817 protein-coding genes, 22 tRNA genes, 6 rRNA genes, 2 other RNA genes, 4 pseudogenes, 1 CRISPR repeat array and 1 riboswitch (2 of these 853 only partly in view) are annotated in these 922746 nt (G+C 29.7%); of the genes and pseudogenes, 364 read left to right on the top strand and 487 right to left on the bottom strand.

Features of this window, described 5'->3' with window-relative positions:
* The 4 genes in view from ACZ5SO_RS04425 to ACZ5SO_RS04410 are tightly spaced (at most 11 nt apart) and all read left to right on the top strand, a layout consistent with a single transcriptional unit that may run on beyond the window.
* Positions 1 to 166: the 3' portion of a peptidylprolyl isomerase gene (locus tag ACZ5SO_RS04425; protein WP_464627079.1), read on the top strand. The gene continues 113 nt to the left of window position 1, outside the view; 166 of the gene's 279 nt are visible here — the last part of the coding sequence; the start codon falls outside the window, past its left edge; its stop codon occupies positions 164 to 166.
* A gap of 11 nt (positions 167 to 177) precedes the next feature.
* Entirely contained in the window at positions 178 to 621 is a 444-nt protein-coding gene (gene rnhA / locus ACZ5SO_RS04420) for a ribonuclease HI (RefSeq protein WP_464627078.1), read from the top strand.
* Positions 622 to 625: 4 nt separating this feature from the next.
* Complete coding sequence (locus ACZ5SO_RS04415; protein WP_464627076.1) at positions 626 to 1189, top strand: chromate transporter; 564 nt, start codon at positions 626 to 628, stop codon at positions 1187 to 1189.
* Positions 1179 to 1730 carry a chromate transporter gene (locus tag ACZ5SO_RS04410; RefSeq protein WP_464627075.1) on the top strand — a complete coding sequence of 184 codons (552 nt, stop codon included), beginning with the start codon at positions 1179 to 1181 and terminating at the stop codon, positions 1728 to 1730. The genes ACZ5SO_RS04415 and ACZ5SO_RS04410 overlap by 11 nt, the downstream gene beginning before the upstream one ends.
* Here ACZ5SO_RS04410 and ACZ5SO_RS04405 read toward each other — a convergent pair.
* The gene (locus ACZ5SO_RS04405; RefSeq protein WP_464627073.1) at positions 1727 to 3001 is read right to left on the bottom strand and encodes a 2-hydroxyglutaryl-CoA dehydratase; all 1275 of its coding nucleotides are present in this window, start codon (positions 2999 to 3001) and stop codon (positions 1727 to 1729) included. The two genes, ACZ5SO_RS04410 and ACZ5SO_RS04405, sit on opposite strands and share 4 nt — an antisense overlap.
* Complete coding sequence (locus ACZ5SO_RS04400) at positions 2991 to 5915, bottom strand: acyl-CoA dehydratase activase (RefSeq protein WP_464627072.1); 2925 nt, start codon at positions 5913 to 5915, stop codon at positions 2991 to 2993. The genes ACZ5SO_RS04405 and ACZ5SO_RS04400 overlap by 11 nt, the downstream gene beginning before the upstream one ends.
* 156 nt (positions 5916 to 6071) lie before the next feature.
* Here ACZ5SO_RS04400 and ACZ5SO_RS04395 point away from each other — a divergent pair, with 156 nt between their 5' ends.
* The gene (locus tag ACZ5SO_RS04395) at positions 6072 to 8603 is read left to right on the top strand and encodes a hypothetical protein (protein WP_464627070.1); all 2532 of its coding nucleotides are present in this window, start codon (positions 6072 to 6074) and stop codon (positions 8601 to 8603) included.
* Here the strand turns inward: ACZ5SO_RS04395 and thiI are convergent.
* A complete protein-coding gene (gene thiI, locus ACZ5SO_RS04390) occupies positions 8600 to 9793 on the bottom strand; it encodes a tRNA uracil 4-sulfurtransferase ThiI (protein ID WP_464627069.1) in 1194 nt (397 codons plus the stop codon). The two genes, ACZ5SO_RS04395 and thiI, sit on opposite strands and share 4 nt — an antisense overlap.
* A gap of 6 nt (positions 9794 to 9799) precedes the next feature.
* A complete protein-coding gene (locus ACZ5SO_RS04385; RefSeq protein WP_464627067.1) occupies positions 9800 to 10921 on the bottom strand; it encodes a cysteine desulfurase family protein in 1122 nt (373 codons plus the stop codon).
* A gap of 94 nt (positions 10922 to 11015) precedes the next feature.
* Here ACZ5SO_RS04385 and ACZ5SO_RS04380 point away from each other — a divergent pair, with 94 nt between their 5' ends.
* The 8 genes from ACZ5SO_RS04380 to ACZ5SO_RS04345 all read left to right on the top strand — a co-directional run bounded on the left by ACZ5SO_RS04380 (position 11016) and on the right by ACZ5SO_RS04345 (position 20297).
* Positions 11016 to 12089: a 3-dehydroquinate synthase gene (locus ACZ5SO_RS04380; RefSeq protein WP_464627066.1), complete on the top strand. Its 1074-nt coding sequence runs from the start codon at positions 11016 to 11018 to the stop codon at positions 12087 to 12089.
* Complete coding sequence (locus ACZ5SO_RS04375; protein ID WP_464627064.1) at positions 12086 to 12547, top strand: low molecular weight protein-tyrosine-phosphatase; 462 nt, start codon at positions 12086 to 12088, stop codon at positions 12545 to 12547. Before ACZ5SO_RS04380 ends, ACZ5SO_RS04375 begins: the two co-directional genes overlap by 4 nt.
* A 306-nt stretch (positions 12548 to 12853) precedes the next feature.
* Positions 12854 to 13852: a LacI family DNA-binding transcriptional regulator gene (locus ACZ5SO_RS04370; protein ID WP_464627062.1), complete on the top strand. Its 999-nt coding sequence runs from the start codon at positions 12854 to 12856 to the stop codon at positions 13850 to 13852.
* A gap of 117 nt (positions 13853 to 13969) precedes the next feature.
* A complete protein-coding gene (locus tag ACZ5SO_RS04365; RefSeq protein ID WP_464627061.1) occupies positions 13970 to 15355 on the top strand; it encodes an ABC transporter substrate-binding protein in 1386 nt (461 codons plus the stop codon).
* Positions 15356 to 15413: 58 nt separating this feature from the next.
* On the top strand, positions 15414 to 16289 hold the full coding sequence (locus ACZ5SO_RS04360) for a carbohydrate ABC transporter permease (protein WP_464627059.1): 876 nt from the start codon (positions 15414 to 15416) through the stop codon (positions 16287 to 16289).
* Positions 16283 to 17251 carry a carbohydrate ABC transporter permease gene (locus tag ACZ5SO_RS04355; protein ID WP_464627057.1) on the top strand — a complete coding sequence of 323 codons (969 nt, stop codon included), beginning with the start codon at positions 16283 to 16285 and terminating at the stop codon, positions 17249 to 17251. Before ACZ5SO_RS04360 ends, ACZ5SO_RS04355 begins: the two co-directional genes overlap by 7 nt.
* 1 nt (position 17252) lies before the next feature.
* Positions 17253 to 18938 carry a sugar phosphorylase gene (locus ACZ5SO_RS04350; RefSeq protein ID WP_464627056.1) on the top strand — a complete coding sequence of 562 codons (1686 nt, stop codon included), beginning with the start codon at positions 17253 to 17255 and terminating at the stop codon, positions 18936 to 18938.
* Positions 18939 to 18947: 9 nt separating this feature from the next.
* Positions 18948 to 20297 carry a glycosyltransferase gene (locus tag ACZ5SO_RS04345; protein WP_464627055.1) on the top strand — a complete coding sequence of 450 codons (1350 nt, stop codon included), beginning with the start codon at positions 18948 to 18950 and terminating at the stop codon, positions 20295 to 20297.
* Between the two features lie 92 nt (positions 20298 to 20389).
* On the opposite strand, the gene ACZ5SO_RS04340 is transcribed toward ACZ5SO_RS04345, so the two are convergent.
* From ACZ5SO_RS04340 to ACZ5SO_RS04330, 3 genes are all read right to left on the bottom strand, one after another.
* Positions 20390 to 22909, bottom strand: a complete 2520-nt coding sequence (locus tag ACZ5SO_RS04340; RefSeq protein ID WP_464627054.1) for a helicase-related protein — start codon at positions 22907 to 22909, stop codon at positions 20390 to 20392.
* On the bottom strand, positions 22909 to 24231 hold the full coding sequence (gene hisS, locus ACZ5SO_RS04335; protein WP_464627053.1) for a histidine--tRNA ligase: 1323 nt from the start codon (positions 24229 to 24231) through the stop codon (positions 22909 to 22911). The genes ACZ5SO_RS04340 and hisS overlap by 1 nt, the downstream gene beginning before the upstream one ends.
* Positions 24232 to 24667: 436 nt before the next feature.
* A complete protein-coding gene (locus ACZ5SO_RS04330) occupies positions 24668 to 26041 on the bottom strand; it encodes an IS1380 family transposase (protein ID WP_464623994.1) in 1374 nt (457 codons plus the stop codon).
* 346 nt (positions 26042 to 26387) lie between these two features.
* Between ACZ5SO_RS04330 and pcnB the strand changes: the two genes are divergently transcribed.
* On the top strand, positions 26388 to 27578 hold the full coding sequence (gene pcnB / locus ACZ5SO_RS04325; RefSeq protein WP_464627051.1) for a polynucleotide adenylyltransferase PcnB: 1191 nt from the start codon (positions 26388 to 26390) through the stop codon (positions 27576 to 27578).
* Here pcnB and ACZ5SO_RS04320 read toward each other — a convergent pair.
* Positions 27575 to 28435, bottom strand: coding sequence for a hypothetical protein (locus tag ACZ5SO_RS04320; protein WP_464627049.1), 861 nt, complete (start codon positions 28433 to 28435; stop codon positions 27575 to 27577). The genes pcnB and ACZ5SO_RS04320 overlap by 4 nt on opposite strands.
* 356 nt (positions 28436 to 28791) lie before the next feature.
* On the opposite strand from ACZ5SO_RS04320, the gene rsxC reads away from it, so the two are divergent.
* The 15 genes and pseudogenes from rsxC to ACZ5SO_RS04245 all read left to right on the top strand — a co-directional run.
* Positions 28792 to 30108 carry an electron transport complex subunit RsxC gene (rsxC, locus tag ACZ5SO_RS04315; RefSeq protein WP_464627048.1) on the top strand — a complete coding sequence of 439 codons (1317 nt, stop codon included), beginning with the start codon at positions 28792 to 28794 and terminating at the stop codon, positions 30106 to 30108.
* Positions 30105 to 31190: an RnfABCDGE type electron transport complex subunit D gene (locus ACZ5SO_RS04310; RefSeq protein WP_464627046.1), complete on the top strand. Its 1086-nt coding sequence runs from the start codon at positions 30105 to 30107 to the stop codon at positions 31188 to 31190. Before rsxC ends, ACZ5SO_RS04310 begins: the two co-directional genes overlap by 4 nt.
* Entirely contained in the window at positions 31190 to 31738 is a 549-nt protein-coding gene (locus tag ACZ5SO_RS04305) for an FMN-binding protein (protein WP_464627045.1), read from the top strand. Before ACZ5SO_RS04310 ends, ACZ5SO_RS04305 begins: the two co-directional genes overlap by 1 nt.
* A complete protein-coding gene (gene rsxE, locus ACZ5SO_RS04300; protein WP_464627044.1) occupies positions 31738 to 32382 on the top strand; it encodes an electron transport complex subunit RsxE in 645 nt (214 codons plus the stop codon). Before ACZ5SO_RS04305 ends, rsxE begins: the two co-directional genes overlap by 1 nt.
* Positions 32379 to 32972 (top strand): electron transport complex subunit RsxA, encoded by a 594-nt coding sequence (rsxA, locus tag ACZ5SO_RS04295; RefSeq protein ID WP_464627043.1) that lies wholly within the window; start codon positions 32379 to 32381, stop codon positions 32970 to 32972. The genes rsxE and rsxA overlap by 4 nt, the downstream gene beginning before the upstream one ends.
* 11 nt (positions 32973 to 32983) lie before the next feature.
* On the top strand, positions 32984 to 33781 hold the full coding sequence (locus ACZ5SO_RS04290) for an RnfABCDGE type electron transport complex subunit B (protein WP_464627041.1): 798 nt from the start codon (positions 32984 to 32986) through the stop codon (positions 33779 to 33781).
* A gap of 17 nt (positions 33782 to 33798) precedes the next feature.
* Positions 33799 to 35652, top strand: coding sequence for an alpha-amylase/4-alpha-glucanotransferase domain-containing protein (locus tag ACZ5SO_RS04285; RefSeq protein WP_464627040.1), 1854 nt, complete (start codon positions 33799 to 33801; stop codon positions 35650 to 35652).
* A 16-nt stretch (positions 35653 to 35668) separates the two neighbouring features.
* A protein-coding gene (prfB, locus tag ACZ5SO_RS04280) for a peptide chain release factor 2 (RefSeq protein ID WP_464627039.1) occupies positions 35669 to 36767 on the top strand; the annotation gives its coding sequence in 2 pieces (ribosomal slippage) (positions 35669 to 35737 and positions 35739 to 36767; 1098 coding nt in all).
* A 3-nt stretch (positions 36768 to 36770) separates the two neighbouring features.
* A complete protein-coding gene (locus ACZ5SO_RS04275) occupies positions 36771 to 38174 on the top strand; it encodes a hypothetical protein (protein WP_464627037.1) in 1404 nt (467 codons plus the stop codon).
* A gap of 21 nt (positions 38175 to 38195) precedes the next feature.
* Positions 38196 to 39068, top strand: a complete 873-nt coding sequence (gene ftsY / locus ACZ5SO_RS04270) for a signal recognition particle-docking protein FtsY (protein ID WP_464627036.1) — start codon at positions 38196 to 38198, stop codon at positions 39066 to 39068.
* A gap of 13 nt (positions 39069 to 39081) precedes the next feature.
* Positions 39082 to 40101 carry a hypothetical protein gene (locus ACZ5SO_RS04265; protein WP_464627035.1) on the top strand — a complete coding sequence of 340 codons (1020 nt, stop codon included), beginning with the start codon at positions 39082 to 39084 and terminating at the stop codon, positions 40099 to 40101.
* Positions 40091 to 41248 (top strand): ABC transporter permease, encoded by a 1158-nt coding sequence (locus tag ACZ5SO_RS04260; protein ID WP_464627034.1) that lies wholly within the window; start codon positions 40091 to 40093, stop codon positions 41246 to 41248. Before ACZ5SO_RS04265 ends, ACZ5SO_RS04260 begins: the two co-directional genes overlap by 11 nt.
* Positions 41241 to 41936: an ABC transporter ATP-binding protein gene (locus ACZ5SO_RS04255; RefSeq protein WP_464627033.1), complete on the top strand. Its 696-nt coding sequence runs from the start codon at positions 41241 to 41243 to the stop codon at positions 41934 to 41936. The genes ACZ5SO_RS04260 and ACZ5SO_RS04255 overlap by 8 nt, the downstream gene beginning before the upstream one ends.
* On the top strand, positions 41926 to 43086 hold the full coding sequence (locus ACZ5SO_RS04250; protein WP_464627031.1) for an ABC transporter permease: 1161 nt from the start codon (positions 41926 to 41928) through the stop codon (positions 43084 to 43086). Before ACZ5SO_RS04255 ends, ACZ5SO_RS04250 begins: the two co-directional genes overlap by 11 nt.
* A gap of 41 nt (positions 43087 to 43127) precedes the next feature.
* Positions 43128 to 44036: pseudogene (locus ACZ5SO_RS04245) on the top strand (ribonuclease Z); the annotation flags it as partial.
* 135 nt (positions 44037 to 44171) lie between these two features.
* Here the strand turns inward: ACZ5SO_RS04245 and ACZ5SO_RS04240 are convergent.
* Positions 44172 to 45881, bottom strand: a complete 1710-nt coding sequence (locus tag ACZ5SO_RS04240) for a hypothetical protein (protein WP_464627030.1) — start codon at positions 45879 to 45881, stop codon at positions 44172 to 44174.
* A 74-nt stretch (positions 45882 to 45955) separates the two neighbouring features.
* Between ACZ5SO_RS04240 and ACZ5SO_RS04235 the strand changes: the two genes are divergently transcribed.
* Together ACZ5SO_RS04235 and ACZ5SO_RS04230 are read left to right on the top strand one after the other, a co-directional pair.
* Positions 45956 to 46408 (top strand): hypothetical protein, encoded by a 453-nt coding sequence (locus ACZ5SO_RS04235; protein WP_464627028.1) that lies wholly within the window; start codon positions 45956 to 45958, stop codon positions 46406 to 46408.
* Complete coding sequence (locus tag ACZ5SO_RS04230; protein ID WP_464627027.1) at positions 46401 to 46976, top strand: L-threonylcarbamoyladenylate synthase; 576 nt, start codon at positions 46401 to 46403, stop codon at positions 46974 to 46976. Before ACZ5SO_RS04235 ends, ACZ5SO_RS04230 begins: the two co-directional genes overlap by 8 nt.
* 59 nt (positions 46977 to 47035) lie before the next feature.
* Here the strand turns inward: ACZ5SO_RS04230 and ACZ5SO_RS04225 are convergent, their stop codons facing one another.
* Positions 47036 to 48346 (bottom strand): DUF1015 domain-containing protein, encoded by a 1311-nt coding sequence (locus ACZ5SO_RS04225; protein ID WP_464627025.1) that lies wholly within the window; start codon positions 48344 to 48346, stop codon positions 47036 to 47038.
* A 295-nt stretch (positions 48347 to 48641) separates the two neighbouring features.
* Between ACZ5SO_RS04225 and ACZ5SO_RS04220 the strand changes: the two genes are divergently transcribed.
* Genes ACZ5SO_RS04220 through aroH form a run of 3 tightly spaced genes read left to right on the top strand, consistent with a single transcriptional unit; the run spans position 48642 to position 49992 of the window.
* Positions 48642 to 49265: a thiamine diphosphokinase gene (locus tag ACZ5SO_RS04220; RefSeq protein WP_464627023.1), complete on the top strand. Its 624-nt coding sequence runs from the start codon at positions 48642 to 48644 to the stop codon at positions 49263 to 49265.
* The gene (locus ACZ5SO_RS04215; RefSeq protein WP_464627022.1) at positions 49266 to 49604 is read left to right on the top strand and encodes a hypothetical protein; all 339 of its coding nucleotides are present in this window, start codon (positions 49266 to 49268) and stop codon (positions 49602 to 49604) included.
* Between the two features lie 13 nt (positions 49605 to 49617).
* The gene (gene aroH / locus ACZ5SO_RS04210) at positions 49618 to 49992 is read left to right on the top strand and encodes a chorismate mutase (protein WP_464627020.1); all 375 of its coding nucleotides are present in this window, start codon (positions 49618 to 49620) and stop codon (positions 49990 to 49992) included.
* Between the two features lie 122 nt (positions 49993 to 50114).
* On the opposite strand, the gene ACZ5SO_RS04205 is transcribed toward aroH, so the two are convergent.
* Both ACZ5SO_RS04205 and ACZ5SO_RS04200 read right to left on the bottom strand, forming a co-directional pair.
* Positions 50115 to 50188 (bottom strand) — tRNA-Thr (locus ACZ5SO_RS04205).
* Positions 50189 to 50210: 22 nt separating this feature from the next.
* Positions 50211 to 50284, bottom strand: a tRNA-Thr gene (locus ACZ5SO_RS04200).
* A gap of 203 nt (positions 50285 to 50487) precedes the next feature.
* Here ACZ5SO_RS04200 and ACZ5SO_RS04195 point away from each other — a divergent pair.
* From ACZ5SO_RS04195 to rnpB, 8 genes are all read left to right on the top strand, one after another.
* Positions 50488 to 52590, top strand: coding sequence for an ATP-binding response regulator (locus tag ACZ5SO_RS04195; RefSeq protein ID WP_464627018.1), 2103 nt, complete (start codon positions 50488 to 50490; stop codon positions 52588 to 52590).
* Positions 52569 to 54398: an extracellular solute-binding protein gene (locus tag ACZ5SO_RS04190; protein ID WP_464627016.1), complete on the top strand. Its 1830-nt coding sequence runs from the start codon at positions 52569 to 52571 to the stop codon at positions 54396 to 54398. Before ACZ5SO_RS04195 ends, ACZ5SO_RS04190 begins: the two co-directional genes overlap by 22 nt.
* Before the next feature lie 214 nt (positions 54399 to 54612).
* Positions 54613 to 54694 (top strand) — tRNA-Tyr (locus ACZ5SO_RS04185).
* 55 nt (positions 54695 to 54749) lie between these two features.
* Positions 54750 to 55187, top strand: a complete 438-nt coding sequence (locus ACZ5SO_RS04180) for a YkgJ family cysteine cluster protein (RefSeq protein WP_464627014.1) — start codon at positions 54750 to 54752, stop codon at positions 55185 to 55187.
* A gap of 8 nt (positions 55188 to 55195) precedes the next feature.
* Entirely contained in the window at positions 55196 to 57004 is a 1809-nt protein-coding gene (dnaG, locus tag ACZ5SO_RS04175; RefSeq protein WP_464627013.1) for a DNA primase, read from the top strand.
* A gap of 14 nt (positions 57005 to 57018) precedes the next feature.
* Positions 57019 to 58998 carry an RNA polymerase sigma factor RpoD gene (gene rpoD, locus ACZ5SO_RS04170; protein ID WP_464627011.1) on the top strand — a complete coding sequence of 660 codons (1980 nt, stop codon included), beginning with the start codon at positions 57019 to 57021 and terminating at the stop codon, positions 58996 to 58998.
* Between the two features lie 166 nt (positions 58999 to 59164).
* Positions 59165 to 59971, top strand: coding sequence for a zinc ribbon domain-containing protein (locus ACZ5SO_RS04165; protein ID WP_464627009.1), 807 nt, complete (start codon positions 59165 to 59167; stop codon positions 59969 to 59971).
* A 17-nt stretch (positions 59972 to 59988) separates the two neighbouring features.
* Positions 59989 to 60332: RNase P RNA component class A (gene rnpB / locus ACZ5SO_RS04160), an RNA gene on the top strand.
* On the opposite strand, the gene mazG is transcribed toward rnpB, so the two are convergent.
* From mazG to rpe, 10 genes are all read right to left on the bottom strand, one after another.
* Entirely contained in the window at positions 60326 to 61150 is an 825-nt protein-coding gene (gene mazG, locus ACZ5SO_RS04155; RefSeq protein WP_464627007.1) for a nucleoside triphosphate pyrophosphohydrolase, read from the bottom strand. The genes rnpB and mazG overlap by 7 nt on opposite strands.
* Before the next feature lie 112 nt (positions 61151 to 61262).
* The gene (locus ACZ5SO_RS04150; protein ID WP_464627006.1) at positions 61263 to 62138 is read right to left on the bottom strand and encodes a hypothetical protein; all 876 of its coding nucleotides are present in this window, start codon (positions 62136 to 62138) and stop codon (positions 61263 to 61265) included.
* 2 nt (positions 62139 to 62140) lie between these two features.
* Positions 62141 to 62821 (bottom strand): tetratricopeptide repeat protein, encoded by a 681-nt coding sequence (locus tag ACZ5SO_RS04145; protein WP_464627005.1) that lies wholly within the window; start codon positions 62819 to 62821, stop codon positions 62141 to 62143.
* A gap of 65 nt (positions 62822 to 62886) precedes the next feature.
* Positions 62887 to 64590 carry a S1 RNA-binding domain-containing protein gene (locus ACZ5SO_RS04140; RefSeq protein ID WP_464627003.1) on the bottom strand — a complete coding sequence of 568 codons (1704 nt, stop codon included), beginning with the start codon at positions 64588 to 64590 and terminating at the stop codon, positions 62887 to 62889.
* Positions 64591 to 64620: 30 nt separating this feature from the next.
* Positions 64621 to 65265 (bottom strand): (d)CMP kinase, encoded by a 645-nt coding sequence (gene cmk / locus ACZ5SO_RS04135; protein ID WP_464627001.1) that lies wholly within the window; start codon positions 65263 to 65265, stop codon positions 64621 to 64623.
* A gap of 3 nt (positions 65266 to 65268) precedes the next feature.
* Entirely contained in the window at positions 65269 to 66030 is a 762-nt protein-coding gene (locus ACZ5SO_RS04130; protein WP_464626999.1) for a pseudouridine synthase, read from the bottom strand.
* Positions 66031 to 66033: 3 nt separating this feature from the next.
* Positions 66034 to 66639 (bottom strand): SMC-Scp complex subunit ScpB, encoded by a 606-nt coding sequence (scpB, locus tag ACZ5SO_RS04125; RefSeq protein WP_464626997.1) that lies wholly within the window; start codon positions 66637 to 66639, stop codon positions 66034 to 66036.
* A 2-nt stretch (positions 66640 to 66641) separates the two neighbouring features.
* Positions 66642 to 67631 carry a segregation and condensation protein A gene (locus tag ACZ5SO_RS04120; protein ID WP_464626995.1) on the bottom strand — a complete coding sequence of 330 codons (990 nt, stop codon included), beginning with the start codon at positions 67629 to 67631 and terminating at the stop codon, positions 66642 to 66644.
* Positions 67632 to 67926: 295 nt separating this feature from the next.
* A complete protein-coding gene (recA, locus tag ACZ5SO_RS04115; RefSeq protein ID WP_464626993.1) occupies positions 67927 to 68994 on the bottom strand; it encodes a recombinase RecA in 1068 nt (355 codons plus the stop codon).
* 64 nt (positions 68995 to 69058) lie between these two features.
* On the bottom strand, positions 69059 to 69721 hold the full coding sequence (rpe, locus tag ACZ5SO_RS04110) for a ribulose-phosphate 3-epimerase (RefSeq protein WP_464626992.1): 663 nt from the start codon (positions 69719 to 69721) through the stop codon (positions 69059 to 69061).
* Positions 69722 to 70184: 463 nt separating this feature from the next.
* On the opposite strand from rpe, the gene greA reads away from it, so the two are divergent.
* Entirely contained in the window at positions 70185 to 72908 is a 2724-nt protein-coding gene (gene greA / locus ACZ5SO_RS04105; RefSeq protein ID WP_464626990.1) for a transcription elongation factor GreA, read from the top strand.
* 67 nt (positions 72909 to 72975) lie between these two features.
* Here the strand turns inward: greA and ACZ5SO_RS04100 are convergent, their stop codons facing one another.
* The 17 genes from ACZ5SO_RS04100 to ACZ5SO_RS04020 all read right to left on the bottom strand — a co-directional run bounded on the left by ACZ5SO_RS04100 (position 72976) and on the right by ACZ5SO_RS04020 (position 98827).
* A complete protein-coding gene (locus ACZ5SO_RS04100) occupies positions 72976 to 73293 on the bottom strand; it encodes a cupin domain-containing protein (RefSeq protein WP_464626989.1) in 318 nt (105 codons plus the stop codon).
* A gap of 67 nt (positions 73294 to 73360) precedes the next feature.
* Positions 73361 to 74887: a murein biosynthesis integral membrane protein MurJ gene (gene murJ / locus ACZ5SO_RS04095; protein WP_464626987.1), complete on the bottom strand. Its 1527-nt coding sequence runs from the start codon at positions 74885 to 74887 to the stop codon at positions 73361 to 73363.
* Positions 74865 to 75986, bottom strand: coding sequence for a tRNA guanosine(34) transglycosylase Tgt (gene tgt / locus ACZ5SO_RS04090; protein WP_464626985.1), 1122 nt, complete (start codon positions 75984 to 75986; stop codon positions 74865 to 74867). The genes murJ and tgt overlap by 23 nt, the downstream gene beginning before the upstream one ends.
* A 60-nt stretch (positions 75987 to 76046) precedes the next feature.
* Positions 76047 to 77138 (bottom strand): LptF/LptG family permease, encoded by a 1092-nt coding sequence (locus tag ACZ5SO_RS04085; RefSeq protein WP_464626983.1) that lies wholly within the window; start codon positions 77136 to 77138, stop codon positions 76047 to 76049.
* Positions 77138 to 78397: an LptF/LptG family permease gene (locus ACZ5SO_RS04080; RefSeq protein WP_464626981.1), complete on the bottom strand. Its 1260-nt coding sequence runs from the start codon at positions 78395 to 78397 to the stop codon at positions 77138 to 77140. Before ACZ5SO_RS04080 ends, ACZ5SO_RS04085 begins: the two co-directional genes overlap by 1 nt.
* Before the next feature lie 3 nt (positions 78398 to 78400).
* Positions 78401 to 78841 carry a dUTP diphosphatase gene (dut, locus tag ACZ5SO_RS04075; RefSeq protein WP_464626980.1) on the bottom strand — a complete coding sequence of 147 codons (441 nt, stop codon included), beginning with the start codon at positions 78839 to 78841 and terminating at the stop codon, positions 78401 to 78403.
* A 6-nt stretch (positions 78842 to 78847) separates the two neighbouring features.
* Complete coding sequence (gene pnp, locus ACZ5SO_RS04070; RefSeq protein ID WP_464626979.1) at positions 78848 to 81040, bottom strand: polyribonucleotide nucleotidyltransferase; 2193 nt, start codon at positions 81038 to 81040, stop codon at positions 78848 to 78850.
* A gap of 200 nt (positions 81041 to 81240) precedes the next feature.
* A complete protein-coding gene (gene rpsO / locus ACZ5SO_RS04065) occupies positions 81241 to 81507 on the bottom strand; it encodes a 30S ribosomal protein S15 (RefSeq protein ID WP_464626978.1) in 267 nt (88 codons plus the stop codon).
* A complete protein-coding gene (locus tag ACZ5SO_RS04060) occupies positions 81504 to 82310 on the bottom strand; it encodes a hypothetical protein (RefSeq protein ID WP_464626977.1) in 807 nt (268 codons plus the stop codon). Before ACZ5SO_RS04060 ends, rpsO begins: the two co-directional genes overlap by 4 nt.
* 3 nt (positions 82311 to 82313) lie before the next feature.
* Positions 82314 to 83219 carry a tRNA pseudouridine(55) synthase TruB gene (gene truB, locus ACZ5SO_RS04055; protein WP_464626975.1) on the bottom strand — a complete coding sequence of 302 codons (906 nt, stop codon included), beginning with the start codon at positions 83217 to 83219 and terminating at the stop codon, positions 82314 to 82316.
* Positions 83209 to 83565, bottom strand: coding sequence for a 30S ribosome-binding factor RbfA (rbfA, locus tag ACZ5SO_RS04050; RefSeq protein ID WP_464626973.1), 357 nt, complete (start codon positions 83563 to 83565; stop codon positions 83209 to 83211). Before rbfA ends, truB begins: the two co-directional genes overlap by 11 nt.
* Positions 83552 to 86344 carry a translation initiation factor IF-2 gene (gene infB, locus ACZ5SO_RS04045; protein ID WP_464626971.1) on the bottom strand — a complete coding sequence of 931 codons (2793 nt, stop codon included), beginning with the start codon at positions 86342 to 86344 and terminating at the stop codon, positions 83552 to 83554. Before infB ends, rbfA begins: the two co-directional genes overlap by 14 nt.
* An 11-nt stretch (positions 86345 to 86355) precedes the next feature.
* Entirely contained in the window at positions 86356 to 87831 is a 1476-nt protein-coding gene (gene nusA / locus ACZ5SO_RS04040; RefSeq protein WP_464626970.1) for a transcription termination factor NusA, read from the bottom strand.
* Positions 87821 to 88321: an LSm family protein gene (locus ACZ5SO_RS04035; protein ID WP_464626968.1), complete on the bottom strand. Its 501-nt coding sequence runs from the start codon at positions 88319 to 88321 to the stop codon at positions 87821 to 87823. Before ACZ5SO_RS04035 ends, nusA begins: the two co-directional genes overlap by 11 nt.
* A gap of 99 nt (positions 88322 to 88420) precedes the next feature.
* Positions 88421 to 91099 carry a DNA mismatch repair protein MutS gene (gene mutS, locus ACZ5SO_RS04030; RefSeq protein ID WP_464626967.1) on the bottom strand — a complete coding sequence of 893 codons (2679 nt, stop codon included), beginning with the start codon at positions 91097 to 91099 and terminating at the stop codon, positions 88421 to 88423.
* An 87-nt stretch (positions 91100 to 91186) separates the two neighbouring features.
* Positions 91187 to 93733 (bottom strand): outer membrane protein assembly factor BamA, encoded by a 2547-nt coding sequence (gene bamA / locus ACZ5SO_RS04025; RefSeq protein WP_464626965.1) that lies wholly within the window; start codon positions 93731 to 93733, stop codon positions 91187 to 91189.
* A gap of 33 nt (positions 93734 to 93766) precedes the next feature.
* A complete protein-coding gene (locus ACZ5SO_RS04020) occupies positions 93767 to 98827 on the bottom strand; it encodes a translocation/assembly module TamB domain-containing protein (RefSeq protein ID WP_464626964.1) in 5061 nt (1686 codons plus the stop codon).
* A gap of 100 nt (positions 98828 to 98927) precedes the next feature.
* Between ACZ5SO_RS04020 and tmk the strand changes: the two genes are divergently transcribed.
* On the top strand, positions 98928 to 99545 hold the full coding sequence (gene tmk, locus ACZ5SO_RS04015) for a dTMP kinase (RefSeq protein ID WP_464626962.1): 618 nt from the start codon (positions 98928 to 98930) through the stop codon (positions 99543 to 99545).
* Positions 99546 to 99604: 59 nt separating this feature from the next.
* Here tmk and queA read toward each other — a convergent pair whose 3' ends face one another.
* The 8 genes from queA to lepB all read right to left on the bottom strand — a co-directional run bounded on the left by queA (position 99605) and on the right by lepB (position 106606).
* On the bottom strand, positions 99605 to 100651 hold the full coding sequence (gene queA / locus ACZ5SO_RS04010; protein WP_464626961.1) for a tRNA preQ1(34) S-adenosylmethionine ribosyltransferase-isomerase QueA: 1047 nt from the start codon (positions 100649 to 100651) through the stop codon (positions 99605 to 99607).
* Between the two features lie 18 nt (positions 100652 to 100669).
* The gene (ruvB, locus tag ACZ5SO_RS04005; protein WP_464626959.1) at positions 100670 to 101740 is read right to left on the bottom strand and encodes a Holliday junction branch migration DNA helicase RuvB; all 1071 of its coding nucleotides are present in this window, start codon (positions 101738 to 101740) and stop codon (positions 100670 to 100672) included.
* An 8-nt stretch (positions 101741 to 101748) separates the two neighbouring features.
* A complete protein-coding gene (gene ruvA, locus ACZ5SO_RS04000; RefSeq protein ID WP_464626958.1) occupies positions 101749 to 102369 on the bottom strand; it encodes a Holliday junction branch migration protein RuvA in 621 nt (206 codons plus the stop codon).
* The gene (gene ruvC, locus ACZ5SO_RS03995; protein ID WP_464626956.1) at positions 102366 to 102857 is read right to left on the bottom strand and encodes a crossover junction endodeoxyribonuclease RuvC; all 492 of its coding nucleotides are present in this window, start codon (positions 102855 to 102857) and stop codon (positions 102366 to 102368) included. Before ruvC ends, ruvA begins: the two co-directional genes overlap by 4 nt.
* A gap of 5 nt (positions 102858 to 102862) precedes the next feature.
* Positions 102863 to 103600 (bottom strand): YebC/PmpR family DNA-binding transcriptional regulator, encoded by a 738-nt coding sequence (locus ACZ5SO_RS03990; protein WP_464626955.1) that lies wholly within the window; start codon positions 103598 to 103600, stop codon positions 102863 to 102865.
* A gap of 267 nt (positions 103601 to 103867) precedes the next feature.
* Positions 103868 to 104113: a hypothetical protein gene (locus ACZ5SO_RS03985; protein WP_464626954.1), complete on the bottom strand. Its 246-nt coding sequence runs from the start codon at positions 104111 to 104113 to the stop codon at positions 103868 to 103870.
* Between the two features lie 220 nt (positions 104114 to 104333).
* Entirely contained in the window at positions 104334 to 105599 is a 1266-nt protein-coding gene (locus ACZ5SO_RS03980; protein ID WP_464626952.1) for a coproporphyrinogen-III oxidase family protein, read from the bottom strand.
* Positions 105596 to 106606, bottom strand: a complete 1011-nt coding sequence (gene lepB, locus ACZ5SO_RS03975) for a signal peptidase I (protein ID WP_464626951.1) — start codon at positions 106604 to 106606, stop codon at positions 105596 to 105598. The genes ACZ5SO_RS03980 and lepB overlap by 4 nt, the downstream gene beginning before the upstream one ends.
* A gap of 65 nt (positions 106607 to 106671) precedes the next feature.
* On the opposite strand from lepB, the gene ACZ5SO_RS03970 reads away from it, so the two are divergent.
* Both ACZ5SO_RS03970 and smpB read left to right on the top strand, forming a co-directional pair.
* Positions 106672 to 108120, top strand: coding sequence for a formylglycine-generating enzyme family protein (locus ACZ5SO_RS03970; RefSeq protein ID WP_464626949.1), 1449 nt, complete (start codon positions 106672 to 106674; stop codon positions 108118 to 108120).
* Positions 108121 to 108137: 17 nt separating this feature from the next.
* Entirely contained in the window at positions 108138 to 108608 is a 471-nt protein-coding gene (gene smpB / locus ACZ5SO_RS03965; protein ID WP_464626947.1) for an SsrA-binding protein SmpB, read from the top strand.
* 231 nt (positions 108609 to 108839) lie between these two features.
* On the opposite strand, the gene gpmA is transcribed toward smpB, so the two are convergent.
* Complete coding sequence (gene gpmA, locus ACZ5SO_RS03960; protein WP_464626945.1) at positions 108840 to 109592, bottom strand: 2,3-diphosphoglycerate-dependent phosphoglycerate mutase; 753 nt, start codon at positions 109590 to 109592, stop codon at positions 108840 to 108842.
* A gap of 516 nt (positions 109593 to 110108) precedes the next feature.
* Here gpmA and ACZ5SO_RS03955 point away from each other — a divergent pair.
* A complete protein-coding gene (locus ACZ5SO_RS03955) occupies positions 110109 to 111482 on the top strand; it encodes an IS1380 family transposase (RefSeq protein WP_464624711.1) in 1374 nt (457 codons plus the stop codon).
* Positions 111483 to 111939: 457 nt separating this feature from the next.
* Positions 111940 to 112722 (top strand): hypothetical protein, encoded by a 783-nt coding sequence (locus ACZ5SO_RS03950; protein ID WP_464626944.1) that lies wholly within the window; start codon positions 111940 to 111942, stop codon positions 112720 to 112722.
* Between the two features lie 97 nt (positions 112723 to 112819).
* Here the strand turns inward: ACZ5SO_RS03950 and ACZ5SO_RS03945 are convergent, their stop codons facing one another.
* Positions 112820 to 114211, bottom strand: coding sequence for a sodium-dependent transporter (locus ACZ5SO_RS03945; RefSeq protein WP_464626942.1), 1392 nt, complete (start codon positions 114209 to 114211; stop codon positions 112820 to 112822).
* Between the two features lie 294 nt (positions 114212 to 114505).
* On the opposite strand from ACZ5SO_RS03945, the gene amrB reads away from it, so the two are divergent.
* From amrB to amrS, 3 genes are read left to right on the top strand one after another with little or no spacing between them, the layout of a single operon-like run.
* Positions 114506 to 115321, top strand: a complete 816-nt coding sequence (gene amrB / locus ACZ5SO_RS03940; RefSeq protein WP_464626940.1) for an AmmeMemoRadiSam system protein B — start codon at positions 114506 to 114508, stop codon at positions 115319 to 115321.
* 2 nt (positions 115322 to 115323) lie between these two features.
* Positions 115324 to 115845: an AmmeMemoRadiSam system protein A gene (gene amrA / locus ACZ5SO_RS03935; RefSeq protein ID WP_464626939.1), complete on the top strand. Its 522-nt coding sequence runs from the start codon at positions 115324 to 115326 to the stop codon at positions 115843 to 115845.
* Positions 115846 to 116796 carry an AmmeMemoRadiSam system radical SAM enzyme gene (gene amrS / locus ACZ5SO_RS03930; protein WP_464626938.1) on the top strand — a complete coding sequence of 317 codons (951 nt, stop codon included), beginning with the start codon at positions 115846 to 115848 and terminating at the stop codon, positions 116794 to 116796.
* Positions 116797 to 116839: 43 nt separating this feature from the next.
* Here the strand turns inward: amrS and ACZ5SO_RS03925 are convergent, their stop codons facing one another.
* From ACZ5SO_RS03925 to ACZ5SO_RS03900, 6 genes are all read right to left on the bottom strand, one after another.
* Positions 116840 to 117709: a MerR family transcriptional regulator gene (locus ACZ5SO_RS03925; protein WP_464626936.1), complete on the bottom strand. Its 870-nt coding sequence runs from the start codon at positions 117707 to 117709 to the stop codon at positions 116840 to 116842.
* A 145-nt stretch (positions 117710 to 117854) separates the two neighbouring features.
* Positions 117855 to 118460, bottom strand: coding sequence for a plasmid pRiA4b ORF-3 family protein (locus tag ACZ5SO_RS03920; RefSeq protein ID WP_464626934.1), 606 nt, complete (start codon positions 118458 to 118460; stop codon positions 117855 to 117857).
* A 139-nt stretch (positions 118461 to 118599) separates the two neighbouring features.
* Positions 118600 to 119316 (bottom strand): hypothetical protein, encoded by a 717-nt coding sequence (locus ACZ5SO_RS03915; RefSeq protein ID WP_464626933.1) that lies wholly within the window; start codon positions 119314 to 119316, stop codon positions 118600 to 118602.
* Positions 119313 to 120005: a hypothetical protein gene (locus ACZ5SO_RS03910; RefSeq protein WP_464626931.1), complete on the bottom strand. Its 693-nt coding sequence runs from the start codon at positions 120003 to 120005 to the stop codon at positions 119313 to 119315. Before ACZ5SO_RS03910 ends, ACZ5SO_RS03915 begins: the two co-directional genes overlap by 4 nt.
* Entirely contained in the window at positions 120002 to 120850 is an 849-nt protein-coding gene (locus tag ACZ5SO_RS03905) for an ABC transporter ATP-binding protein (protein ID WP_464626929.1), read from the bottom strand. Before ACZ5SO_RS03905 ends, ACZ5SO_RS03910 begins: the two co-directional genes overlap by 4 nt.
* The gene (locus ACZ5SO_RS03900) at positions 120843 to 121451 is read right to left on the bottom strand and encodes a TetR/AcrR family transcriptional regulator (RefSeq protein ID WP_464626927.1); all 609 of its coding nucleotides are present in this window, start codon (positions 121449 to 121451) and stop codon (positions 120843 to 120845) included. The genes ACZ5SO_RS03905 and ACZ5SO_RS03900 overlap by 8 nt, the downstream gene beginning before the upstream one ends.
* A gap of 194 nt (positions 121452 to 121645) precedes the next feature.
* Between ACZ5SO_RS03900 and ACZ5SO_RS03895 the strand changes: the two genes are divergently transcribed.
* From ACZ5SO_RS03895 to metA, 6 genes are all read left to right on the top strand, one after another.
* On the top strand, positions 121646 to 122881 hold the full coding sequence (locus ACZ5SO_RS03895) for a metallophosphoesterase family protein (protein ID WP_464626925.1): 1236 nt from the start codon (positions 121646 to 121648) through the stop codon (positions 122879 to 122881).
* A 5-nt stretch (positions 122882 to 122886) separates the two neighbouring features.
* Complete coding sequence (locus ACZ5SO_RS03890) at positions 122887 to 126387, top strand: AAA family ATPase (protein WP_464626924.1); 3501 nt, start codon at positions 122887 to 122889, stop codon at positions 126385 to 126387.
* A gap of 542 nt (positions 126388 to 126929) precedes the next feature.
* Positions 126930 to 128123, top strand: coding sequence for a tyrosine-type recombinase/integrase (locus ACZ5SO_RS03885; protein ID WP_464626923.1), 1194 nt, complete (start codon positions 126930 to 126932; stop codon positions 128121 to 128123).
* Positions 128124 to 128320: 197 nt separating this feature from the next.
* The gene (locus tag ACZ5SO_RS03880) at positions 128321 to 129100 is read left to right on the top strand and encodes an ABC transporter ATP-binding protein (RefSeq protein ID WP_464626922.1); all 780 of its coding nucleotides are present in this window, start codon (positions 128321 to 128323) and stop codon (positions 129098 to 129100) included.
* A gap of 111 nt (positions 129101 to 129211) precedes the next feature.
* On the top strand, positions 129212 to 130495 hold the full coding sequence (locus tag ACZ5SO_RS03875) for an O-acetylhomoserine aminocarboxypropyltransferase/cysteine synthase family protein (RefSeq protein WP_464626920.1): 1284 nt from the start codon (positions 129212 to 129214) through the stop codon (positions 130493 to 130495).
* A complete protein-coding gene (gene metA / locus ACZ5SO_RS03870) occupies positions 130495 to 131421 on the top strand; it encodes a homoserine O-acetyltransferase MetA (RefSeq protein WP_464626919.1) in 927 nt (308 codons plus the stop codon). Before ACZ5SO_RS03875 ends, metA begins: the two co-directional genes overlap by 1 nt.
* Here the strand turns inward: metA and ACZ5SO_RS03865 are convergent.
* The 4 genes from ACZ5SO_RS03865 to ACZ5SO_RS03850 all read right to left on the bottom strand — a co-directional run bounded on the left by ACZ5SO_RS03865 (position 131418) and on the right by ACZ5SO_RS03850 (position 134117).
* Entirely contained in the window at positions 131418 to 132113 is a 696-nt protein-coding gene (locus ACZ5SO_RS03865) for an SDR family oxidoreductase (RefSeq protein WP_464626917.1), read from the bottom strand. The genes metA and ACZ5SO_RS03865 overlap by 4 nt on opposite strands.
* A gap of 11 nt (positions 132114 to 132124) precedes the next feature.
* A complete protein-coding gene (locus ACZ5SO_RS03860) occupies positions 132125 to 132589 on the bottom strand; it encodes a cupin domain-containing protein (RefSeq protein WP_464626915.1) in 465 nt (154 codons plus the stop codon).
* Positions 132583 to 133407: a purine-nucleoside phosphorylase gene (locus tag ACZ5SO_RS03855; protein WP_464626913.1), complete on the bottom strand. Its 825-nt coding sequence runs from the start codon at positions 133405 to 133407 to the stop codon at positions 132583 to 132585. The genes ACZ5SO_RS03860 and ACZ5SO_RS03855 overlap by 7 nt, the downstream gene beginning before the upstream one ends.
* A 98-nt stretch (positions 133408 to 133505) precedes the next feature.
* On the bottom strand, positions 133506 to 134117 hold the full coding sequence (locus tag ACZ5SO_RS03850; protein ID WP_464626911.1) for a TetR/AcrR family transcriptional regulator: 612 nt from the start codon (positions 134115 to 134117) through the stop codon (positions 133506 to 133508).
* 178 nt (positions 134118 to 134295) lie between these two features.
* Between ACZ5SO_RS03850 and ACZ5SO_RS03845 the strand changes: the two genes are divergently transcribed.
* Positions 134296 to 135648 carry an alpha/beta hydrolase gene (locus ACZ5SO_RS03845; RefSeq protein WP_464626909.1) on the top strand — a complete coding sequence of 451 codons (1353 nt, stop codon included), beginning with the start codon at positions 134296 to 134298 and terminating at the stop codon, positions 135646 to 135648.
* A 501-nt stretch (positions 135649 to 136149) separates the two neighbouring features.
* Here the strand turns inward: ACZ5SO_RS03845 and ACZ5SO_RS03840 are convergent.
* The 5 genes from ACZ5SO_RS03840 to ACZ5SO_RS03820 form a co-directional block, all read right to left on the bottom strand.
* Complete coding sequence (locus ACZ5SO_RS03840) at positions 136150 to 137484, bottom strand: phosphodiester glycosidase family protein (RefSeq protein ID WP_464626908.1); 1335 nt, start codon at positions 137482 to 137484, stop codon at positions 136150 to 136152.
* A gap of 3 nt (positions 137485 to 137487) precedes the next feature.
* The gene (locus ACZ5SO_RS03835) at positions 137488 to 138333 is read right to left on the bottom strand and encodes a carbohydrate ABC transporter permease (protein WP_464626907.1); all 846 of its coding nucleotides are present in this window, start codon (positions 138331 to 138333) and stop codon (positions 137488 to 137490) included.
* Positions 138334 to 138342: 9 nt separating this feature from the next.
* Positions 138343 to 139230, bottom strand: coding sequence for a carbohydrate ABC transporter permease (locus ACZ5SO_RS03830; protein ID WP_464626905.1), 888 nt, complete (start codon positions 139228 to 139230; stop codon positions 138343 to 138345).
* Positions 139231 to 139289: 59 nt separating this feature from the next.
* Positions 139290 to 140615, bottom strand: a complete 1326-nt coding sequence (locus ACZ5SO_RS03825; protein ID WP_464626904.1) for an ABC transporter substrate-binding protein — start codon at positions 140613 to 140615, stop codon at positions 139290 to 139292.
* Between the two features lie 246 nt (positions 140616 to 140861).
* Positions 140862 to 142244: a DUF6937 domain-containing protein gene (locus ACZ5SO_RS03820; protein ID WP_464626903.1), complete on the bottom strand. Its 1383-nt coding sequence runs from the start codon at positions 142242 to 142244 to the stop codon at positions 140862 to 140864.
* 96 nt (positions 142245 to 142340) lie between these two features.
* Here ACZ5SO_RS03820 and ACZ5SO_RS03815 point away from each other — a divergent pair, with 96 nt between their 5' ends.
* Complete coding sequence (locus ACZ5SO_RS03815) at positions 142341 to 143015, top strand: TetR/AcrR family transcriptional regulator (RefSeq protein WP_464626902.1); 675 nt, start codon at positions 142341 to 142343, stop codon at positions 143013 to 143015.
* A gap of 16 nt (positions 143016 to 143031) precedes the next feature.
* Here ACZ5SO_RS03815 and ACZ5SO_RS03810 read toward each other — a convergent pair whose 3' ends face one another.
* Positions 143032 to 144186 carry an IS110 family RNA-guided transposase gene (locus ACZ5SO_RS03810; protein WP_464624022.1) on the bottom strand — a complete coding sequence of 385 codons (1155 nt, stop codon included), beginning with the start codon at positions 144184 to 144186 and terminating at the stop codon, positions 143032 to 143034.
* A gap of 514 nt (positions 144187 to 144700) precedes the next feature.
* Between ACZ5SO_RS03810 and ACZ5SO_RS03805 the strand changes: the two genes are divergently transcribed.
* Positions 144701 to 145813 (top strand): IS110 family RNA-guided transposase, encoded by a 1113-nt coding sequence (locus tag ACZ5SO_RS03805; protein WP_464624632.1) that lies wholly within the window; start codon positions 144701 to 144703, stop codon positions 145811 to 145813.
* 75 nt (positions 145814 to 145888) lie between these two features.
* Positions 145889 to 147223, top strand: coding sequence for an MFS transporter (locus ACZ5SO_RS03800; protein ID WP_464626901.1), 1335 nt, complete (start codon positions 145889 to 145891; stop codon positions 147221 to 147223).
* A gap of 74 nt (positions 147224 to 147297) precedes the next feature.
* On the opposite strand, the gene ACZ5SO_RS03795 is transcribed toward ACZ5SO_RS03800, so the two are convergent.
* A complete protein-coding gene (locus ACZ5SO_RS03795; RefSeq protein ID WP_464626900.1) occupies positions 147298 to 148050 on the bottom strand; it encodes a PIG-L deacetylase family protein in 753 nt (250 codons plus the stop codon).
* Positions 148043 to 148513: an MFS transporter gene (locus ACZ5SO_RS03790; protein ID WP_464626898.1), complete on the bottom strand. Its 471-nt coding sequence runs from the start codon at positions 148511 to 148513 to the stop codon at positions 148043 to 148045. Before ACZ5SO_RS03790 ends, ACZ5SO_RS03795 begins: the two co-directional genes overlap by 8 nt.
* Positions 148514 to 148674: 161 nt before the next feature.
* Between ACZ5SO_RS03790 and ACZ5SO_RS03785 the strand changes: the two genes are divergently transcribed.
* The gene (locus ACZ5SO_RS03785) at positions 148675 to 149991 is read left to right on the top strand and encodes an ISL3 family transposase (RefSeq protein WP_464626896.1); all 1317 of its coding nucleotides are present in this window, start codon (positions 148675 to 148677) and stop codon (positions 149989 to 149991) included.
* 41 nt (positions 149992 to 150032) lie between these two features.
* Here the strand turns inward: ACZ5SO_RS03785 and ACZ5SO_RS03780 are convergent, their stop codons facing one another.
* The 12 genes from ACZ5SO_RS03780 to ACZ5SO_RS03725 form a co-directional block, all read right to left on the bottom strand.
* The gene (locus tag ACZ5SO_RS03780; RefSeq protein WP_464626894.1) at positions 150033 to 150959 is read right to left on the bottom strand and encodes a glycoside-pentoside-hexuronide (GPH):cation symporter; all 927 of its coding nucleotides are present in this window, start codon (positions 150957 to 150959) and stop codon (positions 150033 to 150035) included.
* 58 nt (positions 150960 to 151017) lie between these two features.
* On the bottom strand, positions 151018 to 151716 hold the full coding sequence (locus tag ACZ5SO_RS03775) for a flavodoxin family protein (protein ID WP_464626893.1): 699 nt from the start codon (positions 151714 to 151716) through the stop codon (positions 151018 to 151020).
* 13 nt (positions 151717 to 151729) lie between these two features.
* Positions 151730 to 152689: an AEC family transporter gene (locus ACZ5SO_RS03770; RefSeq protein WP_464626892.1), complete on the bottom strand. Its 960-nt coding sequence runs from the start codon at positions 152687 to 152689 to the stop codon at positions 151730 to 151732.
* A gap of 87 nt (positions 152690 to 152776) precedes the next feature.
* Positions 152777 to 153208 (bottom strand): helix-turn-helix domain-containing protein, encoded by a 432-nt coding sequence (locus tag ACZ5SO_RS03765; protein ID WP_464626890.1) that lies wholly within the window; start codon positions 153206 to 153208, stop codon positions 152777 to 152779.
* A 62-nt stretch (positions 153209 to 153270) separates the two neighbouring features.
* Positions 153271 to 154257 (bottom strand): hypothetical protein, encoded by a 987-nt coding sequence (locus ACZ5SO_RS03760; protein WP_464626889.1) that lies wholly within the window; start codon positions 154255 to 154257, stop codon positions 153271 to 153273.
* Entirely contained in the window at positions 154197 to 154730 is a 534-nt protein-coding gene (locus ACZ5SO_RS03755; RefSeq protein ID WP_464626887.1) for a hypothetical protein, read from the bottom strand. Before ACZ5SO_RS03755 ends, ACZ5SO_RS03760 begins: the two co-directional genes overlap by 61 nt.
* Positions 154731 to 154850: 120 nt before the next feature.
* Entirely contained in the window at positions 154851 to 155609 is a 759-nt protein-coding gene (gene istB, locus ACZ5SO_RS03750; RefSeq protein ID WP_464624634.1) for an IS21-like element helper ATPase IstB, read from the bottom strand.
* Complete coding sequence (istA, locus tag ACZ5SO_RS03745; RefSeq protein WP_464626886.1) at positions 155602 to 156891, bottom strand: IS21 family transposase; 1290 nt, start codon at positions 156889 to 156891, stop codon at positions 155602 to 155604. The genes istB (ACZ5SO_RS03750) and istA (ACZ5SO_RS03745) overlap by 8 nt, the downstream gene beginning before the upstream one ends.
* Positions 156892 to 157103: 212 nt before the next feature.
* Positions 157104 to 158777: a DUF4091 domain-containing protein gene (locus tag ACZ5SO_RS03740; RefSeq protein WP_464626885.1), complete on the bottom strand. Its 1674-nt coding sequence runs from the start codon at positions 158775 to 158777 to the stop codon at positions 157104 to 157106.
* 5 nt (positions 158778 to 158782) lie between these two features.
* On the bottom strand, positions 158783 to 159604 hold the full coding sequence (locus ACZ5SO_RS03735; RefSeq protein ID WP_464626883.1) for a carbohydrate ABC transporter permease: 822 nt from the start codon (positions 159602 to 159604) through the stop codon (positions 158783 to 158785).
* Positions 159604 to 160479 carry a carbohydrate ABC transporter permease gene (locus tag ACZ5SO_RS03730; RefSeq protein ID WP_464626881.1) on the bottom strand — a complete coding sequence of 292 codons (876 nt, stop codon included), beginning with the start codon at positions 160477 to 160479 and terminating at the stop codon, positions 159604 to 159606. Before ACZ5SO_RS03730 ends, ACZ5SO_RS03735 begins: the two co-directional genes overlap by 1 nt.
* Positions 160480 to 160546: 67 nt before the next feature.
* Entirely contained in the window at positions 160547 to 161809 is a 1263-nt protein-coding gene (locus ACZ5SO_RS03725; protein WP_464626880.1) for an ABC transporter substrate-binding protein, read from the bottom strand.
* Between the two features lie 558 nt (positions 161810 to 162367).
* Here ACZ5SO_RS03725 and ssrA point away from each other — a divergent pair.
* The 4 genes from ssrA to ACZ5SO_RS03705 all read left to right on the top strand — a co-directional run bounded on the left by ssrA (position 162368) and on the right by ACZ5SO_RS03705 (position 166556).
* Positions 162368 to 162739, top strand: a transfer-messenger RNA (tmRNA) gene (gene ssrA / locus ACZ5SO_RS03720).
* A gap of 155 nt (positions 162740 to 162894) precedes the next feature.
* Entirely contained in the window at positions 162895 to 163866 is a 972-nt protein-coding gene (locus ACZ5SO_RS03715) for a CorA family divalent cation transporter (protein ID WP_464626878.1), read from the top strand.
* 106 nt (positions 163867 to 163972) lie between these two features.
* Positions 163973 to 165817 (top strand): sensor histidine kinase, encoded by a 1845-nt coding sequence (locus ACZ5SO_RS03710; RefSeq protein WP_464626877.1) that lies wholly within the window; start codon positions 163973 to 163975, stop codon positions 165815 to 165817.
* The gene (locus ACZ5SO_RS03705; RefSeq protein WP_464626876.1) at positions 165798 to 166556 is read left to right on the top strand and encodes a response regulator transcription factor; all 759 of its coding nucleotides are present in this window, start codon (positions 165798 to 165800) and stop codon (positions 166554 to 166556) included. Before ACZ5SO_RS03710 ends, ACZ5SO_RS03705 begins: the two co-directional genes overlap by 20 nt.
* On the opposite strand, the gene ACZ5SO_RS03700 is transcribed toward ACZ5SO_RS03705, so the two are convergent.
* The 5 genes from ACZ5SO_RS03700 to ACZ5SO_RS03680 form a co-directional block, all read right to left on the bottom strand.
* On the bottom strand, positions 166542 to 167861 hold the full coding sequence (locus ACZ5SO_RS03700) for a GH1 family beta-glucosidase (RefSeq protein ID WP_464626875.1): 1320 nt from the start codon (positions 167859 to 167861) through the stop codon (positions 166542 to 166544). The genes ACZ5SO_RS03705 and ACZ5SO_RS03700 overlap by 15 nt on opposite strands.
* Before the next feature lie 8 nt (positions 167862 to 167869).
* Positions 167870 to 170119 carry an alpha-xylosidase gene (gene yicI / locus ACZ5SO_RS03695; RefSeq protein WP_464626874.1) on the bottom strand — a complete coding sequence of 750 codons (2250 nt, stop codon included), beginning with the start codon at positions 170117 to 170119 and terminating at the stop codon, positions 167870 to 167872.
* 3 nt (positions 170120 to 170122) lie between these two features.
* Complete coding sequence (locus ACZ5SO_RS03690; protein WP_464626873.1) at positions 170123 to 170956, bottom strand: carbohydrate ABC transporter permease; 834 nt, start codon at positions 170954 to 170956, stop codon at positions 170123 to 170125.
* The gene (locus tag ACZ5SO_RS03685) at positions 170953 to 171825 is read right to left on the bottom strand and encodes a carbohydrate ABC transporter permease (RefSeq protein WP_464626871.1); all 873 of its coding nucleotides are present in this window, start codon (positions 171823 to 171825) and stop codon (positions 170953 to 170955) included. The genes ACZ5SO_RS03690 and ACZ5SO_RS03685 overlap by 4 nt, the downstream gene beginning before the upstream one ends.
* A 61-nt stretch (positions 171826 to 171886) precedes the next feature.
* The gene (locus ACZ5SO_RS03680; RefSeq protein ID WP_464626869.1) at positions 171887 to 173179 is read right to left on the bottom strand and encodes an ABC transporter substrate-binding protein; all 1293 of its coding nucleotides are present in this window, start codon (positions 173177 to 173179) and stop codon (positions 171887 to 171889) included.
* 339 nt (positions 173180 to 173518) lie between these two features.
* On the opposite strand from ACZ5SO_RS03680, the gene ACZ5SO_RS03675 reads away from it, so the two are divergent.
* The gene (locus ACZ5SO_RS03675; RefSeq protein WP_464624711.1) at positions 173519 to 174892 is read left to right on the top strand and encodes an IS1380 family transposase; all 1374 of its coding nucleotides are present in this window, start codon (positions 173519 to 173521) and stop codon (positions 174890 to 174892) included.
* Positions 174893 to 175250: 358 nt separating this feature from the next.
* On the opposite strand, the gene ACZ5SO_RS03670 is transcribed toward ACZ5SO_RS03675, so the two are convergent.
* From ACZ5SO_RS03670 to ACZ5SO_RS03655, 4 genes are all read right to left on the bottom strand, one after another.
* Positions 175251 to 175724 (bottom strand): LysR substrate-binding domain-containing protein, encoded by a 474-nt coding sequence (locus ACZ5SO_RS03670; protein ID WP_464626867.1) that lies wholly within the window; start codon positions 175722 to 175724, stop codon positions 175251 to 175253.
* 133 nt (positions 175725 to 175857) lie between these two features.
* Positions 175858 to 176613 (bottom strand): IS21-like element helper ATPase IstB, encoded by a 756-nt coding sequence (istB, locus tag ACZ5SO_RS03665; RefSeq protein WP_464624126.1) that lies wholly within the window; start codon positions 176611 to 176613, stop codon positions 175858 to 175860.
* Between the two features lie 19 nt (positions 176614 to 176632).
* Positions 176633 to 178192 (bottom strand): IS21 family transposase, encoded by a 1560-nt coding sequence (istA, locus tag ACZ5SO_RS03660; RefSeq protein WP_464624125.1) that lies wholly within the window; start codon positions 178190 to 178192, stop codon positions 176633 to 176635.
* Positions 178193 to 178246: 54 nt separating this feature from the next.
* Complete coding sequence (locus tag ACZ5SO_RS03655; RefSeq protein WP_464626866.1) at positions 178247 to 178708, bottom strand: LysR family transcriptional regulator; 462 nt, start codon at positions 178706 to 178708, stop codon at positions 178247 to 178249.
* Between the two features lie 95 nt (positions 178709 to 178803).
* Between ACZ5SO_RS03655 and ACZ5SO_RS03650 the strand changes: the two genes are divergently transcribed.
* Positions 178804 to 179829 carry a YeiH family protein gene (locus ACZ5SO_RS03650; protein WP_464626864.1) on the top strand — a complete coding sequence of 342 codons (1026 nt, stop codon included), beginning with the start codon at positions 178804 to 178806 and terminating at the stop codon, positions 179827 to 179829.
* A gap of 49 nt (positions 179830 to 179878) precedes the next feature.
* Here the strand turns inward: ACZ5SO_RS03650 and ACZ5SO_RS03645 are convergent, their stop codons facing one another.
* Entirely contained in the window at positions 179879 to 180439 is a 561-nt protein-coding gene (locus ACZ5SO_RS03645; protein WP_464626862.1) for a chromate transporter, read from the bottom strand.
* The gene (locus ACZ5SO_RS03640; protein ID WP_464626861.1) at positions 180436 to 180999 is read right to left on the bottom strand and encodes a chromate transporter; all 564 of its coding nucleotides are present in this window, start codon (positions 180997 to 180999) and stop codon (positions 180436 to 180438) included. The genes ACZ5SO_RS03645 and ACZ5SO_RS03640 overlap by 4 nt, the downstream gene beginning before the upstream one ends.
* 95 nt (positions 181000 to 181094) lie before the next feature.
* Here ACZ5SO_RS03640 and ACZ5SO_RS03635 point away from each other — a divergent pair, with 95 nt between their 5' ends.
* A complete protein-coding gene (locus tag ACZ5SO_RS03635) occupies positions 181095 to 181979 on the top strand; it encodes a LysR family transcriptional regulator (protein ID WP_464626859.1) in 885 nt (294 codons plus the stop codon).
* On the opposite strand, the gene ACZ5SO_RS03630 is transcribed toward ACZ5SO_RS03635, so the two are convergent.
* From ACZ5SO_RS03630 to xdhA, 4 genes are all read right to left on the bottom strand, one after another.
* Complete coding sequence (locus tag ACZ5SO_RS03630) at positions 181957 to 183057, bottom strand: radical SAM protein (RefSeq protein ID WP_464626857.1); 1101 nt, start codon at positions 183055 to 183057, stop codon at positions 181957 to 181959. The two genes, ACZ5SO_RS03635 and ACZ5SO_RS03630, sit on opposite strands and share 23 nt — an antisense overlap.
* A gap of 87 nt (positions 183058 to 183144) precedes the next feature.
* Entirely contained in the window at positions 183145 to 183636 is a 492-nt protein-coding gene (xdhC, locus tag ACZ5SO_RS03625) for a xanthine dehydrogenase subunit XdhC (protein ID WP_464626856.1), read from the bottom strand.
* Positions 183636 to 184517 carry a xanthine dehydrogenase subunit XdhB gene (gene xdhB / locus ACZ5SO_RS03620; RefSeq protein WP_464626854.1) on the bottom strand — a complete coding sequence of 294 codons (882 nt, stop codon included), beginning with the start codon at positions 184515 to 184517 and terminating at the stop codon, positions 183636 to 183638. Before xdhB ends, xdhC begins: the two co-directional genes overlap by 1 nt.
* Before the next feature lie 12 nt (positions 184518 to 184529).
* Positions 184530 to 186815, bottom strand: coding sequence for a xanthine dehydrogenase subunit XdhA (gene xdhA / locus ACZ5SO_RS03615; RefSeq protein ID WP_464626853.1), 2286 nt, complete (start codon positions 186813 to 186815; stop codon positions 184530 to 184532).
* A 588-nt stretch (positions 186816 to 187403) separates the two neighbouring features.
* Here xdhA and ACZ5SO_RS03610 point away from each other — a divergent pair.
* Positions 187404 to 189164, top strand: coding sequence for a cache domain-containing sensor histidine kinase (locus tag ACZ5SO_RS03610; RefSeq protein ID WP_464626852.1), 1761 nt, complete (start codon positions 187404 to 187406; stop codon positions 189162 to 189164).
* Positions 189154 to 189888, top strand: coding sequence for a response regulator transcription factor (locus tag ACZ5SO_RS03605; RefSeq protein WP_464626850.1), 735 nt, complete (start codon positions 189154 to 189156; stop codon positions 189886 to 189888). The genes ACZ5SO_RS03610 and ACZ5SO_RS03605 overlap by 11 nt, the downstream gene beginning before the upstream one ends.
* A 74-nt stretch (positions 189889 to 189962) precedes the next feature.
* On the opposite strand, the gene ACZ5SO_RS03600 is transcribed toward ACZ5SO_RS03605, so the two are convergent.
* The 6 genes from ACZ5SO_RS03600 to folD form a co-directional block, all read right to left on the bottom strand.
* A complete protein-coding gene (locus ACZ5SO_RS03600; RefSeq protein WP_464626848.1) occupies positions 189963 to 190838 on the bottom strand; it encodes a carbohydrate ABC transporter permease in 876 nt (291 codons plus the stop codon).
* 15 nt (positions 190839 to 190853) lie between these two features.
* The gene (locus tag ACZ5SO_RS03595) at positions 190854 to 191780 is read right to left on the bottom strand and encodes a carbohydrate ABC transporter permease (protein WP_464626847.1); all 927 of its coding nucleotides are present in this window, start codon (positions 191778 to 191780) and stop codon (positions 190854 to 190856) included.
* 68 nt (positions 191781 to 191848) lie between these two features.
* The gene (locus ACZ5SO_RS03590) at positions 191849 to 193141 is read right to left on the bottom strand and encodes an extracellular solute-binding protein (protein ID WP_464626846.1); all 1293 of its coding nucleotides are present in this window, start codon (positions 193139 to 193141) and stop codon (positions 191849 to 191851) included.
* Positions 193142 to 193269: 128 nt separating this feature from the next.
* Positions 193270 to 194016 (bottom strand): NAD-dependent protein deacylase, encoded by a 747-nt coding sequence (locus tag ACZ5SO_RS03585; RefSeq protein WP_464626845.1) that lies wholly within the window; start codon positions 194014 to 194016, stop codon positions 193270 to 193272.
* Between the two features lie 43 nt (positions 194017 to 194059).
* The gene (gene miaB / locus ACZ5SO_RS03580; protein ID WP_464626843.1) at positions 194060 to 195382 is read right to left on the bottom strand and encodes a tRNA (N6-isopentenyl adenosine(37)-C2)-methylthiotransferase MiaB; all 1323 of its coding nucleotides are present in this window, start codon (positions 195380 to 195382) and stop codon (positions 194060 to 194062) included.
* Positions 195382 to 196263, bottom strand: coding sequence for a bifunctional methylenetetrahydrofolate dehydrogenase/methenyltetrahydrofolate cyclohydrolase FolD (folD, locus tag ACZ5SO_RS03575; protein WP_464626841.1), 882 nt, complete (start codon positions 196261 to 196263; stop codon positions 195382 to 195384). Before folD ends, miaB begins: the two co-directional genes overlap by 1 nt.
* A gap of 226 nt (positions 196264 to 196489) precedes the next feature.
* Between folD and ACZ5SO_RS03570 the strand changes: the two genes are divergently transcribed.
* Positions 196490 to 197098: a hypothetical protein gene (locus ACZ5SO_RS03570; RefSeq protein ID WP_464626839.1), complete on the top strand. Its 609-nt coding sequence runs from the start codon at positions 196490 to 196492 to the stop codon at positions 197096 to 197098.
* A gap of 2 nt (positions 197099 to 197100) precedes the next feature.
* Entirely contained in the window at positions 197101 to 198276 is a 1176-nt protein-coding gene (locus ACZ5SO_RS03565) for a hypothetical protein (protein WP_464626837.1), read from the top strand.
* 75 nt (positions 198277 to 198351) lie between these two features.
* Here the strand turns inward: ACZ5SO_RS03565 and ACZ5SO_RS03560 are convergent, their stop codons facing one another.
* From ACZ5SO_RS03560 to ACZ5SO_RS03480, 17 genes are all read right to left on the bottom strand, one after another.
* Positions 198352 to 198972 carry a phosphoribosyltransferase gene (locus ACZ5SO_RS03560; RefSeq protein WP_464626835.1) on the bottom strand — a complete coding sequence of 207 codons (621 nt, stop codon included), beginning with the start codon at positions 198970 to 198972 and terminating at the stop codon, positions 198352 to 198354.
* Positions 198973 to 198981: 9 nt separating this feature from the next.
* Positions 198982 to 199746 carry a type I methionyl aminopeptidase gene (map, locus tag ACZ5SO_RS03555; protein WP_464626833.1) on the bottom strand — a complete coding sequence of 255 codons (765 nt, stop codon included), beginning with the start codon at positions 199744 to 199746 and terminating at the stop codon, positions 198982 to 198984.
* Entirely contained in the window at positions 199743 to 200183 is a 441-nt protein-coding gene (gene nusB / locus ACZ5SO_RS03550; RefSeq protein WP_464626831.1) for a transcription antitermination factor NusB, read from the bottom strand. Before nusB ends, map begins: the two co-directional genes overlap by 4 nt.
* Before the next feature lie 143 nt (positions 200184 to 200326).
* Positions 200327 to 201388, bottom strand: coding sequence for a peptidylprolyl isomerase (locus ACZ5SO_RS03545; RefSeq protein WP_464626828.1), 1062 nt, complete (start codon positions 201386 to 201388; stop codon positions 200327 to 200329).
* 21 nt (positions 201389 to 201409) lie between these two features.
* A complete protein-coding gene (locus tag ACZ5SO_RS03540; RefSeq protein ID WP_464626826.1) occupies positions 201410 to 201826 on the bottom strand; it encodes a flavodoxin family protein in 417 nt (138 codons plus the stop codon).
* A gap of 76 nt (positions 201827 to 201902) precedes the next feature.
* Positions 201903 to 202220, bottom strand: coding sequence for a preprotein translocase subunit SecG (gene secG / locus ACZ5SO_RS03535; protein WP_464626825.1), 318 nt, complete (start codon positions 202218 to 202220; stop codon positions 201903 to 201905).
* A gap of 20 nt (positions 202221 to 202240) precedes the next feature.
* On the bottom strand, positions 202241 to 202993 hold the full coding sequence (gene tpiA / locus ACZ5SO_RS03530; protein ID WP_464626823.1) for a triose-phosphate isomerase: 753 nt from the start codon (positions 202991 to 202993) through the stop codon (positions 202241 to 202243).
* A gap of 3 nt (positions 202994 to 202996) precedes the next feature.
* Positions 202997 to 204181 carry a phosphoglycerate kinase gene (locus ACZ5SO_RS03525; protein WP_464626821.1) on the bottom strand — a complete coding sequence of 395 codons (1185 nt, stop codon included), beginning with the start codon at positions 204179 to 204181 and terminating at the stop codon, positions 202997 to 202999.
* A 74-nt stretch (positions 204182 to 204255) separates the two neighbouring features.
* Entirely contained in the window at positions 204256 to 205260 is a 1005-nt protein-coding gene (gene gap / locus ACZ5SO_RS03520; protein ID WP_464626820.1) for a type I glyceraldehyde-3-phosphate dehydrogenase, read from the bottom strand.
* 297 nt (positions 205261 to 205557) lie between these two features.
* Positions 205558 to 206319: a hemolysin family protein gene (locus ACZ5SO_RS03515; protein ID WP_464626819.1), complete on the bottom strand. Its 762-nt coding sequence runs from the start codon at positions 206317 to 206319 to the stop codon at positions 205558 to 205560.
* 1 nt (position 206320) lies between these two features.
* Positions 206321 to 206842 carry an rRNA maturation RNase YbeY gene (ybeY, locus tag ACZ5SO_RS03510; RefSeq protein ID WP_464626817.1) on the bottom strand — a complete coding sequence of 174 codons (522 nt, stop codon included), beginning with the start codon at positions 206840 to 206842 and terminating at the stop codon, positions 206321 to 206323.
* Positions 206843 to 206845: 3 nt separating this feature from the next.
* Complete coding sequence (locus ACZ5SO_RS03505) at positions 206846 to 209101, bottom strand: HDIG domain-containing metalloprotein (RefSeq protein ID WP_464626816.1); 2256 nt, start codon at positions 209099 to 209101, stop codon at positions 206846 to 206848.
* Entirely contained in the window at positions 209094 to 210065 is a 972-nt protein-coding gene (locus tag ACZ5SO_RS03500) for a PhoH family protein (protein ID WP_464626814.1), read from the bottom strand. Before ACZ5SO_RS03500 ends, ACZ5SO_RS03505 begins: the two co-directional genes overlap by 8 nt.
* A 12-nt stretch (positions 210066 to 210077) precedes the next feature.
* Positions 210078 to 213206, bottom strand: coding sequence for a hypothetical protein (locus tag ACZ5SO_RS03495; protein WP_464626813.1), 3129 nt, complete (start codon positions 213204 to 213206; stop codon positions 210078 to 210080).
* 3 nt (positions 213207 to 213209) lie between these two features.
* Positions 213210 to 216044, bottom strand: a complete 2835-nt coding sequence (gene uvrA / locus ACZ5SO_RS03490) for an excinuclease ABC subunit UvrA (protein ID WP_464626812.1) — start codon at positions 216042 to 216044, stop codon at positions 213210 to 213212.
* Positions 216034 to 217074, bottom strand: coding sequence for a (E)-4-hydroxy-3-methylbut-2-enyl-diphosphate synthase (ispG, locus tag ACZ5SO_RS03485; RefSeq protein WP_464626810.1), 1041 nt, complete (start codon positions 217072 to 217074; stop codon positions 216034 to 216036). Before ispG ends, uvrA begins: the two co-directional genes overlap by 11 nt.
* A gap of 19 nt (positions 217075 to 217093) precedes the next feature.
* The gene (locus ACZ5SO_RS03480) at positions 217094 to 218674 is read right to left on the bottom strand and encodes a hypothetical protein (RefSeq protein WP_464626809.1); all 1581 of its coding nucleotides are present in this window, start codon (positions 218672 to 218674) and stop codon (positions 217094 to 217096) included.
* A gap of 207 nt (positions 218675 to 218881) precedes the next feature.
* On the opposite strand from ACZ5SO_RS03480, the gene hcp reads away from it, so the two are divergent.
* Positions 218882 to 220525 carry a hydroxylamine reductase gene (gene hcp, locus ACZ5SO_RS03475; RefSeq protein WP_464626808.1) on the top strand — a complete coding sequence of 548 codons (1644 nt, stop codon included), beginning with the start codon at positions 218882 to 218884 and terminating at the stop codon, positions 220523 to 220525.
* Between the two features lie 82 nt (positions 220526 to 220607).
* Here the strand turns inward: hcp and ACZ5SO_RS03470 are convergent, their stop codons facing one another.
* The 8 genes from ACZ5SO_RS03470 to ACZ5SO_RS03435 all read right to left on the bottom strand — a co-directional run bounded on the left by ACZ5SO_RS03470 (position 220608) and on the right by ACZ5SO_RS03435 (position 228587).
* Entirely contained in the window at positions 220608 to 220850 is a 243-nt protein-coding gene (locus tag ACZ5SO_RS03470) for a hypothetical protein (protein WP_464626807.1), read from the bottom strand.
* Positions 220851 to 221433: 583 nt separating this feature from the next.
* Positions 221434 to 221871, bottom strand: a complete 438-nt coding sequence (locus tag ACZ5SO_RS03465) for a V-type ATP synthase subunit K (RefSeq protein ID WP_464626806.1) — start codon at positions 221869 to 221871, stop codon at positions 221434 to 221436.
* 30 nt (positions 221872 to 221901) lie between these two features.
* The gene (locus tag ACZ5SO_RS03460) at positions 221902 to 223743 is read right to left on the bottom strand and encodes a V-type ATP synthase subunit I (RefSeq protein WP_464626805.1); all 1842 of its coding nucleotides are present in this window, start codon (positions 223741 to 223743) and stop codon (positions 221902 to 221904) included.
* Positions 223744 to 224355, bottom strand: coding sequence for a V-type ATP synthase subunit D (locus ACZ5SO_RS03455; RefSeq protein ID WP_464626804.1), 612 nt, complete (start codon positions 224353 to 224355; stop codon positions 223744 to 223746).
* Between the two features lie 8 nt (positions 224356 to 224363).
* Positions 224364 to 225665, bottom strand: coding sequence for a V-type ATP synthase subunit B (locus tag ACZ5SO_RS03450; RefSeq protein WP_464626802.1), 1302 nt, complete (start codon positions 225663 to 225665; stop codon positions 224364 to 224366).
* A 12-nt stretch (positions 225666 to 225677) separates the two neighbouring features.
* Positions 225678 to 227435, bottom strand: coding sequence for a V-type ATP synthase subunit A (locus ACZ5SO_RS03445; protein WP_464626801.1), 1758 nt, complete (start codon positions 227433 to 227435; stop codon positions 225678 to 225680).
* Between the two features lie 11 nt (positions 227436 to 227446).
* On the bottom strand, positions 227447 to 227980 hold the full coding sequence (locus ACZ5SO_RS03440) for a DUF2764 family protein (protein WP_464626800.1): 534 nt from the start codon (positions 227978 to 227980) through the stop codon (positions 227447 to 227449).
* A 10-nt stretch (positions 227981 to 227990) separates the two neighbouring features.
* Entirely contained in the window at positions 227991 to 228587 is a 597-nt protein-coding gene (locus tag ACZ5SO_RS03435) for a V-type ATP synthase subunit E (RefSeq protein WP_464626798.1), read from the bottom strand.
* Positions 228588 to 228991: 404 nt separating this feature from the next.
* On the opposite strand from ACZ5SO_RS03435, the gene ACZ5SO_RS03430 reads away from it, so the two are divergent.
* From ACZ5SO_RS03430 to ACZ5SO_RS03420, 3 genes are all read left to right on the top strand, one after another.
* On the top strand, positions 228992 to 229492 hold the full coding sequence (locus ACZ5SO_RS03430; RefSeq protein WP_464626797.1) for a hypothetical protein: 501 nt from the start codon (positions 228992 to 228994) through the stop codon (positions 229490 to 229492).
* Positions 229493 to 229671: 179 nt separating this feature from the next.
* The gene (locus ACZ5SO_RS03425; RefSeq protein ID WP_464626796.1) at positions 229672 to 229989 is read left to right on the top strand and encodes a GIY-YIG nuclease family protein; all 318 of its coding nucleotides are present in this window, start codon (positions 229672 to 229674) and stop codon (positions 229987 to 229989) included.
* A 181-nt stretch (positions 229990 to 230170) separates the two neighbouring features.
* Positions 230171 to 230845, top strand: a complete 675-nt coding sequence (locus tag ACZ5SO_RS03420; protein ID WP_464626795.1) for a peroxiredoxin — start codon at positions 230171 to 230173, stop codon at positions 230843 to 230845.
* A gap of 85 nt (positions 230846 to 230930) precedes the next feature.
* Here the strand turns inward: ACZ5SO_RS03420 and udp are convergent, their stop codons facing one another.
* The 3 genes from udp to rsgA form a co-directional block, all read right to left on the bottom strand.
* Complete coding sequence (gene udp, locus ACZ5SO_RS03415) at positions 230931 to 231707, bottom strand: uridine phosphorylase (protein WP_464626794.1); 777 nt, start codon at positions 231705 to 231707, stop codon at positions 230931 to 230933.
* 105 nt (positions 231708 to 231812) lie between these two features.
* A complete protein-coding gene (locus ACZ5SO_RS03410; RefSeq protein ID WP_464626793.1) occupies positions 231813 to 234167 on the bottom strand; it encodes an endonuclease MutS2 in 2355 nt (784 codons plus the stop codon).
* Positions 234164 to 235123 carry a ribosome small subunit-dependent GTPase A gene (gene rsgA / locus ACZ5SO_RS03405; RefSeq protein WP_464626792.1) on the bottom strand — a complete coding sequence of 320 codons (960 nt, stop codon included), beginning with the start codon at positions 235121 to 235123 and terminating at the stop codon, positions 234164 to 234166. Before rsgA ends, ACZ5SO_RS03410 begins: the two co-directional genes overlap by 4 nt.
* Before the next feature lie 63 nt (positions 235124 to 235186).
* Between rsgA and ACZ5SO_RS03400 the strand changes: the two genes are divergently transcribed.
* Both ACZ5SO_RS03400 and ACZ5SO_RS03395 read left to right on the top strand, forming a co-directional pair.
* Entirely contained in the window at positions 235187 to 235765 is a 579-nt protein-coding gene (locus ACZ5SO_RS03400; protein WP_464626791.1) for a pentapeptide repeat-containing protein, read from the top strand.
* A complete protein-coding gene (locus ACZ5SO_RS03395; RefSeq protein WP_464626789.1) occupies positions 235762 to 236382 on the top strand; it encodes an MBL fold metallo-hydrolase in 621 nt (206 codons plus the stop codon). The genes ACZ5SO_RS03400 and ACZ5SO_RS03395 overlap by 4 nt, the downstream gene beginning before the upstream one ends.
* A 1-nt stretch (position 236383) precedes the next feature.
* On the opposite strand, the gene ACZ5SO_RS03390 is transcribed toward ACZ5SO_RS03395, so the two are convergent.
* From ACZ5SO_RS03390 to ACZ5SO_RS03350, 9 genes are all read right to left on the bottom strand, one after another.
* On the bottom strand, positions 236384 to 237400 hold the full coding sequence (locus tag ACZ5SO_RS03390; protein ID WP_464626788.1) for an RluA family pseudouridine synthase: 1017 nt from the start codon (positions 237398 to 237400) through the stop codon (positions 236384 to 236386).
* A 4-nt stretch (positions 237401 to 237404) separates the two neighbouring features.
* Positions 237405 to 237737 (bottom strand): hypothetical protein, encoded by a 333-nt coding sequence (locus ACZ5SO_RS03385; protein ID WP_464626786.1) that lies wholly within the window; start codon positions 237735 to 237737, stop codon positions 237405 to 237407.
* Complete coding sequence (locus tag ACZ5SO_RS03380) at positions 237738 to 238421, bottom strand: YggS family pyridoxal phosphate-dependent enzyme (protein WP_464626778.1); 684 nt, start codon at positions 238419 to 238421, stop codon at positions 237738 to 237740.
* A gap of 92 nt (positions 238422 to 238513) precedes the next feature.
* Positions 238514 to 239326: a putative ABC transporter permease gene (locus ACZ5SO_RS03375; RefSeq protein WP_464626776.1), complete on the bottom strand. Its 813-nt coding sequence runs from the start codon at positions 239324 to 239326 to the stop codon at positions 238514 to 238516.
* Positions 239327 to 239347: 21 nt separating this feature from the next.
* Positions 239348 to 240103, bottom strand: a complete 756-nt coding sequence (locus tag ACZ5SO_RS03370) for an ABC transporter ATP-binding protein (RefSeq protein WP_464626775.1) — start codon at positions 240101 to 240103, stop codon at positions 239348 to 239350.
* Positions 240100 to 241074, bottom strand: a complete 975-nt coding sequence (locus ACZ5SO_RS03365; RefSeq protein ID WP_464626773.1) for an ABC transporter ATP-binding protein — start codon at positions 241072 to 241074, stop codon at positions 240100 to 240102. The genes ACZ5SO_RS03370 and ACZ5SO_RS03365 overlap by 4 nt, the downstream gene beginning before the upstream one ends.
* Positions 241067 to 241888, bottom strand: coding sequence for an ABC transporter permease (locus tag ACZ5SO_RS03360; protein ID WP_464626772.1), 822 nt, complete (start codon positions 241886 to 241888; stop codon positions 241067 to 241069). The genes ACZ5SO_RS03365 and ACZ5SO_RS03360 overlap by 8 nt, the downstream gene beginning before the upstream one ends.
* An 8-nt stretch (positions 241889 to 241896) precedes the next feature.
* Positions 241897 to 242838: an ABC transporter permease gene (locus ACZ5SO_RS03355; protein WP_464626771.1), complete on the bottom strand. Its 942-nt coding sequence runs from the start codon at positions 242836 to 242838 to the stop codon at positions 241897 to 241899.
* Positions 242839 to 242910: 72 nt separating this feature from the next.
* Positions 242911 to 244404, bottom strand: a complete 1494-nt coding sequence (locus ACZ5SO_RS03350; protein ID WP_464626770.1) for an ABC transporter substrate-binding protein — start codon at positions 244402 to 244404, stop codon at positions 242911 to 242913.
* A 183-nt stretch (positions 244405 to 244587) separates the two neighbouring features.
* Between ACZ5SO_RS03350 and ACZ5SO_RS03345 the strand changes: the two genes are divergently transcribed.
* From ACZ5SO_RS03345 to ACZ5SO_RS03335, 3 genes are all read left to right on the top strand, one after another.
* A tRNA-Val gene (locus ACZ5SO_RS03345) sits at positions 244588 to 244659 on the top strand.
* A gap of 140 nt (positions 244660 to 244799) precedes the next feature.
* Positions 244800 to 244871 (top strand) — tRNA-Val (locus ACZ5SO_RS03340).
* An 85-nt stretch (positions 244872 to 244956) separates the two neighbouring features.
* Positions 244957 to 246174, top strand: coding sequence for an ornithine cyclodeaminase, nickel-pincer nucleotide-dependent (locus ACZ5SO_RS03335; RefSeq protein WP_464626768.1), 1218 nt, complete (start codon positions 244957 to 244959; stop codon positions 246172 to 246174).
* Between the two features lie 46 nt (positions 246175 to 246220).
* Here the strand turns inward: ACZ5SO_RS03335 and ACZ5SO_RS03330 are convergent, their stop codons facing one another.
* The 3 genes from ACZ5SO_RS03330 to ACZ5SO_RS03320 form a co-directional block, all read right to left on the bottom strand.
* The gene (locus tag ACZ5SO_RS03330) at positions 246221 to 247723 is read right to left on the bottom strand and encodes an IMP dehydrogenase (protein WP_464626767.1); all 1503 of its coding nucleotides are present in this window, start codon (positions 247721 to 247723) and stop codon (positions 246221 to 246223) included.
* 149 nt (positions 247724 to 247872) lie between these two features.
* Complete coding sequence (locus tag ACZ5SO_RS03325) at positions 247873 to 249147, bottom strand: alpha-amylase family glycosyl hydrolase (RefSeq protein ID WP_464626766.1); 1275 nt, start codon at positions 249145 to 249147, stop codon at positions 247873 to 247875.
* Positions 249134 to 249727, bottom strand: a complete 594-nt coding sequence (locus tag ACZ5SO_RS03320; RefSeq protein ID WP_464626765.1) for a hypothetical protein — start codon at positions 249725 to 249727, stop codon at positions 249134 to 249136. The genes ACZ5SO_RS03325 and ACZ5SO_RS03320 overlap by 14 nt, the downstream gene beginning before the upstream one ends.
* Positions 249728 to 250040: 313 nt before the next feature.
* Between ACZ5SO_RS03320 and ACZ5SO_RS03315 the strand changes: the two genes are divergently transcribed.
* From ACZ5SO_RS03315 to ACZ5SO_RS03305, 3 genes are all read left to right on the top strand, one after another.
* Positions 250041 to 251093, top strand: a complete 1053-nt coding sequence (locus ACZ5SO_RS03315) for a LacI family DNA-binding transcriptional regulator (protein ID WP_464626763.1) — start codon at positions 250041 to 250043, stop codon at positions 251091 to 251093.
* The gene (gene malQ, locus ACZ5SO_RS03310; protein ID WP_464626762.1) at positions 251093 to 252610 is read left to right on the top strand and encodes a 4-alpha-glucanotransferase; all 1518 of its coding nucleotides are present in this window, start codon (positions 251093 to 251095) and stop codon (positions 252608 to 252610) included. Before ACZ5SO_RS03315 ends, malQ begins: the two co-directional genes overlap by 1 nt.
* Positions 252611 to 252734: 124 nt before the next feature.
* Complete coding sequence (locus tag ACZ5SO_RS03305; RefSeq protein ID WP_464626761.1) at positions 252735 to 253643, top strand: GGDEF domain-containing protein; 909 nt, start codon at positions 252735 to 252737, stop codon at positions 253641 to 253643.
* 56 nt (positions 253644 to 253699) lie between these two features.
* Here the strand turns inward: ACZ5SO_RS03305 and ACZ5SO_RS03300 are convergent, their stop codons facing one another.
* Complete coding sequence (locus ACZ5SO_RS03300; protein WP_464626760.1) at positions 253700 to 254329, bottom strand: adenylate kinase; 630 nt, start codon at positions 254327 to 254329, stop codon at positions 253700 to 253702.
* Positions 254330 to 254707: 378 nt separating this feature from the next.
* Here ACZ5SO_RS03300 and ACZ5SO_RS03295 point away from each other — a divergent pair, with 378 nt between their 5' ends.
* Both ACZ5SO_RS03295 and ACZ5SO_RS03290 read left to right on the top strand, forming a co-directional pair.
* On the top strand, positions 254708 to 255769 hold the full coding sequence (locus ACZ5SO_RS03295; protein WP_464626759.1) for a uracil phosphoribosyltransferase: 1062 nt from the start codon (positions 254708 to 254710) through the stop codon (positions 255767 to 255769).
* Between the two features lie 5 nt (positions 255770 to 255774).
* Entirely contained in the window at positions 255775 to 256422 is a 648-nt protein-coding gene (locus tag ACZ5SO_RS03290; protein ID WP_464626758.1) for a hypothetical protein, read from the top strand.
* Here the strand turns inward: ACZ5SO_RS03290 and trpS are convergent.
* The 4 genes from trpS to ileS are packed head-to-tail and all read right to left on the bottom strand — an operon-like array spanning position 256419 to position 261699.
* Positions 256419 to 257477 (bottom strand): tryptophan--tRNA ligase, encoded by a 1059-nt coding sequence (gene trpS, locus ACZ5SO_RS03285; RefSeq protein ID WP_464626757.1) that lies wholly within the window; start codon positions 257475 to 257477, stop codon positions 256419 to 256421. The genes ACZ5SO_RS03290 and trpS overlap by 4 nt on opposite strands.
* A gap of 9 nt (positions 257478 to 257486) precedes the next feature.
* The gene (locus ACZ5SO_RS03280; RefSeq protein WP_464626756.1) at positions 257487 to 257681 is read right to left on the bottom strand and encodes an FmdB family zinc ribbon protein; all 195 of its coding nucleotides are present in this window, start codon (positions 257679 to 257681) and stop codon (positions 257487 to 257489) included.
* Positions 257682 to 257683: 2 nt separating this feature from the next.
* A complete protein-coding gene (locus tag ACZ5SO_RS03275; protein WP_464626755.1) occupies positions 257684 to 258535 on the bottom strand; it encodes a hypothetical protein in 852 nt (283 codons plus the stop codon).
* Between the two features lie 41 nt (positions 258536 to 258576).
* Positions 258577 to 261699, bottom strand: a complete 3123-nt coding sequence (gene ileS / locus ACZ5SO_RS03270) for an isoleucine--tRNA ligase (protein ID WP_464626754.1) — start codon at positions 261697 to 261699, stop codon at positions 258577 to 258579.
* A 124-nt stretch (positions 261700 to 261823) separates the two neighbouring features.
* Between ileS and ACZ5SO_RS03265 the strand changes: the two genes are divergently transcribed.
* Positions 261824 to 263197, top strand: a complete 1374-nt coding sequence (locus ACZ5SO_RS03265; protein WP_464626752.1) for a CCA tRNA nucleotidyltransferase — start codon at positions 261824 to 261826, stop codon at positions 263195 to 263197.
* Here the strand turns inward: ACZ5SO_RS03265 and rnc are convergent.
* Genes rnc through rpmF form a run of 3 tightly spaced genes read right to left on the bottom strand, consistent with a single transcriptional unit; the run spans position 263194 to position 264396 of the window.
* Positions 263194 to 263937 carry a ribonuclease III gene (rnc, locus tag ACZ5SO_RS03260; protein WP_464626750.1) on the bottom strand — a complete coding sequence of 248 codons (744 nt, stop codon included), beginning with the start codon at positions 263935 to 263937 and terminating at the stop codon, positions 263194 to 263196. The two genes, ACZ5SO_RS03265 and rnc, sit on opposite strands and share 4 nt — an antisense overlap.
* A 13-nt stretch (positions 263938 to 263950) precedes the next feature.
* Complete coding sequence (gene acpP, locus ACZ5SO_RS03255; RefSeq protein ID WP_464626748.1) at positions 263951 to 264190, bottom strand: acyl carrier protein; 240 nt, start codon at positions 264188 to 264190, stop codon at positions 263951 to 263953.
* A 20-nt stretch (positions 264191 to 264210) separates the two neighbouring features.
* The gene (gene rpmF, locus ACZ5SO_RS03250; RefSeq protein WP_464626747.1) at positions 264211 to 264396 is read right to left on the bottom strand and encodes a 50S ribosomal protein L32; all 186 of its coding nucleotides are present in this window, start codon (positions 264394 to 264396) and stop codon (positions 264211 to 264213) included.
* Between the two features lie 248 nt (positions 264397 to 264644).
* On the opposite strand from rpmF, the gene ACZ5SO_RS03245 reads away from it, so the two are divergent.
* Positions 264645 to 265283, top strand: a complete 639-nt coding sequence (locus ACZ5SO_RS03245; protein WP_464626746.1) for a hypothetical protein — start codon at positions 264645 to 264647, stop codon at positions 265281 to 265283.
* Positions 265243 to 265599 carry a beta-xylosidase family glycoside hydrolase gene (locus tag ACZ5SO_RS03240; RefSeq protein ID WP_464626745.1) on the top strand — a complete coding sequence of 119 codons (357 nt, stop codon included), beginning with the start codon at positions 265243 to 265245 and terminating at the stop codon, positions 265597 to 265599. The genes ACZ5SO_RS03245 and ACZ5SO_RS03240 overlap by 41 nt, the downstream gene beginning before the upstream one ends.
* 41 nt (positions 265600 to 265640) lie before the next feature.
* Here the strand turns inward: ACZ5SO_RS03240 and ACZ5SO_RS03235 are convergent, their stop codons facing one another.
* From ACZ5SO_RS03235 to ACZ5SO_RS03180, 12 genes are all read right to left on the bottom strand, one after another.
* On the bottom strand, positions 265641 to 266606 hold the full coding sequence (locus tag ACZ5SO_RS03235; RefSeq protein ID WP_464626744.1) for an SPFH domain-containing protein: 966 nt from the start codon (positions 266604 to 266606) through the stop codon (positions 265641 to 265643).
* Positions 266603 to 267022: an NfeD family protein gene (locus ACZ5SO_RS03230; protein ID WP_464626743.1), complete on the bottom strand. Its 420-nt coding sequence runs from the start codon at positions 267020 to 267022 to the stop codon at positions 266603 to 266605. The genes ACZ5SO_RS03235 and ACZ5SO_RS03230 overlap by 4 nt, the downstream gene beginning before the upstream one ends.
* Before the next feature lie 172 nt (positions 267023 to 267194).
* Positions 267195 to 268646, bottom strand: coding sequence for a diguanylate cyclase domain-containing protein (locus tag ACZ5SO_RS03225; protein ID WP_464626742.1), 1452 nt, complete (start codon positions 268644 to 268646; stop codon positions 267195 to 267197).
* A complete protein-coding gene (gene coaD / locus ACZ5SO_RS03220; protein ID WP_464626741.1) occupies positions 268639 to 269115 on the bottom strand; it encodes a pantetheine-phosphate adenylyltransferase in 477 nt (158 codons plus the stop codon). The genes ACZ5SO_RS03225 and coaD overlap by 8 nt, the downstream gene beginning before the upstream one ends.
* Entirely contained in the window at positions 269112 to 269576 is a 465-nt protein-coding gene (locus tag ACZ5SO_RS03215; protein WP_464626740.1) for a hypothetical protein, read from the bottom strand. Before ACZ5SO_RS03215 ends, coaD begins: the two co-directional genes overlap by 4 nt.
* Positions 269577 to 269702: 126 nt before the next feature.
* Entirely contained in the window at positions 269703 to 270059 is a 357-nt protein-coding gene (gene rplS / locus ACZ5SO_RS03210; RefSeq protein ID WP_464626739.1) for a 50S ribosomal protein L19, read from the bottom strand.
* 2 nt (positions 270060 to 270061) lie between these two features.
* Entirely contained in the window at positions 270062 to 270793 is a 732-nt protein-coding gene (trmD, locus tag ACZ5SO_RS03205) for a tRNA (guanosine(37)-N1)-methyltransferase TrmD (protein ID WP_464626738.1), read from the bottom strand.
* Positions 270790 to 271293, bottom strand: coding sequence for a ribosome maturation factor RimM (gene rimM / locus ACZ5SO_RS03200; protein ID WP_464626737.1), 504 nt, complete (start codon positions 271291 to 271293; stop codon positions 270790 to 270792). The genes trmD and rimM overlap by 4 nt, the downstream gene beginning before the upstream one ends.
* Positions 271294 to 271295: 2 nt before the next feature.
* Positions 271296 to 271529, bottom strand: coding sequence for a KH domain-containing protein (locus tag ACZ5SO_RS03195; RefSeq protein ID WP_464626735.1), 234 nt, complete (start codon positions 271527 to 271529; stop codon positions 271296 to 271298).
* A gap of 11 nt (positions 271530 to 271540) precedes the next feature.
* Complete coding sequence (gene rpsP, locus ACZ5SO_RS03190) at positions 271541 to 271795, bottom strand: 30S ribosomal protein S16 (RefSeq protein WP_464627829.1); 255 nt, start codon at positions 271793 to 271795, stop codon at positions 271541 to 271543.
* Positions 271796 to 272030: 235 nt separating this feature from the next.
* Entirely contained in the window at positions 272031 to 273365 is a 1335-nt protein-coding gene (gene ffh, locus ACZ5SO_RS03185) for a signal recognition particle protein (RefSeq protein ID WP_464626733.1), read from the bottom strand.
* 84 nt (positions 273366 to 273449) lie between these two features.
* A complete protein-coding gene (locus ACZ5SO_RS03180; RefSeq protein ID WP_464626732.1) occupies positions 273450 to 276263 on the bottom strand; it encodes a chromosome segregation SMC family protein in 2814 nt (937 codons plus the stop codon).
* A 409-nt stretch (positions 276264 to 276672) separates the two neighbouring features.
* Between ACZ5SO_RS03180 and ACZ5SO_RS03175 the strand changes: the two genes are divergently transcribed.
* On the top strand, positions 276673 to 277314 hold the full coding sequence (locus ACZ5SO_RS03175; protein WP_464626730.1) for a ribonuclease HII: 642 nt from the start codon (positions 276673 to 276675) through the stop codon (positions 277312 to 277314).
* On the opposite strand, the gene ACZ5SO_RS03170 is transcribed toward ACZ5SO_RS03175, so the two are convergent.
* A complete protein-coding gene (locus tag ACZ5SO_RS03170; protein ID WP_464626729.1) occupies positions 277311 to 277556 on the bottom strand; it encodes a DUF3276 family protein in 246 nt (81 codons plus the stop codon). The genes ACZ5SO_RS03175 and ACZ5SO_RS03170 overlap by 4 nt on opposite strands.
* 390 nt (positions 277557 to 277946) lie before the next feature.
* On the opposite strand from ACZ5SO_RS03170, the gene ACZ5SO_RS03165 reads away from it, so the two are divergent.
* Positions 277947 to 278017, top strand: a tRNA-Gly gene (locus ACZ5SO_RS03165).
* 133 nt (positions 278018 to 278150) lie between these two features.
* Here ACZ5SO_RS03165 and ACZ5SO_RS03160 read toward each other — a convergent pair.
* On the bottom strand, positions 278151 to 278618 hold the full coding sequence (locus tag ACZ5SO_RS03160) for a MarR family winged helix-turn-helix transcriptional regulator (protein WP_464626728.1): 468 nt from the start codon (positions 278616 to 278618) through the stop codon (positions 278151 to 278153).
* Between the two features lie 552 nt (positions 278619 to 279170).
* Here ACZ5SO_RS03160 and ACZ5SO_RS03155 point away from each other — a divergent pair.
* The 3 genes from ACZ5SO_RS03155 to ACZ5SO_RS03145 are packed head-to-tail and all read left to right on the top strand — an operon-like array spanning position 279171 to position 282202.
* Entirely contained in the window at positions 279171 to 280130 is a 960-nt protein-coding gene (locus ACZ5SO_RS03155; RefSeq protein WP_464626727.1) for an ABC transporter substrate-binding protein, read from the top strand.
* Between the two features lie 7 nt (positions 280131 to 280137).
* Entirely contained in the window at positions 280138 to 281349 is a 1212-nt protein-coding gene (locus ACZ5SO_RS03150) for a quaternary amine ABC transporter ATP-binding protein (RefSeq protein ID WP_464626725.1), read from the top strand.
* A gap of 1 nt (position 281350) precedes the next feature.
* The gene (locus ACZ5SO_RS03145) at positions 281351 to 282202 is read left to right on the top strand and encodes an ABC transporter permease (RefSeq protein WP_464626723.1); all 852 of its coding nucleotides are present in this window, start codon (positions 281351 to 281353) and stop codon (positions 282200 to 282202) included.
* 130 nt (positions 282203 to 282332) lie between these two features.
* On the opposite strand, the gene ACZ5SO_RS03140 is transcribed toward ACZ5SO_RS03145, so the two are convergent.
* From ACZ5SO_RS03140 to ACZ5SO_RS03120, 5 genes are all read right to left on the bottom strand, one after another.
* Positions 282333 to 283031, bottom strand: coding sequence for a FadR/GntR family transcriptional regulator (locus ACZ5SO_RS03140; RefSeq protein ID WP_464626721.1), 699 nt, complete (start codon positions 283029 to 283031; stop codon positions 282333 to 282335).
* Positions 283032 to 283300: 269 nt separating this feature from the next.
* Entirely contained in the window at positions 283301 to 284758 is a 1458-nt protein-coding gene (gene gnd / locus ACZ5SO_RS03135; protein ID WP_464626719.1) for a decarboxylating NADP(+)-dependent phosphogluconate dehydrogenase, read from the bottom strand.
* An 11-nt stretch (positions 284759 to 284769) separates the two neighbouring features.
* On the bottom strand, positions 284770 to 285846 hold the full coding sequence (locus ACZ5SO_RS03130) for a PfkB family carbohydrate kinase (RefSeq protein WP_464626717.1): 1077 nt from the start codon (positions 285844 to 285846) through the stop codon (positions 284770 to 284772).
* A gap of 23 nt (positions 285847 to 285869) precedes the next feature.
* Complete coding sequence (locus ACZ5SO_RS03125; protein WP_464626716.1) at positions 285870 to 286841, bottom strand: aldo/keto reductase; 972 nt, start codon at positions 286839 to 286841, stop codon at positions 285870 to 285872.
* 60 nt (positions 286842 to 286901) lie between these two features.
* Complete coding sequence (locus ACZ5SO_RS03120; RefSeq protein WP_464626715.1) at positions 286902 to 287333, bottom strand: RbsD/FucU family protein; 432 nt, start codon at positions 287331 to 287333, stop codon at positions 286902 to 286904.
* A gap of 188 nt (positions 287334 to 287521) precedes the next feature.
* On the opposite strand from ACZ5SO_RS03120, the gene ACZ5SO_RS03115 reads away from it, so the two are divergent.
* Positions 287522 to 288604, top strand: coding sequence for a GntR family transcriptional regulator (locus ACZ5SO_RS03115; protein ID WP_464626714.1), 1083 nt, complete (start codon positions 287522 to 287524; stop codon positions 288602 to 288604).
* Between the two features lie 192 nt (positions 288605 to 288796).
* Here ACZ5SO_RS03115 and ACZ5SO_RS03110 read toward each other — a convergent pair whose 3' ends face one another.
* Positions 288797 to 289669, bottom strand: coding sequence for an alpha/beta hydrolase family protein (locus ACZ5SO_RS03110; protein WP_464626713.1), 873 nt, complete (start codon positions 289667 to 289669; stop codon positions 288797 to 288799).
* Between the two features lie 346 nt (positions 289670 to 290015).
* Here ACZ5SO_RS03110 and ACZ5SO_RS03105 point away from each other — a divergent pair, with 346 nt between their 5' ends.
* Genes ACZ5SO_RS03105 through ACZ5SO_RS03095 form a run of 3 tightly spaced genes read left to right on the top strand, consistent with a single transcriptional unit; the run spans position 290016 to position 291448 of the window.
* Positions 290016 to 290240, top strand: coding sequence for a helix-turn-helix transcriptional regulator (locus ACZ5SO_RS03105; RefSeq protein WP_464626711.1), 225 nt, complete (start codon positions 290016 to 290018; stop codon positions 290238 to 290240).
* Positions 290227 to 290535 (top strand): HipA N-terminal domain-containing protein, encoded by a 309-nt coding sequence (locus ACZ5SO_RS03100; RefSeq protein ID WP_464626709.1) that lies wholly within the window; start codon positions 290227 to 290229, stop codon positions 290533 to 290535. The genes ACZ5SO_RS03105 and ACZ5SO_RS03100 overlap by 14 nt, the downstream gene beginning before the upstream one ends.
* On the top strand, positions 290525 to 291448 hold the full coding sequence (locus ACZ5SO_RS03095) for a HipA domain-containing protein (protein ID WP_464626708.1): 924 nt from the start codon (positions 290525 to 290527) through the stop codon (positions 291446 to 291448). The genes ACZ5SO_RS03100 and ACZ5SO_RS03095 overlap by 11 nt, the downstream gene beginning before the upstream one ends.
* A 597-nt stretch (positions 291449 to 292045) precedes the next feature.
* On the opposite strand, the gene ACZ5SO_RS03090 is transcribed toward ACZ5SO_RS03095, so the two are convergent.
* From ACZ5SO_RS03090 to ACZ5SO_RS03045, 10 genes and pseudogenes are all read right to left on the bottom strand, one after another.
* Positions 292046 to 292774 (bottom strand): FGGY-family carbohydrate kinase, encoded by a 729-nt coding sequence (locus ACZ5SO_RS03090; RefSeq protein WP_464627828.1) that lies wholly within the window; start codon positions 292772 to 292774, stop codon positions 292046 to 292048.
* Between the two features lie 84 nt (positions 292775 to 292858).
* Positions 292859 to 293526: pseudogene (locus ACZ5SO_RS03085) on the bottom strand (FGGY family carbohydrate kinase); the annotation flags it as partial.
* A 151-nt stretch (positions 293527 to 293677) separates the two neighbouring features.
* The gene (locus ACZ5SO_RS03080; protein WP_464626707.1) at positions 293678 to 295741 is read right to left on the bottom strand and encodes a beta-galactosidase; all 2064 of its coding nucleotides are present in this window, start codon (positions 295739 to 295741) and stop codon (positions 293678 to 293680) included.
* 8 nt (positions 295742 to 295749) lie between these two features.
* Entirely contained in the window at positions 295750 to 297384 is a 1635-nt protein-coding gene (locus ACZ5SO_RS03075; protein WP_464626706.1) for a response regulator, read from the bottom strand.
* Positions 297381 to 299138 (bottom strand): sensor histidine kinase, encoded by a 1758-nt coding sequence (locus tag ACZ5SO_RS03070; RefSeq protein WP_464626705.1) that lies wholly within the window; start codon positions 299136 to 299138, stop codon positions 297381 to 297383. The genes ACZ5SO_RS03075 and ACZ5SO_RS03070 overlap by 4 nt, the downstream gene beginning before the upstream one ends.
* Positions 299139 to 299146: 8 nt before the next feature.
* Positions 299147 to 299995: a carbohydrate ABC transporter permease gene (locus ACZ5SO_RS03065; protein ID WP_464626703.1), complete on the bottom strand. Its 849-nt coding sequence runs from the start codon at positions 299993 to 299995 to the stop codon at positions 299147 to 299149.
* A 13-nt stretch (positions 299996 to 300008) separates the two neighbouring features.
* A complete protein-coding gene (locus ACZ5SO_RS03060) occupies positions 300009 to 300896 on the bottom strand; it encodes a carbohydrate ABC transporter permease (protein WP_464626701.1) in 888 nt (295 codons plus the stop codon).
* A gap of 68 nt (positions 300897 to 300964) precedes the next feature.
* Positions 300965 to 302269, bottom strand: coding sequence for an extracellular solute-binding protein (locus ACZ5SO_RS03055; RefSeq protein ID WP_464626700.1), 1305 nt, complete (start codon positions 302267 to 302269; stop codon positions 300965 to 300967).
* A gap of 540 nt (positions 302270 to 302809) precedes the next feature.
* Positions 302810 to 303249: pseudogene (gene tnpA, locus ACZ5SO_RS03050) on the bottom strand (IS200/IS605 family transposase).
* 231 nt (positions 303250 to 303480) lie between these two features.
* Positions 303481 to 304638 (bottom strand): iron-containing alcohol dehydrogenase, encoded by a 1158-nt coding sequence (locus tag ACZ5SO_RS03045; RefSeq protein ID WP_464626699.1) that lies wholly within the window; start codon positions 304636 to 304638, stop codon positions 303481 to 303483.
* Positions 304639 to 304955: 317 nt separating this feature from the next.
* Between ACZ5SO_RS03045 and ACZ5SO_RS03040 the strand changes: the two genes are divergently transcribed.
* Positions 304956 to 306125: an aminopeptidase gene (locus ACZ5SO_RS03040; protein WP_464626698.1), complete on the top strand. Its 1170-nt coding sequence runs from the start codon at positions 304956 to 304958 to the stop codon at positions 306123 to 306125.
* 199 nt (positions 306126 to 306324) lie between these two features.
* Here the strand turns inward: ACZ5SO_RS03040 and ACZ5SO_RS03035 are convergent, their stop codons facing one another.
* The 7 genes from ACZ5SO_RS03035 to ACZ5SO_RS03005 all read right to left on the bottom strand — a co-directional run bounded on the left by ACZ5SO_RS03035 (position 306325) and on the right by ACZ5SO_RS03005 (position 310937).
* Positions 306325 to 307086, bottom strand: a complete 762-nt coding sequence (locus ACZ5SO_RS03035; protein WP_464626697.1) for a type III pantothenate kinase — start codon at positions 307084 to 307086, stop codon at positions 306325 to 306327.
* A 12-nt stretch (positions 307087 to 307098) separates the two neighbouring features.
* Positions 307099 to 308742, bottom strand: coding sequence for an ABC-F family ATP-binding cassette domain-containing protein (locus ACZ5SO_RS03030; RefSeq protein ID WP_464626696.1), 1644 nt, complete (start codon positions 308740 to 308742; stop codon positions 307099 to 307101).
* Between the two features lie 69 nt (positions 308743 to 308811).
* Positions 308812 to 308883, bottom strand: a tRNA-Glu gene (locus ACZ5SO_RS03025).
* A gap of 6 nt (positions 308884 to 308889) precedes the next feature.
* Positions 308890 to 308960, bottom strand: a tRNA-Gln gene (locus tag ACZ5SO_RS03020).
* Positions 308961 to 309071: 111 nt separating this feature from the next.
* Positions 309072 to 309602, bottom strand: coding sequence for an adenine phosphoribosyltransferase (locus tag ACZ5SO_RS03015; protein ID WP_464626695.1), 531 nt, complete (start codon positions 309600 to 309602; stop codon positions 309072 to 309074).
* 10 nt (positions 309603 to 309612) lie between these two features.
* On the bottom strand, positions 309613 to 310626 hold the full coding sequence (gene tsaD, locus ACZ5SO_RS03010) for a tRNA (adenosine(37)-N6)-threonylcarbamoyltransferase complex transferase subunit TsaD (RefSeq protein WP_464626693.1): 1014 nt from the start codon (positions 310624 to 310626) through the stop codon (positions 309613 to 309615).
* A gap of 11 nt (positions 310627 to 310637) precedes the next feature.
* The gene (locus tag ACZ5SO_RS03005; RefSeq protein WP_464626692.1) at positions 310638 to 310937 is read right to left on the bottom strand and encodes a hypothetical protein; all 300 of its coding nucleotides are present in this window, start codon (positions 310935 to 310937) and stop codon (positions 310638 to 310640) included.
* Between the two features lie 134 nt (positions 310938 to 311071).
* Here ACZ5SO_RS03005 and ACZ5SO_RS03000 point away from each other — a divergent pair.
* Positions 311072 to 311143 (top strand) — tRNA-Thr (locus ACZ5SO_RS03000).
* 159 nt (positions 311144 to 311302) lie between these two features.
* Here the strand turns inward: ACZ5SO_RS03000 and ppdK are convergent.
* The 3 genes from ppdK to ACZ5SO_RS02985 all read right to left on the bottom strand — a co-directional run bounded on the left by ppdK (position 311303) and on the right by ACZ5SO_RS02985 (position 315848).
* Entirely contained in the window at positions 311303 to 314005 is a 2703-nt protein-coding gene (gene ppdK, locus ACZ5SO_RS02995; protein WP_464626691.1) for a pyruvate, phosphate dikinase, read from the bottom strand.
* 301 nt (positions 314006 to 314306) lie between these two features.
* The gene (locus tag ACZ5SO_RS02990; RefSeq protein ID WP_464626690.1) at positions 314307 to 315179 is read right to left on the bottom strand and encodes a sigma-70 family RNA polymerase sigma factor; all 873 of its coding nucleotides are present in this window, start codon (positions 315177 to 315179) and stop codon (positions 314307 to 314309) included.
* 228 nt (positions 315180 to 315407) lie between these two features.
* Positions 315408 to 315848 (bottom strand): hypothetical protein, encoded by a 441-nt coding sequence (locus tag ACZ5SO_RS02985; RefSeq protein WP_464626689.1) that lies wholly within the window; start codon positions 315846 to 315848, stop codon positions 315408 to 315410.
* Positions 315849 to 316034: 186 nt separating this feature from the next.
* On the opposite strand from ACZ5SO_RS02985, the gene ACZ5SO_RS02980 reads away from it, so the two are divergent.
* Positions 316035 to 316301: a co-chaperone GroES gene (locus tag ACZ5SO_RS02980; protein ID WP_464626688.1), complete on the top strand. Its 267-nt coding sequence runs from the start codon at positions 316035 to 316037 to the stop codon at positions 316299 to 316301.
* 76 nt (positions 316302 to 316377) lie between these two features.
* Here the strand turns inward: ACZ5SO_RS02980 and ACZ5SO_RS02975 are convergent, their stop codons facing one another.
* From ACZ5SO_RS02975 to ACZ5SO_RS02945, 7 genes are all read right to left on the bottom strand, one after another.
* The gene (locus ACZ5SO_RS02975; protein WP_464626686.1) at positions 316378 to 318528 is read right to left on the bottom strand and encodes an ATP-dependent DNA helicase; all 2151 of its coding nucleotides are present in this window, start codon (positions 318526 to 318528) and stop codon (positions 316378 to 316380) included.
* A complete protein-coding gene (locus ACZ5SO_RS02970) occupies positions 318525 to 319883 on the bottom strand; it encodes a sigma-54-dependent transcriptional regulator (protein WP_464626684.1) in 1359 nt (452 codons plus the stop codon). Before ACZ5SO_RS02970 ends, ACZ5SO_RS02975 begins: the two co-directional genes overlap by 4 nt.
* On the bottom strand, positions 319876 to 321060 hold the full coding sequence (locus tag ACZ5SO_RS02965; protein WP_464626683.1) for a sensor histidine kinase: 1185 nt from the start codon (positions 321058 to 321060) through the stop codon (positions 319876 to 319878). Before ACZ5SO_RS02965 ends, ACZ5SO_RS02970 begins: the two co-directional genes overlap by 8 nt.
* Positions 321053 to 322243, bottom strand: coding sequence for a hypothetical protein (locus tag ACZ5SO_RS02960; protein WP_464626681.1), 1191 nt, complete (start codon positions 322241 to 322243; stop codon positions 321053 to 321055). Before ACZ5SO_RS02960 ends, ACZ5SO_RS02965 begins: the two co-directional genes overlap by 8 nt.
* Positions 322236 to 322745, bottom strand: coding sequence for a CvpA family protein (locus ACZ5SO_RS02955; protein WP_464626679.1), 510 nt, complete (start codon positions 322743 to 322745; stop codon positions 322236 to 322238). The genes ACZ5SO_RS02960 and ACZ5SO_RS02955 overlap by 8 nt, the downstream gene beginning before the upstream one ends.
* Positions 322746 to 322765: 20 nt before the next feature.
* Positions 322766 to 323890: a UDP-N-acetylglucosamine--N-acetylmuramyl-(pentapeptide) pyrophosphoryl-undecaprenol N-acetylglucosamine transferase gene (locus ACZ5SO_RS02950; RefSeq protein WP_464626678.1), complete on the bottom strand. Its 1125-nt coding sequence runs from the start codon at positions 323888 to 323890 to the stop codon at positions 322766 to 322768.
* Between the two features lie 152 nt (positions 323891 to 324042).
* Positions 324043 to 324597 (bottom strand): lipocalin family protein, encoded by a 555-nt coding sequence (locus ACZ5SO_RS02945; protein WP_464626676.1) that lies wholly within the window; start codon positions 324595 to 324597, stop codon positions 324043 to 324045.
* Between the two features lie 334 nt (positions 324598 to 324931).
* Between ACZ5SO_RS02945 and secA the strand changes: the two genes are divergently transcribed.
* Positions 324932 to 327709, top strand: coding sequence for a preprotein translocase subunit SecA (gene secA, locus ACZ5SO_RS02940; protein ID WP_464626675.1), 2778 nt, complete (start codon positions 324932 to 324934; stop codon positions 327707 to 327709).
* Between the two features lie 240 nt (positions 327710 to 327949).
* Here the strand turns inward: secA and ACZ5SO_RS02935 are convergent, their stop codons facing one another.
* Positions 327950 to 329068 (bottom strand): IS110 family RNA-guided transposase, encoded by a 1119-nt coding sequence (locus tag ACZ5SO_RS02935; RefSeq protein WP_464625070.1) that lies wholly within the window; start codon positions 329066 to 329068, stop codon positions 327950 to 327952.
* A gap of 314 nt (positions 329069 to 329382) precedes the next feature.
* On the bottom strand, positions 329383 to 330477 hold the full coding sequence (locus tag ACZ5SO_RS02930; protein ID WP_464626674.1) for a LysM peptidoglycan-binding domain-containing protein: 1095 nt from the start codon (positions 330475 to 330477) through the stop codon (positions 329383 to 329385).
* A gap of 39 nt (positions 330478 to 330516) precedes the next feature.
* On the opposite strand from ACZ5SO_RS02930, the gene ACZ5SO_RS02925 reads away from it, so the two are divergent.
* The gene (locus ACZ5SO_RS02925) at positions 330517 to 332136 is read left to right on the top strand and encodes a peptidoglycan D,D-transpeptidase FtsI family protein (protein WP_464626673.1); all 1620 of its coding nucleotides are present in this window, start codon (positions 330517 to 330519) and stop codon (positions 332134 to 332136) included.
* Here ACZ5SO_RS02925 and ACZ5SO_RS02920 read toward each other — a convergent pair.
* The 16 genes from ACZ5SO_RS02920 to ACZ5SO_RS02845 all read right to left on the bottom strand — a co-directional run bounded on the left by ACZ5SO_RS02920 (position 332131) and on the right by ACZ5SO_RS02845 (position 348199).
* Positions 332131 to 333156, bottom strand: a complete 1026-nt coding sequence (locus ACZ5SO_RS02920; protein WP_464626670.1) for a hypothetical protein — start codon at positions 333154 to 333156, stop codon at positions 332131 to 332133. The two genes, ACZ5SO_RS02925 and ACZ5SO_RS02920, sit on opposite strands and share 6 nt — an antisense overlap.
* A 12-nt stretch (positions 333157 to 333168) precedes the next feature.
* A complete protein-coding gene (gene hslU / locus ACZ5SO_RS02915) occupies positions 333169 to 334527 on the bottom strand; it encodes an ATP-dependent protease ATPase subunit HslU (RefSeq protein ID WP_464626668.1) in 1359 nt (452 codons plus the stop codon).
* A gap of 14 nt (positions 334528 to 334541) precedes the next feature.
* Positions 334542 to 335084, bottom strand: a complete 543-nt coding sequence (hslV, locus tag ACZ5SO_RS02910; protein ID WP_464626666.1) for an ATP-dependent protease subunit HslV — start codon at positions 335082 to 335084, stop codon at positions 334542 to 334544.
* Between the two features lies 1 nt (position 335085).
* Positions 335086 to 335994 (bottom strand): site-specific tyrosine recombinase/integron integrase, encoded by a 909-nt coding sequence (gene xerA / locus ACZ5SO_RS02905; protein ID WP_464626664.1) that lies wholly within the window; start codon positions 335992 to 335994, stop codon positions 335086 to 335088.
* Positions 335995 to 336116: 122 nt separating this feature from the next.
* Complete coding sequence (locus tag ACZ5SO_RS02900; RefSeq protein ID WP_464626662.1) at positions 336117 to 337019, bottom strand: tyrosine-type recombinase/integrase; 903 nt, start codon at positions 337017 to 337019, stop codon at positions 336117 to 336119.
* The gene (gene ftsZ / locus ACZ5SO_RS02895) at positions 337016 to 338245 is read right to left on the bottom strand and encodes a cell division protein FtsZ (RefSeq protein WP_464626660.1); all 1230 of its coding nucleotides are present in this window, start codon (positions 338243 to 338245) and stop codon (positions 337016 to 337018) included. Before ftsZ ends, ACZ5SO_RS02900 begins: the two co-directional genes overlap by 4 nt.
* Before the next feature lie 19 nt (positions 338246 to 338264).
* Positions 338265 to 339500, bottom strand: a complete 1236-nt coding sequence (ftsA, locus tag ACZ5SO_RS02890; protein ID WP_464626659.1) for a cell division protein FtsA — start codon at positions 339498 to 339500, stop codon at positions 338265 to 338267.
* A gap of 4 nt (positions 339501 to 339504) precedes the next feature.
* Complete coding sequence (locus tag ACZ5SO_RS02885) at positions 339505 to 340254, bottom strand: cell division protein FtsQ/DivIB (protein ID WP_464626658.1); 750 nt, start codon at positions 340252 to 340254, stop codon at positions 339505 to 339507.
* Entirely contained in the window at positions 340247 to 341437 is a 1191-nt protein-coding gene (locus ACZ5SO_RS02880; RefSeq protein WP_464626657.1) for an FtsW/RodA/SpoVE family cell cycle protein, read from the bottom strand. The genes ACZ5SO_RS02885 and ACZ5SO_RS02880 overlap by 8 nt, the downstream gene beginning before the upstream one ends.
* Before the next feature lie 38 nt (positions 341438 to 341475).
* The gene (locus ACZ5SO_RS02875; RefSeq protein WP_464626655.1) at positions 341476 to 342447 is read right to left on the bottom strand and encodes an MraY family glycosyltransferase; all 972 of its coding nucleotides are present in this window, start codon (positions 342445 to 342447) and stop codon (positions 341476 to 341478) included.
* A complete protein-coding gene (locus tag ACZ5SO_RS02870) occupies positions 342447 to 343817 on the bottom strand; it encodes a UDP-N-acetylmuramoyl-tripeptide--D-alanyl-D-alanine ligase (protein ID WP_464626654.1) in 1371 nt (456 codons plus the stop codon). Before ACZ5SO_RS02870 ends, ACZ5SO_RS02875 begins: the two co-directional genes overlap by 1 nt.
* Before the next feature lie 12 nt (positions 343818 to 343829).
* The gene (locus ACZ5SO_RS02865) at positions 343830 to 344111 is read right to left on the bottom strand and encodes a hypothetical protein (protein WP_464626653.1); all 282 of its coding nucleotides are present in this window, start codon (positions 344109 to 344111) and stop codon (positions 343830 to 343832) included.
* Positions 344112 to 344166: 55 nt separating this feature from the next.
* The gene (gene rsmH, locus ACZ5SO_RS02860; protein WP_464626652.1) at positions 344167 to 345096 is read right to left on the bottom strand and encodes a 16S rRNA (cytosine(1402)-N(4))-methyltransferase RsmH; all 930 of its coding nucleotides are present in this window, start codon (positions 345094 to 345096) and stop codon (positions 344167 to 344169) included.
* Positions 345096 to 345557, bottom strand: coding sequence for a division/cell wall cluster transcriptional repressor MraZ (locus ACZ5SO_RS02855; RefSeq protein ID WP_464626650.1), 462 nt, complete (start codon positions 345555 to 345557; stop codon positions 345096 to 345098). Before ACZ5SO_RS02855 ends, rsmH begins: the two co-directional genes overlap by 1 nt.
* Positions 345558 to 345861: 304 nt before the next feature.
* Positions 345862 to 347469, bottom strand: a complete 1608-nt coding sequence (locus ACZ5SO_RS02850; protein WP_464626649.1) for a glycoside hydrolase family 57 protein — start codon at positions 347467 to 347469, stop codon at positions 345862 to 345864.
* A complete protein-coding gene (locus ACZ5SO_RS02845; protein ID WP_464626647.1) occupies positions 347456 to 348199 on the bottom strand; it encodes a DUF4912 domain-containing protein in 744 nt (247 codons plus the stop codon). The genes ACZ5SO_RS02850 and ACZ5SO_RS02845 overlap by 14 nt, the downstream gene beginning before the upstream one ends.
* 137 nt (positions 348200 to 348336) lie before the next feature.
* On the opposite strand from ACZ5SO_RS02845, the gene ACZ5SO_RS02840 reads away from it, so the two are divergent.
* Positions 348337 to 350661 carry a DUF3536 domain-containing protein gene (locus ACZ5SO_RS02840; protein WP_464626644.1) on the top strand — a complete coding sequence of 775 codons (2325 nt, stop codon included), beginning with the start codon at positions 348337 to 348339 and terminating at the stop codon, positions 350659 to 350661.
* Positions 350662 to 350807: 146 nt separating this feature from the next.
* On the opposite strand, the gene recN is transcribed toward ACZ5SO_RS02840, so the two are convergent.
* From recN to ACZ5SO_RS02825, 3 genes are all read right to left on the bottom strand, one after another.
* Positions 350808 to 352469 carry a DNA repair protein RecN gene (recN, locus tag ACZ5SO_RS02835; protein ID WP_464626643.1) on the bottom strand — a complete coding sequence of 554 codons (1662 nt, stop codon included), beginning with the start codon at positions 352467 to 352469 and terminating at the stop codon, positions 350808 to 350810.
* Positions 352462 to 353328 (bottom strand): NAD(+)/NADH kinase, encoded by an 867-nt coding sequence (locus tag ACZ5SO_RS02830; protein WP_464626642.1) that lies wholly within the window; start codon positions 353326 to 353328, stop codon positions 352462 to 352464. Before ACZ5SO_RS02830 ends, recN begins: the two co-directional genes overlap by 8 nt.
* Positions 353329 to 353390: 62 nt before the next feature.
* On the bottom strand, positions 353391 to 354431 hold the full coding sequence (locus tag ACZ5SO_RS02825; RefSeq protein WP_464626641.1) for a DegT/DnrJ/EryC1/StrS family aminotransferase: 1041 nt from the start codon (positions 354429 to 354431) through the stop codon (positions 353391 to 353393).
* 170 nt (positions 354432 to 354601) lie between these two features.
* Here ACZ5SO_RS02825 and ACZ5SO_RS02820 point away from each other — a divergent pair, with 170 nt between their 5' ends.
* Together ACZ5SO_RS02820 and ACZ5SO_RS02815 are read left to right on the top strand one after the other, a co-directional pair.
* Positions 354602 to 355726, top strand: a complete 1125-nt coding sequence (locus tag ACZ5SO_RS02820; RefSeq protein WP_464626640.1) for a CdaR family transcriptional regulator — start codon at positions 354602 to 354604, stop codon at positions 355724 to 355726.
* Positions 355727 to 355826: 100 nt separating this feature from the next.
* Positions 355827 to 356954: a glycerate kinase gene (locus ACZ5SO_RS02815; RefSeq protein ID WP_464626639.1), complete on the top strand. Its 1128-nt coding sequence runs from the start codon at positions 355827 to 355829 to the stop codon at positions 356952 to 356954.
* Between the two features lie 109 nt (positions 356955 to 357063).
* On the opposite strand, the gene ACZ5SO_RS02810 is transcribed toward ACZ5SO_RS02815, so the two are convergent.
* From ACZ5SO_RS02810 to ACZ5SO_RS02780, 7 genes are all read right to left on the bottom strand, one after another.
* A complete protein-coding gene (locus tag ACZ5SO_RS02810; RefSeq protein WP_464626638.1) occupies positions 357064 to 358377 on the bottom strand; it encodes an InlB B-repeat-containing protein in 1314 nt (437 codons plus the stop codon).
* A gap of 420 nt (positions 358378 to 358797) precedes the next feature.
* A complete protein-coding gene (locus ACZ5SO_RS02805; protein WP_464626637.1) occupies positions 358798 to 359622 on the bottom strand; it encodes a Cof-type HAD-IIB family hydrolase in 825 nt (274 codons plus the stop codon).
* Between the two features lie 116 nt (positions 359623 to 359738).
* Positions 359739 to 359849: ribosomal RNA gene (gene rrf, locus ACZ5SO_RS02800) — 5S ribosomal RNA — on the bottom strand.
* A 76-nt stretch (positions 359850 to 359925) separates the two neighbouring features.
* Positions 359926 to 362867 (bottom strand): 23S ribosomal RNA (locus ACZ5SO_RS02795).
* Positions 362868 to 362917: 50 nt separating this feature from the next.
* Positions 362918 to 362991 (bottom strand) — tRNA-Ala (locus ACZ5SO_RS02790).
* Between the two features lie 148 nt (positions 362992 to 363139).
* Positions 363140 to 364681: ribosomal RNA gene (locus ACZ5SO_RS02785) — 16S ribosomal RNA — on the bottom strand.
* The 16S, 23S and 5S rRNA genes sit together here with 1 tRNA gene alongside, the layout of an rRNA operon.
* 476 nt (positions 364682 to 365157) lie before the next feature.
* Positions 365158 to 367146 (bottom strand): hypothetical protein, encoded by a 1989-nt coding sequence (locus tag ACZ5SO_RS02780; protein ID WP_464626635.1) that lies wholly within the window; start codon positions 367144 to 367146, stop codon positions 365158 to 365160.
* Positions 367147 to 367769: 623 nt separating this feature from the next.
* On the opposite strand from ACZ5SO_RS02780, the gene ACZ5SO_RS02775 reads away from it, so the two are divergent.
* The 11 genes from ACZ5SO_RS02775 (at position 367770) to ACZ5SO_RS02725 (ending at position 377897) form a co-directional block, all read left to right on the top strand.
* Positions 367770 to 367842 (top strand) — tRNA-Lys (locus ACZ5SO_RS02775).
* Positions 367843 to 367850: 8 nt separating this feature from the next.
* Positions 367851 to 367922: transfer RNA gene (locus tag ACZ5SO_RS02770), tRNA-Glu, on the top strand.
* A 77-nt stretch (positions 367923 to 367999) separates the two neighbouring features.
* Positions 368000 to 368503 carry an asparaginase domain-containing protein gene (locus ACZ5SO_RS02765; protein ID WP_464626634.1) on the top strand — a complete coding sequence of 168 codons (504 nt, stop codon included), beginning with the start codon at positions 368000 to 368002 and terminating at the stop codon, positions 368501 to 368503.
* A 235-nt stretch (positions 368504 to 368738) separates the two neighbouring features.
* Positions 368739 to 369320 (top strand): hypothetical protein, encoded by a 582-nt coding sequence (locus ACZ5SO_RS02760; RefSeq protein WP_464626633.1) that lies wholly within the window; start codon positions 368739 to 368741, stop codon positions 369318 to 369320.
* Between the two features lie 85 nt (positions 369321 to 369405).
* The gene (locus ACZ5SO_RS02755) at positions 369406 to 370773 is read left to right on the top strand and encodes an aldehyde dehydrogenase (RefSeq protein ID WP_464626632.1); all 1368 of its coding nucleotides are present in this window, start codon (positions 369406 to 369408) and stop codon (positions 370771 to 370773) included.
* 52 nt (positions 370774 to 370825) lie between these two features.
* Positions 370826 to 371719 (top strand): hypothetical protein, encoded by an 894-nt coding sequence (locus ACZ5SO_RS02750; protein WP_464626631.1) that lies wholly within the window; start codon positions 370826 to 370828, stop codon positions 371717 to 371719.
* Positions 371720 to 372025: 306 nt separating this feature from the next.
* Entirely contained in the window at positions 372026 to 374065 is a 2040-nt protein-coding gene (gene fusA / locus ACZ5SO_RS02745; protein WP_464626630.1) for an elongation factor G, read from the top strand.
* Between the two features lie 14 nt (positions 374066 to 374079).
* Positions 374080 to 374403: a helix-turn-helix domain-containing protein gene (locus ACZ5SO_RS02740; protein WP_464626629.1), complete on the top strand. Its 324-nt coding sequence runs from the start codon at positions 374080 to 374082 to the stop codon at positions 374401 to 374403.
* A 471-nt stretch (positions 374404 to 374874) separates the two neighbouring features.
* Entirely contained in the window at positions 374875 to 376947 is a 2073-nt protein-coding gene (gene fusA, locus ACZ5SO_RS02735) for an elongation factor G (protein ID WP_464626628.1), read from the top strand.
* A 267-nt stretch (positions 376948 to 377214) separates the two neighbouring features.
* A complete protein-coding gene (locus ACZ5SO_RS02730; protein WP_464626627.1) occupies positions 377215 to 377496 on the top strand; it encodes an RNA recognition motif domain-containing protein in 282 nt (93 codons plus the stop codon).
* A gap of 101 nt (positions 377497 to 377597) precedes the next feature.
* On the top strand, positions 377598 to 377897 hold the full coding sequence (locus ACZ5SO_RS02725) for a GNAT family N-acetyltransferase (RefSeq protein WP_464626626.1): 300 nt from the start codon (positions 377598 to 377600) through the stop codon (positions 377895 to 377897).
* 181 nt (positions 377898 to 378078) lie between these two features.
* Here the strand turns inward: ACZ5SO_RS02725 and trmB are convergent, their stop codons facing one another.
* Positions 378079 to 378819, bottom strand: a complete 741-nt coding sequence (gene trmB / locus ACZ5SO_RS02720; protein WP_464626625.1) for a tRNA (guanosine(46)-N7)-methyltransferase TrmB — start codon at positions 378817 to 378819, stop codon at positions 378079 to 378081.
* 9 nt (positions 378820 to 378828) lie between these two features.
* A complete protein-coding gene (gene mfd / locus ACZ5SO_RS02715) occupies positions 378829 to 382128 on the bottom strand; it encodes a transcription-repair coupling factor (protein WP_464626624.1) in 3300 nt (1099 codons plus the stop codon).
* Positions 382129 to 382184: 56 nt separating this feature from the next.
* Between mfd and ACZ5SO_RS02710 the strand changes: the two genes are divergently transcribed.
* Positions 382185 to 383003, top strand: a complete 819-nt coding sequence (locus ACZ5SO_RS02710; protein WP_464626623.1) for an inositol monophosphatase family protein — start codon at positions 382185 to 382187, stop codon at positions 383001 to 383003.
* Here ACZ5SO_RS02710 and ACZ5SO_RS02705 read toward each other — a convergent pair.
* Entirely contained in the window at positions 383000 to 383692 is a 693-nt protein-coding gene (locus ACZ5SO_RS02705; protein WP_464626622.1) for a queuosine precursor transporter, read from the bottom strand. The two genes, ACZ5SO_RS02710 and ACZ5SO_RS02705, sit on opposite strands and share 4 nt — an antisense overlap.
* A gap of 147 nt (positions 383693 to 383839) precedes the next feature.
* Positions 383840 to 384814, bottom strand: coding sequence for a 2-hydroxyacid dehydrogenase (locus tag ACZ5SO_RS02700; protein ID WP_464626621.1), 975 nt, complete (start codon positions 384812 to 384814; stop codon positions 383840 to 383842).
* 184 nt (positions 384815 to 384998) lie between these two features.
* Here ACZ5SO_RS02700 and ACZ5SO_RS02695 point away from each other — a divergent pair.
* The 3 genes from ACZ5SO_RS02695 to ACZ5SO_RS02685 all read left to right on the top strand — a co-directional run bounded on the left by ACZ5SO_RS02695 (position 384999) and on the right by ACZ5SO_RS02685 (position 386034).
* Positions 384999 to 385080, top strand: a tRNA-Tyr gene (locus tag ACZ5SO_RS02695).
* A gap of 130 nt (positions 385081 to 385210) precedes the next feature.
* Entirely contained in the window at positions 385211 to 385669 is a 459-nt protein-coding gene (bcp, locus tag ACZ5SO_RS02690; RefSeq protein ID WP_464626620.1) for a thioredoxin-dependent thiol peroxidase, read from the top strand.
* A gap of 182 nt (positions 385670 to 385851) precedes the next feature.
* A complete protein-coding gene (locus tag ACZ5SO_RS02685) occupies positions 385852 to 386034 on the top strand; it encodes a hypothetical protein (protein ID WP_464626619.1) in 183 nt (60 codons plus the stop codon).
* Between the two features lie 56 nt (positions 386035 to 386090).
* Here ACZ5SO_RS02685 and ACZ5SO_RS02680 read toward each other — a convergent pair whose 3' ends face one another.
* Positions 386091 to 386555 (bottom strand): nucleoside-triphosphatase, encoded by a 465-nt coding sequence (locus ACZ5SO_RS02680; protein ID WP_464626618.1) that lies wholly within the window; start codon positions 386553 to 386555, stop codon positions 386091 to 386093.
* Positions 386556 to 386559: 4 nt separating this feature from the next.
* Positions 386560 to 387213: a hypothetical protein gene (locus ACZ5SO_RS02675; RefSeq protein ID WP_464626616.1), complete on the bottom strand. Its 654-nt coding sequence runs from the start codon at positions 387211 to 387213 to the stop codon at positions 386560 to 386562.
* A gap of 175 nt (positions 387214 to 387388) precedes the next feature.
* On the opposite strand from ACZ5SO_RS02675, the gene ACZ5SO_RS02670 reads away from it, so the two are divergent.
* Positions 387389 to 388228 (top strand): deoxyribonuclease IV, encoded by an 840-nt coding sequence (locus ACZ5SO_RS02670; RefSeq protein ID WP_464626615.1) that lies wholly within the window; start codon positions 387389 to 387391, stop codon positions 388226 to 388228.
* 139 nt (positions 388229 to 388367) lie between these two features.
* Positions 388368 to 388835, top strand: coding sequence for a transcriptional regulator NrdR (gene nrdR / locus ACZ5SO_RS02665; RefSeq protein ID WP_464626614.1), 468 nt, complete (start codon positions 388368 to 388370; stop codon positions 388833 to 388835).
* Here the strand turns inward: nrdR and ACZ5SO_RS02660 are convergent, their stop codons facing one another.
* Positions 388836 to 390005 (bottom strand): deoxyguanosinetriphosphate triphosphohydrolase family protein, encoded by a 1170-nt coding sequence (locus tag ACZ5SO_RS02660; RefSeq protein WP_464626613.1) that lies wholly within the window; start codon positions 390003 to 390005, stop codon positions 388836 to 388838. It lies immediately after the preceding gene.
* Between the two features lie 65 nt (positions 390006 to 390070).
* Here ACZ5SO_RS02660 and ACZ5SO_RS02655 point away from each other — a divergent pair, with 65 nt between their 5' ends.
* From ACZ5SO_RS02655 to ACZ5SO_RS02630, 6 genes are read left to right on the top strand one after another with little or no spacing between them, the layout of a single operon-like run.
* Positions 390071 to 390580, top strand: coding sequence for a hypothetical protein (locus ACZ5SO_RS02655; protein WP_464626612.1), 510 nt, complete (start codon positions 390071 to 390073; stop codon positions 390578 to 390580).
* Positions 390577 to 391086, top strand: a complete 510-nt coding sequence (locus ACZ5SO_RS02650) for a shikimate kinase (RefSeq protein WP_464626611.1) — start codon at positions 390577 to 390579, stop codon at positions 391084 to 391086. The genes ACZ5SO_RS02655 and ACZ5SO_RS02650 overlap by 4 nt, the downstream gene beginning before the upstream one ends.
* On the top strand, positions 391086 to 392156 hold the full coding sequence (aroC, locus tag ACZ5SO_RS02645) for a chorismate synthase (protein WP_464626609.1): 1071 nt from the start codon (positions 391086 to 391088) through the stop codon (positions 392154 to 392156). The genes ACZ5SO_RS02650 and aroC overlap by 1 nt, the downstream gene beginning before the upstream one ends.
* Positions 392157 to 394064, top strand: a complete 1908-nt coding sequence (locus tag ACZ5SO_RS02640) for a DNA repair helicase XPB (RefSeq protein ID WP_464626607.1) — start codon at positions 392157 to 392159, stop codon at positions 394062 to 394064.
* Between the two features lie 37 nt (positions 394065 to 394101).
* Complete coding sequence (locus ACZ5SO_RS02635) at positions 394102 to 396135, top strand: hypothetical protein (RefSeq protein WP_464626606.1); 2034 nt, start codon at positions 394102 to 394104, stop codon at positions 396133 to 396135.
* Positions 396136 to 396149: 14 nt separating this feature from the next.
* Positions 396150 to 396908, top strand: a complete 759-nt coding sequence (locus tag ACZ5SO_RS02630; RefSeq protein WP_464626605.1) for a fumarylacetoacetate hydrolase family protein — start codon at positions 396150 to 396152, stop codon at positions 396906 to 396908.
* Between the two features lie 40 nt (positions 396909 to 396948).
* Here the strand turns inward: ACZ5SO_RS02630 and aroE are convergent, their stop codons facing one another.
* Entirely contained in the window at positions 396949 to 398436 is a 1488-nt protein-coding gene (aroE, locus tag ACZ5SO_RS02625; protein WP_464626604.1) for a shikimate dehydrogenase, read from the bottom strand.
* A gap of 97 nt (positions 398437 to 398533) precedes the next feature.
* Between aroE and ACZ5SO_RS02620 the strand changes: the two genes are divergently transcribed.
* The 10 genes from ACZ5SO_RS02620 to ACZ5SO_RS02575 all read left to right on the top strand — a co-directional run bounded on the left by ACZ5SO_RS02620 (position 398534) and on the right by ACZ5SO_RS02575 (position 409157).
* Positions 398534 to 400465: an ABC-F family ATP-binding cassette domain-containing protein gene (locus ACZ5SO_RS02620; RefSeq protein ID WP_464626602.1), complete on the top strand. Its 1932-nt coding sequence runs from the start codon at positions 398534 to 398536 to the stop codon at positions 400463 to 400465.
* 13 nt (positions 400466 to 400478) lie between these two features.
* Positions 400479 to 401042: a nucleoside triphosphate pyrophosphatase gene (locus ACZ5SO_RS02615; RefSeq protein WP_464626601.1), complete on the top strand. Its 564-nt coding sequence runs from the start codon at positions 400479 to 400481 to the stop codon at positions 401040 to 401042.
* 118 nt (positions 401043 to 401160) lie between these two features.
* Complete coding sequence (gene rpsB / locus ACZ5SO_RS02610) at positions 401161 to 402054, top strand: 30S ribosomal protein S2 (protein WP_464626600.1); 894 nt, start codon at positions 401161 to 401163, stop codon at positions 402052 to 402054.
* A gap of 10 nt (positions 402055 to 402064) precedes the next feature.
* Positions 402065 to 402901 (top strand): translation elongation factor Ts, encoded by an 837-nt coding sequence (gene tsf / locus ACZ5SO_RS02605; RefSeq protein ID WP_464626598.1) that lies wholly within the window; start codon positions 402065 to 402067, stop codon positions 402899 to 402901.
* A 64-nt stretch (positions 402902 to 402965) separates the two neighbouring features.
* Complete coding sequence (gene frr / locus ACZ5SO_RS02600) at positions 402966 to 403520, top strand: ribosome recycling factor (protein WP_464626597.1); 555 nt, start codon at positions 402966 to 402968, stop codon at positions 403518 to 403520.
* A complete protein-coding gene (gene uppS, locus ACZ5SO_RS02595; RefSeq protein WP_464626596.1) occupies positions 403520 to 404215 on the top strand; it encodes a polyprenyl diphosphate synthase in 696 nt (231 codons plus the stop codon). Before frr ends, uppS begins: the two co-directional genes overlap by 1 nt.
* Complete coding sequence (locus tag ACZ5SO_RS02590; protein ID WP_464626595.1) at positions 404215 to 405051, top strand: phosphatidate cytidylyltransferase; 837 nt, start codon at positions 404215 to 404217, stop codon at positions 405049 to 405051. The genes uppS and ACZ5SO_RS02590 overlap by 1 nt, the downstream gene beginning before the upstream one ends.
* A gap of 10 nt (positions 405052 to 405061) precedes the next feature.
* Positions 405062 to 406174 carry a 1-deoxy-D-xylulose-5-phosphate reductoisomerase gene (dxr, locus tag ACZ5SO_RS02585; protein ID WP_464626593.1) on the top strand — a complete coding sequence of 371 codons (1113 nt, stop codon included), beginning with the start codon at positions 405062 to 405064 and terminating at the stop codon, positions 406172 to 406174.
* Positions 406175 to 406210: 36 nt separating this feature from the next.
* The gene (gene rseP / locus ACZ5SO_RS02580; protein ID WP_464626591.1) at positions 406211 to 407626 is read left to right on the top strand and encodes an RIP metalloprotease RseP; all 1416 of its coding nucleotides are present in this window, start codon (positions 406211 to 406213) and stop codon (positions 407624 to 407626) included.
* A gap of 136 nt (positions 407627 to 407762) precedes the next feature.
* Positions 407763 to 409157: a radical SAM protein gene (locus ACZ5SO_RS02575; protein WP_464626590.1), complete on the top strand. Its 1395-nt coding sequence runs from the start codon at positions 407763 to 407765 to the stop codon at positions 409155 to 409157.
* A gap of 89 nt (positions 409158 to 409246) precedes the next feature.
* On the opposite strand, the gene dnaB is transcribed toward ACZ5SO_RS02575, so the two are convergent.
* From dnaB to rpsF, 6 genes are read right to left on the bottom strand one after another with little or no spacing between them, the layout of a single operon-like run.
* Positions 409247 to 410584: a replicative DNA helicase gene (gene dnaB, locus ACZ5SO_RS02570; RefSeq protein ID WP_464626589.1), complete on the bottom strand. Its 1338-nt coding sequence runs from the start codon at positions 410582 to 410584 to the stop codon at positions 409247 to 409249.
* A 12-nt stretch (positions 410585 to 410596) separates the two neighbouring features.
* Positions 410597 to 411211: a 50S ribosomal protein L9 gene (rplI, locus tag ACZ5SO_RS02565; protein ID WP_464626583.1), complete on the bottom strand. Its 615-nt coding sequence runs from the start codon at positions 411209 to 411211 to the stop codon at positions 410597 to 410599.
* A 19-nt stretch (positions 411212 to 411230) separates the two neighbouring features.
* Positions 411231 to 412184, bottom strand: a complete 954-nt coding sequence (locus tag ACZ5SO_RS02560; protein WP_464626582.1) for a DUF2232 domain-containing protein — start codon at positions 412182 to 412184, stop codon at positions 411231 to 411233.
* 10 nt (positions 412185 to 412194) lie between these two features.
* Positions 412195 to 412473, bottom strand: a complete 279-nt coding sequence (gene rpsR / locus ACZ5SO_RS02555; protein WP_464626581.1) for a 30S ribosomal protein S18 — start codon at positions 412471 to 412473, stop codon at positions 412195 to 412197.
* Positions 412474 to 412493: 20 nt separating this feature from the next.
* Complete coding sequence (gene ssb, locus ACZ5SO_RS02550; protein ID WP_464626580.1) at positions 412494 to 413090, bottom strand: single-stranded DNA-binding protein; 597 nt, start codon at positions 413088 to 413090, stop codon at positions 412494 to 412496.
* Between the two features lie 20 nt (positions 413091 to 413110).
* Positions 413111 to 413392 (bottom strand): 30S ribosomal protein S6, encoded by a 282-nt coding sequence (rpsF, locus tag ACZ5SO_RS02545; protein ID WP_464626579.1) that lies wholly within the window; start codon positions 413390 to 413392, stop codon positions 413111 to 413113.
* A gap of 597 nt (positions 413393 to 413989) precedes the next feature.
* On the opposite strand from rpsF, the gene ACZ5SO_RS02540 reads away from it, so the two are divergent.
* Entirely contained in the window at positions 413990 to 415297 is a 1308-nt protein-coding gene (locus ACZ5SO_RS02540) for a Mur ligase family protein (RefSeq protein WP_464626577.1), read from the top strand.
* Here ACZ5SO_RS02540 and ACZ5SO_RS02535 read toward each other — a convergent pair.
* Both ACZ5SO_RS02535 and ACZ5SO_RS02530 read right to left on the bottom strand, forming a co-directional pair.
* Positions 415281 to 416264, bottom strand: coding sequence for a lipid II:glycine glycyltransferase FemX (locus ACZ5SO_RS02535; RefSeq protein WP_464626575.1), 984 nt, complete (start codon positions 416262 to 416264; stop codon positions 415281 to 415283). The genes ACZ5SO_RS02540 and ACZ5SO_RS02535 overlap by 17 nt on opposite strands.
* Before the next feature lie 3 nt (positions 416265 to 416267).
* A complete protein-coding gene (locus tag ACZ5SO_RS02530; RefSeq protein ID WP_464626574.1) occupies positions 416268 to 416933 on the bottom strand; it encodes a hypothetical protein in 666 nt (221 codons plus the stop codon).
* A gap of 155 nt (positions 416934 to 417088) precedes the next feature.
* Here ACZ5SO_RS02530 and ACZ5SO_RS02525 point away from each other — a divergent pair, with 155 nt between their 5' ends.
* From ACZ5SO_RS02525 to ACZ5SO_RS02515, 3 genes are all read left to right on the top strand, one after another.
* Entirely contained in the window at positions 417089 to 418213 is a 1125-nt protein-coding gene (locus ACZ5SO_RS02525) for a hypothetical protein (RefSeq protein ID WP_464626573.1), read from the top strand.
* Between the two features lie 149 nt (positions 418214 to 418362).
* Positions 418363 to 418806, top strand: a complete 444-nt coding sequence (locus ACZ5SO_RS02520) for an HTH domain-containing protein (RefSeq protein ID WP_464626031.1) — start codon at positions 418363 to 418365, stop codon at positions 418804 to 418806.
* An 11-nt stretch (positions 418807 to 418817) separates the two neighbouring features.
* Entirely contained in the window at positions 418818 to 419726 is a 909-nt protein-coding gene (locus ACZ5SO_RS02515) for an IS3 family transposase (protein ID WP_464626030.1), read from the top strand.
* 123 nt (positions 419727 to 419849) lie between these two features.
* Here ACZ5SO_RS02515 and ACZ5SO_RS02510 read toward each other — a convergent pair whose 3' ends face one another.
* From ACZ5SO_RS02510 to metG, 5 genes are all read right to left on the bottom strand, one after another.
* Entirely contained in the window at positions 419850 to 420944 is a 1095-nt protein-coding gene (locus tag ACZ5SO_RS02510; RefSeq protein WP_464626572.1) for a threonine synthase, read from the bottom strand.
* Entirely contained in the window at positions 420944 to 421321 is a 378-nt protein-coding gene (locus ACZ5SO_RS02505) for a RidA family protein (protein WP_464626570.1), read from the bottom strand. The genes ACZ5SO_RS02510 and ACZ5SO_RS02505 overlap by 1 nt, the downstream gene beginning before the upstream one ends.
* A gap of 26 nt (positions 421322 to 421347) precedes the next feature.
* The gene (locus tag ACZ5SO_RS02500; RefSeq protein WP_464626569.1) at positions 421348 to 422166 is read right to left on the bottom strand and encodes a carbon-nitrogen hydrolase family protein; all 819 of its coding nucleotides are present in this window, start codon (positions 422164 to 422166) and stop codon (positions 421348 to 421350) included.
* A 90-nt stretch (positions 422167 to 422256) separates the two neighbouring features.
* Entirely contained in the window at positions 422257 to 423363 is a 1107-nt protein-coding gene (locus ACZ5SO_RS02495; protein WP_464626567.1) for an alanine racemase, read from the bottom strand.
* Between the two features lie 146 nt (positions 423364 to 423509).
* Entirely contained in the window at positions 423510 to 425732 is a 2223-nt protein-coding gene (gene metG, locus ACZ5SO_RS02490; RefSeq protein ID WP_464626566.1) for a methionine--tRNA ligase, read from the bottom strand.
* Positions 425733 to 426051: 319 nt separating this feature from the next.
* Between metG and hflK the strand changes: the two genes are divergently transcribed.
* The 6 genes from hflK to ACZ5SO_RS02460 all read left to right on the top strand — a co-directional run bounded on the left by hflK (position 426052) and on the right by ACZ5SO_RS02460 (position 432616).
* A complete protein-coding gene (hflK, locus tag ACZ5SO_RS02485; protein ID WP_464626565.1) occupies positions 426052 to 427077 on the top strand; it encodes an FtsH protease activity modulator HflK in 1026 nt (341 codons plus the stop codon).
* Positions 427077 to 428066 (top strand): protease modulator HflC, encoded by a 990-nt coding sequence (gene hflC / locus ACZ5SO_RS02480; RefSeq protein WP_464626564.1) that lies wholly within the window; start codon positions 427077 to 427079, stop codon positions 428064 to 428066. Before hflK ends, hflC begins: the two co-directional genes overlap by 1 nt.
* Positions 428067 to 428291: 225 nt before the next feature.
* Positions 428292 to 429335 (top strand): N-acetyl-gamma-glutamyl-phosphate reductase, encoded by a 1044-nt coding sequence (gene argC, locus ACZ5SO_RS02475; RefSeq protein WP_464626562.1) that lies wholly within the window; start codon positions 428292 to 428294, stop codon positions 429333 to 429335.
* Between the two features lie 9 nt (positions 429336 to 429344).
* A complete protein-coding gene (argJ, locus tag ACZ5SO_RS02470; RefSeq protein WP_464626560.1) occupies positions 429345 to 430565 on the top strand; it encodes a bifunctional ornithine acetyltransferase/N-acetylglutamate synthase in 1221 nt (406 codons plus the stop codon).
* A gap of 1 nt (position 430566) precedes the next feature.
* Positions 430567 to 431442 (top strand): acetylglutamate kinase, encoded by an 876-nt coding sequence (argB, locus tag ACZ5SO_RS02465; RefSeq protein WP_464626558.1) that lies wholly within the window; start codon positions 430567 to 430569, stop codon positions 431440 to 431442.
* Positions 431435 to 432616 (top strand): aspartate aminotransferase family protein, encoded by a 1182-nt coding sequence (locus ACZ5SO_RS02460; protein WP_464626557.1) that lies wholly within the window; start codon positions 431435 to 431437, stop codon positions 432614 to 432616. The genes argB and ACZ5SO_RS02460 overlap by 8 nt, the downstream gene beginning before the upstream one ends.
* 30 nt (positions 432617 to 432646) lie before the next feature.
* Here ACZ5SO_RS02460 and ACZ5SO_RS02455 read toward each other — a convergent pair whose 3' ends face one another.
* The 4 genes from ACZ5SO_RS02455 to ACZ5SO_RS02440 form a co-directional block, all read right to left on the bottom strand.
* A complete protein-coding gene (locus ACZ5SO_RS02455; protein WP_464626555.1) occupies positions 432647 to 434107 on the bottom strand; it encodes a pyridoxal phosphate-dependent decarboxylase family protein in 1461 nt (486 codons plus the stop codon).
* Entirely contained in the window at positions 434097 to 435434 is a 1338-nt protein-coding gene (locus ACZ5SO_RS02450; protein WP_464626554.1) for a diaminobutyrate--2-oxoglutarate transaminase family protein, read from the bottom strand. The genes ACZ5SO_RS02455 and ACZ5SO_RS02450 overlap by 11 nt, the downstream gene beginning before the upstream one ends.
* Before the next feature lie 369 nt (positions 435435 to 435803).
* Positions 435804 to 437438, bottom strand: coding sequence for a hypothetical protein (locus ACZ5SO_RS02445; RefSeq protein ID WP_464626552.1), 1635 nt, complete (start codon positions 437436 to 437438; stop codon positions 435804 to 435806).
* Positions 437435 to 438190, bottom strand: coding sequence for an ABC transporter ATP-binding protein (locus ACZ5SO_RS02440; RefSeq protein WP_464626551.1), 756 nt, complete (start codon positions 438188 to 438190; stop codon positions 437435 to 437437). The genes ACZ5SO_RS02445 and ACZ5SO_RS02440 overlap by 4 nt, the downstream gene beginning before the upstream one ends.
* A gap of 293 nt (positions 438191 to 438483) precedes the next feature.
* On the opposite strand from ACZ5SO_RS02440, the gene ACZ5SO_RS02435 reads away from it, so the two are divergent.
* From ACZ5SO_RS02435 to ACZ5SO_RS02420, 4 genes are all read left to right on the top strand, one after another.
* Positions 438484 to 439707: an argininosuccinate synthase gene (locus ACZ5SO_RS02435; protein WP_464626549.1), complete on the top strand. Its 1224-nt coding sequence runs from the start codon at positions 438484 to 438486 to the stop codon at positions 439705 to 439707.
* Positions 439708 to 439821: 114 nt separating this feature from the next.
* A complete protein-coding gene (locus ACZ5SO_RS02430; RefSeq protein ID WP_464626548.1) occupies positions 439822 to 440289 on the top strand; it encodes a nucleoside deaminase in 468 nt (155 codons plus the stop codon).
* A 156-nt stretch (positions 440290 to 440445) separates the two neighbouring features.
* On the top strand, positions 440446 to 441333 hold the full coding sequence (locus tag ACZ5SO_RS02425) for an NAD(P)-dependent oxidoreductase (protein WP_464626547.1): 888 nt from the start codon (positions 440446 to 440448) through the stop codon (positions 441331 to 441333).
* A 2-nt stretch (positions 441334 to 441335) separates the two neighbouring features.
* The gene (locus ACZ5SO_RS02420) at positions 441336 to 442631 is read left to right on the top strand and encodes a citrate synthase (RefSeq protein ID WP_464626545.1); all 1296 of its coding nucleotides are present in this window, start codon (positions 441336 to 441338) and stop codon (positions 442629 to 442631) included.
* Between the two features lie 93 nt (positions 442632 to 442724).
* On the opposite strand, the gene ACZ5SO_RS02415 is transcribed toward ACZ5SO_RS02420, so the two are convergent.
* Positions 442725 to 443786, bottom strand: coding sequence for an NAD(P)/FAD-dependent oxidoreductase (locus ACZ5SO_RS02415; protein WP_464626543.1), 1062 nt, complete (start codon positions 443784 to 443786; stop codon positions 442725 to 442727).
* 210 nt (positions 443787 to 443996) lie between these two features.
* Here ACZ5SO_RS02415 and tnpA (ACZ5SO_RS02410) point away from each other — a divergent pair, with 210 nt between their 5' ends.
* The gene (gene tnpA / locus ACZ5SO_RS02410) at positions 443997 to 444398 is read left to right on the top strand and encodes an IS200/IS605 family transposase (RefSeq protein WP_464626541.1); all 402 of its coding nucleotides are present in this window, start codon (positions 443997 to 443999) and stop codon (positions 444396 to 444398) included.
* Between the two features lie 49 nt (positions 444399 to 444447).
* Here the strand turns inward: tnpA (ACZ5SO_RS02410) and ACZ5SO_RS02405 are convergent, their stop codons facing one another.
* Together ACZ5SO_RS02405 and ACZ5SO_RS02400 are read right to left on the bottom strand one after the other, a co-directional pair.
* Positions 444448 to 446397: an aconitate hydratase gene (locus ACZ5SO_RS02405; RefSeq protein ID WP_464626539.1), complete on the bottom strand. Its 1950-nt coding sequence runs from the start codon at positions 446395 to 446397 to the stop codon at positions 444448 to 444450.
* 117 nt (positions 446398 to 446514) lie between these two features.
* The gene (locus ACZ5SO_RS02400) at positions 446515 to 447717 is read right to left on the bottom strand and encodes an MFS transporter (RefSeq protein ID WP_464626538.1); all 1203 of its coding nucleotides are present in this window, start codon (positions 447715 to 447717) and stop codon (positions 446515 to 446517) included.
* A 93-nt stretch (positions 447718 to 447810) separates the two neighbouring features.
* Here ACZ5SO_RS02400 and ACZ5SO_RS02395 point away from each other — a divergent pair, with 93 nt between their 5' ends.
* Together ACZ5SO_RS02395 and ACZ5SO_RS02390 are read left to right on the top strand one after the other, a co-directional pair.
* Positions 447811 to 448269: a divergent PAP2 family protein gene (locus ACZ5SO_RS02395; RefSeq protein WP_464626537.1), complete on the top strand. Its 459-nt coding sequence runs from the start codon at positions 447811 to 447813 to the stop codon at positions 448267 to 448269.
* 188 nt (positions 448270 to 448457) lie between these two features.
* Entirely contained in the window at positions 448458 to 449219 is a 762-nt protein-coding gene (locus tag ACZ5SO_RS02390; protein WP_464626535.1) for a transporter substrate-binding domain-containing protein, read from the top strand.
* Positions 449220 to 449249: 30 nt separating this feature from the next.
* Here ACZ5SO_RS02390 and ACZ5SO_RS02385 read toward each other — a convergent pair whose 3' ends face one another.
* The 3 genes from ACZ5SO_RS02385 to ACZ5SO_RS02375 form a co-directional block, all read right to left on the bottom strand.
* Positions 449250 to 451538 carry an ATP-binding protein gene (locus ACZ5SO_RS02385; RefSeq protein WP_464626534.1) on the bottom strand — a complete coding sequence of 763 codons (2289 nt, stop codon included), beginning with the start codon at positions 451536 to 451538 and terminating at the stop codon, positions 449250 to 449252.
* Between the two features lie 324 nt (positions 451539 to 451862).
* Positions 451863 to 453758 carry an IS1634 family transposase gene (locus tag ACZ5SO_RS02380; protein WP_464626533.1) on the bottom strand — a complete coding sequence of 632 codons (1896 nt, stop codon included), beginning with the start codon at positions 453756 to 453758 and terminating at the stop codon, positions 451863 to 451865.
* A gap of 136 nt (positions 453759 to 453894) precedes the next feature.
* Positions 453895 to 454041 (bottom strand): hypothetical protein, encoded by a 147-nt coding sequence (locus ACZ5SO_RS02375; RefSeq protein ID WP_464626532.1) that lies wholly within the window; start codon positions 454039 to 454041, stop codon positions 453895 to 453897.
* A 239-nt stretch (positions 454042 to 454280) separates the two neighbouring features.
* Here ACZ5SO_RS02375 and ACZ5SO_RS02370 point away from each other — a divergent pair, with 239 nt between their 5' ends.
* From ACZ5SO_RS02370 to trhA, 4 genes are all read left to right on the top strand, one after another.
* Entirely contained in the window at positions 454281 to 455165 is an 885-nt protein-coding gene (locus ACZ5SO_RS02370) for a DUF368 domain-containing protein (RefSeq protein WP_464626530.1), read from the top strand.
* Between the two features lie 101 nt (positions 455166 to 455266).
* The gene (locus ACZ5SO_RS02365; RefSeq protein WP_464626529.1) at positions 455267 to 456115 is read left to right on the top strand and encodes an amino acid ABC transporter permease; all 849 of its coding nucleotides are present in this window, start codon (positions 455267 to 455269) and stop codon (positions 456113 to 456115) included.
* Positions 456108 to 456851, top strand: a complete 744-nt coding sequence (locus ACZ5SO_RS02360) for an amino acid ABC transporter ATP-binding protein (protein WP_464626527.1) — start codon at positions 456108 to 456110, stop codon at positions 456849 to 456851. The genes ACZ5SO_RS02365 and ACZ5SO_RS02360 overlap by 8 nt, the downstream gene beginning before the upstream one ends.
* A 383-nt stretch (positions 456852 to 457234) precedes the next feature.
* Complete coding sequence (gene trhA, locus ACZ5SO_RS02355; protein ID WP_464626525.1) at positions 457235 to 457903, top strand: PAQR family membrane homeostasis protein TrhA; 669 nt, start codon at positions 457235 to 457237, stop codon at positions 457901 to 457903.
* 485 nt (positions 457904 to 458388) lie between these two features.
* Here the strand turns inward: trhA and ACZ5SO_RS02350 are convergent, their stop codons facing one another.
* Positions 458389 to 459180 carry a TlpA family protein disulfide reductase gene (locus ACZ5SO_RS02350; protein WP_464626523.1) on the bottom strand — a complete coding sequence of 264 codons (792 nt, stop codon included), beginning with the start codon at positions 459178 to 459180 and terminating at the stop codon, positions 458389 to 458391.
* 15 nt (positions 459181 to 459195) lie between these two features.
* Positions 459196 to 459873, bottom strand: a complete 678-nt coding sequence (locus ACZ5SO_RS02345) for a cytochrome c biogenesis CcdA family protein (RefSeq protein ID WP_464626521.1) — start codon at positions 459871 to 459873, stop codon at positions 459196 to 459198.
* A gap of 169 nt (positions 459874 to 460042) precedes the next feature.
* Between ACZ5SO_RS02345 and ACZ5SO_RS02340 the strand changes: the two genes are divergently transcribed.
* The 3 genes from ACZ5SO_RS02340 to ACZ5SO_RS02330 are packed head-to-tail and all read left to right on the top strand — an operon-like array spanning position 460043 to position 463887.
* Positions 460043 to 460831 (top strand): RsmB/NOP family class I SAM-dependent RNA methyltransferase, encoded by a 789-nt coding sequence (locus tag ACZ5SO_RS02340; protein ID WP_464626519.1) that lies wholly within the window; start codon positions 460043 to 460045, stop codon positions 460829 to 460831.
* Positions 460828 to 461883, top strand: coding sequence for a DUF362 domain-containing protein (locus tag ACZ5SO_RS02335; protein ID WP_464626517.1), 1056 nt, complete (start codon positions 460828 to 460830; stop codon positions 461881 to 461883). Before ACZ5SO_RS02340 ends, ACZ5SO_RS02335 begins: the two co-directional genes overlap by 4 nt.
* A 6-nt stretch (positions 461884 to 461889) precedes the next feature.
* Positions 461890 to 463887 (top strand): ATP-dependent helicase, encoded by a 1998-nt coding sequence (locus tag ACZ5SO_RS02330; protein WP_464626515.1) that lies wholly within the window; start codon positions 461890 to 461892, stop codon positions 463885 to 463887.
* A 22-nt stretch (positions 463888 to 463909) separates the two neighbouring features.
* On the opposite strand, the gene ACZ5SO_RS02325 is transcribed toward ACZ5SO_RS02330, so the two are convergent.
* The 4 genes from ACZ5SO_RS02325 to ACZ5SO_RS02310 form a co-directional block, all read right to left on the bottom strand.
* On the bottom strand, positions 463910 to 464959 hold the full coding sequence (locus ACZ5SO_RS02325; protein WP_464626513.1) for a PTS sugar transporter subunit IIC: 1050 nt from the start codon (positions 464957 to 464959) through the stop codon (positions 463910 to 463912).
* Between the two features lie 116 nt (positions 464960 to 465075).
* Entirely contained in the window at positions 465076 to 466671 is a 1596-nt protein-coding gene (locus tag ACZ5SO_RS02320) for an alpha-amylase family glycosyl hydrolase (protein ID WP_464626512.1), read from the bottom strand.
* A 356-nt stretch (positions 466672 to 467027) separates the two neighbouring features.
* A complete protein-coding gene (locus ACZ5SO_RS02315) occupies positions 467028 to 467276 on the bottom strand; it encodes a hypothetical protein (RefSeq protein ID WP_464626510.1) in 249 nt (82 codons plus the stop codon).
* A gap of 2 nt (positions 467277 to 467278) precedes the next feature.
* The gene (locus ACZ5SO_RS02310) at positions 467279 to 468040 is read right to left on the bottom strand and encodes a ParA family protein (protein WP_464626509.1); all 762 of its coding nucleotides are present in this window, start codon (positions 468038 to 468040) and stop codon (positions 467279 to 467281) included.
* A 541-nt stretch (positions 468041 to 468581) separates the two neighbouring features.
* On the opposite strand from ACZ5SO_RS02310, the gene asnA reads away from it, so the two are divergent.
* Positions 468582 to 469616: an aspartate--ammonia ligase gene (asnA, locus tag ACZ5SO_RS02305; RefSeq protein WP_464626507.1), complete on the top strand. Its 1035-nt coding sequence runs from the start codon at positions 468582 to 468584 to the stop codon at positions 469614 to 469616.
* Between the two features lie 84 nt (positions 469617 to 469700).
* Positions 469701 to 470462, top strand: a complete 762-nt coding sequence (locus tag ACZ5SO_RS02300) for an exodeoxyribonuclease III (RefSeq protein ID WP_464626505.1) — start codon at positions 469701 to 469703, stop codon at positions 470460 to 470462.
* Positions 470463 to 470497: 35 nt separating this feature from the next.
* On the opposite strand, the gene typA is transcribed toward ACZ5SO_RS02300, so the two are convergent.
* The 23 genes from typA to ACZ5SO_RS02185 form a co-directional block, all read right to left on the bottom strand.
* The gene (typA, locus tag ACZ5SO_RS02295; RefSeq protein ID WP_464626504.1) at positions 470498 to 472321 is read right to left on the bottom strand and encodes a translational GTPase TypA; all 1824 of its coding nucleotides are present in this window, start codon (positions 472319 to 472321) and stop codon (positions 470498 to 470500) included.
* A gap of 56 nt (positions 472322 to 472377) precedes the next feature.
* Positions 472378 to 472797 (bottom strand): hypothetical protein, encoded by a 420-nt coding sequence (locus ACZ5SO_RS02290; protein WP_464626502.1) that lies wholly within the window; start codon positions 472795 to 472797, stop codon positions 472378 to 472380.
* 44 nt (positions 472798 to 472841) lie between these two features.
* On the bottom strand, positions 472842 to 473963 hold the full coding sequence (locus ACZ5SO_RS02285; RefSeq protein ID WP_464626500.1) for a hypothetical protein: 1122 nt from the start codon (positions 473961 to 473963) through the stop codon (positions 472842 to 472844).
* Between the two features lie 119 nt (positions 473964 to 474082).
* A 5S ribosomal RNA gene (gene rrf, locus ACZ5SO_RS02280) occupies positions 474083 to 474193 on the bottom strand.
* A 76-nt stretch (positions 474194 to 474269) separates the two neighbouring features.
* Positions 474270 to 477211 (bottom strand): 23S ribosomal RNA (locus tag ACZ5SO_RS02275).
* Positions 477212 to 477261: 50 nt separating this feature from the next.
* Positions 477262 to 477335, bottom strand: a tRNA-Ala gene (locus ACZ5SO_RS02270).
* Between the two features lie 148 nt (positions 477336 to 477483).
* A 16S ribosomal RNA gene (locus tag ACZ5SO_RS02265) occupies positions 477484 to 479028 on the bottom strand.
* A gap of 495 nt (positions 479029 to 479523) precedes the next feature.
* Entirely contained in the window at positions 479524 to 481200 is a 1677-nt protein-coding gene (locus ACZ5SO_RS02260; protein ID WP_464626498.1) for an MBL fold metallo-hydrolase RNA specificity domain-containing protein, read from the bottom strand.
* A gap of 97 nt (positions 481201 to 481297) precedes the next feature.
* Positions 481298 to 482203 carry a DMT family transporter gene (locus ACZ5SO_RS02255; protein WP_464626496.1) on the bottom strand — a complete coding sequence of 302 codons (906 nt, stop codon included), beginning with the start codon at positions 482201 to 482203 and terminating at the stop codon, positions 481298 to 481300.
* A gap of 167 nt (positions 482204 to 482370) precedes the next feature.
* Entirely contained in the window at positions 482371 to 483528 is a 1158-nt protein-coding gene (locus ACZ5SO_RS02250; protein ID WP_464626494.1) for a leucine-rich repeat domain-containing protein, read from the bottom strand.
* Positions 483529 to 483582: 54 nt separating this feature from the next.
* The gene (locus tag ACZ5SO_RS02245; RefSeq protein ID WP_464626492.1) at positions 483583 to 484035 is read right to left on the bottom strand and encodes a PTS sugar transporter subunit IIA; all 453 of its coding nucleotides are present in this window, start codon (positions 484033 to 484035) and stop codon (positions 483583 to 483585) included.
* 162 nt (positions 484036 to 484197) lie between these two features.
* Positions 484198 to 484677 (bottom strand): universal stress protein, encoded by a 480-nt coding sequence (locus tag ACZ5SO_RS02240; protein WP_464626490.1) that lies wholly within the window; start codon positions 484675 to 484677, stop codon positions 484198 to 484200.
* A 10-nt stretch (positions 484678 to 484687) separates the two neighbouring features.
* Positions 484688 to 485383, bottom strand: coding sequence for a V-type ATP synthase subunit D (locus tag ACZ5SO_RS02235; protein WP_464626489.1), 696 nt, complete (start codon positions 485381 to 485383; stop codon positions 484688 to 484690).
* The gene (locus tag ACZ5SO_RS02230) at positions 485380 to 486801 is read right to left on the bottom strand and encodes a V-type ATP synthase subunit B (RefSeq protein ID WP_464626488.1); all 1422 of its coding nucleotides are present in this window, start codon (positions 486799 to 486801) and stop codon (positions 485380 to 485382) included. Before ACZ5SO_RS02230 ends, ACZ5SO_RS02235 begins: the two co-directional genes overlap by 4 nt.
* The gene (locus ACZ5SO_RS02225) at positions 486791 to 488569 is read right to left on the bottom strand and encodes a V-type ATP synthase subunit A (RefSeq protein ID WP_464626487.1); all 1779 of its coding nucleotides are present in this window, start codon (positions 488567 to 488569) and stop codon (positions 486791 to 486793) included. Before ACZ5SO_RS02225 ends, ACZ5SO_RS02230 begins: the two co-directional genes overlap by 11 nt.
* A complete protein-coding gene (locus tag ACZ5SO_RS02220) occupies positions 488554 to 489171 on the bottom strand; it encodes a V-type ATP synthase subunit E family protein (protein WP_464626486.1) in 618 nt (205 codons plus the stop codon). Before ACZ5SO_RS02220 ends, ACZ5SO_RS02225 begins: the two co-directional genes overlap by 16 nt.
* Before the next feature lie 17 nt (positions 489172 to 489188).
* The gene (locus ACZ5SO_RS02215) at positions 489189 to 489488 is read right to left on the bottom strand and encodes a V-type ATP synthase subunit F (protein ID WP_464626485.1); all 300 of its coding nucleotides are present in this window, start codon (positions 489486 to 489488) and stop codon (positions 489189 to 489191) included.
* 3 nt (positions 489489 to 489491) lie between these two features.
* Entirely contained in the window at positions 489492 to 489836 is a 345-nt protein-coding gene (locus ACZ5SO_RS02210; protein ID WP_464626484.1) for an ATP synthase subunit C, read from the bottom strand.
* A gap of 24 nt (positions 489837 to 489860) precedes the next feature.
* Positions 489861 to 491843, bottom strand: coding sequence for a V-type ATP synthase subunit I (locus ACZ5SO_RS02205; RefSeq protein WP_464626483.1), 1983 nt, complete (start codon positions 491841 to 491843; stop codon positions 489861 to 489863).
* The gene (locus tag ACZ5SO_RS02200; RefSeq protein WP_464626482.1) at positions 491840 to 492922 is read right to left on the bottom strand and encodes a V-type ATPase subunit; all 1083 of its coding nucleotides are present in this window, start codon (positions 492920 to 492922) and stop codon (positions 491840 to 491842) included. Before ACZ5SO_RS02200 ends, ACZ5SO_RS02205 begins: the two co-directional genes overlap by 4 nt.
* Positions 492919 to 493236, bottom strand: a complete 318-nt coding sequence (locus ACZ5SO_RS02195; RefSeq protein WP_464626480.1) for a hypothetical protein — start codon at positions 493234 to 493236, stop codon at positions 492919 to 492921. Before ACZ5SO_RS02195 ends, ACZ5SO_RS02200 begins: the two co-directional genes overlap by 4 nt.
* 459 nt (positions 493237 to 493695) lie before the next feature.
* Positions 493696 to 497331 carry a hypothetical protein gene (locus tag ACZ5SO_RS02190; RefSeq protein ID WP_464626479.1) on the bottom strand — a complete coding sequence of 1212 codons (3636 nt, stop codon included), beginning with the start codon at positions 497329 to 497331 and terminating at the stop codon, positions 493696 to 493698.
* Between the two features lie 19 nt (positions 497332 to 497350).
* Entirely contained in the window at positions 497351 to 498139 is a 789-nt protein-coding gene (locus ACZ5SO_RS02185; protein WP_464626478.1) for a fimbria/pilus periplasmic chaperone, read from the bottom strand.
* Positions 498140 to 498550: 411 nt separating this feature from the next.
* Between ACZ5SO_RS02185 and ACZ5SO_RS02180 the strand changes: the two genes are divergently transcribed.
* A tRNA-Pro gene (locus tag ACZ5SO_RS02180) sits at positions 498551 to 498624 on the top strand.
* Between the two features lie 116 nt (positions 498625 to 498740).
* Here ACZ5SO_RS02180 and ACZ5SO_RS02175 read toward each other — a convergent pair.
* Genes ACZ5SO_RS02175 through ACZ5SO_RS02150 form a run of 6 tightly spaced genes read right to left on the bottom strand, consistent with a single transcriptional unit; the run spans position 498741 to position 504514 of the window.
* Positions 498741 to 499676 (bottom strand): sugar phosphate isomerase/epimerase family protein, encoded by a 936-nt coding sequence (locus tag ACZ5SO_RS02175; RefSeq protein WP_464626477.1) that lies wholly within the window; start codon positions 499674 to 499676, stop codon positions 498741 to 498743.
* A 9-nt stretch (positions 499677 to 499685) separates the two neighbouring features.
* A complete protein-coding gene (locus ACZ5SO_RS02170) occupies positions 499686 to 500447 on the bottom strand; it encodes an MBL fold metallo-hydrolase (protein ID WP_464626475.1) in 762 nt (253 codons plus the stop codon).
* Complete coding sequence (locus ACZ5SO_RS02165; protein WP_464626473.1) at positions 500444 to 501964, bottom strand: tripartite tricarboxylate transporter permease; 1521 nt, start codon at positions 501962 to 501964, stop codon at positions 500444 to 500446. Before ACZ5SO_RS02165 ends, ACZ5SO_RS02170 begins: the two co-directional genes overlap by 4 nt.
* A 12-nt stretch (positions 501965 to 501976) precedes the next feature.
* On the bottom strand, positions 501977 to 502702 hold the full coding sequence (locus ACZ5SO_RS02160) for a tripartite tricarboxylate transporter TctB family protein (RefSeq protein ID WP_464626471.1): 726 nt from the start codon (positions 502700 to 502702) through the stop codon (positions 501977 to 501979).
* A gap of 18 nt (positions 502703 to 502720) precedes the next feature.
* The gene (locus ACZ5SO_RS02155; RefSeq protein ID WP_464626470.1) at positions 502721 to 503710 is read right to left on the bottom strand and encodes a tripartite tricarboxylate transporter substrate binding protein; all 990 of its coding nucleotides are present in this window, start codon (positions 503708 to 503710) and stop codon (positions 502721 to 502723) included.
* A 39-nt stretch (positions 503711 to 503749) separates the two neighbouring features.
* The gene (locus tag ACZ5SO_RS02150; protein WP_464626469.1) at positions 503750 to 504514 is read right to left on the bottom strand and encodes a DeoR/GlpR family DNA-binding transcription regulator; all 765 of its coding nucleotides are present in this window, start codon (positions 504512 to 504514) and stop codon (positions 503750 to 503752) included.
* Positions 504515 to 504847: 333 nt separating this feature from the next.
* Here ACZ5SO_RS02150 and ACZ5SO_RS02145 point away from each other — a divergent pair, with 333 nt between their 5' ends.
* The gene (locus ACZ5SO_RS02145; RefSeq protein WP_464626467.1) at positions 504848 to 505570 is read left to right on the top strand and encodes a GntR family transcriptional regulator; all 723 of its coding nucleotides are present in this window, start codon (positions 504848 to 504850) and stop codon (positions 505568 to 505570) included.
* Between the two features lie 7 nt (positions 505571 to 505577).
* Here the strand turns inward: ACZ5SO_RS02145 and ACZ5SO_RS02140 are convergent, their stop codons facing one another.
* From ACZ5SO_RS02140 to ACZ5SO_RS02110, 7 genes are all read right to left on the bottom strand, one after another.
* On the bottom strand, positions 505578 to 506402 hold the full coding sequence (locus tag ACZ5SO_RS02140; protein WP_464626465.1) for a sugar phosphate isomerase/epimerase family protein: 825 nt from the start codon (positions 506400 to 506402) through the stop codon (positions 505578 to 505580).
* A 3-nt stretch (positions 506403 to 506405) separates the two neighbouring features.
* On the bottom strand, positions 506406 to 507251 hold the full coding sequence (locus tag ACZ5SO_RS02135; RefSeq protein WP_464626464.1) for a carbohydrate ABC transporter permease: 846 nt from the start codon (positions 507249 to 507251) through the stop codon (positions 506406 to 506408).
* Between the two features lie 2 nt (positions 507252 to 507253).
* Positions 507254 to 508051, bottom strand: a complete 798-nt coding sequence (locus tag ACZ5SO_RS02130; protein ID WP_464626463.1) for a carbohydrate ABC transporter permease — start codon at positions 508049 to 508051, stop codon at positions 507254 to 507256.
* A 174-nt stretch (positions 508052 to 508225) separates the two neighbouring features.
* On the bottom strand, positions 508226 to 509497 hold the full coding sequence (locus ACZ5SO_RS02125; protein ID WP_464626462.1) for an ABC transporter substrate-binding protein: 1272 nt from the start codon (positions 509495 to 509497) through the stop codon (positions 508226 to 508228).
* A gap of 38 nt (positions 509498 to 509535) precedes the next feature.
* The gene (locus tag ACZ5SO_RS02120; RefSeq protein WP_464626461.1) at positions 509536 to 510393 is read right to left on the bottom strand and encodes a PfkB family carbohydrate kinase; all 858 of its coding nucleotides are present in this window, start codon (positions 510391 to 510393) and stop codon (positions 509536 to 509538) included.
* A 15-nt stretch (positions 510394 to 510408) separates the two neighbouring features.
* Positions 510409 to 511401, bottom strand: a complete 993-nt coding sequence (locus ACZ5SO_RS02115; RefSeq protein WP_464626460.1) for an SIS domain-containing protein — start codon at positions 511399 to 511401, stop codon at positions 510409 to 510411.
* An 825-nt stretch (positions 511402 to 512226) separates the two neighbouring features.
* Entirely contained in the window at positions 512227 to 512772 is a 546-nt protein-coding gene (locus ACZ5SO_RS02110) for a TetR/AcrR family transcriptional regulator C-terminal domain-containing protein (RefSeq protein WP_464626459.1), read from the bottom strand.
* 158 nt (positions 512773 to 512930) lie between these two features.
* On the opposite strand from ACZ5SO_RS02110, the gene ACZ5SO_RS02105 reads away from it, so the two are divergent.
* The 4 genes from ACZ5SO_RS02105 (at position 512931) to ACZ5SO_RS02090 (ending at position 520221) form a co-directional block, all read left to right on the top strand.
* Positions 512931 to 514883 carry an FAD-dependent oxidoreductase gene (locus ACZ5SO_RS02105; RefSeq protein ID WP_464626458.1) on the top strand — a complete coding sequence of 651 codons (1953 nt, stop codon included), beginning with the start codon at positions 512931 to 512933 and terminating at the stop codon, positions 514881 to 514883.
* Between the two features lie 237 nt (positions 514884 to 515120).
* The gene (locus ACZ5SO_RS02100; protein ID WP_464626457.1) at positions 515121 to 517901 is read left to right on the top strand and encodes an efflux RND transporter permease subunit; all 2781 of its coding nucleotides are present in this window, start codon (positions 515121 to 515123) and stop codon (positions 517899 to 517901) included.
* 24 nt (positions 517902 to 517925) lie between these two features.
* Positions 517926 to 518714: an outer membrane lipoprotein-sorting protein gene (locus ACZ5SO_RS02095; protein WP_464626455.1), complete on the top strand. Its 789-nt coding sequence runs from the start codon at positions 517926 to 517928 to the stop codon at positions 518712 to 518714.
* A 40-nt stretch (positions 518715 to 518754) separates the two neighbouring features.
* Positions 518755 to 520221 (top strand): hypothetical protein, encoded by a 1467-nt coding sequence (locus ACZ5SO_RS02090; RefSeq protein WP_464626454.1) that lies wholly within the window; start codon positions 518755 to 518757, stop codon positions 520219 to 520221.
* Between the two features lie 96 nt (positions 520222 to 520317).
* On the opposite strand, the gene ACZ5SO_RS02085 is transcribed toward ACZ5SO_RS02090, so the two are convergent.
* Entirely contained in the window at positions 520318 to 520959 is a 642-nt protein-coding gene (locus ACZ5SO_RS02085) for a TetR/AcrR family transcriptional regulator (RefSeq protein ID WP_464626453.1), read from the bottom strand.
* Positions 520960 to 521272: 313 nt separating this feature from the next.
* On the opposite strand from ACZ5SO_RS02085, the gene ACZ5SO_RS02080 reads away from it, so the two are divergent.
* Positions 521273 to 523147 carry an IS1634 family transposase gene (locus ACZ5SO_RS02080; protein WP_464624504.1) on the top strand — a complete coding sequence of 625 codons (1875 nt, stop codon included), beginning with the start codon at positions 521273 to 521275 and terminating at the stop codon, positions 523145 to 523147.
* Positions 523148 to 523227: 80 nt separating this feature from the next.
* Here the strand turns inward: ACZ5SO_RS02080 and ACZ5SO_RS02075 are convergent, their stop codons facing one another.
* The 5 genes from ACZ5SO_RS02075 to ACZ5SO_RS02055 form a co-directional block, all read right to left on the bottom strand.
* The gene (locus tag ACZ5SO_RS02075; RefSeq protein ID WP_464626452.1) at positions 523228 to 523398 is read right to left on the bottom strand and encodes a TetR/AcrR family transcriptional regulator; all 171 of its coding nucleotides are present in this window, start codon (positions 523396 to 523398) and stop codon (positions 523228 to 523230) included.
* A gap of 161 nt (positions 523399 to 523559) precedes the next feature.
* A complete protein-coding gene (locus ACZ5SO_RS02070) occupies positions 523560 to 524357 on the bottom strand; it encodes an ABC transporter ATP-binding protein (protein ID WP_464626450.1) in 798 nt (265 codons plus the stop codon).
* Between the two features lie 3 nt (positions 524358 to 524360).
* Positions 524361 to 525341 carry a FecCD family ABC transporter permease gene (locus ACZ5SO_RS02065; protein ID WP_464626448.1) on the bottom strand — a complete coding sequence of 327 codons (981 nt, stop codon included), beginning with the start codon at positions 525339 to 525341 and terminating at the stop codon, positions 524361 to 524363.
* 29 nt (positions 525342 to 525370) lie between these two features.
* Entirely contained in the window at positions 525371 to 526363 is a 993-nt protein-coding gene (locus tag ACZ5SO_RS02060) for a FecCD family ABC transporter permease (RefSeq protein ID WP_464626447.1), read from the bottom strand.
* Positions 526364 to 526366: 3 nt separating this feature from the next.
* Positions 526367 to 527401 (bottom strand): iron-siderophore ABC transporter substrate-binding protein, encoded by a 1035-nt coding sequence (locus tag ACZ5SO_RS02055; RefSeq protein WP_464626446.1) that lies wholly within the window; start codon positions 527399 to 527401, stop codon positions 526367 to 526369.
* Positions 527402 to 528038: 637 nt separating this feature from the next.
* Here ACZ5SO_RS02055 and ACZ5SO_RS02050 point away from each other — a divergent pair.
* From ACZ5SO_RS02050 to ACZ5SO_RS02020, 7 genes are all read left to right on the top strand, one after another.
* Entirely contained in the window at positions 528039 to 528254 is a 216-nt protein-coding gene (locus ACZ5SO_RS02050; protein ID WP_464626445.1) for a 4Fe-4S dicluster domain-containing protein, read from the top strand.
* A 2-nt stretch (positions 528255 to 528256) separates the two neighbouring features.
* A complete protein-coding gene (locus ACZ5SO_RS02045; RefSeq protein ID WP_464626444.1) occupies positions 528257 to 528892 on the top strand; it encodes a ferric reductase-like transmembrane domain-containing protein in 636 nt (211 codons plus the stop codon).
* Positions 528893 to 530683, top strand: a complete 1791-nt coding sequence (locus ACZ5SO_RS02040; RefSeq protein ID WP_464626443.1) for an FAD-dependent oxidoreductase — start codon at positions 528893 to 528895, stop codon at positions 530681 to 530683. It abuts the gene before it with no gap.
* 1 nt (position 530684) lies between these two features.
* Positions 530685 to 531443 carry a twin-arginine translocase subunit TatC gene (gene tatC / locus ACZ5SO_RS02035; protein ID WP_464626442.1) on the top strand — a complete coding sequence of 253 codons (759 nt, stop codon included), beginning with the start codon at positions 530685 to 530687 and terminating at the stop codon, positions 531441 to 531443.
* A 1-nt stretch (position 531444) separates the two neighbouring features.
* Positions 531445 to 531687, top strand: a complete 243-nt coding sequence (locus ACZ5SO_RS02030; protein ID WP_464626440.1) for a twin-arginine translocase TatA/TatE family subunit — start codon at positions 531445 to 531447, stop codon at positions 531685 to 531687.
* 10 nt (positions 531688 to 531697) lie between these two features.
* Positions 531698 to 531901 carry a twin-arginine translocase TatA/TatE family subunit gene (locus tag ACZ5SO_RS02025; protein ID WP_464626438.1) on the top strand — a complete coding sequence of 68 codons (204 nt, stop codon included), beginning with the start codon at positions 531698 to 531700 and terminating at the stop codon, positions 531899 to 531901.
* A gap of 345 nt (positions 531902 to 532246) precedes the next feature.
* On the top strand, positions 532247 to 533221 hold the full coding sequence (locus ACZ5SO_RS02020; RefSeq protein WP_464626436.1) for an AEC family transporter: 975 nt from the start codon (positions 532247 to 532249) through the stop codon (positions 533219 to 533221).
* Here the strand turns inward: ACZ5SO_RS02020 and ACZ5SO_RS02015 are convergent.
* Positions 533214 to 534620 carry a sensor histidine kinase gene (locus ACZ5SO_RS02015; protein ID WP_464626435.1) on the bottom strand — a complete coding sequence of 469 codons (1407 nt, stop codon included), beginning with the start codon at positions 534618 to 534620 and terminating at the stop codon, positions 533214 to 533216. The genes ACZ5SO_RS02020 and ACZ5SO_RS02015 overlap by 8 nt on opposite strands.
* A gap of 109 nt (positions 534621 to 534729) precedes the next feature.
* Complete coding sequence (locus ACZ5SO_RS02010) at positions 534730 to 535410, bottom strand: response regulator transcription factor (protein WP_464626434.1); 681 nt, start codon at positions 535408 to 535410, stop codon at positions 534730 to 534732.
* Between the two features lie 285 nt (positions 535411 to 535695).
* On the opposite strand from ACZ5SO_RS02010, the gene ACZ5SO_RS02005 reads away from it, so the two are divergent.
* Positions 535696 to 537189: an Lcl C-terminal domain-containing protein gene (locus ACZ5SO_RS02005; RefSeq protein ID WP_464626432.1), complete on the top strand. Its 1494-nt coding sequence runs from the start codon at positions 535696 to 535698 to the stop codon at positions 537187 to 537189.
* Between the two features lie 76 nt (positions 537190 to 537265).
* Here ACZ5SO_RS02005 and ACZ5SO_RS02000 read toward each other — a convergent pair whose 3' ends face one another.
* The 6 genes from ACZ5SO_RS02000 to ACZ5SO_RS01975 form a co-directional block, all read right to left on the bottom strand.
* On the bottom strand, positions 537266 to 538285 hold the full coding sequence (locus ACZ5SO_RS02000; protein WP_464626431.1) for an SDR family oxidoreductase: 1020 nt from the start codon (positions 538283 to 538285) through the stop codon (positions 537266 to 537268).
* A gap of 167 nt (positions 538286 to 538452) precedes the next feature.
* A complete protein-coding gene (locus tag ACZ5SO_RS01995) occupies positions 538453 to 539142 on the bottom strand; it encodes a hypothetical protein (protein WP_464626429.1) in 690 nt (229 codons plus the stop codon).
* Between the two features lie 82 nt (positions 539143 to 539224).
* A complete protein-coding gene (locus ACZ5SO_RS01990) occupies positions 539225 to 539416 on the bottom strand; it encodes a YwbE family protein (protein ID WP_464626427.1) in 192 nt (63 codons plus the stop codon).
* A 181-nt stretch (positions 539417 to 539597) separates the two neighbouring features.
* Entirely contained in the window at positions 539598 to 540341 is a 744-nt protein-coding gene (locus tag ACZ5SO_RS01985) for an amino acid ABC transporter ATP-binding protein (protein ID WP_464626425.1), read from the bottom strand.
* On the bottom strand, positions 540341 to 541141 hold the full coding sequence (locus ACZ5SO_RS01980; RefSeq protein WP_464626423.1) for an amino acid ABC transporter permease: 801 nt from the start codon (positions 541139 to 541141) through the stop codon (positions 540341 to 540343). The genes ACZ5SO_RS01985 and ACZ5SO_RS01980 overlap by 1 nt, the downstream gene beginning before the upstream one ends.
* A gap of 29 nt (positions 541142 to 541170) precedes the next feature.
* Positions 541171 to 542016, bottom strand: a complete 846-nt coding sequence (locus ACZ5SO_RS01975; RefSeq protein WP_464626422.1) for a transporter substrate-binding domain-containing protein — start codon at positions 542014 to 542016, stop codon at positions 541171 to 541173.
* 507 nt (positions 542017 to 542523) lie between these two features.
* On the opposite strand from ACZ5SO_RS01975, the gene ACZ5SO_RS01970 reads away from it, so the two are divergent.
* The gene (locus ACZ5SO_RS01970; protein WP_464626421.1) at positions 542524 to 543138 is read left to right on the top strand and encodes a GNAT family N-acetyltransferase; all 615 of its coding nucleotides are present in this window, start codon (positions 542524 to 542526) and stop codon (positions 543136 to 543138) included.
* Between the two features lie 42 nt (positions 543139 to 543180).
* Here the strand turns inward: ACZ5SO_RS01970 and ACZ5SO_RS01965 are convergent, their stop codons facing one another.
* Positions 543181 to 543747, bottom strand: coding sequence for a TetR/AcrR family transcriptional regulator C-terminal domain-containing protein (locus tag ACZ5SO_RS01965; RefSeq protein WP_464626420.1), 567 nt, complete (start codon positions 543745 to 543747; stop codon positions 543181 to 543183).
* Positions 543748 to 543784: 37 nt separating this feature from the next.
* Positions 543785 to 544528: a hypothetical protein gene (locus ACZ5SO_RS01960; protein WP_464626419.1), complete on the bottom strand. Its 744-nt coding sequence runs from the start codon at positions 544526 to 544528 to the stop codon at positions 543785 to 543787.
* 75 nt (positions 544529 to 544603) lie between these two features.
* On the opposite strand from ACZ5SO_RS01960, the gene ACZ5SO_RS01955 reads away from it, so the two are divergent.
* The 4 genes from ACZ5SO_RS01955 to ACZ5SO_RS01940 are packed head-to-tail and all read left to right on the top strand — an operon-like array spanning position 544604 to position 547060.
* On the top strand, positions 544604 to 545299 hold the full coding sequence (locus tag ACZ5SO_RS01955; protein ID WP_464626417.1) for an AzlC family ABC transporter permease: 696 nt from the start codon (positions 544604 to 544606) through the stop codon (positions 545297 to 545299).
* Positions 545292 to 545609, top strand: coding sequence for an AzlD domain-containing protein (locus tag ACZ5SO_RS01950; protein WP_464626416.1), 318 nt, complete (start codon positions 545292 to 545294; stop codon positions 545607 to 545609). The genes ACZ5SO_RS01955 and ACZ5SO_RS01950 overlap by 8 nt, the downstream gene beginning before the upstream one ends.
* A 4-nt stretch (positions 545610 to 545613) precedes the next feature.
* Positions 545614 to 546267 carry a TatD family hydrolase gene (locus ACZ5SO_RS01945; RefSeq protein ID WP_464626414.1) on the top strand — a complete coding sequence of 218 codons (654 nt, stop codon included), beginning with the start codon at positions 545614 to 545616 and terminating at the stop codon, positions 546265 to 546267.
* Positions 546236 to 547060 carry a tRNA threonylcarbamoyladenosine dehydratase gene (locus ACZ5SO_RS01940; protein WP_464626413.1) on the top strand — a complete coding sequence of 275 codons (825 nt, stop codon included), beginning with the start codon at positions 546236 to 546238 and terminating at the stop codon, positions 547058 to 547060. The genes ACZ5SO_RS01945 and ACZ5SO_RS01940 overlap by 32 nt, the downstream gene beginning before the upstream one ends.
* Here the strand turns inward: ACZ5SO_RS01940 and ACZ5SO_RS01935 are convergent.
* Positions 547046 to 547642, bottom strand: a complete 597-nt coding sequence (locus ACZ5SO_RS01935; protein ID WP_464626412.1) for a carbohydrate-binding family 9-like protein — start codon at positions 547640 to 547642, stop codon at positions 547046 to 547048. The two genes, ACZ5SO_RS01940 and ACZ5SO_RS01935, sit on opposite strands and share 15 nt — an antisense overlap.
* A 180-nt stretch (positions 547643 to 547822) precedes the next feature.
* Between ACZ5SO_RS01935 and ACZ5SO_RS01930 the strand changes: the two genes are divergently transcribed.
* The 5 genes from ACZ5SO_RS01930 to ACZ5SO_RS01910 all read left to right on the top strand — a co-directional run bounded on the left by ACZ5SO_RS01930 (position 547823) and on the right by ACZ5SO_RS01910 (position 552675).
* On the top strand, positions 547823 to 548848 hold the full coding sequence (locus tag ACZ5SO_RS01930) for a hypothetical protein (protein ID WP_464626411.1): 1026 nt from the start codon (positions 547823 to 547825) through the stop codon (positions 548846 to 548848).
* Between the two features lie 62 nt (positions 548849 to 548910).
* Positions 548911 to 549309, top strand: coding sequence for a LexA family protein (locus ACZ5SO_RS01925; protein ID WP_464626410.1), 399 nt, complete (start codon positions 548911 to 548913; stop codon positions 549307 to 549309).
* Positions 549306 to 550544 (top strand): Y-family DNA polymerase, encoded by a 1239-nt coding sequence (locus ACZ5SO_RS01920; RefSeq protein ID WP_464626409.1) that lies wholly within the window; start codon positions 549306 to 549308, stop codon positions 550542 to 550544. Before ACZ5SO_RS01925 ends, ACZ5SO_RS01920 begins: the two co-directional genes overlap by 4 nt.
* Before the next feature lie 108 nt (positions 550545 to 550652).
* On the top strand, positions 550653 to 550988 hold the full coding sequence (locus tag ACZ5SO_RS01915; RefSeq protein ID WP_464626408.1) for a hypothetical protein: 336 nt from the start codon (positions 550653 to 550655) through the stop codon (positions 550986 to 550988).
* Positions 550989 to 551070: 82 nt separating this feature from the next.
* Entirely contained in the window at positions 551071 to 552675 is a 1605-nt protein-coding gene (locus ACZ5SO_RS01910; protein ID WP_464624650.1) for an IS1634 family transposase, read from the top strand.
* Between the two features lie 219 nt (positions 552676 to 552894).
* Here the strand turns inward: ACZ5SO_RS01910 and ACZ5SO_RS01905 are convergent, their stop codons facing one another.
* The 6 genes from ACZ5SO_RS01905 to dapB all read right to left on the bottom strand — a co-directional run bounded on the left by ACZ5SO_RS01905 (position 552895) and on the right by dapB (position 559166).
* The gene (locus tag ACZ5SO_RS01905) at positions 552895 to 554418 is read right to left on the bottom strand and encodes an ISL3 family transposase (RefSeq protein ID WP_464625909.1); all 1524 of its coding nucleotides are present in this window, start codon (positions 554416 to 554418) and stop codon (positions 552895 to 552897) included.
* 186 nt (positions 554419 to 554604) lie between these two features.
* Positions 554605 to 554988 (bottom strand): YbgC/FadM family acyl-CoA thioesterase, encoded by a 384-nt coding sequence (locus ACZ5SO_RS01900; RefSeq protein WP_464626406.1) that lies wholly within the window; start codon positions 554986 to 554988, stop codon positions 554605 to 554607.
* Complete coding sequence (locus ACZ5SO_RS01895) at positions 554985 to 556244, bottom strand: diaminopimelate decarboxylase family protein (RefSeq protein ID WP_464626404.1); 1260 nt, start codon at positions 556242 to 556244, stop codon at positions 554985 to 554987. Before ACZ5SO_RS01895 ends, ACZ5SO_RS01900 begins: the two co-directional genes overlap by 4 nt.
* Positions 556234 to 557469, bottom strand: a complete 1236-nt coding sequence (locus tag ACZ5SO_RS01890; protein ID WP_464626403.1) for an LL-diaminopimelate aminotransferase — start codon at positions 557467 to 557469, stop codon at positions 556234 to 556236. The genes ACZ5SO_RS01895 and ACZ5SO_RS01890 overlap by 11 nt, the downstream gene beginning before the upstream one ends.
* Positions 557470 to 557477: 8 nt before the next feature.
* Positions 557478 to 558401 carry a 4-hydroxy-tetrahydrodipicolinate synthase gene (gene dapA, locus ACZ5SO_RS01885; protein WP_464626401.1) on the bottom strand — a complete coding sequence of 308 codons (924 nt, stop codon included), beginning with the start codon at positions 558399 to 558401 and terminating at the stop codon, positions 557478 to 557480.
* A 9-nt stretch (positions 558402 to 558410) separates the two neighbouring features.
* The gene (dapB, locus tag ACZ5SO_RS01880; protein ID WP_464626399.1) at positions 558411 to 559166 is read right to left on the bottom strand and encodes a 4-hydroxy-tetrahydrodipicolinate reductase; all 756 of its coding nucleotides are present in this window, start codon (positions 559164 to 559166) and stop codon (positions 558411 to 558413) included.
* A 195-nt stretch (positions 559167 to 559361) separates the two neighbouring features.
* On the opposite strand from dapB, the gene ACZ5SO_RS01875 reads away from it, so the two are divergent.
* Entirely contained in the window at positions 559362 to 560042 is a 681-nt protein-coding gene (locus ACZ5SO_RS01875) for a hypothetical protein (RefSeq protein WP_464626397.1), read from the top strand.
* A 1-nt stretch (position 560043) separates the two neighbouring features.
* Here ACZ5SO_RS01875 and ACZ5SO_RS01870 read toward each other — a convergent pair whose 3' ends face one another.
* On the bottom strand, positions 560044 to 562356 hold the full coding sequence (locus ACZ5SO_RS01870) for a DNA topoisomerase 3 (protein ID WP_464626396.1): 2313 nt from the start codon (positions 562354 to 562356) through the stop codon (positions 560044 to 560046).
* Positions 562357 to 562691: 335 nt separating this feature from the next.
* On the opposite strand from ACZ5SO_RS01870, the gene ACZ5SO_RS01865 reads away from it, so the two are divergent.
* From ACZ5SO_RS01865 to purU, 4 genes are all read left to right on the top strand, one after another.
* Positions 562692 to 562859 carry a DUF362 domain-containing protein gene (locus tag ACZ5SO_RS01865; RefSeq protein WP_464626395.1) on the top strand — a complete coding sequence of 56 codons (168 nt, stop codon included), beginning with the start codon at positions 562692 to 562694 and terminating at the stop codon, positions 562857 to 562859.
* 325 nt (positions 562860 to 563184) lie between these two features.
* A complete protein-coding gene (xseA, locus tag ACZ5SO_RS01860; protein ID WP_464626393.1) occupies positions 563185 to 564381 on the top strand; it encodes an exodeoxyribonuclease VII large subunit in 1197 nt (398 codons plus the stop codon).
* Positions 564381 to 564596 carry an exodeoxyribonuclease VII small subunit gene (xseB, locus tag ACZ5SO_RS01855; protein WP_464626391.1) on the top strand — a complete coding sequence of 72 codons (216 nt, stop codon included), beginning with the start codon at positions 564381 to 564383 and terminating at the stop codon, positions 564594 to 564596. The genes xseA and xseB overlap by 1 nt, the downstream gene beginning before the upstream one ends.
* On the top strand, positions 564596 to 565474 hold the full coding sequence (purU, locus tag ACZ5SO_RS01850) for a formyltetrahydrofolate deformylase (protein WP_464626389.1): 879 nt from the start codon (positions 564596 to 564598) through the stop codon (positions 565472 to 565474). The genes xseB and purU overlap by 1 nt, the downstream gene beginning before the upstream one ends.
* 40 nt (positions 565475 to 565514) lie before the next feature.
* Here purU and ACZ5SO_RS01845 read toward each other — a convergent pair whose 3' ends face one another.
* Positions 565515 to 565982 carry a 2-thiouracil desulfurase family protein gene (locus tag ACZ5SO_RS01845; RefSeq protein WP_464626388.1) on the bottom strand — a complete coding sequence of 156 codons (468 nt, stop codon included), beginning with the start codon at positions 565980 to 565982 and terminating at the stop codon, positions 565515 to 565517.
* The gene (locus tag ACZ5SO_RS01840) at positions 565979 to 566713 is read right to left on the bottom strand and encodes a pseudouridine synthase (RefSeq protein WP_464626386.1); all 735 of its coding nucleotides are present in this window, start codon (positions 566711 to 566713) and stop codon (positions 565979 to 565981) included. Before ACZ5SO_RS01840 ends, ACZ5SO_RS01845 begins: the two co-directional genes overlap by 4 nt.
* A 165-nt stretch (positions 566714 to 566878) precedes the next feature.
* Here ACZ5SO_RS01840 and ACZ5SO_RS01835 point away from each other — a divergent pair, with 165 nt between their 5' ends.
* The 3 genes from ACZ5SO_RS01835 to ACZ5SO_RS01825 are packed head-to-tail and all read left to right on the top strand — an operon-like array spanning position 566879 to position 568857.
* The gene (locus ACZ5SO_RS01835; RefSeq protein WP_464626385.1) at positions 566879 to 567826 is read left to right on the top strand and encodes a CBS domain-containing protein; all 948 of its coding nucleotides are present in this window, start codon (positions 566879 to 566881) and stop codon (positions 567824 to 567826) included.
* Positions 567813 to 568145, top strand: a complete 333-nt coding sequence (locus tag ACZ5SO_RS01830) for an iron-sulfur binding hydrogenase (RefSeq protein WP_464626383.1) — start codon at positions 567813 to 567815, stop codon at positions 568143 to 568145. The genes ACZ5SO_RS01835 and ACZ5SO_RS01830 overlap by 14 nt, the downstream gene beginning before the upstream one ends.
* Positions 568146 to 568149: 4 nt before the next feature.
* The gene (locus ACZ5SO_RS01825) at positions 568150 to 568857 is read left to right on the top strand and encodes a PHP domain-containing protein (protein WP_464626381.1); all 708 of its coding nucleotides are present in this window, start codon (positions 568150 to 568152) and stop codon (positions 568855 to 568857) included.
* An 88-nt stretch (positions 568858 to 568945) separates the two neighbouring features.
* On the opposite strand, the gene ACZ5SO_RS01820 is transcribed toward ACZ5SO_RS01825, so the two are convergent.
* On the bottom strand, positions 568946 to 569656 hold the full coding sequence (locus ACZ5SO_RS01820; RefSeq protein ID WP_464626380.1) for a Bax inhibitor-1/YccA family protein: 711 nt from the start codon (positions 569654 to 569656) through the stop codon (positions 568946 to 568948).
* 228 nt (positions 569657 to 569884) lie between these two features.
* Between ACZ5SO_RS01820 and ACZ5SO_RS01815 the strand changes: the two genes are divergently transcribed.
* The 3 genes from ACZ5SO_RS01815 to ACZ5SO_RS01805 all read left to right on the top strand — a co-directional run bounded on the left by ACZ5SO_RS01815 (position 569885) and on the right by ACZ5SO_RS01805 (position 573002).
* Complete coding sequence (locus ACZ5SO_RS01815; protein WP_464626378.1) at positions 569885 to 570577, top strand: hypothetical protein; 693 nt, start codon at positions 569885 to 569887, stop codon at positions 570575 to 570577.
* Positions 570578 to 570584: 7 nt separating this feature from the next.
* Entirely contained in the window at positions 570585 to 572843 is a 2259-nt protein-coding gene (locus ACZ5SO_RS01810; protein ID WP_464626376.1) for an AAA family ATPase, read from the top strand.
* Between the two features lie 87 nt (positions 572844 to 572930).
* Positions 572931 to 573002 (top strand) — tRNA-Gly (locus ACZ5SO_RS01805).
* A 160-nt stretch (positions 573003 to 573162) separates the two neighbouring features.
* Here the strand turns inward: ACZ5SO_RS01805 and ACZ5SO_RS01800 are convergent.
* The 4 genes from ACZ5SO_RS01800 to ACZ5SO_RS01785 form a co-directional block, all read right to left on the bottom strand.
* A complete protein-coding gene (locus tag ACZ5SO_RS01800; RefSeq protein ID WP_464626030.1) occupies positions 573163 to 574071 on the bottom strand; it encodes an IS3 family transposase in 909 nt (302 codons plus the stop codon).
* 11 nt (positions 574072 to 574082) lie between these two features.
* On the bottom strand, positions 574083 to 574526 hold the full coding sequence (locus ACZ5SO_RS01795) for an HTH domain-containing protein (RefSeq protein ID WP_464626031.1): 444 nt from the start codon (positions 574524 to 574526) through the stop codon (positions 574083 to 574085).
* 208 nt (positions 574527 to 574734) lie between these two features.
* On the bottom strand, positions 574735 to 575589 hold the full coding sequence (locus ACZ5SO_RS01790) for a mechanosensitive ion channel family protein (protein WP_464626375.1): 855 nt from the start codon (positions 575587 to 575589) through the stop codon (positions 574735 to 574737).
* Between the two features lie 133 nt (positions 575590 to 575722).
* Positions 575723 to 576943 carry an MFS transporter gene (locus tag ACZ5SO_RS01785; protein WP_464626373.1) on the bottom strand — a complete coding sequence of 407 codons (1221 nt, stop codon included), beginning with the start codon at positions 576941 to 576943 and terminating at the stop codon, positions 575723 to 575725.
* Positions 576944 to 577217: 274 nt separating this feature from the next.
* On the opposite strand from ACZ5SO_RS01785, the gene ACZ5SO_RS01780 reads away from it, so the two are divergent.
* From ACZ5SO_RS01780 to ACZ5SO_RS01740, 9 genes are all read left to right on the top strand, one after another.
* Positions 577218 to 579749 (top strand): ribonucleoside-diphosphate reductase subunit alpha, encoded by a 2532-nt coding sequence (locus ACZ5SO_RS01780; RefSeq protein WP_464626371.1) that lies wholly within the window; start codon positions 577218 to 577220, stop codon positions 579747 to 579749.
* 14 nt (positions 579750 to 579763) lie between these two features.
* A complete protein-coding gene (locus tag ACZ5SO_RS01775) occupies positions 579764 to 580813 on the top strand; it encodes a ribonucleotide-diphosphate reductase subunit beta (RefSeq protein ID WP_464626370.1) in 1050 nt (349 codons plus the stop codon).
* 242 nt (positions 580814 to 581055) lie between these two features.
* The gene (locus ACZ5SO_RS01770) at positions 581056 to 581769 is read left to right on the top strand and encodes an ABC transporter ATP-binding protein (RefSeq protein WP_464626368.1); all 714 of its coding nucleotides are present in this window, start codon (positions 581056 to 581058) and stop codon (positions 581767 to 581769) included.
* Positions 581770 to 581777: 8 nt separating this feature from the next.
* Positions 581778 to 583295, top strand: coding sequence for an ABC transporter permease (locus ACZ5SO_RS01765; protein ID WP_464626367.1), 1518 nt, complete (start codon positions 581778 to 581780; stop codon positions 583293 to 583295).
* An 8-nt stretch (positions 583296 to 583303) separates the two neighbouring features.
* A complete protein-coding gene (locus ACZ5SO_RS01760; protein ID WP_464626365.1) occupies positions 583304 to 584617 on the top strand; it encodes an ABC transporter permease in 1314 nt (437 codons plus the stop codon).
* Positions 584618 to 584627: 10 nt separating this feature from the next.
* Positions 584628 to 585380 carry an outer membrane lipoprotein-sorting protein gene (locus ACZ5SO_RS01755; RefSeq protein WP_464626363.1) on the top strand — a complete coding sequence of 251 codons (753 nt, stop codon included), beginning with the start codon at positions 584628 to 584630 and terminating at the stop codon, positions 585378 to 585380.
* A gap of 10 nt (positions 585381 to 585390) precedes the next feature.
* Entirely contained in the window at positions 585391 to 586635 is a 1245-nt protein-coding gene (locus ACZ5SO_RS01750; RefSeq protein ID WP_464626362.1) for a hypothetical protein, read from the top strand.
* A complete protein-coding gene (locus ACZ5SO_RS01745; RefSeq protein ID WP_464626361.1) occupies positions 586635 to 587354 on the top strand; it encodes a response regulator transcription factor in 720 nt (239 codons plus the stop codon). The genes ACZ5SO_RS01750 and ACZ5SO_RS01745 overlap by 1 nt, the downstream gene beginning before the upstream one ends.
* Positions 587326 to 588642: a HAMP domain-containing sensor histidine kinase gene (locus ACZ5SO_RS01740; protein ID WP_464626359.1), complete on the top strand. Its 1317-nt coding sequence runs from the start codon at positions 587326 to 587328 to the stop codon at positions 588640 to 588642. Before ACZ5SO_RS01745 ends, ACZ5SO_RS01740 begins: the two co-directional genes overlap by 29 nt.
* 11 nt (positions 588643 to 588653) lie before the next feature.
* Here the strand turns inward: ACZ5SO_RS01740 and ACZ5SO_RS01735 are convergent, their stop codons facing one another.
* The 13 genes from ACZ5SO_RS01735 to ACZ5SO_RS01675 all read right to left on the bottom strand — a co-directional run bounded on the left by ACZ5SO_RS01735 (position 588654) and on the right by ACZ5SO_RS01675 (position 603844).
* Positions 588654 to 590072 carry an MATE family efflux transporter gene (locus ACZ5SO_RS01735; protein ID WP_464626358.1) on the bottom strand — a complete coding sequence of 473 codons (1419 nt, stop codon included), beginning with the start codon at positions 590070 to 590072 and terminating at the stop codon, positions 588654 to 588656.
* A gap of 363 nt (positions 590073 to 590435) precedes the next feature.
* Positions 590436 to 591851, bottom strand: a complete 1416-nt coding sequence (locus ACZ5SO_RS01730) for a phospholipase D-like domain-containing protein (protein ID WP_464626356.1) — start codon at positions 591849 to 591851, stop codon at positions 590436 to 590438.
* Positions 591852 to 591909: 58 nt separating this feature from the next.
* A complete protein-coding gene (locus ACZ5SO_RS01725; RefSeq protein ID WP_464626354.1) occupies positions 591910 to 593739 on the bottom strand; it encodes an alpha-amylase family protein in 1830 nt (609 codons plus the stop codon).
* Positions 593740 to 593871: 132 nt separating this feature from the next.
* The gene (locus tag ACZ5SO_RS01720) at positions 593872 to 594264 is read right to left on the bottom strand and encodes a VOC family protein (protein ID WP_464626352.1); all 393 of its coding nucleotides are present in this window, start codon (positions 594262 to 594264) and stop codon (positions 593872 to 593874) included.
* Positions 594265 to 594285: 21 nt separating this feature from the next.
* Positions 594286 to 595668 carry a phosphomannomutase/phosphoglucomutase gene (locus tag ACZ5SO_RS01715; RefSeq protein ID WP_464626350.1) on the bottom strand — a complete coding sequence of 461 codons (1383 nt, stop codon included), beginning with the start codon at positions 595666 to 595668 and terminating at the stop codon, positions 594286 to 594288.
* Complete coding sequence (locus ACZ5SO_RS01710) at positions 595661 to 597391, bottom strand: sensor histidine kinase (protein WP_464626348.1); 1731 nt, start codon at positions 597389 to 597391, stop codon at positions 595661 to 595663. The genes ACZ5SO_RS01715 and ACZ5SO_RS01710 overlap by 8 nt, the downstream gene beginning before the upstream one ends.
* On the bottom strand, positions 597375 to 598061 hold the full coding sequence (locus tag ACZ5SO_RS01705) for a response regulator transcription factor (RefSeq protein ID WP_464626347.1): 687 nt from the start codon (positions 598059 to 598061) through the stop codon (positions 597375 to 597377). The genes ACZ5SO_RS01710 and ACZ5SO_RS01705 overlap by 17 nt, the downstream gene beginning before the upstream one ends.
* Positions 598062 to 598132: 71 nt before the next feature.
* Positions 598133 to 599245, bottom strand: a complete 1113-nt coding sequence (locus tag ACZ5SO_RS01700) for an ABC transporter ATP-binding protein (protein WP_464626346.1) — start codon at positions 599243 to 599245, stop codon at positions 598133 to 598135.
* 1 nt (position 599246) lies between these two features.
* Positions 599247 to 601040: an ABC transporter permease gene (locus tag ACZ5SO_RS01695; protein WP_464626345.1), complete on the bottom strand. Its 1794-nt coding sequence runs from the start codon at positions 601038 to 601040 to the stop codon at positions 599247 to 599249.
* A gap of 51 nt (positions 601041 to 601091) precedes the next feature.
* On the bottom strand, positions 601092 to 602234 hold the full coding sequence (locus ACZ5SO_RS01690; protein ID WP_464626344.1) for an ABC transporter substrate-binding protein: 1143 nt from the start codon (positions 602232 to 602234) through the stop codon (positions 601092 to 601094).
* Positions 602235 to 602446: 212 nt separating this feature from the next.
* On the bottom strand, positions 602447 to 602971 hold the full coding sequence (locus ACZ5SO_RS01685) for a DUF2812 domain-containing protein (RefSeq protein WP_464626342.1): 525 nt from the start codon (positions 602969 to 602971) through the stop codon (positions 602447 to 602449).
* Position 602972: 1 nt separating this feature from the next.
* Positions 602973 to 603284, bottom strand: coding sequence for a PadR family transcriptional regulator (locus ACZ5SO_RS01680; protein ID WP_464626341.1), 312 nt, complete (start codon positions 603282 to 603284; stop codon positions 602973 to 602975).
* Between the two features lie 134 nt (positions 603285 to 603418).
* Positions 603419 to 603844 carry a MarR family winged helix-turn-helix transcriptional regulator gene (locus ACZ5SO_RS01675; RefSeq protein ID WP_464626339.1) on the bottom strand — a complete coding sequence of 142 codons (426 nt, stop codon included), beginning with the start codon at positions 603842 to 603844 and terminating at the stop codon, positions 603419 to 603421.
* A 199-nt stretch (positions 603845 to 604043) separates the two neighbouring features.
* Between ACZ5SO_RS01675 and ACZ5SO_RS01670 the strand changes: the two genes are divergently transcribed.
* The gene (locus tag ACZ5SO_RS01670; RefSeq protein WP_464626337.1) at positions 604044 to 605546 is read left to right on the top strand and encodes an Lcl C-terminal domain-containing protein; all 1503 of its coding nucleotides are present in this window, start codon (positions 604044 to 604046) and stop codon (positions 605544 to 605546) included.
* Between the two features lie 52 nt (positions 605547 to 605598).
* On the opposite strand, the gene ACZ5SO_RS01665 is transcribed toward ACZ5SO_RS01670, so the two are convergent.
* The 5 genes from ACZ5SO_RS01665 to ACZ5SO_RS01645 are packed head-to-tail and all read right to left on the bottom strand — an operon-like array spanning position 605599 to position 610540.
* Positions 605599 to 607080 carry a M81 family metallopeptidase gene (locus ACZ5SO_RS01665; protein ID WP_464626335.1) on the bottom strand — a complete coding sequence of 494 codons (1482 nt, stop codon included), beginning with the start codon at positions 607078 to 607080 and terminating at the stop codon, positions 605599 to 605601.
* 11 nt (positions 607081 to 607091) lie between these two features.
* Positions 607092 to 608228, bottom strand: a complete 1137-nt coding sequence (locus ACZ5SO_RS01660) for an ROK family transcriptional regulator (RefSeq protein ID WP_464626334.1) — start codon at positions 608226 to 608228, stop codon at positions 607092 to 607094.
* A gap of 1 nt (position 608229) precedes the next feature.
* Positions 608230 to 608970: a copper homeostasis protein CutC gene (locus ACZ5SO_RS01655; RefSeq protein WP_464626332.1), complete on the bottom strand. Its 741-nt coding sequence runs from the start codon at positions 608968 to 608970 to the stop codon at positions 608230 to 608232.
* Positions 608967 to 609815 carry a carbohydrate ABC transporter permease gene (locus ACZ5SO_RS01650; protein ID WP_464626330.1) on the bottom strand — a complete coding sequence of 283 codons (849 nt, stop codon included), beginning with the start codon at positions 609813 to 609815 and terminating at the stop codon, positions 608967 to 608969. The genes ACZ5SO_RS01655 and ACZ5SO_RS01650 overlap by 4 nt, the downstream gene beginning before the upstream one ends.
* Positions 609816 to 609826: 11 nt before the next feature.
* On the bottom strand, positions 609827 to 610540 hold the full coding sequence (locus ACZ5SO_RS01645; RefSeq protein WP_464626328.1) for a carbohydrate ABC transporter permease: 714 nt from the start codon (positions 610538 to 610540) through the stop codon (positions 609827 to 609829).
* A gap of 414 nt (positions 610541 to 610954) precedes the next feature.
* On the opposite strand from ACZ5SO_RS01645, the gene ACZ5SO_RS01640 reads away from it, so the two are divergent.
* The gene (locus ACZ5SO_RS01640; protein ID WP_464626327.1) at positions 610955 to 612424 is read left to right on the top strand and encodes a hypothetical protein; all 1470 of its coding nucleotides are present in this window, start codon (positions 610955 to 610957) and stop codon (positions 612422 to 612424) included.
* A gap of 390 nt (positions 612425 to 612814) precedes the next feature.
* Here the strand turns inward: ACZ5SO_RS01640 and ACZ5SO_RS01635 are convergent, their stop codons facing one another.
* Positions 612815 to 614128 carry an ABC transporter substrate-binding protein gene (locus ACZ5SO_RS01635; protein WP_464626325.1) on the bottom strand — a complete coding sequence of 438 codons (1314 nt, stop codon included), beginning with the start codon at positions 614126 to 614128 and terminating at the stop codon, positions 612815 to 612817.
* A 398-nt stretch (positions 614129 to 614526) separates the two neighbouring features.
* On the opposite strand from ACZ5SO_RS01635, the gene ACZ5SO_RS01630 reads away from it, so the two are divergent.
* The 29 genes from ACZ5SO_RS01630 to ACZ5SO_RS01490 all read left to right on the top strand — a co-directional run bounded on the left by ACZ5SO_RS01630 (position 614527) and on the right by ACZ5SO_RS01490 (position 643246).
* A complete protein-coding gene (locus tag ACZ5SO_RS01630; protein ID WP_464626324.1) occupies positions 614527 to 614973 on the top strand; it encodes a PTS sugar transporter subunit IIA in 447 nt (148 codons plus the stop codon).
* A 14-nt stretch (positions 614974 to 614987) separates the two neighbouring features.
* On the top strand, positions 614988 to 616205 hold the full coding sequence (locus ACZ5SO_RS01625) for a cation:proton antiporter (RefSeq protein WP_464626323.1): 1218 nt from the start codon (positions 614988 to 614990) through the stop codon (positions 616203 to 616205).
* 14 nt (positions 616206 to 616219) lie between these two features.
* Positions 616220 to 616567, top strand: coding sequence for a hypothetical protein (locus tag ACZ5SO_RS01620; RefSeq protein ID WP_464626321.1), 348 nt, complete (start codon positions 616220 to 616222; stop codon positions 616565 to 616567).
* Positions 616568 to 616994: 427 nt separating this feature from the next.
* A tRNA-His gene (locus ACZ5SO_RS01615) sits at positions 616995 to 617066 on the top strand.
* 1388 nt (positions 617067 to 618454) lie between these two features.
* Positions 618455 to 618528: transfer RNA gene (locus ACZ5SO_RS01610), tRNA-Arg, on the top strand.
* 20 nt (positions 618529 to 618548) lie between these two features.
* A tRNA-Lys gene (locus ACZ5SO_RS01605) sits at positions 618549 to 618621 on the top strand.
* Positions 618622 to 618637: 16 nt separating this feature from the next.
* A tRNA-Leu gene (locus ACZ5SO_RS01600) sits at positions 618638 to 618719 on the top strand.
* A gap of 32 nt (positions 618720 to 618751) precedes the next feature.
* Positions 618752 to 618823: transfer RNA gene (locus ACZ5SO_RS01595), tRNA-Gly, on the top strand.
* Positions 618824 to 618908: 85 nt separating this feature from the next.
* The gene (locus ACZ5SO_RS01590) at positions 618909 to 619670 is read left to right on the top strand and encodes a methyltransferase domain-containing protein (protein ID WP_464626320.1); all 762 of its coding nucleotides are present in this window, start codon (positions 618909 to 618911) and stop codon (positions 619668 to 619670) included.
* An 85-nt stretch (positions 619671 to 619755) separates the two neighbouring features.
* Complete coding sequence (locus ACZ5SO_RS01585) at positions 619756 to 620655, top strand: DMT family transporter (RefSeq protein WP_464626319.1); 900 nt, start codon at positions 619756 to 619758, stop codon at positions 620653 to 620655.
* Between the two features lie 276 nt (positions 620656 to 620931).
* Positions 620932 to 622182, top strand: a complete 1251-nt coding sequence (locus ACZ5SO_RS01580; RefSeq protein WP_464626318.1) for a KamA family radical SAM protein — start codon at positions 620932 to 620934, stop codon at positions 622180 to 622182.
* Positions 622175 to 623164: a D-alanine--D-alanine ligase family protein gene (locus ACZ5SO_RS01575; protein ID WP_464626317.1), complete on the top strand. Its 990-nt coding sequence runs from the start codon at positions 622175 to 622177 to the stop codon at positions 623162 to 623164. Before ACZ5SO_RS01580 ends, ACZ5SO_RS01575 begins: the two co-directional genes overlap by 8 nt.
* Positions 623165 to 623172: 8 nt before the next feature.
* Positions 623173 to 624141: a D-alanine--D-alanine ligase family protein gene (locus ACZ5SO_RS01570; protein WP_464626315.1), complete on the top strand. Its 969-nt coding sequence runs from the start codon at positions 623173 to 623175 to the stop codon at positions 624139 to 624141.
* The gene (locus tag ACZ5SO_RS01565) at positions 624134 to 624616 is read left to right on the top strand and encodes a GNAT family N-acetyltransferase (RefSeq protein ID WP_464626313.1); all 483 of its coding nucleotides are present in this window, start codon (positions 624134 to 624136) and stop codon (positions 624614 to 624616) included. Before ACZ5SO_RS01570 ends, ACZ5SO_RS01565 begins: the two co-directional genes overlap by 8 nt.
* Before the next feature lie 222 nt (positions 624617 to 624838).
* Positions 624839 to 626167, top strand: a complete 1329-nt coding sequence (locus tag ACZ5SO_RS01560) for an ABC transporter substrate-binding protein (protein WP_464626312.1) — start codon at positions 624839 to 624841, stop codon at positions 626165 to 626167.
* A gap of 71 nt (positions 626168 to 626238) precedes the next feature.
* A complete protein-coding gene (locus tag ACZ5SO_RS01555; RefSeq protein ID WP_464626310.1) occupies positions 626239 to 627174 on the top strand; it encodes a carbohydrate ABC transporter permease in 936 nt (311 codons plus the stop codon).
* Positions 627164 to 628081, top strand: a complete 918-nt coding sequence (locus ACZ5SO_RS01550) for a carbohydrate ABC transporter permease (protein WP_464626309.1) — start codon at positions 627164 to 627166, stop codon at positions 628079 to 628081. The genes ACZ5SO_RS01555 and ACZ5SO_RS01550 overlap by 11 nt, the downstream gene beginning before the upstream one ends.
* 401 nt (positions 628082 to 628482) lie before the next feature.
* A complete protein-coding gene (locus ACZ5SO_RS01545; protein WP_464626307.1) occupies positions 628483 to 629436 on the top strand; it encodes a TAXI family TRAP transporter solute-binding subunit in 954 nt (317 codons plus the stop codon).
* A 14-nt stretch (positions 629437 to 629450) separates the two neighbouring features.
* Positions 629451 to 631340 (top strand): TRAP transporter permease, encoded by a 1890-nt coding sequence (locus ACZ5SO_RS01540; RefSeq protein ID WP_464626305.1) that lies wholly within the window; start codon positions 629451 to 629453, stop codon positions 631338 to 631340.
* Complete coding sequence (locus tag ACZ5SO_RS01535; protein WP_464626303.1) at positions 631340 to 632569, top strand: LeuA family protein; 1230 nt, start codon at positions 631340 to 631342, stop codon at positions 632567 to 632569. The genes ACZ5SO_RS01540 and ACZ5SO_RS01535 overlap by 1 nt, the downstream gene beginning before the upstream one ends.
* A gap of 1 nt (position 632570) precedes the next feature.
* The gene (locus tag ACZ5SO_RS01530; protein WP_464626302.1) at positions 632571 to 633338 is read left to right on the top strand and encodes a cyclase family protein; all 768 of its coding nucleotides are present in this window, start codon (positions 632571 to 632573) and stop codon (positions 633336 to 633338) included.
* Between the two features lie 15 nt (positions 633339 to 633353).
* The gene (locus tag ACZ5SO_RS01525; protein ID WP_464626301.1) at positions 633354 to 634838 is read left to right on the top strand and encodes an acyl-CoA carboxylase subunit beta; all 1485 of its coding nucleotides are present in this window, start codon (positions 633354 to 633356) and stop codon (positions 634836 to 634838) included.
* 155 nt (positions 634839 to 634993) lie between these two features.
* A complete protein-coding gene (locus ACZ5SO_RS01520) occupies positions 634994 to 635662 on the top strand; it encodes a GntR family transcriptional regulator (RefSeq protein ID WP_464626300.1) in 669 nt (222 codons plus the stop codon).
* Positions 635663 to 635826: 164 nt separating this feature from the next.
* A complete protein-coding gene (locus ACZ5SO_RS01515) occupies positions 635827 to 637164 on the top strand; it encodes a C1 family peptidase (protein WP_464626298.1) in 1338 nt (445 codons plus the stop codon).
* Positions 637165 to 637694: 530 nt separating this feature from the next.
* Complete coding sequence (gene tig, locus ACZ5SO_RS01510; RefSeq protein ID WP_464626297.1) at positions 637695 to 639038, top strand: trigger factor; 1344 nt, start codon at positions 637695 to 637697, stop codon at positions 639036 to 639038.
* A 76-nt stretch (positions 639039 to 639114) separates the two neighbouring features.
* Positions 639115 to 639711 carry an ATP-dependent Clp endopeptidase proteolytic subunit ClpP gene (clpP, locus tag ACZ5SO_RS01505; protein WP_464626295.1) on the top strand — a complete coding sequence of 199 codons (597 nt, stop codon included), beginning with the start codon at positions 639115 to 639117 and terminating at the stop codon, positions 639709 to 639711.
* A gap of 2 nt (positions 639712 to 639713) precedes the next feature.
* A complete protein-coding gene (gene clpX / locus ACZ5SO_RS01500; protein ID WP_464626294.1) occupies positions 639714 to 640985 on the top strand; it encodes an ATP-dependent Clp protease ATP-binding subunit ClpX in 1272 nt (423 codons plus the stop codon).
* The gene (locus ACZ5SO_RS01495) at positions 640985 to 641974 is read left to right on the top strand and encodes a DHH family phosphoesterase (RefSeq protein WP_464626293.1); all 990 of its coding nucleotides are present in this window, start codon (positions 640985 to 640987) and stop codon (positions 641972 to 641974) included. The genes clpX and ACZ5SO_RS01495 overlap by 1 nt, the downstream gene beginning before the upstream one ends.
* Positions 641975 to 642202: 228 nt before the next feature.
* Positions 642203 to 643246, top strand: a complete 1044-nt coding sequence (locus ACZ5SO_RS01490; protein WP_464626291.1) for a hypothetical protein — start codon at positions 642203 to 642205, stop codon at positions 643244 to 643246.
* Between the two features lie 68 nt (positions 643247 to 643314).
* On the opposite strand, the gene ACZ5SO_RS01485 is transcribed toward ACZ5SO_RS01490, so the two are convergent.
* From ACZ5SO_RS01485 to gcvT, 6 genes are read right to left on the bottom strand one after another with little or no spacing between them, the layout of a single operon-like run.
* Positions 643315 to 644628: a dihydrolipoyl dehydrogenase family protein gene (locus ACZ5SO_RS01485; protein ID WP_464626289.1), complete on the bottom strand. Its 1314-nt coding sequence runs from the start codon at positions 644626 to 644628 to the stop codon at positions 643315 to 643317.
* A complete protein-coding gene (locus ACZ5SO_RS01480) occupies positions 644616 to 645581 on the bottom strand; it encodes a lipoate--protein ligase (RefSeq protein WP_464626288.1) in 966 nt (321 codons plus the stop codon). Before ACZ5SO_RS01480 ends, ACZ5SO_RS01485 begins: the two co-directional genes overlap by 13 nt.
* Positions 645571 to 646998 (bottom strand): aminomethyl-transferring glycine dehydrogenase subunit GcvPB, encoded by a 1428-nt coding sequence (gcvPB, locus tag ACZ5SO_RS01475; protein ID WP_464626286.1) that lies wholly within the window; start codon positions 646996 to 646998, stop codon positions 645571 to 645573. The genes ACZ5SO_RS01480 and gcvPB overlap by 11 nt, the downstream gene beginning before the upstream one ends.
* The gene (gene gcvPA / locus ACZ5SO_RS01470) at positions 646995 to 648311 is read right to left on the bottom strand and encodes an aminomethyl-transferring glycine dehydrogenase subunit GcvPA (protein ID WP_464626285.1); all 1317 of its coding nucleotides are present in this window, start codon (positions 648309 to 648311) and stop codon (positions 646995 to 646997) included. Before gcvPA ends, gcvPB begins: the two co-directional genes overlap by 4 nt.
* A gap of 2 nt (positions 648312 to 648313) precedes the next feature.
* The gene (locus ACZ5SO_RS01465) at positions 648314 to 648676 is read right to left on the bottom strand and encodes a glycine cleavage system protein H (RefSeq protein ID WP_464626284.1); all 363 of its coding nucleotides are present in this window, start codon (positions 648674 to 648676) and stop codon (positions 648314 to 648316) included.
* Between the two features lies 1 nt (position 648677).
* Entirely contained in the window at positions 648678 to 649751 is a 1074-nt protein-coding gene (gene gcvT, locus ACZ5SO_RS01460; RefSeq protein WP_464626283.1) for a glycine cleavage system aminomethyltransferase GcvT, read from the bottom strand.
* Positions 649752 to 649976: 225 nt separating this feature from the next.
* Between gcvT and rdgB the strand changes: the two genes are divergently transcribed.
* A complete protein-coding gene (rdgB, locus tag ACZ5SO_RS01455; protein ID WP_464626281.1) occupies positions 649977 to 650558 on the top strand; it encodes an RdgB/HAM1 family non-canonical purine NTP pyrophosphatase in 582 nt (193 codons plus the stop codon).
* A gap of 13 nt (positions 650559 to 650571) precedes the next feature.
* Positions 650572 to 652344 carry an oligoendopeptidase F gene (pepF, locus tag ACZ5SO_RS01450; protein ID WP_464626280.1) on the top strand — a complete coding sequence of 591 codons (1773 nt, stop codon included), beginning with the start codon at positions 650572 to 650574 and terminating at the stop codon, positions 652342 to 652344.
* Here pepF and ACZ5SO_RS01445 read toward each other — a convergent pair.
* On the bottom strand, positions 652341 to 653504 hold the full coding sequence (locus tag ACZ5SO_RS01445; protein WP_464626279.1) for an ROK family protein: 1164 nt from the start codon (positions 653502 to 653504) through the stop codon (positions 652341 to 652343). The genes pepF and ACZ5SO_RS01445 overlap by 4 nt on opposite strands.
* A 311-nt stretch (positions 653505 to 653815) precedes the next feature.
* Between ACZ5SO_RS01445 and ACZ5SO_RS01440 the strand changes: the two genes are divergently transcribed.
* From ACZ5SO_RS01440 to ACZ5SO_RS01430, 3 genes are read left to right on the top strand one after another with little or no spacing between them, the layout of a single operon-like run.
* Positions 653816 to 655063: an ABC transporter substrate-binding protein gene (locus ACZ5SO_RS01440; protein WP_464626277.1), complete on the top strand. Its 1248-nt coding sequence runs from the start codon at positions 653816 to 653818 to the stop codon at positions 655061 to 655063.
* 50 nt (positions 655064 to 655113) lie between these two features.
* Positions 655114 to 656043, top strand: a complete 930-nt coding sequence (locus ACZ5SO_RS01435; protein ID WP_464626275.1) for a carbohydrate ABC transporter permease — start codon at positions 655114 to 655116, stop codon at positions 656041 to 656043.
* A 1-nt stretch (position 656044) separates the two neighbouring features.
* Positions 656045 to 656884 (top strand): carbohydrate ABC transporter permease, encoded by an 840-nt coding sequence (locus ACZ5SO_RS01430; protein WP_464626274.1) that lies wholly within the window; start codon positions 656045 to 656047, stop codon positions 656882 to 656884.
* 57 nt (positions 656885 to 656941) lie between these two features.
* On the opposite strand, the gene ACZ5SO_RS01425 is transcribed toward ACZ5SO_RS01430, so the two are convergent.
* Positions 656942 to 658033 carry a 6-phosphofructokinase gene (locus tag ACZ5SO_RS01425; protein WP_464626273.1) on the bottom strand — a complete coding sequence of 364 codons (1092 nt, stop codon included), beginning with the start codon at positions 658031 to 658033 and terminating at the stop codon, positions 656942 to 656944.
* A 68-nt stretch (positions 658034 to 658101) separates the two neighbouring features.
* Positions 658102 to 658875 carry a class I SAM-dependent methyltransferase gene (locus ACZ5SO_RS01420; RefSeq protein ID WP_464626272.1) on the bottom strand — a complete coding sequence of 258 codons (774 nt, stop codon included), beginning with the start codon at positions 658873 to 658875 and terminating at the stop codon, positions 658102 to 658104.
* Between the two features lie 159 nt (positions 658876 to 659034).
* On the opposite strand from ACZ5SO_RS01420, the gene ACZ5SO_RS01415 reads away from it, so the two are divergent.
* Positions 659035 to 659118, top strand: a tRNA-Leu gene (locus tag ACZ5SO_RS01415).
* 409 nt (positions 659119 to 659527) lie between these two features.
* Here ACZ5SO_RS01415 and ACZ5SO_RS01410 read toward each other — a convergent pair.
* The 9 genes from ACZ5SO_RS01410 to ACZ5SO_RS01370 are packed head-to-tail and all read right to left on the bottom strand — an operon-like array spanning position 659528 to position 666187.
* A complete protein-coding gene (locus ACZ5SO_RS01410) occupies positions 659528 to 659839 on the bottom strand; it encodes a hypothetical protein (RefSeq protein ID WP_464626270.1) in 312 nt (103 codons plus the stop codon).
* Between the two features lie 7 nt (positions 659840 to 659846).
* The gene (locus tag ACZ5SO_RS01405) at positions 659847 to 660572 is read right to left on the bottom strand and encodes a hypothetical protein (RefSeq protein ID WP_464626268.1); all 726 of its coding nucleotides are present in this window, start codon (positions 660570 to 660572) and stop codon (positions 659847 to 659849) included.
* Positions 660573 to 660587: 15 nt separating this feature from the next.
* Positions 660588 to 661202, bottom strand: a complete 615-nt coding sequence (locus ACZ5SO_RS01400; protein ID WP_464626266.1) for a DUF3164 family protein — start codon at positions 661200 to 661202, stop codon at positions 660588 to 660590.
* A gap of 1 nt (position 661203) precedes the next feature.
* Positions 661204 to 661689, bottom strand: a complete 486-nt coding sequence (locus ACZ5SO_RS01395; RefSeq protein ID WP_464626265.1) for a phage protein GemA/Gp16 family protein — start codon at positions 661687 to 661689, stop codon at positions 661204 to 661206.
* On the bottom strand, positions 661686 to 662150 hold the full coding sequence (locus ACZ5SO_RS01390) for a hypothetical protein (RefSeq protein ID WP_464626264.1): 465 nt from the start codon (positions 662148 to 662150) through the stop codon (positions 661686 to 661688). Before ACZ5SO_RS01390 ends, ACZ5SO_RS01395 begins: the two co-directional genes overlap by 4 nt.
* Positions 662134 to 663057, bottom strand: a complete 924-nt coding sequence (locus tag ACZ5SO_RS01385; protein WP_464626263.1) for an AAA family ATPase — start codon at positions 663055 to 663057, stop codon at positions 662134 to 662136. The genes ACZ5SO_RS01390 and ACZ5SO_RS01385 overlap by 17 nt, the downstream gene beginning before the upstream one ends.
* 1 nt (position 663058) lies before the next feature.
* The gene (locus ACZ5SO_RS01380; protein WP_464626261.1) at positions 663059 to 665161 is read right to left on the bottom strand and encodes a transposase domain-containing protein; all 2103 of its coding nucleotides are present in this window, start codon (positions 665159 to 665161) and stop codon (positions 663059 to 663061) included.
* A complete protein-coding gene (locus ACZ5SO_RS01375; protein ID WP_464626259.1) occupies positions 665162 to 665437 on the bottom strand; it encodes a helix-turn-helix domain-containing protein in 276 nt (91 codons plus the stop codon).
* Positions 665438 to 666187 carry a hypothetical protein gene (locus ACZ5SO_RS01370; RefSeq protein ID WP_464626258.1) on the bottom strand — a complete coding sequence of 250 codons (750 nt, stop codon included), beginning with the start codon at positions 666185 to 666187 and terminating at the stop codon, positions 665438 to 665440. It abuts the gene before it with no gap.
* Positions 666188 to 666311: 124 nt separating this feature from the next.
* Between ACZ5SO_RS01370 and ACZ5SO_RS01365 the strand changes: the two genes are divergently transcribed.
* The 18 genes from ACZ5SO_RS01365 (at position 666312) to ACZ5SO_RS01280 (ending at position 681719) form a co-directional block, all read left to right on the top strand.
* Complete coding sequence (locus ACZ5SO_RS01365; RefSeq protein WP_464626256.1) at positions 666312 to 667037, top strand: XRE family transcriptional regulator; 726 nt, start codon at positions 666312 to 666314, stop codon at positions 667035 to 667037.
* A gap of 302 nt (positions 667038 to 667339) precedes the next feature.
* Complete coding sequence (locus tag ACZ5SO_RS01360; RefSeq protein WP_464624023.1) at positions 667340 to 668452, top strand: IS110 family RNA-guided transposase; 1113 nt, start codon at positions 667340 to 667342, stop codon at positions 668450 to 668452.
* Between the two features lie 76 nt (positions 668453 to 668528).
* Positions 668529 to 670130: a ParB N-terminal domain-containing protein gene (locus ACZ5SO_RS01355; RefSeq protein WP_464626255.1), complete on the top strand. Its 1602-nt coding sequence runs from the start codon at positions 668529 to 668531 to the stop codon at positions 670128 to 670130.
* 53 nt (positions 670131 to 670183) lie between these two features.
* The gene (locus ACZ5SO_RS01350; RefSeq protein WP_464626254.1) at positions 670184 to 671053 is read left to right on the top strand and encodes a DNA adenine methylase; all 870 of its coding nucleotides are present in this window, start codon (positions 670184 to 670186) and stop codon (positions 671051 to 671053) included.
* A gap of 56 nt (positions 671054 to 671109) precedes the next feature.
* Positions 671110 to 671409, top strand: a complete 300-nt coding sequence (locus ACZ5SO_RS01345; protein ID WP_464626252.1) for a hypothetical protein — start codon at positions 671110 to 671112, stop codon at positions 671407 to 671409.
* A gap of 4 nt (positions 671410 to 671413) precedes the next feature.
* Positions 671414 to 671797 (top strand): hypothetical protein, encoded by a 384-nt coding sequence (locus ACZ5SO_RS01340; protein ID WP_464626250.1) that lies wholly within the window; start codon positions 671414 to 671416, stop codon positions 671795 to 671797.
* Between the two features lie 130 nt (positions 671798 to 671927).
* On the top strand, positions 671928 to 672230 hold the full coding sequence (locus tag ACZ5SO_RS01335; RefSeq protein ID WP_464626249.1) for a hypothetical protein: 303 nt from the start codon (positions 671928 to 671930) through the stop codon (positions 672228 to 672230).
* Positions 672231 to 672237: 7 nt separating this feature from the next.
* Positions 672238 to 672540: a hypothetical protein gene (locus ACZ5SO_RS01330; protein WP_464626247.1), complete on the top strand. Its 303-nt coding sequence runs from the start codon at positions 672238 to 672240 to the stop codon at positions 672538 to 672540.
* A 2-nt stretch (positions 672541 to 672542) separates the two neighbouring features.
* The gene (locus ACZ5SO_RS01325; RefSeq protein ID WP_464626246.1) at positions 672543 to 673070 is read left to right on the top strand and encodes a phage protein Gp27 family protein; all 528 of its coding nucleotides are present in this window, start codon (positions 672543 to 672545) and stop codon (positions 673068 to 673070) included.
* Positions 673071 to 673442, top strand: coding sequence for a M78 family metallopeptidase domain-containing protein (locus ACZ5SO_RS01320; RefSeq protein ID WP_464626244.1), 372 nt, complete (start codon positions 673071 to 673073; stop codon positions 673440 to 673442).
* Entirely contained in the window at positions 673405 to 674967 is a 1563-nt protein-coding gene (gene terL / locus ACZ5SO_RS01315; protein ID WP_464626242.1) for a phage terminase large subunit, read from the top strand. Before ACZ5SO_RS01320 ends, terL begins: the two co-directional genes overlap by 38 nt.
* Entirely contained in the window at positions 674964 to 676283 is a 1320-nt protein-coding gene (locus ACZ5SO_RS01310; protein WP_464626241.1) for a phage portal protein, read from the top strand. The genes terL and ACZ5SO_RS01310 overlap by 4 nt, the downstream gene beginning before the upstream one ends.
* Positions 676276 to 678132 carry a phage minor head protein gene (locus ACZ5SO_RS01305; RefSeq protein ID WP_464626240.1) on the top strand — a complete coding sequence of 619 codons (1857 nt, stop codon included), beginning with the start codon at positions 676276 to 676278 and terminating at the stop codon, positions 678130 to 678132. Before ACZ5SO_RS01310 ends, ACZ5SO_RS01305 begins: the two co-directional genes overlap by 8 nt.
* A 1-nt stretch (position 678133) precedes the next feature.
* On the top strand, positions 678134 to 678310 hold the full coding sequence (locus tag ACZ5SO_RS01300) for a hypothetical protein (protein WP_464626239.1): 177 nt from the start codon (positions 678134 to 678136) through the stop codon (positions 678308 to 678310).
* A gap of 76 nt (positions 678311 to 678386) precedes the next feature.
* Positions 678387 to 679058 (top strand): hypothetical protein, encoded by a 672-nt coding sequence (locus tag ACZ5SO_RS01295; RefSeq protein ID WP_464626238.1) that lies wholly within the window; start codon positions 678387 to 678389, stop codon positions 679056 to 679058.
* 234 nt (positions 679059 to 679292) lie between these two features.
* Positions 679293 to 679814: a Gp49 family protein gene (locus ACZ5SO_RS01290; protein ID WP_464626237.1), complete on the top strand. Its 522-nt coding sequence runs from the start codon at positions 679293 to 679295 to the stop codon at positions 679812 to 679814.
* Positions 679815 to 679857: 43 nt separating this feature from the next.
* Positions 679858 to 680415, top strand: coding sequence for a hypothetical protein (locus tag ACZ5SO_RS01285; protein WP_464626236.1), 558 nt, complete (start codon positions 679858 to 679860; stop codon positions 680413 to 680415).
* Positions 680415 to 681719: a hypothetical protein gene (locus tag ACZ5SO_RS01280; protein ID WP_464626235.1), complete on the top strand. Its 1305-nt coding sequence runs from the start codon at positions 680415 to 680417 to the stop codon at positions 681717 to 681719. The genes ACZ5SO_RS01285 and ACZ5SO_RS01280 overlap by 1 nt, the downstream gene beginning before the upstream one ends.
* A gap of 76 nt (positions 681720 to 681795) precedes the next feature.
* Here ACZ5SO_RS01280 and ACZ5SO_RS01275 read toward each other — a convergent pair whose 3' ends face one another.
* The gene (locus tag ACZ5SO_RS01275) at positions 681796 to 682206 is read right to left on the bottom strand and encodes a hypothetical protein (protein ID WP_464626234.1); all 411 of its coding nucleotides are present in this window, start codon (positions 682204 to 682206) and stop codon (positions 681796 to 681798) included.
* A gap of 144 nt (positions 682207 to 682350) precedes the next feature.
* Between ACZ5SO_RS01275 and ACZ5SO_RS01270 the strand changes: the two genes are divergently transcribed.
* From ACZ5SO_RS01270 to ACZ5SO_RS01190, 17 genes are all read left to right on the top strand, one after another.
* On the top strand, positions 682351 to 682692 hold the full coding sequence (locus ACZ5SO_RS01270; protein ID WP_464626232.1) for a head-tail connector protein: 342 nt from the start codon (positions 682351 to 682353) through the stop codon (positions 682690 to 682692).
* Positions 682689 to 683003 (top strand): phage head closure protein, encoded by a 315-nt coding sequence (locus ACZ5SO_RS01265; protein WP_464626231.1) that lies wholly within the window; start codon positions 682689 to 682691, stop codon positions 683001 to 683003. Before ACZ5SO_RS01270 ends, ACZ5SO_RS01265 begins: the two co-directional genes overlap by 4 nt.
* The gene (locus ACZ5SO_RS01260) at positions 683000 to 683425 is read left to right on the top strand and encodes an HK97-gp10 family putative phage morphogenesis protein (RefSeq protein ID WP_464626230.1); all 426 of its coding nucleotides are present in this window, start codon (positions 683000 to 683002) and stop codon (positions 683423 to 683425) included. Before ACZ5SO_RS01265 ends, ACZ5SO_RS01260 begins: the two co-directional genes overlap by 4 nt.
* 4 nt (positions 683426 to 683429) lie before the next feature.
* Positions 683430 to 683819 (top strand): hypothetical protein, encoded by a 390-nt coding sequence (locus ACZ5SO_RS01255; protein ID WP_464626228.1) that lies wholly within the window; start codon positions 683430 to 683432, stop codon positions 683817 to 683819.
* A gap of 23 nt (positions 683820 to 683842) precedes the next feature.
* Positions 683843 to 684643: a hypothetical protein gene (locus ACZ5SO_RS01250; RefSeq protein WP_464626226.1), complete on the top strand. Its 801-nt coding sequence runs from the start codon at positions 683843 to 683845 to the stop codon at positions 684641 to 684643.
* Between the two features lie 2 nt (positions 684644 to 684645).
* The gene (locus ACZ5SO_RS01245; RefSeq protein WP_464626224.1) at positions 684646 to 685044 is read left to right on the top strand and encodes a hypothetical protein; all 399 of its coding nucleotides are present in this window, start codon (positions 684646 to 684648) and stop codon (positions 685042 to 685044) included.
* A 71-nt stretch (positions 685045 to 685115) separates the two neighbouring features.
* Positions 685116 to 685247 carry a hypothetical protein gene (locus tag ACZ5SO_RS01240; protein ID WP_464626222.1) on the top strand — a complete coding sequence of 44 codons (132 nt, stop codon included), beginning with the start codon at positions 685116 to 685118 and terminating at the stop codon, positions 685245 to 685247.
* A 2-nt stretch (positions 685248 to 685249) separates the two neighbouring features.
* Positions 685250 to 688693, top strand: coding sequence for a phage tail tape measure protein (locus tag ACZ5SO_RS01235; RefSeq protein WP_464626221.1), 3444 nt, complete (start codon positions 685250 to 685252; stop codon positions 688691 to 688693).
* Positions 688686 to 689030: a hypothetical protein gene (locus ACZ5SO_RS01230; protein WP_464626220.1), complete on the top strand. Its 345-nt coding sequence runs from the start codon at positions 688686 to 688688 to the stop codon at positions 689028 to 689030. The genes ACZ5SO_RS01235 and ACZ5SO_RS01230 overlap by 8 nt, the downstream gene beginning before the upstream one ends.
* Positions 689030 to 689488, top strand: a complete 459-nt coding sequence (locus ACZ5SO_RS01225) for a hypothetical protein (RefSeq protein ID WP_464626219.1) — start codon at positions 689030 to 689032, stop codon at positions 689486 to 689488. The genes ACZ5SO_RS01230 and ACZ5SO_RS01225 overlap by 1 nt, the downstream gene beginning before the upstream one ends.
* Positions 689488 to 689841, top strand: a complete 354-nt coding sequence (locus ACZ5SO_RS01220) for an NlpC/P60 family protein (RefSeq protein WP_464626217.1) — start codon at positions 689488 to 689490, stop codon at positions 689839 to 689841. The genes ACZ5SO_RS01225 and ACZ5SO_RS01220 overlap by 1 nt, the downstream gene beginning before the upstream one ends.
* A gap of 38 nt (positions 689842 to 689879) precedes the next feature.
* On the top strand, positions 689880 to 697724 hold the full coding sequence (gene gpJ, locus ACZ5SO_RS01215) for a TipJ family phage tail tip protein (RefSeq protein WP_464626216.1): 7845 nt from the start codon (positions 689880 to 689882) through the stop codon (positions 697722 to 697724).
* Positions 697725 to 697735: 11 nt separating this feature from the next.
* The gene (locus ACZ5SO_RS01210) at positions 697736 to 698299 is read left to right on the top strand and encodes a hypothetical protein (protein WP_464626215.1); all 564 of its coding nucleotides are present in this window, start codon (positions 697736 to 697738) and stop codon (positions 698297 to 698299) included.
* Between the two features lie 14 nt (positions 698300 to 698313).
* A complete protein-coding gene (locus ACZ5SO_RS01205; protein ID WP_464626214.1) occupies positions 698314 to 698625 on the top strand; it encodes a hypothetical protein in 312 nt (103 codons plus the stop codon).
* A 7-nt stretch (positions 698626 to 698632) separates the two neighbouring features.
* Positions 698633 to 699163 (top strand): hypothetical protein, encoded by a 531-nt coding sequence (locus ACZ5SO_RS01200; protein WP_464626212.1) that lies wholly within the window; start codon positions 698633 to 698635, stop codon positions 699161 to 699163.
* Between the two features lie 66 nt (positions 699164 to 699229).
* Positions 699230 to 699466: a hypothetical protein gene (locus ACZ5SO_RS01195; protein ID WP_464626211.1), complete on the top strand. Its 237-nt coding sequence runs from the start codon at positions 699230 to 699232 to the stop codon at positions 699464 to 699466.
* Complete coding sequence (locus ACZ5SO_RS01190; protein WP_464626210.1) at positions 699447 to 699845, top strand: hypothetical protein; 399 nt, start codon at positions 699447 to 699449, stop codon at positions 699843 to 699845. Before ACZ5SO_RS01195 ends, ACZ5SO_RS01190 begins: the two co-directional genes overlap by 20 nt.
* Before the next feature lie 240 nt (positions 699846 to 700085).
* Here the strand turns inward: ACZ5SO_RS01190 and ACZ5SO_RS01185 are convergent, their stop codons facing one another.
* On the bottom strand, positions 700086 to 701459 hold the full coding sequence (locus ACZ5SO_RS01185; protein ID WP_464623994.1) for an IS1380 family transposase: 1374 nt from the start codon (positions 701457 to 701459) through the stop codon (positions 700086 to 700088).
* Positions 701460 to 701714: 255 nt separating this feature from the next.
* On the opposite strand from ACZ5SO_RS01185, the gene ACZ5SO_RS01180 reads away from it, so the two are divergent.
* Entirely contained in the window at positions 701715 to 702008 is a 294-nt protein-coding gene (locus tag ACZ5SO_RS01180) for a hypothetical protein (protein ID WP_464626209.1), read from the top strand.
* Positions 702009 to 702313: 305 nt separating this feature from the next.
* On the opposite strand, the gene ACZ5SO_RS01175 is transcribed toward ACZ5SO_RS01180, so the two are convergent.
* From ACZ5SO_RS01175 to ACZ5SO_RS01165, 3 genes are all read right to left on the bottom strand, one after another.
* A complete protein-coding gene (locus ACZ5SO_RS01175; RefSeq protein ID WP_464626208.1) occupies positions 702314 to 702475 on the bottom strand; it encodes a hypothetical protein in 162 nt (53 codons plus the stop codon).
* A 92-nt stretch (positions 702476 to 702567) separates the two neighbouring features.
* The gene (locus ACZ5SO_RS01170; protein WP_464626207.1) at positions 702568 to 702804 is read right to left on the bottom strand and encodes a hypothetical protein; all 237 of its coding nucleotides are present in this window, start codon (positions 702802 to 702804) and stop codon (positions 702568 to 702570) included.
* Between the two features lie 76 nt (positions 702805 to 702880).
* On the bottom strand, positions 702881 to 703021 hold the full coding sequence (locus ACZ5SO_RS01165) for a hypothetical protein (protein ID WP_464626206.1): 141 nt from the start codon (positions 703019 to 703021) through the stop codon (positions 702881 to 702883).
* An 836-nt stretch (positions 703022 to 703857) separates the two neighbouring features.
* Here ACZ5SO_RS01165 and ACZ5SO_RS01160 point away from each other — a divergent pair.
* From ACZ5SO_RS01160 to ACZ5SO_RS01130, 7 genes are all read left to right on the top strand, one after another.
* Complete coding sequence (locus tag ACZ5SO_RS01160) at positions 703858 to 704049, top strand: S24 family peptidase (protein ID WP_464627827.1); 192 nt, start codon at positions 703858 to 703860, stop codon at positions 704047 to 704049.
* A 23-nt stretch (positions 704050 to 704072) separates the two neighbouring features.
* Positions 704073 to 704849 carry a hypothetical protein gene (locus ACZ5SO_RS01155; protein WP_464626205.1) on the top strand — a complete coding sequence of 259 codons (777 nt, stop codon included), beginning with the start codon at positions 704073 to 704075 and terminating at the stop codon, positions 704847 to 704849.
* A gap of 66 nt (positions 704850 to 704915) precedes the next feature.
* On the top strand, positions 704916 to 705164 hold the full coding sequence (locus ACZ5SO_RS01150; protein WP_464626204.1) for a hypothetical protein: 249 nt from the start codon (positions 704916 to 704918) through the stop codon (positions 705162 to 705164).
* Positions 705165 to 705208: 44 nt separating this feature from the next.
* A complete protein-coding gene (locus ACZ5SO_RS01145; RefSeq protein WP_464627826.1) occupies positions 705209 to 705670 on the top strand; it encodes a DUF2806 domain-containing protein in 462 nt (153 codons plus the stop codon).
* A 41-nt stretch (positions 705671 to 705711) separates the two neighbouring features.
* Positions 705712 to 706707, top strand: coding sequence for a hypothetical protein (locus ACZ5SO_RS01140; RefSeq protein ID WP_464626203.1), 996 nt, complete (start codon positions 705712 to 705714; stop codon positions 706705 to 706707).
* A complete protein-coding gene (locus tag ACZ5SO_RS01135) occupies positions 706686 to 707789 on the top strand; it encodes a tetratricopeptide repeat protein (RefSeq protein WP_464626202.1) in 1104 nt (367 codons plus the stop codon). Before ACZ5SO_RS01140 ends, ACZ5SO_RS01135 begins: the two co-directional genes overlap by 22 nt.
* 58 nt (positions 707790 to 707847) lie before the next feature.
* Entirely contained in the window at positions 707848 to 708147 is a 300-nt protein-coding gene (locus ACZ5SO_RS01130; RefSeq protein WP_464626201.1) for a hypothetical protein, read from the top strand.
* A 597-nt stretch (positions 708148 to 708744) separates the two neighbouring features.
* Here ACZ5SO_RS01130 and ACZ5SO_RS01125 read toward each other — a convergent pair.
* Together ACZ5SO_RS01125 and ACZ5SO_RS01120 are read right to left on the bottom strand one after the other, a co-directional pair.
* Entirely contained in the window at positions 708745 to 709401 is a 657-nt protein-coding gene (locus tag ACZ5SO_RS01125; RefSeq protein WP_464626200.1) for an alpha/beta family hydrolase, read from the bottom strand.
* 121 nt (positions 709402 to 709522) lie between these two features.
* Positions 709523 to 709915, bottom strand: coding sequence for a hypothetical protein (locus ACZ5SO_RS01120; RefSeq protein WP_464626199.1), 393 nt, complete (start codon positions 709913 to 709915; stop codon positions 709523 to 709525).
* 279 nt (positions 709916 to 710194) lie between these two features.
* Between ACZ5SO_RS01120 and ACZ5SO_RS01115 the strand changes: the two genes are divergently transcribed.
* Positions 710195 to 710974 (top strand): ZIP family metal transporter, encoded by a 780-nt coding sequence (locus ACZ5SO_RS01115; RefSeq protein ID WP_464626198.1) that lies wholly within the window; start codon positions 710195 to 710197, stop codon positions 710972 to 710974.
* Positions 710975 to 711011: 37 nt separating this feature from the next.
* Here ACZ5SO_RS01115 and ACZ5SO_RS01110 read toward each other — a convergent pair whose 3' ends face one another.
* The 4 genes from ACZ5SO_RS01110 to ACZ5SO_RS01095 all read right to left on the bottom strand — a co-directional run bounded on the left by ACZ5SO_RS01110 (position 711012) and on the right by ACZ5SO_RS01095 (position 713374).
* Positions 711012 to 711335, bottom strand: a complete 324-nt coding sequence (locus tag ACZ5SO_RS01110; protein WP_464626197.1) for a YjdF family protein — start codon at positions 711333 to 711335, stop codon at positions 711012 to 711014.
* Positions 711336 to 711464: 129 nt separating this feature from the next.
* Positions 711465 to 712181, bottom strand: a complete 717-nt coding sequence (locus tag ACZ5SO_RS01105; RefSeq protein WP_464626196.1) for a DUF5131 family protein — start codon at positions 712179 to 712181, stop codon at positions 711465 to 711467.
* 115 nt (positions 712182 to 712296) lie between these two features.
* Positions 712297 to 712719: an SHOCT-like domain-containing protein gene (locus ACZ5SO_RS01100; protein ID WP_464626195.1), complete on the bottom strand. Its 423-nt coding sequence runs from the start codon at positions 712717 to 712719 to the stop codon at positions 712297 to 712299.
* A 280-nt stretch (positions 712720 to 712999) separates the two neighbouring features.
* A complete protein-coding gene (locus tag ACZ5SO_RS01095) occupies positions 713000 to 713374 on the bottom strand; it encodes a DUF2089 family protein (RefSeq protein WP_464626194.1) in 375 nt (124 codons plus the stop codon).
* A 241-nt stretch (positions 713375 to 713615) separates the two neighbouring features.
* On the opposite strand from ACZ5SO_RS01095, the gene ACZ5SO_RS01090 reads away from it, so the two are divergent.
* The 6 genes from ACZ5SO_RS01090 to ACZ5SO_RS01065 all read left to right on the top strand — a co-directional run bounded on the left by ACZ5SO_RS01090 (position 713616) and on the right by ACZ5SO_RS01065 (position 721451).
* On the top strand, positions 713616 to 715406 hold the full coding sequence (locus ACZ5SO_RS01090) for a glycoside hydrolase family 125 protein (RefSeq protein ID WP_464626193.1): 1791 nt from the start codon (positions 713616 to 713618) through the stop codon (positions 715404 to 715406).
* Positions 715407 to 715479: 73 nt separating this feature from the next.
* A complete protein-coding gene (locus ACZ5SO_RS01085) occupies positions 715480 to 716508 on the top strand; it encodes a LacI family DNA-binding transcriptional regulator (RefSeq protein ID WP_464626192.1) in 1029 nt (342 codons plus the stop codon).
* 136 nt (positions 716509 to 716644) lie between these two features.
* Positions 716645 to 717907 (top strand): ABC transporter substrate-binding protein, encoded by a 1263-nt coding sequence (locus ACZ5SO_RS01080; RefSeq protein WP_464626191.1) that lies wholly within the window; start codon positions 716645 to 716647, stop codon positions 717905 to 717907.
* Positions 717908 to 717959: 52 nt separating this feature from the next.
* Positions 717960 to 718886 carry a carbohydrate ABC transporter permease gene (locus ACZ5SO_RS01075; RefSeq protein ID WP_464626190.1) on the top strand — a complete coding sequence of 309 codons (927 nt, stop codon included), beginning with the start codon at positions 717960 to 717962 and terminating at the stop codon, positions 718884 to 718886.
* Positions 718879 to 719700, top strand: coding sequence for a carbohydrate ABC transporter permease (locus ACZ5SO_RS01070; RefSeq protein WP_464626189.1), 822 nt, complete (start codon positions 718879 to 718881; stop codon positions 719698 to 719700). The genes ACZ5SO_RS01075 and ACZ5SO_RS01070 overlap by 8 nt, the downstream gene beginning before the upstream one ends.
* On the top strand, positions 719697 to 721451 hold the full coding sequence (locus ACZ5SO_RS01065; protein WP_464626188.1) for a glycoside hydrolase family 31 protein: 1755 nt from the start codon (positions 719697 to 719699) through the stop codon (positions 721449 to 721451). The genes ACZ5SO_RS01070 and ACZ5SO_RS01065 overlap by 4 nt, the downstream gene beginning before the upstream one ends.
* Positions 721452 to 721522: 71 nt before the next feature.
* On the opposite strand, the gene ACZ5SO_RS01060 is transcribed toward ACZ5SO_RS01065, so the two are convergent.
* The 6 genes from ACZ5SO_RS01060 to ACZ5SO_RS01035 form a co-directional block, all read right to left on the bottom strand.
* Entirely contained in the window at positions 721523 to 722149 is a 627-nt protein-coding gene (locus ACZ5SO_RS01060; protein ID WP_464626187.1) for a 4Fe-4S binding protein, read from the bottom strand.
* Positions 722150 to 722535: 386 nt separating this feature from the next.
* Positions 722536 to 722772, bottom strand: a complete 237-nt coding sequence (locus tag ACZ5SO_RS01055) for a hypothetical protein (RefSeq protein WP_464626186.1) — start codon at positions 722770 to 722772, stop codon at positions 722536 to 722538.
* Between the two features lie 46 nt (positions 722773 to 722818).
* On the bottom strand, positions 722819 to 723865 hold the full coding sequence (locus ACZ5SO_RS01050) for a transposase (protein WP_464626185.1): 1047 nt from the start codon (positions 723863 to 723865) through the stop codon (positions 722819 to 722821).
* 127 nt (positions 723866 to 723992) lie between these two features.
* Complete coding sequence (locus ACZ5SO_RS01045) at positions 723993 to 724565, bottom strand: TetR/AcrR family transcriptional regulator (RefSeq protein ID WP_464626184.1); 573 nt, start codon at positions 724563 to 724565, stop codon at positions 723993 to 723995.
* 390 nt (positions 724566 to 724955) lie between these two features.
* On the bottom strand, positions 724956 to 725708 hold the full coding sequence (locus ACZ5SO_RS01040) for an ISL3 family transposase (RefSeq protein WP_464626183.1): 753 nt from the start codon (positions 725706 to 725708) through the stop codon (positions 724956 to 724958).
* Entirely contained in the window at positions 725654 to 726127 is a 474-nt protein-coding gene (locus ACZ5SO_RS01035) for a helix-turn-helix domain-containing protein (RefSeq protein WP_464627825.1), read from the bottom strand. The genes ACZ5SO_RS01040 and ACZ5SO_RS01035 overlap by 55 nt, the downstream gene beginning before the upstream one ends.
* Before the next feature lie 265 nt (positions 726128 to 726392).
* Here ACZ5SO_RS01035 and ACZ5SO_RS01030 point away from each other — a divergent pair, with 265 nt between their 5' ends.
* From ACZ5SO_RS01030 to ACZ5SO_RS01020, 3 genes are read left to right on the top strand one after another with little or no spacing between them, the layout of a single operon-like run.
* The gene (locus ACZ5SO_RS01030) at positions 726393 to 726545 is read left to right on the top strand and encodes a hypothetical protein (protein WP_464626182.1); all 153 of its coding nucleotides are present in this window, start codon (positions 726393 to 726395) and stop codon (positions 726543 to 726545) included.
* A gap of 28 nt (positions 726546 to 726573) precedes the next feature.
* Positions 726574 to 726750: a hypothetical protein gene (locus tag ACZ5SO_RS01025; RefSeq protein ID WP_464626180.1), complete on the top strand. Its 177-nt coding sequence runs from the start codon at positions 726574 to 726576 to the stop codon at positions 726748 to 726750.
* 4 nt (positions 726751 to 726754) lie between these two features.
* On the top strand, positions 726755 to 726955 hold the full coding sequence (locus ACZ5SO_RS01020) for a hypothetical protein (protein ID WP_464626178.1): 201 nt from the start codon (positions 726755 to 726757) through the stop codon (positions 726953 to 726955).
* A gap of 345 nt (positions 726956 to 727300) precedes the next feature.
* On the opposite strand, the gene ACZ5SO_RS01015 is transcribed toward ACZ5SO_RS01020, so the two are convergent.
* On the bottom strand, positions 727301 to 729133 hold the full coding sequence (locus ACZ5SO_RS01015) for an IS1634 family transposase (RefSeq protein WP_464626176.1): 1833 nt from the start codon (positions 729131 to 729133) through the stop codon (positions 727301 to 727303).
* A 623-nt stretch (positions 729134 to 729756) separates the two neighbouring features.
* Between ACZ5SO_RS01015 and ACZ5SO_RS01010 the strand changes: the two genes are divergently transcribed.
* The 3 genes from ACZ5SO_RS01010 to ACZ5SO_RS01000 all read left to right on the top strand — a co-directional run bounded on the left by ACZ5SO_RS01010 (position 729757) and on the right by ACZ5SO_RS01000 (position 733196).
* Positions 729757 to 730956 carry a YbfB/YjiJ family MFS transporter gene (locus ACZ5SO_RS01010; protein WP_464626174.1) on the top strand — a complete coding sequence of 400 codons (1200 nt, stop codon included), beginning with the start codon at positions 729757 to 729759 and terminating at the stop codon, positions 730954 to 730956.
* Positions 730957 to 731754 carry a MurR/RpiR family transcriptional regulator gene (locus ACZ5SO_RS01005; protein ID WP_464626172.1) on the top strand — a complete coding sequence of 266 codons (798 nt, stop codon included), beginning with the start codon at positions 730957 to 730959 and terminating at the stop codon, positions 731752 to 731754.
* A gap of 434 nt (positions 731755 to 732188) precedes the next feature.
* Positions 732189 to 733196, top strand: coding sequence for a LacI family DNA-binding transcriptional regulator (locus ACZ5SO_RS01000; RefSeq protein WP_464626170.1), 1008 nt, complete (start codon positions 732189 to 732191; stop codon positions 733194 to 733196).
* A 383-nt stretch (positions 733197 to 733579) separates the two neighbouring features.
* Here the strand turns inward: ACZ5SO_RS01000 and ACZ5SO_RS00995 are convergent, their stop codons facing one another.
* The 6 genes from ACZ5SO_RS00995 to ACZ5SO_RS00970 form a co-directional block, all read right to left on the bottom strand.
* Complete coding sequence (locus ACZ5SO_RS00995) at positions 733580 to 734401, bottom strand: MBL fold metallo-hydrolase (protein WP_464626168.1); 822 nt, start codon at positions 734399 to 734401, stop codon at positions 733580 to 733582.
* Between the two features lie 8 nt (positions 734402 to 734409).
* On the bottom strand, positions 734410 to 735249 hold the full coding sequence (locus ACZ5SO_RS00990) for a carbohydrate ABC transporter permease (RefSeq protein WP_464626166.1): 840 nt from the start codon (positions 735247 to 735249) through the stop codon (positions 734410 to 734412).
* Positions 735246 to 736139, bottom strand: a complete 894-nt coding sequence (locus ACZ5SO_RS00985; RefSeq protein ID WP_464626164.1) for a carbohydrate ABC transporter permease — start codon at positions 736137 to 736139, stop codon at positions 735246 to 735248. The genes ACZ5SO_RS00990 and ACZ5SO_RS00985 overlap by 4 nt, the downstream gene beginning before the upstream one ends.
* Before the next feature lie 77 nt (positions 736140 to 736216).
* Positions 736217 to 736675, bottom strand: a complete 459-nt coding sequence (locus ACZ5SO_RS00980) for a transposase (RefSeq protein ID WP_464626162.1) — start codon at positions 736673 to 736675, stop codon at positions 736217 to 736219.
* A 218-nt stretch (positions 736676 to 736893) separates the two neighbouring features.
* Complete coding sequence (locus ACZ5SO_RS00975; RefSeq protein WP_464626160.1) at positions 736894 to 737331, bottom strand: IS110 family transposase; 438 nt, start codon at positions 737329 to 737331, stop codon at positions 736894 to 736896.
* 383 nt (positions 737332 to 737714) lie between these two features.
* Positions 737715 to 738968: an ABC transporter substrate-binding protein gene (locus tag ACZ5SO_RS00970; protein WP_464626159.1), complete on the bottom strand. Its 1254-nt coding sequence runs from the start codon at positions 738966 to 738968 to the stop codon at positions 737715 to 737717.
* 419 nt (positions 738969 to 739387) lie between these two features.
* Here ACZ5SO_RS00970 and ACZ5SO_RS00965 point away from each other — a divergent pair, with 419 nt between their 5' ends.
* On the top strand, positions 739388 to 741727 hold the full coding sequence (locus ACZ5SO_RS00965; RefSeq protein ID WP_464626157.1) for a TIM-barrel domain-containing protein: 2340 nt from the start codon (positions 739388 to 739390) through the stop codon (positions 741725 to 741727).
* A 43-nt stretch (positions 741728 to 741770) separates the two neighbouring features.
* Here ACZ5SO_RS00965 and ACZ5SO_RS00960 read toward each other — a convergent pair whose 3' ends face one another.
* From ACZ5SO_RS00960 to ACZ5SO_RS00950, 3 genes are all read right to left on the bottom strand, one after another.
* Positions 741771 to 742136: a DUF7670 domain-containing protein gene (locus ACZ5SO_RS00960; protein WP_464626155.1), complete on the bottom strand. Its 366-nt coding sequence runs from the start codon at positions 742134 to 742136 to the stop codon at positions 741771 to 741773.
* Between the two features lie 191 nt (positions 742137 to 742327).
* Positions 742328 to 743155 carry a GGDEF domain-containing protein gene (locus tag ACZ5SO_RS00955; RefSeq protein WP_464626153.1) on the bottom strand — a complete coding sequence of 276 codons (828 nt, stop codon included), beginning with the start codon at positions 743153 to 743155 and terminating at the stop codon, positions 742328 to 742330.
* Positions 743156 to 743269: 114 nt separating this feature from the next.
* Positions 743270 to 744019, bottom strand: coding sequence for a Rossmann-like domain-containing protein (locus ACZ5SO_RS00950; RefSeq protein ID WP_464626151.1), 750 nt, complete (start codon positions 744017 to 744019; stop codon positions 743270 to 743272).
* Positions 744020 to 744303: 284 nt separating this feature from the next.
* On the opposite strand from ACZ5SO_RS00950, the gene ACZ5SO_RS00945 reads away from it, so the two are divergent.
* From ACZ5SO_RS00945 to ACZ5SO_RS00935, 3 genes are all read left to right on the top strand, one after another.
* Positions 744304 to 745098, top strand: coding sequence for a hypothetical protein (locus ACZ5SO_RS00945; protein WP_464626149.1), 795 nt, complete (start codon positions 744304 to 744306; stop codon positions 745096 to 745098).
* A gap of 40 nt (positions 745099 to 745138) precedes the next feature.
* Positions 745139 to 745210: riboswitch (Fluoride riboswitch) on the top strand.
* A gap of 40 nt (positions 745211 to 745250) precedes the next feature.
* Positions 745251 to 746429, top strand: a complete 1179-nt coding sequence (locus tag ACZ5SO_RS00940; RefSeq protein ID WP_464626147.1) for a cation:proton antiporter — start codon at positions 745251 to 745253, stop codon at positions 746427 to 746429.
* Between the two features lie 266 nt (positions 746430 to 746695).
* Positions 746696 to 748300: a hypothetical protein gene (locus tag ACZ5SO_RS00935; protein WP_464626145.1), complete on the top strand. Its 1605-nt coding sequence runs from the start codon at positions 746696 to 746698 to the stop codon at positions 748298 to 748300.
* 58 nt (positions 748301 to 748358) lie between these two features.
* Here the strand turns inward: ACZ5SO_RS00935 and ACZ5SO_RS00930 are convergent, their stop codons facing one another.
* Entirely contained in the window at positions 748359 to 748838 is a 480-nt protein-coding gene (locus ACZ5SO_RS00930) for a DNA-deoxyinosine glycosylase (RefSeq protein WP_464626143.1), read from the bottom strand.
* Positions 748835 to 750376 carry an NAD(P)/FAD-dependent oxidoreductase gene (locus ACZ5SO_RS00925; RefSeq protein ID WP_464626141.1) on the bottom strand — a complete coding sequence of 514 codons (1542 nt, stop codon included), beginning with the start codon at positions 750374 to 750376 and terminating at the stop codon, positions 748835 to 748837. Before ACZ5SO_RS00925 ends, ACZ5SO_RS00930 begins: the two co-directional genes overlap by 4 nt.
* An 85-nt stretch (positions 750377 to 750461) precedes the next feature.
* On the opposite strand from ACZ5SO_RS00925, the gene ACZ5SO_RS00920 reads away from it, so the two are divergent.
* Positions 750462 to 752327, top strand: coding sequence for an ABC-F family ATP-binding cassette domain-containing protein (locus ACZ5SO_RS00920; RefSeq protein WP_464626139.1), 1866 nt, complete (start codon positions 750462 to 750464; stop codon positions 752325 to 752327).
* On the opposite strand, the gene ACZ5SO_RS00915 is transcribed toward ACZ5SO_RS00920, so the two are convergent.
* The 10 genes from ACZ5SO_RS00915 to ACZ5SO_RS00870 form a co-directional block, all read right to left on the bottom strand.
* A complete protein-coding gene (locus ACZ5SO_RS00915; RefSeq protein WP_464626137.1) occupies positions 752324 to 753976 on the bottom strand; it encodes a two-component system response regulator in 1653 nt (550 codons plus the stop codon). The two genes, ACZ5SO_RS00920 and ACZ5SO_RS00915, sit on opposite strands and share 4 nt — an antisense overlap.
* 120 nt (positions 753977 to 754096) lie before the next feature.
* Positions 754097 to 755155, bottom strand: a complete 1059-nt coding sequence (locus tag ACZ5SO_RS00910; protein ID WP_464626135.1) for a caspase family protein — start codon at positions 755153 to 755155, stop codon at positions 754097 to 754099.
* 95 nt (positions 755156 to 755250) lie between these two features.
* A complete protein-coding gene (gene ygeW, locus ACZ5SO_RS00905; protein ID WP_464626133.1) occupies positions 755251 to 756453 on the bottom strand; it encodes a knotted carbamoyltransferase YgeW in 1203 nt (400 codons plus the stop codon).
* Positions 756454 to 756548: 95 nt separating this feature from the next.
* Positions 756549 to 759431 (bottom strand): molybdopterin-dependent oxidoreductase Mo/Fe-S-binding subunit, encoded by a 2883-nt coding sequence (locus ACZ5SO_RS00900; protein ID WP_464626131.1) that lies wholly within the window; start codon positions 759429 to 759431, stop codon positions 756549 to 756551.
* Positions 759431 to 760258, bottom strand: coding sequence for an FAD binding domain-containing protein (locus ACZ5SO_RS00895; protein ID WP_464626129.1), 828 nt, complete (start codon positions 760256 to 760258; stop codon positions 759431 to 759433). Before ACZ5SO_RS00895 ends, ACZ5SO_RS00900 begins: the two co-directional genes overlap by 1 nt.
* Positions 760258 to 761640, bottom strand: a complete 1383-nt coding sequence (locus tag ACZ5SO_RS00890; RefSeq protein ID WP_464626127.1) for an 8-oxoguanine deaminase — start codon at positions 761638 to 761640, stop codon at positions 760258 to 760260. Before ACZ5SO_RS00890 ends, ACZ5SO_RS00895 begins: the two co-directional genes overlap by 1 nt.
* Positions 761641 to 761794: 154 nt before the next feature.
* A complete protein-coding gene (locus tag ACZ5SO_RS00885; protein WP_464626125.1) occupies positions 761795 to 763009 on the bottom strand; it encodes a YgeY family selenium metabolism-linked hydrolase in 1215 nt (404 codons plus the stop codon).
* Between the two features lie 54 nt (positions 763010 to 763063).
* Positions 763064 to 764374 (bottom strand): putative aminohydrolase SsnA, encoded by a 1311-nt coding sequence (gene ssnA / locus ACZ5SO_RS00880; protein WP_464626123.1) that lies wholly within the window; start codon positions 764372 to 764374, stop codon positions 763064 to 763066.
* A 12-nt stretch (positions 764375 to 764386) separates the two neighbouring features.
* Complete coding sequence (gene ygfK / locus ACZ5SO_RS00875) at positions 764387 to 767584, bottom strand: putative selenate reductase subunit YgfK (protein ID WP_464626121.1); 3198 nt, start codon at positions 767582 to 767584, stop codon at positions 764387 to 764389.
* A 345-nt stretch (positions 767585 to 767929) separates the two neighbouring features.
* Positions 767930 to 769096 (bottom strand): MFS transporter, encoded by a 1167-nt coding sequence (locus tag ACZ5SO_RS00870; protein ID WP_464626120.1) that lies wholly within the window; start codon positions 769094 to 769096, stop codon positions 767930 to 767932.
* A 403-nt stretch (positions 769097 to 769499) separates the two neighbouring features.
* Between ACZ5SO_RS00870 and ACZ5SO_RS00865 the strand changes: the two genes are divergently transcribed.
* The 3 genes from ACZ5SO_RS00865 (at position 769500) to ACZ5SO_RS00855 (ending at position 772832) form a co-directional block, all read left to right on the top strand.
* On the top strand, positions 769500 to 770963 hold the full coding sequence (locus ACZ5SO_RS00865) for a pyridoxal-phosphate dependent enzyme (RefSeq protein WP_464626118.1): 1464 nt from the start codon (positions 769500 to 769502) through the stop codon (positions 770961 to 770963).
* Between the two features lie 81 nt (positions 770964 to 771044).
* On the top strand, positions 771045 to 772271 hold the full coding sequence (locus ACZ5SO_RS00860) for a threonine synthase (RefSeq protein ID WP_464626117.1): 1227 nt from the start codon (positions 771045 to 771047) through the stop codon (positions 772269 to 772271).
* Positions 772272 to 772367: 96 nt separating this feature from the next.
* On the top strand, positions 772368 to 772832 hold the full coding sequence (locus ACZ5SO_RS00855) for a hypothetical protein (RefSeq protein ID WP_464626116.1): 465 nt from the start codon (positions 772368 to 772370) through the stop codon (positions 772830 to 772832).
* A 58-nt stretch (positions 772833 to 772890) separates the two neighbouring features.
* On the opposite strand, the gene ACZ5SO_RS00850 is transcribed toward ACZ5SO_RS00855, so the two are convergent.
* The 6 genes from ACZ5SO_RS00850 to ACZ5SO_RS00825 all read right to left on the bottom strand — a co-directional run bounded on the left by ACZ5SO_RS00850 (position 772891) and on the right by ACZ5SO_RS00825 (position 779961).
* Positions 772891 to 773775: a sugar phosphate isomerase/epimerase family protein gene (locus ACZ5SO_RS00850; RefSeq protein ID WP_464626115.1), complete on the bottom strand. Its 885-nt coding sequence runs from the start codon at positions 773773 to 773775 to the stop codon at positions 772891 to 772893.
* The gene (locus ACZ5SO_RS00845) at positions 773768 to 774652 is read right to left on the bottom strand and encodes a PfkB family carbohydrate kinase (protein WP_464626113.1); all 885 of its coding nucleotides are present in this window, start codon (positions 774650 to 774652) and stop codon (positions 773768 to 773770) included. Before ACZ5SO_RS00845 ends, ACZ5SO_RS00850 begins: the two co-directional genes overlap by 8 nt.
* Positions 774645 to 775757 carry an ABC transporter ATP-binding protein gene (locus ACZ5SO_RS00840; protein ID WP_464626111.1) on the bottom strand — a complete coding sequence of 371 codons (1113 nt, stop codon included), beginning with the start codon at positions 775755 to 775757 and terminating at the stop codon, positions 774645 to 774647. The genes ACZ5SO_RS00845 and ACZ5SO_RS00840 overlap by 8 nt, the downstream gene beginning before the upstream one ends.
* 12 nt (positions 775758 to 775769) lie before the next feature.
* Positions 775770 to 777452, bottom strand: coding sequence for an ABC transporter permease (locus ACZ5SO_RS00835; RefSeq protein ID WP_464626110.1), 1683 nt, complete (start codon positions 777450 to 777452; stop codon positions 775770 to 775772).
* Positions 777453 to 777530: 78 nt separating this feature from the next.
* Entirely contained in the window at positions 777531 to 778553 is a 1023-nt protein-coding gene (locus ACZ5SO_RS00830) for an ABC transporter substrate-binding protein (RefSeq protein ID WP_464626108.1), read from the bottom strand.
* 415 nt (positions 778554 to 778968) lie between these two features.
* Positions 778969 to 779961 (bottom strand): LacI family DNA-binding transcriptional regulator, encoded by a 993-nt coding sequence (locus ACZ5SO_RS00825; protein ID WP_464626107.1) that lies wholly within the window; start codon positions 779959 to 779961, stop codon positions 778969 to 778971.
* Between the two features lie 432 nt (positions 779962 to 780393).
* Between ACZ5SO_RS00825 and ACZ5SO_RS00820 the strand changes: the two genes are divergently transcribed.
* Entirely contained in the window at positions 780394 to 781065 is a 672-nt protein-coding gene (locus tag ACZ5SO_RS00820; RefSeq protein ID WP_464626106.1) for a glycerophosphodiester phosphodiesterase, read from the top strand.
* A 14-nt stretch (positions 781066 to 781079) separates the two neighbouring features.
* Here the strand turns inward: ACZ5SO_RS00820 and ACZ5SO_RS00815 are convergent, their stop codons facing one another.
* Positions 781080 to 782072, bottom strand: coding sequence for a LacI family DNA-binding transcriptional regulator (locus tag ACZ5SO_RS00815; protein WP_464626104.1), 993 nt, complete (start codon positions 782070 to 782072; stop codon positions 781080 to 781082).
* A gap of 95 nt (positions 782073 to 782167) precedes the next feature.
* On the opposite strand from ACZ5SO_RS00815, the gene ACZ5SO_RS00810 reads away from it, so the two are divergent.
* Genes ACZ5SO_RS00810 through ACZ5SO_RS00795 form a run of 4 tightly spaced genes read left to right on the top strand, consistent with a single transcriptional unit; the run spans position 782168 to position 786517 of the window.
* Positions 782168 to 783553, top strand: a complete 1386-nt coding sequence (locus tag ACZ5SO_RS00810) for a sugar ABC transporter substrate-binding protein (RefSeq protein WP_464626103.1) — start codon at positions 782168 to 782170, stop codon at positions 783551 to 783553.
* A gap of 54 nt (positions 783554 to 783607) precedes the next feature.
* Entirely contained in the window at positions 783608 to 784522 is a 915-nt protein-coding gene (locus ACZ5SO_RS00805) for a carbohydrate ABC transporter permease (protein ID WP_464626101.1), read from the top strand.
* Positions 784523 to 784531: 9 nt separating this feature from the next.
* Positions 784532 to 785410: a carbohydrate ABC transporter permease gene (locus ACZ5SO_RS00800; protein ID WP_464626100.1), complete on the top strand. Its 879-nt coding sequence runs from the start codon at positions 784532 to 784534 to the stop codon at positions 785408 to 785410.
* Between the two features lie 24 nt (positions 785411 to 785434).
* On the top strand, positions 785435 to 786517 hold the full coding sequence (locus ACZ5SO_RS00795) for an ABC transporter ATP-binding protein (protein ID WP_464626098.1): 1083 nt from the start codon (positions 785435 to 785437) through the stop codon (positions 786515 to 786517).
* 134 nt (positions 786518 to 786651) lie between these two features.
* Here the strand turns inward: ACZ5SO_RS00795 and ACZ5SO_RS00790 are convergent, their stop codons facing one another.
* Entirely contained in the window at positions 786652 to 789108 is a 2457-nt protein-coding gene (locus tag ACZ5SO_RS00790) for a DsrE/DsrF/DrsH-like family protein (protein ID WP_464626097.1), read from the bottom strand.
* A complete protein-coding gene (locus ACZ5SO_RS00785; RefSeq protein WP_464626095.1) occupies positions 789098 to 789472 on the bottom strand; it encodes a transcriptional regulator, SarA/Rot family in 375 nt (124 codons plus the stop codon). Before ACZ5SO_RS00785 ends, ACZ5SO_RS00790 begins: the two co-directional genes overlap by 11 nt.
* Before the next feature lie 502 nt (positions 789473 to 789974).
* Between ACZ5SO_RS00785 and hydG the strand changes: the two genes are divergently transcribed.
* From hydG to ACZ5SO_RS00755, 6 genes are all read left to right on the top strand, one after another.
* Entirely contained in the window at positions 789975 to 791426 is a 1452-nt protein-coding gene (gene hydG / locus ACZ5SO_RS00780) for a [FeFe] hydrogenase H-cluster radical SAM maturase HydG (protein ID WP_464626093.1), read from the top strand.
* Positions 791413 to 792477, top strand: a complete 1065-nt coding sequence (gene hydE, locus ACZ5SO_RS00775) for a [FeFe] hydrogenase H-cluster radical SAM maturase HydE (protein WP_464626092.1) — start codon at positions 791413 to 791415, stop codon at positions 792475 to 792477. Before hydG ends, hydE begins: the two co-directional genes overlap by 14 nt.
* A gap of 76 nt (positions 792478 to 792553) precedes the next feature.
* Positions 792554 to 794803, top strand: a complete 2250-nt coding sequence (locus tag ACZ5SO_RS00770; protein WP_464626091.1) for a heavy metal translocating P-type ATPase — start codon at positions 792554 to 792556, stop codon at positions 794801 to 794803.
* An 11-nt stretch (positions 794804 to 794814) separates the two neighbouring features.
* Positions 794815 to 795114 (top strand): metal-sensing transcriptional repressor, encoded by a 300-nt coding sequence (locus tag ACZ5SO_RS00765; RefSeq protein WP_464626089.1) that lies wholly within the window; start codon positions 794815 to 794817, stop codon positions 795112 to 795114.
* Positions 795115 to 795117: 3 nt separating this feature from the next.
* The gene (locus tag ACZ5SO_RS00760; protein ID WP_464626087.1) at positions 795118 to 795306 is read left to right on the top strand and encodes a heavy-metal-associated domain-containing protein; all 189 of its coding nucleotides are present in this window, start codon (positions 795118 to 795120) and stop codon (positions 795304 to 795306) included.
* Between the two features lie 230 nt (positions 795307 to 795536).
* The gene (locus ACZ5SO_RS00755) at positions 795537 to 796046 is read left to right on the top strand and encodes a ferritin (protein WP_464626085.1); all 510 of its coding nucleotides are present in this window, start codon (positions 795537 to 795539) and stop codon (positions 796044 to 796046) included.
* 222 nt (positions 796047 to 796268) lie between these two features.
* On the opposite strand, the gene ACZ5SO_RS00750 is transcribed toward ACZ5SO_RS00755, so the two are convergent.
* Genes ACZ5SO_RS00750 through ACZ5SO_RS00740 form a run of 3 tightly spaced genes read right to left on the bottom strand, consistent with a single transcriptional unit; the run spans position 796269 to position 799312 of the window.
* Entirely contained in the window at positions 796269 to 797201 is a 933-nt protein-coding gene (locus tag ACZ5SO_RS00750) for an ABC transporter permease (RefSeq protein ID WP_464626084.1), read from the bottom strand.
* Complete coding sequence (locus tag ACZ5SO_RS00745) at positions 797194 to 798138, bottom strand: ABC transporter ATP-binding protein (RefSeq protein ID WP_464626083.1); 945 nt, start codon at positions 798136 to 798138, stop codon at positions 797194 to 797196. The genes ACZ5SO_RS00750 and ACZ5SO_RS00745 overlap by 8 nt, the downstream gene beginning before the upstream one ends.
* A gap of 10 nt (positions 798139 to 798148) precedes the next feature.
* Positions 798149 to 799312 carry a COG1470 family protein gene (locus ACZ5SO_RS00740; RefSeq protein WP_464626081.1) on the bottom strand — a complete coding sequence of 388 codons (1164 nt, stop codon included), beginning with the start codon at positions 799310 to 799312 and terminating at the stop codon, positions 798149 to 798151.
* Between the two features lie 566 nt (positions 799313 to 799878).
* Between ACZ5SO_RS00740 and ACZ5SO_RS00735 the strand changes: the two genes are divergently transcribed.
* Complete coding sequence (locus ACZ5SO_RS00735) at positions 799879 to 801195, top strand: ISL3 family transposase (protein ID WP_464624749.1); 1317 nt, start codon at positions 799879 to 799881, stop codon at positions 801193 to 801195.
* A gap of 375 nt (positions 801196 to 801570) precedes the next feature.
* On the opposite strand, the gene ACZ5SO_RS00730 is transcribed toward ACZ5SO_RS00735, so the two are convergent.
* Both ACZ5SO_RS00730 and ACZ5SO_RS00725 read right to left on the bottom strand, forming a co-directional pair.
* Positions 801571 to 801807, bottom strand: coding sequence for a hypothetical protein (locus ACZ5SO_RS00730; protein WP_464624742.1), 237 nt, complete (start codon positions 801805 to 801807; stop codon positions 801571 to 801573).
* 46 nt (positions 801808 to 801853) lie between these two features.
* Complete coding sequence (locus tag ACZ5SO_RS00725) at positions 801854 to 802900, bottom strand: transposase (RefSeq protein WP_464626080.1); 1047 nt, start codon at positions 802898 to 802900, stop codon at positions 801854 to 801856.
* Positions 802901 to 803120: 220 nt separating this feature from the next.
* Here ACZ5SO_RS00725 and ACZ5SO_RS00720 point away from each other — a divergent pair, with 220 nt between their 5' ends.
* The 3 genes from ACZ5SO_RS00720 to ACZ5SO_RS00710 are packed head-to-tail and all read left to right on the top strand — an operon-like array spanning position 803121 to position 806110.
* Positions 803121 to 803564, top strand: a complete 444-nt coding sequence (locus tag ACZ5SO_RS00720) for a nuclear transport factor 2 family protein (protein WP_464627824.1) — start codon at positions 803121 to 803123, stop codon at positions 803562 to 803564.
* A gap of 3 nt (positions 803565 to 803567) precedes the next feature.
* The gene (locus tag ACZ5SO_RS00715; protein WP_464626079.1) at positions 803568 to 804506 is read left to right on the top strand and encodes an SDR family NAD(P)-dependent oxidoreductase; all 939 of its coding nucleotides are present in this window, start codon (positions 803568 to 803570) and stop codon (positions 804504 to 804506) included.
* Positions 804506 to 806110, top strand: a complete 1605-nt coding sequence (locus tag ACZ5SO_RS00710) for a phytoene desaturase family protein (protein ID WP_464626078.1) — start codon at positions 804506 to 804508, stop codon at positions 806108 to 806110. The genes ACZ5SO_RS00715 and ACZ5SO_RS00710 overlap by 1 nt, the downstream gene beginning before the upstream one ends.
* Before the next feature lie 57 nt (positions 806111 to 806167).
* Positions 806168 to 806850: direct repeats of the CRISPR family, unit length 31 nt; unit sequence ATTTCAATTCACACTCTCATAAAAGAGCGAC.
* Positions 806851 to 806998: 148 nt separating this feature from the next.
* Here ACZ5SO_RS00710 and cas2 read toward each other — a convergent pair.
* The 7 genes from cas2 to cas3 are packed head-to-tail and all read right to left on the bottom strand — an operon-like array spanning position 806999 to position 814521.
* Positions 806999 to 807289: a CRISPR-associated endonuclease Cas2 gene (cas2, locus tag ACZ5SO_RS00705; RefSeq protein WP_464626076.1), complete on the bottom strand. Its 291-nt coding sequence runs from the start codon at positions 807287 to 807289 to the stop codon at positions 806999 to 807001.
* A 6-nt stretch (positions 807290 to 807295) separates the two neighbouring features.
* Positions 807296 to 808321 (bottom strand): type I-C CRISPR-associated endonuclease Cas1c, encoded by a 1026-nt coding sequence (gene cas1c / locus ACZ5SO_RS00700; RefSeq protein ID WP_464626074.1) that lies wholly within the window; start codon positions 808319 to 808321, stop codon positions 807296 to 807298.
* Positions 808318 to 808983 (bottom strand): CRISPR-associated protein Cas4, encoded by a 666-nt coding sequence (cas4, locus tag ACZ5SO_RS00695; RefSeq protein WP_464626073.1) that lies wholly within the window; start codon positions 808981 to 808983, stop codon positions 808318 to 808320. Before cas4 ends, cas1c begins: the two co-directional genes overlap by 4 nt.
* Positions 808983 to 809864, bottom strand: a complete 882-nt coding sequence (gene cas7c, locus ACZ5SO_RS00690) for a type I-C CRISPR-associated protein Cas7/Csd2 (protein ID WP_464626072.1) — start codon at positions 809862 to 809864, stop codon at positions 808983 to 808985. Before cas7c ends, cas4 begins: the two co-directional genes overlap by 1 nt.
* A gap of 1 nt (position 809865) precedes the next feature.
* A complete protein-coding gene (gene cas8c / locus ACZ5SO_RS00685) occupies positions 809866 to 811704 on the bottom strand; it encodes a type I-C CRISPR-associated protein Cas8c/Csd1 (RefSeq protein ID WP_464626070.1) in 1839 nt (612 codons plus the stop codon).
* Entirely contained in the window at positions 811701 to 812351 is a 651-nt protein-coding gene (gene cas5c / locus ACZ5SO_RS00680) for a type I-C CRISPR-associated protein Cas5c (RefSeq protein WP_464626068.1), read from the bottom strand. Before cas5c ends, cas8c begins: the two co-directional genes overlap by 4 nt.
* A 13-nt stretch (positions 812352 to 812364) precedes the next feature.
* Positions 812365 to 814521, bottom strand: a complete 2157-nt coding sequence (cas3, locus tag ACZ5SO_RS00675) for a CRISPR-associated helicase Cas3' (protein WP_464626067.1) — start codon at positions 814519 to 814521, stop codon at positions 812365 to 812367.
* Between the two features lie 499 nt (positions 814522 to 815020).
* Here cas3 and ACZ5SO_RS00670 point away from each other — a divergent pair, with 499 nt between their 5' ends.
* Positions 815021 to 815464 carry a hypothetical protein gene (locus ACZ5SO_RS00670; RefSeq protein ID WP_464626065.1) on the top strand — a complete coding sequence of 148 codons (444 nt, stop codon included), beginning with the start codon at positions 815021 to 815023 and terminating at the stop codon, positions 815462 to 815464.
* 236 nt (positions 815465 to 815700) lie between these two features.
* On the opposite strand, the gene ACZ5SO_RS00665 is transcribed toward ACZ5SO_RS00670, so the two are convergent.
* The gene (locus ACZ5SO_RS00665; protein ID WP_464626063.1) at positions 815701 to 817365 is read right to left on the bottom strand and encodes a transposase; all 1665 of its coding nucleotides are present in this window, start codon (positions 817363 to 817365) and stop codon (positions 815701 to 815703) included.
* A 257-nt stretch (positions 817366 to 817622) separates the two neighbouring features.
* Here ACZ5SO_RS00665 and ACZ5SO_RS00660 point away from each other — a divergent pair, with 257 nt between their 5' ends.
* The 3 genes from ACZ5SO_RS00660 to istB (ACZ5SO_RS00650) are packed head-to-tail and all read left to right on the top strand — an operon-like array spanning position 817623 to position 820851.
* Positions 817623 to 818462: a DUF1295 domain-containing protein gene (locus ACZ5SO_RS00660; protein WP_464626061.1), complete on the top strand. Its 840-nt coding sequence runs from the start codon at positions 817623 to 817625 to the stop codon at positions 818460 to 818462.
* A 54-nt stretch (positions 818463 to 818516) separates the two neighbouring features.
* The gene (gene istA, locus ACZ5SO_RS00655; protein WP_464624125.1) at positions 818517 to 820076 is read left to right on the top strand and encodes an IS21 family transposase; all 1560 of its coding nucleotides are present in this window, start codon (positions 818517 to 818519) and stop codon (positions 820074 to 820076) included.
* Between the two features lie 19 nt (positions 820077 to 820095).
* A complete protein-coding gene (istB, locus tag ACZ5SO_RS00650; RefSeq protein ID WP_464624126.1) occupies positions 820096 to 820851 on the top strand; it encodes an IS21-like element helper ATPase IstB in 756 nt (251 codons plus the stop codon).
* Between the two features lie 493 nt (positions 820852 to 821344).
* Here the strand turns inward: istB (ACZ5SO_RS00650) and ACZ5SO_RS00645 are convergent, their stop codons facing one another.
* Positions 821345 to 821944 carry a hypothetical protein gene (locus tag ACZ5SO_RS00645; protein WP_464626060.1) on the bottom strand — a complete coding sequence of 200 codons (600 nt, stop codon included), beginning with the start codon at positions 821942 to 821944 and terminating at the stop codon, positions 821345 to 821347.
* A gap of 562 nt (positions 821945 to 822506) precedes the next feature.
* Here ACZ5SO_RS00645 and ACZ5SO_RS00640 point away from each other — a divergent pair.
* Positions 822507 to 822662 (top strand): hypothetical protein, encoded by a 156-nt coding sequence (locus ACZ5SO_RS00640; protein WP_464626058.1) that lies wholly within the window; start codon positions 822507 to 822509, stop codon positions 822660 to 822662.
* A gap of 33 nt (positions 822663 to 822695) precedes the next feature.
* Positions 822696 to 823625 (top strand): IS110 family RNA-guided transposase, encoded by a 930-nt coding sequence (locus tag ACZ5SO_RS00635; RefSeq protein WP_464626056.1) that lies wholly within the window; start codon positions 822696 to 822698, stop codon positions 823623 to 823625.
* Positions 823626 to 823862: 237 nt separating this feature from the next.
* Here the strand turns inward: ACZ5SO_RS00635 and trpA are convergent, their stop codons facing one another.
* Genes trpA through ACZ5SO_RS00600 form a run of 7 tightly spaced genes read right to left on the bottom strand, consistent with a single transcriptional unit; the run spans position 823863 to position 830257 of the window.
* Positions 823863 to 824645, bottom strand: a complete 783-nt coding sequence (trpA, locus tag ACZ5SO_RS00630) for a tryptophan synthase subunit alpha (protein ID WP_464626054.1) — start codon at positions 824643 to 824645, stop codon at positions 823863 to 823865.
* Positions 824638 to 825822: a tryptophan synthase subunit beta gene (trpB, locus tag ACZ5SO_RS00625; RefSeq protein ID WP_464626053.1), complete on the bottom strand. Its 1185-nt coding sequence runs from the start codon at positions 825820 to 825822 to the stop codon at positions 824638 to 824640. The genes trpA and trpB overlap by 8 nt, the downstream gene beginning before the upstream one ends.
* On the bottom strand, positions 825815 to 826432 hold the full coding sequence (locus ACZ5SO_RS00620) for a phosphoribosylanthranilate isomerase (RefSeq protein WP_464626052.1): 618 nt from the start codon (positions 826430 to 826432) through the stop codon (positions 825815 to 825817). Before ACZ5SO_RS00620 ends, trpB begins: the two co-directional genes overlap by 8 nt.
* Positions 826429 to 827211 (bottom strand): indole-3-glycerol phosphate synthase TrpC, encoded by a 783-nt coding sequence (trpC, locus tag ACZ5SO_RS00615; RefSeq protein WP_464626051.1) that lies wholly within the window; start codon positions 827209 to 827211, stop codon positions 826429 to 826431. Before trpC ends, ACZ5SO_RS00620 begins: the two co-directional genes overlap by 4 nt.
* A 3-nt stretch (positions 827212 to 827214) precedes the next feature.
* Entirely contained in the window at positions 827215 to 828225 is a 1011-nt protein-coding gene (gene trpD / locus ACZ5SO_RS00610; protein WP_464626050.1) for an anthranilate phosphoribosyltransferase, read from the bottom strand.
* On the bottom strand, positions 828222 to 828797 hold the full coding sequence (locus tag ACZ5SO_RS00605; RefSeq protein WP_464626049.1) for an anthranilate synthase component II: 576 nt from the start codon (positions 828795 to 828797) through the stop codon (positions 828222 to 828224). The genes trpD and ACZ5SO_RS00605 overlap by 4 nt, the downstream gene beginning before the upstream one ends.
* Positions 828798 to 828799: 2 nt before the next feature.
* Positions 828800 to 830257 (bottom strand): anthranilate synthase component I family protein, encoded by a 1458-nt coding sequence (locus ACZ5SO_RS00600; RefSeq protein WP_464626048.1) that lies wholly within the window; start codon positions 830255 to 830257, stop codon positions 828800 to 828802.
* A gap of 160 nt (positions 830258 to 830417) precedes the next feature.
* On the opposite strand from ACZ5SO_RS00600, the gene ACZ5SO_RS00595 reads away from it, so the two are divergent.
* The 7 genes from ACZ5SO_RS00595 (at position 830418) to ACZ5SO_RS00565 (ending at position 836082) form a co-directional block, all read left to right on the top strand.
* On the top strand, positions 830418 to 830795 hold the full coding sequence (locus tag ACZ5SO_RS00595) for a YbaN family protein (protein WP_464626046.1): 378 nt from the start codon (positions 830418 to 830420) through the stop codon (positions 830793 to 830795).
* Positions 830796 to 830983: 188 nt separating this feature from the next.
* Entirely contained in the window at positions 830984 to 831586 is a 603-nt protein-coding gene (locus ACZ5SO_RS00590; RefSeq protein WP_464626045.1) for a hypothetical protein, read from the top strand.
* Positions 831583 to 832572: a caspase family protein gene (locus ACZ5SO_RS00585; RefSeq protein ID WP_464626044.1), complete on the top strand. Its 990-nt coding sequence runs from the start codon at positions 831583 to 831585 to the stop codon at positions 832570 to 832572. The genes ACZ5SO_RS00590 and ACZ5SO_RS00585 overlap by 4 nt, the downstream gene beginning before the upstream one ends.
* 189 nt (positions 832573 to 832761) lie before the next feature.
* Entirely contained in the window at positions 832762 to 833061 is a 300-nt protein-coding gene (locus ACZ5SO_RS00580) for a ferritin family protein (protein ID WP_464626043.1), read from the top strand.
* A 23-nt stretch (positions 833062 to 833084) separates the two neighbouring features.
* A complete protein-coding gene (locus ACZ5SO_RS00575; RefSeq protein WP_464626042.1) occupies positions 833085 to 833783 on the top strand; it encodes a peroxiredoxin in 699 nt (232 codons plus the stop codon).
* Between the two features lie 263 nt (positions 833784 to 834046).
* Positions 834047 to 834649, top strand: a complete 603-nt coding sequence (locus tag ACZ5SO_RS00570) for a TetR/AcrR family transcriptional regulator (RefSeq protein ID WP_464626040.1) — start codon at positions 834047 to 834049, stop codon at positions 834647 to 834649.
* Between the two features lie 104 nt (positions 834650 to 834753).
* A complete protein-coding gene (locus ACZ5SO_RS00565; protein ID WP_464626039.1) occupies positions 834754 to 836082 on the top strand; it encodes an alpha-amylase family glycosyl hydrolase in 1329 nt (442 codons plus the stop codon).
* Between the two features lie 78 nt (positions 836083 to 836160).
* Here the strand turns inward: ACZ5SO_RS00565 and ACZ5SO_RS00560 are convergent, their stop codons facing one another.
* The 3 genes from ACZ5SO_RS00560 to ACZ5SO_RS00550 form a co-directional block, all read right to left on the bottom strand.
* Entirely contained in the window at positions 836161 to 836844 is a 684-nt protein-coding gene (locus ACZ5SO_RS00560; RefSeq protein WP_464626038.1) for a S1 family peptidase, read from the bottom strand.
* Positions 836837 to 838426 carry a BCCT family transporter gene (locus ACZ5SO_RS00555; protein ID WP_464627856.1) on the bottom strand — a complete coding sequence of 530 codons (1590 nt, stop codon included), beginning with the start codon at positions 838424 to 838426 and terminating at the stop codon, positions 836837 to 836839. The genes ACZ5SO_RS00560 and ACZ5SO_RS00555 overlap by 8 nt, the downstream gene beginning before the upstream one ends.
* Positions 838427 to 838708: 282 nt before the next feature.
* Entirely contained in the window at positions 838709 to 839680 is a 972-nt protein-coding gene (locus ACZ5SO_RS00550) for a D-2-hydroxyacid dehydrogenase (protein ID WP_464626036.1), read from the bottom strand.
* A 208-nt stretch (positions 839681 to 839888) separates the two neighbouring features.
* On the opposite strand from ACZ5SO_RS00550, the gene ACZ5SO_RS00545 reads away from it, so the two are divergent.
* Entirely contained in the window at positions 839889 to 840161 is a 273-nt protein-coding gene (locus tag ACZ5SO_RS00545) for a hypothetical protein (RefSeq protein WP_464626034.1), read from the top strand.
* A gap of 73 nt (positions 840162 to 840234) precedes the next feature.
* On the opposite strand, the gene ACZ5SO_RS00540 is transcribed toward ACZ5SO_RS00545, so the two are convergent.
* Positions 840235 to 841599, bottom strand: a complete 1365-nt coding sequence (locus tag ACZ5SO_RS00540; RefSeq protein ID WP_464626033.1) for a DUF711 family protein — start codon at positions 841597 to 841599, stop codon at positions 840235 to 840237.
* 9 nt (positions 841600 to 841608) lie between these two features.
* Positions 841609 to 841881, bottom strand: a complete 273-nt coding sequence (locus ACZ5SO_RS00535) for an ACT domain-containing protein (RefSeq protein ID WP_464626032.1) — start codon at positions 841879 to 841881, stop codon at positions 841609 to 841611.
* 322 nt (positions 841882 to 842203) lie between these two features.
* On the opposite strand from ACZ5SO_RS00535, the gene ACZ5SO_RS00530 reads away from it, so the two are divergent.
* The 3 genes from ACZ5SO_RS00530 (at position 842204) to ACZ5SO_RS00520 (ending at position 843952) form a co-directional block, all read left to right on the top strand.
* Entirely contained in the window at positions 842204 to 842647 is a 444-nt protein-coding gene (locus ACZ5SO_RS00530) for an HTH domain-containing protein (protein ID WP_464626031.1), read from the top strand.
* A gap of 11 nt (positions 842648 to 842658) precedes the next feature.
* Positions 842659 to 843567, top strand: coding sequence for an IS3 family transposase (locus tag ACZ5SO_RS00525; protein ID WP_464626030.1), 909 nt, complete (start codon positions 842659 to 842661; stop codon positions 843565 to 843567).
* Between the two features lie 178 nt (positions 843568 to 843745).
* On the top strand, positions 843746 to 843952 hold the full coding sequence (locus tag ACZ5SO_RS00520) for a hypothetical protein (protein ID WP_464626028.1): 207 nt from the start codon (positions 843746 to 843748) through the stop codon (positions 843950 to 843952).
* 60 nt (positions 843953 to 844012) lie between these two features.
* Here the strand turns inward: ACZ5SO_RS00520 and ACZ5SO_RS00515 are convergent, their stop codons facing one another.
* The 3 genes from ACZ5SO_RS00515 to ACZ5SO_RS00505 all read right to left on the bottom strand — a co-directional run bounded on the left by ACZ5SO_RS00515 (position 844013) and on the right by ACZ5SO_RS00505 (position 847840).
* Positions 844013 to 845668: an ABC transporter permease gene (locus ACZ5SO_RS00515; RefSeq protein ID WP_464626027.1), complete on the bottom strand. Its 1656-nt coding sequence runs from the start codon at positions 845666 to 845668 to the stop codon at positions 844013 to 844015.
* Entirely contained in the window at positions 845658 to 846728 is a 1071-nt protein-coding gene (locus ACZ5SO_RS00510) for an ABC transporter ATP-binding protein (RefSeq protein WP_464626025.1), read from the bottom strand. Before ACZ5SO_RS00510 ends, ACZ5SO_RS00515 begins: the two co-directional genes overlap by 11 nt.
* Positions 846729 to 846811: 83 nt before the next feature.
* A complete protein-coding gene (locus ACZ5SO_RS00505; RefSeq protein WP_464626024.1) occupies positions 846812 to 847840 on the bottom strand; it encodes an extracellular solute-binding protein in 1029 nt (342 codons plus the stop codon).
* 263 nt (positions 847841 to 848103) lie between these two features.
* Between ACZ5SO_RS00505 and ACZ5SO_RS00500 the strand changes: the two genes are divergently transcribed.
* On the top strand, positions 848104 to 849957 hold the full coding sequence (locus ACZ5SO_RS00500) for an IS1634 family transposase (protein WP_464625568.1): 1854 nt from the start codon (positions 848104 to 848106) through the stop codon (positions 849955 to 849957).
* A gap of 362 nt (positions 849958 to 850319) precedes the next feature.
* Here ACZ5SO_RS00500 and ACZ5SO_RS00495 read toward each other — a convergent pair whose 3' ends face one another.
* The 4 genes from ACZ5SO_RS00495 to ACZ5SO_RS00480 form a co-directional block, all read right to left on the bottom strand.
* A complete protein-coding gene (locus tag ACZ5SO_RS00495) occupies positions 850320 to 851090 on the bottom strand; it encodes a response regulator transcription factor (RefSeq protein WP_464626022.1) in 771 nt (256 codons plus the stop codon).
* On the bottom strand, positions 851090 to 852724 hold the full coding sequence (locus tag ACZ5SO_RS00490; protein WP_464626021.1) for a sensor histidine kinase: 1635 nt from the start codon (positions 852722 to 852724) through the stop codon (positions 851090 to 851092). Before ACZ5SO_RS00490 ends, ACZ5SO_RS00495 begins: the two co-directional genes overlap by 1 nt.
* Positions 852725 to 852876: 152 nt before the next feature.
* Complete coding sequence (locus tag ACZ5SO_RS00485) at positions 852877 to 854235, bottom strand: FAD-dependent oxidoreductase (RefSeq protein ID WP_464626019.1); 1359 nt, start codon at positions 854233 to 854235, stop codon at positions 852877 to 852879.
* Between the two features lie 53 nt (positions 854236 to 854288).
* The gene (locus tag ACZ5SO_RS00480; RefSeq protein WP_464626017.1) at positions 854289 to 854621 is read right to left on the bottom strand and encodes an ArsR/SmtB family transcription factor; all 333 of its coding nucleotides are present in this window, start codon (positions 854619 to 854621) and stop codon (positions 854289 to 854291) included.
* Between the two features lie 241 nt (positions 854622 to 854862).
* On the opposite strand from ACZ5SO_RS00480, the gene ACZ5SO_RS00475 reads away from it, so the two are divergent.
* From ACZ5SO_RS00475 to ACZ5SO_RS00465, 3 genes are all read left to right on the top strand, one after another.
* Positions 854863 to 855156 (top strand): ArsR/SmtB family transcription factor, encoded by a 294-nt coding sequence (locus tag ACZ5SO_RS00475; RefSeq protein ID WP_464626015.1) that lies wholly within the window; start codon positions 854863 to 854865, stop codon positions 855154 to 855156.
* 158 nt (positions 855157 to 855314) lie between these two features.
* A complete protein-coding gene (locus ACZ5SO_RS00470) occupies positions 855315 to 855848 on the top strand; it encodes a thioredoxin family protein (RefSeq protein WP_464626014.1) in 534 nt (177 codons plus the stop codon).
* The gene (locus tag ACZ5SO_RS00465) at positions 855848 to 856537 is read left to right on the top strand and encodes a cytochrome c biogenesis CcdA family protein (RefSeq protein WP_464626012.1); all 690 of its coding nucleotides are present in this window, start codon (positions 855848 to 855850) and stop codon (positions 856535 to 856537) included. The genes ACZ5SO_RS00470 and ACZ5SO_RS00465 overlap by 1 nt, the downstream gene beginning before the upstream one ends.
* Positions 856538 to 856723: 186 nt before the next feature.
* Here ACZ5SO_RS00465 and ACZ5SO_RS00460 read toward each other — a convergent pair whose 3' ends face one another.
* Together ACZ5SO_RS00460 and ACZ5SO_RS00455 are read right to left on the bottom strand one after the other, a co-directional pair.
* On the bottom strand, positions 856724 to 859981 hold the full coding sequence (locus ACZ5SO_RS00460) for a leucine-rich repeat protein (protein WP_464626010.1): 3258 nt from the start codon (positions 859979 to 859981) through the stop codon (positions 856724 to 856726).
* On the bottom strand, positions 859971 to 860138 hold the full coding sequence (locus tag ACZ5SO_RS00455) for a hypothetical protein (protein WP_464626009.1): 168 nt from the start codon (positions 860136 to 860138) through the stop codon (positions 859971 to 859973). The genes ACZ5SO_RS00460 and ACZ5SO_RS00455 overlap by 11 nt, the downstream gene beginning before the upstream one ends.
* Before the next feature lie 903 nt (positions 860139 to 861041).
* Between ACZ5SO_RS00455 and ACZ5SO_RS00450 the strand changes: the two genes are divergently transcribed.
* Positions 861042 to 862700: a carbon starvation CstA family protein gene (locus ACZ5SO_RS00450; protein WP_464626007.1), complete on the top strand. Its 1659-nt coding sequence runs from the start codon at positions 861042 to 861044 to the stop codon at positions 862698 to 862700.
* A 102-nt stretch (positions 862701 to 862802) separates the two neighbouring features.
* Here the strand turns inward: ACZ5SO_RS00450 and ACZ5SO_RS00445 are convergent, their stop codons facing one another.
* Positions 862803 to 864026, bottom strand: a complete 1224-nt coding sequence (locus tag ACZ5SO_RS00445) for an FprA family A-type flavoprotein (RefSeq protein WP_464626006.1) — start codon at positions 864024 to 864026, stop codon at positions 862803 to 862805.
* Positions 864027 to 864433: 407 nt separating this feature from the next.
* Here ACZ5SO_RS00445 and ACZ5SO_RS00440 point away from each other — a divergent pair, with 407 nt between their 5' ends.
* Positions 864434 to 865111 carry a pentapeptide repeat-containing protein gene (locus tag ACZ5SO_RS00440; protein WP_464626004.1) on the top strand — a complete coding sequence of 226 codons (678 nt, stop codon included), beginning with the start codon at positions 864434 to 864436 and terminating at the stop codon, positions 865109 to 865111.
* Between the two features lie 10 nt (positions 865112 to 865121).
* On the opposite strand, the gene ACZ5SO_RS00435 is transcribed toward ACZ5SO_RS00440, so the two are convergent.
* Together ACZ5SO_RS00435 and ACZ5SO_RS00430 are read right to left on the bottom strand one after the other, a co-directional pair.
* Positions 865122 to 866237: a cation diffusion facilitator family transporter gene (locus ACZ5SO_RS00435; protein WP_464626003.1), complete on the bottom strand. Its 1116-nt coding sequence runs from the start codon at positions 866235 to 866237 to the stop codon at positions 865122 to 865124.
* A gap of 45 nt (positions 866238 to 866282) precedes the next feature.
* Positions 866283 to 867047, bottom strand: a complete 765-nt coding sequence (locus tag ACZ5SO_RS00430) for an EFR1 family ferrodoxin (RefSeq protein ID WP_464626002.1) — start codon at positions 867045 to 867047, stop codon at positions 866283 to 866285.
* A gap of 437 nt (positions 867048 to 867484) precedes the next feature.
* Here ACZ5SO_RS00430 and ACZ5SO_RS00425 point away from each other — a divergent pair, with 437 nt between their 5' ends.
* The 5 genes from ACZ5SO_RS00425 to ACZ5SO_RS00405 all read left to right on the top strand — a co-directional run bounded on the left by ACZ5SO_RS00425 (position 867485) and on the right by ACZ5SO_RS00405 (position 872444).
* Positions 867485 to 867925 carry an OsmC family protein gene (locus ACZ5SO_RS00425; RefSeq protein ID WP_464626001.1) on the top strand — a complete coding sequence of 147 codons (441 nt, stop codon included), beginning with the start codon at positions 867485 to 867487 and terminating at the stop codon, positions 867923 to 867925.
* 61 nt (positions 867926 to 867986) lie between these two features.
* Positions 867987 to 869663, top strand: a complete 1677-nt coding sequence (gene lpdA / locus ACZ5SO_RS00420) for a dihydrolipoyl dehydrogenase (RefSeq protein WP_464626000.1) — start codon at positions 867987 to 867989, stop codon at positions 869661 to 869663.
* Positions 869660 to 870598, top strand: a complete 939-nt coding sequence (locus ACZ5SO_RS00415; protein WP_464625999.1) for a lipoate--protein ligase — start codon at positions 869660 to 869662, stop codon at positions 870596 to 870598. Before lpdA ends, ACZ5SO_RS00415 begins: the two co-directional genes overlap by 4 nt.
* A 58-nt stretch (positions 870599 to 870656) precedes the next feature.
* A complete protein-coding gene (locus tag ACZ5SO_RS00410) occupies positions 870657 to 871085 on the top strand; it encodes a MarR family winged helix-turn-helix transcriptional regulator (protein WP_464625998.1) in 429 nt (142 codons plus the stop codon).
* 159 nt (positions 871086 to 871244) lie between these two features.
* Complete coding sequence (locus tag ACZ5SO_RS00405; protein WP_464625997.1) at positions 871245 to 872444, top strand: MFS transporter; 1200 nt, start codon at positions 871245 to 871247, stop codon at positions 872442 to 872444.
* A 91-nt stretch (positions 872445 to 872535) separates the two neighbouring features.
* Here ACZ5SO_RS00405 and ACZ5SO_RS00400 read toward each other — a convergent pair whose 3' ends face one another.
* The 4 genes from ACZ5SO_RS00400 to ACZ5SO_RS00385 form a co-directional block, all read right to left on the bottom strand.
* A complete protein-coding gene (locus ACZ5SO_RS00400) occupies positions 872536 to 873567 on the bottom strand; it encodes a permease (RefSeq protein WP_464625996.1) in 1032 nt (343 codons plus the stop codon).
* A 208-nt stretch (positions 873568 to 873775) separates the two neighbouring features.
* Positions 873776 to 874618 (bottom strand): SDR family oxidoreductase, encoded by an 843-nt coding sequence (locus tag ACZ5SO_RS00395; RefSeq protein WP_464625995.1) that lies wholly within the window; start codon positions 874616 to 874618, stop codon positions 873776 to 873778.
* A gap of 35 nt (positions 874619 to 874653) precedes the next feature.
* Positions 874654 to 876030, bottom strand: a complete 1377-nt coding sequence (locus tag ACZ5SO_RS00390; RefSeq protein WP_464625993.1) for an SLC13 family permease — start codon at positions 876028 to 876030, stop codon at positions 874654 to 874656.
* 31 nt (positions 876031 to 876061) lie between these two features.
* Positions 876062 to 876862 (bottom strand): sulfite exporter TauE/SafE family protein, encoded by an 801-nt coding sequence (locus ACZ5SO_RS00385; RefSeq protein WP_464625991.1) that lies wholly within the window; start codon positions 876860 to 876862, stop codon positions 876062 to 876064.
* A gap of 177 nt (positions 876863 to 877039) precedes the next feature.
* Between ACZ5SO_RS00385 and ACZ5SO_RS00380 the strand changes: the two genes are divergently transcribed.
* Together ACZ5SO_RS00380 and ACZ5SO_RS00375 are read left to right on the top strand one after the other, a co-directional pair.
* Positions 877040 to 878002: a LysR family transcriptional regulator gene (locus tag ACZ5SO_RS00380; protein ID WP_464625990.1), complete on the top strand. Its 963-nt coding sequence runs from the start codon at positions 877040 to 877042 to the stop codon at positions 878000 to 878002.
* A 219-nt stretch (positions 878003 to 878221) separates the two neighbouring features.
* Positions 878222 to 880936 (top strand): bifunctional diguanylate cyclase/phosphodiesterase, encoded by a 2715-nt coding sequence (locus tag ACZ5SO_RS00375; RefSeq protein ID WP_464625989.1) that lies wholly within the window; start codon positions 878222 to 878224, stop codon positions 880934 to 880936.
* A gap of 55 nt (positions 880937 to 880991) precedes the next feature.
* On the opposite strand, the gene ACZ5SO_RS00370 is transcribed toward ACZ5SO_RS00375, so the two are convergent.
* Positions 880992 to 881408: an ArsR/SmtB family transcription factor gene (locus ACZ5SO_RS00370; protein WP_464625988.1), complete on the bottom strand. Its 417-nt coding sequence runs from the start codon at positions 881406 to 881408 to the stop codon at positions 880992 to 880994.
* A gap of 267 nt (positions 881409 to 881675) precedes the next feature.
* Between ACZ5SO_RS00370 and ACZ5SO_RS00365 the strand changes: the two genes are divergently transcribed.
* From ACZ5SO_RS00365 to ACZ5SO_RS00355, 3 genes are all read left to right on the top strand, one after another.
* Positions 881676 to 882062, top strand: coding sequence for a YegP family protein (locus ACZ5SO_RS00365; protein ID WP_464625986.1), 387 nt, complete (start codon positions 881676 to 881678; stop codon positions 882060 to 882062).
* A gap of 483 nt (positions 882063 to 882545) precedes the next feature.
* Positions 882546 to 883550, top strand: a complete 1005-nt coding sequence (locus ACZ5SO_RS00360) for a YibE/F family protein (RefSeq protein ID WP_464625984.1) — start codon at positions 882546 to 882548, stop codon at positions 883548 to 883550.
* The gene (locus ACZ5SO_RS00355) at positions 883547 to 885415 is read left to right on the top strand and encodes a bifunctional metallophosphatase/5'-nucleotidase (RefSeq protein WP_464625983.1); all 1869 of its coding nucleotides are present in this window, start codon (positions 883547 to 883549) and stop codon (positions 885413 to 885415) included. Before ACZ5SO_RS00360 ends, ACZ5SO_RS00355 begins: the two co-directional genes overlap by 4 nt.
* A gap of 130 nt (positions 885416 to 885545) precedes the next feature.
* Here ACZ5SO_RS00355 and ACZ5SO_RS00350 read toward each other — a convergent pair whose 3' ends face one another.
* The 3 genes from ACZ5SO_RS00350 to ACZ5SO_RS00340 all read right to left on the bottom strand — a co-directional run bounded on the left by ACZ5SO_RS00350 (position 885546) and on the right by ACZ5SO_RS00340 (position 890224).
* Positions 885546 to 886406, bottom strand: coding sequence for a thiamine pyrophosphate-dependent enzyme (locus tag ACZ5SO_RS00350; RefSeq protein ID WP_464625982.1), 861 nt, complete (start codon positions 886404 to 886406; stop codon positions 885546 to 885548).
* Entirely contained in the window at positions 886403 to 888124 is a 1722-nt protein-coding gene (locus tag ACZ5SO_RS00345; protein WP_464625981.1) for a 2-oxoacid:acceptor oxidoreductase subunit alpha, read from the bottom strand. The genes ACZ5SO_RS00350 and ACZ5SO_RS00345 overlap by 4 nt, the downstream gene beginning before the upstream one ends.
* A 702-nt stretch (positions 888125 to 888826) precedes the next feature.
* Positions 888827 to 890224, bottom strand: a complete 1398-nt coding sequence (locus ACZ5SO_RS00340; protein WP_464625980.1) for an SLC13 family permease — start codon at positions 890222 to 890224, stop codon at positions 888827 to 888829.
* Between the two features lie 91 nt (positions 890225 to 890315).
* Between ACZ5SO_RS00340 and ACZ5SO_RS00335 the strand changes: the two genes are divergently transcribed.
* Positions 890316 to 891089 carry a 3-ketoacyl-ACP reductase gene (locus ACZ5SO_RS00335; RefSeq protein ID WP_464625979.1) on the top strand — a complete coding sequence of 258 codons (774 nt, stop codon included), beginning with the start codon at positions 890316 to 890318 and terminating at the stop codon, positions 891087 to 891089.
* Positions 891090 to 891117: 28 nt separating this feature from the next.
* Here the strand turns inward: ACZ5SO_RS00335 and ACZ5SO_RS00330 are convergent, their stop codons facing one another.
* The 6 genes from ACZ5SO_RS00330 to ACZ5SO_RS00305 form a co-directional block, all read right to left on the bottom strand.
* Positions 891118 to 893118, bottom strand: a complete 2001-nt coding sequence (locus ACZ5SO_RS00330) for an FAD-binding protein (protein WP_464625978.1) — start codon at positions 893116 to 893118, stop codon at positions 891118 to 891120.
* Positions 893119 to 894117 carry a LacI family DNA-binding transcriptional regulator gene (locus ACZ5SO_RS00325; RefSeq protein WP_464625976.1) on the bottom strand — a complete coding sequence of 333 codons (999 nt, stop codon included), beginning with the start codon at positions 894115 to 894117 and terminating at the stop codon, positions 893119 to 893121.
* Between the two features lie 12 nt (positions 894118 to 894129).
* Entirely contained in the window at positions 894130 to 895269 is a 1140-nt protein-coding gene (locus ACZ5SO_RS00320) for an NADH:flavin oxidoreductase (protein WP_464625975.1), read from the bottom strand.
* Between the two features lie 13 nt (positions 895270 to 895282).
* Entirely contained in the window at positions 895283 to 896782 is a 1500-nt protein-coding gene (locus ACZ5SO_RS00315; RefSeq protein WP_464625973.1) for a tripartite tricarboxylate transporter permease, read from the bottom strand.
* Positions 896783 to 896801: 19 nt separating this feature from the next.
* Positions 896802 to 897281, bottom strand: a complete 480-nt coding sequence (locus ACZ5SO_RS00310; protein WP_464625971.1) for a tripartite tricarboxylate transporter TctB family protein — start codon at positions 897279 to 897281, stop codon at positions 896802 to 896804.
* 97 nt (positions 897282 to 897378) lie between these two features.
* The gene (locus ACZ5SO_RS00305) at positions 897379 to 898356 is read right to left on the bottom strand and encodes a tripartite tricarboxylate transporter substrate binding protein (protein WP_464625969.1); all 978 of its coding nucleotides are present in this window, start codon (positions 898354 to 898356) and stop codon (positions 897379 to 897381) included.
* 609 nt (positions 898357 to 898965) lie between these two features.
* Between ACZ5SO_RS00305 and ACZ5SO_RS00300 the strand changes: the two genes are divergently transcribed.
* Positions 898966 to 899316: a hypothetical protein gene (locus tag ACZ5SO_RS00300; RefSeq protein WP_464625968.1), complete on the top strand. Its 351-nt coding sequence runs from the start codon at positions 898966 to 898968 to the stop codon at positions 899314 to 899316.
* Positions 899317 to 899500: 184 nt separating this feature from the next.
* Here the strand turns inward: ACZ5SO_RS00300 and ACZ5SO_RS00295 are convergent, their stop codons facing one another.
* Positions 899501 to 900184, bottom strand: a complete 684-nt coding sequence (locus tag ACZ5SO_RS00295; RefSeq protein ID WP_464625967.1) for an MgtC/SapB family protein — start codon at positions 900182 to 900184, stop codon at positions 899501 to 899503.
* 11 nt (positions 900185 to 900195) lie between these two features.
* Positions 900196 to 900921 carry an MgtC/SapB family protein gene (locus tag ACZ5SO_RS00290; protein ID WP_464625966.1) on the bottom strand — a complete coding sequence of 242 codons (726 nt, stop codon included), beginning with the start codon at positions 900919 to 900921 and terminating at the stop codon, positions 900196 to 900198.
* A 197-nt stretch (positions 900922 to 901118) separates the two neighbouring features.
* Between ACZ5SO_RS00290 and ACZ5SO_RS00285 the strand changes: the two genes are divergently transcribed.
* Complete coding sequence (locus ACZ5SO_RS00285; protein ID WP_464625965.1) at positions 901119 to 901415, top strand: hypothetical protein; 297 nt, start codon at positions 901119 to 901121, stop codon at positions 901413 to 901415.
* Here ACZ5SO_RS00285 and ACZ5SO_RS00280 read toward each other — a convergent pair.
* From ACZ5SO_RS00280 to ACZ5SO_RS00225, 12 genes and pseudogenes are all read right to left on the bottom strand, one after another.
* Entirely contained in the window at positions 901408 to 903129 is a 1722-nt protein-coding gene (locus ACZ5SO_RS00280; protein ID WP_464625964.1) for a complex I subunit 5 family protein, read from the bottom strand. The two genes, ACZ5SO_RS00285 and ACZ5SO_RS00280, sit on opposite strands and share 8 nt — an antisense overlap.
* On the bottom strand, positions 903116 to 903463 hold the full coding sequence (locus ACZ5SO_RS00275; protein WP_464625963.1) for a sodium:proton antiporter: 348 nt from the start codon (positions 903461 to 903463) through the stop codon (positions 903116 to 903118). Before ACZ5SO_RS00275 ends, ACZ5SO_RS00280 begins: the two co-directional genes overlap by 14 nt.
* Positions 903453 to 904184: an MnhB domain-containing protein gene (locus tag ACZ5SO_RS00270; RefSeq protein ID WP_464625960.1), complete on the bottom strand. Its 732-nt coding sequence runs from the start codon at positions 904182 to 904184 to the stop codon at positions 903453 to 903455. The genes ACZ5SO_RS00275 and ACZ5SO_RS00270 overlap by 11 nt, the downstream gene beginning before the upstream one ends.
* Complete coding sequence (locus ACZ5SO_RS00265; RefSeq protein ID WP_464625959.1) at positions 904184 to 904420, bottom strand: Na(+)/H(+) antiporter subunit B; 237 nt, start codon at positions 904418 to 904420, stop codon at positions 904184 to 904186. Before ACZ5SO_RS00265 ends, ACZ5SO_RS00270 begins: the two co-directional genes overlap by 1 nt.
* Positions 904417 to 904746, bottom strand: coding sequence for a cation:proton antiporter (locus ACZ5SO_RS00260; protein ID WP_464625958.1), 330 nt, complete (start codon positions 904744 to 904746; stop codon positions 904417 to 904419). Before ACZ5SO_RS00260 ends, ACZ5SO_RS00265 begins: the two co-directional genes overlap by 4 nt.
* Complete coding sequence (locus tag ACZ5SO_RS00255) at positions 904743 to 905012, bottom strand: MrpF/PhaF family protein (protein ID WP_464625957.1); 270 nt, start codon at positions 905010 to 905012, stop codon at positions 904743 to 904745. The genes ACZ5SO_RS00260 and ACZ5SO_RS00255 overlap by 4 nt, the downstream gene beginning before the upstream one ends.
* On the bottom strand, positions 905009 to 905521 hold the full coding sequence (locus ACZ5SO_RS00250; protein ID WP_464625955.1) for a Na+/H+ antiporter subunit E: 513 nt from the start codon (positions 905519 to 905521) through the stop codon (positions 905009 to 905011). Before ACZ5SO_RS00250 ends, ACZ5SO_RS00255 begins: the two co-directional genes overlap by 4 nt.
* Positions 905522 to 905977, bottom strand: coding sequence for a PTS sugar transporter subunit IIA (locus tag ACZ5SO_RS00245; protein ID WP_464625954.1), 456 nt, complete (start codon positions 905975 to 905977; stop codon positions 905522 to 905524).
* Positions 905978 to 905981: 4 nt separating this feature from the next.
* Positions 905982 to 906329 carry a P-II family nitrogen regulator gene (locus tag ACZ5SO_RS00240; RefSeq protein WP_464625953.1) on the bottom strand — a complete coding sequence of 116 codons (348 nt, stop codon included), beginning with the start codon at positions 906327 to 906329 and terminating at the stop codon, positions 905982 to 905984.
* 790 nt (positions 906330 to 907119) lie between these two features.
* Positions 907120 to 908847 carry a vWA domain-containing protein gene (locus tag ACZ5SO_RS00235; RefSeq protein WP_464625952.1) on the bottom strand — a complete coding sequence of 576 codons (1728 nt, stop codon included), beginning with the start codon at positions 908845 to 908847 and terminating at the stop codon, positions 907120 to 907122.
* A gap of 1194 nt (positions 908848 to 910041) precedes the next feature.
* Positions 910042 to 911016 carry a DUF362 domain-containing protein gene (locus ACZ5SO_RS00230; protein WP_464625951.1) on the bottom strand — a complete coding sequence of 325 codons (975 nt, stop codon included), beginning with the start codon at positions 911014 to 911016 and terminating at the stop codon, positions 910042 to 910044.
* 369 nt (positions 911017 to 911385) lie between these two features.
* Positions 911386 to 911784: pseudogene (locus ACZ5SO_RS00225) on the bottom strand (IS66 family transposase); the annotation flags it as partial.
* Here ACZ5SO_RS00225 and ACZ5SO_RS00220 point away from each other — a divergent pair.
* On the top strand, positions 911783 to 912430 hold the full coding sequence (locus ACZ5SO_RS00220) for an IS66 family transposase (RefSeq protein WP_464627855.1): 648 nt from the start codon (positions 911783 to 911785) through the stop codon (positions 912428 to 912430). The pseudogene ACZ5SO_RS00225 and the gene ACZ5SO_RS00220 sit on opposite strands and share 2 nt — an antisense overlap.
* Positions 912431 to 913169: 739 nt before the next feature.
* On the opposite strand, the gene ACZ5SO_RS00215 is transcribed toward ACZ5SO_RS00220, so the two are convergent.
* The 9 genes from ACZ5SO_RS00215 to ACZ5SO_RS00175 form a co-directional block, all read right to left on the bottom strand.
* The gene (locus ACZ5SO_RS00215; protein WP_464625949.1) at positions 913170 to 914702 is read right to left on the bottom strand and encodes a monomeric [FeFe] hydrogenase; all 1533 of its coding nucleotides are present in this window, start codon (positions 914700 to 914702) and stop codon (positions 913170 to 913172) included.
* Positions 914699 to 914986 carry an NAD(P)H-dependent oxidoreductase subunit E gene (locus tag ACZ5SO_RS00210; RefSeq protein WP_198890167.1) on the bottom strand — a complete coding sequence of 96 codons (288 nt, stop codon included), beginning with the start codon at positions 914984 to 914986 and terminating at the stop codon, positions 914699 to 914701. Before ACZ5SO_RS00210 ends, ACZ5SO_RS00215 begins: the two co-directional genes overlap by 4 nt.
* Positions 914987 to 915168: 182 nt before the next feature.
* Positions 915169 to 916608 (bottom strand): group II intron reverse transcriptase/maturase, encoded by a 1440-nt coding sequence (gene ltrA, locus ACZ5SO_RS00205; RefSeq protein WP_464625948.1) that lies wholly within the window; start codon positions 916606 to 916608, stop codon positions 915169 to 915171.
* 597 nt (positions 916609 to 917205) lie between these two features.
* A complete protein-coding gene (gene ltrA / locus ACZ5SO_RS00200; RefSeq protein ID WP_464624523.1) occupies positions 917206 to 918477 on the bottom strand; it encodes a group II intron reverse transcriptase/maturase in 1272 nt (423 codons plus the stop codon).
* A gap of 585 nt (positions 918478 to 919062) precedes the next feature.
* Positions 919063 to 919734, bottom strand: coding sequence for a hypothetical protein (locus ACZ5SO_RS00195; RefSeq protein WP_464625947.1), 672 nt, complete (start codon positions 919732 to 919734; stop codon positions 919063 to 919065).
* A 123-nt stretch (positions 919735 to 919857) separates the two neighbouring features.
* Positions 919858 to 920112: an SHOCT domain-containing protein gene (locus ACZ5SO_RS00190; RefSeq protein WP_464625945.1), complete on the bottom strand. Its 255-nt coding sequence runs from the start codon at positions 920110 to 920112 to the stop codon at positions 919858 to 919860.
* 15 nt (positions 920113 to 920127) lie between these two features.
* Positions 920128 to 920319 carry an SHOCT domain-containing protein gene (locus ACZ5SO_RS00185; RefSeq protein WP_198890165.1) on the bottom strand — a complete coding sequence of 64 codons (192 nt, stop codon included), beginning with the start codon at positions 920317 to 920319 and terminating at the stop codon, positions 920128 to 920130.
* 141 nt (positions 920320 to 920460) lie between these two features.
* The gene (locus ACZ5SO_RS00180) at positions 920461 to 922554 is read right to left on the bottom strand and encodes a copper-translocating P-type ATPase (protein ID WP_464625944.1); all 2094 of its coding nucleotides are present in this window, start codon (positions 922552 to 922554) and stop codon (positions 920461 to 920463) included.
* A 74-nt stretch (positions 922555 to 922628) separates the two neighbouring features.
* Positions 922629 to 922746, bottom strand: partial view of an LDCC motif putative metal-binding protein gene (locus ACZ5SO_RS00175; RefSeq protein ID WP_198892297.1) — the 3' portion only. 53 nt of this gene lie beyond the right edge of the window; the window shows 118 of its 171 coding nt (coding positions 54–171); its start codon lies off the right edge, out of view; its stop codon occupies positions 922629 to 922631.

Genomic DNA, 922746 nt, shown 5'->3' with positions numbered 1-922746 from the left:
CTGTCCTTCAAAAAGCAAAGGTGGTGATTTAGGTTGGTTTGGTCCAGGTCAAATGGTACCGGCTTTTGAAAATGCTGTTAAAAAATTACCACATAATAGAATTAGTGATCCTGTTAGAACACAATTTGGCTATCACATCATCAAAAAAACAGGCGTAAGAGATTAAAGGAAAATATAATGAATGAAATAGTTATATACACCGATGGTGGGTGTAAAGGAAATCCTGGCGTCGGTGCTTGGGCTTTTGTCATGTACAGTGGAGAAAAATTAATTACTGAACAGAGTGCAGGAGTCAAATTTACAACTAATAACAAAATGGAGTTAACAGCTGTAATAGTAGCCTTAAGAACATGTTTGACAGTAAAGGTTGATAATATAATAGTTAATACCGACAGTCAATATGTAAAAAACGGAATTACAAGTTGGGTCCATAATTGGAAAAAAAATGGTTGGAAAACAGCTAATAAAAAACCTGTTAAAAATAAAGAACTTTGGATAGAATTAGATAATTTAAATTCTAAGTTAAATGTTACTTATAAATGGGTAAAAGGTCATGCGGGTATAGATCTAAATGAAAGATGTGATACTCTAGTAAATATGGAAATGGATAAGTTAAAATAATTTTATGAAAGAAGAAAAGACAAAACTAATATCATTATTTATATCTTTTGCATCAATAGGTGCTATAACTTTTGGTGGCGGTTACGCTATGTTACCTTTTTTAGAAAGGGAAATTTGTGAAAAACGCAAATGGATTGATAGTGAAGAACTATTAGATTTTTATGCATTAGGACAATGCACTCCAGGCATTATTGCAATTAACATAGCAACTTATATTGGCTACGATAAAAGAAAACTTTCAGGAGCAATAGTTTCATCTTTGGCTATGATTTTTCCATCTCTTGTAATCATTACAATTATCAGTGCGCTATTTCTAAATTTTCAAGACAACGAATATGTTATTAGCGCAGTAGCTGGGATTAAAGTTGTTGTATGTGCTTTAATAGCTAACTCAATTTATAAATTGGTTAAAAAAAGTATAGTTGATAAAATAACTTTTAGTCTATTCATTATTGCTTTAGTTTTATTATTTGTTTTTAAGATTAATATCTTTTTATTAATTATTATTTCTATAATACTCGGCTTGATAATTAACAAAATAAAAAGGAGAATTTCCAATGCTAGTTAATTTGGTAAATCTCTTTATAGAATTTTTTAAAATAGGTTTATTTACAATAGGTGGTGGGCTTGCTACAATTCCTTTCTTAAATGAATTAACAATCACTCATCCAGATTGGATTACCCAAACCGATGTATCAAACATGATAGCAATCAGTCAATCAACACCAGGGCCTCTTGGTGTAAATATGGCAACATTTACTGGTTTTAAAGTAGCCGGACTTATAGGAGCAATTGTCTCTACCATAGCTCTTTCTATGCCTGCTGTCATAATTATTATCATCATATCTAAATATTTTCATGATTTTAATAAAAAATGGTATGTAAAAGATGCTATGTATGGCCTTAGAAGTATAGTTTTAGCTCTTATAATATTTGCTGTTTCTAAAATTTTTATTTTATCATTATTTAATACCGATTATTCTTTAAAATATATAGAAGCTATAATTTTTTTAATTGTTTTAATAATATATAGAAAAATAAAATTGCACCCACTTATTTTTATAATAGCAGGTGCACTTGTTGGTATTTTACTAAAATTACCATCCTAATTCTTTTTTTGTTTTTCTAAATTTTCTCTTGCAATTGAGAGCATTAATTTAATCCGATTTTCCTGATTAACTTTTGTAGCTGATGGGTCATAATCTATTGGTACAATATTTGTATCTTTTGCTCTTTCACTTATGCTTCTTATCATGCCTTTTCCAGCTATATGATTAGGTAAACATCCAAAAGGTTGAGCACATATGATATTTTTGTAACCCAATTCACTTAACTCAAGCATTTCGCTTGTTAATAGCCAACCTTCGCCCATTTTAACTCCATGATCAATAATGCCATCACATAAGTTTTTCATATGAGCAAAACCTTTAGGCAAAACAAATTTATCAGTTACTTTTTGAACATTTTTATAAGTCATTGATTCAAATTTTTCTACAATATTAAGACCAATTTTTCTAATAATTAAATTGTAAGTTCTTTTAATGCCACCATAATATTTCTTATCATATTTGGAATTTTCCATCCCATATAAAAAAAAGCCTAAAAGGGATGGTACCATAACTTCACAACCTTGTTCTTCTAAGAAGTCTTGGAGGTGATTATTGCCAAGAGGTGCAAATTTAATAAAAATTTCACCAACAATCCCAACCTTTATTTTAGTTTCTCCAGTTAACTCAATATTGGCAAAGTCTTTTGCGATTTTAATTAAGTTGTTTTTCATAGCAAAACCAATATAGCCACTATTATTAGAAAATTTATGTGAAAGAATTTTTATCCATTTCTCGACAATTTCATCTGTTTCACCTTTATTTACCTCATAAGGTCTTGTCTGATTACTTAAAAGTGATAATAAATCACCGTAAACAATTCCAGCAAAACCTTGTAATATGATCCTTGGGGTTAGTTTAAAACCTGGATTTTTTTCTAGACCAAAAGAGAGGGATATGACTGGAATATATTCCATTTTTGCTCTCTGCAAGGCTTTTCGTAACAAATATATATAGTTACTAGCTCTACATCCACCACCTGTTTGAGTTATAACTAGAGCTATTTTATGTTTATCATATTTACCACTGTTAATTGCATCTAGCATTTGGCCAATTACTAATTGAGCTGGATAACACATATCATTGTGAACATATTTCAAACCTTCTTGGATAACAGAAGGTCCTTCATTTGTTAAAAGTTCTGCTTTATATCCATTATTTGTAAAAACTTCTTTTATAATTTCAAAATGAATAGGTAACATTTGAGGGAGTAAAAGAGTATATTCTTTTTTCATTTTTTTAGTAAAAACGACTCTTTCAGTATTATCTTTCACCTTGATCCTCCTTCAACGCGGCTAATAAACTTCTAATTCTGATTCTAACTGAACCTAAATTTGCAATCTCATCAATCTTTAATTGAGTATAAATTTTATTTTTTCTCTTTAAAATCTCTTTAACCTCATCACTTGTAACCGCATCTAGACCACAGCCGAAAGATACTAATTGAATTAAATTCATGTCTTTTGTATCCCCAACAAAATGAGCTGCAAGATACATTCTATTGTGATATGTCCATTGATTTAAAACATTGAATGATTTCTTCTCAATAAAAGAAGCTATAGAATCTTCACTAATAATAGCACAACCAAGTTGCAAGATTAAGTCATCAATTCCATGATTAACCTCAGGATCTATATGATAAGGCCTACCACAGAGAACTATAATTGGCATATTTTTTTCTCGAGCTAATTCAACAATTTCTCTGCCTTTTTTTATTACGTTATTTTTATAATCTTCTTGAGCTTGATAAGCAAGATTTGTAGCTTTTGATATTTCAATATTACTGAATTTACCCAGTTTGCTTAAAATCTCCTTTAAACGTTTTTTAAAGATCCTTTTGTTAGCAACCGAAATATAATCATTTATATAATTTATATGGTTTTCTTCAAGTTGTGGAGTATTTTTTGAAATAACCTCTCCGTAATAGGCGACAATAGGACAGTTATAATTATTATCAGCTTTTTTCTCATCTATGTTAAATGATGAATTAGGAATAAATATATTTTCTATCCCCATTTCTATTAATTCAATGACATGACCGTGAACTAATTTAGCTGGATAACAAATAGTATCACTTGGAACTTGGCTTTGCCCTTTTAAATAAGTATCTCTTTTGGAGAAAGGAGTTAAATAAACTTCATAACCCAATTCTGTAAATAAAGTATAATAAAAAGGAGCCAATTCTATCAATGATAAGGCTAGGGGGAGTCCCATTCTTCCTCTATTACCTTTTTTAATTGGCTTTAGATTTTCAATATAATTTTTTTTATATTTAAAAATATTTAAAATTTCTGTATCTTCTATAAAATTATGTGGGTTAGTAAATCTCTCACATTTATTACCACTAATTAAGATTCTGTTCCCTTCAAATTTATTTACAGTTAATTGACAATGGTTTGTACATCCCTTACAAATTCGTGAAGTTGTTGTATGGGAGAAATTAGCTAATTGTTCAAGGTTTAAAAGAGTTGTTTCACTATGATCTTTTTTATCTTCTTGCTTAGCAAACAAAGCACACCCAAAAGCTCCCATAAGACCTGCTTGAGCACAACGGGTTACTTGTAAATTTAATTCCATTTCAAAAGATCTTAAAACAGCATCATTTAAGAAAGTACCACCTTGTACAACGATATGTTTTCCAAGACCTGTATTTGTTCTAATTACTTTATATAAAGCATTTTTGACTACAGAAATAGCTAATCCAGCAAAAATATCTTCGATTTTAGCCCCATCTTTTTGTGCTTGTTTTACACTAGAATTCATGAATACTGTACATCTAGAACCTAAGTCAACTGGATGTTTAGACTTTAAAGCAAGGGTAGAAGCTTCTTCTGTAGAGTACCCTAAGGCTTGGAAAAAAGTTTGTAAAAATGAGCCACAACCTGACGAGCAAGCTTCATTTAAGAAGATGTCATCAATAACACCATCAACTATTTTAAAACATTTAATATCTTGTCCACCAATATCTATTATAAAATCAGTGTCTTTATCAAAATATTTAGCTGCTTTATAATGTGCCATTGTTTCAACTAGAGAGTATTCCAAATTAAAGGCTTTTTTTATTAATAGTTCTCCATAACCTGTTGAACAACCTTTTTTTATTGTAATATTAGGATATTGAGTTATAAAACTATTTAGAAATTCTCTAACAGCTTCAACTGGATTACCTTTATTAGACTGATATCTAGTATGTAATAAATTATTATCTTCATCTATAATGCACATTTTTATAGTAGTAGACCCTGAATCTATTCCTAAGTAGGCATTACCTGTATAAGTCTCAGGATCTCTAGTTTTTAAACTTGCTTTATTATGACGTTTTCTAAATTCACTTAATTCTTCATCATTATTAAATAAAGCTGGAAGACTATTATAAGATCCGACAATATTAGAAGTTTTTAATAAGGTAATAATCTTATTTATATCAAACTCTTCATTTGCTCCTAAAGCAGTTCCTAAAGCAACATAATATAGAGAGTTTTCTGGACAAAGACCTTTTGTCTTAAGGGTTTTATCAAAACAATCCCTTAACACACTCATAAAAGTTAAAGGCCCCCCAAGATAAACAACATTTCCTCTAATTGGTCGTCCCTGTGCTAAACCTGAAATTGTTTGATTAACCACAGCTTGGAAAATGGACAGTACAATGTCGCTTTTATTTGCACCTTGATTTATTAAAGGCTGAATATCACCTTTAGCAAAAACACCACATCTTGAAGCGATAGGGTAAGTAACTTTTGCTCTTTTAGCTATCTCATTTAAGCTTTCAGTCTCTAAATCTAAAAGCGTAGCCATTTGATCAATAAAACTTCCAGTACCCCCTGCACAAGTACCATTCATTCTAACTTCAAGATTTCCATCTAGAAATAGAATTTTAGCATCTTCTCCACCTAATTCTATAACGACATCAGTTCCTTTATTGTATTCAAGTACACATGTTCTTGTCGCATATACTTCTTGAATAAAAGGGACATTTAAGCGAGAAGCCATGCCCATACCAGCAGATCCGGTCAACGATATTTTTATTTTATTAGTATCTATTAAGTTTTTTATTGTTTCCAATAATGTTAAAGCCGTTTCTTGAATTTTAGAAAAATGTCTTTTATATGTCTTAAAAATGATATTATTTTCTTCATCCGTTAGAACGCATTTTATGGTAGTTGAACCAATATCTAATCCTAATTTCATAAAATTTCCTTATAAGTCATAATTACAAATAGTTCTTTTTTATTAAATGCAATATATAATGACAAAATATACTAAAAATGTCAGATTAATTATAGCTTTTTACAAAAAAAAATACAAATTATCAACAATTTTCAAAAAATAATGATATATTCTAGTATGAAGAAAATTATTTTACAATTTTTTTTACTTCTTTTTATCACTGTTTCACTTTACAGTGGAGTTTTTGATAATAACAAACAGTTGAATATTTTAAAGAGCGAACATTTTGATATAATTTTTGACAATTCCTCAATTAGTGAAGGGTATCTTATATATGAAAATTGTGAATCGTTGCATCAAAATATTTCTAATTTTTTTGATATTGAGAGAAATCAAAGGATTAATGTTGTAATAACTAGTGATATTCAAAATTTTGGTGGGTATTTTTCAATTTACCCATCTCCTCATATTATAATAAATAATGCTTATCCAATAGATAACAATTTTAATTATTTTTCATCAGATTTTATTTTAAATGTTTTTGCCCATGAATTAACTCATGCTTTAACAATGATGGGAGAAAATAATTTCTTTAGAAATACTTTTTCTCAAAGCTTAGCTTATTCACTTTTGAACTTTACATCGTTTACAGCTGAAGGATTAGCCGTCTTAAGTGAAAGTAGAAATGGGGAAGGACGTCTTAACTCTCCTATATATAAAGCTAAAATTTTACAAGCTAAAATCGAAAACAAATTCCCCTCCTATTTTGATGTTCAGGGCAACAGAGATATATATCCATATAATTTAGACTATATTTATGGATCTTTTTTCAATAAATACTTATTAGAAACTTATGGAATTGAAGCATATAGATCATATATTAATGAATTAGAAAATTTCCAACTATTTTTTATTTCTCCAAACTACGCTTTTAAAAAAGTGTATAATAAATCAATTTTTACCGTTTATGAAGATTTTAAAAATTCATTTAAGTCAGTTGATGTTAAAAATATAAACTATGAAACATTAGATTATAATCCAACCAAAATAATTAAAGCAGAAGATAGTGTTTATGTTTTAGAAACTATTTCTGATAGAATAATCGATGTAAATACTAACACAACTATATCGAAGTTTAACAATAGCACATATTACATCTCTTATAATGATAATAAACTTGCTTTAAGTAAATATACATATAACCCAAACTTAAAAACTGAAACTGTTTTGATTGAAAAGAATAAAAAAACTTATTATCAACTTGATAATTTTAAAATTGCCATACCTTTTAATGTTTATATAGTAGGGCTCTTAAATGAAGGGATTAAACAATATATAGCTTATTATAAAAATGATAAAATTATAAAAAAAATTCCTCTAAACAAAGATGAATATGTTCAAAAAGTAGATGTATTAAATGATAAAATTATTTATTTATCTCATAACAACTCAAAAGACACTATTAATATTATCTTAAATGATAAGATTATAAAATCTTATATAATAGAAGAAGGTATGAATATTATAGATTTTTCTCTTTCAGACAATAAAATTATACTAAGCACCATTTCTGATAATCAATTACCTAGAATATCTTATATAGATTTAGAAAAAGAAGAACTTTTTATTAACACTTTTGATACGAATGGAGGTATTTATTCCCCAATTTTGTTAAATAATGAAGTATATTATATTGCACAATTATTTGATGAAAACGAACTGAGAAAATCAAATTTTAATTCATTTAATTTTAAGAGAGGTAAATTAGAAATAAAATATACCACTATAAAACCATATGAAGAAAAAGAATTCAATTTAGATCAACTAAAAAAATATAATAAATTTAAATATTTAACAAAGGGCTCTTTGTTTCCTTTCATTTTTCCAAATGGAGAAGGTTTTTCTACAGTTCTTTATTACTTAAGTGTCGACCCCGCAGAATATATATATCTTAATCTATATTTATCTTCTGAACTATATGACACTTTTGATACGGAGATTACCTTAAATCTATCTTCTACTACAGGTAGCATAAATCAGTCTCTAACAATTGATGGCTTTTCTTCTGTTAGTGAATTGAGTGATAATACAGATGTAGATATAAATTATAATTACTCTAGGTATTATTATTTAAACAACAATAATTTTACGAAAATTAAATTTGATACCAATTCAAATTTATCTACTTTAATTTCCCTAGATATTGAAGCTGGTATAGGATTTTACACAAGCGTTGGTCCAACTGAATTAAATGTATTTTCATATTATTTTTTCTTAAGAAATAAAAATAATTTGTATTTTGAAAATTTTGAACTAAGCAATTCAAATGTAATTGGAGCAAAAATAAACACACCTTATTTACTCCCATTTATTAATAGTGAAAACATTACAATTAACTTACCATTTTCTGCTAAAGTAGAATTTGATTTAGACAAATATCAAGTATATTACGATTTTTCATTATTATTATTTAATATTGATATTCAAAAAGCATTTAAGAAATATCCCATCTTTATACATAATATTCAATCATATATCAAATATATCAACAATTATAATAAAAAGGAAATATCAGCTTATTTGATATTTCCTTCATCCTTGGCCCAAACTATGATTTTAAATGGAAAACTTGTACCTGGTCTAAAATATGAATATAATTTAGAAGAGAATAATTCATCAATACACTTTGGGCTATTTGCACAATATTAATCTTTAACAGATTCTTTTCCTGTTGAATAGAAATCAAAGGTTTGAGTTTCTTCTACAGCTTTTACTAACAATTCATCAATTTTCATCTCTTCATAATGTTGAGTTTCAATTTCAACATCAGGTCGAGTTAATGGATGTTTAGGACTAAAAATAACACAACAATCTTCATATGGTAAAATAGAGGTCTCATATGTTTCGATATCTGTTGCTATCTTCATTATCTCTTCTTTATTCATACCAACTAAAGGTCTAATAATAAGCATATCTGTTGTACTGTCTGTGAAAGCCATTGAATCGAGAGTTTGACTTGCAACTTGGGATAAGGCTTCTCCAGTAACTAAACAAGTACCATTATTTTTTTTAGCAATCATAGTAGCAACTTTCATCATACAAGCTCTAAACATTAAAGTTGTTTCATCAACGTTACAATGAGATTTAATCCAAAGTTGTTGTTCAGTAAAGGGAACAACATGTAATCTTGTACCTTGAAGATATGGTGCAATTTTAGATGCTAACATTTTTACTTTTTCTAGAGCCATATCTGAAGTATAAGGATAAGCATGAAAATAAATACATTCCAATTTCAAACCTCGTGAAGCCATTTTATAACCCGCTACTGGACTATCAATTCCACCTGAGAGTAAAAGCATCCCTTTACCGGCAGTTGAAACAGGTAGACCATTAGGCCCTTTTTTCTCACTTGTATATATATAAACTTGATTTCTAACTTCTATATGTAATATATTATCAGCATTTTTCAAATTTACAGTTAACTGCGGATATTCTTCGTGAATTACCTCAGCTAATTGGCAAGATAAATCATAAGAGCTCAATTCGAAACTTTTATCACTTCTTTTAGCTTCAACTTTAAAAGTACCTGTTTCACTAAAGGGATATTCTCTAATCAATTCTCTAGTTGTATTTTTTATAACTTCAATATCTTTTTTACATTTTACACATTTAGCATAACCAACAACTCCAAAAGTAGTAGAGAAGGCTAATTCACACTGTTCATCACTGCATTTAGAATCAATTTCAAAATACAAACGACCTTTTTGTTTTGTAACCATATTATGATATGGTCTTAATTTTATTTTTATATTATTCTTTAATTTCTTTTCAAAAAAGGATCTATTTAACCCTTTTAATGAAATTTCACCTAATCTAACTAAATATAATTTTGTATCCACAACGTCCTACCTTATTAGCGTATCATATAGAGAGTTAATTTTTTTAACAAGCGAAATTGCATCGTTTAAACTAGTATTTTTATCAAAAGAAATTCTAATACTAGATTTTGCAACACTAGGTTTCACATTCATAGCAAGTAAAACATTTTCACCCTTATTTTTTACGTTATTACTACAAGCAGATCCTGATGAAACTATAAAGCCTTCATCATCAAGCATTCTAGTAAAAACTTCAGAAGGGAAAGGTTCTACACTAAAATTAATTATGAAAGGTGAGTAATTAGAAGATGGAGAAATAAGAGGTGGTCTTAAGTTCTTTCTAACATAATCGTTAATCTCAATTACAGAGTCACAACTTTTATTTAAACTTTCTTCTAAGGCTACAGTCATAGCTACAATTGCGGCTAAGTTTTCTGTTCCTGCTCTAAGACCTTTTTCCTGACCACCCCCTTTTGAAAGAGGCTGTATATTACTGTTTTTAGAATATAAAAAACCGATACCTCTTGGACCATGGAATTTATGTGCTGAAAAAGAGGCACTATCTACATTTAATGTAGTTAAGTCAAAATCAATCTTGGTAAGAGCTTGAACTGCATCGCTGTGAAAATATATTTTTCTACCAATTTCTCTCTCTTTTTCCCTTACAATTTTAACCAAGCTTTCAATATCATTTATAGAACCAACGACATTATTAACTGTTTGAATAACAACCATTCTAGTTCTACTAGAGAGATGCTTTTGTAAAGTTTTTGGGGAAACAAAACCATTAGGAGCGTTTATAGTAATTACTTTGAAACCTTTTTCTAGTAAAATTCTTTCAAAATTAATAACACTTGAGTGCTCAGTTTTGCTAATGATAATTTCACCTGGATTTTTATTCCATAAAAGAGAAGATAAAATTATACTATTTGATTCTGTCCCACCAGAGGTAAAATATATAGTATTAGGTGAAACATTTAAAAATGTAGCAATTTTATTTCTACATTCTTCTAATTTATTTTTAGCTATGGCCCCTAAGGAATGATTTGCTGAGGGGTTAGCAAAATAGGTTAAAGCTGTATCATTATAAGCTTCTAAAGCTTTATTAGATATTATTGTTGTTGCGGCGTTATCAAAATATTTGGACATGATTTATATATTTTACCAAAAACACAAAATTTTCAAGTGTTAAATTTATAAAAAATATAGTCATTCTATAAGATATTATGGTATATTTGAAAATATGAATGAAAGTATGAGTGTAAAATTGGCTTGTGGTAATAAAACTCAAGTAAGTTATGTAAATGATTTGAATGAACTATCTACAATGTTAAGTAGTTTTGGCAAACGTGCTCTATGGGTAGCTGACTCAAATACAGCTAATTTATTTAAAAGACTCCCTGAAACTAATATAATTATTAGTGCTGGTGAAAAATCAAAAAACTTAGCAACAATTGAAAAAATTCTTAGAGTTTGCGTCGAAGAAGGTTTATCTAGAGACGATTATATAATAGGTTTCGGTGGCGGAGTAGTTTGTGATTTAGCAGCCTTTGCTGCTTCTATTTATATGCGAGGTTGCCAAGTAATTTTAGTACCAACTTCACTCCTTTGTATGGTAGATGCTACTTTAGGCGGAAAAACGGGATGTGATTTTTTAGGTTCAAAAAATTTAATTGGTTCTTTTTACCCCGCTAATCAAGTTTTGATTTGCCCATTACTTTTAAAAAGTTTAAGTGAAAGAGAATATTTAAATGGTTTAGCTGAAGTGTTAAAACATGCTTTACTTTCAAAAGATGAAAGTCTACATAAATTCTTGATTTCAAGAAAAAGCCAAATACTTCTAAGAGAAGAAAATACTTTACTACAACTATTACAAATGAGTCTTGATGTAAAAAAATATTATGTTGAAAGAGATCCTGAAGAAAAACTTGGTATTAGACAAGCTTTAAATTTAGGACATACATTTGGACATGCTCTAGAGTCTAGTGGAAGATTTTCTAAATTTTCTCATGGTGAAGCGGTTGCTTGGGGCTGTGTTAGAGCTTTAGAAGCAAGTTTAAAACTAAAAATCGTTAATGAAACTTTTGCCCATCAAGCAATTAAACTATTTCGATTCTATAATTATGATATTGATTATAAAATTGGAAGAGGGGATTGGTTAGATTTTTACAATCACATAAAAAAAGATAAGAAAAAACGCGATGGAGAAGTAAAATTTGTATTAATGAATGATCAAGGTAAATATGAACTAAGAGGAATTAGTAAAGAATTACTTATGAATTTAGTAATTAGTAACCCAACAGGATATAATGCATGATTAAAGTAATGTTCATTTGTCATGGTAATATTTGTAGAAGTCCTATGGCTCAAAGTATTTTTTCATATTATGTTAGACAAAATAAAAAAGAAGAACACTTTTTAATAGATTCAAGTGCCACTAGCCGAGAAGAAATTTCAAATCCTCCTCATAGTGGTACTAAAAGAATACTTTCTAAAAATAATATCCCTCTAATAGATCATAGAGCAAAACAAATTACTAATGAAGATGCCAAAAATTTTGATTATTTGATTTGTATGGATAATCACAATGTATATAATCTTAAAAAACTAATTCATAAAGACTATCATTCTAAAATCTCTTTACTGCTAGATTATGCTAATATTCATAGAGATATAAGAGATCCATGGTACACAGGAAATTTCTTCGAAACATTTGAAGATATAAATATCGGTTGTAAAGCTTTATTTAAAACTTTATGCCAAAATCTTAATTAAAAGAATTTCAATAAATTAAAATTAAAAAAAATTAATTCCCTTATTTTAGGGAATTTTTTAAATATTTCAGTATTTTTCCTTTGAAATAATTGAAAATTTATTAAAATTTTATGAAACATTTCAATAAATATTTAAATATCAAATGAAATAATAAAATTATAAAAATTGAAAAATTTAATTTATTTACTTATATTATAAATAAATAGAGAAAACTTGTTGTTATATCACTGAAACATTTCATAATAATTTTATGAAACAAGCAGAAAAAAATTTGACATATCAAACAAATCCTTGCAAAATACAACTATGGCAAAGAAAATGACAGTTAGAAATTTATCAAAACAAATTGGAGTAAGTCCAAGCACACTTTCTAGAGTTATTAATCACCCTGAACTTGTTAATGTTAAGACAAGGGAGAGAGTATTGTCGAAACTTGAAGAAGTTGGTTTTTCTATAACTGAAAATAGACGTAAAAAGGCAAACATGATAATTGGTTTGACAATTTCAAACCCAAGATCAGTTTTTGCCTCAACCCTTATAGGATGTATCAGTGATCTTTTATCAGATACTAATTACCAATTGTTGGTATTTGATATAAAAAAGAGACAATATATCCAAAGTTATTTTGCCAAACATCCTGAATATTTGATGAAAATAGATGGACTTATTATTAGCACAGCCTTAGTTGATGAAAAAGCAAAAGAGTTTTTTGAAATGAATCAAATCCCTTTAGTTTTATTACAAACAAGATGTGAAGGTGAATTTAGTATTCACAATAATAATTTTTTAGGATGCAATGATGCTGCATTATATATGTTATCAAGAGGTTATAAAAAAATAGCTTTCGTAAGTTGGCTACCGTTTGATGAACATATTAGAGATAGATATATGGGCTTTAAAACAGCCCTTGAAAGAAAAGGCTATTCATTACCTGATCAATATCATAAATCAGTAGAACTTTCATCAGATGGAGGGTATAAGGCGACTCAAGAATTAATGAGTTTAGACAATCCTCCTGAAGCTATATTTTTTGGTTGTGATGATATGGCTGCTGGTGGTTATCGATATTTGATGGAAAATAATTATTCTATTCCTAATGATATTGGAATAATGGGCTTCGATAATATGCCAATAGCTACCTTATTAGCTTTGACAACATTAGACCAATCAATAGAACTTAAGTGTCAAATTGCGGTTAACAATCTTTTAAATAGACTAAACCCATCTAAACACGAGTTCATGTTTGATATGAAAGACGAAGTTAGTATAACGCCTAAAATAATTGTTCGGAAAACTTTGAAATAAATTTAACTTTGTTAGATTTTTAAAATTAATTGTACTTATATATTTTTGTTTAACTTTAATTACTTTTTGAAGTAGTTAAGCTATATATGTTTTTTTATAAAAATTAGGAGGAATTTTATGAAATTAGTAAAATTTGGAATTTGTTCTGCTCTATTGCTATTAAGTAGCACTTTTATTTTTGCAAGCGGATCAAAAGAATCTGTTCAGGTTGAAGAACCTGTAGAGAGTATGGAACCTGTAACCATAGAATATTGGACATCCCAAACACAAACTGATAGACAATCAACTATTCAGTTATTAATCGACACATTTGAAGTTATGAACCCAGATATTAAAGTTAAATTGATTGCAGTAGATGAAAATGATGTTACATCTCAAATGGCAACAGCTGCAAATTCAAATACTTTACCAACTTTAGTAGAAGGGGCAGCAACTACTATGGTTTCATTTGGGGCCGATGGATTAATCGATGTAGAAGCTAATGAAGATGTTATTAATTCAATTGGTAGAGACAAATTCTTCGAAGGTGCTCTAAAGATGAATGAATCTGAATCTGGCATGGCTTATGGAATTCCTTTCCATGGTTGGTTGCAAGGTTTATGGTATAGAACTGACTGGTTTGAAGAAGCTGGATTAGAACCACCAACAACTTGGGAAAACATTGAAAAGGCTGCTAAATACTTTAATGATCCTAGTAAAAATACTTATGGAATTTTAGTTGGAACTAAAGCCGAAAACTTCACTGAACAATGTTTCACACCAATTGCTCAGTCTAATGGTGCTTCTTTATTTGACAAAAATGGTAATTTAACCTTTAACACTCCTGAAATGAAAGAAGCAATCGAATTTTATGGCCGCTTAGCACAATACAATCCACCAGGACCACAAACTTGGAGAGCTAGAGACTATTACTTACAAGGCAAAATGGCTATGTTCTTCTATTCAACTTATATCATGGACGATTTAGCAATACAAGAAGCTGCTGCTTCATCACTAACTAGTGAAAACTTCAGTGATTTAGCTGGCTCTCAATTTGACCCAGAATTAGCTAGCCACACTGGTATGGTTCCAACTATAACAAACACTGATTCTGCTTCATATGGAACTATCGTTTCACTAAGTATTGTTGACCAAGGTGATGCTAAAAAAACAGAAGCTGCTAAAAAGTTCATTGAATACTTATATCAACCTAACTCATACGTTACATTCTTACACATGGCTCCAGGCGGTATGAATCCTGTAATCAAAGGCATCGCTGAAACTGATGAATTCTTAGATAATTCAGTTCTTTCAAGATATGGTAAAGAATCAATTTCTGAAATTGTTGAAGGTATGCAAGACATTAAGACATTCGGTATTGTTGATGGAGTAAAGATTGAAAAAGCTGACCAAGTAACAGCTCAACAAATTATTCCACAAATGATTTACAAATATACTCAAGAAGGTCTTGATATTGATAGTGCAATGGAATGGGCAACAAAAGAAATTAATAAATTAAATTAATAATTTTATTATTCAGGAGAAGGTTTTCTTCTCCTGAAATTTAATAGGGGAGAAACTCATGTCGGTAAGGAAACTTACACTTGAACAAAAAGATGCTAGATTAGGTATTAAATTAGTATTACCTTCAGTATTAATCATCGGATTATTAATTATTTATCCTATATTTTACAATGTTTTTCTAAGCTTCTTTGACGTAAAGATGAATGGTGATGCTTTTTTTATAGGATTAAGTAATTACGCTAACGTTCTAACTGATTCAACATTTTGGGCATCTGTAGGTATCACATTCTTTTTTGTAATAGCAACTACAGTATTAACTACAGTAATGGGCTTAATTGTTGCTCTTGTAATGAATAAAAATTTCCCACTCAGGGGCTTAGTAAGATCATTAGTTCTTTTACCATATGTAGCTCCAGTAATTTCAACCGTTTATTCATGGCAATTTTTCTTTGATCCAGTAAATGGTATTTTCATGCATGTATTAGTTGATGTACTACATTTATCTAGCAGTAGATTTAATTTGATAGCAGATCCTAAATATGCACTTTGGGTTGCAGTTGTTTTTAGTATGTGGAAAGCATTTCCTTTTACTTACTTAATGATTCTTTCAAGACTTCAAACAATTGATACTACACTATATGAAGCTGCTGAAATAGATGGGGCAGGAGCAATTAGAAAATTCATTTCAATTACATTACCTGAATTATTCTTTGTTTTAGGCTCTATTGTTTTATTAAGGTTTATATGGAACTTTAATAAATTCGAAGAAGTTTATTTGTTAACTGATAATGTCAAAGTCTTAAGCGTTTATACTTATTTTAAAGCGTTTACAGGAAGTATGGATTTAGGTCAAGGTTCAGCCTTAGTTGTAATACAATTTTCCTTGTTGGTTGGGTTAATATTAATTTATGTAAAGAAGGTATTAAAATGGTAAATAATAATCATAAAGTTATAAAAAGAATTGGGTTTACAATTTTAGTTTTATTAATAGTATTATTTAGTATATTCCCATTTATACAAATGTTATCAACATCTTTAAAATTCTCATGGGACTGGGGAAATCCTTCTTTAATTCCAACTGAAATAAACACTACAGCTTATTCTGAAATTTTAGGAATAGGGGAACAAGTTGAAGTTGAAATTCCAGCATCAGTTGCTAAACTTTTAGATGAAACTCCAAATTTAACTGATGAGCAACGAAATGCAATCTTAGCAAAATATACTGACACATCCGATGTTTTCCCATTTTTTGAATATTTTGCAAATTCTCTAAAGTTTTCATTAACGGCTTCCCTTCTATCATTAATAATAGCTATTTTTGGGGCTTACTCAATAGCTAGAATGAAATATAGAGGTCAAAAGCTAATCCAAAGAGGTGTATTATTTGTTTATATGGTTGGTGGTATTTTACTATTGATTCCATTATTTAAAATATCTACAACTTTAGGATTAACAGCTTCAGAAGGAGGAACAACACTTTCATTAGTAATAATTTATATAGTTCAAACTTTACCTGTTTGTTTGTATATGTTAGGAAATTCTTTCAGATCAATTCCTTTCTCAATTGAAGAAGCTGCATTCATTGAAGGTTATTCAAGATTCCAAACAATTGTTAGAATTATAATACCATTAAGTTTCAGCGCTATCGCAACTGTTTGGGTATACTCTTTTATGATTGCTTGGAATGAATATCTATTTGCTTCTGTTTTCTTAAAATCTTATACAGATATGTATACATTACCAATAGCACTTAAAGCTTTATTTGTTTCTAAAAATGCTATTTGGGATAGAGTTAGTGCTGCCTCATTATTAACAGCTGTTCCAGTTGTAATATTGTTCATGCTCATACAAAATTTCTTATCAGGAAATAAAACTGCTGGTGGAGTAAAAGAATAAAATGACACTCAATAATAATACTAAAAAAATCTTCGATATATTAAAATCTCTTTATGGAAAAGATGCCGCTAAATCATATAGTTTAAAAATAAATGATATAATAAAAGAGCTTAGCCAATATGGTTGTAGTGAAGAGGAGAAAACTTTATCCCAAAACGACTCTATAATCATAACTTATGGCGATAGTATATATGATGCTAAAAAAGATGAAAAAACTCTTGTTACTTTACATAAGTTTTTAACTAAATATCTCTCCTCTCATATCAACACTGTACATATTTTACCATTCTTCCCTTATTCTTCAGATGATGGTTTTTCTATAATTGATTATAAAAAAGTTAATGATAAATTAGGATCTTGGGATGATATTACTTCTTTAAAAAAAGATTTTAAATTAATGTTTGACCTAGTTGCAAATCATGTTTCTAGAAGTAGTAAATGGTTTAAAGAATTTATTGAAGGACATAGCCCATATACTGATTATTTTATTACTTGTGATGAAAATAAAGACTATTCTAAAGTATTTAGACCTAGAGCCTTACCGTTATTAACAAAAGTTGAGACAAAAGATGGGCCTAAAAGCGTTTGGACAACTTTTTCAAGTGATCAAATAGATTTAAATTATCATAATCCTGAGTTATTATTACAAATTCTGGATGTCTTTAAATTTTATGTAGAACAGGGAGCTTCATACATTAGACTTGATGCAATCGCCTTTATCTGGAAAGAATTAGGTACATCTTGCATACATAACATCCAAACACACAAAATTATTCAGCTTTTTAAACTTATTATTGAAAGTGCGAATTTAAATGTTAAATTGATAACAGAAACAAATGTTCCACATAAAGAAAATATTTCCTATTTTGGTAACGGATATAATGAAGCTTCAATGGTATACAACTTTCCTTTACCACCATTAACTCTTTATACCTTTTTAAAGAAAGATGCTTCTATAATTCGAAAATGGGTTTCTTCCTTAGAACTTCCATCTGATAAAGTAAATTTCTTTAATTTTTTAGCTAGTCATGATGGAATTGGACTCTTACCAGCTAAAGGCTTAGTTAGTGATGAAGAAGTTAAAATGATGGCTAATAAAGTCAAAGATTTAGGAGGTTTTGTATCCTACAAAACCGATAGCGATGGCAAGGAAAGCCCATATGAAATGAATGTTAACTTCTTTGATGCTCTTAAAATTAGCGGAAATGTTGAGAAAGATATAGAAATTAAGAGATTTTTAGCAAGTCAATCTATATTACTTTGCTTAAAAGGCGTTCCTGGAATATATATTCACAGTTTAATTGGTTCAAGAAATTGGGTTGAAGGAGTTAAATTAACTAAATCTAATAGGGCAATTAATAGAGAAAAAATTGAGTATAATGAGCTTGTTAGAAAAATAGAAGATACATCCTCATCTAGATCAAAAATATTAAATGGTTATAAAAAGTTACTAGCTGTTAGAAAAAGCAATAAATGTTTTTCCCCTAATGCTTCTCAAACTGTTTTAGATGATGTTGATAGTAGAGTTTTTGCTCTCAAGAGAGAAATAGATGGGAATTCTATTATTTGTTTAACAAATGTAAGTGATAGTTATGTAAAAACTAATTTTACTTCATATAAACAATTAGATGGTTCTATCTTTGATGGAACTCTCACTCCTTACCAAGTTGCTTGGTTATATAATTAGAGGCAAATAATGAATATTTTAATGATCCATTATAAAGTTGGAGGAACTGATGGGGTTTCTCTCGAAATGGATAAATGGAAAGTTGCCCTAGAGAAAATGGGGCACTCTGTTTTTTATTTAGGTGGGGAAATAAACGGAAAGTTGGTTCACCCCTCTTTATACCATATTTCCCAAGTAGCTATAGATCTATATGCTTATTCTTTCGAAGGTGAAAAAACTTTTTCTAATGAAGAAGAATACAAAAAAACAATAAATAATGAAGTAAGTAAAATTAAACCAATAATCAAATCTTTTATATTAGACAATAAAATTGATTTAGTAATAGTCCAAAACATTTGGTCTGTAGCAATGAATATAGCTGTTGCTATAGCTTTAGAAGAAGTTATAGAAGAAACACAGGTAAAAGTCATAGCCCAGCATCATGATTTTTTTTGGGAAAGAAAAAAAGGTGTACATTATGGTTGTCCCCTAGCTAAAGAAATTGCTGATAAATACCTTCCTCCAACTAATCCAAGATATAAACATGTAGTTATAAATCAACAAGGCCATGATACTTTACTAAAGAGAAAAAATATCGAAAGCACTATCGTTCCTAATGTTTTTGATTTCATTGCACCTTCATGGGAAAAAGATTCTTATAATGTAAATTTTAAAAAGAATCTTGGCTTTAATGATAATGATATTTTAATCTTACAAGCCACTAGAATTGTGGATAGAAAGGCAATTGAATTAGCAATTGATTTAGTGTGCAAATTAAATGAGACTAAACCAAAATTAATTGGAAAAACGCTTTATGATGGTAGAATTTTTACCTCTAATTCTAATTTTGTACTTGTTTTAGCAGGTTATGATAATGATGATGGAACAAAAACATATCTTAAACGTTTAAAAAATCACGCTAAAGAATTAAATGTAGATTTAAGATGTATTAGTAATAGAGTTGCTCATAGTAGAAAAACCTCAGACAATATAAAGTATTATAGTTTATGGGATACTTATGTTTTTGCTGATTTGATTACTTACCCATCATACTGGGAAGGTTGGGGAAATCAATTTTTAGAAGGCTTATTTGCAAAAATTCCTATGGTAGTTTTTGAATATCCTGTCTTTATCACAGATATAAAAAATAAAGATTTTGATTACGTCAGCCTTGGCTCAAAATATTCTATCAATAAAAAAGATAATTTAGTCTTAATTGATGATAATTTATTAGAAAAAGCTAAAGACCAATCAATTGAATTTCTGTTTGACAAAGAAAAAAGAGAAAAAAGCGTCTTAAAAAACTTTGAAATAGGGAAGAAATACTTTTCAATAGAAAGTTTATCTATAAAATTAAAAAAAATATTAAAAGATCTTTAAATATTAATAGGGGGAATAAATTCCCCCCTGATTGTATTTGATAGTATCTAATTCTTTTATATTTAAATTACAAAAAACTAAATTTATCTGTTTTACTCATCCAATAATTTAAGCATTTTATAATAATACCGTTGGACTGTTGCAAAAGATTCTCTTTCATTTAAATGCTTTAAATCTTCCATCAACTCAAGCAAAGCAAATAATGAATCATTTAAAGCTTTACTGTAATCTTTACATGGTTCAAAGAAATATACATTATTCTTTGCTGCATGTAATTTTATAAAATAATATTGGTTTTTACCTTGAGGTGTTAACTTCAACAATTTATTAAAGTTTGCTATTAATTCTCTAGCATCTTCTGCAGTATAATTAGCTCTTGGAGTAAAAGTAATAGCGGTTTTTGGGTTATCAAATTTGTTCTCAAGTGCTAATAGAGAATAAAACGAACCATTTTTTTGAATTATGCGGCCTTCATAAATTACTTCAGCTTTTATATTTTGGATAGGTTTTTTACTGCTAAAATGTTTTCTAACAAGATATGAAATATCTTCATATGGAATTCTTGCAACTCGCATTTGACGCTTACCACTATTTACAGTATATAATTTATAGTTTTTAGAATAAATGGTAACAGAACCACCTTTAGCTATATTTTCAACACCAATTTCTCTACCACGTTTGTTTCTTCTATTTCGCTTATTATTTTTTCCTGAATCAGAATTTTGTAATTTTTCATCAAGCTCATATTTCAAACCTTTTTGTATATCATCAAGCCAATCTTCTAAAATAGGAGAGACACTTCTTGCAAAAAGTCTTGAAGTTTGAACTAATTCACCTGCGACAATATATTTAGGTAAGTTTCTAAAATCTGCAGAACCTGGATGGATAAATATTTGATTTGCAAATAAAGTATTATACATATAGCCGTATTCTTTAACGCAAATGAATTGCTTTAATCCACTAGCAATACAACAAATATAATCATGCATAGATCCATTACCAGTTAATGGAATTCCATTTTCACTTATTATCTCACCTAGCTGTTCAACTATATGTACAATCTCTTGCATAGATTGATAATCCAAATAATTATTCTTACAAAATTCCATTTTATCAGTTTTAGACTCAATAGATTCATAAGTTTTATATAAGGTTAAATAACTTGCAAAATCCCCATATCTATCATTATTAAAAGCCTTATGTGCAGCTCTTGCTTCTTCAATCTTGTCAGGAGGAAGAATAAAAGGTGTTTTAGACGATAAAAAAGCTATAGCAATTAATACTTCATTTATTACAGAAGGATAATTATAAATTGCTTCTACAACAACTCTAGCATGACGAGGGAGTAATGGAAATTTTACCATAAACTCACCAATTTCAGTTAAATGTCTATCATCATCAATTGCATCGATGATTTTAAGTGTATTTTCTGCACTTTTTATAGCTTCTTTATTAGGTCTAGTAATAAAAGGGAAATGTTCATAATCATATAAACCTAAATCACTCATCCTAAGAACAACTTCACTTAAATCAGTTCTTAATATCTCTTCTAGAGTGTACATGTCTCTAGATTCATATGATTTTTTAGAATATAAACGGTAACACTTACCATTTTGAGTTCTTCCTGATCTTCCTCGTCTTTGCATAGCACTTGATTTGGAAATAGGAAGAGTAACAAGAGAACTTGTAAAGTTTTTTTGATTATAGAAATTTATTTTAGCCAAGCCAGAATCAATGACAATTGCAATATTATCTATAGTAATAGAAGTTTCTGCAATATTTGTTGATACAACAACTTTAGTTTTATTCTCTGGAGTTTTTGTAAATACAGCTTCCTGTTCTTCCTTACTAAGTCTACCATAAAGAGGATATATTATAAGATTTTCTTCCGGATCACTCTTAATTAAGGCTTTAATACAGTTCTTTATATCAAATTCACCAGGTAGGAATATTAAAATATCTCCATTTTTCTTTTTTGCATTCTCTTTAACAATGCTAACTATCCTATTGTTTAAAACATCTTCATTACTAAAATTATCATTAATATAAATTTCTTCAATTGGAAATAACTTTGATTTGATTGAAACAATAGGGCAGTTATCAAAAAAATGTGAGAATTTTTTAGTATTAATTGTAGCTGAAGAGATTATAACTTTAAAGTCAGGTCTTTGCTTCATTACCTGCTTTAACATTCCTAAAATAAAATCAATATTTAATGATCTCTCATGAGCTTCATCAACTAAGATTACTGAATAGTTTTTTAATAATGGATCTGTTTTTAATTCCATCAATAAGATCCCATCAGTCATAATCTTAATTTTTGTTGAAGTTGTAGTTGTATCACTAAATCTCATTTTATATGCTACAAAACTCTCAGTATCTTCAACTTGTTTTTTAATAAAATCACAAACTGATAAAGTTGCAATTCTCCTAGGTTGTGTAATTCCTACACATAAATTGTTGTCAAATCCTGCTTCATGAAGAATTATTGGTAGTTGAGTAGTCTTTCCAGAACCGGTTGGACTCTCAACTACAATTACTTGATTTGTATTTAAACAATCTATTATTTCTTGCCTGTGTTGATAAACAGGCAAATGACTCATGTCTTTCATTAATTTCCTTTTATTATTTCTATTGCTTTTTCAATATTAATATGATCAAATGTTTCTCTAGTTTCTAAATTCTTCAAAGTAAAAGTATTATTAGAAATTGTTTCATCATTTAACATTATACCATATGGAATAGAATTTTTCTCTGCATATTTGAATTGTTGTGGTAATTTTTTACTTTGAAGGTATGTATCTACTCTTAAATTAGCTTCACGAAGTTTAGAGCTAATCATAGTTCCAATTGGATACATATCTTTTCCTTTATTAAAAATAATTACATCACTAGAGCTAGATTGTTTTAATAGGGGACTATCTAACTCAACTAGAGCACTTAATAATCTATCTAGTCCAATAGAAGATCCAACGCCTGGTAGCTCATTCTTAGTATAAAGAGAAGCTAAATTATTATATCTTCCTCCACTACAAACTGAACCAAAATTAGGTAAGTCTTCTAAGAAAGTTTCATAAACAATTCCAGTGTAATAATCTAATCCTCTAGTAATTGATGGATCTAAAATAAAGTGTTCACTAATTCCAGCTTTTTCTAAGTAATTATAGATTTCAGTCATTCTTGTTGTATGCTCAACTTCACAACCACTTAAAGCAGAAAGGCGAGATAAAGTTTGCAAGAAAGTTTCATTTTCATCATATCTAATATATTCAAGAATTAACTCAGCTTTCTCTTTATCTTCACAAATATCTACTAAGATATCTTTTACATTATCTTCACCGATTTTTCTAAGCTTATCGACACTTCTTAAAATTTCAACACTTCTATCCAAAAGATTTAAATGTTGTAAAAATGCATTAAATAAACCACGATGAGCTACATGAAATTTAAAATTACTTATTCCAAGTTTACTAAAAGAATGATTCATCATTGATAAAATTTCAAAATCAGCTTCACTTGAATCTATACCCACAATATCAAAATCACATTGGTAGAATTCTCTAAATCTTCCTTTTTGAGGTTTTTCGCCTCTCCAAACCTTATTAATATGATATCTTTTAAAAGGGAAAGCTAATTCATTATAATTTGCTGCTAAAAATCTCGCAAAAGGAACAGTTAAATCAAAACGAAGGGCGACTTCTCTACCACCATTATCTTGGAAGTGGAAAATTTGTTTATCTGTCTCTCCTCCACCTTTTCCAAGTAATACTTGTGTATATTCTAGTGCTGGAGTATCTATAGGAACAAAACCATAAGATGAAAATAGTTGTTCAAGCTTGTTAATAATTCTTCTTTTTTGTATTTCAATTTTAGGTAAAGAATCTGAAAAACCTTTTAATACTTTTGGCTCAATAATCTTGTTTTTATGTGACATATATACTCCATGGAATTATTATTTAATAAAGAATACTTAATATCTAAGTTATAAGTCATTTATACTCGAATATTTTGATTTTATCAATGCGATTTGACAAGAGTATTTTTGATATAATCAATAAAAGTCATTATTTTTTTACTTTTTCAACTATAACATACTATTTTATTATTACCTAAATCCGTATAAATCTTAATAATTGATAATTATAGCTAATTTTTGGCTATTTTATAATTGAATTATTTTGTTGTACGGATTTTATCTTGTCTATTTGTTTTAGCAATTTCTATTTTTACATTTTATTCCATTATTTTGATAGAAGAAAGAATAATATTTTTAATTTTTTCCAAATACAACTTTTTTCAGTCATACTAAACTCTTCTAATTGATATTAGAAGTATTATTTCTGTTGTTTTGTATTTATATTATTTGAGTGTTAAACAGAAAGCGGAAAATATATGTTAATAAATTTATCAATTCTTAATAACAACCCTGTCCAAGGATTATTCTTATAGAGTCGAAGCACTTTATTTCTTCCTTTTCTCATATATCTGGCACTAGTATAAATAATATCTCTTAATATTGTCTTCATTCTAATTCTATCTTTATTACCCTTAGTTCCTTCAGGTAAATAGAATTGATTTAATAATGTAATATCTCCAATTATTCTCAAAATGTTATAAGCATTAGTAATAGCTGCTAATAACATTTCATTTACTCTATATTTACCAGATGCTAATCTTTCAAAGTTTAAATCAGTTTTTATTTCACTATGATATTGTTCACTTGTTGCATGATCATGATATAGATTAACTACTGTTATTGCATCTTCAATAAGGTTAGTCCAATAAAGCTCTACTTCTATTTCTGGAAATAATAATATATTACCTTTTTTATCTTCATAAATCTCTTTTATCTTAAATGCTATTTGAGCCTTATTTGTAACATTTTCTTTTCCTACTGGATACATTTGGGTAAAATAACCATAGTATACAGTTGTTTGTCTATAATCATATGATATCTTTTTATCATATAATGATTTAGCTCTTTCTAATAAATCTTGTGAATAGTCGTTTCTTCTACATTTTTTCTTGATAATAAAGTTAACATTATTTTTATCAAGTACATTAATAGTTTCTACACTATCATGACCACTATCAAATCTACACAACACTTTACTATAATCTTCTAAAGTAAGTATCTCTTTAGCATTATCCAATACCTTTTGAACAAACGGTATTGAATCTTTTTGAGAATGTTGTTTTCCAGGTCTAAGTTCAGCTCCAATACAATAAGAGCCTAAGTAACTCATAAGTGGTGCAAACCCATCTTCCCCTTTATATGTTCTAGAACATTCTTCTTTATTGCATTTAGGATTAATCATAGGTGTTACATCAAAATCTAATGGAATATATTTTTCACTTATCTTTTCACATGGGAAAGAAACTTTCTTTAGTAATTCAATATTAACTAAATTACAATGTTCAATAAAATTTGCACTACGTTCTTTCTCTAAATACAATCTTAGTGTTTCTTGAGCAGGAGTGAATTTAAGATTTAAACATTCTTTAAATACTTCATTATTTCTAAATTGCTCTACATCAGAAAAATTAGTAAATCCCATAGAGTTTAAACCAACTAAGGTTTTATATATAGTTTCATTTTCTAAAAGACTTTTAGATTTAAGGGTATCCAAATCATATTCAGCATTATCATTAACTTTCATCATTGCAAATGTTAAAATTTTAGAAATTAAGTTTAAACCTGCTTTACTCTCTAGTGTAATTGTTGTAGAATCAAAATCAATCATTTGGCCTCTCCTGTTACGTTTTTTGTGATAATTTAATTGTAACATAAGAGGCTTTTTTAGTCTATAATTTACTATACATATGTTGATATATTTTACTTATTTTGTATTCTATACGGATTCAGGTATTAATAATTAAGAATATCAATTATTTAGTTTTACAACTTAGAAAGCAACTTAATATTTTATGTTAATATATTCAACTAAATTGGAGTAAAACTCGTAACTTTGAACTAATAAATAACAATTACTTTACAAAATCATACTAAACATAGTATTCTCAATAAGTAATTCGATTAAATGAAACTGAACTACAATTTTAATAAAAAATAGTAATGAGAAAAAATTAATGCTTATTCGATATAAAAAAGATTCTAAAGGAAATAGTATTCCATTTGCAAAAATATATACTAAAGACGAACACAAAATAGATTTATCCTTAATTGATAAGGATGCTTTGCGTGCGGTTAAGAAGCTTCAAGCAACAGGAGCTGAAGCTTATATAGTTGGAGGAGCAGTTAGAGACTTATTATTGAATAAAATGCCTAAAGATTTTGACATTACTACTAGTGCTTCACCAAGACAGATTCATAAATTGTTTTGGAATTCTAGAATTATTGGCAAAAGGTTTAAACTAGTACATTTAGAATATGGTGAAAAAATATTAGAAGTTTCAACTTTTAGAAGTGATGAAGAAAATTTTGGCATAAATAATAATGTTTTCGGAACTGTAGAGCAGGATGCAAAAAGAAGAGACTTTTCGATAAACTCTTTATATTATGACCCTAGCACTGAACAAGTTTTAGACTTCAATAATGCTATGGAAGATTTTAAAAATAAAAAAATATCTTCAATAATAGACTTAAAAGAAAGCTTTAAAGAAGACCCAGTAAGAATGCTTAGAGCCGTAAAATATAGTATTACTACAGGATTTAAATTAAGATACAATGTACACAGAGCTATAATTAAATATCATACTGAGTTAGCTAAAGTTTCAACTAGCAGACTGACAGAAGAAGTTAATAAAATATTATCATCTGGTTACAGTCGTGATATCTTTTTAAAACTACAGAAATATAAATTACTTGTTTATTTACTACCATGTTTTAGTATTTATACAAAACTAAACAATGTTCAAAATAGCTTATTGGAATTAGATTATAAAGTTAGACAGTATAAAAATGGTGAAAGTGAAGAAGTCAAACGCTCTGTCATGCTTTTACACCTAGTAAAGGAATTAATAATATTTAGTGACGAGAGTTTGACAGCTCGGGAGAGATTTAAAGAAACTTTTAGACAGGTTAAAGTATTAATTTCTCCAATGACTCCAAGTAATTATGAAGTTGAATTGTGTTGTGCACATCTATTAGAAATGAAAGGTTATAAAGTACCTAGAGGCTGTGTAAGACATCCTAGAGTTAGTAATAAATATGTTGATAGAAAACGAAAATTTACTACTAAAAAACGTGCTCCAAAAAAACATGATTTAGCTAAAAGAAAGAAAAAAGTTCAACCACAACAAAAAGTAGCCACTGTTTAATTCCATTCTTCCATATCAATAAATACTTGAGCTATGAATATTGACCCATATTTTTCAAGAGACTCGGATATATATTCTTGAAGCTCACCAAGAGAGGTTCTCATCATATGTTTTGATGGGATCCTTAATTTTATAGATAAAGAATATCCATTTTCTTGAACTTTTGCTTTTAATTTTAAAACCTTTATAGCTGGATCAAATTCATCTAAACAATGTATAACCATCTGAGTGAGGGCTGCTTCACTAATTACTGTTTTATCAAATCGTGTGAATTGAGGTCTTACGACTGTTTTTTCAAACACCTTAGATTTTTTCCAAGGTCTAAATATTTTTCTATTAAATAATACTTTCATCGAATCTATTACAATCTTTGGAGATGTTCTTGTTATTTCAATTGAAGGAACTGGAATAACATGTTTTCCTTCAGTAAATCTAATTCTCATCGCAGTGTCAATTTCATCTTTAGTTGCAATATCATCAATTTTGAAAATTTTATCAGGCTGAGGGAGGGAGAGGCGAGTTGCAATCTTCCTTACCATCTTTTCACTTGTACCGATTATTAATATTTTTCTAAATCTTTCTTTCTTCAATGCTTCAAGAACACTTTTGTAATGTTCTGGATCATCGAATACAGCAGTCCTTACTGCTGCTAAAAAAGTTTCATCTTGCTTTGCACTTCTGCCGGCTATTAACTTATTACCTTTTATTAAAAGGCCATCGTCAATAATTAAATCGATATTATATTCCTCTGCGACCATTTTTGACCTAAAGCTTTTTCCCGTTCCACTTTTACCAACTAATGCGTAGACTTTTATTCCACCAATTTTCCAAAAAGCATATTTAAATATTCGGTTCATATGTATAGTATAACTATACTTTCGATTTTTTGGAACTAACTTTATTAAAATATAGCATCATAATAATAAGTATTTTTTATAATATAAATTTATCTATAATATATTTCTTATTACTAATTTGTAATACTAAAATATTAAGTGAAATAAAACGAATTTCTATTAATAAATTCGATAATATATTAACTCGATTTTGGGAAAATTATTCAAAACAATACTTGAAAATAGAAACTATAAGCTTTATTATTAGCGAGGTGTTTATTTTAATAATCTTTTTTTCACAAAAAAATTGATATATAACTTTATTAAACACTAATTTATCGATTAATAATCAAATTGGAAAAAATAAGGAGCCTAAAATGCCTAAAGACGTTTTAACGTTTAAGAGAGGTGGAGTGCATCCTAAAGATCAAAAGCAATTTTCTAATACTAAACCGTTGGAAAAATTGCCCATACCTTCTTTAGTTGTTGTAAGTTTATCTCAACATTTAGGAGCCCCAGCAAAACCTTTAAAGAAGGTTGGAGATTATGTTAAAAAGGGTGAAAAAATTGGTACAGCTTCCAGCTTTATCAGTGCAGAAGTTCACTCGCCAGTCTCAGGGGTAATCAAAAAAATTATTAAGCAGCCTTTAGCTAATAGTGTTGTAGCTGATGCCTTTTTAATTGAAACTGATAAAGATGCTGATGAAGTTGTCTTTGAAAAGATTGATTATAGTAATAAGAGTGAAGAAGAGCTTTTAAATACTATAAAAGATTTAGGCGTAGTTGGGCTTGGAGGAGCGACTTTCCCATCCCATGTCAAATTCATGATACCTAAAGGGAAATTTGTTGAATATTTGGTAATAAATGGTGTTGAGTGTGAACCATATTTAACTAGTGACCATAGGACAATGCTTGAAAGAAGTGAAGAAGTTCTTGAAGGTATTATGATAGCAAAAAAAGTTACAAAAGCTAAACATGTTATCATAGGTATTGAAGAGAATAAGATGGATGCTGTTGAACTATTATCTAAAGTAATAAGTGAAAAAAACTATCCAATAAAGGTACAACCTTTAAAACTAAAATACCCACAAGGGGATGAAAAACAATTATTAAAAGCTACAATAAACCGTGAAATACCAAGTGGCAAATTACCATTAGATATCGGTGCCGTTGTTGCTAATATTGGAACTTGTTTTGCAATCTATGAAGCATGTGCTTTAAATAAACCTCTAATTGAAAGAGTTGTCTGTGTTAGTGGTGAGTGCATTGCTAATCCTAAAAATTTAATCGTTCCAATTGGAACACCAATTTCACAATTAATTGATTACTGCGGAGGTTTTAAAACTGAACCAGATAAGATTGTAAGTGGTGGAGCTATGATGGGATTCTCTTTTGCTTCTTTAGATATACCTGTTGTCAAAGGTACTAGTGGAGTTATTAGTATTCTTGAAGAAAATAAAGCTCGACAAACACCTTGCATCTCATGTGGTAAATGTGTTGAAGCATGTCCAATTGGCTTAATGCCAACAATGTTATACAGAAATATAAATAGTGGTAATTATCAAGTTGCTCTTGATAAATATTCATTGATGGATTGTAAAGAGTGTGGCTGTTGTGCCTATGTATGTCCTGCACATATCCCACTAGTTCATTCCTTTAAAACTGGTAAAAAACTAGCGAGGAAGAAGAAATGAGAGTAAAAATAACATCCTCTCCACATTTTCATAGTAAAAATTCTACCAAATCTATAATGTGGAATGTAAGTTTAGCTTTAGCTCCTGCTGCTCTTTGGGGAGTTTATGTATTTGGTATTAGAGCTCTATTCGTATTGTTGGTTTCTATTTTATCTAGTTGCTTTTTTGAATATATCTTAGGATATATCGATGGTAAAAAGACTATAAAAGAAAGTACTTTATTTGATGGCTCAGCATTTTTAACAGGTTTATTATTAGGTATGAATTTAAGTCCTACTATCCCATTTGCTATTATTATCTTAGCAAACGCATTTGCAATTGTAGTTGTAAAATGGACTTTCGGTGGTCTTGGATCAAACTGGATGAACCCAGCTCTAGCTGGTAGAGTTTTTGTATTTTTTAGTTTTACCTCATTAATGGGTAATTTTACAACTCCCAAAACTTTAAAAGTGGTAGATGCAATAGGTAGTGCAACACCTCTCTCTTATGTTAAAACTAGCATTAGTGGTGGCCTATCAAACTTAAATCCTTCAGATATTTTAGCTCAAGCTTCTTATCCAACTACTAATTTTGCACTTAAACTATCTGAATCTACAGGTATTTCTCCTTATGCAATAGATGCCTTCTTTGGAAACATAGGTGGTTGTATTGGTGAAGTTAGTGCTTTCCTTTTAATTATCGGTGGTATTTATTTAATAGCTAAGAAAATTATTTCTTACCATATTCCTGTTTATTATATCTTAACTTTTTCTCTTTTAACTTGGATTTTTGCAGGAGTTAGAGATAATTTAGGTCTATTCCATGGTGAAGTCTTATCACAAATCTTTTCCGGTGGACTTATGCTAGGTGCCATCTTTATGGCAACAGATATGGTAACCTCGCCAATCACAAAAAAAGGTAGAATAATTTATGCTATCGGTTGTGGATTCTTTACCTTTTTAATTAGATATTTTGGATCTCTACCAGAAGCAGTATCCTTAGCAATTATATTGATGAATATTGTAACTCCAACTATTGATAGATATATTGTACCTAAGAAATTCGGCTATGTTAAAAAAGCTAAAGTAAAGGGGGCTAACTAATGAAAAATTATCTTAAAACTTCAATAGTCTTAGCTTTAATTTGTGCTGTTGCAGCAATAGTATTAGCTTTTTTAAATGGTGTTACTAAACCTGTAATTATTGAATATGAGAACCAAAAGACTTTAAATGCTTTAGAGGCTGTTAGCAATGGATTTACTATTAGTGAAGATAGTAATTCAGTTGAAGATAATTCTTTTGTAAACTATTACTACACACTAAGTAATAATGGTGAAACTGAAGGATATTTATTAAATTTAACAGCAGTTGGTTATGGTGGTAAAATATCTTTAGTAGCTTCATATAACAAAGCAGGTGAAGTGTTACAAGCAAAAGTTGTAAGTGATAGCGAAACACCTGGTTTAGGTAAAAAAAGTGAAGAAGATTGGTATATGACTAAATATATCAAAAAAGATCCAGTTCCAACTAAAAAGACTCAACTAAATAGTGAAGAAGCAGCCGCAATTAGTGGTGCTTCGATTACCTTTGCAGCCATTGGTAATGCACTTCAAGCTGGAAGTACTTTTGTAAAAGATATGGGGGCTAACTAATGAAGAATAATCATATGAAAGAGTTGACAAAAGGTATCTTCAAAGAAAACCCAACTTTTGTATTGTTATTAGGATTATGTCCTACCTTAGGTGTTACCACTATGGTTTCAAACGCTATTGGTATGGGATTTAGTGTATTATTTGTTTTAACTTGTAGTAATATTATGATTAGCTTACTTAGAAAGGTAATTCCAGACTCAGTTAGAATTCCTAGCTATATCGTAATAATTGCATCCTTTGTTACAATTATTGAAATGATATTACATGCTTTTATTCCTGACGTTTACACAGCACTTGGAGTATTCTTACCTCTTATAGTTGTAAACTGTATTATTTTAGGAAGAGCAGAAGCATTTGCAAGTAAGAACACTGTTTTAGATTCAATTTTAGATGGTATTGGAATGGGAATTGGATTTACTCTTGCTCTCATTTTAATAGCTACTATTAGGGAAGTATTTGGTTCAGGTACTATTACACTATTCCCACTAGGATCTTTTGATGGTGTTATTGAAATCCCATTTATCAATAAGTGGCCTATTAGAGTAATGACTTTAGCACCTGGTGCGCTATTATTAATGGGTTATTTAAAAGCCTATTTCGAATTCTACTCAAGAAGAAAGGCTAAGAAGGAGAAACTTGCATGACCTATATAGCAATTTTAATTACATATATATTTATTAGCAACTTTATTTTAGTACAATTTTTAGGAATGTGTCCTTTTATAGGTGTTTCTAAAAGTAGTGAAAGTGCACTAGGAATGGGAATGGCAGTAACTTTTGTTACCTCAATTGCATCTGTCGTATGTTGGAGCGTTTATCAGTTTTTATTATTACCTTTTGAGCTAGAATATTTAAGAACAGTAGCTTTCATTTTAGTTATTGCAAGTTTAGTTCAACTAGTAGAATTAGTTATTAGAAAAATAAGTCCTCCATTATATAAAGCTTTAGGAATCTTTTTACCTTTAATTACAACTAACTGTGCAGTATTAGGTATTGCAATTATCAACATCGATGAAAATTACTCTTGCTTAGAATCATTTTTTGGTGGATTAGCAGCTGGTTTAGGATTTACTCTTGCAATAGTTCTAATGAGTAATATTCGTGAAAAATTAGATTTAGCTCCTGTAAGAAGAAGTTTTAAAGGTGTACCTATTGCTTTTGTTTCAGCCGGTCTTATGGCTTTAGCATTTATGGCCTTTGATAAATCTTTATTGATGAACTTACATTTAGTATAAGAGAGTAGATAATGAATATATTTTTAGCATTTTTAATTATTACTGTAATGGGTTTGCTACTTGGAATTGGTTTAGCTTTCGCAGCTAAAAAATTAGCAGTAGCAAAAGACCAGAAACAAATAGATATAGAGGCTGTACTTCCTGGAGCAAACTGTGGTGGTTGTGGCTACCCAGGCTGTGCTGGATACGCTGAAGCTTGTGCAAAAGGAGAATGTGCCTTAAATTTATGTGCACCAGGTGGAAGTGAAGTAGCAAAGAAAGTCGGAGAAATTATGGGACAAAGCGTTGAAGTTAGTTCAACTAAAAAAGTTGCATATGTTTTCTGTGACGGAGATTGTGAAAAAACTCAAAAAGATTTCGATTATGAAGGAATTAGCGATTGTAATGCAGCAGCTCTATTATTTGGTGGCGATTTTGCTTGTAAAGAGGGTTGTTTACAATTAGGTTCTTGTATTAATGTTTGTCCAGTAGACGCTATATCAAAAAAAGAGAATGGCCACATAGAAGTTGACCCCTCTTTATGCATAGCTTGTGGTAAATGTGTTGATATTTGTCCACATAATGTTATAAAACTTATTGATGATAATAGCGATTACGTTGTAAAGTGTAATAACCACGATTCTGGAGCTAAGGTCAGAAAAGTTTGTGAAGTGGGTTGTATAGGATGTGGAATCTGTGTTAGAAAGTTCCCTGAGTCTGGGTGCTCAATGGACGGTTTCTTATCAGTATTCGATAATTCTAAACCTCATTCGCAAATTGAAGAAGCTGCTAAAGCGTGCCCAAAACAATGTATTGTAAAACGTAATTAAGGAGACAGACTTTAAAAATGTCATATATAGTTGGAGCATATTCTCAATTAGCAGGAGGAACACCTTCTGAGTCTTATCAGCATATTTTAAATAATGCTATAAAACCTTTGTTAACTGAGGTTTATAAAAGAGAGGATATATTTCTCCAACTATACTTAGGTGGAGCTTTACTTCAGTGGCTTGATAGTTCTCACTCTGAAGTAAACATGTTAATAAAAAATTTATCAAAATCAAATAAACTTGACATGATGACAGGAAGTTTTCATCAAGCAATACTTCCTATAGTTCCACCTTCCGATCGTATTCTACAAATTGAAACAACAACGAATTTCATTGCAAAGAAATACAAAAAACTACCTAAAACATTTTGGTGTTATGGTGAAATCTGGGACCCATCACTAATTAGCTGTTTAAGCTTAAGTAAAATAGAAAAAGTGATTATCTCTCTAGATAATAATAACACATACTCTGACGCACCACCTAAACCTTTTAGAATGCAAGAACTTGGTAGAAGTGTAGATATTATTCCAATTGATACTAGAATAAGTAAATTAATCCATGATTTCGGTCTTGGAAAAATTACTTATGAAACAATGTTTGAAAGAATAAAAAATTTAAATGATGATTCAGTCCAAGTTGCTATGATTAATTTAAATCAATTATGCCAAGGAAATATTACAAATTCACAAGTAACTGAATTATTTACATATTTTTTTGATAATTGTGAATTATCATTAGATGTATTATATAAGAAAAATGAAATATTACCCTTATCTTATTTAGAAAAGGGTTGGTATGGTTTTGACGCTTTGATCCCTAAGAATTCTATCCATGGAGTCTTATATCAAGATCAGAGTTTAAATTATTTATATAATCGTGTCATTTCGATGATAGAAGTATCTAAATTATATAAGAAAAATCGCGATACAAAGCGTAAAATTGCAAAATTAATCCCTAAAATATTAACCGGAGCACCGTATCTTTACGACTCAAATGCTTCCATTTTGAAAGGATCAATAAGATCACATTTATATAAATACTTAATAGATTTAGAAAAACTATTAATAACATTAGATGATTTTTCATATCCCTTTATTCAAGATGTAGATAAAGATAATCTCAATGAAGTTATTTCAGGTGGGAAAAATTTTAATGCAGTAATTGATTCAAAAGGTGGAAGTCTTCTCGAATTAAAATACTTTCCAGCTAGATATAATTTTGTAAATGGTTTATTACCCTACAATTATAATAATGATACAGATAAATTGGCTTTAGCTGGAGTAAAGCAAAAGCTATTTAAAGATGTATTTTTAGACAAGAACTTTGATTTATCGACTTATACAATGAAGAGCAATAAATTAACTGAATTGCCATATGAGATAAATATTGTAGACAATAAATTTACTGAATTTAAATTAGAATCTAAATCTAAAGTATCTTTAGGTATTACAATTAATAAACATTATAAGTTTTTCTCTAATGAAATCCAACTATCTGTAAAATTAACTAACACATCATTACACGATAAAGCCTTTAAATATGGTGTAGAAATACCATTAAGCTTTTATCCCTTTGAAAATAATGTTAATGTCTTAATTGATGATGAGAATATAATATCTAATAATAAAAAAGATTTTGATAAAATATCTTCAATTAAACTTAATGATAAAAAGCATAAAACCAAAATTGGATTTAGTTTTTATGAAAAGTGCAATCTTTTTTATCAGAATTCGTATTTATCAACTCGTACCGTTGTTGGAGAAGAAAATCTTTACCAGTTCTCTTTATTTTTACCTACATGGGATGTTAAAATCAAAAGCAAAGAAACTAGGGAGTTTAATCTTATTCTAAGAATTGGACGAAATATTTAATTTATTGGAGATCAACATGTTTATAGAGAAAAAAGCATTATTAACAGATATAAAAAATGAAGCCTTAAAAGTTTGGAGGCGTCTTTGACAACAATAAAGTCAAAGAAAAAATAGAAAAAATTGAACAATTAACTTCAAGTCCTACATTTTGGAGTGAAAATGAGAATCCTGAAAAGGTGTTTAAAGAATTAACCTTATTAAAGGAAAGTTATTATCCTTGGCAAAAATTAATTCAATCAATTGACGAAATTTTTGAGATTATAGAATTATATGAAGATGAAGATAATGAAGAAATTCAAAATGAGATTAATTCACAAATAGAAGAAGTAGAAAAAATATATAACCCTCTAAGGATTAAAACACTTTTAAATCAAAAATATGACCAAAATGATTGTTATTTAACAATTCATTCAGGCTCAGGAGGTACTGAGGCTAGTGATTGGGCACAAATGTTAATGCGACTTTATCTAAGGTGGTGTGAAAAAAAAGGCTTTCAAACATCTATAATTGATATCTTAGAAGATCAAGGTGGAATAAAAAGTGCAACAATTCTAGTTAAGGGAGATTTTGCTTTTGGATACTTAAAAAGCGAGGCTGGTGTCCATCGCTTAGTTAGAATCTCCCCATTTGACTCACAAAAAAGACGTCATACCTCCTTTGGTTCGGTTTATACAACACCAGTGATTGAAGATGATATCGAAATTGAGTTAAATAGCGATGATTATAGACTTGATACATACAGAGCAGGAGGGGCTGGAGGGCAGCATGTTAACAAGACTGACAGTGCTGTTCGTATAACACACTTTGAATCTGGAATAGTGGTACAGTGCCAAAATGAGAGATCTCAATTAATGAATAAAGAAGTAGCATTTAAAATGTTAAGATCAAAACTTTATGCTTACTACGAAGAAAAACGAAAGAAAGAACATGAAGAAAATGCGATAAAGAAAAAAGAGATTTCATGGGGTTCACAAATAAGAAGTTATGTTTTCCAACCTTATACCATGGTAAAAGATCATAGAACAAATGCTCAATCCACAAATGTAAATGCAGTTATGGATGGAGATATAGATGTATTTATAGAAGCCTATTTACAATGGATACAAGAGGATTAATGTATGAAAAAAGGCTTTGTTTTATTAATTTTAATTAATTTATCTTTTACTATTTATGCCTCAACCTTCGATATTGGGGTCGCTTTAGCTATTGATAGTAAAGATAATTTAAATCTACTTAATAATGACAAAGCTGCTACCTTAGTAGAAAATATTTATACATACAAAGCAGAGGATATTGATGTAAGCAATTTTGATTTTATTTATGAAATTTGCACAACATATCTTACATCAATGAATCTAACTACTTATTTCACAGATAAAAAAAAACAGATATTAGAAGATACAAGTGAAAAAGAATTATATGAAACACACTCAAAAGCAATAGAATCATATTCACAATCTCCTACTTCAGATAACTTAGAAAAAATTGAAGAGACAAAAAGCATATTATCTTCACCTCAAGAACTTGATGATTTAAAATTAGGTTTCAAAAAACTTAAAAAAGGAGCATTAATTTCACTATTAGTAGAAAACCACAATGAATATATAATAAAAAATATATTAAACAAAGAAGAAATCGATGGACTGATATTAATAAGTTTTCCAAAAATTAATAATATTAAAACTTTAAAAATAGAATATACAGATTCAAGTAAAAAAGAAATTATATTTGACAAAGTTTTATCAACACAGTTTTTAAATAATCTAAGTGCTGACATTTTATTAAGTTTTATAAACTATTTTAACCCATCTTATTCACTTTTAAACATTAACAAGAATGAAAATGTTCAAAGTATTCAAGAAATTACTAATACAACAAAAGATAAATTAAATCTAGAAGATGAAGAGAATTATAATTCCGTATATTTAAGAGAAAGTGATTTACAAAAGATAAATACTAACAATGAATATTTGATATCTGAAAAAGGAATTCACTATTTTTTAGTTTCGAATTCACTAAACTCTAAAATAGTGAAAATTAATTTAGAATCTGGTATAAATATTTTAGATGTAGCTTTAGAACAACCAATAGTTGATAATATTAACTTATTATCTAATGTTGGAAATGTTTTTTTCTATCTAAACGGAACCCCTTTGGAAAATGGTTCAGCTATATCTCTTAATAATCAAAGTCTTCCATTTTACATAGAAGCTAAAAAAGAGGGCTTTGATTCTATTACATTACAGAATTTTAGCGATTTAGAGAACATCAGTTTTACATTAAAACCTACATGGATGAAAGAAAGTAAGATAGTGGATAAAGAGCAAGAAGAATTTTATTCTTCACTCTTTTCATTTATAATGTTAACATTTGGATCATTAACTATAAATAATATAAATGATGCACTAAATAACGAAACAATAGAACCAGTTTTAGATATTTTATCGCCATCTGTTGTCTCTATTAGTTCAATAAATATTATATATAAGTTAATATCATATTTAAAATTAGCAACTACATAAATATAATTATATGGAGCAAATATGTTTAAAAAATTCGGGTCAAAACTAAAGGCCTTATTGAGCACTAAAAAGTTAGATGAAAGTTTCTTTGAAGATTTAGAAGATTTACTAGTTGAAGGTGATTTAGGAGCCTCATTAGCAATGGATCTTTCTGATAAATTAAGAGCTAAAGCTAAGGAAGAAAAATGTGACACTCAAGAAGGTTTACAAAATATATTAAAAGACCTATTAAAAGGAAAAGTTAAATCATATCAACTGCCTTTGAAAAAAGATGAATTAACGATTGTCTTAGTATTAGGAGTTAATGGAGTTGGAAAAACCACATCCATTGCAAAAATAGCAAACAAGTATAAAAATGAAGGACATTCCGTCCTTTTAGCTGCTGCCGATACATTTAGAGCTGCAGCAATAGATCAATTAGAATTACATGCGAATAGACTAGGAGTTAGGATAGTTAAACAAAAAAATGGAAGCGACCCAGGAGCTGTAATCTTTGATGCAATAACTAGTGCTCAAGCTAAAGGAGATAATTTAATTTTAGCCGACACCGCTGGAAGAATGCACAATAAAGATAATCTTTTAAGAGAATTAAAGAAAATTGATAAAGTAATTAAAGCAAAAGGAATTGATGATGCTCACTATAAAAAAATATTAGTAATAGATAGTACAACAGGTCAAAACGGTTTTTCACAAGCTCAATTATTCAACGATGCAGTTAAATTAGATGGGCTAATCTTATCAAAATACGATAGTGCAGCTAAAGGTGGATCACTAGTGCAAATCGGAGAAAAGTTAAACTTACCAGTAGCTTTTGTAGGAGTTGGAGAATCATATAAAGATATAAAACCCTTCGATGAAGATGAATTCTTAAACGCTTTAGTTGGGTTAGAATAAAAAAAGAGTTAATATGAAAAAAGCCTTTTTAATTGGTATAAATCTATTAATAGTTATTAATCTATTTGCCACAACTTATAAGTCCAATTCTATTGGACAAAAGTTGGGCAAATATAATAATGATAGTGAATACTATTTAATTGAAAAGGAAGATAATAATATAATTGAACAAGAATTATATAAAAATGATGAATTAATACAAAAGAAAACAATTACTGTAACCGGTACTACTAAAACTATAGTAATTGAAGAAAACTCTTCAATTATTAAAAGAACATATGATAATAATTATATTATCAGTGAAGACAATGGCTCTACTAGAACAAATTATTATTATGATAAAAATCTTTTGTACGAAAAAACAATTATATCGAATGACCAATTAGTTGAATATTATAAATATTACTATACATATGATAATAAATTACAAGCTATCTTAAAATTTGATAAAACAGATAATACATTCTTTTCCACTTATTCATACAATAATGACTACCTAAGTTTGAGCATTAGTAATAATAATTATTTTAAACAATCTAAAATATATGATGGAATAATAAATTCAACAGAATATCAGAAGGATGAATTGATAAACAACATTGAAGTAGAAACTTTGGATGATGAAAATATTATTGTTATAGACAAAACTAAAGATGCATTAACTAAAGAATATTTTAATAAAGGAATTTTGAATAAGAGAGAAATATATGAAAATGATATATTAATCAAAGTTCAAGAATTTAAGTATGATGAAGATTTCTTTAAAAGTGAAGAAGTAATAACTGAAAAATTATATAATGAAATAACTAAATCGTATGATAAAGAAAGAAAGGATATAATTTCTTATAAAAATAATGAAATACTTTCAATTACTACTTATGAAAACAATGAATTAACTAGTTCTAGTACTTTTCATGACGATGATATTAAGATTGAGAATTTATATAAAAATAATGAAATTTATTGTACGATTACATATAAAAATGATAAAATAATTGATATTCAATATAGAGAGGTAAGGGATGATTTATAAAATTGCGTTTAGATATGCTTTTTCTCCGAAAAATCGTCATAAACTTACTTCAATTAGAATCGCTATAGGTTTAATATTTGCATCTTTAGCTTTAAATGTAATCTTAGCCTTTATGATTGGTTTACAAGATAAACGATTTTCTTTAATCCGTGAATATTCAAGTTATGATGCAATAATTGAAATAAATGATAACTTAAATGTTGAAGAATTATTAGAAAAGTTAAACAATGATCCTGATATTAAATTTGCATTTGAATTTATAGAAGTTCCAACAATAATTAGTGATGATTCTTCACAATTATTTGGGAAAATTCGAGGATTTAAACAAAGTGATTTTAAAGAACTATCTTATTCTTTAATTAAAGGAGATTTTTCATCTTCTGGCGTAATTTTAGGTTTTTCAAAGACTTTAACTTCGTCATTTGATTATTTAAAACCAGTTGATGTAACAATTTTAAAAAAAGGTAAAGCTGTTACTGTAGTCCCACTTCAAATTGAACAAACTGTTGAAGGAATATATTACACTCCAATATCAGATTTTAATAATTATTATGCATTTATGGATTACAATATCTTAAAACAATTTGCCCCATACACTCAAAGTCAAATAGGAGTATTCGGTAACGTAGATAAAATAAGAGCTATAGCAACACCATATGGCACTGTATCCTCTTGGATTGATCAAAATGAAAGTTTATATGCAGCTATGAAACTTGAACAATATTTGATGTATTTTACGCTTTCTCTCATGAGTTTAATTGTTCTATTCCAACTATATAATAGCACTTTAAATCTGATAAAAACAAAATCAGGTGAAATTGCTATGCTAAGGGCTTTAGGTATTACAAAAAGACAAACACAACAGATATTTTCACTTTCATCATTAATAGTAAGTTTAACTGGAATAATTTTTGGTACTCTAATATCTTATTTTGCATTAAATTATTCAAATTCAATTATGAGTTTTCTAAATCAAATAACTAATTATAGAATACCAATACTAAATGTAAGTGTTAATCTTTCATTTTCACTAAAAAATGCGAGTTTGGTTGCAATACCATTGATTCTAATAACATATTTGATGAGTAAATTGGCAATCAAAAAATTATTAAAGACAAATAACATGGAGATTTTGTTAAATGAGTAATATAATTGAATTGAAAGATATAACTAAAACATATCCTTTACCAGAAGGAAAAGGTAAATTAACTATAATAGACAACCTCTCATTAAATATAGAAGAAGGAAATTCAATCTCAATCATAGGAAAAAGTGGTTGTGGGAAAAGTACACTTTTACAAATTGCCGCTTCACTTCTAAAACCCACAAAAGGATCTGTTGTCTTCAATAATCAACTAACATCAACTCTATCTGATAAAGAATTGTGCAAAGTTAGGAACGCACAAATGGGTTTTATTTTTCAAAATAGCCTACTATTAGAAGATTTCAGCGCATATGAAAATATATTAATGCCTTTATTAATTTATGGTAAAAGTAATAAAGAAGCATCAAAAAGAGCAAAATATTTACTAGAAAAAGTAGGTTTATTAGATAGATCTGATCATAAACCCTTCCAACTCTCAGGAGGAGAAAAACAAAGGATTGCTTTAGCTAGAGCATTAAGTATTAACCCTAAAGTTATTTTTGCTGATGAACCTACAGGATCTCTAGATGAAGATAATGCAGCTTTTGTTGAAGATTTACTGATTAACTTAGTTGAAGAAGAGCATTCTACTTTAATCCTTGTAACTCATAATAAAGTATTTGCTAATAAATGTTCTAGAACTGTGAAATTAACACACGGACAAATAACAGAGGATATAAGTGAAGAATAATTTAAATAAAATTTTAATCAATAAAATTCTTTTTTCAAAAAATTCTAAAAATAAAATTATTAGATCTTTTATTCTAATAGTTTTAATTGTTTCTCTATTAACAGTATCTTCTATTTTTATTCATTCAATGTCTGAAGGCATTTCAACAAAATTTGCATTATTAGTAAATGGGGATGTAGAAATATATAGTGATAAAGAACTAACCCAACAATATGATTTTATAAAGAAAGCAGATACAGTTGCTTCGATAACAGCCTTGCTCTATGGTAAGGAAGATACCCAAATATCATCCATAAAAGCTGTAAATGATGATTACTTTAATGAAGATAGATTAGATTCACTACACATAGAGCAAATTGAAAACACAACAAATTTACCCTCAATAATAATATCTGAGGAAATATCTGAAGCTTTAAATCTTAAAATAGGGGATAGAGCAGCATTAATTCTTGCAAAAAATGAAAAAACAATAAGGCCAAAACTAGTCTTTATTAGGGGAATTTACAATTCTGGATATAAAGAAATTGATGAAAATTTTAGTTATATGAAGTTAGAAGATCTTAAATTGATTTATCAAGAGAATTTAAGAACTCATCAAGAACTCTTACTTAAAGATAATATTTCAATAGAAGAGGCTGTTAATACTTTTGAAGAAGATGGCCTTATAGCCTATCCATGGTATAAAATCCAACAATCAGTATATCAAAACTTACTTACAAGTACTCAAAGTCTTTCTATAGTGTTTTTAGTTATTGCACTATTAACTGGATATTTTATATCTTCAATCTCTTCAGATTTAATCACTAAAGATCATAGAACAATAGCGACAAATAAATTATTAGGCTTAAAAAATAAAGTTCTTCAAAAAAACTATTTTTTGGCGATAGAATTATTTACAATAGTTTCAACCTTCGTAGGATCACTGCTTGGTTTAATAATAAGTAAAACATTTTTAAAATTGCTAAATAATATTAACGTTACACAAATACCTTCGTTAAGTTGGTATCTATTTGATTTTGAAATAATTGTTCCATATAAAAATATATTTTTTATATGTTTATCACTTATATTTGTTTCTGTGATAAGCGTTTATCTTAGTTTAAGGAGAATAAAAAAGATTGAAGTACTAGATCTCTTGAATCATGAGTAAATCTTGTTGCTTTCATCAGTTTAATTTTTTATAATAAATTTATGGATTTAGAAGTTTTTGTATTAGGAACTAGTGGAATGATGCCTTTGCCAGGTAGATTTCTAACAAGTTCGATGGTAAGAAGGAAAGGGGAATTATTCCTCTTTGATTGCGGTGAAGGTACCCAGGTATCTTTAAAAATGTTAAACCTAAAGTGGAAAAAAATTAATAAAATTTTTATTTCCCATATGCATGCAGATCACGTTACAGGACTTCCTGGTATTTTAATGTTATCTTCTCAAGTCGATAGAGTAGAACCTTTATATATTTACGGTCCTAAAAAGCTAAAAGAATACATTGATTCTTCAAGAAAAATATTAGATATGTATATCAATTATGAAATTATCTTTATTGAAGTTAAAGAAGGAACAATAATTGATAATGATGAATATTCAATTGAAGCAATTAAATTAAATCATACAAAACCTTGCTTCGGATATGTTATGAGAGAAAAAGATAGACCAGGAGAATTTTTCCCAGAAAAAGCTCAAGCATTGAAAATTTCAGTTGGTCCAGATTTTGGAAGACTTCAAAGAGGAGAATCTGTAATTAATAGTGACGGACAGACAATAACCTCCGACATGGTTATGGGAGAAAGTAGGAAAGGGAGATCTTTTGCATATGTAACTGATACTCTTTACTTAAAGTCTATCGCTAAAAAAATAAAAAACGTTGACTTACTACTTTGCGAAGGAATGTTTGAGGCTGGAATGGAAGAGATAGCTAAAGAGAAAAAACACATGTGTGTCACACAAGCAGCTCAGATAGCTAATGATGCAAATGTTCAGATGCTGGCTCTAATTCACTATAGTCCACGCTATAATGACTTTGAACTAAAGGCCTTGAAGTACCAAGCAAAAGAAATTTTTGAAAACACTATTTTAACTAAAGATCGCATGATATTCTCTATACCTAATGATGGGAACCCAATAGAAATAACAAAAGAAAAAAGGAATTATATAAATACAAATAGAGTAGAAGTACTCTTATAACAATTAAAAGAGAGTCCAATTAGGGCTCTCTTTTAATTGTTATTTATTACTAATTTAATTTAAATATGCTTCATTTATTAATAATTTAGCATCTACATCACGATTTTCTTGAGCAGCATAACCAACTTTAACCTCTTCATTATTTAATAAGTCAGCTTCTTCTCTCAAAATAGAATCGATATAATTTTTCGCCTTATCCTTACCTTCATAAGGGAAAATTATTGCTTTATTACTATTTAAAGTATCATAGATATAAGTATAAGGAGGTAATTTACTAAATAATATATCTTTTACATCATCACTTAATACATTTTCTTTATCGAATATAGCAATTGAAATATCAAAATTAAAACCTTGTTTTTTATTATCAGCTAATTCAGAATTTAAGAAATCTTCTAAATTATTAGATAAGTCTCCAAGTTGAGAATCAAATTGACTTGCCGTTTTAACGTACTCAACAGCATTTTTTGCTTCTTCTAAACTAAAGTGCCTAATCGCATCACTAATTTCTGAATCAAATGGCAAGGACTCTTCAATCTTTGGTTGGCCTTGATCAATATAATCAAGAGCAGAATTGATTTTTTCATCATCATAAGCATTTAACCTATCGATGGTATCATCATTTAAATTGGTTAAGAAATCATAGTCTAGGGCATCTAAACCTTGATTAATTTCTTCATCAGGATAACAACTTAATCTATCAAGAGTTTTTTCATTTAACTTGGTTAAGAAATCATATTCTAAAGTATCTAAGCCTTTATTAATTTCATCATCACTAAAATCTAATAGTCTATCAACAGTCTTAGGTTGTAAGTTAGGAAGAACAACTGAATTAGGAGTTTCGACATCAGGAGCTCCATCATCGATGTAATCCAAACCGACATTAACTTGAATACTATTATATTCTTCTAAGCGTAATAAGGTATCTTTATCTAAGTTTTCAAATACTTTTGCTCTTGGATCAGCTGGCTGTGGACAACCCATATAAACCCATTCAATTGCTTTAGTGACTAAATCATTTTCTAATTGGGAAAGAGCATGTAAATTAGCTTCATCTATGTTCTCTAAGTTTGCATAAAGTGTACTTCTATTTATAAAGTTTAGAGCCATAGTAGCTTCACGTTGTGATAATAGTTTTATCTTTTCTATAGTATCATTATCCAAATTATTTAATACAACTGCATTCTCGATAGGCAGAGGCGAACCATCTTCAATCCATTTAAGAGCCTTAATTGCTTCATTTTTAGATAAGGAAAAAATCTTATCAGTTAGTTCTTTATCAAAAGGTGATACAACTTTATTAATTGATTCACCTAATTCATAAGTATCTAACATTTTAATAATCTCAGCTTTATCATATTTTTTTAATCGAGTAACAATTTCGTTATCTAAATAATCAGTGTAGGAATAAGTATTAGTGGCTGTTGGATTGATTGGCGTGAGATTATTAGGATTAACCTTCTCAGATGGATCATCACTAATAGTATTAAAAAGTGGAGCGTCATAACTGTTTTTGGGAAGTAAATCTTCACCGTTGTCTTCATTCCTATCTTCTTTAGATGCAATTATTGAACCAAGTTCAATGAAAGCTAATCCAATTAAGACAGGCAACAAATATATTAAAAATTGATAAATTTCCTGTGATTTTAAATCATATATAGGAACTAAATATTTTATAGAAAAAAATCCTAATGCAAGAAAAATTACAATAGAAATTAAAATTGAAAAAAATATATTCCTAACATAGCCTGTTCGTTTTGACATTATTACCTCCACCTGAGTCTTTACAATAATATATGCAGCCATTATTATTTATATTATATAGGATGGCGTGAACCATGACAATAAAAATCTTCCAAATATTAACAATAAGTACACTAATTTCTTATTCTATTTTAATTATTGTAGCTTCTGACATAGGAATTATACATTATAAGAATTTTAAAAGCAACAACAGTGAAGAAAAAAAGATAAATTTAGAGATAGAGAATGAAATAGAAAACTTAAAAATTGAAAGAGAAGCACTAGAATCGCATGAAAACGTACTCGACTTAGCATTTGAATTAGGTTATGTCAATACTGGCGATAAAATTTTATATTTAGAAGAGAAAGAAGAAGAAAATATAATCAAAAACGATAATAAGCCTATTTTAAAAAATAAAAAAAAATCTAAAAATTATTTCGAAGGCTGGAAAAACTACCAATTTTTCTTATTATCAATACCTATTGGTATTGCATTTACACTTTGTTATTTAATAATATCTAGAAAAATGGAGAACAAAAATGAATGATGAAAATTCTGAAGTCCTATATATTGAACAAGAAAAAACATTTGATAGGACAATAGAGCAATTAAAAAACGACCAAGTTATAGTATTACCTTGTGATACAATTTATGGTTTATGTGCTAAAATGGGAAAAGCTGAAAAAACTTTAAGGAATATCAAAAATAGAGAAGAGACAAAACCCTTCTTAATTTTAGCCACTCTAGAGCAAGCTAAAGAATTGTGTTTTGTACCACAAGAAATTTTAGATTTGTGGCCTTGTCCTCTAACTGCTATTTTAAACAAAAAAGAGGGTGGAACTTTAGCCATTCGAGTACCCTCCGATCCGTTCTTACAAGCAGTATTAGTAAAGCTCGGCTCCCCAATTTATTCTACTAGTGTAAATGAAAGTGGTCATTCTTATCTGACCAATATAATGGATATAATTTTAAATTACAAAAACAGAGTTCCAACATTTATTGTAGATAGCCAAATGCAAGGAAACACACCTTCAACATTAATTGATGCTACAAACAAACCTTTTAAAATATTAAGACAGGGGAAATACAAAGTTCCAGAGAATCTTTTACATTAAAAAAAATCACCAAGCTACAAAAGTAGTAAGGTGATTTTTATTACTATAATATAAACAAATTAACTAAGAGCTCTAGCTTCCATGTAATAACGTTTTTCATTAGCCTCTCCCATAGAGAAAGTTTTTCTAGGTAAGGCTTTATCTTTAATTATAGCATCAAAGAAAGTATGTTTTGAAACATCAGGCATTAATAAAGCAATATTATTGTCTTTAGTTCCAAGATCAATTGTATCTTTAAAACCATGGATATAATCTAAAGAACATAATTTGTTTTCAATAATTTCATCAAGAATTAATTGAATAGTTCCTGCGGCAATAGCAGCATCAGGAGTATTTAATTTATATAACAATAAACCATCTTTTTTAGAAGCAAAGCCAAAAGTTTGACCTTCAACACTATTAATAGCTTTTTGTAATTCTTCATTTGAGTTATATTGTGTAACTTCATAGCTACTACAATGATTAGATAACAATTGCTCAAACTTATCCTTATCAAAATTAAATAATACTCTATGAATAGGCTCAAACTCTAATCCTTCATCATGAATATTTTCAATCTCAACTAAAGCAAATCTAGCTTTATGAGTAGCTTTTTCTTCTTCACTTAGATTTTTCTTAATATCTTCCCAACAACTCTTTGCAGTAGCTAAAGAATGGTTTCCATCTCCCATGGCAAATAAAAGAGGATTAGAAGAATCTAATTTATTATATAAGCCTTCTAGAGCAGTTGCTAATTGTTCAAAAGCTTCATCACCATTTATCAAATAACCTTCTAACCTTCCACCATTTTCCATTAATGGAGTATCATAGACCTTTGTCAAAGAATCTAAATTTTTAGTAAAAGGTTCAATTAAAGTTCTCTTAGCATCATTGATTAAAACCATGATATGAGGAAGTTCTAGTGGAGCATTTTTTCTAATTTTCTTTCTGGGAGGAATTCTTGAGAGAATAGTTCCTTCAGTTGCTCTAATTAAAGATTTTGAATCAGCACTAAAATCATATTTTTCTAAATCTAGAGCACCAACTAATCCCCATCTATGAGTATTGTTTACACTTCTTTTTACTAAGAAAAAACAGTTTTCATAAGTAGTGAAAATACCATTTTCAACATATTCTTTCATTTTAGAATTAATACTATCTATAACCTCATCTTCATTTCCATCTTCAAGATAAACTTCAGGGAAAATTAAATCTAAGGTACTTGGATTAGAGCCTACATTATCTTTAACTCTTTTCCAATAATCTCTATCTGAAGTATATTGATCACAAGCAACAACAGCCCATTTTTCTAATGATATTCCTCTTTTAGGAATCATAATATCTGCAGGATTAAGTGCTAAGGCACTTAAGCGTTCTTTAGCTGACGACATAAAATTATCCTCTCTTTATAATTTTTCTGCATTTATAGTACATTACATATATTAGTTTGACAACCATTATTTTTGTAATATATTATTTTTTTTGTATTATACTTAAATTATAGATAATAAAATTAATAAATATTTCAAAAAAAACGCAATAAAATATAAAATATATAAATAGTCACAACAAGTAATATATAAAAACAAAAATCATTTTTAAATTTTTAGTTTATTAGAGTTTATAATTAAGATAAAATCATTTATTATATAAATACAAGAGTTAAAAACATAAAAGGATAGAAAGATGAGAGCAATAATAGTCACAAATGGTAATGCCCCCTTATCACTTCCTCCTGATTTTGCAAAAGATAGTGATTTAATAATTGCTGCAGATGGAGGATTAGAAATCGTTGAGATTTTAGGGCTTGATTGTGATATGGCCATCGGTGATTTTGATTCATTAAAAAAAGTTGAGTTATTAGATAATATAAAATATCAAAGATACGAAAGAGATAAAGATTTTTCCGACACAGAACTAGCAATACTTTATGCTAGAGACCAAGGTTGTGACGAATATATTCTCCTTGGAGGAGGAGAGGGTAGAATGGATCACTTACTTGGAATTTGGGGAATATTTAAAAACTATGGGCCCCCTATCTGTTGGCTAACTAGAAAAGATGCACTTTATCTAGTAAAAAATAAAAAAACATTTAAAACAAGCATTGGAGAGACAGTTAGTGTAATAAACGCTATCATAGGCTCTAAAGCAATTGTAACTTGTGAAAAATTAAAATGGCCTTTAAAAAATTTTATTGTTACAAGCAATCATTTTTCACTCTCAAATGAAGCAATCAACGGAAATTTAGATGTTGAGTGCACATCAGGAAGTGTTTTTGTATCTTTTTTACAACCTAGGGATGAAATATAAATGTTAGAATCTAGAAGAGTTTTAGAATTAGGAAATCGTGTACATTGGTATATAATTTGGCTAAGCCTTGGTTTATTTATTTATTACACTCTAGGCTTATCATATGATGTAGATAACGAGTACATGATATTTGTTTCTAAAATGCTCTCAATTTTATTATTTTTTTCATTAGTCTTTGGAATATGGATATTAATATATGCCTTATCCTTATTTTTTAAGGATAAAATCTTCCCAACTAGGATTTTCTTATTTAATCTATTGAGAATTTTATTTATTATAGTGCTTGATATATCGTATTCATTCATAGTGAATATAGCCGGTAAAACAATAATTATATAAACAGAGGAACAAAATGGATAAAATCAGTGCACTTCGAGGAGCAACAACAGTTGAGAAAGATGATCCTATTGAAATTGAGAAAAGCGTAAAAGAATTATTTGAGAAGTTATTAGAATACAATAACTTAAGCGAAGAGGATTTAATCAATGTAAATTTTACAATTACATCTGATTTAAAGAGTAAAAACCCAGCAGCTGCGCTTAGAAAAGCAAATTACTGCAATGATGTTGCTTTATTTTGTTCTCAAGAGCCAGAAATAGAAAACATGCTAGAAAAGGTTATTAGGATTATGATTCTTTGCTATAAAGATAAAAGTCAATTAAAACATGTATATTTAAATCGAGCATCTCTTCTTAGAAAAGAATATGCAATAAACGAAAATAAATAATTAAATAAATAAAAACATTTGATTAAAATAAATTAAAAGGCACTTAAAAGATAAAAAAAATCTTTATTAAAGTGCCTTAATTTTTTATATGTGAGGCTATATCAGCATTTGGAGATAAAAAAAGCCACCTGTCAGATTCGAACTGACGACCCCGAGATTACAAATCACGTGCTCTGGCCAGCTGAGCTAAGGTGGCAAAAGAAATAAAAATAATATATAGCCACCTGTCAGATTCGAACTGACGACCCCGAGATTACAAATCACGTGCTCTGGCCAGCTGAGCTAAGGTGGCGAACAATTGGGAATATACAAAAGATGGGCTTTGGTGTCAATAGAAAACAAAAAAATAATTATTTTTTTTAAATTATTGGCTATTTATCAATTATTTTACCTAAAATACTGATAGTAAAGTAACCTATACAATTGTTTAAAATAAAAAAACAGTTGAGTTATCTCATTATTATATGATAGTATCAAACAATAAGAGAAAAATTAATGAATAGAAAAAGTGTAATTATTATTTTTACTATGTTATTAGTTGTTTTCATCGGATTTTATACATTTACAAAGTCATATCAAGAACTTGAAAATAGTATAGACGATGAAAGAGTTCAATACATTGGTGAAATAGAGAAACAATTAGTAAGTAGATCAAATGAAATTAGAAGCGATATTTCCTCTAAATTACTTTTTCTATCTATATTGCTCAAAACTAATAAACCAAGCACTTTCGAGGAAACTAAGGCAAATTATGCTACCTTAGATACTAATAACGATTCTCTACTAGTTTTAGTTGATGAAAATGGTCATTGCTACAATGTCGATGGTTCATTATTTGAATTACAAAATGACAATCTATTAACTTCATTAATTATAAATAACGAAGAAATCTCTAGTTTTGAAAGACTGGCAACAGGACAAAATTATCTAATTACAGGCCAACCCATAGATCATTTTTACGTAGATGGTTTAAAAATTGTAGCTTTAATGTTTGCAACAAGTGAGAGTTCTTATAGAGAGAGAATGACACTACCATTATTTGGAAACTACGGAATGTCCTTTGTTTGTGACTATATGGGACGTTTGTTAATAAGTCCTCAAAAAGATGATTATAATATCATGGGCTATAATCTTTTTGCATCGCTTAAAGAATTAAACGTTGATGAAGAGACAGTTGCAAGAATAGAAGAAGACTTTTTTTTAGGAAAAAGTAATTATCATTATTTCCAATTAGATGAAAGATGGTTAATTCAATATGAATCTTTTAATAATGGGAAAGAATATATAATAAGCTTAATACCAGTTTCAATTGTATCAAATAGATTAATAAATGATGTTACAAGAACTTTGAGATTTGCTTATTATGTAATATTCTCAATTGTTTTATTAATATTAATACTTGCCATAGTTATTTATAAAATAATTGCTCAAAGAAATAGAACAAAGTTTGAATCTGAAGTTAGGGAGAGGGCAGCTCAAACTAGAAGTGAATTCCTCTCTCAAATGAGTCATGATATGAGAACACCACTCTCTGCTATTGTTGGTATGACCCAAATTGCTAAAGAAAACATTAACGATGCAAAAATAATGGAAGATTCATTAGCTAAAGTAAACTCTTCTGCAAACTACATGCTAGAGATAATTAACGATATATTAGATTTAAGCAAACTTGAAAGTGGAAAGTTTAATTTAAATATTGAACCATTTTCATTAAAAGAATTAATTTCTCAAATAGAGATAATAAATCAACCTAAAGCAAGTGAAAAAGATTTAGACTTCAATTTCAAATATAACTTTAATCAAGAACTTTGGTACAAGGGAGACAAATTAAGAATGTCTCAAATATTAATGAATTTAATTTCCAATGCAATTAAATTTACTCCTAAAAAAGGTTCTGTCGATATAATAGTCCAAACTGAGGAATTTGATACAAATACAGACACAATAACTATAATTGTAAAAGACACTGGAATTGGAATGAGTAAAGAATTCATGAAAGATTTATTTACTCCATACATTCAAGAAGATTCAAGCACATCCTCAGTTTATGGAGGGTCTGGTCTAGGCTTAACAATTGTAGATAGCTTAGTCAAACTGATGAATGGTTCAATTAAAGTATTGAGCGAAAAAGGCCTAGGTTCTGAATTTATAGTTAAAATAAATTTAGAGAGAGTTTCAAATTCCTTTACCCTTCCATCATCAGTTTGTGAGAATATAGATTTTACATCATTAAGAGTTCTATTTATAGAAGATCATCCAATCAATCGCCTCATAGGAGAAAAACAACTACAGAGTTTAGGAATGAAAGTAGAATCGGCTGAAAATGGAAAAATAGGTTTAGATATGTTTTTTAAACATCCTACTAATTATTATTCTTTAATTTTAACAGATATCCGAATGCCTATTATTGATGGATATCAAGTAATTAAACAAATTAGGGCCACAGAAAGAGAAGATCATAAAATACCAATAATAATCATGAGTGCAAACGCAAAGGATGAAGGCGCAAAAATTGATTCAGATGTTCAAGCAATTTTATGCAAGCCAGTAGATATAAAAGAATTAAAGGATTCAATATGTCAAATCTTAGCAAAGTAAAAATTATTGGAATTACAATTTTATTATTAACTTTAGTTTTATCATTTTCAAAGTATACACTAAGTTCTTCAAATGAAAATAAAAGCCAAATTACGATATTTGTAGATTATGATATTAATGAAGGCACAAAAGAATGGTTATTTTCTCTAAAAAATCAATTTCCTGAATATAATTTTTCATTTATTACAAACATAGTAACAAATGAGAAATATTTTATAGATTCAATGATGCAAAACAATTTTGACTGCGATATAATAATCTCTAAATATATAGAAAAAGACAGCACTACTAATTTAGCAAATCTCGCAGGCAAATCATTTTTTCCTTCCTCATCTTTTAATTCATTAAAAAAAATGGACCAGAATGGGAAAATATATTTAATCCCTTTTACCGATACAAAAAAGTATATATTAATCAATAAAGTATTCTTTGAAAAAAACAATTTACCAATACCAACAAGTGGAAAGGATTTATTAAATATTATCCCTAAACTTAAAAACTTTCCAAGCTCCGTATATTTTGACTACAATAGCGACACTTCATTAGCCAATTCTCTTTTTGATTATGCTTTCTCACTTACAGATGGTTTAACAATAAAAGGCTTTAAATGGGCTCAAGACTTGGAAACTGGAATAGCAGATGTAACAAGCTTTGATTTAACACAAACCTTTGATTTTATGGACAACTTTAAAAACATATCATTAGAACAAATAGACGCTCAAAATGATAATTTTAGTGAGGCTTTAGAGCGTTTTAAAAATGGAGAGATCGGAATATTTGAACTAACTACAAATGATATAGATCAAATAAAACCATATTTTACTTCTGATATGGTTGCTCTTCCATATTATTCATCATTAGACAACAAAAACTACGTCATATCTGAAAATCAAGTTTATATAGGTGTAAACAATGATAGCATGAGAGATAAAAAAGAAATTTTAGATACAGTTTTATCTACAATACTTGGAAAAGTAGGTGATACTGAAATTATATATGAAGAAAATAGTATATATACACCTCTAGTGGGTCTCTCAACTTCTGTATACGATACTTATTATAAATCAGTTATTCCACATGAAAAAAATCAAATAGTTGAATTGCATAATTTTGAACGTGGAAAGGAATACTTAACAACTGCAGTAGAGCAATATTTAGCAGGTAAAATAGATAGAAATGAATTTAAAAATTATTGGCAACAAGACGTTTTAGTCAGTAGATTTGAATTGAATAAAGTTGCATTAGCTAATACCCAATCTGATTTGTCTCCAAAAGAATGTTCAATGATAATAGCTAAATCGATTTACGATGAAGTAGATTGTGATATATCAGTTGTCACAGTTAGCTCGCTTATGGAAGACTTAACTCAACTAGAATCGATGTACTCCTCTTCGCCGTATTACATACAACAAGGCGATATTTATTGGGAAGACATATACAACATAATTCCCCCAAACAAAAATGCTGATTTATTTGATTCAACCAATCAAAAAATACTTTATTCAATCTTTACAGGTGAACAATTAATAGATTTTTTAAATACTTATGCTACCTCAATAGTTTATTATGGTGTTAAAAAGATAAACGATGATTATTATATCATCAAAAAAGATGGATCTATAGAACAGATTCTTCTCGATGGTTATTACAATTTTATAACTAATTCAAACTTTTATATTGATGGATTTGATCTCCCTAATCCAATTTTATACGATAAAACTGTAATTGATTGTTTAAATAAATGGATAATTGAAAATAATAATATATCCACTCAATCGATATTCACTTATACAATCATAGCAAAATAAGCAATTTATAAAAGTTTTTTATAAATAGATATGTATAAATATTTTTTTTTATAAAAATTATGATATAATTAAAGGTAATTGAGAAAAAATAATTATATTTCATAATGCAGGAAATTTTAAAAATATACAGAAATTGAATATTTTTTGAGTTTTTTTAAAAATTGGTTGACTAAATTAGTAATATTATTTATATTCCTACTTGTCTGAATGACACGGGGAGGTTCCCGAGCGGTCAAAGGGGGCAGACTGTAAATCTGTTGGCTCCGCCTTCGAAGGTTCGAATCCTTCTCTCCCCAATATAGTAGGTCTTCTCTTATGAGAAGACCTATTTGCTTTAATCTGAGAGGTTATATGAGCACTTTTTATAAAAAAGGTCTTGAATTTGAATGTCAAGGTTGCAATTATTGTTGCAGTTGCGAACCAGGTTATGTATTTCTTAGTGAAGAAGATCTTCGAAACCTCTGTAATCATTTTTCAATGGATGAAGATACATTTATTAAAACATATTGTAGAAAAATATCCATTGGTTTTGGATATAGAATTAGTCTTTTAGAAAAAGAAAATTTTGATTGTATATTTTTAACAGATAAAGGATGCAGTTGTTATGAAAGTAGACCTTTACAATGTCGAACATACCCATTTTGGCCCAATATTATTGAATCACGTGAAGCCTGGGAAGAAGAGGCCAAAACTTGTCCCGGTATAAATAAGGGGAAAAAAATAAAAATCAAAGAAATTAAGCATAACTTAGATTTAATGAACAATTTTGTATCTAAGATAATTCAATAGGAGAAAAAGTGCCAAAGATATCACAGCAAACAATAGATAAAATAAAAAATAAAATATCTTTATCTCAATATATTTCTCGCTATGCTGATGTAAAACACAAAAGAGGTAGCGATTATGTTTGTTGTTGTCCTTTCCATGAAGAAAAAACACCTAGTTTTTATATCCATGATGATAAACAATATTTCCATTGTTTTGGTTGTGGAGTTAGTGGGGACATCTTTAAATTTGTTTCATTATATGATCATCTGAGTTGGTATGAATCAATTATAAAGATAGCTGATGAAATTGGAGAGCCCTTAGATTTTGATACAAAAAAATCAAATACAAATTATAAGCAAAAAACTGAATATTATTCTTTATATGATCGTTGTAGAATCTTTATGCATAACATTCTTTTTTCTGAAATAGGTAAAACAGGAATAAATTATCTACAACAGAGACATATTAATAACGAAATGATTGAGAAATTTTCTCTAGGATATTTACCAAGTTATCCTGGATTTTTACATAGCAGAATCAAAGCTAGCAGTGACTATAAAGATGATTTTTTAAATAATAGTGGAATTTTTTATAAAGGTTCAAAAGATTCCCTTTTTGATGGAAGGCTAATATTCCCTGTTAGAACTTGGGATGGAAAAACCGTTGCTTTTTCTGCTAGAGATTTATCTGGTATATCTAAAGCAAAATATAGAAATTCGCCAGAAACATTAATTTATTCAAAAAAGAATAATTTATTTGGAATTTATGAATCTCTAGAGGCTTTAAAAACTAAAAAGAAAGTGATAATTTGTGAAGGTAATTTCGATGTTATTGCCTTACATCAAGCAAATATAGATTATGCTGTTGCATCCTTAGGCACTGCATTTACACCAGAGCAAGCAAGATTACTCAGTAGATACGTAAATCAAGCAACAGTTTTATTCGATAATGATGAAGCTGGAATTAAAGCAACTGTTAAAACATTAAACATTTTACAGGCACAAGGGATATCAAATTACGTCATAAATTTGACAGAATTTAACGATCCTGCCGAAATGTTAGAAAAAAGAGGGGAAGAGGGATTAAAAAAAGCGCTATCTAATCCAACAGAAGGGTTTATGTATCTTGTCAATAATGCAATAAAATTATATGATATAAAGAATTCGAAAGGTAAAGATGAAATTTTTAAATATGTGAAACCCTACATAGATGCTACATCTTCTGAAATTGAAAAAGATTCTTTACTTCAGAGATTAGCAGAAATGCTTAAAGTACATCACAATAGTGTTATTAAACAATATAACAAAGAAAATGCTAATAAGATAGTACATGGGAGAAAAGATAATGTTAAAATTGACATTTTACCATTAACAAAAGATAGGTTTAATTTAGATTTGTTTTTAATGTTGGTTATAGTAAATAACAGAAAACATTTTAAACAATTTCGAAAAAATATAACAACAAACGATCTCAAGGATGAGGAGGCAATATCATTATTTAATATATTAGAGGATTATTTTAGATTAAATGATGAAGATTGTGGAAATGATTATTTCTTGCAGCTTATTCAAGACCCACAAATAAAGGCAGATGTTTCATCTTCCTATTACATGGAAGAATTTAAAGAAAAATACTGCATACCACAAATTAAAGAAGGGATAAATAGAATAAGACTGAGAAGTCTAGAAGCTGAAAAAAAGAGATATGAAGAGATATTAGAAATAGCTCAATCTTCGAATGATATCGAAAGCATAAAAATGTTATTAAAAGATCAAATCTTATTAGATCGAGATATCGCAGAATTAAGGGGCAAATTAGTCCCGAAAACCAAACTATAAGGAAAAACTAAAGAATGCTGGATAAAGACTTTCTTTTAAATTTTGGATTATTATACAAAAGTGCTAGTGATGACAATTCAACATCAAAAAGTACTTTTCAATCAAAAAAAGCTGATAAAAAAGCTAAAAAAGTTTCTGAAGATAATGAACTAGAAGTACCTTTGAAATCTGACCTTTCAATAGAAAACAGAGAAATCCTTGAAGAGATACTTACTGAAATCGAAGTTGAACCTGATGAATCTGCTTTTAATGAAGTAGAAGAAGATCCTGATGATGATGCTTTTGTTAAAGATGATGTAGACGATGAAGAAGATGAAGATGAGGAAAGTGAAAGTGATGATGAGGACGAGGATGAAGAAGATGCAATCTTAGACTCAACAGATATCTCAGCTTTTTCTTTCGACTCTGAAGATACAGTAGGTTCAAGTGAAAAAGTTTTCGATATAAATTCAATTGGAAGCAGTAGCTCAGCTACAGCAAAAGAAGAAAAAAAATCAACAGTATTAACTAATTCAAAAGGTGATGTTGATGATCCTATTCGATTATACTTAAGAGAAATTGGTAAAGAAAAGCTTTTAACTGCTGAAGATGAAGTTATTCTTTCAAAAAAAATGGAAGAAGGAAATGCTATTATTCTTGAAGTAATAAAAGATAATGGTATCTTAATTTCTTTCTTTATAGACATTATTAAAAAATTAGAAGCTAAGATTGATGAAACAGAGATGGAATTCTCTCAAAAAGAACTAAAAGAGCTATATGCTGAACAAAAAAGATACAATCAGTATTACAGAGAGCAATTAAATCCTTTTAAATCATTGATAAAAGAATATCAAAGTATGAAAGAAGACTTAATTTCTAAAGGTCAAGATTTCTTAAAAGATAGTAAATTACAAAAGAAAAGAGTAAAACTTTTTGCTGCTTTAAATAATGTGGATTTACAACCTGAAGAGTTAACAGCTTTTACAGAAAGATATGTTAATGCAGAATTATCAATTGTTGAATTGATGGATTTAATGCAAAGTTTACAAAACAAATTAAATATTACATCCACCAAAGAGTTAAGACAACTAGGAAGAGACTTAGCTACTAGATCAAAGAGTAAGTTGATTGAAGAAGAGTTAAATATGAGTGCTTATGAAATAAAAGAACTTATATCAACTTATCAACAAACTGAAAAAACGTTAAAAGAAATTGAACAAACCTTTGAAGCTCCTAGAAATGAGATATTAGAGCAAGCTGTTGTAATTAAACGTGGTAGAAAAATGATGAAAACAGCTAAGGATAGATTAATCAAAGCTAATTTACGTTTAGTTGTATCAATAGCAAAAAAATATACAAACAGAGGCTTACATTTCTTTGATTTAGTACAAGAAGGAAATATTGGCCTAATAAAAGCTGTTGAGAAGTTTGAATATCGTAAGGGCTACAAATTTAGCACATATGCTACTTGGTGGATTAGACAAGCTATTACAAGATCTATTAGCGACCAAGCACGTACTATTCGTGTACCTGTTCACATGATAGAACAGATCAACAAAGTTGTTCGTGAATCTCGTTTATTGATGCAATCTTTAGGAAGAGACCCTTCAGATGAAGAAATTGCTGATAGACTTGGATGGGATGAAAAGAAAGTTAAAACTGTTAAAAATGTTGCTAGAGAACCAATATCTTTAGAAACACCTGTTGGAGAAGAAGAAGATTCATTATTATCTGATTTTATTGAAGACAAAGATGTAGAAAATCCAGCAACTCAAACAGCTTACAGACTTTTACAAGAACAACTATTAGATGTATTACATACATTACCAGCTAGGGAACAAGAAGTATTAAAAATGAGATTTGGTATTGATGGAGGATATTCATTAACACTAGAGGAAGTTGGATTATACTTTGGTGTAACTAGAGAAAGAATCAGACAAATTGAAGCAAAAGCTCTAAGAAGATTAAGACATCCCAAAAGAGCTAAACAATTGAAAGATTTTATAAACACCTAGGTATTTGATAAGTTAAATTATATTTATTGTAATTAATAAGAATATTCTTGATAATAAATATTATTTATGATAACTTTTATACCTATGTGAATTAAGATATCGTAGGGTATATTCATATATTAAAACTCATTAATTATGAGATAAGATTAGATTTCAGGAGAAAGTGATGCAAAAAGAAGTATTCACAAAGCTAGCAAAACTTCAAGATAGCTTAAAAGCGAAATTTCGCGTAGAAGAAGAGATTAAACAACTTCCACATGATTTAAAAATAAAAAAAGCACAACTTGATAAAATAAGAAGTGATTTTGATGAATTAAATTTAAATGTTCAAACTATTGAAAAAGAATGTAAAACTCTTCGTTTTGAATATGATAATGCTGTAGTTGCTCATGAAAATAATCAAAAACAGATGGAAGTCATTTCAACTCAAAGAGAATTTGAAGCTTTAGAAAAGCAAATTAGTGATTCACATATCTTAGAACAAAACTTATTAAAACAGTTACATGCTAAAGAAAAGTCTTTAACTGAATTAAAAGAAGAACTAGAATCAAAACGTGCAGTTCTTGAAGAAATTGATGCAGAAGTTAAAGAAGAAGAAGCTAAGCATGACCAAATTTTAGTAGATAAATTAAATGAAAAAAATAGTTTAGAAGAAGAATGTAACAAAATTGTAGAAGATTATGAAATCTCTCCTGATCTATTTAAAAAATTCTCAAGCATCGTAAAAAACAAAGAAGGTTCTGGTATTGTACCAATTCACGATAACGTATGTGAAGGTTGCCACATGCTTTTACCAGTTCAATTTGTTAACGATGTAAGAAGTTTAGAAAAGATAGAATTCTGTCCTTATTGTTCTCGTGTTCTTTATTATGAAGAAACAGCACTAGCACCAGATACAGATACTATGGAAATCGAGGAAGGTTCATTAACAACATTTGCTGATGAAGATGAATTTGACTTAGATAATATTTAGTAAATTATATTATTTTATAGGTTTTCTAGATAATCGCGTGCAGTTTTTTCTGTATGAGGAAAGTCCGGGCTCCACAGGACATAATGCCGGGTAACACCCGGGAGCAGTAATGCTACAGATAGCGCAACAGAGAGCAAACCGCCCATATTTAATATGGGTAAGGGTGAAACGGCGAGGTAAGAGCTCACCGCATGAATGGTAACATTTCATGGCTAGGCAAGCCTCATTAGGAGCAAGCCCAAGCAGTGAGTAAAGTGGTCCGCTTAATTCTCACGGGTAGGGTGCTAGAGATTTATAGTAATATAAATCGTAGATAGATGATTATCGTTATACAGAACCCGGCTTATTGAAAACCTATTTTTCTTCTTTTTTGATTAAATCCCAAACTCTATTTAACTCATCAACGTTATCTGGAGATATTGGGATTTTTTTATCGTCACAAATTTCTTTAACTTTATTAAACCTATCTTTAAATTTATTTGTAGCTCTTCTTAGTGCTACCTCTGGTCTAACTTTTAAAAATCTAGATAAATTAATTACAGACAATAGTAAATCTCCAAGTTCATCCTCAAGAGCATCCTTATCTTTGATAGAATCAGCCTCAAGGACTTCATTTAGCTCTTCAATTACTTTTTCAGCAACTGCTTGTTTATTATCCCAATCAAAACCAACTTTACTTACTTTTTTCATGCATTCATACGAATATTCTAATTGAGGTAAAGAAGAGGGAACCTTAGTAAAGAAATCATGTAAATCATCATGACGATGTTCTACATTTTTTTTAATATTATCCCAGATATTGATAACTTGATCACTATGAAGTGTTTTATTATCGTACTTTGATTCAAATACATGAGGATGACGTCTAATCAATTTAGCACATTCTTCATTAATACATTCAATCAAGTCAATATCTTTATAACCTTGATGAATTGTAAACAACATAATAATATTGGTTAACATATCACCAAGTTCTTCAGATACATTATCTAGATCTTTATTATTAATAGCATCTATATATTCATAAGTTTCATCTATTAAATAAATAGCAAAATCCTTGTTAGTTTGTTTTTTATCCCAAGGACATCCGTTTTCACTTCTTAATAGCTCTGTAATCTTTTTTAATTGAGATAGGGCACTAGTCAAATCTGTTTCATTCTTTAAATTAAATTCAATCATGAATATAGATTAATTAGATTCAGATAAAAAATAAAGATAAATAGAAGAAAAAGATAATAAAAATAATTCTAGTTAACAGAATATATATTATTTACAAAAAAAATAAATAATATTACAAATCAAAGCTACCTAAATATTGTAAATCGCTCCAAAAAATATTAGTAAATTCACCTGTAACATTTAAAGCTGCAAACACAGCAATTTTATAATCACTATAATTATCATAATATGAAGAATCTTCATCGTCATTAAATACGTAATCGTAATCTGTATCAGTGTCAAGTTCAGAGATGTTGTCATTTGAAATAAAAGTATCACCATTATATCGCTTTAAAGTTAAATTAGTACCATAAATTGATGCTAATTCCTCTGAACTATTTAAATAGTAATATATATTTGATGTTTCTGTAAAATCAAAATAAATATTATTATCTGAATCTGTAACTTGCGTGATTGAAAATGTAGCTGTCACATCTTCATCATACTCCATACTACCATCTATCGTAGCTAAATAATAAGGCACATCTTGATCTAAATCATCATATGTAAACTTAAATAATTTTATCTCACCGTCTAGGTATGAAACACTTAATACTTCAGGATCATTTGCTAAATAACGACCAGGTAAATCTGAGTATGTAGATTTAAACGAAGGAGTAATTTTTGAAGCATAAGTATTATCAGTAATATCATCTAACATACTTGCTGAATAAATTGAATAAAAATAACAAATCGATGGTGAATCTTCTGTTTGATAAGCACTATCGATGTTAAAAGTAATTGTTGTAGTAATAACATCAGAATCAGAATCTGAATCATCTGGATTGTCAAATATATAATAAGATGCTGACTCATCTTCCATTTCTTCATCATACATATATAAATTAGTTGGAATACCACAAGAAACAATAAATAACAAAGACACACAAATAGTAACAACTCTACTAAATTTTATGTGTCTTTTCTTTAAAATATATCTATAAATCATGTTTAATAGTTCAATAAACTATTTTTTGCAAGTTTTCCGTATTCTGAATTTGGGAATTGGTCAGCTAGCTGTTGGAATTGTCCTTTAGCTAATTCTGTATTTCCTTGTTTTTCATATATACGGGCTAAAGTAAACATTGTTTTAGGTGTCTCAGCAGCATCATTACCATAAGTATCAATCAATTGTTGACAATATTCAACTGCTTTTGCATCATCACCTAATTGTTCAGCACATACAGCAGCATTGCTTAAAGCTAAAGATCCCATGTAAGTTCCTTCGGCTTCTTCAGATATCTCTACAAAACGATCAAGAGCTGATTGATAGTTTTCATCGCTAAAATCTTTTAGCGCTAGAAGATATGAAGCTTTGTACCCTACATAGCCTTTTTCATTTTCGAGAGCTTCTAAATCAGCGACAGCTTTATCTAAGTCTTGTTGATAAGTCTCAGATGATTCATCTGCACTAGTTGCGCTAGCAAATTCAGTTTGAGCTATCTCTAAAGCATCGAAATTTTTCATTTCTTTTTTATTTGAAGCAATATTTACGATACCTATTACAATTAGAACTGCAATAACAGCAATAAAAATATATAAAAGGAATTTTGAATTTTTACTCAAAAAGGTTGAAACACGACTCTCAATAATCTCTGTTTTATCGTTATCGAAATTATCTTTATTACTCATTAATAAACTCCCTTTTAGGAAATGTTAAACAGGCGGAATTACCGCCTGTCATTAACTTTGCCGATTTAGTTTTCGTCTTTTGAAGCCATTAAATCTGCAAATGTGAAAGTATCCTCTTCATCATCATCGCCATGTATATACTTAGCAATTTCAGATTGTTGTGAACGCTTAATCATTTCTTTAATAGAAAGTGAAAGTTTTTGAGTATTTGGATTACATTCAATAACCATAGCTGTAACAGGATCACCAACATTGTATTTTTTCAATACATCGTCTGTGAATTCTTCATCTGGTCCAACAAGATTATATTTACTTATTAATCCTTCAATATCACCAATAACTTTTACAAATACACCGAACTCAGTTACGTTAGAAACTGTACCTGAAATCTTACTGTATTTTGGATAATCCTTTCTAAGTACTTGCCAAGGATTTTCTTCAAGTTTTTTAACACTTAAACGAATTCTTCTGTTTTCTGGTTCTACTCTAGTTACAACAACATCAATAGAATCACCTTCTTTACAGAAAGAAGACATGTTTTTAATTCTCTTTGTCCAAGAAATATCATCAATATGTAAGAAACCGTCAATTCCTTCTTCTAGATTAATGAAAGCACCACTGTTAGTAATTTTAACAACAGGTTTATTCAATGTCATTCCTACTGGGTATCTTTCAGCAATTGTATCCCAAGGATTTTCTAATAATTGTTTTAATCCTAGAGAAACTCTTTTCTTATCTAAATCATAACCAAGAATCTTAGCATTAACAACATCACCAATTTTTAAAATTTCTTTAGGATTGTTTACTCTCTTAGTCCATGATAATTCTGAAATATGAGCTAAACCTTCTACACCAGGTTCAATTTCAATAAATACACCGAAACTTGTTAGTTTAGTTACTGGAGCAGTAATTACATCATCAACATGATATCTTTGTTCAAATGTTGACCATGGATCTTCACTCATGTGTTTTAAACTTAAATTAATTTTTTGAGAATCTGGATCAATGTTAATCAAACGTAGTTGAACAACTTGACCTTTTTTTACAAAATCTTTTGGTCTTGTAACATGACCCCAACTCATATCATTGATATGTAATAAACCGTCAAAACCACCTAAATCAATAAATGCACCAAATGAAGTAAATGATTTAACAACGCCTTCTACTACATCACCAATTTTAACTGTTGAGAAGAATTGATCTTTATTTTCTTTTATCTTCTTCTCTAGGTATTCTCTTCGTGATACAACGCTTTTTAATTTAGTTCCTGCATGGAACTTATCAATTACAAAATAGTCAGTGATTCCAATTAATGTTTCTGGCTCTTCAACGCGAACTACATCCGCTTTTGATAATGGGCAGAATCCTTTGTAGTCTCCACCTAAATCAACCTCAAACCCACCTTTGATTACTTTAATAAAAGTACCTTCGATAGGAGTCCTACCCTCAGCTGCTTTTCTTAATTCATCAGTGCGTTCTTTGACATCTGCTCGTTTTTTTGAAACGACGATTTGACCATGTTTTCCTTCTTTCGAAACAATAACAACACTCACATTATCACCAATTTCTGGTAATTCTTTGAATTCACTGCGAGAAATTTTACCCTCGCTCTTGTAACCGACGTCAACAAAAACATACTCGTTATTTACCTGAACCACAGTTCCGGTCACGAGCTGACCGTCTTCGATGCCATCAAGAGATTTAAGATACTCCTCCTGCATTAATTGCATACTGGTTTTCTTTTCTTCAATTTCACTCTCGTTAGCCACTTGCTTTCTCCTGATCCTAAATTCCTATATTTATCGCAAATCTTGCGCTTTTATAGCTTTTATCACTTTCTCACAAACTTGCGTAATGGTCAAGTACGAAGTGTCAATAATTATTGCATCATTTGCAATCTTTAAGCTTCCTACTGGTTTTTCTTTATCATTTTTATCCCTCTTTTTTATTTCGGATAAAATGGTTTCAAAATTTTGACCATCTGGGTGTTGATTGAACCTTCTTCTAGCTCTAATTTCTGCATTAGCATCAAAGTAGAATTTGAAATCTGCATTAGGGAAAACAACTGTTGTAATATCCCTTCCTTCAGCTATTATATCAAGCCCTTTTGCTATGTCTTTAATCGTAGAATTTACTATTTCTCTAATTCTAGGATCGACACTAACTTGGGATACATATTTATCTACCTTCGCTGTGTGTAATTTATCTTCAACATCAACACCATCAACACAAACTTTTGAGTTTTTTACACTAATTTTAATATCTTTTGCAGTCTTTAAAACTGCATCTTGATCTAAAATATCCTCATTCCTTTGTTGGTGGGCATAAGTTATTGCTCTGTAAAATGAACCAGAATTTAAATAATATAAATTCAATTTTTCAGCTAATAAAGCCGCTATTGTACTTTTTCCAACTCCTGCAGGTCCATCAATTGCAACAACCATATACTACTTCCCCTTACCTATTTTAATACTTTTTGAACTCTTAGCATTTTCACCTGCTAACAATCTTTCAATTTGTTTATAATTTAGTTGGCGATATTGTCCTGGCTCTAAATCTCCTAATTCAATATTACCTATTCTAATTCTACATAATTGCTTAACTTCATAATCAAAATAACTAAAAATCTTTCTTATTTCTCTATTTTTACCTTCAGTTAAAACAATACGTGTCCAAGTCTTTGTTAAAAGCTGAAAACTTTTAATTTTATAGGGTTGTTTTTGATCAATATAAATACCATCTATGGCTTTTAAAAGATCAGCTTTTTTTACTTCTCTATCTGTAGAAACTAAATATTCTTTCTCTATTTGATGTGATGGATGCATAATTTTATTTGCAACATCTCCATCATTTGTATATAAAATTAAACCAGTAGATTCTTTGTCCAAACGACCTATGTGATATAGTAAATGCCAGTCGTTAATATTAATCAATTCACGGGCATATAATTTTTCATTTGGATCAAAATTTGTACATACATAACCTTTTGGTTTATGTAGTGCAAAATAATATGATTTATCAATTGGTTCAACTGTTTCATCGTCTAATTGAACAACATCATCTCTATCAACTTTAGTGCCTAATTCTGTAACTCTTTTTGTATTAACCCTAACTCTTCCAGCTGTAATTAATGTTTCACAAAATCTTCTACTTCCACAACCACTTTTAGCTAGGTACGCTTGCAGTCTTATTGGATACTCTATTTTCAAACTTTACTCCTCAGTAATTTCTTCTTCATCCATGAACCTTGATTTATCTATATCTGATAACTTTGGTAGTTCACTTATACTTCTTAAATTGAATTCTAGCAAGAATTTCCTAGATGTTCCATACAAACAAGGGTGCCCTGGAACATCTTTCCTGCCTATTACTTTAATATATTCTCTATCTCTTAATAACCTAACTATAGTATCACTTGAAACACCTCTAATATTGTCTATTTCACGTCTAGTTATAGGTTGACTATATGCAACAATTGAAAGTGTTTCAAGAGCGGCTTTACTAAGCCTTTTATCAACTTTTTTACCATAACATCTTCTAAGTTCTTTGTGTAAATCTTTTGATGGTAAAAATTGATATCTATCATGTTTATTACTTAATGTAATTCCATGCATATAATATGTAAAATGTTCATTTAATTCATCTAATGCACTAAATAATTCATCTTCTGTTAAAGATGTCATTTTTAAAAGTCTTTCTTTACTGACACTATCATTTTCTAAAAATAAAATTGTTTCAACTAGTCTAGCATTTTTTGATAAAATTAATTCAGAATTATTATCTTTTGCGGATTTTTCACTTTTTTTTATATTTCCCATTCTCACTCATCATCCTCTAAATCAATTTCTTCAAATTCTCCAAGACCTATTAAATTATCTTTTAAACCTTCAACTTCTATTTCACTCTCATCTTCTTCTATCTTATCTGATTCATCCTCTTTTTCTACTTTTATAGAGTAATCATCTTTGTCTATTTCATCGTTTAAAGCATTTTCACTATATAAACCTTTTTCAATAGCTTCTTCGTACATTTCATCTATTAAATCAGCTTCTTCATCATTTATAGTTTCTATATTCCTTTTTCTTATAATTATTGTATCAAAAGGTACCTTTTGTTCAATAATTATCATTTTAAACTTACAAGCTTCTAATATAGCCATAAATGAACAAATAATGTGCAAAGGTTTATCTAAAAAAATAATTATATCTTCAATATGGATTTCTTCTTTAGATTCAAAGAGTTCATTCATTAAAGCTAATTTTTCATTAACTGTTACCTCTTCATATACATTAAAAACTTTTGTTGGAGAGATTTTACTTAAGATTGAAGTAAAAGTTTCTAACAAACTCTCTAAATTAATATTTTCAAATAGTTGTTGATCATCAAACGGTATCATAAATGATGACTTTTTTCTTTCAATAAAAAGTTCATCACTATTAGCTGTATTAGTTAACAACTCAGTATATTTTCTAAACTTCTGATATTCTAACAACTGTTGTACTAAATCTTGTCTTGGATCTTCATACTCCTCATCAAATTCAACTTCTACAGGAAGCAACATCCTACTTTTTATATACAATAAGTCAGCAGCCATTTTATAAAAATCTGAGAGTTGATTTAACTTAATACTTTCATTATTGTTTATATAATCTAAAAACTGTTCTGTTATTAATGCTATAGGAATATCATAAATATTGATTTGAGATTTCTGTATTAAATGTAGTAATAATTCTAAAGGACCTTCAAATGTAGGAATTTTAAAGAAATGTGAATCTTCATTAGGTTTGACTTCTATATTAGAATTTGCCATTAACTATCTCGCTTTCAATATTTTAAGTAATTATACAATTTTGTTAGTAAAATGTAAATTTAAAACCTTCATTAAAAATTATTTCTTTTTAACTTAAAAGTCAAATCTAAACCTTTTTATACTATAAAGTTAATAAAATCAAGCAATAAGATTAAAATCAAGCAATAAGATTAAAATAAATCAAATAAGGAAAAATTAAAAGAAAAAAAACTATTTTAAATCTTAAATAAAAACACCTCCCAATTTAAAAGTTAATAACAATTAACTTACTAGGAGGTATAGTTTTTTTTAATTTTTATTTAGTTTCTTTTTTATCCTCTTCCACTGGTTTAGGAAACATGATTTCTCTAAGCTTTTTATCTAGAAGTTCAACAATTTCTGGATTGTTAGTTAAAAATGCTGTTGCATTATCTTTACCTTGGCCAATCTTTTCATCGTTATAAGAATACCAAGAGCCACTCTTCTCTATTAAATCATATTTAATAGCAGCATCAAGAACACTTCCAATATAACTAAGGCCCTTACCAAACATTAAGTCCATCTCTACTTTCTTGAAAGGTGGAGCTACTTTGTTTTTTACAACTTTAACTCTAATTCTATTACCAATTATATTATCAGAACCTTTGCTTAAAGTTTCAATTTTTCTAACTTCTAATCTAACGGATGAATAGAACTTAAGAGCATTTCCGCCTGTAGTAGTCTCAGGATTTCCAAACATAACCCCTATTTTCATTCTAATCTGGTTGATAAAGATTATAGTTGTGTTGCTCTTTGACAATATTCCAGTCAACTTTCTTAAAGCTTGGCTCATTAGTCTTGCTTGAAGACCCATATGTGAGTCTCCCATATCACCATCAATTTCAGCTTGAGGAGTTAAAGCAGCAACTGAGTCAATAACAATTATATCAACAGCACCTGATCGAACTAGTTTTTCGCAGATATCTAAAGCTTGTTCTCCATTATCAGGTTGTGATATCCACAATTGATCAATTTGTACTCCTAAGGCACTAGCATAAGTTGGATCTAAAGCATGTTCAGCATCGATAAAAGCAGCAATTCCGCCTTTTTTTTGGGCTTCTGCAACTGCATGTAGAGCTAATGTAGTTTTACCACTAGATTCAGGACCATATATCTCAACAATTCTTCCTTGTGGGTATCCACCAATTCCTAAAGCTTCATCTAATAATAACGAACCACTAGAAATACTACCAATATCTAAAGAAGCACCTTTATCTCCGAGTTTCATCAGAGATCCTTTACCAAATTGTTTATCAATTGAAGCCCTTGTTGCTTCTAATGCCTCTCTTTTTTGTTTTTCATCTGTTGGATTGCCTAAAGTAGCTTCAACATTTTTTTTAGCCATTTATATTATCTCCTTTAGATATAATTCACTATTTATCTTATATTATAATATTTGTACAAATGCTTTAAAGATTTCCCTTCTCATACATTTCTTGTATGAAAGCATTTCTATCCTCCGCTCCAAAGAAAGCAGAACCTGTTACAACTACATCTATACCAACTTCACGTAATTTTTTTATATTATGTGTGCTAATTCCACCATCACAATTGATTTTATAATTATAGCCGTACTTTTCTTTTAATTGATGTAATTGCTTAATCTTATTTAAACTATAATCAATAAAAGTTTGACCACCAAAACCTGGATTTACACTCATTATTAATACTTGATCTACTTCACTTAAAATTGGTAATAATAAATCAACACTAGTTGCTGGATTAATTGATATACCAACATCTTTCTTATTTGCTTTAACCATCTGTAAAGCTCTGTGTACATGCTTAGTTGCTTCATAATGTATACAAATGCCATCACACCCAGCATCAGCAAATTGGTCTATATATTTTTCGGGATTTTCAATCATTAAGTGAGCATCAAAATATAAATCACTGTGCTTTCTTAAATCCTTTATAAATTTAGGTCCAAATGTAATATTTGGAACAAATACGCCATCCATAACATCTAAGTGAACCCATTTAGCTTTAGCACTTTTAATTGATTCAACTTCCGCTACTATATTTGAAAAATCAGCAGATAAAATACTTGGTGATACTATTAATTTATTCATGACATTAGGATATCATAAAGTAGAATTATATTGCAATTGTTTTATCATATTTATCTAAACTAATAATTCTATAAATTTTATAATTGTATTAAATAAAACAAAAACAAAAATAGCTTATTAATTAGAAAATAAATACAACTTTCAATTAGTAATCCTCATTGATTTTATATAAGATAATTTGATATACTTATTGCTATTATTTTTTTATTATATAAATAAATAGGAAAGACAAGAACAGGGTATAATAAATATTTTAAAGTTTTGATTCATACTTGCTAATTACTTATTTTTGTAATATAATGTAAATAAATTGAGAGAAAAAAATGCCCCCGAGCATCGCCATGCTGTTGCTCGGGTTTTGTTTACGTAAAACAAAATGGTCAATTTTAGCTTTTAGAATAACGAAACTTTACAAGTAGGCTCAAACTATAAATGAGCCAATTTTCTGCGGAGGAAAAATTATATGAATATGAAAAAATTACAGACTATGTTAGATGAAGAGAAATGGAGTATTTCTTTCATGCAAAGTTGCGATATTCAATATTTTAAAGATTTAGATAAACAAATAGGTGAAATTGCTGATGATGAAATTATTGAAGTTAAACAACTTTGTGATGACCATTTCGAAGAAAAAAATCAAAATAGTGTAATCGCAAGGTATATATCTGGCGCCATAACTTTTTTAACAAGGCCCCAGGAAGATAGCATAGCCTTCTTAGATTTAATTTCTTCCTTTGCTCAAGTAAATAGATTTGATTTAGTGGAATATTTATGTTCATTGGTTTTAGTTGTTAATGAAAGTAAACCCGCTTTACGTTTACTTGGCGAATGCTACGAAAGTCAAAACAAAGAAGACAAAATGTATGAAATTTGGGAAAGATTAATTAAAGTCGATTATTCAGAAACCAAACTTCTAAAAGATTTAGCTGATTACAAATTAAAGAGCGATAAGCAAAGCAGTAAAGAAGCTGGTATTCTTTATTATAAAAAATTAATTAATCGTTTGATTGCTAAAAATGACCCAATGAGCATCAAAGAAAGCTTTCCAGTTCTTATATCTTTAATCCCTGATGAATTTGGATATTTAATTGGGATTTGTGAACGCGTATCTTCTCATGTCGGCAAATCTTATGCAGTTGCTTTATTAAATGTTTTAGTAACTTATAATAATGATAATATTGACAACAAGATTACTGTTTATAAAAAAATCTTAGAGTACTCTAACGATGACATCGGTGCTAGAAATAATTTAGTTAAATGTTACAAAATTAAATATAAAGATCATGGTAGATTGAGCACTTGTTTACATCATAGCAAATTAAATGACAAATATTTTAAAGATGTAATGAGAGCTATCGAAGATTTTGAAACAAATATCGCTTTTGATAAGGGGACATTTGTTTACCAAAAATCTACAAACAAAATTGGTCGTATAAAAAATATTAATGAAAAACAAGTTGTTATAGACTTCCCTAATAAAAGTTCTAAGATGTCTACAGATATGGCTTTTAAGAGCTTAGTAGCTCTTCCAAAATCACATATTTGGGTATTAAAAAGTGTTGTTCCTCATGAAAAACTTGCAGCTAAAATTAAGACTGATATACCATGGGCATTAAGAATATTAATGTCTAGCAACAATGATAAGGCATCTATCAAAGAAATGAAAAATGAACTATCCCCTTCTCTATTAACTACTAGAGAAGTAAATGCTTGGGTAAATGCTGCTAAAAAGGAATTAATGAGTAATCCATTATTTGGTGTTAGTTCTCAAGAAAAAGATACTTTTACTCTTAGAAGCACACCTATTACTTTTGAAGAAAAACAATTAAATATCTTCAAGAGCAAAAAACAGTTCTACAGTAAAGTTAAGGTATTGAGAGAATTCATTCAAAATAATGGAGATGTAGAGAGTGATTCATTCTTAGAGATGATTGCTTATTTCTCAAATAACATAACAAACAGTGATGGGACAAGTATTACTCTACACAATGTAAGTGATACTATCATCAGCAGTTATTTATTATTACAAGACTTATTTGTTAATTATAGCATGAACTTTGTTAAATTACCTGAAGGTTTACCATTTACTGCATTGTATGAAAGAATTGAAAATGTTGTTGAATGCTTTAAAAACATCGACGATCCAGATCTTAAAAAATTGTTCATAGAGCATGTTGTTAAGGTTGATCCTTTCTGGGAAAAAACTTTAATGGATTTATTCCCACATTATTTAACTTCATTTATACCAGATACTTTCAGAAGCAATAAAAAAGCAAGCAGCTTTGCTAGAGTTTTCAAACAATGTGTAGAAAATTATAAAGATAAATCTCAAGTTTTCTTGTACCTTTATAAAAACTATACAGTTAAAGCTTGGGAAAAAAATGGTATTTCATCTGAACAATTATTATTTACAGCTCTTTCTCTTTTAGATTATTTACTAAAATTGATCGAAAACAAAAAGAATGTTACAGAAAATCGTAAGAACGTTAAAGTTCTTATGACGAAACTCTTCGACGAAAAAGCTGTATATAATTACATTGAAGAAGGTGATGAGATTAAAGGTAAAAAGGCTTATGCTTTAGTTGATAGATTACCTCTTGGAAAAGCAGATTTAGGTAAAAAGATTGAAGTTAAGCACCAACTTACTAAAAAATATCCAGATTTTGATTTTAATTCAAAAACAAATATAGTTTCTGATGAAGAGGTTATTCCAACTGGTTTATTCTGTCTAAGAGAAACTATGGAAGCTAAAAAACAAGATCTTTATAACTTGCAGCATGTTCAACTACCCGCAATTGCAAAAGAAATTGGGGAAGCTAGAGAACTAGGAGATTTAAAAGAAAATAGTGAATACAAATATGCTAAAGAAAAACAGCGTATGTTAAATTCACAACTTATAACTCTAAGTGATGAAATTGAAAGAGCTACTGTTATTGATCCTGAAACGGTTACCAATGAAAAAGTTGCATATGGTACTAGAGTTACTTTGTTGGATAATAATACTAACTCTGAAGTTACTTATACAATCATGGGTGCCTGGGAAGCAGATCCATCAAACAATATAATTAACAGATTAGCTCCTCTTGGTTCTAATTTATTAAATCGTAAGGTCGGTGATCATATAAAGTTTACTGTAAATGAAAAACCTTTCGACTTTACTGTTTTAAAGATTGAAGTAGCTGTTTAACACTCTTCTTAAAAAAAGCCCAAAGACTAAAAATCTTTGGGTTTTTTATTTAAATTTAATATCTAAATTAATAATTTCCAGGTGCTGGAGCCTTAACTACAAATAACTCTAAAATCTCAGTACCATGATTTTGTGCATCCATTTTTGTGTTATATGGTATTTTTAATACTGTATTTTTTTCATATTGTTTAAACTCATTGTCTTCTAAACTTAAAGATAATGTTCCTTTTACTACTGTCATATAAACATTTGCATTTGTATAGTGTGTTTTTAGTTTTTCACCTGTTAATAAAACCATATGCATAAAATTTAAATTTTCATCTTTGATTACTGCTTCAATTATAGGCTTATTACTATCACTTATTTTGTAAATTTCCTCTATCATTTTATTCTCCACTTTTACTCTTTTCACATAGTATAATAAAAATATTTTAAAACAAAAGACACTTATGTTACTTTTGTCGTTTAAAATATTGTAAAAATGGAATTTTAAATATTGAATATGAAAATAAACAAATCATTCCTAAACCAATAGTTATCAACATCGCTATTAATATATTTTTACCCGTTGAGCCATCGATATACCAAATAGGAGAAAACTTTTTATATATAATCAAAATTAATAACATTGGTAAATTAGCTAGAACAGTCCTAAAAATCATAAATATAGTCTTCTTTATATTAATATCATCAATGAGAATAAAAATATGAATAATTAGAGTTATTAAAAAAGAGATTGTATTTGCTATAGGTAGTGCAATGATTGATAGTTTTTTAATTAAAATAAAAGACAAAATCATATCTAAAACGGCTTGAAGTACAATTAGAATAAATGACAGTCTTGCCTTATCTTTTGCAATTAGAGCGCGATTTAATAAGGAATTAAGCCCAATTATGGTTAACCCCATTACCAAATAAAAAATAACAGATGCTGTTAGTAATGTATCACTATATGTAAACTTACCATTTTGTAACAATACTGCTACATATTCTTTACTCAAAAACATTATTAAAATTGTTGCTGGAATAAATAGATTAATCATTCCATCTATTCCATAAGCTAAATTAGATTTAAATTCTGTTTGATTTTTTTCCACATAGCTTTTTGAAAGTAAAGGATAAACTACTGTAACAAAACCAGCATTAACTATTCCATATGGAGTCGAGAAAAAAATCATGGAATTTGAGAAAGCAGTAGCGTTACCTTCCGTAAGCGTTGTCGCAAGGTAGGAGGAAAACTGCTGTGAACAAATAGTTGTTATTGCTGAGCCTACTACTATCAACCACGTTTTTAATATTTTTTTAAATTCTTTATCATTAAATCCAAAATCTAAACGCGATCTATACCCATATTTATAAACGGATATATAGGTGAATACAAACTGAACTAAACTAGCTAAGATAACACCATAAGCCATAGACATGGCCCCTAGTTTTGTGTGGAAAATAGAAACAAATAATATTAGTGAAATTGAAAAAAATAATGGCGCTATTCCGTATGATATAAATTTTTTATCTGTTTGAAGTGCCGCAGCAAATACGTTTGCTATAGAAATAAAAGCCAAAAATCCCATAAAATAAGGTAACAACTTAGCTCCTAAGTCTATTTGACTACCTTCAAAATCACTTATAAATGAAAAAATTTGTCTACTAAAAAATAAAAAAACTATTATCACTAGTGAAAACAAAATTAACTGAAAAGTTAACATCAAACTTAATAATTTATTTCTATAACTCTTGCTATCACTTTTTGAAAAACTCGGAATAAAGGCAGCTGAAATTGCTCCTTCAGCAAAAATTTTTCTTAGATTATTAGGAAAGAAAAAGGCTACATTAATTACATCAGCTGTTGATGTTGCCCCAAAAGCTGTTGTAATTACCCTAGCTTTTACAATCCCTAATAGTCTAGATACCAAAGTTAAGACCATTAGGATTGTTGAATCTTTTGATTTCTGTTTATTTTGAGTAAAATCTTTCAAGATAATCCTTTTTAAACTGCTTAAACCTATCTTCCTTAATTGCTTGTCTAACTCTAGCTAATAGATTATATAAATATGTTAAATTATGTTCAGTAGCTAGCATCCCTCCAAGCATTTCATTTGTTTTAACCATATGATGCATATAGGCTCTTGAGTATTTTTGGCAAGCTGTACAAGTACAATTTTCATCAATTGGATTATGGTCAAATTTATGTATAGCTTTTTTAAGTGTAACAACACCATCATCACTAAATACAGCCCCATTTCTACCCATTCTAGTTGCTAATACACAATCGAATAAGTCGATACCATTTTCTACAGCATTAAGTATATAATCAGGTGATCCAATTCCCATTACATACCTTGGCTTTGTTTCATCAACAAACTCACTTGTGTAACTTAAATATTCATAAAAAGCTTCCTTTTCTTCTCCTACTGATAAACCACCAATAGCAATTCCCGGAAAATCTAGGGAAGAAATATATTCAGCACTTTCTTTTCTCAAATCTTTGTAAAAATTACCTTGAACAATACCAAACATATTGCCCTTAAAGCCTTCTAGATTGTCGCCATAATCTTTTGCTCTTTTTGCCCAACTATGAGTTGTGTACATAGCTTCTTTTGCTGCCCTATATGGAATATCTGGAGGTGTACATACATCAAGAAGCATGCAAATATCGCTACCAATACTCTTTTGTATATCAATTACCTTCTCTGGAGTAAAAACATGTTTAGATCCATCTATATGTGATCTAAAATGGACTCCACTATCTTTTATTTTTCTAAGTTTAGATAAAGAAAAAACTTGAAAGCCTCCACTGTCTGTTAAAATATTACCTTGCCAGTTTGAAAAATTGTGTAACCCACCAAAACTGTCTAAAACTTCGGTTCCAGGTCTCAAGTATAGATGATAAGTATTTCCTAAAATAAGATTATATCCAATTTCTTTAACCTTATCATGGTATATACCTTTAACAGTTCCATTAGTACCAACTGGCATAAATGCAGGAGTCTCTACTACTCCATGATCTAATTTTACATAACCAATTCGAGCATTTGTATCTTTATCTTGATGTATTTTTGTATATAATTTTTTCACTATTTTATCCTTTACAAGCTCTATTAACTTACTTGAAGATTAAAAATAATTCAACTAGATTTAAGTAGCAGAAAAACTTTTTAACTTATTTAAAATTAATGGTATAAATAGAATTATAACATAAGGTAATGTAATTGATATATATGGACTTAATATTGCCTGTTTAGCTGTAAGTTGAAATAGCATTTTTGAAACATAGAATATTACAGCTATAACTATTGAGTTAAATATAGAAAATAAAAATACATTTTTTTTATTTCTATAATCGATACTGCAAGCTATAATAACCATAAAGAATGCTGAAAAAGGTGCAGTTAAGCGTTCTAAGAATTCACTCATGTTTTGATACCATAATCTTATATTAACTTTTTTTTGAATATTCAAATATTTTATAGCACTAGTGAAAAACATAGTCTGTAAATCGTAAGTTATACTTCTAAATAAATTTGGCTCTAAATTAATATTAGGATCTTCTACCTCATCTAACATCGTTATTTCAATATTATCTTCTTTTATATCGCTTATAATTACATCTTGTAATATCCAATCTTTATTTTCACTATTCCAAATAGCTTTTTTACTATCTATACGTTTGATAATTTCATTATCTTCATTTTTTTGTACAACAATAACTCCAAAAAGTGTTTTATCTTTTTCTATATATGTATTTGCATAAATAATATTATTATTTACTGAATCTAATAACCCAATATTTGAGTTATTTAAATTGTAATTTATATTAAATATTTGATTTTTAAATTGAGTTCGCCTAGTAATTGACTCTAAAACATAATTTTCATTAAACAAAAAAGCTATAAATGTGATACAAGCCATTAATAATAAAATCTTTTTATAAATATTTCTTAGAGATAAACCACTTGATAATAAAGCTATAACTTCATTATTGGCATATAGCTGAGATAAAAAGAATGTAACACAAAATAAAGAAGTTGGGGCCAAAACTATCATTATTGCTTGTGGTATATAATCTATAGTAATATTAAAGATAATGTCCCATGATACATTATTTTGGACATATGAATTTAAATTTGAAAACAAATCAACACTTAATAGAATTAAGGTTGTTAATATCATTGTTACAAATAAAAGTTTAATTAAATTAGATAATATAAATTTATTTATTATTTTCATTAATTCCTCCATACCTTAATCAGAATTGAGGAAATTAATAAAATTAAAATATTAGGGAACCACATCAAAAAAATAGGATTTAATGGATATTGGAAAGTTTTTAACTGTGCTATAAACAATAAATACCAATAGATCACAGCTACAAACATGGATAAAGAAAAACCCACTAATCTTCCGTGTTTAAACTTCAAATAAGATAGAGGGATAGTAATTAAAATTAAGAAAAAACATGCCGCACTTAAAGCCATTTTTTTATATAACTCTGCTCTATAATATTGTAAATAAAAATCTATATGATTTATTTCGATTGTTGGAAAATTGTTATAGCCTTCCACAAACTCATTAGCAACCAAATTATCCATTGCATTATTAATTTCAAAATTCTTTGCTAGATTTAGAATTACAGAACTTCTATCTTCAAATTTATTTTCTTTGTTCGATAACAAAATTGGTTTAGATCTTTTAATTTTAGAAATTAAATCAACACTTGAAAGATTTGATGGAATAGAAGCACTTACTCGAGCTAGATTATTTGAAAAATCAATGAAAAATTTTGCTTCCTTAGCTTTAGCCATGTCCCATATATTAGGTTCTTTAGTATTAGTAAAAATTATTGTAGGACTTTCGACATCCAAGGAATAAATTAAATTATTAACATCTAATAAATTTAAAGTACCCATTTTTGATTGTATTAAATATGAATTATCATCATATGAATTAATAATAGTAACATCTTCTATTTTATTATCTTTAACTTCACCATTTGTTATTAACAAATTATCGAAAACATTCGTTGAATAGCTTTTTAATTCTACTCCTGGTGTTTTTGTTAGTAACTGGACATATAACTTTTGATATTGTAATGCACTATATGGTAATAATATATCAGCTACTAAAAAACAAAATACTGAAATTAAAATAGATATTATTATAATCGGTTTAAAAATATCATATAAGCTAAAACCTGAGCTTCTAAGGGCTAATATCTCATTAGAAGAATTTAAATCTCCTATAACCATCGCAGCTCCACTTAGGGATGCAAAAGGAAATACATATAATAAAAATTGGGGAATTGCTAAAACTACTAAATGTAACATTGTAAAAAAATCAACATTACCTAAGAGTATTCTTTTAGCCAAAATAAGAATTTGATTTATAAAAAAAATAAAAAAGAAAAAAACGAATGCAACTAAGAAGGCAAGAATATATTCTCGCCCTATAAATGTAAACAATCGTTTTTTACCAATTTTCAAAGTCAAAACTTATACTCCAGTAGATCCGAATCCACCTTCTCCCCGATTGGTTTTGTCTAACTCATCAACTTCTACAAAATTAGCAGTTACAACAGGAGCTATTACAAATTGGGCAATTCTATCTTTATCATTTATAACAAAATCTTCTTTGCCATGATTTATTAAGATAACTTTAACTTCACCACGATAATCAGCATCTATAGTTCCAGGAGAGTTTAAAACAGTTACTCCATATTTAGCCGCAAGTCCACTTCTAGGTCTAACCTGAGCTTCATAACCTGGTGGTAAGGCTATCTTTAAACCTGTAGGTATTAAAGCATAGTCTCCAGGCTTTAAAGTAAACGGCTTTGAGAGCCTAGCTGAAATATCAGAACCCGCACTCAAAGCTGTTGTTTGTTTTGGAAGTATAGAACCTTTATCTAATTTTGTCTTAACAACAATATCAGCCATTAGTTCTTAAACCCTCTTTTTATTAAAAGGTTTTTTCTCACCCTTATCATGATTTTTGTGTTCCCCTTTGTTAAAAGGCTTTTTTTCATTTCCTTCATTTGGATACAAAGCATCTACATAAGAGAGATTTAATCTTCCTTGTCTATCGATTTCCATTAGTTTAACTGGAATTTCTTGTCCTATTGTTAATACTTCATCAACACTCTTAACACGTTTTTTATCTAATTTAGAAATATGACAAAGACCTTCTTTACCAGGTAAGATTTCAATAAATGCACCAAAATCCATTATTCTCTTAACAGTTCCTTGGTAGATTCTACCGGGTTCTGGTTCTTCAATTATTGATTTAACTAGATCTTTAGCCTTTTGAGCAGAAGCACTGTTTTTACCATAAATAGTTACAGTTCCATCATCACTGATATTAACTTCAGCACCTGTTTGAGTTGCAATTCCCTTTATGGTTTTACCACCTGTACCAATGATAGCACCAATTTTTTCTTCATCTACTTTCATTGTTAAGATTTTTGGAGCATTTTCATTAATGTCTTCTCTTGGTGTTGAAATAGCGTCTTTCATAATATTTAAGATATGAAGTCTACCATCTTTAGCTTGTTTTAAAGCTTTACTCATAATTTCAGGTGTAACACCAGCTATCTTAATATCCATTTGGAATGCTGTAATACCATCTTCAGTACCTGTTACTTTAAAGTCCATATCACCTAAATGGTCCTCTTCACCTAAAATGTCAGATAAAACAACATATTTTGAATAATCTGCACCTTCAGTTATTAAGCCCATTGCAATACCTGCAACTGGTTTTTTAATTGGAACACCAGCATCCATTAATGATAAACAACCACCACAAACTGAGGCCATTGAAGAAGAACCATTAGATTCCATAATCTCTGATACTACTCTAATTGTATATGGGAATTCATCTTTATCTGGAATTATAGCTGATAGAGCTCTTTGAGCTAAATGGCCATGTCCAATTTCTCTTCTACCTGTAGTCAATCTACCACACTCACCTACTGAATATGGAGGGAAATTATAGTGAAGCATAAATGAAGAATATGATTTATCTCCATCAATTGTATCAAACATTTGTTCATCACTAGCAGTTCCTAATGTAGTTGTAGCTAATGATTGAGTTTCACCTCTTGTAAATAGGGCTGAACCATGTGTTTTAGGCAATAACCCAACTTCACAAGTAATTGGACGAATTTCTGTAACTTTACGTCCATCAGTTCTAACTCCATCTTCTAAAATTGATTTTCTTAGAATTTCATATTCTAAATCTTCATATAAATGAGCTAATTGATCTTTCTTTTTGTCATCGTCTTCTAATAAAGAAGCGAATTTTTCTTCAATTTTATCATGAGCTTCTTTCAAAGCTGCATATCTTTCCATTTTTCCTTTAACAAAAGATGCTTCTTTGATTAGAGGATAAGCAAATTCTTTTACAGGTTCTAACCAAGATAAATCTTCTTCAGCTACAAATACTGGTAATTTTTCTTTTCCAGCAATTTTTTTCAATTCTAATTGAGCTTGACATAAATCTTTAATGTGGGGATGAGCTAAAGCAATTGCTTCAAGCATATCTTCTTCGCTAACTTCTTTTGCTCCACCTTCTACCATTGTTATTCCATCAAGTGTTCCAGCAACAACAATTTCTAATTCACATTTTTCAATCTGTTGGAATGTTGGGTTAACAATATATTTTCCATCGATTTTACCCATTCTAACTGCAGCAATAGGGCCATTAAATGGAATATCACTAATTGTAACAGCAGCAGAAGCAGCATTTATTGCTATAATATCTGGTGTATTAATTTGATCTGTAGATACAACAGTAGGTACAATTTGAATTTCACGTCCAAATGCCTTGTCAAATAAAGGTCTCATTGGTCTATCAATTAATCTGCTTACTAATATTTCTTTATCTTTAGGGCGGGCTTCCCTTTTTAAATATCCACCTGGTATTTTACCAGCTGCATAATATTTTTCATTGTACTCAACTTGTAATGGTACATAATCTAATGGTTCTGTTGGAGCTTTACCGCAACATACTGTAGCAATTACTGCACTACCAGCATAACTTGCATAAACTGCACCGCTTGTCTGCTTTGCAATTTTCCCGGTTTCAAAAACTAGGGTGCCATCCCCAATCTGAACACTTGTTTTTTTCGTTTCAAACATTTCTTATTCCTTATTCTTTTCGTTCTTTTTAATAGTTCTTTTTTTTTGCTTCTTCATTAGAAACTAGCCCTATTTATAAAAATTCTTATATATACTATTATTACTTATTTTTACAAATGTTTCAATGATAACATAAGCAAAAAAAATATTGGAGAACTGTATTGCTACCATCCCCCAATATTTAAATAAAAATAACTTGATTACTTTCTGATTCCTAATTCAGCAATCAAAGCTCTGTATTCGTCAATGTTAGTATTCTTTAAATAACGTAGAAGTCTTCTTCTTTGACCTACCATTTGTAATAAGCCACGTCTTGAAGCGTGATCTTTTGGATTTGCTTTAAAATGGCTTTGTAAGTCATTAATACGTGCTGTTAATAAAGCAATTTGTACGTGTGTACTACCAGTGTTAGTTTCAGAATTACCGAATTTAGCTACGATTTGAGCTTTTTGTTCTTTAGTGATCATTTAGATACCCTTTGTCTAGCTATAGCTAGAGTCATTTTTTTGTCAGACGATTTAGGATGAGGATTAATTTCTATAACATCTTTCACTATTTTTATTTCAGCAAAAGAATTAGACTCAACCCATAATCCAGTAAATGAACCACTACAAGGTAGAAGCTGATTTACATCATCTGATTTAATTAACATAGAGCTACCAGAAAATTGGGCAGGCGTTAACCCCAAATCCAGCAAATACTCTCTGCCGAGTAAATTATGGACAACGTCCATCTTACCCTTTTTTATTAATTGTCTTATTCTTGAAGAACTAATTACTTTATTGTCTTTGTCGACAATTGCATTTGTAATAACTACCTCAGTTTCTTCTGAATAATGGCGAAGATGCCCTTGCAACTCAAAAGCATGTAAACAAGCTTTTGGATTACCTAATTGAAAATCTTCCCCAACAATTAATTTTTTTATAGTTAAGTTTTTACAAAGCATCTGTAAAAACTCATCTGCTGTAAGTTTACTGATTTTTTCAGAAAAGTCAATAATTACTTGTAAATCAAAACCCATTTTTTCAAACAATTGAGTTTTTAAATTCTCACTCAATAATGGTTTAACATGTTCTCGTCTACCTGTCTTCATCTTAGGATTAGAGTTAAATGTTATTACTACAGAATACAATGAATTATTGACAACTTTATTTAATATTTCTTGATGGCCTAAATGTATTCCATCAAAGACACCTATACACAAGGCTATCTCTAAATTTTTATATTCATTATCATCTTTAGTAAAATCTTGAAAAAATATCGTTTTCACTATTTAATTCCTATCAAAACATGGATTTATCTGACACAATATCTTAGATATTGAACCTTCTTCTAGTTTTAAAACACATCTGAGAATATCATCTTTCGAATATATTGCAGCATAACTAGCTTCTTTATTTTCCCTGATGGGCTTTAAGATATTAAAAGTAGGTTTTCGACCATTCGCTAAATCAAATAAATACTTGTCTTTAATTTGATAAATAGACATACAATCTAATTGTTTTAAGTATTCATCTGTCTTATTTAAGCCACTATCTATCTCTTCTTTTGTATCTGTGTTTATTGCTTGGTCTAATGTAAAAGGACCTATTGAAGTTCTAATTAAATCTACTAAATAACCTCTAGAATTACAAGCTAAAGCTAAATCTCTAGCTATTGACCTAATATATGTTCCTTTTGAAACTCTAATCTCACAAATCAAATCAAGATCATTATAACTTAATATATCAAAACTATAAATATTGATTTCTCTTTCAGGCATCTCAACTTCTTCTCCACTTCTAGCTAATTTATATGCTCTCTTACCATCTATGTGTATAGCTGAATAAGCTGGAGGAGTTTGAAGTACTTTACCCATAAAGTTATTTTTTATAGCTGTTTTTATTGTCTCTAAATCAGGGATTTGAGATGTTTCAACAACTTCACCTTCTGGATCTAAAGTAGTCGTCTGAGCTCCAAACCTTATGGTTGCAATATATGTTTTATCTAATGTTGAAAATAATTGATTTAATTTTGTAGCTGATCCAGTTAATACAATCATTAGACCATGAGCAAACTTATCTAAAGTCCCCGCATGGCCTACTTTCTTATCAACATTTCTTTTAATAGAACCTAAAGATTTAAACGAAGTTACATCTTTAGGTTTATTAGTTAATATTATATGTGAATTAGTCCCCATAATACTCCAAAGAATCTATTAAATTATTTATCTTTTGAGCTTCTTTATAGGAATCATCTGCCTTAAATGTTAATTTAGGAGTATTTCTAGTTCCTAGAAATTTTCCTAACCTACCCTGAATAAAGGCAGCAGCTTTTTGCAAACCTGCTACACTTTTTTTTAGGGAATCATCATCTAGTACGCTTGTAATATAAATTGTTGCATAAGCATTATCATGAGATAAGCTTACTCTTGAAACAGAGCATAAAGTACTAACGTTTGAGTTTTTAATTTCACCTTTAACTATTAATGTACTTATTGCTTCTTCAATCTTAGCTTCAATTCTTTTTTGACTATACTGACTCATCTTTCTTGTTTCCATCTTCTAAGGATCTTTGTACTTCTTCTTGTTCGATTATTTCAAGAATATCTCCAACTTTTAAGTCTTGGAAATTTTCTAAACCAATACCACATTCAAAGCCTGATGCGACTTCTTTTGCATCATCTTTAAATCGTTTTAAAGAAGAAAGTTTTATAAGATTCTTACTTACTTGTATATTATCTCTAATTACCTTAACTAAACTGTTTCTCTTAACTTTACCACTAAGAACATAACAACCAGCAATTAAGCCAATTTTTGGTACTTTGAAAGTATCTCTAACTTCAACTTTACCAATTTCAACTTCTTTAACAATAGGAGATAATTTTCCTTCCATAGCTTCTCTAACATCATCTACTACATCGTAAATAATGTTATACTTTCTAATCTCTACTTTCTCTTGCTCTGCTAAAGCTAAAGCCCTAGGTGTTGGTCTTACATTAAAACCAATTACTAATGCAGAAGATGCTGAAGCTAAGGTAATGTCACTTTCAATAATAGCACCTGCACTAGCTCTAATTACATTTAATCTAATTTCACTATTAGATAATTTTTCTAAAGAACTTTGTAGGGCTTCAACTGAACCTTGTACATCACCTTTAATTATTACATTAAAGCTTTCAATTGTACCTTCTTGAACTTTGTCAAAGAGTGTATCAAGAGTAAACTTATTACCAGTTCTATTTGCTCCTAATCTCTCTAATTCTTGACGTTTAGCTCCAACTTGTCTTGCTTGTTTTTCATCTTCAGTAACTTGGAAAGGATCCCCAGCTGATGGTATGTTAGATAATCCTATAATTTCAACAGGCGTTGATGGACCTGCCTCTTGAATTTTTTTACCACTATCATCAAACATGGCTCTAACTCTACCTGGATAAATACCAGCTACATAATGATCACCTTGTTTTAGAGTTCCTCTTTCAATCAAGACTGAAGCTACTGTACCACGACCTTGATCTATTCTAGATTCAATAATCTTACCTTCTGCCCTGCAGTTAGGATTGGCCTTAAGTTCTAGAATTTCACTTTCTAATAAAATGGTATCTAATAATTCCTCAATACCTTGTTTTTTGAGAGCTGAAATCTTACAATATAATGTTTGACCACCCCATTCTTCTGGCATTAATCCTAAATCAGATAATTGTTGCATTACTCTTTCAGGATTTGATTCTGGTAAATCACATTTGTTAATTGCAACTATAATTGGTACTTTTGCAGCTTTAGCATGATCTATTGCTTCTCTTGTTTGAGGCATAACTCCATCATTAGCAGCAACTACTAGTACAACGATATCTGTAATTTGTGCACCACGAGATCTCATCATTGTAAATGCTGCGTGACCTGGTGTATCTAAGAATACTATTTCGCCTCTCTCTCCTAATGAAACTTTGTAAGCTCCAATATGTTGAGTAATACCACCAAATTCTCCACCAGCTACGTTAGTTGATCTTATCGCATCTAACAACTTAGTTTTACCATGGTCAACGTGTCCCATGATTGTAACAATTGGTGCTCTTTCAACTAGATCCTCTTCAGTATCTTTGTCAGACTCAATTAAAGTTTCGTCATATAAAGAGACAAGTTTAACTTTACAGTTATATTCAGATGCAATAATTTCTGCTGTTTCATGGTCAATTTGTTGGTTGATGGTAACCATCATACCCATAGAGAATAATTTAGCAATGATATCATTTGCTTTTAAGTTCATTTTTTTGGCTAAATCTGCAACTGTAATAGATTCCATAATATCAATTGATTTAGGAACTGATGCAAGTTTAGCAGCAGCTTGTTCCCTCTTTCTTTGAATTTGGAATTCTTTTTCCATTGTCGCATCACGTTTTTGATAAGAATTATTTTTCTTTTTAAACGTCTTCTTTTGAGTTTTTCCATTTCCAAATGTATTTGGGGCTGCTGAACCATTTTGGTTATTGTTGTTTCTGTTAAATCCACCACCATTTTGATTTGGTCTATTATATCCACCAGTATTCCTGTTTGGACCATTTTGGTTTGGTCTGTTAAATCCACCAGCTTGATTATTTCTATTATAGCCACCTTGAGGTCTGTTGTATCCCCCAGTATTATTATTTTGGCCATTTCTGTTATAACCACCTTGAGGTCTATTATATCCACCAGTATTATTCTGGCCATTTCTGTTATAACCACCATTTTGATTATTTCTGTTATAGCCACCTTGGTTATTATTTGGGGTATAACCACCTGTTTGACCATTTCTATTATAATTGTTCTGACGAGGATTATTTCGAGGATTTCGACTTCTAGAACCAGCTACCGGTTTACCACCTACAGTACCAGCTACACGTGGAGCTGCTGGATTAGGATTTGGCTGTACTATTTTGCCGGCATTTTTGCTTTGCCACTCGGCATGATCTTTAGCAGTTTTACCTTGGTTTGGAACTGGAGGAAGATTAGTACTTTTTATAATAACAGGACCAGTATGTAAGGGAGAAACGCCCTTACCGATTGTTGTTTTCTTGATAATTCGTCTTTTTGGTTCGTTATCTTTGCTAGGTTTCGTTGTAGCAGTAGAACTATTAGTTTTTTTAGAACCAAGACTAGTTATAGTAGAACCAACCTCTTTAGATTTCTGTTGAGGTTTAACTCTTACAACCTTTTTCTTGACAATAATTTTTTTCTTTTCAATCTTTGGTTGACTTGTTGTTGATGCAGCTTCTACTGGTTTGGCAGGTTCTGCATCTAAATTTGAACTTTTTACGTGTTTTATTAAAGTTGCTTTTTTTTCACTCATATTTTTCTATTCTATTCCTCTTCTTCAACAGTTTCAAATGCTAAGCCGGTACCACATTCTGGGCATTCAGTCATTTCAACTGTTATCGTGTGGCCACAATTTGGACACTTATACTCATATTCATCTTCGTCTGTTTCTTCAACAATATCAACATACTTTAATATTATTGTATTAATAGCTTCTAATTCTTCTTTCGAGAAATCACCAAAAGCTTCAAGTTCAGCATCACTTAAATTAACAAATTCTTCAATAGTATAGATATCATGGAATTGAAGTTTTGCAACAATATTTTTGTCTAATTCAATATCGGCAAATTGTATTTCATCTTCAGCTATACCAGTTTCTTGTGCAACTTCAGGTTGTTCTTCTTCATAATAGTCATTATCTTCACCATTAATAAAGAAGGATTCAGCTCTTTCTTTAGCAACATTAACAAATTCCATATCTTGGAACTCAGCAGGAGTTTTAACATCAATATTCCAATCGCATAACTTTTTAGCTAATTTAACATTTAAGCCACCCTTACCTATTGCTAAAGACAATTGTGATTCATCAACTATTGCAATTGCTCTGTAAGTTAACCTATCTGTTATAACTACATCTATAACTTGAGCAGGAGTTAAAGCATTCATTATATAATTTACAGGATTTGAATCATAATTTATTACATCAATCTTCTCACCTTCAATTTCTTTAATTACAGTTTGGATTCTATTTCCTTTTAATCCAACACAAGCACCAACAGGGTCTATATCTTGATTGTTTGTTTTTACTGAGACTTTAGATCTATAACCTGCTTCTCTTGCAACATTTACTATTTCAATCTGTCCTTGATTGATTTCAGGGACTTCTAATTCAAATAATTGTCTAACTAATTCGGGAGAAGTTCTTGATAAAATAACTCTAACGCCTTTATCATTTTTCTCAACTCTTTCTACATAACATTTAATTTTATCATCTTGAGAATAACTTTCTCTTGGAGATTGATATCTAGAAGGGAGGATTCCTTCAGTCGAACCAATGTTAACAAAAATATCATTTCTAATCTGTCTGTTAAAATAACCGTTGATTAAACAGCCTTCTTTGTTTTTAAATTCACTATATATTGAGTCCTTTTGAATATCTCTAAAACTTTGATGAGCTTTTTGTTTAGCACTTTGAACACTAATTCTATCAAAGGTTTTATTAATATCAATAGGGATTAAAATAACATCTCCGATTTCAGCATCTTCGTTGTATTCTTTGGCTTCCTCAATAGAAATTTCTGTTAATGTGTTATAATAATGATCCTCATCTACAATTATTTTTCTAGATGATAATTCTACAGAACTTAAATCATCATTAAAAGTAACTACAGCATTTGCATCACTTCCAAATTTACGTTTATATGCAGCTTTTAAGAAATCTTCAACGGTGGAAATCACTAAATCTTCTGATATACCACTTTCAACTATTCTTTTTATAGCGTCTCCTAAATCACTTGGCATGTTTTCTATCCTCCCAAATATATTCCAACTTAGCTTTGGAGATATTTTCAAATTCTATTTCTACGTCTTCATCAAGTGGTTTATCATCTTGATCAAGGCAGTTCATTAATACAACGCTTGAGTCTTTTACTTCTTTTATTATACCAGATAACCAATAGGAATGTAATATATCATACACTCTTATTCTTTTACCTGAAAATAATTTAAATTCATAAGCATCTCTGATTTTTCTTTGAAGTCCTGGAGTTGAAACCTCTAAATCAAAATCTTGCTCTTCAGCTAATTGTAATTCCATTCTAGTTTTAATTAAATTATGAACTTTTGCACATTCATCTACACCAACTTCACCATCTTTTAATTTAATAACTGCCGATAGGCGTGCATTAAATGGGCTTTCCTTAAAATCAATGTCAACGAGTACAATATTCATAGCTTCCAATAATGGAGCATACTCTTCAAACAAAGGGTCTTTAGTTATGTTGTTTTTCATAATTTTCCTTACTTTTTCAAAACCAATAAAAAGGAGACCTGCGATTTGCGGTCTCCCAAAAATCAATTATCAAAATGTAGTTACATAGTACTCATGCAATCATCTTTTGTCAAGAGTTTCGCTCTCTTGTTTTTCTTCTATTTCTTCTTGTATTTTTTGTAAGAAAATCATTGCTTGTATAGGTGTTGAACTAGTTAAATCAAACTCTTTAATCTCTTCAATTATAGGTAAGTAATCTATTTTATCAATATTATGATAATCTTTATTCTCTAGCTCTTCTAACTGGGCCATTGAAAACAAATCCATTTCCGTATTGTTGATTGTGTATTCTCCAAAATGCCTTCTTTGGAATTTATCAGCTTCACGTAAAATAGGACTTGGAACCCCAGCTAACTTAGCTACATGTAACCCATAGGATGAATTTGCTACACCATCAACAACTTTTCTAACAAAGACAATATCTTTGCCTCTCTCTTCTACTGCTAAAGTTAACAATTTCACATTTGATACATCTAAAAGAGTTAATTCATGATAATGAGTAGCAAATAAAGTTTTTGAATTTAATTTTACTAAGTGTTTCATAAAAGCATGGGCTAAACTCATACCATCCTGTGTACTTGTTCCCCTACCTATTTCATCCATAATTACAAAAGAATCTTTTGTTGCCGTTCTTAAAATATGAGCAGCTTCTTGCATCTCAACCATGAAGGTTGATTCGCCTTTTGCTATATTATCTGATGCACCAACTCTACAAAATAGTTTATCAACTAATGATAACTTTGCCTTTTCTGCAGGAACAAAACTTCCAATTTGAGACAAAAGTATAATTAAAGCACACTGTCTTAAATATGTAGATTTACCTGCCATATTTGGACCTGTAATTAAACAAAACCTTTTACCATCACTCTTAAGATTTAAATCATTTGCAACAAAAGATCCAAGCCCTAATTGTTTCTCAACAACTGGATGGCGGCCTTTAACTATTTCTATCGAATTTTCCTTTACAAAAGTAGGTCTATTATAATCATATATATCAGCTACATAAGCTAAGCTTTGTAATACATCAATTTTACTTAGAGCGTTGGCTAATAATAAAAGTGAAGAAGATACATTAGAAGCTCTATCTACTATTGATTCATATACTTGCCTTTCTCTTTTTTCAGCTTCAATACTACTTTTTAATATCTTAGTCTCTATTTCACTCAATTCATCACTTGTAAATCTTTCAGCATTTACTAAAGTTTGTTTTCTATAAAATGTTGAAGGAACTTTATCTACATGAGTCTTTCTAACTTCAATATAATTTCCAAGAATCTTATTATGTCCTAGTTTTATATTTGGGATATTTGTTTCTTCTTTTAATTTGTCAATATATTGTTTTAAATAAGAAGACCCTTGGTTTTTGATTTCTCTAAGTTTATCTAACTCTTCATCAAACCCTTTTTTAATAACTTTTCCTTCTTCAAAAGGTCCTTGTATATTTTCATATATTGCATTTTGAATTAATTCAACTAATGAAAAGATTTCATCCATCGTATTTAATTCAACTTTACTAAAGCTATTAACGATTTCAACTCTTTTATCACTATTATCATTAATTAGACATGAATAATGTTCAAAATCATCTTTTATAATATTAAAAAAAGCTTTTGCAGTCCGACAAATCCCAAGTAAATCACTTGGCATATTTCGCTTCATTGAGATTCTTGTTGTAAGGCGTACCATATCTAATACACCTTTAAGCTCTTCTCTTACCCTTTTTCTCTCTTCTCTATTATATTTAAAATATTCTACCCAATCTTGACGATTTTTTATTATTGTCTCATCGATTAAAGGATAACTTAACCATTTTTTTAAAAGTCTAGTTCCACCACTTGTTATTGTTTTATCAACTACATTATATAAAGTGTTTTGACTTGTTCCATCTTGAGTATTAACTAATATTTCTAAACTCTTTCTAGTAGAGGAATCTATTGTTAAAAAAGAGGTATCTTCTTCTACTGTATAACTTGTAATTTGGTCTAATGAAGACATAGAAGTATCATAAATATATTTTAAAAGGGCTCCTGCAGGTTTAATTGCAGGGTTATCTTTTTCTATATTAAAAACTTTTAAAGAATTTATTGAGAGATGACTTGTCAATTTTTCATAAGCTTTCTTCTTATTAAATTGAGAAGAAGGAAGATATGTTATCATAATATTCTTCTCTTTTAAGATAGAAGCAAAATCTCTGTGGACAAAATAATCATCCTCATTTACTAAGATTTCTTTAGGCCTTAACTGTGTTAAGAGAGCATTTAGCTGTTGAAAACTACTATCTTTATATAAACTCTTTAGTATAAATTCACCACTTGTTATATCACTAAAAGCGACGCTAGTTACTTTCACACTATATGAAATACAAAGTATATAATTACTAGATCTAGAATCTAAATAATCATCTTCTACAACAGTGGCAGGTGTTATTACTTGAACTACTTCTCTTTTAACTAGTTTTGTATCTTTAGTTGGTGTCTCCACTTGCTCACAAATTGCAATCTTTTTACCTTCTTCTAATAAGCGTTTGATATATGCTTTCGATGCATGGTAGGGAATGCCACACATTGGAGAAGAGCCTCTATGAGTCAAAGTTAAGTTTAACAATCTTGAAACTTCAATTGCATCATCATCAAACATCTCATAAAAGTCACCAAGTCTAAAAAATAATACTTTATCCTTATTTTGATCTTTTATCTCATAATATTGGACCATCATAGGGGTTAATTTTTCTTTTTTCATAAGATGAGTATATCAAGGAGTAAAAAAAAATTAAAGCATTATTATAGTTAAAAAAAATATCTCCCGGAGGAGATATTTAAAAAAGATTTAAAATAAATTTGTCGTAAAGGATAAGACTAAATTCATTCCATTTAATATTGAATTTTCATCTTCATCAAAGTTAAATAAAGAACCTTCTACAAATTCAAAACTTTCATTATCGCTATTTAATAATGTAGCATCTTTGACTAAATATAATCCAATTGGGAAACCAGAAATCTTAATCTTAATACCTGTTCCAGCTGCAAAATACCAATCCCAGTTATTTAATTCAGATAAGCCACTTAAAGTTGAGGATGCTGCTGTTGCACTTATGAAAGTATCCCAAGCTAGTACATTTTTAACAAGCGAATATTCAAGTGACAATTTATTGTCAAATAAGAAGGCTAAGTCATCTACTACATCATGTCCTATAGCTATTGTTGCTCCATCGATGTAAAGCATTTCACTTGAAGTTGCTCCTTCTTTTGCATCATAGAAGCCCCAAACTCCATCATTACTATAATATTGAGGTAGCATAAAGCTTAAAGTATTTGAATAAGATCCTACAATATTTTTAACTTCATCTTCACTCTCCCAAGTTAAAACTGGTGTATAAGCTGCAAAACTAGTTGATGATTTAATGTAATTTGATAAACCACCTAAGAATCCTCCAGCATATGTGAAGTTTTGTGATACATACCAACCTCTCGTTGTATTATTTATTAAGTCTCTACCATCCCAAGCAATACCTAATGTTAGTTTATTCGAGAATTGCCATTTTAGACTATATTGATAAATTAAATATTCATATGGTAGATACTCACTGTTTAGTATAGCTTTATTAATTCCAATGCTAAGACCTGTGCTTACAATTAAAGAACCTGAATCATATCTGAATGTGTAACCAGTATCATAGCCTGCAGCTATCCTATACAAATCATAATCCATTAAATATTGAGAGCTAGGGGTTGCTTCATCAGCAGCTAAATAATCTTGATAACTATTATATCCAAGTGGATAAGCATTGCTATCTAAATCATCGTAAATATGTCCATCGTAAAAATTTTCACTTCCTAGAATTAATACATCGTCAACTAAATAATGTTCAAAACTTAGAGAAAAACCATTTGACCAAGGAACATCTCTAAACCATTCGTCTACAAAATCAAGTGATAACTTTTGAGTAGATGGGGATATGGTGATACTTGTTGATAAATCATTACCTGTTCCTAAGAAGTTTCTATCTGTCAGTGTTGCAAAACCAGAAATTGGAAAATCTGTTGTAGTGCCACCAAAAGTAGCTCCAAATTGTATATCTTTTTGACCACCTTCAGTAATTTCAATTATAATATTACAATTTTCTTCATCTATAGGATCAATTGAATAACCTATCTCTGTTACCAATTGTGTATTTTGTATGTTTCTTAAACTTTGCTCTACTTCGGATTTATTAAAGTACTCTCCTTTCTTGAAAGTTAACTCCCTAGTATAAACAACTTCTTGTGTATTTCCTATTCCTTTAATAATTATATCATTGATTTTAGCTCTTGAGCCTTCAGTAATAACAATATTAAAAGAGATTAAACCATTTTCAGCATCTATAGAATTTTGAGGTGTTATATTTAAATTAATATACCCTTTATCATAATAAAGCTGAGAAATTTTAGTTAGATCTGTTGACCAAAGACCATAATTAAATATATCTCCGGATTTTAATGAAATATAATCACTTAAGAATTCACTTGAGAAGACTGTGTTTCCTGAAAAAGTGAAAGTATCTATTTTCCAAACTTTACCTTCTTCTATGTTGAATATAAGCTTTATATTTTTTTGTGTATCTGTTTCAACTACTACTTCTTGAGTTGGTTCATCTACTTTTGCCTCAACATAACCACGATCTAAATAGAAATTTAATATGCTACTTTTGTCAGATTCCACTGTAGAATCTAAGTAGAATCCACTTCTAAATAAAGATTTTGTTTTTGATCCAATTTGAGCTAATAATATTTTATCATCAAAATTCTCATTACCATTAAATTCAATAGAACTTATAATTACTTGTTTACCCTCTTCTATCTCAAAAGTAAGAGATACTGAGTTATTTTCTACATCTTCGCTAAATTTTGGTGTGACAACAACATCAGCATATCCTTTTTTATAGTAGGCATCTTTAATTTTTTGAGTTGCCTGAGACATCTCATACCCCTCATAAAATGAATTAAGATCTAAGGAACTTTCTTCAAGAAGCATTGAGGTTGTTATCTTATTATTACCATTAAAAGTAACTTTACTTAAGATTTGCTTCTCAAAAAATGTTAAAGTAATTTTGAGTTGAGCAGAGTCTGGATTTACTCTTGTAAATTCAGGGTAAAGATAAGAGAAGAATCCAGTTGCATATAAATCACTTTCCAAATTTTGATAAAGTTCATCAGAATAAACTTTATTCCTATATTTAAACAAAATATCATCAACCTGATTTTTATCAGCATTGACAAGACCTTCTGTTTCAAACTCAGATATTTTAACTCCATCATACCAAGGTTCATCTGCAGCAAAAACACTAGACAAACTGACGATTGAAATTAACATTATTAAACAAACTTTTTTTAGCATGTTATCTCCTAACAGTAATACATTTCAAATATACTAACGAAAATGAATTGTTTTAGTTACACTAAAACCCATAGTATCTAATAAATCTAGAATTGACAACTGTGTAGGATTTGTGAAGAAAGAAAACTTTGCCAAATCTGTATCAATTTCATATGACATTTCTAGCTCTAATGATAAATCATCAGAGAGGAAACTAGAAACATCACTATCACTTGTAGCAAGTAAATTAATCATAATCTGAAACTTAGAATCCTGAGTCAAATATTTACCCATAAAAATTGTCGTGTTATTTAAATATCTAGCTAATGGAGAATATGATGAATATCTAGGGTCTTCTATAAATGTTTCTAAAATTAAATTTTCTACTATATTACTCTTTAAACTGAAAAAGTCCAAATTTAGAGCAGTAGCAATAGTTTTATTTAAAGTCGAAACACCTCCTGTATCTATGTAGCCTAAAGAAGAGAATACAGAAGTGGCAGCTGTAGCTATAGATGCAACTGACCCACTATCAGTTGAAGTACTACTTGAGAAAGATTGACCTAATAAGCTCATTATTTCTTGTTGACTCTTTGAGGGGATACTAGAGAATATTGGATTTAAATTATCTAAAGTATTGTTATTTAAGCTAATTATTATATCAACCGGAGAGCCATCACTGTCTCTTTCTCTTAATTTAGCTTCTAAAGATATGATAGGTTCTAATTTATTTGTCTCAGAGTTTACTCTTAAATAAAGAGATCCATTATCTATGTAGAAATTCTTTTGGAAGTAAAAAATCTCACCTTGTAAAATATCTATTTGTCCATCTGCTGCATAAGCTTTAGTTAAACTATCAAATTTAAATTCAAAATTTTGGTCGGGACTCATAGTAAGGCTTAATATAGGATTGTCTAATTTGGGATAATAGAAACTATTATTTCCAGCTGTCGTTATTTTAAAATCACCATTTACTTCTTGGCGAGGATTAATCCAAGCTGGTAAATCAACACCACTTCTAACAACAGCATCTTTTACTACTAAATCTCCACTTAAATATGAAGTATCGCCATCTGTACTATAGGAAAAGAAATTCTTTGCTTTTGCATCAATTGTTAAGTTCATTCCAATTAAAGGTATATATGCTGGTAAATAATTAGGACATTCTATATCCACACTAAAGGTTTTAAATTGGAAATTAGGCATTAGAATTTCTGTAGTAGCATAAAAATTAGTATATTCATTATTTTCTACATCAAAATATCTCGCTTTAACTCGGTTTGTATATATTTTGTCTTCATTAAAAATAACAGATAAATTTGGTATCTCTATTTCATTATCTTTAGTATATAAAGATTTTATTTTTAAACTATTAACATCTACAAGACCATAGAATTTAGGATCATTAAATAAATCAGTTATCATCAATTTACCTGTTATATTATCACCATATAATTTAATTAATTTGATGTATACTGTTTTCTCTATTAAGGATAAGGGAACATCTAAATTAGTAAAAGCAACATCAACTTGATTATTGCTATAATCAAGTGAAAGATTCCCACCAATTCCATAATCTTTATCTATATTTAAATTTCCTGTTTTTGTACTTAAATCAACTATTCCTGTTATATATTGTGAATCAATTGTCAATTTACTATCATTTATCTTAAAAGATGAGTTTAAATCTTTTATCTCTAAGTTTTCACTTAATTTATCTTCCCATAATTTTTCAAATTCAATTGTATCTTTAAATAATGATACATTTGTTATATCTAAATTACCAATTATATTATTTAATAGAGAATAATCAAAAGTTTTATAATCTTTTAACTTATTATATATTGAATTTGCGGTATTTATATCAATTGTTTTGACGGAAAATTGATCTTTGATAGAATTGATAACTGATTTAAAATTTATATATAAACCTAAATCAAATGAACTTAATTGATTAGTAACAACTGAAGGTTTTAACAATTCTATAGTAGATTTTAAAGCAAGAGTGAAATCTTCTACGTTTAAATTAAAATATCCATTTTCGATGCTATAATTGTCTAATGAAAGATTTAAATTTTTCAGTGAATAATTGCTTTTGTCAATTTGTAAATTTGTTGAAAAATTTAATTTACTACTACTTACCACATCCTCTACTGTAGTTTGAGTTGATGTATTTTGTTCTGGTAAATTAATAAAAGGAATAAAGGAGAATACTCTAGTTAAAAGGGAATTAGATGACAATTGATTAGAAATCAAAGGGGTTGAAATAATGTTTTTGACAGTAGATTCATTCAAACTTCCTGTCTCATAAATTGCAATGTCTCCATCTATTTGATTTTTAGAGGTAAAATCTGTACTTCCAATTATTCTTGTATCAAGGAGGGTTTCATTTCTATTTTTAAATAATCTAGATATATTAAAATTCTTAATCTCTAAGAAAATATTAGATATGTCTGAGTTGTTAAATAAAGAAGCTTCAATCCGTTGATCTATATTATCTCCAAAGGTAAAATTCAAAGTATATTTATCACTTAATTTATTCTCAAAAAGTTGTTTATATTTTGGTCCTGTGTAATAAAGAGTTCCACTGAACTTTGTATTATAATTATTATTGTAATAATCAAGTTTATCCAAATTTATAAGATTTTGAGTAATTTCGCCATTTAAGACAATATCATAAAGCTTATTGTTATATCCAAAATCAAAATCATCTATGTTGAAAGCCCAAAAATCATTATTTTTATATGTAAGTTTGAAATCACCATCAAAACTTGAGTTATCTAAATCTATTAATTTAAAATTATCCAAGTTAAAATATGCATTTATCGTATCTTTGATATCTATATTTAAATTCAATCCTTTTGAACTTATGACGTTGAATAAGAGATTTTTAACATCAACGTCTATATCAAAATCTATTACATCTGATTTGAGATATAATAGACTATTAACCTTAAATTTAGATTCTTCTAAATTAATAAATGAACCTTGTAAACTAAAATTAGGGAAAAATTTAGTAGTCAAATTAAAATCGGTCGTATTTAAAGAGGCAGATGAAAGTTTAATATTAACTAAATTTTCTCCTTTTTTGATGTCTTCTAAATTTAATGAACCTGAAATCGATTTTGTATCTGTTATATATTTGCCAGTAAAATATGCCCTATAATCAAATAGAGAAAGTGATAAATTTTTAATATCTAGAAAACTATCACTAATTGCAGAACTAAAGTTAAAACCTAAATTATAATTTGAATCTAAAAAAGAAGCATTTTTAATTAATAAAGTTGAACTAACATTACCCTTTAAATAATTACTCGCTTTATCAACAATAGTTCCATCAAGTGAAACAGAGCCTGTTAAAGAAGTCTCTTGAGTCAAATAATTCCCTAAGGAGGGAACTACTTGCAAAAGATAAGGGGTAGCTTCATCTAGATTATAATTATTAAATAATATCGAAGCTTTAATTTCATTATTTGCTAAAGTTTCATTAAATTTACCTACAGCTTTTACAGATAGATTATCGCCATATGATAAAACCGTCTCAACAGATTCAACATTATCTTTAGAGAGAGTAAGTGGCCCTTGTAAATTGATATCAAAATTAATAGCTTCTTTAAAATCATCAAAATATAAACTATCACCTATTAAAGAACCACTCAAGTTTTCAAAATTATCTTGAAGTTCTACAGTACTAATTAGATTTGTTTCAATTTGGTGTTCTCTATTAGATAAAACTAAATCAGTTTTAAGATTAATTGTTAAAAGCGAATATGTACTTTTTAAAGATTCTAAGTTTATTTTTGAAAAATCAAATTTACCATCATTAAAAAGTGTTGTTAAGTCATTTTCCCCATTTATTTCTGTAGTTAAATTTCTTAAATTCACCTTTAAAGAATCTTTATTATAATTTAATGATTTAAACATAAAATTAACATGGTTGGGAGTGTTATTTTCAGAGGATAATGTAAACTCACTATTATATATATTAAAATCATTGTTATTTATAGAAAAATAAAATAATCCATCATTTTCTACTAATAAAGATAAGTTTCCATCTACTAGCGAAAATCCTAAATCGGCTTTTTTAAAGCTTACTCGATTATTGTTTATATCTAATACAGCGTCCTCTGGACTCAAATAAAAAGATATATCATCAAAATTTGTATAAATGTTAGAACTTAAAGTAGAGGCTCTAAAAGATGAATCTTTATTTCTATAGTCTAAAGTTTCAAAAATAGCAGAGACTTTACCTATTTCTTGTAAATTATATTCAGCTTTAACATTTTTGACTTGGATTAAATTATCATTATAATCTAAAATCGAATTCAAAAAGCTAAAAGAAAGTTGTCCTTCTTCATAAGATATAATTGAATAATCCCCATTATAAAAAAGAGCTCCACCATCAAAATTAATATTACTTAGTCTAAAATCAAAGTCTTTTAGAATACCATCTCTCTCTAGATAAAAATTTAAATTGTTTATTTCAGAGGAGAAAGAAATATCATCGTTTACATAATTAATTTTACCTTCATTTATCTTTAGTATATAAGAATTCTTGACAATATTCCCTTTTAGTATGGGAGAAAGATCTATATATTGTTGTGTAATAATTTCATTTATTAACGCTTTTATATCCAATGATTGTTTAGAGTCTATATCATCACTTTTTTCTAATTTAGATTGTATTGCAATAGTATTTTCTTTAACTTTAATGTTTGATAAAGCATAAGTTAAGTCAGATAGATCCTCATTCAAATCTATTGTAATATTTTTAGCATTAATTTTAAAATTTAAGGGTTTATCAAAAAATATATATCCAATATAACTGAAAAGACTTTGATTAATTGTTAAAGAAGAGAGACTGATTATTGGTTTATCATCTTTAGTTAAACTTATTTTCTCAATATTTTGACGTGCTAAAAATGATTCATTAATATTTTCAACTTTTATATTATAACCACTAGGCATTTCAAGATTAGAGATTAAGGCAGAACTTAATGCTTGCACTGGAGTCTTAGCTTGAAATTTAAAAATACCCACAGATGAAAGTATAAGTAAAATTGAAATTATCACAGTGATTGTTAAAATTGATTTTTTAGTACTATGGTATTTCAAGACCTTCCTCCAAAACTTTATTTGCATTATAATACGAAAAAATAAATTATTCATTATAAAATTAAATTCTTATAAAAGATATAAAGGGAAAATTTAAAAAATGACAAACATTTTAGAAAACTTTGTTGTAATAGAAGGCCTTGATGGAGCTGGAACAACAACTCAATTAAAACAAACCGTATCACAGTTAATTAAAAAAGGGTATAGAGTTCACTCGACCTTCGAACCAACAGATAGACCTATTGGAAAACTTGTTAGAGATGTTTTAGCAAAACGCTTTATAACTACCCCTTTAACATTAGCAAAATTATATGCAACTGATAGAGAAGACCATTTATATAATAATGAAGATGGAGTTATTCATCACCTAAATAAAGGTGAGATTGTTATAAGTGATAGATATTTTTACTCTTCCTTAGCTTACCAAAGTGTAGAATGTGATTATGAAGATGTTAAAAGTTTAAATAATTATCCTCATCCACAAGTTTTAATCTTTATCGATACTCCTGTTAATGTTTGTCTTGATAGAATTAACTCAAGAGGAAATAAAAAAGATATTTTTGAACATGATGAATTTTTAATTAATGTTTCTAATAACTATTCAAAAATTTTAGAAGAGTTGCCTAAAGAAGTGAATCTTATAAAAATAGATGGGACTTTAAGTGTTGATGAAATTAGTAAGATTATTGTTGATAGCTTATCTAATTTATTAAAATAAAAAAAAATAATTGAATAAATGACACCCAAATAAAAAATGATTTTATTTGGGTGTTTTAATTATTTGATAAACATTGCATCACCATAGCTAAAAAATCTATATTTTAAATCTATAGCATGTTGATACGCCTTAAATATATTTTCTTTAGATGCAAAGGCTGAAACTAAAACCAAAAGTGTACTCTCTGGAGTATGAAAATTAGTTAATAATTGATCTACTATTTTAAATTTATATCCTGGCTTTATAAAAAGATTTGTCCTCCCTAAACCACTTTTTAATAGACCATTTTCATCGACAGCACTTTCTAAGGTTCTAACACTAGTTGTTCCAGTTGCTACTATCTTTTGATTATTTTTTTTAGCATCATTAATAATTTTGGCAACTTCAGCAGTTATACTATACCTTTCATAATGCATATCGTGATCATCTAAATTTTCACTTCTAACAGGCATAAAAGTCCCCATTCCCACATGCAAGGTAATTTCAACTACTTTAACACCTTTATCCTTAATTTTTTGTAAAATTTCAGGAGTAAAATGCAACCCAGCAGTAGGGGCCGCTACACTACCTTCATTTTTTGCATAAACTGTCTGATACCTCGTCTCATCACTAAAGCTATCTTCTCTTTTTATATATGGAGGTAAAGGGACATGTCCAAATTCATGAAACCATTCTTCTGTAATTTCTTTATTAAATTTAACAATTTTAGTGCTATCTTCTAGACTATCTACAATGGTTGCCTCAACTCCACCTTCAAAAGTATATTTCTTACCAACTTTTTGTTTTTTACTTTTAGTTACCATACAATTCCAGCTGTAGTCTTCTTTTTCTTCTAAAAATAAGAATTCTACTCTGCCACCTGTTTCACTTGTAGCAAAAACTCTAGCTTTCCTAACTTTTGAATTATTTACAACCAAAATTGAATCTTTATCTAATTCATCAACAAAATTTTCTATAGTTTTGTCGAAAAACTTTCCAGTATCTTTCTCTAATACTAATAGCTTATCTATTCCTCTTTTTTCACTTGGAACCTGCGCAATTAATTCTTGTGGTAAATCAAAACTAAAGTCTGATGTTTTTAAACCACTATGTATTTTATCAATCATTTATTTCCTCAATACTTATTATAAAATAGATGTATCTAAATCTTTAATTTTAGATGGCGGGGTTAAATTTAATAACTCATATGCTTTAGTGGTTACACATCTACCCCTTGGGGTCCTAATTAAAAAACCTTTTTGAATTAAATATGGCTCATAAAAATCTTCTAAAGATTCTATTGCTTCCCCTACACTTATTGACAAAGTGCTAGCACCTACCGGTCCACCACCATAAAACTCTATTATTGTTTTTAAAATATTTCTATCTTGATCTTCTAATCCAATTGGATCTATACCTAAACGCTGTAAACCTTGATCAACAACTTCATTAGTAATCACGCCATTTCCTAAAACAGCTGCAAAATCTCTAAGTCTCTTTAACAACCTATTTGCAATTCTTGGAGTACCTCTACTACATCTTGCAAGTCTAAGAAGAGCCTCATCTTCTATTTTACAATCAATTAAAGAACTACTTCTTTTTATTATTTTACTCAGTTCAACTTCATCATAAAAATTTAAATGACAAGTTATTCCGAATCTTGAATGAAGTGGAGAAGAAACTTGCCCAGCTTTAGTTGTTGCTCCAATTAAAGTAAATTTTGGTAAAGGAATACGCATTGTTCTAGCAGCTGGCCCTTGGCCTATAACCCAATCTATTTCAAAATCTTCCATTGCAATATATAGCATTTCTTCTAAAGCAGGTTTTAATCTATGTATTTCATCTATAAAAAAAATAGAGCCTTCACTAACATTTGTTAAAATTCCGGCAAGATCTTTAGGTTTTTCAAGGGCTGGTGCACTTGTCATCCTAATCTCTTTACCCATCTCATTTGAAATTATACTAGCTAAAGTAGTTTTACCAAGACCTGGAGGCCCTATTAAAAAAGTATGGTCTAAGGCTTCATTTCTTTCTTTAGCAGCTTGAATGAAAATTGAAAGATTTTCTTTTAATTGTTTTTGACCTTGGAAATCTTTTAACTTTTTGGGTCGTAGAATATTCTCTTGTATCTCATCTTCATTTTGGAAGGTTGTTGAAACAAGGGAATTTTCTCTTAGCAAATCTATATTTTCTACATTTTCTACAAAATCGCTCATAATTTCCTCTAGCTTAAATTAGGTATAGCCAACCTAAATAAATATGATTCAACTTCATGAAATGATAAATCTTTTAATTTATCTTTGTGTAAATCATATAATCTATAAATTTCTTTCTCAGCCTTGTTTCTATCATATCCCATATCAACTAATGCAACAATAAGTTCTTTAAATTGGTTTTTATCATCTGTTTGCTTCAATTCAACTGAATCAAGGTTATCAACAACTAATTGTCCTCTGAGAGCTAATACTAATTTCGAAGCTGTTTTTTTTCCAATTCCAGGTAGTTTAGAAAGAGATGATACATCACTGTTATCTAACATGATAACAAAATCTTTAAAACTTACCCCGCTCATGATCTTTAGAGCACCTTTAGCTCCTATTCCAGAAACGTTTTGTAGTTGTAAGAAAAACTCTCTCTCAAGTTCATCAGTAAAACCAAACAAAGTCATTGAATCTTCTCGATGCTGTAAGTAAGTGACAAGACGAACATCTTTTTTGTCTATTAATGAACTAAGTTTTGAAGCAGTTGAACTTGAAACTAATAAATCAAATTCTATATTCCCACTTTTAATTATAACATTTGTAGAAGTTATGCTTGTAATTTCACCATGAATTGCATTAATCATTTTAAAATCCTATTAATCGAACTCTCATAAGTGGCTAAACAAAGTGCTGCAGCGAGAGCATCTGCTGCATGATCTGGTTTTGGTCTGTCAACTAATCCTAAATGTAGTCTAACCATTTCCTGAACTTGTTTTTTATCTGCATTTCCATAACCTGTAATTATAGATTTTATCTGTAAAGGTGAATATATTTTAACATCAAGATTTAATTGTGACAATTTGTGTATTGCAGATCCTATAACTTTAGCAACTGAAATTGCAGAAGCAGAGTTCTTAGTAAAAAATATATCTTCTATTGAACATATATCTACATTATACTTAAGAGCAACTTTTCCAAGCTGTTCGGCAATTTCAAAAATTCTTTTCTCATTAGATAAGTCTTTTGAGGTTTTAATCGTACCAAAAGAAACAGGCCGGGATTTGTGTCCTATTGAATCAATAATACCCCAGCCTGTGTTAGCTAATCCCGGATCAATACCAAGAATACGCATATAGTTTAGTCTTCAAAGTCATCTGGAAGTTCAAGGTTTGTTGAAACTTGTTGAACATCTTCCAAATCTTCTAATTTTTCAACGATTTTTAAAACTTTTTTAGCTTTTTCAGCTTCTAAAGTAATCATTTGATCTGCAACTTTTTCAACTCCAGCAGATTCTTGTTCAAAACCAGCTGATTGGAGAGCTTCTAAAACATTTGCAAAATCAGAAGGAGAAGTGGTAACTTCAATTAAACCTTCACTATTTTCAACATCATCTGCCCCATTTTCTAAAGCAATTTCAAAAATTTCATCTTCACTATACTTTTCTGCGTTATACGTAATAACACCTTTAGTTTGGAACATATAAGAAACACAACCTGTTGTACCAAGAGAACCACCTAGTTTTGTTAATGTAGATCTTACATCAGCAGCAGTTCTGTTTTTATTATCAGTTAATGTGTCAACGATAATAGCGATTCCACCTGGTGCATAACCTTCATAAGTTAATTCGTAATAGGTTGAAGTATCTGTATCTCCACTACCTTTTTTTATAGCTCTTTCGATATTATCTTTAGGCATGTTTTCTGCCTTAGCTTTAAGTATAGCAGTTCTGAGTGTTGCATTAGTATCGGGATCAGGGCCACCCATTTTAGCTGCGACTGTTATTTCTTTTATTAATTTTGTGAATTTTTGACCACGTTTAGCGTCCGCTAAACCTTTTTTGTGCTTAATTGTAGCCCATTTACTATGCCCTGACATATTTACCTCTTTAAATATTTAAAATTTTTCTTGAAATGGATTTAGTCAAATCCCCATAAAAATTATCACAAAGGATAATAAATTTCAAGCATACATTTATATTTACTATTTTGTTTATTATAACACCTAAATTAATGGGAAATATATAATTTAAACTGTGTTTTTTTACATTTATTTAATAAATTTATGAAAGTAATATGGTAATGACCGTTCTTATAAAAAAATTCAAAAGTCCACGGTATTTTTATAATCTGTAACATAAGGCAATTATGAAGCAGATGACGAGTCTTTTTCATGTCTAGATATAAAAGTTTCATATGCTAAAATCGTCCCATCGACTTCAGCTTGTTTTGCTTCACTTCTATCAATCCCAAGACCATCATATTTATATAAACTTTCTAATTCACATTTAAGTTCGCTAAATTTAAACCCAGGTTTTTCATATCTCACCTGGATTGTTTTTAACATTGCTTTATAAGTATCATCTAATATTTTTTCGTATATATCTATCATAGATCATACTATAAAATCATCTACTTAGAAGGTCAATAAAAGTTAGAATTCTTTTCTATTTATATTTGACTACATTTTTTTAAAACTATTGATTCTTTACACTTATTTTAAAAAAAATATTTATAAGTTATATGTGTAATATAATTTTGAAATATTTGATAATAAAATGTTAGAATTTTAGTAAAAGGTAAAAAAGATTATTCCTCTAATAAATAATAGATTAATTATTAATTATTTTATCAAGTGCCAATGATACATCTAATATTATTGTATCTAAGAGCAAAAAACCATTTTCACTTAAACATAAACTATCCTCATTTACAATATAGAAATCTTTGTTTATCTTTGAAAAAACTGAAATCAATAAATCTTTATTAATATTAAACTGTTTATCCATAAAAGCAAAATTAAGACCTCTTTTGTTTCTTAATGATACAATAAGATATTCTTCTAAAAATTCACTTTTGCTTAGATTTTCAACTTCTAAATCTGAATAAGGTGGAGTTGAAATATATTTATCCTTATTAGAGCTATTTGTTATTCTAATTAATGAATTATCATCATAAATTGTAGAGGCTGCACTACAACCTAAAGAGAAATAAGGAGATAGAGTCCAATATCTTAAATTATGCAAACATCGGTTATTATCCTTGGTAAAATTTGATACTTCATAATGAGTAAATCCTAATCTTAATAAATAATCCCAAATATTCTCTAATAGGTCTTTTTCAAATAAGTCACTATTATGTTTTATCTTCTTATCTTTTACCAATGAATAGAGATAAGTTCCCTCTTCTACTGTTAAACAATAAAGAGAAAGATGTTTTAAATTACAATTATTTACTAATATGTCTATATCTTCTATACAAGATGAAAGAGCTTGAGTTGGAAGAGCTACCATAAGATCAAAGGAATATTTGATTTGTACATCTAACTTATTAAATTCAGCTTTACTAATAATTTGATTTTTCACAAAATAATTTGTTGAAGAGTCAATTTTTAAACTATCAAGTTTTTTACAAAACTCTACAGCTTTTAAATTATCTTTAAATCGAGCTTTCCTTCCTAATATTTTTAATATATTATCATTAAAAGATTGAATTCCAACTGATAATCTTGTAGCTAAGCCATCTTCAAACAAGGATAAATGCTCTTGTGTTAATGATTCAGGATTTATTTCAAAGGTAGTTTCTTTTGAAGGCCCTATATTTATTAGCAGATTTCTAAGTTGTTCAACAGTTAAAATACCTGGATTTCCACCTCCAATAAATACTGTTTCAAAAGGTTTAGTATATTTAGCTTTTAATAGATCCAATTCTTGATTTAGTTTGTCTAAATACAAAGAAACATCTTCTCTATTCCAACACGCTTTAGCTTCACTGTAGAAGGCACAGTAATAACATTTTGTTAAACAAAAAGGTATGTGGATATATAGAGAAAGGGATTTTTGATTTTTTAACAGTTCTAAGTATTTAAAATTGGTCATTTATTCCCTAAATATTGTATTCTATACAAAGGCCAGAACCTAAAGAAAACTCGACCAATAATTTTATCTTGAGAAACTGGACCAAAATATCTTCCATCATGAGAATTATCTCTATTATCTCCTAAAGGTAAAACATTATTGGTTGGAACTGTTATCCCATTTGCATAACTATAATAATTACTTCGAGCTGTAAAATCACTAGGATCAATCTTTCTCTCAACATTATATGAAGTCTTCATAAACTCATACATGTCCTTTGGATAATTATTATCTGTTAATTTTTGATAATTTGTTATGTAATAGGATGGAATATATGCAGAATCATTTAAACCTTTATTGCGATAGGCAATTAAGGCAGCCCAAGATTTTAATGAGGGATAATAAGAACTATCTAACAATCTATTTGGTCCATCACTTAAATTGTTATCTTCTCTAAACTCCATTTCATCTACAAATTCATTAGTACCTGAAACTCTTATTTTCACATCACCATTTTCAAACTTTACAGTATCATTTGGCATAGCAGCTGCTCTTTTTACATATAGTCTCTCTGCTGGTGTACCATCTTCATTTTTATCGATATTTACTAAGGAAAAAGTCGCAGAAAACAACATTTGAGCGGCTATATCAAAAAGTGGGCCTTTTGATACATATTCAGGATTATAGAAGGTAATGATGTTATCTCGTGTTACAACTCTATTCTTAGATCCTAATTTAGGGCCACCTGGCCAAACTTCTAGCCCATAAACATTTTTATTTACAAAAACCCTATCTTTAACCAACATGGTTTTCTCCATAGAAGGAGTTGGAATGACAAATAATTGGAAGATATATTGGTTAATTATTAAAATTACTACTACGGCGAATACTAGCGCATCTATCCAGCCTTTTACTTCGCCCCAAAAAGTTCTTTTTACAGGATGTTGTGCATTATATAATTTAATAGCTTTACGCTTTGTTAAATACTTTATAGTAAATTTTTCAACTTTTTCAATTAATAAACTCATGATATCAACAATACAATAAACTAAAAGAGTTGACAAGGATTAAAGGTATAAGTAATTTGTTAGATATGAAAGAAATTAAAGATTTGCCAAAGATTGATGATGTTGTTTTACCTAAATTCGGTTCAGTTAGACCTGGTGTATATATTTTAACCCTAATGATTCTAGTAGTTTTATTAGTTGTTTTTTTAATAGGTTTTTTACCTGGAATTTTAAACGGTGGTAAATTCGTCAATTTTACAAGTGATATTGATAATGTTGGCGTGTATGTAGATGAGCAATATGTAAGTGGGACACCTGCTCAAAGCTTTATTAAAAGTGGGGAGCATGAAGTAATTTATAAAAAAGCCTCACAAATAATTGCTAAAGATACTATTAAAGTGTCCCATCCTGTATTCTTAACTTATATCTTTCATCGTTACCAAGATGTTAAATTAGATTTAAATGAAATAAATGATGAAAAGATTGATAAAATTATAAACTTCGATATTCAATTAATCATTGATCAAAGCCCTATAGTTGAATTTAATTCTGTAACAAATTATATTCCATATTTTTCTCAATATGCTAAAGATGCCTTAGTCTTTAATCTCAGTGAAAATGATATTAAAGAGGATTTAAATTTAGCAAGTAGTTTTATAAGCAGTAAAGAAATGCTTGATGATGCTATTAGTGCTTATGATTATTTAGATATTGAATATGGCCCTTCTTTATTAAAAGCTAAAGAAGTTTTTGAAGAAGAATCTCAAACAATTGGTCTCTCTTTCAAAGATGTTAAAGTTACAACAACACCTGCATCACTACAAGTTAATGATGAGGCTGTTATCAATACTTTAAAGGTTGACCCTGTAGAATTTGTAATGGGAGATACAACTTATAGTTCATATCCAAGTATTAATGAAGCTGGAATTTTAGTAAATTTAGACTCTAGTGTATATATCTCTAAAACACCTATCACAAATTATCTATATTCCCTATTTGTTATAGAAAATCCAACTTGGGCTAAAAGTAATAAAGCTTTGTTAATAGAAAAAGGGTTAGTTGATGATAATTATTTAGAAGGTATTACCTTATCTTCTTCTTACCCTTCCCTTGAGCCAATTAGAAATATAAGTTATTATGCAGCTCAGGCTTTTTGTTCTTGGTTAAGCGAAAAAACTAATGAAAATATATACATTCCAAGTGAAGAAGAATGGACTCTAGCAGCTTTATCTTCTACTAACTATTTAGAAAATTCATACAGTTCTTCTCTAATCTCAACAAGAAGCTATGACAATCAATTTGACTTGATGCTTGGAGGAGTTTGGGAATTCACATCAACTCCTTACTTTTCCTTAAGTAGAGTCGTTGAAGAGAGAGACTTTCTTTTAGATGAAATCAAAACTAACTTTGATAGCGATATAGTTGTAAAGGGTGGCTCTTTGTTAAATACTTCTGCTACAATAAATAGCGTTGGTGCAATTGATAAGGCTGCATGTTTTGAATACATGGGCTTTAGAATTGCGTATAAAAAATAATAAAATGGGATTAACTTATGAAAGACAAATCTAGTAATTATAAATTATTGAATAAAAATAAAAAAGCTTTTTTTAATTATGAAATGATAGAAACACTTGAGTGTGGTATGAGCTTAGAAGGCACTGAAGTAAAAAGTATGAGAGAAGGTCGGTTTTCTTTTACTGATAGTTATGTAACTATAGAAAATGGTCAGTTACTACTACTTCAATTTACAATTCAACCTTATAAACAAGGCTCTATTTATAACCATGACCCAGGTAGAAAAAGGACTCTTTTAGCCCATAAAAATGAAATAAAAAGGCTAAAACGAAAAGTAGATGAAAAAGGTTTCACTTTAGTGCCTACAAAAGTATATCTCAAAAATAATATTATTAAAATGGAAGTTGGCTTAGCACGTGGTAAAGCTCTTCACGATAAGAAAAATACTATTAAAGAAAGAGATCTTAAAAAAGACGCTCAAAGAGAATTGAAAAGATTGAAATATTAATTTAAATAAAATCCCATTATTTTCTAATTTAATATTAGTTAAAGTGGGATTTTTTTTATATTTTAAAAACTATGAAAATTGGTCTACTATTAATTATTTAGGAGACAATAAAAATTATAGCGTTGAAGAGAAAATTACTTAAAATAATATCTCCTCAACTCAAAAAAACATCAAGTTGGTAATATAAAGAAATTACCAAGTATTTTATATAAATTTCTTTCATCAAAAAAACTAATTTGAAGCTTTTCCTTGATTTTTAGTACTATTAATTTTCTCCTTAATTAATTTTTCATCTCCAAGATATTTTTTATCTTTAACAGAAAAATCATCATTTAGAGAATAAACTAAAGGAACACCTGTTGGAATATTTTCATTAACAATTTCTTCTTTGCTCATATTTTCTAAGTACATCACCAGAGCTCTGAGGGAATTGCCGTGAGCAGTAATTAATATATCTTTTCCTTCAATCAATTTTGGTTTAATCTCAGTTTCAAAATAAGGAATAACACGTTTAATTGTATCTTCAAGACTTTCACCTAAAGGCAATTCATTTTTATCAACGTCTCTATACATCTCACTAAATACAGGGTTTCTATCATCTTTTTCAGTTAATAAAGGAGGTTTAACATCATATGATCTTCTCCAAATTAAAACTTGATCCTCGCCAACTTCTTTAGCAGTTTCCACCTTATTTCTACCTTGTAGTGCTCCATAATGTCTTTCATTTAATTTCCAAGATTTAAATACTGGCAACCACAATCTATCCATCTCTTGTAAAGCAAAATGGAGTGTGTTTATAGCTCTTTTTAAATATGAAGTATAACAAATATCAAAATTAAAATTATTTTCTTTTAGTAAATATCCAGCTTGTTTAGCCTCTTCAATTCCTTTTTCTGATAAATCTATATCAGTCCATCCTGTAAAAAGGTTTTCTTGATTCCATAAGCTTTGTCCATGTCTTAATAAAACTAATTTATTTCTCATAATTTTCATCTCCTATAATACCTAGTAATTAATACCAGTGTATTTTAAATCATCCATAGCTACTAAAATTAGCCTTTAATATAATAAAGAAAAACTAATGCAACATATTAATCAGAATTTTGTATCAATCCACTTTAATCTGTATCTTTATACTTATTAGTCTACTCTAACTTTAAAAAAAAATAAACTAAATAATATAAAAGCAAGAAATATTTTTTAAAAGATTAATGTAGAAAAATGTACTAATGTGTAATTCTAATAAAGTTATATATATAAAAATGTAGTTTTTATTTCTAAGATTGCCGAAAATACAATTTTCTTCATAAAATATACACAAAAAATATTGATTAAATTTTTCAAGTATTATAGGTTAGTACATTTTTTTTAATATAACCTGAATCCGTATAGAATACAAAATAAGTAAAATATATCAACATATGTATAGTAAATTATAGACTAAAAAAGCCTCTTATGTTACAATTAAATTATCACAAAAAACGTAACAGGAGAGGCCAAATGATTGATTTTGATTCTACAACAATTACACTAGAGAGTAAAGCAGGTTTAAACTTAATTTCTAAAATTTTAACATTTGCAATGATGAAAGTTAATGATAATGCTGAATATGATTTGGATACCCTTAAATCTAAAAGTCTTTTAGAAAATGAAACTATATATAAAACCTTAGTTGGTTTAAACTCTATGGGATTTACTAATTTTTCTGATGTAGAGCAATTTAGAAATAATGAAGTATTTAAAGAATGTTTAAATCTTAAATTCACTCCTGCTCAAGAAACACTAAGATTGTATTTAGAGAAAGAACGTAGTGCAAATTTTATTGAACATTGTAATTTAGTTAATATTGAATTACTAAAGAAAGTTTCTTTCCCATGTGAAAAGATAAGTGAAAAATATATTCCATTAGATTTTGATGTAACACCTATGATTAATCCTAAATGCAATAAAGAAGAATGTTCTAGAACATATAAAGGGGAAGATGGGTTTGCACCACTTATGAGTTACTTAGGCTCTTATTGTATTGGAGCTGAACTTAGACCTGGAAAACAACATTCTCAAAAAGATTCAATACCGTTTGTTCAAAAGGTATTGGATAATGCTAAAGAGATACTTACTTTAGAAGATTATAGTAAAGTGTTGTGTAGATTTGATAGTGGTCATGATAGTGTAGAAACTATTAATGTACTTGATAAAAATAATGTTAACTTTATTATCAAGAAAAAATGTAGAAGAAACGACTATTCACAAGATTTATTAGAAAGAGCTAAATCATTATATGATAAAAAGATATCATATGATTATAGACAAACAACTGTATACTATGGTTATTTTACCCAAATGTATCCAGTAGGAAAAGAAAATGTTACAAATAAGGCTCAAATAGCATTTAAGATAAAAGAGATTTATGAAGATAAAAAAGGTAATATATTATTATTTCCAGAAATAGAAGTAGAGCTTTATTGGACTAATTTAATTGAAGATGCAATAACAGTAGTTAATCTATATCATGACCATGCAACAAGCGAACAATATCATAGTGAAATAAAAACTGATTTAAACTTTGAAAGATTAGCATCTGGTAAATATAGAGTTAATGAAATGTTATTAGCGGCTATTACTAATGCTTATAATATTTTAAGAATAATTGGGGATATTACATTATTAAATCAATTCTATTTACCTGAAGGAACTAAGGGTAATAAAGATAGAATTAGAATGAAAACAATATTAAGAGATATTATTTATACTAGTGCTAGATATATGAGAAAAGGAAGAAGTAAAGTGCTTCGGCTCTATAAGAAAAATCCTTGGACAGAGTTATTATTACGAATTGATAAATTTATTAACATATATTTTCCACTTTTCATTTAATACTCAATAAAACTAAAGATAAAACAACAGAAACAATACTTCTAATATCAATTAGAAGATTTTAGTATGACTGAAAAAAGTGATATTTGAAAAAAAATTAAAAATATTATTCTTCCTTCTATTAAAATAATGGAATAAAATATAAAAATAGAAATAAGTAAAACAAATAGATAAGATAAAATCCGTACAACAAAATAATTCACCTAAAAAATAGCCAAAAATTAGCTAGATTTATCAATTATCAAGATTTATACGGATTTAGGTATAAAGTATAGATAAGGATAAATGAACAAGTATGAATGATAGTTATTACAATACAAAGTCAAAAATATCAAGATTTTATAAAATTGAATTAAACACTCTTATAAAATCACATAAATTTTTTCTCCCACTAATCATACTTACATTACTTTCCTTATTAAGTATCAATAATTTATTGGGTAATGAGAAAGAAATAATGAGTACTAACGAATTATTTTTTCTTGATATTTTTACAGCACCAGTTGTTTTTGCAACCCCACTATCTTTTATCCTTTCATTTATAATTCCTCTTTTCTCTTTATTAATTGGATTCGATAGTTATGCAGATTTAAAAATCAATAAAAATGGACTTCAAATTAGAAATGAAAATCTATTTGTAGCCAATATATTAGCAACTATTACATTTTTTTCTATTATTTTTTTCTTAGTTTTTGCTTTTATAGCTATTACTGCTTCAATTGTTTTTACCTCTATTATTATGAAACATCAATTTATTAGATTTTTCCTATTTTACCTATTAACTATTTGCTATGCAACAGCATGGTACATAGCCGCTTTGTATCTTTCTTTAAAAGCGAAGAATAAGATAATATCCGCCCTTATTTATATTTTAGTTTTTTTATTTTTATTACTTTTATGGAATCCTTTAATGTATTTAATAAGTGCTATGATAACTAATACGAAATTAGGGGAAGAAAACCTTTTCTTCTTTTTATCTACTCTTTCAATTTTTACAATATATAATGCTACTTCATTCGGACTTTTAATAATAGATTCAAATATTATACGTCATCCCCTAAATTTTAAATTACTACCTCTAACTAATTTTAAACCTCAAAATCCATTAGAACCTACTATGCCACTGCTTTTAGGAAATATTCTCCTTTTATTTTGTATGATTATATTCTTAACAACTTTGGGGTATATTTTAATACAACGGAAAACTGATAATAGTGATTTTCAACTATTTACAACTTGATTTATAAAGATCTAAAAACTTATTTAGAAATAAAAATCTCTAAGCTATTCACTGAGAATACTTAGAGATTTTAATATAAAATTATAATTTATAATAATTAAAGTTTTATAATACCAAATACATTTGCCAATGAACTTAATAATATAATTATCAAACAGATAGCATCTAAATATTTGATAAAGAAGTTATACATTTTCTTACGTTTAAATTTAGATGAAATCTCAACTTCTTTTGCAATTTTATCTAAACCTACAAATCTTAATATAAGATACAAAGTTGCAAGAGCTGCAATTGGCATCATAATTGAATTAGTAAGGAAATCAAAAAAGTCTAAGAAAGACATTCCAAAAATAGTAATAAAGTCTAAGACATTAAAACCTAGGGCGGAAAGAGATCCTAGTATAATTATTATAATTGTTATAACTATAGTGCTTTTTTTCCTACTCCAACCAAATTGATCTTCACAAGTTGATGCACTAGTTTCTGCAAGTGAAATTGAACTTGTGATTGCAGCTACAAACACCAATAAAAAGAAAACAAACCCAACAAAGCCACCTAAGCCCATGCTAGCAAATACTTTTGGTATTGTAATAAACATTAATGATGGGCCAGCATTCAAAGTCGTAGGTTCACCTGAAGAAAAGGCAAATACGGCTGGAATTATCATAAGACCTGCTAAAATAGCAACACCTGTGTCGAATATTTCAATCTGTGCAGTTGATGCTTCAATATCAACATCTTTTTCAAGATATGATCCATAAGTTATCAAAATACCCATAGCAATGGAAAGAGAATAAAATAACTGCCCCATTGCAGCAATTACAGTCATCAACGATAACTTACTAAAATCAGGAATTAAAAAATATTTTACACCTTCTAATGCCCCTTCTCTAGTAACAGAATATATTGTTACAATTAAAGCCAACACTAGTAATAAAGGCATTGTTATCTTTGATACTCTCTCAACACCTTTTTTAACTCCAAACATTACTATTAGAGTAGTAATTAATGCGAATATTATAAAATAAAATTCAACAGAACTTCCTGTTGTAACAAAGTTTGTGAAATAATTTTCATGGGCCACACCAAAAGTGTTACCTTTAATATACTCGACTAAATATTTCAAAACCCAACCACCAATTACACAATAATAAGGTGCAATAATAATTGGGATAATTGCATTTATCCAACCGCCGATTTTTAGAGACTTATTATTACCAAAACTTTGATAAGCTCCAACAGGGCTTTTTCTCGTCATTCTACCTAAGGTTGTTTCTGAAATTATTAAAGCATAACCGAAGGTAACCATTAAAACTAAATATACTAAAAGAAAAGTTCCTCCACCATATTTAGCTGCTAAATATGGGAATCTCCATATATTACCAAGTCCAACTGCAGACCCCGCTACAGATAAAACATAACCCATCTTTCCGGAGAAAGTGCTTCTAGAGGAAGAAGTTTTTAATTCATTTTTTTTCAAATTGCTCATTCTTATCCTTTTTTCTCTAACATTAAAATAAAATCTTGACTAGACTATCACTTCAGGGAAATTACAATCAAGTATTTTTGTTATAAAAAGTAGAAAATAAGGCAAATTTGTATGTATTATAAAATAATGATGGCTACATCGAGATAAAAAAACAAAAGACACTAATTAAATATATAAAATATTTACTACTATTTTTTAATAATTGATTATAACTACTAAAATATATAAATGAAGAAGTTAATAATATATAATAAAATATCCCAAGTTTACTCGTTTAGTGGTATAATATTACTTATGAAGAGAAGATTAAGATTTGATGGTTTATGGTATCCTAGTGATAAAAATGAATTAGATAAACTTGTTCTATTTAATCCAATAAAAGATAATAATAGTGTATATGGTGTTGTACCTCATGCAGGCCTATCTTATGCTGGAAGTTTGATAAAACTTTTTTTCTCAACACTTTCTATAGAAATTGATAAAATAATTTTACTTACCCCATCTCACTACTATTCTTTAGAAAATGATGTAGTTGGAAGTGGGAATTTTTCATCTTTTGAAACTAGCTATAATGAAATTGAGGGTTTTACTCTCCCTATATTTAAAAAAGGCTATGAACAAGTTACAAGTGATGAACATGCTGTTGAAATGATTTTACCCTACATAGCACAAAGGAGAAATATTAAACTTTGTTGTGCACATATAAACAGATTTACTGATGTAAATATTGCAACAGATTATGCTAAACAAATTCTTTCTATTACAGATGAAAAGACAACAGTATTAGCTAGTAGTGATTTTACTCACTATGGTCCTAATTTCAGATATACCCCGTATGGAAATATTATCAACGATGAGATAGTAAATAAAGTTACAAATTATGATAAAGATATTGCAAATCAAATGTTAAATGGTGAGGGGCATGCAGCATATATAAAAGCAATAAAAGATCATGCCACAATTTGTGGAATAGCTCCTATGTTAATCGTAAGTGAAATGGCTCGATTAAAAAATATGAAAGGTAAAATCCTAGGTCAATCAAACTCACTCAACATTCCAGCTCTTGAGAAAAACTTCGTTTCATACATTTCTATGTGTTGGAGGAGATAAAAATGACAGACAAAGACAAAAATCTTCTTTTACTCTTATCAAAAAATACAATAGCAAAAAGCTTAGGCTTAGATTATAAAAACATTGATGCTTCTCATTTAAATGAAGAGAGAGGAGCCTTTGTTACCTTAAAGTTGAAAGGGAATCTTAGAGGATGTATTGGGTATATATTTGGAATTAAACCTTTATATCAAGAGATAATAGACTTATCATTAGATGCTGCTTATAAAGATTATAGATTTCCTCCATTAACAAAAGAAGAATTTCCTTTTATAGATATAGAAATCTCAGTATTAACACAGCCTAAACCAATTAACACACTAGATGAATTTAAATTATCTAGAGATGGTATAATCTTAATAGTAAATTATCATAAAGCAGTTTTTCTACCCCAAGTTGCAGATGAAACAGGATGGACAAAAGATGAAATGCTTAAAGCTCTTTCTAGAAAAGCTGGATTAGATGAAAATGCTTATAAAAGAGACGATGCTAAGTTTATGACATTTACTGCGGAGGTATTTTAAATGTACTGCAATTTTTGTTATCGCCACTGTAACATAAAAGAAGGGGAATTCGGATTTTGTGGCACACGTCAAGTAAAAAATAATAAATTAGTTAGTCCAAATTATGGATTATTAGAAGCTATAGCAATAGATCCTATTGAAAAAAAACCTCTATATCACTTTTTACCAGGAAGTAAAACATTATCAGTTGCTGAAGTTGGTTGTAACTTTAAATGTAGCTTTTGTCAAAATTGGCAACTATCTCAAAAAAAAGAAAGCTCAAATACCCAATTTATTTCACCACAAAAGTTAGTTGATTTAGCACTCGAATATAAAGTGCCATCTATAAGTTTTACATATAGTGAACCCATAGTTTGGCAAGATTATGTAATAGATACAGCTAAGATAGCTAAAAAACATAATTTAAAAACAATTATGGTCACAAATGGGAGCTTTTCAAAAGAAGCAAGAGAAACACTCTCCCCTATTATAGACGCGTTTAATATAGATTTAAAAGGTGATAGTAATTATTACAATAAAGTATGTGTTGGAAAAATAGAACCAGTTCTTGATGGAATTAAATATTTAATAGATTCAAAAAACCATGTAGAAGTTACAACCCTACTCATCGAAGGCATACATACAAGAAAGATAATAAATACCTTAGCTAAAACTCTAAAAACTTATGGAGTTAAAGTTTGGCATTTAAGTAGATTTTTCCCAAATTACAAAATGAATGATTACAAAGCAACTAGTGAAAACTTTCTTTTAGATATGATAAATATCGCAAAAAATAATAGAATTGATTTTGTATATGGTGGAAATTCAACTAATGCTAGCCCAACCATTTGTCCAAATTGTAAAGAAATATTAATTCCAAATCATCTTAACTCAAATTATATTGAAAATAATTTAAAGATAGAAAATGGTAAGTGTAAATTTTGTGGCACTAAAATTTATGGATTATTTTAGTTAACCACAAACAATTAAAAAAAGGAAAAACTTTGTAAAAAAGCTAAGTTCTTTTTTTAAGTCTTTCAATCAATTCAGGATTGTCATCAAAAAACTGTTTTTGTTTAATTATGATATTTTCATAACTCTTACTAATTTTAGGTAAATACTTCTCAAAAATGTTTACTACAGCCTTTCCTTCATTAGCTAAAAAAAGCGTTAAAGCCTCATTCACATTAACAGGATCCACATTAGAATCAAAACTTAAATAAGATTCAATCAAATCAATTTTATTTTTACTAAAAGTATCATAATCTTGACTATATTGTGCTTTTAGGTTTTTAAAATTACGAGCTATTTCTTTCTTTTTACTACTGTTTATGTCCTTAGCCCATTTTGAAAGTTCTTTTGGAATAATAATAGAATCAAGATCATCAAGTTCATTTACAAGGGCATTATAAGCTTTTTTTTGATTAATATTTACAATGGGTTCATCTAAAAATTGTCCATAAATAACTGAAATAACTTCTCCAAAATCTCCTGGAAAGATATTTTGTAAATTTATATTATTTATATTTGTTCCTTGATTACATTGATATTTACTTATATTACTTATTAAATCATTATTATTTATAAAATTTTTTAAAACATCTATTGTTAAATTTAATTGCAATAAATCATCTTGTAACTGATTTACTTTTTTTGAAAAAGTTGAATACACGTTATTTTCATCCGATAGACACAGTTTTATTTCCTCAATTGAAAACGATAAGCCTCTTAACGTTTTAATAAGCATTAATTGTTCAACATTTTCTTGAGAATACTTTCTGTACCCATTTGCAGCTACTTTTGATTTAAACAAACCCACATTTTCATAATACCTAATAGCTTTTTTAGTTAATTTTGTTACTTGTGCAACTTCTGAAATAGTCATAATCATAACTCCTATAATTGTTATTTAATTAAAGGATACAGATTCCCCTAAGGGAACAGTCAAATGATTTGGTGAAATATTTTAAATAAACATCAAAATAGGAATAATTTATTTCAAAATAAAAAAATAATTGTAATTTATTCCCTTAGTTATCTTCATCATAATCTTCACTCCAATCTAAATATCTATCTCTAGACCAAACATAATATTTAATTAATAGCCAGTTTATAATTTTTTCATCATAGTATTCACTATCATAAGAGTTATCTGACCACTCCATATATTTTTCATAATCTACATGAGAAGGATTATTAATTACCTCTAAAAAATGTTCATATCCATCGACACCACCCACATCTTCAGGAGGACAAGCTCTCTCTCCGCCAACACAAAAAACTTCTAAATCAATATCCCTTTTATAATTAGTAGATTCAACAATTATTTCATGATCCCATAGGTTGCCAAAATCATAAATATAGTTAAAAGTTCTACCTTTTCTTTTTACAAGTTCATTCAATCTAAATTGAGAACTAAAAAGAATTAAATTCTCATCATTAGGATCTAAGAATTCAGAATATCTTGATTTACTAATTCTAAATTCATGAATATGTCTATCACTCCATCCCATAATAATTTGAATTACATCATGTAATCTATCTAAAGTAATATCACAAGGAACTACAAATTCTCTCCAAATTGAGGGAGTTATACCTAATAAGGAGACTTTTAATAAATAATATTTTCTTTTCAAAACAAGTAACCTCACATCTTAAATTGATTATTAAATATTAATAGTGAGAATGAAAAATAAGAATTAAAGACTCTAGAAATATTTAAATACTCTTTAACTATAAAAGAAAATTAAGTAAAAAGCTATTTAATCTTTTTTTTTATATCATAATTTTTTGTTCAAATTTTTTATATAAAACAAAAAACCAACATACAGAAGTAACAATAGCTAATATACAAAATATGAATTTAGTTTCCATCATATATTTTGTTAACCAAAAAGATGGGAATATCGCTGCAAAATACTGAAAATTACTTTTAACAAGAAAAGCAATTGGAAGACCAATGAACATTAAGATGGAAAGCTTAGCTACTGCTAACGCTTCAACCTTATTTGATGCAACAGATACAATCAATAAAGCTGCAATAATTGAAGAGAGAGATCCTAGGGAAGAAAGAATATAAATATTAATAAAAGTTAATGATGTTAAAGAGAAAAATGTTAAGATGATAATACTATATATTATTGCAAGGAAGGGTATAATTGCTAATCGTGAAATCAAGTACCAAATTTTTCCAAGTGGGGTAACAACTAAATATCGAGAAATACCATGGTCTGATTCATCTATTAATACCATAGCTCCTGTAAATGCAAACATGGTTGGTATGACTAATATCAAAAGCAAATCAAAGAGGGGATAATATGGTAACAAAACTTCAATTTTACTAAAATAACCACATAAAAACTTTTCTATGACTGGAATAACAAATTTAAATAACAGGCCCATCAATATTGGCACAAATAAACAAACATATAAAATGAAATCTGCTTTTACTGCCCGAAAATAAAGATTTGTTGATTGAATTAATTTATTCAAACCTCACCTCCTATTCTCTTAAAAGAACACTTTGCAATCTTTAAACATATAAAGAAGATTAAAATCAACCAAAAAAACAGGATTATAAAACTAATACTGATAGGTAATTGAATATTTACATTTGCAATCAACATCAAAGAGAGAACTCCAGGATGCAATAACCAAATAGAGGATTTAAGTACATTAAAAAAGAATAAAAAAGAAGGAATAAAAATCACGATTTCAAAAGGAATTGCAATTATCATAAATTGATTTACAGTATCAGATTTTAATGCTGCAATTAAACCACATAAAGAAAAAATACAACAAGTTAAGAATATAGTAACTATCAAAATAAAATAATGGTCTAAACCTGCAACAATTGATAAAACAAAAGCGACAGAAAGAGCTATAAAAGATAAAGAAATAATCTTTGCAATTATATAAGAGCTTAAATTTAAAGGAGATACATACAAGGAGTGATGAATATTTTGACTTTTTTCTAATAAAAATAGAGCTCCCATGAAAAAAAGGCCCATAGCCGCTGGATCTGTAAAAATAAGAAAAGAGGCAACAGCTTTTTTTAAATTAGAACCAAGTAAAACTATAATTATTGAATAAACTAAGCTAAAAATAAAATATAAAAAATAAAAACCATATTTAAATTGAAATTTTATATCCCATTTTGTCAAATTAATTATTTTATTCATACAAGTTCCCTTCCAGTTATTTTTTTAAAAATATCTCCTAGATTAGGTTCACTTGAATGGATAGTTAAAAGTCTATTTTCTTTAATTATCTTAATTAAGGAAAGATCATTTTTAATATTAAGTAAATTAGTAGTCGAGGTAAGCTCTTTACCCTTTTCTAAATAAGAGTATTTTATAGTTGAAGCACCTTGTTCCATAATCAAATTATGGGGAGAATCAAGAGCTTTAATCTTTCCTTTTACAATAAAGGCAACCCTATCACATAATCGAGTGGCATCTTCCATATTATGAGTAGTAATTATAATAGTTTTTCCTTTTTGTTTTTCTTTTAAAATCAATTCTACTAGAATCTGACTAGTATTAGGATCTAGACCATTTGTTGGTTCATCTAAAAAAATATATTTAGGATTATGCATTATTGCTTTTATAAAGTTTAGCCTACTTTTCATACCTTTTGAATAGGCACTAACTTTTTTATCTCCATCATTTAATAATTCTACAGACTCTAACAATCCATTAATTGATCTTTTCTTCCCCTTATAAAGGGATGCAAAAAATTTTAAGTTTTCTTGAGCAGTCATTTTTTCATATAATGTAGAGAATTCAAAATCAATACCAATATTTTCATAAAATTCATTTTTATGATTTTTGACCTCACAGTCATCAATTTTAATTGAACCTTTATAATTTGTAATCAACCCAATCATTAATTTTTGTAAAGTGCTTTTACCAGCACCAGAAGGCCCTAAAAATCCAAAAATTTCACCATTTTTTACTTCAAAAGACATATTCTCAATAAAGGAATGCTTAGAATAGCTAAAAGATAAATTATCTATTTTAATCATAAGCTTCCTCACCGTTATCTAAAAACTGTAATACTACACCACGAATTATTAGGCGTAGAGCTTCTTCAAATTTTCCACCTAAAATTTCTTTATTTAAAATTATAATTATCATACTTTGAAAAGCTGTTGAAAAAACTTCTTTGTCTTTTCCCTTAGCCTCTGGAATTATTTTAATTAATTCTTCAGCCATATCTTTATCTCTTTCATTATGGTCAGCTACTAATTGAGTAGGTAATTTACGCATTAATAACTCTAATTCATTATTTTTCATAATTTTCATAAAACCAGAATTCATTGCCTTTAAACTAATCTCATAAAAAGCATCAGTTAATATTTCACAAGTCATATTACTAGCATTAGCCTTTATAATTGATAAAAATTCATCTTGAATTTGATTGTGAAAATCCATGAAAACTTCATAGAGAAGAATTTCTTTAGATTTATAGAATAGATAAAAAGTCCCTTTAGCTATATTTGCACGTTTTACTATCTCATCTACAGTCGTTTTCTTAAATCCATATTCTCTTATACAGCCCAATGCTGCATTTTGTAGTTTTTCTCTAATATATTCCTTTTCACTATTACTAAAAGATTTAGGCATCTTATACTCCTATAAAACTATTTGACTAAAAATATCTTTTTAGTCATACTAAAACAAAAAGAACAATTTAGCAAGGAAAATAATAAGATATATGCATTTTTTCTAGTTTTAACTAATATTTAAAAGAAATATCAAAAAAATTTTAATTTATAATAATATAAGGTATAATAATTTATAATTGAGGTTTAATTGACATGAAAGTATTACATACTAGTGACTTACACATAGGAAAAAATTTACATAAACACAGAATTAATTTTGCTCATGAGCATTTTTTTGATTATCTAATAGACAAAATAGTAACAGATAAAATAGATTTACTTTTAATAAGTGGAGATATTTTTGATACATCTTATGTAAGTGTAGCAACACAAAAAGTCTTTTATAATTTTCTAGAAAGATTAGCTAAAATAGAAACATTGAAAGATACTGTAATAATCAGTGGAAACCACGATCTAGCTTCCATGCTTGATTTAGCATCTCCATTTTTAGAAAAGCATAATATTCATATAATAACCTCAATAAACATTGAAGATCAGATACTTACTTTAAAAGATAATAACATCCCCTATTGCAATATAGTTGCTATTCCCTTTTTGAGAGAAAAAGACATAAAACCTAACTTAGAGTCAGATAACATCATAGATATACAAAAAGAATTAGAAAAAGCTTTAATTAATCATTATAAAAAAGTAGATGAATATATAGAAGCAAACCTAGACTTATCTCTTCCAACCATTTCACTAATGCATCTATTTGCTTCAGGAAGTAGCACAACTACAGAAATAGAAGGCGAAAAGCACAGAGATATTTATGTTGGAAAACTAAAAAGTATCAATGCAAATAATTTTCCCAAAAATATAGATTATTATGCTCTAGGTCATATTCACAAACCTCAAATTGTAAACAAAGATGAAAGAATAGTTTATTCAGGCTCCCCTATTAGTTTAAACTTTGGAGAAAAAACTCCTAAACAATTAATTGAATTAACATTCACTGATAAAAAGTTTACAAAGAAAAAAATAATTTTACCTAAATTTTTAAATTTAGAGCAAATTACAGCTTCCAGTATTGAAGATATCCAAAACCAATTAAAACAAATAGATATTGAAAAGAAACCAGATTTCAAAGAAGACCCTATCTTTCTTGAGATTATTTATAACAGCAATACTATCGAAAGTTCTATAAATGAAAAAATTGAGGACTTTGTTAACCAGCTAAACAACAATTTTAAAATCTTGATAATAAGATTAGAAAGTAAAATAACAATAAGTGAAACTAATAATAAAAAAGTGTCACTAGAAATGTTAACTCCAAGACAAATTTTTAATATGACATTTATTGATAATGATACTAATAAAATTGAAGATGAAGAGGTAATTGAATTATTTGATAAAGTAGTTAATGAAGTAGAGAGCGAGGCAGAGTAAATATTATGAAGATACACAATTTAAAATTTGAAAATATAAATTCATTAAAGGGAAAATGGGAAATAGATTTCGATAACCCAGAATTAACAAGAGAAAACATCTTTTTAATAACAGGAAAAACAGGCAGTGGTAAATCTTCTATCTTTGATGCTATAACCTTAGCACTATATGGCCAAACTTCAAGACAAGGCAAAATAACAGGATCTACAAATGAATTAATGAATAAACATAGTGGAGAGTGTTCTGCTGAAGTTACTTTTTCTACAAAAGGGACTAAATACATCGCAACATTTAAACAAAAAAGAGCTAGAAATAACCCAAGTGGGAACTTACAAGGGAAAAGCCAATCCTTGATTAATTGTAAGACTCAAAAAAATTTAGTTTCAAAAACTCAAAAATTAGAAGATGTTGTAGAAAAATTAATAGGATTAAATTTTAATCAATTTAGCAAAACTGTAATGCTAGCACAAGGAAGTTTCGATAAATTCTTAAAAGCTGATGATAAAGAAAAAGCCTCAATCTTAGAACAAATAACAGGAACTCAAATCTATACTGAAATAAGTAAAAGAGTTCATGAACACAATAAAGAAGAAAATCAAAAACTTGAGACTTTAAAACAAGTTATTGGAGGCATAGATCTCTTAGATCAAGATGAAATTAAAGAAAAATCTAATGAAATTGAGGAAATAGAAAACAAAATCAAAGAAACAGATAAGCAAATTAAAGACATTGAAAACATACTCTCCTACTACTCTAAACTTGAAGATATTAAAAGAAAAGAAGAAAATTTATTTAAAATACAAAATGAAATTGATTCAAAAAGAGAAGAATATAATTCAAATAAAACTAAAATTGAACTATATAATAAAGCCTTACCTATAATTAATTTACACAATGAAACTGAAACAATTAAAAAGACAAAAAAAACTTGTGAATGTGATTTGACTCAATTAGAGAACTACAAAAAAGAAAATATTATAAAACAAAAACAACTAACTAATGAAAAAGAAAAGCTTGAAAATGAAAAAGCTATAGAAAACAAGAAGCTTAAGGAACTTACAACTTTAATTAAACAAGTTAGAGAATTAGATTCTGATATTGAAAAGGAAAAATCTAATTTATCAATTGCTTCGTTAAAATTAGACAACAAAAATAAAGAGATAATAGCTACAGAAAAAAAGATTGAAAAAGATATAAAAACTTTAGATGAAAAAAAATTAGCTCTATCAAAAACTCAAGAATATTTAGAGAGTAATACACAATTATCAAAATATATAAACAATCAAGAAGAAATTTTAACTAGCTTAGATAAATATATTGATATAAATAAGGAAAAAAGTCGCCTAGAAGACCTATTAAAAACAGAAGAGACTAACACTAAGGTCTACAGTGATAACTACAAGGCAAAGGAAGAACTTGTTAATAAATTATCTAAAGAAATTCAAGACTATAGAGAGGAAATAAATAAATTAGGCTTTGATGAAGAATCTCTTAATAAACTTCTTTCTGAAATAAATGATAATAAAACTATACTAAGAAAAAGTATAGAAAACTATAAAACCTATTATCTAAGGGAAGAAGAACTGCTAAATTATGAAAAATCTCTTTCTACAAAGCTATTATTAGACAAAGAAAATACGACTAAGCTAAAATATACTGAAGAATTAATTGAAAAACAAAAAGAAATTATTGGTTTAAAGAGTTACACTCATTTATTAAAAGATGGATCTCCTTGTCCTCTTTGTGGATCTAAAGAACATCCAAATATTTTACAAGCAGATAATGTTAAATTAACACAATTAAAAGAAAACTTTGCAAGTCTACAAACAAACAAGGAATCTTATCAAAAAGAGATTTCTAAAATAGAATCAAATATAACAAAACTTAAAATTCAACAAGATGAAATAAAAAAGTCGTTAACTAATGAAATTATAATATCCATATACTCAAAAGATAGTTTTGAAGAGTTGATTAATAAAGAAATTGAAAATTTAACAAAAGAAGAGGCAAAGCTAAATGATATAAAAAGTAAGTTAAGTAAATTACAATCCAATCTTACTAATAAAGAAGCTTTATTTATTGAAGAAAGAGCTAATTTAACTATTGCTAAATCAAAAAAAGATAGTAATGAAATAAATATTAGAGAATATAAAGAAAAAATAAAAAGGAATATAAAACAATTAGAAGGAATTTCATCAAACTTAGATAGTTTTATTATTTCTAAAACATATAGAGAATTATCTACCCTTTTAACTCAATATACTAGTAATAAAACATTAAACATTAGTTTAACAAGTGAAATTGAAACTTTAAAAAATGAAATTAAACAAAACAAAGAAACTCTCGAATCATTAAAAAAAGACAAAGCTGAATTCAAAAAAGAAAAAGATGAAATCAATAAAAAATTAACTCAGCTAATAGATACAAGATTTTCGATATTTGAAGATAAAAATTGTGAAAGTGAAAATGAAAAGCAAAATAAAATAATTGAAAACATAATTATTCAAATCGAAAAAAACCGAAAAACTATCTCTCCTATAGAAGAAGAACTTATTAAAGTAGAAGAAAATATAAAAACAAAAGTCGAAACGCTTAACGACCTAAAATCTAATTTGGTTGATTTGGAATTAGAAATCAACGATAAATTGTCCTCAATTGGTTTTAAATCTCTAGAGGAAGCTTTAAGTTATAATTTACAACAAGAAGAAATAACTCTATTAAATGAAGAAATCAACTCCTTTGAAAAAGATGAAATTCAATATAAAACTCTCCTAAAAGAAATATCTTCTTCTAAAAAAGAGCTAGAGACACAAAAAGTAGATTTAGACAAAGATACTGCTACAGAGAAACAAATAGAGCTAAAAATAGTTCGGGATAACTATATATCTGAAAAATCAAGACTTAAAACAATATTAGAAACTAATGATAAAAATAGAGAAAAATTTAAAGCCCAGGAAAAAGAACTAAATAAACAGAAGCATATAACTGAAAAGTGGGGAATTTTAAATAAAGCTATTGGTAGTCATGATGGAAAAGCGTTCAAAACAATAGCACAAAAAATCACATTAGATTATTTAATTTATAACACAAATCAAAAGCTTTTAGAATTATTTCCTCGATATGAATTATATAGAATGGAAGATAAAGATTCTTTAAGTCTAGGTGTAATAGATAAATACAGTGCTGCTATAAAAAGACCAGTTAGCAATCTATCTGGAGGTGAAACCTTTATAATATCTTTCTCTCTAGCCCTAGGTCTAAGTGATTTATTAAATAAAAAGGTCAGTATCGAAACTTTATTTTTGGATGAAGGATTTGGTACACTTGATGAAGAAACACTCACTAGTGCTCTAGAAGCAATTGATAACCTAACTAAAGATGGTAAGATAATTGGCTTAATATCTCATGTAGGTTTACTTCACGATAGAATAAGATCACAAATCAAAGTTGAAGAAAATGGAGATTCTACCTCTTCTCTATCAGGTCCAGGTGTAAGAAAGCTATAAAATGTTTTTAATCAAATATCGATAAAAATTTGTTATAACAAGTTAATTTATCGATATTTTTTTTATCTATTCAAATATCAAAATAATTGGATATAACATTTGTATAAAAAATAGTATATTAATAAAAAGTGCATATTAATACTTATCATTTTTTTGATATAAATTATTATATTATATTACTTTAAAAATACTAATTTTAATCTAAATTCTTAATATACATAAAGTTATTAAATTTTCCTTAAATATAACAGATATTAATTTTTATATTTTTAATAAAAATATTTATATAAAAACAATTGCATATAAATTAAATATAAATTGAATATACATATTTTATGCAATCAAAAATATTATAGTCCATTTTTTTTGTACTTACTTTATATAAGTAAGAACATTTTAAATTAAAAAAATTGTGATTTTGCTTATAAATCCCCTATTTACGCGATTTACAAGGAGTTATTTTAATAAAAATTATCTAGACAAAAATAGAAATTGAGCATATAATTGAGCAAACCAGATAAAAAAGAATAAGGAAACCTACCATGAACAACTCGCCATTTACGCTATGTAGACTAAAGAACAAGGAACAAATGAGCTTTTATGTCATGTATAGAGATCCAATAACAGGCAAACGTGGAACAAAGAAGAGTATAGATAAATTAAAAAAAAGATTAAATTTAGGATTTGAACACGTATCTAGGCTTGATGAAGCAATGAAAATAGCACAAAAAGCTTTAGATGAGGGACTTATTTTTAACTCTATAAAAGAATTAACTTTAAAAAAATATTTATTAAACTTTTTTGATTTTAATAAAAGCCCATATTTTACTAGAAAAATATTATTAGATAAGGATTCAATCTCACCTGATTATGTTTCTACACGTAGAAATGCAATAATAAAACATCTTTTACCTTTGATAGATGATAATTTTTTAATAAGCAATGTGACTTTACAATTTCTTGAAGACATCCAAACAAAACTCATTTATAAAAACAAATTAAGTTCTACATCAATAAATCAATTGATGAATTCACTTTCACAAGCATTGGAGTATGCAAAAAAAGAGAATTTGCTTTCTATATCACAAGCTACAAGAGTTGAGGCAATAAGGAAAAATATAAAAGTTAGAGGGATCTTAAGTAATGAAGAAACAAAAAATTTAATGAATTATTTAAAACAAAGTGATGATAAAAAAACTTACTTAGCTGTCTCCTTAGCCCTTATTACTGGAATGCGTAGTGGAGAGCTTAGGGCACTAACTACAGATCAAATAAAAGATGGACTAATAGTAATTGATAGAGCCTATGCTAATATAGCTAAAACAAAAATACCTAAAGGGAAAAAAAGCAGAATAGTACCTTGCCCCAATCATCTTTGTGAACAATTAATTCAATTAGCTTCTCAAAATCCAAATTTAGATAGCAACATCGTTTTTTGGAGCAAAAAGAAAGGTAAAGTCATTTCTTCTCATTATTTTAACACTAAATTTACAAAAGCAATCATTGACTCCAAAACTCTAAGTGAAGAAGAAATTAAAAATAGAAATATATCCTTTCATTCACTTAGGCATATGGCAAACACCCTTCTGAGAGGTAGCGTTGATGAATATATCTTAAGACTTACAATAGGTCACTCAAGTGAACAACTTTCTAATATATATTCACATATTGAAGACTCTGCTTTAGAAAGTATTAGAAAAGCTCAAGAGAAAAATATATTACCATTTATTTCATAATATGAAATATTTATTTAATCTGTATGACAGACCAATCTTTAGCTAAAGTATCAAAAGCAACTTTTGCATATATTCTTCAATTTAAACTTAGGGTATATTTTTCTCAAATATAACTAATAATAGCTTTTATGCTAATTAAAGTTATTTTTTCAAAATGTTTACTTAATTATTTTATTTTAATATGGTATTTTAATTTTATGGAAAATTTAATTACAATTAATCATGCAAGTGTTAGACGAAATAATAAATACATATTAGATGATATATCTTTTAATATAAACAAAGGTGAACATACTGCAATCTTAGGACCCAATGGAGCTGGAAAATCTACTCTTTTGAATGTATGCTCAATGGAAATACATCCTCTTTGGCGTGAAGATTTAGTAGTAAAAAGATTTAATTCTTCAACAATTTCTAAAGAAAATCTTAGAAAACATATTGGAGTCGTATCTCAATTAATATTTAACATGTGTAATACAACTTATTTAGTAAAAGAAGTTGTCGCTAGTGGTATTTTTTCTTCAGTTGGATTTGATTTTCACCACCATGTTACAGATGAACATTGGAAATTAACAGATGAAATATTGAAAGATAATTATTGCTTGCATTTAGCTGATAAAAACATGAAAGCTTTATCGACTGGAGAAGCACAAAGAGTATTATTAGCTCGTGCTTTAGTTCATAAACCAGAATTACTACTCTTAGATGAAGCAGCTACTGGATTAGACTTTCCATCTAGAAGTCACTATCGAAATGCATTGAAAAATGCAATAAATAAAGGTAACACTATAGTAATGATTACTCACGAATTATCTCAAATTCTACCCGAAATAAATAGAATTGTTTTAATGAAAGATGGAAAAATCTATAGAGAGGGACTAAAAGAAGACCTATTAAACGAAGAAGTTTTATCTGATCTTTATGGACAAAAAGTATATGTAGCACAAAAAAATGGAATTTATTCAGCCTGGTGTTAATATACTTTTTATAAATAATTATTCATTAATTATTCAATTTTTACTATAATATATTGTTTAAATGTAAGAATCTATGTTATTTTAAACTAATCTTTTCTATTCGGAGGAAATATGGAAAAATATAAAATAAACACAAAATGTATCCAAAGTGGTTATGATCCAAAAAATGGAGAACCTCGCCAACTTCCAATTTATCAAAGTACAACATACAAATATGACAGTTCAGCTGAAATGGCCCAACTTTTTGATTTAACAAAAGAAGGTCATATGTATACTAGAATATCTAATCCAACAGTAGATGCTGTTGAAAAAAAGATAGCAGATCTTGAAGGTGGTATTGGAGCAATGTGTACTTCCTCCGGACAAGCAGCATCTTTAATTTCTGTATTAAATATTGCTGAAGCAGGAGATAACATAGTTTCTTTAGCTACAATTTATGGTGGAACTACTAATTTATTTAGTGTAACATTAAAGAAAATGGGAATTGAAACACGATTTATTACATTAGATATGAGCGATGAAGAAATTTCAAATCTCATTGATGAAAAAACCAAACTATTTTTCGCTGAGACCATTGCAAATCCAGCTTTATATGTCTTAGATATTGAAAGATATGCTAAAGTGGCACATTCACATCATATTCCCCTAATTGTTGATAACACCTTTGCAACACCTATTCTTTGTAGACCCTTTGAATTTGGAGCAGATATCGTTATTCATTCAACAACAAAATACATGGATGGACATGCTGTTGTAGTTGGTGGTGTTATTGTTGATTCTGGTAAATTTGACTGGAGTGTAGATAATAAATATCCTCAATTAACTGAACCAGACCCATCTTACCATGGTGTTATTTATACAGAAAACTTTAAAAATGCAGCATATATTGTAAAAGCAAGAACCCAACTAATGAGAGATTTAGGCTCCACTCCTCAACCAATGACAGCATTTTTATTAAATCTTGGTCTTGAAACACTGGCTCTAAGGATAGAAAGACATAGTCAAAACGCCTTAGCAGTTGCACAATTTTTAGAAAAAAATGATAAAATCGAATATGTAAATTATCCAGGTTTAAAAAACGATCCTTCTTACGAAAGAGCTCAAAAATACTTATATAAAGGTTATTCAAGTGGTGTAGTATCCTTTGGTATAAAAGGAGGTAGAGAGAATGCTCAACTCTTTATGGATAGCTTAAAGTTAGCAAAAATTGTTGTGCATGTTGCTGATGCTAGAACATGCGTCTTACATCCAGCCTCAACAACACATAGACAATTAACAGATACTCAATTAGTAAATTGTGGAATAAAAGCTAACTTTATTAGACTTAGTGTAGGAATTGAAGATATCGATGATATTATTTTTGATATTAAACAAGCTTTAGAAAAGGTGAACTAATGCCAATACGTATTCCCAATAATTTACCAGCAAAAGCAATTTTAGAAAATGAAAACATTTTTATAATGGATGAGAATAGAGCTTATTCTCAAGACATTCGTCCACTTAAAATTGCTCTAATAAATCTAATGCCGACTAAAATTAGTACGGAGACTCAATTATCTAGATTATTAGGGAATACACCATTACAAGTTGAATTAGACTTAATCCATATGTCTACCCATAATTCTAAAAACACTAGCAGTGAACACCTTCTCTCTTTTTATCAAACCTTCCCTGATATCAAAGATAACTATTACGATGGGATGATAATTACTGGAGCACCTGTTGAAAATCTTGAATTCTCAGAAGTTAATTATTGGGATGAACTTTGTGAAATAATGGAATGGTCAAAAAAACATGTTCACTCTACACTACATATATGTTGGGGAGCTCAAGCTGGTCTATATTACCATTACAATATCAATAAGATTCCTCTTAAGAAGAAACTTTTTGGAATTTATAAACATAGAGTAGTTTATAACCATCCAATTCTCTTAAGGGGATTCGATGAAGTATTCTGTGCCCCTCATAGTAGACACACAACTATTAGTACATTAGAAGTACAAAAATGTCATGAATTAAAAATCTTAGCTTCCTCAAAAGAAGCTGGAATTTATGCTATATCAAGTGATAAAGGAAAACATATTTTCATAACAGGGCATAGTGAATATGATAGAGATACGCTAAAAGAAGAATATCTCCGTGATAAAAATAAAGGTTTAGATATTCAAATACCTGTAAATTATTTTCCAGATGATGATCCAACTAAAACACCGATTGTAAGTTGGAGAAGTCATGCTAATTTATTATTTAGCAACTGGTTAAACTATTTTGTATATCAAACAACACCTTTCAATCTAGAAGAGATAGAAAAAGATTTTTAACCAATCAAGTACCCACAATCGACAATAATACATTGTCCATCAATTGCATCATTTTGAGATAAAAATAAAACAGTACTTGAGACATTTTCAACTTTTACTGTCTTTTTCAAAACAGATCTTTCAAGAAACATACTAAGAACAGGATTATTAGGATCATGTAGATAATCAGCTTCTATTAAACCAGGTGCTATTGAATTTACCCTAATTTTTTTAGGTGCTAATTCAGCTGCTAAACTTTTAGTATATGAAGTTATAAACCCTTTTGATCCATCATAATGGGCAGTTTCACCAAAACCTGGATGGAAGGCATTTGTGGAAGAAATTGTTATAATCGAACTATTTTGATTCATTGAATTAACAGCATGCTTAACAGTTAAAAATGTCCCTTTTATATTAATATCGATTAAGTTATTAAAATCACTTAAATTTAAATTTTCCTGTTTTGATAAAGTAAAAATACCAGAAACAATAACTAATAAATCAAGATTCTTAATCTTTTCAAATAAGGCTTCAACTTGATTTTCATATCTTATATCTACTTTGTGAGCAACACTATTAAATTTATTTGATAATTCTAAAGCTTTTTTATCATTGCTTGTATAAGTAAAATTAACCTCATATTTATTAGATGTTAAAGTCTTAACAATATCTTGACCAACATTACTAGTCCCACCAATAACTAAAGCTTTCATTATTTAATCCTTTATCCATAGATATAATTTTGAATATTACAGTGAATTTTAAGTTTACTTAATATCTCTTTATCATAACTTACAAAATCATTAGGTTCAAAACCAGGAATAACACAAGTAGCAACTAGAGCCCATGAACCATTATCTTGTAACTTAGTAGCTTGCCAAACATTTTTCTTGACTAAAGAAACAGGCTCAAACCCTTCACTTACCTTCCCCAATTTTTTTTCAATAAAGGTCCCCTTTTCATCATATGTTATTTGTAAAAGAGGATCCCCTTCTAGAAAATACCAAATTTCATCTTTTAATACTTTATGTAGAGAAGAAAAAGAGTCTTTAGTTACTAAGTAATATATACTACTGCCAATTTGTTTATTTGATTTATCAGTTAATGTAATAATTTTAGAAAAATAACCACCTTCAACCGATAAAGGCTGAAGGTTCAATTTAGCAATGATTTCTTTGTAATCTACCACTGTTTAACAATTTCCTTAACTAAGGTTGTGAATTTATTTTTAACCATTTTACCAGTTTCTAATACTTCTTCATGATTTAAAGGCTGATCTAAAATTCCAGCAGCCATATTTGTTAAACAACTAATACCTAAAGTTTTCATTTTCATGTGAGCTGCAGCAATTGCTTCTGGAACAGTTGACATGCCAACAGCGTCAGCTCCTAATAAGCGAGCCAATTTAACCTCGGTAGGGGTTTCAAACGAAGGCCCTGTAAATAGTTGATAAACGCCTTCTTTTAAGTCTAAATTTTGCTCAGCAGCTACTTTTTTAGCCAAATCTCTCAAATCTTTATCATATGCATTAGACATATCAAAGAATCTTGGTCCAAGTTCTTCATAATTAATACCCCTTAAAGGATTATCAGCTACTAATTTAATATGATCTTTTATTAACATCAAATCACCAGGCTTCCAATTTTCATTAACACAACCAGCTGCATTAGTTAATAATAAATTTTCAATACCTAAGCGTTTCATAACTTGTATAGGGAATACAACTATGTCCATGTTATAGCCTTCATAAAAATGAAATCTACCTTGCATACATAAAACACGTTTATTTTGTAACCCACCAATGACAAGTCTACCAGCATGGCCTGGAACTGTAGATTCAGGGAAGGAAGGAATATCTTTATAAGGGATTACAACGGGATCAACTATTTCTGTTGCTAAATCTCCCAATCCACTTCCTAATACCATAGCTATATCAATTTTATCATCACCAACTTTATTTTTTATAAAGTCAGCCGCTAAATCTAATTTAGTTAATAAATTATCCATAAGTTAAACTCCAACACATTTATTTGTCATTTAATAATAACAGAAAATGCAAATTAAATAAACAAATAAAATCAACCTTTTAGGACAACTAAAACTATCTAATCTAAAATTTGGATATTTAGGAGTTTAACCCACCCTTCGTAGAAAAAATCAACTAACTGTTTAGAATATTCTATAGCTTCATCTCTATCGAAGTCTAGCTTGATAATTTGAACTAAATCTTCAACTAGATTTAAAATAAGGGATTTCACTAAATTTGTATTAGGTCTAAAAAAATGTATACCATTTTCCTCTAATATATCTAAGAAAGAATTAATAGCAACTACTTCTTTCTCGACAATAGAGTGTAAATGAGCATGATAATTAGTCCCTTCCCCTTTTACAACTAGCTTCCAAGCAATGAAATCTGCATAAACATAATCAAGAAATAACTCAACTCCATCATAATGGGTCTGTTTAAGTTTTTTTACCAACGATAAACAATCAATATTTTTAATCTTTGTTACTGCTTTAATATATTTATGATAATATTCTTTTGGTAACGGCCCAATAGCTGCCTCATATAATTTTTCTTTGTTAATGAAATAGCCATAAATAGCTCCAGTTGAAACATTTGCGGAATTTGCAATATCACGGATATTTGCTTTTTTATACCCTTTTTCTAAAAATATCTTTCTAGCAACATCGATAATTAAATTTTTAGTACTCAAAATTTACCCCTTAAATCATATTCCATCATTGTTATAATATTTTATTATTATGTCAAGAATATAAGTTTAATTACATTTATTTTTATATACATTCTTTATAATATATGTATATATAATTAAATAGCCTTTATTAAAATTATCTTATCTTATAATATTATACAAATAATGGGGTATATTTATGAAAAAATTATTTCTTTTAGCTTTTATTTTACTAATTAATTATACATTGTTTGCTGAAGGAACAAAAGAGGAAAAAACTATTAAATATAATACACCTATAAATCCAAATGGTATTTACATAGGAACTTTATTTGTAACAGATACTGTAAAGTTACCTATAATTTTTGAATTTAATGATGATAAGATTTTTTTCTCATCTCCCACCCAAGGAGCTAATGATTTAGAAATTTCATACACTATTGATAAGGATTCAAATATTAGTATTAATGCCCCACAATTTGGGTTTTCTCTTATAGGAAAATTTGAAACAAATAAAATTGTTGGAACTTTTTACCAAAATGGACTCGAAATTAAAATAACTCTCTATAAAGAAAAAAATAAATCTTCATTACTCCCGAAAAGATTACAAAATATAACTAGATTTAAGTACAAGCGTGAAGATGTTAAAATTACAAATCCTACAAATGACAGAATCTACTATGGTACTTACACAATACCAAACAACCCTAAATCCAATACAGCTATATTATTTATTACCGGTAGTGGTATACAAGATAGAAATGAAGAGATTTCCTTTCATAAACCATTTTTAGTTATTAGTGATTATCTAACTAATAACGGCTATTACACTCTGCGTTGTGACGATTGGGGCTTTAATGGTGAAGATGCTTCAAAAGATACAACTCTCACAATTGTAAACGATATTAAAGCTCAGATAAAATACTTAAAAGATGTGAAAAAAGTAGATAAAATAATACTCTTAGGACATAGTGAAGGTGCTTTAATCGCTCAAATTTTAGCAAATTCTGTCGATTCGATTATTCTTTTAGCATCTCCAGCAGTTGATGGGAAACAAATTTATGCTTACCAATTAAAGCATGCATTAAGTAAAAATCATATAGATAAAGATAATTTAGATAATAAGATTAATGAAGTACTCTCAGCTATTTTAGATGATAATTTAACAGATAAAGAAAAAAGAGAGATAGCAATACCATTCTTCAAATCATTAGGAAATGATGACAAGTCAGCCGAGCTTACTTTTAAAACCTTAAATCTTCCTTGGTACAAAACTTTCTTCAAACTTGATCCAAAGGAATATATAAAAAAGATAAAAGTTCCAACCTTAGTCTTACAAGGATCTTTAGATAAACAAGTCGATGAAAAACTTAATATACCAGTATTTAAAGAGCTTTTACAAAGTGAGAATAAAATAATAATTTATCCTCAATATAACCATCTATTTCAAAAATGCAAAACAGGAGAAAGTCAAGAATATTATGAAATTGAAACAACGATAGAAGAAAATGTATTAGAAGACATTCTTTATTTCATAAATTCCACAAAGTAAAAAGTATGAAAAAAATAAAATACTCACACCTAATATTAATTTCATTTGTTTCTCTAATAATTATTTATATCTTAATCTCCGATTATGTGAATAAATATTTTAGTTTCCGTCTTGCTGAAACTTATCTATTTCTTTCTATATCAAAATTTATTGAAATTTCACAGAATTTTAATCAAAATGAAATACACTCATATCTGTTTATGGCTATAAGCATAGATATCATTTGGCCAATTACTTATAGCCTTTTCTTTATTATTGTAAATTACAAGCTCATTAAATCTAAGAAAGTAAGAAAATTTGTTAACATATATATCATTTTTATTTTTATTGTAGATATGGTAGAAAACATTTTAACAGGAAAATTCCTCATCACCAACAAAATAATTTATGCAAACCTCAGCGTATTAGCAACAAATATAAAATGGATTTCTATATTTTTCATTATTATTATTAGTTTAATTAACTTAATTAAATACATTAAACACCATGGAATTAAAGCTCTTATTGAAGAATAAGAGCTATAGGGACTGGCCTTTCTGCTTCAGTTATAGCATCATTTTCTCTATCAGCTATCTTTAAAAGACGTTTACCTTTATAAATGATTTGAGCAGAACCACCGCCATCAAGATTTATTAAATTTTTAATTCCCATTGATTTACAAAATGAAGAAAATTCTAAAAGAGAGGCCCCACAGCTTTCTTTTCCTTTTATATATCCTAATTTACCAGCTCCTTCAGCCCAAATTAAAATTGGCTTACCATCTTTTTCACCAAGACCTATCCTAGCAGCTCTACCATTATTAAAATCTAAAGGATAGACAGTAGAAGGAAACGGTGTTCCCACTCCGTTATAAAATGGACACTCTAACTTAGTTACTTGCCTATAATCTATCATCATTGCAGGTCCAACTTGTAGCCCAAATTTGTAATTTTCTACCTCTCCTAAATACGATACATCTAAAAATTTTAAAGAAACAGTAAAGTTAACTTGGATTACAAAACCCGCCATCGGTACAACAACTTGACCACCTTCTTTAATTGCAACAACCTTATCTCTTATTATTACAATAGCACTACCACTACATCTAGGAGTAACTCTTGTTTTTGGCCTATAATAAAAAGAAGCATTTTCTTTATTTTTAAAGATATAATTATCGATTTTAATATCTAAATTGTTAACTTCAACTTTTTTTATCACAACATTATTATTATAATCCACTAATAAACACTCTCTATGATTTAAAGGAGGTAATGAAATTTTAGAATCATGAAGTGCCAATCCATGGGGAGTTCCAAGTTCATCATATGGAGAGTCTATATCTGTCATATCCATTAGAAAAAAATGGCTATTTACTGTTAAACTTCTAGAGTTTATATCACTTAAGTATCCCATATTTTTTGAAACTGGAAAAAAGGTTACCGTATCTAAATTACCTTGTGCAAAAGCTATTAAATTCTTTGCTAACAAAGCATTATAAATATCATGTAACTTAGTATCTTCAAATATTAATCTAAACTGCTCTATTATAACTTTTTTTTCATTATAAGCCTTATTAAAATAGTAATTTAATAAAACTTGATCATCATAAATATAGCCAATATCAGTATTTCTATTTAAATTAAGCTGTAATCCATTAATATTGTAAAATATCAAAAGACCGTAAGAATTTGGGTCCTTTGGAATAATATTAACCCTATACAATCTAGACATAGAAGCTATAATATTTACATTAAAAGTGGGAGACTTAAAAATTAAATCATCCCACTTAAAACCAGTTACTAATTGATATTTTTGAATATCATCTTTTAATTTCACTGTCACAATATCACTATTCATTAATTATCCTTTAATACCAGAAGAAATTGAACCTTCAATTATATATTTTTGAGCAAATATAAATACTATAATCAATGGTAGAATTGATAAGACTCCACCAGTTAATAAAAGATTCCACTTAGCAGAATATTGACTTTGGAATTGGGTTAACCCAAGGGTTACAGTATATAAACTCTCTTTTGTTAAGTACAACATAGGTCTTAATAAATCATTCCAGTTATTCATAAAAGCGATAATAAATAAAGTTGCAGCGGGGGCTGAACATTGAGGCAAGAATATATGAAGATACATTTTCCAAGCATTTGCTCCATCTATAATTCCAGCATCTAAAAGAGCATCTGGTATTTGTTCAAAGTATTCTTTTAACATAAAAGTACCAAACGCACCAGCTAAAAAGGATGGTACTATTAGAGGTAAAAAAGTATCCAACCAATTTAATTTCATCATTATGTAATACTCAGGAATTATAGTAACTTGAACAGGAACCATAAGAGTAAACAAAAGCAAGAAAAATATAAATTTACTTCCTCTAAAAGTCATTCGTGCAAATACGAAACCACCTAAGGTACAAATAATTACTTGTCCAATAGAGGCTAAAGCACTAACAAAAATGGAATTCAAAGTATATCTTCCAAAATTATATTTACCGAAAACAGTTTGATAATTTTCAAACATGTTAGGTTTAAACAAAAGATCTGGTAATTTAAAAATACTATCACTGAAAATATTTTGTTCAGTATTAAAAGAGTTTTGTACCATCCATAAGAAAGGGAAGATTGCAATTAATGAGGCGATGATTATAAAAACTAGTCTAAGAGGATTTATTTTGTTATTTTTTTTACTATCCATATATTCCCCCTATTCTAATGGCTGAGCCCAGTGTCGCTTTACATAGAAATTAAATAAAGTCAAAACACCAACGAAAACTAATAATACAAATGCTACAGCAGATGCATAACCGACTCTGTAATATACAAAAGCATTTAAATAAACATCATATACCAATGTATTAGTGGAATTTTGGGGTCCACCTTTTGTCATGGCATAGATTAATTCGAAGTTTTTAAATGAATCGATAATTGAAACTGTTAAAACAAAGAAAACAGTTGGAGCTAACATAGGAAGGGTTATTCTAAAAAATCGTTGAGTTTTTGTTGCTCCATCTACTATAGCAGCTTCAAGAGTTTGGCTTGAAATTCCTTGTAAGCCAGCTAAAAATAAAATCATACTATAACCAGCCATCTTCCAAACTTGGACGCTAGCAACCGTACTTAAGGCTAATTTAGGATCACCTAACCAATAAGGTGTAGGTAGATGTAAAATTTCTAAAATTGAATTTAAAAGGCCAACGTTAGGACCTAAAATCCAGTTCCACACAATACCTACAGCAACAGCGGAAGTTACAACAGGCAAGTAAATAACAGCTCTAAAAAATGCAATTGATTTTGCTTTTATATTAATTAAAACAGCTAATAGAAGTCCAAAAAATATGGAACCAACAACATATATAAGAGAAAATTCTAAAGTATTAGTAAATGTTTGTAAAAAACTCTCTGTGGAAAAAGCCTCTTTAAAATTTGAGAATCCAATAAAGACAGGTGAACCTAATAAAGACCATTGAGTAAAACTTAGTACAAAAGCCCAAACTATAGGAATTAATCTAAAAACTAATAAACCTATAATTGTTGGCAATAGAAATAACCAAGGGGTAAATCTACCATGCCACAATAATTTTCTATTTTTCATCGCATATCCTTAATTATATTATATGGCTACAAATTTGTAGCCATATAGTGTCGATCAACTTATTTATAATATCTAGATAATACGGTATCTATCGATTTAGTGCCCTTTTCAAGAGCTTCATCTAAACTCATTTCACCGTTAATTACACCATCAATTAAACCGTTAAAACCAAGAGCTTCAGCAGCACCATAACCTCTCCATTCACTCCAACCTTTTGTAAATGAAGTTGTCATTGGACTATCCGCTTGTTCTTTTAAAATATACATTTCAGCAGGTTTTTGATTTGGATCTACAAATTCATCTGATTCAGTTAAAGCAATATATGAAGGTATCTTACCAGCTAAGTACATGTCCAAAGAAAGACCTTCACCCGCTACATACTTCATAAATTCCCAAGCTTCATCTGGATGTTCAGTATTTGGAGAAATTGCGTATGAATCTGCCCAACCATATGTGATTGGATTATCTGTGCTAGGTCCGGCTGGAACTCTTGCAATACCCCAATTCATATTAGGATCAGCAACAAGTCTATTATTATCAATCATCCAAGAACCATCTACCCACATTGCAGCCATGCCTTGAGGGAATACATCTTGTTGTCTAACTGAGCTCATATCTTTTTGAGAAGGAGCACTCTTATCAACTAAAACTAAATCAGTCAACATTTTAAGAGCTTCTAATGCAGCATCATCTGGTTCAAATCTCATTGTATCGTGATTTAATAAGTGACCACCATTTGCATAGATCCAAGGCTCTACATGAGCATAACGACCATAGAACCAGAAACCATATTGATCAATTTTGCCATCATTATCTTTATCAACAGTTAAAGCTTTAGCCGCATTTCTAAACTCTTCCCATGTCCAATCATCATCAGGATAAGCTAAACCAGCTTCATCAAAAGCATCTTTATTATAGAATAAGGTTGTAGTTACTAATGCAAAAGGTAAAGCATAATAATGATCTGTTGCACTTACTTCCTTTACAGCCTCTAATAATTTTGGATAAAACTTCTCTTTAGTATCACCTGAATTAATATAAGAATCTAATTCTAATACTAAATTATTACTTGCCCATTCTTCTAAAGTACTAGAACTCATAGTAAATACATCTGGTAATTTATTTTGATTTGCTAAAATTCTAATCTTTGTCCAATACTCATCTGTACTAACAATTGTATTATTGATAGTTACATTAGGATGTGTTTTAACATATTCAGCAATAATTTCTTGGTTTTTATCTTTCATATCAGCATCCCAAGTCCACCATTCTAATACAACTTTTTCATCAGCATCTTTTTGAGTGACCTCATCTTGGCCTCCCGCAAAAACAATTGATAGACTAAAAGATGTTAAAACCATCAAAGCTATTAACAATTTTTTCATAATTTTCTCTCCTTATTGATAATAAAATCATAAACTAATTAGCAACATTTTGCAACGAAATAACAATACATCAAATAAATGTTACTCTTATTCGTATTTTATAAAAAAATTTAATAACAAGATAGTATTATTTTTTTTATTTTTCAATGAGTTTTATAAAATATAATGGCTTTTTTATGGCAAATTATGGTATTTTAGTTGTCTTTATTAATAATTATTAGATGAAACTTATAAAAAGAATTAAGATTACATATCAAAAGCGCTTTCAATTACCTTATATGCACCATTATAAATGCCAATTTTATGAGCATCTAAAATTGAATTATTCATAATAACTCTACTATTAGAAGATTCAATGAGTAATTTTAACATATTAATAGTTTGCTCTTCATTTTCTAATTCATAAGTTCCATCCCCTATCTCACTAGAATGAATAGCCCCCCACATTTCATGACCACCTACTCGCTTTAACATAAGCTTAGGTATAGGATAGAAAGAAAGCTCACTAGGTTTAGTAACTAATAAATCTGAAATTCTCATTAATATATTGGTAGTATAAACAGCATTAAAAATATTTTTATCATAGAATATATGTATTCCATCTTCTGCTGAAAAGCTTTTTACCTCTGAATAACTTAAATGAACTTTAGCAGATCTATATTTTTTCTTCATATTTGAAAAGACGTCTAAGTGATCACCAACATTAATTAAAACAATAGCTTTATCTTTTAAATAATCAATAATTTTTTCATATAATGTAGCTTGAGCTCCAGCTCCACCAATAGTTAAAAGAATTATAGGTTTCTTACCCTTTTTTGCATTATTAATTCGTCTTTTACTATCAATTTCAATATTTGATACAAACTCGTGATCAACATAATGACCTACCATTTTAATATCAGATTCATCAAGATTTTTAATAGTTTTTTCACTCATATTTCTAAGTGTTTTATATCCCCAATATGCAGAATTAGTTTGAACAGTATGCAAAGCTCCAGGAGCAAAATGCAATGCCATAGGCCAATTGTCTGGGATAGCATTTACAACTTTTTCCATCTTTGCTTCTATTGCAGCTTGAGCTGTCCAGGAATGTGTACCGACAAAAGGAATATCTTTATTTAAATCATTAAATAAAGGTTTCATTAATTTAGCATTTTGTAAATCAATAGCATTATAGCTTAGCTTTGCGAAACCAACACTATTTAAAGGCTCCCAATACAATTTATTAAATAAAGAATACTTTTGAGACCATCTAGATCCCATAGAATATAATTTATTTTGATGTTGAATTAATTTAGAAGCACTAGAGCCTTCAAAAGAGGCTAAATCCATCCACAGTGGAGTTTTATTTAAATGCTTTGCAGCACTACACATAGCCATAGCTATCCTATAATGCCCAAAACCCATCCGAATATTTCCTATTATTACAGGATTCTTTACATCTAAGTTTAACTTTTTAGAAGAAAGCACCAAATTATATGTAGATAATGAAGCTAAAACCTCATTAGTTTGTAGTCCTAGATGGTAATCTTTTTTTGAATCATCTCCAAATTTTTTAAGATTTTTCTTATATGATTTTAAAGCCTTCTTCTCAGCTTTCTTTGATATTGGATTAGAAAAGATTTCCATAATTACTCCTAAATTTATTTTGACAAATATAAACATCAATGATAGTATTACTATCATCATGATAGTTATACTATCACCTAAAAATAGGAGTTGTCAATGGAAAATTTTTCCACAGTTGTAGAAAATTATAAATACAAAAACATTGAGAAAATATTAAATATAAGTTTAAAATTATTTAGTGAAAAGGGCTTTCAAAAGGTATCCTTTAATCAAATAGCCATAGAGAGCAATATAGGTGTAGCCTCATTATATCGATATTTTAAAAATAAAAAAACTTTAATAAACGAATGTGCCATATATCATCTATCAAAAATAGTTGAAGAGCTTAAACCTAAAGTAAATTCAATACAATTTATAAATAAAACAGCAATTGATGAACTAAAAGAACTTCTTTGTTATTACATAGAGTTTTATAAAGATAATAAAACTTTTCTTAAGTTTTTATCTGAATTTGATAACTATGTAATATATAATAAAATGGATAAACAAAGAGAATTTGATTATAATCAATTATATAAATCTTTTTATTTCCTAGCTAAAAAGATTTACAAAAAAGGTTTAGTTGATAATACGATTAGAGATGATTTTGATTTTGATAAATTTTATTATTCCACCTCTTCATCATTATTTCAAACTTGTATTAAAGGAACAGTAAGCCCTTCAATAATTCCCTTAGATCATTTAATAACTGTAGAAGATAAATTAAAAACACAAATCGATATTGCAATATATTATTGTAAAAAGGAGTCAACTATAAACAATTATGATTAAGGAAAAAGATTTTAAATTATTGAATACTAGCTTTTTCGCCTCTAATCAAAAGGGCGTAAATAGCCCTAATAAGTTTATTTGTTGTAGCAATCATAGCTTTTCTATGAGGGAAACCTTGTTCTCTTTTTCTAGAATAATATTCAGCCAAAACTGGATTGCTTCTAAGGCTATTAGTTGCCATCAGATAGCAATATTTTCTCAGGACTCGATTCCCTCGTTTGGAAATTTTACCATGCCTATCTTCCTTTCCAGATTGATAGATTGTTGGATCAGTTCCTATGAAAGCTATCAATTTTTGGTAGCGACTAAATCGGTGAATATCTTGAATCTCTGCCATAAAATGTGCAGCAGTTGTATCACTAATACCAGGGAAAGAAGTAATAATCTCTATCTCTTGTGGATGAATTTCTTTTTCCATATTTATGAGAGCTTTTGTAAGTTCTTTGTCTTCCTTTTTAAGATAAAGAACAGTTTTAGCTTGATGCTTGGTAATAGCTGCATGAAGATCTACACCCACAGAATCTTTAGCCAATTCTTTGGCTTTTTTAGCAAGCTTTTTATCTCTCTCAGTACTTTTTACTCTAGTTCCTCTAATAGCTTTAGCAAGTTGTACAGTAGAGGCAGAAGCTACTTGTTTAGCAGAACCATACACAGACAACAAATTGAGCCAAGAATCAGTAAAAACGTTAATATTATGCAATTCAGGGAAGGATACAGCTATATCTCCCTTCAATCTAGTCTTAGCTTTTGCAAGTTGCTCGCTATTAGCAATCCTATCTCTAGAGAGAAGTTTACTTTCAGATTCCAACTCAGTTTTTCTCCCTTCAAATTGAATACTAGGGTTATTTGCATACCCTGCAATAAGGAGAGCATCGGACTTATCAGTCTTAGTTTTCCTTAAGGTAATTGTATCCTTGTATTGCTTAATAAGCAACGGATTTACAACATAAGCTATCATGTTGTGATTTAGTAGATAATGATAGCAAGTTAAGTGATATTTCCCAGTGGATTCCATGACAAATGTAGTATCTTTGTTAATTCCGGGAGTAGATAATAATTTGTTAAAACCAGTTTTATTTAGTGGAAAATTGTCTTGTGCGATAACACCTGTATTGCCAAGAATACAAAATGTAGCCGAAGTACTTGAAATGTCGATACCAACGATACTCATACTAACCTCCAAGGTTAAAAATAGGTTCCATTTTCCAATCTCCCGCATGAATGAAACTCAAAGATTTAATCAACCGATAGGGAAAACTGGGACCGAGGACAGACTCCTTTTAAAACTTTAAAGTTTATTGAAAATGAGGCCCTCTGCCCACAATTATATCACTTATAAAAACATATCATCTATTTATTTATAGATGGTAATAAACAATAGAAATTATACTGGTATTATAGACCAGTTATTATTAGGAGGAGTGATAAAAAGGTAAATAGCAGGTAGTTGCACCAATATTCCTATAGTGTGTTAAAATATATGGCACACAACTGAGGAATGGCCAAGACTTTAACTCGACATGTTTTACTAGTCCAAGAATATGAGACTGTTTAGGAGAATGAGGAGTTTTAGTCGTATCAATCACTGGTCCACTTACTGAGGCCGAATAGGAGAATGGAACAACTACCGAACAGAGAGCCATTTTTGATTTTGTGTATAAAAAAATAAATGCAAGGAGATAAGAATGGTTAACTGGGAAAACAAAACTGTTAGCGTAGGAATTGATTTGCATAAGACTCAATTTACAGTTTGTGCAATAACATCAACGAAAGAGATTCTATTTGAGAAAGTGTATCAAACTAACGATGAAGGTTATAAGGCTTTTATTAGTGAATGTCACACTCTAGAAGACAAGTATGGTGCACATGTATCAATGGCAATAGAAGCTACTTCTAATGCTAGATACTTTAGAAACTTAATGCAGAAAGAAGGTTTTTTTACACTTGTTATTAACACTTTAAAATTCAAGGTTGTAACATTAAGTGCTAAAAAGACAGATAAAAGAGATGCTTTTACAATAGCTGAGTTTTTACTAAAAGATATGTTACCTGAAAGCTATCTATGTGATCAAGAAACAGAGGAGCTTAGAAAACTTATCTGTGAAAGAGCCGATTTAGTTTCATTGATAGTAAGAACTAAGAATAGAATACATAATATGATGTTAGGGTATGGGATAGTAACAACTGCCACTCAATTTCAAAGCAAGAAAAAGAGACTGCTTCTTCTAAAAGGTCTCGAAGACCACGCTTTGATTACGAAGAGGACAGTCTCTACCTTAAATAGTTTCATTCAAACTTTAGAAATTTTGGATGAACAAGTCAAGGCTTTAGAGGCATTAATTGAAGATTTTGTACAAGAAGATGAAGATGTTCAATTACTAAAAACTATTCCAGGTGTAGGGAAAATAACAGCTACAACCATTAGAGCATATGTTGGTGATATAAATAGATTTGCAACTTACAAACAGTTCGCAGCATATTGTGGACTCACTCCTTTTGTAAAGTTTTCAAATGAGAAAGGATTTACCGGACATATAACGAAGAATGGACCTGTAGAGTTAAGAACTGCGATGGTACAAGCTGTAATGGGTATGCTTCGTCTACAAAGATCATTAAGATATTTGTCGCTAATTAATGATTATAAAAGAATGAAGAAAAACAAAGGTAGTGGGAAAAGTATAATTGCCTTTGCACGAAAACTCAGTAGAGTAATTTATGCAATTCTAAAGAAGAAAAAGCCTTTTGATATGAATAAATTAATAGGTGATTTTAATAAGCGACAAGCAGAAGCTGTATAGCTTCTAATAAAGAAAAATGAAGAAATTAGGTTATGGTTTTCTGTGAAAAACTATTGACCTTTTATAGGAGACAAAATGAACTCAACTATATGGATATTTGCCTTAGGGCAAATGGGATGGGCTATGCTTGCTGGAATTATTTCTAACTGGCTTGTATATTTTTACCAACCCTCTGAAGAATCTATTTTAGCTGGCCAAACTTTATTTGTTCAACAAGGAAATGTTATTTTTAAAGTCGTCACTATAATAGGACTAATTACTTTCATTGGAAGGATATTTGATGCCTTTACAGATCCTTTGATTGCAAATCTAAGTGATAGATCAAAAAACCCAAAAGGAAGAAGGATTCCTTTTATGAAGAGAGTTGCTATTCCTTTTTCCATAGTTACCACCCTAGTTTTTTGCGCACCTAAAAATACTATTTCTTCAATTAATACATTTTGGCTTTTTATTACTCTTATGGGTTTTTATCTCTGTATGACAATTTACTGCACGCCATATAATGCTCTAATTCCTGTAATCGGTCATGATCAAAAAAGTCGAATTGCTGTTAGTACTGCAATATCTTTAACTTTCATTATAGGAACATCACTAGCATATTTAGCCCCTATAATTTGGAATATGCTCGGTTCAAGTTTTGATAGAATTACCGCTATGAGAATTACTTTTGGAGCCCTTTCTTTTATTGCTTGTATTCTAATGCTAATTCCTACCTTCTTTATAGATGAAAAAAAGCTAAAACAAGTTCAACCTAGTAATGAAAATGCCTTTGAATCTTTAAAACTTACATTTAAAAACAAAGATTTTAGAAACTTTGTTTATAGTGATGTATTATATTTCACAGCCTTAACCATTTTCCAAACTGGATTACCCTTTTTTGTAGTTTCTTTGATGAATTTAAAAGAAAGTCACAGTGCTACTTTATTTATATTAATGACTGCTTTATCCTTACTTTGGTATCCTCTAGTTAATAAAGCTGCTCCAAAATTTGGCAAGAAAAAAATTGTAATGTTTGCTTTTCTTGTATTCGCTTTAGATTACATTCTAACTGCCCTTTCAGGAATCATAGGCTTTGGTGGTTTATCTTGGGGGATTTTAGTAGTCGCTATTGCCTCTATTTCAATGGCAATTCTCGGAATCTTGCCACAAGCTATGGTTGCTGATGTAGCACAAGAAGATGAAATTAATACTAATAAAAACAGAAATGGAATGTTTTTTGCTGCTAGAACTTTCGCATTTAAATTAGGACAATCTATAGCTATGCTTATTTTTACTGGTTTCGCTGCAAAAGGTATTATCGGTTACAGACTCGCTTCATTTACAGCAGCAATTTTATGTGTCTTAGCCTGTTTAGCTCTAACTCGTTACGATGAAAAAAGAATTCTAGCTACTTGTTTAAAAGAAGGCTAATCTTCTATTTCATAAAACAAACTTCTAAAGAGATTTTGTTTAATTAAAATATCTCTTTCAGAAGTTTTTATAAATTAAATATTTCCAACTTCAGTGATACAGTGTAAATGGATGGGTCTCAAAAGCCTAAATCCTTGTGAATATTCAACTCCATCTTCCGATGCATAATTGCTATATTGATTTGTTAAATACGCTTTAAACATTTGTAATGTTTCTCCAGATAATTGACTTTTATGTTTAGACATAGCTTCAAATTGATATTCAAGTTCACTACTTATATCTACAAAGGTATTTGGTAAAGAGGTGAAATAATAACCTATTGCATTAACACTAAAAGGCTTTGTTAAAGTATTTTCTGGATAGAAGGCAAGAGAACTGCTTAGTACAGCTTGAGATGTTGCTTGCCCTACTATAATATGATCTAAATGTGCTTCATATTTATTATAGGGATCACAAACAAAAACAAAGTCACTTTTTATAGTCCTAATCAATTCTGCAATTTTATAACTTAACTCTCTTGTATCTTTTAATGATCCATCTTTATATTCAAAAAAATGAAAATGGTTAACGCCTAATACTTTTCCAGCATTAATAGCTTCTTCCTTTCTTTGTAATGCCAATTTTTCTAAGTCTTGTGTAATATCTTCTGTCCCCAATCTCCCATCAGTAACAGTTAGATAGTGTATTTCACAACCACTATCACTCAACTTTTTGATTGTTGCCCCCATTGCTATCTCGTTATCATCACTATGAGGTTGAACACATAAGATACATTTTGCTTCACTTATTTGTGGCACTTTAAAAAAATCCATTAAAAAATTATTCATTTTCAATTCTCCTTCTCAATAATTCTGTTTTTATTCTCGATAGTTCCCTTCCATCAAGTTTATAAAAATAAATCGGAATAATAGCTAACAAAAAAGCTATTGCAGGAATTATATAAACCATGAAACTAAAACCTGTTTGGAGTTTAGATGTTCTTGGAGCATTTTCTACATATTTTAAAACTACCAAACTAATACCTAAAATTAATTTTGAAATTGTTGCTCCTAACTTTGTTAAAAAAGTATTCATTGAAAAAACAATACCTTCTGATCTAAAATTATTTTTATATTCAGCATAATCTATTGTATCCATCAACATACTTGTTGTGATAATCATAGCGATTCCACTAAATAAAAATGAGAATCCAATTAAAATTAATCCAAGAATTACATTTGAATAATCTATAAAATATGGAAGAGCACAAACTACACTACCTATTATACATGTTATTATATGAGGCTTCATCAGTAAGTGTGGGTAAATTTTATAATTGAGAATTGAAAAAGAAAGGAAAAAAGAAAGAAATAAAGAATACAGATATTAGTTTTTTTAAGGAATTTATTGAAAAAGTCACCAGTTATCGTCTATTGTAGTTTTACTACAAACCAACAAAAGAGGTATAACCAGTGACTAGAACGAGCTTATTAAAAGAATTAATCGGTGTCAATAATGTAAAAGTTAAAAGTTGGGAATTAATTACAAATTCCAGTAATATTAAAGAACTTTTTATTCATGTAGAACCATATAAAAAAGAGCAGAATAAATGCCCAATCTGTGGTAGAAGATTACCAGGATATGACAAAAAGAGAACTCCTCGAAAATGGAGATCACTTAATGTTGGAAATATTCCTGTATATGTCCTAGCTAATACTAATAGAGTAACTTGTTCAGAACATGGTGTTATAACTGCAGCAGTTCCTTGGGCTAGGCATAACTCTAGATTTACTAAAGATTTTGAAAATCAAGTAGCCTGGTTAGCTTTTAATTTAAGCAAGAAAACATTATCAGAGTTTATGGGTGTTTCTTGGAATACTGTTGGTGATATTATTAATAGAGTATTAATAGATGTAGCTCCTAAATATGAAGATAGGTTTGATAATTTGGTAAATATAGGAGTTGATGAGACTAGCTATAAAAAAGGACATAATTATATTACAACAGTTGTAAATAACGATGATAGTACAGTTATATGGGCAGAGGAAGGACATAATCAAAATACTTTATCTAAATTCTTTGAATATTTAAGTCCAGAACAGAGAGCATCTATTAAGACTGTCAGTGGTGATGGAGCTAGATGGATAAAGGCTTGTCTTGATAAATATATCCCTAATGCAGAGCGTTGTATTGATCCTTTTCATACTATCTCTTGGGCACAAGTTGCACTTGATGATGTAAGAAAAGCTGCTTCTCAAAGAGCAAGAGCAATACTTGAACAGAAGGAAGGAAAACCAAAGAAGCGAGGTAGAGGACAACCTAAGAAAGGAGATGAGAAACCAATAGATGAATCAAAGATTATAAAAAATTCTAAATTTGCCTTACGCAAGAACCCTGAAAACTTAACAAAAAATCAGAGAGAAAAATTGGAAATGATAAAGCTTAATGATAATCAATTATATAGAGCATATAGGCTAAAAGAAGAGCTTAGATTTATATTCAAGCTTGATGATATGGATGAAGTTAAAGAACATTTAGATTCATGGTTATCTTGGGCTAGAAGATGTAGAATACAAAGTTTTGTAGCTTTAGGAAGGAAAATAAAACGACACTATGATGCGATTATGGCAACTAGAACATACAAAATTAGTAATGCAAAAACTGAGGCTTTAAATAACAAAATAAAACTCTGTATTAGAAGAGCTTACGGGTTTAGAAACATAAATAATTTACTCAATTCTGTACTTTTGGTTTGTAGCAACATAAAAATCCCTTTAGCTAACAGATAAAATCAGTTAACAAAGGGACTTAACAAGAAAATTAATAGGATCTAACCCACATATAGGTTAGAAGACCCTATTATATATATATTTCTTTTCTTAAATTTACTAAGCAAATAAGGAGATAAAATCATACCAAAGAGCATGCCAATAACTAAAGCTAAACCGATTAATGTCATATAGTTAGCATCACCCCAGGTATAAATTGCAAAATAGATTTGTACACTTTGGCGTATACTATTTATAAAATTTATGATAAATAAAGAAATCATTAACAATAATAATGGTTTATTATAAATAACTGTTTTGATATTTTCTTTGAAAGATATCTTTTGCTTAGGAGGTTTTATTCTCTCTTTTGAAAAAAGCCCTGTAATAAACATTAAAACACAACCAACTCCAGCAAATATTAAGGCTAAATAGAAATACGAAGATGCTAATCTTTCTCCACCAAAAAGATTTAGAATAGGCACAGATAAAACTGAAGAAATTACAACACCAACTGTTGCTCCAACTTTGCCAAAAGTTATTTGTTGATCTTTTTGTTTAGAATTGTTTGAAATTACTGATGAAAGTGCCCATATGGGTATATCACAAGAGGTATAAATCATTCCCCACAGTATGTAGGTTACTGCAGCAAAGATAATTTTGCCTTGAAGTGTTGAAGCTATATTAGAAAAACACAATACTGTGATTATACCTATAGAAAAAGAACCAAATATTAAATATGGCCTAAATTTTCCCCATCTAGTCCTTGTATTGTCTGCAATCATACCCATTATTGGATCATTTATTGCATCCCATAGACTTGCTATTATTATTATAACACTCGCAATAGATGCAGGTATTAAAAGTATATCTGTAAAATAAAACAGAATGTACATTGCCATCATGTTGTATATCAAATTTTGGCCCAATATTCCGGTACTATAAGTAATTTTTTCTGAAAATTTTACCTGGGTTTGATTTTTTTCCATAATAATTCCTTTTTTTAATTGTAACATAAATTATATGTTATTAAAGAAATTATTTTAGTTATTTCCAAGGTCTACCTTTGTTATACCAATCATATTTATTCCAATGCTGTTTATCAGCTTCACTTGCAGGAGTCTTTTTTTGAACCATTCTATATATAGAGAAGTTAAATCTAATCTTTAGACTTACTCTTTTTTTATTTATATTTTTTTTAACTTTTTTTATAGTTTTATCACATTTAGAATTTATTTCTTTTAATTTTTTTTCTGAAATACTTTTATATGAGTTAGCTGAAACAGCAAAACCAAGTTTGTATATTTTACTAATTCCAAATTGAGTAAAACTAGCTGATATTTCTTTTAATGTTTGTTTATATACAGGGCCTGCTGCTGTTGCAACAATAATCAATTGCTTATTAAACATAGCTTTTTGAGGACGATGCATTAAAAATAAAGTTGGGAAATGATCGATAAAAGTCTTTAATTGTCCACTCATATGTAAAATATAAACCGGGGTTGAAATAATTATTAGATCTGATTCTAACATTTTATCCAACATATCTAAAGTTTGATTTTTATGAGGACAATACTCGACACCTTTCTTTACACAATTTAAACATCCTGCACAATAAGGTAAATTCTCTTTTTGCAAATTTATTTCTAATATTTTATCTGCATTCATCTTTGATGCAATATCTTTAGATATACTTGAAGAGCACCCATTAGCTCTTGGAGAACCATGTATTAGAAGAATTGTCATACTAGATACCTCACTAAACTAATAGTATTATATATATTGGTAAGAAAAATAAAAACACTATATTACTTAATGCAATTGTTTTAGTCGCAAATTTGCCATCTGCCTTATATTCAACTGCAAAAATTGATGTCATAGTTAATACACAACAAGCTACTTGAATTACTAACACATCTATGGTGTAATCACTAATATATAAACCGAAAACAACAAATAATTTATAAAACGCATATGCTATAACTGGTGATAAAACAAACCTTATCAATAAAACCATTAGAGTATCTTTGTCTGGAATAAATTCTTTCATTTTCATTGTTCTAATAAACATACCTATAAAAATAAGCGACAAAGGGGTTGTCATATTTGAAACATAACCTAAAGCAGTATTTAAACTTGGAAAATATTTAATATTAAGCAAATTGAAAGCAAGTCCCACGAAAAGAGCAACCATTATTGGATTTAAAAATATATTTTTAATCTGAGTTAACCCATTTAAATGTGCATTATCAGCACCTAAATGTGTTCCATCCTTTATAATCCCTGAAATTCCAATGGTTAATGAAACTATACTACCTGCTATAAACCCCAACATAACAAGAGGAACACATTCCATTCCAAAAATCATTGTGCAAACAGGAAGTCCTAAAAAGATTGAATTTGAAATACTTCCCATCATTGCAAAAGTCCAAACTCTTCCTTTTTTTACTCTAGTTATTTTTGCGATTAAAAATGATAAATAATATAAAATTACAAATAATAAAACAGTAAGGGGCAATAATGCTCCAAACGATAATAATTCATCATGAGTTACTGAATTGACCATACTATAGAGAAGCATACAAGGTAGACTTATATTTACTAATAATTTGCTAATAAATTTAACAGCTGCATCCCCAGCCCAAGATTTATCATAAATAAAATATCCAAGTCCAAGTAAAATTACCATTGTAAGTACTACTTCTATTGCTATTTCCATTATATTCCTCAACACGTATAAAATAAAATTTCGTGTATAGTATCACAATTACTTAACTTAGTAATATAAAAATGGATTTTTTTTATTTTATTTTAGTTTTTTTCGAAGTTTTCCTGGAGTCAAATCCTCACTCTTTTTAAAAACTCTAATAAAAGATATATCACTAGTAAAACCTGCAGAAAGGGCTACTTCTTTGACACTTTTATCTGTATTTATTAATAATTGCTTAGCATATTCTACTCGTTTTTGATTAATTTTTTGCACAATCCCTATCCCACAATTTTCTTTATAGATAGTAGATAAGTAAGTATTACTTACATTCAATTCTTCACTAATTAAATAAAGGCCTAAATTTGGATTTTTAAAAGAAACATCAATAATAGCATTAACTTTTTCAATCAAATTACGGTGAGATTCACTAACTTCTCTACTTGCTTTTACTAAATTAAAGAAATTTTCTTTACTTACTTTTTTATTACTTAAGACATTAAATTTAAAGTCGTTTGCATATTGTTTCAATTCCTTTACAAATGTATTAAGTAAGTAAGAAGGTAAAAATGTATTATTTGCAAAAAATCTATCTAAACTTTTTCATATAATTTAACATCATTATTTTCAAAGGCTATTTTTAAATCCTTAATTATATATTTAGTATTATCAACATAGGCTTCAACACCTTTTGTCTTATTAAGTAAATACATACATTGTTTAAACCCAAAATAGATATCATTTATCGATATACACAAATCGCTTAATTTAAAATTAACTTTTCTACAATCAAAAGAGTTTCCTTCTAATAAATCAGTTATTTCATCTATTATTTTATTTTGGTTCATTTTGTCATCTTCTAAGTTTATAAAACCAATTAACTTTGATTCATCTTCACCTAATAAGAATTGGCAAGGTATGTCTAAAAATAATTCATCCTTTGTTTTATTAATTAATAATTTAATTTCTTCATCATCACAAATAAAAACATAGAAAGAAGAATAAGAAAAAACCACATCTAATTTGTTTAACATGTAAGTGCAATATTTATCACTATGTTTATTACTAATGACATTTAACAAAAACATTAATTGTAAAGACTCATAGTTTGTCTTTAGTCTCTCATCTTTATATGAGTCTTCTTCTAAAAGAGAATCTATTTTCTCATTTATTATTTGAAGTGAATCTTTTTGATGCTTGGTTGGTGCTAATTTATTTGCTAAATCTCTAAATGGTTTGAATAACTTTTCACTCTCTTTTAAAGAAAAAATGATTGAAAAAATAAAACTAATCAACAAAGTTAAAATAGCTGCAGCTATCAAAAAAAACATACTACTTTTATATGAAGAAACATCTATTCTAGCGACCAAATACATATTTGTAAAATCTAAAGGATAAACATATATAAAACTATCACCATCTCTCACGATTTTGCTTAGATTATTTATTGTAGTACCGTCTTTAAAATAAGTTGAGAGAACATTTGCTGTTGATTTTTTTATTAGAACCAAATGATTATCTACAAAAAAACCAAGTTCATCAACAACCGAATTATTATCGTCAATGTTGATATCATCCATGTTAAAATTGAATATAATAATTTGCTGATAATTAGATTATTCTCTATATCACTAGAAGAAGATAAGCGAGTATAATTGATCACATTTTCAACATTTAAATCATAACTAAATCCACTTTTATTATTTAAAAGGGATGTTTTCCACTTTTCAAAATTATCTTTATATTCATATCCATACTTTAGCAAATAATATTGCCTTAAATTAAAAACTCCAAAATTACAAACTACTAAGTCTATCTCTGGATAATATATAAAAACACTTTCTAAGATAGAATTTGTAGTCGTATAAGAGTTTAATATTATAGAAAAATTATAACTATCATTATCATCAAAGTTATTATTAATTATCTTTTGATTTAAAGGATCTAAAATAATGGAAGTAGAATAATTTAAAGTATTTTGAAACTGGTTTTGTAAAATAGAAACCATATATTCATTTGATTCTTGAAAATTATTTTTTAATTCTTTAGACAATTTATTAAAAAAAAAGATACTTAATGTAGCGCAAATAAGAAAAACAATAACAGAAACACTCATCATAGTATAAACGTCAAGTTATGAATGAACAAATTTGACGAGATAAGAATGTACAATTTAATCGTCTTCCTTTTTCATATGATCTTTTAATCTATATGAATTCCCTGTTATTGATATAACTTTAGCATGATGTAAAATTCTACCCAATATTGCATTTGCAATAATAGGATCTCCAAATATTTCATCCCATTGAGAAAAAGGAATATTTGTTGTGATAATAGTACTACGTTTTTCATATCGTCTATCTATTAATTGGAAAAAAAGCTTTGCGTCTAATGAATCAATTGGTAAATAACCAATCTCATCGATTATTAAACATTTGTATTTCGTAAAATGTCTTAATCTAGAATCTAATCTATTTTCAAGTTGTGCTTTTTTTAATTGCATAATCAAATCATGACATTTTATAAAATATGTTGAATATCTTTTTTTTGCTGCGCAAATACCTATTGAAGTTGCTAAATGTGATTTTCCAACTCCACTTGATCCTAGAAAAACTATGTTTTCTCCTTTTTCAATAAATCTTAAGGTTGCTAATTCTAGTATTTCATTTTTATTGATTGATGGTTGAAAATCAAAGTCAAAATCTTTTAATTCTTTTAAATGTGGAAATGCTGCAACTTTCACCATAGATCTAATCATATTCTGTTCTTTGAAATCTATTTCATAAGATGTTAATTTTATTAAAGCATCTGTTAATGAAAGATTGTTTTTAACAGAAAAATTAATTACATCATCTAAATGAATTTGCATTTGCTTTAATTTCAAATACTCTAAATTTTGTACTAATTGCTTATAACTACTACTATTATTCATTATAAATATCTCCTATTTTATTTAAATTATCTTTTGCAAGTTTATTTATATCTATATATTTGCTATTAAAGGTTAACCTAGATAATGATATGTAATCTTTTAAAGTATAATTTAGTTTTTGTGTTGATATATCATGCAAAGCAATTAGATTTGTGCTATTATATACATGAATTTTATTATCATACACTTGTAGTTTTAAAGTTGAACCTATGTATTCAGGTGGTACTGAATAGAAGTTTGATTTAAAACAAATTAAACTTTGTGGATTAACTTTAACAGTGGTGGTTTTAATTCTATAAAGGCTTCTTATTTGCTTCTGTGGTAAGGGTAATAAGAAGTCTTGTTCTTTCTTTAAATGTAGTATCGGAATTTTGCCAGTTGTTGTATGACACTTCGCATTTATTCTCTCATTTAATTCTTTTACCTTTAATACTAGCTCTTCATAAGTTATGTGACCGCTATAAGCATAAAGCTCATCTAACAATCTCATTGGCGATTCGACTTTAGCTTTTGTATTGGGTTTTCCTGCAATACAAGGTCTAACCTTAAATCCATAATCTTGGGCAAATTGACTAAATTTATTATTAATTTTGCCTTTAGAATATTCTGTTCTTGGGGTATCCATAATTGTCTTCATGTTGTCACACAAAATTTCACGTGGAACTCCTCCAAAAGTATTAAACGCATCATCAAGAAAATTAAATAATATCTCTTGGGTTTTGTCTAAAGAAATTCGATAAACTCTAAATCGTGAATAAGATAAAATTAAAACAAATATATTAATAATAACAACTTCACCACTTGAAAGAATAATTTTCATAGTTTCTTTCCAATCTAGCTGTGCTTGCTCGCCAATACTTGTTTCAAACCTTAATACACTATTATTAGAAACAGCTGATTTACGTTTGTTTTTAAAATATTTATTAAATTCAGGATGTCTAGAAATATATCCTCTAAAGGTTGATTGTTTTACATTTAATCCATGATTATCTACTAAATATTGCCATAAAACTCTTTTGTAGTAAAAGATTCTTGTTTCACTATTTAATAGTTCTTGAATTAGTGAATAGTAATCATCAATAGGTGATTTTCTATTTCTCTTTGTAACTTTCTCATAACCTTTAATATATTTTTTTACAGTTCTGCGATCACAGCCTAATTCTCTAGCTATTTCTGAAAGATTAACTTTTAAATTTGATTCTTCAATAAGTGCTTTCAATTTAACTAAATCCTCTAATTTATTAATCTCAATATTAGAATTAATTTGTTGCTCAATAATCATAAATATCCTCATCATTTTTTGATGAAAATATTATATTTGATTATTAAAATTTGTACATTCTTATCTCATCGTTTTTGTTCACACTTATCTTATCATTTATAATCATAGCTTTAAATGTCTTATATCTTGATAAACTCAATCCAAAATGTTTCTTAATCACTCTCATGCTCTACAATATAAAGTATCCTTGTAGACTTAATCAATAACTAGCTTCACTTTAGCTCCATTAACAGTCTTTCTTTTAATTTTAATAAGTAATCACTGTTTCTAGGATAATCAGAAAAAGTAAACTGAGAGGTTTCTCCCTTTTTTATTAATTCAATTGTCTTTTCTCTTCCAATTTTACTTTCAACAAGCTTTAACAATCTAAGATCAGAAAATGCTTCCATCTGTATTTCATTACGAATTGAAGAGAGAGGACCTGGATAAACTAAAAAAGGATCTCCTGCTGGAAAAGCACAATTGCCATCTGTTGTAATAAATGGGTTTATACTTTCTCTAGAGTTTTCACTTTCCCAAAAATTAAAACCCCAATGTAAAAAGCCCTCAATATCATATAGATAGAGTAAAACACCCATAATTCTATTTCTATAAGAAGGTAAAGCAATAAATCTATTTGGAACAAGATTTCCTTGAGCTATACAATAATAAGTCCAAAGATGCTTAACATTACCTTTAAATTGTTCAATGTGATCATTAGAAGGAATTGGTATTTCCACTAAGCCTTTTTCATAAAATGAATAGTCACTTAAAGCATCAATAATATTACATTCTTTTAACAAGGGTTTTACAATTTCTTTAGCCTTTTTATAATGCTCTATATCTCTAATTTTTGGTTCATCAGAAATATGGAAGAAAAGTTTATCTTTACCATAACCAAAAGATACAAATTTTTCAATTAACTGAGGAATAAACACCTCTAAAAACTCTTTGTAGGAGGGAGAAGTTGCTTCTATATGCCATCCAAATTTGTTTACCTTAGTTATAGACTTATCATCATTTTCACACATAACAACTATTTTAGGGGTATATTTTGCTCCCCATTGAGTAAATAAATGCGAAACCTCAATATATTCAATATTATTTTTCTTACAAATTTCACACCATCTTTCTAATTTTTCGAAATCAAATTGATATGATCCATTTTTAAAAACTATATCAACAAGCTGAACAGTTGTCCTCTCTTTATTATAATCAGTATCTAATGGCGGGGTGAATACTGGAGTTAATAACATATTTACATTAGATTTCTTAGTTGCAAATTCAATATATTTTTCAATCAAAGACCAATGTTTTTCGCTAAAAACATCAACTTTATGATAGTTTGCAATACTATCACAGTGAAACCATTCGGCGTGAATAATAGGCAACTTTGGCAATTTATTATTTATTGAATTAACAGTTATTGTCTCTTCAAAAAAGATTTTCTTTGTATTATTTCTTATACCTGTATTGCTTTCAAAAAGCACTTCTTCAATTTGTATAGTAACTTTTGAACTATTTGTTAAAGCACTACCATATAATGAAATCCATAATGATTTAAATTGATTAGCTAATGGGAATATATATCCATCATTATCTGTTAATAAGTCAGGATAAAGGCCTGCCATAGTATCAATATAAAATCTATCGCGATTTTCAGTAGATAGATACTCACATTTAACTAAGTTCACATCGTACAATTCATATTTTAAATTTGTAATTATATTTATTTTAAAATGACGATTTCTTATTTGTGAATCTGCCTCATTTAAAGTATAAACTAATTGAAGATTTAATTTATCATTTTGTAAAACATCAAAAACTTTTCTATTTTCTTCTTTAACTCTTTTATTTGCAAATACTTTTTCTAAAGAAGAAGCTAAATAAAATTCATAATTTGCCATATTTACTATCCTTTTGTTCCACTTAGAGCAATACCTTCTACAAATTGTTTTTGCAAGAAGATGTATAAAATAAATGGAGGTAAAAATGAGAATGTAGCTCCTGCCATTACCAAACCATAGTTTGTTGAATAAGAGCCTTTTAATGCTGCTATAGCTAATGTTAGTGTTTTCATAGCTGGTTTCGATGCAATAATTAAAGGCCATAAAAAGTCATTCCAACTAGTTATAAAGGTGAAAATAGTTAATGAAACTAAAACAGGTTTTACCAAAGGTATAACAATTGATACAAATATCCTATTTTCACCACAACCATCTATTCTAGCTGCATCGAGTAGGTCATCTGGTACTCCTACCATAAATTGTTTAATTAAAAATACACCAAATGCATTAATTATAGGTAAGATTAAGGCAGGATAAGAATTCATTAATCCCAAATTTTTCATGATAACAAATACAGGTATCATTGTAACTTGGCCTGGAATCATCAAAGTTGCTAAATATAAGGCAAAAATTTTATCTCTTAGAGGAAATTGTTTTTTTGCAAATGCATAAGCAGCCATTGAACAAAAAATTGCATTTAAGAGACATGATGAAACTGTAACTATAATCGAATTTCTTAAATTAACAAGTAAATTAAAACTATTAATTACTTTAACATAGTTTACTAAGCTGAATGTAACATTACTAAAATCTAAATCAAGCATGTCTTTTTGAGTTAATGACATTAAAGCCATATAGCAAAAAGGAAAAATTGCAGCTATAGCATTTAAGATTAACAAACACAAGAGTATATAATATATTACTTTACCATCTTTTTGTTTTATCATTATTTTTTATCTCCTTTTTCCCCTAAAAGCTTTCTTTGTAAAGCTTGTACTATAATTACTAAAACAAACATTACAATAGCGATAGATGCTGCATAACCCATGCTAAAGCTTTTAAATGCTGCATTATAAATTGTTAAGACTAGAGTAACAGTGCTCATACCAGGGCCACCATTAGTCATAGTAAATACCATATCAAATACTTGGAAAGACCAAATTGTTCCAAGCGTTACAATTAAATAAGTAACTGAAGATAAAGAGGGTATAGTAATATAGAAAAATTGTTGGAATTTTGTAGCACCATCAACTTGAGAAGCTTCATATAATTCTTTAGGTATATCCATAATACCGGCATAGTAAATTACTAAAAAATAACCTACATTTTTCCAAATTGTTGCCATGCATACTGATAGAAGAGAAGAATTTTTTCCCCCTAACCAGTTTACTGAAGGAAGATGAAAGAAATTCAATATTGTATTAACTAAACCTGAAGGTTCTAGAAAGATAGACCAAAGAGTTCCAACTAATACTGCTGATGCTATAACAGGTACAAACATTGCACTCTTAATACCTTCACCAGTTTTATTTTTAAATTTATCAGCAATTATTGCAGCAGCAATTAAAGACAAAATAGTTTGCATTGGTACAGTAATTAGTGTAAAGAGAAAAGTATTTCTGAGAGACGCAGAGATATACTGGTCTTTTAACATCCTCAAATAATTAGCTAGTCCAATCCATTGAGGACTCTGAATTACATTAAACTGTGTAAAACTATAATAGACATTCATAAAAATTGGTATTACTGAAAATACACAAATTAAAATAAAAGTTGGTAATATATAAAGATATCCCATGATAACGTCATTCTTATTTTTCATTTCCTACCCCAAAAAATATATATAAAGGGAAGGAACCCCCTTCCCTAAAATTTATTGAATAAAAATACTAGAGAACATTCTTTGAATATTCAACAGTGCGGTCTATAGCTTCTTCTGGTGTAATTTCTCCCATCATCATGAGTTGTAAATTTTTACAAAGATTGTCAAAAATAGTAGATGAAGCTTTTGCTACAGGTAAAGTATGGAAATACTGTGTATCGTTTTCATACATATCTTTAAATGCAGGATAATCATTATATTCTTCTGACTTTGTTATAGGAGTAAAAGGAGATATTTGAGTATGGAATTTAGTCATAACATCAGCTGATGTAATAAATTTCATAAGAGAAGCAGCTAATTCTTTATTCTCACTAGCACTGTTCATAATTAGTGAATCAGAAGCTACCCAAATTCCTTTTGTTTCTTGTTTCAAAGAAGGAATAAATGTCCAGTTTACATTAGCATCGGTGAAACTTTTAGCTTTATTAGCCCCTAAACATACAAAGGCTACATTACCTTGTTTAAAGTCATCTGTAACATTTGTCATTCCTAATTGAGATTCATCAATGATATCATATTTAAATCTCAAATCATAAAGGAAATTAGCTGCTTCATAAGCTGCATCATTATCTGTTAAAGCTAATTGAGTACCTTCATCATTATATATTTGGCCACCAGCTTGCCAGAAATATGGGAAGAAGTTATCGTCTAGTAAACCAATTGAAGGATCAGCCCATGATTGAGCAAAAGGCATAACACCTGGAACTTTTTCTTTGATTTGTAAACATGCTTCAATAAACTCATCCCAAGTTTCAGGTAATTCAGTTATACCTGCTTGATCTAAAATATCTTGGTTAGCATAAATTACACGAGCATTACCAACGATGAAAGGCAGGGCATATTGACCACCCATCATATTACCTTGACTATAATAATAATATTCTTCTTTCTCTTCTTGAGTAAAATATTTATCGATATCTTCTAATGAACCCATCTGGATATAATCATAGAACATTTGCATATACATATATCCAACATCAGGGCCTTCTCCAGAAGCAAAACCAGTTAAATATTTTTCTTCATAACCACCCCAAGGTGTAATTTCTATAGATAAATCAACATTATTATCATCAGCCCAAGTTTGCAAAGTTTCACTCCAAAATTGTTCATCTAAGATATCACTATCTGTAGCAGCAAAGGGAGGTAACCAAAGTAACATTTCAGTTTTTTTAGCTTCTTTACTAGTTGTTTGTTCACTATTACCACTAGCGAAAACAACACTTGAAGAAAAGAGAGCAACCAACAAAATTATTGTTGTTAATTTTTTCATAAACGTATCTCCTAAATTTTAGGTATATAGAATCAATCTATAAACCAATTTTGTTTATATTTTAGGCTTTTAAGCCTTATATTTTTTTAAGCTAAAATAGCTCAATTATCTACATTTCTTTATTTTGTTTCTTTATATGAATGCTAAAAAGATAAAAACCTTAATAATAAGTAGCTTTTGAAAAAAATAGTTCTTATCAAATTTATTGATTAATTCTATCTATATATTTCTTAATTAATCAATTTCCAATTTTTTAGCTTAACTAATGAAAATTAACATTTTTTTAACTTTAATTTAAAATCTATATGATAATTACTTATTGGACAAGTAAATATTTTTTTTGAAAAAATTAAATTTATATTAAAAAAGTTTTTTTCTTTATTTAATTTTATGCATTTTTTTTGTATATTTATTTAAAAAAATATATTTTATCAATATTATTGTTTATTTCTGAGTGAAAAAATTATTAATTTTGAATAAGATATATTTCTTATATTAATGCTTGATTTTTTGACAAAAATTTAGTATTTTACTTATGTACCCTCTTAGGAAAAATGAGGGGGTGTACCGGTTTCGACTGGCGTAGATCAGGCCAGTGGCTGCAAGCGGAGCGCCAACTCCAAAAACTAGCAAACAAAATTAACTGCTAAAAAAGACGAAGAATACTTCGAAACTGCAGAATACGCTTTCGCTGCTTAATAGTAGCTTGCGTACAGGCTTTTAGAGTGCCGCTCTTAACTCTAAGATGCTTGTAACAATAAGGGCTTACTTTTATACTTGCTAGCGATATAAAAGGACAAATTAGTTAGCTTGGATGAAGTAAAGTTTGTTAATGTGCTAGACTTCATCGACAATTATTCATTAACTAAGCTTGTAGACGTCAGTGGGTGGCACGTTAGGACGGGGGTTCGAATCCCCCCACCTCCATTATCAAGATACGCGTTTATTAAGAATTATTTCTTAATAAACGTTTTTTTTATGTAAAATTTTAAATATTTTTTATTGATTTATCTTAAAGTGTAAGCCATATTATAATTAAATGAATATTTTAAATTAGCAAATTATTCATTTTAGGAGTCCAATCTATGAATAATGAAGAAAATAATAATGTAATTTTAATTAAGAAAAATTCTACAAACAAAGAAATTAATTTAAATGAAATAAAGAAACTTACATTAGAAGATGGACTAATATGGATAAATCTCAACTTTAACTCAAAGCAAAGTAACTTTTGGCTAAAAAATGAAAGTAATGTTGATGAAGTTGTACTTGATGCTCTCTTAGCAGAAGACACTCGACCAAGGTATTTTATTCATGATGATGGAGCCTTATTAATACTTAGAGCAATAAATTTAAATCCGGGTTTTGCTGCTGATGATATGGTGTCATTACGGCTTTGGATTGATAAGTCTAAAATAATTACAATTTACAAAAGGAATGTTATAGCAATAAGTGATTTAAAAGAGGAAATTTTAAAAAACAAAGGTCCAAAAACTCAAGGTGAATTTATATCAAGATTAACAAAATTTATTTCTTTAAGAATGTCAGAATCTATAAATAGTATATCCACTCAAGTAGATGAAATTGAAGAATCAGTATTCGACAATAAAGATAAACCTGAAGGTTCTATTATAAGTGAATTGCGTCGTCAAATTATAAGAATAAGGAGATATCTAGCACCTCAAGCTGAGATATTGTGTGAAATACAAAAAGAAGATATAACTTTTTTTTCAAATAATGATTTAGCTTTATTGAGAGAAACAGCAGATAGACTTACTAGATACGTAGAAGATTTAGATGCTGCGAAAGAAAGAATCACAGTAGTAAAAGATGAGGCTCAAAGTCAACTTGCAACACGAATGAACAATACTATGTATCTATTATCTATTATAACAGCAATATTTTTACCTTTAGGTTTAATTACTAGCTTATTAGGTATAAATGTCGCTGGTATTCCCTTTAGTAATAATCCCTTTGCTTTTACCTTTGTAACTCTTCTTTTAATAATAATAGCCATCATTCAAATTATAATATTTAAACATAAAAATATAATGTAAATAGTTTTCCGTAAAACTTATCTATCGCCTCCTTAGTAACTTATTTTTGTGTATGTATTCTAGTAAATATGATACAATTAGATAACTTTGCTAAAGGAGTAATTCATTGTTTAATAATAAATTAATTAGTAACAAGGTATATTTATTTACTATATTTGGAATCTTTGCAACCTTTTTAGTTTTAACATTTTGTCTTTACACTTTTTATTATAATAAAACCAATTTAATCAAATCAATAAACAATGAATTAAATATTATAAACAACTCTGCAGCAACATCTATAGAAGAGAATTTAGATCAGCTATCTACAATTTCAATGAATGTAGTATATTCAAACGGTATCAAATCAAACTTCAGTGAATTCACTAAACTATATCCTAATATTGATTTTCCTAACGATGAGATCTTTTATTCAACTAGGGAAAAAGCTTTAGCTATTTCTGAATATATTTTTGCTATGATTGGACCAGTTCAATCTACTAGCAGAGTTAATATATACTCTTTTGATAATGCCATGATTAAATTAGGTTTTAGCACAACTTTTACTGATGTTGATTTAATAAATTTTGATTGGTATCAACCAACAGTAGCCTTAAATGGGAAAAAATATATTACAACACCTCACCGAATATCAGATATCCCTAACTATTCAATTTCCGATGTTGAAAATAAATACATATCCTTACTTCGAGTATTTTTTAATAAATACCAACAAAAAGAAGGAATTTTAGAAATTGTTCAAAATTGCAACAAAATATTTGAAAATCCTCTAGAATTAATGAAATCTCGAGATGAATTTAAAATTTTTGTTTTTAATGAAAGAGATGAATTAATTTTCCCATTTTCTGATTATCTTTATGAAGACTTTGGGTATGAAAAATCAATTGTTAATATTAGTTATAAAAATTTGATTAACAATGATAATTTTCTAATTAGCAAAACTGCCATTGATGACTACGAGTGGAATGTTGTAGTGGTTTTATCAAAAACAATAGTAAATGAACAAATGCACAAGATACAACAAAATTTCATCATTCTTCTATTTATAACTCTATGTATAACTTTAATTATTTGTTTTATAATTTCTAGTTCCTTAACTTCTCCAATTAATAAACTAAAACAAATTACGAATGAAACAGATTTAAAGAAAATAATAACTACAGATTATAAAAAAGTTGACGTGCCAAAGATAAAAATAAAAGAAATAGCTCAATTGTGGGAAGCATATGAAATGATGATCAAAGAATTAAAACAAACTTCTTCTGAAGTTTTACTTTTACAAACTGAAGAGATGAAAACAAAACTATTAATGTCTCAATCTTTTGTTAAACCACATTTTATATATAACTGTTTAGGGAATATCAGTGTAATGGCTGAGGAAAATTTAAATGCTGAAATTTCTCAAATGTGTACATCTTTAGCCACCTATCTTAGATATTTATCTGCTACATCACAAACCATGGATGAAACTATTGAGAAAGAAGCTTTAAACGCTAAGCATTATTTAAATATTATGCAACTCAGATACCAAGAAGATTTTAACTATGAAATTATTTATGATAAGTCAATAAAAGATATAAAAATTCCTAAGCTAATTTTACAATCTCTCATTGAAAATGCATTTAAACATGGTTTTGTTAATGATCCTCCTTGGGTTTTAAAAATTCAATTTAAAGTTGAGAATAATAAATGGAAGGCTATCATTTTTGACAATGGTGGGAATTTCTCAAATGAAAAAAAAGAATCAATTTTAAATAAATTTAAAAATCTAAATATCAATGAAGAACTGAATAATTTTCACATAGGAAATTTTGGACTAAAAAATACTTTTATCCGATTAAAAATGAGATATAAAGAAGATGCAATTTTTGAAATTGATAACTCTAAAGAAAATGAAACTATAATTATAATTGGAGGAGTAATAACTAATTATGGAAAAGAAAAAAATTAAAATCTTAATAGTTGAAGATGAAACTTTACTAAGAAAATATTTAATAAAACTTATAAAAACCATCGACGACATTCCATTAGAGATAGTATGTGAAGCAAAAAATGGTATAGAAGCTTATAAAATAGTTGAAGAACAAATCCCAGATTTAATAATAAGTGATATTAAAATGCCTGGAGGTAACGGACTCGACTTAGCAAAACGAGTCCATGAAAATTACCCCGCTATTAAATTTATTATCTTAAGTGGCTATGATGAATTCTCCTATGCTCAAAAAGCTTTGAGAAGTGGTGTAAAAGATTATTTATTAAAGCCCATTGATAAAAAATTACTTTTCAAAACAATAATTAGAATCTCAAATCAAATATTCAGTGAAAATGGCACATTCATTATTAATAAATCAAATCAGGATAAAAAACAGATGTGCGATTTTGTAATAAATTATTTAAATAATAATTATACAAAAGAAATAAGTATTGCTAATTTAAGTGAAAAATGTGGTTTTAGCCAAGAATATTTAGGAAAAATATTTAAAAAATATACCAACCAAACAATCTCCCAATATATTATTAATCTCAGAATAACTAAAGCAGAACACCTTTTAATTAAATATCCTGATATGGAAATATATCGAATAGCTGAATTGGTTGGATATGAAGATAAAAGTTTTTATTTTAGTAGGATGTTTAAAAGTAAAACTGGAATGCAACCTTCCGAATATAGAAAATCACACAAGATATAACATCACATCCCTTAAAAAATATCCACTATCTTTTATTATTCTTTTACAATCATTCTCATAATCAACAAAAGTTATACCAAATCTTTTTGAATATCCATATGCCCATTCAAAATTATCCAATAGAGACCAAGCAAAATAACCTTTCAATGGAATATTCTCATCAATTGCTTGTAAACAACACTTTAAATGCGCATTGAAATAATCTATTCTATCCAAATCGTGGACTCTATTATCACTAGTAACTGTATCATTGGTTGCAATACCATTTTCAGTTATGTAAATATCTATATTATTCGTATCTTTATTCAAAGTTTTTAAAAACCTTAAAAGCCCTTCTGGAACAATATCCCAGCCCATCTGAGTTTTTTTCTGCCACGAATTCACTTTTTTAGCATTAAATGTGGAGTTTTCATCAAATTTTATTTTATCCTCACTGTAATAATTCAGACCTATAAAATCAATATTCTGATTAATATTTTTTAAATCATTAATCTCAATGGGAAATTTAAATTTTAATTTTTCTTGGATAACAGGCGGATAAAAACCTTTAAATATTGGAAAAACAAAAATATCTGTATATAAAGCTTTTATAAATCTAGCTATTTCTATATCTTTTCTATCTCTGCTAGCAGGCTGAGGATATATAGCATTTATAGTAATTCCAATCTGCCCCTGACAAGATGATTTTCTAAACTCTTGGACAGCTAAACCATGAGCTAAATTTAAATGATGAGCAACTATTAATGTTTCTTTTAAACTTTTATGCCCAGGTGCATGTCTACCTTCAAAATGACTGACAAAACTTGAACAAAAAGGTTCATTTAAAGTAATCCAATTTTTAACTTCTGATGAAAACTCTTTAAAACAAAAAGCTGCATAATCTCTAAAAGCATAAGCACAATCCCTATTTGTCCAATCACCTAATGCAGATGGTAAATCCCAATGATATAACGTTACAAATGGAGTTATATTATTATCTAACAATTCTTTTAATACTCTATGATAATATTTTACACCTGCCTCGTTAACAGGCCCAATTCCTAAAGGAAATATTCTTGACCACGCAAAAGAAAATCTATATGCAGAAAATCCTAATTCTTTTAAAATCGCTATATCTTCTTTATATTTATGATAAGAATCACAAGCAATATCACCATTTTCATTATTATATACTTTTCCTTTAGTGTGAGCAAAATCATCCCAGATAGTTTTTCCCCTACCACCTAGGTTTACACCACCTTCTATTTGATATGCTGCGGTAGCACATCCGAATATAAAATCTTTATTAAACTTTAGATTTCCCATAAAGTACCTCATTTTTTTAATATAATATTTTGATTGCACAAACTTATAAAAGAAGGATTTATCAAAGAACCTTTTAATTCAATATAAATATCACGACCTACACAGTTTGCACAAATTAAACAAACTAAGTTGCCTGTTTTATCATAAACATTTCTTATTGCTGTTTTTCCGTCATTAAAATGGGAAAAATAAACTCTAAGATCTTTTTCATAATCATAATCACATCTAGTTTCATCATGTCCTTCAAGTAGAATTGAATTTTCTCTAACTAAAAGAGGCATTGAAAAATAATCATATTTTTCTGTAATCCAAGTGTTTCCCAAGTATTCTTTCTCAGTTAATATATTATACCAAACTCCTTTTGGTAAATAATAACTAACCTCTCCTGATTTTTTAAAAATAGGGGCAACTAATAAACTATCCCCAATCATATATTGTTTATCAAGATAATCTACAGCCCTATCTCCATCAAACTCTAAAAACATAGCTCTCATAACAGGTATGCCTGTTTTAGTTGCTTCTACTGCATGACTAAAAAACATAGGCATCAATTTACATTTTAAGTTTGTAAATTTCTTTAAAACCCTTGAAGCCTCTTCATCAAACAACCAAGGCACGCGATATGAAGAAGATCCATGTAATCTACTATGGGAACATAGAAGTCCAAACTGACACCATCTTTTATATAAATCAGCAGATGCTGTACTTTCAAAACCACCTATATCATTACTCCAGAATGAAAAACCCGAACAAGATAGAGATAAGCCACTTCTTAATGTTTCAGCCATTGATGGATAAGATGCACTACAATCTCCACCCCAGTGAACTGGAAATTTTTGTGACCCTACTGTTGCACTTCTTGCAAATAAAACAGCTTGATTTTCACCTTTTACTTCCTTCAATAGAGAAAAAACGGCTTGATTGTACAAATAAGTATAATAATTATGCATACTCAAAGGATCACTATTATCATAATATTGAATATCTCTGACAGGAATTCTCTCTCCAAAATCGGTTTTAAAACAATCGACTCCCATATCTAATAAATCTTTCAACTTATTTTTGTACCACTTAGTAGCAGCAGGGTTAGTAAAATCAACTAAGGCCATACCTGCTTGCCACATATCAGTTTGCCAAATGTCGCCATTCTCTTTTTTAATAAAATATCCTAGCTTATTACCTTCATCAAACAGATAAGATTTCTGAGCAATATAAGGATTTATCCAAACACATATTTTTAAATCTTTTTTATGATATCTAGCTAACATCTCTTTTGGATTTGGAAAAGTATCAGGATCCCAAGTAAAATTACACCATTCTACACCTTTCATCCAATAACAATCAAAATGAAAAACACTTAGAGGGATGTTCCTCTCTCGCATACCATCGATAAAATAAGAAGTAGTTTTTTCATCATAATTTGTAGTAAAAGATGTTGTAAGCCATAGACCAAACGACCAAGCAGGGGGTAAAGATGGAAAACCTGTTAATTTACAATAATTAGAAAGTACTTCTTTATTAGAATTAGCCCCAATTATATAATATTCTAACTTTTCATCACTTAGTGAAAACTGAACTTGTTCAACCTTTTCACTACCAATTTCATAAGATACATCTTTAGGTGAATTTACAAAAACCCCATAACCCTTATTTGAAATATAGAAGGGAACATTTTTATAGGCTTTTTCACTAGATGTCCCACCATCTGCATTCCAAATATCAACACTTTGTCCATTTTTTACAAATGGAGTAAATCTCTCACCAAGACCATATAATGTTTCATCTATGTCAATCGACAAAGAGTCAGAGATATAATTACAATTTGTTTTATAATTTTTATAATACGCCATACCTTTAAGTGAAGATTCTGTTAATTGTCTATTGCCCATATAATAAGTTACTTTCCACTTATTAGGAGTTTTATCTATTTCAACTTTTATACTTCCACTTTTAAAAATCAAACAATTATCTTTTTCTTCAAAACCAACTGAGGTATCTGAATTACTAATTTCAAACTTAGGGAAAATATCTCTCTGACCTGAAAAGTGAACTAGCTCCGTTTTTATAACGTTTTCAATTGGTGAAGAAAAGATGATTTTAAATACTGCTGAGTTTAAAGAAGATCCTCTATTTTTAAAATGCTTACTTGCAGCATATACGGTTAATGATTTTCCATCAAACGAATGAGAAAAATATTCTACACAAAACAAAGGCTCTATATAATCTCTCATAAGCCAATATCCATTAGTAAATTTCATAATTTATCCTTTCACAGCTCCAGCTGAGACTCCTCCTACAATATATTTCTGACCAAATATAAAGACTAATAAAATAGGTAAAACAGTTAAAACGATATCTGCACAAACTAAATTCCAAGAATTTTCAAATGCTCCAAAAAAATTGTAAACAGCTAAAGTCATAGGCCATTTTTTAGAATTATTTAAATAATATAATGGCATAGTAAAATCATTCCATACAGCCATTAAATTTAAAACTGCTAAAGTCGAAGCTATAGGTTTTAATAAAGGCAAAATAATTTTTATAAATAACTGAAATGTAGTACATCCTTCTATAAAAGCAGCTTCATCTAGTTCTTTTGGGATAGTAGCGACGAATCCATATGCTATAAACAAACTTAAAGGAATATTAACAGCTGAATAAATTAATATAATCCCTAACCTTGTATTCATTAAATTTAAAACTTGCAAAACTTTAAATAATGCAACATTATTTATAGGCATAGCTAATCCTGTAATAATAAAATAATAGAAAAATTTATTTATTCCCTTCGCATTACGAGAAATAACAAACGCCGCGGCTAAAACTAAAGTTATTATTATAACAACACTTAAGAATGAATAAATTACACTATTAAAAAATGAAGTAAATAATTTACCTTGTTCAATAACTGTATAGTAGTTTTCAAAATGAAAAGAAGTTGGGAAATTAATTGACATCCTATTTGCTTCAGTACTAGTTTTAAAAGAATTAATCAAAACCACATAAAAAGGGATTAAAACAATAAGAGAAAAAACAAACGAAATCAAATTTAAAATCAAATTTCGACTTTTTTTTATAATAAGATTATTTTTCACATTTTTACCTCTTTATTTTCCATAGATTTAATTATGAAGTAAATTAAAGATATCAATATGACAAAAAGCACAGTTGAAAGAGTTGTGCCCATAGCCAAGTCACCTTTAGAAAACTCTTTATATACAGCAGTATTAATAACTCCTGTAGCATTTCCTGGACCACCATTGGTCAAAGCATAAATCATATCAAAAACCCTTAGTCCATAAGTTACATTTAATATTGTTATATTTACTATTACAGGTAACAATAAAGGTAATGTTATCTTAGTAAATTTCTGAAAAAAGTTTGCCCCATCTATCTCCGCTGCTTCATAAAAAGTTGGTGAGATTGAAATTAATCCTGCTATAATAACAACCATGATATAACCTACACCTTTCCATACATCAACAAGAATAACGGTAGGAAAAACAATTTTTAAATCAGTTAACCAGTTTCTAGTAAGAAATTCTAATCCAATAGAATTTAAAAAATTATTAAGAAATCCTCTAGTTGGATGAAGCATGCTCCTAAAAACTAAACCAACTACCAAGTACGAGAGTACTTGTGGTGAAAAAAAAACCATTCTTTGAAAATTTTTGAATTTTATAAAATTCTGAGTCAATATTAATGCTATCAAACATCCCACAATCGTCTTTAAAATTGTTGTTATTAAAGTAAAATAAATTGTATTACCGATAAATTGCGTATATTCAGTTGAAAAGACTTTTTTATAATTATCTAACCCGACAAAATTTAGATCAGAAAAATAAATATTCCAATCAGTAAATGATAAGCATATGCCTAAAATACCCGGCAAAAAAAAGAAAATAAAATATAGTATTACAGCACCAAAAGCAAAATACCAAGGATATACTTTATTGTTATTCATTTATACTCCTTTTAATCAGAAAAAGTGTCTGATAACAAACACTTTTTCTTAATTTCTAAATTTATTTAACCCACCCCGGATCACGTTGCAATTTTGCTTGGTTATTACGACGATTCATTATTGTCTGTAATACCTCTTCAGGAGTGCTTGCTCCAATAAACATAGATTCTAAATCTTTACCAATATCCATCCATTGATTGTCTATGTAATTTACAGAAGTCTGTACAACATTTGCTTTTTCTAAACTATCAATATATTCATTTTCTTCTGGTTTAAATCTTGTAGGTATTTCTGGCCAACATAAAGCATTTAAGTCAGGTTGACCTTCAAATCTCTTTTCAAGATTTTCTTTTCGAGCTAAAAAAGCAAAGAATAATTTAGCTTCTTCTACATATTTACTATCTTTATTGATAAAATAAGCATTACTTGCGGGATTTACACCAATGATTTGATTATCCCCCCATGGGATTACAAATTGACCTAAATCATTAGAATCAAATTCAGGGTATTCTGCACTTACTTGATTTTTCCATCCTAACTCAGCCATAGTCATAGCGCAAGATCCACTTGCAATTGCTTCAGGTGCATTTTCCCAAGCATTACTCAAATAATCTGTACCATAATATCCTAATTGGGCAAATTCGTTTACTTGTTTTATTATTGTAAGTAATTCTGGAATATCATCTAAATCTTTTTCATTAGCATTTAATTTCTCATAAAGTAATGGATCTGATTGTAAATATAATCCTCCTGTTTCAAATAACGGTAGAACTTGATGCCATCCATTAGTAGTGCATTCGTAAATTGGTGTTATTCCATTATCTAAAATTGTTTGACAAACTTCTTTAAACTCTTCATAAGTAGTTGGAATTGAAAGTCCTAAGTCTTCAAAAATGGTTTTATTGTAAACATAAAACCACATTTTAGGCCCAGGGAATGTTATGCCATATGATTTATTATCATCAGAAACAGCGGAAATCGCAGCATCTGTCATTCTATTCATCCAGGGTTCATCTGTTAATTCAACACAATATTTTGAAATTTGAGTACTTGAGGCTAAATTAATTGGAGTATCAACACAAATTATATCAGGTGCTTCGCCCGAATCTAACTTTACTTTAATTAAGTCTCTCCACTGTGCGTCGGGTGAAATTTGAAAATCAATTTTTATTCCAGTTTCATTTTCAAATTCTTTAGCTAAATCTTGTACAATACCTGTATTAGGAAGACCACTTTGATGACTCCCAAAAGTTATTGTGATAGGTTTAGCAACTTCTTTTTCATTAGTTCCACTTGCAAATACACTTGATAAAGCAAGTATAGAACATACAAATATAGCTCCTAATTTTTTCATAACTGACTCCTTCCTTTTAAAATTGAAAAAAATTATCGATAATTTTTATTTTGTTCAATCATAAATTACCATGGTTATTACTAGACCACCATGGATTAATTTGAAATAAATACTGCATTTTTTTGAACTAATGATTAGCAAAATATTATTAAGATATAGAATAAAAACTTAAAGTAGACCACTTTTCAAGAACGAAAATAAAAAAACTTAGTAGTACCTGAATCCGTATAGAATACAAAATAAGTAAAATATATCAACATATGTATAGTAAATTATAGACTAAAAAAGCCTCTTATGTTACAATTAAATTATCACAAAAAACGTAACAGGAGAGGCCAAATGATTGATTTTGATTCTACAACAATTACACTAGAGAGTAAAGCAGGTTTAAACTTAATTTCTAAAATTTTAACATTTGCAATGATGAAAGTTAATGATAATGCTGAATATGATTTGGATACCCTTAAATCTAAAAGTCTTTTAGAAAATGAAACTATATATAAAACCTTAGTTGGTTTAAACTCTATGGGATTTACTAATTTTTCTGATGTAGAGCAATTTAGAAATAATGAAGTATTTAAAGAATGTTTAAATCTTAAATTCACTCCTGCTCAAGAAACACTAAGATTGTATTTAGAGAAAGAACGTAGTGCAAATTTTATTGAACATTGTAATTTAGTTAATATTGAATTACTAAAGAAAGTTTCTTTCCCATGTGAAAAGATAAGTGAAAAATATATTCCATTAGATTTTGATGTAACACCTATGATTAATCCTAAATGCAATAAAGAAGAATGTTCTAGAACATATAAAGGGGAAGATGGGTTTGCACCACTTATGAGTTACTTAGGCTCTTATTGTATTGGAGCTGAACTTAGACCTGGAAAACAACATTCTCAAAAAGATTCAATACCGTTTGTTCAAAAGGTATTGGATAATGCTAAAGAGATACTTACTTTAGAAGATTATAGTAAAGTGTTGTGTAGATTTGATAGTGGTCATGATAGTGTAGAAACTATTAATGTACTTGATAAAAATAATGTTAACTTTATTATCAAGAAAAAATGTAGAAGAAACGACTATTCACAAGATTTATTAGAAAGAGCTAAATCATTATATGATAAAAAGATATCATATGATTATAGACAAACAACTGTATACTATGGTTATTTTACCCAAATGTATCCAGTAGGAAAAGAAAATGTTACAAATAAGGCTCAAATAGCATTTAAGATAAAAGAGATTTATGAAGATAAAAAAGGTAATATATTATTATTTCCAGAAATAGAAGTAGAGCTTTATTGGACTAATTTAATTGAAGATGCAATAACAGTAGTTAATCTATATCATGACCATGCAACAAGCGAACAATATCATAGTGAAATAAAAACTGATTTAAACTTTGAAAGATTAGCATCTGGTAAATATAGAGTTAATGAAATGTTATTAGCGGCTATTACTAATGCTTATAATATTTTAAGAATAATTGGGGATATTACATTATTAAATCAATTCTATTTACCTGAAGGAACTAAGGGTAATAAAGATAGAATTAGAATGAAAACAATATTAAGAGATATTATTTATACTAGTGCTAGATATATGAGAAAAGGAAGAAGTAAAGTGCTTCGGCTCTATAAGAAAAATCCTTGGACAGAGTTATTATTACGAATTGATAAATTTATTAACATATATTTTCCACTTTTCATTTAATACTCAATAAAACTAAAGATAAAACAACAGAAACAATACTTCTAATATCAATTAGAAGATTTTAGTATGACTGAAAAAAGTGATATTTGAAAAAAAATTAAAAATATTATTCTTCCTTCTATTAAAATAATGGAATAAAATATAAAAATAGAAATAAGTAAAACAAATAGATAAGATAAAATCCGTACAACAAAATAATTCACCTAAAAAATAGCCAAAAATTAGCTAGATTTATCAATTATCAAGATTTATACGGATTTAGGTGATAATAAAAGTGATAAATTACAAAAATTATCACTTAGAAAAAAGAAAAAATTAAGTAAAAACCTACACAATGAAGAATTTGATTAATATTACTTTAAACTGTGTTTAAAATTTCAACCATCTCATCAATTTTAGTTTGTTTTAGACACACATAATTAAATTCTCTTAAAATATTATTATTATTAATAGTAAAGGTAGTTAAGTCTTTATCATCATTAATTATGGATTTATAAGCAAAAGTTATTCCCAAATGATTTTTAACAATTTTTTTAATTAATTCAAAACTACTAACACAATGTACTTTTTTAAAACTTTTTATTGAGTAATTATTTAATAATAATTCTTGTTCAAAAATAAATCTTGTGCCTGAGCCCTCTTCTCTGATTATAAGGTCTTGATTAAAAATTTCTTCTAAAGGAATTTCTCTATTAGCAAAGGGGTGATTAATACTACAAATACCAACAAAAGGTTCTTTTCTAAAAAGTCTTGAATCATATTTATTCTTATCAAAGACACCTTCAATTAATACTATATCTAACTCATTATTATTTAATTTGCTTAATTGCATAATCCACTACACTTGGACACCGTTATTCCATCATTTGGACAACGTTATGTTCATTCGGACAAATTAAATTTCTATCTTTAATCTTAACAAATTGTTAACATTCCGTCTTTCCTTTTTCAATCATATTTTACATTTATTTATAATTTTTTAGTTGTTTTTCTCCTAATTGTTCTCTCATTGATGAGCCTTTCAAATTTATCCTAATAGAATTAAAAGCTACTCTATCTAATGAAGCATCTGCAACTGTTGGATCAGGGAATAAAGTTTGCCAGTTTTTTACTGGTATTTGAGCAACAAAAAGTATTGATTTATGATATGTATATCTATCATCTATTACTTCTAATAAATCATGCGCTGCTGTTTGTGTTAAAGGTTCTAGCCCAAAATCATCTAACACTAGTAAATCACTTTTCTTTAATTCTAATAATATTCGTTCATATTTGGCATTGGCATAAGCCAAATTTAATTCTTTTATTAATCTTGTTGTTCTATAATATTTTACTTTAAAACCTTGAACACATGCTTCATGAGATAAAGCAGAAGCCACAAAGCTTTTACCCGTTCCTGTGGCACCTGTTACTATCATATTTAAATGGTTAGAAATCCATGAACAAGAAGCATATTGCACTAATTTATTTTTTAAACCTTCTCTATGCTCTGATTCAATAAAATCACTTAATACAGCTGAAGTATCCCTTATTCCAGAGTTTTTAATTAATCTTTGTAATCTATTGTTTTGTTTTCTTTCCCATTGCTTATCTACAATCATTGTCATTCTTTCATCAAAAGATAACTCTAAGGTTGAGCCAAAAGTTTCTTGTCTTTCAATTTCTTCTTTCATAGCAGAGAGTCTCATTTCTTTTAATCTTGTTAATGTTTGTTGATTCATTTGTTTTATTTCTCCTTTTTTATTTGTATTCACCACGAAGATTTTCATGGATTATTGGCTCATTATTTATTACAGGGATATTATCATTAGGTATTAAATAACATTTGGTTTTAATGATATTTGTTATTTCTTTAGCTAATAATGTATTTGTAACTATTGCTCTTTTACATGCAGCTTCAACAATATCTACATTATGTCTTTCAATTAAATTGATTATTGAAAAGCACATTTTATATCCTTGTTGAGGTTTATCGTATTTGTTTAACCAATATTCAATTACTTCTAATGTACTAGGACCAATTTGAAGAGCTTTATCTCTATAATCTTTAGATTCCATTCTACTTTGAAGTTTGAATTTTAAATCTTTTTTAGGCATATGGGTATCACAAGAAATTCTAGTAATCCCTTTTAGAGCCTTTTGATGAGTTGCTACTCTTTTATGATTAATGTATATTTCAATTAGATTATGACGAGCATGTAGCTCGTATGGTTTAGATGCATATTGGTAAGGAACTGTATATTCACAACCTTTATATGTTGCTGCATATGTGTTGCTGATAGTTCCAGTTTTTAAATCATAAATTTCATAATCATTTGCTGGCAAAGGAAGTAAGTGGGGTTTGTCATATTTAAGAAATATTTCTTCTCTGCTTACTTTTATTTTTTTATCAGAATCTACTTTTCTAGCTAATTCTTTTGTTTCTTTAAAAATGAAATTATTTAATTCATTGAAACTGTTAAACACACCTTTGTCTTTGATTTTTTCAAGAATCCAGGTTTCAGCTTCTCCAACAAATTGTTCAACAGAACCTTTATCCTTTGGAGCTCTTACTCTAGCAGGAATAATTGCAACATCATAAAATCTAGCCATTTCTTGATACAAAGGGTTTAATTGAATGTCATAACATTTTCTACTTATTACTGCCGTTTTCGTATTGTCAGGGACCCAGCACTCACTAATTCCACCATACCATTTTAAAGCTTTAACATGAGCTTCGTTCCAATAAGATTGACTCATATGTTCACAGGCTATACAAAATGGATAAGAACTTAATCCAAGTGTTGTTACAAAAAAATAAGCAGTTTTAAGTTTTCCAGTTTTAGAATCTCTTACACAATCAATTGTAGGTCCAACCCAATCTATGTACAGGTTTTGTCCTGGTTTTCTCTCTATCGGTGAATAAACATAAGCTTTAGAATCTTTCTTCCATTTACGATATTTTTCATAAAAGTAAGATCTACTTGAATTGGTTTCATTATTAGAAACACATTTAGCATACATGAATTTAATATTTTTCCTACTTCCTCTAGCATTGATTTCTTCATCAATATCTTTCCAATTAGGAAGAATTTTTTCTGATGAATCTAATTCCTTAGGAAAAAATAGTTGTTGTAATTCATAATCATTGTATTTTGCAATTGAATCATAATTTAATTCATGAATTCTACAAATTCTTAAAATATTAGCAACAGAACTTTTACTACATCCGACACTTCTTGCTATTGCACGAGTTGATAGATTAAATTCAAATTTCAATCGAATAATTTCTTTAATCATACTAATTTGAGTACTCCTCATATTGGGATCTCCTTTAAATGTTTTTATTTAAAGTTAATCCTTAATTTGAGAAATTTAAATACTGTCCAAATGTAGCATAATGCTGTCCACATCAGAGTGGAATACTGTCCAAGTTAGAGCATAGAATGCACTTAATAAAGATTGGGTATTATCTATAATAAATTCAATAATATAATTATTTTCTATTAATTTAATAATCTTATCCCCAATTACATAATTTCCTATCGTCTTTGTAGCACCTACCCTAATTGTCTTAAATTTAGTTTGAAGTAATTGTTGTTCTAAGTATCTCTCATTATTTACAATGCTTGCTAAATGATGCTCTAAAAGAGCTGCTGCCGGTGTTTTATATAATTTTTTCTTATCATAGATGAATAACTTAGTATCATAATATTGCTCTAATAAATGAATATGTTGGGTAACCGAAGGCTGACTCATATTTAAAAGTTGTGCTGTAACTCTATAGTTCATAGTTTTGCAAAGAGTCAAAAATGTATTTACTTTATAATCTAACATAGACACCTCATAAAAATTTTTAATCAATAAATCAAAAACTATTATTTTATTTTATTATCGATTTTTGCTATATTCAACTCTCAGAGGAGAAATAAATGAATTTTATTAAAGAAAACTATAAAGGATTGCTACTTGCTATATTAATTGCAATTCCTTCTTATCTTATGGGACTTCAATTTCCTTTAATTGGTGGCCCTATTATAGCTATTTTATTAGGTATGGTTTTAAATCCACTAATAAAAGATAAAAAGCACTTTGAAAAGGGAATTAGATTTACTTCAAAAAAAATATTACAATATGCAGTAATACTTTTAGGATTTGGATTAAATTTAAACGTAGTTTTACAAACAGGTAAGCAATCTTTACCTATAATTCTATCAACTATCTCAACTTCTTTAATAATTGCATTTTTACTAAGTAAAGCTTTAAAAATTGATGGTAAAATAGCAACTTTAGTAGGTGTTGGATCATCAATATGTGGAGGTAGTGCTATTGCAGCAACAACAACTGTTATTAATGCTGATGATGATGAAGTTGCAACTGCCCTATCTGTAATTTTCTTTTTCAATGTATTAGCTGCTATAATTTTCCCTCAGTTAGGGGTTATATTAAATTTTGATACAACTAGTGGCAATGCTTTTGGAATATTTGCAGGAACCGCAATTAATGATACTTCTTCTGTTACCGCAGCTGCATCAACTTGGGATAGTATGTTTAATCTCTCTGCACAGACACTAGATAAGGCTGTAACGGTAAAGTTAACTAGAACTTTAGCGATTATCCCAATAACTTTAGTTCTTGCTTTTATACAAGCTAAAAAAGAAAAAAGTACTGAAGCTTACAACTGGAAAAAAATATTTCCAATTTTTATAATATATTTTATCATAGCATCTTTAATAACTACAATTTTGACAAGTTTAGGTTTCAATCAAAGTATTTTCACACCTTTAAAATCATTAAGCAAATTTTTTATAATAATGGCTATGGGTGCTATAGGATTTAATACAAATCTAGTGAAGCTATTAAAAAAGGGCGGTAAACCAATATTTCTTGGCTTTGTCTGTTGGATTGGAATAACATTAGTTAGTTTAGCTATGCAACATTTATTAAATATCTGGTAACAAAAAGGTGCCAAAACTGGCACCTTTTTATTTTAGACAAACTTTTAAATTAAAGAGGATATCCAATTAAAATATAAAACGCCCCTCCTAAAACTCCACTTATAAGTAATACTAAGATTGGATTAACTTTTTTCTTAGCCATGAAAAATAAAGCTATAGAGAAAATAATTACTGCGTATATATTAAAACTATTTAATTCAGTACCCAAAATAGCTATTAAAAATATCGATATTCCTGCACTTAAAATCATAGCAACAACAGCTGGTCTTAAACCTGATAAAACGCCTTCAAGTAAATAATGTTTTTTATATTTATTATATAAATAACCTAAAATAGCTACAAAAATAATAGAAGGTAGAATACATCCTAAAGTTGCAACTATAGCACCTTTAATACCAAATAAGTGAATACCAACAAAAGTTGCACTGTTTACAGCAATTGGACCTGGTGTCATCTCTGCAATTGCAATTAAGTCAGTAAACTCGGCCATCGTCATCCAATGGTTGATTGTAACAATTTGTTGTTGGATTAAAGGTAAAGCAGCAAGTCCACCACCAAAACTAAAAGCACCTATTTGTAAAAAACAAAGAAACAATGCAAATAATGTCATTTGTTAACCACCTTTTTTTGCTTATAGAGTGCATAGAAACCACCTAAAACAGCACAAGCTAAGATTATCAAAATAATATTAAGTTTCATAAAATAAGTTACTAAAAAGGCTAATACCATAATTACAATAAAATATACTTCTTTTTGTTTAATTATATTTAAACCTAGTTGGATAACAACAGAGATTATAATGGCAGCAATAGCAGGTTGCATCCCTTTTAAAAAAGCTCCTACATATATATTTTCTTTGAATTGATTATACCCAACAGAGATAGCTGATAAAATTATAAATGGTGGTAATATTGTCCCTAATATTGAAACAATTGCACCAACTATTCCCCCCACTTTATAACCTACTAAAATAGAGCCATTAACTGCCACAGCACCAGGAGAAGATTGAGCAATAGCTACTAGATTTAACATTTCTTCTTCATCAATCCATTTGAGCCTATCAACAAATTCATTTTTCATTAATGATACAATTACATACCCACCACCAAATGTGAAGGCACTTAATGTAAACATAATTCTAAATAACTTAAAATATTCTTTTTTTTTCATATATTTCCTTTAAAATTCACTATACCGTATTTTATTATATATGTAAAATATAATATATTAATAATATATATAAACTTTTTATTATAGGAGCCATAATGACATTAAGACATCTCAAAATATTTATAGCGGTTTGTGAAAACAAAAGCACTGTGGCTACTGCTAATAAATTACATATTGCCCAACCTTCTATAAGTTTTGCTATAAAAGAAATTGAAACACATTATGGAATCAAATTATTTGATAGAATCTCTAGAAAATTAATACTTACTGAAGAAGGAAAAATCTTTTTATACCAAGCTAGAGAAATTATAAGAAAAGTTAATCAATTAGAAAGTAGTTTAAAAGATTGTGATCTCACTAAAAAAATAACTTTAGGTTGTAGCAATACAATTGCAATTTTTCTTTTACCAAATATTTTAAAAAAATTTGAAAAAATTAATAATAAAGTTAAAATTGATTTAATCATTAGAGATTCAAAAACTTTATCTTCTTTAATTTTAGAAAATGAGATTGATTTAGCCCTTATTGAAACACCAATTTATGACAAGGATATAAAAAGCATCCCATTTTATAACGATTCATTGTTACTCTACTTATCAAAAGAAAACCTACTTGCAAAAAAAGATATAATATATTTATCAGATTTGAAAGATCAGAACTTAATATTAAGAGAAAAACATAGTGCTGTTAGAAAATTAATTGACTCAATTTTAATTTCCAATAATATTACTATCTCAAATCCTTGGGATAGCACTAGTACACAGGCTATCATATCTTTAGTAGAGAAAAATTTTGGTATTTCAATTTTACCTTCTCTTTGGGATACGTCTTTAAAAGACAATACTAATATTATTACTAGAGAAGTAAAAGATTTATCAATTAAAAGAGAATATTTAATAATTAACCATAAAAATAAATACCTATCCCCAGCTATTCAAAATTTGATTAAAATTTGTACTACTGAGAATTTTGTGAAATAAGGTATGCTATTTCTTTAAATACATCTAATCTTTGTTCGAATAAATATTTATAACTTGAACAAAATCTAAATTTATTGTCCTTATCTTTGTACCTAGGACAACCACCCCTACACAAATATAAATAAGGACAAGTTTTACATTCATCATGTAAATTGGGTGGATTTTTAATAAATTGTATTTCTTCTCGTCTTTTATCTAAAGAATCGAAAGATACTTCATTAATATTACCTAACAAATAATCATCTAAACAATAAAAATCACAAGGAAATACATCTCCATTTGATTCAAAAACATATTGTATAGAACAAACACCATTCATATCACATGCTTCTGGAGCATTTCCTAATAATATAGAAAGAAAATTATTAAATAATCTAATAGATATGTTTCTATTAACTTTTAAATCATTAACCCACAAATCAAATAACTTTACTAAGAACTTCCCATAACTTTGTGGACTTAAAAATTTATTCTCTCTACCTTCAATAGGATCTAGACATGCTATATATTGGTGATAAATATATCCATCATCAACAAGATTTTTATATATTTTATCAATATTATTGGCAACCTCATTTGTTACAACACATAAAATATTATGATCTACATTATTTTGCTTTAGCTCAGTCAAGCCTTTTTTAACCTCTTTAGAACTTTTTGACTGATTAACAAATTTTCTATGATAATCATGAATTCTTGAAAATCCATCAAAAGAAACGCCAACTAAAAAATTATATTTTTTTAAAAACTTTGCAAAAGAGTCATCAATTAAAGTTCCATTAGTTTGAAAACTAAAATTTAATTCATCACCATCACTCTTATATTTTTCAACAAGAGTCATAAAATTTTCAAACCAAGTAAGTGTTGCCAAAGCAGGTTCTCCACCTTGGAAAATATAATGAATTTTATTTGATGTTTGATGTGCTTTTTTAACTATATTTTCAATAGTCTCTAAATCCATAATCTTTCGTTTTTTATCTATTCTATTTTTCTCTTCATCTAAATAAAAACAATAATCACAACGTAAATTACACATACTAGAAGCTGGCTTAATCATTAAGGTTATAGGTTTTTTCATTTTTAATCCTCAAAATTGATATTATTATTTTTACTAAAATAAGAAAAGGGGGCCTCCATTACAGCCCCCTGACAATATTAAATTATATTAGTTTTTAGCTTTTTCAGCTTTTCTTTTATTATGTGTTTTTTCTATAGCTGTTACTATAGCATCATAACCTGTACATCTACAGAAATTACCTGAAATTTGTTTTCTAATTTCATCTCTAGTAAAATCTTCATCACTTTCAATAATTGGAAGAGAACTCATTATAAAACCAGGAGTACAGAATCCACATTGAATAGCTCCTTCATCAATGAAAGCTTGTTGGATATCAGAAATATTACCTTTAATATCTGAAAGACCTTCAAGGGTTTTTATCTCTTTTCCTTCTGCCCAAATTGCCAAATAAATACAAGAGTTAAACGGCTCTCCATTTACTAAAACTGTACAAGCACCACACTCACCTACATCACAACCGTGTTTAATACTATGAAGATGTTCTTCGCCTCTCAATAAATCTGAAAGGGATGCACGTGGGTCAACATAATTTTCACATATTTTACCATTTATGGTACAAGTAATTAATTGTTTTTTCATTAGAATTTCCCCCCTGCTTGTTCGATTGAAGACTTAAAAGCTCTTCTAGCAAGTTCTTTAATTAATTGGATTCTAAATTCCTTTGAAGCTCTCCATGATGTTCTAGGATTAACATCATCTACAACAGATTGAGCTACCTCATCGATTAATTTAAGACTTACTTTTTTTCCTTGAGCCATTTGTTCGGTTGCAGTTGCTCTACTTGGAACAGGCCCTGCAACTCCATAACCAATTCTTAATCTTTCAACAGTTTTTTTATCTTTGGATAATCTAACATTAACTGAACAACCAAGAGTTGCAATATCCATAGCTCGTCTCATAGAATATTTAATATATTTACCAAAAGTATTTTCATAAGAATCTTTTTTAATTCTAATTCCAGTTAATATTTCACCTTCTCTTAAATCAACTTTACCAGGTCCTAAACTAAACTCTGAATAAGGGAGAACTCTTATACCATCGACACTAGCAATTTCCAAAATTGCATCATAAGCTTTTAAAGTTGAAGCTGAATCAGCACTAGTTACACCATTACAAATATTTCCACCAATTGTTCCAATGTTTCTTATTTGTGGACCACCAATTTGATCAACAGCATCGCCTAAAACTGGAATATGTTCTTTGATTAAAGGATGTTTTGTAATGTGAGAAAAACTTGTCAAAGGTCTAATTAAAATTGTACCATCTTCTTCTAAACAAATTCCTCTCAACTCATCTAAGTTATATATACTAATTACATCTCTACCTGCTAATCTACCTTCACGACATTGAATTAAAATATCACTACCACCAGCTAGAGTTAAGGCATTTGGATGAGCTTTTTTCATCTCCAAAGCTTCTTTTACTGTTTTTGGTTGATATATATTATTAAAATCATACATAATTTGTCTCCTCTATTTTATTAAGCCGGCTTTACTAAATTCTTCAAACAATCTTTGTGGATGTAATGGAATAGCATTTACAGCAACACCTGTTGCATTATAAACAGCATTTCTCAAAGCTGGAGCTACTGGTATTACAGGAGGCTCACCTAAAGCTTTATTTCCATAAGGACCACTTGGATCTTCAGGTTCAACAAAGTCACAACCTAAGTCTGGTGTATCTGAAACTGTCATTAATTTATAATCTAATAAATTATTATTATGTGTTTTACCAGTTTTAGGATCGAATATTAATCTTTCATACAAGCCATATCCAATACCCATACTCATACCACCTTGAACTTGACCTTTTGCTGTTTGAGGATTAATGATTTTACCTGAATCATGAACATTAATAATTTTTAAAATCTTTACATGACACATTGGAATATCAACTTCAACTTCAGCAAAACAACAACCTAATGCATAAGTATTATCAGAACAGTGGTGAGTTTCCTCTGCACTAATATGTTGTGAATTTTCAAGTGAATAACAAGCTTCCATAGCAACTTCTTCAGTCGTTAAGTATTTTTGTTTGGTTCCTTTATGAATAATTGTATTATTTTCAATATCTAAATCAGAACCATCTTTATTAATCATATAACCTGCATAATCACAAATTTTCTTTTTCAAGGATTCTGCTGTTTTTTTAACCGCCATTCCTGAAACATAAGTTTGTCTAGATGCATAAGCTCCAGTATCATATGGGGTAACATCAGTATCTTGAGTAGATATTAAATTAATTTTATCAAGAGTAAAACCTAAAGTCTCAGCTGCCATTTGAGAGAATACGGTATCAGCACCTTGACCAATTTCAGTTGCTCCCATTTGTACTTGAATAGATCCATCTTGGTTTAATACCATCCTGACAGCACTTGTTTCTAAAGAGATAGGATAAACCCCAGTCTTGTAACAGAAAACACTCATACCAACACCACGGCGAATATCACCAGTTTGATTTTTGTACTCTTTTATTTTCTCATCCCAATTAACATATTCTTTACCTTTCTCAATACATTCTTCTAATCCAGAAGAGTGACAAGTAATAGTTGTAAATGGATCAACGAAACCAACTTTCATCATGTTTTTTCGTCTAAATTCGATTTTATCAAATCCTACTTTATTACAAATATCATCAACATGAGATTCGAGAGCAAAACCAATTTGAGGAATTCCGTAAGCTCGCATTGCACCAGCTGTTGGTAAGTTAGTATATACAGTATAAGCATCACCTTTAATCGCACCTACAGGATACATCATTCTAAACGCATTTACTGCGTTAGCAACTAAAGCATGAGCATGAGATGCATAACCTCCCTGTGTTGAATAAGCTTTAATTTTTCTTGCTGCAAAAGTTCCATTTTTTCTAACATAACTTTCGATATAGAATTTCATAGCATGCCTTGTTCTAGTACAAACAAAAGTTTCTTCTCTAGTATAGAACAATTTAACACATCTACCACCAACTAAAGTTGTTAAAAAAGCATTTAATGGTTCAGTTAAAGCATCTTGTTTATTTCCGAAACCACCACCAATATATGGTTTAATAACTCTTATTTTCCCCATTCCACAACCTAGGGCTTGAGAAATAACTCTTCGAATAATATGAGGAATTTGAGTAGATGAAACAATAATAATTCTATCAGATTCCATGTAGGCATAAGAGCCAGCATTTTCTATGTGACAGTGACTAACTGCAGGAGTTTCATAAACTCCTTCTACTTTAATTAAGCCCTCTTCTTTAATAGCTTCTTCAAAGTTACCCATTTCATAATCACTGTGAACAACAACATTATTAGGTTTTTCTTCATGAATTGGCATTGCACCTTCAGCCATAGCCTCTTCATAAGTTAATAATGGTTTATACTCTTCATAATTAACTTTAATTAAATTAAGAGCTTTATTAGCTGCTATTTCATCTTCTGCAATAACCGCTGCAATATCATCACCATAAAATCTTACACGGGTATTTAAAAGTTTTCTGTCTGAAATATCTTGGTGATTTTTATGAGTTGACCATGGGTGACCAGGTGTAGGGAATTGAATGTCTGGAACATCAAAGCAAGTAACTATTTTAACTACGCCAGGGACTTTGTAAGCTTCTTCTAAATCAAAAGATAATACCTTACCATTTGCAATAGTAGAGTGTAAAACTTTAGCTACTAAAGCATTTTTATCTACAAGGTCTGCCACATATTTTGCTGTACCTGTGGCCTTAGCCTTGGCATCTACCCTGTTTACAGCTTTACCGACTATCATGAAATACCTCCATGTAAACTGGATTTAGAGTATATTTATCACTATATCCAATAATATTCTAAATTTGTTAATTAAACTATAAACGGTATGATTTAATATGTCAAACATGTGAAATTTTTGCAAAAATAAAAACCATTAATTAAAGCGTTTAAATTGATTATGTAAATTAAAATATAATGGAGAATTTAAAAAAATTTGCTTTTATACTGTTTATATACGCTAATAATTCTTTTAACATTTTTGTTAAAATAGTAACAAAAATCAATATTTTTAATTAAATATTTAAAAAGTTTCTGACAAATGCCAAAATCAATACTCCGTTTTTATAGTCATTTTTTATTTATATTATTTACAAATTTATACTAATTTAACAATTTAAAAAAATTTTTAAATTTTTCTGATATAAAGAACTTTAATAGAGGAAAATTAATATTTTACTATACAAATATATAGTTAAAATTTTATTTTTTTAATTTTTGAGATTAATTTAAGATAAGCGCACTAAAATAAATGAGAAAACAGCTTAACTTAACTACTAAGAATTTATATTTTATTGCATATTAATTTTTTTCCATATAAAATAATTTCATGAAAAAAATTAAAACTACCCTTTTTACAAGGCTTTTTATATACTTTTTTATTTTGATTTCTATTCCTTTAATAAGTTTTTCTATAGTGAATACTACCATTACAAAAAAAACTGTAATAGATCGCTTAAAATTAGATGTCAATAACATAGGAGAAATACAAAGACAAAAATTAGAACAAATAATTGAAGAATATAGGCATAAAACTTACGAATTATCCAAAAATGAAAATATTGTTAAATTACTTGAAAATCCTGAATTAAAAAATAATTCTACTTTTATGAGCAATATATATAGCACTATGTATGAAACTATGAAAGGTGATACATACGATGCAGCAGCTATAATTACTAGTATAGATGGAAACACAAAACTATCTACTCATCCCTTTCCAGAGGATTATGATTTAAGAAATCATTCTACAATCTTAGATATGGCATCTCCGCTAATGGATAGCAAACCTTACACATATACAAAAATTATTTCAAATAATAATCTAAATTCTGAAGAACCTATTGCTATTTCTATGATTAGATATATTTTTAATCAAAATAATGACGTTGTTGGATTTGCTTTAGTAGATATAAACAAATCTAAAATAAAGGAAATTGTAGAAACTAATACTTTATCTAAATCTTTATTAATAGATACAACATCTTATATCGCATCTGAATTAGACAATGCTAGTGAATTTTATCCTTTTACTTATTTCCCCGGTCTTTCTAGCAGAGAAAAAGGTGAATTTATTGAAGAAACTTATTACTCAAACAATTATATTTTATCATTTAAGAGAGTTGGATCTACCCAATTTTACATAGCAAACTATATTAAAGATCAAACTTTTAACGAAAACTTAAAACAAATTGTAATTATAGATATTATTGCAATTTTAATCGGCTTATTTACTTCTTTAATATTGGCATATTTTTTAACTAAACAACTTACTAAACCTATTCATAGATTAATCAAAGGCATGAAAAGGATTGAAGAAGGTGATTTAACAATTTCTATTGAAGAAAATAATATTTATGAAATGCAACAGTTAAACGAAAGTTTTAATAATATGGTAATCCAAATTGTTAACTTATTACAAACTACTAAAGAATCTCAAAAACAAATTTTTGATGCAGAAAAAAAGGCTCTTCAATCTCAAATAAACCCTCATTTCTTATTTAATACTTTAAATACTATTAAGTCACTCGCAAGTATTAATAATCAAGAAGAAATTTATACTATTTCAATAAAATTAGGCCAATTGTTAAGATCTTCAATATATAATAATTCTGCTGTTTGCACTCTAGAAAAAAGTATTGAACTTGTTAAAAGCTATTTAACTATCCAACAAATTAGATTTAAAGACAAACTCCATATTGATTATGATATTGATCAATCTCTCTTATCTCAATCCACTCCAAAATTGCTTCTACAACCTTTAGTCGAAAATGCGATTATTCATGGTCTTGAACCTAAAATTGGCCATTGGTATCTTTCTATTTCTTTACAAAAAATAGGTGATAATATTGTTATAGAAATCACTGATAATGGTGTAGGATTTAAAAACAAAGAAATCATGAAAAACCTTTCTTTATTAGAAAAATCTCACCATATAGGGCTTTATAATGTTTACAAAAGATTAAACCTTTTTTATAAAAATAATGCTTCGCTTTCCTTTGAAGATGTAAAATCAGGAGGGACTAAGGCAAAAATCATTATTCCATTTGATAATGAAAATACAAATTTAGGAGTAAACTATGGGGTATAAAATAGTTATTGTCGAAGATGAAGCTATCGAAATGCAAGAGCTATCTATGATTTTAAATAACGCTCAACTAGACTTAGAATTAATAGGAAGTGCATCAAACGGTATTGAGGGACAAAATATTATTGATGAGCTTTGCCCAGATATCGTTATCTCCGATATTAGACTTCCCGGACAAACAGGTCTTGATATGTTGAGTAAAGTAATCCCCGATGTGAAAGCTATTATTTTATCTGGATACTCAGATTTTAAATATATGCAGAATGCTATACGGCTTGGAGTTGACGATTATCTCTTAAAACCAATTGATAATGACGATTTAATCAAAGCTTTAAAAAAAACAATTTCAGAATTAAATAAAAAAGAAATAAATAATAATATAGTTAAATTCGATTTGCCTGATTCGGTTCAAAATCATTTAATTAATGCTTCTATAAAATTTATCAAAGAAAATTATAAACAACAGGTTGGTTTACAAGAAGCTGCTCAACACTTAAATGTTAGCGAAACTCATCTTTCAAGATTATTTAAAGAAATTGTGAAAATTAATTTTTTAACTTACTTAAATACTTATCGTATTAATAAGAGTATCGATTTGTTAATCAATACAAACGAAAATATCAATGAAATAGCAAATAAGTGTGGTTTTGTTACACCAGGATATTTTGCAAAGCTTTTTAAAAGATTGTTAAATACCACACCTACAAAATTTAGAGACAATATTTAAAGAAAAATAAAATGCTATTACAAACTTCGCGATTTGTAATAGCAAGAGTGATTTATCTATAAAAGAGGAAGGGGTTATCCTTTTCTAGATTCAAAAACTGCAGCTCCACCTAAAAAATATTTAGATAAAAAGCCAAATAATAAAAACATTGGAATCGAAGCTAAAAGTGCAACTGCCATCATAGCTCCTTCATCTGTTTGTTTTTCTTCACTGAATTTAGTGATATATAAAGGAATAGTTTTCATTGTTTCTTTCTGAGCAATTAACAATGGCCATAACAAGTTGTCCCATTGGTTTCTAAAACTTAAAATTCCTAAGGTTGCAATTACAGGGGTACAGTTTGGAAGAACTATCCTTGCATATATATTAAACTCTCCTAACCCATCAACACGTGAAGCATCTAAATATTCACTTGGAAAAGTTAACAAATACTGTCTCATTTGGAAAACACCAAAAGCACTAACTAAAAAGGGAATTATTAATCCTCTGTAACTATTCATCATGTTTAGACTACTTGTTACCATATATAAAGGAATCATAATTGCTTCAAATGGAATCATCATTGTAGCCATAATAGACATAAATATAAAATGATTTCCTTTGAATTTAAATTTAGCTAATCCATATCCACAAAGTGATGCCATAAAGATCGTTGTTAAGGAAACTGTTATAGCAACGATTAATGAATTAATTAAAGTTCTAAAAAAGATTGCATTATTATTATTCCCTAATATTGCTTTAACAAAGTTAGTTAGATAAGTCCTAGAACTCGTTGTAAAATACTCTTTTGAAGGTATCCAAGAAAATGGCATCGCTAAAATTTGCTTTGAGTCCATAAAAGAAGCAACAAACATAAAGGCTATTGGTAATATTGTAAAGAGCAAGACTAAAGATAAAAATATCCAAACAATGACTTCTGTTACACTTATCTTTCCCACAAATTTATTCATCTTATTTTCTCCTTCCTAATATTCGACATCATCACTATTAGACACTTTAAATTGGAGTAAAGTTAATAATAGCATGATAATAAATAAGATAATTGACATAGCACTTGCTCTTGCAATTCTTCCGTTTCTAATTCCAGTGAAATAAATATTCATTGTAATTACGTCAATTGGTTGTCTCGAAGCACCACCTTGTGTAAACATATACTGTGTAGAGAAAGTTTTTAAACATTGTAACATGGCCATTACTGAAACTAATAGTACTGTTGGTTTTAATAATGGTAATGTTATTTTCCAAAAAGTTTTCCACTTATTAGCTCCATCAACTATAGCAGCTTCATATAATGTAGGAGGAATCGAGGCTAAACCTGTGATAAATAATATAACAAAGTAACCTATATATTTCCAAAAATACACTATCATTGTTGAGGCTTGTAACATATTAGAATTTACTAACCATCCATAATCTTTACCTGTAGTTCTTAAAAGCAAATTACTGAATTGGTTAAATAAACCTCTAGGGTCAAAAAGAATCATCCAAATTGCTGCAGCAACAACACTAGATAAGACAGCTGGCATATAATATGAAATTTGGAAAAAACCTCTATGGGAAGGTTTTCTAAGTTGCATTAATAAAACAGCTATAATTAATGAGATTACAACCATAGGTATAAATGTACCTATTGTAAAAGTAATCGTTGCTCTCATTGAATTTAAAAGTGAATAACCACCATTTTCTTTGGTAAAAAGATATATATAATTATCTAAGCCAACAAAATCACGAGTTTTTGATAAAACTTTAGCATTTGTTAAACTTGTCATAAATGCATTAATTATTGGATAAAAACTAAACACTGCAAAAAAGACTACACATGGTAGCGTAAAAATAAGCCCCCATTTGGCTTGTTTTTGTTCAATGCTATATTTTTTTATTTTATTGGACATGAATCCTCCTAAAAAAATAACAAATATTTATATGGGAGTGGCTATCCACTCCCGATATAAATGATTAATTATTCTTCATCAATAAGTTCTTGAACAGAGTTCTTTAATTGTCTGTAAGCTTGAGCTGGATCAACATTTTGTTGCATTACACTCTCAACAGCATTTCTTAATAAATTTTGAATTTCAGTAGAGCTAGCACCGAAATAAACAATGTGTCCTCTTTCAAAATCTTTAGTAAATACATCACTGTAAGGCATATTATGATAAGTTTCACTATTCATCAAAGCTTTAGTTGGTTGGATAATATTAACATTTGATAAATATTCTTCACCATGAGAGAGCATGTAACCAATTAATTCCCAAGCAGCTTTTTGAGTTGCAGCATCTTCTTCATTATTAACCATGTAGTAATGTCCATAATAACATGCAGCTACATCTTTAACAGCATTTTCAAATGTTGGGAAAGGTACTACCATCCATTCACCACTGTCATAGAAATCAGGGTTATCAGCTTTAATTCTAGCTTCTTGATATAAGCCAGTCATTGCCATTGCAATGTCGTTGTTATCAGCATTGAAAAGTTTTCTTGCATTTTTATAAGTAGGAGAACCTAAGTTTTCACCATTTGGACCCCAATTTTGCATATATGTTAACCATTTTACCCATGCATCTTCACCGATTATTGCTTCTTTGCCATCTTCGCTGAATAGAGAACCACCTAATTGTTCAACCATAGGAACCATTGATTCCAAATAATATGGATATCTAAAGTCAAAACCTCTTCTTGTTAAGATATCGCCATTTTTAATAACTAATTTTTTAGAAACTTCAACCATTTCTTCCCAAGTTTTTGGGTAGTCTTTTTCAGGATCTAATCCTGCATCTTTAAATACATTTTTATTAATAAATAAAGACCAGTTTGTCAATTCTAATGGTAAACCATATACATCACCATCAATGGTTACAGGATCTAACATACCATCTACATAAGCATCAATTAATTCTTCTTTGCTATTATAACCTGCTGCTTCCCAATCGACAGGAGCTACTAAGTCTGCAGCCATAAAAGGATATTCATCATTAATTGATAAATTAAAAATAGTTGGTCCTTGCCCTGCAGCAAATGCTGTTTGAACTAATTCAATCATTTTTGTTGATGATTGTCGAGTTACATTAACTGTTACATTTGGATGTGTTTCCATAAATTCAGCAATGTATCTGTCTTCCAATTTTTGTCTGTTAGAATCTTCATGTGTCCAAAATTCGATAGTGATATTTTCACTTTCTTTTTCACCTTGTGCAAAAACAAAAGATGGGACTATCATAAAAATAGCTAAAATTGTTAATAGAATTTTTTTCATATAACCTCCAAGGTATCTAATCTATTTACATTGTAGGTTATAAAATTTTAGCTGAAAAGAAAACATATTTAATATTTCTTAAACAAAATATGCATGGAAGGTCTTTCTAGTCTTTTAAAATATTAATGTTAAAAGCTTTCATTTATTTTTTCAAAAACTGTTTGTAAATCATCAAATTTAAGTGTTACATATTTATCAAAAGGGGTTGGATCTTTATTAACAATTACTGTTTTTCCACCATGGTTAATTGTGTACATTATAAATGAAGCTGCAGGTTGCACTATCAGAGATGAGCCTAAAACCATTGATAGAGAACTATCTGAAAATGATTTACTTGCTCTCTCTAAAATAGAATAATCTAAATTCTCTCCATAAAAGACTATGTTTGGTTTAATTAGTCCACCACATGAATCACATTTTGGTATATCTCCTCTCTTAACTATTGGAGCTATGTCATCATAATGGAAAATCTTCTTACATTTTGTACAATAATGGTCTCTAATACTGCCATGAACTTCATAAACATTTTTGCTCTTTGCTTTTGAATGTAACATATCAATATTTTGAGTAAAGATGTCTTTAACCAAATTTAAATTTTGTAACTTTGTTAAAGTCTTATGGACAATATTTGGTTGATATTCTTCCATATCATACCAATTATCTTTAGCCCAGGAATAAAATATTTCCGGGTGAGAGAAAAAGAAATTGTAGTTTAAAATCTCTTCTACATTTAAATGTTTGAATTTCTTTGAATACATTCCATTAGAAGATCGAAAATCCTTAATGCCACTTAATGTTGAGATCCCAGCTCCGGTTAATACGGTTGTCTGGGAACTCGTTTTTATTAATTCAATTAATTTATCAATATCATTCATAAATTATATTATAATACTTTTTTTCTCTTTTGTTAAAAGAAAATTACACTTGTTTTCCAACTATTGTGTTTCCATTTACACTTAAGTATTCAACTTTTGCTAAATCACCGGGCTTTAATTCACAAAGTGGATTAAAAGCAACCATCTGGTTATGTTCATCCCGTGCTAACAGCTGTTTTTTATCATTTCTAGACTCTTTAGTAACTAATACTTTATGGATACCTTTTGCATATTTAGCTTTTTCTTCACTAAAAATTTCTTGTTGCCTATCAATAATCATTTGTAATCTTTTGTGTTTAATCTCATTTGAAAGTTGCCCTTCCATTTTAGTTGCGGGTGTTCCTTCTCTTGGATTCCAGAAATACATATATGCTTCATTACATCTCAATATTTCCATTACTGAAAGAGTGTCTAAACACTCTTCTTCTGTTTCTCCAGGAAAGCCTACCATAACATCAGTTGCAAAGCTTACTTCTGGTATTTCTTTACGAATTTTAGCAATGAGATTTAAATATTTCTCTCTATCATATCGTCTATTCATTTTTTTAAGTATTCTTGAATTACCGCTTTGAAGAGGAATATGTAAATGTTTTGCTACTTTTTCTTCTTTTTTAATAACTTGAATTAGTTCATCACTGAAATCTTTTGGATGTGGTGATTCAAATCTAACCCATTGTATATTATTTGTAACTTCACAAACTTTTTCTAATAAAATAGGAAATGTTATTTTATTATTATTCTTGTCTACATAATTATAACTATTTACATTCTGCCCTAATAAGGTTATTTCTCTTACATTTTTAGAATCTAAAAATTTGACTTCTTCTATTATTGAATCTAAACTTCTAGATACTTCTCGGCCTCTAACATAAGGGACAATACAATATGTACAGAAATTATTACAACCATTCATTATTGGAACAAAAGTTGAATAATCTCCTTCTTTATAATAACTTTGTAAAAAGGAATAATCTTCATCTCTATCTACATGATCGAGCCCTGTAGCTATTTCAACTACTTTTTGTTTATCATTAGTTCCTAAAACATAATCTACCCAAGGAGCTTCATCTTTTAGTTCATTTAAAAGTCTTTGAGCCATACAACCTATAACTATTAAGATCATAGGATGTTCTTTTTTTATCCTTGAATAATTACCTAAACGTCCCCAAACTCTATTTTCTGCACTTTTTCTAACTGAGCATGTATTAATTATTACAATGTCAGCATTCTCTTCATCTATAGCTTCCTTAACGCCTACACCTTCAAGCATTGTCTTTAAGGCATTGCTTTCTGCAATATTCATCTGACAACCATATGTTTCAAACCAATAGGTTTCTACTTTATCTGGTCGAATATATTTACTCATTAATTATCCTTCTCTTCATGCATTATTGCACTTTGTATTGTATTTTCCATTAGCATAGCAATAGTCATTAAACCTACACCACCTGGAACAGGTGTAATTGCTTTTACTTTTTCACTTACATTTTTATAATCAACATCTCCGACAACTCTATAGCCGCGTTTTCTTGAGCTATCTTCAACTCTATTTATTCCAACATCAATTACAATACTGTCTTCTTTAACCATATCAGCTGTTACAAAACAAGGTCTTCCTATTGCAGCGATTAATATATCTGCTTGTCTTGTTAATTCTTTAAGATTTTTAGTTTTACTATGTGCTATGGTAACAGTAGCATCTCGGCCTCGTTGAATTAACAATGATGCCATTGGCTTTCCAACGATATTACTTCTTCCAATAATTACAACATTCTTAGATGATGTCTCTATATTATAATAATCTAATATAGCCATAATTCCTTTAGGAGTACAGCTTACAAAGCAATCTAAACCAATTAGAAGTTTTCCAACATTATTTGGATGAAAACCATCAACATCTTTATCACTTCTAATTCTCTCTATTACTTCTTGCTCATTTAAATGTTTTGGAAGAGGCATTTGAACCAAAATTCCATCGACACTTTTATCATTATTTAAAGAATCAATTAAAGAATTTAATTCTTCTTGGGTGACAGTTTCATCTAAAAGAAAATCTTTATGCCCATAACCTAATCTTTCACATGCCCTTTTCTTACTTGCTACGTATGTTTGGCTTGCTGGATCATCTCCAACTAAAATTACTGCTAAAGTAGGTTTTCGATTATACTTTTCATAAAAAGATTGTGTTTTAATTTTCAATTCATCTAATTTACTATTTGCAACTTCTTTTCCACTTAAAACTATCATTATTTACCTCTTAATTGGTTTTATAACATAAATATATATTTTATAAAACAAAAGGACTTAAAAAAAACACAAAAATAATACACAATAAGTCCCCTTTTTTCTCCTTGCTTAATATTAATATAAATGATTAACTATATATGAGTTTTAATATTGATTTTACAATATATGTAACATTATTATTGTATATTTGATATAATAGATGAAACTTAAAAATTTTGAGGTATTTATGAAACGTAAACTATTGATTAGTACTATAGTCATTTCTCTTTTTTCAATTAGTAGTATTTTTGCATCCACAACTTTTTATCAAACTGGAGACCAAAAAGTTACTTTTAATGTAGGTCCGAGTATTCCTGATTTTATTTATTTCTTTAATTCATCAGGAACTTCTCATGATAGTGGATTTTATAACGGATTAGATGTATTAAAAGTTGGTGGTTATGGAGCTGTTAATTTTGATTTTTTCATTAGTGAAAAAGAAAGCCTTGGCGTAGAAGTAGGTTATGATTTTCACTATGATAATGGAGATGTTATTTATTCAAATGTTCCTATAACAGCTTTATATACATACACCCCTATTCAAAATGGAATTTGGGATCTATCTTTTTCTGGTGGCTTAGGAGTTTCTTTTAACTCTTGGGATGACCAAACTTTAGCTTCTCTCTTCACTTCATTAAAAACTAATGTTAGTTATTTCTTTAATGAAAACTGGGGAGTTGGCCTTACTACAGGAATCTATGCCGCTCCAAATATAAATTACAATAGTGATTTAACTGATGACAATGGTATAATAGCTTATTCACCTATTACAATATCTCTAACATTTAGGAATTAATTATGAAAAAATATTTTAAATTATTACCAATTCTATTATTAATGATTTTATCATTAGTTTCATGTGATAATGATGCATCTAGTGGTATCTTATCTAATATTGTAAATTCTGAATATGTTGAAGATTACAATATTCGTGCGGTTACAGCAGATAGTAATAATACTTATTTCTATACTGTTGAAGATTATGGAATTTATAAACTCGAGACTTCAACCGAAACTAAAACAGTTTTATTAGATACAAGCATTGAAGATAATATTTATAATAATATTCAGTACATCTATTATGATGAAACTCCTGATCCAAATAGGCTTTATTTTATTTATTCTCTATATGATGAAGAAGAAGAAACAACTACTAAGACTTTAGCTTATATTGAAGATCCAGAAAATTCAACCAATGCTACCCCAATAGATATTACTAATACTGAATACTCTATAATAGAGTTAACTTCAAATGGATATCTTTTATATAAAGATGATACTAAGTATTATTCCATAGAAATTTCAGAGATTGATGATTCACTTTCTTCTTCACTTTTAAATAGAACCATAGGATCTTCTTCTCTTTATCTCTCTGATACAATTGTTGTTGGGGATGAAATTATTATACAAACTGTTGATGAAGATAGTGATGATGATGATGAATTCACTTATTCTTATCTATTACCGGATACAACTTATAGTACTGATTCTGATTATATTGAAATTTCTGATAACAAAAAAATAGTTGCAGCTATTAAAGATACTAATGATTACTACTTTGTCCTTGATGATGGGTTACTTTATTCTACAAGTGATGGGGCAGAACTTGATATAGAAAATTTAGATGATGACGATTATGATTTTGATGTAGAAGCTCAAACCTTAACATTTGAAGATACTGATAATAATGTTTTATACCTAGTAACTTTTGATGATTCAAATAATGTTTTAGCATATAAAATATATATCAGTAGTGTTACTGCTGAATTTGAGGAATTAACTGAAGGCTTTGCCAATGAATTAATTTACTCTTCTGATATTGTAGGGACCTTCATCAACCAAGATTCAAATAATGGATACTATGTAGTAACTGTTGAAAACGGATACTATGATGTATCTATCACCAATTTAAATACTCTTTTAGATGATGATGATGATAACTCAGAAATTGAGAGTGTGTTTACAAATATCTAAAATTTACTAAAAAGCATAAAAAAGGATTAAATCAATATTAACGATTTAATCCTTTTTTTTATATAAGTTTGATACTTAAACTTTATCACCTCGAACTTCGTGTAAGATTGCCTTAACTTCTTCATCTTCAAATTGAGAGTCAATTTCTTCACTACTTAAACCAATAAATTCATGACAATTATAATGTATCCAAACTTCGTCCTCAGGTTTTCTAATTATATGCTTTCTGCAATAATAATCTGGCTGAATTTCTAAAGGCTCTTTATCAGGATTTTCAAAAACTTTGTAATCGAAAACAGCTATCTTAACATCTTCGCGTGGAATACCTTTACCCATAACAACTTTTGCCAAAGCATTTACTGTTTTTCCTGTATCAAAAATGTCATCAACAATTAATATTTTATCACCTGTTCTAAGATAATCTGGTGAATAAGTCCAACCGTCTACAATAACTTTTGACTGAGTTCTCAAATATCCATAAGATCTTGCTACAACCGCTGCATAAAATACGGGACGTTGATTATTTTTTAATCTAACCATCTTATAATATTCGCTCATAACATTAGCCATATAGGCTCCACCTCTAAGAGAAGCGTAAATAATGTCAGGAACAAATCCATCTTCTGTATACATTTTATGTACTAATTTTAATGCAGCATCTCTTATATCATCTGTTTTAACAAATTCTTTACTCATCTATTTCCTCTATACTTTAGTTAATATTTCAACACCATCTTTAGTTATTGCAACAGTATGTTCAAAATGGGCAGACGGTCTATTATCTGCTGTTTTTACAGTCCAACCATCTTCAAAATTATCATTAATTTTACCAGTACCCATATTAATCATAGGTTCAATAGCAATCACCATACCAGCTCTTAATCTTGGATTAGGTGATATATGTGATACATAATTAGGGATTTCAGGGGACTCATGTAATTCAAGGCCAACACCATGTCCACAATAATCTTTAACTACCCCAAAACCATTCTTTGTTGCATGATTATATACAGCCCTTCCTATATCACTAATTCTTGCATTTTTCTTAGCAGCAGCTTTTATTCCTAAATCTAAACATTCTCTTGTGACTTGACATAATTTTTCATTCTCTTCAGTACTTTTACCACCAACTATAATTGTTCTAGCACTGTCTGAAATATATCCATCTAAATCTATTCCAAGATCAACAGATACTAAATCTCCATTTTTGACTATATGTTTAGATGAAGGTATACCATGAATTACAACTTCATTTACACTAATACAAGCAGAAGCTGGAAATCCACCATATCCCAAAAAGGCTGGTTTACCACCAAGGTTTATTATATAATTATAGCAAAAATCATCAATTTCTTTGGTGCTCATGCCCTCTTTAATAAATCCACCCTCTAGAATGTCCAAAAGTTTTGCCAATTCATGACAACTTTTCCTAATTCCGTCAATTTGCTTTTCACTTTTAATGGTTATCAATTGAATTTTTCCTCCAAATTCAACTTCTTTTGAAATGCATCCAGAATACCATTAATAAATTTATAATTGACCTCGGTTGAAAAATCTTGTGATAATTTAACAGCTTCATCAATAATAATATGAGGATGTACTTCATTTTGAAGTAAACTAAATATACTTAAACGTAAAATGTTTCTATCTACAACATCAATCTTATTTAAAGGTCTGTTATAAGAAAATTCAGAAATATAGGTATCTATCTCATCTAACTGTGAGAGTGTGCCACGCAATAATAGAGCAGCATAAATTTTAACTTCATCTTCAAGAGCATCAAACTCTTCTTGAGTTAAACAGGGGTAATAGTCACTTTTATAATTATCTAGTGACAACTGATTTCTAATATCCATTTCATACAACGCTTGTAATACTAATTCACGAGCTCTGTGTCTTGTTTTCATTAAAATTCCTTACTTCTAAAAATCTAATATCTATATTGTATTTATAGTAACAAATGTTAGTAAGTCTTACAATCCATAAAAAGGTATAAAATATAAAAAAATCTCTAGCATTGCCAGAGATTTTTATCACTATAAATCTACTCTTATTTAGTTAAATAAGTTATAGTTGCTTCTTTTCTTAAATCTTTCGATAACTCAATTAAGGCATTAGAAGCTAAAGCCTGTGTTTTTTGAGTAGACAATAAATTGGTAATATATTCTCTAACTGTTGTTTTATCAGCAGGACTGATTGGATCATCTAATGTTAACAATTTAGTATCTATATGATCTTTAACCTTAATGATATGATAACCTTGCTCTGAAACAATTAAATCAGAAGTCTTTCCAATATCTAAATCAAATGCTGTATTAAAATATTCTTCTCCTAATACTGATTTTATATTTTGTGGATCATCTCGTGTTAACCAGCCAATATCTCCATCTGATGTAGTATTTGAGGAATCTTGATTATATTTTTTTACTGCTGCTTCCCAAGTAATCTTATGCGATTGTATATCAGAGGCAACACTTCTAAGTAATTTTTCATTTTTATTATTTGTTGTATTGTCTTTAAATGGAACGAAAATTTGTGCGAGATTTACAACTTCAGGATTAACTAAACTAGCCCTATTTGCTCTAAAATAGCTCTCTACTTCACTGTCTGTTGGAATGGCTTTATCAGGTGTTAAGCTACTTCCCTTCTTTAACATTAAATATTGATTAATTAAAGCTTGATCTTTTAAATATTGCTTATAATCTTCTAATGAGCCTACTTGTTGTTCAATTATTTGTTGGAATTCATCTTCTGTAATTGATCTTCCAGCTTGTTGCTCAACTAAGTATTTTTGTTGTAAAACTAATTGATTAACTTGAGCATCAGTTATTACTACACCATCACGTTCCGCACCTGCTTCTAATAATAAATTATCAATCAATGAATCAAGTACTTGTAGCTTAATTGAAGCAGCATCAACAGTTTGCCCTTGTGCTTTATACAAGGCAACTACTTTATTAACCTGATTTGTTAAATCAGTTTCTGTAATAGGTAATGTTTGACCATTAAATCTAACGATTGCAGCTGGTTTTCCGGTAGGAACCGCAGCAAAAACACAAGACACACCAACTATCATGCTTAATAATAAAGCAACTATTCTTTTTGTTTGCATAGAAAAGGAACTCCTAATTTTTTATTTAATATGTATTCTCTTACCAATTGCTACAGCTTGCTGCTCATTTTTTATAATATCACTGGTCTTTAAGTACATCCCTTGTTCTTCCATAAGTTTCATAAGAGTTTGTAACGTTTTGTTACCTCTTAAACCAGGTTTACAAACAAAGGCCATACATCTTTTCCCTGATATCGATCCACTTTTTTCTAAAAAGCTTCTAACAATTGTTGGAATCTGTCCTCCGAAGGAAGTAGTTCCCTCAGCACCTACTATTATGTAGTCATAATAAGAAACAACTTTACCTTCATCAAGTTTCATATCTATAATATCAACTAAATGATTTTGTTGTTCAACACCTTTTGCTAGGGCTGAAGCAATTTTTTTGATATTAGAATTGTTGTTAGATTTTGCTGCATATAAAACACAAACTTTCATAAAATAATTCCTCACTTTTATGTAGAAACCGATCGCTTAGGTGGCGATCGGTTATCGATATTAGATATGTAACGTATTAATTAGCAGGAGCATCTGTCCACCAAACTTCTGATTGTTGTACTTGATCTGATCCAACTGAATCCAATAGCTTGTCATCAGATGGAGCTCTGTTTACAAGTGCAATACATAAAGCTAAAATCATGAAAGCTGCACCAAGAATAGCAGAAACCTTAGTTACTACACGGCTTGTGTGGGAACCGAAAGAACTTTGAGCTGCGGAACCAAAAACTCCACCAAGACCATCACTTTGTTCATCTTGAATTGCTACGATAAATACTAATAATAAACTCACGATGATAAAAAGTACCATCAGAATAACATTTAAAACACCCATACTATTTTTACTCCGAAATATTACTTGTCAAAGCAAACAATTGGTAAGAATTTTTCTAAAGATAATGAAGCGCCACCTACTAAAGCTCCATCAATGTTCTCTTTAGCCATTAATTCTTTAACATTTGCTGCCTTTACTGAACCACCATACTGTATAATTGTCTCTTCTGCAACAGTTTTATCAAAAAGTTTTTCAATTATACTTCTAACAAAAGCGTGTGCACTATCAGCATCTTCAGGAGTTGCAGTTTTACCAGTACCAATAGCCCATACTGGTTCATATGCTAAAGTAATGTGTTTCATCATATCTTTTGAAACACCTTTAAGCCCTTCTGTTACCTGAGTTGTTAATACTTCTTCAAGTTTACCAGCTTCTCTTTCTTCTAATGTTTCACCAATACATAGATCAACATCCATTCCTTCTGATAAAGCTAAAAGAACTTTTTTATTAATCAATTCATTAGTTTCACCATAAATTGCTCTTCTTTCACTATGACCTAAAATTACATTTGTAACACCTAAATCTTTTAACATTAGAGGTGAAACTTCACCTGTAAAGGCACCACTTAGGTTATCATTCATGTTTTGGGCTGCAACAATAATATGTGAATCTTTTAATACTTCAGCAACACCAGGGATTGTTACAAAATTTGGGGCTACCATAACTTTAGCTGTACAACCTTTTGTTGCTTCAGCTAATTCTTTTGCTAATTTTACACCTTCACTTGGTGTTAAATTCATTTTCCAGTTACCTGCTATATAAGGTGTTCTCATTTTTTAATTCTCCTTTTTTTCTAAAGCTACTATGCCAGGGAGGGTTTTACCTTCTAAGAATTCTAAAGAAGCTCCACCACCTGTAGATACATGACTGATTTTGCTAGCTAAATTAAATTTGTTAATAGCAGCAACACTATCACCACCACCTACAACTGTAACAGCATCACAATCAGCTAGAGCTTTAGCTACTTCTAATGTACCTTTGCTAAATGCATCAAATTCAAATACACCCATTGGGCCATTCCAAACAACACTTTTTGCTGTTTTAATTTCAGAAACAATTAAATCAATAGTTTTTGGACCAATATCCATACCAATTAAATCGCCTTTAATTCCCTCTTCTGCTAATACAGGTTCAGCATCTTCACTAAAAGTAGCACCACAAATATGATCTACTGGAAGAATAACTTTAACGCCTTTTTCTTCTGCTTTAGCTAAGAAGCTTTTTGCTGTATCAATATAATCTTCTTCTAATAAGCTCTTACCAATTTCTTTGCCTTGAACTTTTAGGAAGGTATATGCCATACCACCACCAATAACAATGGTATCACAAGTTTTTACTAAGCTTTCTAATACTGTTATTTTACTTGAAACTTTTGAGCCCCCAATAATTGCTACAAAAGGTTTTTGAGGATTACTTAATAAAGGAGCCATATATTTAACTTCTTTTTCAATTAAGAAACCAGCGTAAGATGGTAAGAAATGAGAGATACCTTCAGTTGAAGCGTGTGCTCTATGAGCTGTTCCAAATGCGTCGTTTACATATACATCACCAAAAGAAGCTAGTTTTTTTGCAAAATCTAAATCATCAGCTGTTTCTTCATTGTAGAAACGACAATTTTCTAATAATAGAACATCACCTTTTTCTAAAGAATTAACTAAAGCTTCAACTTCACTTCCAATTACATCTGGAGCTAATTTAACTTCTTTTCCTAATAATTCACTAAAACGTTTTGCAATAGGTGCCATTGAAAATTCAGGATTTTTTTCACCTTTTGGGCGACCTCTGTGACTCATAACAACAAGTGTAGCACCTTGTTCTAATAGATAATTAATTGTAGGTAATGCTGCATTAATACGGGTATCATCTGTTACAACACCATCTTTAATTGGAACATTAAAATCAACACGAATAACAACTTTCTTGTCATTAAAATTTGCATCTCTAATTGTATTTAATACCATAGTATACTCCTATAAAAATAAAGCCTGCCCTAGCATAAACAGAGCAGGCCATCTCCTTGTTAGGGAAATTTAGATTATTTAGCAATCTTTAGAGCTAAATCAACAACACGTGTTGAATAACCCATTTCATTATCATACCAGCTCATTACTTTGAACATTTTTTCACCCATTTTCATTGTTAATAATGAATCAAAAATAGATGAATGGCTGTTTGCAACGATATCATGTGATACGATTGGATCAGCTGTGTATTCTAAGATGCCTTTTAAAGGACCGTCTGCAGCAGCTTTTACAGCAGCATTAACTTCTTCAACAGTAGCATCTTTCTTTAATTCAACAACTAAGTCTACTAAAGAACCAGTAGGAGTTGGAACACGCATTGCTAAACCGTTTAATTTTCCTTTTAATTCAGGAATAACTTTTGCTACAGCTTTAGCTGCACCAGTTGTGGTAGGAATAATTGAAACAGCACCAGCTCTAGCACGACGTAGGTCTGGGTGTGGTTGGTCAAGCATTACTTGGTCATTTGTATAAGAGTGAATTGTAGTCATTAGACCTTGTTCAATTCCGAAAGCATCATTTAATACTTTTGCTAAAGGAGCTAAACAGTTAGTTGTACAAGAAGCGTTTGAGAATGCTGTGTTTGATAAATCAATTTCATCATCATTAACACCACATACAATAGTTTGATCTATTTCATCTTTTGCAGGAACAGTTAAAATAACTTTTTTTGCACCAGCTTCAATGTGATCTTTATAACCACCTCTTGGGCCAGTTGCAGTTCTAAATACACCAGTAGATTCAATTACTACGTCTACACCTAATTCACCCCAAGGTAAATTTTTAGGATCACGTTCTTTGTAAATACGAATTTCTTTACCATCAACACTAATTGATGCTTCACCAGCTTTTACTTCATGATCATATACGCCATAAGTTGAATCATACTTTAGTAAATGTGCTAAAGTTTTAGGATCTGTTAAGTCGTTGATACCGACTACTTCAATGCTTGGATTTTTGGAAGCAATTTTAAATACATTACGTCCAATTCTACCAAAACCGTTAATTGCAATCTTCATGGAAAATCCTCCAGATTTTATTGTTAGTTTATAGCTTAGATAATACTAATTACTAAGCAAATGGTCAACGAAACTACCAAAAAAAAAGCTAAAAATATCATTTTTAGCTCAAATTGCAACAAAACGCAACACTGTTTTTCAATTATTAATATTTATTATAATAAAAAGTATATAAAACCTGATAATACCAATATTTAATATTCTTACAATCACATTAAATTGCGATAATAATTGGTACTTTTCTAATAAAAAAAATAAGGGTTTAAAACTATTAATTAATTTAAAATTATAAAGCTTTTAATCACTTAAACAGATTGAAATATTTACTATCTTATGCCCCTCTATTTGCTCAACTGTGAAGGTATTACTATCTATTTCTACACTTTCGCCTTTTTTTGGGATTCTTCCAAAATATTCTAAAACTAAACCACCAATTGTTTCAAAGTCTTCTTCTTCAAGATTTAGCTTTAGTTCTCTATTTATATCTTCTATACTAGCTCTAGCTTCAACTATGAAATGTTTATCATCAACTTTTTTAATTTCTTCTTCTTCTTCATCAAACTCATCTTGGATTTCACCTACTATGACTTCTAAAATATCTTCTAGACATACTATTCCGGAAACCCCACCGTATTCGTCAACAGCAACCGCTATGTGAATTTTTTTTAATTTAAATTCTCTTAATAAATCATCAAGATGTTTACTATCAGGAACAAAAAATGGCGGCCTCATTATATTTTTTACATTGAAATTATCTTCTATGCCTTTTCTAAGTAAATCTTTTGTATATAAAACGCCAATTACATTGTCATTATTATCTTCATAAACTGGATATCTAGAATAACCATCAGTAGCTACTAATTCATAAAATTCATCTAAACTTATTTTGCTACTAACAAATGATACATCAATCCTTGGAACCATAACTTCCCTAACAGTCATTTTGTCAAGTTCGCCTATTCCTTGAATCATAGTCTCACGTTCTACCCGTTCAGCTTCTTGGGTATCTTCTGCCGTTGTCTTATCCTTTTTTGTAAACAGATCGCTTAAAAAGCTCACTTTAATTCTCCCTAATCTCAGATAATATTTTTTCTTGCAAAACTAGCATTGGTTCTGTTTTTTCATTCGTAGCATGATCATGGCCTAGCAAATGCAATACTCCATGAATTAGCAATCGATCAACTTCCTCATCAAAAGCAACATTAAAATTTTCACAATTTCTTTCTATCGCTTTAATCGAAATAACTATATCACCAAGGATAGTATTTTCTTCATCTGTTGATGGCCAAAAATCAAATTCTTCAACATTATCAGCCTGAACAAAAGAAAGAATATCGGTTGGTATATCTTTATTTCTCCACTGTTTATTTAAATCTTGGATTTCTTCATCACTTACGAAAGTTATGGATAACTCACAAGAACTTTTATCAAACAAACTTAAAATTAAGTTAACTCTTTCCTCAATAAATTTATGAGGAATTCTCTTTTCATATTCATCTAAATTATATTCTATATCAATAATATTATTCATTTCACCTATTTCTTTATATACAATTATTATTTTTCTTTTGTTATTAGTCAATTACTATTCTTTGATATTTGATTTTTCTTCCTCGTTTGGATACTTAATTCGGGTATGTAATTTCCCAACTAAAGAATTTTCTAAAGATTGTTCTATTATTTTCAATTCACTTAAATCCAAATGGCTATCATCTAATTGTCCATGGTCTAATTTTTGTCTAACTATCATTGAAATTAAACGGCCAACTTTTTGTGCACTTGTTTTTTGAGAATGAGAAGCTGCTTCTACACTATCTGCAATCATTACTATTGCACTTTCTTTTGATCTTGGGGGATTACCTGTATAACAATAATCAGTTGGAACTACTCTATTAAATGGATTATCACTACTGTCTTTCATAGCTTCATGATAAAAATATTGTATTAAATCATTTCCATGATGTTCACTTACTATATCAATAATTTCTTGAGGTAAGGCTGCCGCTTTACATGCATCTACACCTAATTTAACATGAGAGCGAATTATTGACCCACTCATCGATGGAGATAATTCATCGTGTTTATTAACGCCATCTTCCTGGTTTTCAGTAAAATACTCTGGGTGGTCTAATTTACCCACATCATGATAAAGTGCTGCTACTCTACATAACTCAGCATTTGCATTAATTGCTTTTGCAGCTTCATATGCTAGCTCTGAAACATTTATACTATGATTATATGTACCTTGAGCATTCATTTTTAACTTTGTTATTAACTTTTGATCTATATTTCTTAATTCTTCTAATCTAAAAACTGTTGGAATATTTAAAGCACTATCAACAACTGGTAAAAAAAGTCTCTCTAGTAAAAAACATATTAAAGTGTTCAAACTTACCAAACCTATAGAAATCAATAAATCATCAAAAGGATATCCTTGAATAGCATACAAAATTATTGTCATAGAGATTGCTATTGCTAATCCAATAAACAAACTTTGTATTCTTCTCAATCTATTTTTATCATAAACTATTATGTATAAAAAGCTTATTCCTATAGCAGACAAATAGAAAAATGAGAAAAAGGTTGATACAGGAAATAAAGTTGAATACAATGCATATTGTATTGTAAATAAAAAGCCAAATCGTTTTTTTCCTGTTATATTTCTCAAAAAGAATGTTCCGAATAATACTGGAAGAGCCGGTGGTAAGACTGTAATATTTAATTTTGAACTGTAATATGTAATTAGTACAGAAAATATTAGTGTTATTATCATTAATATCAAATATATATAAGTAAATTGTACTCTTCTAAAAGTATATGAGCTTCTTGTCCAAAACCAATATAAAGAAAATGCTGATATAACTATTATTAAAATTAATCGAGCTATAATTTGTGTATTAGAGAAAATAGCACTATGAGCCTCTACTTGTTTTAATAATTCTAAATCACTTTCACTAATTATCGTATCTTTACTTAAGATTTTTTGTCCTGCCGGCACATAGACAACAACGTCGTTTATATTGTTTATTGCTTCTTTTTTCGCTAGTTCTGTAAGTAAAGAATCATAATGAACATTCGATTCTAACAAACCTTTTACAGACAAATAAAGCAACCTTGCTGTGTTTGAATTTAAAGCATCGCTGTTTTCTAACTCTAAATATGAATCTACTATTTGTTCTAAATTTTCTGTTGTTACTAATGAATCTATTGCTAATATTTTAGAATTTTCTACTTGTTCTACACTGTAAAAATCGTTTAAAACTCCTCTTAGAGATATTTTTTTAACATCTTCCGTTTCTAAGAGAGATAATTCATTTTTATCATAATACCCGGATTTTATTATATCCTTTGATATCTCAAAAACCCAAGATCCTAATATATGTTTCTCAGGTTCTGTAAGTCCTAAATAATCTTTTTTAAATATTTCTTTTTCATTAGGGCTTAAAGATACTAATAAATCAAGCAACCCTGAAATATTATCATCATCTATATTTTGATTAAAGTTTAATATTCTTCGAGTAATATCATATGTATTAGATACATCAAATGTAAAAATTGGATAAACTTTTGTTAATGCTAATTCTTTTTTTTCTTCTGTAGCTTTTTCATCTACATATTCAAAAGCTCTTTTTACATATAAATCTTCAGGAGCTAATTGCCTAATTTGAAGTGTTTCAGAATTTATATGAGTACCTGACAAATTGCCAGCAACTAAATATGGCATTATTATCATAATTGCAACAATAACTAAAGAAAGAAAGCAAAATAAAATTGCATTTTTTATATTTAACTCTTCTTGGTTTGGTCTTATTTTATTAAAAAAAGTATCTTTCTTACCCATTATCATTATCCCTATTATATGCATCTATAATCTTTTGGACAATTTTTGCTCTAACTACATCTCTAGATGTGAAATGGACAAAACCCATCCCATCAATATCTCTAAGGATTTGACTAGCATGGACTAACCCACTCCTTTGCCCTCTAGGCAAGTCTACTTGTGTGATATCACCAGTAATTATTGATTTTGAATTTTCTCCTATTCTCGTTAAAAACATTTTCATTTGTTCAATTGTTGTATTTTGTGCTTCATCTAAAATCACTATACTATTGTGCAATGACCTTCCCCTCATATATGCTAAAGGAGCAACTTCTATTAAACCATTTGCTTCTAATTTGTTTATTATAGATGGTGGCAACATCCACTCCATTGCATCGTATAATGGTCTTACATAAGGACTTATTTTTTCACTCAGTGTCCCTGGTAAGAACCCTAAATTTTCTCCAGCCTCTACAACAGGCCTTGTTAATATTAGTTTTTGTTTTTGTCCACTTGTTATTTGTGAAAGTGCATAAGCTATGGCAAGGAAAGTTTTACCTGTTCCAGCTGGACCAATTGCAAAAGAAATTTGATTTTCATTCATCATTTTTATAAATCTGCTTTGGTTAATCGATTTAGAAAAAATTGTTTTATTATTTACACTTATAAGATTATAATCTTCAAATAAAGAATTTTCAGCTAAATTATCTTGCAAATTTGGAGAATTAATTACACTTTGATATTCCATGAAAATTTCACTTTCGCTAATAATCTGATTTTCATTTACAATTAACATTTCAAGTTTTTTTATCAAAGAACTAAATATTGCTAATTTAGTTTCATCCTCATCTTCAACGAATAAAGTGTTTCCTTTTGTTAGAATTTCAATTCCCATCAAAATTTCTATATATGTTACATTTCGATCATTTGCTCCACAAATGATCCTTAATTTCGATAAATCTTCAACTACTATATTTTTTACCATTCTATATCCATTTTATGAACTGTAATCCCAGCCGTCTCCATCATCGGTAAAACTTTGATCTATTTTCAACTCTGGAAGTGAATTCCATTGTAAGAAAATCGAGAGAGTTGGTACCCATTGATAAGTATAGTTAGATAATACAACGGATCCATTGTATTTGCAATGCAAATCCCAGTCATCCATCATATGTACTAAATCTAAGGAAATCTCTTCTAAATTAAACTGTGTTGAATATATTCCATCTCCAAAAATGTCAAATGATGATAATAAATCTGAGAACATTTCACTAAAATTAAAAGTATCATCATCGTTATAATATGTATAGAACCCATAGTTTGATGTGGTTATTGAAAGATCTAATGATAAAAACTCTGCTATCTTAAATGATAAATCTCCTGTTAAACTCAAATAAGTTGAATACTTATCAGAAAAACTGTAATTGAAAGTAGTATCTAAACTTAACTTTAACCCAATCCTATTTTTCCACCAATATTTTGTATAATCATTTAAAGAAAAGGTATTTTTAAAATAATCCAATTCTACTTGAGAATCAGAGGTATAAAAATTTAACTTACTAACTAAAAAATCATTCTTGTATGTGAATAACAAAGTACTAAAATAATTCTCAATCGAGTCATCGTATAATCCATAATATTTACTTGTATAAGAAAAATATTGATTTTTATTTTTATTATTGTAAACAACATCTGATTCTAAAATTAATGAATCTAAAAATCTACTTGATGTTTTACTATCTTCTACATCATAAGTTAAATCAAAATCAAATGAAAAATTATTAAATGAATAATTTAAATAATCATCAATTTGAGTTAACTCAAATGTTGATGAATCTACATCAAAAGTGAATACTGTTTCATTCTCTATATCTCGATAATCCAATTGAAGAGATGGCTGAAATTCTAGATCTAAAGGAGGTAATTGAAAGTTTAATGAAGGTGTAATTGTTAAATCTTTTATTTTATACGCTTTAGACCATTCAATTTCATGTTTTGTTATATAATCATCACTGAATTCAAAATTATATACTTCTTCTTCAACACTTTCTGAATCATCTGTATAACTGTATTTATATAATCTTGTATTAAAATAATATGAAAGGTTCAAAAAGGGCAATTGAATAATATTTTTCGTTAATACATCAAATGATTTTAAATTATAGTCATCAAAATTATCATTATATATATAATTAAAAGAATTAGTATTTTCAAAGGCAAATTTATCAGGATCTATTTGTAAATCATTTGAGAGTGTTAAATATGATTTATTATATATATCTTTTTCATCTGAATCAGTATAATAGAATGTATTCTTAAGATTATATGTTAATTCATAATATGATGATTCATCACTTACACTCTCCTTTTTAACATTCGATTTATATAATAAATTTAATAAAGTCAAATCTTCATTACTGATATTTTCTTCTTCTTTTATTTCATTATTTTCTTTTATTTCATTATCTTCTTTTATTTCATTATTTTCTTCTTTCTCTTCTTCATCACTTTTATTTGTTAATTTTACTAATGTCCCTGAAATGGTAGAAGTTAAATAGGGAAGTGTCATTTCATCAATTATATATGAATAACTTCCATCTTCTTTTTCCCACTCATAATCAATATTTGCTTTTATACTTGTAATTTTGAAGCTGTCTATATATGGAGAGAGATTTTCAGGACTTAAGTCAAAGCTTCCATCTACTGTCCAACTGTAACTTGTAATATCTGAAGAATATGTCGTTGGAAAAGATAAATCACTCCACAAAGCGTCTATACTAAATGTAGATAAACGGTTCCCATAAGACTCTCTAACGTATGGGTCAGAAATAACTGGCATTGATATATTCAAATCCCCTGACTCAAATTCTAAAGAGGCTTCTAATTTCGTATCATACCTAAATATTGGATAATCTGTGTAAGATGTTAAATCCCCACTAATCCCATCGCTTGCAAAACTTGTTAATGCTGTAGATTTAATTTGTAAGGAATTATTTATTAAATTGAACTGTGAAGCATAGCCTAAAACAACACTACCGTTATCTTCATCATCAATAGAATTAGGTGTTGATTCATATGCATCTAATAATAATGTGAAATAACTATCCGTTTCCATAGCCCATTGTTGCAATTTCGACTCTGACTCTTCTGAATCATATATTAGTGATGAAGCAAAGGTATCTTGATTGTCTTCTGTTTGAAGTAATGATGTAAAACTGTTTGAATCTGTTGTTTTAAAATCTGGATATTTACCTAAAATCTCAAAGGTTGTATTTACAAAAAGCCCTCTTGTAGAGTTATAACCTATGGAAGGATTTCCTATCATGGTAGCCCCAGGTGAATAAAAATATGGTAAATATAAAATTGGAACCCTACCTATTGATACTTTAGCATTTTCTAAATACATGTCTCCATGATTTAAAATGGCTATTTTACTTGCACTAATTGATGAATAAGCTGTATCAGGATTTGTCGTTATAAACCCATCTTTAAGTATTAAAGAATTATTTATACTATTTAAAGTTATTAAAGAAGAGGTAGCATTTAATATTACGGTCTCATTTTCACTGTTTTCTCTCTCTGTAAAAACACTACCATCAGTTACTAATACTATATTTGTATCCCAATTTAAAGTTACTATTTGCCCACTTATATCTTGTGATATTATTGTGTTATTTTCTTCTCCCATAGAAAATACTACGTTTCCAAGAGCTACTAATTTCGAATTATCTAGATCTATTACAATATTCTCTGCTGTTAATTGTTTAGTTTCTCCCTCTTGGCTAAATTCTAATATAACATTTCCAGATAATATTATTAATTCACTAATATCTGATATTTTTTTCATAGAATTAGCATTCGTTATTTTAAAGGTAACTTGATCTATTTGATTTTTTTCATATTCTCTAACTGTAGCTTTTTCTACAGTGCTCTCACTTTCTAAGGCTTCTTTTAAAATAGATATTTTTCCTTCTCTAGAAGATGGACAATCTAAATTTCTAATTGCACACATTAATTCTAATTCTTTGTCACTAGCATCATCTAAACTGATTAAGGATAGATTACTAGCGACAATTGAATTTAAAAAGAAAAAAAATATTAGTAGTAGAAATATGGTTTTCTTCATAGTTTACTCTAACATAGGTTTTAAAAATTGTCCTGTGTAAGATTTTACATTTTTTGCAACTTCTTCCGGAGTTCCTGTAGCAACTACCATTCCTCCTCCATCTCCTCCATCTGGACCTAAATCTATTATGTGATCTGCTGTCTTTATTACATCTAAATTATGTTCAATTAATACAACGGTATTTCCGTTATCTACTAGTCTATTGATAACTTTCACTAATAATTTTACATCAGCAAAATGAAGACCTGTGGTAGGCTCATCTAAAATGTATAATGTCTTTCCAGTATTTGTTTTAGATAACTCTAAAGATAATTTTACCCTTTGTGCTTCTCCACCACTTAGTGTTAAAGCACTCTGTCCTAATTTTAAATAACCTAAACCTACACTATCTAAAGTCTCTAATTTTCTTCTTATTTTATTAAATGGTTTAAAAAATTCTTTTGCTTCTTCAACAGTCATCTCTAGTACATCATAAATATTTTTACCTTTGTACCTAATAGATAAAGTTTCAGTATTGTATCTTTTACCATGGCAAACATCACATTTAACAAAAACATCAGGTAAAAAATGCATCTCAATTTTTATATTCCCATCACCATTACAATTTTCACACCTTCCTCCTGCTACATTAAATGAAAATCTTCCACTTTTATAACCTCTTGCTTTTGATTCTGGCAAAGATGCAAATAATTCTCTTATGGGAGTAAATGCTCCAACATACGTTGCAGGATTTGACCTTGGTGTTCGTCCTATTGGGCTTTGATCTATATTTATTAACTTATCTATATTTTCATATCCTGTTATCTTTGTATATCCATCATAATTAAAGTTTTTACCATTTAATTTCCTTTTTAAAGATGGAACAACAATTTCATTTAGCAATGTTGATTTACCACTTCCAGATACACCTGTTATAACTACTAATTTACCTAATGGAATATCAACATCAATGCTTAATAAATTGTTTTTACTTGCACCTTCTATCCTAATCTTCTTTCCATTTCCTTTTCTTCTTTTTTTTGGAATTTCTATTTGTTGTCTCTTAGATAAAAACTGGCCTGTTATGGATTTAGGATTTTTTTCAATTTCTGAAGGAGTTCCTTCAGCTATTATATATCCACCATGAACTCCCGCACCTGGACCTAAATCAACTACATAATCAGCTTCCCTAATGGTCGCCTCATCATGTTCGACTACGATTAAGGTATTTCCTATATCTCTAAGTTTCTTTAATGAATTTATTAATTTCTCATTATCTTTTTGATGTAGTCCAATTGAAGGCTCATCTAAAACGTACATAACTCCTGTTAATGCTGAACCTATTTGAGTAGCTAATCTAATTCTTTGAGCTTCCCCTCCACTTAATGTTCCACTATTTCTATCTAGAGTTAAATATGATAAACCTACATTATCTAAAAAGGATAAACGGTTATTAATTTCTTTTAATATCTCTTTTGCTATTTTACTCTCTGTTTCATTTAATTTTAAATTTTTAAAAAATAATAGACTATCTTTTATTGAAAGGGAAGTAACTTCCATAATGTTTTTATTGCCTACTAATACATTTAAGGCATCTTCTCTAAGTCTTTTTCCCTTACATGTTGGACAAGTTTTGTGAGATTTATATGAATCATACCAAGCTTTCATATGCATACTAGTGGTTTGGTAATATCTTCTCTGTAATTCTTTTAAAACTCCTTCATATTTTTTATAGACGATTTGTTTCGAATTTATTCCATTATCATAATTTATTGGTATCTCTTTATTATATCCATATAATATTATATTTAAAATTTTCTTAGGTAATTTTTCTATTGGTGTATCTAATGAAAAATTAAGAGCTGTTGAAAGAGAATTAAATAATGCTTTGTTCCAATTTGCTTGTGGATTATGTGTCTTTATCCCATGTTCATTTATACTCAAAGAAGGATCTGGAATTATTAAATCTAAATCAAATTCACTTACTATACCTAGGCCTTTACAGGTGGGACAAGCTCCGTAAGGATTATTAAAAGAAAATAACCTAGGTTCTAAATCAGCAAATGTTATTCCACAATGAGGACAACTATTTCTTTGAGAGTAAACTTCATCTCTCTCAAGCGTTTCTCCATCTTCTCTTGTAAGAAATGTAACTTTAACTAAGCCATTGGTCATCTCTATTGCTGTTTCTAAAGAATCAGATAACCTAGTTCTATTTTCTTTATTTAAAATTAATCTATCTACTATAATATCAATATCATGTTTAAAGTTCTTATCTACTTGATCGATATCTTCTAACATGCACATTTTATTATCTATCTTTGCTCTTTGGAAACCAGCATTTCTTGCATCTTCAAATACTTTTTTATATTCTCCTTTTCTTCCTCGAGCAACTGGTGCACTAATTATCAATCTTGTATTTTCTTCATAAGAATAAATTGCATCAATTATTTGATCTATGCTCATTTCTGTAATTTCTCTTTTACAGACAGGACAATATGGTTTTCCAATCCTTGCCCATAAGAGTCTATAATAATCATAAATTTCCGTAATTGTGCCCACTATTGATCTGGGATTTTTGTTCGTAGATTTTTGCTCTATCGCAATAGAAGGAGAAAGCCCTTCTATATACTCTACAGCAGGCTTTTCTAATCTTCCTAAAAATTGTCTCGCATAGGCTGATAAGCTTTCAACATATCTTCTCTGCCCTTCTGCAAATATTGTGTCAAAAGCTAAAGAACTTTTACCACTCCCACTTAATCCACTTACAACTATTAATTTATCTTTATCTAATGTTAAATCAATTGATTTTAAGTTATGCTCACTAGCACCTTTAATAATTAATTTATTATTCCCCATTAATTGCCTCTAATAATGCTTTTTTTGCGTCTTGAACACTTACTTCTAAGCTTAGTTTTCCTTTTTTATATAAGAAAACTTTATTACCTATTCCGGTAATAGCAAAATCAGCTTCTTTTGCTTCTCCTGGCCCATTTACTTGGCATCCCATAATTGCAACTGAGATGTTTTTTTTCAACTTTAATAAGTCAGGCTCAATTTCTTTTAAGAATCCTATCGAATCAAATGAATTTCGTCCACATCTAGGACAGCTAATAATCCTAACACCAGTATCTCTTAATCCCAAAGTTCTTAATATTTCAACACCAGCAAATACTTCATCTTCAATGTTTCCAGTTATTGATATTCTCATAGTATCGCCAATACCTTTTTTAATTAAGTTTCCTAATACCCATGTTGATCTTGCAACTGAAGAAACAACAGAACCAGCCTCAGTAACTCCTATGTGGAGAGGGTAATTACTTTTCTGTGCAAATTGTTCATTTGCTATACGAGTTTCTTCTAGATTTGTAGATTTTAAAGACACTACTGTATTATAAAAATCTAATTCTTCAAACCATTCTAAATATTTTAAAGCATTGTCGACCATAATAGTTGTATGATCTCCTAACCCTTTAGGCAAAGAACCTGAATTTAATCCTATCCTTATTGCTGCTCCATTATCTTTTGCTGCCCTAACAACTTCGTCAACTTTCCATCTTGCACCAATATTCCCTGGATTAATTCTAATTTTACTAAACCCACACTCTAGTGCTGCTATTGCCATTTTAAAATCAAAATGGATATCAGCTACTAAAGGCATACTAGATTTTTGGTTAAGATATGTAAAAGATTTTCTATCATCATCTGTAGGATATGAAAATCTCATCAAATCACATCCCATTAAAGATAGTCCATTCATTCTTGCTAATAGGTCATCTAAATCTTTTATATTTCTAGGAATTGGACTGTCGTACATTGTTTGAATTGATATAGGATAGCCTTTCCCAATTTTGAGATCTTTTACTGTTGCAATAATTGGCTTATTCATCTTTTTTCCTTATATTAATCTAAGAGTCTATCACATTATCCCAACTTGTATCATTAATTAAAGGTATCATAAGGTTTTGTAAAATTGATAACTCTAATAATACATATTTTAATAAAGGAGAGTTCTTAGAATTTTTATCATGTTTTAAATGTTTATATAATCTAAACAAAAATTCAGAAGCGAAATCAAAACAGTTTATTAAAAATAAAAGATTTGAATTCATAAATATTTCTTCTAAATCTACATTCTCCCATTCAATATAATTAATATTGTGATAAAAATAAATAGATGCTTTATCATATAAACCTAAATTTAATAAGATTAATAAGAAATAAAAATTAAAACTATTTAAATCAAAATAATAATAAAATATTCTATTTAGAGCACAACTATAAGCACTTCTACTTAAAAAATTAACTTTCTCTATTTCTACAAGTCTTTTTGATATATTATCTTTGTTTATATTCTTTAAATGATTAGTTAAAGTAATAATTCTATCAAAGTTATCTACTATATCAGTGATATCAGCTATAATCTCATTATTTCCAATTACATTTTGTTGGTTATATCTAATTTTACTCCAATAAAATTCTATATATTCTTTGCTACTATAATTTATAGCGAATTCTAATAAGGATAAATTATATTCAAATTCAGAGAGAGAAGTATCTTCACTCAAAAATTTATGATATGTGAAAAAATCAGCACTATTAAATAATAAAAAAATTTTCATAATTTGGAAGTTTTCATCTTTCTTAAAAAATAAATCTTCTTCCATATTTTTAAGTAAACTTTGTATATAAGATGGTGAAAAATATTCTAAAAAAAATGGCAAAAATATATAAAATTCATTAAATTCTATATTTGTATATATAACTTTTGTTACTTCGAAAAAATTATCCATATCGTTTAGATATAGTATATCTTTTGCTAATTTTGAAAGATATAAATCTAAATATTCTATAAGAACTTCGGTTTCAAAATTATATAGTTCACTCAATTTGCAAATTAAAATTATCACATCTTGATAGATTTCTATCCTATCTGATACATTTGAAATAGAATAATCTAAATTCACAAACGCAGTTTCGCAAGTAAATAATATACTTTGTTTTGTACTTGTTATTTTATTAACTACATCTTCAAGCATTGTATTGATTGAATTTAAATAATTTTCTTTTGTAAGTGTTTTATTATTGCTTAGTTTTCCATAAATTGATAAAGCTGTAGACAAGGTTATGTCATTTATCTCAGCTATTCTTTGATTGTCTAAAAATTCATCAATAAGGGATAATTCTTCTAAATCATTAAAATCTACATTTTTGCAAGTATCATTTATATCTATAAATTTACTGTCAAAGTCTTCATTAAAAAATAAATTCTCACAACTATGGAAATCAATTTTTCTATTTATATTAAAATCTTTATCTTCATTATTGAAAATATTATTATCAAAATCAATTTTAGTTAAACTATCTTCGTCTATTAAATCAAGAAAGAGTTTTAACTCACTTAAAATTTGAAATTTAGTGTGGCCTTTTAGGAAAAGAAGTTTAGCTCTCTTGTTGAATAAAGCCAACATTTTTAAACATTTTTTCATTATTTTTACCAATCTTTGTCTTTTTTAACTATTTTATCAGTTTTTTTTATTATAACAGATTTTAATTCTAAATACTATTTTTAAAAAATTAAAAACATTTCAAATATTTATATAATTCGTTGCTAATGCAACAGAAATATATATGCTATAATGTTATTGTTCATTTATAAATATTAAATGAATAATATTTCAACAAGGAGAAATAATATGAAATCAGAAATGTTTTGTTTCCAATGTCAAGAAACAGCTGGTAACAAGGGTTGTACTGTAAGAGGTGTATGTGGAAAATCTTCAAACACTGCGATTTTACAAGATTTACTTATTTATGCTACAAAAGGCTTAAGTGTTGTTACTACAAAACTAAGAGCTGAAGGTAAGAAAGTTGACACTGTAATAAATCATTATGTCACTGTTAATTTGTTTACAACTATTACAAATGCTAACTTTGATGATGATGTGTTTGTTGCTAGAATTTTAGAAACAATCAATTTAAGAGATAAGCTGAAAAAACAACTATCAGATTCTACTAATCTTCATGATGCAGCTACTTTCAATTTGACAACTATTGATCAAATTACTTCTAAAGCAAAGAGTGAAAAAGTTGGAGTATTGGCCACTGGAGATGAAGATGTTCGCTCCTTGAGAGAAATGATTACCTACGGGCTCAAAGGTGTTGCAGCTTATGTTGAACATGCTAATGCTTTAGGTTTTGAAAACGAAGATATTGATATTTTCATCCAAGACACTCTTGCAAAATTACTCGATGACAGTTTGACAGTTGATCAATTAGTTGCTTTAACATTAGAAACAGGTAAATGTGGTGTTGATGGCATGGCTTTATTAGATACTGCAAATACTAAAACTTATGGTAATCCTGAAATTACAAAAGTTAATATTGGTGTTAGAAATCGTCCAGGTATCTTAGTTTCTGGCCATGATCTTGGTGATATTGAAAAACTTCTTGAACAAACAAAAGGAACTGGAGTTGATGTATATACTCATGGTGAAATGCTTCCTGTACACTATTATCCTGAATTTAAGAAATATGATAATCTCGTTGGTAACTATGGTAATGCATGGTGGAAACAAAAAGAAGAATTTGAAAAATTCAATGGCCCTATCTTAATGACAACTAACTGTATTGTTCCTCCTAAAGATTCTTATAAAGATAAGATGTTCACAACTGGTGCAGCTGGTTATGCAGGTTGTAAACATATTTATGGTGCTAATGCTAGTGAAAAAGATTTTACTCAAATTATTAAATTAGCTCAAAAATGTGCTCCACCTGAAGAATTAGAAACAGGAGAAATTATCGGCGGATTTGCTCATGAACAAGTTTTTGCTCTAGCTGATACTGTAGTTGATGCAGTTAAATCAGGTGCTATTAAAAAGTTTGTAGTTATGGCAGGTTGTGATGGTAGACAAAAATCAAGAAGTTATTACACTGATTTTGCTCAAGCTCTACCAAAAGATACTGTTATCTTAACAGCTGGTTGTGCGAAATATAGATATAATAAATTAAACCTAGGTGATATTGGCGGAGTCCCAAGAGTTTTAGATGCAGGTCAATGTAATGACTCTTATTCTTTAGCTTTAATCGCTCTTAAACTAAAAGAAATCTTTGAACTAAACGATGTTAATGAATTACCTATAATTTATAATATTGCTTGGTATGAACAAAAGGCTGTTATTGTACTCTTAGCATTATTATATTTAGGCGTTAAAGATATTCATTTAGGACCTACTCTACCTGGATTCTTATCTCCAAATGTAGCTAAAGTTTTAGTTGAAAACTTCGGTATTGCGGGGATTGGTTCTGTAGAAGATGACATTAATGCATTTTTTAACTAAAAAACATATTTACTAATAACACAAAAAGGATTGTTTTCCATTAACGAAAACAATCCTTTATATTTTATACATTTTAGATATATTAATTAATTACATATTCAAGACTAACATATTCTCCTGCTAGAAGATTAGGATTACCATCCCAACTGAAAGTAAAAGCATAAACAATTTGCCTTTCAAAATAACTAGCTGGAATTTTACTTTGATTGAATTTCACTGAAATATTTGGTTTAATATATGAATCATAAAATTGTGCATCATCGTTTAATGTAGTAGTAAATGAAGTTGTAGTAATATCAACATCAATAGCTAAATCATCATTCATGTTAGAAGAAGCATAAATTAAAAAGAAATTTGTATTTCCACCATAATTTAGAGGCTGTTAAATCTCAATTTCATATACACTAGAACCTTCTTCAAGTAAATTAGAATAATAATATAAAAAATATTGAACTGAAAAACCTTCTATAGTTGTATTTAATTCAACAGTAGAAGAATTGGCAAATGCTAAATATTTAAAGATAGTGCTTATAGCTAATATTGTTAAGAATTTTTAGCTGGGCTACTAGTTTAAACTTACTTAGTCTATGTTTTTCTTAAACTTGGTAAAAAGTCAGCTAATGTCAATTAAAATGTTAATTTATAAACTATTAGTCACTCATAATATATTATTTACTTACTCTAAATAAAATTAATTAATATTTAATTTAATACTTTATTATCAATTATTTCAAAAAAACTAAATTTAGAGAGTTTATATAACATTTATAATTTAAACTCATATTTAAATTTTTCTTATATTTTTTCTAACAAAAAGGAATTTTTTTATCCTTAAAAAACTTAAGCTATTAATAGATATAAAAAAAAGAGCTCATAAAGAGCTCCCATAAATAATATATTAAAAATGCTTATTGTAATAATAGTAGTGAGAATACCAATGTGAACAATGCAACTGTTTCTACAATACCAATTACAATAAAGTAGTTTGCTGTACCTTTTCCAGTTTCTGCTAAAGCATCACAAGCATTTGCACTAGTTTTACCTTGCATTAATGCAGATAAACCAATTGCGATACCACCAAATACACCTACACCAAGAGCTAAAATTGATGAAGCGCCAGCATCTAAAGCACTTGTAATGAAGTTCATTAACAAGAAACCGTAAATTGTTTGTGTTAAAGGAGCACCAGCAAAAGCAACCATAATAAATGGAGCTGGCTTACCATTAGCATAACACTTCTTCCATCCACCTACAGCAGCTTGAGCAGCGATACCTGCACCTAAAGCAGAACCCATTGCTGAAAGAGCCAAAGCACAAGCTAAACCAATAAAACCTAAACTATTCATTTTAATCTCCTTAGTTGTTATTTATACAACCTATTTAACATTTTCAGTTACCGTTTCTTTAAACGGTTCATATTCAATTCCTGACCACTCCATTCCAAGTTGTCCAGAAAATTCTAATAAATTCAATCTAACACCATGAACGATGACAGATAAAAGACCCATTACTAAATTCAAAGAATGACCAATAATTAATATAATTACTGCCACTATAGTTGTTACTCCACCCATCAATGGCGCTGCCATTTGGTTAAAACTTTGAGCAATTGCAAGTGTTGCAAGTCCAACTGCAAACAAACGAATATAACTCATAAGATTAGAGAAACAACTTATTGTATCTAAGAAATTAGTAAAAATTCCCCCAAGACCCTCTTTAATACCTTTTGCAAAAGATTGACCAGGTTTTTGTGCTCCAAATAATGTAACTAATACAAAGCCAACCAAGATTATTGGGAATACTATTGAATAATTACATGGAGCTTGGATAACAAGATTTAATACTACAAAATATAGAACTAATATATCCATTGTCCAACCAATATCTGCAATCAAAGAAATGTCTTTTTTGCCTATTTTTCTTACAATATTAATAACTTCGGCTAAAGTTAATTGTATTGTACCTAAAATAAAACAGAACTGCATTATATTGTCTTGAGTCGTCTTTGATGTCAAATCAAAATCGGTTGGGAAGTTCGTAATTTTAGGTATTACTAAATGCTTTAATGGGGTATTCATTAATATTATTTCAGATCCAAACCAGGTTCCTGTTAACGACCCCCAAATCATTGTTGCTATAGACAAAACATACAACAGTAGATTAGCAGTAGTTAATTTTTTACTCTTAACTTGCATTAATACACCAGCTAACAAGAATATAAGACCATATCCTGCATCCCCGATAATCATTGCAAAGAATAGAGTAAAGAACATTAAAAACCATAGTGAAATATCACCTTCATGATAGCCTGGAACTGTACCTAAGATATCAAATAAAGGTTTTATAATTCCAACACCTTTTCTATATTCAACTAAGGTTGGAGGATTATCATCTTCCCCTGGATCTTCACTCATATAACCCCAACTATTCTTTTTAGCAACTTTTTGGAACTTGTCAAATTTAGTCATAGGTATGTAGCCAGTTATGTAAGAAAGATTATCATCAGATTGAGTCTTACAGGAAACATGATCAAATTGGATTTCCATCTCGCATTTTTTAATAAAATGTTGATAACAATCTAAATATTTAGCACAACTAGCTAAATAAGCTTTAATTTCTTCAACTTTTTTTGAATTTAGTTCTACTCTTTGTCTTAAGGAGTTTAGACTATCTGAAGGGAGTTCAAACATCTTAGCTGGAAATGCTGGATCAAGTTTTTCATTGATTGTCGCTATAGCTATTTGCTTATCTACCTCATCTAGTTGAATATATTCAACATTCTCATCAATTGAAGCTAATTCTTTCTTTCCTAAAGTATAAAAAGTTAGTTCTATTCCATTATCTTTTAATTTTTCAATATCACTAGGTTCGAAATTACCCCAGTTCTTAATTCTATCAATAGTTAAATTATCTTTGACGATATTTTCTTGTAATATTTTTTGATCATTAATCTTTTGACTAATTTCCTTATGTAATTTAACAAAATCACTTTCATCAAGTATCTCTTGTTTAATTTCTTTTTTATCACAAGAACAATCTTCAATATTAACTTTTGCTCTATTTAATAGCTCCAACTCACTTAATAATTGTTCACCTTTTTTACTCTTTGAATTATCAGTATAAATATGCATTAAACCATTCTTACGAAGAGTTTTTAACATATCAGTTTTATCATGAGAGAGAACAATTACTGTTACTTTTTTCATGGGTACTATCATCTAAGAAACCCCCACAACTTTACTTTTAGCAATTTTACCTCTTACAACAGCTGCTGTCTGTTGATCTCCTAGATAAATGCCAATTCGTCTAATATTCTCTTTTGCCTCAGGAATCTTAACTTTTTCAAAAAGGTTAACCCTTTGAGATGTAGTTCTAAGTTCCTTTGACAATAAGTCGATTTGAGTTTCTAAAGTACTTATCAAAGCATCAAGTCTAGCATATTCTTTAAGTGTTAAAATACCATCATCTACCCACAAAGGATATTCAGCTAAATCATAATCAATTTCTTTAAAAGTTAATTCTTTAAATTCAGGTATTGTAACTCCAGCTATATTACTCTTAACTTTGACAACCTTATCAACTCTAACAATATTAGATAGATCTTTATTTTTATCAAAGGCTGCATTTTCCGCGTAAACGCAAATCCAGTCTTGCATTCCATCAACAAGCTTATCTTGCTCAAGGCGCAACTCTTTAATCCTACTCTCTATACCTCTTATAACCATTTGAAGTTGTTGTTTCTTCAACTGTAAGGTAGGAAGATATCGAGTAAATTGTTTAAGCTGATCTTTTTGCTTTTTTTGCTCGTTTTTGGTCAATTTGACTGCCATGTTACCTCCTAAGCATCCTTCTTAGGCCAACGTGCGATAATTAAATCACTCTTTAATCCTGTTTCATTAGGTTCAAAACATTCACTTAAAATTTCCCAACCTAAATCTAAAGCTTCTTCAAGAGGAATATTTACACTTAAGTCCATCATTTTTGATTCGAATAATTGACCGTACTTAAGTAATTTATCATCCCACTCAGTCATTTGGAATCCCATAGATTTCTTTTCTAAAGATTCTTTGTATGATGCATATAACTTAATCATTGCATCCATTAATGCTCTGTGGTCATCTCTTGTGTCTTTATTAACTTGTTGTTTAAGTCTTGAAAGAGAACCAAATGGCTCAATTCTGCCACCTTTTAAATAATATTGACCCTCAGTAATATATCCAGTGTTATCTGGTACTGGGTGAGTAACATCATCACCAGGCATTGTTGTTGCTGCTAAAATTGTTAAAGAACCTGCTCCTTCAAAGTCAACAGCTTTTTCATATCTAGAAGCTAATGAAGAATATAAATCACCAGGATAACCACGGTTTGATGGAACTTGGTCCATAGTAATTGCCATTTCTTTCATTGCATCAGCAAAGTTAGTCATATCTGTTAATAAAACAAGAACTTTTTTACCATCTATAGCAAACTTTTCTGCGACTGCTAAAGCCATATCAGGAACTAGCATACATTCAACAGTAGGATCACTTGCTGTATGGATAAACATGATTGTTCTACTCATAGCACCACTTTTTTCTAGTGTATCTTTAAAGAATAAATAGTCATCATATTTTAGTCCCATACCACCTAAAATAATCAAATCAACTTCAGCTTGCATAGCAATTCTAGCTAATAATTGGTTATATGGTTCTCCAGAAACAGAGAAAATTGGTAACTTTTGACTTTCAACTAATGTATTAAATACATCAATCATTGGAATACCTGTTCTAATCATGTTTCTAGGAATAATACGTTTTGCAGGGTTTACAGATGGACCACCAATATCGATCATATTTTCGTCTAAATTAGGACCATTATCTCTTGGAACACCACTACCTGTAAAAATTCTTCCAAGTAGATTATCACTATAAGATACTTTCATAGAGTGTGATAAAAAGCGAACCTTATCTCCTGTTGAAATACCAGCAGCACCAGCAAATACTTGTAAAGAAACTAAATCTTTATCTAATTTAATAACGTTGGCATAGCTTTCACCTGTTGCTGTTGTAACAATTGCAAGTTCTCCATTTTTTATACCCTTTGCTCTAACAGTAATAACATTACCGATAATGGATTCAATTTTGGTATATACTTTTTGCATTTTACACTCCACTTACATTAATTTTTCAGCTTTTTCTTCAAAGCTTACAAAATTATTATCGAATTGAGCTTTTATTTCACCCTCAATTTGTCCAAATCTCTCACATTTAAACTCAACGTTATTCAAGTCTAAGAATTTCTGTCTCATTTCATTAAAATATGAACGAACTGTTTTTTTATCTTTTAAATCAAAATTAGCGGCTAATACTTTAAATAATAAATTAAAGCTGTATCTTTGTCTTTCAACACTAACTGAAGCATCAACTGGATCAAAAGAGTTTTGTTGTAAGTATACGGAATCTAGAAGCTCACTTTTTTGGTAGGTAATATAATCTTCAACACTTGTTCCTTCTTCACCAACAACTTTCATCATTTGATTAACTTCAGCACCTCTGAATAAGATGTTTCTAGCGTATTCTACTAATTTTGAATCAATAACGCCTGTGTATTTTGACCATGATTCGAGGGAGTTGATTGCAGGATATTTTCTTGCATCACTTCTTTCTCTAGATAAGCCATGGAAAGCTCCAACAACTTTCAAAGTTGCTTGAGTTACAGGTTCTTCAAAGTTACCACCTGCAGGAGAAACTGTACCACCGATTGTTACAGAAGCAGTTCTTCCATCTTTTAATCTAACTTTACCAGCTCTTTCATAGAATTCAGCAATACGAGTTTCAAGATATGCAGGGAAAGCTTCTTCACCTGGAATTTCTTCAAGACGTCCACTCATCTCTCTCATAGCTTGAGCCCAACGTGATGTACTATCTGCAAGAAGTAGGACATTTAATCCCATTTGTCTATAATATTCAGCCATTGTTACAGCTGTATAAACAGAAGCTTCACGAGCAGCTACTGGCATTGATGAAGTATTACATATAATAATAGTTCTCTCCATTAAAGATCTATTTGTTTTTGGATCTGTTAACTCAGGGAATTCTTTTAATACTTCTACAACCTCACCTGCTCTCTCACCACAAGCTGCAATAATTACAACATCAACATCAGCATTTTTACTTTCCATATGTTGTAAAACAGTCTTACCTGCACCAAAAGGACCAGGAACACAGAATGTTCCACCTTTAGCTACTGGTAAGAAAGTATCAATAATTCTGACTTTCATAACTAATGGTTCGTCAGGTCTTAATCTTTCTTCGTAACAAGAGATTGGAACTTTTACAGGCCAAGAGAATACCATTGACAAATCTTTAGTATCTCCATCTTGATTTTCAATTGTTGCAATATTGGCTCTAACATTGTATGTGCCTTTTTTAACAATCTTTTTTATCTTCCATTCGCCTCTTACTATATTAAAAGGAACCATTATTTGGTGAGTAAATAAGCCTTCTGGAACTGTACCAATAGTATCGCCTGCTGCAACACTGTCTCCAACTTTAACTGTAGGTGTAAACTCCCAATCTAAATTAGGAATAGGATCTAAATAAACACCTCTTTGTAAGAAGAAGCCACATTCTTTAGCTAATTCAGGTAGAGGGTTTTGTAGACCATCATAAATTTGTTGAAGTAATCCTGGTCCTAATTCTACACTTAACATTTCATTTGTAAATTCAACTTCATCGCCGACGGCTACATCAGTGGTCGATTCAAAAACTTGTAAGCTCGCTACATTTGAGTTAATTCTTATAACTTCGCCCTTTAAACGAGTGTTACCAACATGAATGTAACCCACCTCATTTTTGGAAATGTTACCATCAAATTCTACATTGACCATATTTCCATTGACGCCGGTGACGCGTCCTTTCATATTATCCATCATGTTCTCCATTAATTGCTTTTCATTGTTGATTGTAGATTATTCAATAAAGATTTGAACTCCTTATTCCCTTCTACTGTATCAAAACGTGATTTTCTCTCTAGAAGCTTAAGTTTAATTGCAAAAGCCAATAAGCCTTCTAAATCGAAAACATGGTTAGTACTCTCTTCATCTAGGTACTTCCAGTATAACTTCATTAAGAGAAGTTCTCCTTCAAAAGCATTTTTTGCAGCTAAAGCTGCCCTTACGCCTTCAACAATTCTAAATTCTTTATCATTAGTATTTTTGTATTTATCACTTTTGATATTTAGCTTTTTGCTTCTCTGTTCGGATAATTCTTTTTTAACACTATTGTTAAATTTATACCATTTTTTAACAAATGGATGCGAAGCACTGTTACCTGAAAGGGCCTCTGAGATGATTTTATAGTCTTTTTTACTAACATTACTTGAACACATTTTTAGAAACTCATCGCAAGTAAATGGACAAGAGTCTTCATATTTTAGCATTGGTAATGTTGCAACTAAATAATAATAAGAAGCCACTGGTTACTCCTTAATTAAAAACAATTTTTGCAATTGCTGGTGAAAGGAAAGGAATCATAAGTTTGGCAGTAGCTTCAGTGCTAAAGTCAAAATATCCAGTACCATCTTTATCAGCTAATTTAAAGCCAACATTAACACTTTTAACTGGTTTAATTTCTAAGCCTTGTTTGATTTTATCACCTAATTCTTTTGTTAGAACTTCTGCTAGTTGATCATAATCTTTCTCACTTATTTGAAGTTCTGTGTTTTGAACATCACAGAAACCTAAAGAAATTACTTCTTTAATTAACTTAGTGAAATCTTTTGACTTGAAAGACTTAGTAATTTTTTCTTCTAATAAAGAGTTAATTTGAGCAGTAAGAGCTTTTTTAAGAGATAGTTGAACATCACGTGCTGCTTGTGATAAGGAGGCTTTTGCGCTTTGATCGCGTAAAGCTATTTCTTTATCAGCATCAGAAAGAATTTTATCTGCTTCTTTCTTAGCACTTTTAATAATATCATCTGCCTTTGCTTTAGCATCTGCTATTATTTGCTCAGCTTTTTTATTGGCTTTTTCAATTCCTTCTTTTTGAATTGATTCAACCAAATCCTGAATTTGTTGTGCCATAGTATAATACCTACCTTTAATATTTTAGCGTTATTTTCATAAAACAAAATACAACATTTACTAATATACTAAAAACTCAATTTTATGTCTAATGTAATTTTGTTTTTTTTAACCTTAATTTAATGATAATAATTTATAGCTTATCAAAATAATAATATGTAATCAAATATAACATATGATTAATTATTTTTATAATATCAAGAATAAAACTTTTTGGGCAAATAAAATATTATAATTTCATATTTTTATATATAAATACTTATTTTTTTAAATAATAGCAGAATAATATAACAAATTTATCTTATTTTATTTAATGCAAACGTTTGTCACATTTGTAAATAGTTATATTCCTAATATAAAATTATTATGTGCTAAAAATAAATTTTATATTAAGGAGTGTTGTCATGAAAAAACGTTTATCAGTTTTTATTTTATTTTGTATTATTGTCTTTAATTTTACATCATGTGAATTAAATATCTCTAATATACTTGCCACCCTACCAGCTTACTTAACCCAAACCTTATATATTAACTATGATTCAACTTTAGGGACAGCTGTAGTTAATAGTGAAGGTATTGATGTTATTCAAGGTAGTAATAAATCCCATGAAGATCTTATATTTTATCAAAGGGCAACGGAATTTGATACATCTACTCTAAATGAGAATGGATACACTATTACAACAACTTATACACAAGAAGAAATCGATTCTGAATATCCTAGTGTAATTGAAGCCTTATTAACATATGTATGTGAAAAGGAAGGAAGTGATACATTAAAGTTTGAATTTGGAATTTATTATAATGGCGATAGCGAAAGTAAAGGTGATATAGCTGTGCATAAATATATAAATAATATAATAGTAGAAGAATGGGAAACTTATTTAACTTGGGATGAGGGTTAATAAAAAAGAAACTTTCATTTTTTAAAAGATTTGCTTTAATATATCAATAATTATATTATTAGCAATATTTATTAAGCTAGAATTATTTCATATACCTTATCTTTTATATTAAATATACTATTATAGCTATGTTTAATTGTATATAATAATAGGTAATATTAATAAATCTAGGAAAAATTATGCTAAAAAATCCAAATTTGTCTCACTATTTAAATGAAGGACCGACTAAAGGTATTTTAAGAATATATAATCTTCAAAGTGATAAGTCTTTATTTGTAAAAAGTGAAAATATTATTGAAGATAGTAAAAATATTAGGTTTCAACTTGATTTAGGTCTTTACCAAAACTCTGAACTTCAAAATGAATACACTCAAATTGGTTTAGAACTTTTTAGTATTGAACCTGTTGCTTTTTTAAATGAAGAGGAATCTTTAGATGAATTATTAAAAAAAGTTGTTGTTGAATTCAAATCTAAAAATATTGAATTATATTACTAATTCAATCCGATTTACTTTTTAAATACATTTGATACTTTTTGTACCAAATGTATTTTTTTTGTTTCTTTATTCTCTTTTAATATTAATTACTAAATAATATAAATTTACTATTGACATTCATTATCATTAGTATTATCTTAGAATCATAAGAAATAAAAATAATATATAGGAGATTTTTATTATGGAAGATTTCACAAGAATGCCATTATTAGGAGACAAAGCACCTAGCTTTGTAGCAACAACAACTCAAGGACAAATTAATTTCCCTGAAGATTTTAAAGGTAAATGGGTTGTACTTTTTTCCCATCCAGCAGATTTTACTCCCGTTTGTACTACTGAATTTATGACTTTTGCTTCTTTAGAAGAAGATTTTAAAGCACTGAATACTCAGTTAATTGGCTTATCTGTCGATTCCCTTTATTCTCACATTGCTTGGCTTAGAAAAATTCATGAATTAGAATGGAAAGGAATGAAAAACCTTGATGTTAAATTCCCATTAATTGAAGATATCAAAATGGATGTTGCAAAAAAATATGGTATGATTCAACCTAATCAATCAGGAACACAGGCTGTTAGAGCTGTATTCATTATTGACCCTGAAGCAAAAATTAGAACAATTCTTTACTACCCACTTTCAACAGGTAGAAATTTTGACGAAATTAAAAGAATTATTCAAGCTTTACAAAAAGCTGATAGTGAAAATTGTGCAACTCCAGCAGATTGGAGAGAAGGTGACGATGTTATTGTTCCAACTCCAGGAAGCTGTGGTACTGCTAAAGAAAGAGTTGAAAGTAAGGATGAAGACATGTATTGCCTAGATTGGTTTATGTGTTTTAGAAAAGATAAATCTAAATAATATAGATTTAGTTTTAAAATTTAAAAGGCTATTGAATAATCTTTTTATTCAATAGCCAAAATTATATAAAAGTGCATATTAATTTTTATTGTTTATCTAATTTTATTAAATTTCTAATACCTTCAATTGCAACTCTAATTGCACTTTCAGTATCATGTAAAATTGGATTATCCATTCCAAGTTTTTCTCTTTCTTGATTTCCAACTACAAAGAATTCACTTCCGCATCTTACTCCTAAATATGATGCAACAGTAAATAAGGCAGCACTTTCCATTTCACTTGCTAATACACCAAGTCTTTTCCATGCTTCCCATTTATTATTTAGTTCATAACTGACTGGCATTGTATCAGGAGAGTGTTGTCCGTAAAAAGAATCTTTACACTGTACAATTCCAGTGTGATTTTTAAAACCTAAAGTTTTAGCTGCCTCTCTAAGACATTGTACTACATCAAAGTTTGCTACTGCTGGGAATTCAATTGGTGCATATTCTCTACTAGTCCCTTCAAATCTTATAGCCCCAGTTGCTACAACTACATCTCCACCAACAACATCTAAATCAATTCCACCACAAGTTCCGACTCTAATAAAGGTATCGGCACCACATTTATATAGTTCCTCCATTGCTATTGAAGCAGAAGGCCCTCCAATTCCTGTACTAGTTACAGAAACTTTTTCACCATCTAAATACCCTGTATATGTAATATATTCTCTATTATCGGCAATTAATTTTGGTTCATCAAAATATTTTGCAATCTTTTTACACCTTTTTGGATCTCCTGGTAAAATTACATATTTACCAACATCTCCTTTTTTTATGTGTAGATGATATTGAATTCCAGTTCCATGCATATAATCTGACATTATAAGCCTCCTAGGTAAAATTATTAACAGAGCATTTATTATAACACCTAAATTTCTATATTTGCAATCATATTTATTTATTTTTAATTGACAATAGCTTAATGTTTATAAGGTAACGTATGTTTTGCCCATTCCTCCATCATTTGGGGATGCAAAATAGTAATCTTTTACTTGTTGTTGATTTTTTAAAAAGTTTTGAATACCACTTTGTAATATGCCATCTCCAAATCCATGGATTATAGAAAAAGTATTAAAGTTGTGAATTAAACATGCTTCTAATTGTTTTTGAACTTTTTCTAAAGCTTCCTCCAATGTTAAACCTCTTACATCAATATTAGTTTTTGGTCTTGGTGTTTCATTCGCAAAAGAGATGCTAACTTTAGTTGATGTTTGCATTGACTTTGCCTGGTATAAATCTTTTTCCTTAAATGAAATTTTTAAAGATCCAACTTGTACTTGCCATCTGTTTTTTCCATCAGCTTTTAAAACAACACCTTCTCTCTTACTGTTACCACAAAGAACTCTCATCCCTTCTTTTATAACAAATGGCTCTCGTTTTGTTTCAAATTCTTTTTCTTCTTCTGTAATTTGCTCATTAAATTTTTTTTCGGTTTGATCTAACTCTTTTATAAAATCCTTAACAGCTTTTGTTTTATCCTTAGTAATTTCTCCTGTAACTAATTTATTTACAAGATTTTCTAATTCTTTTCTGCTTTGATTTATATATCTAGCTAACTCAGTAGCCTGTTCTTTTTTAAGTAAATGCTCTTTTTGCCTAACTTTTAATCTAAATAAGTCAACTTCCCTTTTTAAATGGTTCAAAGCTATTTCTTTTTCTTTAAGTTCTAAAGTTTTTTTTCTAACTTCATTTCTTTCATTTTCTAACTGTTTAACTATTTGTCCAATTTGTAGTTGATCATCTCCTAAATACTTCTTAGCATTTTCTATTACCTCTTTAGGCAATTTCATCCTTGTTGCTGTATCTATAGCATGAGAGTCTCCTGGTAGCCCACAAACTACTCTAAAGGTTGGAAGGTGATTACTTTCATCAAATTCCATGGAAGCATTTAACATTTGACTGCTTATATAAGCTTTATGTTTTAAAGATGCTAAGTGTGAAGTAATAAAGGCATATCTACAATTATCTAATAAATAATCTGTGATACTTTGAGCTATCGCTCCTCCTTCGTTTGGATCAGTTGCAGATCCAAGCTCATCTAAAATCACAAGAGATCTTTGTGTTGAATTTTTTAATATTTTCGATAGACTATGCATGTGTCCACTAAAAGTAGATAGTTCTTGCTCTATACTCTGTTCATCTCCAATATCAGTATAAATCCTATCAAAAATAGGAAGGATTGACCCTTCTTGGCAAGGTATATATCCAATAAATTGATTTAATAAAGAAAATAAACCTACTGTTTTGATTGTAACTGTTTTACCACCTGCATTTGGCCCTGAAATTACTACGCACTTTATTTTTTGATCTACTTCTAGCGAAATAGGAACGGCTTTATCACCTAATAATGGATGTTTTGCATAAATTAATTTAATTTTATCTTTGTCTAAATTAACTTTAGTACACTTGTTTTCTTTACTCCATCTTGCAAATGCATATAAAATATCTACATTTTCAACTTTATTAGCTAATTGTTTTAGAGATTCTTTACATTTTCTAAGTTTTAAACTCAATTCATTATATATTTTAGCTATTTCTATTTGTATCTGTTGTTCTGCTAATACTACAGAATTGTTGTATTCAACTAATTTATAGGGTTCTAAATAAATTGTATTTCCACTTGAACTACTTCCATGAACAAAGCCTTGAATTTTAGATTTTGAATCATTTTTAACAGGTATAACTATTCTATCATCTCGAAATGTTTCTAGATCACTTTGTAAATAATTTTTATTTGTTTTTATGAAGTCTCTAGTAAAGTTAATTCTCTCTCTTTTTGACTTTTCAACTTTTTTTACTAAGGCTCTAATTAAGGGATGACTTTCTTTTACTTTTCCACTCTCGTCTAAAGCATAAAAAGTATCTTCTTTGAATTTAATTAATATTTCATCAATTTCATCCCCTAATAGTTGTGAAATATGAGAAGACTTTTTGTTTGAAAAAATAGGTGTATTTATAAAATTAAATAGGGAAATGGCACTTTCTATAAATGTTGCAACATTATATAAATTAACTCCATCAATATTTTGATAGACCTTTTCTAAACTCTTAAAAGTTTGCTCTAATGAGGGGAAATTGCTAGGTTTGTTTACATCAGGATTTTCTAATAAAATTAATATATCTTGAATCTTATCTTGTAATTCAAGTAACTCATCCTTATTACTAATAAACTTTCTTCTATTTAATTCTATTTTACTGTCTTCACACAATAAATATTTTTCAATTAAAGATAGGACTTGATAAAATCCTAAATCTGTTAATGTTTTTTTTGATAATTTCATTTTCTTATTTTTTTTGGCATCTTATATCTTGCCTTACTAGTTGAATTTGAACTGCCTTTCCATTTAGGCCCTTGCAACAATAATGAATCAATCATTCTTAAATAACTTTCATATCTATCTTGATCTATTTCATTATTTTCAACCATTCTCTTTATCTCACAATCAGGTTCACTTGTATGTGTACACATAGCAAAGGAACACTTGTCTTTGTTCTTTAAAAACTCAGGAAATGAATTTGCTATTTCAACAAGATCCCTATGTGGAACCATAATTTCTCTTACTCCAGGAGTATCTACTATATTTAAATTGCCTTTTCTAAGCAATATTGAATAATTTGTTGTATGTTTTCCTCTATTATATTTTTCACTTACTAAATTGGTCCTTTGCTCAGTTCCAAGCAATTGGTTTATTAATGTTGATTTTCCAACTCCACTTTGACCTACAAATGCTACAACTTTATTTTCAATTTTTTCAACTAATTTATCAATATTTATGTTTTCTTTAGCACTAACTAATAGAGTATCATAGCCTAAAGTTTTAAAGAGATTAAACCTTTCTTGTTCCCAAGGCTTTAATTCAATATCGCACTTATTTAAAACAATCAAAATATCAACATTTTCACAACTTGCTATAACACGATCTATAAACCTAGGTCTAAAAGGAGGGCTTCCACAACTTGCAACACAAACTATTAAATCCATATTTGCAACAACACTTTGATTACATTTTCCTTTCATATTCCAACGTCTAAAACAATTTTTTCTTTCAAGTCTTTTAACTATTAAGCCTTCATGGTTATTTGTCTCTTCAAATTCGACAAAGTCCCCAACAGCTAAAGGATTATATTCATCATTAACATCATTTAATAATTTACCTTTAATTCTACATTCATAAATTACATTATTCATTTCAACATTGTATATATTATTTATACCGCGAGTAATTATTCCTTTCATATAATGCATGTTAGACAAAAGGAAGGGACTTGACAAGCTATTTATTTCTGATAGTCTAAAAATATGTTCGAATTTAAAACTTGTAAGAAAGAAAACTGTAATGCTTTTGCTACTTTAGATAGTGATTACTGCTATAGGCATTCAGAAAATAAAAAAGATTTGTTAAAAAAAATGTTTATATTTTTGGAAACAAAAGAATTAATTAGAGATATTACATTTTCTCATGCAGAATTTGAGAACTTATCTACTAAACAAAAAAACTTTTCATCATCAAATTTTTCTTGGTGTACATTTAGAAATGTAGATTTCTCATCTTCAAAAATTACTACTTGTTTTTTTGATTTTTGTTTTTTTGATAATTGTACTTTTAAAGATACTGATATAAGATACTCAGTTTTTTCTGGAAGCAAAATCATTAATTGTGACTTTTCTAATTCCCTTTTAATACATAATAACTTTGCTGGTATTGACGCTTGGTTCTGTGATTTTAGTTGTTGTGATTTATATTTTACAACATTTTGCAGTTCTTGCTTAAGAGATGTGAATTTTGAAGACTGCAACTTGAAAAAAGCTGATTTTAGAGAAACTGAACAAAGACGATTGAACTTCAGATATTCGAATTATGAGGATGCTAGCAAATGAGAATTTATCAACACTTTTCTGTAGTAGGTTTTTGTAATACTTATGTAATTGGCCCAAATCAAGGTGGTCAAGCTGTTTTAATTGATCCAGGCCATGTTGATAATGAACTTATTAGCATAATTGAAAGAAATAATTATACTATTAGTACTATTTTATTAACTCATAGACACCAATCACATACAAGTGGTGTGGGAACTTTATTAAAACTTTATAAACCTGATGTATATGCTTACACTAATAAAGTTTATGATTTTGATGTGATTGAAATAGCAGGCGGATCAATTGTTGACTGCGACGGTATCAAAATTGAAGCTATCCACCTACCTGGACATAGTGTTGATTCACTAGTTTTTAAAATTGGTCATGCCTTATTTACAGGAGACACTTTAATGGCCACAAGAATTGGTTCAACTCCTGGTTTTGTGGAAAGATCTTTATTGATAAAAATTATTAAAAGCAAATTATTGAATTTTGATGATAATACTTTAGTTTTCCCAGGTCATGGGGCCCCTACTAAAATTAAAAATGAAAGATTATTCAATCCAGATTTGACTGAAGAAACTGCTTCTCCTTGGCTAAGAAATCAAATTATATCTGAAAGGAATAATCGTTTTTAATTTATTTATTTTTAATTTTCTCTGCACTTTCATAATATTTTTGATTTTGCCCCTTTTCCATTACAAAGGGATCTACTTTTTTAATTACTTCTTTAAATCTATTTGGCATTGGTGCTCTAAATCTCATTTTTTCCCCTGTTTTTGGGTGCTTTAACTCAAGTTGCAAGGCGTGAAGCATTAAAGTAGCATCTTTAAAAGTTTTATCAGAATTTGAGTAGATTGGATCACCTAAAATAGGATGATTTATACTTTTTAAATGAACTCTAATTTGATGTGTTCTTCCCGTGTGAATATTTACTCTAATTAAGGCATAGCCTCTATATTGTTTTAGTACTAAATAACTAGTATCAGCTTTCTTCCCTTTTGTTTCATCACAGGTTGTATATTTTTTTCTATCTTTTGAATCCCTAACTATATTTGTTGTAATTCTACCTCTTCTTTTTTTAAAATAACCTTTAACTAAAGCTATATAAATTTTACTTGTTTCTCTATCTTTAAATTGTTGAGATAAGTTCCTTTGGCTACTTCTATTTAAAGCAATAACCATTACACCACTAGTGTCTTTATCTAAGCGATGTACTATTCCTGGTCTAAGAAATAATTCGTTATCTTCTTGAGTCTCTTCATCTTTAAATTCTAGTTGAAACTCATCTCCATATCTAAATACAAGAGCATTTACTAAGGTATGATTGTAATTATTTGCACCAGGATGGACAACTAAACCTTGTTCTTTATTAATCACTAGAATATCTTGATCTTCGTATAAGGGTGAAAGCTTTATATCTTCAGCTTCAATACCTTCAAAAAAATCTTCGCTATATTTAATTTCTATGGTTTGGCCATTTTTTATTTTAGCACTATTTTTTACTAGTTTATTATCTATATATATTTCTGTATTTTTATCTGCAACTAAAGATCTAGATAATCCCTCTATATTTTGAGCTATATAACTATCGACTCTAGTTTTCGATTCAATTCCCTCAGCTACTATTGTATGACTTATATCTCTTTTTGACATTTATTTATTCCATTTCTCCTAATATATAATCACCTAAGGCAATTGAAAGTGATAAAATTGCTGCTATAGTTACTTCATATTTTAAATCAGTTAAATTACTACTTGAAGAGCTTATTAATGAAGAGTTGACAGCTAGATTGTATGAAAGTACAGATAAAGGAAAAGTTATAGCTAATGATCCAAAAAATAAACTCTCACCCCGCCTTAGTTTTTGACTCCAGGATGGAAATTCATCTATTGTATATTCCTCATAGTTATTTAACTCAACACTTGTTGAATATATAGGTAAAGTTGATAGTATTATTATTAAACACATAGCTATTACTTTTTTTTTCATTTAATATCCTTTTTTGCTATAATCTCTATTACCAAAAATCTTAGTTCCTATTCTAACTATAGTAGAGCCTTCTTCTTTAGCAATATTATAATCACCACTCATTCCCATACTCAATTCATCAATTTTTATATTTAATTCTCTTTCTAATTTATCTTTAATGTCTCTAACTAACCTAAAGGCTTCTCTAATTTTCTCCTCATCTCCATATAATGGTCCAATTGTCATCAAACCTTTTAAATTAACATTTTCTAATGAACTTGCTAAAATTGCAGCTTCTTTTATTTTTTCATAATTTTCAAAGCCTGTCTTATTTTCATCTTTAGAACTATTATATTCTAACATAATATCTATCTTTTTATTTATAGCTTTAGCACTATTGTTAATTTTATTTAATATTTTTATAGAATCTACACTGTCAATTGAATCAAATAACTCTACTGCCTTTTTACATTTATTAGATTGAAGGTGCCCTATTAAATGTAATTCTAAATCTTTAGGACGAGCTTCTTTCTTTGGAAATTTAGAATCTACTTCTTGAACTCTATTTTCTCCAAATAATCTCTCCCCTAATTTATAAGCTTCTTCAACAGCTTGATATGGGTGATTTTTACTAACACACATTAACTTCACATTTGTATTTTCTTTATTTAATTCACTGTGTATTTTATCTAGTATATCTTTCATATGTTTTTTATAATAATCATATTATTTATATATCAAAATATATAAATATTTGTATTAAAACAATTAATTATTATATTCCTCCTATATCATTATTATTTCATCAAATTTTTACGTCTCTGTTTTAATTCTTCATACTGTTTTTTACCTCGAATTAACCAGGAAGTAAAATCAACTCTCACCTTTTTTAACATATTATCTATAAAAACATTTTTACTAACCATGCTTGGGAAAGCTAAAATAATTCGCTTATTACGTCTTGCAAGTCGAGCCTTTCTTGTTATTAATTCTTCATTCCATCTTTCTTTTAGGGCTTGAACAAGTTCAATCTTATTAGTTTCGCTTAGTACTTTCAATCTCTCTTTAACTTCTTCACTTCTATCTTTGATTTCTTCTAATGCTCTATTGAAAGCTGACATCTTAGCTGCAGATAAAGCAAAGTCAAAGCTCATTCCAACTATAATCACTAAGGCTATATAATATTGAATTATTTCTGGAAGTTGATTTATAAAATTTGAAACAAAGGGATGGATTACGTAGACCATCAACAAACTTAAAAGCCCAAACATTGTTGAATTTAATAAGCAAACTCTACCATTAATATTTAAAAAATTTTTACTATAATCCCATAATTTAATATGGAAAATCTTTTCGAGTAATAAAGATCCTAAATATTCTATTATACTTGTGGCAACCATTCCACAAATAAAAAGCAAAAAAACATTGTCAATAAAAGGTTCTAATAAAAATAAAACAGTCATTGCACCAAAACCATATATTGGTAAATATGGGCCATGTAAAAAACCTCTATTAACTATTTTTTTTGCTAATGCAGAACAATATATTTCTTCACATATCCATCCTATAAAGCAATAAATGAAAAAGAATATAATCTCTGTATTAATCATATATTTAACTCCTAGTATCTTCTACAATTCATAATAACTATTATTAAACAATTTTTTCGTGTATGAATCAATTGGATTTTTAAATAGGTTTTGTGAATCTTGAATCTCAACGATTTTACCCTCGTTTAATACTGCTATTCTATCACAAATATAACCTACTACATTTAAATCATGAGAAATAAATAAAAATGTTAAATTTAACTTAGTCTTTAAATCATTTAATAAATTTAAAATTCCAGCTTGAATGCTAATATCTAAGGCTGAAACGCACTCATCTAGAACAATAAACTTAGGTTCTAATACTAAAGCTATTGCAATAGCAAGCCTCTGTCTTAATCCTCCTGATAATTGATGAGGATATGTATTTTTATATTTAACATCTAAACCTACAAGTTCCATTATCTGATTGACTCTAGAACTTCTTTCTTTTTTTGTACAGTTTCTATGTATTATTAAAGGCTCTTCTATTTGATAACCTACTGTTTTTTTACTATCTAAAGAACTGTATGGATCTTGGAATACTATTTGCACATTATTATAAAATGCTTTTAATGCTTTTTTTGTTTTAATTGATGAAATATCTTTCCCTTCTATATAAATATTTCCATTAAAGTTTTTTAATAATTTTAATAATATTAATGCAAGAGTACTCTTGCCAGATCCACTGTTTCCAACTAAGCCAAAAGTTTCGCCTTCTCTAATGTCAAAAGAAATGTCATTCAATATAATATTATTTTTGTAAGCAAATGAAAGATTTTCAACTTTTACTATACTCATTTATTTAACTCCTTTACAAAATGACATCTTACATAATTGTCTTTAAATTTAATTAATTCAGGCTTTTTATTAAAACAGATTTCTTTTGCAAACTCACATCTAGGTGCAAATGGACAATTGTTTTCTTCTCTATTTTCTAGTTTTGGGACAATTCCCTTTATTGATGAGAGTTTTTTACCTCTTTGTTTTATAGAAGGTAGAGATTTTAATAGAGCTTTTGTGTAAGGATGTTTAGCATTCAAAATAATATTATCTATTGTTGCACTTTCAACTATCATAGAAGCATACATAACATATACTCTATCACATAGGTTTTTTACTAATGCTAAATCATGAGAAATAAATAGAACGGCTGTATTTAACTTCTTATTCATTTCTTTTAGAATATCAAGAATTTGTCCTTGAATTGTGATATCTAAAGCAGTAGTTGGCTCATCTGCTACTAGCAATTGAGGGCTATTAATTAAAGCCATTGCAATCATAACTCTTTGTCGCATACCACCAGACAATTGGTGTGGATAACTAGAATAGATTCTCTCTACATCATCCAATCCTACTTGTTTTAACATTAATTTAACTTTCTCTTTAGGATTTATTACATCTTTATTGTGATTTACGAGGGAGTGAAGTATTTGATTTCCAATCTTTATTAATGGATTTAGGGCACTCATTGGTTCTTGGAAGATTATAGAAATATCATTACCTCTAATTGTGTTTAACTGTTTTGTGGTCAATTCTAAAAGATTTTTATCTTTAAAATTTATCTCTCCTCCAATTACCCTTGCATTTTTTGGCAACAAAGATAAAATTGATAAAGCTGTTAGACTTTTTCCACAACCACTCTCACCAACTAAAGCTACAATCTCACCTTCATTGATTCGTAAATTAACACCATCTACAGCTTTTACTTGTCTGTTATTTATATTTAAAGAAAGTGAATAATCTTTCATCTCTAATACTGTTTTACTCATTTTCTTTTTCCTCTTCTAACACTTTATTAATTCCATCTCCAATTAAATTAAAGCCCATTACTAATATGATTATAAAAACAGCTGGAACTATTACATATGAAGGCTTTTGTAATATATAGGCTTGGGAATCACTAACCATCTTCCCTAAACTTGGATTTGGAGGTTGTATACCTAATCCTAAATAACTTAACCCTGCTTCAGATAATACTGCACTAGCAAAGGTTAAGGAGGAAGTAACTAATAAATCACCGTAGATATGATTAAATATATGTAAAATCATTATTCTTAAAGTGCTAGCTCCCCTAGCTTTTGTTGCTAAAATAAAAGGTGCCTCTCTGTATGTATAATATCCGCCTCTAGCTATTCTTGAAAATCTAGGTATGCTCATTATTGTTAAGGCTATAATTATATTTGTGCTTGTTGATCCAAATACAGCAATTAGCATAAGAGCTATCAAAACACCAGGAAATGCCATTAAGGTGTCTATTAACTTTTTTATTATTTCATCAACTATTCCACCAAAATAACCAGCTATTGCCCCAAGTGGTGTGCCAATAACAAACCCAAAAAGAACTACATAAAAGCCTATTGTTAAACTTAAACGAGTTCCAACCATTATCCTAGATAATATATCTCTACCTAAATGGTCTGTTCCTAGTAGATGATCTGAAGAAAAGGAGGCTAACTTCTCCTTTATATTTACTTCATTTATATCGTAAGGAAGTGCTATATAACCCCAAATAACAATCAAGAGAATAAAACTTAAGAAAATAAATCCAAATAAAAAATTCTTATTTCTAAAATACTTTTTCACATTTTCCTCTACTTTATTCTGATTCTAGGGTCAATTGCTTTATATAAAATATCAATTAAAAAATTGACTACAACTACTATAAGAGAAAGATATAAAACTAAGGCTTGAATTAGTGGTAAATCTCTACTAGTAATACTACTTGTTATTAATTTTCCAATTCCAGGTAGTCCAAATACATTCTCAATTATTATACTGCCTCCTAAAATATCAGCAACTATTAATCCTACTATCGTAATAACGGGAATTAAAGCATTCCTTAAAACGTATCTATATAAAACTGTTTTTTCATTTAACCCTATACTATAAGCTGTTCTAACATAATCTTTTTTTACTTGTTGCTGCACACTCGTATTTAAATATCTTACTACTATTGATGAAGCTCCAATCGCTATTGATAAACTCGGTAATAATAAACTTCTTAGATTTAAAAGCGGATTTTCCCTAAAAGATACATACCCTATAGAGGGTAAAATCTGTAACTTTACAGTAAATATAGCTATTAAAAATATAGCGACACAAAACGCTGGTATACTCATTCCTATCTGGGATATAATAGATAAGGGAATAAAGCTTTTTTTATCTCTTTTCGTAACTAATAAAAGACCAAAAGGTATTGATATTATTAAAGTTAACAAAAGGCTATAAATAGATAATTGCAATGTTACACTAATTGCATCTGAAATTAACGTTGCGACTTGAGTTTGATATTTATAAGAAATACCTAAATCTCCTTGTAAAATATTTTTTAACCAAATGCCATAACGATATAAAGCTGGAGAATCTAAATTCATAGTTTCTCTCAATTGCTCTAGCTGAGCTTCACTTGCATCTATTCCTAATATTACTTGTGCTGGATCTCCAGGTAATACATTGAATATAAAAAAAGTAATTATTGATGAAAGTAGCAATGTGAGTAAAGCACTCATTAATTTTTTAGATATATATCGCATAGTAATTCCTATTTTTACAAGTCTTTTTATTATACAACAATATTATAATCAATAGCTACTAGGAAAACTCTTTTATTTTTCATATCTCATTGCCGCAAAATCTATCAATCCTGCAGGATAATACTCATATCCTACCAAATCTTTTCTCATCGCTGCTGTGTTATTTGGATCACAAAGCCAAACTGATGCATTTGTTTCACTTAATATTCTTTGAGCCTCACGATATAATTCTACTCTCTTATCATCATCTATTGTTTTGGCAGCGTCCTCTATTATCCTATCATATTCAGGATTTGAATAGTTTATAAAATTCCTTTTATATGTCGTCTCATATCTAGATAAAATATCATTAGGATCTATTTTCCCAGCTAATCCTATTATTGTACTTTGATAATCTCTGTTTGTATAAACTTTTTCTAACCAAGTTCCCCACTCTACATTTATTATATTTACTTTAACATTAATTTTCTCAGCTTCACTTGCAATAATCTGAGCAGAGTTTACGTGTTGGTAATAATTCGATGGGACTGTTATATCAATTTCTAATCCATCACCATATCCAGCTTCTTCTAGAAGTTGTTTTGCTCTCTCTAAATCTCTTTCATAATAATTATCTAATTCTTCATTATAGTAGTGGCCCATAATAGGACTAAAGTTAGTATATAATTTTGTAGCATACCCTCCAAAAACTCCATCTACTATATCATCTCTATTAACTAATAAATTGAAAGCAAGTCTTACCTTTTCATTATCAAAAGGAGCAACCTCATTATTTAATGCCCATAAAATAACCATATTCATAGGATCAGATTCAATTTTGAATTGATCTTCTAATAATTTTGCATTTTCACTTGATACTATTGCTAAATCTAATTGATTTGATTTTAAAGCACTAACAACTGAAGCTTCGTCTGATATAATATATACTTCTGCCCTATCAATGGTTGGGAATCTCTCTTCATTATAATATTTATCAAACTTTTCTAATACTATTTTCTGTGATGGTTTATATTCAACAAATTTATATGGTCCACAACCTATTGGATGCGTTGCTTGTTGATCATAGTCTCTTGGCAAAATTGCAATTGTAGCACTCGAGAGAAAAGCACTAGATGGGGCTTCTAAACTTATTTTCACAGTATATTCATCTAAAGCTTCAACACTTTTTATCCCACTATATTTTGATGAGTTTGCTACATCTCCACTCATGTGCTGTAAATTTTCATATGTATATAAAACATCATCACTTGTTAAATGTTTATCATTATGAAAATACACATTTTCTCTTAAAGTAAATGTATATTCATCCATTTTATCATTAATATCAACTTGTTTTGCAACTGCTGGATATAAATTACCAGTGCTATCAAACTTCATTAGGCCTTCAAACACATTGTTAAAAATAGCCTTGGTATCTACCGCAGCACTTAACCAGGGATCTAAAGAATCAGGCTCTGATGCGATGTTAACTCTAATTACATCAGTCTCCACTTCACTTTCTTTACACCCTATTGAAAAAAATAAAACTACTAAAATTATAAAACTTACCACAAATCTTTTTTTCATTTAACACCCCTTACCCATATTCATAACTTCTTGTATCCTTATCTAAGTATATAAAATTAAAATTATATTCACTAGTATCTTAAAGAAATTTAATCAATAAATACTAGAATTGAAAAATTAAAAAAAAATTAAAATTTGTGTTGACTAAAATAAGTTAAATTTGCTATATTCCATAACGTGCTCGGGCGGATAGCTCAGTGGGAGAGCGGTTGCCTTACACGCAACTGGTCGGGGGTTCAAATCCCTCTCCGCTCACTTTTAAGATTCTCAATCTTTCTGAGGATCTTTTTTTATGTAAAGATACATGATTTAATGTGTAAATTAAAATGATTAAAAGTTTTTTTTGAAACTAGTTGACATAAAAATAGTAAAGTGATATTGTCCATAACGTGCTCGGGCGGATAGCTCAGTGGGAGAGCGGTTGCCTTACACGCAACTGGTCGGGGGTTCAAATCCCTCTCCGCTCACTTTTAAGATTCTCAATTTTTTTGAGGATCTTTTTTTATTATTTTTTTTTATTGTAAAATTAATTTTTCATTGTACAATATCTTTATGAAAAAAAACATTTACCAAGCTAAAGGCCATTTAATTGATTCTGGCTTATTCTCTAAAATAGTCAATACAATTTTAGATGAAGGACTAGATTACTCTGTTGAAGATATTAAAATTGGAAAACAAAAAGATGAGCAATCTATTGTTAAATTCTCTATTTCAGCTGAAACGGAAATCCAACTAGATAATATTTTAAAAAAAATATCACCACTTGGAGTTTTTACACTAAATAATGAAAACGCAAAATTCGAAGTTGCAGATCAAGACAAACATGCTCCGCAAAACTTCTACTCGACAACTAATCATAGAACTGAAGTCTTTGTAAACAATAAATGGATAGAAGTTAAAGACCAAAGAATGGATGCCGCAATCAAAAAAGAAGATAATACTACTTTAAGATGTTTAAAATTAAGAGATATTAAAAAAGGCGATCTTATTCTTATTGAGGGAGAAAGTGTTAGAGTTTACCCTCCCCAAATTGAGTCTAAAACTGGTGGTTTTGCTTTTATGTCAAATGATGTTTCTTCTGAAAGACGTGGAGAAATTGCTGTTAGTAGAATCGCAAATGAAATAAAAAAAATAAAACAAAACAATGGCAAAATAGTTGTTGTCGCAGGTCCTGTTGTAATTCACACTGGTGGAGCTGATTATTTAGCTTCTTTAATTAGAAATGGGTATATAGATGGATTTTTAGGAGGAAATGCTATAGCTGTACATGATTTAGAATCACGTTTTTTCTCAACATCCTTAGGAGTAGATATTCATAATGGAAAGGTTACTGAGCATGGTCACAACCATCACATGAAGGCTATAAATATAATTTATGGTCAAGGTTCTATTGAAAACGCAATTAAAAATGGGATTCTAAAAGAAGGCTTGATGTATGAAATTATAAAAAACAAAATCCCTTATTGCCTTGCTGGTTCAATCAGAGATGATGGTCCCCTTCCTGAAACTGTAAATGATATGATTGAAGCTCAAGCCCAATATGCTTCGATAATAAAAAATGCCGATATGATATTAATGCTATCTACTATGTTACATAGCATTGGTACTGGAAATATGACACCTTCATCAACTAAAACTATTTGTGTTGATATTAACCCAGCTGTTGTTACTAAACTCTCAGATAGAGGCACTGGTCAAGCTATAGGAATTGTAAGTGATGTTGGCTTATTTTTAAAAACATTAAGTGAAAAACTTAATTGTTCACTTTAACTACTTATTGCTAAGATATCTATTAAGATATCTTAGCATATAAAGATTATTTTTGACTCCTTCCCTCTTTAAGAACTACATCATGAGCTCCACCTTCAACTATTGATGTTGATGAAACTAGTGTTAACTTTGCCTTAGCTTTTAACTCATCTAACGTTAAAGCTCCACAGTTGCACATTGTACTCTTTACTTTGTTTAAGGATTGAAGAACCCCATTATGTAAACTACCTGCGTATGGAACATAAGAGTCTACACCTTCAACAAAAGACAGCTTTTTATCACCACCTAAATCATAACGTTGCCAGTTCCTAGCTCTTGCACTTCCCTCACCCCAATACTCTTTCATATATGAACCATTTACATTAATCTTTTGGGTTGGGCTTTCATCAAATCGTGCAAAATATCTTCCTAACATTAAAAAATCTGCTCCCATAGCTAGAGCTAAGGTCATATGATAATCATGTACAATTCCACCATCGGAACAAATTGGAATATATACACCAGTCTCTTCAAAGTATTCATCTCGAGCTTTAGCAACTTCAATCATTGCTGTAGCTTGACCTCTACCAATACCCTTAGTTTCTCTTGTGATACAAATAGAGCCACCACCAATTCCAACTTTAATAAAATCAGCTCCAGCATCAGCTAAAAATCTAAACCCATCTCTATCTACAACATTACCAGCTCCAATTTTGACACTATCTCCATAATTTTTTCTAACATAAGAGAGAGTGTTTTTTTGCCACTGTGAAAAACCTTCAGAGCTATCAATACATAAAACATCACAACCTGCTTCAAGTAGTGCAGGAACTCTTGTCTCAAAATCACGAGTATTAATTCCAGCTCCAACTAAATAACTTTTATTAGCATCTAATAATTCATTTGGATTGTCTTTATGTGTATCATAATCTTTTCTAAATACGAAGTAATTTAGTCTTTGATCATCATCAATTATAGGAAGAGCATTTAATTTATTATCCCATAAAATATCATTTGCTTGTGATAAGGTTACACCCTCTTTAGCATATATAAGCTTTTCAAATGGTGTCATAAACTCTTTAATTTTTGTATCTAAAGACATTCTTGAAACTCTATAATCTCTTGAAGTTACAACTCCAAGAAGTTTTCCATTTTGACTACCATCTTCTGTAATTGCTACAGTTGAATGTCCACTTTTTTTCTTCAGTTCAATTATATCTTTTAAAGTATTTTCAGGACTAAGGTTTGAATCGGATGGAACAAAACCAGCTTTAAAAGCTTTTACTTTTTTTACCATCTGTGCTTGTTTTTCTATAGGTTGAGAACCATAGATAAAAGAACAGCCACCTTCACGTGCTAAGGCAATTGCCATATTTTCCCCACTTACACTTTGCATAATAGCACTAACTAAAGGGATTTTAAGTTCAATTTCACTTTTTTCACCTTTTTTAAACTTAACTAAAGGTGTATTCAATTTAACATTGCTAACTATACAATCTTCACTAGAATAACCAGGAACTAATAGATACTCTGAGAAAGTTCTCGAAGGTTCGTCAAAAAAGAATGCCATAATATAACTCCTACTTTTTGACAACTCATAATGCCCCAAAAATAAAATAATTGCAACTTAACAATCTACTTATTATTAAAAATTTTGTTTAATATCTGAGTAAAAACTAAAAATAAGTATTAACATGCAATTTAACCAATTTATATTAGCTATCTTTTCCTATTAAAGATTATTATTGTACTTTCTTTTGGTTTTATATGAGCAGTAAACCCTTCAACTTTTGTTTCAAATATTGATTTATCAAAACTCTCTAATAATAGATAAGGAAGATTTAAATTCACTTCAACACTATCATTTTCTTTATTTAATAAGGTAAAAATAACTTTATCCTCATTATATCTAACTAGAGAAAAAACTTTTTCATTTATATTGAGGATTTTGTAGGCCCCTAAAAATAATACATCACTATATTCAGAGCGAAGTTGTCCAACCTTTTTATATAATCTAACGAAGTCTTTATCCCATTTATCCCTATCCCATTGCATAGGATACCTACTCATTTCAACAGAGCCCATTTCACCAAATAAACCTACCTCATCCCCATAGTAAACACGTGGCATACCAGGAAGAGTATACATTAATAAAATGGCTCCAACATAAATATCAAATTCAAAGATTTCTTTATTATTATGTAGTCTCGGTGTATCGTGAGAATCAATTAAATTCATTTGGAATTGTACCATTTGATCAAGCATTGAATTAAGCTGAGATTTTAACGCGATAGCTAGATCTTTAGCAGAGTACGAATTTACTTTTTTAGGAGAATGCCCCCAATCATTGCATGTAAACCTGTCTTGTTCTCCCATCCATCTCCTAATTGGACGAGAGCAACCTATATAGTTCATGGTTGCATCCCATTGATCACCTTGTAAATGTGAAGAACTATCTATCCAACTTTCTCCTAGAATATATGCAGATGGATTTTCTTCTTTTATGCTTTTTCTAATCTCTTTCCAAATTTCCTCATTTAATTGGTCTTCTCCTCTTCTTCCAACCTCATCTGCAACATCAAATCGCCACCCATCTTGAAAAAAAGGTTCGGCTAAAAATTTTTTAATTACTGAATTTTTGCTTCTATAAATTAAATCTCTTAATTCTTGATTATTATAATTTAGCTGTGGTAAGGTTTTTACATCTTGCCAAAAAGCTATTTCATTATTTTTATCTATGTAATAATATTTTGCCTCTTTACATTGTTTATCTTTCAAAGCTTTTTTAAACCAAGGATGTTCTATTCCTGTATGATTAATTGAAATATCGACGATAATTTTAATTGAAAGTTTATGGGCAGTTTGAATTAAAGATATTAATGCATCATCTCCACCTAATTTAGGATCAACATGAAAAAAATCACAACAATCATAACGATGTGTAGTTTTAGAGATTCCTATAGGATTTAAATAAATACAATTAATTAATTCCAAAGCTTTTTAAATATAATAGAGAATCTTCAACACCTTTTAAATCACCATTAAAAAAATCAAGACATCTACCTTCATCAAAGTTCAAGGGTTTTTGATTAAAATCTCTAACCTTTGTGTATCCTCCATCAAATTCATATTCACCTTCGATTACCCCAATTTCCTTATTTCCATTTTTAAATCTATCAGGAAAAATCTGATAACATGTTGAATTACTTACCCAATTAGGACTTTCTATATCAACTTTTACTTTAAAGCAATCAAAATCACAAGGCTGGGCTACGGTAAAGCCTAATTTACTATAATAATAAAATGAAGAATCTAACTCAATAGTAAAATAAAGTAGAGTATGATCTATTATTTTAAAGTCTCCATTAAAAAATGAAAAAATATCATCAATTACTGTACTTTCTTTTAGATATATTGAATTCCAATTACCGTTTTCCTTATAATTCAATCTTATATAACTTATATCCCTTCTAGATAAAAAAGTTAACTTAATAGTTTCCCCTTTTTTGGGATATAATGGAGATATGAAAGTCTTGTTAATTCCAAAATCAAAATAATTCTCTATTTTATTCATATGTGATTCCTTATTTTATTAATGTAATAATTACACTAGGTTTATAAAAAAATATCAATCTAATTAGATTATTTTTACATATTTAATTTTTCTTACGTTGTAAACCGGTTTTATACTTAATAATCGTTTAGTACTATTAACTCTTATAAACAAATAAACAATAAAACATATTAAGTAGAAGCTTTTAATTGACCGGTTAACAAAACCGGTTTAGTATTTTTATATTTAGAGGATTAAACTAAAAATCTAGTTTTAATTTAAGTAGCACCATCATAAGTTTAATAATATTTAGTAGCATCTAAAAAGGAAAAATATGAAAAAAAAGAGAGCAACGATAATAGATCTTGCTAAAGCTTGTAATGTTTCAAAAACAACAATTTCTTTTGCCTTTAATAATCCAAAGAGAATTGGACGAGAAACTTATAATCTTATAATGGAAAAAGCAAAAGAGCTTGATTATATACCAAATCCTGCTGGAAGAAATTTTAGCTTAATGAAAAAACAAACTATTGGCTTCCTTTTACCTCAACATTTTGAAGCAACTTTTAATAATCCATATATCACTAATGTTATTCAAGGAATTGGTAACATTTGTAATAATAGAGATTATACTTTAACTTTAATCCCACCATTCAACTCAAATCTTAATGAAGCAGTATATAAAGTTTCTGTAGATGGTTTAATAGCTATGGGGATTAATGTAGAAATGGAAATTGTTCATTCTTTAAATAGGATGTTTATCCCATTTGTTACTATAGATGGGTACCCTAGTGAAAATATGCCATCAATAAACATAGATGATAGGAAAGCAGCTTATGATTTAATGAAAGAAGTCTTAAAAAATGGTCATAAAAAAATCGCTATTGTTAGCTTACAAGAAAGTGAATTTTATAAATCAAATAAATACAAAAGGATAAAAGAGACTAGACTCTCAGGGTTTAATGATGCTTTAAAAGAGTATCAAATGTCTATTGATGATAAAAATATTATACTATTTGCTGAAGAATGTGTTTATCAAAGTGGAATACATGTTGCTGAACAACTTATAAAAGGTAATAAAGATGTAACTTGCATTGTTTGCATGAGTGATACAATAGCAATTGGTTGTATTTCTTATTTAACACAAAATTCATATAATATACCAGATGATTATTCCGTAGTAGGCTTTGATAACATATCAATGTCCTCATTAATATATCCAAATCTAACTACTATAGAGCAGCCATCAGTTGAAAAAGGTGAATTAGCTGCAAAAACTTTATTTAAAGTAATTGAAGGGGCTGAAATCGAGAATGAGAATATAATATTACCTCATAGATTAATCAAAAGAAAATCTCTAAAAAATCTTAACAGGGAGCAAAAATAATGAGTGTTTATAAAAGAAATAATGGGATACTTTTACATATTACTTCACTACCTAGTAAATATGGGATTGGAGATTTAGGCGCTCAAGCTTATTCTTTCATAGATTTTTTAAAAAGAAGTAAAGTTGGATATTGGCAAATTTTACCTATCGGACCAACTGGATATGGTAATTCCCCCTATTCTTCTAGAAGTACTTTTGCTGGAAATGAATACTTAATAAGTTTAGATTTTTTAATTGAGGACGGATATTTAAATTATGAGGATACACGTATTTTAAATAATATTAAGGAAGGTTATGTAGATTTTAGTATAGTTGAAAATATTAAAAAATCTCTTCTTTTTAAAGCAGCTGATAACTTTTTAAAATTAAATAGAGAAGAAAAAGCTTTTAATAATTTTATTAATGAAAATAATTTCTACATAGATGATTATTCCCTTTTCATGGCTCTAGTAGACTATTATTATGATGCTCGTTGGTATAGCGTTTGGGATAAGGAACTTGGACAAAGAAAACCGGCAGCTATAAATAATGCAAAAATAAAATTTGAAACAGAAATTAATAGGTACAAAGTATTACAATTTCTTTTCTTTAAGCAATGGTTTAATCTCAAACAATATGCTAATGATAATAAAATTAAAATAATTGGTGATATACCTATATTCGTCGCAGGGGATAGCGTTGATACTTGGTCTAATTTACATTTATTTAAAACAGAAATCCAAGGCCGATATAATAAAATCTCTGGATGTCCGCCTGATGGCTTTACCTCTGATGGACAACTTTGGGGAACTCCTGTTTACGATTGGGAGGTTCACAGAAAAACTAATTTTAAATGGTGGATTACAAGAATTAAAAGACAACTGAAGCTTTACGATGTTGTTAGAATTGATCATTTTAGAGGGTTAGAATCTTATTGGGAGGTTCCAAGCAATCATAAAACCGCTAGACATGGTAAATGGGTCAAAGGTCCAGGTCAGATTTTTTTTGATGCTATAAAAAAAGAATTAGGCGAAATTCCAATTATAGCAGAAGATTTAGGTTATATGACTGATGAAGTTAATAAATTAAGAAACGATAATAACTTACCTGGCATGAAAATTGGAATCTTTGGTTTTTCCTGGAATGATAGTGGAGAACTAGACTATTTAAATATGGATTTACCCACTAACTATGAAGAAAATTTTATAGCTTATCCTGGGACTCATGATAACCAAACAATTCTAGGTTGGTTTAATTCTCTTAATAACCAACAACAAGATTTCATGTTAAAACTATTATCAACAAATAAAGATAATTTTGTTTGGTCATTTATTAAAGAACTCTATGCAAGCAAAGCCTCTATTGTTATTGTCCAAATGCAAGATTTACTGCAAAAAGATGACACAGCTAGGATGAACACCCCATCTACTTGTGGACCATTTAATTGGACATGGCAACTTAAAAGCTCTGACAATTTAGATAAAGTAGAAAGTTTACTAAAGTTATATAATAATTATTATAAAAGAAATAATTATTAATATATAATAATATTATAATAACTTATAGTTATATTAATTTGATATAATATTTTATATATCTAAATTATTATAATTTTAAAATTTTATTATTGTTTCTATCTAATATAAATGATAGTCTATTTTCATGGAACATTTAGTAAAAATTGAAACTGAAAAAGATTACAATGGCATAATAAATTTTAAAGATATTAATTTAGACAACTTTCTTGATTTTGATTATTATAGGATTGTTAATCCCATAACTAAAGAGGTATTTTCTTTTGAAGGTGATTCTTTAGTTAAAATTAAAAATTACAATTGCTATGACATATGGAACACAGGTCAAGAATGCAAATATTGCGTTTCAAGCGATGCTTTGGTTTCTAGTACTACAAAAAGAAAACTGGAACAAATTGATGGTACTTTATTTTTAGCTAAAGTTTTCCCAATTGAAATTGAAAATAAAATACTTATTATGGAACTTTTTCAAAACATAGGTGATAGCTATATAAAAACTTTAAACGAAAATATTAAATTATCTAATCTCATATCACAAATGAATGATATGGCTTCAATTGAAGCTTTTAGTGGCCTATATTCACATGGTTTTATGTTTAACAAACTAATGGAAATCTCTAGAGCAAATGTTCTACCTGTATCCTTAATTTGTATGGATATAGATAATATGAAATATTTAAATGATACTTTTGGCCATTTTTCCGGAGACCAATTAATAAAAACTATTTCTAATGAATTAATTAAACTTAAAAAAGAAAACATCTTTCCTGGTAGAACAGGTGGCGATGAGTTCCAAGTTATTTTCTTTGGATATGAAAAAACAGAATCTCTTAAAATTGCAAAAATAGTTTTAAATAATTTGAGTAAGATTTTTGTAAAAGACAATTATTGGGCTAGCGTAAGTTGGGCTATTGGCGAAAGAGAAAACAATCAAACTGGAAAAGAGTTTATGAACACTGTAGATAAACAAATGTATGAAATGAAAAAGAAACATCATTTAAAGAATACGATACAACCCTCCAAAGTAAATGACTAAAGAGGGCCCTATCTTCTATTAAAAACCAAAAACCTATTTAGTTTTATTAATTAATTTTATTTTACCAAGGCTTTTTTTACTTGTTCAAATACTAATTTTGGCTCTGTACTAGCATCAATATCTATTAATAAACCCTTTTCTCTATAATAATCAATTAAAGGTTCAGTTTGAGCTTGATATACATCTAAACGATTTAAAATGGCTTCTTCTTTATCATCATCTCTTTGAATTAAAGGTTCGCCAGTTTCATCATCAATGCCTTCAACCTTAGGAGGATTATATAAAATGTGGTAAATTTTGCCTGTACTCTTACACATTCTTCTTCCAGACAATCTTTTAATAATAGATTCCCTATCTAAAACAAAGTTAATAACAGCATCTAATGCTTTGATTTCAGCTAAAGCATCAGCTTGAGCTATTGTTCTTGGGAAACCATCAAGTATAAAACCTTTTTTTGTATCGTCTTGGGTAAAACGATCTTCAACCATTTTAATGGTTACACTATCTGGAACTAATTCACCGCTTGCTAATATAGCTTTAACTTGTTTTCCTAACTCAGTTTCATTTTTGATATTATATCTAAATAAATCACCTGTAGAAATATGAGGAATGTCAAAGAAATCTTTAGCCATAGTAGCTATTGTTCCTTTACCTGCTCCTGGAGGGCCTAAAAAAACTAAATTCATAATACGTTTAAGAGATATACTCTTTTCTCCTTCAAATAATTTTTTCTTTCTATTACCTCTCTAATTTATTAAAAAAATCAATTTGTAGCAATATTATTTTTAATTAATTGTTTGATATGTGCATTGTTTTAATAATATACAAAATAGTTTCAATCTAAATGTACTTTTCCTTTGTTTAAATTAACTCCAATTATTTATTATGATTTAAATAATAAAATCAATTTTTCTCAATATATTTTAATTTAAGTGCATTCACTAAAAAAAGCTCTTTTATTCTGTATCAGTACAAAACAATTCAATTCTAAAGGACTTTTTTTAAACTGTTTCAAGGTTGTAAAAAAAAAATGTATAGGTTAATATTAATTTTCAGGAGTAGTTATGAACAAAATCGTTTTACACGCAACTGACTTAGATGGTTTTCTTCTTGAAGATGATAAAAAGGCCATTGAACAGGTTCGTACAATGTACGAAACTTCTTTAAAAAATTGTGAAATTATAGACACATCAACGGATGAATCAGAACTTACTAATTCAAAAGAAAATTTAGTAAAATCTGCTTCTCAAATTGGAGCCTTCTTAAAAGATTTTTGCTCAAAAGAACCTAATATACATGTTTATTCATTTGAAACACCAAAAGAACAACATGGACAAGCTTCTCGCTTAATTGCAAAACTTAGACAACCTTCAACAAGCCATGAAGAATTTTTATATTATATTCAAAGAGCTTATGAAATGATGTTCGCTCACGTTTACTGTGATGCAGCTTTACCTAATAAGAGATCTTTAATAACTCAAACCCCTGTTACAAATCCAGTTAGAAATTATGCAGCTCATAAAATTCCGAATATCGACACAACTGTTGTAAACTCAGTAATGTGCGTTATGTTAAGAGGAGCTTTACTACCCTCTATGATTATGAGTAAAGAAATACAAGATTACAGTTCTAATGATTTTATTACCCCTTTTGCTTTATTTAAAATCAAACGTGATGAATCAAAAAAAGAAAGTAATATGGATTATATTTTAGATTTAGATAAAAGTTTCTTTGATCTAGAACAACTCAATGGGAAAGACCTTATATTTGCTGATCCTATGAACGCAACAGGAGGCTCTCTTGTAACCATAGTTAGGTATCTACAACAAGAAGGTGTAAAACCTAAATCAATCAAATTCATCAATGTTATTAGTGCTTTTAAAGGCGCAGTTAGAATTTGTAGAGCAATTCCTGATGTAGAAGTTCACACTCTTTGGATGGATCCTGTCCTTAATGAAGATGCATATATTTTACCTGGTCTTGGAGATGCTGGCGACAGACTTAATGGAGCTGATGGGGAATCTCCTAGAAATATGATTCAATTAATCGCAGATTACGGTGCAAATATAACAAATCTTTATAGAGACCAAGTTAGAGAAATAGAACAAACCGTTTTAGGAAAATAAATGTTATGATTAATAAGAGACTAAAGTTTATTCTAAAAAAAAATATATCTTTTTATATTTTTGTCTTATCAATGTCTTTAGTCTCTTGTTCAAACCTCGATAATTCTACTTTTATTGAAGAATCACTCTTAGAAGCTTCAGAATATATAAATAATGAAGACTTTGAAAAAGCAATAGAATTATATGATGAAAACCTTGAAAGAGATCCTTTAAATACTAAAACTTTATATAATAAAGCTGCTGTACTCAATCATTTAAATGATAATGAAAAAGCTTTAGAAATCACAAATTTATTGATTGAAAATTCCCCTTATAATATTAAAGCTTATCAACTTAAAATTAAAATTTTAACTAAATTAAATAATAGTTTAGATATTATTAATACTTACAATTCTCTATTAGAATTATCACCTTATCTTTATTCAATTCGTGGTGATTTTATAACTTATTTATTATCCATAAATGAAGATGAAACTCAAAACACTTTGATTAAAGAAAATGCCCTTTTCTTACTCGAGAGGAATAAACTTTCTGTTTTAGCTTTAAAAGCATTGTGCACTATAGAAAAAAATAATGCAGAATACTCTGCATTATTATTATTACACGATGAAGAAGCTTGGAAAGAAATATATACTCCTTCCAAAAATGATTAGATTACCATATTCATTGATTCTCTAACTTCTTCTAGAGTTTGCTGAGCTAATTCTCTTGCCCTCTCAACACCATTTAAAAGTACACTTCTAATATATTCAGGATCTTTCTCTAATTCGCTTCTCTTTTTTCTAATAGGTCTTAGATATTCATTTAAAGCTTCTGTTAAAGTTTTCTTCAATAATCCTGCCCCACCATCTCCAATTCTCGCAGCTATATCAACTGGATCTTCTTGTGTACATAATGAAATTAAAGATAACAAATTAGAAACTTCTTCTCTGTTTACAGGATCATAAGTAATAAAACGCTCTGAATCAGTTTTAGCTTTTTTTACTAATTTTGCCGTCTCATCTTCTGTAGAAGATAAGAAAATTGCATTGTTTCTACTCTTACTCATTTTTTGATAACCATCTAAGCCTGCAACAGATGGAGTTTTACTCAATAAAGCCTGAGGCTCTGGGAATATATGTTTTTTATGAGCATAACGATCATTAAATCTTCTTGCTATTGTCCTAGTCATTTCCAAATGAGGTAATTGATCTTTCCCAACCGGAACTACATTACCTTTACAGAATAAAATATCGCAAGCCTGATGGATTGGATAAGTATACATACCAGCATTTACACTCTTTATCCCAGCAGCTTGAATTTCTTCTTTAACGGTTGGGTTCCTACTTAACTCAGAGTTTGTTACTAAAGTTAAAAAAGGAAGCATCAATTGATTTAATTCCGGAACATAACTGTGAGGGAAAATAACAACATTATCACTGGGATCAATTCCAGAAGAAATATAATCCATTGTAATTTGTTTAATATTATCAGATATATCTTTAGACGAATCATGGTCTGTTAATACTTGGTAATCTGCAATTACAATAAATGTTGGAACTCCCAACTTAGATAAGGTAACACGGTTTTGCAAAGTTCCAAAATAATGACCTAAATGAAGTCTTCCAGTAGGTCTATCCCCAGTTAATACTCTAAACTTTTTGGGGTTTTCATGTATTTCTTTTTCTAATTTTCTGCTTTTTTCGACAGCTACTTCGTAAGTGTCCATATATTCTCCCTAACTATTCGTTTTCTTCGAATCAGTACAATAAAAGCCTGTACCTTTAAACACAATTGGTGTTGAACTATATATTTGTGTTAAAGAATTTTTTGCTTTACACTTAGGACAATCTTTTGGTAAATCATCTTTCATTGATTGTTCTATAGTAAAACTTGCTTTGCATTTTCTACAATAAAAATCATATTTAGCCATTTTTATAATCCCATACTATTTAAACTTAATTTTTCTCTTAGTGAATCAACTTGTTCATCACTTAAAGGCATTTCAACAATGTTCAAAATATTATTTTCTTTATTAAACATTAAATTTAAGAGAGTAAAATCAAGTGCCTCTCCAGCTTTTTTTAAATTTGCTAGATAACCTGCTTTTACCATTCTCTCTAAAGTACTTGCATTCTTATCAGTATCTACCTCAAATTGAGCATCTAATAACATCTCATTCTCTTCATTTTCATTTATTAAAAATAGAATTGAATCAAAATGAGAAATCATAGATGAAGTAAGCCCAAGTCCAAAATCGAATAAAGTTTTTGGTTTAAGACTATATAGTGCGAAATTTGCCCCATACATTTTCATTGTAGTAAGTTGATCAACATTAACTTTTTTGCTATCAACTGTATCTACTAAATCTAAATAAGAAGTATTTGATACTCCCACCATATTTTTATGAATTACTCCAATTTGAGTGTCATCATTCTCATAATATGCTTTTGAATCTTCTAAAACCTTATTAAAATCACTAAAATGGGTTAGGGCAAAATTTGTTTGAAAATAAGGGAAATTACCTTCAATAACAGCATTGTAATCGAAATCTTCTAATGGATAGCTATCGTCTTTAGGAATGATTTCTAAAGTTATTTCTTTTGCTCTATCCCCAAGGTCATCGCCTAAGAGTGATTTTACAAGGTCTTTTTCTTTAGTTGCGTCAATTAATAAAATTGTATCCCCTTCATCAGCTAAACTTTGAAGGGGTACAACTTGATCTTCTGGAGAGAGGAACTTTGTTGTAGTACAACTCATTAAAAATATTAATACAAAAAACGACACTAACAAGTTATAAAACTTACGCATAAAATTCCTCAATCTTTTTATATTTTAGATATTTCTATCTTAATAGTATTATTACCAACTTCTAATGATTCTGTTGACAATGTTACTTTATTTAACTCATCACAAAGTGTTTCGCTAAGGATATAGTCTTTATATTCTTCAAATACCTTATCAATATCCTCACTACCATCATAATTAATAACAATATGATCACTAACATCTAAATTGATATTTTTTCTTTGTGTTTGAATAGCTCTAACGATATCTCTTGCGATACCTTCATTTATTAACTCTTGAGTTAACTCAGTATCGAAGCCTAAAGTTAATTCATCTTCATTCACTACTTTCAAATGAGCTTTTTCTGTTCTTTGAACAATAATATCAGTTTCACTTAAAACAACAATACCACCAGAATACTCTAATTCTTTAGTGTTGCCATCTAAAATCTCAGCAATTTCACTAGAAGATAAATTCATTATTAATGAAGCAACTTCTTTCATTTTAGGTCCTAACTTTTTACCTAATACTTTAAAGTTTGCTTTAGCACTATAATCAACTAATGAAGATTCATCACCCTGAATTGCTACAGACTTAACATTTAGCTCTTCTGAAATGATATCTGTCATTTCACTTAAAATAGCTCTATCTTCCTCACTTCGATCAACTAGATAAACCTTAGATAAAGGTTGTCTAGTTTTTAAGTTATGAGCGCTTCTTAAGCTTCTTCCCATGATAATAGCCTTCATAGTCAAGCTCATTTGTTTCTCTAATTCTAAATTTCTTTGACTTTCATCATAAACTGGATAATCACAAAGATGAACAGAAATTGGCATATCTTCATCTCTTAAATTTATATAAATAGACTCAGTTAAGAAAGGAACTAATGGAGCTGCAATTTTAACAACAGTTAAAAGTACATTATAAAGAGTGTCATAAGCCATTTTCTTATCACTGTCATTTTCGCTACGCCAGAATCTTCTTCTGCTTCGTCTTATATACCAGTTATTTAGATTATCAATGAAACTTACAATTGTACTACATGCTTTTTGAATATCGTAGGCATCTAATGCAGCAGTAACATCTTTAATCAAACCTTGAGTGGTAGAGATAATCCATTTATCTAATGGGTTTTCTAATTTATCAAAAGGTGTTGATGATGGTTCATAGTTATCTATATTTGCATATGTTACAAAGAAAGAATAAGCATTATAAAGAGGTAATAAGAAAGTTTTAATAACTTCTTTTACTCCATCTTCGCTAAACTTCAAATCATCTGCTTTTACAACAGAGCTATTCATTAATGCAAAACGAAGAGCATCAGCACCATATTTTTCAATAACTTCCATTGGATCGGTATAATTCTTATCTCTCTTACTCATTTTCTTACCTTCTTTAGTAAGAACAATTCCGTTTGTAACACAGTTTTTGAAAGCTGGTGTTCCAAAGAGAGCTGAAGCAATAATTGTTAGAGTGTAGAACCAACCTCTAGTCTGATCTAATCCCTCACAAATAAAATCTGCTGGGAAGTTTTGATCAACATATTCTTTATTCTCAAAAGGATAGTGATGTTGAGCATATGGCATTGAGCCTGACTCAAACCAACAATCTAATACGTCAGGAATACGTCTCATAGTACCTTTTCCATCAGGACTTGGCCAGGTTAAGTCATCAACATATTGTTTGTGTAAGTCTTCTACTTTTACACCACTTTTTTCTTCTAATTCAGCTACAGAACCAATTACTTCGATATAATCAGAGTTATCACATTTCCAAATTGGTATTGGATTTCCCCAGAATCTATTTCTTGAAATAGCCCAATCTCTAGCACCTTCTAGCCATTTACCGAAACGACCATGTTTTAAGTGAGCTGGGACCCAAGTAATTTGTTCATTACTTTCAAGCATTATGTTCTTAATTTTTTGAACATCAACAAACCAACAACTCATTGCTCGATAAATTAATGGAGCATCTGTTCTATAGCAGAAAGGATATGAGTGTAAGTAATTTTCCCTCTTTACTAAATAACCTCTATCTTTTAACCATTTGATGACATCTTTGTCCGTATCTTTTACAAAACGTCCCTCAAAATCTGGAACTTCACTTGTAAATTTACATTCGTCATCGATAGGACAAACAACAGGAATACCTGTACCTTTTAGTACTTGATAGTCATCTTCACCAAAGCCACTAGCTGTATGAACTATACCACAACCATCTTCAGTTGTAACATAATCACCTAAAACAGTAACAAAGGCACCTTGTTCTTTTAGAGAAGCAAAATAAGGGAATAGTGGAGTATATCTTAGACCAGCTAAATCTGTTCCTTTATACTCTTCAACAATTTCATAATCTTCTTCATTTTTGTAATAATGTGAGAGTCTATCTTTTCCTAAAATATAATACTCTTTACCGTCTTTAACTTTTACATAATCAATATCTGGACCTAATGCTAAAGCTAGGTTTGAAGGAAGTGTCCATGGAGTTGTTGTCCAAGCTAAGAAATATGTATCACTAGTTCCATCAAGCAAGAATCTAACGGTAATAGCTTGGTCTGTTACATCTCTATAACCACCTTGATTTACTTCAAAGTTAGATAAGGGACAAGCTAATTTTGGGCTATAAGGTAAAATATTATAACCTTCATATATTAATCCTTTTTCATATAAAGATTTAAATACCCACCAAATCGATTCCATATAATCTTTATCCATGGTTCTATAACCATTATCAAAATCAACCCAGCGGCCCATTCTAGTAATAGTTTTTTTCCATTGGCTAGTAAAGCGTAATACAATAGAACGACAGTCATCATTAAAGTTAGCTACCCCATATTCTTTTATTGCTGTAGGACCACTAATACCTAAATTTTTCTCCATTTCATATTCAACTGGCAAACCATGGCAGTCCCAACCAAAAGTTCTTAAAACTCTTTGGCCTTTCATAGAATGGTATCTTGGTATTACATCTTTAATAGTCCCTGGAACTAAATGTCCAAAGTGAGGTAACCCGGTTGCAAAAGGAGGGCCATCATAGAAAACATACTGATTATCTTCAGGCCTTTGTTCGATGGATTTGTTAAATACATCTTCCTTTTCCCAAAATGACAGAATTTGTTCTTCGACTTTTGGAAAGTCTATTTTTGTATCTATTGGATTAAACATTTCAACTCCTAGAAATGAAAACTTATTTTATGCTATTCTAAGACAAAATTAAAATAATGACAACCAATAATAAAACATATTTGAGTGTCTTGACTCACTATAAAAGGAAGGTTAGTTTTAAGTAATGAAACATTTACCTATCAACGACACAATAAAGCAATTTGCTTCTGTTTTTAAAAAAAATGGATTCTCTTTATATATAGTAGGCGGAGCTGTTCGAGATTATTTATTAAATATAAAAAATGAGGATTATGACTTTGCAACTGATGCTACACCTGAAAATGTTATAGCTATATTTAGATCAACTATTCCTACAGGAATAAAGCATGGAACTGTTACTGTATTATTTAAAGGTTATAGCTTTGAAGTTACAACTTTTAGAAGTGAAGCAGACTATTTAGATGGAAGAAGACCAGACAAAGTTGAATTTATTAGAAGCTTAGACGAAGATTTAAAAAGAAGAGATTTTACTATCAACGCTTTAGCAGCTGATGCATCTACAGGCCTTATTATTGATAATCATAACGGAATACGCGATTTAAAGAAAAGAACAATTAAAGCAATTGGATTAGCTCAAGAGAGATTTGATGAAGATGGACTTCGTATAATGAGAGCTTGTCGATTCGCTTCAAAACTAGATTTTGAAGTTGAAGAAAATACTCTAATTGCAATGAAAGAGAAATGCAACAAAATTAAAAATGTAAGCTATGAAAGAATCAAAGATGAATTATTTAAACTTTTAAAAGGAAAAGCTCCATTGAAGGGACTACAACTGTTAGATGATTGTTCCGTTTTAGATATCATCCTTCCTGAAATTTCGGCCTTAAAAGGCATAGAACAAGGTGGCTTTCATAAAAATGATGTGTTTAAACATACCCTTTTATCAGTACAAGCCGCAGCAAAGTATGATTACCCTCTCAACGTTCGCTTAGCTGCCCTATTTCATGATATTGGAAAAGTTTCTACTCAAAAGTTAGATGTAAATAGAAAATCATTATATACTGACACTTCTTTTTCTTTTTATAACCATGAAAATATAAGTTACGACTTAACTAATAAAATCTTAACAAGACTAAAGGCTTCTAATCAAACAATTAATAATGTTTGTAATTTAGTTAAAAATCACATGTTCAATTACACAAGCGATTGGACAGATGGGGCTGTTAAAAGATTTATTAACCGAGTCGGATATGAAAATGTAATTGACTTATTTAAATTAAGAATGTGTGACCAAGAGGCAACATTTAGTAAGGCAAATTGGCAAAGCGTACAAGAATTAGAAGATAGAATTGAAAAAATAATAAAAAATAAGGAAGCGCTAAGCATAAAAGATCTCTCAATTAACGGAAGAGATTTAATTAATCTTGGAATAGAAAGAGGTCCACAATTTTCAAAAATTCTAAATTATCTATTAAATACAGTTTTAGATGACCCACATATGAATGAAAGAGAAAAACTATTAACTCTTGCAATGAATTATTACAAGAGTATAAATTAATTTTTCTTTTCTATTAATTGCTCAAAGGCTATTTTAGCAGCAGCCTGTTGGGCAGTTTTTTTATTTTTACCAGCTGCAGGACCAAAAATTTTTCCATTTAAATTAACACTTACAAAGAAAGTTCTACTGTGATCTGGACCTTCTGTTCTCTCTAGTGTATATATAGGCACTTTTTTCCAAGATTTTTGACAATATTCTTGAATTGCTGTTTTATAATCTCTAACAATTTTATGATCTAAGTATGCATAAATTTGTGGGACCATTAATCTCTCAATTAAGTTTTTAGCACATTCAAAGCCTTGGTCTATATATACACAACCAAAAATTGCTTCCATACAGTCTGAAAGTATTGCCTTTTTCTTTCTTCCGCCTGAGTGACCTTCACCTTTTCCAACAAGTACAACATCTCCAACACCAAGTTTTTTAGCCACTTGGAATAAAGAATCTTCACTAACAACAGCGCTTTTAATTCTAGAAAAATCGCCTTCATGTTTAGCTGGCAAGTTCACAAATAGCCAATTACTAACAGATAAGCCTAATATTGAATCTCCAAGAAATTCTAATCTTTCGTTATTATCTGTTACAACAGGGCATTCGTGAGCAAATGAACGATGAGTGAACGCAAGATTGAGAAGATTCAAATCTTCTATCTTCACTCCCAATTTATCCATAAAATTAAAAAGCTCCCTTCTTCTCTTTGAAGAGATTGAGGGAGCCACTCCGACTTTAGCTTCTGTCATCGAAAAACAGTCCTTAGTCTAGCTGAGAATCTAGATACTCAACAGCATCTTTAACAGTTTCGAATTCATTTGCTTTTTCATCAGGAATGGTAATCCCCATTTCTTCTTCAATAGCATATATTAATTCGTAAGTGTCTAGACTGTCAGCTCCTAGATCTTTTCTAAAAGAAGCATCTAAAGTTACTTTAGATGGTTCTACTTCCATTTTTTCTGCAATTAATTGCTTAACTTGATCAAAAGTCTTGTTATCCATGATTATAGCTCCTATGTCTCTTACTTATCGCTTGTATCTACGATCATTTCACCGCGATAGAAACCACATTTAGGGCAAACGCGATGAGGAAGTATCTTAGCACTACATGTAGGACATACAGTCAATGTAGGTGCTTTAAGCTTCATATTCGCAGCCTTTCTAGATGCAGCTTTAGATTTTGAAGTTTTATATTTAGGTGTTGCCATTTTATACCTCTTAAGTTAGATGATTTTTTGTTGACGCTTTGAGAAGAATAACGAAATAGTGTAAAAACGTCAACAACTTTTACCCTTATATATGAAATAATATATTAAGAAATAATTTATTGCAATTTAAATTAAATATTAATTTAACTAATTTATATAATTTTATAAGGGTTATGAAATTACCTACCTAAAAAAAACTATTATTTTTTTGAGTTGCTTTTTCCCCTTTCTAGCATAAGAATATATATATGTTCAAAAATAAGAAAAAACCGAAACTTTTTATATCCACCATCATCTCATTTTCTCTTCTTGTATTATTACCAACTATAATTATTTTTATAATTTTATCTACTGAAATTCGAAACGAAATGATAATCCAAAACACACAAATACAAACAAATACTTTAAACCAAACAGCTCTAAATATAGAAAATGAAATTAAAACTAATTCTATCATGGCCTCTGCTATTGTACATAATAAAAAAATCATAAACGAAGCTCTCATTTTTAATAGTGCAAATACTTTAAGTGATAATTACAATAGCCACACAAATTTAGATAAATTATTTCAAAGTTATTTAATTGCAAATAACTTTGCTGGTGAGATTTATTTATTATTCAACGATTCTAAAAAATTTTACTTAGCAAGGAATGCAACCTGTATTGATGGAACTTATAATCAGCTTCAACAAATTCTATTAGAATCGGATCCCTTAGTTGATAAAACTCAAATAGTAGATACCCTCTTTCCAAATATCGGGTTTGCATATCCTCACACAATGGCTATTGTTACGTATCCCCCAGCTAACTGGGGTTATACAAAATCATATACTGCAGAAATATTAATTGCACCCTTATCTTCAGTCAAACAATTTTATAACAATTGAAAATAATGAAGAAATTTTTGAAATCATAAAATTAGAAAATGGCCAAAGAAAAGAAATATTTAAAAATGTTCTAAATTTCAAATCAAAAATAGAATTAAAATGTAGAATAGAATATAAAAAACTTAATTTTTATTTCAAAGATAGTCATATTCAAGATTGGACAAAAATTGAAATAGATTTTGATACTACAAAATATTCAGATGAATATAGTCAATATGGAGAGTTTACTAGTACTTTCTGTGGAATTTTTGTTATTGATTGTAACAAAAGAGAAAAAAAAGCAATTTTCGACTATTTTCAATACAACGACTTTTAAAAAATGAGGGATGCGATTGCATCCCTTATTTTTTCCTATCTCTATTTTATGATAGTAGAAATATCTTTATTAGCAAACAACTCTTTTATTCCACCTAACGAGCTTAGAACCCCACTAGCCTCATATGGTAAATAAACTATCTTTGCATCCTTACCTGTAGTCATTTCCTTAAATGTATCAAGATATCTCATTGCTATTAAATATTGCATATAATTATCTTGTGAACCTAAAGCAGCTTTAACAGCCTCAATAGCCTTTGCTTCACCTTCAGCCCTGAGAATTGCAGCTTCCTTGTCTCCAGTAGCCCTATTAATTAAAGCTTCCTTAACACCTTCTGCTTGTAAAATCGCAGCCTGCTTTTGACCTTCTGCATATAAAATTGAAGCACGTTTTTCTCTCTCAGCACTCATCTGTTTTTCCATCTGTTTTTTAATATCTTCAGGTGGAATTATATCTTGCAATTCTACTCTATTTACTTTGATACCCCATTTATCTGTAGCTTCATCCAAAATTAATTGTAATTTATTATTAATTGTATCCCTGCTTGTTAAAGTTTCATCTAATTCTAATTCACCAATAACATTTCTTAGTGTAGTTTGTGTTAATTTTTCAATTGCAATAGGGTAATTTACTATTTCATAAATTGAACGTTTAGGATCTACAACTTGAAAATATATTACCGCATCAATCTCAACAGTAACATTATCTTTAGTAATTACATTTTGCTTAGGATAATCTAAAACTTGTTCCCTTAAATCAATATATTTTGTATTAGAAATAACCATTTTAGGAACTTGATTAGAAGCTTTAGTAGATTGTGCTTTTAATTCTGGCACTGATCTTATTTTATCTAAGAATGGAACAATTATATTAATCCCACTTGATAATGTTTTATGATATTTACCAAGTCTCTCAACAATCATAGCTTTGGATTCTGGCACAATTCTAATTCCTAAGAAAAAGCTAAAAACAATTATGATTACAATAATTACAATAATATAACTCATTTCATTTCCTTTGTAACAACTAATTTGTTACCATCTAGTTTCAAAACTTTTACTTTAGTTCCTTTTTCAATTATACCATTCTCACATCGAGCCTGCCATATTGACCCATTAATTAGAACACTCCCTTTATTATCAGATATATCCTCATTAGCATAATGTACTTGCCCAACTAATAGTTCACTATTAAATTTGTCTTTTTTATTTTTATATAATATAGGTTTTATGAAATAAAAGAATATAAAGAAAAAAACTAAGAATACTAACACTTGAATAAGCATTGATTCAACAACGAAGGAAATCAACCAAGCAAAAACGCCTCCAAAAGCTATAGATAAAAAGAAAAAGCTTGGAGTCATTAACTCAATTACAAAACTCACAATACTTATAACAATCCAAAAATTAGATGCATCTTTCATTTTTTTAATCCTTTACCCAAATTTTACATCGCTAGATGATATACTGTCAAGTTTTTAATATTTTGATAAAATTTGGCATTTATCAACTCAAAAATTAAAGTTAAATTATAGGCAAATAGATTAGCTACCTAATTAAAATATTGTTATCTAAATAGAATGTCAAAAAATTATATTATCTAAGCTTTGAATTCGCTAATACATTTGCTACACGCATTTTAACAATATCAACATCAAAAGGCTTAACAATCATATCTTTAGCACCTTTACTTAAGGCCTCAGCTTCATAACTTTTATCTGCAGATATAACAATAACAGGAATTTTAGCTAAAATTGGATCTCTTCTATAAATTTCAAGGAATTGAGAGCCATCCATAACAGGCATTTTCATATCTAATAATATGATAGATGTATTTGGATGATGAGCTAAAACCTTCAAAGCTTCTTTACCATTTTCAGCTTGTAAAATATTAAAACTATTTTCAAAATAGCTTTTCAATAATCTTCTGGCAATAAAAGTATCATCTACAATTAACATTGTTGGGATATTTGACTCAATTTCTTCAGAGACGTAGAAAGCATAGCCATTTTTCCCTGCTAGTTTAACATCATAAAGAGCTAAATCTGCACGTGCAAAAACTGAATCAAAATTATCTTTAGGATGAACTTGTGCTATTCCAATAGATAAAGAAACTTGTTCTTCAATTGTATTTTCAATTAAAGAATAAAACTCTTTTTGTAATTTTGTAGCAAACTCTTCTGTTTCTTTTTTAGTAGAATCTACTAAAAAAACAACAAACTCATCTCCTCCAATTCTACCTACTATTGCATTTTTAGGAGTTAGTTCAAACAACTTATTAGACAAATCTTTTAAAACCAAATCTCCAATTAAGTGCCCCTGATTATCATTTACATTTTTAAAATTATCAACATCAATAACAAATAGAAAGCCAGTATCAGAATCTGCTAAATGAGAATCAATTAAATATTGAGTTGATCGCCTATTCAATAATTTTGTTAATGAATCTTGCGTTGATAACTTTTCAAGTTTAGAAAGATTTTCTAATTCAACTTCACGAGTTCCACTAATAATATTGGAACCAAGTAAAACAAAAGAATAAGATGTTATAGCAATTAATACTTCCGAAAAATCTAAACCTAATGGTGTATTTACAATGTAAGATACTAATAAATAAATTATTGTAGATATCGTTGTAATTAAGAAAGTTGTAAAAAAAGATAATTGCAATACTAGTCCCAAAAGAATTTGAATCATTCCAAAAAGATATCCAGGAAATTTATCATAAAAAAATATGTTTAATGAGATTACATATGAAATGAACATTATCCAAAAAATAATACTATATTTGGTGGTCCGTCTAATATCATTTGAAATTTTGTAATCTTTAAGGAATTTAAAAGCCAAAAAAATAGCAAAACAACTTAAAGCGAATAAAATAACAGATAAAGAATTGGAACTTGTAATACTAAAAACCGCAAATAATGCACTTGTAAAGATTGAAAGCAGAGATAAAGATTCTAAGACTGTAACATTCCAAGCATCAATTTTTTGTGAAAATTGGGATCGTAATTGTTTTTCTTTATCTAAGAATTCAAATCTAAACATCAAATCTTTCCTTTATCTTCGTAGCAACTATAGGGGGTACCATTGTTTCAATCTCAGCCCCATAAAAAGCTAACTCTTTTATTGCTGAAGATCTTAATAAGAAATAATTTGGACTTGTGGGCATAAACAATACTTCTAAATCATTATATAATTGTTTATTTGTCATAGCTAATTCGAATTCATATCCAAAATCAACTAAAGCTCTTACCCCTCTAATCATAATTTTAATCTTATTTTTTCTAGCAAAATCAACTACTAATCCATTATGAATTACAACTTCAATATTATCATGATCCTTAAGGATTTCTTGAAGCATCTGCTGTCTTTCTTGAGCATTAAACAAAGGATTTTTTTGAATATTTGCAGCTACAACTACATACAATTTTTCATATAGTTTAGCTGATCTTTCAATAATATCTATATGGCCTAAAGTGGGTGGATCAAAGGACCCTGGTAACATTGCTATCATTCTTTAATTTCCTCAACAAACTTCTTCATCGAATCAAACTGCTGTGGAGTTTCAACTTGGATTGTTTCAACAAATTTTAGGGTCCCGCTTTCATCTTTTTCGATTATTGCAAATGATCCTCTACCAATGTAACTTACAGTCTGTGTTTCTTTAACGTTATAATCTTTTTTTATTTTATCTAACACACAATCAAAATGATAATACCCTTCATCACCTTTGATAGCACTAGTAATATTATTTATAATTTTATCACAATAGATACATTTAACCAATGGTTCTTTTACCTTTCTAATGCTAACTGGGGGCAAAGAACTTTTAGGAGTGACTTTTTTCTTTGAAGGCAATAAATCTTTTCCATCTTTAGAAATTTTTTGTTTTCTAGATGAATGAGTTCTATTTTTCCTCTTTTTCACAGCTTTTTTATTTTGTCTATCAATATTTGATTGGTTACTAACGTCCATACATATCTCCTAATAATGAAAATACCCAAAAATTTGATTAATAGCAATAAAAAAAAATCAAAAATAAAAAAAAGGACAACATTTATAATGTTATCCTTAATTGTTATATCAGAAAGTTTAATAAAACTATTTATTTTTACGTACAATAAGTTCTTTAACTTTAGCTGATTTACCAACTCTATCTCTGATATAGTATAGTTTAGCTCTTCTAACACGACCGCGACGTACTACTGTAATTTTTTCAATACGTGGTGAATGTAATGGGAAGATCCTTTCGACACCTACACCGTAGGAGATTTTACGAACAACAAATGAACGACGGATGCCGCTGTTATTCTTTGCAATAACCAAGCCTTCAAATACTTGGATACGTTCTGTAGTGCCTTCGATGATCTTAAAAAATACCTTAATAGTATCACCAACGTTGAAATTTTCAGCGTTTTCTTTCATCTGCTCTGCTTCAATAGCTTTAATTAAATCCATTTTTAGGTCCTCTTTGCTCTGTTTCTGAGTTCTTGTAAAGTCTTTCTAGATTGTAAATCTAACGATTTTTGTTCTAGAAGCTCGGGCCGAAAAGAAAGTGTCTTCTCAAGCCGCTTTTCCAAACGCCATTGTTTAATATTCTTATGATTCCCACTAAGTAATACTTGAGGAACTTCTAAGCCTTTAAAAACACTTGGCCTTGTGTATTGGGGATACTCTAATAATCCGTCACTGAAACTCTCTTCTTCAAGTGATTCACTACTTATTACACCATCAACTAAACGATATAATGAATCAATAATCACTAAAGAAGCAATCTCGCCACTCGAGATTACATAATCTCCAATACTAATCTCGTCATCCACATACAGGTCTATTACCCGTTGGTCAATACCTTCATAATGTCCACAAATGAAAACTAAGTTTTCTTCCTCACTTAACTCTTTTGAAAGAGCTTGCGTAAGTTTCTTACCGGACGGAGAAGGATATATAACCCGCTTTTCTTTTGCTTTGATACTCTCAAGCGCCTTGCACAGCGGCTCAGGTTTTAACACCATTCCTGCACCACCTCCGTAAGGAGAATCATCACAAGTATGATGTCTATCAATAGCAAAGTTACGAAAATCAATCATATTATATGTTATGATACCGTTTTCAACAGCTCTTTTCATGATTGAATTCGAAAAGAAACCTTGAACCATTTCGGGAAACAGTGTAACTACGTCTATATTCATGCCAACAACCATTGCGCCAACAATTCAATAGTCTTGTCTTCGATAGAGACCTTACCAACGTATTGGTCTAATAAAGGAACCAAGAAACGCTTATTAGAACCATCTTCAACTTCTAATAATAACGCTTGAGGTCCATCAAAAAATCCAACTACCTTAGCCATCGGCTTATCTTCATGCATTAGGGTGCAACCTAGCAAATCAGAGACATAGTATTCACCTTTCTTAAGAGGAGCAGCTTCACTTTTTGGAACTAGAAGTGTAGCGCCAGCTAGTTTCTTTGCCGTTTCTGGATCATCTACTCCAGAAAACTTTATGTACGCTTGACTGCCACTCTTTCGAAATCCTTCGATAGCATATGTTATCTCGCGGCCATCCTTCAAGAGGATAATTCCTTGCTTTAATTTCTTTAAGTAAGAGCAATCATCGTTGAATGGGCGGACCTTCACCTCACCCTTTAGACCATATGATGTCTGGATGATAGCCGTTGCGAGTTTATCCATATTTAATCCAAAATCTCCAAAACAACACGCTTGCCGCCTTTTGTCGCTGTAGCACTTAAGATGGTTCTAATTGCTTTTGCGATGCGGCCTTGCTTGCCGATCACTTTGCCAATATCCTCTGTTGCAACTTTGAGTTCCAGTATAGTAGATTTTTCACCTTCTACAACATTCACAGCTACATCATCAGGGAAATCAACAAGTGACTTTACAATGTATTCAACAAGATCTTTTTCCACAACTAATCCTCTTATTCTTGACTAGTTCTAGAAACTTGTACACCCTGCTTGTTTAAAAGAGCGCGTACAGTTGCACTAGGTTGTGCACCTTTTTGTAACCAATCTTTTACTGCTTCAACATTAAGAACAACTTGATCTTCTTTGTCTTCAACAGGATGATATTGGCCAACTTCTGCTAGAGTTCTACTCTTGTTTGCAGCTCTTGAATCCATTACTACGATCCTATAATAAGGTCTTTTCTTGGAACCAAAACGCTTGAGTCTCATGCTTGTGCTCACGGTAATTCCTCCTACTCGAATTTCTATTAGCTTCTATATGAGTTATATCTAAACCATATTTTGATTTAAATAAATTTTCACACTTAAAAGGATAATAATTGCTTTTTATTTTTGTAAAAAGACATAATTATCCTTCAACCATTCACAAATTAAGGATAATACATTTTTATTAACATAAAATCAAGGTACAATGCTAATTAAAAAACATTTTCAACTTATTATCCTAATATCCCATTTGTTTTTGTAACATTTTTTGATATTTTTTATTTTTTGTTAACTTTCTCATTGTATTCTTCATTTTTTCAAACTTCTTAATACAACGATTAACTTCAGCTACACTTACACCACTACCTTTAGCAATTCTTTTTCTGCGAGTTGGACCAATTAATCTATAATTAGCTCTCTCTTGTGGTGTCATTGACAATATGATAGCTTTCTCTCTTTTTAATTCATCCATTGGAATATCATCAGCAGAGACTTGTCCTGCTGCACCTGGTATCATTTGAATTAACTTATCCATTGATCCCATTTTATCCATTTGATTTAATTGATCTAAATAATCCTGAAGAGAGAATGTATTCTTTTTCATTTTCTCTTGAAGTTTTAAAGCTTCTTCTTGATCAATAGTTTCTTGAGCTTTTTCAACAAGAGAAACTACATCTCCCATTCCAAGTATACGAGAAGCGATTCTATCTGGGTAAAAAGGATCTAAATCCTCCATCTTTTCACCACTACCGATGAATTTAATTGGTTTACCTACAACACTTCTCAAAGATAGAGCTGCACCACCTCGTGTATCTGAATCAAACTTTGATAAAACAACACCTGAAATCCCAACTTTTTGTTCAAATTCTTTAGCTATAGTTACAGCATTTTGTCCCGTCATTGCATCTGCGACAAATAAAGTTTCATCAGGATTAATAGCTTTTGAAACTTTTTGAATTTCATTCATTAATACTTCATCTAGATGCATTCTTCCTGAAGTATCAACAATCAACACATCATATTGATTTTTCTTTGCAAAAGCTAACCCTTCTTTTGCTACTTTAACAGGATCTTTACAACTTTCAATTGTAAAAACAGGAACATCTACTTGTTCACCTAAAACTTGCAATTGTGTTATAGCAGCTGGTCTAACAAGGTCAGCAGCAACAAGCATAGGTCGTCTGCCTTTCTTCTTTAAACTTAAAGCTAATTTAGCACTTGTAGTTGTTTTACCACTACCTTGAAGTCCCATCATAAGTATAGTAGTAGTCGTATCAGGACCTTTAAGTTGTAATTCTTGCTTATCTTCAGCACTTAATAAATTTACCATCCTGTCATAGACAATTTTAGTAAACATCTGACCAGGGTCTATAGCTTTTAATACTTTTTCACCTAAAGCCTCTTCCCTAGTTCCATTAATAAAACGTCTAACAACTCTTAAATTTACATCGGCATCTAATAATGCAATTTTAATTTGTTCTACTGCATCTTCAATATTTTTTTCTGTAATTTTTCCTTTTCCGGAAACATCTCTAATAATTGAAGAAAATTTCTCACTTATTGATTCAAACATATCTTACTCATATTTTTTTGGATTTCTGTGCTACTTATACCTTAATAAAAGTCAAAATGTCAAGGTATTAGAAGCTACACTAAGCTATACATCTACCTCTTCATCATTAGTATTAAGTATAACAGGAGCACCTTTTTCTACCCCAATCTTATAGCTTACTGTAGTAGATACTCCAGGCTCAATTTGAGTAACACCTAAAAGAGTTCTACTACCTGTTACGGTATGTTTATTATGGGTAATAATAATAAACTGGCTATCTCTTGAGAATTCTTCCAATACTGAAAGGAAAAATCCTATATTTCTATCATCTAAAGCTGCATCAATTTCATCTAAAATACAGAAGGGACTTGGCTTAACTTGATAAGTTGCAAACAAGAGTCCAACAGCTGTCATAGACCGCTCTCCCCCACTTAATAAGGAAAGATTTGTTAATTTTTTTCCTGGGGGTTGAGCTAAAATTTCTATACCACTTTCAAGAATATTTTCAGGATCAGACAATTTGAGCTCAGCTCGCCCTCCTCCAAAAAGTCTTCTAAACATCAACTGAAAATTTTCAGAAATTTGCTTATATGTCGTTAAAAAACGCTCTTCACTCTCATTTGTAATTCTAGTTACAACATTTTCTAAATCAGCTTTTGCCTTCATTAAATCTGCAATTTGTGATGATAAAAATTCATATTGTTGTTTTGCTTCTTCAAATTCATCACCTGCCATTTGGTTAATATAGCCTAGGCGAGAAATTTCTTTTTTTACATCTTCAAGTCTATTTCTAAGTATTTTAGGATTATCTAATTCCTCTTTCATCTTATCTTCAAACTCTGCCAGATTTCTACTATAGGTTTCAAAAAAGTTGTTATAAATTTGTTCTATCATTTCACCAATAGATTGAATCTGTAATTCAGACTGATCTTTTTCTCTTCTTAACTTATTTATAGTTTCAAAAGCGGAATTTTTTTGATTCTGTTTCATTGAAATTTCATTAGATTTTTGTTCAATTACTTCTATTAACTCTTCTAATTGTTCGGATAAAGAAATTCCCCTTTGAGCTATATCATTCATTTCTTTTTCAGTTACTCTAATTGTTTCTTGATGACTTGATGCTTTTTGGGCTGCACCTTTAGCTTCTATTAACCTATCATTATATTCTAGTTTTAACTCATCATTAGATCTTTTTATTGTATCAATAGCAACTTTATGCTCTCCTATAGAACCATTTATTTGCTCGAGCATAATTTTTAAATCGCTAATACTATCTTTATAATCAGAACATTGATTACTCAATTTTTCATTGTCATTTCTTAAATAAGAAATTTGAGTCCTATATATATTTATATTTTCTCGATTTGATAAGATTTTTTTATCTAATTTGTGTTTTTTTGAGACAATACCATCCTCATTAATAAAATCATCAATAAAGGTTGGAATTGCTAAATCGTATTGATTTAAAAGTGCTTTTAGAGACTCTAAATTGCTTATATTTGTTTGTTTATCTTTTTTTATTTTTTTAATTAGAGATTCACTATCTAAAGTATTTAATTGATTTATAAACTTGTTTTGGTTTTCTAAAGAAGTAATAATATAATTCAATTTATCATCTATTTTTCCTCTAATATCTTTTCTTGCAGAAGAATTATATCCGCTATCTTTAAGTTTAGAATCTAATTGAACTACAATTGCATCAGTAATCTCATTTAATTCTAATGAAAGAGAATTATATATTTCCTCACCTTGAGAAATTTTCTTTTCAAGTTCATCTATTTCTTTAGTTTGTTTAGCTATTAAAGACCTAGCACTTTCTAAAGACTTTTCTAGTTTTTTAATATCTATATCAATATCTTGAGCTTCTAATTTTAGTTTTTCAATTCTTGTTTGTTTATCTTTAATTAACTCTTCATTTAAAATTAATTTTTCTTCAAGAGCTTTTGCTTTATCATAAGAGGATTGCTTATTCAATAAAGCCTCTTTATAATATCTATTCAACAATTCAATAAAATCAGTTTTACCTTTATGCTCCTCTTCTAAGCGTTTTAACTCCGTTTGAATTTCTACTCTTTTTGATGTTTTATTTCTCAAATCTTCTTGCATCTCACTAATAACGGTATCAAGACCATTTAATGAAACACTTTTATTTCGAATTTCTTCTTCTAAGGATGAAAGTCGATTTTGTTTATCATCCTTTAACATAAGATAAGATTTTACTGTTGAGAGTTGAACCTCAACTTCTAAATTGAATTTTTCTTTATTTAATTCATTATATTTAAAGCACTTTGTAGCTTGAGTTTTTTTAGAGTCATAAGTTCTTTTAACTTCTCTTAAAATAGTATCAACTTGAGCTATGTTCTCATCAGTTCTCTCTATCTTTCTCTGAGCTTCTTTACTCTGTTGTTTGAATCTAGAAATTCCAGCAGCTTCCTCAAAAATATAACGTCTATCTTCCGGTCTTGTTGATAAAATTTGGTCTATTTTACCTTGCTCTAAGATAGAATAAGCACTTTTACCAACTCCTGTATCAAAAAATAATTCTTTAATATTTTTTAACAAAACTCTGTTTTTATTTAGATAATATTCACTCTCACCAGATCGATATACTCTTCTCTTTATTTCTATTTCATTAACATCAAGATTTAAGTGTCTGCCTTCGTTGTTTATAAGCAAAACAACTTCAGCCATTTGTAGTTGGCTTCTTTTATCTGTTCCATTAAAGATAACATCTTCCATTTTTCCAGCTCTAAGTGTTTTTGTAGATTGTTCACCTAGAACCCATTTTATTGCATCAACTATATTACTTTTTCCACATCCGTTAGGACCTAGTAAACTAGTAATTCCATCAGAAAAATCTAATTTAGTTTTATCAGCAAAAGATTTAAATCCGTATAATTCGAGACTCTTTAAAAACAAAATTGCACCAACTTTTTTAAAATATAATTATTAATAAATAATAACATAATTTAACTTTTTTTCAATATTATTAGAATATTTTATGATAATAATATAATATTTTGATTTTATAAAATTAAAAATAGTTATATAATTATTATAGTAAAATGATATCAATTTTATGAGTTTAAATTAAATAATAATATATTTTAAATATAATTTTAAACAAATTATAACAATTATGTAAACTTTTAAATTCTTTTTTCTTTTTTTATTATATAAATATGATATAATAATTATATATAAACTACTATTTAATTTATGAAAATGATATGATTAATTATAAAAATTATATAGGAACTAGTTAAGTTTAACTAAAGTTCAAATTATGATATTATATTTAAAATAATTATTTAGGATATTTAAAGCTATGGAAACTTTTCTTTTTGACAATATGGAATCTAATCAAAACTCAATAGAGAACAAAATAACAATAGGACTAGATGAAGCTGGAAGAGGCCCTTTAGCAGGACCTGTTTGTGCTGGTGCTTGTATTTTGAATAAGGATTTCCCAATTGAACTTTTAGATGATTCTAAAAAACTAAATAAAAAACGCTTAAATGAAGCTTATCAAGCTATAATCAAATATTCTACTTGCTACAGTATTGCTTGGTGCACCCCTAAAGAAATAGATGAATTAAACATTTTATGGGCTAGTATGAGAGCCATGGAAAAAGCCTTTAATCTCGTAGCCCAAAAATATGGCAAACCAATTGATTTGGCCTTAGTTGATGGAAACAAAACTCCAGACCTCAATATTGAAACTAGAGCTATTGTTAAAGGAGATTCTATCTATCCTGAAATTATGGCTGCTTCTATCCTTGCAAAGGTTTCTAGAGATAATTTTATGACTTACTGTGATAAAAAATGGCCAGAATATGGGTTTAAAAAACATATGGGATATCCAACTAAATATCATCGTTTAATGATTGAAAAGTATGGACTATCCCCTATTCACAGAAAATCGTTCACTTTTAAAAAAATTGAAGATGAACAATTAGAATTGTTTTAATTTTTCTTGGTTGAATATTTTTTTATAAAATCTAAAGATTTTTGGAATTCTCTTACAAATTCACCCATATCTTCTTGATATACTAAAATTGACTGTCTAATATATCTATTAGATTCTTCATCACCTTTACTTTCTACTATATTTAAGTATAAATCGCCATAAACATTTTCTTTAACATTAAAAAAATAAGTTCTATCATTTTTTTTGATACTAGTTGTAAAAACTTCTCCGCGCTGTCCCATATTATTCCTCGCTTAATATTATTTTTTTCAAAATAATTTCTTTTTTTATATTTAACTTATATAAACACCATATTATACTTCTATGTCAATCCTATACTATACAAATCAACTAAATAGGGCTAATACTTATCAATTTAAATTAAACTTGATAATTTTTCCTTATTTTATGCTGAAATTCAGTTACTCTAAACTATCTTCTTAAAATAATTCTTTTTGTTTATGTAAATGTCTCATAAAGAATTACCATATATTAATAGAATGATAACATCTCAAATAAAAAAACTTTTAGATTTTTTTTATCAAAACCACTTGACCTATTAAGCAAGTTTTTATAATATCTCAATCGTTGATTAGATAAAAACATCAATCAACAAACTAAAAAACAAATATGCGCCATTCGTATAATGGTATTACTCCAGCCTTCCAAGCTGATAACGTGGGTTCGATTCCCATATGGCGCTCACCCAAAAAAGATACTGCATTTTGTAGTATCTTTTTTTTGATTATTTACTTGTAAATGAAAAAACAAAGGCTACCTAAAACTATAAAAGATATTTTAGATAGCTGCTCAATTTAAAAGATTTTCATTTATAATTATTTTATTCTTAAATCACTATCATCTGAAACATGTTCTACATTTAATAAAGCTCCTAACCTATCAAGGGAAGCTAAAATCATAAGTTGTTCCCAATGTTCGAGTTTATTAAAGTTTGCATAAAAATCCTCATGGATTAAATCTACATCATGTTCCAAAATTTTTTGTGATTTTTCTGTTAATACTATATTTACTTTTCTCTTATCAACTACACTTCTTTGTCGTTTGGCATATCCTTGTAATTCTAAACGGTCAAGAATACTTGTAACAGTCGCCTGAGATAGACTAATATCTTTTGCTATTGCCGATATTTGCATATTAGAATTATGCTTTATAGCCTTTAAAACCATAAGCTGAGGACCTGTTAGCCCAAATTGTTTTTTTAATTTTTTAGAATGTAAATCTATAGCTCTATCTATTTTTCTTAATGCAACAAACACATCTTCTGCAATACTATAATGATCCATTATTACCACCTAACTATTTAAATAAAAATACTAAATATTTTATATCTATTTTACTAAATCCATCTAATTTTATTCATTTCTTATCAATATATTCCATTCATGGCTTTGTTTTTATTTTTTTATACTAAGCTTAGCCACAAACTTCTTTTTTTTGTAAAATAATTATAGACTCGATTGATAAAATATTAAACCATATTTTTCAATAAAATCCAGCTACTGCTTTAAACCTTTCTTAAAAATTTATTTATCTTATTTCACTTTTTATTCTATTAAAAACTACCTTAAATTATAAATAATGTTTCTTAGTTTATACTGTTTTAAATAGCATTAGTAATATAAACCATATATCAATAATAACAATTGAACAAAAATACTTAGTATTATAAACATTATATTTATATCCTTATTTTGACATAAAACCCTTTTTAAGCTCTATAATGCTCTTTTAATACTTACACATCTAAGTAATTTTAGCAATAGTGTTGACACTTTCCCTAAAAATTCTTTAGTATTATAAACATTAGAACACAAAATTATTATCAGAGGAATAAAATGAAAAAATTTAAAAACTTAAAAAAAGCAATTATCTTAACTCTTATTGGGTTATCTGTTTCAACAGCACTATTTGCTTCAGGACAAGAAGAAACAGAGGTTGAAACGATTGTATTTGGTGATCTTTCATGGGACAGTGTACAAGTTCACAATAAAATTGCAGGTTTCATAATTGAAAATGGATTTGATGGCTATGTAGCTGATTACGTTCCAGGAGACACAATGCCTATTATGAATGGTATTATCCAAGGCGATGTAGATGTAGATATGGAATCATGGCATCAAAATGTAATGGAAATATATAACAAAGGTATCGAATCTGGCAATCTAATTGATTTAGGTCAAAATATGCCTGATGCTCCACAAGGCTGGTGGGTACCTAGATATTTAGTTGAAGGTGAAGATGCTCTTGCACCTGATTTAAAAAGTGTAGCAGATTTACCTAAATATGCTCATTTATTTAAAGATCCAGAAGATCCTTCAAAAGGTATAGTTTACGGGGGTGTTGCCGGATGGGGCCAAATGGAAATCTCTGATGATATATTTAATGAATACAATCTCGAAGAGACATTTAACCTTGCAATCACTGGCTCAGGCTCAGCATTAGCTGGTTCTATGGTAGGTTCTTATAAAAAGATGGAACCTTGGGTTGGCTATTATTGGGCACCTACTGCTATCTTAGGAAAACTTGATATGGTACTACTTGAAGGCAGTGAATTCGACCCTGCTGATGTTAACATTTTAATCAATAAATCATTATTAGAGAGAGCTCCTGAAGTTGTAGAATTATTAAAAAATTATTCAACAAGCGTTGCTGATAACAATGAATTCTTAGCAAAAATGGATGATGAAGGTTGGTCAACAGAAGAGACTGCACATTGGTTCTTAAAAAATAAAGAAAACGTTTGGACAAAATGGGTTTCAGATGAAGTAGCACAAAAAGTTAAAGCAGCATTATAGGAGTAATATGGAATCGACTACAAACACACCACAAGTATCAATTAAAAATGTATGGAAACTCTATGGTAAAGATTCAAAAAAAGTTTTTACAAAAAAATTAATGAGTGAATCAAAATCAGTCATCCAAGAAAAAACTGGATGTATTGTGGGAATGAAAAATATTAATCTAGAAATAAAAAAAGGTGAATTCTATATATTAATGGGACTTTCTGGAAGTGGAAAATCTACTTTAATTAGATCTCTAATACGTTTGGTAAACACAACTAAGGGTAATATTATTATTAATGGCAAAGACATTACTAAAATGAACAATGATCAACTCTTACATTTTAGAAGAGACACTTTTGGAATGGTTTTCCAACATTATGGACTTCTTCCGCATTTAACTGTACTAGATAATGCGGCATATGGATTAAAAATTAAAGGTATTCCTAAAGGTGAAAGATATGCTAAGGCAATGCAAACTTTAGAAACTGTCGGATTAAAAGGCTGGGAAGATTATTACCCTGGATCCTTAAGCGGCGGTATGCAACAAAGAGTTGGTCTTGCTCGAGCTTTAGCAAATGATCCAGAAATTCTATTAATGGATGAACCTTTTAGTGGTTTAGATCCTTTAATTAGAAGACAAATGCAAGATGAATTAGTTGAACTGCAAGAAAAACTTAAAAAAACTATAATATTTGTAACTCATGACTTGCACGAAGCACTTAAACTTGGCGATCAAATTGCTATCCTTAGAGACGGTGAGGTGGTTCAAGTTGGAACACCTGAAGAAATTGTTACAAATCCTGCAGATGAATATGTACAAGAATTTGTTCAAGATGCATCCCCTGCAAAAGTTTTAACTGCTTGTAGCATCATGGAAGAACCATCTGTACTCGCTTATGCTTGGGAAGGCCCTAAAACTGCTTTAACCCTAATCAGAGCTAATAAAAGAAGAGCCGCTTTTATAGTTAATAAATCGAGAGAACTTCTAGGCGTTATCAGAGAGAAAGAATTAATAAATCTTTTAGAAAATGAAAATAAGTCAAAAACTATACCTATTTCTTCAATAAAGAAAGTTACAACAGTTAATGAAGATACTTTAGTTGAAGAGTTATTTCCTATAGTTACAGAAAATCCCTGGCCAATTCCAGTAGTAGATGAAAAGAATAGATTAAAAGGTATTGTAACAACTGATCATATCTTTGAGTCCCTTTCCCCCCTAGGAGGTGAATAGTATGTTTGAATTTCCAGAAATGATTAATTTACCAGTGGCAAAAGTTGTAGATTCGATAATGGATTGGCTACTTATACACCTAGATGGCTTTTTTGATTTCATTGGAGCTATTATATTACACGTAGTACTAGCTCTAGAAAATTTATTCTTATTTGTTCCATGGTTTGTGATTATCTTGTTAATTGGTTTAGCAGGATGGAAACTTTTAGGAAAAATAAGCACTGGCATTATTTTTATGACTATGATGTTTATTATCGGAGCTTTTAACTATTGGGACTTAGCAATGAGAACTCTTAGTTTGGTTATATCTTCTGTAGTATTTTCTCTTCTCATTGGGCTACCTACAGGTATAAAAATGGCTAGAAGCGATAGAGCACAGAGAATATTAAAACCCTTATTGGATGCAATGCAAACTATGCCAAGTTTTGTCTATCTAATTCCGGCTCTAATGTTCTTTGGCATGGGAAAAGTCCCAGCAATGGTTGCTACAATAATATATGCTGTTCCTCCAGTTATTCGCTTAACAAATGTAGGAATTAGAACAGTAGATATTGAAGCTTTAGAAGCTGCTAAAGCTTTTGGGGCTACCCCAAAACAAATTCTCTTCGATGTTCAACTCCCTCTAGCTAAACCTTCTATTATGGTAGGAATAAACCAAACAACAATGATGGCCCTTGCTATGGTTGTTATTGGATCGATGATTGGGGCAAAAGGACTTGGAATGGAAGTTCTCTTAGCAATTAGTAGGATTGAGGTTGGCAGAGGCTTTGAAGCAGGTATTTCAATAGTATTCTTAGCAATTATTATCGATAGAATAACACACTCTTTCTCAAAAACTACAACTAAACAATAATTAAAATATTAAAAATTTGTACTCTAAGATATTTTGTCTTAGAGTATATTTTTTATCTTTAACTCATTTTTTTTAACTTAAAGTAATTATAACTTTCATACTATTATATCTTGATATTGTTAAAAAGTATCTAAACTAACTTTGCCTTTATATATTCTTTCATATCCTTTTCAGATCTTTCTATATGTCTTTTTATTAATAGCGAGGCCAAATTTTTATCTTTTGCTTTTATGGCTTCAAAAATTCTTTTATGCTCAATTAAACCAGTCTTTGGGCCAATCGCTTGGTTCGATTTATGTTGATAACTGATTAAAACATCATGAAGTATTTCCATTATTTTTGATGCTAATAAATTTTGAGTCCCTTTCACAATTATTGTGTGAAAGTTAAAATCAGCTTTATAAAATTCTTGATTATTTGAAAGCTCATTTTTTGTCATTATCCTCAAACACTCTTCTAACTCTTTTATGTTTTCATCACTATAACGATCTATAAATAACTCAACACAAGCGGGTTCAATGATTTTTCTAAATTCAAGTACAGTCAAAGAATCAAAATCATCAAATAATAATAAAGGAAGTAATGAATTCATCAATGGAGAAATTGCGGTATCTGAGACAAATGTACCATTCCCTTGAATTCTTATTAAAACATTTAAAGCAACTAATTCATCTATTGCAGTTCTAACTGCTGCTCTACTAACATTTAATTCTTTCATTAATTGAGGTTCTGTATATATTTTATCACCTTTTTTCCATTCCCCATTACCAATCTTCTTTTTGATAAAGGCTAACACGCAGTCTGCCGCTGATTGGTTTTCATTTTTCATAAGTTAAACCTCCAATTAAGAAAATTCATAAATTAAATTATTATTTTAAAATATCTTTCAAATAGAATTTAACTTCTAAATATTATATACCAACTCTTCAGTCAGTCAATTTTTTATTTTTACATGTGTTTATTTAGCATTCAAATATTACTTGAAATATCATTTATTTATTAATTAAAGTAATTTAAACATAAAATATCCACTAGCCAATCATAAATTAAGATTGGCTAGTGAAAAGTCGTATAAAATTATCAAAAAGGAGTTTTTTGTTAAGCGTTATATGTAGATGATGAAGTATTTCCACCTTCTCCAGTCCAATTCGTATGAAAAAAATCACCTCTCTTCATATCTACTCTTTCGTATGTATGAGCTCCAAAATAGTCTCTTTGTGCTTGTAATAAATTAGCAGGTAATCTCGCACTTGTATATGCGTCAAAATAATTTAAAGCTGATGAGAAAGCAGGTGTCGGTATTGCATTTTTAACTGCAAGAGAAACAACATCTCTCCAATCATCACTAAGAGAGTTTATGATAGATGAGAAATATGGATCTAAAATTAAATTTTTCAACTTAGGATTTTTATCATAAGCTTCTTTAATTTTAATTAGAAAAGAAGATCTAATTATACAACCACCTCTCCACATTAGGGCAATTTCACCATAATTTAATTCCCATTTGTAAGTCTTTGCAGCTTCCATCATTAAAGCAAAACCTTGGGCATATGAGATTATTTTAGACGCAAATAAAGCATTTTTTATCTTTGCTATAAATTCTTGTTTGTTTTGAGGTATTTTAATTTCAGGTTTATTGAATATTTTTGAGGCTCCTTCTCTGTCTTCTTTCTTAGCTGAAATAAACCTCGAAAAAACTGCTTCACTTATTAGTGTTAAAGCAACTCCTTGATTTAGAGCAGAAATACTAGTCCATTTCCCTGTACCTTTTTGTCCTGCAGTATCAAGTATTTTATCAATTGTGTAACTTCCATCTTCTTCTTTATGAGATAGTATGGCAGCTGTTATTTCTATTAAATAACTATTTAATTCACTATCATTCCAAGCAGAAAATATTTGTTGTATCTCATCATTGCTTAATTTTAAAACGTTTTTCAACAAACTATAGGCTTCACAAATTAATTCCATGTCCCCATATTCAATGCCATTATGTACCATTTTTACAAAATGACCGGCACCATTATCTCCAACCCAAGAACAGCATGGAGAGCCATCTTCTACTTTAGCACTCACATTTTGTAAAATATCTTTAACTTGAATCCAAGCTTGTTTTGAACCTCCAGGCATTAAACTAGGCCCTTTAAGAGCTCCTTCTTCTCCACCAGAGACTCCAGTTCCAATATAATACAATCCATGTTCTTCAACTAGTTTTGTTCTTCTAATAGTATCCTCAAAATAGCTATTACCACCATCAATAATTATATCTTCTTTATCTAAAAGAGGTATTAATTGGTTGATAAAACTATCGACAGGATTTCCTGCTTTAACAAGTAACATTACTTTTCTTGGTTTTTCAATCTTAGACACTAATTCTTTCAAGCTATGAGTACCTACTATATTTTTACCTTTGGCTCTAGTGTTGATAAAATTATCTACTTTATTTACCGATCTATTAAATACAGCAACCTTATAACCTTTAGATTCCATATTCATAACTAGGTTTTCACCCATGACAGCAAGACCTATTAATCCAATATCTGCTTTTTTGTTATTCATAAAATCATGCCCTACCTTTTTATTCTTGCATTGCCATTATATATTGACCAAACTTGATCTTCACTCTCTACAGTCGCATAATCACTTGCCATCGTAGTAGCTAAAGCTCCCGTTGCCCAACCAAACTTGATCCAATCTTCTTCTTTAAAGTTCTTTAATGCGGAATATAATATTCCACCTACAAAGCCATCACCTCCACCGATTCTATCTAATACCTGAATCTTTCTAACATCTTCTACATACCACGAGTCTTCAATATTCATTATTGCACCCCAATAATGTTCATTAGCATTTTCAACTTGACGAAGTGTAGTTGCAAAAACTTTTACATTAGGATAGGACTTTTTAACTTTATTTATCATTTCTTTAAATTGCTCAACATTTCCTTTTAAATTATTTCCATCTACTTTAGGACCTTCAACACCTAAAGCTAATTGAAAATCTTCTTCATTACCGATTAAAAAATCAGATATAGAGGCAATTTGAATAAAGGCATCTCTAAGCTCTTTTTCTCTATTTACCCAAAAAGATTCTCTATAATTTAAGTCAAAAGAAATTAATGTTCCATTTTCTTTTGCCTTTTTTGCTAACTGCAAACAAAACTTTGTAGTATTCTCACTTAAAGCTGCAACTAAGCCAGAAAGGTGAAGTAATTTAACACCATCCTCAACAAAAAGTTTTTCTAAATCATAATTTTCAATTTTTAAATCTCTTCCAACTTCCCCAGCTCGATCATTAGTGACTTTGGGAGCTCTTAATCCATAACCACTATCTGCTATATTTATTTGATGTCTATAGCCCCAAGGGCCACCACTTGGAATATCTGGACCCTCAAATTCAATATTTCTCATTCTAAGTTGATTTTTTATAAAGGAAGCTATGGCATTATCTTTTACAAAAGCTGTTAAAACTTTAGTTTTTAAATTTAATGAAGCTGAGATATTCAATACATTTGTTTCTGCAGAGGTTGATTGCAACTCAAACTCAGTAGAAGTACTAACTGGTTGCCTATTTTTTGGAACTAATCTTGTTCCCATACTAGATGCACATATCAAATCATATTTTGCATTTTTTTTAAATTTGATCATTTTTCCTCCTATTATTCCTCATTTTATCTTGTTCTAAAATCCCAAGGATCGATATTTGTTGAAAGCGCATCTCTTAAATCTAAAGTAACCTCATCTATCCTTTTTACGATTTGTGGATCAAGTTCTAGATCTATAAACTTTCTTAAATTATGACTTTGCTTAGCATTTTTAGTTCCAACAATTACCCCATTTACAAATTTTTTACTTTTAAGCCACCCTATTGCTAAATCACTAAATTTAATATCTGTCTCTTTTACAATATCAAACATTCTATCTAAAGCTTTTTGACCTAGTTCTTCTTGCCCCACGCCACCATGTCTACACTGTTTTCTTTTCCTACTATCGAATAAATGCATTCTTGCTCTATTTTCAGGAAACTGATCCAATGTTTCATATTTTCCAGTTAATAAGCCTTGCATTAGTGATGAGTATGTAAATATTGGGATATTTTTTTCTTTACATAAAGGAACAAGTTCTAATTCAATTGCTCTTGTAAATAAATTATAACATACTTCATCTACTACAATGCTCTTATCTATTGAATATATTTCACTTAAATCTTTTACACCGAAGTTTGAAACTCCATAATTCAATATTTTACCATCTTTTTTTAGTTTGCTAAGGCCTTCAATATATTCTTCAAAAGGTATATCTCTATTTGGCCAATGCACTAAATATATATCAATGTAATCAGTTTTTAAATTCTTCAAACTTCTTTCACACGCTTCAATCATCTTTTCCTTAGTTAAATGTTCAGGACTAACTTTTGATACGATTACCATATCTTTTCTTTTATGATTTAAAGCTTTAGCTAATAATTGTTCTGAATAACCATCTCCATACATTTCAGCAGTATCAAAAAAATTAACACCTTCATCAAAAGCTACTTGTAAAGCCTCAATAGATTGTTGTTCTTCAATGGGTCCAAAGGCTCCACTTCCCCCCATACATCCATAAACGATTTTACTCTTATTATTTTTTATTATTTCTTTCATATTTTTTTTACCCTCTCTACCTCATTTAATTCTTTAATTAATTTTTCATTCTAAACTCTATTAATCTTTTACAACACCTTTTCTTATTATAATATTTGCAAATCTAGCTTGATCGCCCGTTACAACTGTTACTATAGATTTATTTGATCTTTCATAAAAATCTTGTCTATCTAGAAACTCTATAGATTGGTTTAATGAAAAATAAGGATTTAAAATTTTACTATATTTCTCTTTTACAATTTGTCCATCTAAAACGGTTTTTGGACAGCTCATCATCTTAACAGGATAAGAAATCAAATAATCTAAAGGGAAATAATAAAGAATGGCATCTAAAATTTCATCAATTGTTAATCCGTCACATCTGATTATTCGATTAGAATATGAAAGTGATGGGAAATTCCCATCTGTAATTGTCATTTCATCTCCATGTCCCATTTCCATCATTATTTTCATTAAACTAGGACTGATGATTTTATTTATATGCTTTAACATTTTTACCTCTATTCTTAAAAGCCAACATGTTTACAACATATTGTATAATTATTTTAACACATGTTGGTAAAATTTCAAGTTAAAATTTAAAAATGATATTTCTTGACATTTGATAACATATCATTTTACAATAAAAGCCTACATGTTGGATTCCCAACTTTATGCATCTAAAAGAAGGTTTTATTAAAATGGAAGAAAAAAAATTCTTGTATGAGAAGGTTTATGAACAAATTAAAAATAAGATATTGTGCGGTGCAATTCCCGATGGTTCTCTTTTACCTTCAGAAAAAGAATTAAGTGAGCAATTTAATGCCAATAGAACTACAATTAGAAAAGCTTTGATTAAACTTGTTGAAGATAAATTAGTTATTAAAAAGCCAGGAATTGGCACTGAAGTGTCTCTAAATTGTAAAAAAGAAACTCTTGAAGAAAATTCTTTACCGTCTGGAACTATTGGATTATTTATTCCTCCTTCTGAAAACAAAATGGATAGGATATCACAACCTTTTTATTCTGAATTTTTTTATTATGCAGAAAAAGAACTTCAGCCTTTAGGTTATACACTTCTCTATTCCTCTGTAAAGGACAAGGACCAATTTAAAACTTTACTAGAGCATCAAAAGCTTTCTGGTATTATTTTTATGAGCAATATACTAGAGGAATTTATAGATATTTCAAATCGACACAATATTCCATCTATACTAGTTAATAATTACTCTCCTAAAATTACTTCTATTTTATCAGATAATATTTACGGAATGGAAGCTATAACTGATCATCTAATAGATTTAGGCCATAGAGATTTTCTTCTTTTTACAGGCTTAACTAATTATTTATCAACTAAGGAAAGATTAATTGGTTGTAAAAATAGTTTTACAAAACATTCTATCAATAATTATAAAATTATTAATATTGGATGGGATCCAAATCATTCATATGAAAAAGCTCTAGAAATTTTCAAATCTAAGCATATTCCAACAGCTATAATCTGTTTTAATGATAATTTAGCTTTTGGTTGTTTAAGAGCTGCTAGAGAAGTTAAATTAGAAGTTCCAAATGATATTAGTATAGTAGGATATGATAATATTAACCAAAGTAGATTTTTTTCACCTCCACTTACTACTGTAAATTCAAATATTTCTTTCATTTCAAAATTAGCTGTTCAAAATCTAATTCAGAAAATTAAAACTCCAAATTTATTTTCTCACTTTAAAGCTATTGTTCCCTTTTCTCTAGAAATTAGAGAATCAACTAGCACTCCTAATAAATAAAAATAATTAAGATAAAAAAAGCGGATTGTTTTCCATTACAGAAAACAATCCTATTTTTATTTCTCGAATAAAAAACTTTATAATCAATCTGAAGAAAAAATATTAACAATATTAACTATTTATTTAAAATAAAATACTCCAATAGTCATTTATCGAGAAATTAATTTACTATTTATGGGTTTCAGAGGCCCATTATTTCAAAGTTTCTACAAACCAGTCAACCGTTTCAGCAATTAAATCTTCAAAAATTGATGAATCTTCTGAATAAAAATTGAATGTATGATTTGCATCGTCGAAAACTACAAGTTTATTTTCCCTATTGTTACCTAAATCCTGAATTTGTTCACTTATAGAAATAGGTGCTATTTCATCATTTTCACCATGGAAAGATGCAATTGGAATTTTTATTTCTGAAATACTATCTAACTTTTTTGTCCAATCAATAGCTGATTTATATACAACTTTTTTAGTTACAGATTCCCCTTTTCTCCAGCTTTTACCTTTTTTTGTATAAGTAACAACAACACCCTCTTTTGTAGATTCATCAGTAGAACGAGGAGCTGACCACGTAGCTATACTGTCAAAATGTTTATTATTATTTGCTGCAAGAAGGACATTTACTGTTCCTGCATCCCATCCTAATAATCCGATTTTACTTCCATCTATCTCTTCTAATGAATTTAAATATTCTTCAATAGAATTAATTACTGACGAATCAAATAAATCAACTTTTGATGTATCAAATACATACGATGCTATCCCATTTTGAGCTAAATCTTTTACTAAAAATTCAAAAGCTTCACTAAAATCTTTATCCCCTTCACTTCTGCTATCAATTATAACTACAGCAAAAGGACCGTCTCCCTCTGGGACTGTTAAAGTTCCATCTACATCTAATTCATTTTCTTCAACTTCTACATAAGTATTAGGAACAGGATTTGTAGGTGTTTTAATAATCACTGGTCTAACCAGTGGAAAATGTAATCTAACAACAGGACTTGCAACTAAAGGGCTACATACTGTAAATAAAATAAGACTTGTTAGTAAAATATACAATTTCTTCATTTTATCTTTCTCCTTTAAATTATATAAAATAGAAACTTAACTTAATCACAAATTCATAATATATAGATTAATTTCTATAAAGCAAGCTATCTTAATGAACAAACAGATTAATACAAAAAAGTTCAAAATTTTACAAAATATGTACTTAATATTATAAAAAAGATAAAATATTTAATTTACTTTAAAATCAAAATTTTATACCAGATAAGATATACTAAATTAGAAAATATTGTAAATTATATCCTTTCAGATATAATTTTCATCAAATGACATAAATTATATTATATCGGATATAATCTATAATATTTTACTTGATTTTATATGCTTTTGGGTATAATATTTAACCATGAAACATACTATAATTGGTGATTTTGTTAAAAAAGAAAGAAAAGAGAGAAATTTAACACAAAAAGAATTTGCCCAAATCTCTGGGTTAGGCTTAAAATTTGTTCGGGATTTAGAGCAAGGAAAACCTACAGTAAGAATGGATAAAGTCAACCAAGCTCTTTATATGTTTGGAGCCATCGCAGCCCCAGTAAAACTAAAGGATGTTGAAAATGAAAAAGGCTAAAGTTTATGTAAATGATGAATTAGCTGGCACTTTAGTTGAATCAGATGAAGGATTATATTCTTTTTCTTATTTACAAAATTATGATGGAGATGATGTATCATTAACTTTACCTAAAAGAGTAAAACCTTATACTTCAAAAGTGTTATTTCCTTTTTTCGATGGTTTAATTCCTGAAGGATGGCTATTAAATAAAATTGTCAAGAATTGGAAATTAAACAGAAATGACAGAATGGAATTATTATTAACTTGTTGTAAAGATTGTATTGGGAATGTAAGGATAGAAAATGATAAATAAATGCCTTTGTTGCAATAAGAAACTCGATTCAAAAGATTCTATTTGGCATGACAGCTGTATAAAAAAGTTTTTTAACACAACTACCTTACCAAAAGTAGATTTAAAAAACTACAGATATATTTATTTAAATAATAATGATAATAATTCAATTATTACAGGTGTTCAAAAAAAATTATCACTTCATTTAGAAAAGAGCAAAACAGAGCCAAGATTAACTTTAATTAATTATCCAAGTGGATATATTCTAAAACCTAATAATTCAGCTTACCCTTATCTCAGTCAAAATGAATACTTAACTATGCATTTAGCAAAACTTTGTATGATTGATACTGTACCTTTTGGACTTATAAAATTAGAAGATGAATCTCTTTCTTATATAACAAAAAGAATTGATCGAATTAATAATAAAAAAATAGCAATGGAAGACTTTTGCCAATTAGGTAATGTGCTAACAGAACAAAAATACAAATCGTCTTATGAGAGAGTTGGTAAAATATTAGCTACATTCTCAGATAACATTGGGCTAGATTTATATAAACTATATAATTTAATTTTATTTAGTTTCATTGTTGGAAATTCAGACATGCATCTAAAGAATTTCTCTCTTTATAAAAATAAAGGGAAGTATATACTCACCCCTTCCTATGACTTACTTAACACAATTATTGAAACTGGGGATAGTGAAGAATTAGCTCTAAGTATTGATGGTAAGAAAAACAATTTAAATAAAACTAATTTTTTAAATCTTGCAAAAAAATATAACCTAACATCCGTACAGGTGGATAGAATTTTTAAATTTTATAAGAATAAGTATCAGCAAATAATAAAGGAGATAGATGAATCCTTATTACCAGAAGAGAAAAAAATTAAATATAAAGATATAATTAATGAAAGATATAATAGATTATTTTAGTTATAATTTTAAAAATGATTTATTGTATTTAAATTACTTTCATCTATTATTTTATAATCTCTTTTATTTTTCTAAGTTCACATTCCTTTTGAAAACAAACTCAGTAGATATTTTGAAATAGATAAAAATGCCCCATATTATATTAAATTTGAAATATCACGCCTATCTCCTTTATAATTTGCAAAATTTATATTTACTACTGAAATACCTTCTCAAGTACAAATTCACTCTCAAAGCGGTAGTATTTATAGCTTGAACAATTGTATTAAACATGTAAAAACTACCCCATTTGCTCTTTCTAATATAAAGTTCATTGAAGATTTAATTTTAGATTCTCGATCTTTATTTAATTTTTCATAGAGTCTCCTCTAGCTGTAAACTAGAGGAGGTGCACTTAATTTCTAAATGTAAACTTAAACGGGGGCATATCAGATATTCAATTAACTCTTAAAATAGGATGGACTTACTAAGTCTATAATCTTTTGGAATTAAATATATATTTAAAAGCTGAGCTTTCTTTACTATTTAAAATCTAATAAAGTAGGAGTGTTCTTTCATCCAATCATAATATTGTCTATGTAAGGAAAACTTTAAATCTCAACTTAATTTATCGAAAATACCTTTATTTGCTTTATAAATTTCCTTATAAATATTGTTGAAAAACTGATTATATTTTTCAATATTCTCTTCTATTGGCTTTATAACTTTAGTTGGACTCTTTATCATTTTCTTACAAGCTTCTTCTTCGTTTTTAAAAATGTTTATTCCTATTCCAGCTTCAATACAAGCTCCAACTGAAGCTTGCTCTTTTGCCTCATTTAACCAAATTTCCTTACCTAAAATATCTGCTATTATTTGTAACCAAAGAGGACTATTAACCACACCTCCCGCTGCTATTATCTTTTTGGGGTTATATCCTCTTTCGCTTAATAAATCAAAACTCTCTTTTATTGAAAAAGCTATTCCTTCCATCGTAGCCCTAATAAAATCACCTTTTGTATGTATATATGTAGCTCCAAGAAAAATACCTCTAGTTTTTGAATCTAAATAAGGAGTCCTTTCTCCTGCTATGCATGGGAAAAAAACTAAATTATTAGAACAAGGTGGAATTTCTTTTGCTAATTCATCCATCTCTCTATAACTTAGATTTTCAAAAAACGTTCTTTTGAGCCAAGTAAAAGCTAAACCAGCATTTAATACTGCACCCATACTAAACCAATAGTTAGGGATTGCCGATAAAAACAAATGAGTATTTAATTTAGGATTTGCTATTGGTTTATCTTCTAACATAACAGTCTGAGCACCTGATCCTAAGGTAACTGTCATTACCCCTTTCTCATATACTCCTGAGCCAATTAGCTGCATCGCCTGATCACTTCCACCATAAACAACAGCAGTTTTCTCACTCATATTAAATTCTTTCACAATATCAGCTGTTATAAACCCAGCAATATCTGAAGGTTTATGAATTTCTTTTGGCAACATGTTAATATCAAATCCACATTTTTCAATTAGATCAATTGCCCATTTTTTCTTCTCAATATCAAACAAAAGTGTTGCTGATGCATCAGTATACTCAACCCCAATCTCACCACATATTTTAAACCTTATATAGTCTTTGGGAGATATAATTTTGCATATTTTATCGTAATTTTCTCTTTCATTTTCTTGTACCCATTTCAATGAGGTTAATTGAAAGCCTGAAAATATAGGATTAGGAGAGTTTTAATTAAATAGTCACTGTCAAAATTATTCTTTATTTTCTCGACTATACCACTAGATCTCTGATCACAGTGCAAAATTGCTTTTCTAATTACTTGATTATTATTATCTAGCATGACAAGACCGTGCATCTGTCCTGAGAATCCTATTGCTTTTATGTCTTTTGGATTTTTAATCTTTTTTAAGGCCATATGAATAGCTTTTTTAGTTGCAAGCCACCAAACTTGTGGATCTTGCTCAGCATAACCATTTACTGGGACATCAAATACATAATCTTCTTCTCCAATTGTAAGAAAATCATTATTTTCATTGGTTATTGCAACTTTGACTTTTGATGTTCCTAAATCGATTCCCATTAACATATATATCTCTCTCCTCATCTTTAAAAACAAAGATGAATTAATAACTGTTAATTACTAATTCATCTTGCATATAATACTTTAACAATCTAATGATAAAAATTATTAATTTATAATATATTAAAAAATAATTCTTATTTAGATTACCCTACTTGTCAAATACAAAAATTTGAGAAGAATTTGCTTCAAGATTTAATTCCACAGCTTTATTCTTTACCTCATGCTTTTCCCCTGTCATAATATTAACAATTGTTATATTTTCTCCAATTGGAATATTTTTCAAAGAAAGTGAAGATGAATCATCTGAAAAATTAATTGCTAAAATACCATATTTTGTATCAGATTCAATGTATGAAAGGTGTACGCCTTCGCCCTTTTGAGCACTAATGCAACCTATTGATTCAATATATGGAGTGAAAAGATTCTTAATTTCTTTTGAGACTTTATCTTTTGAACTTAGTCCGAAGAATGAATTAAAATATAAGGTCTTACCTTTTCCATATTTATGTTCAATTACAGCAGGTCTACCGTCTTCCATTTTACAAAGCACTTTAACATCATCGTCTACATCCATAATTTGGCTCATAAATGGAGCTTGGATAGATTTACCACCTATTACCATATTCTCATTAGATGTTACATCATTTTCAACAAAGCCAAATAAAGTAGATAATATGTTTCCTGGAATTCCTTCTTTTGGAGCTCTTGCAAGTTCATTTAAAGTTCCCATTCTTCCATCAGCTATTAAAAGTCCACCTTGTTTTACATATTCACTGAGTCTTTCACTCTCATCATGAGATACTTGTACCGCGGCTGGAAGAACAATAATTGGAGCTGTATAATCAAATTCATCTAGTTTTTCAGTATTAGTGAAATCAACTTGAACACCGTTTTCCCAGAATATATGATACCAACCTTCTGCATTATCTTGCCAAAAGCTATCTTCCCATTTTAATAGAGAATCAAAAGCTAGTCGATTGTGATAACTTATTGCAATTTTTACAGCTGGCTTTACAACTTTAAAATCTCCAAATAGATCAAGATTATCATTTACAATTTGTAATAGATTAGCAACTTCATCATATCTTTTATTTGGGGTACCATCAAACTGTGTTAATCCACGGCCAGTTACTTGATATCCATGTAGAAAGGGTCTCCATCTCCACAATTGCATTAACTTAGGGGCATTAAATAGACACATATAAATCCAATTTGTTAATTCTTGAGGGCTTACTTCAGATCCTGGTGTTAAAGCTGATTGGGTGTGAGTTTGTAGTTCATTAATTACATATGGCTTATTAGCTTTTCTTGCAGCACTAGCTGGAATTGTATAATACATTGCCAAGGTCCAAGGCGTTTCTTTATAATTTTTTCCCCAGCTTTTTGGGTAGAAAGTTGCACCATATACATCTGGTACATATGCTGATTCAAATTCATCATTATTTCGATTTAAAAGAGTTGAATTCATTATCATAGATGAGGTTCCATCAATAATAATTAAATTCTCATCATCATACTTTTTAGCTGTATCTGTTAAGAATCTACAAATTTCAGTTAAATTTTCACTTCTAAACTTTTCATAATCAATTGCGGGTAATAAACTACTCCAGACACTATAAGCTGTTCTTCTTTTATTTGGTTTAATTTGTGAGAAGGCACTATATCTTCTATACCAATGGTAATTTAAATTTTCAATTGTTTTATATTTATCTTTTAACCATTGTTGATATTTTTCTGTTGTAAAAGGATCATCACTTCTAAAATGTGCTTCATTAAATACATCCCATCCATAAAGAGCTGGATGATCTTTTAAAGCTGTAATTGCTTCTCTAAAGTAATTATCAAAATATTCTCTAACTGTTGGATTATTTAAATTACTCCAATAATTATTTGCTTGAAGATTGATGCCCTCTTCATAATAATGCTCCATTTCACTAGTTAAACCTGCATCAGGCATGAATTCTTGAGCTTGGTTTTGACCAAATAATTGTAAAATACATTTAATTTTTAACTCATTACATATATCCATAACTTTTCTAGTTTGATCAAAAATATACTCATGGCTACTTTTTGCGAGCCATGCATTTGCTACTGGCCATAATGTTATTGTGTTATAACCTGCTTTTTTCATGTTCGTTAAATCTCTGATAATCTCTTCATCAGAATATTCCTGTTCGAGAATATAAACTGCTCCAAATAGGTACTTTTTCATATAAATACTTATTCTCCTTTTCCCTTATTATTTATTTCGAATCCAACTCTCAAATCTCTATAAGATTGAGGTGTACAACCAATATATTTTTTGAAAATATATGCAAAATACTTATAATCATTAAATCCTGTATCATTTGCTATTTCATATATTTTCTTATCTGGCTCATACAAAAGTTGTCTTTTTGCTTCTTCAATACGATATGAATTAAGCCATTCAACAAAATTTACACCAGTCCATTTTTTAAACAATCTACTAAAGTAATTAGCTGTTACTTTCATTCTCTCAGCAATTTCACTAACTGATAAAGGTTGATAGTAATGTTCTTTTGCCCAGGCCATAGAAACTGTAATTATCGTAGGAGGAGCACTTGACTCCCTTAGAGAAAGAGTTGTGCTCATAAGAGAGAATAATTCTTGCAACCACTCTTTTAAATGTTCTAGTGAACTTTGATTTTCCATCTCTAAATATATATTTCTATTTTCGCCAATTAAATCTTTTAGTGTTAAACCAAATTGAGAACCTTCTCTTACAACTAACCTAATTAAAGAGATGCAAAACTGCTCTCTACTTTTTTGAGGGAGTATTTTAGTTATATATTTATCAATTAACATATCTAAAAACTGCTCAACCTTTTGTGTATCTGAATGTCTTAAATATTCTAGCAATGTTTTTTCTTCATTAGAGCTTATTGAAATAATTGGAATAATATTTGCTAAGGGCCCTTCAAAATTAATTACACTACTTTCTTCTTCAGATTTTACTCTCAACTCTAGGGCAGCAGATGCTTCATAAAGGGCTTTTCCCATATATAAAGAATCTTTAAAATATGTGCTCACTCCTATGCTAACTGTTGCTTTTAATTGTTCAGATATTGAATTCTTTAATTTATGCCAAAACTTTTCTATATTTTCTTCTTCATCATTTGTTGCGATTAAGAGAAATAATTTACTATCAAAATAAGCTATACTGTATTCAGTTTGTGAACTAAAATACAAATCTACTGTTTTATTTATTAATAAATCACAAAAATTTCTTTGATATAGGGAAGATAATTCTAAATTCCTCATTAAATCATCAAATTGAATAAAGCCAACACTATATGTATTTTTTGAAACTGGTATGGAGAGTTCTTTTGCTTTATTATAAAAATCATCAAAACTAATTTGCTCATTTGCGAATTGTGTTAAAATTCTAGCTCTTAAATAAGGTAGAGCTTGCTTAAAATATCTCTCTTCATTTTCTCTTTTTTCTTGATTATCTTTTTGTTGTCTAATTTGAGAACAGATTTCTTTTATGATATTGGCTAATTCTGTAAAATTAACTGGTTTTAACAAATATTCAACAGCTTTTAAAGAAAGAGCTTGTTTTGCATAATTAAAATCACTATATCCTGTTAGAAAAATAATTTTTGTATTAGGCAATTTTTCTGTTATTTCCTTAGACATATCTAGACCACTCATTATTGGCATTTTTATATCCGTAATAATGATATCAGGTTGAACCATCTTAGCTAAAGCAAGTCCATCTTTACCATTACTCGCTTGACCAACTAGTTCTATATCGTAGGCAGACCAATCAAATTCTTGAGATAACCCCTTTCTAATTGTCATTTCATCATCAACTATAATTAATGAAATCATAAAGAGCCTCCGTTTATCTTAAGTAAGGGTTGTGTTACTGTAATTGATAATCCATGTGGAACAACTTTTTTAAACTTCATTCCATATGTTTTCCCAAATCTTAATTGAATGCGATTATGTACTCCAAAGAGAGCCATACCTTTTTTGCCATCTTTATATTCAATTAAATATTTTTCTAATTCATCTAATGGAGCATCATGTCCATTATTTTCTACATTAAATACTAGTAGATTATTCTCTTTAAAAAGAGAAATTATAATTTTCCCTTTTCTATCCCAATCTTTGAAACCATGAATTATTGCATTTTCAATCAAAGGTTGTAGAACAGAATTTATAGTTTGATATTTATATAAATCCTTATCACAATGGATTTCGAATTCTATACTATCTGAATATCTACATTCCTGAATTTTTAAATATTCTTTAGTATAATTTATCTCTTCTTCAACACTGCTTATTCCACTACTAGATACTAATGATTGCCTAAATAAATGAGATAATGCTTCAACTAAAGAACAAGTTTCATATGCACTCTCCATTCTACTCATCCAACAAATTGTATCTAATGTGTTAAATAAAAAGTGAGGATTAATATATGCTCTTAGAGATTTTATCTCTGAGTCTTTTTGTCTAAGTTGTGCAAGGTATACTTGATTTATCATCTCTTCTAACTTACTACTCATTTGGTTAAAATCCTGTGTTAAAAGCGAGATTTCATCATCATAAGTTACAGGTATTTGAATTGAATAATCTTTATTTTCAATTGTCTTCATACCCATAGCTAAGAGATTTAATCTTTCAAATATGTATCGATTTAACCATATCCAAAAGAAAACACTAACTGCACAACCTAAAATTATTGATATAAACAACCAAACTAATAATGACTTGTTGCTAAAATGGCTTCGACTTACATGTACTAATACCCATTCAGGATTAACTGAAAATCTATATAAGGATAAAACATATTTCTTTCGATCTTTTTTAGTAAAAAATACATTTTGATCCTTATTTTTAACCATTTCAACAAAATCAAAATCTTTAACTATTGGTATATAACTAAGCTCATTAGAGTAAATAATTTCTTTAAAATCATTAGAAAAAATTAAGTATGTTCCAGCTGTTTCGACATCTATTGAATTTAAAGATTTTAATATTACATTTTTATCGACAAAAAATTCTATAGCACCTAAAACTTTGCTCATATCGTTTATATCGTACAACTTTCTAGAAAAGACAAATGCTGTATGCCCTTCATATAAAGAACTGTCTCTAATACCCATGTAAGTCATTTTTCCACTTTGTTTCATTATTTCATTAAACTCTTCATCACTCATTGCTTCATAACTTGAACTTGAGGAATAAGAAACACCATCCATCCTTCGTATAGTTACAGCAGTTACTGCTTTATTGTAACTAAAAAGATTTAAAAAATATGAATCAAGAGATTTTGTGTCTATGGTGGAGTCATTAGAATCTTTAGCACTTTTTAAAAAATTTTGAAAATCATCATTTTGATAAAACATTAATGATATTTCTTGTAAATTTCTTAATGTACTCTCCATATTTATCCCAATAGTATTCATAGTATTCAACTCAGATAAAAATACTTGCTCATTAGCTGCTTTATTTTGTTGAGAGTAAAAAAATAAACCAATAAGAGAAAACGGTAAAAGAAAAAGGATAATTATTAAGGCCGTAGCTTTCCATTGAAGGCCAAATCTAAATAAATTACGTCTCTTTTTCTTTTCCATTTTTTTACCTATCCTTTAACAGCACCACTTACCATTCCTTCCATAATTCTATTGAAGAATATCAGATAAACTATAATAACAGGAAGTGTAGATATTACCATCGCAGCAAACATAAGAGGATAATCTACTGTATATGTTCCAATAAAGTTTGTTAAACCTATTGGAATTGTTTTTAACCTTGTGCTTCTAACTAATACGAGAGCTAAGGGAAATTCATTCCAAGTCCCTAAGAAAGTTAAAATCGATATTGTTGATAATACTGGCATGCACATTGGCATTATTATCGAAAATGTTGTTCTTAAAAATCCACTTCCATCAATACAAGCTGCCTCTTCCATATCAATTGGTATCCCTTTTACAAAACTTTCTATTAGAAATACCCCAACCGGCATTGCAAAAGCGATGTATGGTAAAATCAAAGATATTCTCTTATTTATTAAACCGATTGATTTAAATTCTAAAAAAATTGGTATTAACAATGCATAAATTGGAATAAGCATACCTGCTAAGAAGAAATAGTAAAGAACATTTCGTCCTCTAAATTTGAACCTAGATAAACAATAACCAATAAAAAAGGCTAAAACTATAGCAATTATTACTGTGATAACTGTATTTATTAAGCTATTCATAAAATATGTGCCTAGTTTTCCTTCTTCAATTGCTATCCCAAAGTTTTCAAAATGGAATTCAGTTGGAAGTCCAACAGAATTTAAAGCAAATTCTTTTTGACTTTTTATTGAAGAATATAGCATCCAAAATATTGGGAATACACATGTAAAAGAAAAAAGCCAAAGTATAACATTAACAACTACAGATCCTATAGTTTTTTGAGTATTTTTAATTCTATCTATTTGCATAATCTTTTTCCTTTTAGACTGTATCGTTTTTTGTTCTATTAAATGCTTGGCTAATTAAGATTAAAGTTAAGCTTAAGATTAAAACTCCAATTGCAACAGCACTTCCATATCCATAATCCATTTTTTCCATTGCTATATCATAAGCATATAGGGCTACAACTTTTGAGCTATTTCCAGGGCCCCCTCCAGTCATAACAAATATTTGGTCAAATGTTTTCATATTCCCTGATATACAAAGTAAGATACTTACAAATAAGGTGTTTTTAATTAATGGGGCTACAATATAAAGAAGTTTTTTCCACCCTACTGCTCCATCTATTTCAGCACTGTCCAAAACACTTTTATCAATATTTTGTATTCCTGCTAAGATAATAACCATATAATAACCAATATATTGCCAAATTTTTGGGATTGCTAAAGTTCTGATTATTATTTTAGGATCATCGAGCCAAGCTTGTATTAAATCAGCTCTTCCGATTTTAGTTAAAAATAAATTTAAGATACCATAGTCTTTGTTGTATATAATTCTCCATAAAAATCCTACAACAACAGCTGATAAAATAACTGGGAAAAAGATTACCATTCTATGGAAGGTTCTCATTCTAACTGTTTTTGAAACAAGTAACATTGAGACTATTAATGCCAGTCCAATTTGCCCAATTACATTCCATAGTATGAATTCTAGGTTATTTAAAAAGGCAGACCAAAACTGTGTATCGCCAATCAATGTCTTATAATTACTTAGACCTATAAAATCCATGTTTATTCCACCATTCCAGTTAAAAAAGCTATAGTAAAGTGCTATAAACAATGGGGTTATACAACAGAGTCCATATAAAATTATACTAGGAGTCATTAAAAGATAAAGAACAGGTGTCTTTGGTTTTAGTTTATTGGTCATTTGCTTTTCCTTAATTGATTAATTCAATTTGGGAAAATACTATTGTATCTTCCCAAATTTCAAATTATTTATTGATTAACTCTTTCGTATTCTGCTTGAATATCGCTAGCTAATTCTTCAGCACTAATTTCACCAATAAGCAAGTTTTGTAATCCTTCTTGCATTACTTGCATGACACCTGATTCTAATTGATGATCGTAAACAGGAATATATGGTCTTCCTTCTTGGAATTCATTAAAACGTAATGCTACAACTTGTGATGAATCCATTTCAAAATCACCAGGATAGTTAGCTGTTAAACCACCTGAAGCTGCTTGTAATGTTGCAAACTTTTCATTAACAATTGCTTTAATAAATTTAAGAGCTGCTTCTTTCTTTTCAGGATCTATGTCTGAACTAATTGCAAATGCCCAACCAGCACCACCAGTAATTGCTTCAGGATTACCTTTACCACCTTCTACTGCAGGAAGTGCAGCAATTTTAATGTTTTCGTGTACGCCTTCAGGACTATTAGCATCAAGGTTTGGAATTGCCCATGTGCCATCAATAGTCATGGCAGCTTTACCATTCATAAATACTTGTAATTGTTGTAAGTTATCAATACTGTTTACATCACTGTTAAATGCACCAACTGCTGCTAAATCACTTAGAGCTTGTAATGCTGCTACAAATTCAGGATCAGTATATTTAGCACCTGTATTATATTTAATGCTATCATACCATTCATCGCCTGTTAGTCTATTTCCTAAAGTACTCATAATTACAGATTCAGCATTCCATTTACCTTTGTTCCCTAAAACAATTGGAGTAATACCTTTAGATCTTAAAATTTCACAAGCTTCAATTAAGCCTTCCCAAGTTGTAGGGAATTCTTCAATACCTGCATCCTTCATGATTTTATCATTATAATAAATACATGTGTTTGTTACTTGGAATGGAATACCATAAACACCATCTTGAATCGTGAAGTTTGAGAATACTCCATCTTTAAAACTGTCTCTCCATTCTGGATTCTCGTTTAAAAAATCACTCATATCAAGAACTTTACCATTTTCAACAAAACTTTTAGTCATTTGACCTTTTAAGCTGAAAATATCTGGTAGTTCATTAGCAACTGCTAATGTTTGAACTTTAGTCTTTACAGAACTGTTTGAAATAGTTTCTTCATCAATTGTAATATTAGGATTTGCTTCTTCAAAATCTTTTAATACTGCTTCAAAAGCTTCGGTATTTCCTTCACCTGGTACAAAGAAATCTAATAATGTGAGTGTTATTTGTTTCTCACCTGATTTTTTTTCATCTGAACCTTGCGCAAATGTTGATGTACTTATTAATGCAATAATCATTAATAAACTTAATACTTTTTTATTCATTATGAACTCCTTTTTTTCTTTTGTAATTCTAAATACTTTTAAATTGTATTGGCCTAATCGAGAAACGCGCAAGGATGAAAAATCTGTTATAATATCCGTAAAACTACAATTTAATACATACTTTATTACGAAAAAAAATAAAATCTAGTTAATTTTTGATTTTTAGAGAATAATACAAATTTATAGTAAGAGATATAAGAGAGTTGTTTGAATCAAATTTTTTTAGTTTTCTACTTCATCATTCTAATATTTCTAAAACTTCATGATATATAAAATTATAAAAAGTTAGTTTAGAAATAATTTATAATATCATTCTTTAATTTGTTTGTAACTATAAATTCTATAACTTCACCTAAAACACAAATAGAAACAATCCGATATAATTGATTAAGTAAAAATCATAAACACCCTTCAAAATGGTGTTTTACTCTGAGGCTATAAGCCTTGGATATACCGACAGCGTCTCAAGACGCTTTACGTGTACTTTTTCCCACCCCACGTGTTTTTGCTTCTTTTGCTACTACTCAAGTAGTATTTGTACTACTTGATACCCTTAAAAGGGCCTTCACCTTCTCTTAATTTATTGTTTTTCTTGTTCTTAAATATATTTTTGTACAGTCGCAGTATTTAAGCCAACAGTTCTTACATAATACCATTTAGCCTAATAGTGTATATACCCAAATTTGTATTTTAAATTTGACACTTTATCAAATATCATAAGGGTACTCTTTTCTTTTAAATATCCCATAAAACTCTTTGCACTTATTTTGGGTGGTATACTTACTAGCATATGTATATGATCATCCATCAAATGTCCTTCTATAATTTCAACTTTCTTATAATTACATAAGGTCTTTAATATTTCACCTACACTTGCTCTATATTGATTGTAAATTATTTTTTCTATACTTTGGAGTAAATTCTATATGGTATTTACACATCCTCTTTGTGTGTGACAAACTGTTTGTTTTATTTACCATTGTTTATCATCTCGTTTTTACTTATAGTTTAGCAATGGTATTCTAATACTATAATATAAACGAGGTAGTTATATAACAATTGTTACCCACCCGCATAGCAGGTGTTTTTTTTGTTTTCTAAGCTTTTAATAATCGCTTTGTAAACGAGTTTTAAGCCCATAAATTAAATCACTCCACTATAATGATATAATGGAGTGAGATATATTTTTCTAAATAATAATAGTTTTTATACTATTTTTTAATTGGAGTACCATAGAAAGCTGATTCGTAAATCATTTTTACATCTTCAACTGTTGGTGTTCCAGGGTTAGTTAAAGTACAAGGATCTGCAAAAGCATTTTTGCTCATTCTATCTAATACTTCTTTGAATTTAGCTTCGTTAAATTCTACTTCTGTACAATCTTTGAAACAAGTTGGAATGTTTAATTTAACATTCAAGTCTCTTACTACTTGAGCAATATCTTTAACTTCTAAGACTTTTTCAATGTAATCATATCTGTCAGTAAATTGTCTGTTAAAGTCAATGATGTAAGGTAATAAAATAGCATTAGCTAATCCGTGAGTTACTCCAAATTCGCCACCAATTTTGTGAGCTAAAGAGTGAACTAGACCTAGAGAAGCATTAGTAAATGCCATACCAGCTAGAGCTGATGCTTCATGCATACATTCTCTTGCTTCAAGGTTTTCACCTTCTGCATAAGCAATAGGTAGATATTTAGAAACTAATTCAATAGCTCTAACTGCATAAGGTTCTGTGAAATGTGATGAAGCAGTTGATGCTAAAGCTTCTAGTGCGTGACACATAACGTCCATACCTGTATTTGCTGTGATATGAGGAGGCATCTTCATAGGTAGAGCAGGATCTAAGATAGCAATATCTGGTACCATATCTCCAGCTACAATTGGGTATTTAATATGGTTTTCTGTGTCAGTAATAACAGAGAATGCTGTGATTTCACTAGCTGTTCCACTAGTAGATGGAATTGCTATAAAACGTGCTTTATTTCTTAGAGCTGGCATTGATCCAACTTCAATAATATCTTCGAATTTTAGATCTGGATGTTCATAGAAACACCACATTACTTTTGCAGCATCTAAAGCAGAACCACCACCGATTGCAACAATCCAATCTGGTTCAAATTCTTGCATAGCTTTTGCACCACGTAATACTGTTTTTACAGAAGGATTAGGTTCTACACCATCAATGATAATTGATTCAATACCACCATCTTTTAAGATAGCTGCAGCTTTATCTAAAAAGCCAAATTTTTTCATTGATCTTCCACCAGTAACTAAAGCAGCTTTTGTACCTTTAAGTTCAGCTAACTTTTGTAAAGAATTTTCACCGTAGTAAATCTCTCTTGGAATTGAAAAACTCATAACACCCATTTTTTATCTCCTCAGATACTCAAAGAATAATAAATGATTTTTTCTTTGAAATCTATTTATAAAGTTGTTACTATTATAAATAATATCCTAACTTTCACATTAAAAGCACAAATTTCATATATTTGTGAATTTTAATTGTCCAATTAGTATTATTTATTGATATGTTCAATATCATTCACGCCCATACAATAACACTCAAATAAACTTTATTCAAGGGTTTAGAATATTTTTTTATCGATAAATTTTCTTTTCTCTTTTTTTATTATATTTAAGCATAACATCTGCACTATTTTTTGCTTTTTTGCTATAGTACAATCATGACAAATTTCGATTTACAATTTTTTAAATTAATTTGCTTTGGCCAATTAAATTTAAGTAAAGGTGATTCCCTTTCAATTAACACAGAGGAATCAACATATGGTTTTACCTTAAACCTAGCTAAGTTCGCAACTAACATTACAAATTTACCTGTAACTATTGTTGTGACAGAAAAAGGTAAAGTTACTCAAACAGTTCCAGTTGATCCAGAATTATTAGATATACAAAGGCCTGAGATCAAATCACAATTAATGTGTAGAATATTAGATTTAGATAAATTCTTATATGAAAGTGAAAAAGATCCTCATGAAATTATAAACAGTGTTGTAGAAATTAGCGAATATGGTGTTTTAAGTGAACCAATTGATTTAAAGAGAAGAATTGCACTCCCTTGGACTGTAGTACCTTACCCTTCTAAAACATTTGTTGAAAAAGCATTTTCACCATTAGAAGATAATGAAGTTTATGCTTATTTTGCAAAACTCCTGCGTTTAGATCACTCCAACATGCTCCAATATTGGGCTAACCAATCAGGGTTGCTAGATTACAGAGTAAAAGAATTAAATTCTTTAAAAGATAATAAGCTTCAAATTAAGAGTAGAAGATCAAAATTGGAGTGTGAATTAATAGAAGATTCTATCTGGGCATCAAACTATATAACTTTAAAAAATAATAGAAGCTTTTTTAACTTCCTTCCTTCTCAAAATGTGCACAATAATATTAAAAGAGATAGTACTAATGCACATATCGAAGCAACAAGAGATTTTTACCTTTTTGGACAAATAATTAAAAATGCAACTTTTAATATTAAAGATGGAAAAGTTATCTCATATAATGCAACTGAAGGGAAAAAAGCACTTGATGCTTTCTTCAAGTCTGATAAAAATGCAAATGTTGTTTCTTCTATTTCTCTTTGCGATGAAGAAACTATTGAAGCTAAATATATTAATAAAAGCGCTCACCCCCTATACTCTCTAGAAAATTCAACCTCTATTGTTTTAGGTGGCGCTATGCAAGATTCTCTTTTAGATATTGATGAAGAAGCTGATTTGGACTTACTTAAAGTAAACCAATCTTTAGTTAAGTTAGCAATTCCTATTGGAGATGAATTTACTAATATTTCTATTGGAGAATCTAATATTATTAAAGAAGGCAGTTTTTCAATTTAAGATTCGATTAATTACAAATTAAACACCACTTGGTATTCCTTTGACTAATACCAATGGTGTTTTTTATTTATTGTTATATGCTTGTTATATAATTTATACTAGATTTAATATTTAAATAATTCAAAAAATCAGTATTTAAATATCATATCAATAAAATATAATTATAAAGTTATATAAAAACGATACTGAAAAGACTTATTTAATTCAATGAAGCAATGTATAACAAGCCATTTAGAGTATGCTCATTAATTACTTCGTCTATTCTTCCAATTAATGGAGAAATTGTCGAGGAAAGTCCGCCTGTAGCAATTACGTATAAATTGGTATCTAATTCTTTTTCAGTTCTAAGTATCATAGACTCAACTAATCCTGAATAACCAAACATTATTCCAGATCTTATAGAAGTATCTGAAGTTCTACCCATTGCTTTAACAGGAGCTTTCAATTGTACTTGAGGCAATTGAGCTGTACTACCAAATAAAGCATTTACCGCTGTTATCAAACCTGGGGTAATTGCTACACCTTCAACTTCGCCTTTTTTATTTACACAACTCATAGTCAAGGCTGTTCCAAAATCAATCACCATAACATCTTTATTAGGATATAAATGATGTGCTTGGGCTAAATTACAAAGTAAATCGCTTCCCAATTGTAGAGGAATACTTTCTTTCACAAGGCCCGTATTTAGATCATGATTAATCATTATGGGCTCAATACCAAATAACCTAGTTACATTCTTCTGTAAGGCCCTATTTAAATTAGGCACTACAGAAGAAATTACGGCTTTATCAATCACGTATTCATTTGAATCAAAATTATTTAATAGAGATTCTAAAAGAACAAAATACTCATCACTTGTTTTATGTACATCTGTGTGGATTCGCCAAATATTAATCCATGATTTTCCATCATGAACTGCCAATACTATATTAGTATTTCCAATATCCACAGCAAATAACATAAAAACTCCTAATTAAATTGAAAGATTGTGATGATTTTGTCCAGCATATAATTGATCTCTTAATTCTTTAACACCTTCATCAACTAGGTATTCATCGAATGGCATCATTCTATCAATTATTCCACCTGGTGTAAATTCAATAATTCGATTTGCTATTGTATTTACAAATTGATGGTCATGTGAATTAAATAGTATCACTCCAGTAAAATCAATCAAACCATTGTTCAAAGCTGTAATTGATTCAAGATCTAAGTGAGAAGTTGGTTCATCAAATATTAAACAGTTTGCTTGTTCAAGCATCATTTTTGATAATACACAACGCACTTTTTCTCCACCAGAGAGAACAGTACAATCTTTTAAGGCTTCATCTCCACTAAATAACATTCTTCCTAAGAAAGATCTTATATAAGTATCATCTTTTAAATCTGGTGAATATTGTCTAAGCCAATCTGTAATACTTACATGCTCTGAAAAGAATTTTGTATTATCTTTAGGGAAATAGGATTGGCTTGTTGTAACTCCCCATTTATATGATCCTTCATCTGGCTCAATGTTTCCGCTTAGAATTTCAAAAAGAAGTGTTTTAGCTTGGTGATTTGGACCAACAAAGGCAATTTTATCCCCTTTATTTACTACTAAATTAAGATTATCTAAAACCTTAACACCATCTACACTCTTCGTTAGACCTTCTATTTCAACTATATTATTTCCTAATTCCCTAATTGGTTTAAAAGCTACATATGGAAATCTTCTAGAAGATGGTTTAATATCATCAATAGTTAATTTTTCAATTAATTTTTTTCTACTAGTTGCTTGCTTTGCCTTTGAAGCGTTTGAACTAAAGCGTTGGATAAAGTCTTTTAATTCAGAAATCTTATCTTCTCTTCTTTTCTTATCATCTTTCATTTGTTTTGCAACTAATTGACTTGATTGATACCAGAAGTCATAGTTACCAACATAAAGTTGAATTTTAGAATAGTCAATATCTGCAATATGAGTACAAACGCTGTTTAAAAAGTGTCTGTCGTGGCTTACTACGATAACAGTATTATCAAAATTTTCTAAGAAATTTTCTAGCCAATTAATTGATTCTAAGTCTAAGTGGTTAGTAGGTTCGTCCAATAATAAAATGTCTGGAGAACCAAATAATGCTTGAGCTAGTAATACTCTAACTTTCATGCTATCTTCAATTTCAGCCATCTTCTTATCATGGTATTCTGTAGAAATACCTAGACCATCAAGCATTTGACCAACTTCAGCTTCAGCTTCCCAGCCACCAAGTTCTGCAAATTCATTTTCCAAATCCGCAGCTCTAATGCCGTCTTCTTCAGTGAAGTCTTCTTTCTCATAGATAGCTTCTCTTTCTTTCATTATTTGATAAAGCTTATCATATCCTCTGATAACGGTTTCCATAACAGTAAAATCCTGGAAAGCATAATGATCCTGTCTTAACATGGTCATTCTCTCCCCTGGAGTTATAATTACTTCACCGGTATCTTGTTCAATTTCTCCGGCTAAAATCTTTAAAAAAGTCGATTTACCGGCACCATTTGCACCTATAATACCGTAACAATTACCTGGGGTAAACTTAATATTAACATCTTTAAATAATACTTGTGTACCATAAGATAATGAAATGTTCGAAGCTGTTATCATTAATATATTCCTTATAAATATAGTCTATCAAAAAAAAAGCAACCTGTCTTTAGGCTGCCTAACAGTAAATAGTCCCTAGGGGAATCGAACCCCTATTTAAAGACTGAGAATCTTTCGTCCTAACCGTTAGACGAAGGGACCAGACAACTGGGATAGAGGGATTTGAACCCCCAAAAGCAGAACCAGAATCTGCTGTGTTACCATTACACTATATCCCAAAACACACTAGTGGAAAATATACAAATTAAGACAAATATTGTCAATCAGTATATCTATAAGAAATATAGTTTAACGAATATCATTTTTAAAATATCCCATTTATTTTATAATCATTCACCTTCATATGTTAATAAAACATCGACTTCATGATCTTTTAATAATTCTTGATAACCCAAGAAAGGCAATCCTATTACGCCACCAATGGCTTCAACAGTTGCTCCATTCTCTTCGATAATTGCTCTTGCAGCTTCTAAAGTTCCGCCTGTTGCAACTAAATCATCAATTAATAATACTTTTTCACCTTTTTTGACATCAACATGCTGAATACAAATTGTATCAACACCATATTCTAGTGAGAAGTCTTTTTCATAAGTTTTTCCAGGTAGTTTTCCTTTTTTTCTAGCTAATACTAATGGTAAGCCCATTTTTATTGCTAAAGGACTAGCAAAAACAAAGCCACGTGCTTCAAGACAAACAATACTATCAATATCCCTATCTTTATATAACTCATAGAATGAATCTATACAATAATTAAAAGCTTTAGGATTAGCCAAAATTCCAGTGATATCATAAAATAAAATACCTTCTCGTGGAAAATCTTTTACCTTTCTTATTGCTGAATCTAAATCAAATCTCTCCATTAATTACTCCCTACTGATTGTTTTTAAAAGCACTCACTCTCGCACTTGCACTTATATCAAAATTATCCCTATAACCATCCCTTAAATAATTATAAGCTAAACCTGCTATCATTGCACCATTATCTGTACAAAGTTTTAATGATGGAAATGTAACAGTATATCCACCTTTTTCAAGATTCTTTAACTCAGAGCGAAGTAAACTATTAGCTGCTACTCCACCACCTGCAGAAACTCTTTTTAAACCTGTATTTTTTAAAGCTAATTTTATTCGCTTCATTAAAATTCCAACCGCAGCTCTTTGAAAACTAGCAGCTATATTTTCATTATTTATTTCACTTTTTTTATCATGAAATTTTTCCAATTGATTGATAACTGCTGTCTTTAAACCTGAATAGGAAACATCATATTCATGACCAGCTGATAAGGATGGACCTGGAAATAAAAAGGCTTTAGAATCACCTTTTTTACTTAGCCTATCAATTACTACACCACCAGGATATCCAAGGCCATAGTGTTTTGCAACTTTGTCAAAAGCCTCACCTATTGCATCATCAATTGTAGTTCCTAGTACCTCAACTTCACTATAACTATTAACTTTACAAATTACAGTATGTCCACCTGAAACTAATACTCCAAGATATGGGTATTCTTGTGGATTTTCAATTTGTGAGGCATATAAATGTGCCCTTATATGATCTATAGTAATAAATGGTATATCTAAAGTAGCAGCTAAGCCCTTAGCGAAATTAACTCCTACTAAAAGAGAGCCAAGTAGCCCAGGTCTATTAGTTACTGCTATAGCATCTAATTGATCTTTTGTTATATTTGCTTGTAATAAGGCTGCATTTACAACTTGATCTATCCACTCAGTATGCAACCTACTAGCCAATTCAGGAACAACTCCTTCATATGGCTTGTGTAATTCTATTTGTGTCGCAACTACGTTGCTTAATACTTTTGAACCATCTTGAACAACTGCAGCACTACATTCATCACAAGAGGTTTCTATTCCTAAAATATTCATAAATTAAATTACTATTCCTTATTCTTTTTAACTTTTAATTTGGAAACCATTTGCAGAAATTCACTAACATTAGATATGGAAGATCCCTTTGTTAATGCCTCTATACTTGCTCTTTGTTGTAAGTCTGAAATGCTATTACCACGTTCAAGTAAAGAAGGATACAATTCCATAAAAAAATCTGCTACTTCAGGGTCCCAAGTTTCAGCAATAACTGGCCTTTGATCAACCATTGAATCAAATTCAAATGCATAACTATCATTTCTCAAAGGAAATTTAACTGTTTTTAATGTTTTATTTTGCTTGTTTACCATACCGGCTTAGCTTACAGTTTTTAACTATATGGGTCAAGATTTAGATTACTTTATTCTAAACAAATTGATTAGATTGAAATATTATAAAAAAACAGTTGAAATAAATACTTATTATATTGTATCTTTTCAGTATTGCCGGAGTAGCTCAGGGGTAGAGCAACGCTCTCGTAAAGCGTGGGTCAAGGGTTCAATTCCCTCCTCCGGCTAAAATATATATCCTTAGATTTATTGTTCTTCTAATATTTTATAAAAACAACATAAAATCATTAATTATAATTTAAATATATTAAAGGACTAACCCAAGAAGAGTTAGTCCTTAATTTTTAAATAAATTTTTGATGTTTTAGTAAAACATTTTCCTAAATTTATCTATTGTTAATAGCAGCTTGAGCTGCAGCTAAACGAGCAATTGGTACTCTAAATGGTGAACAAGAAACATAGTTTAATCCAATTTTTTGACAGAAATCAATTGTTTTTGGATCTCCACCATGCTCTCCACAGATTCCTAACTTAATAGTAGGTCTAACTGATCTACCTAATTTGCTTGCCATTTGAACTAGTTTTCCAACACCGTCAATATCGATAGTTGCAAATGGATCATAATCATAGAATTGTTTATCTGTATCATTTACATAATGATTTAAGAATGAAGCAGCATCATCTCTTGAGAAACCACATGTCATTTGAGTTAGGTCATTTGTACCGAAACTAAAGAATTCAGCTTCTCGAGCAATTTCATCTGCAGTAACTGCTGCACGAGGAACTTCAATCATTGTTCCAAGTTTATAATCAATTCTCATACCTGTTTCTTTAAAGATAGTTTCAATTTCTTCTGTTGCATGTTTTTTACAAAAGAGGAATTCTTTATAATTTCCAACTAAAGGAATCATGATTTCAGGATGTACTTCTATATTCTTTTTAGTTACATTAATTGCAGCTTCAGTTATAGCTCTTACTTGCATTCTTAAAATTTCCGGATACACAATAGCTAATCTACATCCTCTAAATCCTAGCATAGGATTAAATTCATGAAGGTCAGTTATTTTTTGTGCAATAGTTTCTACAGAAATTCCTAAATCTAATGCCAATTCATGACGGGAAGTATGGTCATTTGGTAAAAACTCATGTAATGGTGGGTCTAAAAGTCTTACTGTAGCAGGACGGCCATCTAATTGGGTGAAAATATTCTCAAAATCTTCTCTTTGCATTGGTAACAATTCATTTAGAGCTGTCTCTCTTTCAATTAAATTGTCTGCAAGTATCATTTTTCTAATTGATTTAATTCTTTCACTTCCAAAGAACATATGCTCAGTTCTACATAGCCCAATTCCTTCAGCACCTAAAGATACTGCTCTTTTTACATCTTGAGGAGTATCAGCATTAGTTCTAACACCTAGTTGTTTAATTTCATTAACATAGCCCATGAAAGTTTTATAATTTTCAAATAGTCTAGAATCTTCTTCTTTCATTGTACCATCTAAGACTTGAACAATTTCACTTGGTTTTACAGCGATTTTAACGCCATATACTGCACCTGTAAAACCGTCTATTGAAAGATAGTCGCCTTCTTTAAATTCTAAGTCTCCAACTTTCATTGTTTTCTTTTTTTCGTTAACAGAAATTGAACTAACGCCAGAAACACAAGGACAACCCATACCACGAGCAACTACTGCAGCGTGAGATGTCATTCCGCCTCTAGATGTTACAACACCTTTAGCAACTGCCATTCCTTGAATATCTTCAGGAGAAGTTTCAGTTCTAACTAGAATTACGCTTTTACCTGTTTTAGCAACTTCTACAGCTTTATCTGCTGTAAAATAGATATGACCACAAGCTCCACCTGGAGATGCATTTAAGCCTTGAGCAATAGCTTTTATATTATTATCAGCTATGACTTTATTATCTAATACAGGAGCAAATAACTTATTAAATTCATTAGCAGGAACTCTTGAAACAGCAGTTTCTTTGTCAATTAAACCTTCTTCTACCATTTCTACTTGAGATCTTAACCAACTAAAAATGGTTCTTTTACCATTTCTTGTTTGAAGCATATAAAGTTTACCTTCTTGAATTGTAAACTCTAAGTCTTGCATATCATGATAATGGTTTTCTAAAATAGATCTAATTTCGACTAATTGTTCATAAACTTTTGGATTTACTTTTTTCAAGGTGTTAATTGGTTGAGGAGTTCTAATTCCAGCTACAACATCTTCACCTTGTGCGTTCATTAAATATTCACCGTAGAATTTATTTTCACCTGTTGAAGGATCTCTTGTAAATGCAACTCCAGTACCGGAAGTCTCTCCCATGTTTCCAAATACCATAGTTTGGACATTTACAGCTGTTCCTAGTAAACCTCTAATATCGTTCATCTGACGATATTTAATTGCTCTTTCATTGTTCCAAGAATTAAAAACAGCAATTATTGCTTTGAAAAGTTGCTCTTTTGGATCAGTTGGAAATTCTTCATTTGTATATCTCTTATATACTAATAAATATCTATTAATTACTTCTTTTAAATCTTCAACATTTAAATCTGTATCATAAACTTTATCAGTTTCATCTTTTACACTTTGTAGAGCTGATTCAAATTCATGATGAGGGACGTTCATTACAACATCGCCAAACATTTGAATAAATCTTCTATAACTGTCCCAAGCAAATCTCTCATTACCTGATTTTTTAATTAAGGCATTAACTGAATCTAAATTTAAACCTAGGTTTAATACTGTATCCATCATACCTGGCATTGATTGAGCAGCACCAGAGCGAACAGATACTAATAAGGGATTGGTTGTATCACCTAATTTTGCACCCATAGTTTTCTCTAGTTTTTCTAAAGTTTCTAAAACTTCATCTTCTAGATGTTTTGGCAATTGCCCATTGTGAGTATTAAAATATTCACAAGCTGCAGTACTTATTGTAAACCCGGGAGGCACTGGCAATCCTATTGATGTCATCTCAGCTAAATTAGCTCCTTTACCACCGAGTAATTCTTTCATTGAAGCAGTTCCTTCTGCTTTCCCGTCACCAAAGAAATATACATATTTCTCTTTGTTAGGTTTCATACTTTCCTCCAAAAAAATTATATGAATAACATAGCCTATAAAGAGTAGGTTATTCATAATTATCTGTCAATGAACTTTGGTGACTTATAATAACAAACTAATTAAAAAATTTCATGAAAAAATAGCATTTTTAGCTATAATAAAACTAGATATTTTTTTATCAATTATTTTAAATATTTTTAACTTTATATTTATATAGTATTTTTATGTTATACTAAATTTTTCTTTAATTTATAACAAAGAAAAGGGCAATCACATTTTATGCGATTGCCCTAATGTCGTTAGTAAATTCTATATTTATTTAAGCGCTATAGCTTTCTAGGCTTTTATAAATTTCGGTATTATGAAGTTTTTGAATTGCTCTCTTTTCAATCTGTCTAATTCTCTCTTTTGTTAAATTATAAATTTCACCAATTTCTTTTAAACTCATTTGATATTTATTATTCAATCCAAATCTATGTTCAATTATATCTTTCTCTTTTTCACTTAACTGGTTCAATGCTTCGTTTATATCTTCTTTTAATAAGGTTTCCATAACTTGTTGATCAGGTGTTGCAAAATCAGATTCAATGTAATCGCCAATATTACTTGTCTCATTATCTTTAAAAACAGGTGCATCCAAACTAACCATGTCTTTTGATACTGAAACTAATGTTTTAACTATTTCCTTATCTAAATTAGTTGCTTCAGCTAGCATTTCTACAGTTGGTTCTTCACCATTTTGATGCATTAATGTTTTTTGGGCTTTTTGAATTTGTAATAATTCGTTAGATCTGTTTAATGGCAATCTAACTGCCCTACTTTTCTCATTTATTGCTTTCATTATTGATTGTCTTATCCACCAAACTGCATAAGATATAAAGTGATATCCTTTATCTACATCATATTTCTCTAAAGCTGTTATTAATCCAATGTTGCCTTCATCAATTAAATCAGCAAGTGGTAATCCTTGATTTTGGTACTTCTTTGCTATTTTAACTACAAAGCGGAGGTTAGATTCAATCATCTTATTTCTTGCTCTTAAGTCACCTTTTTTTATTTTTTTAAATAATTCAACTTCTTCTTCATGACTGATCAATGGTAATTTGTTTAATTCTTTCATATACATTGAGAGAACTGTTGAGTCCTCATTAGAAAATTCTTCATTATTTAGCATATTCGTTTTGTTCTTCATAAACCATTTCCTCCAGGTTGTATATTGTAATGCAATATCTGTGCCAAAATAAAAAAGCTTAAATTATAGCTTATTTTAAAGGTTTTTTGTTTTTCTAATTAGAAAGAAAATAAAAAAACAGGTCAAAATGACCCGTAAATAAAAAATACACTAAATAATGTTACATTTTGACACACTGGAATGTTTCTTGGGGAATTTGAGTAGCTTTTTGCCCCAAATTAATCCTTTTTAAGCAAAAATAGAGTCTTCAAACATCATCCAAGGAAAATCTATTTCGACTGTTTTATAGAAAGATCTTTTATTTTCATCTAAAATTTTAAAAGGACTATTTTCAATTTCTGCTTTTATATGTTTAAAAGTGTCTTCTATTAAATCAAAAATCATATCCCCTTCACTAAGGGCTACTTTAATTTTCTTTTTACCTAATAAATATATGATAAATTGAATTTTGAAAAATTCTAGAAAATCATCATCTAAAGATTCTAATTCAATATTTCTTAACAAAAATGTATCACAAAAGCAATCGAGGCCCTTCACTAAATCTTTTTTATCTAAAAATGACTTAGCTAATTTAAAAAAGGTGTCAGCTAATAATAATTGGGAAGATTTAGAGTTAAAATAAAAATTAACAACATCTCTTCGGTGTACTAATTTGTTGGAATCTTCCATGTTTTTCTCCTCTATTGATTTCATACAAAAGATAATTAAAAAGGATGTAAAAGGCAAATATTTTTAAAATGATTTTTTTCTTTATTTTATATTGCCTCTTGCATTTTATATTGTTATATTTAGTAACGTGCAAAGAACATTCACCTTTGCATTACTAATTTAGTACAGTTCAAGGAGATTATAAAAATGACAGTAAAACCTTTAGGTGACAGAATTTTAGTAAAAATGGACGAAGTTAAAGCACAAACTGCAAGTGGTTTATACATTCCACAATCTGCACAGGAAAAAACTCAAATTGCATCAGTTATTGCTGTTGGGGATGATAAAGATGCCATTACAGTTAAAGTCGGAGATAAAATTTTACATGACAAATATGCTGGAACCCAAATTAAAATTGATGGTGAAGAACTTTTAATTATTAATATGAGTGATGTTCTAGCTGTAGTAGAATAAAAAAATTGAACAAAAAGCATTAACTAATAATAAAAGCTATTTAGTAAAACTTTTACTAGATAGCTTTTATTATGTTTTATCTACTACTATATAAAAAGTCTTCTATCTTTTCACACACACTTGAGCTCAAGGTTTCTGGGTGATAACAATTTGGCAAAGCTCTAAGCATATATTTTCCATAACTTTTTTGGCTAATTCTACTATCTAATAATAAAACTACTCCATAATCAGCTGTTGATCTCATCAATCTCCCAAAACCTTGTTTTAATTTCATTGTAGCTAAAGGTAAGGATAAATTAAAAAATCCACTTTCACCTCTCTTTTCAAAATCTATAGTTCTTGCTTTTGCTACTGGATGGGATGGAACTTGAAATGGCAATTTCACAATTATAACTAGCCTTAAAGTATTTCCTGGAGCATCAACGCCTTCCCAAAATGATGATAAAGCAAATAGAGTAGAATTATCATCTTTTTTAAATTGATTAATTAAGGCGTGTTTAGAAGAACTTCCTTGCATTAATAAATTTAAAGAAACTTCATTAAATTTGTCTTCTACTCTTTTATATACTTTTTTCATTACATCTCTAGATGTGAAAAGAACTAATGCACCACCGGAGGATGAGTAAACGCTATCAAAAATCATTTTGCTTATGTATGTTATATAATTTTCTTCTTCGTTTTCCTTCTTCTTTAATGCTTCTTTACTTGTATCTGTAGTATATTGTGGAGGAGGAAGTGCATCTTGAGGAGTTAATAAAAGCAATTTATTTTCATAATCAAATGGAGAATTAAATGATGCTTTTATAAATTTTCGTTTATCATCATATGGCAACCCTATTCTAGATGTCCAAAATTTAAAATCATCACTTAAATTTAAAGTTGCACTTGTTAATATTACTGTGCTCAATTCCTTGAAAATATTCTCTACCAACGACGGTGACACATCTAAAGGTGTAATTAAAGTAGAAATATCTACTACATTATTTCTCCGTCTATCTGCCTCAAACCAATGGATTTCATCTTCTTCCCAACTTTCGAAATTAATAAATAAACTTAATACGTTTATATTTCCCATTATCCTATTATGATTTGTCTCTACTTCTTTCTTTATCGCTAAAGTTGTATCATCAACATCAACTTGATTTAAAAACACTCTAATTAATTTTTCACACTCTAATGCTGTCTCAATTATTTGTTTTGCTCCATCGATAAAATTTTTTAATCTTTTTTCCTGTGATTTAACAACGTATACACTTTTGTAATTTTGCTTCTCAAAGGTTTTTAATAAATATTGACTCAATGAAGATACATAAACTTTTAACTCTTTATATTTCTTTATTAAATTTTGATGATCAAAGCCTTGAGTAGAGTATTTACCAAGTTTTTCTATGATATTCTTTCCTTCACCTTTTTTTGTGTTTGAAAGTAAGTTATCTATTCGCTTTAACACAAAATAATTACTATATTCCATAGAAAAAAATTCTGACGCTGTATCTTCAATATTATGAGCTTCATCAATTATTAATCTATTAAAGGAAGGTAGAATATTATCTTCATCATATCCTAAATTTGAATCTTTTCGACTTTTTGAATCAGTAAATAATAGGTGGTGATTACTAACTATTATCCTTGATTTTTGAAGTTTTATCTTACTTTTTTGGAAAAAACAATCTTTATGATATGGACATTTAAAATTTAAACATAATTCACTATCACTATTTATCTTATTTCTATCAAAAGGTAATTTCAAATGATATTCGGTTAATAAGCCTGTCTCTGTTTCTGATACCCATTTTTTAAAAAGTGCTTCTTTGCTATTTGGATCAACTAATAGAACTGGTGTTTTCGTTATTTCATCATTAAATCTTCTTAAACATAGATAATTACCCCGCCCAATTGCTAAACCGACTTTTATATCTAAATTTAGCATTTCCAAGATTGTTGGGATATCTTTTTTAAATAATTGATCTTGTAAATTTATTGTAGCTGTGGAAATGACAGTCCTCTCATCTCCATTTTCTATAGCATTATATATTGCTGGAACAAGGTATGCATAACTTTTACCAATGCCTGTCCCAGCTTCTATTATAGCTATCGAATCATTTTCATAAGCCTCTGATACAAGCTTTACCATCTCTATTTGACCTTCTCTAACTTCATAAAGAGGAAAGGCTTTTGAGAGAATTCCACCTTGCTCAAAAATATCTTCTATTTGTGTTTTTGTCATTCTTCTTCTTTATATTCTTCTAATTTTCGATGAAGTGTCTTTCTGCCAATTTTCAAAACTTCTGCTGTCTTACTCTTATTTCCTTTACAACTATTTAATGTTGAAAGTATTATTTGTTTTTCGGCTTCAGCTAGGCTCATTCCAACTTTTAAATTAACACTTTGCTCTTCTGTATTTTCTCTTACATGTGGAGGTAAATCATTTAGTTCTACAAAGTCCCCTCGGCATAATACAATTGCAGCTTCAACACAGTTTCTAAGCTCTCTAATATTTCCTGGCCAATCATATTTATATAAAGCTGCTTTTGCCTCAGAACTAAAACCTTTAACATTTGTATTATTTTCTTTATTAATTTGATCTAAAAAGGCTGTTAATAATAAAGGAATGTCTTCCTTTCTTTCCTTTAGTGGTGGAACTTCTACATGGACAACATTTAATCTGTAATATAAATCTTCCCTAAATGTTCCTTTTTCAATTTCTTTTAACAAATCTCGGTTAGTTGCTGTAACTATTCTAACATCAACTGTTATTGTTTTTTCTCCACCTACTCTTTCAAATTGTCGCTCTTGTAATACTCTTAAAATTTTTATTTGTGTTGATAAATTTATTTCACCAATTTCATCTAAAAAGATTGTTCCTCCATTTGCTAATTCAAATCTACCTTTCTTAGTAGATATCGCTCCGGTAAAAGCACCTTTTTCATGTCCAAATAATTCACTCTCTAATAAGCTCTCACTCAAGGCTGCACAATGAACTTTTACAAATGGCCCATTTCTCCTATTTGAAATCTGATGAATAGCATCGGCTACTAGTTCTTTACCAACTCCACTCTCTCCTGTAACTAATACTGAAGCTTTTGTTGGCGCTACTTGATTGATTGTTTCAAGTAGTTTTTTGATTTTAGCACTATTTCCTATCATCTTCCCATAATTTTGAGAAGCTTTTAAAGCAGCTAATTCTTCTTTTATCTTTATATTTTCATCAACAAGATCTTTATGTTTTAAAGACTTCTTAACTAATAATAATAATCTATCTAAATCAACAGGCTTGGTGAAAAAATCAACCGCTCCATCTCTCATGGCATCAACTGCAGTTTCAATTGTTCCATGCCCAGTCAACATCACAACTGGAATATTAGGATAAGATGCAACAATTTTTTTCAAAAGCTCTTGTCCGCTCATTCCTTCCATTCTTAAATCAGTAATCACTAGATCAACATCATTTTTATTGATTAAATTCCATGCTACTTTACCACTCTCTGCTAATAAAACGTTATAGTCCTCTAGTTCAAGAGCGAGTCCTAATCCTTCACGAATATTTTTTTCATCATCACAAACTAATATTGTTTTACTCATCAAAAACTCCCCTAGAAACATCTAATGCTAATCTTTCACTATGAGGAACAGGTAGACTAATTATAAATTCGCTACCTTTTTTAAGTTCACTTTTAACTCTAATGTCACCTTTATGTTCTTTTATTACTTTATATACAACAGTTAAACCTAGGCCAGTTCCACTCGCCCTAGTTGTAAAGTATGGTTCAAAAATCTTATTTACTGTATTATTATCCATCCCTTTACCACTATCTTTTATACTAATTATAACCTCATCACCCATCAATTTAACTAGAACTCGAATTGTTCCTTTTTTTTCAATAGCATTCATTGCATTTTTAATAATATTCAATACAGCTTGTCTGAAAAGATTTGTATCTAATTCAACTTTAGGTGTACTCTTTATTTCCCGAATTAGTTGTATATTATTTTCTTTCAATTCAGGTTCTATAAAATCACAAATTTCTTTGATTGCTCTAGATACACTTGTGAGTTTTAACTGTGTATCCATAGGTCTTACAGCAAATAAGAAATCTACTACTATTGAATTTAAACGTTCTATTTCTTCAGATAAAACATTAATATATCTAGATGCATCATCAATGCTTAAAGTCTTCTTTTTTTCAAAGTTCTTAGTCAATAATTGTAAGTGTATACTCATAGCAGCAAGTGGATTTTTAATCTCATGAGCTACTCCAGCTGCCATTGTTGTCATACTAGCTAAATTTTCACTTCTTCTAAGCCTTGTTTCATTTCTTCTTCTAATTGTAATATCGTTAAAAACTAATAAAAATCCATCATCTTCTAACTCTTCAACTTCTGATAATTTTACTACGTTTAATAAAATTGTTCTAACATCTTCACCCCATTGATAATTAAATTCATTATCTTCTTCATTATAACCAATTTTATTTATTTCTGCATTTAAATATGCAATTACCATTGAATCTTGTACAATACTAAAAATACTTAAACCTTCATAATTATTCTTTCTAATTATTGGAGGTAAAGTTTTTGCTTCTTTATTTATATATACAACTCTTTTTCTACTATCTAAAAGAATAATCCCCTGAGATAAATTATCTAATACTTGCTCAAGGGTTGAAATATATGAGTCTTCTCTTTTTATCAATTGTTCTATTTGGTCTATATCTAATTGTTCAATCTTTTCTAATGCTCTTTTAACAAAATTATGCATTAATACTCTCCATCATCTTTCTATATACATTTTCGTACATATTTTTCTTTGGAAGATTAAAAACTCTTTGATTATTATATAAAAAACTAATACTTTGTACTATTTTCTTACAAGAGAGATTATCAAGTCTTCCATTAATAAATTCTCTATCAACTTTTTCAATTAATTGATGAAAAATAAAATCATCCTGGTTAGATGAATCTAAAACTTTTATAATTGAAGAAAGCTGAGTAGATGGTAATTCCCTCTTTTTAATAACTGAATCAACAATCAAGTTTAACGACTGATCTACTTCATCAACTTTAAAACCACTAGCACTTAAAAAGAATTTCTCTAATGTATCTATCTTTTGTTCTTCTACGTTAAAAGGTTTTAGTAACATGGCTTGGGTCTCTAAACTCAACGAAGGAAAATTAATCTTCCGAACTCTAGAGAGGATAGTTTTCATTATTCTTGAAGGATTACTACTTATTAAAATAAAATAAACATTTTCATTAGGTTCTTCAAGAATTTTTAACAAACTATTTCTAACACTATCATTACTTTTTTCAATAGCTTCTATTATTACTATTCTTGCTTTTTCGTTAACTAAAGTATTTGATAACCAAGTTTGAAGGGCTCTAACTCCATCAACACTTAATGCTGTAAGATTTTTATTGCTAACGGTAATTAAAGGTTTCATTTTTTGCCTTAAATCTTTTGCAAATCTCTGAGCTTCTCTAATCTTAAAATCTTCTTTTCTCTTATCAAATTCATTTATCATCTCACTCACTTCATAAGCAACATCAAAAAGCTTTTTAGCTTTGTCTGTGTATACTCCATTATGATATGAAAGTAAAAATATACGGATGGTTTCTATTAAATATTTTTTAGTGAATGCATTTCTATTTTTAACAAATTGAGCAAGTGCAACATCAATTCTATTTTCAAAATCTCTATTTGAAATTACAACTAAATTTTGCATCAAATAATTATCATAAGCTTTGCAAGAGGGACAATTACAATTATCACCCTTTTTGTCTGTAAAGCAGGATAGTGCTTTTGCAACTTCTATGGCGGCTGTCATTTTAGATGAGTATGGCTCACCACAAAAAAGAGAAGAATTACTAAATGTATTATTCTCAATAGATGACTTTAAGATATTAGCTATCTCTCTTTGAGATAGACTTAGTTTATTAAACATTCTTTAAAAAACCCTCTGCTACTGGTATTATTGAAGTAAAAATATTTTGAAAAAGATAAGAATCGTTTATTAAAGTAGTTAAATCGAAAACATTCTGATAACTTAAAAGCATTAAAATTACTGCACTAATTACAAAAATAAAAGCAACACCCCAAACAAAACCTAAAAAAGAATTTATTACTGATAATCCAACTCCCTCAAACACGGCTGAAAGCATATTTCCAAGCATCAAAGTAAGTGCATATCCAACTATGAAACAAAGCATGTAGCTAAATAAGGAATTTAATACTGGGGGTAAGCCAAATCTATCAAAAACATAGGTCATTGCTAATTCAGTAAACATCAATCCAACTATTAAGCCAACTAATACTGCAGCTTTAGAAGCAAAACTTTTAGCAAAACCTTCAAAAGCTCCAGCTATTCCAGCTATAAAAGCAACTGCTAATATAATTATATCTACTATATTTAAAACAACTGATCCAATGTTTAATGTTAAGTCCATATTATCCTCTCTCTTCTACTTTATTTTATCTCTTTTAAGGTGTTATATATTATTTTATTTGCTTCAACAATATTTACTTTTCGAAATTCGTTTTCTCTCTCTCTTATTGTTTTATTATTTAACAATTTTTTTATGGTGTCTATAAAATTCATATCTTTTTCTAAAACTTCAAGCAATTTCATATCTTTATAATACTTGGCATTTAAAACTTGTTCTCCCCTACTAGAAGAATTTCTAAGTGGAATTGCTAAAATATTTTTTTGAAAAAATATTTCTTCATTTAAAGTACTTGCTCCACAGCGGCTTATAACTAAATCACTTATCCTATATAAATACCCCATCTCATTTCCAATTGTTTTAACACAAATATAACCGCTTTTATCAACTTTCTTGAATGTCCTATTCCCCATTTGATGATAGATATTATAATCTCTTAATAAAATATCTAAATTTTTCTCTATTAGTTGATTTATCTCTAAAGCTCCTAAAGATCCTCCAACAACTAATAATATTTTCTTTTTAGGATTAAATTTCTTTTCTATCTCTTCAATAACTTTTATTATATCTTTGCTATATTTTAAACTTTTATCTTTTATTATCTTATTTCTATACTCTTGTATATCTAAATGTTTAAAATAAGTTAAACTAGACCTAATGGGATTTCCACTATATACAAAACGAGGATCTGCCTTCTCTTTATCTGTTAATGGAAATCCTTTAAATATTATATTAGCAACTTTTGAGTTTAATCTTGTAGCTAGTCCTAAAGAAATATCTGATTCATGGGTGACCACTTTTATATTTAACCTTTTTGCAGCATAAACTACTACAACTGATACATATCCACCTTTAGAAAAAATTAAATCAGGCTTTGTTTTCTTTAATATTCTTCTTGCTTGAAAATAGCCTATTATAACTTTAAAAATATCAACAAAGTTTTTTAGAGAAAAATATCTCCTAAGTTTTCCAGAACTTATTGAATAAAATAAAATATCTTTTTCTTCAACTGCTTGCCTATCAGAAGGCCTTTTAGTTCCTATCCAAATAGCTTGTAATGATTCATCCCTTTCTTTTATATAATCATAAATCGATAATGCAGGATAAATATGACCTAGAGTCCCGCCCCCTGTAAAAACTATCTTCATATTTTAAAAATATCATAGGTAAAAAAAATAAGCAATCAAAGAGTCAAATTGACACAATTTAAGTGCATAAAAAAATGCCTATAAAGTAGCTTTTATTACTTTTACTTTAAAGGCATAAATATTTTTTATTATTAAATTTATTCTCTAATCTGTTATTCTCTCTCTTTTTGTGGCACAAAGAATAATTTAGATAAATCATATCCCTGCTCTACAGCTATATTCTTCATAATCTCTAGAGTTTCTTGTGAAATTGTTGGCTCTCTTGATAAAAACCAAATGAATTTTCTACTATTATTTCCAACTAATGCCCATTCATAATTTTCTTCATCTAAACCAAATACTAAATAGTCAGAGGTAAATAGAGAAAAGAATTTTACTTTTAACGCACCAGGGATCATATCATCAGGTCTCCAAGCCACTGCCTTAACGGAGGTATATGAACCATCTAATCTTTTTTTAAAACCACTATTTACAACTTGTATTCTTCCATCTTCTCGAAGTGAATACTCAGCTGTTGCCCCATATATATTTTTTTCAAAACCACTTTGATAACGAGCAATTTCATACCATCTTCCTAAATACCTCTCTAAATCTAAAGACCCAACTGTTTCTAAAGGATCGTCTGCAAATTCATTTGTTGCACAACTTGAAAGGAATATTATACTTATCACTAACAATAAGGTTATTTTTATTTTGTTTTTTTTCATTAAAAACTCTCCTTGTGTAATTATTACATATAAGAAAGTTGAAAACAACAATGTTTTGATAGGAAACAAAATTAATTACATTTTTATTTTTATATTTTCATCTAAATTTTTTTATTTTAAGATTATATTAGTTAAAATAGTTAAAATTTTTACACAAATTAAGCTATTTATATATTACTTTGCTCTGTAATATTTACAATAAGCCTAAATATTATTATTTTTTAGACAATATTACCTAAATATATTAAAAAGCGTTAATGAAATACTCCTTTTCTTAAATTGCTTTTCAATGTATAATGTTGGATATAGCCAAAACAGATATTTGGAGAAATAAATGGCCAGATCAATTTTTAGAGCCCTTTTCGGGTCAAAACAGGACCGAGATGTAAAAGCTCTTATGCCTATAGTAAAAAAAGTAAATGAACAAGAAAGTTGGGCAAAATCTTTATCTCATGAAGACTTTTTAAATCAAACTAATGAATTTAAAAAACAAATCCAATCGAAAGAAAAAACTTTAGATGAGATATTACCACAAGCCTTTGCCCTCGCAAGAGAAGCAGCTTATAGGGTTTTAGGTCAAAGACATTATGATGTTCAAATCATGGGTGCAACTGTTCTTCATCAAGGTAAAATTCTTGAAATGAAAACTGGTGAAGGTAAAACTTTAACTTGTGTACCTGCAGCATATCTTAATGCTCTTGAAGGAAAAGGCGTTCATGTTGTAACTGTTAATGATTATTTAGCAGAACGTGATGCAAAATGGATGGCTCCGGTATTTAATTATCTAGGGTTATCTGTTGGTGTTATCATTTCATCTCTCGATAATGAATCTAGAAAGATTAATTATAGTAAAGATGTAACTTATGGTACTAACAACGAATTTGGTTTCGATTATCTTAGAGATAATATGAAATGGTCTCTAGAAGATAAAATCCAACCTAAACATCATTATTGTATTATTGACGAAATTGACTCAATTTTAATTGATGAAGCTAGAACACCTTTAATCATTAGTGGTCAAGCTGAAGATGATTCTGCTCAAGTAATCGGTGCACAAAAAATTGTTTCTTCTTTAGTTGAATGTGAAAAAGATCCAAAAACAGGTGATTATTATGAAATGGATCCTCTCGCTAGGTTCGATAAAAACTCTGAACCTTTCGATGAACATGGAGATTTTAAACTTGATGAAAAGAAGAAATCAGTTTCTTTCACTTCACAAGGTATGAATCACATTGAAGAACTTCTTCAAAAGTACCACATCATTTCAGGAAGCTTATATGAAGGTTCTAACTTTGAATATGTCCATTATGTAACTCAAGCTGTTAAGGCTGAAAAATTATTCAATAAAGAAGTTGACTACGTTGTACAAGATGGTCAGATTCAAATTGTTGATGAATTTACTGGTCGTATTCTTCACGGTAGACGATATAGTGATGGATTACACCAAGCTATCGAAGCAAAAGAAAAGATTAAGGTTTTAGGCCAAAATAAAACTCTTGCAACTATTACTTTCCAAAACTTCTTTAGAATGTATGATAAATTATCTGGTATGACAGGTACTGCTGAAACAGAAAGTACTGAGTTTATGAAAATCTATAATCTTGATGTTGTTGTTATTCCCACAAATAAACCAATTGCAAGAATAGATAGTCAAGACCAAATTTATTATAATGAAAAGTTTAAATTAGACGCTATTGTAAAAGAAATTAAAAGGGTTCATGAAACAGGACAACCTATACTTGTTGGTACTGTTTCAATTGAAATGAGTGAAATTATTTCAACTCTTTTAAGAAAAGTTGGAATTAAACATGAGGTTTTAAATGCTAAAAACCACGCAAGAGAAGCTTTAATCATTGAAGAAGCTGGTGCAATTGGAGCTGTTACAGTTGCAACTAACATGGCAGGTCGTGGTACTGATATTAAACTCGGTGGTAGCATCGAAAATATGGCTAGAAAAATTTGTGGTACCGAAGCTACTCCACAAGAATTAAATGAAGCTATCGAAAAAGTTAGACCTCAATGGCAAAAACAATATGAAAAAGTAAAAAGTCTTGGCGGTTTATACATCCTTGGAACAGAAAGACATGAATCTAGACGTATTGATAACCAATTACGTGGTAGAGCTGGTCGTCAAGGTGATCCAGGTTGTTCTAAATTCTTTGTCTCTTTAGATGATACTTTGATGAGATTATTTGCAAATGATAATCTAAAAAATATGCTCGGAAAAATCGGAATGAAAGATGGAGAACCTTTAGAACATAAAATGTTAACTGGTTCTATCGAAAGAGCACAAAGAAAAGTTGAAGAGAGAAACTTTGAAATAAGAAAACATTTGCTAGAATATGATGATGTTTTAAATGAACAGAGAAACTTCATTTATGAAAAACGTGATGAAATTTTAAGCAATCAGCATTTGCTTTATAAAGTTTTAGATATTAGCCATGAAATAATTGATAATATTGTAGACGATGCTTTTAGTAAAAAAGATGGAAAAGAAGTAGCTCAGATTATTTCAGATATGAAAAACGAACTTTTCTATGAGGTAAAGCCTACTGATATTTATCAAAACAAAAGTCAATGGAAAGAATATCTAAAAAAATGTATAGATGATGAAGTCAATGCTAAGGTTGAATTAGCTACTGAAAAACCTTTTAATGATTTCTTAAGATTCCATTATTTAAGACAAATAGATCTTAGATGGCAAGATCACTTATCAATGCTAGAAGAATTAAGAGAAGCGGTTGGACTGAGAACTTATGCCCAAAAGAATCCTTTAGTAGAATATAAATTAGAGGGTTTTGATATCTTTAATGACATGCTTTTCAATATTGATAAATTTATGGCTCAAACTTTAATTAGAGTTCAAATTAAAGAAAATACTGAAAGTTATCAAAAAAGACGTCCTACTAAAACTATTGAAAGGCACTCTAAAGCTGCTGCTTTCCAAGAACAAGCAAGTAATGCTGCCTCTCAAACTCGTTCTAATAGAAATAAAAATACTAATGATGCCCCAGTCACTATTAAAAGGAATACTCCAAAAATTGGACGTAATGATCCTTGTCCTTGTGGCTCTGGTAAGAAATATAAGAATTGTCACGGAAGACACGTTTAATAAATTTAATATTCTCTATAATTAAACCTCCAAATACTTAAAATATTTGGAGGTATTTTATTTGTCTATAGTTGTCAAGTTTTTAATAATTTTATTTTTTTCTATCTTTTTTACACATATTATGTTAGACCTTCTGGCTCAGGTCTTGTTTTTGGGAATTAATGTTGTTAAGCTAAAACTATGTTAGATGTTTTAGTTAACGAGGTAGCTCTTGTTTGAAATTAATTGGTTATTAATATTTCAAATGAGAGCTTCAAGTTTATAACGCTTTAATTTATTAAATATGTATTCTTCATCTACTATATTATAAATCTCACCATTCTTTAATAAAGCAAATCCAATAGATATCATTTTATTAGCTGTTGCAACTGCTGTTTTTTGACCAAACTTTCCTCTTTTTTCAAGTTTTTGCCAATACCTTGTAAGAGAACAATTATGATTAAAGTTTTTTATACTCCAAGCAGCTTGTACTATATGTCTTCTAACAGGCATACAGCCAAAATGAGAAACACTTAATTGTTTGTCTACTGAACCCGATTGATCTTTTCTAGGAATGAGTCCTATGTAATTTCTAAGTTGATCTGCCTTAGAAAACCTTTCTCCATTTCCAATGAAAGCTACTAAAGTTGCTGCTGTTATATCACCAATACCTGGTATTGATAACCAAGCTAAAGCTTCTTTAGGATGATTTAATAATATTTGAATAATTTTACTATGAATTTGTTCTTTTTGAGATTCTACTACTTCAATGTTACGAACTAATAAATTTGCACTAAAAATAGCTAAATCTTCCTTAAGTAATTCATCAACACAAGATTGTCTTTTTTCAGGATTTTTTAAATCTGATTTCTTTAAATCTGGATAACCCATACCTGTAAATATTGCATGAAGTTTATTAATTAATTTAGTTTGTAATTGAGAATATGCTATATGAAGTTTTATCAATGCTCTATCAGCTGATTCTTCTTTTGTAGGAATTGGTATAAGAACCCAATTTTCAGGATTAGCATCTCTTGCATATTTAGCAATCTTTGCAGCATCTTGCCTATCTGTTTTACAAATTGATTCAAAAATAATATGCAATTTCATTGGATTAAGGACATAAACATTAGATGCAGTGTGTTCTAAAAGATATCTTGCTAGATTAAAAGAAGAAGTTCCACCTTCCATAAATATTGCATCACCAACCTTGAACCGAGAAATTAAGTTATTTCTTCCTTGCTCATTCATCTTTTCATTAAAAAAAGATTTCTTTTGAAATCCTGAATCTCTTGAAAGTGTACATCCAACTAGAGTTTTTTTGGAAAGATCCAAACCGATAATTCTAGTTGCCGTTAATTCTTTAGGTCTGTCTATCATGGGCAGCCTCCTTAAGTTAAATTAACAGATTGTTGGGAAGCTTTATGAAAGGGAGTGACAAAAATGTCCTTCATTTTTATTATTGAGATTATCTCGAGAAGAATCTCGAGATATCTCCCTGTAGTCTTCGATGACCGGCTATTGTATCTTTTTTATTGAGGTATATCTGTATTAACAGTATCCATCACAAATACCATTACACGATCACCGGTTCCCATTCTCCGTCAAGAATAGGATAACACCTTTGACTTACCAACTATAGACATACTACTTTTTTTAGTGATAAGTAGATAAATTCTTATTAAAATTTTTACTTAGAAAAACGATTCAGGATCTAAAGGTAATCCACTTTGTATTATTTCAAAATATAGGGTATTGTCTTGGTGTGATACCTTGCCTATTATACTTTCTGCTCCTATTTCGTCGCCAATTTCCAAAGTTGTAGATTCTAAGTTTCCATAAATTGTTTCATAACCACCTTTATGAGATATCTTAACTATTTTCTTATCGTTTTTATTTTGAATATCTACTACAACTCCTTCAGCCGCAGCTTTGATAGACGATGAGGTCCTAATTAGTACACCATTTAAACTAGGCTCGTCATTGTATGGATTATTTTCTATAAATTGACCATATTTTGCTATAATTGTTCCTGACTCTGTCGGCATCAAAAAGTTATTTAATGCTGTATTTATTGCTGGATTAGCATTTATTTCGCTCATATCTGGAATAAAAATTTTATCTCCAATATCTAAACGTGTATCTGTTAGACCATTTATTTCTTGTAAAGTTTTCCATCCTAAATTAGGACAATATGTATTTGCTATTGTCGATAACATATCCCCAGATTTAACTATATAATAACTACCATTTCTATCTGGAATTGAAAGCTCAACACCTTCTTGTATTCCACTTATATTTTTTATTTCATTTATGCTAATTAAAGTTTGAACTTTAAGTCCATAAAGTGCCGCAATAGAATTTAAATCTTCTCCCTCTCCAACTATATGTTGAGTGAACTTAACAGCGCCATCTCTAGCCTTTGCACTTTGAACTTTAGAAATATCAAGAGCTAAAGTATTATCTCCTGTTGCAGTAGTTACTGGTTTAACATTTGTTTGTGATATAGTTGTCGTTGAAACCGACGTATTAGTTGGACTAGTACTATCAACAACTGGATCTATTGTTTCAATCTTACTTTGAGTATCTACAGATTCTACACTAGATTCTGTCGAAACTGAACTAGAGTTCTTTACGCTTGTAATATAATAATATCCGGCAATAATAGATAGAATAATTAAAATGATTAATATTAATATCATTAATCTATTACCACTTTTATGTGTCCTTCTATCTTGTGGTTCTTCAGGTTGAAGATTTCCATCCATATCAAATTTTTCTGTACTCATGTCGACATTACCTTATTCTTACTGTACTATAATTCTATCATGGATTCCACAAAAAAAGATAAAATATTTATTTTTGCAGAACTTTTTATAATCATATTATTTGCAATAATACTACTTAGAGTAGCTATCCTTATGATAAATGGAAAAAATAAAAGAGTAAACTACAAAGATCCAATTGTTGCAAATTCCATCATTAGAGGTAATATCTATGATAGGAATTCTAAGCTCTTAGCTATCGAAGTTCCATATTACAGTTGTAGCTTTAGAGTGGATAGAATTGATAATTTAAAAGAAATCGCAACTAAATGTGCTCCATTTTTAGATATGGACAGTGATGCTATTATTGCTAGAGCACAACAATATACTTATCAAGCTTTAATAAAATCAAGAATCGATGATGATAAAGTTGAAGCTTTTCAAAAATTTATAAAAGATAATAATCTTGTTAATTTAGTAAAAATAGAAAAAAAATATGGTAGAGACTATCCCTATACTTTTCACGCTGCCCAAACCATCGGCTTTGTTGGATATGATAATAATGGCCTTGAAGGACTTGAACATACTTTAAATGATATTCTATACCCAGGCCCTCAATTAAATGAATCAATTACTTATGGAGAGGATGTTTATTTAACCCTCGATATGAATATTCAATATTTATGTGATTTAGAAGTACAAAGGGTCAATGAAGAATTTAGTCCAGAAACTGCAATTGCAATTGTCATGGATGCAAAAAATGGAGAAATACTAGCCTTATCTAGCTACCCTTGGTATGATTTAAATAATTTTAGTGCAAGTACAATAGAAAGTAGAAAAAATAATACTATCTCAATGCTGTATGAACCAGGATCTGTTTTTAAAATTTTTTCTTATGCATCCTTACTTGAGTTAAATCAAGCAAATTTTGATGAACCTTTTTATTGTGATGGATCTTATGAATTTGACTTAAACGGCCAATCATTTACTATCAACTGTTCCCATGAACATGGTTTGGTTACTAAAGATACAATGTTAAAATATTCTTGTAATGGAGCAATTAGCAAATGGGCCTTAGAAACCGACTCTCAGGCGTTTTATGATAAGCTTATAGAGTTTGGCTTTGATTCAAAAAAAACTCTTCCCTTAAATGGAATTGCTAGATCTAGAATTCAAGATCCAACCTTATGGTCTCTTAGATCAAAGCCAACTATTGCGTTTGGACAAGAGTTACTGACAACTGCTATCAATATAACAAGTGCTGCTACAGCTATCTCTAATAAGGGGTATTTGGTTGAGCCAAAATTAATTAAACAAATTGGCGATGAAGAAACTCTTCCATCTTCCTCTTCTCAAATAATTAGTGAAGAGACAGCTCAAACTGTATTAGAAGATATGGTAAAAACTACCGAGGAAGGAGGAACAGCAATTAAGGCAAATGTGGATGGTATAAAGGTTGCAGCAAAAACAGGGACAGCTCAACTGTTAAATGAAGATTCAAAAAGTTATGCAGATGGACAATCTTTAGCATCTACTATAGCTATTGTTGATAGTGAAAATCCAAAATATATTATTTATTTTGCAGCAAAAGCCCCTAGTAAAAACTCAATATGGGGAAGCAATGTTGCCTCCCCTGCTGTAAAAAATATTATCGAAGGATTAATAGCCCAAAATAAATTATAGTAAATTGTTTTTATTTGCTGAATCCCACATCGATTTAAAATCTATTGTAAAACCATGAAATAAGCTCATAATATATGAACTATTTGCAGGATAAATACCACTTTCAATTTCTTTTCCATTACTAAAAAATAATAAAGGAAGGTTTTCTTCATTACAAAAGGATAACACATTCCCAATAGATCTTGCTTCATCACACATGGTAACTACTACACTTCTAATTTCATATTTTTCTTTTAATTGCTCATAAGTATGTTTTAACTCACTTAATTTATATCGAGCATTAATGCACAGAAAATGGCCAACATCTTCATCTTTTAAAACATCCAACATCGTTGATTTTAAATCTGCATCAATATCTCCAACATCTACAAATATTAGATCATTTTTTGTTGATTCAGCTTCAACAAATTGTCTCAAAGTTCTTGGATCTCCAACATGGGAAACCTCTAAATCATATAATTCACATATAGAATTGAGCTTAGAAGAGCCCCCTAAAGAAAGAAGAGAAACCTTTCTTCTTGATGACTCTTCCACATTTGAAGAATATAGTAGAGAGAGTTTTAACAAAGAAAGAGTTTTACCAACAGCAGAAGACCCATGTAGTACGAAAAATTTAGGTGGATTTAACATATTCTCTCTATCAATGTTTGCACTGTCTATTAAGCTATTTACTAAACTTAATTCCATTTCAGTTAAATCTGTGGCATCTTCCCAAATCAAATCTCCAATCACTTTATTTATTAAATCAGTTGAGAAATCATTTTTTACTAATATATTTCTCATTTTTGAGACTACTTCGCTTGGAGCCTCAATACTTTTAGGCTTAGCCATATTAGAGCTCTCACTATTGTCTTTAGCCTTTTGTTCAACCAAATAACATGTTATTGTACAAGAGCCTTTTTTTGCAAAAGAGGGTTGTGTATTTGTAAGAGTCTGAATCCTTACAGCACTACCATATCTTTGTCTTGCAATTTTAATTGCTTCATCATAATCTTTTGCTTCAATAGTAAGAAACTCCATTAGGCCACTCCCTTATAATATAAATCGTGAAAGATCCTGATCTTGAACCACATCAGATAATCTTTCATCTACATATTTTTCAGTAATTGTAATGGTTTGTCCAGCACATTCATCTGCACTAAAGCTTAATTCTTCTAATAGTTTTTCCATTACAGTATAAAGTCTTCTAGCTCCAATGTTTTCATTAGTAGCATTTACTTCATATGCAATTTCACTGATTTTCCTAATAGCTTTTTTATCGAATTGTATATCAACACCTTCTGTCTTTAACAATTCATGATATTGCATTGTTATAGCATTTTTAGGTTCAACTAATATCCTTTCAAAATCATCAGCTGTTAATTCTTCTAATTCAACTCTTAATGGGAATCTTCCTTGAAGTTCAGGAATCAAATCACTAGGCTTAGATACATGGAATGCCCCACTTGCAATGAAAAGAATATGTGTGGTATCTATTATACCCCATTTAGTACTAACTTTTGTTCCTTCAACAATTGGAAGAATATCTCGTTGTACACCTTCTCTAGATACATCTTGGCCATTTCTTTGACCTTCTGAAGAAGCTATTTTATCAATCTCATCTATAAAGATTATTCCCATTTGTTCAACTCTTTCTTTAGCTTCATCCTTTGCTTTATCTGGATCAACCATTTTTTGAGTTTCTTCTTCTCTTAAAATGTCTCTAGCTCTTTTGATTGTGCATTTTCTCTTCTTTGGTTGTTGGAAAATAGAACCTAAAGAATTCATAGCATTTTGTAAATCATCCATAGAAGTTGCACCAACCATTTCAATACCTACATTTGCTTTATTAGTTACACTAATTTCAACTTCTTTTTCTTCTAATTTACCATCTCTAAGCATCTGCCTAAATTTTTCACGAGTTGCTTTTGAACCTTCAGTAATTGAAGTGGAAGAAATTTCTGTAGTTGAAACGTTATTTAAAGGTATTAGTAAATCTAACAATCTCTCTTCAACTTTTTCTTCTACTTCTTCTTTATGGGCTTCACTCATTTCTTTAGTGACCATTTGCATAGCAATTCCCATAAGGTCCCTTACCATAGATTCAACATCTCTACCTACATATCCTACTTCAGTAAATTTAGTAGCTTCTACTTTAATAAATGGTGCATTACTTAACTTACTAATTCTTCTTGCTAATTCAGTTTTACCTGAACCTGTTGGCCCAATTAAAATCATATTTTTTGGAGAAACTTCATCTCGAATTTCTTCTGGTAATCTTTTTCTTCTAGTTCTATTTCTTATTGCAACGGCAATAGTTCTCTTTGCCTGATTTTGGCCAATTATATATTTATCTAGCTCTTCTACAATTTGTGAAGGCTTCATTTGATCTAATAATGGAATATTTTTCATTTTCTACCCTTTCTCTATTTTGATAATTCTTCAACGATAATTGAATTATTTGTATATATACAAAGTGAAGCTGCTATTTTAACACTCTTAACTGCTATTTCTTTTGCTTCTAAATCGACATTTGAGTCTAAATAAGCTAAAGCTGCCGAAAGTGCATAATTACCACCAGAACCTATTCCAATTACATCGTTTTCTGGTTCAACTACATCACCTGCTCCATTGATTAAGAAAATCTTATCTCCATCAGTTACAAGTAACATTGCCTCTAGTTGACGTAAAGATTTATCTGTTCTCCATTGCTTTGCTAAATCAACTGCTGCTCTAGTCAAATCTCCGTTAAATTGTTTTAATTTCTTTTCAAACAATTCGAATAAGGTAAAAGCATCAGCTGTTGTACCTGCAAAACCAGTTATAACTTTGCCACCATAGAGGTGACGTATCTTATGAGCATTGCCCTTAAGAACTGTATTTCCTTGAGTTACCTGGCCATCACCAGCAATAGCAACTTTACCATTTTTTCTTACTGCAACTATTGTTGTTCCTTTAAATGATCCCATATTATTTCCTTCCGTGTGGATGTGATTTTAAATACACATCCTTCAATTTTTTTTGCGATACGTGAGTATAAATTTGTGTTGTTGAAAGACTAGAATGTCCAAGCAATTGCTGAACCATCCTTATAGAAGCTCCATTATTCAAAAGATGAGTTGCATAACTATGTCTTAGAACATGGGGCGTAAAGCTTTTTTGCCAACCAAATTTCTCACGTTGTTTATCAAAAATACTCTCAACAGACGAAATCGACAAGGGTTTTCCTAAATTTGTTATAAATAATTTATCCCTTAGCTCTTTATCAACTATTTTTCTATCTCGTTGTATTTGATTTTTAGCTGTTAAATATTCTTTCAATAACTCTTTTGTTCTATTTGTATAAAAGACGACTCTCTCTTTTCGCCCTTTCCCAAATATTACAAAACTATTTTTATTTAAATCAATATCTCTGACACTTAAACTTAAAGCTTCACTGATTCTTATTCCTGTATCATATAATAAACTATATAAAACTCTGTTTCTCATTGAATTAAAATCAGTTACTTCTATTGTTAATAATTGAACAACTTCTTCTTCACTTAATACTGTTGGAAGTTTTCTCTCTCCCTTTTTTTGGGAAATAGTGCTAAAAATATCATTAGTTAATAAATTGTGTTTTCGACAATATTTTATAAAACTACGTTGACTAGATAGTTTTCTTGAAATTGTGCTCTTACTTAATTTTCTATCTTTTAAATACTTAACATATTTTAAGGATACATTTTGCTCCATATTAAAAAAATCTAAGTCTCTATCTTTAAGAAATTGCACAAACTCGTTTATATCAGTCTTATAACTTATTATTGTTTTTTCACTCATATTTCTTATATTTTCTAAAAATAAGATATAATTTTCTATAATTTGTTCAACTTCCATAGTTTTACCTTAATTTCAATATATCATAAGTAATTAATTAAACTCAAATGATAACTCACTTTTTTTCTGTTATATAATGTTGAATTAGTTTTTTTATTTACAATAATTAATATTATTATTGTTTATAATTTGTCTGTTTTTTCTTCAATTTCTCTATGATATTTATTATAAGTATCCTCTAAATCTCTATTACTTAAATGAGTATATATTTGAGTTGTTTGAATATCACTATGTCCTAAAAGTTCTTGCACTACTCTTAAATCTGCTCCTCCACGCAATAAATGCGTTGCAAAGCAATGTCTTAGGGTGTGGACATGAATATGTATTCCACTCTTGTAACAATACATCTCAAGACGTTTATTTACAGCTTGCCTAGTTAATTTATTCCCTCTTCTACCAAGAAAAATTATTTGTGTTTTATTTTTCACTAAATGAGCCCTAACATTATTCAAATAATAATTCAATTTTTCCTTAGCAATTTCTCCTAAGGGGACATATCTTGTTTTATCCCTTTTCCCTCGAACCACTAAAAAATCATCTTGGTAATTTGCTAATTCTAGATTAATAACTTCACTAACTCTTAACCCACAGCTATATATTAATTCAAATAAAGCCTTGTCTCTAATTGATAAATCATCTTGGTCATTAATCGAATTGAGTAAAGTATTTACTTCCTCTTCACTAACAACTTCAGGTAGTCTTTGGTTGATTTTTATAGAATCAATCAAATCAAATGGATTATTTTCTCGATATTTATTTTGAATTAAATATTTAATAAAGCATTTTAAAGCACTACAATTTTTTGCCTGTGAACGAGATGTTAGCTTTCTTTTATCTTGACTAATAATAAAATAGGTCTCAAGATCATCTACAGTAAATAAATCCAAGCTTAAATCATTTTCTTTTAGATATTGAAGAAAATATGAAGCTTGAGTTATATAAACATCGACGGTCGCATCTTGCAACCGTCTTTGATATAATAAATAATCTGAATATTCTTTAATTAGTAAAGAAAAATCTATCATTTTTTGCTTGAATCCTTTCTTTTTTGATATCTCAATACTGCTGGTATATTATAATCATCAGGTTCATTACCATTAGCTTGTGAGCCAATTCTTTGTTGTAAATCTTGCCATCTATTTACTGTAATTGTTGCCATATTTGATTTATCTTCATTTTCATTAGCAACTCTATCTGCTTTAGGAACATCTTCAACTTTCTTAACTTTTTCAGGTTGAGCTGTAAAAAGATGTTCACCAACATTATCACTAGCTCTTTCAAAGCCAGTTGCTACTACAGTAACTTTTACTCTATCACCTAAATCTGGATTAAATGATTGCCCTGCAATTATTAGAGCATCTTCAGCACAGTTTTCAGTAATCAATTCAACAACATCTTGGTATTCTTGAATTGTAAGTGAATCAGAACCTGCAAGATTAACTAATACACTTTTTGCTCCATCTATTGAAGCATTTGCTAATAATGGGTTACTTATAGCTTGTCTTGCTGCATCTACTGCCCGGTTAGCTCCTTCACCAAAGCCAATACCCATCAAGGCATCACCTTTTCCTTTCATAACTGTTCTAACATCAGCAAAGTCAATATTAATTTCTCCAGGTTCTGTAATTAATTCAGAAATCCCTTGTACACCCATATATAGTACCTCATCAGCCATCAAAAAAGCTTGTTTAATAGGTGTGTTATTTTCTACTACATTTAATAAATATTGATTTGGAATGATAATTAAAGTATCTACGTGTTCTCTCAGTTTATCTATTCCTTGTTGTGCTAAGGCTAGTTTTTTCTTTCCTTCAAAAGAAAAAGGTGTTGTAACTACAGCAACTGTTAGGGCATTAGCTGCTTTTGCAACTTCTGCAACTATTGGAGCGGCACCAGTTCCTGTTCCACCACCCATTCCTGCAGTAACAAAAACCATATCACAATCTTCAACTTCACTCTTAATATCTTCTTTACTTTCTAAAGCAGCTTTTTCGCCAATTTCTGGAATACCACCAGCACCTAACCCTTCTGTTAAAGCTTTTCCTAGGGTTATTCTTGTTTGTGCATTAGATCTTTGTAAAGCTTGCATATCTGTATTCATTGCAACAAAAGATACTTTTTTTAAGCCACTAGCAATCATACGATTAATTGCGTTACCACCGGCTCCACCAACACCAACTACTTTAATGTTAGTTTCTACAGCCTGATCTCCAGAAATCATATCTTGCACTTCAAACATTCCAACATCCATAAATTCTATCCTTTAATTTTTACAATAAAGATTTGAAGAAATTCAAAACTTTATGTCCAAATGTTCCATCTTTTTTATTATTCTTCTTCTTACTAGAAGATGATTCTATATGCTTTTTAGCATTACTTTTTAATAAACCTAATACTGTAGTATATCGAGGATTTATATAATTTCTATCCAATCCACCTAAAGCTTCAGGAAAACCTACTCTACAAGGTAACCTAAATATTTCACTAGCTAAATCAGTAACTCCTGATAAAAGAGCCCCGCCTCCAACTAGAACTACACCACCACCGATGTTTCCTAAATCAGGAATTGTTAACAATTCATTTTGCAATCTAGAAAATATTTCAGCCATTCTAGCTTCTATTACTTTTGCAAGTTCTTTTCTTGGCATTTGTATAGCAGGAAGGGAACCTACACTTGGTATTGTAAATAACTCATCATTTGAAACTGAGGGAACAAAAGAATGCCCATATTCAATCTTGAGTTGCTCTGCTATGGCTTTAGGTTTACTAAAAATTAATGCTATATCGTCTGTTACAGAATTACCACCTAAATTTACTCCACCTACATATACCGGAGTTCCATTTCCATAAACTATTATATCAGTTGTGCCAGCCCCTATATTTATTAATATAGTGCCCATTTCTTTTTCTTCTGAGGACAAAGTTACATCAGCATCGGCTAAACTTTGAAGAGTTGTTCTTTTTACGTTCAAACCTAATCTTTGTACACATTTTCTATGTGTTTGGCAAAGCATGGAACTAGCTGTTACAACCAAGACTTTTGTTTCTAATCTTCTACCAAGCATGTCAATTGGGTCTTTAATACCACTTCTTCCATCAATTTTAAAGTCTTGAACTAATAAATGAACAACTTCTCTATCGGATGGTAATTCAAAAGCTTTTGCAACTTCCATGCTGCGAATTACATCTTCTTTTTTTATCTCTTGATCTGGATCACTTATTCCAACAACGCCTTGGCTAATTGTTCCTTTTATCGATTCTCCACCAACACCAATTACTACATCAGTTATCTCTGTACCTGCTAACAATTGGGCTTCATTTATTACACTGTTTATCGAACGGACTGCCTGTTCAATGTTAATAATTGAACCATGCAAAACACCTTCACTGGCTCTTTCACAAATACTGTCGACCATAAATTGTTCGTCTCGGCCTATAGATCCTATTACGCATCTAATAGTTCCTGAGCCAATATCTAACCCCATCAACACTTTATCTACAGCCAATTACTCACCCTCCGAAAGGCATATATCTTTCAATAATAGCCCCATGGTATACATCTAGTACAGTCTTTTCCTCTTTATTTAAGCTACCTTTTTGTGCAAAAGATATTGCTTTTAAAAGAATTTGTGAGCTAACTTGCTCACGTACCCTAATTACTGTATTAGTATTTTCTATTTCTAGCTCAAAAAAGCCAAAACTATTATTAACATTATTATCGTATTTTACGCTACTTATCAAGTAAGCAAATTCATTTAATAAGTCAAGTTTCTCAATAAAATTATTAAATTTACCTAAGTTATCCTGTTTAAGTAGCGCATTTAGTACATCCTCAAGCATCTCAATTGTTATCAAATGAGTATCTAAAAGAGAAATATCATCTTCATTTATTTTAGAGATTCCTTTTTCACTTAATAGTGCATAAGAATTACTTTCAATTACATGTATTATAGCATTAACTTTAATTTTTTTTAAGTTAATTCTCAATTTTTTTGATATGGTAATTGTAGCTTTAGCACTTTCTATAAAAGGATTTAACTCTAACTCATCTTCAATTGTTCCACAATTTATTTTCAATATATTCATGTCATTATATTTATTTAAATATTTAACTACAGAAGGAGGTGTCTCTCCTTCATCACAAGAGATTATAACTTGGGAAATATTTAAATAGGAGGAATTATATAAAAGCAAAAATATTAAAACTATAGCTACTATTACAATAGATAATAAAATTAATGTCCTATTTCGTTTATTCAAAATAAAGCTCCTCATAATCACTCTTATAAGAATTTTTATCTGATAACCTTAGATTTTTATCTTTATTATCATTTATTGTTTTTGTTTCAAACATTATTTTATGTACGATTGAAACTAGTATTATAGTAAAAAATAAATTTGTCCCACCTTGAGAGAAAAAGGGAAGAGGAATTCCTGTTGGCGGTAATAAAGAGGTTACAACCATCATATTTATGATAGCTTGGATTACAATTGAGGTTGTAATACCAAAAGAAATAAATGAATATAATTTATTTTTATCATAATTTTCTTTTGCTACCTTATATCCTATATGTGTTAGAACAATAAATAGTATAATTAAAACTAAAACACCAACAAAACCTAGCTCTTCAGCAAGATTTGCAAAAATAAAATCGTTTTGAACTTCTGGCAAAATCCCATTTTTGTAATAACCCATTCCAATTGACTTACCAAAAAAACCTCCACTTGCTATTGCTTCAAGAGAATTTGAAATTTGATAATTCAACCCAGAAGGATCTAAAGATGGAAAAACAAAAGAAATAATTCTTTTTATTCTGTAGCCCTGAGAGAATAATGCTAGAAATGCAGGTAAAACTAAAAAAGATGCCATAATTGTGATTATTTTAAAATCACAGCCACAAATTAACAATAGAGTAAAAGAGCTAACAAGAAAAACAATGGTAGTTGAATAGTCTTTTTGTAAAAGAATTAATAGTGCATTTAATAATACTAACCCTAATGGAATAAAATCTCTTTTGCTTCCATTCTTATAATATTTGGAAATAAATAAAATTGTTGCTACTTTAACAAACTCTGAAGGTTGAAAGCTAGGTATAGGGCCAATAGCTAACCATCTTCTAGCTCCTAATACTGAAACACCATAGGGAGTAAATAGAGTTATTAACATTAACAAAATAGATAACAAAACTAGTGGATATGTAAATAGTTCTATTATTTTAAATGGAATATAATGAATTATTACAGATACAACAAAGGCTAATAATACAAAAATAAATTGTTTTTTTAGAAAATAATCATGATTTAATGAATGTATTAAAGCCTCATAATATGAGGCACTATACATAACAACTAATCCATATAAAACAAGCGAAAGAACTACTGCAAAATAGACAAAAGGAGATAGAAAAAAATCATTTTTATCTACTAGATTTTTTTGCCTCATGTGTCCCTCACTTATCTGTATAAATCTTTTTAACTTTACTATTTTTTAAAATAACAAAAAAACATTAATGCTAAAATAGAAAATAATGTTGATATTCTAGTAAATTGACTTACTATGTTTACCTCACTTTTCCCTTGTTTTTCATACATATGATGGATTGGTGCAATTGAAAATACTTTTTTATTAAAGACTCTTATTGCTATTATTTGTATTAGTGATGAGACTAATTCAATACTGACCATCATTGAGGCAATAATAAATACACTTGAGATTTTTAGTGAAAATGCTATTAGAAGTAAAGTTGCTCCAAGTGACATTGAACCACAATCTCCCATAAAGTATTTCGCTGGGTATTTATTAAATCTTAAAAAGGCCAAAACGCCTCCTAAAATACTGAAGTTTAAAATTAAAACTATTTTATTATCCGGTACTATAAAGCCAATTAAAATTAATAAAATACATAAAGGTAAACTTACATAGCCAGCTAGACCATCTAATCCATCAGTTATATTAAATGCATTGACAAAATACACCAGTAAAAAAATCATTAACCCATTTTCTAATAAGATTAAAAATATACTGTCTCTATTTAGAAAAAATAAACCAGTTGCTATATAATTATTGTGTGTTCCATAAGTAATAAATACTGTAGAAATTACAAATTGCCAAACTAATTTAGTTAAACTCTTTATACCATCTCCATTATCACTATTTTTTTTATAATAATCATCTATAAAGCCTAAAAGTGCAAAACAAAATATTGCTGAGAGCATAAAAACTAGTCTTTCACTAAATTGTGCAAAAATTAAGGTTGATATTATTGTAGAAGAGATAAAAGCTAATCCACCAACATTTGGTATTGTCTCTTTATTTGAATGAAATCCCTCAAGCTCTGGTTTTGATTTACTAACTAAAGAAGTAGCTTTATTTAACAAAAATAATGAAGATAAATAGGTTAATAAATAACTTACTACAAAAGGTAAAATAAATGTATAAATAAAATTCTTCACTAACTTACTCCTTGTAGTGTGGGGATTAACCTTTCAATAGCCATAGCTCTCGATCCTTTTAGTAAAAATAAATCTCCTGGGTTTTTATTTTTATCCACAGCGTGTGTTAAATCTTCAAAGTTATCACTATAGAATAGCTTCCCTTGATAATTTTCTTTTTTTAAGTAGTTATATGCACTTTCCATTTCTTTTCCATATAAAAAGGCTGAGGCTAAATTATTTTTATATAAACTTTTTGCAATTTCTACATGAGCCTTTTTCGAACTCCTTCCAAGTTCTTTCATACTTCCTAAAACAACTTTCTTTTTACCTTGCCATTGTACCCTTCTCAAATAATTTAATATTATATTTGTTGAAATAGGTGAAGCATTATAACAATCTTCAATTACTGTTATATCTCCATCTACAATAGAGCCTCTACCTCTCATTGGTTGGAAATTAGATAACCCTTCTAAAATATCAGTATCATCAAGACCTAGTTTTCTTGCAACTGTAATTGCTCCAACAACGTCTTCTAATAAATGCTCTCCTAAAATTGGTAATCTTATTTTTTTATTACTAATAAAAAGATCTACACCTAACAACCCTTTATCTTCAAATTTAATATCTTTATATGAATACTCAATTGGTAAATATCCAAGATTTTTTACTAATATGTTTTTATATAAACAATCTTTTGACACAAAGGCCATATCTAAATTTTTATGAAAAATTTTGCCTTTTTCTTTAGCTATCTTTCTAACTGATCCCAATTGTTCAATGTGAGAACTACCAATTCTTGTAATTAAAGATTGATTTGGAGTCAACATAAATAGATGTTTATCCATTTCTCCTTTATGATCTATTCCTAATTCAAAAACTCCATACTCCGTTGTTTCATCAACTTGTAATAATGAAAGAGGTAAACCTATTTCGCTATTATAATTTTTTGGAGTATAAACTGTATTTCCATAAACAGATAACAGTGCTCCTAAAGCTTGTTTTGTAGTGCTTTTGCCAACAGAACCTGTTATTGCTGTATAATTAACGTTTGGAAATTGTGCAATATAATTTTTAGCAAGTTTTTGTAGACCATCTAAAGGTGAATCGATTGCCAAAACCCCAACGTCTTGATTTTTGATTTTTGCTAGAGTTTCTGGAATTTTTTTTGTTTTTATTAAAACCGCACAAGAGCCTTTATCAATGGCAGCATTAATAAAGTCATGACCATCTACATTATGGCCATCAAGACAAACAAATAAACTATTTTTATTTGCTTTTCTTGAATCTATTACAACATCTAAAATTTTTTTAGATGTTTGTTTTATCACAGTGGCTTGCGCAAATCTAGCAACACTAAAGATTCCATATTTATAGGTTGAAAAAGCCATATTAACCTTCTTTTATTCATGATTTGCTACCTGCAAATCTAAATCTTGTAAAAGCGCCATTTGATAGACACTTTCAGGTGTTTTTAAAGAACTAATTAAACTTAATTCTTTATTTCTTCTTTCAACTAATAACTCTCTCTCTTGCATCAACTTAGATTGTTCTAATTTCGCACTTTCGTTGAGGCCATTTAAATAAGCTGGAGCAAAAAGGCTTGTAAAGGTCGCTGCAAGAGTAAAAACAGTTAAAGCATGAGAAACATTACCTCTTTGACTCTTTTTTATATCTTTAGTCATCAACCTATCTCCTTTTTTCATGAGCTTAATTAAATATTTTTAATTAACACACAATTCAAATTCTCTCAATCACTCTTAGCTTTGCACTACGGCTAGGAGGATTCCGTTTTACCTCTTCTTCACTTGCGACAATTGGTTTTTTAGTTAGAATTTTAACTAAAGGTTTAGTGTTGCAAGTGCAATAAATAGCTTCTGGAGGACATGTACAAGTTTTTGCAAGGTCTTTAAATGTCCACTTAACTATTCTGTCTTCTAATGAATGAAATGAAATTACTGCCATCCTGCCACCAATTTTTAAAGCTTTAGTGGCATTTTTTATTGTACTTTCGATTCTATCCAATTCGCTGTTCACCTCAATCCTTAAAGCTTGAAAAGTCCTTGTTGCTGGATGGATTCTCCCATGCTTGTAATTTTGAGGAACACATTTAAAAATAATACTCTCTAGTTCCGTAGAACTTTTTATTTCATTAAGCTTCCTAGCTTCACAAATGGCCTTTGCAATCCTTCTTGAGTACCTCTCCTCACCATACTTATATATTAAGTTAGCTAGATCGTCCTCCGAATAGGTATTAACTACCATTTGTGCAGTAAGATAACTATCTTCATTTAATCTCATATCGAGCTTTTCATCTTTTTTAAAAGAAAAACCTCGATTTGCCTCTTCATAGTGATAAACACTAATTCCCAAATCTATTAAAACTAAATCAAGGGAAGGTCCATCATAATTTTTAAAATATTCATCAAACCAAGTATGAACAGCTAGAAATCTATCATTAAATTCTTTCATTCTATACTTTGCTTTTTGCTGTATATGCTCATCACAATCTAATCCGACAACTGTCAAATTTGGATAAGCAGATAACATCATAAAAGTATGACCACCTTCACCTGTAGTACAATCCACCATTATTGGATTTGTATCTGTTGGAGGGATTAAATATTCTTTTACTTCTTTTGCCATTACAGGCATGTGAACAAATTCCATTATTTTTCCCTCGTTTGTTGTTCATTTAATGTACTAAATAGATTTGCACTTGCTTCTTCTATTTCAGCACTTTCGCTCATCATTTTATAATTTACTATGCTCCAAATTTCTAAAAAGGAACCAAAATTTAATAAAATTCCTTCACTCTTACTTGTAAGACCTACATCATCTCGTAAAGCTCTAGGTAAACTCAATCTTCCTGATTTATCTACCACTACCTCCGATGCAGGTGCTACAAATCTTCTTAGAAGCATCCTACTATTTCTATCAAACATAGAAACCGCACTTCTATTTATGGTTTCTTTTATGAGTTTAAAATCATTTTCCATAATTATTTGCAGACAATTTTCAACACCATAAGTTAAAACGTAAGTCTGACTTTCAAATATTTCCCTAAGTCTAGAAGGAACTTGAAAGCGACCTTTTTCATCTATAGTAATTTTGAAAATTCCTGTATCCACTCAAAACCTCTGCATTGTGGGTAAAAGAGCTTACTCCACATTTCGCTATAATTCTATACTATTTGCCACTTTAACACAACTGTATTTTTTTTTGAAGTCATTTTAACTACTTTTTGGTAACAAATAGTTGTTTTTTGTTTAGTAATTGTTAATATTTTGAATCTAAAATATGTTTTTAGAAAAAGAATTACTTTTTTTGGTAATTAACATAAAAGTAATTTCAAAAAGAACTTAAGAATTTTCTTTGTAAAAAATAAAACCTAGAGGTAAATCTCTAGGCTTATAGAAGGCTGTATGTATCTTATTAAATATCGGTACAATTTGTAAATTCAAATATATTGTAATCAATATTTGGGAAGATAGCATCACGCGATTCACTCTTAACTAACCATTCAGTATTTACTGCATTTTTACACATATTTGAATAAACTACATTAAAGTTTGCTAAATGAGAAATTAACTGATTTTTAGCAAATTGAGAATTAGTATCATTGAAAATCATGTATGGCCAATCACAAGCCATCGCTAATAAGACTTCCCTAGCAGCTTGATCTAAAAATCGTTTTTTCAAGCTTTGCTGATTAGGGAATCTTTCAGCTAACTCTACCATTCTTTCAATTGCTTTATGAGTATGTCTATATATCCAATTATTAGAACCATCTAGCCAAATCTTTGCAAAACCACCTTCACTCCAAGAAGATAAACAAGGCTTAATTACTTTGAAATTTTTATAATCAGTATTTATAAAATCCTTAGGACTTATAAAAGAGACTGATGCACATTCACTATTTTGCTCAATTAGTAATGTCTCTAACCATTGAATGCCTTCATACCACCAGTGTCCAAAAAGCTCTGCATCAAAACATAAGGTAAATAAAGGATCTTGTCCATTCAAATTAGGTCTTACACTTCTTCCTTTTTGAGAAATATTATAGACAAAATTTAATGCATGTTGTTGAGCAATTTTCATTGCTTTCTCTTTATCGTAATAATCTTTATCTGGTCCTTTTTGAGTAATTGCCCAATATTTAAATCCGGTAAACACTCTAGCCTCAGGTTCATGAATATATGGCCCTATATATTCTATTGGTAAATCGTAGCCAATGTCTCTATAAAATTCCCTATATTCTTTAGAAGATGGATAACCATCATGAGACCAAACTAAAGAAGTTGTTTGGTAATCCCTTGGGAAAACTGAAACACCATTTTCAGTTCTAGTTGGCCTATAAACACCTGTCTCACAACGTGTTTCACTAAATAAAACAGATTGAGAAGATGCAGGAAAATATGAAATTTTATGTTTAGCAAGAATTTTTTCTAAACCTGGATAATAGCCACATTCAGGCAACCAAAATCCATCAGGCTCATATCCAAAAACTTCTATAAAAGTTTTAATTCCTATTTCAACTTGTGCATTTATAGCTATTGGATATTCACTGTAAACAGGTAAAAAAGCATTAGTAGCAGCGCTTGCTAATAATTCAAGATAACCTTGCTCTTTTAATTCTTTAAAACCTTTTAAAATATTTTTATCATATAAATTAATATATTCTTTATAATTTAATTCTAAGTTTGCAAGATAAGTTTTTGCCATATCTAAGGCTTGAGGTTGTTCTTTAGCACATCTTTTTACTTCTTTCTTACCTAACTCAATATGGAGTTTTAAATAATTAATATAACGTTTTTGTAATAAGGGATCTATCAACATTGTAATTAATGTTGGTGAAAAACAAATACTAATCTTATAACTTATGTTATTATCTCTAAGCTTTTTTAGCATTCTTAGTAGAGGTAAATAAGATTCATTGATTGATTCAAATAACCAATCTTCTTCTAAGAATCTTTCATGTTCAGGGTGCCTTATAAATGGCATATGAGCGTGAAGAACGAAATTAACATTAGTGTTTGCCATGATTATCTCCATGAGCTAATTTTTCCATTACTGATTTAACAACTAAAGGGTCTTTATAATCACCTTGTTTAGTAATTATCGAAGAAAAGGATGAATTGAATAAAACTGGATTATATTCTAACTCTTCAGAATGCTTAACCCAATATGGAAGTGGTACACTTAAAGCAAGTGATTGAGCTAAAGCAACTATGACTCCTGCATCATTTTTAACACATAAGGAAACTTGATAAGTACAACCAAGTTCTGCTAAATTTATACTCCAACAAGTATCATCTTTGCTTACATTTATATCATAATATGATGTTTCATTTGTTTCTATGTTAGTAGAGGTAACTCTAAGAAATACGTTTTGTAGATATGTTTCATCTTCTTCTAATAATTTTGCTTTTGAAAGAGGCGAAATAGACCAATAAGCAAAGCCCCAACTTAAATCTGACAACATAAAATGTATTGAAGTTTCCATATATAATTCTGTTAAATCTTCTACACCTGGTAAGTCAGCCATTTCACTTTGGGAAAGTGAATCAGTCAAGGAATTTACATATCTTTGACCACTAGTACTTTGGAGGCGATAATTTAATTGGATAGACCCATCAACTATATCAAAAATATCGCTAAGTTCTTCAATTAAATCATCTTTGCTTAATTTATCATAATCTTCAACGCCTTCTTGTTTAGCAAGATATTTCAATTCTTGAAAAGATAAATTCCCAATATCAACAAGTATCATAAATAGATATCCCCTTTTAACTCAACGTTAAGTTATGGTAAATAAAACTAATCTTTTGGTCAACCGTATGTATCTATAAAAACACTATATAGCTAAGCTTCTACACAAAAAAATCTTAATGTGGTATATTCCCTCTTATGAGTAACACAAATAAAAAAAAACTTATTTTACACGGTCATTTTTACCAACCACCTAGAGAAAATCCTTTTACTGGAATTATTCCTAAACAACACTCCGCTGCTCCCTTCATAAATTGGAATGAAAGAATCCTTCAAGAGTGCTATGCTTCTAATACTAGTAGTAGGTATTTAAACGGTGAAGGTAAAATACTATCCTTGTCAAATAATTTCGAATATATATCATTTAACTTTGGTCCTACCTTATTATCTTGGATCAAAACACATCATAAGGATGTTCATGATAAAATTATTGAAGCTGATAAAAAAAGCTTACAAAGATTAGGTCACGGCAATGCTATTGCACAGGGATTTAATCACACAATCTTACCTTTAGATAGTCTAGAAGATGCTAAGTTACAAATTAGATGGGGAATTGTAGATTTTAAATCTCGCTTTAACAGAATGCCTGAAGGAATGTGGCTTCCTGAAACAGCAGTAAATGAAAAAGTTATTGACATACTTGTTGAAGAAGGTATTAAATTTATTATCCTATCCCCTTGGCAATGTAAAGCTATAGAAGATAAAGATAAAAAAATAATTCACTTAAGAGATAAGCCAGCCCCATATGATAGGCCTTTTTATATAGAAGGTGAAAAAGGTAACAAAATAAGTGCTTTTTTCTACAATCCTCAATTAGCTGAAGGAATTAGCTTTGGCCACCTATTAAGAGATGCAGACAATCTTTATAATGTAATAAAATCAATAAGCGATAATGATAAAACTAATTTAATTCATACTGCAACAGATGGAGAAATTTATGGCCACCATGAACCTTTTGGGGATATGGCTCTTGCAGCATTGATAAAAAAAGTTAACCAAAGAGATGAGTTTGAATTAACTAATTATGCTACAATTCTTGAACAAAATCCTCCAACTAGTAGGGCTTACTTAAAACCTGGTGAAGATAATAAAGGCACTAGCTGGTCTTGTTTCCATGGAGTTAGCAGATGGTATAAAGATTGTGGGTGTCACACTGGCGGAGAAGCTAATTGGAACCAAAAATGGAGACTTCCACTTAGAATAGCTTTCCAAAACAATGCAAATCGCTTACAACAAATTTTTAATTCAAGAATTACTGAAATATTTAATTCTAGTATAAAGCCATTGCAACTGTTGTTAGATTTTGCACCAGTGGCTTGCGAAGAAATGGAAATGAAAAATTTCATCGATAATCTTGTCTCTTCCCATAGTGAAGCTAAAGGTTTTGAATCTGAAATTGCTGCCCTTCTTGTTGGTATTAAAAACTCCCACTTTTCTTTCACCTCATGTGGGTGGTTCTTTAACGACTTAGCCGGTTTAGAGCCTATACAAAATATTAACTACGCACTATATGCTATAAATTTATTTCAAAAATTCACTAATGAAAACTTATTATCCCCTTTTCTGAAAGATTTAAAGCTTGCTAAATGCAATAACAAAAAAGATGGAGATGGAATGACTCTTGCCCAAAAATCTCTAAATTTACTCCCTGGGGAAGTAGAAGCTTCTTTATATTTTATTTTAAACAGATTAATAGCTAATATCGATTTGTATGATAATAAATATGGTAGATTTAATTTAACAAAATACATGATTGTTGAAGAAAATATAAGTCTTGAATTTTACGATAGTATTTCCCTTAGAAAATTCAAAGGAGAGGCCATTCTTGATGAACACTCTGGCGAAACGGGTTTTGAATTATATTTAACTTTAACAGATAAAGTTTCTAATTCTACATATCATTATACTATAAACAATAAAGATGTAAACGAGAGAATCGTTGACTTAACCTACAATTGGATTGAAAGATCTTTAAGTGTAGTAGATGATATTGAATTAAAACAAATTGCAAGAGATATAGATAATTATTCTATGATATCTAAAGGTTCTAAATTCGCCCCTAACGACACAATATTTATTGAAAATATTGGAACTTGTTTAAGAGCACTAAGATCTCTTTTTATAACACCTAATACTTTGACATGGGAATCAAAAAAACAAAGTATAACACACTTGATAGATTTTATTATGATTCAAGGACGCAAAAAAGAAAAAGATACTGTTAAAAGAATTTTTAATGATGAAGCTAAATCGATAGCTCTTAGAATTAGAAATGAAGGGCTACATAACAATTTGATTGAATATATAATTAACTTTTTAGATATGGCTCATGAGGAAAAATTAAATCTAGAAATGAAAACCTTACAAAATGTTGTATATTCATTTATGGATCAAGATTTAGAAAAATTAAATATAGATTCTTCTCTATTTAATAAAATGAAAACTTTATTGAACTTTGTTTAAAATATAAAAGACGCAATTAACTTTGCGTCTTTTTATATATCACTATAATATAATTTTTGTACTATAACAAATAAATAAAACATCAAATTTATATCATATCAATTAATTTTAATATTAAAACTATAAATTTTAATACTATAGCTATATCAGTTTAATAATGATTTAGCATGTTCAATTGATACTTTAGAATCACTATCACCAGATAACATCCTAGCTATTTCAACAACTCTATCTTCTTTTGATAATTCAACAATAGTTGTATAGCTCAAATCATTTTTCACATATTTTTTTACCATAAGATGTGAATTAGCCCTACTTGCAATAGAGGCTAGATGAGTTATAGCAATAACTTGTGAGGAAGAAGCCAAATCTAGTAAAGCTTGGGCAACGTTTGTTGCAACCTCTCCTCCAATTCCAGCATCTACTTCATCAAATATTAAAGTTGAAACATGGTCTTTTTCACTTAATGTTGCTTTTATTGCAAGCATAACTCTTGAAAGTTCTCCGCCACTTGCTATTTCTTTAATGCTTCTCATCTCTATTCCTGGATTTGCACTTAATAGAAATTCTGCATCATCAATTCCATCTAAATGATAATCTCTTTGTTTTAACTCTATCTTAAAAGTAGCATGTTTCATTCCAAGTTTTTTCAAAGTTTTTTCAATTGAAGAGGATAATTTAAGTGCAGATTTTTTCCTTTGTAAACTTAAAGCATAAGCTTTTTCTTTTAAATCCATCTTAGCTTTTTTTAAATTCTTTTCAATAAAGATTATATCATCTTCACCATTATTGAGAGCATTTAATTTTGAATTTATATTATTTTTAAATTCGATAACATTTTTTAATGATGGTCCATATTTTTTCTTAATTTTTTGTAAAGCGGCAAGTCGACTTTGCATTTGATCTAATTCAACCTGGCTATATTGCATATTATCTAAGTAATCTCTCAATGTCTCAAAAATATCTTCTATCTCTAATGTACAACTTTTCATCCTTGAAGATAAGGATACTAGCGAATCATCTTTTCTGCCAACTTTTTCTAATAGTTCACCACAGGTTTCCAAATTATTTAAAGTACTAGAGCCCTCATATGAATTATGTAATATATCTATAACATAACTAATATTATCATGAATCTGTTCAAACTGACTTATTTTTCTAATTTTATCGCTCAAATCTTCATCTTCATTTTCTTTTGGTTTAACACTTTCTATTTCCTCAAAAGCATATTTTAAATAATCTTCTTGCTGTTTAGATTCTGTGATTAACTTTTCAGTTTCAGCTTTTTTATTTTCCAAATCTTTTACCCTTTGGTAAACATCTCTATATTCTTTTAGAGATTGGAAAGTTTCACCATAGCTATCAACTAATAAAAGTTGTTTTGAACTTTTCATTATTGATTGGTGAGCGTGTTGTGCTGATATATCTACCAAATAGGAGGAAAGCTGAGATAAAATTTTCCTATTAATAACTTCATTGTTTATATAACTTAATGTTCTTCCATTTGTTTTTATTATTCTTTTTATTATCAGAGTATCATCACTATAATCAATATTATTTTGGTTTAAAAAATCTATCAGTTCTTTATCTGTTTTATCAATATAAAATTGACCTACAACACTAGCACTTTCAAAGCCATGTCTTATAGAAGTAATATCAGCTTTCCCACCTAAAAGTAGAGAAAGTGCAGATAGCATTATCGATTTACCTGCCCCTGTTTCACCGGTTATTACACTAAAGCCATCTCTAAAATCAATATGAATGTCTTCTATGAGTTTAAAAGCGTGTATATCTAAACACTCAAGCATTACCTCTTCCTCCCGACCAATTTAATTTATCTCTTAATATATCAAAATTAGTCCTACTATTAGTAACTAATAAAATAGCTTTTGTTCTAGATTTTCTAATTTCGACAATGTCATTTTCATAGACTTGAGCATTCACTTGCCCATCTAGATTTACCATAATTTCTGTTCTTTGTTTCTCTAAAATTTTTAATGAAATTCTTCTTTCACTTGAAACAACTAAAGGCCTATTAGAAAGAGTGAAAGGACAAATTGGTGTACAAACTAGAGCTGATAAATCATTATCAACAATTGGGCCACCTGCTGCTAGGGAATAACCTGTACTACCTGTAGGAGTTGAAACAATCATCCCATCAGCCCTAAAGTTTCCAAGTAATGTATTATCTACACTCATATCTAAAGTGATAACTTTACTAAGTCCGTTTGAGGTTACAACAACCTCATTTAAGGCAGTCCCACCGAAAACAACTTCACCTTTTCTAATAACAGAGGCTTTGATAGTAGATCGTTTATGTAATAAATGATTTCTTCCACCCTCAATATATGAATTTAAAGTGGATTTCCACTCATTTAAAGATACTTCAGTAATATAACCAAAAGTTCCCATATTAACAGGTAAAATAGGAACTCCTAAATCTTGTAAATGTCTAACACAATATAAAACAGTCCCATCTCCACCAAGAGAAATAATTAAGTCAATTTTTCCTTTATAATTCATAGAAGAAGAATCAGAATTAGTTTTAAATAAAGTTGAATTAATATTAATTTTATCCAAATACTTTATTATAGCATTTGATACTTCTTTGACATGGTCTTTTTGCCAATTGGCAACAATTAATATATGTTTTAATTTTTTTGACATAGAAACTCCTAATAAAATCTAGCTTTCTACCTAGTGTAATTTGGCAGAGATATATTTTCTTACTACGGTAAATTTGATATAACTTTTACTAAAATATCTATTTCACTTGATTTTAGAAATGGATAAATTGGAAAAGCAACACCTCTCAATATTGCTGCACTAGCATTTGGGTATAATGAATATTGATTTTTATAATCATTGCCTACACTATTTGAAAACATCTTCATACATGTAACATTATATTTTTTTGCAAATTTAATCACGTCTTCGGGATTTGACTCCAAAACGACAGGAAAAGACCATCCATTAGAAAAGAAATTAATATCTTTTTGCCCAAATAATTGATGGTTACTCTTCATAAGAGCTTTCTTAAACATATTAAAAATTTCATTTCGTTTTTGTAGATGTTGTTCAACATCATGAAGCTGTACAACACCTAAGGAGGCATTTAAATCTGGCATAACTTCATATTTTGAGATGGGTTGATATATTCTTTTTAACTCATCTTTAAACCTTGTAACATCATCATATAATATTGCTGCTCCACCACCACAAGATACTATATGTTCTTGTTCAAAGGCACAAATTACTATATCTGAAAAGCAACCAGCATAATAATCATCAAACCTAGAACCGAAGCTTTGAGAAATATCTTCTATTACTGTTATATTTAAACTTTTAAAATCTTCATTATAAGGAATTTGACAAAACGGTTCACATAAGAGTAATACTTTTGCTCCTGTTTCATTAATTTTATCAAGCACGTTAGATGCACTTAAACAACCCGTTTCTGAACTAATATCTACAAAAACTGGTTTTGCTTTTAAATTTTTAATTGCAAGAACATAAATTTTAGGTGCTAAAATTGAAGTGATTACATAATCTCCTTCCATTACACCTGAAATCTTTAAAGCTGAAACAATAGCATTAAAATAGCTTCTTAGTGCTATTCCACCCTTTTTACCTAGCTTTTCACAAAGAATATTAATAAATTCTTGTTTCTTTGCTCCTGGCCCTATTTTCTCATCAACCATGGTTTGCAATACAGATTGCATATCTTTTCTTCTTAATGTTGGTTTATAAAATTCAATATTATCTGCCACAATATCCTCAATTTCAATAATTACTTATATATATAATATATACGATATTAGAGATTTTTTCTTTATTTATTTTAATTTTTTTATTAATCATTATTTATTATCTATACTATTTATCTTTAAAAAAAGAAAAATATCTACAAAGCTATTATAAATCATGATAGTATATTTTTATGGAATTATCAAAAACAGATGCTAGGGAAATAGTAAAAGAAATTTCAACTCTGTTAAATAAGAAGTTGAATATAATGAATAATAAAGGAATTATTATAGCTAGTTCCGATAACAAAAGAATCAACACCTTTCACGAAGGCGCATTTAAAATAATTAATGAACAATTAAAAGAACTTTCAGTTTTTGAAAAAGACCTAGACTTACAAGGCACCTACCCTGGTTTGAATTTTCCTATTGAAATTAATGGAGAGATAGTTGGAGTTGTCGGTATAACTGGCAATACTGATGAAACAAGATCTTTTGGAAACATTGTCAAAAAAATGACAGAAATTCTCATCGAGGGCAAGGCTCGTGAAGAAGAAAAACTAAATAAAGAGAAAGTTAGGAACTATTTTTTAATTGATTGGATTTCTTCACCTAATACGATTTTTAATACTCAATTAATTCAACGTGGTCTTGATTTAAATATTGATATACAAAAGCAAAGAAGAATCATTTGTATTGAAATTTCTATTTTAAATAAGAATATTTTGCTAAATTTAGAAAAAAAAGTAATCAATAAACTCTATTCTTTTAACCAATCTAACTTAATTTTTAAAGAATCAACTTTTATTGTTTTAGCAACTGAATTAATTGATAAAGAAAAACTTAATAATCAACTGTTAAAAATTATTGAAATTAGTGAAACTGAAAATGCTAAGATATTTATCGGAATAAGTAATGAAACTGTAGACTTTTATAATATCCACTCTCTATATTTAAATGCTAAACACGCCCTAAAAATTCAAAGAAGCAAAAATATTAATGGTTTTTCATATTTTAGTGATTTATATATGGATTTAATTTATGAACAAATACCTAGTAATACTAAAAATTTAATTTTAAATAAGGTTTTTGCAAACTACAACAAAGACAATCTCCATAAAGTAATTAATATTTTAAAAAAATATTATGATACTAATTGCTCAATAAATAAGGCTTCTTCCTTGTTAAATATGCATCCAAATACTCTTCAATACCATCTAAATAAAATAAAAGATACTACTACTTTAAATCCTAGAGATGTAAGAGATTCTATGATATTTCAACTTGCTATAGAGTTTTTCCAAGATTTAACTAACTAATATTAGTTTATAAACCAAATTAATCTCCTAAATTTCAGTTTATAAAACGATTTATATCATAAAACTATCATGGTATTATTATATTTACATGGAGGAAAAAATGAAAGTAGTAATTGCATCTGATTCTTTTAAAGGTAGTGCAACATCTCTTGAGGTTGCTGATGCTATTGAAAGAGGTATACATAAAGCAGATAAAAACGTAATCGTAGACAAATTTCCCGTTTCTGATGGTGGTGAAGGTCTTCTTGAAGTAGTTGGAAGTTTAGAAGGATTCAAACAAGTTGAAATTAGTGTTAGCGATCCATTATTCAATAAAATAAAGGCTAGTTATGTAAAAAATGATGAAACAGCTTTTATTGAAATGGCTGCAGCAAGTGGTCTTCCCCTAGTTGATATCGATAAGAGGAACCCTCTTTATACTACAACATATGGAACTGGTGAATTAATTAAAGCAGCCTTAGATAGTGGTGTTAAAAATCTTGTTATCGGAATTGGTGGTAGTGCAACTAATGATGGTGGGATTGGAATGTTAACAGCCTTAGGTGCTAAATTCTACGATAATAATGATGATTTAGTAAAACCAATTGGAGAAAATCTAGCTAAAATAAAAAGATGTGATTTTTCAACTTTACACAACAAAATAAAGTCAACAAATATATCTGTTGCATGTGATGTAGACAATCCTTTATGTGGAGAAAATGGCGCAAGTTATATTTATGGACCACAAAAAGGAGCAGATGAAGAAACTGTAAAATTTCTAGATGAAAGTTTAAACAAATTTGCTAAACTTGCGAATAAAGAAAAAGAAGCTTTAGAAAAAGGTAGTGGAGCAGCAGGCGGTTTAGGTTTTGCTCTTAGAGCTTTTTTAAATGCTGAGTTAAAAAGTGGAATTGAACTAGTTTTAACTGCTATTGGATTTGAAGAGGCTGTTAAAAATGCTGATCTTGTTATTACAGGAGAAGGTAAGATTGATGGTCAAAGTAAAAGAGGAAAAGTTCCTGTTGGAGTTGCAAAACTCGCAAAGAAATTTAATGTACCAGTAATCGCAATAGCTGGTGATATCGGAGATGGCACTGATTCTTTATATAATTTAGGAATAGACGGAATTATCTCTACAACAAGTAAAGCAATGCCTTTAGAAGTTGCTATGAAAAATTCTCTTAAATTAAGTGAAGAAGCAGCATTTAGATTGTGGAAAGTTCTTCAAATTAAATTAAAAAATATTTAAGAAAACTTTTTTTTAAACGTAAATTTTGGTTTATTCGTCATAAATAATTAGATAAATCAGAGGGCTTAAAGCATATTGCTTCAAGCCCTTTTTATATTGTTTAGCTTTTTTATGGTTCTAAAGAGAACGATCTAATTGGCCTTATATGAAGTTTAGCAGATTTATTTAAATCTTTAGAGTAGTTAAAATCGCCAAAATCCCTAGCTTTAGCTCCATTACTATTAGATTCAGTAGAAGTCCAATATTTTTCTAGCACAAACCCTCCTTTAAAGGTTACTCCATTATTTAAGTTTTTGTAAATTTCAGCTAATTCTAATAAGGATGGTAAATACCAATCATCATAAGTTTCTACACCCACAGTAATAGAATAATCATCACAGACTTTTGCGGCAACTACCCCATCATTATACTGATAATAGTCTGTAGGATAATTGTAATAATGCTCTGGATATGGGCCTAAGTTTTCATGATACTCTATAATAGATAGAGTATTACTCAATCCTATACCAATTTGATAATAAGCAACATCAGAAAGCTCAATTTCATAACCTTGGGCACCCCATTGAAAAGCACCATCAGTTCCATCATACCAAGATTCAGGAGCTGCTTCTAAATACTGCCACCCAGCTGTTATTGGATCTGGATTTTCATAAAATACCCAGCCACCTGCAGGTCCAATAAAGGGTTCAAAATCCCATATCGCATAAAGAGTAAAATTTTCAGTACCTTCAAAATAATCTCCATTGTTAATTAATAAAGTACCTTCTTCATCTTTAGACCATTTTCGAAATGAATGCCTTTCCCAAGTTGGAGAGGGAAGATTACTATAATAATCATGATAGACAATAGATCCTGTCGGTGGATCTAAAAGAGGTCCTCCTTGAGTATCATATGTTATTATATATGTATTAACTTGCCACTTTGCATAGAGGGTATGATTTGAAGCATTTGTTACTATTGAAGTTGCACTAATTTCTTCGCCTGTATCATTTTGAGTAGTTTCCCATTTGATTAAGGTATGACCTACTTTTGTAGCAGTGGGTAGAGTGCCATATGGCTGATCTAAAGAAACGTTTAGAGTGTTAAAAGTAAGGTTTTCTCCCCCATTTACATTAAAAGTAACTGTTATAGAATTTTCTATCCACATTGCAGTTAAAATTATATCTTGAGTAATTGGAGTATCAAAGTCCCATAAATTATTTTCATTATACCAACCTTCAAAAGTATAACCTGATTTTGTTGGGTTAGAGGAAGGAGTAATTGCTTTTTGATTTGCTATTATTAATTGGGTTTCAACTGAACTACCACCAGCACTATTAAAACTTACCTGATACTCATTCATCTCTATTAGACAGCCTAATAGACTCACTAACATACACCCTAGCAAACAAAATATTAACAATCTCACATTTTTTACTTTCATTTATTACTCCTTAAATAATTAATAGTAAACTTATTAATTTGAGCTGTCAATTTTTTTTGCTATAAATATTTGCTATTTTAAACTTTATTTTGAAAATCTATTTTAAAAAATAAAAAATAGTAAATTAAGATAAATGAAAATCACAATTAATTCTCTATTGGGATTAAAATTAGTAAAAACCAAAGACTCTGTATAAGCTAAATATGATGAACAATAATCAAACAGAAATTTTATACTAATGTGTAGAATATTTATGTATAACAATAATGAAAAAAATAAAATATTAATTTTCTAGAACTATAATAGGTATATTATAAGAGCAATATCATGTAAAAAAAGTAGTTGATTAAATTTCATTGTATTATAAACATAATTAAATTATGTAAATTATAATACTATATTCTCATCATATATATTTATCTAGAATAAATTAGTATTATTTTTTATAAAATGAAATATACCATCTTGAGAATTAGACTTTGTTGTATATTTTGCTACTTTTTTAATAGGCAATTTAGCATTTCCCATTGCAACAGTATTTGGTAATTTTGTTAGCATTTCAATATCGTTGTGATTATCTCCAAAGACTAATACTTCATCATCCTTGATACCTTCTAATTCTAAAACCCTCTTTATTCCATAATACTTATTAGATTTTTTATTCAATATTTCTAAATAGTTTGGATGGGCTGTGGTAATATATAAATTTTCTTCAATATTTTTGGTATGATTAAATATTAAAGCTTGTAACTCTTCATTATATCCTTGGTTTTTACCAAAGAATTCACATTTTAAAGCTATATCTTTATCAAAATCAAAAAGATCTTGATTAATCAAGTTTTTCCTATCGTCTCCTGAATCTTTAATATATTCTTCGATTTTATTCTCTTCCATATAAATAAAATATGGAGTGTAAATATTTAAACTTACATTTATCTGATGAGATAATTTTAATAAATATTTAATTGTATCAGAACTTATGGAAATACTATCTATAATTTCTTTAGTAGTAGGATTAAAAATTAATGCGCCATTAGCTAACACCATTGGAACATCTATATTCAAATCTTTTGTCATTACAAGGGCTGTTTGAGGCGTTCTGCCTGAAGCTATTATTAATTTTACACCTGCTGCTTTAGCCTTTAATAAAGCATTTTTAGTATTCTCTAAAATTTCCAAATCTGGAGAAAGCAGTGTACCATCTAAATCTAAAACGATCGCTTTTATATTTTTTAATCTGTTCATATTTTTAACTTAAGATTAAAGATATTTAGAAATAAAATCAATTAGATAAAAAAATAATTGTTAAATTTAAAAAGGTAAAAAAAAAATACACCCAAAGGTGTAAAAATAAAAAAAAGGCCCGGCAGCTACCTACTCTCCCACATAATTGTAGTACCATCGGCGTGAGAGCGCTTAACTGCCGTGTTCGGGATGGGAACGGGTGTGTCCACTCTGCTATGGCCACCGGGCCAACTTAAACCTAGAGAGCTAAATAAATTTAGCTATCGAGTTTAAGTGCGATATTCTAGGGATCGCAACGATAATATGGTCAAGCCTCACGGCTAATTAGTACCGATAAGCTGAACATGTCGCCATGCTTACACTCTCGGCCTATCAACCAGATATTCTCTCTGGTTCCTTCAGTCCTCTTAAAGAGGATGGGATGTCTCATCTTGGGGAGGGTTTCCCGCTTAGATGCTTTCAGCGGTTATCTCTTCCAAACGTAGCTACCCAGCACCTGCCGTTGGCACGACAACTGGTACACCAGAGGTTTGTCCACTTCGGTCCTCTCGTACTAAAAGCAGAACCCCTCAAACATCCAACGCTTGTGGCAGATAGGGACCGAACTGTCTCACGACGTTCTGAACCCAGCTCGCGTACCGCTTTAATTGGCGAACAGCCAAACCCTTGGGACCTGCTCCAGCCCCAGGATGCGATGAGCCGACATCGAGGTGCCAAACCTTGCCGTCGATATGAACTCTTGGGCAAGATCAGCCTGTTATCCCCGGAGTACCTTTTATCCGTTAAGTGACGGCGCTTCCACTCGCTACCGCCAGATCACTAAGACCTACTTTCGTACCTGCTCGGCTTGTAAGCCTCGCAGTCAAGCCACCTTGTGCCTTTACACTTGAGGGATGATTCCCAACCATCCTAAGGTGACCATCGCGCGCCTCCGTTACACTTTAGGAGGCGACCGCCCCAGTCAAACTTCCCGCCTGACACTCTCCCCTAACCGGTTTCACGGCCAGGGTTAGAAAACTGGAAAAGGAAGGGTGGTATTTCACCAACGACTCCGCGCAAACTGACGTCCACGCATCTACGTCTCCCACCTATCCTACACATCCTTGTCCAATTTTCAATGTCAAGTTGAAGTAAAGGTTCACGGGGTCTTTCCGTCTAACCACAAGTATCAGGCATCTTCACCTGAACTTCAATTTCACCGGATCTCACGTTGAGACAGCGCCCATATCGTTACACCATTCGTGCGGGTCGGAACTTACCCGACAAGGAATTTCGCTACCTTAGGACCGTTATAGTTACGGCCGCCGTTTACTGGGGCTTGAGTTCGCAGCTTCTTGATAAATCAATAACCACTCCCCTTGACCTTCCAGCACCGGGCAGGTGTCAGTCCATATACTTCCCATTGCTGGTTCGCATGGACCTGTGTTTTTGGTAAACAGTCGCATGGGCCATTTCTCTGCAACTCACTCTCGTGAGCCATACTTATCCCTAAGTTACGTATGCATTTTGCCGAGTTCCTTAACGTGAGTTCTTCCGTACGCCTTCGCATTCTCAGCTCGCCCACCTGTGTCGGTTTATAGTACGGTCCCTCAGTGCCTTACCTTAGAAACTATTTCTTGGCACGACGACTACACGCGCTTCTTACTTCCGTAAAAGTAATCGCTCACAGCTCCTCTTAGTTAACGGATTTGCCTATTAACCTTAACGCATCGCTGCTTTGACAGGGACAACCGTCGCCCTGCCGCGTTTCGCCCTATGCTTCGTTCCATCGAAACACTGAGAGGTGCGGGAATATTGACCCGCTTCCCATCGACTACGACTTTCGTCCTCGCCTTAGGGGCCGACTAACCCTTGGGTAGATTGACTTTACCCTGGAAACCTTAGGCTTTCGGCGGAGGGGGATCTCACCCCTCTTTTCGTTACTCATGCCTGCATTCTCTCTTCTGTCCCGTCCACCAAAACTTCCGTCTTGACTTCATCCGTACACAGAATGCTCCCCTACCCACAGCGTCTAGCGCTGTGCCGTAGCTTCGGTGATATACTTAGCCCCGTTGGATTGTCGGCGCATGACTACTCGACCAGTGAGCTATTACGCACTCTTTGAAGGAGTGGCTGCTTCTAAGCCAACCTCCTGGCTGTCTGTGCAATCATACTTCCTTTCCCACTTAGTATATCTTTGGGACCTTAGCTGACGGTCTGGGCTGTTTCCCTCTTGACGACGGCCCTTATCAGTCGCCGTCTGACTGCTACGCATTGTACCACGGCATTCAGAGTTTGGTTAAACTTGGTACCCGGTGAAGGGCCCGCATCTATCCAGTGCTTTACCTCCGTGGCAGTCCACGTAACGCTAGCCCTAAAGCTATTTCGGGGAGTACCAGCTATCTCCAAGTTTGTTTAGCCTTTCACTCCGAACCACAGCTCATCGCAACCCTTTTCAGCGGATTTACGTTCGGCCCTCCACTAGATTTTACTCCAGCTTCAGCCTGGCCATGGTTAGATCACTTGGCTTCGGGTCTACCACATGCAACTTATCGCCCTATTCAGACTCGGTTTCCCTACGGCTCCAGGACTCCTATCCCTTAACCTTGCTACACACGGTAACTCGCAGGCTCATTCTACAAAAGGCACGCCATCACCCTTTCGGGCTTTGACCGCTTGTAAGTCCACGGTTTCAGGTTCTCTTTCACTCCCCTCCCGGGGTGCTTTTCACCTTTCCCTCACGGTACTATGCGCTATCGGTAGCCGCCGAGTATTTAGCCTTGGAGGGTGGTCCCCCCAGATTCCGACAGGATTTCTCGTGTCCCGCCGTACTCAGGTAGTGCATCCAATTAGAGTATCTATTTTCGACTACAGGGCTTTCACCTTCTCTGACAGACCGTCCCAGAATCTTTCGTCTAATAAATACTTTTCTTACTAATCGGGATTCCCCCGATGCACCCCTACAACCCCAAACACTTAAAAGCGCTTGGTTTGGGCTCTTCCCCCTTCGCTCGCCGCTACTAAGGGAATCTCATTTTTGATTTCTACTCCTGCTGGTACTTAGATGGTTCAGTTCCCAGCGTATACCTCTATTATGCTATTTTATTCACATAATAGTGACAATCATCCAGACTGTCGGGTTACCCCATTCGGATATCTGCGGATCATAGGGTGTTGGCCCCTCATCGCAGCTTTTCGCAGCTAACCACGTCCTTCTTCGCCTGGCGGCTCCTAGGCATCCTCCGTGGACCCTTATTCGCTTGACCATATTATCTTTACAATCCCTTACGCTATATATGTCAAATATCTCTTCTTTTGGAGGCAAGGGGACTCGAACCCCTGACCCTCGGCTTGCAAAGCCGATGCTCTAGCCAACTGAGCTATGCCCCCGTTGTCTAAAATTATAAAAGAGCGGGAAGAGAATTTTCTGCAAATTATTTTAAGAGGGTCTTTTTGTGATAGGTCTTCCACCTATCGGATAACATCCTATGTTTGCAGTATTAACTGTGAGAGGTTAATACTTTACCTTTCTTATTAGAAAGGAGGTGATCCAGCCACACCTTCCGGTACGGCTACCTTGTTACGACTTCACCCTCCTCGCCAAGCATACCTTCGGAACCGTCCCCCCTTACGGGTTAGACTAGCGACTTCGGGTACCCCCAACTCGGATGGTGTGACGGGCGGTGTGTACAAGGCCCGGGAACGTATTCACCGCGCCATGCTGATGCGCGATTACTAGCGATTCCAACTTCATGGAGTCGAGTTGCAGACTCCAATCCGTACTGAGACCGGCTTTTTGCGATTCGCTTAACCTCGCGGTTTCGCTGCGCTTTGTACCGGCCATTGTAGCACGTGTGTAGCCCAGGACATAAGGGCCATGATGACTTGACGTCGTCCCCACCTTCCTCCGGTTTGTCACCGGCAGTCCCACCTGAGTCCCCACCATAACGTGATGGTAACAGGCAGTAGGGGTTGCGCTCGTTGCGGGACTTAACCCAACACTTCACAGCACGAGCTGACGACAGCCATGCAGCACCTGTATATCGACCCCGAAGGGAAAACCTATCTCTAGATTCGTCCAATATATGTCAAGCCCTGGTAAGGTTTCTCGCGTATCATCGAATTAAACCACATGCTCCACCGCTTGTGCGGGCCCCCGTCAATTCCTTTGAGTTTCACCCTTGCGAGCATACTCCCCAGGCGGTACACTTAATGCGTTAGCTTCGGTACTGAGTGTAACCACCCACCACCTAGTGTACATCGTTTACTGTGCGGACTACCAGGGTATCTAAACCTGTTTGCTCCCCGCACCTTCGCGTCTCAGCGTCAGTACATGGCCAGACATTCGCCTTCGCCACCGGTGTTCTTCCAGATATCTACAGATTTCACCCCTACACCTGGAATTCCAATGTCCCCTCCTGTACTCTAGTATTACAGTTTCCAGCGCGTTCCCTCGGTTAAGCCGAGATCTTTCACGCCAGACTTGCAATACCGCCTGCACGCCCTTTACGCCCAATGATTCCGAACAACGCTTGCCCCCTACGTGTTACCGCGGCTGCTGGCACGTAGTTAGCCGGGGCTTATTCCGGGATTCACGTCATCAGTCTGCCATTCCCTGCAAACCTTATTCCTCCTCCCGAAAAGAACTTTACAACCTCACGGCCTTCATCGTTCACGCGGCGTCGCTCCGTCAGACTTTCGTCCATTGCGGAAGATTCTTAGCTGCTGCCCCCCGTAGGAGTCTGGACCGTATCTCAGTTCCAATGTGGCCGATCACCCTCTCAGGCCGGCTACCCATCATCGCCATGGTAGGCTTTTACCCTACCATCTAGCTAATGGGACGCAGACTCATCCTCTCGCGACGCCTCAGCGCCTTTCCTTCTCTTATCTTGTGATAAAAGAGTATTATTTGGTATTACCCCATGTTTCCACAGGCTATCCCAAACAAGAGGGTAGATTATCCACGTGTTACTCACCCGTCCGCCGCTCTAGGCTAACCGAAGTTAGCTTACCGCTCGACTTGCATGCTTAAAACGCGCCGCCAGCGTTCGTTCTGAGCCAGGATCAAACTCTCCGTTATATAATTGTGGCCATAAAGACCACTATAATTAACAAATTAATTTAATTCCTGTCACTCGCTTAACGAACATTAGCTTATTTCATCTTTGTTCCTATTTTGAATTGACAGAAAGCCCTCTTTACAGCAATTTTCATCACTATAATTTGCTTTCTATTTCTCTTCCCTTACGCTCATAATTTCAAATAACAATTACATTTAGCCCTTTAAAAAAGAACTTAATGTTGGCACTCATTTTTTTTGAGCACTTCTGTACCATATCAGTTTTTAATCATTTAAGTCAATACTTTTTTTCGCATTTTTTTAAATAATTTACTAGCCATTTTTCAATAAACTAGTCGTTTGTTTAGGCACTGATAGGGACAATAACGCACTACAAAAAATTATTCAATACCTTTTTTAAATTTTTTTTCTTTATTTTAAATCTTGGCTTTTATATTAAAACACATCTGCACTTTTTTATGTTTTCTAAAAAGAATCTAATTAAATCTATTTAAAAAATATTCAACTTCTATATCATTAGAAGATTCTCTTATAGAATTATCAAAATTTAATGTTAAGTTTTCATCTTTATAATTAAACACAATTTCTTTATCACCTCGTTTTGCTTTTACATAAGGAGAGTCAAATCTATCGTAATCTATATCTTGAGCAATACCATTTACTGAGTACTCTTTATTAAATGTTAAATTTAATTCATTTTCGCCGTTATCATAAATAAGTGTACCATCATTCCAACTAACCTTATTATCTAATATAGATTTTTTAAAAGTATCTAAATTTTCATGTGATTCAACACTAGCTAATTCAGTTATCCAATAAGTATCCTTTCCTTTTTGAATAAGTTGGTTATTATCATGCAGTTCAAGTTCATTTTTAGCAATCAAAGCTATATAAGCTGAATCTTTTTTTGCAAATGCCATGTTCCCATTTATTTCCCATTGATCAAATTTATCTGTATCGAACCAACTGTAAGTAAAATCAAGAATGTTTGATTGCATAAATCCTGCTTTTTTAGGTAACCGATAAATAGACATTGCAACATTTTTATATTGCACAGCATCAGGTAAATATCCATAGCCTACCCAATATGTAGGAGAATTTCCATTTAAACCAGCCTGATTTTCATAAACTGCTGGATGGGTATTATATATGCAAATGTCATTACTGATTGTTGCACTTTGTATATGATGCTGATCACCAAAATCACCTGGATAATAATTTATTACAGTTGCCAACATAAAATCTTTAGTTTTGTATGTGTAATTATTACCTTGCTGCATAGCAATCCCATTAGTTTGTGGGTTTATTACAGACATTAATAAAGGAATCAAGCCTGTTTTTTTTAATACAGTGTAGTTTAATTGAGAAAAATCTTTTAAAAACTCATTAGCATACAAACCATATTCATCTAAAATATTTATAGTATTTGAAATTACTTGATGATTTGTAAAAGCCTCCATCCCCCATTGCATCATTACTGAGGAATTGTTTACTTGATTAAAGCCAAGTTCATTAATTTCAGATAACTTAATTCCTGATGAACTTTTAATTTCAACAGTACTATAATCTTTACCAATTAAATATAACACTTTAGGTATTTTATAATTTTTCATAGAAAGGAAATTCATCTCTAACCCTAATCTCTTATCTTCATTTAGATTGTAATCCCAAATAAAATCGACAACTCCTCTAAGTGCATTTCCCTCACCTGATTTTCTATTTTTTTCATAAGCTCTTGTTGTTGTAGATGTAAAATTCCCATAAAAAGACTGAGATGCAATATCATAAATAAGTAAATCCATTACTATCTTACTTTTTTCAACAATTTCTTCATTTTCACTAAAATCTATCAAATTAGCCAAAGCTGCTAAATCTTCAACATAATATTGGTTGGAGTACCATTCACTAAATCCAAACAACCATCGCTGCTCAAGCCATGTTAAAATTCTCTCTTCAGCCCTTATTTTATGCTGCTCTCCATTTAAACCTGTTTGTGAAAATATCTTATCACTAAACATTTGACCTGATAAATATTCAGATGTTGCAAAAAGTATCTGATGATTCTCCGACCAATAACACATTGAATCATCTCCTCCATCACTCATCCAATATTTAAAATTAACCAAAGTCTCCTCAATGTTTTTTCGACTTGTCTCTGTTAACTCATAATTATCACTATATAAAAAACGCAACAAAGTAATAGTTCTAAAATCAGAACCATCATATCTATTATTTACATATTCACACGCATATAAAATTTCTTCTTCTTTATATTCTTCTCCTCTTTCTAAATTTAAAAAAACATTTTTTAAATTTGAAGAAGGAAAATTATCAGAAGGAGAAGAAGAGACAATATTTAAATTGTTATTTTCTCTAACTTCAAATATTGTTATTATAGTTGCTAGTAATAGAATTAAAATAATAATTAAAATTATTAAATCCTTGATTTTTTTATTCTTTTTCACCCAATCCTTCTTTTTTTAATACACTAATTATCATTAATTTATTAAAAGAAACTATTCTATAACATATTCCATATAATAATTATTATATAATAGTGTATTTAATTATGATAATTATATTATATTTTACTAGTTTATGTTTTAGTCAAACTCTCCTAACATAATTTAACTTTATTCTAATGGCTGAAATAAATCAAAAACGCCAAGGAAAAATTATTTGTTTGAACTGTTTCAACTAATCCTAATTATTAAAATAAGATTGTCTTATTAAAAGTAATTTATATTTTCTCTATCTAATGTTTTATTTTCGTACACTATAAAATTTAAAAATTTAAACAAATCAAAATAACCTCGTATTTGGTCTGCACCCAATTTATTTTTACTCTATCAGTATTTTTAACTATATTTATATAGACATTTGGAGTAAATATATTTATATTCAAATTTTAGTTTCTTTATGAAACATCTACCATTAGTGTACTTTAGATAAATAACAGATATTTAATTTTATGGTAAATATTTACATAAATAAAGCTTTGTTGGATAAATATTTTCTTTTTCTGCTTTTTTTTAAGTAAAGTAGTTGACTCAATTTTATCCATTTGATATATTCCTAAGCGTTGCACGGGCTGCTAGCTCAGTTGGTAGAGCAACGCCCTTTTAAGGCGTGGGTCAAAGGTTCAAATCCTTTGCAGCTCAATTTTTATGTCTCCTTCGTCTAGTGGTTAGGACACCGGGTTTTCATCCCGGCAACACGAGTTCGACTCTCGTAGGAGATGTACCAGTTCGAAAGAACTGGTTTTTTTTTGCTTTAGATTTTTATTAATTTTTGTTATTATTTTTGAGGAGGTATATCATGGCTTCTGATATTAGAATTATCACAACTGGGGGCACATTTGATAAACAATATAATCCCATAGAAGGACAATTGACATTTATTGATTCTCAACTACCTAAAATACTTAAAGATTCTCGTTGCACAAGTAGCATAGTACTTGAATGTCCAATTGCCATAGATTCACTTGATATGAATGAACAACAGAGAAAAGAGATTGTAAGCAGCATGCTAAATAGTCCTGAAGATAAAGTCATTGTTGTCCATGGCACTGATACTATGACAAAAACAGCTGAATTAGCCCTTAAAGAAAAAAGATCTGATGATAATCATACGATTGTTTTTACAGGAGCTATGGTTCCATACTCATTAAAAGATAGTGATGCTGTTTACAATCTTGGTTGTGCTCAAATTGCAGTACAATTACTCCCTAAAGGGATTTATATTTGTATGAACGGAAGAATATTTAATGCTGGAAAAGTTTATAAAGATAAAAAAGCTGGAATTTTTAGAGAAATTGAATAATGTAGCTTTTGCCATAATCTAAAAAACAAAGATTGAACTCTTTCAAACATCTAACAAGGGAATTTATTGCAACTGTTTTATAAAAATGCATTAAATAACCTCTTATTTTCGTTATTTTATGATATTTTTATGTTTTAATTATGTACAAAAAAGATTTTTATTTAAAATTACAAATTCTTTATTGAAACTTAGCCATACTTATTATAATATATTAGTAATTAATTAGGAGAGACTTATGACAACAACTCAGTTATATCAAATGATTGAAGAAGAAATGTATGAAAAGCACAAGGAGAAGCCACGTGTTGATTACGATGTATTTCTATCGAACTGGTTCGTAACCCATTGTATCGATACAGCTTCAGATTATCCACTTGATAAATTGAGATTTGTTTGTCCTCAAAAGTTCTTTACTACTCTTCTCCATTGTGAAAGTGAAAAGCATATCATCTTATTAGCAACTTATTTTTTACCTGCTAATTATACTATTCCAGATCAAGTAATCAAAGATTTTGTAAATTATCCTGCTGAAACGTTCCATCCTAAGCACCCTAAGATGAGTCAAAATGCTTTATTTGAAAAAGCTCTATACGATAAGGATTATCATATTTCTATGACTATGGTTACAACAAGTACACAACCATTAGATGGTAGATCTTGGAATATGTTAAATAGATTTAATAAAGATTTAAATACAACTTATGATTGTAGAATTACTGCTCGTTATTTAGGTTTAGGTAATATAAAAACATTGTATCAATATAACGAAGATATTTATGCTTATGAAAAATTACTTGAACAAGAATTGACTTTATAATTAAAACGGAGTCTAATTTATATGAAAAATAGGAAATCCAAGACTTAATAGTTTTGGATTTTTTATATTTAAAAGAGGTAAATTTATGAATGAAATTGAAACTGCTATAACTTCTTTGAGAAAGTATTTTGATAGTGGAAAAACTCTCTCTTATAGTTTTCGATTAAACCAATTGAGAAAACTTAGTGCTGCTCTCTATACTTGGGAAGAACCTTTATTAAAAGCTTTATATGATGATCTAGGAAAATCAAAAGAAGAAGCCTATATGAGTGAACTATCTATTGTGAAAAATGAAGTTTTATACATGATAAAAAATCTAAAAAAGTTCATGAAGACTACAAAGGTTAAAACACCAATAATTCATTTTCCTTCAAATAGTTATATTGTTAAAGAACCGTTAGGAGTCGTACTAATAATGAGTCCTTGGAATTATCCACTACAATTAACTCTAGCCCCAGTAGCTGCGGCAATTGCTGCTGGCAATACTATAATAATCAAACCATCTAGATATAGTGAAAATACATCAAGAGTTATTAAGCAAATGATCAATTCTATTTATCCAAAAGAATATGCTCAGGTATTTTTAGGAGGCTCACAAGTAAACCAAGAATTACTGAATAATAAATTTGATTTAATATTTTTTACAGGTAGTGTTAATGTTGGTAAAATTGTAATGCAAAAAGCTAGTGAACATCTAACCCCTGTTGTCCTAGAACTTGGTGGGAAAAGTCCTGTATATGTAGACGCTAGTGCAAATATAAGAACGACTGCATCAAGATTAGCCTGGGGAAAATTCTTAAACGTCGGCCAAACTTGCGTAGCTCCAGATTATGTTTTATGTCATGAAAAAGTTTATCAAAAACTTTTATTAGCATTGAAAGAAGAAATAACACAAATGTATGGTGATAATCCAGTTTATAATGATGAATATGGTAAAATTATAAATGAAAAACATTTTAACAGATTAGCTCACTTATTAGATGAAGGAAATCTATCTTATGGTGGTTATATCGATCCTTCAACAAGAAAAATATCTCCTGCAATTTTAGTCGGTGTAGAATTGGATAGTAAAATTATGGAAGAAGAAATTTTTGGACCAATTTTACCCTTAATAAAGGTTTCTAATTTTGAAGAAGCTGTTAGTATCATTAAATCAAAACCTAAACCCTTAGCAGCTTATCTATTTTCTAAAAACAAAGAGCAAATTCATTATTTTAATAACAAAATTAGTTTTGGAGGAGGCTGTATTAACGATTGCATAATTCATTTAGCTAATTCTAACATGCCTTTTGGGGGAGTTGGTGAAAGTGGTATGGGTTCCTATCACGGTAAAAAAAGTTTTGAAACATTTTCTCATTATAAATCAATGACAAGAAAAAACAGTTTTATTGAAATAAAACTTAGAAAACCTCCTCTAAAAGGGAAAATGAAAAAAATTAAAAAGCTAATGTAAAATTCTTGCGAAATATAAAATTCACCTTTATCATTATTAAATGGGGGTTAAAATGAAAAGGGTAGTTCTTACAACTCTAACAATATTAATTGTTAGTATACATTTGTTTAGTTCAATTGATTTTACCGATGCTGATGATTTATATTATATGGATAATATTTCACAGTGTGAGCAATTATTAGAAAGCCAATTATCCACAGTTAGTAGCGATGAGGATAAATGTGAAATTTATTGGAGATTATCAAGGAATAAAGTTAGTTTGGGTGATAATAGTGAAGGAAATGATGAGAAGCTAAAACTCTATGAAAAAGGATTGGACTTAGCTCTTAAATCAATTGAAATAAAAGATAACCCAATGGCTCATCTTTGGAAAGCAAGCAACATTGGAAGAATTGGACAAACTAAAGGAATCTTAAAATCTTTATCAGCTGCTGAAAATATGAGAAGCGATCTAAGGATTATTTTAGATGATTTTTCTGCCTTAGATTCATCTGAAACTTGGTATGTTTTAGGAACATTATATACTTCAGTCCCAGGAGGCTTCATCAGTTTTGGAAATAAAAATTATGGTATTTCATACTACAGAATTGCAGTTGATACAATTCCTGATAAAGTAATATACCCCAACCATTATAAAGCACTAGCACTAGCTTTATACAATCGTAACTGGGATAAAAATAAAAGAGCTAAAGAATTTAAACAACTTTATGTTAATTGGAATAAAACAACAAAGCCTTATGATAAATATGCTTTTTATGAAGGATATAAAAAAGGTGAAAATATTCCTTATTACTCATTAGTTTCTTTAAATGAAATGACTGATAGACAAGAAGCAGTAATGTTGTTAAATTATGCTATAGCAAAGTACTCTGTATGGCCTTATCACAGCAAATCAGAGCAAGAGGCAATTATTGAAATTAAAGATTTAAAATCTCAATGGACTTAAATCATAAATTTATAAAACTTCTGAGCCGTTGCAAAATCTATTATGATTGGCAGCGGTTCTTTTTATTAATTTTTCCACCAATCTATTTTCAATTTAATAGTTTTTGTTAACAAAAAAGACTTTCTTATTTCACTATTTAAAAAGATTATCTTAGAACTCTATATAATCTTAATTATTAAGATTGAAAATAATAGCATTTTTTGATAACCTAATTTAGGTTTATTCTTTTCTATTTAAGAATTAAAAACAATATTACATATAAATAAAAAATTAGGAGTCATAACGATTTAAATCGTTTAACAGTTTATGATAGCAGACAAAACAAGAAATATAGGAATAATGGCACACATAGATGCCGGTAAAACTACAACAACAGAGAGAATATTATATTACACAGGAGAAAATCATAAGATTGGAGAAGTAGATAATGGCAATGCTACTATGGACTGGATGGAACAAGAACAAAATAGAGGAATTACTATTGCTAGTGCTGCAACTACTTGTTATTGGAAAGACCATCAAATCAACATTATTGATACTCCTGGCCATGTAGATTTTACAGCTGAAGTAGAAAGATCTCTTAGAGTATTAGATGGAGCTGTTGGCGTTTTCTGTGCTGTTGGTGGTGTTGAACCTCAAACAGAAACAGTTTGGAGACAGGCTGATACTTATAAAGTTCCAAGAATTGCTTTTGTGAATAAAATGGATAGGCTTGGTGCAGACTTCTTCAATGTTGTTGAAGAGATGAGAACTAAACTAAAAGCTAATCCTGTCCCCCTATTCTTACCTGTAGGTAGTGAAAATGATTTTAAAGGAATTATTGATTTAATTAACTTAAAATATTTAACATTTGATCAAAATGATTTAGGTCAAACTATTATTGAAAATGATATACCAGAAGATCTTGAAGCCTTAACTGAAGAATGGAGAGAAAATCTAATAGATAAAGCATCTTCTTTTGATGAAGAAATAATGGATTTATTTTTTAACGAAGAAGAAATTAGTCCTGCCATGTTAAAGGCTGCTATAAGAAAAGGATGTTTAAAGAGAGAATTACTCCCTGTATTCGTCGGCTCATCTCTAAAAAACATTGGTGTACAACCAGTTTTAGATGGTGTAATTGATTTTCTTCCTTCCCCATTAGATATTACTACAATTACTGGAAAGAATATAAAAAAGGATAAAGAAGTTCAAATACTTCATGATGAAAAGGCTCAACCTTTAGCTTTATTATTTAAAATTCAAATGGATAAAGAAGCTGGAATTCTCTCCTTTGTTAGAGTTTATCGCGGTAAGCTTAAAAAAGGTTCAAGCATCTTTAATGTGACTAAAGGAAAAAGAGAGAGAATCGGAAGAATTCTTAGAATGCATGCTGATAGAAGAGAAGATTTATCAGAATTAGTAGCTGGTGATATCGGTGTTATAGTAGGATTTAAAGATGTTCAAACCGGGGATACCCTATCAAGTGAAGGTGATAAAATTCTTCTAGAAGAAATGAGTTTTCCAACTCCTGTAATTTCAATTGCAATTGAACCAAATTCTCAAAATGATAGTGATAAACTTAAAAAAGCACTAAAGCAACTAACTATGGAAGATCCTACCTTTACATATAAAGATGATAGTGATACTGGACAATTAGTTATTAGCGGAATGGGCGAATTACATTTAGATGTTCTAGTTACTAGATTAACAGATGAAATGAAAATTGCTGCACATGTTGGTAATCCACAAGTATCATATAGAGAAAGTATTACAAGTGAAGCTAGCGGCAGTGAGAAATTTAATAGGATAATTGCTAACAAAGAAAATACAGCAGGTATTTCTTTAGCAGTAAAACCACTACCAAAGAAAAGTGGAAATTTATTAAAAATTTCAGCAAATACAAGAAATATCGATTCAAAAATTATTGCAGCTATCGAAAGAGGTATTAAAAACTCTTTCTTAAGTGGAATAAAATATGGTTATGAAGTATGTGATGTTGAAGTTACTGTTACTGAAATTGAATATGATGAATTGACAGCTAGTGAATTTGCTTTTGAAGCTTGTGCATCAATGTGTTTTGACAAAGTTTGTCAAAATGCAAACCCAGTATTAATGGAACCAATAATGAAAGTTGAAATAATAGTCCCAAATCAATATGTCGGTGAAGTTATAGGAGGCTTAACTAGCCGTGGTGGAATAGTTCATAAAATAGATTCTAAAACTAATGCTGATCATATTAGCGCTGAATCTCCATTGTCTAAAATGTTTGGTTATTCAACAGTATTAAGATCATCCACCCAAGGTAGAGGTAATTTTTCAATGGAATTTGATCATTACGCTCCTAAAAGCGAGAAATCTTATTAACAAAGGAAAATAAATTGAAAGATAAATCTGATTTGAAAAATATCTTTGCTAAAAATCTTAAAATTAGAAGAAAGAGATTGGAACTAACTCAAGCTGAATTAGCCAAAAAAATTAATGTTTCTACTTCTTTTATAACTGAAATAGAAAATGGGAGAAAAGCTCCCTCTTTTTCAACTATTGAAAAACTTTCTTCAATTCTAGAAGCCCCTTGTTGGTCATTTTTTTGTGAATATGGTGATAAAATAGACTTAAATGTTGAAGATAAAGAAAAATTCTCATTTCAATTAAAAAATGAAATTAGTGATGCAATAGACAATTTTATAAAAAATAATCTTTAATTATCACTAAATATTAATAAAAATAATTGATAGAATAATAGCTTCTACTCCATTATTTATATAAATACTATGTATGAAAAAAACTTTCTTACATAGTATTTTTTTTATTATAAGGCTAAATAAAATTCTTCTTATTAGACAAAAAAAGATGAAATTTATAATTTAAAATTGTCTACAATCATACATTTCTAACTTCTTTTTTTTTTGTGATTTTTACAAATACTCAACTATCTATGTAAATCTAAAAACTTATTTAGTTTAATTTACATATACTAATTGTAGATAAAATATTTCAATAAAGAATAAAAAAAAAGGAAGTAATTTCAATAGGTATCATAAGTTAAGTAATATTCAATTTATCTAATAAAAATTGCTAGTTTAATATTTAAATAAATAATTTGACATATAAGAAGTGGAGGCTTAACATATAATAAATACGCAAATAGCTTTTTAAAAGCATAAGGAGGAATTATGAGCGTTACCAGTACTGATTTAAGGAATGTTGCTATCGTTGGCCACAATGGTACCGGAAAAACCTCGTTAATGGAGCAAATGCTCTTTTATGGCGAAGTTATTCCGAAGGTTGAAACTATTGAAAATGGTAAAACAGTTAGCGATTACACAGAAGAAGAGATTAAAAAACAAATTTCTATCCATACCAGTCTAGCCCATCTCGATTGGCAAGGAAAATGTCTCAACATCCTCGATACTCCCGGTTATTCAGGATTTATTGGTGAGGCAATTTGTGGCTTTAGAGCTACAGAAGCATCTATAATGATGGTAGATGCTAGAGATGGAGCTCAAATCGAAACCATTAAACTTTGGCGCCGTTTGGATAACAGAAACAAACCTCGTGCTGTATTTATTAACAAAATGGATAGAGATAGAGCAAGTTACACTAATGTAATAAATGATTTAAGAGAACATTTCGATGCTACTTTTGTTCCAACTTTCATTCCCATGGGTGAAGGTGAAAATTTTAAAGGCATAATTAATTTAATAGAAGATAAGGCTTATTTCTTTGACGAAAAAGGTAAAGAAAAAGTTGGAGCAATTCCAGAAGAGTTCAAAGAACATGAGCAAACATATAGAGAACAATTAATAGAATATGCAGCTGAAGGAGCTGATGATTTAATTGAAAAATACTTTGATGAAGGATCTTTAAGTCCCGATGATATTAGAAGAGGTTTGAGTGAAGGCTTAGCTGACAACCGGGTTGTTCCAGTATTTTGTGGTTCAACATTAAAAGGTAGTGGAATTACATCACTCTTAAACTTTATAGCTCACAATTTCCCATCTCCGGTTGGACAAATTGAATGGACGACAACAGATAATGATGACCACCATGATATGAAGATTGTTGAAGAAGGAGATGCATCCGCTTATGTATTTAAAACAACTATCGATCAATTCAGTGGTAAATTAAGTTTTATAAAAGTTGCCTCTGGACATTTAACACCTGACTTAGAACTATATAACCCTGATTTAAAAAAGAAAGAAAAACTTGGAAAATTATATAGAGCTGTTGGTAAAAAACTTATTGAAACAGATAGTTTGGCTGCAGGTGATATCGGAATTATAGCTAAAAGTAATATTTGCTTTACAAATTGCACGTTATTACAAAATCCAAATAACCAAAAATTCACCTTCAAACCATTATCATTACCACACCCTATTTACTCATTAGCAATTTCAACTGATGATAAAAAGAGTGCTGATAAACTAAATGAAGCTCTTCATAAAATTTGCGAAGAAGATCTTACTTTCCAAACTAGTTTTAATGAAGAAACAAAGGAATCTGTAATTAGAGGAATGGGAGATGTCCACTTACAAATAATTTTAGATAAGATTTCTGAAAAGCAAAAAATTAAAATACATACTAAATTACCAAAAATTGCTTACAGAGAAACTATAACTAGAAAAAGTGGCATTGTTGAATATGCTCACAAAAAACAAAGTGGTGGGCATGGACAATATGGTAAAGTTTTAATTGAAATCGAACCAATAGAAAGAGGAACAACTTATGCATTTACAAATGCTATCAAAGGAGGATCTGTTTCTAAAGGTTATGTTCCAGGTATTGAAAAAGGCTTAAAAGAGAGAATGGAAGAAGGATATCTTGCAAACTATCCTTTAGTCGATATCGGTATTACCTTAGTTGATGGTAAAGAACATCCAGTTGATTCTTCTGAAATGGCATTTAAGTTAGCTGCAAAAGGTGCTTTAGATGCTGCCTTAGCAAAAGCAAAATGTACCTTGCTAGAGCCTTTTATGAATGTTAAAGTATTTGTTGAAAACCAATACTTAGGAGATATTTTATCAGATCTCTCAAGTAAAAGAGGAAGAGTAACTGGACAAAAAGAATTCGGACAACTACAAGAAGTTTCTGCTTTGGTCCCTCAAAGTGAAATGCTAAATTATGCAATTGATTTAAAAAGCATGACCTCTGGAACTGGTAGTTTTGAAATTGAATTTTCACACTATGAACCTCTTACTGGAAGGAATGCTGATTTAGTAATTGAAGAAGCAAAGAAGGAAGAGTAATCATAAATAACTATTGGAGATCAAAACTTGGGTTATTGTTAAATATTTAGCAGTAACCCATTATTATTTTAAAATGATTTACTATTTCTAGCATAAATTAGTTGACAATATTTCATCCTACTTGTAGCATATTACTTGCATATTAATGTTTTATTTCTGAGATATCTTTACGTCCTTTGCTAAGTCTTCTAAGTTAAGAGAAAAAAGAATGGTAGATTATTAGCAATATTTCTTAATTTTGCAGAATACAATTATAAGGACGTATTTATGTCAAAAAAACTTTATGTAGGTAATTTAAACTACAACACAACTGAAAATGATTTAATCGAATTATTTGGTCAATTTGGTACTGTAAACAGTGCAAGCATTATTCTCGATAGAGAAACAAACAGATCTAAAGGATTTGCATTTGTTGAATTAGATAGCGAAGAAGCAGCTGATGCAGCAATCGCTCAACTTAATGGACAAGAATTCTTAAATAGAAATCTACGTGTTAACGAAGCTATTTCAAAACCTCGTAACAACAATCGTGGTGGTTATAGAAGATAATTTCTATATATAACCCACTTTTCTTTGCTTTTTATTAGAAATCTTTTACGTCTTGTTTTAATGATTGATAAATATTATCCTTATAATAAGGAGATATCTAGATGAATTTTACTATAGATAACAATAAAATATATTATAAGAAAGAAGATAAAGAATTAGCGTATATCGACTTGGATTATACTCCAGACGGTTTAGTTGTTTTAGAAAAAGTTTTCGTCGATCCTGAACTTAGGGGGCTTGGCGTTGCTTCTAAATTGATGGCTTTTGCTGCTAATTACTTTTCAGAAGAAAAAATAACAGTCGTTCCTATGTGCTCATATGCAAATGCTTGGTACCAACGACATGAAGAATATTTAAAAGGTGCAAAAATGCCAGAAGATGGTCCTAGATGCAAACTTTAAATATTAGCTTATTGAAAAATTAAATTAGGTTCGTTTTATTACTACTAGTTTAAAAAAACAATTAGACTAAAAGCTCAGTTTTAATATTAAATTAAAGCTGAGTTTTTTATTTAAAAAAAAACACTTCCAAAAATATATAAATAATATACTTTTAGAAGCAAAGACTAAAAATTAAATAAATCTACTCTTTCTCAAACCATATTTCATTAATAATGTAATCCAATTTAACGCCACGTCTTTCGTATTTAGTTGTAGGTCTCCATTCCCTACTAGGCGCAAAACCATCATAAGGATTAATTAGACTCTCAGTATTACCTAACACCTCTAACATTTGAGCTGCATATTCACTCCAATCAGTTACACAGTAAACATATCCACCCTTTTGGAGTTTTTGAGATAATAATGTTGTAAATGGCAATTGAATTAATCTTCTTTTATGGTGCTTTTTTTTAGGCCAAGGATCTGGGAAAAAGATATGAAACCCCGCTATAGAATTATCTTCAATCATATCAGTTAATACAGAAACAGCATCAAAACGCATTAATCTAACATTTTCTATCTTTTCATCACCAACTATTGATAATAATTTAGTGTATCCATTTAAAAAAACTTCAATTGCTAGGTAGTTATATTGGTCTCTAACTTTTGCAATTCGTTGAGTAGATTCTCCCGTCCCAAAACCAATCTCAATTACAACAGGTTTATCATTATTAAATAATTTTTTAAAATCAATTTTGTTATTACTATATTTAACCCCATAGTGAGAATAATATTTTTTTACAGCCTCTAATTGAAAAGTATGTAATTTATTAGTTCTTAGAACAAAAGAGTGAACTTTTCTTTTGTCTTCATTTAAATCTTTTTTTTCAACTATAGCTAGTTCTGGATATTCATCATATATAGATTGTGCCTTTTCTCTCATTTATCTCCCCTATAACAATCTTTGAAGCATTTCTAAAATAAATAAGCTTTTATCTTTTAAAGAAATTGCATCAGTTTTTAACTTAATATATTCAGGGTTCTTTGTATCATAACTTACCGCTCCATTGCTATATGGTAAGAGCCTTAAAAGTTTATCCCCATTAATATATTTGATTGCTCTAAACTTAGCTAATACATTTCCCTTTCTTTCAGAGAGATGAATTATCTTAAGCTTTCTGCAAACTATCTTTAGTTCTGCAATATGTATTAAATTGCTTACTTCTTCTGGCATTTCACCAAACCTATCGGTTAATTCGCTATTTAACATATCGAGTTCTGACTCTGTTTTAACTGTTGCAATCTTTTTATAAATTTCAAATTTTACAGAAGGATCTTGAATATATTCATCAGGAATAAATCCTGTGTAATCCAATTCTAAGAACACTTCCTCTTCTAAATCCTCTTTATTATTAGTTCTAAGTTCGTTAATAGCTTCGTCAAGGATTCTAATATACATATCAAGACCAACAGAAGCAAGTTGTCCACTCTGTTGCTTCCCTAAAAGGTTACCAGCTCCTCTAATTTCCATATCCCTCATTGCAACTTTAAAACCAGCACCTAAACCTGTATTTTCACTAATAGTCTTTAACCTTTTAACAGCTACCTCACTTAAGGCTTTATCTGCAGGATAAAAAAGATATGCATAAGCTTGGTTTTCACTTCGTCCAACTCTTCCTCTAAGCTGATATAGTTGAGCAAGGCCATACATATCTGCCCTGTCTATGATAATTGTATTTACATTTGGAATATCAATACCATTTTCAATAATAGTTGTTGATACTAAAACTTGGATACCTTCATGAACGAATCGCCTCATTGTATCTTCCAAATCTTTAGGATTCATTTGACCATGTGCTGACTCAATTACAACTTCTGGTAATAATTGACTTAGCATATTTACAACTACATTTAGAGATTCAACCCTATTGTGCAAATAGAAGACTTGGCCACCTCTACTTATTTCCTTTCTAATTGCTTTAACAACTAATTCAATATTATATTCAAGAATTTTTGTAGTAATTGGGTGTCTTGAGATTGGAGGCGTAGTTAATAAAGACATATCTCTAATCTTAAGTAAAGACATATATAATGTTCTAGGAATTGGTGTTGCAGAAAGAGCTAAACTATCGATACTTGTTCTCATTGTTTTTATTCTTTCTTTATCTTTAACTCCAAATCTTTGCTCTTCATCAATAATCAAAAGGCCTAAGTCTTTATAAATTATATCTTTTTGTAAAATTCTATGAGTTCCGAATAATACATCAATTTTACCATCTATAAGAGAAAGCAAAGTTTTCTTTTGCTCTTTTTTAGGAATAACTCTAGATAAAAGCCCTACATTAATAGGAAAGTCTTTTACCCTTTCGACAAAATTATTATAATGCTGTTCTGCTAAAATAGTGGTTGGAGCTAAAAAAGCAACTTGCTTATTACTAAGCACAGCCTTAAAAGCAGCTCTAAAAGCAATTTCAGTCTTTCCGAAACCTACATCACCACAAACTAATCTATCCATAACACTGTTGCTTTCCATATCCATTTTAATATCTTCAATACAGGATAATTGGTCAGGAGTCTCTTGATAAGGGAATAGAGCTTCAAATTGTAATTGCATATCATTATCTTTTTCAAATGGAAAGCCTATAGCAGCTTTTCTTTTTGCATATAATTCAATTAAATATTTCGCTAACTTTTCAGCATTAACCCTAGCTTTAGCTTTCTTTTTTTCCCAAACAGATGAGCCAATTTTATCCAAAGTTGGTTTACTAGAAGAAGAACCAATATACCGTTGAACTAAATTTGCTTGTTCAATTGGTACATATATATTATCTCCATTAGCATAAGCAATCTTAATATAGTCTCTTTCTCTATCAAAAGACTTAACCCTATCTATTTTTATAAATTTACCAATACCGTAATTAACGTGAACAACATAATCCCCTTCATGTAGATCTACAAAAGAATCTAAAGGAGAACTTTTTGTATGTTGTAAAGTTTTAATCACTTGTTTTCTTCTTCCAAAAATTTCTGATTCACAGAACGCAATTAACTTAATAGAAGGAATTGAAAAACCACTTGATATTTCATAATCCATATATTGAATTCGATTAAAATCTTTAAGCATTTGTTGAAGTCTCTGTTTTTGAATTGGATTACTTGTGAAAATATACACATTCCAATTTGCTTCAAACATAGTTTTAAGTTCGCCTTTTAATCTCTTGAAATCTCCAAAATAAGATCTAGGACCTTCAACATCGAAACTATAAGAAAAATTATTTTCATTTTTTATATCTACAAGGGTTAGCTTGTTTTTAACATTTTTATAAAAAGAAGGATAATCAAATAAAATCTGATCATAAGGTTTTATATTCCTATCTTTATGATATGCTTCTCTATACAAGCTTTTTGCTTCTGAAAGTAAACTTTTATAGCTAGTGTTTAATCTAACATCACCTATGAAACAGAAAAAATCATCATCTCTAAAATAAGTATCAATTTTTGAAAACTCTAAAGCTAAATCATCCTCTTTAAGAAGAGAAATATCAACTTTATTCAAATTTTGTATAGTTTCTTGTGTAAGAGGACTATAAGTAGCGATTTTTTCAATTTCATCCCAGCTTGCATATATTCTAATAGGCTCGTCAAAAGAAAAAGGAAACAAATCTAAAACTTCACCTCTTAAAGAGAACTCACCCGGCATTGAAGTACTTGGTACTCTAACATAACCGGCTTCACTAAAAATTTCAGCCATTTTTGTGGGTTCAAATTTATCATTTACCTTTAAAGTAAAACTAGTACTCTCTAAACAATGATTACTTATTACTTCAGAAGCAAAGGCTCTTAAATGTGTTACTATTATTGAATCTTTATACCCTTTGATTTTAGTTAAAGCTTCTAGTTGATTATATTCATCTTTTCCACTCTCGAAGTCACTATATAATTTCTTTCCATTTGAAGGTAAATAAAAAATTGGGACTTCTCTATTATATTTATCTAAATTATAAACTTTATTTTCATTATTTACTTCAAGGGCAAAATCTTTTAATAGATTCTTCGCACTGTCTTTAGTGGAACAAATTACCCAAACCCTTTTTCTCCTAGTTCTATATATCCTTCTAATAAATTGAGATAGAACATACCCTTCTAAAGAATTAATCTTAATATCTGTAATACCAGAATTTAATTCTTTAAAGGCTTTACTCGTTTTTAGGTATTGTTGTATTTGGACCGTTATATTATTATTATTTACCATAAGCTGCTTTACCTTATCATATTTAAATAAGGCTCGACAAGAAACAAGGAAAGATAATGAATGAAAATTACTTAACTAAAAAAAAATTAGATATTCTCTTTGAGAAAATGGTTCAATGTGCCCAATTTGCAAAAGACAGTCAAAAAGAAATTATTAGAGAATATAAGAAGGATGGTTCAGTTTTAACAAAAGCAGATGTAAAAATTTCAAATATTATAATTGGAACAATTAACTCATTATTTAAGGAATGTAATGTAATTAGTGAAGAGACAATAACACCTTTTAAAAATGATGCCCCTTATACATTTATACTTGACCCAATTGATGGAACAGATATATATTCACAAGGACTTCCTTCTTTTGCTGTAGCTCTTGGAATTCTAGATGATAAAAGGCTTCCTGTTGGTGCTATGATTATTGCTCCTAGGTTTGGAATTGGAACGGAGTCTCTTCAAATAAGACTTGATCCAGAATCTTCTCTATTAATAAACGGCAAACCCTTTGTAAAAAATGCGACTAAAGATATTCCGACCCAGCTAACAGTAAGTTCAAAATTGCAAAAAAAATTAGATTTTACTAACTTTAAGGGAAAGGTTAGAACATTTGGTTCTTCAATAATTCATATTTTAGCACCATTACTCTTTTCTAATATTGAAGGATGTATAAATCAAAGAGCATATGCTTGGGATATTGCAGCATCACATGCTGTTTTGTTACATGAAAATCTTGATGTAGTATATCATAATAAAACACCTCTTATTTACGATGATGATTTATTAATAAACAGGAAAGTTTGTAAAGATTTAATATATTGTGGTAGCACAAAATGTATTAATAACATGATTGATGTACTACCACCAATTTGTGATAACTAGAAACTATCTTTAATTTTTCCTTCGTCAAACCATTTTTTTGCTAGATATAAAAAAGGTGTATCAAGCAACGCGACAATCCATTTTAATAAATAAGTTGATAATACGATTTGATAGAGGACATTTATTTCATAAACACCATAAAATGCAATAAAAGTAAAAAGTACAGAGTCGATTAGTTGCGAGATAAAAGTTGAAGCATTATTTCTAAGCCATATCATTTTCGTTGATGGAAATTTTTTTTTCCAATATTCATAAGCAATAATATCATGATGATTGCTAATAAAATAAGCGATCAAAGAAGCTATTGTTAATCTTGGCATAAAAGAGAAAATTGTTGACATAGAACTTTGAACAACATCAGAAGAGGATGGAGAAAATTTAATTGCAAGTTGCATCATTAAAGTCATACAAATTAAAGCAAAAAAACCAATTCCAATTGCCTTACGACTTTCTTTTTTAGAAAAACATTCACTTAAAATATCAGTAACTAAAAAGCTAGTAGCATAAACTATGTTACCTAATGTAGCTTCAATTCCAAATAAATTAACATTTTTTGTAACTTGTATGTTTGCAACAATAACAGAAATTGGGATCCAAAGATATAAACCTAGTTTACCCCAAACACGATAAGCTATTAAAATAGCCACAAAATTTATTGAGAGCATAATAACCCACAATAGTTCATTCATAAAAAACCTCACTTAGATAGAATAGCCAGAAGAAAATTTTCTTCCCTACGCCGTGATAAAACTTATCCGGTCCAAGCGCACAATGTGCTTAGGTGTTGACTATAGCACAAGAAAGCTCTTAATTAAAAGAGCTTTCAAAAATAAAATTTAAACTAAATTGACTAATTTTTCACCTTTTTCAAAGGCAATTATATTATCCAACGTCGTTTTAGCTATATTTCTTAAAGCTTCTTCTGTTAAAAAAGCCTGGTGACTTGTCACAATAACGTTCGGCATAGATATTAATAACATAAGTGTATCATCATCTAACACGGCTTCACTTTGATCTTCAAAGAAAAGCCCAGCTTCCTCTTCATATACATCGAGGGCTGCAGAGCCAATTTTATGACTTCTAATACCTTGTAGAAGAGCCTCAGCATCAACTAGAGCACCTCTAGATGTATTTACTATAACAACTCCGTCTTTCATGATTTTTATAGTATCAGAATTAACTAAATGTCTAGTATCTTTAGTAAGCGGACAGTGAAAACTAATTATATCAGATTTTCTACATAACGTTTCAAAATCAACATATTCCACATCTAAATCTTTACTTGGATATGGATCGTAAGCCAAAACCTTCATGGAAAAACCTTTACATATTTGAATAAAAACTTTACCAATCTTACCAGTTCCAACAACACCAATAGTCTTTTGATGTAAATCAAATCCAACTAAACCATTTAATGAAAAGTTAAATTCTCGAGTCCTAACGTAACTGTGATTAATCTTTCTAACAGAAGCTAACAATAAAGCCATCGCATGTTCAGCAACAGCATATGGTGAATAAGCTGGAACTCTAACAACCATTAACCCTCTTTCATTAGCTCTTTTAATATCAACATTATTATAACCAGCAGATCTCATTGCTAATAATTTAACACCTAAATCTACCATACCATCAATTACTTTTTTATTTATATCATCATTCACAAAAGCGATTACAACTTCAAAACCTTTGACTAAGTAATAGTTCTTTGCATTTAAACGAGATTCAAAATATACAATTTCATCTTCATCTCTTTTTAACTGATCAAACCATTTCTTATCAAATTTCTTTGTATCAAAAAATGCAATTTTCATAAAATTTCTCCTTAGTCTAATTGTTTACCTATGTTAACACTTTATTTCATTACCAAAATTAATTCAATGAAAATTAATCTTTGACACAATAATTTTAAAAAAATAAGATTTTTTATACTATTTTTTCAAAAGTGGTTGACTATATTCTCAATCTGTTTTAAATTCCTACTTGTGTTTGACACACGGGGAGGTTCCCGAGCGGTCAAAGGGGGCAGACTGTAAATCTGTTGGCTCCGCCTTCGAAGGTTCGAATCCTTCTCTCCCCAGATGCTTCTTTCTTAATTGAAAGGAGCTTTTTTTATGATTTTTTGATTCTAATAAATATTATTTTCTACTAATTCTCTTGTTTTTTTTATTTTCTATAGTATTCTTTGTATATAATACAAGGAGATTAACATGGCTTATTTAGAAGTTGGTTCAGAGGCAATCGATTTTGAATTGCAAAATAAAGATGGTAAATTAATTAAATTAAGTGATTATAAGGGAAAGAAAATTGTCTTATATTTTTATCCTAAAGATAATACAAAAGGATGTACTGTAGAAGCTTTAGATTTCAAAGCTAACTTAGACGCCTTTAATCAAAAAAATGCCGTAGTGTTTGGTATTAGTAAAGATAGCGTCAAATCTCACTGTAATTTTAGTAATAAATATGAGCTTAATTTTGAAATATTAAGTGATGAAAACTTAGAGGTAATAAAAGCATATGGCGTTTGGCAACTTAAAAAGAATTATGGAAAAGAATATTTTGGAATAGTTAGAACCACATATGTAATTGATGAGAATTTCAAAATTGATAAAGTTTATAAAGTCAGCAAAGTCGCTCAACATGTTGAAAAAGTGTTAGAACAATTGTAGAAAAGTAATTAATTAAATAACAATTTGACATGAATTCTTGTAATATTTTTTTTAGTAAATTAATCAAAAACCCTTAATTTATGACCATAAAACAAGGATTTTATTGTATTTTTTATTTATTTTTGTTTGCTTTTTAACATTTGTGTGTTAGAATTTCAATATATTTTAAATGGAGGCTATTAATGACAACACATGAACAATTATTACAATTTTATGAAGATTATCAAGCTGAAAATGCAAAGTTTACTGAAAAAGGTGTAAAGGCATCTGCAGCTCGTGCACGTAAAGCTCTATCTGAGATTTCGAATCTTTGTAAAATTAGAAGAAAAGAAATCATGGAAGAAAAGAACGAAATGTCTAAATAATTAAGTACTATCTTACTGACGAGAACAATAATCCCACATATTTGTGGGATTAGTTTTTATACATTTATAATATTACAATCTTCAAACTTATATTTAGAGCATACTTGCTCAACAAAAGACTTTCTAACACAAATTATGAGAGATATATTTGAGGAAGCTATCTTTTCAAGCACTACATTAAAACCAGAACCTGAGAGCTCAAGAGCCCCCACTTCGTCTAGAACTAATGTAAAATCTTCAGTCATCTGGCTTTCAATCTGATTTAAAAGTATTTTTATTGCTTCTCTAAAAGCATTTTGGCGAATAAAATACTTTCCAATCTTTTGAGTTGATAAACATTTTTCAGTTTGTAAGACTTTAATAATTTCGTTTGTATAAACATTTCTCAAATAAAAAACATCTTTATTATTATCACTCTCACTAACATAGCCTAAATACCTACGATCAGCTTTGGCGATGATTTTCTTTAAAGTTGTTGTCTTACCAGAATTCCTATCTCCACATATAACCGTAACTTTCATAATATTAACTTAAAAACGATTGAAGCTCATCAAAAGCTTTCATAGAATCTTCTCTCTTAATAACAAAAGTTAATTCGTTTTTAGTAGACAAAATTTCTATAACATTGATTTTTTCCCAAGCAAGTTTTCTAACAGCTTCATATACAATTCCAGGAGTTTGTAAAAAATCACCTGAAAAAACAAGGGAAAGGGCAACAAGATCATCCATCTTATGTAAAATCTCTTCGTCTTTTGCTAAGTCTTCAACTAATTGTTTATATTTTTCACTTATAGCAACAGAAATTTCATGACTCCCTAAAGAAACATTTAAAAAATCACCCTTTTCGGTAGAAACTTCATTATATAGCTTAGCCAGTTTTGCAAGGAACTTATCATTTCTAACAATATTTAAATCGTAAATCTTAGTCTTCATTATGATTTCGTAGTCAACATCATTTTTTTTAGAATTTTCTTCTTTAGCCCTGAGTTCATCACCATATCTTCTTATAGCCATAACAATTGCACTATGTTTTACCACTTTGCCATAACTCTCTTCCACATCATCTTTTATTGATGTAGCGTAATTACTATAAGATAATATTCCTTTGACTAGCATTTCGTTGATAAAAGGTGTTTTATCAATTATACGTTTTACACAACTACTTACAGATTCTGCCATATATCCTCCACCTGTTTGTTAATATAATCACATATTGTTTTAAATTGCAACACTTTAAGATATTAAAACGTATAAATAGTACATTTTGTTATTTAAATTTAAACAATCAACTATATTGACAGGTTTCCTATTGAGAACTATTCTTAATAAACATTATAATACTAAGGAAAACGACATGAAAACCATTATTGGACCACATTTAAGCAGTTCTAAAGGCTTTGTTAATATAATTAAAGAAGCTGATAAAATACAAGCAACAACTTTTCAATTTTTTACTAGAAACCCTAGAGGAACGAAAGCTAAAGATTTAGATTTAATTGATGTTGAAAATTTTAAAAAAATATGGAAAGAAAGAGGGAATCTTCCTTTTGTAGCCCATGCTCCATATACATACAATCTTTGCTCAAGTAAAAAAGAACTTAGAGAATTAGCTTTTAGACTAATGGACGATGATTTAAAGAGACTAAATATATTAGGTTGCCCTTACTATAATTTTCATCCAGGTAGTCATACAGGACAGGGAGAGTCTATAGCAATTGAACAAATTTCCACAGCTCTTAATTTACTTATAGACAAAAATAAAGATTCTTCGGTTTTAATCCTTTTAGAAACTATGGCAGGCAAAGGTAGTGAGGTTGGTAAAACTTTTGATGAGCTAAAATTGATTAGAGATAAAATTAATAATAAAGAACAAATTGGTTTTTTATTAGATACTTGTCATATTTTTGATGGTGGTTACGATATTAAAGATAATTTAGATTCTGTATTAACCTCATTTGATAAATTTCTTGGTTTAAGTAACTTAAAAGTTGTTCATCTAAATGATAGTTTAAATATTTTAGGTTCTCATAAAGACAGACATGCAAAACTCGGTCAAGGAAATATTGGAATTGAAGCAATCGAAAAAATAGTAAATCACCCTTGTTTAAAACACCTTCCTTTTATTCTCGAAACACCTAATGATTTAGCAGGATATAAAAAAGAGATTAATTTAGTTAGAAGTCTTACACAATAATTCACACTTTTTTAATATAAATTATACATATAGTGTTTTCTACATTATAAAATAAGGATTTACTTAATATGAGACCACTAGATTTAATTTTAATAAAACACTATAATTAATCCTTATCTGGTATATAGGGGTAATTATAATGCGATGTCCTAATTGTTCATGCGACAATGATAGAGTTATAGAATCAAGGTCAAACCAACATGGCACTTCAATTAGAAGAAGAAGAGAATGTTTAAACTGTGGATATAGATTTACTAGTTATGAAAAAATTGAAGAAAAAAGAATAACTGTAATTAAAAAAGATGGTAGGGAAGAAGCTTTTGATATAAATAAAATCAGACGCGGTATAGACAGTTGTACCGATAAGTTAAATATTGATGATGAAGTTATAAAACAACTTCTTGAAAATATTGAATTAAATATTAGAAAAGAAGCAGGCTCTAAGAGACAAATTCACTCTTACCAAATTGGAGAAGAAACTCTTAAACAATTATCTACTATTAACACAGTAGCCTATGTAAGATTTGCCTCAGTTTACAGAGCCTTTGATGATATTAAACAATTCATACAAGAAATTGAAAGATTAAATAAAAAAAGTACATCCTAATTAATCTACATCAAACCATTTAGCAGTTATATTAGATTCTAATCTCTCATTAAGATGTTCAGGGATTAATATTTCATTTGCACAACTTAGGGCAAAATTATCACTCATGCCTGCTATGTAATCAAAAATAAGTCTTTTTGCATTACCTTCTTTTTTAATATACATAGGAAGCATTTCTTTAACGTGATTTGAAAAACCAATAGCTAACATATTCTTTTCAGCTTTATATTTTTCACTATCATCACTATAGTGTGTAAATAAGTCATTCAAATATTGATAAATCAAATTAAGTAAACGACTAAAATACTTTTTATAACCCTCTAAAAGTGGAGATTTATAAATATTTTTATAATTATATGTTTTCATTTCTTTAACAGCATCAAATACTTCTTTACTAAACCTAATTCCATCAATATTACTAGACTCAATTAAATCAGTAACTAAAGTATCGATTATCTCACTATTATTTGACCCTAAGACTCTTTTTGCATTTTTAGGAAGATCATTTTTATCTATTATGTTTAACCGACAAGCATCTTCCCAATCTCTTCCTAAATAAGCAATTGCATCACTAAATCTAACAATTGCACCTTCATAAGTTGTTGGAATTAAATCCTTTTTTACATTTATATTATTAAGATCTTTTATTTCAAAAGTAGGTCTTATACACTCTAAGAATGCTTCACCACAATGGCTAACAATTCCATCTCTAACTGCATAAGTTAAATTCAGCCCTTCGCCCTTGTTAGATAAAAAATCAACTACTCTAAGAGAGTGAATCTCATGTTCAAAATGTTTTATACCCTCCCTCTTCATAATGTCACTTAAGATAGACTCTCCAACATGACCAAAGGGAGTATGACCTAAATCGTGTCCAACTCCAATTGCCCAAGCTAATTCTTGATTTAAATCTAACCCTCTACAAACAGTTGAAGCTATAGAGGCAACATGAAGAACATGCTCTATCCTAGTGCAAATATGATCATTATTAGGGGCAAAAAACACTTGAGTCTTATGCTTTAATCTTCTAAAGGCTGGAGAGTGTATTATAGCTGTCGTATCTCTATAATATGGACCTCTAACATCTACTGATTTTTTTATACGTCTTTTCTTCAATTCACACTCGTTTATTTTAGTGTTTTGGTAATCAACCATTTTTTCAATGTGCATTCACAAGCCCTCCCTTTTATGATATAATAGACTAATTAGGATTTCCAATGAGGAGGTATTTAGTAATGGAATATGTTATCCCCACCCTTACTTTTTTCATTTATTTATTATCACTTTTACTGATAATTAGATTTATATTTACTCCCGAATGGCTCTCTTGGGTTTTCCCATTGGTAATCAATTTAATCTTTGTTATATCACAAGCTTACCAAAGCTTTGCTATAATGAAAAGTAAAACTTTTAATTTGGACCTATTTTCAGAATTTCCACCGTTTATTACTAAAGCAAATAACTCACTAATTGCCCTTATAATTTCGATTTTCTGGCTAATAGCAATTCTCTTGTTCTATAGAGCAATAAAACAAAAAAGAAAACCAAAAGACAAACGTCGAGAAGCAATGAAAAATAATTATTATGGTGCTCAATATACTCAAAAACTTGAAAGCAAGAGACTTGATTACCTTAAAAAGATAAAAGATGAAGAAGAAAAATATGGTTTTATAAAACCTAAAATTAATTCTTATGACAATGAATGGATAGAGCTATTTGACGACGAGGATAAGGATAAGAGATGACGTATTTTTTCTCAGGCATAAAACACAGCGGTAAAAGCACTCATGCAAGACTGTTTGCAGAGTATAAGAATTTACCTTTTTTTGATTTAGATTCACTAATAGTAAAGAAAATTAAATATGATAGTGTTAGGGAATTATATCAAAATGAAGGCAAACAAGCCTTTATGGATTTGGAATATAGCTGTTTAAAAGAATTACTAACAATAAACAAAGCTGATAAAGTTATAGCCCTAGGTGGTGGAATTTGTGACAATAAAGAAGCTTTTGAGTTATGTACCCCTTTAATATATCTAGATTTAGATGAACATGTTTTACTCAATAGAATTAAATATAATGGATTACCTCCTTTTTTAAGAGATCAACCAGCTAAACAATTCTCTATTCTTTATTCGAAAAGAGAAAAAATATATAAAGATAAAGCTGATTTAGTAATAAAATTAAAAGACGAAAGCATTGAATCCGTTTTTGAAATTATAAAAGATTCAATAGAAACTTGGGAGAAATAATGGGTAATAATTCATTTGGTAAACTCTTAACTATTACAACTTTTGGAGAGTCTCATGGTGCAGCAATTGGTGTTACCATAGATGGATTGATTCCAAATTTTCCACTCAATCTAGATCTAATTCAAAAAGAAATGGATAGAAGAAGACCAGGTGGAAACAAATTTGGAACTAAGCGTAATGAAAAAGATAAAATAAAAGTTTTATCAGGTATTTATGAAGGTAAGGTTACAGGCACACCTTTAACTATAATAATTGAAAATACTAATCAAATATCTAAAGATTATGGTGAAATAGCTAAAACGTTTAGACCTTCCCATGCTGATTACACTCTATTTAAAAAATATGGAATTAGAGATCCTAGAGGTGGAGGAAGAGCTAGTGGTAGAGAAACAGCTAGTAGAGTTATTGCAGGTGCTATAGCAAAACAATATTTAGATGTTGATGATATAAAAATTGAAGCAGCTACTGTTCAAATTGGTGATATTAAAATAGACAAGAACTCTCCAACTTATGATTGGGAGTGTAGAAGTACAAATGATTTTTATACTCCAGATTGTGAAACAGCAAAACAAATGGAAAAACTTTTAGATCAGCTTAGAAAAGATGGAGATAGTATTGGTGGCGTTATAGAATGTAGGATAAAAAATCTCCCTGTAGGACTTGGAGAGCCAACATTTAACAAATTCGAAGCAGAACTAGCAAAAGCAATGCTAAGTCTTGGAGCTGTAAGAGGATTTGAAATTGGAATGGGCTTTGATAGTGCAAAATGTAAGGGCTCAGCATTTAATGATCCAATGGATAAGAACGGTTTTATTTCAAATAATAACGGAGGAGTCCTTGGTGGAGTTACAACTCATGAAGATGTAATTTTTAGAGTAGCTTTTAAACCTACCCCTTCTATTTCTATCCCCCAGAAAACAGTTGATATAGAAAATAATGAAAAAACTATTGTAATTAAAGGGCGGCATGATCCATGCATTTGCCCAAGAGCTGTAGTAGTAGTAGAAGCTATGGCTGCCTTAGTAACATTAAACTTTAAAATGGAAAAAGAAAGCAGGAGGCCTTTTTAATTGAAAGATACCCCATTAATAGTACAAAGCGATAGAACATTACTTTTAGATGTACACCATCCTCTTTTTGAAGAGTGTCGTAATGATATTTCAACATTCTGTGACTTAATCAAAAGTCCTGAACATATACACACATATGCATTAACTCCAATATCTCTTTGGAATGCAGCATCATGTGGAATTGATAGCACAACCGTAATTGAAAAGTTGAAGAAATGGTCAAAATTCCCTTTAACACCATCTGTTATTTTTTTCATAGATGATATTTCCTCAAGATTTGGAAAACTTATTCTTTGTGAAGATGACAGAGAGCAAAAAAAGCAAGTTCAAGAAAAACCATCTCAAAGAACAAATGATGAAATAGATAAAGAATTAAATGAATATTTAAAACAAAAAGCAATTAATTCTAAAATTAAAAGAGATTTGTCTAAGAAAAAAAGAGAAGGTGAAAAACTAAGTGAAGAAGAACAAAAATTATTGGATTCACTTATTATTAATACCACTTTAAAAACTGAAGACGATAAAAAAAATAATAAACTCTTAGCTTTTGAAGAAGTTTATTTATTAAAAATCAGTGATTCTCTAATTTTTAGAATTATAGAAAATCATAGAGAATTAAATAGCTACCTATATAAAGTTGGAGATGGAGTTTTCGCACTTAGAAAACTTGATAGAGGCGAAATAAAAGTTAAGCTAATTGAACTTGGTTATCCAGTTGATGATCAAATTCCATTAAAAAAAGGAATACCAATTGATGTAAAACTTAGGACAACTACAAAAAGTGGAAAACCTTTCAAAATCAGAGATTATCAAGAAACTGCTGCAAAAACTCTTGTTGGGACAACTGAAGAGGGATCATCAGGCTATGGAACAATCGTCCTTCCTTGTGGATCTGGAAAAACTATCATTGGTATCGATATATTATCTAAATTAGCTACTAGAACATTGATTATTACAACTAATGTAGCTTCAGTTCACCAATGGGTTCATGAACTTCTAGACAAAACTACATTAACTAGTGACGATATTGGTGAGTATACAGGTGAAAATAAAAGCGCAAAAAAAGTTACTGTATGTACTTATCAAGTATTAACTTGGAGACCAGATAAAGTTGGTCCTTTCCCACACTTTGAACTATTGACCAAAGGAGAATGGGGTTTGATAATTTATGATGAAGTTCATATGTTACCAGCACCAGTATTTAAAGTTACAGCGGAATTACAAAGTCTTCACAGAGTTGGACTAACTGCAACTTTAGTTAGAGAGGACAACAAAGAGGACCAAGTATTTTCACTTGTAGGACCCAAAAGATATGATGTACCTTGGAGTGAACTAGAACAAAGAGGATATATAGCTGAAGCTTTTTGCTACGAGATTAGGATACCTCTTCCACTTGATTTGGAGGTTCCCTACGCCTTAGCAAAACCAAGAGAACAATTTAAAATTGCAAGTGAAAATCCTCGAAAACTTGAAATAGTCCATACGCTATTGAAAAAACACGAAGGAGAATTTATTTTAATAATAGGACAATATCTCTCACAATTAAAAATTGTAGCTAAAGAACTAAACACTCCAATAATTACTGGAGCTACCTCAAATAAGAAAAGAGATGAATTATATGCTAAGTTTAGAAAAGGGGATTTAAAAGTATTAGTTGTATCTAAGGTTGCTAATTTTGCAATAGATTTACCTGATGCTTCGGTTGCAATACAACTTTCAGGAACTTTCGGCTCTAGAGCTGAAGAGGCTCAAAGACTTGGTAGAATTTTAAGACCTAAAAAAATTAGTAGTCATTTCTATTCATTAGTGACTCAAAATTCTAGTGAAGAAGAATTTGCACTAAATAGACAAAAATTTTTAGCAGAACAAGGATACAAATATTCAATTGAGATATATGACAAAGATTAATAAGAATAAAAATAAGGTAAGGTTATAGTCAAATATTATGCAAGAACGTCCAGATTTCTTTAAAAAATGGTTAATCGGATTAGATAATGAAAAATTTTATTATGTGGCAAGAAATTTTTTGCCACAAACAACTACTCCATTTAACCAAGAAAATGTTAGTGAAGAATTAATAAGCTTTTTCCTCAATGAGGATAAAGCTAATGCTTTACTATCCACAATAGATAGTATTGATAGCCTTTTATTAGGAATTTTTCAAATTACAGAAGGAGCTTCAACAAATCAAGTGCTTCAGCTAATTAAACCTTTTGAGAAAAGTATAGCTAGTGAAAACAATGAATTTGTATATTATTCATATTTTGATAATAATATGAATATCGAAGAATTTAGTTATGTATCTTTAATTGAGCACATTTCAAATCTAGCAAAAAGGTTAATTATTTTATCTGTAAATGATAAATTTATTCTAAACCCAATTTTTGAAGATAAACTAATTAACAAAGCTTCTCTTCTTCCAATTTTTTCAAGTCACGATAGTTATAACGAAGAAATTACAACTAATGTAATAAATTCTGAATTTCTAAGAGGCTATCTTAGTATTGTAAAATTAAATTCTAAATTAACAGACTATCAAAAAAGAAATATGGTCGCTCCCCTCTTTCCTTCTTATAAAACTGAAGAGCTTGTAAAAGCAACTCAACAAATTGACAACCTTTTAGATGAATTAGAAATATTTAAACCTTTTGATACAATTGAATATGAGATACTTCAGAGATTAATAGATTTAACTTCTTTTGATTTAGCAGTTCTCTTTTTTTCACAATCATTAACTTCACTATTCGACAATTATCAAAAAATCTTTATTTTTGCAAAAAGTACATTAAATTTCCTAAACGAAGTAAAAACCTTTGACGAAAAAGCATTAACATTTTTATTACAAACTCAAGCTATAAGATATGAAATTGAAAACATTGATGGTTTTATTGAGAAATTAATAGAACTAAATATTATAATAAAAACAGAAACAGCATTTCAAATAAATCGTTTTGAAAAAACACATCAAGAACCTCAACCCCTTATTTTTGATACTGACTTAAGTGTTAGATATTTAGGAGAAAGAGGTAAAAATGATATTTTATGGAGATTTGCATCTCTAAACTCATTAGATATTCAAACTTCATATAAATTAACAAAAGAAGATTTTAGAGATGCTCTAGACAGCTCAATGAGTAAAAATGAAATCTATGATTACATCAAACAACATTGTAGCAATATCGAAAATTGTACGGCTTTTAACTACTTAGATTTAATTGAAAGACAATATAGTCAACTAAGCGTATATGATGGAATAGTAATTCAAGCTGATAAAAGAATATCAAGAATAATTGAATTACATCCTGAAATGGGTGAATATATTTTAAAAAAATTGGCTGATGGCGTATATTTAATGTCTAGAGAAAAAGAAGCTCAATGGACAACCATTTTAGAAAAAGCTGGATTAATCATACCAAGAAGAAAAGGTGATTTGATTCAAAGTGAAACATTTTTCACAAACTCCCAATGGAGACTTAGCAACAACTATCATCTAAAAGAAGATCAATTAGCTATTATCAACACTTTAGAGTCGATTCACAAAGACCTTAGTCTAGAGGATAAAACAATATTATTTAATGAAGTAAGTGAGAAAACATTCAATTCTAGAATACTACGTGGAAAAATAGAACTTATGAATCTCAAAAAGAATGAGAAACAAGATTTATTAAATAGATTAAGATGTTCAATGATTGTAGATGAATCACAGCTTGCTCCTTTAATTCTAGATATTGATATAAGTGCAAGTGGTTTTGAATTTAGGCGAAAAGTCAATGTTTGTAAAATGGCAAGCAAAGATGAAAACACAGTTTTAAAAGTTACTTATTCAACACATGAGTTACTACTACTTGTTGAAAAAGTTAAATCTGAGTCAAATAATGAATATTTTGTAATTGCAAAAAAATTACCGACTCTAGAAACTGTAACTTTACCAATTAGCAAAATATTTAATGCCAAAATTATGAATTATGTTATAAATTAACATTCGGAGAAAAGATGAATATTGTTAGATTTAAATTTAAAGATGAAGTTTTATATGGCAACTTTAATGGTGATAAAAACACAATAACAATTTATGAAGGAACACCATTTTCAGGCTTTTTCAAGACTAATGAAAAAGTAAAATTATCAGAGGTTGAGATTCTTACCCCTTGTGATTTTTCAAAAGCAGTTTGCATAGGCTTAAATTATAGAGATCATGCTATAGAATTTGACTTACCTATTCCAAAAAGTCCAATAGTTTTTTTAAAACCGTCAACTAGTGCCTTAGCTCATAAGAAAGTAGTAATAAAACCAGAGATGTGCAACCGCTTAGATTACGAAGCAGAGCTTGCTGTTGTAATCAAGAAAGAAGCAAAAAATGTCAAAAGAGAAGAAGCTTTTGACTATATATTAGGATATACTTGTGCCAATGATATAACAGCTCGAGATTTGCAACCTAAAACAGGACAATGGACTATTGCTAAAAGCTTTGATACCTTCTGCCCTTTTGGTTTTGTAATTAATACAGAATTAGATCCAAGCAATTTAAAAATATCTAGTAAAGTAAATGGGAAAGTTATGCAAGAATCAAATACAAAAAATCTAATATTTGACGTCCCATATCTAGTAAGCTACCTATCTTCTATCATGACCTTATTACCAGGGGACATAATTCTAACAGGAACCCCTGGTGGAATTAGTGGCATGCAAAAGAATGATAAAGTTGAAATTATAATTGAAGGTTTACCCCCATTAGTAAACACAGTAGGATAAAAAAAATGTAGCCAATTGATTTTTCAATTGGCTATTTTTATTAAAGATCAATTTCAACCCAATGAGGGTAATGGTAACCTGTAAAAGATTCAAACTGCAATTTACCTTGCTCTAATAACATTGTTGTTCCATTTATAACTTTACAACCACTAGATTTAGCTCTTTTTAACAGCTTAGTATCTTTAGGTTTATAAACCAAATCATAAACATAACAAGGTTTAACAAATTCAAATCCAGCTAAAATATCTTCATCATCATTTGGACTCATTCCGACAACAGTAGTTTGAACAACCAAATCAGTAGATTCCTCTAATGTCTTTATTTTATCTAATTCTATATAATTACTCATAGTTTCACTTGCCAAAAGTTTTGCTTTTTGCAAAGTCCTATTAGCTATAGTTACCTTTACATGATGATTTCTAAGAGCCCAAGCTACAGCTCTTGCTGCTCCTCCAGCACCAATGATTAAAGCACTTTTTATTTCACCATTGCTAATAGCATTTTCAATAGGAGACAAAAAACCATAATAATCAGTATTTGTGCCTTTCCACATTCCTTGTATTCTAGTTACGGTATTACAAGCTCCAATTTGTTTTACTTCTCTCGTGATTTTTCCTAAATAAGGTAAAACATCTCTTTTATGAGGAACAGTAACAGAAAATCCATGAATTTTAATTAATTCTGCTAATTTAAAGAAAGCTCTAACTTTATCAACCAAGAAAGGAACATATATAGCATTATAATGAATGGCATCAAATCCTGGATTATGAATTTTAGGAGAGGAAGTATGTAAAACAGGATTACCAATAATACCATATACATTAGTTCTATTATTAACTTGATCAGCCCTATAGAGAGTTTTTAAGGTTTTAGCGGACAATTGGCCAGGAGCAATTTCATTTTCACTTGCAAAAGTTAGCATAGATCCAACTTTTTTGTATAAAATTCTAGTGCAAACTCCAAAATCACCCATCCCGATAATAATTTTTTCCTTAATGTCTTTTAATTCTTCATTCATTCTAAATAAAGTTACAACATCTACAATAGTGTTAGGAGTTACAGCAATTTTAGGGATATCCCCTTTTTTAGCCAACTTAGTTGCTAAAGAAAAAATATTATTAGGAACTTTTTCCATATCATGGAAAGATCTAATTATTCTAATTCCTTTTTGTTTAAGTTCATTTTCAAAATCATAACGAGGAGAATCATCATCTCCTTTTATTTTTAAATCAGATTTCTTAACATCTTCTTCAATATCTACATACGAAAAGTCACCTTGTAAAACAATTTGACGCAACTTAGTCATTCTAATTTTATCACTTAGCTCAGATTTACCTCCATCACAAACTCTTCTAAAAGTTGCAATAGTTGGCAAAGCGCACAAACGTGGAAATATTTGAGCACTAGCTAATTCATTTTCCTCTAATAAGTCTAAGCGTAATTCAACCATATCTATATATGCTTTATTTCTCTCAACCTGTTTTAGAGCACTAGTTAATGTTCTTTCTGTTGTTGTAAGGCAAATCAATTGGACCTTCCTCCTGTTGTCATAAAAAACGACTATATGATAAACTCTATAATAACGGTAATAAGATTACTTAGCAACACAAAAACTGGAGAAAAAAATGGGAACGCTTCAAGTTCAAGATATAAATTTGGCATTTTCTGACAGAGATATATTATCAAATGTCGGCTTTAGCTTAAATGAAAAATCAAGATGTGCCTTAACAGGGGGAAATGGAAGTGGTAAATCCACACTGCTAAAGGTCATTAATGGAGACATTCAAGCCGATAGCATGAATATTACTAAAACAAAAGGACTAAGGATTTCATACTTACCACAAAGTGACATTGTTTTTGAAAGAGATACCTTACTTGATGAAGTTGAAAAAAGTTACCATCGTTTTTCTTCAATACTTCAAACAAAAAAACAATTAGAAGACAAATTAGAAAAAAGTAGTGAAAATGAAAATTTAGAACCTTTTCTTATTTCATTACACAAAATTCAAGAACAACTTTTAGAAGGTGGATACTTCGATAGAAAGGTTACAATTGAAAAAATCCTTTTAGGATTAGGTTTTAAACCTAGTGATTTTAACAGAACTTGTGACCAATTTTCTGGTGGTTGGCAGATGAGAATTGCCCTAGCAAAAGTGCTTTTAGAAAGACCTGATATTATGTTGCTTGACGAACCTACAAACTATTTAGACATAGAAGCAAGAATTTGGTTAAAGAATTATTTAAGAGCCTATAAAGGTGGATTAATGCTTGTAAGCCACGATCAGGGATTTCTTGATGAAACTATAAATGAAGTTTATGAATTATTTAATGGTAAACTAACTCATTATAGTGGAAATTATTCATCATATCTTAAACAAAGAGAAATTGAGATAGAACAAAGAGAAAAATTATTAGAAAAACAACTCAGCCAAATTGAAAAAACTGAGCAATTTATAGAAAAGTTTAGATATAAAGCATCTAAAGCTAAACAAGTGCAAAGTCGTATCAAACAAATAGAAAAAATAGATTTAGTCGAGATACCTTCTCATTTAGAAAAATTACATTTTACTTTTCCAAAAGCCCCTCACAGTGGTAAGGAAGTTCTTAAAGTTCAAAACTTAACTAAAACATATGATGGTAAAAAACTGATTTTTAATAATTTAAGCTTTTTAGTTTCTAAAAACGATAGAATAGCTGTTACCGGAAGAAACGGAGAGGGAAAAAGTACACTTCTAAGAATGCTTTGTCAAAGAGATAAAGACTATTCAGGAGAAATTATTGAAGGTTCTAATGTTAAAATTGGTTATTTTGCTCAAGATACAGAAAAAACATTAAACCCTAAGAACTCAGTTATTGAAGAATTAGAAAGCATTTCTAATACAGATCAAATACCATTACTTAGAAGTTACCTTGGTGCTTTTTTGTTTAAAGGCGATGATGTATTTAAAAGTGTTAGCGTATTAAGTGGAGGAGAGAGAAGTCGTTTAGCTCTATTAAAGATTTTAATGCATCCTGTAAACTTATTAATCTTAGACGAACCTACTAACCATTTAGACATTAATGCTAAAGAGATGTTAATTGAAGCCTTAAAGCATTATGATGGAACTATGGTTTTTGTAAGCCATGACACATACTTCATTGAGCATTTAGCTACAAGAATATTATATCTAAGTGAAGATGAGCCAACCTTTTTCGAAGGGGATTATAATTATTTTAAATTAAAACTTGAAGAAAAAGAAAAATATCAAGATGAAAATAGTGAAATTATCGAAACAAAAACAGAATCAAAGGGAGCTCTTGATTATAAAGCTCAAAGAGAAAAAAACAATAAAATAAATAAACTTAAGCGAAAAAGTGAAAGTTTACTTGCAAAAGGCGAACAACTAAATATAAAAATTAAAGAACTAGAAAATGAAATGGGTAAAATTGAAGTATATTCTAACGCTGAGAAAATAAATAAGGTTATTGAAGAAAAAAATCAACTATCTAACCAGGTAGAAGAAATTGAAGAAACTTGGCTTTTAATAGAAGAAGAACTTCAAGAATTATTATCGTAATCTAAGGAGAAATATGAAAAAAATTATCTTAGCTTCTAACTCAAAAGCTAGATTAGAATTACTAGAAAAAAACGGATACAAAGTTACAGTAAGAGCTACAAATATTGTTGAGGAATCATCAAAAACAGAACCTAATGAAAAAGTTATTGATTTAGCATCAAAAAAATTAGACTCATACTTAGATAAATTTGGCCTCCCTTCATCAGAAGTTGTATTAGCCGCTGATACTATGATTTATTTTCAAAACGAACTAATAGGAAAAGCAAAAGATGCAAATCAAGCTTATAACATGTTAAAAAGTTTTAGCGGTAAAACACATCAAATATATTCAGGCTTTGCTCTTTATATTCCTAACGTTGGAATAAAAAGTGGTTTTGATAAAGTAACAGTTAAATTTAAGCTATTATCTGATTTAATTATAATGGATTATATAACTACAGAAGAGTGGAAAGGTGCTGCTGGAGCTTATAGAATCCAAGGAATAGGACATGACCTAGTTGAACAAATAAAAGGAGATTTTAGTGTTGCTGTGGGGTTGCCACTGATGACAATTTCTGATTTAATAAGGTTATCTTAATCATTCCACGATTAAGAAATTTCCGCCCCTTGAGGGTGAGATATATACGAAGGGTGACGGCCTTGTTTAGCAAAGAGCGTTTAAGCATGTTTTGTCGTCAGATATAGGAGAGGATAATATGTCCGTAGTAACAATGAAAAGCCTGTTAGAATCAGGTGTACACTTTGGTCACCAAACCAAAAGATGGAATCCTAAAATGTCTCGTTACATTTTTTCACAAAGAAATGGGATTCATATTATTGACTTACAAAAGACTTCAACTTGCATTGTTGAAGCATATGAAGCTGCTCGTTCTGTAGTTAAAGAAGGAAAGTCAATCCTTTTTGTCGGAACAAAAAAGCAAGCTCAATTAGTTATCGAAACCGAAGCAAAACGTTGTGGCATGCCATATGTAAACAATCGTTGGCTAGGTGGTATGTTAACAAACTTCTCAACCATTAAAAAATCAATTGCAACTCTAAAAAGAATTGAGAAAATGGAAAATGATGGTACATTCGAATCAATGACCAAAAAAGAAGTTTCTCTATTAACAAAGCAAAAAAGCAAATTAGAAAAGAACCTAGGTGGTATTAAAGATATGAAAGACCTACCTGGCGCACTTTTCGTTATTGACACAAAGAAAGAAGCTATTGCTGTAACAGAAGCTAAAAAATTAGGTATTCCTGTAATTGCTGTTGTTGACACAAACTGTGACCCAACAGATATTACCTATCCAATTCCTGGTAATGATGATGCTATCCGTGCTATTTCCTTATTCGTAGAAATTATTGCAAGAGCAGTAATCGATGCTGATAATGAAGCTGGCAATCTACAAATTGTTGAAACTTTAGCTGATGAAGAAGAAACAGAAGAAGTAGTAGAAGAAACAGAAAGCGTCGTATTCTCAAGTGATGAAGAAAATGATCTTTCAAAATTCGAAGAAAAGAATAAAGATGACGTTAAAGACGAAGATGAGGGCGCAACTGTAATCGCCGGCATTGAAGTAGACGATAAAACCCTTTATCAAGATTAAGGAGATAATTATGGAAATTAAAGCTGCTACAGTTAAAAAATTACGTGATACAACAGGTGCAGGCATGATGGATTGTAAAAAAGCTTTAGTTAAAGCTGAAGGCGATTTTGATGCTGCAACTAAAATCTTACAAGAAATGGGTCTAGCTGCTGTTGCTAAAAGAGCTGACCGTGCTACAGAAAATGGTCGTATTTTTACTAAAATTACACCTAATAAAGCAGTTCTTGTAGAAATTTCTTGTGAAACAGACTTCGTTGCTAAAAACGAAGATTTCAAAAAACTTGGCGAAGAAATGTGTGATGTAATTGTTGAAAAAGGCTACACTGAAATTAATGATGAATTAAATTCAATGGTAACAGCTCTTATTGCAACAATTAAAGAAAACATGGCTCTAAAACATGTTTTAGTATTTGATCTAGGCGAAACAGAATATGCAACAACTTATATCCACGGTGCTGGAGAAAAGGGTGTTCTTGTAGAATTTAAGGCTGATAGTGCAGCTGCTTTCGAAAATGAAGGTGTTAAAGAATTCTGTCAAGATTGTGCATTACATGTAGCAGCTTACACACCTTCTTACCTAAAAGAAGATGATATAAATGCTGAACAAATTAAAGAATTAGAAGAAATCTTTACTAAGCAAGCCTTAGGCATGGGTAAACCTGAAAAAATCATTCCAAACATTGTAAAAGGTATGTTAGCAAAACACTTTAAAGAAATTTGTTTCTTAGACCAAGCTTTTATTAAAGATGACAAGCTATCAGTATCTAAAAAGATGCAAGAAGTTGCTAAAGCAGCAGGTTGTAAATTAGAAATCACTGGTTTCCAAATGTACTCAACAGGCGCTTAATAAGCAAATTTATAAAATGCTCACTAGTTTAACTAGTGAGCTTATTCATATTTGGAGGAATGAAATGGATACAGTATTAAAGTCATTAGAAAGTAAGATGAAAAAATCTATTCAGGCTCTTGAAACTGAATATCAAACTCTCAGAACAGGTAGAGCTAATGCTGCTTTATTTAACAATATTCAAGTCGAATATTATGGAGCTCAAACTCCCCTATCTCAAGTAGGTTCAATCTCTGTACCAGAAGCAAGAATGGTTGTAATCCAACCTTGGGATAAAACAGTTCTTCCTGCAATTGAAAAGGCTATTTTAAAAAGTGAATTAGGTTTGACTCCTAGTAATGATGGCAAATTAATTAGAATTAGCTTTCCAGCATTAACAGCAGACAGACGAAAAGAGCTTGCAAAAAATGCAAAACAAACTGCAGAAAAATTCAAAGTTGGTTTAAGAAATTTACGCCGCGAAGCTATCGATGAATTAAAAGCAATGGAAAAAGAAAGCTTAATAAGTGAAGATGATTTAAAACTTGGCGAAACAAAAGTTCAAAAAATTACTGACACCTATGTTGCTAAAATTAACGAAGTAGCTGCCGCTAAAGAAAAAGAAATCATGGAGATATAATGAGCACTAAGAAATTAACTCACTTAGCTATTATTATGGATGGAAATGGCAGATGGGCCAAGGCAAAAAATCTTCCGCGAACAGCTGGACATTTAGCTGGTTTAAAAGCTTTGAAAAAAATTGTCATAGCTAGCAAAAAAAGTGAAGTTAAATTTTTATCATTATATGCTTTCTCTACTGAAAACTGGAGGCGCCCTGATTCAGAAGTAAAATATCTTATGAATCTAATTGCCTCCAAGTTACCAGGTGAATTAAAATTTTATGAAAAAGAACATATACGTATTTTAATTCGTGGTAATAAATCAAAATTACCACAATCTACTATTCAAGCAATAAATAAAGTTGAAGAGGCAACTAAAGACTTTTCAGATCTCACAGTTATACTATGTATAAATTATGGTGGTCATGATGAAATAGTTAGAAGTGTTAATTCCATAATTAAAGAAAATCCTAATTCTGAGGTTACTGAAGACTTAATCAAAGCCCACATGCAATACAACGCTATAGTGCCAACTGTAGATATGATTGTTAGAAGTGCAGGCGAAAAACGACTAAGCAATTTTTTATTATGGGAAAGTGCTTACGCAGAACTAGGTTTTTATGATAAACTTTTCCCAGATTGGGATGAATCTATGATTAAATTAATTATAGAGGATTATAAATCTAGAACAAGAAAATTTGGAGGGATTGTTTAGTGTCTTCATTAAAACAACGTTTAATTACAACTCTTGTTGGAGTACCTGCATTATTAATAGTAATTTTTCTTTTGCCTCAATATGGTCATTTAGGATTTGCTTTAGTAGCTGTTGGTTTTTCCTTGCTAGGTAGTAGAGAAATTTACAAGATTATAAAAACAAAATTTCAAATTACACCAAATCTTCCTTACGTTGTCGGTGGAATAATCCCTTTAGCCGCTTGGATTAGTTCAATTACTAACTTTTCTAACTTAGCTGATTTAACTCTTATATTCTTACTAATTCTATCTTTTGCTCTAGAAATCTTTGCAGGAGCAAAGAGTGAAAATCCTTTTGATGATTCAATTAAAAGAATATGTGTTGATACCTTTTCATTAATATATCCAAGTTATCTATTATCATTCATTATTAAAGTTAATACTTTTGAGCAAGTTTCTGGTTTTTATGCTCTATTTTTACTCTGTGTATTTTCTAATGATATTTTCGCATATATTTTTGGAATGCTTTTAGGAAAAAACAATAGAGGGTTTATAAAAGCTAGTCCTAATAAAAGTATCAGTGGATTTGTTGGTGGGTTACTAAGTTGTATTACAATTAGCATAGTTACTACATTAATTATAAAATTACCACTTGAAATTTATCAATCTATTATAATTGGTATAGCATTATCATTGTCTGCTAATGTTGGTGATCTAATTGAATCAGTTATGAAACGTAGTGCTCAAGTTAAAGACAGTGGAACATTAACACCAGGACGTGGTGGTGCTCTAGATAATATAGATTCTCTTGTAGCTAGCGCTCCCCTATTTTATTTGTTAATAGAACTATTTATTTGATAAAAAAATTATGAAAAAAATTATAATATTCGGTGCTACAGGCAGTATAGGTAGCACATGTCTAAAAGCGATTAAAGAAAAAAATCTTTCTATTGAAGTAGTTGGTATGACAGCAAATACTAATTATTTAAAACTAGAAAAGCTTGCTAAAGAATTTAATGTTAAAAATTTATTATTAACCAATTCTTCTCACAAAAATAACGATTTTAATTATTATAATAATTTAACAACCTTTATTGAAGATTCTAACTGTGATGTTGTATTAAATGGGGCATCAGGATTTGATGGCTTAAAAATAACAATAGACTCACTAAATTGCAAAAAAGACATAGCCTTAGCGAATAAAGAGTCTGTAGTTGCAGGTGGTGAATTTATATTCAAATTAGCTCAATCGAATAACTGTAAAATCATACCAGTCGATAGTGAGCATTCAGCAATCAAAGCTTTAATAGATTCTCACGGAAGAGAAAATATCAAATCTCTTATTATTACAGCAAGTGGAGGGCCTTTTAGAACTTTTAATAAAAAAGACTTTGAACATATTACAAAGGAAGAAGCACTTAATCATCCAACTTGGAAAATGGGTCCTAAAATAACAATTGATAGTTCGACATTAGCTAATAAAGCTCTTGAAGTAATTGAAGCTTCATATTTGTTTGATATAGAAGCTAAAAATATCGAAGTAACAGTCCATCCCCAAAGTATCATTCACTCAATGATTAGGTTATATGATGGAGCTATTTACGCCCAGCTTGGAACCCCTAATATGTCTTTACCTATAATTGAAGGAATTTTAGATAACTACAGTAAAAAAGAATTAGTAAAACCGTTGGATTTTACAAATTTAAGTTTAACTTTTGAGAAGCCTAATTACGAAAACTTTCCACTTTTAAAAAGTGCCTATGATGTATTAGAAAAAAGAGGGGGGTATCCTATTGCATTTAACGCCTCAAATGAAATTGCAGTTCAAGCTTTTTTAGAAAATAGAATTTCATATATAAAATTACAAGAAATTGTCTTAGAAACTTTACAGAAAGATTTTCAATATGAAGTAAATACTTTTGAAGATGTACTTGATATTGATGAAAGAGCTAGACTAATTGCTAAAAGTTACATTTCTTAACCTTTTGATGCTTTATTTAATAAGGTACAATTAATCATGGAACAAATTTTAACAACATTATTAAAATATGTAGTAGGGATAATTGGAGTAGGTTTTATTGTACTATTGCATGAAATCGGTCATTTTATTGCAGCTCACATATTTAAAATTGAAGTTGAAATATTCTCCGTTGGTTTTGGTCCAAAAATAACTGGGAAAAAAATAGGTCACACTGAATATAGGATATCTTGGCTACTATTTGGTGGATACTGTCGAATGAAAGGTGCCGACGACTTAACAAGAGCTTTAGATGCAAATAGTAAAGCTTTTATTCATGTTGAACATGGCTCCCTATTCGCAGCAAAACCTATTAACAAACTCTTAACTTACCTAGCAGGCCCTTTAACTAATTTTCTAATTACAATTTTCCTTTGTACTTTACTCATTACTACCAATCATCAAACGTTATCTACTCCAGCAATAATCTCACCAGTAGATCAATATCCTATCCTTTTCGATAACTCAACAAGCCCTGCTTCAAAAAGCGGGATTAAGAAATATGATAAAATCTTAAAAATTAATAATGAAGAAGTTGAAGATTGGCAAGATTTTACCACAAAACTTGAAAACATAAATGACTCAAAAATCACTCTTCTAATTGAAAGAGATAATAAAAAGTATAATCTTATGGTAAGCGCAGAAGAAGCCAATGACGGCTCTTTTAGACTTGGATTAACTAACGTTTTAGAGCCTACTATATCTATGGTTAGATACTTAAGCCCTGAATACAAAGCTGGCCTTAAAAAAAGTGATAAAATCTTAAAAGTTAATAACTATTCAATAGAAAATAATTTAGATTTATTAACTTATTTTGCCCTTAATAAAAATATAAATGAAATTACATTAACAATACAAAGAAACTCTGAAATCTTAGATATAACCTATACTCCACGCAGAAACAATGATAATTCGCTGCAACATAATTTCGCTCTATATTCTCCAACAAAGGAAATAAAAGGACTACCTATTAAACTAGCTCTTAACCAAGGATATTATATGGCGACACATCTATTTTCAGATACAGTATCAAATCTTCTTTCTGTAATACAAAAAAACAGAGATCCATCACAAGTGAGACAAGTCTTCACTGGACCAATGAGAGCTTCTCTCATGATAGGAAATATAACAGTCTTAGGATTAGAAAATAGTTTTACAAGTGGAATTAGAGCATTATGTTATCTATTAGCAGTAGTATCTATATCTTTGACAATTGCTAACTTATTACCTTTACCATCCTTTGATGGAGGGCAAATGTTAATATCTTTTGTGGAAATTCTTACTAGGAAAAAAATATCGCCTAAAAACTATTGGGTTTGTCAATTAATTGGACTAATTAGCGTTATACTACTATTTTCTTTCATGTATTTTATAGATATTAAGTATTTCTTTAATTTATTTACTAGTAAGCAATAATAATCATTTTTAAAATATACTATAGTTCTATTACCACAAAACCTCAAATGTGAGGTATTTTTATACAATCCGTGGCTAATGTCCATTTAAATATTAAAATTTCAATACTATTATTTATTCGTAAGGGAGACATTTTATGGGACTATCACATAAAGCAGCTAGAACAGCTATTGGAGCAGGTTTAGACATAGCAATAAACCATGCAAACAAGAACCAAGAAGACGGTATTAAAGATTTTATAAACATTTTATATAAATACTTTAAGCCTACAGATAAGGATAAACAAAAATCTGGAACTAATGCATTCGAAAATATTGCTAAGTTTACTGATGATCCAAATTCTAAATGGATGAGATACGCTAGGAAATTGTTCGATAATGTTGATCCGAAAATTATTAAAACTTTAATGCTAAACTTAGGATATGAAGCAGGTTATTCTGGATTAAATAAAGTTAGAGAAACAAGCGAAAAATATGACTGCAATGTTCCTTGGACTATGCTTTTTGACCCAACTAGTGCTTGTAATATGCATTGTAAAGGTTGTTGGTCTGGAGAATATGGCGAAAAACATAATCTATCTTTTGAGGATATGGATTCAATCGTAACCCAAGGAAAAGAACTTGGAACTCACATGTATCTATTAACTGGAGGAGAACCTCTTGTAAGGAAAAAAGATATTGTAAAATTAGCTAAAAAACACTCTGATTGTATTTTCCACTGCTTTACAAATGGTACATTAGTTGATGAACAATTCTGTAAAGATATGCTTGATTGCAGAAATATAATATTAGCTATCTCTTTGGAAGGTTTTAAAGAAGAGAATGATTATAGACGTGGAGAAGGCTGTTTTGATAAAGTAATGGCAGCTATGGATTTACTCCATGAATATAAATTGCCTTTTGGAACATCAGTTTGTTGGACAAAGAAGAATTGTGAAACAGTAATTAGCGATGAGTTCTTAAAACTTTTAGTTGATAAAGGATGTTTGTGGGCTTGGTATTTCCACTTTATGCCAGTTGGAGAATATACATCTAATGAATTGATTCCAACACCAGAACAAAGAGAATTCATGCTAAGAACATTAAGAAAGAAACGTAAAGAGAATAATGATCACCTAATTGTGATGCTTGATTTCCAAAACGATGGTGAATATGTTGGTGGTTGTATAGCTGGTGGAAAGCACTTCTTACATATTAATCCTAATGGTGATGTTGAGCCTTGTGTATTTATTCACTACTCTACTGCTAATATTCATGAAAACACTATTCTTGAAGCATTACAACAACCACTATTCATGCAATATAGAAAGAACCAACCATTTAACAAGAACATGTTTAGACCTTGTCCTATGCTCGAAAATCCTTCTTTCCTCCCAGAAATGGTTAAAGAATCTAAAGCTAAATCAACTGATTTAGAAGCACCTGAAGAAGCTTCTCATTTAGTTGGTAAAACTCAAGAATATGCAAAAGCTTGGGCTCCGGTAGCTGATAGGCTTTGGGCAGAGAGACAAGAAGAAAAGAAAAAAGCTTAAAAAGTTATCAATAGCTTAATTAAATTTTCCCTCATAATTTAATGAGGGATTTTTTTTCTCTAATCAATAGTGTTTAAATAATAAATAAGTTATTGAGCATTAAAATCGTGGGCTAATTCTTCAAATCTAACGATATTTCTATGGAACCCAAGTTCAATTTTACCTGTCTCACCATTTCTGTTTTTTGCAACTACGACTTCAGTTTTTTGAATCAAAGCTTCATCTGTATTATTTCTATGTAATAGAATTACAATATCAGCATCTTGTTCAATAGAACCAGATTCTCTTAAATCTGAAAGTCTTGGAAGTTGACCATCAGTTTGTCTACCTACTTGAGATAAGACAACTATAGGAATATTTAATTCTCTAGTCAATTGTTTTAAAGTTCTTGAAATATTTGCAATTTGTTCATGACGAGGGACAGAATTATCAGTATTTTGAATCAAACCAATATAGTCTATAAAAAGAATTTGGATATCATCTTCTCTCTTCATCTTTCTAGCTTGGGATCTGATATCATTTAATTGCATATTTGGGGTATCTTGAATAAAGAACTTTTGGACAGATAACCTTTCGCAAGCATCGAATAATTCATCCATTTCAGCTTGAGTTAATAAACCATTTCTTATATTTGAAAAGTTGATTTTAGTAATACCTGTTAGAGCTCTTTCTAATAAATCTGTTGCATTCATTTCCAAAGATAGAAAACCTACTCTATAAGAATGAAGTAAAAGCATGTTTAAAACAATAGAGAGAGCAAAAGCAGTTTTACCAATAGAAGGCCTAGCTCCAATAATGACATAATCCTGTTCTTTAAAACCACCTGATAAACGCTTATCTAAATCTTTAAAGCCTGTACTAAAGCCTGTAAAAGCACCTTCTGTAGTTCTCGATTCAATTTTTGATATCGTCTGCATTAACAGATTACTTGCTGAATAATAATCTCCAGCAACATTACCTTGAGACGCTAAATTAGATAAAGCATTTTCACCTTTATCAATTACATTTGAAACATCCTGGGTTAAATCAAAAGCTTCATCTTTTAGCTTTGTTGAAATTGTAATTAAACTTCTACGCAATGATAATTTTTTTATCATATTGGCATAGATAATTGCAGTTGTTGAAGATGGAGCGTCATTAGTTAAACTTGATAGATAAGGAAGCCCTCCACATATATCAAGAACGTTTTTTTGGTTCAAACAATCCACCAAAGTAATAATATCGATAGTATGACTTTGGTGTTCATTATAATAATCAAGCATCGCTTGATAGATCTCCTGATGCCCATGTTTATAGAAGTCTCCTGGTTTTAAAATATTTGACAATTCATTTAGAACTGAATTATCTAATAAAATAGAGCCTAGAATAGCTTTCTCAGCAGCTTCATCATTAGGCAGAAGTCGAGAACTATTTTCAAACGATGCCATAAATATCTACTCCTATTCTGTTACAGGAGCACTTTCATCACCACTTGCAGCTTCTTCTTCAGCAGCTTTTTTTGCTTCTTCAGCAGCAGCCTTTTTTGCTTCAGCGGCAGCTTTTTTTGCTTCTTCAGCAGCAGCCTTAGCAGCAGCTAATTTTTCTTCAGCTTCACGTTTTTTAATTTCAGCTTCACTTTCTACAACTAATTTAACAGTTGAGAAATCATTTTCATAAAGGTGGATACGAATAGTATAAGTACCAACCATTTTAATCATATGTGAAGAAACTTCAATTTTCTTTCTTTCAATTTCAATGCCTTCTTTTGCTAAAGCTTCTTGTACCATGGAAGATGTTACACTACCAAATAATTTACCTGAATCACCAGCAGAAACTACTAAATTTAAAGTTAAATTATCTAATTTTTCTTTTAGACTTGCAGAAGCTTTTCTCTTCTCAGCCTTTCTAGCTTCAATTGCTTTAGCACGACTATTTACAATTGCCATATTAGTTCTGTTATAAACTACTGCTATACCTTGAGGTATAAGATAGTTACGAGCATAGCCATCTTTTACTACTACTACATCACCCTCTTCACCGAGGTTTATTACATCCTGATTAAGAATAATCTTCATATTGAAAACTCCTTCTCTCTTACTTTCTATATGTAAACCATGTCTCCGAAACACCAAAAATTGGCAATCCGATGACAGCAACTATGTTCAAACCTTGAAATAGTATTATTAAAAACAATGTTAGGCCAAATAATTTTGAAGCTTTGGTATGAAAGCCTTTTGCTCGTCTTTTGTATAATATTATTGATAACCCCTGTATAGCAAATAACAAAGCTAAATATAAAGCTAAATTAAGTACTATGACTGAAATAACCAATGGGTAATCTACTACTACACCAAGTAATAATAAAACAAGACTTACAAGAAATGCCCACATATAACTTTCAGGCAACTTCCAATTCTTAACTCTTTCATCAAACTCTTCATCTCCAATAAATTTCGGAGTAGATAAAGCGTAAAAAGCGTTAAACCCAAAACAACCAGCACCTAATGGTAACAACATTGAAAAAGCAACAGTTCTCAAGGTAGAGAATAACTCTTCTGAAGATATCCCCAATAAAAGAGAAGTCTGTTGTGAATCTTGGCCAAGAACAGAATTCATTACATCGATTATAGCTTTATCGACTGCTAAAGCCATTTCTGTATCTCGTTTAAACCAAAGTCCTATTATTACCATCATGACTGCAACAACTGCAGAACTGGCTACATATCTATCTAATAATCTGTAGCCATCTAACAAGACCCAAACAATTGAACTTCCAATAAGTACTATCGGCAAGAACAATCCAATAGAGAGTATTCCTAAATTCCCTTTATCTGATAATTCACCAATTAAAGGAAATATCTCCATACCCAATACAAATGCTAAAAGCATTCCAAAGGCTAATAGAGTTTTTACTCTCTCCCTGCTACGAGAATAATAAAGCAATAATGGTAATACCAATAAAAATGAAGTGAATCCCAATGCATATAGAATAGCACTCATAAACAAAGCAAAATATACAGAGGTATTTCTTCTATCGACTATCACCATATAATACCTATTATTTCTTCTCGAAAGGTAAGTATCCTAAGATACGAGCCTTTTTAATTTCAGCAGTTACAGCTCTTTGGTGTTTAGCACAGTTACCAGTTATACGAGCAGGAAGGATTTTACCTCTTTCTGTTGTATATCTTTTTAACTGATCAGGATTCTTGTAATCAGGTGCAGTGTTATTAGCACAGAATCTACAAACCTTTTTTCTAAAACCGCCACGTCGAGCACCATTTTTTTTAGGAGCTCTATCTTTCTTTTCATCTTTTGCGTCATAATCTTCGCGCATTATTAATTTCTCCTTAGATCTTAGAATGGAATATCATCAGCGAAATCTTCTGGACCAGCATCTGTTGGAAAATTGTCAGGAGCTGAAAATTCATTATTTTGAATTTTTGCAGGATTACTATTAGTATTCATATTATTCATATTCCCAGTATTAGGATTTGAATAATTATTACCTGTATTTCCAAATTGTTGACCACCATTATTATAATTTGGTGCATTTTGGCCAGAAGGATTCTGATTAGAATATCCATTTTTCACATACGCTTGTCGGAAAACATTATTATTATTATTGCTACCCAACAAACTCAAAGAATTTACTATGACCACTACTTTACTTCTTTTTTGTCCATTAGTTTCCCAACTCTGTTGGTCTAAATACCCTTGAACAGATACTTGTTGACCTTTAGTAAGATATTGACTTACCCCTTCAGCAGCTTTACCAAAATATGAACAATCAAAATAGCTTACAGAATCATTCCATGAGCCATCCTGTGATTTTTTTCTCCTATTAACAGCAAGAGAAAATGAACAAATTGCAAAACCAGTATTGGAATAGTGCATTTCACAAGGGCGAGTTAGTCTTCCAACCAACGCAACAATATTTAAATCAGTAGCCATAAACCGTCTCCATTAAACTTTTATTTTTCTTTATTAACAAACAAGAACTTAATAATTGAGTTGTTTAATAAGAATTTTTTCTCGAAAGTTACAATAGATGCAGGATCTGCAGAGATTTCATAATAGAAATAGTGACCTTTATCCTGTTTCTTCATTTCGTAGGCGAATAATTTTACACCTAAATCTTCCTGCTTGGTGATTTCTACACCTGCAGCTTCAAACAAACTGGAAACTTGCTTAAGACCAGCTTGAGTGTCTTCTTCAATTGCTTTGAAGATTACTGTGAACTCATAATTTCTCATGGTTCCTCCTTACGGACATTAAGATCCACGTATGTGGATAAAGAGGCTCCTTTATAATTTTATTTCTTAAGCTTAGAAAAAATTATAAAGCGTGTGTTTGTCCAACCAAACACATCGGACGATACTGTTAGCTAGAAAACCGCCGGGACAATAAACCGACGGTTAGTAGCTATAGCGCTGCTAGTTTGCAGCAAAAGCGAATTGCCTAAGAATTATTTATTCTTATGTCTATTCTTTCTGAGTTTTTTCTTTCTCTTGTGAGTGGCAATTTTATGCTTTTTTCTTTTTCTTCCACAAGGCACTGTAGAGCTCCTTTAATATGATTTTCCGGTTATATTATCACAACGTGACCCGAAGTAAGTTATTATTTAATTTACTGAAGTTTGCAACAAAATATCGATAATGTCAATTAACTCCATCACAAACAAACCGCTATAGTAGCATATTAGTTTTATTAGAAATATTCAAGGCTTAAAAATAAAATTATAAGCAGTTTTTTTACTGATTAAATGGTTATCTCAAAGAAAAATATATTGAATTTTTATTGTTATTATTTTGTGTTCAAGTATATAATAGCTGTAGGAGCAATAGAAAGAAATGAATGTACTTATATTTGGATTAGGTGTAAATGGCGGAGGCTTTGCAGCTGCTAAATATTTTTTAAAACACAATCACAACGTAATAATAACAGATTTGAAAAGTGAAAAAGATTTTGGCAAAGCTGTAGAGATTTTAAAAAAGCTTGGAGCTATATTCCATCTTGAAAAGCACCTAATTGAAGATTTTTTATGGGCCGATTTAGTTGTTAAAAATACTTCGATACTACCAAATAACAAATATTTACAATATGCTAAAAACATCACAACGGACTTTGTTTATTTATTTGAAAACTTTAATTTAGATAACACACAAATTATCGCAATTACTGGAACAAAAGGAAAAACAACAACTACTCATGCAATTCATCATGTTATAAAAAAATTAGGATACACCTCTAAACTTGTTGGCAATATGGGAATTAGTGCTTTTGAAATTGCCTCTTACTTAGAAAAAGACACAAAACCCCTTGATTTTATGATTTGTGAATTTTCTTCTTGGCAACTTAGAGATATTTTTAATTATTCAAAGTTAGATTTTCCACCAACTAAAATTTCCCTATTTACGAACCTACTTGAGGACCATCAAAATACTTATGATTCTATGGAAAGATATTTACAAGATAAATTAAGTCTATTCAATAAAAATACTCAAAATGCTATTTGCCCTAAAGCTTTTTTCAAAGCAATAAAAGAAAAAACAAATTTAAAAAAGAAAAACATCTTTATTTTAGATGAAAAGATTATTCCTGAACTTATAAACAAACCAGAATTAATACCAGCTTATAAAACTTTAGAAGTTTTAAATATAAAAAAAGCATTAATTTTAGAACATTTAAATACTTTTAAGGGAGTAGCTCACAGAATTGAATGGATAGGCTCTGCAAACAACATACTCTTTGTAAATGATAGTGCAGCTACAATTCCAGAAGCAATTGAATTTAGCCTTAGCCATTTTAAAGATTTAAATATACATTTAATTTGTGGAGGGACAGATAAAAACCTAAAACCAAATAATATGTTACACACTTTAACCACCGTAAAAAGTATAACATTACTCGATGGAACTTTTACACAAAATATGCTAATCCCGTTTTTAAAAGAACATAATATTAAATACAATGGGCCATTTAACAATATGAAAGATGCATTTATTAATGCTACAGATTTAGCTACTAAGGATGATGCTATTAATATGAAACTAGTCTTACTATCACCTGGTGCTTCAAGTTTCGATTTATTTATAAATGAATTCGATAGAGGCAATCAGTTTAAAAGATTATCAAAAGAATTTATCGATAAATTTTGATTCTAATATATTCTACAATCTTAAATAAATAATAAAGGCTCTTTTTTATAGGAAAATCTAATGTTGGAACTCTTTGATAAAGCTCTCCACCAAAAGATGATTTAAAAAGAGTTAATGTCTTCAAATGCATTGATTTCTCATTAGTTCCAACACCCAAAAAATCATATTTTTTAATGCCTGCATTTTGGGTTAATTCAATTGCGAAATCTTGTAAACTATAACTTGGAGAAAAGCCATCTAATTTCTTTGAAGCCCCAAACAAATATAGAGCTTCTTCTTTACCTAAAAGTAAAATAATACCACCGACTAATTGCTCTTGCTTAAAAGCAAAAATTAATTTGGGTTGTACTTTATTATCTTCAATATTAAATATTTTTTTTATATAATCAAAGTTCCTTGTTTGAAAGTGATCCCTTTTTGCAGTCTCTAAATAGAGATTATACCAAAGTAAAATATTATCTTCGTTTGGTTCAACTTGTTTAACAACTATGTTATTAAAATTCTTTTTTAAAGCTCTTTTTGCCCTTTTTCTATAATTTGCTCTAATGTCATTTAGATTTTGTAGAAGATTTAATTTGATTGTTACCTCGGGTTGGATGCTTTCTTTATTAAGGTGGAAATCTTTATAAAATAAACTATTATCATTATATTCAAAAGGCAAATCAACTTTGAAAAATATTATTTTAAATTCGCTTCTTTTAGAAATATAAATTAAAAACTCTTTTATTTCTTTTGAAGATAGCTGAGCCTTTCCATTTACACAGCAAGGCGAAAAAGGTATATATCCTAAAAAATTATTTCTTATTATTTCTTTATATAATACTAAAGATTGAAATAGAAATCCATCCTTATTAATTTCATAAGCTTCATTCTTCCAACCATTTAAATCTTTTAATTTAGCCCAATATTCACTAACATATGGTGTTTGTGAAACTAATTTTTTTTTGTCAATTTGAGAAATATTCATTAATTAGTTACCAACAATTTCTACTTTAACGTAGGCCTCCATATCCCAATATTGCTCTACTGTTTTTGAGTACCCATCCCAACTAAAATCAAAATTCATTATATTAGCAGAAACTAAACCTGGATACACGTAAACTTGGAATCTATATCTAGGTCCAGAAACTGTCCTACCTTTATATTGAAGTTTTTTATTCCTATTAATATTTTTTAAAAATATATAATAGTTATCATAGAAATATGAATAGTTTAGATCATAATTGAAATTAATATCAACTTTAGGATATTTATTTTCTTCATATAAAGTGTCATCAGTTGGAACAAATTCACTTGAATGATAAATATAAATATCGTAATTTTTATAGCCAGAGTAATAACCATAATAATAACTAGTAAAGTTACTATATAAAGATAAACTAAAAGTTTCTGTTTGCCCAGCACTCGATAAATCAAAGTTTTCAGTTTGATAATCTATTGTTTCTTTAGTATAATCAATACTTTGTGAATTTGCCGAAAGAATGAAGATTGGATCGATTTGAGGATCCCAAGTTCCAAAAATTTCCAAGGGTACAGAAAGATTAGGCCCAGAAAGTGAAACTTGCTCATCCTCAGCAAAAATAAAATTTGTAAGTAATGTCATAAATATCAATAATATCGTTATATTTTTTTTCATATTTTTTTTCTCTTTTGTAGTATTCGTACCCTAATTTAACATGAAATATAATATTTAACAATATTTGCTACCTCATTTTGAACAAATTTAAGGAAAACTCCTCTATATAATATAATATCATTGACAATTTGGGTCTAAAGTACTAATCTTATGACATGAGAACAAGACAACTATTTAAAATACTAATTACAATTTTATCAATATATATTCTAGGAATTTCATTAATTTCTGCTGCTAATGGTTATTCAGATACTACTGAAGGAGACAATTACGCTCTTTTTAACATCGAAACAATCTCATATGCAAAAGTAACTACTAATACTGAAAACACTTTTAGAACAGATCCAACTAAAAGTGAAAAAGTAATTAAATTAGGTGAATATACAACAATTCCAACTAGTAGCGAAGATTACAGAGCAATTCCTCACATCAGTATTTCAAATAGGACAGCCACTCTATCAGCTGATGATTCTCATAGTACTACTTGCTCTTTATTAGCGAAAGTTACAGTAAACTATAAAGATAGTAGCATTGGAACGTATACCACTTGGTATGAAATAGATGATTTAAAAACCTATATTTATAGAAGAACATATTTATATGAAGAGGCTAATAGTTTTACTGTCACATTATACTATATTTTAGATAATCCGAATAATTTACCAGATACAAGTGGAGCTACAGCTCAAATATTATCTTTAGATACAGGTGGAGATACTAGTTTCTACTTTTTTTATTTAACAAATAATTATGAAGATCCATATTATTATGGGGATTTAACCGAAAATATTATAACGGTAGCCAATCCCGAAAGAAATTCTGATACCTATTTAAACATAAATGCCGAAAGACCTAGCAGTTGGACTGAAACAAGCTTCTTCGAAAATATAGGAAGAGACAATCTTGAATGGATTGTTTATTTACAAGCTGGCGGTGTTGGTGTTTCAGAAGACAATTCCTATAGGATAGGTTTAAAGGTTACTAGTAAAAATGACTTTACTCTTGTCTCAACTGATTCAGGCCAAGGTACAAAAGAAGTTCCATATTCACTTAGAATTAGTAAAAATTCAACAGAAATTATAGATTTTGATGAGTCTGATTCAATTGTAATTGAAAATATTAGCTCTGATTCTATTAAATATTTTAATTTATATACAAAATCAGACTATACTGATTTGTTTAATCTAAATGCTGGAGACTTCTCTGATACCATTTATTTAGAATTTATTTCAGATATCGATGATTCATGGGGAACAGAAACAATTACTGCTATACCTTAATTTACAGTTAGAATATATTAAAAACTAAGTTGTGAACCGGCACGGAAAGTTTAGACATTTAAATAAAACTTAATCGCCCCTAAGTACCACATTGAATCATATATTTAGAAAAGATTAGTTATGGTATACTAGTCTTGATGGAGATTTAGATGGGTAAAAGGTACTTTAGTGAAGAAGAAATTGCTAAATTAAGAGCAAATGAGTATGTTGAAAAAGTTAGTGAAAAATCAATTAAATATACTTTGGAATTTAAAAAGGAATTTTGGAGAAGATATCAAGGTGGCCAATCACCAGAAAATATATTTCTTGCTTTAGGTTTTGATTTAGATATTATTAATCGAGAGAGAATTTATGGATTAACTAATAATGTTAAAAGACAGGCTACAAGAGCAAATGGATTTGAAGACACTAGAGTTAATAATAAAGGAAGACCTAGAATTAAAGAACCAATATCTGTTGAAGAGAAATTAAAAGCTCAAGAATTAGAAATTAAAAAACTAAATCAAAAGTTGGAATTTCTAAAAAAAAACATCATGATAGAGGAAAAATATTCACTATCGCGACAGCAGAGAAGGAAGAAAAAAAGAAAATAATACAAGCACAATTGCTAGATCCGGATAATCTATTAACAGTTGAAGAATTATGTGGGGTAGCGGCAATATCAAGAGCTGGTTATTACTATTGGCTTAATTCTAAAGATAATCGTGATGCAAGAGAGTCAAAAGATAGATCTGCATTTGATATAATATTAAATGTCTATAAGCATAGAAAGTTTAAGAAAGGTTCTAGACAAATCTATATGGTACTAAGAGATACACCAAATAAGATGAGCTTAGAAAAGATAAGAAGATTGATGAAAAAATATGGATTATTTTGTCCAATTAGGAAAGCTAACCCATATAGAAAAATGCTTAAAGCAACACAAACAAGTACTTATGCTAAAAATAGAGTTCAAAGAAAATGGGGAGATTATGGACCTGGAGAGTTATTAACAACAGATATTACTTATATGTATTATGGAGTTAATAGAAGTAAAAAAGCCTATTTATCAGTAATAAGAGATGCTTGTACAAAACAGGTATTATCATTTGTATTGTCAGATAATTTAAGAGAAGAGTTTGTACTAGAAACTGTTGATCAATTAATAGATAGATATGGAAGCCAATTAAGTAAACATGTTATTATCACAAGTGACCAGGGTGTACATTACTCTGCAAGAGAATATAGAAGAAAATTAAAGAAGTATAATATTAAACGCTCTATGAGTAGACGTGCGAACTGCTGGGATAATTCGCCGCAAGAAAGCTTTTTTGGTCATATGAAAGATGAGATAAATATTACAGAATGTAATAAATTTGAAGAATTAAAATATTGTATTAATGAGTATATGAATTATTACAATAATGAAAGATACCAATGGGATATTTGTAAAATGACTCCTAATCAATATAATAAGTATTTGAGGAAAGGCCATTACATAATTCCTGGAAAAGGCAAAGCTAAAGTTGCATAATTACAACTTTAACTTTTGGATAATGTGGTATACTAGATTAAGTAAAATTAAGTTTGTCTAAAAAAGGCGAACCAGTTCAGTTGTGCTTATAAAAATATATTCTAACTTAAAAAAACAATCTGATTAATGATCAGATTTTAGTCCTGCCCCACACATAGTAATTAACGAATCTGGTGTTTTACCATAAATACTACAATAATTTAAATATGCTGCGTAATTTGCTGCAGTTGTATGTTCACAATATATTCCTTTTAAAGCTAAAAGTTTTCTAGCATCTAAAATTTTATCCTCGGGTGCATGTATAAATTTAACATTATATTTATAAGCATAATCTAAGATCTCTTTACCCCTCATTGGTTGTCCTATAGCAATTCCTTCTGCTATAGTTTTTTTTGGGCTTATTAATTTAGGGCTTTCTTTACCCTGTTCATAAGCTCTTAAAAGGGGATCACAATTTTCACTTTGCAGAGCTATAATATTAGGCATTTTATCAATTACCCCGCTATTTAATAACTCTTCAAGACCTATCATAACACCAAGAAACAAAGTTCCATTTCCAACTGGAATAAAGATGTTTTTGGGAATTCTTTTTAATTGTTCATATACTTCATAAATATATGTTTTAGTTCCTTCATAAAAAAAAGGATTATATACGTGGTTCGCATAATACAAATTTTCTTTTTCTACCTTTTCTCTACAAACATCTGCACAATGATCACGGCTTCCTTCAACTACAGTAACTGTAGCTCCATGAGCTTTTATCATATCTATTTTTTTAGGGGAAGTTCCCTCTGGAACAAAAATTTCACACTCTATTTTAGCTCTTGCACAATAGGCTGCGACACTATTTCCAGCATTTCCACTACTATCTTGTACTACCTTTTTAACATTAATAGATTTACAGTGGGAAATTAATACAGCAGCTCCCCTATCCTTAAAAGATAAGGTAGGCATAAAATAATCCATTTTTAATAAAACATCTTCGTCAAAAGAGATAATAGGAGTCCTACCTTCACCTAAAGTTACTGTTTTCCAACTTTTATCTTCTAAAGCCATGAATTTTCTATATCTAAATAGACTCCATTCATCATTATCTATGAGATTAACATCAAATTTAGGTGCTTTAAAATCTAACCTCCAAAGGCCACCACAATCACACTTGGGTTTTAATGTAGAAGTTGAAACTTTCTTATTACATTTAGAACATATAAAATTCATTAATTACTCTCCATTTCAGCTATGGCTTCGATTTCTATTAATGCATTATTATGCAATTTGCCAGATGGAACAATTACTCTAGAAGGTTTATGCAATTTAAATTCTGATGCAAATATCTCATTAACCTCATCCCAATATTCAATATCAGAGATATAAATGCGGCACTGAACTATATTATCAAGTGTTAAATCAACTTTATTCAATATCAACTTAATATTATTTAGAACTTGCTTCATTTGAACATTCATATTTCCTTCAACCATTTTACCTACACTATAATCAAAAGGTAATTGGCCAGAAATATAAACCATGCCATTAGATACCATAGCAGGTACATAATGCCCTTTTTTATTACTTTCTAAAATTATACTTTTCAAAAAAATCCTCACTCTTTAATTAATAATTAAATTTCACTAAGACTATAAACATCAGTTCTTCTATGTTTTAACAAAGGTAGTTGTTCTCTAACTTCATCGACATAATTTAAATCTATTTCGCTAATGATAACAGTAGGTTTTTCATCTACCTGATTAACTACCTTACCCCATGGATCTGTTATAATACTATGTCCCCAAGATTTATAAGAAGCATTCTCATTTCTAGCTGGAGCAGTTCCTACAGCATATACTTGATTATTCAATGATTGAGATTCAAACATAATCTTCCAATGTGCCGGACCTGTGCTCATATTAAAAGCTGCAGGAACTAATATTATTTTTGCTCCTCTTAAAGTCATTAATCTACTTAACTCTGGAAATCTAAAATCATAACAAATACAAAGCCCAATAGTTCCAAAATTACTTTCAAAGGTTGTTACTTTATTCCCTGCTGTTAAAGTAGCAGATTCCATAAAATGTTGACCACCCTTTATTTGGATATCAAATAAATGCATTTTTCTATGTTTAGCAATTTGTTTACCATTTTTATCAAAAACATATGCTGTATTATATACATTCCCTTTATCATCAACTTCAGGCATTGAACCTGCTGATAAAATACAGTTTTTATCTTTAGCCAATGAAGAACATTGTTGCCAAATTTTACCACCTTGTTCTTCAGCATAAATAGGAAATTTATCCATCTCATAAGGACAACAAAACATTTCTGGCAAAGCAATTAAATCAACATCTTCTTTAATTTCTTTATCAATCATCTTGATTGCAAGTTGCATTGACTTATCTTTATCTTCAAGAACAGGCATTTGAATTTGGGCTATTTTCATATTAATTCTCCCCTAAAGCTTAACTTCATTTTATAACAATAGATTAAAAACATATATATAACACTTACATTTATTAAAAAAACTTATCAATTATGTTAATTTACCTCGACAACTTATTTCAATTTTATCAATTACTGTGCCATTTGAAATCAGCCAAGCGTTTTCATAAAGATTACATACAGGACATATATGAACTGGTATGATTCTAAGTTTATCTCCTATAAAAACTTTCTCACTTAAATTTTCACTGTTTATAATAGCATGTTCATCAAATACTTTTTCAATAAAGATATCAGGAAACTCTACTATAGTTCCCTTACCTTTAGTTGAACATATTCCTTTAGTCCTCTCTTGTGCTGTTAAACCTTTAGCTCCTACATCTAAAATTACTCTCTCTTTAGTAGGTTTACTAATAACAGTTGCCAAAACTGTTGCAGCACAATTATTTAAAGTATTAATTGAATTAGATTGAGAAGCATCCATTAGAGCATAAGTTCCAGGTCTAATTTCTGTTATACCTTCTAAAATTGGTCCATTATTTATAAAAGGAGGAGTAGAACCATAACTCACTATTTTACATGGCATATTATTTTCTTTTGCTAAATCAGCAAATTTCAAAGTTCTCTTTTGAGCTTTAATTGAAATATCGATGCATTCTTCAATATCTTTAGCAGTATATGTATTTCCGTCATGGGAAAAAATCCCTTTAAAATTGACATGAGAGCACATTTTTATAGTCTCAAGAAGTTTTATAAAATCTTTCTCTTCAATTACACCACTTCTATTTTCGCCAACTTCGATTTCAATTAAAATATTAGCCATTTTATTCTCTAATGAGAAAATCTTTTCAGCTTCTATGATTTGATAGACTGAATCAATTCCAAAAGATATATTTATCTTATCCGATAATTTTAAAATCCTCTCTAATTTTTTATCTCCCACAATTTCATTTGCAATAAATATATCATTTAAGCCATTTTGTGCCATTACTTCAGCCTCTGAGGTCTTAGCTACAGCTATACCACAAGAACCTTGTTCAACTTGCAATTTAGCAATATATGGCATCTTATGTGTCTTTGTATGTGGTCTTAGTTTTACTCCATTTGAATTAGCATAATCTTGCATTAGTTTTAAATTAAACATTAAAACATCTTTGTCTATTAAAAGAGAAGGCGTATCAATTTCGAAATATTCCATAAATTATTCCTCCCTCATGTAATAATTATAAATTGCTTTAAAAATACCATCAATACAAAAAAATACCTCAAAAGCAGTTTCAATAATTATTTCATACTACTTAAGAGATATTATAATTTAATACAGTTTATATCAGAAGGTTTATATTAACCTACATCACCATTAACATAAACTTTAGCTGTAAGAGCTTTTCCATCAGCAGATTGAATTGTCTTTCCATCTACTTTAACAATACCTTCTTCTGTATACATTGGCATACTAAAGAATTTACTGCCTTTAACATAGAAACGGGCATCTTCAGGAGCTGTTGTACCTTCTGGTAATAAAGAGGTTCCAACTTCAAAGTCATCAGCAAAAAGGACTTCACAAGTTGAATGATCTTCGTCATCTTTAGCACTAGCTGCTAGAAGCATACCACAAGATTTAACACCTCTAAATTTAGCAGGTTTAAGATTTTTAACTAAAACGATATTATGGTTCAACAATTGCTCAACACTATAGTAAGGAACAATTGATGATACAATAGTTCTATCTTCATCATTTTCATCACCAGTATCTAGTTTTAAAATATATAATTTATCACCTTCAGGATGCTTTTCAACATCAATAATTTTACTTACAACTAAATCTACACGATTTGCAAATTCTTGAGCCATTGATAGATTTTCTTCATTAGCTTCCATCTTCTTATTTTCTCCTACTTTACTCTTTTCTTCTCTTTCAGCTTGAGAACCACTATATTTGATTCTAAGTTCTTCAATTCTTTCATGTTCTAGTTTACTGAACAATAATTCAATATCACCTATTTCTGTAATATTTTCATATGTACCTAAAGATGACCAATTTGCATCTTCACATTTTACAAATTTCAAAATTTTCTTACTTGTTTGAGGCATATATGGTTCAATTAAAACACCCAAATCTCTAATTAAATAAACTAAAGTCCTAAGCAATTTAGCTGCACTTTCGGGATCTTCTTTTCTTGTTCTCCAAGGCTCACCATCTTGGAAAGCTTTATTACCAATTGAAGAGAGAAAGAAAATATTTCTTAGAGCATCTCTTTCACTTGCTCTCTCTAATAGTTGATCAATTTTATCTTCTTTTTCTTTGATTTGTTTAATTAAGCCTTGATCTAATTCACCTTCTGGAACCTTACCATCATAAAATCTATTAATAAATGTTAAGGTTCTATTTACTAAGTTTGATAAGTTACCGATTAATTCTCCATTGACCTTTTCTTCAAAATCTGCCCAAGTAAAGGTAACATCTGATTTTTCAGGTCTGTTGTAGAACATATAGAATCTCCAAACATCACTTGGGATATTTGTATCCATTACATCATTTCCAAAAATACCAACACCTAAACTCTTTGAGAATTTTCCACCTTCATAATTTAAATACTCGGTGGAACTCATATGATGCAACATAGTCCATTTTTCACCGGTTGCTAAAAGTGATGCAGGGAAGATTACTGTATGAAAAGGAATATTATCTTTACCTATAAATTGGAAAAGTTCTGTATCTTCTGGACTTTGCCACCATCTCTTCCAATCATCCACAGCGTAGGCTGAAATAGAAATATAACCAATTGGAGCATCAAACCATACATAAAATACTTTATTTTCAAAACCTTTCTTTGGAACAGGGATACCCCATTTTAAATCTCTAGTAATAGCTCTTTGTTTTAGACCATCTCGAATCCAACTTTTTGTAACTTGAACAGCATTTTTAGCCCAAAATCCTTCTACTGAAGCCTTATTCATCCACTCTTCTAAAAGTGGTAAGACTTTTGGTAAATCTAAGTATAGATGAGAAGTTTTCTTAACTTCAGGAGTTGTTCCACAAACACTACAATGAGGATCTATCAAATCTGTTGGCTCTAATAGAGATGAACAATTATCACATTGATCACCCTTTGCACCTTCACTGTGACAGTGTGGACATGTTCCATATACAAATCTATCAGCTAAAAAACGTTTACAATTAGGACAGTATAACTGTTCAATTTCACCTTCGTGAATATAGCCTTGTTCATCAACTTTGTTAAAAATATATTGAACTATTTCTGTTTGTTTTTCAGTACTAGTTCTTCCAAAATAATCAAAATTAACATCAAACCATTTATAAATATCTCTATGAATAGCATGATAATGATCACAAAGTTCCCTGGGAGTTACATTTTGCTGCAATGCTCTTGTTTCAGTTGCTGTTCCATATTCATCAGTTCCACAGACATATAAGGTCTCATAACCTTTTGATCTACAAAACCTAGCAAAAACATCAGCTGATAACACTTGTGTTAAATTTCCTAAATGAGGAATGTTATTAACATAAGGTAATGCAGAAGTAACTAGTCTTTTTTTCTTCATAAAACCTCCAGGCAATCTATCAAAAATTGCTTCTTTAAATTAGCAATAAAAAAATTTTAAATAATGCTTTTGCTATAATATAGTTGAAATCACAAATTTTCAACCTATCTTAAATAGTTTTACTCTCAATCTTTAAGAATTTTATTTTATTACCAAATATTTTTAAGAATATATAAATTTATTATAAAATACGTGCTATATTACAAATATCTTAGCGAAAAAAGGTATATAATTTACAAAGGAGCAAATATTGCTTGACCATTATAGGATATCTTAGTTAAATTTAATATATAAGAGATAAAACTCTTAAGGAGATAACATGGATCAAGAACCCTTTAAGACAGCTGCAAAAAGCTTTAATATTAGTCCAAAATTAATAATAGGTTTAATTATTGCTGTAATAGTTCTCGCCTCAGCTATGTCTAGTTTTTTCGTAGTTGATCAAACTGAACAAGCTGTTGTAACTAGATTTGGAAAATACAACAGAACAGTTGGACCCGGTTTACAAACTAAAATTCCATTAGGAATTGAAAAATCTTACAAGGTACCAACTCAAGTTGTTCAAACAATGACTTTCGGATATAGAAGCTCAGTTAATACTAGCCCTCTAATCGCAAGCACAGATTTCCCATCAGAATCTATAATGCTTACTGGAGACTTAAATATTATTGATTTAGAATGGATAGTCCAATATCAAATTAGTGACCCCGCACAATGGTTATTTAATGTACAACAAAGAGAGACTACCATCAGAGATATTAGCCAGAGCGTAATGAACCAATTAGTTGGAGATTTACCAATTCTATCAGTTATGACAAGCGAGAGAACATCTATTGAAATTCAAGCCCAAGATAATATGCAAAAAACATTTGACTCTTATGGACTTGGGATTAAGGTTGTAACAGTTAAACTTCAAAACATTGTCCCACCAGAGGGATCAGTACAAAACGCTTTTGAAGATGTAAACAAAGCTATTCAAGATATGAATAGATACATAAATGAAGGTAAGGAGCAGTACAACTCTATTATTCCTAAAGCACAAGGTGAAGCAAAACAACAAATTCAAATTGCTGAAGGTTATGCTAAGGAAAGAGTAAACAATGCAAAAGGTGATGTTGCTAGATTCAATAGTATCAGAGATACTTATGAAAAGAGTAAGCAAATAACTGCTGATCGTCTTTACATAGAAACTATGGAAGAAATTATCTCCCAAAGTGCTGATAATCTAACTTTAGTTGATAAAGATTTAGAGAACTTCCTACCAATTTCTCAAATTGAAAGTTCTTCTAATCAAAACACAGTTGTCGCACCAAGCACTAGCACTAGCACAGGAGGTAGTAACTAATGAAAAAATTTGTAACCACAATAGTTGTAATACTAGCCTTACTCGTTGTATTTGTTCTACTTGGACCATTCTACATTTTAAATGAGGGTGAACAATCAGTTGTAACTCGTTTTGGTAGAATTATCGATACAGAATATTCAGCCGGTTTGAAATTCAAAATTCCTTTTATCGATAATGTTGTAGTTTATCCTAAGAAAATCTTATCTTGGGATGGAGAAGCTCAAAGAATCCCAACTAAAGAAAATCAATTCATTTGGGTTGATACAACAGCAAGATGGAAAATTAGCGATCCAGCTAAATATTATGAAACTGTAAATACTGTAAATAACGGTATTGCAAGATTAAATGATATCTTAGACTCAACAGTTAGAACAGTTATATCTGAAAATTCATTAAATGAAGCAGTTCGAAATTCAAACCAAATTAATGAAATCAAAGTTGAGGACAATATTGTACAAAATTTAGATAACTTACAAGATGCTGAAAATCTAAGAAATTTAACAAAAACTACCTCGCTTCAAGAAACTATTGAAATTGGACGTGAAGGTTTATCAGCTAAGATGTATGAAATAGCAAGTGGATTTACTGATGCTTATGGTATTGAATTAATAGATATAATCATTCGTCAAATAAGATACAGTGATGATTTAACTCAGAGTGTTTATGAGAGAATGATAAAAGAAAGAAACCAAATTGCAGAAGCTTACCGTTCTTACGGCCGTGGACAACTTGCTCAATGGCAAGGTAAAACAGAGAGTGAACAAAAAAATATTATCTCAACAGCCTATGCTACTAGTGAAGAAATAAAAGGTATTGCTGATGCTGAAGCTGCAGAAATTTATGCTAAAGCTTATGAAGAAGATCCTTATTTCTTTAAACTTTGGAGAACTCTAGAATCTTATAAAAAAACAATTCCAGATCTAAACAAAATACTTACCACTGATATGGAATACTTCGATTTACTATATGGTATAGACGTTGATAAATAATATTTATTAATTTATATATCAAATATAAAACTTGAATGGGCTTATTTTCAAACTCCCATTCAAGTTTTTTTTATAACTTATAATATTATTTTTGTTAATGTGATAACAATATTCTATGAATATTTATTAATAAATTTTGTTTTTTATTGTATAAATATTAAATTATACTTGATTTCTATTCGCTAATACTGTATAAATATTCTAAATATTATATGGAGGCAATTTATGATAAAGGTTGGAATCGTTGGAGCAACTGGTTATTCAGGAGCCAAACTTGTAGAATTATTACTAAATCATAAAGAAACAGAAATTGTATATTTAGGTTCTAAAACATATGAAAATCAAAAATTTCAGGATATATATAAAAACTTCTCAAATATAGATCATTTAATTTTACAAAATTTAGACTTACTTGAAGTTAGCAAGATGTGTGATGTCGTTTTTTTAGCAATGCCAAGTAAAATAGCAAAAGACATGGTTACTCAAAATGTATTAGATAATGCAGTAATTATTGATTTAGGTGCTGATTTTAGATTAGAAGATCCAAAGGATTATGAAAATTGGTATAAAGCAAAACCAGCTAACCTAGCAGTGCTTAAACAAGCTGTATATGGATTAACTGACATTCATAAAGATGCTGTGAAGAATACCAATTTAATTGCAAATCCAGGGTGTTATACTACTTGTTCTATTTTGACACTAGCTCCTTTACTTAAGAACAATTTAATTGATACACAATCAATTATAATTGATGCAAAAAGTGGGGTAACAGGAGCTGGAAGAAGCTTAAACATTAATTCACTTTTTTGTGAAGCGAATGAAAATATTAAGGCTTACGGAATTACAACTCACAGACATACACCAGAAATCGAACAAGAATTAAGTAAAGTGGCAAACAAAAAAATTCGCGTCCAATTTACACCTCACCTAGTGCCAATGAATAGAGGGATCCTTGCAACTTGTTATGCTCGTTTAAAAAACAATGTTGACTCTTCAATGATTATTTCAGCCTATAAAACCTTTTATAAAGATTGTAAAGCAGTAAACTTTTTAGGTGAAAACAAAATTGTAGAAACTAAATATGTAAAAGATACAGAGCGAATAGATATTAGCTTCACAATAGATAAGCGGACTAACAATATTATTGCTCTAGGAGCAATAGACAATTTAGTCAAAGGTGCTAGTGGACAAGCTATTGAGAATATGAATATTCATTTCGGCTTTGATCAATATATGGGATTGAAAACTTTTAGTTCAACTCCCCTCTAAGGAAAAAAAATGTACAAAATATTAGATAACCCAACCTTACCTAAAGGATATAAAATTAATGGAATCGCTTGTGGATTAAAAAAAGTTAAAAAAGATTTAGCCATATTAGTAAGTGATACCTTATGTAATTCAGCTGGAACTTATACAACAAATAAAGTTAAAGCAGCCCCTGTTTTGTGGGATAAAAAATTAACAGACAATAAATTTAAAACAAAAGCAATAATTGTTAATAGTGGAAATGCAAATGCTTGCACTTCTTTAAAGGGTGAAAAGGATAATGAAGAGATTGCTTTATCAGTTTCTAAAAACTTAGATTGTGATAAAACAAATGTATTAGTTTGCTCTACAGGTGTTATCGGAGTTCCGTTAGATATGGAAACATATAAAAAAGGAATAAACACAATTATACCAACTTTAAAGAAGAGTGATGAAGCCTTAATCGATTTTAGTACAGCTATATTAACCACAGACACATCAAATAAAATTATAAGCGTACAAACCACTATTGATGAGAAAGTTATTACAATTACTGGTGTTGCAAAAGGTTCTGGAATGATACATCCAAATATGGCAACCATGTTAAGTTTTATTTTTACAGATGCCAATGTTGAACAAACAGCTTTACAAAATCTCCTTGGAGAAACTATTGAAGATACATATAACATGATTAGTGTAGATGGAGATACAAGCACAAACGATACAGTTCTTGCCCTTTCAAATGGCGAAGCTAAAAATTCATTAATTAAAGAAAACACAAAAGAATATGAAGCATTTAAAGATGCTTTCATGTTTGTTAATACATATTTAGCAAAAGAAATAGTTAAAGATGGAGAAGGTGCAAGCAAATTTATAGAAGTTTCACTAACTGGTGCAAAAACACAAGAAGATGCTAAATCCATAGCAAGAACTGTAATTAGCTCTAACTTAGTAAAATGCGCATTCTTTGGTAGTGATGCTAACTGGGGACGAATTCTTTGTGCTATGGGTTATAGCGATAGTGAATTCACTGTTAACAAAGTCACAATCCATTTTGAAAGTGATAAAGGTAAAATTTGTGTAGTCCAAAATGGACAGCCAATAAAATTCGATGAAGATTTAGCCAAAACAATTTTGCTAGAAAAAACTATTTTAGTTCATATTCAACTACAAGATGGAAATTTTAGTGCTAAAGCTTGGGGTTGCGACTTAAGTTACGACTATGTAAAAATTAATGGAGATTATAGGAGTTAATATGCAAGAAGTTATAAAAAAAGCAGATATTCTTATTGAAGCAATTCCATATATTAGAAAATTTTCTAATTCAACAGTCGTTGTTAAATATGGTGGTTCTGCAATGACTAGTGAGAAATTAAAGAAATCTATTATTGAAGACATTTCAATGTTAAAATATTTAGGTGTAAATATTGTTGTAGTTCATGGCGGTGGTTCAGATATTACAAAGACTCTAAAAAAAATGAACAAAGAGACTAAATTTGTAAATGGTCTTAGAGTTACAGATAAAGAAACTGCTAAAATTGCAGAAATGGTTCTATCAGGAAATATCTCAAAATCATTAGTACAAGATTTAAATGCACAAGGATTGAGCGCAGTTGGAATTAGCGGTAAAGATGGTAATACTTTAGAAGTATCTAAAGAAATAAAAAGTGTAGATTTAGGGTTTGTTGGCAAAATCGATAAAGTAAATACTCAGCTATTAGATACTCTTATGAAAAATAATTACATTCCAGTCTTTTCCCCAATCGCTAGCGACAAAAATGGGAACACATATAATATAAATGCTGATTATGCAGCAAGTGCAGTAGCAGCAGCACTTAAAGCTCAAAAATTAATTTTTTTGACAGATACAAATGGCATCCTAAAAGATGCAAAAGACAACAATAGTGTTATAAGCAGACTTACTAAGAATGAAGCAATTAAATTTATTGAAGATGAGGTTATAACAGGAGGAATGATACCAAAAGTTCAATGCAGTATTGAAGCTATTGAAAAAGGTGTTAAGTCTATCCATATTTTGGATGGAAATCTACCTCACTCTATTTTATTAGAAATATTTACATCTAAAGGATGTGGAACAATGATGTTTAATAAGGAAGAAGAAAATGAATAAACAAATTGAAGAATCAAAAAATGTAATCTTAAATACTTATACTAAATTTCCTGTAGTTTTTGAAAGCGGAGAAGGAAATTACCTAATAGACAGCAATGGAGATAAATATCTTGATTTTGTAGCAGGAATTGCTGTAAATGCCCTCGGATATAATAATCCAGAAATAAAAGCTGCTTTAACTAAAGTAATGGATAAAGGAGTTTTTCACACTTCTAACCTATATTGGCATCCTTATGAATTAGAAGCTGCTTCAAAACTGATAAAACTCTCAGGCTTAGAAAAAGCTTTCTACTGTAATAGTGGAGCTGAGGCAAATGAAGCTGCTTTGAAATTAGCTAGAAAATTTGGATCAAAAGACAATAGATATAAAATCATATCAATGAATCACTCATTCCATGGTAGAACTTATGGAGCTGTTTCAGCAACTGGACAAGATAAATATCATAAAAACTTTTTTCCCCTATTAGAGGGAATTGTTTATGCTGATTATAATGATCTAAACAGTGTAGAAAAAGTTTTAGATAAAGACTGTTGTGCAATTATTGTTGAGCCTCTTCAAGGTGAAGGGGGAATCATTCCTGCAACAAAAGAATTCTTACAAGGGTTAAGAGATTTAGCAGATAAACATAACTTACTATTAATCTTTGATGAAGTGCAATGCGGTATGGGACGTTGTGGAAAGCCATTTTGTTATCAAGTATTCTCCGTAAAACCAGATGTACTCACACTCGCTAAAGCACTAGGTGGCGGAATTCCTTGTGGTGCTATGGTAGTTGGAAAGAAAGCAGATAATATCTTCCAACCTGGAGACCATGCTTCTACTTTTGGTGGGAACCTAATGGCTTTAAGTGCTTCAAGTGTTGTTTTATCAAAATTAGAAGATAAGAACTTTTTAAAAAATGTTGAAGAAAATGGAAAATTTTTGACTGAAGAACTTAAATCTTTAATTGAAAAATATCCTGAAAAACTAGATAGCGTCAGAGGTATTGGATTAATGCAAGGGTTAATTGTTAAATGTAATGCCTTAGATATTATTTCAGGTTGTTTAAATAATAAATTACTTGTTGTAAAAGCTGCAAGTGATGTTGTTAGATTTGTACCGCCTCTTACTATAACAAAAGAAGAAATTTCAAAAATGATTTCGATACTAGATAAAGTAATTGCTGAAGTTTAAAAAAAGAGGGAGAAAAAATCTCCCTTTTTTTTATTTTTTATATTTTTTAGCCTCTTGAGCAACAATGAGATTTATTTTATTAATTAACTGTAATAATTCAAAATTTGTTACAGTTGGATTTAGTAAAGTACATTTTAAATAGACTTTATTGTTAAAAGTAGTCTGACCAATAACTAAGCCTTGCTCATGAAGAAGTGCTTTACGAATTTTTTTATTTAATTTGTCAGAACCTCGATGTTTAAAAACGACTGAACTTAATTCAGGTTCAATTAATGTTTCAAAAACTTCGTCCAAGTCTAATAAATTATATAAAGTTTTAGCATTATTAATACATTGATCTACAATATTATTATAGCCTACTCTTCCTTGAGTTTGAAAAGCAATCCAAACTTTCAGAGCATCAAAACGTCTAGTTGTTTGAATAGATTTTCCAACCAAATTAGTATAGCCTTCAGCTTCATCTTCTTCTCTATTTAAGTAATCTGAATGCAATTGATAAGGCTCTAATAAGCTTTTATTTTTAACTAAAAAAGCACTACAACTAATTGGCAGCAAAAACATTTTATGAAAATCGATAGTAATTGAATCAGATACTTCGATACCATCAATCCTATTTCTGTACTTATCACTCATAATTAGAGCTCCACCATAAGCAGCATCACTGTGTAAATACATTGAGTAATTATCACAAATCTCTCTAATTTGTTTTACATCATCTATACTACCATAATCAGTAGTACCAATGGTTGCTACCACAGCTATTGGGATTAAACCTTTAGCTAAATCTTCCTTAATCATAATTTTTAATGCTGTAATGTCCATTTTAAACTTATCATCACAAGCAACTTTTCTAACAGCATCATAACCAAGTCCTAATATGTGTGCAGACTTCTCTACAGAAAAGTGAGATAATTTTGAAGTATATATTCTAAATTTATGATAATTACTAGGCAAACCTTTTTTCTTGATATCGTGATTCAAAACATTATTGCAATACCAATCTCTAGCACACATGAGTCCACTAAAATTAGACTGTGTCCCACCAGAGGTGAAAACTCCATCACTTTCATCACCTAAGTTATACAACTGAGTTAACATTTTAACAACTTTTAACTCTACTTCTGTAGCAATTGGACTTTGATCCCATGAATCCATGGACTGATTAAAAGATGCAATAATAAGTTCACTTGCAATGCTTTCAATAATCGCTGGACTGTGCAAATGTGCCATATAACCTTTAGAAGAAGTATATAGAAAATTAGGTAAAATTTTTTTAACTACTTTATCTAAAACTAGATCAAAATTATTTCCATTTTCTGGCAAAATTTCAATTTCATTTAATTCCTTCTTCAACTCTTGTGGGGATAGACCACGATATGCAAAAGAGGTATTAAAGGAAGAAGTAATAGCCGTAGTCGTTTTTTCTATAACTTCATTAAAATATTGCTTACTTTTAATTTTATTTGAGAGAAGCAAGTTATCAAACTCCATCGTTTACCTCCTTAACTACAGAAGAGAAGATATCTAACATTTCATCAAGTTCAGAGTATTTAACATTTAGAGCACATAATACCCTCATCACAGAACCAAATCTTCCCCCCTTTTCCATAATCAAATGTTTTTCAAAGCACATTTTTTGAACAGTTGCTGCAAAAGTAGATGAAGGAGGAAGAGACCCTATTGAATCTGCAGTTCCTTTTGGATCAACAAATTCTATACCTATCATCAATCCCTTTCCTCTGATATCACCAATAATAGAAACTTCAGACTTTAATTGATTCAACTTATTAAGTAAATAATCACCTTTTTCTCTAACTTCTTGTAAAAAGGATTCTTTACCTACAGTTTTCATAACTACAGTCCCAGCAGCCATTGCTAACTGATTTCCTCTAAAAGTACCTGCATGAGAACCTGATTGCCATCCATCGTATTTTTTATCATAAATAACTAAACTCATAGGTTGGGTACCACCTATAGCTTTAGAAACTAATATAGCATCTGGGATAACAGAAGCGTATTCGTGAGCAAAAAATTTTCCACTTCTACCAATTCCACATTGAATTTCATCAAAAATTAACGGAATATCTAATTCTTTAGTAACTCTTCTAATTTCTTGTAAAAATTTTATAGGAGCAGGAATAACACCACCTTCTCCTTGAATAGGTTCAATTATAACAGCTGCTGGCTTTTTTATTCCTGACTCAGGATCTTTTAAAGTTCTTTCAAAATATGCAATTGCAGCATCAGTACCTTTATCTCCACCAATTCCAAATGGACAACGATATGAATATGGATAAGGAAAAAAATGGACATCAGGCATTAATGAAGCGACTTTCTCTTTAGCACTAAGGTTCCCAGTTAAAGCTAATGCACCATGTCCCATTCCATGGTAAGCTCCTGAGAAAGCAATAACAGAACTTCTACCAGTTACTGTTTTAAAAAGTTTAATTACTGCATCAACTGCATCTGTCCCTGAAGGACTACAAAATTGAAACTTAACATTACCCCTCATTTCTTTTGGCAAATTTTCAATTAATGTTTCTACAAATAAGTCTTTAGTTGGAGTTATTAAATCTAAGGTATGAAGTGGGGCATCACTTTGGATTAAGTCAATCATTGCTTGATTGATTTCTTTATTATTATGACCCAAAGCTAGAGTTCCAGCCCCACAAAGGAAATCTAAATACTTATTTCCTTCAACGTCTACTAAATAAGAGCCTGATGCCTTATTCAAAGCAAAAGGGAATTTCCTAGGGTAACTTCTTGCATTTGATTCAAATGCGTTTTGTCGGTTAATGTAATAATCATTATTTTTCATTTGGTTACTTCCTTAACAAAATTTTCACCAAAACCCATTTATTAGTTGCTAAAAGAAATTGCTAACTTTTTATTTACGGTTTTCTAGATAGGGAGAATATATATATATTTTAAAAAAAGCTAGACTTTTATAAGTGATTTTATGAATTTTTTATTATTTTATTTTTAGCTATAAAATTCCGTTATTTTAAATTAAAATATGAGTATAAAACTAACAAATCAAAATATAAAATAATCACCCTTTTTTTAAACTTAATTCTTATAAATATTATATACTTATTTATAATTATTTCATTAAAAAAAAAGCCAATAAAATTATAAAAGGGTTGAATGATACCAACCCAAATTTAATAACAATTAAAATAAAGTATTAACTAGCACTTATCAAATTATACGCGGCTTTATTTACTAAGCTAAAAAGTATAAATAAAAGAATAAACGACGAAATAAAAGCTAAAATCAATAAATTATATTTGAAGAAAATAATTAAAATCGAAGGAGCTATTACTATCAAAGCACCAAGCATTCCAAGAAGTCCATTTATATTTCTTTTCATAGCGCTTGTTGCGTTATCCCATTCAAGCATTGGATTGTGAAAATCCAAAAATAAACCAGAGAGAGATATATTTACACTATTTAAAATAAACAAAGGAATCATCCAAACTAAATGACTGAAATTTATTTTTAAGAAAATAATAAAAGCTATTAAATAAACAATCTGTAAAACAGTTACAAAAAGTAAATGGAAAATAACTTTTGAGAAAACAATAGTTGAAGACTTTATCGGAAGAAGCTTATTTATCTTAAACAATTTGCCTTCTCTACTAACAGAAGTTGAAGAAATTAGAACCATAGCTGCAAACAGCTGACAAATTAGAAAAACCCCTGGAATAAAGAACTTATTACTAGATAGATTTCCTAAAAGTGAATTGATATCGGCTAAGTTTCCTGTAAATTTCCAAACTAAAATTAAAATTAAAGGAATAAAAGCTTCCGAAAAGCTTTCAGCCATAAAACCTTTCTCTCCTGTTATTATAAAAAATTCCTTTTTAATTAGAGTTACAATCTTAGGTGAACTGTTTAACAATATATCTGATGAAGAGACTTTATTCTTTACCCTTCTATTTTGATTATTAGCTTCATTAACAAAATTTAAACACTTATGAAATAATGGAGATATAATATAAAAAGATAATAAAGCGACTAAAAAAGTAATTAAAGCAAACAAAATAAAAGAAGAAAAACTTGAAAACATTTTACCTGCAAGTGAAAAATAAGGTAAAGATCCAATCTTTTCTATCATACTTTTATAGGCTAGAACTTGAGTTTCAACGTCGTCTGTTGAAAGTAAAGAAGTCATTTGATTTGACATTCTGCTTAGATATAATATTGCAATAAAGAAAGGACCATTTGAAAAAATATAATCAACAATTTTTATATTCTTCCCTTTAAAAAGATATACTTTTATAGTTACTAATAAGCTACTCAATATTAAGGGTAAAACTGGTAAAAATAATAAAAGAATAATGGAGGATATAATTATTAATGGAGTTACCCCATTAAAAAAAATTATCGAAGCTACTAAAGGTAGTGTTACAATTAAATTAACCAAAAGCGAATAATAATAACTAACCATAAACCTAGATAAAAAAAACTCACTCATAGATATAGGTAAAAGTCTCCACAAAGTAATATCTTTACCTCTAAAATAAGTATATTCTAAATACGTAGTACTAATAAATAATATAAAGATAGTACCTACTAAAGTACAATAAGCAATTCCCTTCTCTAAAATATTTAAACTATTGGAAATATATAAATATCCAAAAAAACTTGAACCAATCAAAAAAATAAAGCTCAAGGAGATAAGCAAAATACCTAAAATTTTTAGAACGGTGCTTACAACTTTATTTCCTTTTTTAGAGGCTTTAGATACAAACTGCTCTAAAGGCTTAGAAGCTATAATCTGATTTTTTACTAAAGATCTTACAACATTTACTCTCATAACATTGCCTCATCAACTTTAGACTCTAAATCTTCATTTCCTGTTATTTCTAAGAACAATTTTTCTAGTGAAGCATTTTCTTTTTCATTAAAATCTTTTAATGATGTATTTAATACAATCTCACCTTTATTTATTATTGCAATTGAATCGCATAAATTTTGTGCAACTTCCATAACATGTGTTGAAAAGAATACAGTTCCTCCCTTATCACAAAATCTTCTCATTACATCCTTTAAAATAAATGAAGCTTTAGGATCTAAACCAACCATTGGCTCGTCTAAAACTAATAATTTTGGTTCATGAATCATAGCAGCAATAACACCTAATTTTTGCTTCATACCATGAGAGTAAGAAGAAATCCTATCATTTATAGCTTTTTCTAAAGCAAATAATTTTATTAATCTCTCAGCTCTCTCTTTTCTTAAAGACTTATCAACAACAAAAATATCACAAATAAAAGATAAATATTGTAAACCTGTCATCTTTTCATAAAACAAAGGTTCATCAGGAACAAAACCTATCATTGATTTAGTTACAAGACTTTCTTTTGTTACACTGTGCCCTGCTACATATATTTCTCCGCTAGTGGGCCTCAGAACTCCCATTAACATATTTATAGTTGTACTCTTGCCAGCTCCATTTGGACCAAGAAATCCAAAAATCTCTCCACTTTTAACAGTTAAATTCACATTTTTAACTGCAAAAGGTTTATTTTTATCATATTGCTTACTTAAATTTTTAAATTCAATCATTGTTTCCACCACCTAGATATCATTTTGATATCAATTTAATTATTTAACATCTCCATCTTTTTGTCAAGAAAAAAAATATATGAACAATACTAGATAAATCACAATTTATTTTATAAATATTGATATTTTCAATTGTAATTATACTCTATTTTATGAATATTTATTTATAATTATTCGATATTTTAACTTTTTTTCTATTTTTTTAAATATTTATTCACAAAACTACTTGAATAGAGATGTATATTTATGCATAATATCCATAATTAATTTATCTTAATCAGGAGATAAGGGAAATGAGTAATAAAAAAGTAGTTTTAGCATACAGTGGTGGTTTAGATACGTCAGTAATTCTAAAGTGGTTAACAAATAAAGGCTTCGAAGTTATTGCATATGTTGCAAATGTCGGCCAACAAGAAGATTTCAAAGCAATTGAAGAAAAAGCATTTGCAAGTGGAGCTTCTAAAGTATATATTGAGGATTTGAGAAAAGAATTAGTAACAGATTATGTTATTCCTGCAATGAAAGCAAATGCAATCTATGAAGGAACATACCTACTTGGAACATCTATCGCTCGTCCTATCATTGCAAAACGTCATGTTGAAATTGCAAAAAAAGAAAATACAGTATATGTTGCTCATGGTGCAACAGGTAAAGGTAACGACCAAGTTCGTTTTGAATTCGGTTATTATATGCACATGCCTGAAGTTAAAATCATAGCACCTTGGAAAGATCCAGAATGGCTAAGTGAATTTGAAGGTCGTTCTGATATGATTAACTATGCAAAGAAATATAATATCCCAATAAAAGCTTCAACAAAAAAACCTTTCAGTGAAGATGAAAACTTAATTCATATTTCTCATGAAGCAGGTATTTTAGAAGATGCAAGTAAGAGATGTCCAGAAGATGTTTATAATTTATCTCTTTCATATAAAGATGCACCAGATGAAGAAACTTTATTAACTTTTGAATTCAAAGATGGTGTTCCTGTTTCTGTTACTAACGAAAATACTAATACAACTGTAACAGATCCACTAGAAATGATTTTATATCTAAATAAAATTGGACATGACAATGCAATTGGAAGAGTTGATATGGTTGAAAACCGTTATATCGGAATCAAGAGCCGTGGTGTATATGAAACTCCAGGTTGTACAATTCTTTGGCAAGCTCACCATAATCTTGAAGGGATAACAATGGATAAAGAGGTTATGCACCTCAGAGATTCATTAATGCCTAAATATGCTGAACTTGTATACAATGGTTATTGGCATGCACCAGAATTTGATATGCTAAATGCTGCTATGGAACAAAGTCAAAAAAATGTAACTGGTACTTCTAAAGTTGCTCTTTATAAAGGCAATATTATTATGGCTGGTATCTCTAGCCCTGTATCTCTTTATAATGAAGAATTAGGCTCTATGGAAGTAAGTGGTGGTTACCAACCAGTAGACTGCAAAGGCTTTATTAATATTAATGCTATTCGTCTAATGGCCTCGTCAGAAAGGGATAATAAATAATGAGAAAGAGATACTAAATTTTTAGTATCTCTTTTTTTAACTTAAAAACTGTTGCACAATGTTGTATATTTAGTCTATAATTGCTACAGTACAAACTAATTGAGTGAGAATGCTATGTGTAAATCAATAATGGAAAAAGCTATTGAAAAAGCTGATGAAACTATGTGTGCAGGAATCGGTGGACCATTTGGTGCAGCTATAATCGATAAGGACAATAACATCTACGTTGCTAGCAACTCCGTTCTAGACTCTCATGATGCAACTGCCCACGCTGAAGTAAATGCTATTAGAAAGGCTTCAAAAGCTTTAAAAACCCATGATTTATCTGGATGTACTCTATATACAACATGTTATCCTTGCCCCATGTGCATGAGTGCAGCTATTTGGGCTAATATTGATAAAATAGTATATGGATGCACAGCGAAAGACGCGGCAGAGATTGGTTTTAGGGATGATTTTATTTACTCATTTATTCAGAATAATTGTAATGATGAAAATATTATTGAGATAAAACAACAAGATAGAGAAAAAACTCTAGCTCTTTTTAAGAAATATAAAGAAAAACTAAATATAATATATTAGTAATATTTCTTAAAAGAGCCAGATTCTAAAGAATCTGGCTTTTTTAATAGAAAACTATTGATTTCTAATATTTCCCTATCTTTTTTAGATGTTTGAAATTAGCAAAAAACTATATTCTAAACATAAAGGTTGTTTATTTTTAAAGAGGAGGCAGCTATGGTAAAGTTAGGTTGGATTGGAACAGGTGTTATGGGTAAGGCAATGTGCCTTCGTTTAATAGAAAAAGGCTACAAGGTAAATGTATATAATCGTACAAAATCAAAAGCTGAAGATTTAATAAATAAGGGAGCCACCTATTATAATTCTCCTGCAGAAATCGCAAAAAACAGTGATATCGTTTTTACAATTGTAGGCTTTGTCAAAGATGTTGAAGAAGTTTATTTTGGAGATAACGGTTTATTTTCAGCAGGAAGAAAAGGTCAAATCTTTTGTGATATGACAACAACAAGCCCTACTCTTTCTAAAAAGATTTTTGAAAAAGGTCAGTCTTTATCTATAGAAACCTTAGATGCTCCTGTCTCAGGAGGAGATGTCGGGGCTAAAAATGGAACTCTATCAATCATGGTAGGAGGAAAACAAGAAACTTTTGATAAAATGGTAGAATATTTTAAAATCTTAGGAAAAAGCTATATTCTAGAAGGTCCAGCTGGAGCTGGCAGTCATACAAAAATGGCTAATCAAATAACAATAGCAGGAACAATGGGCGGAGTATGTGAAGCTCTATTATATGGTGAAAAAAACAACCTAGATGCAACAACTCTCGTAAATACAATCAAAGGTGGAGCAGCAGGATGTTGGACTTTAGACAATCTAGCTCCACGAATTATTGCCGATAATTATAATCCTGGATTTTATATAGACCATTTTGTCAAAGATATGAAAATAGCCTTAGATGAATGTAAAAAATTAAATTTAAATTTACCAACATTAAAATTGGTAGAAGCATTATATGAAAAATTGCAAAAAAGTGGTAATGGAAAGCTAGGAACACAAGCTCTAATTCTAGCCTTAAGAGAAATGAATAATTCTAAAAATAAGGAGTAATTATGGAAATCAATAAAGAAGGCGCAACCTTAATAATTGACAACAAAGAAATAAAATTAGATGTCCTACATGATAATGTAGATATAACATCAATTGATATTTCATCACTCAGAGCAAAAACAGGAATCCTTACTTATGATCCTGGATTTGCTAATACAGGTTCTTGCCAAAGCTCAATCTGCTTCGTTGATGGCGAACATGGAATTTTAAGATACCGTGGTTATGATATTGAAGATTTAGTTGAAAACTGCGATTTCGTAGAAGTTGCTTACCTATTAATCAAAGAAGAACTTCCTAATAAGGAACAAAGACTAGCTTATCAAGAATTATTAAACAGACACTCTATGCTTCATACTGATATGCAACTGTTTTTTAGAGGATATCCACAAAGGGCCCATCCAATGAGTATCTTATCTGCTATGGTTGCATCCCTTTCTGCATTCTACCCAGAATTAGATGGTGATAATCCTGAAGATCATTTGGATTTAACTGTAACAAGACTTCTTTCAAAAATGAGAACAATCGCTGCCTATACTTACAGACAATCAATTGGCCAAGATATCGTAAATCCTTCATATAAATATTCATATTGTGAAAACTTTTTACATATGATGTTTGATTCTCCTGTAAAAAATTATAATCCAGATCCTAAGTTAGTCCAGGCTTTAAATAAATTATTAATTTTACATGCTGATCATGAACAAAACTGCTCTACAAGTGCAGTTAGACTAGTTGGGTCTTCAGCAGCTAACCTTTATGCATCAGTTTCTGCAGGGTGTTGTGCTCTTTGGGGTAAAAAACACGGTGGAGCTAACCAAGCTGTTTTAGAAATGCTAGAAAACATTAAAGAAGAAGGTTGGAGTATTGATGAAATCATTAAAAAAGCTAAAGATAAAAATGATGACTTTAGATTAGCAGGATTTGGCCATAGAGTTTATAAAACATATGATCCTAGAGCTAAAATTGCTAAAAAACTTTGCAGAGAAGTTTTAGCTGACGATGCATCAAACGATCCTTTATTAAATATAGCATTAGAACTTGAAGAAAAAGCTCTTAAAGATCCATATTTCATCGAAAAGAATCTTTACCCTAATGTAGACTTCTATACTGGAATTATTTTCCACTATATGGGAATACCCTCTGATATGTTTACAGTAATGTTTGCACTAGGTAGACTCCCTGGCTGGATTGCACATTACTTAGAATGGAATAAAGATCCTTATCAAAAAATTGGAAGACCTAGACAAGTTTATACTGGTTTAAACCATAGATCTGTAGTTCCAATCGATCAAAGATAATCTTTTAATAAATCCTAATTATAAAAAACCCTAAAGTAATTTTAAAAAATTCTTTAGGGACTTTTTATATCATTGATAAAATTAAATGTAATTTTACCAATTAAGAGTATTATCCACGAATAAATTTTTCTTTTGTTTATATTTAACTAGTGTATCACATCTACCAAAAGGTGCTTGTCCGATTCCATATTTTCTACCAACAGTTATGAGGGCAAATGCTTTTTTCATTGGTTTATATTTCTTAACTTTTTTCTTTTTTATTTCTTTATATAAATTTTTTGCTACAAATTTAGCCTGTTTAGTAGCTAAAAAACCAAGTTTAATTTCATCAACATTATTAATATCACCTATTGCCCAAATATTTGTTGCGTCTTTTACCTTGAGATAATCATCTACAATTAATTGATTTTTTTGATTTACTGAATTGATGAAATCTTTTTTTGCAAAATCTGATTCAAAACGATTTCCAAAAGTTTCATAAACTACATCATAAACTATATTCTCATCATTTAGTTTTAATATAACTTTATTTTTTTCACGTTTTTCAACAACTGGCTTACTATTTAATTTTGTTTCAACACCTAATTTATTTAAATGATTAAGGGCTCTTTTACTAGTGGAAGTACTTAATGAAGATAGCACTCTATCACCTCTATTATATAATGTAACTTTTTTATCTTTATAAACATCTTTAATTTCACCAGCTAATTCAACACCTACGACTCCACCACCAATTATGGCAATATTATTAGCAGCTTTTAATAATTTTGAATTACCTTTCCATTGAATATCTCTATCTTTCTTAGATTGCTTTTCTCTAATTTTTAATTCAGTAAATCCATTAATGCCAGATCCTGTTGCAAGTATACAATAATCAAAATTAATAGAATCGCCATTATCCAAAATAACTTTATCTTTTTTTAATTCAACGACCTTAGACATTATGTGTTTACTGTGAATTAAATCTTTTATTCTTCTTCTAACTTTTTTCCCAAAATCGATAGGATCAACTAAAGCTCTCAGCATTCCATAAGGAACTTCTAAATAGTCTTTTGGTTCAATTAAAACAATTTTCTCTTTTAAATCAAATTTTTCAAATTCTCTGATAAATTCAATACCTGCTATACCTCCACCAACTACAACAATTTTACTCATACTTTACTCCCTCAACAATTTAAGATTTTTCAATAAATTAAAAATATTTTCAATTATTTATTATATCACAGCAAATACAAAACTAGCAATCAAGTTCTTATACTACCTATTTATTACGTTAGATATTTATTACAAACTTTAATTTATTCATCTTAAAAACATGTTAGAAAAACCTTTTATTTTTAGATATTTGATGTTATTCTTCAAAAGATGAAAAACAAAAGATGGAAAACTAGTGACGAAACAGTTTCAAGCCTTTACTACCATATACTTTGGTGCGTTAAATATAAAAGAGAATTATTAATTGATGACGTAAAGCAACGACTTGAGGATTTACTATATGAAAAATCTAGAGAAATAGATATTAAAATAGTATCTATAGAAATTATGCCAGAATGTGTTCATTTATTTGTAAAAGCAAATCCTGAAGATAGTCCTCATTATATAGTTCAACAATTTAAAGGCTGCACATCTAAAACTTTAAGAGAAGAATTCTCTCAATTAAAAACAAAAATTCCAACACTTTGGACTCGTAACTACTATGTATCTAGCTCAGGAATTTTAAATGAATCAGAGATTAACACATTTTTAGAAAGCCAAAAGAATAAATAAAAAGATAGTTGCCCTAGCAACTATCTCTTTTTATAATAAAAACAATTTTCTATTTTTTCTTATTTTTTAATACGTTTAATAAACCTCCGGCTAATAACATATCCAATTGATCTTTTGTAATATCACACTTCATCTTAATGTTTCTCTCTCCAATATTGACAATAACTGGATTATTTTCTAAATGAGCCATTGTGATTTGATCTGGTAAATCTTCAATTAATATATGTTCACCTTGTTTAATATTATGATAATCAGCTTCATCTAAAAATGTTAAAGGGACTATACCAAAATTACATAAGTTATTTTGGTGTATTCTTTCAATTGAAATAGCTAATACTACTTTTACTCCCAAATACATAGGACAAATAGCAGCATGTTCCCTTGACGAACCTTGTCCATAAGAAGCTCCTGCTACTATAAAGTTACTTACACCAATATCCTTATTGGCTTTACATCTAGTTGCAAAAGTTGAATCAACATTTTCGAAAACAAATTCAGAATAAGCTGGAATATTTGATCGATATTTCAATCTAGCTCCAGCTGGCATTATATGGTCAGTTGTAATTTTATCACCAACTTTAATAGTAATTTCACCTTCAACATTATATGCTAGAGGCTCATTAGTTGGTGGAGCACCAATATTTGGTCCTCTAATTATTTCAGCATCACTAGTATCTTCACTTGGGAAAATAAACATAGAATCATCAATTGTAAAATGTTTAACTTCATCAAAATTTGGATATTCAATCCCATTATCATCTAATGGATTTGTAAAGACACCTGTTATAGCACTTAAAGCAGCTGTTTCAGGACTTACTAAATAAAGTTGCGCATCTTTAGTTCCACTTCTACCTTCAAAATTCCTATTTGAAGTTCTGAGAGAAACAGCTTTACTAGAAGGGCTTTGATGGTTACCAATACAGAAACCACAAGCACTTTCTAAAATTCTAGCACCGGCTTTGATTAGTTTCTCTAAGCTTCCATCTTCACTTAGCATTAACAAAACTTCTCTACTTCCTGGAGCGATACCTAAACTTACAGAAGGATGAACAGTTTTACCATCCAAAATATATGCAACTTTTCTCATATCATCGTAGCTAGAATTTGTGCATGAGCCAATCAATACTTGATCAACCTTTTTACCTTTTAACTCTTCAATAGTTTTAATGTTTCCTGGACTATGAGGACATGAACATAAAGGCTCAACCTTTGCCAAATCTATTTCAAATAATCCATCATATTTTGCGCCTTCATCAGCACTTAACTCTTTATAAACATCACCTCTACCTTGGGCTTCTAAAAATCTTTTTGTATTTTCATCACTTGGGAAAATACTAGTAGTAACACCACATTCAGCTCCCATATTACATATAGTAGCTCTTTCTGGAACTTCAAGAGATTTCACTCCCTCCCCTGTGTATTCAAAAACGCAATTAACATTACCCTTAACACCAAATTTCTTAAGTACAGTTAAAATAACATCTTTTGCACTAACCCAAGGACGTAGTTTATTAGTTAATCTTATTTCAATAACTTTTGGACAAATGATATGAAAAGGACCACCTGCCATGGCAACTGCAATATCAAGTCCACCAGCTCCTATAGCAATCATAGAAAGTCCACCCCCGGTAGGTGTATGTGAATCACTTCCTAAAAGAGTTTTTCCAGGAGCACCAAATCTTTCTAAATGAACTTGGTGACAAATACCATTGCCAGGACGTGAAAAAACAATTCCCTTGTTTGCAGCAATACTCTGAAGGTATTTATGGTCATCAGCATTTTCAAAACCAACTTGCACAGTATTATGATCTACATAACTAACTGCTAATTCATTTTGAACCCTATCTAATCCCATAGATTCAAATTGTAAATACGCCATTGTTCCTGTGGCATCTTGAGTTAAAGTCTGATCTATTTTAATTCCTATTGGCTCACCTACATGATAGTCTCCCTCGACTAAATGCTCCATAAGTATTTTTTCTGTTAATGTTTTAGCCATTTAATTCACTCCTATACGTCTAAATTATAATGAGAATGCAATAAAATTCAACCACTATAGTTATTTCTAGCAAATAATTATTTTCTCTATCATGACAAAATATCAAAACTAGGAATACTAAGTTATATTGCTTACAACCTTTGAATCCTTAAATTTATGCTTTGCATATATATTATAAATAATAACCTCTATAATAATTACACTAAACATAAATATGCTAAAATCAATCATAACAGTCCTAAAATCCATTAATTCATAAATTAAACCACCAAAGATAGATCCTAATACTACCCCTAAGGTTAATAAAACTTCATGAATCATCATTCTCCTAGCTCTATTTATAGCGCCACTAACCCCATGGAATATACTTTGCATGTAAATTAGGGAAAATACAAATCCAAATAAAATAAATAAGATAAACCAAGAATAATAACTAGTAAACAAAATAGATATATAACTTAATACAGCTAAAAATAATTGAGATAATATAATTAATGATCGTTTAAAATGCCAGAACGAGGCTTTTCCTAAAAAATAAAAAGCTAGACAGCTAGTAAGTCCACGACTCCAAAGTAGCCAACCAATTTTAGTTTCATTAATTAATAAGACTTCTCTACCATATAAAGGGAATATATTTAACAACATACCCATGAAGAAATATCCTAAAATTATAGCACCCCAAGATAAAAACCTTAGAGGAGTACTCTCATCTTTTAATAAATTTTCCTTTTTATACTGTTTTTCACTTTCGACTGCTTTTAAATATGGAACTTTTGTTGTAAAAAATAAAACATTTAAAGCTAAAATAAAAAAAATCACAACACTGACAATAATTGGTAAGGCAACATTTTGTTCAGTTAAAACTCCACAAATAATTGGAGAAATTGATCCACCAAACCCCCATGACAAATTAAAAAAGCTTATAGCCCTATTTAATACTTTTTTTTCTCTACCTCTAGAAAACCAAGTTTCCATAGGAGGCCAAAGTAATGCCATAAAGGCTCCATATAATATCAAAGAAATTAGAATATTTATATATTTTGTAGAGTGTAAAAATAAAAAAATAGAACCACCCATTCCTAGTAGTGATACGAAAATTATATGCCTAGGACTAAAATGACTAATTGGTTTATCAATAATTAAACAAAAGATAACATATGAAACGGAATAAGAAGAAATGGATATTCCAATCAAAGAAGGAGAATAAGAAAAGACATCTTTTAAATAATAAACTAATGATAAATTAATCATTGAGATTATCATTTGAGAAACAAAGGAAACACTACTTAAAAACAAAAGTTGCTTATTGTCATGATTCATATAAAACCACTTATATTGTTAATTTTTGCTTAGATTATCATACTTAAAAAAAAATGTCTTGTTTTATTATTGGAAATAGGCTATTTTTTTTACATGAGTAATAATAATTTATTAATGAATGCACCTTTTTTATCAGCATTTTTTGCTTGTTTAATAGCTCAATTCATAAAACCTATCATAGCCCTTATCGTCGGGGATAAATTTGAGATAAAAAGAGCAATTTCCACAGGGGGAATGCCTTCAAGTCACACTGCCACTGTTATAGCATTAACCACTACAATTGCTTTTAAATATGGACTTAATTCCCCATACTTTGCAATTTCTGCCGTATTTGGCACTATTGTAATACATGACGCTATGGGAATAAGAAAGGAAGCAGGCAAACAAGCTGAGCTTTTAAACCAGTGGAGTAAAATCTTTACAGAAATTCATGAGGAAGGACAATTTACTCAAGCTAATTTAAAAACAATGCTTGGCCATTCGTTTTCTCAAGTATTCTTTGGAATTATTTTGGGACTAATAGTCGGTATTGTCTCCTCTTACGTTTTTTAATACAGTTTTTACTGAACGTTAAATTTAAAAAATAATAAATATTCCAATTTAATATTATAAATATACAGTATTTCATATTTTTTTAAAAAAATTAACTTATAAATATACATTCATTATTGACATTATATGCATATTTATGCATAATCTCATTAAATTACATTAAAAAAGGCAATTTAGGAGAGAATTTAATGAAAAAAAATCTATTTATTTTACTTGGAATATTAGCTGTATTAAACTTTAATATTTATGCAGGTGGACAAACAGAAGAGGATAACACCTTAGTTGTAGCTAGCAATTGTGAATGGCCACCATTAGAATATGTAGCAGAAGATGGAGAATTTGCTGGTTTTGAAATTGAATTATTAGCTGCTTTAGAAACAGTAACTGATTACAAATTTGAAGTAGTAAATGTTGCTTGGGATGGTATTTTTGCTGGTCTTGCAAATGGTGCATATGATTTAATTGCTAGTGGAGTATCTGTCACAGAAGAGAGAAAGCCAAAAATGGAATTCTCAACTCCAATTTTAGAAATTACTCAAAGTATTATCACACCAATTAATTCAACAGGCATGACTAATCTAAGTGAAATTAATGGCAAGACTGTTGGTGTTCAAATTGGAACAACTGGTCATTTAGTATTACTAGATAGTGAAGATCTAGATATCGAAATAAAAGCATATGATAATATTGCCTTAGCAATTGAAGATTTAATTAACGGAAATTTAGATTGTGTTGTTACAGACAGTGTTGTAGCTAGTGACTATGTTGTTGTAAATGAAAACTATAGTAGCAAATTAAAAGTTGCAGGAATTGCGAGCGATGAAGCAGAACCTATTGCAATGGCCTTTAAAAAAGGTGATTTAGATACTTTAAAAATTGTAAATGATGGTATTGCTAAATTAGAAGAAAGTGGTGAATTAGCTGCCTTAAAAGCTAAATGGAATTTATAATCTTAATAAATATCTAGAAAACAGGATTTTTTAAATCCTGTTTTTTTTATTCCAAATTTTCATTAATAAATCTATAAAAACTGTAATATTTATAGGCTTAGAAATGTAGCCATTCATACCAACTAAAGTACAAGCGTCAATATCGTTTTTAGTATTATTTGCTGTCATAGCGTAAATGGGTAAATCTTTAGCATAAGAGAGTGGAAGCTCTCTAATTTTTTTAGTTGACTCAAAACCATCCATGATTGGCATTTGACAGTCCATAAGGATTAAATCGTAATAATTTTCACCCTTTTTTAAAACTATATCTACAGCAGCTTTGCCATCAGATACAAGTTCTGCTGTACCTTTTTTCGACTCTATTATTTTTTGAGCAACTAGTTGATTTATTTCATTATCTTCAACTATTAGTATTTTCATACCAGCCAAATTAATATCTAAATCCTGTTTTACTCTAGGTTGGTAAGGCTTACCAACGCATATAACAGAAATTAAATCTGATTTAAAAATAGGTTTTTGTAAAATAAAATTATTTTTGAATTTCTCATTTACATTTCTATTATATTCTGAAGTAAAAATTATCTTTGGTAAAGAATTTAAATATCTTTGCTTAATAGCATTTAAAATAGAGGAGACAAAATCCTCAGATTCATATTTCATTATAACAAAATTAAAAGTTTTATCTAAATTAATATTTTGTAAAGCCTGCTCTTTGTCATGACAACTAATACAATTAACTCCGATTTCAGTAACATAATTTTCAATTATTCTAGAAGTTTTTTCGTCTTCAATTATTAGTAAATTATTATCTTTTAATAAAGTACAAACATCTTCAGATTTAAATATCTTTAAATCAACAATAAATTCAATAGTAGTACCTTGAGCATTAGATTCAACTATTTCAATTGTACCATTCATCATCTTAGTTAAGTTCTTAACAATAAAAAGACCTAAGCCACTGCCGCCAAAATTAGTTTTTTTATTAGATTGACCTTGTTCAAATTTGTTAAATATCACATCTTGTTTATCTTTATCTATTCCACAACCAGAATCTTTTACTACAAATTTTAAATGGATAAATCGATCTACTGAATCACTTTGAGATATATCAAGATTTACACTGCCACCTTTATCAGTAAACTTAAAAGCATTCGATAATAAATTTGTTATAATTTGATTTAATCTAAACTTATCCCCTATTAGTCTTTCATGCTGAATATTGTGAAGAGTATAAGAAAAATCAATTTTATTCTCTTTAGCTTTAATTTTATATATACCAATCAAAGGTTTAATTAAATCTTTCAAATCAAAAGGATCTTCTTCTAAAACAATTTTACCTTCTTCAATAGCAGAGATATCTAAAATGTCATTTATTAAAGTTAATAAATATTTAGAAGAAACATCTATTTTAGATAGATATTCATCAATTTCTTCCCTGCTTAAATTTCCATCTTTTGATAATTCTGTTAAACCTACAATAGCATTCATAGGTGTTCTAAGATTATGCGTCATACTAGCTAAAAATTCAGATTTGTATTGATTTTGTCTCTCTGCTAAAATTTTTTGATCTTTTATTTTTCTTTTCTTAATATACAAAGCAAAAAAACTACAACCTAAAAAAACTAGAAATGCATCGAAAATAATGAAGAAAGGAAATATCTTTAGATATTGATTTCTAAAAGAATATGGAACTATTAACATATCATCATAAGGAATCCCTGAAGAAATTATCCAATTAAAAGGAGAATACAAGAGAGAATATGAGAGTTTTTTTTCAACTTCATTATCTATCAAATTCTTAAAGTAATAACTTTGATAAATTTCTCCATCTTTTTTTATCCCCTCTAGTTCACTCTTATATGGTTGGTTATTAGCCAAATCAAAGGTTTCGGTTGATAAATAATCACCTTCAGTAGCAATAAGGTTTTGATGAAGTCTTCTAATGGCATAATTATCTCCACCTTCAAAGTTTATTACTTCATTTACCCAAAAATACCTATTATTATATGTCTCTAACGAAGAAATCATTGAATGGATTTCACTCATAATTTTTTCATTAATTATGTTTTGATCTAGAGTTTCATCATCTGCCATATAATAATAATTAAGCCTAGTTAATCTATATTCATCTATTAATGTAACTAAGTTTAAGACATCTATTTTTAATTCTTTTTTAGCTTCTTCCTTGGTAAATTCACAGAGGTTTTGATAAGCAGAATCAAAAGTAAATTTATAAAAGATAGCAATAACAACACCTAAACAAATTATTAAAAGATGAACTACTATTTCATATTTAAAGTTTATTTTCTTTCTTTTCATGTACCCCCCATTAATTGATAGATTATTGAGTACAATAGATAGTATTCCACCTTTATTAATGAACAAAAAATTTTGGTTACTTACATATTATATCATATATCTCTTTTGCTACAGAAAAAAAGACTACTATCCTAACAAATTACAAATAAACCGATTAAATTACATTATAGTATATGAATTATATAACTTGATATTTTAGCAATTTCACAATATCTTGATTATTATCCTGTTTTTTCGCAATTTAAGAGTATAAAAGGTCGCTAATTACTTATTTACAAACAAGTTATATGGCGACCTTAAAAAATATTTATTGTGTTGTTTAATTTATTTTTTTGTTTTTGCTATCATTTTTCTTATTTGCTCCCTTTTATAGATATTTTGACCATACTCAATTCCATACTTATTTTTTATCTTTTGTAAAATTCTATCATAGTAAGTTAATTTAAAAGTTGTTCTATTTAATTCAACTACATTAGCTTTTTTAAGTGAATTTTGAATTTGTTCTGTTGAATATTCATAATCTAAATCATGTTCTAATATCCTTGTAATTAATAATGACATAAAACAAGTTAAGAAATGTGCTTGTATTCTATCTTCTCTCTTAACATAAATAGGTCTTGCATTTAATTCACTTTTAGTTACTCTAAAGGTTTGTTCAATCTTCCATAATCCATGATACATATCTATGATATCTAAAGGTCCAATTATTTTATTTAATTGCAACCATCCTTCTTTTTTTAACCATCTTTGTGGTTTATTAAAAGGTTTTTGATATTCCCCTGTTTCCTTTCCATTAGCATCAAGTATTGGTAGAAGACCTACAACATTAGTTTCTATTACATAGAATCCATCTAAAGATTCATCTTCGTCTAATTGTTGATTATCGAAGACTACCTTTGCTTTATAGTTTTTAACTTCTTTTTCTGTTTCTGGATCTATTACTTTTGTTTTAAGGTATTTATTTTTACCATGATTGTTATCAATTACATCTTTACTATTAGAATGAGAAGCTACTAATGCTTTCTCTACAGCGGCAAGTCTATCTTGCTTTGCTCTTTGAGCATACTTTGATGACCAGAATATTATTTGATAATGTCCAACACCTTTTACATTTTTTTTCTTTCCTTCAGTATTTTCTACATAAGTGTCTTTAACTTCATCATAAATTTTATACATAAAAGCTACTGGTGGAGCATCTTCAACAGATTCATACTTATCATAATCAATTACTTTAGAAGAAGCATCTAACTTAACATAACCTGTTAAATCTTTTACTACTTTCTTTAAATTTTCAGTTCCACCTTTAACTGACTTACTAAAGATATATCCATTATGATTAGTAATAACATCAGCAACATTCATTCCACTCATCATGCCTTTGTCAGCAACAAAGATAATATGTTTTACATCTATTTGATCTCTAACTTGTTTGCTCATTGGAATAAAGGTTTTACAATCATTAGTATTACCTGGGAACAATTCATAAGTTACTGGAAAACCTTTATCATCCATAAATAATCCCATTTGTACTATTGGTAATGGTCTATGTTCTTTAGACACCCCTTTTTTTCTAAAATTATCTTCATTATCTATTTCAAAGTAATAATTAGTAACATCATAAAATAAAATAGTTGTATCTCTGTTATATTGTTTAACCATTTGTTTATGTAAATGTCTAAGTAATGGATCTTTCCATTTAGCTATATAACTTAAACTCCTATATATTGCATTAAGGTCAAAATCCATTTTATCAAAGTACATATTTTTATTTAGCCAAGTAGACCTTTTTGAATCTGGATCAATTATTCTCCCATAAACCAATAATTTAATTACAGATGTTAAATTATATGATAAATCTAAAGATTGACGTCTTCTATCAAAGAAATTATGTATTGTTAATTTATGAAAAATTTTACTAATAGCAGCATAGCCAATATTCTTAATACAATCATAAGAATCAGTATCCTCTTCGAAAGGAAGGATTTCATTAGGATTAAAAGTAATTGTAACAGGTTTATTTTCTTCTTTTAATTCTTTAGTTTTTTTTATAGCTAATTTTTTAAACCGAGAAATAACCTCTTCTTCAGTTCCATCAAATTCATCAACAAAACCAATTCTTTCAATAATTCTTTGTTTAACTTTTCCATTTTCTCTATAGCTTTCGGCAAAATACATAGCGATTCTACCATCTTTATTTCTAGGTGAGGTTTGTACAAACATAAAAATTCTCCATGTAAGTATTATATCATATCTTCAAATACAACACAATACAACACGTAAAATATTTATATAAAAATATTAAAAAACCAAAAAAAATAACCCTAAACGGGTCTGAATTCAAATTTTACCTTCTTTGTTAGTTATCTAGGACTGACAAACTCCGGAGGTTTTGATAAGCAGAATCAAAAGTAAATTTATAAAAGATAGCAATAACAACACCTAAACAAATTATTAAAAGATGAACTACTATTTCATATTTAAAGTTTATTTTCTTTCTTTTCATGTACCCCCCATTAATTGATAGATTATTGAGTACAATAGATAGTATTCCACCTTTATTAATGAACAAAAAATTTTGGTTACTTACATATTATATCATATATCTCTTTTGCTACAGAAAAAAAAAGACTACTATCCTAACAAATTACAAATAAACCGATTAAATTACATTATAGTATATGAATTATATAACTTGATATTTTAGCAATTTCACAATATCTTGATTATTATATAGGGGTGTATATGATAATAAACAGCGTTAGAGGATTTTGTATGGCCTTAGCAGATAGTATTCCAGGAGTATCTGGAGGAACTATTGCATATATCCTAGGATTTTATGATACATTCTTAAATTCTCTTAACAACATAATTTCACAGAACAAAAAAGAACAGAAAGAAGCTTTGATTTTTTTAATCCAACTATTAACAGGTTGGGTTGTCGCAATGATTTTAAGTATTATCATACTTTCGTCTCTATTTAATAAATATATTTACTTTATGAGTTCTCTTTTAATTGGTTTAACAATTTCCTCTGTCCCCTTAATTTTGACTGAAGAAAAAAATATTTTTAATATGAAACCAATATCAATTCTTAAATATCTCTTTTATTTTATTTTAGGACTTGCTTTAGTATTATTCATCTCTACCTCTTCTATTTCAGCTTCATCAACTACTGTTGATTTGACTAATTTAGATTTTAAATTAGTTTTAAGACTCATGGTAGCTGGAATGTTAGCAATTTCAACTATGATACTACCTGGAATATCTGGTTCTTCAGTACTTGTAATATTAAAGCTATATATCCCAATTATTAATGGACTAAAACAACTCATTTCGTTCAACCTTGATTATTTTCTTGCCATTTTCTTTTTTGGGTTAGGTATTTTAATTGGAGCAATTAGCACTGTCAAAATTGTAAAATATGCTCTATCAAACCACAGAGCCTCAACAATTAGTTTTATAATTGGTCTAATAATTGCTGCAATTTATTCTATAATTCTTGGACCAACGACTTTAGAAATACCACAAGCTCCATTAAATTTTACAACCTTTAATATAGCGGGATTTATTTTAGGCATTTTTATAATTGGCAGTCTGAATAGACTAAAAAAAAGAAAAGAAATTTAATAAAATGATTTAATTTTTATACAAAATTAGTCAATAGTATTGAATATTTATTCACTTTATCTTGACAATATTGTATATTTATGAGATAAATAACGAAGTTAATGCATAAAGGATTAAATGAATATACAATGAATGATAATTTAAACAATAAAAAAACAAAGAATTCATCAGAAAAGAAAAAACCAATTACAATCCAAATGACAGATGGGGTGCTTATTCCTAGCAAAAATAATGGAAAAATTATGAATAGCTGGAGAATAACATTTTACTTTGGACTAATAAGCTTACTTTCACTGATTGTTTTTTTCCCTGACCCATATAGGGAGATTTTTCTTGTATGTATACAAGGAACTCCTGTAACATTTCAATGTACTATTTTTGCGATAATCGGGGCTGCTATCATTGGAACAATAACAGGGTTAGGAAGTGTTTCAAAACATGGTTTCATCAATATGATTAGTGGTGTGTATGTTGAATTGATTCGTGGTATTCCTTTACTAGTTCAACTTATTTTTATCTACTATGCTTTAGGTAGATTTTTCCATTTAAATGGAATGACTGCAGCAATAATTGCACTTGCAATTTGTTTTGGCGCTTATATGGGTGAAATAGTTAGAGCTGGTATTCAAGCCATTCCAAGAGGTCAAATGGAAGCTGCAATTGCCTTAGGACTTTCAAGATATCAAGCATTTAGGTATGTAATTTTACCCCAGACTTTGAAAGTAGTCTTACCTGCAGTAGGTAATGAATTTATTAGTATGTTAAAAGATTCTTCTTTAGTTTCAGTTATTGCATTAAGTGATATCTTAAGAAGAGGAAAAGAATATATTTCAAGAACATTCCTTTCATTAGAAACAATGTTAGTTGTTGCTCTTATTTATTTACTAATAACTTTAATCTTATCCCGCTTAGTTGGAAAATTAGAAGAAAGGATGAATAACGATGCCTAATATTAAAATTGAAAATTTACAAAAAACTTTTGTTACCCAAAGTGGGAATACAGTAAATGCAGTAAATAACGCATCTTTAGAAGTTAAAGATGGTGAAGTTGTTGTAATAATTGGACCATCTGGAAGTGGGAAATCCACTTTGTTAAGATGCATAAATAAATTAGAAATTCCTACAGGTGGTTCTATCTTAGTTGACAATGTTGATGTTGTTAAAAGTTCTACAGATATAAGAAAAATTAGAGAAGAAGTAGGAATGGTCTTTCAATCATTCAATCTCTTCCCTCACCTTAGCGTATTAGATAATATTACATTAGCTCCAATTAAAGTTAAGAAAATGGAAAAAGCTGAAGCCGAAAAAATTGCAATGCAACTATTAGAAAGAGTTGGCTTAAAAGAAAAAGCTAATTCCTTTGCTAACCAATTATCAGGTGGTCAGCAACAAAGAGTCGCTATTGCTAGATCTTTAGCTATGCATCCTAATATCATGCTTTTTGATGAACCAACAAGCGCTCTTGATCCTGAAATGATTAAAGAAGTTTTAGATGTTATGCTTGATTTAGCAAAAAGTGGAATGACTATGTTACTTGTAACTCATGAAATGGGATTTGCAAGAGCAGCAGCAACTAAAGTTGTTTTCATGGATGAAGGAAAAATTATTGAAGTTGGAACGCCAACTCAAATATTCGACCATCCAACAAGCCAAAGAACTAAAACATTTTTAGAACATATTCTATAAATTTTATTTATATATTATTGAACTACCCTAATAAATGGGTAGTTTTTTTTATATTTTTATCACTAATTTACATCTAGAATAACATTTACCATTTTATTATATAATTATTTTATTGTCATATAAGCAATTATAATATTTTCTAACTATATTACTAAAAATTTTATTTAAATGTTGACATAAGTTACATTATGGCTTATATTTTAATTGTTCACACTTTATTGAAATTTGCATACAAACTTTAAATTGTGTTCCAGAGTATTAACTCTCTTTTAATTATCACTTTGGGTGTTTCAAAAATGAAACATCCATTTTTAAATCTAAGCTATATTGTACAAACCTCTAAGAAAGTGTAAATTTAAACAAATACTTAAGAGGTTATTTTTATGGAAAACAAAAAAACTTGGTTAGAAAGAAACATCTCCTTACCAATATTATTACATCCTGAAGCAGAAAAAGAAAATTCAATCTCCCACGCCATTGCAGCTATTCTTGCAGCTATAGGTTTAATTTATATTTTGATAAATCTTAAAAATGTTGATAATCCCAATTTAAAATTAGGATTAGTTATATTTGCTCTATCAAATTTACTTTTATATTTTGCAAGTGCACTTTATCATGGGCTACCTAAAAATAATGCAAAAAGATTTTGCAGAATATTAGATCATAGCAATATTTATTTCTTAATAGCAGGAACTTACACCCCCCTACTATTATATGTAAATTCAGAAAAAACTTTAAAAATGTTTTATTTTTTATGGGCAATTGCCATTTTAGGAGTAGCCTTTACTTTAATTTTTTGGGGTAGATTAAAACCACTTCATGTAGTTTTGTATTTAGTAATGGGCTGGCTTTTAGTCTTTTTTTGGAACGACATAGTTCCAAACTTACCCGATGGCTTTTTTACTTATATAATCACAGGTGGGGTACTTTATACTCTTGGTGTAATTTTTTATGGGTTCAAAAAAATTCCCCATGGTCATTTAATTTGGCATATATTTTGTGTAGCAGCTAGTATTACTTTTTACATTGGAATAATAAAATATTTATTATAAAAAGAAAAATCTCTCAAAAATGATATGATACATTTAAAGCAAACAGAATATTTTTTCATACATTTTAGAAGTATAATATTAAAGGGGACAGAGCTTATATAAGCAATAAAGTAAAAATACAAACAGGTAAAGATTAAAAACATGTCATATAAAGTTTTATAACAATTGATTCACAAATCAATCTAAATAACTTTATTTACATCATTTTAATATTTAAACAATTAGATAAAACAAATAAATATTCTATCTAAATTAATCAATTAATAATTAAAATCATTAAAGGTATAAAATAAAAAAGTAACGCTACATATATTTTTCAACGCAAAATTAATGATAAATTTATTAGCTATTAAAATAAAAGAAAACTAGAATAAAATTAAGAAACTCGGCTTCTTTGTAATAGAAAAACCGAGTTTAATTTTCTATTTTTAAAAGATACAATAGTCGCTGTACCATTAAAAATAGTGTTATTTATATAAATATATTTATTCTGCTAACAATTGATCTATAGCACTTGTTAATGTTTCTTTTGCTACCATACCTTGGTAAGCCACAACAGGAACACCTTCCTTATTAAGCAAAACAGTTGTAGGCAAGCTATTAGTATTAAACAGAAAAGAAATATAGCCGGGGTCTATTACACAGATTGTATCGTCATTAAAGTATTCATCAGCAAAAGCTAATAGAGATTCCATATTCTCACGTTGTCCGTCAAAAGAGTCAAAGAACATAAATGTAACTTGATCTTTATATTCTTCACTAGCATCAATAAAATCTGGCATTTCGCTTTGACAAGGTGGACACCAAGAGGCAAACAAGTTGATAACAACAGGCTTACCCTTTTGTGCTACTTCCCAAAAAGTAGTCTCTTCACCTGACAAAAGATTTATAGGAATATCTGGCATTATGCTAGAATTTTCACTTTCATCATCACTATCATCTGAAGAGGGGCTATCCTCTTTAACAATATCATCTTGGGATGAAGCTAGTACATCATTATCACTTGATGACTCATTATTCACATTCGCACTATCATCTTGGGATGAAGCTGGACTTTGGCTTGTAGAGGTTTGAGAACTATTAGTTGATGTTGAAACAGCTAAATCTTTAGTCTTGTTTTCTAAATCATTTATCTTATCATCATCGACCTTAATAGTTGGAGTGTATGAAGTATCTATTCCATTTTCACTCAATTTATTGTATCCAAAATACGCCAACACAAAAACTAAAACTATAACTACTACTATAATCAAACTATTTCGTTGATTCTTATTCATAAACTATCTCCAGTGTTATTCAAACAGTATTGCTGGTGAGTATCCTAAAACCATCAATACACCCATAATTAACAATAAGCTTCCACTTATAATTGTTACTACTTTATAATGAGTCTTAATAAAAGCAAAAGCCCCTTCTAATTGTTTAAGCAATAATGCTGATAAAAAGAATGGAACTGCCAAACCCAAGGAATAAGCAATTAAAGTAAAAATTCCTTGATACAATGTTGCGGTGTTCGCAGCTAGCATTAAAGCAGAGCCTAAGAATGGACCAGTACAAGGAGACCAGCCTACCGCAAATACGATACCAAATACGAAAGATGAAAAATAATTCAAACTTTTTGTTCTAGCTTTTAATTTATAAGTGTTTTCTAAAAATGGTAGTAACTTTAACCCTAAAAAGCTTAAGGCAAATATTATAACAAGTACACCACCAACTCTATTTATAACATCTAAATGCTCACTTAAATATTGCCCTAGAAAACTAGCACTAGCTCCTAAAGTAGCAAATAAAATAGTAAAGCCAAGAATAAAAAAGATTGAATTGAATAAAAGCTTATTCTTATCAACGCTTTCATCATCTTTCTCCGCTATTCCACCTGCCAAATATCCGATATATAAGGGAATCATCGGTAAAACGCAGGGGCTAATAAAACTTAATAAACCTTCTAATAACGCTGTTATATATGCCATGGTTATATAATAAAGGCTAAAGATTATTTGTAAAGTAACTTTATCACTTAATTCCTTATGATGGTAAGATAAATATACAAAATACATTAAAACTACATACTTTTTTTATTTAATATTATTTATACAAATAAGTATTCAAAACAATCGTGTTTCAATATATAATGAGTATATGTCTAAAAAAAAGAACAAGATGGATTCTGCAACAGAATTTAATAATTATTATAAAAGTATATATAACGAAAGATGGGAAGAATTAAAACAATCTTTATTAAAGGAAAAAGCTAATACTTATTTTTCAACAAATTTAGTTAAGCCATACTATTTTGATGAAGCCTCCCTTTTTTGTGCAAATTTATTAGATATAAACAAAGGCGACAAAGTCTTAGATATGTGTGCTGCTCCTGGGGGAAAGACTTTAGTATTAGCATCAAAACTTAAAGGGTCTGGTTTACTAATATCTAATGATAGATCTAGTAATAGAAGAAGTAGACTGCATAATGTTATTAATGAGCATTTATGCGAAGAATATAGAGAAAATATCCATATAACTGGTCATGATTCAACTAAATGGGGGCTATTTGAACAAGAAGTATATGACAAAATTTTATTAGATGCACCTTGCTCAAGTGAACGCCATGTATTAAGTGATCCCTCTTATTTAAATAAGTGGTCATTAAATAGGCCAAAACATCTCTCCTACCAACAATTTGCAATGTTAGCAGCTGCTCTTGAAGCTGTTAAAGTTGGTGGAATCATCCTTTATTCAACTTGTGCAATCACCCCATTAGAAAATGAAAATGTTATTAAAAAATTGTTTAAAAAACGCTCAGGGCGATTTGAACTAGTTAATTTTGAATGCAATATTGCTGAAGATAGAGAATTTGGTAAAATAGTTCTACCTGATGTTAGTGACAATAGAGGTCCTCTATACTTTTGCCTTATAAGGAGATTAAAATGAGTATTGTTAGTATTGAGAGATGTGAAGATTATGAAATAGAAAATGTTTACTCCACCTTAAAAGATGTAATTAAAAATTCTTCTATGCCAGAAATTAAAAATAAAAAAATCTTAGTTAAGCCAAATATCTTATCAGATGCAAAACCTGAAGCTTGTGTTTCAACTCACCCCAGTGTTGTTTTAGCCCTTATTAGAATACTAAAAGAAGAAGGTGCAAAAAAAATATTAGTTGGGGACTCTCCTGGCCTACATGCTCCAAAATTCAAACCTAAAAAATCACAAATATATCAAGTTTGTAAAGATGAGGATGTTGAATGGGTTAACTTTCATGAGAAAACAACTAAAAAGAAAATACCTTTTGTAAAGAGAAAGGTTGCTATAACTAAAACAATTGATGAAGTTGATTTTTGTATATCAGTAGCTAAATTAAAAACCCATGAATTAATGATTACCACTGGTGCAATAAAAAATATGTTTGGTATAGTTCCAGGATTAAACAAAAGTAAACAACATGTGCACAATCCTACTCGAAAAGGCTTTGCTAAATTTATTTGTGGGTTGTTTAGTATAAGTAAAACAGAATTCGCCGTAATGGATGCTATTATGGCAATGGAAGGCGCTGGTCCTGGAAATGGAACTCCAAAAAAAGTTGGTCTACTTTTAGCTAGCGACGATGCTTTAGCTTTAGATATTAGCCAAGCTATAATAATGGGACATAATCCTCTAGATATCCCTATCATCAAATATGCTATAAAAAAAAGATTAACTAATACAAAAAAATTAGATGATATTACTTATAGCAAATTAAATGCAAATGATTTAGTTGTTAAAGATTTTAAAAAAATTACTTTAGGAGAAAAGAAAGAAAACAGACCTGCTCCAATTTTTTTAAAAGACCCATGCATAAAATGCAAAAAATGTATTGATATTTGCCCCGCTAATGCGTTATCACTTAAGAACAAAAGAATTGTTATTAACGAAAAAAAATGCATTAGATGCTATTGCTGCCATGAGGTATGCCCAGCAAATGCTATAAAAATCAAACAAAAATAGGTACATATGGATTTAAAAAGCGAATTAAATGAACAACAATACCTAGCTGCGTCAACAATTAATGGACCTTTATTAATTATTGCTGGCGCAGGTAGTGGTAAAACTAGAATGTTAACTTATCGCATAGCACATATGCTAGATAATAATATTGATGAAAAAAATATATTAGCCTTAACTTTTACTAATAAAGCTGCTAAAGAAATGGGAGAGAGAATCAGAAGTTTAACAAATAAAGAATTAAAACATCTTACAACTACAACCTTCCACTCTTTTGGCTTAGGCTTATTAAAGCAACATATCCACCATTTAGGTTGGAAAAACAATTTTACTATATATGATACAAACGATAAAATTTCCCTTATCAAACAAGTTATAATAAATCTTGGCTGGTCAGTTGATGCTTTTAATCTTAAAGACGTTCAAGATTATATAAGTAAATTTAAAACTTTCCGATCAACTGTTAACTCAAAAACAGCTGCTGATACAAAAACTATTTTAAATGAATATGAAAAATATTTAAAAGCATATAATGCAGTCGATTTCGATGACTTAATTGTTAAGCCACTTGAATTATTTGAAAAATTTCCTGAAATATTGGAAAAAACAACCAACAGATTTAAATATATTTTAGTAGATGAGTTTCAAGATACTTCCATAGCTCAATATAAATTAATTAGTACTTTGGCAAAGAAAAATAGAAACATCTGTGTTGTTGGGGATGATGATCAAAGCATTTATTCTTGGCGAGGTGCTAATTATCAAAATATTATAATGTTCGAAAAAGATTTCCCTGAACTTAAAGAAATCATGCTAGAGAGAAACTACAGAAGTAGCAAAACTATTTTAGATGCTGCAAATAATATAATTATCAACAATAAACAAAGAAAAAATAAAAAACTTTGGACTAAAAGTGATCAAGGGACAAATATTTATTTAATCCGTCCTGAAGATGGTGAAAAAGAAGCAAATCAAGTAGCTAGAGAAATTATTCAACTACACCAAAAAAATAATATTAAATTTAGCAACTTTGCCATCTTAACTAGAACTAATTCTTTAATTCCACCATTTGAATCAGCTCTAATGTCTAGGGATGTAAGTTGCCATGTTAGTGGAGGGAAATCTCTATTTGAGCGTAAAGAAATTAAAGATATATTAAGCTATTTAAAAGTTATAATTAACCCAGATGATGATGTAAATTTTTTACGTATTATTAATACTCCTAGAAGAGGTATTGGTAGAACTACTATTGAAAAAATCAAAGAGGTAGCAACTCATCATAACACCTCACTTTATTCGGCTTTATCTATTATGGCCTATTCTAATGATTATAAAATTAGGGAAAACACAAGAAATTCATTAAAATTTGTATATAACCTAATTGAAAAATATTCAAGAGAATTTGAGGAAAATGAAGATAAAACTCGCTATAAAGTATTAAACAACTTAGTTTTAGAAATTAATTATAAAGACTTTTTAATAGAAGAAAACAATAGTGAAAAAGCTGTGTTATTTAAATTAAAAGGAATAAATATATTAATAGATATGTTAAGAAAATGGGAGCAAAGTTATTTTAACGAAGGTGCATCAATTGAGAATTGGGTTAATAGAATTCTTTTAAAAGGGAAAGAAAATGATAGTGAAAATAACTCTAGTGTAAACATTATGACTATGCACTCTTCAAAGGGACTCGAATTTGACATAGTATACCTTGTAGGAATCGAAGATCACATAATTCCTAGCAGTAAAGCTCTCGAAGAGAATCCTAGAAACATTGACGAGGAGAGACGTTTGTTCTATGTAGCAGTAACTAGAGCTAAACAAAAACTTATTATAAGTTCAGCAAAAAATAGAATGAGAGGTACTCAAATTATACAAAGTTCACCTTCAAGGTTTATAAAAGAAATCCCTGAACAATTAATTGACGAAGCTGAAAATAGATTGCTAAGCAAATCAGATTTAAAAGGTTCTTTTGCTGCCTTGAAAAAAAGATTACAGGGCAAATAATTGCCCTGTAAAATAACTCATTTTAATTATCAAACAGTTTCATATCTCCCTCTTTTATCCAACCTTTTTTTCTCATAAAATAAGCAATAATAATGGATAAAATAGCCGGCAATACAAAATGTAACATAATGATTAAAGGAATTGATTTAGGCCCCATAACTGCTACAGTATTAAATTGTCCAACTAAGCCACTAGTTCCCATTCCAGCTCCTGCAGCATTATTTTCCATCTTAAATACAACTGTTGCAAAAGGCCCCAATATTGCAGCTGTTAAAGTCGGAGGAATCCAAATAAGAGGATTATGTATTATATTAGGAACTTGTAGCATACTAGTTCCAATACCTTGTGAGATTAAACCTCCCATTTTATTTTCCCTATAAGAAATTACTGCAAACCCAATCATTTGGGCACTACAACCAACTGTTGCAGCTCCAGCGGCAAGTCCAGATATTCCTAGACTAATACAAATAGCTGCAGATGAAATTGGAAGTGTTAAGACCATTCCAACAACAGTAGCTACTAATATTCCCATTGGTAAAGGATATAGAGTTGTCAGTGAATTTATAAATACTCCAAGCCATTTCATCATTGCACTAACATAAGGAGAAACAAAGATTCCAACAAGTCCACCTGCTAAGATTGTACAAATTGGAACAACCATTATATCTACCTTAGTTTTACCACTGACTAGTTTAGCTATTTCAGCGCCAATTAAGCTTGCTAATAAAGCTCCAACGGGCTCACCTACAACAATTTTTAAGATAGATCCGTCGTCCCCCATAACAAAAGTACCAGCTCCAATAGCCCCTGCTACTGCTGCACTTAATACGCCGAGTTTAGGAGTTTTGACAAATAATGCAACTCCAAGACCAATTGCGGGTCCTGTTAGATATTGAGCAACATTACCAAAGGTAACTAAAATAGGTAAATTTAAATATGTACCGATTTGTTTGATGATTAATCCAATAATTAAAGAAGCAAAAAGACCTTGAGCCATACCATTTAATGCATTAATGATATAGTCACCAACCTTCTTCAATTGTTTTGGATTTTTTTGTGAAATTTCTTCCATAATAGAATCCTTAAATATATAGGGTTGGATGACTTAGCTAATATTAAATCTATTGTTTAATAATAGGCCTCCATTGATACTTGGTACTATAATAAAATTTAGGGAATATGTAAAGCCTAGATATCTAGTGAATAAATAGCCCCTTCATAAGCATGCAGCAAAATTTCGTTATTGCCAAACTCTGGACTTTTTGCTAAAGGATTAGTGGAAAAAATAGAAGTATTAGCAATAAAAGGAAGTCCAATTGAACTTAATTTAATAATTCTTTTTTTTCTAGAAAAATTTAATAAAATTAATAAAGTTTCATCATTTGTTGTTCTAATATAAGAAATAATATTGTCATCATTTACATCAATAAAAGTAATTTCACCTTCACGTAAGGCAACATGATTCTTTCTTAATGCTATAAACTTTCTATAATATTTTAACATTGAAACTTCTTTAACATTTTGGATTTCAACACATTTTTTTATATTTCCTTGAGGAAGATAAGGCTTAGTCGTGGAAAAACCTCCAAATTGAGAAGTATCCCAAAGCATAGGACCTCTAGCCCCATCTCTACTATTTTGAAAGAAAAATAATTGCCTTCGTTGTAAATCTTTTTGCACCTTTTTTGGAATAAGAGAATCCTCTAAACCCAACTCTTCACCATAATATAGAAAAGGGGTTCCTCTTTGAGTCATCAAGAACATTGTAACTAAGCGAGTTTTTTTTATATTTCCATTTAACCGTGTCATCAATCTCTTATAATCATGATTAGAGAACAACCAGCAAGGCCAGGAAGTATCACAGGCTTCAATCCATCTCTTAGCTGCTAACCTAAAATTTTTAGGTTTTAATGGGGTATTTGCAATAGAATAATCAAAGGCCATATGTAGTTCATCTTTATAAAGACCATAATATGAAGCTACTAATTCAGGCTCTCCTGGAGGAGCTACAACAATATCCCCTATTAAAACTTTATCTTCATAAGAATCAACTAAGGATCTAATTCTTTTAATAACTTTATGTGAATATGGTCTATTTCTATCAAAAATATGGCGCTGTTTTAAATATTTACTTCTAAATCTACCTGGATATTTTGGATTATCTCTTAAATCTTTATCTTTTATAATTAAATTAGTGCAACTTAGCCTAAGTCCATCTACACCTAAATCTAGATAATATTTAAATACATTAAGCATCTCACAAACTAATTTCTCACATCTCCAATTTAAATCAGGAAGATTTTCAGAAAATGAGTGCATATAATATTGGCCTCTCCCCTCATGATAAGTCCAAGCACTACCACCAAAATTTGAAATCCAATTATTAGGGATATTATCAGACCAAATATAATAATCACTATATTCATTATCTTTAGATGCTGAACTTTTTTTAAACCAATGATGGAAGATTGACGTGTGATTTACTGGTAAATCTATAACTAATTTTAAATTATTAGAGTGTAATGAAGTTATTAAATTATTTAAATCTTCTTTTGTCCCCACTTTTGGATCTACATCATAATAATCAATAACATCAAATCCACTATCATAATATGGGGAGGGAAAAAATGGGGTAATATATATAGCATCAACACCTAACTCAAGTAGATAATCAATTTTGGAAATCAATCCTTTTATATCACCAATACCATCATTATTGCTATCTTTAAAGCTTCGTAAAAAAATTTGATAGAAAATCGCTTCTTGCCACCATTTCATTTCCATAAGATTATAATAAATCCCCTCTCTTTTATATTGTAATTAAGAATAATTGATACTACATAAAAATACAACAATATTTTTCTATGATTTTATTCATATATAATAATATAGCATTTATTAACCCTATATAGGAATATAGGTTAGTAGTTATATATAAATGAAAAGCGAATTAGATTGTACATTATTAACTCTTCAAAATTGTTAATCAACAACAATATAATTATATCTTAGAGCTAGTCTATTTCTAAGCAAAACGACTATTATTTATATAAGAATGAGAGCTATGCTAAAAAAAATACTCTGAATTAATTTATCAGAGCATTAACAAAATATTTATTGTATAAAATATATTACTTATTTTATACATCATCTACATCATCATTATTAAATTTAAAGTTCTTTTGGAAAAATTTAAGGGCAAAACGAATTCCAGATGCCCATCCAAGACCCATTTCATCAAATTGGGCTTCCAAATCTTTTTTAAAAGAAGGTTCGATAGAAAATGTAGTTAAACTTTTCTTTTCTTTCACATCTTTTTTGATAGTATCACTGAATAACTTATCAGCTCTATGATGAGTTGTGCTTGTGCTATTTTTCTTTAAAGCCATTTTTATCTCCAAATCTCGCTTTCCATTTCTTCAAATGTTAACTTTGTTTTTTCTTTTAAACCCTTACCGTTTTCCTTAAATAATTGAGGCGCTACATTTTTATCTTGAGATTTTCTAAATACAGGATCAACGGGTATTTGATAAATTTTAAAATTACCCTTACTAGCTGCCTCATATATATCTCTATGTTGTCTTATCCTATCATCATATGAATTAATTACCACTTTCTCATGTATTACAGCTGCTCTAAAATTCTTTTTTAATCTATTTAATTCATCAATAAAAATTTCTAAACCATCCAAACTAAAGGCTTCAGGTGTCATTGGCGTAATAACTTCATCACTTGCTATTAACGCAGAACGTTCTAAGCGACCTAACCCAGGAGATAAATCTAATATTACATGCTGAAATTTTCCTTTGAACTCATGTATCAAATCTTGTATTACAAAAGGTTCATCAGCTAATTTAGTCTCAGAATATAATTTAAGGGTACCACCAATTCCAAAAGTAGGTAAAATATATAAATTAGGTACTTGTTCAACAGGGACTATAGCATCACTAGCATAACATTTACCTTGGACAACATCAGATAATTCCCATCGTGGTGTTTTTGAAAGGAACCAGGATGAAGCATTACCTTGAGGATCCAAATCTACTAATAAAGTGGGAATCCCAGCTAAAGCGGATTGGCAAGCTAAAGTACCAGAAATTGTTGTTTTTCCGACTCCACCTTTTTGTAAATGAAAAGCTATAGTTTTAGTCATAATTAATAAACCTTATATCTAATCTAGTATATACAAGTTACAAATAAATTAACAAGTCTAATATTAAAATTTTTCTAAAATAATCTCACTAATTCAAAATAATATCTTTAGTATCCACCTTATAAGTTTCTATATTATAATTTACTTAAACAATACTATTTTTATATAGTAACAAATTATTTTACAAAACTTTTTTTAAAACATCTCTACTTATTTTTACTTTCATCATTAGCTTTCTGCAAAAAGATTACAAACTAACAATTAAAAATATAATAGCATAAATATTGCTACTTTTCCACAAAATTAACAATTTTTATCCATTTACTTAATTTTTGTATCAAAACTACTTTTAATTAAATTAAAATTGATATTAAAGCTTTTTCAATCTATTTTCAATAAGAATTTACCGTATTATTTTAATTTATTATTTTAAACTATACGAAAATATTATATATATGTAATTTTTACCTAATATTAATTAGATATTGGTTGTATTTTAGTCTATTTTTAGTGTAAAGTATCAAAAACTAAGGAGATTAAAATGAATCAAATTTTTCCAGATAACTACAAACCGGTGTTAAACAAAAAACAAACAGAAAAGGCAATTAAATTCGTTAAAGATACTTTCGAAAGGGAACTTTCCGGCGAATTAAAACTTAGCAGAGTAACTAGTCCTCTATTTGTTCCTAAAGGATCAGGTATTAATGATGATTTAAATGGTATCGAAAGACCAGTCAAATTTGAGATTGGTAATTTAAATAATCGTCAAATGGAAATTGTTCATTCTTTAGCTAAATGGAAAAGAATGGCTTTAGCTGATCATGGTTTTGCTCCTAAAACTGGTTTATATACCGACATGAATGCAATTAGACCAGATGATATGATAGATGCTATACATTCTTTATATGTTGATCAATGGGATTGGGAATTAGTTATGGCTGAAGATCAAAGAAACTTAGACTTTTTAAAAACAACTGTAACTAAAGTATATGAAGCCATTAAAAGAACACAATTTCTAGTAAATGAAAGCTTTGAATCTAAATTACCAATGTTACCTGAAGAAATTGTATTTATACACAGTGAAGATGCTCAAAAACAAATGCCAGAATTAACATCTGAACAACGAGAAAAAGAATTAGCTAAAAAATATGGTGCTATATTCATCATTGGTATAGGAAATAAACTTGTAGACGGCGTTAAACACGGTGGAAGAGCTCCTGATTATGATGATTGGTCCACAGAAACATATAATGGTTATAAAGGGCTAAATGGAGATATTATAGTTTGGGACCATGTCAGACAGGATTCTCTTGAATTATCAAGTATGGGCATCAGAGTAAATAAAGAAGCTCTCCTTAGACAATTAGAATTAGAAAATGCCTTAGAAAGAAAAAATTTATATTGGCATAAAAGACTATTAAATGATGAGTTCCCACAAACTATTGGTGGGGGTATTGGTCAAAGTAGAATTTGTATGTTCTTATTAAATAAAGCTCATATTGGTGAAGTTCAAGCCTCAGTTTGGGATGATGAAACTTTAAAAGTAGCTAAAGAGAAAAACATTCCCCTAATGTAGTTATAAATTTTTAATCCAAGCCACATATAATTTGTGGCTTTTTTTTTTACTCTAATTGTAATAGAATTAAGCATGGAGAAATTTATGAACACTTTAAAATTTACTTCTTGGAATGTAAATGGAATTAGAGCTTGTGATAAAAAAGGTTTTAAAGACTATTTTTACAAATCTAATTCAGATTTCTTTTGCTTACAAGAAATCAAACTTTCAGAAGGACAATACGAATTTAATCCAGAAGGATATTACAGTTATTTTAACTATGCTGAAAGAAAAGGATATAGTGGTACAGCTATTTACACAAGATTAAAGCCAAATAATGTTGTTTTTGGTATAGGTAATGAACTTGATAATGAAGGGAGAACAATACTTTTAGAATATGATGACTATTATGTACTAACTGTATATACCCCCAATAGCCAAGATGGACTTAAAAGATTACCACAACGCCTAAAATGGGATGAAGATTTTAGAAATTATGTTTCAACTTTAGATAAAAATAAACCTATCTTAATGTCAGGAGATTTCAATGTTGCGCATAAAGAAATAGACTTAAAAAATCCTAAGACTAATGTCAAAAATGCTGGTTTTTCACCTGAAGAGAGAGAAAGTTTTACTCAACTTTTAGAAAAAGGATTTACTGATACTTTTAGACTTCTACAACCTGAAGTAATTCACCGCTATAGTTGGTGGAGTTATAGATTTAAAGCTAGAGAAAAAAATGCTGGATGGAGAATTGATTATTGGTTAATTTCTCAAAGAATTAATGATAATGTAGTAGAAAGTGAAATTGATGATCAGATTCTTGGCAGCGATCATGCTCCTGTATACCTTAAAATAAAATTATAGCAAATGGATTACATCCACTTGCTATAATTTATAAATTATTTCAAATATTCAGGAATAATCCCTCTACTTTCAAAAATCTTTCTTTGTTGAGTATCTAAAATCTTCTTACACATTCTTATAGACTGTGGAGTTACTTCAACCAACTCATCATCTTTAATAAATTGTATTGCTTGCTCTAAAGTTATTCTAGTAATTGGAGTTAAAGTAACAGCATCATCTTTACCACTTGCTCTCATATTTGATAACTTTTTTGTTCTTGTTGGGTTCAATAATAAATCCATATCTCTATTTCTTTGCCCAACTACCTGTCCTTCATAAATACTATCACCTGGTTTAATAAATAATTTACCTCTATCTTCTAATTGCCAAAGCGCATAAGCTACAGCAACTCCAGTTCTATCACTAATCAATGATCCTGTAGTACGTTCAGGGAAATCCCCTTTATATCCTTCATAACCTTTTATATATGAATTCATTATACCAAATCCTCTTGTATCAGTTAAAAACTCATCTCTGTAGCCTATTAACCCTCTAGACGGGATGTCGAAAGTTATCTTAACTCTATCGCTTGAATAAGTAATATCACGCATTAAAGCCTTTCTCTTTGAGAGTTTTTCCATGACTATACCAGCAAATTCTTCTGGACAATCAATTACAAGATTTTCTATAGGTTCACACTTTTTTCCATTCTCATCTGTTTTGAAAATTATTTTAGGACGACCAACACAAAGTTCAAAGCCTTCTCGTCTCATTTCTTCAATAATTATCGCCATTTGAAATTCGCCACGACCTTTTACTGTATAGGAGTCATCTGTATTTTTTTCAACTCTTATTGAGACATTTCTCAGAGCCTCTTTCATTAATCTCTCACCAATTTTAGCACTTGTTATTAAAGAGCCTTCTTTACCGGCTAAAGGACTAATATTCTTACTAAACAACATAGCTACTGTTGGTTCATCTACGCTTATTCTCTTTAAAGCTTTAGGATTTTCTTTAGTACAAATTGTATCACCAATAGAAACATTATCTATTCCTGCGATAACAACAATATCTCCAGCACCTAATGAATTAGTTTGAACATAAGAGGGACCTTTAAAAGTATAAAGCTTTGAAATTCTAAGAGGGGTAATTTTATCTTTTTCAACACAAACCAATTGATCATTTATCGAAGCATTACCATTTATAATTTTACCAATAGCTAAACGTCCTAAAAAGTCACTATAAGAGAGATCACTTACAAGCATTTGGAATGGCTCTTCATCATCATATTCGGGTGCTTGAATTTCTTCAATTATTGCATCTAAAAGTGGATATAAATTATCTTCAATTTTATCTAAGGATTTTCCACAAACTCCATCTCTGCCATTAGCAAAAAAGACAGGGACATCTAATAAAGATTCATCATCGCTTAATTCAAAAAGTAAATCATATACTTCATCTAAAACCTCTTCACTTCTAGCATCATTTCTATCAATTTTATTTATTACGATAATAGGTTTCAATTTTAACTTGAGCGCTTTATCTAATACAAATCTAGTTTGAGGGAGAGGGCCTTCTGCAGCATCAACTAATAATACCACTCCGTCAACCATTGACAGTCCCCTCTCAACCTCTCCACCAAAGTCAGCGTGACCAGGAGTATCAATTATATTTATCTTTGTGTCTTTCCAAGTTATAGCACAGTTTTTTGCACTAATTGTAATACCTCGTTCCCTCTCTATCGCTCCACTATCCATTATTCTATCTTGCTTTTGTAACAATCCAGATTGTTCAAACATCCCATCTACCAAAGTAGTCTTACCATGGTCTACATGGGCAATTATTGCTATATTTCTAATAGCATCATTCTTTCTAATCATTAATTTTCCTCAAATTAAAAGGGAGGGGCTTCCTCCCACTTTATAATTTATTTTAACTAACATTCCATCAATACTTGAGCAAGGGTAACTGCCTCTGCCGTAAGTGGAACATTAAATAGATTTTCAATTTCAAACCAATTTTTTTTAATTAATATATCTTCTTTTATAGCTTCAAGATTTAGTTCTACAATAAATGAATCTAAATCTAAATAATAAGTTCGACACTTATGCTTAATATTACAAAAATAATTAATATCCACACTATCTACATCTATTTCAAAATTTTTACTTAAATAGTTTACTAAAGCACAAATTACAATTTCACTAGGATTAACTACTACTGTAGGAAACTTCCATAAATGCTCTTTGCTTTCTAAATCTTTTTTCTCTAAGAAAACTTTATTTTTACACTTTACTATAACACAAACAGATTTAACTGTTTCTAAATTCGCCTTTGAATTTGTAACATTACTCACATTTTTCTCCCCAATAATTAAAAAAATATTTTTTTATTCATGATTTAACTGAAATCAGCATTTTTGGAAAGTAAATTAATTGTTTTATGATATGCTGAAAACAATTCTTCTCCTTCTTTATTATGAAGTACAGAACAGATTGTTATCTTATCATCTATAATACTAACACCAAAACCATTAGAAATATATGAGGAAGAAGGATAAAAACTCATAGTTTTTAATATTTCATCTTCTTCAATTGTAGGTAATACATCAAAATACATGTCGCTGTGTAAAAATTTATAATATTTTTCATTAGTTAAAGGCTTATCTATTAAGGCTGGCGAAATATTTTTTAATATCTCAGATCGAATAAGATATGGTCTACGTTTTAAAAAACTTTTTAATAATTTATCTAGTTGTGAACAATTATCATAAAACGATAACCTAGGTTCTAAACCTCTTTTAAACTTAATAGGCAAAGAGTTATTCACCAAAATTATATTATCTTCTTCTTTTGCACAAAATGGTATCATTAATTCTTTTCGGATTGCTTTGCTTAAACTTAATGCAACTGTTATAAAGAAAGATAATATAGAAACACCTTGTGAACTGCATAAGGAGAACACAATATCTGATTTCAAACTAATTTTCTTTATCTTAATTTTATCGATATTTGTATTTACTTCTGTGTCACTTTTTAGTTTTTTATATTTATTAATTCTAAGTTGATTTAAAAAGTTTAATTTTACTTGTTTTTCTTCATCATATATAAAAGTGTAATTATCTGTACCAAGCAAAATTGCTTTAGCAAAGTTTACAAGACCTCTAGAATCAGAAATAATATTATGAGCAAAAATAACTAGAGTTGTTTGATTATAAACAGCTAAACGTAAAAATTCTCCTACTTCCATTTTAAGTGGATTATTATATTGTTTACTTAACCATGAGTTTACATTTGTACATTCCTCAATTTTATAATCAAATCCTTCGTCAGTTTCACTGAAGAAATAACCTGAAGCATCTTCTTCTAAGACTGATCGTAAAAGAGGAACTGTTTCTTTAATACTATGTAAATTTTTAAGCATTTCATCAATTGAAATCTTTTTTGAAAAGCCTACAACTAAAGCATTAACACATAAATTATCATTTAAAGTGTATCTTTGGTTTTTAATTTCATACTTCATAATATATAGAATAATTGTTATTAGAATTTGATTAAAGACCTTAACGTATTTTTTTTAAATTATTTTAATATATTATTTAAGAAAAAAAAATACACCCAAAGGTGTAAAAATAAAAAAAGGCCCGGCAGCTACCTACTCTCCCACATAATTGTAGTACCATCGGCGTGAGAGCGCTTAACTGCCGTGTTCGGGATGGGAACGGGTGTGTCCACTCTGCTATGGCCACCGGGCCAACTTAAACCTAGAGAGCTAAATAAATTTAGCTATCGAGTTTAAGTGCGATATTCTAGGGATCGCAACGATAATATGGTCAAGCCTCACGGCTAATTAGTACCGATAAGCTGAACATGTCGCCATGCTTACACTCTCGGCCTATCAACCAGATATTCTCTCTGGTTCCTTCAGTCCTCTTAAAGAGGATGGGATGTCTCATCTTGGGGAGGGTTTCCCGCTTAGATGCTTTCAGCGGTTATCCCTTCCAAACGTAGCTACCCAGCACCTGCCGTTGGCACGACAACTGGTACACCAGAGGTTTGTCCACTTCGGTCCTCTCGTACTAAAAGCAGAACCCCTCAAACATCCAACGCTTGTGGCAGATAGGGACCGAACTGTCTCACGACGTTCTGAACCCAGCTCGCGTACCGCTTTAATTGGCGAACAGCCAAACCCTTGGGACCTGCTCCAGCCCCAGGATGCGATGAGCCGACATCGAGGTGCCAAACCTTGCCGTCGATATGAACTCTTGGGCAAGATCAGCCTGTTATCCCCGGAGTACCTTTTATCCGTTAAGTGACGGCGCTTCCACTCGCTACCGCCAGATCACTAAGACCTACTTTCGTACCTGCTCGGCTTGTAAGCCTCGCAGTCAAGCCACCTTGTGCCTTTACACTTGAGGGATGATTCCCAACCATCCTAAGGTGACCATCGCGCGCCTCCGTTACACTTTAGGAGGCGACCGCCCCAGTCAAACTTCCCGCCTGACACTCTCCCCTAACCGGTTTCACGGCCAGGGTTAGAAAACTGGAAAAGGAAGGGTGGTATTTCACCAACGACTCCGCGCAAACTGACGTCCACGCATCTACGTCTCCCACCTATCCTACACATCCTTGTCCAATTTTCAATGTCAAGTTGAAGTAAAGGTTCACGGGGTCTTTCCGTCTAACCACAAGTATCAGGCATCTTCACCTGAACTTCAATTTCACCGGATCTCACGTTGAGACAGCGCCCATATCGTTACACCATTCGTGCGGGTCGGAACTTACCCGACAAGGAATTTCGCTACCTTAGGACCGTTATAGTTACGGCCGCCGTTTACTGGGGCTTGAGTTCGCAGCTTCTTGATAAATCAATAACCACTCCCCTTGACCTTCCAGCACCGGGCAGGTGTCAGTCCATATACTTCCCATTGCTGGTTCGCATGGACCTGTGTTTTTGGTAAACAGTCGCATGGGCCATTTCTCTGCAACTCACTCTCGTGAGCCATACTTATCCCTAAGTTACGTATGCATTTTGCCGAGTTCCTTAACGTGAGTTCTTCCGTACGCCTTCGCATTCTCAGCTCGCCCACCTGTGTCGGTTTATAGTACGGTCCCTCAGTGCCTTACCTTAGAAACTATTTCTTGGCACGACGACTACACGCGCTTCTTACTTCCGTAAAAGTAATCGCTCACAGCTCCTCTTAGTTAACGGATTTGCCTATTAACCTTAACGCATCGCTGCTTTGACAGGGACAACCGTCGCCCTGCCGCGTTTCGCCCTATGCTTCGTTCCATCGAAACACTGAGAGGTGCGGGAATATTGACCCGCTTCCCATCGACTACGACTTTCGTCCTCGCCTTAGGGGCCGACTAACCCTTGGGTAGATTGACTTTACCCTGGAAACCTTAGGCTTTCGGCGGAGGGGGATCTCACCCCTCTTTTCGTTACTCATGCCTGCATTCTCTCTTCTGTCCCGTCCACCAAAACTTCCGTCTTGACTTCATCCGTACACAGAATGCTCCCCTACCCACAGCGTCTAGCGCTGTGCCGTAGCTTCGGTGATATACTTAGCCCCGTTGGATTGTCGGCGCATGACTACTCGACCAGTGAGCTATTACGCACTCTTTGAAGGAGTGGCTGCTTCTAAGCCAACCTCCTGGCTGTCTGTGCAATCATACTTCCTTTCCCACTTAGTATATCTTTGGGACCTTAGCTGACGGTCTGGGCTGTTTCCCTCTTGACGACGGCCCTTATCAGTCGCCGTCTGACTGCTACGCATTGTACCACGGCATTCAGAGTTTGGTTAAACTTGGTACCCGGTGAAGGGCCCGCATCTATCCAGTGCTTTACCTCCGTGGCAGTCCACGTAACGCTAGCCCTAAAGCTATTTCGGGGAGTACCAGCTATCTCCAAGTTTGTTTAGCCTTTCACTCCGAACCACAGCTCATCGCAACCCTTTTCAGCGGATTTACGTTCGGCCCTCCACTAGATTTTACTCCAGCTTCAGCCTGGCCATGGTTAGATCACTTGGCTTCGGGTCTACCACATGCAACTTATCGCCCTATTCAGACTCGGTTTCCCTACGGCTCCAGGACTCCTATCCCTTAACCTTGCTACACACGGTAACTCGCAGGCTCATTCTACAAAAGGCACGCCATCACCCTTTCGGGCTTTGACCGCTTGTAAGTCCACGGTTTCAGGTTCTCTTTCACTCCCCTCCCGGGGTGCTTTTCACCTTTCCCTCACGGTACTATGCGCTATCGGTAGCCGCCGAGTATTTAGCCTTGGAGGGTGGTCCCCCCAGATTCCGACAGGATTTCTCGTGTCCCGCCGTACTCAGGTAGTGCATCCAATTAGAGTATCTATTTTCGACTACAGGGCTTTCACCTTCTCTGACAGACCGTCCCAGAATCTTTCGTCTAATAAATACTTTTCTTACTAATCGGGATTCCCCCGATGCACCCCTACAACCCCAAACACTTAAAAGCGCTTGGTTTGGGCTCTTCCCCCTTCGCTCGCCGCTACTAAGGGAATCTCATTTTTGATTTCTACTCCTGCTGGTACTTAGATGGTTCAGTTCCCAGCGTATACCTCTATTATGCTATTTTATTCACATAATAGTGACAATCATCCAGACTGTCGGGTTACCCCATTCGGATATCTGCGGATCATAGGGTGTTGGCCCCTCATCGCAGCTTTTCGCAGCTAACCACGTCCTTCTTCGCCTGGCGGCTCCTAGGCATCCTCCGTGGACCCTTATTCGCTTGACCATATTATCTTTACAATCCCTTACGCTATATATGTCAAATATCTCTTCTTTTGGAGGCAAGGGGACTCGAACCCCTGACCCTCGGCTTGCAAAGCCGATGCTCTAGCCAACTGAGCTATGCCCCCGTTGTCTAAAATTATAAAAGAGCGGGAAGAGAATTTTCTGCAAATTATTTTAAGAGGGTCTTTTTGTGATAGGTCTTCCACCTATCGGATAACATCCTATGTTTGCAGTATTAACTGTGAGAGGTTAATACTTTACCTTTCTTATTAGAAAGGAGGTGATCCAGCCACACCTTCCGGTACGGCTACCTTGTTACGACTTCACCCTCCTCGCCAAGCATACCTTCGGAACCGTCCCCCCCTTACGGGTTAGACTAGCGACTTCGGGTACCCCCAACTCGGATGGTGTGACGGGCGGTGTGTACAAGGCCCGGGAACGTATTCACCGCGCCATGCTGATGCGCGATTACTAGCGATTCCAACTTCATGGAGTCGAGTTGCAGACTCCAATCCGTACTGAGACCGGCTTTTTGCGATTCGCTTAACCTCGCGGTTTCGCTGCGCTTTGTACCGGCCATTGTAGCACGTGTGTAGCCCAGGACATAAGGGCCATGATGACTTGACGTCGTCCCCACCTTCCTCCGGTTTGTCACCGGCAGTCCCACCTGAGTCCCCACCATAACGTGATGGTAACAGGCAGTAGGGGTTGCGCTCGTTGCGGGACTTAACCCAACACTTCACAGCACGAGCTGACGACAGCCATGCAGCACCTGTATATCGACCCCGAAGGGAAAACCTATCTCTAGATTCGTCCAATATATGTCAAGCCCTGGTAAGGTTTCTCGCGTATCATCGAATTAAACCACATGCTCCACCGCTTGTGCGGGCCCCCGTCAATTCCTTTGAGTTTCACCCTTGCGAGCATACTCCCCAGGCGGTACACTTAATGCGTTAGCTTCGGTACTGAGTGTAACCACCCAACACCTAGTGTACATCGTTTACTGTGCGGACTACCAGGGTATCTAAACCTGTTTGCTCCCCGCACCTTCGCGTCTCAGCGTCAGTACATGGCCAGACATTCGCCTTCGCCACCGGTGTTCTTCCAGATATCTACAGATTTCACCCCTACACCTGGAATTCCAATGTCCCCTCCTGTACTCTAGTATTACAGTTTCCAGCGCGTTCCCTCGGTTAAGCCGAGATCTTTCACGCCAGACTTGCAATACCGCCTGCACGCCCTTTACGCCCAATGATTCCGAACAACGCTTGCCCCCTACGTGTTACCGCGGCTGCTGGCACGTAGTTAGCCGGGGCTTATTCCGGGATTCACGTCATCAGTCTGCCATTTCCTGCAAACCTTATTCCTCCTCCCGAAAAGAACTTTACAACCTCACGGCCTTCATCGTTCACGCGGCGTCGCTCCGTCAGACTTTCGTCCATTGCGGAAGATTCTTAGCTGCTGCCCCCCGTAGGAGTCTGGACCGTATCTCAGTTCCAATGTGGCCGATCACCCTCTCAGGCCGGCTACCCATCATCGCCATGGTAGGCTTTTACCCTACCATCTAGCTAATGGGACGCAGACTCATCCTCTCGCGACGCTTTGAGGCGCCTTTCCTTCTTTTATCTTGTGATAAAAGAGTATTATTTGGTATTACCCCATGTTTCCACAGGCTATCCCAAACAAGAGGGTAGATTATCCACGTGTTACTCACCCGTCCGCCGCTCTAGGCTAACCGAAGTTAGCTTACCGCTCGACTTGCATGCTTAAAACGCGCCGCCAGCGTTCGTTCTGAGCCAGGATCAAACTCTCCGTTATATAATTATGGTCATAAAGACCACTATAATTAACAAATTAATTTAATTCCTGTCACTCGCTTAACGAACATTAGCTTATTTCATCTTTGTTCTTATTTTGAATTGACAGAAAGCCCTCTTTACAGCAATTTTCATCACTATAATTTGCTTTCTATTTCTCTTCCCTTACGCTCATAATTTCAAATAACAATTATGAATAAAAAATCTACTCATAAAAAATGTTCTCAAACAGATACCAAGCATTGAAAATCCATAGCCTAAACTATGTAACTCACATCGCTTAGCTCTTATCGTTGAACAATCAGGAATATACCATGCTAATTACTTTTTGTCTACCTTTTTTTTAAAAAAAATTGCCTTTTTATCTTCTTATATCACTAAACTCTTTTATTGTATAGAATTAATTAATTAAGAAAATAAATTAAAAAAAATATAGTCTTATTTATAGATAATATTTTAAATAAGACTATATAGATTTTGTGACTGTTTAATTTAATTAATCACAATCCCCACACCATTTCATAGCTAAATATTCTAAGTCACTTCTTAATCTTTCAATGGCATTTGTTAACCTTATTGCATCTTTTTCTGTCAACTCATCATTTTTACTAGCTTCAATCATTCTAGCAACAACTGTTTCAAGAGACTCTCTTTCTTTTATTAGATCAGAAACTGAAGATCTTAATTGAGTTGTTACATTGCTTGGAAGTGGTGATTCACTTTGTAATGGTAAGGCAGTTGAATCTACAAGTGAGAACGATTCAAGTGGACTTGGAGCATATGCATTAATATTTAATTCTCTCTTTATTAAAGTTGCGAAATATGAGGCAACCTCACCTTCGCCATGATTAACAAAAATTTGTTTTGGTTTTTTAGTAAATGAAGTTATCCATTTTAACAAACCTTCTTGATCAGCATGACCTGAAATGCCTTGTAATTTCTCAATTCGACAAAGTACATCAATTTGTTCACCGAAAATTGTAACATGTCGAGCACCATCTAAAATTGATCTTCCTAATGTTCCAAGTGCTTGGAAACCACTAAATATTACTGTTGCCTCTTTTTTCCATAAATTATGTTTCAAATGGTGCTTGATTCTACCAGCTTCACACATTCCACTACTTGAGATAATAACTGCAGGTTCCACTCTAAAGTTTAAAGCTTTGGATTGTTCAACATCTACTATAGTTGTAAGAGAAGGGAATACTATTGGATTAACTCCTTCATTGACCATTTTCATTGCTTCTTCATCATAATAGCCTTGTATTGTAGAGGCAAATATTGCTGTTGCTTTTGCTGAAAGTGGAGAATCAACAAATACTGGAAGTTTTTCATATTCTGGGATTAAATTATTTTCTATTATATATCTAAATAAATATAAAATCTCTTGTGTTCTACCTACTGAGAAAGCTGGGATTATTACATTTCCACCTCTATCAAAAGTGGATTTCACTATATTAGCTAATTCCCTTGCTCTAACTATAGTTGGAACATTATGACCAACTGCTCCTTCAGGTTTTTTATGGATGCGATCACCATATGTAGATTCCATAATTACGATATCTGCATCATCAATATAATGAGGGTCCTTAATTATTGGTTGATCAAAATTACCAATATCACCACTGAAGACTAATTTTCTTTTCTTTCCTTCTTCTTCTAGCCATAATTCGATCGAAGCTGATCCTAGTAGATGACCAGCATCAATAAATCGACAGCTTATACCATCGCAAAGATCAATTTTTTCATCATAATCACATTCATTAAAAAAATTTAAGCTCTCTATAGCATCCTGAACAGTATATAAGGGCTCAACACTGCTTTTACCAGCTCTAATTCTTTTTCTACTTTTCCATTCAGCTTCCATCTCTTGTATATGAGCACTATCACTCAACATTATTTCACATAATTTTCTTGTTGCAGAAGTAGCCCAGATTTCTCCGTTGAAGCCTTCTTTAATCAATTGAGGAATTCTTCCACTATGATCAATATGAGCGTGTGTTAATAATACATAATCTACTAAAGCAGGCTCAAACAAAAAGTCTTCACCCATATCCTTTTCATCTTTACCTTGCGGTAATCCACAATCTACTAGAATTGTTTTTCCGTTACACTTAATATAAGTACAACTTCCAGTTACATGTTTTGCTGCGCCGTAAAAAGTAATATCCATATATACTCCTATTTATATATTAAAGATACACCCATTTAATGCACAAGTAAATTATTTTATAATGCACAAGGTAGAAAACTACCTTTTTCTTTCTGACTTAGGAAAGTGCTTTTTTACCTCTAGAACTAAATAAAGATATGATAATTGACGCTGTAATAATAAATAAAACACCTATTAGATAATGCTTAGGAGATTTTTCATCTAAAAAGAATACACCAACAAAAACAGCAGTTAAAGGTTCAAAAGAACTGAGAGTTCCAGCTATAGGCCCTCCAACTCTTCTCGCTCCATAAGAGAATAAAATTACTCCAATTGCTGAAACTATTACAAGAGATATCCCGCTAAGGACTGTAATATAATCAAGATCGATATTATCCAAATTATATACTGTATTATCTACAAATAAAAAAGATATTAATAATAAAATTAATGAAATAAAAGATAAGTATAAAACATAAAGAATATTATCCAATTTTTTAACTTCTTTATCATTTATCATAAATAAATAAATTGCAAAAGTTAATGCAGAGAAAAATGCACTTGAAATACCTAATAAATCAAATTCAATATTAGTTGGATTAGTTACAAGAATAACACCTATTATTGAGATTAATATTGAAATTATTAGGGCAAGATTCAATTTATCTCTTTTAGCTTTAATACTCATAATCGTAATTATTACTGGATAACTAAAATGTAAAACTGTTGTTAGTCCTGTAGGAATTTTAGTGTATGAGTAAATTAAAAGTGATGCAGTAGACAAAAAAAATATTGAGCTTATCAATAATTTAAATAATAGTTTTTTATTAGTTATCAGTTTAATTTTTTTATTTTTAACTTTAAATATTATTAGCAATACTAAAAAACTTCCTAAAAATCGAATCAATAGTGTTTGTTGAACTCCAAAATTACGTTGTTGCAATAAATTAACAAATAAGGGATTCAAGCCAAATAAAAATGCTGAAAAGCTCGTTATGTATATACCTTTGAAAAATGTATTCATTATGTGTTTTTAAAACCTCGAGATGTATACATATTACTATTAAACTATATAGTCAAGATGAGAGACTTAAAAAAAAAACACCTTCAAAAGAGATACAACAAATTAATTATTGTCATGTCTCTTGAAAGTATTCAAGTAAATGGTTTGTTTGACTTAAAAATAAAATTCTAGTCTAAATAATTTATTTTTTCTTCAAATCCATGATCTACAAAATATTTTTCAACATCTGTATCTTTATATATATTGACTTTTTCTATTTCTTCACAACTATCAAAAATCAATGTTCCAAATTTTATTTTCTTTGATTTGATAGTAATTTCTTTCAATGCTGTACAGTATTGAAAAGCACTATTACCTATTTCTTCAATCTTATCCTCAAGCTCTATTTTTTCTAAAGATATACATCCTATAAATGCACAACTATCAATTGTTTTTAAATTCTGATTTAAGTTAATATCTTTTAAACTTCTACAGCTTGAAAATGCGAAACTAGATATAGTATTAATTGAAGGAGGAAGAGTAATTGTTTCTAAACTATGACATCCATGAAAAACTAATTCTTGAATCTCTACTAAGTTTTCAGGGAGAACTATTTCTTTTAAGCGTTTACAATCTTCAAAAGCTCCAACTCCAATCTTTGTTACATTATTTGGGACTTCTAGCTTTATTAGAGAATTACATTCTTTAAACGCTCGATCACCAATATCATGAATCTTATTATTAAATTCAACTTTAGCTAATTTTGAACATTCTTCAAAAACTAAAGGTCCTAAAAGCTCTAAATTTTTAGGAAGTGTTATACTTTTTAAAGAAGTGCATGTAGCAAATGCTGAATCACATATCTTTTCTACAGTATCTGGAATGTCCAAGTTTGTCAGTGCAGTACATTCGCTTAAAAAATAAGGCGGAACTTTTTTCATTTCTGTTGGAAGTTTTATTTCTTTTAAACTCCTACAGCCGGAAAAAACTGCATTTCCTAATTTATGAACGGTCCCTTCAAATTCTACTCTTTTTAACTTGTTACATTTTTCAAAAGCACTCTTACCTATGAATTGAACATCTTTAGGAATAATAATATTTTTTAACTTCTTACACTTTTTAAATGCTTTCTTCCCAATTTGAGTAGTATGCTTTGAAAAAGTTATCTCTTTTAAGCTAGCGTTATCTTTAAAGGCCGCTTTCTTAATTCCTTTTACATCTTCAGGGATTTCAAAAGTTTCAACTTTTTTCTTTTTAGGGAACTTTACTATATTTTCCATTTCCTGGTCATATAACACGCCCTTTACTTTAACAAAGCAAACCCCTTCTTTAATTACATATTTCACTAAAATCACTCCTACCTTTAAGGCTTGTGAAATAAAATATCTTAGATATTTTAATTATTCAGAAAATAATTGTAAAACTTCTTTGCTACTCTTACACTGTTCAAGCATTCTTCTAAAAACGCCAGATGAACAAGTTCTAGCAATTGAAGCTAACACTTCAACATGCGCTGAAGCGGCTCCATTAGAACCAACAACTAAAAAGAATAATCTGGATTTTAAATTATCAGGAGAATCAAAGTCTATAGGGACTCTTGAAACACCGACTACTACGCAGATATTATCTACAGCTTCGCTTTGAGCATGTGGAATACAAATCCCCTTACCAATTCCAGTTGATCCTAAAGCTTCACGATTTATTACTGCATCTAATACTACAGCTTTTTCCGAAGGACTCAAATTTTTCCCTTTAGCTAAAACATCAACTAGTTCTTCAAGAACTGCATCTTTAGTAGTACTAACAAGTGGAACTTTTATTAAATCTTCTTCTAAAATATCAATCAAATTCATAATTTTATTCGTATAGCATAAATCAAAGTTTTGCTATTTCTCCCATATTTTATTTTTATTCGTATAAATTACTTATTACAATAGTATTGCTTTTTCTATAACAATTCAAATATTTTTTAGTTTTTTTTAATTTTGTGAGTTAAAATAACAAAAATTTAATATTTACTCAAATTCTTGCCATATATCTTCATCATCACGAATAACCATAACTGGGCAGGAGGAAGTCCTAAGCATTCGATCTGTTTCGCTATTTAATTCATCACGCCTTGATCTAATACCACTAATACCACCAATAATTAATAAATCAACATCATTTTCTTTTATATATTTTCGTACAATCCTATGTGCTGAACCTTCTTCCACAATGCAATCAATTTCTACTTCTTTCATTTTTGCTAATTTTTTTGCATGCTTTAAATATCTCTGGGCATCATTTTGTAGATCATGTTGGTATTCTGTTCTTTCCATATCTAAAAATATTCCAGCTTTAACTAAATCCGATAATGCTCTTGTATTAACTACATACATAATATCTAATTTTGAATTATTTTGTTTTGCTAAAAGAATTGAATACATCATCGCTGACATAGACTCTTCACTACCATCTATATAAGCCAAAATATGCTTAAAAGGTACTGCCATCGAATTCCTCCTATTTTTCTTCTTCAGAAACAATTTTAGCTCTAATAAGATTGTCATTAGAATTATGTTTCTTGTTTTTTAACTCTTGCTGCTTTTGTAATCTATCTTTAACAGATTTTAGTAAAATGAAACTTTCTCTTTCACTCTCCTCTATTCTACTTTTCATATATTTTATCGTTTCTTTAGTTTCAGGTATAGATATTTTTTCAAGAGCATTAACTTTTCTAATAGTTTTTTTAACTTCTCTACTCAAACGCATTATTGAAACTTTTAGCTCAGCAAGTCGTCCCATTAATTCTAAACTCTCACTGAATTGCTGTATACCTAATTCAGCAATAATATTAGAACTTTCTTGAGAAAAATATGGACCTTTATCAGTAAATGTAGTCTCAACAACAGGAACAGCAACTCCCATTACCTTTCTTTGTGAAACATTAATATTATACTCGATATTAGTAGAACCACAAAGATTTCCAACTTTTAGCCGCCCCATTTCCATAATAGATTCGCTTAAAGTTTCCCAAGCTTTCTCTAAGGAGGCATCAACACGACTTTGATAATCCACAGCTTGGTCAACTAAAGCTAATAATTCAGAAATCAAAATCTGCCTTTTTTGGTCTAATAATTCATATCCCAATGTTGCAAATTTCAAATTATCTTCTAATTTCATTAGATTGGATCTTGTGGGAGCTAAATTTGTTGTCATTCGTCTTCTTTCTCCATCCAGTATTCTTCAATTTCTTCATCACTTAATCTCTGTAGCTCTTCAGCTGGTAAAAAGCCTAAAGCTTGCCAAGCAATACTTAAAGTTTCTTCAATACTTCTATCTTCATCAAAAGATTGAGAGATAAAATGATTCTCAAAGAATTGTCCAAATTTCAAATACTGTTTATCAATTGAGGTTAACTCTTCTTCACCAATTACTGATGCTAAGTTTCTAACATCTTGAACATGTGAGTACGAGGCAAACAATTGATTAGAAAGATGTGGATGATCTTCACGAGTCATACCTTCACCAATACCATCTTTCATCAATCTTGAAAGGGATGGAAGAGGATTAATAGGCGGATATAAATCTCTAGAATGCAGACCTCTGTCAAATACTATTTGCCCTTCTGTTATGTAACCTGTTAAGTCAGGTATTGGATGTGAAATATCATCGTTGGGCATTGAAAGTATTGGTAACTGTGTAATAGAACCTTTACTTCCTCTAACCTTACCAGATCTTTCATATAATTCAGCTAAATTAGAATATAAATAACCTGGATAACCTTTTCTAGATGGAATTTCACCTCGTAATGTAGAAATTTCTCTAAGAGATTCACAATAGTTTGTCATATCAGTCATTATTACTAATACTTGCTTTCCTAAGTCAAATGCTAAGTACTCTGCAAGGGTTAAAGCTGTTCTTGGTGTAATTGTTCTTTCAATTGATGGATCATCTGCTAATGATAAAAATAAAGCAACATTATCAATTACTCCACTTTCTTCAAAACTATCTATAAAGAATCTAGCAACATCATATTTTACACCCATGGCTGCAAAAACTATTGCAAAATCACTATCACCACCTCTAACTTTAGCTTGCTTAGCTATCTGAGCAGCTAATTGGTTATGTTCCATACCATTACCACTAAAAATAGGTAATTTTTGGCCTTGGATTAAGGTAGTCATTCCATCGATTACTGAAATTCCTGTTTGTATAAAATCTCTTGGATATACCCTAGCTGTTGGATTAATTGGAGCACCGTTTACATCCCTTTCATAAGCACCTTGGGGTATTGGAGAACCATCACGACTTTTACCAAGACCATTCATAACTCTACCAAGCATGGCTTCACTAACAGATAGTGATAAGGGTTGACCTAAAAAATGCATCCCAGTTCCTGGTAGTGTCAAACCTGTAGTTCCTTCAAAAACTTGTACACAAACTACCTCATCACTTGTATCAAGAACTTGGCCATTTCTACGACTCCCATCTGGAGCTACAATTTCTACTAACTCACCATATCCTATTGGATGGGTATTTCGCATATAAACTAGAGGTCCGTCGATTCTACTTACACCACGATATTCGCGGCCAGCTAATAAACGACGATCTAATTTTTCATCATTAGTCCTCATAAATACCTCCAAGTTTATCTATACTTCTTTCAAGTTTTAATTCTAATTTATCAATTTCACTTATATCATCATTGCTAATTGAGAATTTCATCTTTGCAATATCTTGTACTACTTTAAGCCTTCTTAGTTTTACTAAAGGAACTCCTTTATTAATCGCTTCAAGGCCCTTATGCCAATATGTTAAAATACAAGATAACATCTTTGTTTGTTTCTCAACTACACTGTATCTATCTATCTTATCAAAAGCATTTTGCTGTAAAAAAGCATTTTTAAATAAGTTACAAACTTCTAATATAAAGTTTTGAGAATCTGGAAGTGCATCTGCCCCAACTAGTTTTACTATTTGTTGAAGTCGTTCTTCTTTCTGAAGAAGTTCCATTATCTCTTTCCTATTTGATTGCCATTTGTCGTCACTTCTTTCATTCCACCAATCTTTTACATCATGGAGGTATTCACTATAACTTTCAGTCCAACTTATTGCAGGATAGTGCCTAGCTGATGCTAATGCCCTATCTAATCCCCAGAAACATCTAACAAATCGTTTTGTATGCATTGTAACTGGTTCAGAAAAGTCACCACCTGGGGGAGATACAGCACCGATTACAGAAACTGATCCTTCTTTATCATTTAAAGTTTGCATAAGTCCAGCTCTTTCATAGAACTCTGCTATCCTTGTTGCCAAGTATGCTGGAAAACCTTCTTCAGCTGGCATTTCTTCCATTCTTCCTGACAATTCTCTTAGAGCTTCCGCCCATCTTGATGTACTATCTGCCATTATCGCGACTGCATAGCCCATATCCCTATAATATTCAGCCATTGTTATTCCAGTGTAGATTGAAGCCTCTCTAGCAGAAACTGGCATATTAGATGTGTTTGCTATTAATATAGTTCTTTCCATTAAGCTTTTTCCAGTTTTTGGATCTACTAACTGAGGGAATTCTCTAAGTACATCAGTCATCTCATTTCCACGTTCTCCACAGCCTATATATACAATAATATCGGCATCACACCATTGGGCAATAGCATGTTGAGTCATGGTTTTTCCTGTTCCAAATCCACCAGGGATTGCTACAGTTCCACCTTTTGCTATTGGGAATAACGTGTCTATAACTCTTAAACCTGTAACCAAAGGAGCATGAAAGGGAAGTCTTTTCTTTACAGGACGAGGATTTCTAATAGGCCATTTTTGTAACATACAAATGTTTACATCTTTAGCCTTATTCTGAGATACAACAGCAAGAATCTCTTCAATATTGTAATCACCTTCCTCCACTATAGATGTGACTAATCCATCTCCTACAGTAGGTTCAATCATTACTTTATTAACAATTGTTTCACTCTCTTGAACTTCACCAATAATGGAACCAGCACTTACTTTATCCCCGACTTTTACTGTAGGGACAAAATGCCAAAGTTTCTTATGATCGATTCCATCAAAAGTTAATCCTCTAGCTATAAAAGTACCACTAGCTTCTTCTAACTTTTCTAAAGGTCTTTGTATACCATCATAAATTGAACCAATAATACCAGGGCCTAATTCTACACACAATGGCATTGCAGAACCATAAACATTATCTCCTGGTTTTATTCCAGTTGCATCTTCATAAACTTGAATAGTAGCTTCACTATCAAATAATTTAACTACTTCTCCAATCAACTGTTGCTCACCGATTCTAACTAATTCTAGCATCTCTGCATCGGTGATATCACAAACTGTGATAACTGGTCCATTTACACGTTTTACATGTCCTATTATTCTTGTGGGCATATGCCCTCCTGAATTGCAATTTTGATATCGCGGTCAAAGCGTCTCATTCTAACATCAACCTGATTGTTAAAGGATACTTTTCCATCTAAGGAAGATGCAACTACTCCGGGAACTACAAGTCTTCTTGTATCTAATTGTAATTTTAAAGTTAACCCATAGTCTTTTTTTGCAACTTTCTCAACGTCTCTCAACATTTTTTCAGTTATTGGATAGTTAGCAGAAAAAGCAATTTTAGCCTCATCAAGGCCTAAGCCTAATACAGCTTCTAGCATCCATTTTTCGAGAAGAGTCTCACCTTCTTTACTATCTAGCCTTTTGTATACTTCTTCTTTTACTGAAGAATAAAGTAACTCATACTGCTTTTGTAAAATTTCTAGTTGTACTTTTCTCTCAGCTGCTTTTTTTGCTGATTTAACTTTTAGCATCTCAACTTTAACTAAATTTTCAAATTCTTTATCTTCTCTAGATAAAGCTTTTTCTCGTTTGTGTTGAGCATTTGCAATTATTTCTTCTACTCTAATTTGAGCATCTGCTAATATTTGATCAGCCTTTTTTTTTGCTTCTTCACTAATACCATTTAACAATTTGTTGTCAGTATCCAAAATATTTCTCCAAATTTTTATAGGCTAACGCCAATTGCCTCGTTTACGAGCAATCTTAAATCTTCACCCTTTTGACCGTTAGGACCTGGAATAACAACAACTAGTGGAAACATCTCCGTAAATAGATATTTATCTACAACAGATTTGATCATATCTGCCACTGGTTTTGTTATTATTATTATTCCATTGTCCTTGTCACTAAGAGCTTTATCCCAAGCTTGTTTAGCTTCACTAGGGTTTGTGGCTTGAATGCCATATACACCGACTAAGGAAAACCCTAATACTGTGTCTTCATCGCCTATAACAAAATACTGCATTATTTATGCTTTTCCTAATATCATTAATGCAATGATAAATCCAAAAACAACTAAACCTTCTGCAAGAGCGATAAAAATTAAGGCTTGTGATGCTAATTCAGGTTTTTCACTAATAGCACCCATTGCAGCAGCTCCAACGTTTCCGATAGCAATCCCTGCAGCTAAAGCCCCCATTGCAAAAGCTATAGCAGCGGCTAAACAAATCATTCCTGTCTGTGAAGCAGAAACACCATCTGCTACTCCTGCAGCAAAAAGATTTGGAGTAAATACGAATGCAGAAGCACCCATCATCAATAAAGTAGCAACTACTGATAGTTTAACCCTTTTTTTAAAGGCAATATTGGTCATACAACGACCCTCCCTATAATTATTCTAGCGCTCTGATGAGCGTAAACTTACTGGTGAATATGCAATTCCTTTGCCAGTAAAGAACTTGGTAAAGAATTCATAATAATTAAGTCTCAATGATTGTATTCCAGAAGACAGTCCTTCTAAAGCAATAACTAAGACATTACCAAAAATTAAAATTAATATTCCAAAAACAGAAGTCATTCCAGGACCTTCTGCTAAAGTTTCAAAAGCTCCCATCAAGCTAACATGAGCTATCCCTAGACCAGCTACACGCATAAAAGACAAGGTATTTGACATATAGCCTGTAAAAGTTTCTAATAATTCAATTGGCCACATCATAAAAGTATTTGCTACCATTGAACCAATACTTTCAACTTTCTTTCCATCTCTTTTATGTTTAAAATATTCAAGAGGTTCTTTAAGAAGTAAACATATAGCCCCACAAATTAAAACTGTAAAAATCCAATTGTCAGTTGGGAATGTTTTGTATCCACTTTTTATATAAGAGTAGCCAATATATATTCCAACTGAATATATTGTAGCTCCTGTTAAACCTGTCCTTGAAAATAATAAATCAATGTAATTCTTCTTTATAATTAAATTTATCCAATTTATTAATAAACCAACAAAGATTATTACAATCCCGTATATAATGGTAATTCCTAAAATATCATAAACATTTTGAACTGGTGTTCCTAATGGAGCCGTTCCATTTACAACTGAATGATAATTAAACCAAAGCGGAGGTAAAATACTGAAACCAAAAGTAGATCCAAATACTATACCGCCTATCATAGAGGCAACACCGAGATATATTAGGAGTATAGCAACACCTCTGTTTATCATCATATCCTTTTTCATTGGATGTTTTTTATAAGATAAATGAGTAAATATTCCAATTAATAATAAAACAAACCCTTGGCCTAAATCGGCAAACATAAGCATAAACATGGAAAGATATGCAACTGTGACAAACCAAGTTGGATTTATTGTTCCATACTCAGGTATTCCATAATTTGTTACCATTTTTTCAAATGGTTTAAAGAATTTAGGTGTTGTAACTTCAACTGGTATGTTCTTACTTTCAACTTTAGTTGGATCACTTTGATCTATTATACACTGTCCATCTGAAGCTGTATAAATTGCTTGTTCAACTTGAGATGCAAACTTCTTAGGAACCCAACCAGAAAAAAGTGTAGTATTTTTTGTATATTTAAAATATGACCTAATTTGATCAGATAATTCATGTAATCTTAAATTGCACCATATGTTAATTAAAGTTGGCTCTTTTGCTTGTATCTTCTCAGAAATTTTATCTTGCAATTCTTGTTTTTCATTTAATATATTATCTAATTGATCATTTAGTTCTTCTTTAATAGCAAGTGAACCTTCTTTTTGCTCTGTTGCTTCTTCACTTTCAATCCAACCTACCATGTTCAAAACTTGGGAGATATTTGAAGAATCTCTCTTTAAACTTAAAATTGTTATATAATTATTTTTTTTAATAATTAATGAACCAAAATCTGAAAGTCTCTTTTTTAATTTTTCTAAATCTGTTCTAGTGGAGCCGACTCTAATTTCAATGAATTCATGTTTGCCAATATCGAAATACCTTTTGATTTCACTTAAAATTTCATATCGTTGGTTTAATGTTTTTTGCTGCTCTTTAATTTCAGAAATAGAAGAACTAAATTCATCTAAGATTTTTCTATATCCTTTTATATCAAGAGAAGACATATCCTCAACTTTTAATAAAGAAGAATTTGGCATTGTTCTTCCGCTCTGTCGAAGTAAATTATCAATTCTTCTTCGAGTATCTTCAATTGCTAATCTATCTGAATTTGGTCTTTTCTTACTAAGCTTTGCTAATTGTTCAGGTGGTAAATTTGTGATTTGCACAAAATCTAAAGCGCCTATAGATAATAGAGCTTTTACTACTTCATCGCTTTTCTTCTCAATTACTACAGCTGTTAGTAAACGCATGTTCTCTGTAAATAAACTCATAAAATCAATCCTTCTATTTCTTTTGAATCCACACCATAATATTTTCCACCTAAAATACCACAAATAATACTATATTGTTGTTCTCTTAAGTAGAAATACGCTAAAGGAGTTGCAATTGTGAAAGGTTTACCTCCTAAACAATTCTCAAACAATTTTCCTTTTTTATTAAATAAGTATCTCTCAAGAGCCCTTACTTGATTTATCATCTTTAACTTGTTATCTAAAACATTATCATTAACTATTGTAGCTAAGTCTTGATATCTGTCTTTTAATAACGATTCTACGGCTCTATTTTGTGGATTTGCATTTATATATAATTTAGTTGCTTCATCTTTGTAAACTCTTGAATATGGATAAAGAATTTTATTGAGTCTTTCACTCTCAAGTTTGTGGAACCAACCATAACGAACAAGCATTATTATATTTTTTAAATCAACTTCCATCTTAAATAGCTTAATGGCTATAGTTTTATCGTCACCTTTTAAACTAGTACTTGCTTGATAGAGTAAATCTATAACTTTTTTATCTAAAGATGATTCTAATTCGAATAAACCATTTGCCTCTATATCTTCTAAGGTGAATTTTTTTAGTACATTTTCATACCAAGTTGATCTAACTGCTTCTATTATATTATCAAAGGTAACAGCATTGATTATTGCTGTATAATTAATATCATTTACAATTTTATATTTTACAAGATATGCACTTCTAAATGAGATTGGTCTGCGATGAATTGCAGAAGAATACCAAAGTCTAATTGCATTTTTTATATTTTCAACTTCAATTCTAGTTAATAGAATTTCAATTAGTTTTTGAGGAGATCCGCTTAGATAATGTTTAACTCGCATCAAATCGCTTATTTCATCATTTAAAAGAGATAATTCAACTAATTGTAAATCTCCAGTTTTATGATATACTTCAGCGGCTTTGTCATATCCATGTTCTTTTAATATTCCTATGGCCTCAACTAAGCTGCCAGCCTTTAACAAGTTTTCTTGTAGCTGGGGATTTCTAATATCTCCAATCTTCGCTCTAAGTTTAGCGTTTATAAAGCCATATGAACTAACAGAACTTTTCATTTGTCAAACACCGAGGAGTTACAAATTTTCTTTGCAAGAGAAGCTGAAAGTTTTTCAATACATTCTGTATCAACAACTGAATTCTTTTTGATACTTTCTTCAAAAGCTTTTATATCAGCTTTATTTTTATTTCTAATTTCCTCGAGTTTCTCATGGTTACTAACTCGCCTTTCTTTTATAGCTAATTTAAGCTGCTTAGCAGAATCTAATTCAGCATTAGTTATCATTCTATTAGCTTTTTGTCGAGCCTCATCAACAAGCTTTGTAGCATTATCTTCAACCTCTAAGATCTCAGAAATAATATCATTTTGCATAGAAAACTCCTATAACCGATAAGTATTAAGTTATCTCAATATCGTGTCAATATACTTTAATATAAAAAATATTAAAAACAGTCCTCAATCATTTTACATCATAACTCATTAACTATTTTTTTTTAAGCCCTATAAAACTTTATAAGAGATATTATTTTTTTAGATTTTTTTAAAAATATTCTTTATTTATAAAAATATTTAAGTAATACTGTCAATTTATTGCTTTTTTTTTATAAATATCATAATTCTTATATTTCAATTTATTTTTAAAGAAAAGCATTTTCTATTAAAATTCATCTAAATTACATATTTTTACTTATAAAATATTTTAATATACAACTAAATTAACAAATAAAATCTATAGCTGTTTTATCAAGGAAATATTATAATTTAAGCTAAAAAATACCTCTAAAGCAATACAATACTTTAGAGGAAATTAAATTTTAATAGGTTTTAACCTTATGGAACATATGTATAATTTGGGTTGCTTTGTTGATTATTATTTACAGTTACAACTGGAATATCTGTATCATCTAATGAACTTTCCCAATCATCAGCTGTATCTAAGAAAGCAGGATCATCAAAGAAAGCTTCATCATCGAAAGTATCTTCAGATAATGAATCATCACCAAAATCTTCAGTAAGATCAAAAGTATCTTCCCAATCGCCAGAAGTATCTTCAAAAGCTAAATCATCAACATCTTCATCTAATGGTGGGAAGATTTCATTCCAGAATGTCTCTTCATCTTCAAATCTATCAACACCAATTTCTATAATATCTACATAGTCTGAAGCTAAATCATCACCAAAGGTGCCTACAGTCTCTTCTTCTTGTCCTTCTGCAGCTACAACATCAAAAGCAAGAGTATCTAAACCTTCAAAATTAACTTGGTAATCTTCTAATAAGACAACCTTTTCATCTGTATTAACTCTATCTTCTACTGTGAAATATAATCCATACCATTGATTATTATCCACTGACATATCAAATAAATATGTACCTGGGCTTACATCTGATAATATAAATCTACCATCTACATCAGTAAAGAGATAAAGTTGCTCATCAGGCTCTAAATATTCAACACCATTTTCATCTTTCAGTAATTTATAAATTGGAGATGAATATTGAACAAATGGTGTTCCATCAGCTTGTAGTAAAACACCACTAACTGTGAATGAAATAGGAGAATATAATACTTGAGCATATCCTGTTCGAGTATTGGTATTTAATTCATAGGAGAAAGAGCCACCTGAACTATATAGACTTTCAGAAGTTCCATAAGCTATGATATTATTTTTTGTATTTGCACTAAGGCCGGTGTAAACAGCATTTCCAAATAATGTTTTAATAACATTGAGTGATGATGAGTTTGTTTTACCAATAGATACAGGATTGTTTGCTAAATCTCCTTCTGGTTTAACAATTATAAAGTTACTCGAAGCTGTTCTATTTACAGCAAACAAGCCACCTGCATAGAATAATGCTGATGAAAGACTACCAGATGTAGTTAGGCTATCGCCATCATCAGAAACGCTGTGTTTTAAGTATGATGAGAAATAATTAGATGTATGTTGCCATCCGGCATAATAAGTCGGCTTAGTTTCTGTGAAATATTGTATTCCACTTATATTAAATTGTATAGAATCTACATCTGTTGGTTGATAAGTTGCTGATAAGCTACTTGCACCAGTAGATGCTATAGATTTAGTTGCTGTTAAATTATCTAACAAGGATAGACTAACTCCAAGTTGGAGTGAGAATTCAAGTTCATTTGTATAATCAACATTACTAACACTTAAAGTACTATTTAGACTTACATTAGGTAAGGGGTCAAAATTCGATGTAAATGAAGAACTCCATTCAACACCTTCATCATTTAATGTAACTGATAAAGAAGTGCTTAATGGTGGATATTCATCAGGAATTGGTACAGTATATCCTAAGCTCAAGTCTAGCTCGCTTGAAGTATATAATTCTCCAGTTTCATTTGTCCAAACTGGTAAATCTAAACTAATTGAACTACTAATATCTCCAATAATAGTATCAACAGTATGGCTAAGAGAGGTCGAAACTTGTGGAGAATATAGATCAGTAAAGCTTGTAAAGAAGGTCCCTGTAAAAGGTCCAGCCATGGTTGCTAATATACCTTCAAATGTTGTTTGTATTTCTTCTACACTAAAATTGAAAGTACTGTAAAGTGTAAAGGTATCAAAAAGACCAAGGTTTAGATAGAATTGTGTATCAAAGTCAGTAAAATCATAATCGTAAATCTTACCATCAATATATGGAAGTCTAAAGAATGCTGTTGAATCATCTTCTCTTTCACTTTTACTAATTGCTGCACTTAAACCATACAAATAATCACCTGTAGCTAATAATCTAGTATCGTAGGGCAGATCAAATTCATCTAATATTATTGGATATGTAGGATCGTCTGGTATGATTTTAATTCTAATATGATTAGCCCCTTGTTGTAATGGGAAATCTTTAAGAATATATTCACCTCGTCTAAGTTTTTTAATTACAGGCTCTGACTGATTCACATAAACATATAAAGTGGAATCGCTTTCTAATAAGTAATCACGTGTGTATTGATGTGATAATAACTCTCCTGTTCCATATGAATAATTTTTCTCAATAGTAAAACCAACAGCTGTACCATCAGTTCCTAAATTTGATCCTAAATTACCAAAAGATACTCTTAAGTTTTTATCTCTTATATCAAAGAAACCTTTCCATGTTCCTACACTAATTTCTACTTCTTGAGAGTCTTCATCTACTGTATAAACAAGATTATTAGAGAAATCTATTCCAACCTCACCGATTGAGATTGAATTACTCATTATTAAAGAATTTGTTAAAGTATTAGTTGAAACACCTGCTCCATATGTATAACTAGAAGATAAATTTAATGATGAAACAAATGAGAAGAAACTAGGCTTTAATATATTAGCATCTGAAATACCATATTTTTCGTTTCTACTTAAAACAGTATTTTTCTCTACTTTGTTAATTGGTAAATATTGTATAGGAATATCATCAATACCAAATTCCATGCTTACTGTAAAGGCATCTACATCTACAACAGTCTCAACATTTAAATCAATTAATTGATCAACTGTATAATATTCAGGAGCGTCTACAAATAATCTATTTATTGCTGAATCACTTAATACATCATTAATTAGATTATATAAGCTTGCTACACCAATAAAATAATTGTCTCCTTCGAATTTTGTTTCGATATCACCTTTTTGTTCACCGTTTACAAATAAAGTTAAGTAATAAATACCATCTTCATATAAGCTCATATCGGTTTCACCTGCAACGTAAAAATCATCAAAGAAATCATCATCATATTCTTCAACTTCACCATCTTCTGCAGGTTTAAATAAATCATATTCTTCTTGTGTTTGGATTAATGGCTCAAATAATAAAGGTTCAAGGGGAGTATTGAAATCACTTGCAAAATCATCACCCCAGAAATCATCATCATCAAAAGATAAATCATCATCAAATGAAAAATCTTCATCAAAACTAATATCGTCTACTTCGCTATCAACAAATTCACTGTCATCAATTTGCGAAATTTCTTTATCTTCGTCTAATGAAAGTTGTTCAACAATACTATCTTCTTGAGAAGGTTGATCTAAAATAAAAGGAGAAATAAGATTCTCTTCAATTTCAGGTGAAATTGATTCATCTTGTGAGGATAAGTTATATGACAATTCTAATTCATCAAAGAATTTAACATCATCGTTAGTTATAGTTAGAGAGGAGTCAACTACTTCAGTTTGAATTTCCTTTTCCTCATCACTGACAGAAGTACTAATTTGGTATAACTCAGGTAACTCATAAGGGGGAAGTAAACCTAAATCATAATAATATCTTTCAGTATTTACGTTTAACTTACCCTCTTTATTAGTAGTTCTAGTAGTCGCTATTGAAGAAGGAGCTTTATCTTCTGCAGCAGTTTCTACTTGTGATTCAACAAAACAAGCTTTTACCACAAACAGAAGAATGAAGGTTACCACAACTAATAAAAAAGTTAATCTTGTAACTTTTATAGCCCCTACTTTATTGAAATTTTTCAATATCCTCTCCGTAGGTTAATTAATTGAAATCAAATTTACTCTTATATTGAACTCCATCTTCTCTAGACAATTCACTAGGCCAAGGTATATGAAGAGTAATTGTTTTTCTAGCAAGGATATTTGTTCCAGTTAAGCCAGCTAATTGCTGATCACCTGATAGTTTAACTGTATTTCCTTTACTATCTTGTACGATTAATGTTGCATCAACTAAAAGCTGATGAACAGTACCTAAATTTGAAAGAGTTACAGCCATTGTTTCAACTTTCTCTTGTGTAACATTCCCATCTTCATCTGTTGTCTCTACAATCTGATATGAAGGAGCTACTTTTCTAATTGCGACTCTTTCAACAACCTGTGAAGGCTCAACATATGCACTTGTTGTATATACATACAAGAAGTTGAACATACTATTGTCTTCTTCATTCCTACCTTTTGAATAAGGTACTTGTTCAGCTCTAATTCTAAAACTTAATTCAGAAGTAGTAGTCTGTGGGCCTCTATATTGAACTCTTACAATTTGCGAACTTTGTGGTTTAACAATAGTCTTGTTAGGAACAATTGAAAAATATTGAGTTGCAGGTGAATTTATCTCATTACCTAGTGAATCTTGACTTCTTGTTAAGGCTGTAATTTCAACTGCTATTGAATCATTGCTATCATTAACAATTGTATATGTTTTTGTATTTCCTGCTCCTGTTGGAGAGAAGGTTTGCTCAAGTGGTGAGAACTGAAATGCAAACACTTGTGCAGTTACAAAAGTAGTTAGAATTAATATAATTGCTATTATTTTTTTTGAATGTTTCTTCATGACTACCGTCCCTTTTAATATATCCTAATTTTATAATACGAAATAAAGTTCTTTAATACAAGGAAAAAAACCACAATATGCCATAATTTTCATAAAAAAAAGATTGTTTTTTATCGTATAATTCCGTTATTTTTCAGAAAAACCTAGTTTTTACTTAACATATTTACAGTATTTTAAGCAAAATTACTAAAAACAACTTTTTTCTTTTTACAACTTATGTCCAAAGGTTATCCTCTGTAATAATTAAAAAAAACTCATTTCTTATATACTAAAATAGCATATATTCATTTAATTTTCACTATAAAATAATTTATTTTCATAATAAATAGGATATCTTTAAAATTATAAATTAAAAATTTAGATAAATTAATTGACTAAAAAACCTATTAAATGATAATCTCGACCCATAATCGGGCTGTAGCGCAGGGGTTTAGCGTACAAGTCTGGGGGACTTGGGGTCGCCGGTTCAAATCCGGCCAGCCCGATATAAAAAGTATTAATCCTATAAGTTGATATGCTTATAGGATTATTTTTTGGAAAAATATTCATTTTAGTTAAATTTATATTTTATATCTCAATATTGAATATATTTTGCATATAACTACAATTTAAGTTTGCTCAGTTCCTTTATTAATAGGTTATGATTTTCTAAAGGACTCTCTTTTACTTCTAGCACCATATTAGCTTTAAATTTAGCAATTTCCTTAATAACCTCTTTATATGGAAAATTATATTTATTAAGGGAAGAGTGATTATCTTCAAGGATTACTTCTTTTCCTTCTAAAATTGGTTTAGATATATTGCTATGAAGATGAGTTGTAGCAACTTTATGTGTCGCTAATATTGTTCGTATAGCCTCTAAATAATTAAATCCATACAAACAAGATGAGACCCAAAGATGGCCAATATCTAAACAAATTGAACAATCAACCTTCTCAATTAATTTAACCATTTCATTTGGAGTTTGAAATAAATAACCTACTCTTGGATTTAAATTCTCTACAGCTAAAGTTACTCCTCTTTTTTGGCAAATTTGAGCAAATTTTTCTAAATTTTTTATCGCTTGCTTAGAAAATGCTTTATACTTTTGAGAATCGATATAATTTTTATCACAAATTGAACCTTTAGTATTCCAAATATAAGGGGTAAACTCTTCACTTGTTAATAATTTTTGTCTTCTCACATTATCCGAAGGAATAGCCTTATCAGTTGAATATCCTGGATGAAGAACCAAATTGTTCGCACCAAAAGAAACTGCAGTATCTAAGCTCATTTCTAGATCTTTAAAACTCTGTGCTATAACAACTTCATCATGGCTTGCTAAATTTGGGAAAAACTCAACATTAGGACATGCAGCATGTATAGAAACAACAGAATCCATAAGTTTAGGTCGCATTTTTTCAATAAGTTGTGGTGTCATCTCATAAGATAGTTCAAAATGTAGTTTATGAGGGGATGACTCAATAATATCATTTAAACTCTCAACTGTTTTCAAAGAAACTAAAGATATAGCAGTTGTAAGATTATTTATAATCATAATAATTCCTTATATATTATAAGCCTTGTACAATACAGGCAATTTAGTATTTAGAAAAACTTGTTTAGCTTCTTTAAGCATCTTTTTTTGTTTTGTTATATCTTCTTCAATATGACAAATTAAAAGAAGGTTCGCATGTAATAGATTAGCAGTTTGTCCCGCTTGATATGCACTACTGTGCCCACGAGAGTTTAGAATATCCTCTTGATCAGATAAACCACCTGCTTCATGAACTAATATATCGGCATCATATGTACACTTAGGATATTGTGAAAGGGGTGCTCCATCTGCTAGATAAACAAATTTTTTATCATATTCTACAATAGCACAACCGATTGTATCAACTCCATGAGCAACAGCAAATACTTCTACTTTAATATTATCTATAGGCGTTAAATAGACACCTTGTTCAATTGTTTCCCATATGATTGTAAACATTCCTTTCTTTTTTCTTAAAGAAAAAGCTTCACAAAGTTGTTTTGCAACTTTAATAGTTTCTTTATTAGAAAGGATAATTAAAGGATCTTTTTTACCCATTAACCAAAGTTGATGTATTAGTGAAGGCAGTGCATATATATGGTCTACATGAGAGTGAGTTAATAAAACCATAGAAAGAGAAATGGGATCAATATTAGCCCTCTTCATTTCCATTATGGGAGATCCTGAAACGTCAATAAGCAAATTAAAATTAGCACTAGAAACAAGTAATGAAACATTACTTGAATCTTTATGCTGTATACTATTTGCATAACCTAAAAACTTAACTATCATGAAGTTTTCCTTTTTTTCTTTGCTAGAATAGGAAGAACTACTGAAATAATAGATAGTGCTATAAAGAATAAGCAAATTGGTTTAGTAAAGAATGTAAAATAATTTCCACCAGCAAGCTTAACTGCTCGTCTAAAGTTTTCTTCAAACATTCCACCTAAAATCAATCCTAATACAATAGGTGCAATTGGATAGTCATCTCTTTTCAGTGCATACCCTATAAATCCCATTACCAAAGCAATGCCTAAATTAAATATTCCAACTGATGTCGCTTGACCTGCAATAGCATAGGCTCCGATAAATGATAGCACTAAAATTAAAGGCAACAACATTTGTTGAGGGACACCTAAAACTTTAGGATATAATCTTACGCCTACAAGTTGGAATGTTGCCATAAATACATTTGCTATAAACATAGTCATAAAAATTGCATAAACTAAAGACATATTAGTTGTAAATAATTGAAAGCCAGGAGTAACTCCCTTAATCATTAATGCTCCAATTAATACAGCTGTAGCTGCATCACCTGGAATACCTAAAGCTAAAGCAGGTATTAAAGCCCCACCTGTTACAGCATTATTAGCTACTTCAGGAGCAACTACACCTTCTAAACAACCAGTTCCAAGTTGACCAAGTTTTCCACCTGAATTTTCAGTAATTGTCTTAGCTGAATTATATGCCATAAATACGGCAATTGAAGCTCCTGTTCCAGGAATAGCCCCTACGATAGTGCCAATTCCTAATGAACTTGCAATCAATTTCCACATTGAAGAAAGCTTTTTAAAAGAAGGGAAAACTTTATCTACTTTTATTGGTTCAACTTTTTGAGTTTTTACAAAAGGTTTTTTCAATTCAATAAATACTTGGGAAATACCAAACAATCCAATTAAGGTTGATGTCAAATCTAGTCCTTTTGCTAATGGAGTAGTAGCTAAATATGATGAAAAAGGAATTCTTAACTGTCCACTAAAAGGATCTGTTCCAAGAAAAGCTAAAGCCATTCCAAAAGCCCCCATTAAAAGTCCTTTCCAAATATTCTTAGCAGATACCGAAGCTATAATTACCAAACCTACTAAAGCTAATGTAGTTTTTTCAGCTGGCCCAAATGCTAGTGTAAGTTTTGCAATTAAAGGTGAGAATAGAATAAGTATGATAAGACTGCCAATCCCTCCTATAAAAGAACTTACTACAGCTCCTCCAATTGCTTCTCCGGCCTTACCCTTTTTTGTCATCAACAAGCCATCTTCAATGGTTGCAATAGCATTTGGATTTCCTGGAATACCTAGTAGTATTGCAGGAATGGAAGCACCAGATACAGCTCCACAATATACAGCTAAAAGAAGACCAATACCAGTGGCAGTAGGCAATTGAAAACTAATTGGCATCATTAAAGCAATACCCATAGTAGCAGATAAACCAGGTAAGGCTCCAAGAATTATTCCAATTATTGAACCTATTGCCATCCATAAAATAGTATCTACATTGGCAATCTGCATTAATCCCTCAAATATGATATCCATAAAATCTCCTCACTACCAATAAATTAAACCGCTAACTAGTTCAACTAAAAACATTTGTCTAAATATTAGATATACTAATTCAGTTGTAATAATAGCCATTGTGCCAGCCTTAAATGCATTCACATAGGATTCTTGTGCAACACCTCTTTTGAACCATTTATTCTCTATCTTTACAAATAGTAAATAACTGATAAATAAAATTATAAGAACTATTGAAACTGTAACAGTTGAGTTACCCATCCACTGAGGAATAGTTTTTGCTCTAACTGAAAGTAAAAGATATCTAGTTATTTTTCTTCCTATAGTATAAATAAGTAAAAGGATAGCTATTGAACTCAAACTCCCTATTGCCCAAACATTAATATATTTTTTATTCACAGTGTCCATTTGATAAAAATAGGTAAGTGTAAAAAGTAGCAATACTGTTGATAATACAAAACCTAGTGGTCGCATAACGACCACATACAGTATAGCTACAATAATTGTTAAGATGAAAAGACGAGGTTCCACCTTTTGCTCAATCTCTTCACTAGCAACAGTCTTCTTATCGGTAAAAAGAATTACACTAGATGCTATGAACATGAAAATAGACAACACTAAAGGTAATAACATCCCACCAGGATCTCCTCCAATTTCGTCTCCAATCATGGTAGAAGAGCCCATACTTACTACATAAAAGAAGTACAAGATAGATACAACCATAAATACCAATGGTCCTAGTTTGAATTTTTGGAACATCGTCTTTAGCCTCCTGTGCTATTCGCTCATCTTATATAAGCCAGCTTCTTTAAGAATAACTTCATAATCAGCAATAGTGCCTTTATCATACTCAGCAAAATCATCTAGTGTTGTAAATGCTGGGATTAATCCACTATCTTTCATAAAGGTTTGGAATGACTCACTATGGAATGCTTTATCAGCAGCATCTGCTAACCAAGCTTTAATATCTTCAGGTGTTCCCTTTTTTACTAATACAGAACGGAAAGAACCTCCTGGAACTGAAACATCAGCATACCCAGCTTCTGCTAAAGTGGGAATTGAAGAAAGAGCCTCTAAAGAACTAGTTTCATCTGCTAAAATTACTAAAGGACGTAGAGAATCACTATTAGCTACTACTTCAGATTGACTGAAAATACCTACGTCACAGTGACCTCCTAAAACAGAAGCTATTAGATCAGATCCACCGTTAAAAGGAGTAACATTAAAGCTCTTATCAAAAGCAAGATTTAATCCAACAGAAGCAACACCGGTTGCTCCACCCATTCCAGCATTACCTAAACTAATTTTTCCAGGTGATGATTTAGCAGCCTCCACTAATTCACTTAAATTAGTCCAAGGTTTATCATTTCTTACTGCAACAATAAAAGGATCCCAGTTTAAGCCAGCAATATAATCAAGTTCTTTATATCCATTAGTAAGACCTTGCATAGTTGCAGCTGTTGTATGAGTTCCTCCCGCTAAAAACATATAACCATCAGCAGGGCTATTTAACACTTCGTTAGTACCTGTTGCACTACCTGCACCAGTAATATTTGTTACAATAAAATTAACACCAGTTTCATCTTTAAGAGCTTCAGCAAATGTCCTAAAAATCAAATCTGTACTACCACCTGCCGAATGGGGAACAACAATAGTTATGTTTTTTTCTGGATCAGGGTACATTGTCTCTTGTGCACCACTCGCAAATAGAGTTCCCATAGAACTGAGAACAATTAATAAAATACTCAAAATTTTGTAATGATTCATTTAATCCTCCAAATTATTTTATATTTCACTCAGTTAAAACTATAACTGAGCTATTATTACCTTTATATCTCTCTCTTCTAGCTCCCTAACTATTGAAGGAGAGATTCCTCCATCTGTAACAAAAACATCTATATCTTTCCAATCACAAATTTTAGCAAGTGACACAGTTCCAAGCTTTGAAGAATCAGCAAGGAGACAAACTCTAGCAGCACTTTTTATCATAGCTTGCTTTGTGTCAGCCTCTGCCAAACTTGTGCATGTAATTCCAGCTTCTAAAGAAAAGCCTCTAGCCCCTAAAAATAAAATATCTGCATTAATATTAGATAGAAATTGATTCGCTTGAGATCCAATAGCAGCTAAGGAATCTCTTCTTAATTGACCACCAACAAGTAGCATGTCTATAGAGTGAGCTCCAGCTAATTCTTGCATAACTAATAAGCTATTAGTTATTACAGTCAAAGGGATATTGGTAACTAACTGAGACAGATGTACAGTTGTACTACCACTATCGATTATAATACTTCCATCGGCTTTTACTAATTCAAAGGCTGCTTTACAAATTGCTTTTTTCTCTTCTGCTCTTTCGTTGATAGTATTACTAATTAGCCTAACAAGATTTTGTTTTTCTGTGAGAATAGCTCCACCATGAGTTCGAGTTACTAACCCTTCTTCAGCTAATTCATCTAAATCTTTTCGAATAGTAACTTTCGAGGTTTCTAACTTATTGGCAAGATTAATTACATCTACAGAAAGTTCTTCTTGTAACACTTTCATGATGTAACGTTTACGTTGAGTTGCCTGCATAATTCCCTCCTAAACTTTCTTTTCCTTGCTATTATTAACATACCAATAGGCAAAAAGCAAGAAAAAAAAATAATAAATAACAAAAAGAAAGTTTTGCTATAATTCTTTGATAACTAAAATCATTTTATTTCATACAAACTTACTAATTTGTAGAAAAAAACATATTCTACAATTTAAAGATATAAATGTTAGAGATAATTTCCTAGTTTAATTTTATTCAGATAATATTATCTTTTTAGAGTAAACAAATATTTATAAGAATTGACAATTATGGTATTTTCACATACTATAATAATACAATATATAACAACATAGAACTAAGGAAATACATATATGGAACTTAAATTTGAAGATGCCAAACCATTGTACTTACAATTATTTGAAAAACTACAATCAGCAATAAGCAATAAAACATTAAATACTGGCAATAAACTCCCTACAGAGCAGGAATTAAGCAAACAATTTAAAGTTAGCAGAATAACTGTTAGAAAAGCACTCAAAGAACTTGAACAAAGAGGTTTAATAATTAAAGTCCAAGGGAAAGGTACTTTTATAAATAGCCCAAAAATCACTAAACGATTAGACAACAAGCCTATAGGATTTTCTGAAATGATTCGAAATCAGGGAATGTCTCCTGATGCAAAAACAATGAAAAATGAATTGATTTCGCCGGATGAAGATGATATGAAAATCTTTGGAATTAAAGCAAACGATAAAATATATCTTCTTGAAAGGTTAAGAATGGCTGATTCAATACCAGTCTCATATGAGATTTCTAGATTTGCGCCAAAATACTCTTTTTTAAAAAAAGAAGATTTAAACGGTCAAAATTCACTTTTTGCTTGTCTTCATGATAAATACAATATTTCATTAATTAATTCTAGCAAATCCCTAGATATTATTTTTTGCACAAATCCAGATATTGTAAAAGCCTTAAATGTAAATATAGGATTCCCACTTCTCTATATACATGGTGTAGTTTATGATGAGCAAGATATCCCTATATACAGAACTTTCATATATTTCAGAGGAGATAAATTTTCATTTACAATCTAAGGTACTCTTACATTCCTAATAAATAGTCTATTGATTTTTCTAAAGCTTCATCCGGATTGTGAAAACACTCTGGATCACAAATTTCTAAAGACCAATATCCATCATAACCACAATTTTGTATATCTTCACACCATTTTTTAATAGGGAAATTTCCTACACCAAGAACTTTATGTCCAATAGGGGTGCCATCAATAATATGAATATGTTTGATTTGTTTATGACCGAAATTTTGGAAATAATCATTGGGAGTTTCGTCAGATTCAGCCATTTGGCAAAAATCAATCATACCAAATACATTGGTTGCCCCTATATCTTCAATCATTTTACTTGCTTGAACACTATTATTTAAAATATTAGAAGTTCTTATAGATTGAACCTCTAAGCATAAATCCACACCTCTTGTCTTTGCATAATCAGATAAAATAGAAATAGAATTTATACATAATTCCCTAGCTTCATATAAACTATAATTTTCATATCCGAAACTAGAGGTTATTACAATTTTCGAGGCTTCTAAATCACTAGCTATATCAATTGATTTTTTAAAATAATTGATGCTATAATTTCTCATTATTTTGTCTTGAATAGACAAACTAATTGGATATTTACATTGCTCTGGAGTGAAGCAAACAACTGAAAGCTTGCGATGTCTAATTTCTTTCTTTAAAGACAAAACAGTGGCTCTTGTTTCCCAATCTACCATAAGATGAGGAGCTCCACCCCAAACTTCAATGTTTTGTAGACCGCAAGAGGACACACTTTCTAAAAATGAAATGAAGGGATATCTAATAAAATGGATATTCATTCCAGCTATTTTATTTTTATCTATCATTTATCAACCTTTTACACTTCCAATTGTCATACCTCTAACCATATTTTTTTGAATAAACAAAAATAAAATAATTATTGGAATAATAGAAATTGATAAACCAGCTAATAATACTGTCCAATTGGTATATTCATTTCCTTGCATTGTACTAAGTCCATAAGGAATAGTCCTCAGCTTTGATGATTGTATAAATACTAAAGCAAATACAAAATCATTCCAGGCATATTTAGCAGATAAAAGAAGTCCTGTTAACAATGTGGGTTTTACAAGAGGAATTAATATCTTTGTAAGAACTGTAAAGCTATTACAACCATCAATCCATGCTGACTCTTCAATATCTTTAGGAATTGCAATTAAAGCAGACCATAATAAAAATACATTAAAAGGTATTCTAAAAGCAATGTATGGTAAAATTAAAGCAAAATATGTGTTATAAAGCTTTAAAGATTGAAGTAATTTATAATTAGAAATTAAACTAACTTGTGGAGCTAACATTAATCCACTGAGGATCATCATAAAAAGAACGTATCTACCTTTAAATTTAAATCTACTTAAAGGAAAAGCTGCTAATAATCCGATAAAAACACTTCCAACGCCAGATACAAAAGTAACTAAAACACTATTAAAAATATATCTACCAACACCAGCTCTCCAAGCAACTGAATAATTACTAAAAACATAAGTTGTCGGAAATTTAAAAGGTGATAAAAAAAGTTCACTATTAGTTTTAAAACTACTCATAACCATCCATAACAATGGATAAATAATTGAAATAGTAAAAGCAAAGAAAAGAATTATTATGAGAATTCTTTTAAAAAGATCTGTACTTGATATTTTTCTTAATTTAATCATAATCACCTATTATCCTTTGCACTTTTAATATTGTACATTCTTATCTGGAAAATTGATAAACAGAAAGTTATAATAAATAGAATCACAGCAATTGCCGAAGCATATCCCATTCTATCATTTCTAAAAGCCGATCTATATAATAAAGTTCCTAATACTTCTGAAGACCTACCTGGGCCACCACCAGTCATTATATAAACTTCATCAAAGACTTTAAAAGCTCCAATAATAGTTGTAGTCATTACTAATAAAATGGTCTCACGACAACCTGGAATAGTAATCATTCTAAACCGAGTAAATTCTCCTGCACCATCAATCATTGCAGCTTCATAGCGTTCATAAGGAATACCTTGGATTCCTATCACATAAAGAAAAGTAGTATATCCAACCCATTGCCATTGAGAAACGCCTATAACACCAAAAATTGCTGTTGAAGATGATCCTAATATATCTGAAGTTGGAAGTCCTAATAGATTTGTAAAAACATTTATAAGACCAATTGTTGGATTAAATAACATCTGCCAAAGAAGGGCAACCATAGTTAAAGATAGTACTGATGGAAGAAAATAAACGGTTCTAAATATCCCTGAAATTTTACGCATCCATTTTTGCTCTAGGATCGCAGCAATAACTAAAGATAACCCGCCTTGAAAAACAATACTTATAACTACGTAATAAAAATTATTTAATAAAGAATGCCAAAAAATATCATCTTTCATTAATTGAGTAAAATTACCTAAACCTACCCAAACCTTACTAGTCGAAAAAGCATTCCATCTAGAAAGACTGAAAATAAAATTCATGACTATGGGTGTATAAATGAAGAGAATTATCAGAAATAAAGCAGGCAATAAGTAAAATAATATAGCCCATCTATTGTTTTTAGTATTATACATTAAATTAGATCTCCCCTATATAATAAGAATAAATCCAGTATCGATAATAACTTACCGAGTACTGGATATTTACAGTAATATTTAAAGTTCTGATTTAGCTCTTGCGGCTTCCTTTTGAACTTCTTGCATAATTTGAGATGGTGTCTTACTTCCATCAATAAGTAATTGAAGATTTGCTAAATAAACATCAGCTACAGAAGCTGGAGTAGCTGTATCAAGCCATGTAGCAAAACCAGCTGCATTATTTACTGCTTCTACGCCAGCTTGAACTTTACCACTATATTTCACACTCTTAACTCCAGAAGGATAACCTGTAATATCAGACCACTTTTGTGCATTCTCATTTGAAGTAATTTGTTTTAAGAACTCTACGCTAAGATCAGGATTTTCTGATTTAGATGAAACAAGGAATAAATCTGCTGCACCTGTAATATAATCTTGATCTCCAGATGCACTCTCAATAGGTGGGCAGGGGAAGAAATCCCATTCCGAGGTCATATTTGCATTTAATCTTTTCTCAAAACTAACTATTTCATCATAGTGAATTGCACCTTGTCCAGCATAGAACATTTCTCTAGCTGCTGTATTCTGAGTAGAATTTGGAGCATCATTCATATATTTAGTTAAATCATAAAGAGTTTGAAGAGCTTGAACGTAACCAGGATCTGTAAAGGCTCCTTCTTCTAATGAATAGTCTTTTTGTAAAACATCCATAGGAACATATTTTTCATTTAATGTAGTTAAATAGTGGCAAGCTACCCAAGGTGAACTATTACCCATTAATATTGGTGTAATATCACTTGCTTCTAATTTATCTAAATCAGATATAAATTCAGTCCAGGTAGTAGGTTCCTCTGTAATTCCTGCTTTTTCAAATAACTCAGTGTTATAGCAGAAAAATTTAGCACTAAATCTAATTGGAACACCATAATATTTCCCATCATAAACACCATCTAAAATAGTTGAAGGAATAAAACTTGATTTCCAAGCATCATCTTCTTCATAATATTTAGAAAGATCTAAAACGGCACCTGAGTTTACAAATTTACCTAAAAACTCTCCAGACCAGGAAAAAAAGACATCTGGAACATCTCCTCCACCTAACATTACTCTAAGTTTCTCTTTTATAGGTTCATCAGCAACATGTTCATATTCAATTTCAACTCCAGGATGACTTTCTTCAAAAATTTCTTTTTGTTCTTCCCAATATGGGGAAATTAATTCTTCTGGCCATTTAGTCAAAACTCTCAAAACTGTTACATCAGATTCTTCTGAAGATCCTCCTGCGAATAACATGCCTGTTACAAAAATCATTAAAAAAATAGCTGCAACCAATTTTTTTGTTTTTTCCATAATATCTCCTCTTTTTATTATAAAAATAATTCAATTAATTATTGAATCTGAATTCCATGATCAAATGCACCATCAACCATACAAGTTTTTGTTGCAAAATGAGTTGCCTTTTCTAAAGCTTCCTTTATTTTGATACTCTGTTCTACTTTGTCTGCTTTTTTTTCTTTTAATGAAGCAAGATAACTTGTTAGAAAACAAGTACAAAAAGAATCCCCAGCACCTAACGTATCTTTTGCTAATTGAGTATCTGATTTTGAATAATAAACTCCTTGATTATCTGCAAAATAAGATCCATCTATTCCCTTTGTTGCCAAAACGCCATCAAACCCATAAGCAAGAGCTTTTTTCATTAGCTGCTGGGTTTCTTTTATCGAAAGATGGCCACAAGAACAAATTGCATAATTGACATATTGTCCAAGTTCCTTTAAGTTCTCATCATTAAACCTACTTGAAAAATCAAACGATACTGTCATATTTCTTTCATGAATTGCTTTAAGAAAAATTTGAAAGCCATAAGAATTTATACTTGAATGAATTAAATCAAATCCACTGAGGTAATCTAAGTCTGATTCGGTAAATTTAAGAGGGGAAAGATTAGAAACACCTCCATGATTTGAATGAACAAACTTTCTATCGCCATCTATAAGATTCACACAAGCATAACCATTTTCACCTTCTACACTTCTACAATGAGATAACTCTAGGCCCATATCATCTAAGACTTTATAAACATATTTACCTGCAAAATCAGTTCCAAAAATACCTAAGTAAGCAGAATCAAATCCAAGCATCTTAGAATAAACAGAGAAATTTAGCGCATTTCCACCTGGATACATAATCCCTCTATAAATATATTTATCGACAACATTATCTCCAACTCCTATGACTTTCAACATAATTATTTTCTACTCCTAATACTCAACTTTAAACATATACCTTCTTGTAGATAAAGGATGCTCTCTCAAATCAGCTAAAATATGGTTATAAACGGAGAAAACATTATTGAACAAAGAATGGTTAAAGTAATCTATAACACTACTATCTACAATAGACAAGCCCAATTCTTTAGCATCTAGAACTTCAAAACGAGATGAATAATTTTTAAGGAACTTTAAAACACGTTCATCAAGGAACCTAGTTGAACCTTCGGCAACTTGAAGAAGAATGTTTGAATTTTTATCGATTACTTCAAAAGGACCATGGAAAAATTCACCTGAATGGATAGAACTTGAATCAATCCATTGCATCTCTTGTAAAATACAAATATTTTCCATATAGGCTGAACCCCAAGAAGCACCACTACCAATTGTATACATTACAGAATCATTTTTATGTTCTTCCCCAAATTTTTTCGCTCTAGGTAAAACTTGCTTCATAGCTTTTTGTACAATTGTATTTATCTGAGATACACCTTTATAAAATTCATCATAATGATTATATTTTTCAGTCAGTTTTAGTAATTCAACAACTAGCTTTAACTGTTGCATCACTTTCTCATTAGCGATATCTTTATTTTCTCCAAACTCATAGGACAAAACATAATCACCAACTTTTGCAAGAGCACTATCTACAATATATGTAAATACAACTACTATAGCACCACATTTTTTACCAATTTCTGCAGCCCTTATAGTTTCAGGAGTAACTCCTTTATGAGAGGTACAAATAACAATTGAATTTTTCCCACAAGAAACTGGAGTGTTATAACAAAATTCATTTGAACTTATTAGTTGCGAATTAACATTAGTTGCTTCTTTTTCAACAAATTTCTGAACAGGAACAAAAGCTCCAAAAGATCCGCCACATCCGATAAAGAATATATTTTTCAATCCTCCATCTTTCTTAAGTTTCTCAGCAATCTCACTTGCTGGAGTTACCACATCAAAAACATCGTGATTTGTCATTATCTTTTTTCCTCCAAGATAAACAAAGCCAATTATTGGCTAAATTATATTAGTATTACCTTGTTATACTTTGTAGTAATACCTTATAGAACAACTTAAGAATATCATAATACATTTACGTTGTCAAATTTAATTTTTATAAATTTATATAAGTTGATTAAACCTCGAACTACCCTTCTAGTAATTAGAACATCAACCTAATAATAAAATTCAAAATTTAATAGCAACAGAATTTGAAAATAAGTTCCAAAAGCGATTGAATACTTATTTAATGGAGAGAATGAAGATTCATTAACTTTTTATGATTAAATCTAATAGATTCAAGAAAAATTGCCTCTAATAATGGATGCGAAAGAACTAATGCACAAGATAAGAAGAAGGAGTCGAGTTGCCCAAGTATTTCCATCAATGGACTCTTATATGAGACTACTAGTCTCATACTTGATGGAAGTAGAAGTGTGATAATCAAACCCTGAAAATGTTATATTAAAAAATCTTCATTATTCTAAGCAACGACGGACTAATCCCGTAGCATAGTTACAAGATATTATGATTACTGATGGTTTTATTAAAGAAGAAAATTGCGAACTATTGTTGACGTGACCATCTATTTTACAAACTAAAACAAAATACAATTCAAATGTTAAATAAAAATAAAGACTAAATAACTAACTGAATTAAAGTTAATTATAGGGTGAAATCTTAAATACAAGTTGTAATAAATACTTCAATTCCCTTAAAGAAAAATAGATTGTAATTTTTTAAATCTACTGATTTATAAATTATATATAATACAATTAAACAAAAGAGTACAAACAAAATCTTCTATTCAAAAAATTGTTTCATTCGATTTGGCATATTGCTAAGAATTCTTTTAGCAAGACTTGATGGAGATTCTTCCATACCATTCGCTATCCAATTAAAAATAGATCCAACAGCCCCATAACTATTAAACTGAAGGGAAAACTCCATATTTTTATCTACTTCTTCAATATTACCTCTTCTTTCAATTTCTTTTTCATATGCTCTATGAGTATAATCAATAATTAAATTTTGCAGATAAGTTTGGCTATCGCTGTGAATAATATTATGATAAAAAGATTTTTTATCTTTCATTTTTTTTAGCATTCTTGCTAACACCTCTTCCCAAGGGTCATCTACTAAACTTTGATGGATTATTTCTTCAACTTCAGATTGGAAAATCCAATTAACTAATTGGTACTTATCATAAAAATACCTATAAAAAGTCTGACGAGTAACATTGCAATTATCTACTATTTGTTGAACTGTTATTTTCTCAAGATCTTTACTATCCATTAAATCAACAATTGAATCAGCTAATAATTGTTCTGTACTTCTGCGTTTAATCATATCCCTCTTTTGTTACATTTATATCCATTTGTAACACCATTTTACATGATAAGGATATTGTAACTATCTAAATCGATATTTTTATATTAATAATAACATATCGATAATACCTAAACAAGTAATTTGTTTAGAAGGAATAAAAATATTAGGAGAATGGAATGCAAAAATTTAGTAAAATTCTTGAACCAATCAAAATTGGTGAAATGATGGTACCAAACAGAATTAACATGGCACCAATGACTACCCTTTATGCTGGAAGTGATGGTGAAGTAACTGATCAACTTATGGAATACTATGCTGCTAGAGCTAGAGGTGGCACAGGTATGATAACAATTGAAGGTGCTTATATTAATAAAACAGGACTTCAAATTCCTTGTTCTGTGAATGTAAGTGATGATAAATTTATTCCAGGTTTATCTAGAATTGCTACTGCAATTAAAGATAATGGATCAAAAGCTGTTCTTCAATTAATCCATTCAGGAATCCAAGCTTGGGTTGAACAATCAGTTGGACCTAGCGAAATTGGTAGAATTGATGGTAAACCTATTTCAACAGAAGCTGTACCCCGCGCCCTTACTACTAAAGAAGTTATGCAATTTGTAAAAGACTTTGGACAAGCTGCTAGAAGAGCTAAAATGGCAGGATTTGATGCTGTTCAAGTTCATGGAACTCATGGCTATTTAATAATGCAATTTTTATCACCTTTAACTAATCATAGAATTGATAACTATGGTGTAGATAGAAATCTTTTCCCTATTGAAATTGTTAAAGAAATTAAAAAAGTATGTGGAGCAGCCTACCCTGTTATCTTTAGACTTTGTGCTGACGAAACTTTAGGAGATAAGCTTACTAAACCTGGTATTACTATTGAAGATGCTAAAGAAACTGCAAGACAATTAGAAAAAGCTGGTGTTGATGCTTTTGATGTAACAGGTGGTAGTGATGATGTTATTCACAGATATGTACCTTCTGCATATATTTTAAATGATACTGAAGGTTGTTTTATTGAATACGCAAAACAAATTAAAGATGTTGTTTCAGTTCCAATAATTACAGGTGGTGGTGTTGAAACTCCAGAGCATGCTCTTGAACTACTAGAATCAGGTAAAACAGACATGCTTTTCATCGGTCGCCAATTAATCGCTGAACCTAATTGGATTCGCAAATTGGAATGCGGTTTAAGAAATCAAATTAGACCTTGTGTGAAATGTGTTGAATGCGGAGAAAGAATTGTATATGAACAAGAAATGAGATGTTCAGTTAATCCATTAAGTGGAAAAGAATGGAAATATCTAAATGAAGATGACATCCCAGTAGCTCGAACTAGTAAAAAAGTTTTAATTATTGGTGGTGGTATAGCTGGGTTAGAAGCTGCAAAAACTGCAACCCTAAGAGGCCATGATGTAACCATCGTAGAAAAAACTAATAAATTAGGTGGTACGCTAAATGTTGCATCAGCTCCTCATTTCAAATACCGTTATGCAAATCTTGTAAAATATTACATTGAAGAAATTGAAAGACTAAATATTAAAGTTAAATTTGATACAATGGCTGATGAAAAATTCATTTTAGACTTTAAAGCTGATGCTGTTATTTTTGCAGCTGGCTCTAAAGAAATACCAAACCCAATTTCAGGAGCTGAAAATTGTGTTTACTCAGATGATATTTTAAATAATAATGTAGACCCAAAAGATTCTGTTATAGTAATTGGTTGTGGTTTAGTTGGAGCAGAAACTGCATATCATCTAGCAAAACAAGGTAAAAAAGTAACTGTTTTTGAATCATTAGCACCTGCAATGAGCCTTGGTGGTATAGCCTTATTTAGACCAACAGGTTTATTTGATGAATATGGTATTACGATCCATTCTCATGCACCAATTATTGAAATTTATAAAGATGGAGTATTAACAATAGATTCTATGGGTAGAAAAAAAGTTACTAAAGCTGACTGTGTAGTTTCAGCAATTGGTAGAAAACCAAGTTATTCTCAAGACTTTGTTCAAGCCCTAAAAAACAAAGGTGTTTGGGTTCTTCCAGTTGGAGATGTAGTTGCAGCTCGTAAAGTATCTTTTGCAATTCATGAAGCCTTCCAAGCTGCTTTAAGCATCTAATATTTTATAAAATTATACTAAATTTGGACTTCTATTAAAAAATAGAAGTCCTTTTTTTATCCATTTTTTCAAACTTTTGTTGTCTAATTTACTCTATTTTTTAAATAAAATTACCCCATTTAATAACAAATGTCCAATATTTGCAATCTTTTTACATAATGTGCTTGAACTTCACACTATGTGAATATTATATTCTCTTTAGAAAACTGATTAATAATTAATGGAGGTACCTATACAATGGTATATTCGAAAAAGAAATCATGGGCGATAATTACTATAGTTTTAATTATCACCGCATTCTTTGGATTGCAAATTCCAAAGCTTGTTATTGATAATGATATAAAAAACTACCTACCTCATGATCTTCCTGATTATGCTCTTCTCCTAGAAAGTGAAGATATTTATGGTAGTGAAATATTAATGGATATTGCATTAACCACGAACAACGATTCAATACTTTCAGCTGAAAATATAAATAAAATCGATGAACTTACAGAAGCTTTTGAACAACTTGATCATGTTGATAAAGTTCAATCTTTAACTAATATAGATTATCTAACAAGTGAAGATGGTAGCATGGTTGCAACCACTCTAGTTTCCAAAGATTTTAATAATACATCAGAAGAAATTGAAGAGATAAAAGAAAAATTAGTAGATTGGCAAGAAATGTATGATGGAGTTATTGTTTCAAAAGATATGAGAGGCTCTCAAATCATTATTACTATAGATAAAGACATTACTCCAGATGAAATGGATACCCTTTATGATCAAATTTCAACAATTGTAAACAAACATAATTCTATCGATCTTGAAATCACTATGGCAGGTGATCCTGTTTTATCACAAAAAGCTAGAGAATATATGAATACTGACTTAATTGCATTGATTCCTTTAGTCACTATTGTTTTAATGCTATGCTTATTCTTTAGTTTCAAAAAATTTGAAGGCATGATTCTTCCAGTTATAACTGTATTAATAAGTACTGTTTGGGATGTTGGCTTGATGGCTATTTCAGGTGCTCATTTTACTGTTGTATCCTCATGCTTACCAGTTGTACTAATTGCAGTAGGTTCAGCATATGGGATTCACGTTTTAAATCATTATTATGAAATGATAGCAAAAGAAAAAGAAAAAGTAACTCGTGAAAAACAATTAGCTATAGTAAACGAAGCAATGAAAGCCATAAAAGGCCCAGTAATTCTTGCTGGAATTACAACTATTGCTGGTTTTATTTCAACAATCACAAGTCCTGTTATTCCTTTAAAAACCTTTGCTCTATATAGTGCAATTGGTGTTACAATTGCCTTAGTTTTATCTCTAATCTTCATCCCCTCCTTACTTATTGTTAAATCACTAAAAGGTGAAAATAGAAGAATCGAGAGAAGAATTAAAATTCAAAAATCTCAACAATCAAACAATCCTAATGTTGTTGCAAGACTAAGTGCTAGAAGAAATTCATTGAATAAAGGGGTTTCAACTAATATTGCAACATATCTCTCAGAACAAAGAGGAAGACTTTATCTCTTCTTTGTAATTGTTGTGGCATTAAGTGTTTGGGGAATTTCTAAACTTAATATTGAATCTGCTATTATTAATTATTTCCCTAAAGATTCTTCTATTAGAACTGATGCTACAATGATTGATGAAAATTTCGCTGGTTCTAACTCTTTTAATTTTATAATTTCAAGCTCAGAAGGTGATAATCTAACAAATCCTGAAATTCTTAAACAAATGGATGATCTACAAAATTACTTAACTCAAAAATATCCAGATGAAATTGGTAAGGTCATTTCCTATACTGAATTTATAAAAAGAATGAATCAAGTAATGCACTTTGAAAGTGAAGTAAGTGAAGAGGATTCAACTTTTACCACTTCTAGTGAAGATGTCGATAGTTTCTTCAGTGATGAAGAAATGTCTGATACAGATAGCTTCTTTAGTGATGATGGATCTATCTCTAGTGATGATACCTCTTCAGCTGGTGATGACTTTAGTTCTTTCTTTGATGAAGATACTTCAATAAATGATGAAGAGAGTACTCTTTCTGCTAATGAAATAACTACTACTACATCTCATGAATTATTAAATGAAACAGTTACAGTCCAACAATGGCTTGAATTAATGAATAAAACTTATATTGCTGCAGGTGGCTCAGATATAAGTGTTGATGAATTCTATAATCAACTATTAAAACAATTGGATTATAACGGTGCAAATTATTATGAGATTCCTTACGATGTATCTAAATATCCAGTTGCAGATAAACAAGGTTTAAAGAACTTAATAAGTCAATATTTACTACTCTATTCTGGCTCCCTTGATGATTATAGTAATGACTCTTTAGAGCCAACTCAGGCTAGAATGCAAATAGAATTAACTACTCACGAAACTAAAGCTGTTTCTGATATCATAAATGACGGAAAAGCTTTTGCTAAAGCACATTTCCCAGAGGGTTATACAATAGATGCATATGGAATTGCTGAACTTGAATATTCTCTAACAGACATGATAACAAGCAGCCAAATCACTAGCCTATTGTTAGCAATTCTAATAGTTTTCATAATTCTATTCATCTATTTCAAATCTCCAATTGCTGGAATTATTGGAACTATCCCTTTAATTCTCTCAATACTAATTAACTTTGGAATAATGGGTCTCACTCATATCAACCTTGATATGGTAACAAGCTTAATTGGATCTATAGCAATCGGAATTGGAGTAGATTATACAATTCATTTTATGGATGACTATCATAGGCAAAGACTTCTATCTAATGATCTTCAACAAGTTACATTAAATACCTTATCTCTTTCTGGAAAAGCAATCATTGTTAACGCTGTCTCTGTAGGTCTTGGATTCCTAGTCCTAGCTTTATCTCAATTCGTTGTCCTTCGTTATATAGGTATTTTAGTTGCAATAGTAATGCTAACAAGTAGCTTTACATCAATGACTATCTTACCAGCTTTATTAAATACTTTTGATCCAAAATTTATGAAAAAGCCTTTAAGAAATAAATAATAAAAATATTAATAGGAGAAAATTATGAACAATCAAAAAAAGAGATTGAAACAGATATTTTCAATTGTATTTGTTAGTTTAATTGGCTGCACCACTCTATTTGCTACAGATGGCACAGAAATTATGCAGAAAGTCTTCGATAATCCTGCACCAAAGTATTCTCACTCAGCAGTTAAAATGGACTTAATAGATGCTAGTGGAGAAACACAATCTAGATTAATGGAAGAATGGGGAAAAGATGAAAATGATTTAGTTTCTTCTGTAATTATTTTTAGATCTCCATCAACTGTAAAAAACACTCGTTTCCTACAAGTTCAAAATGAAGGATCAAGTGATAGTAAATGGATTTATCTTCCAGCATTAAGAACTGTTCGTCGTATTGCTTCTTCAGAAGGTTCTAAGTCTTTTATGGGTAGCGATGCCACTTATGATGACCTTGAAACTAGAGAAGTCGATCGTGATAACCATGAATATGTTGGTGATGAAACTGTAAATGGATACGATTGTTATGTTGTTAAATCAACAGCTAAAGATAGTTCGGACAGCCAATATTCCTATAGAGTTTCATACATAGATAAAAACAGTTATGTTCCAGTCCGTGTTGAAATGTTTGATAAATCGGAAAATCTATACAAAGTTCTAGATGTAAATAAACTTGAACAAATAAATAACTATTGGATTCCAATGGCTAATACAATGAAAAATGTTCAAAGTGGTCACTCAACTGTCTTAACCATTTTAAAAATTGAAGTTGATAATCCATTAAGTGACAAGATATTTACTCCTAATTTCTTAAAAACCGGAAAAATTTAAATTAAATAATTAGCTCATATACAGAGCAAAGGAATAAAAAATGAATATAAAAAAATTTAGTATTATTACAATTGCATCAATGTTGATATTAAATCCTGTATTCTCAGATGATTTTGATTTTAGTGATTATAATGATGAAGGAGATAGTTCTTTTCAAGGATTTGACGATATATTTGGTAGCGTAGATTCTTCATCAAGTTCAGATTCATCTTCTCTACAAATCAATGGTACAGCAACAACATCTTTAAGAACATATTTACAATCCGCTGACTGGTCAAATAGTGATGAATGGGAAGATGCAAATCTTTATTCAACTTTAAACACTGAACTTTCCCTAGATTTAAGCCAATCTACAGATAAGAGTGATTTTAATTCAACTCTTATTTTAAGCGAAGACACTTTTTCTAATCCAAGCGATATAATAGATGAAATGACTTTTAGATACTATGATGGAGATCTAATTTATCAAATTGGTAAATCTAAAATAGTATGGGGCCGTGGTGATAAATTGCATGTCTTAGATTTAATAAATGCTAATGATTATAATGATTTTATTAATGAAGATTATATTGATCGAAGAATAGCCGAACCTGAAGCTGATATTTCTTGGTATAGAGGTGGCGATTATAATATCAATATTCAAGCTGTTTATACTCCTTTTATGACTGTTGATAGATTAACATATTCTAGTGATAATATTTGGACACAAAGTTCAATTATTGCTGCAAATACTTTACTTGAAACATATGGAGTTTCAGTTGATTTAGAAGACTGTCTTCCTGATACTGACCAATTAAAATATGGCCAATTCGGACTTAGAACTACTGGTACTATTAATAATCTAGACTTTGGTCTTGAATATTATTATGGCCACTATAAAACTCCATCAGTCGCAGCTACTTCTGCTATGAGTGCTCTTGTTGCTGCTGCAAATGCTGGACTTTCTAGTTCATTAACTGCTGACGATATTTCAGAATATGTTTCCTATGATAAGTTACAAGTAGTTGGAATAGATGGTGAAGCAGTTATTGGAAAATTTAATCTCAGAGGAGAATTAGCTTATTATTATACTGATGACTTTGAAGGTGATGATCCTGATGTTCACAACAATAGTATCCAATGGGTAGGCGGCTTCTCAGTTGATTTACCAATTAATAATATGAGCTTAAATGTTCAAGATATCGGCTCATACATTATTAATTATGATGAAAATACTTCTCCATTAGATGTAGATTATAGTGCAGCTGAATCTTGTACTAACATGATTGTAACTCAAATATCCGATACTTTTGATCATGAAAAAATCAATACTAGCCTTGCTTTTATAGTTGATATTGAAGACTTAGATGTAATTGAATACATAATTAAACCATCTGTAGATATTACTTTATGTCAAGGCCTTAATTTAAACATAGAAGGTAGCTATTATACTGGTTCAGATGAAAGTGAATTTGCAACTTTCAATGAAAATGGTTATATAGAACTATCTTGTGATTATAGTTTCTAATCTATAATGCTTAAAATATTAATACCCAGAAGGCCTTCACTTCTGGGTACTTTTTTAATTAAAAAATTCAATATCTGAATAAATTTTTATCCATAACTAATTAATTGGTGAGAGATAGTTTTTTATTGCATTTTTAGTTTCATAAAAAAATTCTTCTGGATCTAAATGTAAGGCTTTTGTTAATAGGGCATTATCTACATCGACACTTAATATAAAACTATGAACTAAACTTATTAAAACAGCTGCAGCTTTATTGTAATTATCGATTTTTCTAATACTACCATCCCTAGTTCCTCTCTCAAGAAGTTTTGCAATAAGATTTCTAATAGTATTAACAGTTTGTTTCACTCTTTCAACAACTTCGTTATCCTCTCCTAATTCATGAATACATAAGGTAAAATTGGGAAGCAGTTGATAATTACTATTTTCAAACATAAATTCTTTCTTATAACTATCTATAAAATATAAAATACACTCAAGGCCTGTTTTTTCACTATCAAATATTTTATCCATATTCTTAAGTTCTTTTTCGAGAGAATTTTCTGCTATTGCTAATAATATTTCTTCTTTATTTTTAAAATATAAATATAAAGTCCTTCTACTTAAATCTGACATAGCTGCAATGTCATTCATTGTAGATTTTTGAAAACCCTTATCAGAGAAGATAAGTTTAGCTCCATCTAGAATTTCTTTAATTCTTCTCTGACGATCTCTAGCTCTTCGCTCAATAATACCCATAAAAATTTCCTTTGGTAGTAATATAAAATATGTATACCTTATTATATTCTAAGGAGTAACAAATTGCAAAATATATAAGCTATTTTCCATAAATCATAGCAAAAGAACTATTTAGAATTAATTTTGTAAAGTTTTTTTTGATTTCCCTAGTTTGACAGCTGATTCAAGAAACCTACTCCAATAAATACTTATCTCATAAAGAGATAAATTTTTTTATTATCTTTTTCGTTGTATTTTATTTGTACACACAGGGCACACTTGTATATATTTATAGTTTGTGCTATAATTTTATTTATCAAGTCGAGGTTTAAAAATGTATTTATCAGTCATTCCACAGAAAAGATCCAATAAACATAGAATGTATATAAGAGAGTCTTATAGAGTTAATGGAATTCAAAAAAAGAGAATAATTGAAGATCTTGGTTTTGTTGAAGACTATCTAGATCAATATGATGACCCTGTTGCTCATTTCAAAGAAGTAGCTAAACAAAGAACTGCTGAAAAAAATTATCTAAATGAAGAAGTTGAAGTTAAAGTAAGAATTCATGATTTTTTAGATAAACAACAAATAGAGAAATCAGACTTTAGTAATAGAAAAAACTTAGGATATATTGTAATCTCTCATTTTTATCATAAGCTAAAGCTAAACAAATTTATTAACAGTAAAAAAAGATCAACTGATATTGCCTTTAATATGGATAAAGTTTTTCAGTTATTAATTTATTCAAGAATTATTAATCCAGATTCTAAATTAGGGACCTTTAATAATAAGGAAACCTTCTTTGAGCCAATGAATTTCGATATACAACATATCTACCGCACAATGGATTATCTTTTTAAATGGAGATATAGCTTAATTAAGCATCTTAACAATCAAATGACGAAACAGTTTAATAGAGATACTACATTAATGTATTATGATGTGACTAATTATTACTTTGAAATAGATAATGCAAAAGAAATGAAGCAACGTGGTGTATCAAAAGAACATAGACCTAATCCTATTGTTCAGATGGGTCTTTTTATGGATGATATGGGAATACCTGTTAGTTATCGTCTTTTTGATGGAAATACAAATGATTGCTTAACTCTCCAACCAAATATGCAAACAGTAAAAGATGATTTGCAGATAAAAGATATAGTTGTTGTAGCAGATAAAGGAATGATGACAGGAGATAATAGAGGGAATATTCTTATAAATCATAATGGGTATGTAATAAGTCACTCTGTAAGAGGAGCTGATGCAGAGATGAAGGCTTGGGTAAAAAAACAGGATGATTATATTTATCTAGAAGTTCCAGAGAAAGAACAGAGATATGAGAAAATAAAAAAAGGGCGTTGTATTGTTGGAGAAGATAATGTTCCTAGAGTAAAAATGAAATCAAGATTTTATCCAGCAAAGATAAATGTAAAAAATAAAGAAACTGGGAAAATTACTAAAGTATTAGTTAATGAAAGACAAGTTGTGTATTACAGTCAAAAATTTGCAGATAAAGCTAAGAGGGATAGAGAAGATGCTCTTTGTAAAGCACAAAAATTTATTGATAGTGGTAGTACTGCTGTTATGAATAATTATGGAAGTAATAAATATATTAAAACAGATATTGTATCAACTAATGGAGAGAAGCTTTCAAAAACAGATTGTATAAAACCCTATTTTAATCAAGAAAAATTAAAAGAAGAAGAATCTCTAGATGGTTACTATGTGATATGTACAAATGTAATTGGATTAGATCCAGAAGAAAAACCAATGAAATGTAAAAGTAAATTCTTGAAGGATAATTACTTCAAGCTGAACAAAGTCGTTACCGATTTAGATATCATTGAGATGTATAGAGGATTATGGGAAATTGAAGAAACCTTTAAGATAACAAAAAGCTACTTAAATTTCAGACCAGTATTTCACAACAAAAAAGAAAGAATTGAGGCCCATTTCTTATCATGTTTTGTTTCTTTGGTAATTACAAGATTAATAGAACAATCAGTTGAATCAAAATGGTCAACATTACAGATAATTGAAAGTCTTCAAAAAGCTTGTGGAAGTGAGTTTGAAGATAACATTTATCTATTTGATTACTATGACGATATTTTAGAAGAGTTTGATCGTAAGTTAGGAACTTCATTTAAAAGAAAATATTTAAGTAAAGGTGATTTAAAATATATCATAGGAAAAATGAAGAAACAGTAAAAGTGTCCACAACTATTACACAACGTTTATAAGGATATAATTCTTACCATACAAGGAATTATATCCTTTTTTTCACCTATTTAGCTGTCAAAGACAGGATATAAAGTCCTTCTACTTAAATCTGACATAGCTGCAATGTCATTCATTGTAGATTTTTGAAAACCCTTATCAGAGAAGATAAGTTTAGCTCCATCTAGAATTTCTTTAATTCTTCTCTGACGATCTCTAGCTCTTCGCTCAATAATACCCATAAAAATTTCCTTTGGTAGTAATATAAAATATGTATACCTTATTATATTCTAAGGAGTAACAAATTGCAAAATATATAAGCTATTTTCCATAAATCATAGCAAAAGAACTATTTAGAATTAATTTTGTAAAGTTTTTTTTGATTTCTTATCTTTTAATTATTTCATTCATTATATCTATGACTATGTTTTCCTATAGGTATAATTAACGGAGAGGCAGTTAATGGGTCTTCAATTATTATACAATCAAGATTATAAATTTCTTTCATAAGCTCTTTAGTAATAATATCTTTTGGTGTTCCTTCAGCAATCAACTTACCTTTTTTCAGCGCAAAAATATAATCACCATATCTAGATGAAAGATTAATATCATGAAGAACCATTACAATAGTAGTACCTTGACTTTTATTTAATTCAAACAATAAATCTAAAATCTCAACTTGATATTGTATATCTAAATAAGTAGTAGGCTCATCAAGTAATAAGATATCTGTATCTTGAGCTAAAGCTAAGGCTATCCAAACCCTCTGCCTCTGTCCTCCACTTAACTCATCAATATTACTATTAGCCAAATCATCTATCCCAACTATTGAAAGAGCTCTATTTACTGCTTCATAATCTTCTTCTTTAAGATTACTCATAAACTTTCTATATGGAAAACGCCCCCTTGTTACTAAATCAAAAACCTTTATTCCTTCTGGAACTGTAGGAGATTGAGGGAGGAGACCAAGCAATCGAGCAAATTCTTTTCCTTCATATAAAAAAATATTTTTACTACCTAGTGTGATCTCCCCTTTCATTGGCTTATATAAACGTGCAAGATTTTTTAAAAGAGTTGATTTCCCACAACCATTTGAACCGATTATGATATTAATCTTTCTTTTTTGAATTTTAATATTCATGTTACTAATAATGACTTTTTTTTCATAACCTGTAGTGAGATTTTTTGTTTCGAGATACATACTCTATTCCCTTCCTTTAGAAATATTAACTAACAACCATAATAAATAAGGTGCTCCTAAAATTCCGGTTATAACACCGACTGGATAGCGTACACTAAATAAATTATTTCCAACTAAATCAGCAGATAGTACAATTAAAGCTCCTATCAATCCCGAGGGTATCAAATTACTTTTATTATTTTGAAAAATTCTAGTAGCAATAGGACCTGAAAGAAATGCAACCGATGATATGGGACCTGTTATTGCTGTAGTTAAAGCCACCAAAAGGACTGCAATGATAATCAATATAGGGAAAACTCTATTAAGTTTTACTCCTAAACTTCTGCTAAGATCATCACCAAGAATAATTAACTCAAGATTTGGATTTAATATAAGTAAGCATATAAATAGAATAGTAATGGGAATAATATATAAAAGTATTTGATCCAGTGTTATACCATTTAGGCTACCGGATAACCACTGAAGTGTTGATGCTACATCAAATTCTGCGGCTCTTGATAGTAAGTAATTTGTTAAAGCATTTAGCATAGCTTGTACACCAATACCTATTAATATCATCTTTATATGAGAAAAATGCCCACGATAACTAGAAAGGATATATATTAAAAAAGCTATAAAGAGCCCTACAACTATTGCTATTATAGAGACAATACCGCCTTCTAAGTTAAGGATTAATATGGCAAAAACAGCCGAAGTACTAGTTCCCGCACTAACCCCAATAACATCAGGGCTAGCTAATGGATTTCGTAATAATGTTTGAAAAATATAACCTGCAAGACCAAGAGAAAAACCCGCTCCAAGCCCAACAATCATACGTGGAAAACGTAGATTAATTATTATAAAAGATCCACTAGTCTCTTGATTAAATAAAACTTTCAAAACATATAATGGACTATAGATAGTATTCCCTATACAAAGAGATAATATAGCTAAAATAAATACTAGTAATATTAATAGATTGCGTTTTAATATATACTTATGCAAACGTATTTTGTAAAAATCAAATTGTGACTTCATAAAGCTTTTACCTTTGTATGTCTAATAATTGTAATAAATACTGGAGCGCCTATAATTACTGTTACTATTCCCACTTCAGTTTCAGAAGGATACCCTATTACTCTTCCAATAATATCAGAAGTTAAAAGTAAGCTACCTCCAACAATAACAGAATAAATTAAAGTTAGTTTCATATTATTACCAATCAATGATCTAATAATGTGCGGAACCATTAACCCTATAAATCCAATTGGTCCAGCTAAAGCTGTTGTTGCACCACAAAGAACTACACCTGAAAGAGCTCCTAGCAAACGAATAATAGAAGTATTCGTTCCTATTGAAGTAGCCATTTCATCTCCTAATGCTAAATTATCAAGACTTTGTGAAATACTAATTGCTATAACAAACCCAATTAAAAAAAAAGGTAAAAGTAGCCTAATATTTTCAATTGTCGCTCCGCCTATACTCCCAACTTGCCAGAATCTAAATGAATTCATAACATTATTATTTGGTAACATAAGAGTTGACACAAAGGAACTTAAAGCAATACTTATAGCTGATCCTGATAGTGCAAGTTTTATAGGAGTAGATCCATTTTTCCCTAAAGAGGCTAATGAATAGACAGCAAAAGAGGTAAGACCAGCTCCTATAATAGACAACCATATATACTGACTTGCTGATGTTATATTAAAATAAACTAAACCTAAAACTACAAAAAGAGAGGCTCCAGTATTTACACCTAAAATACTAGGATCAGCAATTGGATTACGTGTTATAGCTTGCATCAAGGCACCAGATGTTGCAAGTGAGGCTCCAGCTAAAATTCCAAATATCGTTCTAGGTATTCTTTTTGTAAGTATGCCCCCAATTATTGGATCAACTTCATTTCCACTTAAATATTCTATAACTTGTGAAAAAGGAATAATTTTAATTCCAATAACTAAAGAGAGCATACTTATCAAGCCCAATAATACAAAAGTAGATAAGCCAATTATAATGTTCTTTTTCATATATTAGTGAAATACAGAATCAATAGTGGCTAAAAAATCTTCAACAGTTGCTGCAATTGATAAGACAGTTGGATTAATAGCTGCAGTTAACTCGGTACCATTTGCTAGAGGGATAACATGGTGATTCTTTACTGCTGAAACTTGTGAAAACATTGGATCAGATTCTAAGGCAGAAACTGATTTTTCATCACCGTAGATTATAATAAAATCAAGTTCTTGCAATTCTTCAATATTATCAGAACTTAAAGTTACAGAGAAATCTTCATTATCTACAAAATATTTTTCAAGGGAAGAAGGATAAACAAATCCTAAATCTAACAAATAAGAACCACGTGGATCATTTGGACCATAAGTATAATAAGTACTTAAATCAGTTGGATTAATCCATAGAAGAACACCTTTCTTACCCTCTAAGTTAGGGTATAAAGATTTAGCTTTGTTAATATAGTCTTCACTTTCCTTTATAATTTCTTCGCCTTTATCTTGCATACCCATTATATCAGAAATTTGTTTAACATTATCTCTCCAACGAGAATTCCATGGTGTAGTAAGATATGGAATTGTAGGAGCTATTTGTGAAAGAAGTTTATATTCATCTTCAGGCATACCAGAATAAGTTGCTATAATTGCATCTGGATTTGACTCAGCAACTGCTTCAAAATCAGTTCCATCTACATCATCAAATACATTTGGATTATCTTCACCTAATGCAAGAAAAGCTTCATAAGTCCAAGGAAGAAGCCCTTTATCATTAACAGCACCCCAATTTGCTCGAGCAGTACCGACAGGAACAACTCCTAAAGCTAATAATACATCTTCCTTTGACCACCCAAGAGTTACAACTCTTTTTGGTTGAGATTCTAGAGTCGTAGAGCCCCATCCATGATTTATTTTTTTTGGAAATTGATTATCTTTATCTAGCTCAGTTAAGGAATCATTATCAATTTTTACATCTACTAAATTTTCTTCAACTGAACCTTGAGAAAACAGACTAATACTTACAAATATTATAGCAAACAATGCTATTATTTTCTTCATTCTCACACCTCAAAATTTTTTTTGTGTTAGTATACGCTAACAAGAACCGTTTATCAATAGGTTATTTTAAATTTATAAAACAGATTTTATTATCAGTTAATGTAACACCAATCAAGATAAATGTATAATTGGAAAATAGAATTACACAATACCATGAATTAAAGTATAGAAAAAATAAAATATTATAAAATTTACTATTGTTTAAATACAAAAACACACTTAAATTCTGTACAACTTACATTTTTTAAAATTATAAAAAGAAGCATTTTTTTATAATCAGAATATTAAGTTAGGCAGCCCTATCATATTTTCTCTCTTTTATCTATTTATTTAATCACAATTATTAAGGTATGTTATTATTCCTTTCCATTTTAATTTTCTTCTCATAGTAGATAAAGATGAAAACTTTATAATTTTTTCAACTCATTATTTTGAACAAAAATGATAAAATTTACTTTTTTTGTAGAAGTTTGAGTTTCATATATTCTTTCAGTGTAATTTAAAGAATCAACCTTTATTTACTCTATTTTTAATTTAGAATAAAGCTAATGTTTTGAAACTTTTTCTATAAAGAAAGTTTTTAAAATAAAATTAATCAAAGCAAATTAAGTTTTTAATACTAGTTTAGGAGTTTCTTATGTCGATTAAAAGTATTGTTGGTTGCATAGGTTGTGGAGAATGTGTTCAAGCTTGTCCAACTGATGTAATTAGATTAAGTGCTAAAAATGGGAAAGCTTATATAGCCTACCCAGCAGATTGTCAAATGTGCCATTTATGCAGAATGAGTTGTCCAGTTGATGCAATTACAATAGATAGTAACAAATCAATACCTGTTATGGTCTCATGGGGTTAAGAATGGAAAATAAAACTAAACTAAATTACATAATTTCAGGTGCAATCATATATTTAGCCATACCTTTATTTTATATGATTTTTGGAGATTTTGAAAAAAGAACAATTCTTAAAGAAATATTATCTTTAGTTACTGTTGGTGCATTTTATTTGATGTTAGGACAATTCTATTTATCTAGAGTAAATATTGTTAACCTAAAAGGTGTTAAATATTCTAAGGTAGTAAAACTACATAAAATTATTGGATACATTACAATCTTATTAATAATACTCCACCCTATTTTCCTTGTTTTACCAAGATACTTAGAAGCTAGTTTAGACCCTATTGATGCATTTGTATTGATTCTTACAAATTTCGGATCTCGTGGTATTATTCTAGGTCTTATTGCAATGGCTTTAATGATACTAATAGCTATAACATCCATACTTAGAAAAAAAATGAAAATAAAATATAAGACATGGAGAAAAATACATGGGCTTTTATCAGTAGCATTTATCATAATTGCAACCTTCCACGCTGTTGATCTTGGAAGACATATGGATGCTTTCTTATCAAATTATACTATTGTCATGGCGTCAATTGGAGTAGTTTTTTTAATTAGACTTTACTTTTTTGACAATACTTCTAAGGAGAAATAAATGAGCGAGAAATCTAATAAAGGTATATCAAGAAGACAATTTTTAGGACTTTCTGGAGGTGTAGTTGCTGCAGCTACTTTAGCTAGTATGGGAATTAAATACCATGGAACTAAAAATGAGAGAGAAATAGATCTTGACGATGTTAAATATAACGAAAAGGAAACTGATGTTTTAGTAATTGGTGGTGGTATGGCTGGTTTATTTGCAGCTGTAAAAGCTCATGATGCCGGATCAAAAGTTATGCTAGTATCTAAAGGAAGACTAGGTTCTTCTGGAGCTACTCCTTTTGCAAAGGGTATTTTTTCTTATGATGAAGCTACAGCTTCAATGAGTATAGATGATTTTGTAGCTCAAGTTTCTAAATCAGCGATAAATACTAATAGAAGTGAATATACTAAGCAAATGGCTCTCCACTCTAAAGAAAGAGTTGAAGAGTTAAAAAAATGGGGATTTTTCAATTCTCCACTTTATCATAAATCATTTAGTAAACCAATAAAAGAAAGAAATATTACTGTTAAAGAGAGAATTATGATTACCCATTTAATTAAAGAAAATGGGAGAATTGCAGGCGCCGCTGGTTTTAGTTTCGATGATCCTATAGTTTATATCTTTAAAGCAAAATCCGTTGTTCTTTGCACTGGCGCTGGGGGCTTCAAACCTAATGGTTTTCCTGTCTGTGATTTGACTCATGATGGTACTATTATGGCATATAATATCGGTGCTAAAGTTACTGGTAAAGAATTTAATGATGGACACTCTGGTTCTGCTATCAATCCAGCAGATTGCTACACAGGTTGGCATGGTATGTTTGATATGGCGCCCTCAACTAATTCAGTTGAAGTTCATCATGACCTCGGTGTTGATTTAAATTATAGAGCATATGTTTTAGGCAATCCTATTTCTATGATGCCAGGTGGAGATACAGCAACTGTAGAAGGCGGGCCATATGTTCCTGAAGGATTTGATAGGCAAAGCCAAAATGATGAAGGAAAACCTTCAGGCCCTCCTCAAGGTGGTCCGGGGGGAGATAGTGGAGATGCACCTTCAGGACCTCCTCAAGGTGGTCCAGGAAAAGATAAAGCAGATGGTGGCCCAGCAGGTGTATCTCAAATCTCTTCCGGTGGTGCATCAGCGGGTATGTCAATCCATAAATCTGAAGGTATAGCACCAATTAATTTGCAAGGAGAGTCTACAATTCCTGGTCTATATGCAGCAGGAGATGCTCTAGGTTCTTACATGGCTGGTGCTATATATACACAAGTTGGGTCCTCTTTAGCTGGATCTGCAGTACAAGGAGCCATTGTTGGAGAAGCTGCAGCTAAATATAGTTCTACAGTTACCTTACAAAATATTTCCAATTCTAAAATAAAAGAAATTGAAAGTGAAATCTTAGCGCCCTTAAAAAGAGATACAGGATATAGTCCCTCTTGGGTAACTCAAATTTTACAGGGAGTAATGATACCAAACTTTGTGTTATATATTAAAAGCGAAAAGCTATTAAATGCAGCACTAGCTTATGTTGAAGAACTTAGAGATCACCACTCACCTATGCTAAGAGCAGCTAACCTTCATGAGCTAAGATTAGCTCATGAAACAAAAAACATGATTATTACAGCGGAGATGAAATTAAAAGCATCTCTTATGCGTACAGAAAGTAGATGTAGCCATTATAGATTGGATTATCCAAATGTCGATTATAAAAATTGGGAAGCTTGGATAAATATTTACAAAGGTAGTGATGGGATTATGAAATTTGAAAAAGTCCCTTTCGGAGAATGGACAAAAGCTTAATATGAACAGTCAAGAATTAACTTATGAAAATGAAGATACAATGCCCATTTTAGAGCATTTAAAAGAACTTAGAAACAGATTAATAATATCTTCAATTGCTTTAGTTGTAGGCTTCTTTGTTGCAATCTATTTTTATGATTCTATAATAGATTTTCTGTTTGTACCTTTTGAGCAACTTAACTCATCAACATCATCAAAAGTATTATATGTTAATACTATTGCTGAAGGGTTGGTAGTACAAATTAAAATCTCTGCCTTAGTAGGTTTTATTTTATCTTCTCCTGTTCATATGTTTAATATCTTAAGATTTATATTCCCTGGCCTACATAAAAAAGAAAAACAAGTAATATCGATTACCCTCTGTTGTAGTTTTATCCTGATTTTAGGAAGTTTTTATTACACTTACTACACAATAATCCCTATATCGATAGCTTTCTTAACAGGACATGGGTTCATTCCAGAAAATATAGGAATGCTATTAAGTTTTGGTAGCAACATCTTCTATATATTGCAATTTATACTAATGGCAGTAGTTGTTTTTCAACTACCAGTGATTTTGGAAGTACTGATGATATTAAATGTAGTTCAAAGAAAAACTTTATTTAATATTGGAAGATATTTAGTTGTTCTTTTCTTCTTAATAGCAGCCATTCTATCTCCCCCAGATTTCATTACCCAAATAGGATTAGCACTTCCAATGACAGTACTCTTCTATTTGACACTACTAATTGCAAAAATATTTAAATTTGGAGAGATATAATATGTTTGGATTAGGATTAAGTGAAATTATCACACTTATAATAGTAATAATTGTTGTGTTAAATCCAAAAGATTTACCTATTATAGTTAGAAAAATTGGAAAAACTTATGCAAAAATCATGCAACAAGTAAATCAACTAAAGAAATCTTATAAGAAATTTGAAGAAGATTTACAAATTGAAGAATTAAATAATATTGAGATTGTAAAACCTCAATTTAAGAATAAAAAGAAAAAAATATTATAGGAGTCAAATTATGATTGGAACTACTGAAGTAATTGTTATTTGTGGAGTTGTGGTTTTATTATTTGGAGCATCTGCTCTACCAAAATTTGCGAGAAATATAGGTAAGGCTAGAATGGAATTTGAAAAAGGGATGAAAGAAGCTAGAGATCTCTCAAATGCCCAAAAAATGGAAAATATTAATACAGAAAAATCTACTGAAGAGACAAAAGCTTAATATAATAAATAAAATAAATTGCCTCTTTTAATTCACATTAAAAGACGTATTATTAGAGGCATTAAGTTTAATTAATTGATTCATCTAAATTAAAAAACTAAAGTAATAAACCAATTTAAAACTTAAATTAGGCTATTAGTTTGTATTGTTTTTAAAAATGAATATAATTATTACATCGAATAATTTTTGCAATAACTGTTAAAATTATCTCTTTGATATAAAGAATCAATTTTAATATATTTTATTAATTAAAAAGAATAATAATAAAACATTGTTGACTTTTCAAATATTATATTAGACAATCAACATTGTATACAATATTTAACAAACAACTTTGAGGGTTAGATGCAAAAATTATTATATTCTTTATCAATCATTATCATAGGGTTAATCATTGGGTATGTTATTCAAAGATTAACAATTAAAGGGATTATTAAAGTTGAAAAATCCTTATCAAAACAAAGGAGATTTCTTCAATCAATTGCTATTTTAGTTCTATTCCCAATATCTACTATAGGAGCACTTTGGGATTTTAACTTTGATAATCTAAGTTTTGCACTGCTACCAATAGTTGGTGTATTTGCACTATTAGTAGGCGGCTTCTCTTCCCTTCTTGTAACTAAAATTTTTAAATTTAACAAAAGGCAAGCTGGAGCATTTATTAGCTGTGGCGGTATGAGTAATATCGGATCAATTGGTGCTTTAATTGTTTTTGTTTTTCTCGGAGAAAAAGCTTTTGCTTTAGTTCAAATTTATAAACTATTTGAACAAATAATTTATTATACTCTATGGTTTCCTATTGCAAAAAGTTTTTCAGCTAATATTGATAATGATAAAACTAAAACGAAGTTAATAACTATAATTAAAGATCCTTATATTATAGTGGCTACTATCAGTATGATAATTGGATTAGTTTTAAACTTTTTACAAATTCCTAGACCTAATTTTTATAGTAAATTAAATGCATTTATAATTCCTTCTGGAAGTTTATTATTACTATCATCTATTGGAATGGCAATGAAATTTAGTAAAGTTAAAAATTATAAAAAAAGTTCAGTCTTAATTTCTATAATTAAATATATTATTGTCCCTTTAACAACTACTACTGTTGCATATTTATTAGGATTTGGTAATATCGATAACGGACTTCCTCTAAAAGTAATTCTTATTTTATCTTCGGTCCCCGTTGGTTTTATTGCCTTAGTGCCACCAAATCTTTACGATTTAGATTTAGACTTAGCTAATGCAGGTTGGCTTGTAACAACGGCTTTGCTTATTGTAGTTATACCATTGCAAATGTTAATTATATCTTTTATTTAGTTTCTAAGTTATTTATTAAGGGTAACCAAACCCAAACATTTACACCTTTAAAACTATGGAAGTTAATATTTTCAATTCCACACTTTCCATTATGTTTTTCAACTAAATTTTTTACAATTGAAAGGCCTAAGCCCGTTCCTGAATTAATTTTATCACGTGATTCTACTGCACTGTAAAAGGGGTCAAATAAATATGTGATATGTTTTTCTTCAATTAATTGACCTTCATTAATAAATTGAATCATAATCCCTTTATTTTTAATAAAGGATTTTACCATTAATTTTCCTTTATTAGGAGTATGTCTAATCGCATTACTTAGTATATTATTAAAAATCTGTCCTATTCTAACTTCATCTCCATAAAAACTAGTGGAGGGTAAAATATCTTTTGTTAGATTTATTTCTTTCCTTGATATTAATGGGTAGCTTTTTTCTAACGCTTTTTCTAAGACTATTATAATATCCATAGTTTTATAATTTAAAACAAATTCTGTAGATTCAGATTTTATTAGAAACAAAATATCTGTTACAAAATGATTTAATTTATCCGTTTCCTCTATTATTACAGAAGAAAACTCTTCTATATCTTTATTATTATTTACTAAACCTAATTTTAATGATTCTGCATAACCTCTTATCAAACCAATTGGTGTTTTAAATTCATGAGATACCCCAGCAAAAAATCTCTTTTGCAAAGCCATTTCAATCTTAAGTTTTTTATTTGATTCTTCTAATTCTTTAATTGCACAATCTAATTGAGATGAAATTACATTAATTCCATTTCCTAGAAGATTTACCTCATCTTTAGTATTTCCTTCATATTTATGTGAAAAATCTAAATTAGCAATATGTTCCACTATGGTTGTTATTTTCTTTATTGGCTTAATTACAGATTTTGCAGCAAATTTAGCTATAATTACAGAAAGTAAAATAGATAATAGTCCAATTATAATTAAAAATTGATTTGTGATTGCTGTTTGTTCTTCTAATTGTTCAACAGGTCTTGCAATTACCAAAACGTATGAAGACTTTAATGGAGCTACAAAAATTAAATCAAATTCTTTGTTTTGACTTAAATCACGATATACCTTTTCAAATAAAACGACTCCTTGCTTTATAGTATCTATATTTGAATTAATATAATCAAACTGTGCTTTGGGAAGTTCTAAAATAGGAGGATTATTATCTCTAGGAAAAGCAATAGGTTCTGGATGAAAATTAGGAGCAGAAGATAATACGATATTATATTTATCTTGGTTAGTTAATTCTAATATATAGAAAATAAAGCCTGTGGTTTTATCTTTTTCTCTCAATAGAGTTAAGATATCTAAATCAGGTTTTTCGAAACTTGTCGCTATATCTTGATATTCTTGGTAAAAAATCGACTTATTTTTCCTCACATAAAAATCATCTAAAAATAATGAATTAGCTATTATTATTAGCAATACTGCTAAACCTATAATTGATGCTATAATGATAGTTAATTTAGTAGATAAAGATTTGAAACCTCTATTTTTTGTCCAATTTGCTTTGATAAAAATACCCTCTTCCTCTAGCTGTTTTAATATGAGATGAAAAACTCCCTAATCTAGCTCTAAGACTTTTTACATGTGTATCCACAGTACGCGGATCTCCAAAATAATCCATGCCCCAAACATTATTTAAAATTTGTTCTCTCGATAGTACACAATCTCTATTATTTAATAAATATTTTAAAAGTAATACTTCTTTTGGGCTTAAAAAGGTTTCCTTGCCATTAACAATTACACAACCTTTATCATCTATAAATTCAAAGCCATTTTCTATGTAACTGCTAATTTTTCTCTTTTTTGTTCGCCTTAGAACACTATTAATTCTAGCAATCAATGTTTGTCTAGAAAAAGGTTTAGATATATAATCATCCGCCCCTAAGTTCAACCCTTCTACCTCATTTGCACTATCATCTAAAGCGGTTAACATTATTATGGGAATATCAGAGAACTTCCTAATTTGCTCACAAACCTCTTTTCCATTCATTTCAGGCAACATTATATCTAATAAAAGTAAGTCTACATCAATATTCGCCGCTAAATATTCTAAAGCCTTTTGACCGTTTTCAACAGTATCCACATTAAAGCCCGCTGTCTCTAAAAATACTTTAACTAGCTTTCTATAACGAGCCTCATCTTCTGCATATAATATCTTAAGCATTTATAACCTCTGCATTCTAGAATATCTTTTTTTCATATTTTATATATTATACATTTTATCTTCTACTTTATATTTATAATATTCATTTCAAAATTTTTCTATTGTTTACTAATATAGAAATTACTATTTATTATTATAAATTATTTCTCCAAATTTCATTACATAAGTTTTCTTTAGCAACACTAAAATACATAAATCTTCAAGTTATAAATAGAGTATTCATCACAAAGTTATCACAAACCTTCTTTATGATTTATCTTATTAAAAGTATGTATAGGAGTCAAAATGTATAATAGTAAAAATAAAATGAGATTTTACTTATTAGGATTATCAACTATTTTAATTCTTGGATTAACTAGTTGTGCAAATAGTAGTTCTACTGAGGAAAAAAAGGATTTGGAACATAGAGGAATTGAAAAACCTGAAAGGTTCCCATCTATTTCCACCCTTAGCTATCCTATAGTTGATACAAATCAGAGTCTATGTTACGACAATAGCCAGCTAATAGATCCACCATCAAAAGGAGAACCTTTTTACGGTCAAGATGCTCAATATACTTCAAATGTTCCAAGTTATACAGATAATGGAGATGGAACAATTAAAGATAATGTCACTGGCCTAATTTGGTCCCAAGATTTATCTCCTTACCCTATGACCTGGGAAGAGGCTCAATCTTATGTTGATTCTCTTAACACTGGAGGTAGAACTGATTGGCGACTTCCAACTATTAAAGAGTTATGGTCGATTAGAGATTTCTCACAAGGTTGGCCTTGGCTAGATACTAAATTCTTCCACCTAGTTGGGGATGGCTCACAAGGAGCTCAACAGCATACTTGGTCTAGCAACTACTACTTAGTAGATACTGATGAAGCTGTAAAAAATGTAGCATTTGTAGTTAATGATTGGACAGGCCATATTAAAGCACTTGATGGTAAAAGATATGTACGCGCTGTAAGTGGTAATATTTATGGTATTAATGAATTTAAGGATAATGGTGATGGAACAGTAACGGATGAAGCAACAAGTTTAATGTGGGCTAAAAATGATAGTGGTGAACCTATGACTTGGGAAGAAGCTTTAGCATATGCTGAAAATTCTACATATGCAGGCTATGATGATTGGCGTTTACCAAACGTTAAAGAGCTTCAAAGTATTGTGGATTACTCAGGAGTTTTCCCTGCTATTGATACTTCAGTATTTAATATTTCTCAAATAGTTAATGAAGCTGGAAATGATGATTATCCTTATTTCTGGACTAGTACTTCAAATCCATATATTGATCCTAATGACGAAGATGGCTATTGGTATGCTTGGTATGTAGCTTTTGGTTATGCAGTAGATCATAATGGAGAAGATATACATGGGGCAGGAGCTGTTAGATTTGATACAAAACATCCTGAAGGAGAAGACGGACCAGATGGAGAAAGATACTATAATTATGTTAGATTAGTGAGAGGGGGAAATGCTATAGAAACCCCAGAAGGTGGAAATAATGAAAGTACATCATTAAATATACCTTTCAATAATACTAGTGTAAATTCTAGATCTATGGGTAAAGGTGCCCCTTCAGGTGGTCCTTCAGGTGGCCCTTCAGGTGGACCTCAAATGCAAGGACAAGGTGCTCCTGATTTTGCCGCAGCAGCAGAAATATTAGGAATTTCAGAAGATGAACTTTTAGAAGCTTTTGGAGATCCAACCCAAGGTCCTCCTGATTTTAAAGCTATCGCTGACAAACTTGGTATTACAGTTGAAGAATTGATGGATGCTCTAAACCAATAATTAATATAAATAGCCTTAGCAAATTGCTAAGGCTTTCTCTTCATTAATTAAATTAATTGTTGTTGATAAAACTATTTTATTTTTTCATTTGCTCTTTAGCTTTTTCTAAAGTCTCTATTACCTTATCACACCAGTTATCGAATTCAGGATCTTCTACTTGAAGCTCCTTATGCTTCAAAATATATTCTACACATTCTTTTATCCCTTGATCAAATCTAATTTTAGCTGTAAATCCAGGTACTAATTGTTTTAATTTTGTATTATCAAATACAACACTATTTGCTTTATCACCAATTAAACCGCCTTTAAAATCATATGGTCCAACTGCATCCAAAAATGATGAAGATACATAATAAGGTTTTAGTTCAACATTTAAAGCATCTGAAATAGATTTATAAATTTGATTCCAGGTCAAAGTTTCGTCTGAAGTAATTTGAACAGCTTGACCTATTGCATGTATATTTCCTAGTAGACCTATAAAAGCTTGAGCAAAATCTTTACTTGATGTCATAGTCCATAAAGAAGTTCCATCTCCATGAATTATAACTTTTTTACCTTCTAACATTCTTTTTGCAACTTGCCAACTGCCCTTATGTCCATGAACTCCTAAAGGAATTGATCTATTACTGTAAGTATGACTTGGCCTAATTATCGTAATTGGAAAACCTTCTTCTCTATACAATTTCATCAAATAATCTTCACATTTTATCTTATTTCTTGAATACTCCCAATATGGATTAATCAAAGGGGTTGCTTCAGTTATTCTATAATCTGCTAAAGGTTTTTGATATGCTGATGCTGAACTTATAAATATATATTGCTTTGTTTTATCTTTAAATAATCGATAATCTCTTTCGATTGCTGAAGGTTCAAATGCTATAAAATCTGCTACTACATCAAAATTCAAGTCTTTTATAAGAGTTTTAACCTTGTCCTCATCATTTATGTCGCAAGTGAGATAAGTTACTCCTTTATCTTTCAATACATCATTTCTAGAACCTCTATTTAAAATATATAAATCAGTTTTTAATCCAATTAATTGTTTAGAAATTTCAGTACTAATTGTTCCTGTACCACCAATAAATAAAACTTTCATAAATTCACTCCTATTTTTTTAGAGATAAAATTATTTTAATTATAAACTTTATCTCAATGGGAAAGTTTGTTTCACTTATATAATTATAAGTTTTTATATTTTAATTATAGGACAATTTTCATGATAATACAAAATATAACTAGTTTTAAATCACCATTATCTCTAAATTAAATAAAATCTAATTTTGGATGGTTCTCTTTAATAAATAGAATTGCTTTTTTATGTCGTAATTCCCCATTAAGATTCTTATATTTATTATCAAATCGCTTTACACCTAAATAAAATAAAAACATCTGTATAAAAGCTTTTCTTGTTTTTCTTAATGAGCTTTTAAAAATTCTTTTTTGTCTTTTTCTGTTAAATTTACTTATATACTTCTTTTCGATAAAGATTTTAAAAAATGCAAAAATTGCAACAATGAGGGTGGTACTTAATAAATAAGAATAATGACCTACAAAAAAAGCTGTTACTTCATGAGATAACATTATAATAATAAATGATCCAATTATTTCTGAAACAGTTGTAATAGTCTGTGCCCCATTAAAAGACTTTGTACTTTTTTCTATTGCAGATGCAATTTTATATAACATCTTATTAGTCTCTTGTACTATCGTTTTTTCTTCTTTCTTTTCATCTTTAAGACAACCTAAAGCACCTTTAATTTCTGATTCAAAAACCTCAACAATTCTTTTATGAGAATAATCAAATACCCATTCCATATTATATTTATCTAAATCACTCTCAAAACCAACTAATTCATCAAATAACTCATCTACTAAATCAAGTTGAAGAACTTCCTCTTCTTCCTCAGTTAAATCTATATGTTTTATAATCTCATTTTTAATACTTTCCATCATTCTTTACCTTTAACAACTAGTGTAATTAATGTAATAAAAATATACAATAAATCATTTGCAATTTCAGTTAAATATAAAAACTTTAATAAATTTTTGCTACTCTACCAACCAATCCTGATTCTAGCCTAACTTTAATTCCATGGGGATGTCTACTTGAATTAGTTAATATATCTTTAACAATGCCATCTGTTAATTTACCACTGCGTTGATCTTGTTTTAAAATAACTGCGACTTTCAAACCAGCTTTAATATTACTTCTTATTTTTCCGTCCATAAATTACCTCTTATAAATAATATAGATTTTTTATTAAAGAATTAATATGATTTATTTATCTTTTTTTATATTAACAGTGATTCTTTTTATTCAAAATATTTCTAATTTTCTTTTTTTAATTTTCTTCACTACAAAAAAAGAGCACTAACTGTGCCCTTTTTTAATAATATTTTTTATTTATCTAATTATTATCTTCTCTAAACCGTGTTAAAAATTCTTTAGTTCTTTCACTTTTAGGATGATAAAATATATCACTAGAAGACCCTTCTTCTTCAATTTTACCATCAGCCATAAAAACAACATGAGATGAAATATCTCTAGCAAATGACATTTCATGTGTTACAACAAGCATTGTCATGCCCTCATTTGCTAAGGTTTTCATAACCTCTAAAACTTCGCCTACCATCTCAGGATCTAAAGCACTTGTTGGCTCATCAAATAAAAGAACCTCAGGTTCCATTGCCAAAGCTCTAGCAATTGCTACCCTTTGTTTTTGGCCTCCTGAAAGTTGAGCAGGCTTTGCATTTATATATGGAGCCATACCAACCTTTTCAAGATATTTCATAGCTTGTTTTTCAGCCTCTGCTTTATTTTTCTTTAAAACCTTTATCTGTCCTAACATACAATTACTTAAAACATTATGATTATTAAATAAATTAAAAGATTGGAATACCATACCAACTTTAGATCTATAAATATCTTCTCTCATTCCTCCATCATCAACTTTGTGACCATGAAAAATGACATCACCAGAAGTTGGAGTTTCGAGTAAATTAATACATCTAAGTAGTGTTGATTTCCCTGAACCAGAGGCCCCAATAATTGTTGTAACATCTCCTTTATTGACGGTGAAATCAATATCAGTAAGTACTACATTAGCACCAAAGGTTTTAGATAGATGTTGAACTTTTAATATCTCACCCATTATAGTCTCTCCCTTGTTGAAATTTGTGCTGCATTGAGGCCACTAGTATAAGCTAGAGTATCAGTTGTAGCTAAATCAAAGTTTGCAGGTCCATCCATTTTCTTTTCTAAATATCGCATAATCCTTGAACAAGTAAAGGTTAAAATGAAATAAATTATTAAGGTTACTGTTGCAGCTTCAAAATATGTATAAAGCGCTCCTGAAATACTTTTAAATGTAAAAAACAATTCGACTGTTCCAATAATAGATAATACACAAGTATCTTTAATATTAATTATTAAGTTATTTCCTATTTGTGGCATAATTAATCTAAGAGCTTGAGGAAGAATTATAGAAGTCATGGTTTGAAAGTGAGTCATACCAATGGCTTTTGCACCTTCTGTTTGACCAATATCTACTGATAGAATTCCTCCTCTAACTGTTTCTGCCATATATGCGCCAGTATTAATTGAGACAATCAGTATAGCAGCTTTCCACATCCCTAGATTAACTCCAAATAGTTGGCTTGCACCATAAAAAATGAATGCAGCCTGTAACATCATTGGTGTTCCTCTAAAGAACTCAACATAAATGGATAGGAGAGTTTTTACAAATTTGACTAAAATTTTAGTTAAAGGGTTTGTATTTTTTTTAAGCTCAATTGTCTGTACTATTCCAACCCCAAAACCAATTAAACAACCTAAAGCAGTACAAATTATGGCAATTGCCATTGTAACTCCGGCTCCTTTTAACAAGGAGACGCTATAGGTCTGCACGATATAAACCATGCGTTGAATAAAACTCATTTCAGCAATACTCATTATATTTTCTACCTATCCTTATTTATTATTTAGTTTGATAATGGTTGAACAGAAATAGCTTCAGCCATCATTTCGTTGTAATCATTTTCATCCATAGTAGCTAAAATTTCGTTGATAGCTTGTGTTAATTCAGGATTATTCTTTGATACAGAAACGCTGATATCGATATCTGATTGACTTAATACAAAATCATCACCTGAACCACTAAAGTTTAAAATCTTCATGTTTGGATATGCTACTAAAGCAGCTTGTGCTGTTGGCATATCTGTACAAATAAAGTCTACTCTTCCACTATTAAGTGCTACTAACATAGCTGGTGCTGACTCTTGAGCAGGTAAAATGTTTGCACCTTCAATTTGAGGTAAACAAGTATCATACCAAAGCGTACCTAATTGAGAAGTACAAGAAGCTCCACTTAAATCACTTAAACCTTTAGCCTCTGCATATTCGCTATCTGATAGTGTCATACAAACTACTGATGCATAATAATAAGGATCTGTAAAATCGACCATTTCTTTTCTAGCTGGTGTAGGAGATTGTCCTGCAATTACGCAATCAACAGTACCTGATTGTACAGCTGGTACTAATGAATCCCAATCTAATTTTACAATTTCTAGAGGACGTCCTAATTCTTCTGCAATAATTTTAGCCATCATAACATCATAACCAAAAGCATAATCATTTGAATCTGCAATTGGTACAGCTCCATTAGAATCATCTGCTTGTGTCCAGTTATATGGAGCATACCCACATTCCATTGCAACTCTTAAAGGTTGTACTGTATCTTCTGCTACAGCTTCTTCTTTTGAACCGCTAGCAAATAAACTTGTCACACTGAGTGCTACAACTAAAGCTAATAATAATGATTTTTTCATCGTTGTTCTCCCTTCTTGATTTAGTGGAGGTGTATGTGATTTTTTTCTTCCTCTCACCTTTTTTAAATATGAAATCAATATAACTTAGTGTTATAATTTTGTCAATAGTGTTATTAATTTAACATTTTGTTACAATAATGTTATTAATGTCAGAAAAAATGACAAAAGTGAATAAATTTAGGGTACAAATAGAGTTATTACTCAATTGTTTTTATATTAATTTACTTTATTATAAAAATATTTTTTTTTAATATTTTAATATTAAAATTACTTAGACAAAAATTTACGTATAAATCAATTTGTAATAATTTACATTTATCTTACTTTTTAAAGAACAATTTTTTTTTATTAACAATTTAATTTATCTATTTGAAACACATAATTTTCCTTCAAAATAGCTTCTTATGGGGGTAACCTAATTGACTTATTAAGTTGAAGTAATCATATTTGTTTACCATAATAGTCTTAGGGAATATATATATATTATTTTCTATTTAGGAGATTTTGATGACTGTTGAGTTTTTTAAGTTTGATGAGCAATCTGAAAAAAATAAAATTATAATATCTCAAATTTTATATGAATCTTTTGAAATGAAGTTTAAACCTTTGTTCAAAAAAATTTCAGTTTCTCAATCAATACAAATTATTAAAAGATGTTTAGCAAAAACTAGTGGTCTTTTAGCAAAAGAAGCTAATAAAATAATTGCTGTCGCTATTCTATCTTCAATAGATAGGCCATCATTAATTATTAAAAAGGATATAAAAAAGAAAATCGGCTTAATCTCTTATTACTTTTTTAAACAAATCTTTTATAGTGAGACTTTTAGTGATAATACCACTATAAAAATTGAATTTCTTGCTGTAAAAAAAGGTATTCGTGGGAAAGGTGTTGGCTCTATTATGCTAAGTGAAATTATTAAATATTCAAGAAAAAATGGATTCAAAAGAATCCTTTTAGATGTTGTTGATACTAACCCAAGAGCTAAAATGCTATATACAAGAATAGGCTTTAAAACAATCAAAAAACATTACTCTGGGATTTTTACAAAGCCCTTTGACTTTAGCAGTTATGATGTAATGAGTTTGAATATAAACAAAAAATATAAATCTATTCCTATTTAAAAGTTTTATTGTAATAACTGACAAAGCAGTATTACAATAAGATTAATTATCCTTGTTAGGGAAATTACCTAAAAAGAGTTGAGATAACTTAACAGACAATACAGACCCCACACATATCAGTTGATCTAAATATTCCTCAGGTTTTATAACTGGATAATTCGTTAACCATCTTAAAAATGAAGAAACTAAAAAGTCGGAAAAAGAATTTGCAACTACTTCAAGTTCACTTTCATATTCTTCTGTTACCACAAGTTCAGCAACTATAGGAGAAATTACACTCCCAAAATAATCTCTTAGACTGTGAGGCCCCATTTCTTGAAAAGCTTTCTTATAAAAATTTTGGTTATTATAAATACAAGTTAAAAAAAATAATGCACCATCATATGAATAAATTGTACCAAATTTTTTATATGTTAAATCGACAACTTCTTCTTTGAAAATCCAAATTAATAATTCATATTTATCACCAAAATGGTAATAAAATGTTTTCCTATTTATATTACAATCTCTGCAGATATCTGAAACAGAAATTTTACTTATTGATTTGGAATCTAATAATTTTTTCATAGAATTAGCAATTGCAGTCTTTGTCAATAGATTATTTGCCATAAGAACACCTCTCCTCGAAAAATTAATTTCTTAAATATTATTTTAGAGAAAATTCAGCACTTAGATAAAAAGCTCCAACTACATAAGAATTCTTTGATAAAGGCTTTTGCAATATATTTTTACTATATATTATATCTAAGTTTCCTAAAACTGTATCAATTGTAGAAACGAAACAAGGATTTTTCCCAAAACTATATTCTTTTGTTTCAATAACTTTTGCTGCTATTAAATTAAATAATATATTTTCTTGATATCTTTTTTTAGATTCTTCATCCAATCCTTCTTCTAAACTTCTAATATAAAAATATGGTAAAACAGATTTGTCTTTAAGTAAAGCTTCTTTTACTGCTTCTTCATATGCGGCTCTACTCTCATATACTTCAAGAGATGAGGGGAAGGCACATAATTGAAGAGATACTTCACTTTCTGTATTCATCTCACCCTTAACTAACCCCGCATGTAATAGATTTGCGATAAAGGCAGTTTTATCATCTAGTGACGAAAATAAAACTGTAGGAAGTTCTATAGTTTGTCCAAGACTAATTACAGGTTTTGCTATGAATTTATTTGAATTAATTAAATGTGAATCAACTCCAACAAAATCATAATCTTCACTATCTTTATTAATACGTGCAACCAGTTCTAACCCACCTTTAAAAAAATATGTTTTATAATCATAATCTTCCCCAGCGATTTTATCTGTTTTTGAAAATAAATCAATTATATCGTTTTGGTTATGTGAAAGTTCACTCAACCCTAAACTGTCTAAAAAAAATGCCATTTTTTCCTCCAATATAACTTATATTAACAAGTATTCTACTTGATGAAAAGGCTAATCCCTAATAATATAGGTTTCATGCGTGATGAATTAACTAAAAAGGAGGGCTTTTTAGATGGCTTTCCTATTTTTCTTGGATATTTTTCAACTGCTATTGCTTTTGGATTAGTTTGTAGAAATGTAAATATCAACTTTTTAAATAGCACTTTAATTAGTCTCACTAATTTTGCTGGAAGTGGACAATTTTTAATGGTAAATCTCATTTCTAATGGGGCATTACTGTTTGAATTATTTATTTCAGTTTTACTTATTAATTTAAGATACCTTTTTATGGGAGCATCACTTAATCAAAAGTTACCAAAAGATATTAATATTTTTGAAAAAATTATAATTGCTTTTTCAACAACTGATGAAATTTTTTCGGTTGCTATTTTAAAAACTAAGCCTTTAAACTTTCCCTATTTATTCTCATTAGAATTAACTAGTTATACTGGATGGGTTTTAGGAACAATGGTTGGATACTTAATTGGTGTTGCACTCCCTCATAACTTACAACTTGCCCTATCAATCACTCTATATGCAATGTTTGCTTCACTATGGGGATGTGAAACTAGAAAAGGTGGCTTTAATATTATAGTTATTGGCGCTCTCTCCGCTATAATTAATTCTATCCTTATTTTAATTTTCCATCTTGCAATAGGTTGGTCTTTTGTAATTGCAATGCTAGGAGCAACTATTATTGGATCTTTCCTAATTGGAGATGATAATGAATAATATACACTTACCTATGATATTAATTGTACTTGTTGGCTCTGTTGCTACAATGATTCCTCGCTTTCTTCCTTATTTTACTCCTTTAATAAAAAAAATACCAAAAGTTATTACTGATAAACTTAAAATCTTACCTATAGCTGCTTTAGGAGCTTTAATCTTCCCTTTTTCAATATTAGATTTCAATCCTGCTTGGGTTGCTTCTCTTGTCGGAGTTGCTATAGCCTTCCTATTGGGTTATTTAAAATTTAACATGATTGTTTCTATCCTCTTTAGTGTAATTGCAACTTATTTGCTTCTAATGATATTATAAAAATATGTTTGATTTCCATCGCCATTTTACACAATCTAAATCTATTGAAAGTGCTTTGTATGCTACTTCAGCTTTGACTGAATGGGATAATATAGCACCTTACATAAGTTATGGGCTTTTAGCTAACAATTTTAATGTCACAATAGATGAATTTAAAATAATTTTGGAAAATAAACTTAAACAAAACCCTTTAGCCCATATTGGTGAAATCGGTCTTGATAGTAGATTTGATAATATGGATCAGCAAATTAAATTCTTTCAAGTTGCAATTGATTTAGCCTTTAATTATGAAAGGATTTTAACTATCCATATAGTTAATTCCAATCAACTATTAATTGATATTTTAAAAGATAATAAAAATCACTTACCCACTCACATTATTTACCATGGCTATAACAAAAGTGTTGATTTTGCTAAGCAACTTAAAAAATATAATATTACAGTCAGCATAAATCCAAAAGTAGAAAAAACTAAGTTAATAAAAAATATAAAACAACTTGATAAAATCGGCTTTTTATTAGAAAGTGATTGGGACTGTGAAACCGATGATAATTATAAGTTATATTTTGAATCTTTTACAACAAAAATAGAAGCTCTTGGAGCTAGTAGATATAAGGATATAAACAATGAGTTCAGAACAATTCTTAAGAATTTCTAGATTAATTGGTGAAAATAAAGTTAATGAGTTACATAATAAAAGAGTTGCTATTGTAGGTATGGGAGCTGTTGGAAGTTTATGTTTAGAATCACTTGCAAGAAGTGGTGTTGGATTTTTTCGCTTAATCGATTTTGATGTTGTTGGGGTTACAAACATTAACCGTCAAATCTTAGCAACTTGGGATACTCTTGGTAAAATTAAAGTTGAGGTTGCAAAAGAAAGAGTTTTATCTATTAATCCCAATTGTGAAGTTGAAGCTATCCAAAGTTTCTTTAGTGAAGATTCAGCTTCTTCCTTAATTGATGATACTTTTGACTTAGTAATAGATGCAATTGATTCATTAAATCCTAAATGTGCCCTTTTATCATATTGCTATTTAAATAATATTAGAGTAGTAAGTTCTATGGGTGCAGCTTTAAGGAGAGATCCTTCTCTGGTTCAAACAGGAGATTTGTTTGAAACCTATGGCTGTCCTTTAGCTAAGTTAGTTAGAAAGAGATTAAGAAGACGTGGTGTTGAAAGTGGAATTAAAGTTGTTTTCTCTCCAGAAATTCCTAGATATGAATATAGGAATCCTGAAGAAGAGGAACACTCTGACTTTAATGAGCAAATTTTAGAGAGAGGCCGTAAAAGAAATGTCCTAGGATCCCTTCCTACTTTAACTGGTATATTCGCCTTAAATTTAGCTCATCTTGCCTTGCAAGAGTTATTAGGAAAACAGGAATTTATTGGTGAACCTGCTTTTGACTCTAAAGAAAAATTTATGAATTATAAACAACTAAACAAAAATTAATTCGTTAAATGAAGGTGGATAGTGAAAATTTGGCATTTCACTATCTACATCAAATAAAGCAAAATAATGGGGACTAGCTAATTTGTCTCCACATTTATAAAAATTTGCTTTTATTTTGTAATTTTTTATATTCTCATTACTACCTATAAGCTTCCACTGATCAAGATCTAAACTCATATTTAATTTCCAATGGGAGCTTTTTTTTGTTTCATCTAAAATAATAATTTCTCTATCGATTTTCTCTATAATAGACTCATCAACTAATCGCCTATTGTTTCTTGAAGAACCTCTTCCAACAAGCATATGAGAAGATGCACTTATCTCAAAATTATAATATTCATCGCTATTTGGAATTTGTATGAAACATTCAACACAACTATCTTCATAAACTCTATCATTATTATGTGTTGAACATTTTCTTATTTCATTTTCAAAAATATCAAAATCTACAATTAAACTTCTCTTCTCATATGAAAAATTCACTTTAACAATCGTATCAAAATCGTCTATCCATTGAGATTTTAATTTATGATATATTCTTTTGGTAGTCTCTTCTTTCTCAAAGATTTGTATTTGATCCATTAAATCCCTCTAAATAATATCTTAAAGTATTTTTATATTTATTTCATAAAAAACTCAAGCAAATTAATAGAAAAACTATTTTATATATGTGAAGCCGTATAAAAGTAAAAAATGCTTTTATTTTATAGTAGGGTTTAATCAAATAAACCCTACTTTTATCAAATAACTAGGAGTAGATTTATGAAACTGTTACAAAAATCTAAATTTATTATTTATGTTTTATTCACTTTATTATTATCTATCTGTTTTTTATCTTGTACAAATGAAGAAGCCTCTTCGTTAATTGATTTAACTGTAGATTTAAACACTAAAGCTAAAACAAATTCTTCTAGGGATTTTAGCCCAAGCGATGATGAACTTACTGTATTCAAATTCAAAATCGATGGTGTAGGACCTGATGATAACACATTTAGTGTTGAAACAACTGAGAGTTCTACTACTTTAAAAAATCTAATAAAAGGTAAATGGGAAATTTCTGTTGTTGGTTATAATATAAATGATGAAATAATTGTTGAAGGTAGTGGTACATATTATCTTTTCAATTCAAAATCTGTTGTTAATATAACACTTGATTATATTGAAGGTACTGGTAACTTCGTTTTAGATCTATATTGGAATCCTGATCAAACAGAAATAGATACTGTTAGCGTTCTAACTGATTATTACAAATTAGAAAATAATGAATTAACTCCTTATATTGTAGCAGACAATTTTCATTTTAATTGCGAAGAAGGAACTGTAAGAGTTACAACTCCTCTTGAAGCTGGAAGTTATATTTTAACTTCAAAATTAATGAACGGAACTACAGAAATATCTGGATTTGCAGAGCAAATTAGAATATTAGCAAATCATACAACTACTGCAAGTAATACTTTTATAATAGGTGATACTCAAGTTGATTATGGAATATATTTTTATTGCAACACATATTTGCCAATCACTGGTGTAATTACATCATCTCCTGAGATTATCGTTGAAGGAGAAAATATAACTTTAACCTTCACTCCTACAGATCTTCCTGAAGGTTATACATCTGATCAAATAAAATATAGTTGGTATTTAGAAGGTGATTTAATTGAAAATGAAAACAACAATGTTTTAACAATTGAACCACTTAAGGGTAAACATAGATATGATTTATTTGCTTATATCGATGGTATTGAAGAAACATTGGGAAGTGCAACCATTTTTGTAACCTATGATTAAGAGTTAACCCAAAGTCTACCACTTTTATTGACAAATAGTGAAAAGGTATTCATATTGTTTATATGAAAAAAGAAAATCCAACAATTCTGATGGAAATCCCTATAAAATGTGGCTTTCCATCTCCAGCTGCAGATAGTAGAGAAAACCCTTTAGATTTTAATGAGTTATTATTAAAACATAGAGCTTCAACTTATTGTCTTAAAGCTAGTGGAGACAGTCTCGAAAAAAGTGGAATTCTTGATGGAGATATTTTAGTAGTAGATAAAAGTATAACAGCAAAAAACAATGACTTAGTTATTGCTGAATATGAAGGTGAATTTACTGCAAAACGTTTGAAAATTAAAGGGGAAAAAGTATATTTACACCCTGAAAACAATAAATTTGAAGATATTGAAATAACTAACTTAGATAGTTTTTCTCTATTTGGAGTTATAACTGCAGTTGTAAGGACTCTTAGATGATGGTAGGCTTATGTGATTGCAATAATTTCTATGCATCATGTGAAAGACTATTTAGGCCTGATTTAAAAAACACACCTATTGTTATCCTCTCAAATAATGATGGGTGTGTGATAGCATTATCTAATGAGGCTAAATTATTAGGTATAAAAAGAGGCATGCCATATTTTAAATGTGAAGGACTCCTCGAAGAGAAAAAAGTTGCAGTATTTTCTTCAAATTATACTTTGTATCAAGATATTTCTGATAGAGTTATGGAATGTTTAAAAGATCTTGTTGGAATAATAACCCCATATTCCATTGATGAAGCCTTTTTTAAAATGCCAAAAAATTTAACTGCTCAAGAAATTAGAGATAAAATTTCTAAAAACGTTGGAATTCCTGTTTCAATAGGAGTTGCAAGAACTAAAACTTTAGCTAAAATAGCTAACCATATTGGAAAAAATTTAAATTCCAATTCATTGTACCTGAAAAAAGAATGGGAGAAAAAAGCTTTATATAAAACCCCAGTTGAAGATATTTGGGGAATCGGTAGAAGTAAAGCTAGGTTCTTACATTCTCATAAAATTTATACGGCTTTAGATTTAATTCAACAAAACGAATTGTGGATTAGAAAGAACCTAAGTGTTACTACTTTAGAAACTGTAAAAGAACTAAAAGGGATCCCTGCAATAAGCATTGAAAATTCTCAGACAAAAAATCTTTGTAGTGGCATAACATTCTCACATGTTAGAACATCTTATGAGGAACTTTTAGAAGCAATTTCCTGCCATTGCACAATCCTAGGAGAAAAATTAATTGATAAAGATTTAGTAACAAGTTCTATAAGTTTAAACATTTTTACAAATAGATTTGAAGAAGATTATATTGCTCCAGTTTCAACAATTTATTTAGAAGAGCCTACAAACTATATCCCGAATTTAATTGAAGCAAGTAAAAAACTTCTGAAAAAAATATATAAAGAAAATAAATATAAGGGGTGTAGAGTTTGGGCTAATGATTTAACAAAAGCTGGTTATAGGCAACTTGAATTATTTAAAAGTGAAAACCATAACGCTCTTTTAAAAAAACAAGATACATTAGCACAAGTTGTAAATGATATAACACAAGTCTATGGTAGAACAAAAATTTCTAGCGGAGCTACAAATAATCTAGTAAAAAATAATCTTCAAAAAAGAGAAAAGCTCTCTCCTGCTTATACAACAAAATGGGAAGATTTGCCTATAGTTAAAATATAATTATCCTAATAAGTTATAATTTTGTAACATATTTCTTTAAAACTGAAAAATTTAACTTGCAATTAGTTACCTCATATTATATATTTAAAATATAAAGAAGGGACTGCTATGAGAAAAATTAAAACAATCATAGGTCTAACTAGTATTATATTTTGTTTCTTGATTTTTATACAAACTTTAGTTGTTAGTATATACTACTCAGGACTCAATGGTTCACCACTTGAATTTAGTTCAAGTTATATAATTGGTATCTTATTTTTTATAAGTGGATTAAACTTATATTTTGATAGAAATTCAAATAAAGATCTCATATCAATTATAATTATTTTTACTTATGTAATTTGTGGCTTATTAGGATTAAAATTTTTAAATTTATTTAATCTGTATCTTTTAATATTTAGGGTTCCAATTTTTAGGAACCCATTCTTTTCTTCTATTAATTAACCATATAATAACGAATTAAATTGACTTAAAGAGAAAGTTGTCATAAAATATAAGCACCCTAAATTATGGTGGTAAAATGATTATGGCAATTAAGCACGAAAGACCTGAATATGTACTAAATTATAAAAAGCCTAAAAATACTGAAATTAAATATATTAGTGGCAATTGGTATCTTTATGAGAGAAAAACTAAATATAATCCTGAAACAAAAAAGTCAACCAAAGTTTCTGGAAAAATGATTGGTAAAATAACCAAAGATGGGTTTGTAGCTAAGAAAGTAAAAGCTTCTGTTTTTAAAGAAATGGAGGTTAAAGAGTATGGAGCCTCATATTATTTTATCTCTAAGTCTAGATCAATATTAGATAGACTAAAGGATTGCTTTCCCTATTATGGGGAGCAACTATATGTTATTGCCATACTAAGGATATTGTATGGCAAGGCTTTTAAACGTATAGATCTTAATTATGAATCAAGTTATATATCAAATGTTTTTCCTAATCTCTCTTTATCTTCATCTACAATAACGAGTTTGCTTAAAGATGTTGGACGAGATAGAGGGGGGATTAAAAAGTTTATGAATAGCTATGCCAGAGATAAAGATAGATTTATTTTATTTGATGGACATAGAATAATCTCCTCATCCAAAAATCTTGATATGGCTGAAGTAGGATATGATTCAAAAAGTAGATACTCTCCACAAGTAAATCTTATCTATATGTTTTCCTTGGATGCAAATGGAAGTTACCCCGAATATTATAAGCAATATATAGGTAGTGTACCTGATGTATCTGTATTTGAAGATATTATAAAAGAAACCAATATAAAAGACAAAGATGCTACCATAATCGCAGATAAAGGATTTGGTAGTAATTATAACTTTGACTTAATTGAAGATAGTGGAATGAATTATATAATTCCTCTTAGACGAGGTAATTTAGAAACTAAAGGCAAGATACCTGCAAGCATAGCAGAATACAGAGATGCTTTTATTTATCATAATAGAAATATCCACTGTCTTACTATTAAAGGGAATGATTATAATATTCACCTCTACTTAGATGGCAGTTTACATAATGCAGAATTAAAAGATGTTATAAGAAGAACTGAAAAAAAGAATAACAGTATTGAAATTAAGAGAAAGCGGGAGCTAAAGAGAAGAGAGCAAGATAAACTCTATAAAGGTGAAATTCTTGATAAAAGATTAAAAGCAAAAAGTCGTTTAAGTGATGAAGAATTATCAGCTTTAGTTCCTCTTGATATTTCTGAAATCATAAGGGATAAAGTATCCACTGGAACTATAACGATAAAAACCAACAGAAAAGAATTAAATGCTAAACAAGTTTATGTTATTTATAAACAACGTCAAGCAATAGAACAATTTTTCAAAACCTATGATAATACATTAGGCTATGATAGTAGTTATATGAGAAATGATTATTCACTTGAAGCTTGGTTATTTATCAATCATCTTTGTATGATGATGAGTATGGACGCTATAGAAGAAATCTCAAATATTAATGAAGCTAATAACATTTCTTTAGCAGATCTAATAACAACTCTAAGAAAGATAAAAGCTACAAAAATAGAAGATAAATGGTATTTATCTAAATTCACTAGGCATGTTACTATCTTGTGTGAAAAGTTAGATATAAAGTTCAAAAGCCAAGAAATTAAAAAGAAGAATTAATTGGCTTCAGAACCCTAAATGTTAAAAGTTACAGTTTAATAATAAAGCATTTTTCTCCTCAATAAGTTTAATATATGCATTAACTTTAACTGGTGGTATCTTATTTAAAAATAAACGTACTAATATTACCTAATCAAAAAAAAAGATTGTTTCTAAGTCAAAATATTAATGACTAGTGGAACAATCTTTTTTGGTTCTTGAGATAAATCTGTGGGACTATTAGGGAACTGTATTTTTTAGAAGTCTAGATTCCAAAGCAGATTTTAAAGTTCTACTCTTTATATTTTTTCTACTTTTATCAAATAATTTATAGAAGAAATATTCATCATCTCGATATCCATAAGCAATTCTTTTAGTAACTTTAATCATATTATTTAGACCTTCTAAAGGACCATTAGAGATGGGATACTTAACTCTTGATAGAATTCCTTCAATTCTTGTTTCAATCATTTTATTAAAGGTTTTTAGCATTGGTATTGTTCCTTCAAAAGATTTTGATAATTCTAACCATTTATCTAAACCTCTTTTCATTTCATCTTCACTAGTTGAATCTAGACCAGCCTTTAATTGATCTCCAAGAAAATATGCTATTGAAAGATTTTCGTTACAAGTTAAAACGTTATCTAATTTTTTTACATTAATAATGGACCACTTATGTTCATTTTCAGGAATTTTTAATCCTTTCTTTTCATATTTCTCATATAAATATCTGTTATGCTTTTTAGCCATAGTATCTTTTTGAGTTAAAGCTTTTCGACTACTAGTTATTAAAAATCTAGTATTCTTAAGTTCCTTGTACTTTCGCTTTATTTCTTTCAGGTATTCTTGGTTTTCAAAAATAGCATCATCAATTGTTTTTTTCTCATTTGCTAGTGCTCTTCTTTTTATTGGACGTAAGTTCTTTATACTTTTATGTGTTTTAGCTTCTTCTTCTTTTAACCTATTTTGTTCTAATCTCCTTAATTCAGTTAAGATACGATCATTAAAGTTTTTGACTATATGAAAACCATCATAAACTATAGCTATATTAGGATATCTTGCTTTTACTGCTGCAGCATATTGAGCATTCATATCCATTGAGATAGCTTGAACATTTTTCATCCACGACTTTCCCATTTTATCGAAAAAATGAATTAATTGATAAAGAGTATTACCTCTCTCTAAAAACAATATCTCTCCTGTTCTCCAATCTATTACTACAGTTGCATACTTATGTCCTTTTTGGATTGAAAACTCATCTATGGCTATATATTTGCTGTAATGATTAGGTTTCATATCTTTATATTTAGTATTTAATCTTGTTTTATCGATTTTTCTAATAATCTTTTTACTTGTAAAAAGTGTTTCTGATATTGTTTTTATTGGTACTTGTGAACTTTTAATTAACCCTGTTATCTGGCTGTAAAAGCACTTGGTAATAAAATGGTTAGGATGTTTAAATTCAATATTTTGTGATGTTGTTTTATTACAAGAAGTACATAAGAGTTGAACATATTCAACATCAATTATTATTTGATTATTTCCAACAGTTAGATGTTTAAGTTTTACATTTAAGTGTTGATTTATGTGATTTTCATAATCACTATTACAGTAAGGACATTTTCTAGGAAGAGGAGAAGTTGATTTGCCATGAATTGTAGTAACATTATAGGTACAATTAAATTTATTTTCAGTCGAATTAGTTGATTTTTTCGTTATTGTGAATTGTGGTAAAGATAAAAATGTATTACTATATGGACTCATTGGGCACTTCCTGTTTTGTGTAAGTTTGGTTTCTAATACAATAACAGAGAATGTGCCCTTTTTCTATTTTTTTTATTTATTTATTTTTTTAATTTAGATAGGTTCATAATTTTCCCACAAATAAATCCCATGAACCTCTTTTTTTTTAATTAAAGACCGCTATAATTTTATAACGGTCTTGTTTTTTTATTCTTGCTCTAAATAATCACTAATTTTCAAAACTTTATTATTTCTCAAATCAATACAAGCAACTTTTACAGTAACAACACAAACTAATTCATTGTTTCTTTTTATTTCTTGTCTCAAAACAACACTAAAGGTTTTTAAACTTTCTATAGTTGTATGAACAAAAAGAATATCATCTAGTTTAGCTGGTGTGTGATAGACAATGTTAGCTTCTTTTAAAACAAAACCTACATGGTCACTTAGCATTTTTGATTGATCGACTGTTTCTCTAATCATTTCAGTTCTAGCATGTTCAGCAAAATCTAAATATTTTGCATGATAAACTATACCTTGACAATCAGTATCAGAAAAATAAACTCGTTGTGAAAATTGATGTTTTATCAAATATTTACCTCCGCCCCTTCAAAACGTAATGTTTCAAAGTAGTCTTCCATTGTTTGTCTTCTTCTTATCATCTTAATGGAACCATCACTAGTTAGTAAATATTCAGCAGGTCTTAATTTTGCATTATAATTAAATCCCATAGCATGTCCATGAGCACCAGCATCATGAAGTACTAAAATATCACCTTTTTCAACCTCTACTAATTCCCTATCTATTGCAAATTTATCATTATTTTCACATAAACTACCTGTAACATCATAAACGTGTTTAGGTCCTTTCTTGTTTAATACAGTTATGTGATGATAAGCACCATAGAGAGCTGGTCTCATTAAATCTGCCATCGATGCATCAAGGCCTACATATTCTTTATATTTTTTAGTAACATGACGTACTTTACTTACTAAATATCCATATGGTCCTAAAATGTATCTACCAAGTTCAAATGATATTTCAAGTGGATCTAGATTATTTTTAACTATCATTGAATTATATAAGTTTTTAATTTGCTCACTTACATCTTTCAAATCCATAGCTTCATCTTCTTCTTTATAAGGAATACCAACTCCACCACCTAAATCAACAAAATCAATTTTTACACCAGCTTCATCATAAATTCTTTTACAAAGAGCAAAGATCATTCTAGCTGTTTCTACAATATAATCACCTTCTAATTCATTAGAAGCTACCATAGTATGAAGTCCAAAACGTTTAACGCCTTTTTTCTTCATAATTTTATAACAATCGATTATTTGATCACTAGTAACACCATATTTTGCCTCTACGGGATTCCCTATTATAGCATTTCCTGTTCTCTCTTTACCTGGGTTATATCTAAAACAAATTGTTTCAGGAACACCCCCGATAGCAGCCTCTAAAGCTTCAATATGTGTTATATCATCAAGATTTATTATTGCATTAATATCGTGGGCATATTTAAATTCTTCAGGTGGAGTATCATTACTTGTCATCATTATCTTACTTCCATCTAAGCCACAAGCTTTTGATAAAACAAGTTCTGGCAATGATGAACAATCAGCTCCATAACCAATCTCAAAAAGACGAGTCATTATACTTGGATTTGGACAGGCTTTAACTGCAAAATAGTTTATAAAATTTGGAGCCCAAGAAAATAAATCATAGAATTTCTTAGCATTTTCGATAATTGCTTTTTCATCATAAATATAAAATGGGGTTGGAATATCTTTAATTAGGGAAGCAAATTTTTCTTCTCCTAAAGGAATTTTTTTAGTTGACATCTTTGAAATTCTCCTTAATTGATTCTATAGCTTTTACAACATTTTCTCTATGGCCATAGGAAGAAACTCTAATATAATTTTCACCAGCTGGTCCAAATCCACTACCTGGAGTAATTACAACATGACATTGTTTCAATAAATAATCAAAGAATTCCCAACTGCTCATATTACTAGGTGTTTTTGCCCATATATAAGGAGAATTTTCCCCACCATAACAGGTTATATTAACGCTTTCTAAGCCTTCCTTTATTACTTTGGCATTTCCCATATAATAATCAACTAAAGCTCTACATTCTTTAAGTCCTTCTCCACTTAAAGCACTCAATCCACCGGCTTGGGCAATATTTGAAGCTCCATTAAAGAATGTACACTGTCTTCTATTCCACATAGAATTTAATGTTCCTTCTTCACTATCTTGACAAACTAATTGTTTTGGAACGATTGTCCAGCCTAATCTAACCCCAGTGAAGCCAGCATTTTTACTAAAACTATTAATTTCGATTGCACATTTTTTTGCGCCCTCTACTTCATAAATACTTCTAGGTAGACTTTCATCTTTAATATATTCACTATATGCACTATCAAAAATTATAACTGCCTTATTCTCATTTGCGTAATCTACAAAAGCTTTAAGATCTTCATGAGTCATTACAGCACCTGTTGGATTATTAGGTGAACAAAGATAAATTAAATCAACCTTTGTTTTTGGAACTTCTGGAATAAAATTATTTTCACTAGTACAAGGTAAATAAACAAAGTTTTTATATCCTTGTATAGTCTCATCATAACCAGAAGTTCTTCCACCAACAACATTTGAATCAACATAAACAGGATAAGCTGGATCTTGGAAGGCTACAACACTATCAACACTAAAAAGTTGTTGGATATTTGCTGCATCTGCTTTTGCTCCATCGCTTATAAAAAATTCAGTAGGATCCAAATCAACACCATATCTATTATAATATTTAGTCAATGCAACTCTTAAAGCAGTATCTCCTTGCTCGTCTCCATAACCAGAATATGTTTTTCTATCTGATAATAAATCTAATTTATCTTTCATAGCTTTAACAAGGGTCTTAGGTAATGCTTCGGTAGTATTTCCAATTCCTAATTTCATTAATTCAACATTAGGATTTTCTTCTAAAAATGCATTTGTTCTTCTTGCTATTTCTGGGAATAAATACCCTGCTGATAACTTACTAAAGCTATTATTTATCTTCGCCATTTTATTTTTTATCTCCTTACCCAACAGTAATCAAAACTGGGATTATTTTTTAATTCATCTAGTACACTATATAGCTGTGATCTATTATCTTCACTTGCAAAACTGCATAAAGGTAGTCTAAAACTCTCTCTACAATAACCATAGCGAGCTAAAGCAGTTTTAATTGGTATTGGATTAGTTTCAGAGAAACATGCTTGGAAAAAATTTGATAAAGTCTTTTCTATTTCTCTAGCTTCATCCATCTTATTATTCAAAGCTAAATCAACCATTTGGCTCATTTGTCTTGGGAATAAATTTGAAGCAACCGAAACAACACCTTTTCCACCTCTTTCAATTAAGTCTAAAGACATATTATCATCACCACTTAATACTACAAAATCATCTGGTGTTTTATTTACAGCTTCTTCCATCTGTACAATATTACCACTAGCTTCTTTTACTGCTACTATATTTGCACAGTCATTAGCTAAGGCAACTAAAGTATCTGTTTCAACATTAACACCAGTTCTACCTTTAATATTATATACAATACAAGGAATGTCTACACTATCAGCAATAGCTTTAAAGTGAAGATACAAACCTTTTTGTGTGGGCTTATTATAATAAGGGTTTACTAATAATACTGCATCGGCTCCAACACATTGTGCGTGCTTTGAAAGTCTAATTGCTTCAGAGGTTGCATTACTACCTGTTCCAGCTATTACAGGTACTCTTTTATTTGTATATTCAACAGTTAATTGAATAACTCTATCATGCTCGTCATGAGATAAAGTTGGGCTTTCACCTGTAGTTCCACAAGGAACTAGGCCACTAACTCCATTCTCGATTTGATAATCTATCAAAGCTTTTAAAGCATCTGTATCTACATTATCCTTTTCTGTAAAAGGTGTAATTAAAGCTGTGTGAACTCCATAAAATCTACTTAAATCCATTTTTTTCTCCTAGTTGTTTAATAAGGTATTAACCAAATCATCTAAATTGTAAAAACCAGTTTTGTCTTTTATCCAAGAAGCTGCTATTAAAGCCCCTTTAGCAAAACCTTCTCTATTTTTTGCCCTATGCACCAATTCAATACTATCAACTTGAGAGTCAAATACTACAGAGTGAGTTCCTGTTATATATCCTCCTCTAGTTGATGAACAATGTATTTCATTTGGTTTTATTTTTCTCTTTAATTCTTCACTTACTATCGTATCTTTACCTTCAAAATTATCTCTAACAGCTTCTGCAAGTAATAAACTAGTTCCTGAAGGAGAATCAGCTTTATCTTTGTGGTGAATTTCATTTAAAAATACATCATAAATGGAAGTTTTAGATAGAAGAGATGAAGCAAATTTTATAATTTCTCTAAATAAAGCAACACCTAATGAAAAATTTCCACTGTATATCAAAGAACTGTTTTTATACTTCTTCGAAAGTTCTTTATATTTATCAAGATTGTCATACCAACCAGTTGTTCCAATAACACAAGGAATACTGTTTTCAATATAAAACTCGATGTTTGTTTCAATTGATGATGGATGTGAAAAATCAATTACAACATCAGCCTGATTTAAAGACTGAATTGTTAGTTCTTTTGCACTGATTTTATCACTTTTACTGTATGGATCTATTATAGCAACAACATTGTCTGTCTCTTGAACAAGAGAATAAATCATATTCCCCATCTTGCCAAATCCTACTAATGCAATATTCATTTTTTACCTCTATCTGTAATATAGCAAAACTATTATTCTTTGTCTATATAATAACATATTGTTTTTATTTTAACATTTCTTAAAATTCTATAACATATTTTAATTAAAATTAAAAGTGTTTAACTTTATTTTTACATATATTATTGAATTAATTTCTATAATTAACAATTATATAGAAAAAAACAGAGAGAATACATGAATATACGCGAAGCTTTTCACATTTATAAAATTTTAGAAGATTATTCAAAAAAATATATCGCCTTTGACTATACTCCAAAATTTAGAATACCTTTAAATTATTATCTATCATATCAAGAAATTAATTCTATATTGAGTGAAAACTCCACTTTAATACAAGCTTTATATAATAGAGACGAGAGTGAGATTTCTAATATTTTAAAATGTGAAGATATACTTATAGATGAATTCGATTCAGCTCAAATCGATGAGAATACATATAAAGATAATAAGGGGATAAAAGCTACCCCGCTTCCAATTCAAGCTAGGTATGTATTAAAGGCTTGGAATTTAATTAGGATAAATGGAAGTAAAAATGACAAATTAAAGTTGATTGAAACATTTAATAAAAAAGCCTTTAACCTATCTTTCTTCCCACAAATTACTAAAATGTGCCTAGCTTTTGAAGAAGACTCTTTTTGTCAGATTGCAATTGAAGTTTTTAAAATAATGAAAGAGAAAGAGCAGTTTTTTCTTTATTATAAAATATTAGCTTATTACTTCAGACTAAAAAAAATAGCCTCTCTTAAAGATAAGGCTATTGAAATATCTTATCAATATCTAAACAATTTAGATACTAATAAGCAAATTATTTATGAAATATATTCTTATTTAGAAAATAATTTAATTAAAAAATAGCTTATTTTCTGTTTTTTTTCTTATATCTATTTTCACTTGCTTTTATAAAGTCAGCAAAGGTTCCTCCACTCTCTTTATTTTCATTATTATATTTAGTATTTTTCCAGTTATTATTTTGTGAGGTTTTATAAGAAGTTCTTCTTAACTTACTCTCTCTAACAACTTCAATTACTTTTTCAGTTTTATAATTAATATTTTCCTTTTTTATTGTAGCTTTACTTGCTATAGGTTTTATGTTTTGTGTTTTCTTTATATTTTGAAAATAAGCTGCTGAAGAAGAAACTTGAGTAGCTTTTTTAACCTCTACTTTAGGTTTTACAACTACAGCTTTTACCTTTTTAACTTTTTTTACTACAACTTTAGGTCTTTTAGCTATTTCATCTTTGGTTAATGGAATCCTCTTTATAACTTCCATCTCTTCATAAGAGCATGATAATTTTTGGCAAATATAATGAGTCCTATCTAAATTATCAACAACTTTTAACATGAGACTGTCACAATATGGGCATTTTTTACTTTCTTTATAATTTGGAGAGAAAGTTTCAAATGAAGAGCCAATATCTTTCACTAATTCTTTTGTAAGTTGTTTTATATCTTCTATAAATACTTTAGAATCTTCTTTCCCCTTTGAAATTTTATTTAACCTATCTTCCCATTTACCTGTTAAAGCTGGGCTTTTTAATAGAGGTGGGGCTAATCGAATTATCTCTCTTCCAATTGCAGTTGGAACAAGTTCATTATTTTCATTCCTAATTATGTAATTATTATGAATAAGCTTCTCAATAATATCAGCTCTTGTTGCAGGAGTTCCTAACCCCGCTGTGAGATTCTTTTTTAACTTTACATCTTCAACATATCTTCCAGCATGTTCCATTGCAGAAAGCAATGTTGCATCATTAAATCTACTAGGAGCTTCTGTAGCTAATTTCTTTATAGAATAATTCTTTAATAAAATTGTTTGATTTTCTTTTAATTCAAGAGATGAGGTATTATCTTCATTTATTGAAGAGGTTCTAGAAATTTTTTTCCAACCTTCTTGAACTCTTTTAGTCACTCTAGTCTTAAACATTAGAGAATCAATTTTTAAATCAACAGTTGTTGTTTCATAGATATAATCCATTTCTAAAGCTTCAATAAATCGCTTTACAATTAAAGACCAAAGAGATTTTTCATCTTCACTTAATCTGCTTAATACTACTTTTTGCTCTGTTGGAATTATAGCATGGTGATCACTTACCAACTCATTTTGGACTAACCTAGGAGAGATTCTTAATTCCTTTTTTAATATTTGTCTTGAAAAAATACCAAATTCACTATCAAATAAAGCAGTTAATCTTTGCGTAAGTGTTGATACTATATCATCTGTTAAATATCTACTATCTGTTCTTGGATAAGTTACTATTTTATGATACTCGTATAATCTTTGAAGAACATCAAGGGTCTTTTTAGCACTAAAAGATAATTGTAAATTTGCATCTCTTTGCAATTCTGTTAAATCATAAAGAAGTGGTGGCATCTCAACTTTTTCTACAGTTTCAATATTTACAATTTTAGCTAATTTGTTCTGATCTAAGATAGATTTTACTTTTTCAACTTCTTCTTCGCTTTCAATTCTAATAGTATCGCTACTTGGATAATATGAAGCATTAAAAGATTCAAAATCTCCCTTTATTGTCCAATAAAATTTTCCACTGAATTTTTCGATTTCTTCTTCTCTTTCACAAATTAAATAAAGAGTTGGTGTTTGTACCCTTCCTGCAGACATCTTTGCATCATAGTGAGTTGTTAAGGCTCTTGTAACATTCATTCCAACATACCAGTCTGCAGCAGCTCTTGAAGCAGCAGCTTCATACAAATTTAAATAATCATCACCATTCTTTAAATTTTGAAAACCTTCTTTAATTGCTTGATCAGTTTGGCTACTTATCCAAAGACGTTTAACTTCTTTATCAAAATTTGTTAATTTTAATATCCATCTAGCTACTAATTCACCCTCTCTACCTGCATCTGTTGCGATTATAAAAGTAGTTACATCTTCTCTTTCTAATAATTGTTTAACAACATTAAATTGTTCAATAGTTCTCTCTATCGGAGCTTGTTTTAATTCATTAGGTAAAATTGGTAAAGACGCATATGACCATCTCTTATATGAGGGAGAATAAAAAGCAGGTTGTGCTAATTCAACTAAATGCCCTAAAGCCCAAGTTACTATATATTCACTACCCATTAAATAACCATCTGCTTTATTATAACAGCCTAATACTTTGGCTAAAGATCTGGCAACACTCGGTTTTTCTGCTAAAACTAATTTCATACTTATTTTCGGGAGATTGAGCCCTTTCCTCATTCATTTAATTTAAAAAAACGATAAAATATATTCTTAGATTTTACAAGTAAATTTTGCTTTTTTATACATTTTTATTAACTATCTAAAAACTTAATTATGTTTTAACTCTTATATTTTGTTCTTAAGCTCTAACATTATATTTATTTTTGTTATCATATCAAAACAATTAATTATTTAAATCCTTGATTTTACGCTATTAAATCCATAAAAATAACGCAATTATGGTTTTTATATGACTTGACTAGGGCCCAAGTTGATGTTAAAAATAGTGTATAAATTACAAATAAGTAAGGAGTGACATCATGGCTTATAAAATTACTGAAGACTGTGTTGCATGCGGAAGTTGTATTGGAGAATGCCCAGTAGAAGCTATTTCAGAAGGCGATATCTATGTAATTGATGCTGATACATGTATTAGTTGTGGCGCTTGTGCTGAAGCTTGTCCTACAGGTGCAATCTTAGCTGACTAGTTTACAATTATCTAGTTTATATTTAACTTAATAGGGCTGTTTTTCTTTAACAGCTCTTTTTTATTCTTATTTTACTCGATTTATTTCTTAGATTTTTAAAATTTTATTAAAATTTTAAAAAAAATCATAAAAATTTTAATTTTTCTTATATCGTTAAATTTTTTTTTATCAATGAAACTCTTTTAAAGAAATTTATTAATTTTTAACAAGTTTGTTAGCTTATGTTTACTTATATTTTATTCAACTAATTAAAATTATATAATATGCCCCCTAATGACAAAATAGTAAATGAAATATATTATAAGACTTAATTTAGGAGTATTTTGTGAATTCAAATAATGTACCAATTTTAAGTGTAAGTGATTTAACATCTTTAATTAAACAAACCTTTATTGAGAATTTTCCCTCCTTGAACATTATTGGAGAGGTTTCTAATTTTAGACCTTCTTCAACAGGCCATTGGTATTTTTCTCTAAAAGATCAAAATGCTTCAATTTCAGCTGTAATGTTTAAAAATAATACTTGGAAAGTTGAAAGGCTTCTAAAAGAAGGAGATAAAATCCAAGTTTCAGGAGCTTTAGATGTTTATGCTCCAAGAGGTACTTATTCTATTAAATGTGAGAGCATTAGATTTGTTGGAACTGGAGATATCTTAGCTGATCTTGAAAGAAGAAAAAGAGCATACAAAGAAGCTGGATGGTTTGATGAAAAATTAAAACAACCAATTAAAAAATATCCAAAAAGACTTGGTGTAATTACAAGCCCAACAACAGCAGCCCTTCAAGATGTTTTACAGGTTTTAAACAGGAGAGCTCCAAGTTTAGATGTATTAATTATTCCATGTGTTGTTCAAGGAGAAGCTGCAGCTTTATCAATTACTAAAGCCATTGAAGTTGCAAACACTTTTGATCTTTGTGATCAACTCATCATAACTAGAGGTGGTGGCTCTATTGAAGACTTACTTCCATTTAGCGAAGAAATTGTTCTAAAAGCTGTTTTAGAAAGCCAAATTCCAATTATTAGTGGAGTTGGTCATGAAATTGATTTTGCACTTTGTGACTTTGTTTCTGATTTGAGAGCCCCAACTCCCTCTGCTGCTGCAGAACTTGCAAGTAGTGGGTATTATGATTTAATGCTAAGGAAAAATGAATTAGTATTAAGCTTAAATACTTATCTTTCTAATAAGGTAAACTACTTACAGGAAAAAGTATTAAGATATGATATAAAAAATCTTAATTCTCTTATAATGAGCAAAATCGATAGTATGTATTATAGAAGTGTTAATGCATCTAGCGATATTGAAGTTGCTCTAAATAATAAATTTAGTGCATTTGAAAATAGATTTAATCTTGCAAAATTAGAAATTGACTCTTTAAATCCAAAATCTATTTTAAAGAAAGGATATTCTATAGTAAGAGATGAAAATAACAAGATAATAAGCTCAAAAAATACTGTAAAGGTCGATGATAACATCACTATTACATTTATAGATGGAAAAATTAAAGCAAAGGTAGGTAAGTAATGGATTTTGAAAAAAAACTAAATAGAATGGAAGAAATAGCTAAACTACTTAGAAATAATGAAACACCTTTAGAAAAGAGTATTGAATTATATGAAGAAGGTATGATACTTTCTAAAGAATTAGAAAAAAGTCTTGAAAAAGCTAAAAGACGAATTGAAATTGTAAAAATTAAAGATGAAAGTGAAATTGAAACTGAGGAATTTGGAGATTTTTAATGTTAAAAAAAGACGAAACTAAAACTATTAGTTTTTTAATACAGTGTGAAGATAAAAAAGGAATTTTACAAAAATGTGTAAATTTCTTTACCAATAAAGATTTTAATATTCTCCACTGTCAACAACACACAGATAGTTATGAAAATATGTACTTTATGAGAATGGAACTTGATTTAGCAGATTTAAAAACATCAAGAAAAGAATTAGAGTCTGAAGTAGATGCTTTTGCAAAAGCTAATAATTTGAAATGGTCTTGCCATTACAGTGATTATACTCCAAGAGTTGCAATCCTTGTTAGTAAAACAAGTCATTGCCTCTACGATCTTATAGCTAGAAAGAACCAAGGACAAATTCACTGCGATATTCCCTTAATTATTTCTAACCATCCAAATTTAGAAAAAATAGCAAATAGCTTTAGAATACCCTACCATTATCTTCCTGTAACAAAAGAAACTAAAGCTAAACAAGAATTAGAAATTAGAAAATTACTAAAACAATATGATATTGATTTAGTAGTATTAGCTAGATATATGCAAATTTTAAGTACCGATTTTATCAATGAATGGCAAGGTAAAATTATTAACATTCATCATGCATTCCTTCCTGCCTTCCAAGGTGCTAATCCCTATCAAAAAGCTTATGAACGTGGTGTTAAAATTATTGGAGCTACTGCTCACTACGCAAGTAAAGACTTAGACCAAGGCCCTATTATTGAACAAGAAGTCGTTAGAGTAGGTCATGAATTGACTCCAAAAGGACTTAAAGAAGTTGGAAGAGATGCTGAGACTAGAGCTTTAGCAAAAGCTGTACAAGCCCACTTAGAGTCTAGAATATTAATTTATAAAAACAGAACAATAGTATTTAATGCTAAACATTAATATTATCTTATCCCTCCTATAACACAATGTTGTAGGAGTTTTAATTTTTAATATTATCTTTTAAAAATTCATTTATAAGGTCTAGATCATTTTCAGTTACTACAAGAACTCCGAGTTCAGTTAACTTCCTGACACTAATACCATTACCAGGGACAATTTTATTTGAAAAAGACCCATCATATATATAATTTACACCACAAGATGGTGAATTACTTTTCAAGATAGCTAATTTTACATTAGCTTCTTTTGCCTTATCATAAGCAATATTAGCGCCTTTTTGGAAATAAGCAGTTTTATCTTCTCCTTTTGAATTTAAAACCCTATCCCCTACAATTTCACAAGGTAAGCGAGGCACTTCCATTCCTGATTCTACTTCAGGACACACTGCTATGAAATTATGAACATTTTTATATGTATTAATTAACTCTGATAAAGATTCTTTTATACAAGCTTTCCCATCATATCTGCAAGGGAATCCTAATAAACATCGAGAAATTAAAATATTCATATAACATCTTCCTTTAACTTTACTGTTTCTTTCAACATAGTAGTTGGATTAATAAAAGAGAGAGAAAAACACTTTAGACCAAATTCATTATCTTCATCCGCTCCATACAAAGTATCAGATACTAAAGGATATCCACTCCAAGCTAAATGAGAGCGAATTTGGTGTCTAAATCCATTTGTCAAAGAACAGAGAAAATAATAAATATTATCTTCTACTTTTATAAATTCAACTGTCGTACAATATAAAGTCTTACTAGCTTTTGTAACAATTGCTTTTGGATAATCCTTCATTACAGGTCTTACACTTTTCCTGCCCTTTCCATAATGTCTAAATAAAGATTCTATTTTTATATGTTTAGCAATAACAGGATCTTGATATGGGAAAGGTCTAAAACCTTCTAAAAGTTCTTCTTTTTTTATGGCTTTAACTAAATATTTCTTTTCAAACAAATTTTCTTTTTGTTTATTTCTCAAAAACTCAAAAGCTTCTTTGTTCTTAGCTATCAAAACCAAACCACTAGTTAGTGTATCCAACCTATGTAAAACACCGCCCTCATGTTCATTATATCCACTAAAGGTTTTAACAAAAGGACAATAATCACTAACAACATCTAATAAAGTGATTTGATCAGAACCTTTTTTTAAAGGGACTGTTGGCATATTTGATATTTTATTAACAACTAAAACATTGTCATCTTCAAATACTATATTCTCATTTAAATTATAAGTCACAAAAAATACCTACACAATTATACTTTCCAAATTATAAAACAACATTTGTTAATCCACAAGAACAATTTGAAAGAATATTTATATCAGACTATCACAAAATATTCCAACATATTTTAAAATTAAAAATCTTTCCACAAACTATATTTTCTATAGTATAATTAAATTATGCAAGAAATACCAATAAATACTTATTCTTCTCCAACTGTGATACTAGATTTGATATATAGGTTGAAAGTTAAAGATGTAATGCATACAAACTTAGTTTGTGCTAGCATGAATTCAACCCTTAGAGAAATCCAATATTTAATGAAACAAGAGAAAATTACTGGAGTGCCTATAGTCCAAGGCAAAAGATTAATAGGTCTAGTCTCAATGGATGATATAATCCAAGCCCTTGATAAGGGTTATATCGAAAAACCTTGTAAAGCTTATATGAGTAGAAACATTATAGTTCTTGAAGATGATATGCCAATTTCATTTGCAATCAACTATTTTGATAAATTCTCTTTTCATAGATTTCCTGTTTTAAATAAAGAAAAAGAATTAGTTGGGATGATAACATCTAGAGATATAACTGCAACGCTATTAGTTGAAATAAACAGAGAAATGGAACTCCTTGAAAAATCTCAAGCAAAAAATCAACCAACTCAACCAGATAATATTAATGGAGAAATCCATAGTTATAATATTATAAAACATGATTTTGAAAACGCAGGCTATGCTAGTACACAAATAAAGAAAAAACTTAAAAAAGGTGGTGTTGCAACTCCAATTATTAGAAGAGCAGCTATTGCTTCTTATGAGATGGAAATGAATATTGTAGTTCACTCTAATGGTGGTCAACTTATTGCAACATATACCCCAGATAAAGTAATAATTTGTGCTCAAGATAGAGGGCCAGGGATTAAAGATATAGAAAAAGCATTAACACCAGGTTGGTCAACAGCTAACGATTGGATTAGGTCCTTAGGCTTTGGTGCTGGGATGGGACTTCCAAATGTAAAAAATGTTAGTGATGATTTTAGCATTGAAAGCAGTGCAAAAGGTACAACAGTTACCTGTACAATAAATTTACAAAAAAAGGATGAGGTAAATACCGATGAAAGTAAATGATATAGCAAAAATTGAAGGATTCAAAACAATTACCCTAAATGAGGGAGATCAAGAAGTTAAAAATGCATATACCGGAGATCTATTAAGTGATGTAATTGCTAATGTAGGTGAAGATAGTGTTTTAATTACAGTTCAAGCTCATAAAAATACAATCGCAGTTTGTTCTCTCTCTTCTATGCCAGCTATTATAATTTGCAATGGAAGAAGTTGCCCAGACGATATGATAAAAGCAGCTCAAGACAATGATATTTCTATATTCGAAACTGATGATACTCAATTTGCAGCAAGCGTTAAGATAGCTAAAGCTTTAAATTTATAAAGTTATGAAAATTAAACTAGATTTACACAATCACAGTTGTTTATCACCCTGTGGAAGCGATGATATGTTACCTTCTCTTTTAGCTTTTGAAGCTATGGAGAAAGGAATAAACATTTTAGCTTTAACAGACCATAACTGTACACGTAATCTAGAACCTTTTGAGCAAGCCTGCCAACTATGTAGCATCTTGCCAATTTTTGGAATGGAAGTAAATACAATAGAAGATGTACACGTTTTGACTTTGTTCAAAGATATAAAAGATGCACAAGAATTTGGCTATTACATTGAAACTTTATTGCCAAATATAGATAACGACCCTAAACTTTTTGGAAATCAAAATATTGTAGATATTGAAGGGAATATAATATCAACCTTTAAAAAATCCTTATTAACAACTTGTGGTATTTCACTAGATGATGTAGTTAGTGAATGTTTATCTAGAGATGGGCTAGTAATTCCGGCTCACATAGATAAAAAAGCTAATAGCATATTAGCAAACTTAGGCTTTTTGCCTGATTTAAACTATTCAGCCTTAGAAGCAATACGCCCAAAAGATATAAAAGAAACCTTAAATAAAACAATAATTCAAGGCTCTGATGCTCATTATTTAGAGCATGTTGGTAGAAGATATTGTTTTTTAGAAGTTGAAGAAATATCTTATGAAGGATTAAAACAAGGCTTAATAGATGGAAAAGTATCCTACATACACTAAACATATAAGACTGATATACAAAGCAAAAGAGCCACTACTAGTCATAGACTGTAAATGGCTCTTTTTAAATTTTTGTTTAAGTTAACTTTTAATTGTCTCTTCCACCAAAAATTCTTAATAAGAATAAGAATAAGTTGATGAAATCAAGATATAGGGTTAACGCACCAAAAATACTAGCTCTGTGGTAGTCAATCTCACTCATACTTGAAAGATATTGATCATTAGTTCTTTTAATCTTTTGTACATCCCATGCTGTTAGGCCTAAAAATGCTGCAACACCAATCAAAGATATAAAGTAATCTAAGGCAGAAGATTTAAAGAAGAAATTTAAAAGCATCGTTATAATAATTCCCCAAAGGGCCATTCTAGAATAATAGCCTATTCCGGATAAATCTTTATTAGTAAATTGAGCATATGCGGCCATACCTACAAACATTAAAGAAGCAGTTAAGAAAGCCAAAAATATTGTTTGAATATTAAACGCATAGAAGATTGTACTAAAAGTAACTCCAGTTACAAATGCATAAGCCAAGAACGCAAGAGTTGATGCATTTCTACTCAAGTCTTGAATCTTACTTGATAAATACATTACTAATCCAATTTGAACTATGAACAACATCATAAAGGAGAAACGATTTGAAAGTAACATAGTCATCAAGCTTTGATTGTTTGCTACTCCATAGGCTGTTAATGCAGTTAACCCTAAGCCAGCACTCATCCATGCATAAACATTTTTGATCATACTTCTTTCGCGAACTCTAATATCGCTTGAAGAAGCAAAATTAATATTATTTGCCATTATGGCCTCCTCTAATATCTATGTAATATAAGGTAAAGCCTTTAAGTCAAATCGTCAAGTTCTAAAGCTTTATTAATAAAAATTTTTTAGTCACAACAGATACTAATTAATTAGTATATAAAGAAATACAAAATATGTATTTTATATGAATAAAAAGTTGCTTGATAATTTTAAAAAAGGCAATTCAATATTTATTAATTATAACTTCAATGGTATAATCTAAACAATATGAAAAAAAATAGGTATCTTTTATTATTAATAATTATTTTAACTTTATTTTCTTGCAAAAGTGTTGAAATAGTTCCAATCTCGACACAACAATCAAAAGTGTCTCAGATAATGGAATATATTTTAACACAGAGTATATATAACTTAGAAACTGAACCTTTTACTTCCTTGTCTCTAGACGAAATTGTTGGAAGTGCCTACGCAAATTTAGAATTACAAAAAAATGAAATACCTTTTTTAAATACAAACCTAGAAGAATTTGATATAGAAGTACATAATGCATATATTTCTTCCCTTTTTGAGATACAACAAATATTAATATATTATAGCCAACAAATTAAATTTCCTCTAATTTATCCAGACGTAAATAATAAATACACAATTGATAAAAAAACATCCACAATCCTTTTTGAACAATATAGAGACGAAATATTTATAGAGATAAACAATATCTTAGAAAAAAAACTCGAATACGTTGCTTCTCTTTATAAACATATGGCATACAATTATAATATTTACTGTTATGGGTTAGAGAACTTAAATAGACCAAGTCCTCCTACCATATCAACAAATATAACACCAAGAATGAAAACAGTATTTATCAAAGTTTTAATCAGTGAATTAAATAATAACGAAGAAGAATTAGACTTATTAAACAAACCACTAGATTTGAATACAATCACAATACTTTAGGTACAAAATGGAACAAAACACTTTATTTAGAAACACAAATACACACAACGAACCATTAGCAGCTAGAATGCGACCTAGAAACTTGGAAGAATATATTGGACAAGACCATATTGTGGGTAAAGGCAGGCTGCTTAGGAGAGCTATACAAGCAGATCAGTTATCATCTGTAATATTTTATGGCCCACCAGGAACAGGTAAAACAACATTAGCACGTGTAATTGCAAACACAACAAAAAGTCATTTTACAACTTTAAATGCAGTATTATCTGGGGTAAAAGAACTTAGAGAAGAAATAAAACAAGCAAAAGATAGATTAGACTTTTATCAAACTAGAACTATTTTATTTATAGATGAAGTTCATAGGTGGAATAAAAGTCAACAAGATGCCCTCCTTCCATGGGTTGAAAATGGCACCTTTATCTTAATTGGAGCTACAACAGAAAATCCTTTCTTTGAAGTAAATGCAGCCCTTGTAAGTCGTTCTAGGATATTCCAACTTAAAACTCTAAAAGATGAAGACTTATATTTAATAGCCAAGCAAGCTTTAAAAGATAAAGAGAGAGGATATGGAAATTATGATATTTCATTTGAAGATGATGCCCTTGAACACTTAATAGATGTTGCAAAGGGAGATGCTAGAAGTTTACTAAATGCTTTACAACTTGCTGTTGAAACTTCTGTAGATCATTTTCCGCCTCCAATTAACAGTAAGATTTTAATTACTAAAGAAGCTGCTGAAGAAAGTATTCAACAAAAGGCAGTATTATATGATAAGGAAGGAGATTATCACTATGATGTAATCTCCGCCTTTATAAAAAGTATAAGAGGAAGTGACCCTGATGCTACACTTTATTGGCTAGCAAAGATGATAAGTGCAGGAGAAGATCCAAGATTTATTTTTAGAAGAATGTTAATAAGTGCAGCTGAAGATATTGGACTTGCAGATCCTCAAGCAGTAAGTATAGTAAATGCAGATGCAGCAGCATTTGATAGAATAGGACTGCCTGAAGGAAGATTTCATTTAACACATGCCGCCTTATATCTATCAACATGTGAAAAAAGCAATAGCACCCTTTCCTTCTTCGATGCCTTAAAAACAGTTGAAAAAGAAAAACAAGACGATGAAGTTCCAAATCATTTAAGAGATGCTTCTAGAGATAGCAAAGGCTTTGGTCATGGAGAAGGATATTTATATCCTCATGCATACAAAGATCATTTTGTAGCTCAACAATATCTGCCAAATTCCCTTCAAGGAAAAGTGTTTTATAATCCTGGAGAATTAGGATATGAAAAAATAATAAAGAATAAAGTCCTATCTAGAAGAGAAGCACAACTTGAAGCTAGCTTAGAAGATGCATTTATAGAAAATCTAACATATTCTCCAAACGACAAAGATAGAGAAAAATGGCTTAAAAGAACTACAAGTGAAAGAGGAATACTTTTAGAAAAAATTAAAAATGTTCTATATAGTAAAATCAATATAAAAAGATCAGATAGAATACTAATACTAGGAGCTGGACATGGACTTTTATTATGGGAAGCTTTTAGAGCAACACCTGAAGGTTATGTTTGTGCTCAAGTAAATAACCAAGAACAATTTGATTATATAAATCATTATGCATCTAAACTAGATGAATTAAATAAACCTTTTGTTAAAAATGCGCCCTTAGCTACTTTTATAAAAATGCTAGATAATGATATATATTTTGAGCATATAATATTGAGAAATCAATTATCTAATTTTTCTAATGTTGAAAGTATTATAAAATTAATAGAGACTAAACTATCTAAAGATTCAGACATCTTAATAGCCCAAACTATTCCAAGTGAAGGCTCTAAATTATCATCATTTATAATAAATCCGGAAGCTAAAAAGTTAATTTTACAATGTGAACAAGTTATATATAAACATAATAAACAAGGACTTTGTGGTTGGAAAGGAGATGATTTAATTGAATTAACTACTACACTAGGTTATAATAATGATTTAACAGTTCTCTCTCAAAAAGAACTTAGGTTTGTTAATACTACAGATATAAGAAGATGGGTTGAAAAAACATATGATCCAACACTCAACTTTTTAAAAATAGACTACAATAAAGAAGAACTTGTTAAAACACTCACAGCAGAATTAGGCAATAAAAGTATTAATTGGTATCATAAAGTAGCAATAGTTAAACTTTCTAAAAAGGAGATAAAGATACAAAAAAACAAAGATATTAAAGGTGAAGAAGCTTGGAAAGAAATCCATGCTAAAGTAAAATAATTCAAAATTTTTTGCAAAAACCTCTAGACAAAATTTTTCTTTTTTGGCATATTAATGCGAGTTGAGATACTTAACAAAAACAGTAATGCGAAAGTAGCTCAGTGGTAGAGCTCCACCTTGCCAAGGTGGATGTCGCGGGTTCAAGTCCCGTCTTTCGCTCTTGGTAACCCGCTTGTGGTTACCTTTTTTTTTGGAGTGTTAAATTTTAATTTAATATTTAAAAAAACAAAATTAATTTTTTGAACTGGTTCGCCTTTTTTAGACAAACTTAATTTTACTTAATCTAGTATACCACATTATCCAAAAGTTAAAGTTGTAATTATGCAACTTTAGCTTTGCCTTTTCCAGGAATTATGTAATGGCCTTTCCTCAAATACTTATTATATTGATTAGGAGTCATTTTACAAATATCCCATTGGTATCTTTCATTATTGTAATAATTCATATACTCATTAATACAATATTTTAATTCTTCAAATTTATTACATTCTGTAATATTTATCTCATCTTTCATATGACCAAAAAAGCTTTCTTGCGGCGAATTATCCCAGCAGTTCGCACGTCTACTCATAGAGCGTTTAATATTATACTTCTTTAATTTTCTTCTATATTCTCTTGCAGAGTAATGTACACCCTGGTCACTTGTGATAATAACATGTTTACTTAATTGGCTTCCATATCTATCTATTAATTGATCAACAGTTTCTAGTACAAACTCTTCTCTTAAATTATCTGACAATACAAATGATAATACCTGTTTTGTACAAGCATCTCTTATTACTGATAAATAGGCTTTTTTACTTCTATTAACTCCATAATACATATAAGTAATATCTGTTGTTAATAACTCTCCAGGTCCATAATCTCCCCATTTTCTTTGAACTCTATTTTTAGCATAAGTACTTGTTTGTGTTGCTTTAAGCATTTTTCTATATGGGTTAGCTTTCCTAATTGGACAAAATAATCCATATTTTTTCATCAATCTTCTTATCTTTTCTAAGCTCATCTTATTTGGTGTATCTCTTAGTACCATATAGATTTGTCTAGAACCTTTCTTAAACTTTCTATGCTTATAGACATTTAATATTATATCAAATGCAGATCTATCTTTTGACTCTCTTGCATCACGATTATCTTTAGAATTAAGCCAATAGTAATAACCAGCTCTTGATATTGCCGCTACCCCACATAATTCTTCAACTGTTAATAGATTATCCGGATCTAGCAATTGTGCTTGTATTATTTTCTTTTTTTCTTCCTTCTCTGCTGTCGCGATAGTGAATATTTTTCCTCTATCATGATGTTTTTTTTTAGAAATTCCAACTTTTGATTTAGTTTTTTAATTTCTAATTCTTGAGCTTTTAATTTCTCTTCAACAGATATTGGTTCTTTAATTCTAGGTCTTCCTTTATTATTAACTCTAGTGTCTTCAAATCCATTTGCTCTTGTAGCCTGTCTTTTAACATTATTAGTTAATCCATAAATTCTCTCTCGATTAATAATATCTAAATCAAAACCTAAAGCAAGAAATATATTTTCTGGTGATTGGCCACCTTGATATCTTCTCCAAAATTCCTTTTTAAATTCCAAAGTATATTTAATTGATTTTTCACTAACTTTTTCAACATACTCATTTGCTCTTAATTTAGCAATTTCTTCTTCACTAAAGTACCTTTTACCCATCTAAATCTCCATCAAGACTAGTATACCATAACTAATCTTTTCTAAATATATGATTCAATGTGGTACTTAGGGGCGATTAAGTTTTATTTAAATGTCTAAACTTTCCGTGCCGGTTCATTTTATCCTCCAAATAGAATTTCCATATATATAAAAATACGGAATTGGGTAAAACTAATTCCGTATTTTTTTATAAGATAAATTAGCTCTGTTAATTCTTATCCAAGTGAACATCCATTTGTGGAAATGGTAAATAAATATTCTTTTCAGCAAGTTTACCAATTACTTCACTATTAAATCTAAATAATACAGGCCAATAATCTGATGGACTAACCCATGGTCTAATTACAAAATTAATAGAAGATTCAGCTAGTTCAGCAATTTCAATAGTAACTCCTAAATCCTTTTTTACTTCAGGATAAGAATTTATTAAATCACTAAACACAGCCTTTGCAACTTTAAGATCACAATCATAAGGAACGCCAACTGTGATATCAACACGTCTCTTATCGGTATTTGAAAAATTAGTAACAGGAGCCCCCCAAACTATATTATTACTAACTGTAATATTTTTACCATCCGGAGTAGCTAATCTAACACTCATTAAATCCATAGTTTTTACCGTTCCAGATAAAGAACCTAGTTGTACATAATCACCCTTTCTAAATAATTCATTTAAAATAATCATAAAACCTGCAAAAAAGTTTGAAATTGAATCTTTTAGAGCTAAGCCTAAAACAACACCAGTAACACCTAGACCAGCTATCATAGGACCCATATCAATACCTAACTGGGCTAAAACCGTTACAAAAACTATAATCCAAGCCAAAATAGAGAGAATTTTCAACAAATACTCTTGAAATAATTCACTAATTTTCTTACTTTTTGACAAAATCTTCTTTACACTACTTAGGAGAATACGTAAAACAATCCATCCTATTATAAAAACCACAATAGCAGAAATTAAATTTGTGATAAAAGAAGAAAATCCACTAGATTTCCAAAATTGTAAAGCTTCAACGATATTTGATGATACAGAACTTGCTAATGAAATAAAAAGACTCATATAAACCTCCTACATTAAGCCTATCAAAAAAGTTACATTACTTACATTTTATTTTTAAAGTCTAACTTATTAAATATTGAAAGTCTATAAAAACATATATATATTTTTTAAAAGTAAAATTTTTAACAGTATATTAATTTTTAACATCAATTGGACAAAGCAAAGTATTTAAGATTGGAAAAGCAGCTAATGTTAGAACAGCAGACAATAGGAAAATTGGTAAATAGCCTACCTTAGAAATTAATAAGCCTAAAATTAAAGGGAAAATAATAATAGCAATATTTAAGGTGCCAGCAAGAGCTGTATATATTACCCTATTTTCTTCAGTACTTAATTCGATAAGAGCAGCATCTTCACTTATAGTTCTTGCACTAATAGCAAAGCCGATTATAAAGAAAATAAATAAATAAGCCATTAAAGTACCATTTGTAGCTATCAATATAGCTAATATAGGTAGAGTAACATGAAGGAAAATCCTTAATTTTAAAATACCTTTAAACCCTTTTTGTTTTATGATTTTAGGATAAATAAAAGAAGCAACAAACATTCCCATAATTTGAATCAATAAAACATACCCTACAGTTTTGCTATCCATAGAAAAAGAAGCCTTACCATAACCAATATAAAAAGGAATTAGGGCCAATGCAGCTCCCATAATATTGGAATATATCAAAAAGGTAAAAAAATTCTTATCCTTTTTAAATAATTGAGGGAGTCCTTTTAGAACTGAAAATATAGAAACACTTTTAACCAAAGCTGCCGGCTTTTCTTTTATAATCCAAAAACCAATAGATGCAATCAATAAAGCAATTGCAGAAATAGAAAATAATATTATGTATTGAGTTGGATATTCCCATCTCGATAAAATATATCTAGCAGTTATAACAGATAAGAGCATACCTATACTAGAAATTAATTGCCTTTTAGTAAAAAATTGAATTCTAATATCTCTTGTAAACTCACCTAATAAATAAACATAAGGTAAACTTGCAAAAGCTCCCCCAACAGAGAAAATTAGCAATTCAGCATATAAAAGCAGAATAATAACAACAAAACTAAAGCTTTTATACCAAACAAGAGTAAGAGCAATGCTAATTAGAGATAAAATACGGAGATTGATACCAAGCAAAAGATAAGGCTTTTTTCTTTTTCTAGATGAGAGAAAACTTGAAAAAAACAATTTAGTCACAACAGGGAGACCGATTACAATTGCACTAACGATTCCAACATTAATTGCAGATCCCCCAATACTTAAAATCAGTGATGGAATTACAGTATTAACTTCTGTAAAAGTGGTAGTCAAAGATAAAAAGACAGCATGCCACAAAAACCCCATATAATTTCTATTTTTCATAATATTCCCTTAATCAATTTTTATTAATTATACCCTATAAACAAAATAATTGACATATGATATTTACCTAAGCAAAAACAAAATCATTTGAATATATACTTTTAAAACTTGTAAAAAGACATCAGTATATAATTCATCTTTATATAAAAAGAAAATTATGTTAAATGTAAATTAAACCAAAGCTAAGCCTTTTCAATAAGCATAATTTTAGCTTATCATTCAGTTATACTTATTAGGAGTATATTACTTAATACAAGAGTAATTAGGAGAATACATGAAATTAACAAAAATTGTTAAACGAAATGGAAAACTTGAAGATTATCAATCAGATAAAATACTTCAAGCAATTCAAAGTGCATTTATTGCAAAAAATATAAAAATTACAAAAAAAACCTTAAATATATTAGTAAAAGAAATAGAATCTCGCCTAAAAGAAGAAAACAACAAAGAAATAGAAGTTGAAAGAATTCAAGATTTAGTCGAAGAGACACTAATGGCTCATAAATATTTTGATGTTGCTAAGTGTTATATTTTATATAGATCTAATCAAACTCAAAAAAGAGAAGATAGACGTTTAATATGCAATGATTTAGACTATGCTAATTTAAATGACGTTTTAAGAGAAGTTCAAAAAGACTATCCTTCTCAACAATACAGTTTAGGCTTATTATATAATAAATATATTGCTTTTACAAAACCTCAAATGACTAAAGATGATAAATTAAATTCTCTTATTAAAGCCAGTGTTGAACTGACGACAATTGAGGCTCCAGATTGGGAATTCATTGCAGCAAGACTATTATATCTACAATTTGCTAATAACTTAAAGAAATATAAAATACAATTTGGCTTTAATACTTTCTTTGAAAAATTAAGCTTTCTGACCGAAAATAGTTTATATGGTAAATACATCTTAGAAAACTATTCAAAAGAAGAAATAGATGAAGTAGAAACTTTTATAGATAATGAAAGAAATAAACTATTTACTTTCAGTGGTTTAGATTTAATTCTCAAAAGATATGTTATTAAAACACATGACAACAAATTATTAGAAACTCCTCAGCAAATGTATTTAGGAATTGCCTTACACCTTGCTATGAATGAAAAAAATAATAGATTAATATGGGTAAAAAAATTCTATGACATGTTAAGTCTACATAAAGTCACTATGGCTACCCCAACCCTTAGCAATTCAAGAAAACCATATCATCAACTTTCATCTTGTTTCATTGATACAGTTCCAGATTCTTTAGATGGAATTTATAGATCCCTCGACAACTTTGCTAAAGTAAGTAAATTTGGTGGAGGAATGGGATTATATTTTGGAAAAGTTAGAGCTGTTGGTTCTGCTATTAGAGACTTCAAAGGAATTGCAGGTGGCGTTATTCGTTGGATTAAACTAGCTAATGATACCGCAGTTGCTGTTGACCAATTAGGTGTTAGACAGGGAGCTGTTGCTGTTTACCTAGATGCTTGGCACAAAGATTTACCAGAATTTTTACAACTTAGAACAAACAATGGGGACGATAGAATGAAAGCTCATGATGTTTTCCCGGCTGTTTGTTACCCAAACCTATTTTGGGAAATGGTTGAAAAAGATATAAATGGAACTTGGTACTTAATGTGTCCTTATGAAATTCATAAAGTAAAAGGCTATCATCTAGAAGATTTCTATGGAAAAGAATGGGAAGAAAGATATAAAAGTTGTGTAAAGGATCCTAAAATTTCAAAGAGGACTATTTCAGTTAAAGATTTAATTCGTTTAATTTTAAAATCATCTATTGAAACAGGAACACCATTTACCTTTAATAGAGATATTGTAAATGAAGCAAACCCAAATAAGCATGAAGGAATAATCTACTGTTCTAACTTATGCACAGAAATTGCTCAAAACATGAAGGAAATTCAACTAGTTACCAACGAAATCACAACTGAAGATGGAGATACGGTTATAGTTGAAAAAACGAAACCAGGTGAATTTGTTGTTTGTAACTTAGCATCTTTAGCATTGGGGAATATTGATACCGATGATCCTCAAGATATTGATAACACAGTCTCTAGTGTTGTTAGAGCCCTAGACAATGTTATCGATTTAAATATGTACCCTGTTCCATATGCTAAAGTAACTAACCAAAAATATAGAGCAATTGGCCTTGGCGTAAGTGGTTATCATCATATGCTAGCAAAACATAAAATAAGTTGGGAAAGCCAAGCTCATTTAGATTACGTAGATAAAGTCTTTGAAAATATAAATTACAGTGCTATTAAAGCAAGTATGAACATAAGTAAAGAAAAAGGAAGCTATACTTATTTCAAAAACAGTGAATGGGATACTGGAAAATATTTTGAAAGAAGGAACTATACAAGTGATAAATGGTTAGAATTGAAAAAAGAAGTAAATTCTAATGGAATAAGAAATTCATATCTAATGGCAATAGCCCCAACAAGTAGCACTAGTATTTTAATTGGAACTACAGCTGGCCTTGATCCTATAATGGATAAGTTCTTCTTAGAAGAAAAGAAAAACATGATAATACCAAGAGTAGCCCCTGAACTTAGTGCTGATACTTTCTGGTATTACAAAAGTGCTCACTTAATCGACCAAAGATGGAGCGTAAAGGCAGCAGGGACAAAACAAAGGCATATAGATCAAGCTATGAGTTTGAATTTATACATTACAAATGAAATGTCATTTAGAACCATTTTAGATTTATATATTGAAGCATATAAAAATAAAGTTAAAACAATCTATTATTTAAGAAGCAAAGCTTTAGAAGTAGAAGAATGTGCCTCATGTAGCTCATAAAGAAGGAGAAAACTATGGATAAATACACTTTAAAAAGAAGACCTATGTTCAATGAATTTGGAGATATCTCTTTAGATAAGAGAAAAATGGTAGGTGGTAACACTACTAATTTAAATGATTTTAACAATATCAAATATAGTTGGGTAAGTGATTGGTATAGACAAGCTATGAACAACTTCTGGGTTCCTGAAGAAATCAATATGAACACTGATGTACAAGACTATAGATTATTGGACAAATATGAAAAAGAAGCTTATGATAAAGTTTTAAGTTTCTTAATATTTCTAGATAGTGTTCAAACTGCTAATTTGCCTAATGTAAGTAATTACATTACAGCTAATGAAGTAAACCTTTGTTTAACAATCCAAGCTTTCCAAGAAGCTGTACATTCTCAAAGCTATGGTTATATGTTAGATACAATTTGTTCCCCTGAAGAGAGAACTGAAATACTCTACCAATGGAAAGATGATAAGCACTTATTAGAAAGAAATAAATTTATTGGAAACTTATATAATGAATTCCAAGAAAATCCAAATTTAAAAAGTCTAGTTAGAACAATGATTGCTAACTATATTTTGGAAGGTGTTTATTTCTATTCAGGGTTTATGTTTTTCTATAACTTAGGAAGAAACAGTAAAATGCCTGGCTCAGTTCAAGAGATAAGATATATAAATAGAGATGAGAATACTCACCTTTGGTTATTTAGATCAATCCTTTTAGAAATGAAGCAAGAAGAACCAGAGATGTTCACTCCAGAATTAATTGATCAATATAGAGAAATGATTAAAACAGGTTGTGAAATGGAAATCGAATGGGGCCATTATGTTATTGGAGACAATATCGCCGGTTTAAATAAACAAATGGTTACAGATTATATCCAATACCTAGGAAATCTTCGTTGTACACAACTAGGCTTCGAAAAATTATATGAAGGTCATGATAGTGAACCAGAAACACTTAAATGGGTTGGCCAATATTCAAATGCTAATTTAATTAAAACAGACTTCTTTGAAGCAAAAAGCACAGCTTACGCTAAAAGCTCAGCTTTAATTGATGATCTATAAAATTAATAAGTAAAACTATCTATATAAACAAATCTTACTATAATATCCTCCAAAGTAGACAAAATAATTTTAATTCCTACTTTGGGGGATTTTTATACATAAAAATAAAGTCTTACTAGATATGAAAATATTACAAAGCTCTACTCAATAACAAATTGTTATTAATTGTTAATTTATAATCTATACAAAATAAATCTTACTTCTCTTATTCTGTATTCAATAAATTAAAAACGGAGCAAACAATGAGTTTAGATAATACAAGCATAATTAAATTCGAAAATGTAAATAAATATTACTCTTTAGGGAAAACAAAAGTTCATGCAATTAAAAATGTATCCTTTTCACTTACCCAAGGAGACTTTGTATCTTTTTCAGGACCTTCTGGATCAGGCAAATCCACCATTTTAAATATGGTTGGTTGTATTGATACAGCAGATACAGGAACAGTTAGTATTGACAATAAAGTTACTAACGGTTTAACAGAATCAGAAATTACAAAATTAAGACATGATACTCTTGGCTTTATTTTCCAGTCTTTCAATTTAATTCCTGTTTTAAATATATATGAAAATATTGAATTTCCCCTATTATTTGGAAAACAAACGGAAGAAGAAAAAAAAGAAAATAAAAAATGGATTAATTACTTAATTGAAACAGTAGGTCTAGAAGATTGGAGAGAACATAAACCAAATGAACTGTCTGGTGGACAGAGACAAAGAGTCGCAGTCGCAAGAGCTTTAGTTACAAAACCATCTATTATTCTAGCAGATGAACCTACAGCTAATCTCGATTCAAAAAGTAGTGAAGCAATAATCCAATTAATGAAAAAAATGAATAAAAATTTAGGAACAACCTTTGTTTTTTCAACCCATGATCCTGCAATTGTAGAGATAGCAGATCATATCATCAAGTTGAAAGATGGCGAAATTATTTCTAATTCAAGACATGAGCAATAGGAGAAAATATGAATTTTTCAACAGCCAAACTTGCCTTTAGAAATTTAAAATTACATAAATCTAAAACATTGATAATAGGTGTTTTAATTACACTAAATGTAGCCATCTTAATAATAGGCTCAAGTATTTTAAATACACTTAATGCAGGAATTGAAGAGAATTATGTAAATAAATACACAGGTAGCATTTTTATTTCCCCATCTGATAATGTTGAACCATCCTTAATTATGCCTTCCTTTGATAGCGATGGTGCAAACGCAGTCATAACAAATTACGCAGAAATAGAAAATGAAGTAACACAAATAAAAGGCATCAAAGATACTACAGGTCAAATTAATGCAGCCGGGTTAATAACAATAGGCGAAAACGGAAAAGGTTTTGGAATATTTAGAGGAATAGATCCTGTAGATTATGAAAAAATGTTTCCTGAAGGTCTAAACATTAAAGAAGGATCTTTTTTACAAGAAGGTGAAGAAGGAATAGTTTTATCACAATATGTATATGATATGTTAAACTCAACGACAACTGAAGAAATAGAAATTGGAGATAAAATATTACTTACTAGTATAAATGAAACATCTGGGACTAAAGTTAGAGAAGTCACAATTAGAGGAATCCATCAATATGAAGATGATGCTATAGATATTTCATTAATAAGTTTCTTAGATTTGGACAATATTAGAGCACTAAATGGTATATTATTAAATACTGAAGCAGATTTGAACCTAAATGACAGTGAGAAAGCAAATTTAGGATCTTTTGATGAAGAGTCACTATTTTCATCAGACAGTGATAACTTATTTGCAGATGATAATTTATTCACCTCGTCTACTTCTTCATTATTTTCTACAGATTCCACTACAGGTGATAATTCAATTTCAACAGATATTTACGACATACTAGGAGATACAACTCAAAGGGATGCCTTAAATACTATAAATAATGATGCCTTTAGTTACATGTTAATCAAAACAGATTCTTCTACAAATACGAAAAGTGTAGTCAATGATTTAAATCAAATGTTTGAAGAAAAAGATTTAGACTTAATAGCTTATGAATGGACAAAAGGTGCTGGAATCTCAGCACAACTAGCTGATGTAATTTCTATAGTCTTTTACGCAATTTTAGCTCTTATAGCTATAGTAGTTGTAATAGTAATTATGAACACACTAGTAGTTTCAATTTCCGAACGTACTAATGAAATTGGGACAATGAGGGCTCTTGGAGCAAAGAAGAGCTACATTAGAAACATGATAAGCCTAGAGACAATTTTCATTACAGTAGTATTTGGAATAATTGGGATAATACTAGGAGTTACAATATTAGCAATAACTAGTCAAATTGGAATCCAAGCTACAGGGACTTTCACAAAAATTATACTTGGAGGAGATGTCTTCATACCTAAAATTAGTGGAGCATCCATATTGCTATCAATAATCAGTATCACAGTCATCTCTGTATTCTCAGTCTTATATCCTGTTTCAGTTGCACTAAGAATATCACCTCGTGAAGCGATGAGCAAATAGGAGTTATCATGAAATATTTTAAAATAGCAAATAGAAATGTCAAAAGACAAAAAAAGAAAAGCAATATGCTTACATTCGCAATCGCATTTGGAACTATGGTAATTATCCTAATTCAAAGTCTAACCTCGGGATTTACTGTAAATATAGAAAAGGGAATCACCTCAGCACTTGGAGGACATATATATATCAGTGGTGATGAACAATTGGAAAGCGGAAAAATTGTTAATAAAATATCTGATGTAGATATATTGCAAAGTGCGATAGACGATGTAGATCAATCCTTAATCAAAAGTTATCATAAAAGGTCTAATTCTAGTGGAACTTTAATTTTCCACAGTCAATCCACATCTGCCTCAGTAACTGGAATAGATTGGGAGAGCGAACAACAATTAAAGGATGATTTGGTAATTATTGATGGAACAATCGATGGTATTGAAAACCCTGAAAACATCATCTTAAGTGAAGAAGCCTTTGAAGATTTAGGAATAAATATCGGTGATGATATAATTTTTAGCTTCCAAACAGTTTCTGGACAAGAAAATGTAGCAAATTACAATGTAATTGGAGTAGCTCAAAGTAACAGTCTAATTGGAACATCTTCTAGTTATGTATCAATAGAGGGATTAAATAGTGTCCTTGGTTTAGATGAAAATGAATATCAAACACTTACCTTAGAATTGAATGATGCAAACAATATTGATTTAGTCCAATCTACAATTACAACTTCGATTGAGAAAAATGGTGGAGTCCTTCCTCTTCCTTCAGATGAAGAAGATGACTTCATGTCAGCTAGAATGAGTATGTTCGCAAATGATGTTAATCAAGAATGGGATGGAACTCGTTTTACACTATCTAATCTTACGGATTTTACAGATGCAGCAATAACTGCACTGAATATAATAAACATAATAGCCTATGCAATATTTTTCATAATGCTATTAATTACGATGGTTGGATTAATAAACACTTTCAGACTAATTATGAACGAAAGGGTATTAGAAATTGGAACGATGAGAGCTATGGGAATGCAGAAAAAGTCAGTTAAAAAACTTTTCAATCTAGAAGGTATTTTAATAGCTGTTAAAGGTGTTCCATTAGGGTTTCTTGCTGAATTAATAATTACAAGAATTGTATCTCTAATTCCAATAAATCCTGATCAAGGAGCTTTATCTTTGATTTTAAGAGAGAACCATATCTACTTCCCTATTAACATAGGTTTTGTACTATTTGTCGCAGTACTAGTAACGCTTATAAGTTTATTCGCAGTTTCAAGACCTGTTAATAGTGCACTAAAAAAATCAGTAGCAGAAGAACTACGCTAGGAGAAAAATTATGAAAAAAATACTTACAACAATATTTATAGCTGCAGTAATACTTAACTCAGCATTTTCAACAACAATTGAAGAGGGAAACAACATTCTTCAAACAATAGATAAACAATCTAATTTTGAAGGAAGCGACTTTAGTGCCACTTTAACTATGATAAGTGAAGACCCTGAAGATGGTATTGAAAAAACTGTTGTCTATCAATTTAGGAATGACGATGATGAAAAATTCTTATTACTAATAAAAGAACCAACTATTAAAAAAGGCCAAGGCTATTTATTAATCGAAGAGAATTTATGGTTCTATGACCCAGATAGTAGAAAATTTTCACATACATCTTTAAAAGAGCAATTTAACGATTCAGATGCCAACAATTCGGATTTCACATCTTCAAGTTTAATTGAAGATTATAAAATTGTTGATATTACAGAGAGTAAACTTGGTAATTATGAAGTAAATATAATTAATTTAGAGGCAACAAATAATGAAGTCACTTACCCATACCAAACAATCTATGTAGCAAAAAACGGAACAGTAATCTTAAAAAAAGAAGAGTTTAGTAAAAGCAAAACTTTACTTAGGACTAGTTATTATACTAAATATAAAATTGTAGATAATAATTATGTAGCCACTTATATGATTTTCCAAGATGAATTAATTGAAGGCAAGAAAACTACTATACAAATTACAAATATTTCAACTGATGATATTCCAGACTCTGTATTCACAAAATCATATATCGAAAGAGTAAACAATTAAGGAAAATGATATGAAAAAAATAATAAGTATAGCCTTTATTGCAACAATAGCAATTACATCAATTTTTGCAGATAACTTTGATTCACTTTTTGAAACAGAAGAGGTATTTGATAATTCCTCTTCTCTCTCAAGTGATGATCTATTTAATAATGATAGCCTATTTGAAAGTGACGAATCGGATTTAACCCCTCAAATCAGCTTAACAGATGACTTGTTGACGAATGAATCTATTATCTCAGGATCATATTCTTTTATATTTAAAACAGGGTTCAATTACGATTTTGATGATTCTTCTTCTCTTGAATATTTTGCTGAATCCGATATATCTACAGAGCTACAAATTAGTGCAAGACCCACAACTGAAACTAGATTTTTTGCTAAAACATCTGTATCCTTCCCATTCAAGAATATTGAGGATGATCCATCTACCCCATTAGAAAATGAAGAAGATAATTTCTTTAAAATTGAAGAATTATTTTATGACTTTATTGTCAGTGATGACTACTATGTAAGAGTTGGTAAACAAACATTAAATATGGGTGTAGGATATTTTTACAGTCCTGCTAATTTACTAAACATTTCAAGTATAGATCCTTTAGACCCTGAAGAAGATCAAGAAGGGCCTTTAGCTATAAAAGTTAATAGACCACTAGGAAATGATAATCTATATGGATATATAACACTTCCTGATGAAAGTGATTATAGTCCTGAAGATTTAGGCTTTGCTGCAAGATATGAAAAGGTTATTGGACAAGGTGAATATACTTTAAGTGGTTATTATACATACGATCAAGCAACAACTCCAAGTAAAATCGCATTAACAGGTTCAACCTCTATTTTTACTGATATAGATATATTTGCTGAAGTTGTTGAATCTTATGATGGAAGCGAGTTCTATTTTTCGGGAACAGCTGGATTACAGGTATTTAAAAGTATTGATGATTTAGTAGATACCTCAGTCACCTTTATTGCTCAATATTATTATAATCAAGATGGAGTTTCAACTTTTAATTCCATTTCTTATGATGCTACACATCAACTTGCAGGCCTACTGTCAATATCACTACCAAATGATTATGGCATCTCATTGTATTCAATAAATGTACTTAAAGAATCAAGTGGTGTTGTACTTGGAAATTTATGGTATGATGTTAATGATGATGTTAATATAGGCCTTGGAGCCTATTATTATTGGGGAGAGGTAAATACTATCAAACCATATATATCATTAACTCTAGGATCAGGAGACTTTTAATGCAAGCAAAAGTGTTAATTATAGAAGATGAAGTTGAACTAGCACAGTTAGAAATTTTATACCTTAAAAAAGAAGGAATAGAAGTAGAACATGTAATTTCAGCCGAAAAAGGTTTAATTCTATTGAAAAAGAATAACTTCGACTTGATCCTTCTAGATATTAACCTTCCGGGAATTGATGGTTTTGAATTTTTAACAAAAGTTAGACAATTTTCTCAAATACCTGTTATTATTGTATCAGCAAGAGAAGCAGATGAAGATATAATAATGGGTTTAGCAATAGGAGCAGATGAGTTTGTTATAAAACCATTTGCACCTAAAGTTTTAGTCGCTAGAGTTAGAGCCATTCTCAGGAGAGCTAAAGAAAATCTCAATACAAATAGTGATGCAACAATTCAATTTGATGATTTTGAGCTTTTTACAAATAGCTATAGCTTGAAAAAATCAGGCAAAATTGTTCCCCTACCAATTAAAGAATTTGAAATACTTTTATTTTTAATTACTAAAGCAGGAAGTGTTTTCTCAACTCAAGACTTGTATGATGAAATTTGGGAACAAGAATATGGAGATATATCTACTGTAACTGTATATATTCAAAGACTTAGAAAAAAAATAGAACCTGATTATCATAACCCAAGATATATAAAAACAGTAAGAGGTAAAGGATATTACTTTGAAAAGGAAATATTAAATGAAAGAAAACAAACCCGAAAAAGTTAAAAGATATAACAATTTATTTTATCTTATATTCCCCCCTTTACTTTTATCATTCATAATTTTAGTTATCATTCCTATAGTAACGTATTCTAATGATATATTCTCCAAAGAACACAATTTATATCCCATATCAAAACTTGGACATAAAGATTTATTAGAAGTTGTAGATAATCTAGAATATTTCGACAATGAACAGGAAATAATTGAAGCCATTGAACAAATCGAGACTAAAACAAATATATTAATTGTTTCAGATAATATACCAATCTATAGCTCTGTCGAAGTCGAAAATACTCCAATGAATACTATAAAAAAAGAAATTACATTAAAAAATGGTAAAAACTATATTGTTTATATATCTTTCTCACTCTTCACAAAATCAATAATCTTGATTGGTCTATTTTTTAGATACATCTTACTAGCACTATGTTTGCTTTCTTTTATAGGAATTAATAAGATAAGAAAACATATAAAAGAATTAGAACTAGCAACTGAAAACATAGCTAAAGGTGATTATGATACACCCATAAATACCCATGGAAAGGATAACTTTGTATTCTTAGATAATTCTCTTGAAAATATGAGAATTCAAATTAAAAATGACCGACATCAAATAACTAGATTCTTTGCAGGCGTATCCCACGATTTAAAGACCCCTTTATCTTCGATTATTGGATATACTGAAGCCTTAAGAGATGGAATGGCACAAGATAAAGAAACAGAAACCTTATATTTAAATATAATACATGATAAAAGTAACTTGTTAATAGAGAGAATTTCTTCTTTAATAAAGTATATTAAAATAACTGATCAAGGGTTTAAAACAACTTTAAAGAAAAAGAAATTATACCCAGTGCTCGATACTTATTGTACAAATGTAAAATTAGATTTTAGTATAAAAAAAATAAATTTTATCTATAATTTAAAATTTAACAAAGACTTTGAAACAGCATTTGATGAAGTTTTATTTAGTAGAGCTTTAGAGAATTTAGTTGAGAATTCTATAAAATATGGAGATCTCTCAAACCCTATTATACTTGAAGCTTCGCAAGATTATAATGGTATTACTATCTCTTTAACAAATTATAATAAATTTGAAATTACTGAAGATTTTTTAGAAAATATATTTGAACCATTCTTTAGAGGAGATAACAGTCGAAGAGGAAAAGGCTTTGGCCTTGGTCTAGCAACTGTAAAATCAATTATTGATAGTCATGACTGGAAAATTAATACTAAATTAGATAAAATTGAAAACACAATAAGCTTTGTAATAACTATTCCAGCCTATTAAACAGCATATAACTATCCTAAATTTTTATTTGAATTACTGAGTTTTACCTTCAGAGAATAAAAAATAAGTGCCCCTATTATTGCAGATAAAATATCGCTAATTGGTTGTGAGAAAGCAATACCGTTTAACCCCATTAAATAATCTAATAAATATAACACTGGAATATAAATAAAACCTTGTCTACTAACAGCTAAAACTAAAGAAGCAAAACCGTTTCCCATTGCTTGAAAAGTAAATTGATAAACAAACATAATACCAACAAATGGAACAGATATCATCAAGGCTCGTAACATCTTTGCACCCATCTCAATAACTACGGCATTTGCAATAAAAATATTAATAATTTGAGAAGCAAAAATTATATAAATAATTGCTAATGTAAGACCTATTATAAAATTAACTTTCATAGCAAATTTCATAGCTTCTTTTTGTCTAGATATATTCTTAGCTCCATAATTATAAGCAATCAAAGGTTGAGTCCCAGAAGAAACCCCTTCCTGTATTAGAACAGCTAATAAATTTGCTTTTAATGCAACACCCATTGCAGCTATAGCAACATCACCATGTTTCGCTAAAACAGTATTTAATAAAATATTACTAATACTCATTAAAATATTGACCAATGCTGCAGGTAGTCCGATAGATATAACTTCTTTAAAAATATTATCTCTCATCTTAAAATTCTTAATATTCAAATTTAGAATTGACTTATTTTTAATTAAAATTATCCATAAGAAATATGAGACAGATATACTATTTCCAATAATAGTTGCAATAGCTGCTCCCTTAACTCCCATTGCTAATAAGTTGAATTTAAATCCAAATATATTTATATAATCTAGAATAAAAATAGGGTCTAAAATTATATTTGTTAAAGTACCAAGGACCATTCCATTCATAGATTTCTTTGCACTACCTTCTCCCCTAACTAGATTTGAAAAAGTTGTTGATAAAACAACTATTGGGGCAAAAAATGCAATTGTATCTAAATATAATTTTGCATCTCTATAGGTATTTTCGCTAGCACCTGAAGAAAAAATTATTGACTTTGAATAAAGAGAATAAACTAAAGCACTCACAACACCTATAAAGATACTTCCATAAAAACAGAAACTACTAATATTCTTAACCTTATAATCTTCTCTTTTACCTAATGCCCTAGAAATGAAAGTTGCCCCACCTATGCCAAACATATTCCCAAAAGCCATCAATAATAAAAAAATAGGAGTTGCAACAGAAATAGCAGCAACTTTATTGGGATCTCCTAATTGTCCAACAAAAAAAATATCAACCATGTTGTATAAAATTATAATTAGCATTGTTACAACAGTTGGAACAGCTAATTTTAAAACAGCATGAGATATAGGATCACTCTCAAATATCTTTCTATTTTCTCTAGAAATACCTTTTTCTTTTTTATCAGTAATCAATTATTAGCTCCATTATTAAATAATTTACAATTTAAATATTAGGTTTAAAATAGATCAAATAAAGTCATTATTAGTTTATATTGTGTTTGAATTTTCAATAAATAAGTCGAAATTCAGAGATAAAATCAATATTAAAATTATTTCTCAAACTCTATAATTTTAGTTTTATAAAAAGTTAATGTCAATATAGAAATATATAGAATATATGTAGTTTAATAAGATTTCAATTTTAAATAAATCCACTATTAATTGCCATTAATCTTCATTTAATTATAAATATGAAAGCTATAACATAATTTTTCAAAAAATTAAAATGGTAATCTATTAATCAATATAATACCCCTATTTAGGATTGATTATAATTTATAGAAGAAAATCAAATAAATATGTTAAGACTTTAACAATACGTAAAAGAACATATTTAATTCTTGTTGGGGAAGTCTCTCTTCCACTGTTTTTCTCAGTGGATATTAATTCACTATTCTTTTCATGTATATTTATTTGATTATTTAGTTCCTTTGTAAATTCTTTACTATCGATAACTAGCATAGTTTCACTACTTAAAAAGGCACTTCTTGGATCCATGTTAAAAGAACCAACTAAAGAAAGTCTATCATCTATAATATAAGATTTAGCATGAATAGAACCATTTCCATGATATTCAAAAATATCAATTTTACTATCTAATAATTCCTTTCTATATTTAAGATACCCAGAAAAAGCAAACAAATTAGGAGTCGACTGTTCACTATTTGTTAAAATCTTTGTATTTACCTTTGAAAGATCATTTAAACTGAGATACTTTCTCATTTCCTTATTGAAAATAATATATGGACTTTGTATAAAAACAGAAGATCTTGCACTTTTAATCAAATTACTAATTTCTATCCAGCATTTCGGATATTTTTTAAATCTTTCAATAGGATTGTGAATTAAACTAATTTTATTTGTTGGAAATGATATTTTAAAAAAATCTATATCTAAGTTAAAATAATGAGGATATTTATCTTCAATATATTTAGCACAACTTTTTAATTCATTTGTTTTCTTAATGGCTTTTTCTATATTTCTTTTAGAAAGATTTAGTTTTGGATATTTAGAATAAGGGCTTTCCCACACTTCATCAAAATATGTTTTTATTTCAGATATTACACTATTATTATATTTTTGTTCATCTGTATTAATTACTAAAACTTCCCGATCTTTTGTTAAAAGTAAAGAATCATTATTTAAATCAAAATATTGATTCCCAATATTTCTGCCACCTAATATAGCAAATTTCTTATCTACTATAATATATTTATCATGTAATAAGTTGTTCCATGTCCAAGGTTTTAACAAAGAAAAAGGTTCATAATATTTAATTTCTATGTTCTCATTATTAACAAGTGCATAATTTATTCCATTGAAATCCTTAGCTATTTTATTGATTTTACCATCAAGTAAAACCCTAACTTTTACCCCGCGATTAGCTGCATCTACTATCTTAGATAAAAACACATAACCTGCTTCATCATTTTGTATTTTATAATATGATACATCTAAGGATTTCTCTGCTTTATCAATTAAATATAATTTTGACATAGCAGAAAAATCTCTTTTTTCAATTAAGGCAACTCTATCTACAGAAAGAGTATCATTTAAATAACCATTTAAATTATTTACATACCGATTATCACTGTTATTATTAAAGGCGAATATTAAAACAGCTGTAACAAAGGCGTATAAAAAATATAATAAAATTAACAATTTTAGGCTAAAAAATCTCCTTTTTTTCATTTGTACCCCGAATCATGGTAAAAACTATTTATTTTTACACATTAATTCTACTATATGATTAAAGATTTTTCTTTGCCCAAATGCACTGATGTGACCCAATTTTGTATCCCCAACCAGGGGTTAGAATTTTTCCAGTAAATAAATCTTTATATTCTCCTACTAAATTATTTGTATAAAAGTTCTCTTCAAAATCACTAAAAGAGAAAATACACAATAATTCCTCATCTTTATAAGTCCTTCTAATTATCAATACTTTTGAATTGTGAGAATCCCAAGTACTTACAAAAGCACCACTGTTAAAACAACTATTAGTCATTCTAATTTGATGCATAGTTTGTAAACCAGTAAAGATTTTATACTGATAGGTATTTTTAATTTTTCTGAGCTTTGCTTTCTCCCAATCAAACTTAGAACGATGAACATTTCTTTGATCATCGACTCGCAAAGGATCCAATTTATAAGAATAATCATTTAACTGTCCAATTTCATCACCACTAGATAAAAGTGCAAAACCTTCTAAAGCAAATATGACTGAATGCAATAATAAATCTCTTTTTATAGCTTTTTCTAATTCTTCTTTATTATTAGACTCTAAAGCGACTTCTATTCCACAAAAGCTTGCAGTAGTACCACAACTTCTAGCATCTTCACTAATAGGGTCATAATTATATAGCTCTCCTCGACTATAAGAAAATGGAAAATTACCACTATAAAAATTATAAAGAAATTTTTTATGTTCTTTTGGATCTTGACCAATGCTATTTTGAACTGCAGGATCTAAGGCCCATCCAATATCATCATGACATCTAATATAATTTATAAAATTACAATGAGAAGGCAAAGATAATATATTATTTATTTGATCTACAAGTAAAGTTGTATCTTGAGATGCTAAACTATCCCAAATATTTGCCATCAAAGCTGCATTATATAATAAATGACACTCTGGTTTCTCTTTTGTTCCAAAATAAGGAGATAATTCCTTAGGAGCCATAACAACTTCTCCCTTTAAAACTATTGCAGGACAGACTATTTCCATAACTATTCTAATCAATCTAACAATCAAATGTACTTGCTCTAAATTTCTACAAGTTGTCCCTAATTTTTTCCAAATATAAGGGACAGCATCTAATCTAAATATTTCATTACCTAGATTTGCTAATATTAACATACTATCAATCACATCAAATAAAACAGAAGGATTTCCATAATTTAAATCCCATTGAAAAGGATAAAAAGAAGTTAATACCCACTTATCTAACTTTTTAACATAGGTAAAATTTCCTGGTGCAGTTGAAGGGAAAACATCAGGAACAATTGAATCATAATAATCTGGAATTTCTCTATCTGGATAAAAGAAATATCTCTCCTGTGCTTCTATATCCCCTTCTTGAGCTTTTATTGCCCAAGGATGAGTCGATGAAGTGTGATTTAGAACATAATCCAAACAGAGACTAATACCTTCTTTTCTCAATGCGGTAGTTAAATTTTTTAAGTCTTGATTTGTACCAAACTTACTATCTATTTCAAATAAGCTATCTACAGCATACCCTCCATCATTATTTTCTTTAGGCATTTTCAATATTGGCATCAAATGTAGATAGGTTATTCCTAACTCTTTCAAATATGGGATTTTAGTTATTAAACCATTTAGTGTATTAGCAAATAAATCTGTATACATGGTCATCCCTAACATTTTCTTATCCATATACCAGAGAGGGTTTTCGCTTCTTGTTCTATCTAATTTTTTAAGAGAATCATCTCTCTGATTAAATCTATTCAACATTAAAAGATTTAACTTATTAAAAAGATCTTTTTCCCCATACAGTAAAAATAAAATCTCTCTAATTTCGCCTTCTCTTAACTTTAATCTCTCATTATACCCCATATTTATCTTCTCCAAAAATATTAAACAATTAATATAAAATAATCGCCATAAACAATTCTAACATTTTAGCTTTAATTCTGCTATTTTTTTTATTTATTTCTTTAATTAAACTTATTTTTGGAAAATTATGAATTACATTTTGTTAAAAGACCCTATTTCTATGAGATTTCCTTCAGGATCTGCAATATAACAAGTTCTCTGTCCCCAAGGTTCAGTAGTTGGTTTCAATATTTCTTTAGCACCTTTAGATACAACTGAAGCAAACATTTTATCTACTTGATTAAAATTTTCAACATTCAAAGCTATTTCAAAATGACCATTTACTCCATTAGCATAATTAAACTTAGTATTTGCCATCTTTTCAAAATCACTTCTTCTATAAAGTAAAAAAAGCACTCCATCTTTTTCTAAATATACATTTGAAGCATCTTCATTTTCACTTATTTTAAAACCTAAAACGTCTCTATAAAACCTAACCATTGTTGGCATATCTTTAACAAAAATACCGAAACCTTGTAATTTCATATTCTCTCCTTTTTTTATAGTTCACAGCTGAATTAAATTATAATTTGTCTTACTTATATAATATTTTAAATTATCTACAACCTTTTTATAATCTTCTTGTGTTTCTGATTCACAATATAAGGTGATATGAGGTTCTGTATTGGATTTTCTTAATAGCCAAAACCCTTTGCTATAATCAACTCTCATGCCATCTATATCTATAAATTTCACCTTATCTTTTATTAAATTAGATTTGATAGTTTCTAAAAATGTTGTTCTCTCTTCTTCATTCATTTCCAACCGAATTTCACTAGTGCTAATTATCTTTGGAATTTTCTCTATGTGAGACGATAGTGGTAGAGACGAGGAAAAAATATAATTTAACAGTTTAATTGCAGCAAACATTCCATCATCGTAATAATTATTTTCTTTATAAAATATATGTCCACTAGTCTCTCCACCAAAAGGAATATTATCTTCTATCATCTTAGATTTTTGATTAGTATGTCCAACTTTCCACATAATTGGTATTCCACCAAACTCTTTAACACAATTATAAAATACTTTACTAGCTTTTACTTCACTAATAATTTTAGAACCTTTATTTTTGTCTAAATAATCTTTTGCTAAGAGGATTAATAATTGATTTCCATTAACATACCTACCTTTATCATCTATAAATCCCACTCTATCCCCATCTCCATCAAAAGAAATTCCTAAATCGGCTTTTTCTTCTATAACTTTTTGCTTCAATACTGCAAGATTTTTTTCTTTGCTAGGATCTGGACTATGATTTGGAAAAGTTCCATCTGGTGTTGTAAAAATTAAGATATTTTGTGAGGGGAGTAACTTTACAAAATCCTCGATAAAAAATGAAGTTGCACCATTAGCACAATCCCAAACTATTTTCGAATTCTGTAATTTGCTTAAATCAAGTTTGCTTATTAAATAATTAATATACTTTTCTTTAATATCTAAGCAATCTTCACTACCTATTTTATTCTTAACAAACTCATCACTTTCTATAATTTTATTAAGATTTGTTATATCTTGTTGATGAAAGATTCTATCTTTCATAACAAATTTACATCCATTATAACTTGAGGGATTGTGACTTGCTGTAATAATTACAGCACTGTCTGCTTTAAGATAATCTATGCAATAATAAATAAAAGGAGTAGATACATAAGTTTCAAAATAATAAACTTTTATTCCACTTTCTATTAACCCTTGTTTAAATTTTTTAAACAAAGGAATTGAAGAGACTCTACAATCATAACCTAGAACACAAGTCTTTTTATTTTCTTTATGTAAAATGGAGGCAAATGCTTTTGCTATAAAATAAAAATCATCATCAAAAAGAGTTTTATTGTATACCCCTCTTATATCACAGGCTTTTAATATTTTTGAATCTAATTTATACATTGTAATCCCTCCGAAATATTATTGTAAAAGTTGAACCTTTATTTAATTCACTTTCCACTTTAACTTCTCCTCCAATTGAATCAAGAAAAGATTTAACTATAGAAAGCCCTAGGCCACTACCAGCAGTTTCACTATTTCTTGACTTTTCTACTCTGTAAAATCTTTCAAAAATCTTTTTCTGGTCATCTTTTGAAATACCTATCCCTTGATCTTTAATTGAAACCATATAATTATTATCTGTAATTTTTTCTTCAATTGTTATTAATGTTTTAGAAGGTGAATATTTTAGTGCATTATCAATCAAATTAGTAATAATTTGTCTAAAATACACTTTATTCGTGTAAATTCTACAACTTTCCTTTTTCTCTAGTTCAACTTGTATTAATATATCTTTTTCTTTACTTCTTTCAAAATAATAAGCAACTTGTTCTCTTATTATTTGTGTAGGATTAAAAACCTCATTACTTTCTTGAATCTGTCCATTATCTACTTTAGAAAGTAGTAACAACTCATTAATTAAGAATGACAATTTATTTACTTCTTTATCAATTGAATCTATGCAAAATTGTCTATCTTCCTCTTCTATATTTTTATTATTTAATGTTTGAGATAATCCACTAATAATTGTTAAAGGAGTTCTAAGTTCATGTGATACATTTGATACAAAATCATTTTTCATATTCTCAATTTCTCTTATTTTAGTAACATCTCTTAATAAGAATAATACTCCTATAAACTCAAATGGGCTGTATTTATCTCTCATAGGCAAAGCTTCTATTTCCACTATTATTTCTTTAATATTTATATCTTTAACTATGATTTTTTTTGTATTTACAACTTTTTCCCAAATATTATATACAACCTCAAATCCATCAATATCTGTTTGTTCTATTATTTCTCTTTTATTTAAATTAAATATCTTTTCTGCTTTTTCATTAATTAAAGAAATTACTCGGTCATTATCTACTATGATAAGCCCTGTTGGAATGTTTGATAAAAATGAAGTGACTTTAGAAAAACGTTTTTTATCATTTTCTAAAATTGAGTCATATTTATTTCTATATGTATTTAAAGTTTCTATTAACCTTACAACATCTTTATTCTCACTAGATGTTGTAAATTCGAAGTCACTATTACTAGAATCATTATTTACATGAGAAGTTTCTACATATCGATTTAAATTTAAAATATAAGAAGATATATAACTATTTGTAATTAAATAAGTATTTAAAGCAATTATTAAGACTGTTAAGAAAAAGATTAATAAAATAAAGTGCTTAAAATCCCAATATAATAAAAAGGGATATTCTATACTTACTATAATTAAACTATTTTTAAAACTACCTTTTTTAGAATAAATTAAAGATAAAGATTTCCCTAAATCTTGTTTTATAAAAGAAGAAGCTACTCCTTCTGACTTTGCCTCTGTTATATTATTTGAAAAATACTGTGATCTAAGAGTTAAATCAGTTGTATATAAAACTTGATAATTCTCATCAACAATATTAATTTCTAAATTTCTTGAATCATTAAATATTTCTACAGCATCACCAATTGAAGAACTTTTTGAAATTAAACTAATTAAATTATTTGTATCTGAATCAGCCCGACTCAAAATCTGATCTAAAATAATCTTAAACGAAAAAAAATAAATAAAAACAAAATTTGCTAAGATAATAATTGATAAAATTGATATAATTATTATTTTATTCTTTGACTTCAAGTGTATATCCAATTCCTCTTAAAGTAATGATTTTACAATTTGATTTATAATTCTCTAATTTCTTTCTTAAATTTCGCATATGAACATCTAATATCCTCTTATTCTGAAATATCGAATTACTATAAATCAACGTTGTTAAATCATCTTTATTTATTCCATTTTGATGCTTCATTAATTCACACAGTATTTTGAATTCCGTTAAAGTTAAATCCATTTTAGATGAATCACACTTCACTGCCAAGGTTGACAAATCAATTGAAATATTACCTTTATGTAAAATTTTCTTTTGCTTTTCAATTACCTCAACTTGCCTAATTGCAGCATCAATTCTAGATTTCAACTCCAATAAATTGAAAGGTTTTACTATGTAATCATCAGCTCCATTGTTTAATCCTAATATCCTATCTTCAACCTGAACTTTAGCACTAACAATTATCACGGGTATAACACGTGTTACAGGATTTTCTTTTATTCTATTACAGACTTCAATTCCATCAATCTGGGGCATCATTATATCTAATAAAACTAAATCCACATTTTGATTCTTCAAAATTTCTAATGCTTCATAACCATTGTAAGCAGTAATGACTTTAAAACCAAAACTTTTTAAGTTTATACGAAGCATCTGAACGATTGCTTTTTCATCATCTACAACTAATATAGTTTTCATCAATTACCCCAAGCAAAAAGTGGTTTTATTCTACCCCGTAAATTAATACGGGGCAACCTAAATTTTAAATTTTATGATAATTTACCACTTGAAAGTTGTACTTCCGTAGCTTTATCAAAAAGGATATATTTAGATGAAGGGAACGAAATTTTAATTTTTTTACCAATTTTAAAATCAACATCACCGAACACAACACAAGTTAAAATAATTTTTTTTATTTTAATTTTTACAATTGTTTCCATTCCAGATGGTAACGTAGAATATACTTCTGCATCGAAATCCCCATTTTCATCTATTACAATATCTTCTGGTCTTATACCTAGTAATAAATCTTGATTTTCACTTATAGAAACTACTTTAGATGTTGGGGTAAATAGTAAATTCAAAGAGGGATTTGCTAACTTCACTTCATCTATATTAATTGTATTTCCTTTCATCTGAATAATATTGATATTTGGAGAACCGACGAAGTCCGCTACAAAATAATTTGCTGGATTTCTATATATTTCTAAAGGAGGTTGATATTGTTGTAACAACCCTTCTTTTAATAAACAAATTTTAGTTGATAGTGTCATGGCTTCTAATTGATCATGGGTAACATATACAAAAGTTGACCCTGTTTCTAAATGTAATCTTTTCAACTCCGTTCTCATTTCCATTCTCAACTTAGCATCTAAATTACTTAATGGCTCATCCATGAAAAGAATTTTAGGACCTGTTGATAAAGTTCTAGCAATAGCTACTCTTTGTTGTTGTCCACCAGATAATTCAGAAGGATATCTATCAACATATTCTTCTATTTTCAACATTTTTAATAATTCATAAACTCTTTCATCTATTTTCTTTTTGTCCCATTTCATATTTTCTAAACCAAACGATATATTTTTATATACGGTCATATGAGGCCAAAGGGCATAGTTCTGAAATAAAAAACCTACATTCCTTTTATCAGGGGATACATCTATGCCTTTTTCAGCAGAAAAAACGCATTTTCCGTCTATAAAAATCTCACCTTCAGTTGGAGTCTCTAATCCTGCGATCATTCTAAGTGTTGTAGTTTTTCCACATCCACTAGGACCTAATAAGGATATAAATTCTCCATCTTTAATAATCATACTTAAATTATCTACGGCAATTGATTTTCCAAATCTTTTTGTTATATTTTCTAATTTAATCTCGGGCATTCTAATTTCCTCCGATACCTTTATCAATTGAGGCACCTGTTATTTTATTTACAGCAATATTACTAGCTACTACGAAAAATACAATTAACAAGTTAATTGCATTTGCATATTGACTCCAACCTTTCTCATTGTATTGAAATAACATTGTTGTCAAAATTCTTGTAGCTGGAGTTACTAACAAGATAAATAGTGATAATTCTCTCATACAAGAAATAAATGGCAATAAATATCCAGAGATAAAACTTGCTTTTTGTATTGGAACTATTATCTTTACCATTCTTTTTATCCATGGAATTCCTTGAATTGTAGCGGCTTCCTCAATTTCGCCACTGAGTTGATGCATAGCACCAATACTTGCTCTTGATGCAAATGGTAAATATTTAACTGACCCTACTATTACTAAAAGAGCAAAAGTACCATACATAGGAGGAATAAACCCTCTTCTTATAGCGAACATTGATAGATAGATTGCACCAAAAGCCATACTTGGCATTAAATAAGGGAAGAATGCTAAGTTATTTACTATTGCAGATAAACGAGTTCCTCTAGATTTTGCAATAGCATAACCTGTTAAAATTCCTGTAGTTCCTGCTACAAAAGAAACTACTACTGCAAGTTTTACACTATTCATCAATCCTAATAAAATAGATGGATTTCTTAAAATACCAGGTTCTCCATTTGCTATTTGAGGAGACCCATTACCCACCCAGAATATTGTTGAAAAATTAGAAAATGAATAATTTCCAGGTTCGACGATAAAGGATTCTACAGCAAAAGAAATTAGTGGCACAATACAAATTAAAATTGTTGAAATTAGAACAAATAAAGAAATTAATAATTTAGCTTTTCGCAACTTTATTAAAGCAATATTAGAGGATTTTCCTGTTATAGTTGTAAAGGTTTTTCTCTTTCCAATAATTTTTTGATTCATGGATAAAATTCCAATTCCAATAATAATCATAATTAAAGCCATAATATAACCATAGCCTGGATTTAAACCATTTAAAGTTCTATACATTTGAGTTGTTAAAACTTGATACCGAACAGGTGTTCCTAAAAAAGCTGGAACAGCAAAGGCACTCATTGCACTTGAAAAAACTAATAAAAAAGTAGATAAAAGAGCAGGCATTACAATTGGAATTGTAATTTTTTTCATAATTCTTGCTCTACTTGCTTTCATTAATAAAGCAGCTTCTTCCAAATTTGCATCCATATTTCTTAATATTCCACCGATTAAAATATAAGCAAAAGGAGCATAATGAAGTCCTAAAACCATAATAATTGGGAATTGTCCATAGGCAAACCAGTTTGAAGTTTCTATACCTGTTAAAACTGTAAATAAGCCTGGAGCGCCCCCAATTAATGGGTTTTTAAAGAAATTTAACCAAGCCATTGCTAGTGTCCAAGATGGCATTATGTATGGGAAAATAAATAGCGTTGAAATAATTGTTTTATATTTCATATCAGTTCGAGTTATTAACCATGCCACAGTTCCACCAATTAAAATCGACACTAAGCAAGTTCCTAGAGCAACTATAATAGTATTGAGTAATGGCTCATAAAACATTTTCTTGCTTATTGAAGAAAATAAAACTTTTGTCCAATGATATAGTGTAAATGATCCAACTTTAGAACCTTTAATTCTCATCAATTCTGATTGATGAACTGTAAATGTATCGATTATAATAGTTACCATCGGTACAATTGTTAAATAAATCAAAATTACAAATAATAAAGTTAGAATCACGTTATGGGGCTTTTTGAAATACATTTTCAATCTATTTCTATAAGTCATTGTTTTTCCTTTATATATGTATGGGGTTGAAAACAACCCCATATATTTTAATTAATATAAATATTCGTTTAAGAATTCTTCAACTTGTGCTCTATTTTCAAAACACCATACTGGATCTTCAGCTATTAGGATGTTTTCCCAATAACTTACAGGATAATCACCTTCTTGAATTTTAACGTTTGGATTTGGGGAATATGTTCCCATATCACTACTCCAAGGAGCAAAACCTTCCTCTGTTAATAAGAATTCAATAAATAATTTAGCTGCTGCAGGATGTTTTGCATCACTAACCATTAAAGCATATAAAGGATAATAGAAACCACAAAATGGACTTGCATTTAAAATAGGTTGTAATGCTAAGTTTTTACTTTCAACATAACGCAATTTTGAGAATACAAATAAACCAGCATTTTCACTCTTGTGTTGTCCTTTGACTCCTACACTTTCAGCTGTTTTAGTATCTGAAGTAGTAACTATTAAGTCATTTTCATAAAGAGCTTTTATCCATTCATAACCTGCATTTTCAGTTGTCAATTCAATATCTTTATTAAAGTACTCTTTATAAGCTTTTGCTATTTCATCAGCAATCTCAGGTTTTGTTACCATTGTTAAGAAGTTAGCATTAACACTTTCTTGGAAAGGATTTTTAAATTGGAATTTTCCTCTCCATTTTTCAGTGGTTAAAGCCCAAATATTATCGAAAGGTTCCTCTGTTGAATCCTCATTATTAAAAATGAATAATTTATTTATAACAGAGAATACTAATGGATCTTGGTATTGTTTAGGAATAATATTTTTCATGCTTTCTGGAACATAAGAGTATAAATAACCTAAATTTATTAGCTCTCCCATCACTCTACCACCATCTTGAGCGATTACAAAATCAGCGCCTAATACACCACTAGTAGCTTCCTTTGAAATTTTTTCAATTAATTCAAAGTCTTTAAGATTTGAAGTTTCAGTTTTAATCCCATATTTAGCTTCGAAAGCTTCTGCTGCATTAGCTATTCTACTTGTAGTTGCGTATACTACAACCTTACCTTCTGCTTTAGCTGCTTCAACTAATTCGTCATGAGTCATTATCTTCTCTTCAACTTTTACCACTTCTTTAGGGGTTTCTTCTTTACTTCCTCCTGCAAAAAGAGGAATGCCTAGTAAAACTATACTAAGAGCAATAATTAATTTTTTTTTCATAGAAATCTCCTTTATGTTAATTTTTCTTAACATAGATAGAATACAATGGGATATTATGATTGTCAAACAAAATTAAACATAAAGAAGCTATGTAGAAATTTTATTACTTGAAATACCTAATGCAACCTTACTTCTTTTTTTTATAGCTAATTTGGTTGCAGTAAATATTACAATTGATTAGTTGCATTTTGTATTGCAGAGATTTTTCAGGTTTATATTTTATCTTTCTCTCTTAAATAAAAGTTGACTTTCTCTTTTGCCTGGGAATATCCACCAAAAATAACAATAGCAAAAAATACAATTAAAGCAATAAAAATGGCATTTATTGTCATCATTTGAGAAGTGATTAAAGGAACAATAATTTCTACAAAAAGACAAATTAACTCAATTATAAAAGCTGCAATAAACATCTTTTTAATCTTATTATAATGTTCAATTTTAGAATTTACATCACTATAAAGCTCAAAGCCTTTATCCCTGTTTAAACTTTTTACATACACCCATCTATACCAACGTGAGACAACCTCAACATTTGCTTCTTTCATGAAGTTTTTGTATGAATTATATTCGGTAAACTTAGATAATAAATCAATATCATAAACGTATTTATTTTCTTCACTTTTATCAAAAAAATAAAAACCTAAAAAGAATTTTCTAAAAGCATTACCTTTTGCAGCCTGCTCGTTTAAAAACTTTACTTCTTCATCTTTGTCTATAAAAAGTTTAAATTTTACCATTCTAATTCTCCATTAATGTAGACAATTCAATCAATTGCTTCAGTCTATTAACTTCACTATTAAAAGCTAATCGTCCTTGTTCAGTAATTAAATATTCTTTTTTCTTTCTAGAATTTTTATCTTCACTATATAGACTTATCCATTGTTTTTTTAATAAAGAATTGATAGCACCGTACAATGTACCAGCCCCTAAAACAACTCGTCCATCAGTAAGATGTTCCACCTCTTGTATTATTCCATATCCATGATTAGGTTTTCTTACTGCTAAAAGAATATAAAATACTGCTTCTGTTAGTGGGTTTTCTTTGTTCATTTTTACTATCCTTATATTACGTTTCACAATATATCATATCACGTTATATTAGTCAACGATATATTAAATCAAAATAAAATACACCACTAAGTTATGGGTGTATATTTCTAGCATCTTAATCTTTAATAATCATTTTATTTATTTTCTGTAATATTTTTTTTTACTCTTATGCAATATTTCCTAAAACAATTTATTTCTTCCTCAGTAAAATCTTTTAAAAGTTTATTGTCAACTTTATCAATTATATGTTTTATCTCTGGGATTATTCTTTTACCTTTTTCTGTACAGTGCAAGCAAAAAGCTCTTTTATCTTTTTCATTTCTTTCTCTATAAACATAGCCTTTTTCTATTAAGCCTTTTACTGATTTTGCTATAGCTGATTTATTTATCTTCCTAATCTCGGCTATTGCTTCTTGAGAGATACCATCATTCCAAGCTATCTCATTTAATATTTGAAATTGTCCATTTCCTAGAGAAAACTTTTCAACATAGCTTTGTAAATGTTTATTTTTTTCCCTCGTAATATCATCTAAAATTTTATCTAAAGAATCGAACTTCATATAATCTCCTCACATTATTTGTTGACATATCTACTGATAGTATATATTTTGCAAATAGTTGACATGTCTACTATTTTCTTTTATAGATATTATTAATGATATAGTCAATAAAAACATTAAGGTATTACTTTAAATCATAGTTAGTTAATATTTTTAGCAATATACTTATAAATCTTTTCTTTAATCAAGGAGTTCCTTTATGAACAGAAAAATAATATTGAAAGCTTTTGCTCTCTCAATAACTTCGATTATTTTGACTAGTTGTAGTACTTCATCTTCAACTACTGAACAACAAACAACACCTTCTGTTAAGTTTGTAGTAACAGATACTATGCAAACTTCTACTTATGATAACGAAGGAAATATAATAGATCCTCCTGAACCTGGAGAATTATATTACGGACAAGATGCACAATATGAAGGTATTATCCCCTCATATACTGATAATGGAGATGGTACTGTAACAGATAATAATACAGGTTTGATGTGGCAACAAACACCACCTTCTGAAAAAATGACTTATGATGAAGCTGTTGAATATGTAGAGAATCTTGAATTAGGGGGCTATACTGATTGGAGATTGCCAACTATTAAAGAATCTTTCTCTATCGCTATGCTTGAAGGTAAATTAAACCCTGAAGATACTTCACTTGCTATTGCTTATATCGACACAGATTATTTTGATTTCTTCTACGATGAGGCCAAACCTTATACTGGTTCATACTGGACAAGTACTGTTTGTAAAATGCCTGCTAATAATGATTATGAAGAGATGGAAAAAAACTATGGCTTTAACTGGGCTGATGGTCATCTAAAATCTTATGGTGATGGTTATAATATTGATGGAAGTTCTACAGGTTTCTCTATCCCAGCTGGTGTTAGAGCTGTTAGAGGTGAAGAAAATGTATATGGTGTAAATGATTTTGTTGACAATAATGATGGCACTATAACAGATAAGGCTACCGGTTTAATGTGGAGCAAACAAGATAGTGGTGCTGTAAACGATGATGGAACTTTAAGAGATGAAATGGATGAAAACTTTGGTTACGGTAGAACTTGGGTAGATACTTTAAAATGGGTTGAAAAAATGAATGAAATTGAATACCTAGGTTATAGTGACTGGAGACTTCCTAACGTAAAAGAACTCCAAAGTATTGTTCAATATGAAAAAACTGAACTTCCTGCAACTGACCCTAATTTCTTCTCTTTAAGTCGTCCAGATTGTTTTGTATGGACAAGTACAACTTGTGGTGACTTCCCTGAAATGGCTGATTATATTGCATTTGGCCGTGGTTATGGAATTGATCTTGTTGCAGATTCTGAACAACAAAACATGCCTCCTATGATGGCTGATGGAAATATGCCTCCAATGGAAAATGGCAAACCTATGGGGCCTCCACCAAAAGAAATGAATGATAGCGATGAAGCTACAGAAGATATTTCTGCAACTGTTACAGCAGATGACTTTGTAGATGTTCACGGTCCTGGATGTATGAGAGCTGATTATAAAGATACAAATGGAGCTGTTACACAAGTTCCTGAATTATCTCGAACTTTCTGGGAAAAACTTTATGGTCAAGAATATCCATATGACTTTGATGAAAACAATACTGTAACTGAATTTGATTTAAGTAATAGCGAAAATGCTGCAGATTATATTGTAATCTACAACTATGCTCTATTAGTAAGAGATGCAAATTAAGTTAATAATTATAAAAAAACTGGAGGATTAAATCTTCCAGTTTTTTTATTTATTATTTTATGTAATATAAATTAGGTTCAAAATCTTTATCTAAGGGATAAATTGGACGAGCTAACTTTTTATATGGAAGTCTTTCAAATATTTCATCAGAGGATCCTGTTGTTAAGGCCATCATACTTCTCTTTGATATACTCCTAATTTCAGGCTCTAAATAACCTAATTTAACAACTATTATCTTTCTCTTCTCAACTTCAACGCCTAAAGCCCTTATAATATTTGGATCATAACACCCTATATGCTTATCAGAAACTATTACTTCAACTCCATCAATATTTAGTAAGATTAAATTTGTATTCTCTGCATCCTTAAATCCTTTATATTTACTTATTAATTTAGCTCTTGAACAAACACTAGTACTTTTCTCTATATCATATTTAGCCCCTAGTTTAATATTTAACGATGTATTAATAGGTTTATCTATAAATAGAGATACAACCTCTTTATCGTAAAATGATTGATATATTAAAGGTGGATCTAAGGCTTTAATTTCTTCATTTTCTAAAATTAATTTTAAGAAATTCGTAACATCTGATGAGGAGCCAGCTGTTGGATTATCTCCAGAGTCCGAAATTACAACAGGAAAAACTCCAGCATTTACACTTTCTATAGACTTCTCTAATGCATCTTTTGGCATTCTAGTTTCATTATAAAAGCAAAAATCATTTTTTCTATTCCAAAATGTCTTTGCCATTTCCATAGCTTTTTTATCTGCTTTTTCTTTATTTGACTTTGTTACTACTATTGCAGTTACACCATTTTCTTCTGTATCTGCCCAAGGAAACCCTAATAGATACGAAAGTGCAAATATATCATTATCAGTTTTTTCTGTTACTCTTAAATCTTCAATTAAACTTTTCATAGGTTCAACTGAAGTTTCACTCTGTTCCCCAGCAACTAAAAATGGAATATGTACAGCACTCATAGTTGGTTTTATACCTTTTTCTAAGGCTTCAATTACAATATTTGCAGCATGAATACCAGTTTCAAATGTATCTGTATGTGGAGCACATTTATATCCTACAAAAGCGTCACAGTATCTGATCATTTTCTCTGTTATTGTTGCGTGCATATCAAGGGATGAAACTATTAAAATATCAGGATATATTTCTCTAATTGCTTCTAAAATATCTCCTTCAGCTTCTCCAATCTCTTCTACTCTCATAGAACCATGGAGAGATAAACAAATAGCATCTAAATTTTTTTCTTCTTTAACTTTTGAAATTAGTTCATTTTTGAGTTCTAAATAATATTGTTTATCCCAAATACCATTTGGAACTGCCCGAGCTATAATAGTTGGTACTACCTCATAATCATTGTCTATGAGTGTTTTAACTATTCCAGAACAAGAATCTATTCCTATTTGCTCAATTAGTTGATTTCCTCTTTTAACCCAAATATCATCTTTATTTGTTATTATTGGATTAAAAGTATCTGATTCATGATGTAATCCACCTACCAATATCCTTTTTTTCATTTAAGTATCCTTTATTTTTCAATACCAATTGGTGATCTCTTAGATTCCCAACCTTTAAGTCTTGAAGTTACCGTGGGTAAATTAAATAAATATTCAAGCACTAATTTACTTGCACCTTCACAAATATCTTCTTCATAAGTGCTAGCAATTGCAAAATAATCACTTTCATTTGCAATTTGGCTATTTAATATTATTTCCTTTAATAAATTTTCCCATTTAGTCAAATACCCACCTATATATATTACTCTTGGATCTAGTAAACTATAAGCAAACCTTAAATTATCTATAAGCTCTGTAAAAAAAGCTCTTTGAATTGACTCATCATTTTCAATTTTTGCAAGCTCTTCATTAGAAATTGATAATTGTTGGTTAAAGTCTTTTCCATGATATAAAACACTCTTAAATTCTCCTGCATGGGAGGTATATCCGCGTCTTAATCTACCATCGACTACAACTCCCATACCAACTCCTACAGGAGGTACTCCAGAGGGAACTTCACTAGTTTTATACATCTGAACTAGAGTATATATAAAAGTATCATTTTCTTGACCAACATGATTAAAAGCAGCACAATTAGCATCGTTTTCAAAAAAAATATTATAATCATATTTCTCAGTTAACTCATTGGTATAATAATTATTTAAACCTTGAGTCCAACTAAACATTATTTTTTCACCTTTTTGCTCAACAATTCCTGCTATTGCAATACAAGCTCCTAATATCTTATTTGAACAATTTGCCTCTAATTTACTAAGAACATAATCAACTATAAACTCAAATCTTTTAACATTTCCTTTAGCATAAGGAATAATGTTATCATCATATTCTTCAGTTAAGTGATAAATTATTTTACCACTAAAATCTGTAATATTAGCATGAAAATGATTTACTAATAGTTCAATTCCAAAGACACAACCATAATTAGGATTAAGACCAACTAAAGTCCTTCTTCTCCCCATTTTTATACTACTTTCCTCGCCTTTTTCTTCAACTAAACCTAACTCTATCAATCTTGCAATCGCATAAGTTACGGTAGAGGGTTGAAGGTTTAAATCATCAGCAATTTGTCTTCTTGACAGAAATCCCTCTCTCAATTTTTGTAGTATTAAAAAATTATTTGTCTCTTTTTGAAATTTACCATTAGCCATTCTATGCCAATCCTTTTATAGCTTTTACTCTACTATTATCAGTGTTAGAAATAACAAATTCAGCTTGTCTCAATTCTCCACCCATAAAAATATGATTTGGTTTAAAAAGCATTTTAGATTTTTGTTCCATAGGTAAATATACATGATATTCTTTAGCTTGTAACTCTTTTTTTATATAATCAAAGTTTCTTTCACTAATTCCACAACCAGGCATTACTATAATGTCATCTTTTGCAAATTCAATCATTTTCTTTAATGTAATTATACCTTCCATAACTGAAGATTCTAATCCACTTGATAAAACTCTATCAACTTTAAGCTCAATTAAAGTCTTAAGAGATTCTATAGCATCAACACTCATATCAAAGGCTCTATGAAATGTTACCTCTAAAGGTCTAGCAACTTCTATTAGCTGCTCACTTCTCTCTTTATCTATAGTTCCATCAGGGTTTAATATTCCAAAAACTATAGCATTAGCTCCCTCTTCTTTAAAGATTTTTGTATTTTCTAACATTGTTTCAAATTCTAAATCAGAATAACAAAAATCTCCACCACGAGGTCTAATCATCACATTTATATCTATATTTGTATGTTTCCTCGCTGTCCTAAACATCCCTAAACTAGGGGTTAATCCACCTTCAAAAAGATCACTACAAAATTCTACTCTGTCAGCTCCACCTTCTTCGGCAGCTATTATCGATTCAATATTCTCTAAGCATATCTCTATTTTTGGTTTTATCATTCTTTTAAAGCTCCTTCGCCAAAACCTTCTATCAAGGCATTATGTGCAATTAAGTAAAATATAAACATAGGAATTGTTCCTATAACTAAAGCAGCAAATTGTAAGCCATAATCTTGATTCAATCGTCCAGCAAAGGAATTGATTGTTACAGGTAAACTTCTCATATTTTCACCACTTGTTAAGGTGAATACCATCAAAAATTCATTCCAATTGCCTAAAAAGGATAATACAGAAATTGTTGCAATTACTGGAGATGATACAATTAATATTATCTTCCAGAAAATTTGTCGATAAGTTGCTCCATCAATAATTGCAGCTTCGATTAAAGCTGATGGAATACCTCTAATATATGAGCTAGCAATTAATACTGCCATAGGAAGGCCAAATGCTACATAAGGGAGGATAACTCCTAAGTACGTGTTATAAAGACCTGTATTAGTTTCCATTATAAATAATGGAGTTATTACAGAATTAACCGTAATTAATAAACCTGTTGTAAATAATGCTGAATAAACTTTCCTACTTTTATATGGAAATTTTGTTAACGCAAAGCCTGCTTGTAGTGATAAAAGAACAACTAAAATTGTTGATACTAAACTGTAAATTACACTATTTAAAAAAGCAAAACCCATATTTCCATATTCAAAACACTTTACATAATTTGCCAAAGTAAAATCTTTTGGTAAGGAGAGTGGATATATCATTATCTCTCCCATACTTTTAAAAGAAGAATAAGTCATCCAAATTATTGGAAACAAAGTAATGATTGTAAATAAAATTAAAAATGTATATGAGAAAATAATCGCTTGTGTTGAGATTTTTCTCTCTCTTAAATTGCTTTTCATCTTATTCTCCCTTAATTATACTTATTACTAACTTTTGCAAAAATATGTTGACAAATTGTTATTAAACCAACACTTAATATAACAATAATTATCGAAACGGCACTTCCGTAACCATAATTATTAAATGTAAACGTCTGTTGATACAAATACAGTGCCATTACATAAGTATACTGAACTGGTCCTCCACCTGTCATAGCAAAAATTAAGTCAAAACTCTTTAAAGATCCTGAAATAGCTAATACAGAACAAGTATATATAACTGCAGATAAAGCTGGCAAAACAATCTTTCTTATTATCATAAATTCTGAAGCTCCATCAATAGTTGCAGCTTCGAATACTGATTTAGGAATTCTTTGTAAATTTGCCAAAAATATTATCATATATAAGCTTGTGTGTTGCCAAAGCAAAACAAATAAAACTGGAACAATTGCATGCTTTTCATTTTCAAATATTTTAACAACGTAATCTGGATTATCAGTTATACTTCTCACAAAGGTCGTATATATTCCAACTGGTGAAAAAACTCTATTCCAAAGTAGTGCAACAACAATAGATGAAATTGTAATTGGTAAGAAAATCATCATTTCAAAGAATTCACTACCTCGAACCCATTTTCTAAATAACAAATAGGCTAAAATTATTCCTAATGGTATTTGTCCTAAAACAGATACCAACATAATCTTTATATTATTTTTAACTGCTATTTGGAAAATTGGGTCTTTCACTATATTTATATAGTTTTCAAATCCAACAAAACCTTTTAACTGAAAATGTCTCCACTTTGTAAAAGATAAACCAAAGCTTACTATTACAGGGAAAATTATTATTGAAATATATATAATAAATGCTGGTAATAATAAACTTACTCGTGAGTCGCGAGTTCTCTACTGAAATTTCTAAAGCACGCAACTTATAATTATAAAAATTTAATCCAGATAATCTTCTGAAGAAAATTATTATATTCTTGCATGCTATTCAATATTATAGCGTGATTAATGCTTTGACAAGGTCCTCTTTAGGACCTTGTTGTATTTGGTTTTAAAATAAAATAATTTCATATAATACAATGAATTAGTTGTAAATAATCTCTTTTTTTAGTATAATTAGTAAACTAATAATATGTAATTATGGAGTACTATATGCTAATAAAACCAGGAAAATTATCAATTATATTAGAGCTAAAGGAAATGATTAATTTATTTAGACCTGCTTTCTCAAGAGAGAAATCATTTGATAACTTTTCAAGAATTATGCTTGGATTCATCCTTAGAGACGACATTGTAGGTGTTAGTGATTTTGTAAGAAGTGGATTTGATACTGATGAAAATCCTACAGCTATTTATCACAGGCTTGATCGATTCTTTCGCTCTTCTAGTTTTGAATTAGATAAACTAAGAGAAATCTGGTGTTCTTATCTTGCAAATGATTGTGATGATGTAATAGAAATTGATGATAGAAGAGTTCTTATCGGAGATGGTGTTAAGCAAGGTAAGAGTGGTCGAAAGATGGCTGGAGTTAAAAGATATTCTCAAAGTTCTGAATCTATGGCAAAGCCCAATATGATATGGGGACATCTCTTTGGGGCTATTGGGCTTTTAACAGGGGCTTCTTCGGGAAAGATGTTTTGTACTCCAATTAATTCTGATATTGAAGATGGCATTCATACTATAAAAATGTGGGATAATAAAGATTATAAAAAGAAATCTCATGTTGTACAAATGATAGAGCAAGGGATAAATGTTTTAAAAACAACTAACCATAATTATTTTTATGCTCTAGATAGATATTTCCTTTCTAGAGATGTAATAAATATGATTGATGAAATAAATGATGTGAGTAAAAGAGATGATAAATCAAAGAACACTATAGAAATAATAACTAAGTTAAGACGTAATGGGATTGGTTATGAAGAACCTCTTAAAGTAGAAGGTCCAAGGACGAGAGGAAGGCCAAGACTTAAAGGAGCTTCAATAAAACTATATGATTTATTTAAATCAGAAAAGAATAACTTCAAAGAAGAAGAAATATTTATATATGGGAAAAATCAAAAAGTTAGATATTTTATAAAAGATTGTTTATGGGGATTAGGTTGTTATCGTAAGATGAGATTTGTTCTTGTTGAAATGAATGGACATAAATCAATTTTAGCATCAACAGATCTTACAGTTGATGCTAAAACAGTTATACAAGTCTATAGCTCTAGATGGAAGTGTGAAGAAGGTTTTCTTAGAGCAAAACATGTAATTGGAAGTTTTAATTATCGCTTTTGGACTAAAGCAATGCCAAAACTAAATCACTTTAGAAAGGCAAAAGATGAAGATCCTGTAGACTTAATAGATTGTCCATTAAAAAGAAAAAAAATAATAGCTGCTTATAGAGCAACTGAAGTATATACATTTCTGGGACAAGTAGCTCAAGGTATGTTACAGCTTTTATCAATAAAAGCAAGAAAGCTTAATTTAAAAACTACTAAGTGGTTACGAACTTATAGAAGTGAAACAAATAGTGAACAAACCATGGCTTATGATATTAAAGAGATAATAAAAATGGGTTTCTATACCAGTAAAGATATTGGAAACCCATTAAAAATACTAAATAAAATCTCGTGAGACTTTTTTTAGCCATTTAATACATCTGGAATTGATTACCACTTTTCATTGACAGCGAAAAAATAATTCAAAACCTTCAATTTAAGGATATATTGCCCTTTCAAAACGCACAGGGTCAAGTATGTTGTATCCTAAAAAAAAGAAAAATCTTAAAATTCAAGAAAAATAGCTTAAAATTTTAATGAAATGATGAATCTAATCAACTTTTTATCAAATATTTGGAAAATTATAAATTTCGTGTATAATAAATCAAGATTTACTCTAAGTCACGGAGAATTCGTGACTCATGAGTAAACTTAAATAGCTTAACTTTTTATTCCTATCTGTTATCATTCGTATCCCCTAGTGAATAATGTCGCTAGTAGATACTAGCGACGTGGTAAAATTAAACTATTCTCTGTTTGTATCGTTTTGAGCAACCCAACTCTCATATTGAGCAGCTATTTCTTCAGGATCGCCATTTCCCATCATCATTGCTTGAATATTTGCATTTAATAGAGAAACACCTTCACCATCCATTACTGAGTCAAATACGTATCCCATTTCATGATCTTCTTGGAATTGAGCGTATTTCTTTTGCATAATACCCATCTCTATTTCAGAAAAATCAACATTATATGTTGGAATATCACCGTATTGTGCGAATATTTCAGCTCCTTCTTTTCCAGTATAGAAAGAAATAAACTTCCATGCTGCATCAGCTTTAGCTGTACCTTCAATTGCTTTTGCTATGCCAAAGCCTTCACCTGTTACAGCAGTTGATGTATTACTTCTAACTTCACCACTAAGTGCTGGGAATACATGCATTTCAATATTGTTATTAAACTCTTGAGAAAGTTGTGAATCCATTGATCCTGTTCTCCAACCAGCATCTATTAAATAAACTGATTTACCTTGGTAAAATTCTTGGTCAGCTTCACCATTACCCATTTGGTTTACACCTGGTGAGAATAAATCTTCTTCACACATAGTTTTAATAATTTCTAAAGTTTTAACAAATTCTGGATCAGTAAATTTAGCTCCGTTTTTACCTTGTGCTGCATCCATGAACCACTGAGGTCCACCGATTCTATCAACTAGTAAAGAAAGCAACCATGAATTTACAACCCATTGGTCTTTATTACCCATTGAAATAGGATAATAACCAGCAGCTCTAATTGTTGGAACTTGTTCAATCATTTCTTCAAATGTTTTAGGGTAATCCAAACCTAATTCGTCTAAAATTGCTCTATTAGCATAAACAACATGACAAACTGCAAGTGTTGGTGGAATCATCCATAATTCACCATTTTCACCTTGGGCTTTAAATGTTATAGGTTTAAATTGTGATTTAAATTCATCAGTTAAATAATCAGTTTCATTTAAATCTAAAACTAGACCTGGGTCTTGGATATAAGCAGTTCTAGCTCCACCATAACAGGTAAAGATATCTGGTATCTTTTTTGAAGCTGCCATTGCTTGGAACTTTTGATGAAAAGCCTCACCTGTTGCATATTCAATATCTAACTTGATATTTGGATATTTTGCTTCAAATGCTTCTACAACTGCATTATGACCTGCATAAGCTGGATTTGCGGGGTCAATTTGCATATAACCTGTTAAAGTTATTGTACCATCATCACTTTCGCTCTCTTTTGATCCTGAAGCGAAAATACTAGTCATGGCAACTAAGCCAATCATTAGTAAAGCTAAAATTTTTTTCATACAATCCTCCTCGACTGCTACTTATTTCATTCACTGAATTATATAAACATACAGTTATTTCTGTCAATGAAAAAAAGTATATATATACAAAAAATATGCAAAATATGAATTTAACATAATTTTTGTATAGTACTTTAAGATAAAAAATCACTCAATTTAATGTTCAATATTCAAAAAAATATTAAATTTATAAACTTTTAATATTTTTATTATGATAATAATGAGAGCTTCATATATTATTTTTTATTTCTACCCCACAATAGTGATAACTATTTTTGATTGTTTAAATTGATTTACTAAAATTTTAGAACTAAATATTATTTATATATCAAAGTAACCTGAACTACCTTTACAAAAAAAATGTAAATACCTAAAATGGTGCCATTGGAGACAAAACAATGCGAGTAATAGATTATTTTTCAAAAGATTCGGTGCTGTTTTTAAACAACAATGATAAAAGTGAAATACTGTCTAAAATGATCAGCAAAGCTGCTGAGAATGGACTTATTTCGGATAAAGAAGAATTCAAAGATGCTATCTTTGAAAGGGAATCAATAATGAGTACAGATGTTGGATGGCAAGTTGCTATTCCACATGCAAAGCTCAAAAGTATTCCTAAATTTTTTGTCATCCCTGCTGTATTAAAAAATGATACTGATTGGGGTGCTGGTAATGATCAAACAGTTAGATTAGTATTTTTAATTGGAGGACCAGCAGATCAACAAAAAAAATATCTTCAGATCCTTTCTAAAGTTACTTTAGTATTAAGAAACGCAAAAAGAAGACAAGCTTTACTTTCCTCTACATCAAGTGAAGAAGTTCTATCTCAATTTGCGGATTTATAAGAGGCAGAAGATAAATGCAAGGACAGATTTTTCTTTATTTAGCGGCAATTTTTGCAGCAGCTTACGCTACAAAAGTTGGTGTTAATAAAATTAAGGTTCCAGAGGTCACAGGATTTGTATTATTGGGTGTTATTCTTGGTGTTTCAGCAGTAAATCTACTCACACCAGAAATTCTAGATAAGTTTAGCCCAATATCAACAATAGCTCTTGGTATGATAGCTTTCACAATCGGTATAGAATTAAAACTCGATGTTATTAAAAGCTTAGGAAAAAGCATATTCGCTATTGTAACATTTGAAAGTTTTGGTACTTTCGTTATAGTATTCATTATTTTACGTTTTTTATATCATGCTGAGTTAAACACTGCTCTATTATTAGGTGCAGTAGCTAGCGCAACAGCTCCAGCTGCAACAGTTGCAGTTATAAAGCAATATAAGGCAAAAGGACCTCTAACTTCTACTATTTTAGCTGTTGTTGGCTTAGATGATGCTGCAGCCCTTATTATATATGTATTTGTTGAAGGTTTTGTTAGTTCAAGATTACTTGGAACATCAATTGCTGTACCAACAATGCTACTAAGTGCTTTACTTTCTATTCTAGAAGCAATTGGGATTGGTATAGTAGCTGCAATTTTATATGTTCTAATTCTAAAAAAAATTAAGAATAATGATCAAATTATGCTTCTCTTGGCAGCATTTTTATTAGGCTTAATTGGGATATCAGAATATCTTGGCATATCTGAACTATTAGCAGCGATGGCATTTGGTGCTATTATTGTTAATACTTCTCCCGTTTTAAGTAAAAAAAGTGCTAATATTATTACTGGGTTATCACCAATATTCATAACAGCCTTTTTCATTCTAGGTGGAGCAAACTTAGATATTTCATTAATTAGACAAATAGGTGTTCTTGGACTAGTTTATTTTGCTGCAAGAAGCATTGGAAAAACAGGTGGTGCTTCTTTAGGTGCTGTTATTGGTAAAGCTCCTAAAACAGTAAAAAAACTTGTAGGTTTTTCATTACTTCCTCAAGTTGGTGTAGCTCTTGCTTTAGCCTTAGCTATAAACAAAGAATTCACTCTACCAAAATATGGTAGTCAAGGAGCAACTATGGCTACAATAGTAATTAACGTACTTTTATTTACTACAATTATTACTGAAGTAGTTGGACCTATGTTAACACGTTATGCCCTTAAAAAAGCTGGCGAAGTTCACGTATCTAAAAACGATTAAAAGGAGATTAAGCCATGAATTTATTAATTATTTCATTATCTAATTTGGATTATAAAGAAGATGTTTTTTTAGCACTTCAAAGCGCTGGAATTCAAACAGCTTCAGTTTGGGATGCTATGAATTTGAATCACAGCCTAGAGAGTGAATTCAGCTTGTTTAGTGGGTTCTTCAGTGGTGGTGATGCACATAAAGATGAAAAGCTTCTTATTTTTTCTCATATAAAAGACAAAAAAGATGCCAAAGAATTCTTAACTAATTTAGAAGCTGGAGGAGTCCCTATTTCTAAAGAAGATATTTTAAATTTATATGTAGTTCCAACTTCATTACTTTTTAGTAGCGAATCAGGTCTTATTGAAAACTAAAATTTGATTTTTCTTTACTATATAATTAATTTTAAAAAAAACTCCATAAGTTTATATTTTGATATGGTACCTCCAAAGTAGACAAAATATTTTTTGAAATACTTTGGAGTTTTTTTATTTTAACTAACAACGCACCAAAAACAAAACTTTTAACAATATCATAAATATTTACAGATTAAACAAACTAAGCACTTATTTTTAAAATACAAGGCTATCTAGTAAACAATTTAAAGCTTGTTAGATTCACAAAGTCTTAAAATGTTTCTCTATTTTATTTAGTTATACATAAATCTTATTCTTAAACTCTACTATTTAAATAAATTTACAATTTTTAAAATTATTTTAGTTATTTATATTGACAAAAACCTCTAAAATGTGGCATTGTATGCCTCGTTGAGCCACTTGGTTTATTCCTTAAGGCTTCATGGTGGATGTAGTTCAATGGTAGAGCGCTAGATTGTGGTTCTGGTTGTTGCGGGTTCAAGTCCCGTCATCCACCCTCTTAAAATTAATCGTAGTTTTTATAACTACGATTTTTTTTATTTTATAAAAATAGTTTAGCTAAAAAATTATTAATCTAAACAAAGACAAAAAAAACAACCACTCTAAATTAAAATCAACTTTAAATTTTTATTATTGACAACCAAAATAAATTTGGTAAAATATCTTATGCAATTAGTGTATAACAAATTTCAAAACACTTTTAATTGCTAAGTTAACTATTTGGAGTAAACCTTAATACTTAAAGAAGGAAGCTTCGTCAAAACCTGGTCTTGTTAACCCGAGATAAAGTTGACAAGGCATTCCTTCTTTTTTAAAGTTTTTAATTTATAATAGTGATATGTTGCTTTTTGCAGCTAGATGAGTTAATTACTTGTAATATAGGCAATAATTCCAAAAAAAATGTCCCTAGTGCTTATTTAATTTTTAAAATTTTCTGTATTTTTGTAAAATTCCTCTTTTTTAATACATTCCAACTAAAATCTACTTCTTATTCTATTACTCTAAATCATTCTTCTATCTTTCATAGGCCTCTACATATATCTATAATCTTATGAGTATTTACTTCTTATTCAATTGTAATTGCTTAGTCTTTGAGTGCCCCTAAATTATATTTCTCTACTATATTCTATCGATTAATTATATTAGTAGTACTAGATGAATCAACCACTAGAACATATTAGATGTTTTTGGTAGGAGCTTCTCTAGCATTTTTTTAACCAAGTTTGAATAAATTTGATATTTTCTTATTTTTTATTTTTCCATAAACCCAAGCTATTGGATTAATTTCATTTCTAAAGTTATTATTTTTTTAAATGAAGAGACAAAAATAATTAAGCAGAAAAACTTTAGGTTTCAGTAAAAAGCATATGAAGTAAAAAATAAAGCTTTTTTCAGGTCTATTATTTAGTTATAAAACAAAGAATTATATCAAAATTTTTCCCTATTCTTTATGGTAGCACTTTTTAAATTCATTATGGTAGCAAATTGCAGCACTTTTTACTTTTTTTTAATTATAAAATGAAATTCAAAAACACAAACTAATTGTAACTCATCATATTCTCTCACCTAAATTACTAGAATCAAAAACTTTTAAATTTGAAAATAAAGTAAAAAAATATTCTATGATTTTTTAATATTTAAATCTACAATATTAAATATTGATCTTCTAACTATATAGTAAAGATAATTATTTACTATGCAGAGAATTAAATAATTATTTGAATATAGTCACTTAAGGTGGCATTTTTTACATCTTTTACTGTTACAAATAGTGGTATAAAAATACTTTTTTAAAATTATTGACACTTATCCTAAAATGTGATAGGTTCACTCTTGTCGTTAAGTTAGAATTGATTTGCAACGATTAAGATGGTTGAAATTCTGGCGTTCGTAGCTCAGCTGGATAGAGCGTCGGACTTCGAATCCGCAGGTCGAAGGTTCGAATCCTTCCGAGCGCAATATACTTAATGCCTTAGATGGGCCGCTAGCTCAGCTGGTAGAGCAACAGACTCTTAATCTGTGGGTCAAAGGTTCGAACCCTTTGCGGCTCAATTGAAATTGTTATATGCGAGAGTGGTGAAATTGGCAGACACGCTAGATTTAGGTTCTAGTGCCGTAAGGTGTGGGGGTTCAAGTCCCCCCTCTCGCACTACAAATTGCTTAGTGCAATTATATATATTTGCGAAAGTAGCTCAGTGGTAGAGCTCCACCTTGCCAAGGTGGATGTCGCGGGTTCAAGTCCCGTCTTTCGCTACAAAGCAACTCTTTTTAGAGTTGCTTTTTTTTATTCTCTCACTTTATACTTAATTTATTAAATTTAAATTGAAGGCTAATCATAATGGTAAAAAGTATAGATTCGAAAATAATTGATTGGATAAAAGAAGAACAAAAACCCTTTATTGGTTGGGATTTCTCCTACCTCGAGGGGAGAATGGAAACAAAGAAAACTTCTTGGGATTATAAACAAATAATAGAGAAATATCTAAAGAGTGAAATGGAATTATTAGATATGGGAACAGGGGGTGGTGAATTCCTTCTTTCCTTAAATCATCCATATAACAAAACATCTGTTACAGAAGGCTTTCTTGAAAATTATGAATTATGTTTAAAAAAATTAAAACCACTTGGAATTTGTGTCAAATTTATTGAAGATGATGAAAAAATCCCATATAGATCCCAACAGTTTGATATTATCATAAATCGTCATGAAGCATTCTCTGTTAAAGAGGTTTATAGATTACTAAAACCGAATGGATTATTTATAACACAACAAGTTGGTGGATTAAACGATTATGCGTTTTCTAAATTAATAAACCCTGAGTTTACTCCCCTATATTTAAATAATAACTTAAAAACTGTAAGTAAGAATTTTCTAAAATATAATTTCAAAGTTATTAAAGCAAAAGAAGAATTTAATCCTATTAAATTCTATGATACTAAAGCATTTATATACTTTGCAAAAATTATCAAATGGGAGTTTCCAAACTTTTCAGTAAAAAACAATCTAAAAGAATTAAAAAAAATTGATAAAGAAATTAACAAAACAGGATATATTGCTGCGAATGAACATAGATTTCTTCTAGTAGCTCAAAAACATTAAAAGATAACCACCCCTTATTGAATACAAAGCATTATGCGTTTATGATACCTAAGATTAATGATATTGAAATCTAAAGGATTCTTTAATGATACCTAATCTACTAATTGGACAAATACTTGCTATAATTGCTGCTTTAACATACGCTGAAAACTCTATTATATACTCATACCTAGGAAAAAATGTTTCAACACGAGCAACAGTACATATTAGACTTTGGATAGCAGTCCCAATAATTATAGCTATGGCATTAATAGGTGAAGGAAACTTTTTTGCTCAAGCATCCTTATTTAATTGGTTAATTTTATTACTTTCTGGAATACTTGGATATTTCTTTTGCGATTCTTTCTCTTTTTGGGCTTTTACAAATATTGGTCCAAGAGAAGCAATGGTTATCATGACTTTAAATCCTATATTTAACACTATTCTATCTTTTTTATTCTTTAATGAAGTATTAACAGCAGTACAACTTTTTGCAATTTTAATTACTTTATCAGGTGTTATAATTTTAATTTTAAATCAAAACAAAGAAGTAGAGCTTAAGAAGAAAAAAAATAAAATCAAAGGAATAACATTTGCTTTGCTTGCAGCCATTTTCCAAGCAACCTCTAATATTCTTGCAAAAGGAGCCTTGAGTACTCTTGGCCCTATTAGCACTAATGCAATTAGAATGATAGGAGGCCTAATTGCAGCAACTATTTTTGCCATCTTCTTTAGAAAAGAATTTCGAAAAGACTTTATTTCATTCAAAGGTAAGAAAAACTTATATCTACTTTTAATCGCTACTATCAGTGGACCAGTTATTGGAATGTCACTCTTATTAACTTCCTTTAATTATTCTCCTATTGGCCTAGCAACTGCTATTGTTCAAATTAGCCCTATTTTTATCCTTTTATATGAATTAATTTTCTTAAAAAAACATGTAAAAATTTTAGAAATTGTTGGCACAATTGTTTCCGTTATTGGCGTTTCGATGATGTTTTTATAGCATAAAAATCATCTGTCATTTAGAAATTTTACTAAGGTTTAAATTATCTAAAATACTAGAAATTATACCCAACTAATATTAATAAAACGCATCTTAAAATTATAAAAAATACCTATGATTTTTTTTATAAAAAAAGTTGTAAAAAAACAAAAAAAAAGATTGATTTTTTTCCAAAACAGGACTACATTGCAACCAACTAGAGTTGAGGTAGATTAAACATTTGTTGTAAGTGTCACCTACTTATAAAGGCTCTCATTTTAAAGAAGGTAAAATGTTATGGAATATAGCATAAATACTCTTCAAGGCAATTCTCGCCAAGATCAAAAAGAACAGAAATCAGGACAAATTGAATACGATTCTGACTACCCCGTGGTATCCTTCCAAAAAAATCTTGAAAGTGATAGGACAAAATTATTTAGGGCTAAATTTTACCCTACAATAACGACTTCTCAGTGGAATGATTGGAAATGGCAAATCGCTAACCGTATCTCAACCTACAAAGAAATTTCTAAATTCTTAACACTGAGTGATGAAGAGAAAAAAGCAATGGATATTGATAGTACTCACTGTCCTTTCGCAATTACTCCCTACTACTTAAGTTTAATTGATTTATCTGATCAATTTTCTGCTTTAAGAAAGACTATGATTCCAACAATTAATGAACTAATTGTAAGCAAAGGAGAGAGTGAAGATCCTTTATCTGAAGAAGAAACTTCTCCAGTAGAAGGAATAGTTCACAGATATCCTGATAGAGTTTTATTTTTAACAACAGGATTTTGTTCTTGCTACTGTAGATACTGCACTAGATCACATATGGTTGATGGTCACACTCAAGAATTAAAACAACATTGGGAAAGTGGTTTTAACTATATTAGAGAACATAAAGAAGTCCGTGATGTAATAATCTCGGGTGGAGATCCTTTAACGTTGAGCGATAATGAAATAGACTATTTGCTTGATAATATTTTCAAAATTGAACATGTAGAAATGGTTAGAATTGGAACTAAAGTTCCTATGGTTCTCCCTCAAAGAATTACCGACAATTTATTAAATATATTTAGAAAATATAAACCTTTGTATTTAAGCATACACTGTACTCATCCAGATGAGATAACTGTAGAATCTAGCAGAGCTATAAATGATATTGCTGATGCAGGTGTTGTTATGGGTTCTCAAACTGTTTTATTAAAAGGTGTAAATGATGATCCTATAGTAATGGGTTCTCTTATGCATGAATTGTTAAAAGTTAGAATAAGACCTTATTATTTATTCCAATGTGATCCTATAATTGGATCTAAACATTTTAGGACTTCCGTTGCTAAAGGCCAAGAAATTATTCATAGTTTAAGAGGTTTTACTAGTGGCTATGCTGTTCCTCAATATGTAATTGACGCTCCCAAAGGTGGTGGTAAAATTCCAATTCTTCCTAACTATTTTAAATCAAAGGATAAAAATAGTATTCATCTTTATAATTTTAGAGGTAAAGAATATAGCTATCCTGACACAAAGGCTTCACAATATGAATAAAACTATAGGACTAACATACGATTTAAAAGATGACTATTTAAAACAGGGCTTTTCTGCTGAAGTCGTTGCTGAATTAGATAGTTTAGAAACAATAATTGCCATTGAAAAGGCACTTAAAAAATATGGATACAACACAATTAGAATTGGAAATATTTATGATTTAGTAAATTTTCTAAGTGATGGCAAAACGGTAGATTTAGTTTTTAATATATGTGAAGGACTCTTTGGCCCCTCAAGAGAATCTCAAGTCCCTGCCCTTCTAGAAGCTTATGGAATTGACTATGTATTTTCCTCATCTTTAACCCTATCTATTTGTCTAAATAAATCAATTGCTAAAACAATTATAGCATCGAACAATATACCAACAGCTCCCTTCGCTGTTGTAAATGAAATAGACGATTTAAATAATTTAGAGATAGAGTATCCTCTATTTGTCAAACCTCTTTTTGGAGGGACCGGGATTGGTATTAGTGATAAATCAATTGTAAAAAACCAAAAACAACTTGAAAAAGAAGTTAAAAGACAAATTACTATTTTTAACCAACCAATACTTGTAGAAAAATATTTAGAAGGTAGAGAATTTACAGTTGGAATATTAGGAGAAGGAAAAAGAGCAAGAGCAATAGCAACTATGGAAATTGAAATTGATAAATCAAGTGATAATGGAATCTATTCATATAAGAGTAAAAGCGATTATCTATCTTGTGTAAGATATTCTTTACAAGAAGGTAAGGTAAAAGAAAAATGTGAAGAGGTTGCTCTCAACGCTTGGAAGGCTCTAGGCTGTAGAGATGGAGGGAGGATGGATTTGAAAATGGATTCTAAGGGTAAGGTTCATTTTCTTGAAGTTAATCCCTTAGCAGGCTTAAATCCTAATGATTCAGACCTTCCTATAATGTGTAGATTGAGTGGAATTAGTTTTCAACAATTAATTGATTCGATAATGGATGAAGCTACATTTAGACTTGAGGCAATAAATTAAGAGAATTTATGAAAATATTAATCTTTATTGATGAAATATCTTGTTCACCTACTAAAGATGAACAAGATACTCTTATCGAAGCATTAGAAATAAAAGAGGCCCTAAACAAGATGGGTCATAGTACTATAATCGAAAATTTTACACTTGATTTAGAAAAAAATTTAAAGTTACTAGATAAGATTAAACCTGATTTAATATTTAACCTTGTAGAAACCTTAGCAGGAAGTGATACTCTTCATTTACCCCCCCTACTATTTTCTAAAGCTTCAATAAGGTATACAGGAGCTAATGCTTTTTCTCTTTTCATGACGGGAGATAAAGTGGGTGAAAAACATTTTTTCACATCACTTAATATTCCCACACCTAGATACTATTCATCTAATATAGAAATAGTTGATCCTCTCTTAGTTAATAATGAAGTTATTATTAAACCTAAAGATGGTGAAGCTTCTCTTGGAATTGATGACAAATGTGTAACAACTTTTAAAGATGAAACACAACTTAAAACCTATGTAAAAAATCACCCCAACCTCTTTATTGAACAATATATAAAAGGAAGAGAATTCAGTGTATCTGTATTGAAAATAAATAAACAAATTGTTTCAATGCCTATAGCAGAGATGGAATTTATTAACTTTCCTGAAGATAAACCAAAAATTTTAAACTATAAATCTAAATGGGATGAAGCTTCATTTGAATATAAAAATACTCAAAGAACTTTTAAAATAGACAATTCAGATATTTATTTAGTAGAACAATTAAAACAACTTAGTATTAAATGCTATAAGCATCTTGGTTCAAAAGGATATATGAGAGTTGATTTTCGAGTAGATGAAAATAACAGTCCTTATGTTTTAGAAGTAAATATGAACCCATGCATAACTCACGATAGCGGATTTGTAGCTAGTGCAAAAGAATATGGACTTTCACAGGGCCAATTAATAAAGTATATAATAACAGAGGCAATTGATGACTAATATTACTTTTAGAAAAACTCCAAAATTAAGTGATGAACTAAATATTCAAAGAATTCTAGAAGAATCTAAATTTTTTACAAAAGCAGAAGTTAATATAGCTATATCCTTGATTCGAGATAAAATTCATAGAAAAGAAAAAAGCTCATATCAATTCATTTTCCTAGAAAAAGAATTTAAACTATTAGGTTACAGTTGCTTTGGATATATCGAAGCAACTAATAACTGTTATGATTTGTATTGGATAGCAGTAGATACATCCTTAAAAAGAAATGGTTATGGTTCCTTAATATTAAAAGAAACAGAAAAGACAATATCAAAACAAAATGGCCATCATATATATATTGAAACTTCCTCAAGTGACCTTTATGAACCCACTCGTAAATTCTACGAAAATAATGGGTATATAAAAGAAGCTGAACTAAGGAATTTCTATAAAGAAAACGATCACAAATTAATTTATTCTAAAATAATATAAATTTTCATTAAATAAAAAATGACACACTCATTCTAAGCAATTATTGTTTTGAATAAGTGTGTTTTTCATCTAAAACTAAACTTTTTTAAAAATCAAAAACCATTTTCTCCAATTAAACAGATAATTCAAAATTTAATATTAATAATAAATTAATTTCTACCTTATACAATCCTAACATTTTAAAAGTAGATTTAAATAAATATTTTTTAGGAGAATTTAAAAATGAAAAAATTTATTTTAGCTATTTTAATGTTAGCGATAACTGTTTCAACTATTTTTGCAAGTGGTTCTACAGAAGTAAAAACTGTAGAAACTGAACAGGCTCCAATTGAAGTTTCTTTTTGGCACATTTTTGGAGATGCAAGAGGACAGTGGATTGAGGATCGTGTTCAAGAATTTAATAATATGCAAGACAAATACCACGTAACACAAGAAAACAAAGGAAGCTACCGTGATACACTTCAAGCTTCCCTTTTAGCATATAGACAAGGATCTGCCCCAACTTTAGTCCATATTGCGGAAGCTGGTTCACAAGTTGCTTATGATTCAGGTATTTTTATGCCAATAAGTGATATTGGAGAATTTGATACATCTGATTATATTGAACCCGTATTAAATTACTATACAATCAATGGAAAAGTTAACTCAATTCCATTTAATAGCTCATCTCCTGTTTTATATATTAATACAGATATGTTAGTACAAGCAGGTTACGATAGAGATTGGACTCCAAAAACTTTTTCAGACGTAATTGAATCATTAGAAAGAGCTCAAGCTGCTGGTGTTACTGATGCTAAATATACAGACGGAATCCATGCTTGGTTCTTTGAGGAACTAGTTGCTGAACAAGGTGGATATATGTACAACAACGGTAACGGTCGTGATGGTAGAGCAACAGAAGCTTTATTAGGTGGAGAAGCTGGCTTAAGAGTTGCTCAATTCTATAAAGATTTATCAGATAAAGGACTATTAGCATGGACTGGTAAAGTTGAAGATTGGGGTGGTTCAGATAATATCTTTACAAACGAAAAAGCTATGTATCACATGACTTCAACAGGAGATATTAATGTTATTAGTGAAGGTGCTAAGGGTAAATTTGACTTAAATGTAGGAATGCTTCCAATTGCCGACGGTACAACAAGGAATGGTACAGTAATTGGTGGTGGTTCAATTTGGTTAACAAAGGGTCACACACAAGAGGAAATGGAAGGAGCTAGAGACTTTATTCTATACATGACAAATACTGAGAACATGGTATCTTGGCACAAACTATCGGGATATTACCCAGTTAGAAAATCATCAGTTGATCAATTAGATAAAGAAGGTTGGTTCAAAACTAATTCTTTACAAACTGTTGCCTTTAATCAACTACTTGATACTGTTGCCAATAAAGCAACTGCTGGAGCTTTAGGTGGTACAGTATATGACCATAGAACATATATTGAAGAAGCTCTTGTTAAAATTATTAATGGTGAAAATGTTGAAAAAGCAATGAATGAAGCTATAGTTTTAACTAATGCAAAAATAAAAGAATACAACGCAAATTTCTAAATAAACTATTAACTAATTATCAGGTGAATTAATTTTAATTTGCCTGATAGTTTTTTAAATAAGGAATCATAATGAATCAAAATAAAAATGCTATTTTCAAAGGAAAGGTTATCCCATATCTTTATCTATTTCCAACCTTTTTAGTTCTTATTATATTTATATACTACCCCGCAATTAAAACTTTTATATTAGCTTTTTATAGAAGTAATTTTATTTTGGGGACAAGAAAATTTATTGGACTTGAAAACTTTAAAAACTTATTCATTGGAGCACTCTCTCCAGGGTTTATTCAAACTTGTATTCAAACAGTGGCCTTTTCTATCCTAGTTGTCTCATTAGGGTTGGGAATTTCAATGTTTCTAGCCATCTTAACTAGTGAAAAAATCAAAGGAGTTAAATATTATAGATTATTATTAATTTGGCCTTTTGCACTTTCTCCTGCAGTAGCGGGAACAGTTTTTTCATTTATATTTAATCCTGAAGTTGGTGTAATAAACATTTTTTTAGAGTCAATATTTAATATAAAACCAGGTTGGTTAACAAATCCTTATCTTGCTTTTTTTGTAGCAGTATTTGCAGCTGTGTGGAAAAACCTAGGATACAATATAGTATTTTATATAGCTGCTTTACAAAATATCTCAAAAGATCCCCTTGAAGCAGCAGAAATAGATGGAGCCTCAAGATTTTCAAAATTTGTTCATATTTTATTTCCTCTCTTAAGTCCAACATCTTTCTTTCTTTTATTTACAAATATTACATATAGCCTTTTTGATTCTTTTGCAATTATTGATGTAATTACTAGAGGCGGACCTATGGGGCAACCACCGTTGATGGATAATGTTGGAATAACAACAACTCTAATGTATAAAATATTTTTAGATGGATTTGGTGGTTCTTCTAATATGGGTTTTGCAGCTGCGGAAACCTTTGTTTTAATGATAATTGTAATGATAATTACAATTTTTCAATTCTCACTATTAGGAAAGAGGGTTAATTATGATGTTTAAAAAAGATAAAATTTCAAAAAATAAAGATCCACTTTGGATACATATAGTTCTAATAATTTCAGTTTTTATTGTCTGCTTTCCATTAGTTTTTACAATTATAAAGAGTACACAATCTTTAGTCCAAGTTACGAGCCCATCGCTTTTAATTGGAACATCATTTTTTTCAAATTTAAAACATGTTTGGATAGATTATCATATGCACACATATATGTTAAATTCACTCTTTTATGCTTTTGTTATAACTAGTGGAAAAATTGTATTATCACTATTTGCAGCTAATGCTTTAGTATTCTATCACTTTAGATTCAAAAAAATTATATTCACATTTATAATAATTACATTAATGTTTCCAATTGAAATATTAATATTAGGATTATTCGAAGTTGTAAGTAATGCCCCTGCTTCTTCAATGAAAGAATTTTTAATTTGGATGTTAAATCCAATGGAGTTGCTTTTTGCTCCAACAAAATATGGTTTTGGTATGGGAGATACAAAGATTGCTATAATCTTACCCTTTCTAGCCTCAGCAACTGGAGTTTTTTTATTTAGACAACAATTTCTATCAATACCAATTAGCATTTGTGATGCTGCTAAAATGGATGGTGTTAATTCTTTTCAATTTTTAACTAGAATTCTTATCCCAATGAGTATCCACACAATTGGGGCTCTAACTCTAATTCAATTTGTCTATATTTGGGATCAATACATCTGGCCAAGAATTATAATACAGCATGATAGTGCCCAAGTAATACAAGTTGGATTAAATGCAATCCAAAGTGCTGGTGATTCTATACAATGGAATCTAGTAATGACAGGGGCAATAATTACAATAATTCCACCTTTAATAATATTTGCTCTCTTATATAATTCATTTATGAGTGGATATGCCCTATCATCAAATAAATAAATTATAATAAAATTTCAAAAATTTAACCTATCTTTAGTAATTAATTATTAAAGATAGGCTTTTTTATGTTTAAATTGTGTTTTCTTTATTTTTATATTCGAAAGCAATATACATTTATATAAATATAGTTTAAACAATTCTGAAATAGTTATTTTAGTATTCATCATTCAATCAATAATTCTATACTTTCAAAATACATAAAAAAATTATTAATAAAATTATAAACTGCATCATTTTTTTTTCACTTGTTTATTTTTAGTTAAAAAATACAGAAATTTTGACCTTTATTGCAAACATTAAAATTATATTTTCAAATTATTAAAAAACAATTAAAAAAAACGTTGACAATTTAATAAAATAATATATGATATATGATATATCATTTTACAAAGGAGTAAAAGATGAAAAAGTTATCTTTACTATTAATTCTAATACCATTACTACTAGCTAGTTGTTCTGGTAATAGCGGAGATTCAGAGAGTACATCTAAGACTAATGCAGTTGTAAATATTGCAACAGCTAGTGTTGGTGGTGCATATTATGCAATTGGACAAGAGATTTCAAACTTAGTTAGTTCTCATTCAGATGGCGTTAGCCTTTCACCCGAGGTTACAGCCGGTTCAGTAGAAAACCCACGTTTAGTTGATGCAGGTGATGCAGACTTTGGTATTACCAATTCAAACTTAGCTAATGCAGCTGTTAATGGAGCAGATCCATATACAAAAGAACTTAATATTAAAGCTGTTGGTAATTTACACCCAAGTATCTTCCATATAATCACCTTAGAATCATCTTCAATTAATTCTTTAGCTGATTTAAAAGGTAAAAAAGTTGCAGTAGGTCCTGCAGGTGGTGGATCTCTTCCAATTCTAGAATTGTTATTAGATCAAGTAGGCCTTACAAAAGATGATATAGTACCTAGCTATTTATCATATACAGATGGATTTACACAATTAGCTGACGGTAATGTTGATGTTGCTATTGCTCTATCAGGTTATCCTGCTTCATCTGTAATGGAAATCACAGCTACTAAAGATATTAAATTTGTAAATCTTACACAAGACTTAATGTCTTCTATTTCTAAGCAATATCCTTACTACACAGGTTTTGATATCCCAGCTGATACATACAAATTATCAAGCGACGCTTATGCACTTGGTATTAACAACTTATTAATCGTAAACGGAGATATCAGTGAAGATGTTGTATATGAAGTAACAAAAGCAATTTATGGCAACCTTGAGGAATTTGCTCAGAACAACGCTACAGCAAAACAAATTGATGCTGCAACTAGTTCTGAAACAATTATTCCTTTACACGAAGGTGCACAAAAATATTTCAGCGAAATTAATTAATAAGGAATTTAATAATGAACCGAATTTCAGATACAAAAGACTTTAATAAGATGATTGTTAAAATAGTTGCAATCGCTGTTAGTTTATTTCACTTATTAAATGTCTCAGGAATCATAACTTTATCAACAATGCCAATTAGAATAATTCACTTATTGGCTATGCTAGTTATTGCATTCTTAACAAAAAGCACTAAAAAGGAAAAATTCAAAACTATAGATTTAGGTATTAGACTCTTTTTCCTAGCACTTTCAGTTTACTGTGGAGCACATCTACTATTTAGATGGGAAGCAATAGCTAACAGTGGAGGTGTAACTTCAAGTGTTGATGTTTTGATAGGTGCAATATTCATGATTGTTATACTTGAAGCAACTAGAAGATCTGTAGGAAATGTTCTAGCAATTATTTGTACAGTATTTTTAGTTTATCCATTTATTGGTCAGTATTTGGGTGGCATTTTAATGACAAGAAATTACTCACTTAGCAGAGTAATTAATATGTTATACACAACTAGTGCTGGAGTTTATGGAATTCCAATAAGTGTTTCTGCTAACTATATTATATTATTCTGTATATATGGAGCCTTTTTATCTGAATTTGGTTGTGGAGAATTCTTATTTAGACTCTCATCTACATTAACCAAAAGATTTTGTGCAGCTTCAGCAAAAACCTCAATTATATTCAGTGCTTTACTAGGAATGCTATCTGGATCAGCTGCAGGTAACGTTGCTGTTACAGGATCTTTAACAATTCCTATGATGGTTAAAGATGATTATACACCTGAACAAGCTGGTGCTATCTCAGCAGTATCTTCAACAGGTGGACAAATGATGCCTCCTATCATGGGTGCTGCAGCATTCATAATGGCATCAATCATTGGTATCCCTTATGCAAGTATAATGAAAGCTGCTATCTTACCATCAATATTATATTTCCTTTCAATCTTTGTAATCGTTCACTTGATTGCTAAAAAGAAGAACATTCAAGCTAAAGGTGAAGCAAATAAAGATACAGCATTATCAGTTATGAAAGAAGATTGGCCACTAGCACTTCCTATTATTATTCTAATTATAATGATGGTTGGTGGATACTCCCCTTTTAAAGCAGCATATATCTCAATTATATCCTTACTTGTAGTTTATGTTCCTAACCAAATCTTCAGAAAGAAAGATTTTGATGCAAAGAAATTTATCAAAAGTGTTGGAAACGCTTTAGAAAAAGGAGCAAAAGATACTGTTTCCATTGCAGTTGCTTGTGGAGCTGCTGGAATTATTTCTGGTATCTTATCTCTTACAGGATTAAGTTCAAAACTAGCTCTTATGATTGTTACTATTTCTCATGGACATTTGATCATTGCACTAATTTTAACAATGTTCATTTCTTTAATCCTAGGTATGGGACTCCCCACTACAGCAGCTTATTTAGTTCTAGCTACTGTTATTGCTCCAGCCTTAGTTAAAATGGGAGCACCTGTATTAACTGCACATTTATTTGTTTTCTATTTTGGTTGTATTTCAACTATAACACCTCCTGTAGCACTCGCCTCTTATGTAGCGGCAGGAATAGCTAAAGCTGATCTTAATAAAGTTGGATTTACTGCTTTCAGATATGGAATTGTTAGTTTTATTCTACCTTATATGTTTATGTATGGTCCAAGTTTACTAATGGAAGGTGCTGCTTTAGATATTATTGTAACAGTACTGTTCTCAATAATTGGCGTTGTTGCTATTGCTATGGCAATTGTTGGTTATATAAAAACAGATACAACCCTTGTTGAAAAAATACTATTGATTGCTTGTGGAATCTTAATGATTTTCCAAGGAACACTTACCGATGCTATCGGAATTATTATATTTGTTGGACTAATTTTCGTATCAACAAAAAAAGCTAAATTGAGGAGAATTTAATGTCAGATCAAAAATGGAATACTGAAAAATGGTGGGTAAGCCCATTTAACTACAGTGAAGAAGTAACTAAAAAATTTAACCTACCTAAAACAGTTGCAATTCATGATGCAACTCTTAGAGATGGAGAACAAACTCCCGGTATTGTATTAACAAAAGAAAATAAAATTGAAATTGCTAAATTATTAGATTCAGTTGGAATTGATAGAATAGAAGCTGGTATGCCAGCTGTATCTGAAGAAGATACAATTGCTATTAAAGAAATTGTAAAACTCGGTTTAAATGCAAAAATTTTCACTTTTGCTCGTGCAAAAAAAGAAGATATCGATTTGGCAGTTGAATGTGGAGTTGATGGTGTTATTATTGAAATCCCAATGGGTAGACCTAAACTAAAATATCAATTTGCAAAATGGAGTGATGACGATATAATTGAAATTAGTGTTGATGTTATCAAATATGCGAAATCAAAAGGTTTAGAAGTTGTTTATTTTGGTTATGATACAACTAGAGCAGATGAAGACTTCATGTTTAGACTATATGATAAAGTCATTAATGAAGGAAAACCAGATTCAATTGGTATCGTAGATACTATGGGTTGTATTCTCCCTTCAGCTATGTTCACCCTAGTTAAGAAATTAAAAGATACTTTCGATGTAAAAATTGAAGTACATACTCACAATGATTACGGAATGGGTGTTGCAACTTCCCTTGCTGCTATTGAAGCTGGAGCAGAGGTTATCCACGTTTGTGTAAACGGACTTGGAGAGAGAACAGGAAACGCTGCTGTAGAACCTATTATTGTAGCTTTAAAGACTCTCTATGGTTTTGAACTTCCTTATAACATTGACAGACTAAAAGAAGTTTCAGATAGAGTTGAAGAAATTACAAGATTTAAAAAAGCAGTTAACCAACCATTTGTTGGAAAAAATGTTTATGTAAGAGAATCAGGTATTGGTATTGATTTAGTTATGAATACTCCCCTTGCCATGTTCGCAGTAGATCCATCAATAACAGGTAACGTTGCAGGTGTTGTTCTAGGTAAAAAAAGTGGTGCTAAATCTATCGATGTAGAATTAGAACGTTTGAATATGAAAAACGAATATACACTAGAGCAAAAGAAAGAGATTTTACATGAAATAAAAAGCTTTGCAATCAAAAATCGTAAGATTTTAGATGATGAAGAATTTAAAGCAATTATTTCTGATTATGAAAACAAATTGGAGAATAAGTAAAATGAAAAAAATTTATGATTTGAGTCTTTCCTTACAAGAAGGTGCTACAGAACCAAATCCACCTAAAATTCAAAGATCCCTCCATGAAGCAGGAATTTATAGACTTGGTAAAATTGCAGGTGTAGAACCTGAAGCTTTCCCAAACGGCCAAGCTTTAGCTGCAGATGTTGTAACAGCTGGAGAGCACAATGGTACTCATGTTGATGCACCTTTTCACTACGGAAGCATGAGTGAAGGTAAACCTGCCATGTCCATTGATGAAGTCCCACTAGAATGGTGTATTGGCGATGGTGTTGTTTTAGATATGAAACACAAAAAACCAGGTGAAGAAATAACCATTGAAGATATGGAAAAAGAACTAACTAGAATTGATTATACTCTAAAAGAAAATGATATTGTTTTAATTAAAACAGGTTGTGATAAATATTGGGGAACTGACACTCAAACTTACATGAAAATGCAATCTGGATTAGGTCTTGCAGGTTTAAAATGGTTATTAAACCAAGGAATTAGAACAATAGGAATTGACGCTTGGACTCTTGATAGACCTGTATATGCCATGGTCGAAGATTATAGAAAAACAGGAGACAAGAAAGCATTATGGCCAGTTCACTTCTACGGCAGAGAACATTCATATCTACAAATTGAAAAACTTGCAAATTTAGATCAACTTCCAAAGCCATATGGTTTTACTATTTCAGCCTTACCTATCAAAATAGATAGAGGAACAGCAGGATGGTGCAGAGCTGTAGCAATTTACAACGATTAATGAGGAGTTAAAAATATGAATAGTTCTCTTGAAATTAATGAAATTAAAAAACAATTTCTAAAAGATGAGCTTCATAGAAATCTTAATAGAAAATCTAATCTTGGTAAATTATCAGCAAGAGAAAGGCTTTCTTTATTATTTGACAATGGAGAATATACAGAAGTATTAAGCTTTACTAATGGAACTACAGATCAGGGAGAAAAAATCCCTGGAGATGGTGTAATTACTGCATATGGCTATGTCAATAAAAAGAAAGTCTATGCTTACTCCCAGGACGCTACCTTAAAAGGTGGCTCCTTGGGAGCTGTTCAAGCTAAGAAAATAACAACAGTACAAAAATGGGCTTTAAAAGAACAAACTCCCATTATTGCTTTAATAGAATCAGGTGGAGCTAGAATCCAAGAAGGCATTAGTGCGTTAAATGGTTATGGCGAAATCTTCAAATTAAACAGCATTTCTAGTGGGAAAATTTTACAAATTGCAATCATCTTCGGCTCTTGTGCTGGAGGTGCTGTCTACTCCCCTGCCTTGATGGACTTTATCATCATGGTAAAAGATAAAAGTTTCATGTTTATAACAGGTAAAGATGTTGTACAAAAAGTTATGGGAGAAAAAGTTAGCTCAGAAGAATTAGGTGGATCTACAACTCACAGTACAAAAAGCGGTGTTGTTCACTTGGTAAGTGAAAGTGAAAAAGCTGCTCTAGAAGATACAAAAAATTTACTCACAATTTTCCAGTACAAGAAAGTTGAAGAAAAACCAAATAAAAAAAGTTATTTTAAAGCAAATAAAAGTATTAAATCAATTATCCCAGAAAATCCTAAACAAAGTTATAATATTAAAGAAATTATTAACAATATTTTTGATAAAGATAGCTTTATTGAAATCAAAGAAAACTATGCTAAAAACTGTGTAGTAGGCTTTGCGAGATTAAAAGGTTTAAGTGTAGCAATTGTAGCAAACCAACCTTCCGTTTTAGCCGGTTGTTTAGATATTAATTCATCACTTAAAATTTCAGAATTTATTAAAACTAGCAACGCGAATAATATTCCAATTATAACATTTGTTGATACACCAGGTTATTTACCAGGTAAAAATCAAGAACAAAATGGAATCATTAACTTTGGCTCTAAAGTATTATATCAATACAGTGTAGCAACTGTTCCTTTGGTTTCTATAGTAGTTAGAAAAGCCTATGGTGGAGCATATATTGCAATGTGTTCTAAATCTTTAGGGGCAGATAGAAGTTATGCTTGGGCAAACTCTGAAATAGCTGTTCTTGGAGCAGAATCTGCTATCATGATTATTCATAGAAAAGACCTAAAAACAGTAGCTAATCCAAAAGCTTTTATAGAAGAAAAAACTCAAGAATATAAAAAAAATGTAATGAATGCATTTTGTGCTGCCGAAAAAGGTTATATTGATGATATAATAGATCCTGAAGAAACACGGGACAGAATTTTTAATGATCTAATATATATTATAAAAGAAGACATATAGTATTAAATATTAATTATAGCTATTTACTTTTCTTATCCTAAAAGGTTAAAAAGTTATAAGTTTCTTTACAATACTAGAATTAGATTATAGAATTTAAACTCGTTGTAAATTTGAGAAATAGTTACTATAATAGCAAACTAAAGAGAGAGGGGATAATGTTAAGTAAATTCCAAACAAAAGCAGATGTTGTTCATGATGAAATATTGAATAAGATTTCAAATAAGGAATATAAATCTGGAGAAAAGATAGTTTTAAGACAATTAGCTAAAGAATTAAATGTTAGTGAAATACCCGTTAGAGATGCATTAAATCGCTTAGAAGGTGAAGGCTATTTAACACATACAGCCAATAAAAGTTTTTTAGTATGCCCTCTAGATATAAATGATTTAACAAATTTCTTCCAAGTTAAAGGTGTTCTTGAAGGTTTTGCTGCTAAATTAAGTATTGATTATTTAAATGAAGCAGATATTGAACACTTAGAAGAAATAAATAATGAAATGAGAATTGCTTTTAAAGAAATTAGTAGCAATAATTATTCAAAGTTGAATACTAAATTTCATATGTATATGTACCACAATATACCAAATATCGAGCTAGTAAACTTGATCAAACAACTGAGTAAAAGATGGTCCATAACAAAAAGTGTTTTTGATGTTGCTCCTGTTAGGATTGAGCAATCTATCGTAGACCATGAAAAAATTATCGACTTAGTAAGAAAAAAAGATCGAGATGGTATTGAATTTTGTGTAAGAGAACATAAGTTTGCTGCAGGACGTGCCATGATTGATCAAATTAAACTAGAAAGAGCTAGTGCTCAAGATTAATTAAATTTTTCTAATATATTTAACACAAGCTGAAATAGCTTGTGTTTTTCTATCCCTTTTTATAATAAGGTAAAAGTAAATAAAAACAAATGTTAATAGAATTTGAGCAATAAACTTTTAGCTTTATTTTTAATATGTTATTCTCATAGACAAGAGGTGAAATTATGAAAAAACTAATTACAACTGAACAATTAAATAACTTAAGAAAAAAGTATAATTCTTGTGATAAAAATTTAGTTGCACAAAATGCCGTAGTAAACAACGGAATTATTAAAAGTGCTAAAACCCTAAAAAGCAGTATTACAAATACTCATCAATATTCAATAGAAATCAATACAGGGGAAATAACTAACCAAAAGCAATCAGGCAGATGTTGGATGTTTGCAGCTCTAAACGTCATGAGGCTCGAGATAATGGAAAAATTAAATCTTGAGACATTTGAATTATCTCAAGCCTACCTTTTTTTCTACGACAAATTAGAAAAATCTAATCACTTTTTGGAAAATATACTTGAAACAATAAATCTTCCACTAGATTCAAGAGAAGTCGCTTTCTTATTAACAGATCCTTTAGGCGATGGTGGACAATGGGATATGTTCTCCTCACTCATAGATAAATATGGGGTTGTACCTAAAACATCTATGCCAGAAAGTTTCTCTTCATCCCAATCTAGATTTATGGATAATGTTTTAACAAAAAAACTTAGAGAATTTGCAGCTTTAATTAGAGAGAAATCCAAAGAGACTCAAGATATTGAAACTTTAAGAAATTTAAAAGAAGAAATGCTTGAAACTATCTATAGAATACTTTGTATCTGTCTTGGGGAACCACCTAAAACAGTAACTCTCGAAGTTAGAGATAAAGATAAAAAATTCATTAGGATTGAGAATATAACACCACAAGAATTTTACAAAAAATATGTATCAATGGATATGAGTGACTACTTTAGCTTAATCAATGCTCCAACTAGCGATAAGCCTTATTACAATACTTATACAGTAAAATACCTTGGAAATGTTCGAGGTGGCAATCCTGTTAAATATTTAAATTTACCTATTGAAGAATTAAAAGAAGCCGCTATAAAACAAATGAAAGATGGTAAAGCAGTATGGTTTGGTTCTGATGTTGGACAATCTAGTGATAAAGAAACAGGAATTATGGCTTTAGATATTCTAGACTTAGACAATTTATTTGACACAACCTTCCCTATGACTAAGGCTCAAAGATTAGATTACGGTGAAAGTCTAATGACTCACGCTATGGTTCTCTCTGGTGTTAATCTCGATGAAAATGATAAGCCAAATAGATGGCGAGTTGAAAATAGTTGGGGAGATGCTCATGGAAATAAAGGTTATTTTGTAATGAGCGATGAATGGTTTAATGAGTATACTTATCAAGTAGTTGTTAATAAAAAATATTTAACTAAAAAACAATTAGAAATGTTTGATAAAGAACCTATCGTTCTAAAACCTTGGGATCCAATGGGCTCTCTTGCTCTATAAAATAAGTTAATTGATTATATCCGGATTGTATTTATTTTTGGAATACAATCCGTAATTTAATGCGTTTATTTAAGAAAAAACAGTCAATTTTGTCATTTTTATTATCTTATTATTAATAAAAAAAATATATAATAATGACAATTTGTAAAATAAAATATCCCTTATTTTACAACAGACAATTTGCTATAATTTGTGACTGTAATATAAAATATATTAGCTACAGCTATATAAATTTATACAAATTTATTTTATAATTATCATAATGAAAGTGTTGGCAAAAATTCATCTATTTGTTATATTAGGCAAGCAATAATGAAAGAAAAAACAAACATCAAGCTAATTTAGTATAAAATTAGTTTTTTTGATGTTTTTTCTTGCCTTTGTTTTAAAATTTATTAACTTTAGGGTAGTTCAAACATTTTTGTTTGTGTATAATCTCATAGGTTATAATACTTTAGTAACTAACAAGTCGAAAGACTTGTACCGGATATTTTATTTAGGTCAAAGCGACCAAAAAGGAAGAAGATAGCATGATCGCTGATAAACAAATCAAGGAAAAAGAAAATTCCTCAGTCGAGTTGTCCATCACATTGACAGCACAATCTCTTGAAGATGCTTACACTGCTTTATTAAAAAAGTATGCTAAAGACATCACAATTAAAGGTTTTAGGAAAGGAAAAGCTCCTTTAAACTTAATTGAAAGAAAATATGGTGAAATGATTCGCGAAGAATCTACATTCAATGAACTTGAAGAAGGCTTAAAGGTCGCTTTAGAAGAAGTAGAAGATAAATACAAACCTCTAGCTTTTAGTACTCCTACTTTAATTAATGAAGAAAGTTTAACTCCTTTCAAACCTAATACTGATTTAACTTATACAGTTGAATATGATGTAATGCCTCAATTCGAAACACCTGAATATAAAGGATTAAAACTTGAAGCTCCAACTGTTGAAATAACAGATGAAGATGTAGATAAAGAAATTGAAAAATTACGTCAACAAAACGCTTTCGTTGTAAGCAAAGAAGATGCTGCTGCTGAAGGTGACATTGTCACTGTAGATTTTGCTGAATTAGACGATGATGGTAATGAGACAGGTGCTTTTAACAAGAAAGATGCTGTAATTACAATTGGTAAAACTCAAAACTATTTTGAGCTAGACAACGAATTCATTGGTATGAAGAGTGGTGAGAGCAAAACTATAACAAAAGAATTTGCAAAAGACTTTGAAAACGAAGCTTATGCAGGAAAAACAATTTCTATCAAAATTGATATGAAAGAAGTTAAATTCAATGATGTTCCTGAGTTAGATGATGAATTTGCTCAAGACGTTAATGAAGAATATAAAACAGTTGATGACTTGAAAAAAGCTACAAAAACTAAGCTTGAAGAAAGAGCTCAACAACAACTTAAAGATTTAAAATATCAAGCAGTTGTTGATGCATTAATTGAAAAATGTCCAATTGTTCCACCAAAATCAATGATTGATGCACAAGCTGATCAACAAATGAACAACATTGCTAGATCAAACAACATGGACATGGAAACTTTTGCAAAGATTTTTGAAATGCAAGGTCAAACTTTAGACCAATTAAAAGAAACTTGGACTCCTTCAATTATCAAAGATATCAACATGGGATTAATCAAAGAAAAGATTAAAGATGCTGAAAACTTTGAAGTAACAGATGAAGAAGTTACAGAAGCTTTAGGTGATACTTCAGCTTATAAACCAGACCAAATTGATTATTTGAAAGAAATGATTACTGATGAATTAAAGCTTCAAAAAGTTAATGATTTCTTAATTGAAAATAACACTTTCAAAGAAAGTAAAAAATTAAGCTATGATGAATTAATGAATGGCCCTGTTGCTGAATAATTCAATATATTTGCTTTACAAATCAAGGCGGGACTATGTACAGTTCCGCCTTTTCAACAATAAATAGGAGTAATTTATGGACAAACCACGAATGCAATCTATGATTCCAATGGTAGTTGAACAATCCGGTGTTGGTGAGCGTTCTTACGACATCTTCAGCAGATTACTCAAAGATAGAATCATCTTCCTAGACGGTGAAATTAATGATTCTACTGCTGATTTAGTAGTTGCTCAATTAATTTTCTTAGAAAGTGAAAACCCAAATAAAGATATTAGTATCTATATAAATAGCCCAGGTGGTAGTGTTACCGCAGGATTAGCTATTTATGATACAATGAATTATATTAAACCTGATGTGCAGACTATTTGTATGGGACAAGCTGCTAGCATGGCTGCTCTTTTATTAGCAGCTGGAACAAAAGGAAAAAGATCTATTCTTCCTTCTGCTCGTGTAATGATTCACCAACCTTGGGGTGGTGTTGAAGGCCAAGCTACAGACATTGCTATCCACACAAAAGAGTTAATACGAATCAAAAAACTTTCAATCGATATTTTAGTTGATTGTACAAACAAAGATAGAGAAACTATTGCTTCAGATGTCGAAAGAGATTTCTTTTTAAATGCTGATGAAGCTCTAGCTTATGGACTTATCGACAATGTTATGAGGAGATAATAATGGCAAGAGGTAGTAAATCTTGTTCCTTTTGTGGAAAGAAAGCTTCTGACTGCAAAAAATTAATTAATGGACCTGGTGTATCCATTTGTGATGAATGTATTGCAACTTGCAATGCAATTCTCAAAGAAGAACCAATTTTTGAAGAAAGTGAAAAAGTACTTCCTGATGTAATACCAACTCCAAAAGAGCTAAAAGAATATTTAGACGAATATGTTATTGGCCAAGACGAAGCAAAAAAAGTTTTGTCTGTAGCAGTATATAATCACTACAAAAGAGTAAAATACCAAAGCAAAATCAAAAAAGATGGTGTTGAAATTGATAAATCAAACATCTTAATGATTGGACCTACTGGAACAGGTAAAACTTTATTAGCAAGGACTTTAGCAAGAAAACTAGAGGTTCCATTTGCAATCGCTGATGCTACAACATTAACTGAAGCTGGTTATGTTGGTGAAGATGTTGAAAACATCTTATTAAAATTAATTCAAAATGCAGATAATAATATAGCAGCAGCTGAACATGGAATTATATTTGTTGATGAAATAGATAAAATTGCCAAAAAAGGCGAAAATGTATCAATTACTAGGGATGTAAGTGGCGAAGGTGTCCAACAAGCTCTTTTAAAAATTATTGAAGGAACTGTAGCTTCTGTTCCACCACAAGGTGGTAGAAAACACCCTAACCAAGAAATGTTAAAAATAGATACAAGTAATATATTATTTATCTGTGGTGGTGCATTTGTTGGATTAGATAAAGTTATTGAAAAAAGAGTAGCATCTCAACCTATGGGATTTGGTGCAACAATTCTATCTCAAGAAGAAAAAGATCTTTCAAAATTATATAAACAAATTCTTCCTGATGACTTAGTAAAATTTGGATTAATTCCAGAATTTATTGGTCGTCTACCAATTCATGTAGCACTAAATAATTTGAGCGAAGATGACTTAGTTAGAATAGTAAGTGAGCCTAAAAACTCCATCATCAAACAATATGTGACATCATTTAAATTAGAAGATGTTAACCTTGAGTTCGAAGATGAAGCAATTAAAGCAATTGCTGCTAAAGCTGTTGAACAGAAGACTGGAGCAAGAGGACTTAGATCAATTGTTGAAAATATTATGATTTCAATAATGTTCGATATTCCTTCATATAAGAATGCTACAAAAGTTATTTTAACAAAAGAATGCGTTACTGATGGAGCAAAGCCTAAAGTATTTTCTTCTGATGGCTCCTTAATCGAGTTTACCGAGACTAGGGAGATTACTGCTTAATGAACAAATATACATTCCCTCAATATTCTCAAGAGGTTATTGATTTAATTAAATCAAATAAAAATGCCATCGTAATTGGACATAAGAAACCTGATGGAGATTGTTTTTCAAGTCAATTAGCTCTTAAATATTTACTTGAGCAAATTGGATATGATTCGGTTATCCTAGCTAATGATGGCCCTTTTGAGAGAGCGGAATCTAAAGAAGTAGAACATCTTTTTGCAAGAGAAATCACCGATGAAATGCTCTCTTTAAAACCATTAATCTTTTTAGTTGATTGTGGCGAATGGAGTAGAATTGGTTCTCTTGCACAAAAGATTCAAGATTTAACAACAGTAGTAATTGACCACCATAAGACCTCCCTCTCAGTAGGTTGGAAATATAGTTATATTTTTACAGAATCAATATCCACTACCCTTCTGATTCAAAAACTTTTTGATCAATTAAACATTGAAATAACAAAAGAAATAGCCCAACATTTATTCTTTGGGTTTGCAACAGACAGTGGTTTCTTTAAATTCATCTCTCAAAAAAATGGTAATGCCATTAAAATGGCTGGTGAATTAGTGGATAAAGGAGCTGATCCAAGATTAACATTTGCTATGATGAGCGGTGGTAAATCTTTTGAATACATTAAAAATCTTGCTAAATTAATAGAAAGAACAACTTTTTTATGCAACAATCAAGTTGCGACTTCAATATTTTATCTAAGCGATGGAAAAGAATGTCCTAGTGATTCTTATTATGGACAGCTCTTAAGTGTTGAACATACTAAGGCTATTATTTTATTTAAAGAAATAGAAAATAATAAAGTCGAATTAGGATTAAGAGCTAACTATAATTGTGATTTCGACATGAGCGAATTCGCAAGCTATTTCGGTGGTGGCGGTCACGTAAAAGCCTCTGGAGCAACTATAATAGGTTCCCTTGCTGAAGTAATAGATAAGGTAACTGATAGGCTTAACTCCGTGTTTACTTGCTCAAATTAGGATTTTTTTTCTTACTATTTAGGATTAAAATAAGTTATTACTATATAAGCACTACTAAATAATTATTAAGTAGTGCCTTTTTATAGTGTTTTCTTTTTAAAATAGCTAATTTACATAATTAAGTAATACAAAGTAAATTATAAAATAGTTTTTCCCAATTTAACCTGGCATAGTCTTTGCATAAGAGAGTGCGAGGAGGATGAAAGAATTTCTTTCAGTCAAATAAATATGAAAAATGATTATGATATACTTATTAAATCTAATTTATTAAATCAATTATATGAAAAGTCAAATAAAGAAGATTTTATCGGAAGTGATACAAAGAAATTGATTGAAAAATGCCAATTACTACTTTATTACTATCCATTAAAAAATGATTTAATAAAAGAACAATTTTTAGCAGATTTTTATCTTAGTTCTAGTTTAAAAATAAGAAATACAATTTATAATTTTGATAAAAAATGTTCGGATAATTTCAAAAAGTACTATCTCAACTTTATAAAAATTTCAATAAAATATTTTAAATTAAAACTAAAACATGATTATTTATACAATAATTTAAACCTAGAAGTTGTTGTCAATCATAGTGATGCTTTTGAAAAAGAAGTAATCTATGATGATTCATCTCAAAATTCGACGACCATTGCAACATTTAAATATAAGTTTGAAGAAAATGAACAACAATATTTAATTAATAATATTGATCAAAATACTTTGTTTAAAGATTCCCCATTTTCTGATTTATTTAATGATATTTTGCATAATAAAGAAGAAACAAAAGTTAATTATTCCTTTTCTCATCTAGATAGTTTAAAAAAAAGATTAAACAAAAAATCAACTAGACGGAGTATACTATTACTTTTATTGACAATGCCTGATGCAATTTTAGAAAACTACGTTGATGAAGTCGCGTATATTTTCAGTGTAAATAAACTAAAAATTATTTCTTTGTTTTCTGCTTGTAGAAATCTAATCAAAATAAAATATGAAAGATTAGAGAAATACTCTCAATTAAATAATAAACATTATAAAAATTACTTGATTAATCATTATAAACTTTCAACTGATTTATATGATTTAAATCAATTAAAAACCTCAATTTCCTGGGATAAAAAAGCTATGATTAAAAATGCTTCTAAGATAAGAAAAACATTAAACATGCATGTATCACAAAGAACTTTAGCTAAAGCTCTAGATATTAAGAAAGGAACAGTAGCATCTTCTATAAGTGCTGCAAAAAATATATTGTCTAAAGAATTGAAATTATCATAGAAACATTAAAGTCTCCTAAGTTTTGTATTTAAAAACTAGGAGACTTTCTAAAAAATAATAAGACACTATTATTTATTAACTATTATACTATAAGCGTCTTTCAAGACTTCCCCTATCTCTTCAGAAAATGATGGATGAGGATATATATCTTCTACCATCATGTTAATTGTTAATTTATTATTTAAGGCAATAACAAAGGTATTTATCATATCGCTTGCTCTTGAACACATTAAAGAAGCACCTTTAAAGAGACCCTCTTTTGTAAAAATTAATTTAACAAATCCTCGATTTTGATTTTCAATTAAAGCTCTTGCATTTGCCACAAAATCTCTCTTAACAACTATATCGCCGTCTCCTTCATTTTCTCCAACGCTAGCTATTTCTTCCCAAGTATAAATACATCTTGGAACATTTCTTAAATTATATATGGATTTTCCACTATATAATGAATTTACAACATTCAAGGCACAAGCTTTAGCCCAGTGTGCTAGTTGCAAACCTTTAACACAATCGCCAACTGCATAAACATTTTCTAAATTTGTATTAAAGTTATCATCAACTTTAATACAATTATTGTCTATTTGTAAAAGATGTTTTGGATCAAAATCAGCTATATTTGCAACTCTACCTACACATGAAATAATTAAGTCGCCTTCAAAACTTTTATCCTCAGTATATACTTTGTTTTTTTCGATTTTGTTAATAAATGTAGATAAATAAATTTTAACTTTTTCTCTCTTAAATAATTTTTCTAACCTTTTAGCACAGTCTATATCACTATTAAAAATTAATTGATCTTTGGCTTCTACTATAATAACGTTTATTCCTAAATTACTAAGGATTGTCGCAATTTCAACACCAATTACCCCGCCACCTATAATTACAACTTGCTTGACAGTTGACAAATCCGTATCTAATAACGCTTTACTGTCTATACAATTATCAAAGCCATCAATGTTTAAAGATGCTGGTTTTGAACCTAAAGCTAATAAAATTTTTTTTGCTTCAAACCTTTTATCCTCTATTAAAATTGTATTAGGACTTTCTAAAATAGCATTTCCAATTATTACATCAACATTACTTTTCTTTAATAAAAATTCGACTCCTTTTCTTAGTCTATCTACTGTTTTATCTTTATTTTGTAAAATTTTTAAATAATCAAATCTTAAATCATCATAATTTAATATATCACTATGGCTATTCACATCTTTAAAAAGATGGGTTTGTGATAAAAGAGATTTTGTAGGGATACAACCATAATTTAAACAAGTTCCACCTATCTTATCTTTTTCTACTAGAAGGACCTTTTTATTAAAAGTAGCTGCCTCTAAAACAGCTTCATAACCAGCTGGCCCTGCACCAATTACGATTAAGTCGTACATATCTCATCCTCTATCATTTTTTTTACATCTGATTCAATTATTTTATTGGATAGTGTAATACTTTTAATTAATGATTTATTAAATTCTTTGTTAATCAAATTTTCTTTAATTTCGTCAACAATATTTACATCCATAATATCACTGTTGATTAGGACATCTACTATTAAATTATCAACAATCTCGAAGTTTATATCGATTAACCCATAACCAAATCGTTTTTTAATTCTTTTGCTATTTAAGTTTAATCTATATAACCATTTTTGACTAAAATATTTATTACACAAATCATTTTCTGCAATTTCTTTTTCAATTAAAGGACAGTTATATACTTTTGAAACTACTTTTTTTAAGCTTTCTTTAATATTTGATATATTAACTCTATTATTAAATTCAGATATATTTTTTACTCTTTGAATGTGACTTTTTACTCCATGAGTTTTCAACTTTGTAAGATCTTTTTTTAAATATTTTGTTAAATCTGATAAATCAACATTTACTAATAGAGTTCCATGATGTAATGAAACATCAGAAGTTTTTAAATAAGCTTGACCACTTATTTTATATCCATCTACTAATAAATCATTTCTTCCACTAAAATAAGCATATATTTCAAATTCATTTAAACTCTGTTTAATAACTTGAAGATGTTTTGCTATATCAAAGTCTTTATTTTTTGAAATAAATGTAAAATTTAAATTTCCTAAATCATGATAAACAGCTCCACCTCCAGAAGAGCGTCTTGCTAATAAGATATTATTTTTTTTCATTAAATCTAAATTACATTGATCTTTAGCTGATTGATTTCGTCCAATAACAACTGTATTTTTATTTTGCCAAAGATAAAAAATAAGCTCACCTTCATTAACCTTCTCCATTAACTTTTCTTCATAAGATAAGTTTTGGTAAGGATTAAAACTTTTACTCTCATAATATAGAATTTTATCAATGCTCATATTTTACGATTGGTTTCCTTGCTGCAGTAACTTCATCAACTCTACAAATTTCTGTTGTAAAAGGAGCCCTGCTTAAATCAATATTTTCATCTTTAGCTTCTTTTGCTATTTTTTCTAAGACCTCAACAACTTTATCTAGAGTTTGTTTACTCTCTGTTTCAGTTGGTTCGAACATTAAAGCCTCATGGACTATTAAAGGAAAGTACATTGTTGGTGGATGCATATCAAAATCAATCATACGTTTACATACATCGATAGCCTTAACTCCATATTGCTCTTTAAATGCTGATAAATCTAAAACAAATTCATGCATACAATGATTATTAAAAGCAACTTTATATGTCTTTTTCAACTTCTCTTTTAAATAGTTTGCATTTAAAACTGCATTTTCACTTGCCTCTTTTAAGCCATCACTTCCTAAATGTTTTATATATGTTAAGGCTCTAACTAAAACTAAAAAATTCCCATAAAAAGCTGTTACTTTATTAATTGTCTTGTTAGGTTTTTTAAATGAATATTTATCACCTTCTTTAACAACTATAGGACTGGGCATATAATCTGCAAGAAAACTTTTACAACCTAAAGATCCAACCCCAGGGCCACCTCCTCCATGTGGTGTTGAGAAGGTTTTATGAAGATTTAAATGGATACAATCAAAACCCATATCTCCTGGTTTACAAAGACCCATTATTGCATTTAAATTTGCACCATCATAATAACAAAGAGCGCCACAGGAGTGAACTTTTTTTGTAATTTCTAAAATACCTGGATCATATAATCCAAGAGTATTGGGATTTGTTAACATTAAGGCTGCAACACTATCATCTAGAACTTTATCTAATTCATCTAAGTCTATAATTCCATTTTTGCTTTCAATTGTTACTACTGTAAAACCATTCATAGCTGCACTAGCAGGATTTGTTCCATGTGCACTATCTGGAACTATAACTTTTGTTCTATTGAAGTCCCCTCTACAATGATGATACTTTTTAATCATTAACAGACCAGTAAATTCTCCATGAGCTCCTGCTCCTGGTTGAAAAACCATCTTATCCATTCCAGTTACTTCACAGAGTGCTCTATCACTTTCATAAATAACTTCCAAGGCCCCTTGAACATCTTCCTCATCGCTATTTGGAGAAATATCAGTAAACCCTCTAAAGGCTGCACAGGTGTCATTTACTTTTGGATTATATTTCATAGTACATGAACCAAGAGGATAAAATCCATTATCTACACCAAAAGTCTTCTTTGATAAGTTTGTATAATGTCTAACCAAGTCAATTTCCGAAATTTCTGGAAGTTTTAAGTCAGTTTTTCTTTTCATCGAAGGCTCTATTTCATAATTAGGAATATCTTGTTTTGGTAAGATTGTGCAACGATGATCTTTGATTGATTTTTCAAATATTAAGCTCATTTACTTACCTCCTCAAGTATTCTAATAAATTCATCGATTTGTTTTTTACTAATTGCTTCAGTAACACAAACTAGCATCTCTCTATCATCTAATTTAAAAGGACCTTCAATATTATGTTTTTTTAACCTCTGATTAATTAAATCAACACTTACAGGTGTTTTTACAACAAATTCATGGAAAAATTCTCCACTATATTTTTTAGAAAATCCTGGAATACTCGATATTTTATCAGCTGTATAATGAGCATTATTGAAACATCTTTGTGCAACTTCTTTTATACCTACTTTTCCCATAGCCCCCATATATATTGAGCATCTTAGGGCACTTAAAGCTTCGTTAGAACAAATACTTGAAGTCGCTTTTTCTCTTCTAATGTGCTGCTCTCTAGCTTGGAGGGTTAATACATACGAAGTTCTTCCATTTATATCTTGAGTTTGACCTACAATTCTACCGGGTATTTTTCTCAAATATTTCTTACTTGTAACAATGAAACCTAGATAAGGGCCCCCAAAACTTTGATCTAAACCTAAAGGTTGAGCCTCTCCACAAGCTATATCAACTTTCATCTCACCAGGAGTTTTTAATAATGCTAATGATATTGGATTGACAATTTCTATACATTCAATTTTTTTCTCTTTGGAAAAAGATGAAATTGATTCAACATCTTCAACTAAACCATAAAAATTAGGACTTTGTACAATAATTGAGGATATGTTTTTAAAATCTTTTGTTTTTAAATCTTCAAGTGAGGTTTTCCCATCTTTCAACTCAACTATTTCTACTTCTATATTCCTAGCAAAAGCATATGCTGAGATTGCATCAATATAAGAAGGATGGATGGATTTTGAAACTAGAATTTTATTTTTTTTCTTTGATAAACTCATCATCACTGCTTCACAAGCAGCACTCGCCCCATCATAAACTGAAGCATTAGAAACTTCTAAATCACATAAATCGCACATTTGTGTTTGATATTCAAATATTGTTTGTAAATTTCCTTGAGCTAACTCTGCTTGGTATGGTGTGTATGAGGTGACAAAACCACTTAAAGAACTTAAATGTTTGACAACTTCTGGAATTAAATGTCTGTAGCTACCAGCTCCTCTAAAAGTTGATTCAAAAACTTTATTTTTGAGAGATTTTTCTCTCATATCTGCTACAACTTCAAATTCACTTTTCCCTTCTTCAATTTTTAAAGGAGAAGTTAATAAAACTTCTTTAGGAATATCATTATATAATTCTTCTATACTAGATACCCCAATAACATTGAGCATTTCTTTTCTTTCTGCATCACTGCTAACTACATAACTCATCACTAATCCTTTATTAAAGCTTCATATTCTTCTTTATTAAAAAGTTTAACTTTATCTGTAATATTTGAAATTTTACAAATCCAAGTATTTTCACTATCTTCATTAATTAAAGCAGGATTTTCTATAATATCTTGATTAACTTCTACAACATCACCAGTAAATGGAGAATAAAAATCAGAAACAGCTTTTACACTCTCTATATCTCCTAAAACATCTTTTGCCTCGACACTATCTTCACTGATATCTATATACACTATATCACCTAACTGAGAAGTAGCAAAATTGCTTAAGCCAACTAAGGCCTCACTATCATTTAACCATTGAACCCATTCATGTGATTCAGTGTAAAAAAGTTCTCTCTCCATATCATCCTCCAATTTTCTTTCTTTTATAAAAAGGTAGTTTTACTATTTGAGCTTTCACATATCTATTTCTAATTTTAACATCTACTTGAGTATTCTCTAAGGAATATTTTTTATTTATTATTGCCATTGCATAAGAACCTTTTAAATAAGGGAGGTATGTACCACTAGTTGTTAAACCAATGAACTCACCATTATGATAAACCTCCATTTTTTCTCTAATAATGCCCTTATCTAAATTTTTTAATCCAACTCTAGTTAACCCCTTATCTTCAAGCATTTCTTTCCCTATAAATTTTTCTTTATCTGCTTTACAGAAATATTCTAAGGCTGTGTCCAAGGGAGATGTTTTATCATCCATTTCATGACCATATAAAGGCATTCCAGCTTCTAGGCGTAGAGTATCTCTAGCACCAAGTCCACAAGGGGTAACATTTAGTTTAATTAATTCGTTAAAGATATGTTTTATAGAAGGACCATCTCCATAAATTTCATAGCCTTCTTCACCTGTATAGCCTGTTTTAGATACTAAAACTTCATGACCTAAAATATTAACACTCTCGTTAAAAGTATAATACTTTTGAGGAAGCAATTTTAAATCTACAATGTTTTCTAAAACTGATTTTGAAAGAGGACCTTGGATGGCAATTTGTGAATAATAGTCACTTTTATCTGTAATTTTCACACCATCTTTTTTGTGATTTAAAATCCACTTATAATCTTTTTCTTTATTAGAAGCATTTACAACTAAAAGTAGTTTATTCTCATTCAAACAATAAACTAACAAATCATCAATTATTGCTCCATTATTGTCTAAAAGTAGAGAATATTTAATTCTAGATGATTTAATTTTTGAAATATCTGTACAAACAAGATAGTTTACAAAAGAAAGAGCATCCTCTCCTTCAATTAAAATTTCTCCCATATGTGAAACATCAAAAATTCCGACTTTTTCTCTAACAGCCATATGTTCATCAACAATTGAACTATATTGGATAGGTAAAATATAATTTGCAAATTCTACCATTTTACCATTTAAGGCTACATGCTCATCATATAAAGACGTTTTTTTCTGCATAGAGACCTCCTTTTTTTATTTAACTTTCATTTTAAATAAAAAAATGATAAATCGTCTTTAAAGCTTAAATTATTAATTTTAAATTAATATTTGTTCACTCCTTTGTTCAATTTATCAAACTCTACTGTAAATAGTAAAACATTGAAAACATCATTTTGCAAGAAAAAAAAACAAAATTAAGTATTATTGCTTGTCTTGTTTTTAAACAAATTGTATCTTTATTTTATGAACTTTATTTTAGCAACAACAAATGATCACAAATATCAAGAATTAAAAGCTTTAATGCCAAATATTGAATTAATTAAAGCTGAAAATATGGTTGAGGTTGATGAAAATGAACCTACGTTTTTAGGCAATGCTTTAATCAAGGCTAAAGCACTTTATGATGTTTTACATAAACCTATTATTGCAGATGATTCTGGGCTTTGTGTTGAAGCTTTAGATGGGAAACCTGGAGTTAAAACGGCTAGATACGGCAGTGATGTATTTAATCGTATTCTAGAAAGTAAAGAAAGAAATGAATATTTACTTAGCAATTTAAAAGGTGAAACAAACAGATCTGCTAGTTTTGTTTGCTCTCTTGTAGCTTATATTAGTCCAAATAGGATTTATACTGTGACGGAAGAAGTAAAAGGTGAAATTACTCTTGAGCAAACTGGTCAAGAAGGTTTTGGTTATGATCCTGTATTTTTCATTACTGAAGCTGGAAAAACTATGGCCGAGCTAGATTCTCAAGCTAAAGGCTATTATAGTCATAGAGGTAGAGCAGCTAGAGCTATGAATAAGTTAATTGAAAATATTAAATAAGGATAAAAAAATTATGAAAAGAAGTGAAATAGATGTAAAAGATACTTGGGATTTATCGCCACTTTTTAGTGATGATAAGCAATTTTATAGTGCTTTAAGTAAATTTGAAGAGAATAAAATAAGTGAAGCAGAAAAGCTTAATGGTAATTTAATTACAAGTAAAGAAAGTCTTTTAAAAGGATTTGAATGGTTAGAAAAAACTGATATCGAATTAGAAAACCTCTTCCAATATGCCCAACTAAAAGCTTCATCTGATTCAAGTAATGTTGAAAACTTAAAAATGATGAGTGCTGTAACTAATGTATATACTAAATATGTTTCTGCCCTTGCTTTTTGGGATTCTGAAATTCTAAAACTAGATGATGATACTTTTAATAATTATCTTGAAGATAAAGATTTTGAACATCTAAAGGTTACTTTATTTAGATTAAAAAGACAAAAAGCTCATATTTTAAATGAAAATGAAGAAAAAATTCTTGCTCTTCAAATGGAAGTTGGCAGCAAAGCTAGTAAAATTTTTAACGACTTAACTAATGTTGATTTTAAATTTGGTGAAATCAATGGTAAACCTTTAACTCAATCATCTTTCTCTCTATTTCTAAAAGACGAGGATGAAGAAATTAGAAAACAAGCTTATACTCAATTATATAAAGTATATGAAGATCATCAATATACTTTAGCTAATACTTATGAAACTGCTATTAGACAAGATATTTTCTCATCTAAAGTTAGAGGTTATAGTTCAACAAGAAGTAAAAAACTATTTGGTGATAATGTTGATGAAAAAGTTTATGACAATTTAATTGAACAGGTTCACTCTTCTTTAGATGTTTTACATGAATATTACAAACTTAGAGCTAAGTTAATGAATAAAGATAAAATTAAACACTATGATGTTTATACTTCTTTAGTAAAAGGCTTTGAAACTCACCATAGCTATGATGAGGCAGTTGATTTAGTTATTAAAGCTTTATCTCCTTTAGGAAGTGAATATACTTCTATTTTAAAAGAAGGCCTAACTACACAAAGATGGGTTGATAAATATGAAAATGAAGGAAAAAGAAGCGGAGCTTTCTCAAGTGGAACTTATACAAGTTATCCATATATTCTTTTAAATTATAAAGAAGATGATTTGAGAGATATCTTTACAATGGCGCACGAAGGTGGCCACTCAATGCACTCTTACTATAGTGCTAAAAATAATAACTATTTTAATCATAACTACACTATTTTTGAAGCTGAAGTTGCTTCAACTTTTAACGAACAACTTCTTGCAAAATATCTTATAGATAAAGCTAGTGATAAAAATGAGAAAGCTTATATCTTAGGTAAACAAATAGACGATATTATCGCAACTTTATTTAGACAAACTATGTTTGCTGAGTATGAACATATTATGCACACTCTAGCAGAAAGTGGTAAGCCAATCACTGTTGATGTTATGAGAAGCGAATATAGAAAACTATTAGAGCTATATTTTGGTGACAGTGTTGAACTTCTAGATGTTAGCGACATGGAAGGTCTTAGAATTCCTCATTTCTACTCTTCTTACTATGTTTATAAATATGCAACTGGAATTTCTGCTGCTATTGCTTTAAGTAAAAAAGTTTTAAATGGTGATGAAAACGACTTAAATCAATATATGAGTTTCTTAAAGAGTGGTGGCTCACTATTCCCAATTGATACTCTAAAACTAGCTGGTGTTGATATGTCTAAAAAAGATGCTATTGTATCAGCAGTCGATCATTTTAAACAAATGTTAAAAGAGTTTGAATCTTTAGTTTAAATATCTTTTAGCAGAGGGGATGAATTATGTTCCCAAGAATGTTCTTTAGATGTAAAATAAGGCATATGGAATAAGAAATCTAACATTAGGTAGCTTGCTCCATATGCTACATCATCTTCTGTATGTTCTAAAAAAGTAAAACAAAATGTTGTTTTAATTTCTTCTTCACTTTTTCCAGGAAAGCGTTCACTAATGCTCTCTAAAATTTTATCATTCCAAATTTCTGAATCGCCTCCTAAATATATTGTTCTAGGGTTTAAAAGAGCATTTGTAAATAAAAGTTTGTCTACATAATTATCTATAAACAATTTTAAATTTGACTTATTATCATTCAATTTCATCAAAATTTCATTTGCAATATCAAGTTGTCTATTTTGTTTCCCTTCTTGATAAACAAAATTAACAAATTCTCCAGATCTAGATCCCCAGCCCCTAAACAATTGTCCATTTATTACAATCCCCATACCAACACCAAGGGAAGGTACTCCTTCAGGAAGCTCTTTGTCATAATAGGTTCTAACTAAAGAATATAAGAAACTATCATAATTACCCTCTCTATATTTTATTGCAGCACAATTTGCATCATTTTCTAAATATACTGGATAATCTCTATTTTTAACACAATCTTGTATATCAACATCAACAATATCAAAAGTTAAACTTTTAACTACAGTTAATCCATCAAAATCAACAATTGCAGCAACTGATATACATCCTCCAAGAATTTTAGTATTACAACATTTTGCTTCAATAGTGGATAAAATATATCTAATGCACTGCTTAAATCTTTTAACACTACCTTTTTTTGCTGGTATAATTGTGTTATTAAATTCTTCTTCTATTTTTGTAAAAATTGATCCATCAAAATTAAGAATTATGATTTTAAAACTATCTACAAGTAAATCAACTCCAAATACAACCCCAGCATCTTTATTTAAAACAACTTGAGTCCTTTTTCGTCCCTTTTTGTGGTTATCATCACTAATTACATTCGTATCAACTACTAAATTATTATCTTTTAATCTATTTAAGGTATACGTTACTGTTGATGGTTGAACTTTAAGACTATTTACTAAATAACTCCTAGACTTTGGACCTTTTCTTAATTCTTGAAGGATCTGTGTTGAATTTACTATTTTTTGATATTGACCATTAGCCATTTATTCACCTCATTGTGTTATGTTTACATTATCAAACCAATCATTTATTCTGTCAATGAAAAAATGGGATTATCTATTTTTATTAAAATTCTATACATAAATACAGTGTTTTTTGTATAGTTATTTATTTAAATAAATTTAAATTTTTTCTGTAAATTATTATAATAAAAGAAAATATTATAAAAATTATTTTTTTAGCTCATTTATTCAAAAAACTAAATTTAATATTCTTTTTATTTTTTCATTGACAGAATAAATAAAAAAGCAACATAATATAATTAGTTTTAAAAAATTAAGGAGAGTTTTATAAAATGAAGAAAAAAATTTTTTTTGCACTGTTAACTGTTTCACTAATTTTGTCTACTAGTGCTTTTGCATCTGGGAGCAAAGAAAGTGAAGTTGAAAAAGTAGTATTAACTATGGGTTCATGGAGGGCTGACGATGTTGATGCTATGAATAATTTACTAGATGTATATACTAGTGAAGTTGCTCCAAATGTAGAAATTGATTTCAAACCTACCAACCCCGCAGATTATAATGCTACATTAAGATTACAACTTGAATCAGGAACAGGTCCTGATTTGATGTATGCTAGATCTTATGCACCAGGAATTGAATTATATGAAGCAGGATTTTTTGCAGATTGCTCTGATATTGAAGGTTTAGCTAATTTTACTGATTCGAACAAAGCTCCTTGGATGGCACCAGATGGTAAAATGTTTGCTGTACCTTTTGCTGCAGTATCTCATGCTGTTTATTATAATAAAGACTTATTTATGAAGGCTGGTGTTCAAGTTCCAACCACATGGGAAGATTTCTTAATGGTTTGTGACAAACTTCAAAAAATGGATATAACACCTCTTGCTAACGGCTTAGCCGATGAGTGGGATATTTTAGAAACATTTTTCTTAGGCGCTTTGCCAAACTTTATTGGTGGTGCTAGTGAAAGAGTAAAATATGAACAAGGTGAATTAAAATTTAACAATGATAAATTCATCCAAGCTTTTACTGCTATGAAAGATGTTGCCCAATATTGTCCTAAAGGCTTTGAATCTGTAACATATAATGATTCACAAGCCCTATTTGCTACAGGTAAAGCTGCAATGTTTATCGATGGATCATGGACCGTTGGAACTTATGGTGAAACTACTTTTGATTGGGGTGTATTTGCTATTCCTGCTCCTAAAGGAAATAAAACAGCTATTTGTTTCCATCCTGATATGGCTATAACTATGAATACTAAAACTGAGTATCCAGAAGAAGCAAAAGCTTTCTTGAGTTGGCTATGTACAGTAGAAGGTGCTTCAACTGCTTCTAAATACTTACCTGCAGGCTTCTTCCCAATGATAAATGCTCCTATTGAAATTGAATTGCCTCAAGCAAATGAATTCTTAGCCTTAAATGAAGGAAAAGAAACTGATGCTAGATTTGTATGGCCTTTATTACTAGATTTATATACTCCAATGGATCAAGCTGTAATAAGAGTAATGAAAGGCTTAATTACTCCAACTCAAGCTGCAAATGAAATTCAAAAAGCTTATGAGAATTTAGATTTATAAATTATGAAAAAGCTGCTAAGATTTCTTAGCAGCTTTAATAGGCTCAAATTATGAAATTAAACAAACAAAATAAAACATTCTCAACAGATCCAAGTGGTTGGTATTGGCTTTTATATATCATACCAGCATTACTTATCTATATTATTTTTATGGCATACCCTTTAATAGACTCTATGCGATTGAGTTTATATACAGGGAGTACAAGCACGACAAGAGAGTTTATAGGTTTCGGAAATTTTAAAAAATTATTTACAGATGAGACTTTATCAGTTAGATACAAAGGTGCTTTTGGTAACACTATTATATTTTTCATCATAAATATGATTTTTCAAAATGGTCTTGGAATCTTATTCGCTGTTATTATAACCACTAGAACTATGAAAGCTAAAGGGTTCTACCAAACTGTCATTTTTATTCCAACTACTTTCGCAGTACTTGTTACAGGATATCTATGGAAATTATTATTAAATCCAATTTGGGCAGGCGATACATTAACTAAAATTGGTTTAGGCTTTTTAGCTCAACCTTGGCTGGGTGTTGAAAGCACAGCTTTAATAACCGTCTCTTTGATTTCTTGTTGGCAATGGATGGGTATTCCAACTATGATGTTTATTGCTGCTCTAAAAAATATACCTCAAGATTGCCTTGAAGTTGCTGCAATTGAAGGAGCTTCAGCTTGGCAGACTTTTATAAAAATTAAAGTACCATTAATAAAGCCTGTTATTGGAATGATTACAATTTTGACTTTTGTAAATAACTTTAACGCTTTCGACATTATTTTTGCAACTGAGACTGTAAATGGAGCACCAGGATACTCAACTGACTTACTTGGAACTTTTTTCTATAGAATAGGAATTGCAGGAGAGCACCCTATCGCTATTGCAGATCCAGGGCTAGGTGCAGCTGTTGCAACTATTACATTTATAGTTTTATTACTAGGTGTTATCCCTATACTAAAAGCAACAAATGGAGATAATTAATATGTCAACAAATAGTTTAAAAAAACATAACAGACATACTCTTTATCATATAATAATGATTATTTGGTGTTTGATTGTATTATTTCCAATATATGTATTAATAATAAATAGCTTTAAAACTAGATTATCTATATACATAAATCCTTTTGGGTTACCTAGTAAATTCAATTTTAAAAACTATTCTACAATTTTCAAAGATAGTGATTTTCTAATCTACTTTAAAAACAGTTTCATTGTTGTTATTCTATCACTTATTTTCATGATAATTATTTCATCTCTAGCTGCATATGCTCTAGCTTTTTGGAGAAAGAAAGGAGCTCGACTGATATTTTTCTTTTTGATTGCAGGAATGATGTTACCAATTAAAATTGCATCGATTAGAATAATTGAAATAATGAAATTCTTATCTCTATTAAATACAATTTGGGCTCTTATTCCAATCTATGTAGCAATGGGAGTTCCTATTGGAGTTTTTGTTTTAACAGAATTTATAAGGGAAATTCCATTAGAATTAACCCAAGCTGCTATTATGGATGGGGCTTCAAGATTTAAAATTTTCACAGCTGTGATAGTGCCACTTATTAAACCAGCCCTATCTACTGTTGCTATTTATAACTTAGTACCATATTGGAATGATCTTTGGTTCCCATTAATATTTATTAGTGATGAAAAGAGTAAAACTTTATTATTAGGAGTTACAAGATTATTTGGTCAGTATCAAACAGACTGGTCAAAAGTATTAGCAGTGTTAACATTATCTGCAATTCCAGTTTTACTTCTGTATTTGACTATGTCACGTCAATTCATTGAAGGTGTTACAGCTGGTGCCGTAAAAGGATAAATCTTGTATATTATTACCCCCCTAATTTTAAAAATTAAAATTAGGGGTTTATTATTTTTATATTTCTTCTAACTTATATTTCTTCCCATCACCAAGACTAATTCCCATAGCTCTTGCGATATTTACCATTTGATGATTATTTGAAATAAACTTAGTTTTACCGGCTACATCAGATAATTTATTATATGTAATTTTATTATCTTTAATAGCTACTGTGGTTCCAAATTTACCCTCAAGGGCTAGTCGACCTGCAAAGCTACCCATCTCTGATGATAATAATCTATCATAAGCGCTTGGATTGCCTCCTCTTTGTAGGTGTCCTGGGACAACAACTCTAGTTTCAACATTACATTTTTTTTCAATATAGGCAGCTAAAGCTTTTGTTGAAGTAGTCTCCCCTCCTCGATAAGCTAATCTTTCATCTTTCTTTAATTTACTTTCAGTTTTAGTCATAGCCCCTTCAGCTATAGCGATGATAGTAAAAGCATGCCCTTCTTTATTTCTCTGTTCAATTAAATTTGAAACTTCTTCAGGATCATAAGGAAATTCAGGTAATAAAATAGCATCAGCACCACCCGCTATTCCAGAATATAGAGTTAACCAACCAACACGATTACCCATCAATTCAATAAACATAGTCCTACCATGACTTGCGGCGGTTGTGTGTATTCTATCAATACATTCTGTTGCAATATCTACAGCACTATGGAATCCAAAAGTTACATCAGTTCCCCAAATATCATTATCAATAGTTTTAGGTAAACCAATTACATTTAAACCTTCTTTAGCAAGTAAAGCAGCAGTTTTATGAGTTCCGGCTCCTCCAAGAGTTACTAATAAGTCTAGTTTTAATTTTTTATATGTATCTTTCATTAAATCTAATTTAGAATTACCATTTCTATCTTCAACAGTCATTAACTTATAAGGTTGTCTACTAGTTCCTAAAATGGTGCCTCCAACATTTAAGATGCCAGAAAAGTCCTTTTTCTTTAAAATTCTATGTTCGTTATGAATCAAACCATAATATCCATCGGTAAAACCATAAAGGGTAACGTCCTTTATTTGATTAAATACATATTTACTAAACCCTCTAATTACAGCATTAAGACCTGGACAGTCCCCTCCACTAGTTAAAATACCAATTTTCATGTTTTCTCCTTGTTGACTAATATATATATTTAAAATAAAAACAAAATTTAAATAAAAGAAGTGATAATCTAAATCTTTTTACATCTAATAGCAAAATAACAATCATGAATAAAACTATCTAATAATTCATTATTGCTATAATCAGTATAAAAATCTGTAATAACAAAGCCGCTTTTTGTTATTCCCCCAATTAATTTATCAATAGTATGGCTAAACTCAAACGTATCTTTTTTATCGACCATTTTTTGAACTTGCTTTTTACTTAAACTTTTAAGATCTGAATATGGAATAGTATATTTTATTTTTAATTTGTTATTTAAAACATCTTTCTCTCTAAATAAATACAAAGCCGGATTTGTTGCACTAGTAACAAACTCTCCTTCTTTTTTTAATATTCTAAAACATTCTTTATATACTTTTTCAACATCACTTATAAAACAAGTTGAAGTTGGATTATATATATAATCAAAAGTCTCATCTTCAAAAGCTGAAAGATCTTGCATATCCCCTTTTACGGTTTCTATATGTAAATCAAACTTTTTTGCTGTCAATTTATCTTGATTTAATTGTTTTTCGCTTATATCGAATACAGTTACCTCATTATTAGCTGCAGCGAAAGCTATTGCTTGTTGGCCTCCCGCACATGCTAATGCTAATATTTTTTTATTTTTATAGTCTTTCACCCAGTCACTTTTAACAAATTTTTGTGGGGTTAAATATATATTAAATTGACCTACTTTTGCTTGCTCTAAAGTTTCTTTATCAATCGGAACAGTCCATAAATTATTCTTTTCTACTTCACTATCCCATGCCTCAGCATTATTTTCTTGATATGTTTTCATATATAGATAGTTTAACCCTCATTTAAGGTGTTGGCAACAAGGCATTATAACTAAATAAAAAATTAAAACTATTAGACAAAAAATAGGGAACAACTATTTAATTCCTACTTGACGAGAATTTTATCTTAGTGTATCTTTCATTCGATAATTACAAATTCTGCGGCTATGGTGGAATTGGTAGACACGCAAGCTTGAGGTGCTTGTGGGCGAAAGCCTGTGCTGGTTCAAGTCCAGTTAGCCGCAATTTTTTTTTTTACAATCTTTTGAACATTTATCAATATTTGAAATATATTTTTATAAATTCAGCAATTGAAGATACTAATTCAAACTAGAAAGTATATCCTAAATATTATGCTATATTTTCTTGTATTCTTGCAGAGAATCTATTACCTATAAAAATTTGATTTACCACAGCATTTAAACATTCACACATAGTATCTACAGTTGTTTGACTGTACATTCCAAAATTTTTGACAAAAAATTCCAGCTTTTTGACCACTTTTCTAAGCAAAAATGACAATTTTTTCGTGTTTTATCATGTTGTTTTAAGCAATATCGTGTTTTATAAACACAGTATAAACGCCAAATAAACACTTTTCAACCATAAAAAAAAGCCACCCTTCTAGGTGGACTTTATGGGAATTTAACTATTCTATTTACTCCTATTATTCAGATATGCTATCCAATTATGAACTGATAAATAGGGAATTCCTAAGATATTACATACTTTAATGATCTTACTGGTTAATACTGTATCTTCAACTGAAGTAACACCATCACAGGTTGTAATTCCAAATAATGTTTTCCTTAGTATTTTCTCCTCCTCATTATATTTCTCAAATTTATATAATTTAATATCTTTGTAACTAACTACTTGATATCCATTCTTATTCATTTTCTCTTTAAAATCATTGATTAAATCATAATTACTTCCAATAACAAAAACTTTAACTTTCTTTCTCATATATTCCTCAAAATAATTTTAGTTGTTTGTAAGCTTCTTGCTCTTCGCTTTCTTCATTTAAACTATATTTCCTACTTCGATATTCAACTGGTAAGTTAATCATTTCTTTAGAAATCAATAAATCATACACTTCAGGCCATTCTATAACACAACAATCTCTCTCTAAGCCTGTATCCTCTATTAAACGTTTTAAAGGAAGCCTTAATAGATCAGATAAAGTTGTTATTGAAATTCTAAAAGGAATATTTAATCTATTTAATTCATACCAATCAATTAATCTTGGATCTTCTATAGTTTCTTTGTTTTCGAAAATATCTAAATTATCGATATCCTGGAGTATCTCATCAGATATATAGTTATTCTTAGATTTAATTATCTCTATAGCTTGTTCTTTACTGGTGCCAGTATTTATTAATCGGTGATATTCTAAAATCCCATCAATTTCATGTTCTTCAATATATCTTTTATAAGCAAAAAACTGTCTTGTTATTTCACTTTTTTCATTTATATATTCAATAATTGAAAACCAGGGGATTCTATAAACACCACCTATTAATAATGCATCAAGTCTATAAAGATATATTGCATTTCTAACTTGACTAAGGGTTAAATCTAATATTGATGAAACTTCAGCAATATTTAGAAATTTAAGGCCGCTAGCAACATATCGTTGCAGCCTTTTATTAGCTGTTTCTTTATTTACACAATCATCAAATAATAATAGCTGCAACATTCTTCTCCTTATATATTAACCAACGGTTGCGAAATCCATATTTAAACGGTCATAACCTTTTTCACTTCTAACATATAATCTAAAACAACGATTAGTAGCTGTTATCTCCAGGCTTTCATTTATTAATTCCATAGCACGTTTCCATTTTGGATCTCTGATATCATAAGTTCTCAATTCTAGAATTCTTCTAACATCTAACTTGCCTTGTCTGATTTTGAAGGCTGAAGAGATAATTGTTTTTAATTCGATTGCTGAATCTTTTGTTAATTCTGTTAGATATTCATCAATTAAAACTTTTGCTAAATTAATCTTTTCATTGAATTCTTGATTATTAGAATTTGCTATTACAATCTTCACTGATCCATCATAAGAAGTTAGAGTAACATTCCCCTTTTTACCGCCAAGATTTACATTGTATTCTTCAGCAGCTAGTTCCATAAAAGCATCAATATCTTCCATAGCTTCTTTCTTAATTTTTTCCATATCCTTTCTCATTTTGAGAACTCTATCTCCTATAGAATTAACTAAGCCATCTTTTAATTGTTCATAGGGTTTAACCATTTCTTCAGGAACTAAATTCCCTACTGAATTTTCCCAATATGTAACACCATTAATTATTTGTTTTGCCATTTTATTTTTCTCCTTTAGAATTTGATTTTGACATTCGATTTATCCATCCAATTACTGCTCTTAATTCATTTTTAGATAAGCTATTTAAAGACTTTCCTTTAAACTTAAGTTTAACAAAACCATAGATTCTCTTTTTATATGCTGGTCCTAAAACTTGCTTACCTCTTGAATAAATTGTATTGATGGTACCTCTATTTCCTGCCAAAACTTCTTGTACTACTTCACTTTTATTTGAAGCTGGAGTAAATCCAGCTTTTTTAAACACTTCATATACTTTTTTAAGTTCAAATTCTTGTAATTCTTTACAACTTGTTTTACCTGTAACTTTTAAAAGTAGATCTTTATAATTATCTTTTGTAAAATTGGTATAAATTTGAGATTCACACTCAGGACAAGTATTTCCATAAAACATTCTTTGGCATTTTGCACATTGCTTAGCATTCTTACTTGCTATATGTATTAACTGAATTAGTTTCTCTCTTCTCATTTCTTCCTTCTCCCATAAATACCTATTGGCTTTGCACTTGAAATTGTTAACAATTTATAAATTGGTTTTTGTCCATCTTTTCCAATTCGAATTATGTCTCCATTCTTTAGCCAGGCATTTAAATCCTTATTAATGCTAACTAAATCAAAGCCTGTAACTCTCTGAATATCTTCAGCTTTAAAAGTCTTTAATATTTGGACAGTTCGCCAAACTGCATCAATCTTTGAAACGGTATAGTTCACTTCTCCAATAAAAATATATGCACCCTTATTTTTCTCAATAATCTTCTTATTGATTAATCTATCTAGAGCATTCTTAATTGTCTTTCTTTTGATGTCAGGAAAAATTGCAACAATAGAATCCAATCCAACCTCTTGTTTTGTTTCTATATACTTAAGAAGTTGTTGTGAGAATACTCTTGTTCCAAAGAGCTCTATTCTCTCTTTAGCGGTCAATGGCATGAATTACCTCCATTGTGATTTCACTAAGCCTATTAGCGTTCATTACAGCTAGAATTTGATGAGCATCATTAACCATTACTCTAAAATCACCATGACAAAGCTGAAGTATTCTTTTCAAAACTTTTTTATTATTTGAAATATCAAGGCCACAAGATTGGTTATAGAAATTTGCAATATCTTGTAATGATAAAGGTTGGAATACTAAGGGTTTAGATCTAATTCTTGACTCTAAGCGGGGTAAACTAGTCATCTTTCCACTTAAACTATGCTCTCCAACTAAAAGGATAGGAAGTCTACATTTTTCATTAATATTTCTAAGCATTTCTATATTTTTTATAGGCAATCTATCAGCTTCATCTACTACTAATAATTTTCTATAAACAAAACAAGATTCTTTTATTAATTCAATATTCTTATCTAATCCAAATGCAGGAGTTCCTTGCAATTGATTTACAATATCTTTAACCATCATTGTTAAAGAATAACCTTCCATATATAAGGAATAGACTGCTCTAGAATTTAATGCACAAAAGTGTTGGATTGCTGTTGATTTACCATATCCAGCATGCCCATAAACCACACCAATTGAACTATTTAATGTTGTTTTAACTGATAACAGATCTTTAGCTAATTCATCTAATTTCATGGTATTTTCAGTGATAATAAAACTATTTGATTTAACCCTAAAAGGTCCATCAATATTCTTAGTTTCATTAAGAGCTGCATCTTCTTTTGTTAAATATCCTAAAGCTACTAATTTCTCAATTATTTCTTTTTCCTTATCTGTATCACTTCCATATTTATTATTCACAATTAAAGAAATTGTTGATTTAGATAACCCAATAACAGTTCCCATTTGACTCATACTCATTCCAGTAAGTTCTAAAGCTTTTTTTACACTAATCATATTAACCTCCAATTTTTGCTTCTAAAGCATTAAAATACATTTCATATTCCTCATATTCTTCAGTATCTTTATATTCTTTCATGAATTGCTCATCTTCTTTTGGTAAAGGAGCACCTTGTATCAACATTTCTAAACACCATTGATATCTTTCCCTTTTAGTAGGCATTAATGGCTTAAATGGCCTAATTACTGTTTTAACTACTTCTTCAGGAGATTTTAATTTCTTTGGTGGAGCTTTGATTTCACAACTATTTTCAGCCTGCTTTATTTCAGGGATAATAGGTTTTTCATAAGTAATTTTTCCAATTGGTTTTACTAACGAATTAAAGGCTTCTTTAACACTTCTTATTTGTTTTCGCTTTTCAGAAATAGCATTAACCATTGCCCTATCATCTAGCATTGTTACAGCTTTAGAATTTACTTGAACTAATGGTTTAATTACTCCATCAGGAGTTACTGCGAAAGCTAGATCTCTTTGATGTCTGTTATATCGAACTTCTAATTTTTGACCATCAAATTTATAGATTCCTGAATCATCAATGGAACCATCTTCTAATTTAAGTTCTTCACCGATATACCAAATATTATCGATAACAATTCTTCCTCTACTTACAGTACATTGCTTTCTTTCAGCTAGAGCAAAATCAACATCAAACTTATCATAAAATTTAGCTACCCAACCTTTTCTTTGTTTCTCTTGTAACTTTTCCCAAGGACTCATTTTCAAAGTTGAATGTTTAGTTTGTTCATATTCACTTAAGCATTGAATACAAACTGAAATAAATTCTTGTTCTGTTAATAATTCATGTTTTTCTTTTTGCTTTTCTAATCTAGCCCTTTCTACCTCATCTACTGCTGCATTTGCTCCAGGAGTTGCACAACGACCAGGAATCATTTTTTCATCCAACATTTTTTCTAAAGTTCTAAAGAATCTTTCAATATCTTTTGCTTTTGCATTTTTGACACCCGCAAATATTCTTCTATGCTTTCTTCTCCATTCTTTTTCATTTGTAGCTACATCAATAATTTCACCCTTTTCATCTTCAATTACATAAGTGTTATTATTGGTTTTATAAAGTTCTGAAATATCTGCTGCATTCATTCCTAATTTAATTAGATCATCAATTATTAGATTTATGGCCTTAGAACATTCAGAAGTACCATTATCGTTATAGGTACAATCAAAAGCACCAAATCTATGAAGACCTAATCTTAAGCTTTCACGAACAGTATCTGATGAATAATGCTTATCAAATGCAATTCCATATATAAGCTTGGTACACATATCAAGCCATAAATAACATTCAGGTCTTCTTATTAATCCTGTATCATAATCAGCAATCCAGTAGTCAAAGATATGTTGATCTCCAATTACTATTTGGAAAGGATTTAAAGCATCACAATCTCTAGCAATCCAAAAGTAATTATCTAAAGCTCTATTTCCACCAGTAGCAAATGATAATAATAAAGGATTAATATTTGAAAGAAGAGCATAAGCACTTGAAGTGCAGCCTACACTCCAATTCTTTTGTTTAGCCATTTTCATAACGGCGTTTACAGCTGTTTTTTTATTACAAGCTCCATGTTGTTTTAAAGCTGCAAGATAATAACCTTGTAAATAATTAATGGCTTCTTTACTCCATTTTTGATTTTTGTTATTATGCTTAGGTCTTCCAATGATTCCGAATTCCTTATTTTCTTTTGCAATTCGGCGTACAGTTGAAGGCGATACCGAGAAGTAGAATGCAATTTGGTTTATCCATTCTCCTCTCGTAAGGTTTGATGGCTTATTGTTCACTTTTTGAGCAATAAGCATTTTTTTCCTTTGCTTCTCATCAATTTTTGTTCCAATTCCTATTAAAGACTTTTTTTCAACAGCAGCTAATTGAGCAGGTTTTGATAAAGCTGTAACAGGAATATCAGAAATCTTTGAGTTTTTAACTACTAATGTTTGCCATTCTGATGGCAATGAAGTAACTAAAATTTCATATGATTTTTTGTCTTTGGCTCTTGTAATGATAGTTGAATCTTTTTTAACTCTTAATTGAATAGTTCTTCTTGAGACACCAACAATTTCAGCTAACGTTTTTACATCAATCCACATTTATACAATTCTCCTTTCTTTACAATCTTTTAAATGTTTATCAATATTTGAAATGTATTTTGCAAATTCAGCAGCTGATGCTACTAATTCAAGCCAGGAAGAATGTCCTAAATATTGAGCAATTTTTGCTTGTATTCTTGCTGAGGATCTTTTGCCTGTAAGAATTTGATTTATCACAGCAACTGAACATCCACACATAGCAGCTAATGCTGTTTGACTTAACTTCTTTTGACTTATTTTGTAGACACAATAAGTGTGAATATATGGTTTATCCATCTATTCCTCCATTTCACTATCGATTGCAATCAGTTGAAGAACCTTAGCAATAGAAAGAGCAATATCAGCTCTTTTATCTTCATCAAACATTTCTAAAGCTTTTTCCACATATCGAACGATATGCATTTGGTCTTGGACAGGAGCTTCCTTAGTTGCAACATCTTGATACTTCTTACAAAGTTCCATTTGTCTCATGATGTCATCAGGAGTTGGATTATCCATTGTCTTAGATAGAATATTTAAATATTCTCTATCGAATTCTTTATATTCTTTTTGAACAACATCTTCACTTAGAAAATTTGGATGGGCTTTTTCTTCCCATTTTTGATAGGCCAACTCTTGTTTATTATCCCACCCCGCAGGTTTATATTGAGGATTAGATTTTCTCAAGTTATAAACTTCTTCAAATAAATTAGATATTTTTAATTTCATTTCTTCTACTGAATAAAGTTTATCTTCAGTTGGAGAATATAAAGATAACCAATTATAGGCTGTCCTACGGGACAATCCAATTTCTTCAAGATATTCAGCGAACGTATGAAGTTCATTACCTTGTGCCATTTTGCACGAGGTAGTTTCTATCTTTAAATCTGAACGATAACCAGGAGCTGATAAATTTTCCCTAGCAAAATATAATTCTCTAACAATATCTAGAGAACATTTTTTAAATTGGGAAACTAAAAACTTGGTAGTTTTTACTGATTCATCATAATCCCAATTTGAACTAATTTTTTGTAAGTTTTTTTCCATTTTTTAATTCCTTATTGCAATACGCATAAATTAGTGTAATAATAGTTATATAAGCTAAAATTTTAGCTTAACTAAATGTTATTTCATATTACGCTTAATGTCAAGCGTAATACGAGGATTTTATATGAGTATTAATTACAGATTAAAGCAAATTCGTGAAAGTTTTGGATTATCACAAGCGAAATTTGCAATTAAATTTAATCTTCCACAAAGTACATATGCACAATATGAAAAAGGAGGACGTTCAATTCCTGACTCCTTAAAGCAAGAATTATCTCAATTTGGAATTAATATGAACTGGTTAATAAATGGAATTGGCAATATGTACATAAATGATTCTCAAAATGATCAAAGTATTAGACCAGAACAAAAGCATATAATTGAGCCCACAGAAGCGTGGATAGATCCTAAAGGACAAATAACAACAATTAGTGTTAGTAAGGATAGTTTTTCAGTCCCTATATTAAAAAATAAAGTATCAGCAGGCCCTGGAGAAGAATGGGACTTAGAGGACTTTTCAGAAGAACGCTTACCTATATTAAAAAGATTTGTAAGAAGATTTCCAAAAGAAAAATTATTTTCAGCTGAAGTTAGAGGGGATTCAATGACTGGTGTTCAGCTCTTTGATGGAGATCTAGTTGTATTTGTTCACAACCTAATTGAAGGTGATGGAATATATGTAATTTCTGTTGATGGTGAATTATTAGTTAAAAGACTTGAATTTGATCATTTTGATAAAAAGTTAATTATAAAAAGCGAAAATCCTAGATATGAAGTAAAAGTGGTTGATCCTGAAAGGGCTCAAATCTTAGGAAAAGTTGTTGGTTGGTTACATCATCATCCTTATTGATGAGAATAAAAATTAAAGATTATATTTACTTAGGAGGAGTGATAAAAAGGTAAATAGCAGGTAGTTGCACCAATATTCCTATAGTGTGTTAAAATATATGGCACACAACTGAGGAATGGCCAAGACTTTAACTCGACATGTTTTACTAGTCCAAGAATATGAGACTGTTTAGGAGAATGAGGAGTTTTAGTCGTATCAATCACTGGTCCACTTACTGAGGCCGAATAGGAGAATGGAACAACTACCGAACAGAGAGCCATTTTTGATTTTGTGTATAAAAAAATAAATGCAAGGAGATAAGAATGGTTAACTGGGAAAACAAAACTGTTAGCGTAGGAATTGATTTGCATAAGACTCAATTTACAGTTTGTGCAATAACATCAACGAAAGAGATTCTATTTGAGAAAGTGTATCAAACTAACGATGAAGGTTATAATGCTTTTATTAGTGAATGTCACACTCTAGAAGACAAGTATGGTGCACATGTATCAATGGCAATAGAAGCTACTTCTAATGCTAGATACTTTAGAAACTTAATGCAGAAAGAAGGCTTTTTTACACTTGTTATTAATACTTTAAAATTTAAGGTTGTAACATTAAGTGCTAAAAAGACAGATAAAAGAGATGCTTTTACAATAGCTGAGTTTTTACTAAAAGATATGTTACCTGAAAGCTATCTATGCGATCAAGAAACAGAGGAGCTTAGAAAACTTATCTGTGAAAGAGCTGATTTAGTTTCATTGATAGTAAGAACTAAAAATAGAATACATAATATGATGTTAGGGTATGGGATAGTAACAACTGCCACTCAATTTCAAAGCAAGAAAAAGAGACTGCTTCTTCTAAAAGGTCTCGAAGACCACGCTTTGATTACGAAGAGGACAGTCTCTACCTTAAATAGTTTCATTCAAACTTTAGAAATTTTGGATGAACAAGTCAAGGCTTTAGAGGCATTAATTGAAGATTTTGTACAAGAAGATGAAGATGTTCAATTACTAAAAACTATTCCAGGTGTAGGGAAAATAACAGCTACAACCATTAGAGCATATGTTGGTGATATAAATAGATTTGCAACTTACAAACAGTTCGCAGCATATTGTGGACTCACTCCTTTTGTAAAGTTTTCAAATGAGAAAGGATTTACCGGACATATAACAAAGAATGGACCTGTAGAGTTAAGAACTGCAATGGTACAAGCTGTAATGGGTATGCTTCGTCTACAAAGATCATTAAGGTATTTGTCGCTAATTAATGATTATAAAAGAATGAAGAAAAACAAAGGTAGTGGGAAAAGTATAATTGCCTTTGCACGAAAACTCAGTAGAGTAATTTATGCAATTCTAAAGAAGAAAAAGCCTTTTGATATGAATAAATTAATAGGTGATTTTAATAAGCGACAAGCAGAAGCTGTATAGCTTCTAATAAAGAAAAATGAAGAAATTAGGTTATGGTTTTCTGTGAAAAACTATTGACCTTTTATAGGAGAAAAAAATGTCAATATATAATTCATGGAAAGAAGTTAAAATTCCAGTAACAGATATTTTACTTGATAAAGAAAATTATAGAATACCAAAAGATTCAAATGATTTTTCACAAAAAGATATTATTGAATATTTCCTAAAAGAAAAATCTTATAAAATTTTAGAATTAGCTCAAAGCATATCATTTAAAAACTATATAAATGTTGATCCAATAATATTAATAAAAGAAGAAGATAAATACATAGTAGTAGAAGGCAATAGAAGAATTACTGCATTAAAAGTATTAATTAATCCAGAATTAGCCCCACTAGAAGATAAGAAAAAGTTAAGATTAATGCAAAATACTATTAACATTGATGATATAATGTATCCAAAAACAGTTTTAGCCAATTCTAGGGAAGAAACTAATGATTATATTACAACAAAACATGCTGAAGGCGAAACAGTAATAAAATGGACTCCTATTATGCAATCAGAGTTCTATGAAAATGTGATCACTAATCTAGAAGAAGGACAAAACAAAGAAGATGCATATAAAGCATTGGATATTGATGATAAAAAATATATAAAACACCTAAATAGATTGATAATTTATAATAGAATTTGTAGTTTAAACTATGGCAATGCACCATATGCAACTGAAATTACTGATAAAGCTAAATTTCAAATAACTACAATAGAAGATAGATTTTTTAATAACACTTATTTTACATCAAAATTCAAAATTAATATTAATCATGATACAAAACAAATTGAAGTTAATAATGATGAAAAGTTTGACTATGTCTTAACAAAACTAATTACGTGGATTTACGAGACTCCTGGGAATGGTTCATCTCTACCAAAAATAAATTCTAGAACTGCAAACAAAGCACAGCAAGTAGAAAAATATGTAAAGTTAGCACTAAAATTATATTCTATAGAGATAACAAGCAATGAAAATCAAGTTACTGAAACTTCTAATAATGAAGAAGCTGGTCTGTCAAATAATATACATTCAAGCAGTTATTCAGGATTTGATGACAAACAATCAGAAAAGAGGACTATTATTAGTTCAGAAAGTGAAGTCACTACAGAAAAAGGACTAGTTAAACCCAAAATAAAAACTAGAGTATATTTAGAAGATGATGAAACTGCAATCCCATTATCTAAAATTAAAAATACAAGTGCTAGAAAATTATATCAAGAATTAATCACTATTCAGGTGCGTAATTATCCATTAATGACTGCAATTTCAATAAGGATTTTATTAGAAAAAATAATAAGATCTAATTTAAAGTCATTCGGAGTAAATTCATTAGATAAAAATTTATCAAAGCCCTTGTTTGATAAAAACAGAGCAAAAAAAACATCTAGAATAAATAATAAGAAAGATTTAGTTGAAATTCCTTTTGGGGCTATTTTAAAATGGATTACTCTAAAAGATAATGATTATGTAAATGAGAGAGATACAAAACAAATTTTAACTACATTTACAGAAGAGAAAACCTTTTTATCCTTGTTTACTTTAAATAATCTTATTCATAACACAAGTAGGACCATTAATTCAAAAGATGTTTTTGAATTGTGGGATTATTTAGATCCAATAATTAAATATTTTATTTATAACTAATATTAAGACTACAGGGATGGCCAATCAAACCAAAATATGACAGAATAAGAAATATGATGAAATCAACAACACCTTTAAGATATCCGGGAGGCAAACAAAAAATTGCTGGATATCTTAAGCAATTAATTAAATTAAATAATTTAGAGGATGGTATTTATGCAGAGCCTTATATGGGAGGAGCTGGACTAGCATTCGAATTATTATTTTCAGAACATATATATAATCTTTATTTAAATGATGCAGATACTAATATATATAATTTTTGGTATTCCATATTAAATGATACTGATAGATTTATTGAAAAAATTAGAACAACTGATATTAATGTTAAGACATGGAGAATCCAAAAAGAAATTCTATTTTCTAAATCTGAAGAACATGCTTCATTTGATAAAGGTTTTGCTGTCTTTTATTTAAACAGGACTAATAGATCAGGAATTTTAAAAGCAGGTCCTATTGGTGGTTATAAACAAGACGGAAATTGGAAAATAGATGCACGTTTTAATAAAGAAAATTTAATCACAAAAATTAAGCAAATATCTTATTATAAAAACAGAATAAAGCTTTATAATTTAGATGCATTAGATTTCTTATCAGAAATAAAACCTCAGATTATAAACAAAAAAGCCTTAGTATATTTAGATCCACCTTATTATCATAAAGGGCAAGAATTATACTTAAATTCTTATACACACGAAGATCATAAAAAAGTTGCATTTTATATGAATACTGAATATAAAGATATGAAATGGTTAATTTCTTACGATGATTGCGAAGAAATTCAAAAGATATATTCAAATTTCAAATTTTCTAAACAAATTTTAAATTATAGTGCTGCAGAACATAAAAAAGGGAAGGAACTTTTCTTTTATTCTAAAGAATTAAAAACTCCAGATAATATAACATATTACAATAATAACTAAATAGTTTAATTTCGCCCCCTCCTATTTTGATACACTTCAAATAGGAGGATTTTTTTATGGAAAAATATATTAATCCAATTTTACTTATTCTTATTCCATTCTTAAATGGCTTTGGAATTATTCTAAAAAAAGCTGCTAAAGATAAGAATAAATCATTTATCAGATCAACAGCACATATTCCATTTTATATTTGGTTTATAGCTATTGTCTTTTCAACCCTTATAGGTTTCTTCTATAGCACTAATAAAGGATCATTATTAATATTTGATGCAATTGTAATGTATGGAATAATTCAAGGATCTGTTGTTGCATTTATTTCTATGGGTATATACGACACTGTAAGATTAAAGAGGTAGAAATGTGTGGAAAAAGATTAAAGCCTTTATACCTTGGTTTATCTCTATTATTTCTACTGTTTTTATCACAAAATTATTTACCAGGAGAAACTCTCCAGGAAATGAGCACTCAAGAGCTGCTGAACAAATTGAAAATGAACTCACAAGAAATAGAGAGCTTTCAAAACAATCAAATGGAAAAATTAACTCTATCAGTGAAGAATTTAGAAGAAATGAAGCCAGAATTGAATCAATTGCAGAAGGACTTTCCAATATTGAAAGCGGACTTAGCGAGAGTTCAAACGATTCAAAAAGAATTGGAGAGCTCAACAGCGAAAATATCGACATCATTTATGAATTACAAAACAGATACAACAAAGGATATAAAGAATCTACAAATACAAAATGATATCCTAACATTTACTGTAATAGCCCTTACAACGTACTTAATTATTAACTCCCTTGCCTCGCCTTAATAAGCGGGGTTTTATTTTGCCTATCTCCTTTTTGTTACTATTAATTAAAGGAGAAATTTACGGATGGATTTTTTATCACTTGCAAATAGTTTAGGCCCTGTAGCTGTAATAATTTTATTATTAATAATCGTAATCATGCTTTTACAAAAATATAAAGAAATATCAGAAAACAATGCATTAAAGCTTGAAAAACATATTGATGAACAAAAAGAAGTAGATAAAGAGCAAGATGAAAAGATTAATTTTCTATCACAACATTATGTAACAAAAGAAGAAATGTTCCAACAAGTTGGAGGATGGAGAGCTGAATTAACAGCTGTTAATCAAAACATATTACATCTAACTGAATTGATATCAAAGGAGTAAACAATAAATGAAGATTACTAAAGAAAAAAGAAAAGAACTTAGAGGGCTATTAATTGGCTTTCTAGATAGTATATATCCTTCCAATATAAGCAAAGAAAGCATCTATGCAACGTTCTATGAATATTGGCAAACAGAAGATATAGACAAAGAATTAGCATACCTGGTTGATAAAGGATATATAACTGAAAAAGTTCTAATATCACCTTTTGGAAGCTCTTTTGATAAAATATATAACTATAGATTAACTGCTCTTGGAAAAGATCTAATTGATGGAACAGTAGAAGATATTGGTGTTCAAACAAGGAGATAAACATGGGTAGAAGATCAAAAGCTGATTTATATAATGTTGGTGGGGAAATAGTTAAACTTCATGATAAAGAAAAGCTAACCCATGAAGAAATAAGTAAAAAATTAAAGACTGAAAAAGGACTAGACCTATCTAGAGAAGCATCTAGAAGAGCTTACAATAATTCAAAACAAAAAGCAGAAAAATATGTTATAGCTGCTGAATCTTCAAAGATGATTCTTGAATCAGTAAAAGATGGAACAAATACAGATTTAGTTGAAGCTGCAAATTCAATACTTATAAATATGATGTATGAAAAAATCTTAGCAATAGATTCTATTGATTTCAAAGATGATGCAGCCATGGCTAAAGCAATGAATCAAATAGTTAATTCACAAGTAAAACTAGCAAGCTTTAGATTTACCTTTAAAAAAGGTGTTGAGAAAGCTAAAAATGCTGTTTATGACGCTTTAGCAAAACAATTAGAACAAGAATATCCTGAACTATTAGAAAAATTAAAAGAGATAATTATAAATATTGAGGTTACAGAATAAATGAAAATCCCTAAAAAAATCACACTACTCAATTCTACTTATACTGTAGAAATAAAACCAGATTTATTAGATGATCAAGGAGCTATTGGCCAATTCGATTCATTAAAGGGTAAAATCTTTATTCAACCAAATTCAAATATTTCTCCAATTATTCAAAACGAAATAGAGCAAACATTTCTACATGAATTAGTCCATGCAATTCTTTATAAAATGGAAAAACAAGAACTTTTTAAAGATGAAGCTTTTGTTAATCAGTTTGCTTCTTTACTACATCAAGCTTATTTAACTAAAAAAGGTGAACTAATTTTAGATAAAAAGAAAAAAGGAAATAAAAATGAACGGAGCATTAGCAGAACTAGCAAAAAGAAATAAAGGTTTAGAAACTGCTGCTCTAGATAAAGCTGCTAGAGAAGCAAAAGAAGCAAGACTCAAAAAAGCAGAAAATGACTTTACATATTTCTGTGAATATTACTTATCTGATTACTTCTTTTGTAAACCAGCAGAATATCAAAAAATATTATATGAAGTAATTCAGAATAGAGAATTAACTGAAGAAAATGCTAATAAATTAAAAAAATTAGTACCTGATGAATTTCAATCTACATTTAAAGCAAGAAAAAACCTTAGAGGAATTATTGATGTAGAGCCTAGAGGTCATGGTAAATCAACAAGAATGACTTTTGCCTTCCCTCTTTGGCAATTATTATTTAAAAAGTCAAAGTTTATAATAATTATTGGAGCTTCAAAAGATGATGCAATCCTGCAATTAGAAAATACCAGATTTGCTTTAGAAGAGAATGATAAGATAATTGATGATTTTGGATTTCTTAAAGGATCTACCTGGAATAAACAATTTCTAAGTTTAACCAATGGAACAGCCATTGTTGCTAGAGGTAAAGGTGGTTCTTTAAGAGGGTTAAGAAAAAGACAAAATAGACCTGATTTAATTATCGTTGATGATACTTTTAAAGATAATGAAGCAGATTCTTCTCAAATAAGAGATAAAGTTCATAAATGGTTTAATAAAACAATTCAACCTCTTGGAACTGAAGCTTTAATTGTTATTGTAAATACAATCACAAATGAAGATGATCTTCCCTCTAGATTATTAAAAGATATAAAAGAAAATAGAAAAAATAATTGGATAGGTTTAAGATTTTCAGCCGAAATAAAAAAAGGGGTTCCTCTTTGGAGTGAAAGATATACTTGGAAAGAATTAAAAACATTACAAAATGATTTAGGATCTATTGCTTATGCTCAAGAATATTTATCAAAACCGTTAAGTGATGAAGATAGGATATTTAAAACTTCCTGGATAGTAAGATGTCAACATAGTGAAATTCCTGCTTATTTATATAGAACTGAAGGGATAGACCCCGCTACAGGTGTTCATGATATGAGTGCTGTTGTTGATGCAGGATATGATAAAGAATCAGGAATAATATACATTTATTCCTCTCATGGCCAAAGAGAAAGTACAGAGTCTTTTAAAAGAAGACTAATTCAACGATATAAATTATATCGTTATAGAAAAGCATATATGGAAGATGTTCAATTCCAAACAGTTTATAAAAAAGAAATAATCAAAGATGCAGCTAAAGAAGGAGTAGCTCTTCCTATAAAAGGAGTTCATCCAGGAAAAGGAAGTAAATCAATTCGACTGATGTCTATATCCCCTTTAGTTGAAAATGGATTAGTCGTTTTTGCTCCAGGCAATGAAGATTTAATAGATCAATTAACTGGATTTCCAACAGCAGGATATGATGATTTATGTGATGCCTTTTATTATGCAATAAAAGCAATTCAAGAAAATAATGGCAAAAAATTATCAGATCTTAGAATATTCAACAAAGTAAATAATAGAAAAAATAATATAAGAAGGAGCTTAAATATATGATTCCATTGTACAAATTAAATTTTGAAAAGAGATTAACCATTAATCAGTTAAATGAAGCTATCCAATGGAAAAATTATCAAAACAGAACAATAAAAACCCTTAATAATTATTTCTTAGGAGAAAATGAAACTATATTAAATAGTGATCTCGAAAAAAAAGTTCCAGTCCCTTTTGGAAGAAAGCTTGTTAAAAGTGTATTAGGATTTATGTTTAAAGAAGGCTCTATTACATATTCATATCCTGATTATTTAAGTGAATTTCAAGAATTGATTAAAAACATCTTTGATTCTAATGATGAAGAGACAGAGAATATAAGAGTTGCCAGAGACCAAGCAAGATTTGGAAGTGGTTATGAAATTGTATATATAAGTAATAATGACGGAATCCCTGAATTTTATAGAGTGCCTGCAACTCAATTAATCCCTATTTATGATATGGGAGTAAAACCAAAATTAGCAGCGGGAATTAATATTTATAATATTTCAAAGAAAGTTCAAAAGATGGAAGTTTATTACCCTACTTTCATTGATGTTTATATTTCTTCTGGTAGAAGTTGGGACTTAATTGAAACAATCCCTCATCAATTTGGAGATGTTCCAATAATTGAATATAGAAACAATGAAGAAGGAATGGGAGATATTGAATCAATAATTAAATTAATAGATGCTCATGATGAAATTTTATCTAATGGACTTAGAGAAGATGGTAAATATGCAGATGCTTTATTAGTTCTTAAAAATATTGGTGTAGATGAAGAGAAACTAAATAAAATACTCAATTGGAGGATTCTTGAAACTGATGGAGAGGGAGAAGCAAATTATTTAACAAAAGAAAGTGCTTACGAAGGAAGAGAAGTTTTAAGAAAAGTTATTGAAAAACTTATTTATTCTATGAGTGGTATTCCTAATCTTGATGATAAAGATGCAATGTCTCAACAATCAGGAGAAGCTCTTAAATACTTATATGCAACATTTGAAGTAATGATTGCAGGAGATAAACAATCAGGCTTTTCTGATGGACTTATGAGACGATTAAGACTAATTAATAATTATTTAACTTGGCTTGGAAAAAGCAAAGTTTCAATTGATAATATTTCAATTAAATGGAAACGTAACTTGCCAAATGAAACAACAATTATTGTTGATAATGCTGTTAAATTATCAGGAATTATTAGTAATAAATCTATATATGAACAATTACAACAAGCTAATTTGATTAAAGATGTTAGTGAAGAAGAAAAAAGAATTAAAAAGGAGAAATCTGAAAATTCAAAAGATTTAACATCTACAAAATTAACTTTTGATGCTTATGCTTAAACTATATGATTCTTTATATAAAGAAGCTCAAGTTTCTTTAGCTAGTATTTTAGAAAATGAAGAGCAAGAAATAATTAAAGCATATGGAACAGCTATATATAAAACAAGAAAAGAATTAAAAACTCTTTACAATAAATATAGTAAAAATGGCAAATTATCTAATGCTGAATTATCAAAATATAATAGACTATCTGGTATTCAAAATCAAATAGAAAGAATACTAAATAAAGAAACTTCAGGTATTGGACCAATGATTGATAAACTCACTTCTATTCAAAGGGAAGAGAGTTTTTATCGACATGGGTATGCAATAGATCAAGGAGGAACTATTGGCTTAAATTGGGGACAATTTAATGAAGATGCAATTAAAAGTTCTGTTAATAATAAACTAAGTAAAATATCAGCAACAGATCTTTTAGAAGAAGCAAAGCCTAAATTCTTAAACCAAATTAGAAATGAGATTAGTTTATCTACCATTAGAGGGGATAGTTATGCAAAACTTACTCAAAGAATTGAACAAATTTTAGGCGTTTCTGTTATTGGTGGAAAAGATGCAATATATAAAGGAGTAGGAATTGCAGCAAGAGCATTAAGGATAGCTAGAACTGAAGGACAAAGAGCTCTAGTTGAAGGACAATTAGCATCATACAAAAGAGCTGAAGAAATTGGCTGTGAAATTGATGAAATATGGGATGCAACACTTGATGGAAAAACAAGACCTGAACATGGAGAACTAGACGGACAAGCTAAAGATTTAGAAAAAGGAGGTTGGTTAGTACCATCTATTGGAATAGTAACAGGACCTCTTCAATCAGGTGTAGCTTCTTTTGATATTAATTGTAGATGTAGAGTAAGAGGCCAAGTTAAAGGCTACCCCGCTGAGAAAAGAGCATATAGAGATAAAGATGGTAAAACACAAGTTGGAAAATATGAAACTTACAAAGAATGGAAAGCAAAACAAAAAGTTACGAAGACGACTAAACAAAGCAAGAATTCTAGTACTAAAGAAACTAATAAAATTAAAAGAAATTATAATTCAGATCTAGCTACAAAAATTGGTAAAGAACATTATGATAATATGCACAACCTGCTTGATAATTGTGAAGATAAAAAAGTAGTAAAGCTTTGGGAAAAATATGAAAGCAAAGTTTATGTTGGGAATACTAATATAGCACCAGACAAAGCCCATTATGCCCCATATTCAAATAAAATAAATTTTAATCTTAAAGATACTGCAAAAGGATCTGACTATGAATCAAAATATCAAACACTATTCCATGAATCAGGACACGCTATTGATAGAGCAATAAATAGAGAAAAAGGTACAAATAGATTGAATTACTCTTTAACATATAAAGATGGATTATTCCCTGATACTATTGAAAAAGAAGCAAAACAAAGAATTGATACAATCAATGAGGAACTCAAAGCACTATTTAAAGAACATAAAACAGATTATGAATGGCTATATAAAAATGGAATGCTTAGAGATTATTATTATTTTAATTGGAAGACAACAGGAGAAATAAAAACAACACTAAAGTATTCAAAAAGATTTGCATATCAAAAAATCCAAAAAGAAATTAAGACAATCCCTCTTGACTGTAGAGGGAATTTGAGTGATATAATGGAAGGAGCCACTTATGGGAAAATAAAAGCTGGTATTGGACATGGTGTAAGTTATTGGAAAAAACACAAAATGCAAGATACAAACAATGGATTGGCAGCAGAAGCTTTTGCAGAAATGATTGATGCAACTATCGCAAGTAAAAAGAGTTTAGATTCAATAATTAAATATTTCCCTGAATCTTATAAAATATTTAAACAAATGATAGAGGAGGTTTTATAATATGGAAAAAGATGATATTGAAATATATTTAGATAAATACATTGAGAAATTTGATTCAAACTTCCCCTATTTTTTAGTTAGAGGTATGTCTAAAAAAGAAATGATTAAGATTATTAAAGAAAGTCTTGAAACTGGAAAACCTTATGAACCTGAAATAAAAGAAGGTTGTTATTACTAAAATATTATTTACTTCTGATATTGTTCTCTAACAATTACTATGATAATCTATTTATAACTAGCAGAAGGACATTATCATGTTTAATTATTTATTATATTTAGATTATAAAAAATTCGACTTTCTTTCAAATTTATTCACAATCGAACATTTAAAAGATTTAGCTGTTATTTTATCAGGATTAGGATCAGTTGCAACAATTATACTTGTCTATCTTTCATATAAACAGTTCAAAATATTTATTAAAGAATACAAAGAAAAAACTCAACCAAAAATAATTCCATATATCGATGTTATAGCAGATGGTAATTCTGTATCATGGATATTACTAAAATTTTATAATGCATCAAATATAGTTGCGACAAATATTGGAATTGAGATAGATGAAAAATGGCTAGATATTTTAGAAAAAGTAGAAAAAGACTCACTAGAATATAAACTAAAGGAAAAAAAAATAACTACTGCTGATATTTTACGTGAATTAAAAACTTACAAGAATATCTACATAACTAATAGACAAGATCATAGCTATGTAATTACATCATTAAAAAATTATAATAAAATTAATTCAAGACCTATTGAAATCATAATAACATATTATGAATATAAAAATAAAAAAGAAAAATTTGTTCTAAATTTACGAAGTATTGGAAATAAAGCTGAAAATGTGAATCAGGCTACCTTAAATGAATTAAATAAAATCGATGAACTTTCAGAGATTAATAAATCTTTAAAAAAACTAATTAAATAATAATAGCTTACAGGATATCAATAATTAAGTTAAAATAACATCTATAAACGTCTAAATTTTTAATTCATAACTAATTTATCAATTTAATTAGAACTACCCGTTTATCAACGTTTATAAACACCTCTCCTTGAACATTACTATAATACTATCAAATGAAATCTCAAAATCATTAAGACTTTGGGATTTTTCTTTGTGATAACCTTTCTATATCTAATTTCAATCAAGGAGTTAACTATGGAAAAAGAAATGAAAACTTTTATTGGAACAAAGCTAATAAAGGCAATACCAATGAACAGAAATGATTACAATAATTTAAGAGGATGGGAAGTCCCAAAGAATGAAAACATTACAGATGAAGGATTTCTTATTTGCTATCCAGATCAAACATCAAATATTGACGGTTTTGACGGATATGTTTCATGGTCCCCTAAAAAGGTTTTTGAACAAACCTATTTCGAACTAATTAAAAATCCTAAATTAAAAACAGACAAACCTTCTATTTCTCAAGAAATGGTTGATAATTTTATATCAGATTTTGAAGTATTCACAAAACAAGACAAGATTACAATTGTTATTGCTACCTTAATTAATGGATTTACTATTGTTGAAAGTTCAGCTTGTGTTAGTTCAGAAAATTATGATAAAAACCTAGGATCTAATATTTGTAAGAAAAAAATCAAAGATAAAGTATGGAGCTACTTAGGTTTTTTACTTCAATCTACACAAAATATAAAAACGCCTAAGAATTCTAAATAAGCTCTTCTGATAAACTTAAACAAATAAGTCCAAGGAGGATGTAATGAAATTAAAAGTTAAACAATTCTTTGATGCTGCTACTGATAATTCAGGAACTGGCACTTCTAAAAAACCTGAAGACACAGAAAAAAAAGAACCTGAAAATAAAACTGTAGTTCAAAAGAAAGAAGACGGACAAAAGAAACAAGCTGAAGATGAAAAACTTAAACTTGAATTAGAAGCTGAAAAAAAAGCTAGAAAAGAGATTGAGGCAAAATTAAAAGAAAAAGAATTAGAAACTTTAAGTGAAGAAGAAAAGAAAAAAGTTCAAGATGAAGCTGATAGGAAACAACTTTTAAAAGACCATGAAGATCTACAGCTAGAAAGACTTGGTTTAGATGAATCCTACAGAGATTTAATCAAAGGTGAAACACCAGCTGAAATTAAGAAGAAAGCTGAAGCTGTTGCAAAAGTAATTACAAACACAAAAATGAATACTGAAGCAGAAGTTAAAAAAGCTGTTTCAAAAACTCTAATTCCTGGAGGAGCTGGAGATAGTGATAATGATGGTGAAATGGATTCTGTAGATTATTTTACAGATGTATTAGGAGGTAAAATTTAATGGCTACATTAAGAGAGATTGCTCTAGAAAGAGCTAAAAAACAACCACATCAAATAGATTCAGTTCTTTGTAACTGTCCTATTATCGAAACAATAGAATTTGGGCCAACAAATCATGGGCTTCAACATGCTTATGAAGAATTAACAAAAGTTACAGGTGGACAATTTGTTCAAATGGATGCTCCCCTTCCAAGTGCTGATGCACAAGCAACTTTAAAATTCCAAGATTTAGGAATCATGGGTTTTAATTTAGAAGCAGGAGTTGATAAAGTAACTCAACTTTATGGTAAAAATGGATTTGCAAAATATCTTGCAAAGAAATCACCTAAAATTATGACTAAATCAGCAATGGCAACAGAAGAAGCCTTAATCTATGATTTATTAGCTCCATTAGCTTTAAAGAATGGCAAAGCTCAAACTGCTAAGGCTACAGGTAATTGCTATTCATTATTTGCTGTTAGATGGGTAGAAGATGAGTTTGGTGGATTATATGATCCTAACGGTTTTGGTAAAGGAACACTCTTTGATACTCTTCCTTTATCAAATGGAGCTCCATATAAAAATTCTGATGGTATTACTGTTTATGGTGCAGATTTCAAATCCTATTTAGGTTTCTTATTAGCTAGTGAAAATAATGTAAGTGCAATTTTCAATATTGATGATACCCACATTCCAACTGCAAGCATGATTGATCAAATGCTTGAAGATGTTCATGCAGGGGATATTGGTAAAACATTTATCTTTGGACATCCACATGCTTTAAATCTATTAAAAACTATTAAAGAAGCAACTTTAAAAATGGGTCCTGGAGATAAGAATTATTCAAGATCTCTTTCATCCTGGGATGGTATTCCTTTAATTGGTTCTTATAACTTTAAAAATGGATTAGAAGAAGTTGTAGATATTGCAGGAGATAATGACGTGCAAATTGGTGATGATTTAAGAGTATTCAATGAGCAATACTTTGAAAAGAAAGCTCTTCCTAAAAACACAAATATAGAAAGTGAATTTATCGATACTGGTAAAGGTGGAGCAAATGGTGGTATCTCTATTAAAGCAATTGCTAATACTGCAATTACAATTACAGATACTAAAAAAGTTACATTTAGTGTTATTGATTCAGATGGAACTCACGAAACAACACTATATACAAAAGATATTACAGGTAACGCCAAGAAAAATTCAGTATTATTTGAATTTGTATTACCACCACAAGTTCAACAACTTACTAAAGTTAAGATTGAAAGTGATGATGATGCTGTTACTGGTACTGTTAACATCTATCCAAGAACACTTCCTAGATAACCTTCTAGTCATATTCCTTATATATAGCTTTGGAAGTAGAGAGAAATCTCTACTTCCTTTTATCTTGAATAAAATTCTATTCAATTTCAATTTTTGCCATTTTCATATAATTATCAGTTTCTCCCGATTCATCAATTATTCGAGCAATATTTGCATCTATCTTTAAACAAGTAGTTTCTGTTTCTGGGCGAGGAATTATTGCTATAAAGTCTCTATTTTTATTTTTAGTAATTTGTAACAACGTACTTATTATAAATAAAGAATTATTATAATACCCAATATATTCATTCTCAAAAATATTACCTTTACCGAAAACTTCATCTAATGTAGTATCTCCAAAAGGATAAGATCCATGATTACTTGAAAATTTTCTTTGTATTCTTAAATTTAAATCCAATTTATAAACATAAGTTCCAAAACCAGAAAACTGTAGCCAATCTTCTTTTCTTGACTCTGTCAAAATCATTTTTGCTTCTTTATAAGTCATGTTGACTCCTTATTATTAATCTATTATTAAATTATAAACTCCCAAAATTCAGAATACAAGAGCGACTACTATTTTTTTTATTAGGACTACTTTTAAACTCAAATGATTAGAATTTAATACCCTAATATATAGTAATCTTTACTTATGAGTATAATCACCTTAGAAGAATATAAAAAATTAACAAACCTAAATGTATCTGATTATGATATTCAGATAACTGAGCTGATACCTATTATTGAAGAAGATATTTTAGCTATCAGAAATAAGCCTTGGGATTTAGACAGTAACTATAATCCAATACATCCTTATAATATTAAAATGATAGCAGCTGAAATGATCTCTTATAAAATCAACACTCTTAAAGGATCTGTTGGTTTAGCAAATGAACACTTTGGAGATTATTCTGTTTCTTATTCAAATGATTTATTTATGGGCTATCCTAAATCTATTACAAGCAGAATTAAAAGATATGGGAGAGTTTTATGAGTGTAGAATCAATGTTTAATAATCAAGCTCAAATAATAAAAAATATATCAACCAGTAACGCTGGATGGAATCCAACAAAAGAACAACAAGCTATCGATACTAGATGTAGAGTAAGAACTCTTTCATCAAAAAATGCTTTCTTTGCTGCTAAAGATGTAATAATTGCAACTCATAGAATTTACTTACCAATTAATACAAATATTACTAGTAAAGATAAAATTAGATATCAGGAGAAAGAATATAAAATTATCTCAGATATTAACAAAGTTGAAAATCAATTTATTCAATTAGATTTAAAGGTTATTGAATGATTAAATTTGAAGACAAAAGTATTCAGTTAAAAACTGAATTAGGAAAAGCTTTAGATAAAGGATTAACTACAGCTGCTATTCATGCTGAGGGAAATTGTATAACCCAAGCTCCAATAGAAACTGGTCATTTAAGAGGATCTATATCATATATTACTAGAATAAATCAAAAAACAGTAAATGATATTAAAGAGCCAATGGATTCAAAAACAAAGGATTTAGCTGCTAATGATTTTATAAAAGGTGTTGCTTTCTCTGGTGAAGCATTTATTGGAACCAATCTTGAATATGCTCCACATGTTGAATATGGAACAGTTAAACAAAGAGCTCAAGCTTTTATGAGAAATGGAATGAATGATTCTAAAAAAGGAATTCAACAAATATTAACTAAAGAGCTAAAAGGGTTAAAAATAGGAGAAGAGTAAAAATATGTTATTTGAAAAAGATTATTATGAAATGGTATTAAATAATTCTTCTTTCCAGGCAATTTTTTCTAATAGAATATATTTTTTAGAACTTGAAGAAACTGATAATACAACCTTCCCCTATTTAGTTATTCAACCAATTTTAACTGGATCAACGAGAGAAGTTGAATTCTTTAAACCATTATTCCAGTTAGATGTTTATCACAATAATAAATATAAAGCATTAGAAATAGCGAACTCTGTAATTGATATACTTAAAAGTGTTAATGGATTTTATGGAACTATATCAATATCAAATTGTATTTCTGAAAGAAGAAAACCTTTAAGGCTTGGAAAAGATTTATGGAAAGTTCCAATAGATACAACGTTTAATTGCAAAGGCAATTATTGTTAGACCTAATATAAATGGAGGATTTTATGGGTAACACTTATTATGCAGGAGTTCATATTCCTGGAGGCTGCACAGTTTTTGTAGGAGATGATGAAGCTTCATTATTAGATATTGGAGTAATTCCAATTGATACAGATACCAATATAGAAATAACCTACGATAAAGTAAAAATTCAAGGTTCAAAAAGAGAATTAATTTCAAGTTATGTAAAGAACATGAAAGCAAAAGCTTCAACAGAAATCTATCAAATAAGATTAGACATTATTAATAAATTAACTGGTGGAGTGATGAACTTAAATTCAATTGCGGGATCTTTAGTTAGTGATGAAAATTTCACAGTAAAGCCTGGCTGGAATAAAGGGCAACTTTATATCTTACCTGGTCAAAATTCAAATGGAAGTAAACAATCTATTACATCAATTATTGCAGGTTCAAAAACACTTGTAGAAGATGAAGATTACATACAAAGTAAAGATGCATCAGGTAGATGGGGAGTTATCGTTTTAGCTGATTCTGCAGCTCTTACTACATCAAATTTAAATATTGTTTATAGCTATACTCCATCAACTGCCATAAAAGCAAGTATGGGAAGTTCTATAGCTAGTATTACTCCAAAGGTAGTAAGATTTTTATTGATGCAAGAAGGCAAAAAATTCCAAGTAACTTTATTTGCAGCTCTTATGGAAGGTGGAATAAAATTATCATTCCCTGGTGTTGATAATGATAAACCAGCATCACTTCCAATTTCTATAGAAGGTGATTTAGACCCTAATAGAGCTGAAGGTTCTCAATTATTAGATATTATTGATGAAATTGGAGTTAATTAATAATGGATAAATATATAGATTTGAATGGCCGTGAGAAATCAATCACGGCCAAAATTAAAATGAGTGATACAACCTTTACCATAAAAAGAGTTGTGATTGCTGTAAGAGTACTATATTCTAACCATTTGAAAAAGATGGGAGATCTGTTTAAAAAAGTTGGCCAACTAGATGAAAAAGATATAAATGCTTTAAATAAACTTAATAAATCTATAGATGAATTTAATGAAGAAAAAGAAGCACTGTACGATAAAATTTTAAAACTCTTATTAGAAAAAAATGGCTATAAATATAATAAAACCTGGTGGGAAGAAAATGCTGAAGAAACAGATATTAGAAATTTCATTGAAGAATGTTTATCAAAAGATTCTACCACAAGAAATAAAAAAAAAGTCCTAAAGTAGACTATGAAAAATTATGTAATGCATTAGGACGGGAATGGAATTATATTACTCCGTCCTATTTTTTTGAAGAAATGGATATTGAAGATATAAATAAATTAGTTCCATTTATAGATCCAAAACAATATGCAAAATGTTTTACACCCATAAAGAAATCAAACAATTTAGAACAAGCGATTAAAGATGGAGTTATAAAAAAGAGGTAAAGATGACAAATATAGTAGGAACACTTATATATAAAATTACAGGTGATACTTCAGCCTTGGAAAATAATTTAGCTAATTCTAAAAAACAAGTTGTGAAAACTGGTGATTCAATTGAAAAAATGGGAAGTAAAATAAAGACAGTTTCAACAACTATTATTTCAGGTATGCTTGTAAAATCACTTATTCAAGCATCCTCACGATTACAAGAATTAGATAATAAATTTAATACCGTATTTAACGGGATGGAAATTCAAGCAAAAGAATTTGTTGATGAATATTCAAAAGCTACATCTAGAGGAATTATCGACACCAAAGAATTTTTAGCAACTCAACAAGATTTAAGAACAGGATATGGAGACAGTGTTGAAGCTGCTACAAAATATTCTCAAGCTGTTGTTGGAATTACTAATGACTTAGCTTCTTTTTCCAATGTTCCAGTAGCAGAAGCTATGGCTGCTATGCAATCAGGATTATCTTATCAATTTGAAGCTTTAAGAAGATTAGGAGTAAGTTTATCAGTTGCTACTATTGACCAAGGAGCTTATGCAAAGAGCATAAATAAAACCTGGTTAGAGATGACTAATCTTGAAAAGCAAGAGGCTGTATTATCAGGTGTAGTATCACAAAGCAAAAATGCATTACATCAAAATATTCAATTGTGGACAGATTACAATTATAAATTAGGTGATGCGGCTTTAACAGCTGATAGTTATGTAAACTCTTCTCAAGGAATGCTACAATCTCTTGAAGATACAAAAGCAGAAATTGGAAATAATTTAATACCAATTGCATCTTTATTAAGCTCCACTGTATTAAATTTATCAAGAGGAATAAATGCTCTTCCTGATGGGCTTCAATTGACAGCAACAGCAGCAGGAGTATTTGGGGCTTCCCTTCTAGCACTTAGTACAGGACCTGTTGGAATAACAATAGGAGCTCTTGGTGCATTAGGAGTTTTGTTCTCAAACATAAAAACAAGTAATGAGAAATTAACAGATGCTACTACAACTTTAAAAAATCAAAGCAACCTATATTCAAATATTGTTAAACAATTATCAGGGAATACAAAAGATTTAACAGAAGAAGAAAAAGCCCTATTAGAAGTTAGACGAGACCTTGCAAAAGCACAGATAGAAGGAGCTTTAGCAGAGCTTTCAGATTCTTATGAAAAACAAGAAAAAAAGATAGATTCATTTAAAAATAAATTAAAAGCAACAAGAGGAGAATATAACGCTTTTAAACTTGCTAGAGAAAAAGGAATTGATGTTGTTAAAAGACAAATTGATGCGTTGCTTTCAGCAGAAGATTTAGATACTGAAGGTAGAGCAATGCTAAATACCCTCCAATCTATTGCTAGCGATGTTTCAATGAATTTATATAAGGTAAATGATACAATATTTGATAAATTTTATGCAGATTTAGCTGATAAATATGAAGAAAGAATGGATGAATTAGCACAGTTAGAAAACCCACTAAAAGCTTCTATTAATGAAATAGCGATTTCAGTTTCAAATAATATTATTGATATTTCAAAATACAAAACTACCCATGAAGAACTCTATAATGAAATAATGGCCGTTGTAGAATCATTGGAAAAAGAGAAAGATAATCAAGAAACATTAAATTCAACAACGCAAGAAGCTATAAATTTAAATAGCGAATATAAAAATAAAGTATTAGAGAATCTAGCAATAAAACAAGAAGAAAATGAAAACTTTAAACAAGCTGCTGAATTAAAAAAAGAAATCCTTGAAAGTGAAAAAGAAGATGCAATTAGAAAATTAGCAACTGATTATGAATTAGTGGGAAAAGAAGAAGATATAAATAACATTTCAATATCTCAACTAGAAAAGAGAATTGAAGAAAATAAAAATGCAAACCAAGAACTAACATACCTAAATCAATATTATTTACAGGAAAAAGAAAAAATTGATGAAGAAGCTTTAAAAAAAGAACAAGAAATTATTAATGAAAAAAAAGAAGCTGAAGAAGAGTTAACAAAACTTAGAGAAGAAAATAATCAAAATTATGCAGATAAATTAAAAGAACAAAATATAAGCATTGATGAAAATGCTGCTGCTGAATTAGAGAGTAATGGAAAATATAAAGAAGCATATGAAATTAGAAAACAATTACTAGAAAGTGAATATGCTAGCGAAAAAGAAATCTTAAAGAAAAAGATTGAAGACGGGGAAGCAACAAACCAAGCTTTAATTGATTTGGAAGAATATTATAAAAATGAACAAAATATTCTATTAGAAAATTCAAATGAAAAAATTAAAGAAGAAGAAAAAAAGAAAAATACTGAACTAGAAAAAGAGAGAAAAGAAACAAGTGAAAAATATTTAGATCTAATTAGAAACCAGGCAATTGAAATAAAGAATAAATCAGCTAATGAATTAGAAAATTTAGGTTTTATAGAAGAAGCTTATGAGATTAGAAAACAATTGATAGCTGAAGAATATGAAAAAGAAAAAGAAATTTTAAATAAGAAAATTGAAGATGGAAAAGCAACTAGTGAAGATATAACTAATCTTGATAAGTACTACACTCAAAAACAAATTGAATTATATGATGAAAAGAATGAAAAAATAAAAGAAAATGAAGAGAAAACACAAGAAGAAATAAAAGATAAAAGAGAAAAAGCTTTAGCTGATAATTTAAAATCTTTTAACTCTTATATAAATCAATTTAAATCAATGTCTAGTGAAATTTCTTCATATTTAGATGCATTAACAGAAAAACAACTAGATAATTTAGAAAAACAAAAAAATCAAAAACTCGAAGATTTAGGATTAACTGAAGAAAGTGAAAAAGAACAACTTCAAAGAGAATATAATGAAGCAATAAAAAATGGAGATTCTGAGCTAGCATTAGAAAAGCAAAAGGCTTTGGAAAAACTAAAAATTGAAGAAGAATTTGATGAAAAGAAAAAAGAAATAGAACTTAAACAAGCTAAAAGAAATAAAGAGATTAAAAAATTTGATGCATCTATTTCTACCCTTCAAGCTGTAATTGGATTATTAGCTGATCCTGGTGGTTGGCAAGGAATAGCTCTATCAGCTATGGCTGCTGCTACAGGAGCAGCACAAGTTGCTGCAATAGAAGCTACCCCGCTTCCCTCCTATGATGTTGGTACTTGGAATGTTCAAGGAGATCAAATATCCCAAATTCATAATGGAGAAATTATTGTTCCAGAAGCTATAAGTGATTCAATTAGAAAAGGAGAAGCATATTTAGGTAAAAAAGAGGATTCTAATCATGTTTCAATAACAATAATTAACAATACTGGAGCTGAAGTCAAAACTGAAGAATCAAAAAATGGCGATATCAAAGAGTATAAAATAATGATTGGAAAAGTTGTTAATACTCAAATAAATGAAGGCAGATATGATAATGCTTTATCTTCAAGATATGGATTAAGGAGGAATGGATATAATGCTTAAAACATGGCCAAGTAATTTACCCTTATTTGAAATAAATTGGGCTCTTAATCCAAAAGATAATTTGATTACAAATCAAAGTGAAAGAGGTCCTATCAAATCAAGAAAAAAATCTTCAGTTTCTATAAATGAATTATCAGGACAGATTGAATATTCAAATCAACAATTTCTTGAATTTCAAAATTTCTATAAAGAAATAAATGATGGGGCTGATGCATTTTATATAAATGATTTTATAAGCGACAAAATTCAAATTGCTAGATTAATAAAATGGACAGCTAAAAGAGTTGGTATTAACTCATTTAATTTAAATATATCAATAGAGGTTGAAAATAGATAATGGAAACAACAATAGTTCAAGAATTTTATAAAGAACACTCATCTAAAATATTTACACAATTATTAGAGATAGTTGGTGAAGATTTTTCATTTTATTTTATAAATGATAATCTTGAATTGGTTGTAAATGATATTACATATAAACCTTGTAATTTCACATATATACCATCAGAACCTGAAGCTATTGATTCAAATAGCCAAATAGAAATTGATGATATAGACAAAAAACTCACTTATTATTTACAAAAAACAACTAAACCAATTGAAATTAAAATAGGGTTAATAGATAGAGATAATCCTTCAGTTTATATAGATGGCCCATATAATAATAAAGTAAGTAATATAAAAATTCCTTCCAACTCTTTAATTACAATTGAATTAATCTCAAACAATCGACTTTCATATAAAATTGGGAACTCAAGCTATAATAATATAAACTTTCCAGGACTTTTTGGATAATGGATTTAAATAAATATTTTTCTCTAGAATATAAAGAAAATGGAAGGAATAACCCAGGATTAGATTGCTGGGGATTTGTAAGATACTTTATAAAAGAAGAATTAAATATTACACTTCCCCTATTTTCTAATGTTCGAAATATTGAAGAATTAAATATTACTATAAAAAATTTTACAGAAGTAAAGACTCCTAAAAAATATGATTTGGTATTACTTAAATCAATTAACCAGAATCTCACACATATAGGAATATATCTTGATAATTCAATAATACATATGACAAAAAATGGAGTTACAATTACAAAAATAAATAGAATTAAACACTTGATAATTGGCTACTTTTCAATTTATTAATGCGATTTTACAAGGCCTTAATATGTTATTAATAAGATATGAAAATCAGAATTATTAATAACATTTTTAATGGATCATACAATACATATGAACAAACTGGGACTTATACTATTCAAGAATTAGTTAAAAAGTATTCTTGTGAAGATTACCAGATATTTTTAAATAATAAACCATGTACTGATAAAAATATAAAAGTTAGTAAAGATGATTACATAGTGTTTAGAAATATTCCTAAAGGACTTTCAGCAACAGCAATTGCTGTTATTAGTTTAGGAGTAAGTGTTACTTCTTTAATAGCTGGTGGAATTTATTTATATAATACCTTAAATTCTCTACCTAGTGCCAAAAAGATTCAAACATCTCCTAGTTTAAGAGGTTCTAGTAACAATTTTAGACAAAATAGTAATATTCCCGTGTTACTAGGAAATTATAGAGTATATCCTGATTTAGCAGCTCTTCCCTATTCTGTTTATAAAGATGATAAACAATATTTTAGACAATTATTTTGTTTTGGGTATTCTGATGTTGATATAGATTTATCTTCAATAAAAATTGGAAATACTCCAATTGATAAATATGAAGGAATTACTGTATATAAAGGCTTATCAAATTATTTTAGATTTAGAATAATTGAATCACAAATAAACTTAGAGTTAAAAGAAAATACTCCAATTATTAGGGCTACTGCTTCCAATACAAATAAAATACGTGTTGGAATTTGTGCACCTTCAGGCCTCTTTAAATATAAAGATCAAGATACAAAAGAATCTATAAATTTAAATTATAGAATTGAATATAGAGCACAGAATGAAGAAACTTGGACTATTGTAAAAGAAGTTAACAAATCGGTATTAAAAGATTGTTACAGAGAAATGCAAACATTTATACCAGTTGGTTCTGATACTGGAATTTATGAAGTAAGAGTTACAAGACTTAACGCTTTATCTGATGATGCAAAATATGTTGATTCTATCTATTTTGATATTCTTCAAAGCTATACATACAATAGTAACACTTATTCTTCAGATGCAATTTTAAATAGTGATAAATACGCTTTATTAGAAATCGAGATAAAAGCTACTGATCAACTAAATTCAATTGTTGATGCTATTAATGCAAAAGCCAGTTTAAAATGTAGAGCCTTTAATAATAATGGTTCAGGTCCTCAATACTGGACAACATCTGAAACTAATAACCCCGCTGCTATCCTTTTATATTTATTAACAAATAAAAATATAAATCCAAGAGCCCTAGATGATAGTGAAATTGTTTTTAATGAGTTTGAAGATTTCTACAATTTTTGTGAAGATAATAATTTCACCTGCAATACATGGATAACAAGTGATTATACTATTAAAGAAATTTGTGATTTTATAGCTATTTCAAATTTAGCTCAACTTAGAATTGCAGGTGGAAAGATTGGTATAAACATTGATAAAGAAGAATTATATCCAACTCAAATGTTTACTCCACGTAACGCTTGGAATTTTACAATGAATAAAACAATTGATATTCCAACTACTTTTTTGAAATGTAAATATCAAGATGAAGATTTAGATTATGCAGAAGTAGAAAGATATATTTCTTTAGATCAAGATGAAAATATTGTATTTGATATAGAACCTACAGAAGAAGACAATACAACCACAATAAATTTCTTTGGTATTACTAATAGTGAACAAATTGCAAAAATAGCTAGAGTTAGATTATTAGAGATTACAAAAAGACTTAGAACATATTCCCTTTCATGTGATATTGAAGGACTTCTTTGTGCCAAAGGAGATTTAATATTAATAGAACATGATTCTTTCTTATTTGGACTTGGAGAAGGAAGAATTATTAATATTAATGAAAATGAATTAGGGATTTATGAAATAGAAATAGACTCAAAAATTAATATGGTAGAAGGTCAAAATTATGGAATCACAATTAGATCTTCATCTGGGATTTATAAATCTTTAGCTATCATTAACAAAGAACAAGAAACTTCTATTTTAACTTTTGATCAAGCTTATTCTTTTAATATAAATGAAAATGATTTAGTTGCTATAGGTTTAATTCAAAAAGAAACTATTAATGCAAAAGTAACAAATATCAGAAGAAGTGAAAATGAAAATTGTGAAATAACAGCTGTTGATTATATTCCTGAAATTTATCAGGGAGTTACTATTCCTGAATTTTATCCAGGAATATCAGTTTATCCTGAGACAGATATTTTAAATAAAAACTCAAATATTTTTTATGATAATAAATCAATTCCTGGTGTCCCTGGAGAACAAGGCCCACAAGGTATTCAAGGTGAAAAGGGAGCTCAAGGATTACAGGGAATTCAAGGGCCTAAAGGTGATCAAGGAATTCAGGGGCCAAAAGGTGCTGATGGATTATCTTCTTACAATCATATTGCTTATGCAGATGATTCTTTAGGTAACGGGTTTTCCCAATATCCCACAAATAAAGCATATATTGGATTTTATACAGACCATACTGAAACTGATAGTTCTACCCCATCAGATTATAAATGGAGTTTAATAAAAGGGGCTAAAGGAGACCAAGGAATACAAGGGCCAACAGGAGATAATGGTAAAACTTCATATTTTCATACTGCTTGGGCTAATTCATCAGATGGAACAACTGATTTTTCAACAACAGACAGTCTAGATAAAACATATATAGGAACGTATTCTGATTTTAATTTAAATGATAGTAATGACCCTTCTTTATATGCCTGGGTAAAAATAAAAGGAGAACAAGGCCCACAAGGTATTCAAGGTGAAAAGGGAGCTCAAGGATTACAGGGAATTCAAGGGCCTAAAGGTGATCAAGGAATTCAGGGGCCAAAAGGTGCTGATGGATTATCTTCTTACAATCATATTGCTTATGCAGATGATTCTTTAGGTAACGGGTTTTCCCAATATCCCACAAATAAAGCATATATTGGATTTTATACAGACCATACTGAAACTGATAGTTCTACCCCATCAGATTATAAATGGAGTTTAATAAAAGGGGCTAAAGGAGACCAAGGAATACAAGGGCCAACAGGAGATAATGGTAAAACTTCATATTTTCATACTGCTTGGGCTAATTCATCAGATGGAACAACTGATTTTTCAACAACAGACAGTCTAGATAAAACATATATAGGAACGTATTCTGATTTTAATTTAAATGATAGTAATGACCCTTCTTTATATGCCTGGGTAAAAATAAAAGGAGAACAAGGCCCACAAGGTATTCAAGGTGAAAAGGGAGCTCAAGGATTACAGGGAATTCAAGGACCTAAAGGTGATCAAGGAATTCAGGGTCCAAAAGGTGCTGATGGATTATCTTCTTACAATCATATTGCTTATGCAGATGATTCTTTAGGTAACGGGTTTTCCCAATATCCCACAAATAAAGCATATATTGGATTTTATACAGACCATACTGAAACTGATAGTTCTACCCCATCAGATTATAAATGGAGTTTAATAAAAGGGGCTAAAGGAGACCAAGGAATACAAGGTCCAACTGGAGATAATGGTAAAACTTCATATTTTCATACTGCTTGGGCTAATTCATCAGATGGAACAACTGATTTTTCAACAACAGACAGTCTAGATAAAACATATATAGGAACGTATTCTGATTTTAATTTAAATGATAGTAATGACCCTTCTTTATATGCCTGGGTAAAAATAAAAGGAGAACAAGGTCCACAAGGAGTTCAAGGCTTGCGGGGTATTCAAGGAATCCAAGGCCCTCAAGGCGAGCAAGGAATTCAGGGACCAAAGGGAATGGATGGATTATCTTCTTATAATCATATTGCTTATGCAGATGATTCTTTAGGTAACGGGTTTTCCCAATATCCCACAAATAAAGCATATATTGGATTTTATACAGACCATACTGAAACTGATAGTTCTACCCCATCAGATTATAAATGGAGTTTAATAAAAGGGGCTAAAGGAGACCAAGGAATACAAGGTCCAACTGGAGATAATGGTAAAACTTCATATTTTCATACTGCTTGGGCTAATTCATCAGATGGAACAACTGATTTTTCAACAACAGACAGTCTAGATAAAACATATATAGGAACGTATTCTGATTTTAATTTAAATGATAGTAATGACCCTTCTTTATATGCCTGGGTAAAAATAAAAGGAGAACAAGGTCCACAAGGAGTTCAAGGCTTGCGGGGTATTCAAGGAATCCAAGGCCCTCAAGGCGAGCAAGGAATTCAGGGACCAAAGGGAATGGATGGATTATCTTCTTATAATCATATTGCTTATGCAGATGATTCTTTAGGTAACGGGTTTTCCCAATATCCCACAAATAAAGCATATATTGGATTTTATACAGACCATACTGAAACTGATAGTTCTACCCCATCAGATTATAAATGGAGTTTAATAAAAGGGGCTAAAGGAGACCAAGGAATACAAGGTCCAACTGGAGATAATGGTAAAACTTCATATTTTCATACTGCTTGGGCTAATTCATCAGATGGAACAACTGATTTTTCAACAACAGACAGTCTAGATAAAACATATATAGGAACGTATTCTGATTTTAATTTAAATGATAGTAATGACCCTTCTTTATATGCCTGGGTAAAAATAAAAGGAGAACAAGGCCCACAAGGTATTCAAGGTGAAAAGGGAGCTCAAGGATTACAGGGAATTCAAGGACCTAAAGGTGATCAAGGAATTCAGGGTCCAAAAGGTGCTGATGGATTATCTTCTTACAATCATATTGCTTATGCAGATGATTCTTTAGGTAACGGGTTTTCCCAATATCCCACAAATAAAGCATATATTGGATTTTATACAGACCATACTGAAACTGATAGTTCTACCCCATCAGATTATAAATGGAGTTTAATAAAAGGGGCTAAAGGAGACCAAGGAATACAAGGTCCAACTGGAGATAATGGTAAAACTTCATATTTTCATACTGCTTGGGCTAATTCATCAGATGGAACAACTGATTTTTCAACAACAGACAGTCTAGATAAAACATATATAGGAACGTATTCTGATTTTAATTTAAATGATAGTAATGACCCTTCTTTATATGCCTGGGTAAAAATAAAAGGAGAACAAGGTCCACAAGGAGTTCAAGGGTTGCGGGGTATTCAAGGAATCCAAGGCCCCCAAGGCGAGCAAGGAATTCAGGGACCAAAAGGAATGGATGGATTATCTTCTTACAATCATATTGCTTATGCAGATGATTCTTTAGGTAACGGGTTTTCACAAGATCCCACAAATAAAGCTTATATTGGATTTTATACAGACCATACTGAAACTGATAGCTCTACCCCATCAGATTATAATTGGAGTTTAATTAAAGGAGCTAAGGGAGACCAAGGAATACAAGGTCCAACTGGAGATAATGGTAAAACTTCATATTTTCATACCGCTTGGTCTAATTCATCAGATGGAACAACTGATTTTTCAACAACTGATAGTCTGGATAAAAAATATATAGGAACGTATTCTGATTTTAATTTAAATGATAGTACTGACCCTTCTTTATATGCCTGGGTAAAAATAAAAGGAGAACAAGGTCCACAAGGCGTTCAAGGGTTGCGGGGTATTCAAGGAATCCAAGGCCCCCAAGGCGAGCAAGGAATTCAGGGACCAAAAGGAATGGATGGATTATCTTCTTATAATCATATTGCTTATGCAGATGATTCTTTAGGTAACGGGTTTTCACAAGATCCCACAAATAAAGCTTATATTGGATTTTATACAGACCATACTGAAACTGATAGCTCTACCCCATCAGATTATAATTGGAGTTTAATTAAAGGAGCTAAGGGAGACCAAGGAATACAAGGTCCAACTGGAGATAATGGTAAAACTTCATATTTTCATGCTGCTTGGGCTAATTCATCAGATGGAACAACTGATTTTTCAACAACAGACAGTCTAGATAAAACATATATAGGAACGTATTCTGATTTTAATTTAAATGATAGTAATGACCCTTCTTCATATGCCTGGGTAAAGATAAAAGGAGAGCAAGGAATACAGGGACCTAAAGGTGAAACTGGAGACCAAGGTCCAATAGGTCCACAAGGTGAACCAGGAACTCCCGGTTATTTAGGATTAAAAGTTACAAATGGAAATACCTTAACCCTTATGGGTTTTGACAAAAATGGTGAACTAACATCAAATGTTGGATATTTATATATTGGCGATACCCGATTTGAGATTCAATCTTTCTCACAAACAATAACTACAGATGGAAAAGGTTATGTAATTTTTGATGGAATGAATATTAACTTTGTAAAGATTCTAGTTGATGATAATTCATCTAATTGGGTTGAATTTAATAATTCAAACAATTTAATATCTTCTAATTTTTGGATTATAGGTTCTTTCAATATATTAAATGGGATAATCATAAATAAAGAGATATTTAATCCTCAAAAAAAAGAAGAATTTGAATTAAATCAGTTCATGAATATTCTTGCTTCTAACAATATTGAAAATATAAATGTATGGGCAGAAAATAATGGAATAAGTACTCTTTTTGAAAAGATAGCTGTATTGGAAGCATTTGTAAATAAACTAGTTGCAAATCAAATTAGAGTTGGTGGTGGTAGTGAGAATTTAGGCTTTCTTTTTAAGGCAGAGATGGTAAACAACAATGCTGTTATTGCAGCATATTACAATGGTCAAAAAACCTTTGAAATAGATGGTAATACAGGAGCCGTTGAGATTAAAGGTACTGGAACATTTGGAGGATTAATAGACTCTGAACCATTAAGTACTCAAGAACAAGTGATAGGCACAACTTTATCTTCCTCTCCTGCAAAATCAATTTGGTCAACTGATGAATTATATGACGAATTAACTACAATAAATGAGTCAGAAACTGTTCAAAATGCAAGTGGTAGTTATGGTGGGAAAACTATTAATGGTATTACAAGATTATCATCTTCAAATAGAAAAGCTATTTTATACGAATATTCTGATAGTAACATTTATCAAACTGAATTAGGATCTTCTAACAACACAAAATTATATTTTTGTGTAATTAGTTTTATTGTCCCACCAGGTGGGGAATATGTTGAATTATCAATGCATGTTACAGCAATTAAAAATGATACTTTTTCAGTGTTATATAAAAATGGAGATATTCTAAATCCTGGAGATTATATTACTGTACATGATGATATAGATAAAGGAACTTTTATAAAGCAATTAGGTAAGGTAACAACACTTGCCGAAGAAGAAACCTATACTTACTCTGGAAACTTCTCAGCTGGAACAAATCTACAAGTTTTTGTATATAATTCAAGCAACAATGAAAAATCAAAAGTGCGAATAGATAATATTCAAGTAAAAGTTAAATCTGAAATAACTGGTAAAGGAGTTTTATTAAAATATACTAATAACACATATTCACTTATAAAAGAAAAAGAATATAGAAATGATTCTTTTTCTCTAACGTCTCCATCTTGGAATACATCAAATAATTTAAATTATTTTTCAGGTACAGATTTTTATAATTCATTCTCCACTTTAACCCTTGGAATTTCAACACCTTGTTCGGGAACATTAAGCATTAAAGGTGGTGGATATCCTGATCAAACAGTAAATCCAATTTTTGTTACAAGAGGATCAAACTCAATAACTTTCCAAATGAGTAATGGAGACTTTATTGTGGTAGAAAAATGGGGAGGTCAAACATCTTCAAAAGGAGTATATGAAATTTTATCTTGTTCAATTACAACTATTGGTCAATTATCTGCAGTAAAATTTAACAACTTATTACCAAAAACTAGTTCAGCATCTATAGGACAAGGCAGCAATAGAGTTGGTAGTATTTTTGCAACAACACTAAATGCAACTGCTGGAGAATTCCATGGAAAAGTTTATGCAACTTAAAGGAGAAAAAAATGAGCTGGACTAAAGGAGATGAGATAATAGCTTCTAAATTAAATAGTGAAAATCATACTCCATCATGGAATTTCTCATGGTCTGATCCCAACAGTAAAACTACAACAACAGGGACTTATCTTTTCTATGTTCATAATTGTGGAGGTACTTATAATCCAATAATTATAGATTGGTATATAAATGTATACACAACATATTCTTGGGGAAATTATGGTCCAGATTTAACTATCTGGATAGAAAAACGACAAGCGGATGGGACACCTATAAAAAGATATACAATTTGTGATTTTGAAAATAAAACAGATACTTGGGATGGAGAATTTTACTATAATGAATTAACAAGTTATTTTGGTTCAGCTGAAGGCTGGTATTACATTTATGCAAAGTGTGAAGGTGATAAACATGGTGGTGGATCTGTTGCAATAAAGGCTTACGGATATCCTCCAAATTCAGCAGCAGGAAGACCTCTAAGATATTACAATGGGCCAACTTCAAATGGATTTACAATAGGTAAACAATTGAGTGTTGAAAATCTAAATAATCATAAGATAGGAACATATTAAACAGGAGAAAAAATATGAGAATTATAATTAAAAATTTAGAAGGAACAGAACTATTAAATTCTGAATTTGTAAGTGTAAGTGTAGATGATAAATTATTTTCCTTTAATTTTAAATCTACATCTTTAATTGATGTAAATTTAGATACTGATAAAATTTATAATGTATCATTTGAAAATTCTTCAGAAGTTGGTTTAGTTGACACTATGATAATGTCATATAGCTCTTATTATTACAATGCAGCTACAGCTTTAACAACTAATGAACAAGGAGAAGAAGTTTCAATTATTGTTGCTAATTCAAATACTATCACCTTAAAAAAATATTAAAAACAAAATGAATTTAGAAGATCAAATAAATGTAAAAGAAATTATTAAAACAATCAAAAATCTAAAAATTAAAAAGCCTTCAATTTTAGATCAAACATTTATATCAAAACCTTTGATATTAAAAAATGTAAGTATTTTGCAATTAGTTTATGATAAAAATAGCTATAAAATAAATAGGTATTATTTATCATTAAATAATAACTTTGAAATAGTTTTAGATGCCAATTATAAGTTTCATGCTTTTAATATTTTCAAAAACGATATTTGCTATTCTCATAATCAATTAGGCAATTTAATTAATACCTACTATATTAAGGAGAAGACAGAAACTCTAGATATATTAATTACAAAATCAAATGGAGATATTTATTATCATCCAAACAAAACAATAACTAATTCTCAATATCTAGAGCAAATTAGAAAAAATTGGGGTAAACAATTATTATGCTATTCAAATAAACTAGATAGAAGATTATGCTTTTATATTCGAATTAACAAAAATATTTATTGGGATATTGAGTCTATTTGGATTGGTTAATTAAACATTGAAAATTCTTCAAAATAGATGTTACAATACTTATATTATTCAGGAGGATTTTCGATTATGAAAATAATAGATAAAAAAACAAAAAAAGAATATTTAATCATAACAAAACTGGGACCATATAAAGAAATCAAATCGGGAAATGCGGGAATAATACCAAGAGGGGGAAAATATCAAGTAATTAATTTGGAGAATCAAAAACAAAATACTTTAATATTTAAAAACCAGAATTTAAATTTTAATAACACTATAGATTCCAAATTAGAGGTTTTAATAGATGAAATTATACAGTCATAATAAATTATTAATAAAAACAAATAGAAAATATTGTGGCTTTTTTGCTCTTCTAAAATTAACTTTATTTGATACTTTAATTAGAGCTAATTGGGAATATAATATAATATTAATTATTTTGTTTATAATTCCCTTTAAGTTATCTAATTTTTATATTTTAAATTTAAATTCGAATTGGACAAATCTATATTTAGGGAGTATTATAGCAATTTTTTCTTCAATCAATATTAATGAAGGATATACTTTATACAAAGATGAAAAAGAATGGAGAAAATATTATCGAGGATTTTGTATTAATTCTTATAATAATATTTTATATCAATTTAATATCTTAATTAATATTTTATTAATTAACTATATCCTAAATCCGTATAAATCTTAATAATTGATAATTATAGCTAATTTTTGGCTATTTTATAATTGAATTATTTTGTTGTACGGATTTTATCTTGTCTATTTGTTTTAGCAATTTCTATTTTTACATTTTATTCCATTATTTTGATAGAAGAAAGAATAATATTTTTAATTTTTTCCAAATACAACTTTTTTCAGTCATACTAAACTCTTCTAATTGATATTAGAAGTATTATTTCTGTTGTTTTGTATTTATATTATTTGAGTGTTAAACAGAAAGCGGAAAATATATGTTAATAAATTTATCAATTCTTAATAACAACCCTGTCCAAGGATTATTCTTATAGAGTCGAAGCACTTTATTTCTTCCTTTTCTCATATATCTGGCACTAGTATAAATAATATCTCTTAATATTGTCTTCATTCTAATTCTATCTTTATTACCCTTAGTTCCTTCAGGTAAATAGAATTGATTTAATAATGTAATATCTCCAATTATTCTCAAAATGTTATAAGCATTAGTAATAGCTGCTAATAACATTTCATTTACTCTATATTTACCAGATGCTAATCTTTCAAAGTTTAAATCAGTTTTTATTTCACTATGATATTGTTCACTTGTTGCATGATCATGATATAGATTAACTACTGTTATTGCATCTTCAATAAGGTTAGTCCAATAAAGCTCTACTTCTATTTCTGGAAATAATAATATATTACCTTTTTTATCTTCATAAATCTCTTTTATCTTAAATGCTATTTGAGCCTTATTTGTAACATTTTCTTTTCCTACTGGATACATTTGGGTAAAATAACCATAGTATACAGTTGTTTGTCTATAATCATATGATATCTTTTTATCATATAATGATTTAGCTCTTTCTAATAAATCTTGTGAATAGTCGTTTCTTCTACATTTTTTCTTGATAATAAAGTTAACATTATTTTTATCAAGTACATTAATAGTTTCTACACTATCATGACCACTATCAAATCTACACAACACTTTACTATAATCTTCTAAAGTAAGTATCTCTTTAGCATTATCCAATACCTTTTGAACAAACGGTATTGAATCTTTTTGAGAATGTTGTTTTCCAGGTCTAAGTTCAGCTCCAATACAATAAGAGCCTAAGTAACTCATAAGTGGTGCAAACCCATCTTCCCCTTTATATGTTCTAGAACATTCTTCTTTATTGCATTTAGGATTAATCATAGGTGTTACATCAAAATCTAATGGAATATATTTTTCACTTATCTTTTCACATGGGAAAGAAACTTTCTTTAGTAATTCAATATTAACTAAATTACAATGTTCAATAAAATTTGCACTACGTTCTTTCTCTAAATACAATCTTAGTGTTTCTTGAGCAGGAGTGAATTTAAGATTTAAACATTCTTTAAATACTTCATTATTTCTAAATTGCTCTACATCAGAAAAATTAGTAAATCCCATAGAGTTTAAACCAACTAAGGTTTTATATATAGTTTCATTTTCTAAAAGACTTTTAGATTTAAGGGTATCCAAATCATATTCAGCATTATCATTAACTTTCATCATTGCAAATGTTAAAATTTTAGAAATTAAGTTTAAACCTGCTTTACTCTCTAGTGTAATTGTTGTAGAATCAAAATCAATCATTTGGCCTCTCCTGTTACGTTTTTTGTGATAATTTAATTGTAACATAAGAGGCTTTTTTAGTCTATAATTTACTATACATATGTTGATATATTTTACTTATTTTGTATTCTATACGGATTCAGGTATATAAAAGAAGAAGAAGATCATATTTACGATATTAATTTAAAATTCAACGAAGTATATAAGAAAACAGATCTCCCAAATTTTACTTACAAGTACAAAACATTATTAGAAGTATTAAATGAATACAAAAAAATGCTAGAAAAAAATTACAATTATAAGGGTAAACCAAATTTAAAGCCTTTTATTATTTCAACTGCTGATGGTGAAAATATAATAAAAAACATTAAATCAATTAATAATAGTTTTAGAATGATTTCAACATTTATTTCTGATAATAAAACAGCTACTAGAGAAAAATTGATTATTACTGAATTGAATTATATGTTTTTCGATATTGAAAACCAAAATAGCAATTCTTCTATTTTAATTTACACTTCTACTATTGTAAGAATAATCGATAAATTAAATACTTTAAAAATTCATTAGTTTGTATTTCGCAATTCTATAATAAGTAATTCGCGAAATTTATTTTTATAATTATTAAAGGAATCTTTAAACATAAAGATTTTTAGGATTAAACTGTTTAATTTATTGTTTATTGTTTAAAAACCTTTTTAAACGGTTTAAAGATTCTCTGAAAAATTATGATATAAATCCAATAAATCTAATAATTTCGCTATTTTAATCATTATTTCTTAGAATATATTATTCATTTTACTTATAATTTACAATATTTTTATAAATTCAGCAATTGAAGATACTAATTCAAACTAGAAAGTATATCCTAAATATTATGCTATATTTTCTTGTATTCTTGCAGAGAATCTATTACCTATAAAAATTTGATTTACCACAGCATTTAAACATTCACACATAGTATCTACAGTTGTTTGACTTACCTTTTTTTGACTTATTTTGTAGACACAATACGTGTGAATATATGGTTTATCCATCTATTCCTCCATTTCACTATCGATTGCAATTAGTTGAAGAACCTTAGCAATAGATAGAGCAATATCAGCTCTTTTATCTTCATCAAACATTTCTAAAGCTTTTTACACATATCAAACGATATATCAGATCTTTTACAGGAGCTTAGTTGCACATCTTGATATTTTTTACAAAGTTCTATTTGTCTTATGATGTCATCAGAAGTTAGGTTATTCATTGTTCTAGATAGAATATTTAAATACTCCCTATCAAATTCTTTATATTCTTTTTGAACAACATCTTCACTTAGAAAATTTGGATGAGCTTTTTCTTCCCATTTTTGATAGGCCAACTCTTGTTTATTATCCTACCCCTTAGGCTTATATTGAGGTTTAGATTTTCTTAGGGTATAAACTTCTTCAAATAAATTAGATATTTTTAATTTCATCTACTGAATAAAGTTTATCTTCAGTTGGAGAATAAAGGCACAACCAACGATAAGCTGTAGATTTTGACAATCCTATTTCATTCAAATAAGTTAACCAAGTTCTTTCTTTACTTATTCCCATTTGGGAAGAGGCACCCTCTTTTTGTATAGTAGTTTTAACTCATTGACCATTTAAAGATACTCTTGCCCAATATAATTCTGACAATATCTAGTGAACATTTTTATAATTAAGCTAATAAAAATGTTCCAGTATTCACCAATTCATCATAATTCCACTCTATACTAACCTCTTGTAATTTTTCCCATTTTTTAATTTTTTGTTGCATTACACATAAATTAGTGTAATAATAGTTTCAAGGTTAAAATATTAACCTAACTCAATATTAATTCCGATTTATCATTATATTAATCTAATAATAGCATATTATTAGACTTAATGAGGATAAATATATCGAGTTATAATAGACAAAAGAAATTAGAAAATATTTTAATGATTCTCAGAATAAATTTTCAAGACGTTTTACATAAACCAATCAATTTATTGCTGTTATGAAAATAAAGGCCTATTCTAGATTAATTAAAATTACAATTATTACAACTTGGCATAAATATAAATTAGTTATTATATGGTGGAGGTAAAATGTTTAAGAAAAAAATGAAAACGAATTATTGAAAATAATCAATTCAAGAAAAATCATGGATTGATTCTCATTAACAAGTAACAACTATAATAATCAGTAAAGATAATTTTTCATTTCCTTTATTAAAAAACAAAGTATTAGTACCCCCTTGAGAAGAATAGGGCTTAGAGGACTTTTCAGAAGAACGTTTACTAATTTTAAAAAGATTTGTAAAAAGGTTTCCTAAAGAGAAACAATTTTAGCTGAAGTTATAGAAGATTCATTGAATTGAGTTCAGCTCTTTTATGGAAATCTAGTTGTATTTGCTCACAACCTTATTGAAGGTAATAAAATATATGTAATCTCTGTTGATAGTGAACTATTAGTTAAAAGACTTGAATTTGATCACTTTGATAAAAAGTTAATTATTAAAAGTGAAAATCCTAGATATGAAGTTAAAGTGGTTGATCCTGAAAGGGCTCAAATATTAGGAAAAGTTGTTGGTTGGTTACACCATCATCCATATTAATAAATATAATTAAGGCGAATATAATGAACATAGAGAATCAAGAGCTAATTGCTTATCTAAATGAGGGAACACCACTAAAGGCTTTTACTTGTCCACATTGCTCTACATATAGCAATTTATTTGGAAATCATTTAGAAAAAATCACTTTCAAAATAAATAAGAATATTGAAGGCACTAGCCTTGCTATTCATTGTCCAAAATGTTATAAAACATCAATTTTCTTTATAACAACCTCAAAGGAAAATAGCGAAAAAGGATATATTAGTTTTATGTTTATAGCTGAAAAAGTAAATTCAATAAAACAAATTTTCCCAAAAGAAAATAGTATTGCTAAAACACTACCTGATTATATACCTTCTCAATTAATAACTTTATATGAAGAGATGTGTGAACTTTTCCCTATAAATATAAATGCTTCAATTTTATGGAGTAGAAAATGGTTAGAAAAGTTTATCATTCTTTATTGGAACGATATACCAAAAACGCAAGATTCTTTATATAAAAAAATACAATGGCTTCAAACTGAAAAGAAAATAGAAGATAATCAGTTATTAGATGATTTGAGATTTATAAGTAATAAGGGCGGTCATATCGAATCCCCAACGGAAGAAATAATTTTTACTAAAAATGATAGTGAACTTTGTATTTCAATAATAGAAGATTTAATTGAAGAATATTATATAGAACCCTTTGAAAAAAATAAAAGAAAAGAAAACTTACATGCATTAAGAGAAGTAACACAAAATAAAGCAGATAGGATAAAAAAATCAAAAGGAGTATTAAAGAAATTACAGAATTAGCAAAAACATGTTCTGAACCTATATGTAAAGTAATTGACTATACCTTAGGACCAATATTTAAACCTATTGAAAAAAATAACTACAGCTAAAGCGGAATGTTATATTTCAAACATGCAACAACAAAACAAATATGGACTTACTAAAAAAGAATTCCAATCTTGGAAAAAAGAATGTTTTTTTGCTGAACAAAAACAAAATAATATGGCAAGTGTTCTACAAAAAGCTATACCAAACATAGACACTAATAATGAAAAAATAAATTCAATATCCCCAGATTGGTTTATGAACTATAGAGAAAAAGCTTCTTTAATCTAAGATGAAAAAGTACAAATATTATGGTCAAAGATTTTATCAGGTAAATCAATAATCCTGGAAAGTATTCACTTCACACATTAAATACTCTTTCTATGATAGATGTGAAAACGGCTACACAAATCAACAAACTATTTCAATATGTAGTAAAAATTGAAGAAAAATTTTATTTATTTTGTCCTTATTATACTCCTTTTTTTGCTGTACCAGAAGAATACACTATTTATGATAATGATTTAATACAAATAGAATCATTAGGAATAATAAAAACCTATAACAACTTAGGAGTAGCAAAAAAAGTATTTAATGAATATAAAGAATATAATTTATTGTATTTTGATAAAAATATTCCTTTTTTCTCTTTAAAGAATAAAAACGGGAAATATTTCATAAACTTAGGAATTGTATCGTTAACAAAAATTGGTAAAGATTTTTTTTCATTAAATAAGCAAGAATTTCATCAAATCATATTTGACTTGATGGTACACGTTTTAAAAAGTGATAAATGATATAAAATCGAATCTTGAAAATAATAAAAAAGGAATGAATCATGGAAATCAAAAAAAAATTAGAACAAAAAATGGAGGAATTTAACACTATTTTTGAAAAATATAATAAATATTTTGCAGAAAATAGTAAGTACACTTTCGCAGAAAGAAATTTAGTTAGAACAGAATTATCAAAATGCGTTAAAGAAATTGAACAATTAAGGTTAGATTATGATGAATTAATTGGATTTAATACAGCCCAAAAAAAAATTCATGATTTAGTTTTTAGTGTTAATACTAAAAAAGAAGGATTTATGGATATCTCATCTTATAATAAAAAATTATCAAACTTTGAAAAATTAGTTTATACAATGTATCCTTCAATCAAATTAAATCTTGTGGCAATTACTACAGGAAGTACTGGAGTTATTATGGATTTTGAAAAAAACAATCCAGATGATCCTGAAGAGTCACAAAAGGAAAATCTTTTAATTGAACAACATAAAGAAAGTATCTCTGAGTTTATTGGGTCAGTATTAAAAATGGCACAAAATGATACTGAAAAAGCATTAACCGATACAAATGAAAAAATAACTAAATTACAATCAAAATATAAATATCCTGATAAAAAATTTAAAAATATTTTAAAAGCTTCAGTTGCTATAATCAAAGATGATCAAGCTGAAGGCGAAACAATAAAAACACTTTCTGTTAATACAGAAACCATAGATAAAGGACTATTTATTGATATAAAGGAAAAAGTAAAGGAAAGAAAAAGACTTTCGAGAGTAAATAGTGAAATTAATAAATTCTTTAAAGAAGAAGAACCGCTTGTTGTTTCTGGACAAATGAGACAAATTGAAGAATGGGAAAAAGAAGAAAAAGCCGGGCACAAATTTGTATTAGTCGGTGAAGAAAATAATGAAGAAAAACAATATACAATAAACTATACACCTCAAAAGGAAATAGTTTCAATTATAAAACAAAAAGTTGGAACGTATGTTAGTGTAAAGAGATACAAAAAAGGAAGTTCATGGTGGCTAGAAAACTGGGTTTAATTATTATATTAATAGTTTCATTTGCTAATTTAGAAATAATTGCAGAAAAAATATATTTCCCCTCTTTTAAAATAAATACTCAGATTAATTCACAACTAGAAAAAAATATGGATTATTCTCAAATAGACATTAACGAAATGATTGACAATAAATATGCAGCAACTTACAATGCTATTACTTTTTGGTCATGGGCTATTGGAATTTTCATTGCTGTTTTTGGAATTTTAACCTATAATTATTTAAGAAGAAAATACAATCAAACAATATCTGAATTAGAAAAAAGCAAAAGGGAGTTAAAAAAATCAAAAAATGAATTTGACGCTATAAATGAAGAATTTAATAAACTTAAAAACCAAATTGTAGCTATACTAAAAGATATTGTCTCATCAGATTTAAAAAAATTTAACTATAACAATTTAGATACAGATAAAGAGGAGGATACAACATTGTTAAATCGTTTAAATACTATTAACAATATTGAACCTCTAGCTGCTCAACAATTATTAGCAAAATCAATAATATATGCAAGAAAGGCTAAATATGATGAAGCTATAAAAATATTGAAACAATTAATTGATAAACAAAATTTAGAAGTGATAAAGAAAAGTGATTTATATTATAAATTAGGCTATTGTTTTTCTAAAATTGGAGACAATTCATCAGCAATAAAGTTTTATACTGAAGCAATTGAAATAGATAACAAAGATTATGCTTCTTACATTAATAGAGGAGGAATTTATCTCTTAGAAGGTCTGAATAAAAAGGCCTTAAAAGATTATACAAAAGCAATTGAAATAGCACCAAAAAAAACTAGCGGATGGACATGTTTGATTAATTTATATTTAAAGGAAAGAAATTTAGAAATGGTAAAAATAATTCTTGACAAAGTAAATTCTTTTAACATAACTTCTGAAAACATTAAATATAATGAAATTTGTTATTTAACTTTAAATAATGAATTACCCAAAGCAAAAGAAGCCTTAGAAAAGTTTATTAAAAAATATCCAAAAAGAAAAAACGAAATTCTTAATGATGGAGATTTAATTAAGTTATTAAAAGAATACCCAAATATTAATAAATAAGACAAGATATTATTTCACATCCTCCCGTTTTGATACACTTCAAATAGGAGGTTTTTTTATGGAAAAATATATCAATCCTATTTTACTTATTCTTATTCCATTCTTAAATGGCTTTGGAATCATTCTAAAAAAGGCTACTAAAGATAAGAATAAATCATTTATCAAATCAACAGTTCATATTCCATTCTATATATGGTTTCTATCTGTTGTCTTCTCAACCCTAATTGGTTTCTTCTATAGCACAAATAAAGGATCATCATTAATATTTGTTGCAATTATGATTTATGGAATAATTCAAGGATTTGTTGTTGCATTTATTTCTATGGGTATATACGACACTGTAAGATTAAAGAGGTAAAAATATGTGGAAAAAGATTAAATTTAAGCTAAATAGAAATAGATAACTTTCAAAACAAGCAAAGCAAAATATTTACTCTATTAAAAAAAAATACAGAAGAAGTAAAGCTATAGTTGAATCAATTGCAGAAGGACTTACCAATATTGAAATCCCAATTAAATAAAGTTCAAACGATTCAAAAAGAATTGGAAAGATCAACAGTTAAAATATCGACATTAGTCAAACATTATATAACAGATATAACAAGAATCTAAGGAATCTACAAATACATAATGATATCTTCTCCTTTCTGTTATAATCATTCGACATACGTAATAATTAATTACCTTATATCGCTTAAAAAGCTATGGTTTATTTTACCCACTTATTTGTTGTTGATATTAATAAAAAGGAGAAATTTACAAAATTATTTTTTATCACTTGCAAATAGTTTAGAATCTTTAGCTATAATATTTTTTATTAATAATGTCCATAATTAAGCATCTACAATAATATTAATAAGCATACGAGTTTAATAATTTATATTGTTAATCTATAATACAAAATTTAATATTTGAAAAATTTCACTTTCCAATTTCTCGTAAAATAATAAATTTTCTATATAAACACTTTATTTAAAAATGTTGAAACCTCAACAATTATCTTATGAAGAACTGAAATTGATTCAATACAATCTGTAACTTCTAGACTATGGTTACCATCAGAAATTGAATATAATCTTAAGTTCTTGTTTTTTTTCAATTTTTCGATATCGAGATCTTTAGCATATTCATCTTTACCACCAAAAATTAACAAACTCTTGAACTTAGCTGATTGTAAAAACTCACTAATATCATAAGCTTTAAGTCCTGGAGTAAACCAAATTACACTTTTTGTCTTAGAATATATTATTTTAGATTTTAATAAATTATAGCAAATAGTAGTACCTAATGACTTTCCTATAAATATATAATCTTCATAAGAACTTTTCTCAAGATACTTCTTAATAATCTCAATATCACTTTCAAATTGTTTTTCTTTTAAGTCTTCACTTAAAGAGAGAAACTTCTCGTTGAGAGTATAGCCTAAATCAATTTTCAATATATCAGTATCTTTCTCTTCTAATAACTTATTAGTATAGTAAAATAATGGCTTATCTAAATTATAGCCAAACCCAGCTATTAAAACTGTTAACTTTTTGCTTTTGTTATTTTTAATCATTGAAATTGCATAAGGACTTTCAAAGTGTAAATCTGTTTTTTTAAAATTATTCATATTTAAAATTCTAACCTCCCACTAGTTTAATTATTTTTATTTTAAATATCTTTTATTAAAAAAGTTGTATCAAAGAAAAATCAAATTACTAAATGTAAAGAGTTATTTTTTAATATTTTTTCTAAATCGTAAACAACCAAGGTCTCTCAATAAACAAAACTAATTCTAAAAGCTTCTCATCAAAATCTCGATATTCTTTAGGCATTTGAGGATGAATATAACCAAAGAATTCTGTCACTTCATTATTTAAATATATTACTTTTAAATTAAATGAGAAATTCGATGATGAAGGTTGTTTACTAATTTGCCATTTAGAAAAATCTAAGTCATTAAAAAATTTCTCCACATCATCTTTATCTATAGAATAGTCATATATTTTCATTTGTCCTAAAAAAACCATTGGATATAATTTTTGTCTTATAACACCTTCTTCAGATATTTCAATCGATTGTTTTACATATTGAGGCATTCCAGGTTTTTGAACTTCTAATATTATTTTACTTATTGTTTTCATTATTTGCTCCTATTTAAGGATATCATGATAAGATGTATTTCTAAAGCAATATTTAACACATTTAATTATTCTACTAATAAAAACACAATTACATAAAAAACTATTATGTAAGTATCAAATATATAAGATAGATAAAATCCCATATTAAAATAATTCAATATTTACAAATAGTTATTTAAAAAAAAAATATATATAAAAAATGTTAGTATTATAAAAAAAAGACTAACAATAAAAGGTAAATGTGATACTATATACTCTATATTACTAGGAGAAAACTATATGAATAAAGTTATTTTAGGGTTAATGATCCCATTTATAGGAACAACTCTCGGTGCAGCTATGGTATTATTAATGAAAAAAGATTTAAGTAATCATGTTCAAAAAATACTGCTTGGCTTTGCCTCAGGTGTTATGATTGCAGCTTCAGTTTGGTCTCTACTCCTACCTGCTCTCGATATGGCAGAATCTCAAGGTACTATTGCTTGGATTCCAGCAGCAGTAGGATTTTTATTTGGTGTCTTTTTCTTATTAGCATTAGATAAAATTATCCCTCACCTTCACGCATATAGTGATCACCCTGAAGGCTTACACTCTAATCTCAAAAAAAGAACAATGTTAGTATTGGCTGTAACGTTGCACAATATTCCTGAAGGAATGGCAGTAGGTGTTGTATTTGCTGGTGTTTTAGCTCAAAACCCTCTTATAACATTATCAAGTGCTTTTGTACTTGCAATCGGTATTGCAATTCAGAACTTCCCTGAAGGTGCAATTATTTCAATGCCATTACATGCTGAAGGTGTTTCTAAGAAAAAATCATTTTTATATGGAACATTATCTGGAATTGTAGAACCAATTGCAGGAATATTAACCATTTTCTTAACTCAAATTATTGAAGGAATGCTTCCTTATTTATTATCTTTCGCAGCTGGAGCAATGATTTATGTTGTTGTTGAAGAATTAGTTCCAGAATCTCAATTAGGCGACCACTCTGATATTGCAACTATTTCAGTAGCTATTGGCTTTGTTGTTATGATGGTTTTAGATGTTGCTCTAGGTTAATAAAAATAAATATATACTAAATACAAACATAGAGAGCTTAATGCCCTCTATGTTTTTCTTTATGTTTAGCTTTTTTTAAACTGAATATTTTATCTTTCTCATATTCATTTTTAAGCTTTCTGATAGTTTTTTGACTTTTCTTCTTTTCTTCATATTGAAGTTGCAAAGATATTTGAGCCTTTGTCCCTATTGGACTTTTACTCATTTCTCTTTTCGCTTCCTTTATCTTCCTCTTAGCATTAACTTTCTTGATTTTACGAACTTTAGCTAATGGAATTGGCTTGGAAAAGGTAAGATGACAATAATTCTCACTTATAAATTCTAAAAACTGAACATCAGTGGGTTCTTTATAAAAAAACAATAATGAATGGACGACCAGGAGGAAGGTTACTTACAGATTAACTGCGTCTGGACTACCAACCAGACTTGTGTTTTTATCATTATTTCAACTTTTAATATTTTACATCATAATAAATTAAAAATAAATATGTTACTTTGCTATAAAATCAATATTTGCCTTTCTTGCTTGGCTCATTAATAATCCAGTATTAATTTTATATAGTTTATTATCCTTTAAGAAATTTGTTCCAAGTTGTCTAAAATTAAAAGAAACATTTCTTTTTATACATTGCTCTCTTATGTTTAAAACCCAATCATAATTAAGAACTCTCGCATTAATATCTGATTCTCCACCAACTACGACTAATTCAATATTTGATAGATGAGATGATAAATCGATAGGCCCTAGCAGAGGTTGAGCGATTATGTTTCTATGTTTTATTGGAAGTTTATCAAATATATTTAATCTATAATCTGCATTTTGTTGATTTTCGACAGTACAACCAATAATTACATTATCGTAGCCAGATGCCCAATCTTTCGGTAAATGTTCTTCAAGACGATCGATTCTTTTCGTTAGAAATAAAAATGTTAAATCATTTCTTTCTCTAATCATGCTCCAACATTCATCTCTCCATTTGTCGGCATCTTCTATTAAAAAATCAGACGAGAAACAAAGATTTACAAGTTGATTGGACTTCATTTTATATTCTCCATTTTTCTTTTTCTCAATCGGAGCATAAAACTTATTAGTTTTCACAACCTTTTCTGTATCAACATTTCTTTTATAATCACCTTTATGAATGTAACAAAATTTACAACCTTCACTACATTTATGACACCCTCTAAAGGGATTCCACATAGCCATATTCTACTTTCCCCAAAAAAATAAATTTATTTTTATTTTATCACATGCTAGTTAGAAAAAAGAAAACCCTCAAATTGATAAGCCAATCAATCTAAGGGTAATATAACAATTAAATTTATTTACTATAAACACGAATAAATGAATCTGCATTATCAACTTCAACCGTTAATTGTTCTAAAGAATCCAGAATATCTTTAATATTCTCAGGATTAAAATTTGAAAAATCAAAATTCATACCTTGCTCTTTTAATCCGTCATTTATTTGCTTTTGAGCATCTTTAGGGATTAAACCAGCAATATTAAATCCTGCTTTAATTAGAGCAAAGGGTACTTTTACAGAAACCTTACCTAGTTTCTTTCCATCAGGAGTATCTTTAGGCTCTACAGTAACATATAAAAATTTACCTTTACTACTTTTATTAGATAAAGCAAGATTAACCTCTTCATTTAAAGTTGCATCTAATAATTGATTAGCTTCTTCAACATTTATTTTTCCAGAAGATAGCATTTCTAAAATTCTTTTTCTCTCTTCATTCATAATTTTCCTCACTTGATATTTATCATTATTTTAGTCTCTGCATTATCAATATTGATTTGGGTACCCTTTGCAGAACTAAAAATACTAGGTAGATTTAAAAATATTTTTAAATAGGCTCTCGCACTTAATGTTGTGTCTCCAATAATAAGCAACAAAATATATACACTAACAACCAATAGATAAATGGGTAATAACAAAACATATATTAAAAATAATGGGAAAAAAAACCTAAATAATCTTCCCCTCTTAGTTAAAAAATATCCCCATATAATCATCGCCATTATTTATGTAATTCCTTTAAAGCATCTTTAACATCTATTTCACCAGAAGAAATCTTATCTAAAATAGTAGATATAGATTTATCCTCTTCAACTTCTTTTATATTTAAATCAAAATTATCTATTTTCTTAGATATTTCATTTAATTTATTTTTTACAGTCGGATAGCTGATATTGAATATAGCTTCCATCTGTTTAATAGATCCATGTGTTTTAATAAAAGCTACAATAAATTTTTGATCTTCTTCACTTAGTGTTGCTATATTAGAAAGCTGAAAATCACCCTCAATAGTTATATCATCTTCAGGAATAAAAACTTTTTTAACAACTATCTTTTTCCCTTTACTTAAATCTAATATTTTTTTCCAATTGTGCATTTTATCTCCTAACTAAGAATAAAATAGCATTAAAATATATCAAAGTCAAGGAAATTATTAAAAAAATTAATAATTAAATTAAAAAATATTAACTTTTTTAATTTTTATATTCAATTTTATTAATTTTATTATTCACTAACCTTTAAAAATTTAAATAGAAAAAATAAATTAAAAATTTAATCTTGACAAAAATATTAAATGAGTTACTATTTACTTAAACGCTTAAGTAAAGGATTCAATTATGTATAATATAGCTTCCTATACCACAGGAAATGAATTTATATCATTAGACAATATAAATATAAAAGATGCTTCAATACAAAATCTCACTACCCTACATATGCAATCAAAGGGGCTTTTAGATTTTAGAGGAGAAAAAGATCCCCTTTTTAAAGTTAATTTGTCTGCAGATGGAGAGAATATTGAATTTAAAAATATAAAATGGACACTAATAGATTACTGGATTTTACAGGCCAATATTAAAACTGATGAAGAAATTATTGAAATAACTATATTAACACCATTGATGAAAAAAGGCTTTGCTTATGATGTTTTAATAAAGAATAATACAAATAAAACTAAAATATATGATATTAATTTTAATGGTAGATTAGATTCATTATACCATTTGGTTAATGAAGAAAAAAACTTTGATGGCAAATTTGAAGCTTATCATAGCAATTGGAGCAATGGGCCTGTTTTTTCAATAAGCAATGGCTTTCCAACAATTGCTCTATCTCCTCTCATTCTAGAAGACACAAAATGGACTTATACCAAAGAAAAACCTTTAACTTACCAATCATCAACAAAGTTAACAATTAAAGCAAATCAAAAAGATAATCTAACTTGCTTTTGGGGTGTTGGATATGAAGAAGTCTCGTCAATCACAGCAGCTATTGATATGAAAAGAACAACTTTCAATTTTCTATTAGAAGAAATGAGGACTTATCTTAAATCAATAATTATTACGACTAAAAATGAAAAATTTAACAACTTGTTAAATAGAAATTTGCTCTTTAATTTATTTTATTCAACTGGGATAACTATAGATAGTGAAGAGAGAGTTTGTGTTACAAGCAGATCTCCAAAATATTATGTTTCAGCTGCTTATTGGGACAGAGATAGCTTACTTTGGTCTTTTCCCGCAATTGTTAACTCTGATAAAAAAGTTGCTAAAGAAATTATTGATTATATTACAACAAAACAACATAAAAATATTGGTATTCATAGCAGATTTATCGATGGTTCAGTACTAGAGCCTGGCTTTGAATTAGATGAATTGTGCTCTTTCATAATTGCTTTAGATTATTATATTATTAACTCTTTAGATTATAATATTTTAAAAGACAATAAAGTGATTAACTTAATAAATAAGATTTTAAATATTTTAGATACAAAAAAATCTAACTCCCTTAATTTATATCAAACTTTCCTTCAACCAACTGATGATATGAGGGTGTATCCATATTTAACTTATAATAATGTACTAGTCTGGAAAGTGTTTAAAATTCTAGAAAAATGGAATTTTAATAATAAGGGTGAATCTTTTTATAAAAAAGCTAAAAATGTTTATGATGCTATAAATTCTCACTGTATCAAAATTATAAAGGGAAAAAACCAATTTATTTGGTCAATTGATGAAAATGGAAATTGGGATATATATGATGAACCACCTGGTAGCCTTATTCTTTTACCTGTTTTTGATTTTATCTCAAAAGATAATGAGATTTATAGAAATACTGTTTCAACTATCTTAGATGAATCATACAAATATTCCTTTAAGAATACCCCATTTGGAGCTATTGGTTGTCCTCATGCCCCTCATCCATGGATTTTGAGCCTTGCAAATAGTGTAAGAGTTTTTCAAGATGAAGATGCTTTAAATAAATTAATTATGGCTGAAATGGATAACGGTTTAGCTTGTGAGAGCATAGATGAATACACTGGAATTTGTACTACAGGAAGAGCCTTCGCAACTTGTGCTGGTTATTTAAGTTTTACCCTACTCTCTCAAGTTTCAAAATTTAAATAAGAACTTTTAACTTGACAACTCTAAGAGATGATGGTTACAATTACTTAAACGTTTAAGTGAGGTTAATTAATAAATGGCTAATAGAAGAATAAATATGAAAGATATTGCAAAAGAAGCTAAAGTATCAGTGGCTACAGTATCTTATGTTATAAACAAAAGAAAAGATCAAACAATAGCCCCTTCTACAATAAAAAGAGTTGAAGATGCTGTTAAAAAATTAGGCTATGTTCCAAATCTAGCAGCCAAAGCCTTAGTTGAAAACAAATCTTATTTGATTGGCGTTGTAATTCCTCAAACTGAACCTGGTAAACGTTTTATGTTCGCAAATCCATTTTATGGAGAGCTTCTATCTAGTATTGAATATAATGCTAGAGAAAAAGGTTACCATGTATTGATAAGCGGCACAAATGTAGATCAAAGTTATTTAGAAATTGCAAATAAAAGAAGTCTAGATGGAATAATAATAGTTGGAATTCATCCAGATAATTACTATGAAAAATTAATTTCAACTTCAATTCCTGTTGTTTTAATTGATAGTTATTGTAAAAATTTACCTTTCAAAAGTATTTCTATCAAAGATAGAGAAAGTGCTAAAATGGCAACTCAATATTTAATAAATAAAGGTCATAAAAAAATTGCTTTTGCTTCAGGTGTAATTACTGACAATGGTGTAACTTATGAAAGATTTTTAGGATATAAAGAAGCTTTAAAGGAAGCTAAAATTCCACTCAATGAAAACTTTATTTTTTCTGGAACAGTATCACAGGATTATGGGAAAGAATTAGGAATAAGTATTGCTAACTTAAAAGATAGACCTACTGCCATTTTCTCTACAGCAGATATCATTGCCTTTGGTTTGATAAATGGGCTTAAAAAATCACATTTAAATATTCCAGAAGACATTTCAATTATTGGGTTTGATGATACATGGATTGCAAGAGATTGCGATCCACAACTTACAACTATTAAACAAGATGTGGTTAAAAAAGGTAAAAAAGCTGTTGAACTTTTACTAGATAAGGAATGTACAAACGATAATATCGTATTAGATATAGAATTAATTGAAAGAGATTCAGTATCCACTTTAAAGGAGGAACATTGATAAAAAAAATCCCAGATAGGTTATGAAAGGTTTTATCTGGGAAAAGTATTAATAAAAGATTACTAAACTTTAAAAAAAGTATAGTAAATTCGCCATAAGAAGTATATAGACAAATTTATAAAAAAAAGAGGTCGTTATGAAAAAAAATCACATTTACAAAATTTTAACATCATTATCTATTATGTTACTATTTAGTAGTGTTGTATTTGCTCAAGGTACAAATGAAAAAGATGATACTATAACTATAAAAATGGAGCAATATTCTGCTACAAATAGCAATGATTCAGGTCCAGCTCTAGAAAAAATGATAAGCGAATTTGAAAAACAAAATCCCAACATTAAGGTTGAGTTACAAACAATTGGTTACAATGATTATTTCACACAACTACAAAGTAAAGTTGTTGGTGGTAATGCAGCTGATGTTTTTGAATTAAACTTTGAAAACTTTGTATCATATGCTTCTCAAGATACATTAGCTTCATTAGATGGTGAATTAGGTGATACATCTGGGTTTAATCAAACAGCTTTGAATGCATTTGTTTACGATGGAAAACAATATGGAATACCAAATTCATTCTCAAATGTTCTACTTTTCTACAATAAAGAATTATTTGATAAAGCAGGAATCGATTATCCTGATGAAACTTGGACTTGGGATGATATCGAAAAAGCTGGTGCTAAAATTAGAGCTCTTGGAAAAGATATTTTTGGCTTTTATAGACCACTTACTTTCCATGAATTCTATAAAGCTGCTGCTCAAAATGGCTCAAGCTTGATGAATGAAGATTATACTGAATTTACAATTAATACACCAACAAATATTGAAGTTGCCCAAAGAATGGCCGATTGGCAAATTAAGAGCAATATTATGCCAACTGATGCACAACTAGGTGGAATGGGAGATTGGGATCTCTTTAAGAGTGGCAGATTAGGCATGTTAGTTACAGGTATTTGGGCTTTCAATGATTTTGCAACTAATTGCACCTTTGATTGGGATGTTGCTATAGAACCAGGAAATACTCAAAAAGCATCACATTTCTTCTCAAATGCATATGTAGTTAGTTCAAATTCTGAGCACAATAGTGAAGCAATTAAGCTAGCAACTTTCTTAGCTGGCTCTAAAGAAGCTGCTACAATCCGTGTAGAAGCTGCTTGGGAATTACCTCCAGTTGAATATCAAGATGTTTTAGATATGTATTTAAAAGCAACACCTCCAGATAATAAAAAAGCTGTGTTTGATAGTCTTAACTACTTAGTAACACCACCTGTTGCTAAGCAACAAGCTGAAATGACAGCTATAATTGGCGATTATTTAAATAAGATTATTTACCAGAAAATGGATGCTAAGTCAGCACTTGATGCATGTCAAAAAGAACTTGAAAAGAAGATTTCTCTTTAACAAAATCGAATGCCGTTTTCTGTAACAGAGACGGCATTTTTAGGAGCTTATAATGTTATCAAATGGAAGATATGGTTGGAAAAAAGCATTCCCTTTCCTCTTACCAAGTTTAATTGGATTATTTCTCTTTGCTTTTTTACCAATATTGATTTCTTTATTAATTAGCCTAACAAGTTGGACTGGAATGTCTAGAGTTAGTCTTACTAGTGGATTTATAACTTTTATTCATAAAAACTTCATAGGATTAGATAATTTTAAAACTATATTATCTGATTCAGAAGTTTGGAAAGTTATGTCCCATAATTTTTATTTTATCATTTTATACTTACCTTTAATGTTGATTCTCTCATTAAGTGAAGCTTTAATAATCAACTCAAAATTAAGGGGCAGTTCAACTTATCGTGTTATATTTTATATACCAGTTTTAACTAGCTGGGTAGCTGGAGCATTAATTTGGAAATGGTTATTCTCTCCAACATATGGACCTATAAACAATGCATTAGTTGCAATAGGATTAGAAGGCTCCCTTTGGCTCCAAAGCGAAACAATGGCAATGCCATCAATTGCAATAGCATCAATTTGGAAAGATTTAGGATTCTACGCCATGATTTTTTTAGGAGGCCTTAGATCAATTAATCCATCCTACTATGAAGCAGCTAATATTGATGGAGCAACTTCCTTTCAACGATTTAGAAAGATAACTCTTCCCTTATTATCTCCAATCACATTTTACGTAATAATGCTCTCCCTTATAAATGCATTCCAGCTATTTCCGCAGGTAATGGTAATGACAAAAAACGGAGATGCAGGACCAAATGGAGCTACTATGGTAATGGTAGAGCGAATTTATAAATATGCTTTTAGGTATGGCAAGATGGGATATGCAGCAGCATTCTCTTGGATTTTATTTGTAATTATTTTCATATTTACATATATACAAAGAAAAGTAGAGAATAAGTGGGTGAACTATGATGTCTAAAACTATAAAAGTAATATTATATCATATTATTGCAATTCTATTTTCATTCATTGCCTTATTACCCTTTGTTTGGATGTTATCAACCTCCCTAAAAAGCAGAGGAGCCTTACTTGCAATTCCAATAGAATGGATTCCAAAAGAACCCACACTTTCTGCATATACTAGATTATTTACAAACGAAGGGATTTTTAGATCTATGATTAATAGCACAATAGTTACAGCAGGCTGTATAATTATTAGTCTATTATCTTCATCAATGGCAGCATTTGCCTTCTCTAAATTAAAATTTAAAGGAAGCAACTTGTTATTTGTAATATTTCTTTCTTCTATGATGATTCCCTCACAAGTTATTTTTATTCCATTATATTTAATTATGAATGAAATACATTTAACAGATACACTCCTCTCAATTATTCTACCTAGTGTTTTTCAAGCCTTTGCTGTATTTATGTTGAAACAACAAATGAGTACAATTAGCGACACATACCTAGATGCTGCAGCAATTGATGGAGCTTCTCTGATGACAAGTTTTTTTAATATCGTGTTACCAATGTGTAAGACGGCCTTAGCAACTTTAGCAATAATTGTAGGTATGGGTGCTTGGAATGATTACCTACTCCCCTTAGTATTGTTAACATCTAAGGAAAATTATACTCTTCCAATCATTTTGAATTCTTTAAATGGTCAATTCTCAACTGAATATAATTTATTAATGGCAGGATCATTAATTACAATGTTACCTCTCTTAATACTTTATGCCTTTGCACAAAAATATTTTACAACAGGCCTACAAATGGGAGGAGTAAAAGGATGATTTTATACTTAAATAATAAAGAAACAACTATTGAAAAGCTCAATAATCTAAATATTTTCAATTCCATTTATATACAAAAAAAAGATATAGATATTTTAACTATTTCCATAGATGAAAATAAGGGGGTATGGGGTTTTGGTGAGCGATTTGACTGTTTAAATCAAAAAGGATTAACAAGAAAAAATGAAGTTTTTGAAAAATTCACAAATCAAGGAGATAAAACTTATTTACCAATACCTTTCTTTCTCTCTAATGAATTTGGAGTTTTTATAGATACTCTAGAAGTTTTTGATATTAAATCAACAATTAAAAATAAAAAGAATATCATAGAGATATTTTTAGAGCCTAAATCAACTCCAATTTTCATATTCGAAGGAAAACCAAAAGACCAAATAAAAAGCCTTTTAAAAATGAAAGGTCCTGTAAACTTACCACCAGAATGGAGTTTTGGTCCTTGGATGAGTGCAAATAGGTGGAACAGCCAAGAAGAAGTTTTAAAAGTGGCAAGATTGAGTTATGAACAAGGTTTTTATCATACAGTTTTAGTAATTGAAGCTTGGAGTGATGAAGCAACTTTTTATAAATTTAACGATAAAACATTATGGCCAAATCCTAAACAAATGATACAGGAATTAAAAGAACTAGGCTTACATCTAGTACTTTGGCAAATTCCTGTTTTAAAAAAACTTGAAGATGGTGTAGAAAACAAAACACATGAAGAAGATTGTCAATATGCTGTAGAAAACAACCTCATTGTAAAAAATGAGGATGATAGTCCATATACCATAAAAGAAGGTAGGTGGTTTGAGCACAGTATGATTCCTGATTTTACTAACCCAGCTACACGAAAATGGTGGTTTGATAAAAGACAATATTTATTAGATATGGGAGTTGATGGTTTTAAGACAGATGGTGGGGAATTTATTTATGATGATAATATTAAATTCTTTGATGGCTCAAGTGGAAAAGAAATGAAAAACAATTATGCCGTCTCCTATACTAAAGCATATCACGATGCAATTGGAGAAGATAAAGTTTTATTTTCAAGAGCGGGGTATATAAATTCATGGCAAACTCCAATTCACTGGGCAGGAGACCAACTTTCAACTTGGAGTGAATTAAAACACCAATTAATAGCAGGTCTAAATGCTTCAGTTTCAGGCATTTTCTATTGGGGATTTGATATAGCAGGGTTTGCCGGAGAAATGCCGAGTAAAGAACTGTATCTAAGAGCCTTTCTTTTAGCAACATTCACCCCTATTATGCAATGGCACTCAGAGCCAATAGGTGGCCAATTTGCTGAAATTATGAAAAGCAAAGATGAAATAAACGATAGAAGCCCTTGGAATATTGCAAAAATACATAATGATAATTCAATTTTAGAAATAACAAAAAAATGCTGCTCTCTCAGAAAAAAAATACTACCATATATTTTTAGTGAAGCAAAATATTCAAAAGAAAATCTAATCCCTCTAATTAAACCATTATTTTTTGAACATCCAGATGATGAAGAAGCTTGTAAAATAGATGATCAATATTACCTTGGAAGAAGTTTATTAGTTGCCCCTATTTTAAAAGAAAACCAAAAGGAAAGACTTATTTATATTCCAAATGGGAATTGGTATGACTGTCAAAAGAGAGAACATATCAAAGGAAGGACATATATTAAAAGAACATACTCTTTATCTGAAATTGGTTTATTTATAAATCTCGATGAAGATTATTCGTCTCTAGAAAATGTTTTAATTTAAATAAAAAAATGCCATTGCAAAATTATGTTATATAAAAACTTGCAATGGCTATTTTATATCAAAATAATCAATTATATAGTTGTTTTATTTTTCTTCAATGGAAACTTAACTTTAGAATAAGTAAGAGTTCCTTTAACAGGACAAGCACTAATACATTCAAAGCAGTTTATACATTGGCCATTTCTAACATGAGAGTGTGTAGATATTTCGATGTTCATGGGACAGGCTTTATCACATTTTTTACAGTTAATACAAGATTCTTCATTTCTTTTGATTGTAAATACTCTTGTCATGCTTAAAATTCCATATTTAGCAGACTCAGTACACAAGTAATTACAAAAAGGCCTTTCAAATACCATAGAAATTAAAAGATAGATAACCATAATTACCAGCGATAAAGATATAGCTATAGGCGTTAAATTATCTGTAAAAATTCTCATGAAGGAGCCATAACCATTTATATTATCAAATATAAAATCAACAATACCAATCATCAAAATAGCAAATAAAACATATCTTAAATATTGTAAATATTTCTGAACCTTCCTTGGCATTTTATATTTTTTCTTAAAAAATAATTTACCAAATTTAGCCATTAATTCTTGTGCTGTTCCGTATGGACAAGCCCATCCACAAAAGAAGTTTCCAAATATCAAAGTAGCTGGTAATAAGATCATAATTACCATTCTAATATTCATGTAAACACCTACAATTAATAAAGCTAAAAATACTAATTGAACAAGTTTTCTTATTATTTGTTTATTATCTACATTCCTGTTTTTTTTTCATTATCTTTTCCTCATCATATTAAATTAATTTATCCTGAATCCGTATAAATCTTAATAATTGATAATTATAGCTAATTTTTTGCTATTTTATTAATAAATTATTTTGTAGTACGGATTTTTTTCTTGTCTATTTGTTTTACCTATTTCTATTTTTATATTTTATTCCAATATTTAGATAGATGTAAGAACAATATTTTAAAATTTTTACAAATACAACTTTTTTCAGTCATACTAAACTCTTCTAATTGATATTAGAAGTATTATTTCTGTTGTTTTGTATTTATATTATTTGAGTGTTAAACAGAAAGCAAAAAATATATGTTAATAAATTTATCAATTCTTAATAACAACTCTGTCCAAGGATTATTATTATATAGCCGAAGTACCATATTCCTTCCTTTTCTCATATATCTAGCACAAGTATAAATAATATCTCTTAATATTGTCTTCATTCTAATTCTATCTTTATTACCCTTAGTTCCTTCAGGTAAATAAAATTGATTTAATAAAGTAATATCTCCAATTATTCTCAAAATGTTATAAGCATTAGTAATAGCTGCTAATCTTTCAAAGTTTAAATCAGTTTTTTAGATATTGTTCACTTGTTGCATGATCATGATATAGATTAACTACTGTTATTGCATCTTCAATAAGGTTAGTCCAATAAAGCTCTACTTCTATTTCTGGAAATAATAATATATTACCTTTTTTATCTTCATAAATCTCTTTTATCTTAAATGCTATTTGAGATTTATTTGTAACATTTTCTTTTCCTACTGGATACATTTGGGTAAAATAACCATAGTATACAGTTGTTTGTCTATAATCATATGATATCTTTTTATCATATAATGATTTAGCTCTTTCTAATAAATCTTGTGAATAGTCGTTTCTTCTACATTTTTTCTTGATAATAAAGTTAACATTATTTTTATCAAGTACATTAATAGTTTCTACACTATCATGACCACTATCAAATCTACACAACACTTTACTATAATCTTCTAAAGTAAGTATCTCTTTAGCATTATCCAATACCTTTTGAACAAACGGTATTGAATCTTTTTGGGAATGTTGTTTTCCAGCTCTAAGTTCAGCTCCAATACAATAAGAGCCTAAGTAACTCATAAGTGGTGCAAACCCATCTTCCCCTTTATATGTTCTAGAACATTCTTCTTTATTGCATTTAGGATTAATCATAGGTGTTACATCAAAATCTAATGGAATATATTTTTCACTTATCTTTTCACATGGGAAAGAAACTTTCTTTAGTAATTCAATATTAACTAAATTACAATGTTCAATAAAATTTGCAATACGTTCTTTCTCTAAATACAATCTTAGTGTTTCTTGAGCAGGAGTGAATTTAAGATTTAAACATTCTTTAAATACTTCATTATTTCTAAATTGTTCTACATTAGAAAAATTAGTAAATCCCATAGAGTTTAAACCAACTAAGGTTTTATATATAGTTTCATTTTCTAAAAGACTTTTAGATTTAAGGGTATCCAAATCATATTCAGCATTATCATTAACTTTCATCATTGCAAATGCTAAAATTTTAGAAATTAAGTTTAAACCTGCTTTACTCTCTAGTGTAATTGTTGTAGTATCAAAATCAATCATTTGGCCTCTCTTGTTACTTGTTTTGTAGTAATTTAATTGTAACATAAGGGGCTATTTTATTCTATAATTTACTATACATATGTTAATATATTTTATTTATTTTGAAATCTATACGGATTCAGGTTTATTATTTTTTATTTATTCCATTACAAAAAATATGAATATTTTCTTTGATTAACGACATAATATATTCTTGGTTTTGATTTTCTAGTACTAAAAGATGAAAACTACCTTTTAGATTGAGTATGAAATACATTGCAGCTTTTTCACCACTAATATTAAGTAATTGTTTTTCTTCATAAATTTTAAAAATGGGAACTATTTGTTTTAAAACAGGATCATTTATTAAATCATAAGTATCATCTTCATGTAAGCTACTTTTTTCTCTCAATTTCATTAATAAAATTTCCCGGTTATCATTAAAATTAGAAATAATTTTATTAGCAATAATTATTAAGTCTTTTTCCAAATCTACATATGTTAACTTAGAAAAAACAAGTTCTATTTTAATAGATAAATATCTTTCTTTTATAATAGTTTTATACAATAATTCTTTACTTTTAAAATGATTAAACAAAGTCATCTCAGTAATACCAGCTTCATTTGCAATTTTTTTTGTTGCTACCCCATCATATCCTTCTTTTGCGAATAGCCTTTCTGCTGTCTTTAGAATTTTAATCCTTGTCTCTTGTTTTCTCATTATCTTCTCCAATTTCAATCTACAATTATAGTGTTTACTATAATTAATTATTATAGTCAATACTATAATTTTAAATAAAGATAACATTGATATAAAAACATAATTACCCTAATAACCAAAAGAAGAGATTACAAATATAAAGCTGAGATCCATTTCAAATTAAATTATTTTTTATTGAATGTATATAATACTCTGAAAGTCCAATTGATTTGCAAGTAAATTCCATCTCTTGAGCATGGGAATTCCAATAAAATAGCAAAGGGACTTGTAAACAAATCCTTTTGCCCGTTAACCTCTGTTTAAAGTCAAAAAAATAGAGGAGAGAATAGAAGATGCTTACAATGTCCCATATATGTAAAATAAGAGATTTAGCAAATCAAGGGAAGAGTATTACTGAAATAATTGAAGAAACAGGATTTTCTTACAAACCAAAAGTACTGAATTGAGTAAATTATTTATGTTTCTAAACCCGTAAGCTCTTCTAATACAGAGTTTTATTTTGTTATTTAAAGCCTCAGTTTTTGCATTACTAATTTTGTATGTTCTAGTTGCCATAATAGCATCATAGTGTCGTTTTATTTTCCTTCCTAAAGCTACAAAACTTTGTATTCTACATCTTCTAGCCCAAGATAACCATGAATCTAAATGTTCTTTTACTTCATCCATATCATCAAGCTTGAATATAAATCTAAGCTCTTCTTTTAGCCTATATGCTCTATATAATTGATTATCATTAAGCTTTATCATTTCCAATTTTTCTCTCTGATTTTTTGTTAAGTTTTCAGGGTTCTTGCGTAAGGCAAATTTAGAATTTTTAATAATCTTTGATTCATCTATTGGTTTTTCATCACCTTTTTTAGGCCTACCTCTACCTCGTTTCTTCATTTCCCCTTCTTTCTGTTCAAGTATTACTTTTGCTCTTTGGGAGGCAGCTTTTCTTACATCATCAAGTGCAACTTGCGCCCAAGAGATAGCATGAAAAGGATTAATACAACGCTCTGCATTAGGAATATATTTATCTAGACAAGCCTTTATCCATCTAGCTCCATCACCACTAACAGTCTTAATAGAGGCTCTCTGTTCTGGACTTAAATATTCAAAGAATTTAGATAAAGTTTTTTGATTATGTCCTTCCTCTGCCATATAACTGTACTATCATCGTTATTTACAACTGTTGTAATATAATTATGTCCTTTTTTATAGCTAGTTTCATCAATTCCAATATTAACTAAATTGTTAAACCTATCTTCATAATTAGGAGCAATATCCCATAATACTCTATTAATAATATCACCAACAGTATTCCAAGAAACACCCATAAACTCTGATAATGTTTTCTTGCTTAAATTAAAAGCTAACCAGGCTACTTGATTTTCAAAATCTTTAGTAAATCTAGAGTTATGCCTAGCCCAAGGAACTGCTGCAGTTATAACACCATGATCTGGACAAGTTACTCGATTAGTACTTGCTAAAACATATACAGCAATAGTTCCAACATCTAAAGATCTCCATTTTCGTAAAGTATTATTTTTGTCGTATCCTGGTAATTTTTTTCCACAGATTGGGCATTTATTCTGCTCTTTTATATATGGTTCTACATGAATAAAAAGTTCTTTAATATTACTGGAATTTGTAATTAATTCCCAACTTTTTATTTTTACATTGTTGATACCGATTAATGGTCACGTCAATAATAGTTCGCAATTTGATTTTTACTAAAACCATTAGTAATCATAACATCTTATGCAATTGGACATAGGCCAATGAAAGAAGAGTGTAAATGAAGCTTTAAACATAGAAGTTGGAGAAGGTCGAATTCTTCGTTTAATGAAGGAAAACAACTTGTTATCGCATGTTAGAGTAAAAAAATGGACACCTTTACAATATAAAAGAAGAAAAGAAATGAAGGTGGGGAAACCTAAAGATTTGATAAAACAAAACTTCTTTAGTGGTACACCTAGAAAAAAGGAATGTTGTTGATATTACTTATTTATATTGCTTAGAAAAGATGTATTACTTGAATACTATTATAGATCTATTTAATAGAGAAGTAGTTGTTTGGAGAATTAGTGATAGTCCTAATAGTGATCTATGTGTAAATACATTATTAAATCTTTCAAGCAAATATGATTTAAATAGATGTATAATTCACTCTTGTTGCAGGTACCAGCTATGTAAACAATAGTTATATGGATTTAATGAAAAAGCTTAATGCTAGAATGAGTGTTTCTGTTGGAAATTGCTATGATAATGCAGCAGAAGAATCATTGAATTCAATAATAAAAACAGAAGCTTTTTATACAGAATTTGGGAAGAAAAACTTTAAAAACAGACAAGTAAAAGCTGAAATAGTTTTAGCTAAAACTCAATGGTTTATACAGAATGTATAATTTAGTTAGAAAGAAAAAAGGATTTAAGTAGCAAACTCCAATAGAAAGATTAGAAAAAAATCCTTAAGGAACTTTGCCAATTATATATAACCCAGAATTGAGACTATAAGAAATAGTGCTAAAATACTAAAAACAGTACTTTACTATTTAGGAAGCAGTGGTTCCTAAAGTGTCAACTAAATTGGGTGCAGACCATTTTTATATAGCTTTCTTTTTTATAAAATAAACTATTAATTATTTCTTTATTTATAACCTGTCTTTTCAACTTAACAGAGAATAAAAAGAGCCTAAGTTCTTATCTACTAAGAATTATTAGGCTCACATATTTACTAAAAGTTTAAGACACTAAAGTTTTTTCTTTGTTTTTCCTATTATTTTCTTTATTTGATTAAGCTTTAAATACTTTTTAGAGAAGTCAATATCTAATTCATTACCCAATTTTTCTAGTATTTCATCATAATAATCAAAAGCATAATACCCACTTTCAATTAATGTTCCTGATGCTAATTTCATCGATTTCGTTAATCTCTTTGATGAATATTCCCATCCTAACCTGTATTCTATTAGTCTCAATATTACTAATGCTATATAACAAGTTAGAAAATGCGCTTTTATATGTTCTGTTGTTGATACATATACAGGTCTTGTTTTTAATTGAGATTTAGTAACCTTAAATGTTTCTTCAATTTTCCATAAACCTTTATACATATCTAGAATATCTTTATCTGTTACTGTTTTATTTAGTTTTAAAAAACCATCATAGGTGTATTTACTCTTACCCCTAAAAGGCCTTTCTCTTTCTTCTAATCCAATAACATTGGTAGCTATTGCATAATAGCCATCATACTTTTCTTCTTCTTTTAACTTCTCATAATCAAATAAATTATTCTTTTTAAACTTAATAACATTATTATTTTCATCTAAGAATTGTTCTACTATATATTTGTCACTACCGTACTTATTAGATTTGTTACTAGTCCCAACTTTTGATAATGCTTTCTCTATAGCTCTTCTTCTATCCCTTTTAGCTTTATCAGCATATTTTTTACTATAAATTATTATCTGTTTTTCATTAATTGATTGTTTTGTAACACTACCATCTTTTAAAGAATGAACGGAAATAACTCTAGGACTAATTTGAGATTTCATTTTAAATAATACAGTCTTTCCATCTGATGCATATTTTGTGTACTCTTCATTCCAATTGTCTTTAGCTAACACGTATTTTTTAAATTTATCAGTAACCTTAGTTCCTCTAACAGAAAGACTAATTACATAGCCATTCTTTTGTAATTTGATTCTAGTTAAATTGTCTCCACTCATCATACCTTTATCAGCAACAACAATTAAATCTTTCATACCATAGTCATATCTAATATCCATAAGGGAAGGTATTAATGTTTTACAATCATTAGTATTACCTGGATAAATACCATAAGTTATTGGAAGTCCTTTCTCATCCATAAACAAACCCATTTGGATAATAGGGTTTGGTCTATGTTCTTTAGAAACTCCCTTTTTTCTGTAATCATTATCATCATCAATATCATCTACTTCAAAATAATAATTAGTAACATCATAAAAAACTAAGGTAGTATCTCTTTTATATTGTTTTTCAATTTGCCTATTGATGCTTTTAATCATATCTGTAGAATGTTTATTAAAGAAATCAAGAGCTTTATATGTATCTTCTAATGTAAAATCCATTTTATCAAAGTAAAAATCTTTATGGAAAAAAGATTCTCTCTTTGAGGAAGGATTTAATATCCTATCAAATACTAACAGTTTGAAGATAGCATTATGATTATATTCAGCTTTAGTGTATCTTCTTCTGTTGTTAATGAAATAATCAATTTCTAATTCATGATAAATTTGAGATAATGCTGCATAACCAATATTTTTTCTAGTATATAACTTATCTGGTGAAATTTTTGAAAGTTTTGTACTAGGATCTATCTTCATAAGAAAAGGAGCATGTTCTTCTTTATATGCTTTAGTCATTTGAGCAGCAACTTTTTTAAAATGAGCAATGGGGTCATCATATTCTTTTTCTAGATCATCTAAATATCCTAAATACTTAATTGTCTTAGATCTGTTTTTGCCATCTTCAGTAGTGTAACTTTGAGCAATACTTAAACTTACTCTACCTTTTGTATTCTTACTTTTCTTAACAAACATAATTACCTCAATTTACTAAAATTATATCACAACTCTAATTAAATGTAAATAGTCTTTATTAGTCTAAAGAAAAATGTTTATAAAAAAGTTAAAAAAAAGATCCAACTCCTTATGAGTAAGGATTTATTTTCTGATAGTTGCTAGGGTGAACATTAAAAGTGTGGAAGCTTTTTATACAGAATTTGGGAAGAAAAACTTTAAAAACAGACAAGTAAAAGCTGAAATAGTTTTAGCTAAAACTCAATGGTTTATACAGAATGTATAATTTAGTTAGAAAGAAAAAAGGATTTAAGTAGCAAACTCCAATAGAAAGATTAGAAAAAAATCCTTAAGGAACTTTGCCAATTATATATAACCCAGAATTGAGACTATAAGAAATAGTGCTAAAATACTAAAAACAGTACTTTACTATTTAGGAAGCAGTGGTTCCTAAAGTGTCAACTAAATTGGGTGCAGACCATTTTTATATAGCTTTCTTTTTTATAAAATAAACTATTAATTATTTCTTTATTTATAATAATTAACACCCTTGACAATATAATTTATATAACTCAATATAGCAAATGCTATATTATCAATCAAAAATATAGCGTTTGTATCACAACAATGTAAAGAAGGTAAAGATGGATTGTTTAAAATCAAAAAAGATTATAACTTTTCTCTGTTTTATGAACATACTAACAGCATTAGGATTTGGTAGATTTCTTTTTTCGTTAACAATTCCATATATGTATAATGTATTACATTTTTCATATATTCAGATTGGAACAATTGGTGGCTTTATCATTTGTGGTTACCTTATATTTTCATACCTTGGAGGGATAGTCTCTTATCTATTTAAAGAAAAACTTGTTACTATCTTCATGCTATTATTTATAGCTATTTCCTTTTTACTATTTTATAAATTTACAAATTATGAAATCTTATGTTTTTCAGGCTTCCTTATGGGAGCGGCTTCTGCTTCTCTATATGTAAATATATTCCAAATCATAAATCATAACTTTGATAAAAATAATTTTGGAAAGACTCTAGGGGCAATTTTATCAGGGGCTGGTACTGGAATTTTTTTAATTTCATTATTTATATATATTTTACACAAAAATGATACACTATCCAATATCTATTTAGTCTGGATTATTGCAGCCGTTACTGCAATTATATTAATTCCCCTAAATTCTTTGGTAAAAGTTAGAAACACCAAAAATAATCAAAATGATAGATTTAATAAGATTAATCACCAAGATATTAAAATATGGAGAGAATTGGTAATAAACCCTATATTTAGGAATTTAACTATCGCATATGCTTTGTTTGGATTTTCATATGCTAGTTTTACAAACTATATTGTTGCATACACATCAGAAATGAGTAATGATGCAAATTCATTAATAGTCTGGATAATTTTTGGGGGTTGTTCAATTTTTAGTAGTTTTTTTTGGGGCAAATGGATTGATATAAGTAAAAAAATACAGATTTTATTTTATAATTATGCCATAATACTTCTAGCAATTTTAATTACAGTTGTAACAAAATCAGTTAAAGGTATGTTTTTAGCTTCAATGTTTTTTGGGTTATGCTTCTTTGGCTATTTAACAATATTTGGACAGATTATCGTAAAAAGAACAACACACTTATCGTCTGTTTACATGGGAAAAATTACACTTATCCATGCCCTAGGCCAAATCATTGGAGTATATACTGGAGGTGTAATTCGAGATTATACTAATTCATTTAAATTAGTGTTCATTATATGCTTACTAGCAACTTTAACTTCACTCATCTTTTATTCAAAATTCTTTAAAAATCAAAAAAAGGAAACTTAGTTGAAAAATATATTAAAAGAAATAACACATAAGTACTCTACATTTAGTTCGTCTGAAAAAATAGTAGCTAAATTTATCCTAACTAATCCAGATGAGGTAATTCTTTTATCTATGAGAGCCTTGGCTGAAAAAGTAGGCCTTAGTGATAATACAATTCTAAGATTTTGTAGAACTTGTGGCTTTAATGGATACCTTGATTTTAAATCTTCTCTTATTCCTCAGTTAATTACAAAAGAAAGAAGCCTTTATAAACAAATGGAGACGGATGATTCTTTTACTGTTAAACAAAAAATAATAATTAACAATATTTCTAACAGCATAAAAAATACTTATGATTCTCTAAATGAAGAAGACATAAATATTGTTGCTAAAAAAATAGCAGAATGTAGCCATAGTTATATAATTGGCCTCGCAGCATCAAGAGGTGTATCATTGATATTAGCAGATACTTTACATCTTTTATCTATTCCTGCAAGTTCTCACTCTGATAGAGTTGAAATTGAAAGGCTTTGCTTAAGTCTCCAAAAAAACTCAATTATAATTGGTTTAACTAACTCAGGAGAAACAAATGAAGTTCTAATGGGTATAAAAAGAGCCAAAGAAAATGGGAATTTTACAATTTTAATAAGTAGTAATATTGCTATAAAGAAATCTGTCCCTGCTGATATTTTTTTATTCACTAAAGTTCCAACAAATGAAGTAACTGGGCCATATTTTACTTTGCCAAGTATTAATCAATTATCTCTAATAGAAATACTAGTAAACAAAATTCCAAAATATTTGAAAAAAGTTAATTAAATATCGTTAAGGTAAAAACTTATTTCATTATAAACTAAATAATTTATTTAACTATGAGTCTTTTAGCTTTTATAACACAATTTTCATATTATTTACTTTAATTTTTTATATAGTTCAAATACTCTCATTAAATACTGATAAAGCAACATTTGATATTTCAATTAACCTTAAACTCTTCAAGGTAATTAAGAAATTAGAATGTTGACGGAACCTTACAATATTTAGTATAATCCTATATAATTTAATGGTTCTATAAACATATATTAATATTATAAATTCTTACACACGAATAAAATTGAATCTTTAACATATATATCATACAATACTATATAAAATAGACTTATAAAAATGATTGTTATTTATTTTACAAATTTTATTCACAGGTCACTTTCATTTTTAGGACAATAAAAATACAGAGTAGTATAGGGAAAAATATGACATTAAAAGAAATTGCAGAATTAGCTGGCGTTAGCAGAATGACAGTATCTAATGTAATAAACAAAGAATACTCTAAAGTATCAAAAAAAACAGTTGAAAAAGTCAATGCAATTATAAAGGACTGCAATTATACACCAAACTTATCGGCTAGGAATTTAAGAGGACAATCATCAAAATTGATAGCAATCATTGTTCCTCTAGTTTATCATAATAATAGCCTTTTTTCAGATCCTTACACAGCTCAGATTGTTGGCATTTTAGAGAACAATCTAAAAAATAGAGGATATTTCACAATGATAAGAAGTGTAAATACTCTTGATGATACAGTAGCATTCCTTAACAGTTGGAATGTTGAAGGGGCAATCTTTTTATTCCCTAAAAGTGATATAAATATAAATCAATTATTAAAAAAAGTCTCGACAAAAATAGTTTTTATTGATTCATACCAAGAAAATGATCAAGCTTTAATTATAAATATTGATGATTCTAAAGGCACATATTTAGCAACTCAACATCTTATAAATAAAGGCCATAAAGAAATAGCCTTTGTTGCTCCAAGTAGAACAAACAAAATTATGGATTTACGATATCAAGGTTATGAAAAAGCATTAAAACAAGCAAATTTAAAATGCAAAAAAGAAAACTACTTTATTTCAGATATTTCATTTGAAAGTGGTATTGCTATTGGAAAAGCCATCTGTGACACAAAAAAAATTACAGCTGCAATAACCACAGCAGATATTGTTGCTATTGGAATAATTGATGGAGCTAGGGCAAAAGGATATAAGATTCCAGAAGATTTATCAGTTATTGGCTATGACAATCTCACTATATCTAATTATTGCTATCCTAAATTAACTTCTGTTGATCAAGGAATAAATAATAAAGCTGAAATTGCAATTTCTTTGCTATTTGATAAAATCGAAAACAAAAATAAATTACCGAATAAAATACTATTAGATGTGGTACTAGTCGAAAAAGATTCAGTGTCTCAATTAAATTAAATAGCTATTAATTTCATCCTAATCTAGCCTGTATTGTTAGGCAATTTTATTTTATAAAATCTAATATAACGCAATATCAAAACCCTAAGCATAAAGGTAACATTTAATAATTATTACTACTTTTAATTATAACAACTCATTTTGGATAGTTTGACGAACTTTAATTATTAATCTTACATAACCGAATGTTTATAATAAAATAAACCACAACAATTTTATGAGCATATCAAGTTAATCAAAATGGAACATCTTCAATCTAATTGCTTATCTTATAATACAATAAAAAAATAAAGTTGATACTATCTTAAGTTATTCAATAAATACTATATTTTAAGTGTATCAACTGTAATCACACAAAAATAAATAATATTAAATTTTAAGAATCAAATTTCAATTTCCAAACCATCATAAGCAACAATATAATTTTTATCTTTAACATACTCTTCCAATTCATGATGAAGCATCTTTCCATTATGAGAAAAATGATTAACTACAATTTTTGTTTTATCACAAATAATACCATGCTTTCTTAATTTATCAACAAATATATCAACATCTTTTAAACCAAGATGATTGTTTCCATCGTTATCTAACCCCATAGTACAATCTAAACTCACTAAATCACATGTTTTATTATCCAAAAAATTAATAGATTCTTCACACAATTGGCCAGTATCATGAGCATATAATATTTTTTTATTATTATTTTCTATTAAATAAATATAACAATCTTCACTTTTATCATGATTTGCAATTATGGGATATACTATATAGTCTTTTGCTATAAAAGGAATAAAAGGTGGAACATAATTATATTTTAAAATACCTTCAGGGATGGCCCCAACCTTCTCCATTTTCTTATCAAAAAATGATTTAACTTTATTATTCCCATATATATTTAAACATTTATTTACACCATATGAATAAGGTGGATATCTATATATTAAATCTTGAGGATAAAAATGATCAAAATGCGAATGAGTAATAATTAATTCAGTAATAGATAGTAAATCAATATTATTCCTTTGAACGTGATAAAAAGTATCTGGCGAAAAATCAATCAGTAAAGAGTTGTCAATAATTGCTTGCGAGCGTGATCTAAGATTCTTTCCCCCTAACTCTCTGGATTTTTTACAAATATCACAATTACAAAATAATGCAGGGATTCCTTCCGCTGCAGCAGTTCCTAAATATTTTAATTTCATATTACCCCCTAATTTTTAATAGCTCCATTAGTAAGACCACCAATTATATGTTTCTGAAGAAAAACATATCCTATAACAACAGGAAACAGTGACATTAAAAAAGCAGCAAAAGATAAACTATAATCTGTAGTATATTGTGATTTAAAATTATATTGAAATAAGGTTAAAGTCCAATTGTTCCAAGTTCTGTTCAATATTATAAGTGGCATCATAAAGTCATTCCACATCCAGAGGCCATTCTTTATTATAATGGTGACAATAATAGGTTTCATTAGTGGAAAGATAATTTGATAAAAAGTTACCCTCGTTGATGCACCATCTATATATGCTGCATCTTCCATTGCTGGTGGAATAGAATTTAAATACCCCACGTACAAAAAAACGGCCTCACATGTCGAACCCCCTGTTGCAACAAAAATTAAACCATGCGTACTTAATAAACCTAATCTACTCATTTGTATAACTAAAGGCATCATTTTAACTTGGAAAGGAATAAAAATACCAGCTAAAAGAAAATAATAAAGCAATCTATAAGAACGTTTTGTCTTTATCGACCTAGAAATTGCATAACTCATCATTGGATGAAATAAAACTCCTAAAGTTAATGTTCCAACTGTTACATAAACAGTATTTACAAAAGCGATGTAGTATCTAGGTGAAGTCACAACACTTTTTACATTATCCAAATAAAAAGTTTTTGGCAAACTAAAAAAACTCATAGAATTTTCTGCCATTGTTTTAAAAGGAGTAATTAAAGTAATATAAAGAGGAAGGAGAATTAAAATTGAACCAACTAAAAGAAAAGTATAAAGCATTATTAATGTTAATTTATTCTGTTTATTTATCATAAATTTACCTTCTTCCTATTATTAATTTTAATTTGTAATGCAGAAATTAAACAAATAATTATTCCTAAAAAAATAGACTCAGCAATACTATAACTAAATTTTTGTTCAGCAAATCCATGTCGATAAATTATAAAAGCAACACTTATTGTAGATCCAGCCGGGCCTCCTTCAGTCATTGCCATAATATTATCAAAAACTAAAATACCTGCTTTAAGAGTTAATATAAGAACAACAGTTAAGGTTGGAAATAAATAAGGAATTTTGATTTTTGTAAAAATCTTAAAACTTCCAGCCCCTTCAACTGTAGCTGCTTCTATCTGATCTATTGGAATAGTTTGCAAACTAGCCAAAAACAGAACTGTCGGAATCGCAATTCCTTGCCAAACTTGAACAAACAAAACACCCCAAAAAGCTTTATTAGGTGATGACAGCACCCCATTAAGAAAAGAAATCCCAGTAGTTTTAGCAATAGCTGGAAGCACCCTAAAATAAATTTGATTGAAAATTAATCCCAACGTTAACATACTTAAAACAGCTGGGAAAAAAAATAAAGCTCTAAAAAAAGTTCTTGCTTTAATATTTGAATTTAAAACTACAGCAACTAACAAACTAAAAGCAGTAACTAAAACTATTAAAGCAAAAGTATATCGAAATGTAAAATTTAATGCACCAAGAAAACTAGAATCTGAAAATATTTTAAAATAATTATTAAGTCCTATATTATTATAATGCATACTAAACCCGTTCCAATCTGTAAAACTATATCTAATTCCCATTATTATTGGTACGATTGCAAAAAATATATAAAAAGAAAGTCCTGGTAAAACAAATAAAACAAAAGTCCTAGATTTATTCCAAAACATTTTCTTCCCCTTTAAAGCTTCTTCCATTTATATCTCCTATAAAAGGCCAATAGTTTTTTCACAGAAAACCATAACCTAATTTCTCCATTTTTCTTTATTAGAAGCTATACAGCTTCTGCTTGTCGCTTATTAAAATCACCTATTAATTTATTCATATCAAAAGGCTTTTTCTTCTTTAGAATTGCATAAATTACTCTACTAAAGTTTAGTGCAAAGGCAATTATACTTTTCCCACTACCTTTGTTTTTCTTCATTCTTTTATAATCATTAATTAGCGACAAATATCTTAATGATCTTTGTAGACGAAGCATACCCATTACAGCTTGTACCATTGCAGTTCTTAACTCTACAGGTCCATTCTTTGTTATATGTGTGGTAAATTCTTTCTCATTTGAAAACTTTACAAAAGGAGTGAGTCCACAATATGCTGTAAGCTGTTTGTAAGTTGCAAATCTATTTATATCATGGGCATATGCTCTAATGGTTGTAGCTGTTATTTTACCTACACCTACAATAGTTTTTAGTAATTGAACATCTTCATCTTCTTGTACATTCCTCTTCAATTAATGCCTCTAAAGCCGTAACTTGTTCATCCAAAATTTCTAAAGTTTGAATGAAACTATTTAAGGTAGAGACTGTCCTCTTCTTAAATCAAAGCGTGGTCTTCGAGACCTTTTAGAAGAAGCAGTCTCTTTTTCTTGCTTTGAAATTGAGTGGCAGTTGTTACTATCCCATACCCTAACATCATATTATGTATTCTATTTTTAGTTCTTACTAGAGGTTAAACTAAATCAGCTCTTTCACAGATAAGTTTTCTAAGCTCCTCTGTTTCTTGATCGCATAGATAGCTTTCATGTAACATATCTTTTCGTAAAAACTCAGCTATTGTAAAAGCATCTCTTTTATCTGTCTTTTTAGCACTTAATGTTACAACCTTAAATTTTAAAGTATTAATAACAAGTGTAAAAAAGCCTTCTTTCTGCATTAAGTTTCTAAAGTATCTAGCATTAGAAGTAGCTTCTATTGCCATTGATACATGTGCACCATACTTGTCTTCTAGAGTGTGACATTCACTAATGAAAGCCTTATAACCTTCATCGTTAGTTTGATACACTTTCTCAAATAGAATCTCTTTCGTTGATGTTATTGCACAAACTGTAAATTGAGTCTTATGCAAATCAATTCCTACGCTAACAGTTTTGTTTTCCCAGTTAACCATTCTTATCTCCTTGCATTTATTTTTTTATACACAAAATCAAAAATGGCTCTCTGTTCGGTAGTTGTTCCATTCTCCTATTCGGTCTCAGTAAGTGGACCAGTGATTGATACGACTAAAACTCCTCATTCTCCAAAACAGTCTCATATTCTTGGACTAGTAAAACATGTCGAGTTAAAGTCTTGGCCATTCCTCAGTTGTGTGCCATATATTTTAACACACTATAGGAATATTGGTTCAACTACCTGCTATTTACCTTTTTATCACTCCTCCTAATAATAACTGGTCTATAATACCAGTACCATGTCAATTGCTTATTACATAAAACTAATAGAGGTAGATAAGGAAACCTTACCTACCATAAAGTCTTTATTATAAATCTAATTTTAGTTATTATAATATTCTCCTATAATCTTTCCACTTTCTATCAAGAAAGAGTCAATATCACCGTCAATATATAGTTGCTGTGCAGGTACTTTTAATTGATCTCGTAACCCAACAGGCCAAATTGTACCAGGAGCAATAAAAATGTCACCATTATTTAAATAATCTAATAAGAGTCTATGTGGTTCAACATTATAATTTACTCCCTTAATAATATTTGGGGTTTTTTCTAAATCAGCATACTTTTGTGCAACTGGTGTTGTAGATAAAAATTCCAAAAATTTCAAACTCGCTTCCTGATTTTCAGTAGCGGTTGAAACAGAGAAAGCAGTATCAACATTTATTGGGACATTCGTTTTACCTCCAGTTGGATTAGGAAAAGGAATTAAATTTATTTGTGAATCAATATTTGGATTAGCTGTTGCCATAGTACCTAAAGCCCAACTTCCCATAATAACCATTGCACATTTGCCATTTGCAACATCAGCAAGTGAATCTTCATAAGAAACAGCCATAGTATCATCATAACTATACTTATGTAATTCAACCATCATTTTCGCAAATGTATTTAAGCTTGGTGAATCTAATACATTTAATTCACCATTTGCAATTTTTCTAAATTCAGTATCACTATCATTATTAATAACACCAATTAATCTTTCAAGAATTTGTCCAATAGTCCAAGTTGCTTTATCTGAAAAAGATATTGGTATAATCCCATTATCTTGTAAAACTTCACAAACATGAATTAACTCATCATAAGTAGTTGGCTCATTTAGTCCATATTTTTCGAGTAAATCGGTTCTAATATACAGACCATAAACACTTAATGTCATAGGTAAAGAATAATTTTCATTGTCAGCTTGTGATAACCGTAAAACATCATCCGGGACTTGGTTTAAAAAATCTTGTCCATCAAGATTCATTAAAAATCCTTCTCTATAATATTCTTTATAGAGAGAACTTGCTGGATATACATTCGTAACATCAGGAATATCTCTGCTAGCCAATCGAGTTTTAAAAACAGTTTCAGCATCGGGTGTACTAGTTTGAATTACCTTAATATTAGGATTTTCATTTTCAAAGTCGGCAATTATTTCGTCCATTATCTCCTTTGTTTCACTTTTCATATTGAAATATTCAATCTGAACCTGTTTGTCCTTAGCTTCCGAGTCAGATTCTTTACTTGCTTGCGCAATTAGCATAGAGGAAACTAACAATAATACTGTTAAAAATAAAAAACAACGTTTTTCCATTACTTACTCCTTTTACTTGTTTATAAAATTATACTAAATACTTTAACGTTAAATGTCAAGTTTTTTTTCACAGATCTATTTTTAGATGAGTGTTAAAAATAAATAGAAATGAATAGTTTTTGAAATTATTTATATGTTATGTTTATATCAAACTTGCAAAAGTAAATATTGCAAAATATCAGAAATCAAAATAGAAAAAAGGCTTAAAAAGATGACATCAAAAATCGAATCTAGTTATAGCATAGAATGCAATTATTTATGAAATAAATACAAAATCAAGAGTATAATATCTATACTAATATAAATTATCCCATAATTCTAATTAACAATAAAAAGAAGGTGTTTTGTAGTTTGAAAATTTCTTATATTAATCTTGACGTTTATCGATAAACTAATTAATATACCAAAGAGGTACAACTATGGAAGCACAATTTAAACAACAAAATAATTCAATTTATTTTAAAAATCAAAGAATAACTTTTTTAACTGATTCTCTTGTAAGAATTGAATATTCTCCTACAAAATCTTTTGTTGATAGTAAAACTCAAATGGTAGTTAATAGAGACTTCTCCCCTGTTAATTATTCAATCCATCAAGCAAATGATTTTTTAGAAATTAAAACAAAAGCCCTTTTAGTGGAAACAAATGGTAAAGAATTCACCTCTTTAGGTCTTAAAATCTCCTTAACACAATCTGAAGAACTTTATCATAACAAATATAATTATGGTGATAAAATAAAGACTTTGAAAGGAACAGCAAGAACTTTAGATGAAGCAGATGGAGAAATCGAATTAGAAGATGGGATTTTTTCTAAACGAGGTTTTTCAGTAATCGATGACTCTACTAGCATGTTATTAGAAGATGACTTCTTTAAACCAAGAAAAGAAAAGGACGCCAAAGATATTTATTTCTTCGGATATAATCATCGATATTTAGAAGGTTTAAAAGATTTTTATAAATTAACTGGAAAAACACCTATGATACCACGTTACACACTTGGAAACTGGTGGAGTAGATATTATAAATACACAACTCAAAGTTATTTAGAACTTCTTGATAGATTCAAAGAAGAGGACATTCCTTTTTCTGTTGCTGTAATAGATATGGACTGGCATTTAGTAGACATTGATAAGAGCTTTGGTAGTGGCTGGACAGGGTATACTTGGAATAAAGATTTATTTCCAGATCCAAAGGAATTCCTTGAAGAATTACATAGAAGAGCACTAAAAGTTACATTAAATGATCACCCTGCCGAAGGAATTAGATCATTTGAAGACAACTATGATAAAATGGCTGAAGCTATGAATATAAAAAATAACGAAGCCGTTCTATTTGATGCAGGAAGTAAGAAATATCTAGATTCACTTCAAACAATCATCTTAGAACCTTTAGAAAATGATGGAATTGATTTTTGGTGGATTGACTGGCAACAAGGAAACACATCTAGAGTCGAAGGTTTAGATCCACTTTGGATTTTGAACTATCATAGATTTAATGCAAATAAAAAAGACAATAAACGTCCAATAATTTTCTCAAGATATGCAGGTGTTGGTTCACACAGATACCCTATTGGTTTTTCTGGGGATACATACATTACTTGGGAATCATTAGCTTTCCAACCTAAATTTACTAACTGTGCATCTAATATTGGTTATGGTTGGTGGTCTCATGATATCGGTGGACACATGGGTGGTTACAAAGATAATGATTTAATGGCAAGATGGACTCAATATGGAGTATTCTCCCCTATTATGAGACTCCATAGTAGTAACGAAATCTTTAATGGGAAAGAGCCTTGGAGATTTAACAAAGAAACTCATGAAACAATGAACAATTTCTTGAGACTTAGACATCAACTTGTTCCATATCTTTACACAATGAACTATGAAGCTTGGAAAAACGACACTCCATTAATTCGCCCAATGTATTATTATCATGGAGAAAAGGAAGAAGCTTATAATATTGAAACTCAATATTATTTTGGTCAATCTATGATTGTCTCTCCTATCGTAACTAAACAAATAAAGTTATTAGGTATGGCATCAACTTCTGTTTGGTTACCTGAAGGTAATTATTATGACTTCTTTACTTCTAGAAGATATTCTGGAAACAGAACTATTAAAATGTATAGACCTATAGAAGCTATCCCAGTACTAGTTAAAGAAGGAAATATAATAATCTTAACTGATGAACAAAGAGCAGATATCAATCCTAAATCACTAGATATAAGATGTTACATGGGTGATAATGGCGAATTTGTATTATATGAAGATGATAACATTAGTGAGAATTACAAAGAAAACAAAAATGTTACGACCAAATTTATAAACAATTATTCATCCAAAGAATTTATAATTGAAAAAAGTTTGGGAACATTAGAGCTAATACCTAAAGTTAGGGATTATAAAATAACATTTGTTGGAATGAAAAATACTAGTTTCAAAGTTTACAATAATAACACTGAAATCTATAGTACCTCTTCATATGACGACAATAAAAAAGAACTAACTATAACTATTAAAGACATTGATATAAATTCAAATACAAAAATTACATTCTCTGAAATAAATTTAGATAAAATAGATAAGATTGAAAGTTTTAGAGAACTATTAGATCGTTGTGAAATGAAAATTAGATTAAAAGATAAAATATTTAAGATTTTACAAGAAAATAATCTAAATTCAATCTTGTCAAATTTAACTAGTTTAAATTTAAATGAAGATTTATATAACGCAATAATTGAATTATTATTAGCTTAAAAAAAAACAGGGTAAAAGAATAATTTGTAGTTATTTTTTTACCCTATTTATTTTCTTTCTTTTTTATGTAACTAATAAATAATAAAATAACACTTGGAATTAAAAAAATAATAAAATCAAAATGATTTATATTTTTTTCAATTATATAAGATACAATATTAAATATGATCAATGAAAAAATCATAATAATACTGCCTAGAACTTCTTTTTTTAAAGCAATAAATGCTCCAACGGCATAAATTTCTGGAATAAAAATTAATTTTAAATAGTCTTCAATTCCAAATTGACTTGAGTGACCAATAAAGTTTCCTATAAAATTTATTATAAAAAACACAACAATAAATAGCCCTAGTATTTTTGAAATCACTGCAATAATTTTCAGCAATTTATTATTTTTTAGACTGTCCATTTAGCCTCCAAATAAAATATACTCTCGATAAATTTGCCAAAAAGTAAAACAACACAAAACTAATTATTTATTATATATTTCCATAATTTATCATGCATTTCATAACTTATATTTTTTAATAGTATAACCAAAAAGTTTTTTTACTTATAAATGAACAATCTACTCATGATAAAACAAATCAATTACCTAAATTATTTGTGCAAAATATTATCTGAATACATATGAATATCATCTTTACCATTTTTCTTTACATGATATAAAGCTTTATCTGCATTCAACATCATCTCTTTATAAGTATTTTTACCACCAGCACCTTGACCAACACCACAAGTCAAGCCGGCACTAACGCTCATTTTAGCTTTAGGATATTGTTTAGCAAAATCAAATACTTTTGTTTTAATCTTTTCAAGAATATCTACAACTTCATTCTTCTCTCGATTTTGGAACCCTATGACAAACTCATCACCACCGAAACGACAAGCAACTTCATCTTCTCTAATATAAGACTTTATAATCTTAGCGACTTTTACTAATACTTCATCTCCAATAATATGACCATAAATATCGTTTAATTCTTTAAAGTTATCTAAATCTAAAATCGCTAAATATATTGGAGTTTGAGCTTTGGTTAACAATTCATCTATTTTACAATTTCCAGCCATTTTAGTATTCAAAAGAGTCAATTGATCAACCTGATTCAATTTTGTCTTAATAATATATACTAACATAATTTTTAACATCACTATCGTTACAACAACGAAAACAGCACCCCAGAAAAGTATTTGCGATAAAATAATAATAAATGAATCAGGATGTTGAACTTTTGAAACAAAATAAAAGATTGCACAATAACCTATTAAAAACGAAAAAATTAAAATATGGAAAATATTATTAATTACACTAATTTTTTTAGAAATAACTCCAAACTCAGTTTTCTCCTCTTTTCTAAACAAGCCAAAAAGATAAAGACATCCAATTAACAATAAAATACCAGCAATGATAAATAATTCACTCAACATAAACAACTTCCCCTAACCTTTAATTCATTATACCAATAGTTTCCATAAAATAAAAGAAATTACAAAATATAAACAAAAAATTAATATTTAGATATAAATACAATTTTGAATGGATTAAAATCTGGTATATATTTTCTTCGAAAATTTATGAATAACTTTTGTTCCCTTCCCATTTCTAATAGCTTTTAAGACATTAGGAACATCTAAAACTTGCGTCCCTCCTAAAATAGTGACATTAGTGTCTTTGTAAAGAGCTTCATTCATGATAGTTGAAGGGCCTAAAATTGCTACTTTTTTATCATACCCTTTAATTCTTTCACATATTTGGTAAAACGTATTATTTATAAAACTTGTTGCTGTAATAATTAAAGCATCAGCTTCATGCTTAACAAAAGAATAGAAAACCTCTTCATCTCCTATATGTTTACCAATATCATAAGATATAACAGAAACACGCTTTTCTTTAGCTTCATCTACGATAGGTTTGAAATACCCAATCATAGCAAGTTTACCATTATCATTCACACGTAAGTCTTCAAAGAGAGTATTATTATCTTCACTAAATCTATTAGCATAATCTTGTGTGAGGGCATTTACCATAGCTATTACAATAGATCGACTTATAAAATCTTTATTTCTTTTAAGAGAGATTAATAAATCATAACAAGATCTATTTTCAAAATCTTCTTCAATTTTATAAACACTACACCCCTTATTGCTATCTAATAAAGTACAACATACCCCACATTGATTATTTTTTAAAACTACAGCTGTATAACCAAGCCCTATATTAATAGTATCAACAACATTTTGCTTTGCTTGTTCACTAAACAACTCTATAATTCTCTCATCAAAATTTATCATATATTTAAAATACCACTAAAAAATACATTAAGCAATAAAAAAACAAATGTCAGAAACTCATAAAATCTAACCATCTAATTGACTTAATAGAAAAGAAATCAATAAAAGGTTTACTTGACTTAATATGTAAAATAAATTACTTAATGAGAAATTCACACAGAAGGCTTATTAACAAAAAAAAGAATAAGCTATTAAATGATAATTAAATAACAATATTTTATAATTTATTATTGAAAAAAAACTAACCTCTTATTATCTTAATAGCATAAGAAGGAATATAAATAGTGGAAAATTATAAAAAATATTTAGTACTAGCAAGAGATAAATCAAATTTAAAAGAGTTTGCTAAAAGACAAGAAAGTATATTTCAATTAGAACATGCCAAATCAGATGCCTTTAATACTGCAGGCCCGACTAGTCAAATTTATATTTCTACTTCACTTAAATTATTCGATCTCTATATTGAAGAAGAGGAGTTGGAAGAAGCTTTAGATATTGCTAAAGAATTATTTGATCTTGTCAAAACATCAAGTGATGTTGCTACAAAGAGTAAAGTAATAATTAACTTAGGACTAGCATATTTAAAAAATGGAAATATTGCCGAAGCAAAAAAAATAGCTACTGAATTTACTTTTCATGAGCTTAATCCTTTATATCCTCAATACTGCTTATTTAGGGCAGCATTAGCTCAAGTATACAAAAACAAAGATGAAGAACTTAATTTTCTTCTTCAATCATATACTTCAGCCATTGAAAAAGACCACAATACTGAAGAGCTTTCTAATATTTTAATTGCTATTGCCCTATTCTATGAAAGAAATGGAATGGTTGAAAAAGCATATCTATCATATTTAGAAATTTTCCATAAAGCTAGGTCTATGTCATTAGACTTTACTGATGAAGAACGTTTTTCTTTTATTATCAGACTTTCTAGACTTGCTATAGAAAATAATAACACACCTTTAGCAGTTAATCTTTTAACAGGATCCTTCCCTGCAATGAAAGAAAAACTATCTAAGTCTCACCCATTATTAAAGCTTGCTGTTTTAACTTTAAAAAAAACAGAAAAGACAAACTAATTTATCTAGCTTGTCTTTTTTAGTGTATTTTTATATTATAACTTTCAAAGGGAATGAACGTCTCCCTGGATTTATATCCAAACTGCTATTAGCTGATGACTTCTGTTAATGTAGCAGGGGCATCTTTTTTTTGCTCCAAAAGGAGAATTTTAATGCTATTTAGTCTTGCTTTAATTACTATTTTAGGTCTTCTCTCGAAAGTAATTTTTAATAAAATTAAGCTTCCATATATAATTGGAATGCTATTTATAGGTGTATTATTAGGCCCGTATGCTCTAAATATACTAGATCCAACATTAACTAGCATTTCAGCTGATTTGAGAGAAATTGCCCTTATCATAATTTTAATGAAAGCTGGGTTAAGTCTTGATATAAATGATTTAAAAAAAGTTGGCCGACCTGCTATTTTATTATGTTTTTTACCAGCTTCCTTTGAAATAATTGGATATTTATTAATAGCTCCTAATCTAATTGGGATATCTCTTTTAGAGGCTGGAATTATCGGTTCAATTATGGCCGCAGTATCCCCGGCTGTTGTTGTTCCTGCAATGACAAAGTTAATTGATGAAAAAAGAGGCACAAAAAAGGCTATTCCACAAATGATGTTAGCAGGATCTTCCGCCGATGATGTTTATTGTATAGTTATATTCACTGCCTTAGTTGCTTTAGCTAAAGGTGGAGAAGTACACGCCATATCATTATTCAAAGTTCCAATTTCTATGCTTACGGGGATAATTATTGGAGGTGTTAGTGGTGAACTTTTAGTTAGATTCTTTAAAAGATTTCATATGAGAGATACTGTCAAAGTATTATTACTTTTATCAATTAGTTTCTTATTTATAACTTTGGAAAATGCTCTAAAAGATATAGTCCCTATATCAGGATTATTATCAATAATAAGTTTAGGCTTAATTATAAAAGCACACCATCCTATTTTATCACAGAGACTAACACCAAAATTCTCAAAACTTTGGGTTGGTGCAGAAATCTTACTTTTTGTATTAGTTGGTGCTTTAGTAAATGTAGAATATGCAACTCACGCAGGTTTTGCTATGATAATAATGATATTTATAGGACTAATGTTTAGAACAGTTGGAACTTTTATAGCAACATTTAAAACAGGACTAACAATAAAAGAACAAGTATTTTGTCTTTTTAGTGAATTGCCAAAAGCAACTGTTCAAGCTGCTATGGGGGGAGTTCCTCTAGCAATGGGACTTTCAAGTGGTAACTTAGTTTTAACTTTTGCGGTATTAGCAATTATTATAACGGCACCACTTGGTTCATTTCTAATTTCTTTTTCTTCAACAAGATTTTTGGAAAAAGAATAACCTTAAATAGATAAAATTATAGTATTCACAATTCTACACTAGCAAACTACAAAACTATAAGTTACAATATTATAGGTTATTTAGAATTTTTATATTTTATTTTATGTTAAAATTTATGAAGTTAAATTAGACAAAAATAGCCATAATATTATAAATTGCAACAAAAATGAACGAAGATTAAAAATCTATATAGCAAAACTGATATTAAATTAATTTACTATTAGTTTTTAGTGCTTGTACAATAAAGACTAAACATGAGGTATCATATGAATATTAAAAGTAATAAGAGAAAAATAATACTACTTATTCTCTCTGTACTCATCATTACATTACTAAGTTCTTGTAATAAAAAAGAAGCAGAGACAACATTAGAAGAATCTACTACTATTACTACACCACAAACAATTCAGCCTAAAGAAGCTGCAGTTGAAGAAACAACGGTAGTAAAGGAAGAAGAGGAAGAAGTCTTTGATGAATCTGAATTGGGTTACACTGTTAAAGATGATCAATTATTCTTAAACGATAGAGCTCTGCCTGCAGGAAAAATAGCTACTACTAAAAAAGAAGCAGATAGAACAACATATCAATTTTATGACGGAGCTGCTTTAATTATTAAATCTAATGGTGATTTAATAGTCGACTTCCCTATTAGAATCACTTTATTAATTGATAAAGACTTTACAACTTTTAAAACTCTCTATAAAGGAAACCCTTTAACAAACGCCACAATTTATGATTTCATTACAGCTGACAATTGGTACACAATCGATTATGGTGATAATACAACTTTAAATTTTGATAATTCAACTCTAATTTTTAGTACTAATAACTTAGAAATCAAACAAGATCAAAATAGTAGTGAAACTATATTTAAAGATATTATAATTAGTACTAGCAACATTAAAACTACCGATGCCTTAACTAGTATCATAAAAATAGAATATGAAGATGGTAATCAACTAACCCACATTATTGGTGGCAGTACAACATTTATTTTTAAATCAGGTACTAGTATTGAATCTGATGGTAATACAACAACAATTTCAAAGGATAATGAAACTACAGTTGTAACAGGTGAAATTAAAGGTATTAACTTTAATGAAGAAACAGGTGAGATTTTTCTTGAAACTACAGAAGAAAGTGTCAAATTTGATACAACTGGTGAAATTATAGAAAAGAAAAGCCTTGTTAGCCCTCCTGTTGAAGAAACAATTGAAGACAATCAAGAAGATCTTATAGAAGATTCTTCTCTTGTTGCAAATGAAGAGAGTGAAAGCGCAGAGACAATAGAGCAACCTACTGAGGTTATAGAAAATGAACAGTTATCACAAGATTCAATTGAAAATGAAGGTCCTCAATCATTTGAACAAGAGACAATTGGAGAATGGGATTTAGAAGAAATTGTTAATCCATATAGAATTGGTGCAACAGCTAATTTTACTTTCTTACAGGTTAGTGATATGAACTCTGATTATGGACTAAAGGGAGAATTCATAATAGAAAATGAAGTTGTAGATGGCACAGTAATCGGTCTACAAATTGGTTTTGGAGCGGACCACTTTTCAACTTCTGGATCCTTAGAAAGCGGTTTTTATAAAGAAATAAGTACTTTAGCTACTTTCTCACAAGAATTTACCCCAGCCCACTCTAAAACTGCATATTTTTACAAAATAGGAATTGGATCGTTAATCCCTTTCAGTGAAGGAGATAGTGAAACTCCATATTTCAAAGTAGCACTTTCTGCTGGAGTTAACTTCAATATAGATGCTAATTGGTTACTTAGATTAAGTGGCGAATTCGCTATTAACTATAGAACTGAAATAGTTACAAGTGAAGCAGCAAGTATTGGTTTATTTTACAAGTTTAAATAATTTATAATATAAATTTCAAAAAGGTCTCTTAAGGATATACCTGAAAGAGACCTTTTTTTTATAATTTAAAAAACATTTCCCATTTATTTAATTTTTCACTTACCTTTAAAGTGTAAGCTGGACTTGTTGAGGGTAAACTTTTAAATATAATATGAGTAGGATAATAGTTAACATGCTTTTTGTACAATTTTTCTGCCGTTTTGCCATTAAAAGCAACTTTTTCAATAGTAGGATAATTTATTAATAAATCTTTAATATTATTTGCTTCTACATCTTTGATATCACTATCTAAAGATCCTTTTCTATAACAAGTTTTAACAACATCCCACAAAATAATATTATGTTCTTTAATAAATTCTGTTTTATCTTTGTAAGAAGTTAATGAAGGACCTTTAAATAATGATGAAATTATATACCAAAAACTATTATTTTTATTACCGTAATATTCAAACTGCTTTAAAGAAATCACACTTGGAGCTGATCCTAAAATTAAATACCTAGGATTCTCTCCTATTATAGGGTCAAAGCCCTCAATCATGATAAATACCTCATTGTTGCAATAGCACAATTAATACCATCTAGTGCTGAAGAAACAATACCACCAGCATATCCTGCTCCTTCTCCACAAGGGAATAATCCTTCATTACTCATAAAAGTTTCTTTATCCCTCAAAATCCTAACTGGACTACTTGTTCTAGTCTCACTAGCTATTACTAAAGCTTGAGAACTTGAAAACCCCGGTATCTTTTTATTAAAAGAAATAAAACCACCTCTTAAACATTTAGCAACTTCTTTAGGAAAAATTTGGTTCAAATCTTTAGATACAATTTTGCCCAAATAACTAGATTTAGGTAAATCTTTACTTTCAACTCTGTTAATAAAATCAGACACTCTTTGAGCTGGAGCTGTTAAATCAGAAGAGGTTAAATCAAAAGTTTTCTTTTCAATATTTTCTTGGAATTCTAACATAGAAAGCGGATTATTATCTTTATCTACATCTTCAACTCTTATTTCAGTTACAATAGCACTATTGGCCCATTTCCCACCACGAGAAGAAGAGCTCATACCATTTATAAGTGAATATCCATTTTCAGTTTGAGAAGGGACTATAGAGCCACCTGGACACATACAAAAAGAAAAAACACCACGATCATTAACTTTAGAAACTAATCTATACTCAGCAGGTGGTAAAAACTTACCTCTTCCATTTTTATTTTTGTATTGAACGCTATCTATAAACTTCTGCGAGTGTTCAACTCTAAGTCCTACTGCAATAGATTTAGCCTCAATAGGTATATTTTTTTTGTATAATAATTTATAAATATCTTTAGAAGAATGGCCTGTTGATAAAATTACTGGTCCATAAAATTTTTTACCAGTTGCGGTAGTCACACCAATAATGGTAGATTTTTCTTGAATTAAATCAACAACTCTTTCATTAAAATAAATTTCACCACCATTATCAAGAATTGTGTTTCTCATATTTTTAATAATACCGGGTAATTTATCTGTACCTAAATGAGGATGAGCATCAGTTAAAATAGAGAGAGGAGCTCCCATTTGAACGAACATAGATAAAACTTCATTTATATTTCCTCTTTTCTTTGAGCGAGTAAATAATTTACCATCTGAAAAAGCTCCTGCTCCACCTTCCCCAAAACAGTAATTAGACTGTTCATTGATTTTATCATTTAAAATCATAGAAGCTACACTTTTTCTTCTCTCTTCAACTCTCTCTCCTCTTTCAATCAGTATTGGAAAACCTCCTAATTCTAGGACTTTTAAAGCGGCAAATAAACCGGCAGGGCCCATGCCAACTATTATAACCTTTTGTTCAGAATTTACTTTTTTAAATTCAATAGGATTATATAAAGAAGGTGCTTTTTCACCGATATATAAAGTGATTGCTATATCAATTTTTATAGGTAATCTTCTAGAATCAATACTTTTTTTTGTTATCAAAAAATCTGTTAAATCTTTTTTATTAATCTGTGCTTGCTTTAAAGCAATTTGAACTACATTATTTTCGTTTTGCGCTTCTTCAGGCAAAACTTTTATATTAATTTTTTTTATCATAAAATCATATTATCAGTAATATATTTTAACAGTCAACGAACTTACCTAGTTGAAAAGGTTTTTATGATAATATACTCTTGGTCTTATGAATATTCTATCAGTTGAAAACTTATCTTTAACATTAAACGACGAACCACTATTTGAAAATATTTCTTTCGGTCTAGACAAAAATGACCATGTTGGATTAATAGGAAATAATGGACAAGGCAAGAGCACCTTATTAAAAGTTCTAGCAAATAAAATAGAAAGAGATTCTGGAACAATATCTATAACAAATGAGACAGAAATTGGTTTTCTTGAACAAGTTGTAACTTTTGATGAAAACCAAACTGTATTAGACTATTTTTACGCAAGTAATGGTCATAAAATTCAACTATTAAAAGAGTATTATAAATTATTAGAAGATCCTATTGCCAATGAAAAAAAGCTTTCAAAATTAACTTTACTCTTAGATAAAGATAATATTTGGAGCTTAGAAAATGAATTTACCTCTGTATTAGGCGAATTGGATCTTTATGATGTTAATAATAGATTGATGAGAGAATTATCAGGTGGACAAAAGAAAAAAGTTGCAATAGCAAGAGTACTTTGTAATAAACCAGATATTCTTTTTCTTGATGAGCCAACAAACCATCTAGATATAAAAACAATTGAGTGGCTTCAAAAATATTTAGCTTCTAGTAATATGACAATTATAGTAGTTACTCACGATAGATATTTCTTAAATGCAGTCTGTAACAAAATCTTAGAACTTTATAATTCTCAAATTTATATACATCCAGGTAACTATAATGAATATCTAGAGAGAAAAGCTAAAAGACTTATTGATGAAAGAAAATATCAAGATAGATTATCAACAATTTTAAGAAGAGAACTTGAATGGCTTAAGAGAGGTCCTCAAGCTAGAACTAGTAAAGATGGAAATAGAATTGATAGAATTAAAGATATGCAAAGTGAACAAAAGAATGTTGATGAAGCAGATCAAAATAAATTTTCCTCAAATACAAGATATATTGGTAAAAAAATATTAGATGTTAAAAACATTTCTAAAGCATATGGTGATAAAATTATTTTTGAAGATTTCACCTATTCTTTTACAAAAGATATGAGAATTGGAATTATAGGAGATAACGGAAGTGGAAAATCGACACTTTTAGATGTTTTAACAAAACACATTGAAAGTGATACTGGTATAGTTGATATTGGAGTAAACACGGTCTTTGGCTACTATGATCAAAATGGTAGAAATCTTGTAAGTGACAAAACAGTCTTAGAATATGTAGAAGATATTTCAGATAGAATTACTTTATCTAAAAAAAATGAAGTTACAGCAGCTCGTTTTTTAGAATTATTTAACTTCCCAACTAAACTTCATAGACTCCCTATCTCAACCCTTTCTGGTGGCCAAAAAAGAAGATTATATCTTCTCTCTCAACTTATAAAAAATCCTAATTTTTTAATCTTGGATGAACCTACTAACGATTTAGATGTTGAGACAATTGAAAACTTGGAAAACTATATTGAAGATTTCTTTGGATGCAGTATAGTTGTTTCTCATGATAGAGCTTTTCTAGACAGAACTTCTGACTATTTATTAATTATAAAAGATCATAAAATAATACAATTCCCTGGAAACTATACTAATTACATTTCATCTCCACTTTATTTAGAGCAACAAGTAAAAACAAAAGAAAATAATACTAATACCAAAGAAGAAAAACCCAAAAAGAAAAAGTTAACTTTCAAAGAAAAAAAAGAACTTGAATCTTTACCTCAAAAAATTGAGGAAATTGAAGCGCTTATCTCAACTTTAGAACAAAGTTTTGGGACAATTGAACCTACAGAACTAGGCACGCTTGAAGAGAGAACAAAGAAATATGAATCTAAGAAAAATGAACTTGAAGAATTAGAAAACAGATGGCTTTTGTTATTAGAAAAAGAAGAATCTTAATTTTTCAACAATTGAGCAAATTCACTTGAATTCATCGGTTTAGCGTAATAATATCCTTGGGCCTTATTACAACCTACTTCTTTTAAACTTGCTACATCCTCAATTGTCTCAACTCCTTCTGCTATTAAATCTAAATCTAATTCTTTAGCAATATTGACTACTAATTTTAAAATGCTTTTATTATTTTTTGAATCAGCAGATTTTTTATTTAAAAATAATAAGTCTAATTTTATAATATCAACAGGTACTTCACTCAGCATATTTAAAGATGAATATCCTGAACCAAAATCATCCATTTCAATAATAAATCCATTATCAGATAGTAATTTAACCACATTAGCTAATTGATTATGGGACTGTGCGTAAGCTGTTTCTGTAATTTCTAAATGCAACTGATTAGGTGATAAATTATATTTAGAGAGCATGTTTTTTAAATTACTAATTAAATCTTTAGTATATATATCATTTCTTGAGACATTAACAGAGATTGGAACTACATCAATTCCTTCATCCATCCATTCTCTAATTTGTCTACAAACTTCATTCCAAACATACATATCCAATTTTGTAATAAACCCGTTTTTCTCAAAAATTGGGATGAAGTCTCCAGGGCTCATAAATCCGAATTTTGGATGAATCCACCTAACTAAAGCCTCTGCTCCAATTATTTTATTTTTATGAATATTCCATTTTGGTTGATAATAAACAACAAATTGTTTTTCAGAGACTGCACCATCCATTTCTGATACAATTAATTGCTCTTTTTGCAAACTTTTATTCATATCATTTGTAAATGTTGAAAAATACTCTTTATATCGACCTTTAATAGGATCTAAAGCCATTTTTGACCAATCACACATTGTAGCTAGAGGTACTGTTCGATCAACAACTTCATAAATACCAAATTGAATACTAAGAGGTAAATTAATTGGAGCATGTTCTTTGTGTTTTGTAATTACTTTATCGATATAATCTTCATCAATTGGAGGGGGTACTAAAGCGTGAAATCTATCTCCGCTAAAGCGAGCAATAATTGAATCTTCACCAAATAATTCTGTTAAAATATTGGCAACAAATATTAAAACTTTATCTCCGTTTTGATATCCTGCAAATTGATTTATTACCTTAAATTGGACTATATCTATGCACAAAAGCATGTAGTTAATTTCAGAATTTTCTACTAAAGCTTTTTTTGCCTTAACGAAAAACCCTTCTTTATTTAATAAATTAGTCAAAGAATCATGTTGCACAGCTACGATAAAATTTTCATTTTCTCTTAAAGTTATAATATTATTCAGTCTTCTTAATATAACTTTTGGACTATATGGTTTAGTAAGGAAATCAGTGGCGCCCATCTCCAAACAAGCAATCTCTGCATCTACCCCACTATGAGTAGTTTGAACTATAATTGGAATATTGCAATATGGCAAATATTTACTTCGTTCTTTTAAGAATTCATAACCATTTAAAACAGGCATATTTAAATCTAGTAATATGGCTGAAACTTCTCCACAGTAGTCTTTTAAATAGTCTAGAGCTTGTTGTCCATTTTCAACACCTACAACTCTATAATCATGAGATAATATTCTAGTCAATAATGTTCTATTAATTACATTATCGTCAACAACTAAGATTAATCGCTTTCTCAAAAGAGACCCCTTGTTCATCAAACGCCTAATATTTTGTTAATAAATATTTAAATACCTATTAGTTACTTTATAATGTTTACAATGATTTGTAAATAAAATAAAATTGCTCACATATATAAATTAATTTATGTTAAATAAAACTAAGCTTTTTCTATCCCCTTTAATTAAAGGTTCTTGGCGTGAAATATTGCTAAATATATAATCATAAATATTATCAATTGATATTATGCCATTATTTAAAGCTGGTATTTTATCAATAATTGAGCCAATTTTTACATCACTATCATTCTCGTACCCTAAAGATCTTAAAAAATAATAAGAAAAAATACTATTTGCATGGGCAACCTCTAAAGTTCTTGTATCAAATGATAACTCATCTGGCCTTGTTGAAGCCATAGCAAATATGTCATTTACGACAATATTATCATTTTTATAACTAAAATACTTATCATATAGTTCTGGTAATGTATCGACAAAACTAGTAGTTATTGTATTTACTGTAGAGTTACTGTCCATTATAAAAGAACCACTCCCACATGAATCTAATACAACAAGAACATTACAATCTAAAGAACTTAAATGATTATATAACCAAGAAAGCTCGACAGATTCTCTAACTTGTTCGTCAGTGCCTTCTGGAAGTCTTAAAGCTCCATCGTCTGTTTCATCACCATGACCACTATAATAAAAAATTAGAATATCATTTTCATTTAACGAGTCAAAATTAGTAATTGTATTTCCAAATGTTAAATACTCTGATATTAAAGTATATTCATCTTTATCAAAATCACCATCATATACATTTGCATCAATGTTTTGACCATTTTTCAAATCGTTAAATAGGTTTTCTAAATTACTTTTATTTGGGTAATTATCATTTGGAATAATTGAAATCCCTGTTTGCTGAATAAAAGGAATATATACAAAAGTTTTTTCACTCTTTGAAGATAGATTTGATAAAGCATAAGCTATCTCTCTAATATCATTTGGAGGATTAACTAATCCTTTATTATCCCCCAAAAGAGTTTCACTATTTCCATCGTCATCTATATAATCTAGACCTACACCAACTAGAATTAATCTCCCTGGGGTTTGATCATATATCAATTCGCAGCTAACAAAAAGGCATAAAGATGTAAATGATAAAAATAGGATTACTATATTTCTAAATCTTTTCATCTTTTACCTCTTAAAAAAAGAATAACAGATTTATCATATTAATAAAAGACAAAAAAAATGCCGGTCAATAGACCGACAAATAAATTACAAATAAATTACTTAATTCTCTTTGCAGCATCTTTTAATAATTCATCAAGTTTTGCACTTGGGTTTTCAAATTTAGCTAAGAAAATCATAGCAGCAATGATATAAGGTTTGAAGCTAGCTTCTTTGTAAAGAGGTACCATGTATTTATCGAATACAGATGCATCAACTTCACCTTGTTCACAAGAAACACCTGTGATATCAGCTGGTAAACAGTGCATGTATAAAGCTTCACCGTTCTTTGTTAATTTCATCATCTCTTCAGTACATGCCCAATCTTTAAATTTAGCATTATTTAATAAACATTTTTGTTCGAGTGCGTCAAGCTCATCAAATTTCTTTTCTTCAACAAGTTTAGTTCTTTCTTCCATGATATGGAAAGGAGCCCAGCTTTTTGGGTAAACAATATCAGCATCTTTAAATGCTTCTTCCATTGAATTAACTTTCTTATATGATCCACCGCTCTTCTTTGCATTTTCAGCTGCAATTTCTTCAACTTCAGGCATTACATCATAGCCTTCTGGATGAGCTAATACAACGTCCATTCCAAATCTTGTGAATAGTCCAATAATACCTTGAGGTACTGATAAAGGTTTACCATATGAAGGACTATAAGCCCAAGTCATTGCAACTTTTTTACCCTTAAGATTTTCTACTCCACCAAATTCATTGATTACATGTAGCATATCAGCCATTGATTGTGTTGGGTGATCGATGTCACATTGTAGGTTAACTAAAGTTGGTCTTTGTTCTAAAACACCATCATCATAACCTTCTTGTACTGCAGTTGCAACATTCTTTTGGTATGTATGACCCTTACCAATGTACATATCATCTCTGATACCAATTACATCAGCCATGAAACTAATCATGTTAGCAGTTTCTCTAACAGTTTCACCATGAGCGATTTGGCTTTTCTTTTCATCTAAATCTTGAACTTCTAAACCTAATAAGTTACAAGCGCTAGAAAATGAAAAACGAGTTCTAGTTGAGTTATCACGGAAGATTGAAATAGCAAGTCCACTATCAAAAACTTTAGTAGAAATATTATTCTCTCTTAGACCACGGAGAATCTCCGCAACCTTAAATACTGCCTCGATTTCATCATCACTTTCTTTCCATGTATGGAAAAAATCATTTAGATACATGTTCTTTGTATCAAGAGCACCAAGCTCTTTAATCATTTGTTTAATTAAAGCCTTATCTTTTTTCATAAGAGACTCTCCTTAGATTTGTTGTTTGAATGAGTGTACTATACCATGTACACTCACCCTTGTAAAGTTTTTTTGTTGCATTTTGTTGCAATATTTTATTTTATTTTGCCCATCTCTCTAAGAATTTTTTCAGGAGTAAATGGCCAGCTTCTACACCAGACACCTACTGCATCATGAATAGCAATAGCTATTGCAGGAGCTGCACCGTTTGTAGCAATTTCTGAAATAGATTTAGCTCCATAAGGTCCCTCATCATCATCGATATCGATTAATTTAACTTTAAAATCCTCAGGCATTTCATTTATCATAGGAGGACAATAATCTGTAAAGTTAGGATTTAGAGGATTAACGTTTTCGTCATATTCTAATCCTTCATACAAAGAGTGTCCAATTGATTTTAAGGCTGCACCGTAGATTTGGCATTCTGCTAATTCAGGATTGATTGGAGTACCTGCATCTTGTAATGCATAGAATTTTTGGACTTTAACTTCACCTGTTTTAATGTTAACTGCAACTTGAGCAAAATGAGCACCATAAGGAATGGAATTAACCATAGTAGTAAAGGAACCTTTACCCATAAGTTGGCCATTTCCTGTTCCAGAAAGAGCTGTATGACATAATGTTCCATAATCAAGCTCTGCTTTAGTTTTATAGCTAACAACTTTTCCAGGATAATCTAAGTAAAGATCTTCTTCTTTCTCATTCATTTGGAAAGCTGCTTCTTTAATTATTGCTTTTGCCAAATCTTCTACTGCTAATCTTGAAGCATTCCCTGAGAAATACGAACCACTAGAGGCATAAGCACCTGTATCAAAAGTAGTTGAATCTGTATCACCACTTGTTACAGTAATTTTATCTAAAGAAATTTTCAAATTCTCAGCAGCAATTTTAGCACTGATTGTATCTAAACCTGTTCCTAAATCTGCACCACCACTAAATAATTCAACAGAACCATCACTAGTTAATTTTGCCCAAGCATTTGAGTGATCGAGACCTGGTAAGCCAGACCCTTGTTGGATCATTGCAAAACCTTTACCGACTTTCCAATCAGGATCTGAAGATTTTTCTTTCTTGCCCCAATTAATCATCTTTGCACCTTCATCAATTGCTTGTGCTAGACCGCAAGAGCCAACAGGTACAACATTTCCTTCTCTTCCTTCACCTAAACCTCGGAGAATTTCTAACATATAGCCTTCTTCTACGTGGTTTTTCTTTATCACATCAAGATAATCAAGATTTAATTTTTCAGCTAACTCTGCAACAGTACACATTAGAGCATATGTACCTTTTGGTGCACCATAACCTTGATATGCCCCAACCATTGCAATATTTGTATAATATGTAACTACATCAAATCTCATATTATCTACTTTAAATAGTGGCAATACTTTAGAACATGAGTTCATTGGAACTGTTAGACAGTGTTGTCCATAACAACCTGTATTTGCTTCAACTAGCATATCAATAGCAGTGATCTTACCATCTTTATTTCCACCAACTTTAACTTTTAGTTTCATTGGATGTCGAGTAGCTGAAGTTAAAAATTGTTCTTCTCGAGTATTTTGGTAGAAAATATCTAAACCGGTATCCCAAACTGCAAAGCCTACTAAATCTTCAACTGTAACATCTTGTTTTGAACCGTATCCACCACCAACTCTTTCTTTGATTACTCTAACTTTATTGTGTGGAATGCCACAAATTCGAGCAACAATACGTCTAACATGGAAAGGTACTTGTGTTGATGTATGTAATACTAAACGGCCTAAATCAATTTTTCCAAAACAAACAGAAGGTTCTAATGGAGTACATTGTATTTGGTTAGTTCTATATGTTCTCTCAATAACACAATCAGAGTTTTCAAATGCCTTATCAACATCTCCAATTTGACCCTTAGCTTCAGATGCTATATTTTTCTTAATATTTGCATGAATTGGGAAAGGATAATGAACTATACCATCTCTAGGATCACAGTCTTTATTTAGCTCATCTAAATTATCTGGTGCACCAACACCAAATGAGATTTTACTATTATGTATTATTGGAGCATCTTCTGCTTGAGCTTCTTCAACGCTTAATACAGGTTTTAATACTTCATATTCAACTTTGATTAAATCTCTAGCTTTTAGAGCAGTTTCTTTATCTCTTGCAACAATAGCTGCTACTCTATCTCCGACCATCCTAACTTTCTCATTGAACAATCTTTTATCGTGAGGAGATGGCTCTGGAGCGCCTTGTCCTGCATGAGTATAATGAATTTTAGGGGTATTTAAATGAGTATAAACTTTATCTACACCATCTAAAGCTTCTGCCTTTGATGTATCTATACTTTTAATATATGCATGAGCATAAGGAGATCTTAAAACTACCATTGCATGAGCATTGGGTGTTACTTTATCTTCTGTAAAACATTTATCACCTGCTACTAAAGAAGCTCCATCTATTTTACTTACGTTTTTACCAATATATTTTAATTGCTCTCTATATTCATCAGCAATCTTTGTCTTATATTTGCCATAATCTCTTAGCTCTGTAGCTAATTTAACTGCTAAGTAATAATTCTCATAACCAGCATCACGAATGAAAAGGGATGTTAATACATCTTTAATTTCTTCTTTTGTTGGATATTTAACATGTTCTAATAACCAAGTTAATAAAAGAGCTGCAGCTGGTGCATTATAAGCAGATTGAACAATTCCTGCATCTATCATGGCTTGTTGAACATAATTTACATTTCTTGAATTTCCTAAGCTCTCGGCTGTTCTAATTTCTTTACCTTCAACTTGTAAAGGAGACATAAGATTAGAAAAGGATGGAACATCATTAACAATGATTGTGTCAGAGCCAGCAAAACCTTCAGCATTATCACTATCTCTGACAGTATTATATCCTGCGTTAAACAATGCTTCACGAAGACTCATGCCTTCTTTATATTCTAATTTTTTTTCTATTCCATTAATAACACATTTAACAAAACTCATTATTTTGTTCCTCCTTTTGCTTTCTCATACATTTGTGCAACTGCGACAGAAGTAATATAACGTTTATATGAGGCAGAACCTGTCAAATCATCTTTTGCATTAATCGCATTTGCAATAGCAAATTCAACATCAGCACTTGAACTGTAAGCATCGTTTTCAATAGCATTTTCTACATCACTAAATCTTTCAACACCTGTGCCTTTTATAGCAGCAAAGATCCTAACTTCATCTAGTTTTTCATTTTTAACTTTTGCACCAAAAGAAACACAAACTGCTGAATGAGCATGACTTGTTTTAGCAAATCTTTTTGATAGCACAATCCTATCTTCATTTGGAAGTACAACAGCTACTAAAAGTGTACTAGAAAAAGAATCATGATTAGAATGATATTCTCTAATTGGTAAATTATCTTCAGTAAATACTCCATTTGAAGTTAATCCTGAAGTAATTAATCTTGCTTTTGCTGCAAGTAAGGTTGGCATCAAATATGAATCATCACTGCCGAAGGCTAAGTTTCCTCCAATAGTAGCACTATTTCTTAATGTTCTTGAAGCACAGAATTTGGCAGCTTCTTTCAAATATTCAGGGATGTCTTTTGATTCAATCAAAGCTTGTAAAGTTACACAAGATCCAATTTTTACCCCTTCTTTAGTAACCTCAATTTTATCAAGGCCTAATCCTTCAAGACTAATAGCACCTTCATATTTCAAATTAGAATTAAGACGATTAATTTCAGTGCCACCTGCATAAAAAGCATAATCAGGGTATTCTTTTTTCTTAAGTAATGCTTCTTTTACATCATTAACTTTTAATAAATATTTAATCATTATTTGACTACTCCCGCTCTTTTGAGCAAATTCTCGCTTACTTCTCTTCCTTTTCTAGCAAGTTCATCTTCATTATAGCCGACGAGTCTACCTTCATCGACAACAACCTTACCATTTACAATAGTATATGCTGTATTATGATTAGTCCCACAGAATAATAGAGAAGCTGTACTATCACTGTGTGAGCCAGCATATGGCAATGTTGATACATCAAATATTGCAATGTCAGCTTGCCATCCTTCGTCTAATAAACCAACTTTATCAAAACCAAGCATCTTAGCTCCATTATATGTTCCCATCTTGAAAATATCTGAAGCTGTTACAGCTGCTGCCCCATATTTTACTCTTTGTAATAATAAAGCAGTTCTCAATTCTCCAAGCATATCGGAACTATCATTACTTGCGGAACCATCTACAGCAATACCAACATTAATTCCTAATTCTTTCATTTCTTTAACTCTACATATACCACTACCAAGTCGCATATTACTAGAAGGACAATGTGCTATATTAGACTTTGTATCCCTTAGATATTCTAACTCTTTATCGTTAAAATGTATACCATGAGCAAAGAAAACATCGCTTCCAACCATATCACATTCTTCCATTAATTCTAATGGTCTGCACCCATACATTTCTTTACAGAAATCTGCTTCATCATAGGTTTCACATAGATGGGTATGAATTCTAGCTCCATATTTCCTTGCTAACTTACAAGATTCTTTCATTAAATCTTTAGTAACAGAAAAAGGTGAACATGGGGCAAGAACTATTTTGTGCATTGAATCTCCCCCATCTTGATGATACATCTTAATGCATCTCTCACTATCTTCTAATATTTCTTCTGTTGTTTGAACTACAGAATCTGGAGGTAAGCCTCCATCTTTTTTAGAAAGACTCATTGAACCACGAGTTGGAGAAAACCTCATACCTAAGCGGTCAGCTGCTTCAAACTGAAGTCCCATCAAATCACCTTTAAATCCTCTTGGATATAAATAGTGATGGTCAGTTGATGTAGTACAACCTGTTTTTAATAATTCAGCCATAGCTAAACTACTACTAACATAAACTGCCTCCTCATCGATGTGTTTCCAAATATCATATAAATAAATCAACCAATCGAATAATTCAGCATTTTGAACTGCTGGAAGGTTTCTAGTTAACGTTTGATAAAAATGGTGATGAGTGTTAACTAATCCTGGAATTACAACATGATTAGAACAATCAATCACTCTACAAGTAGAATCTACTTTAGCTTTCCCCTCTTTATAGATTTTTTTAACCTTACCATCTTCGATTAATAAATCAGCACCAGATAGTGATGGTTTATCAAAACTTGTTTGAAGACAGAGAATATCTCTCAATAAAATTTTGCTAGACATTTTTAACTCCTCGTGTTTATATAAGCTTTTTCAAAAAAGATAGAACATTTAAAATTAGTAACTTATTTCATTATATTTTAATTCAATAAATGGTATCTTTAACGCAATTCAGCCGTAGCACACGCCACGGCTGATTTATTTGCTTTCCAATACCTTATTTTTCTAAGCTATAAGGAAGCATTGCATAAAATGCAGAACAAATTTCTAAGTCTTTAACACGAGTGATTTCGTTTGGAGCATGTGCTTGATCTTCATCACCAGGGCCAAAACCTATAGCTGGAATCTTATGACGGCCAGTAGTTGCTACACAGTTTGTTGAGAAAGTCCATTTATCAACAACAGGTGTTTTTTCAAATAATGCTTTGTGAGCTGAAACACCAGCTTGAACAAGTTTGTGGTCTTCTGGAATTTTCCAAGTTGGGAAGTATAATTCTTGTGAATATTCTTTTTTAGTCCAACCTGTTTTACCATATCTTGGCATTTCAACAACAATATCTTCTTTCTTATCACCAGTTGCTTTTGAAACGTATTCTAGTACTTGTGAAATAGCTAAATCAGCATCTTCACCCCAAGTTAAACGTCTATCACAATATAGCATAGCATAGTCAGAAACTGCACATTGTGAAGGACCTTTTACATCCATTTGGCTTACTGTAATAGTTCCTTTTCCTAAGAAATTATCATCATCTGGTTGTAAATCTTCATTCAATTGTTCAATTGCTAAAGCTGCTCTAGCTGCTTTATATGAAGCACTAACACCTCTTTCTGGAGCACTACCATGACAAGAAATACCTCTTAAGATAATTCTAATTTCCATACGTCCACGGTGTCCACGATATAATCTACAACTAGTTGGTTCTGTTGATACAACAAAATCTGGTTTGAAGTTTTCTTCTTCAATTAAATATTTCCAACACATACCATCACAATCTTCTTCCATAACTGTGAAAGTAAAGTAACAAGTATATTCACCATCATAACCTAATTCTTTAAGGATACGGCCTGCAGTAATCATAGATGCTGCTCCACCTTTTTGGTCAGAAGTACCTCTTCCTAATACTAAACCATCTTTGATTTCGCCTGAGAAAGGATCAAAATCCCAGTTCTTCATATTTCCAACTTCAACAGTGTCAATATGAGCATCAAAAGCAATTTTCTTAGGACCATTACCGACTCTACCAATAACAGAACCTAAACCGTCAATTCTTACTTCATCAAAATTTGCTTCTTTACATAATTCAACTATAAGACGACAGACATCTTCTTCTTTGCTACTATAACTTTTTGCTTGGACCATTTTAGAAAGGTTTTTCGCTGTGTAATCAGAATACTCAGCAGCTTTTGCTAAAATTTGTTCATTAATTGTCATTTGTGTTTCTCCTTGGCTATATGCCTTATTTATAATACAATTTATTTTTTTATTTTATGGAGCTAAGGTATCAACTTTTTCCCAAACTCTCTTTGCAACTTTACTTGCTTTTTCATATATTTCATCAACATCGATACCAACAAATTCTCGATTATCATAAACTAGATTTCCGTTAATCATTACTGAATGAACACAATTAGAACTCATTCCCCAAATGAAATGCCCTGCAGCATTATCACTTACTAATGGAGTTGGACTTTTATAATCAAGTAATGTTAAATCAGCTTTGTAACCTTCTTTGACTTGTCCATATTTTCCATCAAAATATGTTCCAATCAAATCATTTCCTCTATTTAAAGCATCAACAAAACTATTTGGCCACCATGGTCCTTTTTCATCTCTATGTTCAAAGAATCCAATCTTTAATTCTTCAAACATATTTCCACCACAACCATCTGTACCTACAATTAATTTATCTACCATTGGAAGTTTATTGTTATAACCTATTTGATTATTCATATTACTTCTTGGATTGTGAGCAAAGAAACATTTGTGAGCATTTAAAGTGTTGATTTCATCTTCACTTAAATAGATGCCATGAACTAATAAACTATTTTCATGAAGTAAATCAAAATCTTCTAATCTTTTTACAATATCTTTACCATAAATGTGATGAGAGTGAATTTGATCATAATCGCCTTCTGCAACATGAATGTGAATACCACAACCTGTTGTTTTACAAGCTTCACTCATTAACTTTAGACCTTCATCAGGAATTGTGAATGGAGCGTGACCACCTATCATAGCTTTTACCATGGAACTAGTTCCACTAGTTGCAAAGTCAACATTTTCTTGAACGCCGGCTTCAACTTCTTTCATTCCACCATTTCTATCTGTGACTTCATAACAAGTCATACCTCTCAGTCCTACTTCTTCCATACCTTTCTTAATTGTTGAAAGAGAACCTTTAATGTAATTAGGACTTGCATGATGATCTACAACACTAGTTGTTCCAGCTGCTATTGCATCAAGGGAACAAATTAAAGATGAATAATAACAAGCTTCTTCATCTAAGGCTCTATCTAGTCTCCACCACCATTCTCTTAAAATTTGTATTAAGTCAGTTTGTGGACCAGCATTAACTAACATACCTCTAGATAAGCCACTGTAATAGTGGTGATGTGCACAGACATTACCAGGTATTAAAGTTTTACCTTTAGCATCGATAATTGTAGCACCATCGCTAACTAAATCCTTACCAATGCGGGCGATAGTATCGCCCTTAACTAGTACATCAACACCTTCTGTTACTTCAAAAGGAGCTTTTGTTTGCATAATTCTAACATTTTTAAATAATGTATCCATATCTTTATTGTCCTATTCGTCTACTTCGCCTAAAAGGTAACTATATGATAAGAAGATTTCTTCTATGATAGCGGCAACTTCATCGCTAACTCCTTCATCTCCTTCTAGCATACCTTCACCATTTATTTCACAATTATATAATTTGCCATCCAATCTAACTAATACTTCTGAACCATTTACTAAGAAACCAGGATTAGTTGAATTATCGAAATCGTCTCTTCTTGAGAATAGAGTTAATTTTTCTTTATAAGGAGCTTGATTATAAGGACAGAAAGTTCCACAGTTTCCACATTCATTACAATAAGCATCTAGGTGGACGATTTGGAATGGATCTTCAAATACACCAGTATTTCTAACATCGATAGCTACGTTTGCTCTGTTTGGACATACTTCAACACATTTGTTACAGAGGTATGAACATTCATTACATCTCTTAGCCTCATTTTCTAAGAATTCTTTAGTATCTTTATCTATAGGTAATGTAATATTGCTCTTTTTAACTCTTAATTCTCTAAAGTATTGATCTTCTTCAGCTGTTAATTCTTCAATATCTACATCATCATGGTCATGACAACCACATTCGCAATCATCTCCATGTTCCTCTATATCTTCAACTTCTTCTAAATCTTCATCATCCATGCCTTCTAGAACTTTATCAACACAGGCTTCAACAGCTTTTCTAGCAGAAGCTATACATTCTACAACAGTAGATGGTCCACTTACCATATCTCCAACCATATAAACATTTTCAATTTCTGATTCTAAAGTATTTTTATCACAAATTACTTTTCCTCTTTCGTCTACAGGAAGGCCATAATAGTTAACTGCATCTTCATCAAGATGTGAAGCAATTGCACTAATGATATTATCACAATCAATTGTGAAAGTTTCATCTGTTGCAACAGGACGTCTTCTACCTGAAGCATCAAGCTCTCCTAATTCCATCTTAACTAAGGTTAATTTACCATCTTTATATTCACTAGGATTTGTTAAGAATTTAAAGTTTATACCATCTTCTAGAGCAAATTCATATTCTTCTTTATCAGCTGGCATTTCTTTCAAGCTTCTTCTATAAACAACAGTTACATCTTCAACACCTTCAACTCTCTTAGCTGCACGAGCTGCATCCATAGCTACATTACCAGCACCTAATACAACAACATGTTTACCTAAGCGAGCCTCATCACTTCCTTTTCTATAAGCACGAAGGAAAGGTAGTGCTTCTTTAACAATATCATCTCCACCTTTTAGTGAATAAGGATTATCTTTTTCTGTACCTAATGCAAAGAAGATATAATCAAACCCTGCAGCTTTTAATGCATCAATTTTTACTTCTTCTTTTGATGAACCAAATTTAAACTCAACTCCATTAGCCTTGATAAATTCAACATCACTATTAACAGCTTCCTCAGGAATTCTAAATTCTGGTACTACATTCTTTACTACACCACCTGCTGATTTTTCTTTTTCAAAAACAGTTACTTTAAATCCAGAACGTGCTAAGAACATTGCAGCAGAGAGTCCTGCAGGACCTGCGCCAACAATAGCTGCTTTAAAATCAGAAGTTTCAGTTGGAGCAACCCACATTTCTTTAAATCCTTCAAAGCCATTTTCTACAGCTTGTTTTTTGATTTCACGGATTTTAACTGAACCTTCATAATCCATTCTTGTACAATGAAGTTGACATTGATGATCACAAATTGTACCAGTAATATATGGTAGAGGGTTTTTTAAATAAATTACAGCTAGAGCATCAGCATATCTTCCTTCACCCATTAATGCTACATAATCAGGAACGTCTTGATGAATTGGACAAGCTGTAACACAAGGGGCTACATAACAATCTGTTAAAGGTAAATCTTCATATACTTTAGCTCTATCAGTACCTCTAAATGCTTTATCTAAATATTCACTTTCTAGACATCTTTTTGCTAATTTATTTAATTTATCTACATCGATTTTTTTCATATCCCAAGCAGAACTTCTATCTAGAATATTGGCCATTTGAACCATTCTGCCGTAACCGCCTGGATGTAACATATCTGTTGCAACAGTAATTGGTCTAATTCCTGTTTCAAAAATATCAGTAATTGTTAAGGCATTAGCTCCACCTGAATAAGAAACTGGTAGTTCTCCATTAAATTCAGTAGATAATTTAGCTGCTACATTAACTGAAATAGGCATTAATGCTCTACCACTCATGTACATTTCATCACCAGGTAGTTGACCTTGATCGTTAACGGAACCAAGAGTATTTGTCAATTTAACACCAAATCCTCTTCCTTCTTTTTTAGCTAAATCAACTAATCTGTGCAACATACTAACTGCATCATTATATTGTAAATCATGGTCGAAAGAATCTCTTGATAGATGAATGTAATCATAACCCAATTTATCTAAAATATTTCTAACACCATCATAACCTAATAATGTTGGGTTTAACTTTACAAATGTATCAATTTTCTTTTCAGTTAACATGTAATTACAAATAGCTTCGATTTCTTTAGGAGGACAACCATGCATTGTACTAATTGTAACAGATTTACAAATATTGTTAGAAATATGATTAGTTAAATTATCTACTAATTTTTCTTCTAAACCTGCGAATGGTGTTCCAGCCAACAAATCTCCTTCTTTTAATAAGGAATTAAGTTCTTCTAAATATTCTTTAAAACGAGAATCATTATTTGCATCCATCATAGAATTAATGAATTGTTGCATTCTATCTGTTTTAATTCCTTCTAGATTATATCCAACACTCATATTAAATATAAAGGAAGGATCTGTTACTTCTCCTTTATTTAATAGAGCTTCAACTAAATGACAAACAATCCAAGCTTTAGCATATTCGTCCCAAGCTTTTTCTAATGTATATTCTGTTGACCACTCAACATTGTAGCCTTCGTCTCGAGCATCAATACAAGGTTTAGCAATTTCTAATCTATCCATGATTTGGACAGTTTTTAACTCAATAAAGCGTGCACCTGCTAGGTAACTTGTTATTATGTTTTGAGCTAACTGAGTATGTGGTCCTGCAGCTGGTCCAACATATGTTGTACAGCTTTGGTTAAAAACATTGCCTTTTTTTTCTCTTTTATCTACAAAGAATTGTTCTTTGTCTAATGAGAAGATTGACCCATGATTTTTATATTCACCTAATACTCTGTTTATTAATTCCCCAAAAGGAACCGGACGCATAATGTCTCCCATGTGTTACTCCTTGATTTTTTTCCATGTTAAGCTAGAAAAAATAGCCCTAGCCCATTTCTATTGTAATAAGAATTCCCGTGTTGTCAACAATTTTTTGCAACAAATTGCAACATTACCATTTCTGGGTTTTTAATATAGGGGAATTAACATTTGTATACAAGCATAAATATAGTGTTTTATAAATTTTTTTAGTGATTTTTTTATTTTTCTAAATTTAAAATTCCAAACATCATTTTATAGCAAAATATTTTTGGAATAATTTAACACAAATCACATAAAACATTTTATTATTTTACGTTATACATATTTTATACTTAATTTTTGTAAAGATTAAAATATGATCTATTATGAACTTACAGTTTTAGGCTTTTCTATAATCTTTGTTAATATGAAGATTAAAAGAGAAAAAATAAAAACTAATATGGGTAGGCTTTTATATCCTAATTTTATCATTACAATTCCCATAATAGGGGGCATGAATGCAGAACCTAAATATGCACTAGCCATCTGATAACCAATAATTTTTGGACTTTGTGCTGATCCAAATCGCCTTGGGGTTCTATGAATCATAGAGGGATAAAGAGGTGCAAAACCAAAGCCTATTATTAATATACTAAAAATTGAGATAACCGTATTTATATTTAAAAACATAACAAAAGCTGATATCGCAGAAATTATGGCACTTAAATATATCATATTAATGATACCTATTTTTTCTGAGATTAACCCTGAAAGGATTCTGCCAGCTGTAATTCCTATAAAGAACATAGATGCAATTCTTGCGGACATTGCTACATCTACATTTAAATAATTAACACTATATGTTGAAACCCATATAAACATAGCTGTTTCGGCTGAACAATAAAAGAAAAAAGCCAACATTGCTAAATAAGCGCTCCAAGATCTCGAAGTTCCCTCTATAATTATTTTAGAACGATTGCTTGTATCAACGCTTTTATCTATAGGTCTTTCAGTTTTGTCAAAATTTTTGACGAAGAAAAATTGTATAATTGCGAGAAATAACTGAATGGAAGCTATTACTCTATAACCAAATCTATAATTATTAGAAGAAAGTCCAATACTTAAAATTAAAGGACCTAAAGTTGCACCTAAGCCCCAGAAGGCATGCAAAAAAGACATATGTTTTGCTTCATAATTCAAAGCTACATAATTATTTAGTGCTGAATCTATTGCTCCTCCACCTAAACCTAAAACTATTGATAGGGGAATTAAAAACCAAAATGTTGGAGAAAAAGAATAACCGAACAAGGCAAAAGATGTCATCAATGTTGATATTGCTATTGTTTTACCAGTCCCTAGTGTTTTGTTTAACCACATCGCAGATAAAGAGGCCAAAACAGTACAAATACAAGTTGTAAAAGACAAAATCCCAGCATATTCTGTTGGAACTTCTAATACTAAATGTAAAATTGGCCATGCTGAACCTAATAAACTATCAGGCAACCCTAAAGAAATAAAAGTGATATAAACTATTACTAGTAATAATGTCATTTGATAAAACTCACTGAAAATATAGTTGCCTTTGATATTAATCTATATTGAACAATAAATCTAGTAAACTTAGGTATATTGCTCTTTCTTTATAAAAAATGTAGAATTCTAATAATATTATGTTATTGATGACAACATTGATATTGTTTTTTAAATTTGTAAATTAGCATGCTTTTTATTGCTTTTTTCCACTAATCTTAACTTTACATTCGTCTAGTAAATATTGTTTAGTAACCTATTGTTGAATTCTTATGAATACATCAATAAATATTAAAATTTTAAGGAAAAGCGAAAAAAAGCTATAAAAAAAGTAAATATTTGCATTTTTTACTTTACAAATTTGAATTTTCTAACAATACTATGTCTAGTTAAATATACAATATTTCTTGGAGGAAATAAATTTATGTTGATTAATTTAAACGTTAACCCTGAAGTTAGGGCTAAAAACGTAAAGCGTTGCAAAGAAAAAGGTATCCTTTTACCTACATTTAAAGAAATGATTGATCCATCATTAGTTTCTGATGACATCAAGAAAAAACTTGATAATACTGGCTTATGGGATGTAGACCCTGTAAACCTATATAGAATTACATGGCACAATCAACCTGTTGCTAAAGGTGGAGAATTTGGTGGTGTTAACTTTTTAGAAGTACCTCATGAAATTACAGGTGTAAAAGCTAGAATTATTGCTTTATGTGGTAAATGGTTCCCTTGTGGTGTTCATAAAGTTGGTGCAACTTATGCTTGTTTAGCTCCTGCTCTAGCTTCTGGTAACTTTGACTCAGTTGATCAACAAGCTGTATGGCCATCAACTGGTAACTACTGCCGTGGTGGTGCTTATAACTCAGCTCTTTTAGGCTGTCAATCAATCGCTATTTTACCTGAAGAAATGAGTCAAGAACGTTTTAATTGGTTAAAAAGTGTTGCTGGTGAAGTTATTGCAACTCCAGGTTGTGAATCTAATGTTAAAGAAATCTTCGACAAGTGTCATGAATTAGATGCTGAAAGAGGTTCTCATATTGTAATATTCAACCAATTCGAACAATTTGAAAACTACCTATGGCACTATGAAGTAACAGGTAGAGCAATGGCTGAAGTACTAAAACAACTAGGTGTAAAAGATGAAAATGTTAAAGCTTATGTAAGTGCAACTGGTTCTGGTGGTACTCTAGCAGCTGGTGATTACTTAAAAACTATTTACCCTACAATTAAAATTGTTGCAGCTGAAGCTCTACAATGCCCAACCTTACTTAGAAATGGTTTTGGTGGACATAGAATTGAAGGTATTGGTGATAAACACGTTCCTTGGATTCACAATGTTAAAAACACTGACATGGTTGTTGCTATTGACGATAATGACTGTATGGATACATATCGCTTATTCAACGAACCTGAAGGTATTAAATACTTAGCATCAAAGGGTGTTAAACAAGAAGATTTAGATAACTTATCTCTATATGGTATCAGCGGCGTTGGTAACGTTCTTGGTGCTATGAAAGTTGCAAAATACTATGAATTAACTGAAGAAGATGTTGTATTTACAGTATTAACTGATTCAAGTGAAATGTATACTTCTCGTATCAAAGAATTAGAAGAACAACTTGGTGTTTGTGATCATGACGAATGTGTTAGAATTTATTATCAAGCTCTAATGGCTCAAAACATTGCAAACATGAAAGAATTAGGATACTACGATAGACTAGCTATTCATAATCTAAAATATTATACTTGGGTTGAACAACAAGGTAAAACTTATGAAGAAATCAACCGTCAATGGTATGATAAAGACTATTGGACTGAACTTCCAAAATTAACTGCAAAAATTGACAAGTTAATTGAAGAATTTAACGCTGATATTTTAGCATAGTATCCTCATTGAGGAAAATAATTATATAAATTATGGGGACATGCATTTTTAGCATGTCCCTAACTATAGAAGGATAATAAAATGCGTTTTACTTATGAATGTAACGATTGTAAAAGAGTTTTTGAAACTGATGAGGTTGTTTACCAATGTCCTCATTGCTCAAAAGAGCAAGAAGATAATACTTTCCCAAAAGGAAATTTAATTGTTAAATTAAATAAAGATGACTTAGCTAAATTGAAAGAAAAAGAACATGTTAGCATGTATGACTTCTTCCCTTTCGAAGTACCAGATAAAGATGTTTATCCTGTTGGCTCTACTCCTCTTGCAAGACCTAAGAGATTAGCTAAAGAATTAGGTTTAAATAATCTAACTTGCAAATTGGATAGTGCTCTACCTTCAGGTTCTTTTAAAGATAGGGCTTCCCAATTAATTGCAGCTCAAGCTTTACATTATGGTATGGATAAAATTGCTTTAGCTTCTACAGGAAATGCAGGAGCTGCAATGAGTTGTGCTGGTGCTGCTTATGGATTGGATATTATCTTATTTGTTCCTGAAACTGCTCCTGTAAACAAATTAATGCAGAGTGTATTATATGGTGCAACTGTTGTTCCTGTAAAAGGCACTTACGATGATGCCTTTGCACTTAGCATAGCTTATACTGATGAATTCGGTGGAATTAATAGAAATACTGCATATAATCCTATGACTATTGAAGGTAAAAAAAGCGTTTCAATCGAACTTTTTGAACAAATGGGAAGAAAAGTACCTGATGTAGTTTATATCCCTGTTGGTGATGGTTGTATTTTTGCTGGTGTATATAAAGGTTTCTATGACTTATATGAAGCAGGCTTAATAGAGAAGATTCCTCACCTTGTTTGTTCTCAAAGTACAAAGAGTAATGCTATCTCACAAGCTTTTAAAAATAATAATTTTAATGCAATTGAAAAAGCTTCAACTAGAGCTGATTCAATCTCTGTTTCTTCTCCTGCTAATGGTAGAATGGCTGTTAGATATATTAAAGAGAGCAAAGGTTGGTGCGTAGAAGTTGAAGATGAAGCTATAATTGATGCTCAACTTGAATTAACTAAAAAAGCTGGAATCTTTGTTGAACCTGCTGCTGCATGTGCTTGGGCAGCTTTAAAAGAAGATTCTTCTCATCTTAAAAAAGAATTTGGTGAAGATGTTAATGTTTGTGTTCTTTTAACAGGCACTGGTTTCAAAGATATGGCAGTATTTGAAAATAGAGTTTCTATCCCTCAAGCCATAGAAAACAGCAAAGAAGCTGTAATTAAAAAATTTAGTAAATAATACTTCTAAAAAGTCCTCTTTTGAGGGCTTTTCTTTTACAAACTTTTGACAAACATAATTCTTTAGAGTATTCTTTTATCTATCGATGGAGGAAATATGCAACAATTTTTAATAGGCCTTGGCATTGGTGCCGCTCTAGCATTAGTTGTTTTAATTTCAATGAGTGCAAGAGCTCATAAAAAAGAACTTGAAGCAAAAAAAGAAATAAATAGACTAAAGAATATGTTAACAGATAGAATGGATCTCGAGAGTGAAGGGATTCAAAAATTAAAAGCTGAGTTAGAACAATATAAAAAAGAAAATGAAAATCTTAGAATTACAGTATCAACATATTCGCAAAAACCAGGAAGAAAAGAAATTGCAAGACTCCACGTTTATCAACTCGCAGCCGATCGTTTAACTCTTAATTCACCTGGCTTCGGTGCTGCATGGCAAGCTTCTCTTAAAGAAAGTGAAGAAGAATTCCAAAAAACTTTTAAAGGAATTCAACCTTTTATTAGAAGAGTAATCCCATTAAAAACAGATGCCCAAGTTATTAACCAAATAGAAGAAGATAAATAAATTTAAAAATAAAAAAACCCTTAATTATTTATAGAATCTAAATTAAGGGTATTTTTTACTACAAAGTACTTTTTCTTCCTTCAATAATTGCACGTCTAACTTTTTCATTTATATTTTTTTCAAAAGGAACAAAAGAGTTCGTTTGATACTCACAGAGAAATTTACCATTATAATCTTTTAAAAGTGGAAAAATTTCTTTAAAAGGAACTTCTCCTAAAAAAGGAGGTAGGTGAATATCTCCTAAACCTAGTTCTCTCCTAACACCTTCTTCCATAGTATCATATTTAACTCTGTTAAAGATTCTGCTTTCTTCAAATTTTCCAGTATTATCATTTAAATGAATGTGACCTAGATATGGCAAAGAACTTTTTAATGCTTCAAAAAAATCAAAATGATAGTATCTTGAAGCTAAAAAAGCATGGCCAGTATCAAAAGTCATCTTCAAATTCGCCAAATTTAATGATGAAATCAAATCTACAACAGGTTCTACCCTCTCTACCTCTATATTTTCTAAACAAATCAACACATTTTTCTCAGCTGCATATAAACAACCTTTTTTTAAATACTCTTTAAATTGTTTCTCTTTTAGGCTATCACGACTCTTATTTTCAAAATGTACAACTAAAGGATTAGCTCCTAAAATAGAGGCTACATCTATTGAGGATTTGAAAAGTGCATAATGCAAATTAATATTATCATTCCTAAGATCTAAAGCCCGTCCTATATGAGCTGAATAATTAAGACAATGTTTCTCAAATTCTTCTTTAATCAATAAAATCCAAGGTTTATATAGTTTTCCTCCTATTATAAAAGGGAACATATCAACATGAAATTCAGTAAAATCAAAACCTACATTTTCTATTCTATCTAATGTCGTGGATAATGCATTTATAGTATTACAATGTGGTAACTTTATTCCAATCTCTATTTTGTCACTACTCATTATTTTTTTCTTCTTTAATTCTTTGTAATACATCCTCAACTGTTTTTGAAAAAACTCCAGGTTGTTCCATTTTCATGCTACATAAAGTTGAGGCAAACTTTATTGATTCTTCAATATTATGAGATATACGCCAAGCTAGATATGAAGAAAAAGTTGTATCTCCACGACCTGTTCTTCCACTATTATTTTTATTTGTATATGGTGAATAATAAATCTTATTATCACTTAAAACCATAACTTGAGTATTATGGGTTAACATTACTTCTTTAGCTCCCCATTCTCCAATTTGCCTTATAGCTTTTTCAGGATTTGAGTAACCTGTTAAAATTTCTGCTTCAGCTGCGTCAACTTTAAAATATGTCAAATATGGGATAAGCTCTATTTTATTGCTCCAATCTACAAGCTCCATATTTCCATTTTCATCACTTTTTCTCAAAACTCCTTGGGCATCAAGAGCAACTTTACCTCTTTTAGCTAAAGGTTTTATTAGGGAATCTTTGATTTCTCCAACAAACAACCCTGCTAAATAAAAAATTGATGAATCTATATTATCTAAATCTGATAAGGTAAAACTATCAGCTTTAGACAATAATCTTACTTTTCTTCTTTCCTTATCTTCTGTAAAATATTTATTTAAAATAGAAGTCATTTCTTTTGAATCTTTTATAATCCAATTAACAGAACTATCTAATAATTCTTGTTTTAATGATTCTTCAGATTTGGGTAGTTTAGAGATAACAGTAAACTTTATATCAGTTGCGTTTATTGCAGCAGCTGCATAAATTACAGCCCCTCCAACATTTCTAGTCTCTTTTTCTTTATAGTCTATCATTATATCGCGAGATATGTGACCTATTAAAACTATATCATTATTCATTTTCACCTTGTTCCTCATATGGTAATACGTGCAAACTATTTTGTTTAAATGCTACTGAAACTTTACTTCCAGGTTTAAATTGAATAGTATCTTGTGGATCAGAAACTTCCACATTTAAAATCTGTCCATCATCAAGCTTTATCTCATAAATTATTTCGGAACCATAATAAACAGAATTAATTATTGTTGCTTCTAACATATTAATGGCATCTTTTTCCATTTGTTTAACAACAATAGATTCTGGACGAATGACAAATAAAACTCTATCCCCTTTTTTTATTTGTTTATTCCAATATGGTGCTTTTATAATTCTTCCATGAGTTTTAATAACAAACCAATTATCTTCAATACTCTCTACAATTCCATCTAAGAAATTTACTTTGCCAATAAAACCAGCAACAAATCTATTTAAAGGATGACTATAAATTTCACTTGGAGTGTCAACTTGTTGAATTTTACCTTCACTCATAATTACAATTCTATCACTAATTGTCATAGCTTCTTCTTGATCATGAGTTACATAAACTGATGTTATTCCAACACTTTGTTGAATCCTTCGAATTTCAAGTCTTGTAGATACTCTCAACTTAGCATCTAAGTTTGACAAAGGTTCGTCAAACAAAAGAACTTTAGGCTCTAAAATCATAGCACGAGCTAAACTTACTCTCTGTTGTTGTCCACCGGACAATTCCCTAGGTTGTCTATCCTCAAGTCCTGTTAAACCTATAGTATCCATCATCTTATTTACTTTTTTATTGATTTCATCTTTACTTAATTTTCTAATTTCAAGTCCATATGAAATATTTTTTCTGACAGTCATATGTGGAAAAAGTGCATAGTTTTGGAATACCATAGAAGTAGGTCTCTTATTTGGAGGAATATTATCCATTTGAGTTCCATCTATGTAAACATGTCCATCAGAAGGAGTGTGAAAGCCTGCAATCATTCTTAAAGTTGTTGTTTTTCCACAACCTGAAGGACCTAATAATGTTACTAATTCTCCCTCTTTAACATCTAAATTTATATGATCAACTGCAGTAAATTTATTTGATTGAGAACCAAAAACCTTTGTTAAGTTTGATAGTTTTAGAAATTGTTTATTCATATTCTTTCCTATTTATTTTTCCATATTGGAAAAGTTCATGCCTTTTCCTATCTTATTTGTAATTAACTGAATTACTCCTAAAGCAACCACAACTATTGCAATAAGTAATAAACTCATTGCAGCAGCTTGTGCATATTGACTATTATCAACAAATCCCAAAATCGCAACAGTTATGAGATTCCACTTACCAGAAACAACGAAAATTATTGCACTTATAGCAGTCATTGATTTAACAAAGCTATTTGCTAAACTAGAAAATAAAGCTGGGGTTATCATTGGTAAGGTTATTTTCTTAAATGTTGTACCACTATCAGCACCACAATCTATTGAAGCTTCCTCAATTGATGGATCAATTTGATTTAATGCTGCAACACCATTTCTAATTCCAACAGGCAAATTTCTAAATATTAATAAGGTAATAATAATAGTTGCAGAACCCGTGAGTGTAATAGGCATCATTTTACTTGGATTGTTAAAAGCTAAAATATAGCCAATACCTACAACAGTTCCAGGTACTGCAAAAGTTAACATTGCAGAGAGTTCCATTAAATTCTTTCCTATAAATTGTTTTCTCGTAGTAAGATATGCTATAAACATACTCAAAACACCTGTTATAGGAGTTACGATCAAGGCTATTACTAAAGAATCTTTAATGTAGGCCTTTCCGGAATCCCACATATCAATATAATTTTTAAGAGTAAATGATGAATCAACTCCCCATAATTTTTGGAACGAACCCCAAACTACCATGCCATAAAATAAAACAACAACAGCTGCAAAAAATATGCAGAAAAAATATATTGGAGCTTTCACATACCATTCTAGATTCTTAATTGTGGAAGCAGTAGGTTTTCCTGTTACTGTTACATATGATTTTTTTGCTAATAAATATCGTTGGATATAAAAAGCTAAAACAGTTGGTAATAGAAGTAAAATAGCCAAAGTTGCACCTCTAGGTAAATCATACATACCTGTAATTTGTAAATAAGCTTGAACAGATAATACTGAAAAATCGCCAGAGAGAATCATTGGATTCCCAAAATCTGCTAAGGATTGAATAAATACAAGAAGCCATGCACTTACTAAACCTGGAGTTGAAAGAGGCAAAATTATTGTTCTAAAAACTTTTCCTCTTGAAGCTCCACAGTCTGATGCAGCTTCTTCTAAAGAAGGATCTATTGCTTGTAGAATTCCAACTAAGGCAAGAAAAGCGGTAGGTGTATAAGCTATTACCTCAACAATAGTTAAACCTGTTATACCATAAATATTTCCAATTACCCCGCTAAATAGCCCTGAACGGCCAAAAAGCAATATACAAGCTAGGGCAACTACAAATGGTGGGGAGACCATAGGAAAAGTTGCTATGAGACGGAAAGCACCCTTTCCTTTCATAGGTGTTCGTGTAATTGCATAAGCAAATACAAAACCAAAAAAGGTCCCTATAGTTGCTACAATTACACCTAATAATAAACTATTAAATAATGGTTTTATATAATAAGGTTGTGTAATAACTTCCCTAACATTCTCAAGACTTAAATGACCTTCATATGTTAAACTCGTTTTTAAAACTTGAAAAATTGGGAATATTACGAAAACAATTAAAAGATAAAATATAACAATAATAGAAACCAATAAAAAAGGTTCTCTTGCTATTTTTTTCATATCTCCTATTGCTACGGATTTTTTATTGCTCATTTGATTTCCTCATAAATAGGGTGAAACAAAACAATCCTATCTTAATAATATCTTAAAATAGGATTGTATCTTATCTAATTATTTACCAATTGTATCTCTCCAAGCTTTAACATTTTCAGTTTTATCTAAACCTAGTTGTACTGCATCATAATCAACAAGATTAATATCTGATAATTTAACAGCACCTTCTACAACTTCTGCTTTTGGGTTTACTGGAAGTCTGCTATAACTTTTAAACAAATTTTGTGCTTCAACAGAAAAACACCAATCTATAAAAATTTTTGCTTCTTCCATTTCATTTCCACCTTTAATTAAAGATATACCACCAACCTCATAACCTGTACCTTCTTCTGGGAAGGACATTACAAGAGGATAACCTTGCTTAATACCTTTAGCTATAATGTCATGAGAGAATCCAATTCCAACAGCACATTCGCCTAAACCTGCACGAGCAATACAGGCTGATCCAGATTTTGTATATTGATGAATATTTTTATCAAACTTCTTCCAATATTCTAAAGCACCTTCTAAACCTTTAAGTTCAATTAATGTTCCAAAAGTGGTATAAGCAGTTCCCGAAGTATAAGGATAAGCCATTTCTATTTGACCTTCATAAACAGGATCTAATAAATCTTCCCAAGATGAAGGTGGGTCAAGATTATTTTCTTCTAAGAAATTTGTATTTGAAACAAAAGCTATAGCACCAGTATAAAAACCATTCCAAGCATTATCACTAGCATGTAAATTATCTGCTAGAGTGAAATCAATATTAGGTGTATAAGGCTCTAACAAATCCTTTGACGCAGCACTAATGTGATCAGTACTAGATCCACCATACCAAACAGATGCCTGAGGATTATTTTTCTCAGCTTCAATTCTTATAGCAACTTCACCAGCACTCATTCTAACATAATTTACATCAATACCTGTAGATTCTTCAAAAGCCTCGATATATAATTTAGCTTCTTCAGCATCTAACGCTGTATACATATTAAGAGTTTTATACTCTTTTTCTCTTGTAGTCTGCTCCTTTGTTCCATTAGCTATCACTGACGATAAACAAATCAATGAGATTGCAAATACTGTAATTATTTTTTTCATGTAAACCTCCTATTTCTTGAAAACTAAAAAAAATATTTTATAATTCTTCAAGAATTTACATTACAAATTTAGCTTAATAAAAAATTAAGTCTAATATTATTACCTCTATATTTTTAGCATAGGCTCTTTTTATCAAATGTCAAGAAAATAATTAATTTATTGCATTAAATTTTATTTTAATTTTCACAAGTATTTATTTCTTAATAATTACTTATAATATAATAAAATAAAATAATTATTCTATTTTAAAAAATCTAATAGATAGCGATTAATTATGATTTGTTATTTTTATTTTTGAACATTTTTATGCAAAATATTGCGTAATTTTTGCATAAAAAAATAGATATTTTTTTACCTATTAGAGATAAAAAAATAATCTACATTATACAAATTAAAAGGCGAGGTAAATGGAAATTTAACAAGATTCTCTAATAATTATATCACCTGATACAACAACCATTATAGGCTTATCATTCAAATTTTTATTTTCAATTAAATCAATTAACCTATTTGCTGCTAACCTACCCATTTGAGCTACATGGATCTTAGCTGTAGTAAGAGGAGGATTAGATAAATGAGCCCAAGCTATATCATCAAAACCAACAATACTAATATCATTTGGTATTGTGTACTCAGTATTTCTTAATGCATGAATAAAACCAATTGCCATAGCATCATTTCCAAAAGTGATTCCAACTTGTTCACCTTTGATTATGTTTAATAATTCAAAAGATTTCTTTCCAAAATCTAAGGTAGTATCTTCAAAATTATATATTTCATCAACTAAATTATTTTCTCTAATAGCTTGCTTATATCCTTTAATTCTTTCGTTATTATTATACCAAGTCTCAGGCCCTGTGATATGAATTATTCTCTTTAGACCTTTATCAATTAATATTTTGGTAAGATTATATTCTAATTCAAAGTCATTACAAATAACACAATTAACCTTATACTCTCTCAAATTATTTTCTAATAAGACAAAAGGAACATTATATTGTTTTATAGAGAGAATTGTTTTAACTGGAATCGACTGACCTCTAACAATAAAACCTGCGAAATCTTTAGGTGGAAGAGGAGAATTATCAAAATCTATTCCATTTTCATTAAAAAAAAGAGGAACTACAATAAACCCATTTGAGACAAACACATCTTGGAATTGAGACAATGTATTACTAAAAAAAATTGTATCTTGATCTTTAAATCTTTTTCTAGCTACAACTCCAATAAATTTAGCTTTTGAAGCTGATAATTTATTTTTCATATATTTTGAAGTTAAGCCTTCTTTTTTCACTGCTTCAAAAACTATTTCTCGTGTTTTTGTACTTATTCCAGGCTTATCATTTAATACTCTTGAAATCGTAGAAGGAGAAATATTAATTTTTTCGGATAATTCTTTTAATGTCAAAACGTACCCTCTTATATTTTTGTATCTTCAAATATAGCATCATTTACCATATAATTCTACTATATTTTAAACTTCATATGCGTCATAAACTTTTGAGGCAAAATTCATATTAGAAAAAATCTAATCTCTTTTTATATAAAATAACAGATTTTAAGCCTTTTTTTTCTATTAATATAAACCAAAAAACCTATTTAGTTCTTTAAAATATTTAGATATTTTTTATTTTTATGAAAACAATCAACTAAATAATATATTAAAGATAGAAACAAAATAAGACTTATCAATCATTAAACCTAATACAACTTATAAATAATTCTAAGGTAGAAAGGTTTTTCTTTTCTTGACAATCCTTATTTTTCATTATTTACTAACATAGTTTATAAGGGTTATTAATAAAGCTTTTTTAGACAAAGCTTAAAAGGAGGTTTGATTTTGAATCCAATTCTTACAACTCATAGTGGAGCAAATAATCAAGAAGAAAATTCACAAGACTATCTTAACAGTTGCATCGGATCAAGTGCTAAATATATCGAGGTGGATGTTCGCAAAACAAAAGATAACATCCTAGTTTTATCTCATGATAGCAACATTAAATCTAAAAAAATTCAAGATACTTCTTTTAGTGAACTAAAAAGCTTAAAGCCTTCATTAATAACTATAAACATAGCATTTGAATATGCACAAAAATATAATTTTTTCATAAATTTCGATTTAAAAAATATAGATGCGGCCCAAATGCTAGCTAAATCAATTGTAGACAATAATTTTATAGATAAATGTGTAATTTCGGGATGTCATGATGAAGAAACTAAAACACTCTTAAACTATAATAAAAAATTAAAAGTCGTTTATAATTTAGAAAAAGATGATATCCCGAAAATTGAATCAGTTATAAAGAAAATATTATCATTAAAAGTATATGGAATAAATCTAAACCACAAATTATTATCAAAAAATTTGGTAGATAGTTTAAAAAAAGCAAATCTACCTATTTTTGTTTGGACTGTTGATACAAATGAAGAATTTGATAATTGTAAAAATTATGAAATAACTAGCATAACATCAAATAATCCTGATTTGTTCAATCAAAAATATTCCCATTAATGAATTGTTTATACTTAAGTAGATTTTCTCTCTATAACTCTCCCATCTACAATACTCTTTACAGTAACTGATGCATTTGGGTGAGCTATTAGTTCAAGCAATCTCGATGATGCTAACTTACCCATATCATCAATTTCTATTCTAGCTGTAGTAAGTGCAGGTGTTGTCAAACTAGCCCAAGGAATGTCATCAAAGCCGACAACGCTTATTTTCTCCCCTATTTTTACATTATTATCATTAGCTGCTTTAATGAAACCAATGGCCATTGCATCATTTACAAAACTAATTCCAACATTCGAATCATTTGTTAGCTTTAACATTTCAAAAGATTTTATACCAGTCGATAAAACAGTATCTTCCATACAATATAATTCTTCAGGAATACCTGCTTCCTTTATAGCTTGACGATATCCTTTAATTCTCTCTTTATTGTTATACCACATTTTTGGTCCTGTGATATGAACAATACGTTTATGTCCCTTTTTAATTAATAACTTAATCAATTCATATTCTAACTCACTATCATTACAGACAACTGAATTAACCTTAGTCTCATAAAAAGCATTTTCAAGAAGAATAAAAGGTACTCCAAATTTCTTTATTGATAAAATAGTCTTTTGAGGTATAGATTGGCCTCTTACTATAAAACCTGCATAATCAGTTGGGGCTAATGGGGTTTTCTTAAAATCTATTCCTTTATCATCATAATAAGAAATAGGAACACAAAAATAATTATTTTGCATTAAAATTTCTTGAAATTGATTAATAGAATGATGAAAGAAAATTACATCCTCAACTGAGGAACGCTTTCTTGATATAATCCCAATAAAACGAGATTCTGATTTTACTAAATTTCTCCCTGCAAAATTTAATGTAAAATGTTCTTCTTCTATTGCAGCTAAAACTTTTTTCCTTGTAGCCTCGCTAATGTCAGGCTTATCATTTAAAACTCTTGATATGGTTGAGGCTGAAACTTCAATCTTTTCAGATAATTCTTTTAAGTTCAAAATAAACTCCTCTCAAATTAATACTTGACAATATTATAATCTAGATGCAAGATTAATGCAAACGATTGTTTATTTTTTGCATTAAGGAGGATTTTATGCTAAAAAAAATTTCAACAATAGCGTTAATATTAATAATGGTTATACCAACCATTTTTGCAAGCGGACAAAAAGAGGAAGGTCCTAAAACTGTAACAATTGATGTGTGGACTAGAGAAGGAGACACAAATCATTGGAGAGCTGATTTAGCAATTGAGGCAGCTGAGGATCTTAATAAAGAACTTGCTGCAGAAGGAAAAGACATAACAGTTGTTGCTAAACCTTATATCGATGGTGGAGATTGGGGAGGCTTTAAAAAGAAATATGCACTTGCAGCAGATTCTAGTAAAGCACCTTTAATTGTAATCGCAGGTCATGAAGATATAGCAACATGGGGCGCAGCAGGATATATTGAACCTATAGCCTCAAGTATTGATGAAATTAAGGCTTTTTCTCCTCAATTTGCAGATATTAAAGACAGTCTATGGAATTGTGTTTCTTGGAAAGGTAACATATGGGGAGTTCCACAAGATACTGAAGCAAGACCAATGTATTTCAATAAAATGTTATTAAAAAAATTAGGTTGGTCTGATAAGGAAATTGAAGACTTACCAGCAAAATTTGCAGATGGTTCCTTTACTCTTGATGATTTAATTGAAACAGCTTCTGAAGCTGTAGAAAAAGGTGTTGTAGAACCAGGTTATGGATTCTGGCATAGACCTTCTAAGGGTGGAGATTTCTTACAATTCTACGTAGCCTTTGGTGGCGAATATTATGATGCTGAATCTGATAAACTTGTCATAGATAGAGATGCATTAATAAAATGTTACGAATTCCAAAGAGAATGTGTAGAAACTAACATTACCCCAAAATCTTATATCGGTACAGAATGGAATATTTGGCATGATGTAGTATCTAACAATAAAGCTTTATTCTTTAATGGTGGTACATGGATGTGGGCTGACTGGGCCAAAAACTACGTTGAAGGTGGCGAAGAAGCCTTATTTGAAAATATTGGTTATGGTTATGAACCAACTGGAATTAGAGGCGAAAAAGGTATTACCTTATCTCACCCTCTTGTATATCTAATATCAACTGAAGATGCTAGCGGTTCATCAGACCAAGAATTAGCCATGAGACTTATTTCTCTTATGTCTACTACTGAAAGAAACACAAGACATGCTGTTGAAAGTGGCCACCTTGGAATCTTAAATTCACAAGACAGTTATGGACCATATTTAGAAAGCGAATTCTTAAGTTCAACTGGATATCTTCTAGATAATAATATCTTCCAACCAAATCATCCTCTATATGGTATTTGGTTCGATAGTTTCTGGGACAATCTTGTATCAGCAGAACAAGGAGAAAAAACTCCTGAACAAGCTGCAGATGATGCAATTAAAGTCATGAAACTCGAGTTAGAAGATCAAATTATTGTAAAATAATTATTAATTATGGCCGGTTCTCAATGAGAACTGGTCACTTTTAGGAGGATTTTTTTGAACAAAAAAAAGAAAATAAATTCAGCATACTGGTTTATGTTACCAGCTGCATTATTAGTTATTTTATATTTTTTTATTCCTGTTGTTTTAACCATTGGAATCTCTTTTACTGATATGAGCTCAGTTACAGGATTTTCCAATTGGAAGTTTAATGGGATCTCAAACTACGTTAAAATATTTTTACATCCAGATACATTGAAAGTATTCACCACGACTATGGTTTATGTTGTTTGTACTTTATGTATTTTCAACGTCGGTATGGGGCTATTGATCTCTATACTAGCTTATCATTTACCTAAAAGAGTAGGTGGTTTTTTCAAATCACTATGGTTATTACCACGTATTACACCAGCTGTTGTATATGTATTAATGTGGACTATGATTGCAGCTGATGCTCCCTATGGAATAATTAACCAACATATTCTAGCCCCTTTAGGATTACCTACTTCGAATTTAATACCTGAGAATGCCATGTTATTTTGTATTCTTGTAAATGGATATATTGGAGCATCATTTGGAATGATAATCTTTTCATCTGCAATAGAATCCATTTCAACTGATATAATGACAAGTTCATTAGTTGATGGTGCAAGTTTCTTTAACAGAGTTAGATATATTATCCTACCTCAATTAAGATGGCCTCTCCTTTTTGTAACAACTTATCAAACACTCTCTCTATTAACATCATTTGAAAGTATAATGATACTAACAGATGGTAACTTTAAAACAGAGGTTTGGTCTCTTTGGGCATATCACAAAGCCTTAAATAATTATTACGGAAACTTCCAATATGGATTCGGTGCAGCTTTAGCAGCAGTACTTGTAGTTGTAGGTATTATATTCGCAATAATATACCTAAAATTCTTCAAATTTGGAGAATTAATTAAAGAACCTTTGATAGATGAAATATAGGAGAGATAGATGAAAAGAAAAGAACCAATTCACTGGGGGCAAATCTTAATATTTGTGATATTACTTATATTATCATTGCCAATTATAGTGGGGTATTTGTGGCTATTTATCTCAACTTTCTCAAAAATAACTTATGGTCTAGTTCCTGTAAACAGAGCAGGAGAGTTTGGAGGACTAACTTTAGCTAACTGGTCTTTTTTGAAAGAATTCGATATTTGGTGGGCCACTTGGAATACACTTTTACTCGCACTATTTATGGCAGCTGGAGTTGTATTAATTTCATCACTTGCTGGATATGCCCTTTCAAGAATTAAATTCTCAGGTAGAAAAGAATTTTTATCATTAACCTTAATTTTACATGCATTTCCAAGTGTAACCTTACTAATAGCTATATATTTCGTACTTAAATTTTTCTCAAAAATACCTCTATTAGATCTATTTATGGGATATAACACAATTGGAGGGGTAATTTTTGTTAGTTTAGCTATGCAGTTACCACTAGGAATTTGGCTTATGAAAGGTTTCTTTGATAATGTATCATGGGATGTTGAAAGAGCTGCATTAATTGATGGTTGTTCTAGATATAAAACTTTTTGGTCAGTAATGTTTCCACAAGTCAGACCTGGGATTGCTGCTCTATCAATATTCTCCTTTATGATGGGTTGGAGTAGTTTTATTATTCCATATACCTTCTTATCCGGAGGAGCTGGCCATGAGGTAATTTCAACTTACCTAAATTCACTTATGCAAAGTGATACAGTTTCAACAAATTATAATGTGTTAGCAGCAGTAGGATTATTTCAACTGATTCCTATTTTAATTTTCTATTTTTTCAACCAAAACTACCTAATGAAAATTTTTTCTGGTGGTTCCCATGGTGGCGTTTAATTTTATTTAAGGAGACAATAAGTAATGGATGTATATTTAAAGAATATTACTAAAAAATTTGGAAATGTGAAGGCAGTTGATAATCTAAATTTACATATAAAAAGTGGCGAATTTGTTGCCTTTTTAGGGCCATCTGGTTGTGGTAAAACAACTACTTTGCTCATGACGGCAGGAATTTATAAACCTAATGGCGGCTCAATAATATTTGGAGATAAAGATGTAACATACCTCTCACCAAAAGATAGAAATATTGGAATGGTTTTCCAAAGCTATGCTCTCTATCCACATATGAATGTATATGAAAATATAACTTTTTCAATGAAGCTGAAAAAAATTAGCGAAAGCATAAAGAAAAAAGAAGCTCAAAGAGTTGCTGATATGCTTGGAATTGGGCATTTACTTGAAAGAAAACCTGGTGAGTTATCAGGAGGCCAACAACAAAGAGTAGCTTTAGGAAGAGCTTTAATTAAAAAACCACAACTCTTACTATTCGATGAACCTTTATCTAACTTAGATGCTAGACTTAGAATAAGTATGAGATCTGAGATAAAGAGAATTCAACAAGAATTAGGTATTACATGCATTTATGTAACTCATGATCAAGTTGAAGCGATGACAATGGCAGATCGTGTTGCAGTTATAAAAAACGGACAACTCCAAGCCTTTGAGCCTCCTATGGACCTACATGAAAAGCCTAAAACTCTTTTTATTGGACAGTTTGTTGGTAATCCTCCAATGAATATTTGGAAATCAAAAATATCAGTAGAAAACAATATCTGTTATATAGAAATGCCAGATGGTACAAAGCAAGAGATTTCTAAAGATTATTCATCCATAAAGAAATCTGAATTAATTGCTGGAATTAGGGCTGAAGATATTACAATAGTCGACAAGAACACAAAAGGTGCTACTTTAGCAAAAGTAAATATAGTTGAACCTCTTGGAAGAGATAATCTATTAGATTGCCAATGTGAAAATAAAACAATAGAAATATTAAGTGACCCACATATAAAAATTCGACCTGGGGATGAGATTTACTTTACAATCAAAAAAGATGCTTGGCAATTTTTCGATTGTGAAAGTGAAAAATCACTCCTCTGGAACTAATCAACCATCTTATCAACCTACCTCACTAGAGAAAATACTCTAGTGAGGTTTTAAAAAATAAAGGTTACCTTAATAATTTAATTAAGATAACCAGTTGTTTTAAATTAATCTATAATCTATAGGATTACTTTATTTTATATAAATAAATTAACATCACATTCGCTTGCAGCTTCCATATAGGTTGCTACTCCACCAATTTCGACCCCTTCAAGTAATTCTTTCTCGTCAACACCCATAATATCCATAGACATTTGGCATGCAATCATTTTTACACCACTAGTTTGAGCTTGTCTAAACATATTTCTAAGTTGTTCAACATTTTTCTTTTTCATTCTACTCTTCATCATCTTAGGACCCATTCCAGCAAAATTCATATTTGAAAGCTTTAATTTGTCCATATCGCTTGGAAGCATAGCACCAAACATTTTTCCCATGAAGTCTTTCTTTACTTTTTTATTAGGTTTCTTTCTTAAAATTGAAAGTCCCCAGAAAGTAAAGAACATTGTAACATTCTTGCCAGTTGCTGCTGCACCGTTAGCTAAAACAAAAGCAGCTAAAGCTTTATCGAAATCATTAGAGAAAACAATTAATGAAGCCCCATTTTTAGTCATGGCAACTTGAGGTTTAACTGCATTTCCTTTTTGAATTATAGCTTCGATAACACCTTCTTTTTTAGACAAATCACAAAGAGTATTATTGGTCATTTTACACCAAGAGTTTACATCTTTATGGAAGCCTGGATCAGTTGCTCTAATTTTCATAACTTGACCAACTTCTAAGGTATCAATCTTTTTCTTTAGTTGTAAAATAGGGCCAGGACATTGAAGACCACAAGCATCAATTTCAAGTATATCTTCGTCAGTTAAATCAATATTACAACTATTGCAAACAGTAGTATTTAAAACATTATCTAAAGGAACGTTATGTCTAGCTAATCTATCATCCATTATACCTTTTAGAGTTTTGTAACCACCGGTAAGATTATATATTTTGGTATAACCATTTTGAGCTAAAATTCTATAAGCTATATGCCCTCTAAGACCAATAGCACACATAATAATTACATCACGGTCTTTAGGAATTTCATTTATTCTAGATCTAATCTCAGTATGTGGGATTAAAGTAGATCCAGCAATTGACCCTAATTTATATTCATCAGGAGTTCTTACATCTAATAAGAATGCTCCTTCTTCAAGTTTCTTTTCAGCTTCTTTATAATCAATAACTTTATCTAAACCATCAAAAGTATTTAAAGCGATAAAGCCTAACATATTTAAAATATCTTTTGCACTATTAAATGGAGGAGCGTAAGCTTGTTCAAAATTCGCTAAATCTTCAACAGTTCCATCTTTACTAATGAAGGAAGAAATAACATCTAACTTTTTATCAACTGAAGCGTATCCAACTGCTTGACCACCATATAGTTTACCAGTTTTTTTATCGAATAATACTTTTGCAGATAATGATAAAGCTCCTGGATAATATCCAGCATGATGAGAAGCATGAGTTACTGCTACAGCATACTCAATTCCAGCCTTCTCAAGCATCTTTTCATTTAATCCAACACTGCCACAATTTAAGTCAAAAACTTTTGCAATACTATTTCCATAAGTTCCAACATATTCTCGACATTTTCCTGTGACAATTGCGTCAGCACAAAGACGAGCCATTTTATTTGCAGGACCAGCTAAAGCAATTGCATTATTCCCTTCAAGTTGAGGAGATGGATATTCAATAGCATCACCAATTGCACTAATATTTTTATCACTTGTTCTACATAATTTATCTACAATGATGTGACCTCTAGGACCCAACTCCAACTTAGCATCTCTAGCTAATTGTGAGGAAGGTTTTACCCCAATTGAGAGGATCACTAAATCAACATCTTCAATTGTAGTATTTGGAAGGACAACTTTTACCTTATCACCCACTCTTTCAACAGATTGAAGAGCTTGGGACAAATATAATTTAACACCATTTTGGCGTAAAGTATCATGTACAGGAGCTACCATATCTAAATCTAGAGTGACCATTACTTGGTCTGCAGCTTCTACTAAAGATACATCAAGGCCTTTTTCTATAAGATTCTCGGCCATTTCAATTCCAATAAAACCACCACCTACTACGACAGCTTTTTTAGAATCTTTAACTTTCTCAACCACTTTATCAATATCTGGTACATTTCTAACTGTCAAAACAGCACTATCATCCATACCATTAATTGGTGGTATAAAAGGTTCGCAACCAGGACTTAATACTAAGTGATCATAATTTTGAATATGTTCTTTTTTTGTTAAAACATTAACAGCTTTAACACATTTTTTTTCTCTATCGATAGAAATAACTTCCGTATCGACCCGTACATCAATATTGAACGCATTTGTAAAAGTAGTAACAGGAGTTACAAAGAGACTATCTCTTTCTTTGATAGTCCCTCCAGCATAATATGGAAGACCACAGTTAGCAAAGCTAACATATGGACCTTTCTCATACATGATAATAGTTGCTGCTTCATCAAGTCTCCTTAATCTAGCAGCAACTCCGGCCCCTCCGGCTACACCACCTACAACTACATAAGTTTTATTGCTCATCAGCGTTTTCGGTTCCTTTTAGAATTGCTTCTTCAATATAAGGGGGAAATTTAGCTTCACATGCATGAAGTTGCTCGAGAACTTTTTGTCCTCTCTGCGATAGAGAAATATGAACAACTCTCTTATCAACACGTGAATTTTTTCTATTTATCAATTTCTTAGCCTCAACTGAAGTAAGCAGTCTGCTTGTTCTAGAAGGCGATAGGTTCATTTGTTTAGCTATAGCAGCCGGTTCAGTATATCCAGAATCAATAGCACATAGTATAGCCGCTTCATTAAAAGTAACACCTACATCAACCTTCAGATGGTCTTCTACTTTGTGAAGATCCATAATTAATTGTCTTAACGCACATAAATTTATCATTTTATCCTCTTCCGTTACAAATTGTTGTATTGTAACTATTTCAATTTTGTTTAATTTCAATTTATAAACTACTATATATATAGTCATAAAATATTTTCTTTATGTCAACTAAATTAAAACAAAATACATAAATCTACAAATAAAAAACACTTTTTACGATATTTGTAACATAAAATATAACTAAATGATAAATTTTTTTGCTTACATTTTAAAAAATCCAACTACTATTTTATCAATAGTTTAAAAAAAATCAAGTAGTTGCTACTAAAAACTATATTTTTTTATTGATTAAATTCTTGACGGATTTAATATAACAATATAATCTATATAAAAAATGAAAACTGACCATAAAGAATAATCTAAGTGGAAAGTAAATAATTAAATATTTAGATATTTTTCTGACCCAAAAAAAGAAGAAAAAGATCTGTCCAATACTTATATCTACTTTTCTTAAAAAAAATTATATTATGTCAGCTTTCTAATAAAACAGGGAGCTTTATTTATGAATTTTTTAAAAAAATATCAAGCTGAATTTGAACAACTTGATAAACTAGAGAAGGACTTTATTGATGATGAATTAATATGGTCGATTTTAAACAAATATGAAAATCCTTCAAAAGAAGAAGTAAGAGCTGTTCTAAAAAAAGCAGAAACATGTACAAGACTAGAGCCAAAAGAGATGGCTATTTTAGTTCAAAACCAAGATCCAGAAACAATTAATGAAATGTATTTACTAGCTCATAAACTTAAGGAAGAAGTTTATGGAGATAGAATAGTATTCTTTGCACCATTATATATAAGCGATGAATGTGCTAATAATTGTAAATATTGTGGATTCAGATCTTCAAACCATAAAATAAAAAGAAAAACATTAACAATGGAAGAAATTAGTGAAGAAGTAAAAATCATGATAGAAGAAGGTCAAAAAAGAACCATTTTAGTATATGGTGAATCACCTAACACACAAGTTGATTTCATGGTTAAAACAGTTGAACAAGTTTATAAAACAAAAACTGAGCATGGTGAAATAAGAAGAGCTAATATAAACTGTGCACCTTTACGCGTTGATGAACTGAAAAAACTCAAAAAAGTGGGAATTGGTACTTACCAAGTATTCCAAGAAACTTATCATCATGAGACATATAAAAAAGTTCATCCACAAGGAACAATTAAAGGACATTACAGATGGAGACTTTACTCTATGGATAGAGCTCAAGAAGCTGGAGTAGATGATAATGGCCTTGGCGTTCTATTTGGTTTGTATGACTGGAGATTCGAAGTACTAGCCCTTTTATTCCATACTATCCACTTAGAAGAAAAATTTAATGGAGTTGGCCCTCACACAATATCCTTTCCAAGAATTACCCCAGCCTTAGATACTCCTTTCGCAACAAACCCTGAATACGCTGTAAGTGATGAAGAATTCAAAAAACTAATAGCTATTCTTAGACTATCCATTCCCTATACAGGTCTAATCTGTACTGCACGTGAGCCAGATGAAGTTAGAAAAGAAGTAATACCTCTAGGTGTATCTCAAATTGATGCTGGAACTCGAATTGGAGTTGGAGCATATGCTAAGTCAAAAAAAGCTAACACAATACCTGATAAAGAACAATTTACAATAGAAGATAGTAGATCTCTTGATGATGTAGTAAAAGAAATTTGTGAAATGAACGCAATCCCTTCTTTCTGTACTGCTTGCTATAGAGCAGGTAGAACAGGAGAGCAATTTATGAAAGTTGCAAAATCTAAATTTGTTTATAATTATTGTATACCTAATGCAATTTTTACCCTTAAAGAATATGCACTAGATTACGCTAGCCCCTCATCTTTACCTATTATTAATAAAACAATTGATAATCACATTAATTCCCTAGCTGACAAGCCCTCCTACCCTAAAGTACTTGATTTAGTTAAAAGAATTGAAAATGGTGAGAGAGATGTTAGATTATAATAATCCGGATGTAGCTAGAGAACATTTAATAAATTTAAATAGTAGTTCTCTAGCTACTATTATTAACTATTATTTTACACAAGCTGATAATTTAGAATTAGAAAAGTTATATAAAATTGCTAAATATTTTAGAAATAAATATTATAAGAACAAAGTATATTTTAGAGGCTTAATTGAAATATCTTCTTATTGCAAGCAGAATTGTTATTATTGTGGTATTAGAGCTGGAAATAAAAAAGCTCATAGATACAGATTAGATAAAGAGACAATTTTACAATGTTGTGAACAAGGACATCAAATAGGATTTAGAACTTTTGTGCTTCAAGGAGGAGAAGATCCTTATTTTACAAAAGAAATAATGTGCGATATTGTTTCCTCAATTAAAAATGAGTTTAGTGACAGTGCAGTTACCTTATCTATAGGTGAACTTGATTATGATTTTTATAGTGCATTAAAAAAAAGTGGTGTAGATAGGTATCTATTAAGGCATGAGAGTGCTACTAATGAACACTATAAAAAACTTCATCCACCAACAATGAGTTTAAAAAATAGAAAACAATGCTTAAAGAATTTAAAAACATTAGGATTCCAAACTGGCGGAGGCTTAATGGTAGACTCTCCATACCAAACACCAGCAACAATAGCTAATGATTTACTTTTTCTAAAAGATCTTAATCCTGAAATGGTTGGAACAGGCCCCTTTCTTCCACATAAAGATACACCATTTAGAAATTATAATAATTTAAATATAAAACATACATTAATAGTATTAGCACTAATTAGAATAATACTACCCAAAGCCTTAATCCCAGCAACTACCGCTTTAGCTACAGTTGGAAAGGTATATAGTGACTCAGCTTTAATTCATAGTGCTAATGTAATGATGCCAAATTTATCTCCATTTGAACATAGAAAAGATTATAGTTTATATAACAATAAAAAGTCTTGGGGAAATGAGAGTGCACAACAAATTAAAAACATTTGTGACAATTTAAATTCTCTAAACTTAGAAAGTGATTTCTCTAGGGGTGATTATTTTGACTTACAATAATTCTTATCCTCTTGACTAATACCCCCAATGGGTATATATTTTATATACCCTCATAGGGTATAATCAGGAGATTATTATGAAAGAAGTATATGAAATAGAAGGAATGTCTTGTGCTGCTTGTAGTAGTGCTGTTGAAAGAGTCACTAGAAAACTTGAAGGAGTTGAAAGAAGTGATGTAAATCTTGCAACAAACAAAATGACAATTATATATGATGAAAATAAAGTTGAACCCTCTTTAATAATTGAAAAAGTTGAAAAAGCTGGCTTTGGCATACATAAAGCTGAAAAAGAGAATGAAGCTAAAAAAGATAAGAAATTAGATCAAGAAGATGAAGCTGAAAAAAAAGTAAAGCAAGGTCTAATAATTTCTATATGTCTTTCTATTCTTTTAATGTATGTTTCTATGGGACATATGATAAAGCTCCCAATTTTTGATATATTCAATAGAATTAGCCATCCATCAAACTGGATATTACTACAAATATTAATCACAATTCCAATATTAGTTATAGGAAAAAAATATATAATTAATGGATTTAAATCATTACTCCATGCAAATCCCAATATGGACTCTCTTGTAGCAATTAGTGTTAGTGCTTCATTTATATATAGCATTGTAATGTCTTTTTTATTCCAAGATTTCCCTTTAGCAATTAATACCCTATATTTCGATGCTGCAGCAATGGTTCTCACTTTTATTTCACTTGGAAAATATTTTGAAGGAAATAGTAAGCGAAAGACAAAAGACGCTATTAAAAAACTTATTGAGTTAAAACCTGATACAGCTTTGCTTGTTGAAGATATAGAGAAAAACAAATACAAGACAGTTGAAATTGAAAACGTTAAACCTAATGATATTGTATTAGTAAAACCCGGGAGCAAAATTCCTCTTGATGGAATTGTTATTAAAGGGTATAGCACAGTAGATGAATCGATGCTAACTGGGGAAAGTTTACCTATAAACAAAACAGTAAAAGATGAAGTTGTAGGAGGAAGTTTAAACTCTGATGGTATTCTTTATGTTAAAGTTACTAGAGTTGGAGAGGAAACAACTCTTTCTAAAATTATAAAATTTGTTGAAGATGCCCAAGGAAAAAAAGCTCCTATATCTAAAATAGCAGATAAAGTTGCAGGGATTTTTGTACCAATTGTAATAGCCATTGCAATAATAGCTGCATTAGTTTGGTTATTATTAGGAAAAGACTTAAGCTTTGCCCTAAATATTTTCACTTCAGTTTTAGTTATCGCCTGTCCTTGTGCTTTAGGGCTTGCAACTCCAACAGCAATAATGGTTTCAACTGGAGTTGGAGCTAGTAATGGGATATTAATTAGAAGTGGAGAAGCTTTAGAAGATATTCATAATGCAAAAATTGTAATCTTAGATAAAACTGGAACAATTACAGAAGGACATCCAAAAGTAACACAAATATATTCTCCATCTTTAGATGAAAAAGAAGTTTTAGAAATTGCTGGTACTGTTGAAAAAGTATCACAACATCCATTAAGCAAGGCAATTGTTACAAAAATGGAAGAATCAAAAATTACTAGCAATTTAGAAATCAATGAGTTTGATAATATTTCAGGAAAAGGGATTAAAGCAACTTTGAATAATTTCAAAGAAATTCTTATTGGAAATAAAAAACTTATGGATGAAAACAATATAGATACTTCACAATTTGATAATAAAATAACAGCTTTTGCAGATAAAGGACAAACACCAATGTGCTTGGCAATAGATGGGAAACTTTTAGCAATAATTAGTGTTGCTGATACAATTAAATCTAGTAGTATTGAGGCTGTATCTAAACTAAAATCACAAAATTTAAAAGTTGTTATGCTTACAGGCGATAATAAGAAAACAGCACATTCCATAGCTAAAGAAGTTAATATAGATTATGTAGAAGCTGAAGTTTTACCAACAGAAAAAGCAAAAGTCGTAGAAAAATATCAAAGAGAAGGAAACAAAGTTATAATGGTGGGAGATGGAATTAATGACGCTCCAGCGCTTGTCCAAGCTAATATCGGTTTCGCAATAGGCAACGGTAGTGATATAGCAATAGAATCTGCAGATGTAGTACTAATGAAAAATAATTTACTCGATGTATTTAAGACATATAAACTTAGCAAGCTCACTATTAGAAATATTAAACAAAACTTGTTTTGGGCATTTTTTTACAACTCATTAGGAATACCTATAGCAGCTGGCCTCTTATTTGCATTAGGTGGTTTTTTACTAAACCCTATGATTGGAAGTTTTGCAATGTCACTAAGCTCTATATTTGTTGTAACGAATGCTTTAAGATTAAGATTAAAGAAAATTGACTAGGGAGAAAAGATATGAATGAGTGTGTATGTACTAAGAAAAAACACAGAGATGATATTGAGGTTAAATCACTATTAAATAGATTAAGCAGAATTGAAGGCCAAGTTCGAGGTATAAAGAAAATGGTTGAAAATGAGACTTACTGTACTGATATATTAACTCAGGTTTCTGCTATCCAATCGGCTTTAAATGCTTTTAATAAAGAATTATTAAGCAATCACATAAAAACATGTGTGGTTGATGGAATAAAAAATGATAATGAAGATGAAGTAATTGATGAATTACTTGTAACATTAAAAAAATTAATGAGGTAAAATATGATAACATTACACGTTGAAGATATACAATGCAGCCATTGTACTATGAGAATCGAAAAAGCTTTAACTAATGCAAAAATTAAAGCAGAAATTTCCCTTGAAAATAAAACTGTAAAAGTTGATGAAGAAAACAAAAACACAGCTATGGAAATTCTAGATGATTTAGGATTTCCTGCAAAAGTGGTTTAATACTAATAGATCCGGAGCAAAAAGACTGCTTCGGATTTTTTATCCATTAACTATTTGTCATATTTAAGAGACTAATATATTTCACAATTCAATACTTTTTTAAAAAATAGATATTTATAACCATAATTTAACTTATAAGTATAAAAACAACTTTAACTATTCAAACTTAGATGTTAATATAAATTAATTACTAATCATAGTAATTAATATTACTAAACAAGGAGAGAAAAATGAATAAACAAATAGCAGCTCTATTAAATGAACAAATTAATAAAGAATTTTTTTCAGCATATTTATATTTAAGTATGTCTAACTATTGTGAAGATCAAGGCTTAAGTGGATTTGCTAACTGGTACTATGTACAAGCTCAAGAAGAAAGAGATCATGCTATGTTAATAGTTAAGTTCTTACAAAACAACGATGAAAAAGTCACATTTGATCTTATTAAAAAACCAGAAAATTCTTGGGAAAATGAATTAGCAGTACTAAAAGCTGGTCTAGCCCATGAAAAATACATAACAGCTTCTATAAATAATATTTATGCAAAAGCTTTAGAAGATAAAGATTTTAGAACAACTCAATTCTTAGACTGGTTCGTAAAAGAACAAGGCGAAGAAGAAACTAGTGCTAATGATTTAATCAAAAAAGCTGAATTAATTGGAAAAGGTGGTAAAGGTTTATATCTATTAGACCAAGAACTTGCTCGCCGAACTTATGCAGCACCTTCTCTAGTTTTATAAAAATTTAAAAATTATTATTCCCCATTGATATTTATCAGTGGGGCTTTTTTATTTTTGCGCTAAATATTTATAAAACACAACCTAAATTTAAAAACCAAAAAAAATCACTTCCAAACTAGTAAATTTAAAACTAAATTTGGAAGTGATTTTATTTCTTCTTTGAATAAAACTTTATTCAAAGAAGCCTTGATGACATTTTTGCTATCAAATGTGAGATTTATATTACATCCTTATTTCCTTTCTTTGGAATTTAATATATCCAAAAGTAAAAATAAGGATTATTAATGCAATAAATTCAGTTATCTGTGGCCAAATTAGCAAAAGGCTCTGTGAGAAAGGCAATGGCGTTCCAGATATTACTCCTTCCATTTGATAGAATAATACAGGTCCTAAAGATCTAGTTGTAGGTCTTAATATTGCTATTGCTGCTTTATTAAACAAAATGTAAGGAGATACATTTGATAAAGATGAATAGATATTCATAGCAGTATACTGATTAGAAGCAACATTATACGCTATCAACTGAGATAGAGGTGACCAAAATATCATTAAGAAGAGCCATAGAGCTATAGAGAGAAAGGCTGAAGTTGAGCCTTGCTTATAGGTAATTGAGAAGAACATTGCTATAATGTACCAAATACCAGCATACAAAAGAGTTATAAAGTAGAAAACTAATGCTCTTCCAATTTGTTCTGTTGTTGGTGGTACACCAAAAATCAACATCCCAGCCCCTATTACTAAAAGGAACAAGCTCAAAAGCATAATTGCCAAAGCACCTAGGGCTCCTAAAGCCTTTGCAAATAATAAAACATCTCTAAAAATAGGTTGGGACAGAAGTCTACCCAATGTCTTTTGAGAAAATTCCTTATTTACAGCATCAAAGCCTAATGAGATTCCTAAAATTGGAATTAAAAACGACATTAGACTTAAAAATGAGGGAAAAACGTCTTTACTCGTAGTAAAGAAAGTTAATAGTAAAAAACTATCTTCACTTACATAGTTTTTAATAGTTTGAGCTGATATATAGAGACTGATTGCTGCAGTTGATAATATTAAAACTAGCATTACAATAAATCTTACAGACCTCATTATATCGTAGAACTCTTTTTCAAAAACTACTGAAAATCCCGTTAGGGAAGATTCTTTTTTACTCATAAACTCCTCCCTTATAATATTGGCTATAAACCTCTTCGAGAGAATGTTCATAAGTTGCAATTTTGTTAATATTTATATTTTTATCTACAAGGATCTTAACCAAATCACTTCTTATGTCCTTAGAACATCTAAGATTCCATATACCATTATTAGAACTAAAATCTTTAATTTCTTTTTTCTGTTTCAAAACATCAGAAATATCTCTCTTGGAGGTTATATCCAATTCTATGAGAAAATCATCTCCATAAATTTCTTTGGAGAGATTTTTTACACTACCCTTAGCAAGAAGCTCTCCCTTAGAAAACAACCCTACATTATCACAAATATACTGAACTTCGTTTAACTGATGAGAAGAAATTAAAATTGTCATTCCTTCTTCTTTATTCAATCTTTTAATTATATCTAAAAAGTCCATTATACTCTTAGGATCTAAACCTTGGGTTGGTTCGTCTAGGATGGCAATCTCAGGTTGTTTTATAATAATCTCACTTAACCCAAGACGTTGTTTCATTCCATGTGAAAAATTAGAAACCTTTTCATTCATCCTATCTTCTAGTCCCATTTTAGCTAAAGTTTCTTTAATTAGTTTTTCTCTAAGGTCTTTTGGGATTCCTAAAAGTTTAGATGTATATTCTATATTTTCATAGGCAGTCATATCTTCATAAAACCCAACACTATCAGGTAGGTAACCTATACGACTTTTAACTTTTAAAGGTTCTTTAAAAGGATTCAAATCAAGGACAGAAATATCACCCTGAGTTGGTTCAATTAAACCTAAAACCATTAAAAGTGTAGTTGTTTTACCACTACCATTTGGGCCTAATAATCCAAAGATTTCACCTTTATTTATGCTCAAGCTCAAATTATTAACAGCAGTAACTCCGTTAGAATATTTTTTAGTGAGATTATTTATTTGCAAAACTTTTGCAGTTTCCATAATTAATCTCCTATCTTCTACCGAATTTTCTTGTTGCCAATAGTAAAATTATTACAGCAGCAGCTATAATTATGATTGAAATAATACCCCAAGTGGAAGCAGTTTTAACTGTTACTCTAAATTGAGCAGAGTCTTTTGCTGAAGTACTAGAAGTTGCTGTTACTGTCATTTGATAATCTCCAGTAATTGCTTCAGAAGCTGGAGTAACATTCATTTGAACTTCAGCAGTATCACCTGCTGCAATACTTTCAACTTTTTCAGGAATGAAAGATACTTTCCAGTTTGATGGGCTTGAGGATCTTAAACTTACATCTTCTGCTTCAGCGGTTCCCGTATTTTTCAACTCAAGAGTAAAAGTTTTTTCTTTTCCTGCTACCGCTGAAAAACTTAGCAATCCATCAGTACCTGATAAACTTAAACTATCTTGACCTTTAATTTTCAAATTAACTTGTGAAGTTGCGCTTGTAGTTGCAGCCTTAGCAATAACAGATACAGGATATTCACCCTCTTCAACACCTTGAGGAGGTGTAACAGTAACTTTTAACGTTGAAGATTTTCCAGCATCAATGGTTAAAGTATTTATTTCTTTTGTACCATATTGAGTTTTAAAAGTTGTTTTAAATCCTGTTGGTGCTTCTGATGCCAGATCCATAAATGTTGATGCAGCACTATTATTTTTAATAGTTACTTCAAAACTAAAATCGGAACCAGGATTACCTTCTAATTCATCTAATTCACTTTCTATTGATAATCTTTGTGGTATTTTTTGTCCTAGATAAACAGTAAGAGGCAACGTATAAGAATAGCCTTCTGCAGTAGTAGCTTCTACTGAAATATCATATCTTCCACTCTCAACATCTTTGGGAGGAATAAGCCAGAGCTGAGCAGTAACTGGTTTATCCTGGTCAGAGAAAACAGCATTAATTTTACCACCACCACCGACAAATTGTGATTCCCAACCGTCAGGTAAATTAGAAACTGACAAATCAACTCTAGAAGGAGTAATTTGATAGTTCTTGATGGATAAATCAAATGTAATCATTGATGAGTCATCAACATTTAGAGAAGGATATTCTGTAGAAACAGAAAGACCTTCGTAAGAAGAAGCAAAAATAGATGAACTTAATATCAAAATTAAAACTAAAAATGATACTAAAAGTTTTCTGTTTTTCATGATAAATATTCCTCCATATATTATTATTAAAATAAATTTATAGCTCGAATTATTCATGAATCAATACAGTTCATTAAGTTTTCATTTTTCTTTAATCTTTCCCCATATTTTTGACATTTTTCTTCATTAAGTTCAATTTTATCAAATATTTTGTAACATATAATGTTAAGTATTAATGATATTTTCGTAAATTATATATTATAAAATAATAAATAAAATAGTAGTGAACAAGTGTCAAAATAAAAAAAATTACTCAATTAATCCTATTATCATTAAAATTTTTTATACTTAATTTTTATATTATTACCCAATTATCCTTCTATCTTTATAAAAATAATTCTTTGACACTCTCATATGATATGGTAAACTAACAAAAGATGAATTTTAAAATTTATGAGGCTTCATCAGTAAGTGTGGGTAAATTTTATAATTGAGAATTGAAAAAGAAAGGAAAAAAGAAAGAAATAAAGAATACAGATATTAGTTTTTTTAAGGAATTTATTGAAAAAGTCACCAGTTATCGTCTATTGTAGTTTTACTACAAACCAACAAAAGAGGTATAACCAGTGACTAGAACGAGCTTATTAAAAGAATTAATCGGTGTCAATAATGTAAAAGTTAAAAGTTGGGAATTAATTACAAATTCCAGTAATATTAAAGAACTTTTTATTCATGTAGAACCATATAAAAAAGAGCAGAATAAATGCCCAATCTGTGGTAGAAGATTACCAGGATATGACAAAAAGAGAACTCCTCGAAAATGGAGATCACTTAATGTTGGAAATATTCCTGTATATGTCCTAGCTAATACTAATAGAGTAACTTGTTCAGAACATGGTGTTATAACTGCAGCAGTTCCTTGGGCTAGGCATAACTCTAGATTTACTAAAGATTTTGAAAATCAAGTAGCCTGGTTAGCTTTTAATTTAAGCAAGAAAACATTATCAGAGTTTATGGGTGTTTCTTGGAATACTGTTGGTGATATTATTAATAGAGTATTATGGGATATTGCTCCTAATTATGAAGATAGGTTTAACAATTTAGTTAATATTGGAATTGATGAGACTAGCTATAAAAAAGGACATAATTATATTACAACAGTTGTAAATAACGATGATAGTACAGTTATATGGGCAGAGGAAGGACATAATCAAAATACTTTATCTAAATTCTTTGAATATTTAAGTCCAGAACAGAGAGCATCTATTAAGACTGTCAGTGGTGATGGAGCTAGATGGATAAAGGCTTGTCTTGATAAATATATCCCTAATGCAGAGCGTTGTATTGATCCTTTTCATACTATCTCTTGGGCACAAGTTGCACTTGATGATGTAAGAAAAGCTGCTTCTCAAAGAGCAAGAGCAATACTTGAACAGAAGGAAGGAAAACCAAAGAAGCGAGGTAGAGGACAACCTAAGAAAGGAGATGAGAAACCAATAGATGAATCAAAGATTATAAAAAATTCTAAATTTGCCTTACGCAAGAACCCTGAAAACTTAACAAAAAATCAGAGAGAAAAATTGGAAATGATAAAGCTTAATGATAATCAATTATATAGAGCATATAGGCTAAAAGAAGAGCTTAGATTTATATTCAAGCTTGATGATATAGATGAAGTTAAAGAGCATTTAGATTCATGGTTATCTTGGGCTAGAAGATGCAGAATACCAAGTTTTATAGATCTTGGAAGAAAAATAAAACGACACTATGATGCTATTATGGCAACTAGAACATACAATATTAGCAATGCAAAAACTGAGGCTTTAAATAACAAAATAAAACTCTGTATTAGAAGAGCTTACGGGTTTAGAAACATAAATAATTTACTCAATTATGTACTTTTGGTTTGTAGCAACATAAAAATCCCTTTAGCTAACAGATAAAATCAGTTAACAAAGGGACTTAACAAGAAAATTAATAGGATCTAACCCACATATAGGTTAGAAGACCCAAATTTATTTATTTAATCATATTTTTTATTGATATTATATATTTACCTAAATCCGTATAAATCTTAATAATTGATAATTATAGCTAATTTTTGGCTATTTTATAATTGAATTATTTTGTTGTACGGATTTTATCTTGTCTATTTGTTTTAGCAATTTCTATTTTTACATTTTATTCCATTATTTTGATAGAAGAAAGAATAATATTTTTAATTTTTTCCAAATACAACTTTTTTCAGTCATACTAAACTCTTCTAATTGATATTAGAAGTATTATTTCTGTTGTTTTGTATTTATATTATTTGAGTGTTAAACAGAAAGCAAAAAATATATGTTAATAATTTTATCAATTCTTACTAACAACTCTGTCCAAGGATTATTATTATATAGCCGAAGTACCATATTCCTTCCTTTTCTCATATATCTAGCACAAGTATAAATAATATCTCTTAATATTGTCTTCATTCTAATTCTATCTTTATTACCCTTAGTTCCTTCAGGTAAATAGAATTGATTTAATAATGTAATATCTCCAATTATTCTCAAAATGTTATAAGCATTAGTAATAGCTGCTAATCTTTCAAAGTTTAAATCAGTTTTTTAGATATTGTTCACTTGTTGCATGATCATGATATAGATTAACTACTGTTATTGCATCTTCAATAAGGTTAGTCCAATAAAGCTCTACTTCTATTTCTGGAAATAATAATATATTACCTTTTTTATCTTCATAAATCTCTTTTATCTTAAATGCTATTTGAGATTTATTTGTAACATCTTCTTTTCCTACTGGATACATTTGGGTAAAATAACCATAGTATACAGTTGTTTGTCTATAATCATATGATATCTTTTTATCATATAATGATTTAGCTCTTTCTAATAAATCTTGTGAATAGTCGTTTCTTCTACATTTTTTCTTGATAATAAAGTTAACATTATTTTTATCAAGTACATTAATAGTTTCTACACTATCATGACCACTATCAAATCTACACAACACTTTACTATAATCTTCTAAAGTAAGTATCTCTTTAGCATTATCCAATACCTTTTGAACAAACGGTATTGAATCTTTTTGAGAATGTTGTTTTCCAGGTCTAAGTTCAGCTCCAATACAATAAGAGCCTAAGTAACTCATAAGTGGTGCAAACCCATCTTCCCCTTTATATGTTCTAGAACATTCTTCTTTATTGCATTTAGGATTAATCATAGGTGTTACATCAAAATCTAATGGAATATATTTTTCACTTATCTTTTCACATGGGAAAGAAACTTTCTTTAGTAATTCAATATTAACTAAATTACAATGTTCAATAAAATTTGCACTACGTTCTTTCTCTAAATACAATCTTAGTGTTTCTTGAGCAGGAGTGAATTTAAGATTTAAACATTCTTTAAATACTTCATTATTTCTAAATTGCTCTACATCAGAAAAATTAGTAAATCCCATAGAGTTTAAACCAACTAAGGTTTTATATATAGTTTCATTTTCTAAAAGACTTTTAGATTTAAGGGTATCCAAATCATATTCAGCATTATCATTAACTTTCATCATTGCAAATGTTAAAATTTTAGAAATTAAGTTTAAACCTGCTTTACTCTCTAGTGTAATTGTTGTAGAATCAAAATCAATCATTTGGCCTCTCCTGTTACGTTTTTTGTGATAATTTAATTGTAACATAAGAGGCTTTTTTAGTCTATAATTTACTATACATATGTTGATATATTTTACTTATTTTGTATTCTATACGGATTCAGGATTTAAAAATAAGTTCAGATTTTTGATTTTATTACTAACTTTTTTCATATTTTTGATACTTCATTATGAAAAACTACTTTAGGAAAGGAGGAATAATATTTCTACATACAAAATACTAGATAAAAACCACCTTATCAACTTATGGACTGATATATATAACACAGAAGGTAGACCTGATTGGTCTCATATCCTTCCATATTATGATGATAATATTTTTTTCAAAGACACTGTTCAAGAAATCCATGGGAAAAAAGAATTTGAAGCTATGACTAAACGTCTTACAGATAGATCTAAAGATTTAAAAATGAAGGTTAGTCATGCATTAGAGGATGAAAATCTTATCGTTCTAGAATGGGAAATGACATTAAGCTTTAAAAAATACCCCAACTCATCAATTTTTGGCTTAAGCAGAGTCACATTAAATGATAATAGAATGATAATTGAACAGAGAGATTATTATGATCTTTGGGGAGATATTTTTGATAACATCCCTAGATTTAATAAGCACTACAGAAAATTTATGAGAAAAAAGTTTGGATAAAATATGAATAAATACTTAAAAGAATATAAATGGTCAAATATTGGGGCTATGATGAAAAATGACAAAAGGGACCCTTATATATGTAATGACTCTTGCTTAGGTAAATTCGTAGTAATTTCTGGAACAACTTCAGGGATTGGTTATGAAACAGCAAAAATCTATGCAGCTAATGGTGCAAACCTTTTACTAATTAACAGAAATGAAAAAAAAACAATTTCTCAATGTAATAAGTTTAAAGAACAATTTAATATAACTTGTAAATATTTTATTGCTGATTATACAAAACTATCTGACGTATTTGATTTAGGGAAAAAACTATCTGCTCTAAAAGATCCTATAGATATATTAATTCACAATGCTGGAGTATATCAAACAAAAAGAGTCTTAACAGATGATGGCTTTGAGAAAGTCTTTCAAGTTAATTATTTAAGTTCTTTTATTCTTAATTATATGCTTAAAAACAAATTATCATCGCAAGATAAAGCTAGGATTATATATGTAAATTCAGAAGGCCATAGATTTGCAATAGCTGGAATCAGATTAGATGATCTAGATTGGAATAAACATCATTACACTGGATTGAAAGGATATGGTGTTGCAAAGACTGCTCAACTTCTATCCTTAATAACATTTTCTAAATATTATGAAGGAACAGGTGTAACACTTAATGCAATGCACCCTGGTAATGTAAAAAGCAATATGGGAGAAAATAACGGAAAACTATATAAGATGTTCAAACATAATTTTGTTCTACCCTCTGCTAGATCTCCTAAAATATCAGCTAAAGCGTTATATTACTTAGGAGTATCTAAAGAAACCGAAAAAGAAAATGGACATTTTTACAATCTTACAACAAAAGAAATACCTGCTCCCCATGCTTTAGATACTGATATGGCTTGGAAATTATGGGATAAAACTAAATCTCTATTAGGACTAGAATGATGAATAAAGATGAATCGATTATTATAGTAGGTGCTGGACTTGCTAGCTTAACTGCTGCAGCTTACCTTTCAAGAGAAGGCTATAACGTTACAATCCTTGAACAAAGTGAAAAATGTGGTGGCTTAATAAGCTCCTTCAATCGAGATGGGTTTACCTTTGATGTTGGAGCAAGATCGATTGAAAATTCAGGTGTTGTAAAACCTTTATTAAAAGATTTAGGTATTGAGATAGAACTACTAAAAAGTCAAGTTTCTTTAGGAATTGAAAAAGATATCTTATCAATGAGCGAAAGTGAGGATATAAAAAAATATAAAGCATTATTAATTGAAAAATTTCCAGAAAATACAAAAGATATTAATAAAATATTTAAGGTTATAAAAAGAATTACGAAAAGTATGAAAGTCATTTATGGCTTTGATAATCCTATATTTAAAGAAGATTTCACTCATGATAAGGATTATCTCATACATCAACTAATGCCCTGGTTTGGAAAATTTCTCTTAGCTATATTGCATATGGAATTTAGAAATAAACCAATAGATGAATTTCTTAAAAGGTATACTACTAATCAATCTTTAATAGACATGATTAGTCAACATTTTTTCAAAAAGACCCCTACTTTCTTTGCCTTAGGTTATTTTTATGTATATCAAGAATATTTATACCCAAAAGGTGGCACAGGCAAATTAACTGAAAAATTAACTGACAAAGTAATTGAAAACGGGGGTAAGATTTGTACAAACACCTTAATTACCAGTGTTAATTCAAATGAAAACACAGTCTCAGATAAGAATGGTAAAATTTATAAATATTCAAAACTAATATGGGGAGCAGATTTAAAACAACTTTATTCAATTGTTGACTATTCTACTTTAAATCAAAAAATTAAAAATAAAGTTCTAAAACAAAGGGATTTACTCTTAACTAGCAGAGGGGGAGATTCTGTTTTTTCTCTGTACTTAGCTGTTGATAAACCATTATCTTACTTCAAAAATATTTCTCATGGACATTTTTTATATACCCCTAAAAAAACAGGTTTAGGGGAGACTAATAAAAAAGAATTAAAAAATCTTTTAAATAATTTTGACTCTTTAGATAAAAAAGATATCTTAGCTTGGGTCGAGAAATTCTGTAAATTAAATACGATAGAAATTTCTATACCTGGGTTAAGAGATAAAAACCTTGCACCAAGTAATCAATCTGGTTTAATTGCTAACATATTTTTTGACTACGACCTAGTAAAGAAAATCGATCAACAAGGTTGGTATGATGAATTTAAAAAAGAAGTTGAAAATATATTGATTGAGATATTACAAACCTCTCTTTACCCGGGAATTAAAGATAAAATACTATTTAGTTTCTCTTTTACCCCACTAAGTTATAACAAAAATGTAAAAACTTCTGATGGTGCTATCACAGGATGGACTTATGAAAAGAAAGTTCCAGTTGTCCATAGCATTTTAAAAATTCCAAAAGCTGTAAAAACCCCGCTTCCTAATATTTTAAAAGCGGGACAATGGGCTTATAGCCCTGCTGGAATTCCAACTGCAATTCTTACAGGTTGGTATGCTGCAGATCTAATTATAAAAAATAACAAAAAATAAATACTATTGTGAACCGGCACGGAAAGTTTGAATATTTTAATAAAAGTTTGCATGTCAATTTCAATTCACACTCTCATAAAAGAGCGACTTTCCAACAATTACGTTAAAAACGCTCAGTAAAAAGATTTCAATTCACACTCTCATAAAAGAGCGACAAACTAATAGATTTGTAGAGCTTGGATTATTAACAATTTCAATTCACACTCTCATAAAAGAGCGACCTGGACTGGTGTACGAGTAGGTACTAGTAATTGGAATTTCAATTCACACTCTCATAAAAGAGCGACGGTTCAGCAACATCACGCTTTGCGCTCATTCCTATTTCAATTCACACTCTCATAAAAGAGCGACAATATTATTATGATCATTTGAAAGTTTGTAAAGAATTTCAATTCACACTCTCATAAAAGAGCGACTATAGCGTTTGCGTATTCTTGTATTTCATATTGTATTTCAATTCACACTCTCATAAAAGAGCGACGTGCTTTTACTCTAAAAGTAAAACTAACCTGTTCATTTCAATTCACACTCTCATAAAAGAGCGACCGCTCAATGCTTGTGATTGCAAATCATCATCGTAATTTCAATTCACACTCTCATAAAAGAGCGACAGTAAAAATTCCACCAATCAGTTACCATTCAGAAATTTCAATTCACACTCTCATAAAAGAGCGACGACGTGTTCGATAATACACCTAGAAAAGTTACTATTTCAATTCACACTCTCATAAAAGAGCGACAGCTAAATGTTGTGCAAAAAACAACATTTTAATAAAATTGTCAATTATTTTAATCACAAAAGTAAAGAAAAATAAACACATAATAAAATTTAGCATCTTTTTTTAGTGCGAATAAAGCAATAATTTAATGTAAGCCACCTAATCGCACTCAAACAAAAATAAACCCTTCTGTATCATAAGATTCTTTTTTACCATAATGTTCTATTTTATCTTTAAAATTAGTCCCTAATCGACAAATTCTTATTGAATCCTTATTTTCATCTATTATTTTAAGCAAATCTCTACGAAATATCAAATATTGGGAATATGACAAATCACACTCAAAAACTGAAAACTGCACACGTTGCCCATAATTTTCACAAAGTTTAGCAACTTGTCTTAATCTACGTCTTCCTTCATCATTATCTGTTTGTATATCATAAGTTATTAATATCAACATAATTTTCTATTTCCATAAAAAAGGTGGATAGTCTTCAAAATCCCCTCTAATATATCTTGCAAAAAGCAATGCTTGTATATAAGGAACTAATCCCCAACTTACTTTTTCTTTAATAATAGGATGAAAAATCTTATCTTTTTTCTTTTCTTGCCAATACTTAAAAAATACTTTTCGACCTTTATCATTCAATAAAACAGCTCCACTTTCCTCTTCTATAAAATGTTCTTTTTTTATTAACTTCTTGTTAATTAACATCAGAGTAAATTTATCAACAAAAGGAGCTCTTAATGATTCCACTAAATCCAAAGCTAAAGAAATACGACCTGGTCGTTCAGTATGAAACACGCCAACATATGGATCCAATCCAACACCTAATAAGGCATTTGAACATTCATTCGTAATTATAGTATAGCCAAATGATAGAAGTGCATTCACTTCATTTAGAGGTGGCCGTCTTGACCGTTTATCAAAATTAAATTCTTTATTCAAAATTAATTCATCAAATATGCCAAAATACTGTCTAGCTAAATCTCCTTCTAATCCTAAAAGTGATTTGGCATCATTACAATCTTTAGTTAATAATATTCCCTCATATAAATTTGTAGATATCTTTTTTAACAATTTAACATCAACTTGTAAAGGATGATCTCTGGTAAAACGTTCTATAACCCATCGACTATTATAAAATTTTGAAGCTAATATTATTTTTGAAATCTTATTCTTTATTTGCCAATCATCACTGATTCTATATTGTTGCCTTCTAAGCAAAACATTACCATGAATTCTACCATTACTACTCGCTAAAAATTTTCCATTTGGCTTAAAAAAACTTAAACCAATACCTAACTCACCGCATTTCCCCATCAAAGCAGGGCTTGCACCAGCATAAGAAAAAGACAAAATATTTTCAAAAATATGTAAAGGATATTTTGCTTTAATTTTAGAATTCTCATTGATTACTACATCTTCGCCTTCTAATGATATATAGCTGTCTTCAGATAGTACAAATAATGTATTTAATATTTTTTTCATAACACATCGTCCTCGTATATCTTTCCTATGTACTCTTTAATATTTAGTTTTGTTTTTAATTTAGGCATACAAACATCAATGAAAGAACATCCCTTACATTTTGTTGAATAATATGCTTTAATGCATGTGCCTCTATTTAATAACTTATGCATTTCCGAAAAACATTTAATTACATAATCTCGATATTTATCAATTTCAATGATTTCTCTATTATGAGTTTTACCATAATAGAGAAACCCCCTTTTTATTTTACAATTAAATATTTCTTCAAGACATAATGCTTGGGCAACAACTTGATATCTATCAGCATCATTATTTTTAGCTTTACCGCTCTTATATTCCACAGGAAATATATCCCATAAACCATCATAGTTTTTTAAAGAAACAGCCCCATTTTGATTTTTTTTGAATTCTATAACATCACTTTTACCAATTATCCCTAATTGATAAGAAGCTAAAGATAAATTTCTAACAGTTAATGTATCACCTCTGAGTTCATGTACAGAATTATTATGAGCCCGCTCATGGAATAAATTTCCAATAGTTGTGAAATAATTTTCTGCCCACTGTTGTTCTATATGTATTAAGCACCATTGTCTTGGACAAAAAGTATAATGTTGGATACCTGATAATAATATAAAATCAGCTTCATCGTAATCCATCAATTTTTCCTTATACAAGACACACCATTAGGTAATTTTTCATTAATTGTAACAACATAATCATTATAATTTCTAGCAACTGTATTTGAATTAATTTTCTCTATTCTTACCAAGTCAAATAATTTGTGAGAGGGACAACGACCAAGTTCATTATCATGTTTAAAAATAATCAATTCCCTACAAGCCATCTTACCTCTTGCAGCGGAATGGTCATTATCAAACATATTTAAGATAGCTTCCCAAAGCAATTCCAAATCATCTTCATTAAATCCAGTATTTTTTCGAGCTAAATTTGCAGAAATAAATCCTTCAACTTTATAAAGAGCATATGGAACAATAAACTTTTTTCCAATTTCATTTTGCTTATTTTCAGCATCTTTTTCAGTTGAGATAGCAACTCTTGTTATTGTTACTTCTTGGGGAACAATAGGTTCAACACTTCTAGAAAAACCCAATTGTACTGGGCCCCTTACTTGCCCACTATTTAAGGATTTTTTAACAAAAGTAGTCATCACAGCTCCAAATGTTCTAATATCATAAAAATTTTCACACATATATTTTTGTATTAAACGATCCTTTTCAGTGTTTTTTATTTTTTTTGTTTCATCATCTTTAATATTCAAATAAGAAAAAGCTCTTCTATCACTATTATTTAAAGGAACTCCTTGTTTTATATAAATTTCATAACCAGGTATATTCTCCATCTTCATTTCAACATAATTACGAATTTTTCGTTTAATACAAACATCTGTTACGATACCATAACCAGTTTCTGGATCTACTCTTGGCATATTTCCAGCGTCTGGATCTCCATTAGGATTACCATTCTCCACATCATACAAAATCATAAAATCATATCTATTTTTAATTACATCACTCATTTTAACTCTCCTTTTTTTCGTATCTTTTTTGAACTTGATGATAATATCCTAGAATAAAAACACCTTGATTTTCTAATAATAAATTAGTTGGAAACTCATTTATTTTACTCATTATATCTATTAATTGTTTATTAAAATAAATTTTTGATGATTCATCCATCTTTTTCAAATGTGCATTACTTAACTTCAATATTATTGGGAAAGTAATTTTTGGCGTGGCACAGGCACTATTAAAATACCTATCCTTAATAGTTGAATTAAGTCCTGGGTTTGCTTTTTCTTGAATGTTTTCGAGCAGAGCAAATAAACGTCCCAAATTGTAAGAAACATTCGTACTGTTTTCATTTAGACTCATTGCTAAATCCTCCTTATCAAAAATATCTTTTTTATTTCTACTCAAATATGCTTTTATAATTGCTGCTTTATTTGCAGAAATTTTTTCAACTTTTTTCTTGTCCTTCCCATTCCCTTCTTTATCTATTGTAGCTCTAATTCTTAAAATTATATCTGAATATAATTTAGCTGGATATAATGTTCCTGAAATAACAGATTTCAACAAAGCTCCAGCAAGAAGAGGTGATGAAACTTTTTCTTTAGAATTAACGCTAACTGTTTCTAAAAGTAAGGGATATAACGATAAATACTTATTCTTGTCATAAATAGGTCTTTGAATTTCCAATTGTCTATAATGCAATGATATCGATTTTAGAATCTCTCCAAAAGAATTCCTATAAAAAAATCGAACTGATAATCTTGCATTATTAGGAGATAAACAAAGAATATTAAACGAATCATGTAAGGAAATATCTTTATTATAATTATTTCCTTGCTCAATTTTTTTCATTAAATCACTTAGCTTAGATTCTTCTTCTTCATTACCAAATAAAGATGTTTTGAAAATACTTTCACAATCTTCTGAGCTTTCAGATTCAGACCAAAATACACAAGTATCATTCCCTAATTTAATTGTATTTTTTGGTGAGTTCAATAAATAATTTAAAGCACTGACATATGCAAATGAAGCTTTTTCTCCTATTGGAGCATTATCCCCACCATTTTTATTATATGAATCAAAAGCATTTTCATTAAAAGAAATAAGAGAAGCTCCAGCAGCTTGAGATCCTGCAACACCTTTAATTTTTCCATGGATTTTAGTTGAGGTATCTAATTCACCTGTTATCAAACATAAACGCTTTTCTTTTTCAGTTCTATTTTTTTTTAGAAAATTATTCCAAACTAGTTTAAAAGTATTTTCTTCATGCAAAAAAGTAGTCCCAATTTGAATGATAAAATTGAAATTAGTCATTTCCGACGATAATGATGTTAATAAATCATTTTCATAAGCCTTACTAACTTCCCAATTCATAAAAAAGGCAATTAAAGCTTTGGTTAGTTCAGTATTACAATTTTTTAATAGTGAAATATGAAATTCTTTTGAACTATTGAATGCCTTAAGAGCTTTTTCTTGTTTTTTTTTGATATTATTCTCTAAAGAAACAATTTTACTTTTGTTTCTTATTTCATCTTCTTTTAAGAACTTAAGCTTTTCTATTTCATTGTTATTATTTGAATAACCTAATAGATAATCTATTTTATCACAAAGAAATGAGGGCTTTATTCCACTTGTTTTAGTTTCATGAATTGGTACAATCAAGTTTTTAGGGACTACGTGTTCTTTTCCTTTAGCAATATCCTTATCAAAATAAGGTATTATTTCTAATAATTCACCCTTTTTTGAAATAACGATTATTCCTGAAACTTTTTCAAAACTCCACCCCATTTCTGGTACTAATTGCTTTTTATACAACTTCGAATATTCTTTAATGAGAGCATTAATCATCTTAAAACCTCACAATTTCTTAAATCCAAAATTCCATCTTTTAAAATTGCATTAAAAAACATAGGTTTTATCTCATGAGGATTTGAATAATCTAAATCAAACAACATTAATCCTAAATTTCTAGTATTTTTCTCAAATCCAGCATAATTAGATTTTGGCTCACAAAAATTAGCTATAAATTCACGACACCCCAAAAAAGGTTGAGAAAAACATTGCCCTTTTCTTATTCTTCTTAATACAATGTTATAAATTTTTTCTGGAGTATCTTCTTTTCCAACTTTTTCAGTCAAATTGAAATGAGCTTCTATTACATACCGAACATCTTGAAGAACAGTTGATGCTCTTTGAACTATGGATTCACCAGTATAAAGACTCATCTGTTTATTATCTTTTAAATTTTTAAAAGCAGATGAAGCTGAGATTTTGTGTTTAACTTCATTCCTTCTTATATTAGTAAATTTTATAGGATTTATAACTACGACTCTATCAATAACCCATTCAATTCCGGGATGCCAATAAATAGACCTAAATAACCCTTTTGCAGCTGATGGAGTTATTACATCATAAGAATATCTTTCAACTTTTAATTCAGGACGAGTAAATAAAGCATAATCACCCCAAACTTCTAATTTTACACCATATCCCAAAACAACCTCCTTTCTAATAAAAATAAGATCCAAAAGAATCCTCTAAAGCATTCCCTAATCCTAAATTTTCATTATATTTATTTACATCATCTAATATTAAAATTCCCTCATAATCCTTAACTGCATGCATTTTCAATAACTGATCAAGTTTCCATTTTCGTACATTTACACTATATTTATGTAATTTTCGTAACATTTTAGCATTAATAAAACCATTCTTTATTTCTTGTACTAAAGAAGTAGAAAAACTATCAAAAGGAATAATTATAGAACATTGATTATCATCTATTAAAGAAAAATCTTTAGCAATTTTTTTAAATGGAATATTACTTAAGCTACAACTTTGTTGAGCTAAAATTTCTTTAATATCTAAGTTTTTATCATCTTGAATTTTATAATAATAAGTATAATACAATTCAATTAATTCTTTATTATTAAAATCAAAGCCCTTTTCTTTTATTACTAATTCAGTTATTTTACTTTTTTGAATAATATTTTTTGGAGTCGACTTTGCATACTTTTCTTCAGGTTTGAAAATATTAACTATGCTATTTTCTCTTTTTCTTTTTCCTTCTCTATTACATCTTCCTGCAGATTGAATAATATTATCAACTCCTGCAATTGCTCTATATACAATCGGAAAATCAAAATCAACACCAGCTTCAACAAGTGAAGTAGAAATAACTATACATTTATAATTATTCTTTAAATGATATTTAATTTTCTTAATTCGTTGTGTTCTATGAATCGGACATAAATCAGTTGTTAAATAAAACACGCCTTCTTGGTATTCTAAACTTAATAATTTAAAGAGTTGTTTTGCTTGTTCCCTTGAGTTTACAATGCATAATGCTTGATTTTGGTTTAATAAACTTGAGACTAAATATTCATCATCTACGATTTTTATATAATTATAAACGACCCTTTTTAACTCATCAACTTCATTATAATTTTTATTGATTAATGATTTGCATTCCACTTTAAAATCCGATAGAATCTTTTCAAACGGTGGTTGAGTTGCACTGCAAAGCAATATTGAACAATGATAATTCAATACTAGCTCAGATAACGAATATAAACATGGTTTTAAATATTCAATTGGAAGCATTTGTACTTCATCAAAAACTATTACACTGTTTACTATATTATGTAATTTTCTAGTTTTAGAAACTTTATTAGAATAAAGTGAATTAAAAAATTGAACATTTGTTGTAACAATTATTGGCATATCCCAATTTTCTGAAGCTAATTGAAATATAGATGATTCATCATTGTCACAATCAAAATCAAAATTTGAATGGTGTTCTAAAACAATATTACCAAATATTTTTCTAAAGACATCCGCATTTTGTTCGATAATTGAAGTATAGGGAATGACATATATTATTCTTTTCAAATTGTTTACTAATAAATGATTTAATGCATAAGAGAAAGATGATAATGTTTTCCCTGTACCAGTAGGAACTGATAAAGAATAAATACCCCGATTTAAATTTGCTTTTTTTGTACAATCTTCAAAAATTTCGGTTCTTATCATATTAATTTTATTATGAGAAATATCAAAACTTTTAATTTTTTCATATAATTCTTTCTCAAGACTTCGAAAATTAAAATTAGTATAACTACGCCTTTTATTAAAAGGATTCATAAATGACTCTGTAGATAAAAAATCAGCATCAACTAAACAAGAAAAGAGCATTCTAATATACATTGAGGCAGTACAACCAAGATTTAAAATTGTTATTAACTGCGGAAAATGAAGTTGAAAATCCTCACTTCTAAGATTGAAATCATCTGTTATCAAAGGTTCAACATTTTTTTTTATTCTTGATTGTAACGTTGATAAACCAAGAGAATCGGTACTACTTCCTCCATCAGGCAATCCTGAATGGTGCCCGATAACACAATAAGCACCTATTGGGAAATTGTTAATTAACAATTTTGCGCCCACTGTGGAATGATCAACTTTACTCCCATTTTCTAATAAACGTCTTTGGAATCCTAAAGTACATTTACCTATATCATGAGCTTTGCCAATCAATATACCAATTTGTTCTGAATCAAAACTATTAGCAAATGCACCACATAATTGGGAAACTTCATATAAATGTGTTTGCAATTCTTCCAAATTTCCATTTTCATCTTTATGAGCATATATTTTGTAATCCATTAATTATAGTATATCATTAGATGACTAATTAAACAATTATTTTCTTTATGTAATTATGTTTCAAATGTTTATGTAATTTGAAGAAGTGAACACAATTTTTATTAAAGTTAGGTAATATTTCTAACTCCAGTTTTCGTTTTGTATAATTAAAATATAATAATACCTTGAATCTGTATATTTTATAATAATTTATAAATATAGCTAATTTTTTATTTTTGTATATTTGTTTTAGCTATTTTTATTTTTACATTTCATTCTTTTTTTATAGAAGGCTCAACTGAAATATTAACTGCAACCTTTTAAGCATTTGCACTACTAAATGCAACTATATCTTTTGCAATATTTACTGTAACTAATTAACCTTAGAAAAAAATACTAAGGGTTTCATTAGATAATTCAATTAAACAATATTATTTTTAATAATCAACTAACAAATTATCCTTGCTAATTAACTTGAGCTAGCTTACAATTAGACAATTACACAAAAGGAGAATAAAATATGAAAAAAAGATATTTATTCATATTGTTTGTTACATTATCTCTATTTATTAGTTGTTCATCTACAGAGGTTGAAGATGTTGAGACGTATGAATTTTTAGTAGCAAATATTGACGATGCGACTGAAATTCATTCATACCTTGAAAAAGAAAAAGCTCATGGCATGGATATTAATAGAGAAATAATGAATAGTGATACTGTTCTAATGATAGCAGCTCGTTATACTACCAATATCAAAGTTCTTGAAACTATAGTTTCTTATTTCCCAGCTATAAATCAAATGAACTATGAAACTGATATGACAGCATTAGATTATTTAAGCCGCAGAGAAGGCACTGAAGAGATGCATAAATATTTAATGGAAGCTGCATTAAAAGCTGAAATGAACAAAAAAGTTGATGAAGTAAAACATAATGTTGTAAAAAGTATATTCAGCAAGTTTTAAATTTCGGAGTTTTATCAAGACATGGGGCTGTTGCAAAAGTCATTTTTGATTGACTGAGTAACAGCTCTTTTTTTATTATTCATTCTTTTAGTTATTTTTTTAAAATTTGAATTATATTTCTTTTGCAAATTATCTCTAAACTGACTAATCTAAGTAAAATCAATAGAATTTAAGCATAATAATATCGTCTAGGTTGAAGTTTCTAGACTAAATAATTAATTCATAACTTAAAAGATTTATATAGCTTTCGGAATTTCTTCAATATCTGAATTACATTGATACTCAAAAGGAGTTCCAATAAGACCTTGTGCAAGCCTATTCTTGAAACGAACTATGTTTGCACTCATACAAAACAAAAGCCATTCGGTTTCAACTGACTTATAACTTTTTGTTTTAAATCGTCTTTTTGACAAACCATCTTTAATTAAGGCAAAGCTTCCTTCTGCTTGGATACTTCTGTTAACTCGAATTATTTTACCTTCATCGCTCTCAATATTTTTCTTAGTTTCAATTCTATAGATATCAAGTTGTGTATCAACATACATCATCTTAAAATCATTTCTTTTAGCCGAAGATTTCATGCAAGCATCTCTAACAGGACAAGTAATGCAGCCACAAAAGGATTTATATATCCTTTGTTCTATTTTGGGAATATATCCACGTTTTCTTGAGTTTGACGCTCTTTTTTCTTCTAAGTCTTTCCTTCTAATTATATATTTGCCTTGGGTGCACTCATATGCATCTATATTTTTAATATATTTCATATTACTTCTTCTACTAGGATCATTTTTGTTTTTTCTTTTTTTGTTTTGTTCATAATTAGCAGGTTTGATAAAACTTTTTATATTATGTTTTTCTAAGTATTCATAATTTTCTTTACAGTCATATCCTGCATCAGCACAGTAATTTTTATATTCTATTGATGTATTTTGCTTTAGTTTTTCTAAGGCAGGAACACAAGTGTGGAAGTCAGTTCTATCTGATGTACAAAGCATGGATACTATGTAATTACTATCTACTAAGTGCTGTATATTATATGCTGGTTTTAATTGAGCATTTTTCATATGATCTTCTTTAACTCTCATAAAGGTTGCACTTCTATCCGTTTTACTGTAGCTATTTCTATTGCTTGGATTATTCTTTTCACTAAATATTTCATTATTCTCTATGTAGGTAATCCATTTGGAGACATATTTTTCTATATTTCTAAACAATCTTTCTTCTTTTGTTGATTTAATACCCCTTCCATGTCTAGATTCATCAATTCCAGCAAAAAGAGTTCTTAAAAATCTTCTAATTGCAATCATAGTAGATAAAGTGTTTTCTTCAGTTAATTTATTAGGGCAAGTAGTATTTGGATAGAGAGTAATAAATTCTTTATGTAACGCTTTTAAATGATTAAAGCATTTTGTCATATTTTTTGTTAAAGCTTTTCTCCATACAAAAGTATATTTATTAGCGACAGATTCAACTTTTGTACCATCTTGATAAAGTGTTTCTCCTGTTATTTCATTTAATTCATATAATTTATTAATCATTTGATAAAATAAATCTTCAATATCTTCTTTATGTTTATCTATAAATCTAGAAAAAGTTGAATGATCTGGTAAACTCTTACCATCCAATAACCATAAAGCACATAAATCAGTTTTTAAATATTTCATAGATCTACAACTGTAATGTCCAGTAAGTCTAGAATAAATGATAAGATAGACCATAACTTTTGCACTAGTAGCATTAGGTCTACCTAATTTAGATTGTTTTTCTTCAAATTTAGAATAATCTAAATTATCTAAGAGTTGTAACATTGCATAACATTCAGGAGAAAAGTCGAATTCAATTGGTAAATCTAAAGCTAAATATAGTTGACCATTTCTAGTAAAAGGTGTAGTGTTGTCCATAGGGGCTTCCTCTTGTTTAATTCTTTGTAGGATAAGTAATTATAACATAGGTGCCCCATTTTTGTAAATATTAATCAAGCTTTTTTTTTACAAAAAAATAAAAATAATTTCTTACAGGATAACAAATTAGATAAAAAAAAGAACCGTTACTAGTCCCTTAAGACTTTTGCAACGGCCCCATTTTTTTTGTACTGATCTAAAATATAAGAAGTCTTATTCTATTGATAGATGAATTCAATTAAATTATAATTTTTTCTATGAAAAGAAACAAACAGATACTTATATTTTTTTTATTGGTTATTAGTTTAAGTATTTATGTATTTACAATTGATAGAAATCCTTTAACTTCCGTTTCTATTTTAATATTGTGCTCAGCAATAATAACTTATATTTTCAATACAATTACAAACGAATATTCATGGACTGATAGACTTTGGAGCACGTTACCAATAATAATAGCTTGGTTATATTTTTCTAAATCTAAAAATCAAATACTCCTTATTATTGCAGGATTAATTACAATCTGGGGACTTAGATTAACATATAATTTTTCTAGGAAAGGTGGTTATACAGATAAAGAAGATTATAGGTGGGTATATCTAAGGAAAAAAATAAAATCAAATCTACTTTGGCAACTTTTTAGTCTTTTTTTCATAGCTTTTTATCAGCAATTTCTATTCATTTGTTTTACCCTACCTCTTTCCCTTTTAGATCGAACAAAAGTACAACCCTCATTTCTAACTTATTTTTTTACTTTTCTTTCAATTGTTTTTATATTAATAGAAACTGTAGCTGATCAACAACAATGGGTATTCCAAGAATCAAAATATGGAAGGCTACCTAAAAAAAAGAAACTGGAAAATGATTATAAACAAGGTTTTTTAAGTAGTGGACTTTTTTCACTTTCTAGACATCCTAATTATTTTGGAGAACTTGGCTTTTGGTTTTCAATATATTTTATTTGCAGTTCTACTATAAAAGATTTTCTAAATTGGACAATAATAGGACCTATTCTCTTAACTGCATTCTATGCTCTAACTTGGACAGTATTCCACTCTGATGTGGACAGCATTATGCTACATTTGGACAGTATTTAAATTTCTCAAATTAAGGATTAACTTTAAATAAAAACATTTAAAGGAGATCCCAATATGAGGAGTACTCAAATTAGTATGATTAAAGAAATTATTCGATTGAAATTTGAATTTAATCTATCAACTCGTGCAATAGCAAGAAGTGTCGGATGTAGTAAAAGTTCTGTTGCTAATATTTTAAGAATTTGTAGAATTCATGAATTAAATTATGATTCAATTGCAAAATACAATGATTATGAATTACAACAACTATTTTTTCCTAAGGAATTAGATTCATCAGAAAAAATTCTTCCTAATTGGAAAGATATTGATGAAGAAATCAATGCTAGAGGAAGTAGGAAAAATATTAAATTCATGTATGCTAAATGTGTTTCTAATAATGAAACCAATTCAAGTAGATCTTACTTTTATGAAAAATATCGTAAATGGAAGAAAGATTCTAAAGCTTATGTTTATTCACCGATAGAGAGAAAACCAGGACAAAACCTGTACATAGATTGGGTTGGACCTACAATTGATTGTGTAAGAGATTCTAAAACTGGAAAACTTAAAACTGCTTATTTTTTTGTAACAACACTTGGATTAAGTTCTTATCCATTTTGTATAGCCTGTGAACATATGAGTCAATCTTATTGGAACGAAGCTCATGTTAAAGCTTTAAAATGGTATGGTGGAATTAGTGAGTGCTGGGTCCCTGACAATACGAAAACGGCAGTAATAAGTAGAAAATGTTATGACATTCAATTAAACCCTTTGTATCAAGAAATGGCTAGATTTTATGATGTTGCAATTATTCCTGCTAGAGTAAGAGCTCCAAAGGATAAAGGTTCTGTTGAACAATTTGTTGGAGAAGCTGAAACCTGGATTCTTGAAAAAATCAAAGACAAAGGTGTGTTTAACAGTTTCAATGAATTAAATAATTTCATTTTTAAAGAAACAAAAGAATTAGCTAGAAAAGTAGATTCTGATAAAAAAATAAAAGTAAGCAGAGAAGAAATATTTCTTAAATATGACAAACCCCACTTACTTCCTTTGCCAGCAAATGATTATGAAATTTATGATTTAAAAACTGGAACTATCAGCAACACATATGCAGCAACATATAAAGGTTGTGAATATACAGTTCCTTACCAATATGCATCTAAACCATACGAGCTACATGCTCGTCATAATCTAATTGAAATATACATTAATCATAAAAGAGTAGCAACTCATCAAAAGGCTCTAAAAGGGATTACTAGAATTTCTTGTGATACCCATATGCCTAAAAAAGATTTAAAATTCAAACTTCAAAGTAGAATGGAATCTAAAGATTATAGAGATAAAGCTCTTCAAATTGGTCCTAGTACATTAGAAGTAATTGAATATTGGTTAAACAAATACGATAAACCTCAACAAGGATATAAAATGTGCTTTTCAATAATCAATTTAATTGAAAGACATAATGTAGATATTGTTGAAGCTGCATGTAAAAGAGCAATAGTTACAAATACATTATTAGCTAAAGAAATAACAAATATCATTAAAACCAAATGTTATTTAATACCTAATGATAATATCCCTGTAATAAATAATGAGCCAATAATCCATGAAAATCTTCGTGGTGAATACAAATAAAAAAGGAGAAATAAAACAAATGAATCAACAAACATTAACAAGATTAAAAGAAATGAGACTCTCTGCTATGAAAGAAGAAATTGAAAGACAAGAAACTTTTGGCTCAACCTTAGAGTTATCTTTTGATGAAAGAATGACAATGATTGTAGATAAGCAATGGGAAAGAAAACAAAACAATAGATTACAAAGATTAATTAAAAACTCTGGAATAAGGGATACTTCAGCTGTATTAAGTGATTTTATTGAATCAGAGCATAGAGAAGGTTTAAAAAATAAATTAGTGCAATATGCTTCTTGTTCATGGATTTCTAACCATTTAAATATGATAGTAACAGGTGCCACAGGAACGGGTAAAAGCTTTGTGGCTTCTGCTTTATCTCATGAAGCATGTGTTCAAGGTTTTAAAGTAAAATATTATAGAACAACAAGATTAATAAAAGAATTAAATTTGGCTTATGCCAATGCCAAATATGAACGAATATTATTAGAATTAAAGAAAAGTGATTTACTAGTGTTAGATGATTTTGGGCTAGAACCTTTAACACAAACAGCAGCGCATGATTTATTAGAAGTAATAGATGATAGATATACATATCATAAATCAATACTTTTTGTTGCTCAAATACCAGTAAAAAACTGGCAAACTTTATTCCCTGATCCAACAGTTGCAGATGCTTCATTAGATAGAGTAGCTTTTAATTCTATTAGGATAAATTTGAAAGGCTCATCAATGAGAGAACAATTAGGAGAAAAACAACTAAAAAATTATAAATAAATGTAAAATATGATTGAAAAAGGAAAGACGGAATGTTAACAATTTGTTAAGATTAAAGATAGAAATTTAATTTGTCCGAATGAACATAACGTTGTCCAAATGATGGAATAACGGTGTCCAAGTGTAGTGGATTATGCACTTAACATTACTTTTTGTTGGCTCAGTAAAATTTACCGAAAATATTAGCCAATCAAAATATGAAAAGTATCATAGCTATCAAAAAAAAGTATCCCCTGTTGTACCGGTATTTTGGAAAAGATATAAATAGTATTGTCTTAATTAAAAATTTGCTCAATTAAAATTGTATATCAAACTATAATTGACAATCATATACAAAGACGACATTCAATTCTTCAGCTACGAAATAATCCTCAATTTAGCTAAATTCAATTTGAAGTTTTATAACTATAATAAAAAAGAACCATCAAATTTAAACTTTTTATGTTTAATTTAATAGTTCTTGAATAGTTCTTATATATTTCAATTATCAATATTAATTAGCAGTAATCTCAATTATTGTTGTACTTGTATAGGTACCAGCTACGATTGAATTATCACCTTTATAACCTAATTTGAAACGAGCTATTTCAACACCTTCTTCATGTACTCCTCTAGAAAATGCATTAGAGAAAGTAGCTGTAGAAGCTGCAGTATAATTTCCATTAGTTCCTGATACGTAATTTAATACTTCTGAACCTAACTCTTTATTAGACTCTGTTGCTGATTCTGATAATTCAATAATTGTTGGATACCATCCTGAATAGATATAGTCATTAGCCTCTGTTTTATCAATAAATTCGCCTGTTGTAATGTTAACATAGAATGTAGTCTCATCATGTAAATTACCATCATTAGCTGTTGAAACTGTGAAAGCGTTAGTTTCTCTTTCTGTTGAATCCAAAATAACAGTTTCAGTGTAATCTTCAGATAAATCTGTATAGTCATTCATAGCAGAATTGAGTTTTTGTAATTTAAAATTGTAATTTATTTCATCAACATCAGTTGATAAGATAACAGTTGGAACTGAATATGCGAATAATCCTGTAATACTTAGTGAAACCATTAATAATATTGTTAAAGCTTTTTTGTTCATTTTTTTCCTCTTTTCCTTTTCTTGTCTTGTACATAATATACAACAACATACATCTTATGTCAACAGTTAAGTTTATTTTTTTATTTTATTGTTTTCTAGAATTAAGTTATTATTATTATTAATAAATAATTACTTACACTACAAGAAAATAATTATTTAATCGCTAGAAAAAAAATCATTGTAACTAATACCATTACTAAAAAAAGAGCACGAAATTACAATAAAATTATTCTTTTTATATACTATTACAAGCTATTATTATAAGAAGATATGCAATAAATGACTAAAAAAGTAGTATGTCTATAGTTGGTAAGTCAAAGGTGTTATCCTATTCTTGACGGAGAATGGGAACCGGTGATCGTGTAATGGTATTTGTGATGGATACTGTTAATACAGATATACCTCAATAAAAAAGATACAATAGCCGGTCATCGAAGACTACAGGGAGATATCTCGAGATTCTTCTCGAGATAATCTCAATAATAAAAATGAAGGACATTTTTGTCACTCCCTTTCATAAAGCTTCCCAACAATCTGTTAATTTAACTTAAGGAGGCTGTTCATGATAGACAGACCTAAAGAATTAACGGCAACTAGAATTATCGGTTTGGATCTTTCCAAAAAAACTCTAGTTGGATGTACACTTTCAAGAGATTCAGGATTTCAAAAGAAATCTTTCTTTAATGAAAAGATGAATGAGCAAGGAAGAAATAACTAAATTTCTCGGTTCAAGGTTGGTGATGCAATATTTATGGAAGGTGGAACTTCTTCTTTTAATCTTGCAAGATATCTTTTAGAACACACTGCATCTAATGTTTATGTCCTTAATCCAATGAAATTGCATATTATTTTTGAATCAATTTGTAAAACAGATAGGCAAGATGCTGCAAAGATTGCTAAATATGCAAGAGATGCTAATCCTGAAAATTGGGTTCTTATACCAATTCCTACAAAAGAAGAATCAGCTGATAGAGCATTGATAAAACTTCATATAGCATATTCTCAATTACAAACTAAATTAATTAATAAACTTCATGCAATATTTACAGGTATGGGTTATCCAGATTTAAAGAAATCAGATTTAAAAAATCCTGAAAAAAGACAATCTTGTGTTGATGAATTACTTAAGGAAGATTTAGCTATTTTTAGTGCAAATTTATTAGTTCGTAACATTGAAGTAGTAGAATCTCAAAAAGAACAAATTCATAGTAAAATTATTCAAATATTATTAAATCATCCTAAAGAAGCTTTAGCTTGGTTATCAATACCAGGTATTGGTGATATAACAGCAGCAACTTTAGTAGCTTTCATTGGAAATGGAGAAAGGTTTTCTAAGGCAGATCAACTTAGAAATTACATAGGACTCATTCCTAGAAAAGATCAATCGGGTTCAGTAGACAAACAATTAAGTGTTTCTCATTTTGGCTGTATGCCTGTTAGAAGACATATAGTACAAGCTGCTTGGAGTATAAAAAACTTTAATCATAATTGTTCTCTTACAAGGTATTGGCAAAAACTTGAAAAAAGAGGAAAGTTTGGTCAAAAAACAGCAGTTGCAACAGCTAATAAAATGATATCTATTGGATTTGCTTTATTAAAGAATGGTGAGATTTATAATATAGTAGATGAAGAATACATATTTAATAAATTAAAGCGTTATAAACTTGAAGCTCTCATTTGAAATATTAATAACCAATTAATTTCAAACAAGAGCTACCTCGTTAACTAAAACATCTAACATAGTTTTAGCTTAACAACATTAATTCCCAAAAACAAGACCTGAGCCAGAAGGTCTAACATAATATGTGTAAAAAAGATAGAAAAAAATAAAATTATTAAAAACTTGACAACTATAGACAAATAAAAATACCATATCGATTGATATGATATTTTTATTAATAAATGATTATATAAACATTTATTTACATAAAATAATTGTATCTTTTATATTTTTAGAGAATTCAAAGACTTTAGGCACACAATCTTTCCCATATTCTGCAATAATTCTAACTATTGCAGAACCAACTATTACACCATCAGAGATCTTAGCCATCTCATAAGCTTGCTCTCTATTACTAATTCCAAATCCAATAGCACAAGGAACTTTAGAATTAGTCAATTTAATTGTTTCAATCAAATTTTGTAAATTTGAACTGAAAGAACTTCTCTCACCTGTTACACCTAAAGATGATACACAATAGATAAAACCTTTAGCTTCTTTAGCAATCATTTTAACTCGATTATCTGAAGTTGGAGCAACCATTGAAATAAAATCTATATTATGAGATGAAAAGATTTTTTCAAATTCTCCCTTTTCTTCATATGGAACATCAGGAAGGATTAATGCATCAATGCCAACACTTTCAGCTTTTTTTGCAAAATTTTCTATTCCATAACTGAAAATAACATTTGCATAAGTCATGAAGGCTAATGGAATCTGACTTTTTACTCTTACTTTTTTTACTAGACTAAAAACATCATCAGTACAAACTCCATTTTTTAAAGCTCTTTCACTAGCGCTCATTATTACCGGCCCCTCAGCTGTTGGATCAGAGAAAGGAATTCCTAACTCAATTAAATCACAACCGGCTCTCTCAAGTGCATATATGAGTTTTTCTGTAATATCTAAATTAGGATCACCAACTGTTATAAACGGGATAAATGCTTTTCCATTTTCAAAAACTCTATTTATTTTACTCATTAATGTCTTCTCCTCTATATTTAGCAATAGAAACACAATCCTTATCACCTCTACCTGATAAATTCACAACAATGATTTGATCCTTAGTCATTGTAGGGGCTAATTTCATAGCATAGGAAAGGGCATGAGCACTTTCAATTGCTGGGATAATACCTTCAACTTTAGATAAGTATTCAAAGGCCTCAACTGCCATTTCATCTGTAATTGGATAATATTCTGCTCTGTTTATATCTTTTAAGTGAGCATGTTCAGGTCCAATTCCTGGATAATCTAAACCTGCTGAAATTGAATAAACTGGTGATATTTGTCCACCCTTATCTTGGCAAAAATAACTCTTCATTCCATGGAATATTCCTAACTTTCCCACAGTAATAGTTGCTGCTGTTTTATCTGTATCAGCCCCTTTACCTGCTGCTTCTAACCCAATTAATCTTACCTCTTCATCATCTATAAAATGATAAAATGCACCAATTGCATTAGAACCTCCACCAACACAAGCTAAAATTGCATCTGGCAACTTGCCTTCTTTCTCCATTATTTGAGATTTGATTTCTTTAGATATTACAGATTGGAAATCTCTAACTATTGTAGGAAATGGATGAGGCCCCATAACACTTCCTAAAACATAATGTGTATCTTTAACTCTAGTTGTCCACTCTCTCATTGTTTGAGATACCGCATCTTTCAATGTTGCAGTTCCTGTTTTTACAGAATTGACTTTTGCACCAAGGAGTTTCATTTTATAAACATTCAAAGCTTGTCTTTCTATATCTTCTTGACCCATAAATATTTCACATTCTAAGCCTAGCAATGCAGCCACTGTCGCTGTTGCAACACCGTGTTGACCTGCCCCAGTTTCAGCAATTACCCTTGTTTTGTTCATTTTTTTTGCAAGTAAACATTGCCCTATAACATTATTAATTTTATGAGCACCAGTATGATTTAAATCTTCTCTTTTTAAATATATTTTTGCACCACCTAAATCCTCACTCATATGCTGAGCATAATATAAACGAGAAGGTCTTCCAGCATATTCATTTAATAAATAGGTCAATTCTTCATTAAAATCTTTATCATTTTTATACTTTTCATAAGCTTCTTCTAATTCTATTATTGCATTCATTAATGTTTCAGGAACATATTGTCCCCCATGTATTCCAAAATGTCCTTTACTCATATTTTTCTCCATTTAACTGTTTTAATTTAGAGCTAATTCTTTCCATTTTATCAAAATTCTTAAAGCCATTTACTTCAACACTACTGCTTAAATCAAAAGCATAAGGTTTAAAATGCTCAAATGCTTTTTCAACATTTTCATAACTAATTCCACCTGCTATAAATAGAGGTTTAGAAGTTGGAAGATCTATACTCCAATCAAAGGTTTTACCACTACCACAGCCACTATCTATTAACAAAAAATCAGCAGCTTCATAATAAGCTTTCTCTTTTTCACTATTTTCACTAATTTTAATAGCTTTAATAATTGGAATTGAAATTAAATTTTTGAGTTTTGAAATATAACAATTATTCTCATCACCATGAAGTTGAACTAAATCTATAGATTTACTATTTACAACTTTAATAATATTATCAATTGATTCATTTACAAAAACACCAACACTTTTTATATCTGGATCTAATTTAGATTTTAAAAAGACTGCCGTTTTAAGATCTATTTGTCTTTTACTTTTAGCAAAAACAAAACCAATAAAATCAGGTTTAATTTTATTTACCATGGATATATCTTCTTCTCGAGTAAGTCCACAAATTTTTAACTTTGTTTTCATAGAGAAAGCCCTTTTAAACTTTTAAGTAAGGTTTCTTTTGACTTTGCTCTCATAAAAGATTCACCAATTAAGAGCGCATCACAACCCATATCTATAGCTTTTAAAATATCTTCTCTTTTTGAATAACCACTTTCGCTAACCATAACCTTATTAGATGGAATATATTTTCTCATTTTATCACTTATACTTAGATCAACATTAAATGTTTTTAAATCTCTATTATTAATTCCAATAATTTTAGCATCAATTGAAAGAGCTAAATCAATTTCTTCTTTAGTATGAGCCTCAACTAAAACATCTAAACCTAAGGCAGTTGCTTCGGTATATAAAAATGATAATTTCCTTCTATCAAGAAGTGCACAAATTAATAAAATAGCCTTAGCCCCTAAAACCTTTGCTTCATGAACTTGATAAACATCTACTATAAAATCTTTTCTAAGTGTAGGAGTATTAACAGTCTCACTTATTTCTTTTAAATAAGACGGACTTCCTTGAAAATAATCTATCTCTGTTAAAACTGAAATGGCATCAATCCCTATTTGCTCATATTCTTTAGCAATTTTAATATATTCAAAATTATCACATATTAAGCCTTTTGAAGGAGAAGCTTTTTTTACTTCAGCTATGTAAGACAAGCCATCTTTCTTTAAAGCTTTATAAAAATCAAAAGATTTAGAAATATGAGTAATGTAAGCCATTTTTTCCATTTCTTCTCTTTGTTCAACGCTTAAAAGGCTAAGTCTCTTTTTGGTTTTAGCTGCAATCTCATCCAATATCATCTTTTATACCTCGTTAGTGCATTCAATCATTTGATCTAATTTTTTAAGGGCTTTACCACTATCAATTACATCTTTTACTTGATTAATAGCCTCTTCGAAGGTTAAATTATCTTGTGCTATATATAAAGCTGCTGCACTATTTAAAACAACAGTATCTCTCTTAGGTCCTTTTTTACCTGCAAAAATATCTTTAATTATCTGTGCGTTTTCTTGTGGAGTTCCTCCAACTAAATCTTCTTTTTTGCATAAACTGAAACCATAATTTCTTGGATCGATTTCATAATTTTTAACCCAACCATTACGAATTTCGCAGACCTTTGTTTTTCCAACTAAAGATATCTCATCCAACCCTTCAAGCCCATAAACAACTAATCCTCGTTTAACTCCTAAGTTTAAAAGAACTTGAGCTAATGGCTCAACTAAAGATTCATCATAAACGCCCATTAGTTGATAAGAAGCACCAGCAGGATTAGATAAAGGACCTAATATATTAAAAATGGTTCTAATTGATAATTCTTTTCTAACAGGAGCTACAAATTTCATAGCAGAATGATATTTTTGAGCAAATAAAAAACAAATTCCTATTTGATCTAATACCTTTTTGGCTTTTTCAACTTCAATATTTATATTAACACCTAGTTGCTCAAGCACATCTGCAGCACCACATTTACTAGATGCTGCTCTATTTCCATGTTTGGCAACAGGCACTCCACAAGCGGCAACAACTATTGAAGAGGTAGTTGATATGTTAAAAGAATTTGAATGATCTCCTCCTGTTCCAACTATTTCTAGTACTTCTAAATCATTTAGTAGTTTTAAGGCATGCTGTCTCATTATTTTAGCTGAAGCAGTAATTTCTTCGATAGTTTCGCCTTTCATGGAAAGTGCTATTAAATAAGCACCAATTTGGAGATTACTAGCTTTACCACTCATAATCTCATCCATAACTGTTTCAGCTGTGACTGTGTCTAAATCTTCTTTTTTAGATAATTTTATAATTGCTTCTTTAATCACTTTTTATCTCCTAATAAAAAATTCTTTATTATATCAATACCACATTCTGTTAAAATTGATTCAGGATGGAATTGAAGACCTACAACCTTATTTAGGGGATCTTCAACTGCCATAACTTCACCACTTCCAACAACTTTTGCACTAACGACTAAATTTTCTGGAAGTGTTTCTTCAACAACAGCTAAACTATGATATCGTCCAACTTGAATAGGACTGTCTATATTTTTAAATACTGATAGTTCTTTTAAATCTACTTCTGATTGTTTTCCATGCATAAGAGTTGGCGAATGATCAACTGTCGCCCCATATGCTAAACATATAGCTTGGTGTCCTAAACATACTCCCAAAATTGGAAACTGGCCTTTAAGTGAAGAAACAACTGAAACACAAATACCTGCATCTTCTGGTCGACCAGGTCCTGGGGATAAAATAATTGCTTCTGGATTCAATTTTTTTATTTCATCAATTGTTATCTCATCATTTCTTACCGTCAGAATATCTTGATTTATCTGACCAATTAGTTGATATAGGTTGTAACTGAAGCTATCATAGTTGTCAATTAATAAAATCATAATTATTTATCCTCCAAAGCATTAACTACAGCTTTTGCCTTATTTAAACACTCTATATATTCATTTTCAGCAATAGAGTCTGCAACAATTCCTGCTCCACTTCTTACGTAAACATTTCCATTCTTTTTAAATGCAAGTCTAATTGCAATACAAGTATCTAAATCTCCATTAAAAGCTAAATACCCAATAGCACCACCATAGACTCCACGTTTATTATTTTCTAACTCGTTTATAATTTCACAAGCTCTAATTTTAGGAGCACCGGAAAGAGTTCCAGCTGGTAAAATTGAATCAATTGCATCTAAACAATCTAGATTATCTTTAATTTCCCCAGAAACGGTAGATCCAATATGCATAACATGAGAAAACCTATGAATTTTCATATACTCTTCAACTACAACAGTTCCAAATTTGCTTATTTTACCAATATCATTCCTACTTAGGTCGACTAGCATATTATGTTCAGACACTTCTTTAGGATCACTTAAAAGTTCTTTCTCTAAATTAAGATCTTCTTCTAGAGTTTTACCTCTTTTTCTTGTCCCTGCTAAGGGAAAAGTAGTCAATTTTGATTCTTCAAGTTTGACTAAAGTTTCAGGAGACGCTCCTGTTAATTCAATATTGTCACTAATAAAATAAAACATATATGGAGAAGGATTAGTTTTTCTTAGATAATCATAAACAGATTTTAAACTACCTTTAAAAGGTGCTGCTAATCTATTGGATAAAACAACTTGGAAAATATCTCCTTCATATATATAGTTTTTCGCCCTTTCAACCATTTTACAAAACTCATCTTTACTAAACAAAGGTTTTAAAGGAGACAAAAGTTTACCTTTTTCATATTCTAAAGGACCATCAATTTCATTAATTAAGGATTTCAGACTATCTAATTCCATAGTAGCTCTTTTGTAATTAGAGCTAAAATTATCTCTTTTAACATTAATTATTAAAAAAAGTTGCTTTTTAAGATTATCAATTGCAATAATTTTATCAAAAAGCATCAAATCTAAATCTTTAAAATCTTCTTCATCTACACAGTCTAATTTTAACTTAGGCTCACTATATGATATAAAATCATAAGAAAAATAACCTACAAGTCCACCTGTAAAGGGCGGGATGTCTACTAATTTAGGACTTTTATTCTCATCTAATATCTTTCTAATATATTGATGAGGTTTATCACTTTCAATTTCTATAGTAGTACCACTCTTAATACAAAGGTTAGTTCCTTTTTGCGTAATTTCTAAGCTTGGATTAAACCCTATATAAGTATATCTACCCCAATCTTTACTATCTTCACAAGATTCTAAAAGAAAACAATGCTTACTTATTTTCTCTAATCTATTTAGAATTTCCATTGGACTTTTTTTACCGAGTGGTAAAGATAGACTAATTGGAATTGTGTTATACTTTTTATCAATTAAATTAGCAATTTCTAAGCTAGGATAATAATTCATGTTACCTCTTCTCTGTTTCTATATGTAGAAATATATATGTTACTATAAATAGAAACGGTGTTACTGTCAATAGAAACACATTTTTTTTCATAAAAACTCTTCTAAAAAGATTAATAAGTTAAACAAAAATAAATGTGATATAATAACCAAAAGGAAATATATGAGAACAAATTTATTAAAATTAGTATTTATTGTAATAGGTTTTATTTCACTCATCTTAGGCGTGATTGGAATATTAATACCTATTTTACCCACTACTCCTTTTCTTCTATTATCATCAGTTTGTTTTCTCAAAAGTTCAAAAAAGCTTGATTTATGGTTTAGAAATACTAAAATTTATAAAAAAAATGTAGATCCATTTCTAAAAAATAAGACATTAACAATAAATACTAAAATATCAATAATTTGTTCATTAACTTTAATATTTTCTATTGGTTTCTATTTTACGAAAAATTTATTACTAGTTAGAATAATTTTAGTTTTGATATGGTTTATTCACATACTTTATTTCACGTTGTTTATTAAAAGTACAAAATAATTGTCTATATATAAATATAAAATGGGACAATATATTTTGTATATGAGCAAATACGTACTTTTCATGAAGAACTTAGATATTTTTTATGTATCCTTAAATTTTTAATTTTATTTTCTAAGATTTAACTATAAGATTATATAGCTTAAAAAAAGAAATACACATAATTTTTAAATTATGGGAGATATGATTTGAAAAAATTATTAATAATTTTTACTTTATTAACACTTACCTTAACTGATATTTTTGCTCTTCAAGTTGGATCAAAAATTGATACAGGATTATATTATTATCCATCAATAAATTTAGAAGAAAGCTCTACTACCACAGTATCGACATCAATAGCTTCAACATTTGATATTGAACTTTTATATTTTAAATTAAAAAAAGATGAAGTTGGTCCATATATTTCCTTATTAAATGTTTCAAGATCAACTGTATCAAACAATACTTATCTTAGAAAATTTAGTGGAACAGCTTTAGGTTTCGATTGGGGACACTATTTTTCTAAAAGATATAAATTAAACACAAAATTAGGAGTTGGTATTGGGAGTGTAGGAGAAAGTTCTAATAAAGAAATGTATTTTGATTTATCCTTAATCCCATCAATAATTTTAGATAACAAAAAAAATTACGATGTAAATTTAAACTTCATTTTTAATGGAATATATCGAAAAAATCTATTTTCACCTAGTGTAGGTATTGGTATTGGTATAAATTTAGATTGGCCAAAAAACACAAATGAAAAAAAGCTTCCTTCACTTGAAAAAAATCAATTAAAGGAAACTTTATGAAAAAATTAACTCTTATTATCTTATCAGTATTTTTACTTATCAGTTGTGATTTAAATGTTGAAGAAACTTATTATTCAATCAATTTAATTTCAATTGGTCTTGATTATTCTAATACTCTAATTCAGGCAAATTATCTTGAAGGAACAATAAATGATGCAAAAGAATTTCAGAAAGCTTTAACACAAATGTGTGAGGAAAATGACATAGATATTAATAGTTATGGTTATTTTCAAATAGGGAAAAGTCATGATTCAGAGACTATTGAGGATTCATCATACCCAAGTAAAACTAATATTTTAGAAGCTTTTGAAAACTTGGAAACTATTGCAGACGAAAATTCAATTAATATTATTTATTATTCAGGTCATGGGACCTCTGATGGAAGTTTTGTTTTAGCAACTACAAACACTGAAACTGGTCAACTTAGTTATGATGATGAGGGAAATTTATCAAGTGATCAAAAATTGACAGTTAGTGAATTGTATGAAGATATTGAAGATGTACCAGGTAAAACAATTATTATTGCTGATTCTTGTTACTCAGGGAATTTTTATCAAGATAGTGTTTATAGTCTAACAGAAGATGATTTTTCACTTACAAAAGCTTTTGAATTATTTTTCAGTGATGATAGTGAAGAAAGTGATTATAGTGATATATATATTATAAGTGCAGCAAAATCTGATGAAACTTCTGCTGAATATGGCTATTCAAGGGTACATGGACATTTCACAAAAGCTCTTTTAGAAGGAATGGGTTGGTGTGATGGAGAAAAAGGAGTTCTATCTTACTATAGACTCCCTCAATTAATTGATCCTGATGATGGAATTCAAGGAGTTCTAGCCGAAGGTGAACCTCCAGCGACATCTAATGGGATATTAAGCTTGGACTCTCTAATGGCCTATGTCTCTGATAATATAGATGAAAAAGCAACTCAAACTGCCCAAATCTCATCTTGGCGTTATGATCTTGTTTTATTTAAATACTAGAGCCAAACTAATCCTCTAAAGTTTTTGTTAACTTAATTTTAGTTAGCATTGGTGTTTTATTTACAATTAATATAATTTATCTATTGACAATCAATCTCAATATGATAAACTAAATTTACTGACTTATGTCAATTTAATTATTTCATTAGGAAACAAAATTTTAATAAAAAATATGGAGGAATAAAAATTATGCCTGAATTTAGTTCACCTTTTGCCGGATTAGCAAATAAGAAAAAATTAACACATGAAGAATTAGTTAGATCGATTAGATTTATGATTGCTGCTGAATATGAAGCGATTCAATTATATATGCAATTAGCTGAATCTACAGACAATGAATTAGCTATTGATGTATTAAAAGACATTGCTGATGAAGAGAGAGTACACGCAGGAGAATTTTTAAGACTTTTACATGAATTAGATCCAGAAGAAGCTAAATTATATGCTGAAGGTGCTAAGGAAGTAGAAGAAGAAATTGAGAAACAATAATTCAAAAACCTTGGAGGTATTCTATGGGTTGCGACACGGGCTTAAAACCAATTAAAAAAAAGAAAACTAAAGAATCAACTGAAATAGTTGAAGAGGAGAAAAAGAGCATGAGTTCAACAATGGTAAGACAAGAAATGCCAGAATTTAAAATGGATGCATACGATGCAAAAACTGGACATTTTACTACAGTATCTAGTGAAGATTATAAAGGGAAATGGACTGTAATTTGTTTCTATCCTGCAGATTTTACATTTGTCTGTCCAACTGAAATTGCTGCAATGAATTCTAAATACGATGAATTTAAAAAATTAAATACTGAGATTCTTGCAGTTTCTGTTGATTCAAAATTCTCACATAAAAGATTTGCAGAAACAGAACCAATATTAAAAGGCTTAAAATTAATGATGGGTGCAGATTCTAATCAAGAAGTAAGCAAAGCTTTCGGTGTATTAGTAGAAGAAGAAGGTGTTGCACTACGTGGCAGGTTTTTATTCACGCCAGAAGGAATTTGTGTAGCTCAAGAAGTTCAAGCAGATTCTGTTGGAAGAAATGTAAATGAATTCTTAAGACAAGTACAAGCTTGGCAACATGCAACTAAAACTGGAGAAGTATGTCCAGCTGGATGGAGACCCGGAAAGAAAACTCTACCAGTTAATACTGATGCTGAAAAAATGGCAGGTCATGTTGGAGATTATATAACTCTCGAAGAAATCCTAAGTTAATTTATCTTTTACTTAAAATCAAAATAGCCATTGCTATTATCTTATTAATAGATAAAGCAGTGGCTTTATATTTCTTATTCTCAACTACAAATTAAAAAACCCATAATAATTATATTTATAACTAACTTAACTTTATATGAATTTATAGTTACTTATTTTATTTTTAACAAAAATGTACTTTCCCCTTATATTTTTTAATAAGTTAAATCTAATGTACCTACCTTCTATTGACTTTATATACCGAACGGTATACAGTTGGCATAATGAAAAACATATTAGACAACAAAGAAATAATTTTAAACTGTGCTTTAGAATTATTTTCAAAAAAAGGGTATGAAGCAGTATCTGTACAAGAAATAGTAACCATTGCAAATATTACAAAGCCAACTTTATATTATTATTACAAAAGTAAAGAAGGTGTTTATGACCAATTATTACTTAAGTATTATACACTTTTAAATAATTCAATTGAAAAGGTTATAACTTACAATCCTAAACCAGATTCATATTTCTTAGATATTTATCCAGTATTAGTTAACTTAACTAATACATATTTCACATTTGCTAAAAACAATCCTGAATTTTATAGGATTATTTTAAATAATCAATATATGCCTAAATCATCTTCAACATATAAAATCGTACAAAAATATCACTTTACTCAACATGATCTTTTAATAAATATGTTTTCATCGATGGGAAGTGTTCACACTAATTTGAAAAACAAGGAAAAACAATTAACTTGGAGTTTACTTGGAATTATAAATACATATATTGGCTTATATTTATCAGATACAAATATTCCCCTCTCTCCTGATTTATCAAAAGAACTTGTTCATACATTTATGCATGGAATATATGCATAAAATTTAATTCTAATTTAATTATATGAAATAAAATTTTTGTATACCTAACGGTAAGTAAATACAAAAAAATAGTATCGTCTTTTATGATACAAAGGAATATTAATATGGAAAATTGGTATAATACCGCTATAATTTATCATTTTTTTACATTTGGAGTTTGTAATGCCCCTTTTGAAAACACTTATCAAAAAATAGAAAACAGAATATTTGAAATAGAAAAATGGATACCACATCTAAAAGAAATGAACTTCAATACTATCTTATTAAGTCCTGTATTTGAGTCAAAATCACATGGATATGATACAACAGATTATTTTAAAATAGATTGTAGATTAGCAGACAATTCATCTTTTAAACAATTTGTAAAAACACTACACAATAATGATATAAAAGTCGTACTTGATGGTGTTTTGAATCACTGTGGACGCGATTTTTTCGCCTTTAAAGACCTTTTAGAGAATAAAGAAAATTCAAAATATGTTAATTGGTTTAGTAATGTTAATTTTAATAAATCTAACTCTTTCAATGATCCCTTTTGCTATGATACTTGGAGTGGTTATGATCAACTGCCAAAATTTAACTTAAAAAATATTGAGGTAATGAATTACTTATTAGAAGCTGTAAAATATTGGATTGAATACTTTAATATTGATGGTCTAAGACTTGATGCAGCAGAATGTTTAGATATGGAGTTTATCCATCAATTGCGAAGTACTACAACTAAATTAAAAAGAGATTTTTGGCTAATGGGAGAAGTAGTTGATTCTGATTATACCACTTGGGTTAGTGATAATAAACTTCACTCTGTTACTAATTACGAACTGTTTAAAGGTTTTTATTCAAGTCATAATGAAAAAAATCTATTTGAAATCGCTCACTCTTTACAAAGACAATTTGATAAGGAAAAAGGAATATATAATTATTTTCAACCTTATAATTTTGTTGATAACCATGATCAAAGTAGGATAGCAACTCTTGTAAATGATCCTCACTATTTATATACAATATATATTCTTCTATTTACTATTTCTGGAATTCCATCAATATATTATGGAAGTGAATGGGGTTTTAAAGGAGTTAAAAATATTAATTTGGATAAGGACATTAGGCCTTATATTAATATCACTGATATTAATCCTGCAGAAAAAGATTTAGCCCCTCTCATAAAAAAATTAATAAAAATTAGAAAAAATACTCCATGTTTAACTTATGGAGATTATGAAGAAATATCGATTGAATATCATAAGCCTTTTATTTTCAAAAGACAAACAAAAAATGAAACTGTCTATGTTATTATAAACCCTAATGAAGAAGATTTTTATGTTAATATAAATAATGAAACTTCTTTATATTATGATATTTTAAATGACGAAGTAGTTAATATTAACAATTTAAAAATAAATAAATTTTGGGGAGCAATTCTTGTTTCTTAATAATTTAAGGATATACAAAATTTCCTTTTTTCACCTCATAATACAAGGTAGAAAAAAGGATGCTAAAATACGATTTTTTTAATTAATCTCAATTCCTAAATCATTTAAAAGAGCCACTCCATATTCAATAGATATTGCATAACTCATTGAAGTATTATATTCAGGATAATTTTCTCCTCGACTAAAATCTCCTCCATCATCTAAGGGAGAAAATCTGCCAATAACAAGGCCAACAATTCTTTCATCTTCTACACTTATTAAAGGACCACCTGTCATTCCATCATGCACCATTGAATCAAATAATAATAGTTTTGTTCCATTATTCAATTTTGCTTTAGCACTTAAAATACTACTTCTTACAGCAAGAAGGTGCATATCTTGATGTCCATACGGAAAGCCAATATTTATCAAACCAGAACCTAAACTCAAATTATCTACTTGTCCAATTAAGTAATCAGGAGTTTCAATTAAATAACCTTTTTGTAATTTGAGAAGAGCTATATTATGATAGGCATCAGTTTTAATTACATCAACATTTACAGCAGCAACTTCATCTATACTTAATTGTGAGAAATCCTCAGGATTTTTAACTCTCGCAACCATAAGATTATCGTTATCATTTGAAATAATGTGAGCAGCTGTTAAAAGATATCCTTTTTCATGAACCAAAAATGCAGTTCCTAAAAAAACAACACTATTCTCTTGTTTTCTAACTAGAATAAAACAGGCTCCTATAAACTTCTGTCCGGAATTTTTATACATTTGTCTCTTCCTTTTTTACTCTTTTTTTCTTAAATATTACAGGTGGAATATCAGTTGATTCTATTTGGAATTTTTTTGCTTTACCTTTTTTTGCCTTAACTGAAAAAGTTTGAACACCAAGATATTCATTTAAACCTTTTTTCAAACTGAAACAAAGAACTATTAAAACGAAAGCAAAGGGTAAACCTGTAGCAACTACTGCAGACTGTAGTGCAGCTAAGCCTCCACTAACCAAAAGTGCTGCAGCAACAACACCTTCTAAAATTGCCCAAAACAATCTTTGAGGGATTGGAGGATCAGGGTTTCCTCCAGCTGTAATTATATCAATAACCATAGAACCTGAATCAGATGAAGTTACAAAGAAACTTACAACAACTAAAACTCCTAATATTGATGTAACAGAATTAAAAGGCAACCTTTCTAACAATAAGAAAAGTGATAATGGTACATTATTTGTAACAGCTTCAGCAAAGCCTCCTCCCTTAAACATCTCTAAATAAAGAGCTGAGTTACCAAAAACAGTCATCCATAAGAATGTAACTAAAGTTGGAACACATAAAACTCCCATTAAAAACTCTCTAATTGTCCTTCCTTTTGAAACACGAGCTATAAACATACCTACAAAGGGAGACCAAGCAATCCACCACGCCCAATAAAATACTGTCCATGAATTTTGCCAACTACTATTTTCAAATGTTTCATTCCATGTTGAGATAACTGTAAGTTTTTGAACATAATAACCAATGTTTTCTGCAAACCCATTTAAAATAAACATTGTGGGTCCGAAGATAAATACAAATAATAATAACAGCATTGCAAGACGAATGTTTAATTCTGAAAGTTTTCTTATTCCTGAATCAAGCCCTTTTACTACTGAAACTGTCGCAATTGATGTAATTATAGCTATCAAAACAATCTGGATAGGTAGACTTTGTTCAATATTAAATAAATGGCTAAGCCCAGCATTAATTTGTTGAACACCAAACCCAAGAGAAGTGGCAACTCCAAAAAGTGTAGCAACTGTTGCTAAAATATCTATTAAATTTCCCCATCCCCCTTGTATTTTATCTCCTAAAAGTGGATAAAAAATAGTTCTTATAGACAAAGGTTGCCCTTTATTGAAACTAAAAAAAGCCAAAGCTAAAGCTATTAATGCATATATTGCCCAAGCATGTAATCCCCAATGCATAAATGTAAATGCCATAGCTTGATGAGCAGCTTCTGTTTGATTTTCAATAGGTATAGGAGGATTAGTAAAATGGAACATAGGCTCTGCTACACCGTAAAATAAAAGACCAATTCCCATTCCTGCAGAAAATAACATGGCAAACCAACTTTTAGTTGTAAAATCTGGTTCAGCATCATCTCCGCCTAAACGAATATCTCCATATCTACTAAACATTATATATACTACAAAGATTAGAATTATATTCACACTTAAAGTAAAAAACCATCCAGCATTTGTAGAAATACTATTGAGTAAAGGATTGAAAATACCCCCAACCATCTCATTAAAAAATATAGAAAAAATCACAAATCCTATTATTAAGCCAGCAGATGTGAAAAATACGACAGGGTGTATGTCTAATTTTTTCTTCTTTTCTTTAAAATCTTCTTTATTTTGAATACTAATAAAATACTCCTATGTATCTAAAAAACAAAACATCACAAAACAAAAACCCGGAGTTAATATTCCGGGTATATGTTATAAAATTATTTCAATTCTAAAGGTGACTTAACCAAATTTTAGGTTAAAAATGAATTTCAGATAATCATTATTTTTTTTTCTCTCCCTATGTTGATAAAAATTTTTAAATCTGTCAACCGTACTTTAAAATGCTTAAAAAGAGATTTTTCTACTTATCTATTTTGAAAATTCATAGATATCTCTATCTACAATATTTTTCAGTTCTTTGTTCTCACAATAAGCTTTAAGATTATATTCAATAAGCTTCAAAGTTTTTTGCCAATTATTTGACATATAATCTTGGCCTGCAGTATGCGGGGTAATTAGTAAATTTTTTATTGCCCAAGCTTGATGTTCTTTAGGCAAAGGCTCTACGCTAAATACATCTAAAGTTGCTGCTGAAATCTGCCCATTTTTTAGAGCCTCAAAAAGAGCTTCATTATCGATTGTTCCACCTCTGCCAGTATTAACTATAATTGAACCTTTTTTCATCATAGATATTCTTTTTGAATTAATTAAATTTTTAGTTTCTGGAGTAAGAGGAACTACCATAGCAACTATATCAGCTCGAGGAATAATATTATCTAATTGTTTATATGAATATAATTCATCAACATTTTCACATTTTTTTGTTTCATCACGTCTAACACCAATAACATAAACTCCAAATGCTTTTAAAAGTTTAGAAAATTCACTTCCAATATCACCGAGGCCAATAACTATTGCAGTTGAGCTACGAAGCATCTTTACACTTCCTTCAGTCTGCCATTTCCTTTCAAGTTGATTGTCTCGGTAAATATGAATTTTCTTCATAATCGCTAATAAAAGTGAAAACATAAATTCTGATTGAGAAGCACCATAACTGCCTTTTGCATTAGTTACAATTGTTTGTTTTGGAACAACTTTGGCTTCTAAATATTTATCTACACCTGATGAAATAAGTTGAAGCCATTTTAAAGATTTAGATTCTTTTAAATATTTCCTTGGTGGATAACCAATAATAATTTCAGCATCAATAACATCATCTTTAGTTATATTAAATTTTTCTTTATCTTTAAATGTTATATCTAGTTTATCTGAAAACTGTGTAAATATGCTCTTTTCACTATTAGTCAATTTAACTAATACTAATGTTTTTATCTTGCTCATTAAGTTATGGCTCCTAAATAAAATTTATAAAATAATACCTTACTTTTTTCTTTTGCGCCATGATAAAGATTTATTTATAGAGAAGATTAACGTTTAAACCAATTAATTATCATTAATTACGATTGTATCTAATAAAATATATCTCCACTGTTATAATTATAATGTATAATAAAACATAATCGATATTTAATTTTGGGAGGTTATAGAAATGACTATCACAAACGAAGCAAAATTGTTGCTTGGAAATTTATTTGAATCAAATGATGAAGATTGTCTAAAAATAGAATTAAAGAAAACAGAAAAAGGGTCTTCTCTTTTATTTAACTTAGTAAAACTTGGCCCTAATGATAAGCCCATCTATATAAATGATATTCCAGTATTGATGGATGAACTGGTTTTAAAAAGGAGTAAAACAGTAACAATATCTGTAACTGAAGGAGATTTAGTTATAAATGATCCAACAGCTACTAATTGTTGTTAATTATATTTTTAATTTAATATTTTAGTCTTTTGGAAAATGAAAATTCCAAAAGACTAAGTAATATATAAATAAACTAATTTTTAAAACTATGAATTGGAGCAGGGATTCTTCCACCTCTGTTAATAAAGTCAGCACAAGATTTTGTGTTAACTTTCATAATTGGAGCAAATCCTAATAATCCACCAAATTCAGCCGACTCTCCCAAAGTCTTCCCTATTACAGGTATTATTCTAACTGCAGTTGTTTTTGCATTAATCATTCCTATAGCTGCTTCATCAGCAATGATACCAGCAATAGTAGTAGCTTCTGTGTCACCAGGAATTGCAATCATATCCAAACCAACAGAACAAACGCAGGTCATAGCTTCTAATTTCTCAATACATAAACCACCACTAGCAGCTGCGTTTATCATATTCTGATCTTCACTTACAGGAATAAATGCACCAGAGAGCCCACCAACAGAGGAAGAGGCCATAATTCCACCCTTTTTTACTTGATCATTTAATAAAGCTAAAGCTGCGGTTGTTCCTGGACAACCGACTTCTTCAAGCCCCATACTTTCTAATATCTCAGCTATAGAATCTCCAACTGCAGGGGTTGGTGCTAAAGACAAATCTAATATTCCAAAGGGAATATTTAACCTTTTGCTAGCTTCTTGGGCTACTAATTGTCCTAATCTTGTTACTTTAAAGGATGTTTGTTTTATAATCTCACAAAGCTGTGTAAAATCTTTTCCTTTTACGCTCTGTATTGCTTCATTAATTACTCCTGGACCACTAACACCAACATTTATAACATTATCTGTCTCGGTTACTCCATGGAAAGCTCCAGCCATAAAAGGATTATCATCAGGTGCATTACACAATACAACAAGTTTAGAACATCCTATGCTATCTCTATCTTTCGTGAGGATTGCTGTCTCTTTTACAATTTGTCCCATCAACTTAACAGCATCCATATTCAAACCTGTTTTTGTAGATCCTACATTTACTGATGCACATAAACAATCTGTTTTTGCCATTGCTTGAGGAATAGCCCTAATTAAAAGCTCTTCACTTTTTGTCATACCCTTTGCAACAATAGCTGTAAAGCCACCAATAAAATTAACACCTACATCTTTAGCAGCCTTATCAAGAACCATTGCAAGTTCAACATAATCTTCTTTAGTTTTACAAGCTGAAGAACCAATAAAAGCTAAAGGAGTAATTGATATTCTCTTATTAACTATTGGAATAGCATAATCACTCTCTATCTCTTTTCCAACCTTTACTAAATCCTTTGCTGTTGTAGTTATTTTTTCATAAATATTTTTTTTTAATACATCAAGATTACTGTCAATACAACTTAAAAGGCTTATTCCCATTGTAATAGTTCTTACATCTAGGTTGTCTTTTTCAAACATTTTGTTTGTATTAACAACTTCACTTAAACTTGGCATCAGTTCCTCCTAGATGCGTTGCATCTTTTCAAAAATTTCTTCTTTTTGTAATTTTATTTGAACACCTAGTTCATCACCTATACCATGGAGATCTTCTGCAACTTCATGAAATTCTTTGCTACATTTTTCAGTATCACAAATCATCATCATCTGAAACAATCCCCCAACAATAGTTTGAGAGATATCCAAAATATTTACATTGTTTTCAGCTAAATAGCTACATATTCGAGCAATAATTCCTACTCTATCTTTTCCAAGAACACTAATAATTGATTTTTCCATAAATTGAGTATACAAAAATATCTAAAAAGTTAAAATATTTAACTTTAATAATTACGTAAGTAATCTTTAATATTTTATTATAAGTTACTTCGATATTATAATTTGTGCACCTTAAATGAGTGAATTACGATTAATTAATACTATTACTACTATTTACTACTTAAATCATAAATTATAAAAATTAAATTATAAAAATTAAGAATACTGAACCGGCACGGAAAGTTTAGACATTTAAATAAAACTTAATCGCCCCTAAGTACCACATTGAATCATATATTTAGAAAAGATTAGTTATGGTATACTAGTCTTGATGGAGATTTAGATGGGTAAAAGGTACTTTAGTGAAGAAGAAATTGCTAAATTAAGAGCAAATGAGTATGTTGAAAAAGTTAGTGAAAAATCAATTAAATATACTTTGGAATTTAAAAAGGAATTTTGGAGAAGATATCAAGGTGGCCAATCACCAGAAAATATATTTCTTGCTTTAGGTTTTGATTTAGATATTATTAATCGAGAGAGAATTTATGGATTAACTAATAATGTTAAAAGACAGGCTACAAGAGCAAATGGATTTGAAGACACTAGAGTTAATAATAAAGGAAGACCTAGAATTAAAGAACCAATATCTGTTGAAGAGAAATTAAAAGCTCAAGAATTAGAAATTAAAAAACTAAATCAAAAGTTGGAATTTCTAAAAAAAAACATCATGATAGAGGAAAAATATTCACTATCGCGACAGCAGAGAAGGAAGAAAAAAAGAAAATAATACAAGCACAATTGCTAGATCCGGATAATCTATTAACAGTTGAAGAATTATGTGGGGTAGCGGCAATATCAAGAGCTGGTTATTACTATTGGCTTAATTCTAAAGATAATCGTGATGCAAGAGAGTCAAAAGATAGATCTGCATTTGATATAATATTAAATGTCTATAAGCATAGAAAGTTTAAGAAAGGTTCTAGACAAATCTATATGGTACTAAGAGATACACCAAATAAGATGAGCTTAGAAAAGATAAGAAGATTGATGAAAAAATATGGATTATTTTGTCCAATTAGGAAAGCTAACCCATATAGAAAAATGCTTAAAGCAACACAAACAAGTACTTATGCTAAAAATAGAGTTCAAAGAAAATGGGGAGATTATGGACCTGGAGAGTTATTAACAACAGATATTACTTATATGTATTATGGAGTTAATAGAAGTAAAAAAGCCTATTTATCAGTAATAAGAGATGCTTGTACAAAACAGGTATTATCATTTGTATTGTCAGATAATTTAAGAGAAGAGTTTGTACTAGAAACTGTTGATCAATTAATAGATAGATATGGAAGCCAATTAAGTAAACATGTTATTATCACAAGTGACCAGGGTGTACATTACTCTGCAAGAGAATATAGAAGAAAATTAAAGAAGTATAATATTAAACGCTCTATGAGTAGACGTGCGAACTGCTGGGATAATTCGCCGCAAGAAAGCTTTTTTGGTCATATGAAAGATGAGATAAATATTACAGAATGTAATAAATTTGAAGAATTAAAATATTGTATTAATGAGTATATGAATTATTACAATAATGAAAGATACCAATGGGATATTTGTAAAATGACTCCTAATCAATATAATAAGTATTTGAGGAAAGGCCATTACATAATTCCTGGAAAAGGCAAAGCTAAAGTTGCATAATTACAACTTTAACTTTTGGATAATGTGGTATACTAGATTAAGTAAAATTAAGTTTGTCTAAAAAAGGCGAACCAGTTCAATACTTCTAATACATTTAATATAAATTTAAATAAAATTTAACAAATAAAAGACTCTGTTATTTAAGGCAATTGGTATTGCTCACAATATAACTTTCACAATGGAAGATGCATTATTAAAAAAATATCCTGAAATCAACTTTAAAGTTTATACTGTAGATTGTAAATTTGGCAGATTAGATAAAATGATTTATTCAATGATACCTGCGTGTAACCCCGCAGGTCAAGCTCACTATCCAAACAGTAATAAGATAGGTTTTAAAAATAACAACAACCTAGGTAGATCCCTTAATGATATTAATCAATAAAATAGTCGTTGTAAAATTTTAATATTAAACAACGACTTAATTAAATCTAAAACAACTAGACTACATTGATAAATCTCTGCCTTTATTCACCTTATTGAAAATAAGCAAAGAAGCAACTGTTAATAGTGTTAATATAGTTGCTAGTGCTGCAGCAACTCCATAATTTCCTCGCAGTACTTGAGTGTAAACTTCAATAGTTAAAGTTCTTGTTTTTCCAGTGTATAATAAAATAGCTGAAGATAACTCACTAATCATCGTAATCCATGATAAAATTGCTCCAGAAATTATCCCGGCTGACATCATTGGAATTGTTATCTTCCAAAATGTTTTAGCATTACTTGCACCGAGGGAAAGAGATGCCTCTTCAACAGTTAATGGTATTTGTTGTAATGTTGCAACTGTTGATCTAATTGTATAAGGTAAACGTCTAATAATTAATGCAATTACCATAATTGTCATGCTTCCTGTTAGAACAAGTGGGGGCTTGTTAAAAGCACTTGATAAAGCTATACCAACTACAATACCTGGTATAATATATGGAATCATTGAAACTGTATCAATAATTGCAGTAATTTTAGATTTTCTTCTTACAACTAGATAAGCTATAAATACAGCAATAATTAAAACAAAAATTAAAGCTGTTAGTGGAATTATAATAGTATTTCTTATTGCATTTCCCATCTTTGAAAAAGCTATAACATAACTTTCAAACGAATAGCCACTAGTAAATACTGTTCCATTTACTTTTTTAAATGAGGTATAAATTACATATACTTGTGGCGCAATTGATAAAGAGATCAATACATATGAATAAATGTGGATTAAAACATTTTTTACACCGTGAATTTCTTTTGGTCTAATCTTATTAATGCTATTCATTGTAAATGCATTCTTTTCTGAAAGGAATTTTTGGAATAAGAAAATAATTAAAGTAATTATAATAGCAAGAATTGCAATACTTGCCGCAAACCCATTATTCCCACCTAATTCAGACATGTATGCATCATATATTGTTATAGGAAATGTTCTGTACCCTTCTCCAATTAGCATTGGGGTTCCAAAATCACTAAAACATCTCATAAAGACTAATAAAGCACCAGCTAAAACTGTTGGAAGTATTAAAGGTAAGATAACTCTAAAAAATCTAGTAATACCAGTACAGCCTAAATTTTCTGATGCTTCTAATAATGAATTATCAACATTTGAAAAAGCTCCTGAAACATATAAAAATATTAGAGGATAAAGTTGTAAAGAGAGAACAAGTAAAATTCCTTTAAATCCATAAATATCAGGCATTTGTATATGTAATAAGTTCTCAAAAAATTTAGTTACAACACCATTTCTACCTAAAAGTAAAATCCAAGAATAAGCACCTACAAATGGAGCTGACATACTAGATAAAATAATTAAAATTCGTAATCCTTTAGCTCCTTTTATCTTAAATCTTGCGAAGAAAAAAGCTAAAACTGTACCTAACACTACAGCCACAAAAGTTATAACAATTGAAATTTTAAAAGAATTTAATAGAGTAGAATAATAATATTTTTTTTCAAAAAATCTTTTAAAATTATCTAAAGTAAAAAGTCCTGTTTTTGAATCTATAAAAGATTCAGATAACAATACTAAAAGAGGAATTATTAAAAATATAGTATATAGTGTTAATAAACCTACAGTTGATGAGGACCACAAGTTAAATTTAGATTTTTTATTTTTCATAGGCAATCACCAAATTATCTGAACCATCTTCGTTAAATACATTAATTTTGTCTGTATTCACCGTAAGATAAACAGTTTTACCAACTTCATTTTCATTGTTAATCATACTTTCTTTTATGATTTCTACAATTTGTTTATTTGGTAATTCCATAAAGAAGTGAGTATTCAATCCTAAGAAGATTGTATCTTTAATAACAGCTGGGATAGCACTCTTATCATTTGTGATTATAAATTCTTCAGGACGAATAGAGACTTTAACTTTCCCTTTATAATTAATATTATTTAGCTTAACCCTATGGTTTAGTATTGTAATTTCATTTTTGTCACACTCACCCATAATGATATTTGTTCTACCAATAAAGCTAGCAACAAATTCATTTGAAGGACGATGATAAATCTCTTGAGGTCTACCAATTTGTTGAATCTCCCCTAAATTCATAACGGCAATTCTATCACTGATGGCCATAGCCTCTTCTTGATCATGAGTTACATATATTGTAGTAATACCAACTTCTTTTTGAATATCTCTAATTGCTTGACGCATTTCAAGACGTAATTTAGCATCTAAATTTGAAAGAGGTTCATCCATTAACAACACATCTGGCATAATAACTAATGCACGTGCTAAAGCAACTCTCTGTTGTTGGCCTCCTGATAATCTCTCTGGCATTCTGTCTTTGTAATCATATATTTGCATTAATTTCAAAAATTTATCAGCCATAGGACCTATCTCAGATTTACTGAAATTCCTATTTTTTAATCCAAACTCAACATTTTCTCGAACTGTCAAATGTGGAAAAATAGCGTAATTTTGAAATACCATACCAATATTTCTTCTACTTGGGTCTAAATCATTGATTCTATTATCATTAAAATAGAAATCTCCACCCTCTATAGTGTTAAAGCCTGCGATCATTCTCAATAATGTTGTTTTCCCACAACCTGATGGTCCTAATAATGTAAAAAACTCTTTATCTTTAATTTGTACATCTAAATCTGGAATAATTACATTTTTACCATATGCCTTCATTGCATGTTGTATATTTATTGCTACACTCATAAATTTTTCCTATTAATCAAATTACAAACATAAAAGAAGACGCTACTTCTTTTATGTTTGTTGTTTTTTTATTTGAACGTTAATTATAGACTAGTGAACATATCGATGTAACGATCAACAAGTTCTTGCTTGTGAGCTGTTACATAAGCAGTATCTTCATTCTTTACGTTTATTTCATCAAGAGGTTTCATATAATCCGCTGTTTGAACATCTTGATAAACAGGACGGTTTGTTAATGTCATGCCATATACATCTTGAACTTCTTTAGATGTAATAAAATCGATAAATAATTTAGCTGCTTCTAAATTTTTAGCACCTTTAATAATTGCACTACCTGCTGGTAAAAATACAGTCCCTTCTTCCATGTAAACAATACCTACATCAGCCCCATCATTAATTAGAGTTAAACATGGATCTTCATATGATAAACCAATTGTATACTCACCATCTCTAACACCTTTCCAAACAGCTGATGAAGAACCTAAAACTTTAGTATATTTAAAGATTTCAGCAACTTTAGCCCAAGCTGCATCACTTTCATATCCACCAAAGTCAATTAGCATGTTTGTTAGATGAGCGAATGAACTAGAAGATTTTGAAGGGTCACCAGATACAATTTGACCTTCTAATTGAGGACCATATTTAATTATATCTTCATATCCTTTAATAGTTACACCTGGAAGTTTTTCAGCTAATTTTGTTTTGTTATAAACAATAACGCTACCATCAAGTGTATTCTTAGTTACATAGCCACTTTCGTTTCTATAAGCTTCAACTAAGTTAGCATCATTTTTACTTACATAAGTTTCAAACAAATCAGGTCTTCCTAAAAGTGTTGCATAGCTTCCGCCATACATAACGTCCCCTTGAGGATCATTTTTCTCTGATTCAATTCTTTTCATACATTCACCTGTACCAGCTGAAATAATATCAACAGAAATACCATATTTTTCTTCAAATGGTTTCTCAACAGCTTGAATAAGGCCTTCTGAGTTTGGTGAATAAACTACAAGAGTTTTGGAATCTTCAGAAGCTTTTTCTTCTGAACCTTGAGCAAAAGCAAAGCCCATAGTAGCAATTATTGCTAGCAAAAGAACTAATATTTTTTTCATTTATCTACTCCTTTCTAAATGATAATTAATTTTACCATCGGTATTTTCAGTTTGACATACCACCGGAGTTTGACAGTTAGGAAATTAATAATTTACAAGTAACAAACAATATAAGTAACGTAAAATGGGAAGTTAACGAAAGAGCTTCTATTTTTTTATACTTTTTTACTTACATTTTATTGTGAACGTCGTGAACGTTGACAAGTTTTAAAGCATATAGTACAATGTAAAGTGTAATAAATTAATATTTGAGAGGCTTTTTTATGTATGTAAGTATTCTTCCTGAGAAAAAGACTGGTAAACATATAATGATTGTTAGAGAATCTTATAGAGAAAATGGTAAGGTTAAGCAAAGAATAATTAAAAAATTAGGTTATGCTGAAGATTATGCTCACTTATATGATGATCCAATTGCTCATTTTAAAGAAGAATATAGATTAAAGTCTCAACAACTAAAAGAAAAGAAGAAAAAAACATCGATAGAAATCTCTGTATTTGAAGAACTTGAAACCTTAGATAAGGAAGATATTGCTACTAATAGGAAAAGCTTAGGAGCTGCAGCACTATCTGTTATTTATCATCAATTAGAATTAGATAAATTTATTAATAATCGAAATAGAAGTAATAACTCTCAATACAACGCTAATGCAATACTTAAGCTTTTAGTCTATTCAAGAATCCTTTTCCCAGGATCTAAATTATCAGCTTACAATAATAAGGGTAAATTCTTTGAAAAAATGGATTTTTCATCTCAACATATATATAGATTTATGGATAATTTAGTATCTTGGAAAGATGATTTATTTGTTCATTTAAATAAGAAAATTATTGAAAAATATAATAGAGATACAACATTATTATTCTATGATGTAACAAATTATTACTTTGAAGTAAATGATAATGATGAATTTAGACGAAAAGGTGTCTCAAAAGAACATAGACCTAATCCAATAGTCCAAATGGGATTATTTATGGATGACCAAGGCATACCTCTAAATTACCAATTATTCCCAGGAAATACTAATGACTGTAAAACTTTAATACCTATGATGGGAGAGACTAGATTAAACCTTGATCTCAGAAATATCATCATTGTTGGTGATAAAGGTATGATGAGTGGTGAAAACATTAGTAGAATTAGAGCCCAAAGAAATGGATATGTAATTAGTGCTTCTATTAGAGGAGCTTCTAGTGATTTCCAAAAGTTTGTATTGGACCAAAAAGACTATAAATATGTTGAGATACCTGTTGCTCAACGATATGAAAGTAAAAACTCGATTCTTAGAGATAATGGAGAAACTCAAATATTAAAGCTAAAAGACATTCTAACTGATAGAGAAATTAATGTTCCTGATATAAGACATGAAACAACAACTAAAATAAGAATAAAAGAAAGACAAATCTTTTTTTATAGTGAAAAATATGCTAGGAAAGCAAAAAAAGATAGACAGTCAGCTTTAGAAAAAGCAAAGACTCTTGTAAGAAACAATCAAAAACTAAATAAGTCTTTTGGAAGCTACAAATATATTAAAGAATGTTATATCAAAGATGATGGTGAACTTGTTCCACCTAAAAATGTAGAACTATTATTTGATGAAGAAAAATTAAAGAAAGAAGAAGCTTTAGATGGATATTATGTAATATTTACAAATGTAGTTGGACTAGAAGAGGATGAAAAGCCATTTAAAGGTAAAAGCAAATTCACAAAAGAAGGTTTATTTAAATTAAATAAAAAAGTATCAGGCTATGATATTATAAAAATGTATAGAGGCCTTTGGGAGATAGAAGAAACCTTTAGGATAACAAAAAGCAATCTTGAAGTTAGACCAGTTTATCACTATAAAGAACCAAGAATTGATTGTCATTTCTTAATATGCTTTATTGCTCTAACTATTGTTAGAATATTAGAAAAAAATGTAGGTGAAGAATTCACGACAGAAGAAATCATAGAAAGTTTAAGAAAAGCGAATGGATCTAAATTAGAAAATAATTTCTATATATTTGATTATTATAATAAAGTATTAGAAAGAATAGATGAAACTCTAGGAACAACATTTAATAGGAAATATTTAACAATCGGAGAGATAAAGAAAATAATAGCTAAAACAAAAAAGTAAAACTGAAAGTACTACAAAAAAATGTTTTAGAATAAATTTATAATTATTTACACGTAAAGGAATTATTTGGCAAATATGTAAAAAACGGTGCTAAACAAAGATATTAAGAAAAAAAGTAAAAAAATTGTTAAAAAAATCCAAAAATTACAAAAAAAAACTACAACTTTTTGTAAATGAATACCTCTTATAAGTTCTTTTAGAGTAAAGAATTATATGAAATTTTTTCTTTTTTTGCTGTCAAAGACAGGATAATTAATTTTACCATCGGTATTTTCAGTTTGACATACCACAAAAGGACAGACTTTATAGTAAAAATAGACATTTAATAATTTTTGTGATTTTTTTAACTTAGCTTTTGATATTTAAAAACTAATTTTCTCATTGTTTTTAATCAATTCTGTAACAGAATAACCTGTATAACTTTTAAATTTTGAACAAAAGTATTTATAATCGTTAAAGCCTACCATTTCTGCTATTTGATAGATAGGATATTTGTCTAAACTAATTAACTTAATTGCTTCATATATTCTATAACTATTTAAGGTTGTATTAAAAGTAATGTCATTTTGCTTAAGTTTATTTTTAATAGTTGAAGCACTATAATTTAATTGAGTTGCAACATCGTCTAATTTTATTTTCTTCATATAGTTAGATTTAATAAAATCTATAATTTCTCTCAATAATTTGTCATCACTATCAATTTCTTGATAAACTTTTGATATATTTTTTGCTTGAAATTTAGCCTTATTTATTAGCTTCTTATCATCAAGATTTGCAATTGCTTTCTTTAAAGAGTTCTTTAATAATTGATGATCTAATGGTTTTACTAAGTATTCTGTAACTCCATAAGTTATTGCTTTCTTAGCATATTCAAAATCACTATATCCACTTAATATAATGAACTCGAAATTTTTCCTATTTTCAATTCTTTCAATCATTTCAAGCCCGCTTATAAGAGGCATTTTAATATCAGTGATAATAATATCAACTTTGTGTTTCTTTAAATAATCAAGACAAGAAATAGGATTGTCAAAATCAGCAACTACCACTAAATCTAAACTAGAAAAATCAAAACTAAACATCAATCCTTTTCTAATAATATCTTCATCTTCACAAATTGCTACATTATACATTATTTTATTTCAAAACTAATCTCAAACACGGTCCCATTTTCATCTCTTCTCACATCCAAATTAGAATTTGGATAAAGGATTAAAAATCGTCTTAGAACATTATGAACTCCGATATGATTTGTTAAGTTTTTCTCCTTTTTACAAGTTTCCATTATTTCAGTAATTATTGTATCACTTATACTTACACCTGTATCATACACCCTAATATAACATAAGTTATTAATTATTTCAGCACTAATTTCTATATGAACTTTGGTACTATCTTTAAACCCATATTTTATACTATTTTCAACTAAGGGTTGGATAGATAATTTAGGGACTTTTACATCTTTTATTTCATCACTCATATTTATATTATAGGTTAGTTTATCTTTAAACCTAAATTTATAAAGATTTAGATATTTCTTTAGATAAGTTAAATCACTTTCAAGTGTTGAATAGTTAATATTATTATTTATGGAATAGCGAAAGATAGAATTTAGCTCTAAAATATATTTTTCTGTCTCTTTTACATCAAACATCATAGAATATCTTATAGTTTCTAATGAATTATATAAAAAATGTGGATTAAACTGTGAATCCAATTTCTTTTTTTCATAAATAATATTTATTTCACTTAATTCTTTATTTAATTTAATCTCTGAATTTAATCTGTCTATCATTTGATTTATATTTTTTGATAAATTTTTAAACTCTCCATCTAAATTCTCATTTATTTTATGGTCTAGTTTTCCGTGTGAGACTATATTTGTATCTTTTATTATGGACTCAATACTTTTAGAGTTTTTCTTCGCAATTTTTCTTATAACTGTATTTGAAAAATAGATAATGAAAAAAACAATGAGGAGAAGAATAAAAAATAGAATAAAATAATATTTTTCTAAGCTAAAGGTTTCCTCTAGATAGTAAATTGTATAATAATCTCTGCTTACTTTTGTAACTTTATATCGTATCCCATTTAATTTATATATTCTTGAATATTTAAAGTCTTCACCTGAGTTTAAAATCCAATAGTTATTACTTGCAATTACTGTATTGAACTTATTAGCAATAACATAATTTCCAGATTTTGGTAATAAAAAATAACTTAAATCATTAATATCTATTACAAAAGTATCTATTGCTATCAATAAACCATCTTTGTATAAACCAGAATAATATACTAAATAAGAATTATCGCTGTCTAAATCAGTATAGGTTAAAAAAGCTAAAGGATTATTCTCATTTATTCTATCCCTAATGATATCTAAATACATCTTATATCTTAGATTTGAAAAACTAAGTTCTTCATAAATTGGATTTAAATCACTATCATAAAGATTATAATAGTAGCGTAGATTCATTGACTTTGAAAAAGAATAATCAGTAGTTGAAACTAATTTTTTATCGACCCTATTATTTTCCACTTCAATTATATAATCTTCATCCAAATTATGATTTATCATTTGGTTTTGGAGTTTATCATTTAAATTTTGAAAAGTTGTGTCCAAAAAATTTATACTCTCCTCTTTGTACATATTCTTCTCAACTACACTTATCAATAATGTAATTGAAACAAATAAGAAAAATATAACTATAATTAACTTTATAGCAAAAGTTAAAAAATTTTTTCTAAGCTGGTTTTCAAAGTTCATCTTTTCTATAATAAATGTGATATAGTATTTTTAGCAAGGCTTTTGCCTTTAACATTTTTTTTACCTTTGTTTTTTACAATCTTAAAAAAAACACCCAACTTTAATTTTTCAAAAGTTGGGCATTATTCAAACATAATAAATAAAAAGAAATATTATTTCCTCATTTTCTTTACAATAACTTCAGCAGCTTTAATTAAAGGATATCCTGCAGGAGAGCCTGTCAATAAAGGTTGGGTTCCAATCTGCATTGTTAATAAGGCTTTTACTGTTACTCTATTTTGAATTAAAAATCCAATTGCATTAGTTAATTCACCAATACTAGATCCTCCATATACTTCCCCACCTAAAATCATTCCACAATCTGAAGCAACTATCAATTTAACAATTTGTGGATGAGTATTAGCCATATTTCCAGGATGAGTATCTATTCCAGAAAAACTACCACTAATAATTGCAAAATTTTCTGCAACTGCTTTAGCTTCTGTAATTCCAGCTGTTCCAAAAGCATGCTCTCCAATTGCAGTAGCATAAATAGCTATTGTACCTGTAAAAGGTTTACAAGGACTTAATGTATAAAGGTTCATTCCAGCAGTTCTAGCTTCAGCACATGCTGTTGAAGCTAACATTGTTCTATCAAGCTTTCTTGTTACAAAATCTCTTTTCTCTGCACAATCTCCAACAGCTATTATATCTGTTGAGCAGGGAAGGACTCTCATGTATTCACAAGTTTTGATAAAGCCAAATTGATTTAATTCAAGCCCTGCTTTAGCAGCAATTTCAGTATTAGGAGCATATCCCATTGAAAGAATTACAGCATCAGCATCAAGTTGTTCTCCAGAGGTTAAAACAACTTGTGAAACTTTACCATCTTTACCTTTAATTTGAGCAACACCCTTTCCTGTGATTAAGTTTAAACCTCTCTCTTTTAGATGGCCTTCAGCTATTTTACCAAATTCTTTATCAAAGGCCCTGCTTAAAATTGTTTCTTCTATTTCAACTAAAGTTACCTCATAACCTTTTTTATTTAATTCATCCGATACTTCAACTCCAATAAAACCAGCTCCGATTACTGTTATTTTTTTTACTGTTTTTAATTTATCTAACATATCATCTAAGTAGATTTTATTCTTTGGAATAGTAAATACGTTTTCAAGATCTGCACCCTTTAACCATTTTGGAAGTGTAGGTTTAGAACCTAAGGCTAAGATTAATTTTTCATAAAAAAAAGTCTCGCCACTTTTAGTTTTACATGAGTGCTCTTCAACTTCAATATCACTAACTTCATCAATTATTATTTCTACACCAACTCCAGTTAATGGTTTGTCAGGTAAAATATCCTTACTACTATCACTTAAGGAACCAAAAATATAAGGGATACCACAAGGAATTAAAACTTGTTTTTCTTTTCTAATTAAAACTACTTCCTTTTCTGGATAAGTTGATTTAGTTGTGATTGCAGCTTGCAATCCTGAAGCACCGCCTCCTATTACTACGACGTCTACTTTTCTCATTATTGAGTCCTCCTCATATTGTAGAGTCCTTATTTTAGGGCTTACTAATATATTTATTTAATTTTATTTTCTATTAAGCCTGCTCGGCATAATGGACAATCTTCCTTATTTGAGGGAGGGCATAACGAATCTCTCTCTCTTTTTGCATCACTTAACTTATTAAGTTCTTGAGAAACTTTTTTAAGTAACTGTTGATTTACCCTATAGTGCTTGAAATAGCCTCTTTTTTCACCTGAAATTAATCCAGCCTCTTTTAAAACTTTAAGATGTTGCGAGACTGCTGCTTCCGTTATATTTAATTTAAGTGCTAACCCACCTACACAATAATCTCGTTTCAATAATTCATTAATTATTTTGTAACGATTACTATCTGATAAAGCACTCATTATTTGTACTAATTCTAAAATATTTTTTACCTCATCTAATTAAGCATTTACTTAATTAGATTAACACTTGAAAATTTATCTATCAACAAAATAAATTAAAAAAAATATGTAATTAAATGTACTTTTTAAATTACTACTTATCATATATTTAGGTTATTGTTAGTAGCAACTTAATTACTAAAAATTTAGATTGACAAATATCGATTTGACATTTACAATTCTCATATCGAAAATTTTAGATATGAGAGATTTAATGGATCAAAATAATAAAAAATATGCAAAAATTTTTAAAGCTCTTTGTGATGAACAAAGACTACATATTTTAGATTTACTTAGAAGTGGAACTAAATGTGGATGTGAAATACTTGAGAAAATTGATATTGGCCAATCTTCTCTATCTTACCACATGAAAATTTTAGTAGAATCTGGCCTTGTAGAAAGTGTTCAAAAAGGGAAATGGACTCATTATCATATATCTAAGAGTGGTTGTAACTATGCCCTTAAGATTCTTAAAGAAAAAACGAATATTGAATAATTAAACCAAGTATATTTTATAATCAATCTTTATAACCCTATTAATAATAGACTATTAATAGCCTAATTTAAGTGTATAAACAAAGACTTTGAATAAAAAGTTAATTGTTTAATTAAATAATACATTAGTAAATTCAACATTGGAGGTAATTACTAATTATGGAAGATAATCAAAAGAAAAAACTTATTAGACTTTTCATTCCAGTATTCATTGTACTTATACTTTTAATTCTTTGGAAAGTTAAAAACACTCACCCTGTGGTGGCTGAAGAGCCTTCTCAAATTGAAGTTAATGAGGATTTTGTTTTAGAAGCTAATGAAATAAATTTAGAACAACTCAAAAAATATAACTTACCTATAATTATAGATTTTGGTGCAGATTCTTGCATTCCTTGTAAAGAAATGGCTCCAGTTTTAAAAACTTTAAATGAAGAAATGCAAAATAAAGCTATCATTAAATTCGTAGATGTTTGGAAAAATGCAAATGGTGCTAATGGGTTCCCAATTCAAGTTATCCCAACTCAAGTTTTAATAAATAGTGATGGCTCTCCGTACACTCCAAGTGAAGATATTGAAATTAATTTTATTATGTATAGTTCTAGAGAGACTAATGAACATGTTTTTACTGTTCATCAAGGTGGTCTAAGCGAAGAAGATATGAGAATTATTTTAAAGGATATGGGAGTTAATTAATGCAAGAAATTTTAGAAAGTTTATCTATCTTAATTAGTGAAAATAGGTGGATTGCTCCTTTTATTGCTCTCTTAGCTGGGCTTTTAACTTCAATAACGCCTTGTTCCCTTTCAAGTATCCCTTTAGTTATTGGCTATGTTGGAGGCGTTGGAAAAAATGATGTTAAAAGATCTTTTTATCTATCATTAACTTTTGTAGCAGGAAGTGCAATCACCTTTACTACCTTTGGAGTTATTGCTTCTTTAGTAGGTCGTTTAATTGGAACTTCTGCTTCTTGGTGGTATCTTTTACTTGGCACTATTATGATTCTAATGGCTTTACAAACTTGGGATATTTATCAAATTATTCCTTCTAGTTATCTTGTTTCAAAAAACACTAAAAAAGGTTTTATCGGAGCTTTTATAGCAGGTATTCTTGGTGGAATTTTTTCATCTCCTTGTTCAACTCCTGTTCTAATTGCCCTCCTTGCTATTGTTGCAAGTCAAAATGACATAGTTTGGGGAATAGTTTTATTATTACTTTATTCTATAGGACACGGAATTTTATCTATTGTTGCCGGAACTTCTATAGGGTTTGTTCAAAAACTCTCAAACTCCCCTCAATATGGTAAAGCAAGTTCTGTTTTAAAAAATATTATGGGATTTTTGATTTTACTAATTGGTTTTTATATGTTCTATTTAGGTTTTTAAATTTTTATAAAAATATAATTAATTAAAATTTAAACTCAAATAAATAAGTAAAAAAATGTAAATAAATATTCTTTATAAACATTTAATCCTAAGTTGTTTTATTCTTAAAAAACATTTTATTTCAACTTAGGATTTTTATTCATAGAAAAACAGACTCTATTATTTATAGAAATAATTATTAATTTTCTAACTCCATGGGAAAGGTTTTTTCCCAATATTGCTTACACTACTTGGGACTTTAATATAATTTAGGTTAGTGTCTGCAAAAGCATAATCTCCAATTGTTTTTAAAGATGTAGGGAAATTTATACTATTTAAATTATTACAATGAAAAAAAGCACTATCTCCAATTATTTCAACACTTTCTGGAAGAGTAACTTTAGCTAAGGAAGTATATGCAAAGGCCTCATCTCCTATTTTTACAAGTTTATCTCCAAATTCTACATTTGTTAAATATCTAAATGAATAGAAAGTTTCATCTTCTATTTCTTTTAAATTCTTAGGCAATTTCATTTGTTGTATTGATACACTATTTGAATAATTAGGGTTGGATGCAAAAATATCCCTATTTATACTTTCCATACCATCACCGAATATAAAGGTTTTTAAATTAGTACAATTGTAAAATGCAAAAGTACCTATTTTCTTAACATTATTTGGTATTTCAACATAAGATAAATTAGTGGACCTAAATGCTTCTTCACCAATTTCAATTAGATTATCACTTAATGTAATATTTGTTAAATTTTTACAATCCTCAAAAGCTGTATCTCCAATTGTCTCTACATTGTTTTTCATTTCAACAGTAGTCAAAGCTGTTGATTCAAAGGCTGCATTTCCAATTGTTTTTAAAGATGTAGGGAAATTTATACTATTTAAATTATTACAATGAAAAAAAGCACTATCTCCAATTATTTCAACACTTTCTGGAAGATTAACTTTAGCTAAGGAAGTATATGCAAAGGCCTCATCTCCTATTTTTACAAGTTTATCTCCAAATTCTACATTTGTTAAATATCTAAATGAATAGAAAGTTTCATCTTCTATTTCTTTTAAATTCTTAGGCAATTTCATTTGTTGTATTGATACACTATTTGAATAATTTGGGTTGGATGCAAAAATATCCCTATTTATACTTTCCATACCATCACCGAATATAAAGGTTTTTAAATTAGTACAATTGTAAAATGCAAAAGTACCTATTTTCTTAACATTATTTGGTATTTCAACATAAGATAAATTAGTGGACCTAAATGCTTCTTCACCAATTTCAATTAGATTATCACTTAATGTAATATTTGTTAAATTTTTACAATCCTCAAAAGCTTCATCTCCAATTTTCTCTACACTATCAGATATAATGAGCTTCTCAACTGCACTATTTTTAAAAGCTTGTGATTGAATTTCTTTAACAGCAACATTGTTTGGAGAAAAATAAGGAATCATAACCACTTTATTTGTATTTTTGTTAATAAAACCAGTAATTACATTTCCCTCATATTTAAATAAAAGAGGATCGGTTGAATAATAGGCGTAAAAAGTAAGATACTGAGTAGCTTTAATCTTTTGATTCGATAGGACACCTTTTTCAACTTCAGGAGAATACCAACAATTAAATACGTGTCCTTCAACTGGGGGTTGTTTACCTTCAGGTAAGGTAAACAAATTATCTTCGTCACAGATATAAGTTCTAACTCCATCTAAATCTTGGATAGTAATTATAAAAGGTTCTAAATTCCATTCTGGAATCTTAAACATATTTGATTGTGTTAAAGTTTTTTCTTGAAATGCAAGTTTTTCTTTTAATGTATACAACTGTGTTTGCTCTTTAGGGCTATACATAAAACTTTCAATGCTTGTTGGTGATAGATTAGCTTTAATTATCCTAGCATTATTATCATTTCTTATAACAATCATCTTGTTTATATTTATATAATAGTCATGTATTGATTCTTTATCACTTGATATTGTGTACTGTAGTTTTACTGAAATAGGATTACTATTTGGATCAGCTAAATAAGCTTCTAAAACTTCAACTTGTTCTAAATAATCAATGAATTCTTGTGTATATTCACCGGAGTCTTTTAATTGAGGAATTTCTGATTGGGTGAAGTCTTCATAACTCAAATCAAATGTCATTTGAATTCTTTTGTCTAGAATTATGAAATCTAAGACTATTGGCCAAGCATTAGTTGAACCGTTATATTGTCCAATTGTAATATTTATCTCATCATTAAAAGAATCAATTACAAAATCTGTATCATTTAAAGAATCTATATTATCTAAAATAATATCATATTCTTCAGAGAGTTCATCTTCTAAAGCATTAATTAAAATAGATCTATTCTCTTTATATTGATCAAAAAAAGATTCATTTGACTGGTCAATTAAATATTGAGTATGTTTTTTACTTTGCTCTGTTTCTTTTCCCCCAGATTTTTCAGCAATAGATAAGGTCCTATTACTAAGTTTTTCATTATCGGCAAAAAAGTCTTCTTCAGTTTGCTTTCTTAATTTTTCTATTTCACTAAGCATCTTATTAGAACTTGTTTCGTAGCTAGACACTTTTTGTTCAATTTGATTTACAACAATTAAAGGATTTTCATTAGGTATTAAAGATGCAATGTTTATACTAATTGCTTCATCACTTTTAGCTTTTAAAGATTCAGCCTTTTCAATTATTTGAGCTGTTTTTGATTGAATGACCCCTTCTCTCCATTGTTGCTCTTGAGCTAAAGCTTTCTCTTTTTCTTCATTTATTTCATTTCTCTTTGCAATAATTTGAGATAGCTTATCACTTTGTTCTTGTTCTATGGCAGTTAAAGTATTTTGTAAATTAAAAATTTCATCATCTAGCAATTTTTGTTGTTTATCTAATAAATTCAAATATTCAACTTTTAAGGCTGTTTCGTTAATATTAAGTTTTGGTCCAATCCATGACTCATTTAAATGAATCATAATAAATTTATAATTTTTATAATCTTTTAGATAATTAAAAATGAATTCAATATATTGGAGTTTATCACTATCAACTGTTGTATCTTTTAATAAGGCATTTGTTTGTTCAATAGAACTTAATGTATCATTTATTCGTTCAATATATTGTTTTTGTACACTTTCACTATCAACAATAATAGCTTCTACACATTTAAGACCATTAACATCAGCCTTTGTATTATATTGAACTCCAATTAACTTAGACATTGAGGAAAGAATTAAATCTTCCGAAAAGGTATCTGTAGTAGTTTTATCATTTTCTACTTCAACTACAGATTTTGTTGTACTACTTACCTCTGTTGAAATATATGAAGATAATCGTTGTAAAGAATTTTTAGTAGCTTCTTCTTGGGTTTCACCATACCCCTCTACAATAATTGGGGATGCATATATGAATGATAAAAACATTAAAAAGGAAAGTATTAAAATTAGTTTTTTAGATTTCATTATTAACCTCAACTGTATCTATAACTGTAAAAGCTACAGGGAGGTTGTCTTTACATGAATCAAACTCTTTATTACTAAAAGTAGATTGACTAGCACACGAAATTGTTAGACTTAAATAAAGTCCTACCATAAGCGAAAATATTATTCTTTTTTTCATAAAGCTTCATTCCTAAGTTATTTTAATATGATAAAACTTAAAAGCTATAAACAAAGTGTGTTTAGTAGTATACAAATTTAGGTTTAATCATCTCTAAAAAAAACACTTCCTTTAATTTTTTCTACTTCTATTATCCTCTATTTAATTTCTTAAATTAGTAAGATAATCAAATTTGATTTAATAACATTATTTTTTACAACTTTTAAAACACTAATTGATTACAAAAGAATTAAACTAAAAAAATTAGAAATGAATAATTTAACCAATAGCTAATTTATATTTTTTAATGTGCTTACAACTAATAATAAAATAAAATTTATAGCTAAAATAAAAAAATAGTTTTCCAAGTTATTAATCTTTATTTCGAAAATTATATAATAACTATTAGTAGTTATCAATATAATAATATTGTTATTATAAATAAAGTGCCGAATTAAACACATTTGCTTAAAAATAATTAATAGATTTATTTATGTTTTTTAAATTTTTATTTTGTAAATATCAAATTATTTGCAGTACATTTTGAAAATAAATTCCACTTAAAAAAATTCTTATTAATCTCACGTTTTTTATAAAAATAGTCTTAATCAAATTCAAAAAAAATATTATACTCATTACAGTTTATTTATATTTTTTTAAATTTTATCTCGGATATTTTATTTTAAACTAAACAATTAGAAACAAAATTGTGTTTTTATCTTGTTTGAAGACGAATAAAACAAATTAAGTATCCTAACAGAAAAAATTATTAAAATTTATTTTATCTCGTTATTTCTCTATATCACAACAAATTAAATAGATATTAAATTATTATTTGCATAAAAATTGAATATATATACTAGCAATGCATATTAATTTGTACTACTATATTGTTCGATCATCATATTTTAGGAGATAAAAATAATGAATGGCATAACAGTTCTTTTAATTAGTATAGCGGCTTTGTTTGCAGGCTATATTTTTTACGGCAAAAAACTTGCCAAAAAATGGGGAGTTGATGCTTCGCGCAAGACACCAGCTTATGAATTCGAAGATGGGGTTGATTATGTACCAACTGATTCTAACGTATTATTTGGACATCAATTTGCTTCAATTGCAGGAGCAGCACCAATTATTGGACCTATAGTAGCTTCTACTTATGGATGGCTTCCAGTTCTCTTATGGTGTCTCTTAGGTGGTATTTTCTTTGGAGGTGTTCAAGACTTTGGCTCAATGGTTGCTTCTGTTAAAAATGAAGGTCATTCACTAGGGTATATAATTCAAAAATACCTAGGAAAAACTGGTAAAACTTTATTTTTACTTTTCTGTTGGTTATTCTGCATTGTTGTTATAGCAGCATTTGCAAATATTGTTGCAGTATCCTTTGGTTCTGTTAGCAATAACCCAACTTTAACACAAAGTAATGGTAGTACAGCCACAACTTCAAGTTTATTTATCATTTTCGCTGTAGGTTTAGGATTTTTTGCTCGCAAATTTAAACCTAATCAAATTATTCAAACAGTAGTTGCTATTGCTTTATTAGTTATAGCTATGTTTATTGGTTTAAAAGCTCCAATAACCTCTCTAGATGTACATGGCTGGTCATACATCGTATTTATTTATATTTTCGTGGCTTCTGTAGTACCTGTTTGGGCTTTACTACAACCCCGTGACTACTTAAATAGTTTCTTACTCATATTTATGATAGCTGCTGCAGTATTTGGAATTATTATAGCAAGGCCAGATATGTCTTTACCTGCTGTAACTTCTTTCTCAGTTGGTGGACAAAGCATGTTCCCTTACCTATTTGTAACAATAGCTTGTGGTGCTGTTTCCGGCTTTCATGCACTAGTTAGTTCAAATACTTCAAGTAAGCAAATTAAAAATGAAAAAGATATGATTAAAGTAAGCTATGGTGCTATGTTAGTCGAATCTCTCTTAGCAGTAATTGCACTTGTTTGTGTAGGTTCTCTTGGTGGAATGCCAGAAGGAGCAACTGCTCAACAAACTTTTGCTATGGCTATTGCAAACTTCTTAGATATTGTTCACATGGATCATAATTTAAGCTTAACTTTAATTAACCTTGCAATCAGTGCTTTCGCTCTAACTTCTCTTGATTCAGTTGCTCGTATTGCTAGACTTTCTTTCCAAGAGTTATTCACTGACGAAGATCAAGATTCTTCAAAAGTTAACTTTATTCAAAAACTTTGCCAAAATTCAATCTTTGCAACAATCATTACTTTAGTTCTAGGTTACGCACTATCTAAGGGCGGTTACTTAAATATTTGGGCACTATTTGGTAGTTCTAACCAAATGCTAAGTGCTTTAGCTTTAAGTGCAGTTGCAGTTTACTTAAAGAAATCTGGAACAGATAGTAAAAATGTTTGGATTCCAATGTTAATTATGATGGCTGTTACATTCAGTGCTTTAACACTATTAAACATCAGTAACTTCAAGGCTATTGGAACAGAAAACTTTGTGTTTGCAAAACAAGGTTTACAACTTATATTTGGTATATTCATCTTTATCACTGGAATCTTAATTTCTTATAATTCAATTAAAAGTATTTTCTTTAAAGATTAATTTACATAAATAATTTTAGCAAAAAAAACAATAAATAAAATGAGGTTGTTGATAAGTGTGATACTTTTCAACAACCTCTTTTTTTCTAAAAAAGAAAATTCTTTAATTTAAAATACTCCTTAAATACATAAGAGCACTGTCAACCTTTTCAATATTATCATCATTGAAATTATATCTGAGTCTAATGGGAAATTCATATTCTAAACAACCTGTTTTTTTAATTGTCTCTGAAGTTGTTAAATAATGTGAAGATTTCTCAGTTAAATAATCTCCTATTATTTCTATAGCTTCGCCACTCCAGGCAAAGGAGCCAAAAGAAGCTGTTGTTTTACCCTCTAATGATGGTAGTGCTTTTAAAAGGCTTTCAAGAGAGCCTATCATATCTCCATATTTTGTAGCACTTCCTATAAGTAATAAATCAGATTTTTCAACACTTTCTATAATTTTGTCATGAGAGGTTTTATCGGCATCGAATAGATGCACATTAAATCTTTTAGTTTCAGATAATTTATCAGATATGTAATTTGCAATTTTTCTAGTAGTACCTCTCATAGTGGTATAAACAATAGTTACGTTTTTAATTTCTTTAGTTGTTTTAGACTTTTCTCTATATATATCAATATAATATTTGATATCCTTATCTATTATATACCCATGAGAAGTTGCTATTGTTTGAATATCTAAAGTATCTATAATTTCTAATAATGATAACACATATATTCTATGAGGACTAAAAATTAAATCATAATATATACTAAAATCTTCATCTATAGATTTTGATTCTAATGAATTTGTAGCAACTTGTGTTGCGATATGAGTGCTGAAAATATCGCAAGAAAATAATATCTTATCTTCAATACAATAACTAATCATTGTCTCTTCTGTATGTAAGTTTGGGACATTAAAAAAAGATAAAGTTTTCTCACCAATATTAAGAGTATCTCCTGTTTTTACAATTAAAAAATCTCTATTTTTTATTTTATAAACTTCTTTTAGATGTTCAACTGCTTTATAACTACAAACAATTGTTGCACTAGTAGCTTTTCGAATTAATAACCCTAAAGATCCTGAGTGATCTGGCTCTGTATGATTTATAACAATATATTTAATTTTATCTAAAGCAATCTTTGTACTAAGATTCTTAACATATTCTTTGCTATAAAACATATCTACAGTATCAATAACTGTGGGTTTGCTTGTATTATAAAAATAACTATTATATGTTGTACCTTTTGTTAAAACTAATCTATGAAAAGGCACATCCCTATCATCAATGACTCCAATTTCCCAAAGTTTTTCATTAATTTTATAATTTTGTTGTAACATAACTTACCCCTCTGTAAACTTATTTATAGATTTATTTAAACTCTACTATTTGAGGATAAATCATTTAGATATGGCAAGACGTTGCAAATACAACAAAGAAAGTAAAAAACTAATATTTCACCAATAAAATACAAAGAGAATATAAAAATTTTTTCTACATTAAGTTCAAATTATTATATCTCTCTCTTTATTTTTCTTTAAGACAAATTTATCTAAAACGAGTGAAAAGCCATCTACTAGACAGATAAGTATAAAAGATTGGGAATTATCCCTCTTTGATGCTAAAGCAACTATATACTTTAAGCACATAGTTAAAAAAAAACTTAGTCAATTGCTCTAAACTTTAAATTTTCTATACAACAAAATAATAAAAATATATATTATAGCACTTAAGGAAAATACAATTAATGAATAAAATCAGAAACAAAAAAGAAAATATTACAGGTTCACAAAATCTAGATTCAAAAATATTAACCAAAATAAAAGATTTAAAACTTCTTATAGAAAAAGATAATGAAATATATTTTGAATTACTATTGATAGAAAATTGCAAATATTTAAATATGGATTTTTCTGCATTAACCTTTGAATCTATATTATTTAAAGACTGTGTTTTTAACTTTTGTGATTTTGAAAATTCAACTTTTATAAACTGTACTTTTGAAGGTTGTGATTTTTCATCTAGCCAATTTTCTAATTCATATTTTGATAAAAGTACTGTAAAATTCAGTAAATTTAGTGGAGGCTCTTTTAATCAAGCAAAATTATCAAATATGATAATTGATGAATCCACCTTTTCCCTTTCATCTTTCTTTAATTCTAAAATTATAGATTTTAAAATTAATAAATCATCTTTTACAGAAGCTTCTTTTGAAGATTGTAAATTAAAAAATTTTATTTTAATTGAAGTAGATTTTACTAGAGCTGAGTTTTTTAAAACACCACTTAAAAATATTGATTTCACCTCCTCTACAATTGATAATATTGTATTCTCAGATAATATGAGTGAAATAAAAGGTATGATAGTAGACACTTACCAAGCAGCAGCCTTAGCTACTGCTTTAGGTATTAAAATAAAGTATTAAAAATCTATTTTTAATCACTAATAAAGGTATCGATAGCAATAAATATATCGAAATCTGGATAAATTTCTTTTAGATGATCTTTAATAGAATCTCTTAGAGCAAATTTATCATCAACATTAAAATCAACAACTATATCAAATGAAAGTTGTTTAGCTTCAAAGTTGATATAAAAAGCATGCATTTGAACAATACCATCTATCTTTAATAGATAATCATTGATTTCTTTCATGATTTTTTTAACAATAGGATCTTCTGTATTTGCAGCATAAATTCCAAAAGTTAAAATAATACCATATTGATCAAACATATCCATTCTAAGCTTTCTAGTAAGTTCATATATTTGTTTTGTCGTTACATTTTCCTCTAATTCAATATGAACAGATCCTATCATCGTTTCAGGTCCATAATTGTGCAATATCAAATCATAAACACCAATGACCATCTCTTCTTCTTTTATTTTTGCTTTTATTTCCTTTGAAAGCTTACTATCGATTCTAGTCCCAAGGATTCTATCTAAAGTATCACTTAACATATCCCAACCAGCTTTGATTATTACTAAAGCAATAATAGCTCCTAGATATCCATCAATATTGATTTCCCAAATCATTGAAATTACGGCTGAAACTAGTGTCGAAGCCGAAACAATAGCATCAAAAAATGCATCAGACCCGGAAGCAACTAAGGCTGTTGAATTAACCTGTTCTCCAATTTTTTTTGTATATCTTCCCAGAATCAATTTTACGATTATTGCTAGAACAATAAAAACAATCATTAAAAAAGTATATTTTGTAGTTGTTGGATTTAAGATCTTTTTTACTGATTCAATTAATGAGGTAGCACCTGCAAAAAAAACTATCGATGAGACAATCAATGCACTTAAATATTCTATTCTTCCATGCCCTAATGGATGTTTATTATCAGCAGGTTTTAAGGCAAGCTTCATGCCTACAATAGTTATAATTGAGGATAATGCATCACTTAAGTTATTTATAGCATCCATTACAATTGCAATCGATGATGATAATAATCCTATAATTAACTTAAAAACCGATAGAAAAGCATTACTTAAAATACCAATAATGCTTGTTTTAATTATTTGTTGATCTCTAGAAACTTTTTTATTCATACGATTCCTTTTTAATTATTATTATATAAAAGAAAAATTCAATTATTAAATTTTTACATTTGGATTTAAATATTTGCCATGATTCTTGGTTTTCTTTCCAAACTCTATTGCTGAAACTGGACATCTATGTAAACAACCTAAACATAAAACGCATTCTCTCATTACCCATATAGGTCTTCCATCTTTCATTTCTATTGCATTAACAGGACATTTTTTTTCACATATCCCACAACTAATACACAAATCAGTTACTTTAAAATTATCTGTATTATTATTTCTTTTATATTGAAATTGATGAATCTTCATAGCTATTCTATAAAGAATTTTATTTAGAATAAAATTACCATCTTCTTTATTAATAATTTTTTTAATAATTTTATCGACTTTCTCCTCAGCCTTTGAAACTTTTTTCAAAGTTGCTTTTTTATTACTTACATTAAAAATAGGAGTAAATGTATCAGGATATTTTACACAAAAAGCAGCATTTAATTTAATATGCTTTTTCTCAAGAATTTTTCTAACAGCTTGTGAGGCAACCCCAGTTGTAGTTCCAAATGTTATAATAGTAAAAAAATATGAATTATCATAATTTTTAAAATTAACTTTTTTTAAAAACTCATTAACAATATTAGGTAAACCTAAAAAATAAACTGGGACAACAATACCCACTCTATCTATCTTCTGAAAATCAAAAGATACCTTATTATTTTTTAAACAATTATCAATTTTTAATAATTCATCATTTGTAGCTCTTGAAACTCTCGTTGCTACATATTTAGAATTTCCACAAGCAGAAAAATAGAAAATCACGAAAAGCTCCTTCATACAATCTAATTTTCTTTAATAATGCTTTGATTATTTAATTAACTATATAGCAAACTTTAAATTTTAAAAATATAGAAAAACTTATATTAGATAATAATTATTTATACTATTCTACTTTTCACTCTCAAACAGGTAAACAAATAAAGCTAATATTGTAAATTAAACTTTTAAAAAATAAAATAAGTATTTATTTGACTCTAACAATGTAAAACTTTTTTTTTAAATAAATCAAAACTAAGTAGATAATGCAATTTCTTTATTGATAAATAATTACTTATATTCTTAATAAAAATGTGTTTTTTTAATCAAAATAATTCATAAGAAAATAAATAAAAATTAATCGATACTTACTTAGCTAAGTATTGACCTTATCAATTTCACTGTGCTACTTTATAGAAAAACATTTATAGGAGATAACAATTATGATAACAACATTTACAGCTAATGCAAAAAAACTAAAAGATGGCTTACAAGTTGAAACTAGTGCAAGAGGATTTAAAATATTATTTGATGAACCTGAAGATTTAGGTGGAACAGATGCCTCTCTAAATCCTGTTGAAGGACTTTTATGTGCACTTGGAGCATGTCAAACCATTGTTGCCACTGCCTTTGCTCAATCACAAGATTTTAATTTTGAAGAATTTCATGTTGAATTAGAAGGTGATTTAGATCCAGATGGCTTTATGGGACTCTCTGATGCTAGAAATGGCTTCCAAGAAATCCGCTATAAAATGCATTTTAAAACAGACGAACCACAAGAAAAAGCTGAAGCTTTTGCACGCTTTATCGAATCACGTTGTCCAGTAGGAGATTGTTTAGCTAATGGAGTAAAATTAGTTTCATCTGGCGTAGTAAGAGACTAGTAACATAACTTTTAATAATGGGATTACAAAGGTAATCCCATTAAATATTTGGAGGAAAACAATGGATATTATTATGCCAGTGATTGTAGGTGGAAAACCCGGTAGAGTTGGAAAAATTAGTGTTAAAGTTGGAGATTTAGTAAAAAAGGGAGATATCCTTGCTCAAGTTGAAACTGGTAAAGGGAATAAACCTGTTAAAGCTTTAGAAGATGGCAAAATTACTGCTATAGCATGTACTGAGGGACAAGAGGTAAAATCTAAACAACTAATGTTTGAATTTACTCCTAGTGAAGAAGAAAATGAAATAGAAAACAATTCAAACCTTAATGAAAAAGAAACAATTACTTTAGATACTGAATTACTCATTATTGGCTCTGGTCCAGGGGGCTATGTTGCTGCAATATATGCTGCAAAAAAAGGCTTAAAAGTTACTATTGTTGAAAAAGAAAAACTTGGTGGAACATGTCTAAATGTTGGTTGTATTCCAACAAAATCTCTCGTAAAGTCTGCTGAGGTTTGTCACACCATTAAAAATTCACAACTATTTGGAATTAACACTGAAGGCAAAATTCAGGTAGATATGGAAAGAGTTATCGCACAAAAGAAATCTGTAGTAGACAACCTAGTTTATGGCGTTGATTTCTTAATGCAAAAAAATAATATTACTGTTATTAAAGGAAACGCTTCTTTTATCTCAGATGAAAAAGTTAAGGTTGAAGGTAATAAAAATTATATTATTACACCTAAAAATATCATTGTTGCTACAGGATCTAAAATATCAAAAATAAATATTCCTGGCTTAGATTTACCTCTAGTTATGGATAGCACTAGTGCCCTTTCTTGTACCACTTTGCCAAAATCAATCACCATAATTGGTGGCGGTGTTATTGGAATGGAATTCGCCTTTATTTATCGCAATTTAGGAGTTGAAGTAAATGTAGTGGAGTTTATGGACAGACTCTTAACGATGGTAGATAAAGAAGTTTCAAATGAAATTAAAAATATTGCTGAAGATATTGGAATCAAAATATATACAAGTTCAAAAGTTAAAAAAATACAAATGTCAAAAAATAATCTTGCTATTGTAACTTTCGATGGAAAAGATGGCGAACAACTAATCATCAGCGATAAAGTATTATGTGCTATTGGAAGAGAGCCTAATTTAGATGGTTTAAATATTAAAAATACAAAAATTGAACTTAATGAAAGAGGCAGAGGCATAAAGGTTGATGATAAAATGAAAACTAATGTCAATCATATTTATGCTATAGGTGATGTTACAAACATTATCCAATTAGCTCATGTAGCTTCTCATCAAGGACTTACTGCTGTCTCTAACATTGTTGGGGATAATAAATCTATGGATTATTCTGCTGTTCCAAATGTTATTTTTACAACTCCTGAAATATCAAGTGTAGGAATGAATGAAGAAGATTGTAAAAATAGAGGCATTGATTATAAAATTAGTAAATTTAACTTTAGAAGCAACGGAAAAGCCCTCACAATGAATGAAACAAGAGGTTTTGTAAAACTTATAAAAGATAATCAAACAAACAAAATCATTGGTGGAACAATTATTGGCGCTGAAGCTTCAGCTCTAATTAGCACTATAACTCTTGCTATTAATGAAGGTATGAGTGATGAAGCTTTAAGAGAAACAATTTTTGCTCACCCAACTACTAGTGAAGTAATACATGAAGCTGCTTTTGGTTTAGGAATTGGGGTACTTCACGAATGATGAATAGAATTTTTTTATCACAAGAAACTGATCCTTATTACAATGTTGCTCTAGAATATCAATTACTAGAAGAAGCACAAGATAATACTACTTTGTTTTTGTGGCAAAATAGTCCGGCCGTTATTTTCGGCCGGAATCAAAGCCTTTTTACTGAAGTAGATACAAATTATTTATTAAAAAATAATATTTGTCCAGTTAGAAGATTTTCAGGCGGAGGGGCTGTTTTTCAAGATCTAGGTAATTTAAATTTCACTTTTATAACAAAAGAAAAAAATGCAAATCCCAAAAAATATCTAAAGACACTTCATAAAGCACTCTTATTTTTAAACATTGAATGTGAATTTAGTGGAAGAAATGATTTACTATGTAATGGTAAAAAATTTTCAGGTCACGCTTATTTTATAAATGATGATAATTATCTCTACCATGGAACACTCATGATTGATGTAAACTTAGATATGCTCACTAATGTGTTAAAACCTTCTTTTTTAAAACTTAACTCAAAAGGAATTAATTCTGTTAGAAGCAGAGTAATAAATCTCTCTCAAATTAACAAAACTATCACTAAAGAGAAAATAATTGATAATATAATTGAAGCCTTTAAAGATTTATTTGGGAAATGTGAAACAATAAAATATTTAAATAAAAATAATTGTTCTGCCCCAATGTATTCAAAAATAAAAACAGATGAATGGATATATAAAGAATCTCCTCAATTTAGTATATCAATTGAGAAAAAATTAAATATTGGTAATGTAACTATTTCTTGTGATGTGGAAGATGGCTTAATTAAACAAATTAAAGTTCAAACTGACAGCCTTCATATATTTGACTTTTCAGAATTTGAAAAAGACATGATTGGAACAATTTATAAAAAAGATTCAATCTTTGATGATTTAGAAAAATTTATTCATGACAAATTTTTTAAAACATAGAAAATTAAGTAAAAATAGAGTATAATTTACCTAAAAAAATATTTTAGGTTGGTAAAAAATGTTTAATCTTGATGATTGTTTTGCTCTAATTACAAGTCGAAGTGGCAAAATTTTTGCAAAAAAATTAGATGAACAGCTATCTTCTAATGGAATGCCAAGACCACAATGGATAGCTATGTATTATATTTATACAAGTGAAGACATTACTCAAAAAGGACTTGCTGATAAGATGCAAATAAAAGAACCATCCGTTGCTAGAATGATACAAAAAATGGAATCTGATGGACTATTGTATCGTGGAAGCTCTATCAAAGATAAGCGTATAAAATCATTAAAACTAACTGAAAAAGGGAAAAATGAATTTTTTAGATTACTCCCAATTGTTGAAAAATTTAAAAATAATACTATATCTAATATCAGTAATGAAGATTTAGAGACGTTTAAAAGGGTTCTAGAGAAAATGATTGAAAATACTATTAATTCGTAATCACTTTTTTTAACAAAATAATAATGGGCATGCTAGTAATTCTGATATTTTTTTGAAAAGTAACTATAAAATATTCGATATGTGACTTTATTACTTTTAACTTATATCTTTTATCTATATTATTTCTTAAAAGATTTTAAATGAATAAAGAGATATATTATGGATGAAAAAAAAAGAAACTTTACCGTATTAGTACTAAGTCTTATGGTATTTCTAGCAAATGGTGACAATTATGCATCAGCAACACTAATTAGCAATATTGCAAGTGATTTAGGTCTTTCAATAAGCGTAGCTTCAATTTCAGTTACAGCTTACATGTTAGGATTTGGGATATTTACACTTTTTTTTGGTCCTTTAGGGGACAAATATGGAAAAGTTAAAATAGTAAATATAGCTGCAGCTGGAACAGCAATATTTAGTATATTAGGAGCAGTCTCTTTTAATTTACCATCTTTAGTTTTCTTTAGATTAGTAAATGGAATGTTTGGTTCTGGCATTTTCCCAGTTACCTTAGCTCTTGTTGGTGGCTTATTTGATGATAAAGGAAGACATAAAGCAATTGCTGGAGTTATGAGCATGGGATTTTTAGGAAGTGCTACAGCCACTATTATTGGTGGAACTGTTTCATACTTTGCTTCTTGGCGAATGGTTTATTTAATTTATGGAATAGGTGAATTTATCTTAGCACTAATCATGTTAAAAACATTAGAAAGAGATAAAAGCACTAGAAAAAAACTTGAATTAACAAAATCATATAAAGTTTTATTTTCCAATTTTAAATTTTCAAGACTATCTTCCCTTCTAATCTTAATTGGATTTGCATATTTAGGAACATTTACTTATACAGGTGTTTCAATTATGAATAAAACAGGCTTTTCTATTTTTGTTGTAGGTTTTATCTTAGCATTCTATGGACTTGGAACAGTCTTTGGAGGGAAAATAGCTCCAAAGCTTAAATTAAAAATGGGAAAAACCTTTTTAATAATTGCAGGTTTAATAGGTTTTGTATCATTGAATCTACTCTCTTCTACTACAAATCCAGCTTTAATAATCTTAACAATATTTGGTTTTGGTCTATCTTTTATAGCTATTCAATCAACAGTGGTTTCAACATTACAAGCAATGTTTCCTAAAATGAGAGGAACAGTAATGAGTATAGTTTCTTTCAATTTATTTTTAGGAGCTAGCATTGGAACAAGTTTGAATGCTAAAATTTTAGACCTATCTAATATGAATATAATATATTTAACAGCTTCAATTATGATTATGATAATTGGACTTCTTTCTTCTTATTTTATATTTAATCTAGAAAAAAATGAAATAAAAGAACAATTTGCAACTGCAAAAGCTAATAATTAAATATAAAAAAGAATTATTTAAATAAAGAAGCTACAAAGAATTTAACAACCAATAAATTCTTTGTAGCTATTATATGATAACAACATTCATGCTATATAAGCATAAATAAAAAACCACCTGTTAAAGCAATAAATAAAACGGTTAAGGTAAAGGCTAATACCCCTTTAGGTTTTAACATAGATGAAAGGATAGCAAGTTCAGGTAAACTAGCACCAGTTCCACCGATTAAAAGTGCAACAGCTGCTCCCATACTCATTCCTTTTAACAATAAGGTATTTAATAAAGGAATTGCCATCTCTATTCTTAAATATAAGGGTACTCCAATTACAGCTGCTATTGGAATAGCAAAATAAGAATCATTTCCTACATATCTTTCTACAATTGTATTTGGAATAAAAGCCAAAGCTAAACCACTAATTGCAGCACCAATTATTGCATATGGAACAATTTGTTTAAAAAGAGCAAAGGCAAATTTAAAAGAATTTTTAACTTTATTATTAGTTGCATCATTTGAACAACAACTACTTGAGGTATTGGCATTACAAGAAGATGACTGTTTTATAGTAAAAGTGCTTTCTCCACAACTTTGACTACTAACTGAACAATCTGACTTAGGGTTTTCTCCACAACACTTAGACTTTTTCTTTTTCTTAGTCTTTGATTTTGCAGCATTTATTTCTAACAAATTTTTAACTTGATGTCTAATTCTACTTCTTCCTACGGTTTGGCCAGCCACAATTGCACCAATAAATGTCCATAAGAAATAAATCACAGCAACTTTCCAACCAAATGTTCCTAATATAATTCCTACTACTACAAAATTACAAAGAGGTGCTGATATTAGGAAAGGTAATACTGTAGAAAAAGGTACTGACATTTCTATCATACCCATTGCTACAGGAACCATAGAAGCACTACAAAAAGGTGTAAGTATTCCAAGGGTTGCTCCAGTAACAGATCCTATAAATTTGTTCTGGGTCTTTAATTTATTTTGAAATTTCTCTTGTGGAATATACTCTCTAACAAAACCAGTTAAAATTGAAATACCCGCAATCATAACCACTAAAATCCAACCTACATGCCAAAATTCGGCTAAAGCAATTGTTAATTGTTCACTTGACATAATTTAATCTCCAATATATTTATATGCATATATGCACTATTAAGCATATGAAGTATAATATTGAGGATTGCTTACTTTGTCAATATCTTTTTTGAGACTTTAGAAATTATCTAACATAAAAGAAACTACCCCCTATGAGAAAAATCTCAATATTTTGGGAGTAGCTTATTTTTAATCAAAATTTAAATATTTTATGTACTAGTAAAAATTAAACACCACAGAAAGAACTAAATCCACCATCAATTGGAACGACAGTTCCTGTTACAAAACTTGATAATTCTGGATCTAATAGATACAAAAGAGTTCCAGCACATTCATCAGGGTTACCAAATCTTCCCATTGGAGTACCAGCGATGATTCTTTCAGATCTACCACTTAGAGTTCCATCTTCTTTATACATGATATTTTTATTAAGATTTGTTACGAAGAAACCTGGAGCTAGAGCATTAACACGGATACCTACTAATGCGAAATAGTTAGCTAACCAAGCAGTAAAGTTACTTACACCAGCTTTTGCAGCTGAATAAATTGGTACAGTAGTTGTAGGGCTAATAGCATTCATAGAAGAAATATTAATAACTGAACAACCAGTTTTACCAACCATATCTTTACTCATAATTTGTGTTGGGATAAAAGTACCCATGAAATCTAAATTATAAACCCAAGAAACCTTATCTAAGTCTAAATCAAAGAAAGTTCTACCATCATTCATGTTTTCATCTGTAAGTTGTTCATGACCTGTAGTTGCTAATGGATGATGAACTCCAGCACCATTAATAAGGATATCACAAGTACCTAAATCTTTTTTTACTTCTTCATATGCTTCTACTAAAGTTTCCTTTGAAAGAACATCAGCTTTATAACCTTTTGCAATACCACCAGCTTCTACTAATTTAGCAGCTGCTTTATCTGCAGCATCTTTATTAATATCAAAAAGGGCAACTTTAGCACCTCTTTTACATAAAGCTTCGGCAAAAACACCTGTTAAAACACCGCCACCACCAGTGACAACTGCTACTTTACCTTCTAAATTAAATTTGTAATCATTCATTTGTTTTATCTCCTAAAATAAAGAATCTTTGATTTTTATAAATATCCTAACAACTTCCAATAATTTGTACCTATAATTACTATATAAGCAAACATCATTAGAGCTCTTATAAACATAAACGAAGCAAAATCTTTTAGTCTCATATTTCCAAAACCATAAAGAATTGCATATAACGCACTCTCATAAGGGAAAATTATAGTCTGACAACCAGAGAAAAAAGCATAAGTAATTGGATAAAAACTAATATCCAATCTTAATGCAATCTGTGCCAATGTTCCACCTAATGAACTCATAGCAGCAAATGGAGTCATTAAGAAATTAATACCTACTGCTAATGAAAAGATGGATCCTATAAACCCTGAGGAGTTTTTTGAATTTAGGTTATCAACAGCCCAAGAAGCTAGTTTATCGCCTAAACCTAGATAATTTGCTGTAAAGCCAATACCTAAACAAGCAACCATAAAAATTAAAATACTATAATTAACTTTTTCTATGTTCTCTTTCTTTCCTAAATTAAAGCCTGGAAAGAACAAAAGCATTGGTGCAAAAATAAATCCATACCACATAGAAATATTATGCAATGGTTGCAAAATTAAAAATGCTAAAAGCAGAAAAAGTACACTTATTAACTTTTTCTCATCATATGAGATTTTTCCTAAAGCCTGTAATTTAGATTTGAATTTTTCTGTAACATTACCCATTTCTTTCGGAGCAAACATTTTATTTAAAACTAAAGCTTCGATGAAAATGAAAGGAATGAATACAACATTATCCCTAAAATAAATCCAATAATTCATCTCTAAATCGATTATTGATTTGGCTGAATTAGTAATTAAAGTATAGTTTCCAGGTGATAAAATAAATAATTCTACATCATAGAACCCTACACATAATGCACCAATCATGATTCCAGCGGCAGCCTTAGATTTTCCTAAATCTAAAGTTTGACAAAGACTATATGCAAGTGCCGCAATCATTACACCAACCATTACTCCAGGAACAAGAAGATTAACAATAATCCCCAAACCTATCAAAGCAAATAATATACCCTTGTAAGTACCTCCACTTAAAATAATTAAGTGGAAAGTAATTCGTTCAATTAATGATGTGTTTCCCAAAATTAATACTAACACTAAACACCCAAAGGTTATCCAAATGCTTTCTTGCATCCATCCTGAAAACACAACATTCATAGGTGCTATACCCAAAAGAACATAGGCAGCCATAAGCAAAACTGATGTTACAACCATATGTACTTGTTCAAAAAGGAACATCAAAATTCCAATTAAACTAATGGTAAAAAAGAGAGAAATTTTAGGATCCACGTGGTTATAATTCATTACAAATCCTAGCAGTATAGGAATAAATATTGTACAATACCATTTAATTCTGTTAGTTTTTGCTATTTGCATTTATGACTCCTTTTATAATTTCAGTATTTTTTTAAATAAATGTTAAAGCAGCTCTGATAAACATATTTAAACCAACAAAAGTTAAAACGATATATACAAGTTTCATAAATTTCTCTTGGTTTATTTTATTATGTAGCCAGTTACCAATAATAAAACCGACTAAGGCTAAAGGAACTCCTAAAACAAGAGCTTTCCAAACACCTGGAACAAGTTGATCAGTTCTATATGCATTGATTGTATTCAAAGTATTGATAATCATCCATACCATAGTCATAGTTGCTCTAAATTTACTTTTTTCTTTTACAGCAGCAATAGTATAAACAGTAACTAAAGGACCACCAATAACAAAAGCTCCATGAACAATACCGCCTAAAAATAAACAACCATAACGTATTACTTTGTTTACTATTGTATCAGGTTTATTTTCATCTACTGTTTTTCCACTTTTTTCAAGTCTAGGAATTTTAATAAACATTTTATATACACCTAGAATAGCTACAACAGTAACAATAAAACCAATACTAACTTTAGCAACATTTGCGCTCATTTTTAAAAATAATGCTTGCCCAATTGGCAAACCTAAACACATAACTCCAACAATAATTAATAGATTTTTCCAATCTATTTTTTTATATTCTTTTGCAAGAATTACAATTAGAACTGGGAAAGTTACTAAATTTCCAAAAGGAATAGCTATACTAACTCCTAAAAATTTTTGTGTAAAAGGAGCTGCAACAACAGTTCCTCCAAATCCAGTACATCCTAAAATAATATGGCTAAATAATTGTGCAATACCGCACAAAAAATAGTTCATAGTAAAAAAACTGCTCATAGTTTACTCCAAAGAAAAAGAAATTAGTTTTGCTAGCTAAACTCAATAATTTAAAATCAATATATTTTTATCATTTAAATCAATATATTTTTATCATTTAAATTGAACAATGTAAAATATTAATATACAATAGCATCCTATAACAAAATCTTATAACTAAAAAAAGAGATAATATTAATGGATTTACATATTGAATTACGAACTATTAGAATTATGCTTGCAATTGAACAGGCCGGAAGTTTTGCTAAAGCTTCTGAGCTTTTATATATAAGTCAACCAGCATTGACTCAATACATTCAACGTATTGAAGCACAGCTATCATATCCTTTATATAAACGACAAAAAGGAAAATGCATTCCAACAGAAGCTGGAAAAATCTTGTTAACTGAAGGAAAAACCTTACTTGACCAATATGTAGATATGACAAGAAAAATGGAAAATGTAGCAAAACCAACAAATAAAACAATAAAATTTGGCTGGCCTGCAGGTTATACTTTACAATATTTACAAAAAATAACATCTGATGAAGCTGAATTTAATTTACCATCAATTAATATTACCGAAGATTCTGTTGAAAATCTTACTCAACAACTTTTAGATAAAAAACTTGATTTTTTGTTACTTCCAGCTTTATACTCACATCCTAATTTGGTATATGAGACCATTAGACATGAAGAATTTTATTTAGCAGTACCAGAAAACCACGTTGCTAATTCCTTGATTGATGAAGATGAAAATTCAAAATTCGCAACTCTTTCAAAGTTCAAAGATATGCCATTTATATCAGTAGCAGCAACAGCATATAAAGAATTTTTATCACCTATTTTTCATGAAGCAGGATTTAGACCAAATAACATTTTTGTATGTAATAATTGGGATAGTAGCAATTCTTTAGTAGAAACTGGACTTGGTCTCTCAATAGTCCCTTATTGGTTTTCAGAAAAACAAAATAATAAAGTAAATTATTACCATATTAAAAGCAAATTTCCAACTTATAGAATATTTGCCTTCGCATATAATAAAACACATAAACCTTCTAAAGAAGTTGAATTTTTTATTAAATATTTTAAAGAAAATTTTGGCGATGAATTTGCAAAAGAGCCTTTTGAATATTTAGCTTTAAAAAAACCGTTTAAATAATTATAATAAAAAAACAGTTTTTTTAAATTAATAAAATAATATTAATAATTGTTTATTAGTAACTATAAATTTTATATTAATCCTAACAAGGTAGTTTAATAACAAATTTAATCTATTTTTGTTCTTGCTTATGACTCTATATTAATATATTATCAAAACAATTAGTTATACAAAATAATACTTTAATTTTTAGACATAAGAATAGGACGGCTAAAAAAAATGGATGAAAGTAAAGATAATAAATTAGTAAAGAGGGATTATTTGCACATAATCAGAAGGACTCTATTTTTCATTATCCCTTTTTCAATTCTTTATATTTTATTCTTTAACTACCTATTAAACATCAATAAAACAAATTCTATAAATTTAATTTTAAAAGATACTGAACAAATATCAACTAAAGTCTCACTCTTAGTTGATTATTTTCAAAAAGAAATCAAAGAAGAATTATTAGTTATTAAAGAATCAAATGAATTCAACGATTATTTAATGAATCCAAATGAAGAATACACAGAACATTTAAATCAATTATTCTACAGACTTGCAAAAACAAAACAAAACTTTGCTCAAATTCGATTTCTTGATAAAGATGGATTTGAAAAAGCTAGAGTCAATAATAATTATGGTAAAGTTGAAATTGTTGCTAATGATAAATTACAATACAAAGGAGATAGATACTATTTCCAACAAACAAAAAATCTACTAGATGGCGAGTATTATTTTTCACCCCTTGATTTAAATGTCGAGAATGGTGAAATAGAGAAACCTTATAACCCTCTATTTAGAGTTTTAACCCCTATTTATAAAAATAATGAATTTTTTGGAACTCTTGTAATTAATTACTATGCTTCAGAAATATTAGATATCATAAAAGAAAATGCGACTATTGATCAAACGCCCTTTATAAATTCGTATCTTGTAAATAATGAAGGCTACTACCTATTTAATGAAGATGAAAATATTACTTTTTCATTCATGTTTGATGATTATGATTATAATATTAAAGATATAATACCAAATTTTGAAAAAGAAAAAGATTTAAATAAACCACATATCGACAATGAGACTGTTTACTTCATATCTCACATTAGTTCTCAAGAAAATAATGAAGCTTTAACTTTTTACTTGATCCAAATCTTCAACATAAATGATCTACCTATTATGGATAATCTAATTTTTTTCAACTTAACTTTATTACAATTATTTATTTTAATTTTAATAAATTGTCTATCATTTTTTGTGAACAAATTTATATTCACTATTAACAAAGATAAAGAGCAATTAGCTCTAACATCGTTAATTGCTAATAATACTAATGATGGAATAGTTATCACAGATAAAAAAACTAATATCATTTTTGTCAATAAAGCTTATGAAAAAATAACAGGCTACACTAAGAATGAAATACTAGGTAAAAAAACAAGCTTTTTTAAATCAGGATTACATCAAAATAATTTTTATAAAAAAATGTGGGATTCAATAAACACCAATAATTATTGGATTGGTGAATTATGGGATAAAAAAAAGAATGGATTATTATTCCCTAAACTATTAAAAATATATGCATTTGAGAATAAATATACTTCATCAATTCAAAAGTATGTAGGGATATTTTCTGATCTAACAAAAGAAAAAGAAACTGAAAAAAATTTAAGAAAAATAAAAAATTATAACTTTGAGACAAATTTACCAAATCAAAATTTATTATTTAAACTTATAGACACACAAATCAAAAAGAATGATAAAAAAGTTTTTGGAATATTTTGTTTTTCAATCATCAATTTAGAAACTGTAACCTTAAATAAAGATAAAAATGAACTCAGTAATGTAATTACAAAATTTATCAAAGACATTCAGCAATTAATTAACGAGAAAGATTTATTAGCTCAACTTTCAAAAAATACTTTTGTACTAGGCATAATCAGTATAAATGATAAAGAAAAAATTAAATCATTCGTTATAAACTTTTTTAAAACTATAAATAAAAAGAGTTTTTATAAGGATTATGTAGATATATTTTTCAACATTAAAGGTGGGGTTTCCATATATCCTGAAGATGGAGAGAATGCAATTGAGTTACTAAATAGCTCTAAAATGGCATTAGAGAGTGCAAAAGATCAAAATAAAAACTTAGTATTTTCATCTCAACATGTTAGAGAATACATAAAAAAACAATATTTAATGAGTCTTTATCTAAAAGATGCAATATCTAACAATGAATTATTTGTAACTTACCAACCTCAAGTTGATAGCATTAACAATAAAGTAGTTGGTGCAGAAGCTTTAATTAGATGGAATAATCCAACCTTAGGGTTAGTTTCCCCTTATATTTTCATCCCAATTGCTGAAAAAAATGGGTTTATTCTCGATATAGGATATTGGATTATAGAAAAAGTCTTTAAAGACTTTAAAAAAATAAAAGATATTTTACCTGAAAACTTTAAATTTGCTATTAATATTTCTCCATTTCAATTCAATGATGAGAATATAATTGACAAAATACTAGAGCTATCTAAAAAATATGATATCAATTTATCTAATTTTGAATTAGAAATAACAGAAAATGTATTAGTTTCTGATATTAAAAACGTAAATACTAAATTAGTAGAATTTAAAAACTTAGGCTTAGATATTGCAATAGATGATTTTGGTACAGGATTTTCATCACTAAGTTATTTACAAAAATTATTAATAGATAAAATAAAAATAGATAGATCTTTTATTAAAGATTACCCACAAAATGATAGTGGATCCATAGCAAAAATCATTGTAAAAATTGCAACTGAATTAAACCTTGATCTAATTACAGAAGGAGTTGAAACGTTAGATCAATTAAACTATATGAAAGCTTTAGGTTGTGGGAATATTCAAGGATATTACTTCAGCAAACCTTTAGAGCTAAATGAATTTATTGAGTATATTAATAAATTTTAGATTTTATTTATCACCAATATAAAATTAAGTAAAGACTATTTACAATTAAAATACTTTATTTAGCATCTAAAAGAGATTTCCACTTTTCACTGTTTCCACCGACAACGCATTTACCATCAACTCTCATAGATAATCGTTTTTTGCAGCGGAAAACTTCCTCTTCCATTAATTCTTTTGGAATAGATAAAACAGTTTCTTTAATTGCATTATCAAATTCATCATTACTACTTCTATAGTGATAAAAAGACCATTTCCCTTCTTTCTTCTCGTATATGAGACCAGCATTTTTGAGAATTCTTAAATGCTTTGAAATGTTATATTGATTTTCCTCTAATACATCAATTATCTCAGAAACACTTATTTTAGAATCAATTGAAAGAAGTAACCAAATAATCTTTAATCTAGTTAAATCCGACAAAGCCTTAAAAATTATAGTATAACGCTCCCAAGGATTTATCTCTACGTTTTCCATTCATTACCACCTTACTAAATAATATGCATAAAAATGCATATGTAAAATTATAGAAATATAAAATTTATCTGTCAACTCTAATCATCAAAAATCAATTTATAGTCAACCTATCACCTTATTACATGTTAGTTTAATAAAAAATATTGCTTATTACATAAGTTTCAGTTTTTATTTCTCCTAAATAGGTAACTAATGGTTTACATCAATAAATTTATCCGATACACTCATAAGTAAATAAATACACAAACAAATTAAGGAGCAAATAAAATGCCAGGAAAATTCATAATAAAAAAGACACCAAAAGGATTCTTTAGATTCTCCCTAGCTGCGGCAAATTCCATGACAATTCTAACAAGCAAAAATTATGCAACAAAAGCAAATTGTATCGCCGGTATTGAAACAATTAAAAAGAATTCAAATAGTGAAATCGAAGACCAAACATTACAAAAACCTATCGAAAAAAAATGTCCAAAATTTGAAATCTATTTAGATAAGGCAAATTTATTTAGGTACAGAATGATTGCAGCTAATGGAATGAATGTAGCAATTTCTGAAGATGGATACTCTTCTAAAAATGGATGCATTAATGGAATAAAAGCAATTTCTAGAGCAGTTGACAATGCACAAATAGATGATAATCTTTTAAAAAAATAATTCAAAAATAAAATATAGAACTATAAAATATTCGAGAAAATTATCTCGAATATTTTTTTCTACATATCAACTGTTTTTCTCTTGTATATACCTAATCTTTTATATTCTCATAATTGTTAGATAAATTTATTTCCCCTAACTTTCACATATAGTAAATTAAAATTTCAAAATAATAATTTGCAATATTTACTGCAACTAATTAACCTTAGAAAAAAGTACTAGGGATTGCATTAAATAATTCAATTAAACTAATTTTTTGATAATTATTGAAAAAAAGATATTTATTGATATATGATAAATTACATATTATACTAATAGTCCACCCTTAAAATGGTGGGGAGGTAAAAAATTAACAAGCTAATAATAAAAAAGCAAATTGGAACTACAATAGCTATATTATTATTAATATTTTTAGTTTCACAAGTTGCTCCAGTATTTACACAAAAATACAAGAAAAGTTCAATTTTCAATCAAGAATTTGTGTTGGGCACTGTTATAGAAATTCTAGACGATAAGACAGAGGAAGATCCCTTTGTTGCAAATCGTTATAGAGGAAATCAAACTTTTAAAGTTCTAATTGAAGAAGGTAGCCAAAAAGGTAAAACCTTTACAATAACTCACACCTTAAGTTCAGTAAGAAGTGCTTACGCCTATGAAGGATTGAAAGCTATATTTACAGTTCGAACAGATTCAAATGGGAAAATCGTTGTTTGGTTATATAATTATAAAAGAGAAGCTGGTGTTTATTTCTTAGCTCTATTACTTATTGTCGTTGTTTTACTAATTGGAAAAAAAGAAGGGTTAAATAGCTTGTTAGCTTTAGCCTTTACTGCCTCAATTTTACTGTATGTTGTTGTACCTGGAATGTGGAGCCCTCATCCAATCTTAGTTGCAATTATAAGTTCTATTGTAATTTGTGGAGTTAGCTATTTATTAATTGCAGGTCTTTCAAGAAAAGCATTAATTGCATCTTTGGGGACTTTATGTGGCATAACTCTTGCTGGTTTATTAAGCTATATTATGGGAAGAGTACTAAACCTCTCTGGTGTAGATATGGAAAAAGGTGAAGCCTTATTATATTTAGCACAAGATAGAGGATTTAAAATTAAAAATTTATTATTTGTTTCTATATTATTTTCATCTCTAGGAGCAACAATGGATATTGCAATATCAATAGCAAGTAGTTGTGAGCAAATAATAATTGCTAATCCTAATATCGAAAAACCTGATTTATTTAAATCACTATTAGCCGTTGGAAAAGATATCATAGGGACTATGACTAATACTTTAGTTTTAGCCTTTTGTGGAGCATCATTGCCTCTCGCAATGATGATATGGGGATATGATATGTCCTATCGGCAATTTATAAACATTCCATTAATTGTTATAAATATTCTTCAAGCTCTTTGCGGCTCAATTGGAATGGTATCAAGTGTGTTATTCACGGCAATATGTGCAATATTGCTTAATTTCAGGAGGAAAAAATGAAAAAAACAAAATTCAGATTTGTTTTATTGTTGACCCTTTCGTTGTCTCTATTATTTAGTTGTACAACGAAAAAACCTGTAGTAACAGAGGAAGTTGCCACAGTCCAAAAATTTAATTATGTTCGTGAAGGCGAAGTAGTTAAAGGTGAGCCAACGGATCAAGACACAATTACTATTGCAGTTGCTGCAACTAGTGATGTTCATGGACGTATTTATCCTTATGAATACGCTATCGATGCAGAAGATAATGATGCTGGATTCTCTATGACTTATCCATTCATTAAGGATTTGAGAGAGGAATATCCAAATGCATTGGTAATTGATGTTGGTGATACTGTTCAAGACAATAGTGCAGAATTATTCAACGATATGGATGTGCACCCAATGGTAGAATGTTTAAATATGATGGACTATGATGTCTGGGTCCCAGGTAACCATGAATTCAACTTTGGACTTCCTTTCTTAGAAAGAAACTTCGAAGCATTTGAAGGAAGAGTTGTTTGTGCAAATATCAAAAATGTTGCTGATGGAAGTGATTATTTATTACCTTACCAAATATTCAATATTGAAGGTGTTAAAGTTGCTGTAATTGGTGGAGTTGCACCTCATGTACCTCAATGGGAAGCTTCTGCTCCAGAACACTTTCAAGGCTTAGATTTTATCTCTCCATTACAAGCTACTGTTGATGTTGTAAATGAGATTAAAGATCAAGTAGATGTTATTATTGCTGCAATGCATATTTCTAGAAATGGTCAATATGAAGAAGAAAATATCAGTGGTGTTTTCCAATTAGCTGAACAAATCCCTGAATTAGACTTAATTATAGCTGGCCATGAACATGCAACATATTGTGAAAAAGTTAATGACACTTATGTATTAGAACCTGGTTGTTATGGTAACAAAGTTTCTATCGGTAAAATCGACTTAGAAAAAGTTGATGGCGAATGGGAAATTGTTAATATAGAAGCACAAAATGACGTAACTAAAGGTGAAGAACCAGCTCAAGAAATCTTAGATGAATTTGAATGGGTTCACAAAAAGAGTGTTGAAAATGCAAATACTGTAATTGGTACTATTACTGAAGATTTCTTACCAGAAGGTGTTGACTATATAACTGGAGAAGATGATGTAACTACAATGCCTAGAACTCAAATTGAAGATACAGCTGTAATAGATTTAATTAATACAGTTCAAATGAAATATGCTAATGCTGAAATTTCATCTGCTGCATTATTTAATTTTGGATCTACTCTTAAAAAAGGTGACTTCAAGAAAAAAGATGTTGCATTTATCTACAAATATAATAACACTCTAATGGGTGTAAACATCACAGGTAAGAATTTACTAGATTATATGGAATGGAGCGTAAGTTACTATAATACATATAAAGATGGTGATGTAACAATATCATTTAATCCTAATGTTAGAGGATATAATTATGATATGTTTGCTGGCATAGATTATACAGTGGATATTAGTAAAGAAGCTGGCAATAGAATAGTTAATCCTACAATTAATGGTGAGCCTATCGATCCAAATAAAGTTTACAAATTAGCTGTAAACAATTATAGATTTGGTACTCTAAAAACTAACGGTTGGGTAACCGATGACGATATTTACTATGATAGCTATAACGAAGACCAATTAAATTCTGAAGTTAGAGCTTTAATTGCTAAATATGTTGAAGAAGAATTAGATGGTAAATTAAGCCCTATCTGCGATAATAACTGGAAGTTAATTGGAATGGGAGATTCCTTTAACAAAGAAGAAGTTATTGAAATGATTAGAAATGGAGAAATTATAATTCCTTCATCTGAAGATGGAAGAACATTAAATGTTAAAGCTGTTAATATTTATGATCTTTAATTTAATTAATCATATCTAAATTGTATTTATTTTAGGTAAGATTTTAAACAAAAAAAGCCTCCAAAGTTTCTCAAAAATTATTTTGTCTACTTTGGAGGTTCTTATATAAATTATTACGATACATTAAGTTCTATTTCATTTTATCTAATAAAACCTTAACATCTTCAATATCTCTTGTCCTTTCAAACAATGGTGCCTTATTTTTTTCATATGCAACTAAATTATCTTCAAAAGAAGTAGTACGATCTTTATTAATAAACAATACTCCTAAAGGGTATTTGTCTGTCTCTAAAGCTTTCTTAAAGGCTCCCTCTTGATCATATGGATCGTAATTCTCATCTAAGTAATAACTATTTTCTTTAAACCATTTAAAACTATTTATCTTATTAAAAGAGACACAAGGTTGGAAAATATCTACAATAGCATAGCCTTTATGTAATATAGCTTTTTTAATAATTTCTTTAGTTTTATCTTTATCACCACTAAAAGCACGTGCAACGAAAGAAGCTCCTAAAGAAATTGCAACTGCCATAGGATTAAATGGCTCATTAGTAACTCCAAAAATTTGTAATGTTGTTTTCATTCCCTTTTGAGTAGTTGGAGAAGCTTGACCTTTTGTAAGCCCATAAATCATATTGTTATGTACTATATTAGTCAAATTTACATTTCTTCGAATTGTATGAATAAAATGATTACCACCTTCCCCATACATATCACCTTCTCCACTTTCAGCAACTATTGTCAAATTTGGATTTGAAGCTTTAATTGCGGTTGCAACTGGTAAAGCTCTTCCATGAAGTCCATTAAAAAAATTAGTATTAATATATTGTGGCATTTTTGCAGCTTGACCAATTCCTGATACCATTACAATATTTTCATTTTCAAGAGAAAGTTCATCAAAAGCCATTTTAATTGTTTCTAAAATTGAGAAATTTCCACATCCAGGGCACCAGGCTATATCTTGATTTTTTATAGTAAATTTATTATTCATTCGTTATCTCCTGCTAATTTATTGATCTTTTCGACCAATTCTTCTAGATAAAAATGCATTCCGTTGTATTTCAATATTTTCTTCTTAATTTGAATACCGGTATAAATTGTTAAAAGCTTCGAAAATTGTGCAGTCGCATTATTTTCAATAATAATAATATTCTTAGCTTTCTCTAAGTAAGGTTTTACATTTTTACTAATTGGATATACTTGTTCAAAATGAAGATAAGCAATCTTATTATTATCAATTTGAGCCAAGGCATCATTTATTACATTATAAGTTGATCCCCAACCAATAACTAAAGTTTCATAATCTTTATCGCCAATAAAAGTTGGCTCAATCACATCTTCTTTCATTTGTTCGAGTTTTTTAAGCCTTTTGTCAGTCATAGTAACACGAACATCCAAATCTTCTGTGATTCTTCCCTCTTCATCGTGTTCATCACTATCAACACGAACTAAACCTTTTCCAAAACCAGGAATACCTCTCTTTGAAAGTCCACTATCATTAACTTCATATCGTTTATATTCTTTTTCTGTTTTGATAATATGATTTTCAATTTTAACATCAAGATCAAGTTTTTTGGTGTTGTAGAAAGTATCTAAAAAATACTGATCGGAGAGAATAATAACAGGGGATTGGTATTTATCTGCTAAATTAAAAGCTTCTGCTGTTATTTTTATAGCACTTTCAATACTCTTTGGTGCTAAAATTATTCTTGGAAATTCACCATGTCCTGAATAAAGGGCGACTTCAAGATCACCTTGCTCTGTTCTAGTTGGTAACCCTGTTCCTGGACCAGGTCTTTGAGCTAAATGTATTACAGTTGGAGTCTCTAAAATTCCTGAAAGACTAATTCCTTCACCCATAAGGGCAAAGCCTCCACCGGAAGTTGTAACTAAGGCTCTAGCTCCTGCATACCAAGCTCCAATTGACATATTAACTGCAGAAATCTCATCTTCTGCTTGTTCAACGACTATTTCCATCTCCTTTGAATGTTCAGATAAAAAAGTTAACACACCAGTTCCAGGTGACATTGGATAAGAAGAAATAAAATTACAACCTCCCATTAATGCACCAAATCCAATAGCATCATTGCCATTTAAAAAATAATCATCTTTTATTTCTAAATTACGTTTTATATCTATTTTTATAACTGAAGTATCATATAAATACTTTCCTAATTCATAACCTTTTTTGGCAGCTTTGATATTATCACTAATAATCTCTTTACTTTTTGTTTTGAATTTATTTTCGATATATTCATTTAATATATCTAAACTATTATTGAAAAGAGCTAAAATAGCACCACAAGCAACAATATTTTCATAAATTTTATTTCCAATTTCTTTAGCAGTTTTTGTGAAAGGAATATCGATTATCTCATATCGATCATCTTTAAACAATTCTTTATCTCCAAGTATTACTGTACTTTTTGACAATCTATTAGAAACATGATCAATAGCTTGATTATCTAGGGGAATTAGAATATCAATTTTATGTTTCATGGATTTAACGTTTTTATTAGAAACTCTGATGATTGTTGAGTTACTTCCTCCCCTAACTCTAGACATATACTCTTTTGTGGAAAATACATTATATCCACTCTTTTTTAAAACATGAACTAAAATTAATTCTATTGTTTTAATACCTTGTCCAGCTTTACCACACAAAACAATAGAAACATCTTCTGTAAATAAGCTATTCTTTTTACTCATACACACCTCTCAGAATGAAATATTCATTCTAAACCTTTTGTTAATTTAGCACACTTAATAAGGTTATCCTTATTCTGCCACTAAAAACTGAAATAACTATTATTTGTTATTTCTATTCCTCTATTTTAATTAAATAGATTTCATTTTAAACATTAACTTTTCAATCTATTTCATATTCTATTTTAAGGTAAGCACTATGGAGCAATATATTCTAGAAGAAGTATTTAAGTGAAATTATTCACCTAAATATGTTAGGAGTAATATTTAATATTTAATCCATCATCATCTAAAAATTCTCAATATTTTATGAGCAAGTTATCTAATAATGCAATTGATGTTACATTATTTTGAGTAAAATCTTTTAAATTTTTATTGTTTATCAAAACTTTATATGAAATTCAACAATGCGATATAAACAATTCTGTTTAAACCTAAAATTCTTTTTAATTTGTTTTTGTTAATACCACTAAAATTCTTAAAAAATAAAGCTTATTAATTATTTTATAAACTGTAACCGTCCTTTGATAAAATACATTTAAAAAAAATTTATTTTTCTAAGTAAAGTATCTAACACTTCAATAATACACTTCTTTTTGATTTTTCTCAATTAAAAAGCAAAACGTAGAAAATAAATTAGTGATTTCGGTAATTTAAATTTCTCTTAAAACTTTTAAATTATTTTCTCACGTGATAGTAATTAATTTATATAAGTCCAATGACTTTCCACCAAAGTGTCTCAACAACAACAGTTATAAAATACACAACAGCGATTAAAGGAATACCTAGTTTTACTGTTTCTTTTTGAGAATACATCCCATTTGATTCTCCTTGCCCAACTAAAATATTCATATGGTGAAAGGGAAGAATATAATGACTTGCAATTACAGTATAAGCCCAAAGAACGATGACTAATGAATTTATATTTACAGTAGAGGTATAAGCTAAAAGAGCTGGAATAGAGACTCCCATTGAAGATAAAACACTTCCTAAAAGCAAGTGAACAACTAAAGTGAAAGTTGTAACAACTATAGCGAGTAGAAAAATATTCATAGGTATTGTTTCAAAAAGTATTTTATCTGCCACATATGCATTCATACCGGTTTCTGCACCGACTTTCCCTATTGCTGTTGCAGAAGTAATAAAAATTAATACTGCTATTGGAACTTGTTTAAAATGTTTAGCTTCAATAACTTTACCAAAAATTGGAAAGCTCATTAACATTGCAATAAGAAAAGTGATCCAACCTATATCAATTCCATGAATAAAATCAGAAGACCAAGCTAATATTGATATACATAACCAAATCATCAAATATTTATCTTTTTTAGAAAAAGCCCCTAATCGTTTGTATTCGTTTTCAATAGCTTCAACATTAAAATTAAGAGTTTTTTTAGGAGTAAAAATTTTTAGAAATACCAACAAGGTTAAAATACTTGAAATAAAAGCTGGTAACCCCATTACCTTAAACCAACCTAACCACGATAAATTATACCCGGCATATGTTAAAGCTAAAGGGCTAGTAACACTTGCCCCTGTTAAAAATATTAACGAAATTGGGACTGAAGAAGCAAATACAGCAAAACCTATTACAATAGCTTCCTTTTTCTCAATATTAGCACTTTTTATTACAACACTCATAACAGACATAATTAAAAAAGCTCTTGGCCAAGCATGAGGAATAAACAAACTTAATATAAAAGTTAAAGCAAATATTGAAATAATTAACGTCCTATAAGATCTAACATAATGCAATAGAAAAGAGTAAGCTATCCTTTGTGCTATTGAAGAAGATTTTACTGCCGCTGCAATTAAATATGCTCCTATTATTAAATACGTACTAGAGCTTGTCCAAGTCGAAAGTACTGTACTAGGTTCACTTACATCTAATACGATTAATAAAATTAAATATAATCCTGCAACATAACCGGTGTGAGCAACTTGAAAAACCCAAAAAATAACAGTCATTAAAGTCAACCCTAAGGCAAGTTGACCTTTTTCTTCTAACCCTTCTAAAGGGAGAAAGATGCAAAGTAACAAAATAAATAATCCAATAATTATTCCTAAAACTTGCATTTTAAATACTTGGTATTCTCTCTTCATTTTATTTTCCTTTAATTAAAATAACACTTGACAGCGTTAAAAAAAAACATCACAATTCAAATTGTTGCGTGCAACAATTTGGAGGATATTTATGTCAAAAACCATACTAGTAACTGGTGGGAGTCGAGGTATCGGAAGAGGTATTTCACTTGAACTCGCCGCTAGCGGATTTTCGGTAATTATAAATTATGCCGGCAATAAAGAAGCTGCTTTAGAAACAAAAGCCCTTTGTGAAAAAGTAGCTATTAATGAAAATCAACAATTTTTCATCATTCAAGCAGACATCTCTAATGAACAACAACAAGATGAACTAATTAAGCAAGCCTTTGCTTGTACTTCTTCACTTGATGGTCTTGTAAATAATGCAGGAGTAGCTCCAAATGAACGAAAAGAACTGTTACAAATGAGCACAGACTCTTTTGATAGATTGATGCATATAAATCTAAGAGGCCCTTTCTTTCTTACACAAAAGATAGTTAATCGTTGGAAAGAAACATCTTCTTTAAAAGGCAAAACTATAGTTTTTATAACATCAGTTTCTGCATCAATGATATCCACTAATCGTGGTGAATATTGTATAAGTAAAGCGGGATTAAGTATGGCAGCTTCTTTATTCGCTACTAGACTTGCTTCTGAAGAAGCCTTAGTCTATGAAGTTCGTCCAGGTATTATCAAAACTGATATGACCTCAAATGTAAAATCAAAATACGATTCACTTTTAGAAGAGGGCTTAGTACCACAGATGAGATGGGGAACACCTAAAGATATTGGAAAAACAGTGAGCACCCTCTTTGAAGGTACTCTACCATTTTCTAGTGGTACTATTATCGGTGTTGATGGAGGCCTTGCCTTACCTAGACTATAAAATTAAAATATTTATCTATCTTACCTCATTATGAGTTAAGATAGGTTTTTTCTTTAAATTCTCGCCAAACTTTTTCAAACCAAAAACTTTCAGATGGAACTTTCCTACATGGTACCCAAGTAGAAATAAGTTCATTATCATTACTGAGAGAAATCATATGTACAAAACCTTTCAAAGATTCATTTTCATCAATCATACGATAATTACTTAACCGCTGGTGAGGCAATTTACCCTCTTGAGAGACAACAAGGTAGGAACCTCTACTACCTCCTTTATTTTCTAAATACGTCTTTATAGCGAATAAATACCATACTTGGGCTAATACCATGTGTCTTAATTTTAGAATTTTAGGAATATATACATCGGGAATCCCTTGTAAATGTGAAATAAAATCTTGCTGCTTCTTAGCTTGATCTAATGCACTTTTTACACTTTTATATTCTCTAATTGGTCCAGCATATTTAGACATTCTAAGTTGAAGGGAAGACAGTTGTTCATCAACTATTTTTTTTGCCTCAAAAAGATTTTTTTCTGGATTTGTCGTAAATTGTTGAACAATATTAACTATATGGTTTATCTGAGATTCACAATCTGCTAAATTAGGAGAAGGCATATCTCCATATCCAACTATTCTCGTTGCAGCCCTAAGTGCTCCAACTTGACCTGAATTCAAAGCACTCCCTCCAGGACGACTAACTCCATGACTTCCGTTAACTTCTCCAATTGGGTAAAGATGAGCTATATTTGTTGATTCCCACCAAATATCGGCACTCAAACCACCATTATTGTGTTGAGCACAAACATCAATTTCTAATGGCTCTCTCTCTAAATCAATATGGTTATTTTTATAAATATCAATTGCTAAATGATTTAAAGATTTCAGCCTATCAAATGGGGTATCAGCCCAAGAATCAGATTGATCTAAATACTCTTTAGCTACATCAGCTACACAATGTTTATTAAAAGGCCCCCATTCTTTTTGCCCTAATAAATTATTACGAAAATCAATAAAGACTCTTCTTCCTTTAACCTGGGTTTCCTGATAAATTAATAAATCAATTAACGAAGAGGCTTCATTAGGAATTTTAGCTGCATCAAAAGGCCATTGGTATCCTTTAAGAAAAACAGCCTTAGTAAGAGTTTTCCAAGATGAAAAATACGGTGATAAAAAATCAACAGGATTTTTTCCATCTTTATCAGTACTATAATAACAAGGAAGGACTTGCTGATAACTACCTGAAAGATTCCATCTAAATGATATACTAGAAATACCAAACTGAGATTCAGTCAAGTTTGAACACTCAGCCCCTATTTCCATTGCTAATCCAATGCTTCCAACATGAACCCTAGGATATACTGATGAGGCATATAGACCAGCTGGCCCACCTGTTCCAAGTACTACATGATTAGCAAGGACAACAAACAATCCATGATTAGGAGAATTTAATTTACTTTTATCTAAAATTATAGCTCCCATAATAGTATTTGTTTTATCTTTCAAAAGTCTTATAACATCACATTTATTCCAAATTGGTAAATTTCTTCTTTCAACTTCTTCATTCAAAACACGAACCATTTCTCTAGAAGTATATGGCCCTAAAGAAATACCTCTTGATGATGGATCATGGTCAGTTTTATACCCAACATATCCACCATATTTATTATGTGGAAAATTCATTCCTAAAGAAACTAAATTATAAAATGCACGAGAGGAATTTTGAGATTCAATAAACGCGATGTCACCATGTGTAGCTCCTCCTTTCATATATGATTCAACCATCAAATAAGGAGAATCTGGGATATTACTAGCATCTCCAAGACGATAGTAGGTTTGCTTATCACTGCCAGTATTACGGCTAGTACCGCCGTTACGATTATCAGTAACGATGAGCATGTTCTTACAGCCCATCCTATTTAGATGTATAGCACAAGAGAGAGAAGCAGCTCCTGTTCCAATAATAAGTACACCAATGCGATAAATAGGAAGTGATTGATTTTGAAATTTATATATTTCATTTGTCTCAATCATTTATATTGTTTCTCCTGCTATATAAGCCCCATCCAAAGCTTTTTGAATCGGTTCAGTAGAGCGATTAATTATATGAGATTCTAACCAAATTCCAGCGACCTCTCCTAACTGTAAGAGGGAAAACTCAATGGTATCAATTCTCTGTTCCATCAATTGAAGTATTGGAGAGTTATCGAATCCAGAAAGTGAAAATAAATCGGGGACAAGCCAATTGCGTCTTAAAGCCGCTTGATATAGTGAAACAGCCATAAGATCATTAAAACATAATACCCCATTATATTTTCGCTCTTTTATTATAGGGAGAACTTTTTTACTTAGCTCATCTATAGAATCGACAATAAAAACATCCCTATCCATATCGAAAGGGACATTATGTTTTTCACATCCTTTAAGAACTCCAATAGCACGTTGATTACTAACTGAAGGCAATTTACTAAAGCCCACAAAACAAGGTTTAAGCTCAGATTTTCTTTTCTGATACATCTTTTCAACTAACCGATTCATACCTATTGTATTATTAACTATTACGTAATTATTCTTAGGACTTGAACGGTTTAAAAGTATAAAAGGTAGACATCTATCTTCCAAAAGTTTTTCGAGATCAGGCGATGGTGTTGTAAATGCAAAAATACAACCATCCATATCTCCAAGCTTTTTAGAATCAAATATAGAAAGATCTCCATCATTTAAACCTGTTATTATGTTTACTCTAGTTTCACCAAAACCATTTTGGATACCTTCTATTAGTTCTGCAACATCATAAAAAAGATGAATATAGTTAAACTGTGTTTTAGGTAGAAAAAGACGTATATTTATAATAGCTCGCCTTTTTTGTCTCTTAATTGATCTTTTTTCATAGCCCATTTCTTCAGCTGTTTTCAAAATAAGATTAGTTTTTTCTTCACTAATTAGAGACGAATTATTTAAGACCCTAGAAATAGTGCTAGGACTAAGTCCTAGCTTCTCAGAAATATCATAAACAGTTACACGTTTTTTCATACCATTGTTCACCTATTTTTCACTACCAGGATAGATGATACATTTCACCTTTTCTTGTTTTATCATAAGTCTAGAGCAACCTGAACAAACTTTACAATAATCCACAATTTCATTGTTAGCCACTCTCTTAGGGAAAAGTGGATCTGCAAGAGTTTGACGTCCCCAACCTACAAAATCTGTATCACCACGTTGTAAATTTTCTTCAGCAAGAGAAATTCCTTCTTCCTTTAATACAGAATAAGCTGATCCAAAAACTTTTATATCATCTCCTACTAGAGCTTTAGCATGACGAGCATATCTAAATTGATGCAAATAAAAGTATTTAGAAGGATTCGTTGGTCGAGTTATTTCACTTGTTAATCCAGGAATACCTGCAGAAATATTTACATAATCGCATCCCAATTTTACCATGAGTTTAATCACTTCGTCCATCTCTGTTAAGTCTTCTAATGCATCATCTGCACCTCGAGTTCCACAACCACCTTTAATTCCTTCCCAATAACTAATTCTACTACCAATTATAAAATCTTTATTTTTCACACGACTTTTAATTTCTTTCACAGATTCAGTTAGAAATCTAGTTCTATTTTCAAAAGAACCACCCCATTTATCATCTCTTTGATTTCCAGGTCTAAGAAGTTCACAACCAAAATAACCGTGGCACATCTTGAAATCTACACCATCTGCACCAGCCTCTTCACTAAGTAAACTTGCTTCGACAAAAAGACGTTGAATTTCATCAATTTCTTCTGTTGTTAAAAGATGTTCATGTGGTGCTGGATCATATAGAGCTGTTGGACGGGAAAATCCTTTACCACTTTTTCTTCCAGAATGCGTAATTTGAAATAATATTAAAACATTTGGATCTGCTTTTTTCATTTCAGAAACAAGTTTTTTATATCCTGGTAGATTCTCTCTATTAATAATCATTTGATTTTTTCTAGCTAATGAATCTTCTTTCACAGATAGAGCTTCTATAACAATTACACCCCAATTCCCTTTAGCAAGTTTTGTATATCTTTCAATACAACGATCTGAAACTTTTCCACCAATAGAATCATTACCTTCCATAGGTTGAGCAACAAAGCGGTTTTGAGCAGTACGATTTCCTATTTTTTTAGGACTAAACAATATATTATTTGATTCAAGCATTATAAACTCCTTATTATTTGCGTGATATTGATTTTTTAAGTTGCTTCATGAGGGTTGGTCCAGAAAGTAAAAATACTACAACAATCAAGAAGAATAAGCTAATAGGTCTTTGAACGAATGTTGCCCAATTTCCTTCGGAAAGCATTAATGAACGTCTAAAATTACTTTCGAATAATGGACCTAAAATCATTCCTAAGATAATTGGAGGTATAGGAATAGAAATTTTTCTAAAAATAAATCCAACAAAACCACTTATAATTAATACCCAAATATCAAATATTGAATTACTAATAGCATAGCTACCAATTAATCCAAATACTAAGATAGCAGGAATAAGATATTTTTTAGGAAAGCTTATTAGTTTAGCGTATAATCTAGCACCCAATAATCCTAGAATACACATAAATACAACTGATAGAAGTAGACTTATGAATATTGAAGAAACAAAAGGCATTTGTTGTTGGAATAGTAAAGGGCCAGGTCTAAGACCTTGAATAATTAATCCACCCATCAAAACTGCGGTCATTGGATCGCCTGGTATACCTAAAGTTAACATTGGAATCAAAGCACCACCAGTACTAGCATTGTTAGCTGCTTCTGGAGCGGCAATACCTTCAATAACTCCTGTTCCAAGTAGTTCTTTTCTCTTACCTAAACGTTTTTCTTGTCCATAAGCAACTAAAGCAGCAATAGAACCACCTGCTGCAGGAAGAGCTCCTATTATAACACCAATAAATGAAGATCTTACAACTGTAGGGAAAATTCGTTTTATACTTTTAAAAGGAGGAACAATACTACTAATCTTTTGCACTATTGTAGCCTTATATTTGTCGCTTGAAATCTGAACAAGCATTTCGGATAGACCATACATACCTATCATAACTGGAATAGAATCAATTCCTTCTATAAGTTCGGCTCTTCCCATAATAAATCTAGGATAACCAGTAATTGGATCTAATCCAACAATACCAATTATTAATCCTATAACTCCCGCTAACAAACCTTTTACTGTAGAACCTGGAGAAATAATAGCTATAATACTTAAACCAATAAGAGTTATACCTACATATTCTTCAGCACTAAATTCTAATGCAATACTTGCTATTGCAGGTGCTGCAAACATTAGAACAAACACACTCAAAAACCCACCAATAGTTGAGCTAACAGTTGAAATTCCAATTGCTTCACCTGCCCTTCCTGCCTGACTCATGGGATAACCATCTAAACTAGTTGCAATTGCAGAGGGGGTTCCTGGAATGTTCATTAAAATCGCAGAAACAGATCCTCCATATACTGCACCTGTATAAAGGCCAAGCAAGAAAGCAAAAGAAATAAAAGGCGACATTCCAAAAGTAAAAGGAATGAAAACGGCGATTGTCATTGTTGTAGTTAAACCCGGTAATGCACCGAATATAATACCTACTAATACACCCAAAAAGGAGGCTAGTAACATAGCTGGGTTAGCAAAATATTGCAAGCCTGAAAGATATAAATCCATTGAAAATAGTTCCATGGTAAAAATCCTTTATATGTTAAATTAATATTCCCCTAGGAAAGGGAATTTCAAGAACCATCTTAAAGATGATATATACGATTGTGGTAAGCACTACTGTGATACCAAACATAAATACGGGTTTTCGATTTTCTTTCTCACTTAACAACCAAGTCATGCACGAAATGAAAATGAAACTAGCTGTAGCAAAACCCAAATTCTTCATAATAAAAGGATAAATCACTAATAATATAAAGGTAATCATAAACATAAAAAATGCTGATTTAGTTGCAAACCACACTTGCACTTTTTCAGTTTCTACTTGATCACGAATCGCACCTACAATCATCAAAATAGATAAAACACCCAAAAGAATAGAGAGCATCTTAGGATAAAATCCGGTATTTAGTGCAGCTATTCCACCCTCACGCGTAGGCATAAAACCTGCCATGATATAAAGGAATCCTGCTAAGGCGAAAAATATAATTCCGCTAAGGATATCCATATTTTTTTTTGTCATAAATCATCGCTCCAAAATTTATTTTATTACTTACTAAATATCGTCCTCAACAATTGTTGAGGACGGCATAAATTAAATATTTCTATCAAAATTGATTTTAATCATCAACAAACTCAATTCCTAATTCATTTACTAAGAAATCTAATTGATCTTCAGCATCAGAAATAACTTTAGCGAAATCCTCGCTGTTTAAATATACGGGTTGATAACCAGCACTAATTAAGAATTCACGGATTTCAGGATCGGCCATTGCTTTTCCAATAGCTTCATCAAGAATTTTAATTTTTTCTGGATCTGTGCCTTTAGGTGCTACAAAACCACTATAATTTCCCATTACTACATCAATGCCAAGTTCTTTTAAAGTTGGTACATCTGGATAAGATGGGTGACGTTCTGCAGAAGCAATAGCTAAAAGTCTCAAATCACCTGAATCAATATGAGCTGATACATCAGGAAGTGGAATATTTGTCATATCCACATGTCCACCTAACAGTGCAGTTACAGCTTCAGCGTAAGCTGAGTAAGGAATATGATTTACTTCAATTCCTGCAATTGCTTCAAAATATGATGCATAGATGTGAGCACTAGCACCTGAACCTGAGTTTGAGTTTTTTAACTTACCAGGATTAGCTTTAGCGTAGTCAATTAAATCTTGCAATGTTTCAAAAGGACTATCAGCATTAACTGTAACAGTTGCTGGGATAGTAATAACTTGGCTGATTAAATCAACATTATGAATATCTGGGTAAACAGGAGATACATATTGTGCAGAAACAGTAGACATAGATGTTGTTCCAATTACATAACCATCTTTATCAGCTTTTTCAATTTCTAATGATCCTACTACTCCACCACCACCAGGTTTATTCTCTACCACAAATGGGACGCCAAATTGCTTTTCTAAATGACTAGCTACTGGACGAGTCAATACGTCAGTCATACCACCTACAGACCAAGGGATGATAACACGAACGTTACGTGATGGATACGATTCACTTGACTCTTCTTCAACACCCTGTGCAAATACTGGGAAAGCAAGCATAAGAGCAATAGTAAAAACTAATATTTTCTTCATTGACTTCTCCTCCTCCGGAGTGTGCTAATGGTACATAGCACTATAAAAAATTTGTTGCATGCAACTTTAAATTGCATATCACTAAGTTTATCCTATATCGGTAATCTGTCAAGAACTTTTTTTAAAAGTTATTAAAATCGCAAAATTTGATAGTAAAAACTCTTAAAAAAAAATTTTAAATTAACTCTACTTTTTTCAAAGCAAATTTTTAATTTAATTTATGCATTTTTTTCTAAGTTAATTGCTATATAGTTTACTATGTTTTATATTTTATATTAAATAATAAAATAATTTTAAAATTATATACTATAAGATTTTAAATTAAAAAAATTAATCTATTATAATATAATTGATAAAATAATTTATTCAAAGAAGATTAAAAAAATAAAGAGAAAACAAGCAATAAATATTTCTATTTTTTGCACTTTGAAAGTCAAATATAACCACTAGATTGAGCAGTAAAAAAAAATTTGAATTTTTATCTTAAACCAGATAAATTTTTGACAATAACTAAAAACAAAATTTATTTTTTTTAGAAAGTTAACTTCTTCTTTCAATTTCTCTTGCAATACAATCATTACAATATTATCCTAAAAAAGGAGGATATTTATGAATGAATTATTTGAAAAATATAACGATTTAGATCCTGATTCAAGTGAAGCAAAAATTGAAAAAACAGCACAGGATTTAGAGAGAAGAAATTACATGCCAACACTTCTTTTAGATATAAAAGACTTTTTTCACTTTAATAAAGAAAAAATGTTGAAAGAATATGAAAGAGTTATGTCTCTTTCTTCTGACAGTAAAGAAATAAAAAGTGTTATTGGCCTTAAAGATCCACAAGAGATTAAAATAGTACATCTTACATCATTATTAAATCAATATAAACTTTTATGTAGCCTAAGAGAGGGAGAAGCAACTGCTTGGGATACGATAAATGAACTTTACGAAGATGACTAAATTTTAATTCTAATTTATAAAAAATAGCTCATCTATATATTAAAAATTTTAGGAACTAAATAAGTTTACTAGTTAAAAATAATATCTTAGATTAATTTTATAAATTAGCATCTCTATATTAAAAAAGGGATTTTAGTTATTAACTAAATCCCCTATCACTATTATAATATTTATTTTAATTTTTCTACTGAGTCAAAGTATCTACAAATTCAACATTTTCTATAGCTGATACTTCATCAATAACCTTATCAATAAGTTTAGAATTTTTTACTTTTACTGTAATAAAAGCTTTTGTTAATTTATTAGCTTTATTCATTTCCATATCAACAATTGTCATTTTATTATTATCAAAAATATCCGAAATAATTTTTATAGTACCTTTTTTTCTAAATTCAGTATAAAAAATGACTCTTGTAAATTTTTGTAAATATTTATGTTCAAATTTGCTTAATAAAAGTTCAACAAATAACACTGCTAATGTTGCAGCGATACCACCTTCATAATACCCCGCACCTAAACACAATCCAATAATAGCAGTTGTCCAAAGACCTGCTGCGGTTGTTAATCCTTTTACATCTTTTCTCTTAGTAATAATAATTGTACCAGCACCAATAAAACCCATACCAGCTATTACTTGTGCACCAAGTCTTGCTAAGTCAGTATACATATTTAATTCTAAATAAATATATTGAGAAGTTAAGGTTGTAAGAGCTGATCCTACACAAATTAAAATGTGTGTTCTAAAACCTGCAGGCCTTCTTTTTGTTTCTCGCTCAAGACCAATTAATCCACCCATAACCATTGCAAGAAGCAATCTTACCACAATTGATAATATATTAAATTGTCTTAAATAATCTAACCAAACCATTTATTTCGCTCCTAAATTTCTACAACGTTACAGATTTCATCAAATTCTGAAAGTGCCATTATAATCTCTGAATGTTTACGACCTTTATTACTTAAATTCATATAAAAATTAGCACCTATCAATGTTCTTTGATCGCTAAAATTATTAATTACATCTACTTCAAAAATAGAAATATCTAAAGATTTAATTAACTCTATTACATGTTTCATTGATTTAATTGATCTAAATTCAATATAAACATTCATATTTTTTGATTTTAATAAAATACTATCTTCAATACTGGGAAGAAGAAATAAACAGATCAAAATTATTAAAAAACCTATTATCGCACCTTCATAAAAACCTGCACCTAAGGCTAAACCCATACAACCAGAGGCCCACAGACCTGCAGCAGTAGTCATTCCTTTAATCTTTTTATTACCTGATAAGATAATAGTACCAGCACCTAAAAAACCAATACCATTAATGACTTGAGCCCCATAACGACTTAAATCTAGTCCAATTCCAAGTTGTTGGTAAGTATCATTCCACAATGTATTTACCATTAAAAATTCAAATTGGGCTAATGTCATTGTCAATACAGCACCTATACTTACAAGCATATAAGTACGAATACCTGCTGGCCTTTGTTTAATGTTTCTAGAAAAACCTAAAAATCCACTAAAGATTATTCCTAAAAACAATCGAACACAAAGTGATAATAAATTAATTTCTCTCAATGTTCCTAAATCTAACATTCAAACCCCTCTATTCATTTATCAGAGAATTATATCTCAATATTGTAATAAAATAAAGGATAAATTTTTTTTAAAACTAAAAGATTTTTGCTATGAAAATAATATATCTCTCATATTAAGCTAAATTTAACTATTTTTTTAGTTTGAAGATGGAACTTTAGTTTGTCCAAATGAGGGAATAACTGTGTCCAAGTGTAGTGGTTTATGCACTTTATGAAATTAATGAAAACAAAATTTACTTCATAAAACAAACAATTAATAATAGTGAAGAAGAAAAAATTCATGCTGATCAAAAAAAGCAGGAAGTATTTAAAAAAATCTTAAAAAGTAAAAAGGTTAATGTAGTTGTATCGAAATATTTTGGAGCAAATATTTTAAAAATAAAGAAAAAATTTGTTTGTATTTTATCTAATTGCGATAATATTGATACAACTATAGAAAATATAATAACTAATAGTAAATTTGTTAATAATATTTTTTTGTCAGTTATATAAATAAAAAATATGATAATACAGCTATTGTGATTGCAAAATGAAAATACTGATCAGTAAAGTCTGTTTTTATCTCTTTCAATTTATGTAGTACCTTAGATCCTGGTTTACTTGTTGCAATTATAAATAAAAGAACCCCGCCTAAAACTGTATAGAGAGTCTTTAAAAAGCTTGATTGTGAAAAGAATATAGTTTTTTTTATCGGTCTTTGACTTGTTGAAATAAACATGTTCTCTAATATTTCAAATATATTCTGAGAAAAAATACCAGTTAATAAAGATAGCAGAGCTAATATAATAAGACTCAAATGTATAGAAAAAGGGAATTTTTGTTTCGTGAATTCATTAGTTTGGTTTTTGATTTGCTTATCTGGTAAAAAGATTCTAGATAATTTTATAAAAGATGCGACAGTACCAACTCCGGCAATATTCAATATTGTATAATTGATACTTGGTTTTAAATAATAAGTTAATAGTGTTTTACTAAAAAATCCATTAAATGGAGGTATTGCCATAATCGATAAAGCTCCAATTAAAAAGCAAATCATAGTAATTGGAAATCTTTCTCCTTTTTGACGAAGAACTGAATTAACTCCTCTAATTTGATAAACATCTCTAGATTTAGCAGCATCAGTTGCTGTTCCAATAGATAAGAATAATAGACCTTTGAAAATAGCGTGGCTAATTGTATGAAATAAAGAAGCAATCAATAAAATAGCACCATTTTTTGTATCAATTCCTACATTTAAGGCCACTGCCCATGCTGTTACAATATAACCAATTTGACTTATAGAATGATAAGCTAAGAGTTTTTTTGCATCTGATTGGGACAGAGCAAACAGTACTCCAATTAGTGCAGTAGCAGAGCCTATATATGCTAAAGGTATAGTTAAGTTTTTTAGCATTGGTGAAAGAGAAAAAACTCTAACCAATACAAAAAGTGGAATTTTTATAAGTATACCAGATAAAAGAGCAGAAACAGCGTGTGGTGCTTTAGAGTGTGCACCAACTAACCAATTTGAAAGTGGCATAATAGCCACACGCAAAAGAATTGGAACTATTATCAATAAAAGACAAATTAATGATATATTTAACTCTTTACTAGAAAGGTTCAATAATGCTTTTGTGATTCCTTGATAAGATAAACTTCCAGTCAAACGATATAATCCAAAAGTTCCTAGTAGAAAAAATCCCATTGATGATGAAGAATACATCATATAGTTGAAAGCTGCAAAAACAGCACTTTTTTCTTGTTTACTAGCGATTAATACATATGCTATTAGGCCCATTATTTCTAAACATACAAATAGATTAAAAATATCAGAGGTCATACTAATGGCAGCAATTGTCGCACTCTGTATTAATATCAGGGCGGTGAAATATGAATGAGAGGGACCTACTGTTCTTGAATAAATCCATGCTATAACTGTTAATAAATTGGTTAAAACAATCATTACAAGAGATAGTGAATCAAATTTATATACGATACCAATTGTCGGAGTGTAAGAACCAATAACAACAATTAAACTACCTTGATTAATAATATATGGATACAATAAAAGAACAAATATAACAGGTATTAAAAGGCCAATTAAAATTCCAAAATATTCGCTAAATCGTCGAGCTTTAACTGGTAAAAAGCTTTTTGATGTCAAAACAATACTTGCTGCTAGAAGTGGTAAAAAGATTGGGCTTAATAATAAACTATTTGGATTCATTTTCTATTCTTTCTTTTATAATTGTTATATCTAATGATCCTGTTGTTTTATAGAGTCTTACTGCCATTGCAAGAGAAAGAGAAGTTACGCACACACCAATAACTATAGCAGTAAGCATAAGTGCTTGAGGTAATGGATCAACTATATTTTTTTCGTTTCCAACTAAAATAGGAGCTTGATCCCCAATCCTACTTGCTTCTAAAATAAATAATAATACTATGGAAGAATTTAACAAATTAAATCCAATAATTTTTTTTATTATATTTTTCACCCAGATTAGTCCAATAAAACCTATTATAAAAATTAGAAAAATTAGTGCTCTCTCAATCATCATGTTGGCCTCCCATCATAGCTATAATCATAACCGCTAAGCTAGTTCCTACTTTAATTCCAATAAGTATATTTAAAACAATAATAATTCCAGCAGAAAGAAAGGAGTTATATATATCAATACTGCTAAAAAAACCATCGGGGAAAAATACTACATATGTTGTTATTAAAATCAGTGATATAAAAGAGATTGCTTCAAATCTTTCTAATACATGTGAATTTGTAATTTTTGTTTTTACATTAGTTCCAAGTACTAAAAAAACAATTGCAGATGCAAATATAACACCTCCTTGGAATCCTCCTCCAGGAGATATATGGCCAAATAACATTACATATAATCCGAATAGCAAAATTATAGGCCCAAGTTTTGATGCAACGACTTCTACTAGATTAGTTCTAAGAGCATTTTTTACCCGTTTTTCAGGGACTAAAGTAGATTGAGTTTTTACACTTTCTAATTCGTATTTATGCAAGTTTAAAAGTATAGACATAGTTCCCGTGATGGCAACAAATAAAACTAAAGTTTCACCTAAAGTATCCATAAGACGATATCCTAAATATATTGAACTTACTGTATTTGAGGCCCCTGTTTCATTAAGTGCATTAACAAATAGGTAATCTCGAGTAAAAGTTGGCCAACTTGCATCACACATTATTAAAGGAAAAATTGCTAGTGTAATTATTATAATCGTTAGAATTACTTTAAAAATTTTTGCTTTCCTCACTACTTTTCCCCATCTTTTCTTTTAGTATGCCTTATTGCCCAAACATAAATAATTGTAGATACTCCTGCACCAACAGCTGCTTCTGTTATAGCTACATCTGGAGCTTTTAAAAAGGTAAAAAGCAGTGCACTAAGAATACTTATAGCAGATAAAGCTATAATTGAATGTAATAAATCTTTAGCGATTAGTGAAAAAATGGATAAGCAAAGTATCAAGCTAAGTAATAGTATGTTCATAAGCTCTTATCCTCTTTTTGCATTGATCTTCTTTGATCTTCAGCCTCTTCTGATTCCCATATAAATTTACTTACAATAGAGCTACCAGTCGGTGCAGAAATTAAAAAGAAAATTATTAGAATTACTATACGAGATGTTATTGCTATAGAAGGTGATAAGATTAATAAAGCTATAAGATATGAAAAAACAGTCGTAGTACCACAAAGAGATCCTGCATGTAAACGACTATAAGGCTCTTTGAAACGGAAGAGTCCAATCATTCCCACAATACCAAAAGCTGATCCTATTAAAAAGAAAATAAGTGCCACTATTTCTTTTATCATCATAACTCATCCTTTGTCTTCTTAAGGAATCTTGTAATAGCCAAAAATCCTAAAAATCCGAAAATATCATATACAAGAGCTACATCAAGGTATAATACATTTTTGGTTGTTACTCCCCATAGTATTAGTAAAGCTAATGCTATTGCTGATAACACATTCATTGCTACTAATCTATCACTAGCTGTCGGACCAAGGAGTAAACGTATGATAGTTATAGTTGCACATACAATTAAAAAATATTTCATTCCCGATAGAATAAAGTTTGTCACTTCCAAGTCCTTTGTAATGATTTTTCAATATTACTTTTTATTTTTTCTCCTGCAGCTTTGTTGTGTATTGTACTACAGAGAAGCCAATGTACAATTAAATGGTCATCATTTAAATCTAGAGTTAGTGTTCCTGGAGTAAATGTAATTGAGTTTGATAATATAGTTCTTGCAATATCTGATTTAAGTCTAGTTCTAAAGTGGACAATACGAGGATTCGTATTGCCTGTAAAAACAGCTTTAGCAACTTGAAAACTTGATTTATATAAATTTATTATCATCAAAGCTAAAAAAATAATTAGATAAAATGGATTTGGTAGAATAAATTTTAAACTTGCTTGATGCTTTGGTAAAAAGATATGGTATGTAAGACCTGCTGTTAATAAAGAAGCAAATAGTCCAAAAATAAGGGTGAAAGTTTCAGTAGTGGTAGTGAATAGAATCCATATAAAAAAAAGAAAAATGGTTGTTAATATAAATCTTATAATTGCCCAGATTCTTCCATAATTCATTTATTGTTCCTCTTGTTTTATTAAGTTCAAGAAACTTTCAGCATCAGGAACATTAAAAAGCTCTTCTCTAAAAGATTCATGACTTAATATTCGAGCTAATCTACTTAATATTCTTAAATGGTAACTACTACTTTTTTGTGGGCCAACAAGTAAAAATATAAGTTTAACATTTTTTTTATCAAGTGCTTGTAAATTGATTTCAGGTTTAAGACGCATAACGGCTATCAATGATTTTTTCATTAATGGACATCTAGCATGTGTTATTGCACATTTATTACCTAGGCAAGTTGTATGAAAACCGTCTTTAACAACCTTGTCCATTAATTCTTTTGATGCGATATTAGGCATGCTTTTGTTAAGTTGATTTGTTAAAATTTTGATTATTTCATCGATTGAGTTTATTGGTTTATCAAGCAAAATACATGATTTATCGATTAATGAATAAATTCCATTCATACTATTATACCTCTTCTCCTTCTTCAATTAACCCAACTGCCCAGTCTACAGGTAGAGTGAACATAATTCCGGCACCTTCATTTTCTAGACCACCAACTATTTCATCAACTAGTTCTTTAGCTCTTTTTACAACCTCATCGCTGTATACAACTGAAAAAATTGTTTTATTGTAGGGTTTATTTCCTTTCATGAAATCTTTGAATTTAGCAAATAAAGGTACTTCATAGCTTAAAAATCTACCCATACCTTCAGAATCAAGTATAGTCGAACCAGTAATGCCAGCTTCTATATAAGCTTCCATTACTTCTTCTAATAGCTCTTCGTCATTTAATACAAATACTAACAGTTTCATACTTAATTCCTATAATTTATAGCTTAAACTATAATTAATAGTACCATACCCCATTTTAGCGGTCAATTGTTACTATTCTAATTCTTATTGAGACTGAAAGTAATTTGTAATAATACCACAACAAAAAAGTCAAAAAAAGTCTATAAATTCTCTGTTATTATTATAAGTAACAACACCAAAACCAAAGAAGAAAACTCATAGGAAGATTATATAATAACTCAGTTTTAATGTGTGGGTTCAAACGTTTTATTTGAGTTTACCAATTAAATCCTTTTTTCTTTCTATCTGACTTATACAAAAAGATAAAACATCTTTTTTTTACGGAACTTATTAGGATCAATTCCATTTAACTCTAACATGTTTTCTAATTAATCTATTTTGTGATTACCCCATTAATGTTCTATTTGTAATTTAAGATTCTCTTTTATTAAATCATCACTATCAACAATTTTCTTTGCCATATACTCACTCTTCCATTAAAGCTTTTGAATCTCCAATAGTATATAAATTCAGTTTACATAATATGTTATTCCTAAATAAATATATATTAACTGTTAAAGTTATATTTAAAATCATAACATACAAAAAGTTTTATAAAAAAGCAGAATATGCTTTATCGTTATTTGATTGTGATAATTGGTGCAAAAATAAGAAATTACACAAAGCTTTGGGCTTTTACAGCCCAAAGGAATCTAGAAAATTGTCTTTAATAAGAATATACAATCCACCATATATCTTTTAGCAAATTATAATGATAGATTTTTTTCTAAAGCTTTTAATTTCATATAAATTAAAATTGGGAAATCTTTTTATCTTTATCAGAAAGAGTATCTAGTAGTTCAGCAATTTCAACCAACTTAATAAACTCTGAACGATATCCATTTTCATCAGCACCTTTAGAAGCCTTAGCTTGGGCAATTACATGTTCCCAAGAGGAATTTCCTTTAAAAGGACTATCACGAAGTAACATTCCAAACTCTACAACAGCTGAAGCAAAAGTGAAATCTAAATCACTCTCACCCTGATTGTTATATAACTCTTCTTCATCCATCATTACAGATAAAAGTTGACTCTGCTCATCGCCATCTACAGGCTTTTTGTAACGGAGATTAAAGGAGAGAATATCTTCAGAAGGAATAATAGAACTCTCCTGAAATACTAGAGGGTCTGATTGTGATGTAACTTCATTATCTTTAGAGTCTGCAAGTACTAATTCATAGAAAGCTGTGACGCTCTGTCCGGATCCCATTTCACCAGCATCTTTAGTATCATCATTAAAATCTTCTCTATTAAGTAAGCGATTTTCATACCCTATGAGTCTATAGGATGAAACCTTTTTAGGATTAAATTCTATCTGCACTTTAACATCCTTAGCAACTGCAAAAAGATTGCCCCAAATTTCTTTTCCTAAAACTTTTTTTCCCTCAAGAAGATTATCGATATAAGCATAATTACCATTTCCAATATTAGAAAGACTCTCCATCCTTGAATCCTTATAGTTACCCATACCAAGTCCAAGAATAGTAAGATAAATATTTTTTTCACGTTTCTCTTCTATTAATCTCTCTAATGCACCAGTAGAAGTAACCCCTACGTTAAAATCTCCATCAGTACAAAGGATTACCCTATTATTACCACCCTTTATATAATTATCCTCAGCAATTTTATATGCGAGTTCTATCCCAGCACTGCCGGCTGTAGATCCACCAGCTTTAAGGTCTGTAAAAGCGCGAATGATTGTTGTTTTATCTGTTCCTGGAGTAGCTTCTAGAATTACTCCTGCTGATCCTGCATAGGCTACTATAGATATCGTATCTTGTGGTCTTAGCTGATCAACAAGTACGTTCATACTCTTCTGCAAAAGTGGTAATTTATTATCATTATGCATTGATCCAGAAGTATCTACAAGAAATACTAAATTAGATGCAGGTAAATCCTCTGTTTTTATTTCCTTAGCTTGTATTGCTACCCTAAGCAATTGGTGCTTAACATTCCAAGGTGCTACTTCCATATCAAGTTGGAATCCAACAGAATCTTCACCTTCAGGTTGTGGATAATCATATGAAAAATACTGAAGAAATTCTTCAATTCTAACTGCATCTACTGGTGGAAGTTCTTCACTTTGCAAGAGAAAACGTCTTACATTAGTATAACTTGCTGTATCAACATCAATAGAAAATGTGGAAACAGGATTCTCTAAAACACTTTTAAAGGTATTTTCATTAATTCTATCATATTCCTCAGTATTCATTTCACCTGCTGATGTAGGTACAACAAGTCCTAAATTTACCGATTTTGCCATCATTGGAGTTGCTTTTAGAGCCATTACATCTGGCATCGGCTTCGATAATGGAGCATCCATTTCTAGCTTTTCATTATTTACAAGATCTACTGTCTCTTCCACATTTTCAGTCATTGATAATCCTTCAGACTCAGCACTTGCACTAGTACAACTAATTAGAATATATATATTAATCAAAATAAATAACATCATTAAATAGTATCGTTTTTGTTTCATGAGAAAACCTCCATATACTAAGAAGAACTATTAGAAGTCAAAATAGTTTCACACTTTAAGTATTTTTCAAATAAAAACACTTGCAAACATATATATACTTTCTCGTATTTACTGTCCTGCATTATACTTATACCATTAAAAGTTTAATGATAAATTAACAAAACTCATAGTACTCACAGTTAACTTAAAAATAACACTATTATTTTACATATCTAAAACATTAATTATTAAGTCCGACTCTGTTGCTTCATATTCTCTATTGTCCATCATGGCTTTACTATCAAATGTTGTGGATTGCGCTTGTATATTTTAAATCAATTTAATCTTAAATACCATTATTTTAATGCTTGATAACTATTTGGTACTAAATCTGGATATCCCTTTATATCATAACTAAGGAAGAATAATATTTTTTTCTATTTAAAGAAAAAATAAAAACAGAAAAGTCTTTTATAATAGCTACACTACTATTTACTGTTTACCTCATTATTAATTTTTTATAGCTGTAATTGGAACAACATAAACACCATCCTCTCTTAAATAAGCAGCATTTGATAAACCACAAACTTAGCATAATACTTTAGGAGGTTTTAATCCTTTTTTGATAATCTTCTTTTGTATTTTTAATAATGAATTTGCTGCATTGGTACACAAAACCTAATACAATTACACGCTAAAATGCTATAGGGTGTATAAAATTAATAAATTAAAAGAGTTAAAATACATAAAATAATAATAGTTTAACATTATTTTGATATGATATGTAATAATTAGATTCTTTAATTTTTCTCTTTTATTAATTTCACAAGTAATTTGGTATTATAATCGTCTGAAGTTAAGAATTGATAAACAAATCAACCATTTCTTTCCAATCTACACTTAAACAAACCTATATATACAACACACATTTATTCTCAAGTATTGAGAACAGTTCCTTATGCCCTTTTACATTCAATTAATTTTAAAAGACAATTAAATCACAATCAAACAGCTTTAAAGAAGGTTTATAAAAATAAAAAGAGTGAAAATAAATCTATATTAGAGTAAGATATTAGGAGTAGCGACGAAAACAAAACCTGAAACCAAAAAGTTAAAACATCATAGTCTTCTCAGAAGTAAGAAAAGCAGCTATTTTAATTTATACGGATTCAGGTAGACTTATAGTTTAAAGCTAATTGACTTGTTACTACTAAATTAGGTATTTCTTTTAATAAAATCTATCATATCACTTGCTGATGGAGGACATCCTTTTAATGATTCTCCTAGATGTCTAGTGCAAATACCAACCCCAATTAGAGACTTATCTTTAATGTCTTTATATCCTTGACCAATACAAATTTTTTTAGATAAATGTAACTTATTTACTTCATCTAATCTTTTTAATGCATGGATTAAATTTCCGTAACATGCGGAACAGGCTTTATTAGGTAAAGCATTTTTTGAAAGAGCGTTTACAATACCTGTGGGTTTACTAAGATTATCGAACCCTGGTTTATTGAGATATGATATTTTAGCTTTATTTAAATCTGTTGACCCAACCCCAAATTGTTCAGCAATTTCTATATATTCTATATCTGAAGGTTTAAAACCTAATAATGAAGCAGCAAATGTATCGCACAATACACTGTCTCTAGCTATAAACATACGGTCAGTTTTAATAGGAGTCCCACCTTCTTCAAAATCTAAATCACCATTCATTGAATCTACAATTACTAAATCTGCAGCTCTTATAACGTTTAATGTTGCTATTGGTTTGTTTAAACCAATAGAATGAAATAGTCTTTTCGAAGAGTCAGACAAACATCCTTTCATATTTTTTAGTGCACAAGTCATCAGAGTCTGACAATGTCCTTTTAAAACAGGGATAGATATTAAGAAATCTAAGTCTAATATTTCTTTGCTGATTTCCATTGTAATCCCATGTGATGTTTTCTTTATATACTTATCATCTTTTACGTCAAATAATGGAACATTATATTTTTCACTAATTTCATAATATCCATTAACTTTAAAACCTCTCTTTGTTGAATCACCAACCCAAGCTGACTCGATTATTTTGATATTTGAGTATCCCAATTCTTGTAAGTATTCAATTATTGTAATTACAATTGCTGAGTGAGTTGTTGGAGAGCGTCCTTCGGTAGACAATTGCGGTAAATTATTTTCCACTATAGTGTTTGACTATGATTAATAACAACAACACCCATACTTTAATGACTTTTAAGCTAAATAATAAGCCAGAACTTTTACAACCTGACTTTTTTCATAACATAATGATTGTGATTTATCTCTTCTTCTTGCCTCTAAGAATGTAAGGTTCTTCTCTTTCTAGATTAGGAGTTGCTGAGTGAATATTATCAAGGTGTTTTTTTGTTTTACTAAGTTCCACATTAGATGGCAATAATTTATCCCAATCTTCATCACTTTTAGCAGTACTGCATTTGAAAGTATATGGGTAATGTAAAGAAAAGGATCTATGTTTAACGATTTACATGATTCTACTATAGAATAATAGAAGGCTGAAGAGTTTGCTCCCATTACTGTATTACTGAAAAGAAAGGCCTTTCTACCCAAAACAAAGCTAGAAATTTTTCGTTCGGCCAAATTATTCGAGCTTGAAGCAAATGAGTAATCCATAAATTTTATAAGAGTTTTCCAACGTTTAATAGGATAATTTACTGCTTTTTTCATCATTGGACTAAGGATTAGACTTTCCTTTTTATCCACTAGCCATGAATGAAGGGCTTCGAATCTTGGTTCCAGTTCGTCTTCCCTTACTTTTATATATTTTTCTTCAGTATATTCTCCAGCTTTATACTCTTCTCTCAGTTCTTTTTCTTTTTTAAATATATCATTGTAAAGATCAACAAGCTCTTTAGCTAGTTTGTTTTTTGAACTAGCTCTTAAAACATTTTTAGCTGATCTTCTTGAGTGAATCTTATCTGAGTTCTCGAATAAAATTCATGGTCGTAGGAAAATAAAAGATTTACAAAATTCAATTTACAAAAAGAAGCCTAGATCAGCTGGAGCTATAACCTGTGCTGGAATATTAGCATTAATAATGAAAGTTTATGCTTATGAAAAAAGTACTAGAGATCTGTATAATAATGGTTCTTTAACAGAAGAACAATTCATTAAAGAAAGAAAAGATAAAACAGGACCAGTTCTAGAAGAATTACTTAATTATGCTAAAAAAAGAAAAGCAAAGCATTATACAGAAAAGAAATTAGAAAAAGCTCTAAATTATTTAATAAATCAGCATAAAAATATTATTAATTATTTAGATTACAGCGCTCTAACTCCAGATAATAATTTCCAAGAAAGACAATTTAGGAGTACTATTATTAGAACTCGTAATAATAGCTTATTTGCTTCAAATGAAAATGGAGCAAAAGCTTGGGCAATAAATACAACAATTGCACAAAGTGCAATCTTAAACAATATTAATCCAACTAGATACTTTAAGTATATTTTAGATGAAATTGGATCAAATCTAGATACTCCTGCTAATAAAATGGATTACGAAAAATTACTACCCTGGAAAGTTGATTACAAAACGGTAGAAGAATCTTGGTCTAGATAAAAAAATAAATGATAATTAATTAATCAAAAATTATCACATGTAAAAATGTGATAATTCTCTATCTTCATTAGCTTTGCCTTTTTTTAGTGGGAGGTATGATGCTTACTTTATTAATAGCTTTCTTATCATTTGATAATTTAACAATCTTATTAGATGAATTTGTTTTTGCTTGCTTATATGATTTATGAGTCTTTTTCTTATATTGATAAACATGATTCACATCATATTTTTCAAGCCAATCATAAATACAACTTTTATTTTGTCCAAATTTATTTAACCCAAAAATTCTTAATGAGGTATTAGGATCTTCTTTATATATTTCTAAAAACTACTAATAAATTTCTGCTTAAATTCTGTTGAATAACCCATAGATATTTCTCCTGTAACTTCAATTACAAGAATTATATCTTTATCATCTCACTTTTTATACTAAGTACGAAAATACGCATACAGAATACTCTCAGACTGGGGCTTACTTATATAGAATCCCCCATAGAGCGAGTAAGATTTAATAAGCAGAATAAAATCGTCATCAACTTTTGAGCACAACCCGGTGATAAAATACCAACCGTTGACGATAGGCGGGTAGGCATCTTGAGTAGAGAAGGGAATCAAGTTTAGCTTGCCTAACAACAATGCGAGTAAAAAGATAGTGCACAGGATGCAGTGACCCATTTACGAAACTGATACCTTTTATGAAAGAAGATGGCTAGGATTTATTTTCATTATTTGGTTATATTTAACTCTCGATTTTATCACACAAGGGAAACTCGAAGGGTGCCGATGAAGCAAACCTTGCCACGTGCCGTGCCGCCGTGGGAGGTGAAGCCAATGTACCGGGACCGCCTACGCATCCTCCGGGACATGCCATTCCTTCCACAAGATCCGGACAGGTACTACCTTTGTCGATATGTTTCAGCATCTCAAGACAATCGGAGAGGGTGTCTGCTTTTTCGAAGCTGATGTCCGTTATACCGAACTTCTCTTCTGCTGTCCTGATGATCGCATTGCCGACTCCCGAAGCATTCGCATATCCGCGCCCGAGCATGCTCGCGTCCTGAATGGCAGGACTCTCCCCGATTGTCGAGAGATCAATCTCGAAGGCAACGAAGAGCGCCGCAAGCTCCTCGAAGGTCAGGACATGATCCACATATCCCGACACTTCGGTGGTGAGTGCCTCATACTTCTTGGCAATGCATGGTCCGATAAAGATAACCTTCGCAGCCACATCGGATTCCTTGATCTTCTTCGCCGTCTCCACCATCGGTGTATAGCTGTCGGCGATATTTTCCGCCAGATCCGGATAGGAATTTCGTGCGGTCAAGACCCACGAAGGGCAACAGGAAGTTCCAAGAAATTTTCCCTGTTTGGTTGTGTATTTTTCGGCGAGTAGGATTGTGTCGCAATCCGCGCCATAGGCGACTTCCATCACCCGGTCGAATCCCAGACGCTGGATGCCGGCAAATATCATTTCCGGTGTCACCTTGTTGCCGAACTGCCCGGTGAATGATGGTGCCACGATCGCATGCAGCTTCGGGGAAGCTGTCTCCCGTTTCCGTTCCATGAGGGAGAAGGTCACCTGAACAATCTCCGATTTGTCGGAAATGGCGGCGAAGGGGCAGGATACTGTGCATAGTCCGCAGCTTACGCAAATATCCTGATGGATACGGGCATACCCTTCCTCATCCGAATCGATGGCATCCACACCGCACGCCTCGGCGCAGGGACGTACTCTCCTGGTAATGGCGGCATAGGGGCATACTTGGACACATTTCATGCATTTTATGCACTTCTCCTGGTCTATGAGTGCTTTTCCCTCAGGGAATGAAATGGCGTTTCTCGGGCATACGATCGAACATGGATGTGCCATGCACGACTGGCATCCGTCGGTGACGATAACCTGATCCTCGGGACATTTCTCGCATGCGGCGCGGATGACGTTGACCAGGGGAGTCTCGATGATCTTTTCACTGGTGAAGGCCTTTTCGATTCCGCTGGAGACCGGAATATGCTCCCGTTCCTCCACAAGCGGCAGGCCGAAGGCCAACCTGAGACGTTGCTTCACGATGGAAAGTTCCCGGTATGAACAGCAACGGTACATCGGGTTTCCCATTTCGATGATACTGAATGGGAGGGACTCTATTTCCGAGGGTTTCTTTCCGTCAAGTATGAATCGTACTGTCTCCATGAGCAACCGCCTACGGAGATCGGTCACAGGAGTATAGATTCCCCGCATCCGTTCAAATACCCGTTTTACGCCGATCTCACTCATGGCTTTGCCTCCCGCTTCTTCTCTATTCGGGTATGCACATCGTCCATGATCGCTTCCAGTTTCGCCTCGAGAATATAATCGCCATCGATTTTCACAACAGGAGATCTCCTCGAGTGATCGCAGACTTTATTGGGACAGGACATCTCGTCGATGATGCAATGTTCCTGGATATCCTTCTCGGCGCGTAAAGCTTCCACAAGCTGGGAAGCTCCTCGGAACGCGCAGTTGGTACCGGTACAGACGGATACATGGATGCTGTCCCCATTCTTTTGAGAATTGTTCATACAGGACCTCCCGATTATTTCTCGCCTTCCAGTATATGGGAGATATCCATCGGAATAAAGGCTTTTGGTTAAACCTGTTCGAAGTGGGCAGAATGGAGGATTTTTCCGATCGAGTAGGAGGGTTTCTCACGAAACCGTCCTCTCACACCACCACTGCATACCGTTCGGTACAGGGCGGTTTATCAAACATAACGCTCGATGTTGAAGTAGTACCAATCTTCTTTTAATAATTCAAGGCCTTCTTCTTCATCTGCCATTCTTTTTGCTAAGAAGTCAAAGTATATGATGCTTTTATCTTTTTCTTTGGCTTCTTCGTGTTTTTCAACATATAATCTTAACCCATCAACTAATTTTAGTCTTTCTTGTAGAATTTTATTTGTTAACACATTATTTATTGCCCCAGACATTTTCCAGTAACTTCTTGAGCTGTAATAATATTCCTTTAATTTCCATTCTTCAACTTCTAAAAGTCTTAATTGATGTTTTCGATTTTTACTAGTCTTCCAAATTTTATAGGCATACTGTCTTACTCTTCTTCGTGTCCATTCCATTATATATCTAAGCTTATTTTTTATAGAACTTCTAGCATAATAGTTTATCCAGCCTCTAAGTGAACTATTCAATTCAGTAATTACTCTTTCTAATGAAACACCTCTGTTTCTTTTAGTAATTTCTCTTATTCTAGCTTTTAACTTATCAAGGCTTTTCTCTCTTGGAACACATCGTCCGAGTTTCAATACTCCATCATCTATTTTCTTTCCTCTTGTTTGAAATACAAATCCAAGAATTTTAGCTCCTTCTGCTCTACCGGCTTTAGTCTTCTCTTTGTTTACTGTCAATTGTAATTTCTTTTCTAAGAACTTAATTGCATTATCTCTAATTCTTAGAGATGACATCTTTGACTTCGCAAAAAGCTGAATGTCGTCGGCATAACGAATAAACTTAACTCCTCTTTTTTCCATTTCTTTATCAAAAGGTGTTAGATAGATATTTGATAATATTGGACTTATTACTCCACCTTGTGGAGTACCTACATTTGTTTCAACTTTAAACCCATTATCCATGACACCAGATTTCAGAGAACTAAATATTAATCTTCTAATATCCTTATCTTCTAATGTTTCATCTACTAATCCCATTAGCTTATCATGATTAACGGTATCGAAAAACTTAGACAAATCCATGTCTACTACATACTTATAGCCTTCAGCTATATATATTTGTGCTTGTCTTACAGCATCTTCTGCACTTCTATTTGGCCTATAACCATAACTAAAAGCAGAAAATGTTGGCTCAAACAATGGCGTAATTACTTGTACTACTAATTGTTGTACAAATCTATCTAGTACTGTTGGTATTCCAAGCATTCTAGTTTTGCCATTATCTTTTGGTATTTCTACCCTTTTAACAGCACTAAATTTGTACTTACGTGATATTATCCTACTTTTGATATCTTTGATATTTGAATCTAGGTATGTGTCTAATTCACATACATTCATTCCATCAATTCCAGCAGCTCCACCATTCTTTTTAACTTTGATAAAAGCAGCTTTTAGATTCTCATTGGAGAGTAGTTTTTCACACAACTCAGTATTTGGTAATTGCGGATTATCTTTCCTCATCATTTCTTTCCTTTTTCTATTCTAGCACTCTCGTTTTGTCGTTTTGGTTTTCTCCACGACTCCCTTTACATGCCAATAGTAAGACTTTTCATATTTTGAAAAGAATTCGATATTCAGGCCTTCACAATTCTCCAAAATTGCTACTATGCCATCTGCTGACTTCTGTAATACATGTTCACACATTACTGTATGAATTGTTGTTATCATTGGTAATATTTAGGCCTCTCCAACGTATTACAGACCTCCCCAGTTAAGAACAACATCTTTCATTTCATGTGGACTCAAGATTTACCTATTATGCTCTTGGCTGGACTTCATCACTTTTTGAAAACTCATCCTCATAATCGGCCTTATATCTTGTTTCTGTTCGTAGCCCCGAAACTTTGCCTTAGGCTTCCTTCACACAGCACCTCACGATACTGCACTTGCCATCAACTAGTGGTTATTTCATTTTCTTTAATGAAATCGCCAAACCCACAGGTCGAGTAGAATTCATCAGCCATTTATCTCCGGTATAAATGCAACTGATGAAGACCCTCACAGAACCGCACGTGCGCTATTAACGCATACGGCTCTTCATTTTAACCTTTTAGAAACTTACCATATTTGAACATAGATTCTTGGAATAGCAATTGGGTTAAATTTCACTATTTGCTGGAATTTCTCCCAGTTCATTTTGTGCTTTTGCCCTCTTCTTTGAAGAGTCCTAAGTAATCGCTTAACACAAAAGCATCGAAATTTACTCATAGCTTTGCTATTTCCATTTACTCCATAGTATCGATAATGTCCTATAAGCTTTCTATTGAGTTTATTAATTATCTCAATAACTGGTATATGCATTTGTGATTCTATCCATAGTTTTACTTCTTGTCTTTTAGCTTTTAATTTCTTTGGGCTGGTAATTATGGCTACTTTGTAATAACCATTTCTTGTTTTACCATTGATAAATTTAAAACCAAGAAATTCAAATGTTTCTTTTGATTTAGAATTTCTTCCAAATGGAATTATTCTAGTTTTCTCAGTTGCAACTTCCAATTCAAATTTAGCTAATCGCTTTGGTAATACAGCATAGAACTTCTTTGCATCTTCTTCATATTCAAAAGTTGCAAGAAAATCATCAGCATACCTAAATATGAAAGCTTTGCCTTTCATCCTAGGTCTTACTACCTTTTCAAACCATAAATCTAAAACATAATGTAAATACACATTTGCTAATACTGGAGATAAGTTACCACCTTGTATTGCACCTTTATCAGTTTCAAAGAACTTTCCTTCTTCCATTACTCCTGCTATCAAAAATCTCTTTATATATCTAAGAAAATTCTTATCGTTGATGTCATTTTCTAAAAATTTCATTAACCAATCATGAGATAGATTATCAAAGAAGCCTTTAATATCAGCTTCAACAATCCAGTTAATATTATTTCTCATAATATTATGATTAATATCTCTAATAACATCATGACAGCTTTTATTTGGTCGAAAGCCATATGAAGTAGATAAAAATCTAGGTTCATATACATTAGTTAATACATCTGCCATAACTTTTTGTACTAGTTTATCTTCATAGGATACTATTCCTAAAGGTCTAAGTTTTCCATTAAGTTTTGGAATGTATTTCCTCTTTGTAGGTTTAGGATGATATTTAAAGCTTTTCATACGATTACATAAATCTTTTAAATTTTCAAATAGATTGTCATTGTATTCATCTTTAGTAATATTATCTATTCCTACTGCTTTGTTCTTCATTTGTTGTAAATGGGCTTCATAAAGATTCCTTTCACTAACATAATGCATTAAGGTTTGTAACTTCTCATCCAAATGCTTTAAGGATGTTTCCCTAATTCTATTTGCTTCATTTTCCATCATATTATTATTAGCCTCCAGTACTAATGATGTTTCAACGCCTAGAAACGTTTAAAATGTCTCCCCCTTCGCTCCGCTTACTTTCATAAGTTTCATCACTACTATGAGTAAATCCGACTTCTTTCCTTCCATAAAGAATATTTTAGTTTTCACACCTCAATACTCTCTTAGCAAATATTTACAAAAGGTTAAGACCTCCCAGGTACACTATATATACCTTATGTGCTCGCCATGCCTTACAATCCCGAGGGAATCTCCAAAACCTCGCATTAACGGTTTCTTCTTGTTGTCTGCTGCCAGTCCAAAAGCATCGACTTCCCTTTGTCTGTGTAACGGGACTAAAACAGCTTCAGTTACCTTACGGCTCTCACACTCCTTTACCTACGCTTAAATCTAATATTTCTATTTCGACTCCAAGGCTAAGTTCCAGTGATTTGCTAAATCTTACTGGAGTTGGTATTTCACCAACTTATATATATAGCGCCGAACTGGCGCACTGGACTTTCACCACCTAGATGTTGCCCATGCTGGGCAAACAAAGAAACATCCGATTGGCGGCACCCATGCCGGCAATCGGATGTCCTGCTTCTACTCTCTCAGCTCTTTCGACATCCGCTGATACTCCTCGCGGGTAATCTTGCCTTCTGCGTAGCGGCTACGAAGGATTTCCAAGACATCGGCGGAACTGTCAGAGCCACTTCGGCGCGACCGTACGAGAGCGACTAGGACAACTGCAATGACAACTAGGATCACGATAATCGCGATCCAGCTCCACCAATTGCCTGACCAGCCCATCATGCTACCGGGACCATAGCCCCATCCATAGTTGGATGAGGTGGGGTTGTAACGCGCGTTACGGCTCCAACCTCCCATCATTCCCTGTCCCATAAAGCCGTATCCGCCCATGCCGGGTCCCCACGTGTCGAGCTTCCCGTCGTTCTGGAGGTAGTTGTAGGCAATCCAACGGTGGGTCGATGCTAGTTGCTCGGATCCTTCTCCTCCCATCATCTCATCCATCCATTCGTGTCGCTCTTCATCGGCGATCATGAGATCCATGACCGCATCACCCAGTTCCTCAAGTAGAGCCGGACGTATCAGGTCGGGATCGATGAGCGTGATACTTGTCACGCCTTGCACCTGTTTGATTTCGTTGAGGATCACGTCGGCAGTTCTGCCGTGTCCTTCTTCTTCCTGCGCCCAGAGTGTTGTTCCCACGATCAGGAACATGATACTCAAGGTTATTACGAATATTTTCTTCAATTTGTTGTCTCCTTCTACGAAAGATTTCTCTTCATCGAGTCGAACTCTTCCCAGGTGATATCACGTGGGGCATATCTCTTCTTGATCATCTCAAATACAATTTCCAAATTGGCAAGATCCTCTTCAACGAAGGTCTTTCTTCATCTTCTCAAACAGCTCGCGATCGATCTCACCATCGGCATATCTGTTTTTAAGTAGCGCGATTGCCTCCAAACTGCTAGAATTAGACCTGTTCCGATGTGAGAGATGCACCGCAAGAAGCACGACGACCGTCACCCCAATGAGCAACAATCCGATCATCATCCCCCGGGACCACCAGTCGGACCCGAACCAACCGCATCCGCCGACATTGCCAAGACCGTAATATAAGCCGTGCATACCATTCCTCCATCATCAATTCGAGATGTCTTCTCTCATGCTGAGGTATTCCTCCCGTGAGAGGGTCCCTTGTGCATATCGCTTACTGAGCGCTTCGAGCGCCTCATCGGTTCCTTTACGGAAGGAATCATCTTTTCTACCGAACATATCCGTTCTGAACAACAGATACATTATCAAGAGGGTCCCAAGGATTCCAAATATCATCATTTTTAACCTCCCACACCCCCGAGGGGGTGTGTAGTCAATGTAAAGCAATGCCGCGTATCTGCAAAGAGTTCCCTTGAATTCTTTACCTGATCTTCACCGTTGCCCGTCCCAGCGGCAAGGTTGAGCGAGATCAGGAAAGGATCAGCCCGCTTGCTTCGGTACTTTTAGCAACCGGGCGTTGATTGCAACCACCACCGTGGACAAGGTCATCAGGACGGCACCCACCTCCGGTTGCAGGATGAACCCGGTGAAGTGCAGAACTCCCGCGGCAAGAGGAATGGCAAACACATTGTATGCAGTAGCCCACACCAGGTTCTGGATCATCTTGCGATAGGTGGCTTTTCCGAACCTGATGAGCGTCACGATATCCTGTGGATTTGAATCCACCAACACGATATCGGCGGTGGACGCCGCCACATCGGTTCCCGACCCGATGGCAATCCCGACATCGGCTTGCGCCAGGGCAGGAGAATCATTCACGCCGTCTCCTGTCATCGCCACGAATGAGCCCTTCTTCTGCAGTTCCTTGATCTTCTGTTGCTTCTCATCGGGCAACACCTCGGCAAAGTAGCCATTCATGCCCAATTCCTCGGAAACGGCACGGGCGGTCGCTTCGTTGTCTCCAGTAAGCATCCAGCAGGCTATGCCCATTGATTGCAGCGTCTTGATGGCGCCATGGGACTCTGGACGCACCGTATCACTGAGGGTGATAGAGCCAATCAATCGCGTTTCCATCAGGATAAAAACACGGGTTACAGCCTGTTCGTCCTTGGCAGAAGGGATGTCGATGCCAAGTTGACGTGCATGGGAGGGGCTGGTAACCAGAATTGCCGAACCATCTACTTTCCCGCCGATACCCTTTCCCTTGATTGCCGATACTTCGTCCACAGAGGACAATTCAAAGCCTTGGGCGGTTGCGTGTCCAACGATGCTCTTCCCGATAGGATGCTCCGAGTGTACTTCAACAGACGCTGCCAATCGCAACACATCCTTTTTCGAATAGGTTCCCGTGTCGGTCGATGTCACATCGGTCACCGTGAAAGTACCCTTTGTGAGCGTGCCTGTCTTATCGAACACAATGGTATCGATCTTTCGCGCCTGCTCAAATGCCGTCCGATTGCGGATGAGCAATCCGTGTTGTGCGGACTTGGCCGTAGAGACGGAGACCACAAGCGGAATGGCCAATCCAAGTGCGTGGGGGCAGGTGATGATCATAACGGTGGCCATTCGTGTGATGGCGAACTGCAGGTCGTAGCCGACCAGCAGCCAGCTGACCAAGGTGGCAATTCCAATGGTGATTGCTGCTATGGTCAGGTAACGGGCTGCCCGGTCGCTCAACTTCTGTGTCTTCGATTTGACTTGTTGTGCCTCGCGGACCATGGTAATTATCTTCGACAGATATGCATGCTCCCCGACTCCATCAACCTTGATGGTGATGCTGGAATCACCATTGATCGACCCGCCAATGAGCCTGTCTCCCTTCTCGCGTCGGACCGGACGCGATTCCCCTGTGAGCATTGATTCATCGACATACCCGGCACCTTCGTGGATCCGGCCGTCGGCGGGAATTTTCTCCCCAGGTTTTACTATAAGGAGATCGCCATTCTCAACAAGACTGAGTGGTATGTCCTTGATTGTTTCCCCTTCTTTCCTGTGGGCTTCCGATGGCATGAGGCGGGCCAGTTTTTCCAATGCCGCCGATGCGCCTACGACGCTGGTCATTTCTATCCAGTGTCCCGCAAGCATGATGGCGATCAAGGTTGCAAGTTCCCAGTAGAAGGGCATCCCTGGAAGACCGAAGGTAACAGCAGTACTATATCCGTAGGCTACTGTGATAGCCATGCCTATTAGTGTCATCATCCCCGGAGATTTTTCCTTCAACTCCTTCACCAAACCGGAAAGGAAAGGCCAACCTCCTACGAAATACAGAATCGTAGCCAAAAGGAATACGACATAGTCTGCCCTCGGGAACGTCCATCCAAAACCAGTGAGGTCCTTGATCAACGGCGTAAGCGCAAGGATGGGTAACGTGAGTAACAAGCTGAAATAGAACCTGTTGCGAAAGTCCTTTATCATCATTCGATGGTGGTCCGCATGGTTGCTATGGTCCGCATGGTTGCTATGGTCCGCATGGTTGCTATGGTCCGCATGGTTGCTATGGTCCGCATGGTTGCCATGGTCCGAATGATTGCCATGACCATGATAGTGTTCTGTAAGTTCTTTTGGATCGCTCATTGGATCCTCCTTATAATGGTTTTCCTGTATGGAAACCAGGATGTTTGACAATCGTCGTGGGAAAAAGGGTGAGATCAGGATCTGTTGTACTTCTTGATGATGTCCCCCGTCGGATCCTTTTCTGCGGATTTCCTGTTGAGCGAACAACAGTCCAACCGTTGGTCCCCAAAGTTACGATCATTGGCTTCCGCC

The organism is Pleomorphochaeta naphthae (assembly GCF_055396005.1).
This window is presented reverse-complemented; position numbering and strand designations above follow the sequence as displayed.

Bases quoted from the DNA above. Each gene is read 5' to 3' on its own strand.
- rnhA (WP_464627078.1), top strand. From the start codon at position 178: ATGAATGAAATAGTTATATACACCGATGGTGGGTGTAAAGGAAATCCT.
- ACZ5SO_RS04415 (WP_464627076.1), top strand. From the start codon at position 626: ATGAAAGAAGAAAAGACAAAACTAATATCATTATTTATATCTTTTGCA.
- ACZ5SO_RS04410 (WP_464627075.1), top strand. From the start codon at position 1,179: ATGCTAGTTAATTTGGTAAATCTCTTTATAGAATTTTTTAAAATAGGT.
- ACZ5SO_RS04400 (WP_464627072.1), bottom strand. From the start codon at position 5,915: ATGAAATTAGGATTAGATATTGGTTCAACTACCATAAAATGCGTTCTA.
- ACZ5SO_RS04395 (WP_464627070.1), top strand. From the start codon at position 6,072: ATGAAGAAAATTATTTTACAATTTTTTTTACTTCTTTTTATCACTGTT.
- ACZ5SO_RS04385 (WP_464627067.1), bottom strand. From the start codon at position 10,921: ATGTCCAAATATTTTGATAACGCCGCAACAACAATAATATCTAATAAA.
- ACZ5SO_RS04380 (WP_464627066.1), top strand. From the start codon at position 11,016: ATGAATGAAAGTATGAGTGTAAAATTGGCTTGTGGTAATAAAACTCAA.
- ACZ5SO_RS04375 (WP_464627064.1), top strand. From the start codon at position 12,086: ATGATTAAAGTAATGTTCATTTGTCATGGTAATATTTGTAGAAGTCCT.
- ACZ5SO_RS04370 (WP_464627062.1), top strand. From the start codon at position 12,854: ATGGCAAAGAAAATGACAGTTAGAAATTTATCAAAACAAATTGGAGTA.
- ACZ5SO_RS04365 (WP_464627061.1), top strand. From the start codon at position 13,970: ATGAAATTAGTAAAATTTGGAATTTGTTCTGCTCTATTGCTATTAAGT.
- ACZ5SO_RS04360 (WP_464627059.1), top strand. From the start codon at position 15,414: ATGTCGGTAAGGAAACTTACACTTGAACAAAAAGATGCTAGATTAGGT.
- ACZ5SO_RS04355 (WP_464627057.1), top strand. From the start codon at position 16,283: ATGGTAAATAATAATCATAAAGTTATAAAAAGAATTGGGTTTACAATT.
- ACZ5SO_RS04350 (WP_464627056.1), top strand. From the start codon at position 17,253: ATGACACTCAATAATAATACTAAAAAAATCTTCGATATATTAAAATCT.
- ACZ5SO_RS04345 (WP_464627055.1), top strand. From the start codon at position 18,948: ATGAATATTTTAATGATCCATTATAAAGTTGGAGGAACTGATGGGGTT.
- ACZ5SO_RS04340 (WP_464627054.1), bottom strand. From the start codon at position 22,909: ATGAAAGACATGAGTCATTTGCCTGTTTATCAACACAGGCAAGAAATA.
- hisS (WP_464627053.1), bottom strand. From the start codon at position 24,231: ATGTCACATAAAAACAAGATTATTGAGCCAAAAGTATTAAAAGGTTTT.
- ACZ5SO_RS04330 (WP_464623994.1), bottom strand. From the start codon at position 26,041: ATGATTGATTTTGATTCTACAACAATTACACTAGAGAGTAAAGCAGGT.
- pcnB (WP_464627051.1), top strand. From the start codon at position 26,388: ATGCTTATTCGATATAAAAAAGATTCTAAAGGAAATAGTATTCCATTT.
- ACZ5SO_RS04320 (WP_464627049.1), bottom strand. From the start codon at position 28,435: ATGAACCGAATATTTAAATATGCTTTTTGGAAAATTGGTGGAATAAAA.
- rsxC (WP_464627048.1), top strand. From the start codon at position 28,792: ATGCCTAAAGACGTTTTAACGTTTAAGAGAGGTGGAGTGCATCCTAAA.
- ACZ5SO_RS04310 (WP_464627046.1), top strand. From the start codon at position 30,105: ATGAGAGTAAAAATAACATCCTCTCCACATTTTCATAGTAAAAATTCT.
- ACZ5SO_RS04305 (WP_464627045.1), top strand. From the start codon at position 31,190: ATGAAAAATTATCTTAAAACTTCAATAGTCTTAGCTTTAATTTGTGCT.
- rsxE (WP_464627044.1), top strand. From the start codon at position 31,738: ATGAAGAATAATCATATGAAAGAGTTGACAAAAGGTATCTTCAAAGAA.
- rsxA (WP_464627043.1), top strand. From the start codon at position 32,379: ATGACCTATATAGCAATTTTAATTACATATATATTTATTAGCAACTTT.
- ACZ5SO_RS04290 (WP_464627041.1), top strand. From the start codon at position 32,984: ATGAATATATTTTTAGCATTTTTAATTATTACTGTAATGGGTTTGCTA.
- ACZ5SO_RS04285 (WP_464627040.1), top strand. From the start codon at position 33,799: ATGTCATATATAGTTGGAGCATATTCTCAATTAGCAGGAGGAACACCT.
- ACZ5SO_RS04275 (WP_464627037.1), top strand. From the start codon at position 36,771: ATGAAAAAAGGCTTTGTTTTATTAATTTTAATTAATTTATCTTTTACT.
- ftsY (WP_464627036.1), top strand. From the start codon at position 38,196: ATGTTTAAAAAATTCGGGTCAAAACTAAAGGCCTTATTGAGCACTAAA.
- ACZ5SO_RS04265 (WP_464627035.1), top strand. From the start codon at position 39,082: ATGAAAAAAGCCTTTTTAATTGGTATAAATCTATTAATAGTTATTAAT.
- ACZ5SO_RS04260 (WP_464627034.1), top strand. From the start codon at position 40,091: ATGATTTATAAAATTGCGTTTAGATATGCTTTTTCTCCGAAAAATCGT.
- ACZ5SO_RS04255 (WP_464627033.1), top strand. From the start codon at position 41,241: ATGAGTAATATAATTGAATTGAAAGATATAACTAAAACATATCCTTTA.
- ACZ5SO_RS04240 (WP_464627030.1), bottom strand. From the start codon at position 45,881: ATGTCAAAACGAACAGGCTATGTTAGGAATATATTTTTTTCAATTTTA.
- ACZ5SO_RS04235 (WP_464627028.1), top strand. From the start codon at position 45,956: ATGACAATAAAAATCTTCCAAATATTAACAATAAGTACACTAATTTCT.
- ACZ5SO_RS04230 (WP_464627027.1), top strand. From the start codon at position 46,401: ATGAATGATGAAAATTCTGAAGTCCTATATATTGAACAAGAAAAAACA.
- ACZ5SO_RS04225 (WP_464627025.1), bottom strand. From the start codon at position 48,346: ATGTCGTCAGCTAAAGAACGCTTAAGTGCCTTAGCACTTAATCCTGCA.
- ACZ5SO_RS04220 (WP_464627023.1), top strand. From the start codon at position 48,642: ATGAGAGCAATAATAGTCACAAATGGTAATGCCCCCTTATCACTTCCT.
- ACZ5SO_RS04215 (WP_464627022.1), top strand. From the start codon at position 49,266: ATGTTAGAATCTAGAAGAGTTTTAGAATTAGGAAATCGTGTACATTGG.
- aroH (WP_464627020.1), top strand. From the start codon at position 49,618: ATGGATAAAATCAGTGCACTTCGAGGAGCAACAACAGTTGAGAAAGAT.
- ACZ5SO_RS04195 (WP_464627018.1), top strand. From the start codon at position 50,488: ATGAATAGAAAAAGTGTAATTATTATTTTTACTATGTTATTAGTTGTT.
- ACZ5SO_RS04190 (WP_464627016.1), top strand. From the start codon at position 52,569: ATGTCAAATCTTAGCAAAGTAAAAATTATTGGAATTACAATTTTATTA.
- ACZ5SO_RS04180 (WP_464627014.1), top strand. From the start codon at position 54,750: ATGAGCACTTTTTATAAAAAAGGTCTTGAATTTGAATGTCAAGGTTGC.
- rpoD (WP_464627011.1), top strand. From the start codon at position 57,019: ATGCTGGATAAAGACTTTCTTTTAAATTTTGGATTATTATACAAAAGT.
- ACZ5SO_RS04165 (WP_464627009.1), top strand. From the start codon at position 59,165: ATGCAAAAAGAAGTATTCACAAAGCTAGCAAAACTTCAAGATAGCTTA.
- mazG (WP_464627007.1), bottom strand. From the start codon at position 61,150: ATGATTGAATTTAATTTAAAGAATGAAACAGATTTGACTAGTGCCCTA.
- ACZ5SO_RS04150 (WP_464627006.1), bottom strand. From the start codon at position 62,138: ATGATTTATAGATATATTTTAAAGAAAAGACACATAAAATTTAGTAGA.
- ACZ5SO_RS04145 (WP_464627005.1), bottom strand. From the start codon at position 62,821: ATGAGTAATAAAGATAATTTCGATAACGATAAAACAGAGATTATTGAG.
- cmk (WP_464627001.1), bottom strand. From the start codon at position 65,265: ATGGTTGTTGCAATTGATGGACCTGCAGGAGTTGGAAAAAGTACAATA.
- scpB (WP_464626997.1), bottom strand. From the start codon at position 66,639: ATGGGAAATATAAAAAAAAGTGAAAAATCCGCAAAAGATAATAATTCT.
- ACZ5SO_RS04120 (WP_464626995.1), bottom strand. From the start codon at position 67,631: ATGGCAAATTCTAATATAGAAGTCAAACCTAATGAAGATTCACATTTC.
- recA (WP_464626993.1), bottom strand. From the start codon at position 68,994: ATGGCTAAAAAAAATGTTGAAGCTACTTTAGGCAATCCAACAGATGAA.
- rpe (WP_464626992.1), bottom strand. From the start codon at position 69,721: ATGAATAAATTAATAGTATCACCAAGTATTTTATCTGCTGATTTTTCA.
- greA (WP_464626990.1), top strand. From the start codon at position 70,185: ATGAATATGAAAAAATTACAGACTATGTTAGATGAAGAGAAATGGAGT.
- ACZ5SO_RS04100 (WP_464626989.1), bottom strand. From the start codon at position 73,293: ATGATAGAGGAAATTTACAAAATAAGTGATAGTAATAAGCCTATAATT.
- ACZ5SO_RS04085 (WP_464626983.1), bottom strand. From the start codon at position 77,138: ATGAAAATAATAAATAAATTTATATTATCTAATTTAATTAAACTTTTA.
- dut (WP_464626980.1), bottom strand. From the start codon at position 78,841: ATGGCTGATATTGTTGTTAAGACAAAATTAGATAAAGGTTCTATACTT.
- pnp (WP_464626979.1), bottom strand. From the start codon at position 81,040: ATGTTTGAAACGAAAAAAACAAGTGTTCAGATTGGGGATGGCACCCTA.
- rpsO (WP_464626978.1), bottom strand. From the start codon at position 81,507: ATGATCACTAAAGAACAAAAAGCTCAAATCGTAGCTAAATTCGGTAAT.
- truB (WP_464626975.1), bottom strand. From the start codon at position 83,219: ATGGGGACTAATTCACATATAATATTAACTAATAAACCTAAAGATGTA.
- rbfA (WP_464626973.1), bottom strand. From the start codon at position 83,565: ATGAGTCAGTATAGTCAAAAAAGAATTGAAGCTAAGATTGAAGAAGCA.
- infB (WP_464626971.1), bottom strand. From the start codon at position 86,344: ATGAGTGAAAAAAAAGCAACTTTAATAAAACACGTAAAAAGTTCAAAT.
- nusA (WP_464626970.1), bottom strand. From the start codon at position 87,831: ATGCCAAGTGATTTAGGAGACGCTATAAAAAGAATAGTTGAAAGTGGT.
- ACZ5SO_RS04035 (WP_464626968.1), bottom strand. From the start codon at position 88,321: ATGAAAAACAACATAACTAAAGACCCTTTGTTTGAAGAGTATGCTCCA.
- mutS (WP_464626967.1), bottom strand. From the start codon at position 91,099: ATGAAAAAAGAAAAATTAACCCCTATGATGGTCCAATATTATGAGATA.
- bamA (WP_464626965.1), bottom strand. From the start codon at position 93,733: ATGCTAAAAAAAGTTTGTTTAATAATGTTAATTTCAATCGTCAGTTTG.
- tmk (WP_464626962.1), top strand. From the start codon at position 98,928: ATGACAAACATTTTAGAAAACTTTGTTGTAATAGAAGGCCTTGATGGA.
- queA (WP_464626961.1), bottom strand. From the start codon at position 100,651: ATGATTGATAAAATACATAGTGGTTTAAAAACATCAGACTTTAGTTTT.
- ruvB (WP_464626959.1), bottom strand. From the start codon at position 101,740: ATGAGCGATTTTGTAGAAAATGTAGAAAATATAGATTTGCTAAGAGAA.
- ruvA (WP_464626958.1), bottom strand. From the start codon at position 102,369: ATGATTAATGCAATTCATGGTGAAATTACAAGCATAACTTCTACAAAT.
- ruvC (WP_464626956.1), bottom strand. From the start codon at position 102,857: ATGCGTATTCTTGGTATTGATCCGGGATTAGCTAACACAGGCTGGGGT.
- ACZ5SO_RS03990 (WP_464626955.1), bottom strand. From the start codon at position 103,600: ATGTCAGGGCATAGTAAATGGGCTACAATTAAGCACAAAAAAGGTTTA.
- ACZ5SO_RS03985 (WP_464626954.1), bottom strand. From the start codon at position 104,113: ATGATAGATATATACGAAAAAATATTAGATGATACTTATAAAGCAATG.
- ACZ5SO_RS03980 (WP_464626952.1), bottom strand. From the start codon at position 105,599: ATGACCAATTTTAAATACTTAGAACTGTTAAAAAATCAAAAATCCCTT.
- lepB (WP_464626951.1), bottom strand. From the start codon at position 106,606: ATGAGTTTATTAATTGAAAAAGTTGAAAAATTTACTATAAAGTATTTA.
- ACZ5SO_RS03970 (WP_464626949.1), top strand. From the start codon at position 106,672: ATGAAAGAAATTAAAGATTTGCCAAAGATTGATGATGTTGTTTTACCT.
- smpB (WP_464626947.1), top strand. From the start codon at position 108,138: ATGAAAGACAAATCTAGTAATTATAAATTATTGAATAAAAATAAAAAA.
- gpmA (WP_464626945.1), bottom strand. From the start codon at position 109,592: ATGAGAAATAAATTAGTTTTATTAAGACATGGACAAAGCTTATGGAAT.
- ACZ5SO_RS03955 (WP_464624711.1), top strand. From the start codon at position 110,109: ATGATTGATTTTGATTCTACAACAATTACACTAGAGAGTAAAGCAGGT.
- ACZ5SO_RS03950 (WP_464626944.1), top strand. From the start codon at position 111,940: ATGAGTACTAACGAATTATTTTTTCTTGATATTTTTACAGCACCAGTT.
- ACZ5SO_RS03945 (WP_464626942.1), bottom strand. From the start codon at position 114,211: ATGAGCAATTTGAAAAAAAATGAATTAAAAACTTCTTCCTCTAGAAGC.
- amrB (WP_464626940.1), top strand. From the start codon at position 114,506: ATGAAGAGAAGATTAAGATTTGATGGTTTATGGTATCCTAGTGATAAA.
- amrA (WP_464626939.1), top strand. From the start codon at position 115,324: ATGACAGACAAAGACAAAAATCTTCTTTTACTCTTATCAAAAAATACA.
- amrS (WP_464626938.1), top strand. From the start codon at position 115,846: ATGTACTGCAATTTTTGTTATCGCCACTGTAACATAAAAGAAGGGGAA.
- ACZ5SO_RS03925 (WP_464626936.1), bottom strand. From the start codon at position 117,709: ATGACTATTTCAGAAGTTGCACAAGTAACAAAATTAACTAAAAAAGCT.
- ACZ5SO_RS03910 (WP_464626931.1), bottom strand. From the start codon at position 120,005: ATGAATAAAATAATTAATTTGACAAAATGGGATATAAAATTTCAATTT.
- ACZ5SO_RS03905 (WP_464626929.1), bottom strand. From the start codon at position 120,850: ATGATTAAAATAGATAATTTATCTTTTAGCTATTCTAAGCATTCCTTT.
- ACZ5SO_RS03900 (WP_464626927.1), bottom strand. From the start codon at position 121,451: ATGCCTAAATCTTTTAGTAATAGTGAAAAGGAATATATTAGAGAAAAA.
- ACZ5SO_RS03895 (WP_464626925.1), top strand. From the start codon at position 121,646: ATGAAAGTATTACATACTAGTGACTTACACATAGGAAAAAATTTACAT.
- ACZ5SO_RS03890 (WP_464626924.1), top strand. From the start codon at position 122,887: ATGAAGATACACAATTTAAAATTTGAAAATATAAATTCATTAAAGGGA.
- ACZ5SO_RS03885 (WP_464626923.1), top strand. From the start codon at position 126,930: ATGAACAACTCGCCATTTACGCTATGTAGACTAAAGAACAAGGAACAA.
- ACZ5SO_RS03880 (WP_464626922.1), top strand. From the start codon at position 128,321: ATGGAAAATTTAATTACAATTAATCATGCAAGTGTTAGACGAAATAAT.
- ACZ5SO_RS03875 (WP_464626920.1), top strand. From the start codon at position 129,212: ATGGAAAAATATAAAATAAACACAAAATGTATCCAAAGTGGTTATGAT.
- metA (WP_464626919.1), top strand. From the start codon at position 130,495: ATGCCAATACGTATTCCCAATAATTTACCAGCAAAAGCAATTTTAGAA.
- ACZ5SO_RS03865 (WP_464626917.1), bottom strand. From the start codon at position 132,113: ATGAAAGCTTTAGTTATTGGTGGGACTAGTAATGTTGGTCAAGATATT.
- ACZ5SO_RS03855 (WP_464626913.1), bottom strand. From the start codon at position 133,407: ATGGATAATTTATTAACTAAATTAGATTTAGCGGCTGACTTTATAAAA.
- ACZ5SO_RS03845 (WP_464626909.1), top strand. From the start codon at position 134,296: ATGAAAAAATTATTTCTTTTAGCTTTTATTTTACTAATTAATTATACA.
- ACZ5SO_RS03840 (WP_464626908.1), bottom strand. From the start codon at position 137,484: ATGAATAGTGATATTGTGACAGTGAAATTAAAAGATGATATTCAAAAA.
- ACZ5SO_RS03835 (WP_464626907.1), bottom strand. From the start codon at position 138,333: ATGGATAGTAAAAAAAATAACAAAATAAATCCTCTTAGACTAGTTTTT.
- ACZ5SO_RS03830 (WP_464626905.1), bottom strand. From the start codon at position 139,230: ATGAAAAATAGAAAATTATTGTGGCATGGTAGATTTACCCCTTGGTTA.
- ACZ5SO_RS03825 (WP_464626904.1), bottom strand. From the start codon at position 140,615: ATGAAAAAATTGTTAATAGCTTTGATGGTTTTAACATCTTTTAGTCTA.
- ACZ5SO_RS03820 (WP_464626903.1), bottom strand. From the start codon at position 142,244: ATGGAAATCTTTTCTAATCCAATATCAAAGAAAGCTGAGAAGAAGGCT.
- ACZ5SO_RS03815 (WP_464626902.1), top strand. From the start codon at position 142,341: ATGGAAAATTTTTCCACAGTTGTAGAAAATTATAAATACAAAAACATT.
- ACZ5SO_RS03810 (WP_464624022.1), bottom strand. From the start codon at position 144,186: ATGAGTATCGTTGGTATCGACATTTCAAGTACTTCGGCTACATTTTGT.
- ACZ5SO_RS03805 (WP_464624632.1), top strand. From the start codon at position 144,701: ATGGTTAACTGGGAAAACAAAACTGTTAGCGTAGGAATTGATTTGCAT.
- ACZ5SO_RS03800 (WP_464626901.1), top strand. From the start codon at position 145,889: ATGAACTCAACTATATGGATATTTGCCTTAGGGCAAATGGGATGGGCT.
- ACZ5SO_RS03795 (WP_464626900.1), bottom strand. From the start codon at position 148,050: ATGAATAATTTTTTAATGGATTTTTTTAAAGTGCCACAAATAAGTGAA.
- ACZ5SO_RS03790 (WP_464626898.1), bottom strand. From the start codon at position 148,513: ATGAAGCCTCATATAATAACATGTATAATAGGTAGTGTAGTTTGTGCT.
- ACZ5SO_RS03780 (WP_464626894.1), bottom strand. From the start codon at position 150,959: ATGGAAAAAAATCAAACCCAGGTAAAATTTTCAGAAAAAATTACTTAT.
- ACZ5SO_RS03775 (WP_464626893.1), bottom strand. From the start codon at position 151,716: ATGACAATTCTTCTAATACATGGTTCTCCAAGAGCTAATGGGTGCTCT.
- ACZ5SO_RS03770 (WP_464626892.1), bottom strand. From the start codon at position 152,689: ATGGAAATAGCAATAGAAGTAGTACTTACAATGGTAATTTTACTTGGA.
- ACZ5SO_RS03760 (WP_464626889.1), bottom strand. From the start codon at position 154,257: ATGGATGATATCAACATTGACGATAATAATTCGGTTGTTGATGAACTT.
- istB (WP_464624634.1), bottom strand. From the start codon at position 155,609: ATGAATAATAGTAGTAGTTATAAGCAATTAGTACAAAATTTAGAGTAT.
- istA (WP_464626886.1), bottom strand. From the start codon at position 156,891: ATGATTATTGAGCAACAAATTAATTCTAATATTGAGATTAATAAATTA.
- ACZ5SO_RS03740 (WP_464626885.1), bottom strand. From the start codon at position 158,777: ATGGCAAATTATGAATTTTATTTAGCTTCTTCTTTAGAAAAAGTATTT.
- ACZ5SO_RS03735 (WP_464626883.1), bottom strand. From the start codon at position 159,604: ATGATAAAACAAAAAGATGGTAAAGTAATATATTATATACTCTTGTGT.
- ACZ5SO_RS03730 (WP_464626881.1), bottom strand. From the start codon at position 160,479: ATGAAAAATAAGAATGACGTTATCATGGGATATCTTTATATATTACCA.
- ACZ5SO_RS03725 (WP_464626880.1), bottom strand. From the start codon at position 161,809: ATGAAAAAATTAACAACAATAATTTTGTTGGTTGCTCTCTTTTCTTCA.
- ACZ5SO_RS03715 (WP_464626878.1), top strand. From the start codon at position 162,895: ATGAATAATGAAGAAAATAATAATGTAATTTTAATTAAGAAAAATTCT.
- ACZ5SO_RS03705 (WP_464626876.1), top strand. From the start codon at position 165,798: ATGGAAAAGAAAAAAATTAAAATCTTAATAGTTGAAGATGAAACTTTA.
- ACZ5SO_RS03700 (WP_464626875.1), bottom strand. From the start codon at position 167,861: ATGGGAAATCTAAAGTTTAATAAAGATTTTATATTCGGATGTGCTACC.
- yicI (WP_464626874.1), bottom strand. From the start codon at position 170,119: ATGAAATTTACTAATGGATATTGGCTTATGAGAGATTATATAGAGCCT.
- ACZ5SO_RS03685 (WP_464626871.1), bottom strand. From the start codon at position 171,825: ATGAATAACAATAAAGTATATCCTTGGTATTTTGCTTTTGGTGCTGTA.
- ACZ5SO_RS03680 (WP_464626869.1), bottom strand. From the start codon at position 173,179: ATGAAAAAATTAGGAGCTATATTTGTATGTTCTATACTTGCTTTATCA.
- ACZ5SO_RS03675 (WP_464624711.1), top strand. From the start codon at position 173,519: ATGATTGATTTTGATTCTACAACAATTACACTAGAGAGTAAAGCAGGT.
- ACZ5SO_RS03670 (WP_464626867.1), bottom strand. From the start codon at position 175,724: ATGCAATTAAGCAAATTAAATAATAATGAGTTAGATATAGTATTAATT.
- istB (WP_464624126.1), bottom strand. From the start codon at position 176,613: ATGAATCAACAAACATTAACAAGATTAAAAGAAATGAGACTCTCTGCT.
- istA (WP_464624125.1), bottom strand. From the start codon at position 178,192: ATGAGGAGTACTCAAATTAGTATGATTAAAGAAATTATTCGATTGAAA.
- ACZ5SO_RS03655 (WP_464626866.1), bottom strand. From the start codon at position 178,708: ATGTTAGATTATAAAGTAAATACATTTTTGACTCTTTGCAAAACTATG.
- ACZ5SO_RS03650 (WP_464626864.1), top strand. From the start codon at position 178,804: ATGAATTTTATTAAAGAAAACTATAAAGGATTGCTACTTGCTATATTA.
- ACZ5SO_RS03645 (WP_464626862.1), bottom strand. From the start codon at position 180,439: ATGACATTATTTGCATTGTTTCTTTGTTTTTTACAAATAGGTGCTTTT.
- ACZ5SO_RS03640 (WP_464626861.1), bottom strand. From the start codon at position 180,999: ATGAAAAAAAAAGAATATTTTAAGTTATTTAGAATTATGTTTACATTA.
- ACZ5SO_RS03635 (WP_464626859.1), top strand. From the start codon at position 181,095: ATGACATTAAGACATCTCAAAATATTTATAGCGGTTTGTGAAAACAAA.
- ACZ5SO_RS03630 (WP_464626857.1), bottom strand. From the start codon at position 183,057: ATGAAAAAACCTATAACCTTAATGATTAAGCCAGCTTCTAGTATGTGT.
- xdhC (WP_464626856.1), bottom strand. From the start codon at position 183,636: ATGAAAAAACAATTAATTACTTGTACCATAAATGGTAAAATATGTGAA.
- xdhB (WP_464626854.1), bottom strand. From the start codon at position 184,517: ATGTATGATTTTAATAATATATATCAACCAAAAACAGTAAAAGAAGCT.
- xdhA (WP_464626853.1), bottom strand. From the start codon at position 186,815: ATGATAGTCGGTAAAGCTGTAAACAGGGTAGATGCCAAGGCTAAGGCC.
- ACZ5SO_RS03610 (WP_464626852.1), top strand. From the start codon at position 187,404: ATGAAAAAAATTAAAACTACCCTTTTTACAAGGCTTTTTATATACTTT.
- ACZ5SO_RS03605 (WP_464626850.1), top strand. From the start codon at position 189,154: ATGGGGTATAAAATAGTTATTGTCGAAGATGAAGCTATCGAAATGCAA.
- ACZ5SO_RS03600 (WP_464626848.1), bottom strand. From the start codon at position 190,838: ATGAATAAATTTGTGGGAAAGATAAGTGTAACAGAAGTCATTGTTTGG.
- ACZ5SO_RS03595 (WP_464626847.1), bottom strand. From the start codon at position 191,780: ATGTCCAATAAAATAAAAAAATATAGCATTGAACAAAAACAAGCCAAA.
- ACZ5SO_RS03590 (WP_464626846.1), bottom strand. From the start codon at position 193,141: ATGAAAAAAATTCTATTAACAATTTTAGCTATTTTTATGATAGTCCCA.
- ACZ5SO_RS03585 (WP_464626845.1), bottom strand. From the start codon at position 194,016: ATGAATGATATTGATAAATTAATTGAATTAATAAAAACGAGTTCCCAG.
- miaB (WP_464626843.1), bottom strand. From the start codon at position 195,382: ATGAGTAAATATATTCGACCAGATAAAGTAGAAACCTATTGGTTTGAA.
- folD (WP_464626841.1), bottom strand. From the start codon at position 196,263: ATGATAGTTTTAAGTGGAAAAGAAGTTGCAAATAGTAAATTAGATGAA.
- ACZ5SO_RS03570 (WP_464626839.1), top strand. From the start codon at position 196,490: ATGAAACGTAAACTATTGATTAGTACTATAGTCATTTCTCTTTTTTCA.
- ACZ5SO_RS03565 (WP_464626837.1), top strand. From the start codon at position 197,101: ATGAAAAAATATTTTAAATTATTACCAATTCTATTATTAATGATTTTA.
- ACZ5SO_RS03560 (WP_464626835.1), bottom strand. From the start codon at position 198,972: ATGAGTAAAGAATTTGTTAAAACAGATGATATAAGAGATGCTGCATTA.
- nusB (WP_464626831.1), bottom strand. From the start codon at position 200,183: ATGAAAACAAGACACAGAGCTCGTGAATTAGTATTACAAGCGTTGTAT.
- ACZ5SO_RS03545 (WP_464626828.1), bottom strand. From the start codon at position 201,388: ATGCAAACAAAAAGAATAGTTGCTTTATTATTAAGCATGATAGTTGGT.
- ACZ5SO_RS03540 (WP_464626826.1), bottom strand. From the start codon at position 201,826: ATGAAAGTTTGTGTTTTATATGCAGCAAAATCTAACAACAATTCTAAT.
- secG (WP_464626825.1), bottom strand. From the start codon at position 202,220: ATGGGTGTTTTAAATGTTATTCTGATGGTACTTTTTATCATCGTGAGT.
- tpiA (WP_464626823.1), bottom strand. From the start codon at position 202,993: ATGAGAACACCTTATATAGCAGGTAACTGGAAAATGAATTTAACACCA.
- ACZ5SO_RS03525 (WP_464626821.1), bottom strand. From the start codon at position 204,181: ATGGTATTAAATACAATTAGAGATGCAAATTTTAATGACAAGAAAGTT.
- gap (WP_464626820.1), bottom strand. From the start codon at position 205,260: ATGAAGATTGCAATTAACGGTTTTGGTAGAATTGGACGTAATGTATTT.
- ACZ5SO_RS03505 (WP_464626816.1), bottom strand. From the start codon at position 209,101: ATGGGTAAGAAAGATACTTTTTTTAATAAAATAAGACCAAACCAAGAA.
- ACZ5SO_RS03500 (WP_464626814.1), bottom strand. From the start codon at position 210,065: ATGGTAAAAAATATAGTAGTTGAAGATTTATCGAAATTAAGGATCATT.
- ACZ5SO_RS03495 (WP_464626813.1), bottom strand. From the start codon at position 213,206: ATGAAGAAAACCATATTTCTACTACTAATATTTTTTTTCTTTTTAAAT.
- uvrA (WP_464626812.1), bottom strand. From the start codon at position 216,044: ATGGGGAATAATAAATTAATTATTAAAGGTGCTAGTGAGCATAACTTA.
- ispG (WP_464626810.1), bottom strand. From the start codon at position 217,074: ATGAATAAGCCAATTATTGCAACAGTAAAAGATCTCAAAATTGGGAAA.
- ACZ5SO_RS03480 (WP_464626809.1), bottom strand. From the start codon at position 218,674: ATGAAAAAATGTTTAAAAATGTTGGCTTTATTCAACAAGAGAGCTAAA.
- hcp (WP_464626808.1), top strand. From the start codon at position 218,882: ATGAAATCAGAAATGTTTTGTTTCCAATGTCAAGAAACAGCTGGTAAC.
- ACZ5SO_RS03470 (WP_464626807.1), bottom strand. From the start codon at position 220,850: ATGAATGATGATTTAGCTATTGATGTTGATATTACTACAACTTCATTT.
- ACZ5SO_RS03465 (WP_464626806.1), bottom strand. From the start codon at position 221,871: ATGAATAGTTTAGGTTTTATTGGTTTAGCTTGTGCTTTGGCTCTTTCA.
- ACZ5SO_RS03460 (WP_464626805.1), bottom strand. From the start codon at position 223,743: ATGATAGTACCCATGAAAAAAGTAACAGTAATTGTTCTCTCTCATGAT.
- ACZ5SO_RS03455 (WP_464626804.1), bottom strand. From the start codon at position 224,355: ATGGCAGTCAAATTGACCAAAAACGAGCAAAAAAAGCAAAAAGATCAG.
- ACZ5SO_RS03450 (WP_464626802.1), bottom strand. From the start codon at position 225,665: ATGCAAAAAGTATATACCAAAATTGAATCCATTATCGGTAATGTTATT.
- ACZ5SO_RS03445 (WP_464626801.1), bottom strand. From the start codon at position 227,435: ATGGATAATATGAAAGGACGCGTCACCGGCGTCAATGGAAATATGGTC.
- ACZ5SO_RS03435 (WP_464626798.1), bottom strand. From the start codon at position 228,587: ATGGCACAACAAATTCAGGATTTGGTTGAATCAATTCAAAAAGAAGGA.
- ACZ5SO_RS03430 (WP_464626797.1), top strand. From the start codon at position 228,992: ATGAAAAAACGTTTATCAGTTTTTATTTTATTTTGTATTATTGTCTTT.
- ACZ5SO_RS03425 (WP_464626796.1), top strand. From the start codon at position 229,672: ATGCTAAAAAATCCAAATTTGTCTCACTATTTAAATGAAGGACCGACT.
- ACZ5SO_RS03420 (WP_464626795.1), top strand. From the start codon at position 230,171: ATGGAAGATTTCACAAGAATGCCATTATTAGGAGACAAAGCACCTAGC.
- udp (WP_464626794.1), bottom strand. From the start codon at position 231,707: ATGTCAGATTATATGCATGGAACTGGAATTCAATATCATCTACACATA.
- ACZ5SO_RS03410 (WP_464626793.1), bottom strand. From the start codon at position 234,167: ATGAAATTATCAAAAAAAACATTAACAGATTTAGGATTTTATCAAGTC.
- rsgA (WP_464626792.1), bottom strand. From the start codon at position 235,123: ATGAAAGGAATAATTACTCGCGGTATAAATAATATATACAATGTTGAA.
- ACZ5SO_RS03400 (WP_464626791.1), top strand. From the start codon at position 235,187: ATGTTCGAATTTAAAACTTGTAAGAAAGAAAACTGTAATGCTTTTGCT.
- ACZ5SO_RS03395 (WP_464626789.1), top strand. From the start codon at position 235,762: ATGAGAATTTATCAACACTTTTCTGTAGTAGGTTTTTGTAATACTTAT.
- ACZ5SO_RS03390 (WP_464626788.1), bottom strand. From the start codon at position 237,400: ATGTCAAAAAGAGATATAAGTCATACAATAGTAGCTGAGGGAATTGAA.
- ACZ5SO_RS03385 (WP_464626786.1), bottom strand. From the start codon at position 237,737: ATGAAAAAAAAAGTAATAGCTATGTGTTTAATAATAATACTATCAACT.
- ACZ5SO_RS03380 (WP_464626778.1), bottom strand. From the start codon at position 238,421: ATGAAAGATATACTAGATAAAATACACAGTGAATTAAATAAAGAAAAT.
- ACZ5SO_RS03375 (WP_464626776.1), bottom strand. From the start codon at position 239,326: ATGATTAATACAGAGATTATATTCTTTTTCATTTATTGCTTTATAGGA.
- ACZ5SO_RS03370 (WP_464626775.1), bottom strand. From the start codon at position 240,103: ATGAGTATAGTAAAAGTTGAAAATCTTTCATTTGCTTACAAAAATAAT.
- ACZ5SO_RS03365 (WP_464626773.1), bottom strand. From the start codon at position 241,074: ATGAGTAAAACAGTATTAGAGATGAAAGATTATTCACTTTCTTTAAAT.
- ACZ5SO_RS03355 (WP_464626771.1), bottom strand. From the start codon at position 242,838: ATGCGATATATATCTAAAAAATTAATGAGTGCTTTACTCACATTGCTA.
- ACZ5SO_RS03350 (WP_464626770.1), bottom strand. From the start codon at position 244,404: ATGAAAAAAAGATTTGTGGTAAGTTTTATAATTTTAGTAGTTTTATTT.
- ACZ5SO_RS03335 (WP_464626768.1), top strand. From the start codon at position 244,957: ATGAAAAAAAACATTTACCAAGCTAAAGGCCATTTAATTGATTCTGGC.
- ACZ5SO_RS03330 (WP_464626767.1), bottom strand. From the start codon at position 247,723: ATGGCATTCTTTTTTGACGAACCTTCGAGAACTTTCTCAGAGTATCTA.
- ACZ5SO_RS03320 (WP_464626765.1), bottom strand. From the start codon at position 249,727: ATGAATAAAATAGAGAATTATTTTGATTTTGGAATTAACAAGACTTTC.
- ACZ5SO_RS03315 (WP_464626763.1), top strand. From the start codon at position 250,041: ATGAAAAAAAAGAGAGCAACGATAATAGATCTTGCTAAAGCTTGTAAT.
- malQ (WP_464626762.1), top strand. From the start codon at position 251,093: ATGAGTGTTTATAAAAGAAATAATGGGATACTTTTACATATTACTTCA.
- ACZ5SO_RS03305 (WP_464626761.1), top strand. From the start codon at position 252,735: ATGGAACATTTAGTAAAAATTGAAACTGAAAAAGATTACAATGGCATA.
- ACZ5SO_RS03300 (WP_464626760.1), bottom strand. From the start codon at position 254,329: ATGAATTTAGTTTTTTTAGGCCCTCCAGGAGCAGGTAAAGGAACAATA.
- ACZ5SO_RS03295 (WP_464626759.1), top strand. From the start codon at position 254,708: ATGAACAAAATCGTTTTACACGCAACTGACTTAGATGGTTTTCTTCTT.
- ACZ5SO_RS03290 (WP_464626758.1), top strand. From the start codon at position 255,775: ATGATTAATAAGAGACTAAAGTTTATTCTAAAAAAAAATATATCTTTT.
- trpS (WP_464626757.1), bottom strand. From the start codon at position 257,477: ATGGACACTTACGAAGTAGCTGTCGAAAAAAGCAGAAAATTAGAAAAA.
- ACZ5SO_RS03280 (WP_464626756.1), bottom strand. From the start codon at position 257,681: ATGGCTAAATATGATTTTTATTGTAGAAAATGCAAAGCAAGTTTTACT.
- ileS (WP_464626754.1), bottom strand. From the start codon at position 261,699: ATGTTTAATCCAATAGATACAAAAATAGACTTTCCAAAAGTCGAAGAA.
- ACZ5SO_RS03265 (WP_464626752.1), top strand. From the start codon at position 261,824: ATGAAACATTTACCTATCAACGACACAATAAAGCAATTTGCTTCTGTT.
- rnc (WP_464626750.1), bottom strand. From the start codon at position 263,937: ATGACAGAAGCTAAAGTCGGAGTGGCTCCCTCAATCTCTTCAAAGAGA.
- acpP (WP_464626748.1), bottom strand. From the start codon at position 264,190: ATGGATAACAAGACTTTTGATCAAGTTAAGCAATTAATTGCAGAAAAA.
- rpmF (WP_464626747.1), bottom strand. From the start codon at position 264,396: ATGGCAACACCTAAATATAAAACTTCAAAATCTAAAGCTGCATCTAGA.
- ACZ5SO_RS03245 (WP_464626746.1), top strand. From the start codon at position 264,645: ATGTTCAAAAATAAGAAAAAACCGAAACTTTTTATATCCACCATCATC.
- ACZ5SO_RS03235 (WP_464626744.1), bottom strand. From the start codon at position 266,606: ATGAGTTATATTATTGTAATTATTGTAATCATAATTGTTTTTAGCTTT.
- ACZ5SO_RS03230 (WP_464626743.1), bottom strand. From the start codon at position 267,022: ATGAAAGATGCATCTAATTTTTGGATTGTTATAAGTATTGTGAGTTTT.
- ACZ5SO_RS03225 (WP_464626742.1), bottom strand. From the start codon at position 268,646: ATGTTTAGATTTGAATTCTTAGATAAAGAAAAACAATTACGATCCCAA.
- coaD (WP_464626741.1), bottom strand. From the start codon at position 269,115: ATGATAGCAATGTTACCAGGGTCCTTTGATCCACCCACTTTAGGCCAT.
- ACZ5SO_RS03215 (WP_464626740.1), bottom strand. From the start codon at position 269,576: ATGGACGTTAGTAACCAATCAAATATTGATAGACAAAATAAAAAAGCT.
- rplS (WP_464626739.1), bottom strand. From the start codon at position 270,059: ATGGATTTAATTAAAGCTATTGAAGCAGAGCAGATGAAAGAAAACGCT.
- trmD (WP_464626738.1), bottom strand. From the start codon at position 270,793: ATGAATATAGACGTAGTTACACTGTTTCCCGAAATGGTTCAAGGTTTC.
- rimM (WP_464626737.1), bottom strand. From the start codon at position 271,293: ATGGATAAACTCGCAACGGCTATCATCCAGACATCATATGGTCTAAAG.
- rpsP (WP_464627829.1), bottom strand. From the start codon at position 271,795: ATGAGACTCAAGCGTTTTGGTTCCAAGAAAAGACCTTATTATAGGATC.
- ffh (WP_464626733.1), bottom strand. From the start codon at position 273,365: ATGTTTGAATCAATAAGTGAGAAATTTTCTTCAATTATTAGAGATGTT.
- ACZ5SO_RS03175 (WP_464626730.1), top strand. From the start codon at position 276,673: ATGGAAACTTTTCTTTTTGACAATATGGAATCTAATCAAAACTCAATA.
- ACZ5SO_RS03170 (WP_464626729.1), bottom strand. From the start codon at position 277,556: ATGGGACAGCGCGGAGAAGTTTTTACAACTAGTATCAAAAAAAATGAT.
- ACZ5SO_RS03160 (WP_464626728.1), bottom strand. From the start codon at position 278,618: ATGGATCATTATAGTATTGCAGAAGATGTGTTTGTTGCATTAAGAAAA.
- ACZ5SO_RS03155 (WP_464626727.1), top strand. From the start codon at position 279,171: ATGAAAAAATTTAAAAACTTAAAAAAAGCAATTATCTTAACTCTTATT.
- ACZ5SO_RS03150 (WP_464626725.1), top strand. From the start codon at position 280,138: ATGGAATCGACTACAAACACACCACAAGTATCAATTAAAAATGTATGG.
- ACZ5SO_RS03145 (WP_464626723.1), top strand. From the start codon at position 281,351: ATGTTTGAATTTCCAGAAATGATTAATTTACCAGTGGCAAAAGTTGTA.
- ACZ5SO_RS03140 (WP_464626721.1), bottom strand. From the start codon at position 283,031: ATGAAAAATGAAAACCAATCAGCGGCAGACTGCGTGTTAGCCTTTATC.
- gnd (WP_464626719.1), bottom strand. From the start codon at position 284,758: ATGAATAACAAAAAAGCAGATATTGGATTAATAGGTCTTGCTGTCATG.
- ACZ5SO_RS03130 (WP_464626717.1), bottom strand. From the start codon at position 285,846: ATGATCAAATTTAAAAAAAATGCAAAATATGATTTGATATGTGCATCT.
- ACZ5SO_RS03125 (WP_464626716.1), bottom strand. From the start codon at position 286,841: ATGAAAGAAATAATAAAAAATAATAAGAGTAAAATCGTTTATGGATGT.
- ACZ5SO_RS03120 (WP_464626715.1), bottom strand. From the start codon at position 287,333: ATGTTAAAGCATATAAATAAAATCATCAGTCCTAGTTTAATGAAAATA.
- ACZ5SO_RS03115 (WP_464626714.1), top strand. From the start codon at position 287,522: ATGGAAGAAAAAAAATTCTTGTATGAGAAGGTTTATGAACAAATTAAA.
- ACZ5SO_RS03110 (WP_464626713.1), bottom strand. From the start codon at position 289,669: ATGAAGAAATTGTATATTTTACTAACAAGTCTTATTTTATTTACAGTA.
- ACZ5SO_RS03105 (WP_464626711.1), top strand. From the start codon at position 290,016: ATGAAACATACTATAATTGGTGATTTTGTTAAAAAAGAAAGAAAAGAG.
- ACZ5SO_RS03100 (WP_464626709.1), top strand. From the start codon at position 290,227: ATGAAAAAGGCTAAAGTTTATGTAAATGATGAATTAGCTGGCACTTTA.
- ACZ5SO_RS03095 (WP_464626708.1), top strand. From the start codon at position 290,525: ATGATAAATAAATGCCTTTGTTGCAATAAGAAACTCGATTCAAAAGAT.
- ACZ5SO_RS03090 (WP_464627828.1), bottom strand. From the start codon at position 292,774: ATGACAGTTACCTTAGGATCAGGTGCTCAGACTGTTATGTTAGAAGAT.
- ACZ5SO_RS03080 (WP_464626707.1), bottom strand. From the start codon at position 295,741: ATGAAAAAGTACCTATTTGGAGCAGTTTATATTCTCGAACAGGAATAT.
- ACZ5SO_RS03075 (WP_464626706.1), bottom strand. From the start codon at position 297,384: ATGATTTCATTAATTATAGTTGATGATGAAATGACAATTAGAAAGGGG.
- ACZ5SO_RS03070 (WP_464626705.1), bottom strand. From the start codon at position 299,138: ATGGAAAAGAAAAAGAGACGTAATTTATTTAGATTTGGCCTTCAATGG.
- ACZ5SO_RS03065 (WP_464626703.1), bottom strand. From the start codon at position 299,995: ATGCAAATAGATAGAATTAAAAATACTCAAAAAACTATAGGATCTGTA.
- ACZ5SO_RS03060 (WP_464626701.1), bottom strand. From the start codon at position 300,896: ATGACCAATAAACTAAAACCAAAGACACCTGTTCTTTATCTTTTAATG.
- ACZ5SO_RS03055 (WP_464626700.1), bottom strand. From the start codon at position 302,269: ATGAATAAAAAAGTATTAAGTTTATTAATGATTATTGCATTAATAAGT.
- ACZ5SO_RS03045 (WP_464626699.1), bottom strand. From the start codon at position 304,638: ATGGGTGTTATGAGTTTTTCAATTCCAAGAGAGATTTACTACGGTGAA.
- ACZ5SO_RS03040 (WP_464626698.1), top strand. From the start codon at position 304,956: ATGACAAATTTCGATTTACAATTTTTTAAATTAATTTGCTTTGGCCAA.
- ACZ5SO_RS03035 (WP_464626697.1), bottom strand. From the start codon at position 307,086: ATGTTATTTGCTGTGGATATTGGAAATACTAATATAGTATTGGCAGTT.
- ACZ5SO_RS03030 (WP_464626696.1), bottom strand. From the start codon at position 308,742: ATGATAACAGCTTCGAACATTTCATTATCTTATGGTACACAAGTATTA.
- ACZ5SO_RS03015 (WP_464626695.1), bottom strand. From the start codon at position 309,602: ATGGAGAGATTTGATTTAGATTCAGCAATAAGAAAGGTAAAAGATTTT.
- tsaD (WP_464626693.1), bottom strand. From the start codon at position 310,626: ATGAATATTTTAGGAATAGAAACCTCTTGTGATGAATGTAGTGCTGCA.
- ACZ5SO_RS03005 (WP_464626692.1), bottom strand. From the start codon at position 310,937: ATGGTAAACAAGCAAAATAAAACATTAAAAACAGTTAAATTTCCTTTG.
- ppdK (WP_464626691.1), bottom strand. From the start codon at position 314,005: ATGAAACCTAACAAAGAGAAATATGTATATTTCTTTGGTGACGGGAAA.
- ACZ5SO_RS02990 (WP_464626690.1), bottom strand. From the start codon at position 315,179: ATGAAGAACAAAACGAATATGCTAAATAATGAAGAATTTTCTAATGAG.
- ACZ5SO_RS02985 (WP_464626689.1), bottom strand. From the start codon at position 315,848: ATGGAAGATTCCAACAAATTAGTACACCGAAGAGATGTTGTTAATTTT.
- ACZ5SO_RS02980 (WP_464626688.1), top strand. From the start codon at position 316,035: ATGACAGTAAAACCTTTAGGTGACAGAATTTTAGTAAAAATGGACGAA.
- ACZ5SO_RS02975 (WP_464626686.1), bottom strand. From the start codon at position 318,528: ATGACAAAAACACAAATAGAAGATATTTTTGAGCAAGGTGGAATTCTC.
- ACZ5SO_RS02970 (WP_464626684.1), bottom strand. From the start codon at position 319,883: ATGAGTAAAACAATATTAGTTTGTGATGATGAAAAAAATATTCGTGAA.
- ACZ5SO_RS02965 (WP_464626683.1), bottom strand. From the start codon at position 321,060: ATGCATAATTTTGTTAAAAGAGCATTAGAAAAGATTGAACAATTAGAT.
- ACZ5SO_RS02960 (WP_464626681.1), bottom strand. From the start codon at position 322,243: ATGTTTAATAAACTAAGTCTATCTCAAAGAGAGATAGCTAATATCTTA.
- ACZ5SO_RS02955 (WP_464626679.1), bottom strand. From the start codon at position 322,745: ATGGACTTAACATTAAACATTGGATCAGTTGTTTTAAATATAGTAGAT.
- ACZ5SO_RS02950 (WP_464626678.1), bottom strand. From the start codon at position 323,890: ATGAAGATAGTTTTTACAGGGGGCGGGACTCTAGGTCATATTTATCCT.
- ACZ5SO_RS02945 (WP_464626676.1), bottom strand. From the start codon at position 324,597: ATGAAAAAAAACAAAATAAAAATAACCTTATTGTTAGTGATAAGTATA.
- secA (WP_464626675.1), top strand. From the start codon at position 324,932: ATGGCCAGATCAATTTTTAGAGCCCTTTTCGGGTCAAAACAGGACCGA.
- ACZ5SO_RS02935 (WP_464625070.1), bottom strand. From the start codon at position 329,068: ATGATAGACAGACCTAAAGAATTAACGGCAACTAGAATTATCGGTTTG.
- ACZ5SO_RS02930 (WP_464626674.1), bottom strand. From the start codon at position 330,477: ATGAGTACAGAAAAATTTGATATGGATGGAAATCTTCAACCTGAAGAA.
- ACZ5SO_RS02925 (WP_464626673.1), top strand. From the start codon at position 330,517: ATGGATTCCACAAAAAAAGATAAAATATTTATTTTTGCAGAACTTTTT.
- ACZ5SO_RS02920 (WP_464626670.1), bottom strand. From the start codon at position 333,156: ATGGAGTTTCTTACTATTGAAGCAAAAGATTATGATGAAGCAATTAAA.
- hslU (WP_464626668.1), bottom strand. From the start codon at position 334,527: ATGAAAAATATTCCATTATTAGATCAAATGAAGCCTTCACAAATTGTA.
- hslV (WP_464626666.1), bottom strand. From the start codon at position 335,084: ATGGGATCATTTAAAGGAACAACAATAGTTGCAGTAAGAAAAAATGGT.
- xerA (WP_464626664.1), bottom strand. From the start codon at position 335,994: ATGGAAGTTGAACAAATTATAGAAAATTATATCTTATTTTTAGAAAAT.
- ACZ5SO_RS02900 (WP_464626662.1), bottom strand. From the start codon at position 337,019: ATGATAGATTTTTCTTTACTAATTAAAGAATATTCAGATTATTTATTA.
- ftsZ (WP_464626660.1), bottom strand. From the start codon at position 338,245: ATGGATGTTGGAATGTTTGAAGTGCAAGATATGATTTCTGGAGATCAG.
- ACZ5SO_RS02880 (WP_464626657.1), bottom strand. From the start codon at position 341,437: ATGAGGCAAAAAAATCTAGTAGATAAAAATGATTTTTTTCTATCTCCT.
- ACZ5SO_RS02870 (WP_464626654.1), bottom strand. From the start codon at position 343,817: ATGGCTTTTTCAACCTATAAATATGGAATCTTTAGTGTTGCTAGATTT.
- ACZ5SO_RS02865 (WP_464626653.1), bottom strand. From the start codon at position 344,111: ATGACTAAAGATATAAAAAAGAGTCAAAGAGGTAATGTTTCTCATGCT.
- rsmH (WP_464626652.1), bottom strand. From the start codon at position 345,096: ATGGAATTTGTTCACATGCCTGTAATGGCAAAAGAAGTAAAAGAATAT.
- ACZ5SO_RS02850 (WP_464626649.1), bottom strand. From the start codon at position 347,469: ATGGCAAACACTAATGTTAATTTCGTTCTTCACGCTCATATGCCATTT.
- ACZ5SO_RS02845 (WP_464626647.1), bottom strand. From the start codon at position 348,199: ATGATACTTGTTGATATTGGGAATTTATCTTTTCAAGAATTGAAATAT.
- ACZ5SO_RS02840 (WP_464626644.1), top strand. From the start codon at position 348,337: ATGAGTAACACAAATAAAAAAAAACTTATTTTACACGGTCATTTTTAC.
- recN (WP_464626643.1), bottom strand. From the start codon at position 352,469: ATGCTTGAGTGTTTAGATATACACGCTTTTAAACTCATAGAAGACATT.
- ACZ5SO_RS02830 (WP_464626642.1), bottom strand. From the start codon at position 353,328: ATGTCAAAAAAATTAAAACATATATTAATTGTTGCCAATTGGCAAAAA.
- ACZ5SO_RS02820 (WP_464626640.1), top strand. From the start codon at position 354,602: ATGGAATTATCAAAAACAGATGCTAGGGAAATAGTAAAAGAAATTTCA.
- ACZ5SO_RS02815 (WP_464626639.1), top strand. From the start codon at position 355,827: ATGAAAGTAGTAATTGCATCTGATTCTTTTAAAGGTAGTGCAACATCT.
- ACZ5SO_RS02810 (WP_464626638.1), bottom strand. From the start codon at position 358,377: ATGAAAGTAAAAAATGTGAGATTGTTAATATTTTGTTTGCTAGGGTGT.
- ACZ5SO_RS02805 (WP_464626637.1), bottom strand. From the start codon at position 359,622: ATGAACAGATTAAAAAATATAAAAGCGATCGTTTTAGATTTAGATGGT.
- ACZ5SO_RS02765 (WP_464626634.1), top strand. From the start codon at position 368,000: ATGGCTTCTGATATTAGAATTATCACAACTGGGGGCACATTTGATAAA.
- ACZ5SO_RS02760 (WP_464626633.1), top strand. From the start codon at position 368,739: ATGACAACAACTCAGTTATATCAAATGATTGAAGAAGAAATGTATGAA.
- ACZ5SO_RS02755 (WP_464626632.1), top strand. From the start codon at position 369,406: ATGAATGAAATTGAAACTGCTATAACTTCTTTGAGAAAGTATTTTGAT.
- ACZ5SO_RS02750 (WP_464626631.1), top strand. From the start codon at position 370,826: ATGAAAAGGGTAGTTCTTACAACTCTAACAATATTAATTGTTAGTATA.
- fusA (WP_464626630.1), top strand. From the start codon at position 372,026: ATGATAGCAGACAAAACAAGAAATATAGGAATAATGGCACACATAGAT.
- fusA (WP_464626628.1), top strand. From the start codon at position 374,875: ATGAGCGTTACCAGTACTGATTTAAGGAATGTTGCTATCGTTGGCCAC.
- ACZ5SO_RS02730 (WP_464626627.1), top strand. From the start codon at position 377,215: ATGTCAAAAAAACTTTATGTAGGTAATTTAAACTACAACACAACTGAA.
- ACZ5SO_RS02725 (WP_464626626.1), top strand. From the start codon at position 377,598: ATGAATTTTACTATAGATAACAATAAAATATATTATAAGAAAGAAGAT.
- trmB (WP_464626625.1), bottom strand. From the start codon at position 378,819: ATGAGAGAAAAGGCACAATCTATATATGATGAATATCCAGAACTAGCT.
- mfd (WP_464626624.1), bottom strand. From the start codon at position 382,128: ATGGTAAATAATAATAATATAACGGTCCAAATACAACAATACCTAAAA.
- ACZ5SO_RS02710 (WP_464626623.1), top strand. From the start codon at position 382,185: ATGAATGAAAATTACTTAACTAAAAAAAAATTAGATATTCTCTTTGAG.
- ACZ5SO_RS02705 (WP_464626622.1), bottom strand. From the start codon at position 383,692: ATGAATGAACTATTGTGGGTTATTATGCTCTCAATAAATTTTGTGGCT.
- ACZ5SO_RS02700 (WP_464626621.1), bottom strand. From the start codon at position 384,814: ATGAAAATTGCATTTTTTGATACAAAGAAATTTGATAAGAAATGGTTT.
- bcp (WP_464626620.1), top strand. From the start codon at position 385,211: ATGGCTTATTTAGAAGTTGGTTCAGAGGCAATCGATTTTGAATTGCAA.
- ACZ5SO_RS02685 (WP_464626619.1), top strand. From the start codon at position 385,852: ATGACAACACATGAACAATTATTACAATTTTATGAAGATTATCAAGCT.
- ACZ5SO_RS02680 (WP_464626618.1), bottom strand. From the start codon at position 386,555: ATGAAAGTTACGGTTATATGTGGAGATAGGAATTCTGGTAAGACAACA.
- ACZ5SO_RS02675 (WP_464626616.1), bottom strand. From the start codon at position 387,213: ATGGCAGAATCTGTAAGTAGTTGTGTAAAACGTATAATTGATAAAACA.
- ACZ5SO_RS02670 (WP_464626615.1), top strand. From the start codon at position 387,389: ATGAAAACCATTATTGGACCACATTTAAGCAGTTCTAAAGGCTTTGTT.
- nrdR (WP_464626614.1), top strand. From the start codon at position 388,368: ATGCGATGTCCTAATTGTTCATGCGACAATGATAGAGTTATAGAATCA.
- ACZ5SO_RS02660 (WP_464626613.1), bottom strand. From the start codon at position 390,005: ATGCACATTGAAAAAATGGTTGATTACCAAAACACTAAAATAAACGAG.
- ACZ5SO_RS02655 (WP_464626612.1), top strand. From the start codon at position 390,071: ATGGAATATGTTATCCCCACCCTTACTTTTTTCATTTATTTATTATCA.
- ACZ5SO_RS02650 (WP_464626611.1), top strand. From the start codon at position 390,577: ATGACGTATTTTTTCTCAGGCATAAAACACAGCGGTAAAAGCACTCAT.
- aroC (WP_464626609.1), top strand. From the start codon at position 391,086: ATGGGTAATAATTCATTTGGTAAACTCTTAACTATTACAACTTTTGGA.
- ACZ5SO_RS02635 (WP_464626606.1), top strand. From the start codon at position 394,102: ATGCAAGAACGTCCAGATTTCTTTAAAAAATGGTTAATCGGATTAGAT.
- ACZ5SO_RS02630 (WP_464626605.1), top strand. From the start codon at position 396,150: ATGAATATTGTTAGATTTAAATTTAAAGATGAAGTTTTATATGGCAAC.
- ACZ5SO_RS02620 (WP_464626602.1), top strand. From the start codon at position 398,534: ATGGGAACGCTTCAAGTTCAAGATATAAATTTGGCATTTTCTGACAGA.
- ACZ5SO_RS02615 (WP_464626601.1), top strand. From the start codon at position 400,479: ATGAAAAAAATTATCTTAGCTTCTAACTCAAAAGCTAGATTAGAATTA.
- rpsB (WP_464626600.1), top strand. From the start codon at position 401,161: ATGTCCGTAGTAACAATGAAAAGCCTGTTAGAATCAGGTGTACACTTT.
- tsf (WP_464626598.1), top strand. From the start codon at position 402,065: ATGGAAATTAAAGCTGCTACAGTTAAAAAATTACGTGATACAACAGGT.
- frr (WP_464626597.1), top strand. From the start codon at position 402,966: ATGGATACAGTATTAAAGTCATTAGAAAGTAAGATGAAAAAATCTATT.
- uppS (WP_464626596.1), top strand. From the start codon at position 403,520: ATGAGCACTAAGAAATTAACTCACTTAGCTATTATTATGGATGGAAAT.
- dxr (WP_464626593.1), top strand. From the start codon at position 405,062: ATGAAAAAAATTATAATATTCGGTGCTACAGGCAGTATAGGTAGCACA.
- rseP (WP_464626591.1), top strand. From the start codon at position 406,211: ATGGAACAAATTTTAACAACATTATTAAAATATGTAGTAGGGATAATT.
- ACZ5SO_RS02575 (WP_464626590.1), top strand. From the start codon at position 407,763: ATGGGACTATCACATAAAGCAGCTAGAACAGCTATTGGAGCAGGTTTA.
- dnaB (WP_464626589.1), bottom strand. From the start codon at position 410,584: ATGGCATCGTTTGAAAATAGTTCTCGACTTCTGCCTAATGATGAAGCT.
- rplI (WP_464626583.1), bottom strand. From the start codon at position 411,211: ATGAAGATTATTCTTAATCAGGATGTAATAAACCTCGGTGAAGAGGGT.
- ACZ5SO_RS02560 (WP_464626582.1), bottom strand. From the start codon at position 412,184: ATGGTGATAGTCGATAGAAGAAATACCTCTGTATATTTTGCTTTGTTT.
- rpsR (WP_464626581.1), bottom strand. From the start codon at position 412,473: ATGCGCGAAGATTATGACGCAAAAGATGAAAAGAAAGATAGAGCTCCT.
- ssb (WP_464626580.1), bottom strand. From the start codon at position 413,090: ATGGCTACTGATTTAAATATTGTTGCGTTGGTTGGAAGACTAACTCGC.
- rpsF (WP_464626579.1), bottom strand. From the start codon at position 413,392: ATGAGAAATTATGAGTTCACAGTAATCTTCAAAGCAATTGAAGAAGAC.
- ACZ5SO_RS02540 (WP_464626577.1), top strand. From the start codon at position 413,990: ATGAATGTACTTATATTTGGATTAGGTGTAAATGGCGGAGGCTTTGCA.
- ACZ5SO_RS02535 (WP_464626575.1), bottom strand. From the start codon at position 416,264: ATGAATATTTCTCAAATTGACAAAAAAAAATTAGTTTCACAAACACCA.
- ACZ5SO_RS02530 (WP_464626574.1), bottom strand. From the start codon at position 416,933: ATGAAAAAAAATATAACGATATTATTGATATTTATGACATTACTTACA.
- ACZ5SO_RS02525 (WP_464626573.1), top strand. From the start codon at position 417,089: ATGAGAACAAGACAACTATTTAAAATACTAATTACAATTTTATCAATA.
- ACZ5SO_RS02520 (WP_464626031.1), top strand. From the start codon at position 418,363: ATGGGTAAAAGGTACTTTAGTGAAGAAGAAATTGCTAAATTAAGAGCA.
- ACZ5SO_RS02510 (WP_464626572.1), bottom strand. From the start codon at position 420,944: ATGAATTTTATATGTTCTAAATGTAATAAGAAAGTTTCAACTTCTACA.
- ACZ5SO_RS02500 (WP_464626569.1), bottom strand. From the start codon at position 422,166: ATGAAAATAGCCCAAATTCAAATGCCTGTTCTTGAAGATAAAGATAAG.
- ACZ5SO_RS02495 (WP_464626567.1), bottom strand. From the start codon at position 423,363: ATGGAATATTTCGAAATTGATACGCCTTCTCTTTTAATAGACAAAGAT.
- metG (WP_464626566.1), bottom strand. From the start codon at position 425,732: ATGAAGAAAAAAAGACTAGTTACTTCTGCATTACCTTATGTTAATAAC.
- hflK (WP_464626565.1), top strand. From the start codon at position 426,052: ATGGATCAAGAACCCTTTAAGACAGCTGCAAAAAGCTTTAATATTAGT.
- hflC (WP_464626564.1), top strand. From the start codon at position 427,077: ATGAAAAAATTTGTAACCACAATAGTTGTAATACTAGCCTTACTCGTT.
- argC (WP_464626562.1), top strand. From the start codon at position 428,292: ATGATAAAGGTTGGAATCGTTGGAGCAACTGGTTATTCAGGAGCCAAA.
- argJ (WP_464626560.1), top strand. From the start codon at position 429,345: ATGTACAAAATATTAGATAACCCAACCTTACCTAAAGGATATAAAATT.
- argB (WP_464626558.1), top strand. From the start codon at position 430,567: ATGCAAGAAGTTATAAAAAAAGCAGATATTCTTATTGAAGCAATTCCA.
- ACZ5SO_RS02460 (WP_464626557.1), top strand. From the start codon at position 431,435: ATGAATAAACAAATTGAAGAATCAAAAAATGTAATCTTAAATACTTAT.
- ACZ5SO_RS02455 (WP_464626555.1), bottom strand. From the start codon at position 434,107: ATGGAGTTTGATAACTTGCTTCTCTCAAATAAAATTAAAAGTAAGCAA.
- ACZ5SO_RS02450 (WP_464626554.1), bottom strand. From the start codon at position 435,434: ATGAAAAATAATGATTATTACATTAACCGACAAAACGCATTTGAATCA.
- ACZ5SO_RS02445 (WP_464626552.1), bottom strand. From the start codon at position 437,438: ATGAGAGTAAATGTTGTAAGATCTTTAGTAAAAAATCAGATTATAGCT.
- ACZ5SO_RS02440 (WP_464626551.1), bottom strand. From the start codon at position 438,190: ATGATTGAATTTAAAAATTTAAGTAAGCAATATGATAAAAATAAACCT.
- ACZ5SO_RS02435 (WP_464626549.1), top strand. From the start codon at position 438,484: ATGAGTAATAAAAAAGTAGTTTTAGCATACAGTGGTGGTTTAGATACG.
- ACZ5SO_RS02430 (WP_464626548.1), top strand. From the start codon at position 439,822: ATGTGTAAATCAATAATGGAAAAAGCTATTGAAAAAGCTGATGAAACT.
- ACZ5SO_RS02425 (WP_464626547.1), top strand. From the start codon at position 440,446: ATGGTAAAGTTAGGTTGGATTGGAACAGGTGTTATGGGTAAGGCAATG.
- ACZ5SO_RS02420 (WP_464626545.1), top strand. From the start codon at position 441,336: ATGGAAATCAATAAAGAAGGCGCAACCTTAATAATTGACAACAAAGAA.
- ACZ5SO_RS02415 (WP_464626543.1), bottom strand. From the start codon at position 443,786: ATGAGTAAAATTGTTGTAGTTGGTGGAGGTATAGCAGGTATTGAATTT.
- tnpA (WP_464626541.1), top strand. From the start codon at position 443,997: ATGAAAAACAAAAGATGGAAAACTAGTGACGAAACAGTTTCAAGCCTT.
- ACZ5SO_RS02405 (WP_464626539.1), bottom strand. From the start codon at position 446,397: ATGGCTAAAACATTAACAGAAAAAATACTTATGGAGCATTTAGTCGAG.
- ACZ5SO_RS02400 (WP_464626538.1), bottom strand. From the start codon at position 447,717: ATGAATCATGACAATAAGCAACTTTTGTTTTTAAGTAGTGTTTCCTTT.
- ACZ5SO_RS02395 (WP_464626537.1), top strand. From the start codon at position 447,811: ATGAGTAATAATAATTTATTAATGAATGCACCTTTTTTATCAGCATTT.
- ACZ5SO_RS02390 (WP_464626535.1), top strand. From the start codon at position 448,458: ATGAAAAAAAATCTATTTATTTTACTTGGAATATTAGCTGTATTAAAC.
- ACZ5SO_RS02385 (WP_464626534.1), bottom strand. From the start codon at position 451,538: ATGAAAAGAAAGAAAATAAACTTTAAATATGAAATAGTAGTTCATCTT.
- ACZ5SO_RS02380 (WP_464626533.1), bottom strand. From the start codon at position 453,758: ATGTTTGTACAAACCTCACCTAGAAATAAAGATGGTAGAATCGCTATG.
- ACZ5SO_RS02375 (WP_464626532.1), bottom strand. From the start codon at position 454,041: ATGAAAAGAAAGAAAATAAACTTTAAATATGAAATAGTAGTTCATCTT.
- ACZ5SO_RS02370 (WP_464626530.1), top strand. From the start codon at position 454,281: ATGATAATAAACAGCGTTAGAGGATTTTGTATGGCCTTAGCAGATAGT.
- ACZ5SO_RS02365 (WP_464626529.1), top strand. From the start codon at position 455,267: ATGCATAAAGGATTAAATGAATATACAATGAATGATAATTTAAACAAT.
- ACZ5SO_RS02360 (WP_464626527.1), top strand. From the start codon at position 456,108: ATGCCTAATATTAAAATTGAAAATTTACAAAAAACTTTTGTTACCCAA.
- trhA (WP_464626525.1), top strand. From the start codon at position 457,235: ATGGAAAACAAAAAAACTTGGTTAGAAAGAAACATCTCCTTACCAATA.
- ACZ5SO_RS02350 (WP_464626523.1), bottom strand. From the start codon at position 459,180: ATGAATAAGAATCAACGAAATAGTTTGATTATAGTAGTAGTTATAGTT.
- ACZ5SO_RS02345 (WP_464626521.1), bottom strand. From the start codon at position 459,873: ATGGCATATATAACAGCGTTATTAGAAGGTTTATTAAGTTTTATTAGC.
- ACZ5SO_RS02340 (WP_464626519.1), top strand. From the start codon at position 460,043: ATGTCTAAAAAAAAGAACAAGATGGATTCTGCAACAGAATTTAATAAT.
- ACZ5SO_RS02335 (WP_464626517.1), top strand. From the start codon at position 460,828: ATGAGTATTGTTAGTATTGAGAGATGTGAAGATTATGAAATAGAAAAT.
- ACZ5SO_RS02330 (WP_464626515.1), top strand. From the start codon at position 461,890: ATGGATTTAAAAAGCGAATTAAATGAACAACAATACCTAGCTGCGTCA.
- ACZ5SO_RS02325 (WP_464626513.1), bottom strand. From the start codon at position 464,959: ATGGAAGAAATTTCACAAAAAAATCCAAAACAATTGAAGAAGGTTGGT.
- ACZ5SO_RS02320 (WP_464626512.1), bottom strand. From the start codon at position 466,671: ATGGAAATGAAATGGTGGCAAGAAGCGATTTTCTATCAAATTTTTTTA.
- ACZ5SO_RS02315 (WP_464626510.1), bottom strand. From the start codon at position 467,276: ATGGCTTTAAAGAAAAATAGCACAAGCACAACTCATCATAGAGCTGAT.
- ACZ5SO_RS02310 (WP_464626509.1), bottom strand. From the start codon at position 468,040: ATGACTAAAACTATAGCTTTTCATTTACAAAAAGGTGGAGTCGGAAAA.
- asnA (WP_464626507.1), top strand. From the start codon at position 468,582: ATGAATCAAATTTTTCCAGATAACTACAAACCGGTGTTAAACAAAAAA.
- ACZ5SO_RS02300 (WP_464626505.1), top strand. From the start codon at position 469,701: ATGAACACTTTAAAATTTACTTCTTGGAATGTAAATGGAATTAGAGCT.
- typA (WP_464626504.1), bottom strand. From the start codon at position 472,321: ATGATTAGAAAGAATGATGCTATTAGAAATATAGCAATAATTGCCCAT.
- ACZ5SO_RS02285 (WP_464626500.1), bottom strand. From the start codon at position 473,963: ATGAAGTATGAAATTAAAAACCAAAGATACACTTTAAATGATAATTTA.
- ACZ5SO_RS02260 (WP_464626498.1), bottom strand. From the start codon at position 481,200: ATGGATATTACTTTTTACGGCGCAGCAAAACATGTAACTGGAAGTTGT.
- ACZ5SO_RS02255 (WP_464626496.1), bottom strand. From the start codon at position 482,203: ATGAATACATTTTTCAAAGGTATATACATAACGAGCTTTTCAGCATTT.
- ACZ5SO_RS02245 (WP_464626492.1), bottom strand. From the start codon at position 484,035: ATGAATTTGATTGATATTTTAGAAGAAGATTTAATAAAAGTTCCACTT.
- ACZ5SO_RS02240 (WP_464626490.1), bottom strand. From the start codon at position 484,677: ATGGCAGTACCTTTTAAGCATATTTTGGCTTATATAGATGGTAGTGAA.
- ACZ5SO_RS02235 (WP_464626489.1), bottom strand. From the start codon at position 485,383: ATGACAACAAATTTAGCTCCCACAAGATCCAATCTAATGAAATTAGAA.
- ACZ5SO_RS02230 (WP_464626488.1), bottom strand. From the start codon at position 486,801: ATGAGGACTAATGATGAAAAATTAGATCGTCGTTTATTAGCTGGCCGC.
- ACZ5SO_RS02225 (WP_464626487.1), bottom strand. From the start codon at position 488,569: ATGCCCACAAGAATAATAGGACATGTAAAACGTGTAAATGGACCAGTT.
- ACZ5SO_RS02215 (WP_464626485.1), bottom strand. From the start codon at position 489,488: ATGCAGTATTTTGTTATAGGCGATGAAGACACAGTATTAGGGTTTTCC.
- ACZ5SO_RS02210 (WP_464626484.1), bottom strand. From the start codon at position 489,836: ATGACCAATATTGCCTTTAAAAAAAGGGTTAAACTATCAGTAGTTGCT.
- ACZ5SO_RS02205 (WP_464626483.1), bottom strand. From the start codon at position 491,843: ATGAGTTTATTTACAGAGAACATGCGTTTACTAACAGCTGTAGTAATT.
- ACZ5SO_RS02200 (WP_464626482.1), bottom strand. From the start codon at position 492,922: ATGAAAAGTTCTGTTAGTTCATATGGCTTTATAAACGCTAAACTTAGA.
- ACZ5SO_RS02195 (WP_464626480.1), bottom strand. From the start codon at position 493,236: ATGCAAAATGATATTATTTCTGAGATCTTAGAGGTTGAAGATAATGCT.
- ACZ5SO_RS02185 (WP_464626478.1), bottom strand. From the start codon at position 498,139: ATGAAGAAACATTCAAAAAAAATAATAGCAATTATATTAATTCTAACT.
- ACZ5SO_RS02175 (WP_464626477.1), bottom strand. From the start codon at position 499,676: ATGATTATAAATAATCTTACAACTGCTATATCTTTAGTTTCTTTGAAA.
- ACZ5SO_RS02170 (WP_464626475.1), bottom strand. From the start codon at position 500,447: ATGATAGTTAAGTTTTTAGGTTATGCAAATAGTATACAGCATAAAGAT.
- ACZ5SO_RS02165 (WP_464626473.1), bottom strand. From the start codon at position 501,964: ATGGATATCATATTTGAGGGATTAATGCAGATTGCCAATGTAGATACT.
- ACZ5SO_RS02160 (WP_464626471.1), bottom strand. From the start codon at position 502,702: ATGTTCCAAAAATTCAAACTAGGACCATTGGTATTTATGGTTGTATCT.
- ACZ5SO_RS02155 (WP_464626470.1), bottom strand. From the start codon at position 503,710: ATGAATCATTACAAAATTTTGAGTATTTTATTAATTGTTCTCAGTTCT.
- ACZ5SO_RS02150 (WP_464626469.1), bottom strand. From the start codon at position 504,514: ATGCAGGCAACTCAACGTAAACGTTACATCATGAAAGTGTTACAAGAA.
- ACZ5SO_RS02145 (WP_464626467.1), top strand. From the start codon at position 504,848: ATGGAACTTAAATTTGAAGATGCCAAACCATTGTACTTACAATTATTT.
- ACZ5SO_RS02140 (WP_464626465.1), bottom strand. From the start codon at position 506,402: ATGATAGATAAAAATAAAATAGCTGGAATGAATATCCATTTTATTAGA.
- ACZ5SO_RS02135 (WP_464626464.1), bottom strand. From the start codon at position 507,251: ATGATTAAATTAAGAAAAATATCAAGTACAGATCTTTTTAAAAGAATT.
- ACZ5SO_RS02130 (WP_464626463.1), bottom strand. From the start codon at position 508,051: ATGAATTTTATTTTCAGTCTTTCTAGATGGAATGCTTTTTCGACTAGT.
- ACZ5SO_RS02125 (WP_464626462.1), bottom strand. From the start codon at position 509,497: ATGGAAAAAACAAAAAAATTGGTTGCAGCTATTTTTTTAATGATTTTT.
- ACZ5SO_RS02120 (WP_464626461.1), bottom strand. From the start codon at position 510,393: ATGTTGAAAGTCATAGGAGTTGGAGATAATGTTGTCGATAAATATATT.
- ACZ5SO_RS02115 (WP_464626460.1), bottom strand. From the start codon at position 511,401: ATGACAAATCACGATGTTTTTGATGTGGTAACTCCAGCAAGTGAGATT.
- ACZ5SO_RS02110 (WP_464626459.1), bottom strand. From the start codon at position 512,772: ATGATTAAACGCAGAAGTACAGAACAATTATTAGCTGATTCAATTGTT.
- ACZ5SO_RS02105 (WP_464626458.1), top strand. From the start codon at position 512,931: ATGCAAAAATTTAGTAAAATTCTTGAACCAATCAAAATTGGTGAAATG.
- ACZ5SO_RS02100 (WP_464626457.1), top strand. From the start codon at position 515,121: ATGGTATATTCGAAAAAGAAATCATGGGCGATAATTACTATAGTTTTA.
- ACZ5SO_RS02095 (WP_464626455.1), top strand. From the start codon at position 517,926: ATGAACAATCAAAAAAAGAGATTGAAACAGATATTTTCAATTGTATTT.
- ACZ5SO_RS02090 (WP_464626454.1), top strand. From the start codon at position 518,755: ATGAATATAAAAAAATTTAGTATTATTACAATTGCATCAATGTTGATA.
- ACZ5SO_RS02085 (WP_464626453.1), bottom strand. From the start codon at position 520,959: ATGGGTATTATTGAGCGAAGAGCTAGAGATCGTCAGAGAAGAATTAAA.
- ACZ5SO_RS02080 (WP_464624504.1), top strand. From the start codon at position 521,273: ATGTATTTATCAGTCATTCCACAGAAAAGATCCAATAAACATAGAATG.
- ACZ5SO_RS02075 (WP_464626452.1), bottom strand. From the start codon at position 523,398: ATGGGTATTATTGAGCGAAGAGCTAGAGATCGTCAGAGAAGAATTAAA.
- ACZ5SO_RS02070 (WP_464626450.1), bottom strand. From the start codon at position 524,357: ATGTATCTCGAAACAAAAAATCTCACTACAGGTTATGAAAAAAAAGTC.
- ACZ5SO_RS02060 (WP_464626447.1), bottom strand. From the start codon at position 526,363: ATGAAAAAGAACATTATAATTGGCTTATCTACTTTTGTATTATTGGGC.
- ACZ5SO_RS02055 (WP_464626446.1), bottom strand. From the start codon at position 527,401: ATGAAGAAAATAATAGCATTGTTTGCTATAATATTTGTAAGTATTAGT.
- ACZ5SO_RS02050 (WP_464626445.1), top strand. From the start codon at position 528,039: ATGTCGATTAAAAGTATTGTTGGTTGCATAGGTTGTGGAGAATGTGTT.
- ACZ5SO_RS02045 (WP_464626444.1), top strand. From the start codon at position 528,257: ATGGAAAATAAAACTAAACTAAATTACATAATTTCAGGTGCAATCATA.
- ACZ5SO_RS02040 (WP_464626443.1), top strand. From the start codon at position 528,893: ATGAGCGAGAAATCTAATAAAGGTATATCAAGAAGACAATTTTTAGGA.
- tatC (WP_464626442.1), top strand. From the start codon at position 530,685: ATGAACAGTCAAGAATTAACTTATGAAAATGAAGATACAATGCCCATT.
- ACZ5SO_RS02030 (WP_464626440.1), top strand. From the start codon at position 531,445: ATGTTTGGATTAGGATTAAGTGAAATTATCACACTTATAATAGTAATA.
- ACZ5SO_RS02025 (WP_464626438.1), top strand. From the start codon at position 531,698: ATGATTGGAACTACTGAAGTAATTGTTATTTGTGGAGTTGTGGTTTTA.
- ACZ5SO_RS02020 (WP_464626436.1), top strand. From the start codon at position 532,247: ATGCAAAAATTATTATATTCTTTATCAATCATTATCATAGGGTTAATC.
- ACZ5SO_RS02010 (WP_464626434.1), bottom strand. From the start codon at position 535,410: ATGCTTAAGATATTATATGCAGAAGATGAGGCTCGTTATAGAAAGCTA.
- ACZ5SO_RS02005 (WP_464626432.1), top strand. From the start codon at position 535,696: ATGTATAATAGTAAAAATAAAATGAGATTTTACTTATTAGGATTATCA.
- ACZ5SO_RS02000 (WP_464626431.1), bottom strand. From the start codon at position 538,285: ATGAAAGTTTTATTTATTGGTGGTACAGGAACAATTAGTACTGAAATT.
- ACZ5SO_RS01995 (WP_464626429.1), bottom strand. From the start codon at position 539,142: ATGATGGAAAGTATTAAAAATGAGATTATAAAACATATAGATTTAACT.
- ACZ5SO_RS01990 (WP_464626427.1), bottom strand. From the start codon at position 539,416: ATGGACGGAAAAATAAGAAGTAATATTAAAGCTGGTTTGAAAGTCGCA.
- ACZ5SO_RS01985 (WP_464626425.1), bottom strand. From the start codon at position 540,341: ATGGGTGAGATATTAAAAGTTCAACATCTATCTAAAACCTTTGGTGCT.
- ACZ5SO_RS01980 (WP_464626423.1), bottom strand. From the start codon at position 541,141: ATGAGTATTGCTGAAATGAGTTTTATTCAACGCATGGTTTATATCGTG.
- ACZ5SO_RS01975 (WP_464626422.1), bottom strand. From the start codon at position 542,016: ATGAAAAAATCATTATTATTAGCTTTAGTTGTAGCACTCAGTGTGACA.
- ACZ5SO_RS01970 (WP_464626421.1), top strand. From the start codon at position 542,524: ATGACTGTTGAGTTTTTTAAGTTTGATGAGCAATCTGAAAAAAATAAA.
- ACZ5SO_RS01965 (WP_464626420.1), bottom strand. From the start codon at position 543,747: ATGGCAAATAATCTATTGACAAAGACTGCAATTGCTAATTCTATGAAA.
- ACZ5SO_RS01960 (WP_464626419.1), bottom strand. From the start codon at position 544,528: ATGGCATTTTTTTTAGACAGTTTAGGGTTGAGTGAACTTTCACATAAC.
- ACZ5SO_RS01955 (WP_464626417.1), top strand. From the start codon at position 544,604: ATGCGTGATGAATTAACTAAAAAGGAGGGCTTTTTAGATGGCTTTCCT.
- ACZ5SO_RS01950 (WP_464626416.1), top strand. From the start codon at position 545,292: ATGAATAATATACACTTACCTATGATATTAATTGTACTTGTTGGCTCT.
- ACZ5SO_RS01945 (WP_464626414.1), top strand. From the start codon at position 545,614: ATGTTTGATTTCCATCGCCATTTTACACAATCTAAATCTATTGAAAGT.
- ACZ5SO_RS01940 (WP_464626413.1), top strand. From the start codon at position 546,236: ATGAGTTCAGAACAATTCTTAAGAATTTCTAGATTAATTGGTGAAAAT.
- ACZ5SO_RS01935 (WP_464626412.1), bottom strand. From the start codon at position 547,642: ATGGATCAAATACAAATCTTTGAGAAAGAAGAGACTACCAAAAGAATA.
- ACZ5SO_RS01930 (WP_464626411.1), top strand. From the start codon at position 547,823: ATGAAACTGTTACAAAAATCTAAATTTATTATTTATGTTTTATTCACT.
- ACZ5SO_RS01925 (WP_464626410.1), top strand. From the start codon at position 548,911: ATGAAAAAAGAAAATCCAACAATTCTGATGGAAATCCCTATAAAATGT.
- ACZ5SO_RS01920 (WP_464626409.1), top strand. From the start codon at position 549,306: ATGATGGTAGGCTTATGTGATTGCAATAATTTCTATGCATCATGTGAA.
- ACZ5SO_RS01915 (WP_464626408.1), top strand. From the start codon at position 550,653: ATGAGAAAAATTAAAACAATCATAGGTCTAACTAGTATTATATTTTGT.
- ACZ5SO_RS01910 (WP_464624650.1), top strand. From the start codon at position 551,071: ATGGCAATTAAGCACGAAAGACCTGAATATGTACTAAATTATAAAAAG.
- ACZ5SO_RS01905 (WP_464625909.1), bottom strand. From the start codon at position 554,418: ATGAGTCCATATAGTAATACATTTTTATCTTTACCACAATTCACAATA.
- ACZ5SO_RS01895 (WP_464626404.1), bottom strand. From the start codon at position 556,244: ATGTCAACTAAAAAAATTCCTTTAGGAGAAGAAAAATTTGCTTCCCTA.
- ACZ5SO_RS01890 (WP_464626403.1), bottom strand. From the start codon at position 557,469: ATGGCGAAGATAAATAATAGCTTTAGTAAGTTATCAGCAGGGTATTTA.
- dapA (WP_464626401.1), bottom strand. From the start codon at position 558,401: ATGGATTTAAGTAGATTTTATGGAGTTCACACAGCTTTAATTACACCT.
- dapB (WP_464626399.1), bottom strand. From the start codon at position 559,166: ATGAATATTGCATTAGTAGGATTTGGCAAGATGGGGAATATGATTTAT.
- ACZ5SO_RS01875 (WP_464626397.1), top strand. From the start codon at position 559,362: ATGAATATACGCGAAGCTTTTCACATTTATAAAATTTTAGAAGATTAT.
- ACZ5SO_RS01870 (WP_464626396.1), bottom strand. From the start codon at position 562,356: ATGAAATTAGTTTTAGCAGAAAAACCGAGTGTTGCCAGATCTTTAGCC.
- ACZ5SO_RS01865 (WP_464626395.1), top strand. From the start codon at position 562,692: ATGGCTTATAAAATTACTGAAGACTGTGTTGCATGCGGAAGTTGTATT.
- xseB (WP_464626391.1), top strand. From the start codon at position 564,381: ATGGATTTTGAAAAAAAACTAAATAGAATGGAAGAAATAGCTAAACTA.
- purU (WP_464626389.1), top strand. From the start codon at position 564,596: ATGTTAAAAAAAGACGAAACTAAAACTATTAGTTTTTTAATACAGTGT.
- ACZ5SO_RS01845 (WP_464626388.1), bottom strand. From the start codon at position 565,982: ATGAATATTTTAATTTCTCGATGTTTATTAGGATTCCCTTGCAGATAT.
- ACZ5SO_RS01835 (WP_464626385.1), top strand. From the start codon at position 566,879: ATGCAAGAAATACCAATAAATACTTATTCTTCTCCAACTGTGATACTA.
- ACZ5SO_RS01830 (WP_464626383.1), top strand. From the start codon at position 567,813: ATGAAAGTAAATGATATAGCAAAAATTGAAGGATTCAAAACAATTACC.
- ACZ5SO_RS01825 (WP_464626381.1), top strand. From the start codon at position 568,150: ATGAAAATTAAACTAGATTTACACAATCACAGTTGTTTATCACCCTGT.
- ACZ5SO_RS01820 (WP_464626380.1), bottom strand. From the start codon at position 569,656: ATGGCAAATAATATTAATTTTGCTTCTTCAAGCGATATTAGAGTTCGC.
- ACZ5SO_RS01815 (WP_464626378.1), top strand. From the start codon at position 569,885: ATGAAAAAAAATAGGTATCTTTTATTATTAATAATTATTTTAACTTTA.
- ACZ5SO_RS01810 (WP_464626376.1), top strand. From the start codon at position 570,585: ATGGAACAAAACACTTTATTTAGAAACACAAATACACACAACGAACCA.
- ACZ5SO_RS01795 (WP_464626031.1), bottom strand. From the start codon at position 574,526: ATGGGTAAAAGGTACTTTAGTGAAGAAGAAATTGCTAAATTAAGAGCA.
- ACZ5SO_RS01790 (WP_464626375.1), bottom strand. From the start codon at position 575,589: ATGAGTCTTTTTATTTCATTAGCAAGTTCTGTATCATCAAATATCGTT.
- ACZ5SO_RS01785 (WP_464626373.1), bottom strand. From the start codon at position 576,943: ATGAAAAATAGAAATTATATGGGGTTTTTGTGGCATGCTGTCTTTTTA.
- ACZ5SO_RS01780 (WP_464626371.1), top strand. From the start codon at position 577,218: ATGAAATTAACAAAAATTGTTAAACGAAATGGAAAACTTGAAGATTAT.
- ACZ5SO_RS01775 (WP_464626370.1), top strand. From the start codon at position 579,764: ATGGATAAATACACTTTAAAAAGAAGACCTATGTTCAATGAATTTGGA.
- ACZ5SO_RS01770 (WP_464626368.1), top strand. From the start codon at position 581,056: ATGAGTTTAGATAATACAAGCATAATTAAATTCGAAAATGTAAATAAA.
- ACZ5SO_RS01765 (WP_464626367.1), top strand. From the start codon at position 581,778: ATGAATTTTTCAACAGCCAAACTTGCCTTTAGAAATTTAAAATTACAT.
- ACZ5SO_RS01760 (WP_464626365.1), top strand. From the start codon at position 583,304: ATGAAATATTTTAAAATAGCAAATAGAAATGTCAAAAGACAAAAAAAG.
- ACZ5SO_RS01755 (WP_464626363.1), top strand. From the start codon at position 584,628: ATGAAAAAAATACTTACAACAATATTTATAGCTGCAGTAATACTTAAC.
- ACZ5SO_RS01750 (WP_464626362.1), top strand. From the start codon at position 585,391: ATGAAAAAAATAATAAGTATAGCCTTTATTGCAACAATAGCAATTACA.
- ACZ5SO_RS01745 (WP_464626361.1), top strand. From the start codon at position 586,635: ATGCAAGCAAAAGTGTTAATTATAGAAGATGAAGTTGAACTAGCACAG.
- ACZ5SO_RS01740 (WP_464626359.1), top strand. From the start codon at position 587,326: ATGAAAGAAAACAAACCCGAAAAAGTTAAAAGATATAACAATTTATTT.
- ACZ5SO_RS01730 (WP_464626356.1), bottom strand. From the start codon at position 591,851: ATGAAAAAAAGGAGATTTTTTAGCCTAAAATTGTTAATTTTATTATAT.
- ACZ5SO_RS01725 (WP_464626354.1), bottom strand. From the start codon at position 593,739: ATGGGGTATAATGAGAGATTAAAGTTAAGAGAAGGCGAAATTAGAGAG.
- ACZ5SO_RS01720 (WP_464626352.1), bottom strand. From the start codon at position 594,264: ATGAAATTACAAGGTTTCGGTATTTTTGTTAAAGATATGCCAACAATG.
- ACZ5SO_RS01715 (WP_464626350.1), bottom strand. From the start codon at position 595,668: ATGTATAAATTAGATTCAAAAATATTAAAAGCCTGTGATATAAGAGGG.
- ACZ5SO_RS01705 (WP_464626347.1), bottom strand. From the start codon at position 598,061: ATGAAAACTATATTAGTTGTAGATGATGAAAAAGCAATCGTTCAGATG.
- ACZ5SO_RS01700 (WP_464626346.1), bottom strand. From the start codon at position 599,245: ATGCCCGAGATTAAATTAGAAAATATAACAAAAAGATTTGGAAAATCA.
- ACZ5SO_RS01695 (WP_464626345.1), bottom strand. From the start codon at position 601,040: ATGACTTATAGAAATAGATTGAAAATGTATTTCAAAAAGCCCCATAAC.
- ACZ5SO_RS01690 (WP_464626344.1), bottom strand. From the start codon at position 602,234: ATGAAAAAAAAATTAATTATTGCTCTTAGTATAGTTTTACTAGGCATT.
- ACZ5SO_RS01685 (WP_464626342.1), bottom strand. From the start codon at position 602,971: ATGGTAAAATTTAAACTTTTTATAGACAAAGATGAAGAAGTAAAGTTT.
- ACZ5SO_RS01680 (WP_464626341.1), bottom strand. From the start codon at position 603,284: ATGAACAAAGAAAACCCACTAACAGAAGCAGTATTTTATATTCTTTTA.
- ACZ5SO_RS01675 (WP_464626339.1), bottom strand. From the start codon at position 603,844: ATGAAGTTCGATTCTTTAGATAAAATTTTAGATGATATTACGAGGGAA.
- ACZ5SO_RS01670 (WP_464626337.1), top strand. From the start codon at position 604,044: ATGAACAGAAAAATAATATTGAAAGCTTTTGCTCTCTCAATAACTTCG.
- ACZ5SO_RS01665 (WP_464626335.1), bottom strand. From the start codon at position 607,080: ATGAAAAAAAGGATATTGGTAGGTGGATTACATCATGAATCAGATACT.
- ACZ5SO_RS01660 (WP_464626334.1), bottom strand. From the start codon at position 608,228: ATGGCTAATGGTAAATTTCAAAAAGAGACAAATAATTTTTTAATACTA.
- ACZ5SO_RS01655 (WP_464626332.1), bottom strand. From the start codon at position 608,970: ATGATAAAACCAAAAATAGAGATATGCTTAGAGAATATTGAATCGATA.
- ACZ5SO_RS01650 (WP_464626330.1), bottom strand. From the start codon at position 609,815: ATGAAAAGCAATTTAAGAGAGAGAAAAATCTCAACACAAGCGATTATT.
- ACZ5SO_RS01640 (WP_464626327.1), top strand. From the start codon at position 610,955: ATGCTAATAAAACCAGGAAAATTATCAATTATATTAGAGCTAAAGGAA.
- ACZ5SO_RS01635 (WP_464626325.1), bottom strand. From the start codon at position 614,128: ATGAAAAAAATTTTAGCTTTACTAATGATTGGCTTAGTTGCCATGACT.
- ACZ5SO_RS01630 (WP_464626324.1), top strand. From the start codon at position 614,527: ATGCGAGTAATAGATTATTTTTCAAAAGATTCGGTGCTGTTTTTAAAC.
- ACZ5SO_RS01625 (WP_464626323.1), top strand. From the start codon at position 614,988: ATGCAAGGACAGATTTTTCTTTATTTAGCGGCAATTTTTGCAGCAGCT.
- ACZ5SO_RS01620 (WP_464626321.1), top strand. From the start codon at position 616,220: ATGAATTTATTAATTATTTCATTATCTAATTTGGATTATAAAGAAGAT.
- ACZ5SO_RS01590 (WP_464626320.1), top strand. From the start codon at position 618,909: ATGGTAAAAAGTATAGATTCGAAAATAATTGATTGGATAAAAGAAGAA.
- ACZ5SO_RS01585 (WP_464626319.1), top strand. From the start codon at position 619,756: ATGATACCTAATCTACTAATTGGACAAATACTTGCTATAATTGCTGCT.
- ACZ5SO_RS01580 (WP_464626318.1), top strand. From the start codon at position 620,932: ATGGAATATAGCATAAATACTCTTCAAGGCAATTCTCGCCAAGATCAA.
- ACZ5SO_RS01575 (WP_464626317.1), top strand. From the start codon at position 622,175: ATGAATAAAACTATAGGACTAACATACGATTTAAAAGATGACTATTTA.
- ACZ5SO_RS01570 (WP_464626315.1), top strand. From the start codon at position 623,173: ATGAAAATATTAATCTTTATTGATGAAATATCTTGTTCACCTACTAAA.
- ACZ5SO_RS01565 (WP_464626313.1), top strand. From the start codon at position 624,134: ATGACTAATATTACTTTTAGAAAAACTCCAAAATTAAGTGATGAACTA.
- ACZ5SO_RS01560 (WP_464626312.1), top strand. From the start codon at position 624,839: ATGAAAAAATTTATTTTAGCTATTTTAATGTTAGCGATAACTGTTTCA.
- ACZ5SO_RS01555 (WP_464626310.1), top strand. From the start codon at position 626,239: ATGAATCAAAATAAAAATGCTATTTTCAAAGGAAAGGTTATCCCATAT.
- ACZ5SO_RS01550 (WP_464626309.1), top strand. From the start codon at position 627,164: ATGATGTTTAAAAAAGATAAAATTTCAAAAAATAAAGATCCACTTTGG.
- ACZ5SO_RS01545 (WP_464626307.1), top strand. From the start codon at position 628,483: ATGAAAAAGTTATCTTTACTATTAATTCTAATACCATTACTACTAGCT.
- ACZ5SO_RS01540 (WP_464626305.1), top strand. From the start codon at position 629,451: ATGAACCGAATTTCAGATACAAAAGACTTTAATAAGATGATTGTTAAA.
- ACZ5SO_RS01535 (WP_464626303.1), top strand. From the start codon at position 631,340: ATGTCAGATCAAAAATGGAATACTGAAAAATGGTGGGTAAGCCCATTT.
- ACZ5SO_RS01530 (WP_464626302.1), top strand. From the start codon at position 632,571: ATGAAAAAAATTTATGATTTGAGTCTTTCCTTACAAGAAGGTGCTACA.
- ACZ5SO_RS01525 (WP_464626301.1), top strand. From the start codon at position 633,354: ATGAATAGTTCTCTTGAAATTAATGAAATTAAAAAACAATTTCTAAAA.
- ACZ5SO_RS01520 (WP_464626300.1), top strand. From the start codon at position 634,994: ATGTTAAGTAAATTCCAAACAAAAGCAGATGTTGTTCATGATGAAATA.
- ACZ5SO_RS01515 (WP_464626298.1), top strand. From the start codon at position 635,827: ATGAAAAAACTAATTACAACTGAACAATTAAATAACTTAAGAAAAAAG.
- tig (WP_464626297.1), top strand. From the start codon at position 637,695: ATGATCGCTGATAAACAAATCAAGGAAAAAGAAAATTCCTCAGTCGAG.
- clpP (WP_464626295.1), top strand. From the start codon at position 639,115: ATGGACAAACCACGAATGCAATCTATGATTCCAATGGTAGTTGAACAA.
- clpX (WP_464626294.1), top strand. From the start codon at position 639,714: ATGGCAAGAGGTAGTAAATCTTGTTCCTTTTGTGGAAAGAAAGCTTCT.
- ACZ5SO_RS01495 (WP_464626293.1), top strand. From the start codon at position 640,985: ATGAACAAATATACATTCCCTCAATATTCTCAAGAGGTTATTGATTTA.
- ACZ5SO_RS01490 (WP_464626291.1), top strand. From the start codon at position 642,203: ATGAAAAATGATTATGATATACTTATTAAATCTAATTTATTAAATCAA.
- ACZ5SO_RS01485 (WP_464626289.1), bottom strand. From the start codon at position 644,628: ATGTACGACTTAATCGTAATTGGTGCAGGGCCAGCTGGTTATGAAGCT.
- ACZ5SO_RS01480 (WP_464626288.1), bottom strand. From the start codon at position 645,581: ATGAGCATTGATAAAATTCTATATTATGAGAGTAAAAGTTTTAATCCT.
- gcvPB (WP_464626286.1), bottom strand. From the start codon at position 646,998: ATGAGCTTAATATTTGAAAAATCAATCAAAGATCATCGTTGCACAATC.
- gcvPA (WP_464626285.1), bottom strand. From the start codon at position 648,311: ATGAGTTATGTAGTTAGCAGTGATGCAGAAAGAAAAGAAATGCTCAAT.
- ACZ5SO_RS01465 (WP_464626284.1), bottom strand. From the start codon at position 648,676: ATGGAGAGAGAACTTTTTTACACTGAATCACATGAATGGGTTCAATGG.
- gcvT (WP_464626283.1), bottom strand. From the start codon at position 649,751: ATGCAGAAAAAAACGTCTTTATATGATGAGCATGTAGCCTTAAATGGT.
- rdgB (WP_464626281.1), top strand. From the start codon at position 649,977: ATGAACTTTATTTTAGCAACAACAAATGATCACAAATATCAAGAATTA.
- pepF (WP_464626280.1), top strand. From the start codon at position 650,572: ATGAAAAGAAGTGAAATAGATGTAAAAGATACTTGGGATTTATCGCCA.
- ACZ5SO_RS01445 (WP_464626279.1), bottom strand. From the start codon at position 653,504: ATGGCTAATGGTCAATATCAAAAAATAGTAAATTCAACACAGATCCTT.
- ACZ5SO_RS01440 (WP_464626277.1), top strand. From the start codon at position 653,816: ATGAAGAAAAAAATTTTTTTTGCACTGTTAACTGTTTCACTAATTTTG.
- ACZ5SO_RS01435 (WP_464626275.1), top strand. From the start codon at position 655,114: ATGAAATTAAACAAACAAAATAAAACATTCTCAACAGATCCAAGTGGT.
- ACZ5SO_RS01430 (WP_464626274.1), top strand. From the start codon at position 656,045: ATGTCAACAAATAGTTTAAAAAAACATAACAGACATACTCTTTATCAT.
- ACZ5SO_RS01425 (WP_464626273.1), bottom strand. From the start codon at position 658,033: ATGAAAATTGGTATTTTAACTAGTGGAGGGGACTGTCCAGGTCTTAAT.
- ACZ5SO_RS01420 (WP_464626272.1), bottom strand. From the start codon at position 658,875: ATGAAAACATATCAAGAAAATAATGCTGAGGCATGGGATAGTGAAGTA.
- ACZ5SO_RS01410 (WP_464626270.1), bottom strand. From the start codon at position 659,839: ATGAGAAAGAAAGTTAAAGTTTTTGTTATTGGAAGTAATTATGATTTA.
- ACZ5SO_RS01405 (WP_464626268.1), bottom strand. From the start codon at position 660,572: ATGTTGCAGCTATTATTATTTGATGATTGTGTAAATAAAGAAACAGCT.
- ACZ5SO_RS01400 (WP_464626266.1), bottom strand. From the start codon at position 661,202: ATGGCAAAACAAATAATTAATGGTGTTACATATTGGGAAAATTCAGTA.
- ACZ5SO_RS01395 (WP_464626265.1), bottom strand. From the start codon at position 661,689: ATGAGAAGAGAGAAACTAATTCAGTTAATACATATAGCAAGTAAGAAT.
- ACZ5SO_RS01390 (WP_464626264.1), bottom strand. From the start codon at position 662,150: ATGCCATTGACCGCTAAAGAGAGAATAGAGCTCTTTGGAACAAGAGTA.
- ACZ5SO_RS01385 (WP_464626263.1), bottom strand. From the start codon at position 663,057: ATGATTAGTGTAAAAAAAGCTTTAGAACTTACTGGAATGAGTATGAGT.
- ACZ5SO_RS01380 (WP_464626261.1), bottom strand. From the start codon at position 665,161: ATGTGGATTGATGTAAAAACGTTAGCTGAAATTGTTGGTGTCTCAAGA.
- ACZ5SO_RS01375 (WP_464626259.1), bottom strand. From the start codon at position 665,437: ATGGATAAACCATATATTCACACTTATTGTGTCTACAAAATAAGTCAA.
- ACZ5SO_RS01370 (WP_464626258.1), bottom strand. From the start codon at position 666,187: ATGGAAAAAAACTTACAAAAAATTAGTTCAAATTGGGATTATGATGAA.
- ACZ5SO_RS01365 (WP_464626256.1), top strand. From the start codon at position 666,312: ATGAGTATTAATTACAGATTAAAGCAAATTCGTGAAAGTTTTGGATTA.
- ACZ5SO_RS01360 (WP_464624023.1), top strand. From the start codon at position 667,340: ATGGTTAACTGGGAAAACAAAACTGTTAGCGTAGGAATTGATTTGCAT.
- ACZ5SO_RS01355 (WP_464626255.1), top strand. From the start codon at position 668,529: ATGTCAATATATAATTCATGGAAAGAAGTTAAAATTCCAGTAACAGAT.
- ACZ5SO_RS01350 (WP_464626254.1), top strand. From the start codon at position 670,184: ATGATGAAATCAACAACACCTTTAAGATATCCGGGAGGCAAACAAAAA.
- ACZ5SO_RS01345 (WP_464626252.1), top strand. From the start codon at position 671,110: ATGGAAAAATATATTAATCCAATTTTACTTATTCTTATTCCATTCTTA.
- ACZ5SO_RS01335 (WP_464626249.1), top strand. From the start codon at position 671,928: ATGGATTTTTTATCACTTGCAAATAGTTTAGGCCCTGTAGCTGTAATA.
- ACZ5SO_RS01330 (WP_464626247.1), top strand. From the start codon at position 672,238: ATGAAGATTACTAAAGAAAAAAGAAAAGAACTTAGAGGGCTATTAATT.
- ACZ5SO_RS01325 (WP_464626246.1), top strand. From the start codon at position 672,543: ATGGGTAGAAGATCAAAAGCTGATTTATATAATGTTGGTGGGGAAATA.
- ACZ5SO_RS01320 (WP_464626244.1), top strand. From the start codon at position 673,071: ATGAAAATCCCTAAAAAAATCACACTACTCAATTCTACTTATACTGTA.
- terL (WP_464626242.1), top strand. From the start codon at position 673,405: ATGAACGGAGCATTAGCAGAACTAGCAAAAAGAAATAAAGGTTTAGAA.
- ACZ5SO_RS01310 (WP_464626241.1), top strand. From the start codon at position 674,964: ATGATTCCATTGTACAAATTAAATTTTGAAAAGAGATTAACCATTAAT.
- ACZ5SO_RS01305 (WP_464626240.1), top strand. From the start codon at position 676,276: ATGCTTAAACTATATGATTCTTTATATAAAGAAGCTCAAGTTTCTTTA.
- ACZ5SO_RS01300 (WP_464626239.1), top strand. From the start codon at position 678,134: ATGGAAAAAGATGATATTGAAATATATTTAGATAAATACATTGAGAAA.
- ACZ5SO_RS01295 (WP_464626238.1), top strand. From the start codon at position 678,387: ATGTTTAATTATTTATTATATTTAGATTATAAAAAATTCGACTTTCTT.
- ACZ5SO_RS01290 (WP_464626237.1), top strand. From the start codon at position 679,293: ATGGAAAAAGAAATGAAAACTTTTATTGGAACAAAGCTAATAAAGGCA.
- ACZ5SO_RS01285 (WP_464626236.1), top strand. From the start codon at position 679,858: ATGAAATTAAAAGTTAAACAATTCTTTGATGCTGCTACTGATAATTCA.
- ACZ5SO_RS01280 (WP_464626235.1), top strand. From the start codon at position 680,415: ATGGCTACATTAAGAGAGATTGCTCTAGAAAGAGCTAAAAAACAACCA.
- ACZ5SO_RS01275 (WP_464626234.1), bottom strand. From the start codon at position 682,206: ATGACTTATAAAGAAGCAAAAATGATTTTGACAGAGTCAAGAAAAGAA.
- ACZ5SO_RS01270 (WP_464626232.1), top strand. From the start codon at position 682,351: ATGAGTATAATCACCTTAGAAGAATATAAAAAATTAACAAACCTAAAT.
- ACZ5SO_RS01265 (WP_464626231.1), top strand. From the start codon at position 682,689: ATGAGTGTAGAATCAATGTTTAATAATCAAGCTCAAATAATAAAAAAT.
- ACZ5SO_RS01260 (WP_464626230.1), top strand. From the start codon at position 683,000: ATGATTAAATTTGAAGACAAAAGTATTCAGTTAAAAACTGAATTAGGA.
- ACZ5SO_RS01255 (WP_464626228.1), top strand. From the start codon at position 683,430: ATGTTATTTGAAAAAGATTATTATGAAATGGTATTAAATAATTCTTCT.
- ACZ5SO_RS01250 (WP_464626226.1), top strand. From the start codon at position 683,843: ATGGGTAACACTTATTATGCAGGAGTTCATATTCCTGGAGGCTGCACA.
- ACZ5SO_RS01245 (WP_464626224.1), top strand. From the start codon at position 684,646: ATGGATAAATATATAGATTTGAATGGCCGTGAGAAATCAATCACGGCC.
- ACZ5SO_RS01240 (WP_464626222.1), top strand. From the start codon at position 685,116: ATGGATATTGAAGATATAAATAAATTAGTTCCATTTATAGATCCAAAA.
- ACZ5SO_RS01235 (WP_464626221.1), top strand. From the start codon at position 685,250: ATGACAAATATAGTAGGAACACTTATATATAAAATTACAGGTGATACT.
- ACZ5SO_RS01230 (WP_464626220.1), top strand. From the start codon at position 688,686: ATGCTTAAAACATGGCCAAGTAATTTACCCTTATTTGAAATAAATTGG.
- ACZ5SO_RS01225 (WP_464626219.1), top strand. From the start codon at position 689,030: ATGGAAACAACAATAGTTCAAGAATTTTATAAAGAACACTCATCTAAA.
- ACZ5SO_RS01220 (WP_464626217.1), top strand. From the start codon at position 689,488: ATGGATTTAAATAAATATTTTTCTCTAGAATATAAAGAAAATGGAAGG.
- gpJ (WP_464626216.1), top strand. From the start codon at position 689,880: ATGAAAATCAGAATTATTAATAACATTTTTAATGGATCATACAATACA.
- ACZ5SO_RS01210 (WP_464626215.1), top strand. From the start codon at position 697,736: ATGAGCTGGACTAAAGGAGATGAGATAATAGCTTCTAAATTAAATAGT.
- ACZ5SO_RS01205 (WP_464626214.1), top strand. From the start codon at position 698,314: ATGAGAATTATAATTAAAAATTTAGAAGGAACAGAACTATTAAATTCT.
- ACZ5SO_RS01200 (WP_464626212.1), top strand. From the start codon at position 698,633: ATGAATTTAGAAGATCAAATAAATGTAAAAGAAATTATTAAAACAATC.
- ACZ5SO_RS01195 (WP_464626211.1), top strand. From the start codon at position 699,230: ATGAAAATAATAGATAAAAAAACAAAAAAAGAATATTTAATCATAACA.
- ACZ5SO_RS01190 (WP_464626210.1), top strand. From the start codon at position 699,447: ATGAAATTATACAGTCATAATAAATTATTAATAAAAACAAATAGAAAA.
- ACZ5SO_RS01185 (WP_464623994.1), bottom strand. From the start codon at position 701,459: ATGATTGATTTTGATTCTACAACAATTACACTAGAGAGTAAAGCAGGT.
- ACZ5SO_RS01180 (WP_464626209.1), top strand. From the start codon at position 701,715: ATGCTAGAAAAAAATTACAATTATAAGGGTAAACCAAATTTAAAGCCT.
- ACZ5SO_RS01175 (WP_464626208.1), bottom strand. From the start codon at position 702,475: ATGGATAAACCATATATTCACACGTATTGTGTCTACAAAATAAGTCAA.
- ACZ5SO_RS01165 (WP_464626206.1), bottom strand. From the start codon at position 703,021: ATGGGAATAAGTAAAGAAAGAACTTGGTTAACTTATTTGAATGAAATA.
- ACZ5SO_RS01155 (WP_464626205.1), top strand. From the start codon at position 704,073: ATGAACATAGAGAATCAAGAGCTAATTGCTTATCTAAATGAGGGAACA.
- ACZ5SO_RS01140 (WP_464626203.1), top strand. From the start codon at position 705,712: ATGGAAATCAAAAAAAAATTAGAACAAAAAATGGAGGAATTTAACACT.
- ACZ5SO_RS01130 (WP_464626201.1), top strand. From the start codon at position 707,848: ATGGAAAAATATATCAATCCTATTTTACTTATTCTTATTCCATTCTTA.
- ACZ5SO_RS01125 (WP_464626200.1), bottom strand. From the start codon at position 709,401: ATGAATAATTTTAAAAAAACAGATTTACACTTTGAAAGTCCTTATGCA.
- ACZ5SO_RS01120 (WP_464626199.1), bottom strand. From the start codon at position 709,915: ATGAAAACAATAAGTAAAATAATATTAGAAGTTCAAAAACCTGGAATG.
- ACZ5SO_RS01115 (WP_464626198.1), top strand. From the start codon at position 710,195: ATGAATAAAGTTATTTTAGGGTTAATGATCCCATTTATAGGAACAACT.
- ACZ5SO_RS01105 (WP_464626196.1), bottom strand. From the start codon at position 712,181: ATGGCTATGTGGAATCCCTTTAGAGGGTGTCATAAATGTAGTGAAGGT.
- ACZ5SO_RS01100 (WP_464626195.1), bottom strand. From the start codon at position 712,719: ATGAATGAAGAGAGAAAAAGAATTTTAGAAATGCTATCTTCTGGAAAA.
- ACZ5SO_RS01095 (WP_464626194.1), bottom strand. From the start codon at position 713,374: ATGCACAATTGGAAAAAAATATTAGATTTAAGTAAAGGGAAAAAGATA.
- ACZ5SO_RS01090 (WP_464626193.1), top strand. From the start codon at position 713,616: ATGTATAATATAGCTTCCTATACCACAGGAAATGAATTTATATCATTA.
- ACZ5SO_RS01085 (WP_464626192.1), top strand. From the start codon at position 715,480: ATGGCTAATAGAAGAATAAATATGAAAGATATTGCAAAAGAAGCTAAA.
- ACZ5SO_RS01080 (WP_464626191.1), top strand. From the start codon at position 716,645: ATGAAAAAAAATCACATTTACAAAATTTTAACATCATTATCTATTATG.
- ACZ5SO_RS01075 (WP_464626190.1), top strand. From the start codon at position 717,960: ATGTTATCAAATGGAAGATATGGTTGGAAAAAAGCATTCCCTTTCCTC.
- ACZ5SO_RS01070 (WP_464626189.1), top strand. From the start codon at position 718,879: ATGTCTAAAACTATAAAAGTAATATTATATCATATTATTGCAATTCTA.
- ACZ5SO_RS01065 (WP_464626188.1), top strand. From the start codon at position 719,697: ATGATTTTATACTTAAATAATAAAGAAACAACTATTGAAAAGCTCAAT.
- ACZ5SO_RS01060 (WP_464626187.1), bottom strand. From the start codon at position 722,149: ATGAATATTAGAATGGTAATTATGATCTTATTACCAGCTACTTTGATA.
- ACZ5SO_RS01050 (WP_464626185.1), bottom strand. From the start codon at position 723,865: ATGATTGATTTTGATACTACAACAATTACACTAGAGAGTAAAGCAGGT.
- ACZ5SO_RS01045 (WP_464626184.1), bottom strand. From the start codon at position 724,565: ATGAGAAAACAAGAGACAAGGATTAAAATTCTAAAGACAGCAGAAAGG.
- ACZ5SO_RS01040 (WP_464626183.1), bottom strand. From the start codon at position 725,708: ATGGCAGAGGAAGGACATAATCAAAAAACTTTATCTAAATTCTTTGAA.
- ACZ5SO_RS01030 (WP_464626182.1), top strand. From the start codon at position 726,393: ATGAAGGAAAACAACTTGTTATCGCATGTTAGAGTAAAAAAATGGACA.
- ACZ5SO_RS01025 (WP_464626180.1), top strand. From the start codon at position 726,574: ATGTATTACTTGAATACTATTATAGATCTATTTAATAGAGAAGTAGTT.
- ACZ5SO_RS01020 (WP_464626178.1), top strand. From the start codon at position 726,755: ATGGATTTAATGAAAAAGCTTAATGCTAGAATGAGTGTTTCTGTTGGA.
- ACZ5SO_RS01015 (WP_464626176.1), bottom strand. From the start codon at position 729,133: ATGTTTGTTAAGAAAAGTAAGAATACAAAAGGTAGAGTAAGTTTAAGT.
- ACZ5SO_RS01010 (WP_464626174.1), top strand. From the start codon at position 729,757: ATGGATTGTTTAAAATCAAAAAAGATTATAACTTTTCTCTGTTTTATG.
- ACZ5SO_RS01000 (WP_464626170.1), top strand. From the start codon at position 732,189: ATGACATTAAAAGAAATTGCAGAATTAGCTGGCGTTAGCAGAATGACA.
- ACZ5SO_RS00995 (WP_464626168.1), bottom strand. From the start codon at position 734,401: ATGAAATTAAAATATTTAGGAACTGCTGCAGCGGAAGGAATCCCTGCA.
- ACZ5SO_RS00990 (WP_464626166.1), bottom strand. From the start codon at position 735,249: ATGATAAATAAACAGAATAAATTAACATTAATAATGCTTTATACTTTT.
- ACZ5SO_RS00985 (WP_464626164.1), bottom strand. From the start codon at position 736,139: ATGGAAGAAGCTTTAAAGGGGAAGAAAATGTTTTGGAATAAATCTAGG.
- ACZ5SO_RS00975 (WP_464626160.1), bottom strand. From the start codon at position 737,331: ATGGTTAACTGGGAAAACAAAACTGTTAGCGTAGGAATTGATTTGCAT.
- ACZ5SO_RS00970 (WP_464626159.1), bottom strand. From the start codon at position 738,968: ATGGAAAAACGTTGTTTTTTATTTTTAACAGTATTATTGTTAGTTTCC.
- ACZ5SO_RS00965 (WP_464626157.1), top strand. From the start codon at position 739,388: ATGGAAGCACAATTTAAACAACAAAATAATTCAATTTATTTTAAAAAT.
- ACZ5SO_RS00960 (WP_464626155.1), bottom strand. From the start codon at position 742,136: ATGGACAGTCTAAAAAATAATAAATTGCTGAAAATTATTGCAGTGATT.
- ACZ5SO_RS00955 (WP_464626153.1), bottom strand. From the start codon at position 743,155: ATGTTGAGTGAATTATTTATCATTGCTGGTATTTTATTGTTAATTGGA.
- ACZ5SO_RS00950 (WP_464626151.1), bottom strand. From the start codon at position 744,019: ATGATAAATTTTGATGAGAGAATTATAGAGTTGTTTAGTGAACAAGCA.
- ACZ5SO_RS00940 (WP_464626147.1), top strand. From the start codon at position 745,251: ATGCTATTTAGTCTTGCTTTAATTACTATTTTAGGTCTTCTCTCGAAA.
- ACZ5SO_RS00935 (WP_464626145.1), top strand. From the start codon at position 746,696: ATGAATATTAAAAGTAATAAGAGAAAAATAATACTACTTATTCTCTCT.
- ACZ5SO_RS00930 (WP_464626143.1), bottom strand. From the start codon at position 748,838: ATGATTGAGGGCTTTGACCCTATAATAGGAGAGAATCCTAGGTATTTA.
- ACZ5SO_RS00925 (WP_464626141.1), bottom strand. From the start codon at position 750,376: ATGATAAAAAAAATTAATATAAAAGTTTTGCCTGAAGAAGCGCAAAAC.
- ACZ5SO_RS00920 (WP_464626139.1), top strand. From the start codon at position 750,462: ATGAATATTCTATCAGTTGAAAACTTATCTTTAACATTAAACGACGAA.
- ACZ5SO_RS00910 (WP_464626135.1), bottom strand. From the start codon at position 755,155: ATGAAAAGATTTAGAAATATAGTAATCCTATTTTTATCATTTACATCT.
- ygeW (WP_464626133.1), bottom strand. From the start codon at position 756,453: ATGAAAAAAGATAAGGCTTTAATTAAACAAATGATTAAAGAGCTTGGT.
- ACZ5SO_RS00900 (WP_464626131.1), bottom strand. From the start codon at position 759,431: ATGAGTTTTGTTAAATGTGTTATTAATGGAATAGAAAAAAAATTAGAA.
- ACZ5SO_RS00895 (WP_464626129.1), bottom strand. From the start codon at position 760,258: ATGATTAAATATTTATTAAAAGTTAATGATGTAAAAGAAGCATTACTT.
- ACZ5SO_RS00890 (WP_464626127.1), bottom strand. From the start codon at position 761,640: ATGTCTAGCAAAATTTTATTGAGAGATATTCTCTGTCTTCAAACAAGT.
- ACZ5SO_RS00885 (WP_464626125.1), bottom strand. From the start codon at position 763,009: ATGACAATTAATGAACAAATTTTAGCAAAAGCTGCTGAGTATTCTGAT.
- ssnA (WP_464626123.1), bottom strand. From the start codon at position 764,374: ATGGATACATTATTTAAAAATGTTAGAATTATGCAAACAAAAGCTCCT.
- ygfK (WP_464626121.1), bottom strand. From the start codon at position 767,584: ATGGGAGACATTATGCGTCCGGTTCCTTTTGGGGAATTAATAAACAGA.
- ACZ5SO_RS00870 (WP_464626120.1), bottom strand. From the start codon at position 769,096: ATGACATTATTACTAGTAATAGTTTATATCACTTTTATTTCTTTAGGG.
- ACZ5SO_RS00865 (WP_464626118.1), top strand. From the start codon at position 769,500: ATGTTGATTAATTTAAACGTTAACCCTGAAGTTAGGGCTAAAAACGTA.
- ACZ5SO_RS00860 (WP_464626117.1), top strand. From the start codon at position 771,045: ATGCGTTTTACTTATGAATGTAACGATTGTAAAAGAGTTTTTGAAACT.
- ACZ5SO_RS00855 (WP_464626116.1), top strand. From the start codon at position 772,368: ATGCAACAATTTTTAATAGGCCTTGGCATTGGTGCCGCTCTAGCATTA.
- ACZ5SO_RS00850 (WP_464626115.1), bottom strand. From the start codon at position 773,775: ATGAGTAGTGACAAAATAGAGATTGGAATAAAGTTACCACATTGTAAT.
- ACZ5SO_RS00845 (WP_464626113.1), bottom strand. From the start codon at position 774,652: ATGAATAATGATATAGTTTTAATAGGTCACATATCTCGCGATATAATG.
- ACZ5SO_RS00840 (WP_464626111.1), bottom strand. From the start codon at position 775,757: ATGAATAAACAATTTCTAAAACTATCAAACTTAACAAAGGTTTTTGGT.
- ACZ5SO_RS00835 (WP_464626110.1), bottom strand. From the start codon at position 777,452: ATGAGCAATAAAAAATCCGTAGCAATAGGAGATATGAAAAAAATAGCA.
- ACZ5SO_RS00830 (WP_464626108.1), bottom strand. From the start codon at position 778,553: ATGAAAAAAATAATTACAGTATTTGCAATCTCATTGATTTGTTTATCG.
- ACZ5SO_RS00810 (WP_464626103.1), top strand. From the start codon at position 782,168: ATGCTAAAAAAAATTTCAACAATAGCGTTAATATTAATAATGGTTATA.
- ACZ5SO_RS00800 (WP_464626100.1), top strand. From the start codon at position 784,532: ATGAAAAGAAAAGAACCAATTCACTGGGGGCAAATCTTAATATTTGTG.
- ACZ5SO_RS00795 (WP_464626098.1), top strand. From the start codon at position 785,435: ATGGATGTATATTTAAAGAATATTACTAAAAAATTTGGAAATGTGAAG.
- ACZ5SO_RS00790 (WP_464626097.1), bottom strand. From the start codon at position 789,108: ATGAGCAATAAAACTTATGTAGTTGTAGGTGGTGTAGCCGGAGGGGCC.
- ACZ5SO_RS00785 (WP_464626095.1), bottom strand. From the start codon at position 789,472: ATGATAAATTTATGTGCGTTAAGACAATTAATTATGGATCTTCACAAA.
- hydG (WP_464626093.1), top strand. From the start codon at position 789,975: ATGAATTTTTTAAAAAAATATCAAGCTGAATTTGAACAACTTGATAAA.
- hydE (WP_464626092.1), top strand. From the start codon at position 791,413: ATGTTAGATTATAATAATCCGGATGTAGCTAGAGAACATTTAATAAAT.
- ACZ5SO_RS00770 (WP_464626091.1), top strand. From the start codon at position 792,554: ATGAAAGAAGTATATGAAATAGAAGGAATGTCTTGTGCTGCTTGTAGT.
- ACZ5SO_RS00765 (WP_464626089.1), top strand. From the start codon at position 794,815: ATGAATGAGTGTGTATGTACTAAGAAAAAACACAGAGATGATATTGAG.
- ACZ5SO_RS00760 (WP_464626087.1), top strand. From the start codon at position 795,118: ATGATAACATTACACGTTGAAGATATACAATGCAGCCATTGTACTATG.
- ACZ5SO_RS00755 (WP_464626085.1), top strand. From the start codon at position 795,537: ATGAATAAACAAATAGCAGCTCTATTAAATGAACAAATTAATAAAGAA.
- ACZ5SO_RS00750 (WP_464626084.1), bottom strand. From the start codon at position 797,201: ATGAGTAAAAAAGAATCTTCCCTAACGGGATTTTCAGTAGTTTTTGAA.
- ACZ5SO_RS00745 (WP_464626083.1), bottom strand. From the start codon at position 798,138: ATGGAAACTGCAAAAGTTTTGCAAATAAATAATCTCACTAAAAAATAT.
- ACZ5SO_RS00740 (WP_464626081.1), bottom strand. From the start codon at position 799,312: ATGAAAAACAGAAAACTTTTAGTATCATTTTTAGTTTTAATTTTGATA.
- ACZ5SO_RS00725 (WP_464626080.1), bottom strand. From the start codon at position 802,900: ATGATTGATTTTGATTCTACAACAATTACACTAGAGAGTAAAGCAGGT.
- ACZ5SO_RS00715 (WP_464626079.1), top strand. From the start codon at position 803,568: ATGAATAAATACTTAAAAGAATATAAATGGTCAAATATTGGGGCTATG.
- ACZ5SO_RS00710 (WP_464626078.1), top strand. From the start codon at position 804,506: ATGAATAAAGATGAATCGATTATTATAGTAGGTGCTGGACTTGCTAGC.
- cas2 (WP_464626076.1), bottom strand. From the start codon at position 807,289: ATGTTGATATTAATAACTTATGATATACAAACAGATAATGATGAAGGA.
- cas1c (WP_464626074.1), bottom strand. From the start codon at position 808,321: ATGAAAAAAATATTAAATACATTATTTGTACTATCTGAAGACAGCTAT.
- cas4 (WP_464626073.1), bottom strand. From the start codon at position 808,983: ATGGATTACGATGAAGCTGATTTTATATTATTATCAGGTATCCAACAT.
- cas7c (WP_464626072.1), bottom strand. From the start codon at position 809,864: ATGAGTGATGTAATTAAAAATAGATATGATTTTATGATTTTGTATGAT.
- cas8c (WP_464626070.1), bottom strand. From the start codon at position 811,704: ATGATTAATGCTCTCATTAAAGAATATTCGAAGTTGTATAAAAAGCAA.
- cas3 (WP_464626067.1), bottom strand. From the start codon at position 814,521: ATGGATTACAAAATATATGCTCATAAAGATGAAAATGGAAATTTGGAA.
- ACZ5SO_RS00670 (WP_464626065.1), top strand. From the start codon at position 815,021: ATGAAAAAAAGATATTTATTCATATTGTTTGTTACATTATCTCTATTT.
- ACZ5SO_RS00665 (WP_464626063.1), bottom strand. From the start codon at position 817,365: ATGGACAACACTACACCTTTTACTAGAAATGGTCAACTATATTTAGCT.
- ACZ5SO_RS00660 (WP_464626061.1), top strand. From the start codon at position 817,623: ATGAAAAGAAACAAACAGATACTTATATTTTTTTTATTGGTTATTAGT.
- istA (WP_464624125.1), top strand. From the start codon at position 818,517: ATGAGGAGTACTCAAATTAGTATGATTAAAGAAATTATTCGATTGAAA.
- istB (WP_464624126.1), top strand. From the start codon at position 820,096: ATGAATCAACAAACATTAACAAGATTAAAAGAAATGAGACTCTCTGCT.
- ACZ5SO_RS00645 (WP_464626060.1), bottom strand. From the start codon at position 821,944: ATGAACAAAAAAGCTTTAACAATATTATTAATGGTTTCACTAAGTATT.
- ACZ5SO_RS00640 (WP_464626058.1), top strand. From the start codon at position 822,507: ATGATAGACAGACCTAAAGAATTAACGGCAACTAGAATTATCGGTTTG.
- ACZ5SO_RS00635 (WP_464626056.1), top strand. From the start codon at position 822,696: ATGGAAGGTGGAACTTCTTCTTTTAATCTTGCAAGATATCTTTTAGAA.
- trpA (WP_464626054.1), bottom strand. From the start codon at position 824,645: ATGAGTAAAATAAATAGAGTTTTTGAAAATGGAAAAGCATTTATCCCG.
- trpB (WP_464626053.1), bottom strand. From the start codon at position 825,822: ATGAGTAAAGGACATTTTGGAATACATGGGGGACAATATGTTCCTGAA.
- ACZ5SO_RS00620 (WP_464626052.1), bottom strand. From the start codon at position 826,432: ATGAAAACAAAGTTAAAAATTTGTGGACTTACTCGAGAAGAAGATATA.
- trpC (WP_464626051.1), bottom strand. From the start codon at position 827,211: ATGATATTGGATGAGATTGCAGCTAAAACCAAAAAGAGACTTAGCCTT.
- ACZ5SO_RS00605 (WP_464626049.1), bottom strand. From the start codon at position 828,797: ATGATTTTATTAATTGACAACTATGATAGCTTCAGTTACAACCTATAT.
- ACZ5SO_RS00600 (WP_464626048.1), bottom strand. From the start codon at position 830,257: ATGAATTATTATCCTAGCTTAGAAATTGCTAATTTAATTGATAAAAAG.
- ACZ5SO_RS00595 (WP_464626046.1), top strand. From the start codon at position 830,418: ATGAGAACAAATTTATTAAAATTAGTATTTATTGTAATAGGTTTTATT.
- ACZ5SO_RS00585 (WP_464626044.1), top strand. From the start codon at position 831,583: ATGAAAAAATTAACTCTTATTATCTTATCAGTATTTTTACTTATCAGT.
- ACZ5SO_RS00580 (WP_464626043.1), top strand. From the start codon at position 832,762: ATGCCTGAATTTAGTTCACCTTTTGCCGGATTAGCAAATAAGAAAAAA.
- ACZ5SO_RS00575 (WP_464626042.1), top strand. From the start codon at position 833,085: ATGGGTTGCGACACGGGCTTAAAACCAATTAAAAAAAAGAAAACTAAA.
- ACZ5SO_RS00570 (WP_464626040.1), top strand. From the start codon at position 834,047: ATGAAAAACATATTAGACAACAAAGAAATAATTTTAAACTGTGCTTTA.
- ACZ5SO_RS00565 (WP_464626039.1), top strand. From the start codon at position 834,754: ATGGAAAATTGGTATAATACCGCTATAATTTATCATTTTTTTACATTT.
- ACZ5SO_RS00560 (WP_464626038.1), bottom strand. From the start codon at position 836,844: ATGTATAAAAATTCCGGACAGAAGTTTATAGGAGCCTGTTTTATTCTA.
- ACZ5SO_RS00550 (WP_464626036.1), bottom strand. From the start codon at position 839,680: ATGAGCAAGATAAAAACATTAGTATTAGTTAAATTGACTAATAGTGAA.
- ACZ5SO_RS00545 (WP_464626034.1), top strand. From the start codon at position 839,889: ATGACTATCACAAACGAAGCAAAATTGTTGCTTGGAAATTTATTTGAA.
- ACZ5SO_RS00540 (WP_464626033.1), bottom strand. From the start codon at position 841,599: ATGCCAAGTTTAAGTGAAGTTGTTAATACAAACAAAATGTTTGAAAAA.
- ACZ5SO_RS00535 (WP_464626032.1), bottom strand. From the start codon at position 841,881: ATGGAAAAATCAATTATTAGTGTTCTTGGAAAAGATAGAGTAGGAATT.
- ACZ5SO_RS00530 (WP_464626031.1), top strand. From the start codon at position 842,204: ATGGGTAAAAGGTACTTTAGTGAAGAAGAAATTGCTAAATTAAGAGCA.
- ACZ5SO_RS00520 (WP_464626028.1), top strand. From the start codon at position 843,746: ATGGAAGATGCATTATTAAAAAAATATCCTGAAATCAACTTTAAAGTT.
- ACZ5SO_RS00515 (WP_464626027.1), bottom strand. From the start codon at position 845,668: ATGAAAAATAAAAAATCTAAATTTAACTTGTGGTCCTCATCAACTGTA.
- ACZ5SO_RS00510 (WP_464626025.1), bottom strand. From the start codon at position 846,728: ATGAGTGTAGCAATAAATATACAACATGCAATGAAGGCATATGGTAAA.
- ACZ5SO_RS00505 (WP_464626024.1), bottom strand. From the start codon at position 847,840: ATGAAAAAAATATTAGTTCTTTTGCTAGCAATAATTGCTACTATGGGC.
- ACZ5SO_RS00500 (WP_464625568.1), top strand. From the start codon at position 848,104: ATGTATGTAAGTATTCTTCCTGAGAAAAAGACTGGTAAACATATAATG.
- ACZ5SO_RS00495 (WP_464626022.1), bottom strand. From the start codon at position 851,090: ATGTATAATGTAGCAATTTGTGAAGATGAAGATATTATTAGAAAAGGA.
- ACZ5SO_RS00490 (WP_464626021.1), bottom strand. From the start codon at position 852,724: ATGAACTTTGAAAACCAGCTTAGAAAAAATTTTTTAACTTTTGCTATA.
- ACZ5SO_RS00485 (WP_464626019.1), bottom strand. From the start codon at position 854,235: ATGAGAAAAGTAGACGTCGTAGTAATAGGAGGCGGTGCTTCAGGATTG.
- ACZ5SO_RS00480 (WP_464626017.1), bottom strand. From the start codon at position 854,621: ATGAGTGCTTTATCAGATAGTAATCGTTACAAAATAATTAATGAATTA.
- ACZ5SO_RS00475 (WP_464626015.1), top strand. From the start codon at position 854,863: ATGAGAGATTTAATGGATCAAAATAATAAAAAATATGCAAAAATTTTT.
- ACZ5SO_RS00470 (WP_464626014.1), top strand. From the start codon at position 855,315: ATGGAAGATAATCAAAAGAAAAAACTTATTAGACTTTTCATTCCAGTA.
- ACZ5SO_RS00465 (WP_464626012.1), top strand. From the start codon at position 855,848: ATGCAAGAAATTTTAGAAAGTTTATCTATCTTAATTAGTGAAAATAGG.
- ACZ5SO_RS00460 (WP_464626010.1), bottom strand. From the start codon at position 859,981: ATGAAATCTAAAAAACTAATTTTAATACTTTCCTTTTTAATGTTTTTA.
- ACZ5SO_RS00455 (WP_464626009.1), bottom strand. From the start codon at position 860,138: ATGAAAAAAAGAATAATATTTTCGCTTATGGTAGGACTTTATTTAAGT.
- ACZ5SO_RS00450 (WP_464626007.1), top strand. From the start codon at position 861,042: ATGAATGGCATAACAGTTCTTTTAATTAGTATAGCGGCTTTGTTTGCA.
- ACZ5SO_RS00445 (WP_464626006.1), bottom strand. From the start codon at position 864,026: ATGTTACAACAAAATTATAAAATTAATGAAAAACTTTGGGAAATTGGA.
- ACZ5SO_RS00440 (WP_464626004.1), top strand. From the start codon at position 864,434: ATGAATAAAATCAGAAACAAAAAAGAAAATATTACAGGTTCACAAAAT.
- ACZ5SO_RS00435 (WP_464626003.1), bottom strand. From the start codon at position 866,237: ATGAATAAAAAAGTTTCTAGAGATCAACAAATAATTAAAACAAGCATT.
- ACZ5SO_RS00425 (WP_464626001.1), top strand. From the start codon at position 867,485: ATGATAACAACATTTACAGCTAATGCAAAAAAACTAAAAGATGGCTTA.
- lpdA (WP_464626000.1), top strand. From the start codon at position 867,987: ATGGATATTATTATGCCAGTGATTGTAGGTGGAAAACCCGGTAGAGTT.
- ACZ5SO_RS00415 (WP_464625999.1), top strand. From the start codon at position 869,660: ATGATGAATAGAATTTTTTTATCACAAGAAACTGATCCTTATTACAAT.
- ACZ5SO_RS00410 (WP_464625998.1), top strand. From the start codon at position 870,657: ATGTTTAATCTTGATGATTGTTTTGCTCTAATTACAAGTCGAAGTGGC.
- ACZ5SO_RS00405 (WP_464625997.1), top strand. From the start codon at position 871,245: ATGGATGAAAAAAAAAGAAACTTTACCGTATTAGTACTAAGTCTTATG.
- ACZ5SO_RS00400 (WP_464625996.1), bottom strand. From the start codon at position 873,567: ATGTCAAGTGAACAATTAACAATTGCTTTAGCCGAATTTTGGCATGTA.
- ACZ5SO_RS00395 (WP_464625995.1), bottom strand. From the start codon at position 874,618: ATGAATGATTACAAATTTAATTTAGAAGGTAAAGTAGCAGTTGTCACT.
- ACZ5SO_RS00390 (WP_464625993.1), bottom strand. From the start codon at position 876,030: ATGCAAATAGCAAAAACTAACAGAATTAAATGGTATTGTACAATATTT.
- ACZ5SO_RS00385 (WP_464625991.1), bottom strand. From the start codon at position 876,862: ATGAGCAGTTTTTTTACTATGAACTATTTTTTGTGCGGTATTGCACAA.
- ACZ5SO_RS00380 (WP_464625990.1), top strand. From the start codon at position 877,040: ATGGATTTACATATTGAATTACGAACTATTAGAATTATGCTTGCAATT.
- ACZ5SO_RS00375 (WP_464625989.1), top strand. From the start codon at position 878,222: ATGGATGAAAGTAAAGATAATAAATTAGTAAAGAGGGATTATTTGCAC.
- ACZ5SO_RS00370 (WP_464625988.1), bottom strand. From the start codon at position 881,408: ATGGAAAACGTAGAGATAAATCCTTGGGAGCGTTATACTATAATTTTT.
- ACZ5SO_RS00365 (WP_464625986.1), top strand. From the start codon at position 881,676: ATGCCAGGAAAATTCATAATAAAAAAGACACCAAAAGGATTCTTTAGA.
- ACZ5SO_RS00355 (WP_464625983.1), top strand. From the start codon at position 883,547: ATGAAAAAAACAAAATTCAGATTTGTTTTATTGTTGACCCTTTCGTTG.
- ACZ5SO_RS00350 (WP_464625982.1), bottom strand. From the start codon at position 886,406: ATGAATAATAAATTTACTATAAAAAATCAAGATATAGCCTGGTGCCCT.
- ACZ5SO_RS00345 (WP_464625981.1), bottom strand. From the start codon at position 888,124: ATGAGTAAAAAGAATAGCTTATTTACAGAAGATGTTTCTATTGTTTTG.
- ACZ5SO_RS00340 (WP_464625980.1), bottom strand. From the start codon at position 890,224: ATGAAGAGAGAATACCAAGTATTTAAAATGCAAGTTTTAGGAATAATT.
- ACZ5SO_RS00335 (WP_464625979.1), top strand. From the start codon at position 890,316: ATGTCAAAAACCATACTAGTAACTGGTGGGAGTCGAGGTATCGGAAGA.
- ACZ5SO_RS00330 (WP_464625978.1), bottom strand. From the start codon at position 893,118: ATGATTGAGACAAATGAAATATATAAATTTCAAAATCAATCACTTCCT.
- ACZ5SO_RS00325 (WP_464625976.1), bottom strand. From the start codon at position 894,117: ATGAAAAAACGTGTAACTGTTTATGATATTTCTGAGAAGCTAGGACTT.
- ACZ5SO_RS00320 (WP_464625975.1), bottom strand. From the start codon at position 895,269: ATGCTTGAATCAAATAATATATTGTTTAGTCCTAAAAAAATAGGAAAT.
- ACZ5SO_RS00315 (WP_464625973.1), bottom strand. From the start codon at position 896,782: ATGGAACTATTTTCAATGGATTTATATCTTTCAGGCTTGCAATATTTT.
- ACZ5SO_RS00310 (WP_464625971.1), bottom strand. From the start codon at position 897,281: ATGACAAAAAAAAATATGGATATCCTTAGCGGAATTATATTTTTCGCC.
- ACZ5SO_RS00305 (WP_464625969.1), bottom strand. From the start codon at position 898,356: ATGAAGAAAATATTAGTTTTTACTATTGCTCTTATGCTTGCTTTCCCA.
- ACZ5SO_RS00300 (WP_464625968.1), top strand. From the start codon at position 898,966: ATGAATGAATTATTTGAAAAATATAACGATTTAGATCCTGATTCAAGT.
- ACZ5SO_RS00295 (WP_464625967.1), bottom strand. From the start codon at position 900,184: ATGGTTTGGTTAGATTATTTAAGACAATTTAATATATTATCAATTGTG.
- ACZ5SO_RS00290 (WP_464625966.1), bottom strand. From the start codon at position 900,921: ATGTTAGATTTAGGAACATTGAGAGAAATTAATTTATTATCACTTTGT.
- ACZ5SO_RS00280 (WP_464625964.1), bottom strand. From the start codon at position 903,129: ATGAATCCAAATAGTTTATTATTAAGCCCAATCTTTTTACCACTTCTA.
- ACZ5SO_RS00275 (WP_464625963.1), bottom strand. From the start codon at position 903,463: ATGATGATTGAGAGAGCACTAATTTTTCTAATTTTTATAATAGGTTTT.
- ACZ5SO_RS00265 (WP_464625959.1), bottom strand. From the start codon at position 904,420: ATGAACATACTATTACTTAGCTTGATACTTTGCTTATCCATTTTTTCA.
- ACZ5SO_RS00260 (WP_464625958.1), bottom strand. From the start codon at position 904,746: ATGATGATAAAAGAAATAGTGGCACTTATTTTCTTTTTAATAGGATCA.
- ACZ5SO_RS00250 (WP_464625955.1), bottom strand. From the start codon at position 905,521: ATGAATTATGGAAGAATCTGGGCAATTATAAGATTTATATTAACAACC.
- ACZ5SO_RS00245 (WP_464625954.1), bottom strand. From the start codon at position 905,977: ATGAATGGAATTTATTCATTAATCGATAAATCATGTATTTTGCTTGAT.
- ACZ5SO_RS00240 (WP_464625953.1), bottom strand. From the start codon at position 906,329: ATGAAACTGTTAGTATTTGTATTAAATGACGAAGAGCTATTAGAAGAA.
- ACZ5SO_RS00235 (WP_464625952.1), bottom strand. From the start codon at position 908,847: ATGAAACAAAAACGATACTATTTAATGATGTTATTTATTTTGATTAAT.
- ACZ5SO_RS00215 (WP_464625949.1), bottom strand. From the start codon at position 914,702: ATGAGTGAGATCGGCGTAAAACGGGTATTTGAACGGATGCGGGGAATC.
- ACZ5SO_RS00210 (WP_198890167.1), bottom strand. From the start codon at position 914,986: ATGAACAATTCTCAAAAGAATGGGGACAGCATCCATGTATCCGTCTGT.
- ltrA (WP_464625948.1), bottom strand. From the start codon at position 916,608: ATGAGGAAAGATAATCCGCAATTACCAAATACTGAGTTGTGTGAAAAA.
- ltrA (WP_464624523.1), bottom strand. From the start codon at position 918,477: ATGATGGAAAATGAAGCAAATAGAATTAGGGAAACATCCTTAAAGCAT.
- ACZ5SO_RS00190 (WP_464625945.1), bottom strand. From the start codon at position 920,112: ATGCACGGCTTATATTACGGTCTTGGCAATGTCGGCGGATGCGGTTGG.
- ACZ5SO_RS00185 (WP_198890165.1), bottom strand. From the start codon at position 920,319: ATGATGATATTTGGAATCCTTGGGACCCTCTTGATAATGTATCTGTTG.
- ACZ5SO_RS00180 (WP_464625944.1), bottom strand. From the start codon at position 922,554: ATGAGCGATCCAAAAGAACTTACAGAACACTATCATGGTCATGGCAAT.